This window comes from Pseudorhodoplanes sp. (genome assembly GCA_032027085.1).
Taxonomy (GTDB): domain Bacteria; phylum Pseudomonadota; class Alphaproteobacteria; order Rhizobiales; family Xanthobacteraceae; genus Pseudorhodoplanes.
On the sequence record JAVSMS010000001.1, the window covers coordinates 802,963 to 1,725,708 of the forward strand.

886 protein-coding genes, 12 tRNA genes, 10 pseudogenes and 1 riboswitch (2 of these 909 cut by a window edge) are annotated in these 922,746 nt (G+C 61.5%); of the genes and pseudogenes, 483 read left to right on the forward strand and 425 right to left on the reverse strand.

Annotated features, from left to right (window positions below; all coding sequences use genetic code 11):
• Positions 1-320: the 5' portion of a TRAP transporter small permease subunit gene (locus RO009_03855; protein MDT3684162.1), read on the reverse strand. It extends 193 nt beyond the left edge of the window; only the first 320 of its 513 coding nucleotides appear in the window; the start codon lies at positions 318-320; its stop codon lies off the left edge, out of view.
• Positions 321-329: 9 nt separating this feature from the next.
• Complete coding sequence (locus RO009_03860) at positions 330-1,343, reverse strand: TRAP transporter substrate-binding protein (protein ID MDT3684163.1); 1,014 nt, start codon at positions 1,341-1,343, stop codon at positions 330-332.
• Between the two features lie 268 nt (positions 1,344-1,611).
• Between RO009_03860 and RO009_03865 the strand changes: the two genes are divergently transcribed.
• Positions 1,612-2,061, forward strand: a complete 450-nt coding sequence (locus RO009_03865) for a pyridoxamine 5'-phosphate oxidase family protein (protein MDT3684164.1) — start codon at positions 1,612-1,614, stop codon at positions 2,059-2,061.
• A 754-nt stretch (positions 2,062-2,815) separates the two neighbouring features.
• On the opposite strand, the gene yqeB is transcribed toward RO009_03865, so the two are convergent.
• Positions 2,816-3,670, reverse strand: a complete 855-nt coding sequence (yqeB, locus tag RO009_03870) for a selenium-dependent molybdenum cofactor biosynthesis protein YqeB (GenBank protein MDT3684165.1) — start codon at positions 3,668-3,670, stop codon at positions 2,816-2,818.
• Positions 3,671-3,852: 182 nt separating this feature from the next.
• Here yqeB and RO009_03875 point away from each other — a divergent pair, with 182 nt between their 5' ends.
• The 11 genes from RO009_03875 (at position 3,853) to RO009_03925 (ending at position 16,797) form a co-directional block, all read left to right on the forward strand.
• Entirely contained in the window at positions 3,853-4,689 is an 837-nt protein-coding gene (locus tag RO009_03875) for an XdhC/CoxI family protein (protein MDT3684166.1), read from the forward strand.
• Positions 4,662-5,732: a selenide, water dikinase SelD gene (selD, locus tag RO009_03880; GenBank protein MDT3684167.1), complete on the forward strand. Its 1,071-nt coding sequence runs from the start codon at positions 4,662-4,664 to the stop codon at positions 5,730-5,732. Before RO009_03875 ends, selD begins: the two co-directional genes overlap by 28 nt.
• Positions 5,733-6,257, forward strand: a complete 525-nt coding sequence (locus RO009_03885; protein ID MDT3684168.1) for a MarR family transcriptional regulator — start codon at positions 5,733-5,735, stop codon at positions 6,255-6,257.
• 150 nt (positions 6,258-6,407) lie between these two features.
• Positions 6,408-7,418, forward strand: coding sequence for an FAD binding domain-containing protein (locus RO009_03890; protein MDT3684169.1), 1,011 nt, complete (start codon positions 6,408-6,410; stop codon positions 7,416-7,418).
• A 12-nt stretch (positions 7,419-7,430) separates the two neighbouring features.
• On the forward strand, positions 7,431-7,943 hold the full coding sequence (locus RO009_03895) for a (2Fe-2S)-binding protein (protein MDT3684170.1): 513 nt from the start codon (positions 7,431-7,433) through the stop codon (positions 7,941-7,943).
• Between the two features lie 20 nt (positions 7,944-7,963).
• On the forward strand, positions 7,964-10,300 hold the full coding sequence (locus tag RO009_03900) for a xanthine dehydrogenase family protein molybdopterin-binding subunit (protein MDT3684171.1): 2,337 nt from the start codon (positions 7,964-7,966) through the stop codon (positions 10,298-10,300).
• On the forward strand, positions 10,297-11,676 hold the full coding sequence (gene yqeC, locus RO009_03905; protein MDT3684172.1) for a selenium cofactor biosynthesis protein YqeC: 1,380 nt from the start codon (positions 10,297-10,299) through the stop codon (positions 11,674-11,676). The genes RO009_03900 and yqeC overlap by 4 nt, the downstream gene beginning before the upstream one ends.
• A gap of 18 nt (positions 11,677-11,694) precedes the next feature.
• Positions 11,695-13,470 (forward strand): benzoate-CoA ligase family protein, encoded by a 1,776-nt coding sequence (locus RO009_03910; GenBank protein MDT3684173.1) that lies wholly within the window; start codon positions 11,695-11,697, stop codon positions 13,468-13,470.
• Between the two features lie 567 nt (positions 13,471-14,037).
• The gene (locus RO009_03915; protein ID MDT3684174.1) at positions 14,038-15,057 is read left to right on the forward strand and encodes a hypothetical protein; all 1,020 of its coding nucleotides are present in this window, start codon (positions 14,038-14,040) and stop codon (positions 15,055-15,057) included.
• Positions 14,997-16,289 (forward strand): AAA family ATPase, encoded by a 1,293-nt coding sequence (locus RO009_03920; protein ID MDT3684175.1) that lies wholly within the window; start codon positions 14,997-14,999, stop codon positions 16,287-16,289. The genes RO009_03915 and RO009_03920 overlap by 61 nt, the downstream gene beginning before the upstream one ends.
• Positions 16,290-16,365: 76 nt before the next feature.
• Positions 16,366-16,797, forward strand: coding sequence for a DUF2384 domain-containing protein (locus RO009_03925; protein ID MDT3684176.1), 432 nt, complete (start codon positions 16,366-16,368; stop codon positions 16,795-16,797).
• A gap of 1,148 nt (positions 16,798-17,945) precedes the next feature.
• Here RO009_03925 and RO009_03930 read toward each other — a convergent pair.
• The 4 genes from RO009_03930 to trxC form a co-directional block, all read right to left on the reverse strand.
• On the reverse strand, positions 17,946-18,650 hold the full coding sequence (locus tag RO009_03930) for an ABC transporter ATP-binding protein (protein MDT3684177.1): 705 nt from the start codon (positions 18,648-18,650) through the stop codon (positions 17,946-17,948).
• A gap of 1 nt (position 18,651) precedes the next feature.
• The gene (locus tag RO009_03935; protein MDT3684178.1) at positions 18,652-19,785 is read right to left on the reverse strand and encodes an ABC transporter permease; all 1,134 of its coding nucleotides are present in this window, start codon (positions 19,783-19,785) and stop codon (positions 18,652-18,654) included.
• Positions 19,782-21,029, reverse strand: a complete 1,248-nt coding sequence (locus RO009_03940; GenBank protein ID MDT3684179.1) for an efflux RND transporter periplasmic adaptor subunit — start codon at positions 21,027-21,029, stop codon at positions 19,782-19,784. The genes RO009_03935 and RO009_03940 overlap by 4 nt, the downstream gene beginning before the upstream one ends.
• A 79-nt stretch (positions 21,030-21,108) precedes the next feature.
• Entirely contained in the window at positions 21,109-21,564 is a 456-nt protein-coding gene (trxC, locus tag RO009_03945; GenBank protein ID MDT3684180.1) for a thioredoxin TrxC, read from the reverse strand.
• Positions 21,565-21,642: 78 nt separating this feature from the next.
• Here trxC and RO009_03950 point away from each other — a divergent pair, with 78 nt between their 5' ends.
• From RO009_03950 to RO009_03965, 4 genes are all read left to right on the forward strand, one after another.
• Complete coding sequence (locus RO009_03950; GenBank protein MDT3684181.1) at positions 21,643-22,017, forward strand: metalloregulator ArsR/SmtB family transcription factor; 375 nt, start codon at positions 21,643-21,645, stop codon at positions 22,015-22,017.
• Between the two features lie 4 nt (positions 22,018-22,021).
• Positions 22,022-22,225 (forward strand): DUF2892 domain-containing protein, encoded by a 204-nt coding sequence (locus RO009_03955; GenBank protein ID MDT3684182.1) that lies wholly within the window; start codon positions 22,022-22,024, stop codon positions 22,223-22,225.
• A 64-nt stretch (positions 22,226-22,289) separates the two neighbouring features.
• Positions 22,290-23,312, forward strand: coding sequence for an efflux RND transporter periplasmic adaptor subunit (locus RO009_03960; GenBank protein ID MDT3684183.1), 1,023 nt, complete (start codon positions 22,290-22,292; stop codon positions 23,310-23,312).
• The gene (locus tag RO009_03965; protein MDT3684184.1) at positions 23,309-26,563 is read left to right on the forward strand and encodes an efflux RND transporter permease subunit; all 3,255 of its coding nucleotides are present in this window, start codon (positions 23,309-23,311) and stop codon (positions 26,561-26,563) included. The genes RO009_03960 and RO009_03965 overlap by 4 nt, the downstream gene beginning before the upstream one ends.
• Positions 26,564-27,025: 462 nt before the next feature.
• Here the strand turns inward: RO009_03965 and RO009_03970 are convergent, their stop codons facing one another.
• Positions 27,026-28,558 (reverse strand): FAD-dependent oxidoreductase, encoded by a 1,533-nt coding sequence (locus RO009_03970; GenBank protein ID MDT3684185.1) that lies wholly within the window; start codon positions 28,556-28,558, stop codon positions 27,026-27,028.
• Between the two features lie 126 nt (positions 28,559-28,684).
• Here RO009_03970 and RO009_03975 point away from each other — a divergent pair, with 126 nt between their 5' ends.
• The 5 genes and pseudogenes from RO009_03975 to RO009_03995 all read left to right on the forward strand — a co-directional run bounded on the left by RO009_03975 (position 28,685) and on the right by RO009_03995 (position 33,773).
• Complete coding sequence (locus RO009_03975) at positions 28,685-29,533, forward strand: LysR family transcriptional regulator (protein ID MDT3684186.1); 849 nt, start codon at positions 28,685-28,687, stop codon at positions 29,531-29,533.
• Positions 29,534-30,026: 493 nt separating this feature from the next.
• A complete protein-coding gene (gene soxC / locus RO009_03980) occupies positions 30,027-31,313 on the forward strand; it encodes a sulfite dehydrogenase (protein ID MDT3684187.1) in 1,287 nt (428 codons plus the stop codon).
• Positions 31,300-31,884, forward strand: a complete 585-nt coding sequence (locus RO009_03985; GenBank protein MDT3684188.1) for a cytochrome c — start codon at positions 31,300-31,302, stop codon at positions 31,882-31,884. The genes soxC and RO009_03985 overlap by 14 nt, the downstream gene beginning before the upstream one ends.
• Positions 31,885-32,149: 265 nt before the next feature.
• Positions 32,150-32,380 (forward strand): annotated as a pseudogene (locus tag RO009_03990) (hexameric tyrosine-coordinated heme protein).
• Between the two features lie 562 nt (positions 32,381-32,942).
• Positions 32,943-33,773 (forward strand): ATP-binding protein, encoded by an 831-nt coding sequence (locus RO009_03995; protein MDT3684189.1) that lies wholly within the window; start codon positions 32,943-32,945, stop codon positions 33,771-33,773.
• 84 nt (positions 33,774-33,857) lie between these two features.
• On the opposite strand, the gene RO009_04000 is transcribed toward RO009_03995, so the two are convergent.
• Positions 33,858-34,025 (reverse strand): hypothetical protein, encoded by a 168-nt coding sequence (locus RO009_04000; protein MDT3684190.1) that lies wholly within the window; start codon positions 34,023-34,025, stop codon positions 33,858-33,860.
• A 245-nt stretch (positions 34,026-34,270) separates the two neighbouring features.
• On the opposite strand from RO009_04000, the gene RO009_04005 reads away from it, so the two are divergent.
• Both RO009_04005 and RO009_04010 read left to right on the forward strand, forming a co-directional pair.
• A complete protein-coding gene (locus tag RO009_04005; protein ID MDT3684191.1) occupies positions 34,271-34,981 on the forward strand; it encodes a hypothetical protein in 711 nt (236 codons plus the stop codon).
• A gap of 458 nt (positions 34,982-35,439) precedes the next feature.
• On the forward strand, positions 35,440-35,808 hold the full coding sequence (locus RO009_04010; protein ID MDT3684192.1) for a DUF488 domain-containing protein: 369 nt from the start codon (positions 35,440-35,442) through the stop codon (positions 35,806-35,808).
• A 566-nt stretch (positions 35,809-36,374) separates the two neighbouring features.
• Here RO009_04010 and RO009_04015 read toward each other — a convergent pair.
• On the reverse strand, positions 36,375-37,154 hold the full coding sequence (locus tag RO009_04015) for an SDR family oxidoreductase (protein ID MDT3684193.1): 780 nt from the start codon (positions 37,152-37,154) through the stop codon (positions 36,375-36,377).
• A gap of 349 nt (positions 37,155-37,503) precedes the next feature.
• Complete coding sequence (locus RO009_04020) at positions 37,504-38,781, reverse strand: hypothetical protein (GenBank protein MDT3684194.1); 1,278 nt, start codon at positions 38,779-38,781, stop codon at positions 37,504-37,506.
• A gap of 186 nt (positions 38,782-38,967) precedes the next feature.
• On the opposite strand from RO009_04020, the gene RO009_04025 reads away from it, so the two are divergent.
• A complete protein-coding gene (locus RO009_04025; GenBank protein ID MDT3684195.1) occupies positions 38,968-39,594 on the forward strand; it encodes a PadR family transcriptional regulator in 627 nt (208 codons plus the stop codon).
• A gap of 44 nt (positions 39,595-39,638) precedes the next feature.
• On the opposite strand, the gene RO009_04030 is transcribed toward RO009_04025, so the two are convergent.
• From RO009_04030 to RO009_04060, 7 genes are all read right to left on the reverse strand, one after another.
• Positions 39,639-40,607 (reverse strand): tripartite tricarboxylate transporter substrate binding protein, encoded by a 969-nt coding sequence (locus tag RO009_04030; protein MDT3684196.1) that lies wholly within the window; start codon positions 40,605-40,607, stop codon positions 39,639-39,641.
• 60 nt (positions 40,608-40,667) lie between these two features.
• Positions 40,668-41,867 carry a M20/M25/M40 family metallo-hydrolase gene (locus tag RO009_04035; GenBank protein ID MDT3684197.1) on the reverse strand — a complete coding sequence of 400 codons (1,200 nt, stop codon included), beginning with the start codon at positions 41,865-41,867 and terminating at the stop codon, positions 40,668-40,670.
• A 194-nt stretch (positions 41,868-42,061) separates the two neighbouring features.
• Entirely contained in the window at positions 42,062-42,829 is a 768-nt protein-coding gene (locus RO009_04040; GenBank protein ID MDT3684198.1) for an ABC transporter ATP-binding protein, read from the reverse strand.
• Between the two features lies 1 nt (position 42,830).
• Entirely contained in the window at positions 42,831-43,634 is an 804-nt protein-coding gene (locus tag RO009_04045; GenBank protein ID MDT3684199.1) for an ABC transporter permease, read from the reverse strand.
• Positions 43,635-43,646: 12 nt separating this feature from the next.
• Entirely contained in the window at positions 43,647-44,660 is a 1,014-nt protein-coding gene (locus tag RO009_04050) for an ABC transporter substrate-binding protein (GenBank protein MDT3684200.1), read from the reverse strand.
• Between the two features lie 37 nt (positions 44,661-44,697).
• Positions 44,698-45,042: an AraC family ligand binding domain-containing protein gene (locus RO009_04055; protein ID MDT3684201.1), complete on the reverse strand. Its 345-nt coding sequence runs from the start codon at positions 45,040-45,042 to the stop codon at positions 44,698-44,700.
• A gap of 28 nt (positions 45,043-45,070) precedes the next feature.
• Positions 45,071-45,487, reverse strand: a complete 417-nt coding sequence (locus RO009_04060) for a cupin domain-containing protein (protein ID MDT3684202.1) — start codon at positions 45,485-45,487, stop codon at positions 45,071-45,073.
• A gap of 798 nt (positions 45,488-46,285) precedes the next feature.
• Between RO009_04060 and RO009_04065 the strand changes: the two genes are divergently transcribed.
• The 7 genes from RO009_04065 (at position 46,286) to RO009_04095 (ending at position 53,187) form a co-directional block, all read left to right on the forward strand.
• Positions 46,286-46,555, forward strand: coding sequence for a hypothetical protein (locus RO009_04065; protein ID MDT3684203.1), 270 nt, complete (start codon positions 46,286-46,288; stop codon positions 46,553-46,555).
• Positions 46,552-47,523, forward strand: coding sequence for a c-type cytochrome (locus RO009_04070; GenBank protein ID MDT3684204.1), 972 nt, complete (start codon positions 46,552-46,554; stop codon positions 47,521-47,523). Before RO009_04065 ends, RO009_04070 begins: the two co-directional genes overlap by 4 nt.
• The gene (locus tag RO009_04075) at positions 47,520-49,220 is read left to right on the forward strand and encodes a cbb3-type cytochrome c oxidase subunit I (GenBank protein MDT3684205.1); all 1,701 of its coding nucleotides are present in this window, start codon (positions 47,520-47,522) and stop codon (positions 49,218-49,220) included. Before RO009_04070 ends, RO009_04075 begins: the two co-directional genes overlap by 4 nt.
• 1,154 nt (positions 49,221-50,374) lie before the next feature.
• Positions 50,375-50,953, forward strand: coding sequence for a site-specific integrase (locus tag RO009_04080; protein MDT3684206.1), 579 nt, complete (start codon positions 50,375-50,377; stop codon positions 50,951-50,953).
• 464 nt (positions 50,954-51,417) lie between these two features.
• The gene (locus tag RO009_04085) at positions 51,418-52,035 is read left to right on the forward strand and encodes a hypothetical protein (GenBank protein MDT3684207.1); all 618 of its coding nucleotides are present in this window, start codon (positions 51,418-51,420) and stop codon (positions 52,033-52,035) included.
• Positions 52,036-52,199: 164 nt separating this feature from the next.
• Positions 52,200-52,751, forward strand: a complete 552-nt coding sequence (locus RO009_04090) for a hypothetical protein (protein ID MDT3684208.1) — start codon at positions 52,200-52,202, stop codon at positions 52,749-52,751.
• A 106-nt stretch (positions 52,752-52,857) separates the two neighbouring features.
• The gene (locus RO009_04095) at positions 52,858-53,187 is read left to right on the forward strand and encodes a DUF3768 domain-containing protein (GenBank protein MDT3684209.1); all 330 of its coding nucleotides are present in this window, start codon (positions 52,858-52,860) and stop codon (positions 53,185-53,187) included.
• A 5-nt stretch (positions 53,188-53,192) separates the two neighbouring features.
• On the opposite strand, the gene RO009_04100 is transcribed toward RO009_04095, so the two are convergent.
• Positions 53,193-53,450 (reverse strand): helix-turn-helix transcriptional regulator, encoded by a 258-nt coding sequence (locus RO009_04100; GenBank protein ID MDT3684210.1) that lies wholly within the window; start codon positions 53,448-53,450, stop codon positions 53,193-53,195.
• An 859-nt stretch (positions 53,451-54,309) separates the two neighbouring features.
• Between RO009_04100 and RO009_04105 the strand changes: the two genes are divergently transcribed.
• Both RO009_04105 and RO009_04110 read left to right on the forward strand, forming a co-directional pair.
• Complete coding sequence (locus RO009_04105; GenBank protein MDT3684211.1) at positions 54,310-55,359, forward strand: DNA methyltransferase; 1,050 nt, start codon at positions 54,310-54,312, stop codon at positions 55,357-55,359.
• Positions 55,356-58,760: a DEAD/DEAH box helicase family protein gene (locus RO009_04110; GenBank protein MDT3684212.1), complete on the forward strand. Its 3,405-nt coding sequence runs from the start codon at positions 55,356-55,358 to the stop codon at positions 58,758-58,760. The genes RO009_04105 and RO009_04110 overlap by 4 nt, the downstream gene beginning before the upstream one ends.
• A gap of 437 nt (positions 58,761-59,197) precedes the next feature.
• On the opposite strand, the gene RO009_04115 is transcribed toward RO009_04110, so the two are convergent.
• The 11 genes from RO009_04115 to RO009_04165 form a co-directional block, all read right to left on the reverse strand.
• Positions 59,198-59,419 carry a hypothetical protein gene (locus RO009_04115; GenBank protein MDT3684213.1) on the reverse strand — a complete coding sequence of 74 codons (222 nt, stop codon included), beginning with the start codon at positions 59,417-59,419 and terminating at the stop codon, positions 59,198-59,200.
• A 152-nt stretch (positions 59,420-59,571) separates the two neighbouring features.
• On the reverse strand, positions 59,572-60,435 hold the full coding sequence (locus RO009_04120; GenBank protein MDT3684214.1) for an MBL fold metallo-hydrolase: 864 nt from the start codon (positions 60,433-60,435) through the stop codon (positions 59,572-59,574).
• A 5-nt stretch (positions 60,436-60,440) separates the two neighbouring features.
• Positions 60,441-61,175 (reverse strand): enoyl-CoA hydratase/isomerase family protein, encoded by a 735-nt coding sequence (locus tag RO009_04125; GenBank protein ID MDT3684215.1) that lies wholly within the window; start codon positions 61,173-61,175, stop codon positions 60,441-60,443.
• Positions 61,172-62,428, reverse strand: coding sequence for a CoA transferase (locus tag RO009_04130; GenBank protein MDT3684216.1), 1,257 nt, complete (start codon positions 62,426-62,428; stop codon positions 61,172-61,174). Before RO009_04130 ends, RO009_04125 begins: the two co-directional genes overlap by 4 nt.
• A gap of 9 nt (positions 62,429-62,437) precedes the next feature.
• The gene (locus tag RO009_04135; GenBank protein MDT3684217.1) at positions 62,438-63,232 is read right to left on the reverse strand and encodes an IclR family transcriptional regulator; all 795 of its coding nucleotides are present in this window, start codon (positions 63,230-63,232) and stop codon (positions 62,438-62,440) included.
• Positions 63,229-65,583: a xanthine dehydrogenase family protein molybdopterin-binding subunit gene (locus RO009_04140; GenBank protein MDT3684218.1), complete on the reverse strand. Its 2,355-nt coding sequence runs from the start codon at positions 65,581-65,583 to the stop codon at positions 63,229-63,231. Before RO009_04140 ends, RO009_04135 begins: the two co-directional genes overlap by 4 nt.
• A 2-nt stretch (positions 65,584-65,585) precedes the next feature.
• Entirely contained in the window at positions 65,586-66,071 is a 486-nt protein-coding gene (locus RO009_04145) for a (2Fe-2S)-binding protein (protein MDT3684219.1), read from the reverse strand.
• Positions 66,072-66,081: 10 nt separating this feature from the next.
• Positions 66,082-66,951: a xanthine dehydrogenase family protein subunit M gene (locus RO009_04150; GenBank protein ID MDT3684220.1), complete on the reverse strand. Its 870-nt coding sequence runs from the start codon at positions 66,949-66,951 to the stop codon at positions 66,082-66,084.
• Positions 66,948-68,087: a thiolase family protein gene (locus tag RO009_04155; protein ID MDT3684221.1), complete on the reverse strand. Its 1,140-nt coding sequence runs from the start codon at positions 68,085-68,087 to the stop codon at positions 66,948-66,950. Before RO009_04155 ends, RO009_04150 begins: the two co-directional genes overlap by 4 nt.
• Positions 68,088-68,095: 8 nt before the next feature.
• Entirely contained in the window at positions 68,096-68,566 is a 471-nt protein-coding gene (locus RO009_04160) for an OB-fold domain-containing protein (GenBank protein ID MDT3684222.1), read from the reverse strand.
• A complete protein-coding gene (locus tag RO009_04165) occupies positions 68,536-69,117 on the reverse strand; it encodes an SRPBCC family protein (protein MDT3684223.1) in 582 nt (193 codons plus the stop codon). Before RO009_04165 ends, RO009_04160 begins: the two co-directional genes overlap by 31 nt.
• 46 nt (positions 69,118-69,163) lie before the next feature.
• Between RO009_04165 and RO009_04170 the strand changes: the two genes are divergently transcribed.
• Entirely contained in the window at positions 69,164-70,555 is a 1,392-nt protein-coding gene (locus RO009_04170; GenBank protein ID MDT3684224.1) for an MFS transporter, read from the forward strand.
• 12 nt (positions 70,556-70,567) lie between these two features.
• Complete coding sequence (locus RO009_04175; GenBank protein MDT3684225.1) at positions 70,568-71,557, forward strand: NADPH:quinone reductase; 990 nt, start codon at positions 70,568-70,570, stop codon at positions 71,555-71,557.
• A gap of 154 nt (positions 71,558-71,711) precedes the next feature.
• On the opposite strand, the gene RO009_04180 is transcribed toward RO009_04175, so the two are convergent.
• On the reverse strand, positions 71,712-72,074 hold the full coding sequence (locus tag RO009_04180; protein MDT3684226.1) for a zinc ribbon domain-containing protein: 363 nt from the start codon (positions 72,072-72,074) through the stop codon (positions 71,712-71,714).
• Here RO009_04180 and RO009_04185 point away from each other — a divergent pair.
• Positions 71,966-72,473: pseudogene (locus tag RO009_04185) on the forward strand (IclR family transcriptional regulator C-terminal domain-containing protein). The gene RO009_04180 and the pseudogene RO009_04185 sit on opposite strands and share 109 nt — an antisense overlap.
• A 183-nt stretch (positions 72,474-72,656) precedes the next feature.
• Here the strand turns inward: RO009_04185 and RO009_04190 are convergent.
• Positions 72,657-72,947, reverse strand: a complete 291-nt coding sequence (locus RO009_04190) for a hypothetical protein (protein MDT3684227.1) — start codon at positions 72,945-72,947, stop codon at positions 72,657-72,659.
• Positions 72,948-73,958: 1,011 nt separating this feature from the next.
• Here RO009_04190 and RO009_04195 point away from each other — a divergent pair.
• Positions 73,959-74,552 (forward strand): hypothetical protein, encoded by a 594-nt coding sequence (locus RO009_04195; GenBank protein ID MDT3684228.1) that lies wholly within the window; start codon positions 73,959-73,961, stop codon positions 74,550-74,552.
• A gap of 172 nt (positions 74,553-74,724) precedes the next feature.
• Here RO009_04195 and RO009_04200 read toward each other — a convergent pair whose 3' ends face one another.
• From RO009_04200 to RO009_04220, 5 genes are all read right to left on the reverse strand, one after another.
• Positions 74,725-76,140, reverse strand: a complete 1,416-nt coding sequence (locus RO009_04200) for a ParB N-terminal domain-containing protein (GenBank protein MDT3684229.1) — start codon at positions 76,138-76,140, stop codon at positions 74,725-74,727.
• The gene (locus RO009_04205) at positions 76,130-76,534 is read right to left on the reverse strand and encodes a hypothetical protein (protein ID MDT3684230.1); all 405 of its coding nucleotides are present in this window, start codon (positions 76,532-76,534) and stop codon (positions 76,130-76,132) included. The genes RO009_04200 and RO009_04205 overlap by 11 nt, the downstream gene beginning before the upstream one ends.
• 289 nt (positions 76,535-76,823) lie before the next feature.
• Positions 76,824-77,663 (reverse strand): hypothetical protein, encoded by an 840-nt coding sequence (locus tag RO009_04210; GenBank protein ID MDT3684231.1) that lies wholly within the window; start codon positions 77,661-77,663, stop codon positions 76,824-76,826.
• A gap of 118 nt (positions 77,664-77,781) precedes the next feature.
• A tRNA-Glu gene (locus RO009_04215) sits at positions 77,782-77,856 on the reverse strand.
• Positions 77,857-77,904: 48 nt separating this feature from the next.
• Positions 77,905-78,249 carry a hypothetical protein gene (locus tag RO009_04220; protein MDT3684232.1) on the reverse strand — a complete coding sequence of 115 codons (345 nt, stop codon included), beginning with the start codon at positions 78,247-78,249 and terminating at the stop codon, positions 77,905-77,907.
• Between RO009_04220 and RO009_04225 the strand changes: the two genes are divergently transcribed.
• The 3 genes from RO009_04225 (at position 78,248) to RO009_04235 (ending at position 82,232) form a co-directional block, all read left to right on the forward strand.
• A complete protein-coding gene (locus tag RO009_04225) occupies positions 78,248-79,282 on the forward strand; it encodes an RluA family pseudouridine synthase (protein MDT3684233.1) in 1,035 nt (344 codons plus the stop codon). The genes RO009_04220 and RO009_04225 overlap by 2 nt on opposite strands.
• A gap of 200 nt (positions 79,283-79,482) precedes the next feature.
• Positions 79,483-80,400: an RNA polymerase sigma factor RpoH gene (rpoH, locus tag RO009_04230; GenBank protein ID MDT3684234.1), complete on the forward strand. Its 918-nt coding sequence runs from the start codon at positions 79,483-79,485 to the stop codon at positions 80,398-80,400.
• Positions 80,401-81,188: 788 nt separating this feature from the next.
• Positions 81,189-82,232 carry a substrate-binding domain-containing protein gene (locus tag RO009_04235; protein MDT3684235.1) on the forward strand — a complete coding sequence of 348 codons (1,044 nt, stop codon included), beginning with the start codon at positions 81,189-81,191 and terminating at the stop codon, positions 82,230-82,232.
• Between the two features lie 187 nt (positions 82,233-82,419).
• On the opposite strand, the gene RO009_04240 is transcribed toward RO009_04235, so the two are convergent.
• Both RO009_04240 and RO009_04245 read right to left on the reverse strand, forming a co-directional pair.
• Positions 82,420-83,916 carry a hypothetical protein gene (locus RO009_04240; GenBank protein MDT3684236.1) on the reverse strand — a complete coding sequence of 499 codons (1,497 nt, stop codon included), beginning with the start codon at positions 83,914-83,916 and terminating at the stop codon, positions 82,420-82,422.
• Between the two features lie 13 nt (positions 83,917-83,929).
• Positions 83,930-85,225 carry an adenylosuccinate synthase gene (locus tag RO009_04245; protein ID MDT3684237.1) on the reverse strand — a complete coding sequence of 432 codons (1,296 nt, stop codon included), beginning with the start codon at positions 85,223-85,225 and terminating at the stop codon, positions 83,930-83,932.
• 308 nt (positions 85,226-85,533) lie between these two features.
• Here RO009_04245 and RO009_04250 point away from each other — a divergent pair, with 308 nt between their 5' ends.
• The gene (locus RO009_04250; protein MDT3684238.1) at positions 85,534-86,451 is read left to right on the forward strand and encodes a DMT family transporter; all 918 of its coding nucleotides are present in this window, start codon (positions 85,534-85,536) and stop codon (positions 86,449-86,451) included.
• An 8-nt stretch (positions 86,452-86,459) separates the two neighbouring features.
• On the opposite strand, the gene serA is transcribed toward RO009_04250, so the two are convergent.
• The 9 genes from serA to RO009_04295 all read right to left on the reverse strand — a co-directional run bounded on the left by serA (position 86,460) and on the right by RO009_04295 (position 96,055).
• Complete coding sequence (gene serA, locus RO009_04255) at positions 86,460-88,049, reverse strand: phosphoglycerate dehydrogenase (GenBank protein MDT3684239.1); 1,590 nt, start codon at positions 88,047-88,049, stop codon at positions 86,460-86,462.
• 168 nt (positions 88,050-88,217) lie between these two features.
• The gene (locus RO009_04260; protein MDT3684240.1) at positions 88,218-89,390 is read right to left on the reverse strand and encodes a phosphoserine transaminase; all 1,173 of its coding nucleotides are present in this window, start codon (positions 89,388-89,390) and stop codon (positions 88,218-88,220) included.
• Positions 89,391-89,647: 257 nt separating this feature from the next.
• Positions 89,648-90,358: an outer membrane beta-barrel protein gene (locus RO009_04265; protein MDT3684241.1), complete on the reverse strand. Its 711-nt coding sequence runs from the start codon at positions 90,356-90,358 to the stop codon at positions 89,648-89,650.
• A gap of 235 nt (positions 90,359-90,593) precedes the next feature.
• Entirely contained in the window at positions 90,594-91,628 is a 1,035-nt protein-coding gene (locus RO009_04270; protein MDT3684242.1) for an acyltransferase family protein, read from the reverse strand.
• Between the two features lie 189 nt (positions 91,629-91,817).
• Entirely contained in the window at positions 91,818-92,903 is a 1,086-nt protein-coding gene (locus RO009_04275) for an outer membrane beta-barrel protein (protein MDT3684243.1), read from the reverse strand.
• Positions 92,904-93,256: 353 nt separating this feature from the next.
• Positions 93,257-93,736, reverse strand: coding sequence for a bacterioferritin (gene bfr / locus RO009_04280; protein MDT3684244.1), 480 nt, complete (start codon positions 93,734-93,736; stop codon positions 93,257-93,259).
• 108 nt (positions 93,737-93,844) lie between these two features.
• Positions 93,845-94,087: a (2Fe-2S)-binding protein gene (locus RO009_04285; protein MDT3684245.1), complete on the reverse strand. Its 243-nt coding sequence runs from the start codon at positions 94,085-94,087 to the stop codon at positions 93,845-93,847.
• 298 nt (positions 94,088-94,385) lie between these two features.
• The gene (glmM, locus tag RO009_04290; protein MDT3684246.1) at positions 94,386-95,729 is read right to left on the reverse strand and encodes a phosphoglucosamine mutase; all 1,344 of its coding nucleotides are present in this window, start codon (positions 95,727-95,729) and stop codon (positions 94,386-94,388) included.
• A gap of 146 nt (positions 95,730-95,875) precedes the next feature.
• Entirely contained in the window at positions 95,876-96,055 is a 180-nt protein-coding gene (locus RO009_04295; GenBank protein MDT3684247.1) for a hypothetical protein, read from the reverse strand.
• A gap of 144 nt (positions 96,056-96,199) precedes the next feature.
• Between RO009_04295 and RO009_04300 the strand changes: the two genes are divergently transcribed.
• From RO009_04300 to RO009_04335, 8 genes are all read left to right on the forward strand, one after another.
• Positions 96,200-97,423, forward strand: a complete 1,224-nt coding sequence (locus RO009_04300) for an alpha-hydroxy acid oxidase (protein MDT3684248.1) — start codon at positions 96,200-96,202, stop codon at positions 97,421-97,423.
• A 221-nt stretch (positions 97,424-97,644) separates the two neighbouring features.
• Entirely contained in the window at positions 97,645-98,241 is a 597-nt protein-coding gene (locus tag RO009_04305) for a Spy/CpxP family protein refolding chaperone (protein MDT3684249.1), read from the forward strand.
• A 262-nt stretch (positions 98,242-98,503) separates the two neighbouring features.
• The gene (locus RO009_04310) at positions 98,504-99,190 is read left to right on the forward strand and encodes a response regulator (protein ID MDT3684250.1); all 687 of its coding nucleotides are present in this window, start codon (positions 98,504-98,506) and stop codon (positions 99,188-99,190) included.
• Between the two features lie 93 nt (positions 99,191-99,283).
• The gene (locus tag RO009_04315) at positions 99,284-100,525 is read left to right on the forward strand and encodes a HAMP domain-containing sensor histidine kinase (protein MDT3684251.1); all 1,242 of its coding nucleotides are present in this window, start codon (positions 99,284-99,286) and stop codon (positions 100,523-100,525) included.
• Positions 100,526-100,644: 119 nt separating this feature from the next.
• Positions 100,645-101,838 (forward strand): MFS transporter, encoded by a 1,194-nt coding sequence (locus RO009_04320; protein MDT3684252.1) that lies wholly within the window; start codon positions 100,645-100,647, stop codon positions 101,836-101,838.
• Between the two features lie 94 nt (positions 101,839-101,932).
• A complete protein-coding gene (locus RO009_04325; protein MDT3684253.1) occupies positions 101,933-102,379 on the forward strand; it encodes a DUF2267 domain-containing protein in 447 nt (148 codons plus the stop codon).
• Positions 102,380-102,421: 42 nt separating this feature from the next.
• Positions 102,422-102,886 (forward strand): CBS domain-containing protein, encoded by a 465-nt coding sequence (locus RO009_04330; protein ID MDT3684254.1) that lies wholly within the window; start codon positions 102,422-102,424, stop codon positions 102,884-102,886.
• 62 nt (positions 102,887-102,948) lie between these two features.
• Positions 102,949-104,259: a DUF3422 domain-containing protein gene (locus RO009_04335; GenBank protein MDT3684255.1), complete on the forward strand. Its 1,311-nt coding sequence runs from the start codon at positions 102,949-102,951 to the stop codon at positions 104,257-104,259.
• A gap of 19 nt (positions 104,260-104,278) precedes the next feature.
• On the opposite strand, the gene RO009_04340 is transcribed toward RO009_04335, so the two are convergent.
• The 4 genes from RO009_04340 to dapA all read right to left on the reverse strand — a co-directional run bounded on the left by RO009_04340 (position 104,279) and on the right by dapA (position 107,273).
• Entirely contained in the window at positions 104,279-104,881 is a 603-nt protein-coding gene (locus RO009_04340; GenBank protein ID MDT3684256.1) for a hypothetical protein, read from the reverse strand.
• 108 nt (positions 104,882-104,989) lie between these two features.
• Positions 104,990-105,505 (reverse strand): homoprotocatechuate degradation operon regulator HpaR, encoded by a 516-nt coding sequence (gene hpaR / locus RO009_04345; GenBank protein ID MDT3684257.1) that lies wholly within the window; start codon positions 105,503-105,505, stop codon positions 104,990-104,992.
• Positions 105,502-106,359, reverse strand: coding sequence for a fumarylacetoacetate hydrolase family protein (locus RO009_04350; GenBank protein ID MDT3684258.1), 858 nt, complete (start codon positions 106,357-106,359; stop codon positions 105,502-105,504). The genes hpaR and RO009_04350 overlap by 4 nt, the downstream gene beginning before the upstream one ends.
• Positions 106,356-107,273 carry a 4-hydroxy-tetrahydrodipicolinate synthase gene (gene dapA / locus RO009_04355; protein ID MDT3684259.1) on the reverse strand — a complete coding sequence of 306 codons (918 nt, stop codon included), beginning with the start codon at positions 107,271-107,273 and terminating at the stop codon, positions 106,356-106,358. Before dapA ends, RO009_04350 begins: the two co-directional genes overlap by 4 nt.
• 147 nt (positions 107,274-107,420) lie before the next feature.
• On the opposite strand from dapA, the gene RO009_04360 reads away from it, so the two are divergent.
• The 12 genes from RO009_04360 (at position 107,421) to RO009_04415 (ending at position 119,531) form a co-directional block, all read left to right on the forward strand.
• Positions 107,421-107,804 (forward strand): 5-carboxymethyl-2-hydroxymuconate isomerase, encoded by a 384-nt coding sequence (locus tag RO009_04360; protein ID MDT3684260.1) that lies wholly within the window; start codon positions 107,421-107,423, stop codon positions 107,802-107,804.
• Entirely contained in the window at positions 107,801-109,315 is a 1,515-nt protein-coding gene (gene hpaE / locus RO009_04365; GenBank protein ID MDT3684261.1) for a 5-carboxymethyl-2-hydroxymuconate semialdehyde dehydrogenase, read from the forward strand. Before RO009_04360 ends, hpaE begins: the two co-directional genes overlap by 4 nt.
• A 158-nt stretch (positions 109,316-109,473) precedes the next feature.
• Positions 109,474-110,457, forward strand: a complete 984-nt coding sequence (gene hpaD, locus RO009_04370) for a 3,4-dihydroxyphenylacetate 2,3-dioxygenase (GenBank protein MDT3684262.1) — start codon at positions 109,474-109,476, stop codon at positions 110,455-110,457.
• 123 nt (positions 110,458-110,580) lie between these two features.
• Entirely contained in the window at positions 110,581-111,486 is a 906-nt protein-coding gene (locus RO009_04375) for an NAD(P)-dependent oxidoreductase (GenBank protein MDT3684263.1), read from the forward strand.
• A 94-nt stretch (positions 111,487-111,580) separates the two neighbouring features.
• Positions 111,581-112,642 carry an ROK family protein gene (locus RO009_04380; GenBank protein MDT3684264.1) on the forward strand — a complete coding sequence of 354 codons (1,062 nt, stop codon included), beginning with the start codon at positions 111,581-111,583 and terminating at the stop codon, positions 112,640-112,642.
• Positions 112,643-112,716: 74 nt separating this feature from the next.
• Positions 112,717-113,262 (forward strand): VOC family protein, encoded by a 546-nt coding sequence (locus RO009_04385; protein MDT3684265.1) that lies wholly within the window; start codon positions 112,717-112,719, stop codon positions 113,260-113,262.
• Positions 113,263-113,343: 81 nt separating this feature from the next.
• Positions 113,344-114,192, forward strand: coding sequence for a xanthine dehydrogenase family protein subunit M (locus tag RO009_04390; protein ID MDT3684266.1), 849 nt, complete (start codon positions 113,344-113,346; stop codon positions 114,190-114,192).
• Positions 114,189-114,674 carry a (2Fe-2S)-binding protein gene (locus tag RO009_04395; protein MDT3684267.1) on the forward strand — a complete coding sequence of 162 codons (486 nt, stop codon included), beginning with the start codon at positions 114,189-114,191 and terminating at the stop codon, positions 114,672-114,674. Before RO009_04390 ends, RO009_04395 begins: the two co-directional genes overlap by 4 nt.
• Positions 114,671-117,067, forward strand: coding sequence for a xanthine dehydrogenase family protein molybdopterin-binding subunit (locus RO009_04400; protein ID MDT3684268.1), 2,397 nt, complete (start codon positions 114,671-114,673; stop codon positions 117,065-117,067). The genes RO009_04395 and RO009_04400 overlap by 4 nt, the downstream gene beginning before the upstream one ends.
• Before the next feature lie 59 nt (positions 117,068-117,126).
• The gene (locus RO009_04405) at positions 117,127-117,801 is read left to right on the forward strand and encodes a Crp/Fnr family transcriptional regulator (GenBank protein ID MDT3684269.1); all 675 of its coding nucleotides are present in this window, start codon (positions 117,127-117,129) and stop codon (positions 117,799-117,801) included.
• 112 nt (positions 117,802-117,913) lie between these two features.
• Positions 117,914-118,387 (forward strand): hypothetical protein, encoded by a 474-nt coding sequence (locus RO009_04410; GenBank protein MDT3684270.1) that lies wholly within the window; start codon positions 117,914-117,916, stop codon positions 118,385-118,387.
• A gap of 190 nt (positions 118,388-118,577) precedes the next feature.
• Complete coding sequence (locus tag RO009_04415) at positions 118,578-119,531, forward strand: cyclase family protein (protein MDT3684271.1); 954 nt, start codon at positions 118,578-118,580, stop codon at positions 119,529-119,531.
• A 136-nt stretch (positions 119,532-119,667) separates the two neighbouring features.
• Here RO009_04415 and RO009_04420 read toward each other — a convergent pair whose 3' ends face one another.
• Positions 119,668-120,654, reverse strand: a complete 987-nt coding sequence (locus tag RO009_04420; protein ID MDT3684272.1) for a D-glycerate dehydrogenase — start codon at positions 120,652-120,654, stop codon at positions 119,668-119,670.
• A gap of 104 nt (positions 120,655-120,758) precedes the next feature.
• Here RO009_04420 and RO009_04425 point away from each other — a divergent pair, with 104 nt between their 5' ends.
• Entirely contained in the window at positions 120,759-121,667 is a 909-nt protein-coding gene (locus RO009_04425; protein MDT3684273.1) for an NAD(P)-dependent oxidoreductase, read from the forward strand.
• Between the two features lie 104 nt (positions 121,668-121,771).
• Here RO009_04425 and RO009_04430 read toward each other — a convergent pair whose 3' ends face one another.
• A complete protein-coding gene (locus RO009_04430) occupies positions 121,772-123,007 on the reverse strand; it encodes an FAD binding domain-containing protein (GenBank protein ID MDT3684274.1) in 1,236 nt (411 codons plus the stop codon).
• A 65-nt stretch (positions 123,008-123,072) separates the two neighbouring features.
• Here RO009_04430 and RO009_04435 point away from each other — a divergent pair, with 65 nt between their 5' ends.
• The 5 genes from RO009_04435 to RO009_04455 all read left to right on the forward strand — a co-directional run bounded on the left by RO009_04435 (position 123,073) and on the right by RO009_04455 (position 127,209).
• Complete coding sequence (locus tag RO009_04435; GenBank protein ID MDT3684275.1) at positions 123,073-123,513, forward strand: hypothetical protein; 441 nt, start codon at positions 123,073-123,075, stop codon at positions 123,511-123,513.
• A 319-nt stretch (positions 123,514-123,832) separates the two neighbouring features.
• Complete coding sequence (locus RO009_04440) at positions 123,833-124,708, forward strand: branched-chain amino acid ABC transporter permease (protein ID MDT3684276.1); 876 nt, start codon at positions 123,833-123,835, stop codon at positions 124,706-124,708.
• Positions 124,709-124,710: 2 nt separating this feature from the next.
• Positions 124,711-125,754: a branched-chain amino acid ABC transporter permease gene (locus RO009_04445; GenBank protein ID MDT3684277.1), complete on the forward strand. Its 1,044-nt coding sequence runs from the start codon at positions 124,711-124,713 to the stop codon at positions 125,752-125,754.
• Positions 125,751-126,488 (forward strand): ABC transporter ATP-binding protein, encoded by a 738-nt coding sequence (locus tag RO009_04450; GenBank protein ID MDT3684278.1) that lies wholly within the window; start codon positions 125,751-125,753, stop codon positions 126,486-126,488. Before RO009_04445 ends, RO009_04450 begins: the two co-directional genes overlap by 4 nt.
• Entirely contained in the window at positions 126,478-127,209 is a 732-nt protein-coding gene (locus RO009_04455) for an ABC transporter ATP-binding protein (GenBank protein ID MDT3684279.1), read from the forward strand. The genes RO009_04450 and RO009_04455 overlap by 11 nt, the downstream gene beginning before the upstream one ends.
• A 170-nt stretch (positions 127,210-127,379) precedes the next feature.
• Here the strand turns inward: RO009_04455 and RO009_04460 are convergent, their stop codons facing one another.
• Positions 127,380-127,685, reverse strand: a complete 306-nt coding sequence (locus RO009_04460; protein ID MDT3684280.1) for a DUF1330 domain-containing protein — start codon at positions 127,683-127,685, stop codon at positions 127,380-127,382.
• 157 nt (positions 127,686-127,842) lie between these two features.
• On the opposite strand from RO009_04460, the gene RO009_04465 reads away from it, so the two are divergent.
• The 5 genes and pseudogenes from RO009_04465 to RO009_04485 all read left to right on the forward strand — a co-directional run bounded on the left by RO009_04465 (position 127,843) and on the right by RO009_04485 (position 132,931).
• The gene (locus tag RO009_04465) at positions 127,843-128,616 is read left to right on the forward strand and encodes a cyclase family protein (GenBank protein ID MDT3684281.1); all 774 of its coding nucleotides are present in this window, start codon (positions 127,843-127,845) and stop codon (positions 128,614-128,616) included.
• Positions 128,617-128,704: 88 nt separating this feature from the next.
• Positions 128,705-129,685: a tripartite tricarboxylate transporter substrate binding protein gene (locus RO009_04470; GenBank protein ID MDT3684282.1), complete on the forward strand. Its 981-nt coding sequence runs from the start codon at positions 128,705-128,707 to the stop codon at positions 129,683-129,685.
• A 3-nt stretch (positions 129,686-129,688) separates the two neighbouring features.
• Positions 129,689-130,159 carry a tripartite tricarboxylate transporter TctB family protein gene (locus tag RO009_04475; protein ID MDT3684283.1) on the forward strand — a complete coding sequence of 157 codons (471 nt, stop codon included), beginning with the start codon at positions 129,689-129,691 and terminating at the stop codon, positions 130,157-130,159.
• Positions 130,160-130,165: 6 nt separating this feature from the next.
• Positions 130,166-131,686 (forward strand): tripartite tricarboxylate transporter permease, encoded by a 1,521-nt coding sequence (locus RO009_04480; GenBank protein ID MDT3684284.1) that lies wholly within the window; start codon positions 130,166-130,168, stop codon positions 131,684-131,686.
• 631 nt (positions 131,687-132,317) lie between these two features.
• A pseudogene (locus RO009_04485) lies at positions 132,318-132,931 on the forward strand (HAMP domain-containing sensor histidine kinase).
• Here the strand turns inward: RO009_04485 and RO009_04490 are convergent.
• Positions 132,871-133,617: a class I SAM-dependent methyltransferase gene (locus tag RO009_04490; GenBank protein ID MDT3684285.1), complete on the reverse strand. Its 747-nt coding sequence runs from the start codon at positions 133,615-133,617 to the stop codon at positions 132,871-132,873. The pseudogene RO009_04485 and the gene RO009_04490 sit on opposite strands and share 61 nt — an antisense overlap.
• Before the next feature lie 458 nt (positions 133,618-134,075).
• Here RO009_04490 and RO009_04495 point away from each other — a divergent pair, with 458 nt between their 5' ends.
• A complete protein-coding gene (locus tag RO009_04495) occupies positions 134,076-134,957 on the forward strand; it encodes a dioxygenase (protein ID MDT3684286.1) in 882 nt (293 codons plus the stop codon).
• A gap of 215 nt (positions 134,958-135,172) precedes the next feature.
• On the opposite strand, the gene RO009_04500 is transcribed toward RO009_04495, so the two are convergent.
• Complete coding sequence (locus RO009_04500) at positions 135,173-136,282, reverse strand: 5-methyltetrahydropteroyltriglutamate--homocysteine S-methyltransferase (GenBank protein ID MDT3684287.1); 1,110 nt, start codon at positions 136,280-136,282, stop codon at positions 135,173-135,175.
• A 56-nt stretch (positions 136,283-136,338) separates the two neighbouring features.
• On the opposite strand from RO009_04500, the gene RO009_04505 reads away from it, so the two are divergent.
• The 8 genes from RO009_04505 (at position 136,339) to RO009_04540 (ending at position 145,046) form a co-directional block, all read left to right on the forward strand.
• A complete protein-coding gene (locus RO009_04505) occupies positions 136,339-137,043 on the forward strand; it encodes a TetR/AcrR family transcriptional regulator (GenBank protein MDT3684288.1) in 705 nt (234 codons plus the stop codon).
• A gap of 89 nt (positions 137,044-137,132) precedes the next feature.
• Positions 137,133-139,013: an AMP-binding protein gene (locus RO009_04510; protein ID MDT3684289.1), complete on the forward strand. Its 1,881-nt coding sequence runs from the start codon at positions 137,133-137,135 to the stop codon at positions 139,011-139,013.
• A gap of 45 nt (positions 139,014-139,058) precedes the next feature.
• Complete coding sequence (locus RO009_04515) at positions 139,059-140,213, forward strand: ABC transporter substrate-binding protein (protein MDT3684290.1); 1,155 nt, start codon at positions 139,059-139,061, stop codon at positions 140,211-140,213.
• 118 nt (positions 140,214-140,331) lie between these two features.
• Entirely contained in the window at positions 140,332-141,204 is an 873-nt protein-coding gene (locus RO009_04520; GenBank protein MDT3684291.1) for a branched-chain amino acid ABC transporter permease, read from the forward strand.
• Positions 141,197-142,279, forward strand: coding sequence for a branched-chain amino acid ABC transporter permease (locus RO009_04525; GenBank protein MDT3684292.1), 1,083 nt, complete (start codon positions 141,197-141,199; stop codon positions 142,277-142,279). The genes RO009_04520 and RO009_04525 overlap by 8 nt, the downstream gene beginning before the upstream one ends.
• Entirely contained in the window at positions 142,276-143,076 is an 801-nt protein-coding gene (locus tag RO009_04530; protein ID MDT3684293.1) for an ABC transporter ATP-binding protein, read from the forward strand. Before RO009_04525 ends, RO009_04530 begins: the two co-directional genes overlap by 4 nt.
• Entirely contained in the window at positions 143,069-143,836 is a 768-nt protein-coding gene (locus RO009_04535) for an ABC transporter ATP-binding protein (protein ID MDT3684294.1), read from the forward strand. The genes RO009_04530 and RO009_04535 overlap by 8 nt, the downstream gene beginning before the upstream one ends.
• A complete protein-coding gene (locus tag RO009_04540) occupies positions 143,790-145,046 on the forward strand; it encodes a lytic murein transglycosylase (GenBank protein MDT3684295.1) in 1,257 nt (418 codons plus the stop codon). The genes RO009_04535 and RO009_04540 overlap by 47 nt, the downstream gene beginning before the upstream one ends.
• A gap of 127 nt (positions 145,047-145,173) precedes the next feature.
• On the opposite strand, the gene RO009_04545 is transcribed toward RO009_04540, so the two are convergent.
• On the reverse strand, positions 145,174-145,872 hold the full coding sequence (locus RO009_04545; protein ID MDT3684296.1) for a winged helix-turn-helix transcriptional regulator: 699 nt from the start codon (positions 145,870-145,872) through the stop codon (positions 145,174-145,176).
• A gap of 120 nt (positions 145,873-145,992) precedes the next feature.
• Here RO009_04545 and RO009_04550 point away from each other — a divergent pair, with 120 nt between their 5' ends.
• A complete protein-coding gene (locus RO009_04550; GenBank protein MDT3684297.1) occupies positions 145,993-147,444 on the forward strand; it encodes an FAD-binding oxidoreductase in 1,452 nt (483 codons plus the stop codon).
• Positions 147,445-147,656: 212 nt separating this feature from the next.
• Here RO009_04550 and RO009_04555 read toward each other — a convergent pair whose 3' ends face one another.
• The 5 genes from RO009_04555 to RO009_04575 all read right to left on the reverse strand — a co-directional run bounded on the left by RO009_04555 (position 147,657) and on the right by RO009_04575 (position 151,523).
• Entirely contained in the window at positions 147,657-148,586 is a 930-nt protein-coding gene (locus RO009_04555; protein ID MDT3684298.1) for a methylenetetrahydrofolate reductase, read from the reverse strand.
• Positions 148,587-148,731: 145 nt separating this feature from the next.
• A complete protein-coding gene (locus RO009_04560) occupies positions 148,732-149,763 on the reverse strand; it encodes an LLM class flavin-dependent oxidoreductase (protein MDT3684299.1) in 1,032 nt (343 codons plus the stop codon).
• 355 nt (positions 149,764-150,118) lie between these two features.
• Positions 150,119-150,195: transfer RNA gene (locus RO009_04565), tRNA-His, on the reverse strand.
• Positions 150,196-150,482: 287 nt separating this feature from the next.
• Positions 150,483-150,968 carry a phasin gene (locus RO009_04570; GenBank protein ID MDT3684300.1) on the reverse strand — a complete coding sequence of 162 codons (486 nt, stop codon included), beginning with the start codon at positions 150,966-150,968 and terminating at the stop codon, positions 150,483-150,485.
• 174 nt (positions 150,969-151,142) lie between these two features.
• Complete coding sequence (locus tag RO009_04575) at positions 151,143-151,523, reverse strand: phasin family protein (protein MDT3684301.1); 381 nt, start codon at positions 151,521-151,523, stop codon at positions 151,143-151,145.
• 200 nt (positions 151,524-151,723) lie between these two features.
• On the opposite strand from RO009_04575, the gene RO009_04580 reads away from it, so the two are divergent.
• The 6 genes from RO009_04580 (at position 151,724) to RO009_04605 (ending at position 160,477) form a co-directional block, all read left to right on the forward strand.
• Positions 151,724-154,705: a PAS domain-containing sensor histidine kinase gene (locus RO009_04580; GenBank protein ID MDT3684302.1), complete on the forward strand. Its 2,982-nt coding sequence runs from the start codon at positions 151,724-151,726 to the stop codon at positions 154,703-154,705.
• Between the two features lie 210 nt (positions 154,706-154,915).
• A complete protein-coding gene (locus tag RO009_04585) occupies positions 154,916-155,668 on the forward strand; it encodes a DUF1194 domain-containing protein (GenBank protein ID MDT3684303.1) in 753 nt (250 codons plus the stop codon).
• Between the two features lie 210 nt (positions 155,669-155,878).
• Positions 155,879-156,907 (forward strand): Fe(3+) ABC transporter substrate-binding protein, encoded by a 1,029-nt coding sequence (locus RO009_04590; protein ID MDT3684304.1) that lies wholly within the window; start codon positions 155,879-155,881, stop codon positions 156,905-156,907.
• A 133-nt stretch (positions 156,908-157,040) separates the two neighbouring features.
• Positions 157,041-158,750: an iron ABC transporter permease gene (locus tag RO009_04595; GenBank protein MDT3684305.1), complete on the forward strand. Its 1,710-nt coding sequence runs from the start codon at positions 157,041-157,043 to the stop codon at positions 158,748-158,750.
• Between the two features lie 95 nt (positions 158,751-158,845).
• Complete coding sequence (locus tag RO009_04600; protein ID MDT3684306.1) at positions 158,846-159,244, forward strand: hypothetical protein; 399 nt, start codon at positions 158,846-158,848, stop codon at positions 159,242-159,244.
• A gap of 3 nt (positions 159,245-159,247) precedes the next feature.
• The gene (locus tag RO009_04605; GenBank protein ID MDT3684307.1) at positions 159,248-160,477 is read left to right on the forward strand and encodes a biotin/lipoyl-binding protein; all 1,230 of its coding nucleotides are present in this window, start codon (positions 159,248-159,250) and stop codon (positions 160,475-160,477) included.
• 44 nt (positions 160,478-160,521) lie between these two features.
• Here RO009_04605 and RO009_04610 read toward each other — a convergent pair whose 3' ends face one another.
• Complete coding sequence (locus RO009_04610; GenBank protein MDT3684308.1) at positions 160,522-161,340, reverse strand: MipA/OmpV family protein; 819 nt, start codon at positions 161,338-161,340, stop codon at positions 160,522-160,524.
• Positions 161,341-161,950: 610 nt separating this feature from the next.
• Between RO009_04610 and RO009_04615 the strand changes: the two genes are divergently transcribed.
• Complete coding sequence (locus RO009_04615) at positions 161,951-162,145, forward strand: hypothetical protein (protein MDT3684309.1); 195 nt, start codon at positions 161,951-161,953, stop codon at positions 162,143-162,145.
• A gap of 12 nt (positions 162,146-162,157) precedes the next feature.
• Here RO009_04615 and RO009_04620 read toward each other — a convergent pair whose 3' ends face one another.
• The gene (locus RO009_04620; GenBank protein MDT3684310.1) at positions 162,158-164,113 is read right to left on the reverse strand and encodes an acetoacetate--CoA ligase; all 1,956 of its coding nucleotides are present in this window, start codon (positions 164,111-164,113) and stop codon (positions 162,158-162,160) included.
• Between the two features lie 170 nt (positions 164,114-164,283).
• Between RO009_04620 and RO009_04625 the strand changes: the two genes are divergently transcribed.
• The gene (locus RO009_04625) at positions 164,284-166,254 is read left to right on the forward strand and encodes an AsmA family protein (protein MDT3684311.1); all 1,971 of its coding nucleotides are present in this window, start codon (positions 164,284-164,286) and stop codon (positions 166,252-166,254) included.
• 7 nt (positions 166,255-166,261) lie between these two features.
• On the opposite strand, the gene RO009_04630 is transcribed toward RO009_04625, so the two are convergent.
• Genes RO009_04630 through RO009_04640 form a run of 3 tightly spaced genes read right to left on the reverse strand, consistent with a single transcriptional unit; the run spans position 166,262 to position 167,578 of the window.
• Positions 166,262-166,696 carry an SRPBCC family protein gene (locus RO009_04630; GenBank protein MDT3684312.1) on the reverse strand — a complete coding sequence of 145 codons (435 nt, stop codon included), beginning with the start codon at positions 166,694-166,696 and terminating at the stop codon, positions 166,262-166,264.
• 7 nt (positions 166,697-166,703) lie between these two features.
• Complete coding sequence (locus RO009_04635; GenBank protein ID MDT3684313.1) at positions 166,704-167,231, reverse strand: SRPBCC family protein; 528 nt, start codon at positions 167,229-167,231, stop codon at positions 166,704-166,706.
• Positions 167,228-167,578, reverse strand: coding sequence for a metalloregulator ArsR/SmtB family transcription factor (locus tag RO009_04640; protein ID MDT3684314.1), 351 nt, complete (start codon positions 167,576-167,578; stop codon positions 167,228-167,230). Before RO009_04640 ends, RO009_04635 begins: the two co-directional genes overlap by 4 nt.
• Positions 167,579-167,732: 154 nt before the next feature.
• Here RO009_04640 and RO009_04645 point away from each other — a divergent pair, with 154 nt between their 5' ends.
• The gene (locus RO009_04645) at positions 167,733-167,984 is read left to right on the forward strand and encodes a DUF6460 domain-containing protein (GenBank protein MDT3684315.1); all 252 of its coding nucleotides are present in this window, start codon (positions 167,733-167,735) and stop codon (positions 167,982-167,984) included.
• A 109-nt stretch (positions 167,985-168,093) separates the two neighbouring features.
• Here RO009_04645 and RO009_04650 read toward each other — a convergent pair whose 3' ends face one another.
• The 6 genes from RO009_04650 to RO009_04675 form a co-directional block, all read right to left on the reverse strand.
• Positions 168,094-168,909 (reverse strand): ABC transporter permease, encoded by an 816-nt coding sequence (locus tag RO009_04650; GenBank protein ID MDT3684316.1) that lies wholly within the window; start codon positions 168,907-168,909, stop codon positions 168,094-168,096.
• A gap of 1 nt (position 168,910) precedes the next feature.
• Complete coding sequence (locus tag RO009_04655) at positions 168,911-169,828, reverse strand: ABC transporter permease subunit (GenBank protein MDT3684317.1); 918 nt, start codon at positions 169,826-169,828, stop codon at positions 168,911-168,913.
• Positions 169,829-169,841: 13 nt separating this feature from the next.
• Positions 169,842-170,966: an ABC transporter ATP-binding protein gene (locus RO009_04660; GenBank protein ID MDT3684318.1), complete on the reverse strand. Its 1,125-nt coding sequence runs from the start codon at positions 170,964-170,966 to the stop codon at positions 169,842-169,844.
• 114 nt (positions 170,967-171,080) lie between these two features.
• Positions 171,081-171,599 (reverse strand): response regulator, encoded by a 519-nt coding sequence (locus RO009_04665; GenBank protein ID MDT3684319.1) that lies wholly within the window; start codon positions 171,597-171,599, stop codon positions 171,081-171,083.
• 148 nt (positions 171,600-171,747) lie between these two features.
• A complete protein-coding gene (glpK, locus tag RO009_04670; protein ID MDT3684320.1) occupies positions 171,748-173,232 on the reverse strand; it encodes a glycerol kinase GlpK in 1,485 nt (494 codons plus the stop codon).
• 3 nt (positions 173,233-173,235) lie between these two features.
• Positions 173,236-174,747 (reverse strand): glycerol-3-phosphate dehydrogenase, encoded by a 1,512-nt coding sequence (locus RO009_04675; protein MDT3684321.1) that lies wholly within the window; start codon positions 174,745-174,747, stop codon positions 173,236-173,238.
• Positions 174,748-174,895: 148 nt separating this feature from the next.
• On the opposite strand from RO009_04675, the gene RO009_04680 reads away from it, so the two are divergent.
• The 5 genes from RO009_04680 to RO009_04700 all read left to right on the forward strand — a co-directional run bounded on the left by RO009_04680 (position 174,896) and on the right by RO009_04700 (position 179,330).
• Complete coding sequence (locus RO009_04680; GenBank protein ID MDT3684322.1) at positions 174,896-175,762, forward strand: type 1 glutamine amidotransferase; 867 nt, start codon at positions 174,896-174,898, stop codon at positions 175,760-175,762.
• Between the two features lie 2 nt (positions 175,763-175,764).
• The gene (locus RO009_04685; protein MDT3684323.1) at positions 175,765-176,463 is read left to right on the forward strand and encodes an SDR family NAD(P)-dependent oxidoreductase; all 699 of its coding nucleotides are present in this window, start codon (positions 175,765-175,767) and stop codon (positions 176,461-176,463) included.
• Between the two features lie 76 nt (positions 176,464-176,539).
• On the forward strand, positions 176,540-177,154 hold the full coding sequence (locus RO009_04690; protein MDT3684324.1) for a hypothetical protein: 615 nt from the start codon (positions 176,540-176,542) through the stop codon (positions 177,152-177,154).
• Entirely contained in the window at positions 177,141-177,521 is a 381-nt protein-coding gene (locus tag RO009_04695; GenBank protein ID MDT3684325.1) for a transcriptional regulator, read from the forward strand. The genes RO009_04690 and RO009_04695 overlap by 14 nt, the downstream gene beginning before the upstream one ends.
• A 249-nt stretch (positions 177,522-177,770) precedes the next feature.
• Entirely contained in the window at positions 177,771-179,330 is a 1,560-nt protein-coding gene (locus RO009_04700; GenBank protein ID MDT3684326.1) for a DUF4173 domain-containing protein, read from the forward strand.
• Positions 179,331-179,337: 7 nt separating this feature from the next.
• On the opposite strand, the gene RO009_04705 is transcribed toward RO009_04700, so the two are convergent.
• The 4 genes from RO009_04705 to RO009_04720 all read right to left on the reverse strand — a co-directional run bounded on the left by RO009_04705 (position 179,338) and on the right by RO009_04720 (position 183,353).
• Positions 179,338-180,354: a D-alanine--D-alanine ligase gene (locus RO009_04705; GenBank protein MDT3684327.1), complete on the reverse strand. Its 1,017-nt coding sequence runs from the start codon at positions 180,352-180,354 to the stop codon at positions 179,338-179,340.
• Positions 180,351-181,376, reverse strand: a complete 1,026-nt coding sequence (locus tag RO009_04710; protein MDT3684328.1) for a putative zinc-binding metallopeptidase — start codon at positions 181,374-181,376, stop codon at positions 180,351-180,353. Before RO009_04710 ends, RO009_04705 begins: the two co-directional genes overlap by 4 nt.
• A 122-nt stretch (positions 181,377-181,498) precedes the next feature.
• The gene (locus tag RO009_04715; protein MDT3684329.1) at positions 181,499-182,260 is read right to left on the reverse strand and encodes an ABC transporter permease; all 762 of its coding nucleotides are present in this window, start codon (positions 182,258-182,260) and stop codon (positions 181,499-181,501) included.
• A 166-nt stretch (positions 182,261-182,426) separates the two neighbouring features.
• The gene (locus RO009_04720; protein MDT3684330.1) at positions 182,427-183,353 is read right to left on the reverse strand and encodes an ABC transporter ATP-binding protein; all 927 of its coding nucleotides are present in this window, start codon (positions 183,351-183,353) and stop codon (positions 182,427-182,429) included.
• A gap of 240 nt (positions 183,354-183,593) precedes the next feature.
• Between RO009_04720 and RO009_04725 the strand changes: the two genes are divergently transcribed.
• The gene (locus tag RO009_04725) at positions 183,594-184,565 is read left to right on the forward strand and encodes a tripartite tricarboxylate transporter substrate binding protein (protein ID MDT3684331.1); all 972 of its coding nucleotides are present in this window, start codon (positions 183,594-183,596) and stop codon (positions 184,563-184,565) included.
• Between the two features lie 129 nt (positions 184,566-184,694).
• On the opposite strand, the gene RO009_04730 is transcribed toward RO009_04725, so the two are convergent.
• Together RO009_04730 and RO009_04735 are read right to left on the reverse strand one after the other, a co-directional pair.
• The gene (locus tag RO009_04730) at positions 184,695-186,203 is read right to left on the reverse strand and encodes a malonyl-CoA synthase (protein MDT3684332.1); all 1,509 of its coding nucleotides are present in this window, start codon (positions 186,201-186,203) and stop codon (positions 184,695-184,697) included.
• A gap of 32 nt (positions 186,204-186,235) precedes the next feature.
• Positions 186,236-187,603, reverse strand: a complete 1,368-nt coding sequence (locus RO009_04735; GenBank protein ID MDT3684333.1) for a malonyl-CoA decarboxylase — start codon at positions 187,601-187,603, stop codon at positions 186,236-186,238.
• Between the two features lie 319 nt (positions 187,604-187,922).
• Between RO009_04735 and RO009_04740 the strand changes: the two genes are divergently transcribed.
• The 6 genes from RO009_04740 (at position 187,923) to RO009_04765 (ending at position 195,702) form a co-directional block, all read left to right on the forward strand.
• Positions 187,923-188,585: a GntR family transcriptional regulator gene (locus RO009_04740; protein MDT3684334.1), complete on the forward strand. Its 663-nt coding sequence runs from the start codon at positions 187,923-187,925 to the stop codon at positions 188,583-188,585.
• Between the two features lie 178 nt (positions 188,586-188,763).
• Complete coding sequence (locus RO009_04745) at positions 188,764-190,815, forward strand: ABC transporter ATP-binding protein (protein ID MDT3684335.1); 2,052 nt, start codon at positions 188,764-188,766, stop codon at positions 190,813-190,815.
• 89 nt (positions 190,816-190,904) lie between these two features.
• Positions 190,905-192,488: an ABC transporter substrate-binding protein gene (locus RO009_04750; GenBank protein MDT3684336.1), complete on the forward strand. Its 1,584-nt coding sequence runs from the start codon at positions 190,905-190,907 to the stop codon at positions 192,486-192,488.
• Positions 192,489-192,553: 65 nt separating this feature from the next.
• Positions 192,554-193,507 (forward strand): ABC transporter permease, encoded by a 954-nt coding sequence (locus tag RO009_04755; protein ID MDT3684337.1) that lies wholly within the window; start codon positions 192,554-192,556, stop codon positions 193,505-193,507.
• A 1-nt stretch (position 193,508) separates the two neighbouring features.
• Positions 193,509-194,405 carry an ABC transporter permease gene (locus RO009_04760; protein ID MDT3684338.1) on the forward strand — a complete coding sequence of 299 codons (897 nt, stop codon included), beginning with the start codon at positions 193,509-193,511 and terminating at the stop codon, positions 194,403-194,405.
• A 124-nt stretch (positions 194,406-194,529) separates the two neighbouring features.
• Positions 194,530-195,702, forward strand: a complete 1,173-nt coding sequence (locus RO009_04765; protein MDT3684339.1) for a CaiB/BaiF CoA-transferase family protein — start codon at positions 194,530-194,532, stop codon at positions 195,700-195,702.
• 181 nt (positions 195,703-195,883) lie between these two features.
• Here the strand turns inward: RO009_04765 and RO009_04770 are convergent, their stop codons facing one another.
• From RO009_04770 to RO009_04805, 8 genes are all read right to left on the reverse strand, one after another.
• Positions 195,884-196,852 (reverse strand): acyl-CoA dehydratase activase, encoded by a 969-nt coding sequence (locus tag RO009_04770; GenBank protein MDT3684340.1) that lies wholly within the window; start codon positions 196,850-196,852, stop codon positions 195,884-195,886.
• An 11-nt stretch (positions 196,853-196,863) separates the two neighbouring features.
• Positions 196,864-197,670, reverse strand: coding sequence for an acyl-CoA dehydratase activase (locus RO009_04775; GenBank protein MDT3684341.1), 807 nt, complete (start codon positions 197,668-197,670; stop codon positions 196,864-196,866).
• A complete protein-coding gene (locus RO009_04780; protein ID MDT3684342.1) occupies positions 197,667-199,010 on the reverse strand; it encodes a 2-hydroxyacyl-CoA dehydratase family protein in 1,344 nt (447 codons plus the stop codon). The genes RO009_04775 and RO009_04780 overlap by 4 nt, the downstream gene beginning before the upstream one ends.
• Positions 199,011-199,021: 11 nt before the next feature.
• The gene (locus tag RO009_04785) at positions 199,022-200,197 is read right to left on the reverse strand and encodes a 2-hydroxyacyl-CoA dehydratase (GenBank protein ID MDT3684343.1); all 1,176 of its coding nucleotides are present in this window, start codon (positions 200,195-200,197) and stop codon (positions 199,022-199,024) included.
• A 119-nt stretch (positions 200,198-200,316) separates the two neighbouring features.
• A complete protein-coding gene (locus RO009_04790) occupies positions 200,317-200,739 on the reverse strand; it encodes a hemerythrin domain-containing protein (GenBank protein ID MDT3684344.1) in 423 nt (140 codons plus the stop codon).
• 98 nt (positions 200,740-200,837) lie between these two features.
• Complete coding sequence (locus RO009_04795) at positions 200,838-201,239, reverse strand: DUF1858 domain-containing protein (GenBank protein MDT3684345.1); 402 nt, start codon at positions 201,237-201,239, stop codon at positions 200,838-200,840.
• A gap of 24 nt (positions 201,240-201,263) precedes the next feature.
• Positions 201,264-201,509 (reverse strand): DUF2249 domain-containing protein, encoded by a 246-nt coding sequence (locus RO009_04800; protein ID MDT3684346.1) that lies wholly within the window; start codon positions 201,507-201,509, stop codon positions 201,264-201,266.
• Positions 201,510-201,614: 105 nt separating this feature from the next.
• On the reverse strand, positions 201,615-201,995 hold the full coding sequence (locus RO009_04805) for a ferredoxin family protein (protein ID MDT3684347.1): 381 nt from the start codon (positions 201,993-201,995) through the stop codon (positions 201,615-201,617).
• Between the two features lie 174 nt (positions 201,996-202,169).
• On the opposite strand from RO009_04805, the gene RO009_04810 reads away from it, so the two are divergent.
• Genes RO009_04810 through RO009_04825 form a run of 4 tightly spaced genes read left to right on the forward strand, consistent with a single transcriptional unit; the run spans position 202,170 to position 204,612 of the window.
• A complete protein-coding gene (locus tag RO009_04810) occupies positions 202,170-203,525 on the forward strand; it encodes a hypothetical protein (GenBank protein ID MDT3684348.1) in 1,356 nt (451 codons plus the stop codon).
• A gap of 12 nt (positions 203,526-203,537) precedes the next feature.
• Positions 203,538-204,071, forward strand: a complete 534-nt coding sequence (locus RO009_04815; protein ID MDT3684349.1) for a DUF2249 domain-containing protein — start codon at positions 203,538-203,540, stop codon at positions 204,069-204,071.
• Entirely contained in the window at positions 204,068-204,400 is a 333-nt protein-coding gene (locus tag RO009_04820; GenBank protein ID MDT3684350.1) for a metal-sulfur cluster assembly factor, read from the forward strand. The genes RO009_04815 and RO009_04820 overlap by 4 nt, the downstream gene beginning before the upstream one ends.
• Positions 204,397-204,612 carry a hypothetical protein gene (locus RO009_04825; GenBank protein MDT3684351.1) on the forward strand — a complete coding sequence of 72 codons (216 nt, stop codon included), beginning with the start codon at positions 204,397-204,399 and terminating at the stop codon, positions 204,610-204,612. Before RO009_04820 ends, RO009_04825 begins: the two co-directional genes overlap by 4 nt.
• A gap of 33 nt (positions 204,613-204,645) precedes the next feature.
• On the opposite strand, the gene RO009_04830 is transcribed toward RO009_04825, so the two are convergent.
• The 3 genes from RO009_04830 to RO009_04840 all read right to left on the reverse strand — a co-directional run bounded on the left by RO009_04830 (position 204,646) and on the right by RO009_04840 (position 208,123).
• Positions 204,646-205,122 (reverse strand): Rrf2 family transcriptional regulator, encoded by a 477-nt coding sequence (locus RO009_04830; protein ID MDT3684352.1) that lies wholly within the window; start codon positions 205,120-205,122, stop codon positions 204,646-204,648.
• Positions 205,123-205,325: 203 nt separating this feature from the next.
• On the reverse strand, positions 205,326-207,458 hold the full coding sequence (locus RO009_04835) for a DUF294 nucleotidyltransferase-like domain-containing protein (protein ID MDT3684353.1): 2,133 nt from the start codon (positions 207,456-207,458) through the stop codon (positions 205,326-205,328).
• A 35-nt stretch (positions 207,459-207,493) separates the two neighbouring features.
• On the reverse strand, positions 207,494-208,123 hold the full coding sequence (locus RO009_04840) for a hypothetical protein (protein ID MDT3684354.1): 630 nt from the start codon (positions 208,121-208,123) through the stop codon (positions 207,494-207,496).
• A 298-nt stretch (positions 208,124-208,421) separates the two neighbouring features.
• On the opposite strand from RO009_04840, the gene RO009_04845 reads away from it, so the two are divergent.
• From RO009_04845 to RO009_04910, 14 genes are all read left to right on the forward strand, one after another.
• Positions 208,422-208,682 carry a DUF4212 domain-containing protein gene (locus tag RO009_04845; GenBank protein MDT3684355.1) on the forward strand — a complete coding sequence of 87 codons (261 nt, stop codon included), beginning with the start codon at positions 208,422-208,424 and terminating at the stop codon, positions 208,680-208,682.
• 13 nt (positions 208,683-208,695) lie between these two features.
• Positions 208,696-210,672 carry a sodium:solute symporter family protein gene (locus RO009_04850; protein ID MDT3684356.1) on the forward strand — a complete coding sequence of 659 codons (1,977 nt, stop codon included), beginning with the start codon at positions 208,696-208,698 and terminating at the stop codon, positions 210,670-210,672.
• Positions 210,673-210,793: 121 nt separating this feature from the next.
• On the forward strand, positions 210,794-211,096 hold the full coding sequence (locus tag RO009_04855) for a hypothetical protein (GenBank protein MDT3684357.1): 303 nt from the start codon (positions 210,794-210,796) through the stop codon (positions 211,094-211,096).
• Between the two features lie 7 nt (positions 211,097-211,103).
• The gene (locus tag RO009_04860) at positions 211,104-211,433 is read left to right on the forward strand and encodes a hypothetical protein (protein ID MDT3684358.1); all 330 of its coding nucleotides are present in this window, start codon (positions 211,104-211,106) and stop codon (positions 211,431-211,433) included.
• 178 nt (positions 211,434-211,611) lie between these two features.
• Positions 211,612-211,986, forward strand: a complete 375-nt coding sequence (locus RO009_04865; GenBank protein MDT3684359.1) for a hypothetical protein — start codon at positions 211,612-211,614, stop codon at positions 211,984-211,986.
• 67 nt (positions 211,987-212,053) lie between these two features.
• Complete coding sequence (locus RO009_04870; protein MDT3684360.1) at positions 212,054-212,563, forward strand: hypothetical protein; 510 nt, start codon at positions 212,054-212,056, stop codon at positions 212,561-212,563.
• A gap of 233 nt (positions 212,564-212,796) precedes the next feature.
• Complete coding sequence (locus RO009_04875) at positions 212,797-212,997, forward strand: hypothetical protein (GenBank protein MDT3684361.1); 201 nt, start codon at positions 212,797-212,799, stop codon at positions 212,995-212,997.
• 148 nt (positions 212,998-213,145) lie between these two features.
• Complete coding sequence (locus tag RO009_04880) at positions 213,146-214,072, forward strand: cation diffusion facilitator family transporter (protein ID MDT3684362.1); 927 nt, start codon at positions 213,146-213,148, stop codon at positions 214,070-214,072.
• Positions 214,073-214,220: 148 nt separating this feature from the next.
• On the forward strand, positions 214,221-215,150 hold the full coding sequence (locus RO009_04885) for a LysR substrate-binding domain-containing protein (protein MDT3684363.1): 930 nt from the start codon (positions 214,221-214,223) through the stop codon (positions 215,148-215,150).
• Between the two features lie 200 nt (positions 215,151-215,350).
• On the forward strand, positions 215,351-216,319 hold the full coding sequence (locus tag RO009_04890; protein MDT3684364.1) for a tripartite tricarboxylate transporter substrate binding protein: 969 nt from the start codon (positions 215,351-215,353) through the stop codon (positions 216,317-216,319).
• A 224-nt stretch (positions 216,320-216,543) separates the two neighbouring features.
• Positions 216,544-217,341 carry an SDR family oxidoreductase gene (locus tag RO009_04895; protein MDT3684365.1) on the forward strand — a complete coding sequence of 266 codons (798 nt, stop codon included), beginning with the start codon at positions 216,544-216,546 and terminating at the stop codon, positions 217,339-217,341.
• A 5-nt stretch (positions 217,342-217,346) separates the two neighbouring features.
• Positions 217,347-217,523 carry a hypothetical protein gene (locus tag RO009_04900; protein MDT3684366.1) on the forward strand — a complete coding sequence of 59 codons (177 nt, stop codon included), beginning with the start codon at positions 217,347-217,349 and terminating at the stop codon, positions 217,521-217,523.
• Positions 217,524-217,538: 15 nt separating this feature from the next.
• Positions 217,539-218,231, forward strand: coding sequence for an amidohydrolase family protein (locus RO009_04905; protein ID MDT3684367.1), 693 nt, complete (start codon positions 217,539-217,541; stop codon positions 218,229-218,231).
• Positions 218,232-218,393: 162 nt separating this feature from the next.
• The gene (locus RO009_04910; GenBank protein MDT3684368.1) at positions 218,394-221,078 is read left to right on the forward strand and encodes a bifunctional acetate--CoA ligase family protein/GNAT family N-acetyltransferase; all 2,685 of its coding nucleotides are present in this window, start codon (positions 218,394-218,396) and stop codon (positions 221,076-221,078) included.
• A gap of 11 nt (positions 221,079-221,089) precedes the next feature.
• On the opposite strand, the gene fixJ is transcribed toward RO009_04910, so the two are convergent.
• Together fixJ and RO009_04920 are read right to left on the reverse strand one after the other, a co-directional pair.
• On the reverse strand, positions 221,090-221,707 hold the full coding sequence (gene fixJ / locus RO009_04915; GenBank protein ID MDT3684369.1) for a response regulator FixJ: 618 nt from the start codon (positions 221,705-221,707) through the stop codon (positions 221,090-221,092).
• On the reverse strand, positions 221,697-223,151 hold the full coding sequence (locus tag RO009_04920; GenBank protein MDT3684370.1) for a PAS domain S-box protein: 1,455 nt from the start codon (positions 223,149-223,151) through the stop codon (positions 221,697-221,699). The genes fixJ and RO009_04920 overlap by 11 nt, the downstream gene beginning before the upstream one ends.
• A 211-nt stretch (positions 223,152-223,362) precedes the next feature.
• On the opposite strand from RO009_04920, the gene RO009_04925 reads away from it, so the two are divergent.
• Positions 223,363-224,031: a helix-turn-helix domain-containing protein gene (locus RO009_04925; GenBank protein MDT3684371.1), complete on the forward strand. Its 669-nt coding sequence runs from the start codon at positions 223,363-223,365 to the stop codon at positions 224,029-224,031.
• A gap of 93 nt (positions 224,032-224,124) precedes the next feature.
• On the opposite strand, the gene RO009_04930 is transcribed toward RO009_04925, so the two are convergent.
• Positions 224,125-224,484, reverse strand: a complete 360-nt coding sequence (locus RO009_04930; GenBank protein ID MDT3684372.1) for a cytochrome c — start codon at positions 224,482-224,484, stop codon at positions 224,125-224,127.
• A 19-nt stretch (positions 224,485-224,503) separates the two neighbouring features.
• A complete protein-coding gene (locus RO009_04935; protein MDT3684373.1) occupies positions 224,504-224,911 on the reverse strand; it encodes a DUF6455 family protein in 408 nt (135 codons plus the stop codon).
• A 199-nt stretch (positions 224,912-225,110) separates the two neighbouring features.
• Between RO009_04935 and ccoN the strand changes: the two genes are divergently transcribed.
• From ccoN to pcaG (RO009_04985), 10 genes are all read left to right on the forward strand, one after another.
• Positions 225,111-226,763 (forward strand): cytochrome-c oxidase, cbb3-type subunit I, encoded by a 1,653-nt coding sequence (ccoN, locus tag RO009_04940; GenBank protein ID MDT3684374.1) that lies wholly within the window; start codon positions 225,111-225,113, stop codon positions 226,761-226,763.
• 5 nt (positions 226,764-226,768) lie between these two features.
• On the forward strand, positions 226,769-227,503 hold the full coding sequence (gene ccoO / locus RO009_04945) for a cytochrome-c oxidase, cbb3-type subunit II (GenBank protein ID MDT3684375.1): 735 nt from the start codon (positions 226,769-226,771) through the stop codon (positions 227,501-227,503).
• Entirely contained in the window at positions 227,500-227,667 is a 168-nt protein-coding gene (locus RO009_04950; protein ID MDT3684376.1) for a cbb3-type cytochrome c oxidase subunit 3, read from the forward strand. Before ccoO ends, RO009_04950 begins: the two co-directional genes overlap by 4 nt.
• A 2-nt stretch (positions 227,668-227,669) precedes the next feature.
• Complete coding sequence (gene ccoP / locus RO009_04955) at positions 227,670-228,551, forward strand: cytochrome-c oxidase, cbb3-type subunit III (GenBank protein ID MDT3684377.1); 882 nt, start codon at positions 227,670-227,672, stop codon at positions 228,549-228,551.
• Positions 228,552-228,556: 5 nt separating this feature from the next.
• The gene (ccoG, locus tag RO009_04960; protein MDT3684378.1) at positions 228,557-230,053 is read left to right on the forward strand and encodes a cytochrome c oxidase accessory protein CcoG; all 1,497 of its coding nucleotides are present in this window, start codon (positions 228,557-228,559) and stop codon (positions 230,051-230,053) included.
• Between the two features lie 4 nt (positions 230,054-230,057).
• Positions 230,058-230,555 (forward strand): FixH family protein, encoded by a 498-nt coding sequence (locus tag RO009_04965; GenBank protein MDT3684379.1) that lies wholly within the window; start codon positions 230,058-230,060, stop codon positions 230,553-230,555.
• A gap of 3 nt (positions 230,556-230,558) precedes the next feature.
• A complete protein-coding gene (locus RO009_04970) occupies positions 230,559-232,787 on the forward strand; it encodes a heavy metal translocating P-type ATPase (protein MDT3684380.1) in 2,229 nt (742 codons plus the stop codon).
• Complete coding sequence (gene ccoS / locus RO009_04975) at positions 232,784-232,966, forward strand: cbb3-type cytochrome oxidase assembly protein CcoS (protein MDT3684381.1); 183 nt, start codon at positions 232,784-232,786, stop codon at positions 232,964-232,966. The genes RO009_04970 and ccoS overlap by 4 nt, the downstream gene beginning before the upstream one ends.
• Before the next feature lie 68 nt (positions 232,967-233,034).
• Positions 233,035-233,823, forward strand: coding sequence for a protocatechuate 3,4-dioxygenase subunit beta (pcaH, locus tag RO009_04980; GenBank protein MDT3684382.1), 789 nt, complete (start codon positions 233,035-233,037; stop codon positions 233,821-233,823).
• 3 nt (positions 233,824-233,826) lie between these two features.
• Positions 233,827-234,453, forward strand: coding sequence for a protocatechuate 3,4-dioxygenase subunit alpha (gene pcaG, locus RO009_04985; GenBank protein ID MDT3684383.1), 627 nt, complete (start codon positions 233,827-233,829; stop codon positions 234,451-234,453).
• A 270-nt stretch (positions 234,454-234,723) separates the two neighbouring features.
• Here the strand turns inward: pcaG (RO009_04985) and RO009_04990 are convergent, their stop codons facing one another.
• From RO009_04990 to RO009_05050, 13 genes are all read right to left on the reverse strand, one after another.
• Positions 234,724-236,937, reverse strand: coding sequence for a glycoside hydrolase family 3 C-terminal domain-containing protein (locus RO009_04990; GenBank protein ID MDT3684384.1), 2,214 nt, complete (start codon positions 236,935-236,937; stop codon positions 234,724-234,726).
• Between the two features lie 274 nt (positions 236,938-237,211).
• Positions 237,212-237,287 (reverse strand) — tRNA-Phe (locus RO009_04995).
• 144 nt (positions 237,288-237,431) lie between these two features.
• A complete protein-coding gene (gene yacG, locus RO009_05000) occupies positions 237,432-237,632 on the reverse strand; it encodes a DNA gyrase inhibitor YacG (GenBank protein MDT3684385.1) in 201 nt (66 codons plus the stop codon).
• Between the two features lie 39 nt (positions 237,633-237,671).
• Positions 237,672-239,198 carry an AMP-binding protein gene (locus RO009_05005; GenBank protein MDT3684386.1) on the reverse strand — a complete coding sequence of 509 codons (1,527 nt, stop codon included), beginning with the start codon at positions 239,196-239,198 and terminating at the stop codon, positions 237,672-237,674.
• A gap of 109 nt (positions 239,199-239,307) precedes the next feature.
• On the reverse strand, positions 239,308-239,928 hold the full coding sequence (locus RO009_05010) for a Maf-like protein (GenBank protein ID MDT3684387.1): 621 nt from the start codon (positions 239,926-239,928) through the stop codon (positions 239,308-239,310).
• A gap of 64 nt (positions 239,929-239,992) precedes the next feature.
• Positions 239,993-240,211, reverse strand: coding sequence for a translation initiation factor IF-1 (gene infA, locus RO009_05015; protein ID MDT3684388.1), 219 nt, complete (start codon positions 240,209-240,211; stop codon positions 239,993-239,995).
• 152 nt (positions 240,212-240,363) lie between these two features.
• Positions 240,364-240,831, reverse strand: a complete 468-nt coding sequence (locus tag RO009_05020; GenBank protein MDT3684389.1) for an arsenate reductase ArsC — start codon at positions 240,829-240,831, stop codon at positions 240,364-240,366.
• Positions 240,832-240,841: 10 nt separating this feature from the next.
• Complete coding sequence (locus RO009_05025) at positions 240,842-241,327, reverse strand: UPF0262 family protein (protein ID MDT3684390.1); 486 nt, start codon at positions 241,325-241,327, stop codon at positions 240,842-240,844.
• Positions 241,324-242,619, reverse strand: a complete 1,296-nt coding sequence (gene hisD, locus RO009_05030; protein ID MDT3684391.1) for a histidinol dehydrogenase — start codon at positions 242,617-242,619, stop codon at positions 241,324-241,326. The genes RO009_05025 and hisD overlap by 4 nt, the downstream gene beginning before the upstream one ends.
• Positions 242,620-242,721: 102 nt before the next feature.
• Positions 242,722-243,009, reverse strand: a complete 288-nt coding sequence (locus RO009_05035; protein ID MDT3684392.1) for a PilZ domain-containing protein — start codon at positions 243,007-243,009, stop codon at positions 242,722-242,724.
• 87 nt (positions 243,010-243,096) lie between these two features.
• Positions 243,097-246,564 carry a chromosome segregation protein SMC gene (gene smc, locus RO009_05040; protein MDT3684393.1) on the reverse strand — a complete coding sequence of 1,156 codons (3,468 nt, stop codon included), beginning with the start codon at positions 246,562-246,564 and terminating at the stop codon, positions 243,097-243,099.
• A 191-nt stretch (positions 246,565-246,755) separates the two neighbouring features.
• A complete protein-coding gene (locus tag RO009_05045) occupies positions 246,756-247,412 on the reverse strand; it encodes a DsbA family protein (GenBank protein ID MDT3684394.1) in 657 nt (218 codons plus the stop codon).
• Positions 247,413-247,507: 95 nt separating this feature from the next.
• On the reverse strand, positions 247,508-247,981 hold the full coding sequence (locus RO009_05050; protein MDT3684395.1) for a DciA family protein: 474 nt from the start codon (positions 247,979-247,981) through the stop codon (positions 247,508-247,510).
• 81 nt (positions 247,982-248,062) lie between these two features.
• Between RO009_05050 and mutY the strand changes: the two genes are divergently transcribed.
• Together mutY and RO009_05060 are read left to right on the forward strand one after the other, a co-directional pair.
• On the forward strand, positions 248,063-249,109 hold the full coding sequence (gene mutY / locus RO009_05055; GenBank protein MDT3684396.1) for an A/G-specific adenine glycosylase: 1,047 nt from the start codon (positions 248,063-248,065) through the stop codon (positions 249,107-249,109).
• 412 nt (positions 249,110-249,521) lie between these two features.
• Positions 249,522-250,211 carry a CBS domain-containing protein gene (locus RO009_05060; GenBank protein MDT3684397.1) on the forward strand — a complete coding sequence of 230 codons (690 nt, stop codon included), beginning with the start codon at positions 249,522-249,524 and terminating at the stop codon, positions 250,209-250,211.
• A 524-nt stretch (positions 250,212-250,735) separates the two neighbouring features.
• Here the strand turns inward: RO009_05060 and RO009_05065 are convergent.
• Both RO009_05065 and RO009_05070 read right to left on the reverse strand, forming a co-directional pair.
• Positions 250,736-251,236 (reverse strand): annotated as a pseudogene (locus tag RO009_05065) (ferritin-like domain-containing protein).
• A gap of 210 nt (positions 251,237-251,446) precedes the next feature.
• A complete protein-coding gene (locus RO009_05070; protein ID MDT3684398.1) occupies positions 251,447-252,742 on the reverse strand; it encodes a flavin-dependent oxidoreductase in 1,296 nt (431 codons plus the stop codon).
• A gap of 266 nt (positions 252,743-253,008) precedes the next feature.
• Here RO009_05070 and RO009_05075 point away from each other — a divergent pair, with 266 nt between their 5' ends.
• Positions 253,009-253,359 carry a RidA family protein gene (locus tag RO009_05075; protein MDT3684399.1) on the forward strand — a complete coding sequence of 117 codons (351 nt, stop codon included), beginning with the start codon at positions 253,009-253,011 and terminating at the stop codon, positions 253,357-253,359.
• A 125-nt stretch (positions 253,360-253,484) separates the two neighbouring features.
• Here RO009_05075 and RO009_05080 read toward each other — a convergent pair whose 3' ends face one another.
• Positions 253,485-254,066, reverse strand: a complete 582-nt coding sequence (locus tag RO009_05080; protein ID MDT3684400.1) for a DUF308 domain-containing protein — start codon at positions 254,064-254,066, stop codon at positions 253,485-253,487.
• A 186-nt stretch (positions 254,067-254,252) separates the two neighbouring features.
• On the opposite strand from RO009_05080, the gene RO009_05085 reads away from it, so the two are divergent.
• A complete protein-coding gene (locus RO009_05085) occupies positions 254,253-254,678 on the forward strand; it encodes a DoxX family protein (protein ID MDT3684401.1) in 426 nt (141 codons plus the stop codon).
• Positions 254,679-254,802: 124 nt separating this feature from the next.
• Here RO009_05085 and RO009_05090 read toward each other — a convergent pair whose 3' ends face one another.
• On the reverse strand, positions 254,803-255,933 hold the full coding sequence (locus tag RO009_05090; GenBank protein ID MDT3684402.1) for a site-specific DNA-methyltransferase: 1,131 nt from the start codon (positions 255,931-255,933) through the stop codon (positions 254,803-254,805).
• Positions 255,934-256,189: 256 nt separating this feature from the next.
• Between RO009_05090 and RO009_05095 the strand changes: the two genes are divergently transcribed.
• From RO009_05095 to RO009_05110, 4 genes are all read left to right on the forward strand, one after another.
• On the forward strand, positions 256,190-257,104 hold the full coding sequence (locus tag RO009_05095; GenBank protein ID MDT3684403.1) for a neutral zinc metallopeptidase: 915 nt from the start codon (positions 256,190-256,192) through the stop codon (positions 257,102-257,104).
• 122 nt (positions 257,105-257,226) lie between these two features.
• Entirely contained in the window at positions 257,227-257,790 is a 564-nt protein-coding gene (gene moaB, locus RO009_05100) for a molybdenum cofactor biosynthesis protein B (GenBank protein ID MDT3684404.1), read from the forward strand.
• Positions 257,791-257,815: 25 nt separating this feature from the next.
• Positions 257,816-258,184, forward strand: coding sequence for an MmcQ/YjbR family DNA-binding protein (locus RO009_05105; GenBank protein ID MDT3684405.1), 369 nt, complete (start codon positions 257,816-257,818; stop codon positions 258,182-258,184).
• Positions 258,185-258,424: 240 nt separating this feature from the next.
• Positions 258,425-258,862: a hypothetical protein gene (locus RO009_05110; GenBank protein MDT3684406.1), complete on the forward strand. Its 438-nt coding sequence runs from the start codon at positions 258,425-258,427 to the stop codon at positions 258,860-258,862.
• A gap of 67 nt (positions 258,863-258,929) precedes the next feature.
• On the opposite strand, the gene RO009_05115 is transcribed toward RO009_05110, so the two are convergent.
• From RO009_05115 to RO009_05125, 3 genes and pseudogenes are all read right to left on the reverse strand, one after another.
• A complete protein-coding gene (locus tag RO009_05115) occupies positions 258,930-259,871 on the reverse strand; it encodes a helix-turn-helix domain-containing GNAT family N-acetyltransferase (GenBank protein ID MDT3684407.1) in 942 nt (313 codons plus the stop codon).
• Between the two features lie 57 nt (positions 259,872-259,928).
• Positions 259,929-260,722 (reverse strand): annotated as a pseudogene (locus RO009_05120) (SDR family oxidoreductase).
• A 65-nt stretch (positions 260,723-260,787) separates the two neighbouring features.
• Positions 260,788-261,360, reverse strand: coding sequence for a glycosyltransferase (locus tag RO009_05125; GenBank protein ID MDT3684408.1), 573 nt, complete (start codon positions 261,358-261,360; stop codon positions 260,788-260,790).
• 135 nt (positions 261,361-261,495) lie between these two features.
• Here RO009_05125 and RO009_05130 point away from each other — a divergent pair, with 135 nt between their 5' ends.
• From RO009_05130 to RO009_05145, 4 genes are all read left to right on the forward strand, one after another.
• Positions 261,496-262,674 carry a PA0069 family radical SAM protein gene (locus RO009_05130; GenBank protein MDT3684409.1) on the forward strand — a complete coding sequence of 393 codons (1,179 nt, stop codon included), beginning with the start codon at positions 261,496-261,498 and terminating at the stop codon, positions 262,672-262,674.
• 127 nt (positions 262,675-262,801) lie between these two features.
• Complete coding sequence (locus tag RO009_05135) at positions 262,802-263,242, forward strand: VOC family protein (GenBank protein ID MDT3684410.1); 441 nt, start codon at positions 262,802-262,804, stop codon at positions 263,240-263,242.
• Positions 263,243-263,318: 76 nt separating this feature from the next.
• A complete protein-coding gene (locus RO009_05140) occupies positions 263,319-264,041 on the forward strand; it encodes a ribonuclease HII (protein ID MDT3684411.1) in 723 nt (240 codons plus the stop codon).
• Positions 264,042-264,089: 48 nt separating this feature from the next.
• Positions 264,090-265,637: a glycosyltransferase family 39 protein gene (locus tag RO009_05145; GenBank protein MDT3684412.1), complete on the forward strand. Its 1,548-nt coding sequence runs from the start codon at positions 264,090-264,092 to the stop codon at positions 265,635-265,637.
• Here RO009_05145 and cydB read toward each other — a convergent pair.
• Both cydB and RO009_05155 read right to left on the reverse strand, forming a co-directional pair.
• Positions 265,631-266,632 (reverse strand): cytochrome d ubiquinol oxidase subunit II, encoded by a 1,002-nt coding sequence (gene cydB / locus RO009_05150; GenBank protein MDT3684413.1) that lies wholly within the window; start codon positions 266,630-266,632, stop codon positions 265,631-265,633. The genes RO009_05145 and cydB overlap by 7 nt on opposite strands.
• A 4-nt stretch (positions 266,633-266,636) precedes the next feature.
• Positions 266,637-268,034: a cytochrome ubiquinol oxidase subunit I gene (locus tag RO009_05155; GenBank protein ID MDT3684414.1), complete on the reverse strand. Its 1,398-nt coding sequence runs from the start codon at positions 268,032-268,034 to the stop codon at positions 266,637-266,639.
• A gap of 203 nt (positions 268,035-268,237) precedes the next feature.
• Between RO009_05155 and RO009_05160 the strand changes: the two genes are divergently transcribed.
• Positions 268,238-269,635, forward strand: coding sequence for an NCS2 family permease (locus RO009_05160; GenBank protein ID MDT3684415.1), 1,398 nt, complete (start codon positions 268,238-268,240; stop codon positions 269,633-269,635).
• 70 nt (positions 269,636-269,705) lie between these two features.
• Here the strand turns inward: RO009_05160 and RO009_05165 are convergent, their stop codons facing one another.
• Positions 269,706-270,518 (reverse strand): uracil-DNA glycosylase, encoded by an 813-nt coding sequence (locus tag RO009_05165; GenBank protein MDT3684416.1) that lies wholly within the window; start codon positions 270,516-270,518, stop codon positions 269,706-269,708.
• A 105-nt stretch (positions 270,519-270,623) separates the two neighbouring features.
• Between RO009_05165 and RO009_05170 the strand changes: the two genes are divergently transcribed.
• The 3 genes from RO009_05170 to RO009_05180 all read left to right on the forward strand — a co-directional run bounded on the left by RO009_05170 (position 270,624) and on the right by RO009_05180 (position 275,134).
• Complete coding sequence (locus RO009_05170) at positions 270,624-272,276, forward strand: electron transfer flavoprotein-ubiquinone oxidoreductase (GenBank protein MDT3684417.1); 1,653 nt, start codon at positions 270,624-270,626, stop codon at positions 272,274-272,276.
• Between the two features lie 155 nt (positions 272,277-272,431).
• The gene (locus RO009_05175; protein MDT3684418.1) at positions 272,432-274,201 is read left to right on the forward strand and encodes a tetratricopeptide repeat protein; all 1,770 of its coding nucleotides are present in this window, start codon (positions 272,432-272,434) and stop codon (positions 274,199-274,201) included.
• A gap of 42 nt (positions 274,202-274,243) precedes the next feature.
• Positions 274,244-275,134, forward strand: a complete 891-nt coding sequence (locus RO009_05180; GenBank protein ID MDT3684419.1) for a 4-(cytidine 5'-diphospho)-2-C-methyl-D-erythritol kinase — start codon at positions 274,244-274,246, stop codon at positions 275,132-275,134.
• Positions 275,135-275,151: 17 nt separating this feature from the next.
• Here RO009_05180 and RO009_05185 read toward each other — a convergent pair whose 3' ends face one another.
• On the reverse strand, positions 275,152-276,162 hold the full coding sequence (locus RO009_05185) for a polyprenyl synthetase family protein (GenBank protein ID MDT3684420.1): 1,011 nt from the start codon (positions 276,160-276,162) through the stop codon (positions 275,152-275,154).
• Between the two features lie 177 nt (positions 276,163-276,339).
• Between RO009_05185 and RO009_05190 the strand changes: the two genes are divergently transcribed.
• The 4 genes from RO009_05190 to RO009_05205 all read left to right on the forward strand — a co-directional run bounded on the left by RO009_05190 (position 276,340) and on the right by RO009_05205 (position 278,663).
• A complete protein-coding gene (locus tag RO009_05190; protein MDT3684421.1) occupies positions 276,340-276,570 on the forward strand; it encodes a DUF2007 domain-containing protein in 231 nt (76 codons plus the stop codon).
• Positions 276,560-277,384, forward strand: coding sequence for a methyltransferase (locus RO009_05195; GenBank protein MDT3684422.1), 825 nt, complete (start codon positions 276,560-276,562; stop codon positions 277,382-277,384). The genes RO009_05190 and RO009_05195 overlap by 11 nt, the downstream gene beginning before the upstream one ends.
• A gap of 205 nt (positions 277,385-277,589) precedes the next feature.
• A complete protein-coding gene (locus tag RO009_05200) occupies positions 277,590-278,453 on the forward strand; it encodes a S49 family peptidase (protein ID MDT3684423.1) in 864 nt (287 codons plus the stop codon).
• 18 nt (positions 278,454-278,471) lie between these two features.
• Entirely contained in the window at positions 278,472-278,663 is a 192-nt protein-coding gene (locus RO009_05205; GenBank protein MDT3684424.1) for a hypothetical protein, read from the forward strand.
• A gap of 2 nt (positions 278,664-278,665) precedes the next feature.
• On the opposite strand, the gene RO009_05210 is transcribed toward RO009_05205, so the two are convergent.
• Both RO009_05210 and RO009_05215 read right to left on the reverse strand, forming a co-directional pair.
• On the reverse strand, positions 278,666-279,814 hold the full coding sequence (locus tag RO009_05210; GenBank protein ID MDT3684425.1) for a M48 family metallopeptidase: 1,149 nt from the start codon (positions 279,812-279,814) through the stop codon (positions 278,666-278,668).
• A 35-nt stretch (positions 279,815-279,849) separates the two neighbouring features.
• On the reverse strand, positions 279,850-280,413 hold the full coding sequence (locus RO009_05215) for a LemA family protein (protein MDT3684426.1): 564 nt from the start codon (positions 280,411-280,413) through the stop codon (positions 279,850-279,852).
• A gap of 158 nt (positions 280,414-280,571) precedes the next feature.
• Here RO009_05215 and RO009_05220 point away from each other — a divergent pair, with 158 nt between their 5' ends.
• Positions 280,572-280,718: a hypothetical protein gene (locus tag RO009_05220; protein MDT3684427.1), complete on the forward strand. Its 147-nt coding sequence runs from the start codon at positions 280,572-280,574 to the stop codon at positions 280,716-280,718.
• A gap of 4 nt (positions 280,719-280,722) precedes the next feature.
• Here RO009_05220 and RO009_05225 read toward each other — a convergent pair whose 3' ends face one another.
• Positions 280,723-281,772, reverse strand: a complete 1,050-nt coding sequence (locus tag RO009_05225; GenBank protein ID MDT3684428.1) for a glucose 1-dehydrogenase — start codon at positions 281,770-281,772, stop codon at positions 280,723-280,725.
• Positions 281,773-281,830: 58 nt separating this feature from the next.
• Positions 281,831-282,328 carry a DUF992 domain-containing protein gene (locus RO009_05230; GenBank protein ID MDT3684429.1) on the reverse strand — a complete coding sequence of 166 codons (498 nt, stop codon included), beginning with the start codon at positions 282,326-282,328 and terminating at the stop codon, positions 281,831-281,833.
• Between the two features lie 327 nt (positions 282,329-282,655).
• On the opposite strand from RO009_05230, the gene RO009_05235 reads away from it, so the two are divergent.
• Positions 282,656-282,814 (forward strand): DUF3309 family protein, encoded by a 159-nt coding sequence (locus RO009_05235; protein MDT3684430.1) that lies wholly within the window; start codon positions 282,656-282,658, stop codon positions 282,812-282,814.
• Between the two features lie 83 nt (positions 282,815-282,897).
• Here the strand turns inward: RO009_05235 and RO009_05240 are convergent, their stop codons facing one another.
• Positions 282,898-283,338: a hypothetical protein gene (locus RO009_05240; protein ID MDT3684431.1), complete on the reverse strand. Its 441-nt coding sequence runs from the start codon at positions 283,336-283,338 to the stop codon at positions 282,898-282,900.
• Between the two features lie 90 nt (positions 283,339-283,428).
• The gene (locus tag RO009_05245; protein ID MDT3684432.1) at positions 283,429-285,003 is read right to left on the reverse strand and encodes an HWE histidine kinase domain-containing protein; all 1,575 of its coding nucleotides are present in this window, start codon (positions 285,001-285,003) and stop codon (positions 283,429-283,431) included.
• Between the two features lie 401 nt (positions 285,004-285,404).
• Between RO009_05245 and RO009_05250 the strand changes: the two genes are divergently transcribed.
• Positions 285,405-285,857, forward strand: a complete 453-nt coding sequence (locus tag RO009_05250) for a hypothetical protein (GenBank protein MDT3684433.1) — start codon at positions 285,405-285,407, stop codon at positions 285,855-285,857.
• Between the two features lie 7 nt (positions 285,858-285,864).
• A complete protein-coding gene (locus tag RO009_05255) occupies positions 285,865-286,239 on the forward strand; it encodes a hypothetical protein (protein MDT3684434.1) in 375 nt (124 codons plus the stop codon).
• 53 nt (positions 286,240-286,292) lie between these two features.
• On the opposite strand, the gene RO009_05260 is transcribed toward RO009_05255, so the two are convergent.
• On the reverse strand, positions 286,293-287,096 hold the full coding sequence (locus tag RO009_05260) for a response regulator (GenBank protein ID MDT3684435.1): 804 nt from the start codon (positions 287,094-287,096) through the stop codon (positions 286,293-286,295).
• Positions 287,097-287,282: 186 nt separating this feature from the next.
• On the opposite strand from RO009_05260, the gene RO009_05265 reads away from it, so the two are divergent.
• Together RO009_05265 and RO009_05270 are read left to right on the forward strand one after the other, a co-directional pair.
• Positions 287,283-287,462, forward strand: coding sequence for a NepR family anti-sigma factor (locus tag RO009_05265; protein MDT3684436.1), 180 nt, complete (start codon positions 287,283-287,285; stop codon positions 287,460-287,462).
• The gene (locus RO009_05270; protein ID MDT3684437.1) at positions 287,459-288,007 is read left to right on the forward strand and encodes a sigma-70 family RNA polymerase sigma factor; all 549 of its coding nucleotides are present in this window, start codon (positions 287,459-287,461) and stop codon (positions 288,005-288,007) included. The genes RO009_05265 and RO009_05270 overlap by 4 nt, the downstream gene beginning before the upstream one ends.
• A 78-nt stretch (positions 288,008-288,085) precedes the next feature.
• On the opposite strand, the gene RO009_05275 is transcribed toward RO009_05270, so the two are convergent.
• Entirely contained in the window at positions 288,086-288,265 is a 180-nt protein-coding gene (locus RO009_05275) for a DUF1328 domain-containing protein (GenBank protein ID MDT3684438.1), read from the reverse strand.
• A 171-nt stretch (positions 288,266-288,436) separates the two neighbouring features.
• Here RO009_05275 and RO009_05280 point away from each other — a divergent pair, with 171 nt between their 5' ends.
• On the forward strand, positions 288,437-288,703 hold the full coding sequence (locus tag RO009_05280; protein ID MDT3684439.1) for a hypothetical protein: 267 nt from the start codon (positions 288,437-288,439) through the stop codon (positions 288,701-288,703).
• Between the two features lie 49 nt (positions 288,704-288,752).
• On the opposite strand, the gene mutM is transcribed toward RO009_05280, so the two are convergent.
• Positions 288,753-289,634 (reverse strand): bifunctional DNA-formamidopyrimidine glycosylase/DNA-(apurinic or apyrimidinic site) lyase, encoded by an 882-nt coding sequence (gene mutM / locus RO009_05285; protein MDT3684440.1) that lies wholly within the window; start codon positions 289,632-289,634, stop codon positions 288,753-288,755.
• Between the two features lie 15 nt (positions 289,635-289,649).
• Positions 289,650-290,060 (reverse strand): glyoxalase superfamily protein, encoded by a 411-nt coding sequence (locus RO009_05290; GenBank protein MDT3684441.1) that lies wholly within the window; start codon positions 290,058-290,060, stop codon positions 289,650-289,652.
• Positions 290,061-290,134: 74 nt separating this feature from the next.
• Between RO009_05290 and ubiE the strand changes: the two genes are divergently transcribed.
• The 12 genes and pseudogenes from ubiE to RO009_05350 all read left to right on the forward strand — a co-directional run bounded on the left by ubiE (position 290,135) and on the right by RO009_05350 (position 307,978).
• Positions 290,135-290,896: a bifunctional demethylmenaquinone methyltransferase/2-methoxy-6-polyprenyl-1,4-benzoquinol methylase UbiE gene (ubiE, locus tag RO009_05295; GenBank protein ID MDT3684442.1), complete on the forward strand. Its 762-nt coding sequence runs from the start codon at positions 290,135-290,137 to the stop codon at positions 290,894-290,896.
• 30 nt (positions 290,897-290,926) lie between these two features.
• Positions 290,927-292,498 (forward strand): 2-polyprenylphenol 6-hydroxylase, encoded by a 1,572-nt coding sequence (ubiB, locus tag RO009_05300; GenBank protein ID MDT3684443.1) that lies wholly within the window; start codon positions 290,927-290,929, stop codon positions 292,496-292,498.
• Between the two features lie 81 nt (positions 292,499-292,579).
• Positions 292,580-293,797, forward strand: coding sequence for a bifunctional phosphopantothenoylcysteine decarboxylase/phosphopantothenate--cysteine ligase CoaBC (gene coaBC, locus RO009_05305; GenBank protein MDT3684444.1), 1,218 nt, complete (start codon positions 292,580-292,582; stop codon positions 293,795-293,797).
• Positions 293,798-293,802: 5 nt separating this feature from the next.
• On the forward strand, positions 293,803-294,276 hold the full coding sequence (gene dut, locus RO009_05310) for a dUTP diphosphatase (GenBank protein MDT3684445.1): 474 nt from the start codon (positions 293,803-293,805) through the stop codon (positions 294,274-294,276).
• A 66-nt stretch (positions 294,277-294,342) separates the two neighbouring features.
• Positions 294,343-294,756, forward strand: a complete 414-nt coding sequence (locus tag RO009_05315) for an Rrf2 family transcriptional regulator (GenBank protein MDT3684446.1) — start codon at positions 294,343-294,345, stop codon at positions 294,754-294,756.
• 213 nt (positions 294,757-294,969) lie between these two features.
• Positions 294,970-297,468: a PAS-domain containing protein gene (locus RO009_05320; GenBank protein ID MDT3684447.1), complete on the forward strand. Its 2,499-nt coding sequence runs from the start codon at positions 294,970-294,972 to the stop codon at positions 297,466-297,468.
• Between the two features lie 18 nt (positions 297,469-297,486).
• Complete coding sequence (gene tsaE / locus RO009_05325; GenBank protein ID MDT3684448.1) at positions 297,487-299,028, forward strand: tRNA (adenosine(37)-N6)-threonylcarbamoyltransferase complex ATPase subunit type 1 TsaE; 1,542 nt, start codon at positions 297,487-297,489, stop codon at positions 299,026-299,028.
• Positions 299,029-299,044: 16 nt separating this feature from the next.
• A complete protein-coding gene (locus RO009_05330; protein ID MDT3684449.1) occupies positions 299,045-299,785 on the forward strand; it encodes a nucleotidyltransferase family protein in 741 nt (246 codons plus the stop codon).
• Positions 299,786-299,838: 53 nt separating this feature from the next.
• Positions 299,839-302,982, forward strand: a complete 3,144-nt coding sequence (addB, locus tag RO009_05335) for a double-strand break repair protein AddB (protein MDT3684450.1) — start codon at positions 299,839-299,841, stop codon at positions 302,980-302,982.
• Positions 302,979-306,452 carry a double-strand break repair helicase AddA gene (gene addA, locus RO009_05340; GenBank protein ID MDT3684451.1) on the forward strand — a complete coding sequence of 1,158 codons (3,474 nt, stop codon included), beginning with the start codon at positions 302,979-302,981 and terminating at the stop codon, positions 306,450-306,452. The genes addB and addA overlap by 4 nt, the downstream gene beginning before the upstream one ends.
• 84 nt (positions 306,453-306,536) lie before the next feature.
• On the forward strand, positions 306,537-306,857 hold the full coding sequence (gene trxA, locus RO009_05345; protein ID MDT3684452.1) for a thioredoxin: 321 nt from the start codon (positions 306,537-306,539) through the stop codon (positions 306,855-306,857).
• Positions 306,858-306,979: 122 nt separating this feature from the next.
• Positions 306,980-307,978 (forward strand): annotated as a pseudogene (locus tag RO009_05350) (ATP-dependent DNA ligase).
• On the opposite strand, the gene RO009_05355 reads toward RO009_05350, so the two are convergent.
• The 12 genes from RO009_05355 to aroA form a co-directional block, all read right to left on the reverse strand.
• Positions 307,979-309,295, reverse strand: coding sequence for a folylpolyglutamate synthase/dihydrofolate synthase family protein (locus RO009_05355; protein MDT3684453.1), 1,317 nt, complete (start codon positions 309,293-309,295; stop codon positions 307,979-307,981).
• 33 nt (positions 309,296-309,328) lie between these two features.
• The gene (accD, locus tag RO009_05360) at positions 309,329-310,243 is read right to left on the reverse strand and encodes an acetyl-CoA carboxylase, carboxyltransferase subunit beta (GenBank protein MDT3684454.1); all 915 of its coding nucleotides are present in this window, start codon (positions 310,241-310,243) and stop codon (positions 309,329-309,331) included.
• Positions 310,244-310,256: 13 nt separating this feature from the next.
• Complete coding sequence (gene trpA, locus RO009_05365; protein MDT3684455.1) at positions 310,257-311,096, reverse strand: tryptophan synthase subunit alpha; 840 nt, start codon at positions 311,094-311,096, stop codon at positions 310,257-310,259.
• Positions 311,096-312,310: a tryptophan synthase subunit beta gene (gene trpB, locus RO009_05370; protein ID MDT3684456.1), complete on the reverse strand. Its 1,215-nt coding sequence runs from the start codon at positions 312,308-312,310 to the stop codon at positions 311,096-311,098. Before trpB ends, trpA begins: the two co-directional genes overlap by 1 nt.
• Positions 312,307-312,984, reverse strand: coding sequence for a phosphoribosylanthranilate isomerase (locus tag RO009_05375; protein MDT3684457.1), 678 nt, complete (start codon positions 312,982-312,984; stop codon positions 312,307-312,309). The genes trpB and RO009_05375 overlap by 4 nt, the downstream gene beginning before the upstream one ends.
• Before the next feature lie 73 nt (positions 312,985-313,057).
• Entirely contained in the window at positions 313,058-314,014 is a 957-nt protein-coding gene (locus RO009_05380) for an ornithine cyclodeaminase family protein (protein ID MDT3684458.1), read from the reverse strand.
• A gap of 5 nt (positions 314,015-314,019) precedes the next feature.
• The gene (locus tag RO009_05385) at positions 314,020-314,391 is read right to left on the reverse strand and encodes a LapA family protein (GenBank protein MDT3684459.1); all 372 of its coding nucleotides are present in this window, start codon (positions 314,389-314,391) and stop codon (positions 314,020-314,022) included.
• Between the two features lie 63 nt (positions 314,392-314,454).
• Entirely contained in the window at positions 314,455-314,742 is a 288-nt protein-coding gene (locus RO009_05390) for an integration host factor subunit beta (protein MDT3684460.1), read from the reverse strand.
• 76 nt (positions 314,743-314,818) lie between these two features.
• Positions 314,819-315,811 carry a signal peptide peptidase SppA gene (sppA, locus tag RO009_05395; GenBank protein MDT3684461.1) on the reverse strand — a complete coding sequence of 331 codons (993 nt, stop codon included), beginning with the start codon at positions 315,809-315,811 and terminating at the stop codon, positions 314,819-314,821.
• Positions 315,812-315,981: 170 nt separating this feature from the next.
• Entirely contained in the window at positions 315,982-317,691 is a 1,710-nt protein-coding gene (rpsA, locus tag RO009_05400; GenBank protein ID MDT3684462.1) for a 30S ribosomal protein S1, read from the reverse strand.
• Between the two features lie 199 nt (positions 317,692-317,890).
• Complete coding sequence (gene cmk, locus RO009_05405; GenBank protein ID MDT3684463.1) at positions 317,891-318,529, reverse strand: (d)CMP kinase; 639 nt, start codon at positions 318,527-318,529, stop codon at positions 317,891-317,893.
• Positions 318,526-319,863 carry a 3-phosphoshikimate 1-carboxyvinyltransferase gene (aroA, locus tag RO009_05410; GenBank protein ID MDT3684464.1) on the reverse strand — a complete coding sequence of 446 codons (1,338 nt, stop codon included), beginning with the start codon at positions 319,861-319,863 and terminating at the stop codon, positions 318,526-318,528. The genes cmk and aroA overlap by 4 nt, the downstream gene beginning before the upstream one ends.
• 184 nt (positions 319,864-320,047) lie before the next feature.
• Here aroA and RO009_05415 point away from each other — a divergent pair, with 184 nt between their 5' ends.
• The 3 genes from RO009_05415 to ugpB all read left to right on the forward strand — a co-directional run bounded on the left by RO009_05415 (position 320,048) and on the right by ugpB (position 322,604).
• The gene (locus RO009_05415; protein MDT3684465.1) at positions 320,048-320,458 is read left to right on the forward strand and encodes a TIGR02300 family protein; all 411 of its coding nucleotides are present in this window, start codon (positions 320,048-320,050) and stop codon (positions 320,456-320,458) included.
• A gap of 67 nt (positions 320,459-320,525) precedes the next feature.
• Positions 320,526-320,601 (forward strand) — tRNA-Ala (locus RO009_05420).
• 689 nt (positions 320,602-321,290) lie between these two features.
• Entirely contained in the window at positions 321,291-322,604 is a 1,314-nt protein-coding gene (ugpB, locus tag RO009_05425; GenBank protein MDT3684466.1) for a sn-glycerol-3-phosphate ABC transporter substrate-binding protein UgpB, read from the forward strand.
• A 5-nt stretch (positions 322,605-322,609) separates the two neighbouring features.
• Here ugpB and RO009_05430 read toward each other — a convergent pair whose 3' ends face one another.
• A complete protein-coding gene (locus RO009_05430) occupies positions 322,610-323,644 on the reverse strand; it encodes an enolase C-terminal domain-like protein (protein ID MDT3684467.1) in 1,035 nt (344 codons plus the stop codon).
• A 230-nt stretch (positions 323,645-323,874) separates the two neighbouring features.
• Between RO009_05430 and RO009_05435 the strand changes: the two genes are divergently transcribed.
• The 3 genes from RO009_05435 (at position 323,875) to RO009_05445 (ending at position 324,974) form a co-directional block, all read left to right on the forward strand.
• The gene (locus tag RO009_05435) at positions 323,875-324,300 is read left to right on the forward strand and encodes an Hsp20 family protein (protein MDT3684468.1); all 426 of its coding nucleotides are present in this window, start codon (positions 323,875-323,877) and stop codon (positions 324,298-324,300) included.
• 49 nt (positions 324,301-324,349) lie between these two features.
• Entirely contained in the window at positions 324,350-324,613 is a 264-nt protein-coding gene (locus tag RO009_05440) for a DUF1150 domain-containing protein (protein ID MDT3684469.1), read from the forward strand.
• 88 nt (positions 324,614-324,701) lie between these two features.
• Positions 324,702-324,974, forward strand: coding sequence for a DUF1150 domain-containing protein (locus RO009_05445; GenBank protein MDT3684470.1), 273 nt, complete (start codon positions 324,702-324,704; stop codon positions 324,972-324,974).
• 26 nt (positions 324,975-325,000) lie between these two features.
• Here the strand turns inward: RO009_05445 and ptsN are convergent, their stop codons facing one another.
• The 8 genes from ptsN to RO009_05485 all read right to left on the reverse strand — a co-directional run bounded on the left by ptsN (position 325,001) and on the right by RO009_05485 (position 332,190).
• On the reverse strand, positions 325,001-325,462 hold the full coding sequence (gene ptsN / locus RO009_05450; protein ID MDT3684471.1) for a PTS IIA-like nitrogen regulatory protein PtsN: 462 nt from the start codon (positions 325,460-325,462) through the stop codon (positions 325,001-325,003).
• Between the two features lie 143 nt (positions 325,463-325,605).
• Positions 325,606-327,153, reverse strand: coding sequence for an RNA polymerase factor sigma-54 (gene rpoN, locus RO009_05455; protein MDT3684472.1), 1,548 nt, complete (start codon positions 327,151-327,153; stop codon positions 325,606-325,608).
• A gap of 75 nt (positions 327,154-327,228) precedes the next feature.
• The gene (gene lptB / locus RO009_05460) at positions 327,229-328,398 is read right to left on the reverse strand and encodes an LPS export ABC transporter ATP-binding protein (GenBank protein MDT3684473.1); all 1,170 of its coding nucleotides are present in this window, start codon (positions 328,396-328,398) and stop codon (positions 327,229-327,231) included.
• A 97-nt stretch (positions 328,399-328,495) separates the two neighbouring features.
• The gene (locus RO009_05465; protein ID MDT3684474.1) at positions 328,496-329,173 is read right to left on the reverse strand and encodes an LptA/OstA family protein; all 678 of its coding nucleotides are present in this window, start codon (positions 329,171-329,173) and stop codon (positions 328,496-328,498) included.
• A complete protein-coding gene (lptC, locus tag RO009_05470; GenBank protein ID MDT3684475.1) occupies positions 329,170-329,877 on the reverse strand; it encodes an LPS export ABC transporter periplasmic protein LptC in 708 nt (235 codons plus the stop codon). Before lptC ends, RO009_05465 begins: the two co-directional genes overlap by 4 nt.
• Positions 329,878-330,009: 132 nt before the next feature.
• Positions 330,010-330,624 (reverse strand): ribonuclease D, encoded by a 615-nt coding sequence (locus tag RO009_05475; GenBank protein ID MDT3684476.1) that lies wholly within the window; start codon positions 330,622-330,624, stop codon positions 330,010-330,012.
• A 180-nt stretch (positions 330,625-330,804) separates the two neighbouring features.
• Positions 330,805-331,905, reverse strand: coding sequence for a histidine kinase dimerization/phosphoacceptor domain -containing protein (locus RO009_05480; protein MDT3684477.1), 1,101 nt, complete (start codon positions 331,903-331,905; stop codon positions 330,805-330,807).
• A gap of 200 nt (positions 331,906-332,105) precedes the next feature.
• A tRNA-Leu gene (locus tag RO009_05485) sits at positions 332,106-332,190 on the reverse strand.
• A 135-nt stretch (positions 332,191-332,325) separates the two neighbouring features.
• Between RO009_05485 and RO009_05490 the strand changes: the two genes are divergently transcribed.
• Positions 332,326-333,294 carry a complex I NDUFA9 subunit family protein gene (locus RO009_05490; GenBank protein MDT3684478.1) on the forward strand — a complete coding sequence of 323 codons (969 nt, stop codon included), beginning with the start codon at positions 332,326-332,328 and terminating at the stop codon, positions 333,292-333,294.
• 14 nt (positions 333,295-333,308) lie between these two features.
• Here the strand turns inward: RO009_05490 and RO009_05495 are convergent, their stop codons facing one another.
• A complete protein-coding gene (locus RO009_05495) occupies positions 333,309-334,115 on the reverse strand; it encodes an undecaprenyl-diphosphate phosphatase (GenBank protein ID MDT3684479.1) in 807 nt (268 codons plus the stop codon).
• A 169-nt stretch (positions 334,116-334,284) separates the two neighbouring features.
• On the opposite strand from RO009_05495, the gene RO009_05500 reads away from it, so the two are divergent.
• The 3 genes from RO009_05500 (at position 334,285) to RO009_05510 (ending at position 337,183) form a co-directional block, all read left to right on the forward strand.
• Positions 334,285-334,977, forward strand: coding sequence for a glutathione S-transferase family protein (locus RO009_05500; GenBank protein MDT3684480.1), 693 nt, complete (start codon positions 334,285-334,287; stop codon positions 334,975-334,977).
• On the forward strand, positions 334,947-336,116 hold the full coding sequence (gene queG / locus RO009_05505) for a tRNA epoxyqueuosine(34) reductase QueG (GenBank protein MDT3684481.1): 1,170 nt from the start codon (positions 334,947-334,949) through the stop codon (positions 336,114-336,116). The genes RO009_05500 and queG overlap by 31 nt, the downstream gene beginning before the upstream one ends.
• A 74-nt stretch (positions 336,117-336,190) precedes the next feature.
• A complete protein-coding gene (locus RO009_05510; GenBank protein MDT3684482.1) occupies positions 336,191-337,183 on the forward strand; it encodes a sensor histidine kinase in 993 nt (330 codons plus the stop codon).
• Positions 337,184-337,580: 397 nt separating this feature from the next.
• Here RO009_05510 and RO009_05515 read toward each other — a convergent pair whose 3' ends face one another.
• From RO009_05515 to RO009_05525, 3 genes are all read right to left on the reverse strand, one after another.
• On the reverse strand, positions 337,581-338,051 hold the full coding sequence (locus RO009_05515; protein MDT3684483.1) for a DUF2948 family protein: 471 nt from the start codon (positions 338,049-338,051) through the stop codon (positions 337,581-337,583).
• A gap of 158 nt (positions 338,052-338,209) precedes the next feature.
• Positions 338,210-339,499, reverse strand: a complete 1,290-nt coding sequence (gene murA, locus RO009_05520; protein ID MDT3684484.1) for a UDP-N-acetylglucosamine 1-carboxyvinyltransferase — start codon at positions 339,497-339,499, stop codon at positions 338,210-338,212.
• Positions 339,500-339,574: 75 nt separating this feature from the next.
• Positions 339,575-339,745, reverse strand: a complete 171-nt coding sequence (locus RO009_05525) for a hypothetical protein (protein MDT3684485.1) — start codon at positions 339,743-339,745, stop codon at positions 339,575-339,577.
• Positions 339,746-340,020: 275 nt separating this feature from the next.
• On the opposite strand from RO009_05525, the gene RO009_05530 reads away from it, so the two are divergent.
• The 6 genes from RO009_05530 (at position 340,021) to hemA (ending at position 344,604) form a co-directional block, all read left to right on the forward strand.
• Positions 340,021-340,095, forward strand: a tRNA-Thr gene (locus RO009_05530).
• A gap of 50 nt (positions 340,096-340,145) precedes the next feature.
• Entirely contained in the window at positions 340,146-340,715 is a 570-nt protein-coding gene (locus RO009_05535) for a DedA family protein (protein ID MDT3684486.1), read from the forward strand.
• Positions 340,716-340,851: 136 nt separating this feature from the next.
• A complete protein-coding gene (locus tag RO009_05540; GenBank protein MDT3684487.1) occupies positions 340,852-342,288 on the forward strand; it encodes a methyl-accepting chemotaxis protein in 1,437 nt (478 codons plus the stop codon).
• A gap of 76 nt (positions 342,289-342,364) precedes the next feature.
• Positions 342,365-342,691, forward strand: coding sequence for a cytochrome c (locus tag RO009_05545; protein ID MDT3684488.1), 327 nt, complete (start codon positions 342,365-342,367; stop codon positions 342,689-342,691).
• Positions 342,688-343,005, forward strand: coding sequence for a cytochrome c (locus RO009_05550; GenBank protein MDT3684489.1), 318 nt, complete (start codon positions 342,688-342,690; stop codon positions 343,003-343,005). Before RO009_05545 ends, RO009_05550 begins: the two co-directional genes overlap by 4 nt.
• 372 nt (positions 343,006-343,377) lie before the next feature.
• Positions 343,378-344,604 (forward strand): 5-aminolevulinate synthase, encoded by a 1,227-nt coding sequence (gene hemA / locus RO009_05555; protein ID MDT3684490.1) that lies wholly within the window; start codon positions 343,378-343,380, stop codon positions 344,602-344,604.
• A gap of 106 nt (positions 344,605-344,710) precedes the next feature.
• Here hemA and RO009_05560 read toward each other — a convergent pair whose 3' ends face one another.
• Complete coding sequence (locus RO009_05560; GenBank protein ID MDT3684491.1) at positions 344,711-345,760, reverse strand: AbrB family transcriptional regulator; 1,050 nt, start codon at positions 345,758-345,760, stop codon at positions 344,711-344,713.
• A 117-nt stretch (positions 345,761-345,877) separates the two neighbouring features.
• Here RO009_05560 and RO009_05565 point away from each other — a divergent pair, with 117 nt between their 5' ends.
• From RO009_05565 to ybaK, 3 genes are all read left to right on the forward strand, one after another.
• Positions 345,878-347,242 carry an amidohydrolase family protein gene (locus RO009_05565; GenBank protein MDT3684492.1) on the forward strand — a complete coding sequence of 455 codons (1,365 nt, stop codon included), beginning with the start codon at positions 345,878-345,880 and terminating at the stop codon, positions 347,240-347,242.
• 171 nt (positions 347,243-347,413) lie between these two features.
• On the forward strand, positions 347,414-348,784 hold the full coding sequence (locus RO009_05570; protein MDT3684493.1) for a glutamate--cysteine ligase: 1,371 nt from the start codon (positions 347,414-347,416) through the stop codon (positions 348,782-348,784).
• Between the two features lie 58 nt (positions 348,785-348,842).
• Positions 348,843-349,316: a Cys-tRNA(Pro) deacylase gene (ybaK, locus tag RO009_05575; GenBank protein ID MDT3684494.1), complete on the forward strand. Its 474-nt coding sequence runs from the start codon at positions 348,843-348,845 to the stop codon at positions 349,314-349,316.
• 143 nt (positions 349,317-349,459) lie between these two features.
• Here ybaK and RO009_05580 read toward each other — a convergent pair whose 3' ends face one another.
• Positions 349,460-350,341, reverse strand: a complete 882-nt coding sequence (locus RO009_05580; GenBank protein ID MDT3684495.1) for a LysR substrate-binding domain-containing protein — start codon at positions 350,339-350,341, stop codon at positions 349,460-349,462.
• Between the two features lie 182 nt (positions 350,342-350,523).
• Here RO009_05580 and RO009_05585 point away from each other — a divergent pair, with 182 nt between their 5' ends.
• Positions 350,524-350,886 (forward strand): DUF1127 domain-containing protein, encoded by a 363-nt coding sequence (locus tag RO009_05585; GenBank protein MDT3684496.1) that lies wholly within the window; start codon positions 350,524-350,526, stop codon positions 350,884-350,886.
• A 129-nt stretch (positions 350,887-351,015) separates the two neighbouring features.
• Here RO009_05585 and RO009_05590 read toward each other — a convergent pair whose 3' ends face one another.
• On the reverse strand, positions 351,016-352,626 hold the full coding sequence (locus tag RO009_05590; GenBank protein ID MDT3684497.1) for a glycosyltransferase family 39 protein: 1,611 nt from the start codon (positions 352,624-352,626) through the stop codon (positions 351,016-351,018).
• Between the two features lie 227 nt (positions 352,627-352,853).
• On the opposite strand from RO009_05590, the gene RO009_05595 reads away from it, so the two are divergent.
• From RO009_05595 to RO009_05605, 3 genes are read left to right on the forward strand one after another with little or no spacing between them, the layout of a single operon-like run.
• Entirely contained in the window at positions 352,854-353,396 is a 543-nt protein-coding gene (locus tag RO009_05595; GenBank protein MDT3684498.1) for a PAN domain-containing protein, read from the forward strand.
• 23 nt (positions 353,397-353,419) lie between these two features.
• On the forward strand, positions 353,420-353,767 hold the full coding sequence (locus RO009_05600; GenBank protein ID MDT3684499.1) for a DUF6152 family protein: 348 nt from the start codon (positions 353,420-353,422) through the stop codon (positions 353,765-353,767).
• A 20-nt stretch (positions 353,768-353,787) separates the two neighbouring features.
• Entirely contained in the window at positions 353,788-354,258 is a 471-nt protein-coding gene (locus tag RO009_05605; GenBank protein MDT3684500.1) for a DUF6644 family protein, read from the forward strand.
• Between the two features lie 6 nt (positions 354,259-354,264).
• Here the strand turns inward: RO009_05605 and tldD are convergent, their stop codons facing one another.
• From tldD to RO009_05620, 3 genes are all read right to left on the reverse strand, one after another.
• Entirely contained in the window at positions 354,265-355,683 is a 1,419-nt protein-coding gene (gene tldD / locus RO009_05610; GenBank protein MDT3684501.1) for a metalloprotease TldD, read from the reverse strand.
• Between the two features lie 100 nt (positions 355,684-355,783).
• Positions 355,784-356,428: a MarC family protein gene (locus tag RO009_05615; protein MDT3684502.1), complete on the reverse strand. Its 645-nt coding sequence runs from the start codon at positions 356,426-356,428 to the stop codon at positions 355,784-355,786.
• 31 nt (positions 356,429-356,459) lie between these two features.
• Positions 356,460-356,939 (reverse strand): invasion associated locus B family protein, encoded by a 480-nt coding sequence (locus RO009_05620; GenBank protein MDT3684503.1) that lies wholly within the window; start codon positions 356,937-356,939, stop codon positions 356,460-356,462.
• Between the two features lie 496 nt (positions 356,940-357,435).
• Between RO009_05620 and coxB the strand changes: the two genes are divergently transcribed.
• The 12 genes from coxB to RO009_05680 all read left to right on the forward strand — a co-directional run bounded on the left by coxB (position 357,436) and on the right by RO009_05680 (position 368,235).
• On the forward strand, positions 357,436-358,299 hold the full coding sequence (gene coxB, locus RO009_05625) for a cytochrome c oxidase subunit II (GenBank protein ID MDT3684504.1): 864 nt from the start codon (positions 357,436-357,438) through the stop codon (positions 358,297-358,299).
• Positions 358,300-358,352: 53 nt separating this feature from the next.
• Complete coding sequence (gene ctaD, locus RO009_05630) at positions 358,353-359,978, forward strand: cytochrome c oxidase subunit I (protein MDT3684505.1); 1,626 nt, start codon at positions 358,353-358,355, stop codon at positions 359,976-359,978.
• Positions 359,979-360,039: 61 nt separating this feature from the next.
• A complete protein-coding gene (locus tag RO009_05635; protein ID MDT3684506.1) occupies positions 360,040-360,975 on the forward strand; it encodes a heme o synthase in 936 nt (311 codons plus the stop codon).
• A complete protein-coding gene (locus tag RO009_05640) occupies positions 360,969-361,142 on the forward strand; it encodes a CoxF protein (GenBank protein ID MDT3684507.1) in 174 nt (57 codons plus the stop codon). The genes RO009_05635 and RO009_05640 overlap by 7 nt, the downstream gene beginning before the upstream one ends.
• Before the next feature lie 4 nt (positions 361,143-361,146).
• Positions 361,147-361,749, forward strand: a complete 603-nt coding sequence (locus tag RO009_05645; protein ID MDT3684508.1) for a cytochrome c oxidase assembly protein — start codon at positions 361,147-361,149, stop codon at positions 361,747-361,749.
• Positions 361,750-361,810: 61 nt separating this feature from the next.
• Positions 361,811-362,668, forward strand: a complete 858-nt coding sequence (locus RO009_05650) for a cytochrome c oxidase subunit 3 (protein MDT3684509.1) — start codon at positions 361,811-361,813, stop codon at positions 362,666-362,668.
• A 113-nt stretch (positions 362,669-362,781) separates the two neighbouring features.
• On the forward strand, positions 362,782-363,162 hold the full coding sequence (locus RO009_05655; protein ID MDT3684510.1) for a DUF983 domain-containing protein: 381 nt from the start codon (positions 362,782-362,784) through the stop codon (positions 363,160-363,162).
• Positions 363,159-363,914, forward strand: coding sequence for an SURF1 family protein (locus RO009_05660; GenBank protein MDT3684511.1), 756 nt, complete (start codon positions 363,159-363,161; stop codon positions 363,912-363,914). The genes RO009_05655 and RO009_05660 overlap by 4 nt, the downstream gene beginning before the upstream one ends.
• A 136-nt stretch (positions 363,915-364,050) precedes the next feature.
• Positions 364,051-365,466 carry a threonine synthase gene (gene thrC, locus RO009_05665; protein ID MDT3684512.1) on the forward strand — a complete coding sequence of 472 codons (1,416 nt, stop codon included), beginning with the start codon at positions 364,051-364,053 and terminating at the stop codon, positions 365,464-365,466.
• A complete protein-coding gene (locus RO009_05670) occupies positions 365,463-366,734 on the forward strand; it encodes a pitrilysin family protein (protein MDT3684513.1) in 1,272 nt (423 codons plus the stop codon). The genes thrC and RO009_05670 overlap by 4 nt, the downstream gene beginning before the upstream one ends.
• A 136-nt stretch (positions 366,735-366,870) precedes the next feature.
• The gene (locus RO009_05675) at positions 366,871-367,455 is read left to right on the forward strand and encodes a GNAT family protein (protein ID MDT3684514.1); all 585 of its coding nucleotides are present in this window, start codon (positions 366,871-366,873) and stop codon (positions 367,453-367,455) included.
• A gap of 99 nt (positions 367,456-367,554) precedes the next feature.
• On the forward strand, positions 367,555-368,235 hold the full coding sequence (locus RO009_05680) for a hypothetical protein (protein ID MDT3684515.1): 681 nt from the start codon (positions 367,555-367,557) through the stop codon (positions 368,233-368,235).
• A 115-nt stretch (positions 368,236-368,350) separates the two neighbouring features.
• Here RO009_05680 and RO009_05685 read toward each other — a convergent pair whose 3' ends face one another.
• From RO009_05685 to RO009_05710, 6 genes are all read right to left on the reverse strand, one after another.
• The gene (locus RO009_05685; GenBank protein MDT3684516.1) at positions 368,351-369,007 is read right to left on the reverse strand and encodes an HAD-IA family hydrolase; all 657 of its coding nucleotides are present in this window, start codon (positions 369,005-369,007) and stop codon (positions 368,351-368,353) included.
• A gap of 206 nt (positions 369,008-369,213) precedes the next feature.
• On the reverse strand, positions 369,214-369,705 hold the full coding sequence (locus tag RO009_05690) for an ATP F0F1 synthase subunit B (GenBank protein ID MDT3684517.1): 492 nt from the start codon (positions 369,703-369,705) through the stop codon (positions 369,214-369,216).
• Positions 369,706-369,715: 10 nt separating this feature from the next.
• A complete protein-coding gene (locus RO009_05695) occupies positions 369,716-370,249 on the reverse strand; it encodes a F0F1 ATP synthase subunit B (GenBank protein MDT3684518.1) in 534 nt (177 codons plus the stop codon).
• Between the two features lie 75 nt (positions 370,250-370,324).
• Positions 370,325-370,552: a F0F1 ATP synthase subunit C gene (locus RO009_05700; GenBank protein ID MDT3684519.1), complete on the reverse strand. Its 228-nt coding sequence runs from the start codon at positions 370,550-370,552 to the stop codon at positions 370,325-370,327.
• Between the two features lie 45 nt (positions 370,553-370,597).
• Positions 370,598-371,347, reverse strand: coding sequence for a F0F1 ATP synthase subunit A (locus RO009_05705; protein MDT3684520.1), 750 nt, complete (start codon positions 371,345-371,347; stop codon positions 370,598-370,600).
• Positions 371,348-371,406: 59 nt separating this feature from the next.
• Positions 371,407-371,787, reverse strand: coding sequence for an AtpZ/AtpI family protein (locus tag RO009_05710; GenBank protein ID MDT3684521.1), 381 nt, complete (start codon positions 371,785-371,787; stop codon positions 371,407-371,409).
• A gap of 268 nt (positions 371,788-372,055) precedes the next feature.
• Here RO009_05710 and RO009_05715 point away from each other — a divergent pair, with 268 nt between their 5' ends.
• The 3 genes from RO009_05715 (at position 372,056) to RO009_05725 (ending at position 373,817) form a co-directional block, all read left to right on the forward strand.
• Positions 372,056-372,553 carry a hypothetical protein gene (locus RO009_05715; GenBank protein ID MDT3684522.1) on the forward strand — a complete coding sequence of 166 codons (498 nt, stop codon included), beginning with the start codon at positions 372,056-372,058 and terminating at the stop codon, positions 372,551-372,553.
• Positions 372,554-372,564: 11 nt separating this feature from the next.
• Positions 372,565-373,026, forward strand: coding sequence for a secondary thiamine-phosphate synthase enzyme YjbQ (locus RO009_05720; GenBank protein MDT3684523.1), 462 nt, complete (start codon positions 372,565-372,567; stop codon positions 373,024-373,026).
• A gap of 113 nt (positions 373,027-373,139) precedes the next feature.
• On the forward strand, positions 373,140-373,817 hold the full coding sequence (locus RO009_05725) for a response regulator transcription factor (protein ID MDT3684524.1): 678 nt from the start codon (positions 373,140-373,142) through the stop codon (positions 373,815-373,817).
• 136 nt (positions 373,818-373,953) lie between these two features.
• Here the strand turns inward: RO009_05725 and RO009_05730 are convergent, their stop codons facing one another.
• The gene (locus tag RO009_05730; GenBank protein MDT3684525.1) at positions 373,954-377,451 is read right to left on the reverse strand and encodes a hybrid sensor histidine kinase/response regulator; all 3,498 of its coding nucleotides are present in this window, start codon (positions 377,449-377,451) and stop codon (positions 373,954-373,956) included.
• A 187-nt stretch (positions 377,452-377,638) separates the two neighbouring features.
• Here RO009_05730 and mscL point away from each other — a divergent pair, with 187 nt between their 5' ends.
• Positions 377,639-378,055, forward strand: a complete 417-nt coding sequence (gene mscL, locus RO009_05735; protein ID MDT3684526.1) for a large conductance mechanosensitive channel protein MscL — start codon at positions 377,639-377,641, stop codon at positions 378,053-378,055.
• Between the two features lie 19 nt (positions 378,056-378,074).
• A complete protein-coding gene (locus RO009_05740) occupies positions 378,075-379,334 on the forward strand; it encodes a pyridoxal phosphate-dependent aminotransferase (GenBank protein ID MDT3684527.1) in 1,260 nt (419 codons plus the stop codon).
• On the opposite strand, the gene RO009_05745 is transcribed toward RO009_05740, so the two are convergent.
• Both RO009_05745 and RO009_05750 read right to left on the reverse strand, forming a co-directional pair.
• Positions 379,261-381,474 carry a 3-hydroxyacyl-CoA dehydrogenase NAD-binding domain-containing protein gene (locus RO009_05745; protein MDT3684528.1) on the reverse strand — a complete coding sequence of 738 codons (2,214 nt, stop codon included), beginning with the start codon at positions 381,472-381,474 and terminating at the stop codon, positions 379,261-379,263. The genes RO009_05740 and RO009_05745 overlap by 74 nt on opposite strands.
• 57 nt (positions 381,475-381,531) lie before the next feature.
• Complete coding sequence (locus RO009_05750; protein MDT3684529.1) at positions 381,532-382,740, reverse strand: acetyl-CoA C-acetyltransferase; 1,209 nt, start codon at positions 382,738-382,740, stop codon at positions 381,532-381,534.
• 166 nt (positions 382,741-382,906) lie between these two features.
• On the opposite strand from RO009_05750, the gene RO009_05755 reads away from it, so the two are divergent.
• Entirely contained in the window at positions 382,907-384,733 is a 1,827-nt protein-coding gene (locus tag RO009_05755) for an ATP-binding cassette domain-containing protein (GenBank protein MDT3684530.1), read from the forward strand.
• A 62-nt stretch (positions 384,734-384,795) separates the two neighbouring features.
• On the opposite strand, the gene RO009_05760 is transcribed toward RO009_05755, so the two are convergent.
• On the reverse strand, positions 384,796-386,034 hold the full coding sequence (locus RO009_05760) for a TIGR03862 family flavoprotein (protein MDT3684531.1): 1,239 nt from the start codon (positions 386,032-386,034) through the stop codon (positions 384,796-384,798).
• A 244-nt stretch (positions 386,035-386,278) separates the two neighbouring features.
• On the opposite strand from RO009_05760, the gene RO009_05765 reads away from it, so the two are divergent.
• On the forward strand, positions 386,279-387,019 hold the full coding sequence (locus RO009_05765) for a heparan-alpha-glucosaminide N-acetyltransferase (protein MDT3684532.1): 741 nt from the start codon (positions 386,279-386,281) through the stop codon (positions 387,017-387,019).
• Positions 387,020-387,069: 50 nt separating this feature from the next.
• Positions 387,070-388,152, forward strand: coding sequence for a hypothetical protein (locus RO009_05770; protein MDT3684533.1), 1,083 nt, complete (start codon positions 387,070-387,072; stop codon positions 388,150-388,152).
• Here RO009_05770 and RO009_05775 read toward each other — a convergent pair whose 3' ends face one another.
• From RO009_05775 to RO009_05785, 3 genes are all read right to left on the reverse strand, one after another.
• A complete protein-coding gene (locus tag RO009_05775) occupies positions 388,153-389,613 on the reverse strand; it encodes an APC family permease (protein ID MDT3684534.1) in 1,461 nt (486 codons plus the stop codon).
• Positions 389,614-389,776: 163 nt separating this feature from the next.
• Positions 389,777-389,989: a hypothetical protein gene (locus tag RO009_05780; GenBank protein MDT3684535.1), complete on the reverse strand. Its 213-nt coding sequence runs from the start codon at positions 389,987-389,989 to the stop codon at positions 389,777-389,779.
• Between the two features lie 50 nt (positions 389,990-390,039).
• Positions 390,040-390,246: a DUF6496 domain-containing protein gene (locus RO009_05785; GenBank protein ID MDT3684536.1), complete on the reverse strand. Its 207-nt coding sequence runs from the start codon at positions 390,244-390,246 to the stop codon at positions 390,040-390,042.
• Between the two features lie 178 nt (positions 390,247-390,424).
• Between RO009_05785 and RO009_05790 the strand changes: the two genes are divergently transcribed.
• The 4 genes from RO009_05790 (at position 390,425) to RO009_05805 (ending at position 393,335) form a co-directional block, all read left to right on the forward strand.
• Positions 390,425-390,598 (forward strand): hypothetical protein, encoded by a 174-nt coding sequence (locus tag RO009_05790; protein MDT3684537.1) that lies wholly within the window; start codon positions 390,425-390,427, stop codon positions 390,596-390,598.
• A gap of 207 nt (positions 390,599-390,805) precedes the next feature.
• Positions 390,806-391,225 carry a CBS domain-containing protein gene (locus tag RO009_05795; GenBank protein ID MDT3684538.1) on the forward strand — a complete coding sequence of 140 codons (420 nt, stop codon included), beginning with the start codon at positions 390,806-390,808 and terminating at the stop codon, positions 391,223-391,225.
• Between the two features lie 134 nt (positions 391,226-391,359).
• Positions 391,360-391,917, forward strand: a complete 558-nt coding sequence (locus RO009_05800; GenBank protein MDT3684539.1) for a flavin reductase family protein — start codon at positions 391,360-391,362, stop codon at positions 391,915-391,917.
• A gap of 179 nt (positions 391,918-392,096) precedes the next feature.
• Complete coding sequence (locus RO009_05805; protein ID MDT3684540.1) at positions 392,097-393,335, forward strand: PAS domain-containing protein; 1,239 nt, start codon at positions 392,097-392,099, stop codon at positions 393,333-393,335.
• A 71-nt stretch (positions 393,336-393,406) separates the two neighbouring features.
• Here the strand turns inward: RO009_05805 and RO009_05810 are convergent, their stop codons facing one another.
• The 3 genes from RO009_05810 to RO009_05820 form a co-directional block, all read right to left on the reverse strand.
• Entirely contained in the window at positions 393,407-394,045 is a 639-nt protein-coding gene (locus RO009_05810; protein ID MDT3684541.1) for a cyclic nucleotide-binding domain-containing protein, read from the reverse strand.
• Positions 394,046-394,165: 120 nt separating this feature from the next.
• The gene (locus RO009_05815; protein ID MDT3684542.1) at positions 394,166-395,113 is read right to left on the reverse strand and encodes a hypothetical protein; all 948 of its coding nucleotides are present in this window, start codon (positions 395,111-395,113) and stop codon (positions 394,166-394,168) included.
• Positions 395,114-395,563: 450 nt separating this feature from the next.
• Entirely contained in the window at positions 395,564-395,755 is a 192-nt protein-coding gene (locus RO009_05820) for a hypothetical protein (protein MDT3684543.1), read from the reverse strand.
• A gap of 213 nt (positions 395,756-395,968) precedes the next feature.
• Here RO009_05820 and RO009_05825 point away from each other — a divergent pair, with 213 nt between their 5' ends.
• Positions 395,969-396,475, forward strand: coding sequence for a DUF1993 domain-containing protein (locus tag RO009_05825; protein MDT3684544.1), 507 nt, complete (start codon positions 395,969-395,971; stop codon positions 396,473-396,475).
• A gap of 226 nt (positions 396,476-396,701) precedes the next feature.
• Here RO009_05825 and RO009_05830 read toward each other — a convergent pair whose 3' ends face one another.
• Both RO009_05830 and RO009_05835 read right to left on the reverse strand, forming a co-directional pair.
• The gene (locus RO009_05830; GenBank protein MDT3684545.1) at positions 396,702-396,905 is read right to left on the reverse strand and encodes a type II toxin-antitoxin system RelE/ParE family toxin; all 204 of its coding nucleotides are present in this window, start codon (positions 396,903-396,905) and stop codon (positions 396,702-396,704) included.
• Positions 396,902-397,132 carry a hypothetical protein gene (locus RO009_05835; protein ID MDT3684546.1) on the reverse strand — a complete coding sequence of 77 codons (231 nt, stop codon included), beginning with the start codon at positions 397,130-397,132 and terminating at the stop codon, positions 396,902-396,904. Before RO009_05835 ends, RO009_05830 begins: the two co-directional genes overlap by 4 nt.
• A gap of 167 nt (positions 397,133-397,299) precedes the next feature.
• Here RO009_05835 and RO009_05840 point away from each other — a divergent pair, with 167 nt between their 5' ends.
• On the forward strand, positions 397,300-397,458 hold the full coding sequence (locus tag RO009_05840; GenBank protein MDT3684547.1) for a hypothetical protein: 159 nt from the start codon (positions 397,300-397,302) through the stop codon (positions 397,456-397,458).
• Between the two features lie 262 nt (positions 397,459-397,720).
• Here the strand turns inward: RO009_05840 and RO009_05845 are convergent, their stop codons facing one another.
• Both RO009_05845 and RO009_05850 read right to left on the reverse strand, forming a co-directional pair.
• On the reverse strand, positions 397,721-398,062 hold the full coding sequence (locus tag RO009_05845; GenBank protein ID MDT3684548.1) for a hypothetical protein: 342 nt from the start codon (positions 398,060-398,062) through the stop codon (positions 397,721-397,723).
• Between the two features lie 478 nt (positions 398,063-398,540).
• Complete coding sequence (locus RO009_05850; GenBank protein MDT3684549.1) at positions 398,541-398,969, reverse strand: nuclear transport factor 2 family protein; 429 nt, start codon at positions 398,967-398,969, stop codon at positions 398,541-398,543.
• Positions 398,970-399,433: 464 nt separating this feature from the next.
• Between RO009_05850 and RO009_05855 the strand changes: the two genes are divergently transcribed.
• The 3 genes from RO009_05855 (at position 399,434) to RO009_05865 (ending at position 402,910) form a co-directional block, all read left to right on the forward strand.
• On the forward strand, positions 399,434-399,592 hold the full coding sequence (locus RO009_05855) for a hypothetical protein (protein MDT3684550.1): 159 nt from the start codon (positions 399,434-399,436) through the stop codon (positions 399,590-399,592).
• Positions 399,593-399,830: 238 nt separating this feature from the next.
• Entirely contained in the window at positions 399,831-401,651 is a 1,821-nt protein-coding gene (locus tag RO009_05860; protein MDT3684551.1) for an AAA family ATPase, read from the forward strand.
• Positions 401,648-402,910: an ATP-dependent helicase gene (locus RO009_05865; protein MDT3684552.1), complete on the forward strand. Its 1,263-nt coding sequence runs from the start codon at positions 401,648-401,650 to the stop codon at positions 402,908-402,910. Before RO009_05860 ends, RO009_05865 begins: the two co-directional genes overlap by 4 nt.
• 7 nt (positions 402,911-402,917) lie before the next feature.
• Here the strand turns inward: RO009_05865 and RO009_05870 are convergent, their stop codons facing one another.
• The gene (locus tag RO009_05870; GenBank protein MDT3684553.1) at positions 402,918-404,714 is read right to left on the reverse strand and encodes an acyl-CoA dehydrogenase C-terminal domain-containing protein; all 1,797 of its coding nucleotides are present in this window, start codon (positions 404,712-404,714) and stop codon (positions 402,918-402,920) included.
• Positions 404,715-405,063: 349 nt separating this feature from the next.
• Between RO009_05870 and RO009_05875 the strand changes: the two genes are divergently transcribed.
• The 3 genes from RO009_05875 to RO009_05885 all read left to right on the forward strand — a co-directional run bounded on the left by RO009_05875 (position 405,064) and on the right by RO009_05885 (position 410,007).
• Positions 405,064-408,081: a hypothetical protein gene (locus RO009_05875; GenBank protein ID MDT3684554.1), complete on the forward strand. Its 3,018-nt coding sequence runs from the start codon at positions 405,064-405,066 to the stop codon at positions 408,079-408,081.
• Positions 408,082-408,316: 235 nt separating this feature from the next.
• Positions 408,317-409,243 (forward strand): sulfite exporter TauE/SafE family protein, encoded by a 927-nt coding sequence (locus RO009_05880; GenBank protein ID MDT3684555.1) that lies wholly within the window; start codon positions 408,317-408,319, stop codon positions 409,241-409,243.
• Entirely contained in the window at positions 409,240-410,007 is a 768-nt protein-coding gene (locus RO009_05885; protein ID MDT3684556.1) for a TIGR02186 family protein, read from the forward strand. Before RO009_05880 ends, RO009_05885 begins: the two co-directional genes overlap by 4 nt.
• Positions 410,008-410,009: 2 nt before the next feature.
• On the opposite strand, the gene pdeM is transcribed toward RO009_05885, so the two are convergent.
• Genes pdeM through RO009_05900 form a run of 3 tightly spaced genes read right to left on the reverse strand, consistent with a single transcriptional unit; the run spans position 410,010 to position 413,550 of the window.
• Entirely contained in the window at positions 410,010-410,678 is a 669-nt protein-coding gene (gene pdeM / locus RO009_05890; protein MDT3684557.1) for a ligase-associated DNA damage response endonuclease PdeM, read from the reverse strand.
• A gap of 25 nt (positions 410,679-410,703) precedes the next feature.
• Positions 410,704-413,271 (reverse strand): ligase-associated DNA damage response DEXH box helicase, encoded by a 2,568-nt coding sequence (locus tag RO009_05895; GenBank protein MDT3684558.1) that lies wholly within the window; start codon positions 413,269-413,271, stop codon positions 410,704-410,706.
• Between the two features lie 9 nt (positions 413,272-413,280).
• Entirely contained in the window at positions 413,281-413,550 is a 270-nt protein-coding gene (locus RO009_05900) for a hypothetical protein (protein ID MDT3684559.1), read from the reverse strand.
• Positions 413,551-413,709: 159 nt separating this feature from the next.
• On the opposite strand from RO009_05900, the gene RO009_05905 reads away from it, so the two are divergent.
• The 3 genes from RO009_05905 to RO009_05915 are packed head-to-tail and all read left to right on the forward strand — an operon-like array spanning position 413,710 to position 416,735.
• Positions 413,710-414,756 (forward strand): ligase-associated DNA damage response exonuclease, encoded by a 1,047-nt coding sequence (locus tag RO009_05905; protein MDT3684560.1) that lies wholly within the window; start codon positions 413,710-413,712, stop codon positions 414,754-414,756.
• On the forward strand, positions 414,753-416,447 hold the full coding sequence (locus tag RO009_05910; protein MDT3684561.1) for a cisplatin damage response ATP-dependent DNA ligase: 1,695 nt from the start codon (positions 414,753-414,755) through the stop codon (positions 416,445-416,447). Before RO009_05905 ends, RO009_05910 begins: the two co-directional genes overlap by 4 nt.
• Positions 416,448-416,459: 12 nt before the next feature.
• Positions 416,460-416,735, forward strand: coding sequence for a DUF6460 domain-containing protein (locus RO009_05915; protein MDT3684562.1), 276 nt, complete (start codon positions 416,460-416,462; stop codon positions 416,733-416,735).
• Between the two features lie 4 nt (positions 416,736-416,739).
• On the opposite strand, the gene RO009_05920 is transcribed toward RO009_05915, so the two are convergent.
• A complete protein-coding gene (locus RO009_05920) occupies positions 416,740-417,834 on the reverse strand; it encodes a quinone-dependent dihydroorotate dehydrogenase (GenBank protein ID MDT3684563.1) in 1,095 nt (364 codons plus the stop codon).
• A gap of 183 nt (positions 417,835-418,017) precedes the next feature.
• Here RO009_05920 and RO009_05925 point away from each other — a divergent pair, with 183 nt between their 5' ends.
• Positions 418,018-418,647 carry a helix-turn-helix transcriptional regulator gene (locus tag RO009_05925; GenBank protein ID MDT3684564.1) on the forward strand — a complete coding sequence of 210 codons (630 nt, stop codon included), beginning with the start codon at positions 418,018-418,020 and terminating at the stop codon, positions 418,645-418,647.
• A gap of 5 nt (positions 418,648-418,652) precedes the next feature.
• Here RO009_05925 and RO009_05930 read toward each other — a convergent pair whose 3' ends face one another.
• The 3 genes from RO009_05930 to RO009_05940 are packed head-to-tail and all read right to left on the reverse strand — an operon-like array spanning position 418,653 to position 422,008.
• Positions 418,653-419,405, reverse strand: coding sequence for a TSUP family transporter (locus RO009_05930; protein ID MDT3684565.1), 753 nt, complete (start codon positions 419,403-419,405; stop codon positions 418,653-418,655).
• A gap of 18 nt (positions 419,406-419,423) precedes the next feature.
• Complete coding sequence (locus tag RO009_05935) at positions 419,424-421,061, reverse strand: lysine--tRNA ligase (GenBank protein ID MDT3684566.1); 1,638 nt, start codon at positions 421,059-421,061, stop codon at positions 419,424-419,426.
• A gap of 59 nt (positions 421,062-421,120) precedes the next feature.
• Positions 421,121-422,008 carry a transporter substrate-binding domain-containing protein gene (locus tag RO009_05940; GenBank protein ID MDT3684567.1) on the reverse strand — a complete coding sequence of 296 codons (888 nt, stop codon included), beginning with the start codon at positions 422,006-422,008 and terminating at the stop codon, positions 421,121-421,123.
• 92 nt (positions 422,009-422,100) lie between these two features.
• Between RO009_05940 and RO009_05945 the strand changes: the two genes are divergently transcribed.
• Positions 422,101-424,044, forward strand: a complete 1,944-nt coding sequence (locus RO009_05945) for a glycosyltransferase (protein MDT3684568.1) — start codon at positions 422,101-422,103, stop codon at positions 424,042-424,044.
• 30 nt (positions 424,045-424,074) lie between these two features.
• Here RO009_05945 and RO009_05950 read toward each other — a convergent pair whose 3' ends face one another.
• From RO009_05950 to RO009_05980, 7 genes are all read right to left on the reverse strand, one after another.
• On the reverse strand, positions 424,075-424,674 hold the full coding sequence (locus RO009_05950) for an SCO family protein (protein ID MDT3684569.1): 600 nt from the start codon (positions 424,672-424,674) through the stop codon (positions 424,075-424,077).
• 22 nt (positions 424,675-424,696) lie between these two features.
• Positions 424,697-424,822, reverse strand: a complete 126-nt coding sequence (locus RO009_05955; GenBank protein ID MDT3684570.1) for a hypothetical protein — start codon at positions 424,820-424,822, stop codon at positions 424,697-424,699.
• Between the two features lie 146 nt (positions 424,823-424,968).
• A tRNA-Gly gene (locus RO009_05960) sits at positions 424,969-425,043 on the reverse strand.
• Between the two features lie 48 nt (positions 425,044-425,091).
• On the reverse strand, positions 425,092-426,198 hold the full coding sequence (locus RO009_05965; GenBank protein ID MDT3684571.1) for a 2'-deoxycytidine 5'-triphosphate deaminase: 1,107 nt from the start codon (positions 426,196-426,198) through the stop codon (positions 425,092-425,094).
• Between the two features lie 129 nt (positions 426,199-426,327).
• Positions 426,328-427,137, reverse strand: a complete 810-nt coding sequence (locus tag RO009_05970; protein MDT3684572.1) for an SGNH/GDSL hydrolase family protein — start codon at positions 427,135-427,137, stop codon at positions 426,328-426,330.
• On the reverse strand, positions 427,137-427,907 hold the full coding sequence (locus tag RO009_05975) for a GDSL-type esterase/lipase family protein (protein ID MDT3684573.1): 771 nt from the start codon (positions 427,905-427,907) through the stop codon (positions 427,137-427,139). Before RO009_05975 ends, RO009_05970 begins: the two co-directional genes overlap by 1 nt.
• Positions 427,904-429,067: an OpgC domain-containing protein gene (locus RO009_05980; GenBank protein MDT3684574.1), complete on the reverse strand. Its 1,164-nt coding sequence runs from the start codon at positions 429,065-429,067 to the stop codon at positions 427,904-427,906. The genes RO009_05975 and RO009_05980 overlap by 4 nt, the downstream gene beginning before the upstream one ends.
• 126 nt (positions 429,068-429,193) lie before the next feature.
• Between RO009_05980 and apaG the strand changes: the two genes are divergently transcribed.
• Positions 429,194-429,583: a Co2+/Mg2+ efflux protein ApaG gene (gene apaG, locus RO009_05985; GenBank protein MDT3684575.1), complete on the forward strand. Its 390-nt coding sequence runs from the start codon at positions 429,194-429,196 to the stop codon at positions 429,581-429,583.
• Here apaG and RO009_05990 read toward each other — a convergent pair.
• Genes RO009_05990 through RO009_06000 form a run of 3 tightly spaced genes read right to left on the reverse strand, consistent with a single transcriptional unit; the run spans position 429,576 to position 432,720 of the window.
• Positions 429,576-430,592 carry an Hsp33 family molecular chaperone gene (locus RO009_05990; GenBank protein MDT3684576.1) on the reverse strand — a complete coding sequence of 339 codons (1,017 nt, stop codon included), beginning with the start codon at positions 430,590-430,592 and terminating at the stop codon, positions 429,576-429,578. The genes apaG and RO009_05990 overlap by 8 nt on opposite strands.
• Complete coding sequence (argF, locus tag RO009_05995) at positions 430,592-431,518, reverse strand: ornithine carbamoyltransferase (protein MDT3684577.1); 927 nt, start codon at positions 431,516-431,518, stop codon at positions 430,592-430,594. Before argF ends, RO009_05990 begins: the two co-directional genes overlap by 1 nt.
• On the reverse strand, positions 431,515-432,720 hold the full coding sequence (locus RO009_06000) for an aspartate aminotransferase family protein (protein MDT3684578.1): 1,206 nt from the start codon (positions 432,718-432,720) through the stop codon (positions 431,515-431,517). The genes argF and RO009_06000 overlap by 4 nt, the downstream gene beginning before the upstream one ends.
• Before the next feature lie 385 nt (positions 432,721-433,105).
• On the opposite strand from RO009_06000, the gene RO009_06005 reads away from it, so the two are divergent.
• Complete coding sequence (locus tag RO009_06005) at positions 433,106-433,606, forward strand: GcrA family cell cycle regulator (GenBank protein ID MDT3684579.1); 501 nt, start codon at positions 433,106-433,108, stop codon at positions 433,604-433,606.
• Between the two features lie 3 nt (positions 433,607-433,609).
• Here the strand turns inward: RO009_06005 and phoB are convergent, their stop codons facing one another.
• The 10 genes from phoB to RO009_06055 form a co-directional block, all read right to left on the reverse strand.
• Positions 433,610-434,320: a phosphate regulon transcriptional regulator PhoB gene (gene phoB, locus RO009_06010; GenBank protein ID MDT3684580.1), complete on the reverse strand. Its 711-nt coding sequence runs from the start codon at positions 434,318-434,320 to the stop codon at positions 433,610-433,612.
• 12 nt (positions 434,321-434,332) lie between these two features.
• Positions 434,333-435,040, reverse strand: coding sequence for a phosphate signaling complex protein PhoU (phoU, locus tag RO009_06015; protein ID MDT3684581.1), 708 nt, complete (start codon positions 435,038-435,040; stop codon positions 434,333-434,335).
• Between the two features lie 31 nt (positions 435,041-435,071).
• Positions 435,072-435,878, reverse strand: a complete 807-nt coding sequence (gene pstB, locus RO009_06020) for a phosphate ABC transporter ATP-binding protein PstB (protein MDT3684582.1) — start codon at positions 435,876-435,878, stop codon at positions 435,072-435,074.
• A 25-nt stretch (positions 435,879-435,903) separates the two neighbouring features.
• Positions 435,904-437,736, reverse strand: a complete 1,833-nt coding sequence (pstA, locus tag RO009_06025) for a phosphate ABC transporter permease PstA (GenBank protein MDT3684583.1) — start codon at positions 437,734-437,736, stop codon at positions 435,904-435,906.
• A complete protein-coding gene (pstC, locus tag RO009_06030; GenBank protein MDT3684584.1) occupies positions 437,729-439,096 on the reverse strand; it encodes a phosphate ABC transporter permease subunit PstC in 1,368 nt (455 codons plus the stop codon). The genes pstA and pstC overlap by 8 nt, the downstream gene beginning before the upstream one ends.
• Positions 439,097-439,180: 84 nt before the next feature.
• Positions 439,181-440,182 (reverse strand): PstS family phosphate ABC transporter substrate-binding protein, encoded by a 1,002-nt coding sequence (locus tag RO009_06035; GenBank protein MDT3684585.1) that lies wholly within the window; start codon positions 440,180-440,182, stop codon positions 439,181-439,183.
• Between the two features lie 173 nt (positions 440,183-440,355).
• On the reverse strand, positions 440,356-441,699 hold the full coding sequence (locus tag RO009_06040; GenBank protein ID MDT3684586.1) for an ATP-binding protein: 1,344 nt from the start codon (positions 441,697-441,699) through the stop codon (positions 440,356-440,358).
• The gene (locus tag RO009_06045; protein ID MDT3684587.1) at positions 441,686-442,777 is read right to left on the reverse strand and encodes a lysylphosphatidylglycerol synthase domain-containing protein; all 1,092 of its coding nucleotides are present in this window, start codon (positions 442,775-442,777) and stop codon (positions 441,686-441,688) included. The genes RO009_06040 and RO009_06045 overlap by 14 nt, the downstream gene beginning before the upstream one ends.
• Positions 442,778-442,930: 153 nt before the next feature.
• Complete coding sequence (locus RO009_06050; protein ID MDT3684588.1) at positions 442,931-443,887, reverse strand: ABC transporter substrate-binding protein; 957 nt, start codon at positions 443,885-443,887, stop codon at positions 442,931-442,933.
• 59 nt (positions 443,888-443,946) lie between these two features.
• Entirely contained in the window at positions 443,947-445,245 is a 1,299-nt protein-coding gene (locus RO009_06055; protein MDT3684589.1) for a Rieske 2Fe-2S domain-containing protein, read from the reverse strand.
• A gap of 172 nt (positions 445,246-445,417) precedes the next feature.
• On the opposite strand from RO009_06055, the gene RO009_06060 reads away from it, so the two are divergent.
• From RO009_06060 to RO009_06075, 4 genes are all read left to right on the forward strand, one after another.
• Positions 445,418-446,386, forward strand: coding sequence for a PDR/VanB family oxidoreductase (locus RO009_06060; GenBank protein MDT3684590.1), 969 nt, complete (start codon positions 445,418-445,420; stop codon positions 446,384-446,386).
• Positions 446,387-446,397: 11 nt separating this feature from the next.
• The gene (locus RO009_06065; protein ID MDT3684591.1) at positions 446,398-447,612 is read left to right on the forward strand and encodes a Gfo/Idh/MocA family oxidoreductase; all 1,215 of its coding nucleotides are present in this window, start codon (positions 446,398-446,400) and stop codon (positions 447,610-447,612) included.
• Positions 447,609-448,202, forward strand: coding sequence for a MarR family winged helix-turn-helix transcriptional regulator (locus RO009_06070; GenBank protein MDT3684592.1), 594 nt, complete (start codon positions 447,609-447,611; stop codon positions 448,200-448,202). The genes RO009_06065 and RO009_06070 overlap by 4 nt, the downstream gene beginning before the upstream one ends.
• Positions 448,203-448,302: 100 nt before the next feature.
• The gene (locus RO009_06075) at positions 448,303-448,629 is read left to right on the forward strand and encodes a hypothetical protein (GenBank protein MDT3684593.1); all 327 of its coding nucleotides are present in this window, start codon (positions 448,303-448,305) and stop codon (positions 448,627-448,629) included.
• A 28-nt stretch (positions 448,630-448,657) separates the two neighbouring features.
• Here RO009_06075 and RO009_06080 read toward each other — a convergent pair whose 3' ends face one another.
• The 14 genes from RO009_06080 to RO009_06145 form a co-directional block, all read right to left on the reverse strand.
• Positions 448,658-449,830, reverse strand: coding sequence for an MFS transporter (locus tag RO009_06080; protein ID MDT3684594.1), 1,173 nt, complete (start codon positions 449,828-449,830; stop codon positions 448,658-448,660).
• 106 nt (positions 449,831-449,936) lie between these two features.
• The gene (gene nuoB, locus RO009_06085; protein ID MDT3684595.1) at positions 449,937-450,458 is read right to left on the reverse strand and encodes an NADH-quinone oxidoreductase subunit NuoB; all 522 of its coding nucleotides are present in this window, start codon (positions 450,456-450,458) and stop codon (positions 449,937-449,939) included.
• Positions 450,458-451,975 carry an NADH-quinone oxidoreductase subunit C gene (locus RO009_06090; GenBank protein ID MDT3684596.1) on the reverse strand — a complete coding sequence of 506 codons (1,518 nt, stop codon included), beginning with the start codon at positions 451,973-451,975 and terminating at the stop codon, positions 450,458-450,460. The genes nuoB and RO009_06090 overlap by 1 nt, the downstream gene beginning before the upstream one ends.
• Before the next feature lie 5 nt (positions 451,976-451,980).
• The gene (locus RO009_06095; GenBank protein ID MDT3684597.1) at positions 451,981-453,414 is read right to left on the reverse strand and encodes a hydrogenase 4 subunit F; all 1,434 of its coding nucleotides are present in this window, start codon (positions 453,412-453,414) and stop codon (positions 451,981-451,983) included.
• Positions 453,414-454,085, reverse strand: a complete 672-nt coding sequence (locus tag RO009_06100; protein MDT3684598.1) for a hydrogenase-4 component E — start codon at positions 454,083-454,085, stop codon at positions 453,414-453,416. Before RO009_06100 ends, RO009_06095 begins: the two co-directional genes overlap by 1 nt.
• Positions 454,085-455,041, reverse strand: coding sequence for an NADH-quinone oxidoreductase subunit H (locus RO009_06105; GenBank protein MDT3684599.1), 957 nt, complete (start codon positions 455,039-455,041; stop codon positions 454,085-454,087). Before RO009_06105 ends, RO009_06100 begins: the two co-directional genes overlap by 1 nt.
• A complete protein-coding gene (hyfB, locus tag RO009_06110; protein MDT3684600.1) occupies positions 455,032-457,041 on the reverse strand; it encodes a hydrogenase 4 subunit B in 2,010 nt (669 codons plus the stop codon). Before hyfB ends, RO009_06105 begins: the two co-directional genes overlap by 10 nt.
• A gap of 385 nt (positions 457,042-457,426) precedes the next feature.
• Positions 457,427-457,503: transfer RNA gene (locus tag RO009_06115), tRNA-Arg, on the reverse strand.
• A 19-nt stretch (positions 457,504-457,522) separates the two neighbouring features.
• A tRNA-Arg gene (locus tag RO009_06120) sits at positions 457,523-457,599 on the reverse strand.
• A gap of 58 nt (positions 457,600-457,657) precedes the next feature.
• Positions 457,658-458,176 (reverse strand): isoprenylcysteine carboxylmethyltransferase family protein, encoded by a 519-nt coding sequence (locus RO009_06125; GenBank protein ID MDT3684601.1) that lies wholly within the window; start codon positions 458,174-458,176, stop codon positions 457,658-457,660.
• Positions 458,169-459,224 (reverse strand): type III polyketide synthase, encoded by a 1,056-nt coding sequence (locus RO009_06130; GenBank protein ID MDT3684602.1) that lies wholly within the window; start codon positions 459,222-459,224, stop codon positions 458,169-458,171. The genes RO009_06125 and RO009_06130 overlap by 8 nt, the downstream gene beginning before the upstream one ends.
• 70 nt (positions 459,225-459,294) lie before the next feature.
• Entirely contained in the window at positions 459,295-460,758 is a 1,464-nt protein-coding gene (locus tag RO009_06135) for a HAMP domain-containing sensor histidine kinase (GenBank protein MDT3684603.1), read from the reverse strand.
• 22 nt (positions 460,759-460,780) lie between these two features.
• Positions 460,781-462,202: an FAD-dependent oxidoreductase gene (locus RO009_06140; GenBank protein ID MDT3684604.1), complete on the reverse strand. Its 1,422-nt coding sequence runs from the start codon at positions 462,200-462,202 to the stop codon at positions 460,781-460,783.
• Between the two features lie 24 nt (positions 462,203-462,226).
• Positions 462,227-463,054, reverse strand: a complete 828-nt coding sequence (locus RO009_06145; GenBank protein MDT3684605.1) for a TVP38/TMEM64 family protein — start codon at positions 463,052-463,054, stop codon at positions 462,227-462,229.
• A gap of 284 nt (positions 463,055-463,338) precedes the next feature.
• Between RO009_06145 and rpmH the strand changes: the two genes are divergently transcribed.
• The 7 genes and pseudogenes from rpmH (at position 463,339) to RO009_06180 (ending at position 468,388) form a co-directional block, all read left to right on the forward strand.
• On the forward strand, positions 463,339-463,473 hold the full coding sequence (gene rpmH / locus RO009_06150) for a 50S ribosomal protein L34 (protein ID MDT3684606.1): 135 nt from the start codon (positions 463,339-463,341) through the stop codon (positions 463,471-463,473).
• Between the two features lie 30 nt (positions 463,474-463,503).
• Positions 463,504-463,764, forward strand: a pseudogene (gene rnpA, locus RO009_06155) (ribonuclease P protein component).
• Between the two features lie 125 nt (positions 463,765-463,889).
• Positions 463,890-465,722: a membrane protein insertase YidC gene (gene yidC, locus RO009_06160; protein MDT3684607.1), complete on the forward strand. Its 1,833-nt coding sequence runs from the start codon at positions 463,890-463,892 to the stop codon at positions 465,720-465,722.
• Between the two features lie 106 nt (positions 465,723-465,828).
• Positions 465,829-466,473 (forward strand): ribosome biogenesis GTP-binding protein YihA/YsxC, encoded by a 645-nt coding sequence (gene yihA, locus RO009_06165; protein MDT3684608.1) that lies wholly within the window; start codon positions 465,829-465,831, stop codon positions 466,471-466,473.
• The gene (locus RO009_06170) at positions 466,474-466,839 is read left to right on the forward strand and encodes a DUF423 domain-containing protein (GenBank protein MDT3684609.1); all 366 of its coding nucleotides are present in this window, start codon (positions 466,474-466,476) and stop codon (positions 466,837-466,839) included.
• 69 nt (positions 466,840-466,908) lie between these two features.
• Entirely contained in the window at positions 466,909-467,754 is an 846-nt protein-coding gene (gene argB / locus RO009_06175; GenBank protein ID MDT3684610.1) for an acetylglutamate kinase, read from the forward strand.
• Between the two features lie 238 nt (positions 467,755-467,992).
• Positions 467,993-468,388 (forward strand): hypothetical protein, encoded by a 396-nt coding sequence (locus RO009_06180; protein MDT3684611.1) that lies wholly within the window; start codon positions 467,993-467,995, stop codon positions 468,386-468,388.
• A 1,070-nt stretch (positions 468,389-469,458) separates the two neighbouring features.
• Here the strand turns inward: RO009_06180 and RO009_06185 are convergent.
• From RO009_06185 to RO009_06195, 3 genes are all read right to left on the reverse strand, one after another.
• Positions 469,459-470,061, reverse strand: a complete 603-nt coding sequence (locus tag RO009_06185) for a TIGR02594 family protein (protein MDT3684612.1) — start codon at positions 470,059-470,061, stop codon at positions 469,459-469,461.
• A 332-nt stretch (positions 470,062-470,393) separates the two neighbouring features.
• Positions 470,394-471,053 (reverse strand): methionine biosynthesis protein MetW, encoded by a 660-nt coding sequence (gene metW, locus RO009_06190; protein ID MDT3684613.1) that lies wholly within the window; start codon positions 471,051-471,053, stop codon positions 470,394-470,396.
• Between the two features lie 2 nt (positions 471,054-471,055).
• On the reverse strand, positions 471,056-472,249 hold the full coding sequence (locus tag RO009_06195) for a homoserine O-acetyltransferase (GenBank protein MDT3684614.1): 1,194 nt from the start codon (positions 472,247-472,249) through the stop codon (positions 471,056-471,058).
• 280 nt (positions 472,250-472,529) lie between these two features.
• Between RO009_06195 and RO009_06200 the strand changes: the two genes are divergently transcribed.
• From RO009_06200 to RO009_06210, 3 genes are all read left to right on the forward strand, one after another.
• Positions 472,530-473,396, forward strand: a complete 867-nt coding sequence (locus RO009_06200) for a chorismate mutase (protein ID MDT3684615.1) — start codon at positions 472,530-472,532, stop codon at positions 473,394-473,396.
• A 137-nt stretch (positions 473,397-473,533) separates the two neighbouring features.
• The gene (gene hisC / locus RO009_06205; protein MDT3684616.1) at positions 473,534-474,637 is read left to right on the forward strand and encodes a histidinol-phosphate transaminase; all 1,104 of its coding nucleotides are present in this window, start codon (positions 473,534-473,536) and stop codon (positions 474,635-474,637) included.
• Positions 474,638-474,779: 142 nt separating this feature from the next.
• Positions 474,780-475,748, forward strand: a complete 969-nt coding sequence (locus RO009_06210; GenBank protein MDT3684617.1) for a prephenate/arogenate dehydrogenase family protein — start codon at positions 474,780-474,782, stop codon at positions 475,746-475,748.
• Positions 475,749-475,846: 98 nt separating this feature from the next.
• On the opposite strand, the gene RO009_06215 is transcribed toward RO009_06210, so the two are convergent.
• Entirely contained in the window at positions 475,847-476,998 is a 1,152-nt protein-coding gene (locus RO009_06215) for a DUF2125 domain-containing protein (protein ID MDT3684618.1), read from the reverse strand.
• Between the two features lie 153 nt (positions 476,999-477,151).
• Between RO009_06215 and RO009_06220 the strand changes: the two genes are divergently transcribed.
• Positions 477,152-477,769: a gamma-glutamylcyclotransferase gene (locus RO009_06220; protein MDT3684619.1), complete on the forward strand. Its 618-nt coding sequence runs from the start codon at positions 477,152-477,154 to the stop codon at positions 477,767-477,769.
• Here RO009_06220 and RO009_06225 read toward each other — a convergent pair.
• The 4 genes from RO009_06225 to ftsE are packed head-to-tail and all read right to left on the reverse strand — an operon-like array spanning position 477,727 to position 480,821.
• Positions 477,727-478,476, reverse strand: a complete 750-nt coding sequence (locus RO009_06225) for a lysophospholipid acyltransferase family protein (GenBank protein ID MDT3684620.1) — start codon at positions 478,474-478,476, stop codon at positions 477,727-477,729. The genes RO009_06220 and RO009_06225 overlap by 43 nt on opposite strands.
• Positions 478,477-478,497: 21 nt before the next feature.
• The gene (locus RO009_06230; GenBank protein MDT3684621.1) at positions 478,498-479,145 is read right to left on the reverse strand and encodes a YdcF family protein; all 648 of its coding nucleotides are present in this window, start codon (positions 479,143-479,145) and stop codon (positions 478,498-478,500) included.
• A gap of 52 nt (positions 479,146-479,197) precedes the next feature.
• The gene (locus RO009_06235; protein MDT3684622.1) at positions 479,198-480,154 is read right to left on the reverse strand and encodes an ABC transporter permease; all 957 of its coding nucleotides are present in this window, start codon (positions 480,152-480,154) and stop codon (positions 479,198-479,200) included.
• Between the two features lie 7 nt (positions 480,155-480,161).
• Positions 480,162-480,821 (reverse strand): cell division ATP-binding protein FtsE, encoded by a 660-nt coding sequence (gene ftsE, locus RO009_06240; GenBank protein MDT3684623.1) that lies wholly within the window; start codon positions 480,819-480,821, stop codon positions 480,162-480,164.
• A gap of 206 nt (positions 480,822-481,027) precedes the next feature.
• Here ftsE and RO009_06245 point away from each other — a divergent pair, with 206 nt between their 5' ends.
• Together RO009_06245 and RO009_06250 are read left to right on the forward strand one after the other, a co-directional pair.
• Positions 481,028-481,966, forward strand: coding sequence for a zinc-ribbon domain-containing protein (locus RO009_06245; protein ID MDT3684624.1), 939 nt, complete (start codon positions 481,028-481,030; stop codon positions 481,964-481,966).
• Between the two features lie 8 nt (positions 481,967-481,974).
• Positions 481,975-482,352 (forward strand): response regulator, encoded by a 378-nt coding sequence (locus RO009_06250; protein MDT3684625.1) that lies wholly within the window; start codon positions 481,975-481,977, stop codon positions 482,350-482,352.
• A 19-nt stretch (positions 482,353-482,371) separates the two neighbouring features.
• Here the strand turns inward: RO009_06250 and sigJ are convergent, their stop codons facing one another.
• The 6 genes from sigJ to argH all read right to left on the reverse strand — a co-directional run bounded on the left by sigJ (position 482,372) and on the right by argH (position 489,697).
• Complete coding sequence (sigJ, locus tag RO009_06255) at positions 482,372-483,256, reverse strand: RNA polymerase sigma factor SigJ (protein MDT3684626.1); 885 nt, start codon at positions 483,254-483,256, stop codon at positions 482,372-482,374.
• A gap of 1 nt (position 483,257) precedes the next feature.
• Positions 483,258-483,692 (reverse strand): carboxymuconolactone decarboxylase family protein, encoded by a 435-nt coding sequence (locus RO009_06260; protein ID MDT3684627.1) that lies wholly within the window; start codon positions 483,690-483,692, stop codon positions 483,258-483,260.
• A 200-nt stretch (positions 483,693-483,892) separates the two neighbouring features.
• On the reverse strand, positions 483,893-486,463 hold the full coding sequence (locus RO009_06265) for a TIGR02302 family protein (GenBank protein ID MDT3684628.1): 2,571 nt from the start codon (positions 486,461-486,463) through the stop codon (positions 483,893-483,895).
• 122 nt (positions 486,464-486,585) lie between these two features.
• Positions 486,586-487,851: a diaminopimelate decarboxylase gene (gene lysA / locus RO009_06270; GenBank protein ID MDT3684629.1), complete on the reverse strand. Its 1,266-nt coding sequence runs from the start codon at positions 487,849-487,851 to the stop codon at positions 486,586-486,588.
• A 7-nt stretch (positions 487,852-487,858) separates the two neighbouring features.
• Positions 487,859-488,113 (reverse strand): hypothetical protein, encoded by a 255-nt coding sequence (locus tag RO009_06275; GenBank protein MDT3684630.1) that lies wholly within the window; start codon positions 488,111-488,113, stop codon positions 487,859-487,861.
• Between the two features lie 192 nt (positions 488,114-488,305).
• Entirely contained in the window at positions 488,306-489,697 is a 1,392-nt protein-coding gene (gene argH, locus RO009_06280) for an argininosuccinate lyase (GenBank protein ID MDT3684631.1), read from the reverse strand.
• Between the two features lie 24 nt (positions 489,698-489,721).
• Here argH and RO009_06285 point away from each other — a divergent pair, with 24 nt between their 5' ends.
• Positions 489,722-490,390 (forward strand): TlpA disulfide reductase family protein, encoded by a 669-nt coding sequence (locus RO009_06285; protein MDT3684632.1) that lies wholly within the window; start codon positions 489,722-489,724, stop codon positions 490,388-490,390.
• A gap of 151 nt (positions 490,391-490,541) precedes the next feature.
• Here RO009_06285 and RO009_06290 read toward each other — a convergent pair whose 3' ends face one another.
• Together RO009_06290 and RO009_06295 are read right to left on the reverse strand one after the other, a co-directional pair.
• Positions 490,542-490,733, reverse strand: a complete 192-nt coding sequence (locus tag RO009_06290; GenBank protein MDT3684633.1) for a hypothetical protein — start codon at positions 490,731-490,733, stop codon at positions 490,542-490,544.
• 27 nt (positions 490,734-490,760) lie between these two features.
• The gene (locus RO009_06295; GenBank protein MDT3684634.1) at positions 490,761-491,042 is read right to left on the reverse strand and encodes a hypothetical protein; all 282 of its coding nucleotides are present in this window, start codon (positions 491,040-491,042) and stop codon (positions 490,761-490,763) included.
• Positions 491,043-491,251: 209 nt separating this feature from the next.
• Here RO009_06295 and RO009_06300 point away from each other — a divergent pair, with 209 nt between their 5' ends.
• The 10 genes from RO009_06300 to RO009_06345 all read left to right on the forward strand — a co-directional run bounded on the left by RO009_06300 (position 491,252) and on the right by RO009_06345 (position 496,482).
• The gene (locus tag RO009_06300; GenBank protein ID MDT3684635.1) at positions 491,252-491,671 is read left to right on the forward strand and encodes a metalloregulator ArsR/SmtB family transcription factor; all 420 of its coding nucleotides are present in this window, start codon (positions 491,252-491,254) and stop codon (positions 491,669-491,671) included.
• Positions 491,581-492,015 (forward strand): SRPBCC domain-containing protein, encoded by a 435-nt coding sequence (locus tag RO009_06305; GenBank protein MDT3684636.1) that lies wholly within the window; start codon positions 491,581-491,583, stop codon positions 492,013-492,015. Before RO009_06300 ends, RO009_06305 begins: the two co-directional genes overlap by 91 nt.
• Before the next feature lie 17 nt (positions 492,016-492,032).
• Positions 492,033-492,662, forward strand: a complete 630-nt coding sequence (locus RO009_06310; protein MDT3684637.1) for a glutathione S-transferase family protein — start codon at positions 492,033-492,035, stop codon at positions 492,660-492,662.
• A gap of 27 nt (positions 492,663-492,689) precedes the next feature.
• Positions 492,690-493,070 (forward strand): VOC family protein, encoded by a 381-nt coding sequence (locus tag RO009_06315; GenBank protein MDT3684638.1) that lies wholly within the window; start codon positions 492,690-492,692, stop codon positions 493,068-493,070.
• 42 nt (positions 493,071-493,112) lie between these two features.
• A complete protein-coding gene (locus RO009_06320) occupies positions 493,113-493,877 on the forward strand; it encodes a thioredoxin family protein (GenBank protein MDT3684639.1) in 765 nt (254 codons plus the stop codon).
• A gap of 42 nt (positions 493,878-493,919) precedes the next feature.
• Positions 493,920-494,432 carry a VOC family protein gene (locus RO009_06325; protein MDT3684640.1) on the forward strand — a complete coding sequence of 171 codons (513 nt, stop codon included), beginning with the start codon at positions 493,920-493,922 and terminating at the stop codon, positions 494,430-494,432.
• Positions 494,433-494,483: 51 nt separating this feature from the next.
• On the forward strand, positions 494,484-494,903 hold the full coding sequence (locus RO009_06330; GenBank protein ID MDT3684641.1) for a VOC family protein: 420 nt from the start codon (positions 494,484-494,486) through the stop codon (positions 494,901-494,903).
• Between the two features lie 25 nt (positions 494,904-494,928).
• Positions 494,929-495,288, forward strand: coding sequence for a DUF1428 domain-containing protein (locus RO009_06335; GenBank protein ID MDT3684642.1), 360 nt, complete (start codon positions 494,929-494,931; stop codon positions 495,286-495,288).
• 138 nt (positions 495,289-495,426) lie between these two features.
• The gene (locus RO009_06340) at positions 495,427-495,972 is read left to right on the forward strand and encodes an SRPBCC family protein (GenBank protein ID MDT3684643.1); all 546 of its coding nucleotides are present in this window, start codon (positions 495,427-495,429) and stop codon (positions 495,970-495,972) included.
• A gap of 27 nt (positions 495,973-495,999) precedes the next feature.
• Complete coding sequence (locus RO009_06345) at positions 496,000-496,482, forward strand: DUF1579 domain-containing protein (protein MDT3684644.1); 483 nt, start codon at positions 496,000-496,002, stop codon at positions 496,480-496,482.
• Between the two features lie 100 nt (positions 496,483-496,582).
• On the opposite strand, the gene RO009_06350 is transcribed toward RO009_06345, so the two are convergent.
• Both RO009_06350 and RO009_06355 read right to left on the reverse strand, forming a co-directional pair.
• Entirely contained in the window at positions 496,583-497,368 is a 786-nt protein-coding gene (locus RO009_06350) for an SDR family oxidoreductase (GenBank protein ID MDT3684645.1), read from the reverse strand.
• Between the two features lie 41 nt (positions 497,369-497,409).
• A complete protein-coding gene (locus tag RO009_06355) occupies positions 497,410-497,919 on the reverse strand; it encodes a helix-turn-helix domain-containing protein (GenBank protein ID MDT3684646.1) in 510 nt (169 codons plus the stop codon).
• Between the two features lie 87 nt (positions 497,920-498,006).
• Between RO009_06355 and RO009_06360 the strand changes: the two genes are divergently transcribed.
• Together RO009_06360 and RO009_06365 are read left to right on the forward strand one after the other, a co-directional pair.
• Positions 498,007-498,648 (forward strand): dihydrofolate reductase family protein, encoded by a 642-nt coding sequence (locus RO009_06360; GenBank protein MDT3684647.1) that lies wholly within the window; start codon positions 498,007-498,009, stop codon positions 498,646-498,648.
• An 11-nt stretch (positions 498,649-498,659) separates the two neighbouring features.
• Positions 498,660-499,307: a glutathione S-transferase family protein gene (locus tag RO009_06365; protein ID MDT3684648.1), complete on the forward strand. Its 648-nt coding sequence runs from the start codon at positions 498,660-498,662 to the stop codon at positions 499,305-499,307.
• A 74-nt stretch (positions 499,308-499,381) separates the two neighbouring features.
• Here RO009_06365 and RO009_06370 read toward each other — a convergent pair whose 3' ends face one another.
• From RO009_06370 to RO009_06390, 5 genes are all read right to left on the reverse strand, one after another.
• The gene (locus RO009_06370; protein MDT3684649.1) at positions 499,382-500,263 is read right to left on the reverse strand and encodes a 3-hydroxybutyryl-CoA dehydrogenase; all 882 of its coding nucleotides are present in this window, start codon (positions 500,261-500,263) and stop codon (positions 499,382-499,384) included.
• Positions 500,264-500,404: 141 nt separating this feature from the next.
• A complete protein-coding gene (locus RO009_06375; GenBank protein MDT3684650.1) occupies positions 500,405-501,349 on the reverse strand; it encodes an FAD-binding protein in 945 nt (314 codons plus the stop codon).
• On the reverse strand, positions 501,349-502,098 hold the full coding sequence (locus tag RO009_06380) for an electron transfer flavoprotein subunit beta/FixA family protein (protein MDT3684651.1): 750 nt from the start codon (positions 502,096-502,098) through the stop codon (positions 501,349-501,351). The genes RO009_06375 and RO009_06380 overlap by 1 nt, the downstream gene beginning before the upstream one ends.
• A 103-nt stretch (positions 502,099-502,201) precedes the next feature.
• Entirely contained in the window at positions 502,202-502,783 is a 582-nt protein-coding gene (locus tag RO009_06385; protein MDT3684652.1) for a cob(I)yrinic acid a,c-diamide adenosyltransferase, read from the reverse strand.
• Positions 502,784-502,975: a twin transmembrane helix small protein gene (locus RO009_06390; protein ID MDT3684653.1), complete on the reverse strand. Its 192-nt coding sequence runs from the start codon at positions 502,973-502,975 to the stop codon at positions 502,784-502,786.
• A 48-nt stretch (positions 502,976-503,023) separates the two neighbouring features.
• On the opposite strand from RO009_06390, the gene RO009_06395 reads away from it, so the two are divergent.
• The gene (locus RO009_06395) at positions 503,024-504,178 is read left to right on the forward strand and encodes an aminotransferase class I/II-fold pyridoxal phosphate-dependent enzyme (GenBank protein ID MDT3684654.1); all 1,155 of its coding nucleotides are present in this window, start codon (positions 503,024-503,026) and stop codon (positions 504,176-504,178) included.
• Between the two features lie 18 nt (positions 504,179-504,196).
• On the opposite strand, the gene RO009_06400 is transcribed toward RO009_06395, so the two are convergent.
• The 3 genes from RO009_06400 to RO009_06410 all read right to left on the reverse strand — a co-directional run bounded on the left by RO009_06400 (position 504,197) and on the right by RO009_06410 (position 507,179).
• Positions 504,197-504,652 (reverse strand): host attachment protein, encoded by a 456-nt coding sequence (locus RO009_06400; GenBank protein MDT3684655.1) that lies wholly within the window; start codon positions 504,650-504,652, stop codon positions 504,197-504,199.
• Positions 504,653-504,897: 245 nt separating this feature from the next.
• Positions 504,898-506,574, reverse strand: a complete 1,677-nt coding sequence (locus tag RO009_06405; GenBank protein ID MDT3684656.1) for an acyl-CoA dehydrogenase family protein — start codon at positions 506,572-506,574, stop codon at positions 504,898-504,900.
• A gap of 227 nt (positions 506,575-506,801) precedes the next feature.
• Positions 506,802-507,179, reverse strand: coding sequence for a hypothetical protein (locus RO009_06410; GenBank protein ID MDT3684657.1), 378 nt, complete (start codon positions 507,177-507,179; stop codon positions 506,802-506,804).
• Between RO009_06410 and RO009_06415 the strand changes: the two genes are divergently transcribed.
• Together RO009_06415 and RO009_06420 are read left to right on the forward strand one after the other, a co-directional pair.
• Entirely contained in the window at positions 507,159-508,760 is a 1,602-nt protein-coding gene (locus RO009_06415) for a methyl-accepting chemotaxis protein (GenBank protein ID MDT3684658.1), read from the forward strand. The two genes, RO009_06410 and RO009_06415, sit on opposite strands and share 21 nt — an antisense overlap.
• 98 nt (positions 508,761-508,858) lie before the next feature.
• Positions 508,859-509,722, forward strand: a complete 864-nt coding sequence (locus RO009_06420) for a YihY/virulence factor BrkB family protein (protein MDT3684659.1) — start codon at positions 508,859-508,861, stop codon at positions 509,720-509,722.
• A gap of 123 nt (positions 509,723-509,845) precedes the next feature.
• Here the strand turns inward: RO009_06420 and ccrA are convergent, their stop codons facing one another.
• A complete protein-coding gene (ccrA, locus tag RO009_06425; GenBank protein ID MDT3684660.1) occupies positions 509,846-511,114 on the reverse strand; it encodes a crotonyl-CoA carboxylase/reductase in 1,269 nt (422 codons plus the stop codon).
• A 204-nt stretch (positions 511,115-511,318) separates the two neighbouring features.
• Here ccrA and RO009_06430 point away from each other — a divergent pair, with 204 nt between their 5' ends.
• Genes RO009_06430 through RO009_06440 form a run of 3 tightly spaced genes read left to right on the forward strand, consistent with a single transcriptional unit; the run spans position 511,319 to position 514,043 of the window.
• A complete protein-coding gene (locus RO009_06430) occupies positions 511,319-511,567 on the forward strand; it encodes a GlsB/YeaQ/YmgE family stress response membrane protein (GenBank protein ID MDT3684661.1) in 249 nt (82 codons plus the stop codon).
• Positions 511,568-511,593: 26 nt separating this feature from the next.
• On the forward strand, positions 511,594-513,579 hold the full coding sequence (locus tag RO009_06435) for a protein meaA (protein ID MDT3684662.1): 1,986 nt from the start codon (positions 511,594-511,596) through the stop codon (positions 513,577-513,579).
• 17 nt (positions 513,580-513,596) lie between these two features.
• A complete protein-coding gene (locus RO009_06440; protein MDT3684663.1) occupies positions 513,597-514,043 on the forward strand; it encodes a hypothetical protein in 447 nt (148 codons plus the stop codon).
• A 1-nt stretch (position 514,044) separates the two neighbouring features.
• On the opposite strand, the gene RO009_06445 is transcribed toward RO009_06440, so the two are convergent.
• Positions 514,045-515,277 (reverse strand): ATP-binding protein, encoded by a 1,233-nt coding sequence (locus RO009_06445; protein MDT3684664.1) that lies wholly within the window; start codon positions 515,275-515,277, stop codon positions 514,045-514,047.
• A 52-nt stretch (positions 515,278-515,329) separates the two neighbouring features.
• On the reverse strand, positions 515,330-516,196 hold the full coding sequence (gene gluQRS / locus RO009_06450; GenBank protein MDT3684665.1) for a tRNA glutamyl-Q(34) synthetase GluQRS: 867 nt from the start codon (positions 516,194-516,196) through the stop codon (positions 515,330-515,332).
• A gap of 121 nt (positions 516,197-516,317) precedes the next feature.
• Here gluQRS and RO009_06455 point away from each other — a divergent pair, with 121 nt between their 5' ends.
• The 3 genes from RO009_06455 to RO009_06465 all read left to right on the forward strand — a co-directional run bounded on the left by RO009_06455 (position 516,318) and on the right by RO009_06465 (position 518,318).
• On the forward strand, positions 516,318-517,013 hold the full coding sequence (locus RO009_06455) for a DNA-3-methyladenine glycosylase 2 family protein (GenBank protein ID MDT3684666.1): 696 nt from the start codon (positions 516,318-516,320) through the stop codon (positions 517,011-517,013).
• The gene (locus RO009_06460; protein ID MDT3684667.1) at positions 516,985-517,650 is read left to right on the forward strand and encodes a dienelactone hydrolase family protein; all 666 of its coding nucleotides are present in this window, start codon (positions 516,985-516,987) and stop codon (positions 517,648-517,650) included. Before RO009_06455 ends, RO009_06460 begins: the two co-directional genes overlap by 29 nt.
• Before the next feature lie 110 nt (positions 517,651-517,760).
• A complete protein-coding gene (locus tag RO009_06465) occupies positions 517,761-518,318 on the forward strand; it encodes an HNH endonuclease (protein MDT3684668.1) in 558 nt (185 codons plus the stop codon).
• 5 nt (positions 518,319-518,323) lie between these two features.
• On the opposite strand, the gene RO009_06470 is transcribed toward RO009_06465, so the two are convergent.
• Positions 518,324-518,869, reverse strand: a complete 546-nt coding sequence (locus RO009_06470; protein ID MDT3684669.1) for a disulfide bond formation protein B — start codon at positions 518,867-518,869, stop codon at positions 518,324-518,326.
• A gap of 227 nt (positions 518,870-519,096) precedes the next feature.
• On the opposite strand from RO009_06470, the gene RO009_06475 reads away from it, so the two are divergent.
• A tRNA-Leu gene (locus RO009_06475) sits at positions 519,097-519,181 on the forward strand.
• 57 nt (positions 519,182-519,238) lie between these two features.
• Complete coding sequence (locus RO009_06480; protein MDT3684670.1) at positions 519,239-519,445, forward strand: DUF6494 family protein; 207 nt, start codon at positions 519,239-519,241, stop codon at positions 519,443-519,445.
• A gap of 191 nt (positions 519,446-519,636) precedes the next feature.
• Here the strand turns inward: RO009_06480 and RO009_06485 are convergent, their stop codons facing one another.
• From RO009_06485 to putA, 6 genes are all read right to left on the reverse strand, one after another.
• Entirely contained in the window at positions 519,637-520,995 is a 1,359-nt protein-coding gene (locus tag RO009_06485) for an SAF domain-containing protein (protein MDT3684671.1), read from the reverse strand.
• Positions 520,996-521,005: 10 nt separating this feature from the next.
• Entirely contained in the window at positions 521,006-521,554 is a 549-nt protein-coding gene (locus RO009_06490) for a hypothetical protein (protein MDT3684672.1), read from the reverse strand.
• A gap of 164 nt (positions 521,555-521,718) precedes the next feature.
• Positions 521,719-522,300 (reverse strand): YqaA family protein, encoded by a 582-nt coding sequence (locus RO009_06495; GenBank protein MDT3684673.1) that lies wholly within the window; start codon positions 522,298-522,300, stop codon positions 521,719-521,721.
• Positions 522,301-522,350: 50 nt separating this feature from the next.
• Positions 522,351-522,731 (reverse strand): phosphoribosyl-ATP diphosphatase, encoded by a 381-nt coding sequence (gene hisE / locus RO009_06500; protein MDT3684674.1) that lies wholly within the window; start codon positions 522,729-522,731, stop codon positions 522,351-522,353.
• Positions 522,732-522,852: 121 nt separating this feature from the next.
• Positions 522,853-523,203, reverse strand: coding sequence for a hypothetical protein (locus RO009_06505; protein MDT3684675.1), 351 nt, complete (start codon positions 523,201-523,203; stop codon positions 522,853-522,855).
• A gap of 148 nt (positions 523,204-523,351) precedes the next feature.
• On the reverse strand, positions 523,352-526,432 hold the full coding sequence (gene putA / locus RO009_06510; protein ID MDT3684676.1) for a bifunctional proline dehydrogenase/L-glutamate gamma-semialdehyde dehydrogenase PutA: 3,081 nt from the start codon (positions 526,430-526,432) through the stop codon (positions 523,352-523,354).
• A 126-nt stretch (positions 526,433-526,558) separates the two neighbouring features.
• Here putA and RO009_06515 point away from each other — a divergent pair, with 126 nt between their 5' ends.
• From RO009_06515 to RO009_06530, 4 genes are all read left to right on the forward strand, one after another.
• Positions 526,559-527,023, forward strand: a complete 465-nt coding sequence (locus RO009_06515) for an Lrp/AsnC ligand binding domain-containing protein (protein ID MDT3684677.1) — start codon at positions 526,559-526,561, stop codon at positions 527,021-527,023.
• 205 nt (positions 527,024-527,228) lie between these two features.
• Positions 527,229-528,257: an ABC transporter substrate-binding protein gene (locus RO009_06520; protein MDT3684678.1), complete on the forward strand. Its 1,029-nt coding sequence runs from the start codon at positions 527,229-527,231 to the stop codon at positions 528,255-528,257.
• A gap of 25 nt (positions 528,258-528,282) precedes the next feature.
• A complete protein-coding gene (locus tag RO009_06525) occupies positions 528,283-529,077 on the forward strand; it encodes an ABC transporter ATP-binding protein (protein MDT3684679.1) in 795 nt (264 codons plus the stop codon).
• Entirely contained in the window at positions 529,074-529,847 is a 774-nt protein-coding gene (locus RO009_06530; GenBank protein ID MDT3684680.1) for an ABC transporter permease, read from the forward strand. Before RO009_06525 ends, RO009_06530 begins: the two co-directional genes overlap by 4 nt.
• Positions 529,848-529,856: 9 nt before the next feature.
• Here RO009_06530 and RO009_06535 read toward each other — a convergent pair whose 3' ends face one another.
• Positions 529,857-530,807 (reverse strand): LysR family transcriptional regulator, encoded by a 951-nt coding sequence (locus RO009_06535; protein MDT3684681.1) that lies wholly within the window; start codon positions 530,805-530,807, stop codon positions 529,857-529,859.
• Between the two features lie 174 nt (positions 530,808-530,981).
• On the opposite strand from RO009_06535, the gene RO009_06540 reads away from it, so the two are divergent.
• Entirely contained in the window at positions 530,982-532,763 is a 1,782-nt protein-coding gene (locus RO009_06540) for a glucan ABC transporter ATP-binding protein/ permease (GenBank protein MDT3684682.1), read from the forward strand.
• A 6-nt stretch (positions 532,764-532,769) separates the two neighbouring features.
• On the opposite strand, the gene RO009_06545 is transcribed toward RO009_06540, so the two are convergent.
• Entirely contained in the window at positions 532,770-533,936 is a 1,167-nt protein-coding gene (locus RO009_06545; GenBank protein ID MDT3684683.1) for an acetyl-CoA acetyltransferase, read from the reverse strand.
• Positions 533,937-534,209: 273 nt separating this feature from the next.
• Here RO009_06545 and RO009_06550 point away from each other — a divergent pair, with 273 nt between their 5' ends.
• From RO009_06550 to RO009_06590, 9 genes and pseudogenes are all read left to right on the forward strand, one after another.
• Complete coding sequence (locus RO009_06550) at positions 534,210-535,640, forward strand: D-alanyl-D-alanine carboxypeptidase family protein (GenBank protein MDT3684684.1); 1,431 nt, start codon at positions 534,210-534,212, stop codon at positions 535,638-535,640.
• Positions 535,637-536,791 (forward strand): GTP-binding protein, encoded by a 1,155-nt coding sequence (locus RO009_06555; protein MDT3684685.1) that lies wholly within the window; start codon positions 535,637-535,639, stop codon positions 536,789-536,791. Before RO009_06550 ends, RO009_06555 begins: the two co-directional genes overlap by 4 nt.
• Before the next feature lie 66 nt (positions 536,792-536,857).
• Entirely contained in the window at positions 536,858-538,654 is a 1,797-nt protein-coding gene (locus RO009_06560; GenBank protein ID MDT3684686.1) for a long-chain-acyl-CoA synthetase, read from the forward strand.
• A gap of 16 nt (positions 538,655-538,670) precedes the next feature.
• Positions 538,671-539,219: a DUF924 family protein gene (locus RO009_06565; protein MDT3684687.1), complete on the forward strand. Its 549-nt coding sequence runs from the start codon at positions 538,671-538,673 to the stop codon at positions 539,217-539,219.
• Between the two features lie 92 nt (positions 539,220-539,311).
• Positions 539,312-540,268, forward strand: a complete 957-nt coding sequence (locus RO009_06570; GenBank protein ID MDT3684688.1) for a tripartite tricarboxylate transporter substrate-binding protein — start codon at positions 539,312-539,314, stop codon at positions 540,266-540,268.
• 2 nt (positions 540,269-540,270) lie between these two features.
• Complete coding sequence (locus RO009_06575) at positions 540,271-540,741, forward strand: tripartite tricarboxylate transporter TctB family protein (protein ID MDT3684689.1); 471 nt, start codon at positions 540,271-540,273, stop codon at positions 540,739-540,741.
• A 6-nt stretch (positions 540,742-540,747) separates the two neighbouring features.
• Positions 540,748-542,248 (forward strand): annotated as a pseudogene (locus RO009_06580) (tripartite tricarboxylate transporter permease).
• A gap of 129 nt (positions 542,249-542,377) precedes the next feature.
• Positions 542,378-543,766, forward strand: coding sequence for a lipopolysaccharide biosynthesis protein (locus RO009_06585; protein MDT3684690.1), 1,389 nt, complete (start codon positions 542,378-542,380; stop codon positions 543,764-543,766).
• Complete coding sequence (locus tag RO009_06590; protein ID MDT3684691.1) at positions 543,763-544,935, forward strand: GNAT family N-acetyltransferase; 1,173 nt, start codon at positions 543,763-543,765, stop codon at positions 544,933-544,935. The genes RO009_06585 and RO009_06590 overlap by 4 nt, the downstream gene beginning before the upstream one ends.
• Here RO009_06590 and RO009_06595 read toward each other — a convergent pair.
• The 3 genes from RO009_06595 to RO009_06605 all read right to left on the reverse strand — a co-directional run bounded on the left by RO009_06595 (position 544,904) and on the right by RO009_06605 (position 549,671).
• The gene (locus tag RO009_06595; protein MDT3684692.1) at positions 544,904-546,520 is read right to left on the reverse strand and encodes an acyl-CoA synthetase; all 1,617 of its coding nucleotides are present in this window, start codon (positions 546,518-546,520) and stop codon (positions 544,904-544,906) included. The two genes, RO009_06590 and RO009_06595, sit on opposite strands and share 32 nt — an antisense overlap.
• Before the next feature lie 134 nt (positions 546,521-546,654).
• Positions 546,655-547,185 (reverse strand): CAP domain-containing protein, encoded by a 531-nt coding sequence (locus RO009_06600; protein ID MDT3684693.1) that lies wholly within the window; start codon positions 547,183-547,185, stop codon positions 546,655-546,657.
• A gap of 65 nt (positions 547,186-547,250) precedes the next feature.
• Positions 547,251-549,671, reverse strand: coding sequence for a DUF3772 domain-containing protein (locus tag RO009_06605; GenBank protein MDT3684694.1), 2,421 nt, complete (start codon positions 549,669-549,671; stop codon positions 547,251-547,253).
• A gap of 200 nt (positions 549,672-549,871) precedes the next feature.
• Between RO009_06605 and RO009_06610 the strand changes: the two genes are divergently transcribed.
• Entirely contained in the window at positions 549,872-550,651 is a 780-nt protein-coding gene (locus tag RO009_06610) for a 3-hydroxybutyrate dehydrogenase (protein ID MDT3684695.1), read from the forward strand.
• 103 nt (positions 550,652-550,754) lie between these two features.
• Positions 550,755-551,762, forward strand: coding sequence for a M23 family metallopeptidase (locus RO009_06615; protein MDT3684696.1), 1,008 nt, complete (start codon positions 550,755-550,757; stop codon positions 551,760-551,762).
• A gap of 4 nt (positions 551,763-551,766) precedes the next feature.
• Here the strand turns inward: RO009_06615 and hpnR are convergent, their stop codons facing one another.
• Together hpnR and RO009_06625 are read right to left on the reverse strand one after the other, a co-directional pair.
• Positions 551,767-553,314 (reverse strand): hopanoid C-3 methylase HpnR, encoded by a 1,548-nt coding sequence (hpnR, locus tag RO009_06620; protein MDT3684697.1) that lies wholly within the window; start codon positions 553,312-553,314, stop codon positions 551,767-551,769.
• Positions 553,315-553,429: 115 nt separating this feature from the next.
• Positions 553,430-554,578, reverse strand: a complete 1,149-nt coding sequence (locus RO009_06625) for a Spy/CpxP family protein refolding chaperone (protein ID MDT3684698.1) — start codon at positions 554,576-554,578, stop codon at positions 553,430-553,432.
• A 722-nt stretch (positions 554,579-555,300) separates the two neighbouring features.
• On the opposite strand from RO009_06625, the gene RO009_06630 reads away from it, so the two are divergent.
• On the forward strand, positions 555,301-557,913 hold the full coding sequence (locus RO009_06630; protein MDT3684699.1) for an MMPL family transporter: 2,613 nt from the start codon (positions 555,301-555,303) through the stop codon (positions 557,911-557,913).
• Here RO009_06630 and RO009_06635 read toward each other — a convergent pair.
• Positions 557,901-558,413 (reverse strand): DUF2147 domain-containing protein, encoded by a 513-nt coding sequence (locus RO009_06635; protein ID MDT3684700.1) that lies wholly within the window; start codon positions 558,411-558,413, stop codon positions 557,901-557,903. The genes RO009_06630 and RO009_06635 overlap by 13 nt on opposite strands.
• A gap of 20 nt (positions 558,414-558,433) precedes the next feature.
• Positions 558,434-559,837, reverse strand: a complete 1,404-nt coding sequence (locus RO009_06640; protein MDT3684701.1) for a GNAT family N-acetyltransferase — start codon at positions 559,835-559,837, stop codon at positions 558,434-558,436.
• Between the two features lie 109 nt (positions 559,838-559,946).
• Here RO009_06640 and RO009_06645 point away from each other — a divergent pair, with 109 nt between their 5' ends.
• Genes RO009_06645 through RO009_06675 form a run of 7 tightly spaced genes read left to right on the forward strand, consistent with a single transcriptional unit; the run spans position 559,947 to position 568,166 of the window.
• A complete protein-coding gene (locus tag RO009_06645) occupies positions 559,947-561,335 on the forward strand; it encodes an aspartate aminotransferase family protein (protein ID MDT3684702.1) in 1,389 nt (462 codons plus the stop codon).
• Between the two features lie 4 nt (positions 561,336-561,339).
• Complete coding sequence (locus RO009_06650; GenBank protein MDT3684703.1) at positions 561,340-562,518, forward strand: glycosyltransferase; 1,179 nt, start codon at positions 561,340-561,342, stop codon at positions 562,516-562,518.
• The gene (hpnC, locus tag RO009_06655; protein MDT3684704.1) at positions 562,515-563,393 is read left to right on the forward strand and encodes a squalene synthase HpnC; all 879 of its coding nucleotides are present in this window, start codon (positions 562,515-562,517) and stop codon (positions 563,391-563,393) included. Before RO009_06650 ends, hpnC begins: the two co-directional genes overlap by 4 nt.
• A 9-nt stretch (positions 563,394-563,402) precedes the next feature.
• Positions 563,403-564,239: a presqualene diphosphate synthase HpnD gene (gene hpnD / locus RO009_06660; GenBank protein ID MDT3684705.1), complete on the forward strand. Its 837-nt coding sequence runs from the start codon at positions 563,403-563,405 to the stop codon at positions 564,237-564,239.
• Positions 564,240-564,241: 2 nt separating this feature from the next.
• Positions 564,242-565,495, forward strand: a complete 1,254-nt coding sequence (gene hpnE, locus RO009_06665) for a hydroxysqualene dehydroxylase HpnE (GenBank protein ID MDT3684706.1) — start codon at positions 564,242-564,244, stop codon at positions 565,493-565,495.
• Positions 565,492-567,468 (forward strand): squalene--hopene cyclase, encoded by a 1,977-nt coding sequence (shc, locus tag RO009_06670; GenBank protein ID MDT3684707.1) that lies wholly within the window; start codon positions 565,492-565,494, stop codon positions 567,466-567,468. Before hpnE ends, shc begins: the two co-directional genes overlap by 4 nt.
• A complete protein-coding gene (locus RO009_06675) occupies positions 567,465-568,166 on the forward strand; it encodes a phosphorylase (GenBank protein ID MDT3684708.1) in 702 nt (233 codons plus the stop codon). Before shc ends, RO009_06675 begins: the two co-directional genes overlap by 4 nt.
• Here RO009_06675 and hpnH read toward each other — a convergent pair.
• From hpnH to RO009_06705, 6 genes are all read right to left on the reverse strand, one after another.
• Positions 568,104-569,252: an adenosyl-hopene transferase HpnH gene (gene hpnH, locus RO009_06680; GenBank protein MDT3684709.1), complete on the reverse strand. Its 1,149-nt coding sequence runs from the start codon at positions 569,250-569,252 to the stop codon at positions 568,104-568,106. The genes RO009_06675 and hpnH overlap by 63 nt on opposite strands.
• A 36-nt stretch (positions 569,253-569,288) precedes the next feature.
• Positions 569,289-570,248 carry a 4-hydroxy-3-methylbut-2-enyl diphosphate reductase gene (gene ispH, locus RO009_06685; protein ID MDT3684710.1) on the reverse strand — a complete coding sequence of 320 codons (960 nt, stop codon included), beginning with the start codon at positions 570,246-570,248 and terminating at the stop codon, positions 569,289-569,291.
• Position 570,249: 1 nt separating this feature from the next.
• Complete coding sequence (dxs, locus tag RO009_06690) at positions 570,250-572,151, reverse strand: 1-deoxy-D-xylulose-5-phosphate synthase (protein ID MDT3684711.1); 1,902 nt, start codon at positions 572,149-572,151, stop codon at positions 570,250-570,252.
• Positions 572,152-572,474: 323 nt separating this feature from the next.
• Positions 572,475-575,705 (reverse strand): efflux RND transporter permease subunit, encoded by a 3,231-nt coding sequence (locus RO009_06695; GenBank protein ID MDT3684712.1) that lies wholly within the window; start codon positions 575,703-575,705, stop codon positions 572,475-572,477.
• 61 nt (positions 575,706-575,766) lie between these two features.
• Positions 575,767-576,963, reverse strand: coding sequence for an efflux RND transporter periplasmic adaptor subunit (locus RO009_06700; GenBank protein MDT3684713.1), 1,197 nt, complete (start codon positions 576,961-576,963; stop codon positions 575,767-575,769).
• A gap of 17 nt (positions 576,964-576,980) precedes the next feature.
• Positions 576,981-577,817, reverse strand: a complete 837-nt coding sequence (locus tag RO009_06705; GenBank protein MDT3684714.1) for an alpha/beta hydrolase — start codon at positions 577,815-577,817, stop codon at positions 576,981-576,983.
• A gap of 157 nt (positions 577,818-577,974) precedes the next feature.
• Between RO009_06705 and RO009_06710 the strand changes: the two genes are divergently transcribed.
• Positions 577,975-578,919: a LysR family transcriptional regulator gene (locus tag RO009_06710; protein ID MDT3684715.1), complete on the forward strand. Its 945-nt coding sequence runs from the start codon at positions 577,975-577,977 to the stop codon at positions 578,917-578,919.
• Between the two features lie 10 nt (positions 578,920-578,929).
• Here the strand turns inward: RO009_06710 and RO009_06715 are convergent, their stop codons facing one another.
• From RO009_06715 to RO009_06725, 3 genes are all read right to left on the reverse strand, one after another.
• On the reverse strand, positions 578,930-580,627 hold the full coding sequence (locus RO009_06715; protein ID MDT3684716.1) for a thiamine pyrophosphate-binding protein: 1,698 nt from the start codon (positions 580,625-580,627) through the stop codon (positions 578,930-578,932).
• 174 nt (positions 580,628-580,801) lie between these two features.
• Positions 580,802-581,773: a cyclase family protein gene (locus RO009_06720; protein ID MDT3684717.1), complete on the reverse strand. Its 972-nt coding sequence runs from the start codon at positions 581,771-581,773 to the stop codon at positions 580,802-580,804.
• 23 nt (positions 581,774-581,796) lie between these two features.
• On the reverse strand, positions 581,797-582,549 hold the full coding sequence (locus tag RO009_06725; protein ID MDT3684718.1) for a TetR/AcrR family transcriptional regulator: 753 nt from the start codon (positions 582,547-582,549) through the stop codon (positions 581,797-581,799).
• Positions 582,550-582,667: 118 nt separating this feature from the next.
• Here RO009_06725 and RO009_06730 point away from each other — a divergent pair, with 118 nt between their 5' ends.
• From RO009_06730 to RO009_06750, 5 genes are all read left to right on the forward strand, one after another.
• On the forward strand, positions 582,668-583,561 hold the full coding sequence (locus RO009_06730; protein ID MDT3684719.1) for a 3-keto-5-aminohexanoate cleavage protein: 894 nt from the start codon (positions 582,668-582,670) through the stop codon (positions 583,559-583,561).
• Positions 583,562-583,682: 121 nt separating this feature from the next.
• Positions 583,683-584,663 carry a tripartite tricarboxylate transporter substrate binding protein gene (locus RO009_06735; GenBank protein MDT3684720.1) on the forward strand — a complete coding sequence of 327 codons (981 nt, stop codon included), beginning with the start codon at positions 583,683-583,685 and terminating at the stop codon, positions 584,661-584,663.
• A 198-nt stretch (positions 584,664-584,861) separates the two neighbouring features.
• The gene (locus RO009_06740) at positions 584,862-585,296 is read left to right on the forward strand and encodes a metal-sulfur cluster assembly factor (GenBank protein ID MDT3684721.1); all 435 of its coding nucleotides are present in this window, start codon (positions 584,862-584,864) and stop codon (positions 585,294-585,296) included.
• Positions 585,297-585,308: 12 nt separating this feature from the next.
• Complete coding sequence (locus tag RO009_06745; GenBank protein MDT3684722.1) at positions 585,309-585,560, forward strand: DUF2249 domain-containing protein; 252 nt, start codon at positions 585,309-585,311, stop codon at positions 585,558-585,560.
• Positions 585,526-586,695 carry a hypothetical protein gene (locus RO009_06750; protein ID MDT3684723.1) on the forward strand — a complete coding sequence of 390 codons (1,170 nt, stop codon included), beginning with the start codon at positions 585,526-585,528 and terminating at the stop codon, positions 586,693-586,695. Before RO009_06745 ends, RO009_06750 begins: the two co-directional genes overlap by 35 nt.
• Here the strand turns inward: RO009_06750 and RO009_06755 are convergent.
• Positions 586,661-587,557, reverse strand: a complete 897-nt coding sequence (locus RO009_06755; protein ID MDT3684724.1) for a ferritin family protein — start codon at positions 587,555-587,557, stop codon at positions 586,661-586,663. The genes RO009_06750 and RO009_06755 overlap by 35 nt on opposite strands.
• Positions 587,558-587,879: 322 nt before the next feature.
• On the opposite strand from RO009_06755, the gene RO009_06760 reads away from it, so the two are divergent.
• The 7 genes from RO009_06760 to RO009_06790 all read left to right on the forward strand — a co-directional run bounded on the left by RO009_06760 (position 587,880) and on the right by RO009_06790 (position 596,885).
• Entirely contained in the window at positions 587,880-590,165 is a 2,286-nt protein-coding gene (locus tag RO009_06760) for a 4Fe-4S binding protein (GenBank protein MDT3684725.1), read from the forward strand.
• A 67-nt stretch (positions 590,166-590,232) separates the two neighbouring features.
• A complete protein-coding gene (gene nosZ / locus RO009_06765) occupies positions 590,233-592,179 on the forward strand; it encodes a TAT-dependent nitrous-oxide reductase (GenBank protein ID MDT3684726.1) in 1,947 nt (648 codons plus the stop codon).
• Positions 592,180-592,183: 4 nt separating this feature from the next.
• On the forward strand, positions 592,184-593,575 hold the full coding sequence (locus RO009_06770) for a nitrous oxide reductase family maturation protein NosD (protein MDT3684727.1): 1,392 nt from the start codon (positions 592,184-592,186) through the stop codon (positions 593,573-593,575).
• Positions 593,572-594,492 carry an ABC transporter ATP-binding protein gene (locus RO009_06775; GenBank protein ID MDT3684728.1) on the forward strand — a complete coding sequence of 307 codons (921 nt, stop codon included), beginning with the start codon at positions 593,572-593,574 and terminating at the stop codon, positions 594,490-594,492. The genes RO009_06770 and RO009_06775 overlap by 4 nt, the downstream gene beginning before the upstream one ends.
• Positions 594,489-595,319: an ABC transporter permease subunit gene (locus tag RO009_06780; GenBank protein MDT3684729.1), complete on the forward strand. Its 831-nt coding sequence runs from the start codon at positions 594,489-594,491 to the stop codon at positions 595,317-595,319. The genes RO009_06775 and RO009_06780 overlap by 4 nt, the downstream gene beginning before the upstream one ends.
• A complete protein-coding gene (locus tag RO009_06785; protein MDT3684730.1) occupies positions 595,316-595,876 on the forward strand; it encodes a nitrous oxide reductase accessory protein NosL in 561 nt (186 codons plus the stop codon). The genes RO009_06780 and RO009_06785 overlap by 4 nt, the downstream gene beginning before the upstream one ends.
• 10 nt (positions 595,877-595,886) lie before the next feature.
• On the forward strand, positions 595,887-596,885 hold the full coding sequence (locus RO009_06790) for an FAD:protein FMN transferase (protein MDT3684731.1): 999 nt from the start codon (positions 595,887-595,889) through the stop codon (positions 596,883-596,885).
• 66 nt (positions 596,886-596,951) lie between these two features.
• Here RO009_06790 and RO009_06795 read toward each other — a convergent pair whose 3' ends face one another.
• The 3 genes and pseudogenes from RO009_06795 to RO009_06805 all read right to left on the reverse strand — a co-directional run bounded on the left by RO009_06795 (position 596,952) and on the right by RO009_06805 (position 599,246).
• On the reverse strand, positions 596,952-597,305 hold the full coding sequence (locus RO009_06795; GenBank protein MDT3684732.1) for a CAP domain-containing protein: 354 nt from the start codon (positions 597,303-597,305) through the stop codon (positions 596,952-596,954).
• A 276-nt stretch (positions 597,306-597,581) separates the two neighbouring features.
• Positions 597,582-598,478 (reverse strand): 5'-3' exonuclease H3TH domain-containing protein, encoded by an 897-nt coding sequence (locus RO009_06800; GenBank protein ID MDT3684733.1) that lies wholly within the window; start codon positions 598,476-598,478, stop codon positions 597,582-597,584.
• A gap of 12 nt (positions 598,479-598,490) precedes the next feature.
• Positions 598,491-599,246: pseudogene (locus tag RO009_06805) on the reverse strand (exodeoxyribonuclease III).
• 170 nt (positions 599,247-599,416) lie between these two features.
• Between RO009_06805 and RO009_06810 the strand changes: the two are divergent.
• Together RO009_06810 and RO009_06815 are read left to right on the forward strand one after the other, a co-directional pair.
• A complete protein-coding gene (locus RO009_06810; protein ID MDT3684734.1) occupies positions 599,417-599,650 on the forward strand; it encodes a hypothetical protein in 234 nt (77 codons plus the stop codon).
• A 136-nt stretch (positions 599,651-599,786) separates the two neighbouring features.
• Positions 599,787-600,767: a patatin-like phospholipase family protein gene (locus RO009_06815; GenBank protein ID MDT3684735.1), complete on the forward strand. Its 981-nt coding sequence runs from the start codon at positions 599,787-599,789 to the stop codon at positions 600,765-600,767.
• Between the two features lie 153 nt (positions 600,768-600,920).
• On the opposite strand, the gene RO009_06820 is transcribed toward RO009_06815, so the two are convergent.
• Positions 600,921-602,696 carry a cytochrome D1 domain-containing protein gene (locus RO009_06820; protein MDT3684736.1) on the reverse strand — a complete coding sequence of 592 codons (1,776 nt, stop codon included), beginning with the start codon at positions 602,694-602,696 and terminating at the stop codon, positions 600,921-600,923.
• A 133-nt stretch (positions 602,697-602,829) separates the two neighbouring features.
• On the opposite strand from RO009_06820, the gene RO009_06825 reads away from it, so the two are divergent.
• Positions 602,830-604,941: a 4Fe-4S binding protein gene (locus tag RO009_06825; GenBank protein MDT3684737.1), complete on the forward strand. Its 2,112-nt coding sequence runs from the start codon at positions 602,830-602,832 to the stop codon at positions 604,939-604,941.
• On the forward strand, positions 604,931-605,929 hold the full coding sequence (locus tag RO009_06830; GenBank protein ID MDT3684738.1) for an FAD:protein FMN transferase: 999 nt from the start codon (positions 604,931-604,933) through the stop codon (positions 605,927-605,929). Before RO009_06825 ends, RO009_06830 begins: the two co-directional genes overlap by 11 nt.
• 15 nt (positions 605,930-605,944) lie before the next feature.
• Here RO009_06830 and RO009_06835 read toward each other — a convergent pair whose 3' ends face one another.
• From RO009_06835 to cobA, 9 genes are read right to left on the reverse strand one after another with little or no spacing between them, the layout of a single operon-like run.
• A complete protein-coding gene (locus RO009_06835) occupies positions 605,945-606,718 on the reverse strand; it encodes a CbiX/SirB N-terminal domain-containing protein (protein MDT3684739.1) in 774 nt (257 codons plus the stop codon).
• Positions 606,679-608,238 carry a cytochrome D1 domain-containing protein gene (locus RO009_06840; protein ID MDT3684740.1) on the reverse strand — a complete coding sequence of 520 codons (1,560 nt, stop codon included), beginning with the start codon at positions 608,236-608,238 and terminating at the stop codon, positions 606,679-606,681. The genes RO009_06835 and RO009_06840 overlap by 40 nt, the downstream gene beginning before the upstream one ends.
• Positions 608,216-609,424, reverse strand: a complete 1,209-nt coding sequence (gene nirJ / locus RO009_06845; protein MDT3684741.1) for a heme d1 biosynthesis radical SAM protein NirJ — start codon at positions 609,422-609,424, stop codon at positions 608,216-608,218. The genes RO009_06840 and nirJ overlap by 23 nt, the downstream gene beginning before the upstream one ends.
• Positions 609,425-609,442: 18 nt before the next feature.
• Positions 609,443-609,919 (reverse strand): AsnC family transcriptional regulator, encoded by a 477-nt coding sequence (locus tag RO009_06850; protein ID MDT3684742.1) that lies wholly within the window; start codon positions 609,917-609,919, stop codon positions 609,443-609,445.
• Positions 609,920-609,921: 2 nt separating this feature from the next.
• Positions 609,922-610,377, reverse strand: a complete 456-nt coding sequence (locus tag RO009_06855) for an Lrp/AsnC family transcriptional regulator (GenBank protein ID MDT3684743.1) — start codon at positions 610,375-610,377, stop codon at positions 609,922-609,924.
• Positions 610,374-611,360: an AsnC family transcriptional regulator gene (locus RO009_06860; protein ID MDT3684744.1), complete on the reverse strand. Its 987-nt coding sequence runs from the start codon at positions 611,358-611,360 to the stop codon at positions 610,374-610,376. The genes RO009_06855 and RO009_06860 overlap by 4 nt, the downstream gene beginning before the upstream one ends.
• Positions 611,357-612,535 (reverse strand): cytochrome D1 domain-containing protein, encoded by a 1,179-nt coding sequence (locus RO009_06865; protein ID MDT3684745.1) that lies wholly within the window; start codon positions 612,533-612,535, stop codon positions 611,357-611,359. Before RO009_06865 ends, RO009_06860 begins: the two co-directional genes overlap by 4 nt.
• Positions 612,532-612,873 (reverse strand): cytochrome c, encoded by a 342-nt coding sequence (locus tag RO009_06870; protein ID MDT3684746.1) that lies wholly within the window; start codon positions 612,871-612,873, stop codon positions 612,532-612,534. Before RO009_06870 ends, RO009_06865 begins: the two co-directional genes overlap by 4 nt.
• A complete protein-coding gene (gene cobA, locus RO009_06875) occupies positions 612,836-613,615 on the reverse strand; it encodes a uroporphyrinogen-III C-methyltransferase (protein ID MDT3684747.1) in 780 nt (259 codons plus the stop codon). The genes RO009_06870 and cobA overlap by 38 nt, the downstream gene beginning before the upstream one ends.
• Before the next feature lie 320 nt (positions 613,616-613,935).
• Between cobA and RO009_06880 the strand changes: the two genes are divergently transcribed.
• The 13 genes from RO009_06880 to RO009_06940 all read left to right on the forward strand — a co-directional run bounded on the left by RO009_06880 (position 613,936) and on the right by RO009_06940 (position 622,478).
• A complete protein-coding gene (locus RO009_06880) occupies positions 613,936-614,094 on the forward strand; it encodes a hypothetical protein (GenBank protein ID MDT3684748.1) in 159 nt (52 codons plus the stop codon).
• 131 nt (positions 614,095-614,225) lie between these two features.
• The gene (locus RO009_06885; GenBank protein ID MDT3684749.1) at positions 614,226-614,387 is read left to right on the forward strand and encodes a hypothetical protein; all 162 of its coding nucleotides are present in this window, start codon (positions 614,226-614,228) and stop codon (positions 614,385-614,387) included.
• Positions 614,388-614,611: 224 nt separating this feature from the next.
• Positions 614,612-615,778, forward strand: a complete 1,167-nt coding sequence (locus RO009_06890; GenBank protein MDT3684750.1) for an integrase — start codon at positions 614,612-614,614, stop codon at positions 615,776-615,778.
• Positions 615,768-616,121: a helix-turn-helix domain-containing protein gene (locus RO009_06895; protein MDT3684751.1), complete on the forward strand. Its 354-nt coding sequence runs from the start codon at positions 615,768-615,770 to the stop codon at positions 616,119-616,121. Before RO009_06890 ends, RO009_06895 begins: the two co-directional genes overlap by 11 nt.
• Before the next feature lie 191 nt (positions 616,122-616,312).
• Positions 616,313-616,555 (forward strand): helix-turn-helix domain-containing protein, encoded by a 243-nt coding sequence (locus RO009_06900; GenBank protein MDT3684752.1) that lies wholly within the window; start codon positions 616,313-616,315, stop codon positions 616,553-616,555.
• Positions 616,552-618,822, forward strand: coding sequence for a bifunctional DNA primase/polymerase (locus tag RO009_06905; protein ID MDT3684753.1), 2,271 nt, complete (start codon positions 616,552-616,554; stop codon positions 618,820-618,822). The genes RO009_06900 and RO009_06905 overlap by 4 nt, the downstream gene beginning before the upstream one ends.
• A 685-nt stretch (positions 618,823-619,507) precedes the next feature.
• Complete coding sequence (locus RO009_06910) at positions 619,508-620,023, forward strand: hypothetical protein (GenBank protein ID MDT3684754.1); 516 nt, start codon at positions 619,508-619,510, stop codon at positions 620,021-620,023.
• A 13-nt stretch (positions 620,024-620,036) separates the two neighbouring features.
• Positions 620,037-620,288 (forward strand): hypothetical protein, encoded by a 252-nt coding sequence (locus RO009_06915; GenBank protein ID MDT3684755.1) that lies wholly within the window; start codon positions 620,037-620,039, stop codon positions 620,286-620,288.
• 74 nt (positions 620,289-620,362) lie between these two features.
• Positions 620,363-620,647, forward strand: a complete 285-nt coding sequence (locus RO009_06920) for a hypothetical protein (protein ID MDT3684756.1) — start codon at positions 620,363-620,365, stop codon at positions 620,645-620,647.
• Between the two features lie 113 nt (positions 620,648-620,760).
• Positions 620,761-621,030 carry a hypothetical protein gene (locus tag RO009_06925; GenBank protein MDT3684757.1) on the forward strand — a complete coding sequence of 90 codons (270 nt, stop codon included), beginning with the start codon at positions 620,761-620,763 and terminating at the stop codon, positions 621,028-621,030.
• Between the two features lie 155 nt (positions 621,031-621,185).
• Positions 621,186-621,929 (forward strand): hypothetical protein, encoded by a 744-nt coding sequence (locus tag RO009_06930; protein MDT3684758.1) that lies wholly within the window; start codon positions 621,186-621,188, stop codon positions 621,927-621,929.
• A 1-nt stretch (position 621,930) separates the two neighbouring features.
• A complete protein-coding gene (locus RO009_06935; protein MDT3684759.1) occupies positions 621,931-622,197 on the forward strand; it encodes a hypothetical protein in 267 nt (88 codons plus the stop codon).
• Positions 622,197-622,478 carry a hypothetical protein gene (locus RO009_06940; protein MDT3684760.1) on the forward strand — a complete coding sequence of 94 codons (282 nt, stop codon included), beginning with the start codon at positions 622,197-622,199 and terminating at the stop codon, positions 622,476-622,478. Before RO009_06935 ends, RO009_06940 begins: the two co-directional genes overlap by 1 nt.
• A gap of 4 nt (positions 622,479-622,482) precedes the next feature.
• On the opposite strand, the gene RO009_06945 is transcribed toward RO009_06940, so the two are convergent.
• On the reverse strand, positions 622,483-622,713 hold the full coding sequence (locus RO009_06945) for a helix-turn-helix transcriptional regulator (GenBank protein MDT3684761.1): 231 nt from the start codon (positions 622,711-622,713) through the stop codon (positions 622,483-622,485).
• Positions 622,714-622,810: 97 nt separating this feature from the next.
• Between RO009_06945 and RO009_06950 the strand changes: the two genes are divergently transcribed.
• The gene (locus RO009_06950) at positions 622,811-623,164 is read left to right on the forward strand and encodes a hypothetical protein (protein ID MDT3684762.1); all 354 of its coding nucleotides are present in this window, start codon (positions 622,811-622,813) and stop codon (positions 623,162-623,164) included.
• On the opposite strand, the gene RO009_06955 is transcribed toward RO009_06950, so the two are convergent.
• A complete protein-coding gene (locus RO009_06955) occupies positions 623,161-623,877 on the reverse strand; it encodes a hypothetical protein (protein ID MDT3684763.1) in 717 nt (238 codons plus the stop codon). The two genes, RO009_06950 and RO009_06955, sit on opposite strands and share 4 nt — an antisense overlap.
• A gap of 178 nt (positions 623,878-624,055) precedes the next feature.
• Between RO009_06955 and RO009_06960 the strand changes: the two genes are divergently transcribed.
• Entirely contained in the window at positions 624,056-624,490 is a 435-nt protein-coding gene (locus RO009_06960; protein MDT3684764.1) for a very short patch repair endonuclease, read from the forward strand.
• Here the strand turns inward: RO009_06960 and RO009_06965 are convergent.
• Together RO009_06965 and RO009_06970 are read right to left on the reverse strand one after the other, a co-directional pair.
• The gene (locus RO009_06965) at positions 624,471-625,706 is read right to left on the reverse strand and encodes a DNA cytosine methyltransferase (GenBank protein MDT3684765.1); all 1,236 of its coding nucleotides are present in this window, start codon (positions 625,704-625,706) and stop codon (positions 624,471-624,473) included. The genes RO009_06960 and RO009_06965 overlap by 20 nt on opposite strands.
• Positions 625,699-625,881 (reverse strand): MerR family transcriptional regulator, encoded by a 183-nt coding sequence (locus tag RO009_06970; GenBank protein ID MDT3684766.1) that lies wholly within the window; start codon positions 625,879-625,881, stop codon positions 625,699-625,701. Before RO009_06970 ends, RO009_06965 begins: the two co-directional genes overlap by 8 nt.
• 203 nt (positions 625,882-626,084) lie before the next feature.
• Between RO009_06970 and RO009_06975 the strand changes: the two genes are divergently transcribed.
• Positions 626,085-626,315 (forward strand): hypothetical protein, encoded by a 231-nt coding sequence (locus RO009_06975; GenBank protein MDT3684767.1) that lies wholly within the window; start codon positions 626,085-626,087, stop codon positions 626,313-626,315.
• 12 nt (positions 626,316-626,327) lie between these two features.
• Entirely contained in the window at positions 626,328-628,805 is a 2,478-nt protein-coding gene (locus tag RO009_06980) for a hypothetical protein (protein MDT3684768.1), read from the forward strand.
• Positions 628,806-629,018: 213 nt separating this feature from the next.
• Here the strand turns inward: RO009_06980 and RO009_06985 are convergent, their stop codons facing one another.
• The gene (locus RO009_06985; GenBank protein ID MDT3684769.1) at positions 629,019-629,507 is read right to left on the reverse strand and encodes a hypothetical protein; all 489 of its coding nucleotides are present in this window, start codon (positions 629,505-629,507) and stop codon (positions 629,019-629,021) included.
• 211 nt (positions 629,508-629,718) lie between these two features.
• Between RO009_06985 and RO009_06990 the strand changes: the two genes are divergently transcribed.
• A complete protein-coding gene (locus tag RO009_06990; GenBank protein ID MDT3684770.1) occupies positions 629,719-630,237 on the forward strand; it encodes a hypothetical protein in 519 nt (172 codons plus the stop codon).
• Between the two features lie 39 nt (positions 630,238-630,276).
• On the opposite strand, the gene RO009_06995 is transcribed toward RO009_06990, so the two are convergent.
• The 3 genes from RO009_06995 to RO009_07005 all read right to left on the reverse strand — a co-directional run bounded on the left by RO009_06995 (position 630,277) and on the right by RO009_07005 (position 632,200).
• Positions 630,277-630,353: transfer RNA gene (locus tag RO009_06995), tRNA-Arg, on the reverse strand.
• Positions 630,354-630,534: 181 nt separating this feature from the next.
• Positions 630,535-631,083, reverse strand: a complete 549-nt coding sequence (locus RO009_07000; GenBank protein ID MDT3684771.1) for a 3-hydroxyanthranilate 3,4-dioxygenase — start codon at positions 631,081-631,083, stop codon at positions 630,535-630,537.
• 142 nt (positions 631,084-631,225) lie between these two features.
• Complete coding sequence (locus RO009_07005; protein MDT3684772.1) at positions 631,226-632,200, reverse strand: dihydrodipicolinate synthase family protein; 975 nt, start codon at positions 632,198-632,200, stop codon at positions 631,226-631,228.
• A gap of 170 nt (positions 632,201-632,370) precedes the next feature.
• Here RO009_07005 and RO009_07010 point away from each other — a divergent pair, with 170 nt between their 5' ends.
• Together RO009_07010 and RO009_07015 are read left to right on the forward strand one after the other, a co-directional pair.
• Positions 632,371-633,165, forward strand: coding sequence for a thermonuclease family protein (locus RO009_07010; protein MDT3684773.1), 795 nt, complete (start codon positions 632,371-632,373; stop codon positions 633,163-633,165).
• Between the two features lie 13 nt (positions 633,166-633,178).
• Positions 633,179-634,639 carry a M48 family metalloprotease gene (locus RO009_07015; protein MDT3684774.1) on the forward strand — a complete coding sequence of 487 codons (1,461 nt, stop codon included), beginning with the start codon at positions 633,179-633,181 and terminating at the stop codon, positions 634,637-634,639.
• Positions 634,640-634,710: 71 nt separating this feature from the next.
• On the opposite strand, the gene RO009_07020 is transcribed toward RO009_07015, so the two are convergent.
• The 8 genes and pseudogenes from RO009_07020 to RO009_07055 form a co-directional block, all read right to left on the reverse strand.
• A complete protein-coding gene (locus RO009_07020) occupies positions 634,711-634,998 on the reverse strand; it encodes a DUF3551 domain-containing protein (protein ID MDT3684775.1) in 288 nt (95 codons plus the stop codon).
• A gap of 5 nt (positions 634,999-635,003) precedes the next feature.
• Positions 635,004-635,273, reverse strand: a complete 270-nt coding sequence (locus RO009_07025) for a DUF3551 domain-containing protein (GenBank protein MDT3684776.1) — start codon at positions 635,271-635,273, stop codon at positions 635,004-635,006.
• A gap of 847 nt (positions 635,274-636,120) precedes the next feature.
• Positions 636,121-636,702: pseudogene (locus RO009_07030) on the reverse strand (CarD family transcriptional regulator).
• Positions 636,703-637,150: 448 nt separating this feature from the next.
• Complete coding sequence (locus RO009_07035) at positions 637,151-637,486, reverse strand: ferredoxin family protein (protein MDT3684777.1); 336 nt, start codon at positions 637,484-637,486, stop codon at positions 637,151-637,153.
• A 111-nt stretch (positions 637,487-637,597) separates the two neighbouring features.
• Entirely contained in the window at positions 637,598-638,584 is a 987-nt protein-coding gene (locus RO009_07040; GenBank protein MDT3684778.1) for a small ribosomal subunit Rsm22 family protein, read from the reverse strand.
• A 2-nt stretch (positions 638,585-638,586) separates the two neighbouring features.
• On the reverse strand, positions 638,587-638,976 hold the full coding sequence (locus RO009_07045; protein ID MDT3684779.1) for a S4 domain-containing protein: 390 nt from the start codon (positions 638,974-638,976) through the stop codon (positions 638,587-638,589).
• 3 nt (positions 638,977-638,979) lie between these two features.
• On the reverse strand, positions 638,980-642,198 hold the full coding sequence (locus tag RO009_07050; protein ID MDT3684780.1) for a helicase-related protein: 3,219 nt from the start codon (positions 642,196-642,198) through the stop codon (positions 638,980-638,982).
• A 398-nt stretch (positions 642,199-642,596) separates the two neighbouring features.
• Entirely contained in the window at positions 642,597-643,451 is an 855-nt protein-coding gene (locus tag RO009_07055; GenBank protein MDT3684781.1) for a DUF3108 domain-containing protein, read from the reverse strand.
• 269 nt (positions 643,452-643,720) lie between these two features.
• On the opposite strand from RO009_07055, the gene rpmB reads away from it, so the two are divergent.
• Positions 643,721-644,011, forward strand: a complete 291-nt coding sequence (rpmB, locus tag RO009_07060; protein ID MDT3684782.1) for a 50S ribosomal protein L28 — start codon at positions 643,721-643,723, stop codon at positions 644,009-644,011.
• A gap of 101 nt (positions 644,012-644,112) precedes the next feature.
• On the opposite strand, the gene RO009_07065 is transcribed toward rpmB, so the two are convergent.
• From RO009_07065 to RO009_07085, 5 genes are all read right to left on the reverse strand, one after another.
• A complete protein-coding gene (locus RO009_07065) occupies positions 644,113-645,120 on the reverse strand; it encodes an esterase-like activity of phytase family protein (protein MDT3684783.1) in 1,008 nt (335 codons plus the stop codon).
• A complete protein-coding gene (cobT, locus tag RO009_07070) occupies positions 645,117-647,021 on the reverse strand; it encodes a cobaltochelatase subunit CobT (protein ID MDT3684784.1) in 1,905 nt (634 codons plus the stop codon). The genes RO009_07065 and cobT overlap by 4 nt, the downstream gene beginning before the upstream one ends.
• A 144-nt stretch (positions 647,022-647,165) precedes the next feature.
• Positions 647,166-648,164 carry a cobaltochelatase subunit CobS gene (cobS, locus tag RO009_07075; protein MDT3684785.1) on the reverse strand — a complete coding sequence of 333 codons (999 nt, stop codon included), beginning with the start codon at positions 648,162-648,164 and terminating at the stop codon, positions 647,166-647,168.
• 205 nt (positions 648,165-648,369) lie between these two features.
• Positions 648,370-648,564, reverse strand: coding sequence for a hypothetical protein (locus tag RO009_07080; GenBank protein ID MDT3684786.1), 195 nt, complete (start codon positions 648,562-648,564; stop codon positions 648,370-648,372).
• 150 nt (positions 648,565-648,714) lie between these two features.
• Positions 648,715-649,323 (reverse strand): J domain-containing protein, encoded by a 609-nt coding sequence (locus RO009_07085; GenBank protein ID MDT3684787.1) that lies wholly within the window; start codon positions 649,321-649,323, stop codon positions 648,715-648,717.
• A 132-nt stretch (positions 649,324-649,455) separates the two neighbouring features.
• On the opposite strand from RO009_07085, the gene RO009_07090 reads away from it, so the two are divergent.
• From RO009_07090 to RO009_07100, 3 genes are all read left to right on the forward strand, one after another.
• Complete coding sequence (locus RO009_07090) at positions 649,456-649,728, forward strand: BolA family protein (GenBank protein ID MDT3684788.1); 273 nt, start codon at positions 649,456-649,458, stop codon at positions 649,726-649,728.
• 401 nt (positions 649,729-650,129) lie between these two features.
• A complete protein-coding gene (locus tag RO009_07095) occupies positions 650,130-650,342 on the forward strand; it encodes a hypothetical protein (GenBank protein ID MDT3684789.1) in 213 nt (70 codons plus the stop codon).
• A 20-nt stretch (positions 650,343-650,362) separates the two neighbouring features.
• Positions 650,363-650,725 carry a hypothetical protein gene (locus RO009_07100; protein ID MDT3684790.1) on the forward strand — a complete coding sequence of 121 codons (363 nt, stop codon included), beginning with the start codon at positions 650,363-650,365 and terminating at the stop codon, positions 650,723-650,725.
• 49 nt (positions 650,726-650,774) lie between these two features.
• Here the strand turns inward: RO009_07100 and RO009_07105 are convergent, their stop codons facing one another.
• The 4 genes from RO009_07105 to RO009_07120 all read right to left on the reverse strand — a co-directional run bounded on the left by RO009_07105 (position 650,775) and on the right by RO009_07120 (position 654,915).
• The gene (locus tag RO009_07105; protein ID MDT3684791.1) at positions 650,775-651,707 is read right to left on the reverse strand and encodes a LysR family transcriptional regulator; all 933 of its coding nucleotides are present in this window, start codon (positions 651,705-651,707) and stop codon (positions 650,775-650,777) included.
• 201 nt (positions 651,708-651,908) lie between these two features.
• The gene (locus tag RO009_07110) at positions 651,909-653,183 is read right to left on the reverse strand and encodes an HlyC/CorC family transporter (GenBank protein ID MDT3684792.1); all 1,275 of its coding nucleotides are present in this window, start codon (positions 653,181-653,183) and stop codon (positions 651,909-651,911) included.
• A 3-nt stretch (positions 653,184-653,186) separates the two neighbouring features.
• A complete protein-coding gene (gene aroB / locus RO009_07115; protein ID MDT3684793.1) occupies positions 653,187-654,314 on the reverse strand; it encodes a 3-dehydroquinate synthase in 1,128 nt (375 codons plus the stop codon).
• A 7-nt stretch (positions 654,315-654,321) separates the two neighbouring features.
• Complete coding sequence (locus RO009_07120; protein ID MDT3684794.1) at positions 654,322-654,915, reverse strand: shikimate kinase; 594 nt, start codon at positions 654,913-654,915, stop codon at positions 654,322-654,324.
• A 138-nt stretch (positions 654,916-655,053) separates the two neighbouring features.
• Here RO009_07120 and RO009_07125 point away from each other — a divergent pair, with 138 nt between their 5' ends.
• The 4 genes from RO009_07125 to RO009_07140 all read left to right on the forward strand — a co-directional run bounded on the left by RO009_07125 (position 655,054) and on the right by RO009_07140 (position 658,994).
• On the forward strand, positions 655,054-655,203 hold the full coding sequence (locus RO009_07125; GenBank protein MDT3684795.1) for a histidine kinase: 150 nt from the start codon (positions 655,054-655,056) through the stop codon (positions 655,201-655,203).
• Positions 655,204-655,219: 16 nt separating this feature from the next.
• The gene (gene xerD, locus RO009_07130) at positions 655,220-656,161 is read left to right on the forward strand and encodes a site-specific tyrosine recombinase XerD (GenBank protein MDT3684796.1); all 942 of its coding nucleotides are present in this window, start codon (positions 655,220-655,222) and stop codon (positions 656,159-656,161) included.
• A gap of 123 nt (positions 656,162-656,284) precedes the next feature.
• Positions 656,285-657,241, forward strand: a complete 957-nt coding sequence (locus RO009_07135; GenBank protein MDT3684797.1) for an acetyl-CoA carboxylase carboxyltransferase subunit alpha — start codon at positions 656,285-656,287, stop codon at positions 657,239-657,241.
• A gap of 217 nt (positions 657,242-657,458) precedes the next feature.
• Complete coding sequence (locus RO009_07140) at positions 657,459-658,994, forward strand: murein L,D-transpeptidase family protein (GenBank protein MDT3684798.1); 1,536 nt, start codon at positions 657,459-657,461, stop codon at positions 658,992-658,994.
• Between the two features lie 145 nt (positions 658,995-659,139).
• On the opposite strand, the gene RO009_07145 is transcribed toward RO009_07140, so the two are convergent.
• Together RO009_07145 and secA are read right to left on the reverse strand one after the other, a co-directional pair.
• Positions 659,140-659,724: an HPF/RaiA family ribosome-associated protein gene (locus RO009_07145; protein ID MDT3684799.1), complete on the reverse strand. Its 585-nt coding sequence runs from the start codon at positions 659,722-659,724 to the stop codon at positions 659,140-659,142.
• Between the two features lie 151 nt (positions 659,725-659,875).
• Positions 659,876-662,662, reverse strand: coding sequence for a preprotein translocase subunit SecA (gene secA / locus RO009_07150; GenBank protein MDT3684800.1), 2,787 nt, complete (start codon positions 662,660-662,662; stop codon positions 659,876-659,878).
• A gap of 411 nt (positions 662,663-663,073) precedes the next feature.
• On the opposite strand from secA, the gene RO009_07155 reads away from it, so the two are divergent.
• From RO009_07155 to RO009_07170, 4 genes are all read left to right on the forward strand, one after another.
• Positions 663,074-663,949, forward strand: a complete 876-nt coding sequence (locus RO009_07155) for a peptidylprolyl isomerase (protein MDT3684801.1) — start codon at positions 663,074-663,076, stop codon at positions 663,947-663,949.
• A gap of 231 nt (positions 663,950-664,180) precedes the next feature.
• Complete coding sequence (gene argJ, locus RO009_07160; GenBank protein MDT3684802.1) at positions 664,181-665,416, forward strand: bifunctional glutamate N-acetyltransferase/amino-acid acetyltransferase ArgJ; 1,236 nt, start codon at positions 664,181-664,183, stop codon at positions 665,414-665,416.
• Between the two features lie 134 nt (positions 665,417-665,550).
• Positions 665,551-665,955, forward strand: a complete 405-nt coding sequence (locus tag RO009_07165; protein MDT3684803.1) for a (deoxy)nucleoside triphosphate pyrophosphohydrolase — start codon at positions 665,551-665,553, stop codon at positions 665,953-665,955.
• Positions 665,956-665,976: 21 nt separating this feature from the next.
• Positions 665,977-666,162, forward strand: a complete 186-nt coding sequence (locus tag RO009_07170) for a Flp family type IVb pilin (protein ID MDT3684804.1) — start codon at positions 665,977-665,979, stop codon at positions 666,160-666,162.
• A 50-nt stretch (positions 666,163-666,212) separates the two neighbouring features.
• Here the strand turns inward: RO009_07170 and RO009_07175 are convergent, their stop codons facing one another.
• Positions 666,213-667,142, reverse strand: a complete 930-nt coding sequence (locus RO009_07175) for a methyltransferase domain-containing protein (GenBank protein ID MDT3684805.1) — start codon at positions 667,140-667,142, stop codon at positions 666,213-666,215.
• Here RO009_07175 and RO009_07180 point away from each other — a divergent pair.
• From RO009_07180 to RO009_07195, 4 genes are read left to right on the forward strand one after another with little or no spacing between them, the layout of a single operon-like run.
• Positions 667,141-667,938 carry a ComF family protein gene (locus tag RO009_07180; GenBank protein ID MDT3684806.1) on the forward strand — a complete coding sequence of 266 codons (798 nt, stop codon included), beginning with the start codon at positions 667,141-667,143 and terminating at the stop codon, positions 667,936-667,938. The two genes, RO009_07175 and RO009_07180, sit on opposite strands and share 2 nt — an antisense overlap.
• Positions 667,939-667,976: 38 nt before the next feature.
• A complete protein-coding gene (gene grxC / locus RO009_07185; protein ID MDT3684807.1) occupies positions 667,977-668,264 on the forward strand; it encodes a glutaredoxin 3 in 288 nt (95 codons plus the stop codon).
• Positions 668,261-669,142: a carbon-nitrogen hydrolase family protein gene (locus RO009_07190; GenBank protein ID MDT3684808.1), complete on the forward strand. Its 882-nt coding sequence runs from the start codon at positions 668,261-668,263 to the stop codon at positions 669,140-669,142. Before grxC ends, RO009_07190 begins: the two co-directional genes overlap by 4 nt.
• Positions 669,139-669,612: a DUF1178 family protein gene (locus RO009_07195; GenBank protein MDT3684809.1), complete on the forward strand. Its 474-nt coding sequence runs from the start codon at positions 669,139-669,141 to the stop codon at positions 669,610-669,612. The genes RO009_07190 and RO009_07195 overlap by 4 nt, the downstream gene beginning before the upstream one ends.
• A 132-nt stretch (positions 669,613-669,744) precedes the next feature.
• Here the strand turns inward: RO009_07195 and RO009_07200 are convergent, their stop codons facing one another.
• The 3 genes from RO009_07200 to ubiG all read right to left on the reverse strand — a co-directional run bounded on the left by RO009_07200 (position 669,745) and on the right by ubiG (position 671,834).
• Positions 669,745-670,644 (reverse strand): DMT family transporter, encoded by a 900-nt coding sequence (locus RO009_07200; protein ID MDT3684810.1) that lies wholly within the window; start codon positions 670,642-670,644, stop codon positions 669,745-669,747.
• 10 nt (positions 670,645-670,654) lie between these two features.
• On the reverse strand, positions 670,655-671,008 hold the full coding sequence (locus RO009_07205; GenBank protein ID MDT3684811.1) for a hypothetical protein: 354 nt from the start codon (positions 671,006-671,008) through the stop codon (positions 670,655-670,657).
• A gap of 73 nt (positions 671,009-671,081) precedes the next feature.
• Positions 671,082-671,834, reverse strand: coding sequence for a bifunctional 2-polyprenyl-6-hydroxyphenol methylase/3-demethylubiquinol 3-O-methyltransferase UbiG (ubiG, locus tag RO009_07210; GenBank protein ID MDT3684812.1), 753 nt, complete (start codon positions 671,832-671,834; stop codon positions 671,082-671,084).
• Between the two features lie 219 nt (positions 671,835-672,053).
• On the opposite strand from ubiG, the gene RO009_07215 reads away from it, so the two are divergent.
• From RO009_07215 to RO009_07235, 5 genes are all read left to right on the forward strand, one after another.
• On the forward strand, positions 672,054-673,307 hold the full coding sequence (locus tag RO009_07215) for an aspartate kinase (GenBank protein MDT3684813.1): 1,254 nt from the start codon (positions 672,054-672,056) through the stop codon (positions 673,305-673,307).
• 173 nt (positions 673,308-673,480) lie between these two features.
• Complete coding sequence (gene ptsP, locus RO009_07220; protein MDT3684814.1) at positions 673,481-675,748, forward strand: phosphoenolpyruvate--protein phosphotransferase; 2,268 nt, start codon at positions 673,481-673,483, stop codon at positions 675,746-675,748.
• A gap of 16 nt (positions 675,749-675,764) precedes the next feature.
• Entirely contained in the window at positions 675,765-676,841 is a 1,077-nt protein-coding gene (gene prfA / locus RO009_07225) for a peptide chain release factor 1 (GenBank protein MDT3684815.1), read from the forward strand.
• Positions 676,841-677,731, forward strand: coding sequence for a peptide chain release factor N(5)-glutamine methyltransferase (gene prmC, locus RO009_07230; protein MDT3684816.1), 891 nt, complete (start codon positions 676,841-676,843; stop codon positions 677,729-677,731). The genes prfA and prmC overlap by 1 nt, the downstream gene beginning before the upstream one ends.
• A 620-nt stretch (positions 677,732-678,351) precedes the next feature.
• Positions 678,352-679,023 (forward strand): DUF4167 domain-containing protein, encoded by a 672-nt coding sequence (locus RO009_07235; GenBank protein MDT3684817.1) that lies wholly within the window; start codon positions 678,352-678,354, stop codon positions 679,021-679,023.
• Between the two features lie 51 nt (positions 679,024-679,074).
• Here RO009_07235 and RO009_07240 read toward each other — a convergent pair whose 3' ends face one another.
• Positions 679,075-679,815, reverse strand: coding sequence for a methyltransferase domain-containing protein (locus RO009_07240; protein MDT3684818.1), 741 nt, complete (start codon positions 679,813-679,815; stop codon positions 679,075-679,077).
• Between the two features lie 228 nt (positions 679,816-680,043).
• Between RO009_07240 and gloB the strand changes: the two genes are divergently transcribed.
• Together gloB and RO009_07250 are read left to right on the forward strand one after the other, a co-directional pair.
• Positions 680,044-680,811 (forward strand): hydroxyacylglutathione hydrolase, encoded by a 768-nt coding sequence (gloB, locus tag RO009_07245; protein MDT3684819.1) that lies wholly within the window; start codon positions 680,044-680,046, stop codon positions 680,809-680,811.
• Positions 680,812-680,816: 5 nt separating this feature from the next.
• Positions 680,817-681,245, forward strand: coding sequence for a cupin domain-containing protein (locus RO009_07250; protein ID MDT3684820.1), 429 nt, complete (start codon positions 680,817-680,819; stop codon positions 681,243-681,245).
• Here the strand turns inward: RO009_07250 and RO009_07255 are convergent.
• From RO009_07255 to RO009_07265, 3 genes are all read right to left on the reverse strand, one after another.
• Positions 681,242-682,117 carry an EamA family transporter gene (locus RO009_07255; protein ID MDT3684821.1) on the reverse strand — a complete coding sequence of 292 codons (876 nt, stop codon included), beginning with the start codon at positions 682,115-682,117 and terminating at the stop codon, positions 681,242-681,244. The two genes, RO009_07250 and RO009_07255, sit on opposite strands and share 4 nt — an antisense overlap.
• A gap of 34 nt (positions 682,118-682,151) precedes the next feature.
• Entirely contained in the window at positions 682,152-682,877 is a 726-nt protein-coding gene (locus RO009_07260) for a beta-ketoacyl-ACP reductase (protein MDT3684822.1), read from the reverse strand.
• A gap of 140 nt (positions 682,878-683,017) precedes the next feature.
• A complete protein-coding gene (locus RO009_07265) occupies positions 683,018-684,196 on the reverse strand; it encodes an acetyl-CoA C-acetyltransferase (protein MDT3684823.1) in 1,179 nt (392 codons plus the stop codon).
• A gap of 254 nt (positions 684,197-684,450) precedes the next feature.
• Between RO009_07265 and phaR the strand changes: the two genes are divergently transcribed.
• On the forward strand, positions 684,451-685,035 hold the full coding sequence (gene phaR / locus RO009_07270) for a polyhydroxyalkanoate synthesis repressor PhaR (protein ID MDT3684824.1): 585 nt from the start codon (positions 684,451-684,453) through the stop codon (positions 685,033-685,035).
• A 3-nt stretch (positions 685,036-685,038) separates the two neighbouring features.
• Here the strand turns inward: phaR and RO009_07275 are convergent, their stop codons facing one another.
• Positions 685,039-686,691 carry a GGDEF and EAL domain-containing protein gene (locus RO009_07275; protein MDT3684825.1) on the reverse strand — a complete coding sequence of 551 codons (1,653 nt, stop codon included), beginning with the start codon at positions 686,689-686,691 and terminating at the stop codon, positions 685,039-685,041.
• A gap of 321 nt (positions 686,692-687,012) precedes the next feature.
• On the opposite strand from RO009_07275, the gene RO009_07280 reads away from it, so the two are divergent.
• Positions 687,013-687,348, forward strand: a complete 336-nt coding sequence (locus RO009_07280; protein MDT3684826.1) for a hypothetical protein — start codon at positions 687,013-687,015, stop codon at positions 687,346-687,348.
• Positions 687,349-687,357: 9 nt separating this feature from the next.
• Here RO009_07280 and ggt read toward each other — a convergent pair whose 3' ends face one another.
• From ggt to RO009_07300, 4 genes are all read right to left on the reverse strand, one after another.
• Positions 687,358-688,941 (reverse strand): gamma-glutamyltransferase, encoded by a 1,584-nt coding sequence (ggt, locus tag RO009_07285; protein ID MDT3684827.1) that lies wholly within the window; start codon positions 688,939-688,941, stop codon positions 687,358-687,360.
• Between the two features lie 34 nt (positions 688,942-688,975).
• Positions 688,976-689,386, reverse strand: coding sequence for a hypothetical protein (locus RO009_07290; GenBank protein ID MDT3684828.1), 411 nt, complete (start codon positions 689,384-689,386; stop codon positions 688,976-688,978).
• A 52-nt stretch (positions 689,387-689,438) separates the two neighbouring features.
• Positions 689,439-689,624 (reverse strand): 50S ribosomal protein L32, encoded by a 186-nt coding sequence (rpmF, locus tag RO009_07295; protein MDT3684829.1) that lies wholly within the window; start codon positions 689,622-689,624, stop codon positions 689,439-689,441.
• A 114-nt stretch (positions 689,625-689,738) separates the two neighbouring features.
• Positions 689,739-690,464, reverse strand: coding sequence for a transglycosylase domain-containing protein (locus RO009_07300; protein ID MDT3684830.1), 726 nt, complete (start codon positions 690,462-690,464; stop codon positions 689,739-689,741).
• A gap of 125 nt (positions 690,465-690,589) precedes the next feature.
• On the opposite strand from RO009_07300, the gene RO009_07305 reads away from it, so the two are divergent.
• From RO009_07305 to RO009_07325, 5 genes are all read left to right on the forward strand, one after another.
• Positions 690,590-691,522: a polyprenyl synthetase family protein gene (locus tag RO009_07305; GenBank protein MDT3684831.1), complete on the forward strand. Its 933-nt coding sequence runs from the start codon at positions 690,590-690,592 to the stop codon at positions 691,520-691,522.
• A complete protein-coding gene (locus RO009_07310; GenBank protein MDT3684832.1) occupies positions 691,519-692,211 on the forward strand; it encodes a DUF1345 domain-containing protein in 693 nt (230 codons plus the stop codon). Before RO009_07305 ends, RO009_07310 begins: the two co-directional genes overlap by 4 nt.
• Positions 692,212-692,326: 115 nt before the next feature.
• A complete protein-coding gene (locus RO009_07315) occupies positions 692,327-694,006 on the forward strand; it encodes an efflux RND transporter periplasmic adaptor subunit (protein ID MDT3684833.1) in 1,680 nt (559 codons plus the stop codon).
• 7 nt (positions 694,007-694,013) lie between these two features.
• Complete coding sequence (locus RO009_07320) at positions 694,014-694,760, forward strand: ABC transporter ATP-binding protein (GenBank protein MDT3684834.1); 747 nt, start codon at positions 694,014-694,016, stop codon at positions 694,758-694,760.
• Positions 694,757-695,989, forward strand: a complete 1,233-nt coding sequence (locus tag RO009_07325) for an ABC transporter permease (protein ID MDT3684835.1) — start codon at positions 694,757-694,759, stop codon at positions 695,987-695,989. Before RO009_07320 ends, RO009_07325 begins: the two co-directional genes overlap by 4 nt.
• Positions 695,990-696,159: 170 nt before the next feature.
• Here the strand turns inward: RO009_07325 and RO009_07330 are convergent, their stop codons facing one another.
• The 5 genes from RO009_07330 to RO009_07350 all read right to left on the reverse strand — a co-directional run bounded on the left by RO009_07330 (position 696,160) and on the right by RO009_07350 (position 700,780).
• Positions 696,160-696,663 (reverse strand): hypothetical protein, encoded by a 504-nt coding sequence (locus tag RO009_07330; GenBank protein MDT3684836.1) that lies wholly within the window; start codon positions 696,661-696,663, stop codon positions 696,160-696,162.
• A gap of 577 nt (positions 696,664-697,240) precedes the next feature.
• Positions 697,241-697,591 (reverse strand): hypothetical protein, encoded by a 351-nt coding sequence (locus RO009_07335; protein ID MDT3684837.1) that lies wholly within the window; start codon positions 697,589-697,591, stop codon positions 697,241-697,243.
• A gap of 224 nt (positions 697,592-697,815) precedes the next feature.
• Complete coding sequence (gene ispG / locus RO009_07340) at positions 697,816-699,063, reverse strand: flavodoxin-dependent (E)-4-hydroxy-3-methylbut-2-enyl-diphosphate synthase (GenBank protein ID MDT3684838.1); 1,248 nt, start codon at positions 699,061-699,063, stop codon at positions 697,816-697,818.
• 165 nt (positions 699,064-699,228) lie between these two features.
• Positions 699,229-700,143 carry a DMT family transporter gene (locus RO009_07345; GenBank protein MDT3684839.1) on the reverse strand — a complete coding sequence of 305 codons (915 nt, stop codon included), beginning with the start codon at positions 700,141-700,143 and terminating at the stop codon, positions 699,229-699,231.
• 154 nt (positions 700,144-700,297) lie between these two features.
• Positions 700,298-700,780 carry a transcriptional repressor gene (locus RO009_07350; protein ID MDT3684840.1) on the reverse strand — a complete coding sequence of 161 codons (483 nt, stop codon included), beginning with the start codon at positions 700,778-700,780 and terminating at the stop codon, positions 700,298-700,300.
• A gap of 144 nt (positions 700,781-700,924) precedes the next feature.
• Here RO009_07350 and RO009_07355 point away from each other — a divergent pair, with 144 nt between their 5' ends.
• From RO009_07355 to RO009_07365, 3 genes are all read left to right on the forward strand, one after another.
• A complete protein-coding gene (locus tag RO009_07355) occupies positions 700,925-701,983 on the forward strand; it encodes a patatin-like phospholipase family protein (protein MDT3684841.1) in 1,059 nt (352 codons plus the stop codon).
• 134 nt (positions 701,984-702,117) lie between these two features.
• A complete protein-coding gene (locus RO009_07360; protein MDT3684842.1) occupies positions 702,118-702,675 on the forward strand; it encodes an O-acetyl-ADP-ribose deacetylase in 558 nt (185 codons plus the stop codon).
• A 70-nt stretch (positions 702,676-702,745) separates the two neighbouring features.
• Positions 702,746-703,984: a S41 family peptidase gene (locus RO009_07365; GenBank protein ID MDT3684843.1), complete on the forward strand. Its 1,239-nt coding sequence runs from the start codon at positions 702,746-702,748 to the stop codon at positions 703,982-703,984.
• Between the two features lie 6 nt (positions 703,985-703,990).
• Here RO009_07365 and RO009_07370 read toward each other — a convergent pair whose 3' ends face one another.
• The 10 genes from RO009_07370 to RO009_07415 all read right to left on the reverse strand — a co-directional run bounded on the left by RO009_07370 (position 703,991) and on the right by RO009_07415 (position 714,510).
• Positions 703,991-704,368, reverse strand: a complete 378-nt coding sequence (locus RO009_07370; GenBank protein MDT3684844.1) for a carboxymuconolactone decarboxylase family protein — start codon at positions 704,366-704,368, stop codon at positions 703,991-703,993.
• A 28-nt stretch (positions 704,369-704,396) separates the two neighbouring features.
• Positions 704,397-705,527: a CaiB/BaiF CoA-transferase family protein gene (locus RO009_07375; protein MDT3684845.1), complete on the reverse strand. Its 1,131-nt coding sequence runs from the start codon at positions 705,525-705,527 to the stop codon at positions 704,397-704,399.
• Positions 705,528-705,929: 402 nt separating this feature from the next.
• A complete protein-coding gene (locus tag RO009_07380) occupies positions 705,930-707,129 on the reverse strand; it encodes an acyl-CoA dehydrogenase family protein (protein ID MDT3684846.1) in 1,200 nt (399 codons plus the stop codon).
• Between the two features lie 12 nt (positions 707,130-707,141).
• Positions 707,142-707,408, reverse strand: a complete 267-nt coding sequence (locus tag RO009_07385; GenBank protein MDT3684847.1) for a MaoC/PaaZ C-terminal domain-containing protein — start codon at positions 707,406-707,408, stop codon at positions 707,142-707,144.
• Between the two features lie 84 nt (positions 707,409-707,492).
• Positions 707,493-708,767, reverse strand: a complete 1,275-nt coding sequence (locus RO009_07390) for an amino acid ABC transporter substrate-binding protein (GenBank protein MDT3684848.1) — start codon at positions 708,765-708,767, stop codon at positions 707,493-707,495.
• 171 nt (positions 708,768-708,938) lie between these two features.
• On the reverse strand, positions 708,939-710,042 hold the full coding sequence (locus RO009_07395) for a 5-methyltetrahydropteroyltriglutamate--homocysteine S-methyltransferase (protein MDT3684849.1): 1,104 nt from the start codon (positions 710,040-710,042) through the stop codon (positions 708,939-708,941).
• Between the two features lie 44 nt (positions 710,043-710,086).
• Positions 710,087-711,109 carry a uroporphyrinogen decarboxylase family protein gene (locus tag RO009_07400; GenBank protein MDT3684850.1) on the reverse strand — a complete coding sequence of 341 codons (1,023 nt, stop codon included), beginning with the start codon at positions 711,107-711,109 and terminating at the stop codon, positions 710,087-710,089.
• A 106-nt stretch (positions 711,110-711,215) separates the two neighbouring features.
• The gene (locus RO009_07405; GenBank protein ID MDT3684851.1) at positions 711,216-712,493 is read right to left on the reverse strand and encodes an amino acid ABC transporter substrate-binding protein; all 1,278 of its coding nucleotides are present in this window, start codon (positions 712,491-712,493) and stop codon (positions 711,216-711,218) included.
• 92 nt (positions 712,494-712,585) lie between these two features.
• Positions 712,586-713,698: a cobalamin-independent methionine synthase II family protein gene (locus tag RO009_07410; protein MDT3684852.1), complete on the reverse strand. Its 1,113-nt coding sequence runs from the start codon at positions 713,696-713,698 to the stop codon at positions 712,586-712,588.
• A 47-nt stretch (positions 713,699-713,745) separates the two neighbouring features.
• The gene (locus RO009_07415) at positions 713,746-714,510 is read right to left on the reverse strand and encodes a GntR family transcriptional regulator (GenBank protein MDT3684853.1); all 765 of its coding nucleotides are present in this window, start codon (positions 714,508-714,510) and stop codon (positions 713,746-713,748) included.
• A gap of 440 nt (positions 714,511-714,950) precedes the next feature.
• Here RO009_07415 and RO009_07420 point away from each other — a divergent pair, with 440 nt between their 5' ends.
• On the forward strand, positions 714,951-716,354 hold the full coding sequence (locus RO009_07420; protein MDT3684854.1) for an aminomethyl transferase family protein: 1,404 nt from the start codon (positions 714,951-714,953) through the stop codon (positions 716,352-716,354).
• A 165-nt stretch (positions 716,355-716,519) separates the two neighbouring features.
• Here RO009_07420 and pcaG (RO009_07425) read toward each other — a convergent pair whose 3' ends face one another.
• From pcaG (RO009_07425) to RO009_07445, 5 genes are all read right to left on the reverse strand, one after another.
• Complete coding sequence (pcaG, locus tag RO009_07425) at positions 716,520-717,122, reverse strand: protocatechuate 3,4-dioxygenase subunit alpha (GenBank protein MDT3684855.1); 603 nt, start codon at positions 717,120-717,122, stop codon at positions 716,520-716,522.
• Entirely contained in the window at positions 717,122-717,823 is a 702-nt protein-coding gene (pcaH, locus tag RO009_07430; protein ID MDT3684856.1) for a protocatechuate 3,4-dioxygenase subunit beta, read from the reverse strand. The genes pcaG (RO009_07425) and pcaH (RO009_07430) overlap by 1 nt, the downstream gene beginning before the upstream one ends.
• A gap of 109 nt (positions 717,824-717,932) precedes the next feature.
• Positions 717,933-719,135, reverse strand: a complete 1,203-nt coding sequence (gene pcaF, locus RO009_07435; protein ID MDT3684857.1) for a 3-oxoadipyl-CoA thiolase — start codon at positions 719,133-719,135, stop codon at positions 717,933-717,935.
• A gap of 158 nt (positions 719,136-719,293) precedes the next feature.
• Positions 719,294-720,070, reverse strand: a complete 777-nt coding sequence (locus tag RO009_07440) for a CoA-transferase subunit beta (GenBank protein ID MDT3684858.1) — start codon at positions 720,068-720,070, stop codon at positions 719,294-719,296.
• Positions 720,071-720,074: 4 nt separating this feature from the next.
• Positions 720,075-720,935 (reverse strand): CoA-transferase, encoded by an 861-nt coding sequence (locus RO009_07445; GenBank protein ID MDT3684859.1) that lies wholly within the window; start codon positions 720,933-720,935, stop codon positions 720,075-720,077.
• A gap of 167 nt (positions 720,936-721,102) precedes the next feature.
• Between RO009_07445 and RO009_07450 the strand changes: the two genes are divergently transcribed.
• The 6 genes from RO009_07450 (at position 721,103) to RO009_07475 (ending at position 726,838) form a co-directional block, all read left to right on the forward strand.
• A complete protein-coding gene (locus RO009_07450; protein MDT3684860.1) occupies positions 721,103-721,561 on the forward strand; it encodes a DUF3237 domain-containing protein in 459 nt (152 codons plus the stop codon).
• A 76-nt stretch (positions 721,562-721,637) separates the two neighbouring features.
• Positions 721,638-722,438, forward strand: coding sequence for a crotonase/enoyl-CoA hydratase family protein (locus RO009_07455; GenBank protein ID MDT3684861.1), 801 nt, complete (start codon positions 721,638-721,640; stop codon positions 722,436-722,438).
• Positions 722,439-722,485: 47 nt separating this feature from the next.
• Entirely contained in the window at positions 722,486-724,369 is a 1,884-nt protein-coding gene (locus RO009_07460) for a feruloyl-CoA synthase (GenBank protein ID MDT3684862.1), read from the forward strand.
• Between the two features lie 2 nt (positions 724,370-724,371).
• Positions 724,372-725,628 (forward strand): thiolase family protein, encoded by a 1,257-nt coding sequence (locus tag RO009_07465; GenBank protein MDT3684863.1) that lies wholly within the window; start codon positions 724,372-724,374, stop codon positions 725,626-725,628.
• 4 nt (positions 725,629-725,632) lie between these two features.
• Positions 725,633-726,394 carry an SDR family NAD(P)-dependent oxidoreductase gene (locus RO009_07470; protein ID MDT3684864.1) on the forward strand — a complete coding sequence of 254 codons (762 nt, stop codon included), beginning with the start codon at positions 725,633-725,635 and terminating at the stop codon, positions 726,392-726,394.
• 21 nt (positions 726,395-726,415) lie between these two features.
• The gene (locus RO009_07475) at positions 726,416-726,838 is read left to right on the forward strand and encodes an acyl-CoA thioesterase (protein ID MDT3684865.1); all 423 of its coding nucleotides are present in this window, start codon (positions 726,416-726,418) and stop codon (positions 726,836-726,838) included.
• Between the two features lie 21 nt (positions 726,839-726,859).
• Here RO009_07475 and RO009_07480 read toward each other — a convergent pair whose 3' ends face one another.
• The gene (locus RO009_07480) at positions 726,860-727,348 is read right to left on the reverse strand and encodes a MarR family transcriptional regulator (protein MDT3684866.1); all 489 of its coding nucleotides are present in this window, start codon (positions 727,346-727,348) and stop codon (positions 726,860-726,862) included.
• A 198-nt stretch (positions 727,349-727,546) separates the two neighbouring features.
• On the opposite strand from RO009_07480, the gene RO009_07485 reads away from it, so the two are divergent.
• From RO009_07485 to mutS, 11 genes are all read left to right on the forward strand, one after another.
• Complete coding sequence (locus RO009_07485; protein MDT3684867.1) at positions 727,547-728,557, forward strand: TRAP transporter substrate-binding protein; 1,011 nt, start codon at positions 727,547-727,549, stop codon at positions 728,555-728,557.
• 110 nt (positions 728,558-728,667) lie between these two features.
• On the forward strand, positions 728,668-729,183 hold the full coding sequence (locus tag RO009_07490; protein MDT3684868.1) for a TRAP transporter small permease: 516 nt from the start codon (positions 728,668-728,670) through the stop codon (positions 729,181-729,183).
• Positions 729,184-729,190: 7 nt separating this feature from the next.
• The gene (locus RO009_07495; GenBank protein MDT3684869.1) at positions 729,191-730,489 is read left to right on the forward strand and encodes a TRAP transporter large permease; all 1,299 of its coding nucleotides are present in this window, start codon (positions 729,191-729,193) and stop codon (positions 730,487-730,489) included.
• A gap of 155 nt (positions 730,490-730,644) precedes the next feature.
• Positions 730,645-732,783, forward strand: coding sequence for an indolepyruvate ferredoxin oxidoreductase subunit alpha (locus RO009_07500; GenBank protein MDT3684870.1), 2,139 nt, complete (start codon positions 730,645-730,647; stop codon positions 732,781-732,783).
• The gene (locus RO009_07505) at positions 732,780-734,324 is read left to right on the forward strand and encodes an indolepyruvate oxidoreductase subunit beta family protein (protein ID MDT3684871.1); all 1,545 of its coding nucleotides are present in this window, start codon (positions 732,780-732,782) and stop codon (positions 734,322-734,324) included. The genes RO009_07500 and RO009_07505 overlap by 4 nt, the downstream gene beginning before the upstream one ends.
• A gap of 93 nt (positions 734,325-734,417) precedes the next feature.
• Positions 734,418-735,377, forward strand: coding sequence for a TAXI family TRAP transporter solute-binding subunit (locus RO009_07510; protein MDT3684872.1), 960 nt, complete (start codon positions 734,418-734,420; stop codon positions 735,375-735,377).
• A gap of 36 nt (positions 735,378-735,413) precedes the next feature.
• On the forward strand, positions 735,414-736,370 hold the full coding sequence (locus tag RO009_07515; GenBank protein MDT3684873.1) for a TAXI family TRAP transporter solute-binding subunit: 957 nt from the start codon (positions 735,414-735,416) through the stop codon (positions 736,368-736,370).
• 28 nt (positions 736,371-736,398) lie between these two features.
• Positions 736,399-738,114: a thiamine pyrophosphate-requiring protein gene (locus RO009_07520; GenBank protein ID MDT3684874.1), complete on the forward strand. Its 1,716-nt coding sequence runs from the start codon at positions 736,399-736,401 to the stop codon at positions 738,112-738,114.
• Positions 738,115-738,252: 138 nt separating this feature from the next.
• Positions 738,253-740,202: a TRAP transporter fused permease subunit gene (locus RO009_07525; protein MDT3684875.1), complete on the forward strand. Its 1,950-nt coding sequence runs from the start codon at positions 738,253-738,255 to the stop codon at positions 740,200-740,202.
• Positions 740,203-740,244: 42 nt separating this feature from the next.
• Positions 740,245-741,267, forward strand: a complete 1,023-nt coding sequence (locus RO009_07530; protein MDT3684876.1) for an amidohydrolase family protein — start codon at positions 740,245-740,247, stop codon at positions 741,265-741,267.
• A 186-nt stretch (positions 741,268-741,453) separates the two neighbouring features.
• Positions 741,454-744,222 carry a DNA mismatch repair protein MutS gene (mutS, locus tag RO009_07535; GenBank protein MDT3684877.1) on the forward strand — a complete coding sequence of 923 codons (2,769 nt, stop codon included), beginning with the start codon at positions 741,454-741,456 and terminating at the stop codon, positions 744,220-744,222.
• Here mutS and RO009_07540 read toward each other — a convergent pair.
• The 5 genes from RO009_07540 to RO009_07560 form a co-directional block, all read right to left on the reverse strand.
• A complete protein-coding gene (locus RO009_07540) occupies positions 744,219-745,031 on the reverse strand; it encodes a hypothetical protein (GenBank protein ID MDT3684878.1) in 813 nt (270 codons plus the stop codon). The genes mutS and RO009_07540 overlap by 4 nt on opposite strands.
• 169 nt (positions 745,032-745,200) lie before the next feature.
• Positions 745,201-745,710, reverse strand: coding sequence for an OsmC family protein (locus RO009_07545; GenBank protein ID MDT3684879.1), 510 nt, complete (start codon positions 745,708-745,710; stop codon positions 745,201-745,203).
• Positions 745,711-746,029: 319 nt separating this feature from the next.
• Complete coding sequence (locus RO009_07550) at positions 746,030-746,821, reverse strand: ABC transporter ATP-binding protein (protein MDT3684880.1); 792 nt, start codon at positions 746,819-746,821, stop codon at positions 746,030-746,032.
• 1 nt (position 746,822) lies between these two features.
• Entirely contained in the window at positions 746,823-747,671 is an 849-nt protein-coding gene (locus RO009_07555) for an ABC transporter permease (protein ID MDT3684881.1), read from the reverse strand.
• Positions 747,672-747,742: 71 nt separating this feature from the next.
• Positions 747,743-748,717 carry an aliphatic sulfonate ABC transporter substrate-binding protein gene (locus tag RO009_07560; protein ID MDT3684882.1) on the reverse strand — a complete coding sequence of 325 codons (975 nt, stop codon included), beginning with the start codon at positions 748,715-748,717 and terminating at the stop codon, positions 747,743-747,745.
• 97 nt (positions 748,718-748,814) lie between these two features.
• A riboswitch (SAM riboswitch) is annotated at positions 748,815-748,893 on the reverse strand.
• Between the two features lie 176 nt (positions 748,894-749,069).
• Here RO009_07560 and RO009_07565 point away from each other — a divergent pair.
• Positions 749,070-751,865: a [protein-PII] uridylyltransferase gene (locus RO009_07565; GenBank protein MDT3684883.1), complete on the forward strand. Its 2,796-nt coding sequence runs from the start codon at positions 749,070-749,072 to the stop codon at positions 751,863-751,865.
• On the opposite strand, the gene RO009_07570 is transcribed toward RO009_07565, so the two are convergent.
• The 3 genes from RO009_07570 to RO009_07580 form a co-directional block, all read right to left on the reverse strand.
• Positions 751,862-752,917, reverse strand: a complete 1,056-nt coding sequence (locus tag RO009_07570) for a DUF2336 domain-containing protein (protein MDT3684884.1) — start codon at positions 752,915-752,917, stop codon at positions 751,862-751,864. The genes RO009_07565 and RO009_07570 overlap by 4 nt on opposite strands.
• 272 nt (positions 752,918-753,189) lie before the next feature.
• Positions 753,190-753,384: a hypothetical protein gene (locus tag RO009_07575; protein ID MDT3684885.1), complete on the reverse strand. Its 195-nt coding sequence runs from the start codon at positions 753,382-753,384 to the stop codon at positions 753,190-753,192.
• A 149-nt stretch (positions 753,385-753,533) separates the two neighbouring features.
• Positions 753,534-753,791: a hypothetical protein gene (locus RO009_07580; protein ID MDT3684886.1), complete on the reverse strand. Its 258-nt coding sequence runs from the start codon at positions 753,789-753,791 to the stop codon at positions 753,534-753,536.
• Positions 753,792-754,023: 232 nt separating this feature from the next.
• On the opposite strand from RO009_07580, the gene RO009_07585 reads away from it, so the two are divergent.
• Positions 754,024-756,171, forward strand: coding sequence for a penicillin-binding protein 1A (locus tag RO009_07585; GenBank protein ID MDT3684887.1), 2,148 nt, complete (start codon positions 754,024-754,026; stop codon positions 756,169-756,171).
• Between the two features lie 9 nt (positions 756,172-756,180).
• Here the strand turns inward: RO009_07585 and RO009_07590 are convergent, their stop codons facing one another.
• From RO009_07590 to RO009_07610, 5 genes are all read right to left on the reverse strand, one after another.
• Positions 756,181-757,374, reverse strand: a complete 1,194-nt coding sequence (locus RO009_07590) for a multidrug effflux MFS transporter (protein MDT3684888.1) — start codon at positions 757,372-757,374, stop codon at positions 756,181-756,183.
• A gap of 24 nt (positions 757,375-757,398) precedes the next feature.
• Entirely contained in the window at positions 757,399-758,205 is an 807-nt protein-coding gene (locus tag RO009_07595) for a SprT family zinc-dependent metalloprotease (protein ID MDT3684889.1), read from the reverse strand.
• A gap of 327 nt (positions 758,206-758,532) precedes the next feature.
• Positions 758,533-759,885 carry a polyhydroxyalkanoate depolymerase gene (gene phaZ, locus RO009_07600; GenBank protein MDT3684890.1) on the reverse strand — a complete coding sequence of 451 codons (1,353 nt, stop codon included), beginning with the start codon at positions 759,883-759,885 and terminating at the stop codon, positions 758,533-758,535.
• Positions 759,886-759,965: 80 nt separating this feature from the next.
• Positions 759,966-760,787: an ABC transporter permease gene (locus RO009_07605; GenBank protein MDT3684891.1), complete on the reverse strand. Its 822-nt coding sequence runs from the start codon at positions 760,785-760,787 to the stop codon at positions 759,966-759,968.
• Positions 760,784-761,539, reverse strand: coding sequence for an ABC transporter ATP-binding protein (locus RO009_07610; protein MDT3684892.1), 756 nt, complete (start codon positions 761,537-761,539; stop codon positions 760,784-760,786). Before RO009_07610 ends, RO009_07605 begins: the two co-directional genes overlap by 4 nt.
• A 157-nt stretch (positions 761,540-761,696) precedes the next feature.
• On the opposite strand from RO009_07610, the gene RO009_07615 reads away from it, so the two are divergent.
• Both RO009_07615 and RO009_07620 read left to right on the forward strand, forming a co-directional pair.
• Positions 761,697-763,034 carry an ActS/PrrB/RegB family redox-sensitive histidine kinase gene (locus tag RO009_07615; protein MDT3684893.1) on the forward strand — a complete coding sequence of 446 codons (1,338 nt, stop codon included), beginning with the start codon at positions 761,697-761,699 and terminating at the stop codon, positions 763,032-763,034.
• Positions 763,035-763,073: 39 nt separating this feature from the next.
• On the forward strand, positions 763,074-763,622 hold the full coding sequence (locus RO009_07620; protein ID MDT3684894.1) for an ActR/PrrA/RegA family redox response regulator transcription factor: 549 nt from the start codon (positions 763,074-763,076) through the stop codon (positions 763,620-763,622).
• Positions 763,623-763,788: 166 nt separating this feature from the next.
• Here the strand turns inward: RO009_07620 and RO009_07625 are convergent, their stop codons facing one another.
• A complete protein-coding gene (locus RO009_07625; GenBank protein ID MDT3684895.1) occupies positions 763,789-764,277 on the reverse strand; it encodes an MmcB family DNA repair protein in 489 nt (162 codons plus the stop codon).
• Positions 764,274-765,398, reverse strand: a complete 1,125-nt coding sequence (gene mtnA, locus RO009_07630) for an S-methyl-5-thioribose-1-phosphate isomerase (protein MDT3684896.1) — start codon at positions 765,396-765,398, stop codon at positions 764,274-764,276. The genes RO009_07625 and mtnA overlap by 4 nt, the downstream gene beginning before the upstream one ends.
• 148 nt (positions 765,399-765,546) lie before the next feature.
• Here mtnA and RO009_07635 point away from each other — a divergent pair, with 148 nt between their 5' ends.
• Complete coding sequence (locus RO009_07635; protein MDT3684897.1) at positions 765,547-766,668, forward strand: vWA domain-containing protein; 1,122 nt, start codon at positions 765,547-765,549, stop codon at positions 766,666-766,668.
• Between the two features lie 60 nt (positions 766,669-766,728).
• Positions 766,729-767,583 (forward strand): alpha/beta hydrolase, encoded by an 855-nt coding sequence (locus RO009_07640; GenBank protein MDT3684898.1) that lies wholly within the window; start codon positions 766,729-766,731, stop codon positions 767,581-767,583.
• Between the two features lie 165 nt (positions 767,584-767,748).
• Here RO009_07640 and RO009_07645 read toward each other — a convergent pair whose 3' ends face one another.
• Positions 767,749-768,969 (reverse strand): acyl-CoA dehydrogenase, encoded by a 1,221-nt coding sequence (locus RO009_07645; GenBank protein MDT3684899.1) that lies wholly within the window; start codon positions 768,967-768,969, stop codon positions 767,749-767,751.
• A 198-nt stretch (positions 768,970-769,167) separates the two neighbouring features.
• On the opposite strand from RO009_07645, the gene RO009_07650 reads away from it, so the two are divergent.
• Genes RO009_07650 through RO009_07660 form a run of 3 tightly spaced genes read left to right on the forward strand, consistent with a single transcriptional unit; the run spans position 769,168 to position 771,433 of the window.
• Complete coding sequence (locus RO009_07650; GenBank protein MDT3684900.1) at positions 769,168-770,457, forward strand: L,D-transpeptidase; 1,290 nt, start codon at positions 769,168-769,170, stop codon at positions 770,455-770,457.
• 55 nt (positions 770,458-770,512) lie between these two features.
• On the forward strand, positions 770,513-770,770 hold the full coding sequence (locus RO009_07655; protein MDT3684901.1) for a hypothetical protein: 258 nt from the start codon (positions 770,513-770,515) through the stop codon (positions 770,768-770,770).
• A 15-nt stretch (positions 770,771-770,785) separates the two neighbouring features.
• On the forward strand, positions 770,786-771,433 hold the full coding sequence (locus RO009_07660) for an MBL fold metallo-hydrolase (protein ID MDT3684902.1): 648 nt from the start codon (positions 770,786-770,788) through the stop codon (positions 771,431-771,433).
• A gap of 189 nt (positions 771,434-771,622) precedes the next feature.
• Here the strand turns inward: RO009_07660 and RO009_07665 are convergent, their stop codons facing one another.
• Positions 771,623-772,075, reverse strand: a complete 453-nt coding sequence (locus RO009_07665) for a group III truncated hemoglobin (GenBank protein MDT3684903.1) — start codon at positions 772,073-772,075, stop codon at positions 771,623-771,625.
• A gap of 90 nt (positions 772,076-772,165) precedes the next feature.
• On the opposite strand from RO009_07665, the gene RO009_07670 reads away from it, so the two are divergent.
• The 3 genes from RO009_07670 to RO009_07680 are packed head-to-tail and all read left to right on the forward strand — an operon-like array spanning position 772,166 to position 773,342.
• Positions 772,166-772,342 (forward strand): hypothetical protein, encoded by a 177-nt coding sequence (locus RO009_07670; protein MDT3684904.1) that lies wholly within the window; start codon positions 772,166-772,168, stop codon positions 772,340-772,342.
• Positions 772,343-772,392: 50 nt separating this feature from the next.
• The gene (locus tag RO009_07675) at positions 772,393-772,836 is read left to right on the forward strand and encodes a PAS domain S-box protein (GenBank protein ID MDT3684905.1); all 444 of its coding nucleotides are present in this window, start codon (positions 772,393-772,395) and stop codon (positions 772,834-772,836) included.
• Between the two features lie 41 nt (positions 772,837-772,877).
• Positions 772,878-773,342 (forward strand): Rrf2 family transcriptional regulator, encoded by a 465-nt coding sequence (locus RO009_07680; protein MDT3684906.1) that lies wholly within the window; start codon positions 772,878-772,880, stop codon positions 773,340-773,342.
• 21 nt (positions 773,343-773,363) lie between these two features.
• Here the strand turns inward: RO009_07680 and RO009_07685 are convergent, their stop codons facing one another.
• Positions 773,364-773,768 (reverse strand): hypothetical protein, encoded by a 405-nt coding sequence (locus RO009_07685; GenBank protein ID MDT3684907.1) that lies wholly within the window; start codon positions 773,766-773,768, stop codon positions 773,364-773,366.
• A 145-nt stretch (positions 773,769-773,913) separates the two neighbouring features.
• On the opposite strand from RO009_07685, the gene RO009_07690 reads away from it, so the two are divergent.
• Positions 773,914-773,990 (forward strand) — tRNA-Arg (locus tag RO009_07690).
• 29 nt (positions 773,991-774,019) lie between these two features.
• On the opposite strand, the gene RO009_07695 is transcribed toward RO009_07690, so the two are convergent.
• The 5 genes from RO009_07695 to RO009_07715 form a co-directional block, all read right to left on the reverse strand.
• Entirely contained in the window at positions 774,020-775,189 is a 1,170-nt protein-coding gene (locus RO009_07695; GenBank protein MDT3684908.1) for a helix-turn-helix transcriptional regulator, read from the reverse strand.
• Positions 775,190-775,228: 39 nt separating this feature from the next.
• The gene (locus RO009_07700; protein ID MDT3684909.1) at positions 775,229-776,500 is read right to left on the reverse strand and encodes an HlyD family type I secretion periplasmic adaptor subunit; all 1,272 of its coding nucleotides are present in this window, start codon (positions 776,498-776,500) and stop codon (positions 775,229-775,231) included.
• 83 nt (positions 776,501-776,583) lie between these two features.
• On the reverse strand, positions 776,584-778,326 hold the full coding sequence (locus RO009_07705) for a type I secretion system permease/ATPase (GenBank protein MDT3684910.1): 1,743 nt from the start codon (positions 778,324-778,326) through the stop codon (positions 776,584-776,586).
• 127 nt (positions 778,327-778,453) lie between these two features.
• Positions 778,454-780,349: a calcium-binding protein gene (locus tag RO009_07710; protein ID MDT3684911.1), complete on the reverse strand. Its 1,896-nt coding sequence runs from the start codon at positions 780,347-780,349 to the stop codon at positions 778,454-778,456.
• Positions 780,350-780,634: 285 nt separating this feature from the next.
• Positions 780,635-781,609: a S1C family serine protease gene (locus tag RO009_07715; GenBank protein MDT3684912.1), complete on the reverse strand. Its 975-nt coding sequence runs from the start codon at positions 781,607-781,609 to the stop codon at positions 780,635-780,637.
• Between the two features lie 196 nt (positions 781,610-781,805).
• Between RO009_07715 and RO009_07720 the strand changes: the two genes are divergently transcribed.
• The 5 genes from RO009_07720 (at position 781,806) to RO009_07740 (ending at position 786,214) form a co-directional block, all read left to right on the forward strand.
• The gene (locus tag RO009_07720; protein MDT3684913.1) at positions 781,806-782,912 is read left to right on the forward strand and encodes a L,D-transpeptidase family protein; all 1,107 of its coding nucleotides are present in this window, start codon (positions 781,806-781,808) and stop codon (positions 782,910-782,912) included.
• A 213-nt stretch (positions 782,913-783,125) separates the two neighbouring features.
• Positions 783,126-783,332 (forward strand): hypothetical protein, encoded by a 207-nt coding sequence (locus RO009_07725; protein ID MDT3684914.1) that lies wholly within the window; start codon positions 783,126-783,128, stop codon positions 783,330-783,332.
• 39 nt (positions 783,333-783,371) lie between these two features.
• Positions 783,372-784,385, forward strand: a complete 1,014-nt coding sequence (locus RO009_07730) for a hypothetical protein (protein MDT3684915.1) — start codon at positions 783,372-783,374, stop codon at positions 784,383-784,385.
• An 88-nt stretch (positions 784,386-784,473) separates the two neighbouring features.
• Positions 784,474-785,481, forward strand: coding sequence for an LLM class flavin-dependent oxidoreductase (locus RO009_07735; GenBank protein ID MDT3684916.1), 1,008 nt, complete (start codon positions 784,474-784,476; stop codon positions 785,479-785,481).
• Positions 785,482-785,539: 58 nt separating this feature from the next.
• Positions 785,540-786,214: a dienelactone hydrolase family protein gene (locus RO009_07740; GenBank protein ID MDT3684917.1), complete on the forward strand. Its 675-nt coding sequence runs from the start codon at positions 785,540-785,542 to the stop codon at positions 786,212-786,214.
• Between the two features lie 15 nt (positions 786,215-786,229).
• On the opposite strand, the gene RO009_07745 is transcribed toward RO009_07740, so the two are convergent.
• The 3 genes from RO009_07745 to msrA all read right to left on the reverse strand — a co-directional run bounded on the left by RO009_07745 (position 786,230) and on the right by msrA (position 788,286).
• Positions 786,230-786,904, reverse strand: a complete 675-nt coding sequence (locus tag RO009_07745) for a polysaccharide biosynthesis/export family protein (GenBank protein ID MDT3684918.1) — start codon at positions 786,902-786,904, stop codon at positions 786,230-786,232.
• Between the two features lie 85 nt (positions 786,905-786,989).
• Positions 786,990-787,535, reverse strand: coding sequence for a TIGR00645 family protein (locus tag RO009_07750; GenBank protein ID MDT3684919.1), 546 nt, complete (start codon positions 787,533-787,535; stop codon positions 786,990-786,992).
• A 94-nt stretch (positions 787,536-787,629) separates the two neighbouring features.
• On the reverse strand, positions 787,630-788,286 hold the full coding sequence (msrA, locus tag RO009_07755; GenBank protein MDT3684920.1) for a peptide-methionine (S)-S-oxide reductase MsrA: 657 nt from the start codon (positions 788,284-788,286) through the stop codon (positions 787,630-787,632).
• A 172-nt stretch (positions 788,287-788,458) separates the two neighbouring features.
• Here msrA and RO009_07760 point away from each other — a divergent pair, with 172 nt between their 5' ends.
• On the forward strand, positions 788,459-788,947 hold the full coding sequence (locus tag RO009_07760) for a heme-binding protein (protein ID MDT3684921.1): 489 nt from the start codon (positions 788,459-788,461) through the stop codon (positions 788,945-788,947).
• A 31-nt stretch (positions 788,948-788,978) separates the two neighbouring features.
• Here RO009_07760 and RO009_07765 read toward each other — a convergent pair whose 3' ends face one another.
• Positions 788,979-789,299, reverse strand: coding sequence for a hypothetical protein (locus tag RO009_07765; protein ID MDT3684922.1), 321 nt, complete (start codon positions 789,297-789,299; stop codon positions 788,979-788,981).
• Between the two features lie 180 nt (positions 789,300-789,479).
• On the opposite strand from RO009_07765, the gene RO009_07770 reads away from it, so the two are divergent.
• From RO009_07770 to rpsT, 3 genes are all read left to right on the forward strand, one after another.
• Positions 789,480-791,762 (forward strand): NADP-dependent malic enzyme, encoded by a 2,283-nt coding sequence (locus tag RO009_07770; GenBank protein ID MDT3684923.1) that lies wholly within the window; start codon positions 789,480-789,482, stop codon positions 791,760-791,762.
• A 24-nt stretch (positions 791,763-791,786) separates the two neighbouring features.
• Positions 791,787-792,683 carry a dihydrodipicolinate synthase family protein gene (locus RO009_07775; GenBank protein ID MDT3684924.1) on the forward strand — a complete coding sequence of 299 codons (897 nt, stop codon included), beginning with the start codon at positions 791,787-791,789 and terminating at the stop codon, positions 792,681-792,683.
• A gap of 160 nt (positions 792,684-792,843) precedes the next feature.
• Complete coding sequence (gene rpsT / locus RO009_07780) at positions 792,844-793,110, forward strand: 30S ribosomal protein S20 (protein MDT3684925.1); 267 nt, start codon at positions 792,844-792,846, stop codon at positions 793,108-793,110.
• A 178-nt stretch (positions 793,111-793,288) separates the two neighbouring features.
• On the opposite strand, the gene RO009_07785 is transcribed toward rpsT, so the two are convergent.
• Positions 793,289-793,657 carry a hypothetical protein gene (locus RO009_07785; GenBank protein ID MDT3684926.1) on the reverse strand — a complete coding sequence of 123 codons (369 nt, stop codon included), beginning with the start codon at positions 793,655-793,657 and terminating at the stop codon, positions 793,289-793,291.
• 173 nt (positions 793,658-793,830) lie between these two features.
• On the opposite strand from RO009_07785, the gene RO009_07790 reads away from it, so the two are divergent.
• The 6 genes from RO009_07790 (at position 793,831) to gyrB (ending at position 801,030) form a co-directional block, all read left to right on the forward strand.
• Positions 793,831-793,968 carry a hypothetical protein gene (locus tag RO009_07790; protein MDT3684927.1) on the forward strand — a complete coding sequence of 46 codons (138 nt, stop codon included), beginning with the start codon at positions 793,831-793,833 and terminating at the stop codon, positions 793,966-793,968.
• A 162-nt stretch (positions 793,969-794,130) separates the two neighbouring features.
• Positions 794,131-795,561, forward strand: coding sequence for a chromosomal replication initiator protein DnaA (dnaA, locus tag RO009_07795; GenBank protein MDT3684928.1), 1,431 nt, complete (start codon positions 794,131-794,133; stop codon positions 795,559-795,561).
• A 158-nt stretch (positions 795,562-795,719) separates the two neighbouring features.
• Complete coding sequence (gene dnaN, locus RO009_07800) at positions 795,720-796,838, forward strand: DNA polymerase III subunit beta (protein MDT3684929.1); 1,119 nt, start codon at positions 795,720-795,722, stop codon at positions 796,836-796,838.
• A 109-nt stretch (positions 796,839-796,947) separates the two neighbouring features.
• Complete coding sequence (gene recF / locus RO009_07805; protein ID MDT3684930.1) at positions 796,948-798,132, forward strand: DNA replication/repair protein RecF; 1,185 nt, start codon at positions 796,948-796,950, stop codon at positions 798,130-798,132.
• 109 nt (positions 798,133-798,241) lie between these two features.
• On the forward strand, positions 798,242-798,424 hold the full coding sequence (locus RO009_07810; GenBank protein MDT3684931.1) for a hypothetical protein: 183 nt from the start codon (positions 798,242-798,244) through the stop codon (positions 798,422-798,424).
• A gap of 176 nt (positions 798,425-798,600) precedes the next feature.
• A complete protein-coding gene (gyrB, locus tag RO009_07815; GenBank protein ID MDT3684932.1) occupies positions 798,601-801,030 on the forward strand; it encodes a DNA topoisomerase (ATP-hydrolyzing) subunit B in 2,430 nt (809 codons plus the stop codon).
• Positions 801,031-801,674: 644 nt separating this feature from the next.
• Here gyrB and acnA read toward each other — a convergent pair.
• From acnA to RO009_07845, 6 genes are read right to left on the reverse strand one after another with little or no spacing between them, the layout of a single operon-like run.
• The gene (gene acnA, locus RO009_07820) at positions 801,675-804,266 is read right to left on the reverse strand and encodes an aconitate hydratase AcnA (GenBank protein ID MDT3684933.1); all 2,592 of its coding nucleotides are present in this window, start codon (positions 804,264-804,266) and stop codon (positions 801,675-801,677) included.
• A gap of 44 nt (positions 804,267-804,310) precedes the next feature.
• Positions 804,311-805,537, reverse strand: a complete 1,227-nt coding sequence (locus tag RO009_07825) for a CaiB/BaiF CoA-transferase family protein (protein MDT3684934.1) — start codon at positions 805,535-805,537, stop codon at positions 804,311-804,313.
• Positions 805,534-806,394, reverse strand: coding sequence for a citryl-CoA lyase (locus RO009_07830; GenBank protein MDT3684935.1), 861 nt, complete (start codon positions 806,392-806,394; stop codon positions 805,534-805,536). Before RO009_07830 ends, RO009_07825 begins: the two co-directional genes overlap by 4 nt.
• 10 nt (positions 806,395-806,404) lie before the next feature.
• Entirely contained in the window at positions 806,405-808,372 is a 1,968-nt protein-coding gene (locus tag RO009_07835; protein MDT3684936.1) for an FAD-dependent oxidoreductase, read from the reverse strand.
• Between the two features lie 16 nt (positions 808,373-808,388).
• Complete coding sequence (locus tag RO009_07840; protein MDT3684937.1) at positions 808,389-809,051, reverse strand: SDR family NAD(P)-dependent oxidoreductase; 663 nt, start codon at positions 809,049-809,051, stop codon at positions 808,389-808,391.
• The gene (locus tag RO009_07845) at positions 809,048-809,314 is read right to left on the reverse strand and encodes an OsmC family protein (protein ID MDT3684938.1); all 267 of its coding nucleotides are present in this window, start codon (positions 809,312-809,314) and stop codon (positions 809,048-809,050) included. Before RO009_07845 ends, RO009_07840 begins: the two co-directional genes overlap by 4 nt.
• Here RO009_07845 and RO009_07850 point away from each other — a divergent pair.
• Positions 809,313-809,513 (forward strand): hypothetical protein, encoded by a 201-nt coding sequence (locus RO009_07850; GenBank protein ID MDT3684939.1) that lies wholly within the window; start codon positions 809,313-809,315, stop codon positions 809,511-809,513. The two genes, RO009_07845 and RO009_07850, sit on opposite strands and share 2 nt — an antisense overlap.
• A gap of 54 nt (positions 809,514-809,567) precedes the next feature.
• Here the strand turns inward: RO009_07850 and RO009_07855 are convergent, their stop codons facing one another.
• Genes RO009_07855 through RO009_07875 form a run of 5 tightly spaced genes read right to left on the reverse strand, consistent with a single transcriptional unit; the run spans position 809,568 to position 814,049 of the window.
• Complete coding sequence (locus tag RO009_07855) at positions 809,568-810,200, reverse strand: ABC transporter ATP-binding protein (protein ID MDT3684940.1); 633 nt, start codon at positions 810,198-810,200, stop codon at positions 809,568-809,570.
• Positions 810,201-810,243: 43 nt separating this feature from the next.
• Complete coding sequence (locus tag RO009_07860; protein MDT3684941.1) at positions 810,244-810,996, reverse strand: ABC transporter ATP-binding protein; 753 nt, start codon at positions 810,994-810,996, stop codon at positions 810,244-810,246.
• A 1-nt stretch (position 810,997) separates the two neighbouring features.
• A complete protein-coding gene (locus tag RO009_07865; GenBank protein ID MDT3684942.1) occupies positions 810,998-811,981 on the reverse strand; it encodes a branched-chain amino acid ABC transporter permease in 984 nt (327 codons plus the stop codon).
• Positions 811,981-812,838, reverse strand: coding sequence for a branched-chain amino acid ABC transporter permease (locus tag RO009_07870; protein MDT3684943.1), 858 nt, complete (start codon positions 812,836-812,838; stop codon positions 811,981-811,983). The genes RO009_07865 and RO009_07870 overlap by 1 nt, the downstream gene beginning before the upstream one ends.
• A 17-nt stretch (positions 812,839-812,855) precedes the next feature.
• A complete protein-coding gene (locus tag RO009_07875) occupies positions 812,856-814,049 on the reverse strand; it encodes an ABC transporter substrate-binding protein (GenBank protein ID MDT3684944.1) in 1,194 nt (397 codons plus the stop codon).
• 150 nt (positions 814,050-814,199) lie between these two features.
• Here RO009_07875 and RO009_07880 point away from each other — a divergent pair, with 150 nt between their 5' ends.
• The 4 genes from RO009_07880 to RO009_07895 are packed head-to-tail and all read left to right on the forward strand — an operon-like array spanning position 814,200 to position 818,060.
• On the forward strand, positions 814,200-815,432 hold the full coding sequence (locus RO009_07880) for an amidase (protein ID MDT3684945.1): 1,233 nt from the start codon (positions 814,200-814,202) through the stop codon (positions 815,430-815,432).
• A gap of 56 nt (positions 815,433-815,488) precedes the next feature.
• Positions 815,489-816,394: a polysaccharide deacetylase family protein gene (locus tag RO009_07885; GenBank protein MDT3684946.1), complete on the forward strand. Its 906-nt coding sequence runs from the start codon at positions 815,489-815,491 to the stop codon at positions 816,392-816,394.
• On the forward strand, positions 816,395-817,306 hold the full coding sequence (locus RO009_07890) for a hypothetical protein (protein ID MDT3684947.1): 912 nt from the start codon (positions 816,395-816,397) through the stop codon (positions 817,304-817,306).
• Between the two features lie 58 nt (positions 817,307-817,364).
• The gene (locus RO009_07895; protein ID MDT3684948.1) at positions 817,365-818,060 is read left to right on the forward strand and encodes an IclR family transcriptional regulator; all 696 of its coding nucleotides are present in this window, start codon (positions 817,365-817,367) and stop codon (positions 818,058-818,060) included.
• Between the two features lie 47 nt (positions 818,061-818,107).
• Here the strand turns inward: RO009_07895 and RO009_07900 are convergent, their stop codons facing one another.
• The 3 genes from RO009_07900 to RO009_07910 form a co-directional block, all read right to left on the reverse strand.
• Positions 818,108-818,980 (reverse strand): hypothetical protein, encoded by an 873-nt coding sequence (locus RO009_07900; GenBank protein ID MDT3684949.1) that lies wholly within the window; start codon positions 818,978-818,980, stop codon positions 818,108-818,110.
• Positions 818,981-819,017: 37 nt separating this feature from the next.
• Positions 819,018-819,617, reverse strand: a complete 600-nt coding sequence (locus tag RO009_07905) for a 4Fe-4S dicluster domain-containing protein (GenBank protein MDT3684950.1) — start codon at positions 819,615-819,617, stop codon at positions 819,018-819,020.
• A gap of 80 nt (positions 819,618-819,697) precedes the next feature.
• A complete protein-coding gene (locus RO009_07910; GenBank protein ID MDT3684951.1) occupies positions 819,698-822,250 on the reverse strand; it encodes a molybdopterin-dependent oxidoreductase in 2,553 nt (850 codons plus the stop codon).
• Between the two features lie 277 nt (positions 822,251-822,527).
• Between RO009_07910 and RO009_07915 the strand changes: the two genes are divergently transcribed.
• From RO009_07915 to RO009_07925, 3 genes are all read left to right on the forward strand, one after another.
• Positions 822,528-822,755, forward strand: coding sequence for a hypothetical protein (locus RO009_07915; GenBank protein ID MDT3684952.1), 228 nt, complete (start codon positions 822,528-822,530; stop codon positions 822,753-822,755).
• A gap of 301 nt (positions 822,756-823,056) precedes the next feature.
• Positions 823,057-824,268, forward strand: a complete 1,212-nt coding sequence (locus tag RO009_07920) for an MFS transporter (GenBank protein ID MDT3684953.1) — start codon at positions 823,057-823,059, stop codon at positions 824,266-824,268.
• 93 nt (positions 824,269-824,361) lie between these two features.
• Positions 824,362-824,613, forward strand: coding sequence for a hypothetical protein (locus RO009_07925; GenBank protein MDT3684954.1), 252 nt, complete (start codon positions 824,362-824,364; stop codon positions 824,611-824,613).
• A gap of 183 nt (positions 824,614-824,796) precedes the next feature.
• Here RO009_07925 and RO009_07930 read toward each other — a convergent pair whose 3' ends face one another.
• The 3 genes from RO009_07930 to RO009_07940 all read right to left on the reverse strand — a co-directional run bounded on the left by RO009_07930 (position 824,797) and on the right by RO009_07940 (position 831,992).
• On the reverse strand, positions 824,797-830,037 hold the full coding sequence (locus RO009_07930) for a DUF4011 domain-containing protein (protein ID MDT3684955.1): 5,241 nt from the start codon (positions 830,035-830,037) through the stop codon (positions 824,797-824,799).
• Positions 830,038-830,206: 169 nt separating this feature from the next.
• Positions 830,207-831,469, reverse strand: coding sequence for a DUF2130 domain-containing protein (locus tag RO009_07935; protein MDT3684956.1), 1,263 nt, complete (start codon positions 831,467-831,469; stop codon positions 830,207-830,209).
• 250 nt (positions 831,470-831,719) lie between these two features.
• A complete protein-coding gene (locus RO009_07940; protein ID MDT3684957.1) occupies positions 831,720-831,992 on the reverse strand; it encodes a helix-turn-helix transcriptional regulator in 273 nt (90 codons plus the stop codon).
• A gap of 820 nt (positions 831,993-832,812) precedes the next feature.
• Here RO009_07940 and RO009_07945 point away from each other — a divergent pair.
• From RO009_07945 to RO009_07985, 9 genes are all read left to right on the forward strand, one after another.
• Positions 832,813-833,601 (forward strand): metallophosphoesterase, encoded by a 789-nt coding sequence (locus RO009_07945; protein MDT3684958.1) that lies wholly within the window; start codon positions 832,813-832,815, stop codon positions 833,599-833,601.
• 262 nt (positions 833,602-833,863) lie between these two features.
• Positions 833,864-836,362 (forward strand): AAA family ATPase, encoded by a 2,499-nt coding sequence (locus RO009_07950; protein MDT3684959.1) that lies wholly within the window; start codon positions 833,864-833,866, stop codon positions 836,360-836,362.
• Entirely contained in the window at positions 836,359-836,799 is a 441-nt protein-coding gene (locus RO009_07955; protein MDT3684960.1) for a hypothetical protein, read from the forward strand. Before RO009_07950 ends, RO009_07955 begins: the two co-directional genes overlap by 4 nt.
• Positions 836,800-837,724: 925 nt before the next feature.
• Complete coding sequence (locus RO009_07960) at positions 837,725-838,450, forward strand: hypothetical protein (protein MDT3684961.1); 726 nt, start codon at positions 837,725-837,727, stop codon at positions 838,448-838,450.
• Between the two features lie 11 nt (positions 838,451-838,461).
• Entirely contained in the window at positions 838,462-838,641 is a 180-nt protein-coding gene (locus RO009_07965; protein ID MDT3684962.1) for a hypothetical protein, read from the forward strand.
• A gap of 2 nt (positions 838,642-838,643) precedes the next feature.
• Entirely contained in the window at positions 838,644-841,010 is a 2,367-nt protein-coding gene (locus RO009_07970; GenBank protein MDT3684963.1) for a DDE-type integrase/transposase/recombinase, read from the forward strand.
• The gene (locus RO009_07975) at positions 841,010-842,068 is read left to right on the forward strand and encodes a TniB family NTP-binding protein (GenBank protein ID MDT3684964.1); all 1,059 of its coding nucleotides are present in this window, start codon (positions 841,010-841,012) and stop codon (positions 842,066-842,068) included. The genes RO009_07970 and RO009_07975 overlap by 1 nt, the downstream gene beginning before the upstream one ends.
• A complete protein-coding gene (locus RO009_07980; GenBank protein MDT3684965.1) occupies positions 842,055-843,824 on the forward strand; it encodes a TniQ family protein in 1,770 nt (589 codons plus the stop codon). Before RO009_07975 ends, RO009_07980 begins: the two co-directional genes overlap by 14 nt.
• Before the next feature lie 11 nt (positions 843,825-843,835).
• Positions 843,836-845,719 carry a TniQ family protein gene (locus RO009_07985; protein ID MDT3684966.1) on the forward strand — a complete coding sequence of 628 codons (1,884 nt, stop codon included), beginning with the start codon at positions 843,836-843,838 and terminating at the stop codon, positions 845,717-845,719.
• Between the two features lie 109 nt (positions 845,720-845,828).
• Here the strand turns inward: RO009_07985 and RO009_07990 are convergent, their stop codons facing one another.
• The 3 genes from RO009_07990 to RO009_08000 form a co-directional block, all read right to left on the reverse strand.
• Complete coding sequence (locus RO009_07990; protein ID MDT3684967.1) at positions 845,829-846,320, reverse strand: NYN domain-containing protein; 492 nt, start codon at positions 846,318-846,320, stop codon at positions 845,829-845,831.
• A gap of 12 nt (positions 846,321-846,332) precedes the next feature.
• Positions 846,333-847,465, reverse strand: a protein-coding gene (locus RO009_07995) for an IS3 family transposase (GenBank protein ID MDT3684968.1) whose coding sequence is annotated in 2 segments (ribosomal slippage) — positions 846,333-847,204 and positions 847,204-847,465 — 1,134 coding nt in all. Because the reading frame shifts where the segments join, the coding sequence is not laid out codon by codon here.
• Positions 847,466-847,513: 48 nt separating this feature from the next.
• Complete coding sequence (locus RO009_08000; protein MDT3684969.1) at positions 847,514-847,732, reverse strand: hypothetical protein; 219 nt, start codon at positions 847,730-847,732, stop codon at positions 847,514-847,516.
• A 505-nt stretch (positions 847,733-848,237) separates the two neighbouring features.
• Between RO009_08000 and RO009_08005 the strand changes: the two genes are divergently transcribed.
• The 4 genes from RO009_08005 to RO009_08020 all read left to right on the forward strand — a co-directional run bounded on the left by RO009_08005 (position 848,238) and on the right by RO009_08020 (position 853,288).
• Entirely contained in the window at positions 848,238-851,327 is a 3,090-nt protein-coding gene (locus RO009_08005; GenBank protein ID MDT3684970.1) for a hypothetical protein, read from the forward strand.
• A 624-nt stretch (positions 851,328-851,951) separates the two neighbouring features.
• Complete coding sequence (locus tag RO009_08010; GenBank protein ID MDT3684971.1) at positions 851,952-852,476, forward strand: hypothetical protein; 525 nt, start codon at positions 851,952-851,954, stop codon at positions 852,474-852,476.
• Positions 852,477-852,599: 123 nt separating this feature from the next.
• On the forward strand, positions 852,600-852,890 hold the full coding sequence (locus tag RO009_08015) for a nucleotidyltransferase domain-containing protein (protein ID MDT3684972.1): 291 nt from the start codon (positions 852,600-852,602) through the stop codon (positions 852,888-852,890).
• Entirely contained in the window at positions 852,890-853,288 is a 399-nt protein-coding gene (locus RO009_08020) for a DUF86 domain-containing protein (GenBank protein MDT3684973.1), read from the forward strand. The genes RO009_08015 and RO009_08020 overlap by 1 nt, the downstream gene beginning before the upstream one ends.
• Before the next feature lie 916 nt (positions 853,289-854,204).
• Here the strand turns inward: RO009_08020 and RO009_08025 are convergent.
• The 4 genes from RO009_08025 to RO009_08040 form a co-directional block, all read right to left on the reverse strand.
• A complete protein-coding gene (locus tag RO009_08025) occupies positions 854,205-855,191 on the reverse strand; it encodes a magnesium transporter (GenBank protein ID MDT3684974.1) in 987 nt (328 codons plus the stop codon).
• Positions 855,192-855,376: 185 nt separating this feature from the next.
• Positions 855,377-856,216 carry a hypothetical protein gene (locus RO009_08030; protein MDT3684975.1) on the reverse strand — a complete coding sequence of 280 codons (840 nt, stop codon included), beginning with the start codon at positions 856,214-856,216 and terminating at the stop codon, positions 855,377-855,379.
• A gap of 8 nt (positions 856,217-856,224) precedes the next feature.
• Positions 856,225-858,735, reverse strand: coding sequence for an AAA family ATPase (locus RO009_08035; protein ID MDT3684976.1), 2,511 nt, complete (start codon positions 858,733-858,735; stop codon positions 856,225-856,227).
• A gap of 23 nt (positions 858,736-858,758) precedes the next feature.
• The gene (locus RO009_08040) at positions 858,759-859,181 is read right to left on the reverse strand and encodes a DUF3775 domain-containing protein (GenBank protein MDT3684977.1); all 423 of its coding nucleotides are present in this window, start codon (positions 859,179-859,181) and stop codon (positions 858,759-858,761) included.
• Positions 859,182-859,391: 210 nt separating this feature from the next.
• Here RO009_08040 and RO009_08045 point away from each other — a divergent pair, with 210 nt between their 5' ends.
• The 4 genes from RO009_08045 to prs all read left to right on the forward strand — a co-directional run bounded on the left by RO009_08045 (position 859,392) and on the right by prs (position 862,790).
• Positions 859,392-859,616, forward strand: a complete 225-nt coding sequence (locus tag RO009_08045; GenBank protein MDT3684978.1) for a hypothetical protein — start codon at positions 859,392-859,394, stop codon at positions 859,614-859,616.
• Positions 859,617-859,771: 155 nt separating this feature from the next.
• Positions 859,772-861,079 (forward strand): nicotinate phosphoribosyltransferase, encoded by a 1,308-nt coding sequence (locus RO009_08050; protein MDT3684979.1) that lies wholly within the window; start codon positions 859,772-859,774, stop codon positions 861,077-861,079.
• Complete coding sequence (pncA, locus tag RO009_08055) at positions 861,076-861,714, forward strand: bifunctional nicotinamidase/pyrazinamidase (GenBank protein ID MDT3684980.1); 639 nt, start codon at positions 861,076-861,078, stop codon at positions 861,712-861,714. The genes RO009_08050 and pncA overlap by 4 nt, the downstream gene beginning before the upstream one ends.
• 104 nt (positions 861,715-861,818) lie before the next feature.
• Entirely contained in the window at positions 861,819-862,790 is a 972-nt protein-coding gene (gene prs, locus RO009_08060; GenBank protein MDT3684981.1) for a ribose-phosphate diphosphokinase, read from the forward strand.
• Here prs and RO009_08065 read toward each other — a convergent pair.
• Complete coding sequence (locus RO009_08065) at positions 862,741-863,706, reverse strand: hypothetical protein (protein MDT3684982.1); 966 nt, start codon at positions 863,704-863,706, stop codon at positions 862,741-862,743. The genes prs and RO009_08065 overlap by 50 nt on opposite strands.
• 305 nt (positions 863,707-864,011) lie before the next feature.
• Between RO009_08065 and RO009_08070 the strand changes: the two genes are divergently transcribed.
• Both RO009_08070 and RO009_08075 read left to right on the forward strand, forming a co-directional pair.
• Entirely contained in the window at positions 864,012-864,662 is a 651-nt protein-coding gene (locus RO009_08070) for an alpha/beta family hydrolase (GenBank protein ID MDT3684983.1), read from the forward strand.
• A 14-nt stretch (positions 864,663-864,676) separates the two neighbouring features.
• Positions 864,677-865,351: a phosphoribosyltransferase family protein gene (locus RO009_08075; GenBank protein ID MDT3684984.1), complete on the forward strand. Its 675-nt coding sequence runs from the start codon at positions 864,677-864,679 to the stop codon at positions 865,349-865,351.
• A 36-nt stretch (positions 865,352-865,387) separates the two neighbouring features.
• Here RO009_08075 and RO009_08080 read toward each other — a convergent pair whose 3' ends face one another.
• Positions 865,388-865,690, reverse strand: a complete 303-nt coding sequence (locus RO009_08080; GenBank protein ID MDT3684985.1) for an NUDIX domain-containing protein — start codon at positions 865,688-865,690, stop codon at positions 865,388-865,390.
• 10 nt (positions 865,691-865,700) lie between these two features.
• Between RO009_08080 and RO009_08085 the strand changes: the two genes are divergently transcribed.
• From RO009_08085 to RO009_08110, 6 genes are all read left to right on the forward strand, one after another.
• A complete protein-coding gene (locus tag RO009_08085; protein ID MDT3684986.1) occupies positions 865,701-865,892 on the forward strand; it encodes a hypothetical protein in 192 nt (63 codons plus the stop codon).
• A gap of 152 nt (positions 865,893-866,044) precedes the next feature.
• Complete coding sequence (locus tag RO009_08090; protein MDT3684987.1) at positions 866,045-866,608, forward strand: HPF/RaiA family ribosome-associated protein; 564 nt, start codon at positions 866,045-866,047, stop codon at positions 866,606-866,608.
• A gap of 15 nt (positions 866,609-866,623) precedes the next feature.
• Positions 866,624-868,246 (forward strand): chaperonin GroEL, encoded by a 1,623-nt coding sequence (gene groL / locus RO009_08095; protein MDT3684988.1) that lies wholly within the window; start codon positions 866,624-866,626, stop codon positions 868,244-868,246.
• Positions 868,247-868,255: 9 nt separating this feature from the next.
• Positions 868,256-868,558, forward strand: coding sequence for a c-type cytochrome (locus RO009_08100; GenBank protein ID MDT3684989.1), 303 nt, complete (start codon positions 868,256-868,258; stop codon positions 868,556-868,558).
• A gap of 35 nt (positions 868,559-868,593) precedes the next feature.
• Positions 868,594-868,821, forward strand: coding sequence for a ChaB family protein (locus RO009_08105; GenBank protein ID MDT3684990.1), 228 nt, complete (start codon positions 868,594-868,596; stop codon positions 868,819-868,821).
• Between the two features lie 538 nt (positions 868,822-869,359).
• Positions 869,360-869,494 carry a hypothetical protein gene (locus tag RO009_08110; GenBank protein ID MDT3684991.1) on the forward strand — a complete coding sequence of 45 codons (135 nt, stop codon included), beginning with the start codon at positions 869,360-869,362 and terminating at the stop codon, positions 869,492-869,494.
• A gap of 11 nt (positions 869,495-869,505) precedes the next feature.
• Here the strand turns inward: RO009_08110 and RO009_08115 are convergent, their stop codons facing one another.
• From RO009_08115 to RO009_08135, 5 genes are all read right to left on the reverse strand, one after another.
• Positions 869,506-870,030, reverse strand: coding sequence for an RtcB family protein (locus RO009_08115; protein ID MDT3684992.1), 525 nt, complete (start codon positions 870,028-870,030; stop codon positions 869,506-869,508).
• A 12-nt stretch (positions 870,031-870,042) separates the two neighbouring features.
• Positions 870,043-870,522: an archease gene (locus RO009_08120; GenBank protein MDT3684993.1), complete on the reverse strand. Its 480-nt coding sequence runs from the start codon at positions 870,520-870,522 to the stop codon at positions 870,043-870,045.
• Positions 870,523-870,524: 2 nt separating this feature from the next.
• Positions 870,525-870,725, reverse strand: coding sequence for a hypothetical protein (locus RO009_08125; protein ID MDT3684994.1), 201 nt, complete (start codon positions 870,723-870,725; stop codon positions 870,525-870,527).
• A 165-nt stretch (positions 870,726-870,890) separates the two neighbouring features.
• On the reverse strand, positions 870,891-872,006 hold the full coding sequence (locus RO009_08130; GenBank protein ID MDT3684995.1) for a CapA family protein: 1,116 nt from the start codon (positions 872,004-872,006) through the stop codon (positions 870,891-870,893).
• Between the two features lie 20 nt (positions 872,007-872,026).
• The gene (locus RO009_08135; GenBank protein ID MDT3684996.1) at positions 872,027-872,485 is read right to left on the reverse strand and encodes a YbhB/YbcL family Raf kinase inhibitor-like protein; all 459 of its coding nucleotides are present in this window, start codon (positions 872,483-872,485) and stop codon (positions 872,027-872,029) included.
• A 113-nt stretch (positions 872,486-872,598) separates the two neighbouring features.
• Between RO009_08135 and RO009_08140 the strand changes: the two genes are divergently transcribed.
• Positions 872,599-873,618 carry an MBL fold metallo-hydrolase gene (locus tag RO009_08140; protein ID MDT3684997.1) on the forward strand — a complete coding sequence of 340 codons (1,020 nt, stop codon included), beginning with the start codon at positions 872,599-872,601 and terminating at the stop codon, positions 873,616-873,618.
• Between the two features lie 467 nt (positions 873,619-874,085).
• Here the strand turns inward: RO009_08140 and RO009_08145 are convergent, their stop codons facing one another.
• The 3 genes from RO009_08145 to RO009_08155 all read right to left on the reverse strand — a co-directional run bounded on the left by RO009_08145 (position 874,086) and on the right by RO009_08155 (position 876,835).
• The gene (locus RO009_08145; GenBank protein ID MDT3684998.1) at positions 874,086-874,922 is read right to left on the reverse strand and encodes a bifunctional allantoicase/(S)-ureidoglycine aminohydrolase; all 837 of its coding nucleotides are present in this window, start codon (positions 874,920-874,922) and stop codon (positions 874,086-874,088) included.
• 17 nt (positions 874,923-874,939) lie between these two features.
• A complete protein-coding gene (locus RO009_08150) occupies positions 874,940-875,437 on the reverse strand; it encodes an ureidoglycolate lyase (protein MDT3684999.1) in 498 nt (165 codons plus the stop codon).
• A gap of 108 nt (positions 875,438-875,545) precedes the next feature.
• Positions 875,546-876,835 carry a urate hydroxylase PuuD gene (locus tag RO009_08155; GenBank protein MDT3685000.1) on the reverse strand — a complete coding sequence of 430 codons (1,290 nt, stop codon included), beginning with the start codon at positions 876,833-876,835 and terminating at the stop codon, positions 875,546-875,548.
• A gap of 104 nt (positions 876,836-876,939) precedes the next feature.
• Here RO009_08155 and RO009_08160 point away from each other — a divergent pair, with 104 nt between their 5' ends.
• Positions 876,940-877,860: a LysR family transcriptional regulator gene (locus RO009_08160; protein ID MDT3685001.1), complete on the forward strand. Its 921-nt coding sequence runs from the start codon at positions 876,940-876,942 to the stop codon at positions 877,858-877,860.
• A 55-nt stretch (positions 877,861-877,915) separates the two neighbouring features.
• Here RO009_08160 and RO009_08165 read toward each other — a convergent pair whose 3' ends face one another.
• A complete protein-coding gene (locus RO009_08165) occupies positions 877,916-879,295 on the reverse strand; it encodes a nucleobase:cation symporter-2 family protein (GenBank protein ID MDT3685002.1) in 1,380 nt (459 codons plus the stop codon).
• A 187-nt stretch (positions 879,296-879,482) separates the two neighbouring features.
• Between RO009_08165 and uraH the strand changes: the two genes are divergently transcribed.
• Genes uraH through RO009_08180 form a run of 3 tightly spaced genes read left to right on the forward strand, consistent with a single transcriptional unit; the run spans position 879,483 to position 882,383 of the window.
• A complete protein-coding gene (uraH, locus tag RO009_08170; protein MDT3685003.1) occupies positions 879,483-879,836 on the forward strand; it encodes a hydroxyisourate hydrolase in 354 nt (117 codons plus the stop codon).
• Positions 879,837-879,855: 19 nt separating this feature from the next.
• The gene (gene puuE / locus RO009_08175; GenBank protein MDT3685004.1) at positions 879,856-881,286 is read left to right on the forward strand and encodes an allantoinase PuuE; all 1,431 of its coding nucleotides are present in this window, start codon (positions 879,856-879,858) and stop codon (positions 881,284-881,286) included.
• A gap of 29 nt (positions 881,287-881,315) precedes the next feature.
• Positions 881,316-882,383: a hypothetical protein gene (locus tag RO009_08180; protein MDT3685005.1), complete on the forward strand. Its 1,068-nt coding sequence runs from the start codon at positions 881,316-881,318 to the stop codon at positions 882,381-882,383.
• Positions 882,384-882,456: 73 nt separating this feature from the next.
• Here the strand turns inward: RO009_08180 and RO009_08185 are convergent, their stop codons facing one another.
• On the reverse strand, positions 882,457-882,954 hold the full coding sequence (locus RO009_08185; GenBank protein ID MDT3685006.1) for a ferritin-like domain-containing protein: 498 nt from the start codon (positions 882,952-882,954) through the stop codon (positions 882,457-882,459).
• A gap of 127 nt (positions 882,955-883,081) precedes the next feature.
• Between RO009_08185 and RO009_08190 the strand changes: the two genes are divergently transcribed.
• The 8 genes from RO009_08190 (at position 883,082) to RO009_08225 (ending at position 889,182) form a co-directional block, all read left to right on the forward strand.
• Complete coding sequence (locus tag RO009_08190; GenBank protein MDT3685007.1) at positions 883,082-883,336, forward strand: hypothetical protein; 255 nt, start codon at positions 883,082-883,084, stop codon at positions 883,334-883,336.
• A 419-nt stretch (positions 883,337-883,755) separates the two neighbouring features.
• Positions 883,756-884,190 carry a hypothetical protein gene (locus RO009_08195; GenBank protein ID MDT3685008.1) on the forward strand — a complete coding sequence of 145 codons (435 nt, stop codon included), beginning with the start codon at positions 883,756-883,758 and terminating at the stop codon, positions 884,188-884,190.
• A gap of 5 nt (positions 884,191-884,195) precedes the next feature.
• On the forward strand, positions 884,196-884,414 hold the full coding sequence (locus tag RO009_08200) for a hypothetical protein (GenBank protein ID MDT3685009.1): 219 nt from the start codon (positions 884,196-884,198) through the stop codon (positions 884,412-884,414).
• Positions 884,415-884,689: 275 nt separating this feature from the next.
• The gene (locus RO009_08205; GenBank protein ID MDT3685010.1) at positions 884,690-885,523 is read left to right on the forward strand and encodes a cytochrome c oxidase subunit II; all 834 of its coding nucleotides are present in this window, start codon (positions 884,690-884,692) and stop codon (positions 885,521-885,523) included.
• Positions 885,524-885,591: 68 nt separating this feature from the next.
• A complete protein-coding gene (locus RO009_08210) occupies positions 885,592-887,355 on the forward strand; it encodes a cbb3-type cytochrome c oxidase subunit I (GenBank protein MDT3685011.1) in 1,764 nt (587 codons plus the stop codon).
• A gap of 11 nt (positions 887,356-887,366) precedes the next feature.
• Positions 887,367-888,092, forward strand: a complete 726-nt coding sequence (locus tag RO009_08215; protein MDT3685012.1) for a cytochrome c oxidase subunit 3 — start codon at positions 887,367-887,369, stop codon at positions 888,090-888,092.
• Positions 888,093-888,132: 40 nt separating this feature from the next.
• Positions 888,133-888,840, forward strand: a complete 708-nt coding sequence (locus RO009_08220; protein MDT3685013.1) for a heme-copper oxidase subunit III family protein — start codon at positions 888,133-888,135, stop codon at positions 888,838-888,840.
• A 9-nt stretch (positions 888,841-888,849) separates the two neighbouring features.
• On the forward strand, positions 888,850-889,182 hold the full coding sequence (locus tag RO009_08225) for a cytochrome C oxidase subunit IV family protein (protein ID MDT3685014.1): 333 nt from the start codon (positions 888,850-888,852) through the stop codon (positions 889,180-889,182).
• Between the two features lie 67 nt (positions 889,183-889,249).
• On the opposite strand, the gene RO009_08230 is transcribed toward RO009_08225, so the two are convergent.
• The 7 genes from RO009_08230 to RO009_08260 form a co-directional block, all read right to left on the reverse strand.
• The gene (locus RO009_08230; protein MDT3685015.1) at positions 889,250-890,353 is read right to left on the reverse strand and encodes a DUF2189 domain-containing protein; all 1,104 of its coding nucleotides are present in this window, start codon (positions 890,351-890,353) and stop codon (positions 889,250-889,252) included.
• A 140-nt stretch (positions 890,354-890,493) separates the two neighbouring features.
• Positions 890,494-891,951 carry a glutamine synthetase gene (locus RO009_08235; GenBank protein ID MDT3685016.1) on the reverse strand — a complete coding sequence of 486 codons (1,458 nt, stop codon included), beginning with the start codon at positions 891,949-891,951 and terminating at the stop codon, positions 890,494-890,496.
• A 54-nt stretch (positions 891,952-892,005) separates the two neighbouring features.
• The gene (locus RO009_08240; protein ID MDT3685017.1) at positions 892,006-893,316 is read right to left on the reverse strand and encodes an aromatic ring-hydroxylating dioxygenase subunit alpha; all 1,311 of its coding nucleotides are present in this window, start codon (positions 893,314-893,316) and stop codon (positions 892,006-892,008) included.
• A 133-nt stretch (positions 893,317-893,449) separates the two neighbouring features.
• On the reverse strand, positions 893,450-893,800 hold the full coding sequence (locus RO009_08245) for a hypothetical protein (GenBank protein MDT3685018.1): 351 nt from the start codon (positions 893,798-893,800) through the stop codon (positions 893,450-893,452).
• A gap of 148 nt (positions 893,801-893,948) precedes the next feature.
• The gene (locus RO009_08250) at positions 893,949-894,800 is read right to left on the reverse strand and encodes an MBL fold metallo-hydrolase (protein ID MDT3685019.1); all 852 of its coding nucleotides are present in this window, start codon (positions 894,798-894,800) and stop codon (positions 893,949-893,951) included.
• A gap of 131 nt (positions 894,801-894,931) precedes the next feature.
• Positions 894,932-895,720: a hypothetical protein gene (locus RO009_08255; protein ID MDT3685020.1), complete on the reverse strand. Its 789-nt coding sequence runs from the start codon at positions 895,718-895,720 to the stop codon at positions 894,932-894,934.
• Between the two features lie 96 nt (positions 895,721-895,816).
• Positions 895,817-896,815, reverse strand: coding sequence for an adenosine kinase (locus RO009_08260; GenBank protein ID MDT3685021.1), 999 nt, complete (start codon positions 896,813-896,815; stop codon positions 895,817-895,819).
• Positions 896,816-897,103: 288 nt separating this feature from the next.
• Between RO009_08260 and trpS the strand changes: the two genes are divergently transcribed.
• The 14 genes from trpS (at position 897,104) to trmB (ending at position 910,247) form a co-directional block, all read left to right on the forward strand.
• Entirely contained in the window at positions 897,104-898,138 is a 1,035-nt protein-coding gene (gene trpS, locus RO009_08265; GenBank protein ID MDT3685022.1) for a tryptophan--tRNA ligase, read from the forward strand.
• A 128-nt stretch (positions 898,139-898,266) separates the two neighbouring features.
• Positions 898,267-898,761, forward strand: coding sequence for a universal stress protein (locus RO009_08270; GenBank protein MDT3685023.1), 495 nt, complete (start codon positions 898,267-898,269; stop codon positions 898,759-898,761).
• 99 nt (positions 898,762-898,860) lie between these two features.
• Positions 898,861-899,421 carry a NifU family protein gene (locus RO009_08275; GenBank protein MDT3685024.1) on the forward strand — a complete coding sequence of 187 codons (561 nt, stop codon included), beginning with the start codon at positions 898,861-898,863 and terminating at the stop codon, positions 899,419-899,421.
• A gap of 100 nt (positions 899,422-899,521) precedes the next feature.
• The gene (tsaB, locus tag RO009_08280; GenBank protein ID MDT3685025.1) at positions 899,522-900,202 is read left to right on the forward strand and encodes a tRNA (adenosine(37)-N6)-threonylcarbamoyltransferase complex dimerization subunit type 1 TsaB; all 681 of its coding nucleotides are present in this window, start codon (positions 899,522-899,524) and stop codon (positions 900,200-900,202) included.
• Positions 900,199-900,684, forward strand: coding sequence for a ribosomal protein S18-alanine N-acetyltransferase (rimI, locus tag RO009_08285; GenBank protein MDT3685026.1), 486 nt, complete (start codon positions 900,199-900,201; stop codon positions 900,682-900,684). Before tsaB ends, rimI begins: the two co-directional genes overlap by 4 nt.
• 113 nt (positions 900,685-900,797) lie before the next feature.
• Positions 900,798-901,181 (forward strand): Fur family transcriptional regulator, encoded by a 384-nt coding sequence (locus tag RO009_08290; protein MDT3685027.1) that lies wholly within the window; start codon positions 900,798-900,800, stop codon positions 901,179-901,181.
• Between the two features lie 535 nt (positions 901,182-901,716).
• On the forward strand, positions 901,717-903,117 hold the full coding sequence (miaB, locus tag RO009_08295; protein MDT3685028.1) for a tRNA (N6-isopentenyl adenosine(37)-C2)-methylthiotransferase MiaB: 1,401 nt from the start codon (positions 901,717-901,719) through the stop codon (positions 903,115-903,117).
• A 64-nt stretch (positions 903,118-903,181) separates the two neighbouring features.
• A complete protein-coding gene (locus RO009_08300) occupies positions 903,182-904,159 on the forward strand; it encodes a PhoH family protein (GenBank protein ID MDT3685029.1) in 978 nt (325 codons plus the stop codon).
• Positions 904,156-904,671, forward strand: a complete 516-nt coding sequence (ybeY, locus tag RO009_08305) for an rRNA maturation RNase YbeY (protein MDT3685030.1) — start codon at positions 904,156-904,158, stop codon at positions 904,669-904,671. Before RO009_08300 ends, ybeY begins: the two co-directional genes overlap by 4 nt.
• A 6-nt stretch (positions 904,672-904,677) precedes the next feature.
• A complete protein-coding gene (locus RO009_08310; GenBank protein ID MDT3685031.1) occupies positions 904,678-905,829 on the forward strand; it encodes a hemolysin family protein in 1,152 nt (383 codons plus the stop codon).
• Positions 905,826-907,421 (forward strand): apolipoprotein N-acyltransferase, encoded by a 1,596-nt coding sequence (gene lnt / locus RO009_08315; protein MDT3685032.1) that lies wholly within the window; start codon positions 905,826-905,828, stop codon positions 907,419-907,421. Before RO009_08310 ends, lnt begins: the two co-directional genes overlap by 4 nt.
• A gap of 242 nt (positions 907,422-907,663) precedes the next feature.
• Entirely contained in the window at positions 907,664-908,071 is a 408-nt protein-coding gene (locus RO009_08320) for a helix-turn-helix transcriptional regulator (protein ID MDT3685033.1), read from the forward strand.
• A gap of 132 nt (positions 908,072-908,203) precedes the next feature.
• Positions 908,204-909,478, forward strand: coding sequence for a methionine adenosyltransferase (gene metK, locus RO009_08325; protein ID MDT3685034.1), 1,275 nt, complete (start codon positions 908,204-908,206; stop codon positions 909,476-909,478).
• A 55-nt stretch (positions 909,479-909,533) separates the two neighbouring features.
• Entirely contained in the window at positions 909,534-910,247 is a 714-nt protein-coding gene (gene trmB, locus RO009_08330; GenBank protein ID MDT3685035.1) for a tRNA (guanosine(46)-N7)-methyltransferase TrmB, read from the forward strand.
• A gap of 21 nt (positions 910,248-910,268) precedes the next feature.
• On the opposite strand, the gene RO009_08335 is transcribed toward trmB, so the two are convergent.
• Positions 910,269-911,357, reverse strand: coding sequence for a DUF2336 domain-containing protein (locus tag RO009_08335; GenBank protein MDT3685036.1), 1,089 nt, complete (start codon positions 911,355-911,357; stop codon positions 910,269-910,271).
• A gap of 310 nt (positions 911,358-911,667) precedes the next feature.
• On the opposite strand from RO009_08335, the gene rimP reads away from it, so the two are divergent.
• From rimP to infB, 4 genes are read left to right on the forward strand one after another with little or no spacing between them, the layout of a single operon-like run.
• Positions 911,668-912,390, forward strand: a complete 723-nt coding sequence (gene rimP / locus RO009_08340) for a ribosome maturation factor RimP (protein MDT3685037.1) — start codon at positions 911,668-911,670, stop codon at positions 912,388-912,390.
• Between the two features lie 3 nt (positions 912,391-912,393).
• Complete coding sequence (gene nusA, locus RO009_08345; protein ID MDT3685038.1) at positions 912,394-914,004, forward strand: transcription termination factor NusA; 1,611 nt, start codon at positions 912,394-912,396, stop codon at positions 914,002-914,004.
• A gap of 16 nt (positions 914,005-914,020) precedes the next feature.
• On the forward strand, positions 914,021-914,719 hold the full coding sequence (locus tag RO009_08350) for an RNA-binding protein (protein MDT3685039.1): 699 nt from the start codon (positions 914,021-914,023) through the stop codon (positions 914,717-914,719).
• Entirely contained in the window at positions 914,716-917,292 is a 2,577-nt protein-coding gene (gene infB / locus RO009_08355) for a translation initiation factor IF-2 (protein MDT3685040.1), read from the forward strand. The genes RO009_08350 and infB overlap by 4 nt, the downstream gene beginning before the upstream one ends.
• Before the next feature lie 9 nt (positions 917,293-917,301).
• Here infB and RO009_08360 read toward each other — a convergent pair whose 3' ends face one another.
• The gene (locus tag RO009_08360; protein ID MDT3685041.1) at positions 917,302-917,556 is read right to left on the reverse strand and encodes a hypothetical protein; all 255 of its coding nucleotides are present in this window, start codon (positions 917,554-917,556) and stop codon (positions 917,302-917,304) included.
• Between RO009_08360 and rbfA the strand changes: the two genes are divergently transcribed.
• From rbfA to RO009_08385, 5 genes are all read left to right on the forward strand, one after another.
• On the forward strand, positions 917,473-917,835 hold the full coding sequence (gene rbfA, locus RO009_08365; GenBank protein MDT3685042.1) for a 30S ribosome-binding factor RbfA: 363 nt from the start codon (positions 917,473-917,475) through the stop codon (positions 917,833-917,835). The two genes, RO009_08360 and rbfA, sit on opposite strands and share 84 nt — an antisense overlap.
• Positions 917,836-917,886: 51 nt before the next feature.
• Complete coding sequence (gene truB / locus RO009_08370) at positions 917,887-918,873, forward strand: tRNA pseudouridine(55) synthase TruB (protein ID MDT3685043.1); 987 nt, start codon at positions 917,887-917,889, stop codon at positions 918,871-918,873.
• 2 nt (positions 918,874-918,875) lie between these two features.
• Positions 918,876-919,145 carry a 30S ribosomal protein S15 gene (gene rpsO, locus RO009_08375; protein ID MDT3685044.1) on the forward strand — a complete coding sequence of 90 codons (270 nt, stop codon included), beginning with the start codon at positions 918,876-918,878 and terminating at the stop codon, positions 919,143-919,145.
• A 296-nt stretch (positions 919,146-919,441) separates the two neighbouring features.
• Positions 919,442-921,598: a polyribonucleotide nucleotidyltransferase gene (gene pnp / locus RO009_08380; protein ID MDT3685045.1), complete on the forward strand. Its 2,157-nt coding sequence runs from the start codon at positions 919,442-919,444 to the stop codon at positions 921,596-921,598.
• 107 nt (positions 921,599-921,705) lie between these two features.
• Complete coding sequence (locus tag RO009_08385; GenBank protein ID MDT3685046.1) at positions 921,706-922,329, forward strand: hypothetical protein; 624 nt, start codon at positions 921,706-921,708, stop codon at positions 922,327-922,329.
• A gap of 9 nt (positions 922,330-922,338) precedes the next feature.
• On the opposite strand, the gene RO009_08390 is transcribed toward RO009_08385, so the two are convergent.
• Positions 922,339-922,746, reverse strand: the 3' portion of a protein-coding gene (locus tag RO009_08390) for a hydrogen peroxide-inducible genes activator (GenBank protein ID MDT3685047.1). The gene runs 477 nt beyond the window's last position; the window shows 408 of its 885 coding nt (coding positions 478-885); the start codon falls outside the window, past its right edge — the gene reads right to left on this strand; the stop codon is at positions 922,339-922,341.

Sequence of the window (922,746 nt, forward strand, 5' to 3'; positions counted from 1 at the left end):
GCGCCGATTGCGAGAAGTCCCCAGCGGATCGCGGACGAGGCGTGATCGATGAATGCCTCGATGCGGATATGCTGGTTACGCCACGCCGCTACGGGGGCGGCGGTAAAGACAATCAGGATCATCAAGAACAGCATCAGCTCTTCCGCCCACGTGAAGGGAGAGCCAAAGACATAGCGGCCGGTCACGTTGGCGACGTTGATCACGACGATCGCCAGCAGCGAGAGCGCCGCGATGACGAGGCAGATGCGACAGACGGCGTCGCCGAGGCGGCCGACCAAGCCGCCTGCGGACGCCGTCTCGATTTGACGCTCGGTTGTCATTGCGGCCGATCAAGCCATCTTCTGGGCGGATTTTTTCAGCACCTCATAGATCGCTGCCTGATCGGGCTTCTTGGATGCCACTTCAGCGCCGATCGGCAGGAGCATCGCGCTCATCTGTTTCTGCTCCTCGGGGCTCAAGCGTGCGATCTCGCCGCCATTCGCCTGCCAGACCTGCCGCTGCTTGGCGATGAAATCGACTGCCCAAGGGAAGACCTCGGTGCTGGCCGTCTGGCCGGCTTTGTCAATGACCGTCTGAAGATCCTTTGGCAGCTTGTCGTACCACAGCTTGCTTAGCACGGTGACAACACTGACCATCGCCTGCTCGGTTTCGAGAATGTATTTGGCAGCATCGTAGTAGCGCAGCGCGGTCAGCACCGGCAGCACGCTCATGACGCCATCGATGGTGCCCTGCTGCAGCGCTGGCAGCACCTCGCCGAGCGGCATCGGCACCGGCGTGGCTTTCATTCTTCGAATCTGCTCCATCTGTACAGCGGCCGCAAAGACGCGAATCTTGTGGTTCTCGAGATCCGAGAGCTTCGTTGCCTTTGCGCGCGTATTGAAGATAGTCGGGCCCGAGATGAACAGACCAACGCCCTTCAATCCCTTGTTGGCGCCGAGTGCGAGAAAGGCCTTGTTGAATTCCGGTTCTTGCAATGTCCGATTGGCATGTTCGGCGTTCTTGAACAGGCCGGGAGATCCGAGGACCTCGAAGCGACTGTCAACGCCGGCAAGAAACTCGGGCGGCCCGACGAATCCCTGGATTGCGCCGAACTGCGTACTTTCGATCATCCGCGGTCCGGTGCCGAGCTGGCTCGCCGGGTAAAGCTCGACTTTGATCTGACCCTTGCTATTGGTCTCGACGAGACGCGCAAAGATATTCATCCATTCATGTTGAGAATCATTCAGGGTCTGGGTGCCGAGTTTCATCACTATCGGACTTGTTTGTGCCCGGGTGCTTGTCGACGACAGACCCCATGCCAGCCCTGCACTTAGTCCAAACACCGCCCTGCGACGGCTGATCAATTTGGCCGACCTATGCATTGCGTTCCCCTCTTTAGAAGACGCACCTCGCCCGCCCAATCGCCCTGTTTGGTAGCGGTCAACACAAGTCCCACCGGTGCGAAGTTTAACAATGTTTTTTGTGATGTAAAGGTGATATTTCAGTATACGCACAGAACCAGTCGGCGCATTATGCTGCGGAAGCTGGCCGCTAGTGCCTTATGTTTGGACCCAAAAAGTGCGATATTTGAATAATTTGAATAAGATGTTCGCGAGATGGCGGTTCTAACTGATGAATGAGTTGCGTGAGCGGATCGAAGCGTTTCTGGCCGCGCATCATGTGATGTCCCTCGCCACCTTTGGACATAATGGCCCGCATGCCGCAAGCTTGTTTTACGCTTACGATAGCTTTGAACTAATCTGGATTTCCGACCCCGCGTCGCGCCATTCCCGCGACGTCGATACGGAGCCTCGCGTTGCTGCGACTGTCGCGCCAGATTATGCCGATTTTGCGCAGATTCGCGGGCTGCAAATTTGGGGAACTGCCCGCAGAATAGAACAGGTTGAACGCGCACGGTATCTGAGGCTACTCGAGGCGCGTTATGCTTTTCTCAAATTTTCGGGACTGAAGAAGATGCACGATGCTTATGCCAAAAGCGCCATTTATTGCTTGGACCCGAACCGTATTGTTCTGATCGATAACACAAGGGGATTCGGCCACAAGGAAATCTTGGAGCTATAGAACTGATGATAGCTACCGCGATGCGATTTACCTTGTTCATCGATACAACTCAGTTTGAGGGGCGCTCTGGGCCAGCGGTCAAGGCTCTTCCCCGGTTCCCGCTCGGAGCAACATGGGCTAGAAATCGTCGCGATCATCGTAAAAAGCTCCATCTTTTTCAGGCGATTGTCGTGCATTGCAAAGACAGATTGACGTGATGAAATATCTGCCTAACTTATGGTGTAGAGTAAACTTAGGGATGTACCGACTATGAAGATCGTGCTGAATTGATCTGTGGCAGCCTCTTTTTGTTTGAGTAAAAAGGGAGCGGCGAGCGAGTAGTTGGAATTCGACCAGCCATTACGTCGCGCGAAATGATCCGGACCTAGTTCGCGTCGTGGAAGAGTTGGGAAATGAAGCCGCCGGGCCTAAAAATGAACTGTTGGTAATAGACATACCGGAAAATAGTGCGTGGCGAATTTCCCAACGGAAAAATTCATTAGCGATTGAGCTCATAGGTCGTTCACGCCCCATTGTACTTATGAGCGCTTCACGCAAATACTCACATTCCCGACCGCTGGGCCATCCTAACAGGGAGCCTGGCCAGAAACCGGCCAAGCCGGCTGATGCGGCGATATTGATTGCCTGGCGAAAGAACCGGAGCGCCGGAGTCGAGGTGCTGATGGGGCGGCGGACCAACCGGGCGGCATTCCTGCCGCCATCTCCGCCGACGAGCTAGCCTTGAGCGCTACAACGATCTTGCCGCCTGTTCGCGCTAGGGCGCGTCTCCTTTCGGACCGATCAGACAATTTGCTCTATTGTAGCGGCGCATGACACATTCCAGCACCGAACCGGCAATCGCGCGCGCCTTGTCGGAAATTGTGTCGCAATAGTCCGGCCTTGCTCTCGGATCGATATCGCCGAGCTTGACGCCCTTCGATATCCATGTGCCCGGTTGGAGGAGACCGCGCAGAATTCCGCCGATCCCTGCATTGATCGCCTCACCCGCCACATATCCGATGCAGTCGCCCGTTTCGATCCGATCGCCGATCTTCCGCTCGGTCTCGAACACGCCGTCGGCGGGGGCGCGGAACACGCGCGCCTGCGTATGACCGGCGATATCGCCGGGAATGCCGGAATTGGGTTCTGCGGCACCTCGCTCGACGATACGACCGAGATGGTGGCCGCGATTCGTCTCGATCACGTAATGACAATCGCGACCCGCGACAAAGCCCGGACCAAGCGCCACAACAAGCGGCGCATCGCTCATATGCGTTGCGATGTTCTGCTTGGCGAGGATCGCGTCGATCACGATATCCGCGGCGATCGCAGCAAAATCGTCCCATCGGCTGAGCGGCATGATGGCAATGCGGTCCTCGCGCCAGGTCGGCTCAAGAGCGTCAACCGTTCGCACGGCGCTCGCCTCCACGCCTTCCACCCGGGAGCGCCCTTCCTGCAGCGCCGTGCAGAATGAGACTGTCCGCCGCACGCACAACGGTGCATCCAGATCCGTCATGATGATGCGGTGGAAATTCGCCATGTGAAGACGCCAGGCGACAGCGCTTGCCATCTCTCCGGCGCCCCGGATCAGGACAACCGGAGAAATCCTTGCAGAGTCGACCAGAGCCATCGCTCGTCCGCTCCAGATGTACCGCCCGGCACCAAAACCTCGCGTCGGGCGCCCCGACTTCGCATTCGACGCCGACAAATCAATACTATAACCAAATAGTTTGCTAATCAAACTATTATGTGAGAAACTGATTTTGCTCGGCCGCAATCGGCACAGGATAACTGCGCTCGGCAATCTTGATCATGGCTACGGATCCCATCTCGCTGATGAAGGAGGCCAACCGGCTGATCGAGACGGGCGCGCCGTTTTGCATTGTGACTGTCGTCGATGCGCGCGGCAGCATTCCCCAGGAGATTGGCGCCAAAGCCATCATCGACGGCAATGGTCTCGTCCATGGCACAATCGGCGGAGGGAAGATCGAGGTGCATGGCCTGAAGAAAGTCCGCGACCTACTCGCACCGGCTTCCGATCAGCGCATACTGGTCGAGCGTGTCAATCTCTACAAAGACATCGGCATGACCTGTGCCGGTGAGATGACGCTCGTCTACGAGGTGTTTCGGCGGGATTTTGAATGGAACGTAACGATTTTCGGCGCCGGGCATGTTGCGCAGAAGCTCTGCCGGCTTGCGGTGGAGATGGACTGCAAGATCACCTGCATCGACACCCGTCCTGAGTGGCTCAACCGCCTGCCGGATAGCGACCGGTTGGAAAGGCATCTCGTCACCGAATTCCCCGACGGGATTGAATTTGTCGGGCGCGGCGCCTTTGTGGTCGTCATGACCATGGGACACGCGACCGACCTCCCGGTTCTGCGGGCGCTCTGGAGCAAGAAGGCGCAGGCGCCTTTCATCGGCGCGCTCGGCAGCAATTCGAAGGCTGCCATCATGCGGCGCGAGCTCAAGGAGAGCGGCGTGTCTGACGATTTCATCAAGCGCATCAGGTGCCCGATCGGCGAGAAGTTCGGCGACAACACCCCCTCGGAGATCGCCGTCAGCATCCTGACGCAACTGGTGCGGGAGCGGCACGCGCTACGAGGACAGACGAGGCCTGAATGGATGCGCCCACTCCTCGCCCGCTGACCCAGCTGGCCCGTGCGGCCGGCTGCGCCGCCAAGGTCAGTCAGGCCGATCTGCGGGCGGCGCTGGCGCGCCTGCCCACAACCCATGATCCGCGGGTGTTGGTCGGACATTCGACGAGCGATGACGCCGCCGTCATCCGGCTGACCGACGATGTCGCTCTGGTCGAGACCGTCGACATCTTTCCGCCGATTGTCGATGACCCCTATGACTACGGGCGGATCGCGGCCGCCAACGCGCTGAGCGATATCTATGCCATGGGCGCGCGACCGCTGAATGCGCTGAGCTTCGTGGCGTGGCCGGTCCAAGCGGTAGGGCTCGGCCCATTGGGGCGAGTGTTCGAAGGCGCGGCCGCGGTCTGCGACGAAGCCGGGATTTCCATCTCCGGCGGTCATTCGATTGTGGATGAAGAACCTAAATTCGGTCTGTTTGTGACTGGATTGGTCCATCCTGAAAAAATCGTCAGCAATGCCGGTCTGCGTCCCGACGATATCCTGGTACTCACCAAGCCGCTTGGAACGGGCATTCTCACTACCGCGGTCAAGCGCGGTCGCATGCCTGTCGAGGGTCTGTCGCAGGCGATCCACTCGATGACGACGCTAAACCGGGCCGCCGCTGAGGCAATGGTTGCAGCGCAGGCGCACGCCGCAACTGATATCACAGGCTTCGGATTGCTCGGCCACCTCGGCAACATGCTGCGGGCGTCGAGCGAGGCGCGCGGGCGAGGCCTCGGCGCCCGGATATTCTTCAATCAGGTTCCGGTTTTCGAAAATGTCCGCAGCTATCTCGGGGAAGGATTGTGCCCGGCGGGGACGCGCCGCAATCTCCAATATTCAGCCCCGAACGTGATATTCTCCCTGGCGATCGGAGAAGCCGAGCAGCTGCTGCTTGCCGATGCCCAGACGTCAGGGGGATTGTTAATCGCCGTGGAGAAAGCCAAATTGACGTCACTGATCGCCGACCTCAACGACCGCGGAGTGCTGGCCGTTGCACAGGTCGGCGAAATCGTCGAATCTGACGTGCCGGGACATATTGAAGTTGGCTGAATGAAATCCATCAAAAGAAAGGCCGAAAGCGCGGCAAGACGCGCCGGGGGCGGAGGCACGGGCAAACGCCACTCGCCGCAGGCAAACGGTCTCGTAAAGTTTGGGCCCCTGCCCGGCTATCTCGGGTATCAGATCCGACAGGCACAGGCTGCGATTTTCCGCGATCTTTCGGCATCGACCTCGGCGCTTAACATTACGCCCGGCGAATATGGCTTGCTGAGCCTGCTCGATGCCAATCCCGGCATCAGCCAGATCGCCCTCGCCCAGGTCTACGGGCTCGACAAGTCCACGCTGTCGCTCGCCGTCAGCCGGCTCGGCAAGCGGGGGCTGGTCAGGCGCACACGCAGCCCCAAGGACGGGCGCTATTACACCTTGTGGCTGACCCGCGCCGGCACCGCCTTGCTCGCGCGCTTCCGCGCCCATGTGGAAGCGCAGGAGAAGGCAATGGATACGGTGCTGCGGGCGGGCGAACGCGCGCAGATGCTGGACATGCTTAAGCGAATTTCACGCGTTTTCAATCGCTGAAGGGGGTTGCGGCGCATGCCGTGCATCCATGTCAACTTCAAAAAATTAGTTTGCTAATCAAACTAATTAGAGTTAGTCTTGTTTGAATTTGCAGGCTGGTGCTGTGCGCGCCAGCCTCTCGAAATCGCCGCCGGAGAGCGCGGGGGACATATGATCCTCTTTGATTTCCAGTACGAACGCGCCCGTTCGCTTGCTGAGGCCGCAACCCTTTTGGCCAGTCTCGGACCCGATGCCCGAGTCATGGCCGGCGGCACGGATTTACTCCCGAACATGCGTACCGAGATCGCGCGACCGGCAGCTTTGGTCGGTCTTGGCGGCATCACTGCCGCGGAGCCGCAGGTCGACGCCGAGGACAATATTCGCATCGATGCCCTGACGCGCCTTGCCGCGATTGCCGACTCTCCACTCATCCGGAAGCGCCAGCCCATGCTCGCCGAGGCGGCGCGGGCCGTCGCCAGCAACCAAATCCGGCAAATGGGAACGCTTGGCGGCAATCTCTGCCAGGACACGCGGTGCCTCTATCTCAACCAGCAGCACGACTTCCAGTTTGTCGCCCCCTGTTACAAGCGCGCAGGCTCATGCTGCTATCCGTTTCCGCAAAACAAGCCGGACGTCTGCTGGTCCGTCTATATGTCGGACATCGCGCCCGCGTTGATCGCGCTGGAAGCGGAAATCTCTATCGTCGGCGAATCCGGCATGCGCCGATTGCCGCTCGAGCAGCTTTACAGCGGCAACGGACTGAAGCCGTTCACGCTTGGAAAAAACGAGGTCATCGAAGCCGTAATCGTGCCTGCGACGCCTGCGCGATCGGGCTATGGCTATCACAAATCGTCGCGTCGTGGCGGACTCGAGTTCGCAACGTCCGTCATTGCCGTGGCGTTGCGCCTTGACGACGCGCTGATGCGCTGCACCCAAGCCCGCATCGTTATCGGTGCTGTGCGCGAGCAGCCGATTCGCGCGGAGGCGGCGGAAAAGGCTCTCGTGGGGCACGAGGTTGGCGCCGCGGCCTATGACGCTGCTGCGGCCGCCGTGCATGAAATCAAACCGCTGCCGCATCACGGCTTCACCAAGAGCTTCATTGTCGACAACCTGCGCGTTTACCTGCGGCGTGTTCTTGCGCATGCGGTCGAGCGCGCCCGTGCAAGTGGCATGGTGGCATAGGGAATTGCGGTCATGGCAGACCGTTCGCGCGAATTGAGCGGCAAATCGCAAGTCATTTCGATCGAGGTCAATGGCGAATTGCACGAGGTCACCGTCCGGCCGCGCCACACGCTGGTGGAGGTGCTGCGCGAGAAAATCGGGCTGACCGGAACAAAAGACGGCTGTGAGCAGGGCGTTTGTGGCGCCTGTACGATCCTTCTGGAAGGCCGCCCGGCGCTCTCCTGCCTGACGCTCGCGATCGAGTGTGACGGAAAGAAAGTGCGCACCGTCGAGGGGCTCGCAAACGGCGAAAAGGTCACCGCGATCCAGCAGGCCTTCCTCGACCAGGGCGCGGTTCAGTGCGGTTTCTGTACGCCCGGCATGCTGATGTCGGCTACGGCCCTCCTCGAAAAGAATCCGAAGCCGTCGTTGCCGGAGATCAAGAAAGCGCTGGAAGGCAATCTCTGCCGCTGCACCGGCTACAACGCGATCGTCGCCGCCGTCCGCCAGGCTTCAGGCCAGGGCGTCGATCCGGTGATGCAGTAAAGATCGACGTCGGAGCGGTCATGAGCGAACTCAGCCACATCGGCAAAAGCTATCGCCGGAAGGACGGACCGGACAAAGTCACCGGCCGCGCCACCTACAGCCAGGACGTCAAGCTGCCGGGAACCCTGATCGGCCGCATCCTTCGCAGCCCCCATCCGCACGCTCGCATCTTGCGGATCGACACCTCCAAGGCGGCCGCCCTGCCGGGCGTAAAGGCAGTGATCACCGTCGATGACACCAAGGGCATCAAGCACGGCTTCGTGGAGACACCGCGATACCCGCCCGATCAGGAGGTGCTGGCGCGCGAACGTGTGGTTTATGTCGGCGAAGAAATCGCCGCGGTCGCGGCGGTCGACCATATTACCGCGCAGCAGGCGCTGGAGCTGATCGAGATCGATTACGAGATCCTGCCGGCGGTGTTCGATCCCGTCCAGGCCATGGAGCCGCAGGCGCCACAAATCCATCCGTCGCATCCCAAAGTGAGGGACGAACTGCCCTATTCCAATATTGGCGGTCGCACGACGTCAGGTTGGGGCGATGTAGAGGCAGGCTTCGCGGAATCCGACTATGTGCGGATCGACCGCTTCGAGAGTCACCTGCGCACGCACGGTTATCTGGAGCCGCAGACGACCATCGCACATTGGGAGAACGATCGTCTCAATGTGTGGACCTCGTCCATGGGAACCTTCATCAAGCGCGCGAAGCTCGCCCGCACCCTCGACCTGCCCTATTCAGCCGTCCGCGTCCACAAGGTCTATGTCGGCGGCACCTTCGGCGGCAAGATCGACCTCTATTCGCACGAATATTGCGCATCGCGCCTGTCCATGATCGCGCGCCGGCCGGTGCGCATCGTCGCGTCCCGCGAGGAAATCTTCTCCGCCTATCGCCACGGCCAGCCGCTCGCCATGGAGATCAAGACGGGCGTGAAGAAGGACGGCACCATCGTCGCCCAGGAAATTCGCGTCATCAACAATTCGGGCGGCTATCGCGGCTCCGGCGTGGTCGTGATCTTCCTCGCCTGGGGATTCACCATGATCCCCTATCGCATCCCCAACCTGAAGTTCGAAGGGTTGTCGGTTTATACAAATTACACCGTGCGCGCGCCGCAGCGCGGGCATGGCTGCCCACAAATCCGCTTCGCCATCGAATCTCAGCTCGACAAGATCGCCGAAGACCTCGGCATCGATCCGGTCACCATCCGTCTGCGCAATGCGCGCGAGCCGTGGGAAGAATTGCCCAATGGCGACAACGTGCATGAGGCGGGTCTCATCGAATGCATCAAGGTGGCGGCGGAGAAATCCAATTTCCTTGCAAAATACGGCAAGGGCCGCAACGCCAGCGGCAACATTCGCCGCGGCATCGGAATGGGTGTGAGCGGATATTTCGGCGGATCGCTGATTTATCCCAACGGCTCCGGCGTGATCGTGAAGATGAACGACGATGGCACGCCGACCGTGCTGACCGGCGGCATCGATGTCGGCCAGGGCTCCGAGACGGTAATCTGCCAGATCGTCGCCGAGGAGCTTTCGGTTGATATCGACGAGGTGAAGATCATTTCGTCCGACACCGACACCACGCCGCAGGATATCGGCGCCTGGATCAGCGGCATGACCTATGTGACCGGCAATGCGGCGCGGCAGGCGGCTGGTAACGCGCGGCAGAAGATGCTGGAGCTTGCCGCGTTGCGCTTCAACACCGACATCGAAGATCTCGCGATCAAGGACAAGACCATCTTCCGGCGCAGCAATCCGGCCGAGCGGATCAGCTATCGCGACATTATTGCCTACAGCATCGCCACGCGGCGCGGCGACACGATCCTCGGTGAGGGCTTTTGGCGCACCATGCGCGACGAGCCGACGCATCCGAGCCTCGCCACCACCAAGGGGCGCTGGACCGAGAACTATGCCTTCAGCTGCCAGGTTGCCGAGGTCGAGGTTGATATCGAAACCGGCGAAGCACGCCTGATCAAGGCCTTGACCGTGCATGATTGCGGCTTCCCGATCAATCCAGCGCTGGTGAAAGGACAGATCGACGGCCAGGTTTCCATGGCGCTCGGCCATGCTTTCCTCGAGGAAGTGCTCACCAAAAACGGCTACACGCTCAATCCGACGTGGCTCGACTACCGCATGCCCACCATTCACGAGATGGCGGAGTCCGAGGATGCTGACGTGATCACCGAGCAATACAGCGTCGGCAAGCCATACCGCACCAAGGAGGTCGGCGAAGGGCTGGTATCGGGCATCCTCGCCGCGATCTCAAACGCAATCTACGATGCGACGGGCGTATACATGACATCCACGCCGTTCACGCCGGAAAGAATCGTCAAGGGAGCGCGAAAGCTCGCGCGCACGGCTTGACCGTTGCCGGCATCGTGCTGGCGGGCGGTCTGTCCAGGCGCTTCGGACGAAACAAGTTGATCGAGGTTTTTCGCGGCAAGCCGCTGCTGCGCTGGGTGGTCGAAGCGGCACTGCAATCGCGCCTGACATTGGTGAATGTCGTGCTGGGGTTCGAACAGGACAAGACAAGAGCGGCACTCGACGGATTGACAGCCGATCCGCGTCTGACCCTGACCTTCAACCCCTCTTATTGTGAAGGCCAGAGCGCGTCGGTGCTGGCCGGAATGGCGACCCTGCCGCACGGATGCGCCGGCGCGATGTTTCTGGTCGGCGACCAGCCGCTGGTCGACCATCAGATCATCGACCGGATGATTTTGGCCTTTGAACAGTCGAACGGCGGCATCTGCTACCCCGTCTTCGGAAAGAGGCGCGGTAATCCAGTCGTCTTCGGAGCACGCTATTTTTCCGAACTGCGGCAGCTGACGGGTGACAGCGGCGGACGCTCTGTGATTGACGCCCATCGCGACGACTGCGTGCCTGTCAATTTCACGCGCTCTTTGCCCTTCTGCGATGTGGATCGGCCAAACGACATAGGTGCGCTTGCGAGGGATGCGGAAAGCGCATTCAATTTGGTCGAAGCGCTTAGACTGGAAAAGTCCCGCGTCATCGCACTGTGCGGTTCAGGAGGAAAAACCAGCCTGTTGTCCACACTGGTTCGCGCCTTTGCAGGCAGTCCTGCGGAGCATATCCTCGCGACCACCACCACAAAATTCGGGCTGGACGAGATCGACGGCCCCTGGCATCCGCACCAGGCGGATGACGCGGAAGCGATGCGCTCCACAAAAAGAGCGGAGCCCGTGCTGGTCTATCGCCGCCTCGATCCGGAGCGCGGCCGGCTTCTTGGATTTCCACCCAGCGTCGTCGACGCGCTGGCGCAGGATAACGAATATACCCGCATCATCGTGGAAGCGGACGGCTCGCGCCGCCGGCCCCTGAAGGCACCGAATGCGGAGGAGCCGGTCTTTCCGGCCACAACTGATACCGTCATTGCGGTGGCGGGACTCAGCGGCCTCGGGCGGCCGCTGCACGAGAACACGGTATTCCGCCCGGAAATCTGGTCAGAGCTGACAGGTCTGCCGGCCGGCGGCACCATCACGCCCAATTCCCTCGCGCGCATCATTGCGCATCCGCAGGGGCTAATGCGTGGCGCAGCGCCGCAGGCACGGCGCCTCGTTTTTCTCAATCAGGCCGACACGCCCGATCGGATGTCACAGGCGCAGGCCGTGCTCGACGGACTTTCCACCATTCACGATCGCCCGTCGATGTGCATCGCAATCGGATGCTTGAAGCCGGATGCACAGGTGCGGGCGCTGCACGAATTCGACAGCGGGCACTGATAATTCCCGGAGTGAGCAATGAGCATCAAGGATCCGAACACCCCTCCGCTATTGCTCAATGCCACAGATGAACTGCTCGGACCGACGCTAAAGCGTGGCCGCGGTAACGATATCGCCATCCTGTATCGCGACCAGAAGATAACTTTCAGCGAGCTCGATGCCGAAACCAACCGTTTCGGCAATGCGCTCCGGCCTTATCTGAACAAGTGTGACCGTGTGCTGCTGCTCCTGAAAGACAGTCCAGACTTTGTCGCCGCGCATCTCGGCACTATGCGCATCGGCGCGGTCGCGGTCGCGCTGAGCACGCGCGTCTCCGCACATGACCTTGCCTTCGCCATCGGCGACAGCGGCGCGAAAGTGCTTTTGATCGACGATGAATTCCTGCCGCTCTATGCCCAGTCGCTGACCTTGATGGAAAGCCGGCCGTGCCTCGTGGTGGTCCGCGGTAAGCCGGCTGAAGGGATGCGTTCGATTGCGGAATTTCTGGCGGGTGCAGACACACAGCGGCTGCCGGCCAATACGACCGCGACCGACATGGCCTTCTGGCTCTATACGTCAGGCACGACGGGGACGCCGAAGGCGGCCGTGCATTGCCACGGCGACGTCGTGATCGGCGATTCCTATCTGCAAGCCTTCGGTTACGGCCCGGGCCAACGCATCTTTTCCTCATCCAAACTATTCTTTGCATTTGCGCTCGGACATGTACTGATCGGTGGATTGCGCTCAGGCGCGACCCTCATTCTCTTCGAGGGCTGGCCGGACGGAGATTCCATCGCTGCTACGGTCGACCGTTACCGTCCGACCATCATGCTGAGCGTTCCTGCCTTCTTCCGCGGTCTGCTGCGCGACGGAATTGCCGAGCGGCCCGCCTTCAAGGATGTGCGCTGCTATTTGTCGGCGGGCGAGTCGCTTCCGGAAAACGTCTACCACCGCTGGCGCGAGGCAACGGGCGCGCCGATCGTCGAAGGCATCGGCATGACCGAAACGATATTCATGGTGGTGGGTGGCACGCCGCAGGATCATTTGCCGGGCGCCACCGGCAAGCCCTTCTCCTATACCGAGGTTAAGCTCCTCGATCCCGAAGACCGGCCGGTTGAACCGGGATCGCCGGGGACGCTCTGGGTGCGTCTGGGCTCGCTGTGCAGAGGCTACTGGCAACAGCCTGAAAAGACCGATGCGGCCTTCCGCGACGGCTGGTTCCGCACCGGCGACGTCTTCGTCGTCGATGAAGGCGGCTGGTGGCATCACCAGGGCCGCGCCGACGACCTGCTTAAGATATCCGGGCAATGGGTCAGCCCGGCGGAGATCGAGGAATGCGCGACCGCGGTGCCGGGCGTGGCGGAAGCCATCGTCGTCGGCGCACAGGATGAAGACGGGCTGGTGCGGCTGAACATGTTTCTGGTCGCGCCGGAGGGCGACAGCGAGACCTTGCTAGAGCGCGTGCAGGAACGGCTCTTGCAAACGCTCTCGAAATACAAGTGTCCGAGGCGTATCGTATTCGTCGACACGATTCCGCGCACTGCGACCGGCAAGGCGCGCCGCTTTCGCCTGCGGCACTGGGCAGCGTCACATATTCTGCAACGATTGATGCGCGCGCTTGGACTCGATCCGGCCCGGGTCGAACAGGCGGACGCACCGCTGTTCCGCGATTTGCAGCGCAAATGCATCGCCTGCGAATCCCACGAACGCTGCGACACGGAGCTGAAACAAGGCACCTGCGAAGCTGACTTCCAGGACTATTGCCCGAATGCGGACGTTCTGGTTTCGCTGCGGATCGGCGCTAGCCTGCATTAGACTAGGTGTCTGGTCCCGCAGTATGATGAAATCAGGTTAGCTGATCCCGACTGGAGGATCGGCTATGAGACAGATACTACATGGCAGCGCCATGACCACGCACGCCATCAGAGCTGCAATACAGCGATCGAAGGCTCCGCTCAAAGAGGCTTCCCCAAAACTGCAGCGGCGATTTGGAAACTTGTTTGGTGCCCAACGCTCACCATGCTCTTGACCGTTGGACCATACCTGCCCCGCTGATGCGCGCGTGTCACATCTAGTTTCAATCTTCCCGATCGGTAAGGCGAGGCTTTTGAAAGGCTTAGTACGGAATTGGTACGGGGGGGTGGATTCGATACCAATTCCCCATATGTCCGTGAAATTTAATTCCAAGTCCTTAGTCGGTTCGAGGTTGCGGAGCCACCGGGTCACGTGACACGCGCACGTGCCCCGAGCCTCCCCGGAGCATATCCCTTGGCTCGGCCCAGCTACCTCTCCCGCCGGGAGGGCGGCCGTTATTTTCTGAGGATACGCCTTGGGAAAGCCGCCTAGGCTCTTTACGGCAAAGCATTTCTGCGCGCGTCCTTGATGACAGCCGATTTTAGTGAAGCGCGTATCAGGCTCATGGACCATCTCGATTATGCCCGCCATCTCGCGGCGGCGCCGGATTTCGAAACATTGGGCGGAATAATTCACAGCCGCCTCAAGGGATATGTCGCTGCCGGCATCCCGCAAACCGAACGCACCCTGACGGAACGCCTCGGCTTCGAGCATCACGCCGTGCGTTACATCGCGCGCGCCAACGAGGCCGGTTATCTTTTCGCGCGCCAGTTCGAGCACTTCTCATCCAACTGGGTGGACTTCATCAACGCTAACAAGGCGGCTGAAAAGGCGCTCTCAGACGCCAAACAGGCCCAAGCCTACAAGAAAGGGCGCTCGGACGCATACAGGGCCCTCGATCACGCCTTTGCGGGCGTCAAGAGCCCAATTCAAGGGCAATCCTCCGGCACCACTGCGCCTTTGTCGCCGCACTCTCCCGTGACGCTGACGCACGAGGTCCATCAGACCATTGATTCAATCGTAAAGCAGGAACTTGAGAGGCGGCTTGCACAACTCGCCAGCCCGCAGACGGCGGGACAGGATGCGTCACGCCTCCAAAGCGGCCTGCGGATATCGCAAGTTCTGAAACTGTTTTTGAAGGCGTCTACGAGCCCGCGCCGACGCGAACTCAAGGGGACGGCGGATGCCGCCGTCATCGTGCAATTTGCGATCGACTTCCTCGGAGATCCGGTCCTTGAGGCTGTCTCCGCGGCGGACTGGGAACGATTGGACGAAGCCCTGCCGGACATCCCGCATCACCGCAATGTGCCGAAGGAACATCGCGGCTCGCTCTACAAGAGATACCGTTATGCCCAAAGCGCGGGCTGGGGGACGTTGTCGCGTGTGACGATCAGCACGCTCAAGAACCGCTATCACAATGGACTGAGCAAATTCATCGGCTGGGCGATTAAGAACAACTGCTACACGCAGCCGAAACCCGTCTTCGAATGCAGCGATGGCGAAACACGCCGGACTTCAGGAGCCTTGCCGACAGTCTGCGCCTCCTGACCCTGCCGATGCCGGCGGCCGGGCGATTGCCGCCCGGCTATGTGCGCACGGTAAAGAGTCTGCTGCGCGCTGCGAAGGAGAATGACGACAGGCATGTGCGGACCGAACCCCTCGAGGTCACGGTCATCATTGAGGAGGTCACCCATGGCTGGGCGGCCCTGCCGCTTCTGAAGGACAAGGTTCCTGAACACTATTCGCACATCGCCCTTCATGGCGCGGAATTTGTCGGCAGCCGCATGGCCGACCGGCGCGTCGCCAAGGTCAGGCGGGATGTGGAGCGCAAATACGAGGACGAACGTAACGAGAAGAAGAACGACGACAACAAGGGGAATAGTGGGGCGGACGCGCCGGAGCCCGAGATCCCGCCCGGTCACGTGATGGTCTGCCGGATCGAGGAGGCGGCGCTGAAGAACCCGAAACTGAAGGACATTGTCGGCCCGCTCAAGCAAGTTCTGAACGAACCGCTGCCGCTTGTGCCGGTGCCGGCGCTGCACGAGGTGCGCGGCAGGCTGCTGTTCGAATTCCCCTACGCAGAGAAGGTGATCGACTTTGTGCTCAATGATCTCGTCGGCCGGCAGACGATCAGGCTGCGGCCGCTCATCCTTGTCGGAGAACCGGGCGGCGGCAAATCACGATTCGTCCGCCGGCTCGGCGACATCCTCGGGCTTGGCGTCTGGCGCACCGACGCCTCCCGCAGTGACGGCAACGCCTTCGCCGGCACCGACAAGCGCTGGTACACGGCCGAGCCCTGTCATCCGTTTCTTGCCATCGCAAAGGCAAGGCACGCCAATCCGCTGGTGCTGATCGACGAGATCGAGAAGGCCGGCACCCGCAGCGACTACGGCCGCTTCTGGGATTGCCTGCTCGGCTTCCTCGAATCGGAAACCGCGAGCCGCTATCCGGACCCGGCGCTGCAGGCCAATCTCGACCTCAGCCACGTCAGCTACGTCGCGACCGCAAACTCCCTCGACCCCATTCCCTCGCCTCTGCGCGACAGATTCCGGATCGTGGAATTCCCCAAGCCGCGACCACAGGACATGGAGGCGCTGCTGCCGGCCATTCTCGCCGACATCGCCACCGAGCGCGGGCTCGACGTCAGATGGATCACCCCGCTCGCCGGATGGGAGCGGGACCTTGCCGCGGAACGATGGAAAGGCGGCTCGGTGCGCAGATTGCGCCGACTCATCGAAGTGCTTCTGCGCGCCCGGGAGAAAAATAACATCAAGCACTGAACGGTGTGACGGCCGGCGCGTAACGAACGCCCGAAAGGCTCGCCAATAGCGACGACTGAAATTCGTGAGATACCGAATGGCGCAACAGTTTTATCCCATTATTGATGAGGTCTTGCAGCCCGCTGACCTGTCCGATGCGAGCGTGCGCGAGCGGCTAAGCCCCGTTGCGATTCATGCATTCTTCGCTGTCATGCAAACATGGAAGACCGGCGACGACGATGCTCGCGCGCTCCTGGGTAACATCCCCAGAGAGGACTACGACGAACTCAGGACTCTGCCACGGCGGATACTGGATGCCGACGCCCTAACCCGTATCTCGTGCCTCGTCGGCATCTACAAGGCGTTGAACATTCTCTACTCGGAAGAGCTTGCAAATGCCTGGGTCCGATTGCCGAGCTCCAACCAGCACTTCGATCGCCAAAGTCCCATCACTTATATGATCAAAGGCGGATGGCCGGCGATGCAGACGGTCCGGCGACTGCTCGATGCGGTTAGAGAAGGTGCTTAGGACCGGATCGGACAATTTCGAACTCATTGCAAGCAACCAGGACACCCGCCTCCGTCCGTTCAACCGCGAGACATCTGCTTGATTGGCGTTTCGCGGACATTCGCGGTATCGGCTGATAGGCTAACCAGTCGAGCCACACCGCGACTTCATCCAGGAGAATGTGCAGTCGGCCAGCAGCAGCGCAGTGTCCTCGGTTGTTCTTGTCGGGTGACGCATAAGTCTGGATCTTTGGGCCATAAGTCTGTGTCAAATGACGCAAAAGCCTGACTCAGATTTTTTCAATCATTGGTTGTAGAGAAAGTTACGCGGCCAAGCTGAGTAATCTTGGCGGCCCGGCTCGCTCGTTGCTTATCTTGGATCAGCCATAGGAGAGATAATACGCAGTCCCTTCGGTGCGGAAAAACCTCGGCACAATTTCAACGCGATAGCTGCCGCTTCCCTAAGACTTAAAACAGGGATTTTTTGAGCGAGATCAGGGATCGTTCAGGTGTCTGTGTACGGCAACGAGGAAGGCGCCAACAAGATTCTAGAGATAACCGTCTAATGGGACGGCGCGGTCCATCTTGCGCCGAAGAATCGCGATTTCGTCAGGTTTCACCTCGGACTCTTTCCTGACCGACGTCAGGACCTCTCCCCCCATCTCCCCCGTTCCCGCGTCACGGGACTTTTGTTCGCCCCTGGAATGGGCAGTACCGCGAAACTCCACGCTCGGGAATCACTCAGTCGAACTCTTTCTCAAGGCGCAAGTTGTCAGCGTGAACCGTCGTGAATCACGGCCCGCCGTTAAAAAGCACACCCTTGCACTATGACCGGTGTGAGCACGGTTTGTGTGGAATTTCCGTCGACCATCTCGCCCGTACTGACAGAGGTGCAATCAAATTCTAACCAGGACTAGAGTATTGGACCGTTTGCAGACGCCGATAGAGATGTCACCCCCTGGCCCAGTTAGTATGTCTCTCCCCAGTTTTGGATTGGCATGGAGCGGCCGACGACAGTGATTGCGACGAGCCGTGCTGAAATCGATCGCATGAGGGTTCTGCACGATCTGGCGGAGGACCGGATTCAGGGCTTTTGCGGCGGTGCCGAGGGGCTCGGTCGCCGGCAGGTCTTGAGGGGGCTTTCTCGCTGCTCTGAGCATCCAATCGTGCCTATTCCAGCCGGCCATCGCGCAACTGGAAGATATGATCGAAGCGGTCGAAGATTTTCTCGTCGTGTGTGACGGCGATGATGGCAGCGTCATGCTCAACGGCAAGCCTGCGCAACAGGTCCATGACAATGCCGGCGCGCTTGGAGTCGAGCGCAGCGGTCGGCTCATCGGCCAATATGATCCGCGGACTATTGGCCAGCGCACGGGCGATGGCCACGCGTTGCGCCTCCCCGCCCGAGAGCTTGGCCGGCATGGAGCTGCTGCGATGACCAACCTCCAGATAGTCGAGAAGCTCGCCAGCCCGCTCGCGTGCGGCGGCGATGTCGGCGCCCGCCAACTGGCGGACAATCGCCACGTTATCTGTCGCATCGAGGAACGGCAGTAGATTATGGAACTGGAAGATGAAACCAATCTTGTCGAGCCGCAGTCGTCTCAAGTCGCTGCGCTCCCATTGGCTATCTTTCAGGACGAGTTCACCATCGAGCTCCATGGAGCCCGCTGAGGGATCGAGGATGCAGCCGATGATGTTGAGGAGCGTGGTCTTGCCGGACCCGGAAGGTCCGAGCAGCGCCACCACCTGGCGCGGATACACCTCGAGCGAAACGTCCCGTAATGCGTCTACGCGAGTCTCGCCCTCGCCGAAATGCTTGGAGATGCCATCCAGACGCACGAGCGGGACACTTGAGCTTTCGCCTGCCCCTGTCATGTCAGCCTCCGAGCGCCGTTGCCGGGTCGACCCTTAGCGCTGCGCGCACGCCGAGCCCGCTCGACAAAAGGCACACTACGAACACGATCAGGCCGAGGATCACGACATTGTCCGGTTCCAGGATCACGCGGCGCGGGAAGTAGTCCTTGATGCTGAGGATCAGCGTGGCTCCGATGGCAAAGCCGATAAAACCGAGGGCCAGAGCCTGCTGCACGATCATGCCGATGATGGTGCGGTCTGGGGCCCCGATCAACTTAAGAGTCGCGATCTGTTTCAGCTTCTCCATGGTCATCGTGTAAATAATGAGCGCAATGATAACGGCAGAGACCGCCAGCAAGAGAGACGTGAAAAGTCCGATCTGACGTCGGGCCCGATCAACCAGCGAGCTTGTCAGGATGTTTTCCTGCGCCTCCTGCGTGATGGCGGCGAGATGCTTCCAGCGCCGTATCGCGGCAGCAGTGGCATCGGGGGAGGCATTCGGATGCAGCCGGGCAACAACGGCGTTGACGGTATCGCGGCTGGCACCGCCAGTGCCGCGAGCGAGTTGCACGCGCGCGGCGGACGGCGCGAGGTCGAATTGCAGTCTTTGCGCATCGGCTAGCATGATGTAGACGGCAGGATCACCACCGGAGTTGACCTGGTGCCGGGTCAATCCCACGACCGTGAAGGTGTKRCGRCCGAGYTGGATSCGTTCGCCYAAAGTCAATCCGGTTGAAYGRTCGGCGACCATTTCGTAGTGCCTGCGTCCAATCTCGCGCCCCTCGGAAATTTCCGGTGGACCTCCGGGCCGCGTCAATTCGTAGCCGATGACATACAGCCTCAGTTTGCCGCCGCGATACTCAGTCTCGACGGTCTGATAGGTGATGCTGCCGGCGGCGGTCACGTCGGCAATGCGTGCCACCGCTTCACGGATGTCTCCGGGAATCCGGGACGCCTCGGCGAAGGGACCGCGTGTATTGGCCTCCACCACCCACAGGTCAACAGCCGGCGCCCGGGCAATCGTCAGGGCGTCGACGATCAGACCGCGATAAATGCCGATCATGGCCAGCACGACGCCGAGCAGCAGCCCGAGCCCCACACATGTCAGCAGGAAGCGACCGAGCGCGTGCCGGATGTCACGATACGCGAGGTTCATTTGGACCCCACCTCGGTCACGCGCGCTGCTCGGCCTTCACGCAACCCACTCTCCAGCCGGCTCACAACACGAGCGTTTGCCGGAAGGCCGCCGATGATCTCCAGGCGCGAATCCTCGGTGCGATGCCGGAACTGGACCAGACGGCGATGCAAACGACCGTCCTCGACCGTCCACACCGTACCCTGTCGCCCGTCATAGCCATGCACCGCGGCTGATGGCACAAGCAGGGCGTTGTCGAGGCTGGCCACGGTGATCCAGAACTCCACCTGCTCTCCGAGGTAGACGCGAGCTGGCGGATTATCGCCCCTGAGATAGACGCGTCGCTCCTCGGTGACCCGGTCGCTTTCAAGCCCGATGCGAACCACGCGGCCCGTGAAGGATTCGAGGGGACGGGAGCGCAAGCGCGCCTCGACGGGCTGGCCCTCCTCGATAAAGCCCGCGCGGGCCTCATCGACATAAGCGAGGCCCCAATAACTTCCAACGGCAATCAGAGTAAAGATCGGGTCGCCGGCCTTTATTACCGAGCCTAGCTCCTTGTGGCGCTCAATGACCACGGCATCGAAGGGAGCAACAAGCGTGCGATGCCGCAGCATGGTCTCCTCGTATTGAAGCTGGGCGCGGGCGTCTGTCAGTTGCGCCTTGGCGCTTTCCACCTCGCTTTCCGCCACCGCTACATCCGCCTTGGCCACGGCCTCGTCGCGAACGGCCTCTTCCGCCGCCTGCTGGGAGACCACATCGCGACCAGCCAAGGCCTGTTTGCGCCGATTTGTCTCCTGCTTCTGCGTGAATGTGGCACGCGCCTTCTCCAAATTGGCGGCGCTCTTGGCGATATTGACCTCGGCGATCAGCAGCGAGGCGCGTGCTTTAGCAACCTTGGCATCCTGCTCGCCGGTAGCGAGCCGGGCCAGCACTTGCCCTCTGCTGACGTGATCACCATGGTCGGCGTGCAGTTCGGCAAGCGTGGCGCCGACTTCGAACCCGATCTTTGAGAGGACGCGTGCCTCGGTGGTTCCGAGGCCAAATACCCGGACCGGAACATTCTGCTCAGGCGCCGCAACCTGAACATCGATCGGTCGATTGGAGTAGACCAGGCCGGCAACGGCAATGACAGCAATGAGGCCCGCCACCGCCAGCGTATAAGTCACCGCCGGTTTGCGCAGCAAGGCGGACAAGCCGGCCTTTTTTTTCGTCAGTCCGGATGACTTTCCGGCCTTGACGGCGGCTAAATGCACAGAATCATCCATGATCAAGCTCTACCTCTCGTTGATCCGGATCACATCGTCGCATTGCTTCTCTCCCCTCGCCTTTCGATCATTGAGATTGTCATCCACGTGCCGACTGCGTGCCGGCATGTTTTTTCGCCCAGGAAACAATGGCGGCCGCATTCATCGCGCCGGAGATGCGAGCGACCTCGCGGCCGTTCGCAAACAGCAGCATGGTCGGAATGCCCTGAATTCCGAGCCGGCCGGCAACGTCCGGTTCGTCCTGCGAATTCAGCTTGATGAGGCGCATGCCCGGTTCGAGCACATGGGCGGCCTGCGCAAAGGCTGGCGCCATCGTCCGGCATGGCCCGCACCATGGCGCCCAGACATCAACCAGAACCGGGATAGAGCTGCGCTCAATCTGACGCTCAAACGTAGCCCGATCGGCATCAAGGGGTGCTGCGACGAACAGCGGCTGCTTGCAGGCCCCGCATTGTGCTGCAGTTGCGGCACGGCGCGCCGGCACTCGATTGACGGCTGCACAATGCGGGCAAACGACATGGTGGCTATCGGACACGTCCGGGCCCTCTCTTTGACGGGCAAATGATCTTCCCGCTCGCTTGACATATATTCAATAACTCGTATATTCGCAATTATGAATATTTCGGCGAAGATCGACCCAAAAGTCATGCGCGTCGCCGCAGATGAGGCCGGAGCACTCTTGAAAGCGCTGTCCAATCGGCACCGCCTTCTGATCCTTTGCCAGCTCATCGACGGTGAGAAATCGGTCGGCCAGCTGGCCGACTTTCTGGGAATTCGCGACTCCACCGCCTCTCAGCATCTGGCGCTGCTCCGACGAGACCGCATTATTTCCGGCCACCGAGATGGCCAGACCATCCGGTATCGCATCGCTAGCAAACCAGCGCTTGATGTTATGCAGGTTCTCTACGCGGCCTATTGCGCTGGATCAAAGTCGCGGCAACCCGCACCGCATTTCACGACGCCCCGCCGATCACGTTCAAAGGAGTAGGACAATGACTCTCGATCACGCCGTTATGATGTTCGCCGGCTTCATCATTCTTCTGTCTTTGGTGCTCGGCTTCTATGGGTCGCCCTATTGGTACCTGTTGACGGCCTTCGTCGGACTGAACCTCATACAAGCTTCGGTGACGGGTTTTTGTCCCGCGGCCATGGTGTTCAAGAAACTCGGCGTCAAGGCCGGAAAAGTCTTCAACTAGCTACGAAGATCAGAGAGGAGCGCGTCCGTCGTCGCAAGTACATCTCTCTCCTGATAATATTATCATGCCGCCGCGTACCAATTTTATCTTTCCTGTCCTCGTATCCATCTTCGTCGGCAGCATGCCGGCGGAGGCAAACGATTTCGTTGTCAAAAGCATTATGGTGCCGGACATGAAGGCCGTGTTCGGTCGGGTCGAAAGTACAAGGATCGTTCCTGCGCGGGCGCGGATCGGCGGGTCGATCCGAGCCATCGGGGTCGGTGAAGGCGATCAGGTTAAGGAAGGCCAGGTCGTTGCGGTGGTCGTCGATGACAAGCTCGCGCTGGAGCTTAACGCCGCCGACGCCAAGATCGAGGCGCTCAATTCACAACTTGAGAACGCTCGTACTGAACTTGACCGGGCGCAACAGCTCCTCGCCCGCGGCGCCGCGACTCAGGCGCGCGTCGATCAGGCGAGGACGCAGTTCGACGTCATCGTCAGCCAGGTCGCCGCCGCCCAGGCCGAGAAAGCTGTGATCGGCCAGCGGGCGCGCGAGGGCGACGTGCTCGCTCCCGCGGACGGCCGAATTCTCACAGTCCCGGTGACACTCGGTTCCGTTGTCCTCGCCGGCGAAGAAATCGCGCGCATCGCAAGCGGCCGCTATTATCTGCGCCTTTCGCTGCCCGAGCGGCACGCCGCAGAGATCAGGCCGGATGCCATCGTTCGGATCGGACAGCGCGGTCTTTCGCCAGCGACGAGCGGCCGCATCGCGGAGGCACGGCCCGGCCGTGTCGCCAAGGTCTATCCGGAGATCGCGGGCGGCCGCGTGATTGCCGACGTCGAGGTAGAGGGCCTTGGAGGCTATTTCGTCAATGAGCGAACGCTGGTTTGGATTCGGGTTGCCGAGCGTCCGGCGATCGTCGTCCCGCCAGAGGCCGTGACCACGCGTCACGGCGTCGATTACATCCGGGTCGCTGCCGAAACCGGTCCTCTCGAAGTCGCCGTGATCCTTGGCGAGGCAATCCAGACCGCGGATGGTCCACGTATCGAGGTGCTGACCGGACTGCGCGAGGGCGACCGCGTGGTCATGCCGGATCGCAAGTCATGAAATTTGGGATTGCCGGCGGCCTCACCCGCGCCTTCATCGCCTCACCGCTGACACCTCTGTTCCTGCTCGCCGCCTTCGCGCTCGGACTTGTCGCTCTCGTCATGCTGCCGCGCGAGGAAGAGCCGCAGATCTCAGTGCCCATGGTTGACATCCATGTCGAGGCCAACGGGCTCAAGGCCGAGGATGCGGTCAAGCTCATCACTGAGCCGCTGGAGACGATCATCAAGAGCATCGACGGCGTCGAGCACGTCTATTCGCAGACCGAGGACGACGGAACCGTTGTCACTGCCCGCTTTCTTGTCGGCACCAATGCCGATGCTGCCATTTTGCGCGTGCACGAGAAGATCCGCGCCAACATGAACCGCATTCCGGTCGGCATCCCCGAGCCGCTGATCGTAGGCCGCGGGATCGACGACGTCGCCATTGTCGTCATCACACTGACCCCGACCCCGGATGCGGCTGACCGCTGGAGCACGAACGGCCTGACCCGCCTCGCCCGCGAACTGCAAGTCGAGGTGCTCAAGCTGCCCGACATCGGGCTCACCTATATTGTCGGCGAGCAACCCGAGGAAATGCGCATCGAGCCCTACCCGGAACGGCTGTCGCTCTACGGCATCACCCTGCAGCAGCTCGCCGCGAAGGTCGCGGGTGCTAACCGCTCATTCCAGGCCGGTCGGGTGCGGGAAGTCGGTGAGCAGCGCACTCTCGTCGCCGGCCAAACCCTGCAATCGCTCTCCGAGATCGGCAACCTGCTTCTCACGGCCCGCGACGGCCGTCCTGTCTATGTGCGCGACGTGGCTTCAATCGTGCTGGCGACCGAGCCCAACGAGGCGCGCGTCACGAATGTGCGCAAGACCGCAGCCGGTCTCGAGAGGACGCCTGCTGTATCGCTCGCCATTGCCAAGCGGCCGGGAACCAACGCCGTCGTCATCGCTCACAATATTGTCGAACGCCTCGAACAGGCGCGCGGTCAGATATTTCCGGCCGACGTCGAGATGACAGTCACTCGCAACTATGGCGAGACGGCAAACGAGAAGGCGAATGAACTCCTCTTCCATCTCGGCTTGGCGACAATCTCGATCGTGATCCTGGTCGGGTTTGCCATTGGCTGGCGCGAGGCGCTGGTGGTGGCGGTGGTCATCCCGACCACCATCCTGCTGACCCTCTTCGCCGCCCACATCATGGGTTATACGCTCAATCGCGTCAGCCTGTTTGCGCTGATCTTCTCGATCGGCATCCTGGTCGACGATGCTATCGTCGTCATCGAGAATATCGCCCGCCACTGGGCGATGAAAGACGGTCGGCCACGCGTGCAGGCCGCAATCGAGGCGGTGGCGGAAGTGGGCAATCCGACCATTGTCGCGACCCTCACGGTGGTCGCCGCATTGCTGCCGATGCTGTTCGTCTCCGGCATGATGGGCCCCTATATGAGCCCGATTCCCGCCAATGCCTCGGCGGCGATGCTGTTCTCCTTCTTCGTTGCCGTGATGCTGACCCCCTGGCTGATGATGAAGCTCGGGGGTAAGGCGCATACAGAAGCGTCCGCTCACGGCGCCGCACAGGGGAGCGGCTGGCTCGGCCGCGCCTATATCGCCGTAGCTCAACCGATCTTGCGGACAAGAATACGCTCGTGGATTTTCCTCGGCGCGGTCGGCCTCGTCACACTTGCCTCACTCGGGCTGCTCTATACGCAGCACGTTACCGTCAAGTTGCTGCCGTTCGACAACAAGACCGACCTGCAGGTGATGGTTGATCTGCCGACGGGATCGTCGGTCGAGGATACCGAACGGTTGCTGCAGGCGATGGTCGAACGGCTCGCACCGGTCAAGGAGACTGTTTCCTTCCAGACCTATGCCGGCACCGCGGCACCGTTCAACTTCAACGGTCTGGTGCGCCATTATTATCTACGTGCGCAGCCGCATCAGGGCGACATCGCCGTGACTCTTTCCCCCAAGGACGAACGCGCGCGTGCAAGCCATGAGATCGCCCTTGAGCTTCGCACGCGCCTCAAGGACCTGACCCTTCCCAACCGCACCATTGTGAAAGTTGTAGAGCCGCCGCCCGGCCCACCGGTGCTTGGCACGCTGCTCGCCGAAATTTACGGACCCGATCCGGAGACGCGGCGAGCCGTTGCGACAAAGGTGCGCGAAGCCTTCGAAAGCGTGCCCTTCATCGTCGATACGAACGACAGCTTCCACAATCGGCCGGACCGCGTGCGCCTCGCCATCGATCAGGACAACCTTGAATATTATCGGGTCGAACAGGGTGATGTGTACGACACGGTTCGTACCTTCGGCAGCGGCACCACCGTCGGCTATTCACATCGGGGTGGCGGCCGCCAGCCGATTCCGATCCGCATCGCTTTGTCCAAGAGCGAGCGAGTCGTCAATGAGCGCACGCTGGCGACACCAGTGCCAGCCAATGCGCTGCCCGGCGATCGCTCCATCGTCGAGCTTGGCGATGTCGTCTCCGTGACGCGGGAGCGCGCTTCCTATCCGATCTTCCGGCATAATGGCCGCGCTGCCGAGATGGTCATGGCCGAGCTTGCCGGCACGTTCGAAGCGCCCGTGTATGGCATGATCGCAGTCGCCGACGCCATCGCAAAGGCGGACTGGGGCGAACTGCCGAAGCCCGCGCTCACACTCCATGGCCAGCCCAGCGACGAGTCCCGCCCGATCCTCCTCTGGGATGGCGAATGGGAAGTGACCTGGGTCACCTTCCGCGATATGGGCGCCGCCTTCGCGGTCGCGATCCTCGGGATCTACATTCTCGTCGTCGCGCAGTTCGGCTCATTCAAGCTGCCGCTCGTAATCCTCACGCCGATTCCGCTCACGTTCATCGGCATCATGCTTGGCCACTGGCTATTCCGTGCGCCGTTCACGGCAACCTCCATGATCGGCTTCATCGCGCTCGCCGGCATTATCGTCCGAAACTCGATCCTGCTTGTGGACTTCATCCGCCACGCGCGTACGGCCGAGCGCCCACTGATCGAGGTGCTGCTGGAGGCCGGCGCCATCCGCTTCAAGCCGATCCTGCTCACCGCACTCGCCGCTATGATCGGAGCGGCGGTCATCCTGACAGATCCCATTTTCCAAGGGCTTGCGATCTCGCTCCTGTTCGGCCTCGCCTCCTCGACGGCACTCACCGTGCTCGTCATCCCGGCGATCTATGTCGTGGTGAGGGCAAAATACGGAGCTGAACTGACGCATCCGAACGCGCAAAAAGGTCGTGCCCAGACCCAGGCGCCGTGACATCAAGAAGCAATGCAGATCCACACAGTCCAGACGCTCCGCAAGGCCATCCATTTCGTCGGGGTCGCCGTTGGCGTTTCGTTCTCGGAGCCCACACGCTGCGTATGACATTCTTCAGATGCGCCCTAACAATGCTGCCAGCAAACGGATCTATTTGTGGATTGAGTGCAAGAAAATTGCTGTTTCCAAAAGCGCGCTAACCTGACGCGCGATCATTTCGGCCACGCGCCTGTCTCCGCCAAACCACATCATCAGGTCATCGGCGAGCTAGGAAAGGATCGTGAGACCTTCGGGCGTTATTGAGTCTCTGATGCCGCCAGGGCGACATCATTGTCGCGCATTTTACGCTGATAAGGCCCGCCGAAGTCGAACGCTTCTAGGAAGAATAACACAGACTCTTTAACGGCGTGCCGTCATCCGGCACGGGCGGTGGCAGCCGACCAGCCACGAGGCGCGGCGGCCTCAATGCGCCGCATCCTGTTCCATCATCATTTCTGCTTGCAGATTTTCTACGTCACGGGAGATCGATGCGACAGCCAGCGTGCGGCCGTTGCGTTTGAAGCGAAGCAGACAATTCTTGCTTGCTATGTCGCCATCGATTGCGATTTCATCCCATGTCTCGGCATGGCCGACATAATTGATCGGCACGTCGTAATGCTGGCTCCAAAAAAACGGGACGGCAGTAAATTTCTCTCGCTGCCCCATCATATTCAGCGCGGCGGTTTGTCCCTGTCGCTCCGCAACAATCCAGTGCTCAACGCGAATGTTGCCGCCAGAGTGAGCGTCGGGCCAGCGTGCAATATCGCCGGCGGCAAATATGCCCTTCGCACTCGTTTCAAGATATGAGCTCACAACGATTCCGCGATCGACAGCCAACCCCGCTCTTGCGGCAAGCTCAATTCGGGGTCGAACACCGATGCCGGCGACTACGAAGTCTCCTTCCAGGATACCGCCGCCCTTCAGAGTTATTTGGTGTCCGGAAATAGATACGGCGGTCTCATTGAGATGAAAAATAACGCCATGCTCTTCATGCAGCGTTTGTATGAATTGGCCAATATCTGGGCCTAGAATACGCTCCAGTGGCCGCCTTTCCGGCGCGATAACATGAACTTCGAGGTTGCGACTGCGCAAGGCTGCCGCGACTTCAAGGCCGATGAAGCTTGCACCAAGGATGATGGCGCGGCGCGCAGTTTGTGCGTGCGCAATGATCGCGCGGCAATCATCAAGCGAGCGAAGCGAATGCACGTGCGCTTGGTCGCTTCCAGGGATCCAGAGGCGAACCGGCTCAGCGCCCGTCGCCAGAAGCAGTCGGTCATACCCAATGGTGTTTCCATCCGAGAGTTTAACTACTCGTGAGGCTGGATCAACGCCGACGACCTCTGTTGTAAGCCGAAGATCGATGGCATTTTCCGAATAAAACGATTCCGGCCGAAGGGGCAGCCAATCCTCTGGGGCGCTGCCCGCAAGATAATCTTTCGACAAGTTCGGCCGGTCGACGGGAGCCCCAGTATCGTTACTCAGCATGGCGACGCTGCCTGCGAACCCTTCTCGCCGCAGCATCTCAGCGGCCGCAAAGCCAGCAGCACCACCGCCCACAATTACAATTTTTTCCGGTGTATCATTGAAAGTCCGACCGGTACGCGAACGCCTAGGCTGCTCTTTTTTGCCTGCGACAAAGACGCGGTCGCCCCGCAGCTCCACGGCCCAACACGACAAGGAGTCAAAGGCCGGCGCGCGAACGGCCTCACCGGTCCGCAGGTCAAAACATGCATGATGCCAGGGGCATCGAATCGTGCCTTCGGCCACTAATCCTTCGGCAAGTGGGCCGTGGTAGTGCGTGCAATGGGCGCCAACCGCAAAAAATTCGTTGCCAATCCGCGCCAGTATCACGTCGTCCTCACCGACATGGCCGAGTAACGTGGCGCCGTCGGCTAGCTTGTCTTGCGCAATGCCGAGCGTGAGATCAGGCCCACTGGGCTCAGGACGATCAGACATCCAGTTTCCTTCAACGTCAGGGCGACCCGAGGTCAGCCGCGGTACGCCGATAACATCCCACTGGCTTATGGACGAGACAAACGAATATAATTGACGCTTCTCTGCATTGATTATGCTAGATGAGCTATGGACATCGAACTTGCCAAGACTTTCGTGGAGATTGTTTCCACCGGAAGCTTCATCAAAGCTGCAGATCGCCTGCACGTCGCTCAAACGACGGTCAGCGCGCGCGTGCGCTTGCTTGAACAGCAACTGGGACGGCCTCTGTTTGTCCGCAACAAAGGCGGCGCGACCCTCACCCCAGCGGGCGAGCAGTTCTTACGTTTCGCGCCGAGTTTCGTTCAGTTGTGGCAGCGAGCAAGGCAGCAGGTGGCGGTACCCGAAGGTCACCGTGCGGTGTTGACCGTGGGCAGCGAGGTCAGTCTGTGGCAGCCGCTCCTGCTCGAGTGGATCAGGATGATGCGGCGATCACATCCAGACATCGCGCTTCGCGTTCACGTCGACGTCCCCCAGGATCTGATCACACATGTAGCGGCCGGTCTCATTGACATCGCGATCATGTACGCGCCCCAGCATCGGCCAGGCTTGGAAATCGACTTGTTGATGGAGGAAGAGCTCGTACTCGTAACAACGGACTTATCGAACTATCGCGCAAATAGTCCTCGATACGTTCACGTAGAATGGGGCCCGGATTTCACCCTTCACCATGAGGCAAGCTTTCCCGATTCGACACCGGCGCTGGTCGCCAATCTCGGCCCTCTCGCTCTTAATTACGTGCTTTTGGAAGGCGGCTCCGGTTACTTCAGAATGCATTCGGTTCAGCCGTATCTGGAATCCGGAGAACTTCATCTGGTCCCGGGCGCCCCTCATTTCTCGTTTCCGGTCTATGTTGCGCACCCGGCAAATATCGACCCAACCACGTTGGGTTCGGCACTCGCTATCCTCCGTGCAGTGACGACCATCGAAGTGAAATAACGGCACGCCCTGCGGCCAGTCCCTGCACGGACGAGCACTTCTCCTTCGACTGCAACGATCTTGCACTGAAGCGCCAATACTTTTCGTTTGTCTGGCGCAGCCATTGAGCGGATAGAATGGCGCCGGATCGACTGCGGCAATGATGCATCGTATCGCAACACAAGGCCGCACGGCTTCACTGGGGATCGAGCGATGACCAGATCGCGCGTCCGTAGGCATCGTGTCACATACTGCATCACAGGGGTCGCTCCGGCTTTTTCCTCATTTTCTTAGAACGGAATTCCGACGATGAGCCTTCAAAATTCTGACGCCGCACTGCTGTGAAACTGGCAAGGTTCGTTCTGTCCGGGAAGGAATTATGAAGATGACACACTCGGTTGTTTACAATGAGAAGGCCAGGCGCATAGTCGAGGCGATGAAAGCCGCAGAAGCGCGCCATATCGCTCAGCGTAGGGCGGAAGCCCAAGCCCAGGCGTGCGACTGCAAGGACGGTATGTTTCCGCGTTCGGGCATACCCGATCGGCGCACATTCCTTGTTGCGGCCGGTTCTTCGCTTGCGAGCATCGCTGCGACCCCGACCCTGGCGCAATCGTCCGGCACACCGAAAGCGCCGCCCGGCGCGTTCCATTTCGATGTGCCGGAGGATCCGACCAAGGAGCAGGGTCGTCCAGTTGGTGCCGATGGTGGTTACGGGTCGCGCTCGCAGTTTGAGACTGAAGTGCGTTGGCGCTATCCGACGCCGAACGAGAATACTTCGTGGAGTATGACGCCGCTCGACAAGATGCTTGGCAACCTGACAGCGTCGGGTCTGCATTTTGAGCGTCATCACGGCGGCATCCCAACCATTGACCCGCAGCGGCACAGCCTAATCGTGCATGGCATGGTCGATACGCCGAAGAAATTCTCGGTAGCCGACATTAAGCGCTTTCCATCGGTTACCCGCAAATGCTTCATCGAGTGTTCCGGCAACGGACTGACCGAATGGAACAAGCCGACGCTGAAGACGGTGCAGGGTACGCATGGCCTGCTCAGCACTTCGGAATGGACCGGCGTGCCCTTCGCCACGTTTGCGCGCGAAGTCGGCTTGCGGGAGGGCGCCCTGTGGGTGCTGGCGGAGGGCGCCGACGCGGCGGTGATGACGCGAAGCATCCCGATGGAGAAGATGCTCACGGATGCGATGATCGTCTACGGGCAGAACGGCGAGGCGCTGCGCCCCGAACAGGGCTATCCGCTGCGGCTCGTCCTGCCGGGCTATGAGGGCAACACCCAGATCAAGTGGCTGCGCCGCCTCGATGTCAGCGATAAGCCGTTCATGACGCGTGAGGAGACGTCGAAATACACCGACCTGCTCGGCAGCGGTAAAGCCCGGCAATTCAGCCTGGAGATGGACGCCAAGTCGGTCATTACTTTTCCCTCGGGGGATATGAAGCTGCCGGGGGCCGGCTTCTACAACATCCAGGGCCTCGCCTGGAGCGGCCGCGGCCGCATCCAGTCGGTCGAGGTATCCACCGACGCCGGCGAGACCTGGTATCCGGCGCATCTCGACAATGTACCAGAGCCGATCTGCACGGTGCGCTTCAGCTTTCCATGGATCTGGGACGGTAAGCCGGCGGTGCTGCAAAGCCGCTGCACTGACGAGACCGGCTATTTGCAGCCGACGCTGAAGCAACTCGTAGCGATCCGCGGCAACAACGGTCCGTTTGGTTCGATCTATCACCTCAATGCCATCCAGAGCTGGGCCGTCAGTGCGACCGGGGAGGTAACCAATGTCCACGCCTGATATCTTGAAAACAGCTGCCGCGGTGCTGTTCTTCGCCGCCGCTGCGGTTCCGCCCATTAGTCCGGCCATAGCGCAGACGCCGGCCGGGCATTTCGGCTTCGGTGTGCCGGTCGGCGCCGATGAACTGGCAAAATATCTGTCTATACATCCAGACGGGCGTGGTCTGCCGCCCGGCAGCGGCACGGCGCAAGCCGGCGCCAAGATCTATGCTAAGAATTGTCTCGCCTGCCACGGCGACAAGCTGCAGGGGATTCCCGATCCAGGCATCGGCGGCGATCGCTTGATCGGCGGCCGCGGCTCGCTAGCGAGTAAGACGCCAGTAAAGACGGTCGAGAGCTACTGGCCCTATACGACGACGTTATTCGACTACGTCAAGCGGGCGATGCCGTTCTCCGCGCCGGGCTCGCTCAGCGATTCCGACGTCTATGCGGTAATCGCTTATATCCTTTCGGAGGCGAAGATCATCAAGCCAACCGAGACGATGGACGACAAGACGCTGCCGAAGATAGTGATGCCGAACAGGGACGGTTTCATCCCCGACGCGCGACCAGAGTTACCACTCTATCGCTAGTGTCCCGATTTCTAGATCCGTTTCATTCTACGCGTTTGCCGCGAGAGTGCGCAGGCATCAGCGGCAGCAAAAACTATTAAGTGAGGGACGTGGGAAAAGCAGATTTGTGAGATGGATCCAACTTATGAAGCAGTTTGCTCGTGCAGAGGAATTGTAGGCGAACCCCGCGCGCGACGCTTCCAAGCCGTCCTGGTGCAGTGCTCTCGCCGCCGGGTCAGGTACAGTATGTTCGTTTTGCATAGCTACTTCGTTGGAAGGGAACATCATGGCTGACACTTGGATTCCCTCACTCAAAACGGCGACTCCCCAGGAGCGGTTTGATCTTGCCACCAAGCTGGCGCGGGTCGGCGTCAAGGTGGCTCAGCCATGAGCCGAGGTACGTGACAAACTGCGCGCCGCCTATGATCACGACGCCGCCCAGCTGATTGCCTCCTCGCAGGTGATTGCTATCCATTTCCAGACCGTCGCCGCCGTCAACAATTATTGTCGCGACTGACGACAACCGGCGGATGAAGACGCGATTCTTTGGGCGGAATCCGACCTGATTTATCGCAGCAGATACGGAGGGATCGATCATGTCCGTGTCCCCGGTGTGGAGCGGATTATTGGCTTTGTCAGGACGGAGGTGATTGACCGATCATTGGACATTACCACTCCGATGCGTTGCGACAGCGCCACTAGGACCGCTACCGCAGGGCCATTGACCGCCATGTACGATGTGACCGAGCGGCTTGAGGGGACACACGCACTCAAACGTAAGCTCGCGAATTCGCGGTGCAACAGAGGCATCATTGCTAAGTATTGATCGTCCGGGGAAAATGATCTTTTTGCATTTTGCGGCCACGGCAGCGGATCGGATACATCCGACCGCGAGCGCGATTGGAGGACCGGGTGGCACAAAGCTATATCCGCTTTCCCGACGTCGAAACTCAGCAAAAACCTTGCTGTAGAACACCAATTAAATTCGTTTGCATGCGCTCAAGCAAGTCTGCACGCTGCGCCCCTATGACCTAACGAAAAGTCCATGCTGGAATTACATAAAGACACGAGTGAACACCATGCTGCTCGTAGAAAATACCAGACAACTGAATGAAGTAAGCAATGATGTCGGCGCGCCGTTGCTGATTGATAGCAGCCCCTCGCCAGCGCCGCTACTGACGCGAGCCACGCAGCGGCTCTCGATACTTGGAGAGATGACTGGCGGTATTGCTCATGACTTCAGGAACATACTTTCGCTCATCGATTCCAGCTTGAGACTCGCTGAATCAAACCTCAGCGATCCGGACAAGGTTCGCACCTTCATTTCCGGCGCACATGAAGGAATCGTTCGCGGAGTAAGACTAACCTCTCAGCTTCTCGACTTCGCACAACAAGGCGAGATCAGAACATACGCTGCAGATGTAAATACCCTCCTCAAGAATCTTGAGGTGTTTTTGAAATACGGCGCCGGGCCGTCTGTTCGAATTGTTTATGATTACTGGCCAACACTTCCAAAGTGCCTTGTGGAGCGCTCTCAATTCGCCGCAGCGATCCTGAATCTTGTCGTCAATGCGCGTGACGCCATGCCCAGCGGTGGCGGCGACGTACGGATCTGTACGGCTCTCCTCCAGACGACCTCCGAGACTTCGCAACCAGGATTCGACGGCGTGTACGTACGGGTTAGAGTGCAAGATAATGGTTCGGGAATGCCTGATCACGTGGTCCAACGGGTATTCGATCCGTTCTTTACCACGAAGGGCGAGAAAGGGACGGGCCTTGGCGTCCCACAGGTCGGCGCCTTCATGCGACGCATAGGCGGCCATGTTAGCATCAGCAGCGAGTTTGGTCGCGGCACCGAGGTCGATCTTTTCTTTCCAGCCATCGAAGATGACAAGCCACTCGGTCATTAAGACTTTGCCGGCACCGCTGGTAAACTATCGGTTACTTATGCAGACAATGGTCCGCTCTTGTTAAGAAACGAGTCAGTGAGTGTTTCACATCCTGCAGTTCCGTTTTGAAAATCGCGTCCGGATGTCGGCGCGGGTGATCTTGAGCGCGTCGCTCGCCGGAAATGTGGCCTCCAGTTCTCGGTCCAGCTCCATGTCGAGCTTTTTCTTCGCCATCTTCTCGTCGATTGTTGTCTGATTGACGTCTTTCTGCATGATTTTCTCCCGGCTCGCGACGTGTGCGCCCTTCTCAGCTATGCAGAGGCTTTCAAGGATCAATCCTCTTGCCGGCCGCGAAATTCTCTGCTGCGCCGGACGCTATCCGTTTGAACGAGGAAGCAGCAATATCCATGAACTGAAATGACAATTGAATTCGTTTGCCGCGAGTCATTGCAGATGAAATATGAGATGCAGGAAGCGGCCACTTGATGTGACCGTTAGCTTTCATCCAGGAGGCATCAATGTCACATACTACATCACAGGAAGTGCTCAAGGATCGTCGAACGTTTTTGACCGTCGGTGGGGCCGCTGTGGCGCTTTTCCCAATGGCGGGGATCGCTCTCGCCGACACGCATCACTCATACGCCACCGTGACAGCAAATCGGACTGGCACAAGAGAAGCTGCACGCACCTATAAGACGTCTCAAACTGCCGCTGCCTTACGGGATGTATGGATCGGTCATATATTTTGGGTCAGGGCCGTGTCGGCAGCCGTTATCGATAAGAACGAGTTGGCGATGAAGGCCGCCGAGCAGCAAGCCGTCGCTAATGCGCGGTCGATCTCCGAAACGATCCAACCGTTTTACGGTTCAGCAGCCAAAGACAGCTTCTTCAAGCTTCTCGCGGGCCATTACGGGGCGGTCAAGGCTTATCTCGTGGCGACTGTGGCGGGGGACGGCTCCGGCCAATCAACGGCAACGGAGGCCCTTACGAAGAATGCCGACGCGATTGCGACGTTTCTGAGCAAGGCAAATCCGCATCTGCCGAAAGATGCCGTCCAAGGCCTACTACTGGCTCATGGCGGTCATCACATCCAGCAGATCCAGCAACTGAAGGAGCGCCGATATGAAGCCGAGGCCCAGACTTGGGAAGATATGAAAAACCACGTTTACCAAATCGCGGATGCGACAGCCGACGCCCTGGCGAAGCAATTTGCCAAACAGTTTGCCTAAAGACGCCGTCCACATTCGCGGGGAGAATGATGACAATTCGCTCTCCTGAAGGTTGTGCCGGTTAATCAGCCACCGCAATCGGCACCGGCCAGCGGGCTGGAAAGGGCTCTGAGACTTCTCTCTGTCCTGACAATCCTTATGACGGTGCCGCGGGTGCTGAAGAATTAGGTCGGCGGCAACGCTGCCGGAGCTTCTCTGGTATCGTGGGCGTTCCTGTCTTTCGCAGCGTGCCTGCGGTTTGTTTACGGAATACAGAAGCGAGACAAGACAATCTACCCGGCATGCGTCGGGTGGGTGATACATGATGCAGCAGTGGTCATCGGCATCATCGTCCACGGCTGAACTGTGCCGCGGCCAAGTGCGCAAAGTCGCCGCGTGCTGCATTTGGCAGCATATGGACCACAGCTGCAGTCGCGGATCGATTTTGACAACCGGCATTTGACGTTTGCGGAGGATGGATGGTGAGAAGCAAGCCGCCGGCGAAGAATGTTAAGCTCAAGCGCGCCTACGATGATCCTGCGGCAGCGGACGGAATGCGGATTCTAGTCGATCGCCTTTGGCCGCGCGGGGTGAAGAAGGAGGCCGCGGCGATCGATCTTTGGGTCAAGGACCTTGCGCCCAGCACGGAGCTGCGGAAGTGGTTCGGCCACGACCCCGGCCGCTGGACAGAGTTTCGGCGCCGTTACACCGCAGAGATTCGCCAACATGCGGAGGCGCTCAACAAAATACGCCAGTTTGCGCGGCGGGGCACGGTTACGCTCATCTACGCCGCGCGCGACCAAGAGCGCAACGAGGCGGTAATCATCCGCAATATGCTGGTGGGCTAGCCGAGGCCTCAACAGGTAGTTCTCGGATAGACCGAGTGTGCTGATCTGAACACGCGGCAGTTTCGGCTTTCGGAGATATCAGCAATGCTGCCGATCACCTAGGCAGGTCAAAAATAGATTTTAGAAGCGCGTTATGCTTTTCTCAAACGCTCGGCCGAAGGCCCGAAGAAGATGCACGACGCTTACGCCCAAAGCGCGGTTTATCGTCTAGATCCCAAACGCATTGTTCTGATCGACAACACAAAGGGATTTGGCCACAAGGAGACGCTCGAGCTATAGGGCGCCGATCACGCGCGGCGATCGAGCTTGACCTCGTTTACATTGACGTTGCGACAAGTCGTGGCGACGCGCGGTGACTTCGAGACTAAGAGGTTGATCAAAGAGACTTATGAGTGCGAAGTCGCTATTTGGCTAACGGCGAAGTCTACTTGCCTAAGTTGGGGGCCTTCGCCATACACACATGAACGGTTCATGTTCAAGCCCCCTTTGGAAAAGGTCGGATCTGTGAACGGACACCCACTGCAGGCAGTTGACTGGCCTGCAGCGGAAGTCTGGCGATCCAGCTCTTACCATGGGAAAATCTCGCCGTTGAAGTTGAAAAACTTGCCGGCATCGGCCGCGGTCAAGTTCGCAATCACGGTCCGCACTCCAGTGACCGATTGATCAACGGAATTTGTTGCCTTCGGGCCGCCCATATCGGTCTGTGTCCAGCCAGGCGAAATGGACACAAGAATGATACCTCTGCTCTGGTACCATTCACCTGCGCTGCACGTAAGCATGTTGAGTGCGGCCTTGCTCGTGCGATAAGCATAGCGGCCCGCCTGCCATGTGCTCGAGATTGATGCCAGGGTCGACACCATCATGACTGCAACGGGTCGCTGCCCGGCGGCGAGATTGTCCACGAAGGCGCCGCAAACGCGTGCCGGTCCCAACAGATTCGTGTTCAGCACGTCCAGCCAGCCCTGGTAATCGTAAGTGCGCAGGTCCGGATCGTCCGTTCCTTCATATGCCCCGCTGCCATAGAAGACAGGCTCCACCACACCGGCATTGTTTATCAACACCTCAAGCGGTTTGCCCTTGATCCGCTCGGCGGCGGCGTTCACCTCGTCAGCATTGGTCACATCGATGCGCAGCAGCTTCAGCCGATCGCCAGACTCCTTGGCAAGCGCTTGCAAGTGCTCGGCGCGTTCGGGATCGCGGCAAGCTGCATAGACCTGCCAGCCATCCTTCAAATACTGCCGCACAAACTCAAGTCCGATTCCACGATTGGCACCCGTGATCAAAGCCGAGGACATTTGTAACCTCACCGAAGAATAGATGAGTTTATCACTTTGTCGGCGATGCACGAACGTCCTTTAACATTGAGCGCTCGATAACAGTTCCGGGCATCCAGACCTGCCTTCCACCGATTATCCGGACAGCGTCGTCGCAACCACCGGCAGTTGGTATACACCGGAGGACGCGTCATTCGGCCCTTGCGCCGCTGTGTGGCGGACAATGATTTCGGGAACGCTTGTAGCCTTATTGGGGCGACCAATCTGGATACGCGGAAGGTCGCCATTCGGCGATATCATCAATGCTGCCGATCACTAGGCATGTACGCTAAAAATGGAAATTCATGCGACAAGACCGCTTTGATTTTGCTTGGTGCGTCGAATGCGGCAAAAGCTACCCATATTATCCTAATGACATCTCCTAGCCTGTATATTCCAGGATGTGCAGCCCCAATCCCCAGCGATCAGCCATGTAGATCAAGCCAGTTTCAGGATCGACTTGCACATCGTTGCTCTGTGGGCAGCAGCGCTCCTTGTTGCCCGCCGGAATGTAGTAGCCGACTTCCTTTGGGTTGAATGGATTGGACCAGTCGATAATACGCAGGCCGGCATTGAACCAGCAGATGTAGACTAGGTCATCCTTCTTCATGTCGAGCCAGATATTGTGTGCGCCATATCTCGCACCGGTTCGGCACCATTTCTGGTCAATCGGCCGCATCGTATAAGGATCAATCTCATAGGGCATGAAGGTGCTGACAAGCTGCGGCTTATGCACATTACGCAGATCGTAGAAGCTCACGAAGGCGGGCGGATAGTCACAATTGACGGTCGTTGTCTCTTGCGTCGCAATCGCGAATTCCGATCCTTCCGGCACCAGGAAGCTATGATAGCAACCGGGCCAACCATGCGTCTCGTGCGGATTTTCTCGCCACATCAGGGTAGGCTTGCGAGGATCGGTCAAATCAAACATCGCGATGCCGCCATCCCAATAGCCAGCAGCGACGTAATTCCCGAACGGATTGCCCTCGTGAATCCAGACACCTTTTCCATCGACGATGTCGTTGTTCCAGCTCGGCGCTTCTCCCTCCTTTTGGCCAGGGATCGCACCAAACCCGATCAGCTCCGGATTCCACGGGTCTCTCATGTCATGGACGAGTAGGACCTTGCCCTTGTAGCCGTCCTTGAAGCCGGAGCTATAAAGCAAGTTGCGTTTCCGATCATAGATCGGCCGATGTATGCCGAAACCGTCCGTGCGGATGTATCGGACAAACTTCGGATTGAACGGATCAGTATTGTCGAAAATCCGCAAACCGGGCACCGCGTCGGGAAAATCATTGCGCAGCCTGGGACGCAATTCGCTGTTTGTCAGCAGAACCTCATCGTTGATACGCAGAACCTTGTGCGTTCTCGCAGCGCGAGAATCGACAATCTGGTTCATAATCTTTGGTTTCGACGGGTTGGACACATCCAGGATCGTCATACCGTCATGTCCGTTCACGCCTGACGCTGCGACGTAGCAGATACCCTTTCCGACTTGGATCTGAAACGCATCGCCCCACCCGTTTAAATCTGAATGCGCCACCAGCCTGACGTTGCGCGCCTCCTCAGGCCACGGCTCTGTCAGTTGATGATCCACACCGATATATTGTTCGGGTCCACCACCGCGAACGGGATTGGGATGGTAATAAGGTCTGGACACGTAAACTCTCCGTCTGCTCCCAGGCCGGTCAGTGCTCAAAACATGCACGTATTGGATTTATGGTCCAAGTACCATAAATTGGATTGCGAAGCGTTGCAAGCGGATGGATATTCACATCATGCAAATCGAGATTTACGCCAAGCGGACAAGCTGGCATGACACTCGACAGCTGATTCGAGATTCGGGATGAAACGGGCCAAAGGCAGCGACGCAAGGAAGAGCACCGACGTGTCGGTGCTCGGCTATTCGCTTTTGAGCCTCCTCGCCCGCAAGGATCGGACCGGTTATGAGCTGTCGCGCTTTACATCTGGCGCCCGCAGCATGATTTTTTCCTCATCTGGGCACAGCAACATCTACAAGGAGTTAGCCAAGCTGAAAACGCGCGGCTATGTGACGTTCCGGATCATCAAGGAAGCCCGCCCTTTCGACAAGAAGGTCTATTCGCTTACGAAACTTGGACGCGAAACGCTTCGAACATGGGTAGCTTCGCCGCCCAGCATGTTCTCCAGCCGCCGCGAACTTAACATTCGTGCCCATGCTCTTTGGTTACTCGCGCCTAACGAGGCGATCGGATTGCTCGACAAGCAGATCGCGATTGTCCAAGCGGAAATCGAGGAACTGGATGCTCATAGCAAATACTTGCAGGAGGAGAATGATATTACCTTTCCTCCGCCTGCCCGGCACCCACTGTTCGGCACCTATTCCAACATCGTCCTGGAAACTGACAGCCGCAGACTCATGATTGATTGGTGCAAATCAATCAAAGCACAGTGGAGACGCGGTGCCCGCGCGCGCAAGGCCAGAGCCGGCTGATGGGCTGGGAGGCGGATTTTCCCGCCTCCACGCCGTTGCTCAGTTTATTCCTTCTTCCTGTGCCCCGTCAGCTTGGCAAGTCCGGCCTGAAACGCCGTTTGCTCCTCCAGGTACTTGCCGTAACTCTCCGGCGTATTCGGCTGCGCCGGCAAGGTCATCCCCAGCGGCTCCAGGCGGCTGCGGAATTCCGGGGTGTTGATCGTCTCGTTGAGATACTTGTTCAACGTGGCAACGACCTCCTTTGGCGTGCCGCGCGGCGCGCTTAGACCCACAAAGGCATTGTGCTCGAAATTCTTGAAGCCAAGCTCCGCCATTGTAGGAACATTCGGTAGCCCTTCAATGCGTTTGGCATTGGTGACCGCAAGAGCGCGAACCTTGCCGCCGTCGATTAATGGCTTTGCACTTGGGTAGAAGACGAAGGCGCCCTGCACTTCTCCGCTGGCCACGGCAGCTGCCGCTGGCCCGGTGCCGCGATAGGCAACCTCGACGATCTTCGTGCCCGCGAGTGAATTCAGCTGCGATACAGCAATAGCCGGTGAAGTCGCGGGTCCTGATGTCGAGAAATTGACCTTTGTCGGATTGGCCTTGGCAAAGGCGATCAGATCGGGAAGGGTCTTGAACTCCGACTGGGCGTTCGCAATCAGGACAAGCGTTGGCCCATCAGCAATCTTGCCGATTGGAGTGAGATCCGTCAGAGCATTATAGGGCACGGAGAGATAGTGCAGGTTCTGCGTTTCTGAGATGGCGCTGACCAGCAACGTGTAGCCATCGGGCTCCGAGCGAACGACATAATGCCCGCCGTTCACACCAGAGGCGCCAGGCTTATTCTCCACGACAATTGTGGCGCCGGTCCGTTTTTGCATCTCGGCAGCGAGGAGACGCGCCGGCACGTCCGACAATCCGCCCGGCGCGAACGACACGACGAAGGTGATCGGTCGATTGGGATAATTCTGGGCCGTTGCGGTGCCGAGCATCAGCACCGCCAGAATAGCACTCGAAATAAGCCGGAACATCGTTCTTTCCCTACTCATGTTTGCAGTTGCACATTGCCGATTGATCTCTTCCGGATGCCATTATTGGCCCGCCGGCCTGTTACAGAGGTCGAGCGCGGCGGCGAGATAGATTCGCGAGGCTGTTACAACGTCATCGAGCAAGACGTGGTCCCCGATTGAATGCATCGACTTGCCTTTTGCGTCCGGATGCAGGCGGCCGCCCGGCCCGAACTGAACGCAAGGCACGTCGTACCTGCTGAGATGAACTGCATCAGACCCAGGTCGGCGGATGAACGACGGCGGCCGCTCCCCCATGATGGCGGTCTGGGCATTGCCCATCGCTTCAACGACTGGAAGCTTTTCATCCAGGAGCAATGGTGGATCCGTGACGAGGAATTCCAGCTTCGGCTCCGGCGTGTCGTGCCGCTTGGCAAAATCTCGCAACATCGCACGCAATTGCCGCTTCACTTGATCTGCCGTTTGTCCAGGCAGTGTCCGGATATCAAGATAGACGCTGCATTCCTGCGGATTTCGTGACAAACGCCACGGTGCGCCGCCGCGGATGCACGCGAGCGTCACGTTCGCTCGCTCGTCCATGAATTCGTTCGCGGCCTGGAATTCGGACGCCCAGCGGTCGATGTCGTCGCACAGCAAGCGCGCAATCCTGATGGCGTTCACCGTGCCAGGCTTGTTGGTCAAAGCCGAATGAGCGACCGTCCCTTGCACGGTCAAGCGCACCCACAGACAACCCATATTTGCGGTGCAAATGCGCAAGGAGGTCGGTTCAGCGAGAATGGCGTAATCGGCTGTCACGCCATGCGACACCAGGTGCTTGCTTCCGATTCCATAGCCGGAATAATCGCGCCCCTGAAACTCTTCGGCCGGGGCTTTTTCGATCTCGCCGACGACAGCACCGAAAGAGATGTCGCCCTTCAGCCGGATACCAGACTTTGCGATTGCCTCGAGAGCCACGACGAGCCCCGCGAGACCACTTTTCATGTTGTTCGCCCCGAGACCCCAAATCCATCCGTCCCGATAGACGCCCTTCGGCTTGAAGCCCTCACCCACCAGGTAATCTTCATCTCCGCTATAGGAGGTGTCCATGTGGCCGGTAAGAAGGAGGTTCAGGCCGGTACCGGCGCCCCGCAAATGCGCCACCGCATTGGGACGACCCTCTTCAACGGGTTGCTCAAACGCGTCCAGACCCGCGCCGACCAAGCGGTGCACGATATAGCTTGCCATGCCAGATTCGTGGCCGGTCGGGCTGCGGATATCGATCATATCCTGCAAAACGACACGCACCGTCTCCGGCGTAATATAAGCAGCGGCCTTTTGAAAATCGGTATGCATGTCCGATGCAGGTTTATTATGGTTCTACGACCATACTTTAACGACCTTATTATGCAAGGTCTCTCGCACAATGACGGGTCGGCCGAGCATTGAACTGCACATAATGGTCTTTTGACCACAGGCAGCTACGAATACTCGAAGCCGATGTAGCTTCCAACTTTCTGTATAAGTTGGCCAACCTCCGGAGATGATCGGGTCTCAACCGTACGAGGCCGTGCAACTGGCACATCCAAAACGGCCTGAACTCGGCCCGGGCGGAACGACATAACGACGACGCGATCGGCGAGAAAGACAGCTTCCGCAACACTGTGCGTAATGAGAATTGTTGTTTTTCGCGACTTTGCCCAGATATCCGCGAGATCTAGGTTCATCCGGTTTCGCGTCATCGCGTCAAGCGCCCCGAATGGTTCATCCAGCAGCAAAATTCCCGGATTGTGAACCAAGGCGCGGCAGATCGAAACTCGCTGCTGCATGCCTCCGGACAGTTCTTTCGGATAGTTCTTCGCAAAGTCTCCAATTCCAGCAAGTTCAAGTAACCCGAGAATATGATCGTGCTGCGATTTAACATCTATACCGAGCACTTCAAGCGGAAGCGATACGTTCTCGTAGACCGTTCGCCATTTCATTAAGACAGGAGATTGGAAAACAATACCAACATTGAGTAGTGGCTTTGTGACGATATTTCCATCTACAATGACTTTACCAGCCGTCGGCGAGATAAGACCTGCAACCAGCTTCAGGAGTGTGGACTTGCCGCATCCACTTGGTCCAACGACGGCCACAAACTCCCCTTCCTTTATTTCAAGATTAACATTGGAAAGTGCCAAAGTATCGCTATCGCGAGTTTTATACCGCATTGAAACGTCCTGTAATGCAATTGCGGTACCTGGCATGCTACATTCCCGTAATAACCATGAGTTCCTCACGTTCGGCCGCGCTCCACGGTACGACGAGCCGCTCAAGAAACCCGATAAGTGCAAACAGCACGAAGCCAGCGGCCGTAAGGACCATCAGGCAAGCGAATACCAAGTCTGTCTTTAATTCAGAGGTTGAGATGACGATTAAGTAACCTATCCCCTGACTGCCTCCGATGAATTCACCTACAATCGCGCCAATAACCGCCAGGGTGACGGCAATGCGCATCCCACTAAAAAGAAACGGCAAGCTGTGAGGAATTTGCGCTTTAACAAATACTTTCCATCTCTTGGCGCCCAACGACCGCAACAGATCGACCAATTCTTTTTCAACCATCGTGAGGCCGGTGGCCATATCGATTACGATCGGAAAAAAGGCGATCAGAAAGGCGACGACCACCTTAGATGAAATTCCGTATCCAAACCACAACAGCACAAGTGGAGCTACCGCCACTTTCGGGATTAGCTGGGTGGCGATTACGATCGGCATGACGACATCTTTCGTCCGCTCCGATGTTGTGACGATAATCGCAACGACAACCCCGACAAGCACAGCAGCTGCAAATCCAAGTATCGTCTCCAACATCGTAATCGACAGATGCTGGGTGAGGAGACGCCAGTCCCCAATGATCCGTTGAGCGATACTGGACGGAGCGGGCAACAAAAAATCGGAGATTCCGAAGAGCCGAACCATCGCTTCCCAGGCGATGATTACTATTGAAATGCCAACGGCTCCACGAGTGGTCCGGCGCAGCAGATTTGGGGCAATCATGGGTGCGGCCACGCTACTTAGCACTCACGGCACGTCAATCCTGGGAATGAACTCTGCTGTATAAACATTCTCCAGCGACAGGGGCTTGGTCACGCCCATGTACTTTTGGGCCATATCGTAAGTTACTGCCATACGCTCTTTGGACAGATAACCCAGTCCGTGCTTTTTAGTCTCGCTCGTCGAAATTAGCTTTTCATCGATCTTCCAGGTCGCAAGCGCGATGTCTGTGCTCATCGTCGGAACATGCTTCTTCAGAATTGCAACTGCCTCTTCTGGGTTCTTTAAGGACCACGCAATGCCCCTTAGAGAGGCTCTGAGAAACCCACGGATCTTAGGGCTTTTGGATTGCGCAAGTTTCGAATTGACGACAATTCCCGTTCCGTAATTATCAACGCCATAATCCGAGTATGGCATTATCTCGATATCGTCGCCCTGCCGTTGCGCAATTGGCCGCATGACCGCCGCGTTGTCAGTGAATCCGGTAATGGCGTCCACTTGCTTGGTCAACAGCGCTGGGTATGTCTGGTCGCTCGCCATAAGGACGGACTGATATCCCTCGAGTTGAGTAGTCTTCGCGAATGCCTTCAGCAGATCGAGCGAAGAACCGGCGGACGCACTGCCGATGCGCTTACCGGCTAAATCTTTCGGAGACCTAATCTTGGAGCTTCTAAGAACTAAGATGGTTTCCGGCCCTTTGTTAAAAAACGAAGCAACCAACATGACTGGAGGATTGCTCTCCGCTTTGGCCGCTATCAACGAAGCCACACTCAAAATGGCGAAGTCAGCGGAGCCGGTAGAAATTCGCTTGATTGAATCGGCAGTACCATAGCCGCGCTCGATAGCGACATTCAGCCCCTCCTCCTTGTAGTAACCCTTCTCCTTTGCGACAAAAAATCCCACATGTCGGCCGCTGATCAGCCACTCGAGGGAGAGCTTGACATCGTCTTCCGCTTTCGCCGTCGTCATGAAGACGACGAAGACGGCAGTGATTAAAACGGCCGAAATCGCGATAAACCGAGGTCCAATTCCAACCTTCATCACAAGTCCTCCCGTTTTTTATACAACCTGAATCACCTCACGCTGTCCCTTCAGGAACAGTGAGATGAAACAGTTTCAACATTCCCGATCCCGTCTGCCTAATTTTTGCAGTCTCTCGTGGCGCCAAGTAAACACCACCGCCCTTCTCAACCTCATACTCGGCGGAATCGATCTTGATGACACCACAACCCTCTAAAAAATAAATGAGCTGGTGCGTTGGTCGGTCGGCAACAACTTCGAATTGCGCCCCGCCTTCAATGACGCGAAGAACCCCATGCGAATAGACCGCGCCACATAACTCTTGGTTCAAAATTTCCGCCGATGATCCACTCGAATCTTTGACCATCGGAATGGAAGCCGTTTTCACAATTGTCGTGGCCATGGCGATACCCTTAAACGACGTTCATCACCTATTTGATATGAGAGCGGACCGTGCCGTCGACCTGTTTCCACGTCAGGCCTTGAGCTCCGCCATCGAGAATTACGGTCTTGTGCTTGTATGGACCCTGAAACTCAAACATGAGGATGTCCTCCACAGCATTAAGCCGGTGCTTCTCCTCTTCGGGAATAAAAACCAAATCGCCGGCCTCAATCTTCTTGTTTCCGTCCTCGGTATCGATACTGCCGCTGCCTTCAAGGATGAAGTAAAAGTGCTCACACTTCTCGTGGTAGTGATACGGCGAACTCGATTTAGCGCTCAAACGCTGCACGCCAGCGAGTAGATCTTGAGTTCCAGCGAGATCTTTATTGACGAACGGGATTCGCTCGCGCCCCGGAATGACCGAAGTCATTTTTGGCATTTCATCCTGATTGAAAACATAAGCCATCGCTTCCTACTCCCAGCGCGTTGCCTTCGCTCGGGCCGCAGCGCGAGCTGGTTACGCCGACGATCGGACTATTCACCAGGCGCATATGATCAAGGCGCTATGGTCCAATGACCATATGATTGCGCCGAACGTTTCTGATGTCAAGCTCGCAGGGCTCTGTGCGTGGCTTTTCGCAAACGCAATTGCTCCGAGCGGCAAGTCGCAAGATGACGTTTGCTCAGTCGAGGCATAGACTTCCGCGTGCGCGAAGAGGATAAACAGTTGTGACGCGGCGAACCCGAGCGGCCGTGGTGCGCCGAAACGTCACGCCTGGCGCGACGCTCTTAAATCGGGAACCATACGTCGCCACCTGGTCCGAACACCGCCGCGGAAATCTTCAATCATTTCGCGCATTTCTTGAGGCGCTCACACGGCGTCGCCCGATCTCGATGATCGGACAAACGAAGAAGAAAACGGCAATCGATGCTAGCTGTGAGCCTCAACAGTTTGTTCCCTGGTTTACGTCGCGGAAGACCGATGTGACGGCCAACGCGCGGCCGTGCGTTTACAGCGAAACAGGCAATTCTTGCTTGCGATATCGCCTTCGATAGCGAGTTCATTCCATGTATCGGCGTGATCGAAATAATTGATCGGCACGTGTTAGTGCTCGTCCTAAAACGGAGTAGGCTTATTAGATATATTTACAATGTATGTTTTTTGACCTATAAGCCTTGATCACGAGTACTAACTTCGAGCTTGGCTGTCGCGCGATGGGTCCTCGGCCCATTAACAGCCTATAGACGGCCGTGGAGGGGGCTGATGTCTACGCAGCGCATCATACGGTTGGCTCTGTCGATCCTTGCCAGTGGCGCGAGCCTGGCGCTGTCCTGGCCCTACTGGCGCGACTTCGGCTACTGGGGCGAGTCACACACGATGTGGCTGGTCTATTTCGCAGTTGGTTTCGCGCTGGCTGTTTATGTCTTCTCTGTATTCTTCAATAGCCTGGGCACGCTGTTCGAGCACGATGCGCTTGAGCGCGGCGAGCAGCCGGACACCAAAGTATCTCCGAGCACGGGAGGTACGTCATGAGCTGCAAGCCTGGGCAACTATGTTATGAGAGCGTGAAGCGCCATCGTGCACTTGCGGTCCTCGCCCTGATGGCCGTTATTTTTCTTGCCCTGTCGGCTGCCTCGTTCGTCGATTCGCGCGGCCAGATCGTGCCGTCGAAAGTCAGTTATGCCAGCCACGATGTAGTAGCGGGAAAGCGAATTTTCCAAGCCTACAATTGCATGGGCTGTCACACCATCGTCGGTAACGGCGCCTATCTTGGGCCAGATCTCACAAAGCTCTACGGTAAGGTCGGGCCTGCGTGGATCGAGGCGTTTCTGCCGGCCGCGGGAAGCTGGCCGACGAGCGGCGCGGTGCGGTTGCAGCTGCAGAACAAGGCGATTGCGGCCGAAGCAGGTACCGACACGATCGACGGCTATCTTGAAAAATATCCCGATGCCGCCGAGCGCATCGGCCGGCGCGGCGGTCACGCGACGCTGATGCCGAACCTGCCGCTCAGCCGTGAGGAAGTCGGCCAGTTAACCGCCTTTCTCAAATACACCTCCGAGATGAACACCGAAGGCTGGCCACCGGTGCCAAAGGTGAACGGGCTCAGCTTCCCGCATGCCAAGCCGATCCCCGTCGCGGCTCAATCCACCTCTGTCACGGTGGCGAGCCTTCAGACAGGAGCGGCCCAGCCAATCTCCAGGATTGCGCTCGGCGAGACGCTGGCAAAGGACAACGGCTGCATCGCCTGTCATGCGCCGACCAAAGAGAAGCTGGTCGGCCCCGGCTGGGGCGGCCTTTACGGCTCGACCGTCAAGCTCGCTAATGGCTCGAGCGTGGTCGCGGACGATGCCTATCTGACCGAGAAGATACTGAAGCCCGACGCCAAGCTCGTCGCGGGGTATGAGGCGGGAGTCATGCCGTCTTTCGCCGAAATACTCGATGCCGACCAGATCGCCGCCATCGTTGGCTATATCCGTAGTCTGAAGGGACGTAAGCCATGATCCGGATCGAATACACGACCCAGCGCCTCAGCCTGCGTTTCTTTATGGTTATGCTGGTGCTGTTCTTCGTTCAGACCGGCCTCGGTCTTCTGCTGTCCGCTCAGCATATCGATCCGACGCTGCTGGCCGGAACGCTGAGCTTCAACGTCATTCGCACCCAGCACCTCAATCTGGCGATCTTCTGGGTACTGTCGGGCTTTATTGGCACCATCCTGTTTGTCGGCCCGCTGTTGTCAAAACGCGAGCTCGCCGCGCCATGGCTGATCAAGTTTCTGTTCTACGCCCTTCTAGCTGTGGTCGTGTGGAACTTGGCAACGCAGATGTTGGCGCAGAAGGGCATCGCCGGATGGTGGATGGGTCAGCCGCTGCTACAAGAGGGCCTCGAATATCTCGAGGCCGGTCGTATCGCCGACGTAATCATCCTGATCGGCTTCGCGATCCTGTGCTATGTCGTGCTGCGCACCTTTCCGCCTCTGTCGCAGTGGAACGAAATCCATTGGGGCCTTGGACTTGGCGTGCTCGCGCTGACGGCGGTGTGGGTATTCGGCATGTTCTTCGTCGAGCGTCTCGACCTACAGGAGTATTTCCGCTGGTACGTCGTCCACTACTGGGTCGAGGGCGTGTGGGAGGTGATCCATATCTCGCTGGTCGGCTTCCTGCTGGTCTTGATGTTCAAGGCCGATGTGAAGTCAGTCGGCTATGCCGTGTTCTGGGGCATCTCGCTGGTGTGGCTGTCGGGCCTGCTCGGAAACGCGCACCACTATTTCTGGATCGGCACGCCCGAGTTCTGGCAGTTCTGGGGTTCGCTGTTCAGCGCCCTGGAGCCCCTGCCGCTAATCTTCTGCTTCTGGCATATCTATCTCGACGCCCACGAGGACGGAAAGCCAATCTCCAATATGCCGGCCTTCGCTTTTCTGCTCGGCTCGGTCGTGCTTGAGCAGGTCGGCGCCGGTATCCTCGGCTTCACCATGACCTTCGCCCTCACCAATGTCTGGTCGCACGGCACCTGGGTGACGGCCAGCCACGCACACCTGGCTCTGTTCGGTACTTTTGGCATGCTCGGTCTGTCGGCGGCCTATTATGCCGTACCGATCATGCGCGGCGCGGAGCACTTCGACCAGCGCGCCGGCAAGCTCGCGTTCTGGCTGGTGTTCACTGGTATGCTGGGGCTCGGCTTCGCCTTCGCGATCGGTGGCACCATTCAGATCTTCGTCTATCGCACGCTGGGACTCGACTGGTTCGGCGGCGACGTGGCGCCCGCGATGCAGATTACCAAGATCATGGTGCCGATCTTCGGTTTCGTGTTCGCGGTCGGCGTCTGTCTGTTGGTGTTTGACCTGCTTACGCTTGGACACCGTCGCAGCGTCGTGTCCAACGTTCCTGCAACGATGATGGCCGTCTCGGGTGCGCCGACGCGCTGGGAGTACTGGTTGACCGGGTGGGAGACCGGACTGTGGCTGCTTGCCATGTGGGTGTTTGGCGGCATCATCACGCTCGGCCTGCTCAGCTTCAATCTCAGCACCGTGCAACAGGGCAGCTCTATCTTCCCCTACATGATGGCAGGCGTTGGCTATCCGGGACTCCTTCTAGTGACATTATTCTTCGTCTGGCGCTTTCTCTCATCCCTCGAGGCGCGCAGCCGCGCGAGCTTCCTCCCGCTTCCCGCAGCTGTGGCGTCGCCTGCCGGCGCGGCCTGACAGGGTCGCTCCGGCTTCTTTCCTATTTATTGGCACCGAGTTCCAACGATGAGCATTCAAAACCCTGACATTGAGCTGTACATCTGGAAGGCTTCACCGATGGTTTCACGCTGACACTAGGTGTTTTGCCATGGGTATTCTTTCCGAAACCCCGGTCGGCTGGTCAATTCCTCATCCCGATCTGTCCACCCCAAGTGGTGCGCTCCACAGGGGTCAATTTGAACGCCGGTTGACAGATCGGAGAGGTTAAGGATCGTGTACAAGCTCGCCGCTTCATCGCGCTAGATTCTTGCTGCTTCAGCAGCTATGTGCTTGGCGAGCGTTGTCACAAGTGTTTTCAAGCCGGTAAGTTCGGAGAGTTCTGCGTATTCACCATTGCGAGAAGCAGATCGCGGCTACGTCGGAACGCAGGCGGACCTATAAAGCTGTTCCTGCACCAGTCGTTGGCCACAAACATTATAGCGTTTCTGATATCACGCTTTGAACAGAAAAATGGGGCGACCTACTGGACTAGAAACTCCACCAGCTCGTGACAAAAAAAGGGGCCGGTTTTCCGACCCTCTATAGCGGATTGAATTGCAATGGATGACGATGCTAGCCGCCTACTCGCCTTCAATGATGACAGGCTGGCCCGCTTTCTCTTCGGGAGAAAAAGCGTCGAAACGGGAAGCCTTCGCGCGCTGGCGTGGATATTGATTTTCGTCGTGGTATTGGGAAGCATATTCTACTTGATAGGTTAAACACAGGCAGCCGTGTCATTTTTCGAGAGACTCTTGGATGGCAATAACTCTCTCCGTCAATTCATACTCCATCCCATACCTGCTACGCGAGTTTGAGCGACCTTTGGAGAATGTCCCTGCGCTACCACGGCTATGCCTCTATTGATCTCTTTATGCCGGGCGAGTTTTCGCGCACGAGCATGGTCTCTACCTATATGGAACCTCTCTCAGTATCGAATGTGAAGTACGAGTGGGATCGGAACGAAGAGCAATTCTGATCGACCCGAAAGGCGCCATGACTCGATACATTTTCAACGATTTACATTGAGTCCTGAAATCACGCTGGTTCCGCAATAATCTAAAGTTCATCCGCCATTTGATATTGCAGACTGATCAGTCGATTTCATACTGATCGCGCAACTGATTCGATCACGCATGGCTGGCAAGCAGGCAAAGATACTCACTGATCCCCATGTGCGCGATCTCCTTGTCTACGCCGATAACACCCGATATCCGCTGCGAAACCGGATCATTGTCTTGCTATCTGTGAAAGCCGGGCTTCGCGCTGGCGAAATTGCAAAGCTAACTTGGCGAATGGTCCTCGACGCTGGTGGCGACATCGGGCCGGCTATCGAGTTGCATGACGCCGCCGCCAAGAAAGGCAGCGGCCGCAGAATCCCGGTACATAACGAGCTTCGGCAGGCGTTGCAGGACTTGCGGCAGAACTCAAAGGGCGATGGTCCAATCGTCGCCTCGGAACGAACCGGTCGCGCAATGACGCCACGGAGCATCGTTCTCTGGTTTGCGACTGCCTACCGACATATCGGGCTGGACGGTTGTTCGTCGCATTCGGGTCGCCGAACGTTTATTACCCGTGCCGCACGTGTTGTTCACAAGGCCGGCGGCTCGCTGCGCGACGTCCAGCTGCTTGCCGGTCACCGTTCAATACAGACGACCGAACGCTACATTGACGGCGATACCGACGCCCAGCGGCGCCTCGTATCACTGATCTGATGGCCGCCAACCCTCCATCAGCACTCTCCGAATTTGCTAACACTCATCCGACCGCCGACCTCGACAGAGCTATTCGAGTTCTTGACCGCCTCTGTCATCTCGTAGGTGCAAGCAACCTGTTGGATGTCAGCGCCAGCCCAGAGCGGCACAAGTTGTCGCGGGCCATTGAATGCTACCAAACGCCGTATCTCTTTGATTGGCTCATTCGCGCATTCAGCTTTCAGGGGATTTCAGACCGCGTTGCCTCCAGCTACATCGAAAAGCATGGATCCGTCACTTGGGACAACCTGGATACCCGACTGTCCAGAAGGATCCGTTGCCCGCGGTTGCACAGCTATTGGCAGTTTCACGGGTGCAGCTACGACAAGACACGCCAGACATGTTCCGAGCCAACTCTACTAGAACGATGCCCTCTCCCACGACACAGGCTTCGGAACGGGCGCCTTAATCAGACGGCGTACAGCTTGTTCCTGTTCATTCGTGACGTAGCGGAAGGTAATTTGGTCGAATGGCTGGATAAGCAGTGTCATAAGGCTCACACCAATGAACCTGACGACGTGGCTCAATCCAGCGAAGCCTTGGCGGGACCCTTGCGGAATATTTTTGGCGTTTCTGACAAGGTCATCGCAATGGCCATGTCAGAGTTGCTGCTAGCCGCGCCCGCGTCGAAGCCAGGTTGGCGGAACGTTGGGTATAGCCTGATCGCAATCGACACTCTGGTTCACAATTTCCTTTACCGGTCCGGCATTCTCAGTTCACTCGGCCGACAGCATGCCTATGGGCCGGGTTGTTATCGGGATGGCGGCTGTGCCGACATCATTCGCCACATCTCGAGCAAGATTGATGCAAGCCGCATTAACCTAGCCTACCCAAGATATTTTCCCCGGTTCGTACAGCACGCGATCTGGCGCTTTTGCTCAACAGATGAATTTGACGTCTGCAACGGCAATCGCATCGACGACAGCCAGCGCTGCAAGAACACGCAATGCGCGCTTTTTGCGTCGTGCCAACGGCTGATTTTGAGGCAAAAAAGACATTATATTTCAATATCTTACGCCATTGACAGAATGCCAACTCATTGATAGTATGATTATACCATCATGATTTGGCGCTCGAAACACGAGAGAAGGCGACACAATTTCGAGAAAGTGACCCGAGTACCTAGGCGGAGGAATTCCGCCAAACAGCCGAAGACTTCAAAGGGGCCCCAAGCGGGCCCCTTCGGCATTTCTGGAGACCTCTACTAATGGCAAAAGCACGTTCAAAGACGAACGAGGCGAGTGCTCACACGATTATCGTCATTGGCACTGACAGTGAGGGAAAGCACCACGCTGGTCGTTTCTACGGTGCTCAGCGTGATCTTGTACTCAAAGCCGTGCAGGCTCTCGGTCTGCAGGCTTTTGAAGCCGAAACTAGCAAGCTCGACCCAACGATTGCCAAGTTGCCGTTGGGCCGACTCTATTCCAACGGGCGAGGTTTCGTACCTTTCATCCGCCGCGACCGAGCTGTGAAGATCGCAGAGCTGATGGGCGTAAAGCTTGAGGCTGAAGCTACGTCCCAACATTCGCCCGCGCCGGATATCACCAAGCAGAGCCTGCCAAGAGATTGGCCGTCAATAACCGACGGTGATCTTGTCATAGCTTGTGACAGCGACCCGGATGCTGGCTGGTGGCCAGCAATCGTGGCGGGCATGGACGGTGACATGCTGACGCTCAAATGGTGCCAGTTCCCCAAGGAACAGCCGGCCTTGCGCCATCGGTCGGCAGTCGCCCTACTCTACTCCGGTAACCGGGATTGATGACAACGCGGCTGCTCCGGGCTTCACCCGGAGCAGCTCTCTTCAACCTCCAATTCGCAACCCCCTGCAATCGAGCGAGACAAGCTCTCGCTGGAAAGGACATGTCATGCGCTCTGATACCGAGACGATCCGACACTTGAATGATGAACTCCGTCGCACTCTCCTGGGCGGCCTTGCTGTTATAACGCCGGGCGTAGCGGCTTTAGGTCACGATGCCGTTGAAAGACTGGTCAAGACTGTCGCGGTCTTCGATGACTTCCATCATGCCAACGATCCTTACCAAGAACATGACTTCGGATCCTTTCAGGCGGAAGGAACCACTGTCTTCTTCAAGATCGATTATTACGACAAGACCCTGGCAGCCGGATCGCCAAATCCCGCCGACCCCTCCGTAACCGAACGAGTGATCACTATCATGCTGGCCGACGAGTACTAGTCAGCTCACTTCAGCTTCTTTGACCTAGCTGCCCGCGGGTCTACCAACAGGCGGTCGGGTGTCATCCCTAGCGCTTTGGCTATTCGTGCAAGGACAGTGATAGTGGGATTCCGTTCACGTCGTTCGACTTGACTGACGTATGTCCGGTCAATTTCGGCCTCGTGAGCCAACCCCTCCTGCGATAGCCCGGCCGCCTTACGCGCCGAACGCACGTTTTCCGCGACAATCGCAATAATCCCGGTTTCGTCCGATGCCCGTCCCATGGGGCAAATCGGCCTGATCGTAGACCATTGGTCTACGGACTATGAGTCACATTCACTACCTGCTATGATTGTAGACTATCGTCTACATATTTTTCAGGAGGATTAGTAATGAGGTATCTTTTGAAGCGCCAATTAAGGAATGCGGTCTCCAGTCTTTCTTCTTGCGCACTGGTGGCGATATCAGTTCTAGGTTGTGGCCCGTCACATGGAAATGAAGTCCCTCAGTGCGATGACCCAGCAGTCAAAGAAGTCGTGCTCAGAAGGTTTGTAATTTTCCGGGAGAAGCTCAGCGATTCATTGAGGGCGATGAAAAGCGATGCATCAGATTCCGCGATTAGAATACTATCAATGATCCAAACAGACATTGGAAGAATAAGGCAGCAGAACTACGATAAGGGTAACAATATCCGATATTGCGCCGGCACTTTGATGGACAAAGGCTTGCCCGCACTTACCCCGGAACAAACGTCTCTGTATTCAACGGCATTATTCGCGGCACAAATGCACTCAGGACAATCTCATCCTGGTGATTGCGGTGACGATCGTGGTGGGACGACCTACTACAAAATCGAACGCCCTCTTAGATCTGACAATGAATTCGTTGTGTCCTGGAGGTGCAGACCTTGGTGAGCTCCGGACTGGATACATTTGCAGAATTTTGTCGCAAGTTACGGATGCCCAGTGTCCCAAGGCAGTCTTGTGCGCCACGCCGGAAGCATCCGTATCGTCGATATAGCCATGGGACTTAGTATTCGCTTCCCCGATCAGGTTTGTGCGTGGCCGACCTTCCCCCGAGGCCGGCCGCACCTTTTTGGGATGCAGGAAAACCCGATTTTACTAGGATTCCCGCAACGCTTCGGTGTGGTCTGATATCCCGCCGGTGAATTCTCAGGCCCATGAAGATACCGGCTACGATACCCAGAAGCCCGAGGCTCTGCTCGAACGAATTATCAAGAGCTCATCGAACGAAGGCGATATCGTCGCCGACTTCTTCTGTGGGTCCGGCACCACGCCGGCGGTAGCCGAAAAACTTGGTCGCCGCTGGATTGCTTGCGACCTCGGCCGGTTTTCAATCCACACCACACGGAAGAGAATGATCCGAATACAGCGCGAGCTGCATGAGGGCGGCCGGCCGTATCGCTCTTTCGACCTCTACAACCTCGGCCGCTATGAGCGCCAGTGGTGGCAAAACGAATCGCTTCGCGGCGCGAATGATGAGCATCGCGCGATCGTCTTGAAGTTCTTTAAAGCCGAAGTACTGACGAGAGCGCCATCTCCACTGCTCCACGCCCGAAAAGGAACGGCGTTCGTTCACGTTGACGGCATCGACAGCATTTTTACCCGAACCGAGGTGAAAGAGCTGGCGCAAGCCGTAGCGTCTGCGGGCGGCAAGGAAGTATATGTCCTTGCATGGGACTTCGAGATGGATATTCGGCAGGTCGCTGCGGCTGTTGAGGCCGAGACTGGTGTGAAGTTGAGGTTGGCGCGTATCCCTCGCGAGATCATGGAAAAGAACCGGGCCGAGGTGCCGCCGTTCTTTGAAGTTGCTGTGCTTGATGCGGCGCCCGTCATCCGCAAGGAGGGTGCTAAGCGAAAAGTCGACATCAAGCTGGAAAACTTTCTCCCGTCTCTTTCCGAAGTGCCCAGCAAGGAACTCGAAGCGTTACAGGAGCGCGCTGTTGAGAGCGGCTTTGATTTCATCGATTTCTGGGCAATCGACTTCGATTGGAACCCGAACCGTCCTTTTAACCACCACTGGCAGGACTTCCGGACCCGCAAGGATCGCACACTGAAAACGGTAAGCGATGCCGAGCACATTTATCCGAAGGCCGGCACATACACCGCCTGCGTGAAGGTCGTGGATGTCTTTGGTTGCGATACGAGCATTACGGTCGAGGTTACGGTATGAGCACCACCGATGGCGCGCACGTCATTAACTCGGCTGCGCTGGAGCCGTTGTTTGCGCCTTGGGAAGAGGCTTCCCGCCATCGCGTGCGGGCGTCGAAGCCCGGCGGGCCGCCTGAGATCAAGACCTATCGCCGGCCTTCGCCAATCCGGTTGGTGAACGCGCTACGATTCGCCGTGAAGGAGTGGCGAGATCTCCGCTATCCGGGCGCGAGCGATACGACGCGCGAACTCCTAAGCCATTGGTTCGACCGACCTCATCGGGCCACGAACGCTAACGGCGACGAGTTCGAGTTCCGCTACTACTTTTGCCAACGCGAGGCGATCGAGACCTTTATCTATTTGCTGGAGGTGAGAGGCATCAACGCTCTCTCGTTCCTTCTAGCTGAGTTCGGCGGGCCGACCGGTGAAACGGAAGCCCTTGGCATTCGCCCGGAGGACGATGAGTGGGCGCGTTACGCCTTTAAGCTGGCCACGGGTGCAGGCAAGACCAAGTGCATGAGCCTTGCAATCGTCTGGAGTTATTTCCACGCACTGCGTGAAAGTGACTCCCCGATGGCCAAGCACTTCGTCGTGGTTGCGCCAAATCTCACCGTGTTCGAACGGCTCAAGGAGGATTTCCGCCCAGAAGCGGGCGGCCCGGATATTTTCACGGCGGACCCGCTCATTCCGGCCGAATGGAAGGGCGACTGGAATCTGTCAGTGGTCCTGCAAGATGAGGCTGGCGGGGCGACTGCCGGAGGCGTTCTTTACCTTACAAACGTCCATCGTCTCTTCGACGCTCGCGGCGAGAGCGGATCGGACGATGAGGTCGCTTGGGCAGGACCGAAGATTTCCAAAGCCAAGGCACTTGAAACAGCTTCGGAGCTGCGAAAGCGGATTGCGGCCCACGGCCGGATCATGGTTCTGAACGATGAGGCCCATCACGTTTGGGACCCTGGTTCGGCCTGGAACCAATCGATCCGCGCTCTTCATGACGCGATGAAGGAGACGGGCGGCGGCGGCGTTGTTTCGCAGCTCGATTTCTCTGCAACGCCGAAGGACAACAACGGCCGTGTCTTCCCACACGTCGTTTGCGATACACCTCTCGGAGAGGCGGTCGACGCGGGAATCGTAAAGACGCCGGTTCTCGGCCGTACCAAAGAGCTGATCGAGCAGGTTCACGATGACGCCGCCTATCGGTATGAGGCGCACCTTCGCCTCGGCTATGAACGTTGGAAGAAGAGCCAGGAAGAGTGGGGCAAGTCGGGCAAAAAACCGCTTCTGTTCGTCATGTGCGAGAACACGGACGCGGCTGATCAGATTGCAAAGCGCCTCAACAACGACCCGGTATTTCAGGCTCTGAACCAGAGAACGATCAACCTTCACACCAACCTCAAAGGCAAGATCAAGACGATCAAGCAGGAGGGAAAGAAGGTCGAAATTTTCGTCGAGGACGAGAAGGCGATCTCGGACGACGATTTGAAGGCGATCCGGCGCATCAGCCGGGAGCTCGACACGAACGAGAGCCCTTACAGCTGCATCGTTTCGGTTCTCATGTTGCGTGAAGGCTGGGACGTAAGGAACGTGACCACGATTGTGCCGCTGCGCCCTTACAGCTCGGGAGCAAACATCCTGCCCGAGCAGACATTGGGTCGCGGCCTTCGCCGCATGACGCCTCCCGGGCAGGCAACCGAACTGGTCACGGTCATTGAGCACCCTGCTTTCGCGAGCCTGTACGAGCAAGAGCTGGAGCAGGAAGGATTGCCGCTGGAGGTGATCGCTGCCGAGGACGTGCCGGCGACGACGGTCACGATCTTTCCGGACCAATCCAAGGATTTCGATAAGCTCGACATCCTGTTGCCCGTGCTTACGGCGGCGCATGAGATCCAGCCTAAGCTTGAAGGACTGATGATCGAGCATGTGCGCGAGAGGTTTCGCCCGCTTAAGGTGCTGCCACTCGGAAACAAAGGGGCGACGGAGCTCAAATACGAGGGGCGGCACCTCATTACGAATGAAGTCGTCGAGGAGATGAAGGTCAACTTGCCGCTTCTCCAAAACGGCCTGACAGCTATCTCGTTCTACATTCGGGAGCTTGAAGCAGCCTGTAAGGTGCAGAGCGCACATGCCGTTCTGGCGCCACTTCTCCAAACGTTCCTTGGTGCAATTCTTTTTGGGGAACAGGTGTCATTGGTCGACAAACGGCTATCCGCCCGCCTTGCCGATCAGGATGTGCGCGAGCACATCCGCGCTGTATTTATCCCACTTATCCGCGAGCGGACCGTGACTACCGAGAAGCGGCGCGTTGCGGGCGCAGCCGAGTCCCTTCGCCACTGGAAGCCCTTCCAAGCGTCGTATTCGGCTGAGCGGCCCGTTCTAAAGGCGGCGCACACCCTCTTCAACCTGGTGCCGTGCAATCGCTCTCTTGAAGTAGCGCTTACAAACTTCGCGGATGTGAGCCCGGATGTAGCCTCGTTCGCTAAGAATGCTGGTCCCCAAGCTGTCCGTATTGATTATCTGACAGCCGACCAGAGGCTCGCCTTTTACACCCCGGATTTCTTCGTTCGCGACACCGGTGGAAAGCTCTATCTCGTTGAAACGAAGGGACGCCAAGACCGGGATGTGCCCCGGAAGGCGACGGCGGCGGTGGCATGGTGCAAAGCGGCTTCGCGGTCGAAGACCGACTGGGAGTACGTCTTCATCCCCCAGAACGTCATGGAGGGGCTTACCAGCAACCAGTTTGCCGATTTGGTGAGGGCATGTGCGCCGGCTCTCCAGAACCTGCTTAGCGAGACTAGCAGCGCTCCTGAGTTGCCGCTGTTCGCGGGGAAAGCGGATGGGGATGCCGAAGTGTTCTTCGGCAAGGAAGCGCTGGCCAAGCTCACACCACGCGCCAAGAAGGCCGCCGAGGAAGCACTGGAGATTTACCGTTACCTCGAAAAGAAGACGGATGTCACAGGTCTGGCGCCCGTCTTCACCGTACTGCTTGGGTCGGTTGATGAGGCGGCCAAGACCTTCATCCTTCGCCTGCTGCAACCCAATCTGCCGCCGAACAAGTTCGACCAGCAAAGGTGGTTCGAGCCTGATTTCGCCGATGTCCCTCACCGTGAGCTGCGTCATTTTCAGAACATGGCGGCTTCGCTAAAGCGGGCTCTGGTCTTCGGCTCAGTGCATTCGGCTATCGGCCTGACCCGCTCGTGCCTGGATCACGCGGTTCAGGGAGCACCGTCCATCGGTGGGGTGTTCGAGGTGGTTCGGAAGGTGTTTTCCGTGCCGAACGCCAAAGACCACCTGAAGCGGGTGAGCGACCTCAACGAGTTCCGCAACACTTATGTGGCCCACCACGAGAAGCCTCTGACGGATCGTGCCCTGACCGAGAAGAACTTGCGGGAATGGGTCGGCACGCTAGGCGTGCTGAAGGTCTAAAACCCCCGCCAAGAGCGACTAGGCTTGTTCGCATTCGGGAGCTTGAACCATCCTGTTGGCCGTGCTGTAGCGCGATAGCGCATTTTGCATAGACGCCTTACGGCTCGCCGTCGTGGCTAAACGGGCTATTGCTTGTTCGTAAAACAGCCGATTTCCGAACAGTCACCCTCAAATCAAAAAGAAAAACATGGCCAAATCAGCCTTGAAACATGCGCCTCCAGCTTTCGTAAAGCGAACAGTTGCCACGCTGGTCAGGCCAAGAACGCTGATGTTCGCAGCCGCAAGCATCTCACCGATGAAGGCGCAAGAAATCGCTATGTGGTGATCTCAAAAACCAACAGCTGGCGGATCCCGGGTTTCATAGAGTCATCTAGCCGGTGGGAATGGGCGGTCGAGAGACACAGACGGCGCCGCACATCGAATGAAAATCGAGTAGGTTAATCTCTTAGTATTTTGCGCGCTTCACGCATAACCTTCTCTCTTCCCTCACTGGGACTCACTTTCTTTGCGGCTTTTGTAAGCGCTTCCTTTGCTTCCTGTCTCGTCGCGCCGACTACCTGCTTTTGCAACTGCTTAGCAGCGTAATCGAATTCGTACCTCTGCTTGAAAGCAATGAGATTGTCATCTTGCCTTCCCACCTTCTTTTTGTCGTCTGCCATGGTTTAAATCCTCAGATAATATGTGCCGCCTAAGCGAGTTTACCGGCAAGCCGCTCGATACAAAATTATAGAAAAGTATCCAGTCGATCGCTCAATAGGTAGCGTTCTGAATTTCGCCATATCCGGCCCAGCCGGACCATTTCGATCGGGCTTCAGCAAACGGGCTCGGGTTCGAAAAGATAACTTTGGTTGACCTTGCGGAAGCGACCTGCGCGTCCGCCGGTGAAGTGCATACCAGTCACGAGTTCACGGCTTGTAACTGCAGCATCGAGCACGCGAATACGCGTTTTTGCCGCTTGCTCAGGATCGACATCGAGTGCGATGGACCAATCCGGCCGTGAAAATTGCAGCGCAGGTAGGTGGGCGATGTCCGCAGCAATCAGCAACGATTCTCCTTCTGATGTAATGCGATACATGGTGTGGCCCGGGGTATGGCCCGGAGCATGGATTGCTTGAATTCCGGGCAGCACCTCACCTGCGGAGGAAAACGTAGTCGTCCGCCCCGCGTACGGCTGCAGCGCAGCACGGGCAATCGGAAAATACTGCTTGGCGAAGGCAGGGGCCCTGCTCTCTTCGCCTTCATCTATCCAGAATGCATGATCTCTTTCATGCAAGATGACCTCGGCGTTCGGAAAAACTGCCTGGCCATGACTATCGGTAATGCCGCGCACATGATCGCGGTGCAAGTGCGTCAGCAAAATGACGTCGACCGATTCCGGCGCAATACCGGTGCCGACCAAATTGTCGTGCATGCGTCCCGCAGTATCGGCAAGACCGGGACCAAGGCCTGCGTCAACTAGAATTCGGCGGTCGGGAAGATCCACAACAAACGTATTAATCGAAGCCTGCACTGGGCCTTGCGGCAGACCTGCCGCTTCTAGCAGCGGAGCGACCTCTTCTGGGGTTGCCTTTGGCAGCAGCTTCGGATCGATCGCGACATAGCCGTCCGCGATCGCAGTAACCGTGACAGATCCGATACGCCACCGATCCAGAAACGCCCCCTCTGCGGCGGACATCTGCGCTATCCCCGCGGCACTGAAGAAAAAACAGTCGCGAGCAGGTTTCCGGCAAGATCAGACGCCGCCCGACCTTGCAACGTCGGAGCGACACGAAAATAGTCCTTCACGCCCACCAACGTATCGCGCGAACGGGTGCAGAGCTCGTCGATAAGCTTATCGGATTGCGTTTCGAGCTGCGCCGGGGGAACAACATAGCTGACGAGACCAAGCCGCAATGCGGCCTGCGCATCGATTTCATGCATAGAATAAACGAGCCATATCAGCGCCTTTTGCGGCACGCGCGACATCATCGCGGAAATGGCGAGTGTCGGCGGCAGATTCTTTTCCAGTTCCGGCAAGCAGAAGCGGGCGGCCTGCGATGCGATCGTGATATCGCATGACGTTGCAAGCGCACAGCCAAATCCCATGGCGGCTCCTTGCACCGAACAAACTACAGGCTGCGGTGCAGCCGAGATCGCATCGTAAACGTCAAGGATCGGCGTGATCAGGTTGTTACGCATTTGCAGAGCATTGGGTGGCGGGCCGGGAGGCGGCCCCCCACGCGGGTCGCGACCAAGACAGAATTCATGCCCAGTCGTTCGCAAGGCGATCACCTTCGCATCGGATTTGCCCGCGTCCCTGAACGCCGCAGCAAGTTCGCGTAACATAGCAATAGTCAATTGATTGCCGTCCGAAGCGCGGTCGATGGTAATCGTGGCCACAGCATCTTTGCTGGCCAAACGGATAGCGTCCGTCATGAGGGCACCCGTTGCTTGGCGGCTTCTTTCGTCGGCTGTTTCTTAGCGCCGAATGCGCCGTCGTTGGCCAACGCATCGATCCGTTCCTGCTCTAGACCGAGCACAGATTTGAGGACCGCGGATGTATCCGCGCCAAGCTGCGGAGGATATCTATACGCAGGGTCTCCCTCGCCTATGAATTTAAGCGGGTTCCCGGCAACGCGCAGCTTTTCGCCTTTAGGCCCCTGCATCGCGAGCACCATCTTGCGATGAAGAACCTGCGGATCGTTGAGGCTGCGATCCAGCGTGTTCACGATCGCGGCAGGCACTTCCGCCGCAATGAGCGCCTCTACCCATTCCGACGCCGACTTGGTCAGAAATGCCGGCTCCAGAATATTCCACAGCGCATCGCGATTTGCGTAGCGCCGCTCGTTTGTAACGAAACGTTTGTCGGCGGGCAGTTCCGGGTGCCCGAGCACGCCGCAAAGATTGATCCACATTCGTTCCGTGTTCGCAGTGATCGCGATATCCATGCCATCCCCACAGGTGAATGAACGATAGGTCGGGATCGAATCGTGGCCGCTTCCCTGCCGCGCCGGCACATCGCCGGAAGCGAGATAATACGCGGCCTGATAGGATAGCATCGCGATCTGGCAATCGAGCATGCTGACGTCGATCAGCTTCCCCTTTCCTGTGCGGTTCTTTTCTGCCAGCGCCGCGAGGACGCCGATTACGCCATACATCCCGGCGGAGATATCTCCGATCGGAATTCCAGAGCGCACCGGATGGCCATCCTTCTCACCGGTAATCGACATCCCGCCCGACATCGCCTGTACGATCATGTCGTATGCGGGGCGATCGCGGTATGGACCATCCTGTCCGAATCCGGAGATGCTACACCAGATGATCTCAGGCTTTGCGGCTGCAATGTCGGCATAGGAAAGTCCGAGTTTCTCGAGTACACGAGGGCGAAAATTCTCCACCACGACGTCGCAATTCAAGGCCAATTCCCGCGCCAGTTCTCGACCCGTCTTCGACTTGAGATCGATCGCAAGACTCCGCTTGTTGCGATTTATGGAAAGGTAGTAGGCGCTCTCGCTTCCCACAAAATAGGGGGGAAGCCGGCGCGTCATGTCGCCATCGACGGCCTCAATCTTGATCACATCGGCGCCGAGATCACCAAGAATCTGTGTTGCATACGGTCCGGACAGGAACTGCGTGAAATCAAGCACGCGCAATTGCGACAAGGGACCGCAAAACTGAACGTTTTTCATACTCAGACCTTATGCAGATTTTTCCATGCGCGGCGAACCGATGGACTGCGACAGTCGCGTGGCCGTGGAACGCACCAACGCGCCAAGACTCGGATAGTCTTTCGCCTTTATCCTGCTCTCTGGCGTGGTGACGCATATGCTCCCCACCACCTTGCCATCAACGCCGAACACCGGCGCACTAATACCGACCGCACCCTGAATTTTCTGTCCGTGCGTTACGTCGTAACCGCGCTCCCGAATGGTAGCGATATCTCGGTCCAGAGCGCGCCGGGAAGGCAACGCTTCCCCTGAGCCGGGCGCTCGACCTTCCGATTTGTAAATACGATCAACGGTCTCGTTATCGAGGAACGCAAGGATCGCACGTCCACTAGCGCCCCATAGTACCGACATCGGCACGTTCATTGTAACCTGATAACGAAGGGCACGACTAGAATCCACGCGCTCGGCAAAAAAGATCTTGCCCTCGCTCGGCAAATAGACACTGAGGACACAGGTTTCGTCACAGGCATCGACCAATTGGCGAAGCAGCGGTCTGGCAATACTGCGAATGTCGTCTCGCGACTGGATCAATGCGGAAATACGGAACATCTCTGTTCCAACGCGGTAGCGTCTATGCGTGCTATCCTGTTCTATAAGCCCGTCACGTCCCAAAAGATCAAGAAGCCGATGACAAGTGCTCGGCGCAAGCGACAGCGCAAGCGACAGCTCCTTCAGGTTGGCTTCGCCCCGCTCGGCAAAAAATCGCAGCACCTCCACAACCCGCTGCACCGTTCCAAGCGATTCTCCTGGCTGCCGTTTGGTCATGCTACGACTTTCAATTTTTCGTACGCGCCCGCGTCCTTGAGCGCAGCGACTATTCGATCTGGCATCAGCGGGGTCTCGGTGAAATGCACGCCGAATTCCGACAGGGCGTCCTCGATGGCGGCAATGATCGCCGCCGGTGCAGGAATAGTGCCGCCCTCTCCTGCTCCCTTCACGCCGAGCGGATTGAGCGGCGTGGGACTTTCAATGTGCGCAATCTTGCAGGTGGGCACATCGGTCGCCATGGGCAACAGATAATCGGCTAAGGTGATGGTGAGTGGCTGGGCGTTCTCGTCATATTTCATCCACTCAAGCAGCGCATTGCCAATGCCGTGCGCGACACCGCCCTGGACCTGGCCATCCACAATGAGCGGGTTGATGATTGTGCCACTATCGTGCGCGACGGCATAATTCAGGAATTTGACCGCGCCGGTCATCGGATCGACTTCGAGCTCGACCACATGGGTGCCGGAGCAATACGACGCCTGCGGCGGCGTAAAATATGCCGTGTGCTCGAGTCCGGCCGTCTGCCCCGGCGCCAGCGAAAATCCGGGCATGCCCTGCGCAAGGCGGTAGAGATCGCGGAATGAAATCGATGGCTTGTTGCCGCCGCGGCCAAATGCAACACCATCTTCGATCTCAATATCACCTTCTGGCAGTCCCAATGCTTGTGCCGCCAACTTGACAATCTGGGTTCGCACCGTCCCGCCGGCAATCTTGGCGGAAGAACCAGCATTAACGGCCTGGCGACTGGCGAAAGCACCCACGCCCTGCGAGATCGCCGCGGTGTCGCCAATCGTGATGACGATGTCTTCGATCCGGCAGCCGACCTGATCGGCCACGATCTGGGAGATCGTCGTCCGTGTCCCCTGCCCCTGATTCGTGGCACCGGTCGCGACTGCCACTTTGCCGCTCGGGAGCACGCGCACTGTGACGCCCTCATATGGGCCGAGGCCGGTGCCCTCGACATAATTGGCGATACCGAGACCGACGAAACGGCCCTTGGCGAGCAGTGCAGCTTTCCGCTCTTTGAAGGTGTCGTAATTGACGAGGCGCAATGCTTCGCGCTGCGCCTGCGGATAATCGCCGCTGTCATAGATCAACGGCTTGCCATCGCGGAAGGTCAGGCCCACCGAGTAAGGCATTTGCTCCGGTTGGATAAGGTTGCGGAAGCGGACTTCGGCCGGATCGAGGCCGAGTTCGCGAGCGACGCGGTCCATCAACCGCTCCATCGCGAATACCGCCTGGGGACGGCCTGCACCCCGCACGGGGGTCGTTGCGACCTTGTTGGTCAGTACAACCGTAACGTCGAGACCATACGCCGGGATGACATACGGCCCAGGCATCGTCGCACCCGCGATGTAAGGCATAATGATGCCCCAAGGCACGAAGGCACCGGTATCATGAAGAAGCGTGCCGCGTACGCCCTTAATCTTGCCATTGTGGTCAACGCCAATCGCAACCTTCCAGTACTGGTCACGCTCCTGTGTCGCGCAGAGAAAATGCTCGCGCCGATCTTCGATCCATTTAACCGGCCGACGTAGCTTCATCGCCACCGCAGGAATGACGGCTTCCTCGGCGTAGAAGATCGCCTTCGGGCCAAAGCCGCCGCCAACATCGGGAGCAATGAAGCGGATCGATTCCAGATTGCGATCGATCAGATCAGCCAACATCCGACGGCCGATATGCGGCGTTTGCGTTGCCGACCAGACCGTCAGCAGATCTCGCACGGGATCGAAATCACCGACCACCGCGCGCGTCTCCATCGCCATACCGCCACCACGGTGCTGCCAGATGTCTTCTTCGAAGATATGCGTTGCCGAGGCAAATGCCGCATCGACATCTCCATAGCTCTGACGAAACTTCGAAGCGATATTGTTCTGAAGCTCGGAGTGGACGCGCGGGGACCCCGGCTCGGCCGCCTCACGACAGTCGCTCGCGGCCGGCAGCGGCTCGTAATCGACATCGACGAGTGCGGCCGCGTCTTCCGCGATATAGCGACTATCGGCGATGACAACGGCTACGGTCTGGCCGACGTAGCAGACCTCTTCGCGTGCAAGGCAATATTGGGTCAGCTGCGTAGCAATCGCGGGATTAGGGACCAGCATCGGCATGCGATTGCCACTCATCGGAGCCGGCAGATCGTCTGCGACGAACACCGCGTGCACGCCCGGGAGCGCTTTCGCCGCACTCGTATCAATGCCGCGGATAAATGCATGGGCGTGCGGCGAACGCACGAAACAGGCATGCAGCATGGCCGGCAGCTTTACGTCATCGACAAAGCGACCCTTGCCGGAAAGAAGGGCGGGATCCTCAAGGCGTGCGACACGTGCACCGAATAGCTTGACACCCATGATTAGGACCTCGCCTCACCATGCGCACGCCGCGCCGTTTCCAGCGCCGCAGCGACGATCCCGGCATAACCGGTACACCGGCACAGATTTCCGGTCAGGACGTCGCGAACCTGCTCTTCCGAAGGATCGGGATTGTCGCGCAGCAATTCAGTCAGGCTGATCAAGACACCCGGCGTGCAGAAACCGCACTGCAGACCATGGTTGTCCCGCAGCGACTGTTGCAGCGCATTGAGTTCGCCATCCGCCGCTGCAAGGCCTTCAACCGTCGTGATTTCGGCGCCGTCGGCTTGCACTGCGAAGGTCAAGCAGGAACGGCCGGAATGGCCATTGATCAACACCGTGCAGGCGCCGCACACACCGTGTTCGCAGCCGACATGAGTGCCGGTAAGATCGATTTCATGCCGCAGAAAATCCACAAGCGTGAGCCGTGGTTCGACCTCGCGCTCGTACATCTTGCCGTTGATCTTGATGGATACTTTTTTCTTCATCGTGACACACTCAGATCGTGATATTGCAAACGGCCGCCGCATCCCGCAAGGCGCGAGTGAGAAGAACCGCGGCGAGATGGCGACGATAGTCAGATGTCGCATGGATATCGCTGATTGGCTCGAGCGTTCCGAGCGTCGAAATCATCTGATTCACAGATGCTGCATCAAGCGATTTTCCAATCAATGCCGCTTCCGCATCCGTCAGGCGCATCGGCGCAGTGGCGACGCCACACAATGCCAATGAAGCGCGCTTGACCATCTTGTCATCGTTCACATCAAGCAGCACGGCGGCGCCAACGATTGCAAAATCGCCGCGTCGACGAGCAAACTCGTGAAAGCCGTAGCCATGCCCCTTCGGCCAAAGCGGAATCTCTATGGCAGTGACGATCTCGTCTGGTTCAACCACGGTGCTCATGAAGCCACCGCCAAATTCGGAGAATTTCACCTTTCGGGTTCCCCGCTTGCCCGCGATCTCAACGATGGCGTCATAGGCCGCGCAAACAGCAGGCTGCTCCGCAGCCGGATCGGCATGCACGAGACTGCCGCCGATCGTGCCCCGATTGCGCGTTTGACGGTGACCCACATGCTTCAGGGCGACCTGAAGCAGCGGAATATGCTCGGCAACGTCTTTCGAAAATTCGAGGTCGCGCTGCCGCGTCATGGCGCCGATCCGCATCACGCCATTCGCCACCTTGAAGCCGGCCAGCCCCTCGACCTTCGCAAGGTCGACCAGATGATCGACGATCACGTAGCGGAAGTTGAGCATCGGGACGAGCGACTGGCCGCCGGCGAGCACCTTCGCGTTCTCAAGCGAGGCCAGCAATCCAATGGCCTCTTCAAGGGTATGGGGTGCGTGATAGTCGAAAGGTGCTGGTTTCATCGTGAAAAAATGTGGATTGAACAGGCGCCGTGATCGAAACCAGCGATGCCTCCGCCAGTGGCATGCGCAATTCCGACCTTGGCACCTGCGACCTGATGAGCGCCAGCGCGGCCTTCAAGCTGACGGACGATCTCAACCGCTTGCGCTGCGCCGGTGGCACCGACGGGATGGCCGCGCGACAACAGCCCGCCGGATGGATTGACGACAATATCGCCGCCAAGGGATGTCGCTCCACTCGATAGGAGATGATAGGCGCTGCCGCGTTCGCAGAATCCGAATGCTTCGTAATACATCAGTTCTGCAATCGTAAAAGCGTCGTGGATCTCGGCGACATCGGCATCCTTCGGGCCAATGCCCGCCATTTCGTAGGCCTCATGCGCTCCGCGCGCCGTGAGTTCGGCCCAGGTCATGTCGCGATAGCCGTTGGTGTAGATACCGGAAGTCACTTCCGACGCCACGATGCAGACCGGATTGCTGCGGACTTTGCGCGCAACCTCCCCGGACGCGATGACGAGCGCCGCCGCACCATCCCCCATCGGGCAACAATGCCAGAGCGTGAACGGATCTGCGACTGGCCGCGAATTCATCACCTCTTCGAGTGTGACCCGCTTACGAATTTGCGCATTTGGATTGAGCGCGCCGTGGTCATGCGCTTTCACCGAAACCTCAGCGAGCTGCTTCTCCGTCAAACCGTATTCATGCATGTAACGCTTAGCGCGCATCGCGTAGAGCGCCGGCATGATCATGCCCTGATTGACTTCCCAGTCCTCCTTCTCAAGCGGCAGCGTACCGCCGCCGAACTTGGTCAGTTTCTCGACCCCGATCACCAAGGCAATGTCTTTCTGCCCGCTGGCCACCGCCGTCCAAGCCGCGGCGAGTGCAGAAGAACTCGATGAGCAAGCATTCTCGACATTGATGATGGGCATGCCGGTGATACCGAGTGATTTCATCACCCGCTGGCCGGACAGCATACCGCCGAGCGCGGACCCACAATACACCGCCTCGATCGATTTCGGTGGGATTTCAGCTTCGAGCAGCGCCTGCTTCACGGCCGGCCAACCGATTTCGGCCAGCGTCTTGTCGGGATATTTTCCGAACGGAATGAGCCCCGTTCCGATGACACAGACTTCACGCATGGGTGACCTCATCGGCGGATAAAGGTGTAACTCATCAGCGAAGCGCCAGTCGGATCCGTTCCGACAACGCCAACGCCGAGTTTCATTGGCATGTTGATGGCAATCGAATTGAGCGGCACGTCGATATGGGCCAGGACACGGACACCATTGGGTAAGTCGACGTACCCTAGCGCGTAAGGCGTCGTCCAACCCTTGGGGGCCTGATGCACGACGGAGTACGAATAAAGTGTGCCCTCGTCGCCAAGATCCACCGCCTCGATGTCTTCGAACAGGCATGACGTGCAGACCATTGCACTCGGAAAGCTAAATGCGCCGCAATTCTTGCAACGGCCGCCGATCAGATGCGCGCTCCCTGACGCATCGATACGCACAAGGTTGGGGGCGACAAAATGCGGATCGGCGTTTGCCGCATCCGGATTGACCGCCATCTTGCTGACATTACTCATGACTAGCCCTGCTCCTTCCTGCGCGACAACCATCCGCGGATCACCGCGGCGATAATTGAGAAAATCGACAGCGCCTGAGCACGTTGTGGCGCATTCACCACGCCATTCTCGGGCACCGCAACATCACCGGCTAAGGTGCCAATTCTAATTCGAAGGTTGTTGGCAAAATTCTCGATTATCACGCGCGACACGTCTGCGATTACGCCCTGCGCACGGCCATATTGTGCAACTGCACCGGCGAGCGAAAGATCGGTCACAATATCGACCCGCGTCGCTCGCCCTTCTGGAACTAGCACGAACGTCACATCCGCCTGCGCTGAACCCCGACCTTTGTTCTCTGTGCCCGAGGCATTTACACGAACTCTGTGATTGGACTCATCGACTTCGACAAGCTTCGCGCGGCCCTGGAATGCAACCGCGACCGGACCAAGCTTCACTTTCACCTGGCCTTGGTAGTTGCGGTTGTCCTCGACGGCGAGCAGCTCGGCACCCGGCATGCACGGCACGATTGAGGGGATGTCGAGCAGCGTCGACCACGTGGATTCCACCGGTAAATCGACGCGAAATGAATTTTCGAGCTTCAACGTACGCTTCCTTTAATTTCCGTTTATCGGAATTGATTTTTATTGATTGGAAATCATCGCCGTGGCATCGTCAAGGCCGTTCGCAAAAAAAATCGCGTCACTCGGACAAGACGCGCCATTGACAAGATCGAGCGACGGGGAGGTTTCAGGAATGACAATCAACCAAAGCGCAGCTGCGTCTAGCGAGAGGCAACCGATTAGCGTGCAGTGGCTCGCACTGATATCCGGCTTCCTTGGCTGGATGTTCGACTCGATGGACCTCAACCTGTTCACGCTCGTACTTTTTCCGAGCGTGGCAGAACTCACAGGCTCCACGAACCCTGCCCAGGTGGCGCAATACGGCGGCTACATCGTCGCCATCAAGCTGTTCTGCTGGGGTATTGGCGGCATCTTTTTCGGCGTAGTCGCAGACCGTATCGGCCGTACTCGTACGATGGTGATCACCATCCTGATCTATTCGGTCTTCACAGGTCTGAGCGGACTCGCGCAATCCTGGACCCAGCTCGCCGTGTTGCAGGCCATCGCCGGCTTCGGAATAGGTGGTGAATGGGCAGCAGGGGCCGCACTGATTGCGGAGACCTGGCCGGAAAAGAGCCGCGCGCGCGCCATGCAGGTGATGCAGATGGCCTTTGCCTTCGGTTTTTTCCTGGCCGCGCTCGACAATCTTTTGCTCGGACCGATCAGCTGGCGCTGGGTGCTTGCGGCTGGTGCGCTTCCAGCCCTGATTGCTCTCGCCGTTCGCTGGTTCGTGTCGGAACCGGAGCGATGGGTCCGTATCCGCCAGGACAAGACCGTCGCTTCGATGACGGCGATGCAGACCTTCTCGGCCATCTTCTCGCCAGAGCTGCGGCGCCGCACGATCGTGGGCTTCCTTATCTCAGCGGCCATGATGATCGGCAGCTGGGGCGGCCTTACACTGCTGCCGAGCTGGATCCAGCAACTCGTTCGCGCCTCTGGAGGCGGAGCGGCCATGGGCGTGCAGACCATCAGCTACGCTTTTATGCTGATGATGGTCGGCGCTGTTCTTGGATACGCCTCGCTCATCTTCCTGTGCGATGCGGTTGGCCGACGTATGTCCTACTTCATATTTGCAACCGGTAGTTTGCTGGTCTCTCTCTACCTGTTCACGCGGGTGACAGATCTCGGCACGCTGTTGTGGTTCATGCCGGTGTTTGGCTACTTCATCATCGGTGGCTACGGAACGTTCGCGGCCTACCTGCCAGAATTGTTTCCGACCCGGGTACGAGCAAGCGGACAGGGCTTCTGCTGGAACGCAGCGCGCTGTGTGACCGCCATCGGTCCGCTTATCGGCGGCGTTCTGGTCGGCACATTCGGCTCCTTCCCTGCTGCAGCCGCCTCGACAGCGGTGTTCTATATCGTCGGCATGATTGCGATCTGGTTCGGGCCGGAGACCAAAGGCGTTCAGCTCAGCGATTAGTACGCTTCACTCATGCAGTCACATTGCGTCTTTTACGAGAAGACCGGACCAGCGCGTGACGTGCTGGTCCTCGGTGAGATGGAGCCGCGTGCGCCCGAGCCGGACGAAGTCCTCGTCCGGCTCCGCTTTTCGGGGGTCAACCCGGCCGATGTGAAGGCGCGGGGCGGCGCGCCTGGTCGGACCATGCCGTTCAAGCGCATCGTGCCACATCACGACGGGGCCGGGATCGTTGAAGATGTCGGGGCAAATGTCGACCGCGCTTTGATTGGGCAGCCGGTTTGGCTCTTCAGCGCACAATATCAGCGCCCTTTCGGCACGGCGTCGCAATATATCACCATTGACCGAACCAATGTCGTAATGCTGCCGTACAATGTGCCGCTAAAGATCGGAGCGTGCCTCGGCATTCCTGTGATGACGGCTTGGCACGCAGTCCTGAACGGACCACCCATCGCCGGCCGAAAGGTTCTCGTCACAGGCGGAGCAGGCGCCGTCGGTCATTATGCCGTTCAGTTGGCGCGCAGGCATGGGGCATTTGTCATCGCAACGGTCAGTTCCGACGACAAGGCACGCGAAGCGAAAGATGCCGGCGCGCATGTAACAATCAATTACCGCGATGCTGACGCCATCGAACATGCTATGCAAGCGACCGGTGGTCACGGTGCAGATGTGATAGTTGACGTCGACACCACCGTTAACGCGGAGTTCATCGCCAAGATAATTGCCCAGGACGGGCATCTGGCCAGCTATGGGTCAAGCCTGCTCACTGCGCAAATTCCTGTTCGCGACTTTCGACTGCGCTGTGCGACCATGCGCTTCATGACGCTCTACCATCTTTCCAACGAGACGCTTCGGGCCATCGCAGCAGGTATCAACGCAATCCTCGAGACTGATGGTCTTTTGCATCGCATTGCGAAAGAATTTCCATTGTCTGAGACCGCGGCCGCCCATGAGGCTATAGAATGCGGAAGGATCAGCGGCAAAGCCCTGATTCGTATTGACTAATTTGATTGCGCCCGCGCAATAGGGATCCGGCATTTATGGACGCCCCCGGAGAACCGATGACGAATCACAAGCAGGATCCAATAGAAAACTCTAGGAGAGATCTTCGACAAAGGCCTCGCACTGCACCGCGAGGTGCTCGGCACCGAATATGTCATCATCCCGGGCCCTTCGTAATGTCGACAAGGATGACGTTGTGATCTCCGCCTTCCTCGACCTCCCTGCGGATGACGGTAGTCGAATAGACCGCGCCATTGCCCGACACCTCCGACCATTCAAATTCGGACGATCCGCAATGCGGACACAGAACGCGCGGGTAGAACCAAAACGATCCGTCGGCCAGACAGCGCTGCAGCATGAACCGGCCTTCGCTGAGAAAGGCAGAAAATTGCTGGTCGGGGCAACATGGCGATGCCCCGACCGCAAACTCTCGAGGAGCTTCGCAACGAGATCGGTGAATCCTGCGCGCTGGCCGTTCTCGACGGGACTGACATTGTCTATGTCCTGCGCTTGCCAGCACGCCGGATCCTGACCACGAATCTTGGCATCGGAAGCCGGCTGCCGGCGCACGTTGTTTCGCTGGGACGTGTTCTCCTCGCCGGGCTGTCAAAAGGGGAGCGCGATATTCAGCTGTCGAAAATCAAATTCCCCCGCCTGACCCCGCGCACGATCGTTGATCGAAGCGTTCTGGAGAAGGAACTCGAGCGTGTGGCCGCGCAAGGCTACGCCTGGATCGACGGTGAGCTTGATCCTTCCATTTGCGGCTGTGCCGTTAAGGGACAACAGCCGTTCGGTCGTAGCCGCCATCAGCGTGAGTTTGATTTCCGGAACGATCGACGAGGCGACGGCAAAGGAACGATACTTCATCCTATTGAAACGCGCTGCGGAAGAGATTCGCGCGCAAACGTCTGCGCATTAATGTCCATTATACGAGCAGTCATTCAACTTGATAAAAAAGAGTCAAAACGTATCCAGTCACTACTCGCTACAAAATGTGTCAATTGTATCGAGTAATGTTCTACGAGCCTGATACGAGAGATGTATTTTGTATCGAGTGGATAGAAGCACCTCCGGCACGAATGTGCCGGAGGCTTATTTCGTCTTATTCGTCTCGTTCCAAATACTGTACGGTTTCTTCAAAGACGCCTCGTAAAAACTTGGTCACACGTTTAACTGTTTTATCACTATCGGGATTAGATTTTTCGCTTTGCACGTTGCGCCGCATTCTATCGAAGGCTCGATCAAAAAATTGCTCGGCTCTCGTTCTTGAACGAGACGTCTCTCCACCTAATATTCCAATCTCATAAAGCGTTTCCCCTAGGATTGCTTCAAGGGCATCAAATCTTGCGAATATATTAGCGTGAAGATCCTGCTCCAGTTTCAACTTTTTCATATTCAATCCTTTAGCAGCGCGATTTCAGTCGCGCACTCATCCAGCATCTTGCTGTAATCGTCTTCTTTACAAGTTTGCGAAATATGGACGCTCGGCCGCTAAGCGGCCCTAGACCCCAGGCAAGCACAGCGATTGATACCGCCTTTGCGACGGATATATGCACTGGATAACTCTGAGGGCTTTTTGTTTTCGTTCGCGTATTGCAAAGCCCGCCCCCACTTATGGCGGGTCCGCCTATCCACAAGCACAGGATCCGAAGTGCAGGCGATAACCATCGAAAACACATTCTCGGATAATGGGATATCCAACTCGGTTAGCCGAATTGCGCGTTCGCAGTTCTGAAGCGGTCTAGACACTGCCCTCCACAAAGCGACCAGCTTCCAAACCGCGTCAAGATAGCGATAGATCGCAGCACGCCCTCGTTGAGACACCACCTCATCCCAAACACCGCGAACTCTTTGGAGTTCAGCCCACAGAGATCTATCGGAGTAGGTCAGTATGGGCCTTCCGGATACTTCAAACCTCTCGAACTCCAGAAGCTCTTCGCCAGCCGGCTTCATGTGGCACACAGCTAACATTCTGAAAGATCAGCGACGGCATCCGCCGCCTGATCTCGCAGATGACGCTTTATTGCGGGTGTTGATCGCCAAACCAAGGCGTTCCCTTCTAGGCAGAGCATAGCGTTTCCGCTCTGGTGCATTTTGCGCAATCTGGCGGCTAGTCGCCCATCAATCACCCTCTTGCTCTGCCAGCCGCCTGCCCAACCGAGCAGATCCGCTTCAACAAACACTCTCATGGAGACTCCTTCGGTACACGAGTTCTCATGAGCGAAATTAGCTTTCTACATACAGCATCGTTTGCGCCTCAGGCGACGCAACTTCGGGTTTTGACGCGCCAAACGCGGACTTACCCGTATGCCTGATGCACCGCGTTTCGCTAATTTAGATCGTAGAAGCAAAAGTCCGTCGGAGAAGCCGCAGACAATAGCCGCTACCTAATACGGAGGATTCAATGCGGAACAACTCGCTTCGCAATTGCAAAAACTATGTCAATTTGGAAAGCGGTTCACGGATCGAAAAAAAAGATCTGATCGAAGCTTACTCAGATCTTCTCGTCGGCCTCGAGAAGCCTCACTGGCAACTTTATCTAGTTACCTTGAGCTTCAACCAAATGGGAGGGAATCGGGAGCGTCGCAAGGAAACAATGCGAACTGAGACCATAAATATGTTCAATAAATTGCTGACGAGGTTCTTCCGTAGGCCCCGCTCGGATAGCGTCAAGGGGTGGCTGCCAGTAGGGGTATTTATGTTCGACATGCCGGTTCGGAAAACAAACAAAAGGCGAAGGAATGTAACCTCACAAGTGCTGGTGAATGATGGGCTACACGTGCATGGGATTATTGCGGCTCATCCTTTTGGACGCATTCAAATGTCGCTAGAGAAGTATTTCATCCAACACCAGAATGTATTTCGGACGCAAAACCTCAGCGAAGTTGACGTTCGACAAATTCAAGAAAGCTCGAGAAAAGCAGCAGGATATGCCGTGAAGGGCTTAAAGCGTTTCGATATGTCCGCCGACGACATGCTCATATTACCTCGTGACTGATGTCGGCGTGGAGTATTTCGTTCGACGGCGCAGTTAAGCCGCGATGTTCCGTGGACGTGTAAACGCGTGCTTTTGGCCGGACGGTCCGCCACACGCATCCTGTTAGAGGGCCGCCAGTCGCGTCAACGCGAAAGGAAGCGCGCCCGGGGATGGACGCGCGCCCTGTCCGATTTTACAGTTCGTAATAATCATCCGCCTTATTGGACAAATTGGTCGGCGTTCGTTGACTCTCGAGTCGAGATTGAACATCGAGCTCCGCGTGACGAGGCGCCTGCAACTCCTTTTCGGTAATACTGGAGCATCCGCTGAAATCTGGATCTCGATTCTCGTAGGTTTGTAACGCGCGCGGGTCGCCGCCGTGCTTCTTTCTCCTGTAGCCATTCGCTTTAAAGTATTTCCGGAGTGATTTCCAAGAGAGCCCTTTCGAAATCGAATGCGCCTTCAGAACGCTTATTTCTATATTCTTCCGTCCGGCAAACACATCTCTCACGTATCGGCCCACATCGCTGCTGGCCCGGCAAGGTCGGCTCTCGAGCCAGTTCACGAACTCTTTGCGAACGGTCATCGGGGTGCGGGCCCAGAGCTTGATCCCGCCCTGGTCCTTCCAAAATTTACGCAGCTGTCGAAAATCCGTTTCTAGTACGGATTTATCGTCTTCACTGCCGCCTTCGTCCCCTTTTTCGTAGGCTTCCTCCCTTTGCCCGTCGTCATCCGCCGACACCTCGTCGTCATCATCTTTACCGGCCCGATCTTTCTGCGCATCAGAGTCGGTGTCGTTGGATTCGCTACCTTCATCGTCCGAGGTAGTCGGGGCTTCGGCAGGCTGGAGCGGCGGGCTTTGAACCTCTGGGACTTCGGCAAGTTTCTTTAGAAGCTGGGCCAATTTTCGGTGCTGAGCTTCTGCACCCCCTGCAGAGGCGATAGCAAGCAAGGCGCTCTGGTTGTCATCAAGACCCGCGTCCTTGACCGCCGACTTCACGTCTGACGGCAAGCGAGCGATCTTGAAGGCACGCGCCAACATCTTCTTTCGGGTATCAACTGTGCGCCCATATGCTGGCAGCAGGCGCGCGGACTTAAGGAGATCACCCTCGGGACGACCCTTTTTCGGGACAGGTTGTCCCGAAAATAGCCCCTTGGCCTTCAGAACGGTTTTGGCCCAATCTGTCCAGTGCTCGGCCTTCTCCAAGGCGGTCAGTTTCTTCCGGAACAGAGATTCGGCGATCTGAAGCAGACGCGCCTCCTCGTCGCTACCTATAAAAAGCCGACATTCGATGCGCTTAACTCCGGCAAATTGTGCAGCAGCGAGAACGTCAGCGCCCCAGATCAGCGCGTATTTTCCCAAACCCACCGGACGCACAATTACGGGATGAATCTGGCCAGTTACGATGAACCCTTCGGCGATGGACGACACAACGTCCTCGTCCGTCATCGACTGCTCAGGACGAAGCCGAATCTTCTCGATCTTGACCCGAAAGTATTCAGCCTTTGGAATCGAAATCGCACCCTCTGCCAAAACCGTGTGCGATGGCGGTTGTCGTCGGCTGTTATACTTGGACCACTTTATCTTGCTACGCTTCTTACCATCCATGGCCGCCGCCCTCTTCCAATCCATTACCGCATTCACCAACATTCGATTCAGGCGGGCAAACGATCAGCCCGTGAAATCGATCAAGTCTCCTTTCAAGTGCGCAGTCGAGTTGGCAGGTCTCGAGGGCAAGGTAAGACCGCCTGTGCTGCATCACACCACTGCGTGCTGGGTGCTGCAAGCCGACGCCGACAAACGGCCGGCAGCAGGCTTCATGGGCATGCGCATCGAGCTCGGCGCCGATTCTGCCTAACTCTGCCCAGATCTTGGACGGCTGACTAAACAGATGCAGGCCGATGAGCTCGGTTCTCACTTCACCCAGCAAGTTCCGAAACTCCACGACATGCGCTGTTTCGTTGCTCACCACAGTTCGCGGGGTAGCCTGAAGATTATCCATCGATCGAGCCCCCGCACGGCTTGGCCAGTGGCCTTGTTTCGAGCCACTGCTCCAAATCTACGAGGAGAATCACAGTTCTCCGCTTAACTTTGCGCGCAATCAATCGACCTTCACGGATTTCTTCGCAAATCAGTGTTCGGCCAACGCCGGAAGTGGCCGCGGCCTCCTTTATTGACAGAGCAATTCGGCTTTTCTGCATGTTCGTCCTCATTAAGTGGCCCAATCCAATTTGGGCGCATGAGGACGATAGAGAGATTGCAGAGAAGTAGCGGGAAATACCGCCACCTTATTAGAACACGAAAATTCCCGGTTCTCTTTTTTTTAAACGAAGCAGCTCGCGAATGACCGCTGCAACCTCATCATTGTTATTTGCAATTCGGCGCAGACTTTCTGGCCCTTGGCCAACGGCCAACAAATAGATGAGCCACAACAACGTCTTGGATTCGATAGATCCAAACCTTCGCGTTGCCGATTGAATGCCTTTTGCTATCGTGGTGGCATCGCTAAATCGGCGACACTCCTTCGGCAGAGTCATTTGAAATGCTTCAATGAACTTAACAAACTTAGAGTGATCAGGATGCTTGTCGCCGCTAGACGCAGTTGCTCTCAAGCCGGATTCAATGAAGCTAGTCCTTACAATTGACACCCATACTTCCCATTGGTCTTTGACTCGGCTTGCTTTCGCCTGGTTGATCCCCAAGAGCATAAGGTTGCTGGATGCCAGTGCGGTCTCAAGCGAGTCTGCAAAGTAGCTGAATGCACGGTCCGGACCATTCCGACCAGTGCTGCCCCACTTGGACTGATTGAATTTCTTGCTAACAACTTCTGGAGTTATTTTTTTAGGCAGCTTTGGATCGAGCAGCACAATTCCCGAATGTTCGAACAAATTTTCGGTCGTCTTCTGCCAGGCTTTGACATGCTTGATAATTTCGCTCTTTCTTTTCGTGGACGTTCCAAGCAAAGCCAATCTGCCGAAGAAAATTGTAGCGAACGATATTTGATCTTTGACCAACTCAGGAATAGCGCAGTCGTAAACCTGTTCGAGGCGCGACCAATTCGGCTTGTACCATTGTTGGGGTGATGCGGCGGCTGCAAAGTCTGCACCAACGACTATCCGCCCTGCGCTCATGCAGCGATCATTCGAAAGAACTGAGGAAGGAAAGAATATTGTGCATGCAGGGTTTCCGTATAATTTCCGTACGTCCCACAAATGCCGAACGTTAGATGTCGTAAATCATTGAAATCATTGGCGCTCCCTAGGGGAATCGAACCCCTGTTTCAGCCTTGAGAGGGCCGCGTCCTAACCGCTAGACGAAGGGAGCGTGCGCCTTCAGATAGCCCCGAAGACCGCGCGAGGCAAGCTGGGGCGATCAGGGTTCGTTGACAAAGCGCAGCCGTCCGGCCGGCTGCAGGGTGCGGGCGTCGAAAGCGCGGATTTCGGTCGATCCCTGCACGTCGATGGTCACGACAATGCGCTCGCCGGCGGTGGCGGTTGCGATCACCTTGGCGCCTTTCGGCAGCATGGTAACGAGTTCGGCCGAGGTCGCGACACTTCCCTCGCTGCGGAAAATACGATAGCCGACAACGCCGATGACCACCGCGATGCCGATCAGGGTGGCGACACCCGACAGCATCGACATCCAGCGCACGCGCGCGACAAGGCGCTCCTGTTCCGGATTGAGAGGCTTTTCGTCATCGTTGGCAGGGCTGGTCATGAGCGTCACACAGGAGCAAATCGAAACGGTCGTCGTCGCCGACGCGGAAAGCGGCGATCGGCTCGACCGCCTGCTGGCCCAGCGCCTCGCGGCCCTGTCGCGCACGCGACTGAAAGCCCTGATCCTGGACGGTGCGGTCACGATCGGCGGCCGGACCATCCTTGATCCCGGCCATCGCGTCAATGCGGGAGAGAAAATCGAGGTTACCGTTCCGCCGCCGGAGGAGCCCGAGCCCAAACCGGAAAACATTCCACTCAATATTGTCTACGAAGATGACCAGCTCATTGTCATCGACAAGCCTTCGGGGCTGGTGGTGCATCCGGCGGCCGGCCACCCCACCGGGACATTGGTGAATGCCCTGATCGCCCATTGCGGCGACAGCCTGTCCGGCATCGGCGGGGTGAAGCGGCCGGGCATCGTGCATCGGCTCGACAAGGACACCACCGGCCTGATGGTGGTGGCCAAGACCGACCGGGCGCACCAGGCGCTAGCGGAACAATTCGCCGACCACGGCCGCACCGGGCCTTTGCAGCGGGGGTATTTCGCATTGGTCTGGGGCGCCCCCGAGCGGCCCAAGGGCACGATCGACGCCCCGATCGACCGCCACCCCCATGCCCGCGATAAAATGGCGGTCCGGCCGAGTGGACGTGAGGCCATTACCCATTGGCAGGTCGTTGAACGTTTTCCGGGCCTCGACAAAAAGTGGCTGGCGAGCCTGATTGAATGCCGGCTGGAAACCGGCCGCACCCATCAGATCCGGGTGCATCTGGCGCATCTCGGCCATCCGCTGATCGGCGATTCGACCTATGGTCCGGGTTTCCGGACCAAATCCGCGCTTCTCGCCCCGGCCGCCCGCGAGGCCCTGCAGGACCTTGGAAGACAGGCCCTGCATGCCTATCTCCTCGGATTCGAACATCCCATTTCAGGTGAGGAGCTGGTATTCCGCTCGGAACTCCCGGCTGACCTTGCCCGTTTGCGTAGTGCCCTGAGGGATCATGGCACCGCAACCCTTCCGACCGGGAAGAAGCGATAAACTGATATCCACCAAAGGCTTGGCCGGCAGCGGCCAGGTCACGACGAGGTGACAGGAAGTTAACTTTCTTTCGCCGCGTCCGTCCCATATGCTGCACCTGCGGCTGGGATTTCGCAGTCGCAACATGCGCCGTCCGCCACTGAGGGGTCGGCCCATTTGCCTGCCGAATGGTTCGGGGGCATGAAAAATGGAGGGCAAATATGGCCCGTGCTACGGCTCTGCCGATTGTGACCGCTGAAGGCGGTCTCGCCCGTTATATGGAAGAAATCCGCCGGTTCCCGATGCTGGAACCGCAGGAAGAATACATGCTGGCCAAACGCTGGCGCGAACACGATGACCGTGAAGCCGCGCACAAGCTGGTCACGAGCCATCTGCGTCTCGTCGCCAAGATCGCGATGGGTTACCGCGGGTATGGCCTGCCGATTTCCGAAGTCATTTCCGAAGGCAATGTCGGTCTGATGCAGGCCGTCAAACGCTTTGAGCCGGAAAAGGGCTTCCGCCTCGCCACCTACGCGATGTGGTGGATCAAGGCTTCGATCCAGGAATACATCCTGCGTTCGTGGTCGCTCGTGAAAATGGGCACCACCGCGAACCAGAAGAAGCTTTTCTTCAACCTGCGCAAGGCAAAGAGCAAGATTTCCGCGCTCGGCGACGGGGATTTGCGTCCCGAGCAGGTCGAAAGCATCGCCAAGCGCCTCGGCGTCACCGAAAAGGACGTCGTGGACATGAACCGGCGTCTGTCGGGCGATGCCTCGCTCAACGCGCCTATCCGCGACGACGGCGACAGCGGCGAATGGCAGGACTGGCTTGCGGATGAATCCGCCGGCCAGGAGGAAATCCTCGCCGAGAGCGAAGAGATGGACAACCGCCGCAAGGCGCTGTCGCATGCGCTGTCCGTCCTGAATGATCGCGAACGTCGCATCTTCGAGGCGCGTCGGCTCGCCGATGATCCGGTGACGCTGGAGGAACTCGCCGAGGAATTCGGCGTGTCGCGCGAGCGCGTGCGCCAGATCGAGGTGCGCGCTTTCGAGAAGGTGCAGAAGGCGGTGAAGAACAAGGTGGCGGCGATGGAAACACCGCCGGCCGCTGCCGAACGCGCACCGCTGCCGGTACACTGAGCGCAGCCCGCTTGTTGAATGCTGAAATCGCCGGGTGAAAGCCCGGCGATTGTGTTTGCATGCTTAATATACGCGGAGTCGTTCCCGCGATGACCACCACCGCTCTATATGGGCCTTCGTCTTCGCGGGGCGACAGCGGGAGAGATTCATTTTTCAAACAGCCAACGCTCCGCCGCCCGTATTGTTTGAGGCGCCGGGATCGCCTTATTCCCTTTGTCCCTCTCTCCAATGAGAGAGGGGGATGGTGCGCCGAGTGACGCAACCAAGTCCGTGTAGAGACGACCTCCTCTCGAAGGCCGCCGCGTCTCTCGACGCACCATCGCGGCGTCTTCACTGCAACGCCGGGCCGCGCTTTGTCCGGAGCCGCACTGTGCGGACGGACTCAGCCAGCTCCTGGCGGAGGCCCGTCAGTGGCCTCGGGCGGAGCCCCGACGTGGCCCGAGTGCCGGTTTGCGAGACCGACCCGCGGGCGCCACACCGGCCGAGGCCCGGAATTACCGGGCGCCGTCCAGGACGGCCGCGCGGCGCATCTCCGCCGCGCTCCGTCCTTCGTCCCGCCTGCACGACGCCTCGCGACAAGCGCCCCAAGCGAAGCCGGAAGTTCCGGCTTCGCCCTCTCAAGCTGCCGAACTCGCAAACATGCGAGTTCGGACGGACGAGGTTATTAGGAATATAATCCAGATTGCCGCGCCTGTCAAGGGCAATTTGGCCTCGGACGCGGCAGCCCGGCTCTGAGATTTCGGCTACCAGCCTTGCCGCGCTATAAGTCCCGCAACCGGGAGCGCGACTTGAGATTGCTAAAGCGGCTGAGTCTGGCGAGCATTGTCGCCATCGCATCGTCAAATGTCGCGCATGCGCGCGACCAAATCCGTGTCGTCGGCTCGTCCACCGTTTATCCGTTCACCACGACGGCGGCGGAGCAGTTTGGACGAAGCTCAACCTTCAAGACACCGGTTGTCGAAGCGACCGGCACGGGCGGCGGCATCAAGCTGTTTTGCGCTGGCCTCGGCGTCAATCGTCCGGACGCTACCAATGCATCGCGTCGCATGAAGCTGAGCGAGTTCAACGACTGCCAGGCCAAGGGCGTCAAGGACATCATCGAGCTCAATATCGGATTTGACGGGCTCACGCTGGTTCACGCAAAGAAAGCCCGGCCGCTCAGGCTGACACTGGCGCAATTGTTCCTGGCACTGGTCAAGGACGTGCTCAATGAAAACGAAGAACTCGTCGCCAATCCGCACATCTATTGGTCCGACATCGACAAATCCCTGCCATATACCAAGATTGAGATTTTCGGGCCTCCGCCGACATCCGGCACCCGCGACTCGCTGCATGAACTTCTGATGCAAAAGGGCGCCGAAGATGTGCCCGACTATGCCGCGCTGAAGAAGAACAATCCCAAAAAGTTTGAACGCATCTGGAAATCGATCCGCGAGGATGGCGCTTATGTCGAGGCCGGCGAAAACGACAATGCCATCGTCCAGAAGCTGGAAGGCAACCATGACGCCTTCGGGATTCTCGGTTACTCCTTTCTGGAGGAAAATGCCGCCAAGCTGCGGGGTGTCGCTTTCGACGGCGTCGCGCCGGACTACGATTCAATCACCAGTGGCAAATACAAGGGTGGCCGACGCATCTACGTCTATTTCAAGAAGGCGCATATCGGCGTCGTGCCGGGCATCGACAAGTTCATCCAGGAATATCTGTCAAACAAGGCTGTCGGCGAAGATGGCTATCTGACCAGAAAGGGTCTCATCCCGCTGCCGGCGCAAGAGCTTGCCGAAGCGCGGGCGGCAGCTTCGGACCTGACGCCGATGGAACCGCCGTCACAGTAGGCACTGCACGCGTTCATTTTGGAAGCCCGCGTTTTACAGGCGCTTCCAGCAATCGCAGCGCCTCGGTCGTGGAGCCCGCGCGCAAGATCACCAGACTCCTTCTGGCGCGATGCAAAAATTCCGGTTCAGAGGATCAGGAAGCGTCAGTTCACACTGACAAACTGACGCCGGACGATCACGAGCGATGTCACTGCTTCCAGGCCGCAAAGGCTTCCGCAAAGGCTTTCTCGCCCGGAGTGCCCTTCTCGATCGCCAGGATCGCGCGGCGATTGTTCGCATAGACGATCGGAATGTCGAACCAGGAGCGCTCCTTCAGAAGCTGGATGTTGCGCTGCAGATCCGACTCGACCGCCGACAGCCCGATCAGGAAGAAGCCGTTGGTGACTTTTACGGCGAGGCCGGCGAGCGGCGTGCCGCGCGTCTGCTCGGCCTGCTTCATCAGGATGCCGGGCACATTGGAAATGCTGCCCCCGGGGAAATCGGCCGGCAGATTGAACATCACCTCGGCCGTATGCGACGCCGGCAAGGTCTGGTCGGTGTTGCGGCGGATGGTGAGTGACATGGTCATCCGGCGCTCAGGAATTTCAACATCGGCGCGTACCGCGAGATCGGCGGGCTGGCCGGGGCCGGATGAGACATTTTCCGTGCGCCAGATCGCAGACCCGATGAAGCGCTTGCCCTGCGGATCGCTCGGCTCTTCTTCGTAAAGCACCACGCGCTGCGCGACGGCGGGAACGGCGGCCTGGTCCTTCTGCGCGCCCGGACCGATACGGTCGGAAATTTTCGGTTTGCCCTGCTGCTGCGGCGTTTCCTTCTGCGCCTGCTGCGGCGCGCCGCGCAGTGCCGAATAAAGTTCGGAGATGGTATCGCGCTGCCAATAGAAGAAGCCGAGCAAGCCGGCGACCAGCGCCACCGCGACCACCGCCTTGATCAGTCCACCATAATTGCGGGGGGCGCGCCGCAGTCGCGGCATAGTCTCGTCGGGCCCCCGCGGACCGCGGTTAAAGGGGAGCTCTTCAGGTTCCTGAATTTCCTCCAGGGATTCGACGAGCGGGGTGCCGCGGCGCTTGGGCCGCAACGCATCTGAATCGAGCCGCGGTGGCGCTTTCGTCTCCAGACGGTCGAAATCATGCGAGGCCGAAATCTCCGCAAACGGATCGCGCGGCGGCGTTCGCGGCGCCGACGACGCGGCGGGACGTGCCGGCGCCGCGGTGCCGGCCGATTCGCGGAAGCCTTTCATGGCTTCCTCAGTCAGCGAGGTACGCGGCGCGGACGGCTGAAGCGGTTTGCGTGCGGGCTGCTGCGCATTCTGTCCGGGCTGCGGTGCAGCCAAGGGCTTAGGCGGCGCGGCCGACGGCGTGTGGGCGGAATCGGGCCGCGGCGCAGCCGGGCGCGGCTCTGCTGTCGTTTGTTGCGGGCGAGGCGCCGCGGCCGGCTGCGGTACGGCGCCGGCGACCGATTCCTGACGGGCGCGACGCGCGGCTTCGGTCTCAACCTTGCGGATCGCCTCCTCAAGCGCCAGCCGTTCGCGGGTGATTTCGGCCTCGTCGAGCGGCGGATCGGTTCCCCGCAATTGTGCGACCAGCGCCGTGCGTGCGCGTTCATACAGCGCACGGCGGGCTTCGCCGGTGTTCTTCTCAAGACCGGCGACGGCACGGGCAACGAGGGGGTAATAATCTGCCATTCGTCTTAGCGTCTCACGCCTCGAACGGATTCTGAACCAGGATCGTGTCTTCGCGCTCCGGAGAAGTGGACAACAAGGCTACCGGACATCCGATCAATTCCTCGATCCGGCGCACATATTTGATGGCCTGGGCCGGCAGTTCGGCCCAGGAGCGCGCCCCAGCGGTGACATCTTGCCAGCCCTCGACGGTTTCATAAACAGGTTCCACGCGCGCCTGTGCATGCTCGCTGGCGGGCAGATAGTCGATCTCCCGACCGTCCAGGCGATAGCGGACGCAAACCTGAATTTCCTCAAAACCGTCGAGAATGTCGAGCTTGGTCAAGGCGATGCCGTTAATGCCGCTGGTGCGGACAGTTTGCCGCACCAGCACCGCGTCGAACCAGCCGCAGCGGCGCGGGCGGCCGGTTACCGTTCCGAATTCATTTCCGCGCTTGCCGATCTCCCGGCCGATGTCGTTGTCCTGCTCGGTCGGGAAGGGTCCCTCGCCGACGCGAGTGGTGTAGGCCTTGCAGATGCCGAGCACATAATCGATCGCGCCTGGCCCGAGACCCGATCCGGTCGCCGCCTGTGCGGCCACGGTATTCGACGACGTCACGTAAGGATATGTGCCGTGGTCGACATCCAGCAGCGCGCCCTGCGCACCCTCAAACAGGATGCGCTTGCCCTCGCGCCGCTTCTCGTCGAGCAACCACCAACTCGACGCGACATAAGGCAGAACGCGCGGAGCGAGATCCATCAGTTCCTTGTGCAGCGCTGCGCTGCTGATTTCCGGCAGATTGAGGCCGCGCCGCAGTGCATTGTGATGCGTGAGCAGGCGCTCGATCTTGTGCACGAGACTCTGCCCGTCGGCGAGATCCATGACGCGGATGGCGCGGCGGCCGACCTTGTCTTCATAAGCCGGGCCGATACCGCGCTTGGTGGTGCCGATGCGGGTAGAAGCGCTGGACGCTTCCTCGCGCAGCGCGTCGAGTTCGCGATGCAACGAAAGAATCAGCGAGGCATTTTCCGCAATGCGCAGATTGTCGGGCGTGACCGCGACGCCCTGCGCGGTCAGACGATCGATCTCGTCGACGAGTGCGCGCGGATCGATCACCACGCCGTTGCCGATCACCGACAGCTTGCCGCCGCGCACGACACCAGACGGCAAGAGCGACAGCTTGTAGGTTTTTCCATCGATCACCAGCGTGTGGCCGGCGTTATGCCCACCCTGGAAACGGACCACCACATCGGCCTGCTCCGAGAGCCAGTCGACAATCTTGCCTTTGCCTTCGTCGCCCCATTGCGAACCGACGACCACCACATTCGCCATCAGGCACCTTCCCTCGCAGGGCCGCTTCCCGGACCCTCAATCAACCACCGGGAAGCCCGGCCGAAGCGCGGGGCTTCCGCCCGGGGATAAAGGATGCCGGCTGTGGAGGCAAGGCGGAGCCGCCGCGAGCCCGAGACAAAGTGCTGGATTATCGAGGTTTTCGAGGCTGGGCCCGGCGCGGCTGTGGATGTTTTCACCGCCTTCGGCAAGGCCGCCATGCAGGCGCGCTCTGGTCCGGACGCGCTGTCTATAGCAAAGAACCAGCGTCCGGCGCATCGCCTTCCCTCCCCGGCTGGAGACATTCCCAGATGACCGACCTCTCCGGCCGGATCGGCGGCTGGCTCTATCAGCAGCCCTATCTCTTGCTCGCCATCACCTATTTCACGTGGGGGGTTAACCTCGTGATCGGGCGCTACGCCGTCGGTCACATTCCGCCGATGGCGCTGACCTGGCTGCGCTGGGGCCTCGCCTTCCTGATCGTGCTGCCCTTCGCCTGGCCGCATCTGAAGCGCGACTGGCCGGCGATCCGCTCCCGCCCAGTGTTGATGACGGCGCTGGCGGTGATCGGCACCACCGGATTCAACGCCATCGCCTATTGGGCTCTGCACTATACGCAATCGATCAACGCCATGCTGATCCAGGCCACTTCGCCGCTGATGGTGGCGCTGGTCGGCTTCGCGATTTTCCGCGACCGGCTGACAACGGCGCAGGCGCTCGGAATCCTCACCTCGTTCGTCGGCGTCGCCATCATCCTGTGCCGCGGCGATTTCGCTGTGCTGCGCGCCGTCGATTTCAATCGGGGCGACACCTGGTTTGTGGTGGCGATGACGCTCTTTGCCATCTACGCAGTGCTGCTGCGCAAACGGCCGAAGATGCATCCCGCCTCGTTCCTCGCCTTCACCATGGGATGGGGCACGCTCTGGCTGACGCCGGTGCTGCTCTGGGAGATGAGCAGCGGCGCGGTTCCCATATTCGACCTCAAGACTGTTTTTGTGCTCGCCTATTCAGCGGTGTTTCCCTCCGTCGTCGCCTATGTCTGCTACAACCGCGGAGTCGAGCTCGTTGGCTCCAATCGCGCCGCGGCGCTCTATCCGCTGATCGTGGTATTCGGATCGGTGGTAGCGATACCGATGCTTGGCGAAACGCCGCAGCTCTTCCATGCCATCGGCTATGTGCTGGTCTTCGCCGGCGTGATCGTGGCGACGCGCGGGCCGCGCGCCACGTAGATCGCCGGTCAGAACCGCAGCGGCTTGGCCTGTTTCACCTGCGGCAGCGCACGCACCTTGTCGAGCACATCCTCCGGCAGGTCGCCGTCGATCTCGATCAGCGCGACGGCGTTGCCGCCAGGCGCCTCGCGGCCGACGTGGAAGGTGGCGATGTTGATGCCGGCCTCGCCCAGGGTGCCGGAGAACTTGCCGATGAAGCCCGGCTTGTCGAGGTTGGTGATGTAGATCATCGACGGGCCGAACTCGGCGTCCATGCGAATGCCCTTGATGTTGACGATGCGCGGACGGCCGTCGGCGAACACCGTGCCCGACACATGGCGCGACTGGCGCTCGGTCACCACGGTGATGGTGATCAGGCTTTCATAGTCGCCCGCCATCTCGCGCCGGGTCTCTTCGATGATCATGCCGCGCTCCTTGGCAATCACCGGCGCCGACACGACGTTGACGTCGCCGAGCATCGGCCGCAGGAGGCCGGCGAGCGCCGCCGAGGTGAGCGCGCGCGTGTTCATCTGCGCGACGGCGCCCTCAAAAGCGATCTGCACCTTGGTGAGACCGGTTTCGGTGAGCTGGCCGGCGAACGAGCCGAGCTTTTCGGCGAGTTCGACGAACGGCTTGAGCTTCGGCGCTTCTTCCGCGCTGATCGAGGGGAAGTTGATGGCGTTGGTGATCGCGCCGGTCATCAGGTAGTCGGCCATCTGCTCGGCCACCTGCAGCGCGACGTTCTCCTGCGCTTCCGCGGTGGAGGCGCCGAGATGCGGCGTGCAGATGACGTTCGGATGACCGAACAACACGTTCTTGGTGGCCGGCTCTTCGACGAAAACGTCGAAGGCGGCGCCGGCGACATGTTTCGAATCGAGCGCTGCGCGCAGCGCGGCTTCATCGACAAGACCGCCGCGGGCGCAGTTGATGATGCGCACGCCCTTCTTGGTCTTGGCGAGCGCGTTGGCGTCGATAATGTTCCTGGTCTTGTCGGTGAGTGGCGTATGCAGGGTGATGAAGTCGGCACGCTTCAAGAGGTCGTCGAGATCGACCTTTTCGACCCCGATGTCACGCGCGCGCTCAGGCGACAGGAACGGATCGAAGGCGATGACCTTCATCTTCAGGCCGAGGCCGCGGTCGGCAACGATCGAGCCGATATTGCCGCAGCCGATCACGCCGAGCGTCTTGGCGGTGATTTCCACGCCCATGAAGCGGTTCTTTTCCCACTTGCCTGCCTGCGTCGAGGCGTCAGCCTGCGGAATCTCGCGCGCCAGCGCCAGCATCAGCGTGATCGCGTGCTCGGCGGTGGTGATCGAATTGCCGAAGGGCGTGTTCATCACGATGATGCCCTTGGCGGTCGCCGCCGGAATGTCGACATTGTCGACGCCGATGCCGGCGCGGCCGATCACCTTCAGGTTCTTCGCGTTGGCGAGAATCTTCGGCGTCACCTTGGTCGCAGAGCGGATCGCAAGGCCGTCATACTTGCCGATGATTTCGGCGAGCTTCTCCTTGTCCTTGCCGAGCGCCGGCTGGAAATCGACATCGATGCCGCGATCCTTGAAGATCTGCACGGCGGCGGGAGAGAGAGCGTCGGAAATGAGAACTTTGGGGGCGGTCATGACTTACGTCTCGGCTTTTGAGCTTGGTCGTTCCGGCCGGGTCATTTTTTGCGCAGGCTGCGTAAACTTGCCTGCGTGCGAGAGCCGGAATCCATAGCCTCAGAGTTAAGGGTTCTATTTGCGGTGCTGTGAGTGTGGGTCCCCGCTTTCGCGGGGACGACCGGCAAGCTAAGCGGCCTTTGCCAGCGACTCTTTCGCCTTAGCGTAGGCCCAGTCGAGCCACGGCAGCAGCGCTTCGACGTCGCGCGTCTCGACCGTTGCGCCGCACCAGATGCGAAGTCCCGGCAGCGCATCGCGATGATTGGCGAAGTCGTAGGCGACGCCCTCCTTCTCGACCAGAGCGACAATGTCCTTCACGAAGGTCCATTGCGCGTCGACCGACAGGGCCGTGACCGTGGGGTCGACGATCTTCAGGCAGACCGAGGTGTTGGAGCGCGTCGCAGGATTGGTTGCGAGATTCTCGATCCACGACGTTCGCGTGACCCAGTCGGCGATCGTTTTCGTATTGGCATCCGCGCGCGCGATCAGCGCCTTCAGGCCGCCGACCGACTTCGCCCAGCTGAGCGTGTCGAGATAATCCTCCACGCACAGCATCGAGGGCGTGTTGATCGTCTCGCCGACGAAGATGCCCTCGTTCAGCTTGCCGCCCTTGGTCATGCGGAAGATTTTCGGCAGCGGCCAGGCCGGCTTGTGGCTTTCCAGCCGTTCGACGGCGCGTGGCGAAAGAATGAGCATGCCGTGCGCCGCTTCGCCGCCGAGCGCCTTCTGCCAGGAGAAGGTCACCACATCGAGCTTGGCGAAATCGAGCGGCTGCGCGAACGCGGCCGAGGTGGCGTCGCAGATGGTCAGGCCCTTGCGGTCGGCGCGGATCCAGTCGGCGTTCGGCACGCGCACGCCGGAGGTGGTGCCGTTCCAGGTGAAGACGATGTCGGTGTCGGAATCGACTTTCGACAGATCGGGAATTTCGCCGTACGGCGCCTTCAGCACCGTCACGTCTTTCAGCTTCAATTGTTTCTCGACGTCGGTCACCCATCCTTCGCCGAAGGATTCCCAGGCGAGCATGGTGACGGGACGCGCGCCCAGGAGCGACCACATCGCCATTTCGACGGCGCCGGTGTCGGAGGCAGGCACGATGCCGATGCGGCAATCCGCCGGCACTTGCAGGATTTCGCGGGTGAGATCGATGGCGCGCTTGAGCTTCGCCTTGCCGGGTTTCGACCGGTGCGAACGTCCGAGCAGCGCATCTGTGAGAGCTTGCAGACTCCAGCCGGGGCGCTTGGCGCAGGGGCCGGAGGAGAAGTGCGGGGTCACCGGCCGTAGACCGGGCATCTTTGCTGTCATGTCATCCATCCTTCCAGATGGGCGCCCCTCGTTGGGGAGGGGTGTCCCGCGATCCGGATTAAGGAAGGAGATGGCGGACGTCAAGGATATCCGGCAGGAATCGTAGCGATCCAAAGTCTAATAATATTTCAGTCGTCCCGGCCGAGGAGCGTTAGCTCCGAGAGCCGGGACCCATAACCTCGGCCTGTGTAACGGTCGCGCGGGCATGGGTCCCCGCTTGCGCGGGGACGACCCGGCTTGGGATGCACTGCCAGCAATCAATCGAGATTGTAGCGCAACCCGATGCGGAATTCGTGCGCGGTGATGTCTCTGACCGTGAGCTGATTGCCGGCGGCGTTCACCGCTGTCACCGCGTCGCCCAGATCGAGATAGCGATAGCTCGCGTCGGCCAGCAGATTGACGCCGATGCGGTAGCTCATGCCGGCGATGGCCGCCCAGGCGAAATTCCATTTGTCGATCTTATTGCCCGGAATCAACACGCCGTCCTGATAGAATTCCACGGTCCGCATGTATCCGGCGCCGGCGCCGATGCCGACATAGGGCGTGAAGCCCCACCAGGTGCCAAGATCCGCATAGAGATTCGCGAGCGTGGTCACCATTTCAATCTTGGTGGCGAAAGTGCCTGCCGGCACGCTGGCGACATCGGCGTTGAACTTTGCCCTGCCGCTGTAGTCGACCGTCAGGTCAGCGCGGAACCAGCCGGCCTTGTAGCCGCCGCCACCACCGAACACTGCGGTGTCGTCAATCGAGGTGGCAGTGATCGGATCGGCGAAGAGCGTGCTGGCACCGTCGACGCTGTTCAGGCGATAGCCGATGTCGCCGCGGATGTACCAGCCGGACGCAAATTCCTGCACGACGACCGGTTGCGCGGGCGCAAAGATCGGCTCCGGCGCATCGGCGGCCTGGGCGGGCGCGGCGAGGATGGAGGCCGCGGCCCCGGCGATTGCAAAGATGCTCGAACGACTCATGACCTGTCCTTCCCCAGACGCCACCAGAAACAAATCCGGAAAAGACAATGCACGAGAGAGGTTAAGCCGCGCTTAACCATGTATTTTCACGAAGTTAATCGCGCGCGTAACCCTAACGCGGGTTAAGGAATGTGAATGCCTCGTGCTGTGTCATCGCCGGTGAAAGCGGGCGATCGAGCAAACACCAGCGTCTGCGATTACTGGTGCCCCGCTCGCGGGGCATGACACCAAGCGATCACCGCTGTGGCGCGAGCCGCATGTCGGGCTTGAGACGAAACACGTCGGGGCGCTCGAACAGGAAACGCAGACGCGTGTTGCGGACCAGCGGTTCGATCATAAGCGGAACGACGACCGCGACGATGGTGACGATCAGCGACATTGTCCCCGCATCGGCGATGATACCGCTGCGCACCAGGCTTTCGCGCGCCAGCGCCATCGGCAGGAAGAAGGCGAGATAGATGATCAGCGAGTTCTGCCCGCACCAGCGCAGCGGCGGACAAAGATCGCGTCGCGCGAGCAAGGCCGCGGCGGCGATCAGCGCGGCGGCGCCGACCAGGCCAAGCGCCAGCGATACCAACGGAAGCTCCGCCCAGCCGCGCGCCACCAGAACGCCATTGAGGGCGCCCCAGGCCAATAGTCCGATCAGCGCCAACGGCGCGCGCGGCGTGACCTCATCCGAGAACGTGAACACCGCGCGCGCGAACAGATAGCCCGAATAGAAATAGACGAAGCGCGATGCGAATTCGTCAATGACGATGGCGCCGGTGTCGACATGTGCCATTTCCAGCGCCGCGGCGACCAGCCACACCAGCAGCGGCGGCAACGGACGGGTCAGCTTGGTGACGACGAAGAAGATGGGCAGGAGATAGATGAACCACAGCGTTCCGAACGGCTGCACGAAGGCTTCGAGATAGGTCCAGCTCGCCGCGCCAATTCCCTGCCCGTGCGCCATGCCGGGGAACTTGAAGGCGAACTGGATGGTCAGCCACAGCGCGTAGAAATAGACGAAATGCAGGACCTTGCGATCGAGATAGCTGCGCCAGTCGCTGTCGATGCCGCGCGACAGGAACAGACCCGCAATCAGAAAGAAGGAGGGAATACGGAACGGCTTGGCGAATGCGACGACCGCGTGCAGCCAGCCCTCATGGCCGACCGCAGCCTCAAGGCCGAGCACCGAATGCATCATCACGACAAGGATGATACAAAAGCCCTTGCCGTAATCGACAAAGGCGATGCGTGAGGCCGCTTCCTTGGCCCGTTCTCGTGTCACCGCTGGTCCCTATGCGCCACCTTGCCCGGGTCGCGCTCATGCAGCCCAAGATCGCGCGGCGATTGCGTCATCGCTAGGGCTCGACTTTGGAAACCCTGCATTAGCGTTAACGCCGGCTCCTCAACGACAACGGCGCGGAAGGTTCCGCGCCGTCGCCAATGTCCATCCGCTGCTCAACAACCGGCCGCGTCAGCCGCGCCGCATCAGCGGCGGCTGTTGCTGATATTGCCAGTTCGGCGGCGGTGGCGCGTATTGCGGCTGCGGGGCCGGCGCTGGCGTATATTGCGGCTGATAGAGCGGCTGCGGCTGCGCATAAACCGGCGCAGGCGGCGGCGCGGTGACTACCTGCGGCGGTGCCGTGATCACCTGCTGCGGCATGGTGATCACTTGCTGCTGCGGCTGCGCGTAAACTGGCGCCGGCGGCGGCGTAAAGACCGCAGGCCTGACGCCGGGCGTTGAGTCCTGCAGGTTCCAGCGCACGCCGAATTTCAGATCGTGCGAGGTGATGTCTTTGATGGTGAACACCTGATTGCTGGTCGAGCCATCTAGGTTGTAGGCGATCCCGGTCTCGCCATCGCCCATGTTGAGATAGCGGTAGGCCAGTTCGACGGTGAAGTTTGGATTAACCTTGTAGGCGAGACCCGCATGCACGGCCCAAGCAAAATTAGTGACAGAACCTGAATCAGCATAACCACCACCGCCAGTGAGGACGTTGTTGTCGTAGAAATGATCGATGGTGATATTGGCAAAGCCGACGCCAGCACCAATGAATGGCGTTATGCACCACCATGTGCCGAGATCAAGATAAGCATTGGCAAGAAACAGCCATTCCCGCTTCGTGCCTCGATAATCATCCGACCCAAATGCGCCATCGTTATACCGCGCCAAAGCATGAAAATTGGCTTTGCCACGATATTCCCCGGTCAGATCGAAACGCAGCCAGTCGTTGTATTGGTAGCCGATACCAAGTCCAAAAAAAGGAGCGGAATCGACACCACCCTCGTCCAGCCAAGTGAACCCTGGCGCGGTCGCATTACGAAAATAATCAATGCCTTTGATCTTCTGATTGCTCATCCCGATATCGCCGCGCAGATACCAGCCGCCGAAATCCTGCACCGGAACGGGCACCGGCACCTGCTGGTAGATCACCTGCTGCGGAGGCGGCGGCGACGGATAGTCGGCCGCATAGGCCTGGCTGCCGCACAAGGCGGCGACGGCGATACCTGTCAGAAGACGCTGTTTGACGCTGCTCATCACATATCCCTTCCCGTCCATCCGGGACTCTGTCGTGAGCAAACGATGCCAGCGAAACGTTAAACGCCGCTTAACCGTATTTTTTAACGACGTTCTTTAACCGTGTTTGGTCCTGCGCCCGCGCACAGGGGGCGATTTGCGCACCGAGGCACCGCATGTGTTAACGCGCGGCAAGAATGGTTAACGGCGTCACTGTCCTCCCGGACGGCGCGCAGATTCGCTATCCGGGATCGTGTGCAACGGACTCATTCGGCTTTCGGTCCCGCTCTTTCGCTGCGCAAAAGGTCGGGATGACGAAACATCAGATTCAAGAAATGCAAGCGGCCGCCTCCTGGCGGAGACGGCCGCGGAAAAACAGAACCGCACAGCCGCGGTCAGTCTTCGAGTTCGCCGATGTGATGCTGCGAGTAAAGCTCGACGCCGAGCTTGGCGACAAGATCGAGCTGCGTCTCGAGGAAGTCGATGTGGCCTTCCTCATCCTTCATCAGTTCCTCGAACAGATCGCGCGAGACGTAATCCTTCACGCTGTGGCAATAGGTCGCCGCCTCCTGATAGAGGTTGCGCGCGTCATGCTCCGCGGCGAGATCGCATTCCAGGATTTCCTTCACCGACTGGCCGATGCGCAGCGGATCCAGCACCTGCAGGTTGGGAAAGCCGTCGAGGAAGATGATGCGCTCGACGAACTTGTCGGCGTGCTTCATCTCGTCGATGGATTCCTCGCGCCATTTCTTGGCGAGGTCCTTCAGGCCCCAATTGTCCAGCATCCGGTAATGCAGCCAGTACTGATTGATGGCCGTCAATTCGCTGCGAAGCCCGCGGTTGAGAAATTCAATGACCCTGGCGTCGCCTTGCATGCCCATTCTCCGCAAAATTTTTAGGTACGAAAACGATTTAGAGTTTTTCTAAACAGGAAAAAGGGGCAGGACAAGGGCTGCGCCGGCAGGATCGCAAAAAAGTGGATATCAGGACCGGTCGGGAGCGCGGGCCGGTAACAAATTGCCAGTATGCGGGCAGATAGCGCAGCCGGCGGCGCAAGCGCCCAGGGCCTCGTCCATGACTTTCTTGATGGTGCGGGCGCAGCGTCCGCACTGTGCGCTGCAGCCGAGGCACCCATAGACCTGACTGGCCGTCCGCGGCGGAACCTCCGCCATGCAGGCGCGGCGCACATCGCCGTCAGACAGGACATTGCAGGAGCAGACGATCATCGCGAGCCCGGCAGCAATTGGTAGCCAATAGCAACTACCGTTACAGGGCCTGCTTGCCTTGCGCAAAATCAAAAAGCCGAACTTATACGTAATCTAATCTGTAGATTGTATCGGCTCTAATGTAGGCGGGGTTTGGCGCAAAGCGCCGTAACGCGCGATCGGTCGCAAGGCTGCAATCGGTTCCATCGCATTGATCTGGCGGATTACGCGGCGGAGCCTGCGCCGGGATGGCGCGAAGCGCCGATCCGGGTGTCGCTAACCCGCCAAATCCACACCCTCAAATGCGAAGAGAGTTCTACTACGCCGCCGCCTGGTTCAGCGCATCCACAATCTCGTCGACGATTTCCTCCACCAGCATCTGGTCGTCGCCCTCGCCCATGACCCGGATGACCGGCTCGGTACCGGAGGGGCGGATCACCAGACGCCCGTTGCCGTTCAGCCGCGCACTGGCGCCGCTAATCACGGTCTTGACCTTGGCATCCTCCAGCGGCTTGCCCTTCTTGTAGCGCACATTCTTCAGCACCTGCGGCAGCGGCTCGAATTTATGGCAGACCTCCGACACCGGCCGGTTCCGCCGCTTCACCACCGCGAGCACCTGCAGCGCCGCCACCAGGCCATCGCCGGTCGTGGTGTAATCGGACAGGATAATGTGCCCGGACTGTTCGCCGCCGACATTGAAGCCATGTTCGCGCATATGCTCCAGCACATAGCGGTCGCCGACCGGCGTGCGCACCAGCGTGAGGCCGATCGAGGCGAGATGCCGCTCGAGCCCGAGATTGGACATGATGGTGGCGACGATGCCAGCTTTGGCGAGGCGGCCGTCTTCCTTCCAGCTTTCGGCGATCACCGCCATCAATTGATCGCCATCGACCACACGGCCGCGCTCGTCGATGATCAGCACACGATCGGCGTCGCCATCGAGCGCGATGCCGACATCGGCGCGCAACTCACGCACCTTGGCGCAGAGCGCCAGGGGTTCGGTGGAGCCGCATTCCTTGTTAATGTTGAAGCCGTCGGGATCGACGCCGAGCGGAATGACCTCCGCACCCAGCTCCCAGAGCGCCTCCGGCGCCACGCGATAGCCTGCGCCGTTCGCGCAATCCACGACGACACGCAAGCCGTCAAGCGACAGATCACGCGGCAAGGTGCGCTTGGCGAATTCGATATAGCGGTCCTGCACGCCGTCGATGCGCTTGGCGCGACCGAGATCGCCGGACTTGGCGAGCTTCTTCCCCACGTCGGCCTCGAGCCATCGCTCGATCTCGCGTTCGACCTCGTCCGACAATTTGTAGCCATCCGGACCGAACAGCTTGATGCCGTTATCGTCGTAAGGATTGTGCGAGGCGGAAATCATGACGCCGAGATCGGCGCGCATGGACCGCGTCAGCATGGCCACCGCCGGCGTCGGCATCGGGCCGAGCAGCAGCACGTCCATGCCAACGGAGGTGAAGCCCGCGACGAGCGCGGTTTCGATCATATATCCGGAGAGGCGGGTATCCTTGCCTATCACCACCCGGTGGCGGTGGTCGCCGCGCAGGAAAACAAGCCCGGCCGCCTGTCCGACCTTCAGCGCCAGTTCCGGCGTGATCGCGGAGTTGGCGCGGCCACGAATACCATCCGTCCCGAAATACTTGCGACCCATTGAAGATGACCCCCTCGCCCGAGGCGCGGAATATAGGGGCATCATAGCGCAGAAGGCTTCAAAAAATGTGAGCTTCCGTTGCAGGGCGGAAGCAATTGTTACTTATAATGAATTCGGCACGGCCCCCCGTCCTTGGCCCCCGCGCCTCAGGCCTTCTTCTTCCCGTCCTTGTCAGGTACCGATTTTGGCGGCTGGGTGAGATTGACGGGGTCCGACGCAGGGAAGGTTTCTTCCAGGCCCTCATCCAGAGCCCGATCCAGCCGCTTCTTTTCCTTCACCTCGGCCTCCGACTTTTGCTTCCGTCCATTAGACGTGTCCGATTCCATCCGAGCCTCCGTTTCAGCCGTCTTGCCAAATCCGCTGTAATCGAGATCAATCGTTTTCAACGCCCATAACCGGTAAGCTGTTCCAGCGCCTATCCGGACAAGAAGCCCCGCCAGTCGAGGCAACCTTCGAGAGCACGACGTTTCATGACCCCATTCACCTGCATTTCCGACCTGCGAGACCAAGCCAAGCGACGGGTGCCCCGCGCCTTCTTCGAATATGCCATCAGCGGCTCCTATAACGAGGAGACCTTGCGCGCGAACCGCGCCGACCTCGAGGCCATCAAGCTGCGCCAGCGCATCCTGATCGATGTCGACAAGCGCGATCCGTCAACGACGATTGTCGGCCAGAAGGTGTCGCTGCCGATCGCGCTGGCGCCGGTCGGCCTTCTCGGCATGCAGCATGGCGACGGCGAAATTCTTGCGGCGAAAGCGGCGAATGAGGCGGGCGTGCCTTTTTGTCTTTCCACCATGTCGGTTTGTTCGATCGAGCAGGTGGCGGAGGCGACCGGCAAGCCGTTCTGGTTCCAGGTCTACGTGATCCGCGACCGCGCCTTCATCGAAGATCTGATCAACCGCGCGAAAGCGGCAAAATGCTCGGCGCTGGTGCTGACGCTCGATCTACAGATTCTCGGACAGCGTCACCGGGACGTGAAGAACGGCCTTACCGTTCCGCCGGAAATCAAGCTGTCGAATATCATCGACATCGTGACCAAGCCGCAATGGCTCTGGAGCATGGCGCACAGCCGCAGCAAGACCTTCGGCAATCTCGCCGGCCACGTCAAAGGCATGGAGAATGTCAATTCGCTGGCGGAATGGACCGCCAGCCAGTTCGACCCGACGCTGAGCTGGAAGGACGTCGCCTGGATCAGGAAGCTGTGGCCGGGCAAATTGATCCTCAAGGGCATCATGGACGTGGACGATGCGAAGCTCGCCGCCAAGTCCGGCGCCGACGCGCTCGTCGTCTCTAATCACGGCGGACGCCAGCTCGACGGCGCGGCCTCGTCGATCTCGATGCTGCCGCAGATCGCCGACGCGGTCGGCAAGGACATCGAAGTGCTGTTCGACGGCGGCGTGCGCTCGGGTCAGGACATCATGCGAGCGCTCGCGCTCGGCGCCAAAGGCTGCTTCATCGGCCGCGCCTATGTCTACGGGCTCGGCGCCGCCGGACAGGCGGGCGTGACCAAGGCCATCGACATCCTGCGCAAGGAGCTCGACGTGACCATGGCGCTGTGCGGAGTCAGCAAGGTGAGCGAGATCGGGCCGCAAGTGCTGGTGGGCGGGCCTAGTGCCGTGACCGAGACCGCGAAGAAGTCAACGCCGCGGGCCAGAGCGAAACAGACCAAGGAGCCGGCCAAGGCGGAAGGCTAGAACATTCAATCAGATTATCTCATCGCTCCGTTCATCCCGCGTAGAGCGGGACCAGGGCCAAGTCGTACCAGGTTCCCGCTTGCGCGGGACCGAACGGGGTTCGTGGCAACCGGCAGCAAGCGCTTTACAAAACTTTACATCGCGGAGAAGCGCGCGAAACGCAGCACTCTCATCTTGCAGCCGTGACGATCCCCCTGTCACGATACCAAGGAGAGAGACCCGTGAACGAGCAGATGACACCCAGCCCATCGGATTCCACCCGCGAACCCGCCGCCCCCCGCCGCAAGCGGCGCGGCCTGACCATCGCCGCGATTGTTGTGGCGGCCGGCCTGACCGGCGCCGCCGTCACCGCCGCCGTCAGCCAGCCTTTCGGCTACGGCGGTTGGCATGGAGGATGGCATGGCCGCATGCATGGCGGCCCAATGATGCGGTTCGGCTTCGATCCGGCGCGCGCGGAAGAACGCCTCGACCGCATGGTGCGGCATCTTGCGGTCGAGATCGACGCCACCACCGAACAGCAGGACAAGCTGCGCAACGTCGCGAAGGCCGCCGTCAAGGAGGTGCTGCCGGCGCGCGAAAAGATGGTGGCCGCACGGCAGCAGGCCCGCAGCCTGCTGAGCGCGGCGACGATCGACCGCGCGGCGATCGAGAAGCTGCGCGCCGAGCAGATCGCGCTGGCCGACAGCGTGAGCAAGCGCATCGTCCAGGCGATCACCGAGGCGGCGGAAATCCTGACACCGGACCAGCGCAAGAAACTGGATGAGAATTTTCCGGCCTTCGGCCATCGGGGTTTCGGCCGCGGCTGGCGGCATGGCTAGGATCACGGCCTCGCGGCAGGCTCGGCGCACTCCGTCCCCCTGAAAGGGGGAGGGTTGGGGTGGGGGTCAGTTCGCCGACGCTGATGCAATCGACCCCCACCCGATTTGCTTCGCAAATCGACCTCCCCCTTTCAGGGGGAGGTACCCGGGGTTTGCTGCACTGTCGCGCCATACGCGATCGCTCTACACTTGTGGACGGAGCAAACGGAGCTCGCATCGTCGCCCTGCTCTTCTTCACCACGATTCAGATTAAAGTCCCCCCGTGTCCGACCGCATCCTGATCATCGAAGACGACAAAAGGCTTGCCGAGATGGTGATGAACTATCTCGGCGAGGCCGGCTTTCGCGCCGTCGTGGCGCCGACCGGCGGGCATGGCATCGCGCTGCACGACCGCGAGGCCTTCGACGCGTTGATTCTCGATCTCATGCTGCCCGACATGGATGGCCTCGAAGTCTGCCGTCGCATCCGCAAGCAATCCTCGACGCCGATCCTCATGCTGACGGCGCGTGGCGACACCATGGACCGCGTGGTCGGCCTGGAAATGGGCGCCGACGATTATCTGCCGAAACCGTTCGAGCCGCGCGAACTGCTGGCGCGGCTGCGCGCGCTGCTGCGGCGGGCCAGGAGCGACAAGCCGGCCGAGATTCTGAGTTTCGGGCGGTTGGAGATCGACATCGGCGCGCGTCAGGTCCGCCTCGACGGGGCGGAGCGCGCATTGACCAGCTATCAATTCGCATTGCTGCTGGCGCTCGCGCAGCATGCCGGGCGCGTGCTCTCGCGCGAAGCATTGATGGACATGGTGAAGAGCGAGAAGCTGGAAGCCTTCGACCGCTCCATCGACGTGCATATCTCGCGCATCCGCGCGGCGATCGAGGACGATCCGAAAAAGCCGCGCCGCGTCATCACCGTGCGCGGCGCGGGCTACGTGTTTGCGAAGGCGCAGGATTAACAGGAATGCCTTTAGAATACTGCAGCGCACTCATTTCTATGGCTGCCACCCCGAGATGCTTGCGCAAAGCGCAAGTTTCATAGTGATGCGTCCATGAAACGCCTCTACCTCAAAATCTATCTCACCATCATCGTCAGCCTGCTTCTGGTCGTGCTGGTGGGCGGGACGATCTGGCGGCTGGGTGTCGACCGCTCGCCGCTGCACGAAACTCTGGAGACCGCCGCCGAACTCGTCGCCGCGCATCTGCCGCCGCAGACCGCCTCGCGGGAGGCGCAACAGCGCGCCATTGCGGATCTGTCGCGCCGGCTCGGAGCCGATGTCGCATTGTTCGACGCATCGCGCCGCCCGATCGCGCAGGCGGGGCGGCCGCTGCCGCCTCCGCCGCCGCATGGTCAAAGCGGCACCTTCCTGTTCGGTCCCGGCGGGCCGGCCTGGGCGGCGCAATTGCCGGACGGCCGCTGGATCGTGGCGCGCGCGCCGCCGCGTCATCGCCACCCCGCGCTCGGGCTCGTGCTGGTGCTGGGCGGCGTCGCACTGGCGGTCGGCCTGTGCGCCTACCCCGTGGTGCGCGGCTTGACGCGCCGGCTCGAGCGGTTGCAACACGGCGTGGAAACGCTCGGCGCCGGCCAATTGTCGGCGCGAGTCAAAGTCGAGGGTCGCGACGAGGTGGCGCGGCTGGCGGAGAGCTTCAACCGTTCCGCGGGCCGCATCGAGGAACTCGTGAACGCGCACCGTCTGCTGCTGGCCAATGCCTCACATGAATTGCGCACGCCGCTGTCGCGTCTGCGGCTGGCGGTCGAGCTGTTCCAGAAGACGGGAGACGCGAAATACAAGGCCGATCTGGAACGCGACATCAACGAACTCGATGCGCTGGTGGATGAAATTCTGCTGCAGAGCCGTCTCGACGTCACCAAGACATTGCAAACCGCCGAGGAGATCGACGTGCTGGCGCTGGCGGCGGAGGAATGCGCGCATTACGACGACTGCCTGGCGCAAGGCGAGCCGGTGATCATCAAGGGAGATGCGCGGCTGCTGCGGCGCCTGATACGCAATCTTCTGGAGAACGCACATCGCCACGGCAAGCCGCCGGTGCGGATCGAGGTGCAGCGCTCGCCGGAGCAGGCCATCATCGATGTGATCGACAGTGGCTCCGGCATTCCCGAGACCGAGAGCGAGCACGTTTTCACGCCGTTCTATCGCCTTGCCACCGAGCAAACGGGTACCGGACTCGGCCTGTCGCTGGCGCGGCAGATCGCGCGCCTGCACGACGGCGACATCGCGGTGGTGACGCGGCCGGACGCGGCGAGCTGTTTTCGCGTGAGCCTGCCGGTGTGACGGCCTGCCTTTTCCTCCATTGTCACCCCCGCGAAAGCGGGGACCCATAAACACGCCGATCGCAATGTGGCTACGCGTTCCCGCTTTCGCGGGGACCACTCTGTGATTTAGTCTGCGGCATGCGCACTGCCGGACCCAGCTCACGCACGGTCGTCGCCGCGCTGGGCCTGGTGCAGATCCTGGCCTGGGGCTCCTCGTTCTATTTCCCCGCCGTATTCGCCGCGCCGATCGCGGCGGAAACCGGCTGGCCGCTAGCCTGGGTGGTGGGCGGTGTCTCAATCGGGCTCCTGGTCGGCGGGCTGATCTCGCCGCTTGTCGGCCGGCTGATCGCGCGGCATGGCGGACGCCCGCTGCTCGGTGCGAGTTCGCTGCTGTTCGCGATCGGCCTGGTCGGCATCGGCCTCGCCTCAAGCCTGGCGGTCTATCTCGCCGCCTGGTGCGTGGTCGGCCTCGGCATGGGCACCGGACTCTATGATGCGGTCTTTGCTGCGCTCGGCCGCCGCTATGGACAGGGCGCGCGCGCTGCCATCGCCACTCTCACCCTGTTCGGCGGCTTTGCCAGCACAGTGTGCTGGCCCCTCTCCGCCTTGCTGCTCGAACAGATTGGCTGGCGCGGCGCCTGTCTTATCTATGCCGGCCTGCATCTGCTGCTCGGTTTGCCGCTGCAGCTTTTGGTGCTGCGCGGCGACGGCCAGCCGGCCGCGGCAGACGCGGCACCCACGCACGACAAAGGGTCGTCTAACCCGCCGGCGCGGCGTGGCGTCACCGTGCTGCTTGGGCTCATTCTTTCGCTCGCCGCCGGCATCGGCTCGATCGTGGTGGTGCATCTCCTCACCTTCCTGCAGGCCGGCGGCATCGGCATGGCCGCCGCGGTGTCGCTCGGCATGCTGTTCGGTCCGGCGCAGGTCGGCGCGCGCATGGTCGAGCGGCTGTTCGGGCAGCATTATCACCCGGTCTGGACGCTGCTCGCTGCCGCGCTGCTGATGCTTATCGGCCTCGTTCTGCTGCTCGCCGCGCCAGCCTTTGCCGCGCTCGCCATTATTCTTTATGCCGGTGGCTACGGCATTAGCTGGATCGCGCGCGGCACGGTGCCGCTCGCGATCTTCGGCGCCGCCCGCTACCCGCTGGTGATCAGCCGGCTCGCCTTGCCGAGCCTTGTCGTGCAGGCACTGGCGCCGTCGGCCGGGGCGCTCCTGATCACCGCCTTCGGCGCCGCGCCGACCATCGCCATTCTCGCCACGCTGGCCGCGCTCAATCTCGCGCTCGCCGCCGCCCTGATGGGAACCTCGCGCCCGCCGGCCGAGGAATATTGAGCGCCGCTGGCTATGGCGCCGGAACGGCGCCGCCGGGCCGGCGTTGGCCCGAAAGACAAACGGGCGCAACCTCTCTCGGCAATGGAAAAGACAGATGAGCGCAACCGGCCTCGATGTTTTCGACAAGACCCTGCAGACAACTCATATCTGGCTGGACGAGATCATGCTCGATCTCGGCCCCGACCGGCAGGTCGCCTGGCACGTGCTGGGCGCGGTATTGCGCGCGCTGCGCGACCGGCTACCGATGGAATTGTCGGCGCATCTCGCCGCGCAATTGCCGCTGCTGGTGCGCGGCCTCTATTTCGATCAATGGCGGCCGAGCGAGCAGCCGGCGAAATCGCGCACGCGCGAAGAATTTTTCGAGCGCGTCGCCGCCGACCTGAAGAGCACCCGCCCGGTGAATATCGAGCATGCGGTGCGCGCGGTGTTCCGCGTGATCAACCATCGCCTCGATCCTGGCCAGGTCCAGAATGTGCGCGAGGCACTGCCGCAACCGCTGCAGACGCTCTGGCCGGACACGACGAGCCACGCCGCCGCCTGACGCGGCGCTTGAGCGCAAACTCAATACACGGGAGAAGCCGCCATGAAAGTCAGTGAAGCCATGACCCCCGAGGTGATGATTGCCGATCCGAACCAGGCCATCTGCGATGCCGCGAAGATGATGGCCGATCTCGATGCCGGCGTGCTGCCGGTCGGCGAGAATGACCGGCTGGTCGGCATGATCACCGATCGCGACATCGCGATCCGCGCCGTCGCCGCCGGAAAACCACCGACCACGCCGATCCGCGAGGTGATGAGCCGGGAAGTCAAATATTGCTTCGACGACGACGACCTTGAGGAGATCGCGCAGAACATGTCCGACCTCAAGGTGCGCCGTCTGCCGGTGCTCAATCACGAGAAGCGTCTGGTCGGCATCCTCTCCCTCGGCGACATGGCATTGACCAGCGGGCCGCAGCCCGTCGGCGGCGCACTCTGCGGCATCTCCGAACCAGGCGGCGCGCATTCGCAGTCGATCGGGAGCAGCGGCCGTCCCGCCAGCAGAATGTAAATGTAATTGTGCAACGGCCCCTCTTTTCGGCAGACTTGGGCGACCGAGTCAGGGGGCCGACGGTGGCAACCGAAGTGACAATCGGCGGCGGGAATCACCTGGCGCCTCATCCCTTGCGTGCCGCGATCCTGGGCGAGGTGCATGCCCGTCCCTTCACGCCGATCGCAACGCCGGCGCGGGTTCTGCATTTCGCGTTCGACACGCCGGGCGAGCATGCCGCGGCGGGCCGTACGGCGCTCGCGGAGTTGTGCCGGAAGCATGGACTGAAGGCGCCGAGGCCTTCCGACAAGCATCATCGCGTCGCTTTCGGCACGAGCATCCTGCGCTGGGAGCAGCATTCGGAATTTACGACTTATACTTGGGAGTTGCCTGCCGAACCGGAGGCCCTGCCCTTCCATCCCCCAGCGTCCTCGCTGGCCTCATCCATGGCGCTGGTGCCGCAACCCGGGCCTTTGCTGGTCGCGATCGATCTGCATCTCATCGCGGACGCGGCCGAGCGTACGTCTCCCGAAAAGCTGTTTCAGCGCGCAAGCTTAGCCGTGGCGGAAAATTCCGACGGCACTGCACTTTATGCCACCGACTTCCAGACTGACCCTTCCGGATTCGTGCGTATTCTGCTCGTCGATCGCGGCCTGGGCAGCGAACGGGCGGGCGCGCTGGTGCAAAGGGTCATCGAACTCGAGACCTATCGCACGGTTGCTTTGCTCGGACTGCCAAAGGCGCAGCAGCTTGCGCCCTCGATCAACCGGATCGAACGGCGTCTGGCGGAAGTGACGGAGGAGATGCGCAATGCGCACAATCTGGCCGACAATCATCGCCTGCTCGACGAATTGACCGCGCTTGCCGCCGAACTGGAGGCGGGCGCAGCGCAAAGCCTGTTCCGCTTCGGCGCCAGCCGCGCTTATGACGAGATCGTCAAGTTGCGGCTGCAGACCATCGGCGAACGGAAGGTCGGCGGCCTGCCGACATGGTCGTCCTTTCTTGCGCGGCGCATGTCGCCGGCGATGCGCACCTGTGTCACCACGGAAGAGCGTCAGGCGAACCTCTCGCGCAAGCTGGCGCGCACCGCAAACCTTCTGCGCACGCGCGTGGATGTCGATCAGGAACGGCAGAACCAGGAATTGCTGCAATCCATGAACACGCGCACGCGGCTGCAACTACGTCTGCAGGCGACGGTGGAAGGATTGTCGGTCGCAGCGATCAGCTATTATGTCGTCGGGCTGTTCGGTTACCTTGTGAAAGGCGCGCACGATTCCGGACTGGTGCATGTCGAGCCGAGCCATGCAACCGCGGCCTTCGTGCCTTTCGCGGTGCTTTTCATCGCGTGGCTGGTCCGGAGAATCCGCAAGAAGCATATTGCGGGGGAGGTGTAGAGCCTACTCTGCTCGCCCCTCACATCGGGGGTGTCAGCCCGTCACGGCCGACCGAGACACGCGCGGCCGACAATGTTCCGTCCGGCTGTTTCTGCGCGGCGACAATGAAAATCTTCGCTCCAGGCTTCAAGTCCGCCCTATCGCCCGGCACATAGGTGACGATTGGCGCTTCCGGCGGCACGACGACTTTTTTCTCTCCGTCCTTGTATTTCACTGTGATGGTCTGACCGTCGACGCCCGCTACTGTCTCAGCAACAGTCGCGTTGGTCATGGTGCTGTTCGGACGTACGTCCCAGGGGAAATGCCCTTCAGCGACACCACGCATCGGCTCGGGAAAAATGTGGACATGCAAGGCGCGCTGGCTGCCATCCGGCTGCGGCATTGCCGACACGCCGATATAGGAACCGGGTTTGATGTCGGTCAGTTGCGTCTTGACGATGCCGGACACGTTCACGTTGTCGGCAAGCCTGATCTTCAGTTCCGCACCATCGCGCGACTTGACCACCAGAGTCTGTCCGTCGACGGCCGCGATCTCGCCGCGCACACGCACATTTTGCTGTGCCAACACGCTGCCCGACGCCAGAATGACCGCCGCCAGGGCGACCAGACATCTTGCAATCATGCGATCCTCCCAAAGTCCGCCTTCGCGCTTACCGCGCGGACCAAGGGGCAACCCCGGCTTCCAGCGACTTATTCCGCCCCGACGGAGCGATCGGCAATCACGCTTAGTTTACGGACGCGTGCGCCGAGGAGCGCGTTTGACAGGCGTCCGGGCCCGTGCCGCGGCACTCCCCCGCTTTGCATGCGGCTGCGCGAGACGGTCGATCACGTCATCAAGCAGATCGTAGATCTGCTCGAGCTTCGCCGGCCCGATCTCTCGCGCCAGAGCTGCATAGATCGCCTCCGATTGCGGCGCCACGCTCAAGAACAGGCGGCGGCCTTTGGACGTCAGCGACACGACCACGCGCCGCTGGTCGTTTTTGTGAGCGCGGCGCAGGATCAGGCCGTCCGCTTCCAGCTTCGGCAGGATGCGCGACAGGCTTGCGGCGTGCAGGCAACAGCTCTTGCCCAGTTCAACGATTTCGATTTCGTCCACTTCGTTGAGCGCGCGGATGATGCGCCATTGCTGATCAGTCAGGCCCTGCGCGTTGAGATGCGGACGGAACCGCTGCATCACCGCTTCACGCGCCAGCATGAGCTGCATCGGCAGCGAACGCTCGAAAGGACGCATGCGCGAGGCCGTCATTTCTCGTCCGCCACCTGGTTGCGCAAGGTGCCGATCTCCGGAACCGACACTTCGACAATATCGCCGGGCTTGAGCCAGCGGGGCGGATCAAAGCGTGCGCCGGCCCCGACAGGGGTTCCCGACACAATGAGATCGCCGGGTTTAATGCTCATGAAAGTGGTGATGTACGCGATCAGAGCGGCAAAATCGAAGATGAGATTGGCGGTGGTATCGTCCTGACGAACGTCCCCGTTGACCTTGGTTGTCAGGTGCAACGGCTTTGCCGGATCGATCTCGTCGGCGGTCACCATCCAGGGGCCGATGCTGCCGGTGCGGTCGAAATTCTTGCCCTGAGTGACATTGAACTTGGCGTGGCGGACCCAATCGCGGATTGTGCCCTCATTGCACAAGGAATAACCGGCGATATAGCCGAGCGCATTCTCCTTCGGCACACGGCGGCCGTGCCGGCCGATCACCAGCACGATCTCGCCTTCATAATCGAGCTGCTCGGATTCCGGCGGGCGGATGATCGGCTGACCATGGCCGACGAAGGAATCCGGCACCCGGAAGAACAAGCTCGGATATTTCGGCTGTTCCGAATTGTCTTTGTATTCGGCGTTGCGGTTGGCGTAGTTCACGCCGACGCAGAGGATTTTCTCCGGCGCGACAATCGGCGGCAGCAATTCTGCGTCCGACAGCGGAAAATCCGCCCGCACGCCGGCGGCGGAGGCCTTCACCTCTTCCAAAGCGCCCGCCTTCAGAACATCCAGCAACGTCCTGAAACGCGGCAGCCGCTGCCGCAGATCGACCAGACCGTCATCGACAACTGCGCCGAAGCTCGGCCGGCCGCGCAGCACATAACTTGCAAGTTTCATTCAGCAGCTTCCTGCGCCGGCAACAGGCCGGCTTGCACAAGCACGGCGTCCAGGCGCTTTTCGAGTTCGGGCGTCGCCGGCACCATCGGCAGGCGGTGCTCATTGCGCGGAATGATGCCGAGGCGTTTGGCCATGTATTTGATCGGGATCGGATTGGTGTCGTAGAAAATGGCTTTGTTCAGGCCATGCAGGCGGTGATGCAGGTCCTGCGCGGTCTTGAGATCACCACGCCAGACCGCCTCGCACATATCCGAGAGCAGGCGCGGGCGCAAATTGCCGACCGCGTTCATCAGTCCGCAGGCGCCGATCGCCATCATCGGAAACGACAATTCCTCGAGCCCGACGAAAATCTTGAAATCGGAGCCGACAGCCGCGAGGCATTCGGTGACGAAATTGAGATCAAGCGAGGCATGTTTCATGCCGACGAAATTCGCCGACTTGTCCCTCAGCTCCTTCACCGTGTCGACCTTGACGTCGATCGCGGCGCGGCCAGGGATGTGATAGATCATCCAGGGCAGATCGATACCGCGCATCGCTTCGAGATAATAGGCGATGATGCCGCGCTGCGGCGGGCGCGTGTAATAGGGCGTGACGATCAGGAGAGCGTCGGCACCGGCTTTCGCTGCATGCTCGGTGAGCATTTTCGTTTCCCAGATCGATTGCGAGCCGGTGGCGGCGACGACCGGCACCCTGCCCTTCACGATCTCGACCGTCAGCGACACCAAGCGGTTGCGCTCTTCGGTTGTCAGCGTCGCGGGCTCGGAGGTCGTGCCGTTGACCAGAATGCCGTGCGAGCCCTCGTCGATCTGCATCTGCACCAGCCGCACATAGGCGTCGTAATCCACCTCGCCATTCTTGAACGGCGTCAGCAGCGGCGGGATCGAGCCGTTCAGGCGGTCGAGCGGTAAGGGCATCGGGCGGCCTCCGGTTTTGCGCGATTGGCGCTCATGCATTTCGGTCCCGAGCGGCTTGACGCCGACCCAGGACCAATGATTAACATGTTAAGTGTTTTGAGAGGGTCGCGTCAACGCCCCCGCTGCAGCGTGCAGGAGGACAGCCCCGTGCCGCACATCATTGTGGAATATTCCGCCAACCTGGAGAGCGATCTCGATGTCCGGCGGCTGGTCGACGACCTGCATCAGGTCGTGGTCGACAGCGGCGTGGCCGATCTTGCCGCCATCCGCACCCGCGCCGAGCGCCGCGATGTCTACCGCGTGGCCGACGGCGATCCGAAAAACGCTTTCGTGCATGTGACGATGCGGCTGCGCATCGGCCGCAGCGAAGATCAGCGCAACAAGCTGGCGGACGCCCTGCTTGCCGCCACCGACAAAAATCTGCAGCGCGCCTATGCCACGCATGGCATCGCGATCACGGTGGAGATGGAAGAGATCGACAATCTCACTGCGCGGAAGAACACCATTCGTATGCCGGAGAAGATTGCGTGAGCGACCTCGATACCGCCATTGCCAAAGCGAACCACTATCTCGACCGGTTCCGCAAGAGCACGGTCGGACATCTGATCGACGGCAAGCCGGAGGTCTCCGGCAACGGCACATTCGAAACGCTGTCGCCGGTGGACAATGCCCTGCTGGCCAATGTCGCACGTGGCGGCGCGACCGAGATCGACCGCGCGGCGAAAGTGGCGATGAAGGCCTTCCGCACAATCTGGGGGCGTACCAGCGGCGAGGAGCGCCGCGCGATCATGCACAGGATCGCCGATGCGATCGAGGCGCGCGCGGAAGAGATCGCCTATGTCGAATGCATAGATACAGGTCAGCCGATCCGCTACATGTCGAAGGCAGCCCTGCGCGGCGCGGAGAATTTCCGCTTCTATGCCGACCGCGCGCCTGCAGCGAGCGACGGGTTGTCGCTGCCGACCGGCACGCATCTGAACTACACCATCCGCCAGCCGATAGGTCCCGTGGGTGTGATCACACCCTGGAACACGCCATTCATGCTGTCGACCTGGAAGATCGCGCCGGCGCTCGCCGCCGGCTGCACGGTCGTGCACAAGCCGGCCGAATGGTCTCCCCTCTCCGCCGTGTTGCTGGCGGAAATCTGCCTCGAGGCGGGATTGCCGGCAGGCGTGCTTAACGTCGTGCACGGCTTCGGCGAGGACGCCGGCAAGGCGCTGACCGAACATCCAGACATCAAGGCGATCGGTTTTGTCGGCGAAAGCGCGACCGGTTCGCTAATCATGCAGCAGGGCGGCCCGACGCTGAAGCGCGTGCATTTCGAACTGGGCGGCAAGAATCCGGTGATCATCTTCGCCGATGCCGACCTCGATCGCGCGCTCGATGCCTGCCTGTTCATGATCTACTCGCTGAACGGCGAGCGCTGCACTTCCTCCAGCCGTGCGCTGGTGGAAGCCTCGATCTATGACGAGTTCTCTAAGAGAGCGGCCGAACGGGTGAAGAAAATCAAGGTCGGCCACCCTCTCGATGCTGCGACCGAGATCGGGCCGCTGATCCACGAGCGGCATGTCGAAAAGGTCCTGAGCTATGTCAGCGCCGCGCAGAAAGAAGGCGCCACCATTGCCGCCGGCGGCGGACGCGCAAACACCGGGACAGGCAATTTCGTCCAGCCGACGCTCTACACTCAGGCGCGGCAAGGCATGAAGATCGCGCAGGAGGAAATCTTTGGCCCGGTGCTGACCATGATTCCCTTCGCGGACGAAGCGGAAGCCTTGTCGATCGCCAACGACGTGCGCTACGGCCTCGCCGCCTATCTCTGGACTCGCGATGTCGGTCGCGCGCATCGCGTGGCGCAGCAGGTGGAAGCCGGCATGGTGTGGGTCAATTCCGAAAATGTGCGGCATCTGCCGACGCCGTTCGGCGGCGTGAAGTCGTCGGGCATCGGTCGAGACGGCGGCGATTATTCCTTCGACTTCTACATGGAGACGAAGAACATCGCGATCGCGCTCGACAATCACAAGATACCGAAGATCGGGGGGTGAGCATGCGCGCAACGCAGCGACCCTTATGCGTCATTCCGGCTGCGCGCCTTTGGGCGCGAGTCGAAATCCAGATGCATCCTCAGATCCGCCTATATTTTTATCCGGATTTCGGGATCGCGAGCCCCGCTCGCGCCCCGGAATGACCGGGAGGAGACCGCATGCCGATCCGCAAGCCGAATTTCAATCCGCCTTTCAACATCGTGCGCGCAAGCCACGTCGATTTCGGCGTCCGTGACCTTGCCAAGTCGAAAGCCTTCTACGTCGATTGCCTCGGCTATCTGGTGACCGTCGAAACCAAAGACGCGCTCTACCTTCGCGCCGTGGAAGAACGAAACCATCACTCCATCGCGTTGCGTCAAACAAGCGAACCTACAGTGCACGCGCTCGGCTTCAAGGTGGCGAGCGAGGAGGACCTCGACCGCGCCGCTTTCTGGTTTGCACACAAGGGATTTCCGACCTCATTCCCGGAAATGCCGTATCAGGGTCGCACGCTGCGCACCTGCGACATGTTCGGGATGCCGCTGGAATTCTATTTCCGCATGGACCAGGCCGAATGCATGCTGCGCAAATACGCGGAATATCGCGGCGCGCGCATCCAGCGCATTGACCATATCAACTGCTTCACGCCGGACGTGCAGGCCTCCTATGACTTCTACACTGAGATCGGCTTCCGGCTCACGGAATATACGGAGACCGACGGCGATAACCCGGAGCTTTGGGCGGTGTGGATGCATCGCAAGGGCAACGTGCATGACCTCGCCTTCACCAATGGCGCCGGACCGCGCCTGCATCACATCGGCGTATGGACGGCAAGCTCGGCCGACATCCTGCACATCTGCGACGTGATGGCGTCCTCGGGCTTTCTGGCAAACATGGAACGCGGACCCGGTCGGCACGGCATTTCCAACGCATTCTTTCTCTATTGCCGAGATCCCGACAATCACCGTGTGGAATTGTTCACTTCCGACTATCTTACCGTCGACCCCGATCTTGAGCCGTACCGCTGGTCGCTGCGCGACCCGCAACGGCAGACCCTGTGGGGCCAGCCGGCGCCGAAATCCTGGTTCGAGGAGGGTTCGACATTCCAAGGCGTGTCGGTGCGGCAGCCGGTGCTGGAGGCGCAGCCCATCGTGGCGCGCTGATCAATCACCCTGAGGCGCTTGCGCGGAGCGCGAGCTCGAAGGGTTGCGGCTGTCATCTTTCAAGGCTTGCTTCGCTCGCACCTTCAGGATGACGCCGGGATGAATCGGCGCTATTCGAGGACCATGAAATCCCTCTTCATCGACTGCAATCACCAGCTCGCTTCGGTGTTCGCCCGCGTGCATCGGCCGGATGACCCGCCAATCAGCGTCAATACGCATGCCTTCAAGACCGAAGACCTGCCGCGATTGCTGGACGGCTATGCCATCGCGCTCGACGATCACTCGCATATGCCGACCTCGATCGTGGCGCAGTGCCGCAGCCTCAAGCACATCGTCTTTCTCGGCACGGGCGCGGCGAGCTACATGAACATCGCCGAGCTGAAGGATTTCGGCATCACCGTCCACACAATCCGCGGCTATGGCGACACGGCCGTGGCCGAGCACACGATCGCGCTGATATTCGCCGCCGCGCGCGACGTGACGAAGATGGATCGCGCGTTGCGCGCGGGAGCCTGGAAGCCGCTGGAGGGGACGCAGCTTCTCGACAAGACATTGGGTGTGATCGGGCTTGGCGGCATCGGTCGCGAAGTGGCGCGCATCGCCAAGGGCATCGGCATGGAGGTGATCGGCTGGAATCGCACCAAGCGCACCGACGTTACGGTGCCGCTGGTCGGCATCGATGAATTGCTGGAGCGCTCCGATGTCGTGTCGATGAATCTTACGCTCGGTGATGAAACGCGCAACTTCCTGAATGCCGAGCGTATTGCGCGCATGAAGAAGGGCGCGATTTTCGTCAACACGGCCCGTGGCGCGCTAACGGACGAAGCCGCACTGATCACAGCGCTGCAATCCGGCCAAATTTCGCATGCCGGGCTGGACGTGTTCACCACCGAGCCGCTGCCTGCCGACCACCCCTTCACGCGGATGGAAAATGTGACCATCACCGCGCATTCGGCCTTCCGCACCCTGGAAGCCTCCATGACGCTGCTGCGGCGGGCGATCGACATCGTGAAGGCGATTTCCGAATAGTCGAGAAAAAAATGCGGCACCAAGCCACTGCGGCCGCACCAAATATGAAACCTTCCGACCACTTCGGCGTTAGCTACCGCCGGAGGGTTGCATCATGCCGAATCAGAAAACGCTTGCTGCCGTCGCCGCGCATGGCGCATCGCGCCTGCCGTCGGTTGAGGTCGACAGCTATAATGTCGAATTGAAGGACGATGAGGGATTCCTGGGCGACCGCGCCAGCAAGGGGGCGTTCCGCGACATTATCGAAAACTGGCGCAAGCCGCTGCGCAAGGCCGGCGAGGACCCATTCGGTGACACACCAAGTGAAGACCTGAACAAGAAGACGCTCGATGACCTCCTCAGCAAGGGCGATGCGGAAGCCGCCGGTATCGTGCAGGGGGCGATCGAAGATTTTTCGCAGCAACTCGCTCTGATTATTCGGCGGTTCCTGAAGCTGAAGAGCTGGGCGAAGACAGAACGCATTGTCGTGGGCGGCGGATTCCGCGCAAGCCGCATCGGCGAACTGGTCATCGGACGCACTGCCGTCATCCTGAAGGCGGACAAGATCAATGTCGATCTGGTGCCGATCCGTAGCGATCCGGATGAAGCGGGCCTGATCGGTGCGGTGCATTTGGCACCCGCCTGGATGTTCAAGGCGCATGAGGCCATTCTGGGCGTCGATATCGGCGGGACCAACATCCGCGCGGGGGTTGTCAATCTCAATCTCAAAAAGAAGAGCGACCTGTCGAAGGCCAACGTTTGGAAATACGAGCTGTGGCGGCACGCGGACGAGGATGATGTGAAGCGGGAAGACGCCGTGGACGCACTCGCCGGCATGCTGAAACGGTTGATCGCGAAAGCAAAAAAGGAAGACATGCAACTCGCGCCCTTCATCGGGATGGGCTGTCCAGGCATGATACAGGAGGACGGCTCGATCGATCGCGGTGCACAGAATTTGCCGGGAAACTGGGAATCCAGCCGTTTCAACCTGCCGCAAAGCCTGCACAATGCGATTCCGAAGATCGGCGAAGACGATACCGCGATCGTGCTGCATAACGACGCGGTGGTTCAAGGCCTGTCGGAAGCACCCTTCATGCAGGATGTGCAGCACTGGGCGGTCTTGACCATTGGCACCGGGCTGGGCAACGCCAAGTTCACAAACCGCAAGGACGATTGACCTTCGCTGCGCGCTCGCGCAAAACGCCGCACTGGGCTAGACATGCCGCCTCAGCTCAATTCGAGGCCAGCTGCATGTCAAAGTCCGCCGCGCTCGCGCTCAATCACATCGGTCTGACCGTGCCGGACATTTTCGACGCCATCGACTGGTATGGCGCCGTGTTCGGCGCTGCCCACATCATGGGCCCACGCCTGCTGCAATCCGACGCCAAGGCCGCCCACGAAACGCCTGGCATATTCGGCCGCAAGTTCCGGCGCGCTTATCAAGCCCATTTGTTGCTGGCAAACGGCGTCGGGCTTGAACTCTTTCAGTTTGTCGAGCCGCCCGTACAATGTCCGGCAGAAAACATGCCCTACTGGAATCGCGGCGTCTTCCACATCGCAATCACCCATCCCGACGTCGATGCGCTGGCATCGCAAATTGTTGCAAAGGGCGGCAAAAAACGGCACGAGCCGATCAACTTCGTGCCCGGCAGACCCTGGCGGCTTTGCTATTGCGAAGACCCTTGGGGGAATGTCATCGAAATCATGTCGCATAGCTATGCCGAGGTATTTTCCAATTGGCCCCAACCTGGCATGACCGAACTACCCGTTTTCATGGAGCGGCCGGCCGGACGCTGACAAAAGTACGTTGACGCGCTGACCCGCGCGCATTCAGAATAAGAAAAAACCAAAATCGCGAAGTGTCCGGGGAGGTCACGCGTGAAGCCGGCGCCGTTTGCCTATGCGAAGGTCGTTTCGGTCGAAGATGCGGTGACGCTTCTGGCGCAGCATGGCGAGGGTGCCAAGCTGCTGGCCGGCGGACAAAGCCTGATCGCGACGCTGAATATGCGGCTGTCGGCGCCGAAAATTCTGATCGACCTCAACGGTATTGCGGGCCTTTCTGGCGTCGATGTGAAGGACAGTGAAGTCCGTATTGGCGCGATGACACGGCATACCGAAATCGAGAATTCGGACACGATTGCCAAGCACGCGCCGCTCATCGCAATGGCGGTGCCACATATCGCGCATCCCGCAATCCGCAATCGGGGCACCGTCGGCGGCTCCATCGCATTTGCCGACCCGGCGGCGGAATTGCCGGCGTGCCTGCTGGCGCTTGGCGGCACGGTGGAAATGACCGGACCAAAAGGCCGGCGTGCGGTCCAGGCGGACGATTTCTTCAAGGGCCTTTACGAGACCGCTATGGAACCCGAAGAAGTGCTGACGTCCGTCCGCCTGCCCGCCGCGCAGCCCACGCTACGATACGGCTTTGCTGAATTATCACGCCGCCATGGCGATTATGCGATCGTTGGCCTCGCCGCATCTGCACAGGCCGGCAATGGCAAGCTGAGCGATATTCGGCTTGCGTTTTTCGGCGTCGATCTGACGCCTATACGCGCAAGGCATGCGGAAATCGCCCTGTCCACCGGCGATATCGAAAATGCCGTCGCTGCCCTCGCCTCCGATCTCGACCCGCCGGACGATGTGCAGGAAACCGGCGCAGTGAAGAAACATCTGGCAGGCGTGCTGTTGCGCCGGGTCGCCCGGCAATTGATGGGAGATCGCGCATGAACGCGTTCTGCGATATTTCGCTGACCGTCAATGGCGAACGCGTCAACGAGCGGGTGGAGGCGCGTAAATCCCTCGTCGATTTCCTGCGCGAGGACCTGACGCTCACCGGCAGCCATGTCGGCTGCGAGCACGGGGTCTGCGGCGCCTGCACCGTGCGCGTGGACGGCGAGATCGTGCGCGGCTGCCTCATGCTGGCGGTGCAGTGCGACGGGGCCAGTGTCGAGACCATCGAGGGCGTGTCCGACAGTGGCGAGATCGCCGATCTGCAGGAGGCGTTTCAGCAACGCAATGCATTGCAATGCGGCTTCTGCACGCCCGGCATGCTGCTGACGGCGCAGGCCTTGCTGAGGAATGGCAGCGTGCCGAGCCGTGAGGACATTCGCGAACACATTTCCGGCAATTACTGCCGCTGCACCGGCTATCACGCCATCGTGGATGCGGTGACAGCTGTGGCGCAAGCGCGCGCGGGAGGCCGCAAGTGAAGATCACCGCCGACGTCCCCTCGCCACTCACCGCGCTCGATCGGCCGAATTCCTATATAGGGCGCGCGGTGCCGCGGCCGAACCTGGCGCGGATGACGCAGGGCCGCGCGCAATATGTCAGCGACGTGGTGCTCCCGCGGATGGCGCATGTGACCTTCCTTCGCTCGCCTTATGCGCATGCTCGCATCGTCAAGATCGACAAGAGTGCGGCCGAGAAAGCCAGGGGCGTGGTCGCTGTTGTCACCGGCACGGAATTGTCGGAGGTGATCACCCCCTGGGTGGGTGTACTTTCACATCTGAAGGGCATCAAATCGGCGCCGCAGCACGCGATTGCGGTCGATCGCGCGTGCTGGCAGGGCGAAGCGGTCTGCGCCGTGGTCGCCCGCACGCGGGCGGAGGCGGAAGACGCCTGCGAACTGATCGATATCGAATACGAAGAGCTGACACCGGTCACCGATCCGGAAACCGCCCTTGCCCCGAAAACGCCGGTGATTCACCCCGAACTTGGCGACAATCTCACCTTCGAGCGCACGCTCGATGTCGGCGAGGTCGACAAGGCCTTTGCCGAATCCGACGCTGTCGTGGAAGCAACCTTCCTCTTTGGCCGTCACACCGGCGTCACCAACGAACCGCGCGCCATCGTCGCCGACTGGAATCCGGGCGAGCAGCGCCTGACCGTCTATCAGGGCACACAGGCGCCGCACATGATGCAGAACCTGTTCGCCAAGCATCTCGGCCTCGAGGAGCATCAGGTTCGCGTACTTACCAAGGATGTCGGCGGCTCGTTCGGCATCAAGGTGCATACCTATGCAGACGAGATGGCGACGGTGGCGCTGTCAAAGTTGCTCAAGCGCCCGGTGAAATTCGTCGCCGACCGCATCGAGAGCTTCGTCACCGACATCCACGCCCGCGATCACCGCGTGAAAGGCAAGATCGGCGTCAAGAAAGACGGCACCATCACCGCCTTCGAGATCGATGATCTCACCGGCATCGGCCCCTACTCCGTCTATCCACGTACCAGCGGCATCGAGGCCAACCAGGTCGTCAACCTGGTCGGCGGCCCCTACCAATGTCCGAACTATCGCGCCCGCGCGCGCGTGGTGTTCCAGAACAAGAATGTCATGTGCCAGTATCGAGCCGTCGGACATCCGATCGCGACTGGCGTGACCGAAGGGCTGGTCGATCTCGCCGCGGCAAAAATCGGCATCGATCCGGCGGAGTTGCGTCGAAAAAATCTTTATCCCGATGACGGCTATCCGGCGACCGCCGCGTCCGGTCTCAAGTTCGAGAAACTGTCGCATCACGCATCCCTCGACAAGATTCTGTCGATGATGGAGTACGAGGCGCTCTGCGCTGAGCGCGATGCAAAACGCAAGGAAGGCATCTATCGCGGGATCGGCCTCGCCTCTTTCATAGAGGTGACCAATCCAAGCGCCGCCTTCTACGGCGTCGGCGGCGCACGTATCTCCTCACAGGACGGCGCGACGGTGCGGCTCGACGCGACCGGCGCGATCTTCATCCATTCCGGCGTGACGGAGCAGGGCCAGGGCGCGGAAGCGGTGCTGGCGCAATGCGTCGCGTCCTCCTTCGGCGTGCCGATCGAGCGCGTGCGTGTGGTCACCGGCGACACCGACAATGTCCCCTATGGCGGCGGCACCTGGGCTTCGCGCGCAGCCGGTATCGGCGGCGAAGCAGCGTGGCAGGCCGGCAAGGCGTTGCGGCAGAATGTGCTCGCCGCCGCCGCGTCGATCCTGCAAGCGCAGCCGGAAGGCCTCGACATCGTGAACGGCATCGTCGTCGACAAGGGCACGACGCGCGAGCGCATTACGCTCGATGAGGTGGCGCGCATCTGTTATTTCCGGCCCGACACCTTGCCGCCCGGCTTCCAGGCCGAACTGATGGCGACACGGCATTATGTTCCACGCGCCTGGCCCTTCGCCTTCACCAACGGTATCCAGGCGAGCTATCTCGAAGTCGACACCGACACCGGCTTTGTGAAGCTTCTGAAACACTGGTGCGTGGAAGATTGCGGCACCGTGATCAATCCGCAGCTCGTGGACGAGCAAATCCGCGGCGGCATCGTGCAGGGGCTGGGCGGCGCGCTTTTTGAGCATTGTCTTTATGACGAGCGCGGTCAGATGCTGAACGGCAACATGGCCGACTATCTCGTGCCGATGGCGGTGGAGATGCCGGACATTGAGATCGGCCACGTGGTGACTCCCACCGCCGATTCAGAACTCGGCGCCAAGGGTGCCGGCGAGGCAGGCACCGCCGGTGCGCCCGCGGCCGTGATGAACGCGATCAATGACGCGCTGCGTCCGCTCGGCGCCAAGCCGCTGACTGCAATGCCCTTCACGCCAGGGGTGATACTTAGGGCGATTGGAAAGGTCTAGTCGGGACCCGCCAAAGGACCGTTGATCCGATGGGTCTCAACTCAGCAATTCTCCGGCGGATGGAACTGTTCGCGGGCGTCGACCCGCAGGCGCTTGACGACATCGCTCGTCGCGGGCGTACGCGACGCATCCGGCGGGGCGTGAGAATCTTCAGGCGTGGTGACAAAGCAACTGCATGCCATGCGCTCATCTCGGGACGCGTCCGTATCGCGCAATTCGTCGATGACAGCGATGCTGTGGTGATACGCTATGTTGGCGCAGGGGAGATATTTGGTGCGGTGGCCCTTTTCCACGGCGGCCACTTCCCCGCTGATGCCACCGCCGTCACGGATTGTGTGGAAATCCAGTGGTCTGCGGCAACGCTGATGACGATCATGGAACGGCACCCCCGCATCGCCCTCAATGCGCTCCGCATTGTCGGCCGACGGCTCGGCGAGATGCAGGACCGGCTTCGAGAATTGTCGACAGAACGGGTGGAGCAACGTGTTGCGCGTGCGCTGGTCCGGCTCGCCGAACAGGCTGGCCATAAGACCCAGTTGGGCATTGAGATCGGCTTTCCGCTCACGCGCAAGGATATTGCCGCCATGACCGGCACAGCACACTATTCGGTCAGCCGCCTGTTCAGCGATTGGCAGGAACGCGAAATATTGCTGAGTGCCCGCAAGCGCGTGATCGTGCGCGACCTGCGACGGCTGCAAATGATCGCATCGACCCGCGCCGCCAAATCTTGTTGATTCAAAAGAGATAATTCGACCCAAACATTGACCGGGCGCAACCATCCTCTTCGCCCGCATTCCTATCTGTGTGGAAACCAAGATTTTGGTGTCTCACAGATGAGGGAGCGCTATGTCACTCGTATCGAAATTCTTAGTCCCTGCTATTATAGCCGCATTGCTGTGGGGCATGCCAGTTGCAGGCTTCGCAGCCGAGCCTCACGCGCATGCCGGTGCAGCCGTCCAACTCAAGCTCGACAATGGAAATAAGTGGCAGACCGATGATGCCCTGCGCCGCGGCATGGGCGAGATTCGCACTGCCATGGCTGGCTCACTCGCCCCGATCCACAAGAAGAAATTCACGCCCAAGCAGTACGAGGCCTTGGCGGATCGTGTTCAGACGCAGATCGACTATGTCGTCGGCAATTGCAAACTGCCGGAGGACGCCGACGCGCAACTGCACATCGTGCTCGAACAGATCATTGACGGCGTGGCCGAGATGAAAGCCGCGTCCGGTGGCGATAAGGGAGCAGTCAAGATCGTGCAAGCACTCGATCTGTACGGCAAGTATTTCAACCACGCGGGCTGGAAGCCCCTGACGCATTAATCGCGCTAAAACTGGGCCGGGCGCTAGCTCGGCCCAGTTTTCATGAGTCGAAAAAGATGTAATCGCCTGCGGCTCGTCACTCCAAAAACCCGGAAGAGGTATCTGCCGGGTGCTGGACGATGTCGCCTCGCCCAGTCAAAATCACTCCCGCAACAAAACGCCGCAACAACGGCGATGACGGGAGGTCCGTGTGAACATCAAAGTCGGCCGCGAAGCCATCGAACGCGCGTCGCGCGAACTGAGCAACTGGGGTCGCTGGGGCAAGGACGACCAGATCGGCACGCTCAATCACATCACGCCGCAGGATATTGTCCATGCCGCCAGCCTGATCCGCATCGGCAAGGTGTTCGCGCTCGGCATTCCACTCGATCGCAACGGCCCGCAGACTGGCCTGTTCGGCGGCCGCTTCAATCCCATCCACCAGATGCTGGCAACCGGCACCGATGCGGTGGCTGGCCAGCAGGACTGGAACAAGATCCGCTACGCCGATGACACGCTAAATCTTTGCGTACAGGGCGCGACGCACTGGGACGCGCTCGGGCATATCTTCTATGAAGACAAGGCCTATAACGGGCACGATGCGCGGCTGATCGACTCGCGCGGCCTTTCCGTGCTCGGCATCGAGCATTCCAGGAGCAAGATGATCGGCCGCGGCGTGCTGCTCGACATCGCGCGGCATCGCGGCGTCGACTGGCTGAAGGACGGCGAAGGCATTTCCAACGACGAACTCGACCAATGCGCCAAGCAGCAGAATGTAGAAATTCGCAAGGCTGACTTCGTCATTATCCGCACCGGCCAGATGGAACGCTGCCTGAAGGAAGGCGAATGGGGCGGCTATGCCGGCGGCGACGCACCCGGCGTAAAGTTCGAGAATTGCTACTGGTGCCAGGACAAGCAAATCGCCGCGATCTGCTCCGACACCTGGGGCGTGGAAGTGCGGCCCAACGAAACCGACGAAGCGAACCAACCCTGGCACTGGGTGGTGATCCCGGCCATGGGCCTGTGCATGGGCGAAATCTTCTATCTCAAGGAGCTGGCAGAAGACTGCGCCAATGACGGCATCTACGAATTCTTCTTCGCTGGCCCGCCGCTGATCATCACCGGCGGAACCGGCTCGCCGATCAACCCGCAGGCGATCAAATGACCGCGAAGCGGTCATCCCGGACGGCGTGCGGCGGATGCGCAATCTCGCAAAATAAATTGCGCCACGCGAAAGCGGGGATTCATTGCGTACCGGACCGCCCGCTTTCACAGGCAATGACAGAGAAAATCGATAAGCGTCAGCCGGCCGACGTAAACACTTCCATATTGATGCAGTTGGGCGGCCGACGACCTTCGACAATGGCATGGATATTGTCAACGACGATATGCGCCATTGATTCGCGCAATTCGAAAACCGCACTGCCCAGATGCGGCGTCAGCACCACATTGTTCATTTTGAGCAATGCCGGCTGGATCTTGGGTTCATTCTCATAGACGTCGATGCCGGCGCCGGCAATGCGGCCCTCCTCCAGCGCGCGTGCAAGAGCGGCTTCGTCGACCACCGGACCGCGCGCAGTGTTGATCAGGACGGCCGTGCGCTTCATCAGCGCGAATTGTCGCGTTGAGATCAGATGATGCGTTTCCTTGTTGAGCGGGCAATGCAGCGACACAAAATCGGAATCGCCGAGCAGGCGCTCCAAATCCGTGTACGTCGCGCCGAGCCTCTGTTCGTCCTCCTCCGGCATCCGGCGCGGATCGGCATAGAGAATACGCATGCCGAAGCCCGACGCGCGGCGCGCCGTCGCCTGTCCGATACGGCCGCCGCCGACAATGCCGAGGGTCTTTCCGGTGACGCCGATGCCGGCCAGATGATTGGATTGCGAGCCCGGAAAGGCGCCGGCCCGCACCAGCCGATCGCCTTCGACCATGCGGCGCGCGACCGCGAGAAGCAGCCCGAAAGCAAGGTCGGCGGTGGCGTCAGTAACCACCGCGGGAATGTTGGTCACGGCGATTTTCCGGGCGGTGGCCTCGGCCACATCGATGTGGTCGGGCGTGATTGTCATCGACGCCACCGCCTTCAGATTCGGATTGGCCGCCAGCACGTCCCGATCAACGGTGTCATGCAGCAGCGACAGGAGAATGTCGTTGCGGGCGACGCCCTGAATCAGCTTCGACTTGGCCAGGATGCGGCTGGAGTCCTGATTGACTTCGACATCTGCAAATTCCCTCAACCGCACCAGCGCACTTTCCGCGATCGGCTGCGTCACAAACACCTTTGGCCGCATCAACGTCCCCTTCGACACGCACAAGCAATCTACCGCCACCAATCAAACCAATATAGTAACGTCCGAGTTCGGCCAATACGGGCATGCTAATGGGAGATATAAAAATGTCTCAGGGGCGGAAGGGCAGCATCGGCGTCATCGGGCTCGGAATCATGGGCGGCGCCTTTGCCAAACATCTAGCGGCAGCCGGCTGGAAGGTTTTTGGCTACGACATCGATCCGGCGCGGCGCAAGGCGCTGGCCAGGCTGGGTGTGCAGATCGTTAATGATGTGAAAAGCGTTGCCGCCGCGGCGCCGCACATCCTCACCAGTCTTCCGCATCCCGACGCCCTGGCCGCCACCGCTGAGGGCATCGCCGCCGCGCAAGTTTCGCCGCGCATCATCGCTGAGTGCAGCACCTTCACCATCGAGGACAAGCAAAGGGCGGAGAAAATCCTGCGCAAGGCCGGCCATACCCTACTTGATTGCCCGGTCAGCGGCACCGGCGCGCAGGCGGCGGTGAAAGATCTTCTGATCTATGCCAGCGGGGACAAAGCCGCGATCCGCAGGCTGCGTCCCGCTTTCGCAGATTTCTCGCGGCAAACGCACGATCTCGGTGAGTTCGGCAACGGCAGCAAGATGAAATACGTGGCCAATCTGCTGGTGGCGATCCACAATGTGGCGGCGGCGGAAGCGATGGTCCTGGGCATGAAGGCAGGGCTCGATCCCAAGCATATTTTCGAATTTGCCACCGGCGGCGCCGGCAATTCGCGGATGCTGGAAGTGCGCGGGCCGATGATGGTGAAAGGCGACTATTCCGACGCCACCATGAAGAACTATGTCTGGCAGAAGGACATGGCGGTGATCGGCGCGTTCGCCGCCAGGCTCGGCGTGCCCACGCCGTTGTTCAGCGCAACCTTGCCGGTCTATGCCTCGGCGATGTCGACCGGTTATGCCGAGGAAGATACCGGCGCCGTCTGCGCCGTGCTGGAAAAATGGGCCGGCGTGAGGCGGGGACGCAAAAAGAAACGTTGATCTCGTCATCCAGAGGAGCGGCCGAAGGCCGCTTTCGAAGGATGACGTCCGATCACCCTTCGAGGCTCGGCAACTTCATCGCCTCGCACTTCAGGGTGACGGCATCATCGCATGAAATCCAGTGTCGCAGTCTCGATCATCACTGCCTGCGGAATGCTGTGCTGCGCGGAGCGCGAGCGCTCTTCGTCGGTGCGCTGCTCGGCCTGCAGATAGGCGCCGAGATGCCGCGCACGCTGGATAATGCGGCGTCCGGCGCGCAACCGCGACTGCTCGAAACGCAATAAGGCCTGCGGCACATCGTTTGCCTCGCTCAAAGCGTCCACGAGCTCGCGCGCATCCTCCGCCGCCTTGGTGACACCGGCGCCGACATGCGGCCGCGCGACAAAGGCCGCGTCCCCGATCAATGCGACGCGGCCGAATGCCATGCGCGGCGATTCCAGATCGTAGATCGGCTGCAGCAGCGGTTGCGCGGCAAGCTCGACGATCTCGACGAATTGCGGCGCCAGTAGCCTGTGCGCCGCGGCACGCATGTCATCAAGGCAGGCTTTGCGGATCAGATGCGGCGGGATCGAGATGGCGTGGGTCACCCCGCCGTCATCGGTGAGCAGGCGCGCAAGCTCGGTGCGTTCGTCCGCCGGACGGTACCAGACCATGTTGTAGCGGCGGTAACCTGGGCGCAGGTCATCGCCGGGCCCCGCCACCGGATAACCGAGCATCTGCTCACCCGGAGGCAGACAGAACGCCATATACGGGAAGATGTCGCGGTGGGTTTCGGGCGATATCGCATACTCATCGATCAGCGCGCGCCAAGCGACGTAGCCGGCATAGAGCGGCGCGACGTCGGGAAGGCATTGCTGCCGAACGGTGGATCGCAAGCCGTCCGCGCCGATCAGAAGGTCCGCCTCGATGCGGCGGCCATTCGTGAAATGCGCGATCACCGATTTTCCGACATCGTCAAATCGCTGCAGCGATTGTCCCCGATGATAGCGCTCCGGCGGGAAGGCGTCGCGCAGAAGCCGGTAGACTCGCTCCCACGCCGTCATCACCTGTGGGCAGTCGCCCTCAAGCGTCATCGCGCCGGCGGCGTCGAAGACCCGCCGCTTCTCGACCTGCACACCGAGGTCGCGCGGCACAAGCGCCAGATTGTTGAGCGCGGCGATCAGGTCCGGCTGCGCGACGATGCCGGCGCCGCGCCCCGACAATTCGCCTTCGACCCGCTCGAAGATGTCCACGTCCCATCCGGCCTTGCGCAACAGGAGGCCTGCAAACAAGCCGCTCATCGAGCCGCCGATGACCAGCGCTCGCCCACCATGCAGGCCATTTGTCAGACTCACCGGCATTTGTCGTCCCACCCGGACTGCTATATATCTTCTTCTCAAGACGCTTTGGAGGAAATGCCATGGCCATGACCATGAAAGACAAGGCGGCTCTGACCACCGACCGGTCCGAATGGACGGCCGAGCTCAAGGCCGAGTTCGAACGCGAGCGCAACAACCCCAACCCCTGCGTCGGATCGCATTTGCTGTCGGAAAGCGAGCGCACGCGCGTGTGGATGATCCGGCTGCAGCCAGGCAAGCGCTTCGGTTTCCATCGCCACGTGCTCGACTATTTCTGGACCTCGGTGACGGGCGGGCGCGGCCGCCAGCATGTGCATGACGGCACGACGGTCGAATATACCTATCAACCCGGTGAAACCCGGCACGAGTCCTATGCCTCGGGCGAATTCAAGGTGCATGATCTGCAGAATATCGGCGACACGGAAATGGTCTTCATGACCGTCGAGTTCCTCAACAGCGCCAACAAGCCCCTGCCCTTGCCGGAGCATGTGCGGCTGAAAGCCGCGTGATTCTGGTTGCCGAATGCAGACAAGCACGCCGGGGTCTGCCGCCCGGCGTTTCATCGATCGGAAATGTGGGCAGCGCGAGCGCGGCGCCATGTCACGGATGCGCAGCCGCTTGAAATGGGCTAGCCAAGCGCGCAAGGTTCCTGCACACTGACTCGATAAGGCGTTTGGCAAGGCGTAGTGAAAATCATAAGAAGGCGTTAGAAGCGCCGCGAGGGGGGGACCGATAATGGCTTGCTCAGGCCAGTTTTTTCCGACGACACGAAGTTGCGCGCCCGCAATGGGCGACCTGACCCGCGTCTGAGCCTACCCGAGCAACCGCATGGACTTTCCTGTTGAACTTTTCATCAACGCGCTGATTGCCGGCCTGCTTCTCGGCGGCTTCTATGCGGCCGTGACCGTCGGCATTTCGATCTCGTTCGGCATTCTCGATATCGTCAATATCGCGCATCCCGCTTTCATCATTCTCGGCTCCTACATCGCCTATATCGTCAACCAGCGGCTGGGCGTCGATCCGATCCTGACTGCCATCATCGTGCTGCCGATCTTCTATGCGCTCGGATCGGCGGTCTATCAGGTCTATTACCTTTCGTTCGAGAAGCGCGGACAGGAAGCCTTGCGCGGTCTCGCCTTCTTCTTTGGATTGCTGTTCGTAACCGAAGTGCTGCTGATTCTGGTCTTCGGCGTGGATTACCGCTACGTGCAGGCGGACTATATCCAGACCACATTGCGCTTTAGCTTTTTCGACCTGCCCCTGCGCATGCTGATCCCCTTCATTGTTTCGGCCGTGCTGCTGGTCGGGTTGCAGATTTTCCTGAGCAAGACCTTCACCGGCCGGGCGATCATGGCGGTGGCACAGGACCAGCTTGCGCTGTCGCTGATGGCCGCCGACCCGATCCGCATCAAGCGCATCGCGTTTGCGATTTCGATCGCGACCGCCGCCATTGCCGGCGCGCTGCTGATCGTCATCCAGCCGGTTGAGCCCTCGGTTGGCCGCGAATATATCGGCCGCGTGTTTGCGATCTGCGTCCTGGGCGGCATGGGCAGTCTGCCGGGTACGGTCATCGCGGCTCTCTTGCTCGGGATTGTCGAGAGCATTACGGCGACCTTCTACGGCCCGTCCTGGGCGCCGGCCGTGGCCTTCGGATTTCTTTTGGTGACGCTGGCTGTGCGGCCGGCTGGATTGCTGGGGCGCTGACCGTGCGGAATTGGCAGTTTTTCCTTGCAGCGCTCGCCGTCGGCATCATCGCCTTTATCGCCGCGCGGATGATCGGCAACGACTATGTCTATTTTGCCGGCTATGTCGTGCTGCAATTTGTGGTGCTTGCTACCGCCTGGAACATCCTGGGCGGCTATTGCGGTTATGTGAATTTCGGATCAGCCGCTTTCTTCGCGATGGGCGCTTATACGACCGTCGCGTTGAACAAGTTTCCGCGCTTCAGCGAGAGGTATCTGCCCGAGAACTTGAACGCCGTGGTCGAGTGGATTTTCCCGCTGCCGATACCGGTGCTGATCGTTCTCGGCGGTCTCATTGCGGGTCTGGTCGGACTGGGAACCGGTTATCTCACATTGCGGCTGCGCGGTGTGTTCTTCGCCATCGCGACACTTGCCCTTGCAGTCGTGCTGCAGACCCTGATCGTCAACTGGGACTATGTCGGCGGCTCGCGCGGCGCCTATATCATCCGCCCGAACACCACAGACTATTTCAACATCAACTACATCGAATATCTGTTCCTGGTCCTGCTGGTTTTGGCCATTGTTGCAATCACGGTGGCCCGCAGCATTGAGCGTTCGCAACTCGGATACGGTTTTGCAACCATCCGCGACGATGAATTGGCGGCCGAGGCCTCGGGCGTTCCGACGCTGCGGCTGAAACTGATCGCGACGACATTAAGCGGCGCCTTTATGGGGATGGCCGGCGCCCCCTTCCCTTATTATATCGGCTATCTGGAGCCGGCCTCGGCATTCGGACTGGCCTATGCGGTGAACGCCATTGCCATGCCGATGATCGGCGGTACCACGAGCTGGGTCGGGCCGCTGATCGGCGCCATCATGCTCGGCACGCTGCAACAGGTCGCCTCGGTCACAATCTCGTCGGCCGTAAGCCTGCTGATTGTCGGCCTGTTGCTGGTCTTCTTCGTCATCATCGCGCCAAACGGCATCATTGGCCTCTGGCACAAATTCTTTCCGAGCAAGGAACCGGAAGTGCGGGAACGGGAGCGTGAAGCGGAGGGCGCAGCATGACGCAGCCCCTTCTTCAGATCCAGAATCTGAGCAAGCGTTTCGGCGGATTCGTCGCGCTGGACAATGTCAGCTTCGATGTTGCGCAAGGCGAGCGGCTGGGCCTGATCGGACCGAACGGCTCAGGCAAGAGCACCATGGTGAACTGCCTGTGCGGCACGCTGCACAACGAAGCCGGCACTGTGCATTTCGACGGCCGCCTTGTGAACGGATTGCATGCGCACCAGCGCACGCATCTCGGCATGGCGCGCAGCTTCCAGCTACCGCGGCCATTTCACACGCTGACCGTGGCGGAGAACCTTCGCGTGCCGCTGCTCTATACAGTCAATGCGCGGCCCGGCACGTCGCTGTCCGACAGCGAGATCAAGGACCGCTGTCACGAGTTTCTTGGCCTTGTGGCGCTTGACCACAAGGCGCACAGGATGCCCCGCGACCTGACGCAGGTCGAGATGCGCAAGCTGGAATTGGCGCGTGCGATGGCGGCCGATCCAAAGCTTCTAATCGCCGACGAGGCGATGGCCGGGCTGTCGCAGTCCGAGGTGAAGGACATTGTCGCGCTGCTCATCCGCCTGAACGAGCGTGGCATTACCATCATCCTGATCGAGCATATCATGTCGGCGGTGATGAGTTTCTCACAGCGTCTGGTGGTGCTGGTCTCCGGCAAGAAGATCGCCGACGGCAATCCCGATGACGTCATTCGCGATCCCGAGGTCGAGAGGGCGTATCTTGGCCAATAGTTTGACCATCGAGAATATCCATGCCGGCTATGGCGCGGTGCGCGTCATCGAGAATGTCTCGATGCATGTGGGCTCCGGCCAGACCGTGGTGCTGCTCGGCACCAACGGCAACGGCAAGAGCACGCTCATCAAATGCATCATGGGACTGTGCCGCCCCAGCGAAGGGCGCATCGTCGCGGAGATTGACGGGGTCAAGCACGATCTGATCGGCAAGACCACGGAAGAAATCGTCGATCTCGGCATCGCGCTGGTGCCGGAAGGCCGCCGCCTGTTTCCAAAGCTGACGGTGGAGGAAAATCTCGCGCTCGGCGCTTTCCGCAAGACCGCGCGCCAGCAGATGAAGACCAATCTTGAATTCTGCCTCGAGACCTTCCCGCGCCTGGCCGAACGCCGCAAGCAGCTCGCCGGCTCGATGAGCGGCGGCGAGCAGCAGATGCTGGCTTTGGCGCGCGCCCTGATGCTGGCGCCGAAGATCCTCCTGGTGGACGAGCCGTCAGTCGGGCTGTCGCCGCTCCTAGTCGGGCGCACGATCGACGCCATCCGCGACCTGAAGAACAAGTATCAGCTCACGGTGATGATGGCGGAGCAGAATTTCAATCAGGCCATCCGCATCGCCGATTCCGGCTATGTGATCGTGCACGGCGAGATCGCCTTCCACGGCAAGTCGGCGGATGAGCTGAACAACAACGACCTGATCCGCAAGTTCTATCTGGGTCTCTGATTTACCTCTCCTCGCGCGGGACAGAGTGGCGAACGAAGCGAGTCGGGCGAGGCTTCGCCAAGGCCCTCACTGTGACAACGCGCCCTCTTCGCTTAGGCAACCGACCTCTCCGCGCGCGCGGGGAGAGGCGAAGTCCACCGCACCGTCGCCTCGCCTCTGTCGCAGCGTCGCTATCTGACCGTCGCCTCACCGCCCTCGACCATGATCGTTTCCACCTCGCCCGCCCCATTGCGGCGGAAGGCGGCGGCTTCGTTGTATTCATCGGAAGTGAAGCACGCCACGCCCTGCTCGAACGTCGGAAATTCGATCACCACGAAACGGTGGAACTTGTCCGGTCCTTCCATGATCTGGAAGCGGCCGCCGCGCGCCAGCACTTTGCCGCCGTATTTCGCGAGGATGTCAGGCACACGGTCGGTATATTTCTTGTACTCCACGGGATCGTTGATCTTCGACCGTGCAACCCAATAAGCAGGCATTGCTTGCTCCGGTTTGGCTGTCAAAACCCATTCACATCCTTATCATAGAGTGCGCAGCCATCTGCGGACAACAACGCCTGCGCTGTTTCACTCGGCGTGAAGGCGCGAGCGTCATGCGCCAGACAGGTTCAGAAACTTTCTGCCGAGAGACTTTGTCATGCCACGCAAACTGATCGACATCTCAGTTCCACTCGAGAACACGACTTTCGCCGATCCGCCCGGCTACGGGCCGACCATCGACTATCTTGATCATAGGCAGACGGCGGCGGACGTCGTCAAATTCTTTCCCGGCCTGAAGGAAAGCGATCTTCCAGACGGCGAAGGCTGGGCGATCGAGTGGATAAAGCTGTCGACGCATTGCACGACGCATCTCGACGCACCGTGGCATTTCGCCTCCACCATGGACCGCGGCAAACGCGCCATCACCATCGACGAAGTGCCGCTCGAATGGTGCTTCAATCCGGGTGTGAAGCTGGATTTCCGGCATTTTCCCGACGGCTATGTCGCAACCGCAGCCGACGTTGAAGCTGAACTGAAAAGGATCGGTCACGAACTTTCACCATTTGAAATCGTGGTTGTGAACACTGCGGCCGGCGCCGCTTACGGCCAGCCGGATTACGTCTCCCGCGGCTGCGGCATGGGGCGCGAGGCGACGCTGTATCTTCTTGAGCGCGGCGTGCGTGTGACCGGTACCGACGGATGGAGCTGGGATGCGCCGTTCGTGCACACCAAGGAGAGATATGCCGCAACCAAGGACGCGAGTCTGATCTGGGAAGGCCACAAGGCCGGCCGCGACATCGGTTATTGCCATCTCGAGAAGCTGCATCATCTCGAATTATTACCGCCAACAGGTTTTATGATCAGTTGTTTTCCGGTGAAGGTGCGCGGCGGCTCCGCCGGCTGGACGCGTGCCGTGGCGATCCTCGATTGACGCTCGACGCATCCATCCTGAGCCGTTAGGCTTCCGGCATAACAAGGGCCGGCACACGCATGGCGGCCCCTTTTCAAGGGAGCAGCTCATGGACCGACGTCAGTTCGTCGCGGGCTCTGCCGCGGCTGTCGCAACACTTTCCGTTCAACCGTCATTCGCACAAGACACCTATCCGTCCCGCCCGGTCACGCTGATCAATCCATTCCCGCCGGGCGGCGCTGTGGACGTGGTCGCGCGCCCACTGGCGTCGGTGTTTGAACCGATCATCAAGCAGCCGGCCGTCATCGAAACGAAAGCAGGTGCTGCCGGCGCCGTCGGCGCACAATTTGCCGCAAATGCCAAACCGGACGGCTACACACTGCTGCTGCACATCGTATCGATCTCGGGCTTTGCCGAGGTGGACAAACTCTTTGGCCGTCAGCCCAAATTCACGCGCGACTCGTTCATTCCGATCGCGCGCTTCATCGCCGACCCGATGGTTTTGGTTGTGAACGATCAACAACCTTACAAGTCGCTCAAGGAACTGGTCGACGACGCCAAGAAGAATCCCGACAAGCTGATCTTCTCTTCGTCGGGTCTCTATGGCGCGCTGCATTTGCCGACCGCCTTGTTCATGAAGGCTGCCGACATCCGCATGAAACATCTGCCGACCAACGGCGGCGGACCGGCTTTGACGGCGATCCTCGGCAACAATTCGCAGGTGCTGGTTTCGTCGATTGCGGCGGCAAATGCACAAATGAAGGCCGGAAAGCTGCGTCCGCTCGCCTGTTTTGGCGACAAGCGGGCGGCCTCGGTTCCAAACGTGCCGACCATGAAGGAGCTGGGCTACGACATTGAATTTTATCTGTGGGTCGGACTGTTTGCACCCAAAGGCACACCCGACAATGTCGTGACCTTCTGGCGCGACACCGCAAAAAAGGCGGCCTCTGCCGAGCAATTCGTCGCTGCTGTGAAGAATCTCGGTCAGGAAGTCGCCTATCAGGATCAGTCCGAATTCAAAGCATTCTGGGACGCGGACGCCAAGCGTGTGGAATCCGCGGTGCAGTCGATCGGCAAGGTGCAAGGCTAGCCAGTGAGCGGGCCCGACAAACCGGCCATGACGCTGCATTCCGATCACGTCGCCGGGGGCGTCTTCGCCGCCCTCGGCGTCCTTGTTTTTATCATCGGCTGGGACCTGCCCTTCGGCACGCTGTCGACGCCTGGCGCCGGCATGCTGCCGAAGCTCATGGCCGGATTGCTGATCCTGTTCGGCCTCGGCATCGTCGCGACCGGAGCCGAAAGTCAGCCGCTGTCGCACCTGCCCTGGGACGACTGGACGCATGCGGCGCAGGTGACAGCGATCACTGCGGTTGCCGTCTCGCTCTACACCACGCTCGGCTTTCTGATCACCATGTCGCTGCTTGTCTTCACGCTGCTGGCGGTCATCGAGCGCAAGAACGTCATCGCGGCCGCCGCCTATGCCTGCGGACTCACCCTCTTCGCCTATTGGCTGTTCGGCATCTTGCTGAAAGCGCCGCTCGAACGCGGCCTGTTCTGGTTGTGAACGGCCATGGAAATTCTCGACAGCCTGTTCCTGGGATTTTCCGTGGCGTTGCGGCCGGACGTGCTGCTTTACGCCTTCATCGGATGCCTGGTTGGCACGCTGGTCGGCATGCTGCCGGGCATTGGTCCCCTGGCCGGCGTCAGCATCCTGTTGCCGCTGACCTTCGGGCTTGATCCGACCAAGGCCATCGTGATGCTGGCCGGCATCTATTACGGCTCGCAATATGGCGGCTCGACAACGTCGATCCTGCTGCGCATTCCCGGCGAAGCCGCCTCGGTGATGACCTGCATCGACGGCAATGCGATGGCGAAGAAAGGCCGCGCCGGCGCGGCCTTGTGCATTGCCGCGGTCGGCTCTTTCCTCGCCGGCACCTTCGGCGTGATCATGCTGACCCTGATCGCGCCGCCGCTTGCGACCTTCGCCCTGCGCTTCGGACCGCCGGAATACACCGCGTTGCTGGTGCTCGGCCTGATCTTTCTCGCCTATATGTCGACCTCGTCGCTGCTGCGCACGTTGCTGATGGCGGCGCTCGGCCTTCTCATCGGCACCATCGGCATCGATGTGATGACAGGGCATTTCCGCTTCAGCTTCGATATTCCCGAACTTGGCGACGGCATCGGCATCGTGCCGGTCGCGGTCGGGCTGTTCGGCCTCGGCGAAATCCTGTCGACGCCGAGCCGCAATGTCACCGCCAATGTCACCAGTCCGCGGCTGCGCGAATTGCTGCCGACCCGAAAGGAATGGCAGGAGGCGCGATGGCCGATGGCGCGTGGCTCGCTGCTCGGGTTTTTCATCGGCGTCATTCCCGGCTCTGCGCATATCATTTCCAGCTTTGCATCCTATGCCCTGGAACGGAAGATCGCCAAACACCCGGAAGAATTCGGCAAGGGCGCGGTCGCCGGTGTCGCAGGTCCTGAATCCGCCAACAACGCCGCCTCCACCGGCGCCTTTGTGCCGATGCTGGCGCTCGGCATTCCGACCGGGCCGGTGATCGCGGTGCTGATGGCGGCGCTGCTCATTCACGGCATCCCGCCGGGCCCCACGCTCGTCAACGACCACCCCAACCTGTTCTGGGGGTTCGTCGCCTCGATGTATGTCGGCAACCTGATGCTGCTTGCGCTCAACCTGCCGCTGGTGAGCGTGTTCGTCACCGTGCTGCGCATTCCCTACGCCTATCTCTATCCGATGATCATCATGTTCTGCGTGATCGGCGTCTATGAAGTGAACAATTCGATCATCGACGTCTGGATCATGCTGATCATGGGCGTGCTCGGCTATTGTCTGAAGAAATTTAGTTTCGACCCGGCGCCGCTGGTGCTCGGACTTGTCATCGCCCCGATCTTCGAGATGAGCCTGCGGCAATCGCTGATCATGTCGGGCGGCTCGTGGGAGATTTTTCTGCATCGGCCGATCGCTCTCGTGCTGCTCGCCATCTGCGCCATCCTGCTCGGGCTTGCGATCTATGGGGCGATCGTGGCACGGCGCGACTGGCGCACGAAGCTCGCCGCCGCCGAAGCCGGCGAGTGAGCGGCGCGAACCCGCTCGCCCCGACGACACGCTGAAACGCAGGCGCGCTCCATCGCCCGTATTCTTTGAGGCGCCGGGTCCGCCTTCATTCCAGCTTGTGTTCCTTCCCTTGCTCGATCTGCAAGGGCGCGCGGAACGCCGGGCTCTCAGCCTGCCCGCGGCCTCGTGCAGCAAGCCGTTGTTGGCCACACGAGATTTTTTAGTCACCACGGAAAGCCGTGAACGCCGGCGTTCCGCGCGCGGTGTGTGAGGCTTGCTCCGCGACAACCCCGGAGGACAGACACCGTGGACCGGCATGGCCGGGCGGCTGGTCTTGGTATCCTCCGCTGGTGACCCACGGCCGGTGGGCCGGATCATCGCGGCTTGGGCCTCCGCGACGGGGCGTGCGTCTCACGCCCTTTCGCGGCCACCGCACCCTGCCCCGCATCTCATGACGCTGATCAGACGCCCCTTGCGTGGGACAGGATGCGGCGGAGTATAGTCCTATGTAGGAATATTGTCAAGAGCCCGATCCGAGAGCTTTCGCACAGCTCGGCAGGTCCGGGGGGCGCGTCGAAGCTCCGACTCGTTGCGCAACGGCCTTCAACTCATCGGCGGTGTCCGCGAGACGCGCCTATCCGGGGTTCTGGGGAACGACATCCTCGACATGTCCAAGATCGAAGCCGGCCGCATGCGGCTCGACTTCGAGGACCTGTCGCTCGACGCCCTGCTCGCCGAATCCATGCGCGTCGTCTCGGCGCGCGCGCAGGAGAAGAACGTCGCGCTCGGCGCCCGCATCGCTCCCGATCTGAAGCTGCGCGCCGACTGCCGCGCGCTCAAGCAGATCGCGCTCAATCTCCTGTCGAACGCGGTCAAGTTCACGCCGGCCGGCGGCGAGATCACCGTGCGCGGCCGTGCCACCGATCACTGCGTCGTGCTCAGCATCGCCGACACCGGCATTGGCATCTCTGCCGATGCATTAACCCGGCTCGGCCGCCCGTTCGCGCGGGGCGAAAGCCACATCACCAAAACACATCAGGGTTCGGGCCTTGGCCCCGCCTCGCCAAGTCGCTATCCGAACCGCATGACGGCTCGATGCGCATCCGCTCGGCGCTCGGCAAGGGCACCATCGTCACGGTGCGCCTGCCCTTGTCGCCGCAGTGCCAGCTGCCGAAGGAAGAAGCGGCCCAGAGCTCGGCCCGCAGTCAGCGCTTCATCAGCGCGAACACACCCCAGCCCAGATATTCACGCGTATATGCGGCGTAGCGCTCGGGTTCCGAGGTCAGTTTGGCGCGGACCTCTTGCGCGAAAGCGTCGCCTGGATTGGCGTCAAGCCATCGGCGCATGGTGAGCCATTTGGCCGCCTCGTATCGGTCCCAACCGTCCTGGTCAGCCAGAACCATTTCGACGACGTCGTAGCCGAGGCGGCCAAAGGACGCGAGAAGTTCTGGCAGCATGAGAAAATCGGCGATCGAATTGGCAAGACAACCCTTCGCGGCATCTTCCGTGGGCGGTAGCTGCCGCCAAAAGGGCTCCCCGACAAGGATCATCCCGCCGGGGCGCAGACTCTGCGCCAGGAGTTCGATCGTGCCGGCGACCCCGCCGCCAATCCAGGTGGCGCCGACACAAGCTGCCAAATCGACCTTCTCGTCGGCGACATAGCCGGCAGCGTCGCCGTGGATGAAATTGACGCGATCGGCGACGCCGAGTTCGACCGCACGACGCTTCGCTTGCTCAGTGAACAACCGGCTCTTGTCGATACCAGTGCCGACGACGCCGTGATCGCGCGACCAGGTGCATAGCATCTCGCCCGAACCGCTACCGAGATCAAGCACGCGAGCCCCCACTTCCAGACGCAGCGCCGCTCCGAGCGTGGCGAGTTTGTCGGCAGTGATCGGGTTGTGGATGCGGTGAGCGCTTTCACTGATGTTGAATATCCGCGGAATGTCCACCTGTCGAAAAACTCCCTAACTGAATGAGACAACGAGGCTCAAGGCCGCACATGACAGCCGCCTGGCTGTGGCGGATTTACGGCTCCCCGCCCAAGATCCGCACCAAGCTGGCGCGCACCTTGGCCTGCGTCTCGAACAGGGTCGCATTGAGCGTGACGAAATCCGGCACGTCGGCGGCGCGCGTCAGCAGACGCAACAACCCCGGTCCCGCCGTCTTCGGATCGAACGGCCCGGACAGGCACAGCCTGAGGATCTGCCGCGTCCGGCGGCAGCGGGTTCGGGCAATATGGCGGGCGAGCGGACCTCAGCGCACGCGTATCATCTCCCGGCCGCCTTGGTTTAATTGCCAGGGCAGTTTGTGGTATTGACGCACGATCGCCCGGCCCAGTTGACGCCGCTCAGTCTGACAAGGGCCGTTGCCGCGGCGCAGATGTGCGCATGGAGTGTGGGAGAAACGCATGACTTACGTCACCGAAGAGAACCTGACCGACCTCGCCGTCGAGCGCTGGAGCAACATTCCCGATCCGCGCCTGCGCCAGGTGATGATGGCGGCGGTGAAGCACCTGCATGGATTTGTGCGGGAGGTGGAACTGACGCAGGAGGAATGGTTTGCTGCCATCCAGTGGCTGACCCGCATCGGCCAGATCTGCGACGCCAAGCGGCAGGAATTCATCCTGATGTCCGACGTCATGGGGATCAGCATGCTGGTCGATGCGATCAACAATCGCGCGCCGGGCAAGGCCACTCCCTCGACGGTGGAAGGCCCCTTCCACATCGCAGATTCGCCGGAAATCCCCGACGGGGGCAACATGGCGGAAGGCGCCCCCGGCATCCCCTGCTTCGTCACCGGCAAGGTCATCGACCTCGACGGCAAGCCGATCGCAGGCGCGATGCTCGACATGTGGCAGACCGACGGCGAAGGCCTGTACGAGGCGCAGATCGCCGGCGCCGAAGGTTACATGCGCGGCATCTATCACTCGAACGCGGACGGCAGCTATTCGGTGCGGACCGTCGCTCCGATCGGCTACACCATTCCGATGGATGGCCCGATCGGCGAATTGATGCGCAAGACCAAGATCAGCCACATGCGGCCCGCGCATATCCACTTCCATATTGCGGCGCCGGGCTACAAGAGCCTGACCACGCATCTGTTCCAGAAAGGCGACGACTATATCGATACCGACGTGGTGTTCGGCGTGAAGGAGCCGCTGATCACCGACTTCGTGAAGAAGCCGGCCGGCAGCAAGGCGCCGAACGGCGAGACGGTCGACGCGCCGTTCTATGAAGTGAAGTACGATTTCGTGCTGGCCAAGGCCGCAGCGGCGCAGAAGGCGGCCTAGACAGGTTTAGCAAAACGCTTCGTTGCAGGCGCCCCGCATCGCGGGGCGTTTTTTTGCATGTTTTGTTGTGTGGGCGGAAATCCTTGACGCGTGTCACCTCCCCCTGAAAGGGGGAGGTCGATTTGCGAAGCAAATCGGGTGGGGGTCGTGGAATCCTTTTCGCGTTTGACCCCCTCCCCCTTGCAGGGGGAGGGAGCAGGCTGTGCCCGCTGCTGTCAGCCCCAGATCGCCTTTGCGGCGTCGACGCACAGCTTCAACTTGCGCCGCTCGATGTCTTCGGTCACCGGATTGCCGGCGACCGTTGACGCAAAGCCGCATTGCGGACTGATCGCGAGACGGTCGAGATCTATGAATTGTGCGGCCTCGCTGGTGCGGCGCTTGAGGTCATCCAACGTTTCAAGCGTCGGCACCTTGCTTGAGACCAGACCGAGCACGACTCCCTTGCCCTTGACGAAACGCAGCGGCCTGAAATCGCCGGCGCGCTCGGTGTCGTATTCCAGCAGGAAATGATTGACCTTGGTATTGGTGAAAAAGCGTTCGGCGACCGATTCATAGCCGCCGGCAGCCAGATAATGGCCCTTGAAATTCCCGCGGCACATATGCACGCCGAAAACAACGCCAGACGGCGCGCCCGCCACCGCATCATTCAGACTTTGGATATAGAGGTCGACCAGATGATCGGGCTTCTGACCCGCCTCTTCCACTTTCCGGCGAATGGCCGGATCGCACAGCAAGGCGATCGCCACCTCGTCGAGCTGAATATAGCGGCAACCGGCCTTGACCAGATCGGCGATCTCTTCCTGAAACACGCGCGCCAGATCGGCGAAGAACGCATCGGCATCGGCATAGACGCTCTTGTCCGCGAAGTCGCTGCACCGGTAAAAATGCATGGTCGACGGCGATGGCAGCGTGACCTTGGGCGTCGCGCTGGTGATGGCCTTGACGAAATTGAATTCATCGAGCGCCAGCGGCTTGACCCGGCGCAGCTTTGCGGCGGCATAAGGCGCGGTGAATTCCACCTCGTGACCGGCGTCATCGCGAAATTTGAACACCGCAGGCTTGATCGTGAAGCCTTCAACGCCTTCGACGAACCGGCTCCAGTAGGAGCCGCGGCGGAATTCGCCGTCATTGACGACCTGCAATCCCGCCTCTTCCTGAAGCTTCACCACGTCGCGGATGCACTGATCCTGAATCTGTGCAAAATGCGCGTCGTCGATGCGCCTGGCCAGGTGATCCTTGAAGGCCTGGCGCAAGACCGGCGGGCGCAGCAGGCTTCCGACATGATCGGCGCGGAATGGCGGGCGACCGGACGCAGTGAGGGCCATGGGCGTTTCTCCCGAGATGCGGCCAATGAGGCGCGCCATTTTCTATAGGTCTATAGATGAAATCTAGATCGTCCGCCCACCTCCGCGCAAGGGCCAATCGCAGGACCGACCGCGCCGCCGCAAAAGCGGCGGCAGCCGCCGACGAAACCCTGCCGCGCAAGCGCAGCACGCATCGCCGCTCTCCCGAAATCATCGAGGCCGCCGCCCGCGTCTTCGCCGAACGCGGCTATCATGGCGCGACCACGCAGGACATCGCGGACGTTCTCAATATCCGGCAGGCCAGCCTGTATTACTATTTTCCCTCAAAGGAGGTGGCGCTGGAAATCGTCTGCACGCGCGGCGTGGAGGATTTCTACAAGGCCGCGCAGGCCATCGCCGACGGGCCGGGCTCGGCCGCGGAACGGCTTGCCGCCCTGATCCGCTCGCATATCTCGCCGATTCTCGATCGTGGCGATTTCGTCAAGGTCTTCCTCACCCAACGGCAATTCCTGCCCAACGAAAGCCGCCGGCGGGTCGGCAAATGGTCGCAACAGATCGAAAAAATCTTTGAAACGGTGATCCGCGCCGGCATTCGCTCGGGCGAATTTCGCAGCGATGTCGATCCGCGGCTGACGACGCTCGCCCTGCTCGGCATGGCGAACGGCGTCGCCGGCTGGTATGCAAAGGAAAACACCTCGATCGAGCGGATCGGCGGCGAATTCGTGGCACTGACATTGCAGGGGCTGATCAAGAAGACGAGGAGCGGCCCGCGCCGGCGCTGATCCGTGCAGGAATTCGATTGGCCTATAGAATTCCGTACCGTCCCGGGCTATAGTCGGCGCCAGGGGAAACGCTTGAGAACAGGCACGTGATGACCGAAGGGAATACGGTCACTCGAGACGCCTTGCGCCGCACGACGGCGCCAGCGCTGCTTTGCGCGCGGGCGCGCAGCATTCCCGATCGCGTCGCCTTCCGCTCCAAGCATCTCGGCATCTATCGCGAACGCACCTGGCGCGATTACGCAACTCTCGTCGCGCGGACCGCGAAAGCCCTGGCGCAACTCGGGCTGAAAGCCGGTGAACGCGTCGCCATCATGGGTGACGTCTGCGAAGAATGGCTGATCTGCGACTTCGCGGCGCAGTCGCTCGGCGCCATCGTCTATGGCATCTATCCGACCGCGTCGCCCCCCGAGGTCGAATATCAGATGCGCGACGGCGGCGCCGCGATCTTCATTGCGGAGGATCAGGAATATGTCGACAAGATCCTGCCGTTGATCGATCGCCTGCCGAATGTGCGCGCCGTCGTCGTGATCGACGATTCGGCGATGTTCGCTTATGACCACCCCAGGCTGAAAAGCTACAGGCAGATGCTTGCAGCAGACGCCGACCTCGATTGGCTGGAGGCGCAGGCCGCCCGCATAAAGCCCGAGTCTCCGGCCTTCATCGTCTACACCTCGGGCACAACGGGACATCCGAAGGGCGCGCTGGTCTCACACGGCAAGCATCTGGCCGCCACCGCAACCGTGTCCGACCACTATCCGACCCTATACCAGAAGGATCACCGGACGCTGGTCTATCTGCCGCTATGTCACGTACTCGGCCGCGATGTGGCGTCCACGCTGCCGCTGTTCACCCGCCTCGTGCCGCATTTCGGCGAGGACGCGGAAGATCTGCCGACGACATTCTTCGAGGTTGCTCCCACGGTGATCTTCACGGTGCCGCGCTATCTGCAGAAATTCGCGTCGCAGATTCTCGTCGGCATCATGAATTCCTCGAAGACGAAGCGGGTCAGCTACGACCTCGCCATGCGCTTCGCCCGCGCGCATGCGCGGCGGCGCTGGAATGGCGGCAGCAATGCCGCGCAAGAAGCGGTTTATCGTGCGTTCCATGCCGCGATCTTCCGTCCGATCCTCAACAAGCTCGGCTTCGACAAGCTTCAGCTGGTGGTTTCCGGCGGCGCGCCGCTGCCGGCCGAGACCATGGCGCTTTGGCACATGTACGGCATCAATGTCGTGGAGATGTACGGGCAGACCGAGGGCGCAGGCGGCATCGTCGCCGGCCAGCGCGGACCTTTTCCAGCGCCCGGAAATGTCGGCACCGTGCCGGACGGCTGGGAGGTCAAGCTTGGCGACGACGGTGAAGTGCTGGTCAGGAGCGAGGACCTGTTCGACGGCTACTGGAACAACGAACAGGCAACCCAGGAGCTGAAGGCCGAGGGCGGCTTCTGGCATACCGGCGATATCGGCGAATGGGTCAACGGTTCGCTGAAGCTGGTCGACCGCGCCCGCGATTTCATGGTGACAGCAGGCGGCAAGACGCTTTCGCCCTCGACGATCGAAAATGGCCTGCGCGCGAGCCCCTATATCGCGGAAGCGATCGTGTTCGGGCACGCCCGCAAATATCTCACCGCGCTGATCGAAATCGATTTCGACACGGTGGCCGACTGGGCTCGCAGCCGCGATGTCGCTTACACCGGCTTCACCAGCCTTGCCGAAAATCCGCAAGTGCAAAAGCTGATCCGTGCCGAAATCGACAAGGCCAATGCCGACCTCGCACGCGTCGAACAGATCAAGGCGTTCCGCATCCTGCCGAAGGCGCTCGATCCGGAAGAGGAAGGCGAGCCGGTGACGCCGACGCGCAAGGTGAAGCGCAGCCAGATGTATGAGCGGTTCAAGACGCTCGTCGAGGAGATGTATGACGACGGAGAAAGCCGGCTGCTGGCCGGCGAAGTGGGAGATGCCTTGCGTGCCTGATTGTGTTGCCTGACCTGACAATAAAATTTCGAGGGAGGAAAAAACATGCGTCCATCAATCGTCGTCGCCGCGGCGCTCGCGGCTGGACTAACCGGCTCCGCACACGCGCAGGACGCCTATGTCGTCGGCATCACCGCTGCGCTGACCGGCCCGCCCGCATCCACTTACGCGCCGGCGATGGACGCGCTGCGCATCTATATCGACGGGGTGAATGCGCGCGGCGGCGTCAACGGCAAGAAGATCAACCTGGTGATCGCCGACGATTCGGCCGAACCGTCGAAAGCGGCCGCCAATGCCAAAAAGCTGCTGACGCAGGACAGTGCCGTCTTGCTTGTCAATGCCAGCCTGTCGTCGACCTATGCGCCGGTTGTGGCTGAAGCGAGGAATGCCCAAGTGCCCCTTCTCTTCGCCAGCGGCGTCTGCCCGAAAGACGTCTATCCACCCGCCAATCCGGGCCAGTTCTGCACCACGGCCTATGCAGCGAATTTCGACAGCCGCGCCGCGCTGTCATTCGTGAAGGAAACCGCGAAAGAGCCGGTCAAGATCGGTTTCTCGGCGATGGCCATTCCGCTCTCGCGCGGCGAAATGGACTTCGCCAACAAGCTTGCCGGCGAAATGGGCATGACCGCACTGCCGGTTGAAGTGATCCCGCCGCCCACCGCCGACTACACGCCCTTTGCGACCAAGCTGAAGGACGCCGGCGCCAACTGGGTCTTCTCCTGGGCGCCGTGGGTGACGCAGGTGCGCACCTTCGAGGCGCTGCGCCGCCTTGACTGGAAGGGCGACTTCATCACCTGGGCGCATCTGGAAGCCGAGGGCGAACTCAAGCGCATCAAGGACAACAAGCTCTACGTGATCGGCGCCAACGCGCTGTTCGAGGACAATCTGCCGATCCACAAGGAGATCATCGAGGCCAACAAGAAAGCCGGCAGCAAGTATCCGCCCGAGCAGATGACCGAAGGCTGGATCGCCGGCATGGTGATCGAAGCCGCGCTGAAAGGCGCCGGCTGGCCGGCCACGCCCGCGAAAATCCAGGCCTCGATGTCCAACCTGAAAGTCGATTTGAAAGGTCTGCGCGGCGGTCCGATCGAATGGACCAAGGACAACCACTTCCGCACCAAGCAATTCTATCGCGTCTACAAGTGGGGCGGTTCCAAGATCGCCGTCGCGAAGGATTGGTATGCCTACGACGTGAAGTAGGACGATCATCTCTTGACGTCATGGCCGGGCTTGTCCCGGCCATGATGTCTGGAGTGTGCCACCTTCAAGGCGTGGATGCCCGCGACAAGCGCGGGCATGGCGTTCAAGGAAATTCCGCGTGCAGCTTGCCGTCAATATCATCGTCCTCTCGTCGATCTACGCGCTGATCGCCTGCGGCTATGTGCTGATCTATCGCGTCAGCCGCGTGCTCAATCTTGCGCATGGCGAACTGATGATGCTGGGTGCGTATCTGCTGCTAGCGACCGCATCGAGCTTTTCCGGAAATCCCTTCGCCGCGATCGCCGCTGCCGTGGTGCTGAGCCTTGCTGTCGGCGTGATGGTCTATGTCTTCCTGATGCGGAAAATGACCGGCGAAATGGTGCTCGCCGCCGTGCTGACCACCGTGGCGCTGGGAATCCTGTTGCGCGGCGTGATGGTGTTGATCTGGTCGGCACAACAACAATATCCCGGCCAGGCGCTCGGATTTAGCAATCCGGCCATCGCATTGCCGGGCGGCGGGCGCATTTCCACATTCGCGGCGATTCTTGTCGTGATCACCGCCCTCACCTATGCCGCCTTGTTCATCTTCCTGCGCTTCGGACGCTGGGGCGTCCGCATGCGCGCGGCAGGGCAGAATCCGCTGCTCGCAGCGCAGCGCGGCATCAATCTGCACGCCGTCTACGCGCTGGCCTGGGGGCTGTCGACGCTGACCGGTTCCGTTGCCGGCATGCTGATCGCGCTCGATTCCGGCCTCACCAATACGATGGTGATCATCGGGCTGAAGGCGTTCCCGGCGGCGCTTGTGGGCGGCCTCGACAGCCTGGTCGGGGCGCTGGTCGGCGCGCTGATCATCGGCGCCGCCGAAGTGCTCTCGATCCAGTATATCGATCCCCTGCTCTCCGACGTCATTCCGTTTCTTGTGCTGATCGTCATGCTGGTGGTGCGGCCCTGGGGTCTGTTCGGCACCCGCGAGGAGCTCGACCGTGTCTGACCGCACGCCCCGCGCCAGCGGCTATTTCCGCACCGGCTACGCGCAGGAAATGGCGCTGACCAAGACGCGGCTTGAACGCGTCAGTCTGTTCACGTTCATCGCGCTATTGCTTGTCTATCCCTATGTGGCATCAGCCTTCTATCTTGATCTCGCCAACCAGGTCTTTCTCGCCTGCATCGGCGCCCTGTCGTTGATGCTGCTGACCGGATATGCGGGACAGGTCTCGCTCGGCCATGCCGGATTGCTGGCCGCGGGCGCCTTTACCGCCGGGATTCTGTTCAAGGAATTCGGCGCTCCGATCTTTGTGACCATTCCCGCGGCGGCCGTCGTCGGCGCCCTGCTCGGCGTGATTTTCGGGTTGCCGTCGCTGCGGCTGCGCGGACTTTATCTCGCCGTCTCCACGCTCGCGCTGCACTTCGTGGTCGTCTATCTGGGCGGCGAATACGAAACCAAGCGCGGATTTTCCACGGGCATCACGATCGACGCGCCGGTGATCTTCGGATTCCGGCTCTATGGCGGCAAGATCTGGTATTTCATCCTGCTCGCCTTTGCCGCGGCGACCTTGCTGATCTGCGTCAATCTGCTGCGCAGCCGCACCGGCCGCGCGTGGCGCGCGATCCATGCCCACGAAACGGTGGCGGAAGCGCTCGGCATCAGCGTCGCCGGCTACAAGCTGCTGGCCTTCGTGATTTCCTCCGCGATGGCGGCGGTCGCCGGCGCCTTGTTCGCCTATTACCGCAGCTTCGTCTCGGTCGAGGCGTTCTCGCTGTTCCTGTCGATCCAGTATGTGGCTATGATCATCATCGGCGGGATGGGGTCACTGCTCGGGGCGCTTCTCGGCGCGCTGTTTGTCACGCTGTTTCCCTATCTGATTGAGGCCGCCTTGCTGCGGCTGCCGGACGCGCAGAGCTATGCCGGCGTGCTGTTTGCAGTGAACTACGCAGCGTTCGGCGTGGTGATGATCCTGTTCCTGGTGTTCGAGCCACAGGGCCTGGTCGGCATCTGGCGCCGCATCCAGACTTACTTTCTGCTCTGGCCGTTCAAGCACAAGCCCGTGGCGGGAGCGCGCAAATGACGGCGCTGCTCTCGGTTGAAAAGCTGGAAGTCGTCTATCACCGCGCCATCACCGCCGTGCAGGGCATCAATCTTTCGGTGCAGCAAGGGCAGATCGTCGCCATTCTGGGCACCAACGGCGCCGGAAAGTCGACCACCTTGCGGGCGATTTCCGGCTTTCTTGGCATCGATGACGCGCGTGTCACCGAAGGCAGCGTCACCTTCAAAGGCCGGCGCATCGAGAACCGGCCGCCGAACGAGGTGACGCGGCTCGGCATCGTGCTGGTGCCGGAGCGCGACAAGGTGTTTCCCAATTTGACCGTTGCGGAAAATCTCTCCGCACCCTTCGCGCCAACGATGAGCAATGCGCAGCGGCGCGAGCGCGAGGAGTTGATCTACCAGTTCTTTCCCCGGCTCGCCGACCTGCGCGCGCGCATCGGCGGGCTTCTCTCGGGCGGCGAGCGGCAGATGCTGGCGGTGGCCTCAGGCCTTGTCTGCAAGCCGGAATTGCTCCTGATCGACGAATTGTCGCTCGGGCTGGCGCCGGTCGTCGTCGAAGACCTGATGCAAAGGCTGGTGCATATCCGCAAGGAACTCGGCATCACCATTGTCCTCGTCGAGCAGAGTGCGGCGGTGGCGCTGGACATCGCCGATTACGGCTATGTGCTGGAGAACGGCCGCGTGGTGCTGGACGGCGACCGCGAACGCCTCACCTCGCATGGCGACATCCAGGAATTCTATCTCGGACAGTCGTCCGGCGACCGCCGGAGCTACCGCGACGTGAAGCAATATCGCCGCAGCCGGAGGTGGTATGGCTGAACTGGCGATCGACAATCTGACGCTGCGCTTCGGCGGGCTTGTCGTACTGGACGGTGTGTCCTTCTCGGTCGAGGCCGGCGAATTGCTCGCATTGATCGGCCCGAACGGCGCCGGCAAGACCAGCGTGTTCAACTGCATCAGCGGCATCTATCACGGCGAGGGCGAGATCCGCTTTCGCGAAGAGGATCTTCGCGGCAAGGCCCCGCACGAGATCGCGCGCCTTGGCGTCGCCCGCACCTTCCAGCACGGCGAGCTGTTTGCTCACATGACCGTGATTGAAAACCTGCTCACCGGCCGCCATGCCCGGATCTGCACCAATCCGCTGGCGGAAATGCTGTTTCTGCCGTCCGTCAAACGCGAGGAAGTGAGCCAGCGCGAAGCCATTGAACGCATCATCGAATTCGTGGAACTGGAGCGATATCGCCATACGCCAGTGGGCGGGCTGCCCTTCGGCACCCAGAAAATCATTGGTTTTGCGCGCGCTTTGGCGCTGGAACCGGCCATATTGCTGCTGGATGAGCCATCGGCAGGGCTTAACCGTGAGGAACGCGAAGACCTTGCGCGTTTCATCCTGCGCATTAAACACGAGCTGAACATCGCCATGATCTGGATCGAGCACGACATGCAGATGGTGGCCGATCTTGCCGACCGGATTCATGTGCTCGACTATGGCCGCACGCTCGCCTCGGGACCGGCGGAAACAGTGCTGAAGGATGAACGCGTTGTCGCGGCCTATCTCGGAACGGGAAAGAAAACATGATCGCCGCCTGACGGGCGCGCTTGCGTTGTGCTGCCTTCTGATTTTCTCCCTCCCCGTTGTCGCGCAACCCGCTCAATCCGATTTCCGCGCATTCCTTGAATCGCTGTGGCCGAAGGCACAGGCGCGCGGCGTCACCCGCGCAACTTTTGATTTTGCATTGAGCGGGCTCCAACCCGACACCGAAGCGATGGCCTTGACGAGGCGGCAGCCGGAATACGGCAAGGCGATCGGCGCCTATCTCGGGAGCATGGTCTCGCAAGCGCGGATTCAAGGCGGCGTCAGAAGGCTAGCCGACTGGCGCGCGACACTTGACGCGGCCGAGCGACGATTCGGCGTCGACCGGGAAATTCTGATCGCCATCTGGGGCATCGAGACCGGCTTCGGCGCCAATCCGGGCAGCAAGTCGGTGATCCGCTCACTCGCGAGCACTTCTTTCGCCCGCTACAAGGGCGACCTGTTCCAGAACGAATTGATCGATGCGCTGCTGATCCTGCAGCAGGGCGACGTGCCGCGCGATCGCATGGTCGGCTCCTGGGCCGGCGCCATGGGCCAGCCGCAATTCATTCCGTCGAGCTATCTGAAATGGGCGGTGGATTTTTCCGGGGACGGCCGGCGCGACATCTGGACCAACGTGCCCGACGTGCTGGGCTCGATCGCCAATTACCTGAAGGCACATGGCTGGGTAACGGGCCTGCCCTGGGGCTTCGAGGTGATGCTTCCGCGCCAGTTCGATTTCCACCGCAGCCGCGCAAGCTTTGCCGACTGGGCCGCGCTCGGCGTGCGGCGCGCCGACGGCCGCGCATTTCCGGCGCAAGGCGATGCCATCCTGTTCTTTCCGAGCGGCATTCGCGGGCCGGCGTTTCTCGCGACCGAAAATTTCAACGTGCTGAAGACCTACAACACATCCGATGTGTATGCGCTCGCGATCGGGCATCTGGCCGACCGCCTGCGCGGCGGCGCGCCGATCGCGGGGCGCTGGCCGGAGGACGATCTGCAATTGACGCGCGAGGCGCGGCAGCGCATGCAGAAGCGCATCGCCGAACTCGGCTACAACGTCAGCAATTTCGAGGGGCTGATCGATTTCGAATTGCGCGACGCGATCAGGGATATTCAGACGAAGGCCGGGCAAGTGCCGGATGGATATCCAGGGCCGGTGTTCTTGCAGACGCTCTACGCTGAAGGCGGCGGCGCGAGACGGCGGCTGCGGTAATTGCAGAGAAGATCGCAGGTCGGGTGAGCGCGGCCCGCCGTTTGCGAGAATGTTTCGGAGACCGTCTGCGCGTAACCGACGTTCTGTGCATGTGAATGTCGGGTTACGCGCAGACCGATTCCGACGCTCACGGCGCTGCAGTGCCTGCAGCGCGCGACACCGGCCTGATATGTGCGAACATGCTGCGCGCATTCCAGGTTGGAAAGGCTCTTATGAGCGACGGGTCGCCGTCGAGCTGGATGCGGTCCTCCCGGGTGGCTTGGGACCAGGAGAGCTGGCCGGCGTGCCATTTGACGAAGGCTTCGGCTTCCGCCGTGATGTAGAGATCCTCGTCGAAGCCGGGATTCGTCTTGCAGATCTCTGTGTCTCCGCGTTCGATGAGCAGCCAATAACGCTCACGGTGCGGGCGGCCGGTGAAGTCGAAGCGGATGACGACGCGTCGATGCGGGAGCCGGTCCCGGCGGAGCGCATTGCACATCGACCACAGCGCCACAAAGGGGTCTAGGTTCTCGGGCGCGATTTCGAGCCAACGCGCGCCCCACTCACCGAGCGACTGGCAGACCGTGAAGAGTTCGTGGCCCGCGGACGTGAGCTCGTAATGGTGCCCGCGTCCGCCGGGCTTGGATGCCGACTCAACGACACCGACCCGTTCGAGCTGCTTGAGCCGCAGTGAAAGCAGAGTGCGGGAGAGTCCAGGCGCGCCATCCAGGATCTCACAGAAACTTCCACAGCCAAGATGCAGGTTGCGGATGATCAGCGGTGTCCAGCGCTCGGCGAAAATCTCGGCGCCGCGTGCGATGGGGCAGTACTGGCCGTACGTCCTCATGACGCCAGTGTTCCTCAACCGCCTTCGGCTGTGAAGTCCAGATTCTTGACTTTACGGCCGTGGTCCGCGGTGGCCCGATGTCGCGGTCGGGAGAGGAGGACAACACCAGAGGAGGACACAATGACAACCCCGACGACCGCGGAACTCAGGCACGGAAGCAAGAAGCCGACCGTCGCGGAGATCGACGGATTCCGAGGCCGATTGATTAGTGCCGACCACGCCGACTACGACATCGCCCGTGCAGTCTGGAACGGTGCTATCAACCGGCGCCCGCGCCTGATCGCCCAATGCATCGGGACCGCCGACGTGGTCGCAGCCGTGCGTTTCGCCCGCGACCACGATCTGGAGATCGCCATACGGGGTGGAGGCCACAACGTCGCAGGCACCGCCGTTTGCGACGACGGGATCGTTATCGACCTCTCGGCGATGCGGGGCGTGCGAGTCGATCCCGCCGGCCGCAGGGCCTGGGTGCAAGGTGGTGCCTTGTGGGGCGACGTTGACCACGAAACACAAGCGCACGGGCTCGCCACCACCGGCGGAATCGTGAGCCACACCGGCGTCGCCGGACTGACGCTCGGCGGTGGCGTCGGCTGGCTGATGCGCAAGCACGGCCTCACGATAGACAACCTCCTCACCGCCGACGTCGTAACGGCCGACGGCGAGTTGCTGCGGGCGTCCGAGAACGAGCATCCCGACCTGTTCTGGGCGGTGCGCGGCGGAGGCGGAAATTTCGGCGTGGTCACCTCGTTCGAGTTCCGCCTCCACCCCGTCGGGCCCGCCGTTCTGGCCGGGCCCGTCATCTGGGACGCAACCAACGCCGGTGAGGTTCTCCGCTTCTACCGCGACTTCATCGGCGACGCGCCGGACGAGCTTGGCACGATCGTGAGGTTCGGCGCCGCGCCGCCGCTGCCGGTCATCCCCGAGGATCTGCACTGGCGCCCGGTGATGATGGTCGGCACCTGCTATGCCGGGCCCATCGAGGACGGTGAGCAGGTGCTCCGTCCGCTCCGTGCATTCCGGACTCCGCTCCTCGACCTCGTCGGGCCGGCGCCCTATGTGGATTTCCAGAGCGCGCTCGACTCGACCGTCGTTCACGGTTGGAACTATTACTGGAAGTCCACCTACCTCCCCACGCTCCGTGACGACCTCATCGACGTAATTTCCGAGCATGCGTTCTCCGGCTCGTCGCCGCGGTCCTACGCAGCGATGTTCCATCTCAAGGGGGCGGTGAGCCGGATGGCCGAGGAGGTGACGGCATTCGGGAACCGGCAGGCGTCGCACGCAATCACCCTCGACGCTGTGTGGCGGCCCGGCGAGGACTTCGGCGACCGAGACACCGCCTGGACGCGAGGATTCTTCGCCGCGCTCGGCCGCTTCCGCGAAGGCGTCTATGTCAACTTCCTCGGCGGTGACGAAGACCCCGACCGGGTCCGGGAGGCGTATGGCGACTCCGTTTACGACCGGCTGGTCGACGTGAAGACGACGTATGACCCCGACAACGTCTTCCACCACAACCAGAACATCCGCCCCGGCACCAGCACGCGCATCAGCGGGGCCTTTGGTCCTCACTGACGCGCAGATTCGGGAGGGCGCCGCAGAATCCGTTGCGAGCGCGCGCCGGGTTTCGGGAAGCGGCGGCGCCAAGGACACGTGTCAAGGACACCTACACAGCGCGGGAGCGAGCATACGACCTGATGCCCGTGAATGTCGGGTTACGCGCAGATCCAATCCGAAGCTGATAGCGCCGCAGTGCCTGCGCTAACCCGACCTACAAACCAAATGCGCTACCACCCGCTCCTCCGCCTGATCTCCGTGATCACCTCGGGCACGGCGTCGTCATGGTTCGGCGCCATGATATGCGCGCCGGCGACGCCTGGGATGGTGGCAATCTCCTCCAGATATTCGACCAGGATCGCCTTGCCTTCGCGCGCGGGATCGGCGGCCTGCTCCATGCGATCGACCATCGCGTCGGGAATGATCGAACCGAACAGATGCTGCCTGATCCAGCGCGCGGATTTCGCTGAGCGCAACGGCACCACCCCGATCAGCATGAACAGCTTCTCAGGGATTCCGAAATCGGAAAGCCGCGCCATGTAGCGGCGCAGGATCTGCGCGTCCATGCAGAATTGCGTCTGCGCGAATTGCGCGCCGGCGGCGATCTTCGCGGTCAGCGCGGCGGGCTTCCACTCGGCCGGCGGGTCGATCGGCATGTCGGCGGCACCGAGGAAAAAATCCGCCTCGCCGGCAATCTTCCGTCCGCTTGGCAATTCGCCCTGATCGCGCATCCGCGCCGCCGTCTGCAACAGGGTGCGGGCATCAAGATCGAAGACCGCCTTGGCATCGGGCTGGTCGCCGGCGTCGGGATTGTCACCGCGCAGAGCCAGCAGATTGCGCACGCCGAGCGTCGCCGCCGCGAGCAGCGCGCTCTGCAGCGCGATGCGGTTGCGGTCGCGGCAGGTGAGTTGCAACACCGGATCGATGCCATTGTCGATGAGAATGGCGGCGGCGGTCACGCTGTCCATGTGCGGGCGCGCGCCGGCGCCGTCGGTGACATTGACGGCGTCAGCCAGGCCCTTGAGCGGCAGCGCCTTGGCGAGTAGATCGTTCCGATCACAGGAGACCGGCGGCGTGATTTCGGCGGTGACGACGAAGCGTTTGCTTTTCAGCGTTTCGTGGAGACGATGCGTGTCAGCCGCCTGTTGCGAAAGGCTCATGGATCAAACGCTCTCCAAATGATCGCCGTCATCCTAAAGGTGCGCGCCAACGGGTCCGCGCAAAGCGCGGCCCGATGGTAAACTACGCGCGCCTCGAAGGATAAGCGGCCCGCCTGTTGCCCGTGTTCACCGGGTCACAGAAGGTTCACGATACCAGAGCGGAGCGTCTGGCAAAGGCGGGCATCACGTCGCGGCCAAAGAGATTGATGGAAGATGCCGCTTCATCAAAGCTCATGTCGCCGAAAATCATCTGCCCCAGGACGTAATTGACGCCGGCCTCCTGTTCCAGCGTCGCGAGATAGCCGTGGACGGTCGCCGGAGAGCCGGCGATGCCATGACCGAGCGCCGACAATTCATCGAAGGTTTCGGGATAAATCTCCTTCAGCGGGAAATCGGCGCGGGCGTGTCGCCAGAGATAGTCGATGGCCTCGCGCCAGCGCGCATAGGCACGCTGCGCGAGCTTCTCCGCTGCGGCGTCGGTGTCGGCGACCACGACATGGCGCGTGATTCCGATGCGCGGCAGTGCCGCCGGCCGGCGGCCGAGTTCGGCCCATTCCTTGCGGTAGCGCTCGCTGATCTCGCGCGACCGCGACGCAGGCCCGAGCGAGACGACATTGATGCCGCGCGAGACGCCCCACATGATCGCTTCCGCGCTTGGCGCGCCGTACCAGATCGGCGGATGCGGCTGCTGCAGCGGCCGTGCCTGCACGAGATAATCCCTGTATTTGAAAAACTCGCCCTCGAAATTCACAACGTCATTCTCGAACGCGCGCAGCAGCACAACGAACGCCTCGTGATAGCGCGCGGCTGCCGTCGCAGCGTCGATGCCGTAGCGCTCATGCTCCAGCAGCGCACCGCCGCGGCCGACGCCGAGCATCAGCCGGCCATTGCTCATGTGATCGAGCATGCAGATTTCTTCAAACAGACGCAGCGGATGATGGAGCGGCAGCACGTAAACGAGCGGCCCGAGCCTGATGCGGCGGGTGCGCTGGATCGCCGCCGCCAGGAAGACGCTCGGCGAGGGCACGGCGCCAAGCGGCGTCGAATGGTGCTCCGCCAAATGATAGCCGTAAAAGCCCTGCTGCTCGATAAGTTCGATGAGTTTCAGTCGGCTCTCGAACAGGGATCCCAATGCGTCGCCGTTCTGGTCGAGATGGTCAAAAATTCCAAATTCCACGCCCTTACCCTTCCCCTCGCGCCTGCGCGCTGTGTCCTCCAGAGAGGGCATCTTACGACGAGGTATTTCGGAAGAACAATTTAACGGGTCAAGCGCGATGGGTATTCCGAGAAATGATCGGCCGCTCAAATCTACGCCCTCTGCCCGTATTTGCGCCCGCTCCTCTCGCGAGAGAGGGCCACTCGCAGTTCAGCACGTGAAGTTGCGTGAGGGGGAGCGTCACCCGCCCAATGGGGCCTGTTGAAAGCTTGGCGTAGCCCTCTCCCGCAAGGGGAACGCGCGCCATAACAAGCGCGCCCATCCGCGAAAACGGGCCGCGAGGAAGCAAAATCAGAAGTTCTGGGAATCCCTGGAATGGTACAGGTGGGTGGGCTCGAACCACCGACCTCCGGTTCCACAGACCGGCGCTCTAACCAACTGAGCTACACCTGCACGCGAGCGGGCGGAAACTAGGAGCAAAGATCCGGTTTGGCAAGCAACCCGAGCATGCCTGGCAAGCGGGCACGCGTCAGCACAAGGCAGTTGTTGAACGGGCATTCCGGGGCGCCGGCCGAAGCGCGCGAAGGCGCGCGAACCCCGAATCCGGATGCATTTTCTGAACGTGCGTCTGCATTCCGGCTCCGACACTTCGCGCCGTCCCGGAACGACGATCTTCAAAAAGCATCAGGCCCGGAGCAAGCCGGGCCTGATGCGCATTCGGTGCGGCCTGAGCGAAGGGCTCAGGAGGCTTTCTTGAAGGCCGAGTTCATGCCGCTCTTGAGCGGCTCGGTGGTTTCGGTCGCGACCTTCTGAGCCAGAGTCGTCAGTTCCCTGGCCTGCGCGGTCGCGGTCTCGAACTGCTTGCGGGCATGCGCGGTGGACAGCTCGACAACTTCGGAGAGCGACTTCGCGGTAACGATCTCGCTGTAGAAATCGAACGTGGCATTCATGTTGTTGCGGGCCGCATCGATCAACGCCAAACCGTAATCGGCAGCACCCTTGGCGGCGGTCGAATAGGTGGATTCCAGCACGTCGGTGGCTTCTTCGGTTGCGGCCTTCATCTTTTCCCAGTTGTCCTTGGCCTGGGACACGCCCTTTTCCGCAAATTCGCGGAAAGCGGCGGGGACTTCCATTTTCGGCATTTCAAAGTTCGGAAACTCAAGCTTCGGGGCCTCGAAGCTGGAGGCAGGTTTCTTCGCCTTCACGGTCGTAGTGGCCTCGGTCATGGCGCAAATCCTTCGGTTGGGCGCTGCTTCCGCTGCGGATCGGTTCGTCCCTGGGGCGATCCGGGAATTAGCTTGCCTATCACTTTTTATTGTGCGTCGCAATAGGACTTATTGCGTCGCAATATTGCCACATTGCGGCCTGTCCGGACCACATCAGCCCTGCGGGTGACGGAATTATTGAGGTTTTGTGGTCTCGCGCGTCATCTGGGCGGCGACCTCGCTCAATTCCTTCGCCTGCTCGTTCAGCGCACGGATCTGCTCCTGAATGTAATCCTGGTGCAGCTTCACGACCTCCTGGACATTCTTCGCCTGAACCAGTTTCTGCGCGAAATCGAAGGACGCCGCGATATTACGCTGGGCAAAGCTGACGGCCCGGCTGCTCACGTCCATCATCCCCGAACTTGCCATGGTGGTGCGCGCTTCCATGTCGACCACCGCCTTGTTGGCCGCGGACATAAAGCCCTCAAAGGCCTGGCGGGCCTGGGCGACGCTCTGTTCGGCAAATTTCCGCATGTCGGCGGGAATTTCGAATGATTTCATCGGATCGATGGCCATCGCCCTCTCCATTCTGGATTTGCGCTCTAACACATATAAAACACAACACTATCCAACCGGTTGCGTGGGGACGCAAAAAGCAGGCCCAATTAACGCTATGGGCATTCGGCCGGCCCGATGGACGGCGTTCCGTGCCAATACTATTAACAATCCGCTAACATGCCGCAGCCCCGTTTAGGCTGTCGATTAAAGTAACCTCCATGCGCGAAAACGCGTTTCCGTGGCGTCTTCTGAGCGAGCCGGCGCTCGCCGTTCACGCGACCGGCGCGCGTCCCGCCTGGCTGTGGAGCACGGACGGGCGGCGGCTGCTTTGGGCCAATCCCGGCGGCGCCCTGATTTTCGGCGCTGACAATTGCGCGGCCGCCAGCGGACGGCATTTCGACGCCGATCATGCTGTCGCAGCGCAGATCGCCGCCATTGCAGGCAGCCTTCCGGTCAGCGGCGCCCCGCGGCTTGAGCGACTGCGCGGTTTCGCAGGGCGGTTCGGTCACAGGCTGACCTGCATCTGCGCACGCGTCTTCTGCGGGGATGAACCGGCCATTCTGGTGACCGCCGCCGAGCCGGCGGGCCCTCGTCTCTCGCTTGCGGAGCGGGTGCGCCGCCTGTTTGACGCCTGCGGCGAGCCGGTTGCGGTCTATTCCGCCAATGGCGAGTTGCTGTTTGTCTCGTCAGACGTGCCGGCACCGATTGCAGGCGCGCCGCGATTTCCCGAGCAGGCCGTGAAGCTCGGCGACGGCGACAGTGAAGTGCGCTATGTGCGGCTGCCGCATGCCGCGCCGGCGACCGACATCCCGACGACGGCAGATGACCGGCACGCCGGCCCAACCGATCTCATCGATCTCAGTCCGATCGCGCAAGCCATCAGCGAAGCACAGAAAGCCATGGCGGTTGAGCGCGCCGCACAGACGGAGGCGGACGCTGCAGCAACGGATGAGGCGGCTGCATCCGGTGCGCGACCTGTTTCGGCGGATGCGTCCGGCGACACAGACGGCGGGCCTTCGACAGAACACACATCAACCGAACGGCGGCATCCGGTGCGGTTCGTCTGGATGATCGATGCCGACAACCGTTTCTCGATCGAGCCCGGTGATTTTCTCGAGGCCATCGGACCGAAGATGGCGGCGGAACTGAACCGGCCCTGGGTCTCCATTGCCGCCGACCTTGCGCTTGATCCCGACGGCGAGGTTGGACACGCGATCGCCTCGCGCGATACCTGGAGCGGCATCAGGATCCAGTGGCCTGTGGACGGGAGCGACGAGCGGATCGCGGTCGAGCTTGCCGGGCTGCCAGTCTATGATCGCGACCGCAATTTCCGCGGCTATCGCGGTTTCGGCGTCTGCCGTGATCTCGCGCGGATCGGCGCGCTGCTGGCGGAACGCCGGCAGCAGAGCGTGGCAGACGAGGCAAGCCTCCCGCCGCCCGCCGTGGAAGAGGCGCCACCCGCGGCCGACGCGGCGCCGGCCCGCCCCCCGCTCAGCCTCGTGCCGGCTTCGGAAAATGTGGTGCCGTTTCGTCCGCTGTCGAATGACAACAGATCAGCGACACTCAACGTCGTCGAGGAGAACGCCTTCCAGGAACTGGCGACGCGCCTGTCGGCACGGCTCAAAGGCGCCGATCAGGTCGCGCGCGGAGAGACAATGCCGGCCGTCAATGATGCCGAGCCGGCGCCCGCCGCGCCGAAAGCAACCGACGAGGCTGCCGAGCCGCGCCTTACCCGGCCGGCGCAACAGCAGGAGCAGACGACCATCAAGCAGGATCGCCCGCTGCTTGATCTGTTGCCGGTCGGCGTCCTGATCTATCGCCACGAGCATTTCTTCTATGCCAATCGCGCCTTCCTGCGCTGGTCCGGGCATGACTCGGTGCAGGATTTTGCCGAAGCCGGCGGGCTCGACACGCTGTTCATCGAGCCGCAGCAGAATGACAAGGATCAGACGCTGCGCATCGCCGCGCCCGGCGAAAAAATCCCGCCGGTGACCGGCCATCTGTTCAGCATTCCCTGGGCGGATTCGACCGCCATGATGCTGGTGACGATGGAGGGCGAGAGCGAGGCGCCGGCACAGCCCGCCGCGGCCGCCGTCGCAGCCGTACCGGCGCGCGACGAATGGAAAGCGATCCTCGACATTGCCAATGACGGCGTCGTCACCTTCGACCGCGACGGACACGTCCTCACCGCCAGTGCCGGCGCCGAGCGGCTGTTCGGCTATGACAGCGGCCAGCTCATCGGATTGCCGTTCACCAATCTCTTCGCCGCCGACAGCGCCGCGCTCGCGCGCAATATTGTGGCGACCGGCGCCGGCGCGGAGAAGAGCCGCGACGTCACCGCCCGCACGCGCCGCGGCGAAACCCTGCCGCTGCAGATGTCGATTGGGCAGATCGATGCCGACGCGGGCCACTTCTGCGCGGCCTTCCAGAATCTCTCGCGCTGGAAAGCTGCCGAGCGCGAGCTGATCGCCGCGCGCAAGCAGGCGGAAGCGGCCTCATCGGCGAAATCCGATTTTCTCGCCAAGGTCAGCCACGAAATCCGCACGCCGCTCAACGCCATCATCGGATTCTCCGACGTGATGATGAATGAGCGCTTCGGCCCGATCGGCAACGAACGCTACAAGGAATATCTCAAGGACATCCACGCGTCCGGCACCCATCTGGTGTCGCTGGTGAACGACCTTCTCGATCTGTCGAAGATCGAAGCCGGCAAGCTCGATCTCGCTTTCGAGCCGGTCAATCTCAACGACCTGACGCAGCAGACGGTGGCGATGCTGCAGCCGCAGGCGAGCCGCGAGCGCATCATCATCCGCACGGCGCTGGCGCCGGAATTGCCGCCGGTGGTCGCGGATGCGCGCTCGGTGCGGCAGATCGTGCTCAATCTTCTGTCCAACTCGATCAAGTTCACCGGCGCCGGCGGGCAGGTCATTCTCTCGACCGCGCGCACCGATCATGGCGAGGCGGTGCTGCGCGTGCGCGATACCGGCGTCGGCATGAGCGACAAGGATATTGCGACCGCGCTCGAACCGTTCCGGCAACTCGGCACCGCCGCCCGCTCGGATTCGCACGGCTCCGGTCTCGGCCTGCCGCTGACCAAGGCGCTGGTGGAGGCCAATAGCGCGCGCTTCTCGATCAAAAGCGCGGTCAATGCCGGAACCCTGGTGGAAATCGTGTTTCCGGCGGTGCGCGCCGCGGAATAGGTGCAGCGAGCGGCTGACTTTCGCCACCTTCACCGCTAGCATGGGAGTGCGGTGGTGCGGACATTCGCTCCATGCTCGCGGCGAGTCATGTGAGCGAATGTCCGAACAAAACCACACTAGAATCAAGGCCTGCTAGTGTCCTTCGATTCCGAAGTTCGCTCCAGAGCAGGCTGCAACCTCTTGCGAACTTCGGAATCGGGACACTAGCTGATGCGTAAGCTCGCTCTCGCGATCCTGGTTTCAGTTGCCATCGCGGCGTTCTCGCTGCCGGCCCGCGCGGGCGAAGCCGTGGACCTGTTGCTGGTGCTGGCCGCCGACGTATCGCGTTCCGTCGACCAGCCGAAATTCCAGTTGCAGCGGGACGGCTATGCGGCGGCGATTTCCGATCCGCGCGTGCTCGAAGCGATCTCGGCCGGCGTGCATCGGCGCATCGCCATCTGCTTCGTCGAATGGTCCGGCATCGGCGCGCAGAAACTCGTGATCGACTGGATGATGATCGACGGGCCGGAGGCGGCGAAGAAATTCGCCGACGCCATCGTGGAAGCGCCGCGCTCTTTCGCCGACCGCACCTCGATTTCCGCCGGAATCGAATTTGCCATGTCGCAGCTTGCCCGCGCGCCGTTCGAAAGCGCGCGCCGTGCCATCGATGTCTCCGGCGACGGCACCAACAATTCCGGACGCGACGTCGTCAATGTGCGCGACGAAGCGGTAGCGCAAGGCATCACCATCAACGGGCTCACCATTCTCAGCGAGCGGCCGCTCGCCTGGAATCCCGAACACACCAACCCGCCCGGCGGGCTGCCACATTACTATCGCGAGAATGTCATCGGCGGACCGGGCGCCTTCGTGATCGTTGCGGAGAATTTCCACTCCTTTGGCGAGGCGCTGATCAACAAGCTGGTCGCCGAGATCGCCGCGCAGCCGGCGCCCGCCTCAACCACCGGTCTCGCCCGCGCCGACTGAGACATTTTGCTGCAAGGCCGCGGCGCGGCTCGCAAATTTTCGGACACGGCAATCTGCGTGTCGGCTCAGCAGGCAAGCGCGCATTTTCGAGTCGTTCCAGACTGCAGCAGTCTAGAAACGTTCCAAGGTATTGATCCAGCACAGGAATTTATCTTGACCGGCCGCTGTCTCTCTCCATACGAGCAGTGTGTCCAGAGGGAGCGCATATCCATGGCAGCCGTCACCTTCCGCGCGCTTGCGCGCATTTCCGTTGCAACCCTGATCGTCGCCGCCGGTGCCGGCGGCGCTGCCGCCCAGGGTGAGGTCAATGTCTATACCTACCGTGAGCAGAAGCTGGTCCAGCCGCTCTTCGATGCCTTCACCAAGGACACCGGCATCAAGGTGAACATGGTGTCCGCCTCGTCCGGCCTCGAGCAGCGCATCAAGACCGAAGGCGCCAACAGCCCCGCCGACGTGCTGCTCACCGTCGATATCGGCCGCCTGGAAGACGCCGTGCAGGCGGGCATCACCCAGCCGATCAAGTCCGACGTCGTCGAGAAGGCGGTGCCTGCGCAATATCGCGATGCGGAGGGCCATTGGATCGGCGTGTCGATGCGCGCGCGCGTCGTCTATGCCGCCAAGGACCGCGTGAAGCAGGACGCGATCACCTATGAGGAACTCGCCGATCCGAAATGGAAGGGCAAGATCTGCATCCGCTCCGGCCAGCATATCTATAACAACGCGCTGTTTGCGGCGATGATCGCCAAGCACGGCGAGGCCAAGACCGAGGAATGGCTGAAGGGCCTGAAAGCCAATCTGGCGCAGAAGCCGTCCGGCGGCGACCGCGAGCAGGCGCGCGACGTGGCGGCCGGCAAATGCGACATCGGCATCGGCAACACCTATTACTGGGCGCTGATGCTCAACAATCCGCAGCAGAAGGCCTGGGCCGACGCCACCAAGGTGATCCTGCCGACCTTCAAGGACGGCGGCACGCATGTGAATGTCTCCGGCGTGGTGCTCGCCAAGCATGCGCCGCACAAGGCCGAAGCCATGAAGCTGATCGAGTGGCTGGTCGGCGACAAGGCGCAGCACATGTATGCCGACAGCAATTTCGAATATCCGGTGAAGGCCGGCATCGAGATCAACAAGACCATCGCCGGCTACGGCAAGCTCAAGCCCGACCCCATGCCGATGGACAAAATCGCGCAGAACAAGAAGGCCGCCGCCAATCTGGTCGACAAGGTGGGGTTTGATAACTGACCGCTCACTTGTGTTTGTGTCGTCCCGGCCAAGCGAGTGCAACGAGCGCGAGCCGGACCCATAAACACCAACATTGAGATCGGCGGGCATGGGTCCCCGCTTTCGCGGGGACGACCGGAGTGAAGTAGCAGATATGACCTCCGCCACAACGACCAGCGAAATATTCCGGGCGCCGCGCCGTCTGCTGCGGCGCTCGCATGTTTTTGCGACTTTGTTCGTGGTGCTGCTCGCCGTCGTGATGCTGGCGCCGCTGGTCAGCCTCGGCGCCATCGCACGGCAGGGGGATGCCGACATCTGGCCGCATCTGGCGGCTTACGTTCTGCCGAGAGCGATTGTCGACACCTCACTGCTGCTCGCCGGCGTCGCGGCGCTGACCGCCGTGATCGGCATCGGCACCGCCTGGCTCGTCACCACCTATCATTTTCCCGGCCGCGACGCGCTCTGCTGGCTGCTGCCGCTGCCGCTCGCCTTCCCGACCTATATCGTCGCCTATGTCTATGTCGATATTCTCGACTCCGCCGGCCCGGTGCAGTCGCTGTATCGCGCGCTGTTCGGTTACGAGACCGCCGCGCAATACTGGTTTCCGCCGATCCGCTCGATCGGCGGCGCCATCCTCGTGATGGGCCTCGTGCTCTATCCTTATGTGTTCCTCGCCGCGCGCGCGATGTTCCAGACGCAAAGCGCCTCGCTGATCGAAGTCGGGCGCACGCTCGGCGCTTCGCGCTGGATGCTGGCGCGGCATGTGGCGCTGCCGCTGGCGCGCCCGGCGCTCGCGGTCGGTCTGTCGCTCGCCCTGCTGGAGACGCTGAACGATATCGGCGCCAGCGAATATCTCGGCGTGCAGACGATGACCCTCTCCGTCTTCACTACCTGGATCAACCGCTCGAGCCTGCCCGGCGCGGCGCAGATCGCCTGCGTGATGCTGATCGCGATCGTCGCGCTGATGGTGCTGGAACGGTATGGCCGAAGACATCGCCGCTTCATCGTTTCGAGTCGCAACAGCCGCATCGCCCAGCGCATCCCGCTGAAAGGCCGCGCCGGTTTCGCCGCCTTTGCGCTCTGTATCCTGCCGGTGCTGCTCGGTTTCGCTCTTCCCGCCGCCGTGCTGCTGCTGGAGGTGATCCGCCGCGGCCTCCTGATCGGTTTCGACCCGGACCTGTTCGGCCACACGCTCACCACCGTGTCACTCTCGGCCGCCGCCACCGTCATTGCCATCGTGCTGGGGCTGGCCGCCGCGATCTGCGTGCGGATGGCCAAGACGCATCTCGCAAGCTTCGCCATCGTGGTGGCCGGTCTCGGCTATGCGGTGCCCGGCACCGTGCTGGCGCTCGGCCTGATGACGCCGCTTGTCTCCATCGACGAGACGCTGAATGCGCTGGCGCGCGCGCTGGGTGCGCCGCATATGGGGCTGATCCTCGCCGGCTCCAGCGCGGCGCTGATCATCGCCTATGTGCTGCGCTTCCTGACGATCGCCACGGGCTCGGCGCAGGCAGGGCTGGCGCGCATCCCGCACCAGATGGACGACGTTGCCCGCACGCTCGGTGAAAAACCTGCGGGCGTGGCCCGCCTGATCCATCTGCCGCTGTCGCGCGCGACGCTCGGCGGCGCGGCGCTGCTCGTATTCGTCGACTGCCTGAAGGAATTGCCGGCGACGCTCTTGCTGCGGCCGCTCAATGTCGAGACGCTGTCGACCTACATCTATCAGTTCGCCACGCGCGGCAATTTCGAGGAAGGCTCGCTGGCGGCATTGATCATCGTCGCCGTCGGCATCCTGCCGGTGATCCACCTCACCCGTTTCGCCGACATCGCGCCGGCACCGGTGGCGAGTTCGACCGGGCGGTAATCCTTCGCGGCGCAGAGCGGACGCAAAACCCGTTGCGGAACCGCCCTGCCCCTGTATCCTTGGCTCAGCTAAGCAGGACCCGGGGATGCGTTTTAATGGCGGCATCTGAGCAAGCGGCGACGGCGCAACATCTCCCGTGGTTCATCACCGCGCCCGGGCAGACAGACATCCTGTTCGTCATCACGGCCATTCTGGTCGTCGGCACCGTTGCGATACTGGGCGTGATGTTCTTCTGGCTGCATTCGCTTCCGGAGCGGCTCGGACACAAGAAGCTGCAATTCGAGATCGTGGCGGTGCTCGGCTTGCTCTCCCTGTTCACGCATAATCACCTGTTCTGGGTGATCGGCCTGTTGCTGGCGCTGATCGAACTGCCTGACTTCATGACGCCCTGGCGGCGCATGGCGGGCGCGCTCGAAAAGCTGGCGGGTACGCCGCCACCGGCGGAAGAGCAGGACGAGGCCAAGGCGGCCAAAAGATCCGGACCGGCCGGTTAAGCGATGCTCGAAATTGTCCTGTGTTCGCTCGTCACCATCCTTCCGGACTATCTTTTCCGCCGCTACGTGCAGGGAAAACGCATCGGCAAGGAGATCACGATCTATTCGGTATGGTATGAGCTTCGCTACGGCCTCACGGGATGCCTGATGCTCACCGTGCTGCTGATCACCATCATCTTCTACTATCATCCCTCAACAAAGTCGGTGACGGCGTCCTTCCGCGCCATCCCGATCCTGCCCGAGACCAACGGGCGGGTGAGCGAAATCTTTGTGAGTTTGACCGATACGGTCGAACAGGGCCAACCCATCTTCAAACTTGACAGCAGCACGCAGGAAGCCGCCGTCGAGGTGGCGCGGCGGCGGATCGCGGAAGTCGAGGCAAACATCCTGGTTTCGCGAGCCGACCTTGCCGCCGCCGAAGCGCAGATCCAGCAGGCCAGGAGCTCCGAACAGCAGGCGCTCGACGAATTGCGCACCAAACAGGAGCTGGCGCGGCGCAATCCGGGAATCGTTGCGACCCGCGAGATCGAGCAACTGCAAGTGCTTGCCGACGGCCGAAGGGCGCAGGTGACCGCGGCCGAGGCCGCAAGGCAGGCGGCAGAGACCCGGCTCACCACGCTGTTGCCAGCACAGAAGGCGACTGCGCAGGCCACGCTCGAACAGGCCGAGAACGACCTGAGAAAAACCACCGTCTATGCCGGCGTCAGCGGCCATGTCGAGCAGTTCTCACTGCGCGTTGGCGACGTCGTCAATCCGCTGATGCGGCCCGCCGGCGTCCTGATCCCGGCCGGCGGCGGACGACAAGCATTGCTGGCCGGCTTCGGACAGATCGAGTCACAAGTGATCAAGGTGGGTCTGGCAGCCGAGGCTACCTGCATTTCCAAGCCGCTGACCATCATCCCGATGGTCGTGACCGACGTTCAGGATTTCATCGCCGCCGGCCAGGTGCGTGCGGGCGAGCAGCTGATCGATGTCCAGTCTGTCCGGCAGCCGGGAACGATCCTGGTCTACCTTGCGCCACTCTTCAAGGGAGCGCTCGACGGCGTCACACCCGGCAGCTCCTGCATCGCCAATGTCTACACCAGCAATCACGATCGTCTGGCGAAGGGCAATGTCGGTGTCCTGCACGGCTTCTTCCTGCATGCGGTCGATGCGGTCGCGCTTGTTCACGCCTTGATATTGCGCGCACAGGCGCTGCTGCTTCCCGTGAGGGTGCTGGTCGGCGGCCACTAGGCGCGCACGAATGAGAGGGAATGAGCGCAGCGCCTCGAAGCGCCCTACCGGAACAGATTCAAACCAAACCGATAGCTCAGGCCGAGCTTGGCGGTGAACTGGTCGACGCTGCCGGCTTGCGCGATCGGCGAGTCGGCGGCGTCGCCGACCAGCCGCTCGTATTGCAGCGAGCCGAGCAGCGACCATTGCGGTGTGAACATGTAGCGCGCGTTCAGCTCCGCGCCGACGCCCTTGATGCCGCCGCTCGGATCGTAAGCGGCAAGACCCGACGTCAACGATTCCGCCGGGGTCACGCCGAGATAGGTGCGCATGTATTCGCCGTCGGCGTAGCTCATGCGCGGACCGAAGCTGACCTCCGTTACCGCCGTAGGATAGAATGTCACGTCGACGCCCGCCTCGCCGACAAAACCCTCGTGGCCGCCGAAGCCGCGCCGCAGCGAGGCGTGCGCCCGGAACATGCCAAAGGTGTAGGCAAACTTGCCGCCGGCCTCGAAGGCGCCGTCGACATCGTTCATGCCGCGCAGTGCGTCGTAGTCGGCAGCTTCGCGCTTGCGCACGTAGCGAAAGTCCGGACCGAAAGAGAAGCCGTCGCGACGGTTGCCCTTCACCTCGCCAAGGCCAGGCAGCCAGAGATAATGCAGGGTGACGATGGGCCAGGGCGTGAAGCGATCCTCGCTGGCGCCCTCATAAGCCGGGCCATAGGCGGCGCCCATGCCGAGTTCCAGCACGACGTCGTACTGGCGTTCCTGCGCCTGCACGGGCGGGACCACCGGACCGGGACCAATATCGGCCGCCAGCGCGGACACGCACCATAATGGCACGGCCAAAGCGGAAAGGATCAGAGGGTTGCCCAGCAGACGCATTCCAGGAGTCCTGACGCGGTTCGCAAATGTTCGGATGCACACGACACAACTTGTCCCACCGAGCCAGCACACCATAAACCCATGACCGAAAGGTTAGAGGTGCAGAGGTAGGGCGGCGCCGGTCAAAAAGTTTCAGGTCGCCCCGGGGCGGCCATGCGGTTCCTTGGCAAAGCCGGCACTGAAGATCACTGAAGATTTTTGACGGCGCGACAAGGCGGGCTGCCTTTTTTGCGACAATTAACAGCGGCAACAGCGATCACATGCGGGGCCTGTCGCGGTCCGGCGGCACCGGATCGACCAGCGGGCGATCCTCATTCGGAGCGGGGGCCGGAGGTTTTTCGACCGGATACGGTTTTCTGGGTTCCTCAACCGGCGGCTTGCTGGGTTTCGGAGGCTCACGCTCGGGCGGCTGGACGGGCTGTTTCACCATCCCCCTCAACCCGACATGACGCGATCGGTTCCGCCCAAGGCAGGCAGCTACAGTATCTGCTGGTCGCGACGTCGGATTGCACGCGGATGAATGCGACCATTCAGCACTGCGCGCATTTGGCACCGAGTTGCCCACAGCATCGTCGCGTAGCCTCCCGCTCTCGAAAGGGTGGAGGGACCTATGGGCGGACTTGCGTTGATCGGCACCTATGTGGTGATTGCCGCCGCCGGTGAATTCGTTGCTGTCGGCCTTGGATTGATCACCGACAGGATCAACGACATGGCGAGCCTGCTAGTCTTCTTTGTGTCCTCCACAATCATCCTCGCAATCGCATGGCCCATCGCCGTCCGTGTTTCAGGACGCTTTGCGGAATAGCCGCCGCCGCATTCACGTCCGCAACTCGGCCAGATCCTTGTACAAGGCCAGCGCTTCCGGATTCGCCAGCGCCTCGGTGTTCTTCACCGCGCGGCCGCACACCACATCGCGCACCGCAAGCTCGGTGATCTTCCCGGACTTGGTACGCGGGATGTCGGCGACCTGGATCACCTTCGCCGGCACGTGGCGCGGCGACGCGCCGGTGCGGATTTTCAGCTTGATCTTGTCGCGCAAGGCGTCGTCGAGCGTGACACCTTCCTTCAATCGCACGAACAGGACGACGCGCACATCATTGTCCCAGTCCTGGCCGATGGCGATGGCCTCCAGAACTTCCGGGATCTGCTCAACCTGCGCGTAGATTTCCGCGGTGCCGATGCGCACGCCGCCGGGATTGAGGGTGGCGTCCGAGCGGCCGTGGATGATCATGCCGCCATGCTTCGTCCATTCCGCGAAATCGCCGTGGCACCAGACATTATCGAATCGCTCGAAATAGGCAGCGTGATACTTCTTGCCCTCAGGATCGTTCCAGAACATCACCGGCATCGAGGGGAAGGCTTTGGTGCAAACGAGTTCGCCCTTCTCTCCCACGATATGCTTGCCGTCGTCCGACCAGACATCCATCGCAAGCCCCAAGCCAGGCGCCTGGATCTCGCCGCGATACACGGGCGAGGTCGGATCGCCGAGCACGAAGCAGGAGACGATGTCGGTGCCGCCCGAAATCGAGGCAAGGTGCAGATCCTGCTTGATGTCGTTGTAGACATAGTCGAAGCTTTCGGCGGCGAGCGGCGAGCCCGTCGACGTCATCACCTTCATGGCGGACAGATCGTGCGTCCTTGCCGGCGCAAGGCCGGCTTTTTTGCAGGCGTCGATGTATTTTGCCGAGGTGCCGAAGACGGCGATGCCCTCGTCCTGCGCATAGTCGAACAGCACTTCCGGCTTCGGCGCGAACGGCGAGCCGTCCCATAGAATGAGCGTCGCGCCGCAGGCGATGCCCGAGACCAGCCAGTTCCACATCATCCAGCCGAGCGTGGTGAAGTAGAACAGATTGTCGCCTGCGCGCAGGTCGCAATGCAGGCGATGCTCCTTCAGATGCTGCAGCAGCGTGCCGCCGGCTCCGTGCACGATGCATTTCGGCACACCCGTGGTGCCCGACGAGAACAGGATATAGACTGGATGATTGAACGGCATGCGCTCGAAGACGAGCGGCCTCGCTTCGAAGGGCGCGAGGAAGGCATCGAGCGTGGTCGCGCGCGGCACGCTGGCCGCGACCTTGTCCGCTGTCTTGAGATACGGAACGATCACCACCTGTTGCGCGGTCGGCAATTGCGCGGCGATGGCGGCGAGACGCTCGGTGAGATCGATGGACTTGCCATTATACCAATAGCCATCCACCGCGAAGAACAGCTTGGGTTCGATCTGACCGAAGCGATCGAGCACGCCGCGCTCCCCGAAATCCGGCGAGCAGGACGACCAGATGGCGCCGACGGAGGTAACCGCCAGCATCAGCGCGACTGATTCCGGAAGATTGGGCAGCATGGCGGCGACACGGTCGCCGGGCTGCACGCCGGCCGCCTTCAAGGCCTGCTGCGCACGCGACACCAGCGCGCGCAGCTCATCCCAGGTCAGCCTGTAAGCGACCTTGTCCTCGCCGCGGAACACCATGGCGGTGCCGGAGCCAGCTTCGCGCAGCAGGTTCTCGGCAAAGTTGAGCTTTGCATCAGGGAAGAATGTCGCACCCGGCATTTTGTCGCCGTCGATCAGCCGGCGGGCGCCCTTCTCGCCGATGACCTCGCAATAGTCCCAGATCTCGTTCCAGAATTCGGCACGGTTCTCGACCGACCAGGCATGCAGGTCACGGTAGCTTTTCAACGCGGTGCCGTATCCGGCATTCACCCGCGCGATGAATGTGAAAATCTGGGCCGCCGCGGCGCGCTCCCGACCCGGCGTCCACAAGGGCTGGTCTGCCATCTCGTCCCCTCGTTTACTCAAATGTCTGAAACCAGACACGTTTTACACATGCAAGCCTGAAGGTGGCCCCAAAAGCGTCACAGAGCGCGCTATGGTTGCAGCCCATGTTGCGCGCTGAGACCCGCCCGGTATAGTCCGACGGCGTCCAGCTCTAAATCGGAAAAACTCTCTTGTCCGCAGTCACCGGCTTCAAGCGCCTGGGATTTGCCATCCTTGCCCTCGTGCTGGTCACGTTCGGGGCGCTGGCGGTGGTCTCCTTCCTGGTTCCGGCCGACCAGGTCCGCGATGCGGTCAAAGCCGAAATCCGGGCGGTGACCGGGCTCGACCCGATCCTGCGCGGGGAGACGCAGGTTTCGCTGTTCCCCACGGGGCACGTCGCCCTCTCCGACATCATCCTCGGCGACGCCAATGCGGCGGAGCCGCCGCTGACGGCGGAAAAGCTGACCGCACGGCTGCGCTTCTTCCCGCTGCTGCTCGGCCGCATCGAGGTCTCCGACGTTTCGCTGGTCAATCCGCGCATCGCGCTGATCCTGCACAAGGACGGCTCGTCGAACTGGGGGCCGCTGCTCGCATCCCTGCAGCGCAATTTCGATCCCAAGGTGCAGGCGGCCGAGAAGACGGTGTCATTCTCGGAAATCCTGATCACCGGCGGCAATGTCTGGCTGCAGGATGAAATCCGGGGCGTTTCCGAGCGACTGCGCGATGTGAATATGTCGCTGGCCTGGCCGGCCATTTCCAAGAGCTTCGCCGCCACCGGCCGGCTGATCTGGCGCTACGAGCCGATGGAGGTGAGCGTCACGCTCGCCGATTTCGCCGCGGCCTTGCAGGGCGACCGTTCGGGGCTGAAAATCCGCGCCTCCGGTCAGCCGCTGAGAGCCGCCTTTGACGGCGCCATGAGCCTGCGCCCGACGCTGAAGATCGACGGCGCGCTGGCGGCGGATTCCAGCTCGCTGCGCCGCGCCCTGATCTGGGCCGGCGGCCAGCCGTTGCCGGGCGGCGGCTTCGGCAAATTCTCGCTGAAGGCGCAGACCAATGTGGTGGCCGGCACCATCGCGCTGACACAAGTCAATCTGGAAATCGACGGCAATATCACCGAGGGCGTGCTGACCTTCGCCGTCAATGGCCGCCAAGTGGTGCAGGGCACGCTAGCGGCGGATGAAATCGATCTGACGCCCTATCTGTCCACTATCCGCCTGCTCGCCGTCAGCGATCGCGAATGGAGCCGCACCCCGCTCAATCTTGAAGGCCTCGCCGCCAACGAGCTCGACCTGCGGCTCTCCGCCGCCAGAATGACGATCGGCTCGGCGAAGCTCGGCCGCACCGCGATCGCCGCCAATCTGCGCAATGGACGCATGACAGTCACTGTTGGAGAATCGCAAGCCTTCGGCGGCGTGATCAAGGGTTCGCTCGGCCTCGCCGCGTCCCCGCGCGGCGCCGATTTCAAATCGCAGCTGCAATTCTCCAATGTTGATCTGGAAAACTGCATTGGCGAATTATTCGGCATCCGCCGCATCGAGGGCAAAGGCAATCTCAATCTGACCCTCGACGGTTCCGGTCCGAATGTGCATGCGCTGACCCGCACGCTGAACGGCACCGTAACGCTGACCGGCAACAAGGGCGCACTGACGGGACTGAATGTGGAGCAATTGCTGCGGCGGCTGGAGCGGCGTCCGCTCTCCGGCGGCAGCGAATTCCGCACCGGCCGCACACCGTTCGAGACCCTCAACGTTGACATCAAGGTCATGCAGGGACTTGCCAATGTCGAGAAAGTGGCATTGGAAGGCCCCGCGGTGAACGTGTCGATGACCGGCAGTGCCTCCATCCCCGCGCGCGACCTTGATCTGCAAGGCACCGCCACCCTGCTCGGCGCGAGCAGCAGCGAGGGCCGCACCACATTCGAATTGCCGTTTGTGGTCTATGGCCATTGGGACGATCCGGTGATGCTGCCCGATCCGCAAATCCTGATCCGCCGCTCCGGCGCAGCGGCACCGCTGCTCAATGCGGTGCGCGACCGCCGCACCCGCGACGCTGTGCGCTCGACCATCGAGAAGCTCAGCGGCAAGTCCATGCCGGCGTCTGCGACACCGGACGAAACGCCGGCGGCGGCGCCGGCAAGCGGCACGCAGGACGCGGCGGAATAACACGCGTTCAGAGCGTCTTGCCGAGCGCCGTCAGCATGGTGGTCCAGCCCTGCTCCACGCGGCCCGCATAATCCGCCCATTGCGGTTGCATTTCATGCACGAGCGTCAAGTCGCAGCCACCATCGCGCGGCGTTATGTCGATGGTGACCACACTTTCGCCGTCCGACGTTCCGGCGATGCCCCACGTAAAGACGAGGCGGCGCGGGCGGTCGATCTCGCGATAGACGCCAATATGGTCGATCTCCTGCCCTGCGCGGTCGACCTTGAACGAGAATGCGCCGCCGACGCGCGCATCAACCTTCAGGTGAATGATCGTCTCCTCCCGCAAGGCCGGACCGAACATGAAGCGGCCAATCATCGCCGGATCGAGCCAGGCGTCGAAGACGCGTTCGGCCGTCGCTTCAAAGACGCGTGAGACCTTCACACTGACTGGCGCAGTCATATGACCCTCACGGTGCAAGCCGGCGGTCATATTCGGCTTCAAGCCTCGCATGGGTCGTCCAGAATGGCCGCGGTTCAACGCCGTTCAGCTGGTCTTCCAGAATATCGGTATGCGCGTGCCATCCGGCGGCGACGCTGAGCATGTTGCCGCGATCGCCGAGGCGGACATGGGTGATGACCAGCAATGTCTTGTCGCCGCGCGCAAACAACTCGAACGTGACTTCGGAATCCTGCGGATGCCCCCAGGTATAGGCCAGCACATGCGGCGGCTCGCAGCGCGTGATCATGCCCTGCATGACATGGCCACATTCCATCGCCTTGTATTTTTCGGGAACCGCTTTTTCGGAGGAGAGATCGGCGTGCAGGAAATTGAGCGTGACCCTGCCGCCGACGCGCAGCTCCATCTCGCCCGGAGCAAGCCATTTGCCGCGCTTTTCGGACTCGGTCAGGTAAGCCCAGATGCGCTCGGGTGGACCCGGCAAAAGCCGTTCAAGCCTGACGGTCTGCGGCGCGGTGACAACGCCATACCCAGTCATGTCTTCCTCCGCTTGTCCTGATTGGCATCGAGCTTCTTCAATTCCCGTTCCAGCAGATCGAGCCGCTGGCTCCAGAACGCCCGCTGCTTCTCGATCCACGCCGCCGCGGCATCGAGCGGCTCCGGATTGGCGGCGAGGAAATGCTCGCGGCCGACCTTGCGCCGCTTCACCAGATGGGCGCGCTCCAGCACCTGGATGTGCTTCGACACCGCGTTCAGCGACATGTCGAAGGGTTTCGCAAGTTCCGTCACCCGCGCCTCACCCTGCGTGAGCCGCTGCAGAATGGCCCGCCGCGTCGGGTCTGCGAGCGCCATCAGGGTGTGATCAAGGGCCGTTTCCAGGCTCATTTATTATTCAACCTTCAGGTTGAATAATAGGCCTGCAGCCCGAGAAGTCAACCCGCGCGCCGGACAACTCCACCTGCGATGGCGAGGCAACGGCGATGGTCTATGATCTTTGCAGACGAATCAGAGGCTGACCTGTCGCCAATATCCCGCGCCGATGCACCGCCTGATCCTGACCCTGATGAAGATCGTGATCGCCTCGCTGATCGTCGGCACCATTCTTTCGCATTTCGGCATCACCAGCGAAAAGCTCATGAGCGAAGTCGGGCTGACGCCGGAGCGCATCGCCGAGATGGGGCGTCAGGCCTGGGACTGGGCTTTGCCCAATGTGATGCTGGGCGCGATCTTCATTCTGCCGATCTGGTTCGTGATCTTCCTGTTCACGCCGGCGGGGCCGAGCCGGGAGTAGGTCTCTCTTTTTTAACCTCCGGAGCGACTTGCGAAGCAAGTCGAGTGGGGGTCGCCCAATAAAACCCCTCCCCCTTTCAAGGGGCGGGTCAGTTGTCGCAAGAACAGCATTACATCGGCGCGCCGAGCGCGCCGTGCTGCTCGCGGTCGGCATTGCGCTTGGACAGAAGCGAGGCCATCACGACGATGACCGCGACCGTCGCGATCATCAGTGTGCTGATGGCGTTGATTTCCGGTTTCACGCCGAGGCGCACTTCCGAATAGATGCGGATCGGCAAGGTCGTGGCGCCGGGGCCGGTGGTGAAGCTTGCGATCACGAAATCGTCGAGCGACAGCGTGAAGGCGAGCATCCAGCCGGAGATGATGGCCGGCAGGATCAGCGGCAGCGTGACCGTGAGAAATGCGCGCATGGGAGGGCATCCCAGATCCATCGCCGCCTCTTCCAGCGACCAGTCGAAAGACAGAAGCCGCGACTGCACGATCACGGTGACGAAGCACATGGTCAGCGTGGTGTGGGCGAGCGTCGTGGTCCAGAAGCCGCGGTCGACATTGAGCGCGACGAACAGCAGCAGCAGCGACAGCCCGATGATCACTTCGGGCAGCACCAGCGGCGCATAGATCATCGCCGAGAATGGCAGACGACCACGAAAATGCCCCGCCCGGACCAGCGCAAGTGCGGCAAGCGTGCCGAGCACGGTCGCGGCGGTGGCCGACAAAAGCGCGATGCGCAGCGACACCCAGGCGGCCTGCAGCATGGCGCTGTCGTCCAGCAATGCGCGGTACCAGCGCGTCGACCAGCCGCCCCAGACCGTCACCAGCCTGGAATCGTTGAACGAATAGATGACGAGAATAACGATCGGCAGATAGAGGAAGGCCAAGCCCAGGGCCAGCGATGCCAGATTGAAACGGGAGAAGCCGCGCAGCATGTCAGCGGCCCTCCACTTTGCGGGTCTGCAGACGCTGATAGATCATGATCGGAATGAGCAGCAGCGCGAACAAGACGATGGCGAGCGCGGAGGCGACCGGCCAGTCCTTGTTGGAGAAGAATTCCGTCCACAGCGTCTGCCCAATCATGATCGATTGCGAGCCACCCAGGAGATCGGGGATGACGAATTCGCCGACGATGGGGATGAAGCAGAGCAGCGCGCCGGCAAAAATGCCTGGCAGCGCGACCGGCAGCGTGATCAGCCAGAAGGCCTTCCAGCGCGGACAGCCGAGATCGGCCGCGGCTTCCAGGAGCGCCTCGTCCATCTTCTCCAGCGTCGCGTAAACCGGCAGCACCATGAACGGCAGGTAGGAATAGACGATGCCGATATAGACCGCGGTGTCGCTCGCGAGCCAGCCGACCGGCGCGTCGATGATGCGCAGCGCCATCAGCACGTCATTGAGCAGACCCTCGCGCTGCAGGATGTTGATCCAGGCATAGACGCGGATGAGAAAGGCGGTCCAGAACGGCAGGATCACCGCGGTGATCAGCAGCGGCTGCCAGCGGCGCGGCGCGCGCGCCACCGCGTAGGCGACCGGCAGACCGAGGATCGCGAGCAGAATGGTCGAGACCAGCGCGATCCACAGGCTTTTGAGATAGGAGCCGATGTAAAGCATGTCGCTGAACAGAAAACGGTAATTGTCGAACGACAGCGCGCCGACAAAATTCTTCAACCCCTCCCAGCCGGCACTCGGATCGAATACCGGCGTGTAGGGCGGCTGAGCCAATGTCGTCTGTGACAGGCTGAGCCTGGCCACGATCAGGAACGGCACGATGAAGAACACCGCAAGCCAGAGATAAGGCAGCGCAATCACGAGCCGCCTGCCCCACCTTGTCTGCGCCAGTCCGGTCTGCGACATGCGGTTCATGCTGTCAGCCCGTCAGCACGATGGCGGCGTCGGGCGCGACGCTGAGAAAGACACGCTCGTTCCAGCCGATCGGCCGATGCAGGAGGCGGGTCATGTTCAGGCTTGCCGCCCTCACAACCACGCCGGTGTCGAGCTTGATTTTGTAGAGCGACATGTCGCCGAGATAGCCGATATCGAGGACCTCCCCGGAGAGGCAGTTGGCCTGCATATGCGGCTTCTCCTGCGAGATGCGGAATTTCTCCGGGCGGATGGCGACCGCGACATTGTCGCCGGATTTCACCGCGGCCGGACTGGTGGCGCGCAGCGGCCCGGCGCTGGTGGTGACGGTAACCGCCTCCCCCGCCGCCTCGCTCACCGTGCCTTCCAGCAGATTCACGTCGCCGATGAATTCGGCGACCCAGCGCGTCGCCGGCTGCTCATAGATTTCCGCAGCGGTGCCGACTTGCGCGAGGCGGCCGTGATTCATCACGCCGATGCGGTCGGCCATGGTCATCGCCTCTTCCTGGTCGTGGGTGACGATGATGAAGGAGAGGCCGAGATTTTCCTGCAGCGCCATCAGTTCGAATTGCGTTTCGGTGCGCAGCTTCTTGTCGAGCGCCGCCAGCGGCTCGTCGAGCAGGAACACTTTCGGCCGCTTCACCAGCGCGCGGGCGAGCGCGACGCGCTGGCGCTGTCCGCCGGACAATTGATGCGGCTTGCGGACGGCCAGCTTGTCGAGCTGCACCAGCGAGAGCATCGCTGCAACCCGCGCGTCGATCTCGGATTTCGGCAAGTGCTCCTGCTTGAGACCGAAGGCGATATTGCCGGCGACGGTCAGGTGCGGAAACAGCGCGTAGCTCTGGAACATCATGTTCACGGGCCGCAGATGCGGCGGCACTGCCACAATATCCTCACCATCGAGCAGGATGCGGCCCTCATCCGGCGTCTCGAAGCCGGCCAGCATGCGCAGCAGCGTGGATTTGCCGCAACCGGAGGGACCGAGCAGCGCGAAGAATTCGCCGGTGCCGATCTCGAGCGAGAGATCGCGCACCGCCTCGACGCCGCCATAACGCTTGGTCACGCGCTCGAAACGCACCAGCGGCCCGCGTTCTGCCGCATCGCCGGTCCAGCCGGCGCGGTCGGTCCCCATGATGTCTTGCACCATCCCCGATAACGCACGACACGTGCAATCGTGCGGCCGCCACGCTAATGGCGGCGGGGTGCCGGCTCAAGCGGTTTGCCGAGCGATGGGGATAATGCGAAATCAGGCCTGCCGGATTTCCGGCACAGTGACCGCCGATTTCGGTGGCGTCACCATCTTGCGCGGCTCCGGCCCGTAATAGTCGCCCTTGCGGATCATCGGCCGCGGCTTGGCCCGAATTGACAGGATGCGCTCATACAGCGCCTTGGCGGAAACCGGCTTGCAGAGGAACTCGTTCACGCCAGCGCGCACGGCGTTCACGACGGTTTCACGGCTGTGGTTGCTGGTCAGCATCACCACCGGCACATGCGGGACCGGAAACGTCTCCGGCGAGCGCACCCGCCGCATGAATTCGGCGCCGCCATTGTCGGGCATATCCCAGCTCAGCAGGACGACGTCAGGATTGAAGGCGCAGATCGCGTCCAGCCCGGCGCTGCCGCTATGCGCCTCGTTGATGTCCTTGATGCCGTTCGACAGCAGCAGGCTGCGCAGGAGCTTGCGCATGTAGTGATCGTCATCGACCACCAGCGTGCGGGTGGCCTTGACCAATGCATCGATATCCTTGGAATTCCATGAAGGCATGACTTCTGCCCGACCCAACAATTTGAGACGGGTTTATAAAAAACGTTGCCGCATTACCGGCGCGTGTCGGCGATCGTTAAAATTGATTGTTTACCTCTACAGATGATGGTCCTCCCGGGAAGAACTGGCACCGGCGTGTAATTCCAGGTCAATGACGGGTTAACGTGCGGCGCACGGCCTCCTGCCAGCCGGCATATTTGAGCGCGCGCTGCGTGTCATCCATGGCCGGCAGGAAGCGCCGTTCGCTCCTCCAGTTGCCGGCAAAGCTGTCGATGTCCGGGCACACGCCGGCGCCCAGGCCGGCGAGATAAGCAGCACCGATGGCGGTGGTTTCCTTCACGGCAGGGCGATCGACCGGCGCGCCGAGCATGTCGGCGAGGAATTGCATGGTGAGGTCGCTGGCGGTAAGCCCGCCATCAACGCGCAGAACTGTGTCGCTCCCCATCTGCGGCCAGTCGCCGCGCATGGCGTCCAGCAGATCGCGGGTCTGATAGGCGACCGACTCGAGCGCCGCGCGTGCAAGCTCCGCCGCGCCGGCGTTGCGGGTGAGACCGTAGATCGCCCCGCGTGCCTGGGTGTCCCAGTAAGGCGCGCCGAGGCCGACGAAAGCCGGCACCAGATACACCTCCTCGCTCGGGTCGGCACGCGCCGCCAGCGCGTTGATGTCGGGCGCGGTGGCGACAAGCTTCATCGCATCACGCAGCCATTGCACCGCGGCACCGGCAATGAAGATCGCGCCTTCCAAGGCATAAGTGCGCTTGCCCCCGAACTGATAGGCGATGGTGGTGAGCAGGCGGTTGCGCGAGGCGACGGGCGTGACGCCCGTATTGAGCAAGGCGAAGCAGCCGGTGCCGTAGGTCGATTTCATCATGCCCGGCCGGAAACAGCCCTGCCCGACGGTGGCCGCCTGCTGGTCCCCGGCGATGCCCAGAATTCCTGTGGTGCCGCCGAGCAAATCTGTTGTGCCGAAATCGCTGACGCAGTCGCGCACCTCCGGCAACAGACTCATCGGAATGCGAAACAGCTCGCACAGCCTCGCATCCCATTGGCCGCTGCGAATATCCAGCAGCAGGGTGCGCGCGGCATTGGTGGCATCAGTTACGTGGACGCGACCGCCGGTCAGCCGCCACAGCAAAAATGTGTCGACCGTACCGAAGGCAAGCTGGCCCGCCTCCGCCGCCGCGCGGGCGCCGGAGACGTTGTCGAGCAGCCAGGCGATTTTCGTGGCGGAGAAATAAGGGTCGAGCAACAGGCCGGTGTGCTGTGACACTGTCGCCTCGTGCCCGGCCTCCCGCAGCTTGTCGCATAGCGGCGCGGTGCGCCGGTCCTGCCAGACGATGGCATTGTGAATCGGCTTGCCGGTCGAGCGATCCCAGATCAGGGTCGTCTCGCGCTGGTTGGTGATGCCGATGCCGGCGATATCCTTTGCGGCGAGACCCGCTACTGTTACCGCCTCGCGCAGCGTGACGAGGGTTGTCGACCAGATTTCTTCCGGATCATGTTCGACCCAGCCGGGAGATGGATAAATCTGCGCAAATTCGCGTTGCGCGATTGCCAGCGGCTTCAGATGGCGATCGAAAACGATGCTGCGCGTCGAAGTCGTGCCCTGATCAATGGCAATGAGCGCATCCATGTCTTACTCCGCCGCGTTCACAGCGCTGCCGGCCATAAAAGCCGCGAGCGCCGCCTGCTGGCCGGCATCGAACCGCAGGCCGAGCTTGGTCCGCCGCCACAGAATATCGTCCGGCTCCTGCGTCCATTCCTGCGTCATCAGATAGCGCACCTCCGCCTCGGTGAGATCGGCGCCGAAACAGGCGCCGAGATCGGCGAATGCCTTCGCTTCGCCCAGCACGCGATCGATGCGGGTGCCGTAAGCGCGGACGAGGCGCCGCGCGTGACCTTCCGTGAGGAACGGCCAGGTGCGGCGCGCCTGCGCGATCTTGGAGTCCACCGCATCGTGCGCAAAATCTCCGCCCGGCAACGGGGCCGTCGCCGTCCAGGCCGGGCGTGTGACAAAGAAATGCGCCATGCGCTTGAGCGCGACTTCCGCCAGGCGGCGATAGGTAGTGATCTTGCCGCCATAGATGGTGAGGAGCGGCGCCCGGCGGAATCCTTCGTCGAGCACAAGATGATAGTCGCGCGTGGTGTCCTTCGCCTTTTTCGAGCCGTCGTCATATAGCGAGCGCACCCCGGCGAATGACCACACGACATCGGCCGGGCCGATGACAGCGCGGAAATAGTCCATCACCACCTTGCAGAGATAATTGATCTCGGCATGCGAGGGCGCAACGCCCGCCGGGTCGCCCACGAAATCCTCGTCGGTGGTGCCGATCAGCGTGAAATCCCGCTCATAAGGCAGCGCAAAAACGATCCGACCGTCGCTGTTCTGGAAGATATAGGCGCTATCGTGGTCGAACAGCTTTGGCACCACGATGTGGCTGCCCTTGACCAGCCGCGCGTGCGCGGCCTCCTGCGTGCGCAGCACATTGTCCATCACCGCGCCGACCCAGGGTCCCGACGCATTCACCAACACACGCGCGGTGACGACTTCGCGCCGGCCGCGCGACATCAGGACGAGGCGCCAGATATCGGACCGCTCGGCGCGTACGCATCTGGTGCGGGTGCGAATAACCGCGCCTCGCTCGGCGGCATCGACCGCGTTCAGCACAACAAGGCGTGCGTCGTCCACCCAGCAATCGGAATACTGGAAGGCGAAGCGATAGCGCCGTTTCAGCGGCGCCCCGACCGGATGATGGGTGAGATCGATCGTCTTGGTGGCCGGCAGGATTTTGCGGCCGCCGAGATGGTCGTAGATGAACAGGCCCAGACGCAGCAGCAGCGGCGAGCGCTGCTCCGGCTGCGGCGGCAGCGTGAAGCGCAGCGGCCAGATGATATGCGGCGCGAGCCGCCACAGCACCTCGCGCTCGGCCAGCGCCTCGCGCACCAGCAGAAAAGCGCCGTGTTCGAGATAGCGCAGCCCGCCATGGATAAGCTTGGTGGAGGTCGACGAGGTTCCCGAGGCCAGGTCGTTCTGCTCCACCAGCAGCACGCGCAGACCGCGCCCGGCGGCGTCGCGGGCGATGCCGACGCCATTGATGCCACCGCCGATGATGGCGAGGTCGTATTGCGCCAGGTCCGGGTCTGCCATGCTGATTCCTGCTGCCGACAGCATGGCGCGCCTTCACCCCGTCTCACAAGGTCGTCAATGTGTTACCGCCCTTCGCAACTTTGCCGTAAAGACCTATATGACGTTACCAGCCATACTTGATCCGCTTTGACCCGCCGCCGGACCTGAAATGCCCGCCCCCCGTCTGCTTGTTGTCGAAGGAAACACGGCCGATGGCCGCGCTCTGGTCAAGGCGGCCGGCGGCGAGGCGCCAAGCGTCGGCTATGCGAGCCTGCTGCGGGAGCTCTGGCCCGGCGTCGTCGCCGACATCTGCTATCCGGCCGATGCCGGCGCCAACCTGCCCGACGCCTGCGGCATCGAGGGCTATGACGGGGTCGTCATCACCGGCTCGGCGCTGCATGTCTATGACGGCGGGCCGCATGTCGATCCGCAGATCGCGCTCGCCCGAACCGTGCTGAAGACCGGGCTGCCGGTCTTCGGAAGCTGCTGGGGGCTGCAGGTGCTGACGGTCGCGGCCGGAGGCAGCGTACGGCGCAATCCCAAGGGCCTCGAGATCGGCTTCGGCCGCCGCATCCGCCTCACCGCGGCGGGCCGTGGACACCCGATGTATGCCGGCAAGGACGAGGTGTTCAATTCAGTGACGGTGCATCGCGACGAGGTCGAATCGCTCGCGCCCGGTACCAGGGTGCTTGCCTCCAACGCCTTCTCGGCGGTGCAGGCGATCGAGATCGTGCAGAACGGCAGCACCGCCTGGGGGGTGCAATATCATCCGGAATATACGCTGCATGACATCGCCGCGACGCTGCGGCGCTACGGCAAGACGCTGGTCAAGGAAGGCTTCTTTCCCGACGAGGCCAATCTCGCCGCCTATTCGCACGAGCTCGACACCATCGGCCGCGATCCCACTGTCAAGTGGCTGGCCTGGCGCCACGCACTCGATCATCTCATCCTCGACAAGCGCAACCGGACGAAGGAAATCCAGAACTGGATCACGCATCAGGTGCTGCCGATGCGTTCGAAGCGCGGGCGGGAATAGTCATGAATTTCTCCGGACGCCATGTGATTGTGACTGGCGGCACCGGAGCGCTCGGGACCGCGCTTGTCGGCGCGCTCATCCGGGCGGGCGCGCATTGCCATGTCCCATTCATCGAAACACGTGCCAGTCCGCATTTCGAGCATGCGCAGAACGCAAGCGTGACGCTGCACGCACAGGTCGATCTCAGCGATGACGCGCAGGTGACAAAGCTCTATGCCGCCCTGCCCTCGCTCTGGGCTTCGATCCATCTGGCCGGCGGATTCGCCGCATCGAAGATCACCGACACATCGAAGGCCGATCTCATGCAGATGATCGACACGAATCTGGTGAGCGCGTTCCTGTGTTCACGCGAGGCAGTGAAGATCATGACGCGCGGCGGCAGCGGTCGGGTCGTCAATGTCGCCGCGCGGCCGGCGCTGGAGCCGCGGTCGGGTGCAGGCATGACCGCTTACACGGTGAGCAAGGCCGGCGTCGCGGCGTTGACTGCCGCGCTCGCGGAGGAAGTGGTCAGGCAGGATATTCTGGTGAATGCCGTTGCACCGTCGGTCATGGATACGGCCGCCAATCGAGCGGCGATGCCGAAGGCCGATCACGCGAAATGGCCAAAGGTGGACGAGGTTGCGGCGACGATCCTGTTTCTGGCGTCGCCGGAGAACAGGGTCACGCGGGGAGCGGTGGTGCAGGTTTACGGAAAGACGTGATTGTAGCGGAAAACGGGGACTTGCCAGGCCCTGCAATCCAATGTACTTTGCGATACAAAGCATAGGATTGCTTGTCATGTATGACCTGCACAAGGCGCTGACCGATATCAGAACGGTGCGAAGCCAGATTGCGCGCGGCACCGTATTTCGAGGTTACGGGCCTGCCGCCTTCGCAACGACCGGAATGTTAGCGATTTGTGCGGCTTTCATCCAGGCGCACTGGATCGAAAATCCGGCGAATGACATCGTCTCCTATCTTATCCTTTGGATCGCAACCGCAGCACTGTCGGCGTTGGTCATCGGAATCGATGTCGTCACTCGCTCACGTCGGGTTCACTCGGGACTGGCTGACGAAATGATCCAGTCGGCAGCCGAGCAGTTGCTACCGGCAATGGCGACCGGCGCGCTCCTGACCTTTGTCATCTTTCAATTCGCGCCGCAGAGTCTCTGGATGCTGCCGGGCCTCTGGCAGATTGTCCTCAGTCTTGGCGTGTTCGCCTCCTGCCGTTCGCTGCCGGCGCCGCTTATCGCTGTTGGCTTCTGGTACCTCGCAACCGGACTGGTATGTCTCGCGCTCGCAAACGATTCATACGCATTCTCGCCCTGGGCGATGGGCCTGCCGTTCGGTCTTGGCCAATTCCTCTCAGCCGCACTGATCCACCTGGTCGGAGTGAACGATGCGGAAGACTAAGGGCAAGGAGCAGGACAAGGCGCGCTTCGCGTATGACGGGCTCGACCGCGTCATCCACGAAAAGGCCCGCCTCGGCCTGCTGACCTCCCTGATCGCCCATCCAAAGGGCCTTCTGTTCGGCGATCTCAAGCAGCTATGCGGATTGACCGACGGCAATCTCAGTCGACATCTGCAGGTCCTCGAAGAAGCAGGTCTCGTCGATATCGCAAAGAGTTTCCGGCACAATCGTCCGCAAACACTCTGCCGGATCACGGCAGAAGGCCGCAAGCGCTACATGCGCTATCTCAATGTGCTCGAACAGGTCGTCCGTGACGCGGCGGATGCCGCCAAGGGCGATCTGACGCAACCCGGTCTCGCCCCCGCGTAATTTTTTTGACAGGACACTTTGCAATGCAAAGTTCATTGAATAAGAAAGTGAAAGGCGCTTGCATTTCCCTCGCGCTACGCGCCCGACGAAAGAAGCTTCCGCGCCATCTGTGGTCCGCGCTCCCCGCCCGCCTCGTGAATGACGGCTGGTGGCTTTGCTCCTCGCCGCCATCCAACAGCATTTCCCGTTCTTCCGGTCCGCATCGCGGATCGTGACGGCCTTTTTTTAATGCCTAAAGGATCGCCTCACATGATCAGCACTGCCATAGCGCCCCATGACTCGTCCGCCGTCAGCCCAATTCGTCCAGGCAAACTCGCGATTGCCGCCGCCATCGCTGCGCTGGCGGACTGGCTGTTCTACGGACATGCGTTGGGCATTTCTCTAGTCCTGTTCCTGCTAGCGCTTTGTATCGGCGCGATGCTGACCAACCCAGTTTACGCGACCCGGCGCGCGCTGCTGAACGGTGCCGTCGTTTTTCTTCTCGCCATCGCCCCGCTGATTGTGGAAACAAGCCTGATCGGCCTTGCCTTCGCGGCAACGGGCGCAGCCTATGCCGCACTCATTGTTACGCACACGGGCGCCACTTGGACGGAGCGGCTCATTGGTGCGGTCGCTCTGTTGCTCGATGGCTTCTGGCGGATTTTTCCGGATTTATCTTGCGGCATTGGCCAATGGTTGCGCAGTGAACGCGCAACGGACAGTGGCCGCGCACTGATCGTCTGGATCGTGCCGCTGGTGCTTGGCGTCATTTTTCTCACGCTGTTTTCATCTGCCAATCCCCTCATCGAGAACTGGTTCACACATATCGACCTGAGATTCCTGCTGGAGCGTATCAGTGTCTCGCGCGTGGCGTTCTGGATCGCTCTGCTCGCGCTGACGTGGCCATTCATCTTCATCCGCTTTCGCGCCCAGTTGGAAGAAAAAGTGGAAAAAGAACTGCGGTCTGTCGCCGCTGAGCTGCCCGCGGGCAGCAGCCTCTCCGCGCAATTGTTCGGCAAGGACGCCATCCTGCGCTCCCTGATTCTGTTTAACCTGCTCTTCGCAGTGCAGACCTTGCTGGATACCGCTTATCTCTGGGGCGGGGTCGCACTTCCGGAAGGCATGAGCTACGCATCGTATGCGCACCGCGGCGCCTATCCGTTAGTTGTCACCGCCCTTCTGGCCGCTGTCTTTGTCATCCTGGCGACTCGCCCGGGAAGCGAGGCCGAACGTTCGTTTCTGATCCGCAATCTCGTCTTTCTCTGGATCGCGCAAAATGTTCTGCTGGTAATTTCGTCGATACTGCGTCTCGATCTCTATGTCGACGTCTACTCGCTGACCTATTGGCGCGTCGCCGCCTTTGTCTGGATGCTGCTGGTCGCAATCGGGCTGGTCCTGATCGTGTTGCGCATCATCTCGGGACGCTCCAACGTGTGGCTGGTGGGAATGAACTTAAGCTCGCTAGCGGTGGCCCTCTACGTATGCGCGTTCATCAACTTCCCAAGGCTTATTGCCAACTACAATGTGTGGCACAGCAAGGCCGCGACTGGAAACGGCAGAATTCTTGACGTGCATTATCTAATGAGTCTGGGCGCGCATGCGATTCCGGCCTTTGATTCTTACGTCGCAATTGTCGGCTCAACGTTGAACAAAGATCCCGTGTGGAACGAGGCATACGCCAATATCACACAGAATTGGCACAAGCGGCGCAACATGCTCGCCGCGGCCCATCTCAATCGAATGAACGACTGGCGGGCTTGGACCTATCAAGACTGGCGGCTTGCACGATATCTGCAGAGCAAGGCAAACGGCGCCTCTGCCAAGCAGTGACCTGCGTTCACTCAATCCCCCGCACCCTTGCCCGGTTCACGCCGAGCGCAAGGATGCGGTTGAGCATCTCCGAATAGGTCAGGCCGTCATGCATGGCGGCTTCCGCGAATACCTCGTCGCGGGAGATTTCCGGATTGGGATTGGCCTCGATGAAGAATGGCACGCCCTCCGGCGTCAGGCGGAAATCGATGCGTGAATAGCCGTCGAGCTCCAGCGTGCGGCAGATGCGCTTGGTCAGGTTGGCAATGCGCGCCGCGATGTCCGGGCTGAGATCCTTCGCCGGGCCCTGCACAACGCCGCGCCTCTCCTGATACTTGATGTCAAATTTCAGCTTCTCGGTGGCGATGCGGCTGCCGTCGCCGAATTCCAGCTCCCAGGGCGGCAGGACTCGCAGCCGCTCGTTGCCGAGAACGCCGACATAGATTTCGCGGCCTTCAATATATTGCTCTGCGATGGCGGCGGTGCCGATGCGCTCGTGAATGAAGGCGACGCGCTCGGCGAGCTTCTCGTCGCTGTCGACCAGCGACTTCTGCGCGATACCGACGGACGCATCCTCGCTCAGACTTTTCACAATCAGCGGAAACTGCAGTCGTGCCAGCCGCTTGACCTTGCGGCGCAGCGGGAAGACGGCAAAGGCCGGCACCGGGATGCGGTGATAGGAGAGAAGCTTTTTCGACAGATCCTTGCCGCGCGCCAGCATCAGGCCGCGCGGATTGCAGCCGGTGAAAGGAATGCGCACGAGCTCGAGATAGCTTGCGACATTCTGGTCGTAAGCGGTTTCGCCGTGGAATTCCTCGAGCAGGTTGAAGACGACGTCGGCCTTGAAGCTCTCGATCTCGTCGCGGATCGGGCGCAGCTCATGCTGCACGCCGAGCACGCGCACCTCGTGCCCCGTGGCGCGCAATGTCTTGACGACGTCGTATCCGGTTTTCCAGGCCAGCGCTTCCTGATCACTATAACCTTTAGGCGACGCGGGCGGCTCCTGCTCCGGGTGCAAGAGCACCAGAACCCGAAGCTTCTTCATAGTGCGAACCACTGCCTCCGCGCGGGACCATAGAGTGAATGTACCGTCTTGGCCGTTAACAACACGGTAAAATCCGTTTTCAGCCGCCGCTCGGAACCGACCGCCCGCAAGTTCAGCTCGCGGCAGCGGTCGATCATATCATCAAGCACGGAATCGATGGTGAGCTGATATTCGCCGGTCCAGCGCGACACGATCTCGCGGATTTCGGCGCGATGACGGCGGATGAAAGCTGACGCCGCGAGCGAGCGGCGATGGCGCGGATCGGCGGAGAAGATGCGATGCAATTCACGGTCATAGGTCTTCGGCGTGTCGACCGCGTAAAGCGCCTGCTTCTTCCTGTAATGCTCTTCCAAGGTGTCGGTCAGCTTGCTTAACGGATCGACAACGGCGCGGCCGTTCAGGACCGGCTTCTGATCGGCGATTTCCGCCATCAGCTCGTCGACGTATTCGAGCTTCTTCAGCGCGCCCCAGCCGGCATAGCGCTTGCGCCAGTCGGAGCGCGGCTTCAGCCACACCGCAAAGGTCTCGGCAAAATCCTCGTCGGGGTGACTCTGCGCATACCAGAGCCGCAGATGCTGGACGTAGTTCTTGCTGGCGGGATTGGGCCGATAATAGGTCGGATAGTGCATCGAGGAACGGCCGAACAATTGCTGCCAGCGGCGGCGGCGCTGGAGCTGATAGGCGTGCTGCACCACATGTCCCATCTCGTGGCGCAGAATACGCATGCACTCCCACACCGTCCCACCCTCGACATCGATGATCATCTTGCGCTCAAGGCGCATCAGGCGCGGATGCACAAGATAAAAAGGGATGGCGATGCCCGGCGAAGTGGTGGGACTGAACCACTCATTGGAGAGCCAGACGTGCGGGCGGATTCTCAGACCCTTCTCGGTCAGTTCCTCATCAAGGTCGTTCAGGCAGCGGTTCACCCACGTGCCCTTGAGGCTCAACCTCAAGTCCTTGAGCTGAAGCTTGAGCAGCTTGTCTTCAGGAATTTGGGCGAGGGAAATTTTCCGGGGCATGGGACGCAAAGGTGCGGGTCAGCAATAGTCCGCATGGTGTCACGCCGGACGCGGCGCGACAACCGGTGCGACGTTAACGCCGCGCCGCCGCGAAGGTTCGCGGGCCACGGCGGAAAATATCCCTAGTTCTTCAGCCGATAGCCGGTTTTGAAGATCCACCAGACTGCGACCATGCAGGCGGCGAGGAAAGCCAAGGTCATGCCGAGGCTGATGCCAACCCCGACATCGGCGATCTCGAAAAAAGCCCAGCGAAAGCCGGACACCAGATAGACCACCGGGTTGAACAGGGTGATGGTCTGCCAGACCGGCGGCAGCACGCTGATGGAATAGAACGAACCGCCAAGGAAAGTGAGCGGGGTGATAATCAGGAGCGGCACCAGTTGCAGTTTCTCGAAACCGTCAGCCCAGACGCCGATGATGAAGCCGAACAGGCTGAAGGTGACCGCGGTCAGGATCAGGAAGGTCAGCATCCATATGGGGTGTTCGATCCGGATCGGGACGAACAGGAAGGAGGTCACAAGGATAATGAGGCCGAGAATGATCGACTTGGTCGCCGCCGCGCCGACATAGCCGATGACGATCTCGATATAGGAAACCGGCGCGGAGAGGATTTCGTAGATCGTGCCGGTGAAGCGCGGGAAATAGATGCCGAACGAGGCGTTGGCGACGCTCTGCGTGAGCAACATCATCATGATCAGACCGGGCACGATGAAAGCGCCGTATTCCACGCCCTCGATCTCGCTGATGCGGGTGCCGATGGCGGCCCCGAACACGACGAAGTAAAGCGAGGTCGAGATCACCGGCGAAACGATGCTCTGCAGCAGCGTGCGCCCGGTGCGCGCCATCTCGAATTTGTAGATCGCAGCGACGGCCCGGTAGTTCATTCCTGTTCTCGCTTCAAATCTATCGCCGTCATCCCGAGGCGCCAATGATCGAAGATCGCGAGCCTCGAAAAATGACGGGCAATATTCGGCCTGTCGCCCATCGAGGCGCGCGGCCATTCGGCCGCTCGCACCTCAGGGTGACGGAGCAAGGTGCCGGGTCGCGTCTTCATGGCTTTCCGCTCACAAGACCGACAAAAATGTCTTCCAACGAGGACTGGCTCGTTTCCAGATCGCGGAATCTGATCCCCGCCTTGTTCAGGTCGCCGAGCAGGGCGGTGATGCCGGTGCGCTCGCCCTGGGTGTCGTAGCTGTAGATCAGATCGTGGCCGTCATTCGCCAGGGCGAGGCGATGCGCAGCGAGATTGGCCGGCACGGCGTCGAGCCTGTCGTGAAGATGCAGTGTCAACTGCTTCTGGCCGAGCTTGCGCATCAGCTCCTTCTTGTCCTCGATCAGGATGATCTTGCCGCCATTGATGACGCCGATGCGGTCGGCCATCTCCTCGGCTTCCTCGATATAATGCGTGGTGAGGATGATAGTGACGCCGGAGGCGCGCAGCGCACGCACAACATTCCACATGTCCTTGCGCAGATTGACGTCGACGCCGGCGGTCGGCTCATCGAGAAACAGGATTTGCGGCTCATGCGACAAAGCTTTTGCAATCATCACGCGCCGCTTCATGCCGCCGGACAGCGTGATGATCTTGGAGTCCTTCTTGTCCCACAGCGACAGATCGCGGAGCACCTTCTCGATATGAGCCGGATTCTTCGGCTTGCCGAACAGGCCGCGGCTGAAGGTCGTGGTCGCCCACACTGTCTCGAAGGCGTCGGTGTGCAGTTCCTGCGGCACCAGGCCGATCATGTCGCGCGCCGCGCGGTAATCATCAATGATGTCATGCCCGCCGACCGTCACCTTGCCGACGGAGGGATTCACGATGCCGCAGATGATGCTGATCAGCGTTGTCTTGCCGGCGCCGTTCGGCCCGAGCAGCGCAAAAATCTCGCCGCGCCGGATGTCCAGATCGATTCCCTTGAGGGCCTGGAAGCCGGAGGCGTAGGTCTTGGAAAGGCTGGAGACAGAAATCACGGATTGCATGCTGGTCCCACCGGCGATGTAAATCTCCGCACCCGGAATGGAAGAGGCGGCCAGCCAAAAACTGCGGTGACCTGATCCGGACGGCTCCCGCCCGTGATGATCGCCGAAAAGGCCCACGATACGGGACGAAATTATCGATGCGCTGCATAGACCGTGACGACTTGTCCGGTCAATCCGTGGTAAAAATGTCCGATTGCACGATCCATTCGAGCCAAGAAACAACGCCAGAAGAGGAACGCCATGTTTCGTCAACGGGTCCTATTTGCATTATTTGCAGTGCTGATTGCAGGCGCATTGGTGCAGCCGGCGGCGGCGCAGACTTATCCGTCGCAGCCGATCAAGATCATTGTTCCGACCGCGCCCGGCGGCGTCGCCGATATCGTCGGCCGCACCTTAGCAACAAAACTCACCGAAGCGGGGAAGACCGCAGTGGTGGAGAACAAGACCGGCGCCGGCGGCGCCATCGCCGCGGATTTCGTCGCGAAGTCAGCGCCGGACGGCTACACCGTTTATGTCGGGTTTCATGCGACCAACGCCATCCTGCCGCATCTGCAGAAGCTCAACTATGACGCAACGAAGGACTTCATCCCCGTCACGATCGCCGGCCGCACCGCCAACATCCTGGTCGTACATCCCGATGTTCCCGCCAAATCGATGAAGGACCTGGTCGCCCATGCCAAGGCCAATCCGGGCAAGGTGACCTTCGCCTCGCAGGGCAACGGCTCGACCGGGCACATCGTCGGCGAACAATTCAAGGAAGTCGCCGGGGTCAACATCGTGCACGTCCCCTATCGCGGCGGCGCGCCAGCGGTGCAGGACCTGATCGCCGGTCACGTCACGATGATGTTCGACGTGCTTACGCTCGCGGTTCCGCAGGTCAAGGGCGGCAAGGTGAAGGCGCTCGCGGTCGCCTCGCCTGGACGCGTTCCGCTGCTGCCGGATGTTCCGACCGTCGCCGAAGCCGGATTCCCGCAGCTCGAAAGCGGCCCCTGGTTCGGCTTCTTCGTGCCGGCCAAGACTCCGAAGCCGGTCGTCGACTGGCTGTATGCGGAGGCCAAGAAGGCCTTCTCCGCGCCCGACGTGAAGGCGCAATGGGAAAAGCAGGGACTGACCGCCGCGCTGGCGACGCCGGAGGAGACAAAGAAATTCGTGGACAGCGAGTACAAGCGCTGGGGCGATGTGATCAAGAAGGCCGGCATCACCATGAACTGAGGCGGTCTCGGATCAAAGGCAAACGGCCCGCAGCGATGCGGGCCGTTTTGTTTGAAGCGCAGGACGGATCAGCGCAGCGCAATCCGCCATTGTAGCGGCTCTCCGGATTACGCCTTCGGCTGATCCGTTTTACGCGTACAGTCCCTTGTTCTGCTCGCGCAGCACATTCTTCTGCACCTTGCCCATGGTGTTGCGGGGCAGATCGTCGACAAAGATCACGCGCTTGGGCAATTTGAATTTGGCAAGGCGCGGTTCAAGCTGGGCGATGATGCCTTTTTCAGTCAGCGTCGTGTCCGGCTTGCAGACCACGACAGCGGTCACGCCCTCGCCGAAATCCGGATGCGGGCAGCCAATCACCGCCGATTCGACAACGCCCGGCAACGCGTCGATCTCTGCCTCGATCTCGACCGGATACACGTTGAAGCCGCCGGTGATCACCATATCCTTGGCGCGGCCAACAATGTGCACGTATCCGCGCGCGTCGATCTTGCCGACATCGCCGGTGATGAAAAAACCATCGGCGCGGAATTCGGCCATGGTCTTGTCCGGCATCCGCCAGTAGCCGGCGAATACGTTCGGCCCCCTCACCTCGATGCCGCCGATCTCGCCCTGCGGCAATTCCCTGCCGCTGTCCGGCTCGACGATGCGAAGCTCGACGCCCGGCAGCGGAAACCCGACGGTGCCGGCGATGCGCTCACCGTCATAGGGATTGGAGGTGTTCATGTTGGTCTCGGTCATGCCATAGCGTTCCAGAATGGCGTGACCGGTCTTGTCCTTGAACTCGATATGCGTCTCCGCCAGCAGCGGCGCCGAACCCGATGTGAAGAGCCGCATGTGAGCGCAGGCGGCCCTCGTCAGGCCGGGATGCTTGAGCAGGCGCGTATAGAAGGTCGGCACGCCCATCATCGAGGTGGCCTGCGGCAACACTGCCATCACCTGATCGGCGTCGAATTTCGGCAAAAAGATCATCGACCCGCCGGCGAGCATCACCGTGTTCGACGCCACGAACAGGCCATGCGTGTGGTAGATCGGCAGAGCGTGCAGCAGCACATCCTGCTCAGTGAAGCGCCAGTATTGCTTCAGCGTCTGCGCGTTGGAGGTGAGATTGCGATGCGTCAGCATCGCCCCCTTGGAGCGGCCGGTCGTTCCGGACGTATAGAGGATGGCGGCGAGATCGTCGTCCGCGCGCGCCACATCGGTGAAATCGACGGGCGCTTTCGCGGCGGCGTCGATCAGACTGCCTGCCCCTTTTGCATCCAATGTCTCGACTGCCCCGACGCCGCGCTTCTTCGCGATCTCCGCGACACCGTCGTGCTTGGCCGGGTCGCAGACCACCAGCGCCGGCTCCGCGTCGCCGATGAAGTAATCGAGTTCGGCAAGCGTATAGGCCGTGTTCAGCGGCAGATAGACTGCGCCCGCCCGCAAGGTCGCGAGGTAAAGCAGCAGATTTTCTGGAGTCTTCTCGACCTGCACCGCCACGCGGTCCCCCGGCTTGACGCCGCGCTGCGCCAGTACATTGGCGATCCGGCCGGATCGCGAGAGCATGTCGCCATAGGTGATGCGGCCGCCGGCGGCGTCTTGCAGAAACACCTTTTCCTGCGAGGGAATGCTTTGACGGATGAGACCGAAGAGATTCATGACAAGTCAGACAAGGAAGATGGATTGAACGATCAGCTTGCGAGCGGCACGACTTCGCCGGGGGCCGCGCGCGCCAGTTTCTTCACCGCGTTCGAGGCCGCGATGGTTCGGCTTGCCGCATAGGCTTCATGGTTTTTCTCGATGTCATCGAGATCGTACAGATAGTTAACCATTACCCCGAACGACTGGCGCATGCCATTTTCCGAGCCGTCGGCCAGAGAATGGATCTGCTCGAGTCGCGCGCCATTTCCCAGATGGAACCGCGCCACCGGGTCGACCGGTAAACCGCGTCGGTTGCGGGCATGCAGCAAGTACCAGGCGGCGGCGCGCAACAGCGGCTCTTGCACGCCTTCGCGCGTATCCGGACGCTGCCACCAGCCTTCGACATCGAGTTTGGTCAGCGCTTCGAGGTCGTCCTGCGACAAGGCGAGGGACTTGTCGGCCTGCCGTTCGCGGCGCAGCCATTCGGCAAAGCCGGGCACCGGCGACAGCGTGACGAAATTCGACAGCCGCGGAATGTCGCGCGAGATTTCCTCAACCACCTGCTTGATCAGGAAATTGCCGAAGGACACGCCGGCGAGGCCGCGCTGGCAGTTGGAGATCGAATAGAAGACCGCGGTCGTCGCCTTTTCGGGGTCGATGGATTCACGATGCGCGGTCAGGATCGGCGCAATCGCGCCGGGAATGTCACGCATGAGCGCGACCTCGACGAAAATCAGCGGTTCGTCAACCAGAGCCGGATGGAAGAAGGCATAGCAGTGCCTGTCGGCAGGATCGATGCGGCGGCGCAGATCATCCCAGGAGTTAATCTTGTGCACGGCTTCGTGCCTGATGATCTTTTCCAGGATGTTGGCCGGCGTCGACCAGTCGATGCGCCGCAAGACCAGAAAGCCACGATTGAACCAGGACGAAAACAGATGCACGAAATCGGCGTCGACCACCGCGAGATCCTCGCGATGGTCCATGGCGTCGATCAGTTGTTCGCGCATGCGCACCAGCCCAGCGGTGCCGCCGGGCGCGAGATTGAGCCTGCGGAACAATTCCTGCCGGCGCGGCTCGGCGGCTTCGTGCAGGCGCAGGGCCGAGGAATCCGACGGAGATTCCTGCCAATCCTTGATCGCAGCTTCAAGCAGCTCGCGATCCGGGCCGAAACGCTGTGCCAGCGCTTCAAAAAAATGGATGCGCGGCCCGATGGTCAATTCTTCGTAGCGATTGAGAATCTCGCGCGCCAAGGCGACACCCGACGCCTCGCCCCGGCCTGACAACAGCTCCTCGCAAAGTTCGACAAAATCCTCCGAACGTGTGCCGGCATCGGTGCGCCGCGCACCGGTGCGCTCGAGCAATGCACGGCCACGATCGGATATGGTCTGCAGCAGATCGCTGAAGAATGAGGTGCTCATTCCGACTCCTCTGCCGCCGCATCCAACGGCGGCGACGCCCTTCTCATTGGCACCTAGTGTCTCGATCCCAAAGTCCGCAGGAATTTGCCGCTCCCCGGAGCGAACGTCGGGATCGAGGAACCCCTGCTTCTACATGGTTTGGTTCGGAAATTCGCTCGCGGGACTTGCCGCAAGAATGGAGCGAATTTCCGAACCGTCCCCCTAGCGACTGTTCTATTTATGCCTTGCAATTTGCCCAGAGCTGACCTGATAATGTCTACAAGAAAGAATAGATTGTATACAAAAAATCCAGGGACGGGTGCAAGGGAGGACAGGCTTCATGGCCGCACATGCGACCGAACGCCTGAAGGACGACATCGAGAATGAAATCGCGGCCGGCCGCCTGCTCCCGGGCGACCGACTGGACGAGGTTTCGCTTGCGGAGCGTTACGGCGTCTCGCGCACGCCGATCCGGGAAGCCCTGCACTCACTGGCGGCATCCGGACTGGTCGAAGTGCGCCCGCATCGTGGTGCGATTGTCGTCGATATCGGCCCCGACCGTCTGCTGGAGATGTTCGAGGTGATGGCGGAGCTTGAGGCCATGTGCGCCCGCCATACCGCGCGCCGCATGACCGAGGCCGACCACCGCGAACTGGTTGCCGCGCATGAGGCTTGCGGGCTGGCGCAAGAGGCGGGTGACTGCGACCGCTATTATTACGAAAATGCGCGATTTCACATCGCGATCTACAACAGCAGCCACAACGAATTTCTGGCCGAGCAGGCGCGCGCCTTGCACCGCCGCCTACAGCCTTACCGCCGTCTGCAAGTGCGGGTACGCAACCGGCTGGCGGCATCCTACCGCGAACATGGCGGAGTGCTTGAAGCGATCGCCGCCGGAAACAGCGAACTGGCCGCCGACCGGCTGCGCGCGCATGTCCTTGTTCAGGGCGAACGCTTTACCGATCTCGTCGCATCCATTCGAACGATGAAGCGGACCGGGTGAGGATGCAAACCCACGGCCAAAGAGCGCGTCAAAGCAGCGCAGTCATTCCACCGGGACGCGATTGCAACCGGCCGCCGTTCTGGTCTGATGCCCCGTTCCATAAAATCACGCGCGTGTTTTGTGCCCTGCAAAATCATGCTCGGATAGAAACGTCTGGTGAGGAGCAATCAGGGTGAGCATGACCGAGACACTCGTGGACGCTCCGCCGATGTCACCGCAGGTTCAGGCAAAATCGCCACTGCTTGCGGTCGAGGACCTCCATGTCCATTTTCTGACCTCGCGCGGCGTGGTGCGGGCCGTCGAAGGCCTCAGCTATCACGTCAATCCGGGCGAGATCGTCGCCATTGTCGGTGAATCGGGGTCGGGCAAGTCGGTCTCGGCGCTGTCGGTCATGCGATTGCTCCCGAAGCACACCGGGCGCATTCCAAGAGGCCGCATCATCTTCAACGGCCGCAATCTGCTCGATCTTGATGACGAACAGATGCGGGAAATCCGCGGCCGCGACATTTCGATGATCTTCCAGGAACCGATGACCTCGCTCAACCCGATCCTCACGATCGGCATGCAGATCACCGAGCCACTCCTCATCCATATGGGCATGACCCAGGAGCAGGCGAAAGCGCGCGCCGTCGAATTGCTGACGCTGGTCGGCATTCCCGATCCGGCGCGGCGGCTCGACCAGTATCCGCACCAGTTCTCCGGCGGCATGCGCCAGCGCGTGATGATCGCGATCGGCCTTGCCTGCAATCCGAGACTCATCATTGCCGACGAGCCGACCACCGCGCTCGACGTCACCATTCAGGCGCAGATCCTCGAACTGATGAAGGATCTGTCGCGGAAGCTGAACATCGCGCTGATCGTCATCACGCATAATCTCGGCGTGGTGGCCCGCTATGCCGACCGCGTGATCGTGATGTACGCGGCGAAGCTCGTTGAGGAAGGGGACGCCGACCCGGTCTTCCACCGGCCGCGTCATCCCTACACCATGGGGCTGCTGCGTTCGGTGCCGCGGCTCGACCGGCCGCGCGGCACCAAGCTGGAAACAATTGAGGGCCTGCCACCCAATGCAGCGGCCCCGCCCGCCGGCTGCCGCTTCGCCCCGCGCTGCCCTTACAAGATTGCAGTCTGCGACCAGGAGCCGCCACTTTACAAGACCGACACCGGCGGCCTGTCGCGTTGCCATCGCCACACCGAGATTGCCGAGGGCAAGATTGTGTGGAGCGCGTCGGAAGCAGGAAGCCGGCAGGTCACAAAAGAAAGCGGACCTCCTCTTTTGTCGGTCAAGAATCTCGTCAAGCATTTCGCCGTCAGCGGCGGTCTGCGCGACAAGTCGGGCGTCGTGCGCGCGGTGCAGGACGTGAACTTCAATATCTATCCGGGCGAGACGCTTGGGCTGGTCGGCGAATCCGGATGCGGGAAGACCACTGTCGGCCGCCTTATTCTGCAACTCGAAGAGCCGACCTCCGGAGAGATCCTGTTCGAAGGCAAGGATCTCGCCAAGACCTCGGCCGCCGAGCTGAAGGCGGTGCGGCGCAAGGTGCAGGTCATCTTCCAGGATCCTTATTCGTCGCTCAATCCGCGTATGACGGTCGGCCAGATCATCGGCGAACCGCTGCATGTCTACAAGCTCGCGCCCGGCAGGAAGGCGCAGGAAGAGCGTGTCGCTCAATTGCTGGAGCAGGTTGGACTGCGTCCCGAAATGGCGACGCGCTACCCGCATCAGCTCTCCGGCGGACAGCGTCAGCGCGTCGGCATCGCGCGGGCGCTGGCGATGGAGCCCTCCTTCATCGTCTGCGACGAGGCGGTGTCGGCGCTCGATGTGTCGATCCAGGGCCAGATCATCAATCTGCTCGAAGACCTGCAACGCAGGCTTGACCTCGCCTATCTTTTTATTGCGCACGATCTCGCGGTCGTTCGCCACATCTCGATGCGCGTCGTTGTGATGTATTTCGGACGGGTCATGGAAGTCGCCGACAGCGACTCCATCTATCGCGGCCCGCTGCACCCCTATACGAAAGTGCTACTCGACGCCGCTCCCGTGCCTGATCCCGCGGTGGAAAAGGGGCGCGCGCCGCGGCTAATCAAAGGCGAATTGCCGAGCCATCTGGCGCCGCCCACGGGATGCGTCTTTAATACACGTTGCCCGCTGGCAAGCGAGGAATGCCGCCAGGTCGTTCCGGAGCTGCGCGAGATACGCCGGGGTCATTTTGCCGCGTGCATCAAAGTGTGAAGATTGCGAGACTGACTTTGGGGCGACTGAACTGAACAAGAATCGGCCGCGAACAAGGCCGGCATACTGAAATCCACGGAGGAAACGAGATGCTGAAAAGATATGGGGCTTTCATCCTCGCGGCAGGGGCACTTGCTTTTGCCACGGGCACGGCCGATGCGCAGACGCCGAAGAGAGGCGGCATTCTCAAATTCGCGGTCAGCGCCGAGCCGCCGAATTACGATTGCCACGGCGCGACATCGTTTGCGTTCATTCACCCGGTCCGGCCGCATTACAACACGCTGTTGAAGTTTGACGAGCCGAACTATCCGAAGGTCAAAGGTGATCTGGCGCAATCATGGACGGTGTCACCGGACGGGCTCACCTACACGTTCAAGCTGAAGCCCAACATCAAATTCCACGACGGCTCGCCGATGACGTCAGCCGACGTGAAAGCCACCTATGAGCGCATCGCCACTCCGCCGGCAGGCGTGGTGTCGATCCGCAAGGCCGCCTATGAAGACGTTGCCTCAATCGAGACACCCGATCCGCAGACGGTCGTTTTTAAGCTGAAGGCGCGCAACGCCTCGATGCTGACCAATTTCGCCTCGCCCTGGGATTGCATCTACAGCGCGGCGAAGCTGAAGCAAGATCCCAAATTCCCCGAAAAGAACGTAATGGGGACGGGCCCGTTCAAGTTCGTTGAACATGCGGCCGGCTCGCACTGGGTCGGTGAGCGCTTTGCCGACTATTTCGAGAAAGGCAAGCCCTATCTCGACGGCTATCGCGCGATCTTCATCCGCAACACGGCGGCGCGCGTGAATGCGTTGCAGGCTGGCGAAGTGCTGGCCGAATTCCGCGGACATTCTCCTGCCGATCAGACCAAGCTTGTCAATGCTCTTGGCGACAAGGTGAATGTGCATGAATCGCCTTGGGTGTGCAGCCTGGTTGTCACCTTCAACACAGAGAAAAAGCCATTCGACGATGCCCGGGTGCGGCGCGCACTTTCGCTCGCTATCGACCGCTGGCAGGGTGCACAGGCGTTGTCCAAGATCGCGCTGGTCCGCCATGTCGGCGGCTTGTTGCGGCCGGGCTATGAGCTCGCCGTTAGCGAAAAGGAGATCGTGCAGTATCCGGGCTATGGCAAGGACATCAGCAAGGCGCGCGCCGAAGCCAAGAAGCTTCTGGCAGACGCCGGCGTAAAGGACCTGAAGTTCAAGTTCCTCAATCGCAATGTGCCGATGCCCTATACGCCGGTCGGCGTGTTCGTGATCGACCAATGGCGCCAGATCGGCGTCACCGCCGAACATGACCAGCCGGAGACCAAGGCTTATATCGGCAATCTGCGTAGCGGCAATTACGACGTCGGTCTCGACTTCAATTGCGACGCGGTCGACGATCCCAACCTGCAGCTGCTTAAATACATCTCGGCCGACAAGTCGTCGATCAATTACGGCCGCTACAACGACCGCAAGCTTGACGACCTGTACGAGAAGCAGAAGCGGGAGCTCGATCCCAAGAAGCGGATGGCGCTGCTGCGTGATTTCGAGAAACACGCCCTCACCGAGGCCTATACCTTCCCGACCATCTGGTGGCACCGCATCATCGTAAACTGGAAACAGTTGAAAGGCTGGCACATGTCGCCAAGCCACTACATCAACCAGGACCTCCAGGACGTCTGGCTGGACCAGTAAATGCCTAGTCGCCGGGCGGCCTGCACGCCGCCCGGCTTTTCTCCTTTCCGGTGTGTAACTTCGCTATGCTCCGCTACACCATCCATCGCCTGCTGCTGATGATCCCGACCCTGTTCGGCGTCGCGGTTCTCGTTTTCGTATTGTTGCGCATGATGCCGGGCGACATCGTCGAACTGCGGCTCCTCATGGACGGCGGGCAGGTGAGCCCGGAGGCGCTCGCCACCGAACGCGCCCGTCTCGGCCTCGACAAGTCGCTCTGGTTGCAATTCTACGACTGGATAACCGGCATCATGGTCGGGGATTTCGGCACCTCGATGTGGACCGGACGTCCGGTAATCGACGAAATCGGCAGCCGGCTGGGATTGTCGCTGCAGGTCGCCATCATGGCGACGGTCCTCGCGATCATTATCGCCATCCCGCTCGGCACCATTGCGGCGCTCTACAACAATTCATGGATCGATCACGCCATCCGCGTCTTCGCGATTGCGGGGCTCGCCGTGCCCTCTTTCTGGCTCGGCATGCTCATCATCCTCGCGCTGCTCTACAGCTTTGAATGGATTCCGCCGCTGACCTATGTCCCGATCTGGGAGGATCCGCTGCACAATCTGTCGCAGCTCATCTGGCCGGCGATCGCGGTGGGTTATCGCTATTCCGCCGTCGCGACGCGCATGACACGTTCCACACTGCTGGAAGTGCTGCATGAGGATTACATCCGCACCGCGCGCGCAAAGGGCGTTTATGAGCGCCTGGTCATTTCACGCCACGCCGTCCGCAATGCCATGCTGCCGGTCGTGACCGTCGTCGGCCTCGAATTCGCCTTCCTGATCGGAGGGCTCGTGGTGACGGAGCAGGTCTTTAACCTGAACGGCATCGGAAAGCTGTTCGTCGAGACCGTGACCCGTAACGACTACACGATGGTGCAGGCCCTCGTCATGCTGGTCGCGGCGTTCTTCATTCTGATCAATTTTGTGGTCGATCTGCTCTACGCCGTGCTCGACCCGCGTATCCGGTACAGCTGACATGACGACGATCACCACGACCGAGATCCCGTATCGCACGCGCAAGGTTCGCCATCCGATCATCGAATTCATCCGCGCGCAGCCAACCGGCAGCGCCGGCATGGCCTTCATCGTCATTCTCTTTTTGTGCGGTGTGCTCGCGGAATTTGTCGCGCCCTACGACCCGCTGGCGCTGGATTACGGTGCGATGCTTGCCCCGCCATCCTGGGAGCACTGGATGGGGACCGATGCCTTCGGGCGGGATGTGTTCTCGCGCATCATCTACGGTGCGCGTACCGCGCTGGCGGTGGGTTTCTTCGCCTCCCTGCTCGGCTCTGGCATCGGGGCGATGATCGGCGTGATCTCCGCCTATTTCGGCGGACGCATCGACATGATCATCGAGCGATTCATGGACGTACTGCTCGCCTTCCCGATCATCGTGCTGGCGCTCGCCGTTGTCGCCGTGCTTGGCAAATTTCCGGTCATGGGGCTTGACGTCAACCTGATCATCGCGATCGCCATCCCGATGATCCCGAAGATCGCGCGCGTGGTGCGTTCGGCAGCGCTGGCGATCCGTGGCTTGCCCTACGTCGACGCCGCGCGCGCCGCCGGCTACAGCCATCCACGCATCATCTTCCGCCATATCGCGCCCAACGTCGTGGCGCCGTTCCTGATCATGTTCACAGCTTTTATCGCGCAGGCGATCCTGCTCGAGGCTTCGCTGTCCTTCCTCGGGCTCGGCGTCACCGAGCCGACCCCGGCCTGGGGCCTGATGCTGTCCGGCACCTCGCAGGAATTCTACAGCCAGGCACCCTGGATGATCATTTTCCCAGGCATCGCCATCAGCCTTGCAGTTTTCGCATTCAACCTGTTCGGCGACAGCCTGCGCGACTTCCTCGACCCAAGGTTCAAGGTATAACGGGCCAACATCATTTCCATCGTCACGGCCGGGCTGTCCCGGCCATCCACGTCTCGGTTCGTGGCCAAGATGTGGATGACCGGCACAAGACCGGGTTTGACGACCAAGAGGATGGAACCATTACATGCCCGGACCTCTTGCCGGAATCCGCGTTCTCGAACTTGCCCGCGTGCTGGCGGGACCATGGGCCGGGCAGATTCTCGCCGACCTCGGCGCAGACGTGATCAAGGTCGAGCGCGAAGGTCTGGGCGACGACACCCGGCAATGGGGTCCGCCCTTTGTCGAAGGCAAGAACGGTGAAAATCTCGGCGGCTCCTATTATCATTCCTGCAACAGAGGAAAGAGGTCGATCGCGCTCAATTTCGAGAGCGAGCGCGGCCGGCGCATCGCACACAAGCTCGCCATGCGCTCCGACATCCTCGTGGAAAACTTCAAGCTCGGCGGATTAAAGAAGTTCGGGCTCGATTACGAGAGTTTGTCCGCCGAAAATCCTCGCCTGATCTATTGCTCGATCACCGGCTTCGGCCAGACCGGTCCCTATGCTCACCGCGCCGGCTATGACCTGATCATCCAGGGGATGGGCGGGATCATGAGCATCACCGGCGAGCCGGAGCGCGAACCGATGCGACTCGGCGTCGCCTTCGCCGATGTGTTTACCGGCGTTTATTCGGTTGTCGGCATCCTCGCGGCGCTGCACAAACGCGAGCGCACCGGCTGCGGCTCGTATGTTGACATGGCATTGTTCGATACCATGACGAGCGTGCTGGCGAACCAGGCGCTGAGCTATCTGGTGTCCGGGGAGGTGCCCACCCGCATGGGCAACGCGCACCCGACCGTGGTGCCGTATCAAGTGTTCCCGACCTCGGACGGGCACATGATCATCGCCGTCGGAAATGACGGGCAATATGCGAAATTCTGCCAGATCCTCGGCGTCCCCGAACTGGCGCAGGACACCCGCTACAAGACCAACGGCGACCGCGTGGTCAATCGCGGCACGCTGATCCCGCAATTGACCGCCCTGACCGCGCAGCGCACCCGCGCCGACCTTCTGGAAAAATGCGAAGCGGCCGGCGTGCCGGCCGGACCCATCAACACCATCGACGAGGTGTTCAGAGACCCGCAGATCGTGGCGCGCGGCATGCAGATCGCGCCGAAAAGCGACCTGGCGAAAGGCGGCGCCATTCCCGGCGTGCGCACACCGCTGGTGATCAACGGAAGGCCGACAGAGTCCGACTTGGCGCCGCCCGATGTCGGGCAGCACACGCAGGAGATTTTGCGGGAGATCGGGGAGATATAACTCTCTCCGTCACCTTGAGGTGCGAACCGCGTCAGCGGCGAGCATCGAAGGTTACGCGTGATCAGCCGTTACCCACCAATGCGGATATCTTTTTCTCTGCGTGTGCCGCTTCACCTCACGTTATCCCGGATACAGCCCAAGAACCCAAACTAGACCGATCGACAAAAACCTCACCCTTATTTCAGGCTGCAGTTTCGAGCGCCTTGTTGACAGGCTTGCCGACGACCGGACAGGTGCCGGTCACGCGGCACGGCTCGATGCTCTTCTTCGGCGCCAACGCCGACCAGCGGCGCACCGTCGTGCCCGCTTCACCAGGCGCCTGCTGCGCCGCGGTCGGCGGAATAGGCTTGCCTTCGGCGAGAAGCTTCTCAACGCGGCGCAGCCCGAGGAAGGCGGCGCCATATGCGCCGTTTAGCTGACCGAGCCCATCGGGCGCGACGTGGAAACGGGCGCCCAGGCTTTCTTCCAGCGCCTTGACCATCGCCGCGTTGCGCGTCATTCCACCGGTCAGCATGTAACCCGGCTCGATCCCGACACGGCGCATGAGCTGAATCGCACGGCCGCCGAGCGAAATCATCGCGCCCATGACGATGTCTTCCGCCGGTACACCTTTCGACAGATGGCTGATCACCTCCGATTCGGCGAACACCGCGCAAACGCTGCTGATCGGCACCGGGTTTGTGGCGCGCAGCGCATAGGGGCCGAGATCGGCGGTCGTAAGTCCGAGATAGCGGGCGGTCTTTTCGAGAAAAGCGCCTGTGCCGGCGGCGCATTTGTCGTTAAGGCGGAACACCTTCACGCGCCCCTCGCCGTCGACCTTGATGGCCTTGATGTCCTGCCCGCCAATATCGAGGATTGTGCGGGTGTCCGGGTAAAGATGCACCGCGGCCTGCGCATGCGCAGTGAGTTCGGTGATCTGCGTATTGCGGAACGGCACAGTATAGCGGCCGTAGCCCGTGGCGGCGACATAGGTGATCGCTGCGCGGTCGAGGTTGCTGGACTTTAACAGCTCCTCGAACACCGCCTCGGCGGCAAGCGCGAGCTTGAATCCGGTGCGCCGCACCGCCGTGCCGACGACTTCGCTCCGTTCATTGAGCACGATTGCCTTGGAATAGGTCGACCCGATGTCGATACCTGCAACGTGTAGCATGTGCTCCTCCCCTAAGCTGCCACCGGATGCGCCTGACCGCCAAAGACGCGGTCGTGCGAAAACAACGCGGCCCCGAGCGCACCGCAGAAATGCGCGTCCGGGCTGACATTGATCCTGGCGCCGGCGGCTTCCTCGATCAGCTTGACGATGGCGATATTGCGGCTCACCCCGCCGGTGAACGTTACTTCCGACTCGATGCCGACGCGCCGCGCGAGCGACACGCAGCGGCTGGTGATGGCCTGGTGCACGCCCATCAGCACGTCTTCCGGCAAGAGACCTTTTGCAAGATGGCTTATGATCTCCGACTCGGCGAATACGGTGCAGGTTGTTGTGATGCGCACCGGGTTCTGCGACTTGAGCGCCAGCGCCCCGAGCTCGGACAGCGGCATTTCCAGCGCATAGGACGCGGCGCCGAGGAAGCGTCCGGTGCCGGCGGCGCACTTGTCGTTCATGGTGAAATCGCCGACCTGGCCATCCTCCTTGACGCGGATCGCCTTGGTGTCCTGGCCGCCGATGTCAATGACTGTGCGCGTCCCCGGAAACAGCGTGACCGCGCCGCGCGCGTGGCAACTGATCTCGGTGACCTGCTCGCTGCCGAAGGTCACGTTATAGCGGCCATACCCTGTGCCAACGACGCGAACGACATCGGCCTCGCTGATCTTCGCATCGGCGACTGCCGCCCTGAACGCGTCCTGCGCGACGGTGGCCATGCTGGTCTCCATGTCGAGCAGCGCGCGCCCCACGATGGTCTTGTTCTCGTCGATGATCACCGCCTTGGTCTGCGTCGATCCGACGTCAACTCCCGCAACGTATTTCATGCTGCCCTCCCGCTTTCAGACGAAACGGACTTGTTGGCGCGCGGCGCACCGCCGCTCTGGTGCAAGGTTTCGAAGAATGCATCGACGCGGTTCTTGATCTGCGCGTCCGACCAGTAGCGTGGATCGATCAGATCGGATTCGATGTAGAGACTCGGCATCTTCAGCCGCTTGTTGAGGTAGTCGCGGGTGTCGGCCATGCCGGAGGAGACGAATCGGCAGCTCTTGATGCCGTGGAAAACGATGCCGTCGACATCGTAGTCACGTATCTGCTGCGCGAGCCGCTCATGCGCGAAAAACTGATTGGACAGCCCGCGCTGCGCGGCCAGCGCGGTGATCTCGGCGAGGCTTTCTAGCGGCCGCGACGTGTCGTAGACGAGTTCGCCCGCATCCATGCCTCCGGCGGCGAATGTCAAGTAATCCGAATAGGCGAAAACGCCGCCCCAGGTCTCGAACAGCTCGACCAGGCGGCGCATCGACACGTAGCAGGGCGTGCCTGAGAACAAGAGCCTGTAACGCTCCTCGGGAACGCGCCCTTCGCCGCGAGCGACCTTGGCGCGGAGCTCGGCTTCAATATTACGCATGAAGTCGACGCCTTCCTGCGCACCGCGATAGACGTTCATGATGCCGATGTAGGTGAGCCCGTCGAGCATTGCGTTGAACGGCGCCGGGCAGACGCGATTGAGCGCCATGACGTTGTTCCAGTGAAACACCATCTTGTTGACGCGGTCTTCCACTTCGGCGAGGCGATCCATGTCGAAGCGCTTGCCAGTAATGGTCTCGCACTTCTCGATCAGATCGCGAAACTGCGCCTCGACCCAGCGCGCGTCGGCGGCGTGCTGCGCGTCGCCCGGGCGTACCTTCCAGTTTCCTGCGCGCTGACCCGGCAGATCGAGCACGAATGTCGGCGTCTTCAGCAACCGTTCCCAGATTTCGGCCCATTTGATGAAGGTGCTGCACATATTTGATGCGATGGCGATGTCCGCCTTCGGAATGCGGCCGGCCGGGTGCTCGTTCTCCTTCAGGATCAGACCGACATCGGCCTTCACATAGGAGCACACGTCCGGCGACATGCCGTAGTCCTCCGAGAGGCGGATATACTCTTCCGAGGCCTTGCGCACGCCGGTCTGCAGCGAATTGATTTCCGGGAATACCAACTGGAAATCGAAGGTTCGCAGGATCTCGACGGCATTGCCCATCACGAACACATTGGCGACGTGTTGGCCGCGGGCAGGCGCCTGTTCGAGGGCGGTATACCAATCGCGCATCAAACGCTGGCCTTCGACCCGGGCGTCGAACGGTGCGGCAGCGGGCGGAATGGCGTCAACTGTTTCGATTCTCATGGCGTCCTCCTCTAGGCGGCAACCGCGAACAGCAGCGATTCGGCAAAGGTCTCGAGCTGCATCGCCATCTGCTCGAACGAGGTCATCTTCTCCTCGAATTCGAGCACGAGATACTGAATGTCGGTGTTGTCGAGATGCTTCGCCCAGGCGATCTGCTCGTCGAGGCCGGGCTCGCAGAACTTCGCCGCGGTAAGAATAGCGGCATCGGCCTTGCTGGAGCGGATCATCTCCATCAAGTAGCCTTCCTTGGTCTTGCGCTCGTCATGCTGCACCGGACTCGCCGCGGAACGCTCGACAAAGCTCTCCGCCAGCGCCCAGATCGGATCGCCGGCCTCGGGAACGTCCTGCGTGAGCCAGCGCAGCCCGATCAGCAGGTCGTCGTCGACCACATAGCAATTGCTATCAATTGCTTCGAGCATCTCGATTGGTGGCTGCTCACAGAAACCACCGACGAAGACGACGCGCGGCTTGTCCTGGGCCGGCAGGTTGCGCTGGCGGGCGGCATCAAGCGCGCGTTTCAGCAGACCGTTATGCTCCTCGGCCGGCATGCGACTGCGCGCCCGGGTCAACAGATAGGATTCGGTGCAGCTCAGCTTCCACGGCTCGTCACGGCGCAACGCATAAATCTCGCGCAACAGTCTGCGGTTATCGTTGTAGATGCCGATGCTGCGGCGTAACGACTCATCATCGACACTGCGCCCGGATTTCTTTTCCAGTTCGCTGCGCAGGCGCTGAAACTCTGCGGCGATGTAGCGCACCGCACCCGGCGTATTGACGTTCTGCGGCAGATAAAGGATCTGCGAGAGCTGTTCAGGAAAATTGCGCGCCCAGATGCCGGCAAGGTGTTTGGCGGCATCGCAGATCGGGTGGGTGATGAAGCCGGACAACCCCTGCAGCGAGCCATTGAGCCCGAGCTCCGCGGTCGAACGGCAGATCGAGCAGACGAATGAACCCATGCGCGCGTCGGCGTGCTTGAGTTCAAGCCGGTTACCGCCGCCGAGGACCGCGACCGGTAGCAGGCCGGCGGCATGCGCAACCTCCTCCGGGAAATAGACGGGGAAGTGGCCAAGCGTGCCGGCAAAGCCTTCCGGCAGCGAGCCCGCATCCGGGATCGGCGCCATCCGCACGTCATTGCAGTATTCGAGGACGACATTGAGCTCGGCTTCCGCGGTGGTGGCAGTGGTCATGGCCTGCGCTCCTTTCCGGCAAATACGTAATTCGGTACTAGAATGCGTATTTAATGCCACGGGACGCTTTGACTTTGATCAAGGCAGCCGCCAAATTAGCTATCAATCGGCGGCGCGACTCATCCCAGCGCGTCGCGCGCCGATGGGAACAGCATCATGTCTTCCCGCCGCATATGGTCGCCGATGAGTTCGGCGAAGCGCGCGGTGAGCATGCCGAGCCGGCGACCGTCGTTGCTCTCGCACGCCGCCAGCAATTCGTCACGAAGCTGCAGAATCTCGCGATGCTCCGCTTCGAATTGGGCAACCAGACCGGGACCACCGCTCGCCTGCGCATAGGCCGGAAATAGGACGTTGTCCTCCTGGGCGATGTGACGCTCAAGCGGCCCGGCAATCTTGTCGGCGCCACTGGCGACTGCTTCGCGCAATTCAGCATCGGCGCCGGCCGCGAGGGCGAGGAGTCGATCGACCCAGGGCAGCAATTCGGCATGTTCAGCCGATAACTGATCGATCAGAGTGGCATAACTGATTGTGTCGACTGTCATCGCGGCTCTCCTTGCTGAATGTCTTGCGGCGACTCAAGCGGCGGACTGTAATGTCGCCGAAGGTTGAGGCGTCTCCTGAATTATGTGTTGCTGCATTTTCAATCCAAATGCTGTCGGCGATCTTTGCGCCGCCGCATACGCGAAGCACTTGGGCGTTTGCCAACATACGTGTGGTCGCTCTTGGCCGTGTGCGGCTTCGGCCTGGTGGCGGCCGCGATGCGCAGCTCGGAGAGAAAAGTCTTCAGTGGAACCTGATATTCCAGTGCCGCGTCTTCGACGGTGTGCAACGCGCCGACCGGACATCCCGCACACGCCATGCCGTAGTGCATGAACAGCCATACCGTCTCCGGCCATCGACGCATGACATCGTTCACGATGTGGTGCGGCTGAGGAATCCGGTCGGCCATCCGTTTGGTCCAGGCTGCCGTGGTTGCCGGCTGGCCGAGTTCACCGATGACGTGCTTCGGATACTCGGCCTCGCCGGATAGCGATCGCGGCACCAGTGCGGCTGCCGCGACGGAGCTTTAGTTCGTCGCCGCGCCTTGCCGGCCGATACGAACACGCCAGACATCAGGGCCACGTTCGAGATATTCCCAGCTCACTTCGCCGGGCTTTTCCGCCTGAAATTGATAGTAGAGCGGCTTCGGGTCGTGATCGTTCACGAGAACGAAGCCTTCGCCGCCGTTCAATTTCCCATAAGTGTCGAAGATCAGCGCGTGACGCTGTGGTGGCGGGAGCTGTCGTACATCCAAAACCGTACCATTTTCCATTTTCGTCTCCTCTTCAGTTGCTGTGAAGTTGGCAATTATAACATACATTTAAAATATATCTATTTGCTCACGGCGAGGCAAGCTCGCGATCAATCGATATGCGACTCAGGCTCCTTCGTGAGCCACTGTCACAACTTGCTCAGCGGATGGTTGATCATCCACATGCGGATTTGGGCTGAAGTGAGCCAGCTTGCCGGGGACGCCGTCCCAGTCCTTGGCGTCGGCAGGCGCAATGCCACGCACCGTTATGTTGGGCCATTTCGCCGAATATTCACGGTTGAGCGCCAGCCATTGCTCAAGACCCGGTGTGGTGTCCGGATGGATGGCTTGCACGGGGCATTCCGGCTCGCACACCCCGCAATCAATGCATTCGTCCGGGTGGATGACCAGCATGTTCTCGCCGGCGTAGAAGCAGTCCACCGGACAGACCTCGACGCAGTCCATGTGCTTGCACTTGATGCAATTCTCGGTGACGACATAGGGCACGGCGCGCTCCTTCCAATCTGACGAAAGCACCGAACAGCAATTAGACGCTTCGGCGCCTTGATGCCGAAGCTAGCTCTTAAATGATATATTGACAATATTTCTTTTTGCGCAAAGATTGCCGTGGCGACCGGATGTGAAGGACTTGCTGACGGCGGCCACAGACGGAGAGCTTCGATGATCGGCGCCTCACTGTCCCGTTGGACCATGTCGTATTTCGCGGCCGCGCTTCTTGCACTGCTGGCCGCCGAGACCTTGATGGCGTCGGGCTATGGCTTTCCCTTCGCCGAGCTCCGGTCTGTAGAGACGCTCTTTCTGGTGCATCTGGTCGCGCTTGGCTGGCTGAGCCTGCTGATGTCAGGCGCGCTCCTGCAGTTCGTGCCGGTGCTGGTCGCACGGCCGCTCTACAGCGATACCCTGCCGCTCCCGGCGCTGCTCGCGCTTGTTGCCGGGCTCATCGCGCTGCTCGGCGGCTTCCTGCAACTGGACGGACGGCTCACATGGGCCATGCCCCTGCTTCCAATCGCCGGACCGCTGCTCGGCGTTGGGTTCGCTCTCAATCTGTGGAATCTGGGCCGCACGCTGTGGCCCCTGCGCGGCTTGCCCCTGCCGGCGCGCTTTGTCGTGATCGGTCTGCTTAGCGTCGTGGTGACGGTCGCCCTGGGAATCGTCTTTACGCTCGTGCTCAGCGGCACGACCACAAACGAGCGCCTGATTCAGCTCACGGCGGCCGGCGTTCCGATCCACATCATCGCAGGACTCGGCGGCTGGCTGACGTTCAGCGCGATAGGCGTGAGCTACCGGCTGCTCGCCATGTTCATGCTCGCGCCGGATGTCGAGGGCTGGAGCGTTCGTGCTGCCCTCTCGTCCGGAACGCTTGCGCTCGCGCTTGTCATTCTCGGCGGCATCATTGCCGTCTGCCATGGCCTCGAGTTGAACACCTTGCTCGCTGCCGCAGCGGTGCTCGGAGCCGCTGCTCTTGCGGTTTACGTCTTCGATGTCGCTCGGCTCTATCGCGCGCGCAAACGGCGCCACATGGAACTTAACAGCCGCATGGCCGGCCTCGCCCTCGCCTCCCTCGTTGCAGCAGCCACGCTTCTCGCTGCCGCGCTGGCGCGCGGCAGCCTTTCGCACGACGTGGGCGCCATCGTCTTCCTCATCGCGTTCGGATGGCTCTCCGGACTCGGTCTGGCAAAGCTCTACAAGATCGTCGCATTCCTGACCTGGCTCGAATGCTACGGGCCGGTCCTGGGCAAGACGTTGACGCCACGCGTGCAGGACCTGGTCGCGGAGTCGCGCGCAGCCAAATGGTTCTGGCTGTACTTTGCGGCGGTGTGGCTCGGTACCATAGCGCTGATGCTCGATGCGACTGCGGTATTTCGAGCGGCCGCGGCAGTGATGCTTGCCGCGAGCGTCGCCATCATCGCCGAACTCGTTCGTGCGCGGTGCCTCGTCGAGGTAGATGCGGCCAATCGCCTCCCGGCCGGCGCCCACCGCCCACGGCTCTTCCTTTGTGTGTCTCAACAAACCTGAAAGGCCGGTACGATGACAATGACATACATTGATTTGGACGTGCGACCGATCCTGCGCGCTGGCGGCGAGCCATTCGAGCAGATCATGCAGACCATCTCCTCGCTCGAACCGGGAAAGGGACTGCGGCTGTACGCCACGTTCGAGCCGACGCCGCTCTTTCACGTGCTCGGATCCAAGGGTTTCACCCACGAGGCCAAGTCCCTCGACGGCGGCGACTGGGAAGTGCTGTTCCGGCCGACGTCAACGGCTACGCCCGACCAGGCTCAGGCGCTCATATCGCCCAACGACGACTCGGAATGGCCTGCACCGTCGCAGCATCTCGACAACCGCGATCTCGACCCGCCGGAACCGATGGTGCGCATTCTCGCTGCGACCGAGGCGCTGAAGGAGGGTGAGGTGCTTTCTTCGCTGCTCTGCCGCGAGCCGACGTTTCTTCTTCCCGAACTGGCGAAGCGCGGACACCGCTGGCGCGGCGGCTTCGAGGCGGATGGGAAGACCTACAAGATCGTTATACGGGTCGGCGCACGGCGGGAGGCTATGGCATGAGTACCGACGTCAAGAGCGATCTCGCCGACGAGGTCCGCAACGCGCTGCGGACTGTGATCGATCCTGAGCTCGGCTTCAACATCGTCGACCTCGGTCTCATCTACAGCATTGCCGTCGAGAGCGACGTCGCCCTTATCACCATGACTACGACGACGCGCGGCTGCCCGGCCACGAGTTTTCTGAAGGAGGGTGCCCGCGAAAGTGCCAGTACGATCTCCGGCGTGAAAACGGTCGACGTCACGTTGACCTATGACCCCCCGTGGACACCCGAGATGATGAGCGCCGAGGCCAAGAAATATCTCGGCGTGGCCGATGGGGTGGGCTGGTGAACGCGCCTCAACAAAGGCCGGAAACGCGCGACACGCCGACGCTTAGCGACCTGCTGTTGCGCAGTCTCGAAAAGCTGGCGGCGGCGGGAAACGTCGAGGAAGCCTGCCGCCTCGCCGGTCATGCCTGCGTAACCCTGCGGCACAGCGACCCGCATGGCGAACGCCGCTTCAACGCTTTGCTGCATCGGCTGACGAAGCACCTTTCCTGGTAGCCGCGCGAACGCACGCGATTGCGCGGCGAGCGATCAATGTGATGCGCGCGGGCGGGCGAAATGCGGCCCCCGTGTGCCCAGCTTCTTCCCGTGGGGCGGCAAAAAATCGCGTCCTTTCAGCGCGATATCGGCCAGCGTATAGCGGTCGAAGGTGCTGATGAAGGCATTGAGCGCTTCATTGACGACCCGTGGCAGCCCGCAACATCGTGTGAGGATGCACTCATTGCCGATCGAGAAACATTCCACCAGCGTAAAATCCGGCTCCGACAGCCGGATAATGTCGCCAAGCCGAATTTTCTCCGGCGATCGCGCCAGCAGCAGCCCGCCGGAGCGGCCGCGAACGGCTTTCAAGTATCCCGCCCGGGTGAGCACATTCACGACCTTCATCAGATGTGCGCGTGATACGCCATAGACCTTGGCGGTCTCGTCGATCGTGATCAGCCGGTCGCCAGCATTCGCTGCGTAAAGCAGCACGCGCAGGGCGTAATCGGAGAAAGTCGTAAGCCGCAACTGTCCCTCGTTCGCTATGACGCAGCTAGGATGTACGCTTTGATATATATATATATACCGATAGCGGCGGGCAGCAGAATTTATGCATCAAGAGGTAGATGTCCGGGACAAGTTTACATTCCGGCCATCGGCCGGACCGAACTGCAAGGTCCCCCAATTTCATTGGCTGCACTCTGGCTCAGAACTCTGAGGATGGCTGATCATTATTGCTTGAACAGCAATTCCCGCGTCAGATCGCCCAGATGGCGCACGGAGCGCAAGGCACGCTGCAGCAATTCCCGTTCGGTCGCCGACAAGCGTTTTACCGCGACCTTATTGGTGGGCGGATGGCCATGCTCGATGTCATCGATCTGCTGATCGAGGATCAGGCTGAGGAAAATCATCTGCGCCTCCGCCAGCGCTTCGAGATCGCGTTCGCCGCCGAGCTTCAGCGCCATCACCCCGGCGATCCGACGCGGCGTTGCGCGTTCCAGCACGTGATGGCGGATGGCGAGCACCCGCGCCGCAGTGACGATGCCGAACAGGCCGGCCTTCTTGAGATCGATGCGGCCGCGCTCGGTCTTGATGCCGCCGATGAAGTTCAGGCCGGGCTCCACCTCGCCGGCCGCTTCCGCCAGCAACTTGGCGAATTCCACCTGCCCTTTCGCCATTTCAAAGCCGTCGCGCCAGAGCGTTTCGGCTAGCACGTTGGCGCCGTGCACCCCGTGCAGATCGAAGAAAATATCGACCGCCATAAGGTCGGCCGGATTGGAGCGGGTGATCCAGTCCGCGACGCGCTCGCGCCAGGTGGCGAGCGACCCGCGCCATTGCGGGTTCTTCGCCATCACGCCGCCCTTGCAATAAGGCACGCCGACTTCGTGCAGGTAATCGGCAATGTGCACGGCAAGTTCGGCGAACCAGCGATCTTCCGGACCCCCCGGCGCACCGTCCTCGAAGATCAGCGCATTGTCCTGGTCCATTGCCAGAAGGCTTTCGCCGCGGCCGGCCGAGCCGAGCACCGCGACCGAGTAGGCGCAGGGCGGCTCGCCGCGCCCGTCCTGACGCATGCGTTGCTCGGCGAGCACCGCCGCCTGCCGCGTCAGCGCACCGAGCTCACTTGAAATCACCGCCGCGATATCGTGGGATGCAACGCCTTCCGACAAGAGCGAGGATGCGACCTGCGGCAGCTTTGCCCAGGCCTTTCCCAGCTCGTGGACATTCGTCGCCTCATCGATTTCGTCCCCGAGCGAGATCGCCTCGCTCGCACGCAGCCGCAGAAGGTCGCGCGCCGACAGAGCGCCAGCGACCATGCCAAGATTATCCATGACGCCGAGATGGCGGATTTTCAGCCGCTGCATGCGGCCGATGGCACGATAAACGAACGCATCGACCCGTATCACCGCCAGCGGCCGGCTCATGAATTCATGGATTGGCAATCGCAGCGCGTCCGCTCCTCTCGTCGCCAGCGCCCGCAGCACATCGCGCTCTGTGATAATGCCGGCATCGGCGGCGGCCAGCGCCGTGTCATCCTGTCTTCCCGGGCACACGAAAAGCGACGACACCTTTTCGGTGCTCATGCGCGTCAAGGCGTCAGACAACGCCCTGTCACCCGCAATGATTTTCGGCGGCGCGCTCATCACATTGCGGATGCGGTGGCGATAGGGATAGCTGTCGAAGCGCTCGAGCGAACGGACCGGCTGTTCGCGCACCGGCGCCTCCGCCACGTCGCTCCAGCCGGCCTGGTGTTGCTTGTCCAGCACATCGGTCAGCGCGCGGCAGGCCTGCATTGCCTCGGCCAGGGTCCGAATTCCTTTGGCGCGCAAATGCGGAATCAGCGCATTGAAAATATGCGCGGTGGTGATGGCATCACCGAGCGCCGAATGTCGCTCGGTGACTTCGACATCAAGCCAGTTGGCGAGCTGCTCCAGCGAAAGTCCGCCGAAATTCGGCTCCGCCACCAGCATCAGCAGCTGGGTGTCGAGTGCCTTCGGCCGCTTCCAGGCAATTCCGCTGCGCGCGCATTCCCGCTGAATGATCGAGAAATCGAAGCCGAGCGTATGGCCGACGATCACGGCGTCGCCTGCAAATCTCTCGAATTCCTTCCACACCACTGCAAAATCCGGCGCACCGGCAACCATGCCGTCGTCGATCGCGTGAATGGCCGTGGATTGTGCCGGGATCGGCACCGGCGGACGCAACAGGCGGCGGAATGTCTGGTTGGCATCAACCCGCCCGCCAGTGATTTTCACCGCACCAATCTCGACAATGAAGGACTTGTTCGGATCGAGACCCGTGGTCTCGGTATCGATGACGACGCCGTCGAGCGCGATCAGCGGCGTGGCATTGGTGATGGTCATGTCATGTCACCGCAGATCGCGTCGGCCGCTCCTGTTCATGACCGATCCAGCTCGCGCAGCCTGGCGGCCATGGCGGAGACATCCATGCGCCTGATCAATTCTTCCTGCATCTGGACCAGATTGAGCTGCAGAAAACCGCGCGAGGTCGGCGCGTCCTCCGTCAGCAAGTCCTTGTGGATTGGCATCAGGCTGAAGACGCGTTCGGCGAACGGCACGGGAATATCGATCACCCGTTTGGGTGGATGGGTCGTCAATCGCTCCAAATGCAGAGCCAGTTCCGCTCGCGCCTTGCTCCATTGCTCGACCGTCAGCAACGGCGGCACGGGATAGCGGTCGAATACCGAAAGCACGAGCTTGACCAGCGGATCGAGGAGCGCGCGGCGATCTCCACCAGCCTGCGGGGCCAGCACGCCCTCGACCATTTCACCGACCATGGCGAGACCAAGCGGATATCCCTCCCAGCGCGACCGATTCGCCGCCTCAATGAATTCAGGCTCCTTCATCATCACCTTGGCGTAAGGCCCGGAGCGGGCGCGTGCGTATTCGTACATTCCCTTCTGAATCAAGAAGGCGGATTGCGCGTCGATGAAATCGGCCAGATCGCCCACATCGGAGATCGGCGGCTTGCGACGAAAAATGCCGCGCACGAAATCGACAAAACTCATGCCCGCATGTCCTGCATGTTCGCGTTGCAACAGTTCTTTCGCGGTTGCGAACAAACCGTTCTCGGAAAAAAGTCTAACCTCTTCAGCGGGTAAAACATCCCAATTTCGCCGAAAGTCTTATACGGGCGGGCGTGCCGCAATGTTACCATTTTTCATAGACTCGCGACTTGGCATCAAGATCGGGCGCGGAGCAGCGGCAACCAGGGGGGTGTCGCACCCTAGCCGGTCGTCGGCGCCCCTCGGATTTCCATACCTGGCTTCCTACAGGATGCCGGTCAATCGCGGAGGGTATCGCTCCATGGCTACGTCAGAAAACGACCAAGCCCATTGGAAGAAAACCACCAACCTGATGTGGATCATGATCGGGTTGTGGATCTTCTTTGGTTACATCATCCACATGTTCGTCAATGTGCTGAACAAGATCGTAATTCTCGGCTTCCCGCTCGGCTTCTACATGGCCGCGCAAGGCTCGCTGATCGCGTTCGTCGTCATGCTTTTCGTGTTTGCAAAGAAGCAGGACCAGATCGACCGCGAATTCGGCGTCGCTGAAGACGACTGAGGGAGGACAGAACATGGCTACTCAGACTTCAGGCAGCGGCGACTTTATCAACAATCTTGGGAAGATTTACGGCTTCTACGCCGGCGGCTTCCTCCTCTTCGTCGTCTTGCTCGGCATTCTCGAACAAGTCGGCGTTCCGAACCGCGTCCTCGGCTATCTGTTCGTGTTCTTCACGATCGCGGTCTACGCCATCATCGGCGTCCTATCGCGGACCGCGCAGGTGTCGGAATATTATGTCGCCGGCCGGCGTGTTCCGGCGATTTATAACGGCATGGCGACCGGCGCCGACTGGATGTCGGCGGCATCCTTCGTCGGCATGGCCGGCACGCTCTTCCTGCTCGGCTATGACGGCCTCGCCTGGGTGCTCGGCTGGACCGGCGGCTACGTGCTCGTCTCGGTGCTGGTCGGTCCGTATCTGCGCAAGTTCGGCGCCTATACGGTTCCCGACTTCATGGCCTACCGGTTCGGCGGCAACTTCGCCCGTTTCATCGGCGTGCTCGTGCTGTTCTCCGCGTCCTTCACTTATGTGACGGCGCAGATTTACGGCACCGGCATCATCGCCTCGCGCTTCCTTGGCATGTCCTTTGAGATCGCGGTGTTCGTGGGCCTTGCCGGCATCCTGCTCTGCTCGATGCTGGGCGGCATGCGGGCGGTGACCTGGACGCAGATCGCCCAGTACATCGTGCTGATCGTCGCCTACCTGACGCCGATCATCATCCTGTCCACCAAGAACTACGGCATTCCGATTCCGCAATTGACCTACGGAGCGGCGATCGCGGACATCACGGCCCGCGAAGCACAGATGCTGAAGGATGGGCTGACGACGGCGGCGACACTCAAGCCGCATATAGCGCCATTCTACACCTACAGCCCGCTGAACTTCTTCGGCATCATCTTCTGCATGATGGTGGGCACGGCATCGCTGCCACACATCCTGATGCGCTATTTCACCACCCCGTCGGTGCGTGAGGCGCGGCAGTCGGTGGCCTGGTCGCTGTTCTTCATCTTCCTGCTGTACTTCTCGGCGCCGGCCTACGCGGCGTTCTCCAAGCTCGAGGTGTACACCAACATCATCGGCAGGGAGTTGACCGATATCCGACCGTGGCTTTTCACCTGGGGCGAACTCGGCCTGATCAAGATCTGCGGTCAGAACGCAGCCAGCATCGACGCTATAGTGGCCGCATGTAAAACCGTCGCCGGCCATCCTGGCGTGGTGCGCCTGCAGGACTTCGTGATCAACACGGACGTGATCGTGCTTTCCACCCCGGAAATCGCGGGACTTCCCTATGTGATCTCGGGTCTGGTCGCCGCCGGCGGTCTTGCCGCCGCGCTCTCGACCGCCGACGGCCTGCTGCTGGCCATCGCAAACGCACTCTCGCACGACATCTATTACAAGATGATCGACCCCAACGCGCCAACGGTCCGGCGTCTGATGGTGGCACGCGTCCTCTTGCTGGTTGTCGCTGTGGGTGCCGCCTCGCTGGCCGCCACCAAACCGGGCGACATTCTCGCGATGGTGGGCTGGGCATTCTCGCTCGCCATGGCGGGCAACTTCCCGGCGCTGATCATGGGCATCTGGTGGAAACGTGCAACAACCACCGGTGCTGTGGCAGGCATGATCGCCGGCTTCGGTCTCTGCATCTTCTATCTCGTCACCACGAGATATTATCCGCAGGCGGGCGTTAGCTGGTTCGGCATGTCGGCACTGACTAATCCGGTCACCGGTGCGCCGCTGGTCGACGTCGCGAAGACCATGGCTGATCCGAAGTGGCTGGCCGACGTTCCGGCAAGCGCGGCAAATCCGCTCCAGTCCAAGATCGGCTGGTTCGGGATGAACAACATCCTGTGCGGATTGCTGGGCATGCCGCTCGGCTTCCTGGTCATCTACGTCGTGAGCTTGATGGGCAAGGAGCCGTCGAGGGAAATGCAGGCCTTCGTCGACGAGATCCGCAAGCCTCGCGGCGGCACCGTGCTGCAAGAGAAGGACTGAGATATTCTCAGACCTTACCGATAACGAGTGGGGCCTTTCGGGGCCCCACTTTTTTTTCGCGACCGAACCATCGCTTTCGGTTACAAGACAGCGGCAAATCAGACAGCGCGGAGCGCCAAGCGTGTCAGCTTCCTTCTGGTCACTCTGGTACTTCCACCTGCCGAACTTCGTTCTGGCGGCGGTGATGTACACCATGCTCGGCCGCGCCCTGCTCGGCCTGATCATGGACGAGAATTCCAAGAACTATATCTGGCGCGGATTTCGTGCGATTACCGACCCGTTCCTCAGAATATTTGCCCTCGTAACGCCGAAAGCCACCGTCCCGGTGGTGCAATGGCTGTTCGGCTTCGTCTGGCTGTTCTGGCTACGAGTGGCGCTGCTCTATGTTTTCCTGTTGATCGGCGCGATTCCGAAGGCGGGATGACAGAGCTATGAGCGAGCGCAATTTCTATTACATCGGCATTGCCTTTTTCGGGATGATCAACGGCATTTTCAATCAGCTCGCGCTGATCTTCGCCCTGATCCATACGCAGATTCTGGCACCGTCCCTCCTCTTCGGCAGTGTGCCTCTGACCCTGATGTTCGCCTCGCTGATGGTATCCACCGGCACGATCATCCTGGCGGGGATACCGGCGGCGATTTATGAGCGCTATGTCGGGGCGAAGGATGATTCGACCGTCGTCTCGCTCTGGATCTGGCTGGCTGGCACCGCCATCCTGACCCTGCCGGCGATCAGCAATTTTCTTCAATTCGGCCTCTAAGCGAGCCGCCAAACCGTCAAAAATGCTGGTATGGTTTGGCGAGCCTGGAACCTCGTCCGCTTCGGCGGCGTTTGAGGGTTGGTTTTTACGCGCTGGCAATCTTCTGGCACGACACTTGCGTTAGAATTCGTGTCTGGATGGAAGCTTGCCGAGGGGGTGTTCTCGAGGAGACAGCCCGATGAGCGGATTTTCTGACCGGTTTGCTCAGTGCGCATGGTCCGCGACCGCCTGCGACGCGGCCTTTGTCTTCATGGCGGCCCTGATTTTGATGTTTGCCTTCAGTTTCGACCCCGCCTTGGCGCTGAAAATCGGCGCAGGCGTCGCCCTGGTCTTTGCTTTGCGTCTGATCCACCGGCTGAATGAGCTTCAGAAAAAGGGCATTTGCCAAACTGAAATCTGGCAATTCATGAAGCCCGAGGAGCTGCCGCATGGCGCGTCCGCCATCAGGCAGGCCCAGGAGCGCCTGGAGGAAATCCTGCTTCGTTTCGCCAAGGGTGCGGCGGCCGTTTCCGCTGCCCTGTTCGGAACCGCTTTTGTCATCACGCTGAATTGAAAAGCCGGCCCGCGCCGCGTTCCATCGCCGAGGTTAAAATCCCCTCGGATGCACGCGCGAGGGCGACATGGAGCATATGCGGCGGGTAGCGTATGAGACCGTCCTGCGCGCCTGCGGCTTCTCATCGCTCGCCATTTTCTGCGTGATGATCGGCATGTCGTTCGATCCCCGGCGCGCCTTCCAGGCGGGCGGGTTCCTCACCACCGTCATGGCCTTTGTTCTGATCTTGAAGTCGCGCGAGGCGCTGACCAAGGATTATCGCAAGACCGAGATGTGGCTCTACGTCGACAAGCAATTCCGTCCGCCGGAAGCCTACGCCCAATGGGCGAGCGCGACCATCCTGCGCGACACCTATCTCACCTTCGCGATGTGGACGGCGCTGATCTCGATAGCGATGTGGGGGCTGGCTCTGATCTTCTCTCTCATCGGCACGACGTCAACCTACACCTTCGACTATTCGCCGGCGGTCAAAAAGAATTCGTTTATCGCGGAGCGACAGGCACGGCCCGCAGATGATGCAGCGGCCGCGCGGAGGACAAGGCCCGCGCCGTCGATCCGCTACCAGGTATTGCCGTAAACCAAACCCCACTCGCATTGTTGCAACGCAGGATAACCTGCGGCGAAAGACCGCTTGCGGCGATGCCGCGATGTGACATCGTTATCAGCATGTCGCCGCGATTCTCTCGCATTCGCGAAAAGCGCCGCCTCTGCGGATGCATCAGCATAATCGCTTACTTTCCGTTACGGGCCCTGTCATGCCCCTGACATGCCGGTCGCCGATTCAGCTCGCGCAATGGCTGGAGGTTTGTGATGTCGGACAGTTACATCATTGAAGTTGGTGGCGGGGCGGCCGGATTGGTCGTGCGCGACGGCGGCAAGTTCCGCTTCTTCGCGGCTAAGAGCGAGTTTGCCGGCCTTGAAGGGCAGTCGTTTAGAAATCCGCGCGAAGCCGAAAAGGCCGCAAGACGTCAGGCTGATTTGCGCAGGGAAAAGCCTCAGTTCCTGCGCTGAGAGCGCCGTCTCGATGCTGATCCCGAAGTGAAGAATGAGAGTTGCACGCCAATGCAAACTCGAACGCTATAACCATTTGCTTTTTAACTCTTCTTGATGCGCATCTGTGTCTTGACTTGCCGGACCAATCCGCGCATGGCACAGCGCCATGCATGCCCATGCGCACGATCACGGCGGACACCAACACGCGCCGCGTGACTTTGGACGCGCGTTTGCAATTGGCGTCACGCTCAATACGCTTTTTGTTGTTGTCGAAGTCATCTTCGGCCTGATTAGCAATTCCACGGCGCTGCTCGCCGACGCGGCTCATAATGTCAGCGACATTCTCGGCTTGCTGATCGCCTGGGGCGCGGCGGCACTGACACAGCGCCCGCCGACCGAGCGTTTCACCTATGGCCTGCGCAGTTCCTCCATTCTGGCCGCCCTGTTCAATGCCATGTTTCTTCTGGTCGCGGTCGGCGCCATCGGAGGGGAGGCCCTTCTCCGGTTCGTCACGCCGCAGCCGGTGGCGAGCGGGACCATCATGATCGTCGCGGCTGTCGGTATCCTGATCAACGGCCTCACCGCCTGGCTGTTCGTGTCCGGCCGCAAGAGCGACATCAATATCGAAGGCGCCTTTCTGCACATGGCGGCGGACGCCGCAGTCTCTGCCGGTGTCGTTATTGCCGGCGCGGCCATTCTTGTGACCGGCTGGCTCTGGTTCGACCCGCTGGCCAGCCTCGTGATCTGCGCCGTCATTCTGTGGAGCACGTGGACGCTCCTGGCGCGATCGGTGCGCATGTCGCTCGATGCGGTGCCGGATGCGATCGATCCGCAGGAGGTGCGGACATTTCTCGCGGGGTTGCCGGGCGTCAGCGACGTCCATGACCTGCATATCTGGCCGATCAGCACGACAAACACCGCGCTGACCTGCCATCTTGTAATGACCGGCGGTCATCCTGGCGATCAATTCCTGTCAAAGCTGACGCACGATCTGGACCATCGCTTCTCAATCGATCACGCCACGGTCCAGATCGAGCACGAAAAGCTGCAGATTTGTCTGAAAACCGCGGACGACTGTTCTGCAAGAGTTTGAAAGGACCGGCGCTCCCTCCGAGGCAATGGGAGCATACCGGGGCAACCGCTCCAAATCGCCCCTTGGATACATTTCAATCCCGCGTTCTTTCGTGGCCTTCAACGACATTCCGAGATATACTTTTTCGGCATAGCTTGGTGCAGATGTCATGGAACTGAAAGAACTCCGCAACTTCATGCGCGTTGCGCGCGCCGGCAGCGTCAGCCGCGCCGCCGATGAGCTGCGGCTGGCGCAACCGGCCCTGAGCCGGCAAATCAGCAAGCTCGAACGCGAACTCGGCGTCTCTCTCTTCTCAAGGCATGGTCGCGGCGTGCGGCTCAGCGCAGCCGGGTCGCTATTGCTCGAACGGGCCGAGGCGATCGTGCATCTGGTCCGACAGACCAGCGACGAGATCAGGGAAGACCGATCGCTGACCGCCGGCCGCGTCACGCTTGGCGTCCCGCCCGCGGCCGGGCGGCTTCTGATCCCGACCTTCGTCGAGCAGTTCCAGAAAGCCTGGCCAAGGATCGCTCTGCATATGCGCGAAGGTGTCACCTCTTCACTGCAGGAATGGCTGCTTGAGAAGCGGATCGATATCGCCATCCTGCATAACCCGCCTCATCTGGAAGCCTTGAATATCAGCCCTGTTTTGACGGAAAGGATGCATGTCATCGCTCCGCCGCATCACGGGCCGGGCAAAAAGCCGCGCACCACGTTCCGCATTCGCGATCTTGCCGAGCTGCCACTGATCCTGCCCAGCATGGCGCACAACAATCGACGGCTGGTCGAACAGGCGGCGCTCGAACATGGCGTCCGGCTGCGCATCAGGACGGAAGTCGACAGCGTCGCGTTCGCCAAGGCGATGGTTGAGCGAGGACTCGGCTACACAATCCTGACCTACGCCGCCGTGCAGGAGGAAGTGGCGCGCAAGCGTCTCGCTGCCTATCCCATCGTGCGGCCGGCGCTATCAACCAGGGTCACGATCGTGACGCCGAGAGACCAGCCTCCCAAGACGACCCAATATGCAAGCGAGATATTGCTTGAGGTGTGCCGTATGCTGGTGCGAAGCAAGCAATGGGCGGGCGCGCAGCTTTGCTGAAGCTGATCATCCCGTCCTGTCATTCGTCATGCCGAGAAAGTATCGCTCGTGAACTTCAAATGAAGTTCGCCATGCACTAATCTTGTTTATTGCAACATCATTTGCCGGGTTGGCTGCCAAGTTGGTTTCGCAGCGCAGAAAGGCGAACGGCCAAACTTGTGCATTCGACGATCACCTAAGAAGACTTCGGGAGGATTGCCGTGAGAAGCTTGAAGATCCTGCTCATCGGACTGAGCATGCTGCTGTCCCCGGCCCTGGCCGTCGGGCAGGATTTCCCCAACAAGCCGATCAAGCTGATCGTGCCGTTCCCGGCTGGTGGGCCGAACGACATCATTGCGCGCACGGTGGGCCAGCGAATGTCGGAAATTCTCAAGCAGCCCGTCCTGATCGACAACCGCGGCGGACAGGGCGGCGTGCTCGGCACCGACTCGGTCGCGAAGGCGGAGCCGGACGGCTACACGATCGCCATCACCAGCGCCGGTGCACTCGCCATCAGCCCGAGCATGCAGGCGATCGCCTATGACACCCTGAAAGATCTGGCGCCGGTGACACTGGTCGCCAAGGTCCCGGAGATGCTGGTGGTTGCGACCAACGTTCCGGCGAACAACATGAAGGAACTCGTTGCGCTGGCGAAATCGCAGCCGGGCAAGCTCAATTTCGCCTCCTCCGGCCCGGGCAGCCTGCCGCATCTCGCCGGTGAATTGTTCAAGCTCACCGCCAAGATCGATATCGTCCACGTGCCCTATCGCGGTGCAGCTCCCGCCGTGAATGACCTGCTGGGACAGCAGGTCCAGATGGTGTTCCTCGATCTCCCGGTCCTGCTGCCACAGGTCAAGGCCGGCAAGCTGAAACCGATCGCGATCGGCGCGCCCAAGCGCGTCCCGAGTGCCCCTGATGTGCCGACCACGACCGAAGCCGGCATGCCGGACCTGCAGACCGAGAACTGGTACGGCATGGTTGCGCCTGCAAAGACGCCGCCGGCCGTGATCGCCATTCTCAACAAGGCCGCCGTCGAAGCCATGAAGGATCCGGGCGTCGCCTCAAAGCTTGCCGCGCAGGGCGCCACTCTGGTCGGTGACACGCCGGAGCAGTTCCGCGTCTTCATCGACAGCGAGATCAAGAAGTGGGCGAAGGTGATCAAGGACGCGGGCGTGAAGACCGACAAGTAGGCGGGCGCGAAGTCCTTTCGGATCACAGCCCGCTCCTCCTTCACTCCATCACCCTGTCAGCGGCCGCAGAGCGGCCCTCGAAGGGCGAGGGCCCCGACATTGCCCGTCATTCACCAATCGGCTTGTCCGAGATTGGATTCAACAGTGAGCAAGTCGGCCAGGCCGACTTGCGATGGCTCGCGCTTACGCGGCTCGCACCTCAGGATGACGGATTAAGGTAATCCATGTCCGGACGTCTCGCTGGAAAAGTTGCGCTCATCACCGGGGCTGGTTGCATCGGTCCCGGCTGGGGCAATGGCCGCGCCGCGGCGGTGATCTTTGCGCGCGAAGGCGCAAAAGTCTTTGCCGTCGACAAGAACCCCGACGCCATGACGGAAACGGTCGCGCTGGCGCAGGAGGCCGGTGAGATCAGCACCCACACTTGCGATGTCACCGACGACTGGCAAGTGACGGACATGGTGCGGGCCTGCCGCGCCACTTATGGGCGCATCGATATCCTGGTGAACAATGTCGGCGGTTCCGCGCCCGGCGGCGCCGCCGAGCTTTCCGAAGAGAATTGGGACAAGCAGATCGATTACAATCTCAAAAGCATTTTCCTGACCTGCCGGCACGTGATCCCGTTCATGATCGAACAGGGCGGCGGCGCCATCGTGAATACGTCGTCGACATCGGGCATTCGCTATACCGGCTCACCGCAGGCCGCCTATGCCGCATCGAAAGCAGGCGTCATCCACTTGTCCCGCGTTACCGCCGTGCAATATGCGAGCAAAGGCATTCGCGTAAACACCGTGGTGCCGGGACAGATGCATACGCCGATGGTGGAGGCACGGCTCGCCAGGCAACGCAGCGGCGGCGACATCGAGACTTTGCTGAAGCAGCGCGTTGCGCGCATTCCGCTCGGCTTCATGGGCGACGGGCGCGACACCGCCAACGCCGCCCTGTTTCTGGCCTCCGACGAAGCGCGGTTCATTACCGGAACGGAAATCGTGGTCGATGGCGGCATGACCGCGCGCTGCGACTGAACGCCATGATTGTCGCACGCGGAGACAATGCGCCGTCCTGCCTGCCGCCGGACCACAACCCGAAAAAGCCCGGCCTGCGCCTGCCGCCGCTGAGCTGCGATTCCCATTTCCATGTGTTCGGCCCGCGGCATGTGTTCCCTTTTGCGGCGGACCGCACATTCACGCCGCAGGACGCCCCGTAGGAAGACCTGTTCCGGCTGCACAAATTCCTCGGCTTCGAGCGCGGCGTATTCGTGCAGTCGGGCTGCCACGGCAGCGACCATGCCGTGGTGCTTGATCTTCTCGCCGCCGGAAACGGACGTTATCGCGCAGTCGGCCTGATCGATCCGTCATTTCCGAAGACCGCGTTGATGCGGCTGCACGACGCCGGCATGTGCGGCGTGCGTTTCCATTTCTTCCCGCATCTCGGCGCGCCGACGCCCGAGGCCGACATCCGCGCCGTGATCGGCATGGTGGCGCCGCTCGGCTGGCATATCGCGATCCATGTCGGAGGACAGGGCATCCTCGAGCAATACGATTTCATCGCCGCGATCGAGGCGCCGGTTGTGATTGATCACATCGGCCGCATCGATATCGGCGAGGGGCTCGACGGCAAGACCTTTTCGGCTTTGCGTCGCCTGCTCGACCGCGGCAATGTCTGGGTGAAGCTCTCCGGCGTCGACCGGATCAGCAAGCAGGGCGCCCCCTGGCGCGACGGGGTGCCATTCGCGCGCGGTCTCGCCGCGCATGCGCCGGAGCGCGTGGTCTGGGGCACCGACTGGCCGCACCCCAACCACACCGCCATACCCAATGACGGCGAGCTGGTCGATCTTATCGCCGAGATCGCGCCGAACGAGAAAACACGGCACCTGATGCTGGTGGACAATCCGGCGAATTTGTTCGGATTTTAGTAGTCTTGGGGCGCCGCAGCCACAAGGTCGGGAAAGCGGGGCGCCCGGCCGTGGCGACATGAAACACCCGGCCTCAATTCCGATTAAACCCGCTCGTAGCTTGAGACAGATCAACACGCAGTCATTCGGCAAAGCCATCTTATCCTGCGAGCACGATCATTCATGTCCACCTACAGGCTTCAGCAACTCCTTTCGCCGCGATCCGTCGCCCTGATCGGCGCGAGCCCCCGCCGGGGCTCGCTGGGATACGCGTTGCTCAAGAATTTGAAAGACGCCGGATTTTCGGGCCCGATCTATCCCGTGAATCCGCATCATCATGAGATCGATGGCTTGAAATGCGTGCCGGCAATCGGAGACCTTGCCGAGACTCCGGACCTCATGATCGTCGCAACACCTGCCCCCACTGTTCCGTCTTTGGTCCGAGCAGCCGGCGCGAAAGGCGTTGGCGCGGCGATCATCGTGACCGCAGGGCTCGGGCATGGTCCCGATTCGCTGGCGGCGCAGAGCGAGCAGATTGCACGCCAATCCGGATTGCGCCTGCTCGGCCCAAATTGCCTCGGGCTGATTGCACCCTATGCCAAGCTTAATGGCAGTTTTGCCTCGCGCATGCCGGCGCCCGGCCATCTCGCGGTCATTTCGCAATCCGGCGCGATCGCTGCGGCGATTGCGGAATGGGGCATCACGAATGCGAGCGGCTTCTCCGCCATCGCCTCGATTGGCGATCAGATCGATGTCGATATCGGCGACCTGCTGGATTATTTCGCGCTCGACTCGAAGACCCGCGCAATCCTGCTCTACGTCGAGTCCATCTCACGCGCCCGCAAATTCATGTCGGCTGCCCGCGCGGCCGCACGCATCAAACCTGTCGTTGTCATAAAGGCAGGCCGTCATATTGAAGGCGCGCAAGCGGCGGCGACGCATACCGGCGCCATGGCCGGCTCCGACGCGGTCTATGGCGCCGCCTTCCGCCGCGCCGGGCTGCTGCGGGTCTTTGATATGGACGAATTGTTCGACGCCGCCGAGACGCTCAGTCATGTCAGAAACCTGAAAGGAAAGCGGCTCGCGATCCTCACCAATGGCGGCGGCATCGGCGTTCTGGCGATTGACCGGCTGCGCGATATGGGCGGTACGGTGGCAGCCGTGTCGCCGGCGATCAAGGAACGGCTGGACAGCGTGCTTCCTTCGACCTGGTCGGGCGCGAATCCTGTTGACATCGTGGGCGATGCGGGCCCCGACCGCTATGTCGCCGCACTGGAGGCTTTGCTTGCCGATCCCGCGAATGATGCGATTTTAGTCTTCAACGTTCCGACGGCCATGGCGTCGCCGCGCGAGGTCGCACAGGCCGTGGCCAACAAGGTCGCAAGCCAGCGTTCCAGAAGTCTGCAACCCAAACCCGTCTTTACATCATGGGTCGGCGGCGACCAGACAACGGTAGACATTTTCAATCACACCGCTATCCCGCATTATTCGACAGAGGTCGAAGCCGTTCGCGGCATGATGCACTTGGTGCGCTACCAGGAAGCCATCGCTTCCCTTATGGAAACCCCGCCAAGTCTTCCGGACGACTTCAAGACGGACGAGAAGGCGGCGCGAAAAATCGTCGACGGGGCCTTGTCCGAGGACCGGCGCTGGCTCGACCCTCTTGAAGTCGCCGCGTTGATGGCAGCTTATGCCATCCCGATCACGCCGACTTATCACGCCACTGATCCTGATGCGGCTGGCCGGATCGCAGCACCTCTTCTGGCCGAAGGGCAGAAGGTCGTCCTCAAGATTCATTCCCGGGACATTGTTCACAAATCGGATGTGGGCGGGGTGCGGGTCGGACTATCGTCCGCGGATGATGTGGCGCGGGCGGCTTCCGAAATTTTCAACAACGCGAAGCGATTGCGGCCCGATGCCCGCATTGAAGGCCTCATCGTACAACCGATGATCCAGCGCAAATATGCCCGTGAACTCATTCTAGGCATTGCCACCGATCCTGTCTTTGGTCCAGTCATTCTGTTTGGCCGCGGCGGCACCGCGGTTGAAGTCATCAATGACAAGGCACTGGCCTTGCCGCCTCTCGATTTGAACTTGGCGAACGATCTGATCGGCCAAACACGGGTCTCCCGCATCCTGTCGGCTTACCGCGATGTGCCAGCGGCCCGCCGTGAAGACATCGCCATGACGCTGGTCAAGATCTCGCAACTGGCAGCCGATCATCCGGAAATAGATGAAATCGACATCAATCCGCTGCTGGCCGACGAGCGCGGTGTTCTGGCGCTCGACGCGCGCGTGTCGGTATCCCGCAAACAGATTGCCAGGAGCCAATCCCACTTGGCGATCCGGCCCTATCCGAAAGAGTGGGAACGCGTACTTTTGCTTGCGCCGGATTGGCCGATCTTGGTACGGCCGGTCCGGCCGGAGGACGAGGGTCTGTTTACCGAATTCTTCACGCAGATATCAGACAGCGATTTGCGGCTGCGATTCTTTGCTCCGATCAAGGATTTCAGCCATTCATTCATCGCGCGGTTGACGCAAATCGACTATGCGAGATCGATGGCGTTCGTCGCCTTCGATCAGACCTCCGGAAAGCTCCTCGGCGCGGTTCGCCTGCATGCCGACGCCAATCATGACGTCGCAGAATACGCCATCCTGGTGCGCTCGGATCTCAAGGGCCGCGGACTGGGGTGGAAGCTCATGCAGCTCGTGATCGAATATGCCAGGGCCGACGGCATCAAGCAGATCCAGGGCGAGGTGCTCCGCGAAAATACGGTCATGCTGCGGATGTGCGAAGAACTGGGCTTCAACATTGCCCCCGACCCGGACGACCAGGCTTTAAGCATCGTCAGCTATCGCCTGGCTTGATGCCCTGCCGGTCATTTCTTACTGATCAGATTGGCGGTCAGTGTCATGCGCACGAGGTCGGCCAGGCTGTTGGCTTCCATCTTTGTCATCAGATTGGCCCGATAGACTTCAACGGTGCGCGCGCTGATAGCCAGATCATAGGCAATGGTCTTGTTCGGCAGCCCGGCCACCAGGCCTTCCAGGACCTGTTTCTCTCGCGGCGACAGCGTGGCAAAGCGCTGTGCCGCCGCCGCTTGTTCGGCCGTCTGGCCGTCATCGCGCTGGCGACGGCTCAAGGCGGAGCGCACGGACGACAGAACCGCATCCTGATCGAACGGCTTCTCCAGGAAATCGCTCGCCCCGGCCTTCATGGCCTCGACCGCGAGGGATATATCGCCGTGCCCGGTCACCACAATGACCGGCACGGGATTCTTCGCATCCTGCAGCTTGCGCAGAAGTTCAAGGCCGTCCATGCCGGGCATGCGCATGTCGGTGATGATGCAGCCCGCCTCTTCCACGTTGAAGCTCGACAGGAACTCGATCGCCGATTCATGCTGGCGACTCTTGATCGCGGCCGTTCCCAGGAGAAAAGCCAGCGAATCCCGCACCGCCGCGTCGTCGTCGATGATGTGAACGATACTATCGGCCATCCTTCAATTCCTCGGTATCGACTAGTCTCAAGGTAAAGTGAAAGATCGTTCCTCCGCCCCGATTGGGCTCGACCCAGATGCGGCCGCCATGCGACTCGACGATGGTTTTGGAGATCGACAGACCGACTCCCATGCCATCGCTCTTGGTCGTAATGAAGGGCTGGAACAACTGCGCATCCATCTCCGGCGGAATCCCGGAACCGGTATCCGAGACGCTGACTTGCACCATCCGGGCTGCGGCCGCCTGCGTCCAGATGGTGAGATTGCGGTCTTTTGCACCAATCATGGCATCGATCGCGTTGCGGATCAGGTTGAGCAGCACCTGTTGTATCTGCACCTTGTCCACCAGCACCAGATCGAGATTCCTGTCGAGATCGATGCGAACGCGAACACCCTGCTCTTTCGCACCGACCAGCGCCAGCGCGCTCGCTTCTTCGATCAGCTTGGGCAGGTTCTCGACCTTCTTTTCGCTTTCGCCGCGCGCCACGAAATCGCGCAACCTGCGGATGATCTGCCCCGCCCGCAGGGCCTGATCGCCGGCTTTTTCGATTGCATCGCGGATGAGCGCAGCGGAAGAAGCATCGGCAGATTCAAGCAGCCGCTGCGAGCCTTTGAGATAATTCGTGATCGCAGCCAGCGGCTGGTTCAGTTCATGCGCGAGCGTGGACGCCATCTCGCCCATCGCAGTCAGTCGCGAGATGTGCACGAGCTCGGCCTGAAGCTCCTGTAAACGCGCTTCGGTTTTCTGTCGCTCCGTCAAGTCGCGGACAAAGCCGGTGAAGAAGCGCCGGTCGTTCGAGTGCATCTCGCCCACGGCAAGCTCCATGGGAAATGTCGAGCCGTCCTTGCGCTCGCCGACAACCACGCGCCCAACGCCGATGATGCGCCGCTCCCCAGTGCGCAGATAACGGTCGATGTAACCGTCGTGCGCTTCCCGATAGGGCGAAGGCATCAGCATTTTCACATTCTGACCGATCACCTCCGCCGCCGAATATCCAAACAGACGTTCCGCGGCATTGCTGAAGGAGCGCATGATACCGCGTTCATCAATGACCACCATCGCATCGGGCATGGTGTCGAGAATCGACCGCAGATGTGCTTCCCGTGCCGACAGCGTCTGATTGATGGTGTCGGCCTGCTGACGCGATTTCTGCACGCGGCCGCCAAGCCAGGCCATTCCGATGCCGATGCTGCAAAAAGCGATTGTGAGCGTCAGCTCACTCTGCGACAGCTCGCCTGAAAAGATACTGGCACCAAGCACGGCGCTCAGAATCGTCGCGACAAAGCCTGGCCCGAAACCGCCGAGAGCGCTCGCCACCAGCACGGCCGGCACGAAAAACAGATACGGCGGCAGATCCGGATTGAGCGCCAGCCGCACGGCATAGGTCAGCAGCACAATGCAGATGGCGAGGGCATAGACGATGACGTCATGCCGACGGGGCATATACCGGCCGCCCGCTCTTTTCTGACTGGTCTCAGAAGCCAAAAACGTTCATCCCGCTGTCAATTACACCCAATTTTGCTGAATCAGGCAGCATTTTCAAGTATTTACCGCAGTCCCTCGGGCGCCTCCGGGATTCTCCTTAGGGGTAATATCCAAATTTTAGATACGTCAAATCGACTTTATCAGGCGGATACGGACATAGGAGGAACCCATGCGCCCGCATCCCCAGACCACCGCCCTCGCCGTTTCCAATACCCTGCCCCCGCGCAAAATAGCGACCTTCTTCAATTGCCCCGAGTTATTGGGCGCGACGATGTCCTTCGGGAAAGGCGCCGAAATCTACGGAGAGCATGAGCCCGCGGATTATGTCTACATGGTCGTATCCGGCACAGTGCGCAGCTACAGAATTCTGAGCGACGGCCGCCGCCAGATCGAAGGCTTTCACTTCGCAGGCGATGTCTTCGGTCTCGATACCGGCGCCGAGCATAACTCGTCGGCCGAGGCCGTCACCGCCGCGACCGTTCTGGTCATCCGCCGCAGCACCGTTCTCGCCGCCGCAGAGCGCGACATGACTGTTGCCAACCAACTCTGGAAGCTGACCGCGCGCCAGCTCGACCAGGCCCGCAAACATGCCCTGCTGCTGGTGAAGAGCGCGCAGGAGCGGGTTGCCGCGTTCCTTCTCGACATGGCCCGGCTGGGGACAGGGAATGCCGTGGAATTGCCGATGTCGCGCCAGGACATTGCCGATTATCTCGGCCTGACCATCGAAACGGTGTCACGCACGCTGTCGCTGTTTCAGCAGGAAGCGTCGATCGATCTACCGAATTCGCGCCGTATCCTGCTGCGCAACCGGGGTGCATTGCATAGCCTGAATTCCTGAGACCAGCGTCTGCAGGTTGGGCTAGGGTGTTTAGACGGCGCAAATCCGGAACCGGATTCGCGCCGTCCTTCATTGACCAGGAGGACAGGATGTCTATTCCAGCGACTTCAGGAATGCGATGAAATCGCCGATCTGATCGGGGTCGAATCGGAACTCGGGCATCGAGGGATGCCCGGTGACAAGTCCCTCGGCAAGCGGCTCTTCCAGGCGCTCGACGGGATAGCTCTTATGGAGGTCGCGGAAAGGCGGCGCGATGGCGAGCGGGCTCCGGCTCACCTTGTCAATCGAATGGCAGCGCGCACAATAGGTCCGCGCGATCACGACACCGCGCTGAACGCTCGGCGATTTGGCCCATTGCGCCTGCCGCACCTGCGCCAAGCTGGCTTCAGGCGTGCCCAACGCCAACGACAGGGCAAGAGCTGCGGCGGCGCCCGCAAAGCGCAACGCCCGCATCCTCAAGCTCCAAGGCCGGTTAATGGCATTTTGCCGCTGCCAGTGCCGCCATCGTCTGCTCATTCGGGCAATAGCTCGGCCAAGCCGCTGCTTTCGGCTTTTTATCCAGTTCATACGCGCATCGCCGCTTGCTGTTGCATTGCGAGCAACAGCGCTGCATGTCCCGCAGAAGGATGGGGTTGACGGACTTGATGTCGACGCCGCAGTCGGCAAGGCGCCGTTCCATCAGAGACGCGGAATCCTCGTCCTCCGCGGTCAGCGCCACCAGATCGGACTCCGTCAGGCCGACGTCCTGGGCGACGAGTTTTGTTTCGACGGTGCCAAGGGCGGCAATCTCGGCGCGCTTTGTCTGTCGCTTCTGGAAGCGCTGAAAGGCCTCGACGATCGATTGAAACAACCCGGGTCTGTCAATTGCGAGTTCGGTCATGGCTGACCTCCTTTTATTTTTTTACTAGCAGGTCCGCTCCCACCGACATTGAGCCACATCAACCATCGAATCCGCTTTTTTTTGCGACCCCGCAGCCATGAGGTTGATCTGCATCAAGGTTACCGCCTCCGAGATTGGGCCTTTATTCCAATCCGGGATTTCAACCGGAATTTTGCTGCTCATACGGAAGTTGGCGAGGATGCACCCTCAAACCCTGTCCCAGAAATCGATCACTGTCAGCGAGGCGGGCGCGGCGATCATATTCGCCATCCTCTCTTTTGGATCGCTGCTCGTCGCCGCCATGGCGCATACGCCCGAATATGCGTTCCACGCTTATCTGTTCGCAGCAGGCGGTCTTGCCGCCGTGTTTGCGATCATCGACCGCTATTTCAACCGGCCAGCACAATTGCCGCCGCTGACGATCGACGGCAAGCCCAACTACAACATGGCGCCGATCAAGTTTGCCACGATCGCGGCGGTGATCTGGGGCATTGCGGGATTCTCGATCGGCCTGTGGGCGGCGCTTGAGCTTGCCTTTCCTGTCCTCAATTTCGACCTGCCCTGGCTGTCATTCGGGCGCGTCCGCCCGCTCCACACGTCAGCGGTCATCTTTGCCTTCGGCGGAAACGTCCTGATTGGGACGTCGTTCTACGTCGTGCAGCGGACATCCCGCGCCCGGCTTGCCGGCGATCTTTCGCCCTGGTTCGTCGTGCTGGGCTACAACTTCTTCATCGTCATCGCCGGCACCGGCTACCTCCTCGGCATCACGCAATCCAAGGAATATGCCGAACCTGAATGGTATGCTGACCTGTGGCTCACCGTGGTCTGGGTCGTCTATCTTCTGGTATTCCTCGGCACCATCATGCGGCGCAAGGAGCCGCATATTTACGTCGCCAACTGGTTCTATCTCGCCTTCATCCTGACCATCGCGGTCCTGCATCTGGGCAACAACGCGGCGATTCCAGTTTCTCTGTTCTCGCCCAAGTCCTACATCGTCTGGTCCGGCGTACAGGACGCCATGGTGCAGTGGTGGTACGGCCACAACGCGGTCGGCTTCTTCCTAACCGCCGGCTTTCTCGGGATCATGTATTATTTCATTCCGAAACGCGTCGACCGCCCGGTCTATTCATATCGGCTGTCGATCATACACTTCTGGTCGCTGATCTTTCTCTACATCTGGGCCGGCCCGCATCATCTGCACTTCACGGCGCTACCCGACTGGGCACAGACGCTCGGCATGACATTCTCTGTCATGCTGTGGATGCCGTCCTGGGGCGGCATGATCAACGGCCTGATGACGCTATCCGGCGCGTGGGACAAGCTGCGTACCGATCCGGTGCTGCGCATGATGGTCGTGTCGGTCGCCTTCTACGGCATGTCGACCTTTGAAGGTCCGCTGATGTCGGTGAAGGCCGTCAACTCGCTCAGCCATTATACCGACTGGACCATTGGTCACGTGCATTCCGGCGCGCTTGGCTGGGTCGGGTATATCTCGTTCGGCGCGATCTATTGTCTCGTGCCATGGCTGTGGAACCGCGAACGGCTCTACTCGAACCGGCTGGTCGAGTGGCATTTCTGGATCTCGACCATGGGCATCGTGCTCTACATCTCCGCGATGTGGGTCTCGGGCATCCTGCAGGGCCTGATGTGGCGCGCCTACACAAGCCTCGGCTTCCTCGAATATTCCTTCATCGAGACCGTCGAGGCGATGCATCCCTTCTATCTCATCCGCGCGCTCGGAGGCGCCCTGTTCCTCGCAGGCGCGCTGCTGATGGCCTTTAATCTCTGGAAAACCGTGAAGACGGGCGAACCGGTCGCACGCCGCGAGCCGGCACTGGCGCCGGCGGAGTAAACACGATGTCGCTCTGGTCGAAACACGCCGTCTTGGAAAAGAACTCGATCGTTCTGCTGATCGGCATTCTCATCGTCATTGCCGTCGGCGGCCTCGTCGAGATCGTTCCGCTTTTCTATCTGAAAAGCACGATCGAGAAGGTGGAGGGCATCCGCCCTTACACGCCGCTCGAGCTCGCCGGGCGCAACATCTACGTGCGCGAGGGCTGTTACAATTGTCACTCGCAGATGATCCGGCCGCTGCGCGACGAGATCGAGCGCTACGGTCATTATTCCCTTGCGGCCGAGAGCATGTATGATCGGCCATTCCAATGGGGATCGAAGCGCACCGGTCCTGATCTTGCGCGCGTTGGCGGCAAATATTCCGACGAATGGCACCGCGACCATCTGAACCGGCCGTCGAGCGTCGTGCCCGGCACCGTCATGCCGGCCTATCCCTGGCTTGCGCGCACGGAACTCGACTTCAGGCACATTACGAATGATCTGACCGTTCAGACGAAACTGGGCGTCCCCTATTCCGCCGACATGATCAAAAACGCCGCGACCGATCTCAAGATCCAGGCGACGACGGACCATCCGGACGTTAGCGAGCTTGAGAAACGCTATGGGAAGGCGCAGGCGCGCGATTATGACGGCGATCCGCAGCGGATTACCGAGGCCGACGCGCTGATCGCGTATCTGCAGCTGCTCGGCACACAGGTCGATTTCAAGCTTTACGACAACAAGGCCAACATCCGATGAACTCCACCCTGCCGCACACTTACAGGGTTCTGGCTGAATTCGCCCAGTCCTGGGGACTTGTCTACTTCGTCATCGTGTTCCTGCTGGTCGTTGCCTATGTCTTCTGGCCTTCGAGAAAGAAGCGCTTCGAAGAGGCCTCGCGCATTCCGTTGGGGGAAGATTGATCATGTCCGCCGACCGCAACAAGACCATCGATCCTGTGACCGGAGTTGCGACCACCGGGCATGAATGGGATGGCATACGCGAACTCAACATGCCGCTGCCGCGCTGGTGGCTGTGGATTTTCTACGCCACAATTATCTGGTCGATTGGCTACTGGATCCTCTATCCGGCATGGCCCCTCGTGACGACCTATACCGACGGCCTTCTCAATTGGAATTCGCGTCAGGCCATCATGGATGACATGGCGGCACTCAAGGCTCAGCGCGCTGCCATGGTCGACCGCATTCAATCCTCCACGCTCGAGGAGATTCTGTCCGATCAGCAGATGCTGAGTTTCGCCCGCGCGCAGGGCCGGGCTGCATTCGCGGACAATTGCGCGCCGTGCCATGGCGCGGGAGGCGGTGGCGCCAAAGGCTACCCCAACCTCGTCGATGACGACTGGCTGTGGGGCGGAAAACTGGAGGATATCGCCTTCACCATCCGCCATGGCATCCGTTCAACGGACGAGCAGACGCGCTCCGGCACGATGCCTGCTTTTGGTCGCGACAAGATGTTGGAACGGCCCGATATCCTTGCCGCCGCGGATTATGTCCGGTCGCTGTCAAATCTTGCGGTGGCAAAGACAGCCGATCTTGACCGCGGCAAGAAGGTGTTCGCTGAGAACTGTGCAGCTTGCCACGGCGAGACCGGGAAAGGCAACAGCGAGCTTGGCGCACCCGACCTGACCGACCCGATCTGGCTGTTCGGCCCGGCTCGCGATACAATTATTGAAGGTATCTCGAATGGACGCGGCAGCGTCATGCCGACTTGGCGCGCACGACTCGACGACACAACCATCAAGTCGCTGACGGTCTATGTTCACAGCCTGGGCGGTGGTCAGAAATAGATGTAATGGTCCAGATATCACTCGATCGCAAAATTACAGCGCAACCAAAGGAGCAGGTTCTCACCCAAGAACTCGAACCGGAGGTCGACATTCCGCTGTATGAGGGCCGCCGCAAAATCTATCCGCAGCGTGTAAAAGGCACATACAGGACGATCAAATGGATCGTTCTGTTTGTAACCCTCGGCATCTATTATGGCTTGCCGTTCGTGCGCTGGGATCGCGGTCCGCATGCGCCGGATCAGGCGGTTCTCATCGATCTGGCCAACGGCCGCCTCTATTTCTTCTTCATCGAAATCTGGCCGCAGGAAGTCTATTATTTGACGGGCCTGCTGGTGATTGCAGCGCTCGTCCTGTTTCTGATGAACGCGATCGCCGGCCGCGTGTGGTGCGGATATCTCTGCCCGCAAACGGTCTGGACCGATCTGTTCTTGGCGGTGGAACGTTTCTTTGAGGGCGACCGCCGTGATCGCATGCTGGCCGATGCGGGCCCGTGGACACTGCAGCGCAGTATCAGGAAGGCCGGCAAGCACTTCGTCTGGATCATGATCGCCTGGTGGACGGGCGGCGCCTGGGTTCTCTACTTCGCCGATGCACCGACATTGGTGCGGGAGCTGGCTACCGGCACCGCGCCCATGGCCGCCTATGTCTGGATCGGCATCCTTACCACCACCACCTATCTGCTCGCCGGACACATGCGCGAGCAAGTCTGCATCTATATGTGTCCGTGGCCGCGCATCCAGGCGGCGCTCACCGACGAACATGCCTTCAACGTAACCTACCGCTACGATCGCGGCGAGCCGCGTGGCTCGATAAAGAAGAACGCGCAATTGCGCCTTGAAGGATTGCCGGCGGGCGACTGCATCGACTGCTTCCAATGTGTGAATGTCTGCCCGACCGGTGTGGACATTCGAAAGGGCTCGCAGCTCGATTGCATTCAATGCGGCCTTTGCATCGACGCCTGCGACACTGTCATGCGCAAGATCGGTCGGCCTGAACGGCTCATCGCCTACGACAATGAAATCAACATAAAGCGTCGCCTCGCCGGACTGCCGGCCGTGTTCAAGCCGGTGCGCGCCAGGACCGCCCTGTACACGGCCGTAATCGCGATCGTGGGCGGATTCATGCTGTACACTTTGGCCACACGCCACAGCGTGGCCCTCAGCGTCATCCATGATCGCAATCCGATCTTCGTCACGCTGGCCGACGGCGGCATCCGTAACGGGTACAACCTGCGGATCATCAACAAGAATCTCGCCCCGCGCGAATTCTCCCTGTCGCTCGAAGGGCTCCCCTCAAGTGTCGTTGAAATTGTCGGATTGCCGATCGGCGCGCGCCGCGTGATCGAAATCGGCCCGGACCAGACGCAGGAAATTCGAGTCCTCGTGAGCAACTACGAGCACGCGCCGGCCGCATCCACCCCCATTGTTTTCCAAATTGTCGACACCAAGACGAACGAACGCGCGCAGGCGCGCGACTATTTCCGCGCGCCACAGAAGGATTGACGCCATGCTCCGTCCCTCGAATGCAAGCCGACCGCGCGAAGTGACAGGACGCACCGTTCTGCTGGCCTTCATCGCATTCTTTGGCGTTGTTTTTGCGGCCAACGCGATCCTGGTGCGCGCGGCGACATCGACCTTCGGCGGCGTCGAAACCGCGAGCTCCTATAAGGCAGGGCTCGCCTTCCGGCAGGAAACCGACGCCGCCCGCGCGCAGGATGCGCTCGGCTGGAACGTGCAGGCGAGCCTCACCCGCCAATCCGATGACGTGACCATCGAAGCGACCGTGCGTGATGCCCTCGGAAACATTCCGGCGGGCCTGACGGCGGTCGCCAGACTCGCACATCCGGCGGACGCGCGGCATGACAAAGTAGTGGCCCTCGACGAATCCGGCGGCCGGTTCCGCGGTATCGCCGACCTCCCGCCCGGCCAATGGGACCTGATCGTCGATTTTAGCCGAGACGGCGAACGCACCTTCCGCTCGAGAAGCCGGATCATGGTGAAGTAAGTCATGGCCGAAACGCGCGACTTCTCCCTCTTTACGCGGCCGCGCCCGGACGGCGGCTCGCAGATGGAGATTGCCATCGAGGGCATCAATTGCGGCGGCTGCATCAACCGTATCGAGAACACCGTCAAACACCTCCCCGGTGTCGCCGACGCGCGTCTCAATTTCACCAACCGTCGTCTGACGATCGCCTGGCAGGATCCGCGCTTCGAGCCCGGAAGCGCCATCGACGCGCTGGGGCGCATGGGCTATCGCGCCTACCCCTTCGCTGCGCGCAATGCGGAGGAAGAAGACGCGAAACAGGCGAAGTTTCTGCTGCGTTGCCTCGCGGTGGCGGGCTTTGCTGCCATGAATATCATGCTGCTGTCGGTCTCGGTCTGGTCCGGCAATGTTACCGACATCACGCCGGAGACGCGCGACCTGTTCCACTGGCTCTCGGCGCTGATTGCGCTTCCCGCAGCGGCTTACGCCGGCAGACCCTTCTTCATGAGCGCGTATCGCGCGCTCGCGGGACGGCGCACCAACATGGATGTGCCGATCTCGATCGGCATCATTCTTGCGCTCGGATTGTCGCTCGCCGAAACCATCACCCATGCCGAGCATGCCTATTTCGACTCTGCGGTGATGCTGATCTTCTTCCTGCTCTGCGGGCGCTATCTCGATCACGCCATGCGCCAGAAGACGCGGGCGGTGGCCGGCAACCTGGCGGCGCTGAAGGCCGAAACCGCGTATCGCATGCTTGACAGCGGCGAACTCGTGCAGGTGCCGGCAGCGGCCTTGGAAATGGGTCAATGCATTCTTGTCCGTGCCGGCGAGCGCGTGGCGGCAGATGGCATTGTCGTCAGTGGCCGCTCCAGCCTCGACCAGAGCCTGATCACCGGCGAAACCTTACCGCACAAGGTCGGGAGCGGCGACACCGTCTATGCCGGCAGCATCAACCTCGAGGGCACGCTGACGCTGCGCGTCACTGGCGCCGCTGAGAACAGCCTCATCGACGAGATCGACCGCCTGCTCGACAAGGCGGTGAAGGCGCGTTCGCGCTATGTACGGCTGGCGGATCGCGCCGCCGGTTACTACGCGCCCGTGGTTCACAGCGCCGCGGCGCTGACCTTCGCCGGCTGGATGCTTGCGGGCGCGGGATTCCACACCTCGATCCTCATCGCGATTTCCGTGCTGATCATCACCTGCCCTTGCGCGCTTGCGCTCGCCATTCCTGCCGTGCAGGTCGTGGCCGCAGGCAAGCTGTTCCGTTCAGGCATATTCCTGAATGCGGGCGACGCCATCGAGCGCCTGGCCGAAGCCGACACCATCGTCTTTGACAAGACCGGAACGCTGACGCTGCCGGAGCCGCGCGTCATCAACGCTCACATCATTGACCCGGACATGACGGTGGCAGCGGCGCGGCTGGCTTTGGCAAGCCGGCATCCGCTGGCTGCGGCACTGGCCCGGCACACTGATGTCACAGCGCCCTTCGACAAGGCGGTGGAGGAGCCCGGTCGCGGCGTGGGTGCGACCGTCGATGACCGAACGATGCGTCTCGGCAGCGCCGAATTCTGCGATATCATCGGCGATCCCGCTTTTGCCGAGGCCGAGCGGCTCGGTGCCTCGACCATCTGCTTCCGCTGGGGCGAGCGGCAGGCCGTGTTCATTGTGCATCAGTCCCTGCGGCCGGGCGCAGCAGACGCGATTGCCGCGCTCGCGGCCCGCGGCTTCGACATTCACATCCTCTCCGGCGACCGCCCGGCGGCGGTGGCGCAGATCGCGACCGCGCTTTCAGTCCGCAACTGGCAGGGCGGCATGACCCCGGCTGAAAAGGTGGCGGCCCTGGAAGGCATGAAGGCGCAGGGCCGGCGCGTGCTGATGGTCGGCGACGGCATCAACGATGCCCCCTCCCTCGCCGCCGCTTATGTCTCGATGTCGCCCATCACCGCCGCCGACCTGTCACAGGCGCAGGCGGACGCAGTCTTCCTCGGCGAGCGGCTCGATCCGGTCATCGAAACCGTGACGGCTGCGCGCAAGGCGCGGCGGCTGATGCACCAGAATTTGGCACTCGCGGTCATCTACAACGCCATCGCGGTGCCGCTGGCCGTCGCCGGCCTCGTCACGCCGCTGATCGCCGCTCTGGCGATGTCGGGCTCGTCCCTGCTGGTGACCCTGAACGCGCTGCGCGCCCGCAGCGGCGGCAAGGCCGTCACAGCCATCCAGCCGCTTGAATCTGTGGCGAGGACGGCATGAGCGTCCTGGTCTGGCTTGTCCCCATCGCGCTCGGTCTTGGCCTGACCGGGCTCTTCGCCTTCCTCTGGTCGCTGCGCAACAACCAGTATGACGACCTCGAAGGCGCCGCGCTGCGAGTTCTGGATGACGACGACCTCGTCACGCCCCCCGCGCGGCCCTCGACCGAGCGGGAAGCTTGATCTGGATCAAATTCAATCTGTCGCCGACCTCCTAGGCTGCTGCAAAACAAAGAGCAGGAGGATTCTGTATGAACGTCCGGCAGCAAGTTTCCGACCAGGATTCCGAGCTTGTTCACGAGCCGTTCCAGCCGGCCGTTCGCCCCATCGAGTTTTTCCAGCGTGACCGCTCGATCCATCCGCCGGCCTATGCGCCGGGTTACAAGACCAGCGTCACCCGTTCACCGCGCCGCGCACTGCTCTCGCTGCAGAATTCCCTCTCCGAGGTTACCGGCCCGGTCTTTGGCCACAATGACATCGGCCTGCTCGATAACGACCTGATCCGCAACTACGCCAAGACCGGCGACCCGATTGGCGAGCGCATCATCGTGCACGGCCAGGTGCTTGACGAGAATCGCAGGCCGGTGCCGAACACGCTGGTTGAGTTCTGGCAGGCCAACGCGGCTGGCCGCTACCGGCACAAGAACGACACCTATCTCGCGCCCATCGATCCGAATTTCGGCGGTTGCGGCCGCGCGCTGACTGACGAAAACGGCTATTATTATTTTCGCACCATCAAGCCGGGACCCTATCCCTGGCGCAACTACGTCAATAGCTGGCGCCCCGCGCATATCCATTTCTCGATCTTTGGCACGGGCTTCGCGCAGCGGCTGATCACCCAGATGTATTTTGAGGGCGATCCGCTGATCAAAATCTGCCCCATCGTGCACACGGTCCCGGACGAAGCCGCGATCGACCGCCTGATCGCGCCGCTCGATGTGAACGCCGCCGTCCCGATGGATACGCTCGCCTATCGCTTTGACATTGTGCTGCGCGGCCGCAGGTCGACGCTCTTCGAAAACAGACTGGAAGGAAACTGACCCATGGCGCAGGCTCTCGGCTACCTGAAGGAAACCGCGTCGCAGACGGCTGGCCCCTACGTCCATATCGGCCTGATTCCGCACCAGGCCGGCTTCGACATCTTCCAGAACAATTTCGGCAATGTGGTTGCGGGCGCCGACACCAAGGGTGAGCGCATCATCATCGAAGGCCGCGTGATCGACGGCACCGGCACGCCGGTGCGCGATGCACTGCTGGAAATCTGGCAGGCGAATGCGGATGGCCGCTACAACCATCCCGCCGATCACCAGAAGAAGGCCGTCGATCCGAATTTCCGCGGCTGGGGCCGCACCGGCGCAGATTTCAAGACCGGACTCTACACCTTCGAGACCATTAAGCCGGGCATCGTGCCTGGCCGGCACACGCGCACGATGGCGCCGCATATCAATATCTGGATCGTGGCCCGCGGCATCAATATTGGCCTGCACACCCGCATGTATTTCTCCGACGAGACGGAGGCAAATGCCGCCGATCCGGTGCTCAACTTGATCGAGCAGGAAGAGCGGCGCGCAACACTGATCGCCAGGCGCAGCCAGCGCGACGGCAAGACCGTCTACACATTCGATATCGTCCTGCAGGGCGACAACGAGACGGTGTTCTTTGATGTGTAGGCTGCTGAGCGGCCTAGGAAAGTGGTTCCCAGGGGCGGGCTTGCTGAGTTCATTGAAATCAATGCTTTATGATTCGGTAGGACAGCAAAACCTTCCCATAGTTTCCTTATGTTTTTCTTTTGAATGCCCCGCCGCACATGCTCCACGAGATAACTGCTGACACCGTCCGGTTATGCTGGAGCATCGGAAGTGAATAGGGCTTCGACACCATGACCGGACTTGGCCCCGAAACGGATGTCGGCTGATCTCCGCCCCGCATATCACCACATCTTATACGCCAAACAGGCGTGATTCTAACTGCACCTCGGCGTTTAGCAGGAGGGCCTCTGCCGATTTGCCGAGGGCAATGCGGTAACTGCCCTCAGCAATGCGCCATCGGCCGGCTGCGCCGTCAAACCGCGCGAGTAGCCGCGGGTCCGCAGTGAGGGTTACGGTGCGTGATGCGCCGGGTGTCAGTTCGACGCGCTCGAATCCGAGCAGCCGCATGCGTTTCCCATCTGGGGCGTCGGCCAGGTAAACTTGCGGCACATCCGTTCCCGCGACCTCGCCTTTATTGGTGACGGTAAACGTCGCGGTGATGGTTTCACCGCCTCGAACCTTCAGGTCACTGTAAGAGAACGTTGTGTAACTCAGACCGTGGCCGAATGAGTAGAGCGATTTAATGTTCTTTTGCGCGTACCAGCGATAGCCAACCTCAGGCCCCTCGTCATAGCGGATGGTCGTCGGCGTTCCCCACGGTGTGCCGAGCCCGGGCAATTCGGGACGCGGCGTCTGTGCAAGGCTCGCAGGGAATGTGATCGGCAAGCGCCCAGACGGGTTCACCTTGCCGGCGAGAATTTCGGCAATCGCCTGCCCTCCCGCCTGTCCCGGATACCAGGCCTGCACGATCGCCTTCACCTTGTCGCGCCATGGCATCGACACCGGATTGCCAGTCTCCAGCACGACGATGGTATTGGGATTGGCGGATGCGACCGCGTCGATCACGGCGTCCTGCCCCCACGGCAGGCTCAGGTCCGGCAGGTCGAAGCCTTCGCCCTCGACGCGGATGCCGAAAGCGATGACGACATCCGAGCGCCTCGCCGTCAATGCGGCTTCTGCAGGCGTGTAACCCGGGTCGAATTCGATCTGGGCCTGCGGCAGAGCTTTCTTCAGCTGGTCGAGCGGAGACGGCGGAAACAGGAAGAGGTTACGCAGGCCACCCATGATGCCCGCCCCGCCGATTTTGACGACGCCGACAAAGCCACCCACCGGCGCAACTGCCCCAGAACCCGTGCCGCTGATCACCCCTTGCTGGGCATAGCCGCCGATCACGGCGATCTTCAGCGGCCTGTCGATTGCGAGCGGCAGCGCGCCATCGTTCTTCAACAGCACAATGCCTTGGCGCGCGATCTCAAGCGCGATTTCGTTGTGCTTGGCCATGTCGACCGCAGGAGCGGGACCCCACTTGTCGATGCCCACAGCGTACGCCGAGCGCAGGATTCGGCGCACCATGTCGGAGAGCCGCTCCTTGGGAAATTTGCCGTCGCGGTAGGCCGTTTTGAGCCTGTCAGTGAACGCCTCGGCACCCCATTGCTTCACGTCCAGCTGGATGCCGGATTCCTGATCTAGTCCTTTGAGCGCGTACTCCCACTCCGGCACTGCGCCCCAGTCCGACATCACGTAGCCCTTGTAGCCCCACGCGCCTTTGAGCACGTCGTTGAGCAGGTGCGGATGGCCGCTTGCATAAACGCCGTTGATCTTGTTGTAGCCCGACATGATCGAGCCCGGCTGTGATTGTTCGATTGCGATCTGAAACGCGAGCAGATCGGACTCGCGGTGCGCCACCGGGTCGATGATCGCGTCCAGCCAGTGGCGGTTGGTTTCGTTGCAGTTGAGCGTGTAGTGCTTGAGTGTAGAGATGACGTTCTGGCTCTGGATGCCGTTGACCGCTTCGCCGGCCATGACGGCGCTCACCCACGGGTCCTCGGAGTAGTACTCGTAGTTGCGGCCGTTACGCACGTCGCGGGCGAGATTCATTCCGCCCGCCAGCATGATGTTGAAGCCGCGTATGCGGGCCTCGCGCCCTATCGCAACGCCGCCCTCGCGCGCGAGCTGCGGATTGAAGCTTGAGCCGACAAGGATGGACGCAGGAAAGGCCGTCGCGCCCTTGTCGTCGGCCCGGTAGCCGGGATTGGTGACGCCCATGCTGGCGTCGCTCGACTGCAGTGCCGGGATGCCGAGCCGCGGGACGCCGGACGTGTAGCCCGCGCTTACGTTCTTAATGTCAGCGGGAATGCGGGGATCGCGCGGAACAATTGAGGCTGGCCCCAAGAGGCTGATGATGAGCGAGAACCGCTCGTCGTCAGTCATCCTCTGCTCAGTGTTCCGCGCGCGCTCGTCCGGCGTTGTGTCCTGAGCTTGTGCGTGGGAGGCGGCCGCCGCGATGATGCCGGTAACAAGAGTGCCAGCGGCCTTTCCAAGATCACGCCGTGTCAATTGGGTCATGGGCGCATCTCCTGAAAAGCAAGCTCCGGCAAAATCGAACGCCGGTGCTGCTTGAGTCCTGCAACCTACTGTACCATTGAGTTAGCGCTGCCAAGTCTCCCTCCCTGGCTGTGCGTCACAGCGCCTGTAGCAGCGAGACACGTCGGCTCTACTACACAGGGCGGACATTGCTGCCGAGCGACGCCTTTATGATCGGAGGGTGGTTCCCAAGCTTCTGCAGAGTGGGGCAGTTTTATCTATAAACGATTGATTTACGTGATATTTCTTGCTGCTTTGGTGCCCAGGGGCGGAATCGAACCACCGACACTGCGATTTTCAGTCGCATGCTCTACCAACTGAGCTACCTGGGCGCCGAAGCCTGCCAGCGCGAGGCGTGGAGGCTTGAGGTGAGCGGTGCCTTATAGAGGGCCGGATGACGCCTGTCCACCCGCTTGCCGCCACAGGCGCGCGAGAAGTTCACGCGAGAAATCATGGAGATAGGGGCCGGCCGCCGCCTATTGCGGACCGTCCTCCGCATCCCGGGGCCGCTCCTGATCATCGTCGGTTTCCTCGGCCGGAATGGCATAGACTCCTGACAGCCAGCGATTGAGGTCGATGTCGGCGCAACGCTTGCTGCAGAAGGGCCGGAACTCCACGACGGCAGGCTTCCCGCAGAGCGGACAGGGTTTGCCGGGTGCGAGGGACGGGCTGGTCATGCGCTAGAGATAGTCGGCTCGAGTTGAACGTAAAGCGGATCACGCTCCGCTCGCCCGGTCCCGGGTCTGGGCGTCGCGCGCCCGCAATTCCGTTTTCAGGACCTTGCCGTAATTGTTCTTGGGCAGGGCATCGATGAAGACATAATCCTTCGGCCGCTTGAAGCGGGCAATCGAGGCGAGGCACAGCGAATCCAGTTCCTGCGCGGACGCCTCCCCGACGACATAGGCCACCACCACTTCACCCCATTCGCGGTCCGGCCGTCCGATCACCGAGACTTCGCGTACCTTGTCGTGCCGCAGCAGCACCTCCTCCACTTCGCGCGGATAGATGTTGGTGCCGCCGGAAATGATCAGATCCTTGGAGCGGTCCCTCAGCGACAGATAGCCGTCACCGTCGAACGCGCCGACATCACCGGTATGCAGCCAGCCACCGCGCAGGCTCTGCGCGCTTGCCTCCTCGTTTTTCCAATAACCGCGCATAACCGGCGCCCCGCGACACAGGATTTCACCGGTCTCGCCGGTCGCGAGCGGCGCGTCATTCGCGCCGGCCACGATGACCTCCATGCAGGCGAAAGCACGGCCTGCCGACCCCAATCGTTCGCGCCAGCGCGGATGGTCCTGCGCGGCGATCTCCTGCCTGGTCAATCTTGTGATGGTCATCGGGCTCTCGCCCTGGCCGTAGATTTGCGCAAGGCGCGGGCCGAAACGATCAAGCGCGCGCAAAGCGTCCTCGACATACATCGGCGCGCCGCCCCAGACGATGGTGCGGATATTCTCGACCGGACAATCGGACGGGCATTCGACCATGCGCTTCACCATGGTGGGCGCGGCAAACATCGACGCGCCCGGCCATGCCCTGTGCAGTGAGAAGATTTCATCCGGCTCGAAACCGCCGGATTCGGGAACGACATTCACCCCGCCTTGCATGACATGCGCCATGATGTAGAGGCCCGACCCATGGCTCATCGGCGCGGCATGCAGGATGGCATCGCCCGACGCGATCGGATCGACTTCACCGGCATAGGCCTCGCTCATCGCAATCAGATTGCGGTGGCTGAGCATGGCGCCCTTGGGGCGACCGGTCGTGCCGGAAGTGTAGAACAGCCAGGCGAGGTCATCCGGCGAGCAATCGGCGACGCCGATTGGGTCAGCGGTAAACAGACTCGCATAATCTGCGCTGCCGAAAACAATCATGCGCTCAAGCGTCGGCGGTGCATGCGGTGCGATATCCGCGTCCAGCCCTTCCGAGACGAAGCATAGTCGCGCGCCGGAATGTTCGAGGATGTAGCCAAGCTCGGCGCCATGCAGCTTGGCATTGACGGGCACGGCCGCAAGACCGGCATGCCACACGGCGTAGAGCGCTTCCAGATATTCAGGGCAGTTCTTCGCTGCGATGGCGACACGATCGCCTGGCTTCAAGCCGAAACGGCTTCGAAGCGCGCCGGCCAGCCGCGCCGTCCGCCCCGCCAGCGTGGCGTAGTCGTGCAGGAGATGCCCGCCATGTCCGACCGCCGGACTTGTCGGATTGTTCCTGCCTGCACGCTCAAGCCACAATGCCAGATTCATGGTGCTCTCGTCGTTCCGGCCGAGCGCTTTGCGCGAGAGCCGGAACAGCTATCGACAATGGTCACCGGCCCCGCCTCGCGCTCGCCGCGAGCTCGGCCCGGACGAGTGCTCACGTATTCAGCCATCCAAAATGAAACGGAAAGCCTTCGCCCTGAAGCAGGTTCACCGTCTCGAACAGCGGCAGACCCACAACATTGGTATAGGAGCCGACAATCTTGACCACGAAAGAGCCGGCCAACCCCTGAATGGCATAGCCGCCGGCCTTGCCGCGCCATTCCCCCGAGGCGAGATAGGCTTCGATATCCTGGTCGGACAGCCGCTTGAAGCGCACACGCGTCTCCACCAGCCGCTGCCGGAACGCCTCTTTCGGCGTCACCAGACAGATCGCGGTATGAACCCGGTGATTGCGGCCCGAGAGCAGCCGCAGACATTGCGCGGCTTCATCGATCAGCTCCGCTTTCGGCAGGATGCGGCGGCCGACCGCAACCACGGTATCGGCGGCGACGATATAGGCGCCACGCAATTCCTCATCCAGCCGCACCGCGGCAAGCGCGGCTTCCGCCTTGGCGCGCGCCAGCCGGTTGGCGCAGGCGCGCGGTAACTCGCCCTTCAGCGGCATCTCGTCGATATCCGCCGGCTGCAGGGCATCCGGCTCAATGCCGGCCTGGTTGATAAGCGCCAGCCGCCGCGGCGAGCCGGAAGCGAGGACAAGTTTGGGCCGGCCGATCATTCCTGTGTCTTTTTCAAATGAAAGAGGTTGGCGTCAAGATTTGGCGAGGGGGCTGCGTGGCGGATCACTTGAAGCGGTACGTGATGCGGCCCTTGGTGAGATCGTAGGGCGTCATCTCGACGAGCACCTTGTCGCCGGCAAGGACGCGAATACGGTTCTTGCGCATGCGGCCGGCGGTATGAGCGATGATTTCGTGATCATTTTCAAGCTTGACGCGAAACGTGGCGTTCGGGAGCAACTCCGTCACAACACCGGGAAATTCCAGCAGTTCTTCCTTCGCCATCGATATCCAGCGTCGTTATGACCGGGTATCGATACCAGGACCTCGACCGATCTCCGGTACCCGCCCTACTCATTTTCAGCCTTCAATGGGCGCGGAACCTAGCGGAATCCCAGCTTTTTCACAACCGCACGGCAGGCCTGAAACACTGCGACTCACTCGTTCCCCCGGAACGGCGTACCGAACCTCTGCTTGATTCGGGCCATGAGTTGATCGCGAACCTCGCGATAGGCGTCGAGCATCTGCTCGCGATTGCCGACCACGCCGGTCGGGTCCGGCGTCGGCCAATATTCCACCTTGGCCGCCAGCATTCGCGTGAGATCAAGCGCCTTGTGATGCGCTTCCGGCGACAACGTCACGATGAGATCGAAGTTCAGACCCTCCCACTCGTCCAGTTCCTCAAATGTGTGCGGCCGGTGCTTGCCGATGTCGATCCCGATCTCCTCCATGACCGCGACGGCGAACGGATCGAGGTCGGCCTTCTTCACGCCGGCCGACCCGACATAGATGTTCTTTCCGAACATATGCTTGAACAGGCCCATGGCCATTGGCGAGCGGATCGAGTTCAGGCCGCAGGCAAACAAAACCGCCTGCGGCTTTGCAATGCGCCCGCTGTCGGCCATGGCCCGCGCCTCAGCCCTTCCAGTGAAGCACGCAGATGAGCGTAAACAAACGCCGCGCCGTGTCGAAATCCACGGTGACCTTGTCTTTCAGGCGCTCCATCAGGATGCGGGAGCCTTCGTCGTGCAAGCCGCGACGCCCCATATCGATGGCCTCGATGCGTTCCGGCGTCGCGCTGCGGATCGCCTGGTAATAGCTGTCGCAGATCAGGAAATAATCCTTGACGATGCGACGGAATGGCGTGAGCGACAACAGATGCGCCATCACCGCTGTGCCGTCGGCGAGGCGGATGTCGAAGACCAGCCGGTTGTCAGCCATGCTCAGGCGCAAGGTGTAGGGGCCGCCGTCATGGCCGGCGGGCCGGAAGGAATTGTCCTCGATCAGATCGTAGATCGCGACAGCGCGCTCGTGCTCGATATCGGGACCGGAGCGGCCAATCGAGTCCTCATCGAGCGTGATCTCGACGAGGCGCGCGGACGTTTTTTTCTTGCCGCTCATCTCCTGTTGAGCCGGATGGCAACCGAGCGCGCATGCGCGGCAAGCCCCTCCGCCTCACCGAGGACCATGGCGGCAGGCCCGAGGGCGGCCAGTTGATCCGCGCCGCATTTGAGAATCGACGTGCGTTTCATGAAGTCCAGCACGCCAAGCCCGGATGAGAAACGCGCCGAGCGTGCGGTCGGCAGCACATGATTGGAGCCGCCGACATAGTCGCCGATGGCTTCCGGCGTATGCCCGCCGACAAAGATCGCGCCGGCATTGCGGATCTTGCCGAGCAGCGTTTCCGCGTCGGCCGCGATCAGCTCCAGATGTTCGGGCGCAATCGCATCGACCATCGGCAGCGCCTCTTCAAGCGTTTTCACCAGGATGATCGCGCCGAAGTCGTTCCAGGATTTTCCGGCGATGGCGGCGCGCGGCAATGTCTTCAATTGCGACGCGAGCGCGGCTTCGACACTACCGGCCAGCGTGGCGTCATTGGTGATGAGGATCGACTGCGCCGCCTCGTCATGCTCGGCCTGTGCCAGGAGATCGGCGGCGATCCAGTCTGCATTGGCGCTGCCGTCGGCGAGCACCAGCACTTCCGAAGGGCCGGCGATCATGTCGATGCCGACCTTGCCGAAAACGAGCCGCTTGGCAGCGGCGACATAGGCGTTGCCCGGCCCGACGATTTTCGCGACCGGCTTGATGGTCTGGGTGCCATGAGCAAGGGCGGCGACCGCCTGTGCACCGCCGACGCGGTAGATTTCATCCACACCGCCAAGCTTCGCTGCCGCCAGAACCAGCGGATTGAGAGCGCCGTCCGGCGCCGGCACGACCATGACAATGCGCGGCACGCCGGCGACCTTCGCCGGCACTGCATTCATGAGCACCGACGAAGGATAGGCGGCCGTGCCGCCCGGCACATAAAGACCGACGGCTTCGATTGCGGTCCAGCGATGGCCGAGTTCAACGCCGAGCGGATCGGTGAACCGGTCATCTCTCGGTTTCTGACGCGTATGAAAAGCTTCGATGCGCTCACGCGCGAGCTTGAGGGCATCCAGCGTTTTGCTGTCGCAGGATTTCTCGGCGCTGGCGATCTCTTCCGGCATGACGCGCAGGCCCCCCTGCCCGAGATCGATCCGGTCGAATTTCCTGCTCAACTCGATCAGCGCGGCGTCCCCGCGCGTCACAACATCGGTGATGATGTCGCGCGCCGCCTTCTCCACGTCGGCCGATACCTCGCGCTTGGTGGCGAGAAAAGCCTCAAATTGCTTCGCAAAATCGGAGGCTTGGCTGTCGAGACGGATAGGCATGCTCAGGTCCGGCCGGCGCTGACGGCGCCATCCCCGCTGAATGACGTGCGGCCGGTGTGGCGTCAACCCTGCGCTAGAGAAGCGGGGTGTCGTGCGCCGGCATTAGCCGATCCAGGCCTTTTTCCTGAAGGGCAAAGCCCGGGTCTGGAAGCGAAGGCCAAGTTCGGTCTCCGACCGCCAGATGACATCGCAGACACGCCGAGGGCTTGCCGCCTCGGTCAATCTCAACAGCACCCGGCCCGGCAGGTCCGAGGGGCTGTTCATGCGAACTCGGGCGCCGGTCTCCGACGCGTCGGCGAGCGTGCCCTGCAGGACCCGACCATCGGTCGTGTCGATCCACACCGGATATTCGACCGTCTGGCGCTTGCTGCCTCTGCGTTCTTCGCTCATTGGGCCAGCATGCGCTGAGTCGCATGAACGACAAAAGGGGCGGAAGAAATCCTATATCCTAACGTCTGTGTGAACAGTCGCGATGGATCAGGCCGCGCCGGCCTGATCCCTGATCTTCACGGCGGCTTCGAGGTCCACCGAAACGAGCTGCGACACGCCGCGCTCCGCCATGGTGACGCCGAACAGCCGGTTCATGCGCGCCATGGTGATCGGATTGTGGGTGATGATGACGAAGCGCGTGTCGGTAAGCTTCGTCATCTCATCAAGCAGATCGCAGAAGCGCTCCACATTGTGGTCGTCGAGCGGCGCGTCCACCTCGTCCAGCACGCAGATCGGCGCCGGATTGGTGAGGAACACCGCGAAGATCAATGCCATTGCGGTCAATGCTTGCTCACCACCGGAGAGCAGCGACAGCGTCTGCGGCTTCTTGCCCGGAGGCTTGGCCAGAATTTCGAGGCCCGCCTCGAGCGGATCATCGCTCTCGATCAACTGCAATTCGGCCTGGCCGCCGCCGAACAATTCGGTGAACAGCTTCTTGAAGTGACCATTGACGACTTCAAATGATGCGAGCAGGCGCTCACGCGCCTCGCGGTTCAGGTTCTGGATGCCCTGACGCAGGCGCTTGATCGCTTCGACCAGGTCGTCGCGCTCGGTGACCAGCGACGTATGCTGGGTTTCGACCTCGCGCAATTCTTCTTCGGCGCGCAGATTGACCGCGCCAAGCCGCTCGCGATCCCGCCGCAGCTTTTCGAGATCGGCTTCTATGTCAGCAACGTCGGGAAGCACCGCCCCATCCGCAATTTCGGCAAGTGCCGCAACGCCTTCAGGTTCAACCTCCAGCATCTCGCGAATTTCATGCGCGATATCGGCTAGACGGCGCTTGGCGGCCTCCGCGCGCTCCTCGGAGCGCGCCGATTGCTCGCGTGCCGCGCTCAAAGCTTCCAATGCGGCGCGCACCGCGGCATTGGCTTCAGACAGAACCCTTTCGCCCTGCGCCAGTCGGTCGCCCGCTTCGCGCTGGGCAGCCTCCGCGGCCTGCACCTCGCCGATCAGCGCGACACGCTTTTCCTCGAACAGTTGCGGAGCGTCGGCGAGTCCGTCGCGCTCGGTCTGGGCTTCGGTCAGGCGCTGTTCAAGCGTGGCAGTCTGGGTTGCCGTACGCTCCCTGGTTTCAATCCAGGACCGCTGCTCGCTGGCAATCGCTTCCAGCCGCTTGCGGGCGATTTCCGCTTCGCGCGCCAGCGCCTGCGCTTCCGCACGCACTTCAGCGAGATGGACGCGATGCGCGCCGATTTCCTCACGCACGGTACCGAGCTCGCTTTCAAGTTCGGCGGCCGGCGGGAGATCGGACAATGCACGCTGGGCCTCGTCACGCGCGGCAACGGCTTCGGCGAGGTTGTCGCCGAGACGGGTCTTTGCCTCGGTCAGTGCAGACCGGCGAGCCGTCTTCTGGTTGATTTCGCGTTCGGCGGCAGCATGACGCTCGCGCGCGGCGTCGGCTTCCCGCTGCAGATCGCGCCAACGTGTGCGGGCGGCGGTTTCGGCTTCCGTCGCTGCCTTGGCCTCGGCCTCCGCCGCCGCAACCGCCTGCCGCTTGGCATCGGCATCGGCGCGGGCGGCCTGCAATTCAGCTTCGATCTCGGTCAGGCGATTGCGCTCGGCGAGACGACGTGCCGCTCCGGTCGGCGCGTTGGCGGCGACGGCAAAGCCGTCCCAGCGCCACAGGTCGCCCTCACGCGATACCAAGCGCTGGCCCGGTTTCAGCGCGGACACGAAACGGGCGGCTTCATTGCGATCGACCACGCCAATCTGGCGCAGGCGGCGCGACAATTCCTGAGGCGCGTTGACATGCGTCGCCAAAGCTTCGACGCCCGCCGGCAAGGCCGGATCGGACGGATCGATTGCCGCGCCACCCCAGCGCATCGGCGCTTGCGGATCGATGGGCGCTTCCAGATCATCGCCCAAAGCCGCGCCAAGCGCAGTCTCGTACCCTTTCTCGACAGTCAGTTGGTCGATCACCGAAGGCCACAAATTGCCGGCGTCGACGTGCAGCAATTTGGCCAAGGTCTTGGCTTCCGTCTCCAGCCGATGCGCACGGCGCTCGGCTTCCGCCAAGGGCTTGCGGGCAGCATCAAGCCCCTGGCGCGCGGTCGAATGCGCGACTTCGGCGCGGGTGGCGGCAGCCTCACCTTCCAGAACGGCCTGCTGCGCGGCTTCGACGGCGGCGGCAAGCTGGGCAAGATCGGGACCGCCGCTCGCCTCGCTGGCGATGCGCGCCATTTCGGCGTCGACTTCGGCGACCTCACGCTCAAGCCGCGACACACGCTCGGTCTGTTCGCGTGCCGACCCTTCAAGCGCGTTTCGGCGGGCAGTCAGATCGGCAAGCTGGCCGGTCAGTTCAGCAAAGGATTTTTCCGACACGGAGAGGACGCTGTCGGCATCCACCACGCGCTGGCCGACGTCATTGCGGCGGCTTTCGCCGGCCTCAAGCTGGCGGCGCAATTCGCCCGCCTCGGCAGTCAAACGCTCGAGCGAGGATTCGGAATCGGCCGCAAGCTGACGCTCGCGCGCGATGTCCTCGTTCATCTGCACGATGCGGCGTTCGAGTTCGGCGATACGCTCCCTGGCGCGCGCTTCCTCGCGATCCAGAGTCTCGCGCGCGACGACCAGCCGCTGCAGGGCGGCGCCCGCGCGGGCTTCGGCGTCGCGCAAGGGCGGCACTGCCGCTGCCGCTTCCTCCTGCAATTTTGCAGCTTCAGTCTGCGCCAAGGTGGCCGCTGCAACTTCACGCACACCGAGATCGCGCGCGCGTTCCGACTCGCCAACTTCGGTATTGGCGTTCACCCAGCGCAGGTGGAATAGCGTCGCTTCCTGCCGGCGGACTTTCGCTGCAACTTCACGATAGCGCACGGCCTGCCGCGCCTGACGTTTGAGCGCGTCCATCTGGCCGGAGAGTTGACCGATCACGTCCTCCAAGCGCTGCAAATTCTGCTCGGCTGCTCGCAGGCGCAGTTCCGCTTCATGACGACGCGCATGCAGGCCGGAGATGCCGGCCGCCTCTTCGAGCACGCGGCGACGCTGTTCCGGTTTCGCCTGGATAATCTCGCCGATGCGGCCCTGATGCACCAGCGCCGGCGAACGCGCGCCGGTCGAAGCATCAGCAAACAGGATCTGCACGTCGCGGGCGCGCACTTCACGGCCGTTGATGCGATAGGTCGAGCCCTGATCGCGTTCGATACGGCGTGAGACCTCCAGCGTGTCGAATTCATTGAACGCTGCCGGCGCGGTCTTGTCGGAATTGTCGATCGCCATCGCCACTTCGGCATTGTTGCGCGAAGGCCGGTTGCCGGAGCCGCTGAAGATGACGTCGTTCATGTCGGCGGCGCGCATGGATTTATGCGACGTCTCGCCCATGACCCACCGCAGGGCCTCGACAAGATTCGACTTGCCGCAGCCATTCGGCCCGACGACGCCGGTAAGACCCGGCTCAATCAGGAAATCTGTTGGTTCGACAAAGGACTTAAAGCCAATCAGCCGCAGACGACTCAGCTTCATGGATGAGTTTTTCTTTCCAGTAATGACGTTTCTGTCCGAAGCCGGCGAACGCCCGGCCGGACGATCCATACGCGACCTCGGAACAGCGACTCACTTCCGAAGCGCTCGTTGGCGCGGAGAATGAATAGCCGGGCGGGCGGGAGCAAGCCTTCCCCCGTATTTTACCTTCCGGAACCCACAGAAAGCCCCGCCTAGCTCTTAAGAAGGGGCGCAATCTGCTTTTCCAGTTCCTCAATGGTGAGGGAGCCGCGATGGACCTTGCCATTGATGAAGAAAGTAGGGGTGGAGTTGACGCCCAGCTTCTCGGAGGCCCGGGCGCGGACCTGCTCGATGCCTTCCAGCATCTTCTGGTCCTGCAGGCAGGAATTGAAGCTTTCCTCGGTGAACCCGGCCTGTTTGGCGATCGCCATCAGCGGCTCGATCGGCTTCTGCACCACCCAGTCTTTCTGCTTCTGGAACAGGATTTCGACCATCGGGTAGTATTTGTCCTTGCCGGCGCAGCGAGCGAGCATGAAGGCGCCGGCGGCCAGCGGATCGAGAGGGAATTCCCGCAGGATGTATTTGACCTTGCCGGTGTCGATGTAGCGCTTCTTGAGCTCCGGATAGGTGCTGTTATGGAAAGTGGCGCAGTGACTGCAGGTCATCGAGGCGTATTCGATGATGGTCACGGGAGCATCATCTTTGCCCAGAACCTGATCGCCCAAAGGTCCGGCAACGGCGAGATCGGCCGGGCTTGGCGATTGCGCGAAAGCGGAGTCGATCAGGCGCAGGTCCAGCGCAGACAGAGCCGTCGCGGCGAACGCGAGGGCGGCCGTGCCTGTCAGAAAATTCCGTCGGGTGATGCTCACTGAAAACTCCTGCGCTGAAGCTAAATTCGCGTCTGGGCTACCTTTTCCCGGCAAATGTGGCAATGGCGGGCCACATCGCAAGGGCGATTTCGCAGTCACGAGCGTTTGATGGCAGCCCCCAGACGCCCGAGTGCCCGCCGTAGATCATCGTCCTCGATGATTCCCAGTGTTTTTTCGATGTTCCTCGCCTTTTCCGGGTCGATATTCCGCCGTTCCTTCTTCCGCCGCGCGGAGACCGGCGCCTGCCGGATGGCGAGGCGGCTGACCGCCTGCCAGCCGAAAAAGCGGTTTACCCGCTCCAGGATCACTCCGGACAGATGCTGGATTTCGATGGCCGCAGGCCCTTCCACCCGCAGCACCAGCGTGCCGGGCTGCTGGGCATCGCCCTCAAGCCCGCGCGGCCACTGGATTTTGACAGGTTCGGCACAGATGGCGACATCGGCACCGATGATCTCGGGCCATGATGTGACGAGCTCCTTCGAGGCGAAGCCCTGTTTCCGAAAACTGTCATTGAGCAGCGCGGCCGCAACATCCGCCAGTGGACGGGCATGGGGTCTGGGCTTGTTCACTGCAAAAGCCTCTGTCAGATCACTTATATGACGCTAGCAAAAGCGCGCACGCGGCAAAAGAAAGCAACAGCGAAAGAACAGATGCCACTGGCATCGGCCGGCGCCCTTCTCGCCTGGTACGACCGGCACCGGCGCAGGCTTCCGTGGCGCGCGGAAAAGGGCGCGCGACCAGACCCTTACGCGGTGTGGCTGTCGGAAATCATGCTGCAGCAGACGACCGTGAAAGCGGTCGCGCCCTATTACGCGCGCTTCCTTCAGCGCTGGCCGACGGTGTCCGATCTCGGTTCCGCAATGCTCATAGAAGTGCTGAAGCTCTGGGCGGGACTGGGCTATTACGCGCGAGCTCGCAATCTTCACGCCTGTGCTCGTGCGATCATCGAAAAGCACGGCGGCGTCTTTCCCGATACTGAGGACGAATTGCTCGCCCTGCCCGGGATCGGCCCCTACACGGCGGCGGCTATCGCTGCTATCGCCTTCGACCGCAAGGCGACGCCGGTCGACGGCAATATCGAGCGGGTGATTTCACGGCTCTTCGCTGTTGAAGAGCCATTGCCAGGCGCGAAGCCGCACATCAAGGCGCTGGCGGAAACCTTGACGCCCGCGCACCGGCCCGGCGATTTCGCGCAGGCGATGATGGATCTCGGCGCAACCATCTGTTCGCCAAAGAAGCCGGCCTGCTCTTTATGCCCGTGGAGCGAGCCGTGCCTTGCGCGCCGGCGCGGCGACCAGGAGACGTTTCCGCGCAAAGTCCCAAAGGCGAACGGCAAGCTGCGGCGCGGCGCGGCCTTCGTGGTCACGCGCGCGGATGGCGCCCTGCTCGTGCGCACGCGGCCGGACAAGGGATTGCTGGCGAAGATGACGGAAGTGCCGACCACGGCGTGGACGCACGGCTTCGATGAGACGGCTGCGCTCAGGCACGCGCCGCTGAAAGCAAAATGGCATCGCGGCGTCGGTGTCGTGAGTCACGTATTCACGCATTTCCCGCTTGAGCTTGCCGTCTATCGCGCGCAGGTGGCGAAGGCAACACGCGCACCGAACGGCATGCGCTGGATTGCGTTCGATGAGATCGACGGCGAGGCGTTTCCAAACGTCATGCGCAAGGTGATCGCGCATGGGATGAAGACGTAGGGCGTAATAAAGAAGCGTATTGCGCCGATTTCACGCGAGGCACCGTGAGTGGCGGATTACGCTTCGCTAATCCGCCCTACCGGCATTCGGACCTGTTTCCCGGTCCGACCAGCACCGACTGTTCAAGATGCCGTTATTGCCTCGCGGCGATTGCAGGCATCCTAGCCTTGATCGGCTATTTTCAACAGATTCCTATATTGCGGGCGCGGTCGCTTGGCGGCGGCGCCGCGGCGATACTGGGCTTGCGCCATGTGTTGAGCACAAGCGTCATGCATACGTGGCGCCAAAGACATCATCATGCAGCGTGCCAGTGCGATAGCACCACCTGCGGGTTCGTCGCAGATCTGCACTGCTTGATCTGCCTCAAAACCTCGACCGCACCGGCATGTTTTACTACGTTTAGGAAAGAGGAATGGCCATGCAAGCCCGCGATGTCATGACAAGTCACGCCATATGCGTCGGACCCGATCTGTCGGTTCAGGCGGTTGCCAACACGCTGGTCAAGAACGGCATCAGCGCCGTGCCGGTTGTGTCGATGGACGGCAAGCTGGTGGGCATCGTATCGGAAGGCGATCTGATCCGGCGCGTGGAAACGGGCACCGAGCGCCGCCATCCCTGGTGGCTCGAAATGATCAGTTCCAACCGCAGCCTCGCGGCGGAATTCACAAAGGCGCACGGCCTCAAGGCCAAGGATGTGATGACGACGCAGGTCCTGACAGCGGATCCCGACACGCCGCTGGAGACGGTCGCGGATCTGATGGAGCGGCACGGCGTGAAGCGCGTGCCGATCGTCAAGGACGGGAATATCGTGGGCATCATCAGCCGGGCCAATCTCGTGCAGGCGCTCGCGAGCGGCAGGCATGACGCCCCGGTCGACGACGCCGATGACAGGCTGCGTCAGGCGGTGACGGCCGAGATCGAGAACAAGCCGTGGGGACACGGCATGATCAATGTGATCGTCCGCGACGGCACTGTCGACCTGTGGGGCGTTGTTGGCAGCGAGGAAGAGCGCAAGGCCGCGTGCGTGGTCGCCGAATGCACGCCGGGCGTCTGTGTCGTGAACGACAAGCTGCGGGTCTTCCGCGGTTCGCTGGGCGAATAACGCCTGCTATTCCACCCGGCGCTTGGCTGAAGCGCTTGTCTAGTCTGACTAAAGATACAGCCAGCTTTTTCAGGCCCTCGCTAACCACTTGAAATGCGATTCTTTCTTGCCCCGGCTATCCAGGTTTTCTTGGGAATGGGATTAAGACGTGGATGCCCGCGACAAGTTTCACTCCGGCCGGCCTTCGGCCGGAACGGGGCGCGGGCATGACCGTAACTGCAAAGGCCTGATTTTCATTGGCTGCATTTTCGGCCAGGCTCTGAGGAGCATTGCGAAGCAATGCGTCTCGAAGGATGGGCCACCAATTTCGGGCTTGCCCGAGATTGGCTCATTTAGCTGCGCAAGTCGCGCAACAGCGACTTGCTTGTCCTTCGAGACGCGCAGCTACGCTACGCTCCTCTGGATGAGGGCGGAGTAATTCAACATGAATGAACCTGACGCTACACCGCCGGGATTCCTGCGGCAGCCATCATCATGCGTTCTTCATCCTTGCGGCTCACTTTCCTTTTCTTCGCCATCTTGGCCGCCGCCTTCTTGTTGATTTTGCGCTTGGCGATGCCGTTGAGCTTGGTGTCGGTCGCCTTTTCCTCGCGCAGATTGGTATAGAGAAGTTTTGCGACATCGTTGCGCCCGAGGAGCTTCGCCCAGGTCACCAGCGTGCCGTAGCGCGTGATCTCGTAATGCTCGACCGCCTGAGCCGCGCCGATCAGCGCCGCGTTCAGCACCATCTTGTCGTCGACCTCGCTGGCGATCTCGTTGGCCTCGTCGATGATGCCGTCAATGGCCGGGCATTTATGGCCCTGCGGCTGCATCTTCATTTTCTTGAAGGCTTGATCGAGCCGCTTGATCTGGCTTTTGGTCTGCTTCAGATGCATCTGAAAGCCCTTTTTCAGCTCGCCGTCGGACGCCTTGGCGATCATGTCCGGCAGCGCCTTTTCGATCTGATGTTCGGCGTAATAAATGTCCTGCATGCCGTGCACGAACAGATCGTTCATGTTCTCGATGTCGGGAGAAAACCAACCCATCTTCGCCTCCTGCTGTGGGGATCAAAAGAGATAAGCGGCAGGGGCTGCGGAAGTTCCGGAGCCACTTGCTCCGTCCCTGTACCGTCATCCTGAGGTGCAAGCGGACGACCTGAGCGAGCCTCGAAGAATGGCGGCTGATACCCTTCGAGGCCCGTCTTTTCGGCGGGCATCTCAGGGTGACGAAGTTGAAGCGGCAGGCGAAAGCCTGCCTTATTCCGCTGCCTCGACGCGTCGGCCGACCGCCACTGCCGGGACCGGCACGATTGGCGGCTTGGCGTTCAGCGCATCGACCTGGAAGCCGGCGACCTTCTTGTAGTTTGCGGCGATGTCCTCCAGCTCCTGCCGGGTCAGCACGTCGGTGACGGTCTCGAAGCCATCAGGGGCGCGCTCCTCCACAAGCTGCATCACCTGCTCGGGACCGTTCTTGCGGTTCAGCAGCACAAGCTGCGTGGTCGCCGGCCTGCGCTCGTCCTCATAGGCCTGCAAGGCTTCCGGCGTCTCACCCCTGGCGAGGATTTCGCGCGCCAGCACCCGCGCATCGAGGATCGCCTGCGAGGCGCCGTTGGAGCCGATGGGGTACATAGGATGTGCGGCATCGCCCAGCAGAGTGACGCGACCGAAGGTCCATTTCTCCAACGGGTCGCGGTCAACCAGCGGATATTCGTAGCAATATTGCGCGTTGCGGATCAGGCTCGGCACGTCGAGCCAGTCGAACTTCCATGACTCGAAATACGGCAGGAACTCGTCCAGCTTGCCGGCGCGGTTATAATCTTCGCGTCGCCATTGATAGTCGGGAGGCAAGAGACGCTCGGCGATCCAGTTGATCATCGGCCGGCCGCGTTCGGTGGCGGCGCGCGAGATCGGATAGCAGACGAATTTCAGGACCTCATGGCCGGCCATGATCATGGTGCGGCCGGACAGGAACGGCTCGCTTTCGGTGACGCCACGCCAGAGGATGCGGCCGTTCCAGATCGGCGCGCCCTCGTCCGGATAGAGCTTCGCCCGCATCGCCGAATGGATGCCGTCGGCGCCGATCAGGAGCGCGCCTTCATGCTCGCCGGCAAGCGCGCCAGTCTTGTCAGTGAAGCGGGCGCGCACGCCATTCGCAGTTTCGGTCCAGTCCTGCAGATGATGTCCGGTGAGGATGTTGCCGCTGCCAATGCGCTCGCGCGCGGTATTGAGCAGCAACTGGTGGAGGATGCCGCGGTGAATAGAGAATTGCGGCCATTTGTAACCGGCCTCGAGGCCGCGCGGCTCCGTCCAGATCTGCTTGCCGTGTTTGGAGTAATAGGCGAGCTCGCGGGTGCGCACGCCGGTCTCGTCCAGTTTGTCGAGCAGGCCGAGCTCGATCAGCTCGCGGCATGCATGCGGCAGCACATTGATGCCGACGCCGAGCGGCTTCAGCTCGGCCACGCTTTCGAATACCCGCACCTGCACGCCGATCTGATGCAGGCTAAGCGCCACGGTGAGGCCGCCGATGCCGCCCCCGGCCACAAGCACGGTCATGAGAAAGGTCCCTTACGTAACAGTAGTGCGGGTTCTGTCACAGCGCCCCGGTTGCGGCAAGAATAGCCTATGCCGGCGGGCTTGCCAGTTCCGGATAAAGCGAAGCGAAATCCGGGATGTCTTCCACGCATTCCGCTGAGTTTACCATCAGGCCGCGCTTTGCGCGGACCCGTTGGCTCCACTCGGGCTTCAACCCTAAAGCCGCGGGACTTGCAAGACGCGACCCGGCCGTTAGGAATGCCGATTGTGTCAGAAGAGGATAGAAAATGACCATCCAGCGTTTCGAGACTGGCCCGCGCATGAGCAAGGCCGTGGTGCACGGCAACACCGTCTATCTGGCGGGCATTGTCGCCGACGAGCCGAAGGGCAAGAGCGTCACCGAGCAGACCAAGAATATCCTGGCGCAGATCGACGGCTTTCTCGCCAAGGCGGGCTCCGACAAGAGCAAGCTTTTGACTGCCAATATCTGGATCACCGACATGGCGAACTTCGCTGAGATGAACGCGGTGTGGGACGCCTGGGTTTCGCCCGGCAATACGCCGGCACGTGCGACGGTCGAGGCAAAGCTCGCGACGCCGGATTACAAGGTGGAGATCATGGTGACGGCGGCGCGGTGACACTCGTTGCAGAAGTAAATTTTGGTCATGCTCGCACTTGTCGCGGGCATCCACGTCTTCCTTGCATAGAGACGTGATGGCCGGGACTCGCGCCTTCAGGCGCGGCCCGGCCATGACGGGAAGTGCTACGCCGCCCTGACTGTCACCCGCGTGATGTCACGGCTGTAGATCGAGGCGACGACAAGCGCCACGCCGGTCATCAGCAGGTTGATGCCCACGAACAGCCCGATCACCCAGCCGGCGGTGCCCGGCCAGCCGGACATAATCAGCACCGCAAGCCCGATATCGACCAGCGCGCTGAACAGCATCCAGCCCCAGGCCTTTGGCAAAGGGTTGCGCATATTGACGGCCATCAAGGCCTTGGCGACGCCGCCGGAGATCAGATAGGCGACAAGGATGAGCGTCAGCGTCACCGTGCCGGCGACCGGATGCCAGAGCAGCGCAACGCCGGCGAGCAGAGAGAGAATGGCGATCAGAAGATTCCACCAGAAGCCCGGCGCCGATTGCCCGCCGGAGAACGAGGCGATCAGCCCAAGCACGCCGCCGATCACCAGCAGCCAACCCACCGTCAGCTCGACGGCAATGGTTGCGACATAGGGCATGGCGATCGCGAACAATCCCAGCGCGATCAGAATGAGTCCATAAATCATGTACCAGAGGCGGTATTTCTTCAGGGCCTCCGCATCCATCGTCAGCATCCTGGGCATGACAGCCTCCCTCGAATGATTGGCAATTCTAGCGGCTGCTGCGCACAGCGAATACCGGCTTTTGCTTCAAATCGACGCGACCGCGGGCGTTGCAGCCATGCGTCGCACTCATGCTATGCAGCACATCGTGTCGACGATTCGCGGCCGTTGCGAATCAAGGCGCATTCAATGCCCGGGGACCCTGATATGCCCGAGATCATCGCTCGCCTGCTCGACCAGAGCTGGTTTGCTTTCCTCGCCCGCGTCGTGCTCACCTTCACCTTTTGGGGCAGCGGCCTCGCCAAGCTGATCAATTTCCAGGAAGGCGTCGCCGAGATGGCGATGTTCAACCTGCCGCAGCCGGTGCTGATGAATGTCGCGACGATCATCACCCAGCTCGGCGGCTCGCTGCTGATCATCGTCAACCGCTGGACCTGGCTCGGGGCCGGCGCGCTCGCGGTGTTCACCGCGCTGACCATTCCGCTGGTGCATCATTTCTGGAGCATGCAGGGGCCGGACGCGATCAAGGCTTTCCACACCGCGACCGAGCATGTCACCGTGATCGGCGGGCTGATGATCGTGGCGATCCTGTCACGCTACAGCAGCGGCGCGGGAAATGGCCCCAAGCGGTAAGTCGATCAACAGATGACGTCATGCCGGCGCTTGTCGCGGGCATCCCCGTCTTTGCCGCCCGCAAGGGCGTGGATGGCCGGGACAAGCCCGGCCATGACCCCGAAAATTGAGCACCGCGCTTAAATCACGCCATCTCCGCGCGGACCTGCGCGCGGAGTTCGTCGATCAGGGTGAGGCCCTTCTTGGTTTCGACATGCCAGAAGGTCCAGCCGTTGCAGGCTTCCAGACCCTGCGCCAGCGCACCGATGCGGTGGATGGAGCCGACATTCTCGCCGAGAGAGATGGCGCCGTCGGCGCGCACCAGCGCCTTGTGCCGCTTCTTGGCATCGACCAGCTTCGCACCGGCCGAGACCAGACCGCGCTCCAGTAGGGCCGAGAAGGGCACGCGCGGCGCTTCCCGCGCGGTCATGAAAGGGGCCAGCGTCGGCTTTTCCAGCGGCTCGACCGCCGCGATGCGTTTCATCGCCGCCTTGGCATAGGTTTCGTCGCGCTCACAGCCGATATAACGGCGGCCGAGGCGCTTGGCGACGGCGCCTGTCGTGCCGGTGCCGTTGAATGGATCGAGCACCAGATCGTCGGGCCGCGATGACGACAAGATCACGCGGGCGAGCAAGGCTTCCGGTTTCTGGGTTGGATGCAGCTTCTTGCCGTCCCCGCCTTTCAGCCGCTCCTCGCCCGTGCATAGCGGCAAGGTCCAGTCGGAGCGGACCTGCACATCCTCGTTGCCGGCTTTCAAAGCTTCGTAGTTGAAGGTGTAGCCCTTGGCATTTGCATCGCGCGATGCCCAGATCATGGTCTCATGTGCGTTGGTGAACCGCCGGCCGCGGAAATTCGGCATCGGATTGTTCTTGCGCCAGATCACATCATTGAGAATCCAGAAGCCGAGGTCCTGCATGATCGCGCCGACGCGGAAGATGTTGTGATAGGAGCCGATCACCCAGATCGTGGCGGAGGGCTTCATCAGCCGCCGCGCAGCCAGGAGCCAGGCGCGGGTGAAATCGTCGTAAGCAGCGAAGCTTGAAAACTTGTCCCAGTCATCGTCGACTGCATCGACGCGGGAATCGTCCGGACGTTTCAGGTCGCTCTGCAATTGCAAATTATATGGCGGATCGGCGAAGACCAGATCGACACTCGCGGCCGGCAGCTTGGCCATCTGCGCCACGCAATCGCCCACTAGAATGCGGGCGCTGGGTTCAGCCTTGTCTGAAGTCAGACGGGGCGCCCGAAGGGGCGCCCCGCGACGCGAAACAACCATGACTCAGAACTCTGACTCAGGCGACGCGGTCGGCGACGCGGGACCTACAACCGACACGCGCGCAGTGTCGCGTCCCAAGGTAAAAAATTCGCAAATGATTTTAAGTATTTGGATGCCGTCGCCGACAACCTTTTGGTAACGATAATTTGGATGTCGCAATTTGCGCGGGCGTACATAAATACCCTCGCGCGACGGTGTGGACGGAACACTTTTCATCGGTGACAATTACAAGCACCGGATGTGCTGGAGGATCGCGATGCGCTGGGAGGATTTTCGCCGCAGCGACAATGTCGAAGATGTGCGCGGCGAAGGCGGCGTTGGGCGCGGCGGAGGTTTTCCCATCCCTGGCGGCAGCGGCGGCCTCGGCATCGGAACCATTATCGTGCTTGGCCTGCTCGGATGGGCTCTCGGGATTGACCCTCGGATCCTGATTGGCGGTGCGGAAATCATCGGCGGCGGCCAGCAGCAGATCGAGCGCCAGCAGACGCCGGATCGGCAGGCGGGCGCCCCGAGCGACCGGCAAGGCCAATTCGTATCCGCCGTGCTCGGCTCGACCGAAGATGTGTGGACCGAAATCTTCGCACAAAACGGACAGCAATACCGCCCGCCGCGGCTGCGCCTTTTCGCCGGCGCGACGCAATCCGCCTGCGGCTTCGCGCAGTCGGCGATGGGGCCATTTTATTGTCCCCTCGATCGCCGCGTATTTCTTGACACGTCTTTCTTTCGAGAAATGGAAACGCGCTTCAACGCCTGTCGCGGCAAGCAATGCGAATTTGCGCAGGCCTATGTGATCGCGCATGAGGTCGGCCATCACATCCAGAATTTGCTCGGCATCTTGCCGCGCGCGCAACAGATGCAGCAGCAGGCCGGCAGCCGCGCGCAAGCGAACAACATCCAGGTCCGGGTGGAATTGCAGGCGGACTGCTTCGGCGGCGTCTGGGCCAATCACGCGCAGCGCAAAGTCAACTTTATCGAGCCCGGCGATATCGAGGCGGCGCTGTCGACCGCGTCCGCGATCGGGGACGACACCTTGCAGCGCAAGGCACAGGGTCGCGTCGTGCCTGACTCATTCACGCATGGCTCGGCCGCGCAGCGGCAGCGCTGGTTCACCATCGGCTTCAAGGAAGGCCGGGTGTCGGCCTGCAATACGTTCCAGGCGGCGAATCTGTGACTGGTCATGCCGGGAGGCGCAGTTGCGCCGGACCCGGAATCCAGATTCAACGATTTGCGTTTAGTTCTGGATTCCGGGTTCGCGGGATTCGCCCGCGCCGCAGGATGACGTAAATAGAAATCATGCCCGGCATCGACGAAACCAGACAATTCATTCCGCTCAAGATCGCGGTCCTTACCGTATCCGATACGCGCGCGTTCGCCGACGACAAATCGGGCGCAACACTTGTTGAGCGCATTGAGAAGGCAGGACACACTGTCGGCGCGCGCGCCATCGTCACCGATGACGTGGAGAAAATCCGCGCGCAGGTGAAGCAATGGATCGGCGACCCGGCGATCGACGTCATCATCAGCACCGGCGGCACCGGCTTCACCGGCCGCGACGTGACGCCTGAAGCGCTGGAACCTCTGTTCGAAAAACGGATGGAAGGATTTTCTACCCTCTTCCTGATGGTCAGCCACGCGAAGATCGGGACATCGGCGATCCAGACGCGCGCGACCGCGGGCGTTGCAGGCGCGACCTACATCTTTTGCTTGCCGGGATCGCCCGGCGCCTGCAAAGACGCGTGGGACGAAATTCTCGTCCATCAACTCGATTATCGCTACCGGCCCTGCAATTTCGTGGAAATCATGCCGCGCCTCGACGAGCATCTGCTCCGCGCCAAGGCTAAGGGCGCGACGGTTTAGCCGAGGGCAGATCCACCGAGGACATATGGCCAGCCCAGCCGACTTCCGCCGCACCGCGCTGTCCCTCGCAGGCACAACGCAAGCGCCGCATTTCGACCGCACCGCGTTCAAAGTCACTCGCATCTATGCGACGCTTGCAGCCGACGGACGCACCGCCAATCTCAAATTCACTCCCGATGAGCAGCAGCTGAAATGTCTGGTTGGGCCGGACGCATTCGCGCCCGCGCCGAATGCGTGGGGCCGGCAAGGCTGGACAACCGCGACCCTCGCCAGGCTCAGCGCACCCGAACTGAAGGCCGCGCTCGTCATGGCCTGGCAGCACGCGCTTCCAAAAACGCGGTCCAGCGCTCGCGCCGCACCGCAAAAGCGGCGCAGCAAGGCGAACCCCCAATAAAAAAGCGGCGAAGAGTAATCAGTCTCCTCGTTGCTCATCACGTTCGGTTTTGGAACGCAATGCAGCATCTTCGGGTTGTCACTCTTGTCGGCTCAGTGCCACGTACCGACTGATCCAATTCAAGATTAGTTGATTGCGACGCAATGCCCCTTGCCCGACATAACATCGCCGCTCTGCGTTTCTATATTGCTTGATGTAGGACAACCATTCCGGCTGTTCGCAGGAAGAAGGATGTCTTCAATGTGCGACTATAGTCTGCATCATGTTGCCTCGCGGCCGGCAAAAGTCGGCGACAGGCTGGTTTCTACGAAATTCATGAACTCGACAACGGGCGGTTTCGCGGCCGTCGGCGAACCTGAAGTCGCCGTCTGCCTCCGTCCCGGCACCGAAGTCGCGTTCGACCAGGATGTCGCCTATGAACGCGGCCTCGGGCTGATCTTGCCGAAAATGGGATACACGACTATCCGCGAAAAGGTCGCCCGTTTCCGACAGATCGATATGGATCGACCGAATTCGCATCACGATGCTCTGGAATTCCCGAATGGAGAGACCGTGCTCGTCACCGTGCTCCGTGAAGGACAGACAGCGACCGTGCTGCAATTGCCGGCCGACCCCGAGCACGAGCACAAGACGTCGACAGAAACGGCAGAGCGCAAAGAAGAGACCTTTGCCGGCTGACGAACGTCAGGCTTGACGCAATCGCGATTGCGGCCCTCTCTCTTGTGAGAGGGCCGTGAGCGATGTTTCACAAATCCAGCCGCCAAGTCTCTCCGACCAGCGACGCACCCCAGCTTGTATGCGGTTTGCTTTCCACCAAGCGGAACCCGGCCGCCTGATAGATTCGACGTGCGCTGATAAGGATGCTTTGCGTCCAAAGCGTGATCTGCCGGTAGTCCTCGGCGCGCGCGAAAGCGATGCATTCATCGACCAGCCTGCGGCCAAGCCCAAGTCCGCGAGCTTTCGGGTCGACAATCAGTAGTCGCAGTTTTGCTACATCAGCGGTGTCGCCTTTCACCAGAAATGCCGATCCCACCGGCTCTCCGTCCATGTCGGCGATCCAGCAATGCTCGCGTTGAGCATCGAACCGCCTGATGAATTGCGCGACGATATCGGCGACGAGCGCCTCGAAACTGATGTCCCAGCCATATTCCTGCGCATAGAGCGCACCATGCACGGAGACGACCCAGCCCATGTCACCGGGCCGGTGCCGTCGCAAAATGCAGCGCGCAGCCGATCCATCGCCATCGCCAACCAGCGCCTCGATCCTGCGCATCGCAGCGACCACGCGCTCCTGATCGGCGAGCGAGAGGTTGCGCAAAATCATGCCCATGTCGCGTTGCGAGCGATGATCGAGCGCGGCAAAAGCCTTGCGACCGTTGGTGGTGAGGGAGAGCACGACCTGGCGACCATCGGCGCGCGCACGCTCGCGGTCGATCAGCCCCTGCTCGTCAAAGGCGCGCAGGATGCGGCTGAGATAACCGGGATCAAGCCCGAGGGCGGACGCGATGTCGGTCGCGGTCTGACCCGGCGTGTGCGCCAGCTCGTAAAGCACGCGCGCCTGGGTCAGCGAGAAAGGCGAATCCAGCAGTCCGTCCTGCAAGAGACCGATCTTGCGGGTGTAAAAGCGCGAAAAACGCCGCACCGCGTTGACGCGATGTTCGAAAGCGGGATCGGGCATCAGGCGCATGACATCAGCAAGCGATATGCTTGCCAGTGTCAAACAGTTATTTGACTAAGTCAACTATCACCCGAGATGGCGCAGCAGGCCGCCATCGACGCGCAAGGCGGCCCCGCTGGTCGCCGAGGCCTGTTCCGAGCAAACATAGACCACCATATTGGCGACCTCATCGACACTGGCGAGCCGCCTGATGATCGAAGTGGGGCGATGCAGCGCGATGAACTGCTTCTCCATCTCCGCCTGCGGTAGCCCCTGCTCCTTCGCCATCTTGCCGAAGAAATCGATCACGCCTTCCGACCGGGTCGGGCCGGGCAGAACCGAGTTCACGGTGATGCCGGTGCCGGCGAGCGACTCGGCAAGGCCGCGCGAAATCGCAAGCTGCGCAGTCTTGGTCATCCCGTAGTGGATCATCTCCACTGGAATGTTCAGTGCCGACTCGGAGGAGATGAAAACGATGCGACCCCAATTCTTCTTTTTCATGCCGGCGAGATAAGTGCGCGAGAGCCGCACGCCGCTCATCACATTGACCTCGAAGAAGCGCTGCCAGTCGTGGTCGGAAATTTCTTCAAAGGCTTTCGGTTCGAAGATACCAATGTTGTTCACCAGAATGTCGGTCTCCGGTACCTGCCTGACAAAATCGCTGACACCCTGTGCAGAGCCGAGGTCGGCGGCGACGCCTGTAAGCTGCGCGTCGGGGATCTGAGCGGCGAGACTTTCTTTGCGGCTTCCACCTTCTCCCTGGTGCGGCCGTTGATCACCACATGGGCACCGGACGCGGCAAGACCTTTGGCGATAGCAAAACCGATGCCAGCGGTGGAGCCGGTGACAACCGCGCGCTTGTTCTTCAAATCGATCAGCATGGCAACCTCGTCATTTGCAATGAACGAGTCAGTTGTGCAGAAGCACTCACTTTCCAAGAGGCCGTTCAACCAAAGTTGCTGATGCCCGAACGCAGCACTGCAATCCGCCGGCGACCGATCTTGCGGAGCAACGCGGCTTCCGCATCGCCGCTGTCGGCGACATGCCCGCCGAGCTGCTCGTAGATGATCTTCGCGACCAGCAAGCCGTGATCAGGTTTCGGCCCGCCGCTCCAGAGTTGACGCAGAAGCTGCAGGAATTGTCCGGAGACGGATTGCGTGCTGTCGACCGCCGGCCTGAAGGCAGCAGCCTTCGGCGCGCTTTCATCGCCGGCCGTCATCAGGAAGCGCTGGATGTCGGTAACCCACTCGGGATCGAGAATCGCGCCCGGACGCAGAAACAGCAGCCAGGGCCCGCGCGCATCACTCGCCGCCGCCTTGAGGCGGGCACCCGTCGGCCCGGACAAAATCATGAAGCGGCAGCCGGCGACATCGGCCACCTTCTGCGTTTCGTCCGTCGAACCGCCGTCGGCCAGAATCACCTCGCGGACGAGCCCCGCGGTCGCGCCCTGCACCAGACAGGCCAGCGTGCGCACCACCAGCCGTTCCGATTCGTGAGTGGGAATGATGACGCTCAGCATTCTTCGATCTGCAATGTTCTCTGGTGGGGTGCCCCATATCATGGGGTCCTTCTCTCGACAGCCCACCATATTCGGCCATCCAGCCTCCGCTGAGTATGTTCTTGTTTTGTTCACAAAGCGCGCCTAAATTGGGCTATGGCCAGATCATCCTCTGCAGCCCGAAGCCGCCCGCCGGTGGGATTGCCCTCCAGGCCGGCGGGCGGCTTTGACCGAAGCGGTCCCGACACGACGGGCCTCATGGACAGCGCGGTGGAGCGGGAGCGCCGGCGCGGGCGCGGCACGCTGTCCAACGCCTCCGGCCGCTACGAGCCGCTCGCGCGCATCGCCTTCGACGACGGCTGGCAGAGCCTTGAGGAATTGCCGCCGTTCAAGACCGAAGTGCAGGTCGATGCGACGCGCAAGATCATCACCCGCAACGAGTCGCCGGACATCTCCTTCGACCGTTCGATCAATCCCTATCGCGGCTGCGAGCATGGTTGCGTCTATTGCTTCGCGCGGCCGACCCACGCCTATCTCGGATTGTCGGCTGGACTCGACTTCGAATCAAAATTGTTCATGAAGCCGGACGCGCCAACCTTGCTGGAACGCGAACTGGCGGCGGCCTCCTACACGCCGCGCACCATCGCCATCGGCACCAATACCGACCCGTACCAGCCGATCGAGAAGAAACACGAGATTATGCGCCGCATCCTGGAAGTGCTGGAGCGCGCAGGACATCCGGTCGGCATCGTCACCAAATCGGCGCTGGTGACGCGCGACATCGACATCCTCTCGCGCATGGCGAAGCGCAATCTGGTCAAGGTCGCATTGTCGGTGACGACGCTCGATCCGAAGCTCGCACGCACCATGGAGCCGCGGGCATCGACGCCCGGCAAGCGGCTCGAAGCCTTGCGGCAATTGGCCGACGCCGGCATTCCGAGCACGGCGATGGTGGCGCCGATCATTCCGGCGATCAACGATGCCGACATCGAGCGCATTCTTGATGCGGCGGCGATGGCGGGCGTCGAAGGCGCGGGCTATGTGATCCTGCGGCTGCCGCTGGAAGTGCGCGACCTGTTCAAGGAATGGCTAATAGCGAATTACCCCGACCGCTATAGCCATGTGATGAAGCTCGTTCGCGACATGCGCGGCGGCAAGGATTACGATTCCAGCTGGGGGCAGCGCATGACCGGCGGCGGACCCTATGCCTGGATGATCGGGCGCAGGTTCGAGGCGCATTGCGCCAAGCTTGGTCTCAACACCGAACGCCGCAAACTCACCACCGAACATTTTCAGAAGCTGGCGAAGGGAACCGAGCAGTTGAGCTTGTTCTGATCCGCTATCCTGAGGCGCACGGCGAAGCCGCGGAGCCAATCGCATTAATGCATTCTTGAGCCATCGCCCTTCAAGGCTCCGCCGGCTTCCGCCGGGGTCGCCCTCGGGTGCCGGAGAAAGGATACACATGACAGCCTATCCCCGCCTCACCGCCATCACTCTCGGCGTGCACGATTTCGCGGCTAGCGTCCGCTTCTACGAAGCGCTCGGATTTATCCGCAAGATGCGGGCGACCGGCGACGAGATTGCATTCTTCGATGCGGGCGGCGTCGTGCTGGCGCTGTTTCGCTGGAAGGACCTCGCAGCAGACGCAAAGCTGGCCGCCGAGCCGGCGCCTGTAGCGTTTCGCGGGATGACGCTGGCCTGGAATCGGGCCAGCCGGGCCGAGGTGGATCAAGGCCTGGCAAATGCGTTGAAGGCGGGCGGAACCTTGTTGAAGCCGGCGCAGACGACAGACTACGGCGGCTATGGCGGCTATTTCGCTGATCTTGACGGCCATGCCTGGGAAATCGTGCATGTCCCGGGATTTTCATTGACTGAAGACGGCCGGCTGGTTCTGCCCGAATGAGCGTGAGTTTTTCCCCGCCTTTCACACCGGCGATTTCCTGCGTTGACTTGCGAGGCCGACTGCGCACCATCGCGGCATGACTCGCAAGCCTGCCGGTTCTGCACCCCGCCTGCCGCTGAAAGAGGACATTCTCCGGCCCAGCTTCCGGCGGGAACGCGCGGCAATGAAGCGCGGCATATGGCCAATCGCGGGCTGCGACGAGGCCGGGCGCGGGCCGCTGGCCGGTCCGGTTGTCGCCGCCGCAGTCATCCTCGATCCGCAGCGCATTCCGCGCGGGCTCAATGATTCCAAGAAGCTCACGCATGCGGAGCGCGAGAAGCTTTACGCGAAAATCTGCGCCACCGCAGAAGTCGCCGTCGCCTTCGGTTCCACCGAACGCATCGATCGCCAGAATATTCTGCAGGCGTCGCTCTGGGCGCTGGCGCGGGCTGTGGCGGCGCTGCCAGTGAAGCCGCAACTCGTTTTTGTCGACGGCCGCGACCGCATCGACGTTCCCTGCGAATGCCAGGCGGTGATTTCCGGCGACGCGTTGGTGCTCTCGATCGCCGCCGCCTCGATCGTCGCCAAGGTCACGCGCGACAGGCTGATGATGCGCGTCGGCGCCGAGCATCCAGGCTACGGTTTCGAGCGGCATATGGGTTATTCGGTGCCGGAACATTTCGCCGCGCTAGACAAACTCGGCCCAACCATCCATCACCGGCGCTCCTTTGCTCCGGTCGCGCTGGCGCATGCGAGACTGTCCGGCGATACCGTGGACATGTCCGGGCTGACCGATCCGGAAAGCTTGTTGCCTCTCTAGCCCTCGCCCGGCTATCTCTTCCGGCCGACCCCGCGAGCAGCCGCAGCGATGCATTTCGTCTCCCTGCCTATCGAAATCCTGCGGACCAAACCCAGACTCGTGTTCTGGCTGGCGGTGCTGACACAGGCCACGTTGTGGATTCTGGTCCCCTCGCTGTTCTATGCGACGCCGCCTGGCGAGCTTGCCGAGCTGTTATCGACGGCGCGCCATTTTGAGCGCCTGCTGCCGATTGTTCCGCCGCTTGCCTACTGGCTCGCCGAAATAGCTTTGCGCCTGGCCGGGTTTTTCGGCGTCTATGTCCTCTCGCAAATCTGCATCGTCGTTGCACTATGGGCCGTCTTCACGCTCGGGAGAGCCACGCTCGGCGAAAGGCATGCCGCACTTGGCACGCTGCTAATGACCGGCATCTATTTCATCACGGTGCCGACACCGGAATTTTCACCTGCAATCCTCGCAATGCCGCTCTGGGCGCTTGCGCTTCTGCATTTCTGGCGTGCCGTGGCCGAAGGCCGAGAGCTCTATTGGCTGGCACTCGCTGTCGACCTGGTCCTGCTGCTGCTCACGACCTACCTCGCGACGTTTCTCATCGGACTTCTCGTGCTGTTCGGGTTGTTGAATCCGCATAGCCGGTCGAAACTCGCGACGACCGGCGCGACGTGCGCGGCGCTTGTTGTGCTCTTCATGCTGATCCCGCACGCTATCTGGCTGAAAGCCGGTGGCAACCTGATCTTGCCGGCTCTGCCGAACCTGCGCAGCGCCGAACTGTTCGAGAAAAACGTTTATGCCTTGATGCGCATGCTTGCGCTCCTGTTGATCGGCCATGCCGGCCTCTCCGTCATTGCCATCGTCGCAGCCAGCGCCTTTCGCAAGTCGCGCTCCGAAGCGGCGCTCATCATCAGAACACCGCCGGCGGAACTCGCCTCGCCCTTCATCTATTACTTCGCGCTTGTCCCCCCGCTGCTTCTAGTCATCGTGGCGGTGATCGCGGGCCATAGCGGTCCCGTCAGTTTCGGTCCGGTCGTGCTTCTTTCCGGACTCGCGATTGTGCTTGCGGCCGGAGACATTGTCGCGATCTTCCGGCAGCGCACGACCGTCTTCACCTGGTTCGCGTTTCTCTTGGCCCCGCCTGCGATCGCCGTGATGACGGCAATGCTGCTGCCCTGGGCGGCGGTCGCCGACCCGCGCGTCGCAATGCCGTCGAAGGAGATGGGACGTTTCTTCACCGAAAATTTTGAGCGTCGCACCGGCCAGAAGCTCGCATTCGTCACCGGCGATCCTGCGCTCGCGGCCCTGATTGCGGTGGGCTCGCCAAGCCGACCCTTTGTGTTCGACGCCGGCGACGCAGGCCACCTGCGATTGATGACGCAAGACCAATTGTTCGACAAAGGCGCGATCGTGATATGGCGCGCAACCGACAGCGCAGGAACGCCGCCAAACGATATCCGCGCGCGCTTTCCTGGTCTTGTCCCGGAAGTGCCGCGCGTGTTCGAACGGCGCATCGAGGGACGCCTGCCGCAATTACGGCTCGGCTGGGCGATGATCCGCCCGAAGGCGCAGACGCTGCCGCAGGCGCAAATTCCCTCAGTGGCTCAGTGATAGGCTTCACCTTCGCGGACCTTGCCGCGGAACAGCCAGTAGATGAAAATGATGTAGCCTAGAATAATCGGCAGCAGGAAGATTGTGCCGATCAGCATAAAAATCTGGCTTGCAGGAGCGGCCGCTGTATCCCAAACGGTCAGCGAGGGCGGCACGAGATATGGATAACTGGAAATCACCAGCCCCAGATAACCGAGCAGGAACAACCCAATCACTGCTACGAACGGCAGCACTTCGCGCCGCTGATTGATGGCGATCCAAAGGCCCGCCGCTACCAAAGCGGTGACTGTCGGTACAGGCCACAAGAAATAGAAATTAGGCAAGCTGAACCACCGTTGCGCAATGCGATCGAAAGCCAGCGGGGTATACAGGCTGACGACAGCCATGAAGGCCAAGACTACAATAACAAGAAACTTCGCCTGTCCGCGCGACCGCTCGGCGACATCGCCTTCCGCCTTCATGATGAGCCAGGTCGCCCCGAGCAGGGCGTAACCGGCAACCAGCGCAACGCCGCAGAGGAGTGCAAAGGGTGTCAGCCATTCCAGCGGACCGCCGGCATATTGCCCATTCTCGACCCGAATGCCCTGAATCAATCCGCCAAGAATGACGCCCTGCGAAAAGGCTGCCAGGATCGAACCGATGGTGAATGCATAGTTCCACCAAGTCTTGCTGTGGGAGACCAGACGGAATTCGAAGGCGACGCCGCGGAAAACCAGCGCCAGCAGCATGATGATGACCGGCAAATAAAGTGCCGGCATGATGATCGAATATGCCAGCGGAAACGCGACGAGCAGACCGCCGCCACCAAGCACCAGCCATGTCTCGTTTCCATCCCAGAAGGGCGCGACGGAGCGCATCATCTGGTCGCGCTGCGCCTCGTTGCGAGCGAACGGGAACAGGATGCCGATGCCAAGATCGAATCCGTCAAGAATGACATACATAGCAACCGAGATACCGATCAGCGCCGCCCATATGACTGGCAAATACCATTCCATGACATCACCGCCCTCTCGAAATGGCCTGGCTTGCGGCGCCTTCGGCGGCCGTAAGCGGACGGCTCGGTAAGCCTTCAGAAACCTCGACCGCGCGGCCTTCCGGCCCCTTCGCGATCAGCCGGTTGATGTAATAAATGCCCATCCAGAACACGATGCCGTAGGCGAACACGAACAGAGCCAGCGTGCCAAGAATGCTGGCTCCGGGCACCGGCGAAGTGGCATCGGCGGTGCGCTGGATGCCGTAGACGAGCCAGGGCTGGCGCCCGCTTTCGGTCACGACCCAGCCGGCAATGACCGCAACAAAGCCGGTCCACCAGCTCATCGACAAAATCTGCAGGAACCAGCGCGTCTCGAACAATGTCTCGCGCCACCACAGAAAGGCGCCGAAGAGCGAGACCGCAATCATGAAGAAACCGATGTAAAGCATGATGCGGAAGGCGAAGAAGATATTCTTCACGGGCGGACGCTCGCTCGCGGGAACGCTGGTTAAACCGGGAAACAATCCGTTCGGGTCATGTGTCAGGATCAGCGAGGACCCGCGTGGAATTGATATCTCGAACAGATTGCGCTCGTTCTCCTCGTCCGGCCAGGCGAAGATGTGGAAATCGCCGGGCTTTGAGCCGTCCCAATGGCCTTCCATTGCCGCGATCTTGATCGGCTGATGCTTGAGCGTGTTCAGACCGTGCTGATCGCCGATGAAGAGCTGCAAGGGCGCGAGGATAACCAGGAGGCCGATCGCCATCTTCACCATCGTGCGCGCTTCGGGCATAAATTTTCCCGCCAGCAGGTAACGTGCGCCGACTGCCAGCACCACAAAGCCGGTGGTCAGATAGGCGGCATTGAGCATGTGCGCGAAGCGATACGGAAAGCTCGGATTGAAGACGATGGTGATCCAGTCCAGCGGATATGCGATGCCGTTACGCATTTCATGCCCGACCGGAGTCTGCATCCAGCTATTGGCGGAGAGAATCCAGAAAGCCGATGTTGCGGTCCCCACCGCCACGATTGCCGCAGACAATACGTATAGCCAGGGCGGCACACGGTTGAACCCGAACAGCAGGACGCCGAGGAAGGTCGCTTCGAGGAAGAAGGCGGTCAGCACCTCGTAGCCAATCAGCGGGCCGACGACGTTGCCCGCTACTACCGAGAAGCGGCTCCAGTTGGTCCCGAACTGATAGCTGAGCACGATTCCGGAGACCACGCCCATCGCAAACGATACCGCGAAAATCTTGGTCCAGAACCGCATCAGGCGCTGGTAGCGGTCCTCCTCCCGCCGCAGCCATAGCAGGCCCAGCGTCGCGATATAGGCGGACAGTCCGATCGTAAAACTTGGAAAAATGATGTGAAAAGTGACTGTAAACGCGAACTGGATGCGGGCAAGAAGGACTGGATCAAAATCCATTTGGTCACTCCCGAGGTTGAACCCTCCAGAGAACGATTCACAAATATAATAATCCTGCAGGCACTATGCCCATAACACCGGCGGCGTCTGCCTGTTCCGCGTCGCTGCAGGCTGCTCCATTGATCCAGTGGACAACTTCGCTACGACGGCGATCCTATTGAGCGGGTTGGCTATTCTGACTGCCACAGTGGCAGGGGGAGATTATGGCCAAGAATGCGCGGACTTCCAGGACGGGCGAAGGCCCGGAGGGTTTTGGGGCAATACTGGATAACTATTTCGGCCTGAAGCAAAACAATACCGATATCCGTACGGAAGCTGTGGCCGGCCTGACCACCTTTTTGACGATGGCCTACATCATCTTTGTCAACCCGAGCATTCTTGCGAAGGCGGGAATGGACCAGGGAGCGGTCTTCGTCGCCACATGCATCGCCGCCGCGGTGTGCAGCATCGTGATGGGCCTCTACGCGAACTACCCCATCGCGCTGGCGCCGGGCATGGGGCTGAACGCCTTCTTCGCCTTCACAGTCGTCCTGACCTACAAATATTCCTGGCAGCAGGCGCTCGCGGCCGTGTTCCTGTCGGGCGTGCTGTTCTTCATCCTGTCGGTGACAGGCTTGCGCGAATACATCATCAACCAGATCCCGAGAAACCTGAAATACGCGATCGGTGCGGGTGTTGGACTATTTCTTGGCATCATCGCGCTCGAAAATGCCGGCATCATCATTGATCATCCCGCGACGCTGGTAACGCTCGGCAATCTCAATGTGGGAAGTCCGGTCCTGACCTTGTCAGGCTTCACTCTGCGTGTTGGGGCTCCACTTCTCTGTCTGCTCGGCTTCATTCTGATCGTGGCGCTGCATGCCCGTAAAATTCACGGCGCGACACTGATCGGCATCCTGATTGTCGGCATCATCGGTATCCCGCTTGGGCTGTCGAAATTCACCGGCATCGTGTCGATGCCGCCGTCGATCCTGCCAACGCTGTTCAAGTGGGACTTCTCAAGGACTTTCGAACTGTCCTTCATTGTTGTCGTATTCAGTATCCTGATGATCGACGTGTTCGACAATGCCGGCACGCTCATTGCGGTGACCGAGAAGGCGGGATTCGTTGACAAGGACGGCAATGTGCCACGCATGAAACAGGCGCTGATCTCGGACAGCTTCGCGGCGATGTTCGGCGCCTCGATCGGCACCTCGACTACGACAAGCTATATCGAGAGCGCCGCCGGCGTTGAAGCGGGCGGCCGCACCGGCCTAACTGCGGTGTTCGTCGGCATCCTTTTTCTGTTCGCCCTGTTCTTCTCGCCGCTCGCGGGAATGATCCCGGCCTATGCCTCGGCCGCAGCGCTCCTGTTTGTCGCGTGCGTCATGGCGAGTCTCATGGCAAATCTGGAGTGGGACGACATCACAGAGGCAGCGCCTGCTGTGATTGCGGCCATCACCATGCCGCTCACTTACTCCATCGCCACCGGTATCGGGCTTGGCTTCATCACTTATGCCGTAATCAAGCTAATCGCCGGCCGTTACAAGGACGTGTCGATCGCCGTGGCGTCACTCGCGATCATCTTTGCGGTGAAGCTGATCCTTGTGCCGGGCGGGTGAATCTTGCGCTGACAGTATTGCCAAGACCGGCGTTGAACAGGTCAGCGCCGGTCTTCTGATTTTGACACGCTCAGTTCGTCAACGCCTTCCCGATCGCCAGAAAATCCCGCCAAGCCAGCCGCTTCTCCAGCGGCGATCGCAAAAGATAAGCGGGATGAAAACACGCCATCGCGCGGATCTCGCGGGCGCCGGTATTGTAGGTGAACCAGCGGCCGCGGGTCTTGCGGATGCCATCGGAAATGCCGAGCAGAGCCGCCGTTGACGGCTTGCCCAGACAGACCAGCACATTCGGATCGACGAGCTCGATATGGCGCTGGATAAACGGCAGGCAGATCGAGGTCTCGTGCAATGAAGGATCGCGGTTGCCCGGCGGGCGCCAAGGGATGATGTTGGTAATATAGGCGCTGCTGCGGTCGAGCCCGATCGCCGCCAGCATCTTGTCCAGCAACTGGCCGGACCGGCCGACAAAGGGCAGGCCCTGGATGTCTTCGTCATAGCCAGGGGCTTCACCGACGAACATCACCCGCGCCTGCGGATTGCCGTCAGCGAAGACCAAGCGCTTGGCGGTCTGGCGCAGCGCGCAGCCCTCGAAAGTTTCAAGAATGGCGCGCAGGCCCTCCAGCGACCCGGCCGATCTTGCTGCCGCCCGCGCCGCCATGATGGCTTCCTCGGGCGGCGGCGGAACCGATGCCGCAGGCGGCGCCGGGCTGCGCGATGGCAGCGAGGCGGATGCAGCCGCCTTCACCGCGCGCTGTTCGACCGGCGCCGGCGCCTGATCTTTGCCAAAGCAATTTGCCGGCGTGTCGGCCAGAGTCGCGTCCACGCCCGCCTCCACATAGAAGGCGAGCAGATCGCGGGCCACTTTGCTGTGATCGGGGGTCATGTCGGGCAAGTTAGCATATTACGCCGGCACAATCCCCTTGGCGGGCGATTGTGGCCTGTGCGTAAAAGTGGAAAATTGGAATCAATCTGAACGGAGTCCCCTGGAATGACTGACCTGCCCGCCCGTGAATCCATGGAATTCGACGTCGTGATCGTGGGCGCAGGGCCTGCCGGATTGTCCGCTGCGATCCGCCTCAAGCAGATCTCGTCCGATCTGTCGGTGGTGGTGGTGGAAAAAGGCTCCGAGGTCGGAGCCCATATTCTCTCCGGCGCGGTGATTGACCCGTCTGCGCTCGACCGGCTGCTGCCCGACTGGCGCAAAGAGGATGACCGGCCGCTGAAGACCGAGGTCACCGACGACCGCTTCCGCTGGCTGACCGAAGTCGGCGCAGCCCCTGTGCCGCTCTTTCTTGCGCCGCCGCTGATGAGCAACCATGGCTGCTTCATCGGTTCACTGGGCGACACCTGCAAATGGCTGGCGGCCAAAGCTGAAGCACTCGGCGTCGAAATCTATCCCGGCTTTGCGGCCGCGGAAATCCTCTACGGGGATGGTGGCGAAGTACAAGGCATCGCCACCGGCGACATGGGCATCGGCAAGAGCGGCGAGCCGAACGCGAATTTCACGCGCGGCATGGAGCTCCGCGCCAAGTACACGCTCTTCGCCGAAGGCGCGCGCGGCAGCCTGACCAAGCAATTGCTCAAGCGTTTCGACCTCGCGAAAGATCGCCAGCCGCCGAAATTCGGCATCGGGCTGAAGGAAATCTGGCAGATCGACCCCGCCAAGCACAAACCGGGTCTGGTGCAGCATTCATTCGGCTGGCCACTTGGCAACAGGACCGGCGGCGGATCGTTCCTCTATCACTACGGCGACAATCTGGTGTCGGTCGGGTTCGTCGTACACCTGAATTACGAGAATCCCTATCTGTCGCCCTTCGAGGAATTCCAGCGCTATAAGACACACCCTTCCGTGCGCGAAACCTTCGAAGGCGGGAAGCGCATCGCTTATGGCGCGCGCGCAATCACCGAAGGCGGCTATCAGTCGGTGCCGAAGCTGACATTTCCCGGCGGCGCGCTGATCGGCTGCGCGGCGGGATTCGTCAATGTGCCGCGCATCAAGGGAACGCACAACGCGATGGCGTCAGGGATGCTTGCTGCCGAGCATGTGACCGAGGCGCTGGCGGCCGGGCGCAGCAACGATGAACTCGCAAACTACGAGAATGCATGGCGCAGTTCGCCTATCGGCAAGGATTTGTGGAAGGTCCGCAACGTCAAGCCGCTCTGGTCAAAATTCGGCACTGTGCTTGGCATCGCGCTCGGCGGTCTCGACATGTGGACCAACGCTTTAGGATTTTCACTGTTCGGCACGCTCTCGCATAACAAGGCCGACCCGGAATGCCTGAAACCGGCCAAAGATTGCACGCGGATCACTTATCCAAAGCCGGACGGCAAGCTAACCTTCGACAGGCTGTCGTCGGTGTTCCTCTCAAACACGAATCATGAGGAAGACCAGCCGCCGCATCTCGTGGTAACCGACATGGCTCTGCAGAAGGCGTCGGAACATGACGTCTTTGGCGGTCCCTCGGCGCGCTATTGTCCGGCCGGCGTCTATGAATGGGTCGGTGAAGGCGCGGATTTGCGCTATGTGATCAATGCGCAAAACTGCGTCCACTGCAAAACCTGCGATATCAAGGACCCCAACCGAAACATCACCTGGGTGCCCCCGGAAGGCGCGGGCGGGCCGAATTATCCCAGCATGTAACAATTTGGCTGTCGGTCACGATCCCGCCTCATAAAACCCTAAGGGTTGAGGGCCGGATTTGCGCTTGTTGCGGCGCAAGCGCAAAAAGGCCATTCTCGACCGGAGGCCCGCGGGACATGCGAATCTATGCCCCGCCTCATGGAGATCATCGACCTGTGACCGTTTCGACCTTGTTCAGGTATGCGGCTGCACTCGGCCTGACGGCCAGCGTGCTGATCCTTCCCAGCGCCCTCGCAGCGCAATCCCTGGCGCGGCAGGAACCGGCACGGTCGCCGGTCCGGCAAGATTTCTCGCGGTCCAGTTCCTTCGGCAGCTATCTTGCGGCGCGGCACGCCAGCGCCCAGCGCGACGCCGCCGCGGCCGCCGCCTATTATCGCGCCGCCTTGCGCGCCGATCCCAAAAATACCGAGTTGCTAGAACGCGCCTTCATTTCCGTGCTGGCGGACGGAGATATCGACGAAGCCGTCAAGCTCGGCGAGCGCGTCATCCAGGTCAACAAGAATGATCGCGTCGCGCGCCTTGTAATCGGTATCCGCTCGATCAAGACCAAGCAATGGTCGTCGGCGCGGCAGAATCTGGCCGCCTCGGTGCGCGGTCCGGTCACCGACCTGACCGCCGCCCTTCTGATCGCCTGGGCCCAATATGGTGCCGGCGATGTGAAGGCGGCGGTTGAAACCGTCGACCGCCTGGTTGGCGCCGACTGGTATGCCCTGTTCAAGGATCTGCATTCCGGCATGATTCTGGATGCCGCGGGTCAGCGCAAAGAGGCCGGCCGCCGGCTTGAACGCGCCTACAAGGCCGACAGCAGCGCGCTGCGCGTGGTCGAGGCCTATGGCAGCTATCTATCGCGCGAAGGCAAAAAGGAAGATGCGCTGAAGGTCTACCAGACCTTCAACAAGGCGCTACCAAACCATCCGCTGGTCGTGCAGGCGATGAAAGACATCGACGGCGGTCGCAAGCTGGCGCCGCTCGCGCAATCGGCGCAGGCCGGCGCCGCTGAAGTCCTGTATGGACTCGGTGCCGCGCTGGGACGTCGCGGCGGCGAGGATCTCGGCCTCGCCTATCTGCAATTGTCGCTGTATCTGGCGCCGCAGCACACGCTCGCCCTGCTTTCGCTCGCCGATCTCTACGAGGCGATGAAGAAGCCGGCGCTGGCGATCAAGATCTACGAGAAGATCCCGGCCGATTCGCCGCTGAAGCGTAATTCCGACATCCAGATGGCGACGAACCTGGATACGCTTGACCGGACGGACGAGGCGCGCGCCAAGCTGGAGAAGTTGATCGCGGACAATCCGAAGGACAGCGAAGCGATCATGGCGCTGGGCAATATCCTGCGCGCCCGCAAGCACTATACCGAATGCGCGGAGGTCTACAGCAAGGGCATCGACCTGATCACCAATCCGGAAAAACCGAACTGGCTGATCTTCTATTTCCGCGGCATCTGTTATGAGCGCGCCAAGCAATGGGCGAAAGCCGAGCCTGACCTGAAGAAGGCGCTCGAGCTTTTTCCCGACCAGGCGCATGTTCTGAACTATCTCGGCTATTCCTGGGTCGATCAGGGCCTCAATCTAGATGAGGGCATGCGCATGATCCGCCGCGCGGTCGAGCAGCGCCCCGACGACGGCTATATCGTCGACTCGCTGGGCTGGGCCTATTTCCGCATCGGCAATTACGAGGAAGCCAGCAAGCATCTGGAACGCGCGGTCGAGCTGAAGCCGGACGATCCGACGATCAATGACCACCTCGGCGATGTCTATTGGAGGACCGGGCGCGAACTGGAGGCGCAATTCCAGTGGTCGCATGCCCGCGATCTGAAGCCGGAGCCGGAAGAGCTGAAAAAGATCGAGGAAAAGCTCCGCAGCGGCCTGCCGGAGGAAACCTCGACCACGGCCGAGCGGACAAAAAAGACCGGCAACGGCGGATGATTTCGTTTATCTCTCCTGGTCGGGGGAGAGATAAACCGCCACATGCTCGCCGATTTCGCGCCTGCCAAGATCAATCTGACCCTTCGTATCCGGCAACGCCGTCCTGACGGCTATCACGACCTGGAAAGCCTCGTGGTGTTCGCCGACATCGGCGATCATCTGCGGCTGACAACGGGCGACACACTGTCGCTCGCCGTCGACGGCGATACGGCGCGCGACGCCGGCATAGTCGCAGACAATCTGGTGCTGAAAGCCGCACGCGCACTGGCGGCCCAGGTGGCGGGTGTGCGTGTCGGGCATTTTAAGCTGACCAAATCGCTGCCGGTGGCGGCAGGACTTGGCGGCGGCTCGTCCGATGCCGCCGCGGCGTTGCGCCTGCTGGGACAAGCTAATCAGGACAAAAAGCTGTCGGGCGATCCCCGCATGATGAGCGCTGCGCGCCAGACCGGCGCCGATGTTCCTGTATGTCTCGACCCGAAACCCAGGATCATGCGTGGCATCGGCGACCTGCTGTCTGCACCGCTGCATCTGCCGAAACTGCCGGCCATCCTGGTCAATCCGCGGGTCGCCGTTCCGACGGCGGCCGTCTTTGCCGCGCGCGCCGGCATGGCGGCGCCGCGGCGTCAGGACGACCCCGCCATCGCTCTGGCGGAAGGCGCGACATCCGAAGCGGGAATGCCGGATGCGGGCGAGTTGATCGACGCCTTGCGTCGCTCGGATAATGATTTGCAGGCACCTGCAATCTCATTGCATCCGGTCGTCGCAGATGTGCTTGACGCCTTGCGCACCTTGCCTGGATGCCGCCTCGCGCGGATGTCGGGATCCGGCGCGACCTGTTTCGGATTGTTCGACATGGCGCGCGTCGATGACGCTGCGCGGGAGCTTACGGCCAAACATCCCGGTTGGTGGATCGCGCCGACGAATCTCGGCTGAAAGAGGCTTCGGGCGTTCTAATGCGCGCGCGCGATGCAGAAATCGACGGCTTCTTCCAGCGCGGTCTTCATCGGAGATGTGGGATACAAGGCAAGCGCGTCACGCGCCATCGCGCCGTAATGCTGCGCGCGCTTGACGGTATCTTCCAGCGCGCGGTGCCTGGTCATCAAAGCGAGCGCGTGTTCGAGATCATTGTCGCTCGCCTCGCCCTGCTCCAGCGCGCGGGTCCAGAAGGCGCGCTCCTCCGCATTGCCGCGCCGGAATGACAGCACGACCGGCAAGGTGATCTTGCCCTCGCGGAAGTCGTCGCCGGTATTCTTGCCAAGCTTGGCGGACTTGCCTCCGTAGTCGAGCGCGTCGTCGATGAGCTGGAAGGCGATGCCGAGATTCATGCCGAAGGAACGGCAGGCCGCGAGATCCGCCTTCGGCCGGTCGGCCAGCACAGGTCCGACTTCGCAGGCGGCAGCGAACAATTCGGCGGTTTTGCCACGGATGACGGCGAGATACTCATCTTCGGTGGTGGCGGTGTTCTTTGCCGCGGCCAGCTGCATCACCTCGCCCTCGGCGATCACCACGGCGGCAGAGGAGAGAATTTCCAGCGCCCGCAGATTCGCGACCTCTACCATCATCCTGAAGGCCTGGCCCAGTAGGAAATCGCCGACCAGAACGCTCGCTTCGTTGCCCCACACCTTGCGGGCCGCGAGCTTGCCGCGCCGCATGTCGCTTTCGTCGACAACATCGTCATGCAGCAGCGTTGCCGTATGCATGAATTCGACCGCAGCGGCGAGCCGGATATGGCCGTCGCCCTGGTAGCGGGCGATCTGAGCCATCGCCAAGGTCAGCATGGGCCGGAGCCGCTTGCCGCCCGAATTGATCAGGTGATTGGCCACCTCCGGAATCATCGTCACTTCCGACCCGGTGCGCGACAGAATGGTGGAATTCACCCGCTCCATGTCCGCTGCGACCAGCCCGACCAGCCGGTCGATGCTGGCCAGCGGCTGGCTTTCGAAGGGAACGATGACGGCCAAAGAAGTCTCCCTCAAAACGGACACGCGAGGATAGAAACGCTATGGTAATGCGGCAAGTGGCCCCTTGGCCGCAAGTGCCAGCGTATTACGGAGGCGACATTCCCCCGATGTGCGATAAAAAGGCAAGCGCCCGGACGAGATTATCCGCCGCCCGCTCCCGGCATTCCTGAGAAGCTCGTGCGCGAAATTGTCCGCACCAATGACCCTGTGCTGGTCTCGGCCATCGAGGCCTTGCTCACCGGCGCCGGCATCCCGCATATGGTCCTGGACCAGAATATGAGCGTATTGGAAGGATCGCTTGGCTTTCTGCAGCGGCGGATCATGGTCGCTGCCGACCGCGAAAAAGCCGCGCGCGAGGTCTTGCGCGATGCCGGGCTCGGACACGAGCTGCGCGCCGATGACCGCTGAACGGCCCGAGGTCACCGACGACGCCGTCCTGAACGGCCGGCTGCGGCTCTTTCAACCCAAACGCGGTCACCGCTTTGGTCATGATGCCATTCTTCTGGCAGCGGCGACCCCGGCGAAGCCCGGCGACCGTATCGTAGAGCTGGGCTCGGGCGTCGGCGCGGCCAGCCTCGCCTTGCTGGCGCGCATCCCCGACATCCACGTCACATTAATCGATATCGATCCCGCACTGGTCGCGCTTGCTTCCGAGAATATTGCGCGCAACGGCTTTGCGGAAAAGGCGCGCGCCGTGCGGCTGGACGTGGGCGCGCCTGATTCAGTGTTCGAGGAGGCGGGCCTAAGGGCAGGCTCGTTCGATCAGGTTCTGATGAATCCGCCCTTCAACGACCCCTCGCTGCAGGCGTCGCCTGACATGGCCCGCAGAATCGCCCACGTCGCGCCGGAAGAAACACCTCGCGTATGGCTGCAACGCGCGGCGCATCTGCTGCGATCATCGGGCAATCTTTCGCTGATCTGGCGCGCCGACAGTCAACAAAAAGTGCTGAGGGAACTGGACATCGCGTTCGGTGGGATCACCGTGGTGCCCGTGCATCCGGCGCCAGGTCAACCGCCGATCCGCATTCTGGTCAATGCGCGCAAGGGAGCGGAGAAAGGCGTGCGCAATCTTTCAGGGCTTACGCTCGCCGATCAGGACAGGAGGCCCAGCGTTGACGCAGAAGCGATTCTGCGCAGCGGCCTGCCGCTTGAACGCGCGGAAATCACTCCGTCGGCTGCTGACGTCGCTCCGAGTTCCAAGACAAATGGGCAAGAGCGGTGATGGCGCCGAGCAGAACGACGAGAAGATAGATCTTCATGGCAAGTCTTCCTCACTCATCACGCGACAACAGCCCCGGCCGAGCGGCGTTTTGAACATCGGAGAAAGACCTCATAAGGGTTAATGTTGCGTAACTTGAGCGGCAGTTGCGACCGTCTTAAGACAATTCCCGGCGATCACGAATTCATGATCACAAGGACGACGCGGCATGCACGAATGGATCAACAAGCTTCTTCCTGAGAAATGGCGCAGCGGCATTCCCATTGTCCCCGTGGTGCGACTGACCGGCACCATCGGCTTTTCGACGCCGCTCAAGCCGGGCCTGACGATCGCCGCGACGGCGCGCAACCTCGAACGCGCCTTCGGCATCAAAAAGGCGAAAGCCGTGGCGTTGATTATCAATTCTCCGGGCGGTTCGCCGGTGCAGTCGCATCTGATCTACCGGCGCATCCGCCAACTGTCGGACGAAAAGAAGATTCCCGTGCTGGCCTTCATCGAGGATGTCGGCGCCTCCGGCGGCTACATGATCGCCTGCGCGGCCGATGAAATCCTCTGCGATGCTTCCTCTATCCTCGGTTCCATCGGCGTCGTAGGTGCGACCTTCGGCCTCGACAAGGCGATCAAGAAGCTCGGCGTCGAACGCCGTGTGTATACCGCGGGCAAACGCAAGGTCATGCTCGATCCCTTCCTGCCGGAAAATGCCGACGACGTGCGCCGCCTGAAGGCGATCCAGGAGAATATTCACGAGGCTTTTATCGCATTGGTGAAGGAACGGCGTGGCGACAGGCTGAAGGGCCAAGAATCGGCCTTGTTCTCGGGGGAATATTGGGATGGAAAACAGGCCGTGGCACTTGGCCTAGCGGACGGGGTGGACGATCTGCGTGGCTTTCTGCGCCGGCGTTACGGCGAGAAGGTGCGCACTCCGCTCATCGCCGACCGCGGCTGGTTCGGGCGCCGGGTTCCCGGAGTCGGAATAGGACAGATGGAACAGGCGCTGATGAACCTGGAACTGGCCGAGAGCACCTTGTCGGCCATCGAGGCACGCGCGCTTTGGGCACGCTACGGACTTTGAATGGCAAGGAGAGACCGGATGCCACCAATATTGCTCTGGACTGTCGGCGTTGTCGGCGCCATTGCGCTGGCGAAATTCATCCGGCGTGAATACCGGCGCGTGAATGACGAGCTTGACCAGGCCCGCATGGCGACGGTCGCGAGCAAGGCGGAACGCGCGCAGCACCCCACCCTCAAGCGCGATCCGCGCACGGGCATCTATCATCCCTGAGGTTAGCCGCGGCTCCCCCAAGGGCCACGGGTCAGAATTTCCGCCGGATTCCACGGACCGCGAGGAGGGCCTGGTTTTTTCTGCGGCGCAGGCTGATCTGCCGCTTCGCCCATCGGCGTTTTGGATTCATCGGCGAATTCCTCATCGTCGGGTTCGGACAAGATCAGGGGACCCGGATCGCGACCGCCGGCCGTCTGCACGAGCGCCTCGACGCGGCTCTCGATCGAGGGATGCGTTGCAAACAAATCCGCAAATCCTTCGCGCGGATTATCAACGCACATTTCCATCACCGACGAAGTGACACCCGGCAGTTCGCCCCGGCCTTCAATCTTTCGTAACGCCATGATCATGGCGTCAGGATTCTTGGTGAGTTCGACCGCACCGGCATCGGCCAGAAATTCGCGCGTACGAGACAGAGCGAAGCGGATCACGATCGAGAGCGCCCAAGCCGCCGCGATAATCACAACGGCAATCAGAATAGCCGCGCCGGCGCCGCCCTTCCTGTTCGACGAAGAGCTGCGCGAGCCCCCGCCGCTCCAGCGTGCACCGGAGCGAAACATGACGCGAAAGAACAATTCGGCGACAAAGGAAATGACGCCGGCGATGATAACCGCGATCACCATCATCCGCACATCGCCATTGCGGATATGCGTCAATTCATGCGCGAGCACCGCTTCGGTTTCCGCATCGTCAAGCCGATTCAGCAGCCCGCTGGTGACGGTGATGGAATATTGCTTCTCGTTCAGCCCGGCGGCGAAGGCATTCAGCGCCGGGCTGTCCATCACCTTCAACTTCGGCATCGTAATGCCGCGCGAGATGCAGAGGTTCTCCAGCAGATTGTACAGCCGCGGCTGCTCTACCCGCGACACTTCATGGCCGCCGGTCAGGGCGTCGATCAATGACTGATGGAAATTGTAAGCGAACAAAATCCAGGTTGCCGTGCCGATCGTGGCGAGGGGTATCGCCACAACCATATCGTTCCAAGCCTGCCCGATCAGATAATCGAGCGGCGCGCCCGATTGCGTGAAGGCGCGCCCGAGCAGCGCCCCAGCGAAGGTCAAAAGATAGACCAGGAAGAACAATCCGATCAGCAGCGCGAGCGAGCGCCGGCGGTTCTTCCGGATGTGCGTGTACAGTCCGTAAGCCGCCATAGTTCAAGCGCCTCCCGCGGCGGCTCTCGACAGCCCTAGAATTTGACCTGCGGGGTCTGTTCGACCTGTGCGCGCGTTTCGCCGAGGTCGAAAAATTCCCTGCGCGTGAAGCCGAACGAAGTGGCAAAGAGCGCCGCAGGAAACTGTTCGATTCCCGTATTGTATTCCTGGACGGCGTTGTTGAAGAAACGCCGCGCCGCGGCGATCTTGTTTTCGATGTCCGACAATTCCGTCTGCAATTGCTGGAAATTGGTGTTGGCCTTGAGGTCCGGATAGGCCTCGGCCAATGCGAACAAGCCACGCAGTGCACCGGTCAATACGTTTTCTGCCGCCGCCTGCGCGGCCGGTCCCTGCGCCGCGATCGCCGAGTTGCGCGCCTTCACGACGGCATCCAGCGTTTCGCGCTCATGTGCCGCGTAGCCTTTGACCGTCTCGACCAGGTTGGGAATGAGATCATGACGTTGTTTGAGCTGAACGTCGATGTCGGCGAAGGCCTGACTGACACGCTGCCGGAGAGCGACAAGGCCGTTATAGATCGTGACAGCCCACAGCACGATGGCCGCAATCACGCCAAGGACAATCCAGGTCGAGGTGGACATGAAAATCTCCAGTTTCCAAAAAAGACAGCGTTCAGAACACAACCCGTCGCAAAGCTGGCACAAGATTAACATGGTTCCGCGACGATTTGACAATATCGGGCGACTGGAACCTCTTCGTTAATGCAGCGTTTTATTAGGTATTTTCTGGAGACTGCTCGATGATTTGGAGACGCTGGCTCGGCAGACCTGAATTGAACGCGGTGGAAGCGCGGCAGGGTTTCCTCGACCGCCCGGTGCTGATTATATTGCTTGTGAGTACCGTGCTTATCTGTCTCGCATTCGGCATATTGCTGGCGCGCTTCTGAAACGTCATTCTCTAAAATCAATCACAACTTTAATGTCGTCCCGCCGCGGCTGCAGAGCCTCATGCCATCGCGTCAGCGGGACGCGGCGGGTGATAAGGCGATCCAGCCATGAGCGCTCCGCACCCGACAATGCTTCCGCAGCCATGTCATAGTGACCGCGATTGGCATTGACCGTCCCGAATACCACTTGGTTGTTCAGAACCAGCGTCCGGTTCAATCCGCCGATATCGAATTCTGTTTTTTTTCCGGGCGTTGAGACGCCAAACAGACAGACAATGCCGGCCGGGGCACAGCGCGCCATGGCGTCGACGATCAAGGGCGCGGCGGCGGTGCATTCCATGACCAGATCGAAAGAGAGGTCGGCGATCTCCGCGGCGCTCGCATGTATTCTGCCGCCAAGGGCGCGCACGAGTTCGGGCTTCGGGCCGGTCCTGTTGCGATCGATAACGTGCAGATCGAGGCCACGCTGCACCCCCATCAACGCCGCCAGGAGGCCAATCGGCCCCGCGCCAGTGACCAGCAGATTGCGAGGCCGCCACGACTTTGTCCGGCGGCCAATGCGATCGGCATGTTGCCAGGCCTTGGCGACGATACTGGCGGGCTCCATCAGCACGGCCCTGAGCTCCAGGGCGGGCTCCACCTTCACCGCGAAATCGGGCTCCAAGCGAAAGACGTCAGAGCCGAAGCCGTGCCGCTCCTTGATCCCACGCTCGGTGTAAAGACCATTATGGCACATATCCCATTCGCCTGAGGCGCAGGCGGTGCACGGAACAGGATCGGGACGGCGCACAATGCCGACCACGCGATCGCCGGGACGGAAACCGGTTTCTGGTGGGGCGTCGATAACCTCGCCCAGAGATTCATGGCCGAGGATAAGCCTCTGTTGGCCGGGCGGCGCTGAGCCATGCACGCCCGCCAAAATTTCATGGTCGGTGCCGCAGACGCCGAGCGCGATCGTACGCACCAGAAGCGCCCCTTCTGCGATATCGGGTTCAGGCACATTTTCGAGGCCGGCGGAATTCGGAACGCCAGGTATGAGTGTGATCGCGCGCATCGTTCAGAATAGCAAAACGGCCGCTCTCCGCGGCCGTTTCACCTGTTCTTCTGATCCGTCAACGTCGGCGGCGCGGCGGCTGCGCCGGATGCAGTTCAAGCCCGGCGACGCCTGCAGCCACGCTGACGCCGGTCTGTCCCTGCACGGACACAGGTTGCAGGGTCACGGTGCGGTTGTTTCCGCCGACCAGCGCATTGGCGCCGACGCCAGCCCCAACTGTGGCTTCCGCGCTGGCGCCGCCATAGGCGCCGGCGAGTGCATAGCGGGGGGCGCTGGTCGGGGCATAAACCGCCCAGAGCAGGTTGCCGCCGGAAGTGGCGCCAAGATCAAGGCCTACGCGGCGGATCGAGCCCGCGTAGAACTCGCCGCGCCAGCCGCGTGCGGTCGGCGTAAAGCGGCACAGCAATTCTTTTTGCGAGGCGACAATCATACCAACGCCGCCAGACATCTGACAGTCGAGCATGCCGACCTTGACCCGGCTCTGCGCCTGCGCACCGAGCGGAAAAGCGGCAAGAGCGGCAAGCGCAGCAACACCAGCCAGAGCAAAGCGAGTCATGGGCAACCTCCTGAGATCAGTCGGAAAAAGCGAAAAGGCGAAAGCAATTGACGCGTCCTGTCAGACGCACGAGCCGTCAGAACACGCGCCAATGTGGCCAAACGTTGGTACGGCTCCTTTTGTTCCGCAGAATTTTCGGCCCACACACTTGGTCGCAGGCTTGCCACCTTGGCAAACGCCGGTGTCCGGGCGCCGGTGTTCAATGGTACGGAACGAATATGAGATTTTACCGTTGCTGTTTCGGCGTCCAAAAACGCGTTCAGCAGCAATGCAGTATCCGCTTTGGGAAGCCAGAGCTCTCGATAATTTTCAAGCGGAGTCTTACTTATGTCTCTCGGCACCATCCTTATCATCATATTGATCCTGTTGCTGATTGGCGCCATTCCTTCCTGGCCCTATAGCAGCGGTTGGGGCTATGGCCCGTCCGGCATCCTCGGCGTCTTACTGGTTATTGTTCTGATCCTGTTGTTGCTGGGACGCATCTGATACTGGAAGGCGCTTACACAAAATGAAACGGGCCGGTCATGCCGGCCCGTTTCATTTTGCTACTTGCAACATTGCATTTTGCATCAGGACAGACAGCGTCCGCTAACATTTGCCATGGCCGGCGTTGTCACCGGGCTAAAGGAGGATTCGCACCCCACCGGCATCTTCTCCTTCCCCTTGACGTTGTGCGGCAGAATCCGCACGGGGCTCTGTTTCATTGAACCGTTCTGCAAACCGCTCTGGGGCAAATCAATGCCGTCCGTCTGCCTAGGCTCATTTGTGACCGGTTGGCGATAGTCCTTGATCACGACCGTTGTTTGCATGGTCGGCAGATCAAAAAAGTATATTTTCCCGTCAAAGCGAGCCTTTGGTTCGTCGATACGGTCGGCTTTCTGCGTCGGATTAACAGCCAGCCAGCGCGCGTCGAAACTCGATTGAGCGACCGACCCAGTCAGAGGGACCAGGCACGCCGCGGCGCAAACTGCCAACAGGCCCCCCGCGATATGTGCTGTACCATGCCACATGGGGATATCTCGAGAGTTTGTGATCAGGCCAAGCGTGGCAGACCACGCCCGCCATTCGCTTATCAACGTCGGGAAGGTAAAAGCGTTCCGCTAGCGGCCGGCGGATAGCTGCGAAGGCGGGATCATCACCCGGCACTGCAGTCCGCCCGGCTGGAAGCTCAAGCCCACGTCGGCATTCAATGACCGCGCCAGGTTATGTTCGATCACCATGCTGCCGAATCCGCGTCGACGCGGTTCGCCAACTTTCGGACCCTTGCTTTCGGTCCATGTGATCTCGAGCCCGCCACCCTGTTCAGCGGAGAGAAGGCGCCATTCGATGGCGACCCGTCCTTTCATTCTAGACAAGGCCCCATACTTGGCGGCGTTAGTTGCAAGCTCATGCAGCGCAAGGCCAAGGCTCTGCGCCGCCTCCGGCCGCAAATGAACATCCGGACCTGCGAGCGTAACCTGCGGCTGATCGCGGTCGAAATAATGGCCAAGCTGAGAGCGCACCAGGTCCTGTAATGACGCGCCGTGCCAACTCTCCTGGACGAGGAGGTCGTGGGACCGCGACAATGCTTGCAGGCGCGCGCCGAAGCGTTCGAGAAATTTGGCGATTGTGCCGCCCTGCCGCGCGGTCTGTCGCGCCATCGCCTGAATCACCGCCAGAAGGTTTTTCGACCGGTGCGTGAGCTCACGCATCAGCAGGCGCAAATGCGCCTCGCTTTCCTTGCGCTCGGTAATGTCGACAGCCGCGCATGTCAGGCCGACAATGCCGCCAGTGACATCGCGCAACGGCTCCATGTGCAGATCGTACCAGTGAACGCCGTTGTCGCTGTCGACACGCAACTCCGCATCCTTGGGATGACCTTTCGCCAGCACTTCGCGCTTGACTGCAAGGATCGAGGCCGCACTTGCCTTGGGCAATATCTCGCCGTCGGTTCGGCCGACAATCTCGTTGCTGTCGAGGCCAAACAAGGCCTTGCTCAGCGAGGTGTAGCGAAGCTCAAGGTCCTGGGTAAAGACCGACACATTGGATCCGCGCAACGCCGTATCGTAACGCTGCACGGCGGTGCCGAGCTCTTCGGCAAGGCGCCTCTGTTCACTCTCAAGAGAACGGATGCGGCTGATATCGATCGCCGCGCAGGTGATGCCGACAATTTTGCCGTCAATGCCGAAAATCGGATCGATGTGCAGAGCGAATAGCGCTCGCCTTTCCGGCATAATGTAGGACACTTCGCAGTCCTCCGAAATGCCGGTTTCCAGCACCTGCCGTTTGACCGCGACAACCGTCTCATGCTCCGGCGACGGGATGATCTCATCGTCGGTGCGCCCGATCATTTCGGCCGCTGCCGCCTCCCCACGGGGGCTGTAAACCCAGGTGTATCGCAGGTCGCGATCCTGCGAAAAAATGTAGATCTTTGCGCCGTGCAGTGCCGTTTCAAAGCGCGCCTTGACAAGGCTGAGCTCATGGGTGCGTTGCTCAACGCGACGTTCAAGCTCGAGGCGAGTTGACGCAAGTTCGCGCCTAACATTGGCGAGTTCACGACGCGTCGTATTGTGTTCTGAGATCTCCCGGTCGAGACGAGATTTCAGCTTGTACAAATTCTCAACCGTTACGTTCTCGGCGGTTGTTTGCAGTTCGTTATCCTTCCGCGCTGGACCGCTTTCGGTTCGGATGGGCATCGCATCGTCGATCATTGGCACGGCGTTTCACTATTGACCGACGCGGGACACAGCTCTCTGCGCGGGCTGCCCCACCGGCTACGGTACCCGTTAACGCACGGGAACCTCAGGTGTTTCCAAGATTTTTCAGAAATTCGCACCCAGTGGAGCGAGCCCAAGTGCGAAACGCAGCATCAGCAGGAACCAATCCCTCTATTGGGAGTTCAATGTCCGGCCGGCCGTCATCCCCTCCCCCTCGTGCTCGGTCGGCCCAATCTTCGGCGCAGCCGGATACCCGGCTGCGCCGTTCTTCTTTTTGGCCGCCGTCGCAAGAGACCGGTCTGGCAGCCGTCACAGGAACTTTGCCGGTTTTGCGGCGTTCAATTCCATCGATTCATTCAGCCAGCATGAGGGTGTCAGTCATGGCAGTGGCTCAGCGCAAGAACGGTGCGCCAAAAACGCGGCGCAAGGTGAGATCGTCGGGCCGACGGACGCGTCGTTCCAAGAAACGCAACACGCTATCACGCGCCCGCAATGTCCTGGCGCGAGCCGTAACTCCCGATATTGCGGAGATGCAGGCGGAGGTGCGGCAGTTGATGAGCGATCTCGAGGATCGCATCGAACGACTGAACGTGCTGACCAAACGCGGGGCCGGACATGCCGCAGATGGCGTCAATGATCTGGTTTACGGCGCAGTCAGCGGCGTAACCGACCGGGTGCGGGACAACGCCCGTGCGGTGACAGACGATGCGACCAAGATCAGCAATCAGGCCATCCGCGAGGTGGCGGCGCAGATCGACAAGCGCCCGCTGCTGACCCTTGCCATTGCGGCCGGTATTGGATTTATCGCCGGCTTGGCGCGCCGTCAGGACTAGCGGCGCCATGTCACTCCCCGATTATATTGGTTCAAGTCTAGATGGGCCGATCACGGCCGTGCGCCGCATGACGATTGCCATTGCCGTCGCCGCAGCCAGCGCCATTGGCGCGCTTTTCTACTTGCTCTCTGCTGTTTTGCTGGCGCTCGAGCCGCTTGTCGGCGACGTTTATGCGCGCCTCCTGATCGCAGCCGCATTCATCATCATCGGCTGCGGCGCCGTACTGCTGCCGCGGTTGTTCCACACGCCGAGCGTCGTCGAACGCGCCCACGCCGAAGCGAATGCGCTTACTCGGGATCAGAAAATCGCAATGATCATCGAAGCGGTGATCATGGGCTTTTCGCTATCGTCGCGCAGCAAGCGCGCCCGCACTCGCGACTGAGGATTTGCCATTCCTGCAAAAGAAAACGGAGGCCGTCGGCCTCCGTTTTCTTGTCAGGCACTTGCCCGCCGCTCACTGCGGCGCGCCTTGCGCTCAAAAAACAGTGCCTGGCTGACCACGGCGGAAACAGTGGCCGGCTGGAACGGCTTGGCGATCAGAAACGCGGGTTCTGGCCGTTCGCCGGTCAGGAAGCGCTCCGGATAGGCGGTGATGAAGATGACCGGCACTTCGAAGGAGCGCAGCAATTCATTGACGGCGTCCAGACCAGAGCTGCCGTCGGCAAGTTGAATATCGGCAAGGATCAGGCCCGGCCGCTTGGCCTTGGCCAAGGTGACTGCTTCCGAATGCGTGCGCGCGACGCCGAGGACCTTGTGACCCAAACTTTCCACGAGCCCCTCCAGGTCCATGGCGATGAAGGGTTCGTCCTCAATGATCATCACGTCGGTGGCAATCTCGGCGGCCAATTCTCGGCCGGATTCTTCAACCAGTTGGCGCAGGGTCGGAATATCGACATCCAGCACCTGAGCAGCGTCGGCTTCGGAGAAGCCTTCCAGCGCAACCAGCAGGAAAGCCTGGCGCGGCCGCGGGGTGATCTGGCCCAGCCGCTGCTCTGCCGGCATGGTCTTGTCGTCGACGTCCAGGCCGCCATTCACCACGACGGAATTCCAGATCTTGCTGAACAGCCGGTACAGGGCGACCCGGGGCGAGGCCGAAGCCTCCAGGATGGTGGGGTCCTCGATCAGCGCCTCCAGCGAGGCCGCCACATAGGCGTCCCCGGAGCTTTGATTGCCCGTCAGAGCCCGGGCATATCGGCGTAAAAACGGCAAATACGGAGCAATTGTCTGCGCGGCGGACACGAAAGACCCTCCCGTTAAGGAAATGAACAGGCTCCCAACTCCTCTTATCAAATAAAGTTCCTCATGGGGGAACCAAGCCAATTTCAATGCATTGGAAGCACGCAAGGGGACCCGTACCACCAGGATTTATCGGGACGGGACGAGGACGAGATGAGCACGCGAAAACCTGGCCAACCATCGGAAAAAATGCACACCGATTCCACGGGGGGAAAGCCCCATTCCGGTCTGAACCGGGAAATTCAAGCCAAGATCGGGCAACAGCTCCGCGCCATGTACGACGATGTCGTGCAGGAGGGCGTGCCCGACCGCTTTGCTGAGCTGCTGCGCCGCATTGACAACCACTCAGATGAAGGAAAGCCGGAATGAAGATCGATCCGGCCCTCCGTGATCAGATCCTTGCGACCGTGCCCAGCCTGCGCGCGTTCGCCATTTCCTTGAGCGGCAATGTCGACCGTGCAGACGATCTCGTGCAGGAGACGCTTCTGCGCGCGCTCGCCAATATTCATTCCTTCCAGCCCGGCACAAACCTGTCGGCATGGCTGTTCACGATCCTGCGAAACTTGTTCAGGTCGGAATACCGCAAGCGCAAACGCGAGGTGGAGGACACGGACGGCAATTTCGCCGAGAGCCTCAAATCCTATCCCGAGCAAGTCGGCCGGGTGGAGTTTCAGGAATTCCGCGCAGCCCTGGCGCAATTGCCGGCGGAGCAACGCGAGGCGCTGATTCTTGTCGGTGCGTCAGGCTTCTCGTACGAAGAGGCGGCTGACATTTGCGAATGCGCAGTCGGCACCATCAAGAGCCGGGTTAATCGTGCGCGCAGCCGTCTCGCAAAATTGCTGGCGATCGATAATGTCGACGACTTCGGCCCCGACCACGCGACGCGGGCGGTCTTGATTGGCCACGATAATTAAGTCAAGTCACTTAAGCCAAAAAGAAAAACGCCGCGTCCTGTCAACGCGGCGCTCTGCTGTCCTGCACTTCGTGGTGATTTAAGACACGGTTGGCCTGCGTCCGCGCACCAGTCCGATGACCGCGGAAATTACGAAAAGCACGATCGCGACGAAGAAAATGATCTTGGCAATATCGACCGCGAATGTGGCGATGCCGCCAAAACCGAGGACAGCCGCAATCAGTGCGACGATCAAGAACGTCAATGCCCAGCCGAACATGTGTGCCTCCATTTAGCGGCGAACCGAAAGGGAAAGCGCCGGAGGCCGAAATAGTTCCTCGGAGTTCCCCACTCCGGGCACGCAATTCACAGTGAGAAATTACCACCGCACCGCGGGAAATCTGTGCGATGGCAGGCGCAACGGGCGGCGGGCAAAGGGAGGGAGACACGCATGCGGACATTGTTTTTTGTGACTGTATCGGCGCTGGCCCTGGCGGGTTGCCAGACGATGCAGGAACGCAACGCCGGGACAGGCGCGCTCCTAGGCGGCGCGACGGGCGCCGTCATCGGTGGTGTTGCCGGCGGATCGGCCGGCGCCGCGCTCGCCGGGGGCGTGATCGGCGCGGCTGCAGGCGGCCTGATCGGCGCCGCGACCACTCCGCCCGAGCCCTGCTACATCCGCACACGCTCTGGAAAGCTGCGTCGCGTCTCGTGCTAGACTTTCGCCCGACACAAGCGCGCTTGAAGAGGCCCGCACGGGCCTCTTCCTATTTCTGGCATACCGGACAAAAAAAGGTCGAGCGGGCCGATTGCACGATGCGGCGGATCCTGCCCTTGCAGCCGCGCGTCGGGCATGCCGCACCTTCGCGGTCATAGACCCGGAAGGAGTGCTGGAAATAGCCCAGCTCGCCGTCCGTCCGCCTGTGATCGCGCAGCGATGAGCCTCCCGCCTTGATGGCGTCGGCAAGAACATCGCGAATGGCCTGTGCCAAATCCTTGGCGCGCCCATTCGGCGCGCCGTTCCGTCCCGCGATGGTCGAGGCCATGCGCATCGGCGACAAATGTGCGCGATGCAGCGCTTCGCAGACATAGATATTGCCAAGACCGGCCACGATGCGCTGATCGCTCATTGCCGCTTTCAGATTCGTTTTCTTGCCCTTGCAGGCGCGCGCCAGCATGGCGGCATCGAATTCATTTCCGAGCGGTTCCGGGCCGAGCGATCGCAGCAGCGGTTCATTCTCGATCTTCGCGCGCGGAAAAATCTTCATGCAGCCGAAGCGCCGCGGATCGTTGAAAACGGCGACCCCGCCATTTGACATGTGGAAGACGATGTGATCATGCGCCGCGAGCTTCGAGCGTTCGTGATGAAAGTTCCCTGGCCTGTGTTCGCAGCCCGCCTTCATCACGCGGAACGATCCGGACATGCCGAGGTGCATCAGCAGCACGTCGCCGGACGACAGGTCGGCAAGAATATATTTGGCGCGCCGCCCGAGTCCGGTAACGGTCTGGCCCTCCAGACGGGCGACGAAGTCCTTCGGCAGCGGCCAGCGCAGATCGCCGCGACGCGCCTCGACCTTCACGAAACGCGCGCCCTCCATGATGGGCGCAAGGCCACGGCGAACAGTTTCGACTTCGGGAAGTTCAGGCATTCGAGCCGGCCACCGTCACGCGACAACCGGCGCAGTCGGCTCGCCGAAGATGATGCGGTTATTGAACGGATCCACGACCGTCATTTCCGTCATGCCCCAATCCTGCCGATCCAGCCCCGGTCTGTTATGTTTATAGTTCTTCTCGTTCAATTCGCGATGCAGGCTCTCGACGCCGCTCGTGTAAACATAGGCATGTGAACCCAGCGTGCCGTCACCATGATGCTCGCTCAGATGAATGACGAGCCCGTTCCGGGACACCTGCATATAAACCGGCGCGTCCGGATGGAAACGATGCTCCCAATCCACCTTGCAACTCAGAAAGCCGAGATAGAACTCCCGTGCCTTCTCCTCGGAGGAAATCCGGAATACCGGAACGGCCTTGTTGAAGGCGACGGTCATATCTTCAGGCTCCGCGACGATCGGCATTAACTTATCTGAGCGGTGATTTGTAGCGTGGCGGCGCGGGCTGGGCTATCGTCCGCCGCAACAGGACAGACATGATGGAAAATCCAACAAAACAGGCCGATTTCGGCTTCCGCCGCGTGCCCCTGGCGGACAAGCAGGCGCTGGTCGACGATGTCTTTCATAGCGTCGCCCGCCGCTACGACCTGATGAACGACCTGATGTCGGGCGGACTGCATCGTGCCTGGAAGAACGATCTCGTCACGGCCGTGAATCCCCCGAAGGGGGCGCACGATTTCCACTTGCTTGATGTGGCGGGCGGCACCGGCGATATAGCTTTCCGGGTAATCGAGGCCGGCGGCGCCGGAACCCACGCCGCAATTCTGGATATCAACGGCGACATGCTGGCGGTCGGCCGCGAGCGCGCGGTAAAACGCGGCCTCAATCACGCGCTCACCTTCATCGAGGGCAATGCCGAGGCGCTGCCGCTGCCTGACAAGTCCTTCGACGCCTACACAATCGCCTTCGGTATCCGCAATGTGCCGCGAATCGAAGTGGCGCTGGCTGAAGCGTTCCGCGTCTTGCGGCCGGGCGGCCATTTTCTCTGCCTGGAATTCTCGTCTGTCGATGTCCCGGGCCTCGACAGGATTTACGATTTGTATTCCTTCAACGTGATTCCTGCGATCGGCCGCGCGGTCACCGGCGACGCTGAGGCTTATCGCTATCTCGTGGAATCGATCCGCAGATTTCCCAAGCCCGAAGCCTTCTCCGCGATGATCCGCAAGGCCGGCTTTGGCCGCGTATCATACCGGAAGATGAGCGGCGGCGTGGTCGCCCTGCATTCCGGCTGGCGGCTATGAATCACTTAGTTGAGCCTATTGCGTCGTAACGTGATCTCATCCCTCGCTCATCTCACGCGTCTGGCCCGTGCGAATTATGTGTTCGCGCGCGAAGGCGTGTTCGGACTTGTCGATCCCTCCCCGCTTCCGTTGCCAGCCCGCGCCGTTTTGTGGTGCGCACGCCTGATCGAGCGGCCCACGAAAGAAAGCAAAGCCGGGCGGCTGTCCGTGGCGCTGACCCGGCTTGGCCCCACTTACGTCAAGCTCGGGCAGTTCCTGGCGACGCGCCCCGACATTGTCGGTGTGACGCTGGCGCGTGACCTCGAAAGTTTGCAGGATCGCATGCCGCCTTTTCCGCAAGCGCAGGCGGAAGCGGCCATCGAGCGAGCCTTCGGAAAAAAGCTGAACGAGATTTTCGTCACGGTCGGCCCTCCGGTCGCGGCTGCCTCAATCGCGCAAGTGCATCGCGCCGATGTGATGACGCCGGAAGGGGTGAAGCCAGTCGCCGTGAAGGTGCTGCGGCCGGGCGTCGAGCGGCGTTTCAGGACCGACCAGGACGCTTTCGCCTTTGTCGCGCGCAAGGCCGAAGCGTGGTCAGCCGAAGCGCGTCGGCTGCGCCTGATCGAGACGGCGGAAACCTTGCGGCGCTCCGTCATCCTGGAAATGGATTTCCGCCTTGAAGCCGCCGCCCTGTCGGAGATGGCGGAAAACACCCGCAATGACGTCGACTTCCATGTCCCGTCAGTGGATTGGGAACGCACGGCCAAGGATGTGCTGACATTGGAATGGATCGACGGCACGCCGCTGAACGATCATGCTGCACTGCGCGCCAAGGGATTCGATCTGCCGGATCTCGGCCGCAAGGTGATCCAGTCCTTCCTGCGCCACGCATTGCGCGACGGCTTTTTCCACGCCGACATGCATCCCGGCAATCTGTTCGCGGATGACGAGGGCCGTATTGTCGCGGTGGATTTCGGCATCATGGGGCGCCTCGGGTCAAAAGAACGCCGCTTCCTCGCCGAGATTCTCTACGGCTTCATCACTCGCAATTATCAGCGGACCGCCGAGGTGCATTTCGAAGCCGGCTACGTGCCGCCGCATCATTCGGTGGAAAGCTTCGCCCAAGCAATCCGTGCCATTGGCGAGCCGATCCACAATCGCACGGCCGAAGAAATCTCAATGGCGCGCCTCTTGATGCTGCTGTTCGAGGTCACGGGCCTGTTCGACATGCGTACCCGGCCGGAATTGCTGCTTCTGCAGAAGACCATGGTGGTGGTGGAGGGCGTCGCCCGCAATCTCGATCCCAGACTTGATATGTGGTCGACCGCCGAACCCGTGGTTCGGGAGTGGATCGAGCGCCATCTCGGGCCAGCCGGCCGGCTGGAAGACGCGGCGGGCAGCGCGATGGAAACCGGACGCTTCCTGCTTGGCGTGCCGGGCCTGCTCTCGCGCGGCGCCCTCCTCATGGAGCAGCTCGACGCCATCACCCGGGACGGTCTCGTCCTGGCGCCTGAAACGGTGGCAGCCATCGGCCGGGCCGAGGCGCGCCGCAACCGCTGGACAGCCCTGGCCTTGTGGGCGATTGCCGCGCTCCTGACGTATATCGTGTATCTGCTCCTGTAGGGTCCTGGAGCGTTAACCATGCCCGGCGAGCCGTATAAGCTGGGTCCAATAGTTAAGCCTGACCGGGTATTGATGCCGTCCATGCTGACCAACAGGCGCATCCTACTGATCATTGGCGGCGGCATCGCCGCCTACAAATCCCTTGACCTGATCCGCCGTTTGCGCGAGCGCGGTGGGCAGGTGCGCTGCATTCTCACCAAAGCCGGGCAAGAATTCGTTACGCCCTTGTCGGTCAGCGCCATTTGCGGCGAACGCGCCTTCTTCGATCTATTCGACTTACAAAGCGAATTCGATGTCGGTCATATCCGCATCGCGCGGGGTGCCGATCTGGTTGTGGTTGCGCCGGCGACAGCCGATCTGATGGCGAAAATGGCCGGCGGGCATGCCGATGATCTCGCATCGACGGTCCTGCTGGCGACCGACAAACCCGTCTTGCTGGCGCCGGCGATGAATCCGCGAATGTGGGATCATGCCGCCACGCAACGCAACGTCGCGCAACTCACCGCAGATGGTGCGCGTTTTGTCGGACCCAATGACGGCGAGATGGCGGAAAGCGGCGAACGCGGCGTCGGCCGCATGGCTGAGCCGCTGGAGATCGTCGCCGCCATCGAAGGCCTCTTTGCAAAGCCAGGCGGCGCCCGGCTACTCGCGGGGCGGCGGCTGCTGATCACATCGGGCCCGACGCATGAGCCCATCGATCCCGTCCGCTATATCGCCAACCGCTCGTCCGGCAAGCAGGGCCATGCCATTGCGGCAGCGGCGGCCCAGGCCGGTGCGGATGTGACGCTCGTTTCGGGCCCGGTGAATTTGCCTGACCCTGATAACATCCGAACTGTGCGGGTGACGACCGCGCGCGACATGCTGGCAGCGGTTGAGAAGGCGTTGCCCGCAGATGTTGCGATCTTTGCCGCCGCGGTTGCCGACTGGAGCATTGCGACCCCGGGTGAGCAGAAGATCAAGAAGAGCAAAGACGGATTGCCGTCCCTGTCACTGGTGGAAAACCCGGACATTCTTGCGACCGTCGCGCATCTCAAAGACAGGCGTCCGAAATTGGTCATCGGCTTTGCCGCCGAGACCGAACATGTCATCGAACATGCCAAGGCAAAGCTCCGCCGCAAGGGTTGCGACTGGATCGTCGCCAATGATGTCTCGCCGCAAAGCGGTATTATGGGCGGAGATCGCAACACCGTCCATCTGGTCACTGACAATGGTGTTGAGTCCTGGCCGTCGCAATCCAAAGAAGATGTGGCGCGCGCTTTGATCACGCGGGTGGCCGAGGCGCTCGGAGCAAATCCGTGAGCAAGATGGAATTGCAGGTGATGCGGCTGCCGCACGCCGCCGATCTGCCGCTGCCCGAACACCAGAGCGAGCATGCGGCCGGTCTCGATCTCTTGGCAGCGGTGCCTGCGGACTCCCCGCTCATCATCGCGCCGCACGCCTATGCGATGGTCCCAACCGGCCTTTGCATCGCCTTGCCGCCGGGGACCGAGGCCCAAGTGCGTCCGCGTTCGGGATTGGCTGCCAAGCACGGCGTGACGGTGCTTAACAGTCCTGGCACGATAGACGCCGACTATCGAGGCGAAGTTAAGATCATTCTAATCAATCACGGCAGCGAGGCCTTTGCGGTCTCGCGCGGAATGCGAATTGCACAGTTAGTTGTCGCGAAATTTGTTTCTACAGAGGTCAAAATTGTCACGGGCTTGTCAGAAACAGCGCGGGGCGCAGGTGGTTTCGGCTCGACCGGCATAAAATATGAGACTAACCGGAGTAAGGGCTAGACAGTTCCGTGTAATTTATTACCGTTATGCATCATAAAATCACATTAGGATGCAGGTAATATTGGAATGCCGCTGCTGTCTCGCAAAGGCATCTTGGCCATCGCGGCGGTCATCGACGTTGCGCTCAATTCCCGTCACAGGCCGGTTTCGGCCAAGACACTCGCGGCACGACATGGACTGCCGCCACGGCATCTCGAGCCTGTCTTGCAGGCGCTCGTGCATGACGGAATTCTCCGGGGAGTGAGAGGACCGCGCGGCGGCTACGAACTCGGCCGTGAGCAGAAGCAAATCACGGCGGTCGATATCCTGCGCGCCGCAGGAACCACCGACGAAGACAGTGAAATGGATTTTCCGACCTCGTCGCAAATCAAGACAGTCGTGCTTCCCGCTCTTGCTCAGGCCGAACGTGCCTTTGCCGCCGCGCTCGGCAAAATCAACGTCGAAGAGTTGGTGAGCAACGCCGCCCGTCATCCACATTGACGCGCTCCGGCATCGCAAGGTGGCGATGTTCACGGTCTGGACTCTTACGGGCCGACTCCGCTTGGAGTTAAAGTCAAATGATTCGGGCGGGTGGATGCGGACCCTTCCTGCCTGCGGGTTCTGCGTCTCCTAACCAAATGACATACGAGGAGCACCGGGCTGGCTGCGCGCAGGCGTCTGCCGAACCGGCGCCAGGACAGCAGGTATGCGGGCATGAATCGGACGACAGGCGGCTGGCTTCGGGCTGATGCGCTGCGAGGAGGCTGGCCGGTTGTCGTCGCGGTAAATCTGGTGCCCCCTACGGCGGCCGCCGAGGAAAGCATCGGCGCAACCTTCAGCGCATATCTCACGGCCATTTCGATGCTGGACCGCCATGAGATCGCCAGCGCGGCACTGTCGCTTGGCGTCCTGTTCTTCGCCGTCGTGACCTCCTTCCTTCTACTGCGGGCTCGCCGCCAGAGCGCCGAGAACGAGGCAGCGCTCCGCAGCCAGATCAGCGCGCTGGCCGCGGAGGCCGACCGCGCCAACACGCTGTTACTGTCTGAGCCTCAGGTAGTGATCGCCTGGGCTGCGGCTTCCGAAACACCGGAGATCATCGGCGACACCGGGATCGTCACATCCTCCACCTTGCCGCACCGTGTGCTGGCATTCGGATCGTGGCTGTCGCCGGACGAGGCGCAGGCGCTCGAAACTGCCGTTGAGGCACTGCGGGGACGGGGGCAATCCTTTTTCATGACGGTCACGACGCATGCCGGAAAAACCGTCGAGGCCGAAGGGCGCGCCATCGGTGGTCGCGCAGTGATGCGGCTGCGCGACGTCAGCGGCATCAAAAGCGATCTGGCCGAGCTGACTGCGCGGCATCAACAATTGCTCGACCATATCGGCGCCTTGCGCACTCTGATCGACGCGCTGCCCTGCCCGGTTTGGGCGCGCGATGCCGCCGGCCGGCTCACCTTCGTGAATGCAGCCTATGTCAGCGCGGTAGAAGCGGCGGATGCCACCGACGCGGTCGAACGCGGACTGGAATTGCTGGACCGCGCCGAGCGCGAAGACGCAGCTGGCATGCGCGCCAGCGGTCAAATCTATCGCGGCCGCGCGCCCGCCGTCGTCGCCGGCGCCCGGCGAATTTTCGACGTGGTGGAAGCACCGGCCCGTGGCGGCAGTGCCGGTGCCGCCATCGATGCCTCGGATGTCGAAAACATGCACGCCGAACTTGGCCGCGTGACCGAGGCGCATCGTCGGACGCTCGACCAGCTCGCGACCGGGGTTGCGATCTTCGGCGCGGACCAGTCGCTGAAATTCTACAACACCGCCTATCGCTCGCTCTGGGACCTCGACAGCGGTTTCCTCGATCAGGCCCCGACCGATTCCGCCATCCTGGACAAGCTGCGAGCAGCTCGGAAACTTCCCGAGCAGCAAGATTTCCGATCCTGGAAAGCGCAGTTGCACGAGGCTTACCGCGCCCTCGAAGCGCGGGAAGACATGTGGTTCCTGCCGCGCGGGCGCACCCTGCGCGTGGTCACGACGCCCAATCCCGAAGGCGGCGTCACCTATCTGTTCGACGACGTCACCGAAAGGCTCGACCTCGAGCGCCGCTATGACGCGCTGATTCGCGTGCAGGGCGAGACCCTCGACAATCTCGCCGAAGCCGTGGCGGTGTTCGCGAGCGACGGCCGCCTGCGACTGCACAACCCTGCTTTTGCGAGAATGTGGAAACTGGCGCCAGAAGTGCTGGAAGAGCGCCCGCATATCGAAGCGGTCATCGCCTGGTGCGCGCCGCTGCATCCCGAAGACGAAACGCTGCGCGCGCTGCGCGGTGCGATCACGTCGATCGGCCAGAGCGAGCCGGTGACCGGCCGCCTGGAGCGGCGCGACGGCAGCGTGATCGATTGCGCCACGCTGTCGCTGCCCGACGGCGCGACGTTGGTCACATTCCAGGATGTCACCGATACCGTGAATGTCGAGCGCGCCTTGCGCGAGCGCAACGAGGCGCTGGAAGCCGCCGACCGGATCAAGGTCGATTTCCTGCACCACGTGTCCTATGAATTGCGTTCTCCGCTGACCAACATCATCGGCTTTGCGCACTTCCTCGGCGATCCCGTGACCGGGCCGCTCAACACCAAGCAGGCGGAATATCTCGGCTACATCACCGTCTCGACCAATGCTTTGCTCGCGATCATCAACGACATTCTCGATCTTGCGACCATCGATGCCGGCGCGATGCGGCTCAATCTCGGCCCGGTCGACATCCGCCGGACCATGGATGAAGCCGCCGAAGGCATTCGCGACCGGCTCGTCAATAACGGCATCCGGCTCGACACCCGCGTCTCGGCCGATATCGGCAGCTTCATCGCCGACGAACGCCGTGTCCGCCAGATTCTCTACAACCTGCTGTCAAATGCGATCGGCTTCTCACCGGCCGGCGCGACCGTGCGTCTGACCGCCGAACGGACCCCCGCCGCGGTGATCTTCTCGGTCACAGATCAGGGTCCGGGCATCCCCGCCGACAAGAAGGATCGCATATTCAAATCCTTTGAATCCGACCCGCTCGGGTCCCGGCACCGCGGGGCAGGACTTGGCCTGTCGATCGTGCGTTCCTTTGTGGAGTTGCACGGTGGTACAGTGGATGTCGACTCCGCCGTGGGTCGCGGGACCACCGTAACATGCACCTTTCCGCTCGAGCAGACGAGCCGGCACATCGCCGCCGCGTGACCAGCTGACGGGCCGCCGATGCTTTCGACAACATCAGGCGGCACCACCCTCAGTCTTGCCCTCGAAAACGAACAGGCGACGCACCAGCTTGTCGTCGACATCGCCAATGCACTCGAGCCAGGCAACATGGTCACGTTGTCCGGGGATCTCGGGGCAGGCAAAACGACCTTCGCGCGCGCCTTGATCCGTCATCTTGCCGGCAATCCGACAATTTCGGTGCCGAGTCCGACATTCACGCTCGTGCAATCCTATGAGCTTCCGCGGTTTCCCGTCGTTCATGCCGACCTTTATCGACTGTCCGGACCGGACGAACTGGGCGAACTCGGGTTCGATGATTTTGCGCCGGAAACAGTGGTGCTCATGGAATGGCCGGATCGCGCGGGCAGCCTTCTACCCGCCGACCGGATCGACATCGCTTTCACTTTGTCGCCGGAGCAAGGCCTCGAATACCGGAATGTGCACATCACCGGCTACGGTACGCTGGCAAAGCGCGTCGAGCGCGTCGCCGCCCTACGCGATTTCCTGGAGCGGACGGGCTATGCCGGCGTCGACCGCCGCCGCATGCAGGGCGACGCGTCGACGCGCGTCTACGAACAAATTCTGTGCGAGGGAAAAAGCGTCATCCTGATGAACTCCCCGCGCCGCGCCGACGGGCCGGCCGTGCGGGGCAACAAGCCCTACAGCGCCATCGCGCACCTGGCGGAAGATGTGAAGCCGTTCGTCGCCCTCGCAACCGGATTGCGCGAGCGTGGCTTCTCAGCTCCGGAAATCCTGGAAGCGGATCTCGAGCACGGCTTTCTGATCATCGAAGATCTCGGATCCGAACCGATCGTGTCCGGCACGCCGCCGGCTCCGATCCAAAAACGCTATGAAGCGGCGGTGGATACGCTGCTTGCGCTGCATGGACTTTGGCTTCCGGATATTCTTCCGATCGCCCCCGGCATCGAGCATAGCATTCCCCGTTACAGCCTGGACGCGCTGCTCATCGAGTCGGAATTGCTGCTCGACTGGTACATTCCCGCCGCCGGCGGCGCCGTTTCCGACAGCATGCGCACCATGTTCACCGATCTGTGGCGCGGGGCCATGCTGCCAGTCCTGACCGCCCAACCAACCTGGGTTCTGCGCGATTACCACTCTCCCAACCTGCTCTGGCTTCCGGAGCGCGAGGGCATCCAGCATATCGGCCTTCTCGATTTTCAGGACGCGGTGATGGGGCCGCCGGCCTATGATCTGGCCTCGCTCTTGCAGGACGCGCGCGCTGACGTGCCGGAGACGATGGAAGTCTCCCTGCTCACGCATTATTGCCGTGTCCGCAAATACCGCGATCCCCAATTCCAGGTCGTGCCCTTTGCGGAGACTTACGCCATTCTCGCCGCGCAGCGGGCGACCAAAATCCTCGGGATTTTCGCCCGGCTCGACCGGCGCGACGGCAAACCGCAATATCTTCGCCACATGCCGCGGATATGGGGATATCTGCAGCGTTCGCTGACCCATCCCTCGCTGACGTCGCTGCAAGCATGGTATCGCAGCCATGTTCCCGCCTGGCGACATTCGTCCTAGCAATCCGGAGATCTGAATGGCGCAAGCCATCAACAGAGCAAGCACTCCCCGCACCGCGATGGTGCTCGCGGCGGGCTTTGGCGAACGTATGCGACCGCTGACCGACCGTATGCCGAAGCCCATGGTCGAGGTCGCCGGCAAGCCCCTGCTCGACCATGTACTCGATCGTCTCGCCGAAGCGGGTGTCGAGACCGCGGTCATCAATGTCCACTATCTCGCCGACCAGATCGAAACCCATGTCGCAAAAAGGGCAAAGCCGCGCGTCGTCATTTCGGATGAGCGCACGGAAATCCTTGGCACCGGCGGCGGCGTAGTGAAGGCGCTCCCGCATCTTGGCGCTGCGCCATTCTTTCACGTCAATTCTGACAGCATCTGGATCGATGGCGTGCACGGCAACCTGCACCGGCTCGCGGCGGCCTTTGACCCGCAAATGATGGATGCGTTGCTGCTGCTCGCGCCGTCCGCCGGCAGCATCGGCTATTCGGGCCGTGGCGATTTCGCCATGGCGCCGGACGGGCGGCTGCGCAGTCGCGCCGAGCGCGAGGTTGTGCCCTTTGTTTATGCCGGGGTGGCGATTCTGTCGCCCGCGCTTTTCGCCAACGCCGAGGCTAGGCCCTTTTCGCTGACCACGCTGTTCGACCGGGCCGCCGAATCAGGCCGCCTGTTCGGGTTGCGGCTGGAAGGCCTGTGGATGCATGTCGGCACGCCGGACGCCATTGCACTGGCGGAAAACGCCATCCTGGAAAGCGCGGCCTGACGCCAATCAGCAAAGGGTGGCCTGCCGCTTCCCGTCCTGCTTATGATCGACTCATGGTTGTCCGTTTCCCGCGCCTTTTCACGATTCCATCCTCCGCTCCTTTCCTTCGCACGCTCTTGAGCGAGCTGATCGAGGGGCGGCTGGTTCCGGGCTTCCCCGACGCAGGCGATTCGCTGTCGCTCGCGAAGAGCACGCTGTATCTGCCGACGCGGCGCGCCTGCCGGCTAGCGCGCGACCTGTTTCTCGAGGTGCTGGCGGTCGATGCGGCGATCCTGCCGCGGATTGCTGCAATCGGCGATGTCGATGAGGACGAGTTCGTCTTCGCGCAAGCTGCGCATGACGCATTTCCCGACACCGTGCTGACGACGCCGGAGGCACTAGGACCGCTGGAACGCAAGCTGCTGCTGGCACGGCTCATCCTGAAGTGGGCTGCATCGCCGGACGTCCGCACCGCCGCCGGCGCGCCGCTGGTCGCCAATAATCCCGCAACAGCCCTGGCGCTGGCGGGCGATCTCGCAAAGCTGATCGACGACATCACCACGCGCGGCGTGGCGTGGGACCAGCTTGAGCGCGACATCGTGCCAACGGAGCTTGATGAATATTGGTCGCTGACGCTGAGGTTCCTCCATCATGTCCGCGATCACTGGCCGCGCATCGTGCAAGACCAACAAAAGATGGAACCGGCCGAACGCCGCGATCTGCTGATCGCGACGGAAGCCGAGCGGCTGAAGCTGATGCAGGGCGGACCGGTGATCGCCGCTGGCTCCACCGGCTCAATGCCCTCCACGGCATTGCTGCTCGAGACCATCGCAGGTTTGCCAAATGGCGCCGTGGTGCTGCCGGGACTCGACATGCATCTCGATGAAGCTTCATGGGAGATGATCGGGGGCGCGCATAATGCAGCCGGACAATTCGTGGTCCCTCCGGCGCCCGGACATCCGCAATTCGCCATGCAGGCCCTGCTGAAAAAGCTGGGCATCAAGCGCGACATGGTCGCGGAGCTTGGCATGCCCGCTTCCCATGGCCGCGAGGCTTATCTGTCGGAGGCTCTGCGTCCGGCGGCGGCAACGGATCGCTGGCAGGAGCGTGTGGCGGATGCACAATTCCAGCTTGGCCTTGATCGCGCCCTGCCCGGGATATCGATGATCGCCGCAGGTAATGCGGAAGAAGAAGCATTGGCCATCGCAACGGCGTTGCATGAGGCCATCAGAACGGACGAAAAATCGGCCGCACTGATCACGCCGGATCGCGCGCTGGCGCGGCGCGTGCTCGCTGCGCTCGACCGGTGGCAGGTCGCGGTCGACGATTCCGGCGGCGATTCTCTGTCGGACAATCCGGCCGGCATTTTCGCGCGGCTGGTGGCAAGCGTTGCGCTCGGCGGCTGCGAGCCGGTGCCGCTGCTCGCCTTGCTCAAGCATCCGCTCTGCCGTCTCGGCAAACACGAATTTGCGCATGCGCCGGCCGTCGCCCTGCTCGAGCGCGCCGTTCTGCGCGGCCCGCGGCCGCTGCCGGGCACCGGCGGTCTGCGCCACGCGCTGCGGAGCCTGCGCACGCAACGGGACAAGCTGCATCGCACCGATCCGCGCAAAACGATCAGCGACACCGACCTGGACGCCGCGGATGCGCTTGCCGCCGCGCTGGCGCAGGCGCTGCAACCGCTGGAATCATTGAAGGTCAAGGCGGCCACCCTGACCGAGATTGCAGAGCGGCACCGGCAATGCATCGTGAATATCTCTTCTTACATGTCGTCCGATGGCGTGAAGGTTGTGACGGCGCTTGCCGGACGCGATGGCGACGCCCTCAGCAAAGTCTTCAATGAGATCGACGGCAGTCCTGCCGGCGGCGGTCTGCCGGTGCAGCTTGTCGAATATCCCGAACTGTTCCAGGCGGCGCTCGCCGAGCGCATTGTGCGTCGGCCGGGTGCGCCGGGCGCGCGGGTGCGGATTTACGGTCCGCTGGAAGCGCGTCTGCAGGATGCCGACCGCGTGGTGCTGGGTGGCCTCGTTGAAGGCATCTGGCCGCCGGAGCCGCGCACCGACCCCTGGCTGAGCCGCCCGATGCGGCAGCAGCTCGGCCTCGATCTGCCCGAACGCCGCATCGGCCTGTCAGCGCATGACTTCGCGCAGGCGCTGGGCGCACGCGAGGTCATTCTCACACATGCGACGAAACTGGCCGGCGCGCCGACGGTGACGTCGCGTTTCCTGCAGCGATTGTCCGCCATTGCCGGCGAGGATCGATGGCGCGCAGCCGTCGCGCGCGGCGAGAAGTATCTTTCCTGGGCGCGTCAGCTCGATCGCCCCGCCAGGATCACGCCGACCGAACGACCGGCGCCGCGACCCCCGCTGGAGGCGCGGCCAAGACGGCTGAGCGTGACGGAGATCGAGCACTGGCTGCGCGATCCGTACACAATCTACGCAAAGCATGTGCTCAAACTGATTGCGCTTGAGGACGTCGATGCCACGCCGGGCGCGGCCGAGCGCGGCACCATCATTCACGAGGCCATCGGCAAGTTCACCCGCACCTTCGCCGACCGATGGCCTGCCAAGCCGCTTGACGAATTGCTGGCGTTGGGCCGCCAGGCCTTTGTCCCATACGACGACTATCCGGAAGCGAAAGCCTTCTGGTGGCCGCGCTTCGAGCGCATCGCACGCTGGTTCATCGCGTGGGAGGCCGGGCGTCGCAAGGGGCTGACCGCGCTTCAGTCAGAAGTCTCCGCCCAATTCAAGGTGACGCCGACTTTCACGCTGAGCGGCGTCGCCGACCGCATCGAGCGGCGCACTGACGGCAGCTATGCCATCCTTGACTACAAGACCGGACGGCCACCCGGCGACCGCGAGGTCGCGATCGGTCTCGCACCGCAGCTCACCCTGGAAGCCGCGATGCTGCGGCAGGGCGCCTTCGAGAGCATTCCGCCGGGATCATCCGTCAGCGAACTCGCTTATGTGAGATTAAGCGGCGGCGAACCGGCCGGTGTGCCAAGTCCGAAAAATTTCAAGGACTCAACGCCGGACGCGAAGGCCGACGAGGCGCTGGCGCGGCTGCGCGAGGTCATCGCGCGATTTGAAGACGCGGACACGCCCTATCATTCCTTTGTTCGTCCGCAATGGGTCGGCCGCACTTACAGCGACTACGACCATCTGGCGCGGGTGAAGGAATGGTCGGCCTCGGGCGGCGAAAGCGAGGGGGACGAGGAATGAATGCCCCGCGCCGAATTCCCGACAGCGTCATTGCCGAACAGGTCCGGGCCTCCGACCCTGAAGTCTCTGCCTGGGTGACCGCCAATGCGGGCTCGGGCAAGACCCATGTGCTGACACAGCGCGTGATCAGCCTGCTGCTCAAGGGCGAGGATCCGGCAAAAATCCTTTGCATCACCTTCACCAAGGCGGCGGCGGCGAATATGGCCGCGCGGGTCTTCGACACGCTGGCGGAATGGACCACGCTCGACGATGCGGAACTTGATCGGAAGCTGATCGCGATCGGAAGCACGCCGGGCATCGTCACGCGCACGCGGGCGCGGCGGCTTTTCGCGCTGGCGCTGGAAACGCCGGGCGGGCTGAAGGTCCAGACCATCCATGCTTTCTGCACGCGGCTGCTGCACCAATTCCCGTTTGAGGCCGATGTCGCCGCGCGCTTCTCCGTACTCGACGAGGCGACCGAGCACCAGTTGCTGGAAAAGCTCACGCTCGACGTGATGCTGGAAGGCGCGGCCCGGCACGACAGCGCGCTTGGCCGGGCGCTGCAGACCGCCATTGCCGCGGCCGCCGACCAGACGCTGCATGAGGTGATCCGCGAAGCCATCCGCGACCGCGATCGCGTCCTGCGCTGGGTCGAGGCGGCCGGTTCGGCGGACGCCGCAATCGCAGAACTGTCAGACATGCTCGGCGTCGATCCCGACGAGACACGGGACACGATCGAGGCGAAGTTCTTCTCGCAATCGCTGTTTTCGCCTCACGAATGGGCGACCTTGGCGGCGATCCTGGCGGAAGGGCAGAAAGGCGATCAAAGCCAAGGCTCGATTTTCGCCAGTCTCGCCGGTCTTTCCGGGGAGGAGCGGCTCGCCAGCTACCTTTCAATTTTCTGCAGGAAGGACATGACGCGCCGAGCGCGGATCGTCACCAATGCCATAGCCGACGCGGACCCCGCACTGGCCGAGCGCCTGCTGGCGGAACAGGAGCGCATCTGCGCGCTGCTTGAGCGGAGGAACGCTCTGGTGTGCCGCGACAAGACCCGCGCATTACTCACGCTCGCGCATGAAATCATCGCGCGTTACCGCATCGAAAAAGACCGGCGCGGACTGCTCGACTACGACGATCTGATCGACAAGACATTGGCGCTGTTCCGCAAGACCTCGGCCGCCTGGGTGCTCTTCAAGCTCGATCTCGGCGTCAATCATATCCTGATCGACGAGGCGCAGGACACCAGCCCCAAGCAATGGGATATTATTTCCACGCTGGTCTCGGAATTCGCGGCCGGCGCCGGCGCCAGGCCGATCACGCGCACTCTCTTCGCGGTCGGAGACGACAAGCAGTCGATCTTTTCCTTTCAGGGCGCCGCGCCGGAAAAATTCGCCGACATGCAAGACACGTTCGGCCGTGCCTTCAAGGCTGCCGAACTTGAGCTGCGTCCAGTCAAGCTGCAAACGTCCTTTCGCTCCGGCAAGATTGTGCTGAGCGCGGTCGACACCGTGTTCCGGCATCAATCGATCTACGCCAGCCTGACCTCAGACAAGGACGGAATTCCGCCGCATATCGCCCTGCCCGATACGGCACCCGGCTGTGTCGACATCTGGCCGCTGGTCGTTCCCGATCCAAAAGAACGGCCGCCGGGCTGGGACGCGCCCTTCGATACCCAGAGCGAAACCAGCCCGCAGATTCGTCTCGCGCGCCGGATTGCGCGCAATGTGCGGCTCTGGACGGCCGCGGGACAAAAGCCCGGCGATATCCTCATCCTGGTGCGCCAGCGCGGCCCGCTCTTCGAGGCCATCATCCGCGCGCTGAAAGCGGCGCACATTCCGGTCGCCGGCGCCGACCGCCTGAAGCTGACCGAACATATCGCCGTCATGGACCTGATGGTGCTCGCGGACGCGCTGCTGCTGCCGGAAGACGATCTGGCGCTGGCGACAATATTGAAAAGTCCGCTCTTCGGTTTCGACGATGACGATCTGTTCAAGATCGCGTGGAATCGCGGAGACAAATCTTTGCGTGCGGCGCTGCTTGGCCGCGCCGCCAGCGACACCAAGTTTGCGGCGGCGGCACGGACAATCGGCCAGCTGACCGACGAGGCGCGTCGCGTCGGGCCTTTCAACTTCTATGCGCGCTTGCTCGGCCCCGGCGGTGGGAGAAAGAAATTCCTGTCGCGGCTTGGGCCGGAAGCCAACGACGCGATCGACGAATTCCTCAATCTCGCACTTGATTATGAAAGCCGCGAAACGCCGTCGCTGCAGGGTTTCGTATCATGGCTGCGGGCGGCGGACGCGGAAGTGAAGCGCGACATGGAGCAGGGACGCGACGAAGTCCGCGTCATGACGGTGCACGGCGCCAAAGGGCTTGAGGCTTCTACCGTCATTCTCGCCGACACGACCACCCGGCCGGCCGGGCATCATCCACCCAAGCTGATCCCGATATCGCTGAATGGGACGGAGGCGATTGTCTGGGCCGGAAATAAGGCGAGCGATCCGGCCGCCGTTGCAGCAGCACGCCAGCGTGTCCTGACTGCGAACGAGAATGAGTATCGTCGCCTGCTCTATGTCGCCATGACGCGCGCCAGGCAACGGCTCGTCGTTTGCGGTGTCGGCGGACAAGAGAAGCGGGACGGCGCGGTGTCAATTCCAGACGGCTGCTGGTATCGGCTGATCGAAGAGGCGCTGGTGAAGACACCGCCCGATCAGATGCAAAGCTTTGAGATTGACGCTGAAGATGGGGACGGACAGATCTGGCGCTATCTCAAGTCGGAGCCCGACCTGGCCGCGCGGACCGCGGGAGACCCGGATCAGGCCCTGGATGCCGCGTTGCCCGACTGGCTTTTGCAAAAGGGGGCAACCGAGCCGCCGCGTATCGCGCCGCTGTCGCCGTCCGACGCCTGGGATGAGGATGCCGAAGTCACGCCCGCGGCAAGCGGGATCGACCGGCGGAAAGCAATCCGGCGCGGCACGATCATTCATCGGCTGATGCAGTCATTGCCGGACATCCCGCCTGAGCGTCGCGCCGACACGGCGCGCGCCTATCTTGACCGCGCCGGACGCGACGATTTCACCGGTCTCGAGATCAGCGACATGACCGCCCAGGTTCTGGCGATTCTTCGGGACGTGCGCTTTGCGCCGCTTTTCGCCGCCGGAAGCCGTGCCGAGGTGCCGATTGTTGGCCGCATTGCCCAGCCGGACCGCGCTCCCTTGCTCGTATCGGGACAGGTCGATCGTCTCCTTGTCACGCCGGATGTCGTCCTGATCGCCGATTACAAGACCAACCACGCACCGCCGCGCAGCCTTGATGAGGCGATCCGCGCCTTTCCCAAATATGTGCTGCAGCTTGCCCTGTACCGGGCTCTGTTGGCCGCGATCTATCCGGGACGCGATGTCCGCGCCGCGCTGATCTGGACTGAAACGCCGGATTTGATGGAGATTCCGGCCCATGCGCTGGAAGCAGCGCTGGCACCCCTCACCTCCCTGTGACCCTGCCTTGACCCTGCGGGGGGTCATCCATAGGTTCGCCATCCAGATATTCCGAGTGTTTCCCCCGATTCGAGAGGTGCTTAGATGGCCGTTGGGAAAGTGACAGATGCGGATTTCGAGAGCCAGGTCCTGAAGGCCAGCGGCCCCGTTGTGGTGGATTTCTGGGCGGAATGGTGCGGCCCCTGCCGCATGATCGCGCCCGCGCTTGAGGAAATTCAGGGCGCGATGGGCGAGAAGGTGAAGATCGTCAAACTCAATGTCGACGAGAATCCCGCGGTCGCGCAGAAATACGGCATCATGTCGATCCCGACGCTGATGATCTTCAAAAACGGCGAACTCGCCTCGCGTCAGGTCGGCGCCGCGCCCAAGGCGAAGCTGGAGCAGTGGATCACTGCCGCGGTTTGAGCCGTCTGCAGACACGAAGAAATTTGATAACGGCCGGCTCAAAAGCCGGCCGTTGGCGTTGAGGGAGGGCAGCAATCCACGGTGCTTGAATGACCCTCCCGATCAGGTCGCCCTTTCCACCCATGGAAGCCTTGTCGGTGGACGAAGCGCCGCTCGGTCCGGAATGGCAGTATGAGCCGAAAATGGGACGGCTTTCGCTGCCTGCTCTTTCGTGAGGGCGCGCGGGTCACGCTGCAATCCAAGTCCGGGCGGCCGCTGACCCGCTATTTTCCGGAGATTGTGGAAGGCGCCCTCGGGCTGTCACCAAAGAGTTTTGTGCTCGATGGGGAGATCGTCGTGCCGCAAGGCAAAGGATTCTCATTCGATCATTTACTGCAGCGTATTCATCCTGCCGCCAGCCGGATTCAACGCCTCGCCGAAGAAACGCCCGCTTTGTTCATCGCATTCGATCTGCTTGTCGACGCCAGGAAGATCAGCCTCATTCCGGCTACCCTTGAGATTCGCCGCGCGGCTCTGGAAAAATTCGCACGCGCCAATTTCCCTGCCGGCGGAACATTCCGGCTATCTCCTGCAACGACAAAACTCTCGGACGCCAAATCATGGCTCAAGCGTGTCGGCACCGCCCTGGACGGCATCATCGCCAAGCAACGCAGCCTGTCCTATCGCTCGGTCGAGCGAACGGGCATGCAGAAAATCAAGAATTACCGCAGCGCCGATTGTGTGGTGGGCGGGTTCGCTACAACGAAGGCAAGAAGACCGTCGGCTCCTTGCTGCTTGGCCTTTATGACGATGACCGCCTGCTGCATCACGTCGGCTTCACGTCGGCGCTGAAGGCGGCCGACAAACCTGATCTCACCCGGCGCCTTGAGGCGCTGATCTCTCCACCAGGCTTCACTGGCAACAAACCGGGCGGGCCCAGCCGCTGGTCGACCAAACGTTCGGCGCAATGGCAGCCGCTCAAACCCAGGCTTGTTGTTGAAGTCTGTTACGACCGTTTCGGCGGCGGGAGGTTTCGCCACGGCACCGCGCTGATGCGCTGGCGGCCGGACAAGGCGCCGCGCCAATGCACGATGGATCAGGTGCAACAGAAACAAACGAACCTGATGCGGCTGCTCACGTGATCATTCCGGCGGCGTCTCGTTGAGAGCCAGAACATCGCCTGCCAGATAGAGCGACCCGCAGATCAGGATGCGCGGCGGCATCGGCAACTGCAACTTTGCGACCGCCGCCAGCGCGGTCTTGATATCGGGCGCCGTCTCAGCTGCCAGACCGATGTCACGCGCCGTCTGTGCGATCACCTCGGGCGGCAACGGCTTGTCCGCCTTGGGGATGGGCACCGCGAACAGATGACGCGCCAGGCCGGAAAAATTGCGCAGATATCCGGCAAAGTCCTTGGTCATCAGCATGCCGACAACCAGCACCAACGGACGCGGCACGCGCTCCTCGATGTCGGCAAGAGTGGCAGCGACCGCCCGGCCGCCGTCAGGATTGTGTCCGCCGTCGAGCCAGATTTCGCTGCCCGCCGGCGCAAGCGGCAACAATTTGCCTTGCGTCAGACGCTGCATGCGCGCGGGCCACTCCGCTTTCAGCAGACCTGTTTCGTAAGCTGACGCCGGCAGCTTGAAGCCCGCCACCCGCAAGCTCGCGATTGCAGTGCCGGCATTCACGAATTGATGCCGGCCCGCCAATTTCGGCGGCGGCAGGTCGAGCAACCCATCCTCGTCCTGATAGACGAGGCGGCCATGCTCTTCACTGGTCATCCAGGATTGGCCGCAGGCATGAATCGGCGCGCGCAGCCTCGCCGCCTGCCGTTCGATAACACGAAATGCATCGTCGGCTTGCGGCGCGACGACCACCGGTGCCCCGCGCTTAATAATACCCGCCTTCTCAGCCGCGATCTTTTCTACCGTGTCGCCAAGATGATCCGCATGATCCAGCGAAACCGGGGTGATCGTGCTCACGCGCGGATGCGCGATGACGTTGGTGGAATCGAGGCGACCGCCGAGACCGACTTCGAGAAGCAGGACGTCGGCCGAATGCCGCGAAAACAACAGCAAGGCCGCGGCCGTCGTGATTTCGAAAAAGGTGATGGTCTCCCCGGCATTGGCGCGCTCGCATTCGGTCAACGCCTCGTCAAGGGTCGCGTCGTCGACACGGCGGCCGCCCGATGGCGCTGCCAGCCGGATGCGTTCATTGAAGCGCACGAGGTGCGGCGAGGTGTAGACATGCACGCGCTGTCCGCCAGCTTCCAGCATGGCGCGCATGAAGGCAACGGTCGATCCCTTGCCGTTGGTGCCGGCCACATGGATGACCGGCGGCAGTTTGCGTTCGGGGTGACCGAGCCTGTCCAGAATGCGCCACATCCGGTCAAGCGACAGGTCGATCAGCTTGGGATGCAGCGTCAACAGCCGCTGCAGGGTCGCATCAAGCGGGGTCATGGCTGACAGGGTGCTATCGGCTGACGGCTGAAATCAAGCGCTCGCCGGCACGCCCTCCGGCGACGGCAATTCCGGCCGCTCCGACTTTGCGGCGATCGCCGGCGCCTTGGTCAGCAGATGGCACAGATTGGCGAGCGTCTTGCGCAACTCATGCCGGTGCACGACCATATCTACCATGCCGTGCTCCTTCAGATACTCGGCGCGCTGGAATCCAGGCGGCAGTTTTTCGCGGATGGTCTGCTCGATCACGCGCGGGCCGGCAAAGCCAACCAATGCACCCGGTTCGGCGATATGCACGTCCCCCAGCATCGCGTAGGAGGCGGTGACACCGCCGGTGGTCGGATTCGTCAGCACAACGATGTAAGGCTTGCCCGCTTCGCGCAGGATTTCAACCGCAACCGTCGTGCGCGGCAATTGCATCAGCGACAGGATGCCTTCCTGCATGCGCGCGCCGCCGGAGGCGGCAAACATGATGAAAGGCGTGCCGCGCTCGGCGGCGGTCTGCAATCCCTTCACCACTGCCTCGCCCGCTGCCATGCCGAGCGAGCCGCCCATGAAATCGAAATCCTGCACGCCGATCACGACAGGCAAACCGTCCAGCTTACCGACCCCAAGCTTGATGGCGTCGTTCAAACCGGTCCTTGTTCGCGCATCCTTCAGGCGATCGGTGTAACGGCGCTGGTCGCGGAATTTGAGCGGGTCGATCTGCACTTCGGGTATGCCGATATCAAGCCAGGTCTCGCCGTCGAACATCGTCTTCAGGCGCGCGGTGGCGCTCATGCGCATATGATAGTTCGAGCCGGGAATGACGAACTGGTTCGACTCAACGTCCTTGTAGAAGACAAGCTGCCCGCTCTCCGGGCATTTGATCCAGAGATTTTCCGGCGTCTCGCGCCTGTTCAGAAATGAGCGGATTTTCGGGCGGACGACGTTCGAGATCCAGTTCATGATTCAGCCTTTGTTACTCGGCGGCAACGCGCCCGGCCGAGCGCACGCCTTTGGCAAGCGAGGCAACGAGGTCAGTGACCGCCGCGACGGTCTTTTTTTTGGCTTTACCATCCTTGTCGAGGCTCTGCGCCAAGACATCGACCAGCGCGGAGCCGACGACGACGGCGTCGGCCGCTTCCGCAATGGCGCGGGCACGCGCGGCATCCCTGACGCCGAAGCCCACCGCGACAGGAAGGTCGGTATGCCGCTTGATGCGCGCCACCGCCTGCGCGACACGCGCCGTATCCGGTGCTGCCGAACCGGTGATGCCGGTAATGGAGACATAATAGACAAAGCCCGACGTGTTCGCGAGCACGGCCGGCAGGCGCTTGTCGTCGGTCGTCGGCGTCGCGAGACGGATGAAGTTCACGCCGGCCTTCATCGCCGGCAGGCACAGTTCCACATCCTCCTCCGGCGGCAGATCGACGACAATCAAGCCATCGACGCCGGCCGCCTTCGCGTCGGTGAGGAAACGGTCAACGCCGTAGATGTAAATCGGATTGTAATAGCCCATCAGCACGATCGGCGTATCGCTATCGCCCTTTCGGAACCGACGGACGAGATCGATCGTCTTGGTCAGCGTTTCGCCGCTCTGCAGCGCGCGCAGACCCGCGGCCTGGATCGCCGGACCGTCCGCCATGGGATCGGTGAAGGGCATGCCGATCTCGATCAGATCGGCACCGGCTTTCGGCAAAGCCGCGATGATCGCGAGCGACGTTTCGTGATCGGGATCGCCGGCCATCAGGAAAGTGACGAGCCCGGCGCGACCTTCCGCTTTCAGCGCGGCAAATCGTTTGTCGATGCGGGTGGTCATCAGAACGTGCCTCCGAGATGCTGCGCAACGGAGGCGAGGTCCTTGTCGCCGCGGCCGGACATGTTGACCACCATCAAATGATCCTTCGGCTTCTTCGGCGCGATCTCCATCACCTTGGCCACCGCGTGCGAGGGCTCGAGCGCAGGAATGATGCCTTCGAGGCGCGACACCAGCTTGAAAGCAGCCAAGGCTTCGTCATCAGTCGCCGACAGGAATTTCACGCGACCGACATCGCTCAGCCAGGCATGCTCGGGGCCGATGCCCGGATAATCGAGGCCGGCCGAGATCGAATGGGCTTCCATGATCTGTCCATCCGCATCCATCAATAGATACGTACGGTTGCCGTGCAGAACCCCCGGGCGGCCGCCCGCGATCGACGCAGCGTGCTGCTTGTCGAGGCCGTGGCCCGCCGCCTCCACGCCGTAAATCTCGACACTGCGATCATCAAGAAAGGGATGAAACAAGCCCATCGCGTTGGATCCGCCGCCGATGCAGGCGATCAGCGAATCCGGCAGCCGCCCTTCCGCCTCGTGCATCTGCGCGCGCGTTTCGTCGCCGATCACCGACTGGAAGTCGCGCACCATCATCGGATAAGGATGCGGACCGGCGACGGTGCCAATGCAGTAGAAGGTCGTCTCGACATTCGTGACCCAATCGCGGAGTGCTTCATTCATCGCGTCTTTCAGCGTCTTCGCGCCGGCGGTCACCGGCCGCACGGTGGCGCCGAGCGCGCGCATGCGCAGCACATTCGGCTCCTGTCGGGCCACGTCGACCGCGCCCATATAGACGATGCATTCCAGACCAAATTTCGCGCAGAGCGTCGCGGTGGCGACACCGTGCATCCCAGCGCCGGTCTCGGCGATGATGCGCTTCTTGCCCATGCGTCGCGCCAGCATGATCTGGCCGAGCACGTTGTTCACCTTGTGCGCGCCGGTGTGGTTGAGATCCTCGCGCTTGAAATAGATTTTGGCGCCGCCAAGATGTCCGGTCAGCCGCTCTGCAAAATAAAGCGGCGATGGCCGCCCGATATAATTCTTCAGATAAGCATCCATCTCCGCCTTGAAGGCCGGATCCTCCTTCGCTTCGGCGTAAGCCTTCTCGAGATCGAGAATAAGCGGCATCAGCGTCTCGGCGACGAAGCGTCCACCATAGATGCCGAAATGCCCGCGCTCGTCGGGACCAGAGCGGAAGGTGTTGGGTTGCTGGATCGTCATACTCCACTCGCAACTTTCGAATTCTCGGCCGGCTCTGCGGCCCGCGCCGCGCGCACGAACGCCCTGATCTTGTCGGGATCCTTCTCGCCCGGCGCACGCTCGACGCCGGACGACACATCGACGCCGGGCGCATGGGTGATGCGCAGGGCTTCCGCCACGTTATCCGCATCGAGCCCGCCCGACAGCATATAGGGAATCCCCGGATCAATATCCTTCAGCAACGTCCAGTCGAAGGACTTGCCGAGTCCGCCCGGCCGCGTCGCCTCGCGCGGCGCGCGCGCATCGAAGAGCAGGCGATCGGCGATCTTGCTGTAGGCGGCGACGGCGGCAAGATCATCGGCGGTCTCGACCGGGATCGCCTTCATCACAGGCAGATCGAATTTCTTCTTCAGCACCCTCACCTGTTCCGGGCTCTCCTGGCCATGCAGCTGAAGCACGTCCGGCTGGAGCACAGCCACAATGCGCTCAAACGTTTCATCGTCGGCGTCAACCGTGAGCGCGACCTTGCCAGCCCGACCCTGCACCCGGGCGCCAAGGGCGCGGGCGGCGTCATAGCCGACATGCCGGGGCGACGGCTCAAAAAATACGAAGCCCACAAGGTCGGCGCCCGCCTCCAGGGCGGCGTCGAGCGCATCGGGGGTCTTCAGCCCGCAAATCTTGACCAAAAGCGCCATTCAGGGGTCCTTGAGGGCCTCAGCCCTGCCTTCGGGGGCGGGTTCTACCCTCTCCTGGCCCCCTTGTCTGCCCTCAAGACCTTAAGCCCTTCCACACCAGCATGGCTGCAGCCAGATCCTCGATGGCGGTGCCGACCGACTTGAACAGGGTGATCTGGGAGGCCGAGGTGCGGCTTTTGGCCTTGCCACGGCAGAGCTCGAACAGATCACCTTTGATGTCCGTGCGGGCGATCACCTTTTTCCTGAGCGGAACCACGATGTCGCCTGCTTCCTTGGTGGCGCCGGCCCGTGTGTCGACATAAACGCGCGCCCGTTTGACCGCCTGATCGTCGGCCTCCCGCATTTTCGGGGTGAAGCCGCCGACCAGATCGACATGCGCGCCTTTCTTCAGCCAGGCACCCTTGATCACCGGCGCGACGGACAAGGTCGCGCAGGACACGATGTCCGCTTCGCGCACTGCTTCCTCCAGATCGTCCGTGACTTCGGTTTCGATACCGGTGACAGCCAGGCCGAATGCCATCGAGATCGCCTTCGCCTTGGTCCGGTTCCAGACCGTCACCCGCTTCAGCGGACGCACGCTGCAATGCGCGCGCACCAGATGCGGCGCCAGGGTGCCAGCGCCTATCATCACAAGATGCGAGGAATCTTCCCGCGAGAGAAACCGCGATGCGAGCGCAGAGGCGGCTGCCGTGCGCCAGGCCGTCAGCGCGGGCCCGTCGATCAGCGCCAGAGGCTCGCCGGTTTCGCCCGACATCAGCAGATATTCGCCGTACAGGGAGGGGCGATTCTGTTGCACATTGTCCGGGAAAATTGTGACAAGCTTGCAGCCGAGATAGCGATCGCCTTCTGCGCGTCCAGCAACGGCCCATGCCGGCATCAGGAGCAAAGTCGCGTCGCGACCAGGCTGCGGAATGGTGTGGTGATGCCGCACCGGCAGGCCGATGTCGGAGCGGAACGCTTCGGCGAGCGCGTCGACAAGCGCGCCGTAGGTCAGAACATTGGCGATATCGTCGGCGGTGACGATGCGCATGCCGGTCAATTTCGCGGCTGATGATAGCTCAGCCGTGCCGTATCGTTTGATGCCGGCCCTTCCGGCTGCATGGCGGCGAGTCGGTCATTGAGCAAAGCGACCTCGCGGCGCAATCCGGCCACATCGCCTTCCAGCACACGCGCGGCACGGCGATACCGAGATTGCCGCATCCATGCAGCGATACCGCCGATGATCACGCCGAGCAGAACGAGGATGAAGACCAGAACGAAAAGCGGCAATGTCAACGACGCGGCCGGCTGTACCGTATCGAACGGATCAAAGGAAACCGTGACCAACTGGCGATTGGCGACCGCAAACATCAGAATGACGATCGCCAGCGGCACCAGCACCAGCCAGATCACCAATTTGCGGGCCATGATAACTCCTCCGTCATGCCCGGACATGACGATACTAAGCTTGCAAACTGCAATATCCGAGTTCTACGCGCCTTCGCGGTTCAGCCGCTCGCGCATTTCCTTGCCGGTCTTGAAAAAGGGCACCGATTTCTTCTCGACCGAAACATGCTCTCCGGTGCGAGGATTGCGGCCGGTACGCGCCGGCCGGTGCTTGACCGAGAAGGCGCCGAAGCCACGCAACTCGACCCGGTCCCCCCGCGCCAGCGCGGCGGTAATTTCATTGAGGATGGCGTTGACGATGTTCTCCACGTCGCGCTGATACAGATGTGGATTCTGTGCGGCTATATGCGCCACGAGTTCGGATTTGATCATCTTCGCCGCCCGCCTGTCGGTTGTTCGACTTCGTATCGGCGGACGCCGGCTGCTATTACAGCTGGTCCTCCGCCGCTCAGTTCCCCATTGAAGGGTGCCAAAGGGCCAGCAGACCGTCAAGGTTGAGTCGCTCAACCGCAGCGAATGCCGCGCTCTCCTCGATGCGGCGCGCAAGGCCGTTCAGGCCTGCCATATCGAGCAGTGATACCGTCGCGAGATGCAGGAAGGAGAAGTCGGAAAAGCGCGGGCTCAGCCGGTAATCGCGGACCGGTGTCGTAGCGCGGATGCCCTTCTCCCGCTCCAACCAAGCCAGAGCCGTCTTTTCGTTGCCCAGCTCGTCGATCAGCCGCAATTCGAGCGCTTGGCGGCCGGTAAAAACACGGCCATCGGTCACGCGTTCCAGAGCCGGACCATCGAGCTTGCGGCTATTACGCACGAGTCCACGGAACCATTCATAGGAATCCATGACAATGGCGGCGAGAGCGGCGCGCGCCTCGGGACTGGTGGGCTCGAAACCATTGGGCGCAGCCTTGAGCGGGGACGATTTTACGTCCTCGACCTTCACACCGACGGTTTTCAGAAGATCGGTGAAATTCGGATATTGCACCAGCACGCCGATGGAGCCGACCAGTGATGAGCTTTGCGCGATGATGTGGTCGGAGGCTAGCGCTGCGATATAGCCGCCGGACGCCGCGAGGCCGTCAACCACTACGACCATCGGCTTCTTGGCCTTCAGCGCCACCAGCGCATCATGCAATTGCTCGGCGCCGGCGGTGGTGCCGCCAGGACTGTCGACATGCACGATCACTGCGCGCGCCGACGAGCGGCCAAGCCGATCCAACGCCTCCACGCGGTCCTGATTGCCGCGGATGAGGCCGGTAATCTTGATTCGGGCGATCGATCCCGCCGTAATGCTGCTCAGCGGGGCGCGCTGCGACACGTAAGCCATGCCGCCCACGGCCAGCACCAGCGCCAGGACGGCCACGACGCGCCAGAAGGTCAGCTTGCGCCGCATGCGACGGCGATCCACGATCTGGTCGGCGTCGAGCGATGATTGGTTGAGCGACATGGTGTCTCGCTCCTTTCCTGTGAATCGATGATCTTTCAGTCTACACCAGCCGCATGACGGCGGCGGCAACCGGCTGCCAAGGACTTTAGACAAATTGAAGCGACAAAAATTGGACCCCCGGAATGGTCATCCCGGGGGTCCGAAGCAGGCAATGCTGTTGCCGGAGGCGCTTACTCGGCTTTCTCCTTGTCCTCGGTGGCGCGCTTGAGCGCGGTGCCGAGAATGTCGCCGAGCGTCGCCCCGGAATCTGAGGAGCCGTATTGCGCGATGGCTTCCTTCTCTTCCTGCACTTCCAGCGCCTTGATCGAGACAGAGACCTTGCGGCTCTTGCGATCGAACTGGGTGACGCGGGCGTCGACCTTCTGGCCCACCTGGAAGCGCTCCGAGCGCTGATCGCCGCGATCGCGGGCGAGATCGGCACGGCGGATGAAGGTCTCGAGATCGGTGCCGACGATCTTCACGTCGAGGCCGCCTTCCTTCACGTCGATCACTTCGCAGGTCACGACGTCGCCCTTCTTGAGTTCGCCGGCGGCGCCCTCTTCCATCGGGTCGCCCGCAAGCTGCTTGATGCCGAGCGAGATGCGCTCCTTCTCGACATCGACGTCGAGAACGGTCGCCTTCACCATGTCGCCCTTCTTGTATTCCTCGATTACCTGCTCGCCCGGACGCTTCCAGTCGAGATCGGAGAGATGGACCATGCCGTCCACGTCGCCGTCGAGGCCGAGGAACAGGCCGAATTCGGTCTTGTTCTTGACTTCGCCTTCCACGATCGAGCCGGGAGGATATTTCTCGACGAACACTTCCCACGGATTGCGCATGGTCTGCTTCAGACCGAGCGAGATGCGGCGCTTGACCGGATCGACTTCGAGGATCTGAACTTCCACTTCCTGCGAGGTCGAGACGATTTTGCCTGGATGCACGTTCTTCTTGGTCCAGGACATTTCGGAAACGTGGATCAGGCCCTCGATGCCCGGTTCCAGTTCGACGAAGGCGCCATAGTCGGTAATGTTGGTCACGCGACCCTTGAACTTGGCATGGACCGGATACTTCGCCTCGATGCCCTGCCACGGATCGTCGAGCAGTTGCTTCATGCCAAGCGATATGCGGTGCGTCTCGTGGTTGATCTTGATGATCTTCACCTTCACCGACTGGCCGATATTGAGCACTTCGGTCGGGTGATTCACGCGGCGCCAAGCAATGTCGGTGACATGCAGCAGGCCGTCGATGCCGCCGAGATCAACGAACGCACCGTAATCAGTGATGTTCTTGACCACGCCGTCGATCACCTGACCTTCTTCGAGATTCTGCACCAACTCCTGACGCTGCTCGGCGCGCGTCTCTTCCAACACGGTGCGGCGGGAGACGACGATATTGCCGCGACGGCGATCCATCTTGAGAATCTGGAACGGCTGCGGCGCGTTCATCAGCGGGGTGACGTCGCGGATCGGGCGGATATCGACCTGCGAGCGCGGCAGGAAGGCGACGGCACCGTCGAGGTCGACGGTGAAGCCGCCCTTGACCTGATTGAAGATGACGCCATTGACCTTCTCGTTGCTCTTAAAGGCCTGCTCGAGCTTGCCCCAGCTTTCTTCGCGGCGGGCCTTGTCGCGCGACAGGACGGCTTCACCGAGCGCATTCTCGACGCGCTCCAGGTAAACCTCGACTTCGTCGCCAACCTTGATTTCGGTTCCGCGTCCGGGGCCGGTGAATTCACGGAGCGCCACGCGCCCTTCGGTCTTCAGTCCGACGTCGATAATGGCGACGTCCTTCTCGATGCCGACAACGGTCCCCTTGATGACCGAGCCTTCCTGCAGGTTTCCCGAAGTAAAGGACTCTTCGAGCATCGCAGCAAAATCTTCACGCGTGGCAGCCTGGGCCATGAAATCTCCTGAGTGCGGTGCGCCGGGTGGGACAAAGGGCGTTCCGAGCGCACGGGCCAATGGCCCCGCAAGACCAGTGACAGCCGCCTGCATGCAGGCGGATCGGCGCTTCACGCCGTTCGTTCGGAACGATGGTTTGTTGCCGAAGCCTCCGGAAGAGGCGGCGCGAGACGGGCTATCCTCCAACAGCGAAGGGCGGTTAAGCCGGCCTTCGGCCCGCTCGAGCGGCCTCGACAATGTCGATGGCGGCTCGGACGGCTGCGTCTATACCTAAATGGGTGGTATCGAGCAAGTATGCATCGGGTGCCTGTTTCAAGGGTGCCGTGGCGCGGCCCATGTCGCGGGCATCGCGTGCGTGGATATCAGCCAGAACTGCCTCCAGATCCGGGCTTTCTCCCCGCCCCTGCAGCTCCAGGACGCGGCGCCGGGCCCGTTCCTCGGCGCTGGCGGTCACGAAGATTTTCACGTCCGCGCTGGGCGCGATCACGGTGCCGATGTCGCGCCCGTCTATCAGGGCACCGGGTTTCGACTGCGCGAAGCTGCGCTGGAATGCGACCAATTCGGCCCGCACCTCGGGGATTGCGGCCACCAGAGAGGCCGCCTTCGCGACCTCGTCGCCCTTCAGCACGCTCTCATCATAGCGCAAGGGGTCGAAGACCTTGGCTGCGGCAATTGCTGCGGCCTTGTCGTCCGCTGGCTTGCCGGCCTCGAGCACGGCTTTCGCGACCCCACGATAGAGCAATCCGCTGTCGAGATGTTTGTAACCGTAATGCGCCGCCAGCCGCTTCGCGAGCGTGCCCTTGCCGGAAGCCGCCGGGCCATCGATCGCAATGATCATGACAGATCCGCGCCTAGGCCGCGCATCATGTCGGCGAAACCGGGAAAGCTCGTGGCGACAAAACCCATATCATCGACGCCAACCGGCTGCTCACTCGCCAATCCCATCATCAGGCCGGACATCGCCAGACGATGATCCATATGCGTCGCAACGACGCCGCCTCCGGGCACATGGCTACGACCGTTCACAACAAGATCATCGCCTTCGATGGCGACGTCTACGCCGTTGATGCGCAACATATCGGCGGTCGCGGCGAGACGATCGGATTCCTTCACACGCAATTCGGAAAGACCGCGCATGCGCGTCACACCCTGCGCGAAAGAGGCCGCGACGGCCAGGATCGGATATTCATCGATCATGGATGGGGCTCGCGCCGCCGGAACCTCCACACCGTGCAAGTGCGAGGAATGAATCCGGAGATCGGCGACGTCCTCACCTCCTTCGTGACGTGCGGCGAGAATTTCAATTCTGGCCCCCATTTCACGGAGCGTCTGGAACAGACCCGTCCGCAGCGGATTCATCATCACGCCTTCGACAGTCACATCCGAACCCGACGTGATCAAAGCAGCGACGATCGGAAACGCCGCAGAGGATGGGTCAGCGGGAACTGCGATCGGCGCCGGCGCCAGCTCTGGCTGTCCCTTGAGCGTGATCTTACGGCCATGCGCGCCGTAGGGCTCGACCCCGATGGCCGCGCCGAAATGCGTAAGCATGCGCTCGGTGTGATCACGGGTCGCCTCCTTCTCGATCACGACCGTTTCACCAGGCGCTGCCAGCCCTGCGAGCAGCACCGCCGATTTCAACTGTGCAGAAGCCGCGGGCGGCTCATAGACAATTGGAATGGCGTCCCGCGCCCCCTGCAAGGTGAGCGGGAGGCGACCGCCATCGGCGACGTTCACGGCGCGTGTGCCCATCCGCTCCAATGGATCGAGGACACGCCGCATCGGACGCTTGCGCAGCGATGCGTCCCCGTCGAAGGTCACCGTGATCGGGCAACCCGCCACCGCGCCCATGACCAGACGGCAACCGGTGCCGGAATTGCCGAGATCCAGCGTGCCCTCTGGCTGCCGGAAACCGCCTATCCCGACCCCCTGGACCGACCAGACGCCTTCATCTTCACGATCTACCCAGGCGCCCAATGCGCGCATGGCCTGAGCGGTATTGAGAACATCCGCACCTTCCAGCAGTCCGGTGATCCTGGTCGTCCCCACCGTCATGGCGGCCAAAATCAGCGCCCTGTGGGAGATCGACTTGTCGCCCGGCACCCGCACGCGGCCCTGCAATCCCTGCGATTGACGGGCGGTCAGGGGCGTTGAAACCTGCGCGTGATTCAAAAGGTTAATCCTCTGTTGGAGCCGGAAATGTGGGCGCCCTCCTAGCATGGGGCCCGGCTGGGCGTCATCCGGCACACAATGGCGCGAGTCGCCGAAAACATGTGGCGGGCGCTATTGACAGGGGCTTTGCAAGCGGCCAATTGAAGCCCCTCATTTTCCGAAGGCCTCCGAGGATCACCCGACCGTGGCAAAGTCAGAGCTCGGCACCAAACGCGTCTGTCCGACAACCGGACGCAAGTTCTACGACCTGAACAAGGATCCTGTGATCTCTCCATACACAGGCGAGATCGTCCCTGTCGCGCCGCTTGTCACGCGTGGCCGCCCCGAGGCGGTCAAGGCTCCCGCGGCGGAGAAGGAGCAGGAGCTCGAAACCGCCGATACGGAGACCGCAGAATTCGTCTCGCTGGAAGATGCGGACGCGGAAGCGCAGGGCAAGAAGAAGCCCATGAGCGAGGCGGCGGACGCGGATGACGATATCGAAGTCGAAGACGACGACGAAATGGACGATGCGACCTTCATCGCCGACGAAGAGGAAGGCGACGATGACGTGACCGACATCATCGGCGACGGCATTGAGAAGGAAGAAGAGAGTTGATATTGGGGTTGCGGATGTCGCCGCAGCCTCCGCGAATGTCCAAGCTTCGCGGCGAATAGGATTTTTAGGGGCCATAGCTCAGCTGGGAGAGCGCTTGCATGGCATGCAAGAGGTCGGCGGTTCGATCCCGCCTGGCTCCACCAACCTTCGCCGCTTCGCAGCTGCGGTTGGCAAGCTAACCAAGCCAATCTTCGCGGACACCTTCAGAAACAGACAAATTTCGTGCGGCGGCAAAGGTCGCCCGCCGTAAGGCGGGCAGATCGGCCGCTTCGCGGCTCGGGTTGGCAAGCCAACCTTCGCGGGCGGCTTCAGAAGCGGACAAACATTCGCGAAGGTTACCCGCAGCAGCCCGGAGGGCAAAGGCGGGCAGATCGGCCGCTTCGCGGCTCCGGTTGGCAAGCCAACCTTCGCGGGCGGCTTCAGAAGCAGACAAACTTCGCGAAGGGTTGCACGCAGCAGCCGGTAGAGGCGAAGGCGGGCCAGATCGGCTCAGCTCCGATCCCGATGAAATCCGTTTACTTTTCCTTCAGAGCATTGACCATCCCGCAGACCTGCGTCGGGTGACGGATGACTTAGGGTCCGAATTGGGGTCCATAACGGCGGCGTTCGCCGCATACGACGAAATACAAGCCTTGGCAGCTTGTCACCTATGCCGCTTTTTCTGAAGCCAAGGCCATTTAGTTCGAACGCCATGTGAAAACGGCCTCCGGACGAGCCTACGCCAAAAGCGCCTACGGTAGGTCAATTGCTCCGCAATGCGGTTGGCGCACTTTTCGGTATCCTCGTTTGCGGCAACTGGCGGTAGGATAGACGCGGTTGGTATGGGGGTCGGATGCTGGGAAAACGCCTGAGCGGGGCTGCCGCTGCGCTGTTCCTGATAACGGCGACGCCGGCCTTTGCCGCAATCGAAATCCAGTGGTGGCACGCGATGCCCGGCGAACTCGGCCGCGAGGTCGACCGGCTCGCCGCCGACTTCAATGCGTCGCAGACCGATTTCCGGGTCGTCCCGATCTACAAGGGCCTCTATACCGAGACCATGACGGCGGCGTTGTTCGCGGTTCGCTCCCGTCAGCATCCGGCGATCGTCCAAGCCGCGGAAGTCGCAACCGCGACCATGATGGCGGCCAAGGATTCGATCTACCCGGTTTTCGAGCTGATGCGGAACGAGCGGGTCATCTTCGATCGCAACGCCTACCTGCCGGCCATCACCAGCTATTATTCGGACGTCAACGGCAACCTGCTGTCATTCCCGTTCAATTCGTCAACGCCGATTCTCTATTACAACAAGGACCAATTCCGTCTTGCCGGGCTTGATCCGGACAAGGCGCCGGCGACGTGGCCCGAGGTGGAAGCTGCGGCGCAGGCACTGCGTGCCAAAAACATTCCCTGCGGGTTCACGACAGCGTGGCCGTCGTGGACCAATGTCGAGAATTTTTCCGCATTCCACAATTTGCCGATCGCCACGCGGGACAATGGTCTTGGCGGATTGAATACCGAACTGATGATCAACAACCCGGCGGTCATCGCGCATATCGCCGCGCTGGCGGAATGGCAGAGAACCAAGCTGTTCGATTACAGCGGGCGCACCAATCAGGCCGAGCTGAAATTCCACAGCAGCGAATGCGGCATCATGATCGGCTCCTCGGCCGCGCGCGCCGACATCATCGCCAACGCCAAATTCGAGATCGGCTACGGCATGCTGCCCTATTGGCCGCATGTGGAAGGCGCGCCGCAGAACTCGATTATCGGCGGCGGCAGCCTGTGGGTGCTGAAAGGACGGCCGGAAGCCGAATACAAGGGCGTGGCGCGATTTTTCGCCTTCCTGTCGCGCGCCGATGTCCAGGCCAGTTGGCATCAATGGACCGGCTATTTGCCCATCACCCGGGCCGCCTACGAACTGACGCGCACAAACGGGTTCTACGACCGCAACCCCGGCACCGATATCTCCATCCGCCAAATCACCCTCAATCCCCCGACAGCGCATTCCAAGGGCCTGCGGCTCGGCTCCTTCGTGGTGATCCGGGACATCATCCAGGACGAGCTGGAACAGGCTTTCAGTGGCAAAAAATCGGCCGAGGCGGCCCTCGACGACGCGGTGCGGCGCGGCAATATCATCCTGCGGCAGTTTGAGAAAGGCGCGAGGTAGCCGTTTCAGACTCGATACCGTTCGACCGCAGCGACGTTCCATGTCATGCCGTTGCCAGGCCGCTCCGGGATCAGGACGTGACCGTTCTCGATTGCGAATGGCTGTTCAAGAATCTTGTTGGCCCAGTCGACATATTCGAGAAAATGACAGGTCGGCGTGGTCGCGAGCAGATGCGCGCTGATCTCCGGATAAAGATGCGAAGACATCCCGATCTGCCATGTCGCAGCGAGCGCTGCCGCACGCTGCCAGCCGGTGACGCCGCCGATACGCTCAAGATCCGGCATCACGAAATCGCAAGCCTGTGCATCGAGTGCAGCCTGCATCGCACGACTGCCGGAGAAATTCTCACCGATCTGGATCGGCACATCAAGTTCGCGTGCAAGCGTCGCATAGGCGGTGTAATTGTCATGGCGGATTGGTTCTTCAATCCATCCAACGCCTTCACCGTCGAGAGCACGGCAGCGCACTTGCGCTTCGGCAAGGTCCAAGGCCTGGTTATAGTCGACGAGCAGCGAGACATCGGCGGGAATGCGTGCCTTGACTGCGCGTACAGCCGCCAGATCTTCGGCCAGCGTCGCATAACCGAGCCGCAACTTCACGGCGCGAAATCCCCCGGCAAGCAGGGCCTCTGCCTCGTCCGCGAGCTTGTCGGCGGGCATCAGGCCAAGGCCGCTCGAATTGTAGGCGGGGATCGGCCTGGGCCGGGAGCCGAGCAGTGTTGCCAGCGGCAATTCCGCTGATTGCGCCAGTGCATCCCAGGCGGCCATGTCGAAGCCGGCCGTGGCCATCCGCACGATGCCTTCGTTGCCGATCAGAACGAACCGCCTCGCAAGTTTGCTCGACAGCTCGGCCGGCGTGAGCGCGTCGCCCTTCACTGTTGCCAGTACGGCCTGCAAGATGCTCGCGACCGCAGGAAGCGCCTCCCGCAGATAGCACCACACGTAGGAATGTCCCGTGATACCTTCTTCGGTCTCAAGGCTGATGAGAAGAAGGGGCGCCTTGGTGATGACGCCACGACTGGTGCCGAGCGGAAATGTCATGGGCACTTCCACGCCCAAGGCTCGAATTGCACGAATGGTCAACGGCTGACGGCCGGGCATGGCCAGTCCCCCCGATCGCTCTCTTGCCACCCCCTTGGAGGGAGCCCGCCTATTCCTTGAATAACCGCTGTCCTTCTACCATATTGGGGGCGGACGTTCGGTAGGTTTGCCGGGCGCCCGGGGGTGCCTGATTGGGCCCTGTCAAAGTCGCTTTCTGCGAGGGCTTTGAGATGTCCAGAGTGCCATCGTTATCGAGTCCGTTTTTGTTGGGCTTTGACGAGATCGAGCGGGCGCTCGACCGCGTCACCAAGGCCTCCGACGGTTACCCCCCTTACAATATCGAGCGCCTGCCGCGCGACGAGCGCAACCCTGAACGGTTGCGGATCACGCTCGCGGTCGCGGGGTTTACCCTCGACCAGCTCGATGTCTCGGTTGAAGAAAATCAACTCGTCATCCGCGGCCGCCAGGTCGAGGACAAGAGCCGGCATTTTCTCCACCGCGGCATAGCGGCGCGCCAGTTCCAGCGCACTTTCGTGCTGGCAGACGGCATGGAGGTGCTCGGCGCCGATCTGAAACACGGCCTGCTGTCGATCGATCTGGCGCGGCCGCAGCCGGAACGACTTGTGCGGACAATCTCGATCACACCGCACGATTGATTGAACGGAACGAACGTCTGAAGGGGGCGTTGAGGAAAAGGAGAAGGCCATGACCAACGAACCGTTGATCTTGAAGCCGACGATGTCGCCGCAGGATTTTGCCAGCTTGGGCGGGGGCAAGATCGCCTATGTGAAACCCATTCGCTCCGAAGAAGTGAATGAGCTGTTTCCACAGGCGCCCGAACTGCAGCCCGGGATGCAGCTGTTTGCGCTGCATGCTGCCGACGGCACGCCGATCATGCTGACCGACAGCCGTGAAGCGGCCGTCGCCAATGCATGGAGCCACGAACTCGAAACCGTGAGTGTGCATTAAGCGCGACGATATCCGCGCAAAGTTTTCCATCCTCCGGTGTGAACGGAACGACCTCCTCGTCCGACGAACGGATGAGGAGCGTCGTGCCATGCCCATACTTCTCTCAAGGTCGCGCGGCCATTGGCCGCAACTCAGTGACAAGGATTTTGCCGTCCTCGGCGGCGCGCGCATCGCCTATATTAAGATGGCGCGTTCTGAAGAGGTGGCGTTCATCTGCCCTGACGCGCCTTTTCTCGCTCCGGGACAGAGGGTTTTCGTTCTGCATGCCGCCGACGGCACGCCAATCCTGGTGACGAACAGCCGCGAGGCGGCGATCGCCAATGCGGCGAGCGAAAAGCTCGAAACCGTCAGCCTGCACTGAACAGGCAGCTATCATTTCTGAAACGGTCAGACCGTCGTCGAGGGGGTCATCGTCAGCACGGCATAAAGCGCTTCCGCGTCGCGCGATTCACGCAGCTTGTTGGCGATCTCCGGATCGCGCAGCAGACGCGCCACCTGCGCCAAGGCCTTGAGATGATCGGCGCCAGCCCCTTCCGGCGCCAGCAGCAAAAACACGAGATCAACCGGCTGCCCGTCAAGCGACTCGAAATCGACCGGCCGGTCGAGGCGCGCGAACAAACCGAACAGACGCTCAAGCTTCGCCAGTTTGCCATGCGGGATGGCGATGCCGTGTCCAATCCCGGTCGAGCCCAGCTTCTCGCGCTGCAGCAGCGTTTCGAAAATCACGCGCTCGTTCAGGCCGGAAAGCTCGGCCGCGCGCGCAGCAAGTTCCTGTATCGCCTGCTTCTTGCCGTTGACCTTGAGCGCCGGAATGACGGCGGCCTGGGCAACGATATCAGTGATCGGCATAAAACGGTCCGGGAGTCCGTTGCGGTGGTAGCGAATTGGTTGGAAGGCGGCGGACCATAAGGACGGCCCGCCACGGCGTCAATGGCTGCTTTTACCTGTCATGACGGGTGTTCGAGCGATCCCACGCCGCAAAAAACCTTGTTTCATCGCGGCAAAGCGGCGCCCTGCTTCTCCCGGCGACGCTGCACAGAAGACGCAATGCGCATGCCTTCGCGATATTTTGCGACGGTGCGGCGCGCGATATCGATTCCCGACTCACGAAGTTTCTCCACGATCGTGTCATCCGACAAAATATTGTCGGAGGTTTCGGCATCGATCATCAGCTTGATTCGATGGCGGACGGCTTCCGCCGAATGAGCCTCTCCGCCATCCGCCGACGCGATGGCGGAGGTGAAGAAATACTTCAGCTCGAAGATCCCGCGGCTAGTCGCCATGTATTTGTTCGCGGTGACGCGCGATACCGTCGATTCATGCATTGAGATCGCATCAGCCACGGTCTTGAGATTGAGCGGACGCAGATGCTGAACACCATGAACGAAGAAGGCATCCTGCTGTTTCACGATTTCGGTCGCTACTTTCAGAATTGTGCGGGCGCGCTGATCGAGAGCGCGGATCAGCCAGGTGGCGGATTGCAGTTGCTGCGCCAGATAGGATTTGTCGGCGGGCGTGGCGGTCTTGGAGACCCGTGCGTGATAGCTCTGATTGAGGAGAATGCGCGGCAGCGTGTCAGAATTCAGCTCAACCGCGAATGATCCGTCCGGCATCTGCCGAACATACACATCCGGAACGATCGCCTGGATCGTTGCGGAACCAAATGCGAGACCCGGCTTCGGGTTGAGTTGCTTGATCTCGGCGATCATGTCGACGAGATCCTCGTCGTTCACGCCGCAGATCTTGCGCAGCGTTGCCAAATCCCGCTTGGCCAGAAGATCGAGCCGGCCGAGCAAGGCCTGCATCGCCGGGTCATAGCGGTTGCGATCCTGCAGCTGGATCGCCAGGCATTCGCTGAGATTGCGCGCGCAGATGCCGGAAGGATCGAATGTCTGCAACAGCGACAGAACGGATTTGACCTCTGCCTCCGGCGTGCCGAGCTTTTCGGCAACCTGCGCCAGATCGCCGGACAGGTAACCCGCCTCGTCCACCAGATCGATCAGATGCTGACCGATCATGCGCCGCGCCGGATCGGACTCGGCCAGGGCGAGCTGCTCGGCGAGATGTTCGGCTAGCGTCCGTTCGGCAGAAGCGAACGCCTCAAGGCTGTATTCACTGTCATCGCGGCCGCCGGTGCCAACGCTCGCCCATTCCGAATAGGCGGCCACTACATCGTCATTGCGGGCGGAGGCATTCGCCTGGTCCCCGTCCTCCGGGAACACATTGTCGAGCCGGGTGCCAAGCCGGTCTTCCAGGGCATCGCGGCCCGCCAGGCTTTCTTCCATCCAGTCGCCGGGGCCCTGGTCCTCTGAACCGCTCTCAGGCGCTTCCCCGGCCCCGTCCGCCAAGGAGAAAGCCTCCGGAACCGAGGGCTCATCGTCGGCGGCCCGCTCCAGCAGCGGGTTTTTCTCAAGCTCTTCCTCGACATAGGCCCCCAAATCGAGATTCGAGAGCTGCAGCAGCTTGATGGCCTGCATCAGCTGCGGCGTCATCACGAGCGCCTGGCTTTGGCGGAATTCGAGACGGGTAGTCAGTGCCATGGGCCGTTCATAGCGCCCCGGCACGATTTGTGCATGTGGAAAATGGCCGCCTGCCGGATTTAAGTTAAATCCGATTCAGAGGCGGAATTCCTCACCCAGATACAGGCGGCGCACGTCCGGGTTGTTGACGATGTCTTCCGCCCGTCCCTCCATCAGGACCTCGCCGGAATAGATAATATAGGCGCGGTCGGTCAGCCCTAGCGTCTCGCGCACGTTGTGGTCCGTGATCAGTACGCCGATGCCGCGCTGCTTCAGATGATGCACCAACTGCTGGATATCGCCGACCGCGATCGGGTCGATGCCGGCAAACGGCTCGTCGAGCAGCATGTAGCTCGGCCGGCTAGCCAGCGCGCGTGCGATTTCCACACGGCGCCGCTCACCGCCCGACAGCGCAATCGACGGCGATTTGCGCAGGCGCGTGATGTTGAATTCATCAAGCAGCGCGTCGAGATCGCGTTCCCGGCGCTTCTTGTCGGGTTCGACCACCTCCAGCACCGCGCGGATATTTTCTTCCACATTCAGGCCGCGGAAGATCGAGGCTTCCTGCGGCAGATAGCCGATGCCTAGTCTGGCACGCTGGTACATCGGCAGCCCCGTGACATCGTGACCATCGAGTTCGATGCGGCCGCGATCGGCTTTGATCAGCCCGGTGATCATGTAGAATATCGTGGTCTTGCCAGCGCCGTTCGGACCAAGCAATCCGACCGCCTCGCCGCGGCGAACATACAGGCTCGCGCCTTTCACCACCTTGCGGGTGCCGAAAGTTTTCTCGATGCCGTGCGCCGCGAGATAGCCCTGCTTTACGGGCGCGCGCGGCGCCGGGATGCGACGCGGCGATTCAGATGCCGGGCGCGGAGGTTCGAAGCGCTTTGGCGCCTCCGCTATCGTGCGGGTTTCGGCGACACGCGGATCGTATTGGGGCGGCTGGTCGTATTGCGCGGGCGGTTCATAGCGCGACGCCGGACTGTATGGCTGTTCGGTTGCCGGATAAGACGGCTCATAGGGTGCGTGCCCATCCAGCGGCGGCGAGTCAAATCGCGGCGCCGGCGGTTCGTAAGGTTGCGGATCGTGGCGCGGCAGCGATTCGAAACGCGGGATGACGTCGGTCACCCTGGCGGGCGCCTTGGTGTTGCCGACGAGCCCGCCAATTTTTTCCAGTTCCTGCCGCCAGTTGCCCGACGAGGATTTCCGCCGGCGCGGCGGGACGCGACGCTTGCGTCGGAACAGCGAAAGAATGTCGAGCACGCATGGCCCTTCAGGCTGACGGTCGCTGGCACGGTCATAGTCGAAAGCCCCGGCGACTTTCAACGGCGCTGCCCGCGACAGATTATTCGCGGATCAGTTAATAAAGGGGCGAGAGGCTAGATTGTGGCCGCGGGGTGGTCCCTTTGGGGGATGGTTTATTCTGGCCGGCGGGCGCGGATTCCGGCTTGGAGTCCTTGGAATCCTTGGAGTCTTTGGCGTCCTTTGAACTCGGACTGAACATGCCCTGGACCCGTCCCTGCCCGGCTTCGACGCGCGCATGGCCGGTGGCAACGTCCACAATCAGGCGGTCGCCGCGCAGGACGTTCTGCCCCTGAGTGATGACAACCCCGCCGGTCATGGTGATGGTATTCGACTTCATGTCGAAAATGCCGGTCTGACCAGTGGCGGTCTGTTCCTTCTGCGTGACGACGACGCCGCCTTTGGCCTCGAGCCGGCGAATCGATTGTTTGCCGCCGGGGCCAGGCTGCGCCGCTTTCATCCCGCCCTTGGACTCTTCCTGATCGTAATAAACATCCAGCGTTTTGCTGCGCAGCGTCGTGTCGCCCTGCTTCACAATCACATTGCCGCTGAATGTCGCTCTCTTGTCCTTGTCACGGACTTCAAGCGTCGCCGCCTCGATGTGAACCGGCTGGTCCTTGTTTTGCGAAAAGCCCTGCAGCGCGTTCGGCACGCCGGTATTTTGCGCCGCTGCGACCGCGCATCCGATCAGCAATAGGGACGCCGTCAAGCATCCGCGCATCGTTGCAACAATCATTTCTGAACGCCTGCATTGGTCGCCGGTGCGGCAGTCTGCCCCATGCCGCGGTTAAGCGCATCCGGCGTCAGCGTCATGTTCACGCCGCCGCCAAAACGGATCAGCGCGCCGGTGTCGGTCACTTCCAGGCGATTGGCGTTGAGCGTGCCTTGCAGCATCTTCACTTGGACCGGCTTTTCGGAAACGATCGTGCCCTTTTTGATATCGACGACGGCTTCGGTGAGAATCCCCTGATAGCCGGTCGACGACGACAGGACGATCTTCTGTCCCAGAGTCAGCAATTCCGCCTTGGTGTCGTAATTGCCGTCCACTGCAGTCATTTCCACCGTGGTCTTGTCCTGCATATCCACCTTGGCGCGTATTTCCTTCAGCTCAACCATGTTCGGCTTCTTGATGTCCTGCGCCGCCGCCTTGGCCTGGATCTCATAGGCGCGCGCGTCACGCGTGACGCCCGCAAGCCGCGGCGCCTCCATGGTGATTTTCGATCCAGACACCACCAGCGTTCCGAGATCGTTCGGCAGCTTGTAGACGAATCGCAGAGGATTGAAGAATGTCGAGACGATGATCGCCACGACGACGACCGCGATCGCGACTGGTATCGCCCACCGCATGAAGCGGACATGGCGGCTGTGACGCGCGGCGCCCCGAAAGGCGGCATCGTTGTCCGACGGCGCGCGCTGGGCGGCATAGCCCGGCGTCCTCATGTCCCTCGATCCGACAACCATCTGGTTCATTCTGGGCAGCCATTCCGTGCTGAGAATCGTCGCCCGACGTAGGTTACTGCCCGGCTGGGGGAAAATCCCCCGGGAATATGGCTGTGCCGCGGCGGCAAGGCCTCAGGAATGAGAAAAGATGTCCTCGGCGGCCCAGCCCTGCAGATCAAGGCGCGCGCGATCGGGCAAAAACCGGAAACAGGCTTCCGCCAGCTTCTGGCGGTCCTCGCGGGCCAGCAGGGCGTCGAATTTTTCCTTCAGGCCATGCAGATACAGCACGTCGGAGGCAGCATAGGCCAATTGCGCCTCGGACAGAACCTCGGCTCCCCAGTCTGACGATTGCTGCTGCTTGGACAGTTCGATTCCCAGAAGCTCGCGGACGATGTCCTTGAGGCCGTGCTTGTCGGTATAGGTGCGGGTGAGCCGCGAGGCGATCTTGGTGCAGTAAACCGGCCCCGGCATCACCCCGAAGGCGTTGTACAGAGCCGCCAGGTCGAAGCGGGCAAAGTGGAAAATCTTAAGGATGTGCGGGTCGGCCAGCAGCCGCTTGAGATTTGGCGCATCCTTGGCGCCGCGCGGAATCTGCACCACATCGGCCGAGCCATCGCCTGGGGAGAGCTGCACCACGCACAGACGGTCGCGGTGCGGGTCGAGCCCCAGGGTCTCGGTATCGATGGCAACCGCGCCCTTGTAGAGGGAAATATCAGGAAGGTCGCCGCGATGCAGTCGGATGGTCATTCCGGTTTCGTCGCCCCGTTGCGGCGTCAAAGGCCAGGACGGAACAGACGCATCTGCCCCCTGAGCTGTTGATAATACGGGATTTTCCCGATCGCATGAAAGGGCTGTGTATCAGCGGCCTGCGCCCGTCGCAACCCTTGGTCATCCAGGGCGACTTTGCGGCCGATGCGCGGCCGCTGGTCAGTGCTTCTTGGCGGCCAGACGATGTACGAATGCGATTGTCGCCCGCGTCCCCTTCTCCCGCGCGCTCTCCAACGCGAAGTCGGCCTGAGCGTTCTCTCGCAGCATTTGAATGACAAGCGCCGCGAGCTTGCCCTTGACCGGCCATGTGAGTCCGGCCGGCAGGCCGATGCCGTCGTCGGCGACCACGACCAGGAAACGGTCATCGTCCTCAAGCACGCAACGGACGGTGATTGTCCCCGTTTCGCGTCCTGCGAATGCATGCTTGAACGCGTTGGTCATCAACTCGTTGACGATCAAACCCACCGGCATCGCGATGTTGATCGAGGCGGGTGCATGATCGACCTTCAGGTCCAGCCTGAATCCTTCAACGGCGTAGGCGTGCATGACAGCGGATGCAATCTCACTGACGTAATGCCCGAGATCGACGGCTTCGCCTAAGCCTTCAGCAGTCAGGTCATGGTAAAGTAATTGCAGGGTTTCCACGCGCCCGGCGAGCTTGTCGAGATCGACCGTGGCTCCCCTTCGCTGATTGCGCGCATCAAGCCGGATGAGCGCAGTCAGCAGCTGAAGATTGTTCTTGACCCGATGCTGCAGCTCCTTGAGCAAGATGTCCTTGTCGCGGAGCTGCCGCGCGAGCTCTTCACGTTGCACCTTTTCACGCTCGGTCGCATCGATGAACGCCACTATGCGGTATGTCCTGCTGGCGTCGTCGTTTTCGATGAGGCCGGAGAAAGCTTCGACGATGGTGAAATTCGGTTGCTCGCGCGTGAATGTTCCGACGAAGTCATCCTGGGCGGGCAGAACTTCGCTGAATGCAAGGTGCGGCGGGTCTTCCTGTCCGAACGCATCGAGAACCGACCAACCTTGTCCACGAACTTGCGAACCTGTCTGGCCGGTTAATGTCTCGAATGCCTTGTTCACGTAGACGATGCGCTGATCGCCACGCACGAGCTTCGATACTGCAATCGCAAATGGCACATGGTCGAGGAACAGCCTGAACTCTTCGTCCTGGACCGCATCCAACAGATCGAGAGCGTCGAACAGATCGTCGATCTGCTGAAAAACCTCTCGGCCGGCTTGGTCCTCTCGATGCGGCATGAGAACAGCGCAGATGCGGCCAGGAACGCCCTTGCCACACCCAACTGCAAAAGGGCTGCTCCGGTTCCGCCGCGCGCCCCATTTTGAATAAGCCGGGGCTTATCCCCGGCTTATTCAAAAGCACGGCACAGGCGAGCAATGATTTGGGGTCTTACCGCTGTCCGGCTCAAAAGCCACCGAATTACACCATGCAAGAAGCTTGGTGCCCAGGAGAGGACTCGAACCTCCACGGCTTTCACCACTGGTACCTGAAACCAGCGCGTCTACCAATTCCGCCACCTGGGCTTGGGGGCGAGACATAAGTGCGCGTCTTGTGCATTGTCAATGTTTTGGCCCTCTATACAGTCCAAAAACGATGCTGTATTCGCCTCTCGCGCCGGTCCTGGCCGGCGAGAGCAGTCCCAAGGCAGACTCATGCCCATCAAGACCAATTCCGACACCCTGATCACTATCTTTGGCGGCTCCGGCTTTCTCGGCCGCCATCTCGTACGGGCCCTCGCCAAGCGCCGCTACCGTATCCGCGTCGCGGTCCGGCGGCCGGAGCTGGCCGGGCATCTGCAGCCGCTGGGCAGCGTCGGGCAGATTCACGCGGTTCAGGCCAATCTGCGCTATCCGCGCTCCATCGAAGCCGCGATGCGCGACGCCTCGATCGCCATCAATCTTGTGGGCATACTGTTCGAGCGGGGACGCCAGCAATTCGACCTGGTTCAGGCGCAAGGCGCCGAGCAGGTGGCGCTCGCGGCGTCCGCTGTCGGCGCCAAGGTGATCCATGTCTCGGCGATCGGCGCGGACGAAAACTCGCCCTCGCGCTATGCGCAATCCAAGGCCCGCGGCGAGGCTGGCGTCCTGGCGGCCGCAAAGGATGCCGTGATTTTCCGCCCGTCGATCATGTTCGGGCCCGAGGACGATTTCTTCAACCGTTTCGCCTCAATGGCGCGCCTCCTGCCCGCCCTGCCGCTGATCGGCGGCGGGCAGACACGCCTGCAGCCGGTCTATGTCGGCGACGTCGCCGAAGCCATCGCAAGCGCGGTGGACGGCAAGGCGCGCGGAGGCACGATCTACGAGCTGGGCGGACCGGAAGTGCGGACGTTCAAAGAGATCATGGAATACGTGCTTGCGACCATCGAGCGCAAACGCGTGCTGGTCCCGTTGCCCTTTGCGCTCGCCAAGCTGCAAGCTTCCGTTCTGCAGTTTCTGCCAAAGCCGCCGCTCACGCCCGATCAGGTCGAATTGCTGCGTGTCGACAACGTCGTCTCCGAGCAGGCGATAGCAGAGCGCCGCACGCTGGACGGGCTTGGCCTGCCGGCAACGCCGGCCGACGCGATCGTGCCGAGCTATCTGTGGCGCTTCCGCAAGACCGGACAATTCCGAACCGGCCGGCTGGCATAGATCTGGCGCGCAGTCTACCAACCGATCGCGAGCGCGATCAGACCGAGACAGCCGACAATCACACGCCACCAGGCGAACAGTCCGAAACCGTGCCGTGAGACGTAGCCAAGGAACGTCTTCACCACGAAGAAGCCGGCAATAAACGAGCAGGCGAAACCGACGGCAACCAACACCACATTGTTGGAAGTCATCTGTCCGTAATTCTTGTAAAGATCGTAGGCGAAGGCGCCGGCCATGGTCGGCATCGCCAGATAGAATGAAAATTCCGCGGCCGAGCGCTTGTCGGCGCCGAGCAGCATCGCCGACACGATGGTGGCGCCGGAGCGCGAGACGCCCGGAATCATCGCGAAGCACTGGAAGATGCCGATGATGAGATACATCGGCAGCGAGAATTGCGTCGCATCGTGGTAGCGCGGCTTCAATTCGAGCTGATCGACCCAGAGCAGCACCGAGCCGCCGGCGATCAGCGTGAAGCAGACGATCCAGACATTGAAGAGAACGCCCTTGATGATCGAATGCGCGGCGGCGCCGATCAATGCGGCGGGGAGAAACGCGATCAGCACGCCGAGCACGAAGCGCCGCGCCGCCGGATTGGAGAACATGCCGATGGCGATGCTCCAGAGCTTGCCGAAATAGATCGACAGAATGGCGAGGATGGCGCCGAGCTGGATGAGGACGACAAAGGTCTTGCCGAAATCGTCATCGCCGATCCCGAGGAAGCGTTCGAGCAGGAGCAGATGTCCGGTCGAGGAGACCGGCAGGAATTCCGTCAGCCCTTCGACCACGCCCAGCAGGGCTGCCTTGAAAATGTCGAAGGACATGGGGAAATCTCCGTCGCAAGTCTGAAGCGGGGAAGAATCGGGAGAGGCCGACGCTGGACCGGCTTTGTGGCGCAACCTTCATCGCACGGCAACGGCTAAGTCCGGCCTACACCCAGAGCCGTGTTTACCCGTCTTACACCTTGAGGCGTCAGGATTATCCGCACATCCCATGCTCACATTGTTTCATCATCCTTTCTGCCCGCATTCGCGTTTTGTCCGGCTGGCGCTCGGCGAATACGCGCTGGAGGTAGCGCTCGGCGAGGAGCGTCCCTGGGAGCGGCGCGAGAGCTTCCTGATGCTAAACCCTGCCGGCACAACGCCGGTTCTGGTGGTTGAAGGATACCCGCCGATTCCAGGCGCGTCGGTAATCGCCGAATACCTGCATGAAACCTATGGGGACAGGCTCGAAGAATACCCGTTGCTCGGACGCGAGCCGCATGCGCGCGTGGAGATCAGGCGCTTGCTTGCCTGGTTCAACGAGAAGTTCTTCGCGGAGGTCTCCGGTCCCCTAGTGACCGAGCGCTTTTACAAGCGGCACATGACCAAGGACCAAGGCGGCGGCCCGCCCGACACCGACATGCTGCGCGCCGCACGGGCTAATATCCGGTATCATCTGGCCTATATTGGCTGGCTGGCGCAAAAGCGCGACTGGCTGGCCGGCGACCGGCTGTCCTATGCCGATCTTGCCGCCGCCGCCCATCTTTCAGTGGCCGATTATCTCGGCGATGTGCCATGGACCGAAGACGAGAGCGCGAAGAACTGGTATGCGCGGGTGAAGTCGCGCCCCTCGTTCCGTCCGATTCTGGCGGACGTGTCGGCGGGCCTGCCGCCATCGGCGACCTACGCCGATCTCGACTTCTGAGCGATCCTGCACAACTCAAGCATGCTTTGAGCGACGCCGCACGCGCGCATGGCTTCGACACGCTGGGCATTGCGCGACCCGATGCCATTCCGCAGGCGCGCGAACGGTTCGAAAAATTCATCGCCGACCGCGCGCATGGCGACATGGACTGGCTTGTCACGATGGCCGAGCGCCGCGCCGATCCGCGCGCGCTGTGGCGGGATGTGCGCTCGGTCATCATGCTCGGCGTCAATTACGCGCAGGGCACCGACCCGCTCGCGATCCTGCAGCAGCGCAGCCTGGGCGCGATTTCGATCTATGCACAGGGCGACGACTATCACGAGATCATCAAGCCGCGTCTCAAGGCGGTGGCACGCTGGCTGATCGCGCAGGCGGGCGGCGACGTGAAGGTCTTTGTCGACACCGCCGCGGTGATGGAGAAGCCGCTGGCGGCGCGCGCCGGTCTCGGCTGGCAAGGCAAGCACACAAATTTGGTGTCGCGCGAATTCGGCTCCTGGCTGTTTCTTGGCGCGATCTTCACCACGCTCGACTTGCCGTTCGACGAGGCGGAGATCGATCATTGCGGCTCCTGCAGCGCCTGTCTCGACATCTGTCCGACTGCGGCATTCGAGGCGCCCTACAAGCTCGATCCGCGCCGCTGCATTTCCTATCTCACCATCGAGCACAAAGGTCCGATCCCGCGCGAATTGCGCGCGGCGATGGGCAATCACATCTTTGGTTGCGACGACTGCCTCGCGGTCTGCCCATGGAACAAGTTTGCGCAGGAAGGCCGCGAAGCGAAACTGACGGCGCGCGAAAGCTTGGAGGCGCCCGCGCTGGCCGAACTGGTGGAGTTGGACGACGCGGCCTTCCGCGCCCTGTTCCGCAAGTCTCCGGTCAAGCGTACCGGGCGCGACCGCTTCATCCGCAATGTGCTGATCGCCATCGGCAATTCCGGCGATCGCACGCTTGCGACAAAGGCCAAAGCCCGGCTCGGCGACCCTTCGCCTCTGGTACGCGGCGCCGCAGTGTGGGCGCTCGCAAAGTTGTTACCGGCGCAAGAGATTGCAGCGCTCGCACGCGAATACCATCACGGCGAGACCGACGTTATGGTTTTGCAAGAATGGGTGGAAGCGGACACCGCTTTTACTTCCGATTGAATCTCTTTTTGCGCAAACTGGCCTATACGCGCTCTTCCCGCTCATCCTAATATTTGGGTCGAGGGTGATCATGCATGGCTGAGCGCTTTGCGAACTGGTGGAGAAACCTCGCGCGGGACGGCCTGCCGCCAAATTCCATTTCAGCTTATGTTTTTGCGATGACCCTGATCGCCGTCTCCGCCATGATTCATGGCTTGTTCGTCGTGGTCGGCGGCAACGTGCTTCCGTTCACAGCCTATTATCCTGCGACGCTTCTGACATCGCTGGTCGCCGGCGCGGGCGCCGGCGTGTTCTCGATCCTGCTCAGCCTTGCGATCGCGTTGTGGGTCTTTCCCACACCGACGGCATTGGAGGGCGCCAATGTTGTCCTCTTTCTGTTGTGTTCGGCCGCGACCGTTGGCGTCGCCGAGCTTTATCGCGGCGCCTCCCGCCGCCTGCACGAGGAGGAACGGAAACGCGCGCTGCTGATGCGCGAACTCGAGCACCGCGGCAAGAACACCTTCGCCATCGTGCAATCCATCGTCAGCCAGACTCTGCAAAACCGAAAGGATATCGCCGACACCATCATCGGCCGGATCAAATCCGTTTCCGCCACGAACGACATCATCACCAGATCCGATCATCAAACCGCAGGATTGCACGTTATTCTGGCGCGCGAGCTTGATCCTTACGACCGCGCGCGGATCGTCCTGCGCGGCCCGGATGTACAGCTCGTCCCGGAGCTGGCGCGCTCGTTTGCCCTGATCGTGCACGAGCTCGCGACCAATGCCGTCAAGTATGGCGCCTTGTGCAACCCCGGCGGCCGGTTGAGCGTGGAGTGGTTCATGGACGGCACATGGCTGTCTCTGGTCTGGACCGAGGAAAACGGACCCGCGATCGACAAACCTTTCGAGCCGGGATTTGGCGCCCGGCTGGTGACGCGTCTCCTGAAAAGCCATGGCGGCGACATCACATCGGAATTCCGGCCGGACGGCCTGCGCGTGCGCATGTCGATTGTGCTGCCGGCTGCCAGCATCGACCCTCCTGCTCCGCCCTTCGCCGACCGCCGCGCGGTGGCCGTCCGCTGAGCAGGGCCGGACACGGCCATGTCATTTGGTTCATCCCGCAGCGATTTCCGCGTCACCAATTCTCGGCTCGAGCAAGCCGCCGCGGCCCAACCGGCGATGCAACCAAATCGGAATCCTCTAGCAGATCTTGGCGTCTGATTTTCCGCGTGCCTTGGGACCGGGACCGCGCATGTAATGGCGTTCCGGCCGGTATCTGTCGCGATGACGTCGGGAGATGTCGCGCAGCCATGCGCCCAAGGCCGCGCGAATGCGTTGCAGAAGAATGCGTGCGATCACGTCAATTCATTTCCGGACAGGGATTCGTCGGTCAGGACGATGGAAAGCGCAGTCCGGCGGCCAAGTAAAATAAGCAATTTTACGGACGTCATAGCCAAATGGCTATGAATGCGGCCGGTATTCACTGCGAGCGGGAATTTCGTTCCTGCGCTTCACTGTCGGTGTGATGCGGGCATCTCACCGTGGTCCAGACCGGACCAAGATCGACTGCCTCGGCTTCGAGGCATTCCACCTCGAGTCGCAAGGCGCCGCCGCCGGAAAACAGCAAGGTGACAATGCCGCCGGGCGCATCGCTTTCGGAAAATTCCACGGCCAGCAGGTTGAGAACCTGCTCCTTCGCGCCGCAATCGAGATCGCGGCACTTGCAGGACATCACACGGTCAAAACGCAACGCGGTGCGTCGGCGCTGAAAGGCGGGGACGGCCTCCTGCGCGGCTTCCCAATCGAAACGGTTGAGCGCGATCACCACCCGGTGCTCCGCCGGGCGCCACAGGATCTCGCCAACTTTTGTCACGGCGTCCTGCAGATGGGCGGAGATGACTTCCAGATCGTCGCGGTCGAGCGCGATCAGCTTGAGGGGGTCGGAATGCATGACAAGGCCTCGGTTCAGCGAGCCATGCCGCAACAGTTAGGGAGGGGATGAGGTCGGCGCAAGGCGTTGGGCCGTCGTCCCCGCGAAAGCGGGGACCTATAATTAGTGCGGTGTGTCCCCGAAAATCGCGCTTCGCGCGGCTTCGGGGACATCGCCAACTAACCCGAAATCCGCTCCACATCGGCGCCGCAGGCGCCGAGCTTTTCCTCCAGGCGCTCGAAGCCGCGGTCGAGGTGATAGACGCGGTTGACCACGGTCTCGCCTTCGGCGGCGAGCGCGGCGATGACGAGCGACACCGAGGCCCGCAGATCGGTCGCCATCACCTGCGCGCCCTTGAGGCGGTCGACGCCTTCGATGGTCGCGGTCTGGCCGTCGAGCGAGATGCGGGCGCCGAGCCGCGCCAGCTCCTGCACATGCATGAAGCGGTTCTCGAAAATGGTCTCGGTGATGCGCGAGGTGCCTCTGGCGCGGGTCATCAGCGCCATCAGCTGCGCCTGCAGGTCTGTGGGAAAGCCCGGGAACGGCTCGGTCGTGACACTCACCGGTGCGAGCCCGGCGCCGTTGCGCGCGACGCGTATGCCCTCATTGGTCGAGGTGACGGTCGCGCCAACATCGGCAAGCGTGTCGAGCGCGGATTGCAGCAACTCCGGCCGCGCATTTTCCAGAAGCACGTCGCCGCCGGTCATGGCGACCGCCATCGCATAGGTTCCGGTCTCGATGCGATCCGGCAGCACGCTGTGCCGGGTCGGGCCAAGTTTTGACACGCCCTCGATGACAATGCGGGGCGTGCCGGCCCCGGAAATTTTCGCGCCCATCTTCACGAGGCAATCCGCGACATCGCGCACTTCCGGCTCCTGGGCGGCGTTCTCGATGACGGTCGTGCCGTTCGCCAGCGCCGCCGCCATGATCGCGACATGAGTGCCGCCAACGGTGACTTTGGGGAAAATAATCTCGCCCCCGCGCAATCCTTTCGGCGCCTTGGCGACCGCGTAGCCGGCTTCGATGTCGATTTTGGCGCCCAGCCGCTCCAGCGCCATCAGCAGAAGATCGACCGGCCGCGTACCGATGGCGCAGCCGCCGGGCAACGATACTTTCGCCTCGCCCATCCGCGCCAGCAGCGGCGCGATGACCCAAAAGCTCGCGCGCATCTTCGACACCAGTTCATAGGGCGCCGTGGTGTCGACGATATTTTCCGCGGAAATCTTCACGGTCTGCCCGGCATTCTCGGCCTCGCCCAGCCGCTTGCCGGACAGCATGACGTCCACGCCGTGATTGTTGAGGATGCGCTGGAGCTGAACGACATCGGCAAGATGCGGCACGTTGTCGAGGACCAGCGTGTCCTCAGTCAAAAGGCTCGCAATCATCAGCGGCAAAGCGGCGTTCTTGGCGCCGGAAATCGCGATCTTGCCGTGAAGCGGCCTGCCGCCGGAAATGCGTATGCGGTCCATGAATTGTCGCCCCAGGGTTCCCACTTATCTCCTTAGCGCAAATCGCGCGCCGATTGGGGCGAAATTGGGAGGCCTTCAGCGGTCCGGCCGCCGGAGGGCTGGATCCTGCGGTTTATCGGCCTTGTCCGACGCGTCGCGCCCGCGCAACTGGGCTTTGCGGCGCTTGAGATTTTCCCGCAAAGCCTTGCCGAGGCGCGCGGTTCGCGCCTGTTCCGCTGCCGATTTGGGGCGTTCGGTCATGGTCATGGCACCTCGCCGGACTGGTGCCCGGTTTCTGAAGTTCGTGATACATCGCGGCGATCTACTCCACGAACTTCGGAAACCAAAGGGCACCAGCAACTATATGATTCGATTTGAAGTTCCTGACCTGAGCTGGCAGCAGGAGGTGCAGGACCTTCAAATCGGCGGCACTAGAAAAGCAATCCGGCCGGGCTGGCAAGCGCCTTGCGCGCCGTGCCCCCTTTATGGCAAGGAACGCGCCGTCTCCCGGCCAGCTTGACGTGTTTTGCCGCAGACGAATCGCTGCCGTAGCTCAGTGGTAGAGCACTCCCTTGGTAAGGGAGAGGTCGACAGTTCAATCCTGTCCGGCAGCACCATCCCGACCCGGCCGACGCGGTGCCGGTCTTGAATCGCAACGCCGGATCGCATGGACCTCGCGCATCTCCTCGACATGATCCGGCAACACGGGCTGGCGATCGTCTTTGCCTTCGCCTTCGCGCACAGCATGATTGTGGCTCTGCTCGCGGGCTATGCCGCCCAGAGTGGCCTGTTGGAGACCGGCAATGTCCTGGCGCTCTGTTGGGGCGGAAGTTTTGCAGGAGACGTCATCCGCTTCTGGATCGGACGCCGATTCGGGACGTCCTGGCTGCGCCCATGGCCGCGGCTGCAAACCGGACTGCAGAAGGCCGCGCGGCTGGTCGACCGGCATTATCTGTGGCTGCCGCTTGTGCATCGCTATCCGAACGGGATCCGCACCATCGGCGGTTTTGCCTTTGGTATGTCCAATCTGTCCTGGCCGGTGTTTCTCGCACTGAACTTCATCGCCGCCGCGCTCTGGGCGTGCGTGACCGTTTTTGCCGGATACGCCTTCGGTCATATCTCCGACACGGCGATGAATGACACCGCGTCGAATGTCGGCCTGATCCTGCTGGCAGTCTTTTTGGCAGCCGCCTGGCTGCTCAGCAAGCGACTCGACCAGGCGCTCGAGCGAAACTGAGCGACGCGCCGCTGCGACATCACGTCATTATTTCTTGGTCACAATTTAACATTTCTTGGTTGCAGTTTAACCTCCCGTTAACCCTGTTCGCACAGGCTTACGTCATCGCTTGATCGGGCTAAAGGAAGCGTCGGGAATGCACGGTGCCGTCCAACGCCTGGAAATTCCTGACACCGCGCGTCCGCAAGAATCGCTCGCCGATATCGGTGAGCGCGGCGGACGCCTGGGTGTTGAAATCGCCGACATCGCGGGGCTGATCGGCGATCTGACGGCACTCGGCCACAAACAGACCGAGCAGGCACGCGCCGCGGTTTTCGCCGCCCGCCAGATGAATCAGACCAATGCCGCGCTCGCGGCCGCGATGGACGAAGCGCGCGCTTCCGCCGATTCGACAAAAACGACCCTGAGCGAAACCGCGAGCGGCGTCGCGGAAACATTGGCGCGCACCACAGACAAGCTGGGTTTGCTTGGCGAAGGCGCGATCACGCTGAAAGCGTCGATCGAGAATGTGCGCGCAACTATCAAAAGCGTGCAGGACGCGAGCGAGGCAATCCAGGAGATCGCGCGCGACACACAGTTGCTGGCGCTGAATGCCGGCGTGGAGGCCGCACGCGCGGGAGAAGCCGGCAAAGGCTTCGCCATCATCGCCGACGCGGTGAAGATTCTGGCCGACAAGATCCGGCCCTTCACTGCAGAGAACCAGCGCAATCTGGAAGCGCTGAACCGCACACTGACGGCCCTGCTCGCGGAGGCCGACAAGAATGCGGCCGTCGCGCAGACCGCCATTGCCGATGCCAAATCCGCGCGCGAAACAACGACCACGCTGCAGGCGCTGGTGGAATCGGCGCATCGCCTGACCCATGACATCGACGCGATGTCGCAATCGGTCGAATCCAACACTGCCAGCTACGCCGATCTGCGCACCGAGCTCCGGGCGCTGGTGGACACGGTGAAAGTCTGCGACGCCAAGCTCACGCTGGCCGAACAGCGCGCCGAAACCATTCTCGGGATCAGCGAGGATTTCATCCTGTTCATCGCCCAGAGCGGCATCGAGACTCCGGACAGTCCGATCGTGGCGCTGTGCCAGGAGAATGCCCGCAGGATTGGCGCCTTGTTCGAGGAGGCGCTGGAGAAACACGAAATTTCCATCGCCGACCTGTTCGACGAAAATTATCGGCCTGTGGCCAATACCGATCCGCAGCAGACGATGACGAAATTCGTGGCGCTGACCGATCGCCTGTTGCCGCCGATCCAGGAACCGATCCTGAAATTCGATCCGCGCATCGTGTTCAGCGCCGCCGTCGACCGGAACGGTTATCTGCCGACGCACAACCGCAAATATTCGCAGCGCCAAGGCGCCGATCCGACCTGGAACGCAGCCAATTGCCGCAACCGCCGCATCTTCAATGACCGCACCGGCCTCTCGGCCGGACGCTCCACCAAGCCGTTCCTGTTGCAGACTTATCGCCGCGACATGGGCGGCGGCAATTTCGTGCTGATGAAGGATGTGTCGGCGCCGATCATGGTGCGCGGCCGGCACTGGGGCGGGTTGCGGATCGGCTTCAAGGTCTGACGGCGCAGCGAAACCCTGACCTACATCAAAGCCGGACAGCCGAACTTCCGCGATAAATGATCGCAAGAGGTTTGGCATGAGGAAAGCCCTGTTCAGTTTGTCCGCGATGCTGGCTGCGACTCTTCCCGCGATCGCGGCCGATGCCGACGATGTGCGTAGCGGCCGCGAACTGGTCAGGCAAATCTGCGCCGAGTGCCATGCTGTTCGTCCCGCCGAGGTGGAATCGCCCAATCGCAGGGCGCCGAGCTTTGAAGATATCGCCGGCGTCGCTGGGATGACTCCCATTGCACTGAAGGTGGCGCTGCGATCCTCGCACCGTGAGATGCCCAATCTCATTCTGAACGAGAACGAAATCGAACAGGTCGTCGCTTACATCCTGAGCTTGCCGGGAGACCGCCGATGAGAGCTGCCATCCACGCGCTCGCGGCGTTGCTCATGATGACAACCCTCGCCTCCGCCCAGGACGCCATGGAGCGCGGCCGCCGGCTGGCGGAAAAATTGTGCGCAGATTGCCATGCGATCGGCAAATGGCAGCGCAGCCCGCTGGCAGGAGCGCCGCCTTTCCGGCGGCTCGAGCCGCGCGTCGATTTCGATGAATTGCAGCAGCGGCTGCAGGAGGGAATCGTGTCCGGGCATCCGGCCATGCCGATGTTCATCCTCTCGGCAGAGGAAGCCCGCGCCCTCGTCGTCTATCTCCGGGCGATACGCAATTCCTGAACTTGCACGAGGTGAAAAGGCCGCCGGCTCGCGCCGCACGACCTTCGCCCATCAGGCTTAACCTAGCTGAGTCCGCCGAGCAGCCAGACAACCAGAATGATCGGCAGCGGAATGCCGATAAGCCAAAGCAATAATCCGCGTCCCATTGTCGCCTCCTCAGACCCCCTCACGGCACCAACGCGGGCCCGCCGCGGCCGTTCCGGATGAAAGAAAGCGGGCCAGTTGCAGCCTGTTTGACTGGGATCAAGGCTGAACCGCAAAGATTGGGGTCCTCTCTCTCGACAAACTCCATTGAACGCTTCTAATAAGGGTGGCGACCAAGCCATGAGGGCCGGAATGTCGGCCGGGATCTATGCTCCGGAACGCAAGCGCATGAATTACAAAGACTTTTTTCAGAACGCCCTGGATCGCTTGCATGATGAGCGCCGTTACCGGGTTTTCGCCGATCTGGAGCGCATCGCCGGCCGGTTTCCGGAGACGATCTGGCATTCTCCGCAGGGCCCGCGCGAAATCATCGTCTGGTGCTCGAACGATTATCTCGGCATGGGCCAGCACCCCAAAGTCATCGGCGCCATGGTCGAAACGGCGACCCGCATGGGTACCGGCGCCGGCGGCACCCGCAATATTTCCGGCACCAATCACCCGCTGGTCGAGCTGGAGCGCGAGCTCGCCGACCTGCACGGCAAGGAATCGGCGCTGATTTTCACCTCCGGCTATGTCTCCAATCAGACCGGCATTTCCACCATCGCCAAGCTGATCCCCAACGTCCTGATCCTGTCGGATTCCTACAACCACAATTCGATGATCGAGGGCGTGCGCCAGTCCGGCTGCGAGAAGCAGATTTTCCGCCACAATGACCTCGCCCATCTCGAAGAGCTGCTGAAAGCCGCGGTCGACCGTCCGAAGCTGATCGTGTTCGAAAGCATCTATTCCATGGATGCCGACATCGCGCCGATCGAAGGCATCTGCGATCTCGCCGAGAAGTATAACGCGATGACCTATATCGACGAGGTGCACGCGGTCGGCATGTACGGCAAGCGCGGCGGCGGCGTCGCCGAGCGCGACGGCCTGATGCAGCGCATCGACGTCATCGAAGGCACCCTCGGCAAGGCATTCGGCTGCTTCGGCGGCTATGTCGCAGCGAGCAATACGGTGTGCGATGCGGTGCGCTCCTACGCCCCGGGTTTCATCTTCACCACCGCCTTGCCGCCGGCGGTCTGCGCTGCGGCGGCAGCGTCCATCCGCCATCTGAAGAATTCGCAATGGGAACGCGACCGGCATCAGGAGCGTGTCGCGCGCGTCAAGGCGGTGCTCACTGCCGCCGGCCTGCCGGTGATGCCGAGCGACACGCATATCGTTCCGATCTTTGTCGGCGATCCGGAGAAGTGCAAGGCGGCAAGCGATCTGCTGCTCGCTGATCACGGCATCTACATCCAGCCGATCAACTATCCGACCGTGCCGAAGGGTACCGAGCGCCTGCGCGTGACGCCGACGCCCTATCACAACGATCAACTGGTCGATGCGCTGGCGGAGGCTCTGGTTGATGTGTGGCAGCGCCTGCAATTGCCGTTGAAGACGCCGGCGATCGCGGCGGAGTAGCTTTCGAAGCTTTTCGTTTTTCCTCATGGCCGGGCTTGTCCCGGCCATCCACGTTTTGATGCAGGGCGAGTGGATGCCCGGCACAAGGCCGGGCATGACGACATCGTCATTGCTTCCCGCCGAACATCCGCACGAAGACCGGCAGCGCCAGCGACACCAGCATGAAGCGCGCGACATGATGCGCGCCGACGAAGATCGGATCAAGATGCAGGGCCAGCGCGACAATCATCATCGCATCGAGCGCGCCCGGCGAATATGAAACGACGACATCGGCGACCCGCAACGACATCAGACTGATCGCGGCCCAGGCGAAAGCCGCGACCACCGCGGTCGCGACCGCGAAGGACCCCAGTCCCGCACCGAGATATTGCGTCAGCAGCCGCAGACCGGTATTGGCGAAACGCGATCCGGTGATGGCGCCGAGCGCAACCATGGTCGTGTTGACTACCCACCACGGCAACACGGCGTGAATGAAGCCACTGCCATGCAGCACCGCCGAAACCAGCATGGCGCCGAAGATGAGACCGCCAGGGAAGCGCATCCACTGCAGCAGCGCCGCAACGGCGCTGCTGACGATGACGAGAATGGCAAGCTCATGCAGCGGCGCATCGAGGCCGCGCTGCAAGCCGGCCGACGCCGGATCGATGAGGCCCAGAGCCGCGAGCGTCATCGGCAGAAACGCCGTCAGGATCACCACGCGGATCGTCTGCACGATGGCGATGCCGCGCAGATCAGACTTGTTCTGGTTGGCGTAGGCCATCACCTGCGACAATGCGCCCGGCATCGAACCGAACAGGGCGGACAGCGTGTCCCAGCCATGCACCTTGCGCAGATAGAAGGCGCTGGCGAACGTTACGCAAATCGTTGCCATGACCAGAAGGATCACGCTGAACGGCCAGGTGGCGATTCCGCGCAGAGTCTCCGGCGTCACCGCGGCACCAAGCGAAATACCGACTGCGACAAAGACCACCCGCGCCAGAGGCGCGGGCACATGCATCGACCTCTGCGCCAGCGCCGCGGCGGCGACTGCAATCATCGCACCCGACAGCCAGCCTGCGGGAAAACCGAACCAGGCGAACAGCGCGCCGCCTAACGTGCCGATGAGCAGCGTCTCAGCCAGACTGGTCAGCCAGATGGGACACCAAGTGGGACGCATGGCACCTTATGCCTCGCGACTTATTTGGAGCAAAGCGCAAAGCGGCATGCCTGCCATAACATTGCACAGTTGCGGCGCGCGCGTTAAGGAGCGCTTGCAATTTGGGAGGAGACTTCGATGTCACGCATTCACATCAAGGGCGGCACGATTGTCACAATGGACCCGGCCGTCCCCGACCTTGCGCGCGGCGACATCCTGATCGAGAACGGCAAGATCGCGGCGATCGCGGAGACTCTCGATGGCGCGGGCGCCGAGGTGATCGACGCCGGCAACATGATCGTCATTCCCGGCCTGATCAATTCGCACATTCACACCTGGCAAAGCGCGCTGCGCGGCATCGCCGCCGACTGGACGGTGGCGCAATACATGCAGGCGATGCATCGCGGCCTTGCCACGCTGTTCCGACCGGAAGACATCTACATCGCCAACCTGATGGGCGCGCTGAACCAGATCAATTCCGGAACGACGACGCTGGTTGACTGGTATCACAACAATCCGACCCCCGATCACACCAATGCCGCCGTGCGCGGGCTCGACGAGTCGGGCATCCGCGCCCTGTTCCTGCACGGCTCGCCGAAGCCGAACCCCAAGCCGGGCCAGAAGCATTTCAGCGAAGTCCCGATGCCGCGCTCGGAAGTGGAGCGCCTGCTGAAGGGCCGCTTCGCAAGCAAGGACGGCCTGCTGACCATGGGGCTTGCGATCCTTGGGCCCTATTATTCCGTTTATGAGGTCACGCGCACGGACGTGCTGCTGGCGAAAGAACTTGGCCTGATGGCGAGCATGCATGTCGGCGGCGGCAAGCCGATGGTCGCCGACGGCCACGAGCGGCTGCTCAAGGAGAAGCTCGTCGGCCCGCATTACAATATCGTGCATGGCAACGACGTCGCCCCCGAGACCGTGCGCGCCATTGTCGGCGAAGGCGGCACGTTCGTCGTCACCGCCGAGGTTGAGCTGCAGATGGGTTATGGCGATCCGCTGACCGGCCTCCTGCAGCAATGCAATTCGCCGGTGACGATCGGCTCCGACGTCGAGCCGGCGGCGCGCGGCGACATGTTTACGGCGATGCGCGTGACGCTGCAGCACGAACGCAACCGCTGGATCATCGATGACCTGCAGAAGACCGGCAAGCGTCCGGAAACGATGCCGGTCACAACGCGGCATGCGCTGGAATGGGCGACCATCAATGGCGCGCGCGTGGCCGGCCTCGCCGATCGCACCGGCTCGCTGACGCCCGGCAAACAGGCCGACATCGTCCTCTTGCGCGCGGACGATCTGGCGATGTTCCCGGTGCGCAATCCGATCGGCTCGGTGGTGATGCAGGGCGGCGTGTCGAGCGTTGATACGGTGTTCATCGCCGGCCGCGCCGTGAAGCGTAACGGCAAGCTTCTGTTCGCAGGCCTCGACGCCCGCAAGGCCGAGCTCGCCGCCTCCGGCAACCGGATCATGGAGGCGTTCGACGCTCTCCCGGGACGCGCGGCCTGATTCGCAAGGCGTGGGCAAATATGACCGCCGCCGGTCACAGGCAAGATCGGGGCCGGATACCGCCGTCATGCGGTAACGGTCTGCCTCGCCGGACCGGCGATTGCGCTTTGACCGCGACCATGTCTAAGGTCGCCGCCCTTTGTGCCGGAATCGTCAGTGCGACAATAGATAATGGCCCGTGACCAGATCGACATGACGCCGGTCGAGCGGCGCGACGAACTCGTCGCCTGGTTCGAGGCCGGCTGCAAGCCGAGGGCGCAATGGCGGATCGGCACCGAGCACGAGAAATTCCCGTTCACGGTGCATCGTCAAAATCCGGTGCCCTATGAGGGCCCGCGCGGCATCCGCGCATTACTGGAAGGCATGCAACTCCTGCTCGGCTGGGAGCCGATCATGGAGGGGGAGAACATTATCGGCCTCTACGATGTGACCGGCGGCGGCGCCATCTCGCTCGAGCCGGGCGGCCAGTTTGAATTGTCCGGCGCGCCGGTGGAGACCATTCACCAGACGCATACCGAGTTGATGGCACATCTGGCACAGGTGCGGGAAGTGGCACGCCCGCTCGGCATCGGCTTCCTCGGCATGGGCATGACGCCGAAATGGACCCGCGCCGAGATTCCGAAAATGCCGAAGGGCCGCTATCGCATCATGACCGAGTATATGCCGAAGGTCGGCAAGCTCGGCCTCGACATGATGTATCGGACCTGCACGGTGCAGACCAATCTCGACTTCTCCTCGGAAGCCGACATGGTGAAGAAGCTGCGCGTGTCGCTGGCGTTGCAACCCGTCGGCACGGCCCTGTTCGCCAACTCGCCTTTCACCGAAGGCAAGCCGAACGGCTTTCTCTCGTTCCGTTCGGAAATCTGGCGCGACACCGACGCCGACCGGTCTGGCATGCTGCCATGGGCGTTCGAGAGCGGCATGGGCTTCGAACGCTGGGTCGATTACGCGCTCGACGTTCCGATGTATTTCATCAAGCGCGGCGACACCTATCTCGACGTATCGGGGCAATCCTTCCGCGATCTGTTCACCGGCAAGCTCGCCTCATTACCAGGCGAGAAGGCGACCATTTCCGACTGGGCCAACCACATCTCGACGATATTTCCGGAGGTCCGCCTGAAGCGCTATCTGGAGATGCGCGGCTCCGACGGCGGCCCGTGGCGCCGCCTGCCGGCCTTGCCCGCCTTCTGGGTCGGCCTGCTCTATGATCAGACGTCACTCGATGCGGCATGGGATCTTGTCAAGAACTGGACCGCGGAGGAACGCCAGAAGCTGCGCGACGATGTGCCGAAGCTTGGCTTCGCCGCGAAAATCCGCAATCACACCCTGCTTTCGCTCGCGACCGAGACGCTGGCGCTGGCGCGCAACGGCTTGACGCGCCGCGCCCGCAAGGATCCCGGCGGCGCCGATGAGACGCGTTATCTCGAGCCGCTCGAAGACCTCGTCTCACGCGGCACGACACCGGCGGAAGAATTGCTGACAAAGTATCATGGCGAATGGGCGGGCTCGGTGGAGCCGATCTTTACGGAATATGCGTATTGACGTCGTAGAAGAAGCGGCGGGTTCTTCCCTCTCCGCGCGCAGCGAGGAGAGGTGAAAAGTGGCCAAAGGCACACCTGCGATTGTCGCGCTTGAAAAGACCGGTGTCGCCTTCACGCTGCACGAATACGAATACGATCCAAATGCCGCGCGCATCGGTTTGCAGGCCGCGGAAGCGCTTGGAGTCTCGCCCGCGCGGCTTTTGAAGACGCTGATGGCGAAAGCCGGCGGTCATGTCGTGTGCGTGCTGGCGCCGTCCGACAAGGATGTGAGCCTGAAGAAACTTGCGGCGGCAGCGAAAGCCAAGGACGCCGCCATGCTGCCGCCGGCTGAGGCCGAACGCGCCACCGGCTATCATGTCGGCGGCATTTCGCCGTTCGGGCAAAAGAAGCGCGCGAGCTATTTCATGGATGCTTCGGCACTCGCGCATCCGACTGTCATCGTGAATGGCGGAAGGCGCGGGCTGCAGATCGAGATCGCGCCGAGTGACCTCGTGCGATTGCTCGCCGCCACATCGGCCGATCTCTGCATGTAGTCAGTTCTTCGTCACGCCCGCGCATCCCGGTCCGGCCGAAGGCCGGCCGGAGTGTAGACTTGTCGCGGGCACCCGCGTCTTGACGCACTCACCACAAGAAAGACGTGGCGGCCGGGACAAGCCTGCCCAAGACGCTCACTCAATCACTCGGCCGCCTGCGCAGCGTCCGACAGGTTGTCGAGCGAGGAGATGATGTGCTCGGCCAGTGCATCGGCGAGCGCCGAGCTTTCATGCGGGTTGCGCACAAGGCCGATGCGGCAATGCGACAATTCCGGGAAACCATCGGCCGGCGTCAGCACACGCATGCCGGGCCGCAATCCGGATTCCGGCATCACGGATACTGCAAGACCCGCGAGCACGGCGGCGGCGTAGGCGCCGGCATTCGAGCTTGTGTAGAGAATGCGGTGCGGCCGACCGATCTTCTCCAAAGCGTCGAGCGCAAGGCGCCGCCAGCAGCAGCTCTGCTTGCCGAGCGCGAGCGGCAGCAGATCCTCGCAATGCGTCGCGTGGCGTGCCGACGTCACCCACAACAAGCGTTCACGGCGAAAGGCTTCCGATGGCCGCTGCCCTTCCGTCGCGGTGACGATGGCGAGATCGAGCTCATTGGATTCGATTCGCTCCAGCAGATCGACCGACGGCTCGCACAAAACCGTCAGCTCGACTCCTGGATACGCGCGCGAAAACCGCGCCATGATTTCCGGCAGGTAGCGGTCGGCATAATCGTCAGGCACGCCGAGCCGCACGCGCCCCGACAATTCCTTGCCGGAGAAGGCGGCCAGCGCCTCCATGTTCAGCTTCACGATGCGGCGGGCGTAATCGAGCAGCTTCTCACCGTCCTCGGTAAGCTTGGAGGCGCGCCCGTCCCGCGCGAAGACCGGCTTGTCGAGTCGCTCCTCCAGCCGCTTCATCTGCATGGACACTGCAGACTGAGTCTTGTGCACCACCTCCGCCGCCTTGGTGAAACTGCCGGTCTCGGCAATCGCAATGAAGGTCCGGAGCTGGTCGACATCGATCATGGTGGTCATCGGGCGCGCTCGCTTTAAAACATCACCATCTCTGATTGGTGAGATTAAAAACATTCGTTTCACTTATCAATGGTCCTTCGCCATATTCCGCTCAACCCCAAAACGGGCGGGAAATCGGGTGGCGCCGGCAGTGTCCGGAGGCCAGGTTTTGCCCGACCCCGCAACGAATGAGGGAGGCCAATATGGCTTCAGCTCCAGGCTATCTCACGGCGAGTCCACCCTATTTTACTGCGCTGCTGACGGCAGCGCTGGCGAGCCTGCGCAAGTTCGCCCAGGCGGTCAAAAACCGCCGGGATGCCGCAACGCTCGCCGGCATGGATGAGCGCATGTTGCGCGACATCGGTCTGACCCGCAGCGACCTGCGCGACGCCTATGCCGAGCCGCTCTGGCGCGATCCGACCGACATTCTGGCGGCGCGCGCCCAGGACCGACGGCGTCGCCGTGCCAGGCCGGACGGCAAGGCCTTTCTGGCTTCGCCGCCGCTGGTCCCGCACGACGGTTTCACGGTGCCCGACACCAACCGCCCCTCGCGGCACACCGTGTGATGGTCTGCCCCGGCCGGTCCCCTCCCGGACCGGCCTGATGATCCGCCCGCGCTTCCCCTCGCACGTCAGCGGATCTGCGCCCGCCGAGCCCTCGGCGGGCGCTTTCTTTTTGCAACGTCAATTCGAGACTCAGAATGCGCGCCCGAGCGCCTTCTGCGTGAAGCCGCGCCGGTCCTTCACGACACCGATGGTGACGCCCATGCGCTCGATCGTGGCGATCACACGGCCATCAACCAGCCTGTCGCAATTCATGTGCGTCGGTGCGATGTAGAAATCCGCCTCCAGCCAGCCGGACGACGCCCGCAATCGCTTGTCGGCGTAGTTCTGAAAGGAGAATGTCTCGCCGCAGACTCCGACCGTGTAAGTGCGTTGCGACTTCTCAGTCCGCAGATTGAGGTAATTCTCCAGCGCACCGACGGCTTCCGGCATCATGTTGACCCAGTAATCCATTTCGTAGCGGCGCTCGGCGCCCTGCAAACCGCCGATCAGCGTATTGTAGAACATGTATTCGTAAGGATGCAGGCGCACGAGCAGCGAGACATTCCACGTCAACGCTGCGGCGAGAGCGGCGACGGCCATGCCTTTCGCCCAGCGCCATGGCCGGAAGAACCTCAACAGGACATCGAATCCGACGCCGGACAAGACCGCGAGCGGCGGTATCACGAACAGGAAATGGCGCATGCCGGTGAAGGCCGGACCCTCGGTCGCCACTTCGCAGATCACGGGAAATATCGCGACGAAAGCGACGAAGGCGATATCGACACGGCGCCGTCGATCGGTGTCATCGGCGCTCTTGTGTGGCGGACGACAGGCGAAAGCGATGGCACATGCGGCGCCGCTCAAGATCAGCAGAGGAGATTTGATCGCCAGATAAAACGGAACATACCACCACGGCACGTCCGCCATCTTGTAGATGTTGCCCGCGACGATGGTGCGGATCTCATAATGGAAATGCGCGAATGAGAAGATTGCGCGCAGGGGATTGAGCGGTGCCTGCGCCGCCCAGGGCCATGCCGCGATCATGATCAAATAGCCGATGAGAAACGCCGGCATCAGCCGCAAACCTGAACGCCAGGCAAAAAGCGCGGCAGCCCGGATGCCGTTCGCGGAGCGCCAATTCGTCCACGGCATCGCCAGCGCGACCGCAATGCCGGCATAGCCGACCAGCAGGAGGCCTATTGCGCGCAGGCCGGTCGCGGCGCCCAGCATCAGACCAAAGCCGATCACATCGCCCCAGCGCGCCGCCGGCAAATCCCGTGACATGCGCAGGAGAAAATAGACGGCGCCCATCATTGCGGCTGCAAAGGGAATGTCCTTGGTGTGGTTGAACATCGCGCCGAACCAGGGACCGCATGCCGCGAGCACAAGCGCCGCAATCAATCCGGCACGGGCTCCCGCGATCAGCCGCGCGGTCAGTGCCGCGACGCCGATACCTGCCACGCCGATGACGCCGCTCAGCAGATGACGCAGCAAATACACGTCAAGCGGCACCAGCTTCGCGAGCAGAACCGCGACGACGTCGAACAGACCGCCATAGAGATACAGATTTTTGTAATCGAACAGCGCGCGATCGGCGAAGCCGCTGCCGTAATAGGCGACGATCAATTCGCCATAGCGATGCTGTACTTCTTCGTCGTTGGAAATGCCGTAATGGCGAAACGTCAGCGTGACCAGCAACAACAAGCCCGCGACAAGAATGCCGCAGGCATAGTCATACACACGCTCTTGCAGCCCCGGCACCCGCGACAAATCCCCGGCAACATCCCCTCGCCCCATACATCATTCATGAGCAATTTCCCGCCGAGTGTCATGCTGCTTTGCACAACAAACAGGCAGAGGCCGCCCCGCCGCCCCTTGGCGCCGGTTTATTCACGAAGTTGTAGAACGCCCACATCACTCTCGCGTCCGTGCAGGCGCTTCTTTAACATGCGATCAGGGGCGATCTCCCATTGCAGGGCTGGCCGGGAATGAAACGGCATTTCAGCGTGCTGACGGTCTGCTGTGTCCTGCTGCTAACGGGGACCAAGGCCGTCCAGGCGCAAGCGGGCTTCGACCGGCCGGGGGGCGATTACCTCAGTCTGCCGGTTCGCAGCGGCGATCCGGCGGTCTGCGCGGCCCGCTGCGAGCGGGACGGCAAATGCCGGGCCTGGAGCTTTTCCTACCCGCGCACAGCCGGGCGCGACGCCATTTGCTGGCTGAAGAATAAGGTCACGCCGGCCAAGGAAGACAATTGCTGCATCTCCGGTGTGCGCGGCGCCGCCGTGATCGAAGCACGGACCGGCAATCTGGAATATTCCATCGACCGGCTTGGCGGCGACTACCGCAATATCGATCTGCAGTCCGATCCCACCGGAAAGGCTTGTGCCGACGCCTGCCAGGCCGATCCAAAATGCCGCGCTTTCACTTATGTGCGGCCGGGCTATATTGGTCCCGGTGCACGCTGCTTCCTGAAGGACAAGATTACAAAACCGCGGCGGAAGCCTTGCTGCATCTCAGGTGTTATCAGGTGACGCCTTTGCTTAAGGAGCCGCCGATGAGATTGCCGCATATCGTTCTTGCCATCGCCGCCCTGCTCACCGGAACCGCCGCCGCCCATCACGGCTGGGGCAGCTATGACGCATCGAAGCCGGTGACGGTCACGGGACCGATCCTGACGTCGAAATACGAGAACCCGCATGCCACGCTGACCGTGCGCGGCAGCGACAAGGTGTGGACAATCGTTCTTGCGCCGACCTCGCGGATGACCACGCGCGGTGCTCTCGCCAGCATGGTCGCTGTCGGCAACGACATTTCGGCTTATGGCTATCCCTCTACGGTTGAGAAGGACGAAATGCGCGCCGAGCGCATCACCGTCGGCGGCAAGACCATCGAGATGCGCTGATGACTGACGCCGCGCCGGCGATGTTTGTGGCGCTGGAGGCGTCATCGCTCGGCGCCGCGATCCGTCAATCGACGTGGATCTATATGGCGGCCAATGTCGGCCATATCGTTTCTCTCGTTGTCTTTGCGGGTGCAGTAGGAGTGATGGACGTGCGCATGACCGGCGCGCTCGCCGCAACATCGCCTGGCCATGTTTTAAAGATGGCGCGTCGTTTTGTGGTGACCGCCTTCATCGGCTTGCTGATCACCGGCGCCGTTCTGTTCACGGCCGAAGCCAGCCATGTCATCGTCAATCCTGTCTTTCAGCTCAAACTGGCACTGATCGGATTGGCGCTCTTGAACGTCACCTGGTTTGAATTTTTTACTGCGCCAAAAGTCAGAACGCTGCCGCCGCTCATACCGTTGCCTCCGGCCGCGCGCCGGGCGGGATTCATCTCAATCGGATTATGGATAGCGGTGGCTGCCACCGGGCGGACGATTGCGTATCTGTGAAGAACGTTATCCCGTCCCGCCGACGGTGATGCGGTCCATGCGCAAGGTCGGCTGGCCGACCCCGACCGGCACGCCCTGCCCGTTCTTCCCGCAGGTGCCGATGCCGTGGTCGAGTGCAAGGTCGTTGCCGACCATGGTCACGCGGTGCAGGTCGGTCGGGCCGTTGCCGATCAGCATGGCGCCCTTCAGCGGAGCGCCGATCTTGCCATTCTCGATCCTGTAGGCCTCGGTGCACTGGAACACGTATTTGCCCGAGGTGATGTCCACCTGCCCGCCGCCGAAATTGACTGCGTAGATCCCGTTCTTCACCGAAGCGAGGATTTCGCCGGGTTCGTGATGGCCCGCGAGCATGTAGGTATTGGTCATGCGCGGCATCGGCACATGGGCATAGGATTCGCGGCGGCCGTTGCCGGTCGGCCGCATGTTCATCAGGCGCGCATTCTGCCGGTCCTGCATGTAGCCGACCAGAATGCCGTCCTCGATCAGCAATGTCTTGCTGGTGGGTGTGCCCTCGTCATCGATCGAAAGCGAGCCGCGCCGCGCATTGATCGTGCCATCGTCGACAACGGTGACGCCCTTGGCCGCGACCTGCTGGCCCATCAGGCCGGCAAAAGCCGACGTCTTCTTGCGGTTGAAATCACCCTCAAGGCCGTGGCCGACCGCCTCATGCAGCATCACACCGGGCCAGCCGGGCCCGAGCACCACATCCATTTCGCCGGCGGGCGCCGGCACCGATTCAAGATTCACCAGCGCCTGCCGCACCGCATCGTCAACCGCCTCGCGCCAGGCGCCGCTCTCGATGAAACGCGCATAACCCTCACGCCCGCCATAGCCGTGACTGCCGGTTTCCTGCCGGGTGCCGTCGCCGGCGACGATGGACACGTTGATGCGCACCATCGGTCGGACGTCGCGGTAGATTTCGCCGTCAGAACGGAAAATCTCGACCACCTGCCAGGACGCACCGAGACTGGCGGAGACCTGACGCACGCGCGGATCCTTGGCGCGCGCATAGGCGTCGATCTCCTGCAGCAATTTCACCTTGGCTTCGAAGCCCGGAGCGTCCAGCGGGTTGTCATCGCCATAGAGGCGCACATTGCTGCGCGGCGGCGCATCCGCATAACGGCCACTATAGCCGCCCTTCACCGCGCGCACCGCGTCGGCGGCGCGCAACATCGCCTGTTCCGACAAATCGGAGGCATGCGCATAACCGACCGCCTCGTCCTTCACCGCGCGCAGGCCGAAACCCTGGGAGGTGTCGTAGGTCGCCTGCTTCAGTCGGCCATTGTCGAAACCGAGCGCCTCGGACTGGCGGTATTCCAGGAACAGCTCGCCGTCATCGGCGCCCTCGAGGCCGCGCGCCACGATGCTACGGACGCGCCCGGAATCGAGGCCGGCGCGGTCGATGAGAGAAATCGTGGTCGCCATAAGGAGGTCCTTTCGACAATGCTGTGTCTCATAGATAGACGCCGAAACTGAATTCCAACAGTGCGCCGCCGTCAACCGTTCCCGCGGAGGCGAGCCACCGTCAGATGTGCGGAAGCTTGAGCCAACTCGCCAAGGCGCTCAATACCAGGTTGACCGCCAGCGCAGACAGCAAAAGGCCCATGATCCGACGCAGCATCTGGGTGCCGCCCTTGCCGATCAGACGCTCGACATGGTCTCCGATCAGAAAAATAACCAACAATCCGAGGAGCGCGGTGGCGAGGGCGACGACGGTCTCGACCTGCTCTTCCAGCGCGTAGCGGTTGTTATCCATGAGCAGAACCATGGACAACATTGCGCCGGGCCCGGCGATGATCGGCGTTGCAAGCGGATAGACAGCCGTCGCCATTACCGTATCGCTCCGTGACGATGCGTCAGGCTTCGGCGCGGCGGCGTGCGCGCCATCGCCCAGAACCATCGAAACGGCGAAAAGGAACAGCACGATTCCGCCGGCAATCTGGAACGACAAGAGCGAAATGCCCATCGCTGAGAGCAGGATCTGACCGCCCACTCCGAATATGGCGAGAATGGCGAAGGCCAGCAGCACGGATATCAATGCCGCCCGCCGCCGCTCGGCGGCGGTGAAACCCGATGTCGCGGCAATGAACAAGGGCAGGTGGCTGACCGGATCGAGCACCGCCCACAGCGTCAGCAATTGGGTGACAAACAGCGCCTGATCAGGAAGCATCGGACGTCCTCGCTCTTGCGCCGGTCGGGCCTCAAGGGAGCTTGTCGAAGCCTTCGCCGAAGCCTTTCAGCCCCATCGGAAAACCGATGCCTTCTTCCGGGGTCTGAAAGATGATGAAGGTCGCTGTTTGGCCGCTGCGAAGTTGCTTCACCAGGTTGTCGTCCATCACGACCTCGGCCACGCAGCCATTGGGCAGGCAGCGGACGAATCCGGCGCGTCCGACGTCGTTATTGTCGATTTTCAGGCCCAAACCCGAGGGCAGGAGAACACCCAAGGGCGCCACCACCCGCATCAGGCGGCTTTTCTGATCTGCCGTCTTCAGCACAATCACGGTCAGGCCGACATTGGCGCGATCCTCGGCCGTAACGCTCTGGATCAGGGCGCATTGCTCACCCTGGGCGCCCGGCGGAGTATCGCAACGGACCTGCCAGTCACCATGCACGGAGCGCACGGCGCCCTGAGCCGCGGCGGGCGCTGTCTGGGCGACCCAGACGAGTCCGGCACAGGCCATGCCCAGAATGCGGGTGAGAATTGCGGTCTCAGACAGGCTCATTGTCACCTCGGCGGGCTTTTTCTGTTTCGGCGCCGCCCCCGCGTTCCGAATCGTGTTCCGGAGCGCGCAGGAAGCGCCTGCCTACAGCCTCAAGGCGCGGTGTCAAGGACGCACAATTCCCTGCCGGGCCTGCGCAAAACAGCCGAATAGCCACTATTTCGCGGGCTTCTCTCCCGGCTTTTGCGCCGGTCCGCGCTGTTCGCGGTTGGTCGCATTTTTCCGGAGCGTGAGCGTCATTGCGAGTAGGTCTAAATTATGGTTTGAGAAGTCGGGATTTACCCATAAATCCCGTCGCGCGCCCGCCAAATCGGCGTTTCCGGTTATCTGCTCCGGCCCTTCACGCCGGATGAGGTTCCGGGACTTCCCAGCGTACAAGCGGGCTGCCGCGAACCGGCTGAAAGCACCTGGACCCAGGTGTGCAAGGAGCCGATTTGGCGAAGGAGCGAATACGACAATGCGGGACCAGATGAAGTTGAACGCTTGGGCAGCGGGCAAGATTGCCCTTTTTGTGTCTACCATCCTGTTTCCGGCTGCGGCTTTGGCCGGCACCGGCCAGCCTTCAGAATGGCAGCTCGGGCTGCAGACCGCGGTCACGCCGGTGATGGCCGACATCGTCTGGTTCCACGATTTCCTTCTCTACATCATCACCGCCATCACGGCGCTGGTGCTGATTCTGCTGGTCGTAGTCATGGTGCGCTTCAATGCCCGCGCCAATCCGACCCCGTCCAAGACCACGCACAACACCCTGATCGAAATGATCTGGACCGTGGTGCCGGTGCTGGTGCTCGTCGCGATCGCGATCCCGTCCTTCCGTCTTCTGTTCTTCCAGCTCAACATCCCGCAGACCGATCTGACCATCAAGGCGACCGGCAAGCAGTGGTTCTGGAGCTACACCTATCCCGACAATGGCGGCTTCGAATTCGACTCGCTGATGCTGCAGGACAAGGACCGCAAGGCCGGACAGCCGCGCCTTCTCGCCGTCGACAACGAAATCGTCGTGCCGGTGAACAAGACGGTGCGCATGCAGGTCACCGCCGCCGATGTGATCCACGCCTTCGCCGTGCCATCCTTCGGCGTCAAGATTGACGCGGTTCCCGGACGTCTGAACGAGACCTGGTTCAAGGCCACCAAGGAAGGCGTCTATTACGGACAATGCTCCGAGCTCTGCGGCAAGGACCACGCCTTCATGCCGATCACGGTGCGCGTCGTCAGCGAGAAGGACTTCGCCTCCTGGATCGATGAGGCCAAGAAGAAATTCGCGCGCGGCGCAGATTCGCCGGTCAATGTCGCTGCCAATGACGGCGCGGCCGCGCGGTGAGCACCGAGCACAAAGAACGTCAAGAATAACGACAAAATCAAGGGACCTGGATCATGGCTACGACGGCGCATTCCGACCACGCTCACGCCGCTCACGATACGCATGACGCGCATGACCATCCGACCGGATGGCGCCGCTACGTCTATTCGACGAACCACAAGGACATCGGCACGATGTACCTCGTGTTCGCGATCATCGCCGGCATCATCGGCGGCGTGCTGTCGATTGGCATGCGGCTGGAGTTGCAAGAGCCCGGCATGCAGATTTTCCATGACGCGCATTTGTTCAACGTGTTCACGACCGCGCACGGCCTGATCATGATCTTCTTCATGGTCATGCCGGCGATGATCGGCGGCTTCGGCAACTGGATCGTGCCGCTGATGATCGGCGCGCCGGACATGGCCTTCCCGCGCATGAACAACATCTCGTTCTGGCTCTTGCCCGCTTCCTTCACGCTCCTCCTGATCTCGATGTTCGTGGAAGGCGAGCCGGGCGCGGACGGCGTCGGCGGCGGCTGGACGCTCTACGCGCCGCTCTCGACCACCGGCCATCCCGGACCGGCCGTCGATTTCGCCATTCTGTCGATCCACATCGCCGGCGCCTCCTCCATCCTCGGCGCCATCAACTTCATCACCACGATCTTCAACATGCGCGCGCCGGGCATGACCCTGCACAAGATGCCGCTGTTCGTGTGGGCGATCCTGGTGACCGTGTTCCTTCTGCTGCTGTCGCTGCCGGTTCTGGCGGGCGCCATCACCATGCTGCTTACCGACCGCAATTTCGGCACGACATTCTTCGCGCCGGACGGCGGCGGCGACCCGATCCTGTACCAGCATCTGTTCTGGTTCTTCGGACATCCGGAAGTCTACATCCTGATCCTTCCGGGCTTCGGCATTGCCAGCCAGATCATCGCGACCTTCGCACGCAAGCCCGTGTTCGGTTATCTCGGCATGGCCTACGCCATGGTCGCGATCGGCGGCATCGGCTTCGTCGTGTGGGCGCACCACATGTACACGGTCGGCATGTCGACCGGCGCGCAGGCCTATTTCGTCGCCGCCACCATGGTGATCGCGGTGCCGACCGGCGTGAAGATCTTCTCCTGGATCGCGACGATGTGGGGCGGCTCGATCGAGTTCCGCACGCCCATGCTGTGGGCCATCGGCATGATCTTCCTGTTCACGATCGGCGGCGTGACCGGCGTCGTGCTCGCCAATGCCGGCGTCGACCGTGCGCTGCACGACACCTATTACGTCGTCGCGCATTTCCATTACGTGCTGTCGATGGGCGCCGTCTTCACGATCTTCGCGGGCTGGTATTACTGGTTCCCGAAGATCACCGGCTACATGTATTCGGAATTCGTCGGCAAGCTGCATTTTTGGGTGACGTTCATCGGCGTGAACATCATCTTCTTCCCGCAGCACTTCCTCGGCCTCGCCGGCATGCCGCGCCGCATCGCCGACTATCCGGATGCCTTTGTCGACTGGAATCGCATCTCTTCCTACGGCTCTTATCTCTCGGCCTTGGGCGTCGTGATCTTCCTGTTCGGCGTGGCGCAGGCCTTCGCGCGCAAGCAGGTGGCCGGCAACAATCCCTGGGGCGCCGGCGCGACCACGCTGGAATGGACGCTGTCTTCGCCACCGCCGTTCCACCAGTTCGAAGTGCTGCCCAGGATCAAGTAGCAAGATCAAGTAAATCGGGACCGACATGACCCAGGCTTCGCCCCTCACCGCTTCGCACAACATGCAGCCCCCGGCTGCAGGCGGCGACGCGCGCTATGAGCCGAGTCTGGCGACCGGCGGCGATTACGTCTTGCTGCTGAAGCCGCGGGTTATGTCGCTCGTGATCTTCACCGCTCTGGTCGGGCTCATGATCGCGCCCGGCCACATCCATCCCGTGCTCGGCTTCACCGCGGTGCTTTGCATCGCGGTGGGCGCCGGCGCCGCCGGCGCTCTGAACATGTGGTACGAGGCCGATATCGACGCCGTGATGAAACGCACGGCCCAGCGTCCGCTGCCGGCCGGTCGCGTCGGCCGCGAAGAGGCGCTTGCCTTCGGGCTCATCCTTGCGGTCTTCTCGGTCGTGACCATGGGGCTGATGGTCAATGTGCTGGCCGCGGGCCTTCTCGCCTTCACCATTTTCTTCTACGCCGTGGTCTACACGATGTGGCTGAAGCGCTTCACGCCGCAGAACATCGTCATCGGCGGCGCCGCCGGCGCATTCCCGCCCATGATCGGCTGGGCCGCTGCGACTGGAACCATTGGCCTCGAATCGATCCTTCTGTTCCTGATCATCTTCTTCTGGACCCCGCCTCATTTCTGGGCGCTGTCGCTGTTTCGCTCCGACGATTATGCGCGCGCAGGAATTCCCATGCTGCCGGTCGTGGCCGGCGCGGACGAGACCAAGCGCCAGATCCTGATCTATTCGGCGATCCTGTTCCTTGTCGGCGTGTCGCCCTGGCTGTCCGGCTTTGCCGGCGCGCTTTATGCCATCGTCTCTGCCGTGACCGGCGGCGTGATGATGGTGCTGTCCATCCGCCTCTATCGCTCCGAAGGCGCGCAGGCCGACCGCATCGCCAAGCAGCTCTTCGGCTTCTCCATTCTGTATCTCTTTGCGCTGTTTGCCGTGCTGCTGGTCGAGCAAGTTTTCGGCCTGACCTTCGGCCGGCTGCCGTGGTGAGCATCGTGGCTGACAAGAACGAGAAAGGCGTGGTGCTGACCGAAGCGCAGAAGCGCGCGCGGCGCAGCCGTTCGATCGCCATCGCGGTCACGCTCGGCGCATTGGTCATCCTGTTTTACGTCATCACGCTGGTGAAGGGTCCCGGCGTATTGCAGCGGCCGATGTAAGCGCATGAGCGAGAAGAAGACCGCCACCGCCCGTTCCCCCCGCCGCGACATGCTGGTCGCCGGCGCCTGCGGCGTCTTCGTCGCCGGCATGGTCGGGCTGTCCTATGCCTCGGTGCCGCTCTATGACTGGTTCTGCCGCGTGACCGGCTTCAACGGCACGACGCAGGTTGCAACCTCAGCCCCCGCGCAGATTCTCGATCGCATCGTCACCGTGCGGTTCGATTCCAATGTCGGAGCCGGCCTGCCCTGGAAATTCGCGCCGGAGCAGACATCGATCGACGTGCGGATCGGCGAGGTGGTGACCGTGAACTACATGGTCGTCAATCAGTCGGCGCGCGAGACCACCGGCATCGCCTCCTACAACGTCGCCCCTCTGAACTGGGGCGCCTATTTCCAGAAGATCAACTGCTTCTGCTTCACCGAACAGACACTGAAGCCCGGCGAAAAGCGCGAAATGGCCGTCGTGTTCTATGTCGATCCGGCGCTTGTAAACGACACTGACGCGCGCGGGCGCAACACCATCACCCTGTCCTACACCTTCTATCCGCAGCGCGAGCCGCAACGGCCCGTGGCGGAAAGCAAGACCGGGGCGAAGGGCCGAATTTAGGGATCCACGAATACGGAGGGCGGTGACCGCTTTCCGAAGACTTTGAATGGAGACGATGAAAATGGCGGGCGCACATACCAAGCAGCATGACTACCACCTTGTCGATCCGAGCCCGTGGCCGGTGATCGGCTCGGTATCGGCTTTCGTTCTCGCCATCGGTGCGATCGCCTGGATGCACAACATGTTCACCGGCGCGCCGCTGGTTTTCGCCGCGGGTGCGCTTGGGGTTCTCTACACGATGTTCGGCTGGTGGCGCGATGTCATCCTGGAAGCCGAGCATGGCGGCTATCACACGCGCGTCGTGCAGTTGCATCACCGCTACGGCATGCTGCTGTTCATCGCTTCGGAAGTGATGTTCTTCGTCGCCTGGTTCTGGGCCTACTTCAACGTGGCGCTCTTCCCCGATGCGGCCAAGGACGTTGCCCGCACCGCTTTCATCGGTGGCGTATGGCCGCCCAAGGGCATTGAGACCTTCGATCCCTGGCACCTGCCATTGCTCAACACGCTGATCCTGCTCACCTCGGGCACCACCGTGACCTGGGCGCACCACGCGTTGCTGGAAGGCGACCGCGACGGACTGAAGAAGGGCCTGTGGTTGACCGTCCTGCTCGGCCTCACCTTCACCGCGGTACAGGCCTACGAATACAGCCACGCCGCTTTTGACTTCAAAGGCAACATCTACGGCGCCACGTTCTTCATGGCGACCGGCTTCCACGGCGCGCATGTGATCATCGGCTCGATCTTCCTGATCGTCTGCCTGGCGCGTGCCTATGCCGGCCATTTCACGCCGAAGCAGCATCTCGGCTTCGAATTCGCGGCCTGGTACTGGCATTTCGTCGACGTAGTCTGGATCTTCCTGTTCGCCTGCATCTACGTGTGGGGCTATGGCGGCCCGGTGGTGGGCGGCGGATCGCACTGACGCTGCCGACCGGAATTGCAGAAGGGGCGGCTCCGGCCGCCCTTTCTTGTTTCCAACGCGCTTCTATTGTCGCCCCGGCAAAACAGGCATAGCTGGGGGCCAAGGATCGCTGAATGACCGAACAATCTCCTTCACCCATCGTCGCCGGCCTCACCTGCCGCTGCCCGCGCTGCGGCAGGGGCAAAGTGTTTCAGGGATTCCTGAGTTTGCGGCCGCGCTGCGACCAATGCGGACTGGATTTTTCCGCCATGGATTCCGGCGACGGACCCGCGGTCTTCATCATCCTGCTGGCTGGCTTCATCGTGGTCTTCGCCGCGCTGATCACCGAAGTCGTCTTCCAGCCTCCATTCTGGCTGCATGCCATCCTGTGGCTGCCGTTGGTCCTTGCCGTCACGGTGCTGCCCTTGCGGCCGATGAAAAGCCTGATGGTGGCGCTGCAATATCACCACAAGGCCGCAGAAGGACGGCTCGAGACCCGGGATCCGAAACAATGACGGTGCAGACGCGCCGTTTGCGCTCGGTCGTCATTGCGTCGACCGCGACGACGATCGGGCTTTTCATCCTGATCTCGCTCGGCCTGTGGCAGCTCGACCGCCTGGCCTGGAAGGAAGCGCTGATTGCAGCCTTGCACGAGCGACTCGCTGCAGCGCCGGTCGACCTGCCGCCGCCGTCCGAATGGTCAAGGCTTACGCCGGACCATTCCGAATTCCGCCGGGTGATACTGCGCGTGGAATTTTCCGACCTGCAACGCGCCGCCGTTTATGCCGGGGCGCCCGCCTTGCGCGCCGACATCAAGTCGCCCGGCTATTTCATCTTCGCGCCTGCGCGCCTTCCCGGCGGTGAAACTGTCGTCGTCAATACCGGATGGGTTCCGACCGAACGGCAGTACCAATGGAACAGCGGCAGCCGCGAGATCGTTGGCTATCTGCGCTGGCCGGAGCAGCCGGGTCTGTTTGTCTCCGACCACGATGCGGCGGGCGACATCTGGTTTGTACGCGATCAGCGCGCGATGGCGAAAATGCGCGGCTGGGGTGAGGTCGCGCCCTTCTATATCGACATGGAAAGCCCCGTCCCGGCCACCGGGCTGCCCCGGCCCGGTCCTCTGACCGTGAATCTGCGCAACAACCACCTCGGCTATGCCTGGACGTGGTTCGGCTTGGCCGGCACCCTGGCGGGGGTCTTCGCCTTCTGGTTGTATTACGGGCGGCGCAAAACCGTAAACGCAGAGGCCAAGCCTTCCTTGTGAAAGGGGGGCGCAGCCATTACTCTCCTCCTACGGCATTCCCCTGCTGTTGAAGAAGGGGAATTCTTAGACAATTCAATTAGTTGATCTACCGCCTGCAGCCGTCTTCGCGGTTGCCAGGCGGAGCAAGGGATCACCATTGCGCTACGTTTCGACCCGGGGCGAGGCTCCACCGCTTGGCTTTATCGACGTCACGCTCGCTGGTCTGGCGCGCGACGGCGGCCTCTATGTGCCTGAAACCTGGCCCAGCCTGCCGCCTGCGGCCATCGCCGGCTTTGCCGGCCGCCCCTATGCCGAGGTCGCAACCGAGGTGATCCGGCCGTTCACCGGCGACACCATCTCCGAGCACGACCTCTCGCGCATCGCGCATGAAGCCTATGATACCTTCCGCCACCCGGCCATCGCGCCGGTGATCCAGCTCGACACCAATACGTTCGCGCTCGAGCTCTTCCACGGGCCGACCCTCGCCTTCAAGGATCTGGCGATGCAGTTTCTGGCGCGGCTCATGGACCATGTGCTGGAGCAGCGGGGCGAGCGCGTCACCATCGTGGTCGCGACCTCGGGCGACACCGGCGGCGCCGCAGTCGAAGCCTTTCGCGGGCGCTCGCGCATTGATCTCGTCGTGCTGTTCCCGGACGGACGCATCTCCGAGGTGCAGCGGCGGATGATGACCACGGCCACCGACGACAATGTGCATACGATCGCCGTCGACGGCACCTTCGACGATTGCCAGGCGCTGGTGAAGGCGATGTTCAATCACCACGCTTTCGCCGACCAGGTGAGTCTTGCTGGCGTCAACTCTATCAACTGGGCGCGTATCGTCGCGCAGGCGGTCTATTACTTCACCGCCGCGGTCGCGCTCGGCGCGCCGCATCGCAAGGTCGCCTTCACGGTGCCGACCGGAAATTTCGGCGACATCTTCGCAGGATATGTCGCAAAGCGCATGGGTTTGCCGGTCGACCGGTTGATCGTTGCGACCAACACCAACGACATCCTGGCGCGCACATTGTCCACCGGCGCCTATGAACCGCGCGACGTGGTTGCTACCTCCTCTCCCTCGATGGACATCCAGGTCTCGTCCAATTTCGAACGACTGCTCTTCGAGGCCTATGGCCGCGATGCGCAGGCCGTGCGTGCGCTAATGAATTCACTGGCGCAGTCGAAGCGCTTCACGGTGGCGCCACAGGCCCTGTCGACGATCCGCGCCGAATTCTCTGCCGATCGCGCCGGCGAAGAGGAAGTGGCGGCCACCATTCGCACCGTCTTGCGCGAAACCGGCCAGTTGATTGACCCGCATACGGCAGTCGGCGTCGCCGTCGCGGAAAAAGAGCATCGCGATCCCGCTCTGCCGATGGTGGTTCTCTCCACCGCCCATGCCGCGAAATTCCCGGATGCGGTGCAGGCCGCCTGCGGCGTCAAGCCGGCCTTGCCGGAATGGCTGAGCGATCTTTGCAGCCGCGCCGAAAATGTCACCCATCTGCCCGCCGACCAGAACCAGATTGAGCGTTGCGTACTCGCGGCCAGTCGCGCTGCGAGAGAAGGAGCCGCCGCATGAGCGTTGAAGTCACCACCCTCCCTTCCGGCCTGACCGTCGTCACCGATGCCATGCCGCATCTAGAGACGGCCTCGCTCGGAGTCTGGGTCGGATCCGGCAGCCGTGATGAGCTTCCGAACGAGCATGGCATCTCGCACTTGCTTGAACATATGGCGTTCAAGGGTACGGGCCGCCGCAGCGCGCGGCAGATCGCCGAGGAGATCGAAGCGGTCGGGGGCGATCTCAATGCCGCGACCAGCATCGAGACCACGACCTATTACGCGCGCGTGCTGAAGCCGGATGTGCCGCTCGGGCTCGATGTTCTGTCCGACATTCTCGCCAACCCGGCTTTTGACGGAGAGGAACTCGCCCGCGAGCGCAACGTCATCGTGCAGGAGATCGGCGCGGCGGAAGACACGCCTGACGATATTGTATTCGATCATTTGCAGTCGACCGCCTTCCCCAATCAGCCGGTCGGGCGCTCGGTGCTGGGCACACGCGAAAGCGTCTGCTCGTTCAAGGCCGACAGCCTGCGCACCTACCTGACGCGCAACTACCGCGCGCCGGACATGGTCGTGGCGGCGACCGGTGCGATCGAGCACAAGTCGATTGTCGATCAGGTCGAGAGGCTGTTCACGACATTCGACGGACCGGCCGGTCCTGCGCCGCAGGCCGCGAAATATGGCGGCGGCACCTATGTGGAGAAGCGCGACCTCGAACAGGCGCATCTGGCTTTCGCGCTGGAGGGGCTGCCGCAGCGCGACCCCGCCTTGTTCAGCCTGCAGGTCTTCACCAATGTGCTGGGCGGCGGGATGTCCTCGCGACTGTTCCAGGAAGTGCGCGAGGTGCGCGGGCTTTGCTACACCATTTCTGCCTTCCACATGCCCTATGCCGACACCGGCGTGTTCGCGCTCTATTCCGGCACCGATGACAGGGATGCGCCGGAACTGATGCAGGTGGTCATCGAAGAAATGGCCCGCGCGGCGGAAACCATCACCGAGCCCGAAGTCAATCGCGCCAAGGCGCAGATGAAGGCCGGGCTGCTGATGGCGCTGGAAAGCTCAAGCGCGCGCACCGAACAAATCGCGCGCCAGATCATGGTGCATGGCCGTGTCATCCCGACGTCCGAACTGATCGCCAAGATCGACGCTGTCACCGTCGACAGCGCGCGCGCCGCCGGCCGCTCGCTGATCGCCCGCAGCCGTCCCGCCATCGCAGCCTTGGGGCCCGGCCGCGGCATCGACCGCGCCGCCGCGATCGTGGAGAGTTTCGCAAAGCTTGCGGCCTGACCGTGTCTCTCCGTCATTCTGGGGCGCGAGGCGGCAAAGCCGCCGCGCTCCCTCAGGAAGGTAGTGACAAGTGTGAGCCTGCTTCAATCTGGAGCGGGCTCGCTCTAGACTGGCATCCGACCGCGGTGAGCGTGCCATGGCTTTCTTTCGCAGCGTACCATCGACCGAATTTTTTCCTGCTGTGCACGGCGAAGGCGTCTATCTGCGCGCACCGCAGATTTCCGACTTCGCCGAATGGGCCACGTTGCGCGAGACCAGCCGGGACTTCCTCACCCCCTGGGAGCCGGTCTGGCCCGCCGACGATCTGACGCGTGCCGCCTTCCGCCGCCGTCTGAGGCGCTACGGCGAAGATATCCGCAACGATCTCGCCTATCCGTTCTTCATCTTCGATCGGCCGCATAATCATCTGGTCGGCGGCGTGACCATCGCCAATATCCGCCGTGGCGTGGCGCAGGCGGGAAGCCTTGGTTACTGGATCGGCGCTCCCTTCGCTCGCCAGGGCTACATGACGCGCGCGGTGCGCGCCATCATTCCCTTCTCATTCGACGCTCTGCGGCTGCACCGGCTCGAAGCCGCCTGCATTCCCACCAACGCAGCATCGATCAGCCTCCTCGAAAGAACCGGCTTCAAGCGGGAGGGCTATGCCCGCGAATATCTCTGCATCGACGGCGTCTGGCAGGACCACCTACTTTACGCACGGCTGCGGCAGGATCCTGCTTAACCAATGTGCCGGTGCGGCATGGGGGCGCCTTGGGCAGGCCATCTTGCCGGTGCTATAAACCGGCGGGGGTCGCCTCTGCGGGCTTTGTCGGGAAAAGCGATGTACAGAGTTGAGTTGGACTGCAACCGAATTCGCCGCGGTCGGGATTTGCTGGCGGCGCTGGCCGCGACGATTGTCATCGGCGGATGTTCTTCAGGTGCGGGTACAAGCACACCTGGCCTGTCGTCCTTCGGCGAACGATTCAATCAGGCCGCCGCGACGGGCACCGCCGTGGCGCAGGCGCAGCCCACGACGGAATCCTCATCGGTTGACGTCTGCCCGGCGGTCGATGTCCGTCCCGGCGCGTCTTCGCTCGCGTTTACAGCACCCGGCGGACAGGGCGCGATGGGCCTGCGCTATCAGGCGACACTCGGCCAGACAGCGCGCGAATGTCACAAGGTCGGCGGCAATCTGAACATGAAAGTCGGCATACAGGGTCGCATCATTCTCGGTCCCGCCGGCGGACCGGGCACGATCGAGGTGCCGCTGCGTCTGGCCTTGGTGCAGGAAGGACCTTCGCCCAAGACGCATTGGACGAAGCTCTACCGTATTCCCATCACCATTGGCGAGGGAGTCCCGAACGTCGCCTTCACGCATGTGGAGGAAGATCTGACCGTGCCGATGCCGACGGGCAACGCGATCGAATCCTATGTCGTCTATGTCGGCTTCGACGCCTTGGGCGCCAAGGAGCAGCCGGCAAAGAAACAGCCGCAACGCAAGCGCGCGCAGCCGACGGGGTGACTTGTCGTTCGGTGGCGCCGCGAAGCGCACCCGCAATCCAGAACCACAACAATACGTGCCGCCGGATTGCGCGTCCGCGCTTTAACGCGGCCCGGAATGACAACCTTGAATTCTGCTAATATCCCCGCAGCGCAACGACCGTGCCCTTCAGCGCCCGCATGTCGTGGATCACCGCGCTGGCGCCGGCCTTCGACAATTCCGAACCGAGATTGGCCGGGGCATGGCTGCCGCCGACATATCCGATCGCGGCCATCCCGGCCGCGGACGCCGCGCTGACGCCGGCCGGTGAATCCTCGACGACTATGCAGTCCTTCGGATCGATACCGACCCGCGCCGCCGCGTGCAGAAACAGATCCGGGTTCGGCTTGCCCGCTGCCATGTCGCTGGCAGAAAAAAGATTTGCACCGAAATAGCGGCGCAGATCAGTGACCTCGAGGCTCAGCTTGATCCGCTCCAGCGGCGATGACGACGCTACGCATTTCGGCCCGCGCAACCACGACAATGCGTAACCGACATGCGGCGTCACGCGCAGTTCGGCGCGCAGGCGGCTCATCGTCGAATAGGCGACATTGGATGCAAAATTCAGCGGCAGGGCGACACCGGTGGCTGCCTCGACCTCGGCGAGAACGTCCGTGGGCCGGCGGCCGGTGAAATAGCGGGCGATGAGCTGTGGAGTGACCTTGATCCCAACGCGCTGCAATTCCTGTGCAAGCACGGCCGTTGCGATCGGCTCGCTGTCGACCAGCACCCCGTTGCAGTCGAAGATGATCACAGGGACCCCCTCCGGACCGGCTGACGCCGGACGCCCCGATGATTCGTGCTACTAGTCTATAAATTTTGTGAATGACGCCGAATGGAGTCAACGCCCGGTAGCAACGAATAAGCAGATTCGCGCGGCAGGGGGAAAGAAAATTGTTGAAAACGCGCTACTTTGCGCAGAGCACCTCTGTGAAAAGCATTGTGCGTGAAGAAACCGACTCAGTTCAGCTTCTTCTTCACGTCCTCGATGCCCCGGGCGATCAGCGTATCCGCCACCTTGCCCTTGGCCGCCTGGACCAGGATTTTCTCTGCCGCGCTGGTCGCCGCGTCCGCTGCGGCGCTGCGCACATCCGCAAGTGCCTGCGCCTCGGCCTGCGCGATCTTGGTCTCAGCCATCTTGGTACGGCGAGCCACGAATTCCTCAAGCCGTGCATGCGCTTCCTGGGCAAGGCGCTCGGCTTCGGCCTTGGCGCCGGCGACAATCTCGTCGGCCTCCTTCTGGGCGTTGGCCGTCTTCTGCTTGTATTCGGCGAGCAGCGTCGCCGCCTCGTCCTTCAAGCGGCGCGCCTCGTCGAGTTCGGACTTGATGCGCGCCGAACGCTGATCCAGCGAGGCGATGATGGTCTTGTGCACACCGGCATAGATCAAAATAGCGAGGAAGAGCACGAAGGCCACGGCGACCCAGAACTCAGCCTCCATCAGGATGTGCATAGTCGTTCTCTCACTGCTTGAGGCTGTCAGCCACCGCGTCGGCGACGACCTTCTCGGCCGGCGCCGTGCCGATCAGGCGTTCCACGATGTTCGACGCCGCTTCGGTGGCGATGCTGCGGACATTGCTCATCGCGGCGGCCTTGGTCGCGGCGATCGATTTCTCCGCCTCTTCGAGCTTCTGATGCAGGCGCCCCTCGAGCGTCTTGCGGCGCTCCTCGGCTTCCGCCATTAGGCTGTCACGGGTCTTGGCCGCGATCGCCTGGGCGTTGGCGCGCGCTTCGGCGAGCGTCTTCTCATAGCCAGCCATCGCGGTTTCGGTCTCGTCCTTCAGCCGCTGGGCTTCGGCGAGATCGCCCTCGATCCGGCCCAGGCGCGCCTGGATGATGCCTCCCACGCGCGGCAGCGCGAGACGGGACATCAGCAGATAGAGCAGGACAAAGGTGATCGCGAGCCAGACCAGCTGGGACGCGAAGGTCTCCTTGTTGAAGGGAGGAAATTGCGGCTTCCCCCCACCTGGCACTTCCGTATGCGCGTTCGTCGCCATGATTCCCGTAACCTTGCTTCACTCAAGTCCGATCGCGGACGGTAAGGCCGTCCGCGCAGACGTCAGCGTCTCTGCTCAGAGAGCGAACAGCAGCAGCAGCGCGATCAGCAGCGAGAAGATGCCGAGCGCTTCGGTCACCGCGAAGCCGAAGATCAGGTTGCCGAACTGGCCCTGGGCGGCCGAGGGATTGCGCAGGGCGGCGGCAAGGTAATTGCCAAAAATGGTACCGACGCCTACGCCCGCACCGCCCATGCCGATGCAGGCAATGCCAGCGCCAATGTACTTCGCAGCAACCGGATCCATGGAAAACTCCTCTTTCGTTCTTTCCGTTGAGATTGAAGGTCGGGCTCAGTGGCCCGGGTGAAGGGCATCGTTGAGATAGATGCAGGTCAGAATGGCGAAGACATAAGCCTGCAGGAATGCGACCAGGAATTCGAGCGCGGTCAGTCCCACCGTGAGCGCCAGCGGCAATGTCGCTCCGAGCCAGCCCACAAAACCCATTCCGCCGAGCATGGTCACGAAGCCTGCGAACACTTTCAGCGTGATGTGCCCGGCCAGCATGTTTGCGAACAGTCGCACGGAATGCGAAATCGGCCGCGACAGGAACGACAGCACCTCGATGAATGTGATCAACGGCAGGATGTAAAAGGGGATGCCGCTCGGCACGAACAGCTTCAGAAATTTGAAGCCGTTCTTGTACACGCCATAGCCAATAACGGTGAAGAACACGAGCAGCGCCAGCACCGCGGTGACGATGATGTGGCTGGTCACCGTGAAGGTGCCGGGAATGAGCCCGATCATGTTCACCGTCAGGATAAACATGAAGAGCGTGAAGACGAACGGAAAGAACTTCATCCCTTCCGTGCCGGCGGAACTTTTCAGCATGTCGGCGACAAACTCGTAGGAGAGTTCCGCGATCGACTGCATGCGCCCAGGCACCAGCGCGCGGCGGCCAGTGGTGCCGAGCATCAGCAGCGAGATGGTCCCGACTGCGATCAGCATGAACAGAGCTGAATTGGTGAAGGCGATTTCGTGCCCCCCGACATGGCCGAGGGTCGCGAACTTCTTGATCTCAAATTGATGGATCGGGTCGGCCATGGCCGGGTCAGGTCCTTAAAGCATTTCGCCGGCGGCGGCGAAGGTCGGTTCTCGTCCAGTCACTTCCGGTCGTCATCCTTCCCGGGAAGCTGGTTTCCCGGTGCCACTCCGGCTGCGCGCATCACGTTCAGGACGCCTGCGGCGAAACCAAGCAGCAGAAACACGATCAGTCCCCAAGGCGAGATGCCGAGCCACCGATCCAGCAACCAGCCGATCAGCGCTCCGGCAATCACGCCCGCCACAAGCTCTGTGGAAAGCCGAAAGCCGCGCGCAATGGCGGACGGATCGGAACCCGATCTGCTGCCGGATGGCGCCTCGACAGGCCTTCCCCTCTCGGTCTTGCCGAGCTGGGTGCCGAGACTCCGGAGCCTCGCGGAGAAAGAAGCCTCGTCGGATGCCTGATTTTCCGAACCGCCCTTGTCGCGTTTGCCGTCATTCATGCCGACACCCGCGCGTGTTCAAGGCGATTGATCAATCCTTGCAGCCCTAAAAGCCGCGCGGACCATACTGATGGGGTCATAGCGAGTCAAGAATTGCTGCAGCGCCGATCCACCCCAGATAACAAATATAAATCAAAGGCTTGCGCGTGGCCTGGATCGGCGCTGAAGGGCCCCGGAGGCGCGGCCGCGATAAAGCTGCGCGAAGCGATTTACGCCATTGGTTCGCCCCTGTCGGAGATGATAATTTGGGGTGCAGCCGGGAGAAGGAATGATGATGCGAATAGCTGCTGCCGGCATTCTGGTTAGCGCCCTCTGTGCGAGCATCTGGGGAGCCGTCCCCGCTCAGGCTCAGGCTCAGGCCCAGGCGCAGACCACGCCTGACGGCGAAAACGGAAGGTTCAGCTTCCACCGCGCGGAGGATGGCTATCTGCGGCTGGACACCCGGACCGGACAGGTCTCGATCTGCGCTCGCAAGACGATCGGTTGGTCCTGCCATCCGGTGCCTGACGAAAGAAGCGCGCTCGAAGGCGAGATTGCACGGCTGCAGATCGACAACGGGCTGTTGAAGAAGGAATTGCTGGCCCGCAACCTTCCGCTGCCCGGCAGCATCAATAAGGACGCGCCCGTCGCCAAGCTGCCGGACGTGGAATTGAAGCTGCCGAGTGATTCCGATCTGGACCGCGTCTTGAACTTCATGGACAAGGTCTGGCGTCGCCTCGCCGAGAAAATGGCTGCCATCCAGCGCGACTATTTTGGAAAGATCTGACGGACCCTGCAGTGCCCGTGACGCTCTCCGCCATCAGCAGGGTGACGCCGCAGCTTGTGGCCAGCGCGGAATTGAGCGTCGACACGCCCGGCGAAGGCTTCACCGAGATCACCCGGGAGGCCGAAACCTTCATCGCCGAAGCGAAGGCGCAGGACGGTGCGCTCTTTTTGTATCTGCGGCACACCTCGGCCTCGCTGGTGATCCAGGAGAATGCCGATCCCGACGTGCAGCGCGATCTGGTCACGGCGCTGCGGCGGATCGCGCCGGACGATGCCGGCTGGATCCACACCATCGAGGGCCCCGACGACATGCCCGCACATGTGAAGGCCATGCTGACCGGCGTTTCGCTTCATATTCCGGTGATGGGCGGGCGCATGGCGCTGGGGACCTGGCAGGGCATTTATCTGGTCGAGCATCGCTCGCGCGCGCATCGGCGCACGGTTCTGCTGCAATTCGTGGGGTGCAGCCGTTAACCCCACTCCCGATTGCGCCAATGGTACGCAGATAAGGTCTCTGGACACGGCGCGAAATGTTGTAAAGTGGTCACGATATTTTGCCGTGCCGGACGGCCCCTGGAGCTCGCGATTTGACCGAGACTGCCCTCTATCGCCTCGTCATCGCCGATGACCATCCCCTTTTCCGTGGCGCCTTGCGCGAAGCGGTCAGCGGACTGTTCGAGCGCGTCGACATTTCCGAAGCGGGGTCCTTCGACGACGTCGCCAAGCTGCTGGACGACAGCGGCGATGTCGATCTGATCCTGCTCGATCTGTCGATGCCGGGCGTGCGCGGGTTTTCCGGCCTGATGTATCTGCGGGCACAATATCCCAGCGTCCCGGTCGTCGTGGTCTCCGCCAACGACGATCCGAGCGTGATCCGCCGCTGCATGGATTTCGGCGCCTCCGGCTTCATTCCCAAGACGCTCGATATCGACGGCATGCGCAAGGCGATCGCCTCTGTGCTCAAGGGCGGCGTGTGGACGCCGCCCGACATCGATCTCCATGCCGGCACAGACGCCGAAACCGCCGAACTGATGGGCCGGCTGGCGACGCTCACCCCGCAACAGGTACGCGTCCTGATGATGTTGTCAGAGGGCCTCCTCAACAAGCAGATCGCCTACGAATTGAGTGTGTCGGAAGCGACCGTGAAGGCGCATGTCTCCGCGATCCTGCAGAAGCTCGGCGTCGAAAGCCGCACCCAGGCAGTGATTGCCGCGGCGAAGATCGAAGTCGGCCAATGGCCGCAGATCGCACCGCTGGAAAACTGAGCCACGTACACCACTTTTCGGCTTGTTATCGCCCGTCAAAGCGGGCGATCGAGTAACCACCGACGCGCAGTGATGCTGGATGCTCCGCTTTCGCGAAGCATGACAGCGAAAAGTTTGCGCGATCACCGAAAGAAAATCACTCCGCCGCGGCCACGCGCTGGATGCGCCATTGCGCCAGCAGCGCGCGCAACGCCGCCGGCTTCACCGGCTTGTGCAGCACCGGGATATTGTGGCGACGCGCTTCGTCGCGCACGCGCGGGGTGCGGTCCGCGGTGATCAGAATGGCCGGCAGGTCGCGGCCGAGGCGCGCGCGCAAGGCCACGATGGCGTCGATGCCGTTCGCATTGTCAAGATGATAATCGACCAGCAATCCGCTCAGCGGACCCTGGACGCGGTCCGATGCCGCCAGGGCAGCCTTCAGGTCGGCTGCCTTGAGAACCTCGCAGCCCCAGCCGCTGAGCAGCGCCTCCATGCCGTCGAGTATTTGCAGCTCGTTGTCGATGCAAAGCACGGTCATGCCGGCCAGTTGGCCGGGATCGATGCGCAGCGGCGCCGGCACCGCAGCGCGCGTCGTGATCGGCGCGGCAAGCGGCGCTTCGACCGAGAAATGCGAGCCCTGCCCCGCCCTGGACGTCAGGTCGACCCTGTAATCGAGGACGCGGGCAATGCGCTCCACGATCGACAGGCCCAATCCAAGGCCGCGCGCCACCTTGGCGCCCTCATCGAGACGATGAAACTCGCGGAAGATGATCTTCTGCTGCGCGCGCGGAATGCCGAGGCCGGTGTCGTAGACGTCGATCCGCAAGCGGTCGCGCCGCCGCCGCACGCCAACCAGAACCCGTCCCTTCGGCGTATATTTGATCGCGTTGGAAATCAGATTCTGCAGCACCCGGCGCAGCAGCCGGCGATCCGACTTCACGGTCAGTGACGACTGCACGAAGGTGAGCTCAAGGCCCTTCTCGCGCGCCATCGGCGCAAACTCCACTTCCAGTTGCCGCAGCAATTCGTCGATGCGGAACGACGACCATTCCGGCTTCATCACGCCGGTATCGAGCCGCGAAATATCGAGCAAGGCGCCGAAGATTTCCTCGACCGCATCAAGCGATGCATCGATATTGCTGACCAGACGCGCCTCCTCGCCGCCTCCTTGCCGCTCGACCAGCGAGGTCACGTAGAGCCGCGCCGCGTTCAGCGGTTGCAGGATGTCGTGGCTCGCCGCTGCCAGGAAGCGGGTCTTGGAGATATTGGCTTCGTCGGCGTCGGCCTTGGCGCGTGCCAGTTCGGCGTTGAGCAGGGTCAGTTCGGTGGTGCGCTCGCGCACGCGCTGTTCCAGCGCCTCGGCCGCCTCGACGCTCGGAGTGATGTCAGTGAAGGTGGTCGCGATGCTACCGTCCGGCATGCTGTTGGCGCGCACTTCGATCACCAGCCCGCGATCCGGGAACCGCTCCTGGAACGGCTCGGCCGCGGCCGAATAGCGGCGCAGCCGCTCGCGCACGAGGTCGCCGGGATCTCCCTCGCCCAGCATGCCGCGCGCCGCGTGATAGTGCAGGATTTCCTCGAGCCGCACGCCCATGCCGATCATGTCGCGCGGCAGATCGAGGATCACGCCAAATTGCCGGTTCCAGCAGATGAGTTGCAGATCCTTGTCGAAGACCGCGATGCCTTCGCTGACGTGCTCCAACGCGGTCTGCAGGATTTCCCGGTTATAGTGGATCGCGGCATTCGCATCGTCGAGCAGCTTGAGCGCGGCCTTGGTCGACACGGTCCGCTTGCGCAGAAGCAGCGACAGCACGAGGCGTGACGATGCGGCGCCGATCGCCGACGCCAGCAGATGCTCGGCATGCCGCAGCAGCTGGAAATCGGCCTCGTTGGACGGCGTGAGGCTGATCCGGTTGGCGCGCGCGAACGTCTCGAATGAGGTGCGTGCGCGCTCTTCGCCGATATAGCGGGCGACGGTGGCGATGACTTCATCCACCGTGACCGCCGAGCGCCAGAAGCGGAAGCTCGGCGCGGGCGCAAGACCGCTCGGCACGAACACATCCGCCTGCATGCGCTCGATCGAGGTCGGCGCGCGGCCGAGCGAAAAGCCGACATAGGCCAGGATATTCAGCGCCAGGCTCCAGAACACGCCATGCGCCAGCTCCGGCAGATCGAGCCCGAACAGAGCCTGCGGCCGCAACATCGCAATGCCCCAAGGCCCGTCGGTGAGCACCGAGGCGCTGAGGATGCCGCTGCCCGCCGCGCTCGGCAGCAGCAATGTATAGGCCCATGCCAGGAATCCCACGGTCATGCCGGCGATCGCGCCGCGCGCCGTCGCGTAACGCCAGAACATGCCGCCGAAGAAAGCCGGTGCGAGCTGGGCGACGGCTGCGAAGGACAACAGGCCGATCGCGGCGAGCTGCGCGTCGCCGACCGAGCGGTAATAAAGATACGCCATCACCAGGATGACGAAAATGGCGACGCGGCGCACTTTCAGGAGCAGCGCGCCGACATCGGCGCGGTTCGTGATCAGCCCCGCGCGCTGTTGCAGAACCAGCGGCACGATCAGGTCATTCGACACCATGATGGCGAGCGCGACGCATTCCACGATCACCATCGCGGTTGCCGCCGACAGCCCGCCGACAAAGGCGGCGACCGTGAAGAACGGCGAGTTGGCGGTGAGCGGCAGCGCCAGCACATACATGTCGCCGTCGACCCCACCCGATGGAAAGGTCAGAAGGCCGGCCAGCGCGATCGGGATGACGAACAGATTGATGAGGACGAGGTAGATCGGAAACAGCCACGACGCGCGCTTCACTTCCGACTCGGAATGATTTTCGACCACCGTGACGTGGAATTGCCGCGGCAGCAAAACGATCGCCACGAACGACAGCAGCGTCATGGCAACAACATTCGCGAAACTCGGCGCGTGGCTGAACAGGGCCGCCGCGTTTGACTGGGCCATCGCCTTTGTGAACAGGTCCGCAGCGCCGTCGAACATCCACCAGGTGACAAAAATTCCAACGGCGAGAAACGCCGTGAGCTTGACGATGGACTCGGTCGCGATCGCCAGCATCAGGCCGTCCTGGTGCTCAGTGGCGTCGATATGCCGGGTGCCGAACAGAATGGCGAAGGCCGCCATCAGCAGCGCGATAAACAAGGACACGTCCCCGATCACCGGAATCGGCGCGGGTGCATCCACGGTGACATGCGCCAGGATGGTGCCGACCGAGGAGGACACTGCCTTCAGCTGCAGGGCGATATACGGAATGGTGCCGACGATTGCGATCAGCGCAACGGTCGCGGCGACGGCCTGCTGCTTGCCGTAACGCGCGGCGATGAAATCGGCGATGGATGTGATGTTTTGCGACTTGGCCAGGCGCACGATGCGCAGGATCAGCGGCCAGAACAGGCCGATCATCAGAATCGGACCGGCATAGATGGTCAGGAAGTCAAAGCCCGACCGAGCGGCAAGTCCGACCGACCCGAAAAAGGTCCAGGACGTACAATAAATCGCCAGGCACAGCGGATAGATCAGCAGCCTTGAGCGGCTGCTGCGATCGAGCAAATGCGCCCGGTCACCATAGCTGGCGACAACGAACAACAGCCCAATATAGCCGAGTGCGATCGCGATAACGACCCAGCTTTGCAGCATGCCGGCTCCTACTGGCCCACGATCTGCGACAATCGCGATCGGGGGCTAAAACCACCCGCAGGATCATAATACCCGCAGTCTGGCGGGCATTATAGGGGGTGTCATCGGCAGTGTCGCATTGTCCGCCATGGGCCGCTGGCATATCGTTTGCCGCGGTACAGCCAAGCCAAACGAGGGGCCTATGGCGATACTTCAGGAATTCAAGGAATTCGCGGTCAAGGGCAACGTCGTCGATCTCGCCATTGGCGTGATCATCGGCGCCGCCTTCGGCAAAATCGTTGAATCGCTGGTGGGCGACATCATCATGCCGGTCATCGGCGCCATCACCGGCGGTCTCGATTTCTCGAACTACTATCTTCCCCTTTCAAGCGCGGTGACCGCGGACAGCCTGGTGGAAGCCAAGAAGCAGGGCGCCGTTTTTGCCTGGGGCAACTTCCTCACGGTCGCCATCAATTTCGCAATCATCGCCGCCGCCCTGTTCTTCGTGGTGAAGGGCATCAACCGCCTAAAACGGCAGGAAGCTGCGAAACCGGCGGAACCTCCGGCGCCGCCGCGGCAGGAAGTGCTGCTGACCGAGATCCGCGACCTGCTGGCGAAGAAATAGCGGGGCGATCACGGCCGCGATGACGTCGCCCTCTGACGCACTTCTGGCAGCGTTGCGCGCGCCGGCGCGCAACGCTCCCGACAGCGGCATTGTCGAAATCATGAAATATGGCCGCGCACGCGGCGACGTCACCGGCCTGTGGGCGGGCGAAGGCGACACGCCGACACCGCCTTTCATTGTCGAGGCGGCAACGCGCGCGCTCGCGGCCGGAGAGACCTTCTACACCTGGCAGCGTGGCATCCCGCCGTTGCGCGAGGCGCTGGCGGCCTATCACGCGCGTCTCTATGGCCGCGACTTCTCAGCTGAGGAATTCTTCATCACCGGCTCGGGCATGCAGGCGATCCAGATCGCGCTCGCCATGACCGCATCGGCGGAGAGCGAGGTGATCATTCCGACACCGAGTTGGCCAAATGCGGCGGGCGCGGCCGGAATCCTCGGCGCGCATCCGGTCGAAGTGCCGCTGCATTTCGGCAATGGCGGCTGGACGCTCGACATCGAGCGCATCTCTTCTGCCATCAATGACAGGACGCGCGTGCTGTTTGTCGTTTCCCCTTCCAATCCTACGGGCTGGACCGCGACGCATGACGATCTGAAAGCGCTGCTGGCTCTGGCGCGACAGCATGGCTTGTGGATCATCGCCGACGAAACCTATGCCCGTTTCTGGTATGGCGAAGGCCCGCGCGCACCGTCCTTCTTCGATGTGATGGCGCCGGAGGATCGCATCCTCTTCGTCAACACCTTCTCCAAGAACTGGTGCATGACCGGTTGGCGCATGGGCTGGATCGTCGCGCATCCATCTCTCGGGCAGGTGATCGAGAACCTGATCCAGTACTCGACCTCCGGCGTGGCCCAATTCATGCAGCGCGCGGGCATCGCGGCGCTCGAACGCGGCGAAAGTTTTGTCGCGCACCAGATTTCACGCGCCCGCAAGAGCCGCGACATCGCCTGCGAGATCCTGGGCAGGACCGGGCGCTGCCGCTTCGCGATGCCGATGGGGGCTTTCTATCTGTTCTTCACGGTGGACGGCGAAGGCGATACCCAAAAGCTTACACGCCGTCTGGTCGACGAGGCGCAGGTCGGGCTTGCGCCTGGCACCGCCTTCGGCAAAGGCGGCGAGCATTTCGTGCGGCTGTGCTTCGCGCGCGATCCGCTACAGATCGAAGAAGCCTGCGGTAGGATTGCGCGGGTGCTGAATGACGGAAGATTTATGCCGCCGCCTTCCTCGCAGCCGGCGGGAAGCGGCGATAAAAGCTCTCGCCCTTTTCCGCCATCTCAATGAGGAGCTTGTTGGGCTTGAAACGTGCGCCGTGCTTTTTCTCCAGCGCGCGGCACAGCGTGACAAAGTTCTTCGCTCCCATCATGTCGATGTAAGACAGCGTGCCGCCCGTGAATGGCGCAAAGCCAAATCCCAGAATTGATCCGACATCGGCCTCGCGCACATCGGTCAGCACACCCTCTTCGAAGCAGCGCGCGGTCTCCAGCGCCTGGATCACCAGGAGCCGCTGCTTGATTTCGCCAACATCGATGGTGTCGGGATCGAGTTGCTCCGGTTGCAGATCGGAAAGGCCCGCCCACAGCCGCTTCGGCCCTTTCTCCGGATAATCGTAAAACCCCTTGCCGTTCTTGCGCCCGAGCCGGCCGTGCTTCTCCACCATGTCCGACAGAAGCTTCTTCTGCCGCGCATCGATGGCATCCGCCCCGAGATCAGCCTCGGTCGCCTTCAGGATTTTCCAGGCCAGATCGACCGCCACTTCATCATTCAACGACAGCGGCCCGACCGGCATACCGGCCATGCGCCCGACATTCTCGATCATGGCGGGGGGAACGCCTTCGGTCAGCATCAGATGGCCTTCGCGGATATAGGTGCCGACGACGCGCGACGTATAGAAGCCGCGCGAGTCATTGACCACAATCGGCGTCTTTCTGATCGCGCGCACGAAATCCAGCGCGGTGGCAAGCGCCAGATCGCCGGTCTTCTCACCCATGATGATCTCGACCAGCATCATCTTCTCCACCGGTGAGAAGAAATGGATGCCGATGAATTTTGCCGGATCTTTCGCGCTTTCGGCGAGCGAGGTGATCGGCAGGGTCGAAGTGTTGGAGCCGAACACGGCATCCGGCAGCACGGCTTGCGCCTTCGCAATCGTTTCCGCCTTGACCTTCCGGTCCTCGAATACGGCTTCGATGATAAGATCGCAGCCTTTCAGTGCATTGTAGTCGGCGGTCGGTGTGATGCGCGCAAGCAGCGCCTCGCGATCCGCCGCGGTGGCGCGGCCCTTGTTGACCTGGTCGGTCATCAGGCTTTGCGAATGCGCCTTGCCCTTGTCGGCGGCGGCCTGGTCGCGGTCGATCAGGACCACATCGAGCCCGGCCTGCGCACTCACATACGCAATGCCCGCGCCCATGAAGCCGGCGCCGATGACGCCGACTTTGTTGAGCGTCGCAGCTGGCACGCTGGCCGGCCGCCGCGCGCCCTTATTCAGGTCCTGCATCGACACGAACAAAGTGCGGATCATCGCTGCCGCTTCCTTCGAGCGCAGGATTTTGGCGAACCAGCGCGACTCGACCTGCAGCGCCAGGTCCATCGGCAATTGCAGCCCCTCGAACACGGACTGCAGGATGGCGCGCGCGGCCGGATAATTGTCGTAGGTTTCGCGGCGATAGATCGCGTTCGCCGCCGGGAACACCATCATGCCGGCCTTCGAGAACACAAGCCCGCCCGGATTCTTGAAGCCCTTCACGTCCCACGGGGCCTCTGCCTTGCCGCCGGCCTTGATCCAGTCCTTCGCGGCCTTCAAGAGGTCGGCCGCAGGCACGACATTGTCGATCAGCTTCATCGCCTTGGCGCGGTTGAGGCGGAGCTGATCGCCTTTCAGCAGAAGCTGCAGCGCATCGGCCGGCTGCAGCATGCGCGCGATGCGTTGCGTGCCGCCCGCGCCGGGGAACAGGCCGATCTTGATTTCCGGCAATCCGACCCGCGTCTTCGGATTGTCCGACGCCACGCGATGATGGCACGAGAGCGCAAGCTCGAAGCCGCCGCCGAGCGCGGTGCCGTTGATCGCGGCGACGAACGATTTCCCGCATGTCTCGATGCGCCGGTAAAGCTGCGAGAGTTTGCGGCTGCCCTCGAACAGGAGCTTCGCGGCCGCCTCCTCGCCAAGTGCCCTCGTCTGTTCGGCAAAATTGCGCGTCAGCGATTCCAGCAAGGTCAGATCGGCGCCGGCGCAGAAGCTGTCCTTGCCGGACGTAATGACCGCCCCCTTCACCTTCTCGTCAGCGGCAAGCTTTTCGACGATCGCGCCCAGTTCCTCGATCATCGCCAGGTCGATGAGGTTCATCGAGCGTCCGGGCATGTCCCAGGTGATCAGCGCGATGCCGTCGCTGTCGATGTCGAGGGTGAAATTGGTGGTGGTGGTCATGTCTTGCTCCGCCGCTTCCTCCTTCCTTCTCCCCGCTTGCGGGGAGCGGGAAGAACCTCACACCCTCTCGATAATCGTCGCCGTGCCCATGCCGGCGCCGATGCATAATGTGATCAGCGCGGTATTGAGATTGCGCCGCTCGAGCTCGTCCAAGGCGATGCCCAAAAGCATCGCCCCGGTCGCGCCAAGCGGATGCCCCATGGCAATGGCGCCGCCATTCACATTCACTTTCGCCGGATCGAGATCCAGCGCCTGCAGATAACGCAGCACCACCGAGGCGAACGCCTCGTTGATCTCGTAGAGATCGATTTCGCTTGTCTTCATGCCGGCGCGCTTCAGCGCTTTCTCGCTCACCGGCGCCGGCCCGGTCAGCATGATGCCCGGCTCCGATCCGATATTCGCAAACGCCTTGATGCGCGCGCGCGGCCTGAGGCCGGCTTTCTCACCCGCCTCCTTGTTGCCGATCAGCACCGCCGCCGCGCCATCCACGATGCCCGACGAATTGCCGGGATGGTGCACGTGCTTGATCTCTTCGATTTCGGGATAGCGCTGCACCGCCACCGCATCGAAGCCGGCCATCTGCCCCATCTCGACAAAAGACGGCTTCAGCGCGGCCAGCGTCTGCATCGTGGTGTCGGGCCGCATGTGCTCGTCCTTGTTGAGCAACGTGATGCCGTTGACATCCCTGATCGGCAGCACCGATTTCTCGAAGCGCTTGTCCGCCCACGCGGCCGCCGCACGCTTCTGGCTCTCCACCGCATAGGCGTCGCAATCGTCGCGGCTGAAGCCATACTTGGTCGCGATCAGGTCGGCGGACACGCCCTGCGGCATGAAATAGGACGGCAGCGCGATCATTGGATCGACCGGCCAGGCGCCGCCGGAGGCGCCGATGCCGACGCGGCTCATGGATTCGACGCCGCCGCCGACCGTCATGTCGCTCTGGCCTGACATCACTTTCGCCGCGGCAAAGTTCACCGCATCAAGACCCGAAGCGCAGAAGCGGTTGATCTGCACGCCCGGCACGCCGTCGCCATAACCGGCGCAGAGCGCCGAGACGCGCGCGATATCGCCCCCCGCCTCCCCGACGGGATCGACGCAACCGAGCACCACATCGTCCACGAGTCCGGGATCGAGCTGGTTGCGCTCACGCAAACCTTGCAGCACCTGCGTCGCCAGATTGAGCGTCGTCACCTCATGCAGGGAGCCGTCCGCCTTGCCGCGTCCGCGCGGCGAGCGGACATGGTCGTAAATGAAGGCTTCGGTCACGAGGTCCTCCCTGCACAGCGATCACGCTTTATATAGACGCGCACGCAGACTTATTCAGACGGGGAGTTATGACTTTTACATGAAGATGATTCGGCGCGCCCGAGTGTGGCCGAAGGCCGGCATTTTAGCCATGGCTCATGACCCGGTCCGCGCTATATAGCCCGCGATGGCTCCCCCACCCCTGATCCAGTTGCGTGACATCGCGCTCACCTTTGGCGGCACGCCGCTCCTCGAAAACGCCGAATTGTCGGTTTCGGCGGGCGAGCGGGTCTGCCTCGTCGGCCGCAACGGCTCCGGCAAGTCCACCCTGCTCAAGATTGCCGCCGGCCTGATTGAGCCGGACCGCGGCAGCCGTTTCCTGCAGCCTGGCGCCACGGTGCGCTATCTGCCGCAGGAGCCGGATTTCTCAGGCTTTGCGACGACATTATCCTACGTGCAGGCTGGCCTCGCGCCGGGCGACGATGCCCATCAGGCGCAATATCTGCTGGACCAGCTCGGCCTCACCGGCAGCGAAGACCCCGCGCATCTCTCCGGCGGCGAGGCGCGCCGCACGGCGCTCGCCCGCGTGCTGGCGCCGGCGCCCGATATTCTCCTGCTCGACGAGCCGACCAATCATCTCGACCTCACGACCATCGAATGGCTGGAAGCCGAGCTGCAAGACCGCAAGTCCGCTTTGGTGCTGATCAGCCACGACCGGCGCTTCCTCGACACGCTGTCGCGCATCACCGTCTGGCTCGACCGCGGCAGGACGCGGCGGCTCGAGATCGGCTTCGAGAAATTCGAGGCGCGGCGTGACGAGATCCTCGCCGAAGAGGAACTCGAACAGCACAAGCTCGACCGCAAGATCGTCGCGGAGGAACATTGGGTGCGCTACGGCGTCACCGCGCGGCGCAAACGCAACATGCGCCGCATGGGCGAATTGCAGGCATTGCGGCAGAAGCGGCGCGACTATCGCGGCTCAGCCGGCAAGGCGTCGATCATTGCCGCGGAAGCGGAAAAGTCCGGCGCGCTGGTGATCGAGGCGAACAAGATCTCGAAGGCCTATAACGGCCGCCCGATCGTGAAGGATTTCTCGACCCGTACTTTCCGGGGCGACCGCATCGGCATTGTCGGCCCGAATGGCAGCGGCAAGACCACGCTGCTCTCCATGCTGATCGGCGCATTGCCGCCAGACTCCGGCACGGTGAAGCTCGGCGCCAATATCGAGATGGCGACGCTCGACCAGAGCCGCGATTCGCTCGATCCGGACTGGACGCTGAAGGAAGCGCTGACCTTTGGCCAGGGCGACACCGTCACCGTCGGCGGGCAGACAAAGCACGTTGTCGGCTACATGAAGGACTTCCTGTTCTCGCCTGAGCAGATCGGCACGCCCCTGCGCGCGCTGTCCGGCGGTGAGCGCGGCCGCGTCATGCTGGCCCGCGCGCTGGCGAAACCCTCAAACCTTCTCGTGCTCGACGAGCCGACCAATGATCTCGATCTGGAGACACTCGACGTGCTGGAGGAAACGCTTGCCGACTATGGCGGCACCGTGATCCTGATCAGCCACGATCGCGATTTTCTCGACCGCGTGGTGAACGCCGTGATCGTGCCGGAAGGCGGCGGCAAGTGGAACGAATATGCCGGCGGCTATTCGGACATGCTGGCGCAGCGGGGCGCCGATATCGCGATTGACAAGGGCCAGGGCAAGAATGGCGCAGGGAAAGCGCCAAAGGAAGCACGCGCCGCGCCCGCGCAGAACGGAGACAGGCCGAAACGAAAGCTCTCCTTCAACGAAAAATACGCCCTTGAAAATCTGCCGAAGCAGATGGCGAAACTGGAAGCCGACATCGCCTCATTGCAGAAGAAGCTCGACGATCCGGAGCTCTACGCGCGCGACCGCAAGGCGTTTGACGCGACATCCACCGCGCTCGCCGCCGCGCAAGCGGACCTGCATGCGGCGGAAGAGAAATGGCTGGAGCTGGAATTGCTGCGCGAGGAGATTGAGGGTGCGTAGGCCTTGCCCCGTCATCCTGAGGTGCTTGCGCGGGGCTCAAGCCGACATTGTCGCCTCGCACCTCAGGATGACGGTTTGAGGCTGACCCAAGCCGCCGCGCCCTTCCCCGCCGCTCTCCCCGTCGCAAAGCACGCCTGCAGCAGATAGCCGCCGGTCGGCGCTTCCCAGTCCAGCATTTCACCGGCGACGAAGACGCCGGGTTTTTTGTGCAGCATGAAGTTTGCATCGACGTCTCCGAACGACACACCGCCCGCAGTTGAGATCGCGCGGGTGATCGGCGCGACGCCGATCAGCGTCACCGGCACAGCCTTGAGCAGACGCGCCATCGCGTCGGGCGCGAGATCGGCGAGCTTTCCTTTCGCCAGCTCCTGCGCCAGCCCGATGGCGGCCGGAGACAAATTGACCGCCTTGCGCAGAAAATTCGACAGCGATGTCTTGCCGCGCGGTGCGCCCAATTTCTTGGCGAGTTCGGGAATGGAGACGTTAGGCAACAGATCCACAGTCAAAATGGCTTCGCCATCTCGCTCAACGGCATCCCGCAAGCGCGACGACAGCGCATAGACACCGCCGCCTTCCAGCCCCGCGCGGGAAATCATCGCTTCCCCACGCACGGTTTCGCCACCGAACGACAGCGCAATGCGCTTCAGCGGCTGGCCTTCGAACCGATCCCGAAAGATATCCGACCACTGCACCAGAAATCCGCAATTGGCCGGACGCAGTTTCGCCACGGCAATGCCTTCGCGCCGAAGAATCTCCGCCCAGCCGCCGTCGGAACCAAGCTTCGGCCAGCTTGCGCCGCCGAGCGCGAGCACGACGACATCCGTCGCCACGCTTTGCTCATTGCCGCCGGCATCGGCAAAGACAAGCCGGCCTTGCGCGTCCCATCCCTTCCACCGGTGACGCAACGCAACGCGCACGCCCTTTGCATCCAGCCGCCGCAGCCAGGCGCGCAGCAAGGGCGACGCCTTCATGCTTTGCGGAAACACGCGTCCGCTGGAGCCGACGAAGGTGTTTTGGCCGAGCTGTTCGCTCCAGGCTCGCAGATCGTTCGGCGGGAAAGCATCGATCGCCGCGCGCAGATGCTCCGCCGCCGCACCATAGCGCGACAGAAAGCGCGGCATCGCCTCACTGTGCGTGAGGTTGAGTCCGCCGCGTCCTGCCATCAGGAACTTGCGACCGAGCGAGGGCATGCGGTCATGGACCGTGACGGCAACACCTGCATCTGCAAGCACTTCCGCCGCCATCAATCCGGCCGGCCCGCCGCCGATCACCGCCGCGGTTTTATCTGTTTTTTGCGCCATGCAGGTGTCGTAGCAGCCTGCAACGCACGATCAAACTCAATCCGTCAGCCTGAGCCGGCCTCGCGAAGCAAGGCCCGAGCAAGTCGGCTGCAGCGGACTTGCGCACTATTAATTCCGATCTCGGGTGAACCCGAGATCGGTGGGGCGACAGCCCGTGAAACCTTTGCCCGTCCTTCGAGGCTCGCCACTATCGCGGCTCGCACCCCCGGATGACGGTTTAGAGAATGTACGCTACATCAATCGAATGCTTGCCCCCTCTGCAATATTCTCCGCCCGCCTGCCGGTCGTTGATATCGCCCGCGGTCTCGCGTTGGCGGCGATGGCGCTCTACCACTTCGCTTGGGACCTCGAATTCTTCGAACTCGCCGATCTCGGCGTGACCGAACATCTGCTCTGGGTCGGCTTCGCGCGCGCCATTGCCGCGAGTTTCCTGGCGCTGGTCGGCGTCGGGCTGGTGCTGGGTCATGCAAAGGGTGTGCGATGGCAGTCTTTTTTGCGGCGCCTTGCGATCATTGTCGCCGCAGCCGCGGCGATCACGGTTCTCAGCTATTTCACCGATCCGGGCGGCATCATCTGGTTCGGCATCCTGCATTGCATCGCCGTGTCCAGCGTGCTCGGCCTTTTCTTCCTGCGTCTGCCGGTTCTCGCCGTCATTATCGCCGGCATGGCCTGCATCGCCGCGCCGCATTTCCTCACGACGGCGGCGTTCAACGGCCTCGGCTGGGTGTGGCTGGGGCTTGCGCAGGACATCATTCCGTCCAATGACTACAGTCCGCTGCTGCCGTGGTTCGGCTATGTCCTGCTCGGCATCGCGACTGCGCGGATCATTCCGCCGGAGGCTTGGCCGCAGACCTGGCGCAGCTGGCAGCCGCATGCGGCCATCTCACGCATGCTGTGCCTTGCCGGTCGCCATTCTTTGCTCGTTTATCTCGTGCATCAGCCGATTCTGATGGGTTTGCTCTGGAGCGTGACGCAGATCAGATGAAATATGTTTTCATCCTAGCGTGGCTTGCTGTCTGCGGAGCGGATGCTGCGATGGCGCAGACGGCATCCCGGCGCCCTCCCGAACTGCAGAAAAAGCTCGACGACTATCATCGCGCGCGCAAGGCCTTCCTCGCCGAAAGCGAAGCTTATTGGAATGCGATTGCGGAAAGGCGCAGGCTGCGCGCGCAGAAGCGCCGCAACGGCGAGGCGATCACGCGCGAGGATTATGTGCTGACGCAGCCGCCGGTCTATACCGGACCGCCGCGGCCGGTCGATCCATCGATCCCCGAGCGCGACGAGACCATTCCGCCCAGAAAGGTCATTCCGGTCGTGGCAGATTTCCTGAAGGCCGCGCGCGAGCATTACAATTTTGTGCCGGATCGGCCGGCCAGCGAGCGCGATTTCAAGCGCGCTTATGTGCAGACCGCGCTCGCTTCCGGGCTGACGCGCGAGCAGATCATTCGCGTCTATGCCTTCGAGACCGGCGGCAACGGCACCTATGACATGCAGGCGGGCGTCAACCCGTCGAAGCCGGATTCGCGCGCGATCTCTCCGGCCATGGGCTACAACCAGTTGCTTGCGACCAACACGGTGTCACTCTTTGCCGGACATGGCGACGATTTCGTCCGCGCTCTGACGCAGAAGGCGGTGCAGCTTGACGGGGCCGGAAAGGCATCGCTCGCACGCAAGATCGAAGTCCTGCGCCGCATGATCGCGGCGAGCCGTACCGTGCCGAACCGGTGGGCCGAGCACGACAAGCTCGCCGATACGCCGCAGGGCTACGGCATGCATGCGGCCGTGCTCGACCGCGACATCGGCCCGCTGCTGCAGACGCAGAAGCTGCTCAATTCGGTGAGCTTCGCGCGCCAGCGCGGCGTCAAGCGCGCGCTCACCGGCGCCGAGCTCGAGCTGATGAATTTCACCGGCGACGGCAACGGCATCGACATGGTGTCGATGCCGCAGGAGCTGCGCGAGATCGTGCCGACCGCGAATTTCTTCCAGCAGCGCGGCTATGAGCGCAATCCGGTCGCGCGCCGCACCGGCACCGTGGCAAGGCTCATCGCCGACATGGATCAGCGCATGGACCGCTATTCGCGGAATGCCGGCGCGAAGGAACTCATGTCACATTTTTAGTTAATTCCGCGGTCCCGGTCCGCCGACGTCTTCCATGATCGGGTCGATCGGCTTCACCCCGGTGGCGCGGTTGATCCAGACCGTGACCAGCCACAGCACGATCCCGATCGCGATCAGCACGCCGGCGATCTTGTACTGCACCGGATCGCGCCCGGTCCACGGCCCAACCAGAAACGCACAGGACAGGGCGCCGAGCACCGGCAGGATGGTCGGGGTGCGGAAATGCGCATGCCGCACATTGTCCCGCCGCAGCGCCAGCACCGCCACATTCACCACCGTGAACACGCAGAGCAGCAACAGCGCCGTGGTGCCGCCGAGCGCAGGGATTTCGCCGACAAAGGTGATCAGCGCGAAGGCGAGCAAGGTGGTGAAGACAATCGCCACAAAGGGCGTGCGGCGCGTGTGATGCACGCGGCCGAGCAGGCGCGGCAGCACACGCTCGCGGCTCATGCCATAGACCAGCCGGCTCGCCATCAGCATGTTGATCAGCGCGGTGTTGGCCACCGCGAACATGGTAATGAAACCGAAAATCCAGACCGGGAAGTCCGGCGCGCCGGCGGCCACCACTTTCAGCAGCGGGGTCTCGCCCTGCGCCAGCTCCGCCGGCGGCACCAGGGTGATCGCCGAAATCGACACCAGGATGTAGATCGCGCAGGTGAACAACAGGCCGATGAGCAGCATCTTCGGGAAGGTGCCGACCGGATCTTTGGTCTCCTCTGCCATGTTGACGGAATCCTCGAAGCCGACCATGGCGAAGAAGGCGAGCGTCGTTGCCGCCACCACCGGCCAGACCCAGTGCATGTCGGGCGACGTCTTGAACTCGAAGGCGCGCGAGACGTCGCCCTGTCCGAGCCCGATCGCCCACGTCCCGATGACGATGATGATGAGCAGGCCGGTCAGCTCGATGGTGGTGAGGATGACATTCGCCACCAGGCTCTCGCCGACGCCCCGGAAATTGATCGCCGCCACCGCCGCCATGAAGGCGAGGCCCATCAGCGTGATGCCGATGCCTGCCTGCAGATTCAGCCCGAGGGCATTGGAGAAATTCGCGGCAAAGGCGCGCGAGGCGGTGGACGCCGAGGTGATGCCGGACGACATCACCGCGAAGGCGATGATGAAGGTGACGAAATGGATGCCGAAGGCGCGATGCGTGTAGAGCGCCGCGCCCGCCGCGCGCGGATATTTGGTGACCAGTTCGAGATAGGAGAAGGCGGTGATCAGCGCCACCGCGAAGGCGGAGAGAAAGGGCAGCCACACCACCCCGCCCACCTGCTTCGCCACCTGCCCGGTCAGCGCATAGATGCCGGTGCCGAGAATGTCGCCGACGATGAACAGCAGCAGCAGCCACGGGCCGATCACCCGTTTCAGCTCCGGCCCGTCATGCGTGCGGGTCGCGGTATCATGTGCGGAGGTCTCAGATACAGGGGTTTTGGAAGCGCCGGCGGTCGCATCGGTGGTCATGGCCCGATCCTTTCGCAGCTAGGCGTTGGCCGCACCGGCCGCGCCGGAGCGCATCATACGGCACTCAGTATTTTTCGCCGGACGCGGGAGAGTCAATGCAGGTGATTTTCACCCTCCCCTCAGGCGGCCCTTCCCACAAGGGGAGGGTCACAAAGAATACGCACTAGACCGCCTTGCCGCCCATCGCGGCTTCGCCGGCCGCGCGCTGCGGCACCTCGATCGACACGCCGAGGCCTTCCTTGATGGAATTGCTCGCGGCGCCCGCCGCGGATTCGAACGCCGCTTCCTTGGTGGCGTAACTGCCCATCACCTTGCCGTTGTGGTCGATGGCCCAGCCGTCTTCATGCCGGATAATCTTGTAGGCTGCCTGTCCCATATCCGCTCCTGTATGACCTGTGCGCTGACTTGCGTCACCTATTTCGCCCGTTATTTGCGCCGCGATGATTTGCGCTTGCTCTTGCGTTTCGGCACTTTCTTGCCCTTCGCGCGCGCCTCCGACAGCCCGATGGCGATCGCCTGTTTGCGGCTCGTCACCTTCTTCTTGCTGCGGCCGCTGCGCAGCGTTCCCTTCTTGCGTTTCTTCATGGCGCGCTCGACATCCTTCGATGCCGAACGGGAATATTTGCGTGCCATATCGCTCTCCTCGCAATGGGTTGGTCATGGGCGCCGCGTGAGCCGGCCTCGGAACCAACGCCGTGTAACAAAAATTGTTGCATTGCGGACACGGAACAACCCTGCCCCGGGCGCATTAAGAGACGTCGCGCCGCCCTCAGCGCGTCACAAGAAGACTTGCAAGAAGGAAAAGACCTTGATGCGCGGATTCCGCTGCGCCGGCTGTGGCCGGGCGCTCGATGCCGTACGCTCCTGCAAATATCGCAACGAACGCTTCTACTGTTCCGAATTCTGCTCCGAAGATGACGAGGCGAAAAAGCCGCCGCTGAGCATCTGGGACTATCCGGCGTCGCCGACACAAACCGGTTTGTGAAACCTGCCGCTCGCGATTCGGCGCTCCCGCGCCGGCCGGTGCCGGCTCACGCATTGGTGAATATCCGCGCGATTGATGCGCCGCTTTCTCCGTCTGATCTGTGGACAGGCGGGCCGCGCCGGCGGAAGCTTGCCGCCTTTTCAAAGGGGGGAGAATACGCAGCGCCGCGTTTATTCCGCGGCCATTGAGGCATGGAAGGAGAACGCCATGAAAGTCCGGGACGCAATGCACAAGGGTTGCGAATGGGTCGCCCCCGAAACCAAGGTGTCCGAGATCGCCCACAAGATGCGGCACAGCGACATCGGCGCAATGCCGGTCGGCGAGAATGACAAGCTGATCGGCATGGTCACCGACCGCGACATCTGCTGCAAGGGTTTCGCGAATGGCATGGACGCGGACGCGCTCACGGCGCGCGACGTGATGACCATGGGCATCGTTTATTGTCACGACAGCGACGATCTGGCGGAAGCGGCCGATCTCATGGAGAGCCGGCAGATCCGCCGTCTGCCGGTGATCGACGCCAACAAGCGCATGGTCGGCATGCTTTCGCTCGGCGACGTCTCGCACGCGGCTACGCAGAGGGTCACGGCCGAGGTCGCGAAAGCGGTGAGTGCGCATCACGGGTGATGTAAGATCGCCTTTGGCTTGACCGCGCCGCGAACAGGGCTACCTCCCCTTATGAGGGGAGGCAGCCCGATTTTGCCGCACCGCCGAGCCAGATGCGATCGCCCTGCCCGCGGGGAGGGTGGGAAAGATGCCCCATGAAAACCTACACCAAACGCGACTTTCCGGTCTCCGACATCCGGCGCTATCTCGAGCCGGGGCCGGTCGTGCTGGTCTCCTCACATCACAACGACAGAGCCAACATCATGACCATGGGTTGGCACACGGTGATGGAATTCACGCCCTCGCTGGTCGGCTGCATCATCGCCAGCGGCAATCACAGCCATGACATGATCCGCAGGAGCGGCGCCTGCGTGATCAACGTGCCGACCATGGACCTGGCGAAGACGGTCGCGGATATCGGCAATTGTTCCGGCGCGGACACCGACAAATTCACGAGGTTCAGGCTCACGCCGGTGAAGGCGACGCATGTGAAGGCGCCGCTGATTGCGGAATGCCCGGTCAGCCTGGAATGCGAGCTCGCCGATGACAGGCTCGTCGCCCAATACAACTTCTTCATCTTCGAGGTGGTAAAGGCGCACGCGGCCAGGTCGCCGAAATATCCGCGCACCATCCACTATCAGGGCGGCGGACAATTCATGGTGGCGGGACGCGAGATGAGCCTGCGCAATCGCTTCCGGCCGGAGATGCTGTGAACCCCGTGCCATCCCTGTCGCGGCCGTCCGCGTTCTGGTGCGTCGCACCTATCATGGATCAGCGCGGCATGGCGCATGCACGGGCGCGCAATTTCACGACAGGCGTTGACTAACGTTAAGCCGGGCGTCCGCCGTGCGGTGATATTATTTGCCCGCAACCGATTCGCCGGGACGGCACAATGGATATTGCAACCCCCGAACGGCAGAAGCGCCCGCTCGTCGATCAGGACGTGCCGTTTTCCTTTGCAGAACTGTTCTTTTCCAGAACCAATCCCAAAGGCGTCATCCGCTCGGGAAACGGCGTGTTCCAAAGGATCAGCATGTATCCGTGGAACGAACTGATCGGCAAGCCCCACAACATCATCCGCCACCCAGACATGCCGCGCACCGTGTTCTGGCTGCTCTGGGACACGATCAAGAAGGGCGAGCCGATCGGCGCCTATGTGAAGAACCGGGCGAAGGATGGCCGCTATTACTGGGTGTTCGCCATCGTCACCCCGATCGAGGATGGCTATTTGTCGGTCCGGCTCAAGCCGAGCGCTCTGTTGTCCGTCATCGAGGCCGAATACAGGGCGCTCGCCGCCACAATGGCGCAAGACAGGCTTGAGCCCAGGGACGGCGTACCCATCCTGCTGCAGCGGCTGGCGGCACTTGGCTTTACCGATTACGCGGCCTTCATGGCGACCGCGCTGAGCAAGGAAATGACCGCGCGCGACCGGCAGCTCGGCCGCCCAGGCGATCGCACGCTCGCGCTGTTCGACAGTCTGGTGGAGCAGGCGACATCGCTGCTCGTTCGGGCGGATGCGATATTCGCAGCCTATACAAAAATCAGGCTCGTGCCGCTCAATCTCACCGTCCGCGCCAAGCATCTCGGCGCAGGCGGCGCCACCATCGGCGTGATCTCGAACGACTACAACGCCATTTCCGCCGAGATCAAGGCCAGCATGGATCGTTTCGTGGCGTCGGCGCGGCAATTGCTGCGGGCCATCAGTGAAGGGCAGTTCCTGATCTGCGTCGCCAAGGTGCAGCAGGAAGTCGCCGAGTATTTTCGCGCCGAAGACAATGTCGGTGAACTCGATCGTGACCGCGAAATGGCGCTGCTGCTGCAGCAGCAATCCGCCTATCAGGCCAAGGCGGTCGCCGGATTGCGGGCCATCATGGCGCAGGCGGCAAGCTTCCAGCAGGATTGCGCGGAGATGAAGCGCCTCGCGACCGGCCTGGAAGTGACACGCATCATGGGCAAGATGGAAAGCTCACGCCTGCTCGCCAAGGATGGGCTGAACGAGCTGATCGACGAGCTCGGCGCCTTTCAGAGCGCGATCGCCGACGGGCTGAAGGACATCGACGCCGCAAACCGGAGCATCCAGCAGAACGCCCGCAGGATGATCTCGGCAGGATCAGGAGATTTGCAGCCGTAACGCCGCTAGCGTCGGCATGCGTTGCGTCCGCTTGTCTCCGCGCAAAACACTCTTCGTTGCCGTGCTCATCCTCACTTCGCCGCGGCTGTTTTCAGTTCCGCTGCGGCGAGCCGCTTCTCCAGCGTGGCGATGTTCTCGAACAGGCGCCGCGTGGTCAGTTGCAGAAAGAAGAATCCGAATTTGGGATTCTGGAAATACAGCTGCTTGAGCTGATCGTAGCTGATCTCCAGAATATCGCCCTCCTCGACGCAAATGACAGTCTGCGTGCGCGCGCGCGCCGGCGCCATCATTCCCATCTCGCCGATCATCTGGCCGGGGGCAAGGTCGAGCCCGAGCGCCTCAATGCGGAAGCGGCCGGACAGCAGGAAGGCCATGCTCTCGGCCGGATCATCCTTGCGGTAGAGCACTTCGCCCGGCCTCACCCGACGCCGCCTGGAAAAGGATTTCAGCCAATCAAGATTGAGGTCGCCGCGCGCGGCTTCGGAGACCTGCCTGACCAGCTCAAGCATCTGATGCAGACGCCAGGCATTGAGCGGCAGCAACACGACATGCAGGGCGAGCACCGGATAGGCGGCATCCAGATAGCCATAGGCGATGAAGAAGACATTGCTGACGAGCCCCACGATCCGCAGCGGAATCATGGTTTTCATGGCGAATGTCAGAAATACGAGTAAGGCCGCGCAATAGCCGACCAGTGCCGCGATATCCATGACATCCCCCTGCCCATGTCTTGCCGGGATGGTAGAGGGATAGGTGCGCACCAATCAATATGCGGTGCAGTCAGTTGTCCGTTCTCGGCAATCCAGTCCGCCGCAGCAATCGGGATACGTTCACGCCGCCCGTCGCCGTGAAAGGCCAAGTATGCGCCGCAACTCCTCCTCCCCGCCATAGGGACGGCCATAGTCTTCCGGGTGGCTCACATCATCATCCACCGTCTCGGGCGCATCGCCTGATACTTGTCCGGATGCAGCAAATCTGGCCTCACGCATCTGCAGGAAGGCCGGAACCTTGCCTTCGTCTGCATCCATTGCGGTTGCACTGATGTTGCGGTGGACATTTCGCCGCCGGCGCGCGCGAACGATGCTGAAAATCGCCGGGCCCATCGCGCCGCCGATGAGCAATGCGGCGATATAGGACGCCGGCAATCCGGTCGGCGTGGCGGGAGAGCTGCTCGCCTTGGCGACATCGGCGCTGGCGACATCGGCGCCGCCTGCCGGTGTCTGCCGGGCGCGCGCGTCGTCCGTGGCCGGCTGCGGCTCGGCCGGCTCTGCGGAATCGCGCATGGCCCATGCGGCGCGCGCGGCCTTCTCGTCCGCCCATTCGGTCAGGCCGTTGTCCTCATCGCCTGCGATGCCGGCTTCCTTCAGAAGGCCGGTCCAGTCCACCAGATAAGGCACGCTCTCCTGCGGCACGAACACAAATGACGTGACGCCGGCGGCGTCGCTGCGCGCGACCGGCGCAGGCGTCTCCTGCGGCGGCGCCGGCTGGGCCTCCGGCTCGGCCGTGTTTGCGGCGGCTTGCTCGCGCCGGTCGGCCTTGAGCGCTGCCGCCTCCTTGTCCTGCGGGCCGAGGAACCAGCATTTGCGCTTGGTTGCGCGATCGGTGCGATACCACCAATGCTGCCCGGCCGGCGCCGGCGCATTCGGCTTTGCGATGCAGTCATCTTCGGCGCGCGCGGGCGCGCCCGGTAACATGGTGCCAAGGACTGCAAGTGAACCAAGAACTGCAAGTGAAAGAGCAAACACAGGCAGTGACGTCGATTGAATGTGTTTGCGCACGCAACCCTCCCTCGCTTTGAGGATTGCAATTCACCTTGTTACTTCGGCTGCAATGCGTCGTGACTTCGACGATTCATGGGCACCGTGGTGGGCGGTTCGTCGCAGCGGTATTCACGCCCTGCGGCATCGCGTTTTTCGTAGGGTGGGTTAGGCGCACGATCTCGGGCTTGCCCGAGATCGGCATCAGATCGTGCGCCGTAACCCACCGGCTGCATATGCCGCGAGTCACGTGGTGGGTTACGCGCCTTCGGCGCTCACCCACTCTTCGCGGGTTCGACGATTCATGGGCATGCAATGCGTAGCATTGTAGGGTGGGTTAGGCGCAAAGCGCCGTAACCCACCGGCTGCACATGCCGCGAGTCATGTGGTGGGTTACGCGCCTTCGGCGCTAACCCACCCTACGCGGCTAACCCACCCTACGCAGCTGAAATGGGTGCCTGACAGCGCGCCTCACGTGTCGGGCGTCTTTCGCCAGGTATCGCGCAAGGCAGACCAGAACGCCGCCAGCGCGATCACCACCGCGACCAGGACCAGCATGACCACGAGCTGAACCACGCTGAAATTCGGCGAGTCCTTCGCGACGAACCAGGCGGCGATGACCCCCGCCGGTATCAGCAGGAGCCGCACAAAAAAGCCGAGCACGTAAGGCTCCCCGTGGTTTCGAACGGAAACCAAACTACCACGCGGATGGGTTCAGCGATAAAACAACGCGAGCGATCTGGTCTTCGATTTTGTCATGGCCGGGCGCGCGCAGCGCCGCATCATTTGCTTGTCGCCAGACAAGGACAGCAGGCACTTTTGCCGCTGAATTTCGCTGCGTGATACTGCGCATCCCATGACCCGCCGAGAGCCATCATGCCCGTTTCAATGTACCAGGCGTCCGTCCCCGTTTTCGTGCACGGCCTCAAGGCCCTGTCGCACCTGCTGGACCGGGGCGAGGCGCATGTGCGCGACACCGGTGCCGATCCCGCAGCGCTGATCGGCGCCCGCCTCGCGCCTGACATGCTGCCGCTGTCCGGTCAGGTGCAGCGCGCCTGCGACACCGCCAAGCTGTCGCTCGAACGCCTGAGCGGGCTAGCCGCCCCGCGCATGGAGGACACCGAACAGACCTTCGCGGAGCTGCACGCGCGCATCGACAGCACGCTCGCCTATCTTGACGGCTTCACCGAAGCGCAGCTTGCCGGCAGCGAGACCAAGATCATCGAGCTGGACCGGCACGACTACAAGCCGACCTTCGACGGCGCGTCCTATCTGTTCAGCTTCGGCCTACTGAATTTCTGCTTCCACATCACCACCGCCTACAACATCCTGCGGCATGCGGGCGTGAAGATCGGCAAGCGCGATTACCTCCGGCCATTCTGAGGCGCGGGCAACGCGCGGCCTGTAGCCCGCATGGAGCGAAGCGGAATGCAGGACAGCCAAGCCGCACGCAACGCCGCTCCGGATTTCGCGGAACCTGTCATCGAGCCGCGCTTTGCGCGGACCCGTTGGCTCCATCCGGGCTACGCTTGCTCCTCCCACGGCCAGATCCGCGCTGCATGACGCACATGCAGGATGACAACCTCGTCTTCGCTCACCGCGTAGAAGATTAGGAACGATACCGTACCAGCGATGCAACGCGCACGCCGGGCTCGTCGGATTCATGGCCGAAGAAAGGATACTCGGCCAGCAACGCCGCAATTTCCTTCACGCGCGCGGCAACAGCCTTTGCCGCAGCAGGGTTGCGGTCGAACAAGTAGCTGAAAACGTCTGCAAGCTCGCGGAGCGCGGTGTCGGTATAGCGGACCTTCATGCGCCGTAGCGACTGAACAAAGCCGTCACGGCGTCATCGCTGGCGAGCCTGCCCGCGCGCAAATCCGCCAGCCCGCGCCGCACGGCGGCACGCTCATCGTCGCTCAGCTTGTAAACGCCAGCATGCTTGCGCTCGATGTCGGCGACCGATTTCACAAACTCATCCTGTGCCTCGTCCGGCCAGGAGGCGATGCGTTCAAGCAGAATTTCAATGCTGTGCTTGGTCATGACAGCAATGTTATCAAAATCGGAATGCCTCTGCCACGGGGGAAAGCGGCAAGCGATACGTCAAAATGCATCGTCATGGCCGGGCGAAAGCGCGAAGCGCGTCATCGCGCTGAAGTCCCGGCCATCCACGTCTTTGCAGACGCGCGCCCCTCACGCTACGATTTGCAATGAGCAACGAACGCTTTTTGCAGATAGTTTTTGTGATTTTGATTATTGGCTTTGCGTTCGTGCTGATCGACCGAGAAAAATGTGAAAATCCCGACGGCAACCCGTGCCGCTTCGGCGGCGGAGGCCGCGGCTCGGTGCCGCTGTCATTCGGAAAATAAAGTCCGTAGCCCGCATGGAGCGCGGAATGCGGGACCAGCAGAATCACACGCAACGCCGCTCCCGGATTTTGCGGAGTTTATCCTCGGGCGCGCTGGAAGCGCGACCCGAGGGCGCCATCCGGCGACACTCGCGTGAAGAATGAAGCGGCCTTACCCTCCCCCTTGTGGGGAGGGTCGCCCGCCGAAGCTTTGGCGAAGGCGGGCGGGGTGGGGGTCGCTGCGTAGCGCACCGCGCGACCTTTTCGCAGCCCGCGTCAATTCTCTAACTCTTCTTGCGCTTGCTGCGTTTGCGCAGCCGCTTCGCATTGGCCCTGACGGTCTTCAGCGCGGGCCTGGACGCGGCGGCGCCGAGTTCCGCAGCGACATGGGCCGCGCGGCCGGGCGAGACCTTGCCGAGCGCGGCATCGCGCGACAGCCGCAAGGCGGCCTTCTGCATTTCGAAGGCGCCGCTCGATGCGGCCGCAATCTTCTCGCTGATCATGCGCGCCTTCTCGGCGTCGCCTTGCGGCGACGACAGGCGATGCCACAGCACCGCGGTGGCGTGCATATTCGCGACGAAAAGATCGCCGGCGAAAATCCAGGGATTGAAATGCCGCCGCCCCATCGCACCACCTCCGCAGCACAGGCGCCCGCGCAGACTGGGCCGGGATGTTGCCGAATGTGGGGCAGAGCAGAGCGAAGCAGCATTCCCCCGTCAGGGCCGGGCCGGCGCGCAGCGCCGTGACCCAGCCATCCATCTTTTCGAGAAATGATGGATGCGCGGGTCAAGCGCGCGCATGACACTTCAAGTTAAACGCAGGTCTGTAGCCCGCATGGAGCGAAGCGTAATGCGGATCGGCAAAGCCACACGCTTCGCCGCTCCGGATTTCGCGAAGCCTGTCATCGGGCCGCGCTTCGCGCGGACCCGTTGGCTCCATCCGCGCTACGCTTTGCTGGCGGTCGCGTAACTTGTAGGGTTAGGCGCGAAGCGCCGTAACCCACCATTTGGGACCGGCTTCAAAGTCGCTCGGTGGGTTACGCGCCTTTGGCGCTAACCCACCCTGCGCTTGCTGGCAGAACCCATCCTGCTGCTGCCGGCCAAATCACGGCACGAGGTCCATGACGACGCGCCCGCTCTCGAATTCGACCGGCAGCGAGACATGCTCGTGCGTGATCAGCCAGCCATGATCCGAGCGGCGGCAGCCGTTGCTTGTGCGCACCCAGTATCCAACCTCGCGCCCGTTCGTCCGGGTTCCGCTGGCCCGCAGAAGCATGTGCGCGGCCGCGACATCCCCGCTCGCCAGAATATCCAGGTCGCGGGTTTCCATGCCGATGGCGCTCGTCCAGCCTTCGAACCAGTGCAGGAACCTGTCCCGAAGCGCGGCAGATCCGGCATAGCGCAGAGGAGGCACGACGTCGAAATAGACAATGTCGGGAGAATAGAGCGCCATGAGCCGGTCGATATCCTTGGTCCGAATGGCCTCGGACCGACTGTCGAACAGCGCTCTCACCTCGGACTGGGTCGAAGCCATTGCATCCTCCGTTCCGGGACTGCAACAAGGCCGCCACCACCGTCTGGCGTCACCCGACAGCATAATTTCCCGCCCTGTTCGCGCAAGGCGGGAGAGAAACACCTGGCGCGACGGGTTCGCGGCGCTCAACCTGTCCTGCGCTTGCAGTGGATGGCGCAATACACCTGATCACTTCAGCTGCAATGCGTTGCGACTTCGGCAATTGCGCGACGTCCACATGTTTGTTGCCGCGCGGCGCGCGGCCAACTCCGCATCATCCCGAGAGCCTGACTCGAAACGGAGTCAACACGATGAAAGCCTTCATCGAACGCGTCATGCCCGGCCTTGTGCCGGCATGCACGCCTTGAGGCGAGAGCCGCAAGACAAACGTGGATGGCCGGGACAAGCCCGTTGCCATGACGGAAATCAGATGCCGGGTGCCGATCGGCCCTCGCCCGCCGCCCCTGTTGGCGTTACGATTTGCGATGAGCAACGAACGCTTTTTGCAGATTGTTTTTGTGATTTTGATTGCGGGCTATGTGCTGATGCTGATCGACAGAGCGAATTGTCAAAAGCCCGACGGCAGTCCCTGCCGCTTCGGAGGAGCAATCCCCGTCTCTGTGCCGGTGTCAGTCGGCAGATGACGAGGCCGTAGCTCGCATGGAGCGAAGCAAGATGCGGGACCGCGGAGCCACACGCAACGGCGCCCCGGATTTCGCGGAGTTTATCCTCGGGCGCACTGAGAGCGCGGCGAGAGGCTCCTTCCGGGCACGCTTGCTTTGCGTCGCATCACGTCAGCGGCGCGGTTGCGCGCATTTGCAATACGACCATTTCACGATACCATTAGTTGACAATTACGTCTTCATCGACGGACCAAACTGCATGCGCATTGCAGAACTCCGCATTGAGAATTTTCGCGGCATTAGACAGGCTCACATTAAATTTAGTCCCCACACTGTATTCGTAGGCGGTAACGGCTGTGGCAAAACAACAATCATAGAAGCATTGGCTTTACTCTTTGGGCGCGACCGCATGGTCCGCTCTCTAACAGAGCACGATTTTTATGGTAGCGACCCTGCGCCCGCCGATCGCATAAACTTCGTTGCGACCATTATCGATTTTGAGAAAGACGATCCAGCCGAACATCCAGAATGGTTTCGGGAAGATCGCGGCGTTCCAAAGTGGTGGGATCCGTTAACAGGAAGGTTATCTGCTACACGTGACACCGCAACCTGGCGGCTCGCTTGTCAGGTAGGCTTCTGTGCTCGCTTTGATCGCCCTTCTCTGGAAGTCGAAACCATTCGATACTTCCACGACGACGACAATATCGCTGATGTCTTTACAGAAGAATCGACAACTCCCCTACCGAGCCGACTAATTCGTGATCTCGGTTTCTTCTTGGTTCCCGCTAATCGAACGTGGGATCGCGTAGTATCGTTCGGCTCTGAACTCTTCCGCCGCGTGGTTTCGTCAGGAGATGGACAACCAGCAGACTCGGTTCTAGTAGAACGCAACCGTCTACGAGCACCACAACAACCGTTGGAGCAGGATCCCAAGCTTTCCCCGATCGTTGAACAGCTAAATGAAGAACTCGCCAGATTTTTTCCGAATGCGCCTTCACTCCAACTAAGAATCACATCAACCGACAGCGACGGACTTCTTGATGCTGTAGTACCGCACTATAGGCATACGAATGACTCACCCACTATTCCGGCAAGGCGGCACGGAAATGGCCTGATCTCACTTCAGCATCTACTTTTATTGCTACAATTTGGTCGGCGACGAGCCGCGGCCAAAGAAGAATTCTGGATGGCCCTAGAAGAACCCGAGCTTCATATTCCACCACCTCTACAACGCAGCCTAATCAACAGAATCCAATCCCTTTCGACACAAACATTTGTGTCAACACACTCTCCAATGCTCGCTGCATTTGCCGATCCGCAAGCTCTAATTATTCTCCGCAACAAGAATGGAACTTTATCGACAAAACAACTACTAGATAACGCACTGCCGTCGAGTACGCCCAACTCGGTGCGAAAACTTTTTCAAATCAACCGGCTTCAGACGATAGAAGCCCTGATGCACGATGCGTTGCTAGTTCCTGAAGGCCGCATCGACTACGAATTAGTTACCCTGCTTACCCGCATCCTAGATTTGCGTCAGGATTGGAGTCCAGCAGGTGATTGTCATTTCGGCTCTGAAGTTGGAGTCATACCGACCCACGATGCCGCAATAGAGGCAACCATCGCTGAATTGGCAAAAATACATCCTCAAATCGTCGCCCTTGTGGACGGTGATAAGGAGGGCCTGAACTACTCGCATGCCCTTGCAAAGGCTGCAGCCCCGCCATCGGTAATCTTGCGTTGGCCAGCATCATGGACCTTTGAAGACACCATCGGATGGATTCTTGATGGCGATTCGTCGGGCGCAGTCGCGCTATTAAGGCAATCCATATCTCCGGCACCTCAGACAGTCGCCGATCTCGTTTCTCGATTAAAATCTACAAATCGCACAACACATGGCCTTAAGCAGGACCAAATCGCTTACGAAACGATTGCTAGCGTCATAGGATCGTTAGCCTCTTGCCGAGCCCGCGCATTATCACTGTTAAACGCCGTTGCTGATATTGCGCTTGGTCGTCCAAATTCTCTATTCGCTCCGGCAGGAACACAGGAGCTCCTTGTCAGAGTTTTTAAGCCATGACGATTTTCGCCGTTGAGGGGGCGGCTGGAACTGGGAAAACTACACGACTGATGGCAGCCCTTGAGGAAGCTATCAAGGAAACGCCTCTTAAATCTGGGCAGCGAGTCTTAGCGCTAACTTTCATGCACGGAGCACGTCGCAGACTTAATGACCGAGTTCGTAAAGTCCCCAATGTAAGAAGCCGCTGCGAATGCGCTACAATAGACAGTGTAGCACAGAGAATTATAAAAAGATGGCGGACCCTTCTGTCAGCGCGTGGAATTACAATTCCTAACGAAGGGCAATATGACGCCCAGTGCAACGTAGCCGGAATTTTATTGGAGCAGCCAGAGGTACGAAGCTGGATGCGAACAAGTTTTCCTGTTGTAGTGGTGGATGAAGCGCAAGACCTCAAACCAGAGCGCCTTAGAATTATTCGTGCGCTAGCGCGAGCAGGAACAACTCTTATAGCTGCCGACGAATTCCAGTGCCTCGACGCAACACTGCGCCCAAATCCAGCAACGAAATGGCTTCACAAAGCTTGTCGGCCTGAAGTTCTGACCCAAGTTCGGCGTACTAATATTAATGCACTACTTGCTGCGGCCACGGCAATCCGATCGGGTAACGCTCCTGTAGCGGCAGGCAATCTAAGGATTTTTCCTTCGCAAGGCGTTCCAATGGCGGCCGTCTATCTCGCAAATGCGATAGCATGGCGCGGCACCGGACAGGTCGCTGTAATAACACCCGCGCTACAAGGAGACTTTGCGCGCAATGTTGTACGTCGTGTTCAGCAGCAGCCCTGCGGAAAGCACCAGAATGGGCCGTACAACATTCGCTGGGAAAATTCCGAAGCCGACGAGGTTGCAGCAATCAATAGCGAGCTTGTAATCGCAGACACCGCGTCCATAAGCGATACGCTATCTGCCTTGGAAAAGTTGGGACAAAGTAGCATTGCACGGGGTGTTAGAAGTTGGGCGCAGCTAGAGGTTAACGCCACAAAACGAACCGAATTCACTCGGACTGAAATTGAGGCTCAAATTGCACGTCACGTTCACATACGTCGCCAACACTACGGAATGGAAAGTGAGTTTGTGGCTCTCACAATTCAACAAGCAAAGAACCGCGAGTTTGAAGGCGTTGTAATTCTATGGCCATACCAAGTCGGTGGAGACACAGAGCATAAGAGGCGCTTACTCTACAATGCCCTCACACGGGCAAAACGTTGGTGCACCATAGTCACACAAAGTCCTCAAATTCTCAAAAGCGCGCCCTTCGCATAGATTCCTGTCAAAACCCCTCCGCCGCCATCTGCATCACGCTCCCCGCCCCCGCGCTGATGCGCGCGAGATGCGCCGCCGTTTCCGGCAGCATGCGCTCGACGAAAAACTTTCCGACGATCAGCTTGTTGCGGAGCGCCTGCTCGCGGCCGCCCGCGCCTGCCGCGAGCTTCTCGTTCGCGGCTTTCACGATGCGCAGCCACATATAGCCGAGCGCGACGAGGCCGAAGAGATGCATGTAGTCGGTGGCGCCGGCGCCGGCATTGTCGGGCTTTGTCATCGCGTTCGCCATGAACCACATGGTCGCCTGCTGGAGATGGCCGAGCGAGACATTGACCGGCCCCATGTAGGGCTTCAGCCCTTCGTCATCCTTGTGCGCGTTCAGAAAGCCCTGCACCTCGGCGAAGAAGGCCTGCAGAGCTCTGCCGCCGTCCTTCGGCAGCTTGCGGCCGACCAGATCGAGCGCCTGGATGCCGTTCGCGCCCTCATAGATCATCGGGATGCGCGCATCGCGCACGAATTGTTCGGCGCCGGTCTCGGTGATGTAGCCGTGGCCGCCATACATCTGCTGCGCGGAGACCGCGTTCGCAAAGCCGAGATCGGTGAGCACGCCCTTCACCACCGGGGTGAGCAGGCCCATCATGTCCTCGGCGTGCTGCTTCTCCTTGGCGTCGCTCGAGCGGTGCGCGATGTCGCCGAACAGCGAGGCCCAGAGCACGAAGGCGCGCGCCGCCTCGTTGAAGGCGCGGATGGTGAGCAGCGTACGCCGCACGTCCGGATGCACGATGATCGGATCGGCCGGCTTGTCGGGGAATTTCGGTCCCGTGAGCGCGCGGCCCTGCAGGCGCTCCTTCGTGTAGGCAACGGCGTTCTGATAGGCGACCTCCGAGAGCGCGAGCCCCTGCAGGCCGACCGCGAGCCGCGCCTCGTTCATCATCACGAACATGGCGTTGAGGCCGCGGTTTTCCTCGCCGATCAGAAAGCCGGTCGCGTTGTCGTAATTCATCACGCAGGTGGCGTTGCCGTGAATGCCCATCTTGTGCTCGATCGAGCCGCAGGAAACGCCGTTGCGCTGCCCGAGCGAGCCGTCGTCATTCACATTCACTTTCGGCACGATGAAGAGCGAGATGCCCTTGGTGCCGGCCGGCGCGCCTTCGATGCGCGCCAGCACGAGATGGATGATGTTGTCGGTGAGATCCTGCTCGCCGCCGGAAATGAAAATCTTGGTGCCAGAGATTTTGTAGGAGCCGTCCGCCTGCTTCACCGCCTTGGTGCGCAAGAGGCCAAGGTCGGTGCCGCAATGCGGCTCGGTGAGATTCATGGTGCCGGCCCATTCGCCGGAAATCATCTTCGGCAGGAATTTGTGCTTCAGCTCGTCGGAAGCATGCGTGACGATCGCGGCCACCGCGCCCTGGATCAGGCCGGAATACATCGAGAAGGCGAGATTGGAGGAGGCCAGGAATTCGTTGACCACCGTGGTCAGCGTCGCCGGCAGTCCCTGCCCGCCGAATTCCACAGGGCATGACAGTCCAATCCAGCCACCCTCGACGAGTTGCCGATAGGCCTCCTTGAAACCGTCCGGCGTCGTGACCCGTCCATCCTCGTGGCGTGTACATCCCTGAGCATCGCCGCGAGCATTGAGAGGAAACAGCACCTCACTGCAGAGCTTCCCGCTTTCTACGAGCATTGCCTCCACTACATCTGGTGTGGCGTCGGCAAAGCCCGGAAGATTGTTCTGCCGCTCGATGTGGAACACATCGTTGAGCAGAAACAGCACATCCTCGACTGGCGCAGTGTAGCTCGGCATTTCAATCCCCCGGGCACTCGAAACGAATCTGAGAAGCTTACTGCAAGCTCTCTGCATTCTCGTTACCGCACCCTGCAAGGGGGAGGTCGTCCGCCAAAGCGAAGTGACGGCGGGCGGGTGCGGGTCTGCGGCATGACCCCTCCCGAGCCCTCCACCTTTCAGGGAAAGGGAGCTTCTAAAGGGAGCTTCTGTTGCGTTAGCCGCAAAATTTAACCCGCTGTTTACCCTACCGCGAACAAAGTGGCGGCTCGGGGACGGGACCGCTGCGCTTTGCCACCACCTGTTAACAAGTGCCGGTTCCATCAGCTCTTTTACGGGTCTGCCCCCGCCGGCCGTTTTGGGTGAGCGCATGAGGCAACGCGTCCCGTGGAACGTGAAAGGTGTGCGGCCGGAAGTCCGCGACACCGCACGTGAAGCCGCGCGCCGGGCGGGAATTCCGGTCGGGCAATGGCTCGATCAGGCCATTATCGAACAAGCCGGCGGTCCAATTCCGCAGCCTTATCAGCATCATCATCCGGCCCAGCATCATCAGCCGGCGCCGCCCTACCCGCCGCAACAGCATCATCAGCCGCATCAGCAGCCGCATTACGCACCCTATCCGCCGCAGCAGCCGGCTTACGCGCCGCCGCCGCCTCGTCCGGCGCCGCCGCAATGGCAACCGCCCGCCTCTTATCCGCCGGCCGATTACGGCCCGCCGGCCTATGCGCCCATGCCTGCGCCCCTGCCGCCGCAGCCGGCCTACATGCCGGCGCCGCAATTGCAGCCGCAGCCGGACTGGTCCGCCGATCTCGACCGCGCGGTCGCCGAAATCTCCGCGCGCCAGCACGCGCTTGAGGTCGATCCGGCCGCGCCGCCGCTGCAGCCGCAGCCTCAGCCTCAGCCGCAGATGCCGCGGCCCGAATCCTTTTCAGCGCCGGCCTATCCGCCCCTCGCACCGCAAGTTTTTGCGCCGCCGCCCTATGCGCCGCCCCCCGCCCCGGCCTACGCGCCGCCTCCGCAGGCCGCTGCGCCCTCGTTCGACCTGTCCGGCCTTGAGCGTCAGCTGCAGGGCATCACCGCGCAGATCGAAAACCTCAACCGCAACGACGGTTTCAGCCAGGCCATCGCTGATCTCCGCAAGGATCTGGCCGAGATCGGCCGCACGCTCATGGAGGCGATGCCGCGCCACGCGCTCGAGGCGCTGGAAGCGGACGTCCGCAGTCTCGCCGACAAGATCGAACAAAGCCGCATGGCCGGTGTCGACCCGGCAACGATCGCGAATATGGAGCGGGGCCTCGCCGACGTGCGCGAGGCGTTGCGCACCCTGACGCCGGCGGAAAGTCTGGTCGGCTTCGAGCAGGCGGTGCGCGGCCTTGCCGCGAAAATCGACCAGATCGCCGTGTCGCACCACGATCCGGCGGCATTCCAGCAGCTCGAGGCGACCATCACCGCCTTGCGCGGGGTGGTCTCGCATGTCGCCTCCAATGACACGCTGATGGGCCTGTCGGAAGAGGTCCGCGGCCTCGCGGCCAAGATCGACCGTGTCGCCGGCAACAGCAGCGGCTTTGGGCCGGAAGCCCTGTCCTCGCTGGAAAAGAAGATCGCCGATCTTCCGGTGCTTGGCGCCATCGAGCGCGGCTTCGGCGAGCTGAAGGCGCGGATCGACGAAATGCAGGGCGGCGAGCGGCCTGACGCGGCCAGCCATCTGAAGCACGATCTCGACCGCACGCGGGATTCGCTGGAAGCGCTGCACGGCACGCTTGGACTGGTGGTCGATCGCCTGGCGACGATTGAATCCGGCCTCCAGGCCAATGGCGTGAAGCCAGGGCCGCAGCAGCCCGCTCCGCCTCCGGCGCAGCCGGTCAGCCCGCCGCCGGCGCCGCCTCCCGCGCGCATTCCGGTGCCGGAAGCCGCCGCTCCAGCCCCGACCTTCGCCTCCGCGCCATCTTTGCCGCTACAGCAACAGGTTCTGCCGCCGGTATCGCCGGCTCCCGTGCGCCCACATCCGGCACCGGTGGCGGAGCAGCCGCGCGAAAAGCCGCGCCCCATGCCCCCGGCGCAGGAACGGCAGCCGATCAATCCCAATCTGCCGCCGGATTTCCCGCTCGAGCCGGGCTCCGGCGCGCCGCGCATGCGGCCGAAGCCCTCGGCGGCCGAGCGCATCGCCGCCTCCGAAGCCGCGCTGGCGCCTGGCATGCCTACCGCTGATGCCGGCCCGACCAATTTCATCGCTGCGGCGCGTCGGGCGGCGCAGGCCGCCGCGCCCGCCACATCCGGCGCGAAAGACGACGAGCAACCCGAAGCATCCCGCAAAAGCATCGGTCAGCGGGTCCGTGCGCTGATCGTCGGCGGCAGCGCCGTGATCGCCGTGATCGCGTCGATGCATGTCGCCATGAAGATCTTTGATCCGGCCAACCAGGGCGAGATCGGCGTCGTCTTCACCGATCCTCCTCCCGGCATCGAGGAAAAGATGCTCGCCGAGGAAGAGGAGCAAGAGCGCACGAAGTCCGCGAGCGCGCCGGCCCTCGTCCCCCCCTCCGGCATTCTTCTGCCGGAGAACAAGCCGGCTGCGCCGGCCAATATGGCGCTTGCTCCCGTTATCGATCCCGGAATTACCGGCTCGGTCGCCTCCCGTCCCGCTCCTGCAAAGCCCGCGGCGACACCGGCCGACAACCGGCCCGCGCTGCCCGACCGCCTGCCGGCCCCGCTGCGCGAAGCCGCCCTCAACGGCGATGCCGGCGCCGAATACGAGATCGCCATCCGCTACCTGGAAGGCCGCGGCATTCCCCAAAACACCGCCGAGGCCGTGCGCTGGCTGGAACGCGCTGCGGCGGCGAACCTTGCACCCGCGCAATTCCGCCTCGGCGGCCTGTACGAAAAAGGCCAGGGCGTCAAAAAGAACCTGGAGACCGCGCGCAAGCTCTATGTCGCGGCCGCCAACAAGGGCAACGCCAAGGCCATGCACAATCTGGCGGTACTCTATGCCGAAGGCATTGACGGAAAACCTGATTACAAGACCGCGGCGGGCTGGTTCCGCAAGGCGGCCGAACATGGCACCGCCGACAGCCAGCACAATCTCGGCATCCTCTATGCCCGCGGCGTCGGCGTGGAGCAAAATCTGGCCGAGTCCTACAAATGGTTTGCCCTTGCCGCCAACCAGGGCGACCGCGATTCGGCGAGCAAGCGCGACGATGTCGCCGCCAGGCTCGACCAGGGATCGCTGATGGCGGCGAAGCTCGCGGTGCAGACCTTCGCGGTCAAGCCGCAGCCGGACGAGGCGGTCGGCGTCAAGGCCCCGCCCGGAGGCTGGGAGCCGCGCCCCGCCAGCAGCCCGCGTCCGGAGAAAAAGCAAAAGCCCGGATCTCCGATGCGGGTCACTCCCTCCTGATCTGGATCTGCGGGTCACGCCCTCCTGATCTGGATCTGCGGGTCACGCCCTCCTGATCTGGATCTGCGGCTCACGCCTTCCTGATCTAGATCTAGTGGCCGGCGCGCCACAAATTCATCGACTCTTCAGCACCATGCTGTACGGATGACCGCAACGCAGCGCAGGATGACCGCGCGCCGTAAGTCTGCCGCTTTGCGTTGGATGTTTTTAACGCTCTCAACCGGCTGGCCCGTCCGTGCAGATTTATCTTCCGATCGCCGATCTGCCCGTTAACATTTTTCTCATCCTGGCGATGGGCCTTGCGGTCGGATTTATCTCCGGCATGTTTGGCATCGGCGGCGGATTCCTGATGACGCCGCTCCTGATCTTCATCGGCATTTCGCCGGCGGTTTCGGTCGCAACGGTGTCGAGCCATATCGCGGCTTCATCGGCCTCAGGCGCAATCAGCTATTGGCGAAAAAATGCGGTTGACCTGCCGCTGGCGGTCATGCTGCTCGCGGGCGGTATTGTCGGCACGGCGCTCGGCGTCTGGCTGTTCACCTGGCTGCGATCCGCCGATTTGCTCGATCTGCTGATCGCGCTGGCCTACGTCATCCTGCTTGGCGCGGTCGGCGGATTGATGATCGTCGAGGCGATCCGCGCCATTGCACGAACGTATCAGGGCAAGCCTGTGGTCCTCCGCCGCCCCGGCAGCCACACGTGGATCCACGGCCTGCCATTCAAAATCCGGTTCAAGCGTTCGAAAATCTACGTCTCGGCCATTCCGGTCTGGATCATCGGCCTCATCATCGGTTTCATCGGGGCCATCATGGGCATCGGTGGCGCGTTTCTCCTTGTCCCAATGCTGATCTACTTCCTGCGGGTGCCGACCGCGACCGTCATCGGAACATCGACGATGCTGACGCTGGTGACGATGGGATCGGCGACCATCATGCATGCCACCACCAATCATCTCGTGGACGTCATGCTGGCGCTGATCCTGATGGTCGGCGGCGTCACCGGCGCGCAGTTCGGCGCACGGGCCGGCCTGCTCATGAAACCGGAACGGTTGCGGCTGCTGCTCGGACTTCTGGTGCTGAGCGTCGGCCTGCGCTTCGCGATCGATCTGCTGGCGCAGCCCAACGAGCTGTTCTCCATCCGCGTCGTGGACGGCAGCACATGACCCGCGCGTTTGCCATTGCCGCTCTGGCCGCCGTCATGGTGAGCGCATCCGGCATCGCCTTCGCGGAACGGCTGATCTCGTCATTGAGCAGCCATCAGGTTCTGGTGTCGTCCAGTTTTGCGGGAGCGGAGCTCGTGTTGTTCGGCTCGGTCGAACGCGACGCCGCGACCGTGCCGCGGCGCAGCGGATATAATCTTGTCGTGACGGTTATCGGACCACGCCAGACTCTCGTGACCCGCCGGAAGGACCGAATTTTTGGCATCTGGGCCAATGCCCAATCCCGCACCTTCGTCGGCGCGCCGTCTTATCTCGCGGTACTCAGCAACAGGCCGCTGGATGAGATCGCAAGCCTCGGCGTTCAACAGCGGCTCGACATCGGCATGGACAATGTGCCGCTGCCACAGACGGCAGCGATGCAACCGACTGACTTGCTGTTTCGTGATGCGCTAATCCGCCTGAAAAAGGAACGCGGGCTTTATATCGAGGAGCCCAACAGCGTAACATTCCTTACGCCCAATCTGTTCCGCGCCAGCATCCGGCTGCCGGCGGAAGCGCCGGTCGGCAGCTACGAGGTTGAGGTCAAATTGTTCGCAGATGGCACGAATATCGCGCGCACGGCGTCCGCCCTGGAGGTGGTCAAGGTCGGCGTTGAGCAATTCGTGGCCAATGCCGCGCGCGACTACGGCTTCATCTATGGAGTTTGCACCGCATTGATGGCGCTGCTCACCGGCTGGTTCGCCTCGATTGTCTTCCGGCGCGATTAGCCTTAATCGGGAATACAGCGCACGGCCGACACTGCATACAGGCGCGTCGTGCCAAGCATGTGCGCCACGAAATCGGCCCCGGCAAAAACCGTCCGGAACGCGCTGTGGCGTATATTCAGCCCGCCGGTGAACGCGCCGAATGCCGGCATCACCATGCGCCAGTTGTTTCTCGCGAAGCACTTGCGGCTGACCATTCGGCCGCGCGTGAGCACTCGGGCGACGGGATGAAGATGACCGGCAATGACAGCCTCTTCGCTATGCGCCGACGGCTCATGCCGGAAAGCAATGTTGCCAATCCTGATCTGATCGCAGAAGCGCCCGCCGATGCCGACGGCAGGATCGGGATCATGGTTACCTGCGATCCATATCCAGTCGCGCCCGCGCTGCAGCGCCAGCAACGTCCGCCGGTCATCCTCAATCAGGCGACCGGCGCCGTCGCCGTCATGAAAATTATCGCCCAGACAAACAACAACGCGCGGATCGTAACGCACGATCACCTGCTGGAGCTTAGCCAAAGTCGCGCGGGTATCATAAGGAGGCAGAAATTGACCGTGACGTGCGAAGCTCGATCCTTTTTCAAAATGCAGATCGGCAACGCACAGCAACCTCTGCTCGGGCCAGTACAGCGCACCGGACAGGTCGGCGCATAAGGACGCGCCGGCGAGTTCCATATTCTCGCCCTTCAGCGGGATCGTCCTATTTGCCGCCGTTCCGGCCACGCATCGCCTCCTTCACCAGATCGTCCGCCGCCTCAGCCAACAAGGCATCTGAGGCTTCGCCATAAACAGATTCACGGCCGATTTCCAGCATGACCGGCACTGCCAGCGGCGAGACCTGCTCTAGCGATTTATGGACGATTCGTCCCTTGACGCGCGACAGCATCTCGCCAAGCCGCTTGATGTCGAGCAGGCCGGTTGCGGCGTCGGCCCAGGCGGCGCGGAGCAAGATGTGATCCGGCTGATGCTTGCGCAGAACGTCGTAGACAAGGTCGGTGGAAATCGTGACCTGCCGCCGCGTTTTCTCCTTTCCGGGAAATCGCCGCTCGATCAATCCCGCAATCACAGCGCATTGCCGGAAGCTGCGTTTCATCAAGGGAGTTTCCGCCATCCAAGCCTCAAGATCGTCACCCAGCATGTCTTCAGCGAACAAGGCCGCGAGCGAAAGCTCGCCACGCACGGCCGCATGGCCAATATCGCCGAGACCCCAGACCGCAAGTGCGTATTCATTGGCGACAAAGCCGAGCGGGCGCATCCGCGCGCGCTCGAGGCGACGCGTCAGCAGCATGCCCAGCGTCTGATGGGCGAGCCGCCCCTCGAAAGGATAACAGACCAGATAATGTTTGTTGCTGCGCGGGAAGGTCTCAACCAGAAGATCGTTGGCGCCGGGCAGAACCGATTTCCATTTCTGGACGTCCAGCCATTCGTGCACGGGCTCAGGGAGTTCATCCCATTGCCTTGGATCCGCCAGCAGAGCCCGCACGCGTGCGGCAAGATATGTCGAGAGCGGGAATTTCCCGCCAGCGTAAGATGGCACCTTCGGATCGGAGGCATTGCTCCGAGAAACATAGATTTCGTTTTCGACCATCGCCTCATAGCACAGGATTTCACCGGCAAAGACGAAGGTGTCGCCGGCGCTGAGCATTTCCGCGAAAGATTCCTCTACTTCGCCCAAAACCCGGCCGCCGCGGAGAATGGCCCCGGACTGGCCTTCGCCCTTGAAGCGAGACTGCACCAACCGCACTTTTAACATCGGCGATTCGACAATCGTGCCGACATTCATCCGGTATTGCTGCGCGAAGCGAGGATGCGTCACCCGCCAGCGACCTGATTTGTCCTGCCTGATCTTCGCGTAGCGTTCATAGGCCTTGAGGGCGTAGCCGCCGGTCGCAACCAAATCGACGGCAGCATCGAAGTCTGCGCGCGCCAGTCCGGTATAGGGAAGAGCGCTTCGGACTTCGGCGAACAGACTATCGGCATCAAAAGGCTCGCCGCAAGCCGTGCCGAGGATATGCTGCGCCAGCACGTCGAGCGCGCCGCTGCGCAAGGGCGGCGTATCCTGCGCGTGTTCGGCGACAGCATCGATCGCCGCCCGGCATTCCAGGACTTCAAACCGATTGGCTGGAACCAGAATTCCCCGCGAGGGCTCGTCCAGCCTGTGATTGGCGCGCCCGATGCGTTGCAGGAGGCGGGAGGAGCCCTTTGGAGCTCCCACATTGATCACGAGATCGACGTCGCCCCAATCAACGCCGAGATCGAGAGAGGACGTGCAGACAACCGCGCGCAACCGGCCGCGGACCATCGCTTCCTCGACCTTGCGGCGCTGCGCGACGTCGAGGGAGCCGTGATGCAGAGCGATCCCGAGGCTGTCCTCGTTGAGGTCCCACAATTCGCGAAAGATCATTTCCGCCTGACTGCGGGTGTTCACGAAGATCAGCGTCGTCTTGTGTTGCCTGATCAGATTGTAGATGGCCGGATAGGCGTGGCGCGCCGTGTGGCCGGCCCAGGGGACATATTCGCCGGGCCGCAGCATGGTCACGTGCGGTTCGGCGCCGCCGGCGGCAACGACGAGTTCGGCAAAGGCGGCTCCGCCAGCGGGTTGCGGCATCAGGTAGCGGCAAAGTTCCTGCGGATCGGCAACCGTCGCTGACAAGCCGATGGTTTGCAGACTGGGGTCGAGACTGAACAAGCGCGCAAGGCCGAGCGATAGAAGATCGCCGCGTTTCGAAATCACCAGCGAATGCAACTCATCGAGAATAACGCGCTTCAGGGTGCCGAAGAGAAACGGCGCATCGGCTGAAGCGAGAAGCAATGCAAGTTGCTCCGGGGTCGTGAGCAGAATGTCGGGCGGATCGCGGCGCTGCCGCGTCCGTTTGGAAACGGGCGTATCGCCGGTCCGCGTTTCGATGCGGATCGGCAGTCCCATCTCCGCGACCGGCGCTTCAAGATTGCGCGCAATATCGACAGCAAGCGCCTTGAGCGGGGAAATATAGAGCGTGTGCAGGCCATCGGCACGGCGGACATTGCGGCCGGCCGAGACAAGCCTTTCGCTTTTCGCACCGCGCTCATGCAATTCCACAAGTGTCGGCAGAAAGCCCGCCAGTGTCTTGCCGCCGCCGGTCGGCGCGATCAGCAACACAGACGCGCCCGCGCGGCTGCGTTTCAATAATTCGAGCTGATGCGTGCGCGCCTGCCAGCCGCGGCTGGCAAACCAGCGACTGAATACGTCAGGCAGTTCGGATGCGGAAGGAATGGTGTCGACGGCCACGGCAGCAGATTAGGACCGCGACCGTGGCAGGGTCGAGGCCGCAACGATGAGAAGTCCGGGAGCGGTAAGGCCATTCTCCGCTCTGATGGAGGCAGGCTCGATATGGAGGAGATCGAGGCCGCCGGCGGCTAAAGCGGATCGCACATGCGCCTCGCCATGCGCGTAGCGCAGTTTCTCACTGAGGATCACGCCACTGCCGTTATGCGTTTCGACAGTGAAGGCGTCCAATCGCGACCAGGCTGAAGCATAGCGGGCCGCGATCTCCGGCGCCTGCCGCATCAGATCGACCGCGCCAGGGTCGTCCTTGGCCTCGCAGTCGCGCGCCCATTCAAACGGCGGTCGGCGATCAGGCCGCTGGACGAGTGGGATCGGGGTAACAGCATTCGCAATTGGCCTCAGACATCTCGCGAAGCGGGGTTTATGGCATATCTGAGAGCGATGCGCGCGAAAGACCTTTTGCTGCCGACACCTGCTGGCGTGTGCTGCAAACACGGCGGCTTTCATATCGACCCAACGCGGCCGGTCGACAAGGCCCTGATCACGCATGCCCATTCGGATCACGCCCGCTCTGGCCACGGCGCCGTCCTGGCGACGCAGGAGACACTGGACATCATGCGGCTGCGTTACGGGCCGCACTTCGCCGGGTCCACACAAGCCATTCGCTATGGCGAGCCGATCAAGCTGAACGGCATCACCGCCACCTTTCATCCGGCCGGGCATGTTCTAGGCTCCGCCCAGATCGCTGTCGAAGCCGGGAGCCTGCGCGTCGTGGCGTCGGGCGACTACAAGGATGTCGCCGATCCAACCTGCCTCCCGTTCGAACTTGTGCCTTGCGATGTTTTCATCACAGAAGCGACGTTTGGCCTGCCCGTGTTCCGCCACGGCAATCCCGATGACGAAATCGCAAGGCTGCTGCGTTCGGTGGCACTGTTTCCGGAACGCGCGCATCTCGTCGGCGCCTATTCGCTCGGCAAGGGGCAGCGGGTGATCGCCCTTATCCGCAAGGCCGGATATGACAGACCGATCTATTTGCACGGGGCAATGGACGGCATCACCCGCTACTATCAGAGTCGCGGGATTGATCTTGGCGATTTGCTTCCCTTGCGTGACAAGAAAAAGGCCGAGCTCGCGGGCAGCATCACGCTCTGCCCGCCGTCGGCTCTGAAAGATCTCTGGTCCCGCCGCTTCCCGGATCCGCTCGCCTGCTATGCCTCCGGATGGATGCGGGTGCGCGCCCGCGCGCGGCAAAGCCAGGTCGAATTGCCGCTGGTCATTTCCGATCACGCTGACTGGGATGCGTTGCGCATGACCATAAAAGCCACCGGCGCAGGCGAGATCTGGGTGACGCACGGGCAGGAAGATGCACTGGTGTATTGGTGCCAGACTCAAGGGTTGAAGGCGCGCCCGCTCGACATCGTCGGCTACGGCGACGAGGACGAAACCGACGGCGTATCGGATGCCGGGCAATCAGGACATCCGGCATGAACCGCTTTGCCGAATTGCTGGACCGCCTGACCTATGAACCGGCGCGTAACAACAAGCTGCGCCTGATCACCGATTATTTTGCGAAGACGCCCGATCCCGATCGCGGTTATGCACTCGCCGCACTGACCGGTGCCCTGTCGTTCCAGCACGCCAAGCCGAATGTCATCCGCACATTGATCGCGGAACGTACCGACCCGGTTCTCTTCGCCCTGTCGCGCGATTTTGTCGGCGATACTGCAGAGACCGTCGCGTTGATGTGGCCCAGCCCCGAAGGGCAAAAGCCGGATCACGTTCCCAGCCTCCCGGAGGTCGTCGTTACCCTCGCCACGTCAGGCAAGGCACAATTGCCGGCACAGCTCGCGCGCTGGCTGGACGCGCTGGACGAAACCGGGCGATGGGCACTGCTCAAGCTGGTGATGGGAGCATTGCGCATCGGCGTGTCCGCACGTCTCGCCAAGACTGCGGCAGCCGCCTTGGGCAACAAGGATGTCACCGATATCGAGTTGATGTGGCCGAATCTGGCGTCGCCCTATCTCGATTTGTTCGCATGGCTCGAGGATCGCGGCGAGAAGCCCGCGACACTCGACCCCGCGCCCTTTCGTCCGGCAATGCTCGCGCATGCCATCGAGGAGGCGGATTTTGAGAAGCTGGGCGCCTCGGACTTCATCGCCGAATGGAAATGGGACGGCATCCGGGTGCAGGCCTCTGCCGGTATCGACGAGAAAGGCCATCACGTTGCGCGCATGTATTCGCGCACCGGCGAAGAAATTTCCAAAAGCTTCCCCGACCTCCTGAAATCACTGAACTTCAACGGCTCGATCGACGGCGAACTCCTGATCCTGCGCGATGGGCGCGTGCAATCCTTCAATGTTCTACAGCAACGTCTCAATCGCAAATCGGTCACGCCCAAATTGCTCGCAGAATTTCCCGCTCATCTGCGGACGTACGATCTTCTGACCGAGGAAGGCGATGATTTACGGGATATGCCGTTTTCTGAGAGGCGAAAGCGACTGGAATCCTTCGTACAACGCCTCGACGATCCACGCATCGATATCTCCCCGCTCGTGCCGTTCAAGACCTGGGATGAATTGGCGATGGCGCGCGCCGATCCGGCCAGCGCCGGCGCCGGGGAAGATGCAACCGCCGTTGAGGGCATCATGCTGAAACGGCACGATGCGCCGTATGTGCCGGGACGACCGAAAGGACTGTGGTGGAAATGGAAGCGCGATCCGTTCACGGTCGACGCCGTGCTTCTGTATGCACAGCGCGGCAGCGGGAAGCGGTCGTCCTATTATTCCGATTATACCTTCGGAGTCTGGACCAATGGTGAAGCTGGCGACGAACTGGTCCCGGTCGGCAAAGCTTACTTTGGATTCACCGATGAGGAGTTGCTCAAAATTGACCGCTTCGTTCGCCGCAATACCACCGAGCGTTTCGGGCCAGTGCGCGAAGTGATACATGAAAAAGAAAAAGGCCTGGTGCTCGAAGTAGCGTTTGAGGGCCTGCAGCGTTCAACGCGACACAAATCAGGCCTTGCGATGCGCTTTCCCCGGATCAGCCGGCTGCGCTGGGACAAGCCGCCGCGCGAGGCCGATCGGCTGGAGACGCTGGAAAAGATGCTGGAGGGCATTGAAAGCGGGCGAACTAGCCCTTTAATAGCTCCTGCGCGGGCTCGAACCGTGGCGGATTGAGGATTTGCATCGATGTCGAATGAAGCTGTGAATCGATTTTTTGGCGGCTCCCCGCTCGCAGTCATTTTCCGCCTCGTGCTTCTGTCCATCCTGATCGGCTTCGTGCTCCACGCCTTCGGGTTCAATCCGTACAACATCATCGAAAGCATTCGCAGCCTCATCGAGGCGCTGTGGAATATGGGCTTCGACGCCATTCACTTGCTCTGGCGCTATTTCGTGCTCGGCGCGATTATCGTGATCCCGATCTGGCTGATTGTGCGCGCTATGAACGCACCGCGCGGACGTTGAGCGATCAGACCGGCCAAGTATCCGCGGTCATGTCGGCCGCATCTTGACCGACGAGATCTGCAAGCGAGGCGTGGCGACCGCTCTCGATCGCCTTCAAAAGCTCGCGCTTGATGTCGCCGAGAAGCGCAAGCCCGTGAAAGACCAGGCCGGTATAAAGCTGCACCAGACTGGCGCCGGCGTTGATCTTGGCGACGGCGGCCTTGCCTGAATCAATGCCGCCCACGCCGATCAGCGGAAAAGCGCCTTCCACGCGCACATAGGTCTCTGCCAGCAAACGCGTGGAAAGCGCGAAAAGCGGCCGCCCGGACAATCCTCCCTGCTCAATAGCCTTTTGCCGCTCCCGCAGGCTCGGCGGTCGGCTCAGCGTGGTGTTACCGACAATCATGCCGTCCATGCCGCGGCGACGGGCGATGCCGACAATGTCGTCAAGGTCGGCCAGCGCAACGTCGGGGGCGATCTTGAGCAAAACCGGAATGGCTCCGTGACGCTGCTGTGCGCGCTGCCGTGCCTCGGTGATCCGCGCCAGCAGGTCGTCCAGGCTCTTGGCCTGCTGCAGATCGCGCAGGCCCGGCGTGTTGGGCGAGGACACGTTGACGGTGATGTAGTCGGCCACCGGTGCGAAGGCTTCGATCAGCCGGACATAGTCGGCGACCCGATCCGGAGAATCACGATTGGCGCCGACATTCACCCCGACGATGCCGCGGCCCTTTGTACGTCCGGCGAGCCGCGCCGACACCGCGACTTCCCCTTCGTTGTTGAAACCGAGCCGGTTGATGACCGCTTCATCGGCATCCAGCCGAAAAATACGCGGACGGGGATTTCCAGCCTGCGGGCGGGGGGTGACCGTTCCCACCTCCACAAACCCAAAGCCGAGCCGCAACAACAGACCGGGCACCTCGGCATTCTTGTCGAAGCCCGGCGCCACCCCGACGGGATTGGGAAAATTCAGCCCAAAGACGCTGATGGCGAGTTTCGGATCGTCTGGCGCGGTCCGGGGCATGGGCATCAGCCTGAGGCCCCGCAATGCCAGCCTGTGGGCATCTTCGGGGTCCAGCGCCCTCAGAATTGGCCTGGCAAAACGGTCAAAAAGGCCAATCACAGCGCCGACTCCGGTTCACAGGGGTGCGGGACCCTATCGGTGGCCCCCGCCCCTTTCAAGAAAATGCGACCTCAAATCCACTGGACAGACTCGGCGGAAGGCACTAATTCCTAGTAGGATGATAGTCATAGTTGCACGCCCTTTGCCCGGGGCGTCGGCCGGAGACCGCACATGAGCCGCGCTATGCTGACCCACTCCCAGATCTGGACCGCCATCGACCGACTTGCGGAGCGTGCCGGCCTTTCCCCGTCCGGCCTCGCCAAGAAAGCCGGACTTGACCCCACGACATATAACAAATCCAAGCGGATCACGCCGGACGGGCGGCCGCGCTGGCCATCAACCGAATCGGTCGCCAAGTCGCTCGCTGCAACCGGCACCAGCGTTGAAACATTCATCACCTTGATCAGCGAAAAGCCACGTCCCATGACACAGGGCATCCCTGTCATCGGCTTCGCAGAAGCTGGTAGCGGGGGTTATTTCGACGACGGCGGCTTTCCGGTCGGGAAGGGGTGGGATGAGATCTCCTTCCCGGGCATCAATGATGAGCACGCCTATGGCCTGGAAATTTCCGGAGATTCGATGCTGCCGGCTTACCGCAAGGGTGACATCATCGTTGTGTCGCCCGCGGCGCCGATACGCAAAGGTGATCGAGTCGTGGTCAAGACCAAGAAAGGCGAAGTGCTGGTCAAACAACTAGCGCGCAAGACCGCAAAACAGATCGAACTGCAGTCGTTGAACACAAGCCATCCTGATCGCACGCTGCCGATGAGCGACGTGCTCTGGGTTGCCCGCGTCATGTGGGCGAGCCAGTAACTGCGCTACGGCTGATAAACTAGCCAGGCGCCACGCGCGAGATAGACGACGCTAATTGCAAGAATAATCCAGCGCGTCCATTGCCGGAATCCGACATCCGTCAGCCGTTCGAGCACGAATGGCGCGAGTGAGGTGCCGGCAACGGCCAGCAGAATTGCCGACGTATGTGCCCAAAGCGGCACCACGTCCATGTGCCCTGCGAGTGAGCCGAAGTAAATCAGGCGCAGAAGGTGCGCGAAGGTCTGCGTGACCGCCTTGGTTGCGACCGTGGTCTTGCGGTCAAGCAGGCTCTTCTGAAAGAAAATTTCCAGAAATTGCCCGCCGACACCGGCAATGAGCTGAACAAGCGTGGTCAGCACACCCGTAATGAAAGGAACGCCTCGCCATTCGATATTGGGGCGGGCGGAGGCCGGCAGCAATTCGATGACGAACGGCATCACGCCGAGCGCGAGATAAACCATCGCCTTGTCGGGTACGAACGCGATTGCGCGCATGGCGAGAAAGGCCAGAAAGGCACCTGCAACATACAGCCAGAAAATCCGCCAGAGCGCGTATCGGCGCCATAAAATCGCACGCCAGCCGTTGGCGGCCAACTGAATGGTCGAAAACAGCACCATGCCGGTGACGACGTCAAAGAACAGCAGCAGCACGCCAAGCAGAATCATTCCGCCCGCCATGCCGAAAACGCCGGAAATGAATGAAGTACCGACGATCGTGCCCGCGATGATCACCAGTGATCCCAGCGTCAGCGAGCCCATGCAACCAAGTCCCTGCCGTCAGGCCGAGCGGGCCAATGCTCCGTCGATCATGTCGACCGTATTCTGGACGCCGTAGGCCGCGACGAATGAACCGAAGCGCGGCCCTTTCTCCTGCCCCAGCAAGACCTGATAGAGCATGTTGAACCACTCAAGCGACACGCCCGGTCGCCCGTCCTTGCTCTTGACCTTGCCGGTCTTGTCGAGGAATGGCTCGCGGCGGCCGACTTCATAGACCACATCCTGGATTTCCTCGGGCGTTGCACTCGCCGGCAATTGCGAGAGCGCGTCGCGCAAACCGGTCAAGGCCGCCCGCTCCTGCTCGGTCGGCTCGCGGAATCTCTTCGTCGGAAGGACGAAATCGCGATAGTAATGAATCGCATATTCGACGAGGTCATTCAGCTTCGGATGCGTTTGTGGCGTCACACCCGGCCGGTAGCGGCCAATAAAGCCCCACAATGTGTCTGCGTTTTCCGCGTTCGAAGACGACACCAGCGCGAGCAACATCGCAAAGGAGAGCGGCATCTCGATCTGCGGCGGACGCCCGGAATGGATGTGCCATACCGGATTTGACAGTTGCTGCTTTGGGTCCTGCCGCCGATAGCCTTCCAGAAGCTGCTGATATTCGTCGACGTGCCGCGGGATCACGTCGAAATACAACCGCTTGGCTGCTTTCGGCTCCCGATACATGAATAGCGAAAGTGATTCAGGGCTGGCATAGCGCAACCATTCGTCGATGGTCAGGCCGTTGCCCTTCGACTTGGAAATCTTCTGACCCTTCTCGTCGAGGAAGAGTTCGTAATTGAAGCCTTCCGGCGGCGTGCCGCCGATAGCGCGGCAGATTTCGCCCGACAACTTCACCGAATCGATGAGGTCTTTGCCCGCCATTTCGTAGTCGACGCCGAGCGCATACCAGCGCATCGCCCAGTCCGGCTTCCATTGCAGTTTGCAGCGGCCGCCGGTGACCGGCGTGGTGACCTGCTCTTTCGTCTCTGGATCCTCATAAGTGATCGTGCCCGCCTTTGCATCATGGGCGAGCACCGGCACCTGTAAGACAATTCCGGTGCGGGGAGAAATCGGGAGGAAGGGCGAATAAGTCTGCGCCCGCTCTTCGCGCAAGGACGGCAGCATGATCGCCATGACCTTGTCGAAATGCGCCAGCACGCGCAGCAAGGCCTCATCAAAACGACCGGACGTATAGCAAGCCGTCGACGACAAAAATTCGTACTCGAAACCGAATGTGTCGAGAAAGGCACGCAGCCGCGCATTATTGTGCTCACCGAAACTCGGATGCGTGCCGAAGGGATCGGGCACTCTGGTCAAGGGCTTGCCGAGATGCTCGGCCACCATGTCCTTGTTCGGAATATTGTCCGGGACCTTCCGCAGACCATCCATGTCGTCGGAGAAAGCGATCAGCCGCGTCTTGATCCTGTCGTCTGTCAGGACACGGAAGGCATGGCGCACCATGGTCGTGCGCGCCACCTCGCCAAAAGTGCCGATATGCGGCAGGCCGGAGGGGCCGTAGCCGGTGGAGAAAATTACCTCGTCCTTGGGTTTCTTCTTCAGGCGCGCGACGATCAAGCGCGCCTGTTCAAACGGCCAAGCGCCGGATTGCTCGGCAAGTTCGCGCAGATTTGGAGCGGTTTCGGTCACAGACATGCTTTTCTCCGGGGCGGGGACCTTTAAGCAACCGCACCGGGCGGCGTCAAATCTGCGGGTCAGAACGGGCTGACAGGGAAATAACGCAGCCAAAGGTCGGTAAAGCGGCCTTTTTCCCAAAGCCGAAACAAGGCCCAATTGAACGCCTGACGCAATGTGTCGTTGCCGCGCTTGACGGCGATACCGACACCTTCGCCAAAATACCGGCTTTCAAAAAAAGGACCGCCGGCGAACGCGCAGCATCCTCCGGATTCCGTGCCGTTCAACCAGAACGACAACGAAATCCCGTCGCCAAAAACATAATCAACCTGATTGCGCTTCAGCGCCTCCCGCGCCGTCTCAGCGCTCGGATAGGGGACCGCCTGCGCTTCGGTGAACAGCGTCTTGAGATAGGCTTCATGCGCGCTGCCGGCGACGACGGCGATTTTCTTGCCCTCGACCAGTTCTGGCCTCAGTTCCCCCTGCGCCACGGCGCGCTGGGCGGCAAACCGCGCCGGTACGCGATAATAGGGATCGCTGAAGTCGAGCAGCTTACGGGAGGCTTCCGTCACCGCGATCGAGGCGATCACCGCCTCGCCCCGATTTTCATTGAGCGCGGGAATGAGCGTGTCGAAGCGGCGCATCTGGATGGTGCATGTGACCCTCAATTCCTCGCAAATCATCCGGGCCAGGTCGACATTTAAGCCTGCGGGATGACCGTCAGGCCCTGCATAGTTGAAGGGCGGATAATCCACTTCCGTCAGAAAGCGAATCTGCGTCACGCGGGACAGGTCAGGCCGCTCCGGCCGCCGGCGAGGATCCCAAAAGCCAGGAACAGGCAAGGCCTCCGACGTCTGCGCGTGGGCGGTTACCACACCCGAGATTTGTATAAATCCGAAGCTTACCGCCCCAAAAACAACCGCAGAAATATGGCGGCTGACTATGCAACCAAAGGTAGTTGTGAGCATAATGGTCTATAAAATTTCGGCAGCCAGCGCCCTCGGCCAACTTATAAACCAACCGAGCCGGCGTAGCATTGGTTTCACGTCGGAGGGGGCATGTGAGGGATCATCCTCACATTGGGGCGACTTCGCGCCAGTATGCCGGGCCGCAGACTTCGTCTGCGAATGCCGAGAGGCCGCTCTTTTCGCCGCGCTGGCCGCAACGCGAACGGCAAGCTCGCCGGAAGCTCATATCCTGCCCGGAAATTGATTGCGTCCGCCATCTGATTGGGCCGGGCGATATCGCCGCCGCAGAATTGCGCGCCATTGAGATCGGCACCGGCGCCGACCGCGTCTTGGTCGCGCAAGGCGCGATATCGGACGAGCGATATACGAGGGAGTTGGCGTTCTCGCTGGGCACCGGATACGACCGTCTTCTGAACATTCCACGCAATGCCTGCCTCGCCAGCGATCTCAACCTGATTGAATCGGTCAAGACCGGCGTCCTGCATCTGGAGACGGGGCAAGGCCGTGTGATGGTGATCGCACCCCGCGACATTATCGCTCGCCAACTGGTCAAGGTGTTACGGCAAAATCCGGACCTGCGTGAGAATGTTTGGCTGACCACATCTCGACACTTGTTCGAGTTTGTCAGCAGACATGCGGCCGCAGCGCTTGCTCGAAAGGCAATCGTCGAACTGAGAACGACACGACCGGAATCTTCCGCAAGACTGTCCCGTTCCGATCTGACATGTCTGCCTGTCATCGTCGGCCTTGCTGCTGTTGTCGCATTCATGACTGGACCGGCAGTGATCGCGCTCGCTGTCGCTATTGCGCTTGCCTTGGTGTTCTTCGGTTGGACGGCTCTACGCTTCGCAAGCATGCTGATCCCGGCATTCCAGTCGAGAAGACCGAATGCAATCGCGGACAGCGAATTGCCGGTCTATTCCATCATCATCGCCCTGTATCATGAAGCGGCGACCGTCGAAGGATTGGTCGAGGCGCTCAAGGCATTCGATTATCCTGAAGAAAAGCTCGATATCATTTTCGTCGTCGAGCCGGACGATTCCGAAACGCGATTGGCGCTTGCCAAACTCAAGCTCGATCCAGTTTTCACGATCATAACGGCACCGAAGGACGGTCCGCGTACAAAGCCAAAAGCGCTCAATGCCGCCCTGCCCTTTGCGCGCGGCAGTTACGTGGCCGTATTCGACGCCGAAGACAGGCCGGATGCAGATCAACTAAAAAAGGCGCTGCAGGCCTTCCTCGACGGCGGTCCCAAACTGGCTTGCGTGCAAGCGCGGCTGACCATCGATAATTTCGATCAAAACTGGTTTACAGGCTTGTTCGCCGCCGAATATGCTGGCCTGTTTGACGTGTTTCTGCCCGGCATCGCAACCTGGCGATTGCCCTTACCGCTTGGCGGCTCGTCCAATCACTTTCGGATGTCGATTCTTCGTGAGGCGGGCGCTTGGGACCCGTACAACGTGACGGAAGATGCCGATCTGGGAATGCGGCTGGCGCGCTTTGGATTTCATACAGCCGTGATCAACTCCACGACCTATGAGGAGGCACCTTCCCGCCTCATGCCATGGCTCATGCAACGGACGCGATGGTTCAAGGGTTGGATGCAGACATGGCTGGTTCACATGCGACATCCGCTGCGGTTGTGGCGGGATCTCGGACCATCGGGCTTTCTCGCGTTTCACTTGATCATTGGTGGAGCGCTTTTGACGGCCATGGCGCACGGCGTGTTCGTCGTCGCTTTGGGATGGCAAGTCGCCATGGGCTGGCTGTGGGTGGACAAATCAAGCGCGACGGAATTTCTTTTTGTAGGTTTTCATTGGACAACACTCATCGCAGGCTATGCAGTCTCGGGTACACTCGGCCTCCTCGGACTCGCACGCCGGCGCATGATGTCATGCGCGAGCTCGCTCTGGTTGATGCCGCTTTACTGGCTGTTGTTGTCGCTTGCCGCCTGGAGGGCTTTGTTCGATTTGATCCTTGAACCCTATACGTGGGACAAGACCGAACACGCTCTCACAAGACACGTCGCACAGTAAATCGCAATCCCGACCGGGCTGCAAAGACCGCTAAAGATACTTGCGTAGATCCGCAGCGGCCTCTTCCGGCTTGCGCTTCATGTTGAAGGGAGCGACGAAGCGGCCATCCTTGTTCATCAGATAGACCAAAGCGGTGTGATCCATCGTATAGCCGCCGCCATCCAGCGGCACCTTCTTGGAATAGACCCGGTACGCTTTTTCCATGGCCGCGATAGCCTCGCTGGTCCCTGTCAGTCCACGCAAGCGCGGATGGAAACTCGACAAGTAATCCTTCAGCTTGTCTGCCGTGTCCCGTTCCGGGTCGACGGTCACGAATAGTGCATTCACCCGCTCCGCATCGCCGCCAAGCTTGCCCAGTATCTCGGACACTTCGAACAACGTCGTCGGGCAGATATCCGGACAATGCGTGAACCCGAAGAATACGAGGAAGGGCTTGCCCTTCATATCCGTGTCCGTGACGGTTTGCCCATTGTGATCGACCAGGCGGAAAGGGCCGCCGACTGCGGACGGCGCGGGCGCCTGAACCGCCGGACCCTTGCCGGCAACGAAAAAGATGGCGGCCGAAAATATGACAAGGCCCGCCACAAAGGCGGTCAGAACAAGTAGAACATGGGATGTACGGGAGGTCATGCGAAGGATTGGTTTCGGCAGATCAGAAGCAGGCAGCAAACCCGGCCAGCAGCATTTCGTAAAAGACCGCACTGCCGTAATGGGCCCACAACGCGACCGTTGCGGCCAGCACCACACCAGCCGCGCCGGCTGCGATCATCGCAGCCATAGGCAATCGGCGCGAAGCGATTTGTAACGTTGGCCTTGATGCTGCCTCCGGCATGACGCTCCTGCGACCTGGCGTGATTGGACGGCGCCAGTGGCCTTCAGATAGGTCGGAAATGGTTCATCGGCAACCCGCCCGCCCGTTGGAGCTGGAGCGGGCGATGGGAATCGAACCCACGACATACAGCTTGGGAAGCTGTCGTTCTACCACTGAACTACGCCCGCGCAGGCACAGGATAGCCACGCTGCCGGCCAGGCGGCAAGTGCGAGCGCTCAGGCCCGGAAATGCTTGGAAAGCTTGAGCCCCTGCGCTTGGTAGTTCGAACCGATCCCCTGACCATAGAGCTTTGCTGGGCGCGCCATCATGGTCTCATAAACGAGTCGGCCAACGATCTGGCCATGTTCCAGGATGAAAGGTACTTCACGCGATCGCACCTCGAGCACAGCGCGCGACCCGCGCCCCCCGGCGCCAGCATAACCAAAGCCAGGATCGAAAAATCCAGCATAATGAACACGGAATTCACCAACCAAAGGATCAAAGGGCACCATCTCGGATGCATAGTCGGGAGGGACTTGCACCGCCTCCTTTGATGCCAGGATGTAAAACTCGTCCGGATCGAGGATCAGACTGCGATCGGGTCTGACCGCCATCGGTTCCCAGAAATCCAGCACGTCGTATCCATTGCGGCGGTCGACGTCGATTAATCCGGTATGGCGCTTGGCACGATAGCCAATCAGCCGGTCTGGGCCGAGGCCGGATAGATCGACCCCGACCGCCACGCCCTCGCTGACGTCCGCGTCGTCCCGGTCGACCAGCCTTTCTCGCGCATGCAAATCGCGTAAATCAGCCGCGTTGAGCAGCGGCTGCCCATGCCGAAAACGTATCTGCGAGAGGCGCGACCCTTGCCGCACCAGAACGGGAAAGGTGCGCGGGCTGATCTCCGCATAGAGCGGACCATGATAGCCAGCCTCGACACGATCGAACCCGCGCGCGTGATCCGCGATGACACGCGTGAAGACATCAAGCCGCCCAGTGGAGCTTTTTGGATTGGCCGACGCGGAAATCCCCGCAGGCAAATTCAGGCTTTCCTGCAACGGCACGATATAGACACATCCCGTTTCAAGCACGGCGCCCTCGCGCAAATCGATTTCGTGCAGCTTGAGTTGCGCGATGCGATCCTCGACCTTCGCCTGCGGGCCCGGCAGGAAGCTGGCGCGAACACGGTAAGCTGTCTTGCCCAGCCGCAAATCAAGGCTGGCTGGCTGGATTTGGTCGTCGGCGAAGGGCGCTGAAGACTGGATGCCGCCCGCGCCTGCGAGCGCAGCGACCATATGGTCTGGCAAAATACCGTCGGCACCGGAGGAGAAATCGAGGGGCAAGGTCGTGGTCCCGAAGAGTTCAACAGCCTGTAAACCACCCGGGCCATGGCGGGAAGGCAATCCGGCCGCTGAACACCACTTATCTGTGATTATCGCGGAACAGCAGGGATGAGCCTACATAAGAACCCTTCACCGCGCGGTGGCGCTTGCAGTCAGGCTGGAACGGGTCGCCGCTTCCGCAATTGCGCTGGCCAGCAGCTTGGCGATGCAGCCATAGCTCCAGTCGTTCATGTGCAGTTCGTCCTCCGAGATAAATACCTCGAACGGAATGCGCGAAACCTGCCGCCAATGCCGCATCACCGCGAAGCGGCGGAACAGATCGACGTTCTGCGATTTGGCGGCATGCGCCAGCAAATCCACCATCGTGGCGACATCCGCTTTCGCGAGAACCATCGGGGCGAACTGAGGGTCGATCAGAATGACATCGGTGCCCGCGGCCTTCAGCCGGTTCAATCCTTCGTAGATCAAGCGGCCGGCCGGTGCGATTGGATCGTCACGCAACACTGAATTGGTGCCGACCTGCCAGAGCACGAGGTCAGGATTTTCCGCAATCACCTCTTTCTCAAAGCGGCCCAGCATTCCTCGCGCCTCGTCGCCATTCACACCGCGATTCACGACGACAATGGATTGACGCGGAAACATGCCCCTCAACTCGGTGGCCAGACGACTCGGATAAGTATTTGCATCCGAGCTTGCACCTGCGCCCGCGGTCGAGGATGAGCCGATGGCGACGATCTTCAGCGCCTCGCCAGCCGCGAGCCGCTTTCCGGTCCGCGGCAAAGGATGCGCCAGCCGTGTGACATCCTGCGGCGCGTTGCATTCAAATTGCGGCCGTACGGATTTGCCGGCTTCTTCGGCGCTGGCCGGCCCGGCCATCGCCGCAGCGGCCCACGCAATTCCCGCCATGAATATGAGATGAAAGAAGCGAAGCGAGTGCATCACTGGGTCGGATTGAGCTTCGTGCGATCGAGATCGGCGGCTTCAACAATCAGCGACGCCAGGGCGCGGCCAATGCAGTCATGAACCTTTTGCGCCATCGCGCTGTCCCGGGTGCCGGTATTGAGATCGAAATTGCCGTTGTCGTTCCAGTAACGCATGATTTCGAGGCGATCGAAAAGTGGGATTTCCCGGTCGCGCGCGACAACCCGCATCGTATCCGCATAGGCGCCCGACTGGATCATCGATTCCGTGCGTGGACTGTATTGCATGTTCATCAGAACGGCATCCGCGCCCGCTTCATGAATGGCATCGATGCCCTCATCCAGCGTGTCACGGAATGCGTCCGGATCCACCCCGCGTATGGCATCCACAGTACCCGTTTGCCATACTACGAGATCGGGTTTCTGGTCGAGCAGCATTTTTTCGAGGTTCCCTACCATCTCTGCAGCTTTTTGACGGGGTTTGGCCGCCGTCACCACATTAACCGTGATATCCGGGAACCGCCGCCGCAGCACTTCCTCAAGATGGGCAGGATAGGCCTTTGCCCCGCCGCCGGATAAGGCCGAGGAACCCGTTCCTAGCACAAGGATGTTTAGTTGGCGTCGCTCCTTGACCGCCTTACTTACCTCTTCCAGCTTCGCGTCACCCAACAGCATGTAACCGGGCACTTCGCAGGGATCCGCCTGCGCGGCCGATATGACGGAATCTTGCGCCACGCCCGGCGCGGCAGCAAACAGCGCGAAAAACAAGCCCAGTATGAGCTTTCTCATGCCTCGCCTCCTGCGAGGTCCGCGTCCGGCGTTTTCGGCCGGGCTGCCCCTTTGCGGCCCGTCGAGGTCTTGTACCACGACAAGAGCCATGCAACCGCAACCATAATAAGAATACCTAACGCGCTGACCGCAATTTGCATCGCGATCCCGCCCGAAATCTCAACCTTGGCGAAATGCGCGGCGAAGGCGAGAAACACGCCAAGGCAGAAAATTTCCAGCGAATGCTGCCCGCACAGAATGGCGGGCCGCAACCATTTCAATTTGAGGGCTGGCCAGTTTCGGGGAACGAAGTGAACCGTAACCGCCGCCAACGCCAGGAAATGCGCAAACCGCAAGACGTCGAGATTCGTCTTATCAATCGGGTAGATGTATTCGGCGAGCCATTTCGGCACCAGCGGGGCCAATCTGGGAAAATGCCATGTCAGCGTGATGCAAAACGCAAAGACCAGATACGCGATGGCAATGATGATCGTCACGCGTGATCTTAGCAGTCCCTTCAGCCGCTCCGCGCCTCCCACGCCGCACCACGCGCCGAACACAAACAGCAACTGCCAGGCGAACGGATTGAAGAACCAGACGCCCGCGGGATAGGCCGGCAAATTCCAGCCGAACTCCCAGGTCGCGACATAGAGCGCAACAGAAGCAGCAAGCGCCACCGTCGCGTTGCGCAGCAGCAACCACAGCACCGGCGCGAAAAAGACCATCAACACGATGTAGAGCGGCAATACATCCATGTTGACCGGCTTGAACCGAAGCAGCAGCGCTTGAAAGATGGTCACATCGGGCTGCTGCAGGAAATCCAGCACTCCCATTTCTTCGGCATAAAGAGGATTCTGGAAGCTGCGCGCCACATAGGCGATCTGCGCCAGATAGATGGCGAACAGAAAAATATGGGCAACATAGATTTGCCAGGCGCGCTTCAGGATGCGCGCACCGGACACGACGAACCCATAATCGCGCATGGCGCGGCCATATACGAAGGCAGCGGTGAATCCCGAAATAAAAATGAAAATTTCAGTAGCGTCGCTGAAACCGTAGTTTCGTATCGTAACCCAGGCGACGATATTAGACGGGATATGATCGAGATAGATCAGCCATAGTGCAATGCCACGAAACAGATCGAGACGCAGATCGCGGTCCGTCGGCATTGTGGGAGCCATTGCTTTGATTTCCGGCCTATGATCCGGTCAGATTTGCCGACCGGATCAGCCGTTGCAAGCGTCGAGATGAGCCTGTTCAATAGTATCGTTTTCAATATATCGTTGTGCAATGATACAGGTTCCGACATGTACCGCGCCGTGACCCGGAACATTGAAGTCACCGTCTTGCCGCGATTCCTTCCCGAGCGATCGGCGCCGGACAAGGGTCACTTCTTCTGGGCCTACACGATCGCCATCACCAATCTTGGCCGGGATGCCGTGCAGCTAATGACCCGTTATTGGCAGATCACCGACGCACAGGGGCGCGTGCAGGAAGTCCGCGGCGCCGGTGTTGTCGGAGAGCAGCCGGTACTGGAGCCCGGAGAATCATTTGAATATACGAGCGGAGTTCCGCTGCCGACACCGTCCGGTTTCATGACCGGCAGCTACGGCATGGTGACCGGAAAAGGCGAACGTTTCGATATCGACATACCTGCCTTTTCGCTGGATTCCACGCCAAGCCGCACAATCAATTGACCGGCCCCGCGCCATCTTCCCGCACGTCTTCGGGATCGAAAGTGTAGGTCTGGCTGCAGAATTCGCAGGTCACCGCGATCTTGTCATTCTCGACCATGTGGTCGCGATCATCCTGCGAGAAGCTTCGTAGCATCGCTTCCACGCTGTCGCGCGAGCAGGAACATTGCGCGACCACGGTTGCATTCTTGAACACACGGACACCGCGTTCGTGGAACAGCCGGTAAACCAGCTCTTCCGTCGAGAGAACGGGGTCAATCAGTTCAATATCCGCAACGGTCTCAACCAGCGAACGGCCTTCCACCCAGGCGTCGTCCTCTACGATCACGTGTTTTTCCATTCCCTCGGGAGCATCGCCCGGATCGAGATCGGCCACGCGCATGCGCTCCGACGCTTTCGGAAGGAATTGCACCATGATCCCGCCGGCGCGCCAGCGGTGTTTAAGACTGTCACTTTGGTCGCTACGGAATTCTTCCGCCACGGCGAGCCGGACGCGCGTCGGTATCTGTTCCGAGCGGCGAAAATATTCATGGGCCGCTTCTTCAAGGCCCTCGCCTTCCAACGCCACAACTCCCTGGTAACGGCTCATATCGCCGCCTTGGTCGACGGTCATGGCAAGATGGCCAAAGCCTAGCAACTCTGCGGAAGATGTCTTCTTCTCCGCGATGGCCGAAGCGACGCGGCTTTTGTCAAAGCGCGCGCAAGCGCGCACCTTGCCGCCGGTCGCGTAGTCGACGACAAGCATCCGCACCGGACCGTCAGTCTGGGTCTGCAGAATGAAGCGGCCATCGAATTTCAGGGCCGATCCGAACAATGCGGCAAGCGCAATGGCTTCGCCAAGAAGGCTGGCGACGGGCGCGGGATAGTCATGGCGAGACAGGATCTCATCCACCGCCGGGCCGAGCCGGACCGCCCGGCCGCGCAAATCCAGCGCCGCCACTTCGAATGGCAGGATCGTGTCGTCAGCGGACTGGGTCGCCGGCGTTCTGGTCGGAATCTCTATGTTTTTCATCACATGGTCGCATTCAGGCACCAAGTAAGGATGCCCTTCTGCGCATGCAAGCGGTTCTCCGCCTCGTCGAACACCACCGATTGACGGCCGTCCATCACCTCGTCCGTGACTTCCTCGCCGCGATGGGCCGGCAGACAATGCATGAAAATCGCATCCGGCCGGGCCTTGGTCATCAATTTGGCATTCACCTGATAACGGCTGAGCAGATTGTGGCGATTAGCCTGGGACTGCTCATCGCCCATCGAGACCCATGTGTCGGTGACTACGCAATCGGCGTCTTTGACCGCCCGTTCCGGATCTTCGCCGATTTCGATAGCCGCGCCGGAACTCTTCATCCAGTCCAGCAGCCATTTTTTCGGTTTCAGTTCCGGCGGAGAGGCGACCTTGAGCAGGAATTCGAAACGTTCCGCGGCGTGCATCCAGGATGCCAGCACGTTGTTGGCGTCGCCGGTCCAAGCGACGGTCCGCCCGCGGATTGGCCCCCGGTGTTCCTCGAATGTCATCACGTCAGCCATGACTTGGCAGGGATGCGACCGCTTGGTCAGACCATTGATCACCGGGACCGACGCGTATTTTGCAAGTTCATCGACAATATTGTGATCGAGCGTGCGGATCATGATGACATCGACGTAACGCGACATCACCCGCGCCGTATCGGCGATGGTCTCGCCACGGCCGAGTTGCATTTCCTGTCCGGTCAATACGATGGCTTCGCCACCCAGTTGCCGCATGGCCACATCGAACGACACCCGCGTGCGCGTCGACGGCTTGTCAAAGATCATCGCCAGGGTTTGTCCGGCGAGCGGCCGTACATTCGTGCCGGATTGCCGCGCTGTCTTCATCGCCCTCGCCTGTTCGATCATCCCGCGGAGCTCGTCAGAGGGAATATCGATCAGATCCAGAAAATGACGCACGCTGCCGCTCATGCCACGGCATCCTTCTTGAGAGATGATTGTGCCTGGGCAAGCCGCGCACAGGCACGGTCGATCATGCCGATGGCCTCCGTGACTTCAGCCTCGCCGGCGATGAGTGGTGGCAGCAAACGCACGACATTATCACCTGCCGCGACAGTCAGAAGCTTCTCAGCGCGCAGTCCATTCACCAGATCGCCTTGCGGCACGACTGCTCGCAAACCGATCAGCAGGCCTTCGCCGCGCACTTCCGAGATCACTGTCGGGTAACGATCCTTGAGTTCAGCAAGTCGTTGTTTAAACAGGATGGAGATCTTGCGCACGTTTTCCAGAAAGCCGTCACTGAGCACAACGTCGAGCACTGCATTGCCGACGGACATGGCCAGAGGATTGCCTCCGAATGTGGAGCCGTGCGTACCGACGGTCATTCCTTTTGCAGCTTCCGCTGTCGCAAGGCAGGCGCCTATCGGAAAGCCGCCACCCAGCGCCTTTGCAAGCGCCATGATATCCGGCGTGATTCCGCTGCGCTGATAGGCGAACAACTCGCCGGTACGACCGACGCCGGTTTGCACTTCGTCAAGAACGAGCAAGAGTCCCTGCTCGTCGCAGACCTGCCGCAGGGCCTTGAGGAATTGTGGCGGCACGACACGAACGCCGCCCTCGCCCTGCACCGGTTCAATCAGAATGGCCGCCGTATTGTCGTTGATCGATTTCTTGACCAACTCGATGTCGCCGAACGGCAATTGATCGAAGCCTTCGGCCACCGGTCCGAAGCCTTCGAGATATTTCTTCTGTCCGCCGGCGGCGAGCGTGGCCAACGTGCGGCCGTGGAAAGCCCCCTCGAAGGTAATGATCCGGAACCGTTCCGGATGGCCATTCACCGCATGGAATTTGCGCGCCGTCTTGATCGCGCATTCCATGGCTTCCGCCCCGGAATTTGCGAAGAAGACCGTGTCGGCAAAGCTGTTTTGGCAGAGCCGCGCGGCAAGCCGCTCGGCTTCCGGAATCCGAAAGAGATTGGAGACATGCCAGAGCTTTTGCCCCTGTTCGGTCAGCGCAGCCACCAATTTGGGGTGTGCATGGCCGAGCACGTTGACCGCCACACCACAGGCAAAGTCCAGATAGTGCTCGCCGTTGGTCGTGATCAGCCAGGCGCCCTCGCCCCGCTCGAAAGCAAGATCAGCACGCGCATAGGTCGGTAGAAGGTGTGAGCTCACGGCAGCGCGTCCCAAAGGTCCGGCAACGAGGGTCCGGGCAGCTTGAAATGAAATGTGCCGCCTCTTCGGGCGGCACTATAGTCATTTTAGGACCGCTCGCCCGACTGTCAACCGAGGGAAGCGGTAACACCATACCGCACAGCGTTGAACTAGCAGTGGAAACCGGCTGTTTTCAGGGCGGAAATTGGGGATGCCGGGTTTCCGGACTCTTGCACGCGAGTCCCGCCATCTTGTAGGGTTTTTCAAGCGAGATACGACATCTCGTGCGGCGGACTGTCACCTAGTTCCATTTGTGCCTGCGTCACGTTGGGCCAGCCCATGCGGCTGCCTGATGAGGAAGGCGGATTCTGCCGAGAAATCAGCCGGAGGGAGCCCGGGAGAGGCCATGACGATCGGTTGGACGGACGAACGGGTGGAACTTCTGAAGAAGCTGTGGGCTGACGGCCTGTCGGCGAGCCAGATTGCCGCCGAGTTGGGCGGGATTACCCGTAATGCGGTCATCGGCAAGGTCCATCGCCTTGGCCTGTCTGGTCGCGCCAAGAGTCCCTCTTCCGCCACCCCACGGCAGCGGAAGCCTCGCCAGTCACACATGCTGCGGGTTTCGCGGCCGGCCATGCGCGGCAATACGGCACTCGCTTACGCCTATGACTACGACGTCGAAGCGGAGCCTGCCCCCGTCGAGAACATCATCCCTCTCGGTCAGCGCCGCACGTTGCTCGAACTGACGGAAGAAACCTGCCGCTGGCCCATCGGCGATCCGGCCACGCAGGATTTCTATTTCTGCGGCGGCAAGTCGGTGGCGGGCGTCCCTTACTGCAGCTATCACAGCCGCATCGCCTATCAGCCGCCGGCTGCACGCCGCGACAAACGGCCAGTCCGGGGCTAGGCGCTAGCCCGCCTTGCCGAAGCGGTCGTCAATGGAATAGCCGGATCCGCGCACAGTGCGGATCGGATCGATGTCGCGGCCGCGATTGAGGGCTTTGCGCAAACGCCCGACATGCACGTCGACAGTACGCTCGTCGATATAGACGTCGCTCCCCCACACCCCATCCAGCAATTGCTCGCGTGTGAAGACACGGCCCGGTCGCTCCATCAGATATTCGAGCAGCCGGTATTCCGTAGGCCCGAGATTGACGTCGCGACCAGCCCGCGACACCCGCTTCTTGATACGGTCGAGTTCGATTTCACCCAAGGTCAGCGTGTCGGCCATGCGCTCGGGCTTTGAACGCCGCAACAGCGAGCGCACCCGCGCCAACAATTCCGGAACGGAGAATGGCTTCACAACATAGTCGTCAGCACCGGTCGCAAGGCCGCGCACACGCTCGCTTTCCTCGCCACGTGCGGTCAGCATGATGATGGGAAGTGATTTTGTTTCCTGGCGCGCCCGCAGCCTGCGGCACAGCTCTATTCCCGACAGGCCTGGCAGCATCCAGTCGAGCACGATCAGATCGGGTAATCTCTCGCGCAGCCATATGTCCGCGTCATCGCCGCGGGCCACTGTTTCAACGTTGTAACCATCGGCTTCAAGATTGTAGCGCAGAAGCAGCGACAGCGGCACTTCATCCTCCACAATGAGAATCTGCGCACTCTGGCCGTTCATAAATATCTCCAGCTAGCTTCGCGCCGGTGTAAAGGCCGTGGTGTCCCTTTTCGGCCGCTCGGCAGCGAGCGGACGACCTTCGACCATGTAGTGCACTGTCTCGGCGATATTTGTCGCATGGTCGCCCATGCGTTCGATATTCTTGGCTGAAAACATCATATGAATTCCGCGGCCGATACTGCGCGGATCTTCCGCCATGTAGGTGAGTATCTCTCGGAACAGCGAGGTGCAAAGCGAGTCGATCTCTTCATCACCTTCCCAGACGGCAAGCGCATTCCCGAGATTGCGGGTGGCGTAGCTGTCGAGGACCTGCTTGAGTTGCCCGAGAACAAGCCCGGACATGTGCTCGATGCCGCGGATAATGGTCTGCGGCGGCAGATCCTCAGTCAGTTGATTGACCCGCTTGGCGATATTCTTCGCGAGGTCGCCGATCCGCTCGAGATCGTTGCAAACCCGCAGCGCACCGACAACTTCGCGCAGATCAACCGCCATCGGCTGACGCCTGGCAATGGTCAGGATGGCGCGCTCCTCGATCTCGCGCTGCAATTCATCGATTGCCGCATCACGCTCGATGACCCGGTTCGCCAAGCCCGTATCTCTCTTTATCAACGCATCGACAGCGTCAGCGACGCTTTTCTCGGCCAGTCCGCCCATCTCGGCGACCATGCGGCTCAACTCTTCAAGATCGGCATCGAATGCCTTGGCGATATGTTCCATCATATTCATGCCCTTGCCCGTCGTTTCACCGCGCCTAGCCGAAGCGGCCGGTGATGTAATCCTGCGTGCGGCGATCCTCCGGCGTCGTGAAGACCTTTTCCGTCGGCCCGTGCTCGACAAGCGTGCCAAGATGAAAGAAGGCCGTGCGCTGCGAGACACGCGCCGCCTGCTGCATCGAATGGGTTACGATCACGATCGTGAAGTTTTCCCGCAGCTCATCCATCAATTCCTCAATCTTCGCCGTTGCGATCGGATCGAGCGCGGAGCAGGGTTCATCCATGAGAATGACCTCCGGCCCCACCGCGATCGCGCGGGCGATGCACAGCCGCTGCTGCTGGCCGCCGGACAGCCCGGTTCCGGAATCACCCAGCCTGTCTTTCACCTCCTCAAACAGCCCCGCCTTTTGCAGGCTGTTAATGACGATCTCGTCGAGGTCGGCCTTGTTGCGCGCCAGACCGTGAATGCGTGGCCCGTAAGCCACGTTCTCGTAAATTGATTTAGGGAATGGATTTGGCTTCTGGAATACCATCCCTACGCGCGCCCGAAGCTGCACGACGTCGAGGGAGCGGTCATAGACATCATGACCGTCGATTTCGATTATTCCGGTGACGCGCGCGGCCGGTATCGTATCGTTCATGCGATTGATGCAGCGCAGGAAGGTCGACTTCCCGCAGCCCGACGGCCCGATAAAGGCCATCACCGAGTTTTCCGGAATGTCAATCGTAACATTCTTTAGCGCGTGCTTCTCGCCATAATAGACGTTGACGTCGCGCGCCGTGATTTTTGGGCGCGACACATTCGGCGCATGGTGCGGCCGTCCGGTCTGAACGAGGGCATCCATTGCTAGCATCTCCTGTTCTTCTTGCTCACCACCGCCGCTCGAACCGCCTGCGAAGGAAAATGGCCATACCGTTCATCACGAAGAGAAATGCGAGCAAGACAATGATTGCGGCGGCGGTCTTGGACTGGAATGCGATCTCAGGAAGATCCGACCACAGATAAATCTGAACCGGCAAAACCGTTGCAGCGTCGGTGATGCTGGTTGCCGGCTCGACGATGAACGCGACCATCCCGATCATCAGCAAAGGAGCGGTTTCGCCAAGCGCATGCGCCATGCCGATGATAGTGCCGGTCATAATACCCGGCATCGCGAGCGGCAGCACGTGGTGGAAGATCGCCTGCTGATGCGAGGCGCCGACACCGAGCGCCGCCTCCTTGATCGACGGCGGGACCGCCCTCAATGCCGCCCGGGCAGCAATGATGATCGTCGGCAGGACAAGCAATGCCAGGACCAACCCGCCGACAAGCGGCGCCGATCTGGGCAGACCGAAGAAGTTGAGAAAGACCGACAGTCCAAGAAGACCGAATACAATCGAAGGAACGGCGGCAAGATTATTGATGTTGACCTCAATAATTTCGGTCAGCCGGTTTTTGGGGGCAAACTCTTCAAGATAAACGGCGCCGGCGACACCGAACGGTACACACAAAATGAGCGTGACAAACAAAGTCAGCGCCGAACCCACCAGGGCGCCACGAATGCCGGCAAGCTCCGGCTCGCGGCTGTCTCCGGAGGTGAAGAACGCCCAATTGAAATTGTTTCGCATCATGCCGGATTCGCGCAGGCGTTCCAGCCACGCGACCTCCCGATCGGTAACGCGACGATTGCTTTCCGGAGTTGCGAAGGTCACGACTTGCCAGCTTTCCGGCGGGGCCTCAGCATCCGAGTGCAGAGGCAGCAGAACGTCGCCCGTGATACCGTTGCTGTGAACTTCGCTGGCCTTGACCAAGCCGCCGTTGACGGCGACCAGCAGACTCGGCAGATCTGCCGTCAGGGTTTCACTGCCCGAATGATCGTCAAAGCGCGCCTGAAGAGCCGCGGCGCTGTCCTCTAGCTGCTTCGCACGTTGCAGAAAGTTTTCGGCTTCTTCGCCCGCCGCCTTGATACGATCTTCAAGCCCGGCGATCCGATCCGTTCTAGTTGCACCAGCCAGCGAAGACTCAAGCTCCTTCTTTCTGGCATTGGCCCGCGCCGCAATCTGCTTGAAGCGGTCAGCCTCCAGCCGTTCGGCGCGCGCGCTGACTGAGAGGAACTGCTTGATCTCGGCCAGGCGCTGCGCGAAATCGTCCGTCGGCGTCTGGATCGTGATTGCGCCCGACGTCCCGCTTGGTGTCGCCGTCCCGCGGCCAAATACGCGTTCAATCTGCGTGCTGAGACCCTTGTAGTAAAGATCCGCGTCGTCTGAAATCAGGACCGGGACGGATACGGTCTGCCCGATCAATGCAGGATCGGCGACCACCCGCTCGCGCAGAAGATCGGACGCTCCGGACGAAAGGATGCCATCCAGCAGCCGGCGGCCGGCGCGATCGGTCACCTCCGGGAACTGCGCGCGCAGTGCATTGCGGATCAGCAACTGAAAGTCACCGCCGCGGATGACGACTGGGTCGCGCGCCCCCTGCGGATCGATCTCGGCGGCGTCGATCTTGATTTGCATCTCCAGTTGGTGCTGGGTGAAGGCTGGCAATCCTTTCATCAGGATATCGGCCAGCACGACAACCAGAAAAAGCCCTGACACGAAGATCGCCGCCATGCCGTAGAACTTGAAACGAGTTTCTGCACGATAGCGAGCGCGGATGCGGGCCTTTGCCGCATCGGTCGCCACATCCACCGTTCGTATTGCCGGCGCGGTCACGTCAATCATACTGCTCACGATATCTCTTGACGATCTGCATGGCGATCATGTTCAGCGTCAGAGTGAAGAAGAAAAGGACGAAGCCTAGAGCGAATGCCGCCAGCGTTTTGGCGCTGTCGAATTCCTGATCACCGACCAGGATTGTCTTGATCTGCACGGTGAATGTGGTGACCGCTTCAAGCGGATTGAAGGTGAGATTTGCGGCAAGACCTGCAGCCATCACGACAATCATGGTCTCGCCGACGGCGCGGCTGATGGCCAGCATGAAAGCGGAAACAATGCCGGGCAGTGCAGCCGGAAGAACAACACGCTTGATGGTTTCCGACTTCGTCGATCCCATGGCAAGGGAGCCGTCCCGCAGGGATTGCGGAACTGCGTTGATCACATCGTCCGACAGCGACGAGACGAAAGGAATGATCATCATTCCCATCACCATGCCTGCGGCCAGAGCGCTTTCGGAGGCTACGTTGATGCCGACCGCCTGGCCCCAGTGGCGGATGAACGGTGCCAGGCTGAGCGCGGCAAAAAAGCCCAGAACCACCGTCGGAATGCCGGCGAGAATTTCCAGGAGCGGCTTCGCAAAGGCGCGGAAGCGCGGCGTTGCATATTCCGCCATATAGATGGCGGCGAACAAGCCGATCGGTCCGGCGATCAGCATCGCGATCAGGGTGATCAGCAGCGTCCCGGTGACCAGCGGCACGATGCCGAAGGCGCCGGACGAACCGCCCTGATCGGCCCGCATTGCAATCTGCGGGCTCCATTGCAATCCGAACAGGAATTCCAGCGGCGATACTTTCTGGAAGAATCGCATCGTCTCGAACAGCACGGAGAACAGGATGCCGATGGTGGTCAGGACGGCGACACAGGCCGCACCGAACAACATCACCTTGACGACACGCTCGACCCGGTTGCGGGCGCGGAACGTTGCGGTCAGCGCGCGCAAGGCATAAGATAGGCCAAGCAGACCAAATATCCATCCCGCCGCGACAATGATCGTGTTCACCAAGGCGTCTAGTGACGCATAGGTATCAGCGGCGGCGCGCAGAGAGGGGCTGATTTCACCGGAATATTGGTTGTTGGCGAGCGAGACGATGTCATGCAGCACTGCCCCACGCCGGAGGTCATCGTCCAGGATTGCGGGATCGAAAACAGCCAGCGCCTGGGTATTGACGATGTGGTCGCCAAACAGGCGCCCCACAACAAACACCAGCAACATCGGAACAACGACGAGAATAACGACATAGGCGCCGTGATAGCCGGGGCGGGAATGCAGTGCCGCGTCTTGTGCGGCTGTCGTGGCGCGGACGCGGCCAAAATAATAGCCAAGCGCCACCAGCAAAATCAGTCCCAGAAAATACAGGAGGCCCATGCCTCACTCCAACAAGCGTCAGCAGAGACGCAGTGATCCGAAAAGCGACAGCCGCTTTCGCGGCCGTCGAATCGATTGCAATATTCAGGAGCTCGGTGCCTGCATCGGAGCCATGCCGGTGACGCTCTTGCGCACGGCTTCCAGGTCCTTCTTCGGCAGCGTCACAAGACCCTTCTTGGCCAGATAGCCATCTTCGCCAAGCGCCTTGTTGGACACATATTCAAGCGCGAACTTGTCAAGGCCGGGTACGACGCCGACATGCTGCTTCTTGATGTAGACAAACAGCGGACGCGATCCCTTGTATTTGCCGCCGGCGATGTTGTCGTAGTTCGGCTCGGCGCCATCAAGCAACACGCCGCGCAGCTTGGCGGCGTTCTCTTCAAGGAAGGAATAGCCAAAGATGCCGAAGGCATTCTTGTTGGCCTCGAGCTTCTGCACGATCACGTTGTCGTTTTCGCCAGCTTCCACATAAGCGCCGTCTTCACGCAGCGTCTTCCACGCCTTGTCGAACGCCTTCTTGTCGGCGGTCTTGAGCGCCTTCATTGCCGGAATCTGTTCGGCGCCGGCTTCCATGAACAGCTCATGCAGCGAGTCGCGCGTGCCGGAGGTCGGGGGCGGGCCGAGCACTTCGATCTTGACGTTCGGCAGCGACTTGTCGATGTCCGACCAGTTCTTGTGCGGGTTGGCGACCAGCTTGCCGTCCGATCCGGGCACTTCCTTGGCCAGCGCCAGGAAGAGCTGACCGAGCATCAGCTTCATGGCCGGCCCCTGCTTCGATTGCGCGAGCGTCAGCCCGTCGAAGCCGACCTTGATCTCGACGACATCCTTTACGCCATTCTTCTGGCAATCCTCGAATTCGCTTTTCTTCATCGCACGCGACGCATTGGTGGCATCCGGATGGCCGACGCCAACGCCGGCACAGAACAGCTTCATGCCGCCGCCGGTGCCGGTCGATTCGACCACCGGGGTCTTCATTCCCGATGACTTGCCGAACTGCTCGGCAACGGTGGTTGTGAACGGATAAACGGTAGAGGAGCCGACGATCCGGATCTGGTCGCGGGCTTCGGCGTGACCGGCAATGAGCATGCCGGCCGCCACGAGCACGAAGGCGCTGGCGAAGGTCTTGGTGTTCACGAGAAATCTCCTTCTGTGGGGCGGCTGTGGTCCTGTCGGTCGAGTTCGACCGCCCGCCTCGCCTCTGTCGCCTAGGGCGTGTTCGTCTCGGTCCTATGACGGACAGATGACAGCCGGATGACAGACTAAATTGCTGACTTCTCTGACAATTTCTGATCGATCGGCATGCCTTCTGTGAACAGGGGCAGCCGGATTGTGAAACTCGCGCCCTGGCCGATCTTGCTGTCAATGAAAAGACGGCCGCGATGCCGGTTCACCACATGCTTCACCAGGGCAAGGCCCAAACCGGTGCCGCCGAGCGCGCGGCTGCCCGTGACATCGACGCGATAGAAGCGTTCCGTCAGCCGAGGAATATGCTCGGCCGCAATGCCCGGCCCATAGTCGCGGACAGACGCCACGGCTTCCTCGCTTCCATCCTGGGCCTTGCCGCGCGACAACGTGATATCCACGCGCTTGCCCGCACCGCCATACTTGAGCGCGTTCTCGATCAGATTCTCGAAGACCCGAATCAGTTCATCGCGATCCCCCGGCACGACCAGAGGTTCGACCGGAGCATGGATGCTGACCTCCACGCCGCGATCGCGCGCCAGCGTCTGCAACGCGTCAACGACCTGACGCACCACAGGCACAAGGTCCACCGGCGTAGTCGGGCGGACATGCGCCGCCAGTTCGATCCGCGACAAGGACAGAAGGTCATCGATCAGGCGCGCCATCCGGTTCGCCTGCGCCTCCATGATATCGAGAAAGCGCTCGCGCGCAGCCGTGTCATTGCGCGCCGGCCCCTTTAACGTTTCGATGAAGCCCGACAGGGCGGCGAGCGGGGTTCGCAACTCATGACTGGCATTGGCGACAAAATCCGCGCGCATTTCCTCGACACGCCGGATCGGCGTGAGATCGTGAAAGGTCAGCAGCAACAGTGCCGGATGGTCGCTGGACGCACTCGCCGAATCATGAACCGGCGTGACGAAAGCTTCCGACCAGCGGTCTGAAGGCACGCGTTCGGCAAACTCGATGCGCTCCGGCTTGTTGCTGGCAAGCGCGCGGCGGATCGCCTCCACGACCTCTGGCACCCGCAGCCCGATCGAGACCGGATCGCCGCGCCGCAAGGCCGGTGCCATCGTGCTGGCCGGCTTGTTGAAACTGACAACCCGTCCATCAGGAGCCAATACAACGGTCGCGTCCGGAAGCGCAGCGATCAAATCCTGGAGCGCGTCGACGTTGCTGCGAACTGCGCCGCTTTCTGCAATGCCGACCGGCTTTGAAAGACGCTTGGCGATTATGCCGCCTGCCAACCCGGCAAGAGCGATCAGCGCAAGGGCAAGCACTCCTTTCCCAAAGGACAGAGAGCCTGTCAGAACCAGAATGCAAATGATCAGGACGGCCGCCGCCGCCATCGACAATGCGCGATATGGCCTCACCTGCAGCCGCCGCGGCAATAAATGCCGGCTCGCGTTGTCAGTGGCTGTCATCTGCTTTTGATGCGCCCTTCTTGCGCGAACGCGATTTTCCGCTGGCGCGCGTGGTCTTGCCGCCGGACACCAGAACATCTGCCGCAATATTGCCCAGCGGCGGCACTTTCGCGGTGAACAGGCCTTTCATGATCTCCCGCCCGCCCAGAATGAACAATGCAAGCGTGAATGGCGTGATGTAATATAAAAGCCGAAACAGCAGCAGGCCAGCCAGAAGCTCTTCCTTATCGAATTGCCACAAAGCCACCAGCATCGCGGCGTCAAACACGCCGAGACCGCCCGGCGAGTGGCTGGCAAATCCGAGCAGCGTCGCAGACACAAAGACGACCGCCAGCAGGATGAAGCTGATATGCGGCTCGTCCGGCAAAAGCATGTACATCGCCAGCGCACAGAAGCCGAGATCGACAATTCCGATCAGGATCTGCAGCAATGTCAGCGGGCCGCCCGGCAGCGTGACTTTCCAGTTGCTGCGCCCGATGGTGCGCGGTGCCATCCAGACCCAGATCACATAAGCTACGAGAACAGCGAGCGTGAGGAAGGCCAACGCTCGGTTGAACCATGGCGGCAGTTGATTGATCGCACTGGCTGCCTCCGGCGCGTAGAAGATCCCAAGGCCAAGCACCGTGGCGTTGCCGAGCCAGAAGGTTAGTCCGGCGATGAAACAGATTTTCGCGACTTCGACGGCGGTGACGCCATGGGCCGAGTAGATCCGATAGCGCACGGCGCCCCCGGTAAAAACGCTGGCGCCGACATTGTGGCCGACTGAATAGCTTGTGAAGCCGGCCAGCGCCGCCGTCGGATACGAAACGTCGTTCCGATTGATGGTGCGCAACGCGAAGAGATCATAGAATGTGAGGGTGAAATAACCAGCCACCACAAAAATCCCGGCCATCATGACATCCCGCGGCTTCGTGTCCCGCAACGCCATGATCAGATCATCCCAATTGAGGTCGTGCAGCATTCTGTAGAGCACGACCACCGCGACAACGATGATGCTCAGGCTGACGACGAAGCCGACCCGGTGCCAGCCAATCTTTACACTGATGAACCGCAAGACGGCACGCAAAGATTCAGGCATGCAATTCCGCGTCCCCGGCTGGATGGTGGCCCCCTGTCCGGGAGCCTGTTGGCGCGCGGGGTAGTAGCAGATGTTCAGGGCCGGAAGCAAAGTGGAAAAGGCAGATTGCGAGGTCAGCCGCAATCCGCCTTGGCCAAGAATGCCGTATGAACGTTATTTCCGGGGCGGAATCTGGATCAGCTCCGCGAGTTGCTCCTTGGTAAGCTGATTGGCCGTAAATTTCAGCTCAACCGCGTCCTTGATGATCGTGTCGAGCCCGACAACGCGGTCGGGATTGAGCGCCTCTTTCGCAAAGAACTGGTCGCGTGTCCGCCGCGCCTTGGCCTCCGGAATGCCGAGCCATTCAGCATAAAGTTTCAGGCCGGCGTCGGTGTACATCCAGTCGATCGTCTCCCGATAGGCCTTCAGGTAGCGGTTGATCACATCCTTCCGGGACTGCAGCACCGACGCGGTGGTGATGAGCAGACGCACCGTTTGCCCCTTGAAGGCCGCGGCATCGTTGCCCGTGGCGACAATCCGGATCTGCTTCTGGTCCAGTTGATCGAGCCCGAAAGGCGGAGCCGCCCAGCCGATATCGATCTGGCCGGACATGACTTGCGTCAGCGTTCCAGGAGGTCCGCCCGTCGATGTCGGCTTCGCCGTCAATCCATATTGCTTCATGAATGCAGTGACGATGCCATGCGTCGACGATCCATTTGTCGAGTAGGCGATGGTCTTGCCGGCGCTGTCCTTCAGACTCTTGATGGGAGAATCAGCCTTCACATACCAGTAAAGATCACCGGCCCCCGTCGTCTCCGCTCCAATGATGCGGACAGGCGCGCCCTTTGAATAAGCGCTGAGCGCTCCCATGATGCCGCCGGCCACACCGATATCAACGCTGCCGGAAATCACGGCCTGCTGGGTCTCGCCTGCACCCTGGGTATAGACGATCTCCAGTTCCAGTCCGTGCTTCTTGAAGATGCCGCCGCGCTGGCCAACTTCAGAAATCGACGTGTCCCAGTTGCCGCGTTGTCCCACTGCCAGTTTCAAATTGTCCTGCGCAGATGCGCAGCTCATGCCTGCGAGCACGCCGAAAACGGCCACAAAGCCCGCGAATCCCACCTTTCGCATTTTTTTCTCCCTCTGAGCCGTCTTCTTGCGAGACGTTACGTTTGCATCAGCACCTGAGATCAGGCGACACGTTCCTCCTTTGGCTGTTTCGAGGCCGCCATGCTGGCTCCGCAGGTGCGCCAATCGGTGCCTTTGGGCACGACGCCTTCGAAAGATCTTATGCTTGCATGAGGAATACGCGGGTCGGTCGTGCCGATCGCAGGACCGCCATCGCGCATCTGACGCGCGGCCTCCACCATCAGGCGGCGGAATTCGACGACGGCGAGATCACTGGCGCCGAGTTTCTCCTTGGTGCGGTCGGCGATCGGTCCCATCGTCTCCCACATTGCGATGTCCTGATTGGGGATGCCGCGAATGCCGGTGAAATTGCCAAGTTTCATCGCATTGCGGTCTTGCAGATAATCGTTCTCGCGGGTGCGGATATTGTTGAAGTTGCAATCCAGATCAATACCGGGCTGCGCCACGTTGAATTTTCGCCAGGCTTCCTGGTCGATACCGCCTTCTTCACGCCAGGCGATGAAATGGAAGACGGTATGGGTGTCATCGGCCGGTGCCAGCAGCGTCGCAACATTGTAGGCGTTGTTCGGCGGGATCAGTGCCGTGAATGGCGCGATATAAACGGTCCGGCGAATGTAGTCGTGGGTCGCCGCATTCATGATGGGGCGGCGAATTGCAGCATAATGGAAACCGTAGCTTGTGCATTCCGCCTGCATGCGCGGCGCCTTGTCGGTCGATGGCCGCAACCAATGCGTATCCGCCGCCTTGGCGCCGTCGACCTTTGCCGGCTTCATATCGGACGAATGAAGGCTCGAGGAATGCGCCGAATCGATCTGTCCCTCGAGAATCTGCGCCCAGTTGCAGGCGACATGAATCTTGACGATGCTGACGCGCGTCTCCGGTGTCGGCGCAAAAGCCGGCGGCTCGAATGTTGGCATGGTCTCGCGCGGCCCCATATAGGCCCATACAAAGCCGCCGGCCTCACACGCCGGATAGGCCTTCATCTTGACCTTTTCGACAAATCCACTCTCCGGCGGTTCGGACGCCATCTCCAGGACGTTGCCTTCAACGTCCATTTTCCAGCCGTGATAGAGGCAGCGAAGACCACATTCCTCGTTGCGACCATAGGCAAGCGATGCCCGCCGATGCGGGCAATACTCGTCGAGCACACCGAGCCGCCCGTCGCTGTCGCGGAAGACGACGAGATCTTCGCCGAGCAGCCGGATCTTCACCGGCTTGCCATCCGGCTCGACCACTTCTTCAGAGAGGCAGGCGGGAATCCAGTGCCTGCGCATGATCTGCCCCATCGGGGCGTCGCCTTCGACTCGGCACAGGAGATCGTTTTCTTCTGCGGTCATCATGGCGCGCCCTCCAGGACCGGACTTGCGTTTCGCGTGTTATTATCTTAGGTCTCTAAGTATCATTTATAGAACATCCAAACTGCGCTGTCGAGTGGGCAAGACGCCACGTTATTGTGCGATGCAAGGATTCATGAGTTGATCGCTTCGCTGTGCCGCTCTAACTGAAACTGCCATGAACGCCGCTACCACTGACCCCGACATGCCGTTGCGGCTCACTCGCAAGACACAAATTGCGGACGGTATCTATGAATTCGAATTCCGCCATCCGGACGGAGAAGATCTGCCGCCCTTCACGGCCGGCGCGCATATACAGATGCGTGTTCCGAATGGGCTGATCCGCAAATACTCGCTCTGCAACGATCCGGCCGAACGCGACCGTTATGTAATCGCCGTCAAGCGCGAGCCCGACAGCCGCGGTGGTTCGGTCAGCCTCATTGATGACGCACGCGAAGGCGAAGCCTGCCTCGTCTCGGCGCCTGTGAATGATTTCGTTCTGGCGCCGAACGCGCAGCATTTTGTATTTATTGCCGGTGGCATCGGAATCACGCCAATCCTGTCGATGATCCGTCACATCCGGACAATCGGCGGCAAGCAGTTCAAGCTCTATTACTGCACACGTTCTCCTGAGGCAACGGCTTATCTCGAAGAACTACAGTCGCCGGAGCTCAAGGGCAGCGTCACTATCCATCATGACGGCGGCGATCCGAACCGGGCGCTCGATCTCTGGCCCGTGGTCGAAGAACGAAAGAATCGGGCGCATCTCTATTGCTGCGGCCCATCCGCGCTCATGCATGCGGTCCGCGACATGACCGGCCATTGGTCGCCAACCGCTGTGCATTTTGAAGCCTTCGCCGAACCGGCGCGGGTAACGCCGGACGACAAGCCGTTCACCGTGACGCTCGCAAAATCCGGTGAGGTCATCGAAGTGCCGGTCGGGGTCACCATTCTCGAAGCGCTGCGTGCGAAAGGATACGACGTGCCCAGCTCCTGCGAGAGCGGCACCTGCGGCACCTGCCGAACGAAATTGCTGGAAGGCGAAGCAGATCATCGTGATCTGGTCCTGACCGAGCAGGAGCGATCCAGCCAGATCATGATCTGCGTTTCGCGGGCGCGTACGCCCAATATTGTTATTGATCGCTGAGAGCGCGGCTCGTGACCGAGCGCAAAATCAAACTGGGCATTGCGGGGTTGGGGCGGGCTTTCACCCTCATGCTTCCGACGCTCGGAGCAGACCCGCGGCTTGAACTCGTGGCTGCGGCCGACCCGCGCACGGACGCCCGGCGGCAATTCGAGGCGGACTTCAACGCAAAGACCTATGAAACCGTCGAAGACCTCTGCCGTGATCCGGTCGTCGAGGCTATCTATGTGGCCACGCCGCACCAGCTTCACGCCCGACATGTCGAAACAGCCGCCGCTTGCGGCAAACATGTCCTTGTCGAAAAGCCGATGGCAATCTCCATGGCCGAATGCGCGGCCATGATTGAAGCGGCGCGGCGTTTCGGTGTCCATCTCATTGTCGGGCACAGCCACAGCTTCAACGGACCTGTGCTGCATGCGCACAAGGTCATCGTCAGCGGCGCCTTTGGCGATGTGCGCATGATTCACGCGTTGAATTACACCGACTACATGTACCGGCCACGCCGGCCCGAAGAACTTGACACCGCGCAAGGCGGCGGCGTGGTGTTCAGCCAAGGCGCGCATCAGATCGACATCGTTCGGCTTCTAGGCGGCGGCAGGGTGCACAGCGTGCGCGCCGCCACCGGCGCCTGGGATCAATCGCGGCCGACCGAAGGCGCCTACGCCGCATTCTTGACTTTCGACAATGGCGCGTTTGCAACTGTGACTTACAGCGGCTTCGCGCATTTCGATTCGGACGAATTCTGCGGCTGGATCGGCGAAATGGGGCTGCCAAAGGACCGCGGTGGATACGGAGCCGCGCGCGCCGCCCTGCGGTCAGCGAAAAATGCAGATGAAGAGGCCGCGCTCAAAAGCGCCAGAAATTATGGCAGCAGCGGCTACGCCCCGACACGACAACTCGCCTTGCAAACGCGCGCGCACCAGCATTTCGGGACGGTGATCGTCTCCTGCGACCGGGCAGACCTGCGCCCGACACCCGGCGGCGTGATGATCTATGAAGACACCAAGGCGTATCTGCAGCCGACGCCCGTGCCGCACATTCCGCGCGCCGAGGTGATCGACGAGCTATATGCCGCCGTTGCACACGACATCCCACCCCTTCACAGCGGCGAATGGGCCATGGCCACGATGGAAGTATGCCTCGCCATCCTGCAGTCGCATCGCGATAAAGTGGATGTCATGATGCAGCATCAGATTGCGCCTGCATCCTCACAGGCAAGAATTGCATGACGAGCCGTTCCGCCAGCGCCGACAACACGCAAACCATTCTTCGCCATTGGCGCGAAGCCGTACCCAATGATCGTCTCGCGCATCTCGTCAAGGATGCGACCCGTGCATTGCTGCGCGCGTTGCAGATGCGGTTGACCGAGCACGCGGTCTCGCTCGGACACTGGACCTTTCTCCGCATTCTCTGGGAGAAGGACGGGATGACGCAGCGCGAACTGAGCGAACAGGCCGGCGTGATGGAGCCGACGACATTCTCCGCCGTGCAGGCCATGGTAAGACTGGGTTATGTGACGCGGCGCCAGCTCGCGGGAAACAGGAAGAAAAACTTTATCTTCCTGACGGCGAAAGGCCGTCAATTGAAGGACAAGCTCGTTCCGTTGGCGGAAGAGGTCAACGAAATCGCCGTGCGCAACGTCGCGCCGGACGACATTGCAACAACCCGAAAGACCTTGCTGGCAATTCTGGAAAACCTCGCCCGCGACGAAGTCGAATCGACCGCAAAGGACCGGCGTATTCCCTCCACGCGCGAACTTTCGTCGCTTATCGCCGCTGCCGGCAAATCCAGACGGGTACGGCGCCGCAAACAATCCTGACGCCGGCAGCCGCGCGATAGCCGAGTTGACCTTGCTCCTGTTGGAGCGCACCATTCGCAAACCGTCTCGACTGATTGCGACAGATGGCAGGAGATTGCGCATGACCAGGATGTTTATCGCTCTCGCATTTTCCACGACACTCGCGTTTTCCTCGCTTCCGATGCAGGCATATGCTGCGGAACGGAGCGGCATCCAAAATCCGGATCGTGATGAATTCAGTTCGCGACAGCGCAGCGGCCGGCAAGCCAATGCCGGGCGGCTCCACTATTACGATCCATATCCCTGGTGGTGGTATCCACCCTATGTAAAGCGGGCCCGCACCAATTATCTGGGCTGGCCGCACAGCTCCTACCCGCCGAACTATGACGCGCCGTATTTTGGCGGCGTCGCCGGATATCCCGGCGGCTTCTGGTTGCACGGGTTGTAATTCGCGGGACCGGCACGGTCCCGAAGAATCAGGCCGGCGCCAGCTTCGCTGAACTTCGCGACAGCAGCCAGAATACGATCGCGAGGTTCAGCAGGTTCCAGGCAATGCCGTTGATGAAGGCGGCTTGATATGACGCTGTCAGGTCAAAGATGACGCCCGACATCCAGCCGCCCAGCGCCATGCCGATGACCGTCGCGAAGATGATGACTCCGAGGCGTTCGCCGGCTTCCCGCGATGGCAGATATTCCCGCACGATGATGGCATAGGTTGGCACCAGCCCGCCCTGAAAGAGGCCAAACAGCGCCGAGACAATGTAAAGCGACGTCAGGCCGTCGTAGAAAACATAAAGCACCAGCGCAGACGCCTGCAGCGCCGAACTGAGCAGGAGCGTCCGCAGCCCGCCGATCTGATCCGCAATCCAGCCCGAACCGATTCGACTCGCAATGCCAAAAAACAGCATCAGCGACAGCATCTCCGCGCCGCGCGCCACGCCATAGCCGAGATCGACGCAATAGGCTACAATATGAACCTGCGGCATCGACATGGCGACGCAACAGCCAACGCCCGCAATGCTCAACAGGATCTGCAGGCTGCGCGGGGACAACCCGAGCGCATCGCTGGCGCGTGAGCCGTTTTTGTCGCCAGATAACTCGGCGTGCACAGGCGCGCGCTTGCGTAATGCCATCGCAATCGCGGTCATCGACACAATCGCAAACAGGCCAATCCAGACGTGCGTCTGACGCCAGCCGAAAGCTCCCACCGCATGTTGCACCAAGGGAGGCCAGACGACGCCGGCGAGATAATTGCCTGACGACGCGATGGCGACGGCAATGCCGCGGCGACGCAAAAACCAGTGCGACATGTCCGCGATCAAGGGAGCGAAGGTCGCCGACGCCCCGAAGCCGATGAGGACATGCGCGGCGACCAGCAGCGTGAAGCTGCCGGACAAACCGGCAGAAATGTATCCGAGGGCAAGCGTGACGGCTCCGATAATGCCAGCCAGCATAATACCGAGGCGATCCGCCACCCGACCTACAAGCACGCTTCCAAATCCGAAGCCGGCCATTGATAACGTATAGGGAAGCGACGCCTCCGCCCGCGTGACGCCGAAATCAGCCTGGATCACCGGCAACACCACGACGTAGGACCACATGCCGACGCTGCCGATCGTGCCCAGCACGACGGCGACGGCGAGCCGCATCCATGCCGCTCGTGAGTCGAGGACATCAGCCGCTGCGTCTTTGTCGGTCGTCACGCTCCGCCTCGGCTTGCATTGTGGCGCGCCATCAGAATGAAACTGCGAACACTTAACCGCTGGTCGCGCTCTTGAGCAATGCCAATAATCCCCGGAGCAATTCGATGGGCCGCGGAGGACAACCTTTGATGTGCAGGTCTACGGGCAACACGGCTTCAACCGAGCCAACGGTCGCATAGGATTCGGCGAAAATGCCGCAGCCACAGGCGCAATCGCCGACCGCGACCACCCATTTCGGATTCGGAGTCGCCGCATAAGTGCGTTCCAGCGCAACTTTCATGTTTTTGGTAACCGGCCCGGTCACCAGCAATACGTCGGCATGGCGCGGCGAGGCCGCAAATCTGATTCCGAAGCGCTCGACGTCATAGACCGCGTTGCTCAGCGCATGAATTTCCAGTTCGCAGCCATTGCAGGAGCCGGCATCGACTTCGCGAATTGTAATCGAACGGCCGAACAGGCGGCGCGCCTGTGCCTCCAGCGCCGCGCCGACTTCGGCGAGCGCGGCGTCTTCTGGCGACGGCGCCCCGATGGTCACCGGACGGGCAAAGAGCGATCGCAAGAGCAGCGTGCGCATTAAAGATCGTGCCCAGCGTAAGAACAGTTGAACGACTTGTTGCAAATCGGGAAGTCGGCGATGATGTTATCTTCGATCGCGGCTTCCAGAAGCGGCCATTGAAACACGGAGGCGTCGCGCGCATGCGCACGCTCAACGCGGCCATCGGCCACACGCAGCCAGAACCAAATGTCCCCGCGGAACGCCTCGATCATCGCACAGCCTTCCCGGGGCTCGCGCACCGCAGGCAAGGCCGTCTGGAGGGGTCCCGCGGGAATTGCGGCAAGCCATCCCCGCAACAGCTTCATGCTCGCTTCGGCCTCGCGAATACGCACCCAGACCCGCGCATCGACATCGCCGCGCTCTAGCACCGGCGCGTCAACGCTCATTCCGGCATAAGGCGGATAGCCGATGTCGCGCCTTGCATCGAAATCGCGGCCCGAGGCGCGCCCGACATAGCCGCCGGCTGCCCAGCGTCTGACAAGCTCCTTGCCGACAATTCCGGTGTTGCAGGTGCGATCCTGCAACGACGGCGTATCGTCATAGAGCTTGACGATCTCGGCGAAGCGCGGCGTCAAATCGTCGAGCACCGCAACAATCTCGGCGGCGTTTTCCGCCGAAATGTCGGCGGCGACGCCGCCCGGCACGATGCAACCCATCATCAGCCGGTGGCCGAAGACGCGGTCGCACACTGCAAGCACGCGCTCGCGGAAAATCCCGCAATGGGCGTGCGCCAGCGCAAAAGCGGCATCGTTGCAGATCGCACCGATATCGCCGAAATGATTCGCGATGCGCTCCAATTCCGCCATCACGCCGCGGAGAACTTGCGCCCGCGCTGGCGCCTCGACGCCGAGCGCCGATTCAACCGCATGCGCGAAGGCAAAGCTGTAGGCAACGGTCGAATCGCCGGAAATACGGGCGGCGATGCGCGCCGCGTGATCGATGTCGCTGCCCGCCATAAGAGCGTCGATACCCTTATGCGTGTAGCCCAACCGCTCTTCCACGCGCGCCACCATCTCGCCGTTCGCGGTGAAACGGAAATGCCCCGGCTCGATGGTGCCCGCATGCACGGGGCCGACAGGGACTTGATGCAAGCCCTGCCCTCTCACCGGCAAGAACGCATAGTCCGCTGGATCGCGTACGGGCGCCGATGGGCGCGTGCCGAGCGGCGCCTGCAATTCCCAGGCTCCGTGGTCGAGCCACGGCCGGCGATCGGGGCAGCCTTTCGCAACGATCCCGTAAAGATCGTGGATCGTCCGCTCCAGCCGGATCGCCGGCGGATGGAATTGACCGATCGACGGAAACGAGCCGTCAGAGATTGCGAGCGACACGACACATGCGTCGGACGCAGGCGCACGTAGGGCAAGATGGACTGCATGCGGCTCGCACCACAGCGCGAGCATGTCGGCGTCCCCCGCCTTCAGGAGATGACCGATCTGCGTCCATGCATTTGAATCGACTTCAAACCGCGGCCAGGGCGCCAGAACGTCAAGCGCTTTCGCTAAGTCCAAAATTTCCGTCAGCGCATCGTCGGCCATCGTCCTCACCCAAGTTGCGCTGCGACAGCGCGGAACCAGCGGACGACCGGTTCCGGCAGCCAGAGGCCAGCGACCAGGACCAAGGCCAGGTGGATAAAGAGCGGCAGATAGGACGCCTTCACGCCTCCGGTCGGACCACTCGGCTCGCCGAACAGGACGTCCTGCATCCGCAATACAAGCGCGCCGAAGGCGACCAAGAGTCCGAACACCAGTGCAAGCGCCAGCAGCGGCTGGCGCGCGAAGGTCGTGGAAACCAGCATGAATTCGCTCAAGAACATGCCGAATGGCGGCATCCCCGCGATGGCGATGACCCCCACTGCCAACCCCACGGCCAGTACCGGATGCGTCACCGAAAGGCCGCGGATGAGAGCGATGCGCTGAGTGCCCTTCACCTGCGCGATATGTCCGACCGCGAAAAAGATCGCCGACTTGATCAGGGAATGCATGGTCATGTGCAGCAGGCCGGCGAAATTCGCCAGTGGCCCGCCCATGCCGAAGGCAAAAGTCATGATGCCCATATGCTCGATCGACGAGTAGGCGAAGAGTCGTTTGATGTCGCGGCGGCGATAGAGCATGAAGGCGGCAAAGATCAGGCTGATCAAGCCAAGGCAGATCATGATCAGGCCGACATCGAGCGTCTCGCTATTCGCCGCGAGCACCATCTTGAATCGCAAAAGCGCGTAAAGCGCCACGTTGAGCAGCAAACCCGAGAGCACGGCAGAAATCGGCGTTGGCCCTTCGGCATGGGCATCCGGCAGCCAGGCGTGAAACGGCGCGATCCCCACCTTGGTGCCATAACCGACGAGCAGGAACACGAAGGCGAGCGACAACAGCTTGGCATCAAAGCCGGCGCCATTCTTGAGAAGCGTATCCCAGGCCATGGCCGGGAGCCCCTCGCCAACCACGGGCTGCGCCACGAGATAGATCAAGATGGTGCCAAAAAAAGCCAGCGCGATGCCCACTGATCCGAGAATGAAATACTTCCAGGCCGCCTCGACCGCTTCCGGCGTGCGATAGATGCCGACCATCATCACAGTGGACAGCGTCGCCACCTCTACCCCGACCCACAATAGTCCCACATTGTTGACGACAAGCGCCAGATTCATCGCAGCCATCATCGCCTGATAGAGCGCGTGGTAAAATCGCAAGAAAACCGGTGTGAGCTTTCCGATCTCCAACTCGTGGCTGATATAGGTCGCACTGAAGATGCTGGTGGTGAAACCAATGAACGTGGTCAGGATCACCAGATAAATGTTGAAGTCGTCGATGATGAAGATATCCGTGCGCACACGGTCGACGAACAGGAGGGCGACGCCGGCGGCAAATGTCGCCCCCGAGGCGACGACGTTGATGGCGGCGCCGATCCGGTAATTACCGATGAAGACCAGCAGCACCATCGCTACCGCCGGAAGCCACAGGATGATCTCGACGGGATGCATCACGAGATATGCCTTCTCTCATGACGCAAACGATCAAGCGCGCTCAGATCGACCGTGTCGAAGCGCTCGCGGATACGGAACACAAACACGCCGAACACGGAAAATGCGATCAGGATCGAGAACGCAACTGAAATCTCCACCACCAGCGGCATGCCTTTGGCGCCGGTGGCGGCAAGGATGAGGCCGTTTTCCAGCGACATGAATCCGACAATCTGCGTCACCGCGTTCCGCCGCGTGATCATCATCAACAGCCCGAGCAGGATAACGGCGAGCGCAAAGGCCAGGTCCTCGCGCGCCAGCGGACTCACTCCGACCTGCACCGGCATCACCAGCAAAATCGACAACGCGATCAGCCCCAGCCCGGTCAACATGGTCGGACCTGCTCCGATCACCTGTTCGATTTCCCGATGGATACCGAGGCGGTGAACGATGCGGTTGAGGGCAGTGGGAATAATGAATCCCTTGGCGATCAGTGCAATCGCCGCGGTCACGACCAGATGCGTCGCTTCCTGCACATAAGACTGCCAGGCCACCGCGAGCGACAGCACGATCGCCTGCGCGGCAAAGACGTTGAGGGTTGCCAGGATCCGGTCCTGATAGAGCAGCAGCAGGCTGAGCACCAGCATGCCGCCAGCGAGAAAATGCGCCACGTCGAATTGCAGCGAGGACATCAGAACCCCTGTGAAACGAACAAGAGGAACACGGCGAGCGCCGCGGTGGCAAAAGCGCTGCCCAGAAAAACGGGGTAGCGGAACACGCGCATCTTGGCGACCGAGGTCTCTCCGATCGGCAACAGGACGGCGAGGATCGCAATCTTGGCGACGTAACTCGCAACCCCGAATGCCATTGCGGCGAAAGTCTTGTCGGTCGTCGCCATGCCGAACGGAATGAACAGGCAGACCAGGAGCGAGAAATAGAGCGTGAGCTTGAGTGCGGCGGCGGCCTCGATCATGGCCAGATGGCGGCCGGAATATTCGAGCACCATGGCTTCGTGCACCATAGTCAACTCGAGATGCGTCGCAGGATTGTCGATGGGAATGCGCGCATTCTCGGCAATCGCGATAAAAACGAAGGCGAACGCCGCAAGGCCGAGCGACACGCGCAGGCCGACCGATCCGTGAATCATATGGTCGGCGATGGCGGAGAGTTGCGTCGTGCCGGCGATCAGCGCCACGGCAAATACCACGAGCAGCATGGCTGGCTCGGCAAGCGAGGCGATCAGCATTTCGCGCGAGGAGCCGATACCACCGAAGGCGGTGCCGACATCCATGCCGGCGAGTGCGAGCGCGAATCGGCCGGTGGCCAGGAGCGCGACAAGAGCGATGATATCGGCCGACCAGGAAAAGATGAGGCCGGTCGAGTAAGTCGGGATTAACGCGACCGCCACCCATGTCGTGGCAAAGAGCAGATAAGGCGTCACCCGATATATCCACGAAGCGTTGTGCGCGAGCACCGCTTCCTTGTGCATCAGTTTCCAGAGATCGCGGTAAGGCTGCAGGACCGGCGGCCCGACACGCCGCAACAAGCGCGCCTTCACCTTGCGGGTAATGCCGAGTATCAAGGGCGCGATCACCAGCACCAGAAACATTTGCAGGCCTTGCGCCGCGATCTCGACCATCATCGCCATGCCGCCACCAGGATCAAAAGCACGATCAGAGCCGCAAAGACCAGTGTCAGATAGCGACGTATGGTCAGGAATTGCAGGCGATTGAGTTTCTTCGAGACTGTGAGCACGGCCCTCCCGGCGGGCCCATAGGCAAACCGCCAAGCCGGATCGAATATCTTCACATAGAAAAGCCCCGCGCGCATGGCGCCCGGACGCGGCATGTCGACCCGTTCGCGCACGTCGAACACCATCGTGCCGAAAACCCTGCGGATCGGCATCGAGAAGCTCGAGCCGGAATATTGCGTGGCCAGCGACGGATCGGGATAGCCGCAATCCCAGATCGCGCTGCGCCGGGTGGCGCGTGTCGCAAAGCGATGGATCACCATCGCGGTCAACATACCCGAAGAAATCAGGAACACGAGAATGATGATGCCGTTATAGGAGCTTCGGCTTGCTTCGATCGGAATGATCGACAGCCAGTTGATTGTGATCTGCTGTGGCATGCGACCGCCGACCAGACCGCCTACAACGGGCGCAAGGAGATCGATCAGCACACCGGGCAAAATTCCAGCCAGGAGACACATTGCCGCCAGAATGAACATCGCGGCGAGCGAAAACCGATCGGTTTCATGCGCATTCTGCGCGGCCGGCGTCCGCGCTCGCCCGAGAAAGGTGACGCCGAACGCCTTGACGAAACACGCGGCGGCCAGCGCAGCGGCCAGCGCCAGTAATGCCCCGACCGTCGGCACCATAAATTTCAGTCCGAGTTGCGGAAGCTGCGGACTGACCAGAATGGCCTGGAAGGTCAGCCATTCCGAGACGAACCCGTTCAAGGGCGGCAAGGCCGAGATCGCCGCACAGCCTGTGAGAAACGCGAAAGCCGTACGCGGCATGCGGTGAACAAGGCCGCCAAGGCGCTCCATGTCGCGTTCGCCGGTCGCATGCAGTACCGCGCCGGCGCCAAAGAAAAGCAGGCTCTTGAACAATGAGTGGTTGAAGACATGCAGCAACGCCGCAGACATTGCCAATGCGGCCGGCACCGGCATATCATTGGCACGAAAGGCGATGGTCAGTCCGAGGCCGATGAAAATGATGCCGACATTCTCGACCGTGCTGTAGGCCAGCAGGCGCTTGATGTCCTGTTGCATCAAGGCATAGAGCACGCCGAGCACGGCGGTGGTGGCGCCGATCGCGAGGATGATCAGGCTGGTCCACCAGACCGGTTCATCGATCAGATCGAAAGCGATGCGGATGAACCCGTAAATCGCCACTTTGGTCATCACCCCGCTCATCAGCGCGGAGACGTGACTGGGCGCCGCCGGATGCGCGAGCGGCAGCCAGACATGCAGCGGCACCAACCCGGCCTTCGAGCCAGCTCCGATCAGCGCAAGCAACAAGGCAGAGATCGCGACCGCCGACTGCGGAGGATGACTCCGCATGGTGTCAAATGCATACCCGCCATCCGGCCCCGCCAGCAAACCAAAGGTCAGCAACAGGCACAGCGTGCCGGCGCTCGCCATGACGATGTAGATAAATCCTGCGCGGGCATTGCCGGATTCCCGGTGATGCGCCAGCACCAGCGCCCAGGACGCCAGCGACATGAATTCCCAGCCGACCAGAAAGGTGAACGCGTCGTCGGCGAGAAGAACAAGGTTCATTCCTCCCAGATAGGCGGGGAAATAAGGGAGGATACGCAGCGGCGACCGCTCGTGCCGGCCATAGCCGAGCCCATAAAGACTTGCGACCGCACCGCCCAGATTGACAACCAGCAAGAAGAAGGCGGCAAGCGCATCTACCCGGAAATGCGCGCCGAGTAGCGGCAGACCCAAGGGCAAGGCCAGCGTCGCCACTGATCCATCGCTCACAAGTGCGACAAACGCTGTAACAATCCCGACGGCGGCAATGACAAGGCTTGCGCCGTAGACAATGAGGGTGCCCGCAGGCCGACGGCCGATCGCAACGGCCAGCGCCGCGACCACCAGAAACCCGGCCACATTCAAGAGTCCTATGATGGCCGGCATTCCCCCGCCTCACACCCCAATCGCGGCCCGAGCCAAGGCTCGACATAGGAAGAATGAGCGGATCACGCCGCAATTTCAATGGGCAGCCGCGCAGGCGGCTGAACCGGCACATACTCCTGATTTTCTCGACTTCAGGTCAGATGAATCAGCGTCATGGACTTGTGACAGAAAAATGGACCTATCTCCGCACTTCTATATTGAGAACAATCCTTTCTGCATTTGGCTGCAAAGTGAGCGCAATCTGACCCATTCTTCGGAGCCTCACATTTGAGGAAGCGCAGGCTGCACAAGCACGCGATCGATTTGTGATCAGGAACATCGACACGCTGACCCATGTCTCCGGAATGAAACGTAACCTATGTGTCCGGAACGGACCGAGTGGATATGGCGCGCCGGAAGGGATTCGAACCCCTGACCCCCAGATTCGAAGTCTGGTGCTCTATCCAGCTGAGCTACCGGCGCGAAGACCCGGAAAGAAAAATGGCGCGCCCGAAGAGATTCGAACTCCTGACCCCCAGATTCGTAGTCTGGTGCTCTATCCAGCTGAGCTACGGGCGCGTGTCGCGGGGGCCCTGACGCCCGCGCGCAACGGGGCGATAGCTATCGCCCAAGCCACCTATTGGCAAGGGATTTTCCCCCGTATCGGCCCTGCCGCCGTCAGGGCGGCATTTTCCACATGCATGCGCCAGAGCAAAATCAGGCCGTTGGCCACGGTGAATAGCGCGGCAAAGGCCGGCAGGCCGAGCGCGAGCGGCACCACCGCGATTTCGGCGGCCACCACCGCATAGTTCGGGTGTTTCATGAAACGATAAGGTCCGCGGCCCACCAGGGGCGTGCCCGGCAGGACGATAATGCGTGTAGTCCAGCGCGCTCCAAGCGAGGCCAGACACCAGATTCGGGCCGCCTGCAGGACGATGAAGACGATCAGCCATGCACGATCGACATCCTGCAGGCGGCCAAAAATCCAGAGCCCGACGATCCACGCCAAGTGCAATGCGACGATCAGCGGGTAATGGGCGCGCCCGCATTCAATGCCGCCGGCAGCCAGCAGCCGGATGGTGTTGCGGCGATCGATCAGCAATTCGCCGATGCGTTGACACGCAATGAACAGAACGAGCCAGCCGCCCTCACCCATGGCAAATCTCAAGCGACAGAAAGCTGGCTGTGAAACCGGGCCCCAACGCGGCCAGGATGGCATCGCCTGAAAATCCTGCGCCAAGAGTCTGGTCCAGCACGAACAGAACCGTCGGCGCCGACATGTTCCCGAACCGCCGCAGCACGTTGCGCTCGATGGAAAAGACCGCGGCATCGACGCCAAGCGCCTTCTCGATCGCGCGCAGGACTTTCATGCCGCCGGGATGGCAGATGAAGCGTGGCCTCTCTCGCGTCTCCAGCTTCTGTAAAAAGCACTTGACCGGACCAGCAAGTCGTTGCTCGACGAATTTCGGCAACGAGCGCGACAATACAACCCCGAAACCGATCGGATCGACCGACCACCCCATCACGTCGAGCGTTTTCGGCCAGGTGTGCTCGTTGCCCTCGCCGATCAGTGCCAAGGCGGAGGATTGCTTGCCGGCCTGCAACACGGCCGCTGCGGCGCCGTCGCCAAATAGCGCTGAGGAAATCACATCCGCTTTTGTCGTCCTGTCGCGCCGAAAGGCCAGCGTGCACAACTCGACGGCGATGACGAGCACGACCGCACCGGGCTCGCTTCGCGACAGGCGCGCACCTATGGAAAGGCCTGACACGCCGCCCGCGCATCCCAGGCCGAAAACCGGAATGCGCGAAATGTCGGAGCGGAATCCGAGCTCATTCGCAACCCGCGCATCAAGACTGGGCGTTGCGATGCCGGTCGAGGATATGGTGACGACGATATCGACGTCGCACGCAGAGAGCCGCGCCTGTGCGAGCGCCGCGCGCGCCGTCTTGACGAATAATGCGCCGGCGCCATCGAGATAGACGCCCGTGCGCTCGGGCCAGTCGTGATCGCGGTCAAACCAATCGAGCGGCGCCACCGAATAGCGCTCCTCGATGCCCGAATTTGAGAACACATCGATCAGTTGCGGAAATCGGGAGATGGTCGGCGCAAAAATGGCTCTCGCCATTCTCGTCGCCTCGGACTGGGCAATCCTGTGAGGCGGCACGGCGCATGCCAGTCCAAGCAGCGACACCGGAATGTCCATGATCGGCCTTCCGCATGCCCCCCGGCATGCGGGGTAAACCCCCTCTGATCAGGACTATTCCGAGGAACCCTCAGGCCCGCGCCCGTTCGGGCCGGTGCGCTTCCAGATCGACCGCCTGGTCGGGAATGGTGAACTGGAATGTGGCTCCGATCGTGCCTTCGATCAGCCGTATCTCGCCACCATGGGCGTGTACCAGTTCCGCGGCGATGGCAAGACCCAGGCCGGAGCCACCGGTTCGGGTGGAGCTCTGGAAAGCCTCGAACAAGTGTTCGCGCGCGCGCGACGGCAAGCCGGGTCCGGTATCGGACACCTCAATCACCACGACCGATCCCTCGCGCCGGCCGGTCATGCGTATCTGATCGCGGAAAGGATCGTTGGGGGCGCGGCTCTCCAATGCCTGCGCCGCGTTGCGCGTGAGATTCAGCAGCACGCGCAAAAGCTGATCGTGGTCGGCCTCGACCTTGACGCCACGCTCGATGGCGGTGATCCAGGCGATCCCGCTCTCATCCGTCAGGCCGAGCGTTTCCCGCACTTCCTCGACCAGGGTTTCGAGCTCGATCATCTTGCGGTCCGGCGGCGGCTCCTGCACGCGTCCATAGGACAATGTGGACTGGCAGAACGCGATCGCGCGCTCCAGGGCGCGCACCAGCTTGGGCGCAAAGCGCTGCACGCGCGGATCAGGCAGGCTCGACAACTGGTCGGACACAAGCTGCGCGGAGGCAAGAAGATTGCGCAGATCGTGATTGATCTTGGAGACCGCCAACCCCAACGAAGCAAGCCGGTTCTTTTGATGCAGCATGGAGGCAAGGTCCCGCTGCATCACCGCCAGTTCCCGCTCCGTGGTGCCGATTTCATCTTCGCGCTTGGACGGAACCATCACACGCGAGAAGTCTTCCGGGTCGGCGCCGAACCAGATCATGTTGGCTGTGATCCGGCGCATCGGACGCACGAACAGGACATGCAATGCGAGATAGACCAAAGCCGCTGTAATTGCGGATATGATGAGCGACAGAACCAGGATGTTCCAGGAGAAGCGCAGCATCGCGCGCTGCAACGGCGCGTTGTCGATCACGATCTCGACGAATTCACCACCGCGCGGCGCCGGGCCTTTTACGCGCAAGATATAGTGTTGCGGATCGGTCATGGCGTGAAAGGCGTTCACAATAGCGGAGATCCACGTCACGTCGCGCATGTCGAATTCGCGATGCACTTGCGCCGGCATGTCCGATACGGCGAGCAACCGGCGCTGCTGCTCTACCTTCATGGCAACGGCGCGCGCACCGACGCTGTTCAGGATCTGTCGCGCCAGGCTTTCCGGAACCATACCGCTTGGCGCGGCATCCAGCACCAAGGCCCCCGTATGTGCAGCCGCGAGCCTGTCATTGAGCCATGTCAGACGAAAATTGGCGACCGACGGCACATAGATGAGCACTTCCGCCATCATGACGAAAAGAATCGTCAGGATGAGGAGCTTTCCTGAAAGCCCGAAACGCGGCTCGCGCGGAGGGCGAATGAATTTGCGTCGACGTGCCATCGTTGTCCTGGACGCGCGTGAATCAACCGAACCGGCGCAACATGTCGATGATGCGGCGCAGTAGAGGGCTCGTCAAACCAGGCGTAAAAAAGTCAATGGCGGCGCGCTTTCCCGCCTCAGCCCGCGTCGGATAAGGTAATACCACACCAGTCATTGCGCGGATATCGAGGCCGCGATTGATCGCCAACGACCATATTGAAATGAGATCTCCAGCCTGCGCGCCGACGACGGTGGCGCCAAGTATTTTGCCGCGCTTTGTGGTCACTACTTTGACATGCCCTCGCGCATCGCGCTCGGTCTGGGCGCGATCATTGTCATGAAATGGCCAGCGCAGAATGCGGATTGTGCCATGACGCTGTCGCGCATCCGCCTCGGTCAGTCCGACATGCGCGAGTTCCGGATCGGTGAAGGTCACCCGCGGCACAATATCGTTGTTGACGGCAATCGGCAGGCGAAACAGTGCATTCCGCACGACAAGGCCGGCGTGATAGTTGGCGACATGGGTGAATTGCGGGCCGCCCGCCGCATCGCCGATCGCATAAACCCGCATGTTGGTCGTGCGCAGTCTTTTGCTCACGAGGAGACCTGACGGATCGGTCCTGATACCGGCCTTGTCGAGACCAAGGCCGCTGAAGCTCGGTGTCCGGCCGGTCGCGATCAGAAGATGGCTGGCTTCGATGATGTCCTCGTCCGCTTCGAGCGTGATCTTCACTCCTCTGCCGTCGATGCGGCCTGTATGCGCGATCTTCACGCCTGTTCGCAGGATGATCCCTTCGCGCCGCAACTGGTTGAGAACCGCCTGAGCGCATTCTGAATCTTCGGCCGCCAACGGCCTGGCTGCTTCCAGAACCGTCACCGCCGCGCCCAGCCTGCGAAAAGCTTGCGCGAGCTCAAGCCCAACAGGTCCCGCGCCGATGACGACGAGATGCATCGGACATTCCTTCAGGTCGAAGATCGTCTCGTTCGTCAGATACGGCGTCTTGTCGAGACCGGGAATGGAAGGAATACGGGGAACGGAACCAGTCGCGATGACGAAGCGGCGCGCTTTCACCAGCCGTTCTCCGGCAACGATGGTTTCTGCATCGACAAAGCGCGCCTCCTCCTGCAGCACCTTGACCCCGAGACCGGTGAACCGCGCAGCCGAGTCATTGGGCGCAATCGCCGAGATCACGTCCTGAACGTGACGGTGTACCTTGTCAAAGGCGACGTCCACCTGACTCGCATTGACGCCAAAGATCTTGCCATTTCTTGCTTCATGCGCGCGTCTTGCGGCCGCGATGAGCGCCTTGGATGGCACACATCCAACGTTCAGACAGTCGCCGCCCATTCTGCCTTTTTCGATCAACACCACGGGTACGCCGAAGGCGGCTGCCGCCGCGGCAACGGAAAGTCCGCCGGAGCCTCCGCCAATCACGCAAATATCGGGAGTCAGGATGTCCGTCATCCGCGTCTCATCGCAACGGCTGGATCATGACCGCTGCTTGCGAGCCTGCATCCGCTTCACCGCGACCGGAACCAGCGCGACAAGCCCGAGGGCAACAAGCGCGGCAACAAGTTGCGGCGTCAGGGTGGCGACGAGATCGATGTCAGTCCTGCAATCGGTCCGGCCCGCCGCTTCACAGAGTCGAAAGACCTCCGTCTGCGCCTGAACCGCATCGTCGAAACCGGCGCCGACAAAAGCGAAGGCGAATGTCGCAGGAATGATCCCGAGCAAGGTGGCCGCGAAGAAAGGCCTGAGCTTCACGCCGACAAGAGCGGGGGCCAGATTGACCAGAAAAAACGGAAAGACCGGAACCAGCCGCAGAAACAGGAGATAACTGAAGGCATCTTCACGGAACCCGGCAGCCAGACTGGTCAGGCGCGGTCCGGCGCGGCGCATCAGGAATTCTCCGAATGCGCTACGCGCGATCAGGAACAGGCAGGTGGCGCCGATGGTAGCGCCAAGGATCGCGACAACCCCTCCGATCAGGCCGCCGAACAGCACGCCGCCGGTGGTGCTGAGGATGGCACCGCAGGGAAGCGACAGAGTGACCGCCGCAACGTAAAGTGCCAGATAAGCCAGGAGCGCCAGAAACAGATGGCGATCGACCAAGGCGGACAAGGCCGTGTGGTGGCGGACAAGGGTTTCCAGCGACAGGGCGTGATGCCACCCCATCGCGTAGACAGCCGCCGCGAGGGTGAAGATGACTGCCAGCGGGACAAAACGGCGCAGGCCATAGGCGGATGGGCCCGCCGTCCCGGATGGAACGACAGCTTTCCGACCCCGCGCGCTTCTGCTGGTCGCCGCCTCTGGCAATGAACCATTCCTGTGCGAAAGTCGCAGCGATCTATACACGACCGGGCAAGCGGGCTCATGTCACTGTTTTTTGAGGCCAAAAGTGATCCCGCCCTGTGCCAAGGCGGCGTTCCGCCCCATTAACCAGGGCTAAAGGCGGCCTTTGCATTGACGGAAGCGGGCCGCCTCCCTTATAAGCCGCGGGAATTTGACGTCGGCGGCCCTGCGACGCGCAGGCGAGGCCAGCCCGGCGGCGGCATCCAACAACATCCGGCATTGCGCCGCGATCAGCGGAGATCAGACCCGTGAAACGGACCTATCAACCGAGCAAGCTCGTGCGCAAGCGCCGTCACGGTTTCCGCGCCCGCATGGCCACCAAAGGCGGCCGTAGGGTCGTGGCAGCTCGCCGCGCGCGCGGCCGCAAGCGCCTCAGCGCCTGATAGGGCGGGCTGCATGTCGGCCCTGCTGCGATGGAGCGTTTGAGGCAACGGGCGGATTTTCTGGCCGCTGCGACCGGCATCAAGGTTCCGGCGCCGGCCTTTGTTCTGCAAGCCCGCAAACGTCAGGATCAGGGCCCCATCCGCATCGGCTTCACGATATCCAAGAAAGTCGGCAATGCCGTCGAGCGCAATCGCGTCCGGCGGCGCCTGCGCGAAGCTGTCAGACTGAGTGGTGGCGGTCGCTTTCAGCCAGGGCATGATTATGTTCTGGTCGGCCGGCGGTCAGCCTTGGAGCTGCCCTTCGAGCGGATCAGGCAGGATCTGGAGCAAGCGGTCGCCCGCGCCCATTCCCCGAATTCGACAGCACGCAAGCCTGCCGTAGACAGGCGCCACAGACCCACGACCGAGAACACGCGATGAACGACCAGAAGAACATGTTTATTGCCATCGGGCTGTCCGCCCTGGTCCTGATCGTGTGGCAATATTTTGTCGGCATGCCGCAGATGGAGAAGCAGCGGCAGGAAGCGCAGCTCAAGCCGCAGCAAACCCAGCAGCAGACGACGCAGACGCCAGGCGCACCCGGTGCGCCGGCGCAACCCGGCGGCACACCGCAGGTTCAGGTGCCGGGTCAGCCGTCGGCCATTCCCGGTCAGGCCGCAACCCGCGAAGCCGTGCTGGCAGCATCTCCCCGCGTCGCCATTGAGACCGCCGACCTCAGAGGCTCGATCTCGCTGAAAGGCGCTCGCCTCGACGATATCGCGTTGATCAAGTTCCGCGAGACCGTTGACCCGAAATCGCCGCCGATCGTGCTGCTGGCGCCGTCGGGCTCGCCCCATCCCTTCTATTCCGAGTTCGGCTGGGTCGCCGGCAGCGGCGCCAAGGTGAAATTGCCGAACGCCGACACAGTCTGGACCCAACAGGGCGCAGGCCCGCTCACGGTCAGCAAGCCGGTCACCCTGACTTACGACAACGGCGAAGGTCTCGAATTCCGCCGCGTCATTTCCGTGGACGACAAATATCTGTTCACCATCGAGGACGGTGTCACCAACAAGACCGATGCGCCGATTTCCCTATTTCCCTATGCGCTGATCTCGCGCCACGGCACGCCGAAGACGCTCGGCTACTACATTCTCCATGAAGGCCTGATCGGCGTGATGGGCGAACAGGGCCTAAAGGAGGTCACCTATTCCGACATCGAAAAGGCGAAGGAACAGACCTTCAAGGTCACCAATGCCTGGTTCGGAATTACCGACAAATACTGGGCGGCGACACTGCTGCCGGAAACGACGGCCAGCCTGCAGGCGCGCTTCTCGTCGGGGCAGATCGGCTCGCTGCGCACATATCAAACCGACTATCTGCTGGACCAGGTCACCGTTGCGCCTGGCGGCACTGGCACCGCGAAAGGCCGCCTCTTCGCCGGCGCCAAGGAAGTGAATGTGGTCGACGGCTATGACAGAGCGCTCAATCTCAACCGCTTTGAATTGCTCATCGACTGGGGCTGGTTCTACTTCATCACCAAGCCGCTGTTCTCGGTGATCGATTGGCTGTTCCGCTGGCTCGGCAATTTCGGTCTCGCCATCCTGGCCGTGACCGTGATCATCAAGGCCGTCTTTTTCCCGCTCGCCAACAAGTCCTACGCCTCGATGGCGAAGATGAAGGCGGTGCAACCGGAAATGATGCAGATCCGCGAGCGCTATGGCGACGACAAGGTCAAGCAGCAGCAGGCACTGATGGAGCTGTACAAGAAGGAGAAGATCAATCCGCTCGCCGGCTGTCTTCCCATTGTGGTGCAGATCCCGGTCTTCTTCGCCCTCTACAAGGTGCTCTTCGTCACCATCGAGATGCGGCACGCGCCCTTCTTCGGCTGGATTCAGGATCTCGCAGCGCCCGACCCGACCACGATCTTCAATCTGTTCGGCTTGATCCCGTGGAATCCCGCCGTCGTCCCCGTGCTTGGACCTTTCCTGATGCTCGGCATCTGGCCCATCATCATGGGCATCACGATGTGGTTCCAGATGAAGCTCAACCCGTCGCCTCCGGACCCGACGCAGAAGATGATCTTCGACTGGATGCCGCTGATCTTCACCTTCATGCTGGCGAGCTTCCCGGCCGGTCTTGTCATTTACTGGGCCTGGAACAACACGCTCTCGGTCGCGCAGCAATCGATCATCATGCACAAGCATGGCGCCAAGATCGAATTGTGGGACAACATCAAAGAGCTGTTCGGAAAGAAAAAGCCCCAGAGTTAGAATGTTGCTGAAATCGCCCGCGCAAGCGGGCGATTTCATTTGCAGCGCCTGTTGTGCCATACACGCTGGCCCGCCGATGATGACGGCTGCCCCGGCCCCGATCCCGATGGAAAAACAGTTCACTCACGGAGAAATGGAGGCCGGCCGCGCACTGTTCGGGGCTGACTGGCAATTCGCCTGGGCGGCGAGTTCGCTGGAAACGCTGCCGAAGATGCAAGGCGTGGAGATCGCCTTTGCGGGGCGTTCCAATGTCGGCAAGTCGAGCCTGATCAACGCCCTGACGAACCGCAAGACGCTGGCGCGTACCTCGCATACCCCCGGCCGCACGCAGGAAATCATCTTCTTCGAGGGCAACTCCGACCTGCGCATCGCGGACATGCCAGGCTATGGCTATGCCGAGGCGCCGAAGGCGAAGGTGAAAGCCTGGACCGAATTGATCCATGCCTATCTGCGCGGTCGCGCCAATCTCGCGCGTGTCTATGTGCTGATCGATTCCCGGCATGGGCTGAAGAGCGCCGATATCGAAATGCTCGATCTGCTCGGTCAAGCCGCGGTCAGCCATCAGATCGTGCTGACCAAATGCGATCAACCGAAGGCCTCCGAGCTGGAAGAACGCATCGCCGAGATCGAGGCGGCGACCAAGAAACGCGCGGCTTTGTTTCCCGGCATTCTCACCACATCCTCGCGCGAAGGAGCCGGCATTCCCGAACTGCGCGCGGCCATCGCGCGGCTGATCAAGGAGCGAGGATAAATGTCTTTGCAGATACTCATCGCGCTCGCCAGCCTGATGGGCGCTGCCGGCATCGCGCTCGCTGCCGCGGGCGCCCACGCCAAACCTGGCACCGGGCTCGACAGCGCCAGCCAGATGCTGCTGGTTCATTCCCCCGCCATTATCGCCGCCTGCGCCGCCATCGCGCAGGGGCTGCTGTCGCGGCCGCTTGCCCTCGCCGCGCTCATTGCCATGATCTGCGGCGCGGCTCTTTTTGCCGGCGACCTCATCATGCGCGCCTATCTTGGCCACCGCCTGTTTCCGATGGCAGCGCCGACCGGCGGTGCCATCCTCATCGGCGCATGGATTCTGCTGGCGATTTCCGCGTTCGCCGCCCTGAAGTCCTGAACGCCTGCCCCTTCCGCATCCGGAACCATCCCGCTAAAAGGTCCGCCGAACCGGCAAGGACTCCCCAGCATGACCACCAGCCCGCAAGAACAGGCCCGCATCCTCTCCGAAGCGCTGCCGCATATGCAGCGCTATGACGAGGAGACCGTGGTGATCAAATATGGCGGGCACGCCATGGGCGAGGAGGATACCGCGAGGATGTTCGCGCGCGACATCGTTCTGCTCGAGCAGACCGCGATCAACCCCGTGGTGGTGCATGGCGGCGGTCCGCAGATTGCCTCCATGCTGAAGCGGCTCGGCATCGAATCGAAATTTTCGGGCGGCCTGCGCGTCACTGACGAGGCCACCATCGAGGTGGTCGAGATGGTGCTGGCCGGTTCGATCAACAAGCAGATCGTCAGTCATATCAACCAGGCGGGCGGCAAGGCGGTGGGCATGTCCGGCAAGGACGGCAACATGGTGATCGCCAAGAAAATCGGTGCCGATCTCGGCTTTGTCGGCGAGCCAGATAAGATCGACGTCACCGTGCTCAACCAGATCCTCGGACGCGAGCTCATTCCGGTGTTGGCGCCGACCGCGTCGGGCCCGAACGGCGAGACCTTCAACGTCAACGCTGACACCTTCGCCGGTTACATTGCCGGCGCGCTCAAAGCGAAGCGCCTGCTTCTTCTTACCGACGTGCCCGGGGTGCTCGACAAGTCGAAGAAGCTGATCGAGGACATGTCGGTCAACGACGTGCGCAAGCTGATCGCCGATGGCACGATCTCAGGCGGGATGATCCCGAAAGTGGAAACCTGCATCACCGCGCTGGAACAGGGCGTCGAAGGCGTGGTCATTCTCGACGGCAAGGTGCCGCATGCGGTGCTGCTCGAATTGTTCACGGACCACGGCGCGGGAACGTTGATCCACAAGTAGGTTCGCCCCTCCTCGGGGCTTGAGAGCGGGCGGGGGCCAACGGGTCCCGCAGGCGAGCTCCATAACGGGCCGAGCGAGCGGCCCGCTGCACCCTGTCAGCGGCGGTGAGGCGAAGCGGCCTCCCCCTCTTGAAACGCCAAAATCTTTTGCCAAATTTTTTTGCCGCCGGGCGGTGTGCGGTGCCCGGCGCGGACCGGCAGGGTGCCGGTTCGCATCTGCGAAGAAAGGAGGACAATCCATGAACCGCGGCCATGACGAGCGTAAGGGCCGTAATCGCGACGCCGCATTCGACCTTGATGTCTTGTTGCACCCCGCCAGGGCCTATTCGCAGCCCGACGATGTGGTCCGCGATCCGGACCTCACCCTTTATGAAAAGCGCGCCATTCTGTCGTCCTGGGCGCCCGACGCCTGCGCCGTCGAAGCCGCGCCTGGCCTGCGCGAAATTCCCGGCAATGGCGGGGTCGTTTCCTTTGACGAGGTGATGGACGCGTTGCCCTCTCTCGACGACGAATTCCATTCGCGCACGCGCGGCGTTGTGCGTCCGAAGCGGCGGCCGATTACCGAACGTCTGGCGGCACGCTGGCGCAGCCGTTCCGGCGACGGCGGCCTCGGATCGCCGCAGCCGGCGCGTTGACGAGAGGCAGCCATGGAGCCAAAAATTCTAGCGATGATCCTGCTTGTCGGCGCGATCGAAGCAATGGCTTTTATTGCTGCGATAAAGGGCCGGCGCGAGCATGCTGATACATAAGTGAGCTTTTTCCTCTCCCGTTTACGGAGAGGATGGCAAGCACCCGTAGGGGGTAAGCCGGGTGAGGCGCATTGCACGACCCCTCACCCGGCTTAGATCACCGATGTCTCGCTGCGCAGCGGGAGAGGTGAATCACTACCGATTCATTTTTCAAACAGCCAACGCTCCGCCGCCCGTATTGTTTGAGGCGCCGGGATCGCCTTATTCCCTTTGTCCCTCTCTCAATGAAAGAGGGGGATGGTGCGCCGAGTGACGCAACCAAGTCCGTGTAAAGACGACCTCCTCTCGAAGGCCGCCGCGTCTCTCGACGCACCATCGCGGCGTCTTCACTGCAACGCCGGGCCGCGCTTTGTCCGGAGCCGCACTGTGCGGACGGATCAGCCAGCTCCTGGCAGAGGCCCATCAGTGGCCTCGGGCGGAGCCCCGACGTGGCCCGAGTGCCGGTTTGCGAGACCGGCCCGCGGGCGCCGCACCGGCCGAGGCCCGGAATTACCGGGCGCCGTCCAGGAAGGCCGCGCGGCGCATCTCCGCCGCGCTCCGTCCTTCGTCCCGCCTGCACGACGCCTCGCGACAAGCGCCCCAAGCGAAGCCGGAATCCGGCTTCGCCCTCTCAAGCTGCCGAACTCGCAAACATGCGAGTTCGGATGGACGAGGTGATGTGCTTATAGTCCTATCTAGGAATATTGTCAAGAGGCAATCGAGCGCTTTTCGACACTCCTGTGGTGACGCGATCGCGCGCTGCTGGATCATGGAGAACAGGGATTGTGCGGGTGGTGGCGTGCCGAGTTTATTCGTCATGGCCGGCCCTGTTGTTCCGGCCGTGATGGTTCATCAAAAATCCAGAGCCGCAGACACGATATCAATCGCGCTGCGGCTCCGGTGATCAATTCTGACTGATACAAACGCTACGCACCATCACGCCAGACGACGCAACTTCACGCAACGCATACGCAACGTCAGTTCGGCATCACATAGGCGTACACGCGGCCGCGCGGATAGGTCGCTTCCGCGACGCGGCGATTGTGATTGCCGGAGATGATGATCGGATTGCCCGATTCATCGACGCCGGAGACGATGCCGACATGGCCGCCGCGCTTGCCGCGCGACATAACCGCGATGGCGCCGACCTGCGGGCCGGAAATGCGGCGGCCGTAGGAAGCGAAAGAGCTCGCCATGTCGGAGCCGGTGCCGTTACGCCCGGAACGTTCCAGAACCATGTTCATGAAACGCGCGCACCACAGTGCGCTCTTGCCGGTCGGATTGGTGCCGATATAGCGGCGCGCTTCGCTGACAAGTCCGCTGCCGCCGAAGCTGCCGAAGGAGCCGACGCCGGTGGTGGCGGCAGCGTAGGAATTGCGCGCGGCGCGCGCGGCCCGCCGCGACGCAGTGCGCGAAGCACGTGATGCGGGCACCGCCGCGACATTGCCGGGCGTGGCATAAAGCTGGCGGGCCTCACCGGCGAGAGCCGTTGCCGCCGGTGCCTGCATGACCTGCTGCACCTGATGACGCACGATTTTCTTCTTGTAGCGGCGCGCTTCCGCCGGAGCCGAGAAAAGCACGGCTCCACAAAGTCCAAACGTACATGCCGCCCAAATGGCGGTCTTTTTCGAGTTGAGATTCATCAAATCGTCCCGTGTTGTTGTCCCTCGCTCGCGCGGACCCAGACGCCCCCACCGGGCTGCACGCGAGAACGCCACTGAGTTATCCACAGGGGCGTCGGATGGCGCGATGACGACGGAACCGGGCGAGAATGCGACGGGAATCCGGCAAGCGATTCAATTTGCAGTAATGTTTCGCAACACTTGTGATCGCGAACGATTGTTGCGCGTCAACCGCCGGTATGCGCATGATGCAAGCAGATCATGCGTGAATAACGAATATTTATAATGGGTTAACGGCCGCGTGACAGCCGGAATACCGCCTGTTCGCCGAACAGATTCCAGAACCACCACGGCGCATTGATGCGCAGGCGCGAGCCCCAGGCATTGAGCGCGACCGCGGTCTCGATCTCAGCACCGATCTCCTCGCAGAGCTGGCGGAAATCGCGGATGGTGCAGAAGTGGATATTTGGCGTGTCGTACCAGGTGTCCGGCAAATTGTCGGTGCGCGGCATGCGGCCGAGGAAGAGAAGCTTCAGCCGGATCTTCCAGTGGCCGAAATTCGGGAATGACACGACGGCGTAATGGCCGATGCGCAACATGTGCTCCAGCACCTGGCGCGGCTGCCAGGTCGCCTGCAGCGTCTGTGACAGGATCACATAGTCAAACGCGTCGTCCGGATAATCGGCGAGATCGGTATCGGCGTCGCCTTGGATCACGGCGAGGCCTTTGGCGACGCACTGGTTCACGCCCTCTCGCGAAATCTCGATGCCGCGGCCGTCGATATCCTTTGTCTCGGTGAGAATCCGCAGCAGCTCGCCGTCGCCGCAGCCGACATCGAGCACGCGCGCGCCATGCTCGACCATGTCGGCGACCACCAGAAGGTCGACGCGCGCAGAACCGGGCGTGCGATTGGCATGGGCGTCGCGCTGCTGCGGCGGGCGGGCAAGCATGGTCATGATTTCACCGGCAATCCGCGCGCATGCGCGGCGCCGTCGAGAAAGCCGCGCACGATGGCGAACAATTCCGGCTCATCGAGCAGGAAGGCGTCATGCCCCTTGTCGGTGACGATCTCGGCGAAGGAGACACGCGCATTCGAGGCGTTCAGCGCATGCACGATGGCGCGAGATTCGGACGTGGGGAACAGCCAGTCGGACGTGAAGGAGACGACGCAGATGCGCGTCTGCGTGTCCTTGAACGCGTTGGCAAGCACACCGTCATAATCGGCGGCGAGATCGAAATAGTCCATCGCCCGCGTCAGATAGAGATAGGAATTGGCGTCGAAGCGCTCGACAAAGGAAATGCCCTGATGGCGCAGATAGCTCTCGACCTCGAAATCGGCGTCGAAGGAGAAGGTCGGGTTCTCGCGGTCCTGGAACTTGCGTCCGAATTTGCGATGCAAGGCAGCGTCCGACAGATAGGTGATGTGCGCGCCCATGCGCGCCACTGCAAGCCCGCGGCGCGGATTGGTGTTCTCGACGAGATAGCGGCCGCCGCGCCATTCCGGATCGGCCATGATCGCCTGACGGCCGACCTCGTGGAACGCAATGTTCTGCGCCGAATGCCGGGTGGCGCAGGCGATCGGCAACGCCGTGAAGACACGTTCCGGATAGCTCGCCGCCCATTGCAGCACCTGCATGCCGCCCATCGAGCCGCCGGCGATGGCGAACAAGGTGCCGATGCCGAGATGATCGAGCAGCATCGCTTGTGCGCGGACCATGTCGCGGATGGTGATGACGGGAAAATCGAGCCCCCAGGGCTTTCCGGTTTTCGGATTGATGGACGCGGGTCCGGTGCTGCCCATGCAGGCGCCGATGACATTGGCGCAGACGACGAAATAGCGCTCGGTATCGATGGGACGCCCCGGGCCCACCATGGTCTCCCACCAGCCATTCTTCCGGGTCACCGGGTGAACGCTGGCGACATGCTGGTCGCCGGTCAGCGCATGGCAGATCAGCACGGCATTGCTGCGCGCGGAGTTGAGCGTGCCGTAGGTCTTGTAAGCAATCTGAAAGGGCGACAGCGCCACCCCGGCATCCAGCCTCAGCGGCTTGTCCGGACCGAAGCGGACAATCTCGGAGTCGCGCGGATGATCGGCCTCGCGCGTCCCCGCGGCGTCCTTTGCCACGTTCAGATGTGCCTCAACCATACCGTAAAACCCGGACTCCCCGGTCCGGGCCGGGGCTGTCTTAGGTAGGCCCCCGGTCATTTCTGTCAATGTTTTCTTTGATTTGGCGGCCTGCCCACTCTATCAAGGCTGCGCCCAGTGAATTTGAACCTTATCCTGAGGAGGCGGCCAACGGGTCCGCGCAAAGCGCGGCCCGATGGTAAATTCCGCCGTCTCGAAGGATGAAGCCAATGCAGGGCGCCCCATTCTTCGAGACGCATCGCCTCGCGATGCTCCTCAGGATGAGGCGTTGGAAGCAGAGATGTCCGAGAATACCAAAGCTCCATCCCTTGCCGCTCTGCGCGCCGAAATCGACCGCATCGACGAAAGCATGCACAGGCTGCTGATCGAGCGCAGCCAGATCATCGAGAACCTCATCAAGGTGAAGGGCACGCAGGAATCCGGCTCCGCCTTTCGGCCGGCGCGCGAAGCCGCGATGATGCGGCGGCTGGTGCAGCGGCATCAAGGCATCCTGCCGCTCGATACCGTCGAGAGCATCTGGCGCGTGATCATCGCCACCTTCACGCATGTGCAGGCGCCGTATGCGGTGCATGCCGACATTACAGCGGGCGAGCCCGCCATGCGCGACAGCGCGCGCTTTCATTTCGGATTCACGGTGCCGCTCAAGGAACATGCCGGCGCCGGTGGCGTGGTCGCCGCGGTGACGACATCAAAGGGCGACCTCGGGCTGGTGCCGGCAACGGAAATCGCCGGCGCGGGGGCCTGGTGGACGGCTTTGGAGGCGGAGGCGGCGCCCAAGATCATCGCCCGGCTGCCCTTCGTCGAGCGGCCCGACCACCCGGCCTCGCTGCCGGTCTTCGCGATTTCTCGATCCGCGCCGGACGCGGTGGCGACCGACGTGCAGGTCTACAGCGTGCGGGTGTCGGGCTGGAGCGCCAAAGCAGCAAAGGTGCTGGCCGGCCTCGCCGAGGCCGTCGCAGTGCCGGACGGCGCCTACGACGGGGCGGCCCTGCTGATTTCGGTGCCGCAGAACCGGAATCTCAGCGATATCACCGATGCCCTTATCGGGGCCGGGGTGTCGATCCGCTCGACGGCCCTCGTCGGCAGCCACGCAAGTCGCTATACGGTCACCGGCGGCGGGCAGCCGGAACCGGCGGCGCGCCCCTAACAGATGGGTCATCGCCCGCGCAAGCGGGCGATCCAGTAACCCCCTGACGGCCTTGGCGCATTGCCTCAGCCTGAAACACGGTGATTACTGGATGCCCCGCTTTTGCGGGGCATGACGGAACAATGAGGATTGTTGCAATGACTGCCCCCTTGCGTCCGCAGCCGCGTCCCGGCGTGCTCGATATCGCGGCCTATGTGCCGGGAAAGAGCAGCGCGCCCGGCGTCGCCAAGGTGTTCAAGCTCTCCTCGAACGAGAGCCCACTTGGTCCGAGTCCGAAGGCAATCGAGGCCTACCGGCATTGCGCGGAGCATCTTGAGGATTATCCGGACGGCGCGGCAACCGAGCTGCGTGAGGCGATCGGCCGAACCTATGGCCTCGATCCGGACCGCATCATCTGCGGCGCGGGATCGGACGATCTGCTGAATCTTCTGGCGCGCGCCTATCTCGCCGACGGGGATGAGGCGATCCACACCACGCACGGCTTTCTCATGTACCCGATCGCAGCTTTGGGCGCCGGCGCCAAGCCCGTGGTCGCGGCGGAAAAGAATTACACTGCGGACGTCGACGCCATCATCAAGGCTGTGACGCCGAGAACCAAGATCGTGTTCCTCGCCAACCCGAACAATCCGACCGGCACTTACGTTCCGTTCGACGAGGTGAAGCGTCTGCACCGCGCGCTGCCGCCGCATGTGCTGCTGGTGCTCGACGCAGCCTATGCGGAATATGTGACCAAGAATGACTACGAATCCGGCATCGAACTGGTGGCGACATCCGAGAATGTCGTGATGTGCCGGACGTTCTCAAAGATCCACGGGCTCGCGGCGTTGCGCGTCGGCTGGATCTATGGGCCGGCGCATATCATCGACGCGCTCAACCGTATCCGCGGACCGTTCAACGTCAACGCGCCGGCGATCGCCGCCGGGGTGGCGGCGCTCGCCGACACCGCGCATCTGGAGAAATCGCGCGCACACAACGAGAAGTGGCTGCCCTGGCTGACCGAGGAGATTTCAAAACTCGGACTCACGGTCACGCCCAGCGTCGCCAATTTCATTCTCATCCACTTCCCGGACACGCCGGGCAAGACGGCGGCGGAGGCCGACAAGGTGCTCACGTCGAAAGGCTGCGTGCTGCGCGCGGTGAAGGCCTATCACCTGCCGAACGCGTTGCGCATGAGCGTCGGCACCGAGGAGGCGAACCGGCTGGTGGTGAATACACTGGCCGAGTTCATAGGGAAGGCATGAGCACCACTGACAAACCTCGTGTCCCGGGTGCAGTGCAGCGTGTAACGCTGCGCTGCAGACCCGGGACCGATTTCAACTCTCATGGGTCCCGGCTCTGCGGCACAACGCTTGCGTTGCGCCGCGTCCGGGACACGATGCCGAGATGACTACCCCTCCCCTCATTTCGAAACTCGCCCTGATCGGCGCCGGGCTGATCGGCGGATCGATTGCGCGTGCGGCGCGCGCATCGGGCGCAGCAAAAACCATCGTCGCCACCGCGCGCTCTCCGGAGACGCGGCGGCGGGTGATGGAGCTTGGCTTTGCCGATCAGGTGACGGACACAAATGCCGAAGCGGTGAAGGACGCTGACCTTGTCATCGTCTCGATCCCGGTCGGGGCATCGGGCGCGGTGGCGAAGGAGATCGGTCCGCACCTGAAGACAGGCGCGATCCTTTCGGACGTCGGTTCGGTCAAGGGCTCGGTGGTGCGCGACATGGCGCCCTTCGTGCCGGAGGGCGTGCATTTCATCCCCGCGCATCCGGTCGCCGGCACGGAAAATTCCGGCCCCGATTCGGGCTTCGCGGAATTGTTCGTCAATCGCTGGTGCATCCTCACGCCGGTGCACGGCACTGAAGACGCCGCGACCGAAAAGCTGAAAGCGTTCTGGGAAAAGCTCGGCGCCAAGGTCGCCACCATGACGCCGGAGCATCACGATCTGGTGCTGGCGATCACCAGCCATCTGCCGCATCTGATCGCCTACACCATCGTCGGCACCGCCAACGAACTCGGCGAGGTGACGGAATCCGAAGTGCTGAATTACTCCGCCGGCGGCTTCCGCGATTTCACCCGCATCGCCGCCTCCGATCCGACCATGTGGCGCGACGTGTTCCTGCACAACAAGGAGGCCGTCTTGGAAATGCTCGGCACCTTCAACGAGGATCTCGCCAAGCTCACGCGCGCAATCCGGCGCGGCGACGGCGAAGCCCTGTTCGAGCATTTCAGCCGCACCCGTGCGATCCGGCGCGGCATCATCACCATCGGACAGGATTCGGCCGCGCCGGATTTCGGCCGCAAGCACGCGCCGCTGCCGGGCGCGCCGATTGCGCGGCCCTATGCGATGGATGGGGATTGATTTTTGGTCGTCTTCGCCTGCGAAAGCGGGGGATCCGTAAATACAAGGCCTTCGGTGACTCCTGGATGCCCCGCTTGCGCGGGGCATGACCACCCTGCCTAAAACAACGGCCCCACCTTCCCGAGCCGAATCGGGCCAAGCTGAATCTCACCGTCGACGACGCGCAGCGGCAGTCGCACAGCCTTGCGGCCTTCTAGTTCCGCCGGTTGTCCCAGCAATGCCGCGCCGGCGGCAACGCCAAGCCCCGCACGCTGACGTGCAAGCCCGCCGAGTCCGGGAATCATGCGATCCAGCGAATTGAAGGCAGAATCGAGTTTCTGCGCCGCAGCACTGTCGGCCCGCACCAGTTGGTCGGCATTGAGCGCCGGCAGGAGCTTGTCGAGACCCGCCACCGTCACCTGTAACTCGCCGTTCAATTGTCCGGCCGGATTCAGCGTGAGTGTTCCCGCCGCAACAGCAAGCGCCTCGCCCTGGCGGATGCGCGCGGCGCGCACTTCGATACGGCCGTTCCCCTGCTGGATTTCGCGGAAACGCTGTACCCAGGGTTTCGGATCGAAATTCTGCAAACCGACAAGCTGGGTGTCGATGTCGGCGTCGAAAGGTTGCTCGGCGAGCGGATGCAGGCTCGGCGCCACGGCGCCGACGAGATTGAGCGCAAGATCGATCACCGGCTTGTCGCGCACGGTGCCGCCGGCAAGACGCCCGTGCAGTTCGGCGTGCTTTGCGGTGAATGTCCGTTCTGGCGCGGCGCCATCATGCCGGTCCAGCACGGGATCATCGAACACAATCGAGACGCGCTCGGGTTGCCGCGGCGTCCCGCGTATCGACGCACGTCCAAGCGACCAGTTGGCAGCGAGCTTCGCCGGCTGGCCGGGATCGGCCACCGAGAGCGGACCGTCGAATTCGGCGATCAGATGATTCGGCTGATAGATCTGCAGAGCCACCAGAAGATCGGCGGCGCGCAGGGCGACCGGCGGCCGGGTCGAGCCAAATTCAGCCTGCGGATTGGTGCAGCGGACTTCGATGCGGAACGGGAAGCCACCGACGCTCTCCTGCGCGCAGCCATACACGCGGCCGGACTTTGCCTCACGCTGGCGCCAGTCGATGATGATGTCCTGCGCCTTGTCGGCGGCGTAGAACCAGAACGCGCTCCAGCCACCCGCCAGAATGATCAGGATGAGCACGGGCACCAACAGCGGCCAGGATCGGCGCCGGGCCGGCTCGGGATAATCCATCCTGTATGAATCCATGCGGCGGTTCCGGTGGTAGGTATTGCTGTGAGGGCCCCAAATGCGGCGTTTCGATGAACAGGCCCCGGCTGGCAGGATATCGTTTGGATTGCGAGCGCCGCCACCTCCTGTTACCCGAAGCGGGACGCCTTTTGCGGACTATTTTTCCCACCCATGAATCTTGCCATCGACGAAATTCCGGAAGACTTGTGGGTGTTCGGATACGGCTCGCTGATGTGGCGGCCGGGCTTTCCCTTTGCCGAGAAAGTACCGGCGCGAATGACCGGGCTGCATCGATCTCTCTGCGTCTATTCCTTCGTCCACCGCGGCACGCCGGAACATCCCGGGCTGGTGCTGGGCCTCGATCGCGGCGGCGCCTGCCGCGGCATCGCTTTTCGCGTCACTATGGCAGATCGCAGCAAGACTCTTCGCTATCTCCGGGAACGCGAGCAGGTCACCTCGGTCTATGTGGAGACACTGCGCGGCGTCTGGCTCACGACTCAGCCGGAGCGACGGGTGCAAGCCCTGACCTATGTCGTCGACCGCGGACACCCGCAATATGCCGGGCGGCTGTCACTCGACGAACGGCTGCATCATATCCGGCAGGGACACGGACAATCCGGCGCCAATCGTGACTATGTGCTGTCCACGGTGCAGACACTTGAGTCGATGGGGTGCCGCGACACCGAGCTCCATAAGCTGGCCGAGCGGCTGAAAGGCGGCCATGACGGCCACGCGGCGGTCGGTGCTCACGCGGCTCTTGTCACGCCTGCGCGTTCAAGCTCCCGCTGACCTTCCGCGACGAGACGCGCCGTCGCGCCTTCAATGCTGTCCTGCAGCCGCCTCACAAAATCCTGCTTGTCGAGCCCGGGCACAATCGGCTCGAGGATTTCGACGCGGATCGTCCCCGGGTAGCGCATGAATGAGCGCCGCGGCCAGAACAGTCCGGAATTCAGCGCAACCGGTACGCAGGCAATAGCGAGCTCGGCATAGAGATGCGCAACGCCGAACTTGTATTTCGGTTCGGCGCCGGGCGCGCGCCGCGTACCCTCCGGGAAGATGATGATCTGGCGGCCGCGGGCGGCTTCGTTTTTCGCGTTCTCGGTCATCCACGTGAGCGCCTGCGAACCGGCGCCGCGATCGACCGGAATCATTTCGGCCTTGCGCGCGCACCAGCCGAAAAACGGAATCCACATCAGCTCGCGCTTGAGCACATATGCGGGGTCGTCGAACACCGTCATCAGCGCAAAGGTTTCCCACAGGGACTGATGCTTGGAGCCGACAAGAACCGCGCCGTGCGGAATACGCCCGGCACCGACAATTTCCATGCGGATGTTGCAGATCACGCGTAGCAGCCAGAAATTGACGTGACTCCAGTTCTTCACCAGCCAGATCAGCGCGTGCCGCGGCATCAGCAGGGTCGGCAGCGCCACGATGAGATAGATGAACAGCACCAGATAGAAGGCGAGATTGAACAGAAAGGAACGAAGAGCGATCACGGGGCAATTCCGAAGGGGCGGTCAGGCAATCTGGAACGGCAGCCACATGCGGCCGAGGGCGACGGTATACTTCACATATTCCCAAAAGAGGAGCCGCAAGGTCGGCCCATTCGACCAGCTTGCGCGCAATTGCTCGCCCACCACCGGAAAGGCGATCAGCACGATGTCGGGCAGTTGATGCCTGAGCTCGGCCATCGCCCGCGGCATGTGATAATTCGATGTCACCACGATGATCGATTTGAAGCCGCGCTCATTCACCCAGCGCCGGGTTTCGGTGGCATTGCCGATGGTGTTCAGCGCCGAGCGGTCGAGATCGACGCAGCAGGCGAAAATCTTGCCGTAGCCCGGTTTGAGCCGCTTGATCTCGCGCTCGCTGGTGAGGCGGTGCACGCCGGTGATCAGCAATCGCTTGCCGCGCCCATTGGCCAGCAGTTCGACCGCATCCTCGATGCGCGAGGCGCCCCCGGTCAGCACCACGATGCCGTCGGCATTGCGCCGAAGAGCCACCTCCTCGGTCGGCACATTGAGCAGGAAAACGCCGAAGCCGGCGGCGAAGAGTCCAATCAGGCCGGCGACGACCAGCGCCAGCAGCTTCAGCAGCCGCATCATGCGGCTGCCGCGGGGACCATGCCCCGTGTCCGGGTTAACCTGAGACTCTGCGGCGCCCATTTCCTCAATCCCTGCCAATCATGGCATGCGCCAGCGGAGGCATCGCGTGTCCTCAAAATCCGTCCAGCGTCTGAAACACCGTGCGCCGGGACGTCAGCGCGGCGATCACAGCAATCAGCGCGATCTGCAAGAGAATGGCAATATAACCATTCAGGCCAATCGAAAAGCTGCCGAACAGGGCTTCGAACTGGTCAGCCCAGGGGGTGCCCGCGAACCAGCTCGCGCCCGAACCAAGGATGAGAAACAAGAGGATCGCGGCGCCGCCGCCGATCAGCCCGCCCTTGAGGCCAAGAAACAGAAAATGCCGCTGAAACTGGCCGACGATGAAGCGGTCGCGGGCGCCGATCAGATGCAGCACTTCCACGATCGAGCGATTGGCAGCCATGGCGCCGCGGGTGGCAAAGGTCACCGACAGCACGGTGGCGGCGAACATCAGCACCAGAATGACGATGCCGGCGATGACGGCGCTGTTGGCCATGGCGCGCATGCGGTCGACCCAGGAACGGTGATCGTCCAGCGTCGCGCCCTGCACCTGTTCGGCGAGACGCCGGCGCAGCGCAGAAAGATCGGCGCCCGCCCCGGGGTCGACCTTGACCACGATCAGGCGCGGCACCGGCAGCTCGTCGATGGCGAGATTGCGGCCGAGCCAGGGCTCGAGCAGCTTGGCGGACTCCTCGCGGCTATAGACCCGAACCTCGGAGATTCCCGGAAAGGCGCGCACGATATCGGCGGCGCGTCTCACTTCCGCCTCGGCATCGCGGCCGGCGATCGTGCGAATTTGCACCGTGACTTCGCGCGCCACATCCGACTGCCAGTCGCTCGCGGTCGTGCGCACCAGCATGACCGCGCCGGTGGTGAGGGAGGCGAGGAATGTCATGATCGCCACGACCGCGACCAGGGCGCGGCCGCTGATGGAATCCTTCGGCACGATCGGGCTTTCGACCTGCAGCAGGGCACCGCGCGGCAGATGCTGCGGCGGACCGGTCGGAGCCTGGCGGGGATCGCTCATGTCACGCTCAATCGTAAAGATGCAGGCGGCCCTCGTGCAGCACGAGACGGCGCGCATCGTATTGATCCATCAGGGCGATGTCGTGGGTTGCGATCACCACCGCGGTGCCGGTCTTGTTCAGTTCGACAAACAGCCGCAGCAAACGCTGGCCGAGATTGGGATCGACATTGCCGGTCGGCTCGTCTGCGAGCAGCAGTTCGGGTCGGGCGATAACCGCGCGAGCGATCGCCGCGCGCTGCTTCTCTCCGCCCGAGAGAACCGGCGGCAGCGCCCACATGCGCTCGCCGAGCCCCACCCATTGCAGCAATTCGATCACCTCGGACCGGTAGCTCGCCTCATCCCGGCCCATGACCCGGAAAGGCAGCGCCACATTCTCATAGGTGGTCATGTGGTCGAGCAGGCGGAAATCCTGGAAGACAATGCCGATGCGCCGCCGCAGGGCGGCGAGATCGTCGCTGTCGAGGCTTGCGATATCGCAATTGAACAGGGTCATCAGGCCGCGGGTGGGCCGGATCGACATGTAAAGCAGCTTGAGCAGGGAGGTCTTGCCGGCGCCGGAGGGGCCGGTCAGGAACTGGAATGAATGCGGTTCAATGCGGAAAGTGAGGTCGCGCAGCACCTCCGGGCCCAGGCCGTATCGCAATCCCACATTCTCGAACCGGACCACGCCCCGCTCCGATGGTCTGCACGCCGGCCAGCCTGCGTGGCGGCCGGCTCCCCACTGATTCGGCCTTTTTCGCCGATCTCTGTGACTTTTACAGGATTGGTCCCAACCCGCCAGCGCCGGCCAAATGCGACATTTCCGGCCGTCATGGTTTCCGATGCTTTAACGGTCGCCTGCTAGGCTGCCCGCCGGATCACAGTGGCGTAGTGATGATGTTGATCGTCTGTCCCCAATGTGCTGCGTCCTACCAGGTCGCACCCAGCTCGCTCGGCCTGGACGGCCGTTCGGTTCGTTGCGCCAATTGCCACACGATCTGGTTTGCGACACCGGTGGAAGCCGTGCTGGAAGGGACGGCGGATGTTTCCGTCCCCTTGCCGGACAGCGCGAGCGGCGCGACCGACCACATGGTCACCGATGAGTCCATTTCCTCCGCCCCTGTTGAGCCGCATGACCGCCTGCCGCTTGGTGACGACATTGCGGTCGCGGATGGTGCCCGCGACGGCGATATCTCTGCCGACATCGCCACCCTTCCAGACGAACCCGCGTCGGCCGTGCTCGGCCATTCTCCCTCCATCGTTCCGCCGATCGAGGATGCCAGCGCGCTGCAATATTCCACCCCACCGCCCGGCGAAGACATCGAAAGCCTCGCCGCGCGCCGTGAGGCGGAGCGGCAAAAGCGCCAAATCTGGCGCAGGCTGAAGCCGGGGGTTCCGAGCCTCGCTACGGTGATCGTGATTCTCGGCGGCGTGTTTGTGGTTCTGCTCGCGGCGCGCGACCAGATCGTCGGATTCGCGCCGCAGACCGCATCTTTCTATGCCTCGATCGGCATGCCGGTGAATCTGCGCGGATTGGATTTCGAAAATATCCGTGTCATCCGCGACACCCAGGACGGTATTCCGGTGCTGGTCGTGGAAGGCACGATCGTCGCCTCCGGCAAGGGAATCGTCGAAGTGCCGCGGCTGCGCTTCGCCATTCACGATCAGACCGGCAAGGAAATCTATACCTGGACCATGATGCCGAGCCGCACCTTGGTGGCATCGGGCGAAACCCTACCGTTTCGCTCGCGGCTTGCCTCACCTCCGGCGGAAGGCCGGGACGTGAGTATACGTTTCTTTAATCGGCGGGATGCGATGTCCGGCTTCCGGTGAGGACTCGCATGGCTCGCATTCTTCTTGCAGAAGACGAAGATTCGCTGCGTGCACTGGTTGCGCGCGCACTGAAACAGGCCGGGCATGACGTCATCGCGCAGAGCGACGGGGCGGCCGCGCTGGATTGCCTGGTGCGCGAGAACGGCAAATTCGATCTGCTCCTCACCGACATCCGCATGCCGATTATGGACGGCATCGCACTGGCATTGACCGCGAGCCGCGACTATCCGCGTCTCACCATCCTGCTGATGACCGGCTATGCCGACCAGCGCGAACGCGCGCATGGCCTCAGCCTCCTGATCCACGACGTGATCACCAAGCCTTTCACGCTCACCGCCATTTGCGGTGCGGTGAGCGAGGCGCTGGCCGAGCGCAAGGTGCATTGACGGCACCGCTGTGCCGGCTTCACACGATCGCTGCGCCGCCCAGAGCGGAAAGTTTGTCTGGATTTCGCATGATGTAGATGCCGGCCGCGCGCCCCTCCTCGTCATAAGCGAACGAGACGGATGCGATGGTCGCACCGTCCTTGCGCACGATAACACCCCGGGTGCCGTTGATATCAGTCACCACCCATTCATAGCCATTCCAGTTCGCGTGCAGGACCTGCGTGATGAAGCCGAGCACGCTGGTCTTGCCGCGCAGCACTTCCAGCGTCGCCGGCACCTTGCCGCCGCCGTCCGCCGCCAATTCGATCTCGTCCGACAGGAGCGCGGCGAATTGTTGGGTATGCCCGCTGACGATGGCCGCTTCGAAAGCCGCCAGCAACTCGTTTTGGCGTTCCGGCGGCGTGACATGCCGCACCTTGGTCTGATCGATGTTGGCGCGGGCGCGCGATACCAGCTTGCGGCAGGCCGACTCCTGCATGTCCAGGGCTTTTGCAATGTCCGGATAGGCAACGTCGAAAATCTCGTGCAGCAAATATGCGGCGCGCTCTTTCGGCGTCAGCCTTTCCAGCAGCAACAGAAAGGCCGTGGTAAGAGAGGAGGTCAGCGACAATTTTTCCTCCGACATCTCCTCGGTCACCGTATGCACGGGCTCCGGCAGCCACGGCCCGACATAGTCGACACGCGTACGATGCGCGGCGCGTAACAGATCGATGCAGCGGCGGGTGCAGGCGGTGGTTAGCCAGGCTGCCGGACTCTCGATTTCGTCCTTGTCGGCCATCTGCCACTTGATGAAGGTGTCCTGCACCGCATCCTCGGCGTCGGCGCGCGAGCCAAGGATGCGGTAGGCCAGTCCCAGCAGCATGGGGCGATTGTTCTCGAAAATCAGAACGCCTTGGTCAGACATGTCAGTGCCTCGACACTCCAAGTCTGTTCCACATATTGATCATTGCGGCGATCGTGGTCAGCAGCCCGATTTCCTTATCGGTGAAGTGATGGCGCAGCTGCGCCCGCAAGGCCGCATAATCGGTTTTGCGATCGAGATAGGTGAGCGCTTCCGTCCAGGCCAGCGCAGCGCGCTCGCGCTCGCTGAAATCCGACACATGCTCCCACACGACGACCCGGTCGAGCCGATCATTGGTCTCACCGTCTTCGCGTGCCTCTCGTGTATGCATCTTCACACAATGCGCACATTCGTTGATCTGCGAGGCGCGCAGCAGAACCAGATGGTAGATTGTCCGGTCGAAGCCGTGGACGTCGATCGTCTTGTGAACATTCTGCAAGGCCTGCAAAACGTCCGGGATTTCCTGCTCGTAGCGGACGGCAAGGGTCCTGTCACTCATCGTCTTTCTCCATCGTGAGGCGGTTATGCCCTGATGACGAAGGAGCGGACGAGTTTGTGACGTGGGCCGCGAAAAATCTTTGCGGGCCCGCGAGTGTCGGTGACCGTTCATGTCGTCCCCGCGCAAGCGGGTACCCATAGCCACATTGCTATCGGGGTGTTTATGGGTCCCCACTTGCGGGGGGACGACCTAGAAGAGCCTCAGAAGTCTCGTAGCAGGCGCTCGATATAATCGAGTTCAAGCTGCGGGCGCGCCGGATCGGAGAAGCGGCGGCGTAGCTCTTCCAGGATACGGCGGGCGCGCTGCACGTCGATCTCGCCCGGCACTTTGACGGTGACGTCGTCGTTATAGCCGCGGGTCTGCCGTCCTAGCGGGTCAGTCTCCTGTGCCGCCCGATTCTGCTGGCGGCCGCCGGGCTGGCCGGGTCCGGGCCCCATGCCCTGTTGCTGCTGCATGGACTGCGCCATCCCCTGCGCGCCGCGACGCAAGGCTTCAAGCGCACGCCCCTGTGCGTCGACCGCGCTGTCGGCCTGGCCATCGCCGAGCGAGCCTTCGGCATCTCCCATCGCCTCGCCGGCGCGGCCAAGCTGCTGCATGCCGCCGTCGCCCTGCTCGCCCTGATCATTGGGCTGCTGCTGGCCGAGTCCGCGCTGGCGCAATTGCTCGAGCAGCTTCTGCAGCTGCTCGCGCAGGGCCTGCTGATTCTGCCGCAATTCGCCGAAATTCTGCTGGCCTTGCTGACCCTGCTGGCCGCGCTGGCGCTCGCGCCGCTGATCCTGTCCCTGGCGGAAGGTGCGGTCGCGCAATTGTTGCTGCTCGCGGATCATGTTGCCGAGCTCGTCGAGCGCCGACATCATGTCGTCGCCGTCATCGCCGTCCTGCTGCTGACCCGGGCGGGCCGTCTGCAGGTTTTCCAGCATCGACTGCAACTGCTCGAGCAGGCGCCGCGCCGCATCCTTGGCGCCGGAGCGCGCCAGATCCTCGAGGCGGTCTATCATGTTCTTGAGATCCTGCGGCCGCAGGCTGCGGGCATTGGGATCCGCCTGCCGCGACAGCCGCTGCGGATTCCTGCGCATTTCTTCCGCCAGCGCCTGAAGGAACTTGTCGAGCGCCGCGCGCAGATCGTCGGTCAGCTTCTTGATCTCTTCATCGCTGGCGCCGCGTTCCAGCGCCTCGCGCAGGGCTTCCTGGGCGTTGCGCAACGCAGCCTCGGCGTCGGACACATTGCCGTCCTCAAGCGTCACCGCCATGTCCCAGAGCCGCGCCACCACGTCGCGCAAGGCGTCGTCGCTGCGGGCGCGGGTGAGCTGCCAGTAGATTGAGCGCAGGCCGAGATAGACGCCGCTTTCGATCTTGAACACTTCCGGCGCAATGGCGAGCGCGTCGAGCGCCATCAGTACCCGCGATTTGGATTCGGCATCGAGCGCCAGAATGCGCCGCTGCTCGATCAGCGCGCGCGCCATAGGCTTGGTGAAGATGCGCTGCGGCAACTGCAATTCGATCGCCTCGGAACGCCCTTCATTGCCGCCTTCGTCGCGTGCGATCAGAGTCATCGTGACATCGGCGCCGGCCCAGGGATGATCGGACACGTTCCTTGTCGTCTGGCCCGCGCCTGCACGCGTGCGCGCCTGCGGCAGGGCCAGCGGAAAATCCGGAGCGCCGTAAAGGGCGCGCGGACGGCGCCCCTGCGGGTCAGCCGCCTGCTTGAGGGCGAAAGACGCGTGCGCTTCGACCACGCCGTAATCGTCTTCCATCTTGTAATTGAGAAGTAGCGAACCGCGCAGTTGCGGCTCCGGATCCTTGGTCAGCGCGATGGCAGGCGCATGATCAGGAATCGCGGTGAACGACCAGACCACGTCACGGCCGAGACCGCGCAGCACGACTTCACCCTGATCCTGAATCACGAAACGATGTTCTTCCGCATCCGCCGCCGCGGGCGCCGCCGATGCGGCAGGAGCGGCGCTTGTCTCGGTCTCTTCCTTCGGCGCGTTGAGCCCGCCTTTGGCGACGATGTCGAGCTTAGCAACGCCGGTCGAGCGAATGACCAACACCGAGCCCGCCGGCACCGCAATCGGCGCAGATGCGCGCGCGGTTTCGCCAGGCCGGAGGCCGGGCAGGATGACGGGCGGCCGTGCCGTATATGCCGGCGGTGTCACCCATGCATCGACGCGGTAATTCGCCGGGGCGACGACGCCGTGCCAGTCGAACGCCATCGCCACGCGGCGATTGCGGTCGCCGCCCGCCGCGAAAAAGCTCGCGACCACGAGGATGAGAACCAGCGCGCGCAAAGCGTAAGGATCGCGCGTGACAAGACGCGGCGACGGCCAGCCGGCCTTGAGATTGCGGGCCGCGCTGAGCGCGCGTTCAAGATGTACACGCCACAAGGCCTGCGAAACCGGATCATCCTGTGCCATGGACAGCCGGTCGGCCACTGCCGTCGCGGGGCGGTGTGCTCGCCCGCTGACGCGGTCGAGCCGACGCAACCCCTCGAAGATGCCCGGCATGCGCACATGCACAAAGGGCCATGCGGCCGCGAGCAGCAGGACCGCAAACAGCGCCATGCCGATGGCGCGGCCCATAGGCGGCAGCCACAGCCAGAGACCGATCCAGGACAAGGCCAGGAAAAGTCCGAGAACCGTGAGCACCGCCGCAAGTGGCGGCCAGACCCGTTCCCACAGGATCGATCTGCGGGCCCGGACGATGGCCCGTTCCAGCCGGGAAGTCCCGCTCCGTGGATCGGACATTTCAGGCCCTTGCGGCGTCTGGGTCACCTCGGTCTCCGGGCTGACGACATCAAATAGCTTACCATGGCCCCTGATTCACAACACCGGCGCACGGGATTGTGAAGCAAGGCGCAGGCCAGCCATGACCGAAACATGGGTCTTGCGTGCGATCAGAGCCAGTCCGGCAGCCGATCGAGCGCAATCAATGCGTCGACTTCGAGGCGGGGGCGGATGAGCGCCCATTTATCGCCTTTCACCAGCACCTCGGGCACGAGCGGCCGGGTATTGTAGGTGCCGGCCTGCACTGCGCCATAGGCGCCCGCCGACATGACGGCAAGCAGGTCGCCCGGCTTTGGTTCCGCCAGTTCGCGATTGAGCGCGAGATAATCACCGGTTTCGCACACCGGACCCACCACGTCCGCGCGCAGCATCTTCTGCGACTTTGAGGCTTCCGACACCGGCCAGATCTCATGATGCGCTTCATAGAGCGTCGGGCGCACGAGATCATTCATCGCCGCGTCGACGATCACGAAATGTTTCGCTTCGCCATGCTTCAGATACAGGACGCGGGTGACCAGGATGCCGGCGTTGCCGACCAGCAAACGCCCCGGCTCGAAGATCAGCCTGCAATTCAGATCGCGCGTCGCGCGCTTGACGATGTCGGCATAGTCGGCCGGAAGCGGCGGCGCCTTCTCAGAATTGTTATAGGGGATCCCCAGGCCGCCGCCGAGATCGACATGTTCGATCTCGTGCCCGTCGGTGCGCAATTGCTTCACGAAATCCGACAGCAACGCGAAGGCGTTTGCGAACGGCGTCAGATCAGTGATCTGGCTGCCGATATGCATGTCGACACCGTGCACACGCACGCCCTGCAGCTTCGCCGCATGCGCATAGACCTCGCGCGCGCGGCTGATCGGAATTCCGAACTTGTTCTCGGATTTTCCGGTCGCGATCTTGGCATGCGTCTTTGCATCGATGTCGGGATTAACCCGCACGGAGATGTCCATGCGTCTGCCTTTCGATGCGGCGATTTCCGACAGCAAATCCAGTTCCGGCTCGGATTCGACATTGACGCAGAGAATGTCTTCGTCCACCGCGAGCGCGAGCTCATGCGCGGCCTTGCCGATGCCGGAGAACATGATCTTCTTCGCCGGAATGCCGGCGGCGCGCGCGCGCTTCAATTCGCCGGCAGAGACAACATCGGCGCCGGCGCCGAGCCTGGCAAATGTCCCGATCACCGCCTGATTGGAATTCGCCTTGACCGCGTAACAGACCAGCGCCGGAACATCTGCGAAAGCCTCGGCGAAGACGCGGTAATGCCGCTCGAGCGTGGCGGAGGAATAGCAGTAAAACGGGGTTCCAACCTCCTCCGCGAGCGCGACGAGATTGACCGCCTCGGCATGCAGAACGCCGTCGCGATAGGCGAAGTGATGCATCGCGGTCTCAGTTGAGCAGGACGTCGAGGGGAATGCGCTTGTCTTCGCCTCTGACCCGGGGAAGTCCGGTCGAACTGCCGCGATCGATCAGATTGCCGCTTTGCGAGCTCTGTGTTTGCTGCGCGCCGCCTGTCGTCTGGTCGACGGCGCCGCCGGGCGGCGCGTCCAGCGGACCTTTGCGCCCGCAACCGCCAGCAACCAAGGCCGCGGCCAGCGCGCCCACCAAAACAATGCGGGAAAACAAACGGTTAGTGCGGATCACAAATAGCTCCTCAGCGAGGCGGGGACCATAGCAGAACCTCTCACTTTGTCATCGCCCGCGAAATGCGGGAGATCCAGTACACAACGAGATACCGTGGTTACTGGATGCCCATCTCCCCCCGCTAAAGCTTCGGAGGCCAAGCTCCATGCCCTTCGAAGCCTTGGCGAAGACGGGTCACGGGGCATGACAAGCTCACTTTGAGTCTTTCTCCAGCCGTTTCAGCCACTTTTTCGCCTGTGCCCGTACATTCTTCGGCGCTGTTCCGCCGAAGCTGGTCCGGCTTTTCACTGAACGGTCGACCGACAGCACCGAATACACTTCTGCGGTGATGCGCGGCTCGACCGCATGCATCGCGGCGAGCGGCAGACGATGCAGGGGCATGCCCGAATTCGCAGCCTCGGCGACGAGCCGGCCGGTGACGTGATGCGCATCGCGGAACGGGATTTTCAGCGTGCGCACCAACCAGTCGGCCAGATCGGTGGCGGTGGCATAGCCCTCGCCTGCCGCCTTCTTCATGCGCGGCACGTCCGGCACGATGTCGCGCACCATGCCGGTCATGGCGGCGATGCAGAGCGAGAGCGCGGCGAAGGCTTCCATCGCGCCCTCCTTGTCTTCCTGCATGTCCTTCTGATAGGCGAGCGGCAGGCCCTTCATCACGATGACCAGCGCGTTCAGCGCGCCGGCGATGCGTCCGACCTTGGCGCGCACGAGCTCCGCCGCATCGGGATTGCGCTTCTGCGGCATGATTGAGGAGCCGGTGGTGAACTTGTCCGACAGGCTCATCAGGCCGGTGAGCGGCGAGGTCCAGATCACGATCTCTTCCGCGAGCCGCGACAAATGCACGGCACAAATCGTCGAAGCTGCGAGCGTCTCCAGCACAAAGTCGCGGTCGGAAACGGCATCGAGCGAATTCGCAGTCGGGCGGTCGAACCCGAGCGCCTTCGCCGTCATGTCGCGATCGAGCGGAAAGGATGTACCGGCGAGCGCGGCGGAGCCGAGCGGCAGTTCGTTCAGCCGCTTGCGCGCGTCGGCGAAGCGGCCGCGGTCGCGCGCGACCATCTCGACATAGGCGAGCAAGTGATGGCCGAAGGTCACCGGCTGCGCGGTCTGCAGGTGGGTGAGGCCCGGCATCACTGTGCCGGCATGTTCTTCCGCCTTTTCGGCCAGCGCCTTCTGAAAATCCACCAGCGACTGATCGATCGTATCAATGGTGTCGCGCACCCAGAGCTTGAAATCGGTGGCGACCTGGTCGTTGCGCGAGCGCGCGGTGTGCAGCCGCCCGGCCGCCGGCCCGATCAGCGCCGCCAGCCGGCTTTCGACATTCATGTGAATGTCTTCCAGCGCCCGCTCGAACTTGAACTTGCCGGCTTCGATCTCGGCGAGGATGGTGTCCAGCCCCTGCGCGATTTTGGCGCCGTCCTCTGCCGTAATAATGCCTTGCTGCACCAGCATGGCCGCGTGGGCCTTGCTTGCGGCGATGTCCTGGCGGTAGAGGTGCCGGTCGACGTCGATCGATGCGTTGATCGCCTCCATGATCGCGTCAGGGCTCGACGCGAAGCGCCCGCCCCACATCTTGTTGCTCATTTCTCCACCGAAGGTTGACCGGCCATGACCCCCTCCTCCTACGATGCAGCCCGCAGCTTTGCGAAAAAGCGGCTGGCAGTGATGGCGGTGGGCGGCGTGGCCGGCGTCGCGTTTGGGCTTTTGGCGGTATACGGGATTGCCACCCTGACTCGCAATGCGGCGACCGATCCGGGCTGCCGCCCGGCGGCGGAGATGGCTGACAGGCTGAAACCCCTGATCAAGGGCGAAATTGCCGCCCTTGCCCCGGCGACCACCCCGGTCCGCGTAAGCGACCTTGCCTTCAGGGATGCCGGCGGCAAGGAGCGCAAATTGTCGGAATGGAATGACCGCCTGGTGCTGCTCAATCTCTGGGCCACCTGGTGCGTGCCCTGCCGCAAGGAAATGCCGGCACTCGACGCCCTCCAGCAGAAGCTGGGCGGGCCTGCCTTTGAGGTGGTCGCCGTCAATATCGATACCCGCGACGCCGACAAGCCGAAGGCGTGGCTGAAGGAGGTCGGCATCAGCGGCCTCACCTATTATGCCGACCCGACTGCCAAGATTTTCCAGGACCTGAAAGCGATGGGCAGAGCCTTCGGCATGCCGACGACGCTGCTGGTCGACGGCAAGGGTTGCGAAGTCGCGACACTCGCCGGACCCGCCGAATGGGCGAGCGAGGATGCGGTGAGGTTTATAGAAGCGGCATTGAAGAAATAGTTCCTGGCGCGCGCGTCAACAGCCCGCTCCGAATGGACTGGCGACTGACGTCAGCCGGCCACCAGCGGGTGGGCAAGGGACGAAGAGTTTCAAGGATGAGGAGCGCGTATCTCCGGTCGGGAATCGCGCTCTCTGTCGCCGAGGTGAATTGTCAGGCTGAAATATCCAAATTCCCGCCGACGCCCGCCGGCAGCGCCGCTTTTGTCGCGGCCAGTGTCTCTTCCAGCACCTGCACAATCGACGCCGCGGCTTGCGCATTCATCTTCAGCATCTCGGCGCCGAGCGCGATCTGCGTTTGCGTCGCGCTGGCGGATGCAAAGGACGTTGCAATTGCGGTGTTCATGCTGACCTGAATTTCCTTGCGGTCCGGCTAGATCAGTTCATCCCACTTGGCTTCCGCCTGCTGCTTTTCCAGCGCCTCGGCCTTGGCCTTCGCGGCGGCGGCATTGCGATCAATCGCGGCCTGCACCGCTAGCGCGCCGGATTGCTGAATATGGTTCTGCGCGGCCGCGCTGAATCCAGCGCTCGCAGCCTGCATGGATTCAAGACGTTCCTTGCTGCGCTGCTGCTTCTCTTTCCACTGCATGGTCTGCTCCCATGCCGTCGGCATGCGGATCCAGCCCATGCGTCTGATTTGAATCGATCCAGCCATGGATTCGCTCCGTGGCCAACTATAGCGGCGGGTGCGTTAGCAAAAACTTACCTGTGTCTTAACGGCTCAACGCAACGTTACCCGCGCACCGTCGCCGGAAGGCGCGCCGTCAAATGGTCACGGCGATCGCCGACACTCCACCCTCACATTTTTTTTGGGCGCCGCTTTTCCGGCTTGACCCTCAGGCCCAACCCTCTATACTTAACCATATGGTTTACTATTCAGATCAGCCGCTCGACCGCACCTTCAGCGCCCTCTCCGACCCGACCCGGCGCGCGATCCTGACGCGTTTGAGCGAACAAGAAACGATGTCGGTCAGCCAATTGGCCGAACCGTTCACGATGTCTCTGCCAGCGATCATGAAGCATCTCGACGTGCTGTCGGATGCCGGCCTGATCACCCGCACCAAGACCGGCCGCACCGTCGCGTGCCAACTGAATGCGGGGCCGATGGAGGAAGCCATGCACTGGCTCGCCCATTACCAGCGCTTCTGGACCTCGGCCCTCGACCGCCTTGCCGCGTTTGTGGAGGAAGATTCATGCTCGCCAAGCCCAGCGTCACCCTCGCCCGCCGTATCAAGGCGCCGCCGGCAAAAGTCTTCGCCGCGTGGACGGACGCGGAAAAGCTGATCAAGTGGTTCGGCCCGCATCAGACGATCGACGGTTCGGTGAAGGCCGATCTCGATGTGCGTGAAGGCGGCCGCTATCAGATCAGCTTCACGACCGACGACGGCGAATACCATCAGGTCGGCGGCGTCTATCGCGAGGTGGTGCCGGATCAGCGGCTGCAATTCACCTGGGCATGGCACACCATGACCGAGCGCGAGTCGCTCGTCACCGTGACGGTCAAACCTGACGGCGACGGCACGCTGCTGACGCTGCTGCACGAACAATTCTTCGATCAGGCCGCCGCCGACGGACACAAGCGCGGCTGGACAGGCACGCTCGACAAGCTCGAACAGTTTTTTGTCTGAGGTGGGAGGGACACGTGATGAAGCTCTATTATTTCGACACCCTCAATCCACGGAAAGCCTGCACCGTCGCGCGCTATCTAAATTCGCCGGTCGAGTTCGTCCATGTCAATCTCGGCAAGGGCGAGCACAAGAGTCCGCAATATCTCGCGGTCAATCCCAACGGCAAGGTGCCGGCGCTGGAAGACGGCGATCTCAAGCTGTGGGAAGCCAATGCGATCATGTGCCATCTTGCCGGCGCGTCAGATTCCGATTTGTGGCCCAAGGAGACGGAGCGGCAGGTCGAAGTGATGCGCTGGCTGAGCTGGAACAGCGAGCATTTCACCCATCATGCCAGCGCGCTCTACTTTGAATATCTCATCAAGCCGCGTTTCGGGCTGGGCACGATTGATCGTGCCGCCGTGATCGAGGCCTCGGGATGGGTGACGAAATTCGGTGCCGTACTCGACGATCATCTGAACGGCCCCAAATTCCTGCTCGGCGACGCGCTCACGATCGCCGACTTCGCGGTCGCGATCACGCTGCCCTATGCGAAGGAGGCGCATATTCCGCTTGATGGCTTCCCGCATATCCAACGCTGGCATGATCGGCTGAACGAATTGCCGGCCTGGCGCGAGCCGTTTCCCACAACGGAAGCCGTCGCCGCCTGACCGCGTGCCGGATCAAGGAACAGAGTCATGACATCGCACGGCCAATTCCACTGGAATGAACTGATGAGCCGCGACGTCGAACGCGACAAGCGGTTCTATCACGACACAGTCGGCTGGACTTTCGAGGCCATGCCGATGAGCGACGGGCGCACCTACTGGGTTGCCAACATGGGCGGCAGGCCAGTGGCGGGCATTTTCCCCCTCGACACGCCCGAATTCGAGGACGTTCAACCGGGCTGGATGCCGTATCTCGCCGTGGACGATGTCGATGCGCGTGCCGCGAAAGCAGTGAGTGCAGGCGCGCAATTTATGCGGCCGATTTTCGATGTGCCGCAATTCGGCCGCATCACCATCCTGCGCGAGCCCGGCGGAGCCGGGATCGGATGGATGACGCCGGTTCCGATGTGATCACGCCGGCGATCGAAACACCGCAGAGCAAGGGAGACGACCATGCAGACGCACAAGATCGTTTCACGCCACGACTGGCTCACCGCCCGCAAGGCGCTGCTGGCGAAGGAAAAGGAGATGACGCATCTGCGCGACCGCATCAGCGAAGAGCGCCGCGCCCTGCCCTGGGTCAGGGTCGAGAAGACCTATGTGTTCGACACGCCAAAGGGCAAGAAGACGCTGGCCGACCTTTTCGAAGGCCGCAGCCAACTCATCGTCAAGCATTTCATGCTGGCGCCGGGACAGATCGAAGGCTGCGTCGGCTGCTCATTCGAAATGGATCACGTCGAGGCGGCGCTGCAACATCTGGAACACCACGATGTGAAGTTCGTGTCGATTGCGCGCGCACCGCTGAACGAGATCGAGGCGTTCAAGGCCCGCATGGGCTGGCGCTTCGACTGGGTGTCGTCCTTCGGCAGCGACTTCAACTACGATTTCGATGTCTCGTTCACGCCCGACCAGATCGAGAAGGGCGATGCTTTCTACAACTACAAGAAGGGCCCACTGCCGCTGGAGGACCTGTCCGGCTTCAGCGTATTCTACAAGAACGACAGAGGCGAGATGTTCCACACTTATTCCGCCTTCGGGCGCGGCGCGGAGGAAGTGCTCGGGACCTACATGCTGCTTGATCTGACACCGAAAGGCCGCAACGAGACTGGCCCGAACCATAATCTCACCGACTGGGTGCGCCACCACGACCGCTATGGCACTGACGGCCATGTGAGCGAGATCGGTCGTTGGGTGCCCCCAGCGGCCTGTTGCGGATAACCCGGTCCGCAAATCTGCAAACGGCGACAGAAGGAGGACAGCATGCCGATCAACTCGCGGAAGATCACGCCCTGCCTGTGGTTCGACAACCAGGCCGAGGACGCCGCCAAATTCTACGTGTCGATCTTCAAGAATTCGAAGATCAAGCGCGTCAGCCGCTACAGCAAGGCCGGCCACGACATCCACAAACGGCCGGCCGGCTCAGCGATGACGGTCGAATTCGAACTCGACGGGCAGTCCTTCACCGCGCTCAATGGCGGTCCGATCTTCACATTCGACGAGGCGATCTCCTTCCAGATCCCCTGCGAGACGCAGGAGGAGATCGACTATTACTGGAGCCGGCTGACCGCGGATGGCGGCTCGGAAGGCCCCTGCGGCTGGGTGAAGGACAAGTTCGGCCTCTCCTGGCAGGTGGTGCCGACGGCGCTCGCCGACATGCTGATGGACCACAATTCCGAAAAGACCGAACGCGTCACCGCCGCGTTCCTACAGATGAAGAAATTCGACATCGCCAAGCTCAAACGCGTCTACGCGGGCGAAGCGGCCGCGGCGTGATTGACCGCCATTCAACACGAGAACGCAACACGCTTGGAAAAGGAACATCTCATGCCTATCCAACCCTATCTCTTCTTTGACGGCCGCTGCGAAGAGGCGCTCGATTTCTACAAGCGCGCGCTCGGCGCAGAAGTCACGATGCTGATGCGTTTCAAGGACAGCCCGGAACCGCCATCGGCCGACTGCGTGCAGCCGGGCAATCTGGACAAGGTGATGCATGCGAGCCTCAAGATCGGCGATTCGGAAATCATGGCGTCGGACGGCAATTGCCAGGGCAAGGCGTCCTTCCAGGGGTTTGGGCTGTCGCTCCCCGCCAAGGATGAGGCACAGGCGGAAAAATTCTTCACCGCCCTGTCCGATGGCGGTCAGGTGCAGCAGCCGCTGACCAAGACTTTCTTTTCGCCGCGCTTCGGCATGGTCGCCGACCGTTTCGGCATCACCTGGATGGTGATTGTCCCGCAGCCGATGTGACAACCAGAAAGCTGGAGAATTTCACATGCCTTATATCGACGGATTTGTCGTTCCCGTTCCGAAGAAGAATATCGCCGCCTATCGCAGCATGGCGCGGCGCGCCGGCAAGATCTGGCGCGAGTACGGCGCGCTCGAGTTCATGGAATGTGTCGCCGACGACGTCAAGAAAGGCAAATGGACATCGTTCCCACGCAGCGTGAAGCTGAAACCAAATGAGACCGTGGTCTTTTCCTACATCGTCTACAAGTCACGCAAATCGCGCGACAAGGTTCTTGCCAAGGTGATGAAGGACCCGCGGCTGGCGAAGGACATGGTGCCCGGCGCCATGCCCTTCGACGGCAAGCGCATGATTTATGGCGGGTTCAAGTCGCTCGTCGAACTCTGAAGCGTTGATGCTCGATAGGTCGGGTTGAGCTCTGGCCGGCATGAATGCCGCATGGACGCAGAGTTCGAACTGCTGGCCGCACGCGTGACGCAAGCCGAACCACTCACTCATTCGCCAATTTTCTCATAGGAGACGATCATGCTGACAACGATTCTTCTCGCTATTGCGGCCGTCATCGCCGCCATCCTGATCTTTGCGAGCACCAAGCCGAACAGCTTCCGGATCAGCCGCTCGGCTACGATCAACGCGAGACCGGAAAGCATCTTCCCGCTGGTGAACGAGCTGCGCGCGCACCGCGCGTGGTCGCCATTCGATCAAGATGCGGGGATGAGGCGAAGCTATAGCGGGCCCGAGTCCGGCAAGGGTGCGATGATGCAGTTCGACGGCGGCAACAAGACCGGCGTGGGCAGCATTTCCATCACGGACGTGGTCGCGCCGTCCAAAATCCTGATGAACCTGATCATGACCAAGCCGATGAAATGCAACAACACCGTCGAATTCACCTTCGAGCCGAAAGACGGCGCGACGCAAGTGACCTGGGCAATGTACGGCCCGCAACCTTATATCGGCAAACTCATGAACGTGTTTATCGACTGCAACAAGATGTGTGAGCGGCAGTTCGATGCGGGCCTCGCCAAGCTGAAGGCCATTGCCGAAGGTGACCGCATCAGGCCGGCCGCTTAACAGACATGCCAAGAAGGGACCCAGGTCATGGACATCAAACCGCAGAAGGAACATGCGTGGCTGCAAAACCTGGTCGGCGAATGGACCTCCGAAATGGAGTGCGTCATGGGGCCGGATCAGCCGCCGATAAAAAGCAAAGGCGTCGAAAGCGTTCGCTCGATCGGCGGACTCTGGACCATGGGCGAAGGCAGCGGCGAAATGCCGGACGGCAGCAAGATGATCAGCATGATGACGCTGGGATACGACCCGCAAAAGCAGCGCTTTGTCGGCACCTTCATCGCGTCAATGATGACACACATGTGGGTCTACGAGGGAGCGCTTGACGTCGCCGGCAAGATGCTGACGCTTGACACCGAAGGACCAGGCATGTCCGGCGATGGCAAGATGATGAAATACAAGGACATCATCACCTTCGTCGGCGACGATCACCGCACGCTCACCTCGCGCGTGCAAGGTGACGACGGCCAATGGACGGAATTCATGACCGCGCATTACCGGCGCAAAAAATGATCGCGCCATTTCAGTCGGCCAATGCTGCCCCTGGCCGACCGAGCAAAGGCCGTGGCGAGATTTCGCCACGGCCTTCTTGCATCCAATCAGACGCCTTCGATTATCCATTCCTCCGCTGTCCGCGCAGCGTCGGAAGGCCGATGCCGGTCGCCTCGAAGCCGCCATCGACGGCGATCATCTGCCCGGTGACATAGCTCGCGTGCTCGCCGCACAGGAAGAAGATCACTTCGGCCAGTTCCTGCTCAAGCCCGTAGCGATTGAGCGGAATGGTGTCGTGATAATCGGCGCGGATCTCCGGCGTGTGCACCGCCTTCGCCATCGCGGTGTCGACCGGGCCTGGCGCCACCGCATTGACGCGAATGCCGAGGGCGGCCAGTTCGACCGCCTGCTGTTTGGTCAGATGTGCCAGGGCCGCCTTGCTGGTGCCGTAGGCGACGCGCAGCGTCGAGGCGCGCAACGAGGAGATCGAGGTGATATTGACGATAGCGCCGCCGGTCTCGCGCATGAGCGGCACTGCGGCCTGCGTGCACAGAAAAGGGCCAGTGAGATTGACCGCCAGCGTGCGCGACCAGTCCTCCAGCGTCGTCTCCAGCAGCGGTCGAAAGATCGCGATGCCGGCGTTGTTGACGAGTGCGTCGAGCCGGCCGAAGCGTTCGCCGACCCGCGCAACCGATGTTGCAACGCCATTGGCATCGGCGACGTCGCAATGCAGGGGCAGCGTCATTTCCGGCGCGGCCAGCGCCGCATAGGTTTTCGACAGCGTCTCGTTATCGATGTCGAGCAGCGCCACGCGCCAGCCCTCGGAAAGAAACTTCTTGGCCGTCGTCAGCCCAATGCCCCGCGCGGCGCCAGTGACGAGCGCAACCTTTCCCGTTTTCCTGGTCATTCTTCTTCCCCGTCCGGTTGTTCGCGGTCGCTACAGTGCGGTTACCTGCCGCGCGCGACAACCTCTTCATACGCTTTCCTCAGCCGTTCGAACACCGACGGCCCGCGTGGCTTTGGCTTCAGCCGCGCGCCGGCCCCGAGATGCATTTCGCGCAATTCGTCCATGAACTCCGCCCACAGCTTGGGCCCGCCCTCCCTCAGCAGATGCGCGCGGATGGCGAGGTCGTCGGTAACCGGAAGATATTTCACGCCCCACGCCGCCATCTGCGCCAGCACCGGCAAGAGTTCGATGCCCTTTTCGGTAAGACTGTAGATCGCTTTCTGCTTGTGGGTCGGATCGTCCGTCTTGATGAGGATGCCCTGCTCCAGGAGCATCTTCAGGCGGTCGGCGAGGATGTTGGAGGCGATGCCCTCCTCCGACCGTGTCAGCAATTCACGGAAATGGCGCCGGTTGCCGAAGATGATGTCGCGGATGATGAGGAGGCTCCATTTGTCACCCAGAATCTCCAGGGTGAGATTGATCGGGCAGCCGGAGCGGTGGATGTCGTTCATTGAAGCCCCCAAAAACCGCTTGCATTCTGCCATCAGCGATCCTAAGATGCAACTGGTTGCATATCTAAATCAGCTGGTGAACCCGCCATGCCCAAGCTTCGCGTCCACGCCTTCACCATATCGCTCGACGGCTATGGCGCCGGCCCCGACCAGAGCCTCGACAACCCGCTCGGCATCGGCGGAGAGGAGCTGCACGAATGGATGTTGGCTACCCGCACGTTCCGGACCATGTTCGGACAGGACGGCGGCGCAACGGATGTTGATGATGATTTTGCCAAGCGTAGCTTTGAGAATATCGGAGCCTGGATCATGGGCCGCAACATGTTCGCGCCGAGCCGCGGAGACTGGCCGGACGATAACTGGAAGGGCTGGTGGGGCGACAATCCGCCTTACCACTGCCCTGTATTCGTCCTCACCAATCATCCGCGCGCTTCGATCATCATGGAGGGCGGAACGACCTTCCATTTTGTGACCGACGGCATCGACGCTGCGCTGGAACGCGCGACTGACGCGGCAGGCGCAAAAGACGTCCGCGTTGGCGGTGGCACGTCCACGATCCGGCAATACCTGCAGGCAGGACTTGTCGACGAAATGCATTTTGCCATTTCGCCGGTCCTGCTCGGCACCGGCGAGCATCTTCTTGCCGGGTTCGATCTTCCGAAGCTCGGCTATCGGCGCAGCGAACACGTCACCACGCCGAAGGCCATGCATATCGTTCTCACCAAGTAGGGAAGCCTAGCATGTCCCTCACGCTCTATTTCCATCCTCTGTCATCATTCTGCATGAAGGTGCTGATTGCGCTCTACGAGAACGACACGCCGTTCACGCCGCATGTCGTCGATCTAATGGACCAGACCGCGGCGGCGAACCTCAAGAAGATGTGGCCGATCGGAAAATTTCCGGTCATGCGCGACGACGCGAGGAACCAGACAATCCCGGAGACCAGCATCATCATCGAATATCTCGATCAGCATTTTCCCGGTCAGACCCGCTTCATTCCAGCCGACAGAACCCTCGCCTTGCAGAGCCGACTGCAGGATCGTTTTTACGATCTCTACGTGCAACTGCCGATGCAGGGGATCGTCGGCGATCGGCTGCGCCCGGCGGAGAAGAAGGATCCTTTCGGCGTCACGCAAGCGAAGGAGCGCCTTGCCGGCGTGTACGAGATGATCGAGCGCGACATGGCGCAGAAAACCTGGGCTATCGGTGACGACTTCACCATTGCCGATTGCGCCGCAGCGCCGGCGTTGTTCTACGCCAACAAGGTGCTGCCGTTGGAAGGCCACAAGAATGTTGTGGCCTATCTTGAGCGGCTGACACAGCGTCCGTCTTATGCACGAGCGCTGAAGGAAGCCGAGCCGTATTTCAGGTTTTTTCCGAAGGAATAGATTGCAGAAACGGTCGGGCGGTTTGGCGCAGCGTACCCGCCGATAGAGCGGCTATGGATATAGCACTCGGGTGGCTACCGCGTCGGGATCGGCTTTTCGCCGCGATAATCGTAGAAGCCGCGCTGCGTCTTGCGGCCGAGCCAACCGGCCTCGACATATTTCACCAGCAGCGGGCACGGGCGATATTTCGAATCCGCCAACCCCTCGTGCAGCACCTGCATCACCGAGAGGCAAGTGTCGAGACCGATGAAGTCGGCGAGCTCGAGCGGCCCCATCGGATGATGCGCCCCGAGCTTCATCGCGGTGTCGATCGCCTCCACCGTGCCGACGCCTTCATACAACGTGTAGATCGCCTCGTTGATCATCGGCAGCAGGATGCGGTTGACGATGAAGGCCGGGAAATCCTCCGACACCGCAATGGTCTTATGCAGCGCAGTGACAAAGGCCTTGCTGGCCTCGAAGGTCTGGTCGGCGGTGGCGATGCCGCGGATCAGCTCAACCAGTTCCATGCGCGGCACCGGATTCATGAAGTGAATGCCGATGAAACGTTCCGGCCGGTCGGTCGCGGAGGCGAGCCGCGTGATCGAGATCGACGACGTATTGCTGGCGAGAATGGCGTCCGGCTTCAGCGACGGACAGAGATCGGCGAAAATCTTGCGCTTGATCTCTTCCTTTTCAATCGCGGACTCGATCACGAGATCGCAATCGCCGAGATCATCGAGCTTCTCCGCGCTGACGATGCGTTTCAACACGGCCTGCCGCTGATCCTCGGTGAGAGTCTGCTTGGAGACCTGGCGCGCCAGATTGCCATTGACGGTCGCCAGCGCCTGCTTGATGCGCTCCGGCGAGACGTCGTTCAGCTTCACGTCAAGGTTGGCGAGCGCGCAGACCTGGGCGATCCCGCTGCCCATCTGCCCTGCCCCGATCACGCCGATCTTACGAATGGGTTGCGCCATGTTGTTCCGTCCAAAAGCCGCCCGCTATTTCCCGCCCAAATCTCCAGCCGACGCTTTTTACGCCGATCTTTCGGGACTTGCCACTGCGGGCCTTGCCTTCATGTGACTTGCTATCGCAAGCCGGTCACCCGTTCCTTAAGATCACCCTTTCAGCTTGGCCAGCTCGGCATCGAGCTCGGGCAGCACCTGATAGAGATCGGCCACGAGGCCGTAATCGGCCACCTGGAAGATCGGCGCTTCCTCGTCCTTGTTGATCGCCACGATGACCTTGGAATCCTTCATGCCCGCCAGATGCTGAATGGCACCTGAAATGCCGACCGCGATATAGAGCTCGGGTGCGACTACCTTGCCGGTCTGGCCGACCTGCCAGTCATTCGGGGCATAGCCGGCATCAACCGCCGCGCGCGAGGCGCCCATGGCAGCGCCGAGCTTGTCGGCCACCGGCTCGATATATTTGGTGAAATTTTCCCGGTTCTGCATGGCGCGGCCGCCGGAGATGATGATCCGGGCGGAGGTAAGTTCGGGGCGGTCGGATTTCGACAGCTCTTCGCCGACAAAGCTCGACAGGCCGGGATCGGCCGCTGCGGCGACGGTCTCGATCGGCGCTGAGCCGCCTGCACCGGTCGCCTGGAAGGTCGAGGTTCGCACCGTGATGACCTTCTTGTTGTCGGTCGACTTCACGGTCTGGATGGCGTTGCCGGCATAGATCGGCCGCTCAAACGTGTCGGGCGAAATCACTTTCGTGATGTCGGAAATCTGCATCACATCGAGCAGCGCCGCGACCCGCGGCATCACATTCTTGCCGGTCGTGGTCGCGGGGGCGACCAGCGCATCGTATTGATCCGCCAGCGAGACGATCAGCGCCGCGGTCGGCTCGGCGAGACGGTGTTCGAGGCTGTCGCTTTCAGCCAGCAACACCTTAGCGACACCGTCGAGCTTTGCCGCTTCCTCGGCAACGGCGCGACAGCCCTTGCCTGCGACCAGCACATGCACCTCGCCGCCGAGCGCCTTCGCGGCCGTCAGCGCCTTGTGCGTGGAATCCTTCAACGTCTTGTTGTCGTGTTTGGCGAGAAGCAAAGTTGTCATCACAGAACCCCCGCCTCGTTCTTCAGCTTCTCGACAAGTTCGGCGACTGAACCGACCTTCACGCCGGCCTTGCGGCCGCCGGGCTCTGTCGTCTTCACGACTTCGAGCCGCGGCTTGATGTCGACGCCATAGGTCTCCGGCGTTTTCTCGTCGATCGGCTTCTTCTTCGCCTTCATGATGTTGGGCAGGCTCGCGTAGCGCGGCTCATTCAGCCGCAGATCCGTCGTGACAATGGCGGGGCCTTTCAGCTTCACCGTCTGCAGGCCGCCATCGACCTCGCGGGTCACCGAGATGTCGCCGCCATCGATCACGATCTTGGAGGCGAAGGTGCCCTGCGGCCAGCCAAGCAGGGCGGCCAACATCTGTCCGGTCTGGTTGCAATCATCGTCGATCGCCTGCTTGCCCATAATGACCAGCCCCGGCTTTTCCTCATCGACAATGGCTTTGAGGATTTTCGCGACCGCCAGCGGCTCGACCATGGTGTCGGTCTTCACCAGGATGCCGCGGTCGGCGCCCATGGCGAGCCCGGTGCGGATGGTCTCGGCGGCCTGCGCCGGGCCGATCGAGACGCATACGATTTCGGTGGCCTTGCCGGCTTCCTTCAGCCGGATCGCCTCCTCGACGGCGATCTCGTCGAAGGGATTCATCGACATTTTGACGTTGGCCAGTTCGACGCCGGAACCGTCGGATTTGACGCGGACCTTCACATTGAAATCGATTACCCGCTTGACGGGCACGAGGACTTTCATGGGTCATCCTTCGCAGGTGCGAAATCGGGGCTACCTAAAGGGAGGATTACGCGGATTGTCAACGCGGGGAGTTGACTATTGCCAAGTCCGGCCTGCCACAGGCCTAGCGGTTTTCGCCCGGGACCCAGAGCACGTCCCCGGCCCCTTTGTCGTTGGCGTGCCGGCCGGCCACGAACAGAAAATCGGAAAGCCGGTTCACATATTGCAGGGCTTGCGGGGTGATGCTCTCGCCGGGCTGGTCGCGCAGTTGCACCATCAGCCGCTCGGCCCGCCGGCAGACGGTGCGGGCGAGATGCAGGTAGGCCGCGGCCGGCGAGCCGCCCGGCAAGATGAAGGAGCGGAGTGGGGCGAGGTCCTCATTGAGTTGGTCGATCTCCCGCTCCAGCCATGACACCTGCGCATCGGTGACATTCAGCTTGGCGCCGCCCGGCCCCTTGCCCTGATCTCCCACCACGCAGAGGTCGGCCTCGACATCGAACAGGTCGTTCTGGATGCGCGACAGCATGGCATCGAGCGCCGGGTCAGCCTGGGTGTGGAGCCGCACCAGCCCGACCACTGCGTTCACTTCGTCGAGTGTGCCATAGGCCGCGACGCGCAGATCGTATTTCTTGCGTCGCTCGCCGGTACCGAGCGACGTCGTGCCGTCGTCGCCAGTGCGCGTATAGATGCGGTTGAGCACAACCATCTATTTCCCCATCAGCCAGATCGTGAGCATGATGATGACAAGGGCGACGAATTGCAGCAAGACACGCAAGCGCATGAGCCTCTGCGAGGTCTCTGGTGGTCCGCCGCGCATCATGTTGGCCAGGCCAAACAGCAGGACGATCGCGACCGCCGCAATGGCGACGGGGACGAGGTAGTAGAAGAAAGTCGTCATGATTCCTCATAGCATCGACCGCGGCGCCAAACCAACAGAGAGCCTGAAATGACGGACGATAAACAGAAACGGCTCAAAGCCCGGACCTTGGCGGCGCAGGCGCTGGGAGCCGACGACCCAACGACCAAAGCAGTTGTTCCGCCCTTGCACGTGTCCACGACCTATATCCGCGATCCCGACAATCAATACCGCACGGGCTACATGTATGGCCGGCCCGACAATGCCACCATACGGCAGGCAGAAGCCGTGATCGCAGCGCTGGAGCAAGCGCCGCAGGCGATGCTGTCCGGCTCCGGCATGGCGGCGGCGACATCGGTCATTCTTGCGCTTGAGAAGCCGTCACATATCGTCGCCTCGCAGATCATGTACTGGGCGTTCCGCCACTGGCTGACCGAGGCCTCGCGCTTCGGGCATAGGATCGAATTCGTCGACACCTCGGATATCAATGCCGTGCGTGCCGCGGTCAGACCCGGGGAAACCGCTCTCGTCTATGTCGAGACACCCGGCAATCCGCTCTGGACCATCACCGATATCGCCGCGGTCGCCGACGTCGCGCACAAGGCCGGGGCCAGGCTCTGCGTCGACTCGACCGTGGCGACGCCAATCTTCACGCGGCCGATCTCGCTCGGTGCCGATGTCGTCATGCATTCCGCCACCAAATATCTAAACGGACATTCCGACGTCATCGCCGGGGCATTGGCGACCGCACGCGAGGATGAGTTCTGGAGGCGCATTCAGAACGTGCGGGCGCAGCACGGCGCAATTCTCGGGCCGTTCGAAGCGTGGCTGCTGTTGCGTGGGTTGCGCACGCTCGATATGCGCGTGCGCACACAAACCGAAAGCGCGGCACTGCTGGCGAGCTGGCTCATGCGGCATCCGGCGGTATCGCATGTGCTTTATCCGGGCCTGCAACATCATCCGGGCCACGCCGTCGCCGCCAAGCAAATGCATGGCGGCTATGGTGCGATGCTGTCCATCCGCGTCGCCACCGGCGAGCAGGCAGCCATCAGCACCGCCGCGCGCGTCGAGGTGTGGAAGCGCGCGACCTCGCTCGGCGGCGTCGAGAGCCTGATCGAGCATCGCGCCTCGGTGGAGGGGCCGAACACGCCCTGCCCACCCGACCTGCTGCGGCTCTCCGTCGGCCTGGAAGATCCGGAAGACCTTTACGCCGATCTCGACCGCGCGCTGCACGCGTCTAACTGAGAGGCGTTCGGTTCGGTGCTAAGCCGGCAGCCCGACCAGATGCCTTTCGATCTCATGCACCGGCTTTTTCACGAGGTCTTTTGACACCTCATTGCGAATGGCCCGCTTCACCTGCGGTGAATAGGCTTGCCGGAGGATGCCGAGCGCCTTGGGCGGCGCCACGATCAAAAAACACGATGCGTCCCCAGCGCCAATCGCCGCATCCAGCCGCCCGGCGAGATCTGCAAGGAAGGCGCGCTCCGCCTGCTCGTGCCAGTCGGTCTGCTCCATCGCCGAGCGCGCACTGCCGACCGACTGAACCGACCGGCCGGGTGCATCGGTTCCTTGCTCCTGCGTGCGGGGATTTTGCTGTTCGAAAACTTCGCGGGTCTGCAGATTTGGAAATTTTTCGTCGCCTGCATTCTCAAGAATAAGGGCCTTAGTCCCGTCGCAGACAATAATCCAGTCGCCCTGCTCAACCCTCAGCTTCTGCATGAAAACCTCCTCGCAATGAGCATCGAATAACAAAAGGAAATGGCCGCTCGCGCCTTGCGCCAGATCAACGCACGAGGTCGTGATCGGTTGCCCTGGTTGCGGCAGATCGCCCAGGCAATGATGAGGTACGAAGCCGGCGGGCGATGACTCTCTCGCGTTTGTCATTGCCGGGGCGGTCAATCAATTCATTCCGTCGAGAAGCCGGCGGCGATGACTTCCTTGCGTTTGTCATCGCCGGGCGCCCATCAATTTGTTCCGTCGAGAAGCCGGCGGGCGATGACCTGCGCCTGGATTTCGGCCGCGCCCTCAAAGATGTTCAGGATGCGCGCGTCGCACAAAATCCGCGAGGCGGGGAATTCCAGCGCGAAGCCGTTGCCGCCATGAATTTGCACGGCATTGTCGGCGGCCGCCCAGGCGACCCGCGCCGCCAAGAGCTTCGCCATCCCGGCCTCAAGGTCACAACGCCGGCCGGAATCCTTTTCGCGCGCGGCAAAATAGGTGAGCTGGCGCGCAATGGTGACCTCCACCGCCATCATCGCGAGCTTGTCGGCGACGCGCGGGAATTCGATGATCGGGCGGGCGAATTGCGACCGCTGCTGTGCGTAAGCGAGCGCCTGGTCCATTGCCGCCTGCGCGACTCCGACCGCCCGCGCCGCGGTCTGGATGCGCGCGGATTCGAATGTCTGCATCAACTGCTTGAAGCCCGCGCCCTCGATGCCGCCGAGCAGGTTTTCCGCCTTCACCTCGAAGCCGTCAAAGGCGATCTCGTATTCCTTCATGCCGCGATAGCCGAGCACTTCGATCTCGGTGCCGGACATGCCGGGCGCCGGGAACGGATTCTCGTCGGTGCCACGCGGCTTCTCCGCCAGCAACATCGACAGACCGCGATAGCCGGCCTCCTTCGGGTCCGTGCGCACCAGCAGCGTCATCAGGTCGGCGCGCACCGGATGGGTGATCCAGGTCTTGTTGCCATAGACCTTGTAGACATTGCCCTCGCGCACGGCACGCGTCTTCAGCGACGCGAGGTCGGAACCGGTATTGGGCTCGGTGAAGACGGCGGTCGGGAGAATTTCGCCGGACGCGATCTTCGGCAGCCACTTGCGCTTCTGGTCTTCGGTGCCGCTGCCGAGAATGAGTTCGGCTGCGATTTCCGAGCGAGTGCCGAGCGAGCCGACGCCAATATAGCCGCGCGACAATTCCTCGGAGACGACGCACATCGATTCCTTGCCAAGACTGAGGCCGCCGTAGTTTTCGGAAATGGTCAGGCCGAACACGCCGAGCTCGGACATGTGCGAAATGACGTCGAGCGGGATGTAGCGATTGTTCAGATGCCACTCTTGCGCGTGCGGGATCACTTCGCTCAGCGCAAATTTCCGCATTTCCTCGCGGATCGATTCCAATGTTTCATCGAGACCGCTCTGGCCGAACGTGGCCCCATGATGATCGCGCAGAAGTGCGACCAGCCGCGCGCGCCGCTCGGCATTGTTGCCGCCGGCAATGAGGGCTTCGACATCCGGTGTCAGTCGTGCGGCGACATCTGAGGCCGACAATCCGAGATCGGACAGCCGCACGATCTCCCCCTGGCTCATCGGAATGCCGCCGACGATCTGCGCCAGATATTCGCCGAAGCCGATAGTGATGATGAGATCCTCAACCTCGCCAAATTGTCCGGCCGCCTGCATGCGCTCGGCATAGGAGGCGAGTTGGCGCAAGGCTTCGACATAGGTCGCGAGCCAGGCCAGGCCATGCGTGGCGCGCTGCTCGCGATCGAAAACCTGGCCGGCCGGCCCGCCTTCGCTCATGACGCGCTTGCGCACGCTGATGGTGGCGTCGGCAAGCAAGGCCTCGGCTACGCTCACGGCCGCTCTCGCCTGCAAAGCGAATTGATCACTGGTGTCATTGCGGGTGGATGCGAGCGGCATGAACGACCTCTGTGGCGTGTAGGAAGCAAGGAGCCGCACAGTAATGGTGCGTTGCACAAAAGCAACGGTCTTTGCAGGAGCTCGCGTAGTTACTGGATTCTTTACCTTTTTCAGCTTTTTTAGATCGGATCGCCAACCCCCCAGGCCGTTTTATGAGCGCCCCGCCTGTGAGCAGCCCCCGCGCCGGATCGCAGCGCCTGTCCCTTGGGCGGTTGGTGTCATCCTTTTCAGTCCGCAATCGCATCATTGCCATTGCCCTGATTCCCGTCGCAGGCTTTATCGCCAATGGCTTTTTCTTCGCTGGCGGCGAAAGGGATGTCGAGGCGGCGTTCGACCGTTTCAAGATGGCCGCCGCCATCGCCGATGCCAGCCGCGATTTCAAGGAAGACATCGGCCGCATGCGCATCAGCGCCCGCGATTTCGCAGCGCGTCCGGGCAACGAATCCATCATTGAATTCGAAAATGCCCAGGGCAGCGCACTGCGCAATCTGCATGCCATCGAGGTTTCGGTTGACGATGAACAGCGCAAGCGGCTGTCGCCGCTCCGCGAAACGCTGAACCAAGTCGGGCAGAATTTCCAGCGCGTGATCGAAGGTCAGCGCCATCTGGGATTCACAGACGACGAAGGCCTGCGGCGCAAGATTCGCGAAGCCGGCAACGCCGTCGAGCGCATCATCAGCGAGAAGATGCCTTGGCTCGGCGAGGCCGACGCCCGCAAACTGATGGTCTCGCTCTTGATCATGCGGCGTTATGAGGCCGAACAGAGGCTGCGCATCAGCGGTTTCGCGCACACCATGTTCTTCGAGGAGTACAAGAATTTCATCCAGACATTTGCCGGCATTGATGGCACACCGGCGATGCGCTCGGAGCTCGAAAACCAGGTCAAGAGCTACACCGAAACCTTTGCCGAGTGGGCGGCGAGCTCCGACAAGGTCTGGCCCTATCTCACGTTGATCGATCTCGACACCAAGCAGATGATGCCGGCGGCGGATGACATCATTCTTTCCGCGACTAACGGAGCGAGCCGGGCGTCCGCCGAACTGATATCTTCGCAGAAGCACACCCGGCTGACCATGATTTCCGTCGGCGTGGCTGCCGTGCTGATCGGCCTTGCCTTTAGTTGGCTTATCGGCCGCAGCATAACCGGACCTCTTGCGGTCCTTGCCGGCGCGATGAAGCGGCTGGCCGCCGGAGATACATCGGCGAAAATTCCCGCAACCCGCGCGCGTGACGAAATCGGCGACATGGCGCGAACCGTGATCGTGTTCCGGGATACCATGATCGAACGCGAGCGTCTGACGGCCGCCCAAGTCGAGCAAAGCCGCGCGCGTGAACAGCGCGCCGAAACAATATCTGCGACCATTACAGAATTCGAACGCTCAGTCGACGAAGTGCTGGCCAAGGTCCGCAATGCAGCGGAGCGGCTTGAGATCTCCGCCGGCAACCTGAACAACGCCGCAGATTCGGTCTCCGGCGAAGCGCAGCACGCTGAAAATCGGGTACGTGCCGCCTCCAGCAACGTGACCGCAGCGGCAAGTTCAGTCGAAGAACTGGCTGCCTCGATCGGCGAGATTTCCAGCCAGGCACATAAATCGACCGAAGTGGCGAGTCGGGCGGTCGAGGAAGCGCGCCGCACCACGACAACCATGGGCGAACTCGCCAATGCTGCAACCCGCATCGGCGAAGTCATCAGCCTCATTCAAGCCATCGCCGGACAAACCAACCTCCTGGCGCTCAACGCCACGATCGAGGCCGCGCGCGCCGGGGAGGCGGGACGCGGATTTGCCGTTGTCGCCTCGGAGGTGAAATCGCTGGCCGGCCAAACTGCGCGCGCGACAGAGGACATTGCCGGCCAGATCGGTTCGATCCAATCCGCCGCCGCTGATGCCGCGCAGGCGATCAATCAGGTTAATGCCATCATCGAGGAGATGTCGGCGATTGCCTCAAGTGTCGCCGTCACCGTCGAGGAGCAGAATTCCGCCGTCTCCACTATCGCGGAGGGCGTGAACAGCGCGTCCGGCGAAGCTCGCACCGGCGCCGAGGCGATGAGCCGCGTCGCAAGCGCCGTGGTTGATGCACGCGGCACCGCCTCCGACGTGAAAGCGCTGGCCGATGCATTGGCGATCGAGGCGGAGGGACTGGAGCGTCAGGTGCGGCATTTCCTGACGCAAGTGCAGGCGGCATAGCGCGGACTCCTGGCGAGGCATTGCGCGGCTGTAGATTTCGCCTCCCCTTGATTTTTCGCGTTCGCTATATGATGTGGCCTCGACGGAGATCGTGGGCCTTGTCGATTCTGAAGAAAATCTGGCGAGTCGGACTCGACGCCTTTTGGCAATTCAATGCCGACGACGGCTGGGCGATCGCCAGCCATATCGCGCTGTCATCCTTGATGGCGCTGTTCCCCTTTTTCCTCGTCTTGACGGCGCTGGCGGGCATTATCGGCTCGCAGAATCTGGCCGATGAGGCAGCCAATCTGCTGCTGGAGGCCTGGCCGGAGGAGGTCGCCGGCCCCGTGTCGCGAGAAATCCATAATGTGCTCAGCAACGCGCAGGGACAGGTGCTGACGGTCGGCGCCTTGCTTGCGTTGTATTTTGCCTCGAGCGGTATCGAAAGCCTCCGCATCGGCCTCAATCGCGCCTATACCGTGGTCGAGACGCGCTCTGTTTGGCTGCTGCGACTGGAATCGATCGGCTATGTCATTCTCGCTGCGGGGGGTATGCTGGCACTGTCGTTCCTGGTGCTGCTGGCGCCGCTCATTTGGGCGACTGCGGTCCGCAAATTTCCGAAGCTGGAACCGTTCGGCGACGTGGTGACCTTCGTGCGGCTGTCCACGGCGACGGTGCTGCTCATCGTCCCGCTGGTCGTGGTGCACAAATGGCTGCCGGCCGGCCGCCGCACCTTCGGCCAGATCCTGCCAGGCATTCTTGCGACGCTCGTGCTGTGGCTCTTGGCCGGCATTCTGTTCGGCCGCTATCTCGCCGAATTCGCCTTCACCTATTCGGTCTATTATGCCGGCCTCGCCTCGCCGATGATCGCACTCGTGTTTCTCTATTTCACCGCCTCGATCTTCATCTATGGCGGCGAACTGAATGCGGTGATCGTGAAGCTGCGCGAGCCGAAGGAGCCGGAGACGGTAGGCCGAAAGTAAATGTCATGACCGGGCTTGTCCCGGCCATCCAGGTCTTGATTGCACGACAGGGCCTGGAAGACATGAATCCCGGGCACAAGACCGGGCATGACGATGGAAAGGTGCACGGCGAAAACCTTCGCCCTATCCGCCCGCCGCTTCCACCACATCCTCGAAGCTGCGCAGTCCAACGCGCGGCGCATTCACCAGCACCGCCATGTTTCCCGGTGCATGCTGGTTCTTCCACATCTTCTGGTGCGCCAACGGGATCTGGTCCCAGCCGAAGACCTCGCTCATGCAGGGATCAATGCGGCGGTCGAGCACGAACTGGTTGGCGGCGCTGGCCTGCTTCAGATGCGCGAAATGCGAACCCTGGATGCGCTTCTGCCGCATCCAGACATAGCGCGCGTCGAAGGTGATATTGTAGCCCGAGGTGCCGGCGCAGAAGACCACCATGCCGCCGCGCTTCACCACGAGACATGAGACCGGAAACGTCTGCTCGCCCGGATGCTCAAACACGATGTCGACATCGCGCTTGCCGGTGACGTCCCAGATTGCCTTGCCGAACTTGCGCGCCTCCTTCACCCAGGCGTCGTATTCCGGCGTGTTCACCTTGGGCATCTGGCCCCAGCAATTGAAATCCTTGCGGTTGATCACGCCCTTGGCACCGAGGCCCATGACGTAATCGCGCTTGCTCTCATCTGAAATGATGCCGATTGCGTTGGCGCCCGAGGCGGCGCAAAGCTGCACGCCGAAAACGCCGAGCCCGCCCGAAGCGCCCCAGACCAGTACGTGATCACCCGGCTTGAGCGTGTGCGGCGCGTGTCCGAACAGCATGCGGTAGGCGGTCGCGAGCGTGAGTGTGTAGCAGGCCGCTTCTTCCCAGGTGAGGTGCTTTGGCTTGGGCATCAATTGCCGGGACTGCACGCGGCAAAATTGCGCGAACGAGCCGTCCGGCGTCTCGTACCCCCAGATGCGCTGCGAGGGCGACAGCATCGGGTCGCCGCCGTTGCATTCCTCGTCATCGCCGTCGTCCTGATTGCAATGCACGATGACTTCGTCGCCAACCTTCCAGCGCTTCACCTTGGCGCCAACCGCCCAGACCACGCCGGAGGCGTCCGAGCCCGCGACATGAAACGGGTTCTTGTGCACATCGAGCGGCGAGATCGGCACGCCGAGGCCGGCCCAGACACCGTTGTAATTCACCCCGCCTGCCATCACGAAGACCAGCACCTCATCCTCGCCGATCGGCCAGGTCGGCACCACCTCGACCTGCATGGAGGATTCGGGCGGACCGTGCCGCTCCTTGCGGATCGCCCAGGCATGCATGTTGTCGGGGACGTGACCGAGCGGCGGGATTTCGCCGACTTGGTAGAGCGATTTCAGCGCTTTCAGCTTCGGTAAGGCGGACATGTCCGTGCTCCGGCGGGTACGGAATTTCGCCGGAAGTCTGCCGCAGAAAATGCTGCGCCGCAACGGGCGGTGGCGAAAAATAAGCTCATCATCTTGGGCGACACTGGCTTTTGTACCCAGATCGGCTATGGTTCCCGCGCTGCAATGCAATAAGCCGCGGGGGCCGGGCTTAGGCATGCTCCCGCATATCATGGGGAGAACGTCATGTTAGGGGATCTGATCGTCTGGCTGATCGTCGGTGGCGTTGCCGGCTGGCTCGCCGGCCTGATTGTCAAAGGCTACGGCTTCGGAATTATCGGCAACATCGTCGTCGGCATTGTCGGCGCGCTGATCGCCGGCTGGCTGCTGCCGCGCCTCGGCATCATAATCGGCGGGGGCATCATCGCCTCCGTCATCAATGCGGTGATCGGCGCGGTCATTCTTCTTGTGATTATCGGGTTGATTAAACGCTGATTGCTACAGGTCTGGGTCGGAGAGGAATGAACGACACGCCCAAACGCGACAAACCCTGGATTTTCCGCACCTATGCCGGACACTCGACGGCCGAAAAGTCGAACGCGCTGTACCGGCAAAATCTGCTGAAGGGCCAGACGGGCCTGTCGGTCGCCTTCGATCTGCCGACCCAGACCGGTTACGATTCCGATCATCCGCTGGCCGCCGGCGAAGTCGGCAAGGTCGGCGTGCCGATTTCCCATCTCGGCGATATGCGGGCGCTCCTGAAGGAGATTCCGCTCGGCGAGATGAATACGTCAATGACGATCAACGCGACCGCGGCGTGGCTGCTCTCGCTCTATATTGCCGTCGCCGACGAGAACGGCGTGCCGCGCGCAAAACTCACCGGCACCACGCAGAACGACATCATCAAGGAATATCTTTCGCGCGGCACCTACGTGTTTCCGCCGGCGCCGTCCATGCGGCTGATCAAGGACGTGATCCTGTTCACGACCTCCGAGATGCCGAAATGGAATCCCATGAATGTCTGCTCCTACCATCTGCAGGAAGCCGGCGCGACGCCGGTGCAGGAATTAAGCTATGCGCTCGCCACCGCCATCGCCGTGCTCGACACGGTGAAGGCCTCGGGCGAGGTGCAGGGCAAAGCCTTCGGCGAAGTGGTGGGCCGCATCTCGTTTTTCGTGAATGCCGGCATGCGCATCATCACCGAAATCTGCAAGATGCGCGCCTTCTGTGAATTGTGGGACGAGATCACGGCGGAACGCTACGGCATCACCGATCCCAAGCAGCGGCTGTTCCGTTACGGCGTGCAGGTGAATTCGCTCGGCCTCACCGAGCCGCAGCCGGAGAACAACGTCTACCGCATCCTGCTCGAAATGCTGGCGGTGACACTGTCGAAAAGGGCGCGCGCCCGCGCGGTGCAATTGCCGGCCTGGAACGAAGCGCTCGGCCTGCCGCGGCCGTTCGACCAGCAATGGTCGCTGCGCGCGCAGCAGATCCTCGCCTATGAAACCGATCTTCTCGAATATGGCGACATTCTCGACGGATCGACCGAAGTCCAAAGAAAAGTCGATCAGCTCAAGCGTGAAGCCAGGGAAGAGCTCGCCCGCATCGAGAAACTTGGCGGCGCGGTGGCAGCGGTCGAGATGGGCTACATGAAGAGCCAGCTCGTGGAGAGCAACACGGCGCGGCTGGAGGCCATCGAGCGCGGCGAGCTCATTGTCGTCGGCGTCAACAAATTCACCGAAACCGAGCCTTCCCCACTCACCGGCGGCATCGACGCTATTCTCACCGTGCCGCACGAGGTGGAGAAAGAGCAGATCGAACGTCTGAACGCCTGGCGCGCCGCGCGCGACCAGAAAGCGGTCGACGCAGCACTGAAGGAGCTGCGCGCGGCGGCGAGAAGCCGCGCCAACATCATGCCGCCCTCCATCGCCTGCGCGAAGGCCGGCGTCACCACCGGCGAATGGGGTGCGGTCTTCCGCGAAATCTATGGCGAATACCGCGCGCCGACCGGCGTGCCGAAAGCCGCGCGCCAGGTGGGCGGCGAAAGGCTCGATCCCGTGCGCGCCGAGGTCGAGCGGGTCTCGCACAAGCTCGGCCGGCGGGTGAAATTCCTGGTCGGCAAGCCCGGTCTGGACGGCCATTCCAACGGCGCCGAGCAGATCGCAGTGCGTGCGCGCGACGCCGGCATGGACGTGGTCTATGGCGGCATCCGCTTCACGCCGGCCGAGATCGTCAAGACCGCAATCGACGAGAATGTGGACGTGATCGGCCTATCGATCCTTTCCGGCAGTCACGTGCCATTGGTGCGCGACGTGGTCACGCGGATGAAGGAAGCCGGCATTGCCGAGGTGCCGGTCGTGGTTGGCGGCATCATCCCTCCGGAAGACGAACGCACACTGAAATCTGCCGGTGTCGCCGCGGTCTATACGCCGAAGGATTTCGACATCAACCGCGTGATGGCGGACGTCGTGCGCATCGTCGATGGCGCGACCCGGAATGTGGCGTGATGCTGCGGCTTTGCGTGATGACAGCCGTTGCTCTGCTTTCAACGCAGGTTATGGCAGCCGAATATCCCGAGCAGATCCAAAGCGCGCTCGAAAGGCTGCAGAAGGTCTGCGTCGGCATCGGCGGCAAGCCCGGCTCGCTCGACAGCGCCGTGGTCTCGCGCGACGTGAACGGTGACAGCCAGTCCGATTTCGTCATCGATCTGGGCAACGTCCCCTGCGAGGGCCGGCCGCAGGCCTATTGTGTCAACGGCTTCTGCGCGCTCGAGGTCTATACTTGGCGGGCGGAGAACGACTGGAGGCTGCTGCTGGTCGCGACGGTGTCCGACTGGCGCACCGGACGCGTCAGCAACCGGCCGGCCCTCATCCTCACCCAGAGCGGCTCATTTTGCCGCATGCCGAAACAGAAGTTCTGCACGGTGACCTACACCTTCGCCGACGGAAAGATGTATGGCTCGATGAAATGACTCAGGATGTATGTCGTCCGGTCAGCGATGCGAGCGCGGTTTCCAGACTCTGCGGCGAGACAGGCTTGATCAGATAGGCATCCATCCCGGCTTCACGCGCGGCGGCCTCGTCCGCTGCCGCGCCGCGTGCTGACAGGCCTATGACCGGCGTTCTGCTTTTGGCGTCGGCTCTCGCGCGGATACGGCGTGTGGTTTCGACGCCGTCCATACCCGACAAGGTGACATCCATCAATACAACATCAAAGGCGCGACGCTCGAGCGCAGCCAGGGCGGCCTCGCCCGAGGCGGCAAACTGGACGTGATGGCCCAGGCCGGCGATGATGGTGGAGACCACCACACGGCCATAAGGATTGTCTTCGACGCAGAGGATGTTGAGTTCGCGTGCCTGAGCCGTGTTTCTTTTTGCCGTCGCCGAAATGCTCTTGTCGGGCGTTGCACCCTGCATGCGTTCGGCCACCACGCTGAGCCGGAAGGTCGAGCCTTCCGCCAGCCTGCTTGTCACCGTGAGATCGCCGCCCATCGCTTTCGCCAGCCGCTTCACCAGCGTCAGCCCGAGCCCGGTGCCGCCATAGCGGCGCGACACTTCCGCACTGGCCTGTGAAAACGGGCGGAACAACTTTCTGATCTCGCTGTCGCGCAAACCAATGCCGCTGTCGGTGACGGCGAAGTCGAGCTTCACACGGTTGCGCGTCGCGGGCTGCGACCTGACCGCGAGCGTGACTGCACCCTGCGCGGTGAATTTCACGGCATTGTCGACGAGATTTTCCAGCGCGGCGCGCAACCGCACCGGATCGCCGACGACATTCGCCGGCAGATCGGGATCGACGATGATCTCCGCCTTGAGCCCGATGGCTTGCGCGCGGGCGATCAACGCCGCGCCGACCGCCTCGGTGAGCTGGCGCGGCGAGAATACATCACGGCGCAGGACAAGGTCCGCCGCTTGCGCCTTGACCGCGTCGGTCACGACCGTCGTCAATTGCTCGAGATGCTCGGCCGCGCTCTTGATGCTCAGCGCCCAGCCGCGCTCGCGTTCGCCGATGTCGCTCGCCGCCAGCAATTCGGCGAGCGCCAGAATGCCGGTCAGGGGCGTACGGATGTCGTGCGCCAGCGCAGCGAGCGCCATCTCGACGGCGGACTCAGACTTGCGTGGCGGCGACTTGCGCGCCTTTGCGGCGGGCGCTGGTTTGCCAGACAGCCGCTTTACAACTGGCTTTTTTGTTCTGGAGCGCGCCATGATTCCCCACTGCCACACCATGGCACGGCGCCGATGACGATACCAACGCAGCCTAGAAAAGCCCCACCATCCGGCGAATTTCGGCGGGTTTTACGCCGTCTGCCCGCAGCTCGCGCAGGGCAGTGGATTGGGTCGATTTCGACAGCTTGCGGCCGTCCGCATCCAGGATCAGGCGGTGATGACGATAGGCCGGTACCGGCAAACCCAGCAGATGCTGCAACAGGCGGTGCACACTGGTGGCCCAGAACAGGTCCTGCCCGCGCACGACATGGGTGATGCCCTGCAGGACATCATCGATGACAACCGCCAGATGATAGCTGGTCGGGACGTCCTTGCGCCCAAGCACCACGTCGCCCCAGGCCTGCGGCTGCGCCATCACCACGCCAGGCTCGCCCGCGGGTCCAGCGCCAGTTTCCTGCCAGGACAGCAAGCCGGCTTTTCCCAATGCGGCCGTCATATCGAGACGCATGGCATAGGGATCGCCGGCCGCCATCCGGCGACTGCGTTCTTCCGCGCTCAGGGAAAGCGCATGACCGGGATAGAGCGGCACGCCGTCAGGATCGCGGGCCGCGCGGTCGCCCAGCGCCGCCACCATGCGCGCAATCTCGCCGCGGCTTTCGAAGCTCGGATAGAGCAGGCCCATGTCATTCAATCGATCGAGCGCCGCGCGATATGCATCGAAATGCTCGGATTGCCGTCGCACCGGTCTTTCCCAGTCCAGGCCAAGCCAGGCGAGATCCTCATAAATTTCGGATTCGTATTCGGACCGGCAGCGGGTGGCATCGATGTCCTCGATGCGCAGCAGAAAACGACCGCCCGCCGCGCGCGCCATATCGAAATTCAGCAGCGCCGACAGCGCATGGCCGAGATGCAGATAGCCGTTCGGGCTTGGGGCGAAGCGGAAAACGGGTGGCGGCATGTGGGTTTCTTGTGTCATTGCCCGCGAAAGCGGGCAATCCAGTAAACGCCGACATTGCGATAGATCGCAAACCCTGAAATTACTCGATGCTCCGCTTTCGCGAAGTATGACAAATAGCGTGATGCCTCAATTCCTCCACACCGACGCCGATCTGGCCAAGGCGCTCCGCAAACTGGTGAAAGCCGATCCGCGGCTCGCATCCATCCTGGCCGAAACCGGCACGCCCGCCCTGCGCCGCCGCGATGCAGGCTTTCGCGGCCTTGCCGCCATTGTTTGCGGGCAGCAACTTTCGACGGCCAGCGCCGCCGCGATCTGGGGACGGCTGTCGGCGGCGTTCGATCCGTTTCATCACGACTCGCTACGGCGCGCCCGCGCGACACGGCTTGCGCGCCTCGGCCTCTCGGCGCCGAAGATCAAATCGATCAAGACGATTGCAAGCGAAATCGCCAAAGGGCGCCTCGATCTCGACACGATTGCGCAGAGCGACGCCGACACCGCGCATCAGGCGCTGATCGCAGTGCACGGCATCGGACCTTGGACCGCCGACATCTATCTTCTGTTCTGCCTTGGTCACGCCGATGCCTGGCCGGCCGGCGATCTCGCCTTGCAGGAAGCGACGCGCATCGCATTCGATTTGAAGAAGCGGCCGACCGCGAAAGAACTGACTGTTCTTGCCGAAAGCTGGCGGCCATGGCGCGGGGTCGCGGCGCATCTGCTCTGGAAATATTACGCGGTGGCAAAGAAGCGCGAAGGCGCCCCATTGCCGCAAGCTGCAAACAGGAAATCGAATGGCAAAGCTGGACGGCCCGCGGCTTGACCCGCGCAGCGGCAAAGCAAAACGTCTTGTCGTTTTCCTGCACGGCTATGGCGCCGACGGCAACGACCTCATTGATATCGGTCAGGCCTGGCAAGACCTCCTGCCTGACACCGCCTTCGTCTCGCCGCATGCGCCCGAACCGTGCGGGCAAGCGCCGGTCGGCCGGCAATGGTTCGAACTGACCTTTCGCAATCCCGATGAACGCTGGACCGGCGTCAACAAGGCGGCGCCGATGCTGAACGCATTTCTGGATGAGGAACTTGCGCGCTATCGCCTGCCGCCTGCGGCGCTGGCGCTGGTCGGGTTCAGTCAAGGCACGATGATGTCGCTGCATGTCGGGCTGCGCCGCGCAGCGCCTGTCGCGGCAATCGTCGGCTATTCCGGGATGTTCGTGATGCCGAATGACGGGCCGCCGGAGACAATCAGGACCGATGTCAGATCGCGCCCACCGGTGCTGCTCATCCACGGTGATCGCGACGACCTCATCCCGGCGCAGGCGCTGTTTCTTGCCTGCAGGGCGCTGTCGGAGATCGAAATTCCCGTCGAATGGCATCTTTCTCAGGGAATCGGACATGCAATCGACGGCGAAGGATTGCGTCATGGCGGGGAGTTCCTCGCCCGGCGCTTTCGCGTTTAGACCCCGGAATCGGCGTATTTCCGCTCCCTGCGGGCGCGCTTCACATTTCCGTCACGCTATTTTATAGAGTGAGCGTTGCTTCAGATTTGGGCCTTGCAGGAGCGCCTTATTTGAACGTTCACGTGTCGCCGACCGGTTTTCCGGCTCTTGTGCTCAACGCGGACTTCCGTCCCTTGAGCTACTACCCGCTCTCGCTGTGGTCCTGGCAGGACGCGATCAAGGCGGTGTTTCTCGAACGCGTGAATATCGTCGCCAATTACGAGCGCGCGGTGCATTCGCCGAGCTTCGAGATGAAGCTGCCGAGCGTCGTGTCGCTGAAGACCTACGTCAAGCCGGCCACCCACCCCGCCTTCACGCGCTTCAATGTTTTCCTGCGTGACAAATTCATGTGCCAGTTCTGCGGCGCGGAGGATGATCTCACCTTCGATCATCTGCTTCCGCGTTCGCGCGGCGGACACACCACCTGGGACAATGTCGTCGCCGCCTGCTCGCCCTGCAATCTGAAAAAGGGCAACAAGACGCCGAGCGAAGCCGGCATGCATCCCTCGCAGCATCCCTTCCAGCCTACGGTGCAGCATCTGCATCGCAACGGCCGGCTGTTTCCACCAAACTATCTGCACGAAAGCTGGATGGACTATCTCTATTGGGATACGGAGCTCGAGCCGTAGCCGGACTAAGCCAACCTCTCCGACGGCGGCAGCGTCCGGTACGCGGCCATTGCACCCCACGCGGCGAGCGCGGCGAGCGCCAGCGAGATCAGGACGTTGTAGCCGGCGAGCGAAATGCCGAGGAAACTCCAGGCGACCTCATCGCAGCGGATGACGCGGATCGATTCCAGCTTCTTGAGCAGCCCGCCGGCGGTGCCGAGGTCGCCGAGCTGCCCGCCGCAATCCTGCGGGCCGGGCCAGAACTTCCATTCCACGCCGGCGTGATACGCACCGAGCCCCGCATTCCACAGCATGCCCAGCGCGATCACGATGAAGGCCGCGACGATCACCTTGCGCGACGCCCCGACGGACACGCCGAGCGCCGCCAGGACCGCCAGCGGGATGGCAAAGTAATAGGCGTAGCGCTGCTCCAGGCAGAGCGGACAGGGCTGCAGGCCGAGGCCATACTGGAAATACCAGGCACCGAGGATCGTGGCCGCACCAAGGATCGCAATCGCCAAGGCGGTGGACGCAACAGGCTCTCTGGCGGCTTTTTGCAGAATATCAGTCACGCGCACTCCATCTGTCATTTCCGGTGCATCCCGATAGCGCCCTCGCCCGCCAACTGTCGATTCAAACACTCTTGAGCAAGGGGCCAAACACCTTTATGTCAGCGACGGGCGCGGCGAAACTTGACCCAAGATTGACCCCTGCCCCTTCGCCGCTATGATCCGGCGGCCAGAGCATAATCCCGAAAATGATGGACCGTTTTCGGTTCAGATCATGCTCGGTGAGTTAAGCCCCTGTGGCGGAATTGGTAGACGCGCTCGACTCAAAATCGAGTTCCGCAAGGAGTGCTGGTTCGATCCCGGCCAGGGGCACCATTCCCGATATTGACATGTTGCTGTCAGCCGCCGCTTGTCACGGCCAGGAGAGGTTCCATGAATGAGGACGTTTTCAACACCACCATCCGCAAGTTTTTGAAGCATGTCGGCGTGACCTCGCAGCGGGAAATCGAGAAGGCCGTGCGCGACGCGGTGGCAAGCGGCAAGCTGAAGGGCAACGAAACCCTGAACGCCACAATGACGCTAAAGATCGGCGATCTCGATGTCACGCATGAGATCAAGGGCGCGATCGAGCTGGATTAGGCCGGTCGCGCAGCCCACCTTGAATGTCATGCCCCGCGGAAGCGGGCAATCGCGGCGATTATTGTGTGTACTGGATCGCCCGCTTTCGCGGGCGATGACGCCATCAGGACGTCACAACCCCTTCCTGTAATTAAACAGGTCGATGTATTTCCCCGGTGCACCGGGCGTCATGCCGGTCCAGTCGGCGCGCCTCAAGCGGCGCTGGCACTCCCCTTCGCAAACATGGCTTCCATGTTGCGGCGGACTTTCACCGCATCATCCTGCGGGTCGCAGGCGACATCGCTCCATTTCAACTGTTGGCCTTCCGCCACATCGCGCGTGAGTTTCACCTGATGCGCGAGCCCGAGCGGCAAAAGCTCCTGTGCGAGCGAGTCATCGGCCGGCGTCTGCTTCCCCCAGACGCAGAACCCGCCTTCCCCGTCCAGCATTTCGCCGGCTTTCAGGTCACGCTTCGCCGTCGCGACCACGTCCGAGCGAAAACCGGTCGGCGCGCCGGTCGGCTCGTTACGCAACGCGACCGAGGCGATCGAAATCCCCAATTCCAGTCCGATCATGTGAACCGGGCGATAGAGTGCGGCGAAGCGCCCGCTCTTGTCGGGCATCAGGTGATATTCGCGGAAGCAGCGGCGCGCATACTCGGTTTCGCCCTCAAACACGACGAAAGTGCCCATCGCCAGATGGTGCGGCACGTCGCGCTCGTCACGATCGACGGAGGACACGACTTCCGTGACGCCCGCTTTCTCCAGCGCGCCGCCTTCGCTCCTCGGCTTGCAGATGTCGGCGAGCTCGAAGCGGCTCGCGGGCGGAAAGCTCAGGCCCGCGCTTTGCGGCACAAGGCCGGTCGCGTTGCACACCGCCGTCATCTCGATGCCGGACTTGGTGCCGTCGATGAAGGAATTGAACATCTTGGGGTTGATCGACTTGCGGTCATCGATGCGCAGATATTTGTCCAGGATTTCCCAGACCGTATCGGGATTGGAACGATGATAGGTCGGGTGATAGCGCGTGCCCTTGCCCGCAGAGATGACCTTGAAGCCGCAGGCGCGCGCCCAGTCGACATGCTCGCAGATCAGCGCCGGCTGATCGCCCCAGGCCAGACTGTAGACGACGCCGGCCTGCCGCGCCTTGTCCGCGAGCAGCGGCCCCGCAAGTGCGTCCGCTTCGACGTTGACCATCACGATATGCTTGCCATGCGCAATCGCGTCGAGCGCAAAGCGGATGCCGGTTTTCGGATCGCCTGTCGCTTCAACGATCACATCGATGTCGGGACAGGCGATCAGGCTTCCGCCATCCTCGGTCACATGCGATCGACGACTTTTCAAGGCGTCGCCCAGCGATGCTGCGGCAAACATTTCGTCGCTCCAGCCGGCGCTGCGCAACTGGCTGCGCGCCCGCTCGCCATCGAGATCGGCGAGGCCGACGAGATGCATCCCCGGCGTCAGCCGCACCTGCGACAGAAACATCGTGCCGAACTTGCCGGCGCCGATCAGGCCGACGCGCACGGGACGCCCCGCGCTTTCGCGCTCCTGGAGTTTCGTTGAAAGATTCACGGCTATTCCTTCACTGGCAGGCGGCCTTGATCACGACCGTTTCCATGGTGCAGGCGCTGTCGGAAGGATTGCCGGACAGCCAGGCCCGCGCGGAGCATTTACGGTTGGTCTGAATATCCGCGCTCTTGCCGAGGGAAAAGCCCTTTGCCTTGCAGATTTTCTCCGCTGCGGCATTGCAGTCGGGGGAGCCATTCGGCGCGATGGTGCACAGCTCGCGGCCTTCGACGATTCTCGTGCCCGACAACTTCGAAAACGCTTCCGCCGCCTCTTTGGCGGCAGCGGCGGCGTCCCTTGCCGCTTTTTCGTTGCGTTCGTTCAGCTTGCGCCAGTCTTCCTGGGACTTGTCGAGGCTCGCCTTGAAATCGGCGGCTGACTTGTCCCACCATTTCTCGAGCGCATCGAAGAAGCCTTTCTTTTTTGGCGGGGCGGCTTCGGCGGCTGGCGCCGGCGGCAGAGCTTCCGGCTGCGCCTGGACTGGCGGCGGGGGCTGACCGGCGGGAGCGAGCGGCGCCTGCTGCGCCAGCACAAGGCCGGACGTCACGATGAGCAGAGCCGGCACGCAAAACAGCAGTCGCGATCCGCTCAAAGCGAACCGGGGAGCAGAATTTCTCCCATGCACCGTCATCTCTTTCATCAACCCGGCAACGGACTCTCTTCCTCCCTTCACCTGTCCCGCCATGAAAAGAAGGCGGCATGGCAAAAATGAGGAGTCGTCACATATGATCAAAACAGGAAGATCGCAGCAACAATTCCCACGATCATCAGAATGGCGCCGACGGTGACCCAGAAACCCAGGCGTTCCTCGATAATGGCGCGGGCCCGCAGGCCGTAGCGGCTGAGCAGAAAGGCCAGGAGATAGAAGCGTCCGCCGCGGGCCACGAACGACAGCAGGACGAACATCAGGAGATCGTAGCCGGCGAAGCCGGAGGTAATGGTGACGATCTTGTAGGGGATCGGGGTCAGCCCCTTCAGCAGGATGATCCAGGCGCCATACTCATTATAGGCCTGCCGAAAGGCATCGACCTTTTCGCCGTAGCCATAGAGCGAAATCACCCATTGCCCGACGGAGTCATAGAGGACCGCGCCAATCGCGTAGCCCAGCATCCCGCCGGCCACCGAGGTCCAGGTGCAGAGAAAGGCATAGGAATAAGCCTTGTCCGGCCGCGCCAGCGACATCGGGATCAGCATCACGTCGGGCGGAACCGGAAAGAAGGAGCTTTCCACGAACGACACCGCGCCCATGATCCAGGTGGCGAACGGCTTGTAGGCGGCGGCAATGAACCAGTCGTAGAGGCGACGAAGCATGCGGGGCTTTTCAGAAAGGGCGGGGCGCGGCATGCGCCCGGAGGGGAGGATTAGCGCCGTTTGCGGACCCGGCGCGGTTCAAGCGCCACCACTTTGCGACGGGACGCCGCCATGGGCAAATCCTTTGGCAACTTCTCTGCCAGGCCGAACAGCTGCTCGCGGCGTTCCATCTCCGCCCAGACATCCTGTGGCCGGATTCCGCTCGAAGCCCACAACACCACGAGGTTGTAGAGCAGGTCGGCGCTCTCGCGGACGACAGCGTCGCGGTCGCCCTGCATGGCGTCGATGACGACCTCGACCGCCTCCTCCGCCAGCTTCTTGGAGATTTTCGAGCGGCCGGCGCGCATCAGCCGTGCCGTGCGCGAACTCGCCGGATCGCCCTTTTTAAGGTCGATCACCGATCTGTAGAGGCGCTCCAGCGAATCACTCATGCTTGCAGATTACCTCCAATTGCCCAAGCGAGCGTTAACGAATGCATGCGGGCTGCCAGGTGCAAAAAGCCCGGCGCCGCCAACAGCAGCGCCGGGTTCTCTCATGTCGCCCTGGCTGGTCTTACCAGCCGCGCCAATAGCGGTAGCGGTGACGCGGCGCGTAATAGCCATAGGGTGCGCCGTAATAGCCATAGCGGTACTGCAACTCGCGTTCGCGCGCCTTGCGATATTCGCGCGCGGCGGCGTAGGTCGCGATGCCGCCGATGATCGCGGCGAAAGCAGCCGCGGCTGCGGCGTTGTTTCGATAATGACGCCTTTTGCGCGAACTGAAATCCGTGCTCGTCTGCGCCTTCGCAGGCTGCGCTTGCGTTGCCGCTTTCGGTGCAGCCGACGCCGGCACCGCCGAGAACGATGTCAGCGCGAGTGCCGCTGCGGTGACGACGGCGATCGCGCGGCTCCTCTGAGTGGTCATGTCCATCCCTCCTTGGGGTTGAGCCCTTCGGCACCAAATCCTTGTGCAACCCCTAATATCGGGCGCAGTTGCAGCGAATGAATGACCTGCGACATTATGTTTTCGTAATGAATGCGCATTGTTGTCCAACGCCGCGTTCATTCTGCGTTCATTCATCCACCACCAGCAGGCTTGCGTTGCCGCCTGACGCAGCGGTGTTGATTGTCACAACCTGCTCGGTCGCGAAGCGGCGCAGATAATTCGGCCCGCCCGCTTTCGGTCCTGTCCCTGACAGACGCGTGCCGCCGAAGGGCTGCGTTCCGACAACCGCGCCAATCATGTTGCAGTTCACGTAGACGTTGCCGTTGCTCAACCGCGCCGCGATCTGCGCGATGCGCGCATCGATGCGGGAATGGATACCGAGGGTCAGCCCGGTGCCGTTCGATTCAACTTCGTCGAGGAGAGGATCAAGCTTGTCCGCCCGCCATCGCACCACGTGCAGCACCGGCCCGAAAACTTCTTCCTGCAAGTCGCCGGCGCGCTTGAGCTCGATGATTGACGGCGGCACGTAGAGTCCCTTGGACGGCATTCTGCCTGTCTCACGCCACGTAAACCGCAATTGGCCCTTGTGGTCGGCGATCCAGCCATCAAGACGCTCCCTGGCGTCTTCATCGATCACCGGTCCGACATGGGTTGCGATCTCACGCGGATCGCCGACCGCAAGTTCGGCGGCAGCGCCTACGATCATGCCGATCACATGGTCAGCGACATCCTCTTGAATGCAGAGAAGCCGGAGCGCCGAGCAGCGCTGTCCCGCTGAGCGGAAGGCTGACGTGATGACGTCATCGCAGACCTGCTCCGGCAAGGCGGTGGCATCGGCTATCATGGCATTGATGCCGCCGGTTTCGGCGATGAAGGGAACGATCGGCCCGTCCTTGCCCGCAAGCGTTCGGTTGATTTTTTGCGCAACGCTGGTTGAGCCGGTGAAAGCGACGCCTGCAACCCGCAGATCAGCCACCAGAGCCGCGCCGATCTCGCCGTCGCCCGCGACCAACTGCAACGCCTGTGGCGGGATACCGGCCGCGTGCAATAGGCGCACCGCCTCGAATGCGATCAGTGGCGTCTGCTCGGCCGGCTTCGCGACCACCGTATTGCCGGCGACAAGCGCCGCGGCGACCTGGCCCAGGAAGATTGCCAGCGGAAAATTCCACGGCGAGATGCAGGCGAACACGCCACGCCCGCGATAGCGCAATTCATTGGTCTCACCGGTCGGCCCCGGCATTATTTCGGACGCGAGTGCGCGGCGCGCCTCGGTTGCATAATAGCGGCAGAAATCCACCGCTTCCCGCACCTCCGCCACCGCGTCGTCAAGCGTCTTGCCGCCCTCGTTCTGAAGTAGCGCCAGAAACATCGCGCGCCTCTCTTCCAGCAGGTCGGACGCCCGCTCCAGCGCGGTCGCGCGCCTGTCAAGCGGCGTCGCCGACCAGCGCGCAAAACCTTTCTGCGCGGCATCGATCGCCATAGCGGCAATGTCGCGGCTGGCTTCCGCGACCTCGCCGATGGGTTCTCCATCGATCGGGGACAACACCGCACGCCGTGTGCCCGCTTGCGGCTTGCCGTCGATCAGGGATGTTGCCGCGACCTTTGCCTGCGACTGGCAAACGTTCTGGACCAACGATTGCAGGCTTGCACGATCGCCGAATTCAACGCCCGTCGAATTCATGCGCGCGGGCGTGTAAAGATCGCGTGGCAGCGGAATTTTCCGGTGGCGCGCGTGATCGTGATGTCCGACCGCGTGCCAGGGACGTTCAAGAATTTCAGACACTGGAATTTTCGGATCGGCCGCAACCGAGACGAACGAGGTGTTGGCGCCGTTCTCCAGCAGGCGGCGAACCAGATAAGCCAAAAGATCGCGATGGCCGCCGACCGGCGCATAGACGCGGCAGGCGGCCTCCGGAATATCCGCGCGCAACGCCGCATAAAGCTGTTCGCCCATGCCGTGCAGCCGCTGGAATTCCAGCCCATCGACGCCCCCCGCGGCCTCGACAACGCTCGCCACCGTCAGCGCATTATGCGTCGCGAATTGCGGAAAGATCTGCGGCCGCGCTGCCAGCAGCTTGCGCGCGCAATCCATGTAGCAGAGGTCGGTCATCGCCTTGCGCGTGAACACCGGATAGTCGGGCAGTCCGCGCTCCTGCGCGCGCTTGATTTCCGAATCCCAATAAGCGCCCTTCACCAGGCGAACCATGAAGCGGCGCGACAGCGATTGCGCTAAACCGACGATCCAGTCGATCACCGCCGGTGCGCGCTTCTGATAAGCCTGCACCGCCAGCCCGAACCCGTCCCATCCCGCAAGCGATGCATCGGCGGCAACCGCCCGCACGATGTCGAGCGACAATTCGAGCCGATCGGCTTCCTCGGCGTCGATGGTGAAATTGAGATTGTGCGCCTTCGCCTTGCGCGCGAGGTCGAGAATTTTCGGAGGTAATTCGCGCATCACGCGATCCTGCGAGATGGCTTCGTAACGGGGATGCAGCGCCGACAGCTTGACGGAGATGCCCGGCCGCCGCAGCAGGTCCGGCGCTTGCGCGGAATGTCCGATCGCGTCGATCGCTGCTGAATAAGACGCGAAATAACGCTCTGCATCAGCGGAAGTACGCGCACCTTCGCCGAGCATGTCGAAGGAATACCGGAATTCCGGGTGGTCCCGGGCGCGCGACAAGGCTTCCTCGATGGTTTGCCCGAGCACGAAATGCGAGCCAAGCAGCCGCATTGCCTGACGGGCCGCGGCCCGCACGGCGGGAAGGCCGAGCCGTTTGACGAGGCTTTCGAGGATGTTTTCGGGCGTCTCGCCCGGCTGGATCAGCCGCGCGGTGACGCCGAGCGTCCAGGCCGAAGCCGACACCAGCAGCGCATCGGATTTCAGGTCAGGATGCGACCAGTCTCCGGCCGCCAGCTTGTCCTCGATCAGGCGGTCGGTCGTGGCGGAATCCGGCACCCGCAGCAACGCCTCGGCCAGTACCATGAGCGCCAGGCCTTCGCGGGTCGACAACGAATAGGCGTGAAGAAAATCCTCGATCCCGCCCAGGCCGCCGCTGTGACCGCGTATGGCGGCGACCAGCCTGTGGGTCAGGGCATCGATCCTCGCTTCTGCGACGGGATCACCAGCGGCCGCCGCCAGAAGCATGCGGGCAACGGCCTCATCTGCCTCGGCATAGGGAGCCTCAAACACCGCGGTCTCTCCGCTCATGTGCGTCTTTCTTACCCTTGGGCTGATGAATTACCCTACAATATTTCAGTACGACTGGTGTTACTCGCTTTATTCAAGCTCATACGTAGGCATAATCCCTTCACCAAATCTTTTATCTGGTGATTTATGAATGATAATCTCGACCAGACCGACCGCAAGGTTCTCACTTTCCTTCAGGATGACGGCCGCATGTCAGTGGTCGATCTTGCCGAACGTATTGGCCTGTCGCCAACCGCAACCACGGAGCGCGTGAAACGCCTGACCCGCGACGGATACATTCTGGGCTATGGGGCGCGGCTGAATGCCGACCTTTTGGGACGGGGGCTTCTGGTCTTCATCGAGGTCAAGCTCGACCGCACCACGCCGGACGTTTTCGAGCGGTTTGCCGAGGCCGTCGTGCATGCGCCGGAAGTTCTGGAATGCCACATGGTCGCCGGCGGTTTCGACTATCTGATCAAGACCCGCGTCGCCGACATGACGGCCTATCGCCGGTTTCTCAGCGAGGTACTGCTGTCGCTGCCCGGCGTCCGCGAGACCCATACCTTCGCTGTGATGGAAGAAGTGAAAAACACTTCGGCGCTGCCGGTGTGACGCTGAACCCTCTGGCGGGTGTGCACGCATCGGCGGCACCCCTGCCCCGCAGGTGGGCAGAAACATCTGGAAAATACCTCTTCGCCTTGCACTTTCCGGCGGCATGTTCTTTGCTGATAGGCAGGCAGAGCATGAAACCACGCCTTCTCAGTAACCGGGGCGGCCTGAGCGCGGCGCCGGGCACCCCATCAGAAAGGAAAAAGAGATGAGTGCTGTCGATGTGATCCGCCGGACCGCCGCTTTGGTCGTGGTGTTCGGAACACTGACGCTGGGCGGCGCCGCTTTTGCGCAGACTCCGGTGAAATTCACCCTGGACTGGAAATTCGAAGGTCCCGCCGCGCCTTTCGTCGTCGCCATCGACAAAGGCTATTTCAAAGCCGAAGGCCTCGATGTCACCATCGATACCGCCGGCGGATCGCTCGAGCCGCTCAACCGGCTGGCCTCGGGCACCTACGACATGGGCTTCGGCGACATCAACTCGCTGATCAAGTTCCGCGACGCCAATCCGAACACGCCGATCAAGGCGGTGTTCATGGTCTACAACAAGCCGCCCTTCTCCATCGTCGGCCGCAAGAGTCGCGGCGTCAGCAAACCGAAGGATCTCGAAGGCAAGAAGCTCGGCGCTCCGGCGCCCGACGGTGCATACGCGCAGTGGAAGATATTCACCCAGGCCAATGGCATCGATGCGTCCAAAGTCACGATTGAGAATGTCGGGTTTCCGGTGCGTGAGCCGATGCTCGCAGCCGGGCAGGTTGATGCCATCACCGGCTTTTCCTTCTCCTCCTTCATTAATCTGAAGGATCGCGGCGTGCCGGTCGACGACATCACCGTGCTGCTCATGGCGGACTACGGCGTGAATCTCTACGGCAATGCGATCATCGTGAATCCGAAATTCGCCGCTGAGAAGCCGGAGGTGATCAAGAAATTCCTCAGGGCCTTCCTCAGGGGGCTGAAGGACACGGTGAAGAGCCCGCAAACGGCGGTCGATTCGGTGATCAAGCGCAACGATGTCGCGAAGAAGGACGTCGAACTTGAACGTCTGAAAATGGCGCTGCGCGACAACATCATCACACCGGAAGTGAAGGCGAACGGCTTTGGTGGGGTCGATGATGCACGGCTGCAAAAGTCGGTCGAGCAGATCGCGCTGACCTATGAGTTCAAGAATCCGAAGCCGAAAAGCGCCGACATCTTCGACTCATCGTTCCTGCCTCCCCCCGCCGATCGCAAGATGTAAGACAGACGCCGGCTGGGAGTTTTTTGTGTCCGGGTTTATCGACCTGAATGGCGTGAGCCATCGCTATGGTGGCATCCAGGCCGGCCCTGACGGCATCCTCGCCGTCGAAGATTTGAGCATTTCCGTCAACCGCGGCGAATTCGCCGCGGTTGTCGGCCCTTCCGGATGCGGCAAGTCCACGCTGATGAAGCTGGTCACGGGATTGCAATTCCCGTTCGCCGGCACCGTCGCTGTCGCTGGCCAGCGCGTCACCCGGCCTGTGAAAATCGCCGGCATGGCCTTCCAGGCACCCACACTCCTGCCCTGGCGGACAACGCTGGAGAACCTGCTGCTGCCGCTGGAGATCGTGCAGCCGCATCGCAGCGAATTGCGTCGCAAGAAGGCGGAATATGTCACGCGGGCCGAAAACCTGCTGGCCTCGGTCGGCCTCGGCGGCTTCGGACCAAAATATCCATGGCAATTGTCCGGCGGCATGCAGCAGCGTACCTCGCTCTGCCGCGCGCTGATCCACGAGCCGCAATTGCTAATGCTGGATGAACCATTCGGGGCGCTCGATGCTTTCACGCGCGAAGAATTGTGGTGCGTGATCCGCGATCTGCATGCAACCCGCAAGATCACGGTGGTGCTGGTGACCCACGACTTGCGCGAGGCCGTATTCCTCGCCGACCGTGTCTTCGTAATGTCGGCGCGGCCGGGCCGCATTCTGGACGAGCGCAAGATCGACCTTCCGCGTCCGCGCGATCTCGACGTGACCTTCACCAAGGAATTTCAGGACATCGTGCATGACCTGCGCGCGCATATCGTGAAGGCGCGGCAATGACGCGCACCAACCTGATGATCCGCCTCGCGCCGTGGCTGTTCACGATCGGCCTCTTCGTCATCTGGGAGCTGGCTGTCCGCATTTTCAAGATTCCGGAATTCTTCCTGCCGCCGCCCACCGCCATTGCGCGCGCATTTTATGATTATTGGCCGGCGATCGTTCGCAATTCCCGCATCACACTTGAAGCGACGGTCATCGGCTTCGGTCTTGCCGTCGGTTTCGGATTGCTGCTTGGCTTGCTCGTCGGCTGGTCACGCACGATCTATGCCGGAATCTACCCGCTGCTGATCGGCTTCAACGCGATACCGAAAGTGGCGGTCGTCCCTATTCTCGTTCTCTGGTTCGGCATCGGCTACATTCCGGCCATTCTCACGGCCTTCCTGATCTCGTTCTTCCCGATCGTGGTGAATGTGGCAACCGGCCTCGCCACGATCGAGCCCGAACTCGAAGACGTGCTGAAAGCGCTCGGCGCATCCAAGCTCGACATCATGCGCAAGGTCGGCATTCCGCGTTCGCTGCCGTATTTCTTCGGCTCGCTGAAGATCGCTATCACCCTGGCCTTTGTCGGCACGGTGATTTCGGAAAGCGTGGCGTCCAATTACGGACTCGGCAATCTCATGCTGCAGGCGCAGGCACAATTTCAGGTGCCGCTGATCTTTGCTGGGCTCGTGGCGCTCGCCGTGGAGGGCATTGTCATGTACTGGCTGATGGCCATACTGGAAACGCGCATGACCGGCTGGGCACAGCGGTCGGGTTTTGCACAGGCCTGAGCGGCCGTCTCAGCCGATCAGATAGGCGGCCGCCGTCAGTGGTGATGCAACTTCAACAGTCGTTTTTCGCTGCGCGCCTGGTTTCAAGACCTCGGCAAGCGTATCCGCGACCTGCTCCAGCACGCCTTGATCGCCGCCTTCCCGCAGATGAATCGCGCAGGACGCATCATTGATCGGCGGCAACGGACCATCGTCCCAGGCTGACAGATCGTCGTTAAGGCTGCGGCTCCTGGGATAGGGCATCACACCCATGCCGGCCCGAACGGCGGCCGACAGGCTCACGACGCTGGAACCGACGAACACCAGGTCGTGATCGAGGCCGGCCTGGCTCAGGGCCATCAATGCCAGCCGATGGCAGGCGCAAACGTCGCCGTAACCGACAAGGGGAACCGGCTCGCTCAGATCAATACTGGTCTTGGGCCCCCTGATCCAGGCCATGCTTTCGGTCCAATGATGACGCGCATCAATGGTGGGGCCGGAGGTGCTCAGGGCAATCAGGATGTCCAGATCGCCCGCGCGAAGATCGCGGAGCATCGCGTCGAATGGCCCACTCTTCACTGCAAACCGGACACTCGGCCATTGCTGGCGGAATGTCGCCAGGGTCTCGGAAATGAATGGCGCTATGATGTCGCCAGGTACCGCAATCCGGATCGTCTGCACATTATGGCGGGGTGTGGCGAGGTCCAGGATCTGATCGTTGATGGACAGCATCCGGCGCGCGTAGTTGACAACCAGTTCTCCCATGGTCGTCAGAGTGACTCCCGGCGCGCTCTTGTCGAGAATGTCGCTGCCGAGCAGTAGCTGAAGTCGCTTGAGTTGCGCGCTGACGGCCGGCTGGGTAACGCCGAGTTGTTGGGCGGCCTTGGTAAAACTTCTAAGATCGACGACCGCGATGAGGGTACGCAACAATTCGGTAGGAATGTTGACCATGCTGAACGCGTCACCTGCCGTTTTTTTCATCTCACATCTTGGCACGCGTCAAAGTTTGGAAGCACAGTGACCCTAATCAAATTTGAGTTATTATTTCCACGCCGCCAACATGAATAGTCGAGTAAATTCATACGTCTGGCGAATTATGTAATAATGTAACCCGGAACCCGGTTCCGCAAATTTTCTGGTCTTGCGTCAGCCGTCATGCATCTGATTCGTCTTTATGCGCGCGTTCTTGCCCTGCTTGGTCCGGAAGCCCGGCTAGGCTGGTTCCTGGCCTTGGCCAATCTGGCATTGGCCGCCGCGCAATTTGCCGAGCCGGTTCTATTCGGCAAAATCATCGATGCTCTGACCGGCGCGCAGAAGACCGACAGCAGTGTCACCTTCCTGACCCTGACGCCGCTGTTGGCAGCCTGGGTCGCATTCGGGCTGTTCAATATCGGCTGCGGCGTCGTGGTCGCGCTTTATGCCGACCGGCTGGCGCACCGGCGCCGCCACGCCGTGCTGACCAATTATTTCGAGCATGTCCTGCAGTTGCCGCTGTCTTTCCATGGCGGCGCGCATTCCGGCCGCTTGATGAAAGTGCTGCTGTCCGGCACCGATTCACTCTGGAATCTCTGGCTTTCCTTCTTTCGCGAGCATTTTTCCGGCTTCATCTCGCTGCTGATTCTGATTCCGCTGTCGCTCTATCTGAACTGGCGCCTGGCGCTGTTGCTGATCGCGCTTTGTGTGATCTTCGCAATTCTCACATCTCTTATCCTGCACAAGACCGGCGCCATGCAGAGCGCCGTAGAGCAATATTATTCCGATCTCGCCGAACGCGCGTCCGACACGCTGGGCAATGTCGCGCTGGTACAGAGCTATTCCCGCGTCGAGGCGGAGGTGATGGGCCTGCGCAATGTCGTGGACCAGCTCTTGAGCGCGCAAATGCCGGTTCTGTCCTGGTGGGCGGCGGTGGCGGTTCTGACGCGCGCCTCCACCACCATCACCATGCTGGCGATTTTCTTGCTCGGTACCTGGCTGCATTTCCAGAATCTCGCCACCATCGGCGAGATCGTCATGTTCATGAGCTTCGCCACCATGCTGGTCAGCAAGCTCGATCAGACCGTCAGCTTCGTGAACGGCGTGTTCATGGTGGCGCCACGGCTGCAGGAATTCTTCGACGTGCTCGATACCGACCCGGTGGTGCATGACCGCGTCGGCGCCATCGATCCTGGTCGCGTGCGCGGCGAGGTTGAGTTCGATGACGTCTCCTTCTCGTATGACGGCAAGCGTCCGGCGGTGGAGGATATTTCCTTCAAGGCGCAGCCCGGGCAGGTGATCGCGCTCGTCGGACCGACAGGCGCCGGCAAGACCACTGCGCTGGCATTGCTGCACCGCGTCTTCGATCCGCAATCCGGCGCGATCAGGATCGACGGTCACGACCTGCGCGACCTCAAGCTTGCCGCCCTGCGGCGGAATATCGGCGTGGTGTTTCAGGAAGTGCTGCTGCTCAACCGTTCGATCTCAGAGAACCTGTTCATCGGCAAGCCCGACGCCACCGAGGCCGAGATGCACGACGCGCTCAAGCGTGCGCAGGCGCTCGATTTCGTCGAGCGCAATCCCGAGGGATTGAATGCGCTGGTTGGCGAACGCGGACGCTTTCTGTCAGGCGGCGAGCGTCAGCGCCTGTCGATCGCGCGCGCGCTGCTGAAAAACCCGCCGATCCTCATTCTCGACGAAGCAACCAGCGCACTCGACGCCGCGACCGAAATCAAGGTGCAAGCCGCGCTCGATGAAGTGATGAAGGACCGCACCACCTTCGTCATTGCGCATCGCCTGTCCACGATCCGCAATGCAACGCTCATTCTGGTGTTCCAGGGCGGCCACATCATCGAAAGCGGTGGCTTCGACGAATTAATCGCGCGCGGCGGCGCTTTCGCGGAGCTGGCGAAAGCGCAGTTTCTGGCCGCCGACAACAAGCCGACGAAAGTCCCGGAAAAGTGACGTCTTCTATTTGATGCGTTCGAGAATGCTGACGTAATTGGCGACCGCGGCACCGCCCATGTTGAAGATGCCGCCCAGCTTCGCGTTCTTGACCTGGATGTCGCCGGCCTTGCCCAGAAGTTGCGCCGCCGTCAGCGTGTGCATGGACACGCCGGTCGCGCCGATTGGATGGCCCTTGGCTTTCAGGCCGCCGGAGGGATTGACCGGCAGCTTGCCACCTTTCTGGGTCCAGCCTTCGGCGATCGCACGCGCACCCTGACCTTCCGGCGTCAGGCCCATCGCTTCGTATTCGATCAGCTCAGCGATGGTGAAACAGTCGTGTGTCTCGACAAATGAGAGGTCGGTCAGCGCGATGCCGGCCAGTGCCAGCGCCTGCTGCCAGGCGAGCGCACAGCCTTCGAATTTGAGGATGTCGCGCTTGGCCATCGGCAGGAAATCCTGCACATGTGCGGCGGCACGGAACACCACCGCCTTGTCGAGTTGCAAGGCGGTCTCGACATCAGCGAGCACAACGGCCGCGGCGCCATCCGAGACCAGCGAACAATCCGTGCGCTTCAATGGCCCGGCGACGAAGGGATTCTTTTCGCTCTCGGTACGGCAGAAATCGAAGCCGAGATCCTTGCGCATCTGCGCATAAGGGTTGCCGACGCCGTTTTTGTGATTCTTGGCCGCGATCATTGCCAATGCGTCCGACTGATCGCCATATTTCTGAAAATAAAGCCCGGCGATCTTCCCGAATATCCCGGCAAAGCCGCCCTCAATATCGGCCTCGTCCTTCACATACGACGCCTTGAGGAGATTCCTGCCGACCTCCGCCGACGGCGTGCGCGTCATCTGTTCGACACCGACCACGAGCACAATGCGCGCGCTCTTCGCCGCGATCGCCTTCAGCCCCTGATGCACCGCTGCGGAACCGGTGGCGCAGGCATTCTCCACCCGGGTTGCCCGCTTGAATCTCAGATCGGGCGAGGCCTGCAGCACCAGCGAGGCTGTGAAATCCTGCGGTGAGAAGCCTGCGTTGAAATGCCCCAGCACGATCTCGTCCACGTCGCGCGGCGCGATGCCGGCATCGGCCAGCGCATCGGTGGCGACCCGAACGATCAGGCTTTCCACCGTTTCCGCATCCATTTTCCCGAAGGGGCTATGAGCGGAACCAACGATACAAGCGGTCATGGGCGACTTTCTCCTGGGGCTGCTTCACGATGGCAGCGGGCCTGCCGAACTTTGGTCGCTTTCTTGAGAGAATTACCACTCCCGGGGCGGTAAAAACAGCATGGTCGTAACCTTTTGCTTCCGGCCTTCCTGCGGATTAGGTATTTTTGTCCACCGCACGAATTCCGCCAGGCCCGAAACAGACACCGGACCGCGATTGTGACTATTGCGAACAAGCTATTCCGTCGATCATCTATTCTGTCTTTGGCGCTTTTCACAGCCCTGAGCATCGGGTTGACCCGGCCGGCGGCCGCCGAAGCCCTGCTCCTGGTGGAAGCCGATAGCGGCAAGGTTCTGCACGCCGAGAATGCAACCCATCCTTGGTATCCTGCCTCGGTCACCAAGCTGATGACGGCCTATGTCACCTTGCGCGCCGTGAAGGAACGCCGGCTCACGCTCGATTCCCTGCTCACAGTGTCGGCGAATGCGGCCGCGCAGGCGCCCTCCAAGATGGGCTTCAAGCCGGGCACACAGCTCACTGTCGACAATGCCATCAAGATGCTGATGGTCAAATCGGCAAACGATGTGGCGGTGGTCCTTGCCGAAGGCGTGTCGGGCTCGATCGAAAAATTCGCCGACGACATGAACCGTGCCGCCCAGCGGCTCGGCATGACGCAGACAAGTTACGTCAATCCGAACGGCCTGCCCGCCGACGGTCAGGTCACCTCAGCGCGCGATCAGGCGATCTTGGCGCGCGCGATCCTGAAAGAATTTTCGGAATACGAATTCTACTGGCGCCTGCCCGCAATCAAGTTCGGCAAGCGTGTCATGCGCAACTACAACACCCTAATCGACCGCTATCCCGGCGCCGACGGCATGAAGACCGGCTTCATTTGCGCCTCCGGCTTCAATCTTGTCGCCTCGGCCACGCGCAACGGCCGCCGCCTGATCGCCGTCGTTCTCGGCGCGCCCTCGGGCCCGGTACGCGCCGTCAAGGCGGCCTCGATGCTGGAGCGCGGTTTCAACAGCGGCTCGCTGTCCTGGCTGACGCCATCGCTCGGTACGGTCAACGGGCTGATACCGGTCAATTCAGCGCCGCCCGACCTGCGCGACAGCATGTGCGGCAAACACCGCAAACGTCCGGCCGCCGAAAGCGAAGACGCCGATGATGATTCCGGTCAGGTGAACGCGTCCAATTCGAACGGAGACCCAAGCTCCGCGCACAGCTTCACGCTATCCACCTTGCGCGCCACCATCGCAAAGCCCTCTTCGCTGATCGGTCCGCTGCAGCCGTCGATGGAGCCGGTCGTAGTCTATGTCGGCCCGAACAAGAACACGAGCCAGGCCGACACCCAGCTTGCCGGATCGAAGAAGAAGAAAGGCACGCCGGTCGCCGCAGCAGGCGCCGAGGCCGCCGCCGCGGTTGCGGCAGTGCCGGGCGCGCCGCACTCCAGCCAGCCGCAAGTCAATGTGCCGGCCTTCGCGCCGTCAACACATTATCCCTCAACCACCGCCTTCACTCCACCTGCCGGCGCGCCGGGCTATGGCGCAAGCAGTGTGCCGATGCCCAAGCCGCGGCCGAAACTTGCCGCCCGGCCGGCAATACCAGCCGCCGCAGCGAGCAAGCCGCAGGCCAACACCAAACCCGCGGCGGCGAATTCCGCGAAGCCTGCGGCGCAAGCCGGAGCCACCGCCAAGCCGGCCGCAAAGCCGAAACCGCAGTGACCGACCAAAATCAGCCGCGCCCGCGCGGTCCGTTGCCGCCGATACCGCTCACATTGCTCACGGGTTTTCTCGGTGCCGGCAAGACCACGCTGCTGAACAAATTGCTTGGTGATCCTGGGCTGAAGGACACCGCCGTCATCATCAACGAATTCGGTGAGATTCCCCTTGATCATCTCCTGGTGGAGAAGATCGAGGACAATATGATGGTGCTGTCGAGCGGCTGCCTCTGCTGCAATCTGCGCGGCGATCTCGTCACGGCACTGGAAAAGCTGCTGCGCGATCTCGATAACGGCCGCGTTTCGTTCAAGCGCGTTATGGTGGAGACCACCGGTCTCGCCGATCCGGCGCCGTTGCTGCAGACCATGATGTCGCATCCTTATCTGGTGCTGCGCTTTCGGCTCGACGGCGTGGTGACACTGGTAGATGCCGTGAACGGCCTCTCCACGCTCAGCGAACATCCCGAAGCGGTGAAACAGGCGGCCGTGGCCGACCGCCTTGTCGTCACCAAGTGCGATCTCGCGGACAACTTCGATCGGAGCTCCGCCCGCAACGAACTCATCGGTCGCCTGCACGCGCTCAATCCGGCGGCGCCGGTGCTGGACGCTGCCGCCGGCGAGGCGACGCCCGAGCGATTGCTGAATTGCGGCCTCTACAACCCGGACAAGAAGATCCCCGACGTCAACCGCTGGCTCGCCGACGAAGCTTACGCCGCGGCGGAAGCCCAGGATCATCACAGCCATGATCACGCGCATCACCACGACGTAAACCGTCACGACGACCGGGTCCGCGCCTTCACGCTGGCCAGCGAGGACGCGATCTCGGCCGCCACCTTCGACCTGTTCCTGGAACTGCTCAGATCAATGCACGGCCCCAATCTGCTGCGGGTGAAGGGAATCGTGAAAATCCAGGAAACACCTAATACGCCGGTGGTCATCCATGGCGTGCAGCACGTCTTCCACCCGTCTGCGCAACTGCCGGCCTGGCCTGATGCCGACCGGCGCACCCGCATGGTTTTCATCGTCCGCGACATCGAACCGCGCGTGATCCGCGAACTCTTCGATGCATTCCTCGGACGGCTGAATCCGGACCAGCCCGACCGCGACGCGCTGATCGACAATCCGCTCGTTCCGTTCGGCGGGCTTGACCGCTGAACGACCCGGCCTCTTGCGGGCAGGCCGCGACTCCTCGATGGTAGAGCCGTTCATCCGGGGACGGATATGGGCTTTTTCAGCCAGTTGAAAAACGAGTTTGTCTTTGTCCGCGGCGCGCTGCGCTCGCTGCGCATGACCACGCATATCGCCAAGAACCCCGATCGTATTTTTCCCAATGTGCTGGAAGAGCTGGCGGCGCGCCACGCCGAAGCCCCGGCCCTGCTCTCAAGCCGCGAGAATTTCACCTATGGCGAGCTCTTCGAGCGCTCCAACCGCTATTCGCGATGGGCGCTGCAGGAGCGCATCCGCAAGGACGACACCATCTGTCTCCTGATGCCGAACCGGCCGGAATATGTCGCGATCTGGGTCGGCGTAACCCGCGTCGGCGGGGTGATGGCCCTGCTCAACACCAATCTTGTCGGCCCCTCGCTGGCGCATTGCATCGACCTTGTCGGCGCCAGGCACATCGTCGTCGCGGCCGAATTGATTGACGCCTTTCGCTCCGCCCAACCGCTTCTGAAAAGCACCCCCAAAATCTGGCTGCACGGCGACATCGCCGAAAATCATCCTCGTATCGACCGCGCAATCGAGGCCCTGCCGGGACATGCATTGACTGCGGCCGAGCGCCGTCTCGTCACCATCGAGGATCACGCGCTTTATATCTACACCTCCGGCACGACCGGGCTGCCGAAAGCGGCCAACGTCAATCACTATCGCGTCATGCTGGCGAGCTACGGCTTTGCCGGCGTCATGAACACATCCGCCTCCGACCGCATGTATAATTGTCTGCCCATGTACCATACGGTGGGCGGGCTGTGCGCGATCGGCTCGCTGCTGGTCAATGGCGGGTCGGTGGTGCTGCGCGAACGTTTTTCCGCGCGCGAATTCTGGGACGACATCGTGCGCAACGATTGCACGATGATGCAATATATCGGCGAGCTCTGCCGCTATCTCATCAATTCGCCGCCCAACCCGAACGAAACCAAGCATCGTCTGCGCATCGCCTGCGGCAACGGCCTGCGGCCGGATATCTGGGAGGACTTCAAGACGCGCTTCCGTATCCCGCTGATCCTGGAATTCTACGCGGCGACCGAAGGCAACGTTTTGATGTTCAACTTCGAGGGCAAGACCGGCGCCATCGGCCGTCTGCCCTGGTATATCGAAAGCCGGTTTCCGACCGCGCTGGTCCGCTTCGACGTCGAAAAGGAGCAGCCGATCCGCGGTGCCGACGGCTTCTGCATGGTCTGCGCCCCGGATGAGATCGGCGAGGCCATCGGCAAGATCGTCAATGATCCGGACCGGCCGGGCGGCCGCTTTGAGGGCTATGCCCGCAAGGAGGAAAGCGAAAAGAAAATCCTGCGGGATGTCTTTGAGAAAGGCGACGCCTGGTTCCGCACCGGCGACCTGATGCGCAAGGACAAGCAGGGCTATTTCTATTTTGTCGACCGCATCGGCGACACCTTCCGCTGGAAAGGCGAGAACGTCTCGACCACGGAAGTGGCGGAGGCGATCAACAAGTTCCCGGGTATCAGCGATACCAATGTCTATGGCGTGCATGTGCCCGGCCATGAGGGCCGCGCCGGCATGGCCGCCATCGTGTGCCAGGAGTGCGATCTTGAAAAACTGCACCGACATCTGCAGGTGCTGCTGCCGGATTATGCGCGCCCGCTCTTCCTGCGCATCCGCAAGGGCATCGACATGACGACCACGTTCAAGCAGAAGAAGGTCGACATGGTGAAAGAAGGCTTCAATCCGGTCCTCATTTCTGACCCGCTCTATTTCAACGATACGAAGATGGGCGCTTTTGTGCCGCTGGACGCTGCGCTCTACGAACGCTTCCAGTCCGGAGAGGTTCGGCTCTGATGGAAGGAATGCAGTTGTGAGCGACGTCGTGGCACCAGAAACCGTGCTTGCCTTCTGGCGCGCCGCCGGGCCCGACAGGTGGTTCAGCAAGAACGACGCTTTCGACGCCGAGATCAGGTCGCGTTTCCTGCCGACCTATGAAGCGGCGGCTGCCGGCAAGCTCGCCAGTTGGGAGGACAAAGCGGAGAGCGCGCTGGCGCTCGTCATCGTGCTCGACCAGTTTCCGCGCAACATGTTCCGCGGCGACAAGCGCGCCTTCGCGGCCGATCCCCTGGCGCGACAGGTTGCCGATCGCGCGATCACGCGCGGCTTCGATCAACAGCTTCCTCCTGCCGAACGCAGCTTTTTCTATCTGCCGTTCGAGCATTCGGAAAATCTCGCGGATCAAGAACGTTGCCTGACTCTGTACCGGGCATTGGGCAATGCCGAAAATCTCAAATGGGCCGAACTTCACGCCGACATCATCCGCCGCTTCGGCCGCTTTCCCCATCGCAACGCCATGCTCGGACGCAACACGACGGCGGAAGAGCAAACCTTCCTCGACGGCGGCGGCTTCAGCGGCTGACGCTGGACGTCTCAAAGCCAATGCCATAGCGTCTGCGGCGAACCGCCGCGGGCTCGACCATGGTCGAGCCGTTCCAATCACCTGGAGGCCTCATGTTGAAGTTCACCGCTGCCGTTGCGGCTCTTTGCGCGTCATTGCTGGTCAGCCCCGCCTCGGCCCAGGTGGAACTGAAAATAATGGCGCCGGCCGGCCCCGGCGGCGGCTGGGACCAGACCGCGCGCGCCATGCAGCAGGCGTTGACGGCGGCGAAGCTTGCGCGCTCGGTGCAGGTCTTCAATGTGCCCGGCGCCGGCGGCAGCGTCGGTCTCGCCCAATTGATCAACAGCGCCAAGGGCGATCCGCATCAATTGATGGTCAACGGCTTTGTCATGGTCGGCGCATTGCTGACCAACAAGTCGGCCGTGAGTCTCGATCAGGCAACGCCGATCGCGCGCCTCACCGAAGAAGTCGAAGTCATCGTCGTGCCGGCGTCATCGCCGATCAAGACTGCGCAGGATCTCGCCGCCGCGGTGAAGGCCGATCCCGCGAAAGTGACCTGGGCCGGCGGTTCGGCCGGCGGTGTCGATCACATCACCGCGGCTCTGTTCGCGCAGGCGGTCGGCGCCGACGCGACCAAGATCAACTACATCCCGTTTTCGGGCGGCGGTGAATCGCTCGCCGCCATCCTCGGCAGCAAGGTCACCGCCGGCATTTCCGGCTATGGAGAATATGAAGGACAGATCAAGGCGGGGCGCCTGCGGCTGATCGGTGTCACCTCCGTCAGGCGCCTGCCGAATATTGATGGTCCGACCTTCAAGGAACAGGGCATCGATCTTGTGATTGCCAATTGGCGCTCGGTGATGGCGCCGCCCGGACTCACACCGGAACAGAAACGGGAACTGGTGGACCTGATCGGCAAGATGGCGAAGTCCGAGGCCTGGAAAGAGATTCTGAAACAGAAGGGCTGGGATGACGCCTTTCTTGGCGGCGACGCCTTCTTGGATTTCCTGAAACAGGAACAGACGCGCGTCGCCGGAGTGCTGAAATCCGTCGGCCTTGTGAAACCCTGATCATGCTTGCGGCCCTGCGGCGCGCCGACCCGGCCGGACTTGCGGCGGCGGCGCTGCTTATCACCGCATCGGCGATCATCGCCTGGGATACGTCCCGGCTGACGGTGTCATCGGCTTACGGCCTCGGTCCGCAGGCAGTGCCGAATGTGATTGCGGCCGGTTTGTTCCTGCTCGGCATCGGCAATCTTGTCATGGCGATCCGGCGCGATTTGCCGCAACGTGACGACGCCGATCCGAAAGCCATCCTGCTCATTCTTGGCGGACTTGCCGCTTTGATGGCGCTGATTACGGCCGGCGCCGGATTCATTCTGGCGACCGCAATCCTGTTCGCCTGCACCGCTGCCGGCTTCGGGCGCCGCGCCTTCGTCACCGACTTTGTCATCGGACTGGGACTGGGCGCTGTGATCTATCTCGTCTTTGTCAAATTGCTGACACTGACGCTGCCTGATGGTCCGCTCGAGCGGCTGTTGTGAGCTGACATGGACGCGCTCGCCGCTCTTGGCCATGGCATGGCCGTTGCCCTGCAGCCGCTGAACCTGCTGTTCGCATTCATCGGCGTGTTGCTCGGCACCGCGGTCGGCGTCCTGCCAGGCATCGGCCCCGCGCTCACCGTCGCGCTGCTGCTGCCGGTCACTTACAAGCTTGATCCCGCAGGTTCCCTGATCATGTTCGCCGGCGTCTATTACGGCGGCATGTATGGCGGCTCGACCACCGCTATCCTGATCAACACGCCGGGCGAGAGCGCATCGATGGCGACGGCGCTTGAAGGCAACAAGATGGCGAAGGCCGGCCGTGGCGGCCCGGCGCTGGCGACAGCGGCCATCGGCTCGTTTGTTGCCGGCGGCATTGCGACACTCGGCATTGCCTTTCTCGCGCCATGGCTGGTCGAAATCGCGATCAGCTTCGGCCCGGAAGACTATTTCGCGCTGATGTGCCTCGCCTTCGTCACCGTGTCGGCGACCTTCGGCAATTCGCCGCTGCGCGGTTTGACCAGCCTGTTCATCGGCCTCGCGCTCGGCCTTGTCGGCATCGACAAGCTGACCGGACAGGCGCGGCTCTCCTTCGGCCTGCCGGAAATGCTCGACGGCGTGGAGATCACGACGCTGGCGGTCGGCCTCTTCGCGGTCGGCGAGGCACTCTATGTCGCGTCGCGCCGGAAGACCTCCGAAGAAACTGTCGAACCAGTCCGAGGATCACTGTGGATGACCAAGGACGACTGGAAGAGGTCGTGGAAACCATGGCTTCGCGGCACGTTCCTCGGTTTTCCAATCGGCGCATTGCCCGCCGGCGGCGCGGAAATCCCCACTTTTCTCTCCTATTCGACCGAAAAACGCCTTGCGCGGCATCCGGGAGATTTCGGCAAAGGCGCCATCGAAGGCGTCGCCGGCCCTGAAGCCGCCAACAACGCCTCCGCCGCCGGCACACTGGTGCCGCTGCTGACGCTCGGCCTGCCGACATCGGCCACCGCCGCGATGATGCTCGCGGGTTTCCAGCAATATGGCCTCAATCCCGGCCCCCTTCTCTTTGCGGAAAAACCTGATCTGGTCTGGGGCCTCATCGCCAGCCTGTTCATCGCCAACGCGATGTTGCTGGTGCTGAATTTGCCGCTGGTGGGCCTCTGGGTGCGCCTGCTGTCGATTCCACAGCCATGGCTCTATGCCGGCATTCCTCGCGTTCGCCGTCACCGGCACGCTCGCCGCCAAGCCGTCGGTGATCGAAGTGCTGATGCTCACCATTTTCGGCGTCATGGGCTTTCTCATGCGCCGCTACGATTATCCCATCGCGCCGGTGGTGGTCGGTCTGATCCTCGGGCCGATGGCGGAAAGCCAGTTGCGCCGCGCCTTGTCGATCAGCCTCGGCGATCCGCTGGTGCTGCTGCAGAGTCCGATCTCGGCGACGCTGTTGGCGATTTCGCTCGTCGCCTTGGTCGCGCCCTTCGTGATCAAAAAGCTTGCCGCGTTCAGACCGCAAGACGATTGATATCCAAGCAATATCAGCCGCTTACGATCTATTAAGTTAAACACCGAACCGATTCTTAAAGGCTTCTTGCTAGGTCTTCCACCACAGGGAACGCGCCGCAAAGAACAAGGGCGCAGGCGGAGGCGTTAAGTGGCACTCACCGGACATCATCCGGGGCAGGTTTCGGCGCGCGTTGCGTTCGCCGCGCTGACCGCGCGTCTGCGGCATCTGCTTTCAGGTCAGGGCGACCGCTCGCTGGCCCGCCGTGCCGCCGGCACCGCATTCCTCATCCGCATTATCAGCGCCGTGCTCGCCTATCTGTCGCAGATCGTGCTGGCGCGCTGGCTCGGCACCCATGAATTCGGCATCTTCGTCTATGTCTGGACGTGGGTGATGATGCTCGGCGGCGCCGTCGATCTCGGCCTTGCCTCTTCTGCCCAGCGTTTCATTCCGAACTACACGGAAGCGCGCGCGACGGACCAGCTCCGCGGTTTTCTCTCCGGCAGCCGTTGGCTCGCCTTCGCGACCGCAACGGCCTTGTCGGTGATCGCTTTCAGCGTGCTGCATCTGTTGGAGCCATGGCTGGAGGATCACACCTTCGTCCCGCTCGCCATCGCCTGCCTGATCCTTCCAATGTACGGCCTGCTGCATGTGCAGGACGGCATTGCGCGCTCGTATAACTGGATCAATCTCGCGCTGGTGCCGCCTTTCATCATCCGCCAGGTCTTGTTGCTCGCGCTTCTTGGCGGCGCTTATGCACTCGGATACGCGACCGATGCCACCACCGCCATTGTCGCGTCCGCAATCTCGATCTGGGTCACCGCCTTCGGGCAGATGTTGCTTCTGAACCGCAGGCTGGCGGCAGCAATCGGCAAGGGCGACAAGATCTACGAAGTCGGACGCTGGGTCGCGATTTCGCTGCCGATGTTCATGGTCGACGGCATTTATCTTCTGCTGATGTATGTCGACGTGCTGATGCTGAAGCAGTTCCGTCCGCCGGAGGAAGTTGCAATCTACTATGCAGGCGCCAAGACGCTGGCGCTGGTCGCTTTCGTCTATTTCGCTGTCGTCGCCGCCTCCTCGCACAAATTTTCCGAGTATTTCGCCGCCGGCGACCGCCAGCAGCTTGCCGGTTTCCTCGCCGCTTCCATCCGATGGACTTTCTGGCCGTCGCTCGCGGCCACCATCAGCATTCTCGCCTTCGGGCTGCCCATGCTGCGCTTGTTCGGCGAACAATACACGCAGGCCTATGGCCTGATGTTCGTTCTTGCCATCGGCTTTCTCGCGCGCGCGTCCATCGGTCCGGGCGAGCGCTTCCTCAACATGCTCGGCGAACAAAAGATTTGCGCCGCCATTGTCGCGACCGCCTTCGCGGCGAATGTCGCTCTCGGCTTCATCCTCATCCCGTACTTCGGGATGATGGGCGCGGCGATCTCGACCACCGCCGCCTTCGTCGTTGAATCTGCGTTGATCTTTGCCGTCGCCAAGAGGCGCCTTGGCTATCATCTCTTCATTTGGGGCGGAGCGAAAGCGCAATGACGACGATGCTCGCCCCCGCCACCCGAACACTGCGCGCCTATTGGCGACCGCTGAGCTCGCTTGCCGCGATTGCCGACGAATGGCGCGATCTCGCAAAGCGGGCGCTGCAGCCGAACGTCTTCTATGATCCCGATTTCGCCTTGCCCGCTGCAGATGTCTTTGGAGAGGACGTAGGCGCGGTGCTGGTGCGCAGCAGCGACGGTGTGCTGCGCGGTTTTTTTCCGGCGCGACCGGAACTGCATCGCTATGGCATCGTATCCGGCGTGATTGCCGGCTGGACGCATCCTTACGCGCCGCTGGGTTTGCCGCTGGTCGACCGCGAGCAGCCCGAAGACATTCTCAACGCATGGCTTGACCATCTGGCGCGCGAGCGGGGCGCGCGGCTGCTGATGCTTCCCTATGTGCCGGAAGGCGGCGCCTTCGCGCCGGTGCTGCAGGAGGTCCTGCAAAGTCGTGGCCTTGCCAGCGCGGCCTTCGGCGAGCATGCCCGAGCGCTGCTTGCACCGGGGGAAGATCGCTCCGGCTATATCGCCAGGTCTGTCAGCGCCAAGCTCCGCAAGGAACTCGGCCGCAAGCGGCGTCGGCTCGCCGAGATCGGCGACGTGGTGCGGGACTCCGCGTCCGATGCGTTTGCGGCGGGAACGTTCGCGCAGGAATTCCTCACGCTCGAGGAAAAAGGCTGGAAAGGCCGCGCGGGCACCGCCGCCGCCCGAAATCAGGCCATCCGTCAATTCCTGCAGAATGCCATCACCGGACTTGCGCGGCGCGGACTGGTACGTGCCGACCGGCTCTCTGTCGGGGGCCAGCCTGCGGCCGTGACTCTGCTCCTGCGCAGCGGGGACGCCGCGTGGCTCTGGAAGATCGCCTATGACGAGAGCTTCGCCCGTTTCTCGCCGGGCGTGCAACTGACTCGCGATCTGACCGAGTCACTGCTGGGGGACGTCACCATCGCTGCGGCAGACTCCTGCGCCACCCCGGATCATCCGATGATCGATCATTTATGGCGGGAACGTCTGGTTCTCTCCGATCGCCTGATCGCCTTGCGGCCGGGCGACAGCGTCCGTTTCGGCCTCGCCTGCAATCTCGAGACCTTGCGCCGCACCGCCATAGGCGCGGCGCGGTCCATCCGCAACACGATCAGGCGCGCTCCCGCAGCAGACGGCGAATGATCTTGCCGGTCGTGGTCATCGGCATCTGATCGATGAAGGCGATCTCGCGCGGATATTCGTGGGCTGACAATCGCTCCTTGACGAAACTCTGCAATTCGCCCGCCAGCGCTTCGGAGGGCATGTGGCCGTCTTTCAGCACAATGAATGCCTTCACGATTTCGGTGCGTACGGGATCGGGCTTGCCGATGGCCGCGGCGAGCGCAACCGCGGGATGACCGAGCAGACAATCCTCGATCTCCGTCGGCCCAATGCGGTAGCCCGCCGAGGTGATCACATCGTCATCGCGGCCGACGAAATGAAAGTAGCCATCCTCATCAATCATTCCCTGGTCGCCGGTCGTCATCCAGTCGCCGATGAACTTGTCGCGCGTTGCTTCCGGCCGGTCCCAGTATTCGAGGAACATGACCGGGTTTGGCCGCTTCACCGCGATCTGCCCGAGCTTACCAGCCGGCAGCGCCATGCCGTCGCCGTCGATCACGGCCACCTCGTGCCCGGGCACCGGCTTGCCGATTGCGCCGGGCCGCGACACTCCGAGCATCGCGCAGGATGACAGTACCAGATTGCATTCGGTCTGGCCGTAGAACTCATTGATGGTCAGGCCGAAGGCGTCGCGTCCCCATTCCAGCGTCTCCGCACCCAGGGATTCACCGCCGGACCCGACGCTGCGCAAGGCGATGTCATGGCGGCCGCGCGGACTTTGCACCGATCGCAGCATGCGCAAGGCCGTGGGCGGGATGAACGCGTTGCGCACGCCTTGGCGCGCCATGAGCCAATAGGCCTGTTCGGGATCGAACTTGTCGAAACGATGCGACACCACCGGCACACCGAAATGCAATGACGGCAGCAGGGCATCCAGCAGACCGCCGGCCCAGGCCCAGTCCGCCGGCGTCCAGAAGCGGTCTCCCGGCTGCGGGAAAAAATCATGCGGCATCTCGATGCCGGGCAGATGCCCGAGCAACACGCGATGCGCATGCAACGCCCCCTTGGGCTGGCCGGTCGTCCCCGACGTGTAGATCATCATCGCCGGATCGTCGGCCGCGGTGTCTGCAGGCGTGAACTCTGCCGAAGCGCGTTGCAGCGTCGCATGGAAATCCAGCGCCCCCTGATCCGCGCCATTCAATGACAGGATCAGCTTGAGATTGGGGAGCTGACCGCAGAGGCTCGCGACTTTCGTCAAGCCCTGCGCGTTGGTCAGCAGCACCTTGGCGCCGGAATTCTGCAACCTGTAGGACAGCGCTTCGACGCCGAACAACAAGGCGAGCGGCAAGGCGACGGCGCCGAGCTTGTAGATGCCGACATGCGCCGCTGCCACTTCCGGCGATTGCGGCAGCAGGATCGCCACCCGATCGCCGCGCGCGACGCCATGCGCACGCAGCACATTGGCGAGGCGGTTGGACGTCCCTCTCAACCAGTCATAGCTGACATTGTCAGTACGGCCATCTCCATGCACATGCAGGATGGCGAGGCGCTCCGGCTCCTGCTCCGCCCAGCGGTCACAGACATCGACGCCGATATTGTAGCGCGCCGGCACCTGCCAGCGGAATTGGCGGATGAGATCGTCATAAGTGTCGGCGCGGGCAAGCATGCGGGGCAGAACGCTATCAAGTGGGCCGGATTGTGCCAACGGGTCCGGGCACAGCGAGGCCGCCGGCGAAATCCGGGGACAAGCCTCCCCGCCGCACCCCGATGTCGTTTCGCTTCATCCGGGCCAGAGGCCGATCAACTCGATGCATCGTCGGGCGTCGCCATGATCAGCGCCCAGAACACTCGGTATTTGGTGTTGGGAACATAGACCGCCGCGATCCCCATTCTCGTCGCGCCGCGCAGCAGCATGTTGGCCTTGTGCGGCGGGGAATCGCGCCAGCCGGAAAAAGCCTCCGCCAAGGTGTGGTAGCCGGCGCCGATATTCTCGGCCCCGGTCTTGGCATCATAACCGGACCGGCGCAGGCGCTCCTTGAAGCTGCCAGCTACGTTGTGATCCAGCTTGTCCTTGGTGGCCATGGCGCGCGCCTGCTGCTCGGCCATCTGCATCAGCGCCGGATCGAGCGAGACCGGGCCGAGCCCGTGATTTTGCCGATAGCCGGAAATCATCGACGCGGCGGCGGCCGGATCGAGTTGCCCGCCCTTGGTAAGGTTCTGGTAAAAGCTCGGCTGCGAGGGAATTTGCTCGGATGCGCAGGCGCCAAGCGCCAGCGCCGCAACAAGGGCGACGGCCCGCAGAACGCGTTCCGGCAACAGCATGGATGTCATCGATAGGCTCCCGATCCCGGAACAAACTTGGCTGCAAAATGATGACGGAAGGGTGAAGATGAGGGTCAGGACGGCTTTGCCGCCTTGCCCGGTTTCGACTCTCTATGATCCAGCTCGCGCACGGCGATCTCCCGCTGCGGGAACGGTATCAATATCCCCTCGGCGCGAAAGCGCTGCAGAATGGCAAAATAGAGATCGCTCTTCACGCTGCCGCCGTCACCGATATTACGCACCACCCCACCAAGCTCGAAATTGATTGCACTTTCGGCGAAGCCGGTAATGAGAGCGACTGGAGCCGGCGACTGCATCAGGCGGGGATGAGCTTTGGCAATGTCGAGCAGAATGTCGCGCACTTTTTCGACGTCGCTGTCATAGGAGACGCCGACCTTCACCACAATGCGGCTGAAGGTATTGGCGTGCGTCCAGTTCTTGACCACGCCGGTTATCAGCTCCGAATTCGGAATGATGACACTGGCATTGTCGCCGGTCTCGATTTCGGTCGCGCGCACATGGATGCGTTGCACGCGACCCTCCTCGCCTTTGACATTGATGATGTCGCCGACCCGGATCGGACGCTCGGCGAGCAGGATGAGGCCGGAAACGAAATTTGACACCACCGACTGCAGACCGAAACCGATGCCGATCGACAGCGCGCCGGCGATGATTGTGATCTTCTGAAAATCCAGCCCCATCTGAGCGAGCGCCAGCATCAGCGCGGCGATAACGCCGACATAGCCGAAGATGGTTGAGACGGAATTTTGCAGGCCGGGCTCCAGCGTCGTGCGCGGCAGAAAGCGCGTGGCGAGCCAGCGCTGCACGGCGCGTGTCGCCACAACGCCGACCAGCAAGATCAGGAACGCAGTCAGGATTGCGGTGACCGAGATGGTGACATCGCCGATACGGAAGCCAAAGGCGGCGTCGCGGACCACTCCGAAGAAATCAGCCGCGAACAGTCCCCATGGTCCGAGCAGCGGCAGCAGGACAACGAGGATCAGCATCACCCGCAGCACCGCCGACAATAAAGTGCCCAGCAGCTCGATGGAGCGCGGCTTCAGGCCGAAGAAACCGGCAATTGCGCGGCCGCGCGGCGTATTCGCGGTCAGGACCTCAGTGAACAGCGCATCTGTGAATGTCAGCAGGATGTAGAGTGCGCCGATAACGCCGACCGCGACCAGGAAGCGGCCGGAGAGAAAGCCGGCGAAAGCGATGAAGCCGGTCGCCAGGGAAACGACAATGCCAACCACCAGCAACCAGCCGGCGCCGCGCAGCCAATGCGCCCCGCCGATGACGTCATTTCCGTCGTCATCCTGGACCGATCCGATCTTGATCAGAAAGTGCGCGAGCAAGAAGGCGATGGCGATTGAGAACAGGGCCGAGGTTGCGATCGTCAGCGACACTTGCGCGACAACCGTTCGCTGGACGATCGTTACGAAGACGATGACGGCAAGAATTCGCGCCGCCCAGACCATATGTCGGGTGACAAGCCGCGCCGTCTCGTCCGACACGTTGAGCAGGCGGTGTTCGCCGTCATTGGGAGCGAATAATCCTGTTGCAACGCCGCGACCAAACGCAGCGAGCCCGACGGCGACAATGAGACCACGCGCCATTTCCATGATGCGCGGCGGCACCAGGCCAAAGCTGTCGAGCACAAGGACCGCAATTCCGACCATGGCGGGTGCAATCAGGGCGACGCGCAGCAACGTGGTCAGCGCGTAGAAGGACTTGGCAAAGCGCGTGCCGGATATTGCCGGCCGAAGATCAAGGCTCTGCAGCCAACGCCCGGCCATGGCGCCTATGCCGCAGAGCGCCAGCAGAGTGAGCAGCGCAGCGACAATGCTTCCGATCCCGCCATTGGCGAGCGCATAGTTCCACCAGGACTGTCCCAGATAGAAAATGCCGCGCAAATCGTCCGGCGCCGCGCGTGCGGCTTGTGTCCAGAACGAGGGATCAAGCGCACTGGAGGAACGCCCCAGCAATCGCTGTGTAAAAAGATTGCGCCGGCGTTCGGTGATGCGTTTGGCGAGGTCGTCGGCGCGCAGAACCAACAGGCGAGCCTGCTTCACCCCGCCGTCAAGCACGGCGCGTCGCTGGGTGAGCTGCGTTCGTTCGGCGGCCAGCGGTGCTTCTTCCGGGGGAGCACCGGCCGCCGGCGGATCACCGATCTGCTTCAGACGCGTCTCGACATCGGCCAGCCGCCGCTCCAGCGTTTCGATCGCTTCTCGCAACTCGCCGCGTAGAGGTTCGAGGCTGCCGCGGGTCTCGCTCAGGACATCGTCGGCCAATTCGTCGCGTTGAAGCGTGGATTCGAGCTGATCGAGGGCCAGCTTGCCCGGTTCGAGGCTGGACAAGGGATCGGGCGCAGCATTCTGGGCCTGCGCCTGTTGCGGGGCCAGAAATTGCGCGGAACCTGTCGCCATGAAAACAAGCAGCAAAGCCGCTGCCAGCGGCGCAACAGCCCATTGGCGCCGGGCCAATCGAATTGACATACCTTTTCCCATGTGAGCGGTCTCTCGCCGGACCCGGGTGTTGTCAAGAAAAGAGGCAAAATCAGGGGGTTTTGCGCAGAGGGCGGCAAAACAGGGCTGCATGGCCGCATTTGTGAAGTCTGAGGCGCGGTGGCATAGGAGTTGGCAAAGCCGGAGCGGCCGATTTCGACCCTCCGGCCGACATTTCACGGAAGAGTCCCATGCGTTTGAACGGAAAAGTCGCCCTCGTCACCGGCGCCGCCAGCGGCATCGGCAAGGAAATCGCCAGAATCTATCTCCAAGCCGGCGCGAAGGTCGTCATTGCCGACCTCGACCAAAAGGCCAGCGAGGCCGTCGCGCGGGAACTGGCCGGCGCCGGACAGGCTCTGGGCGTCGCCATGGACGTGACCAGCGAGACGCAGGTCGAGGCCGGTGTCACGAAGACTGTCGAAACCTTTGGCGGCCTCGACATCCTGGTCAGCAATGCCGGGATCCAGATCGTGGCACCCTTGCACGAATTCGCCTTTGCCGACTGGAAGCGGCTGCTCGACATCCATCTCGACGGCGCCTTTCTCACCACCCGCGCCGCCTTGCGGCACATGTACCGGCAGGGCCGCGGCGGCAGCATCATCCTGATGGGCTCGGTGCATTCCAAGGAAGCGTCCCTGCTCAAGGCGCCCTATGTCACCGCCAAGCACGGGCTGATGGGGCTGGCGAAAGTGATCGCCAAGGAAGGTGCCGCCCATGGCGTGCGCGCCAATGTGATCTGCCCCGGCTTCGTGCGTACGCCCCTGGTCGAGAAGCAGATTCCGGAGCAGTCGAAGACGCTCGGGATTTCCGAAGAAGATGTGATCAAGAAAGTGATGCTCGGCGGAACCGTCGACGGCGAATTCACCACCTATGAGGACGTCGCCCGCGTTGCCTTGTTCTTTGCCGCATTTGAAACCAATGCCCTGACCGGGCAATCGCTCAATGTCAGCCACGGCTGGTCGATGACATAGTTTCTCGCGCTGGACGGATGGAAACTTTGGCTCGCCGGAGCGGTTGTCGACGGTGCGGCCGGCGATGATCGCCATCCGAATCGCAGTTAAAAGTGACAGGGCCGTGACTTTGACAGATTTCACGCGCGACTGGCATATCGGCGCCCTCGTTGTCACGATGGGACTGACGACCGCTGCACCCGCCGCAAATCTCGAGCTGAATCTGCCCGTGGCCTGCGAGCTCGGGCGCACCTGCTTTATTCAAAATTACGTCGATACCGACCCTTCGTCCGCCGCCAGCGACTATCGATGCGGAACCCTGACCTACGACGATCATAACGGGACCGATTTTCGCTTGCCGTCCATGGAGGCGCAGCGCAGGGGCGTTGACGTGCTTGCCGCGGCGGATGGCCGCGTTCTTCGGGTGCGCAACGATGTTGCGGACGTGAGCATCCGGGGCAATGACCGCAAATCGGTCAGCGGACGGGAATGCGGCAATGGCGTCGTGATCGCGCATGCCGATGGCTGGGAGACGCAATACTGCCACATGCAGCGCGGCAGCGTGCAAGTGCGGCCCGGGCAGGAGGTAACATCGGGACAGACGCTGGGGCGCGTCGGCCTGTCCGGATTAACCGAATATCCGCACCTTCACCTGACCGTCCGCCACGGCGGCAAGACCGTCGATCCGTTCGCTTATGGCGCGACCGCCGGGGCTTGTCGCGGCGGTGAAATGCTGTGGGCCGCTTCTCTGCGCGAGCGGCTTGCTTATCAGGAGCGCACGATACTGAATGCCGGCTTTGCAGCCGACAAGCTCACCATGGCGGCGATTGAGAATGGCGACGCCGGGCGGACGCCGCCGACAGCCGATTCTCCTGCATTGGTCGCATTCGTGCGCACCATCGGCCTCAAGGCCGGAGACGTGCAGTCGCTGCATCTTCGATCACCGTCAGGACAGGAATTGGCAAAAAACCGCTTGGCTCCGCTCGACCGCAACAAGGCGCAGAATTTCCTGTTTGTCGGCAAGCGCCGCCCGCCGGCGGGCTGGGATCGCGGCACCTATCAGGCGACCTACCAGGTCGAGCAGAACGGCCGCGTCGTCTTGCAGAAAGAACTGCAATTCAATCTGCAATAAATGCTCACTCCGCCGCGCTTCCCATGCGCGTTTGGTCGACGAACTGCTCGGTTGAATCGTCAATGTGACGTCCGGCGCGGCCACGCGGCGCGTGGATGTAAAGTCCGGCGGTTCTGGCGGCCGGCAACGCCGCCGCCGGCAGCGGGATCTCATAGCGGACGGGTTGCGCGTGATCGTGCAGCATTTTGTCGAGGTTGAAGGTCTTGTTGTAGAGCAGCATGCCGCGCACGAAATTCGATTGGCCGCGCATGAGCAATCCCAGACCTGCCATGCCCACTTTCGGAGCCGTGCGCCAATTCAGGTGCTTGCGATAGAGCACACGCTGCGTCTTCAGTAATTCCCGATAGAATTTTTCCAGCGGCAATTTCGTTGGCAGGACGGCGTGCTGGATATCGAACAGCCTGTAGTCGCGGGTGGCCAGCCGCCGTGGTTCGGTGACCCAGCTTTCGGTTCCGGGATAAGGCGTGTTGATGCTGATATTCACGATTTCCGGGACATCAAGGCACCACTCCCTTATCGTCGCGAAGCGGTCCTCGTCCCAGTCCGGATCGGCGATCAGATTGATCGCCACTGCGATCCCGAGCGTGCGCGCGAATTCGAGCGCCTCGAAATTCTTGCCAAGTGGGACGCGCTTGCGGAATTTGCGCAAGCCTTCCTCGTCGATCGCCTCGATTCCGAGAAACATATATTCGAGTCCAATAGACTTCCAGAACTTGAAAACCTCCTTGCTCCGCAACAGCACGTCCCCGCGCGTTTCCAGATAGTATTTCTTACGAATCCTCTTCCTGGCAATCGCCTCACCGATCGCGAAGCCATGCTTGCCATGCACGAAGGCCACATCATCGACGATGAAGACGCCGGGCTCCGCGATCGACGCAAGGTCTTCGACCACGCATTCAGGGCTGACTAGACGATAGCTGCGTCCATAAAATGTCCAGGCGCTGCAAAACGAGCAGTCCCACGGGCATCCGCGCGAGAATTCGATCGAGGCCGCCGGATCGAGAATGCCAATGAAATATTTGCGCCGATGGCGCAAGAGATCGCGCCCCGGCTTGTACTCATCGAGGTTGTGTACGAAATGCGGCTGCGGCCCCTCGCTGTCCGCCGTGACAACACCCGGCGCTTCAGCGACCGCGTCCCGGTCCTGCGCGACAATGTCGATGAGTTTGACAATCCCCGCTTCACCTTCGCCCTTGAGCACGCAATCGACGGCGCCCTGCCCATGATCGATGATCGCCCGCGCCGTGAATGACGCGCTGTGGCCGCCCACGCAAATGAAGCACGAAGGCAAAACCACCTTGGTCTCCTTCGCCAGATCGACAATCTCGGGAACATTGGCGAGATAGTTGCATGAAAATGCAATGAAATCGGGACGCCATTCCGCGATCATGCGGTGATAGTCGTCATGGCTCTCGACCTGCAGATCAATCAGCCGGGTGGCATGTCCGGCGCGGCGCGCCGCCTCCGCAACCAGTTCGAGTCCGAGCGGTTCCAGCCGCAGGAAAACCCGCGTATACAGCAATGGGCCTGGGTGAACGAACAAGAGTCTCATGAAACGACTCCAATCATAATTGGCGTCGCAGCCCTGTTTCTGGCTGCTTGCAATCAAACCCCGGAAAGAAAAGGAGTTCCGTCGTCTCGATTTCGGCCAACGGTCAAGCCGCGGCTCACAGGTCGAATTTATCGAGCTTCGCCTTTTGCTCGTCGCTCAGATCGCCGTAGAACGTATCGACCGCCACAGCCAGATTGGCCCCGGCGAAGAGCATGGAATCAAGCCAGTCGAGCGTGGCATCGAGTCGCGCCGCCGGCGTTACCGGCGCCTGCTGCGGACACGAGCCCATCATCAGCTTTCCCATCTGCATCGACGTCTTGTTCAAGGCTCCAAGGTCCGCCTGCTGATCCTTGTTCAGCCGGAGAACGCGCGCCATCTTCTCGGCCGGCCATTGCGGCGCCATCTGCGTCAACGCATAACAACGCTGCGCTGCGCCCTCGTCGCGCGCTGCGCTTTCCTGGTTTTCGCGCGCGGCTGTCTGCGGCTCGCCGAGCTTTGCTCTTTGTTCAGGCGTCAGCGCATCATGAAATTTCTGCAGCGGCGCGCGCAGATTGACTGTGGTCACACGCAATGCCCAGAGTCGGTCCTGCATGATCCGCAGCCGCTCCGGCAGCGTGGCCGGAGCCCCTCGCGGACAAGCGGCACGAATGTCGCCGTCCACCGCATGCAGCGCCGTGCGCAGCTCTGCCAGCATCGCCTGCTGATCGCTCGCAATCGCCAGTTTGTCGCCCAACTGGTTTGTCACCGCCTCCGCGCGATCCGCGCCGCTCTCACCGCAGACAGTCTCATCGCCGGCCGCGGCGCCCGTTGTCTGCCTGTCATTGTCGCTATCGGCGCGACTTGCGTTACGTTCGCCGCCGGCTTTGGGCGGTTGCTCGAACATGCTGACAACGATGGCGCCGTAGCCATGCGCCCAGAGACCGATGGCTTTCGCCGACAGCACATAATCGAAGATGTCCTGCGACGCGTCGGGCCAGAACGGCTTCGGCTGCGCGCTCTGTCCCTGTGCAAGCGCATGCTGTAACGACTCCGGCGTCTGCGCGATCGCCCGGCGGGAAGCGTTTGGCGTGCGGACAGCGCGCACACGCGGCCGATACACAGGGGGACGCAAGACCCGTCGAACACCCCGCGCGCCGCGCCGCAAGAGCGAATCGACCGGCGCTGCGAGCGGACCCAGGATAGGACCCAGCCCCTGCGCCGGCGCGTCAGCCGGTGTCGCGACCAGAAGCGAGACAGCAGCAAGAGCGAGTATCGACAGGCGCATGAGAGCGGACCTCAAGCCCGAATATTCAACGCCTGATTGTCCGCGCCGGTTCCGGCGTTTGTGAGGCCGGCAGGCGGATTACTGGCCGTGACTTTCCAGAACCCTGCGGCAAGCGCCCGAAATCTTCGTCCTGTTGCGCTGCAGGCAGGCCAGCACACGAAAAGTATCCGGCTCCGCCTCACGGCAAAACCTGTTGGAATCCGGCCGGCAGGCAGCCTGCTCCTCCGGCGTCCCCTGAAACAGATTCTGGAAGGGGGACGGAATGGGGGCGGGCGCTTGCGATGGCGCTTGCGCGAAGGCGCCGGTTGCTGCCGACAACAGAATAAGCGCAAGCAGAGCAGCCAGCCCTCCGTGAACCATTTGATTCCTCCATCATTGTTTATCAGTCCCATCAAGTCGCTTTAATCCTAGCACGCACGACTGCGGCTGAGCTTATTTCTTGTGTAATGCGACGCAATGCTCAGATGATCACGCGACCGGGCAGTGGACAGCTTTCGATCCGGTCGCCTGGCGATGCCCGATTTGAAATGAGGCAAGCAAGCCTGCTACGCAATCTCGTCAGTTGACGAATATGTGAGGCGGTCGCGGATTTGCGAGTTCCAACTGACGCAAAACAGGTATCTTATTAGGGTCGATATTTTGATCTATTTGTCCCTCAAAACCGCCACCCTGCAAGCCATCAAAGGCAGCCTTAACATTAGAGCGATAGTCCCTCGTAGCAAATGCTGAAATCGATAATCATCCGCATTGTAGGTTTTTGCACCTGGCTGGCCTGGCCGGTGATCATTCTGGCCGCCGCGCTTACGGTCGCTTCGTCGGTTTATGCGATGCGACACTTTGGCATCACCACCGATGTCAGCCAGCTCATTTCTACCGCGTCGCCTTGGCGTCAGCGTGAGATCGCCTTCGAAAAGGCCTTTCCGCACCGCACGCAGACGATCCTTGTGGTGGTGCAGGCGCCGACACCCGAATTGACCAAGCAGGCTGCAGACGCCCTGGCGCAGCGCATCTCCGGGCGCCGCGACCACTTCCGTTCCGTGCGTCAGCCGGATGGCAGCCCCTTCTTCGCGGAGAATGCGCTCATGTTCTCCTCGACCGAAGATATCGCCCGCGTCACGGGCGGATTGACCGAGCTGCGGCCGCTGATCGGCGTGTTGTCCGATGACCCCAGCCTGCGCGGGGTGATGAAAGTGGTCGCCCTGGGCGCCGGTGGGGTGCGTGCCGGCCGCGCCAAGCTCGACGACATGGCGCGACCGATGAACATGCTCGCCGATACGTTTGAGGATGTCCTCTCCCGAAAATTTGCAAGCTTCTCCTGGCATGTTCTGTTGAACGGAAAGGCTGAAGCAAGGCAGCTCCGCCGCTTCATTGAAGTCGATCCCATACTTGACTTCAGCTCGTTGGAACCCGGCGGCGAAGCGACTAGCGCAATCCGGCAGGCCGCCATCGATCTCAATCTGGCCTCCGATTACGGCGCCCGGGTGCGGCTGACGGGTCCGGTTCCCATGGCGGATGAGGAATTCGCGACCCTCAAGGAAAATGCACTGCTGAATGCCGTGCTCACGATTCTCGCGGTGTTGCTGATCCTGTGGCTGGCACTGCGCTCGGCGCGGATCATTCTTGCGGTCTTTCTCAGCCTCGTGGTCGGCCTCGCCAGCACCGCCGCGCTCGGCCTGATGATGGTCGGTGCCTTCAATATGATCTCGGTGGCCTTCTTCGTGCTCTTTGTCGGCCTCGGTGTCGATTTCGGGATCCAGTTCAGCGTGCGTTACCGCTCCGAGCGCCACGAGAACGAGGATCTCAGCGACGCCTTGCGCAATGCTGCAGCAAAGGCGGGCATTCCCCTGACGCTGGCCGCCGCCGCTGTTGCCGCCGGCTTTCTGTCATTCCTGCCGACGGACTATCGCGGATTGTCCGAGCTCGGATTGATCGCCGGCGTCGGCATGATCGTTGCGTTCATCACCAGCATCACCGTGCTGCCCGCCTTGCTCAGGGTCTTGAATCCGCCCGGCGAACCCGCCCCCGTCGGTTACGCCGCGCTCGCGCCGGTCGACCGCTTCATGGAGCGATTTCGGATTCCCATTGTGCTCCTGACCGGAGCGGTCACGCTGATCGGCGCACCGCTGCTTCTGAAGTTGCAGTTCGATTTCAACCCCATCAATCTGCGCAGTCCCAAGGTCGAATCCGTCGCAACTTTCCTGGAATTGCGGCGCGACCCGGAAGCCGGCGCAAATTCGATTGAAATCCTGGCTCCATCGCTTGCCGAAGCGAACGCGATAGGAAAACGCCTTGCGCCCCTTCCGGAAGTTTCGCGCACCATGACGTTGCAGAATTTCGTACCGGAAGGTCAGGATGAAAAGCTCGCGCAGATCCGCAATGCGGCAAAGGCGCTCGAGCCGGTTCTCAATCCAAGACGCGTGAGCGCGCGGCCGAGCGACGCAGAAAATGTGGCCGCGCTCAACGCCGCGGCCGACAGCCTGAGGCAGACGGCCGCCGAAGAGAATGGTCCGGGCGCGGCTGCCGCGAAACGCCTGTCCGGCCTGCTGTCGCAGCTCGCCAAATCGGATCCGGCCTTGCGAGCCAAAGCCGAGGAGGCCCTGATCGGCCCGCTTATGACGGCGCTCGAAGACCTGCGCAACATGCTGCGCGCGCAACCCGTATCGCTGCAGACGCTGCCGCAGGATCTTGTCCGCGACTGGATGACGCCGGATGGCCGCGCGCGGCTCGAGGTCGTGCCCAAGGGTGACCCGAATGACAACGAGGTGATGCGTGAATTTGCCCAGGCGGTGCTGGCGGTTGAACCGAGCGCCACCGGCGCGCCGGTGTCGCTTCAGGAAGCGGGCCGCACCATCGTCAACGCCTTCCTGCAGGCCGGATTCTGGGCGCTCCTGACGATCACCATTCTGCTCTGGATTGCCTTGCGGCGGTTCGGCGACGTGCTGCTGACACTGGTGCCGTTGCTGCTGGCCGGCGTCATCACACTGGAAGTGTGCGTGCTGATCGGCATGCCGCTCAATTTCGCCAATATCATCGCCTTGCCGCTGCTGCTCGGCGTCGGGGTCGCATTCAAGATCTACTACATCATGGCCTGGCGCGCGGGACGCACCAACCTTCTGCAATCCAGTCTCACCCGCGCAATCATCTTCAGCGCGCTCACTACGGCGACGGCCTTCGGCAGCCTGTGGTTTTCGAGCCACCCGGGCACGTCGAGCATGGGCAAATTGCTGGCATTGTCGCTTGTTTGCACCATGTGCGCCGCGGTCCTGTTCCAGCCGGCGCTGATGGGGCCGCCGCGCAACGGCAAAGAGAAGCCGGCGAACGGTCACTCATCCTGACAAATCTTGGGCGCGGCGGCTGCGCCGTCCTTCGGCCTTGCGCCGGCCGTGGCAGGGCCACTTGGTTTTTTGGCAGCCGCCTTCGGATCGGCCGGCTGCTGCACGCGCGTCCAATTCTCGCCGCCGCAGAAGATGCCGCCCAACACGCAACCTTCAATCTTCAGGACGTCGTCGCTGAGCAGCGTTATGCTGGCGGAATACATCTTCCCGCTTTGCGCGTTGTAGACCTCGCCTTCCCACTTGTTGGACTTGACCGGCATCATGCCCCGCAAGATCGGCACGCCGACAATGGGGCGGTTTCGTTTCGCCGGATCGGGATTTTTTCGATCGATTCCCGGCTCCCGCGTCCAGGAAATGAATCCCCAGAGGCCGTTGTCGCAAGGCTCAATGCGGATGCGCGCGTTGCCATCCTTCACCAACCACTCGCCGGCCGGATCGGCGGCCAGCGCAGCGCCGCACATGCAAGACAACAGGACAGCGGCAAGGCAAACCTTTCGCATTCCTTCCTCCGAGAGCAGACCTAGCCTATTTCCTTCTTCCGCACGTCGCCGCCCGAAAATGCCGGAGAGCTCGCGCCCCCACTCCCCCAAAGCTCCGGGTAATTGGCAAATCGGGGCAGCGTCTTGTCGTAACGCGTCGGCTCGAGCAGCGGCAGCAATTTCTTTAACACCATATTGGGAATTCGTGATGTGTGCCGCACATAGAGATCAAGCGGATAAAGCTGGAATCGCAAATGCCACTTCGGATCATAATTCAGCGAGCTGCTGAGGCAACGCCTGTAGCCGAGAGCGATGGCCCAATTCATGATATCGCGAAATATGTAAAAATAAAGATGCAGGTCGAGGGCGACGGTGTAGTCTAGGCCGAGATACTCATTGCAGATCGTGTCGTCCTGCATCATGGACAGACTGAAAGCGACAACCCTGCCGCATTGTCGCCAAACAAAGAACCGGACCTTGTCCGGCATGGCGCGACCAATCTGACAAATATAATCCTTCGTCAGCCTCTCGAAGCGGAGCGTCGAGCGCTCGTAGACCTGAAGATAGAGCGGGTAGAGTTCATCAACGATCGGCGTCGCATCGGTAATAACGCTCATCTCGATGGGATCAGCCTTGGCCGTGGCGCGGAGGTTGCGGCGAAGATACGCGCGCGTCTTGCCGCTGACTCCGCGCTTCATGTAATCGTCAAAGTCGGCATAATCGAGATTGAGGCACACCATGGGAAGGCTTGGCACCCGCGTGTAGCCACGGTCGAGGAAACAAGCCAATGAGCTTCGGTATTCCGGGGGAAATTCCTTGAGGACAATCAACGACGCCTTCGCATCACGCGCATGCCTTTCGATGGCACTCGCCAGCAACCGCGCATGCCGGCAGCGCGTCAATTCGTCGGCTCCGTCAAGATGACCTTCGCCGGCCGCGCAGCCCACCATCAGCGTGCGCATCCGCATGAAACCGGGCCATGAGCGTCGCACGAACTCCGTCAGGATTCTGATCGCCCTGCCGCGAATGCCGGCGAGAATATCCTGGTCGAGAATGAAATAGGGCTGGATTGCACAGATATCGCCCGCGCCATTCCTGATCATGAAGTAGCGGAAATCGAAATCCCGGCAGATCGTATCTTCGACCACCTCGTAGTAGCGACGATCCTTGCGCTGTCCCGAGAAGGCACCGGCCCAACAGGGACTGCCGGCCAGACCCGCCCGACCAACGGCCGCGACGCCGGCGCCCGCTATGCTGATCGGACTTTGCGCCGCACCTCGAAAGGCTTCTTTCATCATAAAACGCTTCAGCAATGACAGGTCACGGTCAACATCGCGCTGTTTGATTATCTCACGGGACCCAGGGCGAGGATCTTCTCGTAGGATAGAATACCTATGCCAAACAGGGCAGAAGCCACACCACAAAATGGCCGTCTTGCGGCACACTAGGTCTCATGGCGCTGCGGCAATCCCTTAACGCGCCGGACAGTGTTGCGGTTGCAGACGGGGCGGTCTAATTCGGTCTCGCCCGGACAGGGCGGGGAGACAGGCGGACATGGACATCGATATCGCATCGTTATTCGCAGAGCGGGAAGCGGAGCGATACGCGCTGCACACCAGGCACGTGAACGAGCAGATGGTGCGGGTGCTGAAAACCATCGGCTTCGATGTGGGTTTCAAATCCGGCCGCGGCCAGTACCTGTTTGACCGCACCGGCACCCGCTATCTCGACACCCTAAGCGGCTTCGGAGTCTTTGCGACGGGGCGCAACCATCCGCGCGTACGGGACGCGCTCAAAAACGTGCTCGACAGCGATCTGCCAAATCTCGTGCAGATGGATGTGTCTCCGCTCGCCGGTATTCTGGCCGAACGGCTTCTCCGTCACGTCCCTTTTCTCGACAAGGTCTTCTTCGCCAATTCGGGCGCCGAGACGGTCGAATCCGCCATCAAATTCGCGCGCGCCGCGACCGGCCGATCGCCCATCCTTTATTGCAGCCATGCCTTTCACGGTCTCACCTACGGCGCGCTTTCGCTCAATGGCGATCGCATCTTTCGCGATGGATTCGGCCCGCTGCTGCCCGATTGCATCGAGGTGAAATTCAACGACCTTGCAGCGCTGGAACGGGCGCTCACTGCGCAACCGGCCGCTGCTTTCATCGTCGAGCCGATCCAGGGCAAGGGCGTGAATCTGCCCGATGACGGCTATTTGCGCGGCGCGCTGGAACTGTGCCGCAAGCATGGAGCGATCTTCATCGCGGACGAGATCCAGACCGGACTCGGGCGCACCGGCCGCTTTCTGGCCGTCGAACATTGGGGCATCGAGCCGGACATGGTGCTGCTGGCGAAATCATTGTCGGGCGGACACGTGCCCGTCGGCGCGCTGCTGACCCGCAAGTGGATTTTCGACAAGATGTTCAACCGAATGGATCGCGCGGTCGTGCATGGGTCGACGTTCTCCAAGAATGATCTCGCGATGGCGGCAGGGATCGCGACGCTCGATGTCATGGAATCGGAGCGTCTGGTCGAGAATGCGGCGCGCCTGGGCGAGCGGCTGCTGAAGTCCTTCAGGGACATGGCCACCCGCTACGAACTGGTGAAGGACGTTCGCGGCAAGGGGCTAATGATCGGGATCGAGTTCGGGCCGCCGCGTTCCCTCAAGCTCAGGGCGTCATGGAGCGCGCTCGAAGCGGTCAACAAGGGCCTGTTCTGCCAGCTTATCGTCATCCCGCTGTTCAAGGAACACAAGATTCTGTGTCAGGTCGCGGGTCATGACATTCATACGATCAAGCTGCTGCCGCCGCTGATCATCTCGGATTCTGATTGCGACTGGATCGAGCGCTCATTCGATGCGGTGATCGCCGACGCGCATCGTGTGCCGGGCGCGGTCTGGTCGCTCGGCAAGACGCTGGTCGACAACGCGATGCGGGCGCGCGCCGCCGGATAAATAAATGAGCGGGACGACGATAACCCTCGCAGTCGCAAGTCTTTCAGCGGCGATCTGGGCCAGTCTCATGGTCGCGCGTGGCGGCTTCTGGCTGACCTCGGTGCGCGACGATGGAGGTTCGGCCAAGGGTCGTCCATCCTGGCCGCACGTGACCGCCGTGGTGCCGGCGCGCAATGAAGCGGATGTGATTGCGCAAAGCCTGCATTCGCTGCTCACGCAGGATTATCCGGGCGCCTTCAACGTCATCCTGGTCGACGATCAGAGCCGGGACGGCACGTCGGCGGTGGCGAGAGCCGTTGCGGCCAATCTGCAGGCGGAAAACCGGCTCATGATTGTCACCGGCCGGACGCTGCCCGCAGGATGGACGGGTAAAGTCTGGGCCATGAAGCAGGGCGTCGATTACGCCGATGGCCTGACACATCCATCGACGTACCTGCTCTTCATCGATGCGGACATTGCCTGTGCGCCGGATGCGTTGAGGCACCTGGTCATGCGCGCAGAAGCCAATGGTCTGGTCCTTACCTCGCTGATGGCCAAGCTGCACTGCGAGACATGGGCCGAGCGTGCCCTGATCCCCGCCTTCGTCTTTTTCTTCCAGATGCTCTACCCCTTCGCATGGGTGAATGACCCAAACCGCAAGACTGCCGCAGCAGCCGGCGGCTGCATGCTGGTACGCCGCGATGCGCTGCGGCAGGCGGGCGGTATTGAAGCGATCAGCAATGCGCTGATTGACGACTGTGCCCTTGGCAAGTTGCTGAAATCAGTCGGGTCGATCTGGCTCGGCCTGACCGAGCGGGTGCGCAGTTTGCGACCCTATCCGCAGGTGAGCGACATCGGTCGCATGGTGTCGCGCTCGGCCTATGACCAGTTGCGCTATTCGCCGCTGCTGCTGGCGGGTACGACGGCCGGCATGGCGCTGACCTATCTAGCGCCGCCATTCCTGACTTTTTTCGCGACGGGTCTTGGCCAGACATTGGGCACACTTGTCTGGGCCGCGATGGCTCTCGCCTTCCAGCCAATGCTGCGCTTCTACCGGGTCTCCCCCCTGTGGGGGATTGCCCTGCCCGCCATCGGCTGCGCCTACATGGCTTTCACGCTCGATTCGGCCTATCAGCATCTGCGCGGCAGGGGCGGCCTCTGGAAGGGCCGGGTCCAGGCAAACATATCCGGGACGCAACGATGAGCTCCGCCGACATCCATCCCAGCAAGACCCATCGCGACGAGAATTTTCCGGTCGCGTCGGTGCTCATCCATCCGCGGCATCGCCAGACTATCCTCGCCTTTTACCGTTTTGCGCGAGCGGCAGATGACGTGGCCGATCATGCCTCGCTCCCCGAGCACGAAAAGCTCGCGCGGCTCGACCGGCTGGAGAACACATTGCTCGGCGCCAGCGAGGATGCGCCCGAGGCCCTGCCCTTGCGTGCGGCGCTGGCTGCGCGAGGGCTCCCGCCGCGTCATGCGCAGGATTTGCTCACCGCTTTTCGCATGGACGTCACCAAACGCCGCTATCAGGACTGGGACGACCTGATCCGCTACTGCAGCTATTCGGCCATGCCGGTCGGCCGCTTCGTGCTGGACGTGCATGGTGAGAGCCGCGCGACCTGGCCCGCCTCCGACGCATTATGCGCGGCATTGCAGATCATCAATCATCTGCAGGATTGCGGTGCCGACTATCGCAATCTCGATCGCGTGTATATTCCGCTGGATGCTTTGGCGCGCGAGGGGTTGCAGGTCGAGGCGCTCGGTGCCGACAAAGCTTCTCCCGGGTTGCGACGGTGCCTGCGCAATCTTGCGGAGCGCACGTCCGCTCTGCTGCGCCAGTCCGAGCTGTTTCCGATGCTGGTCAATGATCTTCGCCTCGGGCTGGAAATTGCCGTCATCCAGAAGCTGGCCCGCAATCTGATCGGCCTGCTGTTGCAGCGCGATCCCTTGAGCGAGCGCGTGCATTTGGGGACGTCCGGTGTTGCGGCTCTAAGCGCGGCCGGCATTGCGGAAGGTATCAGCCTGCGCCTGCGGCGGCGCCTGATCGGCGGCCGCGACAAAGCACAGGATGCCTGAGGACATACCATGACCGCGATCGAGGCAGAGACGCAAACCGCAGCGCAACGCGCCTCAGGCAGCTCCTTCTATCTCGGTATGAGACTCTTGCCGCCGCGCCAGCGCGAGGCGGTCTACGAAATCTATTCCTTCTGCCGCAAGGTCGACGACGTGGCCGATGATTGCGGCCCGCGTCCGGCGCGTCTTGCCAAATTGCAGCGATGGCGAGCCGACCTTGACTCCCTTTATGCGGGCTCACCGCCGCCGCGCCTGCGCGGCCTCGTCGAGCCTGTCCGCGACTTTGCGCTGGCAAAGGATGATTTTGTTGCCATCATCGACGGCATGCAGATGGATGTCGTTGCCGACATCCGCGCGCCCGATCTCACCACGCTGGATCTGTATTGCGACCGGGTCGCCAGCGCCGTGGGGCGCCTGTGCGTCAAGGTATTCGGCATGGATGAGGCCGACGGCATCGCGCTATCGCATCACCTGGGACGCGCATTGCAACTGACCAACATCCTGCGCGACCTTGACGAGGATGCAGGGATCGGGCGGCTCTATCTTCCGCGCGAAGCTCTGCTAAACAATGGGATCACCGAAACCGAACCATCGGCGGTGCTGGCGCATCCAAATCTTGGGAAAGTTTGCAACCTTTTGATCGAGCGCATCCGCACGCATTTTGCCGAAGCCGACAGGGTCATGCAGCGCTCTCCCCGCAAGACGGTCCGCACGCCGAGGGTGATGGGCGAAGTCTACAAGCTGATCCTTGAGGGCCTTGTTGCGCGCGGCTGGGCGCCGCCGCGCGAGCGAGTGCGCATCGGCCGCCCGCAATTGCTCTGGATCCTTGCGCGCTATGCCGTGATCTGATGCTGGCGCCGACCATCCATATTATTGGGGCCGGCCTTTCCGGACTGGCGGCGGCAGTGCAGCTCGCGCGATCCGGCGTGAGCGTGATCGTCTATGAAGCGGCCAACCAGGCTGGTGGACGCTGCCGCTCCTATCACGACCCGGCGCTGCAAATGATGATCGACAACGGCAATCACCTGCTGTTGTCAGGCAACACGGCGGCGCTCGCCTATTTGCGGACAATCGGAGCCGAGGACCGGCTGGTCGGTCCCGCCACCGCCGAATTTCCCTTCATCGATCTCGCATCCAGGCAACGCTGGCACCTGCGGCCGAACGACGGGCGCATCCCGTGGTGGATATTCAACCCTACGCGTCGCGTGCCGGATACGGGTATCGGCGATTATGCCGGCATTCTGCCGCTGCTGTGGGCCGGACCCGGCAAGACGATTGCGGAAGCAATGAATTGCAGCGGCCTCCTCTACGACCGGCTATGGCATCCGCTGTTGCTTGCCGCGCTGAACACCGATCCCAAGGAAGCCTCCGCCACGCTTGCCGCCGCGATTGTGCGCGAAACGCTGCTGGCCGGCGGTCAGGCTTGCCGTCCGCTGATCGCGCGGGATGGACTCGCGGAGGCGTTCATCGATCCGGCGCTTCGTTATCTGCAGGCGGCGGGCACGACGGTGCATCTGGGGCGACGGCTTCGCGCGCTCTCCTTTTCCGGGCGATGCATTGAGGCACTGGATTTCGGCGAGGAGAGCGTCCGGCTTGCTCCGTCTGACGCCATCATTCTGGCTGTGCCGCCGCCCGTTGCTGCGGCGCTCCTGCCCGGTCTCGTTGTTCCCACCGAATTCCGCGCAATCGTCAACGCGCATTTCAAGATCGCCCCGCCGGCCGGCTGTCCCATGATGACTGGGGTCACCAACGCCCTGACGCAATGGATCTTCGCCTTTCCAGACCGTCTATCCGTCACCGTCAGCGGCGCCGACCATTTACTTGAGACACCACGCGAGACCCTCGCCCGCGATATCTGGCGCGAAGTGGCCGTCGTCGCCGGCATTGCGGGCGATCTGCCCGCGTGGCAGATCGTGCGGGAGCGGCGCGCCACTTTCGCCGCATTGCCGCAGGAAGAGACAAAGCGCCCCGCGGCGCAGACCGACTGGATGAATCTTTTCCTCGCCGGCGATTGGACCGCCACCGGCCTGCCGGCCACCATCGAGGGCGCGGTGCGTTCCGGACACCGCGCGGCGGAATGTGTGAGAAACGCGCAGAGCAAATGACCAACACGTCGACGAGCCTGAAGGAAAAGCCGGCACACGTGCGCAGCCTGGACCACTCCATCGAGGCCGCGACTGCGGCGCTTCTCGATCTGCAGAAGGACGACGGTCACTGGGTGTTCGAACTGGAGGCCGACGCCACCATTCCGGCTGAATATGTGCTGCTCCGGCATTATCTCGGCGAACCGATCGATACGGCGCTGGAATCGAAAATCGCCGCCTATCTGCGCCGCATCCAGGGCGCACATGGCGGCTGGCCGCTGTTCCATGACGGCGATTTCGACATGAGCGCCAGCGTGAAGGCCTATTTCGCGCTGAAAATGATTGACGATCCCATCGATGCCGCGCATATGCGGCGCGCGCGCGAGGCGATTCTGGCGCGCGGCGGCGCCGCGGGCAGCAATGTGTTCACCCGCATCCTGCTCGCGCTTTACGGCATCGTCCCTTGGCAGAGCGTGCCGGTAATGCCGGTGGAAATCATGCTGCTGCCGAAATGGTTTCCCTTCCATCTGTCGAAGATTTCCTATTGGGCCAGAACCGTCATCGTTCCGCTGCTGGTGCTGCAAACACTGAAGCCGAAAGCCCGCAATCCGAAATGCGTGACGATCGACGAGTTGTTCACGCATTCGCCGGAGCGGCTGGGCCTCGCACCAAAGGCGCCGCATCAGAAATGGTGCTGGTTTCTTCTGTTTCGCGCGATCGATGTCGTCTTGCGCAAGGCAGAACCGTTCTTTCCGGCAGGGCCGCGTCAGCGCGCGATCAACAAGGCGGTCGCCTTCGTGACGGAACGCCTCAACGGGGAGGACGGTCTCGGCGCCATCTTCCCGGCCATGGCCAACGCGGTGATGATGTTCGACGTGCTCGGCTATCCTAGGGATCATGCCGAGGTCAAAATAGCGCGCCACTCGATCGACAAGCTTCTGGTCGTCAAGCCGGACGAAGCCTATTGCCAACCCTGCGTCTCGCCGGTCTGGGACACCGTGCTCACCGGCCATGCCTTGCTGGAAGCGGGAGGGCAGCGCGCCGTCAAAAGCGCCGAAAAGGGTCTCGACTGGCTCAAGCCGCGCCAGGTTCTCGATGTTGCCGGCGACTGGGTCGCGCAGCGGCCCGATGTCAAGCCGGGCGGCTGGGCCTTCCAATATGCCAATGCGCATTATCCCGATCTCGACGACACTGCGGTCGTGGTCATGGCGATGGATCGAGCCGACGGCCTGCGCGGCGAGCAATCGCCGCGCTATGGCAAGGCCATCGCGCGCGCCCGCGACTGGATCGTCGGCCTGCAGAGTCGCGACGGCGGCTGGGCCGCCTTCGATGCCGACAATAATTATGAATACCTGAACAACATCCCCTTCTCCGATCACGGCGCGTTGCTCGATCCGCCGACCGCTGACCTGACGGCGCGCTGCCTTTCCATGCTGGCGCAGCTTGGCGAAACGCCGGAAAAGAGCCCGGCGATGCAGAAGGCGATCGACTTTTTGCGGCGCGACCAGCACGCGGAGGGAAGCTGGTATGGCCGTTGGGGCATGAATTACATTTACGGCACCTGGTCGGTTCTGTGCGCGTTGAATGCTGCGGGCCTGACCTACGATTCGCCGGAAATCGGCAAGGCCGCCGACTGGCTGATATCGATCCAGAATCCCGATGGCGGCTGGGGCGAGGATGGAACGAGCTACAAGCTCGACTATTGTGGGTACGAACCCGCTCCCAGCACCGCCTCGCAGACCGCCTGGGCGCTGCTGGGTCTCATGGCGGCGGGACAAGTTGATCATCCCGCTGTCGAGCGCGGGATCGCCTATCTGCGCGAGATGCAGGATGCAGACGGCCTGTGGACCGAACGTCTATTCACTGCCACCGGCTTCCCCCGCGTGTTCTACCTGCGCTATCACGGCTATCCGAAATTCTTTCCGCTGTGGGCGCTGGCGCGTTACCGCAACCTGAAGGCAGGCAATACGCGCAGCGTCGCGTTCGGCATGTGAAACCCGTTTCAACCACCAGACCCATTCTTGTGGTGACAGGCGCCGCTTTCGAAGCGCGCATGGCCTCCGGCCAGGATCTTTCGGTGATCTGCAGCGGCGGCGATCCGCAGCGGTTGCGGTCGCTGCTTGCGACGCTCGTTCCGTCCGACTTTCGCGCGGTGATCAGTTTCGGCTTGGCGGGCGGCCTCGATCCAGCGCTGCGCCCGGGCGATCTCATCGTCGCAAGCCAGGTGACGGCAAATGCGAAGACACGGCATGCAACGTTCACGCTCGCCGGCGCATTGGCGTCCGCGCTTCACACGACGGGAACGAAGCTGGAAAGTCTTGCGGGGGCTGAGGCGCCGGTCATGGATCCGGCGAGCAAGGCTGCATTGCGGGCAGCCACGGGCGCGGCCGCCGTGGACATGGAAACGCATATCGCGGCCAGTTTCGCCGACGACAACAAGCTGCCCTGGGCGGCGTTGCGCGTGATCTGCGATCCGGCGGAGCGCGAATTGCCGCCGCTGGCGCGACAGGCGCTCAAACCTGACGGCAGCATTGATTATGTCGCCGTGCTGAAGAGCCTTGCGACTGATCCCGCGCAAATCCCGGCGCTGCTGGTGACCGCACGCGACACCGCCATTGCGATGTTCGCCTTACGCCGCGCTCGCCGCCTTCTCGGTCCGCGATTTGGCCTCATCGGTGCGGATTTCCGATAGCTTCTTTTGCACCTGCGCCGAGAACACGTATTCGGCGGCCCGCTGCTGGTCGAGCGGAATTTCCGGCGCGAATTCTCCCTCGGTGCGCGGACCGCGCAGACTGACCCACAATGTGCGCAAAGGCTGGGTAATCGACGCTGTCGCCGCCGTTGGCTCGTAGCCGCAATGCGCCATGCAATTCGCGCATTTTTCGTAGCGTCCGGTGCCGTAGGAGTCCCAGTCCGTGGTTTCCATCAACTCGGCGAAGGTCTTGGCGTAGCCCTCGCCCAGCAGATAGCAGGGCTTCTGCCAGCCGAAGATGTTGCGCGTCGGCATGCCCCAGGGCGTGCAGTGGTAGGTCTGGTTCCCGGCAAGGAAGTCGAGGAACAGCGCCGAGTGCATGAAATTCCAGCCCTTGCCGCGACCAAGCGCGAAGACCTTGCGGAACAATTCCTTGGTCTTCCTGCGGCTGAGGAAATGCTCTTGGTCCGGCGCGCGCTCATAGGCGTAGCCCGGCGAGATCGACACGCCAACGCCAAGCTCCTTGGCAAAATCTAGGAAGGCGGCGATGTCTTCGGCAGCATGGCCGTCGAAGATCGTGGCGTTGACGTTGACCGCAAAACCTTTGCCTTTCGCCGCCGTGATCGCCGATACCGCCTTGTCGAACACACCTTCCTGCGACACCGCCTTGTCGTGATGCTCTCGCAGACCGTCGAGATGGACGGAGAAAAACAGATAGGGCGATGGTTCGAACAGATGCAGCTTCTTTTCCAGCAGCAGCGCATTCGTGCACAGCGACACGAATTTCTTGCGCGCCACGATGCCCTTGACGATCTCGCCGATCTCCTTGTGGATCAGCGGCTCGCCGCCCGGAATGGCAACCATCGGCGCGCCGCATTCATCGACCGCGTCAAGACATTCCTGTACCGACATCCGCCGGTTCAGAATCGCATCGGGATAATCGATCTTGCCGCAGCCGATGCAGGCGAGGTTGCAGCGGAACAGCGGCTCCAGCATCAGCACAAGCGGGTAGCGCTTGCGGCCCATGAGCTTCTGCTTGAGAAGGTAGGCGCCGAGGCGCATCTCTTTGAAGAACGGTATCGCCACTCTCTTCGCTTTCCTGTTGCTTGACCTGCGTCGAAATCAGACCGCCAATTCGGCCGGAAGCCGGAACGAAATATTCTCTTCGCGGCCGGGCAGCGTCGAAACCTCGACCGGCCGCAACCGCCCCACCGCATCGATGACGTCCTCGACCAGCACATCCGGCGCCGACGCGCCGGCTGTTATGCCGACCGCGCCCGCGGTCATCACCCAGTCCGCCTGCACCTCGCTGCCATCCGCAACCAGATAGCTCGGAATTCCCGATTCTGCACCGATTTCCCGCAGGCGATTGGAATTGGAACTGTTCTTGGCGCCGACCACAAGGATCACGTCAACAAGCTTGCTCAGTTCGCGCACCGCGGTCTGCCGGTTCTGGGTGGCGTAGCAGATGTCCCGCGTCTCAGGCCCGACGATGTCGCTGAAGCGCCTCTGCAACGCGGCAATGATGCCGCGCGTATCGTCGACGCTCAGCGTGGTCTGGGTGACATACGCGACCGGCGTATCGGTCGGAATCGCCAGCGTTTCGACGTCCTTTTCGGTCTGCACCAGATGCACCGGCGCCGAAATCTGACCCATCGTTCCTTCGACCTCCGGGTGCCCGGCATGTCCCACCAGGATCAGCGTGCGGCCCTGCGCCACATAGCGCTTACCCTGATTGTGAACCTTGGTCACCAGCGGGCAGGTCGCGTCGAGGACAGGCAGGTTGCGCGCCGTCGCATCGTCGACAACTTTCTGCGCCACGCCATGCGCCGAGAAAATGGTGACCGCATTGGGCGGTATCTCTGAAAGCTCTTCAACGAAGCGCGCGCCTTTGGCTTTCAGGCTTTCCACGACATGCTTGTTGTGCACGATCTCGTGGCGCACATAGATCGGCGGCCCGTATTTTTCGAGCGCACGCTCCACAATCTCGATGGCGCGCACGACGCCGGCGCAGAAGCCGCGCGGTTGCGCAAGAATGACGCGGATCGGCTGTTGGCCCGCCGGGCTGTTGATCGCTCTCATCTCAGGCCACCCTGCCGCCCACGCGTGCCTTGCTTCGGCCCAGCGCCTGCATCACCTGCGCGGTGATACCGGCCGCATCGAGCCCGGCCTTGGCGTACATCTTGTCGGGCTTGTCCTGATCGATGAAAATATCGGGCAGCACCATTGTGCGCACCTTGAGACCGGTGCCGAACATGTCCTGTTCGGCAAGCGTCTGCAGCACATGCGAGCCGAAGCCGCCGATTGCGCCTTCCTCGACGGTCAGCAGCAGTTCGTGCTCGCGCGCCAGGCGGAGCACCAGATCAACATCGAGAGGCTTGGCGAAGCGCGCGTCCGCGACTGTCGTCGACAACCCGTGCGCGGCGAGATCATCGGCGGACTTAAGACATTCGGCGAGCCGTGTGCCGAAGGACAGGAGCGCGACGGTATTGCCTTCGCGCAGGATACGGCCGCGGCCGATTTCCAGCGGCTTGCCTTCCGCCGGCATCTCGATGCCCAGCCCCTCACCGCGCGGATAGCGCAGCGCGCTCGGCCGGTCGTCGATCGCCGCGGCGGTCGCCACCATATGCACGAGTTCGGCTTCGTCGCTTGCGGCCATGAGGACGAAACCCGGCAGGCAGCCGAGATAGGTGATGTCAAAGGAGCCGGCATGGGTCGGCCCGTCGGCGCCGACAAGGCCGGCGCGATCGATCGCAAAGCGCACGGGAAGGCGCTGGATCGCGACGTCATGCACCACCTGATCATAGGCGCGCTGCAGAAAGGTTGAATAGATGGCGGCAAAGGGCTTGTAGCCTTCGGCGGCAAGGCCGGCGGCGAAAGTGACGCCATGCTGCTCGGCAATGCCGACATCGAATGTGCGATCCGGGAACGCCTTCTGGAAGATGTCGACACCGGTGCCCGACGGCATCGCCGCGGTGATGGCGACGATGCGCTTGTCCTTCGTCGCTTCCTTCACCAGGCTTTCGCCGAACACCTTCGTGTAGGACGGCGCGTTGGTTTTCGGCTTGACCTGCGAGCCGGTCGCGACATTGAACGGCACGACGCCGTGATACTTGTCCGCTGATGCTTCGGCCGGGCCGTAGCCTTTGCCCTTTTGCGTGACGACGTGGACGAGGATCGGTCCGTTCTTGGCGTCGCGCACATTCTTCAGGACCGGCAGCAGATGGTCGAGATTGTGCCCGTCGATCGGCCCGACATAATAAAAGCCGAGTTCCTCGAACAGCGTGCCGCCGGTCAGAAAACCGCGCGCAAATTCTTCCGCCCGCCCGGCCTGCTGCGCAACGAATTTCGGCAGGCCCTTGGCAAGCTGCTTGCCGACATGACGCAGCGAGCGATACGTCCGCCCGGAAATCAGCCGCGCCAGATAAGCTGACATGGCGCCGACTGGCGGGGCAATCGACATGTCGTTGTCATTGAGTACGACGATGAGACGCGAATTCATCGCGCCCGCATTGTTCATCGCCTCATAGGCCATGCCACCGGACATCGCGCCGTCGCCGATGACACAGATGACATTGTGGCTCTTGCCTTCAAGGTCGCGCGCGACCGCCATGCCGAGCCCGGCCGAGATTGACGTCGACGCATGTGCGGCGCCGAAGGGGTCATATTCGCTTTCCGCACGCTTGGTGAAACCGGATAATCCGCCGCCCTGGCGGACGGTGCGGATGCGGTCGCGCCGGCCGGTCAGAATCTTGTGCGGATAGGCCTGATGGCCGACATCCCAGATCAGCTTGTCGCGCGGCGTGTCGAAGACGTAGTGCAGGGCGATGGTCAGTTCGACCACGCCGAGGCCCGCGCCGAGATGGCCGCCGGTCAACGACACGGCATTGATGGTCTCGGCGCGCAATTCGTCTGCCACGCCTTTCAACGCAGCTTCGTCGAGACGGCGCAGATCGGCAGGGTCCTTGATTGCATCAAGTTGCATCGTCATTTCCGAGCTGTCATGGGGGGTTGCGGAGAAAATGAGTTAAAATATGAGCCAACATCTTGAACAACCGTGGCTTTTACAGGGCGAATGATCAAGCAGCATGCGCTCAAGTCCTCGTTACCAAGCTGCCATGCTGACAACCGATCGCGGATGATGCCGTTCCCTCCGGAACGGTCATCCGCCAGGCCCCCTAGCATGACTCACTGCCGCATGGCGCTGATAGCCTCCGGTCACCCGTTGAAGTCACCGGTGCGGCCAGATTGTGAATTTATTCTGCCAGTATCCTTACCTCGTGGGAAAGACATTCGTGCAAAAGCGGATCAATCCGCGCGATGAAATGTGGCGCCGGACGCGGCCGACATGCCGGGCGAGCCGACAGCGGTCAGGGCCTCTTTTAGATGCGCACCATGCGACACCAGCGGCCGGTTTCCCGTCATGGCTCGCAGCAGCACATAAAAGACCGGCGTGAGGAACAGACCGAACGCGGTTACGCCGATCATGCCGGCGAACACCGCGACACCCATCGCCTGTCGCATCTCGGCGCCGGCGCCGGTCGAGAGAACCAGTGGCAGTACACCCATCACAAAGGCAAGTGAGGTCATCAGGATCGGCCGCAGCCGCAACCGGCTGGCTTCCACCGCCGCCTGGAATGGCGTGCGCCCGGCGAATTCCAGCTCGCGTGCAAACTCCACGATCAGGATCGAGTTCTTCGCCGACAATCCCACCAGCACGATGAGGCCGATCTGCGTGAAGATGTTATTGTCGCCGCCCGAGAGCCAGACACCGGTCATCGCCGCCAGCAAGCCCATCGGCACGATCATGATGATCGAGAGCGGCAATACCAGGCTTTCATACAGCGCCGCCAGCACAAGAAAGACAAGAAACACCGCGAGCGGAAACACCCAGATCGCTGAATTGCCGGCGAGGATTTCCTGATAGGTCAGATCGGTCCATTCGAAGTCAAAGCCCTTCGGCAAGGTTTCGGCTGCGATCTTCGCGACAGCCGCCTGCGCCTCGCCGGTCGAATAGCCGGGCGCGGCGCCGCCATTCACGTCCGCGGTGAGGAAGCCGTTGTAGCGCATCGCGCGCTCGGGACCTGAGCTTGCTTTCACCCGCAGCAGCGCCGCCAGCGGCACCATCTCGCCCGAGGCGGAACGCACCTTGAGCTGGCCGACATCGTCAGCACGCGCACGATATTGTGCATCAGCCTGCACGCGCACCGAATAGGTGCGGCCGAACTTGTTGAAGTCGTTCACATAGAGCGAGCCGAGATAAATCTGCATGGTCTCGAAGACATCGGTCACCGCAACGCCCAACTGACGCGCCTTGACGCGATCGACGTCGGCGTAAAGTTGCGGCACGTTGACCTGATAGCCCGAGAACACGCCGACAAGTTCAGGCGCTTTCATCGCGCGGGCAACGAAGGCCTTGGTCGCTTCGTCGAGCGCGTCATAGCCAAGGCCCGCCCGGTCCTCGATCTGCAGCTTGAAACCACCGATCGTGCCCAGACCTTCCACCGGCGGCGGCGGGAACATGGCGATGAAGGCGTCCTGGATCGCGCTATATCTCTTGTTGAGTTCGAGCGCGATGGCATTGCCGCTGAGTTCAGGCGAGCGGCGTTCCTCGAACGGCTTCAGCACCGCAAAGACGATGCCCGCGTTCGACGAGTTGGTGAACCCGTTGATCGACAATCCCGGAAACGACACGGCGTGCTCCACGCCCGGCGTTTTCATCGCGATGTCGCTCATCTGCCGGATAACCTCTTCGGTCCGATCGAGCGTCGCCCCGTCGGGCAATTGCGCAAAGCCGACGAGATATTGCTTGTCCTGCCCCGGGACGAAGCCGCCCGGCACGGCGCGGAATACAACAAATGTCGCGCCGATCAGAACGAGGTAAAGACCCATCATCACAGCCTTGCGCGACAAGATGCGGCTGATGCTGCCGGCATAGCCCTGCGATCCGCGACTGAACACATAGTTGAATCCGCGGAACAGCCAGCCGAAGGCCATGTCCATGAACCGGATCAGGGCGTCCTTTGGGGCATCGTGCGATTTCAGCAGCAGCGCCGACAAGGCCGGCGACAAGGTCAGCGAATTGATCGCCGAAATCACGGTCGAGATCGCAATGGTCAGCGCGAATTGTTTGTAGAACTGCCCGGTCAAACCGCTGATGAATGCTAGCGGCACGAACACGGCGCACAGCACAAGAGCGATGGCGACGATCGGCCCCGACACTTCGCTCATGGCGCGATAGGTCGCGTCCCGTGGTGACAAGCCTCCCTCAATATTACGCTCGACATTCTCAACGACGACGATGGCGTCGTCCACCACAATGCCGATGGCGAGCACCAGGCCGAACAGCGACAGCGCGTTGATCGAGAAGCCGAAGATATACATGACGGCGAAGGTGCCGATGATCGAGACAGGCACCGCCAGCAGCGGAATGATCGAAGCGCGCCAGGTCTGCAGAAAGAGGATGACCACGACCACCACCAGCGCAATCGCTTCCAGCAGCGTATGCACGACGGCCTCGATCGACGCGCGCACGAACTGCGTGGGATCGTAGACGATCGAGTAATCAACGCCTTCCGGCATATTGACCTTCATCTCGGCCATCGCCGCGCGGACATTGTCCGAGATCGCAATGGCGTTCGACGCCGGCGCCTGGAAAATACCGATCGCCACCGCCGACTTGTTGTCGAGCAGCGCGCGCAACGCATATTCGGATGCGCCGAGTTCGATGCGAGCGATATCGCGCAGACGGGTCACCTCGCCATTGGCGCCGCTTTTGACGACGATCTCGCCGAATTCCTCTTCCGTCTGCAGGCGGCCCTGCGCGTTGATGGACAATTGCAGGTCGAGACCGGGCAGGCCGGGCGAGGCGCCGACAACGCCCGCTGCCGCCTGCACATTCTGTGCGCGGATTTCCCGCACCACGTCGCCGGCCGATAATCCGCGCTCGGCAACCTTCTGCGGATCAAGCCAGACCCGCATCGAATAGTCGCCCGCGCCCCACATCAGCACCTGGCCGACGCCATCGATGCGGGCCAGCCGGTCCTTCACGTTCAGGATCGCGTAGTTGCGGAGATAGGTCATGTCGTAGCGATCGTTCGGCGACAACAGGTGAACGACCATGGTGATGTTTGACGAACTCTTGACCGTAGTGACGCCGAGGCGGCGCGCCTCTTCCGGCAGGCGCGGTTCGGCCTGCGTGACCCGGTTTTGCACTAGCTGCTGCGCCTTGTCGGGGTCGGTGCCGAGCTTGAAGGTGACGGTCAGGTTCATGATGCCGTCGGTTGTCGCCTGGCTGCTCATGTAGAGCATGCCCTCGACGCCGTTGATCGCCTCCTCGATCGGGGTTGCGACCGTCTCCGCGATGACTTTCGGATTCGCCCCTGGATATTGCGCGCGCACCACGACCGACGGCGGCGCCACCTCGGGATATTCCGAGATCGGCATGACGCGCAGCGCAAGCAGGCCAGCGATGAAAATCAGGATCGAGAGAACTCCGGCGAAAATCGGCCGGTCGATGAAAAATCTGGATAGATTCATGTCACCCTCCCCGCGCCGGCGCGGCGGACCAATCAAGCAATGCAATCAAAAAGACGTCCGATCAGTTGGACGCGGACCGGACATCCATGGACACAAGCTGCGGCTCCACGACCGCACCGGGTCGCACGCGCTGCAACCCGTTCACGACGATTCGCTCGCCGGCTTTCAAACCTTGCGTCACGACCCGGAGCCCTTCGGCAGCGGGGCCGAGCGTCACCTCGCGATAGGTGGCCTTGTTCTCTGCGTCGACGACGAGCACATATTTCTTGTCCTGATCGGTGCCGATGGCGCGTTCGCTGACCGCAAGCGCCGGCTCGGATTTGGCTTGGCCCATGCGCAGCCGGGCAAATTGTCCCGCAATCAGCCGTCCGTCCGCATTGTCGAAGACCGCGCGCACGCGCACGGTGCCAGTGCGAATGTCGAACTGGTTGTCGATCAACTGCATCTTGCCTTTGAACACGGTGCCGTTGCTGGTCACCGTGGTCATCTCGACGGGAATGCGCTCGATCTGGTCATAGCTCCGTCCGCTCTCGCCGAGAGATTGCAGGGCGCGCGCCAGAATCTGCTCGTCGACATTGAAGCTCGCATAGATCGGATTGACCGACACAAGGCTGGTGAGCACCGGCGCGCCGGGCCCGGCCGCCACGAGATTTCCAACTGTGATCTCCAGCTTGCCGACGCGGCCGGACACGGGTGCGCGCACCTGTGTATAGTCCAGATTGAGCTTCGCCGCCTGCAGCGCCGCTTGCGCGGCTCGCAGATTGGCTTCCGCTTCGCGATGCGCATTCAGACGCTGATCGAGATCGCGCTGCGAGATCGTGCGCGAATCGGAGAGTTGCTGACCGCGCTCCATTTCATTCTTGGTCAGCAGAACGCGGGCTTGCGCCGCGGCAACTTGCGCTTCCGCGCGCGCGACCTCGGCCTCATACGGCGCCGGATCAATGGTGATCAGCAGGTCATTCTGCTTCACCAGCGCGCCTTCGCGGAAATGCACCGCCTGCACGGCGCCGGCGACGCGCGAGCGAATGTCGACGCGGTCAATCGCTTCCAGGCGGCCGGAAAACTCATCCCAGATCGCGACATCGCGCTGTTCCACGACGGACACCGACACCGGAAGCGCCGCGGGCGCCGCCGCGGCGGGCTGGCCGTTTGCTGCACCGTTGCCTGAGGAGGAAATCACGGTGCCGATCACGCCGGCGAGCGCGATGACAGCGACAATGCCGAGCAGAAACCGGCGGCGGATCTTTGAATCGATCATGAGGAACTCCATTGGCCTCAGGCCTGAACGTGATCTTGAAAAGAAGTCGCCGACGGACATGTCAGCGTGTCTGCGAAAAATTCGGCGAAGCGCTCGCGCAGGCTGTCGCGCCACGGCGCGCCCTGATCGGCGCCGTAGTGAAGCGCGCAAGGCCAGCCGGTCGGTGCGGATAAAAGATACGCGCGCACGGAGACACCCGATTCCTGAAGTCGCCGCGCGTAATTCAGGGTCTCGTCGCGCAGGAGATCGTCTTCCGCGGTCACCAGCAACGCGGGCGCGACGCGGGCAAGGCGCGAGGATCCGATCGGCGACGCGTAAGGATGCGCGGCCTTCGCCGCTGAGCCGAGATATTGATGCCAGCCATCCGCCCATTGGCACCCGGCCGGACCCGCCTTGGCTTCTCGCATCGAACAGGTCGCGAGGCAGGGATCGAGCATCGGCGAAAGAAGGATCTGTCCCGCCAGCAGCGGGGCGCACTGGTCGCGCGCCATCAGCGCCAAGGCCGCGGCGAGATTGCCGCCGGCTTCCTCGCCGGCCACATAGAGCGGCGCCTTCTTGCCAGCCCAGCCGGCGCAGCCGCGGCCGATATGGCTCAGCACTTCGAAGGCCACGTCGAGCGCCTGCGGAAAGCGATGCTGCGGCGCCAGCGGATAATCGACGGAGACGACTACGGCGCCGGCTTCGGCAAGCAGCGTCGACACAGTCCGTCCCGACTCCAGCGATCCGGCGACAAAGGCGCCGCCGTGCAGATGTACGACCACGGGCGTCGTGCGATTCTTGTCGGTCGCGCGATAGACCCGCACACCGATCGGCGCGCCGGCCGGGCCCGGAACCGTTTCGTCGGTCCAGGTCACTGCTTTTGCTGCACCTTCTGTCTGCAGGCTCAGGGTCATTGCGCTCGGGGACCTTGCCCCATAGGATATTGCGGCGCAGCACACCTAGGTTAACCGGATATCGGAATAAATAGGCCTGTAATGGCTTCACTATTTCTATACGTGAACAATAGGTCATATGCCCGCCTCCAACCGCAATCAGCAAGCCCGGTATGATCAGCTCGGGGCCATGCGCGCCTTCGCCCGAGTGGTGGAGGCTGGCACCTTCACCCGCGCCTCCGACTCGCTGGATATGCCGAAGGCGACCCTCACCAAACTGATCCAGACACTGGAAAGCCACCTGCGGACACGACTGCTGAACCGGACCACCCGCCGGGTCACCGTCACGCCGGACGGGGCCGCCTATTACGAGCGCGTCGTCCAGTTGCTGGCCGATCTCGACGAACTCGACAGCAGCATGGCCCTGTCGCAGGGGAGCCCGAAAGGTCGCCTGCGCATCGACATCAGCGGTTCGCTCGCGCTCCTGGTCGTCATTCCGGCGCTGCCGGATTTCCACGCGCGCTATCCCGATATCCAGGTCGACGTGGGCGTCACCGACCGGCCGGTGAATCTGATCGCCGAAAATGTCGATTGCGTCGTGCGCGGCGGCGAGATCACGGACCAGACGCTGATCGCGCGGCGCATCGCCGAGCTCTCATTCATCACCTGCGCCGCGCCGTCCTATCTTGCGCGCCACGGCGAGCCGCAGCATCCGTCCGATCTCGACAAGGATCATCATCACGTCGTCGGCTATTTCAGCGCCGAGACCGGGCGGCACTGGCCCTTCACGTTCAGCCGCAACGGCGAGACGCTCGAAATCCACGGCCGTTACATCGCGGCATTCAATGAGGGCAGCGCCTACGTCGCCGCTGCCATTGCCGGCCTCGGCGTGATCCAGGCGCCAGCTTTCATGATTCAACGGCATCTGGACGATGGCGCGCTGCACCCGGTGCTGACGCAATGGACGAACGAAGTGATGCCGCTGCACATCGTCTATCCGCCGAACCGGCATCTGAGCACGAAGCTCAGGGTCTTTGTCGACTGGGTCGCGGAAGTCTTCGCAAAAAGCCTGGCGCGGCGTTAGCCATTGACGGTCAGCCCGGGCTGACCGGCGGCGGCGCCAGCACCTCAATGTCGGTAACCACGTCGATGACCACCGGACGATCCATCGTCACCGCCCGCTGCAGCGCCGGCGCGAATTCGTTGGGACGTTCCACGCGAATGCCGACCGCGCCCATGTCTTCCGCAATGCGCGCGAAATTGGTTGGCCGATAGGTCCACAATTCGCGCGCGCGCTCGGTCTGCTCCCCGCCATAAGCGCGGTCGAAGCCGCGCTTCGACTGATTGCCGCCGCCATTGTTGTTGACCACGGTGACCGAATTGATCTTCCAGCGCACCGCCGTCTCGATCTCGGCGATGTGATACCAGAAGCCGGCGTCGCCGGTGAACACCACCACCGGCCGCTCCGGCACTGCACATTTGGCGCCGAGCCCGGCGGAAAACGCCCAACCGAGATGTCCGCAACTGCGGATGTAGCTCTGCGAGGGCTTGCGCAGATCATACATGCCGCCCATCCACATGCCGGCATGTCCGGTATCGACCATGACGATGGCGTCGTCCGGCATGTGTTGCGTCAGTTCGCTGACCAGTCGCTCGGGCCGGATCGGCACCGCGTCGGACGCAAGCACATCCTTGTACTTCGCGTACCATTCGCGGCAAATCTCCTTCGTCTCTGCAATCCAGGCTTTGCGATGCGCGGCGCTGCCGCGATCGGCGAGCGCCAGCATGCGCTCCAGCGTGACCTTGCAGTCGCCGTTGATCGCGGCCTGCAGCGGATAATTGCGGCCGAGCGCCTCGGCATTGATATCGATTTGGATTGCCGGCGTGCCGATCTTCGGCACCGCCCAGAAATGCGTGGTCATGCCGCCGGTTTCGGTTCCGACAAAGCAGACGAGATCGGCGCGGCTGACCACACGGTTGGCGCTCTCGCGTGAATAGCTGCCGACGACGCCGACCGACAGCGGATGCGCGCCCGGGATGGAATCCTTGCCGTTGAGCGAAGTGGCAACTGGAATTTGCAGGGCCTCCGCAAGCGCCACCAATTCACGCCCGGCCTGCGAGGCGCGCACGCCCCCGCCGGCGACAATCACCGGCCGCTCTGCAGCCTGCAGCAGATCAAGCGCCTTGCGCAGGCTCGCCTCATCCGGTGCCGGCCGGAACGGCGGCACGCGGGCGAACAATTCCTCGACCAGCGGCTCCATCTCCGCTTCCTCGGCGTCGACCTGTCCCTCATTGCCGCGGAATTGCAGATGCACAGGCCCAGGCGTGCCTGATACCGCGACGCGAAAGGCCTGGCGCAGCATGTCGGGAAAGCGCGCAACATCATCGACGGTGGCGTTGAACTTGGTCACCGGCTCGAAAGCCGGCACATCGTCGATCTCCTGATACACCTTGCGGAATTTCGTTGCCGGATCGCGTCCGCCGGTCATCGCGACCACCGGCGCATGCGCGAGATAGGCGTCGCGCAAGCCGGCGGCGAGATTGAGCGCGCCGATCACCTGCGCCATGCAGATGCCGGGCTTGCCAGAGGCGCGCGCATAGCCGTCCGCCATATAGGCCGCTGACTTTTCCCCGTGCGTGTGGATGCGCGCAATATCCGTGCGCTTCTCCATTTCGGCAAAGGTGCGCCTGAGCACGGCCGGCACCATGAAGACATGGGTGACGCCATAGCCCTTCAGCATGTCGGCGAGCACCTGCGCGCCGGTCATCTTGATGCGATTGTGTCCGAGCATGATGTGATCGTTCCTTGGAGATCGAGCCTCTTCTTCCTCTCCCCGCTTGCGCGGAGCGTCGGGGTGAAGGGCTCTCTCGACTGTCAAGAGCCGTCCTTGTGGCGATGCCCTCTCACCCGACCGCGCTTCGCACGGTCGACCTCTCCCCACTTGCGGGGAGAGGGATGTTGAGCGTTACTTGATCGCCAGCGGATTGGTCGGCGAACCCACGGCGCCGGTGATCGGCAGCGCCGGCGCCACGAACATGAATTCGTAGACCTTGTCCGCCGCGCAATCGTCGGCGAGCTCCTTGAGATTGAATATCTCACCCATGGTCATGCCCATGATCGGAATCGTGATCCAGTGCCAGGGCTGGGTGATGCCCTCTTCGCTCTGGTTCGGACGCACCTCGCAGCCCCAGGTGTCGCTGGCGAGCGCCGCAAGTTCGGTCTTCTGCACGAAATCGAGCGTCTCAAACGCGAAGCCCGGCGCGTCGCCGCCGGGATAGCCGTCCCAGCTTCCCGCCTTCTGGCAGCGCTCCATCATGCCGGTGCGCACGATGATATAGTCGCCGCGCTTGAGCGTAACGCCGTGCTTCTTCGCCGTCTCATAGAGATCGTCGTTGGTGATGCCGTAACCGTCGTCGAGCGACTCCACACCCTTGTAGCGCGCGACATCGAGCAGCACGCCGCGACCGACCATCTTGTTCTTCGTTTTCTCGATGCCGCATTTCTGCGCGCCGGCCGACGTCACTTCGCGGCAGTCGTAGCCGTTCCACATATAGTTCTCATAAAAGACGTGACCGAGCCCGTCCCATTGCGTGCCGCATTGCAGGGGCATGGTCACCATGTCGTCGGCGGCGCGGATGCCGCGCTTGTCGAGTACGCCGGAATAGGCATCGGTGCCGGTGCGCAGCATGGTGTGGATCGGGTTGGTGCGTCCCATGCTCGGATATTTGCTCTTGGCGCCCTGCGGCCCGGTGTGATCGAAATTCAAGGCGAGCGAGATGACCTTGCCTTTGCGCACGAGCTGGGCGGCGGCAATGATATCGTCCGGGCTTGTGTAATTGAGCGTGCCGATTTCATCGTTGGCGCCCCACTTGCCCCAGTTCTTGTATTTCTCGGCGGCCTCGCTCAAATCCTTGCGCGTCAGCTTGCGAGCGGTCATTGACTCTACTCCTTGTTCGTTTGTCATTCAGGTTGATGTAACGGCGTGGAGCGAAAGCCCGCGACCAGGAACGGGATCATGTGCTGGAGCGCGCGCTTGACGTTGCCCGGGTCGATGCGCCCACTGGTCAGCGCCTGGATGCGGCCGGAATTCGCCATGGTGTAGAACATCGCACCCAGCATGAAATGAAAGCGCCATTCGACATCGGCGCGCGGCACGCCCGGCAAGGCCTTGGCGATGGCCTCGATGAAGGCCTTGCTCGACTTGTCGAAGGCCTTCGAAAGGATTTTGCGTGACAGCGTTTCCGGCTCTGTGGCGAGACGCGCGCGCAGCTTGACGAAAGCCGGTCCGCCGAATTGCGGTTGCACGCCCTGCACCAAAGCCGGCCGCAGGAAGGCGTCGAGAATTTGTTCCAGCGTCGGCGTCGCGCTCTTTTCATAGCAGCGCGCCAATAGCCGCAGCCGCTCCTCCGCAATCGGCGCGGCGCGCTGCGCGAACAGCGCCTCCAGCAACCCTTCCTTCGAGCCGAAATGATAGGCGATGGAGGCGAGATTGACCTTGGCTTCCGCAGTGATGGCGCGCAGGCCGACGCCCGACATGCCGTGTTCGGCGAACAGGCGTTCGGCGACTTCGAGGATGCGCTCGCGTGCCGAGGGCGCGGCGTCCCCCGCCTCCTGTTTGCGCGGCCGACCAACCCGCGCAATTTGCAGCCCGGTGCGGCTTCCGCCGCACTTGGCGCCCCGCCGCCGCGGCCCAGCCGCGGCTTTCGGCGTCACTGCTTTTGGTCCGGCCGTTTTTCGCACGCTTGACGCGCCACCCTCGATTTGAGACAAGCGGGAAATTAAACAGTCGTTTGTTTGAAGTCAAACCGTGACGAAAGGAAAAAGCCCGGCCATGGCCGCGACACCCAAGAAAAACAACAAGACCATCCTGACCGTCGCGGTGACCGGCAATCTCACCACCGTCGAGCAGCATCCGGGCCTGCCCTGCACGCCGGAACAGATCGCAACGGCCTGCCTCGATTCCGCAAAAGCCGGCGCTGCGATCGCGCACATCCATGTGCGCCATCCTGACGGCCGGCCGAGCATGGAAGTGGCGCATTACCGCGAGGTGATGCAGCGCATCCGCGACGTTAATCCCGATCTGATCATCAATCTGACCACCGGTCCCGGCGGACGCTTTGTGCCGAGCAAGGAAGACCCGAGGATCGCCGGACCCGGCACCTCGATCCTGCATCCGCTCAAGCGTGTCGAGCACATCGTCGAGCTGAAGCCCGATATCGCCACCCTCGACCTCAACACCATGTGGTCGGGATCAGCCGCCGTCATCAACACCCCGGAAAACGTGTCGATCATGGCGAAGGAAATCCAGGCCGCCGGCAGCAAGCCGGAACTGGAAGTGTTCGATTCCGGCGACATCCAGCTCGCCAATGCGCTGCTCGATCAGGGCGTGCTGAAAGGGCCGGCGCTGTTTCAGATCGTCATGGGCGTTCGCTACGGTTTCGTCGCAACATCGCAGACATTGGTCTACGCGCATTCGCTGCTGCCGAAGGACGCTACCTGGGCGGCTTTCGCGATCGGACGCTGGGAATTCCCGATGCTCACCCAGGCCTGGTGCCTGGGCGGTCATGTCCGTGTGGGATTCGAAGACAACATCTATATCAGCAGGGGCGTGCTTGCCCCGAGCAATGCGGCCCTGTGCGAAAAGGCCGCGCGGCTGATTGACGACTTGGGCGGAGAGCTCGCGACAGCCAAGGAAGCACGGGAGATCCTGAAGCTCGCGGCCTGACCGCGCCAACACCTGCAAGCTCGTCCATGAATTCCGGCAAGGTCGGAGTCGGATCGGACGCAAGAAACGCAAGATGCAAGAAACACAAGTCACGCAACGAGGAGAGTCAAAGGAGGTAAGGATGACACTTCGTCGTCATGTCGCAGCTTTCGTACTGGCCGCAGCGGCCGCTTTTGATTTCATGCCGCAGGCCAGCGCGCAGAAATATCCGGATCATCCGGTCAAGGTCGTCGTGCCCTTCGCGGCGGCCGGACCGACCGACGTGATGGCCCGCGTCATCGCGCAGAAGCTGAGCGAGCGGCTCGGCCAGCAATTCTATGTCGAGAACAAGCCCGGCGCCGGCGGCAATATCGGCACTGCGGAAGTCGCGAAGGCGGACCCTGACGGCTACACCATCGCCTTCGTGTCATCCAGCTTCGTCGTCAATCCGAGCCTTTACACCAAGATTCCATTCGATGCCGAGAAGGATTTCATCCCGGTGACGATGGCGGGCGCGACGCCGAATGTTCTGGTCGTGCATCCCGACGTGCCCGCCAAGTCCGTGAAGGAACTGGTCGCGCTGATCAAGGCCAATCCCGGCAAATATTCCAACTATGCCAATCCTGGCATCGGTACGACACCGCAATTGTCGGGCGAGTTGTTCCGTCTGGCGCTCGGCGTCGATCTCACCGGCGTGCCGTTCAAGGGCGCGGGCCCTGCGATCCAGTCGACCGTCGCCGGCCATACGAACATCGCCTTCACCGCGTTGCCGCCGGCCACGACGCAGATCAAGAATAATCAACTGCGCGCGCTGGCGGTGACGAGCAAGAAGCGGTCTTCGGCCCTGCCGGATGTACCGACGCTGGATGAACTCGGCATCAAGGACCAGGAAGCCGAAACCATGCAAGGCGTGCTGGTGCCCGCCGGTACGCCGAAGCCGATCGTCGATCTGCTGCAAAAAGAGATTGCCGCGATCGTCGCCCTGCCCGATGTCAAATCGAAGATGCAATCGCTTGGCTTCGAGCCGGAAGGCAACTCGTCCGCCGAATTCACGGCCTATATCAAGGCCGAGATCGCCAAATGGAAAAAGGTGATCGCGGACGCCAAGATCAAGCAGATCTAGGCAGATCCGACACCGAGCCAATCCACTTCGTTGCGATTGGCATCCTTGAGGCCCGCTTCGACGGGCCTCTTTTTTTGCCGATCGTGAGATGACTTGGCATCCGATCCAAGGTTTCCGCCCTTTTCTCCAGAATTTGCTGCAGCGCAACGAATGCTCCTAAAGGTCCCTGGATACACATCCTTAACGGCATCCTTGCGAATGAACCGAACCACCATGACGTCTGGACATAACTCTGGCTCTCCGGCGGAGCCGCACCCCCAGGCACCGGCCCTGACCGCCGAACCATCGGTTCCGATCGACGGGGGGTTCATTCCGGCGCTGCGCGAGGTCGTCGATCCGGAAGTCGGCGTGAACATCGTGGATCTGGGACTCGTCTACCGGGCCGAGTGGACAGCCGACGGCATCAGCGTCCTCATGACCATGACATCGCCAAGCTGTCCCATGGCCGAGATGCTTGTCGACGACGTACGCAACGCGCTGCATCGACAATTCCCGGACGCCGCCGCGACCGTCGAAATCTGTCGCGATCCGCCCTGGTCTCCGGCCCGCATGACCGAGGCCGGACGCCGCCAACTCGGATGGTCGAGCAGCGACGCGCCGGGGTCTTTCACGGCAAAGCATGTTTTCACCTGACAAGAGGCACCAATGTCGGACGCAACCGCGCCGTCTCAGGAAACGACAATCGACGTCAGAGTCATTCCCCCGTTCGAGCGGCACCGTTTGATCTTTGGAACCTTCGATCGGCTCAACAGCGGCGACAGCCTTGTGATCGTCAATGATCACGATCCAAGGCCGCTCTCGCATCAGTTCGAAGCGAGACACGCCGGCATATTCGCATGGCAATACCTGGAGCAAGGCCCCAATGTCTGGCGCGTCCGCATCAGCCGCACAAGCTGAGACCTCAATCGACTCCGGTGTCGGCCAACGCCGCATCCGGCTCCGCGTGGCTCTCCTCGCCTTCGGCGCGGTTTCACTGCTGACAGGTCTCTATGGTGGATTGCTGCGGCTCGGCTGGGCTCTTCCGCATGGAACCGGGCTCGCTGATCTGCACGGCCCTCTGATGATTTGCGGGCTGTTCGGAACGTTGATCAGCCTGGAGCGTGCGGTCGCGATCGGCCGTGACTGGACCTATGCCGCGCCAGCCTTTTCTGCGCTGGGCAGCTTCGCGCTGCTCGCCGGCATGCCCTCAATTGTCGCCATGTCGTCCTACATCATTGCTGCAGCCGTTCTGGCCTCGGCTTCCTATCTCGTGGTGCTGCGTCATCCGGCTTTATACACGGGGACGATGCTGTTCGGCGCGCTCGCCTGGCTTGCAGGCGATATCCTCTGGATGACCGGAGCCGCGCTGCCTGACGTCGCGGGCTGGTGGCTCACCTTTCTGATACTGACGATCGCGGGCGAGCGGCTGGAATTGAGTCGGATGCTGCAGCCCAAGCCGGGAAGCGAAGCGCTTTTCCTGTTCGCGATCGGCCTCCTCGCCGCCGGTGCCTGGAACGGGCTGTTGAACGCCAACGGCTCCACACTCTTCAGCATCGGCCTTCTGGCTTGCGCCGCATGGCTGCTGCGGTACGACATCGCGCGCCGCACCATCCGCCAACAGGGCCAGACGCGTTTCTTCGCGGCCTGTATGCTGCTTGGTTATGCTTGGCTCGGCATCGCCGGCGGACTGCTGATCGCCGTTCCACCGGCGGACTATGCATTTGGATATGATCTCGCGTTGCATGCCGTTCTCATCGGCTTCGTACTGTCGATGGTGTTCGGACATGCCCTCATTATCCTGCCCGCTGTCACCGGTCTTCGCGTGCAATATCACGCAAGGCTGTACGCGCCCCTCGCAATCCTGCACATCGCTTTGCTCCTCCGCCTCGCCGGAGGCCTTGCGGAGATTGACGTACTTCGGCTCTGGAGCGGGCCGCTGACGATCGTTGCACTGCTGGCGTTCCTGGGCAGTGTCGTGTCAGGAACCAAATTTGCCCTCCGCTACACCCCAAGCGGCCTCACGAGCGGCGTCGGAGCGCTGCCGCATCGGTAGCCGCCAGCGCGTGCAACCAGGCGAGCCGCGAAATGGCTCGCTTTGCCAAGGATTGAGCCAGCAAGGCGATGCTCTCGTCCCGCGAGAGATCGGCAACGTCGAGATAGTCTTCCACAAGACGCTCCGCCGCAGTCGCCACATCCAGATCTTCGACGGCTTCTCCGTCGTCTCGGGACGCCACGCTCGCGACCTCATCCGCCATGGTTAGCGACTGTGCCGCCAAACTGCGCGCGCGAAGGCTTTCATCCCCGACCAGCCGTTCAGCCAAGCCTTCGAGCTGATCCGCGAGGCGGCGTTCCAGAACCGCAGCCGCCGCCAGCCTGTCCGTTGGCGAACGCGGACGGTCCTGCGGATGAGCGGCGCGCTCTGCGTGATAGGCTTGGCGCCTTGCGCGGCGCAACAGCGAGACATGTCCGAGCTCCTGGAGCGCCATCTTTTCCGCGGCTTTGCGAATCTCGGGTGTCTCGGCCTCGGCGGCTATGTAGCTCCAGAGCGCGAACGCGCGCTCCTCGTTGCGGACGGCCATCGACAGAACGCGGTATGCGCTGGCGAGCCGTGAGACGGCGAGTTCGCCAGCCGCTTCCTCGTCGAATATTTGCGGCAGCTTCCATCTCATGTCGGAAAGATCGGGGGCCTTGCCGCTGCGCTGCTGCGACCATTGCAGAACGCTGCTCTCGTGACTTCGTTTCTCCTCGGCGAGCCGTTCGAACAAATCCGCGAGTTCGGACACGCCCTCGGCTCGGGCGCGCGTGGCCAGTTGTGCGTACCGAGTCGCAGCCTCTCGCGCCATCGCATAGGCGATGGCGAATATCTCCTCAAGTGAGCGAACGACTCCGCGCGGTGCCGTCTTGAGAAGGGACATTTCCGACTCTCTCAACAATAACCCGGCGCTACAAAACTATCATTGCACCTTGACAGGCGTTGCTGCCCCCCGTCAACTTGCGCCAGCGCAACCCGTGCGAAGCGCGGGTGTCCTAGCGAGAGGCTCCCGGAGCGATCTCGGCGAATCTGCTGATGCACCGCAAGGTAGGCGCCAACTGTGATCGTGGGGAACCTTATTAACCGCTCGAGGTTGCAGTAAATTGTCTCGCCCAGTTCAGACGCGATCGACAAAACGAGGCCGTCTCGTGTTGCCTGCAGCGATGCGGAGCGTTCTCCCGGTTGGCGGCTCGCTGCTTGTCTGGATGGCGGCGACGCTTGCGGCCGTGCTGGTCGTGCTGCAGGTGGAGGTCGCATGTGCAGCGGCGCGTCTCCAGGAATTCCTGCCGAAGGCGCAGCCATCGGAGCTGGTCCGCGACGCAGATCGGTTCGGCGCGCCGCAAGGGGACCCTCCTCTGGTACCCGCCTATAAAGGCGATCAGCTCGTCGGCTATGTCTACCTGAACTCGGACTTCACGAACTCGGTCGGCTATTCAGGCAAGCCGATCCACATCCTGGTCGGCATCGATCCCAAGGGCGTCGTCACCGGACTCAAGCTCGTCGGTCATAGCGAGCCGATCGTGCTCGTCGGTATTCCCGAGCGTCGGGTGATCGAGGCCATCAACAGTCTCATCGGCAAGGACATCACGCCGGTTGCCGCCGGCACCGAGCGCCCACCGCAGGTCGATATCGTGAGCGGGGCGACCGTGACTGTGCTCGTCATGGGTGACAGCGTCGTGCGTTCAGCAGTCCGCCTCATCCGCAGCGGGCGCCTCGGTACGGCAAGTCCGACCGCCCCCTCTGCCGCCCTACCTGCCGACAAAACGGTCGACCTTCAACAAAGCGAGGTGCGGGACTGGGAGAGCCTTCTCGGCGACGGCTCGGTTCGGCGCCTGCATCTCACCATCGGCGAAGTCAGTGATGCTTTTGCAAAATCCGGCAAAACGGCAGCGGCCCAGAATCCGGAAGCCGGCGAGCCTGGCGACACGTTCATCGACCTTTACGTGGCGCCGGTGTCGGTCCCAACCATCGGCCGCAGTCTGCTCGGCGAGGAAGGCTATCAACGGCTTGTCCAGCGACTCAAGCCAAATCAGCAGGCGATCGTGGTTGCTGGCGACGGCGCATATTCCTTCAAGGGATCTGGATATGTCCGCGGGGGCATCTTCGACCGCATCGAGTTGATACAGGGAAGCGCCAGCACCCGATTCCGCGATCGAAACCACACGCGCCTTGGCGCGCTGGCCGCCGCCGGCGCGCCGGATCTGCGCGAGATCGCGCTGTTCGTGATGCCGGATGATCTTACTCTCGATCTGACCGAGCCCTGGCAACTGCAGCTTCTCGTCCAGCGCAGCGTCGGCGCACGCGACAAAGCATTCCTGACTTTCGAAGTCGGCTATACGCTTCCTGACCGCTACCTCGTGCGTCGCGAGCAGCCGCCAGCAACTGCAGCCCCGCCCGCGCCCTCCGCTCCGGCCACGAGTCCTGCACGGCCGCCGCTCGACGACATCGAGGCGCCTGCCGGCTCGCTCGATGAGCCATTGTGGCTGCGGATGTGGCGCTCCAATGCTGTTTCGATCGGAATCACTGCGGTCGCGCTGCTTGTCCTTACTGCGATCTTCTTCTTCCAGAACACGCTCGTGCGGCGTCCGCTGGTCTATACCTGGGTCCGCCGCTCCTATCTTGTCTTCACGCTGGTCTGGCTCGGTTGGTACGCCAACGCGCAACTGTCCGTCGTCAATGTCGTGACGTTCACGAATTCGCTGATCACGGATTTCAACTGGGAATTCTTCCTCGCCGCGCCACTGATCTTCATCCTCTGGAGCGCGATCGCGGCCGGCCTGCTGTTCTGGGGACGCGGCCCATTCTGCGGCTGGCTCTGTCCGTTCGGCGCCTTGCAGGAGCTCCTTAACAATCTCGCGCAGTGGCTCAAGATTCCCCAATTCCGGATTCCCTGGGGCCTGCACGAGCGGCTATGGCCGATCAAATACATCATCTTTCTCGGATTGTTCGGCCTTTCACTCTATTCTGTCGCGCTGGCGGAAATCTTCTCGGAGGTCGAGCCATTCAAGACGGCGATCATCCTCAAATTCGTGCGTGACTGGCCCTTCGTGGTGTACGCGCTCACGCTGCTGACGGCGGGACTGTTCGTCGAGCGATTCTTCTGCCGCTATCTCTGCCCGCTCGGTGCCGCGCTCGCTATTCCGGGCCGCATCCGCATGTTCGAATGGTTGAAGCGCTGGCCCGAATGCGGTTCGCCCTGCCAGCGCTGCGCCAACGAATGCCCCGTCCAGTCGATCCATCCCGAAGGACATATCAACGTCAACGAATGCATCTATTGCATGCATTGTCAGGAACTCTACCACGACGACCAGCGCTGCCTGCACATGGTCCAGCTCCGCCTCAAGCGCGAGAAGCGTCAGGCCATGTCGTCTTCCGTTTTGCGCGGGGACAAGGCCGGTGGCCCCGGCGCCGGCGAGCCGATCATCACACATCTGGGGAAACCGGTTCTGACACCGACCACGGCAGATACCTCAATGAAAGACTCATCTTGATCCACATCAACACTGACCGGACCGGACAGGCGTTTGCTCGCTCGGGTCAGCCAAGAAGGAGGTTCTCATGACGGACCAAGACAAGAAGGCTGGATTGAGTCGGCGCGGCATGCTCGGCACAACGGCTGCGGTCGCTGCGGCCGGCGCGACAGGCGTGGCCGGTGGCTTCGGCCTCACAAGAATTGATGCGGTCACGCCGGCTCAGGCGCAGCCCCGTCAGCAACCGCCGGCGCGCCCTGCGGCTCCCCTCAAATACGAGGTGAAACCCGGCGAGCTCGATGAATATTACGTGTTCTTCTCCAGTGGACAGTCCGGCGAGGTCCGGATCATGGGTCTGCCGTCCATGCGCGAATTGATGCGCATTCCGGTCTTTAACCGCTGCAGCGCCACCGGCTGGGGCCAGACCAACGAGAGCCTGAAAGTGCTGACCGAAGGTCTTACGCCCGAATACCGCGAACTCCTCAAGGACAGGGGCGGTATCTACATGAACGGCGACCTGCACCACCCGCACGTGTCATTCACTGACGGCACCTATGACGGGCGCTATCTTTACGCAAACGACAAGTCGAACACGCGCGTCTGCCGCATCCGCCTCGACATCATGAAGTGCGACAAGATCATCCAGCTGCCGAACCAGTCGACGGTGCACGGCCTGCGCGTGCAGAAATATCCGAAAACCGGCTACGTCTTCTGCAATGGCGAGGACCGGGTACCGATCCCGAACGACGGCAAGATTCTTGATGATCCCAAGAAATACTCAAGCGTCTTCAGCGCCGTCGATGGCGAGACGATGAAGGTCGCCTGGCAGGTCATCGTCGACGGCAATCTCGACAATGTTGACGCCGACTATCAGGGAAAATACTGCTTCTCGACCTGCTACAATTCCGAGGGCGGCGTGACCCTCGCCGAGATGACCGCGAAGGAGCAGGACTGGGTCGTCATCTTCAACATCAAGCGTATCGAAGAAGCCGTCAAGAAAGGCGACTACAAGACGATCGGCGGCGTGCCGGTGTTCGACGGGCGCAATGGGTCGCCATACACGCGCTATGTGCCGGTTGCGAATAACCCCCACGGGATGAATACGGCGCCAGACGGCATTCACTTGGTCGCCAACGGCAAGCTGTCACCGACGGTAACAGTATTCGATGTGCGCAAGTTCGACGATTTGTTCGACGACAAGATCAAGCCGCGTGATACCGTCGTGGCCGAGCCGGAATTGGGGCTGGGACCTCTCCACACCGCATATGACGGCAAGGGCAATGCCTACACAACTTTGTTCCTCGACAGCCAGATCTGCAAGTGGAACATCGAACTCGCCAAGCGGGCCTACAGGGGCGAAAAGGTTGATCCCGTCGTCCAGAAGCTCGACGTTCACTATCAGCCCGGCCACAACCACAGCTCCATGGGGCAGACCAAGGAGGCCGACGGCAAGTGGCTCCTGTCGCTGAACAAGTTCTCCAAGGACCGCTTCCTGAATGTTGGCCCGCTCAAGCCGGAGAACGATCAGCTCATCGACATATCGGGCGACCGGATGGTGCTCGTTCACGACAGTCCGAGCTTTGCAGAGCCGCATGATGCAACCATTGTCCACCGCTCGAAGATCAACCCGGTCCACGTCTGGAAGCGCGACGACCCCTTCTTCGCCGACGCCGTGCGACAGGCGAAGGCCGACGGCGTGACGCTGGAGAGCGACTCCAAGGTGATCCGCGACGGCGACAAGGTGCGCGTCTACATGACCTCCGTTGCGCCTGCATTCGGGCTGGAGAGCTTCAACGTCAAGCAGGGCGACGAGGTGACGGTCTACGTGACCAACATCGACGACGTCGAGGACCTCACCCACGGCTTCTGCATGGTGAATTACGGCATCAACATGGAGGTCGCGCCGCAGGCCACGGCATCGGTGACCTTCAGGGCCAACAAGCCGGGGGTCTACTGGTACTACTGCACATGGTTCTGCCATGCGATGCATATGGAGATGCAGGGCCGGATGCTGGTCGAGCCGCGCAACGTGTGAGCCGATGTTCACTATTGCCGGCGTCGCGCGTTTGGGGTCGGCGGCAATACTCGCCGCCGGCCTCGCATGGCCAGCTGCTGCAGAACGGATTGCCGTGCCGCCGGGCGCAGCCGACCTGCAGGGTTTGCTCGACCGCGCGCGCGATGGCGACGTGGTGGTGCTCCAAGCCGGCGAGCATCGCGGCCCGCTGCGGATAACCCGCAAGCTCGTTGTCGAAGGCGAGCCGGGAGCGATGCTGATCGGACGCGGGCAAGGCAGCGTCGTCACGGTTGCGGCGCCTGAAGCCGTCGTGCGGGGCCTGACCATCCGCGGCTCCGGCACCGACCTGGAAAAGATGGACGCCGGCGTCTTCATCGAAAAGACGGCGCGAAGATCGCTCGTCGAAGGCAACAGGATCGAGGACAATCTCTACGGCGTTTACATCCACGGCGCCGACGGCGCCGTCGTCCAGCGCAACGAGATCATCGGCATTCGGCGCGGCCGCATGAACGACGCCGGCAACGGCGTGTCGGTCTGGAACGCGCCCGGCGCCAAGGTTCTGGACAACGACATCCGTTTCGGGCGCGACGGGATCTTCTCCGTCGCCAGCCGCACGAATGTGTTCAGCGGCAATCGATTCCGCGATCTGCGCTTCGCGGTCCACTACATGTACACCAACGAGGGGGAGGTCAGCGACAACGTCTCCATCGGCAACACCGTCGGTTACGCGGTCATGTTCTCGCACCGGCTGACGATCCGCGGCAACGTGTCGGACGGCGACCGGGATCGCGGCTTTCTGTTCAATTTCGCCAACGGTTCCCGGATCGTTGGCAACGTGGTGCGGGGACGCCTGCAGCCTGCGGAGCGCTGGACGCGCGCCGGATCGCATCCGGAGGCGCGCGAACACCGGCTCGGCGACCGCGAGCCGGGTCCGGCCGTCACGACAGGCGCGCGCCCCGGCCCGGAGAAATGCGTTTTCGTCTACAACACGAACCAGAACAGCTTCCGCGACAACTGGTTCGAGGGCTGCGAGATCGGCATTCACTTCACCGCCGGATCCGAAGGCAACGAGATCGTCGGCAACGCCTTCGTGAACAACCGCAACCAGGTGAAGTATGTCGGGACGCGTTATCTCGATTGGTCGAAAGGCGGCCGCGGCAATTATTGGAGCGACAATCCCGCATTCGATCTCAACGGTGACGGCATCGCCGACACCGCCTACCGGCCGAACGATCTGATCGACAAGGTGCTGTGGACGGCGCCGCAAGCCAAGGTTCTGATCAACAGCCCGGCCGTTCAAGTCATCCGCTGGGCGCAGGCGCAATTCCCGGCGCTGCTGCCGGGCGGCGTGGTCGACAGCCGCCCCCTGATCTCGCCGCCGGCGCCGCCGGCCGCGCGCGACGGAGCGCGGCCATGAAGGCCACGGTCGAACTCAAGCGCGTGACCAAGCGATACGGAACGATCGTGGCCGTGCGCGACGTGTCTTTTGACCTGCCTGCAGGCGAGACGATCGCGCTCGTCGGCCACAATGGCGCCGGCAAGACAACGCTGCTCAAGCTGATGCTGGGCCTCATCCATCCGAGCGAAGGATCGATCCGCGTTCTGGGCGAGAACCCGGCGCATGGCGAGTTCGAGGCGCGGCGCCGGCTCGGCTATTTGCCCGAGAATGTCGCCTTCAACGCCGCGCTGACCGGCCGCGAGGTCCTGTCCTTTTATGCGCGCCTGAAGCGGGAGCGCGCCGGAAAGGCGCTCGCGCTGCTCGATCGCGTCGGTCTCGGCGAGGCGTCGACGCGGCGCGTCGGCACCTATTCCAAGGGCATGCGCCAGCGTCTCGGTCTCGCCCAGGCGTTGATCGGAGAGCCGCAGCTTCTGCTGCTCGACGAGCCGACCACGGGACTCGACCCGGCGCTGCGCCTGAGCTTCTACGACATCGTGCAGGACCTGCGGGATCGCGGCGCGACCGTGGTCCTGTCCTCGCACGCCCTCACCGAAATCGAGGAGCGTGCAGATCGCGTGATCATCATGAATCGCGGCATCATGGTCGCCAACGGTTCAATCGACGAGCTGCGGCGCGTCGCCCGTCTCCCGGCCAGGATCAGACTGACCGTCACCGGCGCAGACGTGCACGCCGCCCGCAAGTGGCTGGAGCCGGTCGAGGGCTGGCGACAGGTCAACGGCCACATGATCGAGCTCGACGCCACGCCGGATCAAAAGATTGGCTTGCTGCGGCGCGCGACCGAGCACGGCTCCCCGGTCACGGATGTCGACGTCGTGCCGCCGACCCTCGACGAACTCTACGCGCATTTCCTGCGCGCGCAGGAAGCGGCGCCATGAGAAACATCCTCATCATTGCCGGTAAGGAAATCCAGGAGGGGCTGCGCAATCGCTGGGTCCTCGCCACCACGCTCCTGCTCGCGGCGCTCGCGCTGACGCTCACATTCCTTGGCAACGCGCCGACCGGCAGCGTCGGCGTCGGCGCACTCGACGTCGTGATCGTCAGCCTCTCGAGCCTGACGATCTTCCTCGTGCCTCTGATCGCGCTGCTGATCTCGCATGACGCGATTGTCGGCGACATCGAGCGCGGCACGATGCTCTTGCTGCTGAGCTACCCGGTGGGCCGCTGGCAGGTGATCCTCGGAAAATTCGTGGGCCACCTCGCGATCCTCGCTTTCGCAACAGTGCTCGGCTACGGCGTCGCCGCCATTGCCCTGGTCGGAACGGGAGAAGCCATCGAAGCCGGCAGCTGGACGGCATTCGCAATGCTGATCGGCTCGTCGATTCTGCTCGGCGCCGTGTTCATTGCGGTCGGCTATCTTGTCAGTGTGCTCGTGCATCAGCGCGGCACGGCGGCCGGCATCGCCATCGGGATTTGGCTGGTGCTCGTGCTGGTCTACGACATGGCGCTCCTCGCGCTGCTCGTTGTCGACCAGGGACGCACCGTGTCGGCGGGCACCCTCAACGCGCTGTTGCTGCTCAATCCGACCGACGTCTATCGCATGTTCAACCTTGCGGGCTCGACAAACGTCAGCATGTTCTCGGGCATGGCGGGCCTCGCCGATGCCATGACGCTCGATGCCTCGATGCTGCTCGCGGCGCTGACCGCATGGGCGGTGCTGCCGCTGGCGCTCGCCACGTTCGCGTTCTCGCGGAGGGAGCTATGAGGACACTTGCTCTTGCTGGAGCGCTGTTGGCGACGCTTGTCTTCACCGGCTGCGGCGAGAAGGCCGCCGAGGCGCCGCCTCCGCCGAACGCGCTCACCGCCGACGCGATCGGGCGCTATTGCGGAATGAACGTCCTGGAGCATGCCGGTCCCAAGGGGCAGATCATCCTCGCGAGCCGAACCGATCCGGTGTGGTTCTCCTCCGCCCGCGACGCATTTTCTTTCACGATGCTGCCGGAGGAACCGAAGGACATCCGGGCGATTTACGTGTCCGACATGGCCAAGGCGGCGAGTTGGGAGGAGCCTGGCGCGACCAATTGGGTGGACGCGCGCAAAGCCTTCTTCGTGATCGGCAGTCGCATGACAGGCGGAATGGGAGCCCCTGAAGCAGTGCCGTTCTCGGATCGTAGTGCGGCCGAGAAATTCGTGGCCGAAAATGGCGGCCGCGTTGTCACCTTTACCGAAATGCCACGTGACTATGTGCTCGGCGCCGGGTCGGCCGACGGCCCGCCCGGACAACCGGCCGGAGCGGCGGAGAAACCTGGACATGCACACTGAGGAGCCAGCCATGATGCGGCATTTTTCGCGTCGGCGATTCATCTGCATTGCGGCCGCGGCGGCAGGCCTCGAGCTCATGCCGCTCCGGCCGGGCGCACGCGCGCAAACACCTGTGGCGACCTGGCGGGGCGTGGCGCTGGGCGCGGTCGCCACCATGCAGATCCATCATCCGGATCGCGCCGTCGCCGAGCATCTCGTCGAGACCTCCATCCACGAGGTGCGCCGTCTGGAGCGCATCTTCAGCCTGTATCGCGATGATTCTCATCTGTTTGCTCTCAATCGTCGTGGCGTTCTCGAGGCGCCGCCGCCGGAACTGGTCGAGCTGCTCGGTGAAAGCCGGCGTTACGCGGAGGCGACCGGCGGCGCGTTCGACCCGACCGTGCAGTCCCTCTGGGCGCTCTATGCCGACCACTTCTCGCGACCGGATGCCGATCCCGGCGGACCGCCTGCGCGCGCAATCGAGACAGCGCTTGGCAAGGTTGGAATCGCGAAGGTGCTGCTTAGTCCGGACCGGATTGCATTCTTGCGCCAGGGCATGGCGTTGAGCTTGAACGGAATCGCGCAGGGCTACATCACCGACCGTGTCGTCGCCCTTCTTCGCGGCAACGGGATCGACCACAGCCTGGTCAATATGGGCGAGAGCCGCGCGCTCGGCGCACGCCCCGACGAACGGCCCTGGCAGGTCGGCATCGCCGATCCGGACCAGCCGGACCGCATCGGCGAGACTCTCGCGATTGTCGATCAGGCCGTCGCGACATCGGGCGGTTATGGATTCCGCTTCGATGCGCAGGGCCGCTTCAGCCATCTGTTCGATCCGAAGACCGGGCTGTCGCCGAGCCTTTACCGCAGCGTCACGGTCATCGCGCCGCGCGCGACCGCCGCGGATGCGCTCTCGACGGCATTCAGCAACATGCCGCCCGAAGATATCGAAACCACCCTGAAAGCCATCGGCGGCACGAGCGTTCACCTGACGACCGCAGAGGGGCACCGGATGACGCTGAAAACGTGATCCGGCTGCAGCAGACGCAGTTCAATTATGGAACTGCGAGGCCGCGGGGCATCAGCACGCGATCATCTATCTGCCAATGATCAATACCCAATAATACGTGCCATTTCGTGATACGGCGTGCGCCAACCCCTTGCAGCCGGGCAACCGCATGTTCGCCGCATGGCGAGGTGAGGCTTGCCATTGCGCCAGCGTTTTCAACTTGCTCGAATATCCCATCGCAACGTTCTCGGCTCTTGCGCCTCGCGCAGCGCGCTTTGCAAACCCGGCGTGATCAAGCCTTTCGCGGCGCGCCATATCTTGTGCGTGCTCCTGTGCCAGACTTTGCACGACGCGACATGATGTGACGCCGGCACTCGAATGCGCAAAGCCATCGAGAACAAGCACGAAGACGGCACCTGTAATGATCGCACTTGCATTCACGACGGAGCTCCATTGGATTCGACGGCGACGATGTGGTGATCCCATTCTGCGTCATCATTGAGGCGTTTCCGTCAGAACAAGTCCTGAAAGAACGATAGAAGGCGCCGATGGAGGAAAACCGGCGCGGCATGAATGAGAAAATAGCGCAACCCTCGACGTGACAGCCTTCCTTGATAACCGTCGCTTTGACCTCGCCGTCCAGGACCTGCGGCAGGTTCGGCCTGCTGCATCAACGCTTGCTTCAAGCGGTCCGAATACACGGCCTGGCATGCGCGCCTAGAACACTGCTTCTTCGAGCCTGCGGGCCAGTTGCTGCAGGCCCCATTCCCGGGCAAGCGCAGCCGCTTTCGCCCAGGTGGGCTTTTGATTCCGCAAGGATGGAATCGGCGCGGAAGCGTCCATCGTGGCAATGGAGCGATAAAGCCGTAGCTCTTTCTTGTAAGCGGCAAAACGGCCTGCCTTGAGGGCTGCTTCCAGGCTCCCGTGCTTGCGCAGGATTTCAGCAGCACTTCCCGCCCCCACGCCCGGAGCGCCGGGGATTTTGTCGGAAGGATCGCCACGCAGAGCAATGAAATCCGGAACCTGCTTGGGCTCGACCCCGTAACGTTCGCGAACTTCGGCCGGGCCGATGCGATGGATCACACCCGCTCCCGCCGGGTAAAGAATGGTTGTCTTGCCTGACGCAAGCTGGAAGGTGTCACGGTCGCCGGATGCCACGAGCGCGGTGTTGCCGCGTCGTTCTTCCCGCCGCACGGCGGCAGCAAGGAAATCGTCGGCTTCGAAGCCGGGCGCCTTGGCATTGGCAAGTCCGCAAGCCGCGACGAATTCCGGCAAGCGGTCAAGTTGCTCGACGAGCGCTTTGTCAAAGCGACGGCCGCCCTGGTAAGCCGGCAAGGCCTTGTGCCGGTAGGTCGGCGCGGTAAGTGTGTCCCATGCGACCAGGACCGCGCGCGGTCGTTCCTCATTGTAGAGACGCAGGAGGAAGTTGGCAAAGCCGAGGATCGCATTGCCGCCATTGCCGTCGGTGCGGCGAATGGTCTTGGGCAACGCGTGGTAGGAACGGTGCGCGAAGGAATCGCCGTCGATGATGAGCGTCGGGCGCAAGTTGCCTTTTGATTGAGCGGGCGTCGCACCGACCTTGGCCGCGGGTTGTCGTCGTTTCCGTGCTGTCATGTCCAACGTCGCCCAAACCGGCGCGTGATCGCTCGCATTGTGCCTGCCGCGCACTGACCGGTCTACGCCCGCGGCAACCAGCCGCCTGGCGAGGTCGGAGCTGACAAGAATGAAATCGAGGCGAAGTCCGGCGTCGCGTTGCCAGCGATTGCGCATGTAGTCCCAGAAGCTGTACATCGGCTTGTCTGGGTGCAGCATGCGCACTGCATCAGTCCATCCCTGCTTCATCAGACGCTGGAATGCGGCGCGGCTCTCCGGCTGTAGCAGCGCATCGTTCTTCCAGCTTTTGCTGGGGTAGATATCACCGTCGGTCGGAACGACGTTGAAGTCACCAACCAGTGCGACCGGCACTTTGGCCTTGATGAGTGTGCCGGCGTGTTTGATGAGCCGCTCGAACCACACCCGCTTGTAGTCGAATTTGGGGCCGGGCTGCGGATTGCCGTTGGGGAGGTAAAGGCAGGCGACAATGATGCCGTTCACGGCGGCTTCGATATAGCGGCTCTGCTTGTCACCGGGATCGCCGGGAAGTTCGGTCCGCGTGACAACCGGCTCGCCTCCTCGGCTCAGGATGGCCACGCCGTTCCAGCTCTTTTCTCCACGCCAGAAGGCCTGATAGCCGGCGCGGCGCATCTCATCAGCCGGGAAGTCGGCGTGACTGGTCTTGAGTTCCTGCAAACAAACGACGTCGGGCTCCGCCGCGCGCAGCCACGACAGCAGATTTGGCAAGCGCTTGCGCACATTGTTGATATTGAAGGTGGCGACCTTCATGCCGCTTGCGCCGCGCTCAAGGACTACGACAAACGCCTGAATTCGGGCGTGGTTCCGATGTCCTCTGCAAACGAGCCAGACCTGCGGCTCTCTGGACGGAACGAAACCCGCTCCAGCCTGCTTTAAGGTCCGTGGCTCGCTGATGTGTGGCGCGTAGAAGGAGCCGGAGAATGAAGGACGCCCTCCTTGCCCTGATTGAAGCCGTCCGGATCGCCCGGCTGGAAATCGAGTGCTATCGCGATCCGCGTTGCCGTGCTTCGGCCGAGTGGACCGTGAACCGGCTCGGTGAGCTCCTGATGGACGAGGATGTCAGCAAAGCGATGCGCGTGCTTGCGCCGGATTCGGAGAGTCCATCCGTCGTTCCTGATCCGGCAGTCAAGGCGCGGCAGTTTCTAGAGTCGTAGCCCCTCTGTCTTCCATCGACATCCCCGAGACAGCCCGTTCCGACATGCGCCGACCGGCCGTTCCATCATCTTTTGAACATAGCGACAAACAACGTCGCGGACCTTGAACTAGAACAGCCAATGGGAGCATTCCACGATGTCGCAGCAGGCCGCGGTCGTCTTCGCCGGCGGCGTCGGACTTGGTGCTTACCAGGGCGGCGCCTATGAGGCATTGTCCAAATCCAGCCAGTTCAATGCCGATTGGCTGGCTGGCTCGTCGGTTGGCGCAATAAACGCAGCTCTCATTGCGGGAAATCCCCCTGCACGGCGAGTGTCCGCATTGCGCGAGTTCTGGTCCGCCAGCAACTTTCCTGCGTCGTTTGAGATCGGTCCATCTCTCCACATTCAGAGTTGGATGACAGTGATATCCACGCGCCTCTTTGGCGCGGCTGGCCATTTCACTCCCCGGCTTCGTTTGAATCCATTCGACCGGTTTCAAAGCTTCTACGACCTGGAGCCGACGCACCGACGGGTGGAGCGATTGCTCGATTTTGATCTGCTCAATCGAGGCGACATCCGGGTCAGCATTGCGACAACCGATATAGAATCCGGAGAACTGGTAACGTTCGATACCGCCGCCGGAGACAAGCTTAATGCCGATCATTTGCTCGCCAGTTGTGGCTTTCTACCCGAATTTGCCCCTGTCGAGATTGGCTCACGGCTCCTGGGCGATGGAGGACTCTATGCAAATGCCCCTGTGGAAATCGTGCTCACAGAAGATACTGAGCGTACAGTCTTTGTGATCGATCTCTTTGCAAGTGACGGATCGCGTCCAACAAGCCTCGAATCGTCTCTGGAGCGAAAGAACGATTTGTTCTTTGGCAACCAGACCCTCCGCGTGCTCGATGCTTACTGCCGCCAAAAACAGGATCCGTGGACAATATTCTATCTGAGCCATCGGGCCAGCAAGCACGATGCTGGGCCAGAGAAGACGTTCAACTATTCCAGACACAGTCTGCGGGATAGATGGGCAGCAGGCTATCTCGACATGGAGGCTGCGTTGCAGCAAGCCACGTCGCCTGACGCTGCCGCCGGGCTGCACATTGTGCGGAGGCGCAATCACCCAAGGGAAAAATGACGGTAGTAAATTGAGAGTGTTAGTGCAGGATTTGCTCACCCGGCCCGGAGATGCGGCGAGCCGTTGCGACAAACGACCCCCGGAAAGCCGCAAAGCTTTCCGGGGGTCGTTTCTGGACCAGACGAAGGCCGATCTAGGCTCAGCCGTATGCGGTCAGTAGACGTCGCGGCGGGTGTTGTAGACGTTGAACTTGCCGGTCGGCGTGACAAGGCGCTTGTCGCGGATAACGTGCTTCAGCTTCAGCGTCTTGTCGTCCACGACTACGATCGCTGATTCCTGGGCCATGGTGTTCCAGACCGAGAACCAGACCTCGTCACCGTTCTTGTTGTACTCGCCCTGCACCACGCGGCGCTGACCCTCGGAGATGCCTGACCATTGGCCGATCGGCAGCACCTTGTATTCCGGCTTCTCCTTGGCGAGGTCCTTGATCTTGAACACGGCGACCGAGGCGGAGATTTCCGCGTCCGGGTTAAGCGGAGTGTCGACATAGAGGTTCTCGGACTTTGGATGCGTCTTGATGAAAAGGGATCCGCCGCCCTGGCCCTCAATGGTCTGCACCGTCTTCCAGGCATGCTGCTTGTTCTTTACCGGGTCGGTGCCGATAAACGATATTGTTTCGTCGCCGAGATGGCTCGTCGCCCAGACCGGCCCGAATTTTGGATGATTGAAGTTCGCGCCGCGGCCCGGATGAGGGGTCTTGCCGTTGGTGTTCACGACAGAGACCAGCTGGCCTTCCTTGGTGTCGACGATGGCGACGCGATCGCGCGCATTTGCCGCCACCAACACATAGCGGCCGGTGCGGTCGAAGCCACCGTCATGCAGGAAGCGTTCGGCCGCGATCGAGGTGATCTTCAGGTTCTTCACATCGGTGTAATTGGCGAGAAGAATCTGACCTGTTTCCTTGACGTTAATGACGAATTCCGGCGAGTGATGCGATGCCATGATCGCCGCCACGCGCGGCTCGGGATGATATTCTTGCGTGTCGTAGGTCATGCCGCGCGTCGCAACGACCTTCAGCGGCTCGAGCGTCGCGCCATCCATGATGACGAATTGCGGCGGCCAATAGGTACCGGCCACTGCAAACTTGTCCTCATAGCCCTTGTACTTCGAAGTCTCGACCGAGCGGGCCTCGGTGCCCACCTTGATCTCCGCGACCGTCTGCGGCGGGTCCATCCACAGGTCGATCAGGTCGACCTTCGCGTCGCGGCCGATCGCGAACAAATAGCGCCCCGAGGCCGACATACGCGAGATGTGCACGGCATAGCCGGTCTTGATGATATGCTCGATCTTCTTGGTCGCGCCATCGATCAGGGCGATCTCGCCTGAATCGCGCAGCGTCACCGAGAACAAATTGTCGATGTCAATCTTGTTGACCTTCTTGGTTGGCCGTTTGTCGACCGGAACCACGACCTTCCAGGTGTCCTTCATCTCCTTCAGGCCGAATTCCGGCGGCTGCGCCGGTTCGTTGAGGAGATAGCGGGCCATCAGTTCGACTTCTTTCTCCTTCAGCTGGCCGGAGGTGCCCCAGTTCGGCATGCCGCCGGGCGAGCCATAGGTGATGAAGTCGCGCAGATATTCAAAGCCGAGCTTCTTGGTGAGGTCGGGCGTAAGCGCCCTGCCCGTCGCGCCCTTGCGCAAGACGCCGTGGCACCCGGCGCAGCGCTCGAAATAGATGCGGTTCGCCTCCTGGAATTCCTCCTTGGTGAGCGTCGGATCGCCGGGCTTGGTTCCGGGTTGCTCGACCGGCTTCTCGCCGAGCACGTCGAGGCTTGGCTGATACTGGCCGCTCGGCGTGGTGCGGTGCTTTTCCAGATCCGCCGGCGAGGGCTTCTTCTGCTGATCCTGTGCGATAGCCGGCACACCCGCGAGCAAAAGGCATGTCGCGATGCCGGACAAAAGTGAAAGCGTAATGCCGACCGATTTCCGCATGTGGAATCTCCGCCAATAGGACGTTTCTACTTGGCACTGCGCGGCGGTACGGGCTTTGACTTCAGTCAAAGCAGAAGGCTGTTGCTGCGATAAGCTTATTAAGTCCATGCGCAAGAGCCTTGACCCTTTGCCGATGAAGCGACGCTTCTTCATCGCAATAGCGTCTCCATGCCTGCTCCTCGTTGCGCTCGCCGGCCTGACCTTTCTGTCCCCGCGCGAGGCGCAAGCGACGAGCGAACTCGCCGTCGCAGCGCAATTCTTTCCCTCCGAAACCGTGAGCATCGAGGCGCCGCAGGGCAATCCGCCCGCAGCCGCAGTGCGGGCAAGCGATGGCCGGCTGCTCGGCTATGCCTTCTCCACCCGGGAGGTGTCGGGTTCGGTCGGCTATTCCGGCCGCCCCCTCGATATTGTCGCCGCGGTCACCCCGGAAGGTGTGGTCGCCGGCGCGCGCATCGTCGCGCATGAGGAGCCAATCCTGGTGATCGGCATCCCGCGCGAGGCGCTCGCCGCTTATGTCGCGAATTTCCGCGGCTATGACGTACGCGCGGCTACCGCGGTGCGCGGACTCGGCAAGGATGGCGGGCCGCAGGCCGTGGCCGGCGCGACCGTGACCAGTACCGTGATCCGCGACGCCATCCTGCGCTCGGCGCGCGCGGTGCTACGCACGCGCATCGTGCAACAGGCGCAAGCCATCCGGCTCGACCGCGAGAGCCGGCGCAGTGCGAGCTGGCCCGATCTCGTGGAGGACGGAGCGCTGCGCCGCTACCGGGTGACACGCGGGGAGGCAGCTCGCCTCGTCGGCGCGACTGATTCGGAGCCGGACCGCACCTTCATCGAACTATGGATCGCGCTCGCCACGCCACCCGCGATAGGCGAGAACCTGCTGGGCCAGCGGCTCTACGAAAGTGAGCTGGCCAAGATCGGCCTCGAGGATGACCTTCTTCTGATCGCGGCGAGCGGGCTCTATTCCTTCAAGGGCACCGAATGGCGTCGCTCCGGCGTGTTCGATCGCGTCGAGATCGTGCAGGGCCCTCACACCATTCAATTGACCGCCGACAGCCACCTCAATTTGGAGCGCATCCCCGCGGAAGGAGCACCGGACCTGCGCGAGGTCGGACTGTTCCGCATCCCCCGAGCCAGTGGCTTCGACGCCACGGCGCCGTTTCGCCTCGACCTGGTGATCGGACGCCCGCAAGGGGTGGTGGCGCCGATAACCGTACCCTTCGACTACGCCATTCCCGACCGCTATCGCCTGCGGCCGCCAGCACCCGCGGAGAAGGTGGCCGATCCGCTCCTCTCGGAACCAGCGGCAAAAGCCCCGCTCTGGCAGGACATCTGGCGCGCGCGCGCGGTCGAGATCGGCGCGCTCGTGCTGATGCTCAGCGGGCTCGGGATCATTCTCATCTTCCAGAATGCGGTGGCCTCTCACCGGCGCTTCTATCTGGCCTTGCGCACCGGCTTCCTGGTGACGACCTTCGTCTTCCTCGGACTGATCGCCAATGCACAGCTTTCCATCGTCAACGTGTTGACCTTCGTGCATGCGCTCTTGTCGGGATTCCGCTGGGAGCTGTTCTTGCTCGACCCGCTTGTCTTCATGCTGTGGAGCTTCGTTGCCGCGAGCATGCTGTTCTGGGGACGAGGGGTGTTCTGCGGCTGGCTCTGTCCGTTCGGCGCGCTGCAGGAGCTGATCAACATGGTGGCGCAACGGCTCGGCGTGCGCCAGCTGGATATTTCCTTCGGTCTGCACGAACGGCTGTGGATGATCAAATATGTGGTGTTCCTGGTGATCCTCGCGGTGTCGCTCAACTCGATCATGACAGCCTTCGGGCTAAGCGAGATCGAGCCGTTCAAGACCGCGATCACCATGAAACTTATGCGAGACTGGCCGTTTGTGAGCTATGCGCTGACGCTGCTCGTGGTTGGCATTTTCGTCGAACGCTTCTTCTGCCGCTATCTGTGCCCGCTTGGCGCGGCGCTTGCCATCCCCGCACGCATGCGCATGTTTGACTGGCTGAAGCGCTACCGTGAATGCGGCGGCGAATGCCATATCTGCGCCCGCCGCTGCACCGTGCAGGCGATCCATCCGCTCGGGCAGATTAATCCCAACGAATGCATCTATTGCCTGAAATGCCAGGCCAATTATTTCGACGAGACGACCTGCCTGCATCTGAAGAAGCGCGCCGAACGCCGCTCGCCGCGACCGACGGCGAGCGGGCCGGCCAAGGGAGGCGCCCATGCTCTCTGAGAGCGTGACCCGGCGCCGCGCCATCTCCATCTTTGCCTCGGGTGCTGCAAGCCTGGTTGCGTCGCGCGCGCGGGCGGACGAGTTGCACGAATGGCGCGGCATCGCCATGGGTGCCGACGCCCGCATCACCTTCAGCGGCGTTCCGGCGAGTGCGGCGCAGACCGCAGCCGATCTTGCCGCGGTCGAAATCGAGCGGCTCGAGCAGGCGTTGAGCCTGTTCCGTTCCGGCTCCGAAATCTGCCGGTTAAACCGGGACAAGGTGCTGACGCATCCGAGCGCCGATTTCCGCTCCGCCCTGTTGCTGGCGCAGTCGCTGGCCGCATCCAGTGGCGGCCTGTTCGATCCAACCGTACAGGCGCTGTGGGAGGCGCATGTCGACTGGTTCGCCGCGCACCCGGACGCGCCGCTGCCGCCGGAGGCGGTGATCGCCGCGGCGCGGCGGGCGGTGGACTGGCGCCGCATGTCGGTCTCGGGGCAAGCCGTACGACTTGGCGTAGACCAGCGCATCACGTTGAACGGGCTCGGCCAAGGCTATGTCACTGACCGGGTCGCGGCATTGTTGCGCGCGCGGGGTTTCGCGCATGTGCTGATCGACCTCGGCGAGCAATGCGCGCTCGGGGCGCAGGCCGACGGCAAACCGTGGGTAGTCGCGCGCGAGGGCGGCGCGCCGATCGCGCTGCGCGACGGCGGGCTCGCGACCTCCGAAGGCACAGGCTGTGTCTTGGGCGCACAGGGCGCTGCACATCACCTTTTCGATCCGCGCAGCGGCCGCAGCGCGCGTCACTGGCGGCGTATCACCGTGCATCATCGTCACGCGGCGGTGGCCGACGCGCTGTCGACGGCCCTCTACGCTGCAAGGCCGCAGGAGATGGCGGTGATCGTCGCGAAATTTCCCGGCGTCATGGTCTGGGCGACCGACCAGAGCGGGCGAGAGCGAATTTATGCGGCACCGCCGGTGCACGGCGCGGCGACTACTCCGGCAGGCTAAGCGGCCGGAGGGACGTCACGCTTGCAGCGCGCGTTGCAGGCCATCGGCAACCACATCGCTGATTCCCCGCCAGCCGCCGACATGGCCAGCGAAGGCGATGGTGCGGCCCGGCAGCGAGGCCAGAAGCCTGGGCAGATCGATGCGCGCATGCAGGCCGTGCCCGACAAACATCCCGACCACGACCGCAGGCCCCGGATGCGACTCCAGCACCTCCCCCAGCGTCGGCGGCTCATCGAGATAGGCGCCCGTGACGGCGACGAAGGGCGTCAAGGCTCTCAGCCGGTCCATCACCATCTCGGTCGCGCGGCGCGACGCATTGCCCCGCTTCGATCCATGCGCGACGAGGATGAGCGCCGTTTGCGCCGGCGCAAGACCCTGTCCGCAGGCCGCCGCTTCCGCCTTGGCAGCGATGAGGTTCGCCAGCGCCGGTTCGGCGCCGAGCGGCGGCAGGACCGTGATAACGCGCCCCGGGCGGCCTGCCTCGGCGGCCGTTCGCAAGGAACTGACTGCGATGCGCAGGAAATGTCCGTCCGCCATGAACAGCGGATAGGCAAGGATGCGGTCTGCGGTCAGCGTCTGCAGGGCCTGCGGAATCTGCGGCGTGCCTGCAATGAATCCGACGCGCGTCTCGGCAGCGAGGTTGCGGCTTGCGATATCGGCGACGAGTCGCGTGACGTCATCGTTGCTTTGCCCGTCGAGGCGTTCGCCATGCGCGAGCAGCAGCAGGCCCGCTTGCGTCTGCGGCCGGCTCAGTGGCTCGTTCCTTCGGAGAAGGTGATCTTGTTCCACACGTTATATTTGCCTGAAGGCCGCGACATTGGAATGCGCTTGACCTCGTTGAAGGTCTCCGCGTCGTAGACGATGAGCGCCCCATCCGTTTCCCAGACCGAGACGAGGGCATGACGGCCGGTCTTATCGAACTCGACATGGGCTGCGGTCTTGCCCGGCATCGGTGTCAGCTTGCGGACGACTTCGAGACTGCGCTTGTCGATGATCGTGAGCGTATCCTTGGTCGGCCCGAGCATGCCGTCGGTCCACGCATAGGGGCTGTTCTCGTGGCTGCGCATGAAGAAGCCCGGCCCCGGCGTTTCGATCACCTTCAGCACCGACCAGTCCTGCATGTCGAAGACGCTGATGCGGCCCGCCTTCAGATGCGGCGTCGCCATAACCGGACGCTTGTTCCAGAGCCAAGCGATGCCGGAGCCGAGATGCGGCAGGCCGGGCAGTTCGAGCTGCTTCACGTCGCGCCCGACATTCAGGTTGACGACCACCGCCCTGCCTTCGCGCGCTGATCCGACCAGATTTCGGTAGGGTGGATCGAAGAAAAAATCGTCAATCGGCTCCGGCACCGCGATGCGGCGCAATGCAAACAACCCCTGCGACGACGGCAGCGCCTCGACCATGCCTTTCTCGTGGGAATGAACGAGGCCGGAATAGACCGGCGGCGCGGCTGGATCGGTGGCGATCTCCCAGATTTCCGGCACGTCCTTGAGCGCGGCGATGAAGGAATTGCGCGGGTGCGCCTGATAGACGGCGGAGACGCGCGAGGACTTGCCGTCGCGGCTCTTCACCTCGAACACCTTCTCCACCGAGAGGTCATCGGCCGACAGGATAACGAGGCTGTGCGGCAGATAGTTCGCGACCGCAACATGCTTGCCGTCTCTCGATAGTGCGATGTTGCGCGAATTGATGCCGGCACGCACCTCGGCGAGGGTGGTGAGCGTCCATAGATCGTATTTCGTCACCCAGCCATCACGCGACATGAAGAACACGAAACGGCCGTCGGGCGTGAATTTTGGACCGCCATGCAGGGCAAAGCGTGTCTGAAAGCGCGTGAGCGGCTCGAAACGGTCGCCGTCGAGGATGGTCGCGTGATGGTCTCCCGTCTCGACCACGACGAACAGGTTCATCGGGTCGGAATTGTGCTTCGGCCTGTCAATCGCCTCGGCCTTGGCGTGGATGGCGCGCGTTTCGGATATCTCGCGCTCGCCCCAGACGGGAACCGCGGCGAGCGGTGTCGAGATGTATCTGGCCAGCGCGGCGATTTCGTCCTTGGAAAGCGTTTGCGCAAAGGGCGGCATCCGCGTGGCGTTACGCCCGTCGGCGATCACGGAAACCGTGCGCGGTCCCATCAGCCGCCCAAGCGCCTCGGGCAGCAGCGCGGGTCCCATGCCGCCGAACCGGTCGGCGCCGTGGCAGGAGGCGCAATGCGTCGCATAGAGCGCCGCCGCATCGGGCTCGGCCGCCGCGGGCGTCGCGACCAGCATCAGCGCCACGCAGGCGAGTTCAGCCAGTCCGGCGCGCTTCATGACGAAGTCCTCGATAGGGTGTGACGGTCACGCGCGAACCCGGCGCGCTGAGGCCGATCTCGCCATCGCTCAGATAGCAGCCGGGATCCTCGGCCCATGGGTCGCCAGTGATGCGCAGCGCGCGCACCCGCGTATTGCCGCCGCAGATGTCGAAATAATTGCAGAGACCGCAGCGTCCGCCGATCCGGCGCGGATGCGCTTTCAGTCCGGCCATGATCGGGTCGGACAGGTCTGTCCAAATCTGCGAGAACGGCCGCTCCCGCACATTGCCGAGCTTGTAGTGCCACCACATGGTGTCGGGATGCACGTCGCCGAGATTGTCTATATTGGCGACGTTGACGCCCGACGAATTTCCGCCCCATTGCACGAGCTTGGCGCGCAGATGCGCGACGCGCTCCGGCATCGTGCGCTCTGCCCAGTGCAGGAGATAGATTGCATCGGCGTCGTTATTTCCGGTGACCACCTCCACGTCCTGCTCTTCCTTCGTCCAGGCCCAGGCGCGCGCGATCAGGGTGTCCATCGCCCCTCGCGTCGCCTCCCAGGTGGCGTCGTCGCCACGATTCTTGTTGCCGCGGCCGGCATAGACGAGATGCGAGAGATAGAATTTCGAAAAATTCTCGCGCTCGACGAGATCGAGCAGCGCCGGCAGTTCGGCGACATTGTCCTCGGTCATGGTGAAGCGCACGCCGACCTTCACGCCGCGGTCGCGCAGGAGACGCAGCGCAGCGAGCGCCGCATCATACGCGCCATCCTTGCGGCGGAAGCGGTCATGCGTTGCGCCGATGCCGTCGAGTGAGATGCCGACATAATCGTAGCCCGCGTCGCGGATGCGGTCGGCGAGCGATGCGTCGATCAGGGTGCCGTTGGTCGAGAGCCCGACATAGAAGCCCATGCTCTTGGCGCGCGCCGAAATCTCAAAAATGTCCGGCCGCAACAGGGGCTCGCCACCGGATAGGATCAACACCGGCACGCGGAAGGTCTTCAGGTCATCCATGACCCGAAAAACCTCCTCGCGCGTCAACTCGCCGGCAAAGTCGCAGTCGGCGGAGATTGAGTAGCAATGCTTGCAGGCAAGATTGCAGCGGCGGATCAGATTCCAGATCACCACCGGTCCGGGCGGCTTGCGCGCGGGTCCGGACGGACCTGGTTCTATCAGTTCGCGCAGGTAATGCGTCAGGCGGAACATGAAACGATCTCCGATCCGTCAGGCTGCGATGCGCAGGCCGGTCTTTTTCAGGATGCGCGTCGAGAACAAAATCTCGTGCGCGCGCTGCGCCTCACCGAGCAGATCGGCGATTCGCTCGACCTTTTCGCGCACCTCGTCGCGCGAGCGGCCATGCACCATGGCGAATAGATTGTAGCGCCAGAGCGGCAGGTGGCGCGGCCGCTCGTAGCAGTGGCTGACGAAATCAAGCGCGCCGACGCGGGCGCCGGCTTCGACAATCGCATTATCGTCCACGTCCCAGACCGACATGCCGTTGGCGGTAAGGCCGAGCGCATAATGGTTGGGGATCACGCCGATGCGGCGGATGGCGCCCGCTTCGAGAAGGCGCGAGAGACGCGCGATCACCTCAGTCTCGCCGATGCCCACGACTTCGGCTACCGCGCGATAGGGCCGTGGCTCAAGCGGCAGCCCCGCCTGCGTCGCTTCGATCAGACGGCGGTCGACGGCGTCGAGCATGATCACACCTCCATCCGGAAGCCGACGAAGAACTCGCGCACCTTCGGCATGGCATGCACCTTCAGGCCGGTCTCCGTCTCGATCTCCGAAATCACTTCCGCGATGCGCTCGGGCCGCTCGGCGGAAATAACGAACCACATGTTCAGCTCATGCGTGCGCTCGTAGTTATGGGCGACCTCACAATGCGCGTTCACCAGATCCGCGACTGCTTCGAAACGGACCGGCGGCACCGCCATCGCGCAGAGGCAGACGTCGCCACCGATCCCGCTTGCATTCCACAACGGGCCGAAGCGGCTGATGTTCTTGCTCGCGATGAGACCTTCGAGAGTGTCGAGCAGTTCTCCCTCGCTGAGGCCGAGCGAGGCGCCGGCGTCGCGGAACGGCCGCTCGGTCAGGGGAAAGCCGCCCTGCAGGCCGTTGACGACCGCTTGCTCCGTCGGATCAGTGCAGCGTGTCAATTCATCGCCTCCTTCGCGCGGAATTTCGCGCCGGACTGCTTGAAGCAGCGCATCGAGAACAGGACGCTCTGGCGGCAGAGTCCTGTGTCGGCAAGAAGATTTAACTCGTCGATGGCTGCATAGGCTTCGCGCCGGGTCTTGGCGTGGATCATGCAGAACAGATTGTAAGGCCAGGCGGGTGGCTGCCGGCGGCGGCGATAGCACAGGCTGACCGCCGAATGGCGCAGGAACTGGCGCGCGATGTCCTTTACGCTTTGGTCGGGGATGTCCCACACCGCCATAGCATTGGCCGTATAGCCAAGCGCGCGATGGCGTACGACACAGCCAAAGCGGGTGACGATTCCCGCATCGGTCAGCCGTTGCAAGCGTTCGAGCAGTTCGGCCTCGGCAACGCCGAGCGCGCGCGCCACGTTCTCGAAGGGACGCGGCACAATCGGCAAGCCCTCCTCGATCGCGGCGAGCAACGCGCGGTCGAGTGCGTCCGGCCGGTAGCTGACCACGCTTGACGCGTCGCGCCTCTTCGTCAGGCCGCCGGAGAGCGGGAAGCCGAGATCGAGGTGATAGGCCTCGACCAGTGGCAGATCGAGTGCGGCGAGGCCGCTCTTTTTCTCGATGCGGGCGATCGTCTCGGCGACCGCATCAGCGTCCGGCGCCGCAATCACGAACCAAAGGTTATAGTCGTGCACGCGTTCGTAATTGTGATTGACGTAATGCTCTTCGTTGACGAGCGCCGCGACCTCGTCCATCCGCTCCTGGGGCACGCGCAGCGCAGCGAGCGTGGAGACGCCGACAGTATGCGGCTTGACCACCGCGCCAATGCGCGAGAGCACGCCGGAACGCTGCAGCCGCTGGAACGTCTCGATCGTCTCGGCTTCACCAAGGCCGAGCGGACGGCCGGCCACGGCGAACGGACGTTCCTCCAGCGGGAAGTCGCGCTGCCAGCGGTCGATCAGATGAAGCTCGCTCGGTTTCAGCATCGTCATTGCCCGATCTTCGCCGAGCGCGCGGTGAAGAAGATGCCGGAGGGCATTTTGGCCTCGATCTCCGCTTTCTTTGCGAAGGTCGTCGTGTCGTAGATCTGTACGCGGTTGGCGTCGCGCACCGACACCCAGGCTTCATGCCCGCGCGGGGTGAATTCCATGTGCAGCACCGCCGGCCCCGGCTTGAAGCGATGCACGACCTTCATCGTCATGATGTCCACCACGTCGATGGTGTCGTTAAGCGGATGGGCAAAATTGACCCAGACATGACGGCCGCCCGGGCGCACCACGGCGAAAACTGGCTGGCCGTAGGTCGGAATGCGGCCGACCTCGCGAAAATCGCGCACGTCCAGTGCGATCAGTTCATGGCGCCCGACTGCCGGGATCAGCAGCCTGTCGCCGGCAGGCGCCCAGCCTTCGAGATGCGGCATCTTGTAGACCGGCAGCTTCTCCTCGCCTCGGCCGTAGCCGTCGAGGATGCGCACGGCCTTTAGCGGCTCCTGCCACAGATCAACGTGAACGACGCCGTCCTCGCCGAAGAGGCCGGCGAGATAATGCCGCCCGTCCGGCGTCACGTTGCCGTCGTAGGGCAGCTTGCCGATATTCGGCAGCTTCGTGATCCTGGGCGCGCCGGGCGCGGCGAAATCGGCGATCCAGATCTCGCCCGCATCATAGAGCGTGTAGGCGAAGCGGCGGCCGGGCAGATCGACAAGGCCAACGGTCTTTGATGCCTTGCCGTCGGCGCCGCGTGCGGGAATGTCGGCAACCATGTCGAGCGTGTCCGCGTCAAAAATGCGCACTCCGCCCGGGTCGTAGTTCGACACCGCGACCAGCCTGCCGTCGTCGGAGATCGCTCCGCCGATGGCGTTGCCGGCCTGGATCAGCCGCTTGGCCACGGTTCCGAGCAGGATATCGATCTTGGTCAGCCCGCCGTCGCGGCCGAACACATAAGCGTAACGCTGGTCGGGCGAGAAGACGATGGAGGCGTGCGACAGATCGCCAAGGCTTTCGACGCGCGTGATGGCCGCACGCCGGCTGATATCGACGATCAGGACCGAGCCTGTACCGCGCTCGATCACCACACCAAGCGAGCCCGTGCCGCGCAGCTCGTCCGCCGCAAGCGGCGCGGCAAGAACCGCGCACAGGAAAAGGACGGCGTATCGCAGGCGACAAGTCATTGCAGCTTTCCACGCTTGAGCGTATCGGCGATCCAGCGTGCGTCCGCTTCGTCCATCAGCGGCCGCCATCCCGGCATCGGTGTGCCGGGCACGCCATCGAGGATAATGAGCGCCAGCTGCTCTCGGTCCCACTGTGCGAGATGTTCGGGCGTGAGCGGCTTGCCGAGACCACCCTTCAAGGTCAGGCCGTGGCAGCCGCCGCAGTCCTGGCGCACCAGGTGGGTGAGCTTTTCGGTATCAATCTTGCGGTCTTCCGCCCCAACTGCGCTTGCAAGCAGAAGCCATGCGACGCCGAGCGCGCTAGGCCACCACCTCCTGGTTGATTTCGCAGTTCGCATCATGGTGTCCGTGACGTTGCGCTGCCATCGCGACGACGCGGCCGATGATGAACAGCACAGGCCCATCAAAGCCTGCCGCATGGGCGACGGCCGACAGGTCTGCAAGCGTCGCAAATACTCGCCTTTCGTTCGGTGTGGTTCCTTGACATACCGCAAGCGCAGGTGTGTCGGATGGCAGCCCATGCTCAATGAGCTTGCGCGAAATCTCCTCGATATTGGCAAGGCCCATATAAACGACCAGGGTGGTGTCCCGATCCGCGAGGCTTTTCCAGTCAAGATCAAGCGGCCTGTTGGCACGGCAATGGCCGGTGAGATAGCGCACGCTCGTCGCCATGCCGCGATGCGTGAGCGGCACGCGCGCGGACGCGGAACAACCCTGTGCCGCCGTGATGCCGGGAATGACCTCGCAGGGGATGCCGAGACGCTCCAGCGCAATTGCTTCCTCGCAACCGCGACCGAAGATAAACGGATCACCGCCCTTCAGCCGCACCACCGTGCGTCCCTCACGCGCGAGCTTGATGAGCAGCGCGTTGATCTCCTCCTGCGGTATCGGATGAAAGCCGGCCTGCTTGCCGACATCGACACGCGCAGCACCCGCCGGAATGAGCGACAGCACATCGGCGGGAACAAGCCGGTCGTAGACCACGACATCGGCCGCGGCGATGGCGCGCATCGCCCTCACCGTGAGGAGATCGGGATCGCCCGGACCCGCGCCGACCAACAGCACCTTCCCAAGCATCATTACTCCCTGGTCACCCTCGGCACGCGGTCATTCCTTCCCTCTCGGTGCGGCGGCACAGACAGGGATATTCCGCCTGCGGACCAATCGAATTCCTGTCGACAATCTTCTCGGGAAAAACACGGGGTCTTCCGGTTTGCCCACTTAAACAATATCCAAGGTTCGTTTTTCGACTTTGATCAAACGCAAGCGGCCGTCCCGCTTGACGTGAGTTTTCGCGGACAAAATTCATCGTGAAACCTGGGATGAGGGTGACCTGACCGATATTTTGGACCAAGCGGGCATTGCATGGCCGATGAGGGGCCCACCGTCGGGATCGGGCCGTGGATGTCTGCGACCGGGGAGAAATTGCTGGCGACGGCGTGCCGCCGGACACCAATCTTCGCCTGCTACTGGCGCATGTCGGTCATCACATTCAGCAGATCCGGCAACTGAAGCTGTTCCTGCACAAACCGTTGGCAAAAACATCATGGCGCTTCTGATATGATGTTCCTTGAAGCTCTTTGAACACAGGAAAAGGGGCGGCCTGTCTGTTACCGGACTGGAAAATCCATAAGCTCAGGACAAGAAATAATGGGCCGGTTTTCCGGCCTCTATAGCGGATTGAATGGCAATGGATGACGACGACGCTAGCCGCCTGCTCGCCTTCAATGATGACAGACTGGCCCGCTTTCTCTTCGGAAGAAAAAGCGTCGAAACGGGAAGCCTCCGCGCGCTGGCGTGGATAGTGGTTTTCGTCGTGATATTTGGAAGCGCGTTCTACTTGCTGCGCTAAACAAACGCGATTCCGTCACGGTTTGGTTGGCGGCCGGTGGCGATCCCGGGAAGACTCGAACTTCCGACCTACGGTTTAGGAAATAGGAATTTATACATTAGCCATAGTTGATCGTTGCAAATTGTTGGTTCGCGGACAAGCACTTGCGCGACATCATCGTCAGTGTGCGCTGATCGAAAGCGGTCTCCGCACGGTGCTCTACACGGTGTCCGGAGAACAATTACATGGCTGTCCTGAACCTCACCGAGGCACGCATCCGTGACCTCGCACTCGGCTCTGGCATTTGGCGTGACGAACAGGCGAAGGGCCTGATGGTCATCTGCCATGCCACGACGAAGACCTACGCGGTGCAAGGAGACGTTCGGCGCAATGGCCGTCACGTGCGCACGGTGCGGGTCAAGATCGATCGCGTCGATCGCATCGGGCTTCGCGAAGCTCGCAACCGCGCGCGAGAGATCATGAGCACGATCCAGTCCGGCGTCGATCCGACCGCGAGGCAGGGCGAGACCGGCATCACTCTCGCCCAAGCGCTTGAGGCTCATCTCAGCGAGAAGCCGTACCGCGAGGCGACAAGCACGAGCTACCGATACCACGTGGACTATTACATGAAGCGGCTGCGGAACCGGGCCGTGGCCGACATCAGCCGCGCCGATGTCAGGACGATGTATGAGGACTTAAGAAGCCAGCGTGGGCAGACGACGGCAACCGGCTGCATGAGGACACTACGCGCGCTCATCAACACGGCGATGCGGATGGACGAGACGCTCACGGCCAACCCGGTCCGCGCGCTACGCATCCCCATGCCGAAGCGGCGCGAGGTCGAGCCGATCGACCTCGCGGCGTGGTGGACCGAAACGGAGAAGCTCACGCCGCAGAGGCGGGACCTGCACCGCGCATTCCTGCTCACGGGCGCCAGGCGGTCGTCGCTGCTTCAGGTCCGGCGCGAAGACGTGGACCTCGAAAAGCGCATCCTTACGTTCCGGCACATGAAGACCGGCGGCCAGATGCTGTTTCCGATGGGCGAGTTCCTCACGGCGATGCTCAGGGCACGCCTCGAAGCCGATGTCCCGCTGAACAATCCCTGGCTTTGGGCATCGCTGAGCGGCGCGGGCCATACCACCGAGCCGAAGCAGCAACGGCACGACCTGCCGAGTCCTCACGAATATCGCCATCACGCCCGTACGCTGTTCATCGCGGCCGGCGCGCCCTACGCCGAGAGCGCGCTTCTCTTGGGCCAGCGGCTTCCCGGCGCGTCCGGCGGATACGTCCACGCCGAGCACCTGGTCGAACATCTGAGGCCGCACGCGCAGGCGCTGGAGAACAAGATACTGGCGTCACGCAAGTCACCGGCCCGGCCGCTGAAGCTGGTGGGAGCGTGCGATGCCGCGTAAGTGGGTCTGCCGCGAGAAGGCCCATTCGCCGGTGCCGGTGCAAAGGGAACGGCCGGCGAAGAAGCGGGGGCGCGTTACCATTGAGGATGTGGAGGCCCTCGTCCGTTGGCTTCTCGATACGCACCGCTATACGCCCTGGTTCGACACCGAGGCGGCAGCTTCATATCTCAGGCGCGAGCCAGGAACGCTGAAGGGCTGGCGGTCGAAAGGCGAAGGCCCGCGCTTCCACATCGTCAATCGCCAGTACATCCGCTACCACCTCGACGACCTCGACGCCTTTGTGCGCGGCGGCAGGCGACAAAAATTTTTCAAGGTGCCAAGTCGCGTCGTGCAAGATCAATAACTTAGATTGGCGCCGATCCGCGAATAATAGTCCTCAAAGTGCTTGACATGTTGAAATTAGACGACGCGCGCCGCGAGGAGCCGAATTCGGCCGGCGCGTGATCGGGACCAAAGGCCTCGATCCTCCTCAGACAGGAACCCTGATCTGAACCCCGCCGGCTGGCCTAAGCCGGCGAACGAGGAGGCGTGTCCATGATGGACCCCAATGTGATCGTTGAAATCGAGGACGCGCTGCGGCGCGTGCTCGACACCCACAAACGAAGCCCCTGGCTCGATACCGAGGCGGCGGCCGCGTATCTCAGCTCGACGCCCGGAACGCTCAGGACCTGGCGCGCGCAGGGAGAAGGCCCGCGTTACCACGTCGTCCACGGCAAGGCGGTCCGATACAACGTGGTGGACCTCGACGCGTTCGTGCGCGGGGAGGCCGTGCGATGAGCGATGTCATCAATGAGATCGGGCGCGCCGTGGAGGACAGCGCGCCCGTGGATGTTCTCAGCGATACAGATCGGAGCTTCGACGTTCACGACGATGCCCCGACGCTGTGCCCCGACAAGCCGTCGTTGCCGAATGCAAAGTGGCTGCACCACTATGTCCACGCAGGCTACGAGCTGATCCCTCTGAATGGCAAGAAGCCGAAGGACGCCGGTTGGCGCCGCAAGAGCTACTCGCTTGCCGAGTGCGTCGAGTGGATGCGCCGCGGGTATAATATCGGCGTGCGGTTGCGCGAAACCGATCTGGTGGTCGATGTCGATCCCCGCTACTTCGAGGATGGCGACGATCCCTTTGCGCGGCTCAAGGCAGACTTCGCCCTGCAAGATGCGCCGTTCGTCATAACGGGCGGCGGCGGCTGGCACTATTATTTCCGCAAGCCGGCGGATGGCACGGTGGTCAACGCGCTCGCCGGATATAAGGGCATCGAGTTCAAGTCGCTCGGCCGTCAGGTCGTGGCTGCCGGCTCGATCCACCCCGATACCGACGAGCCATACCGCTTCGACGATGATCCGCTAGCCCTGACGCTCTCGGAGGCGCCGAAGGTCACCGCGGCACTCCTGGACGCGATCAGGAAGCCGTCGGGAGCGCAGTCGGCCACGGAAGCCGGCGAGATCACGCCAGAGCAGTTGGCCGAATGGCTTGAGTACATCGACGTTGCAGACTATCGCGACGAACTCAGGTGGCGGGAGTTGATGATGGCCTGCCATCATGCCACTGGCGGCGAGGGCCTGGAGGAGTTCGTCGCGTGGAGCACGTCGGACCCCGACTATGCCGACCACGGCGATATCATTCGTCGCCGTTGGAATTCCCTGAACACGAAGCGCGGTGGCATCACGATCAGGACATTGATCGCTGCTCTACCGAAGGACATACGGCGCGAGGCGGTCGAAGCGACCGAGCGATTTTCGGCAGAGGATGACTTTGCCGATGACACGGATGCGGTGCTCGTCAGCGCCCATAAGAAGTCGGCGGTCTGGAACGAGTGGGTTTGGGTGGCAGATGCCTCGCAGTTCGTGCGGCGGTCGGACGGAAAAAAGTACCGCGCCGATCAATGGAACTCGCTCTACGCCAAGCTGAAGCCGGACGGCAGCGTGCTCAACGCCGTATGGAAGGGAAACGTCCCGATCAAGAAGTTCGAGTCGCTGGTCTATCTGCCTGAGCGGCCCGAGTTTCCCGATGGCGAGCGTGGCGGGCGATACAACATCTGGCGCAAGGCGGGCGTTGAACCGAAGCCGGGAGACGTGACGCCCTTTCTGGATCACATGGCGTACCTGTTCCCGGATGAGGGCGATAGAAATCACGTTCTCGACTACCTGGCCCTACTCGTGCAGCGCCCTGCCGAAAAGATCCACTTCGCGTTGCTCATCCGTGGGGCGCAGGGAACCGGCAAGAGTTGGATCGGCCGCCTGATGGAGAGGATCGTCGGCAGCCGCAATGTCGTGCGGCCGTCGAACGACGAAGTCACCTCTCGATGGACTTCATGGATGGAGGGCGCACAACTCGCGGTCATTGAGGAACTGATGACACTTGGGCGTCGCGAGGTGGCGAACCGGCTCAAGCCGGCGATCACCGATACGACGCTGCGGATCGAGGAGAAGGGCTGCTCGATCTATTCGATCCCGAACTGTCTGAACTTCCTCTGCTTCACCAACCACGAGGACGCCTTGCCTATCGAGCGCGGCGACCGCCGTTGGCTGGTCGCCTTCTCACCTGCTGCGAAGAAGGATGACGCCTACTACGAGAACCTGTTCGGCTTCCTGGAGGGAAACGGCGCGTCGTTCGTCAAGCACTGGCTGCTGGAAAGGAAGGTCGCCTTGAACCCAAGAGGCGTAGCGCCTTCCACGTCTGGCAAGGAAGCCATGCGGCGACTTTCGCTTGGCGATGCCGAGGACTACCTTCTCAATCTGTTCGAGGAGGAGCAGATGCCCTTCAACTTCGATCTACTCCGCCTCGACGACCTGGTCGATGCGGTGCCGATATCGATGCGAGGGCGCACGAACCTTCGTGCGCGCGTCTCGAAATTGCTGAAGGAAGAAATCGGCGCCGTCGGCCACGGCCGCTACACCAAGGGCGGTCGCAAGCATCGGCCGGCCTATCAGCTCTGGTCCGTTCGCAATCATGAGCATTGGGACAGCGTCGGCGCCGCCGCACGGATCGACGCCTATCTTGAATACGAGGAGGTCCTACAAAGGCTCACGGGCCGTCAGTAGACAGGCGGCACGTCCGGTGGACGGCCTCTGCTGTCCACCGGTTATCGTAGCGATTTCATTGCATTGCCACTCAGGTAGACAGGTAGACAAGCACTTTTCAGAAATCGAACCGGAAGGAATGCACTGCCGAACGGCACATGCTGCCGAGCTACGGCGCATTAAACGGAATTCGGAAAGGCGCGCGTCTACCGTCTACCGCGAGGGCGTGTCCGACGTGGACGACGACGGCAAGCCCCACGGTGCGCAGACCCCGCAGACCTCGCGCGCGCGAGGCCGCCAGTCAGGCAGTCGGCGCGCGGTGCTAAGGCCGGCAAGAATGCGCACGGTCGCCGCAGCCTTGGCGCAAAGCCCCAGGCCAAGGCCGCGACCCTCGAATTGTGGATCATGGGGCCCAGGCTGGCGAAGGCGAGTCGGACCAAAGGCTTGGGAAACGGCGCCTAGGAAAGCACCGGCCCAGGCACCGGATCGGGCCGTCGCGCTCCTGGGGCCGTAAGCACGTGCGGCGAACAACCCACTTTCCGCCGCAGGAAGGCCGCGGCCCTGAGGCTGCCGCGTACCCTACGGCCTGCCCGGTCGAAACCGGCGCCGGTAGCTCCCCTCAAAAAATTTGTGAGCCCCGCACAATGGCTCCCCGTAGGTCCCGCGCGCTGCAAATTCGTGCGAGAGACCGAGGGGAAGTCGGGTCATGGCCGAGCAAGCAAAGAGCCGGGCATTGGAGAAACGCGAGGTGCGGCGGCCTGAGATGGACCGCGTGTGGTCGCCCACGGTCGAAGACCGCGCGCTGGACATCATCGCGAAGACCGGCTCGCCAAAGACGGCCGCGAAGGCCGTGGGCGTGTCGGCGGCCACCATCCACGATCACCGCAAGCGCGATGCCGAGTTCGGCGCGAAATACGCGCAGGCGATGGACGCCGCCTTCCACCACGTGCTCGGCCGCGCCTTCGAGCGGTCACTCGATGAGCATGAGCCGAGCGACCGGTTGATCGAGGTCTTGCTCAAGTTCAGGTGGCCGGAGCGTTTGAACAACTTCCTCGCCTTGGTCGGTGACGGCGTCGCCGACACCAGCGGCCCCGTCGGCCTCGATCCCCGCGTCATTGCCCGCATGGAGCCGACCGACCGCAACGCGCTGATTGCGCTTTTGGAAAAATACCTCGATGTCGAACAACAGACAGAGCAGCAGGTCATCACCATCGAGGGGTAGCGTCGCGGCGCGGATGCTGCGCGATTTGATCGGCCTCGAAAGGCTTGCTGTCGGTCTTTGCGAGACGGCGCCTTTGAACTGCGCAACGCAAGCCGATGCCCAGTCCATCATTGCAAGATACGCAGTTCAAACCGGTGCTGGTTTCTGGTCGCTCTACCTAATTGACCGCGGAGAACATGCTGAAATGCTTTGGGAGGATATGTCCCGCGAATATCAGCGACGTCTTGAAGGCGACACTTCTAGCTTTCGGTGCAAATCCACTTAGTGAATTGTATTACGCAGTTGCCCGTTGCCGTGGCATTCTAAGTCGCCTGCATAGCAGCGCTTGGGAGGACCACGATGATGACAGGAGCCGCAAGCAGAAGTATCCCCGAGCCGTTCTCGGTGATTGCAAGCAAGAAAGACATTGAAGAGGCGCTCAAGGACCTACGGGAACAGGGCGCGCGAATCCGCATCGACGAAGTCGCCGACGCTGATCTTGTCTACATCGCAACGATTTGGAGCTGCCTCAATCATCTCCGAAAGACAGGTCTCTCAAAAGGTCAGGTTGCGGAACTGATGACCGCATATCTAGGCTTTGATGAAATCGCTGACTGGTATAGCGACGTTACAAAAAAGAAGTAGCCCGCCGCTGCCGACGGCAAGAAACGTTAGGCGACGGCGAGCCGCCTTTCTGATCTCTCCTGGATGTCAAAGCCCGCGCAATGTGCACGGGCAAATTCAGGAGGAATTGAGCCATGACCACGTTTCGGAAGCTGCCGGGCAAGGCAGTGCGGACAAGGGCTACTGATATCAAGCGGTTCAAAGAACTGAGCCCGCGCATCTGTGACAGGCCGCTGAGCGACGTTGGGGCCAGAGCCGGCGCTGTCACCTTGGCTGGGATGCGAACTTTTCAGCGTGAAACCGGTCCAGGGTACGCTGCCTTCGAGTTGATCGCGAGCGTCGTGCCGTTGGAATACAAGAAGAACTGGGCGAAGAATCACCTCGGCCTGGTCGAGAGGCGCTGATCTGTTGGCGTTCAGTCGATAGATCGCGAAGCATCATCATCGCGTCCGGGCTTCCGGTGGGAAGCCCGAACCGCGGTGGCGGTGACGCATGCGGCTGTGCCGCGCCCGATCCGACCTCCCGCGTGCGGCGTGATGCAGCCAAAGGAGGTGCGGCGATGGCGATAAAGAAAGTGGCCCTGGGTTCCCGTTGGTTGTCCGCGACGGACATGATCGACCGGCTCAAGCAGGCCCGAGAAAATCGAGAGCGGCAATCGAAGCTGCTCGACTCGCTCAACGAGCAAGCGAAGCGCCGACACGATGAAATCGAGCGCTCGCTTGTCGACTTGCCCCAGCCGCAGCGCGGCGAGATCGTCGTCCGCACCGTGAACGGCTACCGTAACGAGCTCAAGCGGCAGAGCGCCGATGCGCGGCGTGCCCACATGAAAGAGGCCGGCCGTCTGCTCGAACAGACTGACGGCGCCCGCGCCCACTACCAATCCCCGGTGCAGATGCTGATGCGCGAGGGCCTCGGCTCTGAGCGGCGCAGCCGCCTGCTTCAGCAGATCGCGCACTCTGGTCCCGTCGAGCTCGCATCGTTGGCGGAATTCGCCGCTGCCACCAACGATAAGGAGCTCGGTGCGGTGCTGTGCGCCCGCGTCTCCGATCTTCCGCCCAACGAGCGGCCGTTCAGCTCACGTGACCTTGCGGACGCGCTCGTGGGTGAGGAGCATCGGCGCGTCACCGCGGCGCTGATGGAGGTGGACCGTCTCACCCAGGAGGCGGCGCATGCCGACAGCGCCTTCGAGCGCGGCACGGCAAACCCCGTTCGCTCGATCAGGATCGCCCGCATGAAGCAGGCCGAGGCGGCGCTCGGCGCTGATCTGGCCAACCTGGATGAACCCGAGGACGAGGAGGAGTGACATGCCGATTTTTGTTTTCTTCGCCGCCAAGGAGAACGTGCGCCGCTCGGACGGCTGTAACACCGTGGTCGCGCCGGGCGCCGATCCGAGCGCGGCACGGGCCGTCGCAGAGCAACTGCTCGGTGAGAACGCGGGCGCACTCAACGGCTTCGCGGCGGTCGAGATGACCGAAGCCACCGCGGCTTTCGCGGTGCAAGGCCATCCGCCGGTCGGCGGCTCGCCCTGGCCGTCTCTGGGTCGCGGCGGCAATCCGCTGCGAGGCTCGTGATGTCCGCCGCAGCGATCTCCCGCGGCGAGCACGACCGCATCGTGCGCGAGGCCCTCGCCGGCGTGTTCGCGCTCACGCCGCTTGACCTCTACATCTACCTCGGCGGCGAAGCCGAGGCGTTCGACGAGGTGGCCCGCGCGATCATGGAGTGGTGGCTGAGGTCGAACGGCTACGCCGAGGAGGACGTTGCGCCGTCCTGCTGGTCACCGCGCAAGCGCCTGTGGGTCCGCCGCGAGGCGTGGCCCGAGGACGCGCCGTGGCTGTGCGAGGTAGCGCACTAAGTGACTATCGCCGGGGCTTCCGCTCCGGGGCGGTGAGCAATTCCCCTGGTGTCTTCTGTAGCCCGTCGGCAATCTTCACGATCACGTCGAGCGACGGGTTGCGCACTCCGCGCTCGATCCCGCTGATATAGGTCCGGTCGATCTCGATCTCTAAAGCAAGTTCCTCCTGCGATAGGCCGAGCGCATCCCGCGCCGCCTTCACGTTTTCCCCCAGTACCCGCCGGTAGTCCGCCATGGGCACATGGCGCCCCGAAGGTGACTGACAGTCCACGGACTCAGCGTCACATTTTGGTTCGCAGCCGACCCTGTAGACGATAATCTACAAGCGGAGATTGAGCCGGATCGCGCTTATGGAGACGCTCTCAGCCATGGTGGAGTGGACCTACCGGGCCGTCGCGACCTGGTATGCGGCCGCTATCATCGGCGGCGTGCTGATCCTAATAGCCGAACGGCTGTCCCGGCGGCGCGAGCCATCCGACGACGACGTTAAGAGAGCCGCCCAGCGATACCGGCAGTGGTACGGAAACGACGCGCTGGCCGTGATCGCCGACCACATCCTCGCGGCATCGTTTGCGCCGGACACGCGGCACAAGCGCTTTCTTAAGCGCGTCGTCCGCGAACTCTGGCTTGGCGCGGTGACTGATGCCGACCGCGCCGCCGCCATAGAACATAGAAGCAAACCTTAGATTTCGAGCTTCAGGTCGAGTTTCACGGCGTCGGGACGCACCCCCGCGATTTCCGAGATGCGCTGACGTGCCCATGCCATGACATCTGCGATTGTGCCAGTTCGTGGCGCCTCGCTTGACTCATCGTCCGGCACCTCTGCGTGGGCGTGGTCCTCCACCTCCTGCTGGACGATTTCTTCCGGCTCGATCTCCGTCCCCAAGCCAGCGATTAATTCGTCAATCGTAAACGCAGCAAGCGGCACGCGGCCTTTCAAAATTCCTGAGCCCACCGAATTAGCTGACCCAGGCTCCTTCGGGTCCAAGGCGACCCACATGCCATAATTGTCCCTGACCACATGGCCTGCCTTCACGCGGGCTGCATAGGCCGCGTTGAAGCGCTTCCCCACTTCGTCAGCAGGCAGCAGGTAAGTCTCCACCTTCTTTGGATCGTCCTTGGAGTCCACCGTCGAGACAAGGACCAGGTCAACGTCATTAAGGGTCTTCCATTTGGTGCCCTTCGCCAACGGGGGAAAGGCAATCCACCGGTCGCGGGTGGTCCGAATCGATACCGTTTGGGTCTTTCCATCCCGTTCTGCCGTGTAGATGTTTGACAGACCCCTGCCCGGCATCCGAACCAGCTTGTAGCCGCCAGCCTCTGCGCCCTTCTTCGCAGCATCTACCATTAACCGCCAAGCGGTCGCCTCGCCTACTAATTCCTTCAATCGATTAGCCATTTTGGCCTCCCGTGTCTTGGTTACGCCCTACTCGCCCGATGTAGACTAACCAATTAGCATAACCAATTGATCGAGTCAATTGATTTGTCATTTAGTTTGCAATTGGTGCGCAGAATCGATCAGACAGACGCGGTGTGTTCGGATAAGTTGCGAGTCAGCATTTCTAGAAGCACTCGCGATGACCGACCGTCTAACCCCCATCCAGCGCAGCCAAAATATGGCGCGCATCAGAGGTAGAAATACGAAGCCCGAGCTGGCGGTCCGATCCGCGTTGTTTAAGGCCGGGTTCCGCTTTCGGCTTCATAAGAAGGGACTGCCGGGGCGGCCGGATCTTGTCCTTCCAAAGTATCGCTTGGCAGTATTCGTGCATGGCTGCTTCTGGCACGGCCACAGCTGTCGCCGCGGCAGTCTTCCGGCATCGAACGTCGCGTTCTGGACTAAGAAAATCCGGGGCAACGTCGAACGCGATCAACGAAATATCGCCGCGCTTCGTCAGACCGGCTGGAACGTGGCCGTGCTTTGGGCTTGCAAGTTGGAAGCAGACACAACGAAGCTAATCCGCAAGCTTCGGGTGCTAAGACAACGAACCAGAGCTAAAGCTCGACGGAATTGACGAGGTAGCTGGCGAAATAACGCGCAAGCCTGGGCGGCACCGCGTTGCCGATCATCCTAGCGATCGGCTCGATCTGCTCCGTGGGATAAAAAATGTAATCATCCGGGAACGATTGGAGCGCCGCAGCTTCGCGAAGTGAAATCCCTCTGTTCTGCTTGGTGTCATAGTGGCCATAGCGGCCGTTTGAAATGCTATGGCACTTCGTCGTAATCGTCGGCGACGGCCTGTCCGGATGCATGCGAGTGTAAACGTCGCTGAAACACCTGTCGCCAAGGCGCTTATTCACCTTCCGATGACAGTTGAGCGACAGATCACCGTATTTGGTGTCTTCCATATATGCGTTCGATTGCCCGGGCTTTGCGGAAGCTATGCGCCTTAGGTTCAATTCGCTTAGCGTTCGCGTTCTATGATTTGGAATTCCCGCATGAATTGCTCCGGCCTTGAGCGGAGGTAGATGGGCAATCGCATCGGCGACAGAAATAACGGATGCATTAGGGTCGGCTTCTGGCACGAGAAGCTCATCCATCATCAAATCCGCAAATCGTTCCGATCGTACGAGGTCGCGACGAACGGCGATTAGGATTGATCGCTTACGGAATTGTGGAATTCCAAATCGCGAGGTGCAGACAACTTTGGAGCCGGTCGCATAACCCGCCTTTTCCAAGATATCTCGAAAATCGTCCCACACTCCTCCATACTTAGGGTCTTTGATGCCCGCGACGTTTTCGGAAAGCACGAGTTCGGGTTCAAAACGACGAACGAATGAGGCCGCCTTGCGCAGCAGATTGCTATCGCGCTCCCGCCCCTTTTTCCGCTCGCGGGTTAACGCTTTCCGGGACAGGCGAGTGAAGGGCTGGCAAGGGGCACAAATTGCGAAAAGCAACGGAGCCCGCGGAGCCTTCCGTCTGTAGTAGGGAATCAGCTCATCAAGCGCGTGCGCCAACTCGCGACGCTGCCCGTTCGGATAACTCTCCGACTTGGGAAAGATATCGTAATTCAAGAACCTCGCGGGCGCATAGTCGAGCGTCTCGTTTATGTTGTTTTCGGCGAACGTCTTTTCGCAACGAGAGTCTTTATCGACGCCGGCAATTACATAACCGCCCGCATCGATGAGACCGCGGGTTGTCCCTCCGGCGCCGCAAAAGAAATCCACCGCGATGAAACGCGGAGCGCGCCTCTCCGCGGCACGCTTCGACTTGCGGCGATCCTTAGTCATTTGAAGCGACCTTCTTGATGCGCTCGATATCGGCGTCGGAAAAAACGCGCCATTTGTTCCGATCTCTCTTCACATCAGCGATCTTCTTGTCTCGAATCCATCGAAGCAGGGTCGGCTTGGAGATGCCGATTTCCTTGGCCGCCTCAACGGTTGAGAAGGTGCGGTTTCTCGCCACGAACGCCCCCGTGAATATACTCGAATATACTCGTGATTCGTTAACGGGCAAGCACCTTGCAACCGATTCCTTCTTTCTCAACAAATGGTTGCACGAGATTTGCCGGCCGGATGGAGGGCCGCCCAGCGATCCTGAACCCAACATTCTCTTGCTGTGTTCGTACATTTATGAAATATACGAAAAATAACGCTGGAGGGTGCACAATGGTTCGCGAGAATGACCGAGAAAAATTCGTTCAGTTGGCACAAGCGCGGGTCAACAAGGCGCTTAAGGACATTCAGCTCATCGGAAATCTGTCAAACAGATCAAATTATGACTACACCGATGAAGATGTTACGAAGATTTTTAAGGCTCTGAACGAAGAACTAGCCGCCTGCAAGAAGCGGTTTGACACAAAAAAGAAGAACGGAACGATGAAATTTACGCTCGGCTAGGGGGATAAGTACATGAATTCAAAGGATATTTGCCTCCGCCTTCTTTCGACTGAGGCGGAAAAGGCGATTGACCAAATCATTGAATCAGTTCCGGAGATGAAGAATTCCAAGAACTGGAAGCCTTTGGACGGCCGCGAGACCAATTTCAACGTTACAGGCAACCAGGCCTCTGATGGCGGCAAGGCGCTCACCGAGCTGATGACGAATATGGTGGACGCTGTCCTGCTGAAGCGCGCTTACGAGAAGGGAATCGACCCCAAGGACCCGAAGAAGGCCCCGCCGACCATGTACAGGGCCGTGGACGTCCTCATCAAGAACATGCGCGGCGGCAAGCTGGTAAACCTGACCTCGAATGACCCGTGGCTCAAGGACTTCGCTCAGAAAAACTTAGCAATCGGGATCACGGGAGCTAAGTCAAAATCTGAAGGCCTGCCCTGCTACACGTTCGCGGACAACGGCGAGGGGCAGAATCCGGACGACTTCGAGCGGACATTTCTATCGCTGAGTGCGGGAAACAAGAAGTCCATCCCGTTCGTTCAAGGCAAGTTCAATATGGGATCGTCGGGCGTACTCAGCTACTGCGGTCGCAACTGGTATAAGCTGATCGTTTCACGACGGTATGACGGCAAGGGAGACTGGGGCTGGACACTGATGCGCCGCCGACCGGGCGACCGCAATCAGATGCCGATTGCCGAGTTCTTCGTTATGCCGGATGGGCGAATCCCCCGCTTCAAAGCAGAAGAGATTTATCCGTTTCATACGGCTGATGGGAAGCGCTATGACCGAATGCATCTGTCGGCGGGAACGATCGTCAAGCTGTTCGACTATCAGGTCGGCTCAAAGTTTCTAAATTTCCGCGGAACCAGAGAAGCACTCAACGAAAATTTGGTCGAAACCATACTTCCGTTCAGAATTCTAGATCTTCGCCAGAAGCCCGACCCAAAGCGCGGCGGAGATCGGGCGCTTGGCGTCGATCCCCGCGCATTTTACGGAATGGAATTTCTCCTTATGAATTCTCACAAGGAGGAAGGCGCTGAAGATGAGGAAGAAGCTGCCGGTCAAAAGCTGTTGTTCGTCGGAAAATTCACAGACCCGGTGCTAGGCGAGGTCTCTATAAGCGCCATTCACCTCAAGCGCGAACTCCCGGGATGGCTCAAGCCAAACAGCACCAACAACCGTGTATTTCATGCGGTAAACGGACAGGTCCAGTTCAAACAAAGTCGCGGATACCTGTCGCAAAGCTGCGGCTTCCCCGCTTTGAAGGACCGGGTGGTTCTTGTTGTCGATGCCAGCGGTCTGACGTTCGCTGCTCACAACGAAGTTTGGAAAGGCGACCGCGAACACATTCGTGAAACCATAGACGGCGAACGCTACAAAGAGATGGTCACCAGAACCATCAAGGAGTCCGAGACGCTCAAGGACCTCCAAATGAAAGTCGCTCAGGAAGAATTGGAGCGCGCGTCAAAAGCGGAAAGCAACAATCTCTTTCAGAAGCTCGTCGACAGTGATCCCAATTTGGCGGGCCTTTTGTCGAGCCGCGACCCAACAATCAGGCTCCCTGCGGCTGGCGGCGGAAATGCCGGCAAGGACAGTGGGACGGACGAATTCAAAGGCCAATACAGTCCAACGTTCGTCCGGCTCGAAGAGAAGCTTGAGGCGAAGGGATTGGAAATCCCGTTGAACAGAAGCAGGCCGCTCGGTGCCCGAACGGATGCAGAGAACGGATACCTCCAGCGGGCGGACTACCCCGGCCGCGTGCTCCTGAATCAGCAGGTGCGCGAGAATTTTTCGGTGCGCGAACATCTGAAGGATGGCCGCTTAACAATTTACCTTTCGCCCATCGAAGGCAAGTTGAAGGCCGGCGACACGTTCAAACTCCGGATTGGTCTGCTCGATGGCGCAATGGCCGAAGCCGTTCAATCCGAAGAAATAACTTTCAAGATTGCCGATGAAGAAACCGAACAAAAGAAGAAGGATAAACCAGAGCCTAAGGAAAAAGCGGCAAAGAGTGGGGATGCCAAAAACCAGAAAGGCGATGGCGAGAGCGCGCCCACACATGGCTTGCCGCGTTGCGTTTTGCTCACGCGGGATGGTCGTGAAGTGGATGGCTACGCCGTAGAAAAATGGCCCGATGACTTCTCAGAAGCCGATGGCGGCGCAATCGCGGATTTGGGCGAGGAGGTTGTTTATAAAATCAACTATGACAACGCGTATCATCTGAAATATCGACTTTCTCAGCGTGGGGACATTCCGAGGGAGGTGGTAACCGAGAAATTTATATTAGGGATGCGAATCCTCTTGTTAGGTTATCAGCACGCGTTCAAAAGCATCCAGAAATCTAGTGGCGCAGAGGGAAATGGTATTTCGGAGTACGCTGACGAGTTCCGCCGGACAGCAGCCAGGGCGGCCGCATCCACAGTCTTGGCGCTCGCAGAGAATCTTCCGAAGATCGTTGATGCTTCGTCGGTGCAAGGCCAAGAGGTCGAGTAGCGCGGATCAATTGCGAACGAACAGCAGGTCTCGTGCGCAACAAGGGTGATCTGAATGTTCAGTGGCCGAAAATTCGAGGTCGCCATCACACGGTCTTTGTCAAACCAAGGACTTCGATGGCCAGAGCGTGGCGAAGCCTCTAACGAGCGCAACCTCGGCTGTAACCGCGCCTACGTCGACTTGCGGGGACTTACTTGGAACGACGCACAACGTTTATTCGAACTCGAAACGTCTTTGATTGAGCGCATCGAAGCCGCAACTGATCCTGACGCAGAGCGGGAGCAGATCGAGGAAGAGCTTTACGAGGATGATGAAGGTCTCTTCGGACTGGATATCGGCGTCGCGGCGGCGACTGTGGCGCTTTGTGCGGCAAAGTGCGTTACGTGCAGCAGCTGCAATGCAGGGGCGTATGGCGGAAGCCATCATGAGAGCTACCCTGTAGTTGCTTTCTTTGCGAAGCCGCAACACGTTGAACCGCTCCTCAAATGCGCGGAGGAAGCCGGAATCGGCTTGGAAAACGTGGATGGGATGGTCATCGCCTTCGCCAGTGACATCCGAAATATGCGCTCCTTTGCCGGCGCCTTGATCCGAGGCCACGCCACCTTCCAAGCCGTAGCGCGCAACAAGCGGAACGACCGCTCGCCCGGTCCGAGCCCGGGCTTGTCGTAGGTGGAGCAGCTGACGAATTTCGGTGGACTGCATGACGCAGATGTTTCTCCCTTTCGCCGCGCCGGCACAAAATAGCCGCCGTCGCCGGCCGTCGACGATTTCGTGCGTCTACTGTGGGGCGGCCGCCAATACGAGGGACCACGTTCCTCCCAAGGCTCTGCTGGAGGAGCCGCGACCGATTAATCTTCGAACCGTACCCGCGTGTGGCTCTTGCAACGAGGGCTGGTCGCTGGACGAAGAGTACATGGCGGTGGTGCTGGCGCAGGTCGGCCATCACCCGCATCTGATGGCGAAGGTGGAGGAAGGTGGAGCCGTAGATCGCGCCCTTTCAGCCGCGCCTGGGTTAGATGAAATCATCACGAAGTCCTTGTCGCCTGGAGATGACGGTCGCGTCTGGTTTCAACCCGATATTGACCGCATTAGCCGCATTACGACGAAGGTTGCTTTCGGCCTATATTGTCTAAGATACGGGCGCGGCGCCTCGTTACAGGATTTTTCGACGCATTGGATTGCCGGTCCCGAACAGGAAGTCCCGCAGCACCTTGTGGCTGCACAGTGGATTTGGCCCGGTCTCCGCCGCAAGCGATGGACGACTGTTCAAAAAGGCGCGTTCGGTTTTCTATTCGCCAAAGGATGGATGGTGGGCGATCCGCCGCTTTACTGCATGCTGGATTTCCACGAGACGATTTTCGCGGCCGTTTCCTGTCCCTCTGCCGTCGGTAGGAAGTCCAATCAACGATTGCGGTCTAGGCCGTGGAAATAGCCGCTGGGTATCTATGATCGTGGGATCACACGTGAGCGATGGCGTCCCGGAAGGGAGTCGAACCCCTGACCCCTGGTTTAGGAAACCAGTGCTCTATCCAGCTGAGCTACCGGGACAATCCGTGTTTTCGGTACCTATCCGGTACCCGGCCGCGACCGGCACCGGACAAGCGCATGATCCGTTTGCCGTTTCTACCTCAAGGCCCTCGAATTAGGAAACCGTCGCTCTATCCAGCTGAGCTACGGGACCGCTGGTGAAGCAATTACGCGAGCTTCAGCACCGCCGCAAGTAGCGGTGCTACAGCTTCACCCAGCCCGCCGGCGGCTTCTTGCCGGGATGGACGGTACCGCATTTCTTGCAGGTGCGCGCCTTCTCGTCGGCGAAGAACGCCTCGTAGAGCGGCGGCAGGTCCTTCACCAGGTCCTTCACCTTCAGCTCGATGCGGTGCACTAGCGCGTTGCAGTTGAAGCAATACCATTCGAAGCCGTCCCTCTGGTCCGGCTGCCGCGCCGGCTCGACCACAAGCCCGACCGAGCCTTCCTGCGGACGCTGCGGTGAATGCCGCACATGCGGCGGCAACAGGAACACCTCGCCCTCGCGGATCGGCACGTCGTAGAAATTGCCGTTGTCGACGACCTTGAGCACCATGTCGCCCTTGAGCTGGTAGAAGAATTCTTCCACCGGATCGTCATGATAATCGGCGCGCTCGTTCGGCCCGCCCACCACCATCACCGTCATCTGCCCGTCGTCGAACACCTTCTTGTTGCCGACCGGCGGCTTGAGCAGGTGCTGATGCTCGTCGATCCATTTCTTGAAATTGAAAGCCTGCAGCCGGCCGGTGACCATGGTCCTCTTCCCTCTTTCCCCGTCATCCTGAGCTGGCGTGCGCAGCGCGCCCTCGATGGATGGCGGCCTGTGACTCTGTGCCCGTCACCCTTCGAGGCTCGTTCGCTTCGCGAACTCGCACCTCGGGATGACGGAGTAGCATTCACGCGGCCGACGACTGCGCCGCTCGCGCCAGGCCGCAACTCTCGAACGCCTCGCGCGTCGCCTTCTTCTCCGCGTCCGTCATCTGCAGCAGCGGACGGCGCACCGGTCCGCCCACCTGGCCGAGCAGCTCCTGCCAGTATTTGGAATGCGCCTGCGGTTTCTCGGCTGGTCGCGTGCGCTTGAATGCGGCCCGCACCGGCTCCAGGCTGTCGCGGATGACTCGCGCCTGCTTCACCTCGCCCTTGAAGGCGAGATCGGTGTAGTCGCGCATGCGGCGGTCGTTTTTCGTTTGCAGCAGATAGGGCGGGCTCGAGCACAGATAAAGCCGCCAGCCGAGCTCGACGATGTTGTCGAACCACTCGTCTTCCGAAGCCGTGCTGACGATGATCTTGTCGCCGGCGAGCCGCGTCAGCTTCGCATACATCTCGCGCGGCACCGAATATTTGATCGCCACGACATTCGGAATCTCGGCGATGCGCGCGCAGAGCTCCGGACTCATCAGATAGCCGCTGTCGGGATGGCTCCACAGCGCGATGCCGATGTCGACCTGCTCGCTGATTGTTTTGTAATATTGGTACAGCGTCTCGTCCTGCTTGTGCAGGAAGTGCAGCACCGGGGCATGCACGACGATGTAGTCGGCGCCCACCGCCTGCGCATGCTTTGCCAGCTCGATCACGACATCCATGTTCTGGTCGGAGCAGGACATGATGGTGCCGAACTTGCCCTGCGCTGCGTCGGCGGCGATTTCAAAGCAGCGCTTGCGCTCGGCGACCGACATCGCAAAGAACTCGCCCTGCTTGCCGGCGACGAACACCCCGTCAACGCCGAGATCGCCATGCCAGTGCGCGAAGTTCCTGCGGAACCCGTCCTCGTCGATCGCGAGATCGTCCCTGAACGGGGTCAGCGCCGCCGCCCAGATGCCCTTGAAATTCTGGCGCGCATGATCCTTGGCGTCTTTGCGGCTGTATTTCACGTCTATGCCCATCTGCAAATTGGTTGCGTCTGCGACCAGCATAGTCGATCCCCGGCCGGCCGCGAAGCGTTCAATCCCGAGCAGATTTCTGAGGATTCGCCCCGGCACCGGCTTAAAATATGCGCGGCCCTCCACCCTGCCGCCGCAATCCGGCCATTGGATAACCGTGCATGATGCTCCGGTTTCGCTCCAGATTTCGCTTCAGGTTTCGCTCCTTGGCGCTCGGACTATCGCTGGTGCTGCTGCCGTCCCTCGGCGTGCAGGCAGAATGCCGCCTGCCCGACAGCGGCACCGCGCGGGCGGCCGGCGTGGCCGACGGGCGTACGCTGCTGCTGGAAGATGGCCGGCAAATCCTGCTCGCCGGTATCGAGCCCGCCCCGGCCTGGCCCGCAGCGCAGGCGAAACTGGCGCGGCGCGTCGCCGGGCAGACATTGGTCCTCAGGGGCGTCTCGAGCCGGCCCGACCGCCATGGCCGGCTGAGCGCCTTTGTGGCCGTTAGCGGCTCCGAAACTCCGGTACAATATGACCTTGTCCGGGAGGGCGTTGCACGCGTGGCCGGTGCCGCCGGCATGCCCGGCTGCCGCGCGGCGCTGCTGGCGGCGGAACAAAAGGCCCGGGCGGCCAAGGTTGGACTATGGTCCGATCCGGTCTATGAGATCCGGCAGGCGGGCGATCCCGCCCTGATCGCGACCGGGCGCGGCCAATTCGCTATTGTCGAGGGCAAGGTTTTGTCGGTGCGTGACAGCGGAGGCACGATCTACGTGAATTTCGGGCGGCGTTGGTCAGAGGATTTCACCGCCAGCATCCCGAAACGGCTGCAAGGCCGCTTCGCTGCCGCCGGACTCGATCCGCAGGCGCTGTCCGGCCACCGAATCCGCATACGCGGCATCGTCGAGGAACGCGGCGGCCCCTGGATCGAAGTTGTTCGCCCCGACCAGATCGAATTGGCAGAGATGAGACAGTAGAGGCGTCAGCGTTTTGGTTTGCAGCTCTCGCACCCGGTCCAGGCCTCGCACCGCCCTGCTCGGCGCGGCGCTGGCGCTTGTGCTCTCCAGTTGCTCCGGCGCCAATGTCGGACGCCAGGTCACGCTGCCCGATCCGCCCAAGCAGGCGGAGATGGCGCCCGCCGTGCAGCGCGAGCACCAGCGCATTCTCGCCGCCTATGGCGGCGCCTATGAAGCGCCGCAGCTTGAAGCCGACATCAACCAAGTGGTGGAGAAGCTCGTCGCGTCGTCCGAGCGGCCCGACCTGCATTACCGCATCACCATCCTGAATTCGCCGACCATCAACGCCTTCGCGCTGCCGACCGGACAGCTCTATATCACCCGCGGCCTGCTCGCGCTCGCCAATGACCGCTCCGAACTCGCCTCCGTACTGTCGCACGAGATGGCGCATGTGATCGCGCGCCATGCCGCGATCCGCGAGGACCAGGTGCGGCAGGCGGCGCTGGTCAATCAGGTGTCGAACGAAATCCTCTCCGATCCGCAGAAGGGCGCGCTCGCCTTGGCGAAGTCCAAGATCGCGCTTGCCACCTTCTCGCGCGCGCAGGAATTCGAGGCCGACGGCATCGGCGTCGGCATTTCCTCGCGCGCGGGATATGACCCGTATGGCGCGACGCGCTTCCTCACCTCGATGGGACGCAACGCCGAATTGCGCGCGGCGATGTCGAAGATCGATCCGCGCTCGATCGAGTTTCTGTCCTCGCATCCGGCAACGCCCGAGCGCGTGACCAACGCGACGCTCAACGCCCGGCAATTCGTCGCTCCGGGACCCGGCGTGCGCGACCGCGAGCCGTATCTGAAGCTGCTCAACGGTCTGGTCTATGGCGAGGACCCGAGCGAAGGCTATGTGCGCGGACGCAAGTTCCTGCATCCCAAGCTCGGCTTCACCTTCACCGCGCCGGAGGGCTTCGTGCTCGACAACACGCCGCAGGCGGTATTCGGCGTGAAGGATTCCGGGGAACAGGCGGTGCGGCTCGACGTGGTGCGCATTCCCGCCGAGCAGAAGCTGACCGACTATCTGCAATCGGGCTGGATGGACAATATCGACACCGCGAGCATCGAGGAACTAACCATCAACGGCTTCAAGGCCGCGAGCGCAACCGCGAAAGGCGAGCCATGGTCGTTCCGCCTTTATGCGATCCGCTTCGGCAGCGAGGTCTATCGCTTCATCTTCGCCGCCAAGGAAGCCTCGCCCGAGCTCGACCGCTCTTTCCGCGAGACCGTGAACACCTTCCGCCGCATGTCGCTCGCCGAGATCAAGTCGGCGCGGCCGCTGCGGCTGAAGATCGTCACCGTCCGGCCGAACGACACGGTGGAGAAGCTCGCCGCGCGCATGCCGGCGCATGAGCGCCAGGTGGAGCGCTTCCGCGTGCTCAACGGGCTTGATGCGAGGGACAAGGTCAAGCCCGGCGATCTGGTGAAGCTCGTGGTGGAGTGAAGCGGTAGCCACCGCCCGCCTGCGCAAAGTCTCGTAACCGGTCAGCAATCTTTCCCTCGCGTGCCGGCGTGTCACCGGCGACGGCCGCGCTCCCGTATTGGCGGCAGGTAGGCGGGGATATCCTGGGCGCGAACAGGGTTACGGAAGTACAGCCCGTTCAGCATGCACATGTCGGAATTGCCGATCCTGGCCTGCCGGCAGGCCTGCTCGCTTGTAAATCCGCATCTGACCCAGCCGCCGCTGTCGTGCAGGCACCAGGGATAGATCGTGGCGGCGGCGGCCGACTGGGGCGCAAACACCGCCATTGCCAGCGCCGCCGCGGCTATCAGAACGATCCGAATTGCTGAGCAACCATGCATGCCGGTCACCGGCGATAATAGCGATCGCGTTTCGGCGGCAGATATTCGGGAATATCCTGATAGTGCACGGGGCCGCGGAAATAGAGGCCGTTGAGCATGCACATGTCGGTGTTGCCGGTCTTTGCCCGCAGGCATTGTCTCTCGCTGGTAAAGCCGCAATTGACCCCGCCGCGGCTGTCGTGCCGGCACCAAGGATAGATCGTGTCGGCCGCCGCCGGCGGCGATGCGAACAACGGCGCGGCCAGTATCGCGAAGGCGATCAGAGCTTTGTGCATGCGACGATCTCCCCGCTCATCGTGGCAAAAGGCTAGCACCGGGACCGGCCGGAATCACGCCGTTCCCGCATTCCGCCCGCGCGTCTTCTTCGGAAATGCCGGCAAGCCAGCGATAGCCGCGGCGACGCGACGTCGAGATCGCGATGCGCGTGCAAGTCATTGCGGGCGCGCGTTGTAGGGTTGGTGCCTTTTCCCCTCGAACCCGTGCGAAGCCCGGCTTAAGCACATCTTCAATCATTCGCCGGGGACGGTAATTGTCACAAACCCTGGTAGCAGGGATTGGGCGGGGAAGCGCGATGGCCTCGCGCGCGTGCCCGGCGTGACGTCGTCCAGGGACAGCCCCGGACTATCGCCTGCTCGGCCGGGCAAGCGTCATTGGGGCGACGAAAGCGCGGAGCAATCCCACGCTCGCCGGTCCTTTCCGCAGCGAGCAACGCATGCTCGCTGCGGATCAAGCCACGCTCGCGCGCGGGGATCGCGGTTTTCACGAGCATGACGTCAGGCGGATTTAGGAAAATATTCTACCGGAGAGAAGGATTTTCCAAAAGCCTCGACCCGTCGCCCTGAGGCGGCCGAGAGCGCAGCGAGCCCACGGCCAAGTCGGCCAAGGCCGACTTGCGCACCATTGATCCGATCTCGGGCGAACCCGAGATCAAAGGGCGCCGGCCAAGTTCACAAAAGTCGGCCGTACACCCTTCGGGCCCCGGCGGAGTTTATCATCGGGCCCGCCTTTGGCCGGACCCGTTGGCCCGGCGCCTCAGGATGACGGCGAGAGACTGCGGCCTGCCTCAACAAAAAAGCCCGGCATCGCTGCCGGGCTTTCGAATTTCTAAAACCGCGAAACAGCTTACGCCGCCTCGTCCTCCACCGCGCCTTCGTCGCCCTCAGCCTCTGCCTCGGCCTCCGCCGCTTCCGGCTTGGCCGGACCCCGGCGCGGACCCTTGGCGAGCGCGGCCTCGATTTCCTTCACGGCTTCCGTCTCGGTGACGTGCTGCACCGCCGAGATTTCACGCGAGAGGCGATCAAGCGCAGCTTCATAAAGCTGGCGCTCGGAATAGGACTGCTCCGGCTGCTGCTCGGAGCGATAGAGGTCGCGCACGACCTCGGCGATGGCGACGATGTCGCCGGAATTGATCTTGGCCTCGTATTCCTGGGCGCGGCGCGACCACATGGTGCGCTTGATGCGGGCGCGGCCCTTCAGCGTCTCCAGCGCCTTCTTGACGATGGCCGGCTCGGCGAGCTTGCGCATGCCGACAGAGGCAATCTTGGCGGTGGGCACCCGCAGCGTCATCTTGTCCTTGACGAAATTGATGACGAAGAGCTCAAGCTTGGCGCCCGCGATTTCCTGCTCCTCGATGGCCAGGATCTGGCCGACCCCGTGAGCGGGATAGACGATATATTCGTTGGTCTTAAAACCCTGGCGCTGGGTGGTCTTCTTGTTGGCGCTCATTCCAGAGGGTGCTCCTTCGCCGCCCGCTTTCGGCCGGCTTGTTGTCTTGGCCACGGGGGTCCCGCGGCCAGCCTGCCGCACGACCTGCGAAGTCCGCCGCTCGGCGGAGGAGGGTTTCGTCCGCCGGGTCATGGCGGTTGACGCTTTCTTAGTCTGCCGGCCCTGGCCGGCGGTCTTCTTCGACCGACGCGATTTATCTGCCACTGCTTCCGCGTGGAACGCACGCCCTTCTATTTGACGGCTCCTCTGAAACGGTCCCGAAATAATATTGCTCCCCCGCGGGGAGCGACCGGTTATGTCGTTTCAATGGACCTTATATACCACATTTTCCGCAAAAATCAATGTGTTAGGGCGGTGCAAAACGGTAACTTTGGTCGCGGGACCGCGCTTTTCGCGAAGACCGTTAAGGATTCGCGCGCTGGATAATTCAGTTGCCGGTACCCGGTTCCGGGCTGAAATATTTTTCCTTGTCCGGCACGCCTTGCCAATCCTTGGCATCGGCTGGAGGCTCTTTCTTGGAGGTGATATTCGGCCAGACTTTCGCGTATTCGGCGTTGAGCGACAGCCACTTCTCCAGGCCGCTCTCGGTGTCCGGCTTGATTGCCTCCGCCGGGCATTCAGGTTCGCACACCCCGCAATCGATGCATTCGTCGGGGTGGATGACGAGCATGTTCTCGCCTTCATAGAAACAGTCGACCGGACACACCTCGACGCAGTCCATGTACTTGCATTTGATGCATTGGTCGTTGACGACGTAAGTCATTCCACAATCCCGAACACAACGTGGGCGGTCCCGTGCAGGGCCTAACTTATGGTCCCGCCGCAGGCAAGTCATGCAGGCATGGCGTCATAGCGGCTCTCTCATGACGCTGGCTCAGGGCTGCTGCGTGGCGGCGGGGTGTCGCAGCGCATCGCCCCAATCAAGCCGCCGTGCGGTTTTGAACGCGACACCCTGCCGGCGGGTGAAAAGCTGTTCTCCGGCCGTACCGTCACCGCGGCAGAGCTTCAGACCGACCCGCCCGCTGCCTCTTTTCGGCGGCGCGATAATTCGCCCGGCGAACGCCTGAGCCGGCCGCCGGGATGCGGCGAAATAGATGAATTTCTCGTCTTCCCACGGCACGTCCGCGCTTTTTATCAGCCGATGAAGGCGTGTTCGCGCCACTTTCCGGGAAAAGTGGCACCAGTCGGGCGCGACCAGCGGACAGGCCTGCGCGTGCGGGCACGGCGCGACGGCGTGCGCCCCGGATTGCAGAAGAATTTTCCGCGCCTGGAGAATTCTATGCCATCCCGCCGGGGTTCCCGGCTCGACAATCACCAACACATCCCCCGCTGAATTCCAGCTCTCTTCCACCAATCGGTCCCGCACGTCCGGTTCGAGTTCGTTCAGCACATAGGCGATGACGACCAGATCGTGCTTTCCGTCTGGCGGCGAAGCGCGGCTGAGGTCGGCGTCGGTCCAGACGATGCGTTCCGCATGCGACAGCGGCGCAAGTTGTTCGCCCCAGCTTCGGATGGCGCCGCTGCGCTCGATCAGCAGCGCATCGGACACCGGCCAGATCTGAGAGGCGGCCAGCAGCGCCGTCGCCGGCCCGGCGCCGATATCAAGCAATGACTTCGGCGCAAAATCCGGCCGCATCTGCGCAACAGCCTCGAAGACCGCGGAGATCGCGGCATAGGTCGCCGGCAATCGCGCGGCGAGATAGGCGCAGGCCGCCATGTCGTCGGACAGGTGCAGTCTGCCGTCGCGCATTTCGCCGCGATAGCGATCCGACAAGGTCTGTGCCACCGCGGACAGAGCCTCCAGCGGCACATGCGCGAGCGCCGCATCTATCGCCTGACGCACGGAAGCCGGCAATTCCATGATCAGTGCTTCATCAGACTGTCGATCGCGCGGCGGTCGCGCTTGGTCGGACGGCCGCTCCCGAGATCGCGCGCAGGTCCTGCTTCGATGCGTCGTGCAGCTTCGGAATCTGACGCGAGAGCCCGCGGCTGCAGATCTTCAAACAGCAGACTTGCATCCGTCGCCGACCCACGCCGCTCGGAGAAACCGAGGACCTTAAGCACACGCACGCGGTCCAAGGCCACCGTCACGACATCGCCAAGCTTCACCGGGCGGCTTGCTGCACCGATGCGTTCGCCGTTGACGCGCACACATCCCTGATCTGCCAGCGCCGCAGCCGCCGTCCGCGTGCGCACCACGCGCGCATGCCACAGCCATTTGTCCACACGCTGGCGATCCAATGACAGATCGATCCTCTAGGTCTTCTCTTTGCCGCCGGATTCGAGTTGTGCTTTGAGCGCCGCAAGCTTTGCAAATGGCGAATTCGGATCGGGTTGCCGTTCCGGACGTTCGCGCCGCTCGAAACGTTCGCGCCGGTCGTCTGGACGGCGTTTGCCGTGATGCTGCGGACGCTGGCCCTCCGGACGATCCGCACGATGCGGCCGATGACCGCGATGCGGACGCTTGTCCCCGTGCGGCCGCGTTTCGGAAGCATTGGCGGTCTCTGCAACTGGCGCAGCGCCGTTCGCCTCGGCAGGCACAGACGCGTCGCTGTGCCGCTGGGCGCCGCCGCGGCGCCCGTGATGACGCGGACCGCGCGCATGACGATGACGTTCCCGCCCGCCCTCGAAACGGCCGGGGCGCCAGACTTCAATCATTTCGGGCTCAGTCGATGCGGGCTGTGCAGCGACCTCGACAGTCGCGCCTTCTGCAGAGGCATCGTCCGGTGCGGTATCGCCGCCTTCGGCCACGTTCGGTGCTTCGACAACGGACGCCTCGGTTGCTGCCATACTTTCTGTAACAGTCGCCTGTCCGGCTGCCGGGCCAAACGAGATGTCGGGCAGCAAGCTGTGGCTGTCGACGATATCCAGCGCGGGAGCGGGCGCGCCTTCGGTCGACTGAATCTCCGGAGCGATCTCGGCGTCCGCCGGCGTCACCTGTTCGATCGCCGCTTCAGCGGCCGGTGCATCGGCAGCAGGCGTCATCTGCGCGACAGGCTCCGGCGGCTTCGGACGGCGTTCCATGCGATAGCCGAGCGCGCGCAGGATGGACGCAAAATCCTCGCCCGACGAGCCGACCAGCGACGTCATGGCGACAGTAACTGTAAAGCCCGTGCCGTCGAGTGCGCCCGCCGGCTTCACGCCCGGCGCATTGTCGCGCCAAGCCAATGCCGGACGTATCAGATCGGCAAGTCGCTCCAGAATGTCGACGCGCACCGCGCGTTCGCCGCAGACGCGATAGCCGGCGGCACGATAGAGCGGCTTTGGAATATCCTTGTTGAATGGAATGGAGGTGCGACCGCTGGCCGCGAGATGCTGAATATCCTCCAGCCCCGGCAATTCGGGATTGTCCTGCTTGAGCGCGAAAAGCTGTGTCGCCAGCGCGCGCGGCGCCGGCTTCAGCAATTGCGGGACATAGATGTGGTAGGCGCCGAAACGCACGCCGTATTTCCGCAAGGTGGCGCGCGCCGGCTGATCAAGACCTTTCACATCGTCCGCAACTCTGTGGCGCTCCAGAACACCCAGTGACTCGATCAACTGGAAGGCAATGCCGCGCGCAATGCCGGTGACGTCTTCCGCGCCGCCAAGCGCCGTCAATGCCCCCAGCAGCTTCTCAATATAGGTCTTGATCCACAGATCGAGCCGCGCCTGAACCGCCTCGCGAGCGGTACCGCTCAATTGCTCGTCGGCGAGAATGCGAACGCGCGGACGCAAGATGTCTTCGCCGGCCGTCAGCTTGCCAACGGCGTCGCCGACCCAGCGCAAGGTGCCGTCGGAGGCCAGCGCAAACTGATCGTCGGAGCCCTGCGACAATTTCTGCGCGCGCGTTTCGATCTCGCCGGCCAGAGCCTTTTGCGCGGCAGCGGCCAACGCTTTGCCTTCGGCCGTGCCCGTCGAGGAATCGGCGGCAAACCGGAACCCTTCGAGGCGGCCAACAATATGGCCTTCGACGGTGACTTCACCTGTTTTCGAGATTTCACTTTCCAAGGTCGTATTCTCGCGCAACCGCCGCATCAAGACGCTGGTGCGGCGATCGACAAAGCGAGCCGTGAGGCGTTCATGCAAGGCATCCGATAATTTGTCCTCGACCGCGCGCGTGACGCCCTGCCAATGGTCCGGATCGGCAAGCCAGTCCGGCCGGTTGGCAACAAAGGTCCATGTGCGAACATGCGCGATCCGTGTGGAAAGGGTGTCGATATCGCCTTCGGTGCGGTCCGCCTGCTCCACCTGACGGGCGAACCAATCGGTCGGGATTTTACCCTCCCGCATCAAAAATCCATAGAGGGTCGTGACCAGTTCGGCGTGGTTGGCCGGCGCGATTTTCCGGTAATCCGGAACCTGACAGGCCTCCCACAACCGCTCCACGGCCTCGCGATTGCGCGCCAAGCCACGGATGGCGTCGTCGCGCGCCGCGTGTTCGAGCACCAGAATATCTTCGGCGACCGGCGCACGGGTCAGGCCCTGTTCCTCTGGAATCGTGGCCAGTGATGCCTGCAGCGCCCCAACCGATGAGAAATCCAGGTCGGAATTGCGCCATTGCAGAATTTTGACTGGCTCGAAGGAATGACTTTCAAGCCGTTCGACCAGTTCCTGGTCAAAGGGCTGGCAGCGTCCTGTCGTGCCGAAGGTGCCGTCTCTGGTGGCGCGGCCGGCCCGACCTGCAATCTGCGCCAGTTCGGCCGGATTCAGATTGCGATACTGATAGCCGTCGAACTTGCGGTCGGACGCGAAGGCGACGTGATCGACATCGAGATTGAGGCCCATGCCGATGGCGTCGGTCGCCACGAGATAGTCCACGTCTCCGGACTGATAAAGTGCAACCTGTGCGTTTCGCGTGCGCGGCGACAAGGCCCCCAGGACAACCGCGACACCGCCGCGCTGGCGCCGAATGAGTTCGCCGATGGCGTAAACTTCGTCAGCCGAAAACGCGACAACGGCGGACCGGCGCGGCAGCCGAGTCAGCTTGCGATCCCCCGCATGCGTCAGCATTGACAGCCGCGGACGCGTAACGACATGCGCACCGGGCAACAGCTTTTCCACCATCGGCCGCATGGTGGCCGCGCCGAGCAGCAGCGTTTCCTCGCGTCCGCGCCGATGCAGCATGCGGTCAGTGAAAACGTGACCGCGCTCGAAATCCTGCGCGAGCTGCACTTCGTCGACGGCGATGAAGGCAGGATCAAGATCGCGCGGCATCGCCTCGACCGTCGAGACCCAGAAGCGCGGATTGGCGGGTTTGATCTTTTCTTCGCCGGTGATCAGCGCAACCGAGGCCTCGCCGACGCGCTCAGCCACCTTGCCGTAAACTTCGCGCGCCAGAAGCCGCAGCGGCAGGCCGATCATGCCGGACGAGTGCGCCAGCATGCGCTCAATGGCGAGATGTGTCTTGCCCGTATTGGTGGGGCCGAGGACCGCCGTGACGCCCGCGCCACGGGCGCGGGAATCGTTCCGGCTGACCGACGAGAATGTAATTGCCATCAATGTTCCGGATTCAGGTGGGGCGTTTCCTTGGCTGCGCTGCGCCGCGCGGCGAGCCGATCATGCTGCCGAGAACGAAAACGCCTTACTGTCATGTCCTGTGTATCACAATGTAACGTTTCTGCCGGGTCTCAACGCCGGAATTTAATCAGCGGAACGAGTCTCGAACGAATCGCGGCCGAATCGCGGACTCGGTGCCTGTCGGGCTTCGTTCCCCACGACATGTAGAGAGGGTTACCAGTCCGGCACTATATAGGGCGCTTTTCACTTCAGGCGAGCCTGTGACATGCGGCAAATTCGTTAACGCGGCAGTTGGCGAACTGCCTGACGGAGTCAACCGCAATTCCTTGCGCTGTGGATAAACTCGGGCCGGGCCGCTGGGGTTCGGACACACGCACTTATTGGGTCTTTGCTGCGGCCTTGGAGGGAGTGGGGACGGAAACAAACTGCGTCGCCTCGAGTTCGCCTGTTCCAAGCGGCGTAGGAATCGACAGTTTGATCGGCGCCAGCACGCGCGTTCCGGCGATGGGCGCAAGCCACACCTCCATGTCGCGCTGAGCCATCAGATATTTGATCGCGGGCCGATCCGGGATATGGCCGGCCAGCGGTGCGAAATAGATCGAGCAGACCAGCACCTGTCCTTCGTAGCCCTTCACCTTGACCTTGTCGAAACGCTTGAAAGCCAGGGTCAGGTCGTAGCGCATGCGGCCATCGAAGATCCCGGCATGCCGCCGGCAATTGTCCTGCGCCAGTAGATCGCCATTTCCCGGCACGCGCACCAGCGAGGCCGTCATCGGATCGAAGACGTTGCGCTTGTGGGCGTCGGTCACCGGAACCCGCAGGGTCGAGGGCGGAGTCGGCGGCTTGACGTCGAAATCCTTTACCGCGCCGCCATTCAGGGTGATGCGGACCTCCTCGGTCTTCCTGCCGGTCGTCATCGAGGACGAATAGCTCGTCGGAGAAAATTCGTTGCCCTTGACCAGGCCGCGCGAGGCGCCGGTCCCTTCGCCCTTGCCAAAAACCCGGGCGAGGCCCGTGGTCATGCCGCTGGCCACAGCCATGAAGTGGTCGTCGCCCGCATCGACGATCCAAGTCCCCTGACCAAGCTTGATGCCGGCGAGCGTGGCGTTGTAACGCGCATCTAGCCGCCCCTGGGCAAGGGCGGAGCCTGCCGTTCCGTCGGTCAGCCCCAGCACGACCATGCCGGCGAGCCCGAAAGCAACGCTACGGATCGATTGTGCGGCGGATGCCACGGCGCTGGTCCCTTCCAAGCGGCCATACCGGCCGGGACACTAGACGATTCCCGCCGCAACGGCAGAAATTCCACTGCCCTGGCTGGACTTTAAGGGCCTTTCGATTCATTTGGTGGCCCCGAATACGCCGATTGTGTGATGGTCGCAGACGGCCGGTTTGCTTGACGCTTGGCCCCCCTCTCTTTATAGGACTGCGGTCTCCCGCAGGGATGGACCATGCCAACCGGGCGCAACGGCGCCGCGGGGCGGATTTTTTGAAGGATGACCCCATGTCGCGGCAATGCGATCTGACCGGAAAGAAGCCCCTTGTCGGTCACAAGGTGAGCCACTCCAACATCAAGACCAAGCGGCGCTTCCTGCCGAACCTGGTGAATGTCACGCTGATGTCGGACGCGCTGAACCGCTCGGTGCGCCTGCGCGTGTCGACCAACGCGCTGAAGACCGTCGATCACCGCGGCGGCCTTGATGCTTTCCTGGTGAAGGCCAGCGACTCGCAGCTCTCACCGCGCGCGCTTGAACTGAAGCGCGCCGTGAAGAAGAAGCTGGCGGAAGCAAGCTGACGTTGCTGCGTCATGCGCGGGCTCGACCCGCGCATCCATCTTTCAGCTAAAACTTTTTCGTCGACGGATGGCGGGGTCATGCCCGGCCATGACTTTTTTGGTCACTTGTCCAACAACGTAAACTGCAGCAGCAGCGTTCGCTGGATGATCGAGAAATTGTCATCCGATACGAGCGTCAGCACGATCGTGCCATCTGCCGCGCGATGCACGCTCAGTCCTTCCATGTTGTCGATCTGGTAGCCCATATCGGCATGGATCAAGCTCGGACCATCGAGGAGAGCACCGGGCGCAACATGCGACAGCGGCACGCGGCGGATGCGCATCGCCACGCCCTTCTGCCAACTGAAGAAACGCTCAAGCAGCAGTAGGTCCGATGTCGGTGTCAGCGCGCAATCGACGATGTCGAAATCGTCCTTGCGTTTGACCATGAAAAGGCCGGGCTTCGGCCCGCCGATCAGGAATCCGCGGACATTGCCGTCGCCATCGAGGCTGCGCTCGGAAATCGCCAGCAATGCGCCGAACAGCGGCGTTCCCTTCGGCATGGCCAGCAGGCATTCGATGCCGCGGTTGCTTGGCAGCTTTGTCATCTCCGGCGGGACTGGCACGATCTGCCCGCGCGCCTGCAGCCCCTCCATGCCATAGTCAAAGCGAAGAATGCGATGCACGCGCTCGAGCGCCACATGGGCGACGCCACCATCCCATGCCAGCGCCTCGGTGTCGTACCAGCCACGTGCCGTGATCGCCCGCCCTCCGGAGCCCAGCATCGGCGCCATTTCGGCGCCGGCGATGCCGATCGGCTTGTTGTCACGATAGACGATACGTCCGCGCAGCCAGTCGCCTTTATCGGTTATCGCGAGGAAATTCGCGCCGTCCGAAGCAACACGGATGGAGGATAATCCGCCGAAACTCCTGGTCGTCGACGACAGCTCAAGGGCGCCGCGAAAATCCAGCGCGCCAAAAACCCTGCGCTCGGGTTCTCCGGGCTGGAACGCATCGATCGGCCTGACGCGAATTTCAATTTTTTCAGGAGGCTGCGGCGCTTGTGCAAAAAGTTGCGCCGACGACAGCGCGGCAATTGCAAAAGCCGCGGCAATCGCGCGTGCGCTCACGAATGCAGCCTTCGCTTCGGCGCGTGGCGCGGCTGCGGCTCCGGCGCCTTCTCGTCGAACAATTCGGCGAGCTTTTCAGTCATCGCGCCGCCGAGTTCTTCCGCGTCCACGATGGTGACGGCACGACGATAATAGCGTGTCACGTCGTGGCCGATGCCGATCGCGATCAATTCGATCGGCGAGCGGGTCTCGATTTCCTCGATCACGTAACGCAGGTGCCGCTCAAGATAATTGCCGGCATTCACCGACAGAGTGGAATCGTCGACCGGCGCACCGTCGGAAATCATCATCAGAATGCGGCGCTGCTCGGTGCGGCCCAGCAGCCGGCGATAAGCCCAGCTCAGCGCCTCACCGTCGATATTTTCCTTGAGCAGGCCCTCGCGCATCATCAGGCCGAGATTCTTGCGGGCGCGGCGCCAGGGTGCATCTGCGGCTTTATAAATGATGTGGCGCAGATCGTTGAGGCGACCGGGATTGGCCGGTTTGCCCGCGGCGAGCCAAGCCTCACGTGACTGGCCGCCTTTCCAAGCGCGGGTGGTAAAGCCAAGAATTTCCACCTTGACGCCGCAGCGCTCCAGCGTGCGCGCGAGGATATCGGCGCAGGTGGCAGCGACCGTGATCGGACGGCCGCGCATCGAACCGGAATTATCGAGCAACAGCGTCACCACCGTGTCGCGAAAATTGGTGTCCTTCTCGCGCTTGAACGTGAGCGGATGCATCGGATCGACGATGACGCGCGACAGCCGCGCCGGATCGAGCATGCCTTCGTCGAGATCAAACTCCCAGGCGCGGTTCTGCTGCGCCATCAGCCTGCGCTGCAGGCGATTGGCGAGCCGCGCCACCACGCCCTGCAGGTGCGAGAGCTGCTTGTCGAGATAGCCGCGCAGGCGATCGAGCTCTTCCGGCTCGCACAGATCTTCCGCCGCGATCTCCTCGTCGAACTTGCTGACGAAGGGGTGATATTCCGGACCGCGATAGTCTTGACCTGCGCCGGGACGCGGACGCCATGGCTCCGCAGGCGATTCGGAATCGCCCATGTCGCTGTCGTCGGTCATGTCGGTCGCCTGCGCATCCAGCGCTTCGGCGGAGGCATCCTGCGCATCCTCCGCGGAGGATTCTGCCTCCTCAATGCTCATGCGCTGGCTGTCGTCGGACTCGGTCGCCTCGCCCTGCTCGCCGGACTCATCCTGCTGGCGATCCTGTTCGTCGTCGTCCGTTTCCTCTTCGTCCTCGGAATCGCGGTTGCGGTCCTCGCCCATGTCAAGCGAGTCGAGGAGATCATGCACCGCGTCGCCGAAACGCTGCTGATCCTCGATCAGCGCGTCGAGCCGGTCGAGGCCGTGTCCCGCCTTGTCTTCGATGATCGGCCGCCAGAGATCGACCAGCTTCCTCGCTGCAGGCGGCGGGGTGATGCCGGTCAGGCGCTCGCGCACCATCATGGCGACCGCCTCCTCGATCGGAGCGTCGGCGCGATCGGTTATGTCGTCGAACTTGCCGCGATGAAATTTGTCATCGAGCATCGCCGACAGATTCTGAGCAACGCCGCGCATGCGGCGCGCGCCGATGGATTCCACGCGGGCCTGCTCCACCGCGTCGAACACCGCCCGCGCCTGCTGCCCGCCGGGCAGCAATTTCCGGTGAACGCTGGGATTGTGGCAGGCAAGCTTGAGAGCCAGGGCGTCGGCGTGGCCGCGCACGATGGCGGCTTCCTGCTTTGTCAGCTTGCGAGCCGGTTCCGGCAGCCGCACCTTGCTGCCGGCAAGACCGGGCCGCTCCGCGGCGAAGGACACTTCAAGATCCGCCTTCTTGGCGAGTGCACGCAGACAGCCCGTCACCGCGCGCTTGAACGGCTCGTTCGGCGATTCTTTTGGGGTCGTCTTCGGTCGATAATTCGAGGACATAGCTGGCCTTGCCGGGCCGATCATCCTTCGAGGCCCGCCTTCGGCGGGTCCCATCAGGATGACGGGGAATGTTTACTCATATCTCGATCCGTCGCCCCGCACTGTCGACGCGAAGCGTCGAGCCTCGAAGGCGACGGCCGCAATCTAGGTCAATGCCACGTTCACCGCCGATTCCGGCAACTCCTGCCCGAAGCTGCGCTGATAGAACTCGGCCACGATGGAGCGCTCGAGCTCGTCGCACTTGTTCAGGAAGGTGACGCGGAAGGCAAAACCGATATCGCCGAAAATGTCGGAATTCTCCGCCCAGGTGATCACGGTGCGCGGCGACATGACGGTCGAGATATCGCCGTTCATGAAGGCATTCCGCGTCAGATCGGCGACGCGCACCATCTTGTTGACGATGTCGCGGCCTTCTTCGGTCTGATAATGCTTCGCCTTCGCCAGCACGATATCCACTTCCCTGTCGTGCGGCAGGTAATTCAACGTCGTCACGATCGACCAGCGGTCCATCTGACCTTGGTTGATCTGTTGCGTGCCGTGATAGAGGCCGGTGGTGTCGCCAAGGCCGACGGTGTTGGCGGTGGCAAACAGCCGGAAGGCGGGGTGCGGACGAATGACCTTGTTCTGGTCGAGCAAGGTGAGACGGCCGGACACTTCCAGCACGCGCTGGATCACGAACATCACGTCCGGACGACCGGCATCATATTCGTCGAAGCAGAGCGCGACGTTGTTCTGCAATGCCCAGGGCAAAATGCCGTCGCGGAATTCGGTCACCTGCAATCCGTCGCGGATCACGATGGCATCCTTGCCAACCAGATCGACGCGGCTGATATGGCTGTCGAGATTGACGCGCACGCATGGCCAGTTCAGGCGCGCGGCCACCTGCTCGATATGCGTGGATTTGCCAGTGCCGTGATAGCCGGTCACCATCACGCGGCGGTTCTTGGCAAAGCCGGCCAGGATCGCGAGCGTGGTCGGGCGATCGAACAGATAATCCGGGTCGAGATCCGGCACGTGCATGTCCGGCTCGGAATAAGCCGGAACTTCCATATTGGAATCGATGCCAAAAACCTGCCGGACCGATACCTTCATGTCCGGCAAGCCGCCTGGGCCTTGCGCGACCTCTTGGGTTGCAGTCGTCATTGGAACTCCGTGGCCCCCGGCACATCCTGGGGCTGTAAACGCCGATTGAGGGTGCAAATCGGATAGCGGGGCCAACCTAGCAGAAAGCCCGGTCCGGAATAAACCCGGCGCTTCCGAGAACATATCCAAATAGATCAACTAGATAGGAATGCGAAGGCCTGTCCGGAAGGCAGGGCGGGGCTGCGAGGGCGGAATAATTCTCAGACTAGCGCCGGACCTCGCGCCACAAGCCGCGGGCTTGGGCGAGCAGCTTGAAGGAATGCGCGACCTGGGCATTGCCGACCCGAAGGTTGCGGTGCGTGCGGCGAACAAGGTGCCGGCCTTCCGCGGCCAGTTCATGCGCGTGTTTCAGCCGCTCGGTGAACGACATCGCCGCCTTGTCGGCGTCCGTCTGCGCCATGACCTTGCTCTCCGTCCGCGAAAGCAGCGCGTGAGAAGTATGAAAATCTAGGCGGAGGGCGGCGACACAGCGAATCGATTCATGCTGTGCGCAGGACTTGTCACCAGTTTTGCGCACCGGCTTTACAGATGGCGGTACATGCCGCCTTGCTCAGCAGAAGCCGACCGATTTCAGGTAATTGTAGGACTGAATGATCTCGATCAGCCGGTCCTCGGTCGTGCGGTCACCGCCATTGGCGTCGGGATGGTGGCGTTTAACCAGATCGTGGAATTTGGCCTTGATCTCTGTGCGCGAGGCCGAGACCTCAAGACCCAGCGTCTCGAAGGCTTTGCGTTCGGCATTGCGAATGGTGCGGGCTTCCTTCTTTGCCGACACGCGCTCGCTGGACCCGTGCCCGCCCAATTCGCGGAACAACACGAACGGGTCTTCTGCGCCTTCGGCATAAAAATGCCCAGGCTCGCCCTTGTTGCCGGTTCCCATCTTCCATGTCGGCCGATGCCCGGTCAGGGCATCCTTCTGAAAACGCAGCACCTCGTCGTCGCTCATGCCGGAAAAGTAGTTGTAGGATTGGTTGTATTCCCGCACGTGGTCGAGGCAGTAACGCCACCTCTCGTTCTCGCGGCCACGCCCCTTCGGCGCAAGATGCAGTCCAGGCTTCTGGCAGCCCGGCCACTCGCAAATATGCGTCGCCTTGCGGACAGAGCGGTCTGCTCCCGGCTTGACCCGGATCCGGTCGAAATAAGGTGAATCGAATTTCATGGTCTGCGATTATTCGGACGTTCGTGCCGCACCTTCAAGACTTGACTTTGCAGCTTCCCGCAAGGACGGGCGCTGCGCCGCACAGATGGCTGCCATTGACCTTGCCCGCCGCCTCCCATTAAGCAAGCCAGCATGCAGACGAAAGATGTCATCATCGAGAAACTGACAAGAACCTTTGCGCCGAAAAGTCTGGAAGTTCTGGACGAATCGGAGCGGCACAGAGGCCATGCCGGGTATCGTCAGGGTGGGCAGACCCATTATAAAATTTATATCGTGGCGGAAGCCTTCGCCGGCAAGTCCCGAGTCATGCGTCATCGCATGATCAACGAGGCTTTGGCCGACGATCTCCGGAACGGCATTCATGCGCTGGCGATCCATGCCAGTGCGCCCGGAGAGGAATTGTAGATCCGCTATCATAGGGAACTCTTCCAGCTATGTTCTTTTGCTTGCCATGTCTCTGCTGAGGCATTGGCGAGCGGCAACGCTTGCCTTGCTCAGACCTATCCCATCCGGACCGTCCAGATCGTCGTTTCCTATCCGGCCGGATCGCCGCCCGACACGATTGCCCGCATCATTTCGTCAAGGATGCAGGACAATTTCAAACAAACCGTTGTGGCCGAGAACAGTCGGGCGGCGGCGGCAATATCGGGGCTGCGGTCGCCAAGGCCGCGCCGACTGCCCTGCGGCCTTCAAGGGGTTCATCCGCCAGGAGACGGAGAAATGGACTGCCGTGATCAAACAGGCCGGAGCAAAAGTGCAATGAGCGTTGCGTGCAAGAACCTGGACGAAGTGCGCGCCAATATAACGTGCTGCAGGCTGCCCGGTTCAAACCGGATGCGGCTGACATTCCGGCACCGGGGCGCGTGGAAGAGGTCATCCAGAACGTCCTGCAGCTCGCGCGCGAGCACGGCGCCATTCCGGAGTTGGTGGAGAAAACCTACCGCGCAATGATCGCGGGCCTTCATCGCCGCCGAACACCGCGAGCACGACAATATCTGGAAAACGTCATAAGGGAGTAAGGAGAAAGAGAGGCGCCCGCATGTGGCTCGAGCGCCTCTCGACCACGACGGCCCATCGGGTGACGGGCATGGCCGTCATGGTATCTCGCCGCACGACCAGAGACAGCAACGTCCCCCGTTTTCAGCTCTCGCCGTTCGACGCGACAGGCATCCGGATTGCTGTCCGGGAGCGTTGCTCCTCTCTCAGGTTATTGCGCAAATGGCGTGACCGTATCGCGATCGACCTTCCGATCGCGAATGCGAGGCGCCGCGCGCTCATGCAAACGCTGCGGCGAGCCGACTCAACTGTGCAGAGTCTGACCGACCAAGATTGTCGATCCGTGAACGAACGCATTGAAATGCTGGATGCAGAATCGATCCGGATCGATCAGAAGTTTTATTGATGTATGAAACGTGCCGACTACGGCCAAACAGCGCTCTGTTCGGTAATGTTCAAGCGGCGCCTTTCTTTGCCTTGGGCAAACATGCGTCATCTGCCCTGGCACCGACAGGCATCCGATCCGGGTTCAGAACCCGGTCCAGGCTTTCGATCAGGGGCGCCATGCGCTTGGTATCCAGGTCTTCGCGCAGATAAAGCCCGGCCGTAAGATCCGGCAATTGCGGCAGGTAGTGTTCACGCGCAATCTTGAGATCGGGTGGCACGACGCGCTCGGGAAGAACAAAAAAGCCGAGTCCAGACCGCAGCGCGGCGAGATGCGCCGCAAGATCGGATGCGACAAAGGCTACCGTGTATTGCAGCCCAAGGCTTTCCAATGCTTCGATCACGGCCTGATCGGACACGGCATGCGGCCAGCTCAGAATGGGTATCGGGGATCCGGGGCTCAAAAGAAAATCGCGCGCGCAGACCCAAACGGGTTTCTCCACCCATTTGGCGATTGTCTGCGCATGCGGCGGCGCAGCTGACACGATGAAAGCCACATCGAGATAGCCGCTGGTCAAGCTCTTGATGAGGTCCCCCGACGGCTCGCAGCAGAATTGCATTCTGTCGGTCTGCTCGGCATTGCCGCAGACCTTGACGATGTCGCAGAGCATATGCGCGGCATAGACATTCGGAATGCCGACGCGGAAGTGACGCGAATGCGGTTTGGCGCCAGACAACGACATGATCTGGTCGTTCATCGCAAGAATGCGCCTGGCGTATTTGCTCACGATCTCGCCTTTCTCCGTGAGCGCAATGCCGAGTCCGCTGCGGGAAAACACTTCGCCGCCGACCAGTTGCTGCAGGCGCTTGATCTGCGCGCTAATCGCCGGCTGCGTCAGTTCAAGCGCGGTTGCCGCCTTGGTGAAGCTGCCCAGTTCCTGAATGGCGACGAAAGAGCGCAACAGCTCGATCGGAATGTTGATCTTGTCGTGCCTGCGATGCATCGGCCGTTGCCTTTGAAGACCCGGTCACGAGGACAAAACGAAGCGCGGAATGGCATCTCGACAGTTGCGACACTTTGACGTCCGGGAATCAGCCAACGCAAACGCTTCCAGCGGCGCCGCCGTCACATATGCGTGATTTATCAGGAGAAGTTGTGCACGAGCATCGGGCACACAATGCTCGCCGGTGCCCGAACATAATACCTAGGTTCTAAATTTCAGCGGCGTAATTTGCAGCGCCGTAATGCGATTGCGGTCCTTTCGCAGAACCCGGAACCGAAAGCCGTGGAATGTGAAGGTCTGGCCCGCGTCGGGAATGGAACGCGCTTCGTGAATAACAAGGCCGGCGACCGTTGTCGCTTCCTCGTCAGGCAGGTTCCATTCCATGACACGATTCAAATCGCGCACCGGCACGGCACCCTCCACGGTCACCGACCCGTCCGGCTGAGGACGCAAACCGGGCACTTCGACATCGTGCTCATCGGAGATGTCGCCGACAATTTCCTCGATGATGTCCTCGAGCGTCACGAGGCCCATCATCTCGCCGTACTCGTCCACCACCAGCGCCAGCGGCGTCTTGCGACGGCGGAACGCCTTCAACTGTTCGGTCAGGGGTCGAATGGTCGGCACAAACCAGGGCGGACGGGAGATCGTCATCAGATCGATGCGAGAGGCATCTCCGTCGACATCTTGCAGCGCCTTCAGCAGGTTTTTTGTGTGCAGGATTCCGACGATATTCTCTGGCTTTTCGCTCCAGAGCGGAATGCGCGTCACCGGCGCCGCGAGAATGTCCCGCACCGCCTGCGCGGGCGGATTGTCGACGCACACGGTGATCATTTCGGTGCGATGAATCATCACATCGGACACCTGCAATTCGTTCAGGTCGAGTACGCCGCCGAACATGTCGCGATGCTGCTTCTCCACGCCGCCTTCGCGATGCAGGAGGTCGATGGTCCCGCGCAATTCCTCGTGCGCGGACAGAATCGGCTGGCTTTCGCCAATGCGAATTCCGAACCATCCAAGGATCGTGCGCACCAGCCATTCGATGCCCATCAGGACCGGACCGAGCAGGCTGACTACCCACGAAATCGGGCGGGCGACAAACAGGGCGATCCGTTCCGGCGCGTTGATCGCAATCGTCTTGGGCAGGACTTCGGTGAAGATCACCACGACCGCCGTCATCGCAATGGTCGCATAGACCACCCCGACCTCTCCGAACCAGATCAGAAAAAGGCCGGCCGCCATGGCAGAGGCGGCAATATTGGCCGCGTTGTTGCCGAGCAGAATCGCCCCGATCAGGCGCTCACGCGCGCGCATCAATCGGTTGACGATGGCGGCGCGGCGCTTTCCGGACTTCTCCATCCGCAGCATGCGGGCGCGGGAAAAGGCCGTGAGTGCGGTCTCGCTGCCGGAAAAGAAAAATGACAGCAGCAGGCAGATCAGGATGGCGGACAGGACGAACCAGTCTTGCGCGATCATCGATCAGGGAAGGTGTCCAACCAGAAATGTGTGAACATCCTCGGGCTCGATATCCGACGCAATGAAGCTTTGGCCGATGCCGCGGGCGAGGATGAATGTCAAATTGCCGCGCTTGACCTTCTTGTCCTGCGCGATGAGCTCCATGAGCGTGTCCGCATCCGGCAGGTCGCCGGGAATATCGGCAATCCGTGTGGGCAATCCCACGGCAGCAAGATGACGTTGCACACGCTCGACGTCGGCCGGAGAAAGCAGGCCACGCCCGGCAGAGAAGGCAAAAGCCAACGTCATGCCAATGGCAATCGCCTCGCCATGCAGCAGTCGTTCAGAAAAACCTGCAGCGGCCTCCAATGCATGACCGAAAGTATGACCGAGATTGAGCAGAGCCCGGTCGCCACTCTCGCGCTCGTCGCGCGCAACAACATCGGCCTTCATCTGGCAGCTCTTGGTGACCGCATATTCGCGTGCGGGTCCGCCGGAGAATATCTCCTGCCAGTTCTGTTCCAGCCAGGCGAAGAATGCCGCGTCGCCGAGCAGACCGTATTTGGCGACTTCCGCATAGCCGGCGCGCATCTGACGGGCGGGCAACGTATCGAGGACGGCTGTATCGGCGAGAACCAGAATCGGCTGGTGAAACGCGCCGACGAGGTTCTTGCCGTGCCGGGAATTGATGCCGGTCTTGCCGCCGACAGAGGAATCGACTTGCGCCAGCAAGGTGGTCGGCACCTGCACGAAGTCGAGGCCGCGGCGCACCGCCGACGCGGCGAATCCGGTCAGATCGCCGATCACCCCGCCGCCGAGCGCCACAAGCAGATCGCCGCGTTCAATGCGCGCACCGATCAATTGCTCGCAGACACTTTCGAAACCTGCATAGCTTTTGGAGCCTTCGCCCGGCGCCACGGTGACATGCGAATGCGCGATACCGGATTTCGCCAGCGATGCTTCAGCCGCGGACAGATGATGTCCCGCCACCGTGTCGTCGGTGACGATCGCGCAGCGCGCCCCCGGCCGCAACGACGCAACGCGTGCGCCCAGCGATGTCAGAACGCCGCGGCCAACGGCAATGTCATAAGCGCGGTCGCCGAGGGCAACATGCACGTTGGCCGGCTCTCCAATGCGGGGGATTGCTGTCATGCCTAAACTACTCCTGCCCCGCCTGCAGCCCCGCGAAATAGCCGCGCAGCGCATCGAGAATTTCATCCACGATGACCTCGTGCAACACGTCGCGCGAGTCGACGGTGATGTCGGCCTCCGCATAAACGGGATAACGAAGTTCGATCAGATTGCGCAAGGTCGCAGCTGGATCATCGGTCTTGAGCATGGGACGATCGTTGCGCCGCCTGATCCGCTTCATCAACACATCGAAATCGGCGCGCAGCCAGACCGACACGCCTTTGGCCCGTATCGTTGCGCGGGTATCCGCGTTCATGAAAGCGCCACCTCCGGTCGCCAGGACCTGCGGTCCGGTTTCCAGGAGGCGCGCGATGACACGGGCTTCGCCGGAACGGAATTCCGCCTCGCCGCGTGTTTCAAAAATGTCGGGAATAGACATGCCCGCGGCGGCTTCAATCTCATTGTCCGCATCCACGAAAGGCAACCCGAGTCGGGCCGCCAGCTTGCGGCCAACCGAGGATTTGCCGGCACCCATCATGCCGACCAGCACGACCGAGCGACGGCCAAGACTGTCGATTATGGACGCCTCGGCGGTTTTATTCTGCAGAGCGGTATCCGGCATGATCTCGTGGCCGCGGCTTTTCGTGCCGCAGCATTCCTATAGCATGACTTGTAGCACGGGCCTGCAGCCTCTTGTCAGCGAGACATGAACATGATCGTAGTCGGGCTCAACCAATCCGCCTGAAGGTGCCTCATCGCCATGCCGACCCTGTTCCGATTCCTGGCTGTTGTCGGAATTATTGCGGGTATGGTTTATGCTGGCATCGTCGCGTTGGCCACGCTGGTCAAGCCACAGTCGCGCGAAATCACGGTAACGGTTCCGCAGGATCGATTCTACAAGCAACGCTGAGAGGTCCGGCAACCGCATGGCCCGCCCGGCGCATTCCGACCAGAGACTGGTTGATCTGTTCTTCGACATGCTGGCCGCCGAACGCGGCGCCGGCGAGAACACGCTGTCGGCCTATGCCCGCGACCTCGCCGATTTTTTAGATTTCCTGCGCAGCAGGCAGCAATCATTGTCCACGACGTCCAGCGATCACATTCGCGGTTATATGAAGACGCTGGATGATCGCGGTTTCGCGTCATCGTCGGTGGCGCGAAAGCTCTCGGCGATCCGTCAGCTTTTTCGTTTCCTCTATGCGGAAGGCCGGCGACCCGACGATCCTGCCGCCATTATGCAGGGGCCGAAGCACGGCCGCCCGCTTCCCAAGATCCTTTCGGTTCAGCAAGTCGACCATCTGCTCGATACGTCCCGGCGCGCGATGCAAGACGAATCCGGCAATCCCTCCGAACGCCTGCGGGCGGGCCGGCTGCATTGCCTGCTGGAACTGATCTACGCGACTGGCCTGCGCGTCTCCGAACTTGTGGCCCTGCCTGCGTCCGCCGCGCGTCGCGACCAACGCATCATCATTGTGCGGGGAAAGGGCAACAAGGAGCGGATGGTGCCGCTCAACAACTCAGCAAGGCAGGCGATGGCGGACTACCTCGCCCTTCGCAATCTGGCGAAGCGCGACGACTCGAAGTGGCTGTTCCCATCATCCGGTGAAAGCGGCCATCTCACCCGGCAGCATTTCGCCCGCGAGCTGAAGTCACTGGCCGCCGCCGCCGGCCTGCGCCCGGATCAGGTCAGCCCGCATGTGCTGCGGCATGCCTTTGCCAGCCATCTGCTGCAGAACGGCGCGGATCTGCGCGTGGTGCAGACCCTGCTCGGCCACAGCGATATTTCAACGACCCAAATCTACACACATGTCCTTGAGGAACGGCTGAAAAGCCTGGTGCGCGACCTGCATCCCCTTGCCGATGAATGAATTGCTAACGCCTCGCCGGCATGCTGGCGCGTTGCTTGACTTGAAAGGCCCCTGAGGCCAGTTTCCCCCGCCGCCGGACGGGGGTGGCGCCCTTCTCCCTGATAAAAGGCCCTTTCTTCATTTATGCGTACCTACCTCGATTTTGAAAAACCAGTGGCCGAACTTGAGGCCAAGGTGGATGAACTGCGTGCCGTTCAGGCGGGCGGCGGCGAGGTGCAGGTGGAGGAGGAAATCGGGCGCCTTGAAACCAAAGCCGCCCAGACGCTCAAAGACATCTATGCCAACCTGACGCCGTGGCAGAAGACGCAGGTCGCGCGCCATCAGCAGCGGCCACATTGCCTCGACTTCATCGGCCAGCTGATCACGGATTTCGTGCCCTTCGCCGGCGACCGCAAATTCGGCGACGATGAAGCGATTGTCGGCGGTTTCGGCAGATTCCGCGGCGAAAGTATCTGCGTCATCGGCCACGAGAAGGGATCGACTACCGAAGCGCGGCTGAAGCACAATTTCGGCATGGCGCGGCCGGAGGGGTACCGAAAGGCCGTGCGACTGATGGAAATGGCCGATCGATTCGGCCTTCCCGTGCTGTCGCTGGTGGATACCGCCGGCGCCTATCCGGGCATTGGCGCCGAGGAACGTGGTCAGGCGGAAGCCATCGCACGCTCGACCGAGGCCTGCCTCAACTTGCAGGTGCCGAATGTGGCGGTGATCCTCGGCGAAGGCGGCTCAGGCGGCGCCATCGCCATCGCCACCGCCAACCGGGTGCTGATGCTCGAACACGCGATTTACAGCGTCATTTCACCGGAGGGCGCCGCTTCGATCCTGTGGCACGATTCAACCAAGGCCCAGGAAGCCGCCACCAACATGAAGATCACGGCGCCGGACCTGATCAAATTCGGGATCATCGACGAAATTATCCCTGAACCGGTCGGGGGCGCTCACCGCGATCCGGCCGCAGCTATCGCGACGACCGGACACGCGATTGCCGGCGCCTTCGCCAGCCTTAAGGGTCTGGAGGGCGCTGAGATCCGCCACCTGCGGCGGGAGAAGTTTCTGGCCATGGGACGCGCCGGCGCCTGACACATTCGTTAAGTTAACCACATGAGAACATGAGGCTTTTTCAGCCATAATAACGCCGTGTTATTTGATTGAAATTCCTCAACGGGACGTTTTACGCTTCCTTCACTGCGGCTATGGTCAACAGGATGTGGTCTGAATCCGCCCTTGCGGAGGCGGCACCAGAGCGATAACCATCGCCCATGAAGGCTCGGGGATAGCCTGCTCGGGGAGTAACGTATTGAAACTTAGCCCCAATTTGGTCCGCACGCTGATGGCGTCGGCGGCCCTCGCTGCCGCAATAATGCTGTCCGGCTGCAAGACCGAGGGCGTCTTTCCCAGTTCTGCCCGCGCCAATGCGCCGATTTCGCCGGCCCTTCTTGCCGAGATGGATCAGAAGAACATGGACAAGAGCTCTCCGCTCCTCGTCCGCATCTTCAAGCAGGAATCCGAACTTGAGGTCTGGAAGCAGGACCGGAGCGGCCGCTACGCGCTGCTGAAGACCTATCCGATCTGCAAATGGTCGGGCGATCTTGGTCCAAAAATCCGCGAAGGTGACCGTCAGGCGCCGGAGGGCTTCTACAATATCACCCCCGCGCAGATGAATCCCAATTCGCAATTCTATCTCGCCTTCAACATGGGCTATCCGAACGTCTTCGATCGCGCGCATGGGCGCACCGGCGCTCATCTGATGGTGCACGGCGACTGCTCGTCGCGCGGCTGCTACGCGATGACCAACGAACAGATTTCAGAAATCTTCGCGATGGGCCGCGAGGCCTTTTTCGGCGGGCAGCAATCCTTCCAGGTCCAGGCTTATCCATTCCGGATGACGCCCGTGAACATGGCCAAGCACCGCAACAACCCGAACATGCCGTTCTGGAAGATGCTGAAGCAAGGCTACGATCATTTCGAGGTCACGCATCTCGAACCGAAAGTCGACGTCTGCGAGAAGCGGTACGTGTTCAACGCTGCTGCGCCAGCCAATGCTTCGACACCGCTCAGCTTCAGTCCGGCGGGCAAATGTCCCGTCTTTGAGACGCCGCAGGAAATCTGGGCGGCGGTGAACGAGAAGCAGCGCGCCGACGAGTTGAAGATTGCGGAATTGACCTCGCGCGGCACGCCTACAGCGCCGATCAAGAGCGGCCGCGACGGCGGCATGCATCCGACATTCGTCGCCAAATTGCAGCCGCGCGAAATCGTCGATGAGCGCGGCAACGTCAAACTGGTTGTCGATCCGTCCGCGCCCGGCCCTGTCGCTTCCTCCTACAGCGTCGCGTCGGCCACCGAGCGCGAGAGCGACATGACCGCTTCGACGCAGGCCATTCGGGTCGCCGACGTGCCGCTGCCGCGCAATGCGCCGCAGGCCAAACAGGGTGTCCGTCCGGAGGAGCCGAGCTTCGCGCAACGGCTTGGCAGCCTTTTCCGCATCGGCTCCTCGGATAAATCCGAACAATCCCGCGTCGCCGCCATGCAGCCGGCCGCCGAACAGCCGCCGAAGCCGGCGGCAAAGCCGAGTATTGTCCAGCGCGTGTTGGGTTTGCGGGGCGGCGCCAACGCCGCGGAAGCGCCGACGCCGAAATCGCGGCCGGCCCGGACCGCCAAGCCCGGCGCCATCGAGCCGCAGTCTGCTGAGGCGCGCGTAAAAACCGCGGCCGCCGGTGAAAGCTCCCCGGCTTCCACCGCGGCGCCGGCGCCCGCCACCAACAGTCTGATGAACGGCGCACAGCCGATGCCGTCGACGTCGAGCTTCGACAGCCGCTGGAGCGCATTCCGCTAGAAGCTGGAACATATTCCGTTCTAATCGAACCGCAGCCACAAACTCGGTTCATCCCGCCGCAAGCGGGAATCCAGTCTTGCTTGGCTCTGGGTCCCCGCTTCCGCGGGGACGAACGGAGATTGATGCAACCTGGTCGGAATGAGCTCTAGCCGGGCGCCGTTTCCTTCCGGCGAACCTTGGTTGCAATCGGCCCGGTATCGCCGACCTCTTCCACATAAGTGACTTCGTCACCCCGGCGCAGCTTGTCAAACTCGCCTGACAGCATTGCGTTACGATGGAAGTAGAGCAGGCCGCCCTCCTTGGTCATTAGGAATCCGAAATCGTCGGACGGCGTGACCTCCGCGACCTGACCGCGGAATTCGTTCACCGCTTCATGCGTGGCGGCAAAGGTACGGTCACCCAGCTTGCGCTTGAGTTCCGCAAGCTGCAGGGCCGCGATGCGAAATGCCTCGTTGATCGCGTTGTGGAGATCCGGCCTCTGGTATCGACGCTGCAGGCGCTCCGGCTCATGCGCCACGATGATGTCCTTGCGCCCCGGAATCCCGATCTCGATACGCACCACGGGGGGGATGGTATGATTGGAATTGTCGGCGCGCTGGTCGACCCGCACCCGGCAGGACGTCATGCGTTCGTAAATTGCCTCCAGCTTCGCGACGTTGTCGCGAATCTCGTCTTTCGCCCATTCGGAATTGTCGATGTTGTGAAACGAAATTTCGAGAGGAACCTGCATCATCGCACCCTGTCTGGACAGTCTGACAATGACAAAGCCCGCAGCCGGAAATTGTTTCACAAACCGCCCGACCCGCCAACCTGCCATGAATTTGAAAAATGAAATGGCCGGGCAAGCCCGGCCATGACACAGCTCAAAAGTCCGGGGCAGGTCAGGCGAACTTGCCGTGGCAATGCTTGAATTTCTTGCCGGACCCGCAGGGGCAAAGCTCGTTGCGACCGACCTTGCCCCAGCTTGCCGGATTGTTCGGATCGCGGACGGCCTGAACGTCGCCATTGCCCCCGGCCATGGCCAACGACAGCGCCGGCGCCATCTCGTCCTCGCCGGTGAGCGGATCGATCTTGTGCGCTTCCATATAGGGCAGTTGCGCCTGCTCGTCCGCGGGCGGCGCCTGTACCACCTCGACGCGCATCAATTGCGCCGTGACACCCTCGCGCAAATTGGCGCTCATGTCCTCGAAGAGTTGGAACGCTTCCGACTTGTACTCGTTCAGCGGATCGCGCTGGCCATAGCCGCGCAGGCCGATCACCTGACGCAAATGCTCCAGCATGACCAGGTGCTCGCGCCAGAGGTGATCCAGCGTCTGTAGCAGGATCGATTTCTCGACATAGCTCATGACGTCCGGACCCCACTGGGCGACCTTGGCGGCCATGACCTCGTCGGCCTTTTTCTCGACGCGGGCCAGCAATTCCTCGTCGGCGATTCCCTCTTCCTTGGCCCATTCGACCACCGGCAGGTCGAGGCCAAGCACGCGCTTGAGTTCGTCCTGCAGACCCACGGTGTCCCATTGCTCCGGATAGGCATTTTCCGGAACATGTTTGGCCACCAGCGCCTCGACCACGGTATAGCGCATGTCGGACACGACCTCGTGCACGGCCTCGTCCTTCATCCATTCGATGCGCTGATCGAAGATTACCTTGCGCTGATCGTTGCTGACGTCGTCGTATTTGAGGATGTTCTTGCGCAAATCGAAGTTGCGCGCCTCGACCTTCTGCTGCGCCTTTTCCAGCGCCTTGTTGATCCAGGGATGAACGATCGCCTCATTCTCCTTGAGGCCGAGCTTGGTCAACATGCCGTCCAGTTTGTCGGAACCGAAGATGCGCATCAGGTCATCTTCGAGCGACAGGAAGAATTTCGATCGGCCGGGGTCGCCCTGGCGGCCGGAGCGGCCGCGCAACTGGTTGTCGATGCGGCGGCTTTCGTGGCGCTCGGTGCCGAGTACAAACAATCCGCCGGCGGCCAGCGCCTTCTCCTTCAGGCGCGCGACCTGTTCGCGGATCTCATCCGCGCGACGCTCGCGTTCCTCGCCTTCGAGGTCGGCCAATTCCTGCTTGATGCGCATGTCGGCATTGCCGCCAAGCTGAATGTCGGTGCCGCGGCCAGCCATGTTGGTGGCGATGGTGATCGCGCCCGGAACGCCCGCCTGCGACACGATATAGGCTTCCTGCTCGTGATAGCGCGCGTTCAGGATGGCGAAGACCTTCTTCTTCGTGGCGGCTTCGTCGCCGGTATAGAGCGCGGCGAAAGCGTTGGGATCGGAGAAATCGTGCTGCTCCCAGCCCTCCTTGCGCAGCATCTCGGCAAGGCTTTCCGACTTCTCGATCGAGGTGGTGCCGACCAGCACCGGCTGGCCGCGCTTTTTACAGTCTTCGAGCAGTGAAATGATGGACCGGTATTTTTCGACGTTCGTGCGATAGACTTCGTCGTCCTGGTCGTCGCGGATCATCGGCCGGTTGGTCGGGACTTCGACCACTTCCAACCCGTAGATGTCCATGAACTCGTCGGCTTCCGTCATCGCCGTGCCGGTCATGCCGGCCAGCTTGTCGTACATGCGGAAGTAGTTCTGGAATGTGATCGAGGCGAGCGTCTGGTTTTCCGGCTGGACCGGCTGGTGTTCCTTCGCCTCCAGCGCCTGATGCAACCCTTCCGAATAGCGCCGGCCCGGCATCATGCGGCCGGTGAATTCGTCGATGATGACTACTTCGTTGTTGCGGACAATATAATCTTTGTCACGTTGGAACAGCATGTGCGCCCGCAAAGCCTGATTGACGTGGTGCACGGTCGAGACATTCTCCACATCGTAAAGGGAGTCGGCCTTGAGCAGGTTGGCGGCGCGCAGCCACTGCTCCATCTTTTCCATGCCGGCCTCGGTGAGGCTCACCGTGCGCTGTTTCTCGTCGACGTCATAGTCGGACTTGTCGAGCTTCGGAATATACGCATCGATCGTGTTGTAGAATTCGGAGCGATCGTCGAGCGGCCCGGAAATGATCAGCGGCGTGCGCGCCTCGTCGATCAGGATCGAGTCGACCTCGTCCACGATGGCGTAGGCATGGCCGCGCTGGACCATGTCCTCTATCCGATACTTCATATTATCGCGCAGATAATCGAAGCCGAGCTCGTTGTTAGTGGCATAGGTGATATCGCAGGCATACGCTTTCTTGCGCTGCTCATCGTCCATGCCGTGCACAATGGTGTCGGTGGTCAGGCCGAGGAACGAGTAGATCTGGGCCATCCACTCGGCATCGCGCTTGGCGAGGTAATCGTTGACGGTCACAACGTGCACGCCACAGCCGGCCAGCGCGTTGAGATAGACCGCGAGCGTGGCGACAAGGGTCTTGCCTTCGCCGGTCTTCATCTCGGAGATGCGGCCCTCGTGTAGGATCATGCCGCCGATAAGCTGGACGTCGAAATGCCTTTGGCCCAGCGTGCGCTTGCCGGCTTCACGCACGGTCGCAAACGCGGGAACAAGAATGTCGTCGAGAGTCTTGCCGTCTGCCAGCTCTTGCTTGAAGGCGGCGGTGCGGGCGCGCAATTCGTCGTCAGTGAGCTTGGCGAGTTCCGGCTCGAGGGCGTTGATCGCCGCCACACGCGGCATGTAACCCTTCACCCGCCGGTCATTGGCCGAGCCGAACAATTTGCGGGCGACTGCGCCGAGCATCCGAAATCCTTCTCTTCACTGCGCAGACGCGCTTCGATCAATGAGGGTACGAGGAACACGAAAGATTGAAAACCACGCGACCGCAGCCGGCAATAGCTGCAAAGCCTGGGCCGGTCACGAGACCGGTTGGGCGATCTGGCCCCGGTTGCATCCGGGAAAAGCGGCTCTTTTCGGGCTTCACGACCGGAACTCCGCGGAGAGATAGGAGGGGGTCGGACCCTTGTCAATTAGAGCCTTTGCAGGCCCTTTGCGACGCCTTGCCCCGGCCTCATTGCCGAAAGTTAAGTATTCCCAGCCATTGCCAAGGTTCAACGATTGGGCGAGTGTCCGCCCGCCGCGCCGGCAGCCGTGCCAGTGCCGCCAATGCTACCACCCAGTGCCAATGCCACTGATCCAGAGGACGTTTGTCTCATGACCTCGCTTGTAACCCGTATCGGCGGTCTGATCGCCATTCTCGCGCTCGCCGCCCTGCCCGCCGGCCCAGCGTCCGCGCAGAGCGACCCTGTGGTCGCCAAGGTCAATGGAACGGACGTCAAGCAAAGCGACCTCAACGCCGCGGAAGAGGAACTGGCCGGCCAATTGCCGCCGATGGCCCCCGAGGCCAAGCGCGACTATCTCGTCACCTATGTCGCCGACATGATGCTGGTGGCGAAGGCCGCCGAAGACCGCAAGCTCGCCGAAACCGACGACTTCAAGCGCAAGATGGCCAATGCCCGCAGCAAGCTCCTGATGGAGGCGCTGCTGCAGGCGGAAGCAAAGGCCGCCGTCACCAACGAGGCGATGAAAAAGGTCTATGACGAGGCCATCAAGCAGATGGCGAACGAGGAAGAGGTCAGCGCCCGTCATATCCTGGTCGAAACCGAGGATGAGGCGAAGAAAATCCTCGCCGATCTGAAGAAGGGCGCCGACTTTGTCGCCATCGCCAAGGAAAAGTCGAAAGACCCCGGCTCCAAGGAGAATGGCGGCGATCTCGGCTATTTCAGCAAGGACCAGATGGTGCCGGAATTCGCGGAAGCGGCCTTCAAGCTGAACAAGGGACAGCTTTCCGAGCCGGTGAAATCGCAATTCGGCTGGCACGTCATCCGCGTCGACGACAAGCGCAAGAAACAGCCGCCGGAATTTGACAAGGTGAAGGACCAGATCCAGACCTTCGTGCAGCGCCGCGCCCAGGCAGAGATGATCACCAAGCTGCGTGAAAGCGCCAAGATCGAGCGGCTTGATGCCAAGCCCGAAACCAAGCCGAACGCGAGGCCTGGCGACAAGCCGGCCGACCCGGCAAAGAAATAGCTCTCATCGTCATCCCGGCCGAGCCAAGAGGCCGCGCGAAGCGCGGCTCAATGGCGAGAACCGGAATCCATAACGCCAGTCTTGCGATTTTTTTGCGAGAATGGTGGTTATGGATTTCCGACCTCGCGCGTACGCAAGTCGGCTGTTGCCGACTTGCGTATTGTTCAGTTGCCGATTTCGGGTAAACCCGAAATCGGGGCCCGCGCCCCGGACTGACCAGGATTTATTTTCATGTCCGCCACCATTTCCCCCCTCGCTCCGCAAACCGTTCCCGACATGCCAGAGATCGCCGGCGTCAGGCTCGCGACCGCGGCCGCCGGCATCCGCTATGCCAACCGCACCGACGTGCTGCTCGCCATCTTCGATAAAGGGACGAGTGTCGCCGGCGTATTCACCCGATCCAAATGTCCGTCGGCACCGGTGGAATGGTGCCGCGCCAAACTGAAGGGCAAGACGGCGCGGGCGCTGGTGGTGAATTCCGGCAACGCCAATGCCTTCACCGGCAAGACCGGCCGTGCATCAACAAAACTGACGGCGCAGATTGCGGCGAAAGCCGTCGGATGCAGCGTCAATGACATCTATCTCGCCTCGACCGGCGTGATCGGTGAACCGCTCGACGCCACCAAATTCAATGGCGTACTGGACGAGCTTGCTTCAAGCGCAGCCGCGGGCGGCTTTCTGGACGCCGCCAGGGCGATCATGACCACCGACACGTTCCCGAAGGTGGCAACGGCCAGGACCAGCCTGGGCAAGGCCAAGGTCACCATCAACGGCATCGCCAAGGGCGCCGGCATGATCGCGCCGGACATGGCGACCATGCTGTCGTTCATCTTCACCGACGCACCAATTGCTGCGCCGGTTCTGCAGAAGCTTTTGAAAGACTGCGTGGCCGACACCTTCAACGCCGTGACCATCGACGGCGATACCTCGACATCGGACACCTTGCTTGCCTTTGCAACCGGGACCGCCAAGGGCGCGCCGCGGATCACGCGCGCGAACGATCCGCGGCTGAAGGGTTTCCGAAAGGCGTTTGAGATGGTGCTGGCCGATCTCGCCGAACAGGTCGCGCGCGACGGCGAAGGTGCGCGCAAGCTTGTTGAAATCAATGTCGAGGGCGCCGTCTCGAAGACATCGGCGCGGAAGATCGCGATGTCGATCGCCAATTCACCGCTGGTCAAAACCGCGATCGCCGGCGAGGATGCGAATTGGGGCCGCGTGGTCATGGCCGTCGGCAAGGCGGGAGAGCCCGCCAATCGCGACAAGCTGTCGATCTGGTTCAACGGCATCCGCGTCGCCCACAAGGGCGCCCGCGATCCCGGTTATGACGAGGCTAAGGTTTCCGCCGCAATGAAGAATCCCAAGATCGAGATGAAAGTGAATCTCGGACTCGGCCGCGGAAAAGACCGGGTTCTGACCTGCGATCTGACCAAGGAATACGTCGCCATTAACGGCGATTACCGCTCCTGAGCGTCGGGCTAGTGTGGTGGTTCGGAAGTCCGCTCCATTCTTGCCGCATGCTCTTCAAGCGGACTCGCATTCGGGACTCCAGCATCGCTTAACGGTCACTTAACGCGAGCTTTCGTAACATCGGGGGAAAGGTTGTGAGCGTCAAACTCGTGCTTGTCGCCGCCTGCGCCTTGATCGATGTCGACGGCCGTGTGCTGATTGCAGAGCGCCCGCCCGGCAAACCGATGGCAGGGCTGTGGGAATTTCCCGGCGGCAAGCTTGAACCCGGCGAACGACCTGAAGAAACGCTGATTCGTGAATTGTCGGAGGAACTGGGAATCGCAGTCAAAGAAGCCTGTCTCGCGCCGCTGACCTTTGCGAGCCATGCCTATGCGGACTTCCACCTTTTGATGCCGCTCTATGTTTGCCGGCGCTGGGAGGGACAGGTGACCGCAAGGCACCATTCGCGACTCGCCTGGGTCCGGCCGAACAAGTTGCGCGATTATCCCATGCCGCCGGCAGATGAGCCTTTGATTTCACATCTGATGACGCTGCTCTGAACAGACACGCAAGGGTTCGCCATGGCGAAGATTCGTTCAGCTCTTTTCGGCAAGCTGCGCAGCTTCATCTCGAACGACAATGGCACCACTGCGGTTGAGTATACGATCATGGCATCGGGCGTTGCTCTGGCCCTTGTTGCCACCCTAGCCTTGCTGAGCGATCGGGTCCGCGCGTTATATGATTCCATCCTAGCCGCACTGTCCTAGGTTTTTTGGTCGCGCAATCCGGCGAACGGTTTCCACCTCGCTGGATTTAATCAGCGGCTTGGCTTTTCCCCTGCCGAAATTTCGGTGGTCTTCAGCGCGTCGGCCAGCCGCATCTTTGCCGAGCCCGGCGTGAGCGGCTTCTGCTGACTTTCATGCGGCGACCAGCCTGACAGCCAGACGATATCGAAGGTGGCGCGCAGGCGGCCATCCGGATCGCTGAAGCGCTCACTATAAATTTCCGCCATGCGCAGAATTGTTGCCCTGCGGGTCGGCTTGCGGCGGCGCTCCAGGAGCACATTGGTCGCGCCCATGCGGCGCAAGTCCTGCATCAGAGCGAAAGCGTCGGAATAACGCACGGCCACGCGGTCCACATCAGTTACAGGCAAGGCAAAGCCGGCGCGCTGCAGCAGCGCACCAAGATCGCGTAGATCGGCGAAGGGCGCCACGCGCGGTGACACGCCGCCCTCGATTTCGGCTTCGGCCTGCGTGAAGGCCTGCCTCAACTCAGTCAGGGTCTCGCCGCCGAGCAACGCGGCAAGAAAAAGCCCGTCCGGTTTCAGCGCGCGCCGGATTTGCAGCAAGGCTCCAGGCAGGTCATTCACATGTTGCAGCGACAGCGCCGATACGACGAGATCAAGTACGCCGTCCGCCAACGGCAAGGCTTCTTCGTCGGCGACCGCTTGCGGGACGCTGCCACTGCCGCCTTCATCGCCGACATGGACAACACGTTCGACACGCTGCCCGTCCAGCAATCTGCGCGCAACAATGTCACCGGGCGATCCGATATCGGCGGCGAGCGCGAAATGCCGGTTCACCACTGCAATCCGGTCGACGAAATCCTCGGCCACCTGCTCAAGGAGAAATGTCTCCGCGCCAAGCGCCGCGGCGCGCCGCCGCCGGGCACGCAAAAGCGCGCGATCGAAAATCACAGGACTGTCAGGCACTGGCGGATGGCTCCTTCCGGCGGTAGCCTTTGTCATGCCTGCTTCCTTGGCAGAACAACAGGCCTTGTCTGTGGTTCACCGCGCAGCTTCCGCGCTGCGGGCGCCTTTCCGGTTGATCTTCGATGCGGCGCTGCCGCCTCTCTGTCCGTCTTGCCGCGAGCCCATTGGCGCCACTGCCGGACTTTGCGCCGTTTGCTGGTCAAAACTCTCTCCCATCGAACGGCCTTTCTGCGGACGGCTTGGTATTCCCTTTGTCTATGATCCCGGTCCCGGCATCCTGTCCATGCAGGCGATTGCCGATCCGCCTGCCTATCAGCGGGCGAGGGCTGCGGTGCGCTATGACGACGTCGCCCGGTCGCTGGTTCACGCCTTCAAATATGGCGACCGGCTTGATCTCGCACCCACCATCGGCCGCTGGATGGCGCGCGCCGGGCACGAACTTCTTGCCGAGGCCGACATGATCGTGCCGGTGCCGCTGCACTGGCGGCGGCTGTGGGCCCGGCGTTTCAACCAGTCCGCGGCGCTCGCGAAGGTCGTCGGCGACATCAGCGGCGTTCCGGTTCATCCGGCAGCCCTCAAACGGACGAAGGCGACGCCGCAGCAGGTCGGCCTGTCACGATCGGAACGGGCGCTGAACGTGCAGGGGGTCTTCAAGGTGCCGCCCGAAGGCAAAGCTGGGGTGGCAGGCCGTCACATCCTGCTCATGGATGATGTGCTGACCTCCGGCGCAACCGCCGACGCCTGCGCCCGGGCCCTGCTCCGAGCAGGTGCCAGGAGCGTGGATGTCCTTGTTTTTGCGAGGGTTGTGGACGCGGCCCGCACGACCATATAGTGAGGCTGCGTTGCGCGACCGTCAGGTTTTCACCCCTCATGAGTTCCATTGAAATCTACACCACGCCCTATTGTCCCTATTGCGGCTGGGCGAAGGAATTACTCGGCCGCAAGGGCGTCGATTATACGGAAATCGACGTCAGCGGCGACCGCGACCTGCGCGCCGCGATGACGCAGCGGGCGCTGGGACGCACCACCGTGCCGCAGATTTTCATCGGAGACACGCATATCGGCGGCTGCGACGATCTCTACGCGCTTGACGAGGCCGGCAAGCTTGACCCGTTGCTGGCGCAGGTCAACGGACACCAGGTCGAGCCGCAAGCATGAGCGCCAATACCGCTACTTTCCGCGCCGGCCTGATCCAGATGCGGTCGGGGCGGACGCCGCAAGCCAATCTGGACGCGGCGGTGAAGCTGATCGGGCAGGCCAAAAGCAATGGCGCCGATTACGTGCTCACGCCGGAAATGACCAATATCATGGAGCTGTCGCGCGAAGCGCTTTTCTCCGCGATCACTGAAGAAGAGAAGGATGCCTCTCTCGCCGCGTTCCAGGATCTGGCGCGCAAGCTGTCCCTTTATCTTCATGTCGGCTCGCTGGCGATCAAGGCGTCGCACGACAAGGCAGTGAACCGGTCCTTTCTGATCAATCCGAAAGGCGAGATTGTCGCGCGCTATGACAAGATCCACATGTTCGACGTCGATCTCGGTCGTGGCGAGAGCTATCGCGAATCGAACAGCTACCGCTCCGGCGAGCTTGCCGTTCTGACCGACCTGCCCTGGGGACGTTTCGGTCTCACCATCTGCTATGATCTGCGCTTTCCGGCGCTCTATCGCGCGCTGGCGGAAGGCGGCGCAACTATTCTGACCATCCCTTCGGCTTTCACCCGCGTCACCGGGGAAGCGCATTGGCACGTGCTGGTCCGCGCACGCGCGATCGAGACCGGCAGCTTCGTGCTAGCTGCAGCGCAAGGCGGAAACCACGAGAACGGCCGGGAGACCTATGGGCATTCACTGGTTGTTGATCCCTGGGGCCGTATCCTTGCAGAAGGCGGCACGGATCCCGATGTGATTATGGCAGAGATCGATCCGGCTGAAGTCGCGGCGGCGCGGGCAAAAATTCCGTCGCTGCAGCATGGCCGGCGATTTGAGATGGTCGAACCGATGGCGGAGCCGACACATCTGCATGTGATCGGAGACAAGACATGATCCGCTACGCGTTGGTGTGCGACAAGAAGCACGTATTCGATATCTGGTTCGCCGGTTCGGCCGATTATGAAAAGCAGCGCAAGCGCAAGCTGGTGACCTGCCCGACTTGCGGGTCGGCGAATGTCGAGAAGGCCATCATGGCGCCGGCCATCACGCGCGGCGGCAAGCGCAGGGGATCAACTGCACCGATAACCAACGAGCCGGCGGCCGCGGCTGGCCCCGAGCCGGTGGCGATGATTTCGCCGCAGGAGCGGGAATTCCACACCAAGCTGCGCGAATTGCGCGAACACTTGATCAAGAATGCCGACAATGTCGGCAAGAAGTTCCCGGAAGAAGCGCGCAAGATGCATTACGGCGAGATCGAACACCGCTCGATCTACGGCGAAGCTTCGCCCGAGGAAGCCAAGGAATTGCACGACGAGGGTATTGAGTTTCATCCGCTGCCGGTGCTGCCGGATGAGAGGAATTGATCGTTTCGAGGCGTGTGTCCCGTCACCCTGAGGTGGCCGCGCAAAGCGCGGCCTTCGAAGGGCGAGGCCATGCATAATCCGTCATCCTTCGAGCCTCGCTTCGCTCGCAGCTCAGGATGACGGAGAAGTGGCTTAATGCGACCAGACCAAAAGCGCCACGCCTGCAACGATCAGCACAATCCCCAATCCCTCGCGCGCTGTCGTTTTGTGTCCAAATACAAGAGCTGAAATCGCCTGGGCGAACAGCACCTCGACCAGAGCGAGCGTGCGCACGCTGGCCGCGGTCGCCAGCGCGAAGGCCAGAAACCAGAATTGCGAGGCAAGCGCGCCGAGAAAGCCGGCCGTCACCGATGGCCGCCATGCGCGCATGATCTCGCGCATCACCTTCGGCTCGCGCAGCATGAGATACGCACTGAGCAGCACGGCCTGCATCGCCAGACCGACGACCAGCGTGAAGGTCGCCGCCATGACGAAATCCGGCCATTCGAGACTGAGAATCGCGCCGCGATAGCCGATGGCGGAGAGCGCGAACATCGCGCCGGAGCTCAAGCCCAGCACAGTCGGGCGCCAGCTATCCGCCGCACCGCCGCCCGGCTTCAGCGACATGACAATGACTCCGGTGGTCGCGATCAGAATCGCCGCCACCATGCCGACGCTGAGCGCATCGCCAAGGAAGACCAGCCCGAACAGGGCGACCTGCACAGGTTCGGTCTTGATGTAGGCGATGCTCACGACGAAGGAGCGCTCGCTCATCGCCGCCAGCATCAGCGCAGTTGCAATGATCTGCGCGCCCATGCCGTCGATGACCCAGGGCCAGAATGACAGGCCCGGCCGCGGCAGCGATTGTCCGGTCACGGTCAACAACACCAGCAGAAATACGACCGCGAACGGAAAGCCGAACAGGAAGCGCACATGCGTCGCGCCGGCGGTGCCGAGCGTCGCGGTCAATTCGCGCTGCATGGCGTTGCGTGCGGTCTGGGTCGCAGCGGCGATCAGCGTGAAGAGCGCCCAGAGCCAGCCGGTGTCGGACATGTACGGAATATCAGACGGCTTCGAGCTGGCGCGCCGTGCCGTCGGCTGCCCACTCGGTCACCACGCCGCGCTCATTGTCGACGAGCAGCATGAGATCGAAGTAGCGGATGGTGGCGTAGTCGCCGGTGCGTTTCTTCACGCTCTCCTGCCACTCCGCGTTATGCGCTCGCTGCGCGGCTTCGATCGAAGGCCAGATATAGACGCCGGCGCCGGTGTCTTCCGCTTCGCCGATGCCACGCAGGAAATGTTTTCGCACCAGCTCCTTGTTCGCCACCCATTTGGGAACGACGTGTTTTGCATCCTCAAGCGTCTTCGCGCGGTCCCAGCCGGCGGGCGCCTTGAAGGTGACGAGTTCGAGGATCATAAGCGTCTCCTTGAGATTGCGAGGACGGTCGCCGCTGCCAGCGGGAAAAGCAAGCCGAGCAAATGCAGGCGCGCTATGTGGGTTTCTCGGCCGTCAGCATGTAATTCACGTCCATGTCGTTGGAGAGCTGCCAGCGATCGGACAGAACGGAATAGATAACGCCGCGCTCGTCGACGACCCGCAAGCCGGCTTTCACCATCGCAGTTTCAAGCTCGCCCGGCGTCACGAACTTGTCCCAATGATGCGTGCCGCGCGGCAACCAGCGCAGCACATATTCGGCTCCGACGATCGCGAGCGCGAAACTCTTCAGGGTGCGGTTGAGAGTTGCCGCGATCATCAGACCGCCCGGCTTCACCATGTCCCCGCACCGCTGCACGAAAAGCGGCATGTCGGCGACGTGCTCCACCACCTCCATCGCCAGCACGACGTCGAAGCGTTCGCCCTGATCGGCCAAGGCTTCAGCCGTCGTCGCCCGGTAATCAACCATCACCCCCGACTGCCCGGCATGATGATGCGCAATTCCGATATTGGCCTCGGAGGGGTCTGCGCCGACAACAGTGCCGCCCAGCCGCGCCAGCGGTTCAGACAGGATGCCGCCGCCGCAACCGATATCGAGGATGCGCAGGCCGCTCAGGCAGCCCAGTTTCTTCGGGTCGCGATTGAAATACGCGGTCACTTGGTCGCGGATATAGCCGACCCGCACCGGGTTGAACTTGTGCAGCATCGCCATGGGGCCGTGCTCGTCCCACCATTGCGTACCCAGCCGGGCGAACTGGTCGATTTCGTCCTGGTCGATGGTGGAGACGGGGTCGTGAACCTTGGCCATTCTGAACTCTCGGATAATGGGGGTCGCCCCGGGATCGCGGATCTTGGCATAACACCTTGGTCGCACACGGCCTTTCAGCCGTTTTCAACCGCGAATACCAGGATCCTGTGCGGGTTGCAGGCCCAAGTCCCGGCCGTTATGAATACGCGCCTTTTACGGGGGCGCAAATCTCTCGCGCCTGCCGCATCGATCACATCCCGCAGGGCTTTCTATCCCATCATGTCACGTCTGGTGATGAAATTCGGCGGAACCTCGGTCGCCGATATTGACCGCATCCGCAATGTCGCGCGCCACGTCAAGCGCGAAGTCGATGCCGGCCATGAGGTCGCGGTTGTGGTCTCGGCCATGGCCGGCAAGACCAATGAGCTGGTCTCCTGGTGCCGAGACGCCTCGCCCCTGCACGATGCCCGCGAATATGATGCCGTGGTCGCCTCCGGCGAACAGGTCACCGCCGGACTGCTTGCCATCGTCCTGCAAGGGATGGATATCCCGGCGCGCTCCTGGCAGGGCTGGCAGTTGCCGATCCTGACCTCCAATGCGCATGGCTCCGCCCGCATCCTCGACATCAACGGCGCCGAAATCGTCAAGCGCTTCAAGGACCGCCAGGAGGTCGCGGTGATCGCCGGCTTCCAGGGCATCCACAAGGACACCGGTCGGCTGACCACGCTCGGCCGCGGCGGCTCCGACACCTCCGCGGTGGCGATCGCCGCAGCCATTCAGGCCGACCGCTGCGACATCTATACCGACGTGGACGGCGTCTACACGACCGATCCGCGCATCGTGCCGAAGGCCCGGCGTCTGGACAAAGTGGCCTTCGAGGAAATGCTCGAACTCGCCTCGCTGGGCGCCAAGGTGCTGCAGGTCCGCTCGGTCGAACTCGGCATGGTGCACAAGGTGAAAATCTTCGTGCGCTCGAGCTTCGAAAAGCCTGAAGACATCGACCCGCATGGAACCCCGCCGGGCACACTTATCTGCGACGAGGAGGATATCGTGGAACAACAGGTCGTCACCGGCATCGCCTTCTCCAAGGACGAAGCGCAGATCTCCATCCGCAATGTCGAGGACAAGCCGGGCGTCGCAGCGGCTATTTTTGGCCCGCTGGCCGACGCCAATATCAATGTGGACATGATCGTCCAGAACGTCTCGGCCGACGGCAAGAAGACCGACCTGACCTTTACCGTGCCGGCGGCGGACTACCAGCGGTCGATGGACGTGATCCGCAAATCCAAATCCGGCATCGGCTTCGAGCGGCTGGACGGGGCAACCGACGTCGCCAAGGTCTCGGTGATCGGAATCGGCATGCGCAGCCACGCCGGCGTTGCCTCGCAAGCCTTCCGGGCCCTGGCCGAGCGCAACATCAATATCCGGGCCATTACGACCTCTGAGATCAAATTCTCGGTGCTGATCGACGCCGCCTATACGGAGCTCGCGGTCCGCACCCTCCACGCGCTCTACGGGCTTGATAAGGCGTAATTCCAGGCGGGTCGGGCGTTCAGGGGCACTCGTTTGTCTTGCCCCTGACACGCTGCATTCGCTATAGCCCACAAGGGTAGCCGTCGCGGGCGACCGGACCCGCCGCGATTTTCCCGACAGGACCGGAGCGGCGTTCCCTAACCGTTCCGATACAATTTTAAGGACCTCACGCCATGCGTGGCGCACTCGGCGGTCCGCGCGTGCTGTTGCGCCGGCTCCGCGAGGTGATGGCGGAACCGGTCAGCGCGCAGGAGCGTCTGGACAAGATTGTGGTGCTGATCGCCGCCAACATGGTGGCGGAGGTCTGCTCCGTTTACGTGCTGCGCGTGGACGGCACGCTCGAATTGTACGCCACCGAAGGTCTGAAGCGCGAAGCCGTCCACTTAACTGTGATGCGTATCGACGAAGGCCTGGTCGGCCTGGTCGCAAGCCAGGCCAATCCGATCAACCTCTCGGACGCGCAATCGCACCCGGCCTATTCCTACCGCCCGGAAACCGGCGAAGAAATCTATCATTCCTTCCTTGGCGTGCCGATCCTGCGCGCCGGCAATACGCTCGGCGTGCTGGTGGTGCAGAACCGCGCACACCGCACCTATTCCGAGGAAGAAGTCGAGGCGCTGCAGACCACCGCCATGGTGCTGGCGGAGATGATCGCCTCCGGCGAATTGTCCGCCCTCGCCCGTCCCGGTGCCGAGCCGGCCGTCCGCCCGCGCCGCAGCGTTGCCGGCGTCGCGTTGTCGGAAGGCATCGCACTCGGACATGTGGTGCTGCACGAGCCGCGGGTGGTGGTGACGAACTTCATCGCCGACGACGTCCAGAAGGAACTGCAAAGGCTCGACGACGCGATCGGAACATTGCGCGCCGATGTCGACATGATGCTGGAGCGCGGCGAGGTTACTGACGGCGGGGAATCCCGCGAGGTGCTGGAAGCCTACCGCATGTTCGCGCATGACCGAGGCTGGCTCGACCGCATGCGCGAGGCGGTTGCGACCGGCCTCACGGCTGAAGCCGGCGTCGAACGCGTGCAGTCGGATTCGCGCGCCCGCATGCTGCGCGCCACCGATCCTTATCTGCGCGAGCGCCTGCATGATCTCGACGATCTCGCCAATCGCCTGATGCGGCAATTGATGGGCGTGGAACATGCCCCGCGGCGCGAACAATTGCCGGACAACGCCATTGTCGTTGCGCGCATGATGGGTCCGGCAGCCTTGCTGGACTATGACCGCAAGCGGCTGCGCGGCGTCGTGCTGGAGGAAGGCGGGCCGACCTCGCACGTGGCGATTGTCGCCCGTGCGCTGGGGATCGCGGCCGTCGGCGAAGTCGAAAACATCACCGGTCTCGTCGAGTCCGGCGATCCGATCATCGTCGACGGCATCTCGGGCGAAGTCTTCCTGCGGCCGCCGACCGATATCGAAAGCGCCTATGCCGAGAGGGTGCGTCTGCGCGCCCGCCGGCAGGCGCAATATCAAGCCTTGCGCGACAAGCCCTGCATCACCAAGGACGGCAAGACCATTTCTTTGCTGATCAATGCCGGGCTGCTAATCGATCTGCCGCATATTGCAGAGACTGGCGCCGCCGGCATCGGCCTGTTCCGCACCGAATTGCAATTCATGGTCGCGACCTCGTTCCCGCGCATCAACGAGCAGCATTCGCTCTACCGTGCCGTGCTGGACGCGGCCGGCAAGCGGCCGGTGACGTTCCGTACCCTCGACATTGGCGGCGACAAGGTGCTGCCCTACATGCACGCCTTCGAGGAGGAGAATCCGGCGATGGGCTGGCGCGCGATCCGGCTGGGACTCGACCGCCCCGGCCTGATGCGCAGCCAGATCCGCGCGCTGCTGCGCGCCTCGTCAGGCCGCGCCCTAAAGATCATGTTTCCGATGGTGGCGACGGTCGAGGAGTTCGACCAGGGTAAAGCCTTGGTCGAGCATGAACTGACGCATCTGCGCCGGCACGGCCACATCTTGCCGGAACGCGTGGAGATCGGCGCCATGCTGGAAGTGCCCTCGCTGCTCTATCAACTCGATGAGTTGCTGCCGCGCGTGGATTTTCTGTCGGTCGGTTCGAACGATCTGTTACAGTTCATGTATGCCGTCGACCGCGGCAATGTGCGGGTTGCCGGCCGGTTCGATCCGATTTCCGCGCCGGTGCTGCGGGCGCTTCGCTCCATCGCCGCAAAGGGCGAGGAACACGGCAAGCCGGTGACTTTATGCGGCGAACTGGCCTCCTCGCCGATCGGCGCGCTCACGCTGGTCGCGATCGGCTATCGCTCGCTCTCGCTGACGCCGTCGGCGATCGGTCCGGTCAAGGCCATGCTGCTTGATCTCGATGTCAGCAAGGCCAAGGCCGCGATTGATCCCTTGATCGACGCGCCGGCGGGCACCGTCTCAGTCCGCCATCGCATCGAGATGTTCGCAGCCGCCGAAGGCCTGCAGCTCTAAAGCAAGCGATTCCGCCATGTTGCCTGACGCAAAACTCGACGCCATGCTGGCCCGCCATGCTGCGCTGGAAGCGGAGCTGTCCGGCCAGCTTGCGCCCGACGCCTATGTGAAGGCGTCGCGCGAATTTTCCGAGCTCGGCCCGATCATCGACAGCGTCAAGCGATATCGCGCACTGGTCAGCGAAATGGCCGACCTCGACGCCTTGCTGGCCGACCCCGCGACCGACCCGGAAATGCGGGCGATGGCGGAAGCAGAAAAGCCGGAACTCGAATCCCGCCGCGAGGCGCTGGAAAAGGAAATCCGCGTTCATCTCATTCCCAAGGATGCGATGGACGAGCGCAACGTCATTCTTGAAATCCGCGCCGGCACCGGCGGCGATGAAGCCTCGCTGTTTGCCGGCGACCTGTTCCGCATGTACGAGCGCTACGCCGCCAAGCAGGGCTGGAAAGTCGAAATCGTGGATGCCAGCGAAGGCACCGTGGGCGGCTACAAGGAAATTGTCGCCGAAGTGAAGGGTCGCGGCGCTTTCGCGAAGCTGAAGTTTGAGTCCGGCGTTCACCGCGTTCAACGCGTGCCCGACACGGAAACCTCGGGCCGCATCCACACCTCCGCCGCGACCGTCGCCGTGCTGCCGGAAGCGGAAGATGTCGACATCGCGATCAAGGACGACGACCTGAAGATCGACACCATGCGCTCCAGCGGCGCCGGCGGCCAGCACGTCAACAAGACCGAGTCGGCCATCCGCATCACGCATATTCCGAGCGGCATCGTGGTCGCCGTGCAGGAAGACCGTTCGCAACACAAGAACAAGGCCAAAGCGCTGGCCTTGTTGCGCACCAAGCTCTACGACGCCGAGCGCAGCAGGCAGGACGCCGCCCGCGCCGCCGAGCGAAAGGGCCAGGTCGGCTCGGGCGACCGCTCCGAGCGCATCCGCACCTACAACTTCCCGCAAGGGCGCGTCACCGATCACCGCATCAATCTGACGCTCTACAACCTTCCGAAGGTGATCGAGGGCGAAGCGCTCGGCGAGATCATCGATGCGCTGATCACCGAGAACCAAGCTGCGCTGCTGGCGGCGGCGCAAGACGCCTGATGATCGACAGCGCGCAGGAATGCACCACCTCCGGCGCCCGCCGGCAGATGGCCGAGATGTTTCGCAAGAGCGGGATCGAGTCTCCCGAACTCGATGCGCGCATTTTGGTCGGCCACGCACTGGGTCTTGAACATGCGGAGCTCGCCTCCGCCGCGGCGCGCGTCCTGACCCGGAAGGACATAGACGCGATCAATGCTCTGGCCGCGCGCCGGCTGCGGCACGAGCCGGTGGCGCGGATCATCGGCCGGAAGGAATTCTGGAGCCTGCCGTTGCGAGTCACACCCGCAACGTTGGTGCCACGTCCGGAAACGGAAACCGTGGTGGAGGCGGCGCTTGCTGTCATCGACGCGGGTTCGGCGCGCGCGCGGCCGTTGCGGATTGTTGATCTGGGCACAGGAACCGGCGCAATCCTTCTTGCCTTGCTCAGCGAATTGCCAAACGCGACCGGGATCGGCAGCGACATCAACCCGCTCGCGCTGGAGACTGCCCGCGAGAATGCGCGCGCGCTCAGGCTGGATCATCGCAGCGACTTCGTCGTGTCGGATTTCGGCGCAGCGCTCGGCGAATCCTTCGATCTCGTGGTCTCGAATCCGCCATATATCGCCACAGCTGAATTACCGGGGCTGCCTTCCGAAGTCCGGGATCACGATCCGCGGCTCGCGCTCGACGGCGGCCCCGACGGCCTCATTTGCTATCGCAGGATTGCCGGGGAGGCCGGGGAGGCCGGACGGCTGCTCAGGCCAAGCGGAGCGGTGGTCGTTGAAATCGGCGCCGGCCAGGCCGCCGTAGTGAGGGCGATTTTTGCAGCAGCCGGTTTGGAACCGGCGGCGGCGCCCCGGGCCGATCTGGCGGGCGTGCCACGTGCCCTTGCTTTTCAGGGCCTTTCTTAACCCTGCCATGATGTGGATGCATCCGGTCGGCGAAAAATAGCACTTGGATTATCGGTCGAGAGCGACTAGGTTGAATTCAGAATTGAGGCCCGGATCCCGGTCGTCAATGAGCCCGAAGCCAAGGCTTCGCGAGGCGGACGACACAGGGGCAAGAGGGGCGAAGATCGGGGCACAAGCCAGGTCGAAACGACAGGTCGAAAATTACTGATATCGACACAATTACAGTTATCGACAGCAGGTCGCGCAGAAAACAACAGGTTGCGCAATAAACAGATTCGCGATTCCGTTCATAACTTCACCGATTGAGCCTGCTCAACGTCAGGTCGACGGGAGCGGCGCGGACGTATTCGGTTGGATAATGATCCGGAAAGCGCGGTTGCGCTAAGGGGTTCAGAAACTGCCAGGTTTGTCGGAAGAATGCCGTGGGACGGCCGGGGTTTCTTTATGCGAGTGGCCGGACGATGAGTCCGCGGTGCCGGGCAAAACAAGTGAATGCCCAGGCATGTGGTGAAGACGAAAGTGAACGGAAAGCGGCGTAAGCCGCGTGGTGAGGAGTCGGCGACAGGCGAGCTATGAGAAACGGACACCAGAGCAACAAGCATCAACATCAGCACCATCGGATGCGGGGACGTAACCGCGGCGGCGGCAAGAGCCACAATCCGCTGACCCGTGTTTATGAATCCAACGGTCCGGATGTGAAAATCCGCGGGACGGCCAACCACATCGCCGAGAAATATATCCAGTTGGCGCGGGATGCGACCGCGTCGGGCGACCCGGTGGCCGCGGAAAATTACTATCAGCACGCCGAGCATTATTTCCGTCTGATCGCCGCAGCGCAGGAGCAGTTGCGGCAGAATCAACCGTTCCAACAACCGCGTCCCGACAGCGGCGAGGCGCGGCAGGACGACAACTACGATGACGGCGAGGACAATGCGCAGCCGCAGTTCGGCGGCGAGCCGCATTCGCCACGCGACCAACAGCCAAGCCACGCGCAGCCCTATCAGCGCGACCAGCAGCAGCCCTATCCGCCGCGCGATCCGCAGCCGCGGCACGACAATCGTCAGCAGAATGCGGCTGATACGAACGACGTCGATCGCCTGCCATCTTTCATCACCGGCGGCAATCAGCCGCAGCCGCATGCCGGCAACGGCCAGCAGAACGGCCACGACAACCAAGGCGACCGTTTCCCGCTGCATCGGCGGCGACGGCGCGGCCATCGCGGGCCACGTCCGGACATGGCCGCAGGCGCCCAAAGCGACGCGCCAGACGACGCGTCTCCGGCCGGCGAGTAACCACATATCCTTTGAAAGACGATCATGGCCGGCTTGTCCGGCCATGATTTTTTAGACGCGCGCGGCGCCCGGTGCGGGCGCCAGCGCCGGTTCGAGCGAAGGCACCAGTTTGCGCTTTTCCCGCCGCGCCGGTATCGCGCGATAGACCTGCTTGGTCGCTTCCACGATATGCACACCGGCGAACGGCGCCGAAATCGTCGCACCCGTCCGCTCCCAGGCAACCGCCGTGCGCAGAAACCAGCCGCGTGGAATCGGCGGCACATACAGAGCCTCGCCCCAGCCATTGGGCGTGAACAGTGTTTCGCGCAGAATCTTGGTGATCTGTCCGCGCGAATAGGGACGGCCATGGCCGAACGGTGTCGTATCGATACGCGCCCACAGGCCGCGCCGATTGGGTACAACCGCCAGCAACCGCCCGTTCGGCGCCAGCACGCGCCAAACTTCGCGCAGCAGGGCGACCGGATCGTCAGTCATTTCCAGGGCATGCACCAGTAATACGCGGTCGACGGCGGCTTCGGTCAGCGGCAATCCGGTCTCATCGACCAGAGCCGCAAGGCCGGGCCGTGCCGAGGGCCATTTTACGACGCCTTGCGCCGCTGGCATCAAGGCGATGCAGCGCTCCGCTTCCTCGCGAAACAGCCCAAGATAGGGCGTGGCATAGCCGATGCCGGCGACGCGCAGCCCGCTGAGATTGCCCCAGTGCGCGCGGATACCGCGTCCGACAAAGCGGCGGGCGACCACTCCCAGCCCCTGCGAATAAAAATCGCGCAGATCGACAACATCGATGAACATGCGTCAAGATTACCACGAATTTCTTCAACGAAAGCCGAAGGGCCGCCCGCCGCTTGACGAATGAACCCCGTCCATGATCGCGCGAAGCGCTTCCGCTTCGCCGGATCATAGGTCGTGTTAATAGGTTAGCGCGCGATCGGACGCAAAACCGGTCTCCACTTTTGCTGATCGCGCTCACGGCATGTTAGCGTTACTTTGTCTATCCCTGCCCCCAACAACGAGTGCTTCATGGCCGCCCAGACCCATTTGTTTCCGTGCCTGTCCGACAATTTCGGCGTCTTGCTGCACGATTCCGCGACCGGCGCGACAGCCTCGATCGACGCGCCGGAAGCAGCCGCGGTCGAAGCGGCGCTGAAGGCAACCGGCTGGACGCTCACGCATATCCTGGTGACACATCATCATCACGACCACACCGACGGCATCGCCGCGTTGAAAGCAAACTACAAGTGCCGCGTGATCGGCCCGCGCAACGAGGCTGCGAAAATCGCCGATCTCGATGAGATGGTGGCGGAAGGCGACGCCATCAAGCTGGGCTCCCTGACCGGCCGCGTGCTCGATACTCCGGGCCACACCGCCGGTCATATTTCGCTTGTGTTCGATGCCGACAAGCTCTCCTTTGTCGGCGACACGCTGTTCTCGATCGGCTGCGGCCGTGTGATCGAAGGCACGATGGAGCAGATGTGGAATTCGCTGCTCAAGCTGCGCGCCTTGCCCGACGACACGAAGTTTTTTTGCGGCCATGAATATACGCTGGCCAATATCAAATTTGCCCTCACCATCGAGCCGGACAATGCCGCGTTGAAGACGCGCGCGAAGGAAGCCGAGCAGTTGCGCGCGGCCGGCAAGCCGACGATTCCCGTAACGATCGGGGCGGAAAAAGCGGAGAATTGTTTTCTTCGCGCCGATGTTCCCTCTGTCGCTGCGGCGCTTGGCATGAGCGGGAAATCGCCTGCTGAGGTATTTGCAGAAATCCGCACTCGAAAGAATAACTTCTGATCTACATGCGCTCGCATTCAGCAGCCGACATCATTCGCCTGCTCGACCTCCAGCCGCATCCCGAAGGCGGGCATTACCGTGAAACTTTTCGGGATTCCAGGACCGTGCACGCCGGGCGTGCCGCTTCCACCGCCATTCATTTTCTTCTGGCAAAGGGGGAGCGTTCGCATTGGCATCGCGTGGACGCGGCCGAGGTCTGGCATTGGCATGCCGGTGCCCCGCTGAAACTCCAGATCGCCGATGGTGCAAAAGTGACAACCATCACGCTTGGCGCTGACCTCCTGGCAGGTGAACAGCCGCAGGCCGTCGTGCCCGCGGGAGACTGGCAGGCGGCAGAGACCTTGGGCGACTGGACCCTGGTGGGCTGCACCGTCGCGCCGGGATTTGATTTTTCCGGCTTCGAATTGGCGCCGAAGGACTGGTCGCCGACCTAAATCTTTTTTCTGAATAGCATGTCCTTCGCCGCCAGCAATCCACCACCGGCGATCAGGACCGCCGCGACAACGAGTGATAATGTCGCCTCGGCAAATCCTGCGAGCACGAGAAAGATCGTGGAGAAAACCGGCGCCGCGTAGGAGGTCGCTCCAAGAATGCGGATATCGCCGCGTTTCACGCCGATGTCCCACACGTAGAATGCCGCGCCGACCGGTCCCAGGCCGAGCGCAAGAACGGCCAGCCACTGGCTCACACCGTCTGGCCAGACCGTCTGCTCGAACAACAGATGACACACGCCGCCGAGAACAGCCGTGACAAGGCAGAAGCCCACCACTGCATCGGTTGGCACCGCCGCAAAACGGCGCGACAGCACTGAATAGATCGCCCAGACAAAGGCGGCGATGAAGGCCGCGCAATACCCCGGAAGGAATTCAGCCGCAAAGCCAAGCTGTACACGCCCCGCGACGAGCACGATGGTGCCGGCAAGACCGAGCATTGCGCCGGCGACATGATGCGTCTTCAGCTTTTCACCGGGGAGGAAGGCGGAGAACAGGACGATGAGCAGCGGCCAGAGATAATTTATCAGCCCGGACTCGGCGGGCGGCGCAAGACGCAACGCCATGAAGTAAAGTGCGTGATAACCGAACAGACCGAAGATGCCGAGCGCCCAGACCTGCGGCAGCTGATGCAAAGCCTTGATGGCATCCGGGCGGAAAATCCAGCTCGCCGCGCCGAGCAGCGCACCGATCGCGAATGTCATCGCAGCAAGCTGGAACGGCGGTACGCGGCCGGAAGCCGCCGTCAGCACCGCCAGCAGCGACCACATCATGATGGCGGTGAAGCCGATAAACGTGGCCGCGCGCGACGTCATGGCTACGGGAGCAAGCCACACGTAAAGTGTGTAGTCAGCTCATATACTGCCCGCCATTGGCGGTAAGGGTCGAGCCGGTGATGAAACCGGCGTCGTCAGACGCCAGAAACACGACGCAGCGCGCGATCTCCTCCGGCTCGCCAAGCCGCCCCACCGGAATCTGCGGCAAAATATTCTTTTGCAGCACTTCCTGTGGCACTGCCTTCACCATTTCGGTGCCAATATAGCCGGGGCAGATCGCGTTGACCGTAATCCCGCTTTTGGCCCCTTCCTGCGCCAGCGCCTTGGTGAAGCCAATCTCGCCGGCTTTCGCGGCCGAGTAATTCACCTGGCCGACCTGGCCCTTCTGACCGTTGATTGACGAAATATTGATGATGCGACCGAACTTGCGTTCACGCATGCCTTCAATCACGGGCCGCGTCATGTTGAACAGCGAGCCGAGATTGGTGCTAATCACGGCATTCCAATGCTCCGGCGTCATCTTGTGAAACATGGTGTCACGCGTGATGCCGGCATTGTTCACCAGCACGTCGACCGGGCCGAGATCAGCTCCGATCTGTTTCAGGCCCGCGGCACAGGCGTCATACGAGGATACGTCCCATTTGTAGACGGGAATGTCCGTCTCGCGCCTGAATTTCTGGGCAGCCTCGTCGTTGCCGGCATAATTGGCCGCAACACGATAGCCGGCATTCTTCAGCGCAATCGAAATGGCGGCGCCGATTCCTCGCGTGCCGCCTGTCACCACAGCTACCCGTGCCATACTTGCAAAGCCCCTCTTTGTTCGGGCCGAAGCCCGCATTCCTCCGGACGCATTTTTTCTTTCAATATGGGCAAAACAATAACGGCCGGGTCAAGCCCGGCCGTCATCGCATTTAGTCTGAATTGAACGAAACGACGTCGTCAGGCGCGTTCCACGCACATAGCAATGCCCATGCCACCGCCGATGCACAATGTCGCGAGCCCTTTCTTGGCGTTGCGCTTCTGCATTTCGTAGAGCAGGGTCACGAGGACGCGGCCGCCCGAGGCTCCGATCGGATGACCGATCGCGATGGCCCCGCCATTGACGTTGACCTTGGAGGTATCCCAGCCGAGATCCTTGTTCACGGCACAGGCCTGCGCAGCAAAGGCTTCATTGGCCTCGATCAAATCGAGATCCTCGATTTTCCAGCCCGCCTTTTTCAGTGCTGCGCGCGAGGCCGGGATCGGCCCAGTTCCCATGATGGAGGGGTCGACGCCTGCGTGTGCCCAGGACACGATGCGCGCCAGCGGCGCCTTGCCCAGCTTGGCGGCTTCGCTGGCCTTCATGAGCACCACCGCGGCGGCGCCGTCATTGATGCCGGAGGCATTGGCCGCCGTGACTGTGCCTTCCTTGTCGAAAGCGGGGCGGAGCTTGGCGATGGACTCCATCGTCACGCCGGCCTTCGGATATTCGTCGGTATCGACGACGACATCGCCCTTACGCGCCTTTAGCGTCACAGGGACGATCTCGTCCTTGAACCGGCCGGCCTTCATCGCCGCCTCGGCCTTGTTCTGCGAGGCGACGGCGAACTCATCCTGCTGTTGGCGGGTGATCTGCCATTGCTTGGCGACATTCTCGGCCGTGTTGCCCATGTGATAGCCGTTGAAGGCATCCCACAGGCCGTCCTTGATCATGGTGTCGACCATTTCGAGCGGGCCCATCTTGGTGCCGCTGCGCAGATGCGCCGCATGCGGCGCCTGGCTCATCGATTCCTGGCCGCCGGCGACGACGATTTCGGAATCTCCGTTCAGGATCGCCTGATATCCAAGCGCCACGGCGCGCAGGCCCGATCCGCAAAGCTGGTTAACGCCCCAGGCCGGGCTCTCGACCGGGATGCCGGCCGCGATCGACGCCTGGCGCGCGGGATTCTGTCCCTGACCGGCGGTGAGAATCTGCCCCAAAATCACTTCCGACACGCGCGGCGCCTCGACGCCCGCACGGTTAAGTGCGGCCTCAATTGCGACCTTGCCCAGTTCATGCGCCGGCAGGTTTGCGAACGCGCCGTTAAATGCGCCGACCGGCGTGCGCGCCGCACCGACAATGACGATGTCGTCCTTCATTGCAGAACTCCTGTTGGTGGACCGGGACCGGATCTGGCAACAGCTTGCGGCCGGGTTGTGCCGGGCGCGGAACAAACCCTATTCACGGCCTATTTGCCTGCCCCTCGATAGCACGACCACGGGCGACGGCAAATCGCCCCCTGCATGCAACGGCCGGAATGGAGGCCTGCACAAAACGGTGGCTCGACGGCTGGAAATTGCCTATTTTGAAACTATCGGCCCGCACCATGGGCCTTGGGAGCGTGAACCCCCGGATGGCCAATACCGAAGCACCCATTACGATCAAGAAATACGCCAATCGGCGCCTCTACAACACCGGGACAAGCACTTACGTCACGCTGGAAGATTTGGCGACGATGGTGAAAGACGGCGAAGACTTCGTCGTCTATGACGCGAAAAGCGGCGAGGACATCACACGATCGGTACTCGCGCAGATCATCTTCGAACAGGAGAACAAGGAAGGGCAGAACCTGCTGCCGATCAATTTCCTGCGTCAACTGATCCGGTTCTACGGCGACAGCATGCAGATGCTGGTCCCTCGTTATCTGGAAGTGTCCCTTGAGTCGCTGACCAAGGAGCAGGAAAAATTCCGCCAGCAGATGGCGCAGGCCTTTGGCGTCGGTTCATTCGGGCCGCTGGAAGATCAGGTGCGCCGAAACATGGAAATGTTCGAGAAGGCGTTCTCGATGTTCACCCCTTTCGCCCGTCCTGCCGGCGCGAGCAAAGAGCAGCCTTCAAGCGAAGCCGGCAACAAGTCACCCGCCGATTTCGACGAGATGAAGCGTCAGCTTGAGGAAATGCAGAAGCGGCTCGACCGGATGGCAGAGAAGGACAAATAGTCCTTACGCCGAGTGCTGAACGGCCTTGGCGGTTTCTGCCTGCCAGGGCCGATGCAGCGACGCACGGCCGACCAGTTCTCCCTGCAGATAGTCGCAGCCCCAGTCCGTGAGCAAAGTCGCGGAGGCTTCGTCCTGCACCCATTCGGCGACGGTCTTGAGACCGAGGCCGCATCCAAGGTCCAGCATGGTGCGCACAAATGTCCGGTCATCCTGCGATTTCATCATGTTCTGCACGAACTCGCCGTCGATCTTGATGACATCGACGCCGAGCTTGCGAAGATTGCGGAAGGATGTGTAGCCGGCGCCGAAATCATCGATGGCGATGCGTACGCCGAGATCCTTCACCCGGGCAACGAAGCCGCGCGTATCATCCAGATTGTGAATGGCGGCAGTCTCGGTGATTTCGACGATCAGGCGCTCTGCGGCGTCGCGATTCGCCCGCAAAAGCGCACCCAGACGGGACCACCATTCCGCATCTGTCGTTGAAGCCGGCGACACGTTCAGGCTCACATGCAATTGCGGATTTTCAACGAGCTCCGTGATCGCCAGTTCCAGCACGCGCTGATCCAGCAGACGCACGAGGCCGAGCCGTTCCGCAATGGGAACGATCCTGTTGGCAGGAACGATCGTGCCGTCTGCGCGGCTTATCCGCATCAGACATTCATAGAAGGCCGGCTGCCGGCTGTGCGCTTCCACCACCGGCTCATAAGCCAGCACGATACGGCGTTCGTTCAGCGCGGCGACGATCTTGTCGGTTACTTCCATATTTTCGCGCCGGATCGCCTCGCGCTCGATACTCGGCTGATAGGCGAAAAACGACCCCGGACGCTTGGCCTTGGCGCGGTCCAGCGCTTCCTGCGCACGCGCCAGAACCTCATGCACATTTGCGGCCTGACGCGGAGCGGTCACTCCTCCGATCGTCACGGTCACCGGCACCGGCCCGGCTGCGGTGATCACGATATTGTCGCGCACCGCCGCCAGGAAGCGCTCGGCCGCGTGCACCATGTCATCGGGCGAGCAACGTTTCAGGATGATACCGAATTTGTTGCCGGCGAACTGCACAAGGGAATCTTCCGAACGCATGCGGGTGCGCAGACGCGTGCCCACCGCGCTGATGACTTCATCAGCGATATCGTAGCCGTAGCCCTCGTTGATGCGGTTCAGTCCGTCAATGGCGACGAGCATGAAGCCGCACGAGGCGCGAAGCTGCGTGGCTTCCTGCAGCGCGGCGTTGAGTGGGCCGGTGACATGCTCGCGGCTGATCCAAGCGACCGCGCCGGGCGACGCGACGCGCTCGCCAGCGTGGCAGGGATTTGCAATGCAGCGGACTACGCCATGAGCGAGGACGGGACGACCTTCGGGCCCCGCGAACCACCGCCCGCTATCCTCCAGCCAATGCCGTGGCGAGCGCGACGAGGCACTGAGGCAATAGCGAATCCGGTAAGGGACGCCTGTGCCAGCGTCCGTCTCCTGCGATTGCGTCACCGCACTCGCCGGGGTCTCGACATTTGCGGCATCAAGCAATGCGGCATAGGCGCGGCCGGTTGCAATCAAATGAGGATCGCGCAAGCCCAGCACATTCGGCGCGTTCGAACTCCACCGCAGGGAGTCGCTGTCGATACGCCATTCATAGGCGGCTTCGCCGACAGAGTTCACGACGCCGACGATATCGGGCGAAGAGAGGCAATTGCAATCGGCACGGCGTGACGAAGCTGCCGACGATTTACCGCCCCGCGCGCGGGCGCGATCAGCACGGGATCTCGACGGCTTTTTCGTCACGGCGATCCTGTTTCAGGGAACGCAGCGTCGCAAATTGCGACGCGACCGGTCGGCTGTACGCTCATCAGACTAGGCCGAAAGCCTAAAAAAACGGAAAAATCAAAGCTTTGCTTTTGCTGCTTTTGCTGGGGAACCTTCCCTGCCCCGCCGGCATAGAGCTTGCGACAACTCCTGTTAACGAGGACATGATGTCCCGAAATGAGACAGGAGGAGGCGTTGGCCAGAATTAGCACACTGCGCACGGTGCCGACCGGCCGGTTCGAGCCTGCAGACTCGGCTGATATCGCCGGACCGGAGACGTCGCCGCGGCGGGATCTGGTCCGCATCGAACCGGCCGCATCTTCCGCCTCTGTTCATCTCGCGCGGGCCCGGCCGCAAGCGGCCTTTCTGGCCCATCTGCTCGCGGTCGCGCAGCGAGCACCGCAGACGCAGGAAAAGCGGCGCGCCGCGCCCCAGGACGCGATCAACAGCTATGCCGCGACGGGCCGAGCTGCTCCTGCCGTCCCAGGCCGCTCATTGAAGCGTGCTGTCTGACGCTGAAGATCAATAACCGAGCGCACAACCGTCCTTGCGGCCGTCCGAGGCGCCAATCAGCACGCCGCGATCCCAGTCGATGCGGATCGCCTGCCCACCACCCAGCGGCAATTCGCGCACGTTCACGTCATGGCCGCGCGCCGTGAGCCCGTCGATCGCCGCCTGCGGGACGCCGCGTTCGACCATGGTCTTCTCATCCTCGAAAAACACGCGCGGACCGTCGAGCGCCTGCTGCACATCCATGCCGTAGTCGACGATGTTGGAAATGAAATGCGCGTGTCCCATCGCCTGGTAGGAGCCGCCCATCACGCCGAAGGACATGTCGCAGCGGCCGTCACGCATGGCGAGCGCCGGGATGATGGTGTGCATCGGCCGCTTCGACGGGCCGATGGCATTGGGGTGATCCGGGGCCAGTACAAAGCTGCAGCCGCGATTGTGCAGCATCACGCCGGTCTTCTCGGTCGTCATGCCGGAGCCGAAGGCATAGAACAATGAATTGATGAAGCTGACCGCCATACGGTCGCGATCCACAACAGTCACCAGCACGGTATTGCCGCGCGGCGCCGGTGCCGATGGCAACTGGCTGCGCTTCGTCCGATCGATCATGTCGGCGAGATCGGCCGCGAAGGCACGATCGAGCAACGCCTGCGGTGTCGTGCGCATGAAAGCCGGATCGGCGACATGCGTGTTGCGCACGGCGTAAGCCAGCCGCCCGGCTTCGAGCGCGAGATGGAATCGCTCGTCGCTTACGGGATCGAGCTTGTTCATCTCGAATCGCTCAAGGATGTTGAGCAGCACCAGCGCCGCAATGCCCTGCCCGTTCGGTGGCAATTCGACGACATCGAGCCCGCGATAATTGGTGGAGATCGGCGTCGCTTCCTCGCCGCGATGCGCCGCGAAGTCGGCTTCCGTCAACAGGCCACCGCGCGCGGCAAGCGTCTCAACAATGTCGCAGGCGATCGCGCCCTCGTAGAAGGCTTTCGCGCCGCCTTTGGCGATGGCTTTCAGCGTCTCGGCCAGTGCCGGATAACGCACGCGGTCGCCGGTTTTCGGTGCCATCCCGCCCGGCAGGAAATGCAACGTCGCGCCCTTGTCGGCACGCAGCTTCTCGACATGCAGCGCCCAGTCATAGGCGACGCGCGGCGCGGTCGGCACGCCGTCGCTGGCGGCGCGAATCGCCGGCTGCAATACGCGATCAAGCCCCAGCCGTCCGTGTTGCTCGACGATCGTCTGCCAGCTCTCGACTGCGCCGGGCACGGTGACCGCGTGAACGGAATTGATCGGGATATCCTTCAGACCTTCGCCGACCAGCTTCTCGACACTTGCCGCCGCGCCCGAGCGGCCGGACCCGTTATAACCCCAGACCGGCTCGCCCGGTTTCGCGATCAGACAGAAACAGTCGCCGCCGATGCCGGTCATGTGCGGCTCGGCAACGCCGAGCAATGCGACGGCAGCCACCGCGGCGTCCACCGCGTTGCCGCCCGCCCTCAGCGTCTCGATCGCCGCGAGCGTCGCCAACGGATGCGACGTCGCCGCCATGGCCTCGCCGGCGAATACGGGCGAACGCCCGGGAAAATGGAAATCGCGTGCCATGTGAATTACACAATGCGGAAAGGCGCAGGCGCGATCAACCGCCCGGCTCAACGTGTCCCAGCGCGAGGTCGCGCTGGGCGGTGCGGATGGAGATCGAGAAGCCGCCGACGACGTCGACGAAGCAGATAACCAGCAGCAGCAGGAAGGTCGAGGTCGCCGCCTGCTTCACCATGATGAATTCGGCGAGCGCGGCGACGAACACGATGAAGGACAGGATGTGATCCATGATCGCCTTGACGCCAAAGCGCGTGGCTTTCAGCACCTCGACGAAGAGCAGGAGGATCGACAGGATGATGAGCAGATCGCCGGTCGAGACGTTGAGATCGGCTTGCGACATCATCCGGATCGTGAACAGGGTGTCGGAAAACCCGGTCGCGAACAGAAATGCGACGATGTTGTAGATCGCAAGCGGAATGAGCAGCAGCGGGAACCCGACGAGATACATGGAGCAACAATCTCCTGCTCACTGGGCGGCCCGGCTATCCTGTCCGGCCTGATTATGCGTCGCTCTTGGCTTTCAGCACCTGACGGCCCTTATACATACCGGTCTTCAGATCGATATGATGCGGGCGGCGCAGTTCGCCGGAATCCTTGTCCTCGACATAGGACGGCTGCTTGAGGGCGTCGGCGGACCGGCGCATGCCACGCCGCGACGGCGAGGTTTTTCGTTTAGGAACGGCCATTGGAAGGAACTCCTGGAAATCCGGACTGTGCGGGGTTGCCGCGGCTTATAGAGGATGGCTTTCCGCAAGGCTAGAGCGATCCGGCGAAAGTCGCCCCGACCCCCCTCCCTCGGACTAATTTCGGCTGTTGCGCCGTCTCAGACAATCGTCGAGCGCCCCTGATCGGGCCGCCCGCGCCTGGTAGATGCCGGCAAGCCGGCTCACGCCGGGCCCTGGCCTTTGCGCATTCCTCCGCACCGGATTGGGCAGGACGGCGGCCAGCAGGGCGGCTTCCCGCGCCGAGAGGTCGCGGGCCGACTTGCCGAAGGCCCGCCGGGCCCCGGCTTCAGCGCCAAACTCCCCATTCGGACCCCACTCGGCGATATTCAGATAGATTTCCATGATCCGCCGCTTGGGCAGGATCAGATCGGCCCACAGACTGAGCGGATATTCGAGCGCCTTGCGGACATAGCTGCGGCCGGACCACAGAAACAGGTTTTTCACCATTTGCTGCGTGATACCGGACCCGCCGCGCAGGTCTTCGAGGTCTTCCGCTTCGGACACGATGTCCCGCAGACTTTGCCAATCGACACCATAATGGGAACAAAAGCGGCTATCTTCGGCGGCGATCACCGAAAGCGGCAGGATCCTCGCAACCCTGCCGATCCCAACATTCGTCTGCACCACACGCTGGCCGGTCGCATAGCGGGCGAGCATCGGGATGGAAACCGGGTTCACGACCAGATAAAGCGGCACCAGCAGATAAGGTACGAGGATGATGACCAGGATTGCCACCAGCAGGAGCCGCAGGATACGGCGGGCGGCACCGGGCCGCGCGAGGGAGAGCGCACTGTTCGACATTCCCCGTCCCGGTCTGACAGAGCCTTCAGGCTTGGTAAGACGACCACCCCTAGGCAATCCCGCCGCAGGTGACAAGCGATGACACGGTTCCCGTTGCGTGACGTGATGCCACTCCGATGATGACAATGAACCAGCCTCAAACGGATTTTTCCGCGCGCCTTGATGCCACGGCAGCCGATATCGATCGGCTGCTGAAAGAGCTGCTCGCCGACAAGCCCGGCGACGGCGAGATCGCGCGGCCGGCGCGCCTGCTCGAGGCCATGCGCTATGCCAGCCTGTCCGGCGGAAAGAAGCTGCGGCCTTTTCTGGTGGCGGAGACGGCGGCCTTGTTTGACGTGCCGCGCGAGCAGGCGCTGATGGCGGGCGCGGCGCTGGAATGCGTGCATTGCTATTCGCTGGTGCATGATGATCTGCCGGCCATGGACAACGACGATCTGCGGCGCGGACGGCCGACGGTGCACAAGGCCTTCGACGATGCGACCGCCATTCTGGCCGGAGACTCGCTGCTCACATTCGCCTTCGATGTCATGGGCCGGCCCGAGGCGCATCCCGACGCGAATATCCGGATCGCATTGGTGACGGAGCTTGCACGCGCCGCCGGCATCGGCGGCATGGCGGGCGGCCAGATGCTTGATCTCGCCGCCGAAGGTCGCTTTGACGGTCAGCATTCGGCGCTGGACGAAAAGAGCATCCTCACGCTGCAGGCGATGAAGACCGGCGCGCTGTTGCGCTTCGCCTGCGTTGCCGGCGCCATCCTCGGCCGCGCCTCGCCGGCACAGCGCGCGGCGCTTTCGCGCTATGGCGAGGCTTTGGGCGCCGCGTTCCAGATCGCCGACGATCTGCTCGACGTGGAAGGCGATGCGGCGACGATCGGCAAGGCGACGCAGAAAGACGCCGCCAGCGGCAAGGCCACGCTGGTCGGTATTCTGGGCGTCGCCGCCGCGCGCCAACGCCTGACGGAGCTGGTGGCGCAAGCGCATGTTGCACTTGCGATCTTTGGCGAAAACGCCGCCATCCTGCGCGAGACAGCCCGTTTCGTCGCGGACCGGCCGAAATGAGCCGGCATAAAAAGCCGTCACATCCACGCGATCATATCGCCGGTCTCTTGCATAGCATTCGCGTTCACAGCGCGTTGTTCGTCTCCATTGTCGTCGGCTTTGTCCTGTTCCTGCTGCTGCCGCAGAACTGGGAACTTTCGGCACGCCTGGTGCTGAGCTGGGATGTCGGCGCGCTCGTCTATCTCGGCTTTGCCCTTTCAACGATCTTTCGCTTCTCGCTCAGCCGTGCAAAGAGCCGCGCCGCCGACCAGGACGAAGGCGCGACCCTGATCCTGATGCTGACCGTGATTGCCGCAGCGGTGAGTCTGGGCGCCGTCGTGAGCCTTCTGGGGATCGCAAAAAATGCGGACGAAGGATACCGATCCATTTTCCTTCTGCTCGGGATCATGACTACACTGATTTCGTGGATGCTGATCCACACCATGTTCGCGCTGCATTACGCACACGAATATTACGGCGGCGAGGATGTCGGTCGCGGCGGCGGGCTGAAATTTCCGAACGAGCCGCAACCGGACTACTGGGATTTCGTCTATTTCTCTTTCGTCATCGGCATGACCTTCCAGGTGTCCGACGTGCAGGTGACGCGCAAACGGGTGCGCCGGCTGGTGGTCGCGCACGGGATCGTCTCATTCTTCTTCTCGGTCACGATCATCGCCCTGATGGTCAATATCGGGTCGACTTTGATCTAGTTAAATGTTTGACCCGGCAGACGGTTTTTAGCTTCCTCCGTCTGCAACTATCCAAATCGTAACGTGACGAAGCTGCCGTAAATGCCTACATGTCCGCTGCAAGGATGATGGTTGTATGTCTGAGGCACCAAAACCACTGCGACGTCTGTCGGTCCGGTGGCTGGCGGCGTTGGCGCTAGTGGCCACCGCGGGTCTGGCGGCGTTCTTTTATGGCATCGCCGAATGGGGCGGCGCGCCGGCCGAAGACAGCTATCGTCTCGCCAAAGCCGAACGCGGCGAGATTATCGCCACCGTGAACGCCACCGGCACCATCAATCCGACCACGACCGTCATCGTCGGCTCGCAATTGTCCGGCCAGGTGGTGCAGATTCTCGCCGACTATAATTCCGAGGTGAAGGCCGACCAGGTGGTGGCGCGGCTCAATTCCGACCAGATCCGCGCCAAGCTTGATGCCGCGCGCGCCGATCTCGAACAGATGCGCGCACAGCAGCTCGTGCAGGAAGGCCAGATCGAGAAGGTGAAGGCCGAGACCGAGAAAGCCCGCGCCGCGCAGGCCGACGCAGAAGCGCAGGTCGCCCGCAACGAAGCTTTGCTCAACGATACCCAGCGCATCTTCGAGCGGCAGAGCGAATTGCGCTCGCGTGGCTTTGCCGCCGAACAGGCGCTCGACACCGCCCGCGCCAACCGCGACGCGCAGCAGGCGGCGCTGAGTTCGGCGCGCGCGCAGGTGAATTCGGCAAAGGCCGCGATCACGAGCCTCGCCGCCGATCTACAGGTGGCGCAGGCCAATCTCGCCGCCGTGACTGCGCAGATCGCGCAGCGCCAGGCTGCGGTGCGGCAGATCGAAGTGGACCTGCGCAATACGGACATCCGCTCGCCGGTGTCGGGCGTGGTCGTGCAGCGCAACGTCGAGCTCGGCCAGACCGTCGCCGCCTCGTTTACCGCGCCGGAACTGTTCCGCATCGCCGACGATCTTCGGCACATGGAGATTTCCGCCAATATCGACGAGACCGATGTCGGCCGCATCAAACCCGACCAGCGCGCGACATTCACCGTGAACGCGTTTCCCGGTCGTACATTCGAAGGTCGCGTCAAGCAGGTGCGGCTCGGTTCGCAGACCGTCAACAACGTGGTCATCTACACAACCATCATCTCGATCGAAAACCCGCGCCGTGAATTGCTGCCCGGCATGACCGCCAACCTGCGCATCGAAACCGACCGGCGCGAGGACGTGGTGCGCATTCCGAATGCGGCGTTGCGCTGGCGCCCGCCCGCGGACACTCCGGTTGCCGCCGCGCCGGGCGCTGCGGCCGGGCGCTCCGCCGCGAGGTCCTCCACCGATACGCGCAGCGTGACCCAGGTCTTGATCGAAGCAATCAAGAGCGAACTGAATCTGAGCGACGCGCAGAACAAGGCTGTCGACGAAGCGGTAGCCGACATGCGCAAGGGTTTCGCCGCCGCCATGGCGACGGAACAGGACACAAATGCCCGCCGCGAACGCGCACGCGCGCTGCGCAGTGAACTTGAGCAGCGGATTTCCGGCATTCTGAATGAGGACCAGCGCGCCGCGTTCAAGTCCATTCGCGAGCGCTTCGCCGAGAGTGGCGGCGCCGCGCTCAGCGGCCGAGTGTTCGTGCTCGGTCCCGACCGCAAGCCGGAGGGTGTCACCATCCGCATCGGCGCGAGCGATGGCGCGCAGACCGAGGTAGTAGCGGGTCTTGAGGCCGGTCGCGAAGTGATCATCGGCGGCGGCCCGGCGACCGCCACCCAGCGCGGACCGCGCTTTGGCTTCTGAGGTCAGGATGGTATTGATCGAGACCGAACACCTGATGCGGCATTATCGCCTCGGCGAGGAGATCGTGCATGCGCTTGAGGACGTCTCGGTGTCGATCGAGGCAGGTGACTTCATCGCCGTGATGGGACCGTCCGGTTCCGGGAAATCGACCTTCATGAACGTGATTGGCTGCCTCGACCGGCCGACCGCAGGCACCTACCGCCTCGACGGCGAAACCGTCTCCGCGCTCGGCGCGGACGCGCTCGCCGCCGTTCGCAATCGCAAGATCGGCTTCGTCTTCCAGCAATTCCATCTGCTCGACCGGCTCGACGCACTTGCAAATGTCGAGCTACCGATGATCTATGCTGGCGTTCCGCCCGCCGAGCGGCACGCGCGCGCCGCCGCTGCGCTCAAGCGCGTGGGCCTCGGCGAGCGTATCCATCATCGTCCCACACAATTGTCCGGCGGCCAGCAGCAGCGCGTCGCGATCGCCCGCGCCATCGTCAACGAACCGAAAATCCTGCTCGCCGACGAGCCAACCGGTGCGCTCGACAGCCGGACCTCCATCGAACTGATGGTGCTGTTCCAGGAACTCAACCGCGAAGGCGTGACCATCTGCATCGTTACGCATGAAGCGGACATCGCGAGCTACGCCAAGCGCCTGATCCGCTTTCTCGACGGCCGCGTGGTCAGCGACACCCTGCAGACGCCGGCGAACGCTGCGGCTCACCTCGGCAAGATAATGCAGCCGCAACCCGCGGAGGCGGCCGAATGACCTATCGCGACGCCGTCATCTCCGCCGTCGACGCGCTGCGGCTGAACAAGCTACGCTCCGCGCTCACCATGCTCGGCATCATCATCGGCGTGGCCGCGGTGATCGCCATGATCGCGGTCGGCGGCGGCGCGCGCGAACAGGTGGTGGCGCAGATCCGCAGCCTCGGTTCCAATCTGCTGGTCGTGATGCCGGGCAACGTGACCGCCGGCGGCGTGCGCATGGGCGCGGGCGCGGCCTCCACCCTCACCGACGAGGACGCCACCGCCATCATGGCGGAAGTTCCGAGCGTGCAGATCACCGCCCCCAACATGCGCGGCACCGGTCAGATCATCGCCGGCGGCATGAACTGGGCGACCGCGATCTTCGGCATCGACCTCGGCTGGTTCGAGGCGCGCGACTGGGAGGTGGAGCATGGCCGCATGTTCGAGCCGGAAGAGATCGCGCGCGGCGCGCAGGTGGCGATCATCGGTCAGACGGTGGCGCGCAATCTCTACGGCGGCATCGATCCGGTCGGCGAGGAAATCCGCATTCGCAATGTGCCGCTGCGCATCATCGGCGTGATGGGCCGCAAGGGGCAGACCACCTGGGGCCAGGACCAGGACGACGTCGTGTTCGTCCCGCTCAACACCGCGCGCCAGCGCGTGCTCGGCCGCAACCTCGCCAATGCGCGGGCGGTCGGCTCGATCTATGTCAAGGTGCGCGAGGGCGAGAGCATCAGCGCGACGGAAGAGGAGATCAAGGTGCTGCTGCGCCAGCGCCACCGAATCCAGCCGGGCGCCGATGACGATTTCTCGATCCGCAATCTCGCCGACATCGCGGCGACGCGCGAGGCGAGCGCGCGCACGCTCGAGCTTCTGCTTGCCGCGGTCGCCGGCGTGTCGCTGATGGTGGGCGGCATCGGCATCATGAACATCATGCTGGTATCGGTGACCGAGCGCACGCGCGAGATCGGGCTGCGACTTGCAGTCGGCGCGCGGCAATGGGACATCCTGCGGCAATTCCTTCTGGAATCGGCGGGCCTTGCGGTGATCGGCGGCGCCATCGGCATCGCCATCGGCATCGGCGCGGCCTACGTGATTTCCAAGGCCGCCGGCTGGCCGCTCCTGATCGAGCCCGGCGCGGTGCTGCTCGCGGTCCTGTTCTCCGGCCTCGTCGGCGTGTTTTTTGGCTGGTATCCCGCCCTGCGGGCGTCGCGGCTCGATCCGATCGAGGCGTTGCGGCATACCTAGCTTCTTACCCTCCCCCTTGTGGGGAGGGTCGCTCGCCGAGCAACAGCGAAGGCGAGCGGGGTGAGGGTCCTTCCGAAACTCACCGAACGACCCCCACCCGGCTCGCGCTACGCGCTCGCCACCCTCCCCACAAGGGGGGAGGGTAATAAAGTGCGGCGCACTCCTGCAAACTACTTCCGCCTGTCCACCACCACGCGCCACCGGCTCCTGCCTTTGCAATCGTGCGTCTGCCGCCAATAGATGAGCTGCGGCTGCGCCTTTGCATCCAGCCGCCAGCGGCCTTCGGTGCGGCAGATCTGCGATTCCGGATCAACAAACACTTCGGTGAGCTCGCGCGCTTTCGGAAACCAGCGGATGTTGGACAGCGAATCGGCCGGATTGGATGCGTCCTTCCTGCCCGGGCGCGGAAACATCAGCAGGCGCGCATTCTGCCCTTGCGCATCCTCGGCATAAACCAGCGCCTGAATATAATTGGCGTGATTGCCCGGGCATTGCGCGGCGTACACAACGCCGCCGGCGAAGGGGCGACGGGTCACGAAAGACGGCTCCATGCCGCAGTCGATTTTTTCGACAACGGCCGGCGGCGTGTCCTTCCAGTCGATCGAAACCGAGCCGTCCGTCTGCGCGAAGGCGGGACTGGCGAGTGTGAGAAAAAGCAGCCAAACGAATTTCATGCGCAATCCTTAAAGCCAACGCTCCGCCGCCCGGATTCTTGAAAGGCGCCGGGCTCGCCTTCATTCCCAAGTCCCGTTCCTTTCCCCTGCCATTGCAAGGGCGCGCGGAACGCCGGGCTCTCAGCCTGCCCGCGGCCTCGTGCGGCAGAGTTTTGGCCACACGAGATTGCAGTCACCACGGAAGGCCGGTTGCTCCGGCGTTCCGCGCGCGGTGTTTGAGGGTCTGCTCCGTCGTCCCCGGAGGATGTTCCTCCCCCGGTAAGCCGGGCAGCGAACCCGGCGGAACGCGGCTTGAACCCGCCGCCGCGCAGACCACGTCTGCCCGCGCTGCGGCCACCGCACCCCGCCCCGCGCCTCATGACGCTGATCAGACGCCCCTTGTCCCGGGGCGGGATGGACAAGGTATATTATCCTATAGGAATATTGTCAAGTGGCGAATTGAGCTTTTTCCCGTCATGAGCGAAGGTGACGATCTTCCTGCAAAAGGACGGATGCGCGGGTCAAAAGGCAGCAACGGCGACTGCTTCGAGGGCTGTGCCGCGCAGGACGGATCAGAGGCGCCCAACGAGTGAAAAAGCTACCGCCCGCCGCGCCACCAGCTCTGGATGCGCCGCCAGTATTGTCGTCCTGCGGTGGAAAACATCGCAAACAGGATTCCGGCGATGACGATGGGAATCCAGAGCAGCACCAGAGCCGAGAGCACGACAAAGAACAGCGCAACGACGAGGCCGACGCCGAGCAGGATCAGGGCGATGGTGAACGGCCCCGGCCGCTTCAGCGACATGCGGCGAATGCCGTCGGGGCCTTCCTCGACGTGGATGAAGATGCTTTCAAACGAGCCACGCCGGCGCACATCCTCGCCGGGCGGAATGATCTCGGGCTCGTAACGCGGCTGTTCGGCGCGGGGACGGTCGGGTTCGGTGGTCATTGAACGAATATGGGGCCACGCAAACGCGGCGGCAATGTGCCGAAGGCCGCAGAGTTGAGTCCGGGCGTCCCGCCCATGCGAACACAGCGAGCGCGCGCCGAGACCCATAGCCACTGAGCTTACGATTCAGAAAAGCTGAGTGTATGGGTCCCCGCTTGCGCGAGGACGACTTGAAATGATTGCTTGCTGCCCAACGGCTTCCAACCATCGGGCTGCGAAGAAACTCACTCAGCCGCGGTGCGTCCCGCCCCGCCCGCACCATAGCGACGTTCGATGTAGTCCATCACCATCGTCTTGAAGTCCGACGCGATGTTGGGGCCGCGCAGGGTGGCGGCCTTCTGGCCGTCGATGAAGACGGGCGCTGACGGCGTTTCGCCGGTGCCGGGCAGCGAGATGCCGATATCGGCGTGCTTGCTCTCGCCCGGGCCATTCACGATGCAGCCCATCACCGCAACGTTCAGCGCCTCGACACCGGGATAGCGCGTCTTCCATTCCGGCATCTCGTCGCGGATGAAATCCTGGATGTCGCGCGCCAGCTCCTGGAACACGGTCGAGGTGGTGCGCCCGCAGCCGGGGCAGGCGGCGACCAGCGGCACGAAGGTGCGAAAGCCCATGGTCTGCAGCAATTCCTGCGCGACCTTCACCTCCAGCGTGCGGTCGCCGTTCGGCTCCGGCGTCAGCGATATGCGGATGGTGTCGCCGATGCCCTGCTGCAGCAGAATGCCGAGCGCGGACGAGGAGGCGACGATGCCCTTGCTTCCCATGCCAGCCTCGGTGAGGCCGAGATGGATGGCGTAGTCGGAACGCTCCGCCAGAACCTGATAGACCGCGATCAGATCCTGCACAGCGGAGACCTTTGCCGAGAGGATGATGCGGTTCTTCGGCAGGCCGAGCTCTTCCGCGCGCTGCGCCGACAGCAAAGCCGACTGCACCATCGCCTCGCGCGTCACCGCGCGCGCCTCCAGCGGCTGCGACGACTTCGCGTTCTCGTCCATCAGATGCGTGAGCAGTTCCTGATCGAGGGAGCCCCAGTTGGCGCCGATGCGCACCGGCTTGTTGTATTTGATCGCCATCTCGATGATGGCGGAGAACTGCTTGTCCTTCTTGTCCTTGAAGCCGACATTGCCGGGATTGATGCGGTACTTGTCGAGCGCCTCGGCGCAGGCGGGATGATCGGCGAGCAGCTTGTGGCCGATGTAATGGAAATCGCCGACGATCGGCACGCGCACATTCATCTGCGCGAGTCGATCCTTGATGTGCGGCACCGCCGCCGCCGCCTCGTCGCGATCCACGGTGATGCGCACAAGTTCCGAGCCCGCGCGCGCCAAGGCCGCCACCTGGCGGGCGGTCGATTCCACATCGGCGGTGTCGGTGTTGGTCATCGACTGCACGACAATGGGCGCGCCGCCGCCGACGGATACGCCGCCGACGTCAACGTCGACCGTTTTGTGGCGTGGCGCGGGGACGGCCATGCGGAATCTCCTTCGCCTCCTATGTATCACCTCCCCCTGAAAGGGGGAGGTCGCCCGCCTGAGCATCGCGAAGGCGGGCGGGTGGGGGTTAATAGACAATCTATGAAGGAAATAAGACCCCCTCCCCACCCCTCCCCCTTTCAGGGGGAGGGAGCAGGCCCTGCCTCACTTCGGCCTGTTCACCAAAATCAGCCCCGCGACCACCAGCGCCACCGCTCCGGCAAAGGCGGGGGTGATGGGATCTCCCATGACCAGATAGCCGGCGGCAACCCCGAACAGCGGCGTGAAGAAGGTGAAGGCGGAGAGCCGGCTGGCCGAATATTTCACGACCATCATGAACCAGACGAGGTAGGTGAGGCTGACGATCCACACCGTCTGCCAGGCAAGCGAGACGACCGGCAGGAGCGCCGGCATCGCCTCCATGCGCTCGCCGAAAGCGACAGCCGCCAACGCGAGCAGCGGCGTCGACACCGCAAGCTGATAGAGCAAGGTCTTTTCCGCGCTGGCGCGGTTGAGCGATGTCACCTTCACGACAAGCGTGGTCAGACCCCAGACAATGCCGGCGGCAAACTGCATGAGATCGCCCAGCCACTGATAGGGATCGCTCGAGGGCGTCGGCAGGCCGAAAGCGAGAATGAGTCCGGAGAAGGAAAGCAGCAGGCCTGCCCATTGCGAGAGGCGGAAACGCTCGCCGGGAATCAGGAACCGCGAGCCGATCACCACAACGAAGGGTGCGAAATAGAGAAAGATCACCGCGCGGCTCGCGGTGGTGTAAAGCAGACCGCGATAGATGAAGATGAATTCGAGCCCGAACAGAACGCCCACCAGCAATCCCGCTTTCAGCGTGCCGTCGCGCAGATCGAAGGAATGCCCGCGCGCCCAGGCCCAGAGCGCGACGATGAACGCGCCGCCGGCGGAGCGGACCGCGGCCTGGATCAGCGGCGGAATGTCGGGCAAAGCGAGCTTCACCATCACCTGGTTGAAGCCCCAGCACAGGCAGAGAAACACGATCAGCGCGACGGCGCCGGCCTCGAGATGGCGCGGCGCGGCTGCGGCCGCAGGCTGGGCGGTGGTCGACATGCGGCGTCCCGGCAGAAATCAGCGTCGGTGTTTGTAGCGGAGCGAAGAGGCGCGCGATATGGCGGCGCTCACATGGCGGGCATGAGTTCGTTTTCCCTCTCCCCGCAGCCGAAGTCGGAAACATCCGACTTCGGCTGCGGGGAGAGGTGAAAACTCACTTCTCCTGGCAATGACTGCACACGCCGGAAATCTCGATCACCGGCGCTTTTGCGGTGAAGCCGGCGGCGCGCGAAGCGGCTTTCAGCGATTCGGCCACCGCCTTCGACGGCGCCTCGCCGACCGTGCCGCAATGCTCGCAAATCAGGAACACCACCATCTCGCTGGTGTCGTGATTGTGGCCGCAGGCGACGAAGGCATTGCGGCTTTCGATGCGATGGACCAGCCCCTGGTGCATCAGGAAATCAAGCGCGCGATAGACGGTGATCGGTGCGTGGCGCGCGCCGTCGCGCGCGGTGCGGTCGATGATGTCGTAGGCGCCGAGCGGCTTGTGGCTCGCGAGGAGCGATTCCAGCACCTGCCGCCGCACCGGGGTGAGCCGCTGCGAGCGCGCCTCGCACAGCTTCTCGGCATGCGCCAGCGCATCCGCGCTGCAGCGCGCGTGATCATGATCGGGCGCATGGAAAACCGGCTGGCTCACGCGCCTACATATCGGTGCATTGCGCCGGAACGCAAACAGCGGCCACCGGTATCATATTGCAGCGCAGTATTTTCTATTGCAATGCAGCATATACCGCCTAGCTTAGACACAGGCCGATTCCGGCGAAGATGGGCTAATGTATTGATGCTGAAAGGTGTTTCGAAAGGCTTGAATCGCCTTCTGGCGGGAGGGCCGAAGGTCAAACGCGTGAATCTGGCCCTGCAGGGCGGGGGCGCGCACGGCGCCTTCACCTGGGGCGTGCTCGACCATCTGCTGGAGGACGGACGGCTGTCGGTCGCCGGCATTTCCGGCGCCTCGGCTGGCGCGGTGAATGCGGTGATGCTGGCCGACGGCCTCGCCCGCGGCGGCAGCGAGGCGGCGCGTCAGCGGCTCTCGGAATTCTGGAAAGCGGCGAGTCTCGCCGGCTCCCTGCCCGGCGCACAGCGCGCGGTGATGGACCGCCTGTTTTCCTTTCTGCCGGCAGAAACCTCGCCGGTGCAGCTCTTCATGGACACGATGGGGCGCTTCATGTCGCCCTATGATCTTAATCCGCTCAACATCAATCCGCTCAAGGACCTGATCGAGCGCTTCGCGGATTTCGAGACGATCCGCAATTTCCGGGAGCTGCAGCTCTTCATCTCCGCGACGCATGTGCAGACCGGGCAATTGCGCCTGTTCCGGCGCGAGGAGATGACCACCGACGTGGTGATGGCCTCGGCCGCTTTGCCGCTGATGTTCCGCGCGGTGGAGGTCGACGGCGAACCCTATTGGGACGGCGGCTTCACCGGCAATCCGCCGATCCTGCCCTTTCTCAAGGCCAACGATACCGATGACGTCATTCTGGTGCAGATCTCACCGCTGCGGCGCGACAAGGTGCCGACCATGGCGCGCGACATCGTGCATCGCGTCAACGAGATCACGTTCAACTCGGCGCTCGACACCGAATTGCGCGCGCTCGACCATATCAACCGCATCGCAGCGGATGGCGGGAATGGCCGCACGCGCCGCATGAACGTGCATCGCATCGTGCTGGAAAATGTCGGCAGCAAGCTGACCATGGGCAGCCGGCTGAAGACCGACAAGAATTTCCTCACCCTGCTGCATCGCGCCGGCCGGCGCGCGGCGCGGCGCTTCCTCGATCAGCATTTCGAGGATATCGGCAGACGCGGCACCATTGATCTCGTGGAAGAGAGCGCGGCTTAAAACGTACCGTCACCTGGAGGTTCGGCCCACGGGTCCGCGCAAAGCGCGGCCGGATGACAAACTCCGCCGCGCCTCGAAGGATGACGGATAAGCGGCGGTTTAGTGTGCAGGCACTTCATGCTAATCTCCGCCGCATGATCGAAAACCCGCTTCTCACCGTCGCCGTCCCGCCCGCGCGTCTCGACATCATCGTCGGCGACATCACGACGCTCGACATCGACGTGATTGTGAACGCGGCGAACCGCACGCTGCTCGGCGGCGGCGGAGTGGACGGCGCCATTCATCGCGCCGCCGGGCCGGAACTGAAGGCGGAATGCGAAACGCTCGGCGGCTGCGCCACCGGCGAAGCGCGCATCACCAAGGGCTATCGCCTGAAGGCGCGGCACGTGATACACGCGGTCGGCCCGGTCTGGGGCGGCGGCCAGCATGACGAGGACCGCCTGCTCGCGTCCTGCTATGCGACCTCGCTTGCGCTCGCCGCGCAGCATGGCCTCACTTCGATCGCCTTTCCCGCGATTTCGACCGGCGCCTATGGCTTCCCGGCGCAGCGCGCCGCCGACATCGCGGTGGGCACCGTGGTGTCGGAAATATCGGCGGCGCCGCGCGGCCTCACGCGTGTGATCTTCTGCTGCTTCAACGCGGCGTCGGCGCAGTGCCACATCGAGGCGCTGGCGGAGCTCGGCCTCAGCTAGACCGCCCTCATTTGCGACCCAATCGGTCCGCAGGGTGTTGCGGGGCGACCCGCGCAAGGGACCAATCCGCATGGACAGGCTGCTGTCACGCGTTGCACTGGCGCGCACCTGGACGCTGATTCTGGCGGCGCTCCTCGCGATCGCATTGCACGGCGAGGCCATCGCGCGTGAACGCGCGCTGGCGCTTGTCGACGAAGTGCAGGAGCTCGTGCAAAAGAACTTCTACAATCCGGAAGGCCTCGCCGGCTTCAAGGCCGAGATGGAGCGCGGCCGCAAGGAGGTGCAGTCCGGCGCCGATCCGGACGAGATCATCACGCGGTCGCTCAACGCGCTCGACGCTTCCCATACCGGCCGCTTCACGCCGGACCAGATCGAATATTTCGAGCTGATGGATATCTTCCGGCCGGGCGGCAAGCGGCGTGCCGCGCTGTTCCCGCCGGAGGGAACGGTGACCTATGCCGGAATTGGCATCGCACCGCGCATGTTTGAGGGCCGGCCTTTCATCGCCCATGTCTATCATGGCTCGCCGGCCGAGCGCGCAGGATTGCATGCCGGCGATGAAATCCTGGCCGTGGACGGCAAGCCCTACGAGCCGATCGGCTCGTTTGCCGGCAAGGCGGGACGCAACGCGGCCGTGCAAGTGCGGCGAGAGCCGGACAAGCCGGCGATCACGCTCGACGTTCCTGTCATCACGATCGAGCCGAACGACATGTTCCGCAACGCCATCCGCAGCAGCGCGCGCGTGTTCGAAAGAGGCGGCCATCGCATCGGCTATGTGCGGCTGTGGAGCTACGCGGCGCGCGGCGTGGAACAATTGCTCACCGAGCTCGTATCCAGCGAGCCGCTGAAAGACGCCGACGGCCTCGTTCTCGATCTGCGCAGCCGCTGGGGCGGAGCGCCGCCCGATGCCGCAGAAATGTTCATCGGACGCAGTCGCGACATGACGTTCATCAACCGCAGCGGCAAGGAGACCGCCGTCAATGCCCGCTGGCGCAAGCCGCTGGTCGCGATCATCGACCATGGCACGCGCAGCGGCATGGAAATCCTCGCTTACTCGCTCAAGCACGCAGGGGTTCCGCTGATCGGCACCGCGACGGCCGGCGCGGTGCTCGCCGGCCGCGGATTCCTGCTCAACGACAATTCCCTGCTGGAGGTGGCCGTCGCGGATGTGAAGGTGGACGGGCGGCAGTTGGAGGGTGCCCGCGTGCCTCCAGATATCGGAGTCAGCTACGACATCCGCTATGCCAACGGCGCCGATCCGCAATTCGAACGCGCGGTGACGGAGCTTGTCGACAAGCTCGCGCAATAAGGCTGGTCACTTCTCCATGGCCGCAAATTCCTCGCGCGCGATGCGAAAGGAATCCACCGCGCAGGGCACGCCGGCATAGATCGCGACTTGCAGGAAGATCTCGGTGATCTCCTGCTTGCTGACGCCGTTGGTCAGTGCGCCGCGGATATGCGCGCGCAGTTCATGCGGACGGTTGAGGATGGAGATCATTGCGAGGTTGAGCATGGATCGCGTCTTGCGCGGCAGGCCCTCGCGGCCCCAGACCGCGCCCCAGCAATATTCGGTGACGAGATCCTGCATCGGCCGGTTGAAATCGTCGGCGGTGTTCAGCGCCTTGTCGACATAGGCGTCGCCCAGCACCGCGCGGCGGATTTCGAGGCCGCGGTCATACATTTTCTTGTCCATGAGCATCTCCTTTGAAGCTGGCTTCCCGTCAGAATTCTGACGGCAGAAACTCCGCCCGCACTTTCTGCGTATGCTCGCCCAGCGCCGGCACCGGGCCGTAGCGGCGCTGATCGCCCGCAAAGACCGGCGCGGCGGCGGGCAGGCTGACGGGCCCGCTGGGCGAACCGAAGGTGACGCGGCGCAGATGCGGATGCCGCGACAGCAATTCGCAATCGTTCACGCGCGCGAAGGCGATGTCGGCCGCCTCGAGCTTTTTCATCAGGGGTTCGACGTCAACCTGCGCGAAGGCGGCGCCAACAGCGCCGTCAGTGTCGGCGCGGTGCTTCACCCGCTGCGGGTTGGTGGCGAATTTTGGGTCCGTGCCGAGCGCGGCATCGCCCAGCACCTTCTCCGCCAAGACTCGCCATTCGCGGTCGTTCTGGATGGAGATGAGAATGTCGGCGCCGTCTTTCGACTTGAATACGCCGTAAGGCGCGATGGCCGCATGCGCGAGGCCGATGCGCCTGAAGGGATGGCCGCCCTCATGCGAGAGCAGCGGCACTGTCATCCATTCCGCCATGGCGTCGAACAGCGAGACGGAAATCTCCGCGCCCTCGCCGGTTCGGCCGCGTGCGATGATCGCTTCAAGAATCGCCTGATAGGCATTCATGCCGGCGCCGATATCGGCCACGGAAAAGCCGACGCGCGCCGGCGCCTCCGGCCCGCCGGTGACGGAGGCAAGCCCCGACTCCGCCTGAATGAGAAGATCGTAAGCCTTGCGCGCGGCATAGGGCCCGCCTTCGCCATAGCCGGAAATCGAACAGCAGATCAGGCGCGGGTATTTCTTGCGCAGCTCGGCGATCGGAAAGCCAAGCCTGGCGATGGCGCCGGGTTTCAAGTTTTGCACGAACACGTCGGCCTTCGCCAGCAGCGCCGCGAGCAACGCCTTGTCTTCTGCTTTCGCGAGATCGACCACGACCGATTCCTTGCCGCGGTTGAGCCAGACGAAATTGGCGCTCTCACCATGCACATAGGCATCGTACTGGCGGGCGAAGTCGCCTTCCGGCCGTTCCAGCTTGATGACGCGCGCGCCGGCATCCGCGAGGCGGCAGGTGCATTGCGGCGCGGCAACGGCCTGTTCGAGGGAGACGACGAGGAGGCCGGAAAGGGGGAGAGGCATTTGGACTTCACATGAAAGGGTTTCGTTCATCTTCGCCGGGCTTGTCCCGGCGATCCCGCTTAGGGGTGTGCCAGCTCAGTATAAAGACCGCGCGATTCGGGGTTTGCTCTTGCAATGAGCCTGGTTTTCCAGGCACGCGGCCAGTGTTGATGTTCTTCTCGCGCCTTCACGGACTTCATAGAATACCAGCCGGTCAATTCGATACCGCTTGGTTGGCCTTCAACGAACCCGCTCTTGTGCTCGTAGACACGTCTCGCCAGATCGTTCGTAACAAAGACGTACAAGGCACCGCCGGGCCGAGACGCGAGAATATAGACGCAGAATGTGACACATGATGATTGTCCCTTATCGTCATGGCCGGGACAAGCCCGGCCATGACGACGGAAAGACGTACGCGTTACGTTAATACGACCTCGGGAGGCCGAGCACGTGTTCGGCGATGTACGACAGGATGAGATTGGTGGAGATCGGCGCCACCTGATAGAGCCGCGTCTCGCGGAACTTGCGCTCCACGTCGTATTCCTCTGCAAAGCCGAAGCCGCCGAAGGTCTGCACGCACATGTCGGCGGCGGCCCAGGAGGCGTCGGCGGCGAGGAGCTTGGCCATGTTCGCCTCCGCGCCGATATCGGCGCCGGCCTCATATTTGCGCGCGGCCTCCTGTACCATCAGTTCGGCGGCGCGCATCTGCGCATAGGCGCGCGCGATCGGAAACTGTACGCCCTGGTTCTGTCCGATGGCACGGCCGAAGACCGTCCGCTCCTTGGCATAGCCGCTCGTCCGCCCGATGAACCACTTCGCGTCGCCGATACATTCGGCCGCGATCAGAATGCGCTCGGCATTCATGCCGGAAAGAATGTAACGGAAACCCCTGCCCTCCTCGCCGACCAGACTGTCGGCGGGAATGCGCATGTTGTCGAAGAAGACTTCCGTGGTGGCATGATTCATCATGGTGCGAATCGGTCGGATGGTCAGGCCCTTGCCGACAACCTCGCGCATGTCGATGAGAAAAACAGAAAGGCCGTCCGTGCGCTTCTTCACCCGTTCGCGCGGCGTGGTGCGGGCGAGCAAGAGCATCAGATCGGAATGCTCGGCGCGCGAGGTCCAGATCTTCTGGCCGTTGACGACATAATGATCGCCGTCGCGAACCGCCGTTGTGCGCAGGCTCAGCGTGTCGGTGCCGGAGGTCGGTTCGGTGACGCCGAAGGCCTGCAGCCGCAATTCGCCCGAGGCGATCTTCGGCAGATAGCTGGACTTCTGCGCATCGCTGCCATGCCGCAGCACCGTGCCCATGGTGTACATCTGCGCGTGACAGGCGGCGCCGTTGCAGCCGGAGGCGTGAATCTCTTCCATGATTGCCGCCGCCGCCCGCATGGTCAGGCCGCTGCCGCCATAATCTTCAGGGATCAGCGCCGCGAGAAATCCGGCTTTCGTCAGCGCCTCGACAAAGGCTTTCGGATAGGCGCGCTCGCGATCGAGATCGCGCCAATAGTCGCCCGGAAAGCCGGCGCAGAGCGCCCGCACCGATTCACGAATCTGGGCGATTTCACCGCCCTGCCCTGCATCGATCGACTCGTTCACTTCACCCCACTTCCGCGCGGCCATTGTCGATCGCGATCATATCGCGCCCAACGACACGCGCCCGTAACTCACAATCCCGCCGTCCCGCCGTATCTCCGTGCGGATGGTCTCGCCGGGATAGACCGGTGCCGAGGACCGCTCCGCCATCGCGGCGATGCGCTCCGGCTCATAGTCGCATATCGTTTTCAGCAGCGCATGTTCCGCGATCCCGAAGCTGGCAAGCCCATGCAGAACCGGCCGGTCAAAGCCGGCGGCGCGTGCGGCACCCGGGATAGCGCAGAGATAGCCATGAACTGGGACCATGAGCCGGCGCTGTGCCCGCCAGCATAAAGCAACGGCCGGCGCCATGGCAGCGCCGGCCGCACAATCAGATCCGCAGACGACGGATTATTTCGCAGTCGCCTTCTCGTAGGGATAGATCACCTCGCCGCTCTTGTATTGCGGCGGATAGATGATCGGCAGCGTATCGAGCTTGCGGAATTCCTCGATGCTGTTGCTCTTGACGTTCTGGAACTGCGCAGCCATCACGCGCTCGACCGCCCATTCGCCGCCCTTGCCGAACTTCACGTCGCCGACGGTGGTCTTGAACGGGTTTTTGCGGATGTAGTCGGCGAGCTTGGCGTCATCGAGCGACTTGGTGGCATTCACCGCATCGCCGAGCACCTGCAGATAGGCATAGGCCCAGACCGGCATATAGTAGCCGAGCGGATCGACGCCTTCCGCCTTGGCGCGCGCCTGATACTTCTTCAGGAGTTCGAGCGAGCCGGGGAATTCCATGGTCTTGTGCGGCAGCCAGGTCTCGAAATTGACCAGGCCGTTCAGGAGCGGTCCAAGCTGCGTCTTGAACACGGTCGCCTGCAGGCCGACCATCGCGCCGCCCCACATTTTCGGCTTGAAGCCGACTTCATGCATCGCCTTGACCATGCCGACCGAGTCGAGCGGGTAGGAGCAGACGACGAACAGATCCGGATTGGCCGCCTGGACGGCGCGCACAATCGGCGTGAAGTCGGTCGTCGCCGGCGGATAGCTTCTATTGTAGACGATCTTGAAGCCCGCCGCCTTGGCGTTTTCAGCCGCGCCTTCGCAGGCATTGCGGCCGAACTCGGCGTCCGCCATCGCGATGGCGATGGTCTGCGGCTTCGGATTCTGCGCCTCGGCGACCTTGAAGAAGCCGCGGGTGAAGGCCGGCTTCGGAGTCGGGCCGTTCGGGATCATGGAGAAGTAGCGATCGTACCTGAACTCGTCGTTGATGCCGGTGCCGAAAAGGCTGATGAACAGCTTTTTCTTCGAAATCGCGACCGGCATTGCCGCGGCGATCTGTGTCGACGCATAACCGCTCACGATAAGATCAACTTTGTCGACGTCGAGCAGCTTGCTGTAGATGGCGGGAACAGCCGCCGGGCTGCTCTGGTCGTCGTAATAGACAAGCTTCACGGGACGCCCGAGCAGTCCGCCTTTGGCGTTGGTGTCCTCTTCCCAGATCTTCATCGCCAGCAGCGACGATTTGCCGTTGGCGGCCAGCGGGCCGGTCAGCGACATACCGAAGCCGATCTTGATCGGCTCGCCCGACGGCGTCTGCGCCGGTGCGGTGCCGCACGCCAGCGCGAGCGCCGCGGCCGAGACCGCGAGGCTGCCGCCCCAGCGTTTCAGTTGCTCAAACATCCGTAGTCCTCCCTTGCGTAGCGGCAGGCATGCGCCTGCCGTAGACGACATCTCTCTATTATACTGCGCTTCGCCAATCCACAAAGCTGTAGGCCTGGGCGACCTTGTCGCAGGATTTCAAAGAATGAAATTTTAACCGAAAACCTGGGCGCTTTCCGCGCCAAAGGGGCTTCAGCCCCAAACCTCCTTCGCCACGTCGACGATCATCCGCAGTTTTGCCCATTGTTCGTCCTCGGTGAGAATGTTGCCCTCCTCGGTCGAGGCGAAACCGCATTGCGGCGAAAGGCAGAGTTGCTCGAGCGGGACGAATTTCGCCGCCGCGTCGATGCGGCGCTTGATCTCGTCCTTGCTTTCCAGCGTCCCGGATTTTGAGGTGACGAGGCCAAGCACCACCGTCTTGCCCTTCGGGACAAAACGCAGCGGCTCGAAACCACCGGCGCGCTCGGTGTCATATTCCATGAAATAACCGTGCACCTTGGTTTCGTTGAAGAGAACCTCCGCCACCGGCTCGTAACCGCCCGAGGCGACAAAAGTTGACTGAAAGTTGCCGCGGCACAGATGCATGGTGATGGTCATATCGTCGGGGATCAGCGACATCGCGGTGTTGAGCATGCCGGCATAGATATGGGGCAGCTTGTCCGGATCGTCGCCGCGCGCCGTCACCTGCGCGCGCAAGGCCGGGTCGCAGAGATAGGTGAAGTTCACTTCATCAAGCTGCAGATACCGGCAGCCGGCGTCGGCAAAGGCCTTCACGGCTTTCGCGTAGCCCTGGCCAAGGTCGCGATAGAAATCGCGCATGTCGGGGTAGATGTTCTCCGGCACCGCATCGCGACCATAGCGGAAATGCAGCGACGAGGGAGACGGAATTGTCATCTTCGCCGTGCGTTTGGTGTGCTCCTTCACGAAGCGGAAGTGATCGAGCATCGGATGGCCGGAAAAGGTGCCGAGCCTGCCGATCACGCGCAGCATCATCGGACGCGGATTCTTGCCCTGGAACTGGATTTTGCGCTCGCCGAGATAGGCTTCGACGCCGTCCATCTTACCGAGGAAATCGTAGTTCCAGAAAGCGCGGCGGAATTCACCGTCGGTGACCGACTGCAGGCCCACGTCCTCCTGCTTGCGGATGACCTTCTCAATCTCGCGGTCTTCGATATCCTTCAGTGCCTCCGCCGAAATCTCGCCTTTCTCGCGCTTCGCGCGCGCCTCCTTCAGAGCCTGCGGGCGCAACAGACTGCCAACATGGTCTGCACGAAATGGCGGCGTTGTACGCGTCATCGTTTCTCACCCTTCTTGTTGGGCGACGCGCCGTGGCCGGCGTTTCAGCCTTGCAATTCCTTGCGCACCATCTTTGCGCCTTCGACCATCGCCTTCATCTTTGCGAAAGCGATGTCGCGCGGCAGATACTTCATCCCGCAATCGGGTGCCACCACGATCCGCTCGGGCGGGACATGCGCAAATGCATTGCGGATACGCTGCGCCACAATCTCAGGCGTCTCGATGGCTTTGTCGGCGAGGTCGATGACGCCGAGAATGATGGTCTTGCTCGGCAAATGGCGCAGCACCGACAGATCGAGCTTCGGCTGCGCCGCCTCGATCGAGACCTGATCGACCTTGCTGCCCTCGAGTTCCGCCAGAAATGAATAGCCGGTGGGCTTGTCATGCACCACGGCGGCGTAGCCGAAGCACAGGTGAATGGCGATGGTGCCGGCGACGCTCTGCAGCGCGCGGTCCAGCGCCTTGAGACCATATTGCCGGGCCTTGTCGGGATGCTGCTGCATCCAGGGTTCGTCGATCTGCACAATATCGGCGCCGGCCGCGAACAGATCCTTGATCTCTTCATTGACGGCGGCGGCATAGTCCATCGCCACCGCTTCCTCGTCCTTGTAGAAATCGTCCTGCGCCTGTTTTCCCATCGTGAATGGGCCGGGAACAGTGGCTTTGATGGGACATTCGGTATTGGCGCGCAGAAGTTGCACGTCGCGCACCTCGACCGGATGCCGGCGGCGAATCTTGCCGGCGACGCGCGGCACCTGAATCGGCTTGCCGCTGCGGTTGAGAACGGTGCCGGGATTGTCGATGTCGATGCCGTCAAGCGCGGTGGCAAAGCGGTTGGAGTAGCTCTCCCGGCGCTGCTCGCCGTCGGAGATGATGTCGAGGCCGGCGCGCTCCTGATCGCGGATTGCAAGCAAGGTCGCGTCGTCGTGCGCCGCTTCCAGTCGCTTTTCATCGACCAGCCACAGATCGGTCATGCGAACGCGCGGCACCTGTTTCGAGAGCCGCTCACGGTCGATCAGCCAATCCGGCTGCGGATAGGAACCGACAAGAGAGGTGGGAAGCAGCATTCAGTTCACTCCACGGGGACGATGCCACGTGCACCGCAAGGCACTTCATGACGACGGCGCCGCGCGGGTTCGCGCGGCGCCGTCTGTTGATCCGATCCGACGCTGATCAGCGCGCCTTCTCGAAGGGATAGATCACATTGCCGGTCTTGAACCTGTCCGGGGTGAGCACGGTTTGCGTGTCCATGCCGCGGAACTGCTCAAGATCGCCGCTCTTGATGCCATGGTACTGGACCTGAAGCATGCCGGATTGGGCCCATTCTCCGTCCTTTCCAAACTTCATGCCGCCCATGATCGTGTTCACGGTGTTGTTGCGCAGGTATTCGGCGATCTTGTTGTCGTCGATGCTTTTCGTCGCCTCAATCGCCTTGCCGAGCAGCTCGATATAAGCGTAACCCCAGGTGCCGAGATAATAGCCGAGCGGATCGACGCCTTCCGCCTTGGCGCGCGACTGGTATTCCTTCAGGAAAGCCTGCGCGTCGGGCGTCAGCATCTGCTTGGACGGCACCCAGGTCTCGTAGTTGATGAAGCCGTTCAGCAGCGGACCAAGCTGCTGCTTGAAGACGGTGGCCTGCAGACCGACCATGGCGCCGCCGATCATCTTCGGCTTGAAACCGACCTCGTTGACCGCGCGCACCATGCCGACCGAGTCGAGCGGGTACGAGCAGATCGTCACGACTTCCGGATTGGCCGCCTGAATGGCGCGGATGATCGGCGTGAAGTCCGTCGTCGACGGCGGGTAGGTCCGGTCATACACGATCTTGAAACCATGCTTCTTGGCGTTCACACGCGCGCCTTCACAGGCGTTGCGGGAGAATTCCTGGTCAGCCGCAACCAGCGCCACCGTCGTCGGCTTTGGCTTCTGCGCCGCAGCCACATCGAAGAAACCTTCCGTAAATGACGGCTTGGTGTTCGGGCCCGACGGGATCATCGCGAAGAACTTCGGATATTTGAACTCCGTGTTCACCGCGAGACCAAACAGGATGATGAAGACTTTCCCCTTCTGCATAATGACGGGCATGGCCGGCGCCGCCATGGCGGTGGCGTAAGGTCCAAGCACCAGATCGACCTTGTCGACATCGAGCAGCTTTGTGTAGATGCCCGGCACCGTCGAAGGCATGCTCTGATCATCGTAGAAAACGAGCTTCACCGGCCGGCCAAGCAGGCCGCCCTTCTTGTTGATCTGTTCCTCCCAGATTTTCATGCCGAGCAAGGCTTGCTTGCCATTGGCGGCAAGCGGACCGGTCAGCGCCATGCTGAAGCCGATCTTGATCGGCTCGCCGGACTGGGCCTGCGCCGCGGTGCCGGCAGAAAAAAGAAGCGACGCCGCTGCCATGGCAAATACCGCCAAAACAGCAAAGCGCCGCACAATGTTGCGGATACCCATCTAATCCTCCCTGAGTAGGCTTTTTATTGATAGGGGGAATTGTTCCCCATCCCCTTCCCCCTATCAAGCCCCAGCTCATGGGCGGAGGCGGGCTATTTGCCCCAGACCTCTTCCGAGAGCTCGACGATTTCCCGCATCTTCGCCCATTGCTGGTCTTCGGTGAGGATGTTGCCCTCTTCGGTCGAGGCAAAGCCGCATTGCGGCGACAGGCAGAACTGCTCGAGCGGGGCGAATTTCGACGCCTCGTCGATGCGTTTCTTGACGTCGTCCTTCTTTTCCAGCGTCCCACTCTTGGAGGTAATCAGCCCAAGAACGACCTGCTTTTCGCCTTTGGGCAGGAACCGGAGCGGCTCGAAACCCCCAGCGCGGTCGGTGTCATATTCCAGGAAATAGCCATCGTAGTTGCACTTGGCGAGCAGCGATTCCGCCACCGGCTCGTAACCGCCCGAGGAAATGAAGGTGGAGCGGAAATTGCCGCGGCAAACGTGGGTGGTGATCGCCATGTCGGCCGGCCGTGCGGCCAGCGCCATGTTGAGCATCTTGACGTATTTTTCCTGCAGGCCGGTCGTGTCGTCGCCACGTTCCTTGGCCTTTTCGATCTCGACCGGCGAGCACAGATAGGCCCAGACCGTATCGTCAAACTGCAGATAGCGGCAGCCGGCGTCATAAAATGCCTTCACAGCCTTGGCGTAGGCCTTGCCGGTATCGTCGAAGAACGAATCCAAATCGGGATAGATGTCCTTGCTGATCGATTTGCGGCCGCCGCGGAAATGCAGAACCGTGGGCGAGGGAATGGTCATCTTCGGCGTGACCTTGGTGTTCGCCTTCAGGAACTTGAAGTGCTCCAGGAACGGATGGTCGAGCGGGAAGTCGACCTTGCCCGTGACATGCAACGTTTGCGCCTTGGTTTCGACGCCTGCGAACTGGATGCCACGATCGCTCTCTACCAAATCGACGCCGGTGAGCAGGCCGAGGAAGTCAAAATGCCACCAGGAGCGGCGATACTCACCGTCGGTGGCGAGCTTCATGCCGACATCTTCCTGTTTCTTGATCAACTTCTTGATCTCTTCGTCCTCGACCGCCTTCAGTTGCGCGGCATCGATTTCGCCCTTCTCGCGCTTGGCACGCGCTTCCTTCAGCGGCGTCGAGCGCAGGAAACTGCCGACCTGATCGGCGCGATAAGGGGGCCTGGTTCTTTGCGTCATCTCGTTCCTCCGTTGTTGTCGAGATCAGTTGAAGGGAAGCGGTCCGTTCAGTAACGGCCGGCGATTGCGGATTTGCGGATCAGCACCGAGCCCGGCACCAGATCGCGCGTTCCCTGATTGCGTAAGGCAAGTTGCAGGTTGCGGTGGGCGAGGCGCGCATGCTCGCGCATCAGCGCCTCCGCGCGTGCGCCTTCGCGTTCCTCGATCGCGCGCACGACGCAGTGATGATGGTCCTGGGCGATGGTGAGGATTTGCCGCGCTTCCGGCAGCATTGCCTGCACCATCACAAAGCCCGATGGTGAGGCGAAGGGCAGATTAAGCGCGCGATCAAGCTGGCGCGCCAGCACCGGGCTGTCGGCGGCATCAACGAGCAGCGCGTGAAACTGTCCGTTCAGGTCGACATATTGCGAGAAGTCGTCGACCGTGAGCGTCGGCCGTCCGACCAATTCGTCCAGGCGCTTTAGCCGGTCCTTCAATTCAACAAGGACGGATGAGCGCACACCGCGCTCGGCCGCGAGCCGCGCGGCGAGGCCTTCGAGTGTGCCGCGCACCTCGATGGCGTCATGGATGTCGTCTTCGGAAAACGCCTTCACCGTGAAACCGCCGGACGGAATCGCCTCAAGCAGGCCTTCTTCCTCCAGGCGCACCAAAGCCATGCGGATCGGCGTGCGTGAAATGCCCAGCCGCTCCACCATCGGCAATTCGGAGATGCGGTCGCCCGGCTTCAGGTCGCCGGACAGGATGAGGTCGCGCAGCGACAGTTGCGCCTTCACCGTCTGCGAAAAGGACCGTTCGTGCTCGGCGGAAGACACCGACATCGCCTGTACCCGTCCTTGGATCGCCTCCCGACAGCCGCGTCTCTGACGGACGCGTTCAGTCTTCAGGAATTCAGCTTGTATACAGGGAAATGGCATCTGACGCAAAGTTCAAATCATTATGCTGCAATTTTGCGATTACGCGGCAAAGTTTCGTGGATTAAGCGAAAGTTCGGTATACAGTCAGACGGCCCGATACCCTGGATCTGCCTGACCGGGACTTGTGGCCATATCCGAAAGGGCGGCAGCTCGCGCAGCCGGTCCGGATCCCCTCATCACTTTCCGCCCACGCACCACGTCATGCGCCGATCAGCCGCGCTGCGATGGGCAACATCCCCGACACACGCCGACAATCCGCATGTTGAACAGAGACCCTCTCCGTCACCAAATTGAACGGCACATTGTCAGGACCATCCGCATCCAGGGAGGTGAGTGACATGGCCTACAAAAATCTCGAGGACGCCCTCAATGCAACCGGCAATCCGGTCAAGATGCTGCGCAATTCGCAGATCGGCGCCTATGTCTATCCCGTGGTCGCGCCGGAATTCACCAACTGGCGCGACGAGCAGCGCGCCTGGCGCGAGGCCTGCGTGCTGTTCGATCAGTCGCACCACATGGTGAATCTGTTCGTGCGCGGACGCGACGCGCTCAAGATGCTCTCGTATCTCGCCACCAACTCCTTCGCCAATTTCACCGTCAATCAGGCGAAACAATTCGCCCCCTGCAGCTATGACGGCTATGTCATCGGCGACGGCATTCTCTTCTATCTCGCCGAGAATGAATTCGTCTATGTCGGCCGCAACCCGGCGGCCAACTGGATCGAATTCCAAGCCAAGACCGGCGGCTACGACGTGCAGACTGACTACGACGACCGTTCGCCGTCGCGCCCCATGGGCAAGCCGGTCATGCGCAAGTTCTACCGCTATCAGATCCAGGGGCCGACCGCGGAGCAGGTGATCAGAAAGCTCAACGGCGGGGCCATGCCCGACATCAAGTTCTTCCGCATGGGCCATATGACCATCGCAGGACGGCAGGTGCGCGCCTTGCGCCATGGCATGGCCGGCGCGCCCGGCCTTGAAGTATGGGGACCTTACGCCGAAGGCGACGACATCCGCGCTGCCATTCTCGAGGCTGGAAAAGATGCCGGCATCGTGCAAGTCGGCGCGCGCGCCTATGCAACCAACACGCTGGAATCGGGCTGGATTCCCTCGCCGGTCCCCGCGGTCTATACCGGCGAAAAAATGAAGGCCTACCGCGAGTGGCTGCCGGGCACGAGTTACGAGGCGAATGCGTCGCTAGGCGGCAGCTTCGTCTCCGACCGGATCGAGGACTATTACACGACGCCTTACGAGCTCGGCTACAACACTTTCACCAAGTTCGACCACGACTTCATCGGCGCCGACGCCTTGAAGGCGATGGAAGGCAGGAACAACCGCAGGAAGGTGACGTTTGCCTGGAACGATGACGATGTGAATCGCGTCAACGCGTCGATGTTCGCGCCGCCCGGCGAGAACTTCAAATTCATCGACCTGCCGCTGTCGAACTATGCGTCGTCATCCTTCGACGCCGTCATGAGCAAGGGCAGGATGGTCGGCGCCTCGATGTTCTCGGGCTACTCGTTCAACGAGCGCAAGATGCTCTCGCTCGGCTTTGTCGAGGCCGACTATGCGAAGCCCGGCACCGAACTCACCCTGGTCTGGGGCGAGGAAGGCGGTGGCACGAAGAAGACCACGGTCGAACGCCACAGGCAGACCGAGATCAAGGTCGTGGTTGGCCCAACGCCCTACGCGAAGGACGTGCGCGAAGGCTACGAAGGCAAGTGGCGGCATCAGGCGGCGTAAGCGCTGCCCGTAGGGCGGATTAGCGAAGCGTAATCCGCCGCGACGGCAAGGCGGGTTACGCCTTCGGCCAAACCCGCCCTATAAATAAGAAGCTTCCGCGAAAGCGGGGACCTGCATTCCAGAGCGGTGGTTGTGGGTCCCCGCGTTCGCGGGGACGACCATTGCTCACACATCAAAAAACACCGTCTCCCTGTCGCCCTGCATGTGGACGTCCCAGCGCCAGACGTTGCCCTGTTTTTTTGCCATCAGGGTGTCGCGCCGCTCGGCCGGCACCAGCGCGAGGATCGGGTCGGTGGCATTGGCGGCCTCGCTGTCAAAATACATCCGCGTATAGACCTGCCGCAGCATGCCGCGGCCGAAGATGCAGACCACGATATGCGGCGCCTGCATCTTGCCGCCCGGTCCCGCAACCTGCCCGGGCTTGACCGTGTCGAAGGAGAACACGCCGTTATTGTCGCAGGCGGAGCGGCCATGCCCCTTGAATGCGGCATTCGAGCGCTCGCGGCTGCCGGGCGCGTTGGCATATCGGCCCTGCCCGTCGGCCTGCCAGATTTCCAGCATGGCGTCGTTGATCGGCTTGCCGTCGCCGTCATAGATCGCGCCTTCGATGTGGATGCGGTCGCCGACGACATCGGGCGTGATCAGATTGTCGCCGACGGTTTCCTTCCAGCTGTACTGGCCGTTGGGATCCCACTTGGCGCGGCCTTTCGGCGTCAGGCCATAGGCGTAGAACGGGCCGACGGTTTGTGACGGTGTGAGCTCAGACATCAGTCCATATCCTCGGGAGTCTTGTCGCGGCCGCGCAGCACAATGTCGAAGCGGAAGCAGAGCGCCCAATCCGGAATCGTGTTTTCAAGATCGAAGGTCGAGATCATCCGCTGCCGATCGCGTTCGTCGGTCACCGAATTGAAGATCGGATCGAACGGAAAGAGGTAGTCGCCCGGGAAATACATCTGGGTGACCAGGCGCGACAGGAACGAATGTCCGAACACCGAGAAGTGGATGTGGTTCGGCCGCCAGGCGTTGTGATGGTTGCCCCACGGATACGCGCCCGGCTTCACGGTGATGAATTTGTAATAGCCGGCCTTGTCGGTGACGGTGCGGCCGGCGCCGGTGAAATTCGGATCGAGCGGCGCCGGGTGCTGGTCGACGAGATGCACATAGCGGCCGCAGGCATTGGCCTGCCAGATTTCGACCAGCGCATCGGGCACCGGCCGCTTGTCTTCGTCCAGCACATGCCCGTGCACGATGATGCGTTCACCGAGCGGCTCGCCCCTGCCCTGCTTGGTGAGGTCGTTGTCGTTTTCCTGAATCGCGTCGTGACCGTAGATCGGCCCGGTCATTTCCGACAGCGTGTGCGGCATCAGGATCAGCGGCTTGGTCGGTGAGCGCTTCGCCGTGCTCTTGTAGGCCGGCGTCAGATGCTTGGGATAAGCGCTGAGGCCCTCCCGCGGATAAACTAGCGACATCGTTTTGGTCCCTCGTCTCTTCTCCGTTCATTCCCACGCAAGCGGGAATCCAGTTTCTTCTTACTGGGTCCCCGCTTTTGTGGGGACGATCGGACATTCATCCAATTCCCTACACCCGCTCCAGCGCGAGCGACGCACCCTGCCCGACGCCGACGCACATCGTCGCAAGCGCCGTCTTACCGCCGCGCGTGTGCAAACCATGCGCGGCCGTCATCGCGATGCGCGCGCCAGACATGCCGAGCGGATGGCCGAGGGCGATGGCGCCGCCATGCGGATTGACGAAATCGGCATCATCCGGCACGCCGAGCTGACGCAGCACAGCGAGGCCCTGCGACGCGAAAGCTTCGTTGAGCTCGATCAGATCGAAATCGGAAATCTTCAGCTTCAGCCGTTCCATCAGCTTGCGCGTGGACGGCACCGGGCCGATGCCCATGATGCGCGGCGGCACGCCGGCCGAGGCGATGCCGAGAATGCGGGCGCGCGGGGTGAGGCCGTGCTTCTTCACCGCCTCTTCGCTCGCCACGATCATTGCCGCCGCACCGTCATTGACACCAGACGCGTTGCCGGCGGTGACGGTGCCGGGATTGCGGAACGGCGTCTTCAGTTTGGCGAGCTGCTCCAGCGTGGTCTCACGCGGATGCTCGTCCCTGTCGACGATCGTCGTCTCGCCCTTCTTGCCGGTAATCTCCACCGGCACGATCTCCTCCGCGAAATAGCCAGCGGCGATCGCCTTGGCGGTCTTCTGCTGCGAGCGCAGCGCGAACGCATCCTGGTCGGCGCGGCTCACCTGGAATTCTTCGGCGACATTCTCGCCGGTCTCCGGCATGGAATCGATGCCGTATTGCGTTTTCATCAGCGGATTGATGAAGCGCCAGCCGATCGTCGTGTCGAAGACCTCGGCGCTGCGCGAAAAGGCTTCCGCCGCCTTGCCCATCACGAAGGGCGCACGCGTCATCGATTCCACGCCGCCGGCAATGGCGAGATCGATCTCGCCGGCGCGGATCGAACGCGCGGCATGCCCGACCGCCTCGAGACCGGAGGCGCAGAGGCGATTGACGGTGATGCCGGGCACCGTATCCGGCAATCCAGCCAGCAACAGCGCCATGCGCGCGACATTGCGGTTGTCCTCGCCGGCCTGGTTGGCGCAGCCATAATAGACCTCGTCGATCTGCGACCAGTCGACCTTGGCATTCCGCTTCATCAGCGCCTTGATCGGAATCGCCGCCAGATCATCGGTGCGCACCTTGGCGAGCGAGCCGCCGTAACGGCCGATCGGGGTACGGGCGGCATCGCAGAGAAATACGTCACGCATTGTTACTTCCTTTGTTGACCCGATCCGGCATCCCGAGGTGCGGTCAAAGCGAGCCTCGAAGGGTGGCGGGCTCTATTCGGGGCCGTCGCCTTTACAGGCTTGCGCTCGTGCAATCACTTCAGGGGACGGATATAGGCCTGTCCGTTCATAAAATATACTCACGCCGCCTCTCCGTGCGCCCGCGCGGTCCGCTCATTCAGCTCGCGCAGAACCTTAAGCTCTTGCTCCGTCGGGGCCGGGGCTTCCGCGACCTTGTCGGCGAATTTCACCGTCCAGCCGGTATTCTCCTGGATCTGCTCGCGCGTGACGCCGGGATGAATCGAGGTGACAGTCATCTCCTTGGTCTTGGGGTCCGGCTCCATGATGCAGAGATCGGTGATCAGCTTGGTCGGACCCTTGGTCTTCACACCCAGACGCTCGCGGTGATCGCCACCCTCGCCATGACCGAGCGATGTCATGAAATCGAGCTTCTCGACAAAGCCGCGCCTGGACTGCGACATGATAATGAAAATCTCGCCGCAGGAGGTCGCGATCTCCGGCGCGCCGCCGCCACCGGGCAGCCGCACCTTCGGCTTGTCATAGGGACCGACCACCGTCGTGTTCAGATTGGCGTATTTGTCGATCTGCGCGCCGCCAAGAAAGCCGACGGTGATGCGGCCGCCCTGCAGCCAGTAGCGGAACATTTCCGGCACCGACACCGTGGTCAGCGCGGTGTCGCACAATTCGCCATCGCCGATTGACAGCGGCAGCACGCTCGGCTTGGTGGCGAGCGTGCCCGACTCATAGATGAGCGTGATGTCCGGCGCGTGCGTCAGGCGCGCGAGGTTTGAAGCCGCCGACGGCGCGCCGATGCCGACAAAGGTGACATCGCTGTTCTTGAGCGCGCGGGCGGCCGCGACCGTCATCATCTCGGCAGGCTTGTAAGTCGTTGTCATCGCGTTACTCCGCCGCAATACGCAGGTTGCGGACATGCTCGGCGAAATCTTCCGGGCGCTTGTTCAGCACGTTCTCCTTCATCCAAGCGAGGAAGGTGTCGCGCTCGCGCGCGATGCCGTCCCATTCCTTATAGAAGGCGTTGAAGCGCTTGTAATAGCCCTGCGCATAGGATGGGAACGCGCCGCCCGGCACCACCGCGATGGAGCCGATCGTCCAGGCCGGAAGAATGACCGTGTTGAGATTGCGTGGGCCGAAATCGTCGACGATTTCTTCCACCGTGACAATCGAGCGTTTGGCGGCGAGCACGGCTTCCTTCTGCACGCCGAGAATGCCTTCCAGCAGCACATTGCCCTCGCGGTCGGCGCGCAAGGCATGAATCACCGCGACGTCGGGACGATGCGAGGGCACGGTGGCCAACACTTCGCCAGTGTAAGGACAGGTGACAGTTTTGATATTCGGATTCACTTTCGGCAGATCGCTGCCGATATAGCCGCGGAACACCGCGAACGGCAGGCCGGAGGCGCCGGACGCATAGGCATTCGCCATCGCCGCGTGCGAATGCTCCTCGATCGCGAGCTGGTTCGGCCATCCCTTCTCGATCGCGTCGCGCACGCGATGCAGTGAGCCGACGCCCGGATTGCCGCCCCAGGAAAAGATCAGCTTGTCCGCACAGCCCATGCCGACCATCTGGTCATAGATAAGATCCGGCGTCATGCGGATCAGCGTCAGATGCTTCTTGCCCTGACGAATGATCTCATGACCGGCCGCGTGCGGAATGAGATGAGTGAAGCCTTCCATCGCCACACTGTCACCATCGCGAATATTGGCTTCGACGGCTTCGGCGAGGGACATGACACGCGACATATCGGGCACTTCCTTTGTGCGTGAACGCACTGCGCTGTTTCGAATTAATTTCAATTTACGGATCGTGTCCGAGAGGGTCAAATGCCAGCGAAGCCGGTCAGAGTCCAATAGTTTGCATCACTGAACTGTTCGGAAACCGAACAATGGAACGCGAGGCAGCAGCGCATATGGCAGCCCTTTCCCAGACTCCGCTTTTCACAATTCGCGCCGACCTTGCCGACATTCTGCAATTCGGCAAGACGCCAGTGGGCGAGCGGCGCGTCATCAATATTTTGGGTGGGCAGGTCGAAGGCCCTCGGCTGCGGGGACAAATTCTGCCCGGCGGCGCCGACTGGCAGATCATGCGCCCCGATGGCGCCGCCGATATCCAAGCGCGCTACACCATCCAGAGCGAGAGCAACGGGCTGGTGCTCGTCTCCAGCGAAGGCCTGCGCCACGGCCCACCGGAGGTGCTGGCGCAACTGGCGCGCGGCGAAAATGTTGATCCCGCGCTTTATTATTTCCGGACCCTGATGCGCTTCGAAACTGCCGATCCCGCGCTCGACTGGATGAATCGCGTGCTGGCGATTGCGCATGGGGCACGGCTGCCCAATGCTGTGAAACTGGATGTATTCGAGGTTTTGTGAACCCGGGCGGCGGGTATTGTTTAGGAGAACAATAGTTGTTAAAGACAACAATTAGAAGCAACCAGAAACTGGCAAGATGACCCGGAAACGCCTGCCGATCGACCTCCCCGCCTCGCTCACGGCCGAACGCCTTGAGAATATTGCGATTCTCCGGCTGTCGCGGCCGCAGAAGCGCAATGCGCTCGATGACATCACCGTCGACGGCATCGAGGTCTTCTGCGAGGAACTGCCGGAGGACATCAGCGCGGTGGTGCTGCATGGCGAAGGCGAGCATTTCTCCGCCGGCCTCGATCTCAGCGAATTGACGGTGCGCAATACCGTCGAGGCCGTGCACCATTCGCGCAACTGGCACCGCATTTTCAGCAAGCTGGAATTCGGCAAGGTGCCCGTCGTCGCGGTGCTGCATGGCGCCGTGGTCGGCGGCGGCCTCGAACTCGCAGCCGCCTGCCACATTCGCGTCGCCGAACGCTCCGCCTATTACGCGCTGCCGGAAGGCAGCCGCGGCATTTATGTCGGCGGCGGCGGCTCGGTGCGCATTCCGCGGCTGATCGGCGCCGCGCGCATGATGGACATGATGCTGACCGGCCGCACTTACGGCGCCGAAGAAGGGCTCAGCATGGGCATCTCGCAATATCTGGTCGATGACGGCGCGGGCCTCACGAAAGGCATCGAACTGGCGCAGCGTATCGCCGTCAATACGCCGCTGACCAATTACGCCATCATGCATGTGCTGCCGCGCATCGCCGATATCGAGCGTGACGGCGGCTATCTGATGGAATCGCTGATGGCCGCGATTGCTGCCGGCAACGAAGACGCGCAGCAGCGCCTGCGAGATTTTCTGGAGAAGCGCGCGCCGAAGGCGCTGCACAAGAAATAATAAGGCGCAAAACGCGCGGAAGCGATTTCAGGGATGGTGCGCAATCGATGACTGAAGCCTCGCGCCAGATTCCACGGCAGAATGCGGCACCCTACCGCAAAGTCCGGCTCGGCCGTCCGGGCGTGGACATCGAGCGACGCGCCGACGGCAGCATTCATATCCGGTCGCAGGAACCGCTCGGCGATTACCCCGTGCGTCTCACCGATCGGCTGCTGCACTGGGCCGAGCGCACACCCGACCGCGTCTTCATGGCCGCGCGCGGTGCAGACGGCGACTGGCGCAAGATCACCTATGCCGAAACGCTGAATTATGCGCGCAGCATCGGCGAAGCGCTGCTCAAGCGCGGGTTGTCGGCGGAACGGCCGGTGGTCATCCTCTCCGGCAACGATCTCGAACATGCGATGCTCGGCCTGGCCTGCATCTATGCCGGCATCGCCTATGCGCCGATCTCGCCGGCCTATTCGCTGGTCTCCACCGATTTCGGCAAGCTGCGTCACATCTTCGATCTGCTGACGCCGGGCTTCGTCTTCGCTTCGGACGGGCAGGTCTTCGGCCGCGCAATAGAGACGGTGGTGCCGGCCGACACCGAAATCGCGGTGACGCGCAATCCGCTGAGCGGCCGCAGGACAACACTGTTCTCTGAACTAGCGGCAACGGCGGCGACATCCGCAATCGAAAATGCGCACAAGGCAGTCGGACCAGACACGATTACCAAGTTCCTGTTCACCTCCGGCTCCACCGGTCAGCCCAAGGCCGTCATCAACACCCAGCGCATGTGGTGTTCGAACCAGAGAATGCTGACGCTGGCGCTGGCTTACTTCCAGGACGAGCCGCCGGTGACGGTGGATTGGGCGCCGTGGCATCACACCGCCGGCGGCAATCATGATGTCGGGCTCGTGCTCTATAACGGCGGCACCTTCTATATCGACGACGGCAAGCCGCTGCCTGGCGCGATCGATGCGACGGTGCGCAATCTGAAGGATGTCGCGCCGACCTGGTATTTCAACGTGCCGAAGGGCTTTGAAGCGCTGCTGCCCTTCCTGCGCAGTGATGCGCAGTTGCGACAAAATTTTTTCAGCCGTCTGAAGGTGATGTGGTTCGCCGGCGCGGCTTTGTCGCAGACGGTCTTCGACGCCGTGCAGGATCTGGCCTTGCAGAGTTGCGGCGAGCGCATCCATTTCCTCACCGGCTTCGGCGCCACCGAGACCGCGCCCGGCGCGCTCGCCCGCACCTGGGCAACCGACAATTCCACCAATATGGGCCTGCCGCTGCCGGGCATTACACTCAAGCTCACGCCGGTTGAGGGCAAGCTGGAGGCGCGGGTGAAAGGACCCAATATCACGCCCGGTTATTGGCGGCAGCCGGAGCTGACGGCGAAGTCGTTCGACGAGGACGGTTTCTACAAGCTCGGCGACGCCTTCAAGTTCGACGACCCGGACAATCCCGCCGAAGGGCTTCTGTTCGACGGGCGTGTGGCCGAAGACTTCAAGCTGGCCACCGGCACCTGGGTCAGCGTCGGACCATTGCGCGCGCAACTTCTTGACGGTTTCGCACCATTCGCGCGCGATCTGGTGATTGCCGGCGCCGACCGTGACGATCTGTCTGTGCTGATCTTTCCCGACGTGGAGGTCTGCCGCAAAGCCACCGGCCTGCCGGCAGACGCATCCGTCGACGATGTGCTGGCGCATGAAACAGTGACCGCAGAGTTCAGGTCCAGATTGCGCGCGCTCGCCGCGCGCAGCACCGGCAGTTCGAACAGGATCTGCCGCGCCATTCTGCTGGCCGAGCCACCCTCGCTCGATGCCGGCGAAATGACCGACAAGGGTTCGATCAACCAGCGCGCGGTGCTGGCGCGCCGCTCGTCGCTGCTCGACGAACTTTATGCCGTTCCCCATTCGCCAAATGTGATCTCGATCGAGTCCGGGAGTTGATAATGGCCGACAAGACGCCGGGAATCGGCGCGACTTTCACCGACGCGTGGCTGCTCGACGGGGCGCGCACGCCCTTCGTCGATTACAACGGCGCGCTCGCAACCGTTTCGCCGATCGATCTCGGCATCAAGGCCGGCCGCGAGGCAGTAAAGCGCGCCGGCGTGAATCCGAGGGACATCGGCACGGTCATTACCGGCAGCATGGCGCAGGCAAGTTTTGACGCCTATATGCTGCCGCGCCATGTCGGACTCTATTGCGGCGCGCCGGTGGAGACGCCTGCGCATCATGTGCAGCGCGTCTGCGGCACCGGGATCGAAGCGATCTCACAGGCGGCAGACGCTGTGTCGCTCGGACGCGCCGACCTGGCGCTGGTCGTCGGCGCCGAATCGATGAGCCGCAACCCGGTCGCTGCCTATACGCATCGCGGCGGCTTTCGTATGGGGCAGGTCGAGTTCAAGGATTTCCTCTGGGAGGCCCTGCTCGACCCCGCGGCGAAAGTGACCATGGGCGACACCGCGGAGAATCTGGCGCAGAAATACCAAATCACGCGCCCGGAGGTTGATGCCTATGCCTCGCGCAGCTTCGACCGCGCGCTGACGGCGCAGAAGGGCGGTTTCTTTGACGACGAGATCGTGCCGGTGATGACGGAGACATTCGCGCGCGACGGCTATGAGCCGCGCGGCATCAGGCTCGACCGCAACACGCCGGAAGTGTCCACCGATACGCATGTGCGGCCGTCGTCCGTCGATCAGCTCGCAAAAATCCGCCCAGCCTTCGGTGGCGTGCAGACCGGCGGCAATTCCTCGGCCATCGTCGATGGCGCCGCGTCAGTGCTGGTGACGAATGCCGACTACGCAAAGAAGAACGGCAAAAGGCCGCTGGCACGCATCCTTGCCGCCGCGGCGGTCGGCGTCCCGCCGGAAATCATGGGCATCGGCCCGGTACCGGCGATCAAGGCGGTGCTGCAGCGCAGCGGTTTGAAACTGTCCGACATCGATCGTTTTGAGATCAACGAGGCCTTCGGTGCGCAGGTGATGGCTTGCGCGCGCGAGCTGGGGCTCGATGAGAGCAAGCTCAACGTCAATGGCGGCGCCATCGCCATCGGTCATCCGCTCGGCGCCACCGGCGTGCGGCTGTCGCTGACGCTCGCGCGCGAGCTGAAGCGCTCCGGCCTGCGCTATGGCATCTCCTCAGCCTGCATTGGCGGTGGACAGGGCATTGCGCTGCTGATTGAAAATCCGGACGCCACACGGAACTGAGATCATGGACATCAAAGGTCACACTGCAATCATCACCGGCGGCGCGTCGGGCCTCGGCGCCGCCACCGCAGAAGCGCTGGCGGCAGCGGGCGCGAAGGTCGCGCTGCTCGATGTCAATGTGCAGGCGGCCGAAGCGCTGGCGAAGAAACTCGGCGGCATCGCCGTGCCATGCGATGTCACCAGCGACACCAGCGCCGAAGCCGCCATCGCCAAGGTGCGCGAACAGTATGGCGCCGGGCGCGTGCTGGTGAATTGCGCGGGCATCGGCCCGCCCAAGCGCATCGTCGGCAGGGACGGCCCGATGCCGCTCGCAGACTACAAGCGCGTCATCGAGATCAACCTGATCGGCACCTTCAACATGATGCGGCTTGCCGCCGCCGACATGTGCAAGCTCGAGCCGCTCGCCGACGGCGAACGCGGCGTCATCGTCTCCACCGCGTCCGTCGCCGCTTTCGAGGGCCAGATCGGGCAAGCCGCCTATGCATCGTCCAAGGGCGGCGTCGCGGCGTTGACCATGCCGGCCTCTCGCGAACTGGCGCAATTCGGTATCCGCGTCATGGCGATCGCGCCGGGCATTTTCGCAACTCCGATGCTGGCGTCGCTGCCACAGGAAGCGCAGGACAGCCTCGGTGCCTCGGTGCCGTTTCCAAAACGTCTGGGCCAGCCCGCGGAATTTGCGGAACTTGTTTCGTTTATTGTGCGAAACGGTTATCTGAACGGCGAAGTCATCCGGCTCGACGGAGCGCTGCGCATGGCGCCCCGTTGATCGCCGTCAAGGGTCCAGGGAATGCTGAAGAATGTCCGTCAATATCTGATCCAATGGGGCGACTGCGACCCGGCCGGCATTGTCTTTTATCCGCGCTATTTCGAGATGTTTGACCATTCGACCACGCTGTTGATCTCGGCGGCGAGCGGACTGACAAAATACCAGTTGCTGAAGGAATATGACGCGGCCGGTTATCCGATGGTCGACACCCGCGCCAAGTTCGCCATCCCGACCCGCTTCGGCGATACCGTGACCATTACGTCTGCTTTCACGACAGTCGGCACGTCGAGCTTCGACGTGCATCATACGATTTCCAAGGACGGCAAGCTCTGCCTGGAAGGCTTTGAGACGCGGGTCTGGGTCGGCAAGGATCCGTCTGATCCCTCGAAGATCAAATCAAAGCCCATCCCTGAGGATCTGGCCGCGCGCTTCCGCGGCAAGTAAGCGGCCGGATCAGGCCGCCGCTTACGACAATTCGGTTGCGATCTTGCGCAGCAGATGGAGGAACCGGGCGCGATCCCGTGGGCCGACGATCGCATCAAGATTTTTATCGTGGCGCTCGGCGCAAATGGAAAGGTCACGCAGCAATTTTTCGCCCGCCGGCGTGAGCGTCAGCCGATAGGTGCGACGGTCTTTCTCGGTGCGAGTGCGCCGCACAATGTTGTGTTTGACAAGCGACCTCAGCGCCGGCGTGAGCGTCGATTTCTCGCTGCCGATGGCACGGCTGAGCGCGGTCTGGCTGATACCGGGATTGCGCCCGATTACTGTCAAGACTGTGAAACGGCCGGGACTGACATCGATCCCGCGCGCTTGCTTGGCAAAGGCCTGGAACGCAGCGTTCTGCGCCAGCCGCAGGAAAAAGCCGATCCGGCCCGACAGCGGCCCGAAATCCACATTGTTCGTCTTCGCTGCGGCCTTCCGCCTAGCGGGCCTGCGTGCAGAACGTTTTGTCATGGTGCGCGCGCGGCCAATTTCCGTTTCCCGCCCAATGAGAGAAAATGGTTTTATATCTAACTACCTTGCTTTACAACTTTACAAGTTCCGCCGCTTGCGGCTGAATTCAAGATAACAAGTTGGCACCGAACCAACGGTCCATCAAAGGGAGGAGAGATCATGAAATCCTGTCACCGTCTTGCCGTCCTGGCTGCGGGCTTGGCTGCCAGCGGCCTCGCCCTGATGCTCGGCACCACATCGCTCGCAACCGCACAGGAAAAAACTTTCGAATTGAAACTGGCGCATTGGGTGCCGCCGTCGCATCCGCTGCAAAAGGCGCTTGAGGAATGGGGTGCGTCGGTTGAGAAGGCTTCGGGCGGCACCATCAAGTCCAAGGTCTATCCGTCACAGCAGCTTGGCAAGGCCTTCGACCATTACGACATGGCGCGCGACGGCATCGCCGATATGACTTACATCAACCCCGGCTATCAGCCCGGCCGTTTTCCGATCATCGGTGCGGGTGAATTGCCGTTTCTGATTTCCAACGCCAAGGACGGCTCGCAGGCTTTCGACGCCTGGTATCGCAAATACGCCGCCAAAGAGATGAAGGACGTCAAGTTCTGCCTCGCCTTCCTGCACGATCCCGGCTCCTTCCACATGCGGACCAAGAAGGTGATGTCGCCGGATGACATCAAGGGCCTGAAGATCCGCCCCGCGCATGCCACGATGGCAACCTTCGTGACACAGCTCGGCGGCAGCAACGTGCAGGCGAGCGCGCCGGAAGTGCGCGACATCATCGAGAAGGGTGTGGCGGACGGCGTGACCTTCCCCTGGGGTTCGGTGCCGCTTTTCGGCATCGACAAGGTGACCAAATATCACATGGACGTACCGCTCTATGTCACGACCTTCGCCTTCGTGTTCAATCCGACCGTCTACAACCAAATGTCGGCGAAGCAGAAGAAGGTGATCGACGATCACTGCACCAACGAATGGGCGCTCAAGGTCGCCTCGCCCTGGGCCGATTTCGAGCATGCCGGCATCCAGAAACTCAAGAACGATCCCGCCCACGAGGTCTATCGAATTTCGAAGGAACAGCTCGCCGCCTGGCGCAAAGCCGCGCAGCCGCTGGAACAGACCTGGGCCAACAACGTGAAGAAGGCCGGCGGCAATCCCGACGCCATCATGAAAGAGCTGAAGGACACGCTGGCCAAGTTCAATTCTGCTTATTGATAGCGGGCACAAGGCAAGAAAAAGCATGACGGCGGCATCTGCCGCCGTCATCTTATCTTCTCCACTTTCACGATTTCATCGGACGGCGCACGATGATCAGACATCCCGTAATCACCAGGGCCATGGATTTCTTCATCGATTCCATCGAGTGGATCGCGGCCTTTTTCATCGGTGTCGTGGCGCTCGATGTCTTCGCGACCGTTCTGCTACGCTATTTCTTTGGCTTCACGATCCCGGATGCCTACGATTTCGGCATGCTGATGCTCGGCATCGTGATCTTCTGGGGCATTGCCGCGACGAGCTATCGCGGCACCCACATCACCGTCGATCTCATCTGGGCGAATGTCGGCCCCCGCTGGCAGCGGGCGATCGACGTATTCGCAACGCTGGTCCTGCTCTTCGTCGTCGTCGTGCAGACCTATACCCTGTTTGACAAGATGATCAGCACCCGCGACGCCAACCTGCAGACCTTCGAATTGAGGCTGCCGGTCTGGCCGTTCTATCTGGTCGCATGGATCGGCGACGTCGCGGCGGTGCTGCTGATCGTCGTGCGCACCTACCGCCTGATCTTCCATCCCGACCTGATGGCGCGCGATCACAATGCGGCCGTCAAAACGGTTGAGTGAGCGCCATATGTCCGCAGATACCGTCGCTATCATCGGTTTCTTCACACTCTTCATTTTGATGCTGTTGCGCGTTCCCATCGGCATGGCGATGGGGCTTGTCGGGGTTGGCGGGTTTGCCTATCTCACCAGCGGCGGGCCAGCGCTGAAGATCGTCGGCCATACCACCATGCGTACGGTGACCGATTTCAACTTCGCCGTCGTGCCGCTGTTTCTGCTGATGGGCTCCTTCGCCACCACGTCCGGCATGAGCCGCGAATTGTTCCGCGCCGCCAATTCCTTTGTCGGACATTTGCGTGGCGGGCTTGGCATCGCCACCATTGCTGCCTGCGGCGGCTTCGCCGCGATCTGCGGCTCCTCGGTCGCCACCGCCGCCACCTTCTCGCGCGTCGCCTATCCGGAAATGCGTCGCTACAAATATCCGCAGTCTTTCGCGACCGGCGTGATCGCGGCCGGCGGCACGCTGGGCATCATGATTCCGCCTTCTACAGTGCTTGCCGTCTACGGCCTGATCACCGAGCAGGATGTCGGCAAGCTCTTCGTGGCCGGCATCTTGCCCGGCATCCTTGCGGTGCTGATGTACATGGTCACGATCACAATGATCGGTTTGGTGCGGCCGAACTTCCTGCCGGCCGGACCGCGAGCGCCCTGGAAGGAAAGATTCGCCAGCCTGCGCGACGTCTGGGCGACGATTCTGCTGTTCGCCTTCGTGGTCGGCGGCATCTATGGCGGCATGTTCACCGCGACCGAGGCTGCCGGCATGGGCGCCGGCGGCGCCTTCATCCTCGGCGTGCTGCGCGGCCGCCTTTCGGGACAGGACATTCTGCGCTCGCTGCTGGAATCAACCCGCACGACGGCGGCCGTGTTCACCATCCTGATCGGCGCACTGCTGTTCGGCTATTTCCTCACCATCACCCAGACGCCGCAAAAGGTCACCGCCTTCCTCACCGGCCTCGGCATCGGCAGTTACGGCATTCTGACGCTGATCCTGCTCATGTATCTCGTGCTCGGCTGCCTGATGGACGCGCTGGCGATGATCATCCTGACGGTGCCGATCATCTTCCCCGTCATCAAGGAGCTTGGTTTCGATCCGATCTGGTTCGGCATCATCATTGTGATGACCGTGGAACTCGGGCTGATCCATCCGCCGGTCGGGATGAATATTTTCGTCATCAAGAGCGTGATTGAGGACGTGAAGATATCGACCATCTTCTACGGGGTGATGCCCTTCATCCTGACCGACATCCTGCGGCTGATCCTGCTGGTTCTTTTCCCGATCATCGCTTTGTGGCTGCCCTCGCATATGTAACGCAACCACAACGGAGTGTGTTGTGAGAGCGGCCACACCGAAGAAATGGCCCCTGATAACGGCATGTTCCTAGCGGCCGGCCTGCCGCCGGCCGGCTTTCCTTTTTCGGCTCACGTGATAAAAAGGTTTGAGTACCAACTAATTTCCGAGCCGCCATGGAACGCTCGTTCAAGAAGGAAGTGCAGGCCCTCAATCTCGGCGACGGCGAGACCTTCCGCGGCGAAGGCATCCTGGCCGTCACCAAGGCGTTGCTGCAATCGGGCGTCTCCTATGTCGGCGGCTACCAGGGTGCGCCGGTCTCGCACCTGCTCGACGTGATGGTTGATGCCGAGGACCTGCTCGCCGATCTCGGCGTGCATGTGGAGACCTGCACCAACGAAGCTTCCGCCGCCGCCATGCTCGGCGCGTCCATCAACTATCCCTTACGCGGCGCAGTGACCTGGAAATCGATCGTCGGCACCAACGTCGCCGCCGATGCGCTCTCCAATCTCGCCTCGCCGGGCGTCATCGGCGGCGCCATGATCGTGATCGGCGAGGATTATGGCGAAGGCGCGAGCGTGATCCAGGAACGCTCCTACGCCTATGCGATGAAATCCTCGATGTGGCTGCTCGATCCGCGGCCCGATCTGCCGAGCATCGTACGTTGCGTGGAGAAAGGTTTCGAATTATCGGAGGCGAGCCACGCCCCGGTCATGCTCGAATTGCGCATCCGCGCCTGCCATGTCACCGGCCAATTCGAGGCCAAGAACAATCGCCGCGGCGCCTATTCCGGCCTGAACCGCATCGAGGGGCCGCCGCGCTTCGACTACAACCGTCTCGCACACCCGCCGGTCACCTTCATCCATGAGCGATTGAAGGTGGAAGACCGCATGCCGGCGGCGCGCAAGTTCATCCGTGAGCACAAGATGAACGACGTCGTGCCCGGTGACGTCGACGATGTCGGCATCATCGTGATGGGCGGTCTGTCCAACAGCGTTCTGCGCGCACTGGCGCGGCTCGATCTCGCCGACATGTTCGGCAAGACCCGCATTCCGATGCTGGTGCTGAACGTGGTCTATCCGCTGGTGCCGCAGGAAATCAGGGAGTTCTGTGCCGGCAAGCGCGCGGTGCTGGTCGTCGAGGAAGGCCATCCCGAATATATCGAGGAGGCGATCAATTCCGAATTGCGCCGCGCCGACATCCAGACCCGCGTCATCGGCAAGGATGTGTTGCCGAAGGCCGGGGAATACGCATCCGACGTGTTGCTGAAGGGCGTGTCGGCCTTCCTGAGCCAGACGCGGCCGGCCGGCCTCGACGTCGATTCCATCGCCGACCGGGCCGCAAAAATCCTGTCGCATATTCCCGCCGCGCAGGCTTCTGTCGGCACGCTGCCGCCGCGCCCGCCCACATTCTGCACCGGCTGCCCCGAACGTCCCGTCTTCAGCGCAATCAAGATTGCGCAGCGCGAGATCGGTCCGACGCATATCAGCGCCGATATCGGTTGCCACGCGTTCGGCACGCTGGCGCCGTTCTCGTTCGGCAACACCATTCTCGGCTACGGCATGTCGCTGGCGAGCGCGGCCGCGGTCGGCCCGAACATGCAGAAGCGCCCGATCGCGATCATGGGCGACGGCGGCTTTTGGCATAACGGGCTGATCACCGGCGTCGCGTCCAACCTGTTCAACAAGGGCGACGGCGTCCTCCTCGTCATGCAGAACGGCTACACCTCCGCCACCGGCCTGCAATTCATGCCCTCCAGCAAGCAGAGCCGCTCTGGCCCGGCGCCCGGCATGGATGTCGAATCCACGCTGCGCTCCTTCGGCGTGAAATGGCTGCGCAAGGTGCGCACCTACTCCGTCGCCAAGATGGTGAAGACGCTGAAGGAGGCGATGCAATCGCCGGAACACGGACTGAAAGTCATCCTCGCCGACGGCGAATGTCAGTTGGCGCGCCAGCGCCGCGTGCGCGCGGAAGACGCCAAGAAGCTCGCCGACGGTCAGCGCGTCATCCGCACCAAATACGGCGTCGACGACGAAATCTGCAGCGGCGACCATTCCTGCATCCGCCTCTCCGGTTGCCCATCGCTGACGGTGAAGCCCAATCCCGATCCGCTGCGCAGCGATCCAGTCGCGTCGGTCATTGATTCTTGCGTTGGCTGCGGCCTGTGCGGCGAGGTCGCGCATGCGGCGGTGCTGTGCCCCTCCTTCTACCGCGCCGAATTGATCCGCAATGCCACCGGCTGGGATCGCTGGATGCACCGCACGCGCTCGCGCGTCATCGGATGGCTTTCCGGGGGCAAGGAGGCTGCAGCATGAGCGCGCTGCAGCGCCCTGTCACCGTGCTGATCGCCGCGCTTGGCGGCGAAGGCGGCGGCGTGCTCACCAACTGGATCATCAACGCGGCGGCTGATCTCGGTCTGCCGGCGCAATCGACGTCCATCCCCGGCGTGGCCCAGCGCACCGGTGCGACCACCTATTACATCGAGATTTTTCCCCGGCCCTGGCGAGAACTCGGCGAAGCGCGCCCGGTGATGGCGCTGACGCCGGGCATCGGCGACATCGACGTGATGGTGGCGAGCGAATTCCTGGAAGCCGGCCGCGCCATCGCCGCGGGCTTCGTCACACCCGACCGCACCCTGCTGATCGCCTCAACCAGCCGCTTCTATGCCATCAACGAGAAGATGGCGATGGGCGACGGCCGCTACGACCAGACGCGCCTGTTCGACGCCGCGCAGAACAATTCGCAGGCGCGCATCCTGTTCGACATGGAGGATACCGCGAAGAAGGCCGACGCCATGGTCAACGCGGTGATGCTCGGCGCCGTTGCCGGCTGCGGACGGCTGCCGATCCCGGTCGAAGCGTTCGAAGCGGCGATCCGCAGCGACGGCAAATCGGTCGAGGCCAATCTGCGCGGCTTCCGCGCCGGCCTCGCCGCAGCGCGCGAAACCTCGACGGCACGCGGCGTCAGCCCTGACGGCAAGCGGCATCAACCCGTGCATGAGCAAAGCCATCCGCTGGAAGGCGAGATCCGCGCGCAGATGCCGCAACTCGCGCAGGACGTGATGATCGAAGGCGTGCGCCGCCTGACGCGCTATCAGAGCGCAGCTTATGCGCGGCTTTATCTCAATCGTCTCGCGCCGGTACTCGCCGCCGACGAGCGCGCCGCCAGCGGCGGCAAACTGCTGCGCGAGGTGGCGCGGCATCTCGCTGTGCGCATGTCGTTCGAGGATATGATCCGCGTCGCCGAGGCCAAGATCGACCCGGCGCGCATGACCCGCATCGCGAACGAGCTGAACGCCAGGCCGGATGAGCCATTCCATGTCGTGGAATTTCTCAAGCCCGGCATCGAGGAGATGTGCCAGATCCTGCCGCCGCGCCTGGCGCGCTGGATTCTCCGCGTATCGGCGCAGCGCGGCTGGCTCGACCGCTCGCATGTCGGCATGGAGGTGCAAACCACCTCGATCAGCGGCTATCTGCGTTTCTGGCTGCTGGCGAAGCTGAAAGTCTGGCGGCCGCACACTTTCCGCTATCACGAGGAGCAGGCGGCCATCACGTCCTGGCTGTCGCTCATCGTCGATGCGGCGCCCCGCTCGCCGGCGCTGGCAATCGAGATCGCCGAATGCGCGCGGCTCATCAAGGGCTACGGTTCCACACACAGCCGTGGCACCAGCAATTTTCAGATGATCGAAGCCCGGGTCATCCGGCCGGCCATTGATGGGCAGTTGCCCGTCGACCGCGCCATCGATGCGGTCGCCAGCGCGCGAACGGCGGCTCTTGTCGATCCCGACGGCGAGAGCCTGACCCGCTGCCTCGACGATCTTCACCGCCAGACCGCATTTTCTGTGGCCGCGGAATAAAGGCACATTTCGCCGCGTTGTAACGCCAAGGCGCGTCCGGTATGAATGCCGGACGGCCCAATAAACATGTCAAAGTCAGTCTGGGAGGATGCCGTGAACAAGTTGCTTGTGACTGCGATCTTTGGTCTTTCCGTTGCCATCGCCAATTCCGCTTCTGCGCAGCCGATCGGACTCGGCACCAGCCCGCAGGGCACCCTGACCTATGCCGTTGGCGCCGCCGTCTCCAAGGTTCTCGGGGAGAAAGGCAATATCCAGTCGCGCGTGCAGCCGTCCGCCGGCACCGGCGCCATGATCCCGCTGGTCAATTCCAACGAAATCGACATGGGCTTCTGCAATACGCTGGAGCTCTATGACGCGTTCCACGGCGTCGGCACCTTCGACAAGCGCGCGAATCCCAAGCTGCGCACTGTGGCGGTCATTTTCCCGATCCGCGTCGGCCTTTTTGTGCGCAATGATTCTCCGATCAAAACGGTCGCCGACATGAAGGGCAAGACCGTCGCCTACGGCTTCACCAGCCAGGAGATCATCAAGAAGACGGTGGATGCGATGCTCGCAACCGCCGGGCTGTCGGTGAACGATCTGAAAACCGCTCTGGTGCCCAATCTCGTGCGCGGCGTCGACGAGTTCATCGCCGGCCGCGTCGATATCACCACGTTTGCCATCGGCTCGGCGAAAGTTGCGGAAGCCGACGCCGCCGTGGGCGGCATCCGCTTCGTCAACATGGAAAATACGCCGAAAGGCCTTGCTGCCTTCAAAAAGGAATTCCCGACCGCCTATCTCGGCAAGGTTAACCCGGCGCCGAATTTTGCCGGCGTGAAGGAGCCGATCACTACGATGATGTATGATTACACGATCTTCGCCTCGGCCGACATGCCGGCGGAGAAGGTGAAGACCATCGTGAAACTTCTGGCCGAGAACAAGGACGCGCTGGCGCAAGCGCATCCGCTGTTCCGCGGCATGCAGGTCGACAGGCTCTACAACAACATCAAGGTGCCCTATCACGACGGCGCCATCGCCTATTTCAAGGAGAAAGGCATCAAGGAATCCGACTGACCGGCAACCCGCTGCATCGCGGGCAGGGAGGATCACATGCAGAAGCTCCTTTGGGCGGCTGTGGCCGCAACATCGCTTGCACTCTCCTCGCCCGCGACAGCGCAGCCGCTCGGGATCGGAACCAGCCCGCAAGGCACGATGGTCTATACGCTGGGCGCCGCCGTTTCGAAGGCGCTCGCCGAAAGCGCGAATATCCAGTCGCGCGTGCAGCCGTCGGCCGGCACCGGCGCCATGGTGCCACTGGTCAATTCCGGGGAGATCGATATCGGCTTCTGCAATGCGCGGGAATTTTACGATTCCTATCACGGCGTCGGCTCGTCAGATAAGCGTCCGAACAAGAATCTGCGTGCGGTGGCGGTGCTGTTTCCGCTGACGGTCGGACTGATCGTGCGCAACGATTCGCCGATCAAGTCGGTGAAGGACCTGAAAGGCAAAAGCATCTCCTATGGCTATCAGAGCCAGGAGGTGATCCGCATTCTGGTCGACGGCATGCTGGCCAATGCCGGCCTGACCGTGAACGACATGAAGCCGGTGCTGGTGCCGAACCTGATCCGCGGCATGGATGAGCTGATCGCGGGCCGCGTCGACGTGTCGTTCTTCGCGCTCGGCCAGGCCAAGGTCGCCGAAGCGGACGCGGCGGTCGGCATCCGCTTCCTGCCGATGGATGATTCACCGGCGGCCGTCGACGCCATGCTGAAGGTCGTGCAGGTGGGCTATGTCGACAAGATCGCGCCTGCGCCCAACCTGCCCGGCGTGAAAGAGGCCATTCCGGTCGCGCATTACGACTATATCGCCTTCGCCAACAAGGACGTGCCGGCCGAGCGCATCAAGACGCTGACCAAGGTCATCGCCGAGCAGAAGGATGCGATGGCGCAATCGCTTCCTCTGTTCCGGCGCTTCAAGCCGGAGCGCATGTATTCCAGCAAGCTCCAGGTGCCCTATCACGACGGCGCCATTACCTATTTCAAGGAGAAAGGCATCAAGGAGCAATGAACGCCGGCGCTGTATGCAAGGACGCGTGATGACTTCGTCAGCCCAGAAGAAGGCCGCAACAGCTCCGACCAAAATCGCCGCCGAGTTTTTCCTTGAATCGCTGGCTCAGCACGGCGTCGATTATTGCTTCATCAATCCGGGCACGGATTTTCCGCCGATCGTCGAAGCCTATCTCCGCGCCAGGCGCAGCAATCACAAGGTGCCTGAGCCCGTTCTGGTTCCGCACGAGAATCTCGCCGTGGCCATGGCGCATGGCGTCTATCTGGTGACCGGCCGGCCGCAGGCCGTGATGGTGCATGTCAATGTCGGTACCGCCAACACCGTCAACAACATCGCCAACCTCGCGCGCGACCGCGCGCCGGTCATCGTCGCCGCCGGACGCACGCCTTTCACCGAGAAGGGGCATTTCGGATCGCGCACGCGTCCGATTCACTGGGCGCAGGAGATGTTCGACCAGGCTGGCATGGTGCGCGAACTGGTGAAATGGGACTATGAGCTGCGCATGCCCGAGCAGATCGGCGATGTGGTGGCACGCGCGTATGAAATGGCGATGACCAGCCCGCGCGGACCGGTCTATCTGGTGCTGCCGCGCGAACCGCTCTCGGCGCCACTGCTCGATTACACCCCGGAAAAGCTGCGCGCCCTGCCCGCCCCGCCCGCTCCCGATCTGCAATCCATTGCGAAGCTTGCCGAGTGGATCGCGGCTGCGGAGAGGCCGGTCATTCTCAATGCAGCCGCGGGCGACGCAAGGGCTATCGACATCCTCGGCCGCATCGCGAACGACTATGCAATCCCCGTGGTAGCGCATTATTCGCGCGTGATGGCGTTGCCCGCGAGCCACCCCATGCACTTTGGCTATGATTCCGCGGCGATGCTGGCGGAAGCCGATCTCGCGGTGGTGATCGAATGCGACGTGCCCTATCACCCGCATCTAACGCAACCCGCCGCGAATTGCCGCTTTGCGCATATCGGCGAAGATACCGTCTATCAGCGCTATCCCATGCGCAGCTTCCCGACCGACCTGGCGATTACTGCAACCGCATCGCGGGCACTGGAGGCGCTTGAAGGCGCGCTCGCAAAACACAGGCCGGCGATGCAATCGCGTATTGACGCGCGCCGCGGCCCGCTTGTCGAGCGCGCCAAAGCGCGGCGGGTGAAAGCGGCAGCGACGATACAGGCGGACGATCGGATCACGCCGGAATTCCTCAGCCGCATGATCGGCGAAGTGCTCGGTGACGACGCCGTCATCTTTAACGAATATCCGCTGCGGCTGGAGCATTGCCCGCGCGAGAAGCCGGGTACCTTCTTCGCGGCGAGTCCGGCCGGCGGTCTCGGCTGGGGACTGGGCGCCGCGATGGGCGCCAAGCTGGCCGCGCCGGACAAACTCATCGTCGCCACGCTCGGCGATGGCGTCTATCTTTTCACCAATCCGACCGTGTCGCATTGGGTCGGCGAAAAATACAAACTTCCGGTCCTCACCATTATTTTCAACAACCAGCGATACGGCGCGGTGCGCAACGCGACGCTGTCAATGTTCAAGGACGGCGTTGCGGGTGAAGATGACGGTCGTTTCCTTGCCGATCTCGACCCGGGCGCCCCGTATGAGGAATTGGCCAGGGCGCAGGGCGCGTTCGCCGAGCGTGTGGACAGACCTCAGGATCTTGCAGACGCATTGCAGCGGGCACGGGACGCTGTCATGAACGACAGGAAACAGGCGCTGCTCAACGTGATCTGTCCGTATTGAAAGAGTGAGATCGCATGTGGACAGGCGCTGCGGCAACGTCGAGCCGTCCCTTTAAGGAATGGTCAATTGAGTGCTTGCAGCACGGTTACGCCGCATGCGTTGATGTTAAGCGGTCGGGCGGAAGACAAGGGGATCCGGGTGTCTAACAAGCTGCTGAATATGTGGATGGTCGCGATGCGCGCGGCGATCGTCTCTATCGTGGTGATCTGGATCGCCAATATTCCCGGACGCCTGCAGATTCCCCTGTTTACCGAGCAACTGCTTGCCGCCGTGCTCGGCCTCGCACTCGCGCTTTGCTTTCTCACATTTCCTTTTTCGTCGAAAACGACGGGCGAAGAGGCCATCGTTGCCAAAGTCATAGAGGGCGAGCAAAACCAGGTTGGGTGGATCGACATCATTCTGGCCCTGCTCAGCCTCGGCACGTGCTTCTATGTCGCCGTCCGCTATCCCGATCTCATCATCGAATTGGCGACCCGGCCAGTCAGCGGCGTTGTCATTGCCGCCATTATCGTGGCGCTCGTGTTCGAAGCGAGCCGCCGCGTCACCGGCTGGGCGCTGGCGCTGATCGTTCTCGCGCTGTGCGTGCACGCGCTGTTCGGCTGGATGCTGCCGGAACAATTTGCCAGCCGCCCGATCTCGGTCAGTCGGCTGCTGGTCTATCTTGGCATTGATACCAACGCGCTTCTCGGCAACACGCTGCAGATCGCAGTCGTCGTCGTCATACCCTTCATCATTATGGGGCAGGTGCTTTCGCGCTGCGGCGGCTCTGACTTCTTCGCTGATCTTGCCGCCTCACTGATGGGGCATTTCCGCGGCGGCGCGGCGAAGATCGCGGTCGTCGGCTCGGCCTTTTTCGGCATGATTTCCGGCAGCGCCGTCGCCAATGTTGCAAGTGTCGGCAGCATCACCATCCCGTTAATGAAGCGCGCCGGGTTCAGAGGCACTTTGGCGGCGGGCATCGAATCCGTCGGTTCAACCGGCGGCCAGATCTGTCCACCGGTGATGGGCGCCGCCGCGTTCCTGATGGCTGAATATCTGCAGGTGCCCTACAGCGAGGTGATGGTGGCGGCGATCATCCCCGCCTTCCTGTTTTACACGGCGCTGTTCCTGCAGGTCGATCTGGAATCGGCCAAGCTCGGCATTGTCGGGCAGCCGCGGGAGACGCTGCCGTCGGTCTGGGTGGTGCTGCGCACCGGCTGGCACTTCATCATTCCGTTCGTGGTGCTGGTCGGCGGTCTCCTTTGGGCCAATATGGAAGCGGAATACGCCGCTGTGCTGGCGACGCTGGTGCTGATTGCACTCGCCATGACGGTGAAGCACAACGGCCGCCGCATGAGCCCGCGCGAAGCGCTGTCCGCCGTTGTCAGCGCCGGCGGTGCGGTCATCGACATCATCGTCATCACGGCCATTGCCGGCATCCTGATCGGCGCCATGACCATCACCGGCGTATCCTTCTCGCTGACCCAGCAATTGCTGACCGCCAGCGGTGACAGCCTGGTGATCCTGCTGGTCCTGACGGCGTTCGTGTCCTTCATTCTCGGGCTGCCGCTGCCGACCGTCGGCGTCTATGTCATCCTGGCGACACTGGCGGCACCGGCACTGGTGCAGGCCGGTCTGACCCCAATGCAGGCGCACATGTTCGTGCTGTTCAACGGCATTCTCGGCATGGTGACGCCGCCGGTTGCGCTCGCCGCCTTCGCCGCTGCCACCATCGCGCGCTCCGACCAGTGGAAGACAGGTTGGACGGCGATGCGGCTGAGCTGGTGCGCCTACTTCATTCCCTTCATGTTCGCTTACTCGGCACCGCTGTTGATGATCGGGAGCTGGACGGCCGTTCTGGTTGCCTTTGCCGATGCCATGCTCGGCATCTTCCTCGGCACACTCGCGGTCGTCGGCTATTTCATGGCGCCCATTCCGGCGCCGTTCCGGGTTCTCTATGCAATCCTTGCGGCGCTCGTGTTGCTGCCCTCCGCCGCGTTCGGCGGTACCAACATGGTCGGCATCGCGGCCACCGCCATCGGCTTGGCGGCGATCGGCTACGAAATCATGCGCGGCCGCTCCACGTCCCGCGCCGCCATTCCGTCCTGACTTTCATCAACACCAGCAAGAAGAAAACGGAGAATTCTTCACATGATGCGCATCGATGCCTTCAACCACTTCTTTCCCAAGAAATACTTCGACAAGCTGCTGGCAAGCGGCATGCCGGATATGGGCAAGCGGGTCACCAACATTCCGGCGCTGCACGATATCGATCTTCGCCGCAAGATCGTGGACTCGTTTCCGAATTACAAGCAGGTGCTTTCGCTCGCCGCTCCCCCGCTCGAAGTGCTGGCGAAAGGCGATCCGAACGTGGCGGTTGAATGGGCGAAGATCGGCAATGACGGCCTCGCCGAGCTATGCCAGAAATATCCGGATCAGTTTGCCGGTTTCATCGCGCAGACGCCGCTGATCGCAAAGGATGCAGGTATCGGCGAGACCGAGCGCGCGATCAAAGAGCTCGGCGCCTGCGGAACGCAAATTTTCACCAATGTCGCCGGCAAGCCCCTCAACCGGCCGGAATTCCGTCCGTTCTTCGCGGCGATGGAAAAACTGGACAAGCCGATCTGGACGCATCCGGCGCGCGCCGCCAACTTCCCCGATTATCTCGACGAGAAGAAATCGCACTACGAAATCTGGTGGACATTCGGCTGGGCCTATGAAACGGCGGCGATGATGGCGCACCTGGTCTTCTCGAAGATCATGGACGATCATCCGAAGCTGAAGGTAATCGTGCATCATTTCGGCTCGATCGTGCCGACGCTGGAGGGCCGGGTGGGGCCCGGCTGGGATCAGCTTGGCTCGCGTACGTCGGACGAGGATTACGGCGCGCTGTTGAAGAGCCTGAAGAAGCGCCCGCTCGACTATTTCAAGCACGACTTCTATCCGGATACCGCGACCTTCACCTCGGAAGGCGCGATGCGGCTCGGCTTCGGCTTCTTCGATCTCGACAAGGTGATCTTCGCGTCCGACTGCCCGTTCGACCCGGAAAAGGGCACCATGTATATCCGCGAAACCCTGCGGATTCTGGATGAATACGGGATGCCGAAAGAAGACCTTGAGAAAGTCTATTACAAGAACCTCGAGCGGATCACCGGCAAGGTCTTCGTCAAGTAACAATCTGCATCTCGCGCCATCCGGAGGTGCGAGCGCTGAAGGCGCGAGCCTCGAAGGACGACGGCGCCAGCCGTTCAACCTTCGAGGACCGCGCCGCGCACGGCCATCTCAGGATGCCGGAGCCGAGCTTGTGGGTTTCGCATATGTCAGGTGAAACGCCGGCGGCCTTTTGCTAGCGTGCCACCGATGGCCATTGCGAGTTCCAAAGCCGCGCCCGCCGAAAACACCGCGCCGGCGCCCGTCGACGCCGCCTGCGTCACGCCCATAGCGCCCAGCGACAGCGCGCGCGTGACTCCAATGATGGAGCAATATCTCAAGATCAAGACCGCGCATCCGAATTCGCTTCTGTTCTATCGTATGGGCGATTTCTACGAATTGTTCTTCGAGGACGCCGAAGTCGCCTCGCGCACGCTCGGTATCGTATTGACGAAACGAGGGAAACACCTCGGCAGCGATATCCCGATGTGCGGCGTGCCGGTGGAGCGATCGGAAGAATATCTGCACAAGCTCATTGCGGCAGGCCACAGAGTGGCCGTTTGCGAGCAGATGGAGGACCCGGCCGAGGCGAAAAAGCGCGGCGGGAAAAGCGTCGTGAAGCGCGGCGTGGTGCGCCTTGTTACGCCCGGCACGCTCACCGAGGACACGCTGCTCGATGCGACGAGCAACAACTTCCTGCTCTCCATCGCCCGGTCAAGATCTTCCTCGGCCGGGGAACCCGGAATGCTGGGGCTTTCCTGGATCGATATCTCCACCGGCGAATTCCGCATCGCCGAATGCGAGCCGAACGGTCTTCCGGCGGAAATCGCAAGACTCGATCCCGGCGAGATCATCGTCTCCGACGCGCTCTATGCCGATCCGGATTTTGCGCCGCTATTCCGCTCCCTCGAACATGTCATGCCGCTCACGCGGGACGTCTTCGACGGTGCGACGGCGGAGCGTCGGCTTGCGGACTTCTTCAGCGTCGCGACCACCGACAGCTTCGGCACACTGAGCCGGCTGGAGCTGATCGCGGCGGCGGCCTGCGTGACCTATATCGAGCGCACGCAGCTCGGAAAGCGTCCGCCGCTCTCACCGCCGTTGCGCGAAAGCGCGGGCGCGACGATGTCGATCGATTCGGCGACGCGGGCCAATCTTGAGCTGATGCGTACCCTCCCGGGCGAGCGGCGCGGCTCCTTGCTCGACACCATCGACCGCACGGTGACGGCGGCCGGTTCGCGGCTTTTGGCGCAACGCCTGGCCGCGCCGCTCACCGACCCTGCCGCCATTGCACGCAGGCTGGATGCGGTCGACACTTTCCTTAATGACAGCGCTGCGCGCAGCGACAGCCGCGAGCGTCTGAAGGCTGCGCCCGATCTCGCGCGCGCTCTCTCGCGCCTCGCGCTGACGCGCGGCGGCCCGCGCGATCTCGCCGCCATCCGCGACGGGCTTCTGGCTGCGTCTGAACTTGCGCAACGCCTGACCGCACTCAGCGACACACCGGACGAGATCGCCGACGCGATGGTCGCCTTGCGCCGCCCCGATACGTCGCTTGCAAGAACGCTGTCCGCCGCGCTCGCCGACGAATTGCCATTGTTCAAACGCGACGGCGGTTTCGTGCGCGAGGGCTTCGATTCAACGCTGGACGAGACGCGCGCCTTGCGCGACCAGTCCCGCCGGGTGATTGCGCAATTGCAGGCCGGCTATTGCGACGAGACGGGCATCCGCGCGCTGAAAATTCGGCACAATAATGTGCTCGGCTATTTCGTCGAGGTGACCGCGCAGCATGGCGAGAAGCTGATGGCGCCGCCGCTCAATGCGCGCTTCATTCATCGCCAGACGCTCGCCGGACAGGTGCGCTTCACCACCACCGAGCTCGGCGAACTGGAAGCCAAGATCGTCAGCGCCGCCGATCGCGCGCTCGGACTTGAGCTTGAGATTTTCGAGCGGCTGGCCGGCGAGGTCGTTGCGGCGAGCCGCGAGATCAAGGCTGCGGCGGAGGCGCTCGCCATTCTGGACGTGGACAGCGCGCTGGCGACACTGGCAGCGGAGCAGGATTATACGCGGCCGGAAATCGATACCTCGCTGTGTTTCACGATCGAAGGCGGGCGACATCCTGTGGTCGAGCAGGCGTTGGCCCGCAGCGAACCATTCATCGCCAATGACTGCGACCTTTCCCCGCCGGAAAAGGGAAAAGCCGGCCGCATCTGGCTTCTCACCGGCCCCAACATGGCCGGCAAATCCACCTTCCTGCGGCAGAACGCCCTCATTGCGGTGCTTGCGCAGATGGGGTCGTTCGTACCGGCGAAGCGTGCGCAGATCGGCGTCGTCGACCGTCTGTTCTCGCGCGTCGGCGCCGCTGACGATCTGGCGCGCGGACGCTCGACCTTCATGGTGGAGATGGTGGAGACCGCCGCCATTCTCAATCAGGCGGGCGAACGCTCGCTGGTCATCCTCGACGAAATCGGCCGCGGCACTGCGACCTTCGATGGTCTCTCGATCGCCTGGGCGTCTATCGAGCATCTGCACGAGGCCAATCGCTGCCGTGCCCTGTTTGCCACGCATTATCACGAGCTGACCGCGCTCGCATCAAAGCTGCCGCGTCTGCACAACGCGACGATGCGGGTGAAGGAATGGCAGGGCGACGTCGTGTTCCTGCACGAGGTGGTGCCCGGCGCCGCCGACCGCTCCTACGGCATCCAGGTGGCGAAGCTCGCAGGCCTGCCGCCGAGCGTGATCGAGCGCGCCAAGCTGATCCTTGCGGAACTCGAATCGGAAGAGCGCAAGGCACCGATCAAGGGTTTCGACGACCTGCCGCTGTTTCAAGCCGCGCGCTCTGCTCCTGCGGCCTCGGCGGATTCACCGCTCGACAAGCTGGCCGCCGCGCTGGAAGCATTGCATCCGGACGAGATGTCGCCGCGAGAGGCGCTGGATGCGCTCTATGCGCTCAAGGGAAGGCTGCGAGACTTAAAAAACTAGAGCGGTACGCCGGCTCTGCGCAGCAGCAAAACGCCCGCATTCCACGACACTGAAAAAGCAAGCGCGAGCAGCAATCCGATCGGTGCGCCGACCGGCACCGCCGTCAGATACAGCACCGCCATGCACAGGCTGAAACCAAGCAGGCCGACCAGGCTGTGCGCCATCACCGCAGCGGTGGCCTTGCCGCCCACACGGCGATGCAGGATGAACATGGTGGATGTGAAGGTGGCCGGGAAGGAGGCAAGGATGCCCGTCCGCTCCGGACCGATGGTGAAGCTGAGCGTGACCACCGCCGCTATCAGGATGCTGACGATGATCGCCCGCAGCAGCAATTCCGAAAGCCGCAAGGGCAGCCGCGGCATCGGCGCCTCGCGAAAGCGGCGGACAAAGAGGAAGAAGATCGCCACAGCAGCGACATTCATTAGAATGGCCGGCGTCAGGGTCCACGTCGCTTGATTGAGCAGGAAGGTCGAAGCGAACCAGACCGCAAGACCGGCGCCCACACTGACGAAGCTGTTGAAACGCTGCGCCAGAAAGATGAACAGCACGGTGTATAGAATGGTCGGCACGTTGTTGTAGACGCTGGTCAGCGCCGCGCGGGCGACGAAATCCGCATCGTGATCGAGCGCGATAAAGACATAAGCCGGGCCGGTCGAAATCGGCAGTGTGACAATGAGCGAGCCGATGAAAGGGCCGGCGCGCTCGGCCACCACGGTCGCGGTGATGACGAAGCCGGCGGCGATCGCCATCTTGATTGCGAGCGTGAAGAGGAAATAGATGTCGGGGGACATGTTGAAATGTTCAGTCATGCCCCGCGGGACACCGTTCACCTCTCGCCGCTGCGCGAAAGGAGGTCGGCTTCCGGGCGGAGCGAGGAAGCCGGGTGAAGGGCAATTGCACGGCAATTGCACGGCCCCTCACCCGGCTCGGACCTTCGGTCCTCGCCACCCTCTCCCGCCCAAGCGGGAGAGGGAAGCGTCACACCTTCTGCAAACTCACCGCCACCGGCGGGCCCGACTTGATGGTCTGATACACGACGCAATAGCGCTCGGTCAGCTTCAGCAGCTGATCGAGTTTTTCCTGCGGCGCGTCGGTTTCGACATCGAAGCGCAGGCGGATTTCACGGAAACCGACCGGCGCATCCTTGGCAACGCCGAGCGTGCCGCGGAAATCAAGATCGCCCTCGGCGGAGACGTGACCGGATTTGAGCGGAATTTCCAACGCGGTCGACACCGCCTTCAGAGTCACGCCGGCGCAGGCAACCAGCGCCTCCAGCAGCATGTCGCCGGAGCACAGCTCCATGCCCGAGCCACCGGTCGCCGGATGCAGTCCCGCGACCGCCAGTGCGCGCCCGGTCTCCACCTTGCAGGCGATGTTCTGGTCGTCGAGCGTGCCCTTGGCGCGCAGCGTGATCAGCGCGGCCCCGGCGTCGGTCTTGTACTTGTCCTTGATCGGGGCCTGCATCGCCCTGAGTTCGGCTGCGTCCATGGATCAGCTCCTGCGAAAATCGAGCGGCAGACATAAGGGGTTTGGGCGGGTTTGACTATATGCCCGCGCGGCCGACCAGCGTTGCGTCTGGTCCACAGACCGGCGCTTAAACTTCGCTATCCAGCCGGTTTCCTGTCGCGCGTCGCATCGGAAAGTATCTGATTAGCTATTGCCGCTGCCTCGGCCGGCTTAATGCCGACCAGCGCCAGACATTCGATCATCCCGCCCGGATCGCATCATCGAATTGATCAAGCAAGCCGGCCTCGAAGAGACGCTCGTTGACGGTCATTCCCCAGTGATCAGGCTTCCGCGCCACTGATTACCACCACATCGCGGCGCCCTGCTCGGCCTTCTCCTGACGGTCGTCGATATGCGTGTCGCGGTTGAGCGAGCGGTCGAGCGCCGCCAGCACGCGGCGTTTTGTAAAGTCGAAGGCCGCCGATTGCCGGTCGCGCGGGCGCGGCAGATCGGCCTCGATTTCCTCGTACAGCCGTCCGGGATGCGGCCGCATGACGATGATGCGGTCGGCCATGACGATGGCTTCCTCCACGTCATGGGTGACGAAGATGAGCGTCGGCTTCAGCTCGGCCCACAATGCCAACACGTGATCCTGCAGATCGGTGCGGGTGAATGCGTCCAGCGCCGAGAAGGGCTCATCAAGCAGCAGCACTTCCGGTCGCGGCACGAGGGCCCGCGCAATGGCGACCCGTTGCGCCTGCCCGCCTGACAATTCGCGCGGCCAGACATTCGCCTTGTCGGACAGTCCGACCTTGTCGAGCACGCGCGCGATGCGCCGCTCGCGTTCGTCTTTCGGCAGATGCGCTATGCCGAAGCCGACATTGTCGGCAACGGTGAGCCAAGGGAGCAAACGCGGCTCCTGAAAAATGATGCCGATCTTCTCGTGCGGTTCGACGATCTTCTCGCCGTCGAGGGTGATGCGCCCCTGGGTCGGATGGTCGAGGCCGGAGATCGCGCGCAGCAAGGTGGACTTGCCGCAGCCCGAGCCGCCGACGATGGCGAGGATTTCGCCGATTTCAACTTTCAGCGTCACGCCGTCCAGCGCATGCACGCCATTGGCGTAGGTCTTGCCGATACGGTCGAGCAGCAGCATGTCAGCGCTCCTCACCGCGGGCGGAGAAGCGGTCTTCCCAGCGCAGGAACGGCGCCGAGGCAGCGGCGATCAGCCAGTCCGTGGTCTTGCCGATGACGGCGAAAGCGACAATAGCGGCCACGATCTGCGCCGGCTTGCCGAGCTGCTGGCCGTCGATCAGGAGATAGCCAAGCCCTTCCGACGCGCCGAGCAATTCGGCGGCGACGACGAACATCCAGCCGAGCCCGAGGCCGGAGCGCAACGCCACGACATAGGACGGCAGCACCGCGGGCAGCAGGATGCGCCGCACCAATGCCGGACCGGAAAGACGGAACACCCGGCCGACTTCCACGATCTTGCGGTCGACCGACATGATCGCGCCCATGACGCCAAGATAGACCGGAAAGAACACGCCGACTGCGATCAGCGTGATTTTCGATTCCTCGAAAATGCCAAGCCACAGAATGAAAAGCGGCACCCAGGCGATCGAGGGAATGGCGCGCAAAGCCTGCAGGGTCGGATCGAGCAGCCGCCGCGACAATGTCGAATAGCCGGCAATGGCGCCGAGCAGCGTGCCGGCGACGACGCCAAGGCCGAAGCCGGCGGCCACGCGCAGCACCGTGGCCTGGGCGTGACGCCAGAGTTCGCCGGTCTTGGCGAGGTCCCAGAGCGTCGCGAAAATCACCGAGGGCGGCGGGACCAGACGCCCGTCCGACCAGCCGGCCCACACGACCAGCTCCCACAGCACCGCCAGGGCGATCGGCAGCACAAGGCCCAGCCAGGCGGGCGAAATGCGCCGGCGGCGCGCGGGAGCGGGCGTCGCTTCGGCGGTGTCAGGCGTGGCAACGATGGTCATATGTGCAAGAGACATAAAGACGGCCCGGAAACGTAATTGTTGCTTTCCTCTCCCCGCAAAGCGGGGAGAGGAAAGAGGGTGTCACATCAGTTCGTCAGCGGGACGCTCGCATCGATCAGATCGTCGAGCACCGCCTTCACATTCACGTCCGGCTTGATCACGCCTGCTTCCTGCAGGGCGATGCCGGCGGCGAGGATCGAGTCCCGCTGCGGCGCGCCGATCTTGGAATGCGTCAGCTCGGTGCGCTCCTTCAGCTGCTTGTCGACCACGGCGTCCGGCAGCTTGGTCGCGGCAATGAAGGTCTTTTTCACGACGTCATAATTGGCGAGCGAGTATTTGCGCGCATCTTCATAGATTTTCAGTACGCGCTGCACCAGGCCGGGGTGATTCTTCAGAAACTCCTCGCGCACATTGAGGATGCCCCAGGTGTTGGCCTCCTTGTTGCGATAGAACAGCTTCGCGCCGTCCTGCACTTCCGCCTGCGCCATCATCGGATCAAGACCGGCCCAGGCATCAACATCGCCGCGGATCAGCGCCGTCTTGCCGTCCGGATGCTGCAGCAGCACCGGCTTGATGTCCTTCTCACTCAGGCCGACGCTCTGCAGCGCGCGCACAAGGAAAATGTGCGGATCGGTGCCGCGGGTGACCGCAACGCGCTTGCCCTTCAGATCCTCGATCTTGGTGATCTTGGAATCCTTGCCCGTAACGAGCGCGGTCCACTCCGGACGCGAATAGACATAGATTGACTTGATCGGGTTGCCGTTGATCTTGCTGACCAACGCCGCGGCGCCCGCGGTCGAACCGAAATCGATCGAGCCGGCATTGAGGAATTCCAGCGCCTTGTTGGAGCCGAGCGTCTGCACCCAGCGCACGCTGATGCCGTCCTTGGCGAATTCCTTTTCGAGCAAGCCCTGCTCTTTCAGCACCATGGAGACCGGATTATAGGTCGCCCAGTCGATGCGGATTTCCTTCGGCTTGTCCTGCGCGAACAAGGCGGTGGAGGGCACGAGGCCGACCACGAGGGCGGATGCCAAAATCGAACGCCTGGAAAACAGAGACATGAAAACCTCCACATATTGCGCCGGCAACGCCCGAATGCGGCCGGCAGGTTCGAAATGGAGGCGGGAAATTTCTCCCCCGCCCGTCAGCTTTTTCACGACGGGGAGGGCCCCGATCGCTTTAGCGGCATTTGTTAAGCGCCCGCAAGCTGCTCGCTCAAATCGGCGCTAGTTATTGATATAAAAAGAGATTTTGTGACCGAGTCAACGGGAAGAAACTCGTTTTGTGCGGCGCGCGCAGAGAGAAAACCATTCTCCATTTTTCGGCCAGGAGAATAAACTTCCAAAACCGTGCCAAAGCCCCCGCACTGAAACGGACAGTGACAGTGAAGCGGCGCTCCGCTATCGGGTATCGATGCTGTCCCCCAACGACCATCGGCATGACGCGGCCGGGATTTTCGACGCCACGGCGGCCGCCGCCGATCTCGAGCAGCTCGCCGCAACGCATGGCGGGCGTGAGCTCGAGCTGCGCAACGCCGTTGCACAATATCTGAAGGCGGCGCTGAACAAGGGCCGCTCAGCGGCCGAGGCGATGCTGCTCAAGGACCGGCACGGCCACCGCTGCGCGGCGCGGCTCTGCTTCATGCAGGACGAGATCATCCGCGTCCTGTTCGAATTCGCGACCCAGAAACTCTACCCCTCCCTCAACCGCTCCGAGGGCGAACGCATGGCCGTGGTGGCGACCGGCGGCTATGGCCGCGGCCTGCTGGCGCCGGGCTCCGACATCGATCTGTTGTTTGTCCTCCCCTACAAGCAGACCGCCTGGGGCGAATCCATCGCCGAAGCCATCCTCTATTGCCTGTGGGACATGGGGCTGAAGGTCGGGCACGCGACGCGCTCGGTTGACGAATGCATCCGCCAGGCGAAAGCGGACATGACCATCCGAACCGCGATTCTGGAATCGCGCTTCCTGTTCGGCGACAAGCCCCTGTTCGAAGAGCTTGTCGTCCGCTTTGACAAGAACGTGGTCCAAGGCACCGCCGCCGAATTCGTCGCCGCCAAGCTCGCCGAACGCGAGGAGCGGCTGCGCCGCGCCGGCACCTCGCGCTATCTGGTCGAGCCGAACGTGAAGGACGGCAAGGGCGGCCTGCGCGATCTGCACACATTGTTCTGGATCGGCAAATATGTCTATCGCGTGCGCGAGGTGGAGGAGCTGATCGAGCACGGCGTGTTCGACAAGGATGAGCTCGCGCTGTTCCGGCGCTGCGAGAATTTCCTTTGGTCGGTGCGCTGCCATCTGCATTTCGTCACCGGCCGTGCGGAGGAACGCCTGTCCTTCGACATCCAGCGCGAGATCGCGGTGCGGCTCGGCTATACCGAGCATCCGGGCCTCAAGGATGTCGAGCGTTTCATGAAGCACTATTTCCTCACCGCCAAGGATGTCGGCGACCTCACCGCCATCCTCTGCGCGGCGCTGGAAGACAGTCACGCCAAGTCGGCGCCGGTGCTCAACCGGATGATGGCGCGCTTCAAGCCCAAGCGCGGGCGCAAGGTCTTGCGCGAAACCGACGATTTCATCGTCGACAACAATCGCATCACCATTGCCGACAAGGACGCTTTCACGCGCGACCCGGTCAACCTGATCCGCATCTTCCACCTGGCCCAAAAGCATGATCTCGCCTTCCATCCGGACGCCATGCGGCAGGCGGCGCGCTCGCTGCACCTGATCGACAAGCAAGTCCGCGACAACGAGGAAGCGAACCAGCTCTTTTTCGAAATCCTCACCTCCGACAACGATCCGGAAACGGTGCTGCGGCGGATGAACGAATGCGGCGTGCTGGGCGCCTTCATCCGCGCTTTCGGGCGCGTCGTGGCGATGATGCAGTTCAACATGTATCATCACTACACGGTGGACGAGCATCTCATCCGCTGCATCGGCGTGCTCACGGAAATCGAGCGCGGCAATGTCGACGAATACGGCCTCGCCAAGGACCTGATCAAAAAGATCCAGCCGCGCCACCGTGATCTGTTGCGCGTCACCCTGTTCCTGCACGATATCGCCAAAGGCCGCGTGGAGGACCATTCGATTGCCGGCGCACGCGTCGCCCGCCGCCTGTGTCCGCGGCTCGGCCTGACGCCGGCGGAGACGGAAACCGTCGCCTGGCTGATCGAAAATCACCTCGTGATGTCGACGGTCGCACAATCGCGCGATCTGTCGGACCGAAAAACCATCGAAAACTTCACCGCGGTGGTGCAATCACTCGAGCGCCTGAAGTTGCTCACCATCCTGACCACGGCCGATATCCGCGCCGTCGGCCCCGGCGTGTGGAACGGCTGGAAATCGCAGCTGTTGCGCACGCTCTATTACGAAACCGAGCCGGCGCTGACCGGCGGCTTCTCGGAGGTCGATCGCGCCCGCAGGGTCGAACTGGCGCAGGCCGAGTTGCGCAGCGAGTTGAAAGACTGGGCGCCCGACGAAATCGACAGCTATATCTCGCGGCATTATCCGGCTTACTGGCTCAAGGTCGATCTGCCGCACAAGGTCGCGCATGCGAGCTTCCTGCGCCAGGCCTGGACCGAAGGCCGCACGCTGGCGACCGAATTCCGCTTCGACGCCGCGCGCGGGGTCACCGAGCTGACCGTGATCGCGCCCGATCATCCGCGTCTGCTCTCGATCATCGCCGGGGCCTGCGCGGCGGCCGGCGCCAATATCGTCGACGCGCAGATCTACACCACGACCGACGGTCTCGCCCTCGACACCATTTCGGTCTCGCGCGAATTCGACCAGGACGAGGACGAAGCGCGCCGCGCGGCACGGATCGCGGAAACCATCGAGAAGGCGTTGCGCGGGGAAATCAAGCTGCCGGAGGTGGTGGCGCGCCGCATTGCGCCGAAGGGCCGGCTCAAGGCCTTCGCGCTGGAGCCGGAAATCAACATCAACAACGACTGGTCGAACCGCTACACCGTGGTCGAAATCACCGGCCTCGACCGGCCGGGTCTGCTTTACGAGCTCACGTCGACGCTGTCGAAACTGTCGCTCAACATCACCTCGGCGCATGTCGCGACCTTCGGCGAACGCGTGGTCGACGTGTTCTATGTGACCGATCTTCTGGGCGCCAAGATCGCCTCCCCGACCCGCCAGGCCGCGATCAAGCGCGCGCTGGCGCAGCTTTTTGTCCGGCAGGATGAGGAAGCGAAGGTTCCGGCCTAACCGGTCTGCCCGATCGCGGTTTGCACGCAGTAGTTCGCCGGCGCGTTGGCGGTCTTACGCACCATCCAGAAGCGAAGCACCCGCTGCGCCGTCGACTGCGTCAGCTTGGTGTAATCCTGTCGCAACTGATCCATTTGCAGATCGACAATGCCGTGCTGTTCCGGCCTTGATCTCAGCAGCGCACGCACGGTGGCCCATTCGAAGCGGGCCGCCCTGCACAGAATCAGAATCGCTTCATTGCGATCGGATGTCATGATTTCCGCGGCCAACTCGAAATCCGAGGCGCTGAGCAGCGCGATGGCTGCGATCACTTCATTCTGCTGACCGGCACGCAGAAATGCCAGCAAGGTCACTTCGTCGAGCTCTCCGGCTTCCTTCAGCGCGGCAACGGACCGCAGCGCGGCCGTCCGGTCCCGGGTCGCTTCGCGACCGACGTCATCCGAAACCAAATTGAGGATGCTTTCGATCTCGCCCTTGAATTCAGGCTTGGCTCTGGCAATCAGCCGCTCGCGAACGATGGCCGTGGCGCGGAGCAGCAATTCGCGGAAGAAATGCAGGGGAATGTCGAGCCGTAAGCCGAGTTTTTCCAGAAGGCCTTGATCGCTCTTCGCCTTCTGCGTGAGCTTCAGATAGCCTTCCTCCGAGAAGGTGGCGCCGGAATTTTCGGACAATCGATGAATGACTTTGCGACTGCCGCGTTTAATCAGAACGTCGCTCACGGACTCTTCGATACGCGGCCGAGACGATATGGCAAGCAAATGATCCTGACCTTTGGTTTTTGCAACCTCGATCAGGTCCTGACTGGTGAGACGTTGCGATTGCGACAATACCGGCGCGGCGATCGCGATCTCGTCGTCGCGCGCCAGACGGCGGATGACCTCGATCGGCGCCCTTTCCACCGGTGCCAGCCGCTCGCTGAGTTCGGTCAAGGCCTTGCCCTCGATCCGGCGCACCAGATGGCCGATCACATCGTCAAAGACATCGATCTGATCTTGCGTGAAACGATCGGCGCCCGTGAGGAACAGGTCGGTGACGCGCCGGAGCGTCGCCACGCGCTTCTCCTTGGAGCCGCTGTGAATTGCGCTCTCGAGTTCCCCAATCAAGGACTGGCGGAGGTGCATCTGCGCAGCCCTTCCGGACCTGTCAGGAGGTCAGAAGCAACATTTCACAGAAATGTTCCGATAAAATTCCTAAGAATTCGTGACAGCTATGAATTGCACCGATTGATCTCAAACAACCTGATGCGTATCGCGCCAAAACAAAACCGGCGCCGAAGCGAACCGCTCGGCGCCGGATGAAAGCCAGTCCGCTTCGTCCTGAATTACTATTTCTTCGCAACCCACCACGGCGACCACAGACCGTTCCAGATATGAACGGGCTGCTGCCAGGCGGCGACGACAAATTTCTTGCCGTTGGCATTCGGGTCGGCCGGAGCGGCGGCCTTCTTCTTGGCAGCGAGCGCGGTGGCCGGAGCGGCCGCAATCATCAAAACGGCAAGCAAAAGAGCGCTTTTGCGCATGGACATTCCCCCAAAGTAAGACGCCGGCGTTTCCGGCAGATGCGTATGATGCACGAAATACCGGGTGTGCAAACAGAAACGGCCGGCCTGCGGTCATTTCGCCGCAAGCCGGACCGTTGGCATGAACAAAGATTCAGAGAAGAGGCCGATCAGGCCTTCTTCTTGGAAGACTTCTTGGCCGCCTTCTTGGCGGGCTTGGCGTCGGCCTTCTTCGCCACAGGCTTCGTCGCAGCCTGCCACGCATAGACCGGCTGCATGAAGGCTTCCCGAACGAACTTCTTGCCGTTGGCATTCGGATCGACGGCAGCGGCAGCCGGCTTGGCGGCGGCCTTCTTCTTGGCTGCAAAGGCGGCAGTCGGAGCCGACGCGGCGACGGCCACGGCGAGCAATAATGCGAGCTTCTTCATGTATCCCCCGAGAGAGTTTGGTCACCGGAACGAGCCGGCAGCGGCATCATGCATAAAACAAGACATTTGCAAACAAGAACCCCCGTATTTTCGGGGCTTCTTGGCATTTCGTCGGTGCCCCGCGGCGACCGCGCAACAGCCGCGCCGCCACTTAACCGCACCTTAAAGCGGCCTCTTTAGCGTCTCGGCGTCAGCCGGGAAGCTGGCGCCGACGGACGGGGACCGGAACCGAATGGCCGTGGGACGTCGAAAGCGTGCGCGCCGCGAACCCAGATTCGAAGAAGCTGCGCCACGCGGGGATCTGCGTGTTGCGCCGGCCGATCGTATCGGCGGGGCGCATGACAGCGGCGCACGTCGCGGGGCGCGCGCGCAGGCCGAGCCGTCGACGCGCCCGCCCCGAAAATCACGCCGCGGGGGCAATGACGGCGGCCACCGCAAACCCCGCCGCGGGCGGCTGGGCCGGCTGCTCTATTGGGGCGTTGTGCTGTCCCTCTGGGGCGTCATCGCCCTGATCGGTGTGACAATCTGGATCGGGGCCCATCTGCCGGCCATCCAATCGCTGGAAGTGCCGAAGCGTCCGCCCTCCATCCAGATCACCGGCACCGACGGGCGCATTCTGGCGACGCGCGGCGACAGCGGCGTATCGGCGACGCTGAAGGAATTGCCACCCTATGTGCCACAGGCCTTCATCGCCATCGAAGACCGCCGCTTCTATTCGCATTTCGGCATCGACCCGATGGGCATCGGGCGCGCAGCCCTGGCCAATATTCTCAGGCGCGGGGTGTCACAGGGCGGCTCGACGCTGACGCAGCAGCTTGCCAAGAATCTGTTTCTGACGCAGGAGCGCACGCTCACACGCAAGATGCAGGAAGCCGTGCTGGCCCTGTGGCTGGAGCGCAAATTCAGCAAGAACGAAATTCTCGAGCTCTATCTCAACCGCGTGTATTTCGGCGCCGGCGCCTATGGCGTGGAAGCGGCGGCGCAACGCTATTTCAACAAGCATGCGCGCGCGCTGTCGCTCGCGGAAGCGGCGATGCTCGCCGGTCTCGTCAAGTCGCCCTCGCGTCTGGCGCCGACGCGCAATCCTGACGGCGCCGAGCGGCGCGCGCAGATCGTGCTCGCCGCGATGGCGCAAGAAGGCTTCATCTCGCCGGCGCAGGCGAAACTTGCGGTCGCCGCACCGGCGCATGCCCTGAAACAGGTCGGCAGCGGTTCCAGCAACTATGTCGCCGACTGGATCATGGACGTGCTGGACGATCTGGTCGGACGCGTTGAAGACGACATCGTGGTAGAGACCTCGATCGATCCGGCCTTGCAGGCGGCGGCGGAAGCAAGCCTTGTCGAAGAACTGAATGCCAAGGGCGCAAAATTCGGCGTCGAGCAAGGCGCGCTGGTGGCAATGAGCCCCGACGGCGCCGTACGCGCCCTCGTCGGCGGACGCAATTATCAGGACAGCCAGTTCAACCGCGCGGTGGCCGCAAAGCGGCAGCCAGGCTCCGCCTTCAAGCCATTTGTGTATTTGACAGCGCTTGAGCGCGGTCTCACGCCGAACACCGTCCGTGAGGACAGGCCAATCGCCCTGAAAGGATGGAAGCCTGAAAACTATACGCGTGAATATTTCGGTCCGGTGACGCTGACGCAGGCGCTGGCGATGTCGCTCAACACCGTGTCGGTGCGGCTAACCCTGGAATTCGGGCCGACCGCGGTCACGCGTACGGCGCATCGGCTCGGCATCGCCTCCAAGCTGGAGGCCAATCCCTCGATCGCGCTCGGCACCTCGGAAGTGTCGCTGATGGAGATGGTGGCGGCGTTTGCGCCCTTCGCCAATTCCGGCCTGGCGATCGTGACGCATGTGGTGGAAAGCGTACGACTGAAGGACACGAAGAAGATTCTCTATCGGCGCATTCCGCAAAGCCTCGGCCAGATCATCGAGCCGCGTTACGTCGGCATGATGAATGCCATGATGCAGGAAACGCTGCTGACCGGAACCGCGCGCAAAGCCGAGCTGGCGGGCCGCCCGGCAGCGGGCAAGACCGGCACCAGCCAGGATTTCCGCGATGGATGGTTCGTCGGCTACACCGCGCAGCTTGTCGCCGGCGTCTGGCTTGGCAATGACGATTCATCGCCGACGAAGAAGATGACCGGCGGCGGATTGCCTGCGGAAATCTGGGCGCGGTTCATGAAAGCGGCGCACCGAAATGTTCCGATCGCCAGCCTGCCCGGATTGTCGAGCGGATTTTTCTCGCCTTCGCCCTATGCAGCGCCGCAAGCCGCAACGCCGCCGGCCACGATGACCGAACATCGGCCGCAGGCACCGGTGCGGCCGGAATCCGGCACCATGGATAGCTGGCTGCTCGATCGGTTGTTCGGGCGGCGTTGACTGCGCCGGTCACGCGATATGCGTCGGCAGCCGGCGCGACATCAGCCAGAACAGCAGCGTCAGCGCGCCCGTCAGGGTCAGCGCGATCGCCAGCGGCCAAGCGGTTTTGTCCAGCAGGGCGACGACCGTGACGCCGGCGACAGCCGCGAAAGATTGCGGAATGACCCCGAGCAAGGAGGAGGCTGCACCCGCGCGGTCGGGGAAAGGCGTAAGGCCGCCGGCCAAAGCCTGCGGCCACGTCAGCCCGAGGCCGATGATGTAGAGCGCGGCAGGAAAGACAACGGAGAAGGCCGAGGTCTGCGCAAAGGTCAGCGACAGCATCATCGCGAGGCCGCCGGCCACAAGCACGGCGGCACCGATTCCGATCGTGCGCTCGATGCCGATCCGCGACACAATGCGCGAGGCGATGGAGGTTCCGATCAGAAAGCCAACGGCGCTGGGCAGGAAGTAGAACGCAAAGACGAGCGGCGTCAGACCGTAGATGTCCTGCAGGATGAAGGAGGCGCTGGACAGCCACGCGAACAGGCCGGAATAGCAGGCGGCGGCGATGCCGGCATAGAGCAGGAAATCGCGGCGATCGAGCAACGAGCGATACACCTTCAGCATGGCGCGAGGGGTCACCGGATCCGGCGCCGGATATTTCAGTGTCTCCGGCAATTTCAGCCACGCCATCGCGCCGAGCATGAGGCCGGCGAGCAGCAGCGCAGCGAAAGCCGAGCGCCAGCCGAACGCCGTATGCAGCACGCCGCCGATGACGGGGCCGGCAATCGGCGCCAGCGCCATGATCGCGCCCATGACCGACAATTCCTTGCCGGCGCGCGCGCCGCTATAGAGATCGCGCACCACCGCGCGCGCGAGCACGATGGCGCCGGCGGCGCCGAAGGACTGTAGACAGCGCGCCGCGATCAGAATTTCGATTGACGGCGCCAGCGTGCAGATCAGCGACCCGCAACAGAAAATAATGATGGCGGCGAGCAGGACCGATCTGCGCCCGTGCCGGTCTGAAATCGGGCCGTAAACAATCTGCCCGGCGGCGAAGCCGATGAGAAAGGCCGACAATGTCAGTTGAACCCATGTCGCGGAGGCGCCGAAGGCGCGTCCGATGTCCGGCAGCGAGGGCAGATAAACGTCGGTCGAAAGCGGGCCGATCGCGGTCAAGGCCGCCAGCAGCGCGGTGAGCGCAAGCGTATTGGGACGGAACATTAAATTATTCGCGGGATGAAATGTTCAGATGCGCGCGCGCCGCTTCCTGGCGGGCCGACCGTCGCCATCAGGATCGGAGAGCGGGATGCCGTAGCGGTGCAGATCGGTGCCGTGCACGTCAAGCCAGTTCTTGGCGCGCCGCATGTTCGGGCAGATGCGTTCGACCAATCGCCAGAACCGCGCCGAGTGGTTCATCTCGACAAGATGCGCGACTTCATGCGCGGCGAGATAATCGAGCACATGCGGCGGCGCGAGGATCAGCCGCCATGAATAGGAGAGCACGCCGGTGCTCGAACAGGATCCCCAGCGGCTGACCTGATCGCGGATCGAGACGCGCTTGATCTCCACGCCCAGGCGCTCGGCGGCGCGCTGGCTCGCCATTTCAAGATCGCTCTTGGCTTCGCGGCGGAGAAAATCACCGACACGCCGATTGACGTGCGGCGTATCGCCGGCAACGCAAATGGTGCGCTCGCCGTCCTCGCCGATCTCGATCCAGACGGTGCCGCGCCGACCCTTGCGATGCACGATGCGATGCGGGTTTCCGCGCAGGGGCACGCTCATGCCATGCGCAAAAGGGGTGGCTTGCGGCAGGCGATGCAGGCGCTGCGCGATCCAGCCGCCGTGCTGATCGGCAAAGGCCTTGGCCTCCTTCAGGCTGCCGCGCGGCGGCATGGTGAGCACGACTTCGCGGGTCGCCGCCTGGATCCGCAAGGTATAGCGGCGCGCCTGCCGATGCCGGCGCAGCCGCACCAGATAGATGGCCTTGTCGTGAAAGACCTGAATGGATTGCGGTTCGGTCGGGCGGCGATAAAGCAGTGCACGAAGCGGCATCGACGAAAAAACCTCGGACAAATATTTCGTCGATAGTGCCACAGCCGCCCCTCCGGTCAGCCCCCCGGAAAAAATAAAGCCAACCTACTATATATTGTTAAGCGCGCAGCCTGTTTACCATGGATCTTGCGAATTATAGGATCGAATCGATATTCATTCGATCTGAAGGCGGCCGAGGCGCCCCCGCCCCTCTTCGGAACTCCGAAAAAGACAGAAACTTTCTTAAAATCAATGGCTTGCGTGAGTCGGCGCGAACCGGGCTATTTTGCCCTGTAACTGGCCCGATCGCCGTAACAGGCCCGATCGCCCCATTGTCGCAGCGTGCGATCAGGCCACGACCTTGGGTGACGGAGCGGCTTTGGGAGAAGCGGCCTTGCGCTTGAAGGTCTCGGCGGACAGGACGAAGTCGGAAATGCGCGGCGCGATCTCCGCCCGGAAGCGGGAACCGTTGAACACGCCGTAATGGCCGACCCCGAGCTGCAGGTAATGCGCCTTGCGGTCGGCCGGAATATTCACGCAAAGCCGATGCGCGGCCTCGGTCTGCCCCACCCCGGAAATGTCGTCCTTCTCGCCCTCGACCGTGAGCAGCGCGCATGACCTGATCGCCGACGGATCGACCTTGACGCCGCGATGCGTCAGCTCGCCTTTCGGCAGCGCGTGCTTGACGAACACGGCCTCGACGGTCTGCAGATAGAATTCGGCGGTGAGATCCATGACCGCGAGATATTCGTCGTAGAATTCGCGGTGCTTCTGCGCCGAATCGCCGTCGCCCTTCACAAGGTTGAAGAACAAGTCCTTGTGCGCGTCGAGATGACGGTCGAGATTCATGCTGACGAAGCCGTGCAACTGCAGGAAGCCCGGATAGACATCGCGCAGCATGCCGGGATGCGGAAACGGCACCTTGGTGATGACGTTGTGGCGGAACCAGTCGGTGCCGCGCTCTTCCGCGAGCTTGTTCACCGCGGTCGGGTTGATCCGGGTGTCGATCGGCCCGCCCATCAAAACCATGGAATGCGGGACATAGGGGTCGTTCGCCACCTCCATGCGTGCGACCGCGGCCAGCACCGGCACCGATGGCTGGCAAACTGCGATGACATGGCAATCGCCGCCAAGCCAGTGCAGCATCGAAATCACGTAATCGATGTAATCATCGAGACCGAAACTGCCGGCCGCCATCGGCACCATGCGCGCATCAACCCAGTCGGTGATGTAGACATCGTGATTGGGCAGAAACGCTTCCACGGTTCCGCGCAGCAAGGTCGCGTAATGTCCCGACATCGGCGCAATGAGCAGCAGCTTCGGTTGCGGCCGGCGCGGCGGACGTTCGAATGCACGTTCGAAATGCACCATATTGCAGAACGGCCGCTGCCAGACGGTCTTGATATGGACCGGCACATGTTCGCCGCCGATCACCGTGTCCTCGATCTGCCATTCCGGCTTGCCGTATCGGCGCGTCGATCGCTCGAAGACTTCCGCCGCGGCCGCGATGGTCTTTCCAAACGTCGTGTTGGTGAAAGGGTTGAGCGGATTTTTCAGTGACAGCCGGGTGATATCTGCCAGCGCACGCGACGAATTGAGTGCGGCTTGTCCCATCTCGTAGAACCAATAAAGGCCGGTCGAGAAGGCTGGTACCGTTTCAGTGGGGAGCTTTGGCGCTCCTCCAAATTCCCCTATTGGCATTCTGTCTGGTTCCGTGGCCCCGTTTTTGCAGCGCAACATAGTGGCTGTTAGGCGCCGGGAGTCAATATCCGACAAAATGTTTATTCCCCGGTTTGCAGCAGGGAACCCTGTCGGCGCGCGCTGTCCAGAAGCTTAAGAAAAGCCACCGTTGCAGCGGCGAAATAGACTGCGTTCAGCGCCAACGCGGCCACCATCAGATCGCCACGGAACACCTGCTCTATCAACAGGGAGCGCATGCCTTCGAACACATAGGTCGGCGGCAGCGCCCAGGCGAAATATTGCAACCATGCCGGGAGAACCGAGACCGGGTAATAAACACAGGTCAGTGGCAGCAGCAGAAACATGATGGTCCAGGCCAGGCTCTCGGCCCCCATGCCGTTGCGCAGGACAAGTCCCGACACAAGGATGCCGACCGACCAGCTCGTCAAAATCAGGTTGCCGAAGAACGCAGCGAGCGCGAGGCCAAGTCCGTAGAGATTGAAACCGAAGAACAGTATGGCGAGGAACGACACCGGCACCATGCCGATCGCCAGACGGATGAGGCTCATGATCATCAGCGCGGCGACGAATTCGCCGGGCCGCAACGGGCTCATCATCAGGTTGCCCAGGTTGCGCGCCCACATCTCCTCCAGGAACGAAATGGAAAAGCCGAGCTGGCCGCGGAACAGGATATCCCATAGCAGCACCGCGCCGATGAAGACGCCGCCGGCCTTGGCGAAGAAGCTCGCATTTTGGTCGATGTAAAGCTGCAAGAAGCCCCACATCAGCATCTGCACGGCCGGCCAATAGATGAGATCCAGCAGGCGCGGCCAGGACGAACGCAACAGATACCAATAGCGCAACACCATCGCGCGGATGCGGCGCGGCGAGAAAGCAATGGCCTCCTGAACGGGCAAACTCATTGTGCAGCCTCCGACTGGCGGCGGCCGCGTGCAATATCTAGAAAGACGTCTTCCAGATTTTCCCGTCCATAGCGCACAAGAAGGCAACCGGGCGAGTCGTCATCCACGATCTTGCCGCGTTTCATCATGATCACGCGCTCGCACAGACGCTCGACTTCCAGCATGTTGTGTGACGCCAGCAGAATCGTGGCACTGCGCTCCTTGCGGTAATTCTCCAGATGCGTGCGCACCCAGTCCGCGGTGTCGGGATCGAGCGAGGCGGTCGGCTCGTCGAGCAACAGGACTTCCGGGCAATTGAGCAATGCTTTGGCAAGCGACGCACGCGTTTTTTGTCCCGCCGACAATTTTCCGGTCGGGCGATCGATGAGATCGACGAGATCGAGCTGCCCGGCAAGTTCGCGGATGCGCGCGGCAAGATCCGGAACGCCGTAGAGTTCACCAAACACCTTCAGGTTCTGGCCGACGGTCAGTCGCATCGGCATATCGACATAGGGACTCTCGAAATTCATCCGGTGCAGCACGCGATGGCGATCGCGCGACATGTCGGTGCCGAGCACCGTCACGCGCCCGGAGGTCGGCATGACGAGGCCCATGATCATCGCGATGGTCGTCGTCTTGCCGGCGCCATTGCCGCCCAGCAGCGCCGTGATAGAGCCTTGCGGCAAGGAAAAGCTGATGCCATTCACTGCCGTGCCGGTCTTGTAAACCTTCACCAGTTCCCTGGCAGCAATGGCGGGCTCGATATCGGCCATGCAGTGGGTGTCCGCTCAAATCCTGTGTTTCGCGGCTCATTTGACGGCAGTCGCGGGGCCGCGCAAGCCCCTACAGGACCCGCAATTTCTCGCCCGGCGGCTGGATGCCTCACCTCGCGCAGTTCAAGCGCCGCCCGCAAAAAGGTAACATACGCGTATGTCAGCTCTGGACCTCGACCGGTTGCATCTGCCGCGACGCAATGTGCGGCTGGATACCCTTATCCGCCTGCGCTGGCTCTCGGTCATCGGCCAGACGATCGCCGTGCTCGTGGTTTACCTGGGTCTGGAATTCGACCTGCCGATCTGGGGCTGCCTGTCGGTCATCGCGTTATCGGCGTGGCTCAACATCGCGCTACGGGTACGTTTCACGGCCGCCCGGCGCCTGGAGCCAAGCCGCGCGGCCTGGCTGCTTGCCTTCGATATCGCAGAACTCACCGCGCTCATGTATCTCACCGGCGGGCTGGAAAATCCGTTTTCGTTCTTCTTTCTCGGACCGGTTCTGCTCTCAGCGACAGCTTTGCCTGCGCGCATGACCGTCATGCTGGGGGCATTCGCCATTCTGTGCGTGACATTGCTCATCTTCTTCCATCTGCCACTGCCTTGGTCGGAGGAATTGCCGACACCGATCTTGCCCGACACCTATATTATTGCGGTCTGGCTTTCGATCCTGCTCGCGATTTTCTTCATCGGCATCTATGCGTGGCAGATCACCGAGGAATCGCGCCAACTCGTCAACGCGATGGCGGCTACCGAACTTGTGCTGGCGCGCGAACAGCATCTGACGCAACTCGACGGGCTCGCCGCCGCCGCAGCGCATGCGCTCGGCACGCCGCTGTCCACCATTTCCGTGATCGCCAGGGAACTCGAGCGCGAGATGGATCCGAAGTCTCCGCACGTGGATGACATCCGGTTGCTGCGCGAGCAGGCGCAGCGCTGTCGCGACATTCTCGGCAAGCTCGGCGAATTGCCGGCTGAAAGCGAACACTACGATCGCCTGCCGCTTGCCGGACTTCTGGAAGAGGTTGCTGCGCCGCACCGTGATTTCGGCATCGCCATAGATGTCAAGCTGGCGCGGAGCGATCAGCCGTTCGGCACGCGCAATCCGGCAATCCTTTACGGGCTCGGCAATCTTCTGGAAAACGCCGTCGATTTCGCGCGGGAGCGGGTGGAAATTGCCGCGGATTGGGACGACCGCAGTCTCACTGTGGTCATCAGCGATGACGGCCCGGGATTCGCACCGGAAGTAATGTCCCGCATCGGCGACCCTTATGTTCGCAGCCGCAGACGGCGGCGCATGTATGCCAGCGACGATACCGGCCTGGGCCTTGGCTTTTTCATCGCCAAAACCCTTCTGGAGCGCTCCGGCGCGAAATTAACCTTCGCCAACCGCAACTTTCCCGAGCGCGGCGCGGTGGTGACGATCCGCTGGCCGCGCGACATCTTCGAGCAGGTTCCAGGCACCGCGGAACTTGAGAACACCGTGATAACCCCCTAATTAGAAGAAGAGGGCGTCGTAGCAAACCGGAACATCAGCATGGAAATGACACCCGCAATTCCAAGTGAACGGTCGCTGCTGATCGTGGATGACGACAAGTCGTTTCTGCAGCGACTGGCGCGCGCGATGGAAGGACGCGGCTTCAATGTCAGCATCGCCGAATCGGTGTCAGACGGCCTGAACCAGGTCGAACGCGCGGCGCCCGCTTTCGCGGTCGTGGACATGCGGCTCGGCGACGGGAACGGGCTCGATGTGATTTCGGCGCTGAAGAAACGGCGGCCGGATGCGCGCGGCATCATTCTCACCGGCTACGGCAATATCGCCACCGCCGTGAACGCGGTGAAGCTCGGCGCGGTCGATTATCTCGCCAAGCCCGCCGATGCCGATGATGTCGTTGCGGCCTTGCTCGCCATGGACGGCAAGAAGCCTGAGCCGCCGGACCATCCGATGTCGGCGGACCGCGTGCGCTGGGAACATATCCAGCGCATCTACGAATTGTGCGGACGCAATGTCTCGGAAACCGCGCGTCAGCTCAATATGCATCGGCGGACGTTGCAGCGCATTCTGGCCAAACGCGCGCCGCGCTAGCTATTCCGCCCTCTCCCTTCGCGGGAGAGGGCAACTCGGAATTTCCGCAAACGATGACGGGTGAGTGGTGAAAACCTTTCGACGGTCCGTCATCCCTCACGACTCGTGGACACTCATTCATGCCCTCTCCCGCAAGGGAGAGGGCGCACTAGCAACCGCCGCGGAGTCACAGCTCATTCCCATACGGCCCGGCCGGATCGATCAGCGACTGCAGCCGCAGTGCCGCGCATTGGGCGACGCGCAGCATCATCGCCTTGCGGGTCGGCGCGGCAACCTTGTGCTGCGGCGCCTCGCAGACGATCTGCCCGCCGAACGCGTCAGCAACGATGAGCCCGGTATCCTGCGGAAAAATCTCGCACGGCACCTCGAGCGTTGTCGCGAAAAACAGCCGGTCACAATGCGCGCGATAATCCATCCATTTGTGATCGGCGCGGAAATCGGCGACCGAGGACTTGATCTCGACGATCCAGATTTCGCCGGACGCGTCGAGCGCCACGAGATCCGCGCGGCGACCTGACGGCAGCGGCAATTCGCTGACGCAGCAGAAGCCGTGCGAGAGCAGGAGCCGCATGGTCCCGCGCGCCACGGCGAGTGCAGTCTCAGACTGGCGGCCGTCCACCGGAACTTCCGCGATGCGTGCGACCAGATTGCTCATTTGGCAGCCGTACGTTTCGCCTTGTGCGAGGGGTGATCCGGGAAGGCATTTTCCAATGCCTCGCGCCCGGCCGCCACGATACCCCGTTCCGTGATCAAACCGGTGACAAGCCGTGCCGGGGTGACGTCAAAGCCGTAATTCGCCACCTGCGATCCTTCCGGAATGACGGTGACGGTCACAAGCCGGCCGTCCTGCGTGCGCCCGGTCATGGCGGAGACCTCATCGCCCGCACGTTCCTCGATCGGGATTTCGGCGACGCCGTCGGCAACAGCAAAGTCGATGGTCGGCGAGGGCAGCGCTACATAGAACGGTACGTTATTGTCTTGCGCGGCCAGCGCCTTCAGATAGGTGCCGATCTTGTTGCAGACATCGCCTTGCGCGGTCACGCGGTCGGTGCCGACAATGACCAGGTCGACCTTGCCGTGCTGCATCAGATGCCCGCCGGTATTGTCGGGGATCACGGTGTGCGGCACCCCATGCTGGCCGAGCTCGAACGCGGTGAGCGACGCGCCCTGATTGCGCGGCCGGGTCTCGTCGACCCAGACATGCACCGGAATCCCCTTGTCATGCGCCATGTAGATCGGTGCGGTCGCCGTGCCCCAGTCCACTGTCGCCAGCCAGCCGGCATTGCAATGCGTGAGCACATTGACTCGCTCGCCCGGCCTCTTCCTTGCCGCGGTCTCCTCAATCAGTTTCAGCCCGTTGCGGCCGATCGCTTCGTTGATGGCGACATCCTCGTCGCAAATTTCTTGCGCACGCTCATAGGCGGCGGTAACGCGCTGATCGCGCGGGCGGTTTCGGACAGCGGCCATCATCTCGTCCAGCGCCCATTTCAGATTGATCGCCGTCGGCCGTGTCGCCAGCAGCGCTGCATAGGCGCGTTCCAGACTTTCGTCCGATGCATCCTCGCGCAGCGCCAGCGCGATACCATAGGCGGCGACCGCGCCGATCAGCGGCGCGCCGCGCGTTTGCATCGATGTGATCGCGTGCGCGGCGTCCTGCCAGCGCGCCAGGCGCAGCGTCGCACAACGGTGCGGCAGCAGGGTCTGGTCGATGACGCCGACCGACCATCCGTCCGGCTCCAGCCAGACGCTGCGCGTGTGCTTGCCGTTGATTTTCATGTCTGAGAAATAGCCGCCCTGCTCAACCGCGCCAAGCGCCAAATCAGCCGCTATTGCGCCTGTTCTCCGCCCCAATTCGGACCTGCGCCCGACGCGAAGGGAACCGAGCATGGTTCCCGGTGGAAGATTCTTCACGAGGGGTGAAGCCATGCTTTCTTGTTTTTCGCGGGCGCTTGCGCCTGCTTTTTTGTGTGTCTCTTTGCTTTCGCCTGCCCAAAGCCAGCCGGTTCAAGCCAAGCCCGTCGTCGAAGTCGCTTTCGTTCTCGACACGACAGGCTCCATGGCCAGCCTGATCGAAGGCGCCAAGCGCAAGATCTGGTCGATCGCGACCTCGATTGTCGATGCCAATCCCGACTCGGAAATCCGCATGGGGCTCATCGCCTATCGCGACATCGGCGACGAATATGTGACGAAACGCTTTGAGCTGACGACCGACATCCAGGACCTCTACGCCAATCTGCTCGAATTGAAAGCGCGCGGCGGCGGCGACTGGCCGGAAAGCGTGAACGAGGCCCTGCACGAGGCGGCCGCGAAAATGTCCTGGAGCAACGGCGCCGCCAATTGCCGTATCGTGTTTCTGGTCGGCGACGCGCCGCCACACATGGACTATGCGCAGGACATGAAATATCCGCAGGTGCTGGCGGTTGCCAGGCAGAAGGACATTCTGGTCAACGCGGTGCAGGCTGGCGGCGCGCGCGATACCGAGCGGGTATGGCGCGACATCGCGCAGATGGGTGGCGGCAAATACATCCCGATCCCGCAGGACGGCGGCAAGATTGTCGTGATCGAGACGCCTTACGACATTGAGATCATCGAGTTGCAGCGCGAACTGAACGGCACGGTGATTCCCTATGGTCCGCGCGCGCAACGCTCCAGTGTGGAGCAGAAGACACGGCAGGCCGCATCCGCGCCGTCGGTCGCCTCCGAGATGGCGAGCTATCTCAACAAGCGCGCCAGAACGGCCTCAGCGGTCGAGGCGGTCACAGGCGGCGGCGATCTCGTCGCTGATGTCGCGGCCGGGCGGCAGAAGCTGTCGTCGCTTAAGGATGACGATTTGCCTGACTCGTTCCGCGGCATGAGCGCCGCCGAGCAAGAGGCCGCCCTCGGCAAACAGATGGCGCAGCGCAGGGCGCTGAACGAGCGCATGTCGGAGCTTGTGAAGAAACGCGACCTTTTTGTCGCTGAGAAACGCAAGTCCGAACCGGTGAAAGCCGGCGATTCCTTCGACCGTGTCGTTGAGGAAACATTGCGGGCGCAGATCAAGCGCTAGCAGCTTGCTGATCCTGTCTCAATGGCGCAATCTCCCGCTGCCTAACGAGCGGGAGATTGCATGACCATTGACAACAGCGCGGCTTTTGACAACCGCGCGGCGGTGCCCGAGCATCCGCAGATTTTCGCGCAATGGGCGAAGGATGCCGCCGTTTTCCGCGAAGTTGCTGCGAAAGATGGACGCGCGGAATTCGACATCCCTTACGGCCCGAGCCCGCGGCAATATATCGACCTGTTCAAGGCGAAGGAGCCGAATGCGCCGCTCGCTATGTTCATCCATGGCGGCTATTGGCGGGCGCTCGATCCGAAATTCCACAGCCATGTCGCAAGGGGCCTGAACGCGCGCGGTGTGACCGTGGCCGTGGCAGGCTACGATCTTTGTCCGCAGGTCAGCATCGCCGACATCATCGAGGAGATGCGCGCGGCTGCCTTGTTCCTGTGGCGGCGCTTCGATCGGCGCGTCATGGTCTATGGCCATTCGGCGGGCGGTCATCTCGCGGCCGCGATGATCGCGACCGACTGGACGAAGCTCGATCCCAAGGCGCCGGCCGATCTGGTACCGGCCGCCTATTCGATCTCCGGCCTGTTCGATCTGACGCCGCTCATTCACACGACAATGAATGCTGACCTGAACCTCGATGAAGCCTCCGCGAAGGCGTCATCGCCGCTGTTCTGGCCGCTGCCGGGCAGGCGCGCGTTCGATTCGGTTGTGGGCGGCGCCGAGCTGCCGGAATTCCTGCGGCAGGCGAAAAGCATCGTCGATGCTTGGCCGAAGGACAAGGTGCAGGCGCGCTACGAAGAAATTCCCGGCGCCAATCATTTCACCGTCCTCGCGCCGCTTGCGGATGCGCAGAGCAGCATGACGGCAAGACTGGTGGAACTGTCCAACCTGGCCATTCCGGCACGCGCGCGCTGATCTCGGGTTTACCCGAGATCAGCCATGAAACATGCGCAAGTCGGCTACAGCCGACTTGCGTGCGCGCGGACCCGGAATCCAGATAGACGTTATGATGTTGCTTGCCGAATCCCGGTTCGCGGGCGCACGCCCGCGCCCCGGAATGATGGACGACAAGCTTTCCGCTCAGAAGAACGCCTGAATGCCTGTCTGCGCGCGGCCGAGGATCAGCGCATGGATGTCATGCGTGCCCTCGTAGGTGTTCACCGTTTCCAGATTCGACATCACGCGCATGACGTGGAATTCGTCAGCGATGCCGTTGCCGCCGTGCATATCGCGCGCCATGCGCGCGATATCCAGCGCCTTGCCGCAATTGTTGCGCTTGAGCAGCGAGATGGCCGGCGGCGCAGCGCGTCCCGCTTCCATCAGCCGGCCGAGACGAAGCACGCTGTGCAGGCCGAGCGTGATTTCGGTCTGCATGTCGGCGAGCTTCTTTTGGACGAGCTGGTTGGCGGCGAGCGGACGGCCGAACTGCTTGCGGTCGAGCGTGTATTGCCGGGCCCGATGCCAGCAGAATTCGGCGGCGCCGATCACGCCCCAGGCGATGCCATAGCGGGCATTGTTGAGGCAGCCGAAGGGACCGGCGAGGCCCGAGGCATTCGGCAAGATATTCTCTTCCGGCACCACCGCGCCGTCGAGCACGATTTCACCGGTGATCGAGGCGCGCAATGACAGCTTGCCTTCGATCTTCGGCGTCTCGAATCCTTTCGTGCCGCGTTCGACAATGAAGCCGCGGATCTTGCCGTCGAGCTTCGCCCAGACCACCGCGATGTCGGCGATCGGCGAATTCGAGATCCACATCTTGTTGCCGGTCAGTTTGTAGCCGCCCGCAACCTTCTCGGCGCGCGTCGCCATCGAGCCGGGATCGGAACCGTGGTCGGGCTCGGTCAGGCCGAAGCAGCCGATCATCTCACCCGAGGCGAGCTTGGGCAGGTATTTCTTGCGCTGCGCCTCGCTGCCATAGGCATAGATCGGATACATCACGAGCGAGGACTGCACCGACAGCGTCGAGCGATAGCCGGAATCGACCGCTTCGATTTCGCGCGCGATCAGGCCATAGGCGACATAGCCGAGACCGGCGCCGCCATACTCTTCCGGGATGGTCGGGCCGAGCAGACCGAGGCTGCCCATCTCCTTCATCAGGCCGGGTTCGGTTGTCTCATTGCGATAGGCTTCGAGGATGCGGGGAAACAGCCTGTCCTGCGCATAGCCGCGCGCAGTGTCGCGCACCATGCGCTCCTCTTCGGACAGTTCGCTCTCCAGATCGAGCGGATCCTCCCAATTGAACGGAGCGTCCTTGATCGAACCGGGGCGCTTGGTGGTAATTTTTTCGGCGGGCTGACTCATCGTTTTTCCCAGATTGCGAGGTGTGCCTGCAAAGGCGGCATTGGATACCCTGGCCCCACACTACCCCGCCACGGATCGGGCGGAAAGCGCGCCTAAAGTGACCGGGTGGCGCCGTTCTACTAACATTCTGTTGGGAATCGACAGGATAAAGTCAAAAATGGCCGCTTCCCGGGAAGTATAATTTTGGGCGTATTTGCGATGTTTGACCGCTTTTCTGGCCCTGACGCGCGGGGTTGCGCGAGCCTGGCCTTCATTGCCGGTATCATGGCAGCGACGCTCGCGGTGGAACCCGCCGACGCCCAGAGCCGCCACCGTCCAAACCCCACCGAAAGAGCAAGAAAACAGAAGGTTCCGCCACCGCCGCCGGGGCCGCATCTGTTTATCGTCTCGCTCAAGGCCCAGCGCGGCGCGCTCTATGCGAATGGCCAGTTGGTCGCGCATACGCCGATTTCGTCCGGCACCGCCAGTCATCCGACGCCGACCGGCGTGTTCAGCGTCATCCAGAAGAACCGGCATCACCGCTCCAATATCTATAGCGGTGCGCCGATGCCGTACATGCAGCGTCTGACCTGGTCCGGCATCGCGCTGCATCAGGGTCAATTGCCCGGCTATCCGGCTTCGCACGGCTGCATCCGGCTGCCCGGCGATTTTGCGCAATTCCTGTGGCGCACGACCAAACTCGGCGCGCGCGTGATCGTCACCCATGACGAGATTGAGCCTGCGGCCATTTCGCATGCGAAGCTTTTTCAGCCGAAGCAGCGCGTCGATGTCGGCGACGCCAGCAACCTGCGCCGCTCGATTGAAACGGACGTCGCCGCCAACGTGGCGACGCCCACCGCGACCGACGCATCCTCAACTGAAGGGGCGGAATCCGAGCCCGAGATTGCGAAGTCCCGCGAACCCGTCACCGACATATCGGCGGCCGCACAGAACGACATCCCGGCGTCCATCCTGGCAAGCTTCTTTGACACGCTGGACGCGAAGGCGAAGAAGCCGGCCCCGGCCGGACCCATTTCCATTTTCATTAGCCGCAAGGAAAAGCAGCTCTATGTGCGGCAGGGATTTCACGCGCTGTTCAATGTGCCGGTCAGCTTCCGTAGTGAAAATGCGCCGATCGGGACGCACGTCTTCACGGCGCTGGAGAGAACAGACGGCACCAGCGGGCTGCGCTGGATCGCGATGAGCATGCCCGGCAATACGCCGAAGGTGGAACACAGGATCGCCGGGGACGAATACAAGATCGTCTACCGCTATGACGATTTCGGCCGCCGCATTCGCGTGAAGCGAAAGGTCGCCGCAGCCGCAAAGCCTGTTGAAGCTCAGGCCGGGCCCGCCGCCTCCGACGTCCTTGAACGCATCGACGTGCCGCAAGACGTGGTCGACCGCGTCTCCGAATATGTCACGGCGGGCGCGACCCTGATCGTGTCGGATCAGGGGCTGGGTCCGGAAACCGGCGCCTATACCGATTTCATCGTGCTGACACGCTGACGCGGCTTCCTCGATTGCAGCCGTGACGCCGGCATTTGATCGTGCGAGGGTGGCGATGCCTCGATATTTCTTCAATACACGCATCGGCGACCGGTTCATCCCGGATCCGGAGGGTGCCGATTTGCGCGATCCGGATCAGGCCTGGCTCGTCGCGCAATCCATGATCCAGGACTTGCTGCAGGAGGAAGGCGCTACGCCTGATCTTCTCACCGCGACACTTGAAGTCACCGACGAAAACGGCGATGTCGTGCTGGAATTTCCGTTCTCGGAGGCGCTGATCCCGCCGCCCGACGAGCCGCAGACCCGCCACTGAATTTCTCGGACGGACATGTCAGACGCCAATCGCCTCAATGTCATGATCGTTCCGGTGACGCCGTTCCAGCAGAACTGCTCCCTCATCTGGAACGAGTCCACCAAATCCGGAGCCGTGATCGATCCCGGCGGCGATCTCGACCTGATCCGCCAGGCGATCGCGAAAGCCGGCGTCAGGATCGAGCGCATTCTCCTCACGCATGGTCATATCGACCATGCCGGGGGCGCGGCGGACCTGAGGACGGAGCTCGGCGTGCCGCTGGAAGGGCCGCACGTCGCGGACCAATTTCTGCTCGACAATCTGGAAGAGACGGCCGCCGTCTATGGACTGTCCGGCGCGCGCGATGTGACGCCCGACCGGTGGCTGCAGGAAGGCGAGCAGGTTACGATCGGCGGCGTGCCATTCGACATTCTGCATTGTCCCGGTCATTCGCCAGGAAGCGTTGCGTTCGTCAGTCGCGACCTGAAATTCGCCGTGGTCGGTGATGTGCTGTTCCAGGGCTCGATCGGGCGCAGCGACCTGCCGGGCGGCGATCACGAGATGCTGATCCGCTCCATCACCGGCAAGCTGCTGCCGCTCGGCGACGATGTCGCATTTATCTGCGGCCATGGCCCGGCCAGCACGATGGGCGAGGAACGGCGCTCCAATCCGTTCTTGCGATAGCAACTGAACCGGCGACAACGCCCGCTTAGAATCCAATTGGTGCTGGAGTCACTCTCCGCGAAATCATCGAGTTACGATCAGCGCCAGCCGGTCCGCATTGGCCTCTCGAACACAGTACTGACCCCCAACCCGGCCGCCATTAGCCGCCGACCTCCCGCTTTCAGGGGGAGGTAATTCTGCGGCTTACAATCAGCTGCTCCGCGCTTCCCAGCGCGGCGTCCTGATCTCGCCGCGCGTCGTGGCAATCCCGAGTTCGAGGCTGTCGGCAATGCGGTGCGCGCGTTCGATAAAATGCGCGGCGGCTTTCGGCGGACAGATCGCCCTGGCCGTCGTTTCGAACAGCGCCAGCCAGCGCTCGAAATGCTCGTTTCCGACCGGCAGCGACATGTGCGCCTGCATGGGGCGGCCGTGATAGCGGCCCGTCATCAGCATCACCGACGACCAGAAGGCGCATAGTTTCTCAAGGTGAAGGTCCCAATCCTCCACCTTTTCCTCGAAGATCGGACCGATCAGCGGATCCTGGCGCACGCCCGCGTAAAACGCCCTCACCAGCGCGGCGATCATCGGCTCGTCGATGCCCGTGCGCTCTTTCAGGTCCTGGATGAGGCGATTCCGCCTCTCCTCGCTCTCATCCGACCCCATGCATGGCTCCCAGAAGATATATTTTGCATATTGCTTTTATGCGATGCCGGCTTATTGTCAATCGTGGATTTCCTCATATGGGAGATATCGATGGGCCAGCTATCCTCCGCCGCCAATGCGGTGACGTACCTCCTCCTCCTGCCCGGCGACCTGATCTGCAACGCCGTCGGCGTCGGCACGGCGAATAATCGCGACCTGCTTCGGATGCTGGTCAATTCGTTCGCATGGGCCTTCGTCGGCGCATTGGTCGTCATCGCCGTGGTCTGACCGCGGCGTCAGGCGCGCAGGTTGCAGTGGTGCGGCGAGGAGACGGGACGATGTCCGAGACCATCGTTGACTGGCAGAACTGCTTTGCGTCGGCGCTGCTCAACAGCAGGGCCGATGCGATGCTGCTTTGCGATGGCGAGGGCATCATCCGCTGCTGGACGCCGGGCGCCGAACGGCTGTTCGGATATACCGAGACGGAAGCCGTCGGCCGGTCGCTCGACATCATCATCCCGGAGCGGCTGCGCGCGCGCCATTGGGCCGGCTATCGCGAGGTGATGAACGGCGCGCCGAGCCGCTACGGCGACGGCGAGGTGCTCGCCGTTCCCGGCCTGCGCAAGGACGGATCTCAGTTGTCCATCGAATTCACCATCACGCCGGCCACCGACCCGCAAAACCGGCTGGTCGGGCTTGCCGCCGTCATTCGCGACGTGACCGCCCGCTTCGAGGAGCTGAAAGCGTTGCGCAAGCAGCTCCGGACGGCGGCGCCGACCTGACCGGCGATGATCGCCCCACGCATTCACACAACGGATCCGACATGCGCCTGACCATGCTTTCCGACTACGCCCTGCGCGTCCTGCTCTATGCGGCGGCCAACCCCAACCGTCTCATCACCATCGAGGAAACCGCGAGCGTGTACAGGGTCTCCCGCGCGCATCTGATGAAGGTGGTCAATGTCCTGACCCGCGGCGGCTTTCTCAAAGCGGTGCGCGGCCGCGCCGGCGGCTTCACCCTGGCGAGATCCCCGGGCGCCATCAATATCGGCGCCGTCATGCGCCTGACCGAGCCGGACTTTGCGCTCGTGGAATGCTTCGCCACCGGCAATCAATGCATCGTCACCGGCTGCTGCAAACTCCCGACGATCCTCAACGAGGCGCTCAACAATTTCGTCCTCACCCTCGACCGCTACACGCTCGCCGATCTGATGCTGACGAAAGCCGATTTCGCCCCGCCAAAAAAAATGAATCAGAAGACGCGCGGGCCGACATTTGCCGCGTCATGACCTGCTGACCCGCGCTTGGGATCAGCGGTTCTTGATCGCACCGATAATCGCGGTCAGGATCGCACCGCCTGCGCCGCCGGCAACAACCTGAGAAATAATACCACCTATGCTCAGGTCACCAGCCTGCGCCGCGGCTGTGACGGCGGGAAGCAAGGCCGTCACGACCTGGCCAAGAACGCCACCGCCGACGGCTCCTGCAATCAGATTTCCGATCATGCCGAGATCGAATGTCGGCGACGCCTTCCCGGCACCTGCACCACCAAGCGCGCCGGCCACGAGGTTGATGAGGATGCTTTCCATGTCCGCCCCCCTTTTAAAAAACCTCAGTTTGAAAATTCTATCCGGCGGACCGCGCCTCGTCGAGCGCTCCGGCAGCTTCACGTGATTCAAAGCGACTCTTTCAACTGCAAATGACAACCCGTTCAACTACCTCCATTCCGCAGGCGGCGCTGCACTGCGCCAAGCGGCTTTGCGCCTCACATCTTTGTGCGAAGGAGTGAATTGCGCAGAAACCCCTTCAAAACCCCGGCCATTGCCGCGCCCCCGCCGCATCGGCTATGAAGGCCGCCACGCACCCGTAGCTCAGCTGGATAGAGCGTTGCCCTCCGAAGGCAAAGGTCACAGGTTCGAATCCTGTCGGGTGCGCCATCATTCAGTGCTGGGCCTCAACGCGGCGCTCAGCAGGCCCGCTTCCAGCCGGCCATGGCGGCCGGCATCGCCGTTTCGCACAGGCCGGTTCTGAACGGCGACATTGTCAGAATGTGGAGCAGGAACAATTCCGATTGGCGGTTGATGCCAAGCTTCAGCATGATGCGCTTGGTGTAGGTGCGGATCGTCGCTTCGGTAAGATGCAGTTCGGCCGCGATCCGGCGCGGGCAATGGCCGTAAAGGATGCGCGCGACGATCTTCTCATCGGCCGAATTCAGTCCGAACGCCATCGCGATGCGCCGGGCGCCGGCCACGGCGTCGACGCGCGGCACCAGCACCAGCATCTGGTCGGGGTCATGCGGGATCGGCAGCGCCCCTACCCAGGCGAACGCAAAGCGTTGACCTTCGATCGAGAGCGGAATGGTCGCATTGGTCCAGCCGCGGTTGAATTGCGACTGCATCGCCTTGCGCACGGCATTCTTCAGGCGCTCGGTGATCGGCGCATTCCCACCCGCCAGCAATCCGTGATTCGTGCGCAGCAACTTTCCCTCGACCAGCAGCCGGCGTCCCAGACTGTTCACATCATGCAGACGCAATCCCTCGTCGACGACGAAAGCCGGCGAGACCAGTTGCTCGAGGAACACGCGGATGCCGGAGGGCGAGGCTTGCGGATGCAGCAGGCTTTCCGCCGTCGACCAGATCACCGAGACGGCGCGCGTAAGCCATTCGATTTCAGCCTCCTGGAACGGAGCCCGGCGCCAGCCGGCCGCGAATACGATGTCGCTTCCGTCGCTCGCCCGCAATTGCCCAATGACCGAATGGCCGCCATGGCCGTTCTCGTGGCCGATCAGGTTGCGGGCCACCGGATCGTCGGGCCTCAGGATCGGAAACGACGCATTGCGCGAGAGGCGCGTGCAAATGAGTTTGTCGATTGTCGCCGGCAGGCGGACGGGAGCGTCGCCGACGCAAATCTGCTCGGCCACAACGCCCGACCTCGCAACGGTCGAGACGAAACAGCGCGTGCAGGCTAGCAAATCGACGATGGCATTGCCGAAATGCTCGATCATGATCTGACGCGAGCGCCTCGGGGCCGCCGGAGGCAGGATCGGCTGCAGCGGAGGAGTGATGATGTTCGACTCGCACTCGGCAAGAAGGCCGGAGCCATTCCGCCGCACGGTCAGCACTTTTCTTCCATCCACGGCCGCCTCCGCACCTTCCGCGGCCCTGTGCTACGCGCGCTAACTTTCCCTGAAAGCGCGATTCACGCGCAGCAACACAGGCTGCAACAGATATTCAGCAAAGGTTCTCTCCCCCGTTTCGATGAAAGCTTCCACCGGCATTCCCGGCTGCAACGACGACAGGTAAGGCTGAACATCGGCCGTCGGTTGCAGCTCAATTTCTGCGAGATATGAGGCAACCCCGGTCTTCGGATCGATCAGCGCGTCAGCCGATACCGACGTGACGGTACCGGGCATGATCGGCGTGCGCCGGATGTTGAACGCAAGAATGCGAATGCGGGCCGATTGCCCGACATAAACCTCGTTGCGATCCGATGGCCGCAATGTCGCTTCGATGATCAGCCGGTCTCGCGCGGGCACGACCTCAAGCAGGGTCTCGCGCGGGCCCAGCACAGCATTGAGGTGCCTGGTGTTGAGGCCGACCACGACGCCGCGCTCCGGCGCGCGCAAGTCGCTGCGCGCAATCTGGTCGCGCAAGGCGGAAACCCGGTGCCGCACGTCCGCGATCTCCTCGCTTGTCGCGTGGCGCTGCTTGGCGATTTCCTGGCTCCGGTTGTAAGTCAGTTGCCGCCGACGGTCTTCCAGTTCCGCGATTTTTCCGTGCGCTTCCGCGTTTGCGGCGGCATTGCGCGCGATCTGGCCTTCCGCTTCGGCTTCGGCGCGCCTCAACGCGAGGACCTTCGGCTTTCGCGCAAGCCCCCGGGCCATCAGATAATCGCCGTCCCTGATTTCCTCCTGAAGCGCCGCAAGCTGTTGCTCCAGCGCCTTGCTGCTGCTTTCCAGGCCCCTGATCGTGTGTTGCAATTGAAATATTTGTTGATCGAGAAGCCTGCTCTCGCCTTCGAGCGAAGCCGCGCGTGCAACGAATTCAGCTTCCTGGGTGCGCATGGCCAGCTTCGCCTCCTGCCGCGTCGTATTCAGAAGCTCGTCCGGGAAGGCAATTTTTGTCGCACCGGTTTGTTCCGCAATGAGGCGCGCTTCCGTCGCCAGATCGGCAAACAACTTTGTCTCAAGGACGCCGAGACTCGCCTCGATCTGGGTGGTGTTCAGTCGGGCCAGAACCTGTCCGGCTTCGACGAGATCGCCTTCACGAACGAAGATCGATTTGACGATGCCGCCTTCAAAATGCTGAACCGCCTTGCGTTTCGACATGACCTTGACCACGCCCGGCGCGATGACGGCGCTGCGCAGCGGCACCGTACCGGCCCACACGCCAACAGCGCCAAGGTTCAGAATGAGTAACACGCTCCCCCAAAGGATGAGCCGGCGCATCTCCGATCTCGGTCTTTCGGAGGAAGCATCCTGAGGCCGGATCACTGCCGGCAGTTGCCGGATTGCAACAAGCGGATTCTTCATCAACGGCCTCCTGCTGTCGGCAATCGCAGCGGCTCGGTCCGCGCGGGGGCTTGCGGGCGTTGCAGCGGCGTGGCGCCCTTGATGGTCTGCGGTAGCACGCCGGAGGGCGGACCAAACGCGATCTGCTTTCCGTCGCGCAGGAACAACACCGAATCGGCAATGGTCAGAAGGCGGGGCCGATGCGTGACGATCACGAATGTCGCCCCCCGTTGCTGCGCCGCTCGCACCGCCGCGCACAAGGCTTCCTCGCCTTCGGGATCGAGATTGGAATTGGGCTCGTCAAGCAGCATCAGCGTCCGCTGGCCGTAAAAGGCACGCGCAAGGCCGATGCGCTGACGCTGGCCGCCGGATAATCGGCCGCCGTCCCGGCCGATCTCGGTCTGATAGGCCTGCGGCAAGGACAGGATCATCTCGTGCGCATTGGCGAGCATGGCTGCGGCGACGATATCCTCATCGCGCGCCTGATCGTCGAAACCGGCAATGGCTTCCGCAACCGTTCCACCCAGGAGCTCGACATCCTGCGGCAGATAGCCGACGAACTGGCCGAACAGGTTGGGATCCCAGTTGTCGAGCGACGCGCCGTCCAGCCGGACTGTGCCGGCGGTCGGCTGTTCCAATGCCGCGAGCATGCGCAGCAGCGTGGATTTGCCGGCGCCGGTCGGTCCGATCACGACAACAATCTCTCCGGGCCTGCTGGCAAAGGAAATGCCCTGCAGGACGGGCCGTTTCGCGCCGGGCACCTGATAGGTCACACGCGAGACCTCGAGCGCGCCGGTCGGAGCCGGCAGGCGCGTGTGCCGCCTGCGCAAGCTGCTGGCCGCAAGAACCGCGCCGACATGCGCCCATGCATCCTGCGCCGAGGTCAGCGCGCGCCAGGCCGACAGGAGACTCTCGACCGGCTGCAACGTCCGGCTGATCAATATCGAGCCCGCGATCATACCGCCGGGCAGGAGTTCGTTCTGCAGCACAAGCCACGCCCCCAATCCTATGGCGGCGATTTGCAGGATCATCCGCAGCGCCCGCGCGATGGCGGCGATGGCGGCGACCTGCTCGGTGGCCCGCACGACAGGGGCGAGCGCCGCATCGTTGATGCGCAGGAATTCGCGAATGGCGCCCCGGCTCCAGCCCATGGCCCGCACCAGACGGGCGTGCTTGACGATGCTGTCCAGCAGCGATTGCGTGCGAAGGGCCGCGCCCGACGCCTGGGCAACTTCGGCGCGGGAAATGCCGGCACTCAGGAATGCGAGCGCCAGCAGGATCGCCGATCCGATCAGCGTCAGCACGCCGAACCAGGGATGGATGAGATAGAGGATCAGCAGAAACGCGGGAAGGAACGGCGCGTCGAGCAATGTCGAAACCATGCCGCTCGACAGGAAATTTCTCAGTTCGCGCACCCGCACAAGGTCCTGCGGACCCGCCTCATCGGCGCCTGACCGGAAGATCGACGCTTCCAGGACTCTCGGCGCAACATAATGTTCGAAAGTGACGGCGAAGCGCGTCAGGATTCGTCCGCGGATCGCATCGAAAGCCGCGCTGAAGGCCAGTGCGACGACGGCAATCGCCGTCAGTCCCACCAGCGTTTCCACGCTGCCGCTGGTGATCACCCGGTCAAAGACCTGAATGCAGTAAAACGGCAGGACCAGCAGAAGCGCGTTGGTCGCGAGGCTGAAGACAATCGCCCACAGCAAAGCCTCGCGCGCCGGAATCATCGCATACAGCGACTTTCCCTTCGCCGCAGGCATTCGCTGACGCATAACGGAACGCATACTCTGTACCAATCCGCCTGCTGATGCGTCGAATGTCTTAGCGCAGCATAGAGACAGAACTAAGGTCGGGCGGCGGCCTCAGCCGCCGCCCGATAAAAGTTGCTTATACCAAGGCGACCGCATCATACCCGGCCGCGGTATTGATGTCCTCGATCGACTCAAACGCCGTTCCGCCTCCGGTGACACCGTCGAGGGTGATGGTGCCAAAACCGAAATCGAGCGTTGTATCGACTCCGTTGTCATCCACGACAACGGTTTCGGGATCGAAGCCGTCGACAACGTCAACTTCGACCACGTCAAAGTCGGCAAAGCTCAGGTCCTCGATCTCGTCGTCGCCGAAGTCGCCGCCGGCGCCGTCACCGACATGGTGCGTATCCTGTCCGGCACCGCCGGCCGATACGTCGTCGCCGGCCTCTCCATAGAGATGATCGTCGCCGTCGCCGCCGTCGAGCGTATCGTCGCCGTCGCCGCCGTGGATCTCGTCGTCGCCGGCGCCGCCGCTCAACTCATCGTCACCGGCATCACCCCACAGGCTGTCGGCACCGTCGCCGCCATCAATCGTGTCATCGCCGTCGCCGCCGGACACGAAGTCGGCACCGTTGCCGCCGTTGATGGTGTCGTCACCGGCATCACCCCACAGGCTGTCGGCACCGTCGCCGCCATCAATCGTGTCAGCGCCATCGCCGCCGAACGCAACGTCGGCACCGTTGCCGCCGTTGATGGTGTCGTCGCCATTATCACCGAACAGCAGGTCCGCACCGTTGCCGCCATTGAGCTCGTCGGCGCCCTCACCGCCACTGAGCACGTCGGCCCCTGCATCGCCATTGAGGACGTCATTGCCGTCCCAACCGTTCAGGGTGTCATTTCCGGCACCGCCGCTCAGCGTGTCGTCGCCGTCGTCGCCGTTCAGCGTGTCGTCGCCGCCGTTGCCTTCCATATAGTCGTTGCCGGCGCCGCCATTCAGCAGATCCGTACCGCCGCCACCAAACATCGTGTCGTCGCCGTCATCGCCGTTCAGCGTATCGGCACCGCCATTGCCTTCCATCCAGTCGTTGCCGGCGCCGCCATTGAGCAGATCGAGGCCAGCGCCACCGCTCATGGTGTCATCGCCGTCATCACCGTTCAGCGTGTCGTCGCCGCCATTGCCTTCCATGAAGTCGTTGCCGGCGCCGCCATTCAGCGTATCGTTGCCGGCATTGCCGCTCATGGTGTCGTCGCCGTCATCACCGTTCAGCGTGTCGTCGCCGCCATTACCTTCCATGAGGTCGTTGCCGTCGCCGCCATTGAGCAGGTCGAGGCCGGCGCCACCGCTCATGGTGTCATCGCCGTCGCCGCCGTTCAGCGTGTCATCGCCACCATTGCCTTCCAGGGTGTCGTTGCCGCCGTTGCCGTCGATTGTATCGTTTCCGGCGCCGCCGCTCACGAAGTCATCATCGAGGCCGCCGGCCAATGCGTCATTGCCGGCTTGCCCGTTGATGGTGTCGAGGCCCGCACCGCCGCTCAGCGAGTCGTCGCCGTCGCCGCCATTGATCGTGTCGTCGCCGGCGCCGCCATCGGCTGTATCGTTGTCGGCACCGCCGTCGATCGCGTCATTGCCGGCCCCTCCTTCCAGCGTGTCAAGACCGGCGCCACCGTTGATCGTATCGTTGCCGGCATTGCCGGACAGGACGTCGTCGCCGTCCCCGCCATCGATCAGGTCGTCGCCGGCATCGCCGTCGACCGTATCGTTGCCTTCGTTGCCGTTCAGTGTATCAAGACCCGCGTTGCCGCGGATGATGTCGTCTCCGTCATTGCCGTTGATGGTGTCGTCTCCGGCATTGCCGTTGAGCGTATCGTTGCCGGCATTGCCGTCGATGAGATCGTTTCCAGGGCCGCCGTCGACGGTATCGTCTCCGGCATCGGCAGTGACCGTGTCGTTCCCAGCCAGGCCGCTAATGGAATCAGGATCAGGGGTGCCAACGAGATTATCGTCATTCGGCGTTCCAACGATGACAGCCATAGGGGTCGCTCCTTGTTTGTCAGGATAAGTTGACGTTCCTTGGAGAATCTCAACGCAGGACGCGACCATGCGTCCGCTCCGAGATTCCTCGGGAGCATTCTGGTGACATCTGCCCGGCGAGCTTGAATCGCTTGCGTTAAAGCGATGAAGCTAAGCTCGGAAGCCGGGACGCTATGCTTGGGGGTTATCGCCAACAATCCCCATTTGGGGACAAATCTTCCACGCAAATTTTGCGGGCGCCGCGAATTTTTCTTTGCGCCTGCGCAGAAGAGAGTGTTGGCGCCGTCAGTGCAATTTCGGCGACTTCAAAAATCGCATGCGGTCGCCGGAATTCACGCGCACGTCGAACGTGTCGCCATCGCGAAAGATGGTGAGAGGCACTTCCACTCCGGCAACGCCCAACGACCATATCTTCCGATACAGCGTTGCGAGCTCGTCAACCTCTTCGCCATCCACGGCGACGATGATGTCGCCGGTGCGCAAATCGGCGCGGGCGGCGGGCCCGCGCGCCGCCAACCCGACGATGATGATGCGGCCTTCGGCTTCAGTGGAATAAATGCCGAGCCAGGGACGCGCCGGTTTTTGTGCATGACCCAACGTCAACAGATCGTCGAGGATCGGCGTCAGCAAATCGATGGGCACGATCAAGTTGAGATATTGCCCCTCGGCATTGCCGCCGCGTTCGAGTTGCAGCGAGCCGATGCCAAGGAGTTCACCATTCATGCCGATCATCGCCGTGCCGCCCCAATTAGGATGCGCGGGTGCGGTGAAGATCGCCTCGTCCAGGACATATTCCCAATAGCCTGCGAATTCCTGCTTGCCGACGATGCGCGCAGCAACCGACCGCTCGCGCCCGCCAGATCCCGCGATAACCACACGCTCACCAATTTGCGCAGTGGCCGACCGTCCCAATGGCAATGCCGGCAGATTGAGCCGCGCCAGCGGCTGCACCAGTCCGAAGCCGGTCTCCTGGTCGAAGGTCAACGCGTGGCCGGGAACGACGCGGCCGTCACTCAGATGCAACCAGATCGTCTCGGCTTCCGTGATCAGATAGCCGATGGTGAGGATGAGTCCGCTGGTGCGGATGATGACGCCGTGGCCCGCGCGTTCGGTTCCGAGTGTCTCGGCCGTAAAGGCATCCGCCGGAATCAGGGATCGCAATCCGACCATTGAGGCCAGTGCGGCATCGAGATCATAGTCATAATCGCCGGGCCGGGGCTGGGCCGAGACCGGAACTTTCCAGTCGCTCAAGGACGCCATGCCAGCCACTCCTTACCCATTCCAACGGCCGCCCAAGCCAACCTGCAGCGATGCGGCGGGCGAAATCAAGCCCGAAAGACGAGCGCCGAACCGGCTGTCGACGGCGTGAGACGCTTTGCCGACGCCTTCATCCTGCCTAATCTCTAGGGCACAGCATCCGGACAAATCACCTTCATCGTGTCGGGGACATCAAGGCATGCGTTTGCGGGAACAATCCGCCCTGGTTGTGGCGATGGCTGGACTGGCCATTCTGATGGGCGATGCCGCGGCGCAGACACCCTATAGTTATCCGCAAGGCGGCTATCGCGGCGTAGCTGGACCTGACGGGGTCGTGACCGCGGCCCCAGATGACGACGGCGAGGAAATTGCCTCGCGGCCGCTGCCCCCGCTTTCGACGCCCGGCCCTGCGCCTTCTGGCGAACGGCGGCCCTATTATCCGACGGAGCAGAGCATCGGCCGCGACACGGCGCCTTATCCGATTGAGCCGCGTTACGACCGCCAGACTTCGCAGCCCTCGATTGCGGCGCCGGAGCCCTATCCCGAACCGCAGATTGTGCGCCGGCCGCCCGGCTATAACCCGCCCGCCTATGGCGTCATGCCGCCTTATCAGGAAGGACCGGCCCAGGGCGACGTCAGCACGGCGCGCCCGGATGCCATGCAGCCAGGATTGCAGCCAGGATTGCAGCCGGGTTTGCGGCCACCCTCCGCAATCCCGAACGCGCCGGATGTCGCTTCCCCATCACAGGCAATGCCGGGCCGTGTTGCCGCGCTGCCGCCCGAAGACCAGCCAGAGGAAGGCGAGCCGGCGGAGCTGCCTCCGCAATTCAAGCGGCAGGTCGTCAGCTATCAGACCAAAGAGCCGGCCGGCACCATCATCATCGATACGCCGAGCACCTTCCTTTATTACGTCAACGGCGACGGCACCGCGATTCGCTACGGCATTGGCGTCGGCCGCGAAGGTTTCACCTGGGCCGGCACCGAGCGCATCAGCCGCATGGCCGAATGGCCCGACTGGCATCCGCCCGCCGAGATGATCGAGCGCCAGCCTTATCTGCCGCGCTTCATGGCCGGCGGGCCGGGCAATCCGCTGGGCGCGCGCGCACTTTATCTCGGCAAGACCATCTATCGCGTGCATGGCACGAACCAGCCCTCGACCATCGGGAAATTCGTGTCGTCGGGTTGCATCCGCATGCTCAATGAGGACGTCCAGGACCTTTATACCCGCGTCAAAGTCGGCACGAAGGTTGTGGTTCTCGGCGGCGCACGCGGACCGTCCGCCTCCAACGCGCCGACAACGCGGTAGTGTGGTCGTTCGGAAGTCCGCTTCATTCTTGCCGTATGCTCTTCCAGCGGTCCTCCGAACCAAACCACACTAGAAACATGGGGTTTGCTAGTGTCCTTCCAATCCAAAGTGCGCTCACGGCCATGCCGCAGATGAAGCGGACTTCGGATTCGGGACACTAGCGGGTACCGCCAATTCTCTCCGTCACGCTGTGATTTGCATGCTGTGTTCTGCGTGCAACGACGGCTGCAATTGTTGCTGCGCGCGACCGGCAGAATCATCGCGGCAGGAAAGCTGTGCGTGACCTCGGGAACCGAATCAGCAAAAATCCTGTCCACAGGGAAATTTGGCGCGAATTTGTGCTGCGCATCGCCCCTTCCCGACCGCGAGACCGCCGCCGCTGTGCTTTCGCGCGAAGATTCTATTTTTGGTGTCGCGTGAGCCGCCCGCGTTCGGGCGACCGTGGAAGGACTCTGATTCATGCTGCCCGATCTGCGGATCGTCATTGCAGCCGTCGTCTCGACGTTCATCCTGACCGTGGGCGTCGGGTTTTTTGCGTCCTCCCGGCTCATTCACGAGCAGATGACCGCCCGCGTCGACACCAAGGGTCATGACGACACGCCAATCAACCGTATCGCGCTGAATTGGCCGGAGCCGGCAAACTTCGAACCTCACATCAATCTTGATTTCGCCATCAGCGCCAAGACCGCCAAGAACCCTGTCCGCGACGTCACGCCGGAGACGATTTCGGCGCCACACTTGGCAAAGACAGACGCTGAGGCTCCAGTCCCGCCGCCGTCCGAAACTCCGGGACCGGCGCATGAAACGCCCGCCGCTTTGTCGCAGGAGCCGACAACCTTAACGCCGGCGCCTTCCGCCGTAACGCAGGACGTTGCCGCGCCCGCAGCGGAATCCTCCGCGGCTGAGTCTTTAGTCGCCGAGCCGATCACGCCGACACCGGACATGGTCACTGCGACGCCGGATGCCGTCACATCCGCGCCGGAAAAAGAAATGGATACAGTCAGCGAGCCGGCGCCTGCCGCATCTGTCGCGAAGGCGCCCGATCCGATCGAGGAAATCCCGGCTGCCGCCGTCGAAGCGCCGACGTCGAAGGCCGATACGCAGGTCGTGGTGCATCTGCACGAAACGGCGCTTGCAGAATCAACCGGCTCGATCCCCGCGCCGACAACGGAAACGCCGGACGCCCCGCTTCCGGCGTCGCGCCCGAAACTGGCCCTAAGGCACGAACCCGGCAATGCCGGCAACGCATCCCGGCCGACCCAGACCGAGCCCGCGCGCGCGCCGGTCAGCGAGAGAAAGCGCCCCCGCAGAGCCTCGATCAGGGCGCACCATACGCCGCGGCCGCAGCCGCAGCCGCAGCCCGCGCAAACTCCGCAAATGCAGCCGTTCGATTTCTTCGGTTTGTTCCGCAATTCGCAGGCGGCGCAGCGGCCGCCGGTGCAGGTCGCAAGGCCGACCACGCCGATCAACTAGCAGCCGTCGTTCGCATTCTGCGCCATCTTCCCATATAAACGCGCGTCCTGAGAGCGCCCGTGCTTGCGGGCCGGAGGTGCGCCGCATCATGGTTGCTCTGTCAGTTCTGGACCTGTCGCCCGTCGTCGCGGGCGGATCGGCCGCGCAGTCGCTGCGCAACACGCTCGATCTTGCCGAACACGCCGATCGGCTCGGCTATCATCGCTACTGGGTCGCCGAGCATCACAATCTGTCCAACATCGCGAGCACGGCGCCCGACATCATGATCGGTCAGATCGCGGCGCGCACATCGCGCATGCGCGTCGGCTCCGGCGGCGTGATGCTGCCCAATCACGCGCCGCTCACGGTCGCGGAACGGTTCAAGGTGTTGGAGGCACTGTTTCCCGGGCGTATCGATCTCGGCATCGGCCGTGCGCCGGGCACCGACCATGTCACCTCCATCGCGCTGCGCCGCCGCCAGAATATCCGCGAGGACGATGATTTCCTCGAGCGCTTTCAGGAATTGCTGCTGATCGAGAATGGCGGATTCCCGAAAGAGCACCCCTTCAGCAGCATCCGCGCCATGCCGTTCGATGTCGCGCTGCCGCCGATCTGGCTGCTCGGATCGAGCGACTACAGCGCGCAGCTTGCAGCCTCGATCGGCGCCGGTTTTTCCTTCGCCCACCACTTTGCCCATCACGATGCGGTGCACGTGATGCGCCTTTATCGCGAGCGCTTTCAGCCGTCGCCGGCTCTGCCGGCGCCTTATGCCATTCTGGCGACGGCCGCCGTTGTCGCCGACAGCGACGAGGAGGCCGAGCGCCTGGCCTCGACCATCGATCTGAATTTCGTACGCCGCGCCAAGGGCGATTACCTGCCGCTGGAAAGTCCGGACACGGCGCTCGCCTACGCCTATTCGCCGATCGATCGCGAGCGCATCGCGCAGAATCGCTCGCGATTGTTTGTCGGAACGCCGGCAACGATCAAGCAGAAGCTCGCGCCGTTGCTGGAAGCCACACAGGCCGACGAGTTGATGATCACCAGCATGATCTACGATCACGACGCGCGGAAGAGATCCTACACTCTGCTGGCGCAGGCCTTTGGCGTGAAAGCGTGAGTCATTGCACCACGTCAGATGGCGCATTATTGAACCGCAGAAACGACGGGAGAGAGCCTTGGGCAAGCAACTTTCACTTACGACGTCCGACCAGCATCAGCTTGGCGCTTATCGCGCCGAGCCGAGGGGAGATGATCATATCAAGGGCGGTATCGTGGTGGCGCAGGAGATTTTCGGCGTCAACAGTCACATCCGCAATATCTGCGACCGCCTCGCTGCCGCCGGCTATGTTGCCGTGGCGCCGGCTCTGTTCGATCGCTTCGCGCGCGATTTCGAGTGCGGCTATTCGCCGAACGAAGTCGCGCATGCACGCAACTATCTCGGCAAGATCGACTGGAACAAGATGCTGCTCGATATCGAAGCGGGCGTGAAGAATGTGCAATCCTCAGGTCCGGTCGGCGTCGTGGGCTTCTGCATGGGCGGCAGCGTGGCGTATCTCGCCGCGACGCGCCTGTCGGGGTTATCGGCCGCGGTCGCCTTCTATGGCGGCCAGATCGTGAAATACGCCGACGAGAAGCCAAAATGTCCGGTGCAGATGCATTTCGGCGAGCAGGACGCCGGCATTCCGCTCAGCGATGTCGAGATCATCAAGCAGAAGCGGGCCGACGCCGAAATCTATACATATCCGCCCGGACACGGCTTCAATTGCGATGAACGCTCAGCGTATCACGAAGCGAGTGCAAAGCTGGCGTGGCAGCGCACGCTGAATTTTTTGGACAGGCACATGAAGTGAGCGTAAGCGCGCCGCTCACAGCCATCTCTCGATGATGGTGACGGTGTCGCCGGGGCGGATCGGAAAATTGAGCGGCACGTTCTGGCGCAGCATCTGGCCGTTGATGTTGCGGGTGACGGTGATCTTCTTCCTGTCGGCGCGCGGGGCATAGCCGCCGGCAATCGCCACCGCGCTCTCCGCCGTCATGTTGGCGACGTAAGGGTATTGGCCGGGCGCGTTGACCTCGCCGAGGATGAAGAAGGGCCGGTAGGCTTCGACCTCCACCGACACATGCGGCTGGCGGATATAGCCGTCCTGCAGCCGCGCGGCGATGGCGCGGGCGAGCTCGGCGGTGGTGAAGCCGCGCGCGGCGACCGGCCCGACCAGGGACAGCGAGATATTGCCGGCGGCGTCGACGATGTAGGAATTCGTCAGACCGTCCTGGCCGAACACCTGCACCCGCAGCCGGTCGCCGGAATCAAGCCGGTAGGGTTCGATCGGCAGTCCCGCAGGCTGTGCCGGCAGATAGGGATCGACAGCCGAGGTCAGGACCGGAGCGGGCTGCGCCAGCGGCGCCGGCACATAGGGCCCGCCGACGGCGGCCTGCGGCACATAGGCATAGGTCGCAACCCCGCGCCGCGCGCAGCCGGCGGCGGCCAGCGCTGCCAGCATCACCGCCACTACGCGGTTCCAACGCGTCAAACGCCGCATCTGAAGAATCCGGGGCTTCCCACTAAGCCGGATTAACGCGTCATATGGTTAACAAAACCTCACCAGGTCTGTGAGAAGCCTTGTCTCAGGCAGCGCGGCGTCGCTTCGAGACCGGCTTCTCTTCCGCGGGCTTTGTTTTCTCCGCCAGACGATCGGCAATGGCCACGACCAGCATCGAGCCGAGGAACACAACGTGGATGCCGGCAAGCCAATAGAGTTTCTTGTCGTCATAGTTGCCGACATTCATGAATGCCTTCAGCAACTGGATTGCCGAAATGGCGACGATCGATGACATCAGTTTCTGCTTGAGACCACCGAAATCTACCTTGGTCATCCAATCGGGCCGGTCGTGACCGACTTCCTCGAAACGCGAAACGAAATTCTCGTAGCCGGAAAAGATCACGATCACGATGAGATTGCCGACCAGGACAAGATCGACCAGACCGAGCACCCCGAGAATGACGTCGGATTCGGAAGCGATGTGAATATGTCCGATGAAGGACACAAGTTCGATGAAGAAGTGAATGAACAGAAGCACCAGGCTGATGACAAGGCCGATATAGAACGGCGCAAGAAGCCAGCGGCTTTGGAAAAGAACCAGCTCCAGCAAAAGCTCGATGCGTCGCATCATGGTCCCGCCCTCCCGGTCTTCGAAAAATGACGCGGCCCGTGATGCACGTCAATCGACATGCATCTCAAGCCGCGTGGTCAGCGGGACAAAAGGATCAGGCGGTGATGCCGGTTCCGATCTGGCAGCTCACGCCGGTCCCGCCCAGGCCGCAATAACCCATGGGATTCTTCGCCAGATATTGCTGATGATAATCCTCGGCGAAATAGAAGTCCGGCGCATCGAGAATCTCGGTTGTGATCGGGCCGTAATTTCTGGTCGCGATCGCCTTTTCGTAGAAGGCCTTCGAGGCCTCCGCCGCTTTACGCTGCTCTTCGCTGAAGACATAGATTCCGGACCGGTATTGCGTTCCGATATCATTGCCCTGCCGCATGCCCTGCGTCGGGTCGTGGTTTTCCCAGAATGTTTTCAGCAATTGTGCGTAGGACATCTTCTTCGGATCGAACACCACCAGCACCACTTCATTGTGGCCGGTCTGTCCCGAACACACTTCCTGATAGGTTGGATTCGGCGTCAGGCCGCCGGCGTAACCGACCGCGGTGACATGAACGCCGTCGCCCAATTCCCAGAATTTCCTTTCGGCGCCCCAGAAACATCCCATGCCGAACATCGCCATCTCGCTGCCCTGCGGATAGGGCCCCTTCAACGGGTGACCGTTGACGAAATGATCGCGGGCGGTGGGAATGGTGTTGGCGCGGCCCGGCAAGGCCTCGCCCGGGCCTGGAAGGGTCAGGGATTTCTTGAACATGAACATGTCGGCTTCTCCCGATGTCGCCGCCAATATATGTGCTAGGAGGACCATTCGCATCGGCCCCCGGTACGCCGGACGCTGCGAGGAGTTCACAGCCCTGCGAGGGCTGCTTTCTATTGGATAATACGCGCTTTATGCTGCGCGCCGATCGGCGGACGAGGCCACAGGAGTGATTATGACGTTGAGATTGTTTGCGATCGCATTCGCGACCTTTTTTTTGGCTGCGTCGCCCTCGTCCGCTCAGCAGACCCCGCCGCCCTATGGGCCGCCTATTGCCCTCGAGGTCGCCAAGAAGATCATGGCCGCGGCCGAGGCGGAGGCGGTCAAGAACAACTGGCAGGTCGTCATCACCATCATCGACAGCGGCGGCCACATGGTCATGATGCAGAAACTCGACAACACCCAGCTTGCATCGATCTCAGCATCCGAGGGCAAGGCGCAGACCTCGCTCGCCTTCAAGCTGCCGTCGAAGGCGCTGGAGGATGCCGTCACGGCGGGCGGCGCGGGCACCCGTCTGCTGGCGCTGAAGAACATCGCGCCGTTCGAAGGCGGCCTGCCGATCGTGATCGAGGGGAAGATCGTCGGCGCCATCGGCGTGTCCGGTGGCCTGTCCGCGCAGGACGCGCAGGTGGCGCGCGCCGGTCTCAGCGCGCTCGGGAATTAGGCGCGTCCGTCCAGACGCGCTACAGCCAGGACTAATCCCGCCCGTAGCCGATCACCGGCTTTTTCTTGCGCCCCAGCAGAATGGACAACACGCCCACGACGCCGAGAACCAGCCAGGCCGGCTGCTCCAGCAGCGTCAGCGCGACCGGATTCCAGGCCTGCGCCGGAAGATTTGCCTCGACGCTTGCCTGCAGCGACTGCAGGCTGTTCGCATTAATGTCGGTCCAGAGCTGGCCAAGCTTGTAAATATAGATCCGGCTGTCGGCGATCGACTTCGCCCCGTCATAGACCAGGAGAATGAACGCGGCGGCGAGGATCAAGACGCCCAGGAATCGGAAAAGAAACCGGATCATTGCAAGTCCGAATCGGTCATCGGGAAAATCACAGGCTGGGGACGGCTTAACCTCCCGGTCTGTCGCCTTCAACCGGCTCCCGGTTCACAGTCACGGCATCGGCGTACCGTCTCTTGAGCTTGGCGCTTTTCTGCTAACGTCACGGAGAAGGCGCCCCTGACCGCCCTCAAGGGAGTTGAAATGACGTCGAAATCCAAAAGCCGTAATAACCGGCCGACCTTCACCGAGCAGGAAGCGCTGCAATTCCACTCGGACGGCCGCCCCGGCAAACTTGAAATCGTGGCCACCAAGCCGATGGCGACGCAGCGCGATCTCTCGCTCGCCTATTCCCCTGGCGTCGCCGTGCCGGTGCTGGCCATCGCCGAGGATGAGAGCAAGGCCTTCGACTACACCACCAAAGGCAATTTCGTCGCCGTCATTACCAACGGAACCGCCATTCTCGGGCTCGGCAATCGCGGCGCGCTGGCGGCCAAGCCCGTCATGGAAGGCAAGGCGGTGCTGTTCAAGCGCTTCGCCGACATCGATTCCATCGACCTGGAAGTCTCGTCCGAAAATCCCGACGAGATCATCAATTGCGTCAAGCTGCTCGGCAAGGGCTGGGGCGGCATCAACCTGGAAGACATCAAGGCTCCGGAATGCTTCATCATCGAGCAGAAGCTTCGTGAATTGCTCGACATCCCGGTCTTTCATGACGACCAGCATGGCACCGCGATCATCGCCTCCGCCGGCCTGTTGAATGCGCTCGATCTCACCGGCCGCAAGATCGAGGAGACCAAGCTCGTCTGCAACGGCGCTGGCGCCGCCGGCATCGCCTGTCTGGAATTGCTGCGCGCCATCGGCTTCCGGCCGGACAATCTCGTCCTCTGCGACACCAAGGGCGTCATCTACGAGGGCCGCAAGGACGGCATGAACCAGTGGAAGTCGGCCTACGCGATCAAGACGTCCGCCCGCACGCTGACCGACGCGCTGAAGGGTGCCGACGTTTTCTTCGGCCTCTCGGCCAAGGGTGCTGTCACCAAGGACATGGTGGCATCGATGGCAGACAAGCCGATCATCTTCGCCATGGCCAATCCCGACCCGGAAATCACCGCCGAGGAAGTGGCCGAGGTGCGCGACGACGCCATCATGGCCACCGGCCGTTCGGATTATCCGAACCAGGTCAACAACGTGCTCGGCTTTCCCTATATCTTCCGCGGCGCGCTGGACGTGCGCGCCACCACCATCAACATGGAAATGAAAATTGCGGCAGCGCGGGCACTGGCGGCACTGGCACGCGAGGACGTCCCCGATGAAGTCGCCGCCGCTTACGGCGCCCGTCCGAAATTCGGACCCGATTACATCATCCCGGTGCCCTTCGATCCGCGGCTCATTTCCTATGTGCCGCCGGCGGTTGCGAAAGCGGCGATGGAATCCGGCGTGGCGCGCAAACCGATCGTCGACATGGAGGCCTATCGCCAGCAATTGCGCACGCGGCGCGATCCGGTCGCCGGTGTGCTGGCGCGGGTGCATGAACGGCTGCGACGGTCGCCGAAGCGCGTCGTGTTTGCCGAAGGCGAAGAAGAGCAGGTGATCCGTGCGGCGGCGAGTTTTGTCGCCGAGGAGCTTGGCACGGCATTGCTGGTCGGCCGCGAAGATCGCGTGCACGAGAGCGCGCACAATCTCGGCATCGAGCTTGGCGGCAAGATCGAGATCGTCAATGCCAGGCTGTCGAAGCGCAACTCCGACTACGCCTCCTATCTTTACGAACGGCTGCAGCGCAAAGGTTATCTGTTCCGCGATTGCCAGCGCCTGGTGAACCAGGACCGCAATCATTTCGCCTCATGCATGGTGGCGCTCGGCGACGCTGACGCCATGGTGACCGGCGTGACCCGCAATTTCTCCGTCGCACTCGAGGACATCCAACGCTGCATCGATCCCAAGCCGGGACATCGTGTGATCGGCGTCTCCCTGGTGCTGGCACCGCGCGGCCGCACCGTCATTGTTGCCGATACGGCGGTGACGGAAATGCCCAGGGCCGATGAATTGGCGGACATCGCGGTCGAAGTCGCCGGCGTGGCGCGCCGGCTCGGCTACGAACCGCGCCTCGCCCTGCTCGCCTTCTCAACCTTCGGTCATCCGCCCGGCGAACGCTCCGCGCATGTGCAGGAAGCGGTGCGCATTCTCGACAAGCGCGGCGTCGATTTTGAGTATGACGGCGAAATGGCCGCCGACGTTGCTCTCAATCCGGATGCAGCCGCGGCCTACCCGTTCAACCGCCTCACCGGCCCCGCCAATGTACTCGTCATGCCGGCATTCCATTCCGCCTCGATCTCGACCAAGCTCCTGCAGGAGCTGGGCGGGGCAACAGTCATCGGCCCGATTTTGGTCGGGCTGGACAGGCCGGTGCAGATCGTTCAATTGGGCGCCAAGGATACCAACCTCGTCAACATGGCGGCCCTCGCTGCTTTCAATGTCAACGGGTAGTTGCCGCTCGCCAAGGAGTGTCACGTGGCCAATTCTGCATTGCGTGGTGTGATTGCTGCGATCGCCACCGCGATCGACGACAAGGGCGCGCCAGACCACGAACGCGCATTGAAGCTGGCGCGGTATCTGCTCGACAATGGCTGCAACGGACTGAATGTGCTCGGCACCACCGGCGAAGCCACGTCGTTCTCCCTATCGGAACGCATGGGCCTGATGTCGGCCTATCGCGAAGCCGGCATGCCAATGGATCGTTTGATGGTCGGTACGGGCGCTGCAGCCGTTTCCGATGCCATTGCGCTCACGCGGCATGCCGCCGAGCTCGGCTTCGCCGGCGCACTCATTCTGCCGCCCTTCTATTACAAGGGTGTCCCGGATGACGGGCTAGCTGCCTATGTCGATGCCATCGTGAAGGCGACAAGCGACAAGCCCATTCCCATCTATCTCTATCACTTCCCGGCGCAATCGGGACTGCCGTGGCACCTCGCACTGATCAAGCGGCTGGTCGATGCGTACAGCTTGCGGATCGTCGGTCTCAAAGATTCCTCCGGCGACATGACGTTCGCGCGTGAAGCCGCCAGAGTGGCGCCCGGCTTTGCGGTGTTCCCCTCGAACGAAGCCGCGCTGATCGAAGCCCGCAACGGTGCTTTCGCAGGGGTAATCTCGGCGACCGCCAATTGTAATGCCGACCTCTGCGCCCGCGCTTGGTCCCACGGTGAGCAGTTTGCGCTCGATCAAGCGGTTACCATCCGCAAGCTATTCGACGGCAAGGCGCTGGTGTCCGGGGTGAAGGCTCTGCTGGCCCATATTCATGGCGATCCGGCTCTGGCCAGGGTGAAGCCACCGCTGGCGGCCTTTCCGGCCGCGGACAAAGCGGCGGTTTTGGCGGGATACGACGCCGTCCGGGCCAAGAAGGTCGCCTGAAACCAGCCTCCAGGCTGGATTCTGGCGCGTTGACGCCTTCCGGGCCTGCCATTATAAGCGTGCGCAGATCGCGGCGGCTTTTGAGCCGCCGCATTTTTTACCGACACAAACCAGGCCGGCGCCGTATCGATCAGGCAGCCCCGCGCCGTGGAGAGGGCTCATGGCCAATACGAAGTCCGCAAAGAAAAAGACGCGCGTGATCGCGCGCCGCACCGAGATCAACAAGAACCGCCGCTCCGGCATGCGGACCTATGTCCGCAAGGTCGAAGAGGCGATTGCCAGTGGCGATCAGACCGCCGCGCTCGCCGCACTACGGGCCGCCGAACCGCAGGTGATGCGCGCAAGCCAGAAGGGCGTGCTGCACAAGAAGACCGCGAGCCGCAAGATCTCGCGCCTGATGCATCAGGTGGCAAAGCTCGCCAAGTAAAGTTCGAGGCAAGCGAGTTCGCAGCGTAAGCTGCCGACAAAGAATTCTTTATTCCAGAAAAAGCCCGGCCCGCGCCGGGCTTTTGTTTTTCTGAAACGCGCAGGCTTAGACGGCTTTCCCGTATTGCGGTGCAATTTTGCGCTGCACGCTGATGTCGAAAACCCCTGCACCTCAAGGGTTACTTGAAATTTTGGACACGAAAAGCAGCGAAACAAGAACAGCTTAACGCCAAAGCGTGTTCGGGGCTTTGGATTCTCATGCCGCCGGTCACCCGGAATCCGGCAAGACTTGCGGCGCGCAATGTCGGTAGCGAGATATATTGGCGCAATAGACCGCAAAAAACCGCACGACGATTCAAGACGTTGTCATGACGCTTCGCGACCGCGTGCTGACCGGAACGACACACAGGTGTTACGATCGAACTAACGCCGACAAAATCCGTTGCAGTTTGCAGGCGCGTGTGTATTTTTAAATCGCTGTCGCGCCAGCGGCGGTTCTCAGTAAAAGGTCTTTCTTCGAGCTCATCGAAGATGAGAGCGGGCGACATGTGTCTGGAAGTCTCAATTTCGAAGATTCCTCGGCGAAGACCGGGTTGCGTAGACGACAAGCTGATCATCGCGATAGTATATTGATTTCTGAAATCGCGACGCAGGCTCCCGTAACTAAATTTTGAAAATAAGCGGTCCACCGCGCCTATGGTGCGGCTGGGAGGGGGAATTCATGACGACGGAATATAACAAAGCAGAAGACGAGGCTCTTCCAGGCTGGCTCGGTTTTAACAAGCCCATGATGCCGCGCTTCGGTTTTTCGACGATTGCAATTGGCTCGCACGGAGCCGCGTCTCCGCCCACAAGATGAGGCTGCGCGCATCATTTCCTGCCGATAAGCGTTGCGCTGTCCGGAGCTGAGGCTTCGGGACACGACCAACCGACTGCAGGACGTGATGCCGCGTCGACGACAGCGACAGGGGCGCTGTCACTCACTTGTATGGAATTCGACATTCGGGAAGAGGCGACCGAGATGACGAGCATGGATCAGGAGCGCTGGTCGCGCGTTAAAGGCAGATTGAAAGCAGAAGTCGGCGACGACATCTTTTCAAGTTGGTTTGCAAGAATGGATTTGGAATCGGTCGAGAACGACACGGCAAGGCTGTCGGTGCCGACACGGTTTCTAAAGAGCTGGATCCAGTCGCATTACAGCGACCGGGTGCTGAGTTGCTGGCAGGCGGAAGAAGAGCGCGTGCGCCGCATCGAACTGACAGTGCGCTCGGCCGCGCTGCGCGCGAACCCGCCCAAACTCAAGCAGGACGATCATCCGCAGCCGGCGCTTGAGTCGCGCCCGGCCAAGACACTGAACGGCGAACAGCGGATCCTGATTGCGCCGGTGTCGGCGGCGCATGAGGCGCTGGGCGGCTCTCCGCTCGATCCGCGCCTGACCTTCGACACCTTCCTGGTCGGGCGCTCAAACACGCTCGCGCACGCGGCGGCGAAACAGGTCTCGATAGCGCGCCGCGGCGAACCGGTGATGTTCAATCCGCTTTACATCCATGCCGGTGTCGGGCTCGGCAAAACCCATTTGCTGCATGCCATCACATGGGCGGGCAATGCTGGCGGCGACCGCAAGGTGCTGTACCTGACCGCCGAGAAGTTCATGTATGGCTTCGTGTCGGCGTTGAAGACGCAGACCGCCTTGGCCTTCAAGGAAGCGCTGCGCGGAATCGACGTGCTGGTGATCGACGACCTGCAGTTCCTCACCGGCAAGAATTTGCAAGCCGAGTTCTGCCACACCCTGAATGCCCTGATCGATGCCGGGCGGCAGGTGGTGATTGCCGCCGATCGTCCGCCGACCGACCTCGAAAGCCTGGACGATCGCGTCCGTTCGCGTCTGGCCGGCGGCCTGGTGGTGGAAATGGGTGCGCTCGGCGAGGACCTGCGGCTGGAAATCCTGAAAAACAGGGCTGCCGCCGCGCGCGTGCATCATCCCGGCTTCGACGTGCCGGAGCCGGTGATTTCCTTCATCGCCAAATCCGTCACCCATAACGGCCGCGATCTCGAGGGCGCGCTCAACCGCCTGCTTGCGCACAGCAAATTGACCGGCCAACCGGTGACACTGGAAATGGCTGAGCGTGAAGTGCGCGACCTGATCCGCCCGCAGGAACCCAAACGGGTCAAGATCGAGGACATCCAGCGCGTGGTGGCCCGGCAATACAATGTCAGCCGCGGCGACCTGCTGTCTTCGCGCCGGACCGCCAATGTCGTGCGGCCGCGGCAGGTGGCCATGTATCTCGCGAAGACGCTGACCTTGCGGTCGCTGCCGGAAATCGGCCGGAGGTTTGGCGGGCGCGACCACACCACCGTGCTGCATGCGGTGCGCAAGATCGAAGGCTTGGTCGGCAATGACACCGCTCTGGCCGACGAGATCGAGCTTCTGAAGCGCCAGCTTCAGGAATAGGCCTCGAAAGCTCTTGCCCTCCGCGCCCCGCCGCGCCAAATTTCCGTCCCCCCGGCCGCCCGCCTGACAGCGGACGGCCGGGGTTGTCATCACCGCGGCGCCCCAGAATATCCATTCCACGGGCTCCGAATGTCCTTTCCCCAAGCGGGGTCACGCCTATGAAGGTTACCGTCGAGCGCGCGCAATTGCTGAAGTCTCTGGGCCATGTGCATCGCGTGGTCGAACGGCGGAACACGATCCCCATCCTCGCCAATGTGCTCATCCGCTCGGAGAAATCGAAGCTCGCGTTGAAGGCGACCGACCTCGATCTGGAAGTCAGCGAGACCGTTGCCGCCGATGCCGGGCCGGGCGGCTCCACCACCGTGCCGGCGCACATGATCTACGACATCGTGCGCAAATTGCCGGACGGCGCGCAGGTCGTGCTGGAATCCACGGGCGACCGCGCCATGCTGACCATCCGCGCCGGGCGTTCGCGCTTCACCCTGCAGACGCTGCCGGAAAGCGATTTCCCCGATCTCAATGCCGGCGAGATGACTCACAAATTCACGCTGCCGGCCGCCGATCTCAAGCGCATGATCGACAAGACGCAGTTTGCGATCTCGACCGAAGAGACGCGCTATTATCTCAACGGCATCTATCTGCACGCCGCGGCTAGCGGAAAGAATGAGACGCTGCGCGCGGTGGCGACCGACGGGCACCGGCTCGCGCAATATGAAATCACACTCCCCGCGGGCGCGAAAGGCATGCCGGGCATTATCGTGCCGCGCAAGACCGTGGGCGAGGTGCAGCGCCTGATTGAAGACAACGAGGCCGAGATCGGCATCGAATTATCGCAGGCCAAGATTCGCTTCACCATCGGCGACGTGGTGCTGACCTCGAAACTGATCGACGGCACCTTCCCCGATTACGCACGCGTCATTCCGCTTGGCAACGATAAGGAGCTGAGGGTCGACAAGAACGAATTCGAGCATGCGGTCGATCGCGTCTCGACGGTCTCCAGCGAGCGTGGACGCGCGGTGAAGCTGTCTTTGGCCAATGGCAAGCTGACGCTGTCGGTGACCAATCCGGATTCCGGCAGCGCCACGGAAGAAATCGAAGTCGAATACGAGGCCGACCCGCTCGATATCGGTTTCAACTCCCGTTACCTGCTCGACATCGCCTCACAGATCGAAGGCGAGACCGCGCTGCTCAAGCTGTCCGATCCCGGATCGCCGACGCTGATCCAGGACAAGGACGCCAAAGGCGCCCTCTATGTGCTGATGCCGATGCGGGTGTGAGTTGGGTTCGACTATTCGTGACGCTGCTTCTCGGCCCTCATCCTGAGGAGCCTTCGAAGCAGGCGTCTCGAAGGATGAGGGCGCCTTCCTCAGGACGAGGGCGGGTTAGATGACTGCCGCTCGCATCCGCCGCCTCACCGTCACCAACTTCCGCAACTATCGCGCGGCGAGTCTTGATGTCGGCGCGCTGTCCATCGTGCTCGTCGGCCCGAACGGCGCCGGCAAGACCAACCTGATCGAAGCCATTTCCTTCCTGACGCCGGGCCGCGGGCTACGCCGTGCCACGCTGGAAGAGGTGGCATTCAGCGAAGGCGACAGCGGCAGCGAACCGGCGCCAGAAGACGCGTCCGATAAATCCTGGGCGATCTCCGCCGAAATCGAGGGCGCGCTCGGCCTCGCGACGTTGGGCACCGGCATCGAGCCAAGTCTATCCGGCGAGGCTACGATGTCGCGCAAATGCCGCATCGATCGCGAGCCGGTTGGCTCGGCGGCCGCGTTTGCCGACCACCTGCGAGTGATCTGGCTGACCCCGGCAATGGATGGCCTGTTCTCAGGCCCGGCATCAGAACGGCGGCGCTTTCTTGACCGCCTCGTGCTGGCCGTCGACGCCGAACATCCCGGTCGCGTTTCAGCCCTGGAGCGCGCGCTGCGCTCGCGCAATCGGCTTCTCGAAGAGCAAAGCCCCGATCCACATTGGCTCGACGCGGTAGAGCACGAAACCGCGGAGTTGGCCGTTGCCGTCGCTGCTGCGCGTGCGGAGACCGTGCGGCGCCTGCAAGGCGCGCTCGCCACCGGCCGCGCGATCGATCCGGCATTTCCCTTTGCAGAAATCGCGCTCGCCGGATGGATGGAAGAGATGCTGCTCACGGCGCCCGCGAGTGATGTGGAGGACCGCTATCGAGCGATTCTGAAGAACAACCGAGCGCGCGACGCTGCCGCCAAACGGACGCTCGATGGTCCGCACCTGACCGATCTAGCGGTCACTTATGGCCCGAAAAATATCGCAGCGGCGGATGCTTCAACCGGCGAGCAAAAGGCGTTGCTGATCCGCCTTGTGCTGGCACATGCCAATCTCATTGCCGAGATGACCGGGTTTTCTCCAGTGCTGTTGCTCGACGAGATTGTCGCGCATCTCGACCCCAACCGCCGCGCCGCTCTTTACGATTCGCTGGAGAAGATCGGCGCGCAGGTCTGGATGACCGGCGCCGACCCGCAAGCCTTCTCCGACATCGCCGGCCGCGCCGAGATTTTCGAAATCGGCGGCGGCCAGATCCAGCCCAGCAAGGCGATCTGACGCTCCTTGTCATTTCACAGCGGCCGGTTCCCGCGTGTTGCGCCAAAGTCTTGGCGCCGGTCCGGAACAGCAGGGCTGGCTGTCGCTTTACTTTTACAAAGGAGAAAGCATGCCACGCGATGGTGTCGAGGATATTCGTGAGCATTTGCGCGACGCGATCGAGGAACTGCGCCGGCAATTGACGCGCGTGGAAATGTGGGCGGGCGCGCTCGATGGCTTTTCCCGTCCTGTTCCCAGCTACCAGCCCGACAACAAATTCCTGCTGTCCGGCAGGTCTCGAAAGGACCGCTGAAGGGCGGCTCGCGGGGCGTCAAAAAAACGCTCCAAAACGGGCCTCGGCGAGGGCTTGAAAATCCTTTGAAAGCAAATACTTAAATGGCATCAAATTGGGCTGTACGGCACCCTGTTTTCGTGCCACACAAAACCCAATTCCACACGCATTTGTCTCGCTGATTCGAAGGCACATCCATGGCCGAAACGGCTCGCCAGCCGGCTAAAAATCCGTCCGATTACGACGCTGAATCGATCAAAGTCCTGAAAGGTCTGGACGCAGTCCGCAAGCGTCCGGGCATGTATATCGGCGACACCGACGACGGCTCCGGCCTCCACCACATGGTCTATGAGGTCGTCGACAACGCCGTCGACGAAGCGCTGGCCGGCCACGCCAAGGAGGTCGCAGTCACGCTCAACCCGGACGGCTCGTGCACCGTACGCGACGACGGCCGCGGCATCCCGACCGACATCCACAAAGGCGAGGGTGTCTCGGCTGCCGAAGTCATCATGACGCAACTGCACGCCGGCGGAAAATTTGACCAGAATTCCTACAAGGTCTCGGGCGGCCTACACGGCGTCGGCGTCTCCGTCGTCAACGCGCTGTCGACCTGGCTGAAGCTGACCATCTGGCGGGACGGCCAAGAGCATTTCATGGAATTCCGCGACGGCGTGGCCGTTGCGCCGCTGAAGGTTGTCGGCAAGGCCGATGGCAAGAAGGGCACGCAGGTGACCTTCCTGCCTTCGCCCAAGACCTTCACCATGACCGAGTTCGATTTCCCGACGCTTGAGCATCGGTTGCGCGAACTCGCCTTCCTCAATTCCGGCGTCACCATCACGCTGTCGGACATGCGCCACGCGGTCGAGAAACGCGAGGAGATGCATTACGACGGCGGCGTCGAGGCCTTCGTCAAATATCTCGACCGCAACAAGTCGCCGCTGGTTCCGGCCCCGATCATGATCAAGGCCGAGCGCGACAACATCGTCGTGGAATGCGCGCTGTGGTGGAATGACAGCTATCACGAGAACGTTCTCTGCTTCACCAACAACATCCCGCAGCGCGACGGCGGCACTCATCTCGCCGGCTTCCGCGGCGCGCTGACGCGGCAGGTCACCAACTACGCCGAAACCGGCGGCGTCGCCCGCAAGGAAAAGGTCTCGTTGACCGGCGACGATTGCCGCGAAGGCCTCACCGCCGTGCTGTCGGTGAAAGTGCCCGACCCGAAATTCTCCTCGCAGACCAAGGACAAGCTGGTGTCCTCGGAAGTGCGGCCGGTGGTCGAGAACGTCATCAACCAGGCCTTGCAGGACTGGTTCGAGGTGCATCCCGCCGAAGCCAAGGCGATCGTCGGCAAGGTGGTGGAAGCGGCCGCCGCGCGCGAGGCTGCGCGCAAGGCGCGCGAGCTCACCCGCCGCAAGGGCGCGCTCGACGTCTCATCGCTCCCGGGCAAGCTCGCCGATTGCCAGGAGCGCGATCCGGCAAAATCCGAACTTTTTATCGTCGAGGGCGACAGCGCCGGCGGCTCCGCCAAGCAGGGCCGCAACCGCGAATTCCAGGCGGTGCTGCCCTTGCGCGGCAAGATCCTCAATGTCGAGCGCGCGCGCTTCGACAAGATGCTGTCCAGCCAGGAGATCGGCACGCTGATCACCGCGCTCGGCACCGGCATCGGGCGGGAAGAATTCAATCCCGACAAGCTGCGCTATCACAAGATCATCATCATGACCGACGCGGACGTGGACGGCTCCCACATCCGCACGCTCCTGCTCACCTTCTTCTATCGGCAGATGCCGGAGCTGATCGAGCGCGGCCACCTCTACATCGCGCAGCCGCCGCTCTACAAAGTCTCGCGCGGCAAATCCGAGCAATATCTGAAGGACGAGCGCGCCTTCGAGGATTACCTTATCGAGAGCGGTCTTGGCGAAAGCGTCTTCAAGATTGCGAATGGCGAAGAGCGCGCCGGCGGCGACCTCAAGAAGCTCGTCGAGAATGCGCGATCGATCCGCAATCTGCTCAACGGATTGCACAGCCGTTACAACCGCAAGGTGATCGAGCAGGCGGCAATTGCCGGTGTGCTCACGCCCAATGTCACGGGCGACGCGACGCGGGCCGCGGAAGCGGCGGCCTATATCGCGCGCCGCCTCGATCTGAAATCCGAGGAAACAGAACGCGGATGGCAGGGACGGTTTGATGCCGACGGCTTCCACTTTGAGCGCTCCGTTCGCGGCGTGAAAGAAGTTGCCATCATCGATCAGGCCTTGCTCGGCTCTGCCGACGCACGCAAGCTCGACGAGTATGCGCCGGTGCTGCAGGAGGCCTATCTCAAGCCGGGCACGTTGCGCCGCAAGGACGAGGAAATCGCGATCTACGGCCCGGTGGGCCTGTTCGAAGCCATCACCAGCGTCGGACGCAAGGGCATCGCCATGCAGCGCTACAAAGGGCTGGGTGAAATGAACCCCGATCAGCTCTGGGAAACCACGCTCGACAAGGAAGCGCGCTCGCTCTTGCAGGTACGGATCAAAGAAACCGACGAGGCCGATGACATCTTCACCAAGCTGATGGGCGAACTGGTCGAGCCGCGCCGTGATTTCATCCAGGAGAATGCGCTGCAGGCGAGCGTGGATGCGTAGCCTTGCTTATGTTTGTCGGGTGACGCATAAGTCTGGATCTTTGGGCCATAAGTCTGTGTCAAATGACGCAAAAGCCTGACTCAGATTTTTTCAATCATTGGTTGTAGAGAAAGCTACGCGGCCAAGCTGAGTAATCTTTGGCGGCCCGGCTCGCTCGTTGCTCATCTTGGATCAGCCGTAAGAGAGATAATACGCAGTCCCTTCGGTGCGGAGAAACCTTGGCACAATTTCAACGAATCAAAAGCCAATCAGGTCGTGCAGCGCAAAGGCATTCCGAGCTTGCAGAAGACGACTTTGACGAAGGCTATGCCCTTATAGGGGTAACTTCGTCCCGGCGGACACCTCTAGGTAAACAGGCCAAGATTGAATTGGACTGACTGCTGATCTGCTAGTGGATCTAATCAAATAGTCTGCACCATCTCAAGGTAACGGCAGAAGGCATTTGCGAGCTGCATCTGCTGTGGTGTCCGGCATTCCGCTCAAACAGCAAAGGCGATCCGACAAGAATGCAAATGCAACGCGCGCGGGAGGTTGCGCGCCTGAGGCGCTCAATAGTCGACCTCATGGGAACGAGGTCTTGAATAGCTCACCGAATGTATGCTCGCCATCACGTTTATCCAGCCAAGTCTTCATCTTCACCCTCATCACTTTCCATTAGAAGTCATCCATCTCGCTATGCTGAAGCGAAATAGGTCGCCGGCCTTCAGCAAATCCAATTCCGCTGCGGTATCGATCCGTACGACGGCATCATAGTTTTCGACCTTCCCCGCGACTCGCAAATAAACGCCACATCTCGGATGCGGCCGCACCGGCTCGCCTCTGAACTTGATATCGATCTGGGCATCGGTGCATCCACGCAGTTGCTCTCCGAGCCTGCGCGCGTCGGCGCTAGCCGACAATTGCACCGGCAGCACTCCGAGCCGAACCAGATTGCTCCGGTGAATGCGTTCGAAGCTTGCGGCGATGACCGCGCGGACGCCAAGCAGCGCCGTCCCCTTGGCCGCCCAATCACGCGCACTCCCTGTCCCATATCGCTCGCCTGCGACGATCACGAGCGGAACAGACTCGCCACGATAGCGTTCGGCAACCGTGAAAATGCGATCGATCTGTCCCGACGGCTGATGGAGCGTGAAAGACCCCTCTTTGCCATCAAGTAGCAGATTTTTCAGACGTTCATTGGCGAACGTGCCGCGCACCATGACATGATGATTCGCTCGCCGTGCGGCATAGGTATTAAAATCTTTTTCGTGCACTCCGAGTTCCCGGAGATAGTCCGCCGCGACCGACTTGCTGCCGATCTTGCCGACCGGGCTGATGTGGTCCGTCGTCACGGCATCGCCGAGCACGAGGAGCGGCCGCGCCGCGACGACATCGACAAGCGCGCTGTCGGCCGGCGCCTCGAAGAACGGCGGCGGCACGAAGTAGGTCGACGAGGAACTCCACGGGAATTGGGCGCCGCGACAGGCCGGCAGATTCTTCCACGCCGCCGGCGAAACCAGCTCGGCCTGTCGGCCGCCTGCCTTTCTTGCCAGAGCCTTCACTTGCTCCGACGAAGGCCACAAATCAGCCAGGTAAATGTCGGCGCCTTGAGCGGTTCGTGCCAGTGGGTCTTTCAGCAGGTCGATGTCGACCCGCCCCGCCAACGCGAAAGCGACGACCAGCGCTGGATTCATCAGGTAGGCCGACCGGATGGCCGGATGAATGCGCGCCTCGAAATTGCGGTTTCCCGAAAGTACGGCAATCGCTTGGCCGCCGTCTCTTGCGAGGCGCTCTTCGAGTCCGGGAGCGAGCCCGCCGGAATTGCCGACGCACACGGCGCATCCGTACGCCGCCACGACAAAGCCCAGCTCGGCGAGCGGTTCAAGCAATCCGACATCGGCAAGATAGCCGCTAACAGCACGGGAACCGGGCGCGAGCACCGTCTTGATCTGCCGGTCGACTGTAAGCCCGAGCTTTCGTGCGTTGAGCGCGAGCAATCCGGCCGTGATCATGGATTCCGGATTTGCGGTGTTCGTGCAGGATGTAATCGCGGCCAACAACACTCTTGCATCGAAAACGCCGCCCGTTTTTGGGACCGTTGTCGCCAATTCTGATAACGATACGCGTTCATCGGGTCGGGTCGGACCTGCGACGCAGGGAACGACGTCTGACAAGTCGATGCAGATGCGGCGGTCGTACTCGATCAGTTCGGGCTGACCGCGGCCAAACAGACCTTGCGACGACAGATAGGTTCGAATGAGTTCGATTGCCGAACGCGGTCGCCCGCGGTCCGCAAGCCACTGCAGAACATCTTCGTCGGTAGGAAAGAGCGCCAACGTCGCCCCATATTCCGGCGCCATGTTGGCGATCGTGCAGCGATCTGCGACCGAAAGATGATCGAGGCCATCACCAAAAAATTCCAGGAACGCGCCAACCACGTTTTCCGCGCGGAGCCGTTGCGTCAGCGTCAGCGCAATGTCAGCCGCCAGCGTGCCCGGGCCGGGCGAGCCGTGAAGCTCGACGCCGATCACTTCGGGGCGGGACAAGTCCTGCAAATCGCCGAGCAGAGCAGCCTCGGCTTCGATGCCCCCGACACCCCAGCCCAGCACCCCTAGGCCGTTGACCATCGGCGTGTGACTGTCTGTGCCGATGACGGTATCGCAGAAGACCCAGCCGTCCCGAACGGACACGATCTCCGCCAGCGATTCGAGATGCACCTGGTGGACGATGCCGTTCCCGGGCGGCACTACGGTCAAGCCAGGGAATGCCTGCTGCGCCCATTTCACAAAGACATATCGTTCAGCGTTCTGCTCGAACTCGGCAGCCAGGTTCTTTTCGAACGCGGCGGACGAGCCGTAGTGGTGGCTCTGCACCGAATGGTCCACGACCATCGCGACCGGGACGCGCGGCCGAACCGTATCGGCCGGCAGCCCCGCCCGAACTACTGCATCCCGGAATGCCGCCAGATCGGCAAGGAGCGGAAGACCGGCGGCGTCCTGCAGCAGCACACGCCCTACGGGAAACGCAATCGTGCTGTCGCCAGCACGCCCGCGCAGGATGCCAAGCGGCAGTTCTTTGGCGGCAAGGCCTGTCGCGCTTGCTCTCAATGCAGCTTCGAGAATGATCCGTATCGAGCGTGGCAGCGTCTCGGGCCGAATTCCGTGCTTGATGGAGAATTCCGGCACCGACACGATGCGAGCCGTGCCAAGAGTCTCGAACGACGCCGTTGAACGTCCGGTCACCTGTGCAGTCGTCATAGCGGCCCCTTGATCTTGCTGGTCGCCCTCACGAACAAAGGCGGCTAGCCACCCGACGATCCGGATACTGTCTCCCGGCCGGCAACGACAACGACACCATCTGCAGCCAGTTTCTCGATTTTTGTCTTGCTGAAGCCAAGATCCGACAACACTTCACGGGTGTCGGCACCGGTTTGCGGCGGATCGAGTCGGACGGACAAATTGGCGCCGGCAAAATTGACCGGCAACTTGGGAAGTGCCGTCTTGATGCCGTTAGGAAGCACCGTCGGCATCAGGCCGTCTGTCGCCAGCAAATGCGGATCGGTGAACAGGTCCTCCGCTCGCGCGATCGGTGCGAATGGAATGCGCGCGTCTTCCGCGAGCTTTAGCGCCTCATCGAGCGTGAGCTTGCCAAGTATCTCCGTGATGATCGGAAGCAGGATCGGACGGGCCTCGACGCGGGCGTTGTTGGTTGCGAAAGCCGGGTTGTCAAGCAAGTCTTGCCGCCCCATCAGGGCGCAAAAGCGCTGCCAGTGGCTATCGGTGGTGATGCCGATGAAGATCTGCCGGCTGTCCTTGAGCGTGAAGGTTTCATAAATGGCCCAAGCAGACACACGCTCCGGCATCGGCGGAATGGGACCTGTCGATTGCGCGGCGTAACAGAGATGTTGCCCCATGAGAAACACCGCCGTCTCGAACAGGGCGGACTCGACGACACGCCCTTCCCCAGTGCGGTCGCGATCGCGCAACGCGAGAAGAATGGCGATGACGGCAAACATCCCGCCGGTGATATCAACGACCGACGTCCCTGCACGCAGCGGGCGTCCACTCGGGCCGGTCATGTAGGCCAGGCCCGACATCATTTGCACGACCTCATCGAGCGCCAGCCGGTTCTTGTAGGGGCCGTCGAGAAACCCCTTCAAGCTCGCGTATATAAGCCGCGGATTGAGCGCCATGACCGTTTCAACACCAAGGCCGAGACGGTCCATCGTTCCGGGCGCGAAGTTTTCGATAAGGACATCCGCCCGCCGCACGATGTCGCGCGCAATCTCCTGCCCCTCGGCCGTCTTCAGATTGATGGCGATGGACCGCTTGTTGCGGTTGAAATAGCCGAAATAGCCGGTACCGAATCCCTTCAGATGGCGCGTCGGATCGCCATTGGGCGCGGGCTCGATCTTGAGCACATCCGCGCCGAAATCGGCAAGAATCATCGCGCAGGAGGGGCCCATCACTGTATGCCCGAAATCCAACACCCTCACGCCCGACAGTGGCAAGGTCCGCTTTGCATTCACGATTTTTTTTCCGACTTTTCGAGCTGTTGACGAACGGGCACCGGGCGCGGCGCAGGACCCTCGTAGCGATATCCCGTCGCCGGAGGCATTGGGCCTTTGATGCGGGCACCCTGGGTATGCTGCTCATAAGCGTGGGCCAGAATTCCAACCGAGCGCGACAGAATGAAAAGACCGCGTCCATGCTCCGGGCTGAAGCCAAGCTCGGAGTAGATGACGGCCGTGGCACCGTCGATATTCATGGGCAACCGCCGGCCGGTTTTGCGTTCGAGCGCGCTCTCGCACGCCCGGCCGATTTCCGCGAACGTGCCGACGATCTCCTTTCTCGAAGCAGCCGCGTCGACCAGTTGGAGAAGCCGGATTGCCCGAGGATCGATGCGGTGGAAGCGATGGCCGAAGCCCGGGATATGCTGTCTTCTGTCTATGCGGCTGCCGACTTCACGCTCGGCTGCCTCGTTGGCCGAGAGTCCTGCCTTCATGGACGAAGTAATGGCCGCATAGAGCTGCATCGCCTGCTGCCCGGCACCCCCGTGCACATCGCCAAGAGCGTTCACGCCGGACGCCATTGCATTGTTGATGCCAACGCCGCAGGTCATGGACATGCGGGCAATCGCAATCGAGGGCGCCTGCGGCCCATGGTCAACCGCGGCAACCAGCGCGGCCTCAAGAAGCTCGGCCTGCGCCAGGGAAGGCAGTTCTCCCCTGAGCATCAGCCAGATCATCTGCGGGAAGCTGCAATTCCCGATCAGGTCTTGGATGGGGTAACCGCGCATGCGGATGGATCCCGGCGCGATATCGATGATGGAGGTCCGCCACCAATCGTTTGGCGCCTCCTCACGGTCTCTTCTATCTGACGTCATGCCGGTCACCTCAGACTGTTCTGGCGAGTGCGTTGGCCGCGTAGGTCGCCTGCAACAGCGCGTGCGGAGCGTTCGCGTCGCCGATGCTGCGAACCGCGACGTCCGCTTGTTCGAAATCGTTGAGCATCTTGAGACGAGAAACGCCGCGCGTGGCGACGACGACGTGGGTGAACGGTCCGAGGATGGTTTCGCGGCCGACCGACGTTTCCCGCACGGTGACGGTGCCGCCATCATAAAGTACGGGCGCGGCGCGCGTCTGAATGAAGACATTGCGTTCGCGCAGCCTCTCGAACGCAATCATGCGGCTGTAAAGGTTGATGTCCCAAAGCGCCGTCTCGGGCTTGCCGACGATGCTTACCTCTGCACCGCTTGCCGCAAGCGTCTCCGCCGCCGTCAGCGTGCCCCAGCTTCCGGACAGGTCGTAAATCAGGACCGACCCACCGCGCCAGAGATTGCGATCCATAGCCAGCGCCTCCGTGACCGTAAGCGCCTTCGCGAGCCCGGGAATCGCGACGGCGTCCACCTCGGCGCCAGCGGCAACGACAACTAGATCCGCGCCAAATGCCCGGACGTCGTCGACTGTCGCTTCCCTCTCGCATTCGACGATCGCGCCCGACTCTAGAACTTCCCGCTCCAGATAAGCTTTCATCTTGCCGAGATCGCTGCGGCCGACACCGGTCGCCGCGATCGTCAGCAGGCCACCAAGCGACGGGCTCTTCTCCCAAAGCGTCACACGATGCCTGCGCAATGCGGCGACGCGTGCGAACTCCATGCCGGCCGGACCTCCGCCAACCACAAGGATGCTCTTGCTCTTCTCAGACTGCGGCGGCGGGACGGGCCAGTCCTTCTCCTTGCCTACACGCGGGTTCATCATGCACGTGATCGGCCGGTGCAGTGCCAGTTGCTCGATGCAGAAATTCGACGCAACGCAGGGCCGGATGCGATCCTCGCGGCCTTCAAGCGTCTTCTTGATGATCTCGGGATCGGCGATGTGCGCGCGCATCATGCCGACCATGTCGATCGCGCCGGTTGCTAGAGCTTCTTCCGCGTCCGCCAGCGTGGTGTAACGATTCGCAGTCAACATTGGCAGCGAGCCTATGGCGTCGCGCAGCCGCACCGTCAGATCGAGATACGGATGAGGCGGATAACTCATGTCGGCGACGTGGTAGCCGATGCTGGGCCAGTTGTAAGACGCCACCGATGCATTGATGAAGCTGACGCCAGCCTCCGTCGCCGCCCGATGGGCGATATGCCGGCTCGCATCGGCATCGAGGCCGCCCGTCATCAGTTCGTCCACGCTCAGCCGTACGCCCAACGGCGCACGGTCCCGGAGCTGATCAACTACCGCACGCAACACTTCCATCGGGAAGCGCATCCGGTTCTCGTCGCTGCCGCCATACTCGTCAGTGCGGTTGTTCGACGCTGGCGAAAGAAACTGGTGCAACAGATGACCGTGGCCGAAATGGATCTCCATGCCGTCGAAACCCGCCTCGAGCGCCAGTTCGACCGCGTCGCGGTAGCAGGCGATCACTTCCCTGATCTCGCTCCGCGTCATTGCGTGCGGCATTTCGCCTGAGCCGGTCCACGGAATCGAGGACGGCCCCCACGCCGGCAGTCGTTCGACGAAGTTCTCGCTGTGCCGGCCAGCATGTGTGATCTGGACGAATGCCGGGATATTTTCGGCGTGAATGACATCGACAATCTTTCGCAACCCCGGCAGCGTGCGTCGGTCATTTCCGCTCAATCCGCCCGAACGGCCGAGACTGGTCTTATGCACGCGCAGGCATTCGATGATGATCAGCCCGACGCCGCCCTTCGCGCGCTCGCGGTGATAGTTGACGTGGGTCTCGGTCGGGCGGAAGTCTTCCGCAAAATTGGTCGTATGCGCCGGCACGAAAATCCGGTTCTTGATCTCCACCCTGCCGATCCGGAACGGTCGAAAAACGTGACCGTAGCGTTTGCGAATCTCGCTGTTCATTGCTCGACCTTCTCGCCTACGCCATCCACATTCCGCCGTTGATATCGATCACCATGCCGGTGATCGACTTGGCGTCCGGCGAGCACAGCCATCCCACCGTACCCGCAATCTCGCTCGCGGCGACGATGTTGCCGAGCGGCATGGTCGCGCGCAGCTTCTCTATTTCCTCGTTCGACAACCGCCCCAGCATCGGCGTCTCAACCGGACCCGGCGCGATTGCATTCACGCGAACGCCGCGCGGCGCAAGATCCTTAGCGAGGTGCTTCGTCAGACCGATGATGGCCGCCTTCGCCGACGCATAAGCAGGGCCGGATAGGCGATTGCCGCCGTGCCGTCCGTTGACCGAGCTGAACAACACGATGGAGGCGCCACGACGCAGCAGCGGAAACGCCGCCTGGCATGCAACAAAGGCCGACGTCAGATTGTCGTCGAGCACGCGGCGCCATTCCGCGATCGTGCAATCCTCGATTCCGCCGACCCCGACGGAACCCGCCGCGTTGACAACAACATCGAGATGCGTGACGCCGGCCAGAACCTTCTTATAGTCATCGGAATTGGCCGCGTCCTGCCCTTGCTCGCGGTCAAGCGTGAAGAGCGTGTCGCCCCGCGATTCGAACCACTCAGCGCATGCCTTGCCGATGCCCCCGGAACCGCCGACCAAGAGGATGTTCCTGCTCATTGGCCCGTTCCAGCGACACTCTTGGTGATGCGCACATTGCCCCGTAGCGCGCCGGAAATGGGACATCGAGTATCGGCGATTTCCAACACCTTCTCGATCTCATCGACGGCCAGCCCGCTTATGCCGACAGACAAAACCATCTCTTCGATTTTCCAGGTCGTACCGTCTATCGCCAGCACGCAGGTCGCCTCCACATTGACCACAGCGTCATTTGCCGCCGGATACTGTGCCGCCATCGCGTCGAGGACAGAGCGCACCGACATGGCGAAGCAGGAGGCGTGCGAAGCGGCGAGCATTTCCTCAGGCGAAGTACTGGCCGACGCACTCTCGCTCTTGCGCGTCTCTAGCGAAACCGACATCTCCGGTGCCGCCTTCGACGCGAGCGCCAACTTGCCGACTCCGGCTTTCACCGAACCGATCCAGTTCAAGCTGGCCCTTCTGCGCAATCTCGCAACCATCTGAAACTCCTTTCCGATCCATGTCGCGGGCGGCACCTGGCAGCGGCGGCCGCTTGGCCTAGACGCCGAGGTACTTCTCGTGCAGGTCCCTGCGGTGGTGAAAGTCGGCCGTCGTTGCTGAATAGACGATCTGGCCGTCCTCCATGATGTAATGGAAATCGCCGACGGCGAAGCACACACTCAGGTTCTGCTCGACCAGAAGCAGCGAAATGCCCGCCTTGCGAACGTCCTTGATAACCTCAACGATCTGATCGACGACGATGGGTGCGAGGCCCTCCGTCGGTTCGTCAAGCAGCACGAGTTGCGGATCCGTCAGCAAGGCGCGGCCGATAGCGAGCATCTGCTGCTCGCCGCCAGAAAGCGCGTTGCCAGCATTGTCTTGGCGCTCTTTCAGGCGCGGAAACAGGTCGTAGATATCAGCGACTTGCCAGCGGGACTTCTTGCGCTGCGCGATTTCCAGATTTTCGCGCACGGACAAGCTGCTGAAGATGCCGCGGTCGTCGGGCACGAGGGCCAGGCCCATCCGCGCTCGCGCGTCCGGAGTCAGATCGTCGAGCGGCTTGCCGTCAAGCGTAACGGAGCCGCTTGCGCAACGGCACAGGCCCATGACCGTGCGCAACGTCGTCGTTTTGCCGGCACCGTTGCGGCCGAGAATGGTCACCGTGGAGTTCGGCGGCACCTCGAGCGACACGCGATGTAGCACTTCTCCGCCGCTGTAACCGGAGCAAACATCCTTAAGCCGGAGCATGGGAGGTCCCAAGATAAGCCGCCTTCACCGCCTCGTTGCGTTGAATATCGTGCGGCGCGCCGGTCACGAGCAGCGCGCCGCGAACGAGGACGGACACGGTCTCGGAAATTCCGAGAACGACGCTCATGTTGTGCTCAATGAGAATAACGAGGTGATCCTCGCCCAGCTTCTCGATCAAGCGGCGAATACGGGGAATATCGTCGATACCGACGCCGGATGTGGGCTCGTCGAGCAGAATGATGCCCGCCTCGCCCGCGACGCAAAGCGCGATATCCACGATCCGCTTGAGGCCGTGCGAAAGCTGCGATACCGGCGTGTCCGCAACCCTCTCAAGCCCGAAAAGGCCAATGAAGTGGCGGGTGCGGTCAGCAATGTCCGGATTGTGATCGGCACGGCGGAAGAACTGTGTGCGCTTTCCGCGCTTCGCCTGAACGGCCATCCTGATGTTTTCCATCACCGTTTCCTCCTCAAAGAGGGACGTGATCTGGAACGAGCGCGCGATGCCAAGCGACAGGCGCGAGGAAGGATTGAGCCGCGTTATATCGCGGTTGCCCGCGAAGATGCGGCCGGTCGACGCCGGCAGGATCCCGCTCAGCGCGTTGAAAAAGGTCGTCTTTCCTGCGCCGTTTGGCCCAATAATGGAATGCACGCCGGGGCCTGTGCAGTTCAGGCTCACCTCCTGGACGGCGAGGAAGCGGCCGAAACGAACGCTGAGATTCTCGGTGCGAAGCGTCAGCATGTCAGGTTCGTGCACTGCTTTGCGGCGGCTTGCCGGGTTTCACGCGCAGCACGAGACGGCGGAGGATGTCTCGTGGCGCGAAACCCACCCGTTGTTCGAGACCAAAGGCGATGACGATGATGATGAGGCCCAGCACCAACATCCAGCGCGGCCACAGGCTCGCCAGCATGTCCGACAGTCCGGTGAAGATGCTCGCGGAGAACAACGCTGCCAGGAAGGACTGGCCGCCACCAAGCAGCGTGACGATGACGATGCGCTCGCTCATCCCGACCGAGACGTTAGAGAGCGAAACGAAATGCATGAGACCCACATTGAGCGCGCCGCCGAGCCCCGCGAACGCGGCTGCGATTGCGAAGGACGCGATCTTGTAGATGCGCGCATTGTATCCGAGAATGACCGCACGCCGCTCGTTTTGCCGCACCGCCCGCAGCACGCTGCCGAAAGCAGAGCGCCTAATCGCCAACATGACGAGATAACCGACGAAGGTAAGCGCGGCGCACAGCCCGTAATAGACCGTGCTATCGCCGAGATTGACCCCAAGGGCCTGCAGGATTCCGGTTCGCCGCGGCACGTCGAGCAGGCCGTTTTCGCCGCCTGTCACGCCAGAGGCGGAATAGGCGAGGAAGAAGCCAAGATTGCTGAACGCAAGCGTCAGCATCACGAAGTAGATGCCGCTGCGGCGGATGCTTACGGCGCCGACCGCCACCCCAATCGCCAGCGCCGCGACCGTCGCACCGGCAACAGCGGGGACGAGAGCGTAGCCGGCTTCCTTCATCAACAGCGCGGCGACATATGACCCGGCACCGAAGAAGAGCGCTTGCCCGAAGGACAGCAGCCCCGAATAGCCGAAAATCAGCGTACCGCCGAGCACCGGCAATGCCAGCGTTACGGCTTCGGTGGCCAGGGTGTTGGAGCCCAGCGTCCAGGGCAGGCAGACGAGCAGCGCCGCGGCTACGAGCGGCTCAAGATAAGACTGCAGACGCATCACACAGCCTTTCCAAACAAGCCGCGCGGACGGATCAGAATGACGGCGGCCATGGCGATATAGAGCATCAGGCTCGCCCCTTCCGGCCAAGCCGTAGACATCACGCTCTGGATCACGCCAAGGATGAGCGAAGCGACGACGACACCGCTATAGCTACCGAGGCCGCCGATAGTGACGGCGATAAAGGCGATGCCGAGCGCCTCCGCGCCTATATTCGGATCGACGCCACGCAAAGGCGCAAACATCACGCCAGCGAATCCGGCCAGCGCAATGCCGGTGCAGAACGCCCCACTGAACACCGTGCTGGTGCTCCGGCCGAGCAGCATCAACATCTCCGGCCGCTCGCTGCCAGCGCGGATGATCGCACCGACGCGTGTACGCTCAAGCACGTACCAGAATGTAAGCGTGATCATGATACCCAAGCCGATCACGAAGGCGCGGTAGACCGGAAATGTGAAGCCCGCCACGCTGATGAACCCGGCGAGCGACGGCGGCGTGGACACGTTGTGCGGCTGCGGCCCGAACACCCAAATCAGAGCCTCACGGATAACAAGCGCGATGCCGAAAGTGACCAGAATCTGAACAGTGTGCGAGCGGTCGTAGGTGAAGCGGATCAACGATTTCTCCAGCGCCCATCCGAAAGCCAGAACCATCAGGGGCACCAGAACAATCGCGATCCAGAAGTCACCTCCGAGCCGCTCCACGACAAAGGCGAGATAGGCCGACAGCGCGAACATCTCGCCATGGGCGAAGTTCACGAAGCGCAAGAGTCCAAAGATGACGCTCAGACCCAGCGCCAGGATGCAGTAGAGCATCCCCAATCCCAGGCCGTTAACGATCTGGAATGCGTAAATCATCGCCGCTCTTCACTATCTTAGGCGAACTTGCAAAGGCTTTCGCTTTGCGCGGGATAGCTCGACGAGGTTTCGACAATGTCCGCCAAATCGTATTGGTTGGCCATGCTCGCCTTCGGCTTGCACTTGAGCAGGAAGTACGACTTGGTGATCTCGTGGTCGAAGGGACGGATGGTCTCCGGGCCCGTCACGCCGTTGATCGTCTTTCCCTCCATGCGCTGGATGATCTGCGGAATGTCAACTTTGTCCGAGGTCATGCCGGCGGCAATCGCCATGGTCATCGCGTAACCGGCCGCAGTATTGTTGTTCGGCGGAGCCTTGGTATGCGAGGCGCAAGCTGCCACAAAAGCACGGTTCGTCGCATCGTCGCGGGTATGCCAATATTGGGCGCCGACATAAATGCCTTCGAGATTGTCCGGCCCGAGGCTCAGCAATTGATCGAGGCCCGCTGACCAGACCATGACAATCTTCATCTTCGATTTCAGGCCGAAGCTGACGGCCTGACGCAGACACGCGGCGCCCTGTGCCGAGAAGTTGTGAAGCACAAGCACATCCGGATTGGCTGCAGCCGCGTTCACCAAATAGCCTGAAAATTCCTTTTCGGTCAGTGAGTGATAGCTGTTACCGACCAACTCTGCGCCGCCGGCTTTGAGTACACGCTCGGTGTTCCTGAGGAGCGCGTCGCCAAAAACATATTTCGGCGTGATCGCATACCAACGTTTTGCGTTGGGAATCAGTTTCATGAGCGGCTTAATGGTACCGTCAACGGCGCCGCGAGTCGGAACGGCCCAACGGAACATGGACTTGGTGCAATCCTTGCCGGTGATCTCGTCAGCGCCTGCCGATGTGACATAGATGGCGCCGATATTGCGGGCTTCCTTCCCGAGCGCGAGCGCCTCGGATGACAGGTTGGCACCGACGAACAGCCTCGCTCCCGAACTTGAGGCTGCTTCCTGCATCTTTCGGACGGCGACCGACGGATTGCTCTCGGAGTCGACGCGAATGTATTCGAAATTCAAGTTGCGCTGCTTGCGCAGCTGCTCGATAGCAACCTTACAGCCAATTTCTGTGTCCGGGCCGAGTTCCGCCAGCGCGCCGGAGAAGGGAGTTATGTGAGCGAAAGGGATTTTTTGAGATTGCGCCCGAACGATTGTCGGCATGGCAGCGACATATGCAGTTCCCGCTAACCCCTTGATAAAGCTCCGCCGTTTCATCTGCGATCTCCCTGTTGCACGGCCACGATCCTTGTTCTATCAGATCGAATGACATACTGTTCGTCAGAACACGGCTGTTGTCAAGCGAACGGCTTGAAGACGCCTTTGTTGGAGAGGCCAGGTATGGGATTGAAAACGGTATGTGAACCTTTGCCCCGCCTGCATGCGGCTCTGTCTCAAATTCGCGAAACGGATCACACGATCAAGGCGTGGGAGACGATCGACGAGAAGAATGCCTTGCGGCGCGCAGCAACATTGCCTGCAACTTCCCGCTACAAAGCTGCGTCGAAATTGCGGGGCCTCATTGTCGGCATCAAGGATGTGATCGATGTCGCCGGGATGCCTACCAAGGCAGGGAGCGCCGCACGAGCTAAAGCAAAACTTGCTGATGCAGACGCGACCGTGGTGAAGCGACTGAACGAAGCGGGCGCAATCATTCTCGGCAAAACCAAGACAACCGAATTCGCCTATACCGATCCAACCGACACAGCCAATCCGGCCAATCCGCGTCATACGCCAGGTGGATCAAGCAGCGGTTCGGCTGCAGCGGTGGCGGCCGGAATGGCTGATCTGGCGCTTGGCACGCAAACAGTCGGCTCGGTCTGTCGTCCGGCAGCCTATTGCGGTGTCGCGGCGTTCAAGCCCTCGACCGGCTCGACCCCATGCCATGGTGTCGTGCCCCTGGCGCGCACGTTCGACACGGTGGGCTTTCTCGCCAGAGACATGCGCCTCGCCGTTGAGGCATTTGCCTGTTGCGCGGGCGGCGCACCCTTGGAGTTCAAAACGGTATCGATATCTTGGCCTGCGCTACGCATCGGTCTTGTCGCAGACCCATTCTATCTCGACTGCGCCCCCGACATCGCGGCGGCGCTGGAGACGGGACGCCATACACTGGAACGCCTGGGCGCGACGGTCATCGACATCAAAGCGCATGTTGATTACGAGGCAATGCGCGAGCAGCATCGTGTAATGATGTTTCGTGAGGCGGCTCTCGCGCATGGCCACCTGCTCGAACAGCCCGAATTGCTCGGTCCCAACTGGCGCGCAGCACTGGAGCGCGGCGCGGCCTTGTTGGAATCCGACTATTGGGAGGCCCGCGACAATCTTGCGGAAGCCAAGGTTAGGCTCGCCGCCGCGTGCGCGCAGGTGGATGTTCTGCTGCTGCCGCCGACGCGGACCACAGCACCGGAGGGCCTCCACTCAACCGGAGATGCTGGCTTTATCCTACCCTGGACCGTGGTCGGCGGACCGCTCGCGGTTTTGCCGGTCGGCACGACGCGCAACGGCCTGCCAACCGCCGTCATGATCGCAGGCAAACCGTGGACCGACCTCGCAACCGGCCTCCTCGCCGCCAGCCTCCAAGCCGAGCTGGGCCACCAATGAGTTCAACCAAGCAATCCGCTTCAACAAAGCAATCCGTGAATGACTGTGAGGATATCATGACTTGGGCGCGAGACGTCTGGCCGCCTTATCCTCGGCCGCCAAAGTCGCAATTGCCGGTTATCGAATGGCCCAACGACGCGCGCGTCGCATTCTGGGTCGCGCCGAACATCGAGTTCTACGAGGTCAATCCACCTCCGAATCCGGTCCGGCCGCCCTGGCCGCGGCCACTGCCGGACGTGCTGAACACCTCGTGGCGCGACTACGGCAACCGCGTGGGCGTCTGGCGCTGCCTGGAGCTGTTCGACCAATACGGGATCGTCGGCTCCGTTTCCCTGAACTCGGCCATGTGCGCGCATCTCCCCGAGGTAGTCGGCGCCTTTTGCGACCGGGGCTGGGAGCTGTTCAGCCACGGCATCTACAACACGCGCTATCTCTATGGTCTGAGTCCCGAAGAGGAGATCGCGACCTTGCGCGAATCCTGCGAGGAGATCGAGGCGTTCTGCGGACGGAAGGTGCGCGGCTTCCTGGCGCCAGCGCTGACCTATAACGAAAGCACCTTCGACAGCCTTGCCAAGATCGGCCTGAGCTACACACTTGATCTCTTCCACGAGGATGTGCCCCTGCCCCTCAACGGCGAATACAAGGGCATGGTCAGCGTTCCCTACCAGGTGGAACTCAACGACTTTCATGCGCTCGTCGCCTCGGGCATGGCGGCCGAGCTTTATCTTCAGAGGTTCAAGGATCAGTTCGACCAACTCTATGAGGAAGGCGCCGAATCCGGCACAGTCGTCGGCCTGCCGCTGCATCCCTACGTGATCGGAATGCCGCAATATATCTGGGTATTGGAGGCGATCCTCGCGCATGTGCGCGCGCATGACGGCGTGTGGGTCACCACCGCGGCCGACATTTCCGACCATTACGTGACGCACGTTCTCAAAAGAGCGCCTAGCGGAGATTTGTAAATGCTGAATCAGGCAACCAGCCGCTGTCGCGGGCTCGACCACGACCTGTTTCCGTTCCGCACGATCCGCGACGCCATTCCTTTCCGGCTGCCGGGCGATGCTCGAATCGCGCTCAACCTGATCGTGGTGCTGCAACGCTTCCATATCGACGCGAAGCCGCCATTCCCGATACCGGGCATGATCGACCGTCCCTATCCTGATGTCGGAAATGCCACACAACGCGAAGTCGGCCTTCGTAGCGGATTCTGGCGGATTCGCGACGCCATCGGGCGGCTCGGGATCAGCGCCACCTTCGTCGTCGAGCAAGATGCACTCGCTTTGCTCGAAGGCGACCTGGACATTCTGCGCGACGGCCGCCACGATGTCGTCGCGGGCGGCAAGCATGCGGCCAAACTGCATACCGCGGCGATGCCGGTCGACGAAGAACGCGAGCTAATCCGCGACTGCCGCGACACACTCGCGCGAACGCTTGCGCGGCCGATCAGGGGCTGGCGCTCGCCATCCTGTGCCCAATCGCCCGCAACGCTCGACCTCCTCGCCGAGGAGGGCTTCGCTTATTGCGGCGACTACAACAATGACGACCGCCCATATGTCATGACCTCGAAATCGGCACAGCTGGTCGCGATGCCGATGCATCACTTTTCCAGCGACCTGCACAATTTGATCGTGATGAAGCAGCCGACCGAAATGTTCTTCAATTCCATAAAGCAGGGTGCGCAGTGGATTCTTGGGCGAAGAGAGGAGCCTGCCCTCTTGCTACCGTTGGTGATACACCCTTGGATTACCGGGACTCCGCACCGCTTTCAGCAATTTAACCTGTTCTTAGCGGACTTGGTTAAGCTAGACGGCCTTGTTCCCATAAACTGCGGCCGCTTGGCAGGGTCGTTTGCTGAGACCCGCCCCAGAACGTGATTGAATGTATTGTGTATCTTTTAGTCACGGATTGTCTTTTTATCGGCCGGAGCGTTGAATGCCCAGAAAAGCAAAGTCGGAAGGGATTGTCACTGAATTGCCGGGAGTGGCCGCCGTCAGCCGGGCACTGAGCATCCTGAGTGCGTTCCAACAGGGCGATCAGAAGTTAACGCTTGCCGAAATTGCGCGCCGCGTCGGCATGTACAAAAGCACGATCTCACGCTTGACGGAGTCGCTCGAAGCCTATGGCATGCTTGTGCGCGAGGAGGATGCAACTTACCGACTTGGAACCGAGCTAATTCGATTGGGATCCATCGCACGAAACTCCGTTAGCAGATATCCAGAAATTCATGCGACTCTCCATCAATTGATGGAAGCTACAGGTGAGAGCGCGACCTATTATGTTCGCCGTGATAGATTTCGTTTGGCGCTCTTTCGCGTCGACTCCCCGCGGACGATCAGAGATCACATACGAGTGGGCGATTTGTTGCCATTGGATCGCGGGGCTGCGGGGCGAGTACTGCTATCTGACGGAAGCAAAGGATCAAATGCTTTCCGTACAATCGTCTCGCTGGGCGAACGAGACCCGGAAGTGGCAGCTATTGCCGGCCCTGTGTTTGCGCGCGATCAAGTGGTCGCCGCTCTGTCAGTTTCAGGTCCAATCGGACGCTTCACAAAGTCATCCATCAAGAAAATGTCGTCAATTGTCGAAGAGAAGTGCCAATATTTATCCTCTCTTCTAGTCCTCGACTAAGGCTATCGCCGTTATGGAGAAGCGAAGAGCGATGGTACGCGACGCATTTACGACACTCGCAACGGCAGGATCGGCTCATATACTCCAGCTTTGAACACAAGCACGCGGAACGAATAAAACCCCGCAAGCACGCCACATGCCGCAATTACAAAAATGGGCAATGTACTGCTACCCAGCCAAAGGATGCTGATCGGCAATACGATCCCAATTCCGACTGTTACGCTGTAGAACCATGCGGCGTAGCGTGTCCTTGTCAGAAGCTCAGCCGAGAGCCTGCTCCCCGGTGAAATGAAATATGCCGTATGCACGATGCTGAGCAGCATTAGCCCCACGCCACCTACGGCTATCAGCGCTAAATTTTTGAGGTTAAGCATTGCCTCCGGCGTCATCCAAGACGACTGCAAGGCCAAACTAAGAACGAGGCCGCTCGTTAGGCCGTAGATCAGGCCTGCGAATGGCATTATGGACGCGTTCCACAACGCAATCGCCGGCGAGTCCGCCATGGCAAAGCCCTGATAGAGCATGACCACGAGGGCAGCTAAAGCTGCGATCACTGCCAAACCAACGCCATATGGAAGAACTCTCCCCATCATCAGATCCACAGTGTGCAGGGTGCCTGCGCCGCAGAACACCACTATGGCCATGAGGCCGCGACTCACCCAGGAACGATCCGGGCGCAGTATGGCCCGCCACGACCTGCCGGGGACGCCCATGTGCGTAAGATGAAATAGAGACTTCCCAATGCCGGTAACCAGTAGTCCGAGAATTAGGCCGGGGATAAACTCGTAAAACATGGCCACGACGAATAAACCAGCGCCCAGTTCGCCGCAGAAGAAGGCACTTGCCATCGACACGTCCCAGTGACGTTGAAATCGATATCCGAGGCGAAAGCTGTCGCCAGCCATCTCAAAACCACTCATTCAGACGACTCCGTACGATCTCGGTTACCTGCTTTGGCTAATCTACGTAAAAGACTTTTGGACGTGTGTTCTTCTCCGGCAACGGCGGTGTACCATTGCGCTGACGGAGTACTTTGTTTGGCGCGCTATCTGGATCGTCGAGATCGCCAAAAATGCGAGCTTCGGTCGGACATGCCCCGACACAGGCCGGCAACAGGCCGTTATCAATACGTCGACTACAGAAGTCGCATTTGCTCACTGTCCCGGCCAACCAGCGCTCCGTTCGAGGCTCTTCAAAACTCGCCAATTCTCCCTCACCGAAGTAACTGCGCTCCAGCTTCTCTTTCGAGAATTGAGTGCGATTGTCGTAAGGACAAGCCACGGCGCAGGCAGAGCATCCAATGCACTTTTCCTGATCAACCATGACGATCCCGTCATCCCGGGTGTAGGTGGCGCCGCTGGGGCACGCCCTCTCACACGGTGCGTCCTCACAATGATTACATAGGCTTGGGATATAGACGCGCTTCACGTTTGGAAACGAACCAATCTCTGCGACGAAAGTGCGCGTAAAGAAGGTATCTTCAGGCAGCATATTCTCTGTCTTGCATGCAACGACGCAGGCGTTGCATCCGATACAGCGCTTCAAATCGAATACCATTCCCCATCTTGGCATAGCTGCTTATTGTCCTCTTCTGCTGCCTTCCACAAGCCATCCAGTTCGCCCGTGCAACCAGGGGATCAATCTTTGGATTTGTAGATACGGACCTTTCCGACGGTCTCCATTGACCCGCCAAGGAAGCCAGAATGAGCAAGATCAATTGCCAAATGAGCGTTCTGGCTTATGCCTTTGCCGTGAGCGACGGGGTGTTTAGTCCATCGACCAAAGCCGCCCGACACGGCTGCTGTTTCCGGATGAATGCCTTCACTGAGGCCGATGACCCCTTTGGCCTTCGCATAGCGGGATTCCACCCACGCCAGATCGCCACTCTCTAGGCCTCGCTTCCTTCCTGCCGCTGTATTGATCACAATCCTCATTAAGTGTGGATCGTGCTTGGCGACATCCATCAAAATGGGATTCGTCGCGGTGTCCGCATAGGTCGTCATATAGGACTTGTAGGAGATAATATAGAAATCGAATTCATTATCGGCATGAATCGGACTCGGCTCCCAATACGGAAGTCCCTTATATATATCGGTCCGTATTTTCAGGCCGTGTTTCGCTTCGATCTGGTATTTTTCGAGGTTGCGTTTTAGTTCATCGCCAGCCGACTTGATGTAGTTATAGAAAAGCGGCAGGCGTGCGTTTCCGTAAATCTGATACTTTTGGTTTGGCTCTACGAAGCGCAAATCATTTCCGTGCTGGCAATACCATGCGAGATCTCGCTTGCCTTCAGAATGGCACTTCGCCTGCACATCGAGAATTTCACGATAGGTGTACTTGCGGTTCAGATCCAGCTGATGAGGCTCCGTCAAGCCAAGGGTCTTGTTCAGTTTCGCGTTGTATCCGTCGGGACCGAATAGAAATTCCGCTCGGTCCGCCAGCTCTATTAAGATGTCCATCCCATCCATAGTGTCGTAGATGGGATCTACAGCAGGCTGGCTCACCTGCAATCCCCGCATGTCGTGAGTCCAGTTAACTAGATTATAGCGCTCGAGATTGCTGTGTTCGGGCAGAACTACATCCGCGAAGTCGGTCGACTCATCGAGATAAATGTTGATGCTGACGACTAGATCCAGTTTCTTCAGCGCCTTTTCAATGATCGAGTTGTCGCCGCTGTTAGTAAACGGATTGCCATGATAGATGATCAGCGCTTCGGGCTCATAATCAAATCCATATTTTTTTGGATCGAGTGCCACGAATGGAACGAGATGTCCCATATCGGTAGCCATCGGAGCATAGTCCCGGAGTTCCAGGCTCTTCGGTGGATATGAAAACGGCGTATAGAGGTGCCATCCTGTCGCCGCTGGCTGGATCATTCCGTCGCTCCCCATCGGCAGGGGACGCGGTGCTCCGCCGAAGCGACGGGCGTCCATGCTTTTTGGTAGCAAACCACCCGGCACACCGAGCGCACCAACAAGCATCATGACGGTCTCCTGAGCCATCATGGCCAGAGTGCCATTAGTGTGAGCCTGCAGGCCACGATAGGAAAGGATCGCAGCCGGCCTGAGAGGATAGACAACGCCATCGATGGTGATGGTCTGCCCTATGGCCGCGGCCTCAACAAATTCCCGTGTGATACGGCGTATCGTGTCAGCTGGAATGTCGCAGATTGCAGCAGCCCATTCAGGGGTGTTCGATATTGTTTCATCCTTCAGATACTGAAAACAGGTGATGCATTCAGTGTCATTCACCGTGTACTTGCCTTCCAGGGCGACTTGTTTGATGGTCGAATCGTCAAACGGCTTCGGCAGATCATCGACCAAATCCCAAACAAGCGGTTTGCCGGACGTTGGATCCAACACAAAGTGCCGATCTGGCCCCAGCAAGTATGGGGCATTCGTTCCCTTTCTCAGCCAGTCGACATCGTAGGTACGATATTCATGTACCATGAGATGAATCATGGCCAACAATAGCGCCAAATCTGTCGCCGGCTTGATAGGGAGCCATTCGTCCGCTTTACCTGCTGCAACGGACAAGCGAGGGTCCGCGACGACTAATTTCAGGCCCCTGGCGCGGGCATCCGCGAGTTCACGCGCGATCCTGACGAAGGACTGGTAGGCGCCAAATCCGTACTCTGATCCGAGGAGGATGAGATAGTTACAATACTTTAGATCCGGAAATTCGACGAGCGCACCATGCGTGATCATTCCGATGAAATGGTTGGGGTTAGCGCACTGATTGCTTGCCCCACTAAAGCTAAAGCCACCGTTCTCGGTGCCGAATGCGGTACCCCAAGTAAAAGCTTGAACGTATTTTTCGTATGCCCACAAAGAGCATATGAGTTTGTTGGGATTTTCCTGCCTGATGCGCTTCAACTTTGCGGCGATCAAGTTTAGCGCTTCGTCCCAGCTTGCTTCTCGCCAGCCAGGATCAACATTTCTTCCCTTTTCGGGATTGGTGCGGATGAGCGGCTTCTTGAGCCGATGAGGGTCATAGAACTTGGCGACGCCCGCCAAGCCCCGGGCACAAAGGTGTCCGCGGGTGTTGGGATCGTCAGCGTCGCCGCGAATTGTAATCGGCCGACCGTTCTTTACCTTTACAACAATGCCGCAGGAGTTGAAGCACTGCTGGCAATGACTCTTAACCCAGCGCTCCTCTGTCTCAGACATTGCAGCAGATCGCATTTCCATGCATCGACTCCGCCCAATCAGCACCAACGCAGCGTGGGCCGAGCCGCACACTGATTTCGATCAAGCGGGCGTGCGTTTTTGCTCAACCAGAGCCTGTTGCACTTCGACCAAATGAACTCTTGGCGCTCCAGCCTCCGAAGAGGCTTTCGCCCTGCTTCGATCATGAGACGAAGCAGAATACTTGCCGTTCTGTAGGACAGTCAATAGTTCTATTGTTCAGAACATTGAAGGCCGCCGGCGGATCAACGGCTCCCGGCTGGGTTCGCACGCGGATCGGTTGGACCACACCGTTTTTGGCCAGAAGATCAGACCCATCCAACCGGCCATCCCGCAATTGAAAGATGTGATCGAAGCGGTCGAATATCTTCTCGTCGTGTGTGACGGCGATGGCGGCGTCATGAAGAAGTCAGGGCGCCCCTGGATGACCCGCCATCCGGTCCGAACGCCCGCAGCATTCATCAACAGTGTCAAGGAGGAGAGAAGTTCAGCAACACCGCCGCCGTAGTATGTCGAGTTGATATGCACAATGTGCAGGTCGTGAAGGCGCTGGGCCTTCTTGATGATACGGTCCACCGCTTTGTTTGGCGCCACATTAATTCCACCATCACCTGGATCGCGTCGAGCCGGCCCGCATCTCAGCTTCCCTTGCTCCGAAGTGAACACGAATGGCGGCTTCGGGTCCTGTTCGCGCTGAAGCGGGCAGCGGGGGGATCTTCGGTACGGTGGTATGATGCTTGTGACTTTCGGATAGGGGCCGCTCCGCGCTCCTAGCGAGCATGACCGAGCCATGCCTCGAGGAGATCGAGTTGCCTGAAGTGAAAAAGTCCGCAACCTGGCGACAGATACCCAAGGGCGTTTGGGCGCTTGGCTTCGTCTCATTGCTGATGGACGTCTCCTCAGAGATGATCCACGCGCTTTTGCCTGTTTACCTCCTGGTGGGGCTCGGCGCATCGGCCCTTACCGTCGGGGTCATTGAGGGGATTGCCGAAGCCACCGCCGCCATCACGAAGATATTTTCCGGAGCCTTGAGCGACCGGCTGGGGAAACGAAAGCTGCTCGCTGTCTTGGGCTACGGGCTGGCTGCTTTCACCAAGCCGATCTTCCCGCTCGCCCCATCGGTCGCCTGGCTCGTGGCCGCGCGATTCATCGATCGCGTCGGCAAAGGAATCCGTGGCGCACCGCGTGACGCTCTGGTAGCCGATATCAGTCCGCCTCCAGTGCGAGGCGCCAGTTTCGGCCTGCGGCAATCGCTCGACACCGTCGGCGCCTTCCTGGGGCCGCTTGCGGCCATCGGACTGATGTGGCTCTTTGCTGACGACTTCATTCCAGTGTTCTGGATCGCCGTCATCCCCGCTTTTCTGGCGCTGGGACTGATCATCTTTGCCGTGCACGAGCCGAAGCGGCAGGAGGGTCTGCGCAAGGTGAAGATGCCGCTAAGTCACGCCGAACTCACACGGCTCAGTTCGACATACTGGTGGATCGTGGTTGTGGGCGCGTTCTTCACCCTGGCTCGTTTCAGCGAGGCTTTCCTCATTCTACAGGCCCAATCCGTTGGCCTCCAATTAATGATGGTTCCGGCGGTTCTGGTCGTCATGAACATCGCCTATGCCCTGTCCGCCTATCCCGCAGGGGCCCTTTCGGACCGGATGGACCGCGTGACAATCCTTCTGATCGGCATAGTCCTCCTTATCGCAGCCGATGTCATTGTTGCGCTTGTTCCCAACCTTGCAGGTATCGGAGTCGGCGTCGTTCTATGGGGGCTGCATATGGGCTTCACGCAAGGCTTGTTCGCGACGCTCGTCGCCGATGCGGCTCCGGCAGAGCTCAGAGGAACGGCCTACGGCATGTTCAACCTTGTGACTGGTATCGCGATGCTAGCTGCAAGTGTCGTCGCGGGAGCGCTGTGGGACCTGATTGGACCGCAGGCAACATTTATTGCCGGTGCTGTATTTGCTGCTTTGACTGTGGTTGGACTTCTGCCGGTGCGCCGTCGGCTCGATGGGCGTAAAGTGAGCTAAGTAATTTTATGGACTGAAAGCTTCTGATGATTGGAACCGTGAATGGGCGAGGCAGGCGGTGATGCCCCATACTGAAGTCAGGACCGTTGCGGCATGAATCGAACCGCCGTTTTGTACGCGCTGATTTCCGCCGCGTTGTTTGGCGCCTCCACGCCGGCCGCGAAAATCCTGGTCGGCACGGTGCAACCTGCCGTGCTGGCGGGTTTGCTGTATTGCGGCGCGGGCCTCGGGATCGCGCTGTTGCGGCGCGCTTTGCCCTCACTGGTGCCGGGCGCTCCCGAAGTCGCACTCACACGCACGGAACTCCCCTGGCTTGCGGGCGCGTTACGCGGCCAAGCTGAGTAATCTTTGGCGGCCCGGCTCGCTCGTTGCTCATCTTGGATCAGCCGTAGGAGAGATGATACGCAGTCGCTTCGGTTCGGAGAAACCTTGGCACAATTTCAACGAATCAAAACATTTGTAGGGAAGCAGCCGATGAGCTCCCACGCGAATGGACGCTTCAGGTCGTTTCAGATTCGAGCAAATGCATTATGGCTTAGCGTTGGCTTTAGCGCGGCTTTCAGTCAGCGTGTCAGTGAGGGCCTGGTGCAGACGGTCTAGTGCGTCCTCAGTGTTGAACCACCAGTCTGTCGACCAGACTCGCAGGATCTTCCAGCCAAGACCGACCAGCACCTGTTCGCGCACCTTGTCGCGATCCCGAGCGGTCGCTGCGCTATGGTAGGTTGCCCCATCACATTCGATGCCGGCGAGATAGCTCCCGGCAAAATCCGGATGCTTAACGCCCAAATCGATCCGGAAGCCTGAAACACCAATCTGAGTTGCGACCTGCCAGCCGCGTCTTTCGAGTGCATCCTTGACTGCCGCCTCGAACGGGGATTCGATGGGTCCGGCGGAGCCTTGGTCCTGTGCCGGAAGGGAAACCGCGCCGCGCACTGCATAGTCGAGGAAAGCTTTGAGGTGTTGGACGCCCAAGGACTTCGTACGGCCAAGATCAATGTCGTCCGCCCGGATCCCGGAAAACACACGCAGTTCTCGGCGAGCACGCGTGACGGCGACGTTAAGGCGCCGCTCGCCGCCCTGCCGATTAATTGCGCCGAAATCCATCGGCAATTTTCCGGCAGCGTCCTTTCCAAAGGTGATCGAGAACAGCATGACGTCGCGTTCGTCGCCCTGGATATTCTCGAGGTTCTTTACAATGACCGGTTCAAATCGGTCATCGGAGAAGAACCATTCGAAATCCGGCTTTTCGCGGCGCAAATCATCGAGGAGATCCTGGATGAGCGTTTGCTGCTGGACATTGAAGGTGATGACGCCGAGCGTCGGGCGCTCCTCTTCCGGTAGCTTGAGCCATTCATCGAGACGCGAGGCGATGTAGCGCACAATCTCTTGCGCCTCGACGCGATTAGTGCGGCTTTTGCCACGGTCGTAAATACCATTTGGCACTGGCATTAAGGTGACCGCCTGATCCTGCGTCACCGGGCTTGGGAAGGTGATCAGATTGTTATTGTAGTAGTGCCAGTTGGAGAAAGCGATCAGCGATTCATGCCGGCTGCGGTAGTGCCAACGCAAATTGCGCGTGGGCAGGCCGGAGGAGCACGCCTCATCGAGGATGCTTTCGAGATCGCGTTCGTGTTGGGGTATGTCGTCGTCATCATCCTCGCTGCGGCCGAAGAAATTCGTCGGGGGAAGCTGCTTAGGATCGCCTACGATAATGGTTTGTTGCCCGCGCGCGATCGCGCCGACCGCATCCCAGGTCGATATCTGCGAGGCCTCGTCGAAGATCACGACGTCGAAGAGCTCCTGGTTCGGGGGCAGGTATTGCGCGATGGAAAGTGGGGACATCAGAACGCAGGGAGCGAGCTTTCCAAAGGTCTCGGGCATCGCGCCGATCATGTCGCGGATGGAGGCGCTCGGGCGCTGCAGGTTCATCTGATGCCGCAAGCGTCCGAGTTCGGAGTTCCTCGGCACGAGGCTCACCTGCGGCAAATTGTGCAGCAGGGCCTGGGCGACGCGGGCAGAGGCGGCCTCGCGAACGGCGTCATCTATCGCACGGAAATCGACGATTGCGTGTTCGTGCTCGAAGCGCCGGAAGTCCCGCAAGACCTTGTTGCGATCGATGATGAGCGGCAGCCACCAGCGTGCGTATCCAAGCCTGAAGGCGGAGAGCGCGTCTTCGGGCAAAACAGCCCCCGCTTCAAGATCCTCGACGAGTGGGCCGAGCCCCTGCGCGATTGCGCGTTCGCGCACGTCACACCAGGACGACCAGTCCCGCAACATGGACCTTGCCTGGCTGAGCTCATTCATGAGCGTCGACAGGTTCATAAGGAAATGCTCATCGTCTTTGGGCAGCGTTGCGCCCGCTATCGCCTCGAATGTCTCCATGGCGATGACAAGGACGCGATATTTCTGCAGGAAATCTTCCGCCGCGCGCACCTGTGGCAGGTTGATTTCGCCGGTGAGATTTGCCGCAATGCTTGTGGCAATCGCGTGCATATTGCCGGCGAATTCACCGAGCTGTGTGATGGCCGTGCGGAATTGCTGGGCAGTGTCGAGATGGCTGCGTAGGGCCTGGGTATTGGTGTCGAGGCCAGCTACCGGCAGGTTGGTGCGGGCTAGGTCATTGTCGGCAACAATAGATGCGGCATTCTGCATCTGCCGGATCAGGCCAATGTCGATTGCCGGATCGACAGACTTGGCACCGGCATAGCTCGCAAGCAGGCGGCGGATCCGTCGCCGGGCAAAGAACGATTTCGGCCACATGGCAGCATTGGCCGCGCGCCAATCGCGGTCAATTTCCTCAACCGGAATGCGTACAAGTTCGTCACGTGGATAAGGGGCGGAAAGCTTCGCCTCCAAATCGCGATAGGAGGCGATCGCGCCTTCCATGTCGCTTAATGCGTCGGCGAGAAGCGAGAAATTGCGATCGAGAATGACGTCGAAGTTCTTCCCCGAGGTTGAAATGATATTACGCGCGAGGTCCGCGAAATATTTCAGACCGTCTAATCGCGTGTCCTGGACACTATCGAGGTTAAGCCGGCGGCTCCAGCGCATAAGCGCCTCGCGCAAGTCGTCCGCCGCCTTTCCAAGCGTGCTTGCGGCCGACAGCAACTGCGTCTGCCAGGACGACGTCCATTCACGCACGCGCACGACGCGCAGCGCCGGCTTTACCCTGACGGCGCCGAAGGTGAGCCCGAGTTGAGCGGCCAAGGCTTCAAGGGATTCATAGGTTTCCTTGTCGTGCACGTCCGGACCGCGCCAGGACAGGGTGGGCGCATGCTCGTTGGCTTGCGCGGCGGCGATTCCGATAGCGTGGTAAGGCGTCAGCCCGTTCTGCGCCGGCTGATGCAAGGCCTCGACGTATTTGTTGAGCTGATCGCGCCGGACCTTCAGGCGACTGTTGATCGAAATCCAGTCCGATCTGCTCGCTGACGAGCCTGTCTCCCAAGAGCGCTTGAGCTGCTGCAGGAAGTGCTTGCGGTCGGCTTTGTTCGAATGCAGCTCAAGGCAATGCTCGGCAAGGCCGCGCTCCTCAAGTCGCCGGTAAACGACGTCGAGAGCTGCCGTTTTCTCGGCTACGAAAAGGACGCGCTTCGCATCTGCGAGTATCGTCGCAATAATATTGGCGATGGTCTGACTTTTGCCCGTGCCCGGCGGACCGATGAGGATGAAGTCGCGTCCTTGCGCCGCGGCAATACAGGCGGCGATCTGGGAGGAATCGGCGGAGAGCGGCAGGACCATCTTCTCGAGCGGGATGGTGCGATCTATCTCGCGCTCATCGGGGAAGGGACGGTCGGCGCCCTCAAACATCTTTTCCGGGTTATCGATCAGATGCCTAACCACGCGGTTCTGCCGCAAGGCGTCGGTCCGGTCGGTCAGATCCTTCCACATCAGGTACTTGGCAAATGAGAAAGTCGACAATGCGGTTTCTTCCGCGATCTCGAAGCCCGGCACGTCGCGTACGGCCGCGCGCATACGTTCGAGCACCTTGCGCACGTCGACATCGTTTCCGCTTACGGACGGCAGGCCGTCTTTGAATTCCGGCAGGACGAGATCAAATTCGCGTTTGACGAACTGCACGAGCGTCTGGTTGAGGCGGGGCTCGTCCTCATGAAATCGCAGCCGGAAGCGGGAGGCGGCGCTCGTGCGTTCGAGCTTGACTGGAAACAGCAGAAGCGGCGCGCGCCGCACCACCTTCTCCTTGTCCTTGTCGGTCCATTTCAGCAGACCGACGGCGAGGAAAAGCGTGTTGGTTCCGCCTTCGGCGATGTCGCTTCGCGCCTGGCGATAGAGGGCCGTCAGGCGGGCGTCGAGCTCCTTGGCGTTGAGGGGTGAGGCGAGTTCGTCGCGCTGCAATGCCTCCTCGGCAAATTTCTGATGGATGTCGTGTCCGCGCATGTCGCGGAACATGCCGGCATCCCGTTCACCGAGCGGATTCTGCTCGGGGAGCGAAATGAGCTTCACCGCCGCGCCCTCGGCCAGCCGGTCCTCGAGATAGGCGACATCGGGGCAGAGGAACGAGACCGCTCTCTTGGTATCGGAGAAATTGATCAGACGGTTGCGACGGGACAGATCGAGCAATTTCGTCTGCCAGCGGTCGATGCGTCCTGCCGGCGTCGTCGGCTTTTGTTCGACGGCGTCGGCAGGCATGTCTCCTAATTCCGGCACCGGCGGGAGCGGCACATCGGTCGGCGACCTTTGTTCAAGATCACCGGAACTCTGGATCTTCGCGTGCGAGGCCAGGGGATAGATGCCGGAGATCCGCGACCGTGAGATGTCGATCGCCGACAGGAACGGCATCGGAGAGTTTTCGGCGAGGCGAGATTCACACAGGCTTTTTGCCTGCTGAAACATCATCACCGGACGGTGAGCGACGCCAGTCGTCTCGAACACCACAAGTTCATTTGCCGCAATCGCCTTGCGAATCTCGCCCGCATCATTCTCGATAGTATTGGGAAGCGTACGTTTGACGAGCCACACGCCGACGGCCGCGTGGCCTTCGAAGATCAGGACGACCGGGTTGAGCCCGGCACCTTCCAGCGCGGCCGCAAACAAGTTGGACGTATCAAGACAGGTCGCGAGACGTTCCTCGAGAATGCGGCTCGGGCGGCGAATCTTCTGCCCGTGCCGCTCGAAGCTCGCCGGAGGCTGTGCGTAGAATGTTTCCAGCGCGGCAATCGAGGAATAGATAGCGGCCGTGATCATGAAGGCACGTCTGGGATCGTTTGACTGATAACCGTCGAGCGCCGAGGGATGCCCGTATTTGGCGAGATACTCGGCCGCGCTGCGCAATATCGTGCTCACCGCCGGATCGTTCGGCATGACGAAAGCCGGAAGAAGTTGCGCCATGTCGGCGACGCCGCCCCATTCGTCACGCGCCAGGAGCCGCACGGGAAAGATCTTTTCGTCCAGCTTCTGATCACCATGGGTGAGACGGAAGCTCACATCACCGAGTTCGGCTTCGTCGAGACCGGCGAGATAATTTGCGTCGAGCTCGACCCGACGGTCAGATAGTCGGAGATTGTCCCGCGAGAGAATGCGATCAAACGTCCAGGTCTTCGTGCGCAGGAACGGCGGGCTTGCGGTCATCTCGAGCGTGACGTTCTCGAGATGCTGGTTCGACGCGTTGTCGATCGTGAGCGAGCGGATGACCGGAATGGAATTCTGATGGGACGCGAATGTAAACGTCCGGACGATGTCGGCGATAATCTGCATTCCTGGCGCGGGCGCCGGATCCTCCGGCTCCGCCGCACCGACCACCGTGACACTCATTGTACGCGACGTCCCCCGATACCCCACCATTTTTGATTTCGGACAGTATGAACGATTTTTGCCGCAAATACCACCGTAGCGTGAGGTCAATTGCGCGGCTCAATGAGGGGTTGGGGGGAGCCAGGATCTAGGCGCCCGCGCAGATATGCGCAGATTCCGCCGTAGCGAGTTAGCTGTTCTCTTCAATCATGGGCAACTCCAGCCCACTGATCTCCTGCATCGTACGGCCAGCGATTCCCTGCAAATCACCATACATTCCCGCCATGGATTCAACTGCGACCCGAATTTGCTCCTCGCGTCTGGCCCAAAGGCGGGTCATAGCTTTGCGCTCCTTTTCCAGGTCCTCTTGCATGTCGCCAAACTTTTCGACGATTGCTTCAATGCGATGCTTGAATCGTGGACCCGTTAGATACTGGTACACGAGCTCCATTTTGCTGTGCTGGCCCTCAACTGAATTACGCGCAGAAGCGATTTCCATCAGTGAATGCCGGAGTGCAATCGCCAGCGGGATCGCACAGCGAGCGTCGGTCACCCAGACCCCATCTGCATGATCGAACGTATGAACCCCTTTAGGGAGGGCAGTTGAGACAATGATCGCGATTTCAGCTCTCGCTGACCGCTGATCCTCACGAAGCTTGGACAGCCAACTATCACTCCAGTTTTTGGTCCGCTTAAACTCCCACAGAATGGTTCCGCAATGTTGGCCCAGTGGGCTCATCACTTTTTGGAGGGCATCTCCGCCAAATTCGCCCTTAGGAACCGGCAAGATTGCATCCGTTGGGAATTTGCTGCGCAGAAGGTTCTCGAGTTCGATCTCCTGCGCCTCGCCTTGCGCTTGCTGGGAGCCCTGCTCCGCCTTGCGCTTGAGCTCCTCGATCTGCCGTTGCATCGAGGCAATCTGCTCTTCCTTCTCTGTGACCTTCAGCTTCAACGCCTCTTCAGCTTCGAGCTTTGCTCTTTCGCGAACAATTACTAGGGATTCCTGCACCTTTTTCTCGACGGTGAGGTCGAGCTCACGCCGGGCGTCATCAAGCTCTCGCTGTTTACGCAGAAGTTCGGCCTGCGCTTTCTGCGCTTCTGCCAGTTTCACATCGCGGTCCTGCAGAATATTGTGGAGGTCTTGGAGCTCCTGTGCCTTCTGATTGAGCTCTGCTCCAATCGCCAAACGAGCCTTCTTGGCCTCGTCTGCTGCAATCCTCTCTCGCTCAGCCTTCAGCTTAGCTGCGACCTGCTCTTCTATCGCTGCTTTCGCCTTTTCCAGTTCACCCAATTGAGCTCGTACCTGCGCCTCGCGTTTCGAGACGTCGGCCTCCTTCTCGGCGATCTTATGCTCATATTGCCGCCGAGTCGCTTCGATGAGAGGCGCGGCAAGCGACTCGGTCAGCTTGATTTCTGTGTGGCAGTTCGGACAAGCGATAATCGGCTCTTGCATCGTCAGCGTCCCCTGATTGCGGCGAGTATCGCAATTATGCGCGGAGGACGCTAGCTGATCAGATGCCTCATCTGTAGCAACCACCTCATTGCGACCGGCCTGAGGAACTGCTTGAGTGTCACGCCGTCGGGCTGCTTCCCTGTTAGGATCTTTCAGACCACCGCTCGGTACCAATCAAGAAATAATTGGACGCAAATTCATCCGCGATTCGGCGCTCGAAGCGAACGGATGATGTCAAGCTTGTCGATGCTCACCTATTGGCGGGCTTCTCGATCTTTCGACCGTGGACACCTCGTTCCGGTCCATCGAAGGAAAATCTGACACCGGCGACCTCGAATGCCTTGCGAATGCTGGCAACCGTGTTTGCGTTCGGCACGGAAATATCGAGCTCATATCGCTCGATCGTTCGAGTTGAGACACCGGACCGTTCTGCAAGAGTTGCGTGCGTCCAATTGAGCCACGCGCGAGCAGCTCGTACCTGCTCTGGGCTTAGATCCGGATCCCTGGGAGGTAAATTAACCATAAAACGACGACTCTCACGACAAACGCGCCGCTCGGGTGTATGGTGATTAATAGGACGTAAACGGGACAGGTTAGCGAGGCCGCACCGATGTCCAGCATGTCTGAAGTCCAACCGTTTTAGAGCGCAGCTCTCCGTTTTGGATTTCGCTTACAGCAAGTCCTTGGTTCGGCCCGCACGAACACCTGCCTAAGACGACGGCAGAGGCCGTCATTCAGATCCGCTTCCGGCATCTTTCGCGCCTGCTCCGGCGCAACGGTAGGGGTGCGCCCTATGAATGGCAAGGATTCACGCTCTCGGCCAGGTTGGGAAGTCCACAAGAAGAAGGCTAGGCTCGCGGCCGTTTCGCACCATGGTTCAGTGGGGAGATCAGCCGACGGTCATTCTAGCAAGGACTTACTGTCACCGCTCATGTGGTGGCGCCGGATCCCGGCCTACGAGTTCTCCTCATTCGACATTCCAACCGCCACACGAGCACTGCAACGCTTGGCAATCGCAGGAGAGCCCAGATGGTCCTGCGCACATCGGCGGGATGCTGGTGACGACATCGGCGCAGCCCTACGAACGCTGAAACGTCACGGCCCTCAATCGGTCGCAATGGATCTGGCGATGACTGCCGTTCTCTGCTCCGCGATTGGAGGTGATCCGGCCGCCGCCGACCTCATGGCCGCCGTTCTGAGATCCAGATCGGCGATTGATAGGCACTGCGAACCCTTGTCACTCGCCTGGACCGCTGCAGGTTTCGAATCCTTGGTCACTAAGAGTCGGCGGAAAGAGATGGGGCGTTTTCAGAGGCCTGACTTGAATCCGCGTGGAGGCTAATGTGCGTCTCTGGGTGTTGTCGGACTTGCACTGCGAGCTGACTCACGGATGGGATCTGCCAGATTCACTCCATCGCCCCGACGTCGACGTGATGATCATGGCCGGCGACCTCGTACCGCACATGGAACGTGGAGTTCGCTGGCTGCGGCAACGCGTGCAAGATCGCCCCGTCATTTACATCCCCGGAAATCACGAATTCTACGGCACCGACATCGATCGCACAGTTGAAAAAGCGCGAGATGCTGCTGCTGGCACCAACATCCACGTCCTGCAGAACGACGCCGTCGTGATCGACAATGTGAAGTTCGTCGCCACAACGCTTTGGACGGATTTTGCGATCTTTGGAGACGTCGAACGCGCAATGATTGTCGCAGGCAACGGCATGAACGATTTTCGGAGGATCCGAAAAGATCAATATGCTCGGCGGCTTCGCCCGATCGATACGCTCGCCAGGCATCAAGACTCTCGCAAATATCTTGAAGCCGAGCTGAGCAAGCAGCACTGGGGACCAGTCGTGGTTGTCACCCATCATGGCCCCGATCTGATGTCAGCGAAGCCGGAGCATAAGGCGGACATCCTGACAGCCGCATTCGTGTCAGACCTTACCGAGTTGATCACCAAAACGTCTCCAACATTGTGGGTTTATGGCCACACTCATCGCAGTGACGATCGCATGATCGGATCGACGAGGATCTTATCGAACGCAAAAGGCTATGGTCCGTATCGGTCGATTGGATTGGCGGCGTGGGAAAACCCCCTTTTCGATCCGAACCTGATCGCGACCGTTTGAGACAGCAAGAGCCGTCCTACTGACGGCCGAGCTTAAAGTGTAGAGCTTTCCGAGCTGAACCGCAGCTTCGGCATCAGGATTTTGTCAGCGATATATCTCAGCGCTCGCGCGGTCTGCACGCCGCGCGAAAGGGGAGAGTCATTGCCTGCAGAACACGCGCAATCGCGAACTTGCAAGCGTCGCGCTGAGAGTACCCAACGCGACGCACTGGAAGCACGTCGTAGTTTCCACGCGGAACAGACGCAATCTGAGAGGTCAAACAATGGGCATTGAGGCCAAGCAAGTCGAGATCAACAATCCATCATCGCTTGAACGGAGCCAGGCTGTCCAAGACGGCGCCCGTGCCACGAACCCTGAGCGCGGACCTGCAACACCCGAGGCATCCGAGAATCCACGTGCGATGGGCCCGTTGGAGTTTGCAACCTACAAGAAAGGCTGGCGAAACGCGCGACGCTACCATCTCAACGAACGAGACATAGCCGCACGCCGGAAGGCCGAGGAAGCTGCCAAGGCAGCGCGGGAACAAGCCATCAAAGCCGCAGAAGCCTCCCTCCGCCAGACAGGTCAGAGGATCGATCGGCGCGACATCGAAGAACGGCTCAACGCCTTCTCAGACCTGATCGTCGATTCCTCCGATGATGGAAGACCCAATCGGCGAAACAAAATCGAAGAGATAGCACCGGGACGGATCGCTGCGAGGCTCCTCTTCGCCCGTCTGTTCGATCATCGCCCGGATCTTTGCGAGGCGATCAAGAATGAGGCCCCCGTTGTTCTTATTGATGTGCCTGACGGAGAGGCTTTCTCCCGCCTTCTCGGCAACTGGACCGATATTGTCTTGCCCGAAGACGTGTGTATCGCTCAGGGCAAGACACTCGACCAGAATGCGCGGCGGGACGATTTTGATGCAATCGCACATGTTGCGTTCGAGCCGCTCAAATCGAAGGATATCCCTTCGACTGAAGCAAGAGCACTTTGCGCAGTCCAACTCGCGTTGCCTACCTTTGCGATCTCGCCCGGCGCAGAGACCTACTTGCCGAAGGCACTTCGGGATGCCGAAACGGCGCGCCTGACGCTGCCGCGGCTTGATGCACTGACGATCACCCGGGTGATCCGGTTGGTGACCTCAAAACCCTGCCGCGACTTCCTTTCGCCCGATATTGTCAGGGAAATCGGCTATCACGAACTGGTTTTGGCCGTCCGGTTCGACCGCACGCCCGAACGGTGTCTCGCGCATTTGCGCGCGCTGGCCGAACGCAAGATTTCCAAGAAGGCTGCCCGTGACCTGACGCTCGACGAACTGCACGGCATGGACGAAGCAGTCAGTTGGGCGAAGTCAACTATCCGGGATATCGAGGCCTGGCGCCGCGGCGAGATTCAATGGGATGCTGTCGACCATGCGGTCGTGCTCAACGGCCCGCCCGGGACCGGCAAAACGACTTTCGCCAAGGTCTTTGCAGAGTCAGCTGGATTGCCACTGATCCTGGCGTCGCTTGCAACATGGCAAGGGACTGATGAAGGGCACCTTGGCCACCTCCTCCGCGCAATGCGGCGCGACTTTGAAGAAGCTCGCAGCAAATCCCCCTGCGTCATGCTCATTGATGAAGTCGACTCTTTTCCCATCCGGGCAGAGTTGACGCATTCGCACCGCGACTACGACATCCAAGTCGTGAACGGCTTCCTGGAGCAGCTTGATGGGCTTGCTGGCCGCGAAGGCATCATCTTCCTGGGGGCCAGCAACGATGTCACACGATGCGATCCGGCTATCCTGCGTTCGGGCCGTCTGAACCGCATCGTCCAGGTCAGAATACCTACTCCGGACGATCTGGAGAAGATCTATCGCGTCAGATTGCGTGGTGCCCTCCAGGATGCCGACCTTAAGGAAATATCTCTTCTTTCCGTCGGCATGACAGGCGCCGATGTCGAGCGGACTGTTAAGGATGCGCTCCGCATTGCACGGCACGAAGAACGAAGCATATCGGTCGACGACCTTTATCGTACTATTGTTGGAGGCCGGGATGTGTCCCCGGAGAGAACAAAGGAAATCGCCATACATGAGGCTGGACACATCCTGCTCGATGTCCTCCATTTCGGCCCTGACGACGTTCATGCCGTTCTCTTGCGGCGGCGTGAGAGTGAGGGCGCAGTCTGGCGTATTCGCAAGCAATATGCCCTCGATACCCAGGAGCATCTGACCAAGGCGTTACAAATCTTTCTCGCCGGCCGCGCCGCCGAAGAGATCGTGATCGGTCGCACGAGCATCGGTTCCGGCGGCAGCAACAGTTCTGATCTTGCCGCTGCCACCCGAATGGCGTCAGCAATGGTCGCAAGCCTCGGTTTCGCAGGACCGCATCCCTTTGTCTATTTGGCGCCCATGCGGGAAGCGGAATCAGCGCTGCGCTACGAGTACATGCGGATCGTGGTCAACGATGTGCTGGCGGCAGCCTATGAAGAGACAAAGCGCCTCCTGTCTGTCCACCGCACCGCACTCCAAAAAGTCGCAGACACCTTGGTCGCAAATCGGGTGATCGATGGTCACCAGGTAGAAGCGGTTGTCCGTTCGAGTGAAATAGTTATCCCCCGTGATGTCGGCTCGGAGAGAGCGACCGAGGCAAAGCGTGCCGAAGCATCTCGTGTGCTCGATGTTCCGACCCTTGAAGACGACTTTGGCGCATCGGAAAGAAGCCCCCTCCTCGAGGATCATGCTGACGCCGAGACAGATTCCGGTAATGGGAGCCAAGTCGAGGAGGAGAGTGTGTCATGAACTCCTACCTGCTGACGCCTCCCGGCATGCGCCTCATCAAGTGCAACGGCGTTGTCATCACTGAAGCGCCAGTCATGCCTCCCGGCCTGGCGGATTCAGAAATCCTAGAGCGGAGGACGCCTGAGGGACGTACCCATAGAGAAAGATTCTGCGAAGCTCAGAAAACGATCAACATGCTCGCGCAAGGCTGGCGACCTAGCGCTTCAGAACTTCAACATGCGCCAAATCTATCAGCGTGGCAGCCGGTTATGTTGCCGATCGGGGACATTATTCTACTTGGCTTTGTGACTGGGCATCCGTACATCCGCGATGGAAAATTCTGCAGCACCTCGCCGTTGATTGCTTACGACGCTCAGCTCGCCGAATGGGCAAGAACTGTAAGCCGTTGGTACCGTCTCGGCGCGCCCTCTCGTCTGCCCAAGACATTTATAAATTAAGGCGTAACGTTCGGCAGCAAACGGCTGCGGCATAGCGTATGCCAGACAGCATTCGACCGGACATAAGTCCGAAGGTCGCCTGCAAGGTCAATTCTTCTCTCTGCATAACACCGAACTGCGTCGCGCGACGTTAGTCAACATTCCAATGCTTGCTTGTAATCAAATGATATAAGTAAGCGAACTATGTCGCGACAATCGCTCTTTCAAACGTATTTATCAAGGAACAAAGGATTCGTATGCGTGTGATTACTTTGAAATCATTTCGTCAAGGACTCGAAATAACAAAGGCCGTTCAAGTTATGACGAGTCCTTCAAACAAGCTCTTTTTTAATACTAAAGAAATACACCGACTTTTCTCGAGCCTTCGTTGACAGGAATAGCGTCGCCGGACCAAGCTTCAGGTGATTCGCACACCGAGGCGCGAATCAGTGCGTGAATTTCATCTCGCTCAAAGTTGGCGTCATCGGCTGGTGGCCGAGGCGAGATGAGATGGAGTCCATCCAACTTCAGAGGAGCGCACATGACCTAGAAAGCAAAACGCGCGGCCCAAAATGAACCGCGCGCTTGCTCATAACTGACACGTCCAGATGACGTGACGGATCAAGGCCTCGTAAACCTTCCGTCTTGTCACTTGCCTCTTGAGCTGGCGCCCGTGGAAGCGTTTGCATCGTCTCCCGATTCTGATCGGAGAGTCAAGCACGCCCGTTCACGCCTGGGCCGTATCCCCGTCAGACCCACGATTTAACAGCTGATTTTTGATCAGCGGTCATCCCGCGCGTGCGCGAGGCCGCCTGGGTTCGTGCCCGTCTGACCTCTCTGCCTCCACCGAAAAAGGGCCGCAGCAGCCACCGCCGCTGCGGATCCCCGGGCTTTGCCTCGTCCTACGAGGCGGCAGGAACCGAGACAGCAAGCTCAGGAGCGCCAAATGGCAGTGACTAATTTCGCAAGACTGATTGGGCGATCGACGGCAAGTCGCAAAGTGGTGACACACCGCAAGGCTACGTTCACCGGCTGCTACCCATCCCGCAAAAACAATCGGATGGTGCAGTACGAGAGTCTGCTGGAGCGAAACTTCATCGTTTTGGCGGAAGCCGATCCAAGGATTCACACTTACACGGAGCAGCCAATCCCGCTGTGGTGGACAGACGGCGTTCGCACTTATCGAACGACTTTCGATTTCGAAATTACTATCTCCAAGGATCGGAAGTACCTCGTTGAGGTCAAGCCGCTCGAGAAAGTTCTCAAGTATAATTTAGATCATCTCTACGGCTTCGTACGCGCGGCGGCACGAAAGCGAGGCTACACCGGTTTGGAGCTTTGGACCGATCGCGAGATCAAAGCCTACCCTCGGCTTCCAAATGCCGACCTTGTTGCAGCGGCGGGCACATCGTACGTCGACTTAAGTCACGAACTCGCAATGCGTTCGGCAATTGCGGGGCTGGCGCAAAGGTCAAAGGCCTTCACGGTCAAAGCTCTCCGAGCCGCGTCCAATCTGGGCACTCACTCCTATCGCATGGTGATCCGCTTCGTCGCCAGTGGCGAACTGTCGCCGGTTAATCCGATGGCACCGCTCGACGATCAGGCCCTTCTCGCAATTCCCGACACCGACCGCCAAGCAACCACTATTGCTCCGATTCAGATTCCGAATTGATGGAGGCTGGTATGGAAAGCTTCAGCACAAACGATGGTGCAAGTGCCATCCTCGAGGTCGATTTTGATGATGTCGCGTTCGGTGATTCCGACGTCGATGGCAAAGATGGCAAGCCGCTCATTCGCTCGCTGACGACTGGTGTTCACGTCTCGCCACTCGCTATGGCTTTGCTACAGCGCGCGGGAGACTAGCAATGAACGTTCCGCTGATCAGACTCGCGAAAGGTGATGCGATCATTATCGACAACGCTTGGTATGAAGAGATCGATCGAACCCGTGACGTGCTCACGCTGAAACAGATAGGAGGCACGGTTGTTCGCACGTTTACCGGGGAGGAGCTTCGGGATCTCTATTTCGACCCTGCTGGTCGAATGCGAATTGAGCGGCATGCACCGAAACTCCTTGAACCGGCGCTTGCTGATGCGGTGTCACGGGCCTTCGAAAGCTTCACAAAGTGTCAGCAGCAGGAGATGCTGCTTCGGCTTGACTATGTGAAGGCCTGCGACCGCTTCTTTGGGCGGAAACTTTTCCCCAAGCGGCTTCACGGTTACGAACGAATTGCGACGATCGTCGCACGCTATAGGCGTCTCGTTCAGGCCCGCGACCAGGGTCTAGAGCCCTGTCAGGTTCCCCTTGAGTTAATATCAGGCGCCACACTTCGCGATTGGCATTTGCGATGGCGTCAGGCCGGGCGGCTGATCGGTGCGCTTGCACCCCTTCATCATTTGAAGGGCAATCGGAAGGGGAAGCTTGATCCGGCAGTGAAAGCGATCATTGCTGGCAAGATCAAGGAGAAATGGCTCACCCTCGAAGCGCCGCCAGTGACGGTCGTGCATGACAGTATCTGTCGTGAAATCAGGAAGCTGAATGACGAGGGACACTTCCCTGCATTTGTCGAGCCCAGCGAGGCGGCTGTTCGCCGCTGGATTGCCGACAACGTGGATTCCTTTACGCAAGTTTTCTACCGGGAGGGTCGGAAGAAAGCGGAGGATCAGTTTCGCCTGATTAACCGTGCACCGATCGCAACGCGCCCGTTGCAGATAGTCGAATTTGACGAAACCCCACTCGACATCATTCTGGTCGATGAGGACGGACGGCCACGCGGACGTGCATATCTGACGGTAGGCATCTGCGAGGCAACATGCATGATTGTCGGCTGGCACATCGGATACGAGCGCGCGAGCTGGACGACAATCATGCAAGCGATACGCATGACTATATCCAAGAAGGACACCAGCGGCAGCGGCGCCGAATCGCCCTTCCCTGTATATGGCGTTCCTGAAATCATCAAGGTCGATAACGGGCCGCAGTTTCGTTCGACGTCTCTTGTTGCCGCCGCGGGCCAGCTTCAGTTTGAAGTCCGTTTTGTCCCGGCCGGCAAGCCTCACCTCAAAGGAAAAGTGGAGCGGTTTTTCCTCGAGGTCACGCGGGATTTCTTAAGCGTCTTCCCTGGTCGGACATTCTCGAATGTTGAACAGCGCGGTGACTATGATTCCAGCGGCTATGCCCGCATGACGCTGGAACAGCTCCAGAAACTTTTCATGCGCTGGGTCGTCGATATCTATCACAATCGCCCGAATAGTCGCGCGTTTGGGCAGACGCCACTTGAGCGCTGGCAAGCCCTTTCTGGTTGCGGCGTCCGTCTTCCGCCTGAGGTCGACTGTCTCGTCCCTCTCATGGGCATGGTGGTCCACCGAACGATTCAGAAGGCGGGAATCATTTTTATGGGGCTTGAGTATCGAGGGCCTCAGTTGAAGCTGTTCAAGCAGCGTGATGGCCATCTCGGCCGCCAGTGGATGGTGAAGATCGATCCACTCGACCTGTATCACGTGTTCGTTCTCGACGAGCAAAAAGGTAAATGGGAGGCGATCGCCTGTCAGCAGCCAGAACTCATCGAAGGACTCACTCTTCGAATGTGGATGGATGTGGTCGAGCTCGCCCGCAAACGAACCAAGGAAAATCAGCGGGTAAGTCGCGCCATTCTGCTCAAGGCGCGCGAGGCACTTCTGCGAGAGGCAGAAGCCATGGGTCATAAACCCCGTGGGAAGATCACGGAGCAGGACTATCGATGGATGCAGGCGCGCCTAGACGTGCCCGATTATGACATCTCGATCGACCCCACCGATCCGGATGAGCGTCCCACCAAAAACGCTAGGAGGAAACGTAAGGCGGAGAGCTTTTCTGATCCCGCGCTGCTTGCACCCGCTTCTGAAGCGGGCGGACATCCGCTCTCGGAAGTTGCGTCTCCCAATCCCTTCGACGAGGCCCAAGACCGCGCTTTTGAGAACCTCAACGAGGAACAGTCAGCCATAGCGCTGAGCGCATTTCGTCAAGAATGCCGTCAGCGCGAAGACAGTCGGTGCAGCCACGATCCCACAGATACCTTTCCGATCGTGGATTTGCCTTCTTCGGCTGACCCCCACGCTTCGCACTCAGAGCGCACTTCTTCGCATTCGCTAGTTCAATCCCACGAATCGAGGACGCATCGTCGATCAGCTCGCCCCCTGTTCGACGACAACGACGATTCACTTTGGGGCAGCGACATTGAGGAGAACGTATGATGAAACAGCTTATCGAGCATATGCATGCGCTGGACGCGATACCCAACTCTTCACTTGATAATGAGCGCAAATATCGGCGCTTACGCCGAGACAATCCGAAAGTTGCAAAGCTGCGCGCCATCAAGGCTATCGATATCGCAACCGGTAAATCAGCGGTGGCGAAGCAGTATTTCGACGGTCTACTGGACCGTGTTGACGGCGGCCTTGAGGGCCTTTGCTTAGTTGTGTACGGACCAACTGGCGCAGGGAAAACTCATATTCTCAAACACCTCCGAAAGGACCCCATTTTACAATCCTTCGAGACAGAGGAAGGGATCCAACGACCAATGTTGGCCTTGGATGCACCCGCTCCATGCACGCTCCGCACGTTGGGCATGCGAATGTTGAAGCATCTGGGTCTTCCGTTTAGCAGGGCGCTTCGAGAGCATGAGGTGTGGGATTGCGTCGTTGCGAACTTACATGCTCAGGGCGTTGGCGTGGTCTTTATCGATGAAATGCACAACGTTCTGTCCGGTCGCAAAGATACAGAGCGTGAAAAGATCGCCATGACGCTAAAGTCACTGATGGTATCGGAAACCAATCCGATACAGCTCATTCTATCCGGACTCGATGTGCTGAGTAAGTTCATACAGAAATACGAGGAGGTTGAGCGACGCAGCCACTTTTTAGAAGTGACGCCATTGACGTCAAGAGACCGAAGCAAGGCTGTGAGGTTCCTCAAGGACCTTCAGGTTCAACTTGGATTTCCAGGTTCAGGCTTCGATCAGGACGATATGCCGGAGCGGTTCATGATCGCATCCCAAGGTTACATCGGACGCATAGCGTATTTCGCACAAGAGGCAGCGGCGCTCGCTGTGTCATTAGACGGCGACATAATTGCCGCTGAGTACTTGGCAGAAGCATACAGGCGCCCGTTTGGAGTTTCCCCTGATAACAACCCGTTTCTTATGGCCAACATCAATCAGTTTCGGACTCCGAAGCGCCAGTTCAACTACGACGACCTGACCAAGCTGAAGGGAAGAAAGAAGCTCGAGGAAAGTCTCGATGAAGCTGCCTAGTCGGCCGCGTCGGCAAAACGGCGAAAGTGCCCTCGGCTACCTGATGCGCTTGGGCGAAGCCCACGGCGTGAAGCAGGCACATCTCATCGCAAGCGCCATCGGGACGGACTGGTTCGATCTCTTCAGGGGGCGCAATCTGCGCCCCCTGGCCACGGCGGCGGCGGCGGATTTAGACGGCCTTTCCTTCGATACAGCACGGCCGGTAGGCGGCGGCGTTATGTTGCGTGATGAATTTCTGCGTCGTAAACACTGGACGCTGAACCATGGGCGGCGGTGCTGTCCACAATGTTTCCAAGCCGATCAAATTGAGGCTCAGGAAAATCGCTTGCCACGACGTTGGCACCGGGCATGGTGGGACATCCAAGCCGTCTCGGTCTGTCCGATCCATCGAGCTCCTCTGGTCGGCGCTTGTCAGCGCAGCGGAGACCCGCTCGATTTCCAAACATGCCATCTTGGCTGCTGCTCGAATGGCCACCTCATTACATCGGCACAGCAAAGTGCCGTCGTCGATTATCTCGGCGATGCTTACATTATTGGCAGAATTGGGGGCGCGCCCAGACTTCCAAATTCGACGCTGGATGCAGGCACGTTGTCGGAAGCCATCGATTGCCTTGAGCTCGTCGGAACAAAAGTTTTGGACGATGCTGTGGGGGTGGCGACGCATAGAATTCTTCACGCAGGTTTTGAGATTTTCAGGCATTGGCCGCGTAGATTTCACTCTCTGCTTGACCGATGCGTCGCGACCTCTGAAGCCACGCTGGGCCGCTGGGGCGCGTCAGCAACTTATGGCTCCGTACACAGGGGATTGTACGATATTGGCAACGGTCCGATCGTGCAGGCCATCAAGCAGGAAATTCGCGAGCATGCTGCGCGTAGTGGAGTTTGCCTTTCCAAACCTGTTTTTGGTGCGAAGACAACTTCTGCTCGTTACGTGACGGTTCGTGACGCTGCCAGACGTCTGAAAATGGCTCCTGCGAGCACTCGTACGCTGCTAGCTGCCAAGGGCCTTATCCCCCGAGTGACTAAGCGGGGCACACCCATTCGCGTTGACGTTCAGGAAGTCGATCACATCGCCGTTACTCGATCGCAGCAATTTGGCGTCAGCCAGCTCGCGGGAAAATTGGGGATCGGGCGTATGCAAGCGCGGGAGCTTGCAAAGGCCTGGTTTGGTGCAAACCGCAGATCGTTCACGGATTTGGACGTTGATGACATCCTTGAGCAGTTGAATCGAAGTGTGCGTCCGCAGCCTTCGGCAACCGACGCAATCGTGCTGCCAAAGGCATGTCAAATCGGCCGCTGCCCCCTTTGGCTGGCCATCGATGCCATTCGGAAAGGACGATTAACACCGGTTGTATTCAGCCAAGAGCCTGGACTCTCTCGTATTGTTGTTCGGCTCGCTGATATCCGGCAGCTGGGAAAAATCAGCCGAAACAGTCTTCCTATCGCGGATGTTGCCTCAGCTCTGCAGGTCAAGTGGGAAGTCGCCCGCCAGCTTGCCCAGCTCGGCTTGATCCGATACTCGCAGAAGGGCATTCAGCAATCCGAGCTCGACATCTTTCGGAGGACGTTCGTCGCTGCTTCAGCCTTAGCGAAGGCTAGCGGCATCCACCCTAACATCGTCAATAGGAGACTAGCAGATGCCCGCATTCGGCCAGTCGCATCACCTCCCCGTTGCCGACAGGTGTTTTATCTTCGCTCCGACCTGATGACTCGACATGCCCCAGTATTCGTGCGTTCCGTCGCGGAGGCAGCCTAAAGGAGCGCTTGATGAACCGAGATTGCAGGCAGAGTACCGAGCGGTCTTTTCGTCCACTAGCTGCGCGCGTGATCTGGTTCGGAGACGAACCGGCCTACGCGCTAGCAAACAGGTTGGCGAGGCGCAATGGTATGAAATCGCTCGCCGCGTTCGGCGGGAATATGAGCATCCCCTACCGTGAGATAATTTATGGACGGAGGAACAGCGAAATTGCATCCCTCGCAAACGTTGATCTCGCATCTCTGAGTCACACCACGTTCCGCATCGACAAGGATAACTGGGTGCGGCTCGGCGATGAGGTTCTACACAGAGATGACTGGTCGTACGCATCACTGCGTATCTGTCCCAGTTGCCTCAAAGACGATCTAGACACCGGCAGAGGTGATCCAGCATTTCGAGCGCACGTGAGAACGTGGTGGAACATTACGCACGTGCGTGTATGTCCATTTCACTGTACCATGTTACTCGATCGAAATCCCGAGAGAGCAAGTATAGTCGTCGATCCAAAAGCACTCGACGTACGATACGCCGCCGGACCCGCATGTGATTTTGCCGCGGCGCATAGCAGGGAGATCAGCGATGTTCGCGCGGAAACTTACATATTAGGGCGACTCGGTTTTATGCCGCGCGTGCGTGCGCCCATCCTAGACGAACTCCCACTATGGAATGCCATTAGGCTGATGGATCGATTTGGGGCGGTTGCCGTGGCTGGGCATCGTGCATTCACGTGGACAGGTGGCGGGGTACAGCCTCAAAAGGCTATGTCAGCTGGCTTCGACATCTTCAGCAGTGACAAGGCTCATTTGTTTCGTTTCCTCGATCACCTCATCGCCACTGCCAAAATTCGTCTAGGACATTGGGGCCCAAGAGTGGCTTACGGCCGCGTGTATGAATGGCTGTCTCATGATACTCGCGAGAGAGCTTATGACCCCATTCGCGAGCTGGTGCGAGAGCACATCCTCGACAACATCCCGCTGGGGCCAGATGAGCTTGTTTTCAGCCGGCCAGTCGGTACTCGGCGACTATATACACTGTGGGACGCGAGCAAAGCGGTAAAGCTAAGTCACCCAGCCTTGCGGCGCACACTGGTTGCGTTGGGTTATCTAGACAAAAGCAGATCGAAGAAGAGTAACTGGCAGACGATTTTTCCTGCTCATGTTATCGAGAACGTTGCAAAAGAATTGGATGACCGCTTAAGCTTCAACACGGCGCGCAGTTATCTCCGACTCCCACGTCACGCCATGCAGACCATGTTCGAAGCAGGCGTGATCAAGCCATTCTTGCCCGTCTCAAAGGGCGTCGCCGAACACATCCTACGCAAGCGCGATCTGAATGATTTATTGAAACAGATGATTGGCAATGCATCAACTGTCATTAAGCGTCCTCCAGGTACATATGACATTGTCACGGCAGCCAAGCGAAGCTTGGTGCCTGTGGCCGACATTGGCAAAGCGATTCTGGAGGGACAGGTCAAATGTGCAGCTCGGCTGGCAAATGCGCAGGGCATGCTTCAGATTCTAGTCGACGTAGAAGCCTTAAAAGTATTTCGCGACCGGAATCGGAAGCACCCAGCAAGCGTTACTGTTGAGGACGCACGAGAGATTCTAGGCATCACCTATACTGTGATGAAGCGGCTCATTGATGAAGGGTATCTAGAAGTTAAGAGGCATACATCGCCATTGAGAAACAAGCAGCAAATGTATGTGAATACAGATAGCCTTGCGGCATTCCAGCGCGAGTTCGTTCTGGCATCAGTTATAGCGAGAGCACTTGGGACTCATGTCAGGACGCTGGTGCCTCATCTGAAGCTAAAAGGCATCCATTTTGCGATTGGCAATCGAGAGGTGGGGCAGTATTTCTATCGACGAGGCACTATTCAGACCTTGGGCTTTTAGACATCGGGGGGCGCCTCTGCGACGCGGTTGTCTAAGTGAGCAACGTCAAATGCCAGTCAAGTCTCTCGTCCGTTAGCCGTAACTATAAAGGCTACTAGCAGCTGGCAATTTAGAGGACTACATCAACGTGCGCTTTCAGAGTGCGTTTCACGCCGTGACCTAAATGGTCCAAATACACGCGCACGCCCTCACGCCGAGCAAACTTGAACGCTGGCACCATATCGCTGTCACCAGTAACGACGACAATAATGTCGACTAACTTGCCGAGAGATAGTCTGGCGATATCAAGGCCGATTCGAAGATCGACACCTTTTTGTTCGATGTTCGGAATTAGATCGTTTGCTTGAATGGCGCGCGCGCCATTTTTTACTATGTGCCGCATGGCGGCCCCGCCGACTGCCCAGCCGTGAACGGCTGTATCTCCTTGGCGCAAGGCAAAGTCCGGTTGAACTTCAAGACCCTGCTGTAGGCTGACGTTTGCCGAGTAATGGGGATGTGACCCTAAATCCAGGATCGATGAATCCAGTGGATTCGTAAGTTTTGAGCTGCACCCCGTCTTTGGATCACGCGGCTGGGGAATTTCCAGCCTGTTGAGCTGCACCCCGTCTTTGGATCACGCGGCTGGGGAATTTCCAGCCTGTTCGACCAGTGGCGGGCCGTGCGCCGCTGATCGATTCAGCACGTCGATCGGCGGTCGGTTGCCGATCGCGCTGTGTGGTCGCTCCTCGTTGTAGTGTCTACGCCAAGCCTCGCATTTTCGCTGCGCATCGTCGAGGCTCATGAACCAGTGTGCGTTCAGACACTCGCTCCGGAACTTGCCGTTGAACGACTCGATGAATGCGTTGTCGGTGGGCTTGCCTGGCCGGGAGAAGTCGAGCGTGACGTCACGCTGGTAGGCCCAGAGATCGAGATCGCGCGAGACGAACTCGCTGCCCTGGTCGACCCGGATGGCCTTTGGATAGCCAAGCTGGCGGCCGACACGTTCAAGCACCTCGACAACATCGGCACCGCGAAAGTTGAAGCGCACTTCCGTCGCCGGCGAAAACCGGGAGAACGTGTCCACGATGGTGAGCACGCGCAACTTGCGGCCGGTGGCGAGTTGATCGTGCACGAAGTCCATCGCCCAGATCTCGTTCGAGCGGGTCGCTGGCTGACGGTCGTCTCGCAGCCTGGCCTTGACCCGGCGCCTGGGCGTTTTGTTGCGCAATTGCAGGCCCATCTCGCGATACAGCCGATAGACGCGCTTGGCGTTCACCGGCCAGCCCTCACGCCGCAGCAGCACATGAATCCGCCGGTAGCCGTAGCGCACCCGTGTTGCGGCGATCTCCTTCATCCGGTGGCAAAGGGGCGCCTGCCCAGCGCGGCGGCTCTTGTAGTGGTAGGTCGAGGGCTCCGTCACCAGGACTGAACAGGCGCGACGGATCGAGACCTTCCAGGTCGATCGCGCATGATCGACCAACTGCCGACGCCGGGCAGGCTTCATAGTTTGCGGCGAAGAACATCCTGCAGCATGGCGCGATCAAGCGACAGGTCGGCGACCAGCTTCTTGAGCTTGCCGTTCTCATCCTCGAGCTGACGCAGGCGCTTCATCTCCGAGGGCATCAGACCGGCATACTTCTTACGCCAGTTGTAGAACGTGGCTTCGGAGATCCCTGCCTTCCGGCAGACTTCGCCGATCGCGGTGCCGTCCTCCGCCTGCTTCAGCACGAAGGCAATCTGCGCCTCCGAAAACTTCGATCTCTTCATGGTTCGCTCCGTCCTCCGGCCGTTGCCGCAAAACTGGAATTTTCCAGCTTAGCGCAGTCCAGAAAACCGGAGGCAGGTCAGTTTCCCGGATGCGGGCGGAGCATCATAAAAATAAACCCGCAATAGCGTAGAGGCCGCGAGATAGGGGCTTGCCTTTATGCGCTGAACTTCGGCTTCAATTTCTGCAACTGTTGGGAAATGTTTGTTCTTTTGCTGTAGTTTTTTCTTGATGAAGCCGCCGTCCATCAGGACAGCGAATTTCGACACCAACGCCCCCTAGAAAAGACAAGACCCCGCCCACTCGTAGCGCGGTAAAGCGCTTTCCATCAAGGACGAATGGACGGGGCCGGGTTCTTGTAACGCCTATTGGGTATCTCTGTTCGGGTTGCCAGTCAATTAATGACGCAGAAAATAGGTCCGAAACGGACCTATTTTGGGAGGGGCAACATCACGTTTGCAATTGAAGTCAACGCCGGACCGCACGGCGCTGCTCTGCCTTAAAGTCCGCAGGGCTTGGAAACCCGCTTGGTGAGGTCGGAGACGTATTTCCGGTCCCGCGCATCCTGACCGCTCAGGACCATGATGGATTTCGCGATCCCCGGCTAGTCATGGGCCATCAGCGTCCGCGGCTACGAAAGCTACCTAGGGCCGCGAAAAAGAGCGCCGGTGATCACGGTCGAGTTGGGTATATTCTCAACCCGAGGTTGGCATGATGATATTATTATCGTTGCCGAATCGGCGACCATCCCAAAAACCGAGAGATCCTTTCAACATGACCAAGCGTGCTTTTGACATTCTCTTGGTCATTCCCCTGGAGGAGGAGCTTCTAGAAGTACAGAAGGTTTTCAAATCGCTCGAAGATCTATCGACGGACACGACCTACAGACATTGGGTCGAGACGGGCGATCAAAGCCCGTCGATGCTGGTCGTGCAACAGCAAGGCATGGGCAGAACCTCGGCCCGCGACGCCGTCGAAAGCGCTTTCGACGACTTTGATTTTTCGCTTGTCATCTGCTTGGGGATTGCTGGCTCACTGACGAATGACCTGAACCTTTGCGACGTCTGCTACAGCTACGAGATCTATGACGTCTACGACAACACGAAGGCTTACGAAGGCAAGGGCGGGGAATTGGATATCGCCTTTTCCCCAAATCATGAGAAGTGCTACGAGCCGATAGTCGCTGCCATCAACTTCATTCGCACTGATCCCAAGTTGCAAGACCTATATGCCGGATGGCAGTTGGAGCGTGAAGCAGCGGCCAAGGAGAAATTCCCAAATCCTGTTGTTGGACGGGGGGGCGCCCCGGAGACGATAGCTCAGCCGAAGTCCAAGGATTGCAAGGTCGTATGCGCCGCCGTTAGTAAAAGCGAGCAGTACAACAAGAAGATCATTAACGTCGATCGCAAGATCTTCGCGATCGAGACAGAGAGCGGAGGCATCCAGGCCGCCCTCAGACGACGGAAGGCCGAGTCCCTGACCATTAGGGGGATATCGGATTACGCTGATCTCTCGAAAGACCAGCTGGAAGCATCGACAGCTGGCAACATCCGATCAATGGCGGCGGGTAACGCCGCCAGTTTCCTGAAGCTCCAGTTCAGCAACCCGCGGTTCAAGAGTGCGGTGGAGCGTATTCGCTCGATGAAGGTCGGTGACGGGCAGTCTCTGTTACCGCTCGCATCGCCCGTAAAGAAAGACATCACCACGCTCATCGCCGAATGCGCTGAAAGCATCGAAACCAAGCTTCGCCAGCTCTCGCCCGAATTCAAGCTTCTGGAGAAGGGTTACCGGCTTCCGGTCCCAAGGATGCGGAATGTTCAGTACGTAAGTGGTCTTGGAACGAAGTTTTCCTCCTCACCTGAAGAGGTTCGCGATGCCCTCGAAAAACACGGCGCAATTCTGTTGAGCCTAGCCAAAAACTACCCGGACGACAGCCTGCCATGGGTCATTGCGAGCGATCTCCTCACTGCCGTCGTGGGTGGCAAGCAACTCCTTCCGGTCGTAGTTGATGGGGATGCCGTTAGGCCACCCCGTCTCGGTCTGATTGAAGCCGCGCATTGGGATTTCAGCGAGGTGGAAGAGACGGAGGGCGCGCAGCTCGTCTTCATCATCGACGGGCCAGTGCTGGGTTCAAAATCGAAGCTCGACTTCCTTATCAAGCAGATCAAGGCGCGTCCGGCCAGCCGGTTCATCATTATCTCCAAGGACGAGGCGCGGATCATCAGCGAGAGCGAGCTCGCTGCCCAAATAAAGGCGGAGCATTATTTGCTCTCCAACGTGTCCTTCAACGAGATCACCCACTTCGTAGAAAAGAACTTCGACATGACGGCCGCAGAGGCCGAGGTAATCGCGCTCCGCTTGAACGATACGTTCAATAGTTTCGACCTCTCCGCCCATCCCACCTATTTCGCGGGCATTTCAAAAGAACTGCTGAATACGCTTCTTCAAGCCAATCGACGTGCGGAACTGATTCAGTTGGCGGTCGATGGCTTCTTATCGCTGGTCGTGGCCGCAGACAAGGCCGCCGTGAAGCTGACCAGGACGACAAGGGTGCGTTTTCTGCAGATGATCGTTACCGAGCTCAAGCTGGAGAAGCGCAGCCTGTCGCGAGGTGACGTAGTAGCAATGGCCGCCGATCTCGCCAAAGAATATGGCTACGATATCGATGCCACGGGCTTCGTGCTCTCGTTCGTCGATAGCGGGATACTCCATTTCGTAGATGAGCGCGTCGCGTTTTCCTTGCCTTTTGTGGAATCGTATCTGCTCGCAGTCGAACTGACCGAAGCGCCGAAGAAGGCTTTGGCCTATTTTGACCTTGAAGACGATTACATCGATCTGGGAACCTTCGACATCTATTGCGAGATCAAGCCATCACCGGAGGTTATTGAAAAAGTTATGCAGTGCGTCGAGCGCGGCAGGGATGCCCTAGCCCTTTCAGACGGTCAGAAGCATGTCCTGCTGACCGACGCCGCCAGGCCGGCGATGCTCGCGAAGACCGATAGGCTAAGGCAGATAGAGGAGCGATTTCACAAGCTGTCGGACGACGTACGTTCGGGTCGCGGCGACGTCAAGCGCAAACAGAAGATGCTCGACATAGCCGACCGACTGCGAGAAGCGGCATCGGATAGATCAGGATTCGGCGAGGAGGATCAGGAAGAGGTCCTTTCGGAAGACTTCAAGAAGTTCACCGACGGGATCAGGTACTGGACGACAGGATCGCAGATGCTTGGATCCGCAGCTGAGCACCTACGCGCGGAGACGAAAGAACGGCTCTCGGGTATGCTAGTTGAGTTGTTGAGCCTGCTGGCTCATGTCTGGATCGAGCTCTATACAAACGTCGACTTTGATGCGCTTCGGAAGGACTTCACGTCGGACGAGAACCTGAAGCCATTGCTGAACGGGTCGGAAGATAAGGCCGATCTGACCGAAACCCGGCGGCAAGTCGAGAGTATGGCCGACCTGTTGGAGTTTAGCATCCTCGCCGCTCCTTTGCGCCGTCTTCTGCATATCCTGTGCGAGCGTGCTAGATTGCGCGTCTTGGCCGTGAGCGTTGAGAAAGCGGTCGTCACGAGCGAGGTGGAAAAGCTCGCACATGCCCTCTGGCTGGCCGACATCGATGGGAAGAGAGGCCATAATGCTTTGATGCGAGCCATGAAAGACCTTCCGCCCTCCCCCTTCCTAAGGATAGTCGTCGCTACTCATTTGATGACTCGCGTATATTGGAATCAATCGGAAATGTCCGACAGGCTCCGGTTCCTTGACGCTGCGGAAATAGCGCTCGGTCCGGTGGTCACTCTCCAAAAAGGGGAGATCATTAGATACATCGAGGCAAACGCGCCAAAAACCGCGGCCTCCAAAACCTGAAGGTCCCAGACGACCTTACAGCCGGAATAAATATCCGGTGTTCGAGCAGCAGCCCGATTGGGCGAAAGTGAGATCGAAGCCTCGCAGCGAAAGCGACCGTACACCGGCGTCGACAATGTTAGGCAGTCGGCTTTTATGCTGCTGCAACCATCGGATGGGCTGAATTTGTAGAAGTACAGGCTTATGTGTCAGATGCCCTTCCGTGGTCCAGGCATTTGTGTCAATTGAGCCAGACTTATGCGTCAGGCGCCCTGCCGGAGATATTGAAATCTTGAGGGAATTTTGTTCTGCCGATCCAGACTTATCCGTCACCCGACAGTTGTGTTGGGTGACACATAAGTCTGACCCTAGGAGCCATAAGTCTGTATCAAATGACGCAATAGTCTGACTCAGATTTTTGCAACCATGAGCAGATTTCAGGTTGAGGTGTTTGGCATTTTGTCGATTATTAGTCGATGAAGCCTTCACGTCATATCTAGTCATTGAAACATGCTGCTTCGGTCGAATCCTGGATTGAGCACTGACAGCCAGAGCAGCACCTGTGACCCGCTTTCATTTATAGGATAGACCTATCTGGTGACGACGTCATTTTGGATTGAACGACGAACAGGACACAGCGCATCCATGGGACAGGCAAAGCAGAAAAAGTTGAACGGGGCGAAGGTAACTTGGTGTCGTAATTGCACGCTGTGTTGCGAACTGCCTGAGATCCTGGAGCTTGAAAAGGCTTCTTACAAGCGTTGTGGATCATCCTGTGCGTCCAGTGGGTGCAGTATTTATGAAGAACGTCCAGCAGTGTGTCGAACCTTCGAATGTAGGTTTGTATCTGCTCGTTTGAACGATGCGCCTGATAGACATGCAATTCCACATCCGAGTGATTGCGGGGCATACTTTTTTGAGGTCAAGGGTGAGAAACGTTTTGTTGTTTTTGTCGATCCACGAAAGCCGGAAAAGTGGAAGGAAAGTTCTCTTGTTCTCTATTTAGAATCTTACAGGTCCTTTGGCTTCGAGATTACGATCTTCGATCGAGGTTATAAGTTTGACGTTGCGCGGGTGTGGGATGACTTCTTGCAAGGCGACTGGGTTAAAGTCGCGCAGGCGCACGGAGAGAAGATGCATGATTTGTCATTCCGGGATTGGAGGGCTTAGATACCTGGCTTCCCAAGAGTCGATACCGCCCTTTCAATTGATGGATGTGGAGTTTGCTGCAGACCGTCTTACTCGGACGGTCGTGATATGATATAGTTGCAGCTAGTTGAAATGAGTGACCCCATGAGACCGTCGGCTTTGGTACAGCAGCACATCGACCAGGTGAAGAACGCTATTTCGCATTACCCGGTGCGCAATCCGAGGCTTTTCGGCTCGTCGGCGCGCGGCGACGATCGGCAGGGCAGCGATGTCGACATTCTGGTCGACCCGCTTCCGGAAACGACGCTCTACGATCTCGCTGAACTCGAACTGGAGCTTGAGAGCATTCTTGGCTGTAAGGTCGATGTCCGCACACCCCGTGAACTGGCCCCTGAAGTAGCGGAACGGGTGGCATCAGATCTTCGTCCGATGTGATGACCCCAAAATCGATTGCAATCGAAGAGCGGCTCCGCGATATCGTCAAATGGGGCGAAGCGCTGGCACGTCATGTCGAAGGTATGACGCAAAGTCAATTCATGGCTGATGAGAAAACTCAGCACGCCACGACGAAATGCATCGAAGCAATTGGCGAGGCGGCGAAGGAGATCTTGAAAGCGGATCCGGGTTTTGATTCGCATCACTCTAACCTGAAAGCAAGGGCGGTTGCGAGAATGAGGGACCGTCTATCGCATGGCTATCGTGACATCGATTGGGAACTTGTCTGGACCACCTCAACGACTTCTGTTCCTGCTACAGTTGCAGCAGCAAAATCCATTTTGGCGCAGATGTCGTATAAACCGCCACAGCCGCCATGGGGCTCGTCGGAAGAATAACTTGGTGGTCACAGGCTCCGAGTAGGCTAATTAGGTTTCCGCGGCGCTGCAACCGTGGGATGCGCTGAATTTTCAAAGGTACAGGCTTATGTGTCAGACGCCTTTCCGTGGTCCAGGCTATTGCGTCAATTGAGCCAGACTTATGTGTCAGGGTGCCTGGTCGCGGCGTTGAAATCCTGAAGGAATTTTGGTGGGCAGATCCAGACTTATGCGTCACCCGACAATGTTTCGGGTAACGCATAAGTCTGGATCTTTGGGCCATAAGTCTGTGTCAAATGACGCAAAAGCCCGACTCAGATTTTTTCAACCATTGATTGTAGAGAAAGTTACGCGGCCAAGCTGAGTAATCTTTGGCGGCCCGGCTCGCTCGTTGCTTATCTTGGATCAGCGCCGAGCAGCAAACGCTCCTCCACGCGCCGTGATGCCGAATAAGAGAGCTAATACGCAGTTCCCTTCGGCGCGGTGAAAACGCCACGATTACCGCTTATGGCCGCTTTGTGGACAAGCGACGCAGATCAAGAATGTTTTGTGACCCTGAGCGCGTGGCCACTCTGCTTGGTGGGCCAAGCGTCTTGAAGCTCACTCCAAACAGCACCCTTGATGTTCATAACCTGCTTGCTTGCGGCCGCCCAGCCCAAGCGTTTCTGACGCTCGCAAAAGGACTTGTGCTCCTTCAATCTGAACCGTCGTTTGAGAGGGCAGTCGGCAAAAGCATGCGAACGCTGCAGCGGCGGCAAAGGAGCCGGCAGAAGCTTAACCAAAGCGCAAAGTGCTCGTCTCTGGAAGTTCGCCGAAGTTTTGGCGAAAGCGAGCGAGGTGCTCGGATCGCAAAGGAATGCTGAGGAATGGCTCGAACGGCCAGCGATTGGTCTCGATCAGAACCTGCTGATGAGCGTGGACTGCCCTTGCGCGACGTTCAGACGACTACGCGTGAAGCGATCAGAAAATAGACCAGCAGCGAAATCACGTCCTGTATGACCGTGGCCAGTGGACCCGAGCTGAGCGCCGGATCGTAACCTATACGGGCGAAAGACCACGGCAACAAAAGTCCGATCGTGGTGGCAATGCTACTCGCCGCGATCAGCGCCAACGATACCGTGGCAGCAAGCGTGGCACTTGCAAACATGATCCAGATGAGCGGAAAGGCCAAGCCGCCAAGCGCTGCACCGATCAGGATCCCGGTCCCAAGTTCACCAAAAAGCAGGGGGATAAGATCGCCCCCCATCAACGATAGACCTCGCACGGCCACGGCTTCAGATTGAGTACCCACTGCATCGGCAAGATACACCACCGCTGGGATGAGAAACGCGACTGCAATGTGCGCCGCCAGTACGCCTTCAAAACGCGCCATGGTCGCAGTCGCCACAGCACTGCCGCCCATTCCAACGAGGAGCCAAGGTAGTCGGTAAAGGGCGCGGCGATACGGCGGTGCTGTCAATGCGGCCTGCGCCTTCTCCGACTTGCCAAGAATGCCGGCCATGTGATGCAAATCTTCCAGATGTTCGTCACGTAAAATCGACATCATCGCCGAGGCTGAGAGAGCGCCGAGGAAACGGCGATCTGCGTCGCATACGGCAAGCGTCGAGATGCCTGTTTGGATCGCCAGGCTCGCTGCATCTTCGCGGTCGGTTTCGGGAGTTACAACATGGCGCTCAGCCGGCTTAATCAAGGCCGAGAGTGGTTTTTGTGCTTCCGCACTCATCAGCGTGCCAAGGCTAATGATTCCTTCAAACCGACCATCTTCTGCCGTAACGAAGACATGTGATGCGTCATCATAAGTCCTTCCAATCAGGTGCTGCCGGACGGCTGCGGCGCTGTCTTCCAATTTCCCGATCGGCACCTCCGTTACGAGATAATGGCCGACCTGCTGAACTCGCGATGTATCACTGACCGCCCTGGGCATGTGCAAATCCGTAAGGTCTCGGATGGATACAGGGTGATGAAAACGTTATTCCGATCTGTGACGCCGGGATTCTCTCCCGCCGCGGGCCGCCAGCCGCTTTGTTCCAAGTGCATACTTTTCTAAACCAACAGCTTCACTTGGTGCCCTGCCGACATCAGGTCTTTAAGAAAGATGGCGATATCCATTTATGATTCCAACGCGCGGTTCATGATCAAAATTGAGACCCGTTGCCGCGATAACGTTGCCAATGGCGCAAGAATATCGGAGCCATAGCGGCTACGGCTCATAACGAGCATATGAGCATTGTATCGCGATATATCTGACAAAACGCTCGACATCTCAGATGCAGGATCGATGAGTTCTCCGATTCGGGCAGGCACCCCAGCACCCGCAGCAATGGCCTCCAATGACGAGATGCTCTCTCGAAATTTGTAGGCCGGCACCAAGATCAAATCCTGACCGCCGGTGACTGCGATTTCAATCGCCACCCGAATGCTGGGATCATGTAAATTTGCTGCAATTGCAACGACTGGACCACCACGGCCAGCGGCTGGCGGAACCAGCATCACTGCCGCCGGCGTCTCGAACGCAGCCTGGAGCAGATCATTCAATTGCTGAGAAATGAGATCGATCGGATTGCCAGGCTGTGGAATGGCGACAATGTCCTCTGATCCCACACCCGACATGGTGAACGGCATTGCAGTCCGTGTAGCGGAAAAGCTTGCACTGACAGTGCGGTTCTTGACTGATGCCTCGAAAATCCCTTTCAGGCTACTCTCAGCAAAGGAGAGTTCTTTGTGCCAATACGCCACATCGATCGGATGCCACCCCTCACCTAGTGCGCGCAGCTCGCGTAGACCCGGAATATCAGCCAGCCAATCCAGCTCTGCGCCCTGAATAACCTCCGCGGCAAGGTTAAGCTTCAGTTGCTCTGCAAAGCCTGCCGCCGTTTCAATGATGGTGCGATCAACCACGCGGTCCGGCAGTTTGAGAAGCAGTCGCTTGAATGGAAATTCTGCCGTCATTGCCGGGGCTACCCGATATCGGGCACCTTCGTGCTTGCAAAACTCTGGCGGATGCGTGCGAAGGAGCGAAGACGATCTTCAACCTTGCGATTGACGCTTTTCACGGGAAAGGTGCCGTCGTCACCGCGTTCGCCAGCGGCGCAACCGGTCAACAGGGCGATGCCCTGATCGATTGAACTTATGGCATAAATTGCAAACTGCCCCGCTGCACAAGCTCCAACCACGTCTTCCCGAAGCATCAGGTGCTGAATATTGGATCTTGGCATCAATACACCTTGCGTTCCCGTCAGCCCTTTCAATTTGCAGGTTTCAAAGAATGCCTCGATCTTCTCGTTGACACCGCCGATTGCCTGAATCTCCCCGTGCTGGTTGACCGAACCGGTAACGGCAAGATCCTGTCGCAGCGGCAACTCCGAGAGAGCTGAAAGCAGCGCGTAAAGCTCGGCGGAGGAGGCACTATCCCCTTCAACTCCCGCATAACTCTGCTCAAAGACAAGACTGGCAAAAAGGGACATGGGCGTATCGAGCGCGTAGCGGCCTGCAAGAAAACCAGACAATATGAGGACGCCCTTGGAGTGGACCGGGCCTCCCATCTCGACCTCCCGCTCGATGTCGACGAGCTTGCCGGTTCCTGGCCGCACGCGACAGGTAATGCGTGTCGGCCTGCCAAAGCGATACCCGCCTAGCTCCGTCACGCTCAGGCCGTTGATCTGCCCGACCTTGGCGCCCGAGGTTTCAATCAGGGCCACGTCCTGACGAATGATTTCCTGCGTCCGGTCCCGCAGTCGCGAATTGCGGTACTCCCTTTGCCGGATCGCACGTTTGACGTCGTCATCGATGACCGTAGAACGACCCGCCTGCCCGGCCCAGAAGCTACTTTCGGCCAGAACGTCCCGAATTTCGCCGATGGACAGACTCAGTTTGTCAGCGTGATCGGCCAAGCGTGCCGCGTGTTCGATCATGGCAGCAACGGCACCCCGATCAAAGGGCTTCAAGCTGTCCTTCTGCAGAAGTGACGCAATCAACCGCGCATGAACGCCTTCGCTCTCCGATGACCGGTCGACATCATCTTCGAAATCAGCAAGCACCTTGAAATGCTCGCCAATTTCCGGATCAAACGATGCAAGCAGGTAATAGAGCAGACGATCGCCGAACAATACAACCTTGAGATTGAGCGGTATAGGATCTGGTTCCAGAGACACCGTCGTCGTCAAGCCAATGAAGCGGCTAATGTCCTCGATCTTCACTTCGCCTTGGCGTAGTGTCCGCTTCAGGGCCGGCCAACTGAATGGCTCCATCAAGAGGCTGCGAACGTCCAACAAAAGAAAGCCGCCATTACCGCGGTGAAGCGCACCAGACTTGATCAGGCGAAAATTCGTAAAGAGTGTCCCGTGATGGGAAATATACTCGATGCTGCCGATGAGGTTCGCCACGGTTGGATGCAGTTCCTCGACGACGGGTGCACCAACGGCATCTTTCGGCGAACTTACGAAGATATTTACCTCATAGCGGGCGAACGGATTGGCCAACCGTGATTCAACTCCGCCATCGTCTCCTTGCTCGCGCTTGGCGATGAACATTCCGACATTCTCAATAAGATCCGCCCGTACGTCTTCCAGGTGCTGCACGATGCGGGGCAGATCGACAAAAGGTTCTTTTGCCTCCTCGATCGACTGGCCGATCGCAAATTGCGCCGTCTCGCGATTCAGCTTCAGAACTTCATCGCGCCGAAGCTTCTCCCACTGTGGGATTTGCCTTAAAATTTGTTCTAAATCCCCTTCCAAACTGCGAATTGTATCCTGAACCTGCTGTTTCTTCTCTGCCGGCCATGCAGAAAACTCTTCCGGCGGAACCACTTTGCCATTCTGCGCAGGAACAAGAGTGAACCCCAGCGGGGTCCGCAGGATCATGACGCCCTGACTCAAAGCCTTGTCGCGCAGCGCTGTGAATGCCTCACCCTGCTTATTTTGAAAGGACTGATCGAGCGCATTGCGACGGGCTTGATAGTCTTCCCCCTCGAACATCGCGGGAAGCGTGATCTTAAGATCATCAATCAGACGATGCATTGCGTCGTGAAATTCAACTGCTCGACCCCCAGGCAGCTCAATCGCGATTGGCTTATGCGATTCCTTGAAATTGTTGACATAGACCCAATCGCTGGGAGCCGACCTACTTTTCGCCTGGCGCGCGAGGATCGCTCTCACCGTTTCCTGGATTCGCGCGCCGCTGGACCCGATAACGAAGATGTTGAACCCCTTGTTGTCGATTCCAGTTCCAAATCCGATGGCATCGAGGGCCCGCTGCTGCCCCACGGCCCCTTCGAGCGCGGGAAGATCGTTCGTTGTTGCAAAGGAAAGGCCGGAAAGATCAGCTGGCCGATATAGCTGGTGAGGCTGCAATGGCTCACAGCCTGATACTTCGTGCTCAAGAGACTTCCCACTGCCCGGCTGGTTAGCGGGCGGGCTTTTCAACCCATCGGTTTGAGCCGATGCCTTGAGAATATCGGCCTCTAAATCCATGCTCGTTCATGTCCTTAGGCAGATCAAAGCCGGCCCAGTTCAAATTCCTCGCAGGAGCCTCCACACTGAGACAAGCCCTCTTCGAGATGATCCGCAAGAAGCGGTATGCCAAGAAGGTACTGCGCTGTCCGATTGTTATGCGCGCGCGACGCTTCCGCCCTGATGGCCGGCCAATCTGTAAGACTGCCGTCGCCGCGACCAAGCCACGTCAGGGCCACGAGATCAACCTGCTCATCTTCGTTCAACGAGTTAATGAAGCGTGCGAGTTCTTCATATACGGGATCATCTCCACGGTCTTCGAGGACAGAGATCATCGCATCATCGCTCGCATTCGACGAGCTGCCCTCGTCCGTCGCGACATCCTTGGCGTCGAATTCCCGAGCCTTGACAATGATGAAGCACACCTTCTCGGGCGAGATTGTCAGATTTGGTGATATGATGATCATTGGTGTTACCTGCCTGTTCATCTTCACGGATGAAAATACGTCCAAAATCCGCAATCGGTTTGAGATAGGTCAACCAGTGGATGAGATGATGTCTTTGATAGGACTGCAGAATTCCCAGCTCTTGTTTAAACTGACCTTTTTCTCAATGCGAGAAAGCGGGGAATGGTCACCCCTTTCAACTCCAATATCGAATTCTGGATTGGAGGCCCAATGAACGTCAAACTCAGCATCCGCAAAGACAATGAGATTCTGTTTGAATCGATTTACTCGATTAGTGACTCCGACAGCTTCGCGAGCGCCTGTGCCGACGCCTGGGTCAAGCTCCGCGATCGGCGGTTGGGGCAAGCCACCAGTATTGGCGAATATATGGATCGTATGAATCAGGACGTTCTCGAGGAGTTGCAGGGCGCGCAAATATCCCTCACTGGCGCCTGACGGCCCGGTACTTTGTGACATCTGCACAGTGACGCTAACTTTGGCGATGCGGCTTGCGGGTTCGCTCCGGCGAGCCACCCACCCGATTTTATCGACTGGCTTGCAACATGCATTTCGCTACAAGTGCGTTATTGACCGACCTTTACCAGCTCAACATGATCCAGGCCTATCTGGACTATGGCGAGACCAAAACGGCCGTCTTTGAGTTCTTTGTGCGAAAGCTTCCCCGCCGTCGGGGTTTCTTGATGGCAGCCGGACTTGAGCAGGCGCTTGATTTTCTCGAGAGGCTGCATTTCACGAAAGAGGAAATCGACTGGCTGGCGAATACGGGACGATTCAGTGACAAGCTACTGGCTCATCTCTCTGCGCTTCGCTTTACCGGTGACGTGCACGCCATGCCGGAGGGCGAGATTTTTTTCGCCAACGAGCCAATTCTGCGCGTCACTGCGCCGCTCGATCAAGCCCAGCTCGTTGAAACGCGCCTGATCAACATCCTGCATTTCCAGTCGTTGATCGCCGCCAAGGCCGCGCGCTTTGTGCTGTCCGCGCCAGGAAAAATGCTTGTCGATTTCGGCCTGCGGCGAGCGCACGGCGCCGAAGCCGGCCTTTGGGCAGCGCGCGCGAGCTATATCGCCGGATTTGCGGGAACTGCAACGATGCTGGCGGAAATGGCTTTTGGCATTCCCACCTATGGGACCATGGCGCATTCTTTCATTCAGACGTTTGACAATGAAACGGCTGCCTTTGAGTCCTTTGCACAATCTCGCCCAGATAATCTGACCTTGCTGATCGACACATATGACACGGTCACCGGTGCGAAAGAGGTTGTCACGCTCGCGCCGAAGCTCAAGGCGCGCGGTATCACGATTCGCGCAGTACGCCTGGACAGCGGAGACCTTGCGTCTTTGTCCAAGATCGTTCGCCGGATCCTCGACGAGGGCGGCCTCGGCGATATCCTCATCTTTGCGAGTGGAGGACTCGACGAAGATCAAATCCAGAAAATGTTGCAGTCAGGAGCGCCAATTGACGGCTTCGGCCTCGGTACCAACCTTACAACCTCTTCGGATGTGCCTGCGCTCGACTGCGCCTACAAACTGCAGGAATATGCGGGCCTGCCGCGCCGGAAGCGCTCCGAAGGCAAGGCCACCTGGCCCGGCCGCAAGCAGGTCTGGCGCCGCTATGGAGCAGACGGCCGCATGACAGGTGACGTTCTCTCGCTGGAAGACGACCCGCAGAGCGGGCAGCCGCTCTTGCACCTGGTGATGCAGAACGGGCGACGTCTTGGGCGGCCGTCTTTGACTGATATTCGAAGCCGTGCATCGAATAGTCTTCAGCGATTGCCCGAGGCTTTACGCGCACTTGAGCCGGATGCACCCTATCCCGTCGAGGTCGCCGAGCCGCTCATCCAACTTGCGGCCGATGTCGACCGACGCCTCGCTGAGCAAAAGGACATGCGAGGATGACGCAACGCATTCTGATCGAAGAGCGGGACATCCTGCTCGTCGTCGATATCCAGTATGACTTCTGCCCGGGCGGTGCGCTTGCGGTGCCACACGGCGACGAGGTGATCGCTCCGATCAACCATCTGGCTCAACGTCACCGGCATGTGGTGCTGACACAGGACTGGCATCCACCGGGCCATAAATCATTCGCCTCCACGCATCCGGGAAAGAAGCCTTACGAGACTGTCGAGTTGGCTTACGGGCCGCAGATCTTGTGGCCTGATCACTGCGTGCAGGGAACACCCGGAGCGACGCTGCACAAGGACCTCGACATTCCCCATGCTGAGCTCGTCCTCCGCAAGGGTTATCACCGCGACATTGATTCCTATTCGGCTTTTTATGAGAATGACCGCAAGACGCATACCGGACTGACCGGTTACCTGCGCGAGCGCGGCTTTACGCGAGTCTTCCTCGCCGGATTAGCCTTCGACTTTTGCGTTCGCTATTCGGCAGAGGACGCTTGCAGCGAAGGCTTTGACGTTATCGTGGTGGAAGATGCCTGCCGCGGGATAGACGTTGGTGGTTCTGTTGCCGAGACCCGCCGCAGTCTGAATGCGCGGAACGTCGCCTGTGTGGCGAGCGAGGATTTGGCGTAGCGGTGAACAGGTCCGATCCTAAGGGGGTTGATATAACTCAAGGTGGGCCTCGCCGTGACCACCAATGTTGCTCGGCAATGTCCTTATCTTGGTAGTATAAGCGTATGCTTGTCTTTGCGCCCAAAGCCACCCGTGAACTTGGTCAGGCGGTCGCTCAGTCACTTGGGCAGGCGCTAGCCGCCCACGAAGAGCGGGACTTCGAGGACGGCGAGCACAAAATCCGCCCTCTCGTCACCGTCCGGAATGCTGACGTTTATATCATACAAAGCCTGCACAGCGGACCGGACGAGAGCGCCCATGATAAGCTGTGCCGGCTGCTGTTCTTCATCGGTGCGCTCAAGGATGCCGGCGCCGCTCGTGTCACCGCCATTGTCCCCTACCTCTGCTACGCACGGAAAGACCGGCGCACCAAGCTCAACGATCCGGTGACAACACGATATGTCGCCGGGATGTTCGAAGCAGTCGGAACCAGCGCCATCGTGACCCTTGACGTGCACAATCCGGTCGCGTTCGAAAACGCCTTCCGCTGCACAACCGTGACGCTGACCGCCGCGCCGCTATTTGTCGACTATGCGAGGAATTCGTTGGGGGACGAGTCCCTCACCGTTGTGTCGCCGGACACCGGCGGCGCCAAACGTGCCGATCTGCTTCGTGAGGCTCTGGAATCCGCGCTGAAACGCCCGGTTGGGAAGGGCTTTGCGGAAAAGCGCCGCAGCGCCGGCATCGTATCCGGGGATCTTTTTGTTGGTGAGGTATCTGGCACCACTGCGCTTGTGATCGACGATCTCATCAGCACCGGCAACACTCTCGTTCGCGCTGCATACGCCGCGCGTAAGGCCGGCGCCAGCCGTGTGATCGCGCTCGTGACGCATGGCCTATTCATGCATGGATCGGCGGAAGCCCTATCCGATCCGGCGATCGAGCGGCTGGTCGTCACCGATTCCGTGCCGTCGTTCAGGCTTGGGCCTGGACCGGCCCGCGACAAGCTGGTCGTCCTGTCAACTGCCCCGCTTCTTGCGGAGACAATCAGGCGGCTGCACGACGGCAAGTCACTCGAGGATTTGCTCGTTTTTTGAGACATCGTGTGAGTTCGACGGCATCCGCGATCGCAATCCGCAGATAGCTGCGGGCGACACGCGGCCACTTCTCCGGCGTGCGCGGATATGGCTCCAGCAGATGCGCGATGGCCAGTCGGGCTCGAAGAGTGGCGCGGCAGCAGCGATAGAAATTTAGCAATTCTTCCGGCGGCGCAGGGTAGAGCTGTCGCATGACCCGCCGCTTGATGTAGTCGCCGGCCCAGGAGGCCCCCAGTCGCTCGCATTCGACGCTGAGAAATGCAATTTCGTCGAAGGGATCGACCGCGCGCAGGCGGGCGTTGAATTCGAGGCGATCGATGATCTTGACCGGCTTGTTCAGCCAGATGTGTTCGGGTCGCAGATCGCCGTGGCAATCGACGATAGCGTGCCGGCGGACGCGCATCCTCAACATTGCTGCGCGTCGCCGCAAAAATTGGATCTGCGCCGATTTTACGTAGGCGAGTTGTCCGGCCGGTAGACCCAGTGACGGTTCCGTTAAAATACGAAAATTATAAGCAATATTCCACCACCAATCTGCAAAATACTCTTCCGACGTCATTCTCGCCACCGGCGCATGTCGGTAGAAACGAACAAGCAAATCCGCCAGTTGATCAAGTTGCGGATACTTCACGCGCTTATCAATAATTGATTGCTCCATCGTCTGGCTTTCGTCCAGCCGCCGCATCACCACCAGCCAGTCCACGACCGTTCCGTCGCCGCCCAGCGCGAGCCCCGAAGCATGTTGCGTCAACGGAACAACGCCGAGATAGACATCCGGCGCGAGCTCGCGATTCAGCCTGACTTCCGCGCGGCAGGCCGCCTCGCGGCGGGTCAGCGTCGAAAAATCAAGATAAGGGAAGCGAACCGGTTTCTTCAGCTTGTAGACACGATCCCGTGCGAGAAACACCCAAGACATGTGGGTTTCCCGCGGCACAACACTGTCGGTCGGGCGTGGATATGTCGCCGCACAGCTCAGAAACGCAACTTTGGCGTCAAGGGGAACATCGTCGCCGATGGGCCTGTAGTGATGCACATCCGCTCCTTGCCATCCCTGTCAAGCACCAACCCCCGTGGCGCTGCCGAAATAGGCTATCAAATACCGCGGAACGCGAGATCGCTCTTGATCCTCGTCAAAATAACCCAGACGAAGCTGACGATAATGTAAACATGCGGAAAAGTCTTGGCCAAGCGAGCGAGCATTCACGGGAGCCCGTGCTTCCGGTGAAACGCCATGACGTGCGCATTCCGCCGCTTGGACTATCCGGCATCCTGCAACTGCCCGAAGACGCCTATGCACTGGTGATCTTCGCGCATGGTAGCGGGTCGAGCCGTCTCAGTCCGCGCAACACCGCCGTCGCGGATGCGATCAACCGCAACGGCATTGCCACATTGCTTTTCGACCTGCTGACCACCCAAGAAGAATATGATCGCGCTAACGTGTTCGATATTCCCTTGCTGGCCGAACGCCTGATCCAGGCGGTCGCGTGGAGCGAGCAACAGCCAGAGCTTGAACGCCTGCCCATCGGGCTGTTTGGCGCCAGTACCGGCGCTGCCGCCGCGCTGGTAACGGCTGCCAGACTCGGCCACCGAATCGGAGCGGTCGTTTCGCGTGGTGGCCGGCCTGATCTGGCAGATCGTGCCCTCAGCCGTGTTATCACGCCAACGCTTCTGATCGTCGGTGGTTCGGATACCGAAGTCATCGTATTGAACCGTAGCGCTTTCGCTGAGTTGAAGGAACCGAAGGCCCTGCACATCGTACCGAATGCCAGCCACCTGTTCCCCGAGCCTGGGGCGATGGAAGCTGTCATCAAAGCGGCAATCGACTGGTTCGAGACGTACTTGGGCGCAGATGCCCATGATGACAAACCCTGAACTGAGGCTGCGCCATGCCCTTTCACAATCGATCCGACGCCGGGCGCAAACTTGCCGGCGCCCTCGCCCGCTACAAGACGGAGCACCCTGTCATTCTTGCATTGCCGCGCGGCGGCGTGCCAGTCGCCGCGGAGATTGCAAGCGCGCTTGATGCGCCGCTAGACCTCGTTCTCGTGCGGAAAATCGGCGTTCCCACCCAGCCCGAACTGGCCATGGGCGCGGTGGTGGATGGCGGCCATCCGATCGTGGTTCGCAATGAGGACGTCATCGGGCTGGCGGGTATTGACGACACGGAATTCAATGCGGCCTGCGAGCGAGAGCTTGGAGAAATCGAGCGGCGCCGGCAAGCCTATTTGGGCGATCGCGACCGCATCGACATCGCCGGGTGCACGGCGATCGTCGTCGACGACGGGATTGCGACCGGTGCGACGACACGCGCAGCACTTCGTGGAGCACGCGCCCGCAATCCGAAACGGCTTGTTATCGCCGTTCCGGTTGCCCCGACAGACTCGCTGGCGGAATTACATTCCGAGGCCGATGACATCGTCTGCTTGGAAGATTATGCTGTATTCGGCGCGATCGGATTTTTCTACGCGGATTTCCGCCAAGTCACAGATCGCGATGTCATCGAAATACTTGCTCGCTTTCCGCCTCTATCTAGACCTCGCGGCCAGCAACCGGCTGCATGACGAGTTCGCCGCCTCAGCCAAACAGAGACGGATGCCTCAGCCTGAGCGTTTGTACGAGCAAAGCGTTTTCATGTCTGCAACGTGTCCCGCATCTGCCATTGCAGCAAGCTGGCGCAGATCGGATTCCTCAACCGAAGTGTGTTCATGCTCACCGGCAACGCCGAGATCTTTCGCTTTCCGCGGAGCGCCGGAATAGGTCGCGAGGAACAGATGCATACGTTCGGTGGAAATTCCCGGCATGGTCCATGCTATGGACACGGATTCGAGCGATAGAAGGGCAATCCCTGCTTCCTCAAGGGATTCTCGGCGCGCGCAGACTGTGGCGTCGGGTTCGACCAAGATTCCGGCAATGCACTCGCGTGTGATCCCGCCCGTCTATCAGGAAGACTGGTGCGCGAAACTGGCGAATCAGAATTGCGACCTTGCGCTGCGGATTACACGGAAGCACGGCGACGGCGGCGCCGTGGTCCTCGATCTCACGGCGGATGACTTCACCCGTGGCTGGCGGATCGTCGCAACCAGAAAACACGCCCAGCCCTGATATTTGGTCTCGGTGGCAACAATCTCGGTATCCATGTCGATCGGCCCTCGTCGAAGGAGATCGACGCATCGGTGTTTGTTGACCTAGGTCAACACCGTGATCGCGCTTTTGGCCTCTATTTTCGAGCACAGAAGATAAGGCCGAGCGCCCCCATGCAGACGCCAGTTGAGATCGACTTTCAAGGAATGGAACCGGATGCCGTGGCTCGTGCAGCCATTGATGATCATATTGCGGAACTGGAGAATCGTTTTGGTCGAATTACCACCTGTCGCGTAGTGCTGAAGAATCCGGGCCGTCACCACCGGACCGGAGGATTATATGAGGTTAGTATCAGGCTCGCGCTGCCAAACGGCAAGGAAGTGAATGTCTCGCGCACGCCGCCGGCTGACGAACGCCATTCTGACATATCCTTCGCCATCAACGATGCCTTCAAACATGCGCGCCGCCAGTTGCAGGATCAGGTGCGTGAGCTGCAAGGGCAGATCAAAACCCACGACGCTCAGCCGGTTGGCACTATCACCCAACTGCACGACGACTTTGGCTTTCTGCAGACTGAAGATGGGCGGGAAATCTACTTTCACCGCAACAGTGTATTAGAGGACAAATTTCCACGCCTGACACCCGGCACACGCGTCATCTTTGTGGAGGAGATGGGAGAAAAAGGAGCACAAGCCAGTACAGTCAAGCTCCTGGGAAAGCACCGCTTGCGGCCGTAACTGGAGGAGTTTTTCATGCCGCACAAGCATGTCCTGTTCAGGTCAGCCGCCCGTGAAAAAATTCTGCGCGGCGCAACACAACTTGCCGATGCCATCCGCGTCACCTTGGGACCAAAATCGAAGTCGGTGCTGATTCAGAAGAGCTGGGGGGCGCCGATTGTCTGCAATGACGGCGTGACCATCGCCAAGGAACTCGATCTGGAAGACGCCGATGAGAATCTTGGCGTCCAGGTGCTGCGCCAAGCCGCCGAGAAGACCGGCGACTTGGTCGGCGACGGAACCAGTACGGCGACAATCCTGGCCCACGCGATCTTTTCCGACGGGATTCGCAATGTCGTTGCCGGCGCAAGCGCCGTCGATCTCAAGCGCGGCCTGGACCAAGGTGCCAAAGTCGCCATCGACACGCTCAAAACTCTCGCGCGCCCAGTCAAAACCCGCAAGGAGAAGGCGCAAGTCGCCACTATCTCCGCGCACAATGAAACGGATATCGGAGAGCTTGTCGCCGACGCCATCGAGAAGGTCGGGGACGACGGCGTCATCTCGGTCGAAGAATCGAAAACCACGGAAACAACCCTCGAAGTCGTTGAGGGCATGCAGTTCGATCGCGGTTTCGTATCTCCCTATTTCGTGACGGATCCGGAGCGGATGGAGGCCGTTCTGGAAGACCCGTTCATCCTCCTTTGCGACCGCAAGATCGGCAATCTGCGCGACATGCTGCCCCTGCTGGAGCAAGTTGCCAAATCAGGGCGACCGCTTCTGGTCATTGCCGATGATATCGAGGGCGAGGCTCTGGCCACGCTCATCGTCAATCAGATCCGCGGCGTCCTGAAAGGGTGCGCCGTCAAGGCGCCGGGTTTCGGGGATCGCCGCAAAAGCATCCTGGAGGACATTGCGATTCTGACCGGCGCGCAGCTTATTTCCGAGGATATCGGTATCAAGCTGGAGAGAGCGACCACCGACCAGCTCGGGCGTGCTGCCCGCGTCGTGATCAACAAGGAAAACACGACCATCATTGGCGGCAAGGGGCAACGCGCTCAGATCGACGGCCGTGTGCAGCAAATTCGTCACGAGATGGAAAAGTCCACAAGCGACTACGACCGCGAAAAGCTGCAGGAGCGTCTTGCCAAGCTCTCAGGAGGGGTGGCAGTAGTCCGCGTTGGTGCACCGTCGGAAGCCGAAATGAAGTCGAAGAAGGAAGCGCTTGATGATGCCATCCATTCGACAAAGGCCGCGGTTGCGGAGGGCGTCGTTGCCGGCGGTGGGCTTGCCCTCCTGCGCTGTATCGCAACAGTAGCGCGTGAAGAGCAGAATGCCGATGGCGACGAGAAAACCGGCTTGCAGATTCTCAAGCGGGCACTTGACGCCCCCGCCCGGCAGATCGCCGAGAATTCCGGTGTCGATGGCGGCGTCGTTGTCGCCCGCATGACCGAAGGCAAGGACTCCTGGGGTTTCGACGCCGCACGCAAGCAATATGTCGACCTGATCGATGCAGGCATCATCGATCCTGTCAAGGTCGTGCGTATTGCACTTGAGAATGCGGTTTCCGTCGCAAGCGTGCTGTTGCTGACGGAAGCAACCATGACAAATATTCCGGAAAAGCCGAAGGAACGGACGAGCGAGCCGGAGATGGCCCTTTAGGATCGTGCGATGCATGCTGCCGGACGAATGCTGTTTCTTGCCGGACTCCTCTTCTGGCCGGCGATTCCCCAGGCTGCAGAACCGCCGAGGATCGTGCGAGTTTGCGCGAGCTGCCATGGTCTCGATGGGGTCGGCCAGAACGTGGACATTCCAAACATTGCCGGCCAGTCCGGCATTTACTTAAAAAATCAGCTTCGCGCATTCCGCAACGGACAGCGCAGACACCCGCAGATGACGATCAGCGCCGAGCAGCTAACTGATCGCGAAATCGATCAAATCGTGACGCACTACGCCCTGATGCCAGCGCGTTAGCTCGTTTTACAGCGCCGATCATAAAAGGCTCCGCCATGCCCTATCGCACCAACGAGGACCTGCCTGTTCCGGCGCAGCGGCACCTGCCACCGCAGGCCCAGGACATCTATCGCGAAGCATTCAATCACGCTTTCGCGGCCCATGTTGGCGAAGGAGACCAGGAGGAGAGAGCGCATCGCATCGCCTGGGCTGCGGTCAAACGTTCTTATGTCAAGGTTGAAGATTCCTGGGTCAGGAGAAGTGGCCTGGACGACGCAGGGTGAGTTTAGCAGGGACGATGATTTTGACCATGATCAATGAGGACCCTGCAGTGACGACCAAAGTAGCGGTGTCATTTATCGAAGGGATCACGCCATGTTCAATAGGTTCAACCTTCTGACGACTTTCTTTCTTTGTCTTGCCGTGTTTTCGAGCGGAAACACTGCGTCAGCATCATCCGTCCCGACCAAACCAGAAGCGGCACCAGTAAATGCGACGGCCATAGCAACTCCGGACGAGTTCTCCTCATCCTGGCGTGGGCGACGGAATACGGCGATTGCCCTTGGCATTGCTGCCGGCGTTCTCGGAGCGGCCGCTTTCGGTGCGTACCCCTACTACTATCCGTATCCCTATTATGGGTATTATGGGCCAGCCTATCCCTATTATGGACCTGCCGCCGTCCATGTTCGGCCACGCAAGGTTCGCTGCTGGGTCTATGATCCTTATCGCGGCGTGCGGTACCGGACCTATTGCTACCGTTAGTCAGCAAAACATGAGCTGCTGCCGGTTTTCAGCCGGCTGCAGGCTTTTGCCGAGAGCTGATTGTCAACCCTTGATGCAGATCACCGGCTTGAGGCGCGCCACACGCCGTGCGAGGCCGGCGTGTTCGGCCGCTGCCACAACAGCACCGACATCCTTGTAGGCGCCCGGCGCTTCCTCGGCGACGCCACGCGTTGATGGGCTCCTGATCAGAATTCCCTCCGACGCGAGATCATCGATGATTTTGCGTCCGCTCCACTGCTTGAGCGCAGCATGACGCGACAGCGCACGCCCGGCCCCGTGGCAGGCCGACGAAAAGGCTTTTCGCTCGCTGCTTTCCGCGCCCACCATAATATATGAGCCGGTGCCCATGCTGCCGCCGACTTTCTGACGGGAACGATGTCAGCGATTGACAGGCCCGTCAGCATCGTGCGCACGCCACATGAAATATCGAAGCCGACGCCGCCCGCGGAAACAACGCCGCCTTGCTCGGCGTCGAAGGCCGCAACGCCGCCAATCGGAAATCCATAGCCCCAATGAGCATCCGGCATGACGTAGCAGGCTTGCACGATTCCCGGCAGCTTGGTGACATTTACAGCCTGCTCATAGACCTTGTCATCCATATCGCGAATGAGATCCGCGTCGGCATAAAGGATCGCCGGCACACGCATCGCTCCGTGCGGTTCGATCTGCCATGTGTATTCATCAATGCGGTTGAAGCGGGCAAAATCCATCGCCGTTCTCCGCTAAACATCCACGATGCAGCCAGCGCTCCATCGGCCATCGGCGTCTTGTGCAACCTTCAGCGCCGTGTAGGTGGCACCTTTCGGCTCACAGGCCGGAGCATGTCGTGCCACGTCCACGGGCTCGCCCCACAGCGTACCCCTGAGCCGCTCGCCGTTGATCGTGACGTCAAATCGGCCAAATAGCGCTTTACCAACTGCCATTTCATAGATGATCGCGTTCAGCCATTCGACAAACAAAAGCTCAAGATCAGGCGCTTCGCAGGCCACCTTCACCGCCACACGCGGCTCCACCGGCGCGTGCGTAACCACCGCCATCAGCGCCAACGCTGCATGCTCAAACGCTTCCGCGGGAGTTGCACCCCATCCGCGCACGCCGATATCAGCATCATGCGGAAACAGCTCCCACCGCGACCCGCCTTCTTGGTCCGGGGTGAAGCCGTTTATGGCACCCGTCTCGCCCATATCGATATATGGATGCACAGCTAACGCGTATATTCGGCTTCGTCCTCATCCATCGCAAGTATGTCAACAATTTGCGCCGCCGCCTCACTGAGCTGATATCCGTCCTTCGCCAAGATATCGCTGTCACCTGCGAGCCACATGGCAGCCGCTTCAAGATCGACGAGCGACGGTTTCAGCGCCAGAATCTCAATAATTTTATTATCGTCGATGTCGCCGAGCACGGCTTTGATTTCGTCCCGAGTGACAGTCATGGTGAAAACCTCACTCCTTGGATACGCATGCTGTGTTTAAGACAGCCTAAGTATCAATTTCTTCCAACAATGGGCCGCATCGGCCTTGATTTGCCTCAATCGTTCCTTGCGGGATTGGTCGTTCGGTGTCCTATCTCATTGATCTGCCAGCCAGGCTACGGCCAAGCGACTCTCTCCAGTGGTTGCTACACTAGTGCCGAAGGGGCGGCTTTCGCGATCCAGCGTCTGCCATACCCAGTCGACATCCTCGCGCGACGGGCGAACAAGCCGGAATTGCCGGATCTGAAGAGGAACAATTTCAAGCGCCGCCAGCTTCCCGCTTCCTGGCTCAAGGTCCACGAAATACATCAGCGCGAGATCATCGCGGTATTGCTCGTATGCCGAAATACCCTCGTAATCGTTCAGAAAATCGCCGCAGCCATACAGGATCAAACGTCCACGATAGACTTCAATCCCCTTGGCGTGATGCGAAGAATGGCCGTGAACGACGGACACCTTCCCGTCATCAATCAACGCATGGGCGAAACACTGCTGCTCTCGCGGAATGTCGTAGCCCCAATTAAGCCCCCAATGAATAGAGACAACAACAATATCACCGGGCCGTCGCGCCTGCGCAATTTGCTCGCAGAGCCGCACGGCGCTCGCCTCCGACAGGTCCGCCAAGAAATTGACACCAGGGACATTTGATGTCGCGGCCCAACTGCGCGGCACTCCGCTCTCCGGCAAAGCCAGTGAAATCACCAGCACGCGCCCCTTACCGGAGATGCCGATAACCGCTGGTGCAGCTGCGTCCCGCAAATTGCGCCCTGCACCCGCTGTCTTGATCTGCAGCCGCTCCAGCCTCCTCAAAGTGTCGATCAGGCCGGCCCGGCCCCAGTCGAGCACATGATTGTTTGCGAGCACGCAGCAATCGATGCCGAAAACGGAAAGACATTCCGCGTTTTCGGGGCTCATGCGGTAATTGATTCCCTTTGGCGCAAAATCCTCGCATCGTGTAATACTGGTTTCGAGATTGATGATGCGCGCATCCGGCCGACTGCTTTTTAATTCGTCGAGCGCCGTGCCCCAGATATATGACGGCGCGACGCCTCTCGGAATCGAACCATGCGCAGCTTCGGTGAGTTCCACATAATCGAGCGCCGACTGTACATAGCTTTCGTGCAGACGTGGATCGCAGGGACACGGCAGCACCTGATCAACCCCTCGGCCCGTCATGACGTCACCGCAGAGAAACAAGCGAATGCGCTGCATCGCAAGCCCCCGGCGACAAGCTATCGCTTATAAGTACCGACGAGGACGGCCTCGGCGAGCACATACTTGTGCGCTTCCCGCGCGACGTCACGGCAGGTCGCATGGCCGCGCAAATTGAGGTGATCGACCGACAGCGCCAGCAGGCGGAAGTGATAGCGGTGCGCCCCGTGCCCATGCGGCGGACAGGGCCCGCCATAGCCGGGCCGATGAAAATCGTTGATCACCTGCTTCAAGCCCTGCCCGCCCGCATGTGCCGAGGCGTTCGCCAACAGCGCCGTCTGCGTCGCCGGGATGTCGTAAGCCGCCCAGTGATGCCAAGTTCCCGCAGGCGCGTCCGGATCGTCGCAGAGCAGCACGAAGCTGCGGGTTTCCTGCGGCGCACCGCTCCATTCCAGCGGTGGCGACAGATCCTCTCCATCGCAAGTGAAATCGCGCGGGATCGCGGCGCGGGCGGCAAAGGCACTCGAGCTGAGTAACATGACACAACTCCTAGCAATTGAAGTTTGCCGCCTTCCCCGCCGCATGGATTGATATGGGTCAAGATCGCATGTGAATGTCCGGACGTAGTCTTGGTTCACCTGGAGCTTTTACCATGCGCGCCCTGCTCCATTCCACGCTCGTGAACGGGCGGACCGGCGATCCGGCGCTTTATATCGAAACGCTGTTCGAGCAGGGTGCGATCCTGTTCGATCTCGGCGATATTTCAGCGCTGCCGCCGCGCAAGATCCTCCGCCTGGAGCACGTCTTCGTCTCCCACACCCATATCGATCACTTTGTCGGCTTCGACCAGATGTTGCGCGTATTGGTGGGCCGGGAAAAACGGCTCAGCTTGTACGGCCCCGATGGTTTTATCACGCATGTCCGCCATAAGCTGCACGCCTATCATTGGAATCTCGTTGACCGCTATTCCAGTGACCTCGTTTTCATGGTCACGGAAATTGACGCGTCATTTTCCACGCGGACAGTGCAGTTCCGCTTCAAAACCGGCTTTGCCGAGGAAGCGATAAGCAAGGGCCGGCTCACCTCCGGTATCGCGCACCAGGAGGCAGGCTTCCGTGTCTCCGCTACGGTGCTCGAACACGGGACGCTGTGTCTTGCATTCGCCGTGGAGGAAGACGCCCATATCAACGTCTGGAAGAATCGCCTCGCGGAGCTCGGCCTGCCGGTTGGCCCCTGGCTGCGCGTGCTCAAGCGTGCGGTGATCGAGAACAGATCCGATGATTATCTGCTTCGCATCACAATCCGCGGCACGCCGCCGTGCGACATGCCGCTTGGGGCGCTGCGCAGCGCGGTCACGGTTACGCCGGGGCAAAAGGTCGCTTACGTCACTGACGCGGCCGACACCAAAACAAATCGCGATGCGATCATCGCGTTGGCGCGGAATGCCGACATTCTGTTCATCGAGGCAGCCTTCGCAGCAGAAGACACTGAACTTGCAGCCGAGCGCGCGCATTTGACCACGACGGCCGCCGGTGAGATTGCGCGTGCAGCCGATGTACGGCGTGTCGAGGCGTTTCATTTCTCACCCCGCTACGCCGGGCAGGACGAGCGGATGCTGAACGAGGTCCGCGCGGCGTTTGCCGACTCACCCTGCGCAGGCAGCGTTGCGTGAAAGGCTGGGCTACACCGCATTGCAGGCGCTGAACGAGTTCTTGCTAATTATCGCCTGCTCCGGGCCCGACCAATCCCGCGAGTGTCGCACGAGCGCAAGTTAGATATCTGGGCCTGCTCGATCGCAACGGCATCGCGGGTGCCGTCCTGGTTCAGCCGAGCTTCCTCGGCACGGACAACAGCGCCCTGATCGAGGCGACCGCGGAGGCACCAGACCGGCTTGTCGGCGTCGCCGTCCTTTCGCCGATTGCAACACTCGCCGAAATGAAGACATTCGCGCCGCTGGCATCGGCAAAGAAAATTGATCGACCGTCGCTTACCCAACCACCATTCTCGTGCTCACGGCCAACCGACAGCGCCGTCTCATTGCATTGAACCTGACGCGATTCAATTGAGTCGGACTTACAAGTCCCCGCAGACTGGTGCCGCATGCGCACCCGACACGTCCGCCGGCCGCACTCCCTAAATCTAGATCTGGCTCTGCAGCTTTAGCCGCGGGTGCCGATTGACATCCTTGTAAAGCAGGTAGCGGAAGCGGCCTGGACCTCCGGCGTAGCAGGCCTGCGGGCAGAAAGCGCGCAGCCACATGAAATCGCCGGCCTCGACCTCGACCCAATCCTTGTTCAGGCGATAGACCGCCTTGCCTTCGAGCACATAGAGACCGTGCTCCATGACATGGGTTTCCTCGAAGGGGATCGAGGCGCCCGGCTCAAAGGTGACAATGGTGACATGCATGTCATGCCGCAGATCCTTCGGGTCCACGAAACGCGTGGTCGCCCATCGTCCCTCAGTGCCGGGCATGGGGTCAGGCGCAATCTGCATCTCGTTGGTGACAAGCACCGGCGGTGCGGAGAGCCCGGCGGCGGGTTCATAGTGTTTGCGGATCCAATGAAAGCGCGCCGCTGTCTCCTGCAGATTGCGCAGCGACCAGGCCGTCGCTGGTGGCAGATAGGCGAAGCCGCCGGGCGCCATGACGTACTTGTTGCCGGCGGCTGACAGCTCGATCTGGCCCTCCATGACGAACAGCGCGGCTTCCGCATGCGCGTCAGGCTCGGGCCGGTCGCTTCCGCCGCGCGGACCAACTTCCATGATGTATTGTGAGAATGTCTCGGCGAAACCCGACATCGGACGCGCAATGATCCAGGCGCGCGTCTCCTCCCAATGCGGCAGGCAGCTCGTGACGATGTCGCGCATCACTCCTTTTGGGATCACCGCGTAGGCTTCGGTGAAGACCGCGCGGCCGGTCATCAGCTCGGTCTGCGCCGGGTGGCCTCCATGGGGGGCGTAATAGCTCCGATCGCTCATCACTTTGTTTCCTTGCATCAAGTTTGCGGCACGAGGTGCAACATCTGCTCCGCGTCGAGCCATATCTCCTGCAGATTGCGTCCCGGCCCCGCGCGATCGACGACGATGAATCGCTCGTTGTCGGTCATGACCAGCAGCGGATGGTGCCAGACGCCTTTCGCGTAGTTCACGCCCTGCCAGCCGGTCGCGAGAAAGGCGCGGTAACTATCCCGGTCAGCAGGATCGGTGCATACCAGCACCAGCCAGGGCGCCTCCTGCAGGGGAAAGAAGAGCTGCGTTCCAAGCGGATGGCGCTCCATCATGCTGATGGCGATAGGCCGTGGCCGCGCACGCGCGGTGAACAGCGATATGTTGACCGACCCGCCCTCGTCCGTAACGTCGATTTTTGCCAGATCGTTGACGCGGCGGGCAAACCCTTGATTGATGTCGATCCATTCGGCCCCTTCCGCATCGACAACATCGCCGAAGCCCGCGAAGGCTGCTCTGGTCAGCGGCTCAATGTCGATCGTTTGCATGCGAACTCGGCGTTTCATCCCTTCTGCACCCTAACCGCGGATTCGCAGCTTTGCCAACGAGACTGCAAAGCTCGCACTTCGTCGCGGGCCGTCTGCAGGATGCCGATGCTATTGGATGGCACCATTCCCGTGAATACTGATTGCGTCCCGCACCTGCGCTTGCCGGTTTTCGGCAGACGCGCCGCGGAGCCATGCGGCAACAGCCTGCCGCTCCTCGACCGGCATCTCGGTGATGTTGTTGGGCGGCATCGCATGCGTGAGAACCGCATGCAGCCATATGGCCTGGGCCTGGCGCCGGATCGCCTCTTCGGAATCGAGAATGACCCCTTTCGGGGCGACGTGGATGCCGTCCCAGGCTGGTTCTGCCGCATGGCACATGGAACAACGGCTGACGATGATGTCCACGACCGGCGCCGGCGGCGCAGATAACGAACTGGCCGTCTTCGACTGAACGATGCGCCGCAAATCGAAATAGTCGCGTGCCAAGGGAGAAACCGCGATCACAGCCGCCACCGCGGCGCCCATGGCCAGGGCGGCCGCACCAAGTGCCCACCAGGGCGACCGCGCATGATCGGCATGCCGGATATTGTAGAAGTGACGAATCAGCGCCCCCGCAATCAGCACCAGCGCCACAAGCAGCGGGATCAGCGCCGCGTTTGCGTAGGTCGTCGGATAGTGGTTCGACAACATGAGGAACAGGACCGGCAGCGTCAGATAATTGTTGTGCGTCGAGCGCTGCTTGGCCTGCTTGCCGAGCGCAGGGTTGGGGGAACGGCCGGCCACCAGATCCGCGATCACCTTTTTCTGGTTCGGGATGATGATGAAGAAAACATTGGCGGTCATCAGCGTGGCCATGAGCGCGCCGGTATGGATCAGCGCGCCGCGGCCGGAAAAGACCGAAGCAAAGCCCCAGCTCGCAGCGACCATAAACGCAAATCCGATTCCTGCCAGTACGGCGTCATTCTTTCCCAGCGCGGATTTGCAGAGGACGTCATAGGCCAGCCACCCGACGGCAAGCGATCCGATGCCGATGAGGCCGGCGACGACTGGTGTCAGTTGCATGACGGAGGGATCGATCAAATAGAGCGACGACTGGCCGTAATAAATCCAGACCAAAAGGAAGAACCCGGATATCCAGGTCCAGTAGGACTGCCATCTGTGCCAGGTCAGCTCCTCCGGTATACGTTCCGGTGCGACCAGATACTTTTTCATTTCGTAGAAGCCGCCGCCGTGGACCTGCCAGGCCACACCTCCCACCTGCGCCGGAAGCTCGGACGCTTTGCGCAGCGAGGCGTCGAGATGCATGAAGAAGAACGAGGATCCGATCCACGCGATAGCGGTGATCACGTGCAGCCACCGTAGCAGCAGCCCGCCCCATTCCAGCACATAAGCGTCCATGCGCCTTTCCTCCGCAGTCCTTTCAGCCTAGTCAGGAACGCGCCCCTTGGCCCCCCTTGAAATCGAGAATATTTTCAAAATAATTCGAGCAATTGGAGGCGGCAATGTCAGCGGCCCTTGAAAGCATCCGGGTATTCATGCGGGTGATGGACAGCGGAAGCTTTTCCGCAGCCGCGCGCACGCTGCGCATGTCCGCAGCCGTCGTGAGCTATCGCATAAAGGTCCTGGAGGACCATCTCGGCTGCCGTCTGTTCATCCGGACCACGCGGCGAATGAGTCCAACCGAGGCCGGCCGCATATTCTACGAACGGTGCCTCGACGTCGTGGAAGCGATGGAACGCGCCGAGGCAAGCGTGGCGGAAACTGGCGCCAGGCCGCGCGGAACCCTGAAGGTAACGGCGCCGCTCGGCCTCGGCCGGCGGATTGTCGGGCCGATGGTCGCAGATTTCCGGACGCGCTATCCGGAAACTCAAGTCTGGCTGCGGTTGTCCGATCATCTCCTCGACCTTGTCCAGGAATCCGTCGACGTGGCGATCCGCATGTCGCAATTGCAGGATTCCAGCATGACGCTGCGCAAGATCGCCGATGTGGAACGCATTCTTTGCGCAGCTCCGAGCTATCTCGAGCGGCATGGCACGCCAAAAACGCCCGACGATCTGTTGCAGCATGTCTGCCTGCTGCTCCGCTTTCCCGGATCTCAGCAATTCCGGTGGACGCTGACAGCCAGAAAGAAGACCGTAACATTACCGGTCTCCGGACCGATCGACGCCGATGACGGTGACGTGCTGACGGAATGGGCACTCGCCGGTCAAGGCATCGCGCTCAAACCGGTCTTTGAAATTGCCGAGCATCTGGCGACGGGACGGCTTGTCCCGGTCCTGCGCGACTATCGGCCTCAATCAGCCACGCTCGGCGTGCTCTATCCCAGCCGCCGGATGCTGCCAAAGCGCGTCAAGTCATTTGTCGACACGACCGTCGAACGTCTGCGCGCGCACGTCAAAGAGCAACTGCAGATGTGGCGCTGAACGCAACGGCACGCGGTCGGCAGACAGGCCGACCGCGTGCCGCCACCGGTCCAGCTCAGGCGTGCTCGCTGGCCATCGCCGCCTTGGAGACATCGGACATGGCGTTCTCCTCGCTGCCCGTGCCGTTGTAATAGAGATTCAGGAGGAAGGCCGAGATTGCGGCCAGTAATATTCCCGAATGCAGCAACGGCGCGAGCGCCGGAGGCATGGACTGGAAGAACTTGTCCGACACCAGCGGGATCATGCCGAATCCGACCGAGATCGCCACGATGAAGAGGTTTTGCCGCTTTGTCGCGTAGTCGACGGCAGACAGAATTCGGACGCCTGTTGCCGCAACCATGCCGAACATGACGATGCCGGCGCCGCCAAGCACGAAAGTCGGCACCGCTTCGACCAGCGCCGCGAGTTTCGGGGTTAGTCCGAGCAGAAGCAGAATGCCGCCGCCCATCACGCAGACATATCTGGACCGGATCCCGGTCACGCCGACGAGCCCGACATTCTGCGAGAACGATGTATAGGGGAAGGTATTGAAGATGCCGCCGACGATCGTTCCCAGACCGTCGGCGCGCAGGCCGCGCGTAAGGTCGTCACGGGTGATCTTGTGCCCGGTCATTTCGCCCAGCGCGAGGAACATGCCGGTTGATTCGATCATGACAACGATCATGACCAGGCACATGGTGATGATCGAGACGATATCGAAAATCGGCATCCCGAACTGGAACGGCAGCACGACGCCGACCCAGGGCGCCGCGGCGACCTTGGCAAAGCTCATCTTGCCGAGCAGCACGGCCACAACGGCACCGATCACGATTCCGAGCAGGACCGCGATATTGGCCCAGAAACCCTTTCCGAACTTGGTGATCGCCAGAATCACCAGCAGCACGAAGAAGGCCACGCCGAGATGCAGCGGGTGGCCGTAATTCGGCATCGACGGCACACCGCCGGCGGCCCAATTGATCCCGACACGCATCAGCGAGATGCCGATCACAAGGATGATCGTGCCGGTCACCACCGGCGGAAAAAATCGCAGGAGACGGCTGATAAACGGCGAGATCAGGAACCCGAAGGCGCCCGCGGCGATCACCGACCCGTAGATCACGTTCAGGGTCGCGCTGCTCGGCGCACCGGCCGCCTTGCCGGCGGCGATCATTGCCAGCATCGGCGACACTGAGGCGAAGGTTACGCCCATCATGACGGGGAGCCGGATGCCGACGCCCGGAATTCCGAAAGCCTGGATCAGAGTGACAACGCCGCAGGCGAAAAGATCGGCATTGATCAGGAACGCGATCTGTTCGGGCGTGAGCTGGAGCGCACGTCCGATGATCAATGGAACAGCGACGGCCCCCGCATACATGACGAGGACATGCTGCAACCCAAGCGCCGCCAGTTTTGGCGCGGGCAGAACCTCGTCAACTGGGTTCACGGCTTTTGACATGAGATAGCCTCCTTCTGGTGCGTTTCCTCGGCGCCCTGATTTTTCTTTTAACTATACTGGCGCCGACCCCTGCCATTATGCGCGTTCTTAACGATCAGCTTCAAAATTATTAAGAAGATCGTCCTCGCCTTCGCCTGTTACATCTCGCCATCGCCTCAACGTTAAGCGGCGCAGGAAGAGCACCACGATGGGACGGCTATCGACTCATGTCCTCGATACGATGCAGGGACGACCGGCCGCGGATGTGCTCGTCGAGCTCTTTCGTCTCGATAACGGTAATAGCGAGGTCGTGGCGACTGTCCGTACGAATGCCGACGGGCGGACCGCTGAGCCCCTCATGCATGGACCGGACTTCCGGACCGGCTCCTATGAGCTGCATTTCCATGTCGGGGATTATTTCCAGCGTGTGACGAAGAACGCGTCCAATCCCCTGTTTCTTGATGTCGTGCCCATCCGATTCCGCATCTCCGAGCCGCAAGGCCATTATCATGTACCCTTGCTTGTGACACCGTGGAGCTATGCGACCTACCGGGGCAGTTGACGCTGAGGAACACCTGACCATGACACTCTACCCGCGTGATCTCGTCGGCTACGGCCGCAATCCGCCGCATGCCAAATGGCCGAACGATGCGCGAATCTGCGTTCAGTTCGTCATCAATTACGAGGAAGGCGGCGAAAACTGCATTCTCCACGGCGATGCGGCGTCGGAGGCATTTCTGTCCGAAATTGTCGGGGCCCAGCCATGGCCCGGGCAACGCCACATGAATATGGAATCGATTTACGAGTACGGTTCGCGGGCGGGTTTCTGGCGTCTGCACCGGCTTTTCACGGATCGCAATATTCCGGTCACGGTCTTCGGCATCGCGACCGCGATGGCCCGACATCCCGGAGCGGTTGCCGCGATGCGGGACGCCGGCTGGGAGATCGCAACGCATGGCCTCAAGTGGATCGAATACAAGGACATGCCGGAAGCGGAGGAACGCAGCCATATTGAGGAGGCGATCCGGCTGCATATGGAGGTGACCGGAGCCCGGCCAGACGGTTTTTATCAGGGCCGTTGTTCGGCGAACACGCTCGACATCGTCCTCAACGAGCAAGGCTTTCTCTATTCATCCGACTCCTATGCGGATGATCTTCCCTACTGGATCAACGGCCCGCACGGCCCGCATCTGATTGTGCCGTATACGCTTGATGCGAATGACATGCGTTTCGCCACGCCGCAGGGCTTCAACAGCGGCGACCAGTTCTTCACCTATCTCAAAGACAGCTTCGATTGCCTGTACGAGGAAGGCGCGACGGCGCCGAAAATGCTGTCGGTCGGCCTGCATTGCCGCCTGGCCGGCAGGCCAGGGCGAGCAGCGTCTCTTGCCCGTTTCCTGGACTATGTGTCCTCAAAACAGGGTGTCTGGCTCGCTCGGAGAATCGACATCGCGCGGCACTGGATCGCCCACCATCCCCCCAAAGCAGGCTATGTTCCGAGCCAGATGGCGCGCGCTCTTTTCGTCGAGTTCTTCGGCAGCGTTTATGAGCACACGCCGCAGATTGCGGAGGCCGTGCACCGCGCCGGTTTGACAAAGTCGCATGACTCGGCGGAGGGCCTGCACGCCGCCATGGCCGCTGCCATGCGAGATATGTCGGACGATGACAAGCTGCGGCTGATCAACGCGCATCCGGATCTCGCCGGACGGCTGGCGGTTGCCGATCAACTGACAATCGATTCGCGCCGCGAACAAGGGTTGGCCGGGCTGAATGCCTTGACGCCGGAGGAACTGGCGCGGTTCACCACGCTCAACGACAGGTACCGCGCGCGATTTGGCTTTCCGTTCATCATGGCGGTGAAAGGACAGAGCAAAGACAGCATTTTGCGGGCCTTTGAACAGCGCATCGCCAACGATCCGCCGGTGGAGTTCAAAACCGCCCTGCAGGAGATCGAGAAAATCGCGCTTCTGCGCCTGAAGGATCGCTTCGCCGCCGACAAGCGGCCCGCCTGAATGCAGCTTTCAACACGTGGAGTGAATTTATGGCTTACAACATCATGATCATGGGCGCGTCGTATGGCTCGCTGCTTGCTTCCAAGATCCTGTTCGGCGGCCATTCCGTGCATCTGATCTGCCTGCCGGCGGAGGCCGAGCTGATCAACGCCGAGGGTTTTCGGGTGCGCATGCCGGTGAAGGGGCGCAAGGAGGCGGTCGAGATCGATTCCCGCAAGCTGCCCGGCAAGGTGACGGCCGGGGGCGCCGCCGGCGTCAATCCGAAGGACTACGACCTGATCGGGCTCGCCATGCAGGAGCCGCAATACCGCTCGCCGGGGGTGCGGGAGTTGCTGGATGCGGTCGCAAAATCGCGGGTGCCCTGCATGTCGATCATGAACATGCCGCCGCTGCCCTACATGAAGCGCATTCCGGGCCTCGACGCCGAGACGCTGAAGCCGGCCTATACCGATCCAACGGTGTGGGACAATTTCGAGCCCGGCTGTCTCACCTTGTGCAGCCCCGACCCGCAGGCGATCCGTCCGCCGGAGGAGAACGTCAATGTGCTGCAGGTGACGCTGCCGACCAATTTCAAGGTGGCGAAGTTCGATAGCGACGCCTCGACCGCCATCCTGCGCCAGCTTGAGAAGGACATCGACGCGGTGCGCTTTGACACACCGGAGGGCCAGATCGAATTGCCGGTGAAGCTGCGGGTGCATGATTCGCTGTTCGTACCGCTGGCGAAATGGGCGATGCTGCTCGCCGGCAATTACCGCTGCGTCACCCCGGACGGCATGCGCACCGCGCAGGAAGCGGTGCACAGCGACATCGAGACCTCGCGTTCGGTCTACAACTTCGTCAACGACCTCGTGGTGCGGCTTGGCGCCAACCCGAACGACCTCGTGCCGTTCGAGAAATACGCCGCCGCGGCACAGAGCCTGTCGCGTCCGGCCTCGGCCGCCCGCGCGTTGCAGAACGGGGCGCCGAACATCGAGCGCGCCGACAAGCTGGTGCAGCTCATCGCCCGGCAGAAGGGGCTGAGCAACGCCGCGATCGACGCGCAGGTGGCGCTGGTCGACGCCCGCATCGAGGCCAACCGCAAGAAGGCGGCGGCATAGGTCCGCTCATATCGGAACGTAAAGACCAAGCCCGCAGCATTTCCATGCTGCGGGCTTTGCATTGAACCGGCGCCTACTCCGCGGCCGCCTGATAATTGATCGCCGACTCGGCCAGCTTGGTCAGCGACTTGTCGGTCTTCTCCTCCTCCGCCAGCGTCTGCTCGAGCAGATTGGCGGCGTCGTCCATGCCCATCTGTTTCGCCCAGGCGATCAGCGTGCCGTAGCGGGATATCTCGTAATGCTCGACGGCTTGCGCCCCTGCCAGCAGGCCGGCGTCGAGCGCGTCTGATTCCTTGAAATCATGCATTACTTCCTGGCCCTCCTCGATCAATCCGAGGATGGCCGGGCAGTTCTTGCCGCGCGGCTGCTTGTCCATCATTTCAAAGACCTGCTCCAGCCGCTCGACCTGCGCCTCGGTCTCCTCCGCATGTTTCTCGAACGCGGCGGTAAGCTCTTCGGATTGGGCCGCCTTCGCCATTTTCGGCAAGGCCGTGAGGATCTTCTTTTCGGCGAAATAGATGTCCTTCAGCGTCTCGTGAAAGAGGTCTTCCAGCTTCTTTTCCTTGGCCATGGCCGTTCTCCGGTGAATGGAATGCTTGTCAATGCCGCCGCGCAAGCACAGTTCCACCGGCCGGGAAATTCCGGAACGCTTCCGGCGTTTGCCAGTTGCTCCCGTCACAGGAGGGAGCCACGCACACATGGCACGCAAACTCGTCGCCTTTCATGATGAGGATCGCAGGGCGCTCGAAGAGCTGGCGGACGACCGGTCCTCGACCTTTCAGGAACTCATGGACGAAGCAGTTCGTGACCTGCTCCGGAAATACAATCGCCCGACCGCGTTGCGCGAGGCGCTGACCGAAAGCGCCAAGGGAGGCGGCAAAGGGTCGGTCATCGCCTTCCCGAAGCGGCAGGGCGTCAAAAAGAAGCGCTCGACCCGCACGACCCGACCCTGAGCGCGGCGGCCAATGCCACCACCATTGCCAGCTTCAAAGGCTTGGGGTCGTCGTCCTTCGATCCCGGGATTACCCGAGATTAGTCTCAACAGGCGCCTGTCGGCCAAGACCGACTTGCCAAGGAGCCTTGCCTCACAAGCCACCTCAAGGTGACAAAATACCTCGTCCTCCCTATGTGACCCGCCTCACATTCGGCTTCGCCGCAGGCCCCTAGAAATGCCGGTGCAACTCCAGCGTTTGGGAGGCACCGATGCAACACCACGGTCCAGCTTGGCGCTCTCAGGCCTCACAGGCCGGCGTTGCCGCCGGCGTCTTCCATTCCCGTCTGCCGCCGTTTTCCGCGCCCCTTGCCACCCGCGCCGCAGCCTCACGTCAGCGGCCGGCGGCAGCTCCTCACATACAAACAGGGAAGGAATGTCATGCGTAACCAATACAACAACGAGTTGGCGGACCATGTCATCGACCGCCAAAGCATCCTCGCGGCCACGTTCCTGATCGCGCTTGCAGCCCTGGTGTTTACCATTGCCGGCGGCATGCGTGTTTTTGTTACCAAAGATTGTCAATTGCAGCCGCACTGGCTGGGCACGCAATCCGGCGAGGCGGCCACGGCAACAAGCCGCGGTGGCGCGCCCTGCCTGATCTCGGCCCGCAACACGCAGGCCAATGTCAAAGCGCTCGAACTGGTCACCCCGCCGCTCAACGGGCGCATCGACATGCGCGGAAAAACCGGCCTGATCTATGTGCCCAATTCGCAATTCAAGGGACAGGACTCCTTCGATCTCAAGGTCCTGCGCGAAAACGAGCCGGACACCGCGGCCAAGGTCATCAACATGAAGGTCAATGTGGATTGGTGAGTACCATGCCAAAGTATTTTTTTGATCTGATGGGCAAGAACGAGATGCGCGACCGGTCCGGTATCGAATTCTCGAATGATGCCGACGCCTGCCGCGAGGCGATCCTGCGTGGCACCGACCGCAGCCATCCGGAAGCGCCGCTCTATGGCGAATTCGAATCGATCGTGGTCCGCGGCGCCAGCGGCTCCATCATCTGCGCGGCACCAATCCTGCACAGGAAATGAGTTTTGGCGGCAGGCGATGTCACGTCAATGCGTCATGTTGCATTTTATGAAGCATCATTATCACTGGCACGCCAGATAAGGGCTCACGCGCCGCGCCGCCGCCTCCTCGAGGCCTCCCAAGCCGGAGAATATTATTTCATTCGGATTGCCGATCATGTGAAAGCCGGCCGCCCAGCAAACGATTTTCGATCAGGGCCGCTTATATTATGATATGTTGAGATTGCCTCTTGGTTCATGCCGCCGCCTGACAAGCTCTGAAGGCAAGGATGAAAGAGATGGCGATAGCAATCGTATTGATTCTGATAGCGGTCGGCTCGGTGCTCTTCCATCTATTGAGCCCGTGGTGGTGGACACCGATTGCCTCGAATTGGCGCTATATCGACGACACGATCATCATCACTTTCTGGATCACCGGCGGCGTTTTCAGCGCCGTCGTTTTGTTTATGGCCTATTGCGTTTTACGCTTCCGCCACCAGCCCGGCCGGCGGGCGGCCTACCAGCCCGAAAGTAAACGGCTGGAATGGTGGCTGAGCGTGGGAACCGGCGTCGGCGTCGCGGCGATGCTGGCACCTGGGCTGTTCGTCTGGCACCAGTTCATCACCGTGCCGGACGGCGCAACGGAGATCGAAGTCCTCGGCCAGCAATGGCAATGGAGCTATCGCCTTCCTGGCAAGGACGGAAAGCTTGGAACCTCGGATGTCCGCAACATCAGCTCGGACAATCCTTTGGGATTGAATCCGAACGATCCGAATGGGCAGGACGATGTCGTGATCGCGGGTGACAATCTGCACCTGCAGATTGGCAAGCCGGTGAAGGTGCTGCTGCGCTCCATCGATGTCGTGCACAATTTCTACGTGCCCGAATTCCGCGCCAAGATGGATTTCCTGCCAGGTCTGGTGACCTATTTCTGGTTCACGCCAACCAGGACCGGCACGTTCGACGTGCTCTGCGCCGAGTTGTGCGGCGTCGGCCACGCGCAGATGCGTGGACAAGTGATTGTAGATGAGGAGAAGGACTATCACGCCTGGCTGGAGCAGCAGAAAACCTTCGCGGAATTGTCGGGCCGGCCAAGAGCGGCAAGCGTAACATACGGATCTGGGGGAGAGTGAGCACCGCGCGGCTGAAGGGTTGAGGGATACGCCGCGCCCGAATGGAGACGAGCAAGGAGGGCACTGCGATGGCTGATGTCCCACTTCGCGGAATTGCTGGTGTCCCGCCGGCCGAAGTCCCTGACGTCGAGCTCTATCATCCCAAGAGCTGGGTGACGAAATACGTTTTCTCGCAGGACGCCAAGGTCATCGCCATTCAGTATTCGGTCACTGCGCTCGCCATCGGCATGGTCGCTCTGGTGCTGTCGTGGATGATGCGACTGCAGCTCGGCTTCCCGGGCACATTCTCGTTCATCGATCCGGAGAAATACCTGCAATTCATCACCATGCACGGCATGATCATGGTGATCTATCTGCTCACCGCCTTGTTCCTCGGCGGTTTCGGCAATTATCTCATCCCGCTGATGGTCGGCGCGCGCGACATGGTGTTTCCCTATGTCAACATGCTGAGCTATTGGGTCTATCTGCTCGCCGTGCTGGTCCTGGTCGGGAATTTCTTCGTGCCGGGCGGACCGACCGGCGCCGGATGGACGCTCTATCCGCCGCAAGCCATCCTCGCCGGCACGCCCGGTGGACAGGACTGGGGCATCATCCTGATGCTCGTATCGCTTATCCTGTTCATCATCGGCTTCACCATGGGTGGGCTGAATTATGTGGTGACGGTGCTGCAGGCGCGCACCCGCGGCATGACCTTGATGCGCATGCCGCTCACCGTCTGGGGCATTTTCACCGCGACGATCCTCGCGCTGCTCGCCTTCCCGGCCTTGTTCGTCGCCTGCGTGATGCTGCTGTTCGACCGTCTGCTGAGCACCAGCTTCTTCATGCCGACGCTGATCTCGATGGGAGAACAGCTACGCTATGGCGGCGGCAGTCCGATCCTGTTCCAGCACCTGTTCTGGTTCTTCGGGCATCCCGAGGTCTACATCGTCGCCTTGCCGGGCTTCGGCATCGTCTCCGACCTGATCGCCACGCATGCGCGCAAGAATATCTTCGGCTATCGCATGATGGTGTGGGCAATCGTGGCAATCGCCGCGCTCAGCTTCGTGGTCTGGGCGCATCATATGTATGTCAGCGGCATGCACCCGTATTTCGGCTATTTCTTCGCCACCACGACGCTGATCATCGCCATCCCGACTGCCATCAAGGTCTATAACTGGGTGCTGACGCTGTGGCGCGGCGACATTCACCTCACGCCGCCGATGCTGTTCGCGCTCGGCTTCATCGTCACCTTCGTCAATGGCGGCCTCACCGGTCTGTTCCTTGGCAACGTGGTTGTCGATGTCCCGTTGTCCGACACGATGTTCGTCGTCGCGCATTTCCACATGGTGATGGGCGTGGCGCCGATCCTGGTCGTCTTCGGCGCGATCTATCACTGGTATCCGAAGGTCACCGGGCGCATGCTCGACGATTGGATGGCCAAGTTCCACTTCTGGGTCACCTTCCTCGGCGCCTACGCGATCTTCTTCCCCATGCATTATCTCGGCCTGCTCGGCATGCCGCGCCGCTATCACGACATCGGCGAGACGTCCTTCATTCCGGCCTCCGCGCATGACCTGAATGCTTTCATCAGCATCGTAGCGCTGATCGTGGGCTTCGCGCAGATGGTGTTCCTGTTCAATCTGGTCTGGAGCCTGCGCTACGGGAAGAAGGCCGGCTCCAACCCCTGGGGCGCCACCACGCTGGAATGGCAGACGCCGGAGACGCCGCCGGGGCATGGCAACTGGGGCAAGGAACTCCCGGTCGTCTATCGCTGGGCCTACGACTACAGCGTGCCCGGCGCGGATCGCGATTTCGTGCCGCAGAATCAGCCCGGACTGAGGCAAGCCACCTAGGAGGAAATGCGGTGGGCATCATCGTTCTCTTCCTGGGCGTTCTTGCCGTGATCGCCGCCTGGTGGCTGTCGCAGCAACGATTGATGTCCAAACCCTGGCTCGAAGCCGGCCCGGCCGGTAGCGTTCCCGGCACCGGTGCATCGCCGCTGCCGGCGGCAAAGCTCGGCCTGGGTTTCTTTATCGTCGTCGCCAGCGCGCTGTTTACCCTCTTCCTCAGCGCCTATTCGACGCGCATGCAGATGGGAGACTGGCGGCCTCTGCCGGTGCCGCCGCTCTTGTGGTTCAACACCTTTGTGCTGGTGCTAAGCAGTGCGGCGCTGCAATGGGCGCGCGGCGCGGCGCGGCGGGACGAGCGTGAGACGATAAAGACCGGCCTCCTCGCCGCATGCGCTTGCACGCTTGTCTTCCTTGGGGGGCAAATCGCGGCTTGGCATCAACTGAACGCTGCCGGGTACGGTCTGGCCTCCAATCCTGCCAACGCTTTCTTCTATGTGCTCACCGCGGCGCATGCGCTGCATGTCTTCGGCGGCCTGGTGGCTTTAGCCCGGACCGTACAAAAAGCCTGGCGTGGCGTCAGCATGGGCAAGTTGCGGCTGAGCGTCGAACTCTGCGCCATCTACTGGCATTTTCTGCTTCTCGTCTGGCTGCTGCTGTTCGCATTGCTGCTGATCGAGCCAGGCGATTCCCTTTCAGAGTTTCTCGCGCGCTGCGTTCAGCTCATTCCGGGAGCGAGGTAGGACGATGGCCAATCATGCGCTGACGAACACGCACGGTGTGATGGTGGACGCCGGTCAAGCGTTCGAACGACCTGCCGGCTGGCGGGGCATTGCCGCCGACTGGGCCTCCGACCAGCGCGCCTTCAAGAATGTGTCGTGGGGCAAGGCCATGATGTGGATTTTCCTCCTCAGCGACACCTTCATCTTCAGCTGCTTCCTGCTCTCCTACATGACGGCGCGGATGTCGACGACCGTGCCGTGGCCCAATCCAAGTGAAGTGTTCGCCTTGCATATCGGCGGGACAAACATCCCGCTCATCCTCATCGCCATCATGACTTTCGTCCTGATCAGCAGCAGCGGAACGATGGCGATGGCGGTCAATTTCGGTTACCGCCGCGATCGCGTCAAAACCGCGATCCTGATGCTGCTGACCGCTGCCCTGGGCGCGACATTCGTCGGCATGCAGGCCTTCGAATGGACCAAGCTGATCATGGAAGGGGTGCGGCCTTGGGAAAATCCGTGGGGCGCCGCGCAATTCGGCTCCAGCTTCTTCATGATCACGGGCTTCCATGGCACGCACGTGACGATCGGCGTGATCTTCCTGATCATCATTGCGCGCAAGGTCTTACGCGGTGACTTTGATCGCGGCGCACGCGGCTTTTTCACCAGCCACAAGGGCAATTACGAGATCGTCGAGATCATGGGCCTCTACTGGCATTTCGTCGATCTCGTGTGGGTCTTCATATTTGCCTTCTTCTATCTGTGGTGAGGACGGGCCATGGCACAGGCTGTCGCGCATGCCGAAGGACAACAGCATCCGATCAAGCTCTATCTCGTCGTGTGGGGATGGCTATTCATCCTCAGCGCCGGGTCCTATCTCGTCGATTATTTTCATCTCCAGGGTTACCTGAGGTGGTCGCTGATCCTTTTGTTCATGATCCTGAAGGCAGGTCTGATCGTCGCCGTCTTCATGCACATGGCCTGGGAACGGCTCGCACTGGTTTATGCCATTCTGACGCCGCCGGTCTTCGTTCTGGTCTTTGTCGCTATCATGGTGTTCGAATCTGACTACACCCGTCTGATACGCGTGATTTTCTTCGGAGAGTCATGAAACATGCAAGGCCGCGTCCATCATCGGACGCGGCCTTGTCAGTCGTGACGTTTGCGCGCAGCGTCAGTTATTCCTTGTCACGCGCCCACGGAAAGAGAACAACGGGGAAGTCCGCGGCATAGCGCCGGCCTTTCCGCGGATGATGTAACTCCGGGCGCGGGCTCAGATCCGGCGCCACCACTTTGCGGTACAGATGCCAGCTTGCATGCCCCAAGATCGGCATAACCACCGCAAGGCCGACAAAAAATGGCAGCGCGCCAATCACCAAAGCGACGGCGATGAACAAGCCCCAAGCCGCCATGACAACCGGATTAACCAGAACCGACTTGATCGACGTGTGCATGGCGACGACTGCGCCCACATCGTGATCCAGCAAAAGCGGGAAGGAAATGACGGAGAGCGAGAACGCCGCGACCGCGAACAGGAAGCCGATAGCATTGCCGAGAATAATCAGCGTCCAGCCCTCCCGGGTGGTGAAGATATCCTTGAGGAATTGTTCAAGGGATTCCGGCGAACCATAGCCGAAAAGCGACTGATAGACCCATTGGGCAACGCCGAGCCAGACCACGAAGATCGCCATCAACAGCAGCGCGAGAGCAGCAATGGCGGCTGCAGACGAACTGCGTCCCACTTCAAAGGCGTGCGTCCAGGCTGTGTCCAGACCCTCCTCGCGGCGTCGGCTCAGCTCGTAGAAGCCGATCGCCGCAAAGGGACCGATCAGCGCAAAACCCGCCGCGAGCGGAAACAGGATCGGCATCATGTTGTAGCCGAATGACAGGCGCGCCAGCATGAGTCCTACGATGGGATAGATCACGGCGAGAAGCAGCACATGTGTCGGCATCGCCCAGAAGTCATCGATGCCTTTCATCAAAGCATCTTTCAAATCTGCAAATCCAATCTTGCGCACGATCGGCTGCGCAGGCGCTTCACCCGCGCCGCTAATCACATGGAATGTGGCCATGATCATGCCTCCCTTCCCGTTCTTCGAACGGTCGCGAGGCTCCGGGCAACTAATACGTTGTGTTCCCGCGCTGGTCACGCCGGAGTTGCGACCTGCTGTAAACCAAATATACGCTCTTCTTCGAAAGTTGTCGCCCCGGCAGCAGAGTAGAGTTCGGTATCTTGCCGAGAACCTGGCGCTCGCGCACGAAAACGTGAAGACCCGCAGCACTGCAGTCCTCGCCGCGATCCGGTTTCTGACGAGAACTTAAACTCTACGCGGATACCAAACTCGGTCGAGCGAGTGCCAGCAACGAGACCCGGCCGGCGATTCGAGACGCGAAACATGACGAGTATCAGCGACCCCCGCGGTCAGAACAGGTCGAAATATTCCTTCTGTTCCCAGTGCGTCACTTCGGATGTGTCCTCTTTTTCTTCTGCCCGATACCGCGCAATCTCCGCGTCCTTGATGCGCAGATAATAATCGACAAAGCCGTTGCCGAACCCCTTGCGGAAGCATGCGCTTGTCCGCAGCGCATCAAGCGCCTCGCCGAGCGATTTGGGCATCGGTTCCGCCTTGGTCTCATAAGGCGTATCCGCGGACGGCCCCGGATCAAGCTCACACCCCACACCGTCAAGGCCCGCAACAATCTGGGACGCCATATAGAGATAAGGATTAGCCGCCGGTTCGCCGATGCGATTTTCCAGATGCGTTGCCGGATCGCCTGCGCGACCCATCACCCGCACCATCACGCCGCGGTTATCCTGCCCCCAAATCACCCGGTCGGGCGCCAGAGCATAGGCGCGATAGCGCTTGTAGCCATTGAGCGTCGGCGTCGCGAAAGCCGCGGCCGCCCTGGCATTGACCAGCAGGCCGGCGAGGTAGGACCGGCCGAAGGGCGAAAGCACCTGTGCTCCATCATTAGAAACAAAGACGTTGGCCTTGGTTTTCGAATCGAGCAGCGACTGATGCAGGTGCCAGCCGCTCGAAAAAATATTCGGCAGACCCGGCCGGCACATGAAGGTGCAATGCAGCCCCTGCCGGCGCGCCACCTGCTTCATGGCGCTGCGGAACAGTATCATCATGTCGGCAGCCTGCAGCCCCGGCATCGGACGGAAGGTGAATTCGCACTGGCTCGGTCCGAGCTCCACCTCCATGGAACGGAACGGCAGACCGAGCGCAGTCACGGTGCGCCAGAAAGGCTCAAGCACGGGCTCTATCTGATCCGCGCGCGCTTCGGTGAGGAGTTGGAATCCCTGGTGGATGAAACTCACGTCCGGCGGTTCGCCGGGCCATGTGCAGTCAGCCGGCGCGAGCTTCGGATCTTCCAGCTTGAAGAGATGAAATTCGACTTCAAGACCCGCAACAAAATCAAAGCCGGCGTCGGAAAGACGCGAGAGCGCGTTGCGATAAAGCTGCCGGGTGGAAAACGGAACCGGCTTTCCATTCGGAAAATAGATGTCGCACAGCAGCCAGCCGGTATTCGGCGCCCAGGGCAGAACGCGAAACGTCGTCGGATCAGCGATCATCAGAAAATCGCCGGCGCCTTCCATTTCCGGCATGCCGAAACCGCCGCCCGGCGTGAAGACCGGAAATACGGTGCGATGCGAGGTATCCTTGGCAAGCAGGGTCGACGTCATCGCGACCCCGTTACGCATCAATTTGGCGGCCTCGCGCGCCGCCACGGTCTTGCCCCGCAGCACGCCGTGCTGATCGGGAAAGGAAAAACGCACAAGCTCAAGCTTGTGCGCTTGAATGTCCTGCTCGACCGAGGCGGCAGCCTTCATCTGCTCGCCGGACCACAGATCATGCCGCTCGACAAAACTCATCCCGGACGCGCGATGGTCGTGCGAGGACATCGGACTGCTCCAGCGAAGGGGCCGTCAATGCCCGGCCCACGAATTTTTCCGTCGCTTCTCTTCCGCGCTGCGCCAATAGCCCTGCCAGTCAGCGGCCGGGCCGATGCCGTCGATCGCCGCAGGGCCAATCATTTTGCCGGCCGCGTCAGGATCGAGCACCATCAGGAGCTTTTCATCGTCCTTGCCGGCCTTGGCGATCGCGTCGCGCAGAATGCGCCGATAGGCGGTGATCGCCTTGTCCGACTGGCCGAGATGCTCCTTGGTGCGATCCTGGATTTCTCCCATCGATTCGCAGGCCCATTGATCGTGTACGTTGATGTCGGCGCCCATGCCGGTATAGGTCTCGTGTTCCTGCTCGTGCGGATCGAAACCGTAATCGTTGCGCTTGTTCTTGCGCGGAATGTAATCGGGCAGTTCATAAAGCTCGAGGCGCTGGCGCCGCATCTCATCCTTGTCCACGGGCCCGCCGAAGCTGGTGAAGATCGCATACCAGTAGTGCTTGGTGTCGTCGACCGGCACGTGCCATTGCGTGATCGTCATGTCGCTCGACATCGGGATGGTGAAAGAATTGGGAAATATCAAATTGGTGACGCGCACATGCATCTTGGCGTCATTGATCTGACGCAGCGTCATCAAGCGCAATCCAAATTCGGTATGTTCGACCTCGATCCGCGGACGCGGGAATTCGCGCATGATTTTGCTGATCGGCATGTCGGAATCGACAGAGTGGTCCCGAAACACCTTGCCGTAGCCTTTGGTCGGGTCTTCGTCTTCAAAGAAACGATGCAGAAATGACGTGTGTACGGGGTCGATACCGACCTCAAGCGACTGCAGCCAGTTGCACTCGATCAGCCCCTTGAATGCGAAAGTGTGAGAATCGGGCGCGATGAAGCAATCCATTTCCGGAAAAGCCGGCGGCTCACCGGGGCCCATATAGGCGAACAGAATGCCGCTCTTCTCGACGACCGGATAAGACCTTTGCTTGATGTTGCTGCAGAGATTGCTGTCGTCCGGTTCGGCGGGCGTCTCCAGGCATTTCCCATTTACGTCGAACTTCCAGCCATGAAAGGCGCAGCGCAGACCGTCAGATTCCAGACGCCCGAACGCCAGGTCGGTGCCGCGATGTGGGCAGGCGCGATCGAGAAGTCCGTAGCGTCCTTCTCCGTCCTTGAAGATCACCAGATTTTCGCCAAGCAGCTTGACCGGCTTGATCGGCCGGTTGCCCGACAATTCATCCACCAGAGCCGCCGGCTGCCAGTAGCGACGGAGCAGGTTACCAGTGCCCGTACCCCGGCCAGTCCGGGTGATGAGATTGTTCTGCTCTGCGCTCAGCATGGAGAGCTCCGTTCTGTCCGCTTGTTGCGTCGGAGCAAGTTTATACAATTACTCAAAAAAGCAACACGCGCCGGGAGGGGACGGCCAGACAGCAACGGCGGGACAAAACCCGGCCGTTTTGGAAACGTGAAAATCAGGACCAGCCGACCGCCGCGCGTCTGCGGATATAGGCCTCGCGCCGTCCACGCAGGCGCTCCGCCATGGTGCGGGCTTCCTCCAAGGTGGAGGCGGCACAGGTGCGGTATTCCAGTTCGCCGCTGCGATGGGGCGTGCGTTTGCGCGCAAAAAGCAGACGCAGGCCTGACGCCGGCTTGGGCAGCAGAATGGCAAGGCTTTGCGCCACATTGCCGGAATGCGAGAAGGCGATCTGTTCGCCGGTACCAGTATGCCGGACCTCAAAAACGCCGGGTCCGATCGGGGCATCGATATACCCGCCATGATCCGGATTTGGAAAAGGCTTCCAGTTGACCCAGGAGCTGACCATTTTCTTCTTCCTTACCGTTGTAGCCTGCCCCTATCCCCTGCATGGCCTCGATGTGTAGCCAAAACAAACGCCCAGCAAGGCCAAAGCGTTCCCGGCCAAGACAAATTTCAAAGATTTGATGAGGTGGGGCGGTTCGCTTACCCGAGTGTCAGCGCCCAGGCAAGACCACGACTTTCGGCTTAACCGGCAGAGTGCTCTTGGACAAGACGATCGAGGGCGTCTCGTGCATTTCCACGTCGAATTTACCGCGCATGCGGTCAAGAAACTGATTCAAGGTAAATACGCTGAAATAGTGCATCGGGATGATCACCGGCGCCTTCAGACTTTCGAGCACTTCGGTCATCCCGTCCAAATCCAGCGTCATGCCGCCATCCACCGGGACCATCACGGCGTCCAGCCGACCGATCTCATTGACCTGCTGCGCCGTCAGCGTGTGATGCAGATGCCCGAGATGGGCGATGCAAAGATTGGCGACTTCGAAAATGAAAATTGAATTGCCATGTTGCTGCGTGCCGCCTCCATAGTCGCGAATGTTGGTGGGCACGTTGCGGACACGCACATCTTTGATCTGCGCGTCATGCCGCACAGGCTTGCCATACTCACTCGCCCAGCCGCGCAGAACATGCGCAATGCCCGCTTCAGGGCTGTCCGTGTAATGCGTCGAATGCGCGCGATTCATCGTCACCACATCGGGCAAAACGGGCGGCTTGACGTAATTGTTGTAGTCGGTCGCGATCCGAACCAGACGCGGACTCTCGAGCAGAAAAGTGGAATGTCCGATATAGGTGATGCGGACCTGATCACTCGACAGAGCCGCAAGGCGCAACGCGGCGGGCATCACACGAAATTCCGGCGATGCGACCAGGCCCGGACAATTCTCCATCGTTTCGTGCTGGTCAGGCTTTGCCTGCACGCTCTCAAAAGCGTCGCATGACGTCGCAGCAAGCCCAAAGCACGTAAACGCACCCACTGCGAGGGCGATCTGGCTCAACACTCTCATCAGGCCGCTCCACGATCCGCGCAAATATGGCACGGATCGTGGAGCGCAGCCACATCACGAGATTGGCAGCGACGTACAAAGACAAAACGGCGCCCGACGCGGGACCGCTTTCACGGACTTTTGTGGGACATCTAGCGCGAGGAAACGATGAGGCCTTTCGGCGTCACCACGACCCAGCGGCCATCCTGGCGGCGGATGGTTTCAACACGGCCGAGCCCGGGCAGGTTCGCGCCGGGAACCACTTCATAAAGACCGTAGCGGCTCTCGACCATCGCGGCGCCGTCAAACACTTCTCGCAGCACCCAGCCGCTGACGACCGAAGGCCTGTCAGGCTGCTTCGGCACAATCGAGCCGGTGATTTCGGGCACCACCGCAGCGGACGCAGATGCCGCCGGGGCGGCTGCTTTGCGTTCGAGCTTTTCCACTGCGTCGGCCAACCGCGCGAGCTTTGCGGCAGGTTCATTTTGCGCCTTCTCGCTGCGCTCGACCCGCTCATTGATGCGCGCAAGCTGTGCGCCGGAATTCTTGGCCAGCGCTTCAACACTTGCTCTCAACACGGCGATGTCTGCCGACAGTTTTGCGGCGACATTTGCTTCGGCGCTCGCAATCATTGTTCGGACCGGTTCGGACGGCGGGCGCACGAATGTTACGGCTGCCCAGGCTCCGACCATCGAGCCGAGTGCGGCGGCGATAGCGATGGAAACCGCAAGCACCGTTACACGGCTGAAACGCGGGCGCGCGGCGAGCGCAGCCATCAGCGATGCGGGGATGCAATCCAGAAAGGAGGATAGCGGCGTTGCGAAAGCGATGTCGTCGGGCTTTGGCGATTCCGCAGCGTCGGGCTCTCGAGTGGAAACACTTGCGGCAGACTGCACGGCTTCGGCTTTGTCGGCGTCGCCGTTACTCGCAGACGTGTCCATAACCAACTCCGATTGACAAACTCGTCTTCATCAATCGGTAACCATGAGCCCTTACATTTCTGTTAACGCCGCGCGCGTTGCTGCCTCACGCCGGCGCTACAGCAGACCATTTTCCTGCGCAAGATCCTTCAGCGAGCGCTCCGGCCGGGCGCCGAGATGCTGTATCACTTCGGCAGCTGCAAGTGCGCCGAGCTGGCCGGCCTTCACATGATCGGAGCCGCGCGCCAGCCCAACCAGAAACCCAGCGGCGAATAGATCGCCAGCGCCGGTTGTGTCCACGACCTTCGAGACTGGAGAGGCCGGAACGGCTTTCACCGCATCGGCGCTGACGACCACGCAGCCTTTTTCGCTACGCGTTACCACAGCGAGAGTTGCGTCCTTGCGCAGTGCAGCAACGGCCGTATCGAAATCCGCCGTCTCATACAGGCTCTTGAGCTCGGCCTCGTTGGCAAAGATCAGATCGACGGTCTTTTCGCGCAGCAATTTGAGAAACTCGTCGCGGTAACGGTCGACGCAAAATGAATCCGACAAGGTCAGCGCCACCATGCGTTTTGCATCATGCGACGCTTTCGCCGCCTTGCGAAACGCCTCCTTGGCATGCGGCGGGTCCCACAGATAGCCTTCGAGATAGGTGATCGCGGCGGACGCAACGGTGTCGGGATCGATGTCGTTTGGATGCAGGTCCTGCGCGGCGCCAAGATAAGTGTTCATGGTGCGCTCGCCGTCCGGCGTGACCATGATGTAGCAGCGCGCGGTGGATGGACCATCAGATGCCGGCGGCGTTTCGAAAGCCACCTTGGCCGCCCGAATATCATGCGCGAATGAGCGCCCCAGGTCGTCATCCTTGACCTTGCCGACAAAAGCGGCCCGCGCGCCATAGCTGGCGACGCCTGCAATCGTGTTAGCGGCCGATCCACCTGAAATTTCCGTTGCCGGCCCCATCGCATCGTAGATCGCCTGCGCGCGCGCCTCATCGATCAGCGCCATGCCCCCCTTTTGCATCTTCTGGGCAACCAGAAAATCGTCGTCGGCACGGGCGATCACATCGACAATGGCGTTTCCGATGCCAAGGACGTCGTAGCGGGGAGCGGTCATTCTATTACCTCGCGTGAAAAGCGGGGCGCACTATAACGACGGATCAAGCGCGGGCAACCGGGCTCACATCCCAGTCATGGCAGCGCGTTCGAACCGACATGATCGCACGGGCCGCATCCCATGCCGCTGCCTACCGATCGCAGCATGTTGCCTCAGGGGCTGGCGCTGGTCTGACACGCACAAGGCCCATGCGGGCCCGTCGCCTTTCGGAAGGTGGGCAATCAGCCCTTGCCACCCGCCGCTACCCCGTGGCATCTGACCCGCGCTTGTAGCGCGGGGAGTTTCACGATGGCGTTCAAGGAACGCGTTTTTTCCGGCGTCCAGCCGACCGGCAATCTGCATCTCGGCAATTATCTGGGCGCCATCACGAGATTCGTGGCTTTGCAGGAGAGCCACGACTGCATCTATTGCGTGGTCGACATGCATGCCATCACGGTGTGGCAGGACCCGGCCGAACTCACCCGCAATATTCGCGAAGTGACCGCGGCTTTCATCGCCGCCGGCATCGATCCGAAAAAGCACATCGTTTTCAACCAAAGCCAGGTGGCCGAGCACGCCGAACTGGCCTGGGTGTTCAATTGCGTCGCGCGCATGGGTTGGCTCAACCGCATGACCCAGTTCAAGGAAAAGGCCGGCAAGGACCGCGAAAACGTGTCCGTCGGCCTGTTTGCCTATCCGAGCCTGATGGCTGCCGACATTCTGATTTATCGCGCGACGCATGTGCCGGTCGGAGAGGATCAGAAGCAACATCTCGAATTGGCGCGCGATATCGCGCAAAAATTCAACAACGATTATTCCGATTCCATCAAGTCACGCGGATTCGGCGATGCGTTTTTTCCGCAGCCGGAGCCTTTGATACAGGGGCCAGCGACCCGCGTGATGTCCCTGCGCGACGGCACGAAGAAAATGTCGAAATCCGACACGTCTGACAATTCGCGCATCAACCTGACCGACAATGCCGACGCCATCGCACAGAAAATCCGCAAGGCGAAGACAGATCCGCATCCGCTGTCGAATGATCCGAAGGAGCTTGAGCAACGGCCGGAAGCGGACAATCTTGTCGGCATCTACGCGGCTTTGAACGAGACGAGCAAGGCGGATGTTCTCAAGCAATTCGGCGGTGCGCAGTTCTCGACATTCAAGAACGCCCTTGTCGATCTCGCCGTCGCAAAGCTTGGACCGATCGGCGCGGAAATGAAAAAGCTGGTCGGCGATCCCGCCTATATCGATTCCGTGCTGGCCGATGGTTCCATCCGCGCACAGGCGATCGCGAGCGAGACAATGAATGCCGTCAAGGACATCGTCGGGTTCGTGCGACGATAGATCAGGTGAGAGAGAGTGTGTGTTCTGGCGTATGAGCGACTTGTTCCTGACGCGATTCTTGTGCAACCATCCGGCCAGCGCACCAGGCTGAGCGCGACCGAAGTTAAGGCGGGACTTTGGGGGCAAGAATGAGCCGCAAGCGGCGCAGCTACGAAAGCGGACACAGGCCAAAATATCTGGTCATCGTCGACGACTCGCCCGAATGCGACCGCGCAATTTATTACGCAAGCCGCCGGGTTGCGCGAATCGGCGCCAACATGATCATGCTGCGCGTGATCGACACGTCCGATCGCAATCAGCAATGGCTCGGCGTTGCCGACATCATGCGGGCGGAAGCGCATGAGGAGGCCAATGCTGCACTGGAGCGGGCGGCGGGTCGCGCAAACGGGGTGGCCGGGATCACCCCCGAACGCGCGATTCGCGAAGGAGACTGGAGCGAGCAGATTCTCAAGCTGATCGACGAGGATGAGGATATCGAGGTCCTGATCCTGGCGGCCGCGACCGGCAAGGAAGGGCCGGGTCCGCTGGTGTCCAGTTTTGGCAAGACGGCGGGAGATTTTCCCATCCCGGTGACCATCGTGCCGGGTCATCTCACCGACGAGGAACTGGACGCGCTGTCCTAAAGACAGCGTTGACCTTTTGCGCGGAAAGCCCATTTATAGGGCAAGTCTGACCTTCGGGCCGCGGCATTCCGGCCCGACACCTCTCCGGAGCCCGTAGCAATGTTCATCCAGACGGAAGCAACCCCTAATCCGGCCACGCTGAAATTCCTCCCCGGCCGTTCGGTTCTGGATCGCGGCACCATGGATATGACGGATCGCGACCAGGCCGCCAAATCGCCACTGGCCGAACGGCTGTTCGCAATCGACAAGGTTTCCGGAGTGTTCTTCGGTTCCGACTTCATCACCGTCACAAAAATTGAAGGCGACTGGCAGCAGCTCAAGCCGCTGATTCTGGGCGCGATCATGGAGCATTACATGTCAGGCGCGCCGATCCTCAGGGACGGCGCCGATTCAGCGATCGCGGGCGACGACGAGTTTTTCGATCCCGCGGACACGGAGACCGTGAACACAATCAAGGAGCTAATTGAAACCCGGGTCCGGCCGGCGGTCGCCAATGACGGTGGCGACATCACCTTCCGCGGGTTCAAGGACGGCGTCGTGTTTCTGTCCATGAAAGGCGCCTGCTCCGGCTGCCCGTCCTCCACCGCGACGCTGCGGCACGGCATCCAGAACCTGTTGCGCCATTTCGTGCCGGACGTGACTGAAGTCCGGCCTATATAGCCGCGTGCGGAGCCCGCATTTTCGAGTTCATCACGGGCGCGGACTGAATTAGTCTGGAGGCCACTTCCGGCCCACCCTCCAGCATCCGGCCTCTCGCTATATGCGTGTGCTTGCCATCGACACGGCACTCGAAGCCTGTTCTGCCGCCGTGCTCGACACCGGACAGGCCGCCATCCTGGCGAGCGAGACTCAGTTGATGGTGCGCGGCCACGCCGAAGCGCTCATGCCGCTCGTCGCCTCCGTCATGTCACAGGCTGGGTTGGGTTTCGGCGATATCGACCGTGTCGCCGTCACCACCGGGCCCGGCAGTTTCACGGGCCTGCGTGTCGGAATCGCCGCGGCGCGGGGGTTCGGACTGGCCGCATCCAAGCCTGTTGTCGGCGTCACCACACTCGCTGCACTCGCTGCGCCTTATATCGCCGCCGACGACAGCTTGCCGATCGCAGCCGCGATCGATGCGAGGCATCAGCACCTCTACCTGCAGCTTTTCGGCACGGGTGGTCGCACGCTGATTCCGCCGCGTGTTGTTCCGCTACGAGAGGCGACCCATGCGGCAATGGCCGCATGCGCACGGCTCGTCGGCTCAGGCGCCGGCATGATCGCGCGCGAATGGAGCCATGAAGTTCCGCCGCCTCTTGTCGACGAGCGACGCGCCGCGGATATTGATTGGGTTGCGCGGCTCGGCGCGGCCGCAGACAAGGAGCATTCTGCGCCGAAACCGCTGTATCTGCGTGCACCGGATGCGCAACCGCAAAGCGCAGCTCACCTGCCCCGACGATGAAGGCGCTGTTCGATCTGATCTTCGGCTCATCCGAGCCGACCTATTCGGATGCGTCGATAGCCGACGCACAAGCCATTGCGGCGTTGCATGCTGCTTCGTTTCATCGGGGTTGGAGCGAGGATGAAATCGAACGGCTGCTGCTGGATCGCAGCATTTTGACGCATCGGGCGATGGTGCGCCGCCGACTGGCCGGCTTTATCATGTCGCGCATCGTCGCCGGCGAGGCGGAAATCCTCAGTGTCGCTGTCGACTCCGCGCAACAGGGGCGCGGGCTTGCGCAAAGCCTGTTGCGTCTGCATCTGGGGCGATTGGCCGGTCTGGGCGTGAGGACTGTCTTTCTTGAAGTTGACGAGCATAACGAACCCGCCATCAAACTCTACCGCAGAACGGGTTTCTATGAAGTCGGCCGCAGAACAGGGTATTACCCCGACGGACCTTCGGGCCCGTCCAATGCCTTGACCTTGCGCCGCGATCTCGGCTGATCAGCAGCCGATGGACGGCCTAGTCGCCGCCTCATATGATAGCGACCGTACCCCCGGAGAGATGCGTGGCCAGACCGAAAAATACCATTGAAGCGCGTTGCGTGGAAAAGGGCATGCGCATGACCGAGCAACGTCGCACGATCGCGCGCGTTCTCAATGATGCAGACGACCACCCCGATGTGGAAGAGCTCTATCGGCGCTGCGTCAAGATCGACAATCGCATCTCCATCTCTACGGTGTATCGCACGGTCAAGCTTTTCGAAGATGCCGGCATCATCGAGCGGCACGATTTCCGTGAAGGCCGCGCGCGTTTCGAACAGATCCCGGAATCCCACCACGACCATCTGATCAATCTCCGGACCGGGGAAGTGCTTGAATTCCAGTCCGAAGAAATTGAAAAGCTGCAGGCGGAAATCGCACGCAAGCTCGGCTACAAGCTGGTCGATCACCGGCTGGAGCTTTACGCCGTGCCGCTCAAGGACGACGAAGCGCGCTGATGTTGCGGCTTGCTTTCGTCTTCAGCGTCGTTGCCGGCGGCGCCGCAAATCTGACCTCAATTCAATGGTGTCTTCTCAATGCTGTCTTCGCGCGCTCGGCCTAAGGAGCAGCCGCGAAGTCACAATGTTCTTCTACCACATCCGGCGCCTGCTCCGCTTGCGCGTCCGCGTCGCCAACGTCCGTTCGTTGCCTGGTACGGCGACGCCGATTTCCCCATCGTCGGGATTTCTGTGGTGGGCGCAGCCGACGCCGTCATCGCCTTCGGCGACCCTGTTCCCTTTTCCGGCGCCGACCGCAAAATGGGGGCAAAATCCATTGAATGAATCGTCGGGCGGCCTACATCCGCAGCATTGCGCGGCAGGTCTGCACCGACCTAACCTGACCACGCCATTCCTTTCGCGCCGGAAAAACGCTATGAGGAAGCCCAACGCGGCCGGCGCCGCGCGACAGGCGGGATGACGGAAATACTTGGATACCAGAGAAAAAGATCAGTCTTCTGAAATACTTGGGATCCGACCAGTCCGATCGGACGGCATGACCAAACCCCAGAAGCTCTTCGTAAAGTCCTACGGTTGCCAGATGAACGTCTACGACTCGCGTCGTATGGCGGACACGTTGGCGCCTGAAGGATTTGCCGAGACCGACCGGATCGAGGACGCGGACCTGGTCATTCTCAATACCTGTCACATTCGCGAGAAAGCGGCCGAAAAGGTCTATTCGGAACTCGGGCGCATCCGGCAGATGAAGACGGAGGCCGCCTTGGGGGGGCGCAACCTGACCGTTGCGGTTGCCGGCTGTGTCGCGCAGGCCGAGGGTGAAGAAATCCTGCGGCGCGCTCCGGTCGTGGATCTGGTGTTTGGCCCGCAAAGCTATCACCGCTTGCCCGACCTCCTCGCCAAGGCCCGCCGCGATGGCAAAGCCATCGACACCGATTTCCCGGTGGAAGACAAATTCGACTTTCTGAAACAGCCGACGCAGCAGGCCGTGCGTGCGCGGGGCGTCAGCGCGTTCGTGACCATTCAGGAAGGCTGCGACAAATTCTGCACTTTCTGCGTCGTGCCCTATACGCGCGGCGCAGAAGTCTCACGGCCGGTTGCGAAAATTGTCGCCGAGGCGACACATCTTGCTGAAGCCGGCGTGCGCGAAATCACCTTGATCGGCCAGAACGTCAATGCTTTTCACGGCCGGGGCCCCGACGGCACCTCATGGACGCTGGCGCAATTGCTCTATCGCATTGCGGAAATCCCGGGTGTCGCGCGACTGCGCTACACAACGAGCCACCCTTGTGATGTCGACGACAGCCTGATCGCCGCGCATCGCGATCTGCCGCAGCTCATGCCGCAATTGCATTTGCCTGTGCAGTCCGGCTCGGACCGCATTCTGGCGGCGATGAATCGTCGCCACACCCGCGATGACTATATGCGCATCATCGACAGACTCCGATCCGTACAGCCTGCCATCGCTTTCACGTCGGATTTCATTGTCGGCTTTCCCGGTGAAACCGACGACGACTTCCGGCAAACAATCGAGCTCATCGAAGATGTCGGCTTCAACGGCTCATTTTCATTCAAATATTCGCCGCGCCCCGGCACGCCGGCGGCGGAAATGAGCGAGCGGATTCCGGACGAGGTGATGTCGGAGCAGTTGCAGGAATTGCAGGCGCTGATCGAACAGCAACTCGCGACCTTCAATGCCGGCAGCATTGGCCGGACTTTCGATGTGCTCTTCGAGAAGACTGGGCGCCACCCCGGACAAATCGTCGGCCGGTCGCCCTATCTGCAGCCGGTGCATGTCACCGGCGCGTCAGAACTGATCGGCAGGCTCGCGCGAGTCGCTATAACCAGCGTTACCGCCTACAGCCTGCACGGGACCTTGAGCGATGAGGACAACATCGGACTGAAACGCGAACGCATTCCTGCAACGGCGGAGGCCTGACGCATTGCGCAGCTTCAAACCGAATAATGGCTCAATCACGCCAACCCCTTCACAGGACAGCCCGATGACACGGACGGTTCTGGCTTTCGACGACAATCGCCTTGCATCAGTCCTCTTCGGCCAATACGGACAGAACCTTGCCATGATCGAGCGCAAGCTGGGCGTCGTCGCGGATTCCCGCGGCAATCACGTGACGATTGAGGGAACGCGCGACGCCTGCGACCAGGCACGCCGCGTTCTCGATACGCTTTACGAGCAGCTCAAGAGCGGCAGCGACCTGGCGACGGGCGACGTCGAAGGCGCGATCCGGCACGCTTTGGCGCAAGGCTCGCTGTTCGATTACGACCCCAGCGCCGCACGGCCGCATTTCGAGGAAATCAATCTGCGGAAACGACCGGTCCGCGCGCGGACAGCCGGACAGGATGCCTATATCCGCGCGCTGAAACGCAACACGTTGGTATTCGGCATTGGACCTGCTGGCACCGGCAAGACCTGGCTCGCCGTTGCGCATGCGATTTCGCTGTTTGAACGCAAGGAAGTTGACCGCATTGTCCTGTCACGGCCTGCGGTCGAAGCCGGCGAACGGCTTGGCTTTCTTCCCGGCGACATGCGCGAAAAGGTTGATCCCTATCTGCGCCCGATCTACGACGCGCTTTTCGACCTCATGGATATGCGGATCGTCGAGCGCGCGTTACAGGCCGGAGAGATCGAGATTGCGCCTTTGGCCTTCATGCGCGGGCGCACGTTGAGCAATGCGGCGGTGATTCTCGATGAGGCGCAGAACACGACGTCAATGCAGATGAAGATGTTTCTCACCCGCTTGGGCGAGAACAGCCGGATGATCGTGACCGGCGACCCGAGCCAGGTCGATCTTCCGCTAGGGCAGACGTCGGGCCTCGCCGAGGCCACGCGCTTGCTGGCCAACATCGACGGAATCGCACAGGTTGCTTTCACGAGCGAGGATGTCGTTCGCCATGAATTGGTCAGCAGAATTGTCTCCGCTTACGATCAGGCCAGCGCAGCGCGCCTGAAACGAGAATGATCGAGATGTCGCCGATCGCCGCGGCCGATGACCCGTCACTCACGCTGGACGTGATTGTGGAATCGCCGCTTTGGGAGGAGAAGCCGGAGGCCGTAACCGTCGTCCGCGAGGCCATCACGGTTGCGGCAAAGAGCACCGAGCGGGGCGCTGCCGAGATTGCTATCCTGCTCACCGACGATTCGGCCATTCGCAAGATCAACCGTCAGTGGCGCGACCAGGACAAACCGACGAATGTCCTCTCTTTTCCCGCAAATGAGGCCGGCCTGGAGGCTGCCCATCTGGGGGATATTGTTATTGCCTACGAGACGCTGGCCCGTGAAGCTGCGGCTGAAAACAAGCCGTTTGCGCACCATCTCGCCCATTTAACCATCCATGGCTATCTTCATCTTCTCGGCTATGACCACATGAGCGACGCCGACGCCGTGCAAATGGAAAAGCTGGAAACCGCGTTACTTGAGAAACTCGGAATCCCCGATCCCTATGCTCATGCAGAGCCTGAGGATCTGAACTGAACCGCCATGCCCGACAGCGACCCTTCCAGTAGCAGCAGCACGACGGACCGGAGCATCGAACCGCGCAATCTGCCCGCCGTCATACCCGCGTCGGCGGACAGCCCGCGCGAAGGCGGCGAGAGCATCTTCAGCCGCTGGTTCCGTACGCTGTTCGGCTGGCGAGCCGGCACCGTGCGTGCCGATCTCAAGGTTGTGCTGGACGAAGCCGCACCGACCAACACCGGTTTCTCGCCTGAAGAAATCACGATGCTCAGGAATATTCTTGGGTTGCGTGAAAGGCGCATCTCCGACGTCATGGTCCCGCGCGCCGACATTGTTGCGGTTCAGCAGGAAATTGCGATCGGCGAACTGGTCAAGGTGTTCGAAGGCGCCGGACATTCGCGCCTCGTCGTATTCAACGATACGCTTGATGATCCGGTCGGCATGGTCCATATCCGCGACCTGATCGCCTTCATGACCGCATGCGCCACGGTATCACCGGCGGCCAAGACCAGGCGCAGGAAGTCTGCTTCCTCGGGACTCGACCTGAAGGCGATCGATCTATCCATGCCGCTCTCGGCCGCAAAGATCGTCCGCCCGATTCTGTTCGTGCCGCCCTCGATGCCGGCTATCGATCTGTTAGCCAAGATGCAGGCGACGCGTATTCATCTGGCACTTGTTGTCGACGAATATGGCGGAACCGACGGCATCGTTTCGATCGAGGACATTGTTGAGCAGATTGTCGGAGAAATCGACGACGAGCACGACGACGATGAAGCACCGAGCGTGGTGCAACAGACAGACGGCTCATTCATCGCGGATGCGCGCGCCAATCTCGAAGATGTCATCGCCATTATCGGGAATGGCTTTAATGTCGGCGAGGCGGCGAAAGAGGTCGATACATTAGGCGGTTATCTGGTCACGCAGGTCGGCCGCGTCCCAGTGCGCGGCGAATTGGTGCCCGGGCCTGGCACATTTGAATTCGAGGTTCTGGACGCTGATCCCCGCCGCGTGAAGAAAGTGAAGATTCATTCCGGCAAGATTCCTCGCCCATCGCGCACCCGCGAACGGCGCGCGCCTGCGAGCTCGGCCTCCGGAAAGCAGAGCGCCGGCGAAAAACGGACGCCTGATGCGGCGGCTGCATCCGATCCGCCCACAAGCGGCCCGCAGCAATCGTGATCGTCAAACGGCTTGCCCATAGCATCGTGCTGGCCTGGGGATGGCGGCGTGCATTCATTGCATTCGCGGCCGGCGCGATTTCAACACTGGCCTTGCCTCCGTTCGACGTCTGGCCGGTGCTGTTCCTGACCTTTCCCATGATCGTCTGGCTGATCGACGGGTCGGCTGGCGTGCGCCTTGGCGGCGCCTTGGCGGCCGCGCTCGCCGGATGGTTTTTCGGCTTCGGCTATTTCCTCGCCGGCCTTTACTGGATCGGATACGCATTCCTCGTCGACGCGAAAACCTTCGGCTGGCTGTTGCCGATAGCCGTCACCGCCCTGCCGGCCGGGCTTGCTGTGTTCTTCGCTCTCGGTTTCGGTTTCGCGCGACTGATCTGGGTACGTGGGGCGCTACGCATCCTGTCGCTCGCCATCGCATTGACAGCCGCCGAATGGCTGCGCGGTCATGTCCTGACCGGCTTTCCCTGGAACACACTCGGCTATGCACTGACAGGCCCGCTTGTACTCGCGCAAAGCGCGGCCCTGGTCGGATTGTGGGGTCTGACCTTCATTGCCGTCGCGGTGTTTGCGAGCCCCGCCACCCTCGCGGACGAGAAGGCCGATATTCGTCGTCGCTGGCTGCCGCTGACGGCCAGTCTCATTCTGCTTGCCGGGCTTGCCGGATTTGGCGCCTGGCGGCTCGCCCGCACGCCAACGCAGTTCGTTGACAATGTACGGCTTCGCATCATGCAACCAAACCTGCCGCAAGACGAAAAATTCAACTATGCGTCGAAGCAGCAGGTCATGAGCCGGTATCTTTCGCTCTCCGACCGCTCAACCGCGCCGGACTCAACCGGCATGCGCGACGTCACGCATCTGATCTGGCCGGAATCGGCCTTTCCGTTTTTTCTAACCCGCGAAGCGGACGCGCTCGCACAAATTGCGGCGCTCCTCCCACAAGGCAGCGTTCTGATTACCGGCGCGGCGCGCTTTGCCGAGTCCTCCTCAGGGAAAAGCGGGCGCGCCTACAACTCAATCTATGTTATCGATCACGACGGCACCGTGCTGTCGGTTTACGACAAGGTACATCTCGTTCCGTTTGGAGAATATCTACCCTTTCAGGACCTGCTCGAAAAAGCCGGCTTTGTTCAGTTGACCAAGGTGCGGGGTGGCTTCCTTTCCGGCGACCGGCATCGCACTTACAGTGTACCGGGCGCGCCGCGCTTTCTTCCCTTGATATGCTACGAGATCATTTTTCCGCGCCAGATCGTCCCGGCCGGCGAGCGGCCCGCCTGGCTGCTCAATGTCACCAACGATGCCTGGTTCGGCATCAGCACCGGGCCGCATCAGCATTTCCGGCAGGCACGGATACGCGCCATCGAGGAAGGCGTGCCGCTTGTTCGCGCCGCCAATAACGGGATCTCCGCTGTGGTCGATCCTGTCGGTCGCGTGGTGCGCGCGCTCCCGCTCGGAACGGAGGGGCTGCTCGATTCACGGCTGCCGCGTCAGATCGCGCCGCCAATCTACGCCCGGGTCGGAGACAGCGTTGTTGCTCTGATCATTGGCGCCCTTTTCGTTTTCGCTATTCGAAACCGCGCGCGACGCAAATATTGACATTCCGGCGCCGCCGCGCTGCAAGTGGCGTCTGATGCGGCGATTGCAGCGATAATAGGAAGATTATCAGCGATAACCAAGAACATGACCGTCGCCGAAACGGTAATTTACATAATCCCCTCGCAAATCATGTAATTTGCAATAAACTCGACCTTGCCGTGTGGCTGCTATTCTTGGTGTGAGTGGCGGCTTTCCGACACACGTCAGGCACTGTGTAAGACCAGGTAGGTCCGGAGAATTGAATGGTGAAGAAGGCCCCGAATCCGACCGATAAGCATGTCGGGAGCCGCGTGCGCATGCGACGCATGATGCTGAATATGAGTCAGGAGAAACTGGGCGAGGCGCTTGGTCTGACCTTCCAGCAGGTGCAAAAATACGAGAAAGGTACGAACCGGATCGGTGCCAGCCGGCTTCAGCAAATTTCTGCCATCCTTCAGGTTCCGGTCTCGTTTTTTTTCGAAGGCGCCCCCAGCGTAGGCGCGCCGATCCCGGGTATGAGCGAAGCCCCCTCCCCGACCTACATCTCGGATTTTCTGGCGACCTCCGACGGACTGGCTCTGACCAAGTCCTTTATGCGGATCAAAGATCCCAAGCTGCGGCGCCGGATTGTTGATCTCGTGGAACAGATCGCCGGAGAAGAAAACCACTGATCAGCTGCCCATTTCGCCCACATCGATCGCCCACTCAGCCCACATCTTGACCGCGCTTGCAGACACTGCAAGAAACACCGCCTCAATCAGACGGTGAAGTCATAAATTTCACCCCGCGAGGAGAGCTGAACCGTGTCGCGAAAGAGCCATCTGTTTACCAGCGAATCCGTGTCCGAAGGTCACCCCGACAAGGTCAGCGACCAGATTTCGGACGCGATCCTCGATGCCTTCATCGAAAACGACGTGAAGCTAGGCATTGCCGATGACAGCCTCGTGAATACCCGGCTCGGCTGCGAGGTTCTGACCACGACCAACAAGATCGTTATTGCCGGCGAAGGACGCGGACAGTCGCCGCTGTTCAAAAAATATGGCTCGCAGGCGGTTATCAATCGCGAACTCATCACCGAGATCGCGCGCGGCGTCGTGAAGGATATCGGCTATGATCAGCACGGCTTCTCCTATCACGGCGCTGACGTGGAAGTGCTGCTGCACGGTCAATCTCCCGACATCGCCATGGGCGTCGACGCGAAGAAGAAAAAGAGCGGCGAACAGGAAGGCGCCGGCGATCAGGGCATGATGTTCGGCTTCGCCTGCACCGAGAGCGAGGTCTATGAGAAGAACTCGTTCATGCCGGCGCCGATTTATTTCGCGCACAAAATTCTCAAGGTGCTGACCGATCAGCGCCGCTCCAAGAAACTGTTCGATCTGCAGCCCGACTCGAAGAGCCAGGTGACGGTGAAGTATGTCGACGGCAAGCCGGTCGGCTGCACTAAGGTGGTCGTTTCAACACAACACAATGCCACCAACCGCAACGGCAAGAAATACACGCCGGGCATGGTGAAGGATTTGATCGGGGACGCGGTGGCATCCGCGCTTCCGAAGGGCTGGATGCCGGCGAAGGAATCCGACTTCCTCGTCAATCCGACCGGCAATTTCGTGGTTGGCGGACCGGACGGCGATTGCGGCCTGACCGGCCGCAAGATCATCGTCGACACCTATGGCGGCTATGCCCCGCATGGCGGCGGCGCCTTTTCCGGCAAGGACCCGACCAAGGTCGACCGCTCCGCTGCCTATGCCGCGCGTTATCTCGCCAAGAACGTTGTGGCCTCCGGTGTCGCTGAGCGCTGCACCATCCAGGTAGCTTACGCCATCGGCGTTGCAGATCCGATGTCGCTTCTGGTCGACACGCACGGCACCGGCCAGGTGGAAGAGGCCAAGCTGGAGAAGATCCTTGCCGAGCTTTTCCCGCTGCGCCCGACCAATATTCGCCGCACGCTGAAGCTGAACCGGCCGATCTATCGCCGCACAGCAGCTTACGGGCATTTCGGCCGCGCTCCCGAAAAGGACGGTGGCTTCTCCTGGGAGAAGACCGATCTCGCCGATCAGATCAAGCGGGCGTTCAAATAAGCCTGCCGAACCCGGGTTGAATTTTTGCAACGGCCGCATCAAGGATGCGGCCGTTATGCATTCTGCCGACAACAAACATAATCAGCGCGCCCCGGCCGGCGGCGCCTTTTTCGGCCGCCGCAAGGGCAAGAAACTGCGGCAGCATCAGTCCGACCTGTTCGCAACGCTGTTGCCGCGCCTTGCTATCGACCTGACGCAACCAGCACCGGCAAATCTCGAAAGTCTGTTTCCTGATCGAGTCGATCTGGTGCACCTCGAAATCGGATTCGGCGGCGCCGAGCATCTGATTACCGAAGCGGAGCGCAATCCCCGTTGCGGCTTTATCGGCGTGGAGCCCTTCGTCAACGGCATGGCGAAAGCGCTTGCGGCCATCGACAGGAAAGGGCTGCGCAATATCCGGCTGCACCATGGAGACGCGACCGAACTTATCGCCTGGCTGCCGGACGCGACCGTTTCGCGCGTGGACCTTCTCTATCCGGACCCCTGGCCGAAGCGGCGGCACTGGAAACGGCGCTTTGTACAGGATGCGACGATCGCCGCGTTGGTCAGTATCCTGCGCCACGGGGGTGAATTCCGCTTTGCCAGCGACATTCCTCATTACGTCGCATGGACATTGCGGCGAGCTTTGGCCGCGCCCGGCCTGATCTGGACTGCAGAACGCGCCGACGACTGGCGCACGCCATGGCCGGGTTTTGGAAGCACGCGGTATGAAGCAAAAGCGATCCGCGAGGGGCGCACGCCCTGTTATCTGATTTTCCGCAAGTGCTGAGACAGCCTGGCGGCCGCTGGGCTACTGAATCTGACCGTGTCCGTTCTGCCAGAAGCGCACGACGCGTTGCGCGGTAGACATCGACAGCTTGTCGAAATTCACGGAGGCTGCGTCGAGCGTTGGCGCTGATTTGCCCCTTGGGCCAAGGCGCAGCAGGATCACGTTCTTGGCCGTCGGCCAGGAATAACCTGCGGCCTTGCACAAGATCAGCACAGGATCGGGACGCTCTCCGCCCATCAAGCGATCTACAATATCTACCGGCACTTCGGTGATCTCCGACAGAGCGGCTACGGTCTCGTCATAGGCCTTGGACCGGGCAAATTCCACGACCTGCGACTCATCGAGCAAGCCCTCGCGATTAAGGGCGCGAACCTTATCGATCGCCGCCTTGTAGTTGCGGAGCGGCTGCACCTGTCTCGCCACTTCATCCGAAACTCTGGCCATCACATGATGGATTTCAGCCTGCGTTTCCGGCCGGGCGGACGCCAACAGGCGTTGCTGCACAACAGCCGTGGCGCGAACCAGAAGCTCGCGAAACAGGCGATCCGGGATGTCCGGTCGCTTGGCGACGGCCTCCGCCAATGCGCCATCTGACACCGCCCGATGCACCAGCTTGGAATAACCGTCATCCGAGAAGCGCGCGGTCGCATTGCCCGCTACATTGAGAACGACGTCCTCATTGCCGCGCTCCACAAGCACATCTGTCACCGCTTCATCGAGATTCTTGCGGTAGGAAATGGCGAACAGATGTGCCTGGGTTTTGGTTGATGCGATTTTCGTCAGATCGGCGGACTCGAGCCGCGGCGATTGCATCAAGACGGGGCCGGCAACCGAAATCTCATCATCATTGGCGAGCCGGCGCAGAACCCCGCGCGGAGCGTTGCCGAGCGGCGCCAGCCTCCGGGACAACTCAGCCCTGGCTTTGGTCTCGATTTCAGCGATGAGCCGCAGCAGGACATCGTCAAAAAGTTTGACCTGCTCTTCATTGAAATAGGTCGAGCCATCGAGAAACAGGGAGGTAATTCTGCGGAGGGTTTCGCCGCGTTTTTGGGCATCACCACGCTGAAGCGCATCTTCGATTTCTGGAATCAGCGAGCGCGCTGCTGTCATTTTCAACGGGTCCGAGCCGGAACGAGCGGGAATCAGCGGAAAGGTAGGCCTCGAATCTGAATGAAGAGTTAGTTCCGCCCCTCTCCTCGCTCCGCTTGCCGCTCCGCCCGGCCCTTGCGGAAAGTCAGAAAGCCGCTATATTTCGCCAGTCTAGTTATGGACATCTCATAACATCCGGATGTGATCCGGATGGCTTTTGAGAGTGGGCCCCACCCGGGACCCGCTCTTTTTTGTTACCTAAACGGCCATCGGACAATCCGGCGGCTGACCGGGAGGCCTTCCTCAGGAGAGGCCGGGAACATTTTTCTGAATGGGCATGACGACTGATCCGACCCGCACTGCCGATCCCCGCTTGATCATCGAGCCGGGCCTGGCTGCGCGCGTTGCCGTGATTGCGGAACCGGTCATCGAGGGCCTCGGGTTTCGTCTGGTGCGCGTGCGGGTGACCGGGGCTGAAGGATGTACTGTGCAGATCATGGCCGAACGGCCGGACGGAACCCTGACCATCGACGATTGCGAGAATCTGTCACGGGCGCTGTCGCCGGTCTTGGACGTGGCCGACCCGGTGGGCCGGTCTTATCGCCTGGAGGTTTCCTCACCCGGCATGGATCGCCCGCTGGTACGCAAATCGGATTTTGAGCGTTACATTGGCCATCTGGCCAAAATTGAAATGTCCGTTCCGGCGGAGGGCCGCAAGCGGTTCCGGGGCATCCTGATGGGTGTCGAAGCGGATGCCGTGCGGCTGCACCGCGATGACGCAAAGGCCGACGAGAATGCCGACGTCTTGCTGCCGGTCGAGGACATGGCAGAGGCAAAGCTTGTCTTGACCGATGCCCTGATCACCGAAGCCCTGCGCCGGGACAAGGCCGCAAAACGTGAGGCTGAGGAACGCGAAATTCTGGAAGCCGCGAACGAAAACGATCCGCGCGAGCCGCACCGCAATGGAAAGCGCCGGGCGGGCCGCGCAAACCCTAAGAACTTCCGGCCAGACGGCACAAAGAAACGCCGCCCGGCCCAGCACGAAGGAGAGTAGCCCATGGCTGCCGTCAGCGCCAACAAACTCGAACTGCTGCAGATTGCAGATGCCGTCGCGCGCGAGAAGTCGATCGACCGTTCGATTGTGATCGCGGCGATGGAAGACGCGATCGCCAAAGCGGCGCGATCCCGCTATGGCAGCGAGACCGAAGTCCGCGCCGAGATCGATCAGAAGAAAGGTGAGCTCCGTTTATCCCGCCATATGCTGGTCGTGGAAAATGTCGAGAACCCGTCGAACCAGATGAGCCTCGAGGATGCCCGCCGTCTTAACCCGGCAGCGCAGATTGGCGACACAATCGCCGACGCCCTCCCCCCACTCGAATACGGCCGCATCGCCGCGCAATCGGCAAAGCAGGTCATCGTGCAGAAGGTGCGCGAGGCCGAGCGCGACAGGCAGTATTCCGAATACAAGGATCGCATCAGCGACATCGTCAACGGTATCGTCAAGCGCGTCGAATACGGCAACGTCATCGTCGATCTCGGTCGTGGCGAAGCCATCATCCGCCGCGATGAGATGCTGCCGCGCGAAGTCTTCCGTAACGGCGACCGCGTGCGCGCCTATATCTACGACGTGCGCCGTGAACCGCGCGGACCGCAGATTTTTCTGTCGCGCACGCATCCGCAATTCATGGCCAAGTTGTTCGCGCAGGAAGTACCGGAAATTTATGACGGCATTGTTGAAGTGAAGGCGGTGGCCCGCGATCCGGGCTCGCGCGCCAAGATTGCCGTCATTTCGCGCGATTCCTCAGTCGACCCGGTTGGCGCGTGCGTCGGCATGCGCGGCTCGCGCGTGCAGGCTGTGGTGAACGAATTGCAGGGCGAGAAGATCGACATCATTCCCTGGTCGCAGGACATCGCGACATTCGTCGTCAACGCGCTGGCGCCCGCCGAAGTCGCCAAGGTGGTGCTCGACGAAGACAAGGAGCGTATTGAAGTTGTGGTTCCGGATGCCCAATTGTCGCTTGCGATCGGCCGGCGCGGCCAGAATGTGCGTCTCGCCTCTCAGCTCACCGGCTGGGACATCGACATTCTGACCGAACAGGAAGAATCCGAACGGCGTCAGACCGAGTTCCAGAACCGCACCAAGACCTTCATGGAAGCGCTGGACGTCGATGAAGTCGTCGGACAGCTCCTTGCCTCGGAAGGCTTCAATTCGGTGGAAGAATTGCTCCTGGTCGATGCCAAGGAAATTGCCGGCATCGAAGGTTTCGATGAAGAAACGGCGCAGGAACTGCAGGCTCGTGCCCGCGAATATCTGGAGCGCATCGAAGGCGAGTACGATGCAAAGCGCCGAGAGCTCGGCGTCGCCGATGACGTGAAAGAGGTTCCGGGCGTCACCTCGCCGATGCTGGTGAAATTCGGCGAAAATGACATCAAAACCGTGGAGGATCTTGCCGGTGCCGCCACCGACGATCTTATCGGTTGGACCGAACGCAAGGACGGCGAGACCACCCGCCATCCGGGGATTCTCGACGGCTTCGAATTGTCGCGTGAGGAAGCCGAGGCGATCATCATGCAGGCCCGCGTCAAGGCCGGCTGGATCAGCGAGGCGGATCTCGCTTCGCAATCGACAGAAGGCGAGCCGGAAGAGACGGCGGAAGCCCAGAGCTGAGGATTGTCGCAAGGGAATGCTGGCACGCGTGATAGAAAGCGAACTCGATAGCGGGCCCCGCGAAAGGGGAACCGAGCGGTTTTGCGTTGTCACGCGGGCGGTCAAGCCGATCGACGACCTGATCCGTTTTGTCGTGGCGCCGGATGGCTCGGTCGTTCCGGACCTCAAGCATCGATTGCCCGGACGCGGGGTATGGGTCACCGCGACCCGCGACGCCCTCACCGAAGCGGTCCGCAAGAAAGCTTTTGCGCGGGGATTCAAGGCCGAGATTCGGACCACAGCGGAGCTGGCGGGGTTCACTGAAAACCTGCTGGTAAAGTCGGCCCTCGACGCCTTGGCCATGGCCGGAAAAGCCGGTTGCGTGATTACCGGCTTTTCCAAGGTTGAAGCCGCCATCGCGGATCACGAAATTGCCGCCGTACTGCATGGCAAGGATGCATCCGCCGATGGAATTCGGAAGATCGAGGCAGCCTTGCACCGCCATGGCGTCGAAAACGCCGGAGAAATCGTGGTTATCGACGAATTCACGACGGATGATTTGGATTTGGCACTGGGGCGGTCAAATGTGGTACATGCAGCCCTGCTTGCCGGGCCGGCGGGCAAGGCATTTCTGACGAGATTGCAGCGCCTGAGGCGCTTTCGGGCCGGCGACCCCGGCAAGCCGGGGCGCGGCGAAACGCGGCACGAAGGTGCCCGGAGACTGGATTCGGAATGAGTGACACCAAGACACCTGACAAGAAGCTGGGCGTCGGCGGCAAGACCCTGACCTTGAAGCGCGGAGTTGAGCAGGGCACCGTGCGGCAGAGCTTCAGTCATGGCCGCAGCAAGCAGGTCGTTGTCGAAAAGGTAAAGCGCCGGATCATCGGCGCCTCCGATGCAAAGCCGGAGCCGGCACCCGCGGAAGCGCCGAAGGGCGCCGCCCCGAAGGGGGTCGCCGCGGCCAGGACGGCAACGGCTGCACCCAGTGCGCCGTCCGCCAAGGCGTCGGGCGTCGTGCTGCGGACACTCACCGAGGAAGAACGCAGCGCCCGTGCGCATGCGCTCGCGGATTCGCGGGTCCGCGAAGCGGAAGAACGCAAGATCGCCGAGGAAGAGGCTCACCGGCGCGCCAGCCGCGAAGCCATTGAACGCGCGGACCGCGAGGCTGCGGAAGCACGCAAGCGCGAAGAGGACGAGCGTCATCGCCGCGAGGAAGAAGCCAAGCGCAAGGCCGAGCAGGAAGCTAAAAAACGGTTTGGAGAAGACAGCAGCGCGCCGCAGGTTAAGTTTGCTGGTGCGAGCGGCCGCCCCGCCCTCGAAGCCGAGGAGGACGAAGGTCCGCGTACACCGCGCCGCACAGTAGGCGGTGCGGCGCGCCCCGCGCCCGCCCCCAAGCCGAGCCGCGGCGCTCCTCAAAAACAGCGCGGCCGCCTGACACTCGTCACCGCCTTGAAGGCGGACGAAGTTCGCGAGCGTTCGGTGGCTTCGTTCCGCCGCCGCACGCAGCGTCTGAAAGGCCATGCCAACGACGAGCCGAAGGAAAAGCTGGCGCGCGAAGTCACGATTCCGGAAACCATCACCATCCAGGAACTGGCGAACCGCATGTCGGAACGCGCCGTCGACGTGATCCGCATGCTGATGAAGCAGGGACACATGGCGACGATCAACGACGTGATCGACGCCGACACCGCGCAGCTGATCGCCGAGGAACTCGGCCATACCGTCAAGCGCGTCGCCGAATCCGACGTCGAGGAAGGCCTGTTTGATGTCGCCGACGATCCGGCGGCGATGGCGCCGCGCGCGCCGATCGTGACAATCATGGGTCACGTCGATCACGGCAAGACATCCTTGCTCGACGCCATCCGGCAGACCGAAGTCGCGGCCGGCGAAGCGGGCGGCATCACGCAGCATATCGGCGCCTATCAGGTCACTTCGCCCTCGCACGGCAAGATTACTTTCATCGACACCCCGGGCCACGCGGCTTTCACCGCGATGCGTGCCCGCGGCGCCAAGGTGACCGACATCGTCGTCCTCGTGGTCGCCGCCGATGACGGCGTCATGCCGCAGACGGTCGAAGCGATCCAGCACGCCAAGGCGGCAAAGGTGCCGATCATCGTCGCGATCAACAAGATCGACAAGCCGGAAGCAAAGCCCGATCGCGTGCGCACCGAATTGCTGCAGCACGAGATCCAGGTGGAATCGCTGGGCGGCGACGTGCTCGACGTCGAAGTCTCCGCCATCAAGAAGATCAATCTCAACAAGCTGCTTGAGACCATCGGCCTGCAGGCGGAAATCCTCGATCTCAAGGCCAATCCGAGCCGGCCCGCCGAAGGCACGGTGATCGAAGCCAAGCTCGATCGCGGCCGCGGTCCGGTGGCGACCGTGCTGGTCCAGCGCGGCACGCTGCGCGGCGGCGACATCGTCGTCGCCGGCTCCGAATGGGGCCGCGTTCGCGCCTTGGTCAGCGACACCGGTCAGAATGTGCAGCAGGCCGGCCCCTCGGTGCCGGTCGAGGTGCTCGGCTTCAGCGGCACGCCGGATGCCGGCGACCGTCTCGCGGTGGTCGAGAATGAAGCGCGGGCGCGTGAAGTCACCGCCTATCGCGAGCGCCAGAGGCGCGACAAGCAGGCGGCGCGCGCCACCGGCATGCGCGGCTCGCTGGAACAGATGATGGCTCAGGCCAAAACCGCCGGCCGCAAGGAGTTCCCGCTGGTGGTGAAGGCCGACGTGCAGGGCTCGATCGAAGCGATCGTCGGCGCGCTCGACAAGATCGGCAATGAAGAGGTTGGTGCACGCGTGATTCTGTCCGGCGTCGGCGGCATCACCGAATCCGACGTTCGCCTTGCGGAATCCTCGGGCGCCGCCATCATCGGCTTCAACGTGCGGGCTCACAAGGAAGCGCGCGAGGAAGCCGAACAGGCCGGCATCGAAATCCGTTACTACAACATCATCTACAATCTGGTGGATGACGTGAAAGCGGCGATGTCGGGGCTACTTACGCCCGAACGGCGCGAAACCATGCTTGGCAACGCGCAGATCCTCGAGGTTTTCAACGTCTCCAAGGTCGGCAAGGTCGCCGGTTGCCGCGTCACCGACGGCACCGTGGAACGCGGCGCCAATGTGCGCCTGATCCGCGACAATGTCGTCGTGCATGAAGGCAAGCTGTCACAGCTCAAGCGCTTCAAGGATGATGCCAAGGAGGTCACCGCCGGCCAGGAATGCGGCATGGCGTTTGAAAACTACCAGGATATGCGCGTCGGCGACGTGATCGAATGCTACCGCGTGGAGACTGTCCAGCGCTCGCTGTGAGTCCGAATCTCAGGCGCGCGATGAAATGACGGCCGTCGTCGGGAATTGCCCCGGCGCGCCGTTCACAAAGAGCAAAATCAGGAATGAATGCATGTCCGGATATGTTCCGGGCATGTCAGGTGAGCGCTCATGGCAAAGCAGCATCAGACCCGAAGCGACAAGGGACCGTCGCAACGCCAGTTGCGCGTCGGCGAACTGATTCGTCACGCCATAGCGGACATGCTGACGCGCGGCGACATTCACGATCCGGTTCTCGAGGGGCACCTAGTCACGATTCCCGAAGTCCGCATGACTGCCGATCTGCGGCAGGCGACGATCTATGTCATGCCGCTGGGCGGCCGCGACGTGACGGAGGTCATCGACGCACTCAACCACAACAAAAAGTTCCTGCGCGGAGAAATCGCGCATCGCGTTAATTTAAAATTTGCTCCCGATATTCGCTTCCGCGTTGACGAACGATTCGACGAAGCGGAACGGATCGAGAAGATATTGCGAACACCACGCGTCCGCCGCGACATCGAAAATACCAGCGGCGAAGACTGAACGCGTCCGCCGAGAACAGAACGGAAAAAGATGACGGAAACGGATTCACCATTGACCGCGTCCGCGCGCCCGCAAGGTCAACGCAAGCGCGAGAAGCGCGACGTGCACGGTTGGATCGCGCTCGACAAGCCGGTCGGCATGACCTCGACGCACGCGGTCGCGGTGATCAAGCGCCTGTTTTCGGCGAGGCGGGTCGGCCATGCCGGCACGCTCGATCCGCTGGCGTCCGGTCTTCTGCCGATCGCTCTCGGGGAAGCGACCAAGACCGTCCCCTTCATCATGGACGGCCGCAAGGTTTACCGCTTCACCGTGCGCTGGGGCGAGGAACGCGATACCGACGACACCGAAGGCCGTGTCACACGGACAAGCAGCGTCCGTCCGACATCCGAGGCGATCCGGGCCTTGCTGCCGCAATTCACCGGCCTGATCGAGCAGGTGCCGCCGAAATTCTCCGCCATCAAGGTCGACGGCGAGCGGGCCTATGACCTCGCCCGCGACGGCGAGGAGGTCGAATTGCAGGCCCGGCCGGTCCAGATCGACCGGCTGGAGCTCCTGGAGACCCCAGACGCCGACCAAGCCGTTTTCGAGGCTGAATGCGGCAAGGGAACCTATGTCCGGGCACTAGCCCGCGATTTCGGCCGCCTGCTGGGCTGTTACGGCCATGTTACCGCGCTCAGGCGGACGGAAGTGGGCCCTTTTGGCCCGGAGGACATGATTTCACTGGCAGATCTGGAGGCTTTGTGTCATAGAGCCGCCGCCGGCGAGGGAAGCCTCGCCGACGCGTTGTTGCCCGTTGAAACCGCGCTGGACGACATCCCGGCACTGGCTGTCAGCAGGGCAGACGCGGCAAGGCTCCAAAGGGGCCAAGCCGTCCTTGTGCGTGGACGGGACGCTCCCATCCTCAGCGGCACGCTTTACGTCACGGTCTCGGGCGAATTGATCGCCCTTGCCGAGGCTGACCGCGGAGAGATCGTTCCCAAGCGTGTGTTCAACCTGACCGGCCTGCATGGCAGTGCCGGCACAAGAAAAGGTCATTGACGATGTCGATTACCGCCGGCCGCAAGGCCGAAGTCATCAAGTCGTTTGCGCTCAAGGCCGGTGACACCGGCTCTCCTGAAGTCCAGGTTGCGATCCTCTCGGAGCGTATCAACAACCTGACCGAGCATTTCAAGACGCACTCGAAAGACAACCATTCGCGCCGCGGGCTGCTGAAGCTTGTGTCGCAGCGCCGCCAGTTGCTCGACTACATCAAGAAGAGCGACGAAGCCCGCTACAAGAACCTGATCGAGCGGCTGAATATCCGCCGCTGATTGCTGCGCATCTTGCGCGTCTGTAAGCGGACGCGAATTGAGCGTCCGCCATTGTCCGGCAAATTTGGAATTGCCGGAAACCGGAATGGGCGAAGCGTCGCCCATTCACATCCCGGAGGGATGAAGGCCATGGCAGGATCGCCGGATGCTGTCGCGAAGCTTGGTCTGAGCGAAATCAGGAAAATGGAAACCGGTTTTCCGTCCGATTTCGCGACCAGAAGAGCCCACGCGCGACAGCCTCTCGCCGTCTTGCACATGGCTTTCCCCTCATCCGAAACCGATGAGAGAAAGCAAACATGTTTGATATCAACCGCGTTGAGCTCGATTGGGGCGGCCGCAAGCTGACCCTCGAGACCGGTCATGTCGCGCGCCAGGCCGACGGCGCCGTCGTGGCGACTTATGGTGAAACCACCGTACTCGCGACCGTCGTCGCCGCCAAGACGCCGCGCGAAGGCGTGGATTTCCTGCCGCTCACCGTCGACTATCAGGAAAAATACTTCGCCGCGGGCCGCATTCCCGGCGGCTATTTCAAGCGCGAAGGGCGCCCGACCGAAAAAGAAACGCTGGTGTCCCGCCTGATCGACCGACCGGTCCGCCCGCTCTTCGCCGACGGCTGGCGCAATGAAACCCAGGTGATCGTGACGACGCTGTCGCATGACATGGAAAATGATTCCGACATCCTGGCCATGGTTGCGGCTTCCGCCGCGCTGACCTTGTCGGGCGTTCCTTTCATGGGTCCGATCGGCGCCGCTCGCGTCGGCTTCATCAACGGCGAATATGTTCTGAACCCGCAGATTGATGAGATGGTGGAGAGCCAGCTCGACCTGGTCGTGGCCGGCACATCCGAAGCCGTGCTGATGGTGGAATCGGAAGCGCAGGAACTGCCTGAAGAAATCATGCTCGGCGCGGTGATGTTCGGTCACCGGCATTTCCAGCCGGTGATCAAGGCGATCATCGATCTGGCCGAGAAGGCGGCCAAGGAGCCGCGCGAGCTTGTTGTCCCGGACAACACCGAGCTTGAGCAGGAAATCCTGAACCTTGCGGAAAAGGATCTGCGCGCCGCCTATTCGATCTCGAAGAAGCAGGACCGTTATGCTGCTGTCGCCGGGATCAAGGAAAAGGTGATGGCGCACTTCTTCCCGGAAGGCGCCGAGCCGAAATACGACAAAACGCGCGTCGCCGGCGTGTTCAAGGAACTCGAAGCCAGGATCGTGCGCTGGAACATTCTTGATACCAGCAAGCGCATCGACGGACGCGATCTTAGCACCGTGCGCCAGATCACGGCCGAAGTCGGCGTGCTTCCGCGCACGCACGGCTCCGCTCTGTTCACCCGCGGCGAGACGCAGGCGCTGGTCGTGACCACGCTGGGCACCGCCGAAGACGAGCAGTGGGTCGACGCCTTGCAGGGCACCTACAAGGAATCGTTCCTGCTGCACTACAACTTTCCGCCCTACTCGGTCGGCGAAACTGGACGCCTCGGCGGCACCAAGCGCCGCGAAATCGGCCACGGCAAGCTGGCCTGGCGCGCGATCCATCCGGTTCTGCCGTCAAAGACCGATTTCCCCTACACCATCCGCGTCGTGTCGGAGATCACCGAATCGAACGGTTCCTCGTCCATGGCGACGGTGTGCGGTTCTTCGCTCGCGCTGATGGATGCTGGCGTGCCGCTGAAGAAGCCGACCGCGGGCATCGCGATGGGCCTGATCCTGGAAGGTGAACGCTTCGCTGTGCTATCCGACATCCTCGGCGACGAAGACCATCTTGGCGACATGGACTTCAAGGTGGCCGGCACCGATTCCGGCATCACCTCGCTGCAGATGGACATCAAAATCGCCGGCATCACCGAGCAGATCATGAAGATCGCGCTCGCCCAGGCCAAGGAAGGCCGCCTGCACATTCTTGACGAGATGGCGAAGGCGCTGACCACGGCCCGCGCCGAGCTCGGCGAGCATGCGCCGCGCATCGAAACCTTCAAGATCGCAACCGACAAGATCCGCGAAGTGATCGGCACCGGCGGCAAGGTGATCCGCGAGATCGTCGAGAAGACCGGCGCCAAGATCAATGTCGAGGACGACGGCACGGTGAAGGTCGCGTCCGCGAACGCTGAATCGATCAACGCCGCTGTCAAATGGATCAAGTCGATTGCGTCCGATCCGGAAGTCGGCCAGATCTATGACGGCACCGTCGTGAAGGTCATGGATTTCGGCGCCTTCGTGAATTTCTTCGGCGCCAAGGACGGCCTCGTCCATATCAGCCATCTGGCGGCGCAGCGGGTGCAGAAGACCTCCGATGTCGTCAAGGAAGGCGACAAGGTGAAGGTCAAGCTGCTCGGCTTTGACGACCGCGGCAAGGTGCGGCTGTCGATGAAGGCGGTCGATCAGCAGACCGGCGAAGACCTCGAAGCCAAGCAGAAGGCCGAGCGCGAGCAGCAGGCGGCCGCGGGCGGAGAGTGATCGCTCTGATGGAATGAAGAAAAGGCGGCCGCAGGGCCGCCTTTTTTTATTTCGGTATCCTCAACCATATACTGAACGCTAATTAGATGCTGCTAGGCATACTTCCGATGCAGTCGTCAGAACCGCGCGGTCCGCTAATATTTCTACTGATCTTTTCTGTTCTATGCATGTTGGGGAGCCTTTACGGGGTCGTCCGCGGCTTGCAAGGCGGCTGGCCCGTATTTGCGTTCTCCGCTCTCGGGGCGGTGATTTTTGCAGCCAGGCTATGGCCAGGTCGGAATGCAGATTGCGCCGACGCCCTCTTGCAACGTTTCCCCGGACCGGTGGAGTTGCGCGCCGACCGAAGAAAATTGTTCTTGGGACTTATCGCCGTCATTGTACTGGCAGGCCTCTTCCTTTCGTCTCCAACACCCAAGAGAGTGGATCCGACGATACAATTGCTCCTGGGACTAGGATTTGGCGCCACCATTCCTTTTGGGATTTTGGCTTTAATTAAATGGCCGAAGCTTCGACTCGATGCCAATGGCTTTTACGTCATAGCGTGGCGTAGTTCGTACGCGCGCTGGGAAGGCGCTAGTTCATTTCGCGTCGCTACCATCGGACACGTCCTCTACAACGACGAGAAGCTCGGAAATGGGAGCGCGCTACCAGATGTATATGCCTTCTCGCCTTCCGAACTCGCGTCACTCATGAATCGCTGGCGCGAGCGCGCGCTTCAAGCCAAAAGCTGAACCGCGCTCTTACTTCACCACCTCCATCACCACGTCGCCGAGCGCCCGAAAATCATGCGCGCGCGAGGACGTTTTACGCCAGGCGAGGCCGATGATGCGGCTCGGCTGGGGCTTCGAGAACGGCACGAGCTTGACGCGCTTGTCGCGCGCTTCCGTCTCCACCGCGATCTGCGGCAGCAGCGTGATGCCATAGCCGTTGGCGACCATCTGCATCACTGTCGCAAGACTTGTCGCGCCGAACTCGACGCTGTCGCGGCGCGGCACCGAGCAGAAGGCGAGCGCCTGATCGCGCAGACAATGGCCTTCTTCAAGCAGGATCAGGCGCTCGGGATCAACATCCTTGGCCGCGATTTGCTCCTCCAGCGCCAGGAGGTCGCCGGCAGGAACTGCGAGCACGAACGGATCCTCGAACAGCGG

Bases quoted from the DNA above. Each gene is read 5' to 3' on its own strand.
- RO009_06760 (MDT3684725.1), top strand. From the start codon at position 587,880: ATGGCGGCGACGCTTGCGGCCGTGCTGGTCGTGCTGCAGGTGGAGGTC.
- RO009_06495 (MDT3684673.1), bottom strand. From the start codon at position 522,300: ATGCTTCGTCGCCTCTACGACTGGTTCATTGCCGCCGCCTACAAGCCG.
- RO009_05495 (MDT3684479.1), bottom strand. From the start codon at position 334,115: ATGTCCTTCGACATTTTCAAGGCAGCCCTGCTGGGCGTGGTCGAAGGG.
- RO009_04765 (MDT3684339.1), top strand. From the start codon at position 194,530: ATGCCCGGACCTCTTGCCGGAATCCGCGTTCTCGAACTTGCCCGCGTG.
- RO009_05695 (MDT3684518.1), bottom strand. From the start codon at position 370,249: ATGGCGACGAACGCGCATACGGAAGTGCCAGGTGGGGGGAAGCCGCAA.
- RO009_07410 (MDT3684852.1), bottom strand. From the start codon at position 713,698: ATGACGCAAAGAACCAGGCCCCCTTATCGCGCCGATCAGGTCGGCAGT.
- RO009_07830 (MDT3684935.1), bottom strand. From the start codon at position 806,394: ATGACGTCAGATAGAAGAGACCGTGAGGAGGCGCCAAACGATTGGTGG.
- RO009_05545 (MDT3684488.1), top strand. From the start codon at position 342,365: ATGAGGAAAGCCCTGTTCAGTTTGTCCGCGATGCTGGCTGCGACTCTT.
- RO009_04095 (MDT3684209.1), top strand. From the start codon at position 52,858: ATGCGCTCTGATACCGAGACGATCCGACACTTGAATGATGAACTCCGT.
- RO009_07540 (MDT3684878.1), bottom strand. From the start codon at position 745,031: ATGACTGAACATTTCAACATGTCCCCCGACATCTATTTCCTCTTCACG.
- RO009_07565 (MDT3684883.1), top strand. From the start codon at position 749,070: ATGCTGTCCCCCAACGACCATCGGCATGACGCGGCCGGGATTTTCGAC.
- RO009_04320 (MDT3684252.1), top strand. From the start codon at position 100,645: ATGCGCACTGCCGGACCCAGCTCACGCACGGTCGTCGCCGCGCTGGGC.
- RO009_04115 (MDT3684213.1), bottom strand. From the start codon at position 59,419: ATGGCAGACGACAAAAAGAAGGTGGGAAGGCAAGATGACAATCTCATT.
- RO009_06755 (MDT3684724.1), bottom strand. From the start codon at position 587,557: ATGTCCCTTCTCAAGACGGCACCGCGCGGAGTCGTTCGCTCACTTGAG.
- RO009_06940 (MDT3684760.1), top strand. From the start codon at position 622,197: ATGTCCGCCGCAGCGATCTCCCGCGGCGAGCACGACCGCATCGTGCGC.
- RO009_06730 (MDT3684719.1), top strand. From the start codon at position 582,668: ATGGCCGCGACACCCAAGAAAAACAACAAGACCATCCTGACCGTCGCG.
- RO009_04465 (MDT3684281.1), top strand. From the start codon at position 127,843: ATGCCACGCAAACTGATCGACATCTCAGTTCCACTCGAGAACACGACT.
- RO009_05160 (MDT3684415.1), top strand. From the start codon at position 268,238: ATGGCCAAGAATGCGCGGACTTCCAGGACGGGCGAAGGCCCGGAGGGT.
- RO009_06080 (MDT3684594.1), bottom strand. From the start codon at position 449,830: ATGCGGCTCGCCGTCGCCGTCGTGCTGGGCACGATCGGCAGCGTCGGC.
- RO009_08260 (MDT3685021.1), bottom strand. From the start codon at position 896,815: ATGACCGCTCCCCGCTACGACGTCCTTGGCATCGGAAACGCCATTGTC.
- RO009_05910 (MDT3684561.1), top strand. From the start codon at position 414,753: ATGAACCGCTTTGCCGAATTGCTGGACCGCCTGACCTATGAACCGGCG.
- RO009_05250 (MDT3684433.1), top strand. From the start codon at position 285,405: ATGGCAGTGGCTCAGCGCAAGAACGGTGCGCCAAAAACGCGGCGCAAG.
- RO009_06905 (MDT3684753.1), top strand. From the start codon at position 616,552: ATGAGCGATGTCATCAATGAGATCGGGCGCGCCGTGGAGGACAGCGCG.
- RO009_06380 (MDT3684651.1), bottom strand. From the start codon at position 502,098: ATGAAAGTCCTCGTGCCCGTCAAGCGGGTAATCGATTTCAATGTGAAG.
- RO009_08235 (MDT3685016.1), bottom strand. From the start codon at position 891,951: ATGAGTTTTGTCGAGCGGCATGATCTGTGGTCCGGCGAGCAGATGAAG.
- RO009_04755 (MDT3684337.1), top strand. From the start codon at position 192,554: ATGCTCCGCTACACCATCCATCGCCTGCTGCTGATGATCCCGACCCTG.
- RO009_04740 (MDT3684334.1), top strand. From the start codon at position 187,923: ATGGCCGCACATGCGACCGAACGCCTGAAGGACGACATCGAGAATGAA.
- ccrA (MDT3684660.1), bottom strand. From the start codon at position 511,114: ATGTCCGCCTTACCGAAGCTGAAAGCGCTGAAATCGCTCTACCAAGTC.
- RO009_03910 (MDT3684173.1), top strand. From the start codon at position 11,695: ATGAGCATCAAGGATCCGAACACCCCTCCGCTATTGCTCAATGCCACA.
- RO009_04660 (MDT3684318.1), bottom strand. From the start codon at position 170,966: ATGGGGACCGACCGCGCCGGCTGGACCGGCGATGCGGCAGAACGCGGG.
- RO009_06005 (MDT3684579.1), top strand. From the start codon at position 433,106: ATGACGATCGGTTGGACGGACGAACGGGTGGAACTTCTGAAGAAGCTG.
- RO009_05870 (MDT3684553.1), bottom strand. From the start codon at position 404,714: ATGCCGAGCTACACTGCGCCAGTCGAGGATGTGCTGTTTCTGCTCAAC.
- RO009_04750 (MDT3684336.1), top strand. From the start codon at position 190,905: ATGCTGAAAAGATATGGGGCTTTCATCCTCGCGGCAGGGGCACTTGCT.
- RO009_06460 (MDT3684667.1), top strand. From the start codon at position 516,985: ATGGCAAAGCTGGACGGCCCGCGGCTTGACCCGCGCAGCGGCAAAGCA.
- RO009_07715 (MDT3684912.1), bottom strand. From the start codon at position 781,609: ATGGCGTCCTTGAGCGACTGGAAAGTTCCGGTCTCGGCCCAGCCCCGG.
- pstC (MDT3684584.1), bottom strand. From the start codon at position 439,096: ATGGGCCTCCTGTATTTTCTGGGACTGATTTTGCTGGTGGCGCTTGGC.
- gloB (MDT3684819.1), top strand. From the start codon at position 680,044: ATGGCCGCCCAGACCCATTTGTTTCCGTGCCTGTCCGACAATTTCGGC.
- RO009_05760 (MDT3684531.1), bottom strand. From the start codon at position 386,034: ATGGCGCAAAAAACAGATAAAACCGCGGCGGTGATCGGCGGCGGGCCG.
- RO009_04590 (MDT3684304.1), top strand. From the start codon at position 155,879: ATGGCAGCCGTCACCTTCCGCGCGCTTGCGCGCATTTCCGTTGCAACC.
- rpmF (MDT3684829.1), bottom strand. From the start codon at position 689,624: ATGGCCGTTCCTAAACGAAAAACCTCGCCGTCGCGGCGTGGCATGCGC.
- acnA (MDT3684933.1), bottom strand. From the start codon at position 804,266: ATGACGACTGCACAGGTGACCGGACGTTCAACGGCGTCGTTCGAGACT.
- RO009_05390 (MDT3684460.1), bottom strand. From the start codon at position 314,742: ATGATCAAATCCGAACTCGTGGCGCATATAGCCGCACAGAATCCACAT.
- RO009_04040 (MDT3684198.1), bottom strand. From the start codon at position 42,829: ATGCCAGGTACCGCAATTGCATTACAGGACGTTTCAATGCGGTATAAA.
- RO009_04195 (MDT3684228.1), top strand. From the start codon at position 73,959: ATGCGGAACAACTCGCTTCGCAATTGCAAAAACTATGTCAATTTGGAA.
- RO009_04935 (MDT3684373.1), bottom strand. From the start codon at position 224,911: ATGACCGAACTCGCAATTGACAGACCCGGGTTGTTTCAATCGATCGTC.
- RO009_04615 (MDT3684309.1), top strand. From the start codon at position 161,951: ATGGGCGGACTTGCGTTGATCGGCACCTATGTGGTGATTGCCGCCGCC.
- RO009_05070 (MDT3684398.1), bottom strand. From the start codon at position 252,742: ATGACCGTGCTTGTGGCCGGGGGCGGCATCGGCGGCCTCACCGTGGCG.
- RO009_04650 (MDT3684316.1), bottom strand. From the start codon at position 168,909: ATGCTGCGCGGCTTCTCCCGTTTCAATCTGGCATCGCTGGCCCTGGGC.
- RO009_06130 (MDT3684602.1), bottom strand. From the start codon at position 459,224: ATGGACATTCCGGTGTCGCTGCTTGGACTGGCATGCGCCGTGCCGCCT.
- RO009_04720 (MDT3684330.1), bottom strand. From the start codon at position 183,353: ATGCAATCCGTGATTTCTGTCTCCAGCCTTTCCAAGACCTACGCCTCC.
- RO009_08035 (MDT3684976.1), bottom strand. From the start codon at position 858,735: ATGGATTTAGAGGCCGATATTCTCAAGGCATCGGCTCAAACCGATGGG.
- RO009_07355 (MDT3684841.1), top strand. From the start codon at position 700,925: ATGCTGAAAGGTGTTTCGAAAGGCTTGAATCGCCTTCTGGCGGGAGGG.
- RO009_05620 (MDT3684503.1), bottom strand. From the start codon at position 356,939: ATGGCCTGTGCCGGACTCGTCTGGGTCGCCCAGACAGCGCCCGCCGCG.
- RO009_04430 (MDT3684274.1), bottom strand. From the start codon at position 123,007: ATGCCGGTGAGTCTGACAAATGGCCTGCATGGTGGGCGAGCGCTGGTC.
- RO009_06515 (MDT3684677.1), top strand. From the start codon at position 526,559: ATGAATGATAATCTCGACCAGACCGACCGCAAGGTTCTCACTTTCCTT.
- RO009_06560 (MDT3684686.1), top strand. From the start codon at position 536,858: ATGGGCTTTTTCAGCCAGTTGAAAAACGAGTTTGTCTTTGTCCGCGGC.
- RO009_06890 (MDT3684750.1), top strand. From the start codon at position 614,612: ATGGCTGTCCTGAACCTCACCGAGGCACGCATCCGTGACCTCGCACTC.
- RO009_06810 (MDT3684734.1), top strand. From the start codon at position 599,417: ATGAAGGACGCCCTCCTTGCCCTGATTGAAGCCGTCCGGATCGCCCGG.
- RO009_03985 (MDT3684188.1), top strand. From the start codon at position 31,300: ATGTCCACGCCTGATATCTTGAAAACAGCTGCCGCGGTGCTGTTCTTC.
- RO009_04630 (MDT3684312.1), bottom strand. From the start codon at position 166,696: ATGACTGCGCCAGTCAGTGTGAAGGTCTCACGCGTCTTTGAAGCGACG.
- RO009_06350 (MDT3684645.1), bottom strand. From the start codon at position 497,368: ATGACCAGGAAAACGGGAAAGGTTGCGCTCGTCACTGGCGCCGCGCGG.
- pcaG (MDT3684855.1), bottom strand. From the start codon at position 717,122: ATGTCTGAGCTCACACCGTCACAAACCGTCGGCCCGTTCTACGCCTAT.
- RO009_07930 (MDT3684955.1), bottom strand. From the start codon at position 830,037: ATGAGTGTCACGGTGGTCGGTGCGGCGGAGCCGGAGGATCCGGCGCCC.
- RO009_06860 (MDT3684744.1), bottom strand. From the start codon at position 611,360: ATGACGATGCTGAAACCGAGCGAGCTTCATCTGATCGACCGCTGGCAG.
- trmB (MDT3685035.1), top strand. From the start codon at position 909,534: ATGCATTCTGCCGACAACAAACATAATCAGCGCGCCCCGGCCGGCGGC.
- RO009_05170 (MDT3684417.1), top strand. From the start codon at position 270,624: ATGACTGACCTGCCCGCCCGTGAATCCATGGAATTCGACGTCGTGATC.
- infB (MDT3685040.1), top strand. From the start codon at position 914,716: ATGAGTGACACCAAGACACCTGACAAGAAGCTGGGCGTCGGCGGCAAG.
- RO009_05270 (MDT3684437.1), top strand. From the start codon at position 287,459: ATGAAGATCGATCCGGCCCTCCGTGATCAGATCCTTGCGACCGTGCCC.
- RO009_06375 (MDT3684650.1), bottom strand. From the start codon at position 501,349: ATGACAACTTTGCTTCTCGCCAAACACGACAACAAGACGTTGAAGGAT.
- RO009_04610 (MDT3684308.1), bottom strand. From the start codon at position 161,340: ATGCGTCTGCTGGGCAACCCTCTGATCCTTTCCGCTTTGGCCGTGCCA.
- RO009_03970 (MDT3684185.1), bottom strand. From the start codon at position 28,558: ATGTCTGATCGTCCTGAGCCCAGTGGGCCTGATCTCACGCTCGGCATT.
- RO009_07310 (MDT3684832.1), top strand. From the start codon at position 691,519: ATGAGCCGGCATAAAAAGCCGTCACATCCACGCGATCATATCGCCGGT.
- RO009_04410 (MDT3684270.1), top strand. From the start codon at position 117,914: ATGTCACTCGTATCGAAATTCTTAGTCCCTGCTATTATAGCCGCATTG.
- RO009_04845 (MDT3684355.1), top strand. From the start codon at position 208,422: ATGGCTACGTCAGAAAACGACCAAGCCCATTGGAAGAAAACCACCAAC.
- RO009_04000 (MDT3684190.1), bottom strand. From the start codon at position 34,025: ATGCAGAAAGACGTCAATCAGACAACAATCGACGAGAAGATGGCGAAG.
- RO009_08270 (MDT3685023.1), top strand. From the start codon at position 898,267: ATGAGCCGCAAGCGGCGCAGCTACGAAAGCGGACACAGGCCAAAATAT.
- shc (MDT3684707.1), top strand. From the start codon at position 565,492: ATGACCAACACGTCGACGAGCCTGAAGGAAAAGCCGGCACACGTGCGC.
- apaG (MDT3684575.1), top strand. From the start codon at position 429,194: ATGTACCGCGCCGTGACCCGGAACATTGAAGTCACCGTCTTGCCGCGA.
- RO009_04810 (MDT3684348.1), top strand. From the start codon at position 202,170: ATGATCGGCGCCTCACTGTCCCGTTGGACCATGTCGTATTTCGCGGCC.
- RO009_06455 (MDT3684666.1), top strand. From the start codon at position 516,318: ATGCCTCAATTCCTCCACACCGACGCCGATCTGGCCAAGGCGCTCCGC.
- RO009_07200 (MDT3684810.1), bottom strand. From the start codon at position 670,644: ATGTCCGACACCGGCTGGCTCTGGGCGCTCTTCACGCTGATCGCCGCT.
- trxA (MDT3684452.1), top strand. From the start codon at position 306,537: ATGGCCGTTGGGAAAGTGACAGATGCGGATTTCGAGAGCCAGGTCCTG.
- RO009_03960 (MDT3684183.1), top strand. From the start codon at position 22,290: ATGCCGCCGCGTACCAATTTTATCTTTCCTGTCCTCGTATCCATCTTC.
- RO009_07440 (MDT3684858.1), bottom strand. From the start codon at position 720,070: ATGACAACGACTTACAAGCCTGCCGAGATGATGACGGTCGCGGCCGCC.
- RO009_05245 (MDT3684432.1), bottom strand. From the start codon at position 285,003: ATGCCCATCCGAACCGAAAGCGGTCCAGCGCGGAAGGATAACGAACTG.
- RO009_08105 (MDT3684990.1), top strand. From the start codon at position 868,594: ATGCCCTATCGCACCAACGAGGACCTGCCTGTTCCGGCGCAGCGGCAC.
- RO009_05540 (MDT3684487.1), top strand. From the start codon at position 340,852: ATGCACGGTGCCGTCCAACGCCTGGAAATTCCTGACACCGCGCGTCCG.
- nosZ (MDT3684726.1), top strand. From the start codon at position 590,233: ATGACGGACCAAGACAAGAAGGCTGGATTGAGTCGGCGCGGCATGCTC.
- RO009_07760 (MDT3684921.1), top strand. From the start codon at position 788,459: ATGACGTTGAGATTGTTTGCGATCGCATTCGCGACCTTTTTTTTGGCT.
- RO009_04295 (MDT3684247.1), bottom strand. From the start codon at position 96,055: ATGGAATCGGACACGTCTAATGGACGGAAGCAAAAGTCGGAGGCCGAG.
- RO009_07625 (MDT3684895.1), bottom strand. From the start codon at position 764,277: ATGAGCAATCTGGTCGCACGCATCGCGGAAGTTCCGGTGGACGGCCGC.
- RO009_07705 (MDT3684910.1), bottom strand. From the start codon at position 778,326: ATGCCTGCGGCGAAGGGAAAGTCGCTGTATGCGATGATTCCGGCGCGC.
- RO009_04440 (MDT3684276.1), top strand. From the start codon at position 123,833: ATGGACTTTCCTGTTGAACTTTTCATCAACGCGCTGATTGCCGGCCTG.
- RO009_06895 (MDT3684751.1), top strand. From the start codon at position 615,768: ATGCCGCGTAAGTGGGTCTGCCGCGAGAAGGCCCATTCGCCGGTGCCG.
- RO009_04325 (MDT3684253.1), top strand. From the start codon at position 101,933: ATGAGCGCAACCGGCCTCGATGTTTTCGACAAGACCCTGCAGACAACT.
- RO009_04135 (MDT3684217.1), bottom strand. From the start codon at position 63,232: ATGACCAAACGGCAGCCAGGAGAATCGCTTGGAACGGTGCAGCGGGTT.
- coxB (MDT3684504.1), top strand. From the start codon at position 357,436: ATGCGGGACCAGATGAAGTTGAACGCTTGGGCAGCGGGCAAGATTGCC.
- RO009_04735 (MDT3684333.1), bottom strand. From the start codon at position 187,603: ATGAGCACCTCATTCTTCAGCGATCTGCTGCAGACCATATCCGATCGT.
- RO009_04100 (MDT3684210.1), bottom strand. From the start codon at position 53,450: ATGGGACGGGCATCGGACGAAACCGGGATTATTGCGATTGTCGCGGAA.
- RO009_05265 (MDT3684436.1), top strand. From the start codon at position 287,283: ATGCACACCGATTCCACGGGGGGAAAGCCCCATTCCGGTCTGAACCGG.
- RO009_06930 (MDT3684758.1), top strand. From the start codon at position 621,186: ATGGCGATAAAGAAAGTGGCCCTGGGTTCCCGTTGGTTGTCCGCGACG.
- RO009_04145 (MDT3684219.1), bottom strand. From the start codon at position 66,071: ATGAAGAAAAAAGTATCCATCAAGATCAACGGCAAGATGTACGAGCGC.
- RO009_07905 (MDT3684950.1), bottom strand. From the start codon at position 819,617: ATGGTATTCGATTTGAAGCGCTGTATCGGATGCAACGCCTGCGTCGTT.
- RO009_07305 (MDT3684831.1), top strand. From the start codon at position 690,590: ATGAACCAGCCTCAAACGGATTTTTCCGCGCGCCTTGATGCCACGGCA.
- trpS (MDT3685022.1), top strand. From the start codon at position 897,104: ATGGCGTTCAAGGAACGCGTTTTTTCCGGCGTCCAGCCGACCGGCAAT.
- mutS (MDT3684877.1), top strand. From the start codon at position 741,454: ATGGCCATTGCGAGTTCCAAAGCCGCGCCCGCCGAAAACACCGCGCCG.
- RO009_05385 (MDT3684459.1), bottom strand. From the start codon at position 314,391: ATGGCCCGCAAATTGGTGATCTGGCTGGTGCTGGTGCCGCTGGCGATC.
- RO009_04700 (MDT3684326.1), top strand. From the start codon at position 177,771: ATGATCAGCACTGCCATAGCGCCCCATGACTCGTCCGCCGTCAGCCCA.
- RO009_05115 (MDT3684407.1), bottom strand. From the start codon at position 259,871: ATGCGCCTGATGCCCGATCCCGCTTTCGAACATCGCGTCAACGCGGTG.
- RO009_04850 (MDT3684356.1), top strand. From the start codon at position 208,696: ATGGCTACTCAGACTTCAGGCAGCGGCGACTTTATCAACAATCTTGGG.
- dnaA (MDT3684928.1), top strand. From the start codon at position 794,131: ATGACGAGCATGGATCAGGAGCGCTGGTCGCGCGTTAAAGGCAGATTG.
- RO009_04315 (MDT3684251.1), top strand. From the start codon at position 99,284: ATGAAACGCCTCTACCTCAAAATCTATCTCACCATCATCGTCAGCCTG.
- RO009_05570 (MDT3684493.1), top strand. From the start codon at position 347,414: ATGGCCCGTGACCAGATCGACATGACGCCGGTCGAGCGGCGCGACGAA.
- RO009_06720 (MDT3684717.1), bottom strand. From the start codon at position 581,773: ATGACCGCTCGCAAGCTGACGCGCAAGGATTTGAGCGAGGCCGCCGAG.
- RO009_04420 (MDT3684272.1), bottom strand. From the start codon at position 120,654: ATGCGGCCAAAGGTGTTTGTGACGCAGCCGATCGCGGAAAGTGCGCTG.
- RO009_04140 (MDT3684218.1), bottom strand. From the start codon at position 65,583: ATGGGTGTCAAGCTATTCGGTGCACGTGTCGCACGCCTTGAGGATCCC.
- RO009_04710 (MDT3684328.1), bottom strand. From the start codon at position 181,376: ATGCCCCGGAAAATTTCCCTCGCCCAAATTCCTGAAGACAAGCTGCTC.
- RO009_06535 (MDT3684681.1), bottom strand. From the start codon at position 530,807: ATGAAAAAAACGGCAGGTGACGCGTTCAGCATGGTCAACATTCCTACC.
- RO009_06355 (MDT3684646.1), bottom strand. From the start codon at position 497,919: ATGAACGACATCCACCGCTCCGGCTGCCCGATCAATCTCACCCTGGAG.
- RO009_06530 (MDT3684680.1), top strand. From the start codon at position 529,074: ATGACGCGCACCAACCTGATGATCCGCCTCGCGCCGTGGCTGTTCACG.
- RO009_04970 (MDT3684380.1), top strand. From the start codon at position 230,559: ATGGCCGAAACGCGCGACTTCTCCCTCTTTACGCGGCCGCGCCCGGAC.
- RO009_06045 (MDT3684587.1), bottom strand. From the start codon at position 442,777: ATGCCTGAATCTTTGCGTGCCGTCTTGCGGTTCATCAGTGTAAAGATT.
- RO009_07175 (MDT3684805.1), bottom strand. From the start codon at position 667,142: ATGACAAAGGCTACCGCCGGAAGGAGCCATCCGCCAGTGCCTGACAGT.
- RO009_04380 (MDT3684264.1), top strand. From the start codon at position 111,581: ATGCCGAATCAGAAAACGCTTGCTGCCGTCGCCGCGCATGGCGCATCG.
- RO009_06605 (MDT3684694.1), bottom strand. From the start codon at position 549,671: ATGTCAATTCGATTGGCCCGGCGCCAATGGGCTGTTGCGCCGCTGGCA.
- RO009_05240 (MDT3684431.1), bottom strand. From the start codon at position 283,338: ATGTGGCATGGTACAGCACATATCGCGGGGGGCCTGTTGGCAGTTTGC.
- RO009_06305 (MDT3684636.1), top strand. From the start codon at position 491,581: ATGCTCGCCAAGCCCAGCGTCACCCTCGCCCGCCGTATCAAGGCGCCG.
- RO009_04050 (MDT3684200.1), bottom strand. From the start codon at position 44,660: ATGAAGGTTGGAATTGGACCTCGGTTTATCGCGATTTCGGCCGTTTTA.
- RO009_06635 (MDT3684700.1), bottom strand. From the start codon at position 558,413: ATGCGAAAGGTTTGCCTTGCCGCTGTCCTGTTGTCTTGCATGTGCGGC.
- RO009_04005 (MDT3684191.1), top strand. From the start codon at position 34,271: ATGTCACATACTACATCACAGGAAGTGCTCAAGGATCGTCGAACGTTT.
- RO009_04425 (MDT3684273.1), top strand. From the start codon at position 120,759: ATGTCTCAGGGGCGGAAGGGCAGCATCGGCGTCATCGGGCTCGGAATC.
- lysA (MDT3684629.1), bottom strand. From the start codon at position 487,851: ATGCATCACTTCGCCTATCGCGACGGCGTTCTGCATGCCGAGGCGGTC.
- RO009_06095 (MDT3684597.1), bottom strand. From the start codon at position 453,414: ATGCATCCCGTCGAGATCATCCTGTGGCTTCCGGCGGTAGCGATGGTG.
- RO009_04815 (MDT3684349.1), top strand. From the start codon at position 203,538: ATGACAATGACATACATTGATTTGGACGTGCGACCGATCCTGCGCGCT.
- RO009_08190 (MDT3685007.1), top strand. From the start codon at position 883,082: ATGGCACGCAAACTCGTCGCCTTTCATGATGAGGATCGCAGGGCGCTC.
- RO009_07875 (MDT3684944.1), bottom strand. From the start codon at position 814,049: ATGAAACGGCGGAGCTTTATCAAGGGGTTAGCGGGAACTGCATATGTC.
- RO009_05445 (MDT3684470.1), top strand. From the start codon at position 324,702: ATGCCCATACTTCTCTCAAGGTCGCGCGGCCATTGGCCGCAACTCAGT.
- RO009_05675 (MDT3684514.1), top strand. From the start codon at position 366,871: ATGGCTTTCTTTCGCAGCGTACCATCGACCGAATTTTTTCCTGCTGTG.
- RO009_06105 (MDT3684599.1), bottom strand. From the start codon at position 455,041: ATGGCGATGATGGTCGAGATCGCGGCGCAAGGCCTGCAAATGTTTCTG.
- RO009_08250 (MDT3685019.1), bottom strand. From the start codon at position 894,800: ATGAGAGTGTTGAGCCAGATCGCCCTCGCAGTGGGTGCGTTTACGTGC.
- RO009_05220 (MDT3684427.1), top strand. From the start codon at position 280,572: ATGATTTGGAGACGCTGGCTCGGCAGACCTGAATTGAACGCGGTGGAA.
- secA (MDT3684800.1), bottom strand. From the start codon at position 662,662: ATGCTCGGCGCAGTCGCCCGCAAATTGTTCGGCTCGGCCAATGACCGG.
- RO009_07420 (MDT3684854.1), top strand. From the start codon at position 714,951: ATGGCCTACAAAAATCTCGAGGACGCCCTCAATGCAACCGGCAATCCG.
- RO009_04770 (MDT3684340.1), bottom strand. From the start codon at position 196,852: ATGCTACACGTTGCAGGTATCGACATCGGGTCGACCTATTCCAAGGCA.
- RO009_05705 (MDT3684520.1), bottom strand. From the start codon at position 371,347: ATGGCCGACCCGATCCATCAATTTGAGATCAAGAAGTTCGCGACCCTC.
- RO009_06410 (MDT3684657.1), bottom strand. From the start codon at position 507,179: ATGGCGCTGACCTTCGATCACGCGCTGGAAATTCTGCCCGACTTGGTT.
- RO009_06340 (MDT3684643.1), top strand. From the start codon at position 495,427: ATGCTGACAACGATTCTTCTCGCTATTGCGGCCGTCATCGCCGCCATC.
- nusA (MDT3685038.1), top strand. From the start codon at position 912,394: ATGGCTGCCGTCAGCGCCAACAAACTCGAACTGCTGCAGATTGCAGAT.
- RO009_07170 (MDT3684804.1), top strand. From the start codon at position 665,977: ATGGCGAAGATTCGTTCAGCTCTTTTCGGCAAGCTGCGCAGCTTCATC.
- RO009_07575 (MDT3684885.1), bottom strand. From the start codon at position 753,384: ATGCGCAAAAGCGCTCTTTTGCTTGCCGTTTTGATGATTGCGGCCGCT.
- ugpB (MDT3684466.1), top strand. From the start codon at position 321,291: ATGCTGGGAAAACGCCTGAGCGGGGCTGCCGCTGCGCTGTTCCTGATA.
- fixJ (MDT3684369.1), bottom strand. From the start codon at position 221,707: ATGGCCGATAGTATCGTTCACATCATCGACGACGACGCGGCGGTGCGG.
- RO009_04545 (MDT3684296.1), bottom strand. From the start codon at position 145,872: ATGAGGACGTACGGCCAGTACTGCCCCATCGCACGCGGCGCCGAGATT.
- RO009_04570 (MDT3684300.1), bottom strand. From the start codon at position 150,968: ATGACCGAGGCCACTACGACCGTGAAGGCGAAGAAACCTGCCTCCAGC.
- RO009_07120 (MDT3684794.1), bottom strand. From the start codon at position 654,915: ATGCCGGATACCGCTCTGCAGAATAAAACCGCCGAGGCGTCCATAATC.
- RO009_06625 (MDT3684698.1), bottom strand. From the start codon at position 554,578: ATGCGCCTGTCGATACTCGCTCTTGCTGCTGTCTCGCTTCTGGTCGCG.
- RO009_04635 (MDT3684313.1), bottom strand. From the start codon at position 167,231: ATGACTGGGTATGGCGTTGTCACCGCGCCGCAGACCGTCAGGCTTGAA.
- RO009_06590 (MDT3684691.1), top strand. From the start codon at position 543,763: ATGACGACGATGCTCGCCCCCGCCACCCGAACACTGCGCGCCTATTGG.
- RO009_06075 (MDT3684593.1), top strand. From the start codon at position 448,303: ATGACCAGGATGTTTATCGCTCTCGCATTTTCCACGACACTCGCGTTT.
- RO009_08155 (MDT3685000.1), bottom strand. From the start codon at position 876,835: ATGGACGCTTATGTGCTGGAATGGGGCGGGCTGCTGCTACGGTGGCTG.
- RO009_06980 (MDT3684768.1), top strand. From the start codon at position 626,328: ATGAATTCAAAGGATATTTGCCTCCGCCTTCTTTCGACTGAGGCGGAA.
- RO009_04910 (MDT3684368.1), top strand. From the start codon at position 218,394: ATGTCCACCTACAGGCTTCAGCAACTCCTTTCGCCGCGATCCGTCGCC.
- RO009_05710 (MDT3684521.1), bottom strand. From the start codon at position 371,787: ATGAATGACGGCAAACGCGACAAGGGCGGTTCGGAAAATCAGGCATCC.
- RO009_05315 (MDT3684446.1), top strand. From the start codon at position 294,343: ATGCCGCTGCTGTCTCGCAAAGGCATCTTGGCCATCGCGGCGGTCATC.
- RO009_04340 (MDT3684256.1), bottom strand. From the start codon at position 104,881: ATGATTGCAAGATGTCTGGTCGCCCTGGCGGCGGTCATTCTGGCGTCG.
- RO009_06040 (MDT3684586.1), bottom strand. From the start codon at position 441,699: ATGACAGCCACTGACAACGCGAGCCGGCATTTATTGCCGCGGCGGCTG.
- RO009_05830 (MDT3684545.1), bottom strand. From the start codon at position 396,905: ATGAAGGTCCGCTATACCGACACCGCGCTCCGCGAGCTTGCAGACGTT.
- RO009_05600 (MDT3684499.1), top strand. From the start codon at position 353,420: ATGAGATTGCCGCATATCGTTCTTGCCATCGCCGCCCTGCTCACCGGA.
- RO009_05330 (MDT3684449.1), top strand. From the start codon at position 299,045: ATGGCGCAAGCCATCAACAGAGCAAGCACTCCCCGCACCGCGATGGTG.
- RO009_06445 (MDT3684664.1), bottom strand. From the start codon at position 515,277: ATGGCGCGCTCCAGAACAAAAAAGCCAGTTGTAAAGCGGCTGTCTGGC.
- RO009_05635 (MDT3684506.1), top strand. From the start codon at position 360,040: ATGCAGCCCCCGGCTGCAGGCGGCGACGCGCGCTATGAGCCGAGTCTG.
- RO009_04665 (MDT3684319.1), bottom strand. From the start codon at position 171,599: ATGCCTTCATGGAATTCCAAGGATATCGATGCATTGGTCAAGGCCACC.
- RO009_08075 (MDT3684984.1), top strand. From the start codon at position 864,677: ATGCCCTTTCACAATCGATCCGACGCCGGGCGCAAACTTGCCGGCGCC.
- hyfB (MDT3684600.1), bottom strand. From the start codon at position 457,041: ATGCCGGCCATCATAGGACTCTTGAATGTGGCCGGGTTTCTGGTGGTC.
- RO009_07860 (MDT3684941.1), bottom strand. From the start codon at position 810,996: ATGCTGACGCTTCGCACCGAGAATCTCAGCGTTCGTTTCGGCCGCTTC.
- RO009_05535 (MDT3684486.1), top strand. From the start codon at position 340,146: ATGGACCTCGCGCATCTCCTCGACATGATCCGGCAACACGGGCTGGCG.
- RO009_04250 (MDT3684238.1), top strand. From the start codon at position 85,534: ATGACCGACCTCTCCGGCCGGATCGGCGGCTGGCTCTATCAGCAGCCC.
- lptC (MDT3684475.1), bottom strand. From the start codon at position 329,877: ATGAGGACGCCGGGCTATGCCGCCCAGCGCGCGCCGTCGGACAACGAT.
- RO009_05585 (MDT3684496.1), top strand. From the start codon at position 350,524: ATGGCTTCAGCTCCAGGCTATCTCACGGCGAGTCCACCCTATTTTACT.
- ccoG (MDT3684378.1), top strand. From the start codon at position 228,557: ATGGTCCAGATATCACTCGATCGCAAAATTACAGCGCAACCAAAGGAG.
- RO009_04210 (MDT3684231.1), bottom strand. From the start codon at position 77,663: ATGAGCGCAGGGCGGATAGTCGTTGGTGCAGACTTTGCAGCCGCCGCA.
- RO009_05125 (MDT3684408.1), bottom strand. From the start codon at position 261,360: ATGCTGAGCGTCATCATTCCCACTCACGAATCGGAACGGCTGGTGGTG.
- RO009_04240 (MDT3684236.1), bottom strand. From the start codon at position 83,916: ATGGCAGATTATTACCCCCTCGTTGCCCGTGCCGTCGCCGGTCTTGAG.
- RO009_06370 (MDT3684649.1), bottom strand. From the start codon at position 500,263: ATGGCGCAACCCATTCGTAAGATCGGCGTGATCGGGGCAGGGCAGATG.
- RO009_07125 (MDT3684795.1), top strand. From the start codon at position 655,054: ATGCCGACCCTGTTCCGATTCCTGGCTGTTGTCGGAATTATTGCGGGT.
- RO009_07840 (MDT3684937.1), bottom strand. From the start codon at position 809,051: ATGAGCAGGAACATCCTCTTGGTCGGCGGTTCCGGGGGCATCGGCAAG.
- RO009_04895 (MDT3684365.1), top strand. From the start codon at position 216,544: ATGTCCGGACGTCTCGCTGGAAAAGTTGCGCTCATCACCGGGGCTGGT.
- RO009_08180 (MDT3685005.1), top strand. From the start codon at position 881,316: ATGGCTTACAACATCATGATCATGGGCGCGTCGTATGGCTCGCTGCTT.
- serA (MDT3684239.1), bottom strand. From the start codon at position 88,049: ATGACCGCCCCCAAAGTTCTCATTTCCGACGCTCTCTCTCCCGCCGCC.
- RO009_05235 (MDT3684430.1), top strand. From the start codon at position 282,656: ATGTCTCTCGGCACCATCCTTATCATCATATTGATCCTGTTGCTGATT.
- rpmB (MDT3684782.1), top strand. From the start codon at position 643,721: ATGTCGCGGCAATGCGATCTGACCGGAAAGAAGCCCCTTGTCGGTCAC.
- RO009_06990 (MDT3684770.1), top strand. From the start codon at position 629,719: ATGGCGGTGGTGCTGGCGCAGGTCGGCCATCACCCGCATCTGATGGCG.
- RO009_03940 (MDT3684179.1), bottom strand. From the start codon at position 21,029: ATGGATGATTCTGTGCATTTAGCCGCCGTCAAGGCCGGAAAGTCATCC.
- ispG (MDT3684838.1), bottom strand. From the start codon at position 699,063: ATGGCCGTCCCCGCGCCACGCCACAAAACGGTCGACGTTGACGTCGGC.
- RO009_06825 (MDT3684737.1), top strand. From the start codon at position 602,830: ATGAAGCGACGCTTCTTCATCGCAATAGCGTCTCCATGCCTGCTCCTC.
- RO009_07370 (MDT3684844.1), bottom strand. From the start codon at position 704,368: ATGGACAAGAAAATGTATGACCGCGGCCTCGAAATCCGCCGCGCGGTG.
- RO009_04220 (MDT3684232.1), bottom strand. From the start codon at position 78,249: ATGACCAGCCCTGCCAACGATGACGAAAAGCCTCTCAATCCGGAACAG.
- hpnD (MDT3684705.1), top strand. From the start codon at position 563,403: ATGACCGCGATCGAGGCAGAGACGCAAACCGCAGCGCAACGCGCCTCA.
- RO009_05660 (MDT3684511.1), top strand. From the start codon at position 363,159: ATGACGGTGCAGACGCGCCGTTTGCGCTCGGTCGTCATTGCGTCGACC.
- RO009_06400 (MDT3684655.1), bottom strand. From the start codon at position 504,652: ATGCAGAAGCTGAGGGTTGAGCAGGGCGACTGGATTATTGTCTGCGAC.
- RO009_05035 (MDT3684392.1), bottom strand. From the start codon at position 243,009: ATGAGCGAAGAACGCAGAGGCAGCAAGCGCCAGACGGTCGAATATCCG.
- RO009_04925 (MDT3684371.1), top strand. From the start codon at position 223,363: ATGCGCCCGCATCCCCAGACCACCGCCCTCGCCGTTTCCAATACCCTG.
- RO009_07465 (MDT3684863.1), top strand. From the start codon at position 724,372: ATGGCCGACAAGACGCCGGGAATCGGCGCGACTTTCACCGACGCGTGG.
- infA (MDT3684388.1), bottom strand. From the start codon at position 240,211: ATGGCGAAGGAAGAACTGCTGGAATTTCCCGGTGTTGTGACGGAGTTG.
- RO009_04680 (MDT3684322.1), top strand. From the start codon at position 174,896: ATGCCCGCCCCCCGTCTGCTTGTTGTCGAAGGAAACACGGCCGATGGC.
- RO009_05025 (MDT3684390.1), bottom strand. From the start codon at position 241,327: ATGAGCGGCAAGAAAAAAACGTCCGCGCGCCTCGTCGAGATCACGCTC.
- RO009_06790 (MDT3684731.1), top strand. From the start codon at position 595,887: ATGATGCGGCATTTTTCGCGTCGGCGATTCATCTGCATTGCGGCCGCG.
- yacG (MDT3684385.1), bottom strand. From the start codon at position 237,632: ATGACCAGCCCGTCCCTCGCACCCGGCAAACCCTGTCCGCTCTGCGGG.
- RO009_06715 (MDT3684716.1), bottom strand. From the start codon at position 580,627: ATGCTCGGACACAATCGCATCAAGATGACCGGCGCGCAGGTGCTCGCC.
- RO009_07400 (MDT3684850.1), bottom strand. From the start codon at position 711,109: ATGCTGCTTCCCACCTCTCTTGTCGGTTCCTATCCGCAGCCGGATTGG.
- glmM (MDT3684246.1), bottom strand. From the start codon at position 95,729: ATGGGTCGCAAGTATTTCGGGACGGATGGTATTCGTGGCCGCGCCAAC.
- RO009_04550 (MDT3684297.1), top strand. From the start codon at position 145,993: ATGACAACCCCGACGACCGCGGAACTCAGGCACGGAAGCAAGAAGCCG.
- RO009_04190 (MDT3684227.1), bottom strand. From the start codon at position 72,947: ATGAAAAAGTTGAAACTGGAGCAGGATCTTCACGCTAATATATTCGCA.
- RO009_06315 (MDT3684638.1), top strand. From the start codon at position 492,690: ATGACATCGCACGGCCAATTCCACTGGAATGAACTGATGAGCCGCGAC.
- RO009_04785 (MDT3684343.1), bottom strand. From the start codon at position 200,197: ATGACCACTGCCACCACCGCGGAAGCCGAGCTCAATGTCGTCCTCGAA.
- RO009_04690 (MDT3684324.1), top strand. From the start codon at position 176,540: ATGTATGACCTGCACAAGGCGCTGACCGATATCAGAACGGTGCGAAGC.
- RO009_05140 (MDT3684411.1), top strand. From the start codon at position 263,319: ATGACTCGCAAGCCTGCCGGTTCTGCACCCCGCCTGCCGCTGAAAGAG.
- RO009_08245 (MDT3685018.1), bottom strand. From the start codon at position 893,800: ATGGTCAGCTCCTGGGTCAACTGGAAGCCTTTTCCAAATCCGGATCAT.
- RO009_03885 (MDT3684168.1), top strand. From the start codon at position 5,733: ATGAAATCCATCAAAAGAAAGGCCGAAAGCGCGGCAAGACGCGCCGGG.
- RO009_05020 (MDT3684389.1), bottom strand. From the start codon at position 240,831: ATGGCCGACAGCGGGCGCATTGCAAAGCCGCAGGCGGTTTTGTTTGCC.
- RO009_04575 (MDT3684301.1), bottom strand. From the start codon at position 151,523: ATGGCCATCGATCCGATGAAATCATTCGAAATTCCCGCCGACATGCGG.
- hpaR (MDT3684257.1), bottom strand. From the start codon at position 105,505: ATGACGGCCTCGCGCATGCGTCCTTTCGAGCGTTCGCTGCCGATGCAG.
- RO009_07345 (MDT3684839.1), bottom strand. From the start codon at position 700,143: ATGTCGACCACCGCCCAGCCTGCGGCCGCAGCCGCGCCGCGCCATCTC.
- RO009_04175 (MDT3684225.1), top strand. From the start codon at position 70,568: ATGCAGTCACATTGCGTCTTTTACGAGAAGACCGGACCAGCGCGTGAC.
- RO009_07375 (MDT3684845.1), bottom strand. From the start codon at position 705,527: ATGCCTCTCCCCCTTTCCGGCCTCCTCGTCGTCTCCCTCGAACAGGCC.
- RO009_07935 (MDT3684956.1), bottom strand. From the start codon at position 831,469: ATGCAAGAGCCGATTATCGCTTGTCCGAACTGCCACACAGAAATCAAG.
- RO009_04760 (MDT3684338.1), top strand. From the start codon at position 193,509: ATGACGACGATCACCACGACCGAGATCCCGTATCGCACGCGCAAGGTT.
- RO009_04900 (MDT3684366.1), top strand. From the start codon at position 217,347: ATGATTGTCGCACGCGGAGACAATGCGCCGTCCTGCCTGCCGCCGGAC.
- moaB (MDT3684404.1), top strand. From the start codon at position 257,227: ATGCCCGGCATCGACGAAACCAGACAATTCATTCCGCTCAAGATCGCG.
- RO009_08210 (MDT3685011.1), top strand. From the start codon at position 885,592: ATGGCTGATGTCCCACTTCGCGGAATTGCTGGTGTCCCGCCGGCCGAA.
- RO009_06430 (MDT3684661.1), top strand. From the start codon at position 511,319: ATGTTAGGGGATCTGATCGTCTGGCTGATCGTCGGTGGCGTTGCCGGC.
- RO009_08205 (MDT3685010.1), top strand. From the start codon at position 884,690: ATGGCGATAGCAATCGTATTGATTCTGATAGCGGTCGGCTCGGTGCTC.
- RO009_08310 (MDT3685031.1), top strand. From the start codon at position 904,678: ATGCCCGACAGCGACCCTTCCAGTAGCAGCAGCACGACGGACCGGAGC.
- RO009_06975 (MDT3684767.1), top strand. From the start codon at position 626,085: ATGGTTCGCGAGAATGACCGAGAAAAATTCGTTCAGTTGGCACAAGCG.
- RO009_08275 (MDT3685024.1), top strand. From the start codon at position 898,861: ATGTTCATCCAGACGGAAGCAACCCCTAATCCGGCCACGCTGAAATTC.
- RO009_07515 (MDT3684873.1), top strand. From the start codon at position 735,414: ATGCAGAAGCTCCTTTGGGCGGCTGTGGCCGCAACATCGCTTGCACTC.
- RO009_06540 (MDT3684682.1), top strand. From the start codon at position 530,982: ATGCATCTGATTCGTCTTTATGCGCGCGTTCTTGCCCTGCTTGGTCCG.
- RO009_08050 (MDT3684979.1), top strand. From the start codon at position 859,772: ATGATCCAGGCCTATCTGGACTATGGCGAGACCAAAACGGCCGTCTTT.
- RO009_04950 (MDT3684376.1), top strand. From the start codon at position 227,500: ATGAACTCCACCCTGCCGCACACTTACAGGGTTCTGGCTGAATTCGCC.
- RO009_05060 (MDT3684397.1), top strand. From the start codon at position 249,522: ATGGCCATGCAAGCCCGCGATGTCATGACAAGTCACGCCATATGCGTC.
- RO009_07320 (MDT3684834.1), top strand. From the start codon at position 694,014: ATGGTATTGATCGAGACCGAACACCTGATGCGGCATTATCGCCTCGGC.
- RO009_06230 (MDT3684621.1), bottom strand. From the start codon at position 479,145: ATGGGCGCCGCAGAGTCTCAGGTTAACCCGGACACGGGGCATGGTCCC.
- RO009_07470 (MDT3684864.1), top strand. From the start codon at position 725,633: ATGGACATCAAAGGTCACACTGCAATCATCACCGGCGGCGCGTCGGGC.
- sigJ (MDT3684626.1), bottom strand. From the start codon at position 483,256: ATGTCTGACCAAGGCGTTCTGATTTTCGAGAACAATCGCCCCATGCTG.
- xerD (MDT3684796.1), top strand. From the start codon at position 655,220: ATGGCCCGCCCGGCGCATTCCGACCAGAGACTGGTTGATCTGTTCTTC.
- RO009_05790 (MDT3684537.1), top strand. From the start codon at position 390,425: ATGCGCGGATTCCGCTGCGCCGGCTGTGGCCGGGCGCTCGATGCCGTA.
- RO009_05810 (MDT3684541.1), bottom strand. From the start codon at position 394,045: ATGGATATCGCGGCACTGGTCGGCTATTGCGCGGCCTTACTCGTATTT.
- RO009_06960 (MDT3684764.1), top strand. From the start codon at position 624,056: ATGACCGACCGTCTAACCCCCATCCAGCGCAGCCAAAATATGGCGCGC.
- RO009_04745 (MDT3684335.1), top strand. From the start codon at position 188,764: ATGACCGAGACACTCGTGGACGCTCCGCCGATGTCACCGCAGGTTCAG.
- RO009_04160 (MDT3684222.1), bottom strand. From the start codon at position 68,566: ATGGTTGTCGCGCAGGAAGGAGCAGGGCTAGTCATGAGTAATGTCAGC.
- RO009_07250 (MDT3684820.1), top strand. From the start codon at position 680,817: ATGCGCTCGCATTCAGCAGCCGACATCATTCGCCTGCTCGACCTCCAG.
- RO009_05230 (MDT3684429.1), bottom strand. From the start codon at position 282,328: ATGACTCGCTTTGCTCTGGCTGGTGTTGCTGCGCTTGCCGCTCTTGCC.
- RO009_07500 (MDT3684870.1), top strand. From the start codon at position 730,645: ATGGAACGCTCGTTCAAGAAGGAAGTGCAGGCCCTCAATCTCGGCGAC.
- RO009_07720 (MDT3684913.1), top strand. From the start codon at position 781,806: ATGCGTTTGCGGGAACAATCCGCCCTGGTTGTGGCGATGGCTGGACTG.
- RO009_07235 (MDT3684817.1), top strand. From the start codon at position 678,352: ATGCGGGGACGTAACCGCGGCGGCGGCAAGAGCCACAATCCGCTGACC.
- RO009_05110 (MDT3684406.1), top strand. From the start codon at position 258,425: ATGTGCGACTATAGTCTGCATCATGTTGCCTCGCGGCCGGCAAAAGTC.
- RO009_05355 (MDT3684453.1), bottom strand. From the start codon at position 309,295: ATGACCCCGCTTGATGCGACCCTGCAGCGGCTGTTGACGCTGCATCCC.
- RO009_06235 (MDT3684622.1), bottom strand. From the start codon at position 480,154: ATGAGCGATCCCCGCCAGGCTCCGACCGGTCCGCCGCAGCATCTGCCG.
- RO009_05765 (MDT3684532.1), top strand. From the start codon at position 386,279: ATGCTTGCCCCCTCTGCAATATTCTCCGCCCGCCTGCCGGTCGTTGAT.
- RO009_04580 (MDT3684302.1), top strand. From the start codon at position 151,724: ATGCGCGAAAACGCGTTTCCGTGGCGTCTTCTGAGCGAGCCGGCGCTC.
- phoB (MDT3684580.1), bottom strand. From the start codon at position 434,320: ATGAACGGCCAGAGTGCGCAGATTCTCATTGTGGAGGATGAAGTGCCG.
- dxs (MDT3684711.1), bottom strand. From the start codon at position 572,151: ATGCAACTTGATGCAATCAAGGACCCTGCCGATCTGCGCCGTCTCGAC.
- RO009_07850 (MDT3684939.1), top strand. From the start codon at position 809,313: ATGGCGAAGCAGGAGGCGTGCGAAGCGGCGAGCATTTCCTCAGGCGAA.
- RO009_07885 (MDT3684946.1), top strand. From the start codon at position 815,489: ATGACTTGGGCGCGAGACGTCTGGCCGCCTTATCCTCGGCCGCCAAAG.
- phaZ (MDT3684890.1), bottom strand. From the start codon at position 759,885: ATGCCAATAGGGGAATTTGGAGGAGCGCCAAAGCTCCCCACTGAAACG.
- RO009_04125 (MDT3684215.1), bottom strand. From the start codon at position 61,175: ATGACGGACGCTATCCGTTTGGCCAGCAAAGATGCTGTGGCCACGATT.
- RO009_07300 (MDT3684830.1), bottom strand. From the start codon at position 690,464: ATGTCGAACAGTGCGCTCTCCCTCGCGCGGCCCGGTGCCGCCCGCCGT.
- RO009_08220 (MDT3685013.1), top strand. From the start codon at position 888,133: ATGGTGGACGCCGGTCAAGCGTTCGAACGACCTGCCGGCTGGCGGGGC.
- RO009_04685 (MDT3684323.1), top strand. From the start codon at position 175,765: ATGAATTTCTCCGGACGCCATGTGATTGTGACTGGCGGCACCGGAGCG.
- RO009_07010 (MDT3684773.1), top strand. From the start codon at position 632,371: ATGATGCTCCGGTTTCGCTCCAGATTTCGCTTCAGGTTTCGCTCCTTG.
- RO009_07810 (MDT3684931.1), top strand. From the start codon at position 798,242: ATGCCACGCGATGGTGTCGAGGATATTCGTGAGCATTTGCGCGACGCG.
- RO009_04300 (MDT3684248.1), top strand. From the start codon at position 96,200: ATGACCCCATTCACCTGCATTTCCGACCTGCGAGACCAAGCCAAGCGA.
- RO009_07975 (MDT3684964.1), top strand. From the start codon at position 841,010: ATGAAACAGCTTATCGAGCATATGCATGCGCTGGACGCGATACCCAAC.
- RO009_07770 (MDT3684923.1), top strand. From the start codon at position 789,480: ATGACGTCGAAATCCAAAAGCCGTAATAACCGGCCGACCTTCACCGAG.
- RO009_06170 (MDT3684609.1), top strand. From the start codon at position 466,474: ATGTCTTTGCAGATACTCATCGCGCTCGCCAGCCTGATGGGCGCTGCC.
- RO009_03965 (MDT3684184.1), top strand. From the start codon at position 23,309: ATGAAATTTGGGATTGCCGGCGGCCTCACCCGCGCCTTCATCGCCTCA.
- RO009_04930 (MDT3684372.1), bottom strand. From the start codon at position 224,484: ATGCGGGCGTTGCGCTTTGCGGGCGCCGCCGCAGCTCTTGCCCTGTCG.
- RO009_07495 (MDT3684869.1), top strand. From the start codon at position 729,191: ATGTCCGCAGATACCGTCGCTATCATCGGTTTCTTCACACTCTTCATT.
- RO009_04260 (MDT3684240.1), bottom strand. From the start codon at position 89,390: ATGACAGCAAAGATGCCCGGTCTACGGCCGGTGACCCCGCACTTCTCC.
- RO009_04265 (MDT3684241.1), bottom strand. From the start codon at position 90,358: ATGAGTCGTTCGAGCATCTTTGCAATCGCCGGGGCCGCGGCCTCCATC.
- RO009_06195 (MDT3684614.1), bottom strand. From the start codon at position 472,249: ATGGTTGAGGCACATCTGAACGTGGCAAAGGACGCCGCGGGGACGCGC.
- RO009_04965 (MDT3684379.1), top strand. From the start codon at position 230,058: ATGCTCCGTCCCTCGAATGCAAGCCGACCGCGCGAAGTGACAGGACGC.
- RO009_07640 (MDT3684898.1), top strand. From the start codon at position 766,729: ATGACCATTGACAACAGCGCGGCTTTTGACAACCGCGCGGCGGTGCCC.
- RO009_06330 (MDT3684641.1), top strand. From the start codon at position 494,484: ATGCCTATCCAACCCTATCTCTTCTTTGACGGCCGCTGCGAAGAGGCG.
- RO009_07950 (MDT3684959.1), top strand. From the start codon at position 833,864: ATGGGCATTGAGGCCAAGCAAGTCGAGATCAACAATCCATCATCGCTT.
- pdeM (MDT3684557.1), bottom strand. From the start codon at position 410,678: ATGGAACTCGCCGGCGCGTCCTTATGCGCCGACCTGTCCGGTGCGCTG.
- RO009_06290 (MDT3684633.1), bottom strand. From the start codon at position 490,733: ATGAACACCGCAATTGCAACGTCCTTTGCATCCGCCAGCGCGACGCAA.
- RO009_06140 (MDT3684604.1), bottom strand. From the start codon at position 462,202: ATGACGGACATCCTGACTCCCGATATTTGCGTGATTGGCGGAGGCTCC.
- RO009_05770 (MDT3684533.1), top strand. From the start codon at position 387,070: ATGGCGCAGACGGCATCCCGGCGCCCTCCCGAACTGCAGAAAAAGCTC.
- RO009_05135 (MDT3684410.1), top strand. From the start codon at position 262,802: ATGACAGCCTATCCCCGCCTCACCGCCATCACTCTCGGCGTGCACGAT.
- RO009_06830 (MDT3684738.1), top strand. From the start codon at position 604,931: ATGCTCTCTGAGAGCGTGACCCGGCGCCGCGCCATCTCCATCTTTGCC.
- prs (MDT3684981.1), top strand. From the start codon at position 861,819: ATGCTTGTCTTTGCGCCCAAAGCCACCCGTGAACTTGGTCAGGCGGTC.
- RO009_07330 (MDT3684836.1), bottom strand. From the start codon at position 696,663: ATGAAATTCGTTTGGCTGCTTTTTCTCACACTCGCCAGTCCCGCCTTC.
- RO009_05595 (MDT3684498.1), top strand. From the start codon at position 352,854: ATGAAACGGCATTTCAGCGTGCTGACGGTCTGCTGTGTCCTGCTGCTA.
- RO009_07050 (MDT3684780.1), bottom strand. From the start codon at position 642,198: ATGGCAATTACATTCTCGTCGGTCAGCCGGAACGATTCCCGCGCCCGT.
- RO009_05095 (MDT3684403.1), top strand. From the start codon at position 256,190: ATGCGCTGGGAGGATTTTCGCCGCAGCGACAATGTCGAAGATGTGCGC.
- RO009_08010 (MDT3684971.1), top strand. From the start codon at position 851,952: ATGGGACAGGCAAAGCAGAAAAAGTTGAACGGGGCGAAGGTAACTTGG.
- RO009_05825 (MDT3684544.1), top strand. From the start codon at position 395,969: ATGCCCGTTTCAATGTACCAGGCGTCCGTCCCCGTTTTCGTGCACGGC.
- RO009_06505 (MDT3684675.1), bottom strand. From the start codon at position 523,203: ATGACCACTCAGAGGAGCCGCGCGATCGCCGTCGTCACCGCAGCGGCA.
- RO009_04460 (MDT3684280.1), bottom strand. From the start codon at position 127,685: ATGCCTGCTTATTGGGTTGCACGGTCGAAGATCAACGATCCCGTGGAG.
- RO009_08290 (MDT3685027.1), top strand. From the start codon at position 900,798: ATGCGCATGACCGAGCAACGTCGCACGATCGCGCGCGTTCTCAATGAT.
- RO009_05205 (MDT3684424.1), top strand. From the start codon at position 278,472: ATGCCACCAATATTGCTCTGGACTGTCGGCGTTGTCGGCGCCATTGCG.
- RO009_04480 (MDT3684284.1), top strand. From the start codon at position 130,166: ATGGAAATTCTCGACAGCCTGTTCCTGGGATTTTCCGTGGCGTTGCGG.
- hpaD (MDT3684262.1), top strand. From the start codon at position 109,474: ATGCCGATCCGCAAGCCGAATTTCAATCCGCCTTTCAACATCGTGCGC.
- RO009_04600 (MDT3684306.1), top strand. From the start codon at position 158,846: ATGGCGGCATCTGAGCAAGCGGCGACGGCGCAACATCTCCCGTGGTTC.
- RO009_05775 (MDT3684534.1), bottom strand. From the start codon at position 389,613: ATGACCACCGATGCGACCGCCGGCGCTTCCAAAACCCCTGTATCTGAG.
- hpnC (MDT3684704.1), top strand. From the start codon at position 562,515: ATGAGCTCCGCCGACATCCATCCCAGCAAGACCCATCGCGACGAGAAT.
- RO009_07790 (MDT3684927.1), top strand. From the start codon at position 793,831: ATGACGACGGAATATAACAAAGCAGAAGACGAGGCTCTTCCAGGCTGG.
- rimP (MDT3685037.1), top strand. From the start codon at position 911,668: ATGGGCATGACGACTGATCCGACCCGCACTGCCGATCCCCGCTTGATC.
- RO009_04865 (MDT3684359.1), top strand. From the start codon at position 211,612: ATGAGCGGATTTTCTGACCGGTTTGCTCAGTGCGCATGGTCCGCGACC.
- dut (MDT3684445.1), top strand. From the start codon at position 293,803: ATGGAATTGCAGGTGATGCGGCTGCCGCACGCCGCCGATCTGCCGCTG.
- RO009_04030 (MDT3684196.1), bottom strand. From the start codon at position 40,607: ATGTTCCGGCTTATTTCGAGTGCTATTCTGGCGGTGCTGATGCTCGGC.
- selD (MDT3684167.1), top strand. From the start codon at position 4,662: ATGGATGCGCCCACTCCTCGCCCGCTGACCCAGCTGGCCCGTGCGGCC.
- RO009_07650 (MDT3684900.1), top strand. From the start codon at position 769,168: ATGTTTGACCGCTTTTCTGGCCCTGACGCGCGGGGTTGCGCGAGCCTG.
- RO009_06770 (MDT3684727.1), top strand. From the start codon at position 592,184: ATGTTCACTATTGCCGGCGTCGCGCGTTTGGGGTCGGCGGCAATACTC.
- RO009_03930 (MDT3684177.1), bottom strand. From the start codon at position 18,650: ATGACAGGGGCAGGCGAAAGCTCAAGTGTCCCGCTCGTGCGTCTGGAT.
- RO009_05435 (MDT3684468.1), top strand. From the start codon at position 323,875: ATGTCCAGAGTGCCATCGTTATCGAGTCCGTTTTTGTTGGGCTTTGAC.
- RO009_06985 (MDT3684769.1), bottom strand. From the start codon at position 629,507: ATGCAGTCCACCGAAATTCGTCAGCTGCTCCACCTACGACAAGCCCGG.
- RO009_06395 (MDT3684654.1), top strand. From the start codon at position 503,024: ATGACGGACGATAAACAGAAACGGCTCAAAGCCCGGACCTTGGCGGCG.
- RO009_04655 (MDT3684317.1), bottom strand. From the start codon at position 169,828: ATGTCGCAGACCGGACTGGCGCAGACAAGGTGGGGCAGGCGGCTCGTG.
- RO009_05900 (MDT3684559.1), bottom strand. From the start codon at position 413,550: ATGCGGCAGGCGCCGGAGATCGCGGCCCGCTATGCTTCAGCCTGGTCG.
- miaB (MDT3685028.1), top strand. From the start codon at position 901,717: ATGACCAAACCCCAGAAGCTCTTCGTAAAGTCCTACGGTTGCCAGATG.
- RO009_07265 (MDT3684823.1), bottom strand. From the start codon at position 684,196: ATGAAGGACGACATCGTCATTGTCGGTGCGGCGCGCACGCCGGTCGGC.
- hisE (MDT3684674.1), bottom strand. From the start codon at position 522,731: ATGAGTGATTCGCTGGAGCGCCTCTACAGATCGGTGATCGACCTTAAA.
- RO009_04605 (MDT3684307.1), top strand. From the start codon at position 159,248: ATGCTCGAAATTGTCCTGTGTTCGCTCGTCACCATCCTTCCGGACTAT.
- RO009_07925 (MDT3684954.1), top strand. From the start codon at position 824,362: ATGAATCGAACCGCCGTTTTGTACGCGCTGATTTCCGCCGCGTTGTTT.
- RO009_05465 (MDT3684474.1), bottom strand. From the start codon at position 329,173: ATGATTGTTGCAACGATGCGCGGATGCTTGACGGCGTCCCTATTGCTG.
- RO009_05925 (MDT3684564.1), top strand. From the start codon at position 418,018: ATGCTGACCCACTCCCAGATCTGGACCGCCATCGACCGACTTGCGGAG.
- RO009_04450 (MDT3684278.1), top strand. From the start codon at position 125,751: ATGACGCAGCCCCTTCTTCAGATCCAGAATCTGAGCAAGCGTTTCGGC.
- RO009_06575 (MDT3684689.1), top strand. From the start codon at position 540,271: ATGCTTGCGGCCCTGCGGCGCGCCGACCCGGCCGGACTTGCGGCGGCG.
- gyrB (MDT3684932.1), top strand. From the start codon at position 798,601: ATGGCCGAAACGGCTCGCCAGCCGGCTAAAAATCCGTCCGATTACGAC.
- RO009_07620 (MDT3684894.1), top strand. From the start codon at position 763,074: ATGGAAATGACACCCGCAATTCCAAGTGAACGGTCGCTGCTGATCGTG.
- RO009_04070 (MDT3684204.1), top strand. From the start codon at position 46,552: ATGAGCTGCAAGCCTGGGCAACTATGTTATGAGAGCGTGAAGCGCCAT.
- ptsP (MDT3684814.1), top strand. From the start codon at position 673,481: ATGCGTGGCGCACTCGGCGGTCCGCGCGTGCTGTTGCGCCGGCTCCGC.
- RO009_06035 (MDT3684585.1), bottom strand. From the start codon at position 440,182: ATGCTCATTGCCGGTCACGCCGAAGCCCGCGACCAGATCCGGATCGTC.
- RO009_04505 (MDT3684288.1), top strand. From the start codon at position 136,339: ATGAAATCTAGATCGTCCGCCCACCTCCGCGCAAGGGCCAATCGCAGG.
- RO009_06335 (MDT3684642.1), top strand. From the start codon at position 494,929: ATGCCTTATATCGACGGATTTGTCGTTCCCGTTCCGAAGAAGAATATC.
- RO009_07710 (MDT3684911.1), bottom strand. From the start codon at position 780,349: ATGGCTGTCATCGTTGGAACGCCGAATGACGATAATCTCGTTGGCACC.
- RO009_03925 (MDT3684176.1), top strand. From the start codon at position 16,366: ATGGCGCAACAGTTTTATCCCATTATTGATGAGGTCTTGCAGCCCGCT.
- RO009_08300 (MDT3685029.1), top strand. From the start codon at position 903,182: ATGACACGGACGGTTCTGGCTTTCGACGACAATCGCCTTGCATCAGTC.
- cydB (MDT3684413.1), bottom strand. From the start codon at position 266,632: ATGGAATGGTATTTGCCAGTCATATGGGCGGCGCTGATCGGTATCTCG.
- pcaG (MDT3684383.1), top strand. From the start codon at position 233,827: ATGGCGCAGGCTCTCGGCTACCTGAAGGAAACCGCGTCGCAGACGGCT.
- tsaB (MDT3685025.1), top strand. From the start codon at position 899,522: ATGCGTGTGCTTGCCATCGACACGGCACTCGAAGCCTGTTCTGCCGCC.
- RO009_05165 (MDT3684416.1), bottom strand. From the start codon at position 270,518: ATGACCCCCGATCACAGCAAAGTGGCCCGCGATCTGCTCGCCTTCTAT.
- RO009_03890 (MDT3684169.1), top strand. From the start codon at position 6,408: ATGATCCTCTTTGATTTCCAGTACGAACGCGCCCGTTCGCTTGCTGAG.
- RO009_05145 (MDT3684412.1), top strand. From the start codon at position 264,090: ATGCATTTCGTCTCCCTGCCTATCGAAATCCTGCGGACCAAACCCAGA.
- ccoS (MDT3684381.1), top strand. From the start codon at position 232,784: ATGAGCGTCCTGGTCTGGCTTGTCCCCATCGCGCTCGGTCTTGGCCTG.
- RO009_05845 (MDT3684548.1), bottom strand. From the start codon at position 398,062: ATGGGGCGGCGGCATTTCAATCCCTGGATTTTCGCCGGCGATCTTTTC.
- RO009_07035 (MDT3684777.1), bottom strand. From the start codon at position 637,486: ATGACTTACGTCGTCAACGACCAATGCATCAAATGCAAGTACATGGAC.
- RO009_05940 (MDT3684567.1), bottom strand. From the start codon at position 422,008: ATGCTCACAACTACCTTTGGTTGCATAGTCAGCCGCCATATTTCTGCG.
- RO009_04385 (MDT3684265.1), top strand. From the start codon at position 112,717: ATGTCAAAGTCCGCCGCGCTCGCGCTCAATCACATCGGTCTGACCGTG.
- ccoO (MDT3684375.1), top strand. From the start codon at position 226,769: ATGTCGCTCTGGTCGAAACACGCCGTCTTGGAAAAGAACTCGATCGTT.
- RO009_06780 (MDT3684729.1), top strand. From the start codon at position 594,489: ATGAGAAACATCCTCATCATTGCCGGTAAGGAAATCCAGGAGGGGCTG.
- RO009_05690 (MDT3684517.1), bottom strand. From the start codon at position 369,705: ATGCACATCCTGATGGAGGCTGAGTTCTGGGTCGCCGTGGCCTTCGTG.
- RO009_03950 (MDT3684181.1), top strand. From the start codon at position 21,643: ATGAATATTTCGGCGAAGATCGACCCAAAAGTCATGCGCGTCGCCGCA.
- RO009_06910 (MDT3684754.1), top strand. From the start codon at position 619,508: ATGGCCGAGCAAGCAAAGAGCCGGGCATTGGAGAAACGCGAGGTGCGG.
- RO009_08045 (MDT3684978.1), top strand. From the start codon at position 859,392: ATGAACGTCAAACTCAGCATCCGCAAAGACAATGAGATTCTGTTTGAA.
- argF (MDT3684577.1), bottom strand. From the start codon at position 431,518: ATGAGCGGCAGCGTGCGTCATTTTCTGGATCTGATCGATATTCCCTCT.
- RO009_07380 (MDT3684846.1), bottom strand. From the start codon at position 707,129: ATGGCCGCGCGGAAGTGGGGTGAAGTGAACGAGTCGATCGATGCAGGG.
- RO009_07090 (MDT3684788.1), top strand. From the start codon at position 649,456: ATGCAGACGAAAGATGTCATCATCGAGAAACTGACAAGAACCTTTGCG.
- RO009_04080 (MDT3684206.1), top strand. From the start codon at position 50,375: ATGGCTGGCAAGCAGGCAAAGATACTCACTGATCCCCATGTGCGCGAT.
- RO009_05745 (MDT3684528.1), bottom strand. From the start codon at position 381,474: ATGACCACCACCACCAATTTCACCCTCGACATCGACAGCGACGGCATC.
- RO009_06925 (MDT3684757.1), top strand. From the start codon at position 620,761: ATGACCACGTTTCGGAAGCTGCCGGGCAAGGCAGTGCGGACAAGGGCT.
- RO009_08040 (MDT3684977.1), bottom strand. From the start codon at position 859,181: ATGATCATCATATCACCAAATCTGACAATCTCGCCCGAGAAGGTGTGC.
- hisD (MDT3684391.1), bottom strand. From the start codon at position 242,619: ATGCCTATCCGTCTCGACAGCCAAGCCTCCGATTTTGCGAAGCAATTT.
- bfr (MDT3684244.1), bottom strand. From the start codon at position 93,736: ATGCAAGGCGACGCCAGGGTCATTGAATTTCTCAACCGCGGGCTTCGC.
- RO009_05560 (MDT3684491.1), bottom strand. From the start codon at position 345,760: ATGCGTCCCACTTGGTGTCCCATCTGGCTGACCAGTCTGGCTGAGACG.
- RO009_07545 (MDT3684879.1), bottom strand. From the start codon at position 745,710: ATGGACGCAGCCGAACTCAGGGCGATGCAGGCCCCGATCAAGGACAAG.
- rpsO (MDT3685044.1), top strand. From the start codon at position 918,876: ATGTCGATTACCGCCGGCCGCAAGGCCGAAGTCATCAAGTCGTTTGCG.
- RO009_06200 (MDT3684615.1), top strand. From the start codon at position 472,530: ATGTCCGAGAATACCAAAGCTCCATCCCTTGCCGCTCTGCGCGCCGAA.
- RO009_07445 (MDT3684859.1), bottom strand. From the start codon at position 720,935: ATGTCGCGTGTCATGTCCCTCGCCGAAGCCGTCGAAGCCAATATTCGC.
- RO009_06945 (MDT3684761.1), bottom strand. From the start codon at position 622,713: ATGGCGGACTACCGGCGGGTACTGGGGGAAAACGTGAAGGCGGCGCGG.
- RO009_07155 (MDT3684801.1), top strand. From the start codon at position 663,074: ATGACCTCGCTTGTAACCCGTATCGGCGGTCTGATCGCCATTCTCGCG.
- RO009_05785 (MDT3684536.1), bottom strand. From the start codon at position 390,246: ATGGCACGCAAATATTCCCGTTCGGCATCGAAGGATGTCGAGCGCGCC.
- RO009_08030 (MDT3684975.1), bottom strand. From the start codon at position 856,216: ATGACGGCAGAATTTCCATTCAAGCGACTGCTTCTCAAACTGCCGGAC.
- RO009_05105 (MDT3684405.1), top strand. From the start codon at position 257,816: ATGGCCAGCCCAGCCGACTTCCGCCGCACCGCGCTGTCCCTCGCAGGC.
- pstA (MDT3684583.1), bottom strand. From the start codon at position 437,736: ATGATTGACGTGACCGCGCCGGCAATACGAACGGTGGATGTGGCGACC.
- RO009_06935 (MDT3684759.1), top strand. From the start codon at position 621,931: ATGCCGATTTTTGTTTTCTTCGCCGCCAAGGAGAACGTGCGCCGCTCG.
- yqeB (MDT3684165.1), bottom strand. From the start codon at position 3,670: ATGGCTCTGGTCGACTCTGCAAGGATTTCTCCGGTTGTCCTGATCCGG.
- RO009_07965 (MDT3684962.1), top strand. From the start codon at position 838,462: ATGGAAAGCTTCAGCACAAACGATGGTGCAAGTGCCATCCTCGAGGTC.
- RO009_04515 (MDT3684290.1), top strand. From the start codon at position 139,059: ATGCGTCCATCAATCGTCGTCGCCGCGGCGCTCGCGGCTGGACTAACC.
- argH (MDT3684631.1), bottom strand. From the start codon at position 489,697: ATGAGCAACAAGATGTGGGGCGGGCGCTTCGCGTCGAGCCCTGACGCG.
- RO009_05740 (MDT3684527.1), top strand. From the start codon at position 378,075: ATGACGTCGCCCTCTGACGCACTTCTGGCAGCGTTGCGCGCGCCGGCG.
- RO009_08085 (MDT3684986.1), top strand. From the start codon at position 865,701: ATGCACTCGCGTGTGATCCCGCCCGTCTATCAGGAAGACTGGTGCGCG.
- RO009_05210 (MDT3684425.1), bottom strand. From the start codon at position 279,814: ATGGCGGCTTACGGACTGTACACGCACATCCGGAAGAACCGCCGGCGC.
- pcaF (MDT3684857.1), bottom strand. From the start codon at position 719,135: ATGCGTGACGTATTTCTCTGCGATGCCGCCCGTACCCCGATCGGCCGT.
- RO009_06300 (MDT3684635.1), top strand. From the start codon at position 491,252: ATGGTTTACTATTCAGATCAGCCGCTCGACCGCACCTTCAGCGCCCTC.
- RO009_07555 (MDT3684881.1), bottom strand. From the start codon at position 747,671: ATGTCTCTTGCACATATGACCATCGTTGCCACGCCTGACACCGCCGAA.
- RO009_07940 (MDT3684957.1), bottom strand. From the start codon at position 831,992: ATGGTTAATTTACCTCCCAGGGATCCGGATCTAAGCCCAGAGCAGGTA.
- RO009_04055 (MDT3684201.1), bottom strand. From the start codon at position 45,042: ATGGCCACGACAATTGTGAAAACGGCTTCCATTCCGATGGTCAAAGAT.
- RO009_06060 (MDT3684590.1), top strand. From the start codon at position 445,418: ATGAACGCCGCTACCACTGACCCCGACATGCCGTTGCGGCTCACTCGC.
- RO009_07635 (MDT3684897.1), top strand. From the start codon at position 765,547: ATGCTTTCTTGTTTTTCGCGGGCGCTTGCGCCTGCTTTTTTGTGTGTC.
- groL (MDT3684988.1), top strand. From the start codon at position 866,624: ATGCCGCACAAGCATGTCCTGTTCAGGTCAGCCGCCCGTGAAAAAATT.
- RO009_07020 (MDT3684775.1), bottom strand. From the start codon at position 634,998: ATGCATGGTTGCTCAGCAATTCGGATCGTTCTGATAGCCGCGGCGGCG.
- RO009_04075 (MDT3684205.1), top strand. From the start codon at position 47,520: ATGATCCGGATCGAATACACGACCCAGCGCCTCAGCCTGCGTTTCTTT.
- RO009_07205 (MDT3684811.1), bottom strand. From the start codon at position 671,008: ATGATCCTCGAACTCGTCACCTTCAAGGCGCCCGCCGGCTGGGACCGC.
- RO009_05225 (MDT3684428.1), bottom strand. From the start codon at position 281,772: ATGCGCGCGATCACACTCATACCTGGCGTTCCGAATTCCGCCGGCCTC.
- RO009_07385 (MDT3684847.1), bottom strand. From the start codon at position 707,408: ATGGTCCCAGTTCATGGCTATCTCTGCGCTATCCCGGGTGCCGCACGC.
- RO009_04585 (MDT3684303.1), top strand. From the start codon at position 154,916: ATGCGTAAGCTCGCTCTCGCGATCCTGGTTTCAGTTGCCATCGCGGCG.
- RO009_07610 (MDT3684892.1), bottom strand. From the start codon at position 761,539: ATGGCCGATATCGAGCCCGCCATTGCTGCCAGGGAACTGGTGAAGGTT.
- RO009_07405 (MDT3684851.1), bottom strand. From the start codon at position 712,493: ATGGGTATCCGCAACATTGTGCGGCGCTTTGCTGTTTTGGCGGTATTT.
- RO009_07325 (MDT3684835.1), top strand. From the start codon at position 694,757: ATGACCTATCGCGACGCCGTCATCTCCGCCGTCGACGCGCTGCGGCTG.
- RO009_04120 (MDT3684214.1), bottom strand. From the start codon at position 60,435: ATGTCCGCCGCAGAGGGGGCGTTTCTGGATCGGTGGCGTATCGGATCT.
- RO009_05865 (MDT3684552.1), top strand. From the start codon at position 401,648: ATGACGATTTTCGCCGTTGAGGGGGCGGCTGGAACTGGGAAAACTACA.
- RO009_06320 (MDT3684639.1), top strand. From the start codon at position 493,113: ATGCAGACGCACAAGATCGTTTCACGCCACGACTGGCTCACCGCCCGC.
- RO009_05715 (MDT3684522.1), top strand. From the start codon at position 372,056: ATGATGATGCGAATAGCTGCTGCCGGCATTCTGGTTAGCGCCCTCTGT.
- RO009_06865 (MDT3684745.1), bottom strand. From the start codon at position 612,535: ATGACTTGTCGCCTGCGATACGCCGTCCTTTTCCTGTGCGCGGTTCTT.
- RO009_07835 (MDT3684936.1), bottom strand. From the start codon at position 808,372: ATGAACAGCGAGATTCGCAAACGCTACGGTCACGTTTTTCGACCGTTC.
- RO009_04330 (MDT3684254.1), top strand. From the start codon at position 102,422: ATGAAAGTCAGTGAAGCCATGACCCCCGAGGTGATGATTGCCGATCCG.
- RO009_06345 (MDT3684644.1), top strand. From the start codon at position 496,000: ATGGACATCAAACCGCAGAAGGAACATGCGTGGCTGCAAAACCTGGTC.
- RO009_07480 (MDT3684866.1), bottom strand. From the start codon at position 727,348: ATGACAAAACGTTCTGCACGCAGGCCCGCTAGGCGGAAGGCCGCAGCG.
- RO009_06310 (MDT3684637.1), top strand. From the start codon at position 492,033: ATGAAGCTCTATTATTTCGACACCCTCAATCCACGGAAAGCCTGCACC.
- RO009_05480 (MDT3684477.1), bottom strand. From the start codon at position 331,905: ATGCCGCATCGAGAGGACCAAGCCGGCCGAGAGGTTTTTCAGCAGATC.
- RO009_07110 (MDT3684792.1), bottom strand. From the start codon at position 653,183: ATGATCGCGCAAGACTGGTTCGTCCTGTCCGCCATCCTGATCTGCCTG.
- RO009_08100 (MDT3684989.1), top strand. From the start codon at position 868,256: ATGCATGCTGCCGGACGAATGCTGTTTCTTGCCGGACTCCTCTTCTGG.
- metW (MDT3684613.1), bottom strand. From the start codon at position 471,053: ATGCTTGCCCGCCCGCCGCAGCAGCGCGACGCCCATGCCAATCGCACG.
- RO009_08165 (MDT3685002.1), bottom strand. From the start codon at position 879,295: ATGTCAAAAGCCGTGAACCCAGTTGACGAGGTTCTGCCCGCGCCAAAA.
- RO009_07280 (MDT3684826.1), top strand. From the start codon at position 687,013: ATGAGACAGGAGGAGGCGTTGGCCAGAATTAGCACACTGCGCACGGTG.
- RO009_05905 (MDT3684560.1), top strand. From the start codon at position 413,710: ATGCGCGCGAAAGACCTTTTGCTGCCGACACCTGCTGGCGTGTGCTGC.
- RO009_07985 (MDT3684966.1), top strand. From the start codon at position 843,836: ATGAACCGAGATTGCAGGCAGAGTACCGAGCGGTCTTTTCGTCCACTA.
- RO009_06435 (MDT3684662.1), top strand. From the start codon at position 511,594: ATGAACGACACGCCCAAACGCGACAAACCCTGGATTTTCCGCACCTAT.
- RO009_05970 (MDT3684572.1), bottom strand. From the start codon at position 427,137: ATGCACTCGCTTCGCTTCTTTCATCTCATATTCATGGCGGGAATTGCG.
- RO009_06645 (MDT3684702.1), top strand. From the start codon at position 559,947: ATGGACATCGATATCGCATCGTTATTCGCAGAGCGGGAAGCGGAGCGA.
- RO009_04730 (MDT3684332.1), bottom strand. From the start codon at position 186,203: ATGAATCTCTTCGGTCTCATCCGTCAAAGCATTCCCTCGCAGGAAAAG.
- RO009_04780 (MDT3684342.1), bottom strand. From the start codon at position 199,010: ATGAGAATCGAAACAGTTGACGCCATTCCGCCCGCTGCCGCACCGTTC.
- RO009_03995 (MDT3684189.1), top strand. From the start codon at position 32,943: ATGCTGCTCGTAGAAAATACCAGACAACTGAATGAAGTAAGCAATGAT.
- RO009_06610 (MDT3684695.1), top strand. From the start codon at position 549,872: ATGCGTTTGAACGGAAAAGTCGCCCTCGTCACCGGCGCCGCCAGCGGC.
- RO009_05930 (MDT3684565.1), bottom strand. From the start codon at position 419,405: ATGGGCTCGCTGACGCTGGGATCACTGGTGATCATCGCGGGCACGATC.
- RO009_04820 (MDT3684350.1), top strand. From the start codon at position 204,068: ATGAGTACCGACGTCAAGAGCGATCTCGCCGACGAGGTCCGCAACGCG.
- RO009_05875 (MDT3684554.1), top strand. From the start codon at position 405,064: ATGAGGCAACGCGTCCCGTGGAACGTGAAAGGTGTGCGGCCGGAAGTC.
- murA (MDT3684484.1), bottom strand. From the start codon at position 339,499: ATGGACCGCATACGCATTTCCGGCGGCAGGCCGCTTCACGGCAAGATC.
- RO009_06750 (MDT3684723.1), top strand. From the start codon at position 585,526: ATGTCTGGCGCGTCCGCATCAGCCGCACAAGCTGAGACCTCAATCGAC.
- RO009_05550 (MDT3684489.1), top strand. From the start codon at position 342,688: ATGAGAGCTGCCATCCACGCGCTCGCGGCGTTGCTCATGATGACAACC.
- RO009_04285 (MDT3684245.1), bottom strand. From the start codon at position 94,087: ATGATCGTCTGCTCCTGCAATGTCCTGTCTGACGGCGATGTGCGCCGC.
- RO009_05200 (MDT3684423.1), top strand. From the start codon at position 277,590: ATGCACGAATGGATCAACAAGCTTCTTCCTGAGAAATGGCGCAGCGGC.
- rpoH (MDT3684234.1), top strand. From the start codon at position 79,483: ATGGCCCGTGCTACGGCTCTGCCGATTGTGACCGCTGAAGGCGGTCTC.
- RO009_06135 (MDT3684603.1), bottom strand. From the start codon at position 460,758: ATGGCACGTCGACGCAAATTCATTCGCCCTCCGCGCGAGCCGCGTTTC.
- RO009_04405 (MDT3684269.1), top strand. From the start codon at position 117,127: ATGGAACTGTTCGCGGGCGTCGACCCGCAGGCGCTTGACGACATCGCT.
- RO009_06815 (MDT3684735.1), top strand. From the start codon at position 599,787: ATGTCGCAGCAGGCCGCGGTCGTCTTCGCCGGCGGCGTCGGACTTGGT.
- trpB (MDT3684456.1), bottom strand. From the start codon at position 312,310: ATGACGATCCAGCAACCCAACACCTTCCGCTCTGGTCCCGACGAGCGC.
- RO009_05955 (MDT3684570.1), bottom strand. From the start codon at position 424,822: ATGGCTGCGATGATCGCAGCCGGCGCGGCTGGTGTGGTGCTGGCCGCA.
- prfA (MDT3684815.1), top strand. From the start codon at position 675,765: ATGTTGCCTGACGCAAAACTCGACGCCATGCTGGCCCGCCATGCTGCG.
- RO009_08115 (MDT3684992.1), bottom strand. From the start codon at position 870,030: ATGGATTTTGCCCGCTTCAACCGCATTGATGAATACACATGGCAGATC.
- RO009_06520 (MDT3684678.1), top strand. From the start codon at position 527,229: ATGAGTGCTGTCGATGTGATCCGCCGGACCGCCGCTTTGGTCGTGGTG.
- RO009_06250 (MDT3684625.1), top strand. From the start codon at position 481,975: ATGGCTCGCATTCTTCTTGCAGAAGACGAAGATTCGCTGCGTGCACTG.
- RO009_03975 (MDT3684186.1), top strand. From the start codon at position 28,685: ATGGACATCGAACTTGCCAAGACTTTCGTGGAGATTGTTTCCACCGGA.
- RO009_04010 (MDT3684192.1), top strand. From the start codon at position 35,440: ATGGTGAGAAGCAAGCCGCCGGCGAAGAATGTTAAGCTCAAGCGCGCC.
- RO009_06570 (MDT3684688.1), top strand. From the start codon at position 539,312: ATGTTGAAGTTCACCGCTGCCGTTGCGGCTCTTTGCGCGTCATTGCTG.
- RO009_07475 (MDT3684865.1), top strand. From the start codon at position 726,416: ATGCTGAAGAATGTCCGTCAATATCTGATCCAATGGGGCGACTGCGAC.
- RO009_04275 (MDT3684243.1), bottom strand. From the start codon at position 92,903: ATGGACGGGAAGGGATATGTGATGAGCAGCGTCAAACAGCGTCTTCTG.
- nuoB (MDT3684595.1), bottom strand. From the start codon at position 450,458: ATGCGCACGCTGCTCTTGCGATCGCTCTTTGCCCGTCCGGTGACCATC.
- RO009_07700 (MDT3684909.1), bottom strand. From the start codon at position 776,500: ATGCGCCGGCTCATCCTTTGGGGGAGCGTGTTACTCATTCTGAACCTT.
- recF (MDT3684930.1), top strand. From the start codon at position 796,948: ATGACTGCCGCTCGCATCCGCCGCCTCACCGTCACCAACTTCCGCAAC.
- RO009_07505 (MDT3684871.1), top strand. From the start codon at position 732,780: ATGAGCGCGCTGCAGCGCCCTGTCACCGTGCTGATCGCCGCGCTTGGC.
- RO009_07660 (MDT3684902.1), top strand. From the start codon at position 770,786: ATGTCAGACGCCAATCGCCTCAATGTCATGATCGTTCCGGTGACGCCG.
- RO009_08185 (MDT3685006.1), bottom strand. From the start codon at position 882,954: ATGGCCAAGGAAAAGAAGCTGGAAGACCTCTTTCACGAGACGCTGAAG.
- RO009_07585 (MDT3684887.1), top strand. From the start codon at position 754,024: ATGGCCGTGGGACGTCGAAAGCGTGCGCGCCGCGAACCCAGATTCGAA.
- rpsT (MDT3684925.1), top strand. From the start codon at position 792,844: ATGGCCAATACGAAGTCCGCAAAGAAAAAGACGCGCGTGATCGCGCGC.
- RO009_04875 (MDT3684361.1), top strand. From the start codon at position 212,797: ATGTCGGACAGTTACATCATTGAAGTTGGTGGCGGGGCGGCCGGATTG.
- ptsN (MDT3684471.1), bottom strand. From the start codon at position 325,462: ATGCCGATCACTGATATCGTTGCCCAGGCCGCCGTCATTCCGGCGCTC.
- RO009_04510 (MDT3684289.1), top strand. From the start codon at position 137,133: ATGACCGAAGGGAATACGGTCACTCGAGACGCCTTGCGCCGCACGACG.
- RO009_04675 (MDT3684321.1), bottom strand. From the start codon at position 174,747: ATGGCAGACCCGGACCTGGCGCAATACGACCTCGCCATCATCGGCGGT.
- RO009_05380 (MDT3684458.1), bottom strand. From the start codon at position 314,014: ATGCGCATCGTCACCGCCGACGATATCGCCAATGTTCTGACCTACGGC.
- addA (MDT3684451.1), top strand. From the start codon at position 302,979: ATGAATGCCCCGCGCCGAATTCCCGACAGCGTCATTGCCGAACAGGTC.
- RO009_07105 (MDT3684791.1), bottom strand. From the start codon at position 651,707: ATGCATCGCAGGCACGACAAGATCAACATTCCGATCGAGCTGTTGCGC.
- RO009_05290 (MDT3684441.1), bottom strand. From the start codon at position 290,060: ATGCCGATCGTCGCGGAGCCTGAAGATATGACCGTCGCCTTCAACAAG.
- RO009_07580 (MDT3684886.1), bottom strand. From the start codon at position 753,791: ATGAAGAAGCTCGCATTATTGCTCGCCGTGGCCGTCGCCGCGTCGGCT.
- RO009_07240 (MDT3684818.1), bottom strand. From the start codon at position 679,815: ATGTTCATCGATGTTGTCGATCTGCGCGATTTTTATTCGCAGGGGCTG.
- RO009_07890 (MDT3684947.1), top strand. From the start codon at position 816,395: ATGCTGAATCAGGCAACCAGCCGCTGTCGCGGGCTCGACCACGACCTG.
- RO009_06630 (MDT3684699.1), top strand. From the start codon at position 555,301: ATGCTGAAATCGATAATCATCCGCATTGTAGGTTTTTGCACCTGGCTG.
- RO009_08350 (MDT3685039.1), top strand. From the start codon at position 914,021: ATGCTGGCACGCGTGATAGAAAGCGAACTCGATAGCGGGCCCCGCGAA.
- RO009_04495 (MDT3684286.1), top strand. From the start codon at position 134,076: ATGACTTACGTCACCGAAGAGAACCTGACCGACCTCGCCGTCGAGCGC.
- glpK (MDT3684320.1), bottom strand. From the start codon at position 173,232: ATGGATGCGCTCATTGCCATTGATCAGGGCACGACTTCGACGCGCAGC.
- cobS (MDT3684785.1), bottom strand. From the start codon at position 648,164: ATGACGACTGCAACCCAAGAGGTCGCGCAAGGCCCAGGCGGCTTGCCG.
- RO009_04060 (MDT3684202.1), bottom strand. From the start codon at position 45,487: ATGGCTTATGTTTTCAATCAGGATGAAATGCCAAAAATGACTTCGGTC.
- RO009_04645 (MDT3684315.1), top strand. From the start codon at position 167,733: ATGCACCGCCTGATCCTGACCCTGATGAAGATCGTGATCGCCTCGCTG.
- RO009_07955 (MDT3684960.1), top strand. From the start codon at position 836,359: ATGAACTCCTACCTGCTGACGCCTCCCGGCATGCGCCTCATCAAGTGC.
- RO009_04800 (MDT3684346.1), bottom strand. From the start codon at position 201,509: ATGGAAAATGGTACGGTTTTGGATGTACGACAGCTCCCGCCACCACAG.
- RO009_05510 (MDT3684482.1), top strand. From the start codon at position 336,191: ATGGCTGAGCGCTTTGCGAACTGGTGGAGAAACCTCGCGCGGGACGGC.
- RO009_05915 (MDT3684562.1), top strand. From the start codon at position 416,460: ATGTCGAATGAAGCTGTGAATCGATTTTTTGGCGGCTCCCCGCTCGCA.
- RO009_04155 (MDT3684221.1), bottom strand. From the start codon at position 68,087: ATGCGTGAAGTCTGTGTCATCGGAACGGGGCTCATTCCGTTCGGAAAA.
- RO009_05155 (MDT3684414.1), bottom strand. From the start codon at position 268,034: ATGGATTTTGATCCAGTCCTTCTTGCCCGCATCCAGTTCGCGTTTACA.
- RO009_08135 (MDT3684996.1), bottom strand. From the start codon at position 872,485: ATGTTACTCAGCTCGAGTGCCTTTGCCGCCCGCGCCGCGATCCCGCGC.
- RO009_04705 (MDT3684327.1), bottom strand. From the start codon at position 180,354: ATGAAGAAGCTTCGGGTTCTGGTGCTCTTGCACCCGGAGCAGGAGCCG.
- RO009_04205 (MDT3684230.1), bottom strand. From the start codon at position 76,534: ATGGATAATCTTCAGGCTACCCCGCGAACTGTGGTGAGCAACGAAACA.
- RO009_05280 (MDT3684439.1), top strand. From the start codon at position 288,437: ATGCGGACATTGTTTTTTGTGACTGTATCGGCGCTGGCCCTGGCGGGT.
- RO009_05130 (MDT3684409.1), top strand. From the start codon at position 261,496: ATGGCCAGATCATCCTCTGCAGCCCGAAGCCGCCCGCCGGTGGGATTG.
- RO009_07360 (MDT3684842.1), top strand. From the start codon at position 702,118: ATGATCGAAAACCCGCTTCTCACCGTCGCCGTCCCGCCCGCGCGTCTC.
- RO009_07390 (MDT3684848.1), bottom strand. From the start codon at position 708,767: ATGTTTGAGCAACTGAAACGCTGGGGCGGCAGCCTCGCGGTCTCGGCC.
- RO009_07135 (MDT3684797.1), top strand. From the start codon at position 656,285: ATGCGTACCTACCTCGATTTTGAAAAACCAGTGGCCGAACTTGAGGCC.
- RO009_04530 (MDT3684293.1), top strand. From the start codon at position 142,276: ATGACGGCGCTGCTCTCGGTTGAAAAGCTGGAAGTCGTCTATCACCGC.
- RO009_06260 (MDT3684627.1), bottom strand. From the start codon at position 483,692: ATGAGTGACAGGACCCTTGCCGTCCGCTACGAGCAGGAAATCCCGGAC.
- tsaE (MDT3684448.1), top strand. From the start codon at position 297,487: ATGCTTTCGACAACATCAGGCGGCACCACCCTCAGTCTTGCCCTCGAA.
- grxC (MDT3684807.1), top strand. From the start codon at position 667,977: ATGAGTTCCATTGAAATCTACACCACGCCCTATTGTCCCTATTGCGGC.
- RO009_05860 (MDT3684551.1), top strand. From the start codon at position 399,831: ATGCGCATTGCAGAACTCCGCATTGAGAATTTTCGCGGCATTAGACAG.
- RO009_07730 (MDT3684915.1), top strand. From the start codon at position 783,372: ATGCTGCCCGATCTGCGGATCGTCATTGCAGCCGTCGTCTCGACGTTC.
- RO009_06210 (MDT3684617.1), top strand. From the start codon at position 474,780: ATGACTACCCCTCCCCTCATTTCGAAACTCGCCCTGATCGGCGCCGGG.
- RO009_07605 (MDT3684891.1), bottom strand. From the start codon at position 760,787: ATGAGTTTGCCCGTTCAGGAGGCCATTGCTTTCTCGCCGCGCCGCATC.
- RO009_06385 (MDT3684652.1), bottom strand. From the start codon at position 502,783: ATGGTTGTGCTCAACCGCATCTATACGCGCACTGGCGACGACGGCACG.
- RO009_06820 (MDT3684736.1), bottom strand. From the start codon at position 602,696: ATGCGGAAATCGGTCGGCATTACGCTTTCACTTTTGTCCGGCATCGCG.
- RO009_07745 (MDT3684918.1), bottom strand. From the start codon at position 786,904: ATGCGGCGTTTGACGCGTTGGAACCGCGTAGTGGCGGTGATGCTGGCA.
- RO009_07675 (MDT3684905.1), top strand. From the start codon at position 772,393: ATGTCCGAGACCATCGTTGACTGGCAGAACTGCTTTGCGTCGGCGCTG.
- RO009_07460 (MDT3684862.1), top strand. From the start codon at position 722,486: ATGACTGAAGCCTCGCGCCAGATTCCACGGCAGAATGCGGCACCCTAC.
- RO009_07100 (MDT3684790.1), top strand. From the start codon at position 650,363: ATGTGGCTCGAGCGCCTCTCGACCACGACGGCCCATCGGGTGACGGGC.
- RO009_08160 (MDT3685001.1), top strand. From the start codon at position 876,940: ATGTCAGCGGCCCTTGAAAGCATCCGGGTATTCATGCGGGTGATGGAC.
- RO009_04200 (MDT3684229.1), bottom strand. From the start codon at position 76,140: ATGGATGGTAAGAAGCGTAGCAAGATAAAGTGGTCCAAGTATAACAGC.
- RO009_08200 (MDT3685009.1), top strand. From the start codon at position 884,196: ATGCCAAAGTATTTTTTTGATCTGATGGGCAAGAACGAGATGCGCGAC.
- RO009_05835 (MDT3684546.1), bottom strand. From the start codon at position 397,132: ATGACCAAGCACAGCATTGAAATTCTGCTTGAACGCATCGCCTCCTGG.
- RO009_05885 (MDT3684556.1), top strand. From the start codon at position 409,240: ATGACCCGCGCGTTTGCCATTGCCGCTCTGGCCGCCGTCATGGTGAGC.
- RO009_07655 (MDT3684901.1), top strand. From the start codon at position 770,513: ATGCCTCGATATTTCTTCAATACACGCATCGGCGACCGGTTCATCCCG.
- RO009_06215 (MDT3684618.1), bottom strand. From the start codon at position 476,998: ATGGATTCATACAGGATGGATTATCCCGAGCCGGCCCGGCGCCGATCC.
- RO009_04130 (MDT3684216.1), bottom strand. From the start codon at position 62,428: ATGAAAAACGTTCAGTTTTGCGGTCCCTTGTCGCAATTGCGCGTGCTT.
- RO009_06800 (MDT3684733.1), bottom strand. From the start codon at position 598,478: ATGACAGCACGGAAACGACGACAACCCGCGGCCAAGGTCGGTGCGACG.
- RO009_07000 (MDT3684771.1), bottom strand. From the start codon at position 631,083: ATGGTCACCGGCCGGCTGCAGGCTTTCAATTTCAAGAAATGGATCGAC.
- RO009_04395 (MDT3684267.1), top strand. From the start codon at position 114,189: ATGAACGCGTTCTGCGATATTTCGCTGACCGTCAATGGCGAACGCGTC.
- RO009_08385 (MDT3685046.1), top strand. From the start codon at position 921,706: ATGCAGTCGTCAGAACCGCGCGGTCCGCTAATATTTCTACTGATCTTT.
- RO009_07315 (MDT3684833.1), top strand. From the start codon at position 692,327: ATGTCTGAGGCACCAAAACCACTGCGACGTCTGTCGGTCCGGTGGCTG.
- RO009_05980 (MDT3684574.1), bottom strand. From the start codon at position 429,067: ATGGCTCCCACAATGCCGACGGACCGCGATCTGCGTCTCGATCTGTTT.
- RO009_04500 (MDT3684287.1), bottom strand. From the start codon at position 136,282: ATGGCCCTCACTGCGTCCGGTCGCCCGCCATTCCGCGCCGATCATGTC.
- RO009_07595 (MDT3684889.1), bottom strand. From the start codon at position 758,205: ATGCCGCTTCGTGCACTGCTTTATCGCCGCCCGACCGAACCGCAATCC.
- RO009_03900 (MDT3684171.1), top strand. From the start codon at position 7,964: ATGAGCGAACTCAGCCACATCGGCAAAAGCTATCGCCGGAAGGACGGA.
- RO009_07450 (MDT3684860.1), top strand. From the start codon at position 721,103: ATGGCAGCCCTTTCCCAGACTCCGCTTTTCACAATTCGCGCCGACCTT.
- RO009_05680 (MDT3684515.1), top strand. From the start codon at position 367,555: ATGTACAGAGTTGAGTTGGACTGCAACCGAATTCGCCGCGGTCGGGAT.
- RO009_04790 (MDT3684344.1), bottom strand. From the start codon at position 200,739: ATGACAGTCGACACAATCAGTTATGCCACTCTGATCGATCAGTTATCG.
- RO009_04835 (MDT3684353.1), bottom strand. From the start codon at position 207,458: ATGACCATCACCAATGCCACGCCGCTGATCGCGCTCGACGGCGTCGTC.
- RO009_06695 (MDT3684712.1), bottom strand. From the start codon at position 575,705: ATGAATCTATCCAGATTTTTCATCGACCGGCCGATTTTCGCCGGAGTT.
- RO009_05855 (MDT3684550.1), top strand. From the start codon at position 399,434: ATGAGCAACGAACGCTTTTTGCAGATTGTTTTTGTGATTTTGATTGCG.
- RO009_07910 (MDT3684951.1), bottom strand. From the start codon at position 822,250: ATGGAAATGCGATCTGCTGCAATGTCTGAGACAGAGGAGCGCTGGGTT.
- hisC (MDT3684616.1), top strand. From the start codon at position 473,534: ATGACTGCCCCCTTGCGTCCGCAGCCGCGTCCCGGCGTGCTCGATATC.
- RO009_05950 (MDT3684569.1), bottom strand. From the start codon at position 424,674: ATGACCTCCCGTACATCCCATGTTCTACTTGTTCTGACCGCCTTTGTG.
- RO009_07180 (MDT3684806.1), top strand. From the start codon at position 667,141: ATGCCTGCTTCCTTGGCAGAACAACAGGCCTTGTCTGTGGTTCACCGC.
- phaR (MDT3684824.1), top strand. From the start codon at position 684,451: ATGGCCAATACCGAAGCACCCATTACGATCAAGAAATACGCCAATCGG.
- trpA (MDT3684455.1), bottom strand. From the start codon at position 311,096: ATGACCACCCGCATCGACAAACGATTTGCCGCGCTGAAAGCGGAAGGT.
- RO009_05005 (MDT3684386.1), bottom strand. From the start codon at position 239,198: ATGAATCTGGCATTGTGGCTTGAGCGTGCAGGCAGGAACAATCCGACA.
- RO009_04025 (MDT3684195.1), top strand. From the start codon at position 38,968: ATGAAACGGGCCAAAGGCAGCGACGCAAGGAAGAGCACCGACGTGTCG.
- RO009_07455 (MDT3684861.1), top strand. From the start codon at position 721,638: ATGACCCGGAAACGCCTGCCGATCGACCTCCCCGCCTCGCTCACGGCC.
- RO009_04350 (MDT3684258.1), bottom strand. From the start codon at position 106,359: ATGAAACTTGCAAGTTATGTGCTGCGCGGCCGGCCGAGCTTCGGCGCA.
- RO009_07085 (MDT3684787.1), bottom strand. From the start codon at position 649,323: ATGAAATTCGATTCACCTTATTTCGACCGGATCCGGGTCAAGCCGGGA.
- rpsA (MDT3684462.1), bottom strand. From the start codon at position 317,691: ATGGCCCAGGCTGCCACGCGTGAAGATTTTGCTGCGATGCTCGAAGAG.
- ccoN (MDT3684374.1), top strand. From the start codon at position 225,111: ATGCACCCTCAAACCCTGTCCCAGAAATCGATCACTGTCAGCGAGGCG.
- gluQRS (MDT3684665.1), bottom strand. From the start codon at position 516,196: ATGCCGCCACCCGTTTTCCGCTTCGCCCCAAGCCCGAACGGCTATCTG.
- rpoN (MDT3684472.1), bottom strand. From the start codon at position 327,153: ATGGCACTGACTACCCGTCTCGAATTCCGCCAAAGCCAGGCGCTCGTG.
- RO009_04245 (MDT3684237.1), bottom strand. From the start codon at position 85,225: ATGGCGAATGTGGTGGTCGTCGGTTCGCAATGGGGCGACGAAGGCAAA.
- uraH (MDT3685003.1), top strand. From the start codon at position 879,483: ATGGGACGGCTATCGACTCATGTCCTCGATACGATGCAGGGACGACCG.
- RO009_04880 (MDT3684362.1), top strand. From the start codon at position 213,146: ATGCATGCCCATGCGCACGATCACGGCGGACACCAACACGCGCCGCGT.
- RO009_06245 (MDT3684624.1), top strand. From the start codon at position 481,028: ATGATGTTGATCGTCTGTCCCCAATGTGCTGCGTCCTACCAGGTCGCA.
- RO009_06900 (MDT3684752.1), top strand. From the start codon at position 616,313: ATGATGGACCCCAATGTGATCGTTGAAATCGAGGACGCGCTGCGGCGC.
- sppA (MDT3684461.1), bottom strand. From the start codon at position 315,811: ATGTCGCTCAACCAATCATCGCTCGACGCCGACCAGATCGTGGATCGC.
- RO009_04870 (MDT3684360.1), top strand. From the start codon at position 212,054: ATGGAGCATATGCGGCGGGTAGCGTATGAGACCGTCCTGCGCGCCTGC.
- RO009_07960 (MDT3684961.1), top strand. From the start codon at position 837,725: ATGGCAGTGACTAATTTCGCAAGACTGATTGGGCGATCGACGGCAAGT.
- RO009_06785 (MDT3684730.1), top strand. From the start codon at position 595,316: ATGAGGACACTTGCTCTTGCTGGAGCGCTGTTGGCGACGCTTGTCTTC.
- RO009_06545 (MDT3684683.1), bottom strand. From the start codon at position 533,936: ATGACCGCTTGTATCGTTGGTTCCGCTCATAGCCCCTTCGGGAAAATG.
- RO009_06600 (MDT3684693.1), bottom strand. From the start codon at position 547,185: ATGACATCCATGCTGTTGCCGGAACGCGTTCTGCGGGCCGTCGCCCTT.
- RO009_04225 (MDT3684233.1), top strand. From the start codon at position 78,248: ATGAGCGTCACACAGGAGCAAATCGAAACGGTCGTCGTCGCCGACGCG.
- ispH (MDT3684710.1), bottom strand. From the start codon at position 570,248: ATGAGAGCGATCAACAGCCCGGCGGGCCAACAGCCGATCCGCGTCATT.
- ubiG (MDT3684812.1), bottom strand. From the start codon at position 671,834: ATGGCCAAGGTTCACGACCCCGTCTCCACCATCGACCAGGACGAAATC.
- RO009_07550 (MDT3684880.1), bottom strand. From the start codon at position 746,821: ATGCTGCTGCTCGACCGTATCGGCAAGACCTACGCCAATGGCGTGCAT.
- dapA (MDT3684259.1), bottom strand. From the start codon at position 107,273: ATGCCCTTACCGCTCGACCGCCTGAACGGCTCGATCCCGCCGCTGCTG.
- RO009_06365 (MDT3684648.1), top strand. From the start codon at position 498,660: ATGTCCCTCACGCTCTATTTCCATCCTCTGTCATCATTCTGCATGAAG.
- RO009_05605 (MDT3684500.1), top strand. From the start codon at position 353,788: ATGTTTGTGGCGCTGGAGGCGTCATCGCTCGGCGCCGCGATCCGTCAA.
- nirJ (MDT3684741.1), bottom strand. From the start codon at position 609,424: ATGTTCCGCCTGACGCATTACCTGCGCGAACTGATAGAACCAGGTCCG.
- RO009_04990 (MDT3684384.1), bottom strand. From the start codon at position 236,937: ATGACCCAATTGACACGGCGTGATCTTGGAAAGGCCGCTGGCACTCTT.
- RO009_04715 (MDT3684329.1), bottom strand. From the start codon at position 182,260: ATGAACTACCGGGCCGTCGCTGCGATCTACAAATTCGAGATGGCGCGC.
- ybeY (MDT3685030.1), top strand. From the start codon at position 904,156: ATGATCGAGATGTCGCCGATCGCCGCGGCCGATGACCCGTCACTCACG.
- RO009_07195 (MDT3684809.1), top strand. From the start codon at position 669,139: ATGATCCGCTACGCGTTGGTGTGCGACAAGAAGCACGTATTCGATATC.
- RO009_06700 (MDT3684713.1), bottom strand. From the start codon at position 576,963: ATGATCGATTCAAAGATCCGCCGCCGGTTTCTGCTCGGCATTGTCGCT.
- RO009_03865 (MDT3684164.1), top strand. From the start codon at position 1,612: ATGAATGAGTTGCGTGAGCGGATCGAAGCGTTTCTGGCCGCGCATCAT.
- RO009_05840 (MDT3684547.1), top strand. From the start codon at position 397,300: ATGAGCAACGAACGCTTTTTGCAGATAGTTTTTGTGATTTTGATTATT.
- RO009_08015 (MDT3684972.1), top strand. From the start codon at position 852,600: ATGAGACCGTCGGCTTTGGTACAGCAGCACATCGACCAGGTGAAGAAC.
- RO009_06390 (MDT3684653.1), bottom strand. From the start codon at position 502,975: ATGACGACTTTCTTCTACTACCTCGTCCCCGTCGCCATTGCGGCGGTC.
- RO009_05430 (MDT3684467.1), bottom strand. From the start codon at position 323,644: ATGACATTTCCGCTCGGCACCAGTCGTGGCGTCATCACCAAGGCGCCC.
- RO009_06870 (MDT3684746.1), bottom strand. From the start codon at position 612,873: ATGCGAACTGCGAAATCAACCAGGAGGTGGTGGCCTAGCGCGCTCGGC.
- hemA (MDT3684490.1), top strand. From the start codon at position 343,378: ATGAATTACAAAGACTTTTTTCAGAACGCCCTGGATCGCTTGCATGAT.
- RO009_06440 (MDT3684663.1), top strand. From the start codon at position 513,597: ATGACAGCCGTTGCTCTGCTTTCAACGCAGGTTATGGCAGCCGAATAT.
- RO009_06220 (MDT3684619.1), top strand. From the start codon at position 477,152: ATGAATCTTGCCATCGACGAAATTCCGGAAGACTTGTGGGTGTTCGGA.
- dnaN (MDT3684929.1), top strand. From the start codon at position 795,720: ATGAAGGTTACCGTCGAGCGCGCGCAATTGCTGAAGTCTCTGGGCCAT.
- RO009_06955 (MDT3684763.1), bottom strand. From the start codon at position 623,877: ATGGCTAATCGATTGAAGGAATTAGTAGGCGAGGCGACCGCTTGGCGG.
- RO009_07870 (MDT3684943.1), bottom strand. From the start codon at position 812,838: ATGATTTACGCATTCCAGATCGTTAACGGCCTGGGATTGGGGATGCTC.
- RO009_07735 (MDT3684916.1), top strand. From the start codon at position 784,474: ATGGTTGCTCTGTCAGTTCTGGACCTGTCGCCCGTCGTCGCGGGCGGA.
- RO009_08025 (MDT3684974.1), bottom strand. From the start codon at position 855,191: ATGCCCAGGGCGGTCAGTGATACATCGCGAGTTCAGCAGGTCGGCCAT.
- RO009_06920 (MDT3684756.1), top strand. From the start codon at position 620,363: ATGATGACAGGAGCCGCAAGCAGAAGTATCCCCGAGCCGTTCTCGGTG.
- ctaD (MDT3684505.1), top strand. From the start codon at position 358,353: ATGGCTACGACGGCGCATTCCGACCACGCTCACGCCGCTCACGATACG.
- RO009_07025 (MDT3684776.1), bottom strand. From the start codon at position 635,273: ATGCACAAAGCTCTGATCGCCTTCGCGATACTGGCCGCGCCGTTGTTC.
- RO009_07665 (MDT3684903.1), bottom strand. From the start codon at position 772,075: ATGGGGTCGGATGAGAGCGAGGAGAGGCGGAATCGCCTCATCCAGGAC.
- RO009_06180 (MDT3684611.1), top strand. From the start codon at position 467,993: ATGAACCGCGGCCATGACGAGCGTAAGGGCCGTAATCGCGACGCCGCA.
- RO009_05440 (MDT3684469.1), top strand. From the start codon at position 324,350: ATGACCAACGAACCGTTGATCTTGAAGCCGACGATGTCGCCGCAGGAT.
- msrA (MDT3684920.1), bottom strand. From the start codon at position 788,286: ATGTTCATGTTCAAGAAATCCCTGACCCTTCCAGGCCCGGGCGAGGCC.
- RO009_06360 (MDT3684647.1), top strand. From the start codon at position 498,007: ATGCCCAAGCTTCGCGTCCACGCCTTCACCATATCGCTCGACGGCTAT.
- RO009_07290 (MDT3684828.1), bottom strand. From the start codon at position 689,386: ATGTATCTCGTCGGGTTCCCGCTGCTGCTCATTCCGCTTGCGATCTAC.
- RO009_08145 (MDT3684998.1), bottom strand. From the start codon at position 874,922: ATGAGCGATCGGAGCTATTACGCCCCCCATGGAGGCCACCCGGCGCAG.
- RO009_04555 (MDT3684298.1), bottom strand. From the start codon at position 148,586: ATGAGCCTTTCGCAACAGGCGGCTGACACGCATCGTCTCCACGAAACG.
- RO009_05180 (MDT3684419.1), top strand. From the start codon at position 274,244: ATGCTCGCCGATTTCGCGCCTGCCAAGATCAATCTGACCCTTCGTATC.
- RO009_07520 (MDT3684874.1), top strand. From the start codon at position 736,399: ATGACTTCGTCAGCCCAGAAGAAGGCCGCAACAGCTCCGACCAAAATC.
- RO009_04920 (MDT3684370.1), bottom strand. From the start codon at position 223,151: ATGCCCCGTCGGCATGACGTCATCGTCTATGCCCTCGCCATCTGCATT.
- RO009_05090 (MDT3684402.1), bottom strand. From the start codon at position 255,933: ATGGTTGTTTCGCGTCGCGGGGCGCCCCTTCGGGCGCCCCGTCTGACT.
- cmk (MDT3684463.1), bottom strand. From the start codon at position 318,529: ATGATCATTGCGATCGATGGCCCGGCGGCTTCCGGCAAGGGCACGCTC.
- RO009_04375 (MDT3684263.1), top strand. From the start codon at position 110,581: ATGAAATCCCTCTTCATCGACTGCAATCACCAGCTCGCTTCGGTGTTC.
- RO009_06325 (MDT3684640.1), top strand. From the start codon at position 493,920: ATGCCGATCAACTCGCGGAAGATCACGCCCTGCCTGTGGTTCGACAAC.
- yihA (MDT3684608.1), top strand. From the start codon at position 465,829: ATGGAAAAACAGTTCACTCACGGAGAAATGGAGGCCGGCCGCGCACTG.
- RO009_06100 (MDT3684598.1), bottom strand. From the start codon at position 454,085: ATGTCCTCGCTGCAATTCGACGTGGCGCATTTTCTCGCTGGCGGCATG.
- pstB (MDT3684582.1), bottom strand. From the start codon at position 435,878: ATGGATGCCCTCGTTCAGACCGGACGGCCGCACCATGCGCCGAATGTG.
- RO009_05010 (MDT3684387.1), bottom strand. From the start codon at position 239,928: ATGATCGGCCGGCCCAAACTTGTCCTCGCTTCCGGCTCGCCGCGGCGG.
- RO009_05655 (MDT3684510.1), top strand. From the start codon at position 362,782: ATGACCGAACAATCTCCTTCACCCATCGTCGCCGGCCTCACCTGCCGC.
- RO009_05645 (MDT3684508.1), top strand. From the start codon at position 361,147: ATGAGCGAGAAGAAGACCGCCACCGCCCGTTCCCCCCGCCGCGACATG.
- smc (MDT3684393.1), bottom strand. From the start codon at position 246,564: ATGAAGCTGAGTCGTCTGCGGCTGATTGGCTTTAAGTCCTTTGTCGAA.
- RO009_05375 (MDT3684457.1), bottom strand. From the start codon at position 312,984: ATGGCGCTTTTGGTCAAGATTTGCGGGCTGAAGACCCCCGATGCGCTC.
- RO009_06070 (MDT3684592.1), top strand. From the start codon at position 447,609: ATGACGAGCCGTTCCGCCAGCGCCGACAACACGCAAACCATTCTTCGC.
- RO009_06050 (MDT3684588.1), bottom strand. From the start codon at position 443,887: ATGCGAAAGGTGGGATTCGCGGGCTTTGTGGCCGTTTTCGGCGTGCTC.
- tldD (MDT3684501.1), bottom strand. From the start codon at position 355,683: ATGGCGACCACGATTTCTCTCATCGACCGCGCCGGCCTCGATTCCGGG.
- RO009_06295 (MDT3684634.1), bottom strand. From the start codon at position 491,042: ATGGCTGGATCGATTCAAATCAGACGCATGGGCTGGATCCGCATGCCG.
- RO009_06775 (MDT3684728.1), top strand. From the start codon at position 593,572: ATGAAGGCCACGGTCGAACTCAAGCGCGTGACCAAGCGATACGGAACG.
- RO009_05075 (MDT3684399.1), top strand. From the start codon at position 253,009: ATGACCATCCAGCGTTTCGAGACTGGCCCGCGCATGAGCAAGGCCGTG.
- RO009_05650 (MDT3684509.1), top strand. From the start codon at position 361,811: ATGGCGGGCGCACATACCAAGCAGCATGACTACCACCTTGTCGATCCG.
- RO009_04535 (MDT3684294.1), top strand. From the start codon at position 143,069: ATGGCTGAACTGGCGATCGACAATCTGACGCTGCGCTTCGGCGGGCTT.
- RO009_03955 (MDT3684182.1), top strand. From the start codon at position 22,022: ATGACTCTCGATCACGCCGTTATGATGTTCGCCGGCTTCATCATTCTT.
- putA (MDT3684676.1), bottom strand. From the start codon at position 526,432: ATGAGCGGAGAGACCGCGGTGTTTGAGGCTCCCTATGCCGAGGCAGAT.
- RO009_04540 (MDT3684295.1), top strand. From the start codon at position 143,790: ATGAACGCGTTGTCGCGGCCTATCTCGGAACGGGAAAGAAAACATGAT.
- RO009_04110 (MDT3684212.1), top strand. From the start codon at position 55,356: ATGAGCACCACCGATGGCGCGCACGTCATTAACTCGGCTGCGCTGGAG.
- RO009_05850 (MDT3684549.1), bottom strand. From the start codon at position 398,969: ATGGCTTCGACCCAGTCCGAGGTGAGAGCGCTGTTCGACAGTCGGTCC.
- RO009_04150 (MDT3684220.1), bottom strand. From the start codon at position 66,951: ATGAAACCAGCACCTTTCGACTATCACGCACCCCATACCCTTGAAGAG.
- RO009_07080 (MDT3684786.1), bottom strand. From the start codon at position 648,564: ATGGCGCAGACGGACGCCGACAAGGCGGCGATGTCGTTCACCGAGCGG.
- RO009_05935 (MDT3684566.1), bottom strand. From the start codon at position 421,061: ATGTCTGTGACCGAAACCGCTCCAAATCTGCGCGAACTTGCCGAGCAA.
- cobA (MDT3684747.1), bottom strand. From the start codon at position 613,615: ATGATGCTTGGGAAGGTGCTGTTGGTCGGCGCGGGTCCGGGCGATCCC.
- RO009_07530 (MDT3684876.1), top strand. From the start codon at position 740,245: ATGATGCGCATCGATGCCTTCAACCACTTCTTTCCCAAGAAATACTTC.
- RO009_08240 (MDT3685017.1), bottom strand. From the start codon at position 893,316: ATGCTGAGCGCAGAGCAGAACAATCTCATCACCCGGACTGGCCGGGGT.
- soxC (MDT3684187.1), top strand. From the start codon at position 30,027: ATGTTTCCGCGTTCGGGCATACCCGATCGGCGCACATTCCTTGTTGCG.
- RO009_05275 (MDT3684438.1), bottom strand. From the start codon at position 288,265: ATGTTCGGCTGGGCATTGACGTTCTTGATCGTCGCACTGATTGCGGCT.
- RO009_06735 (MDT3684720.1), top strand. From the start codon at position 583,683: ATGACACTTCGTCGTCATGTCGCAGCTTTCGTACTGGCCGCAGCGGCC.
- RO009_04640 (MDT3684314.1), bottom strand. From the start codon at position 167,578: ATGAGCCTGGAAACGGCCCTTGATCACACCCTGATGGCGCTCGCAGAC.
- RO009_07970 (MDT3684963.1), top strand. From the start codon at position 838,644: ATGAACGTTCCGCTGATCAGACTCGCGAAAGGTGATGCGATCATTATC.
- RO009_08130 (MDT3684995.1), bottom strand. From the start codon at position 872,006: ATGCAGCGCATTCGCTTGTTTCTCTGCGGTGACGTCATGACGGGCCGA.
- RO009_06480 (MDT3684670.1), top strand. From the start codon at position 519,239: ATGAATGAGGACGTTTTCAACACCACCATCCGCAAGTTTTTGAAGCAT.
- addB (MDT3684450.1), top strand. From the start codon at position 299,839: ATGGTTGTCCGTTTCCCGCGCCTTTTCACGATTCCATCCTCCGCTCCT.
- pcaH (MDT3684856.1), bottom strand. From the start codon at position 717,823: ATGTCGCTAGTTTATCCGCGGGAGGGCCTCAGCGCTTATCCCAAGCAT.
- RO009_03895 (MDT3684170.1), top strand. From the start codon at position 7,431: ATGGCAGACCGTTCGCGCGAATTGAGCGGCAAATCGCAAGTCATTTCG.
- RO009_05320 (MDT3684447.1), top strand. From the start codon at position 294,970: ATGAATCGGACGACAGGCGGCTGGCTTCGGGCTGATGCGCTGCGAGGA.
- RO009_07785 (MDT3684926.1), bottom strand. From the start codon at position 793,657: ATGTCGCCCGCTCTCATCTTCGATGAGCTCGAAGAAAGACCTTTTACT.
- RO009_08255 (MDT3685020.1), bottom strand. From the start codon at position 895,720: ATGGACACGTCTGCGAGTAACGGCGACGCCGACAAAGCCGAAGCCGTG.
- argJ (MDT3684802.1), top strand. From the start codon at position 664,181: ATGTCCGCCACCATTTCCCCCCTCGCTCCGCAAACCGTTCCCGACATG.
- RO009_04725 (MDT3684331.1), top strand. From the start codon at position 183,594: ATGTTTCGTCAACGGGTCCTATTTGCATTATTTGCAGTGCTGATTGCA.
- accD (MDT3684454.1), bottom strand. From the start codon at position 310,243: ATGAACTGGATCTCGAACGTCGTCCGCCCGAAAATCCGCTCATTTCTG.
- RO009_07255 (MDT3684821.1), bottom strand. From the start codon at position 682,117: ATGACGTCGCGCGCGGCCACGTTTATCGGCTTCACCGCCATCATGATG.
- RO009_05565 (MDT3684492.1), top strand. From the start codon at position 345,878: ATGTCACGCATTCACATCAAGGGCGGCACGATTGTCACAATGGACCCG.
- RO009_08320 (MDT3685033.1), top strand. From the start codon at position 907,664: ATGGTGAAGAAGGCCCCGAATCCGACCGATAAGCATGTCGGGAGCCGC.
- RO009_05580 (MDT3684495.1), bottom strand. From the start codon at position 350,341: ATGACCACCATGATCGATGTCGACCAGCTCCGGACCTTCATTGCGATT.
- RO009_06885 (MDT3684749.1), top strand. From the start codon at position 614,226: ATGGATGACGACGACGCTAGCCGCCTGCTCGCCTTCAATGATGACAGA.
- ubiE (MDT3684442.1), top strand. From the start codon at position 290,135: ATGGAAAATCCAACAAAACAGGCCGATTTCGGCTTCCGCCGCGTGCCC.
- RO009_05525 (MDT3684485.1), bottom strand. From the start codon at position 339,745: ATGACCATGACCGAACGCCCCAAATCGGCAGCGGAACAGGCGCGAACC.
- coaBC (MDT3684444.1), top strand. From the start codon at position 292,580: ATGCTGACCAACAGGCGCATCCTACTGATCATTGGCGGCGGCATCGCC.
- RO009_07900 (MDT3684949.1), bottom strand. From the start codon at position 818,980: ATGAGTGGTTTTGAGATGGCTGGCGACAGCTTTCGCCTCGGATATCGA.
- RO009_08090 (MDT3684987.1), top strand. From the start codon at position 866,045: ATGCAGACGCCAGTTGAGATCGACTTTCAAGGAATGGAACCGGATGCC.
- RO009_06740 (MDT3684721.1), top strand. From the start codon at position 584,862: ATGAACCGAACCACCATGACGTCTGGACATAACTCTGGCTCTCCGGCG.
- RO009_07670 (MDT3684904.1), top strand. From the start codon at position 772,166: ATGGGCCAGCTATCCTCCGCCGCCAATGCGGTGACGTACCTCCTCCTC.
- pnp (MDT3685045.1), top strand. From the start codon at position 919,442: ATGTTTGATATCAACCGCGTTGAGCTCGATTGGGGCGGCCGCAAGCTG.
- prmC (MDT3684816.1), top strand. From the start codon at position 676,841: ATGATCGACAGCGCGCAGGAATGCACCACCTCCGGCGCCCGCCGGCAG.
- RO009_07590 (MDT3684888.1), bottom strand. From the start codon at position 757,374: ATGTTCCGTCCCAATACGCTTGCGCTCACCGCGCTGCTGGCGGCCTTG.
- RO009_04090 (MDT3684208.1), top strand. From the start codon at position 52,200: ATGGCAAAAGCACGTTCAAAGACGAACGAGGCGAGTGCTCACACGATT.
- RO009_04035 (MDT3684197.1), bottom strand. From the start codon at position 41,867: ATGATCGATATCCGCAGCCCGACCGGCCACGAATCTGGCATGGCAAGC.
- RO009_07845 (MDT3684938.1), bottom strand. From the start codon at position 809,314: ATGTCGGTGCGCTCTGTCCTCGACGCGATGGCGGCACAGTATCCGGCG.
- RO009_03915 (MDT3684174.1), top strand. From the start codon at position 14,038: ATGACAGCCGATTTTAGTGAAGCGCGTATCAGGCTCATGGACCATCTC.
- RO009_04860 (MDT3684358.1), top strand. From the start codon at position 211,104: ATGAGCGAGCGCAATTTCTATTACATCGGCATTGCCTTTTTCGGGATG.
- RO009_04840 (MDT3684354.1), bottom strand. From the start codon at position 208,123: ATGAGTTTTGTCGATTTCGTGCGCGGCATTTTTCGTCGCAAGCCGCCG.
- RO009_08335 (MDT3685036.1), bottom strand. From the start codon at position 911,357: ATGACAGCAGCGCGCTCGCTGATTCCAGAAATCGAAGATGCGCTTCAG.
- RO009_07395 (MDT3684849.1), bottom strand. From the start codon at position 710,042: ATGACGCGTACAACGCCGCCATTTCGTGCAGACCATGTTGGCAGTCTG.
- RO009_06285 (MDT3684632.1), top strand. From the start codon at position 489,722: ATGACCCCCTCCTCCTACGATGCAGCCCGCAGCTTTGCGAAAAAGCGG.
- RO009_08150 (MDT3684999.1), bottom strand. From the start codon at position 875,437: ATGCAAACGATCGACATTGAGCCGCTGACCAGAGCAGCCTTCGCGGGC.
- RO009_05670 (MDT3684513.1), top strand. From the start codon at position 365,463: ATGAGCGTTGAAGTCACCACCCTCCCTTCCGGCCTGACCGTCGTCACC.
- RO009_04470 (MDT3684282.1), top strand. From the start codon at position 128,705: ATGGACCGACGTCAGTTCGTCGCGGGCTCTGCCGCGGCTGTCGCAACA.
- aroB (MDT3684793.1), bottom strand. From the start codon at position 654,314: ATGACAGCAATCCCCCGCATTGGAGAGCCGGCCAACGTGCATGTTGCC.
- RO009_06915 (MDT3684755.1), top strand. From the start codon at position 620,037: ATGCTGCGCGATTTGATCGGCCTCGAAAGGCTTGCTGTCGGTCTTTGC.
- RO009_08195 (MDT3685008.1), top strand. From the start codon at position 883,756: ATGCGTAACCAATACAACAACGAGTTGGCGGACCATGTCATCGACCGC.
- RO009_05515 (MDT3684483.1), bottom strand. From the start codon at position 338,051: ATGCATTCCGACCCCCTCAAGCTGATCGCGCTCGACCGCGACGATCTG.
- RO009_05990 (MDT3684576.1), bottom strand. From the start codon at position 430,592: ATGAAAAACATAGAGATTCCGACCAGAACGCCGGCGACCCAGTCCGCT.
- RO009_08140 (MDT3684997.1), top strand. From the start codon at position 872,599: ATGCGCGCCCTGCTCCATTCCACGCTCGTGAACGGGCGGACCGGCGAT.
- RO009_06745 (MDT3684722.1), top strand. From the start codon at position 585,309: ATGTCGGACGCAACCGCGCCGTCTCAGGAAACGACAATCGACGTCAGA.
- cobT (MDT3684784.1), bottom strand. From the start codon at position 647,021: ATGTCCTCGAATTATCGACCGAAGACGACCCCAAAAGAATCGCCGAAC.
- RO009_07365 (MDT3684843.1), top strand. From the start codon at position 702,746: ATGGACAGGCTGCTGTCACGCGTTGCACTGGCGCGCACCTGGACGCTG.
- RO009_04595 (MDT3684305.1), top strand. From the start codon at position 157,041: ATGACCTCCGCCACAACGACCAGCGAAATATTCCGGGCGCCGCGCCGT.
- RO009_07865 (MDT3684942.1), bottom strand. From the start codon at position 811,981: ATGCGTCTGCAGTCTTATCTTGAGCCGCTCGTAGCCGCGGCGCTGCTC.
- RO009_06850 (MDT3684742.1), bottom strand. From the start codon at position 609,919: ATGCTCGACGCCGTCGACCGCCGTCTGATCGAAGCGACGCAGGCGGGG.
- RO009_04885 (MDT3684363.1), top strand. From the start codon at position 214,221: ATGGAACTGAAAGAACTCCGCAACTTCATGCGCGTTGCGCGCGCCGGC.
- RO009_06840 (MDT3684740.1), bottom strand. From the start codon at position 608,238: ATGAAGCGCGCCGGACTGGCTGAACTCGCCTGCGTGGCGCTGATGCTG.
- RO009_06965 (MDT3684765.1), bottom strand. From the start codon at position 625,706: ATGACTAAGGATCGCCGCAAGTCGAAGCGTGCCGCGGAGAGGCGCGCT.
- RO009_07145 (MDT3684799.1), bottom strand. From the start codon at position 659,724: ATGCAGGTTCCTCTCGAAATTTCGTTTCACAACATCGACAATTCCGAA.
- argB (MDT3684610.1), top strand. From the start codon at position 466,909: ATGACCACCAGCCCGCAAGAACAGGCCCGCATCCTCTCCGAAGCGCTG.
- RO009_05730 (MDT3684525.1), bottom strand. From the start codon at position 377,451: ATGCTGCAAAGCTGGGTCGTTATCGCGATCGCACTCGGCTATATTGGG.
- RO009_08065 (MDT3684982.1), bottom strand. From the start codon at position 863,706: ATGTCTTGGGTGTTTCTCGCACGGGATCGTGTCTACAAGCTGAAGAAA.
- RO009_06055 (MDT3684589.1), bottom strand. From the start codon at position 445,245: ATGATGACCGCAGAAGAAAACGATCTCCTGTGCCGAGTCGAAGGCGAC.
- puuE (MDT3685004.1), top strand. From the start codon at position 879,856: ATGACACTCTACCCGCGTGATCTCGTCGGCTACGGCCGCAATCCGCCG.
- RO009_07040 (MDT3684778.1), bottom strand. From the start codon at position 638,584: ATGGAATTGCCGGCTTCCGTGCGTCAGGCGATAGATGCGGCGCTCGCG.
- RO009_04695 (MDT3684325.1), top strand. From the start codon at position 177,141: ATGCGGAAGACTAAGGGCAAGGAGCAGGACAAGGCGCGCTTCGCGTAT.
- RO009_06090 (MDT3684596.1), bottom strand. From the start codon at position 451,975: ATGGCCGACGATGCGCTGACGGAAATTTTGGACTTAGCGAAAGCGCTT.
- RO009_07750 (MDT3684919.1), bottom strand. From the start codon at position 787,535: ATGATGCGACGCATCGAGCTTTTGCTGGAGCTGGTTCTTTTCCAAAGC.
- mutM (MDT3684440.1), bottom strand. From the start codon at position 289,634: ATGCCTGAACTTCCCGAAGTCGAAACTGTTCGCCGTGGCCTTGCGCCC.
- RO009_07895 (MDT3684948.1), top strand. From the start codon at position 817,365: ATGCCCAGAAAAGCAAAGTCGGAAGGGATTGTCACTGAATTGCCGGGA.
- RO009_05475 (MDT3684476.1), bottom strand. From the start codon at position 330,624: ATGACCATCCGACTGCATCGCGGCGACCTTCCTGATATTTCCCTCTAC.
- RO009_08005 (MDT3684970.1), top strand. From the start codon at position 848,238: ATGACCAAGCGTGCTTTTGACATTCTCTTGGTCATTCCCCTGGAGGAG.
- RO009_03920 (MDT3684175.1), top strand. From the start codon at position 14,997: ATGCAGCGATGGCGAAACACGCCGGACTTCAGGAGCCTTGCCGACAGT.
- RO009_07645 (MDT3684899.1), bottom strand. From the start codon at position 768,969: ATGAGTCAGCCCGCCGAAAAAATTACCACCAAGCGCCCCGGTTCGATC.
- RO009_05500 (MDT3684480.1), top strand. From the start codon at position 334,285: ATGCTCACATTGTTTCATCATCCTTTCTGCCCGCATTCGCGTTTTGTC.
- pcaH (MDT3684382.1), top strand. From the start codon at position 233,035: ATGAACGTCCGGCAGCAAGTTTCCGACCAGGATTCCGAGCTTGTTCAC.
- RO009_07215 (MDT3684813.1), top strand. From the start codon at position 672,054: ATGTCACGTCTGGTGATGAAATTCGGCGGAACCTCGGTCGCCGATATT.
- RO009_06710 (MDT3684715.1), top strand. From the start codon at position 577,975: ATGCCCGCCTCCAACCGCAATCAGCAAGCCCGGTATGATCAGCTCGGG.
- RO009_07615 (MDT3684893.1), top strand. From the start codon at position 761,697: ATGTCAGCTCTGGACCTCGACCGGTTGCATCTGCCGCGACGCAATGTG.
- RO009_06405 (MDT3684656.1), bottom strand. From the start codon at position 506,574: ATGCCGCTCGCATCCACCCGCAATGACACCAGTGATCAATTCGCTTTG.
- RO009_07765 (MDT3684922.1), bottom strand. From the start codon at position 789,299: ATGATCCGGTTTCTTTTCCGATTCCTGGGCGTCTTGATCCTCGCCGCC.
- RO009_04065 (MDT3684203.1), top strand. From the start codon at position 46,286: ATGTCTACGCAGCGCATCATACGGTTGGCTCTGTCGATCCTTGCCAGT.
- RO009_03875 (MDT3684166.1), top strand. From the start codon at position 3,853: ATGGCTACGGATCCCATCTCGCTGATGAAGGAGGCCAACCGGCTGATC.
- RO009_05615 (MDT3684502.1), bottom strand. From the start codon at position 356,428: ATGCTTCCTGATCAGGCGCTGTTTGTCACCCAATTGCTGACGCTGTGG.
- RO009_05085 (MDT3684401.1), top strand. From the start codon at position 254,253: ATGCCCGAGATCATCGCTCGCCTGCTCGACCAGAGCTGGTTTGCTTTC.
- RO009_04435 (MDT3684275.1), top strand. From the start codon at position 123,073: ATGACCATGAAAGACAAGGCGGCTCTGACCACCGACCGGTCCGAATGG.
- RO009_07560 (MDT3684882.1), bottom strand. From the start codon at position 748,717: ATGTCTCTGTTTTCCAGGCGTTCGATTTTGGCATCCGCCCTCGTGGTC.
- RO009_05975 (MDT3684573.1), bottom strand. From the start codon at position 427,907: ATGAGAAAGCTCATACTGGGCTTGTTTTTCGCGCTGTTTGCTGCCGCG.
- RO009_05080 (MDT3684400.1), bottom strand. From the start codon at position 254,066: ATGCCCAGGATGCTGACGATGGATGCGGAGGCCCTGAAGAAATACCGC.
- RO009_06650 (MDT3684703.1), top strand. From the start codon at position 561,340: ATGAGCGGGACGACGATAACCCTCGCAGTCGCAAGTCTTTCAGCGGCG.
- RO009_05700 (MDT3684519.1), bottom strand. From the start codon at position 370,552: ATGGATCCGGTTGCTGCGAAGTACATTGGCGCTGGCATTGCCTGCATC.
- ccoP (MDT3684377.1), top strand. From the start codon at position 227,670: ATGTCCGCCGACCGCAACAAGACCATCGATCCTGTGACCGGAGTTGCG.
- RO009_05800 (MDT3684539.1), top strand. From the start codon at position 391,360: ATGAAAACCTACACCAAACGCGACTTTCCGGTCTCCGACATCCGGCGC.
- RO009_08225 (MDT3685014.1), top strand. From the start codon at position 888,850: ATGGCACAGGCTGTCGCGCATGCCGAAGGACAACAGCATCCGATCAAG.
- pncA (MDT3684980.1), top strand. From the start codon at position 861,076: ATGACGCAACGCATTCTGATCGAAGAGCGGGACATCCTGCTCGTCGTC.
- ggt (MDT3684827.1), bottom strand. From the start codon at position 688,941: ATGGCACGCGATTTCCATTTTCCCGGGCGTTCGCCCGTATTCGCCGGC.
- rimI (MDT3685026.1), top strand. From the start codon at position 900,199: ATGAAGGCGCTGTTCGATCTGATCTTCGGCTCATCCGAGCCGACCTAT.
- RO009_05255 (MDT3684434.1), top strand. From the start codon at position 285,865: ATGTCACTCCCCGATTATATTGGTTCAAGTCTAGATGGGCCGATCACG.
- mtnA (MDT3684896.1), bottom strand. From the start codon at position 765,398: ATGAAAATCAACGGCAAGCACACGCGCAGCGTCTGGCTGGAGCCGGAC.
- RO009_05215 (MDT3684426.1), bottom strand. From the start codon at position 280,413: ATGTCCACCTCGACCTGGATTGTCCTTGGCGTGATTGCGGCCATCGTG.
- RO009_07190 (MDT3684808.1), top strand. From the start codon at position 668,261: ATGAGCGCCAATACCGCTACTTTCCGCGCCGGCCTGATCCAGATGCGG.
- RO009_08020 (MDT3684973.1), top strand. From the start codon at position 852,890: ATGACCCCAAAATCGATTGCAATCGAAGAGCGGCTCCGCGATATCGTC.
- mutY (MDT3684396.1), top strand. From the start codon at position 248,063: ATGCCACTGGCATCGGCCGGCGCCCTTCTCGCCTGGTACGACCGGCAC.
- RO009_06125 (MDT3684601.1), bottom strand. From the start codon at position 458,176: ATGGGTGAGGGCGGCTGGCTCGTTCTGTTCATTGCGTGTCAACGCATC.
- hpnR (MDT3684697.1), bottom strand. From the start codon at position 553,314: ATGAGACTCTTGTTCGTTCACCCAGGCCCATTGCTGTATACGCGGGTT.
- RO009_04775 (MDT3684341.1), bottom strand. From the start codon at position 197,670: ATGAAATACGTTGCGGGAGTTGACGTCGGATCGACGCAGACCAAGGCG.
- RO009_05795 (MDT3684538.1), top strand. From the start codon at position 390,806: ATGAAAGTCCGGGACGCAATGCACAAGGGTTGCGAATGGGTCGCCCCC.
- RO009_07260 (MDT3684822.1), bottom strand. From the start codon at position 682,877: ATGGCACGGGTAGCTGTGGTGACAGGCGGCACGCGAGGAATCGGCGCC.
- RO009_07980 (MDT3684965.1), top strand. From the start codon at position 842,055: ATGAAGCTGCCTAGTCGGCCGCGTCGGCAAAACGGCGAAAGTGCCCTC.
- RO009_06595 (MDT3684692.1), bottom strand. From the start codon at position 546,520: ATGCTTGCCCGCGCCGACACTTATGACGATCTCATCCGCCAATTCCGC.
- RO009_05805 (MDT3684540.1), top strand. From the start codon at position 392,097: ATGGATATTGCAACCCCCGAACGGCAGAAGCGCCCGCTCGTCGATCAG.
- phoU (MDT3684581.1), bottom strand. From the start codon at position 435,040: ATGATGGAACATATCGCCAAGGCATTCGATGCCGATCTTGAAGAGTTG.
- RO009_05195 (MDT3684422.1), top strand. From the start codon at position 276,560: ATGACCGCTGAACGGCCCGAGGTCACCGACGACGCCGTCCTGAACGGC.
- RO009_05755 (MDT3684530.1), top strand. From the start codon at position 382,907: ATGGCTCCCCCACCCCTGATCCAGTTGCGTGACATCGCGCTCACCTTT.
- yidC (MDT3684607.1), top strand. From the start codon at position 463,890: ATGAACGACCAGAAGAACATGTTTATTGCCATCGGGCTGTCCGCCCTG.
- RO009_07680 (MDT3684906.1), top strand. From the start codon at position 772,878: ATGCGCCTGACCATGCTTTCCGACTACGCCCTGCGCGTCCTGCTCTAT.
- RO009_04620 (MDT3684310.1), bottom strand. From the start codon at position 164,113: ATGGCAGACCAGCCCTTGTGGACGCCGGGTCGGGAGCGCGCCGCGGCG.
- RO009_05780 (MDT3684535.1), bottom strand. From the start codon at position 389,989: ATGGGACAGGCAGCCTACAAGATTATCCGGCATGAAGACGGCTGGGCC.
- RO009_07335 (MDT3684837.1), bottom strand. From the start codon at position 697,591: ATGACCACCGAACCCGACCGTCCCCGCGCCGAACAGCCGCGTTACGAG.